This is a genomic window from Micavibrio aeruginosavorus ARL-13 (assembly GCF_000226315.1).
GTDB classification, from domain to species: domain Bacteria; phylum Pseudomonadota; class Alphaproteobacteria; order Micavibrionales; family Micavibrionaceae; genus Micavibrio; species Micavibrio aeruginosavorus_B.
Window position 1 is genome coordinate 914933 of sequence record NC_016026.1, and the last position, 922746, is coordinate 1837678.

875 protein-coding genes, 20 tRNA genes and 4 pseudogenes (2 of these 899 only partly in view) are annotated in these 922746 nt (G+C 54.2%); 439 read left to right on the plus strand and 460 right to left on the minus strand.

The genetic code is table 11. The features are described 5' to 3' along the window. The 9 genes from murJ to MICA_RS04325 all read left to right on the plus strand — a co-directional run. Positions 1–1057 carry the 3' portion of a murein biosynthesis integral membrane protein MurJ gene (gene murJ, locus MICA_RS04285; RefSeq protein ID WP_014102473.1) on the plus strand. The gene continues 539 nt to the left of window position 1, outside the view, so 1057 of the gene's 1596 nt are visible here — the last part of the coding sequence; the start codon falls outside the window, past its left edge; its stop codon occupies positions 1055–1057. Beyond that, the gene (gene trpS / locus MICA_RS04290) at positions 1054–2061 is read left to right on the plus strand and encodes a tryptophan--tRNA ligase (protein WP_321162960.1); all 1008 of its coding nucleotides are present in this window, start codon (positions 1054–1056) and stop codon (positions 2059–2061) included. Before murJ ends, trpS begins: the two co-directional genes overlap by 4 nt. Positions 2062–2146: 85 nt before the next feature. Then, the gene (locus MICA_RS04295; RefSeq protein WP_148260419.1) at positions 2147–2980 is read left to right on the plus strand and encodes a hypothetical protein; all 834 of its coding nucleotides are present in this window, start codon (positions 2147–2149) and stop codon (positions 2978–2980) included. Continuing rightward, entirely contained in the window at positions 2977–3342 is a 366-nt protein-coding gene (locus MICA_RS04300; RefSeq protein ID WP_014102476.1) for a hypothetical protein, read from the plus strand. Before MICA_RS04295 ends, MICA_RS04300 begins: the two co-directional genes overlap by 4 nt. 121 nt (positions 3343–3463) lie before the next feature. Further along, positions 3464–4120: a hypothetical protein gene (locus tag MICA_RS04305; protein WP_014102477.1), complete on the plus strand. Its 657-nt coding sequence runs from the start codon at positions 3464–3466 to the stop codon at positions 4118–4120. Between the two features lie 92 nt (positions 4121–4212). After that, on the plus strand, positions 4213–5124 hold the full coding sequence (locus tag MICA_RS04310; protein WP_014102478.1) for a sulfite exporter TauE/SafE family protein: 912 nt from the start codon (positions 4213–4215) through the stop codon (positions 5122–5124). A gap of 8 nt (positions 5125–5132) precedes the next feature. After that, on the plus strand, positions 5133–5876 hold the full coding sequence (locus MICA_RS04315; protein WP_236619965.1) for a TIGR02186 family protein: 744 nt from the start codon (positions 5133–5135) through the stop codon (positions 5874–5876). Positions 5877–5938: 62 nt separating this feature from the next. After that, positions 5939–6505: a universal stress protein gene (locus tag MICA_RS04320; protein WP_148260420.1), complete on the plus strand. Its 567-nt coding sequence runs from the start codon at positions 5939–5941 to the stop codon at positions 6503–6505. 23 nt (positions 6506–6528) lie between these two features. Further along, positions 6529–7098, plus strand: a complete 570-nt coding sequence (locus MICA_RS04325) for a NifU family protein (RefSeq protein WP_014102481.1) — start codon at positions 6529–6531, stop codon at positions 7096–7098. A 6-nt stretch (positions 7099–7104) separates the two neighbouring features. Here MICA_RS04325 and MICA_RS04330 read toward each other — a convergent pair whose 3' ends face one another. Then, complete coding sequence (locus MICA_RS04330; RefSeq protein ID WP_014102482.1) at positions 7105–8232, minus strand: polysaccharide deacetylase family protein; 1128 nt, start codon at positions 8230–8232, stop codon at positions 7105–7107. A 262-nt stretch (positions 8233–8494) separates the two neighbouring features. Between MICA_RS04330 and MICA_RS04335 the strand changes: the two genes are divergently transcribed. The 3 genes from MICA_RS04335 to MICA_RS04345 all read left to right on the plus strand — a co-directional run bounded on the left by MICA_RS04335 (position 8495) and on the right by MICA_RS04345 (position 10333). After that, entirely contained in the window at positions 8495–9097 is a 603-nt protein-coding gene (locus tag MICA_RS04335; RefSeq protein ID WP_014102483.1) for a malonic semialdehyde reductase, read from the plus strand. Continuing rightward, positions 9090–9806 carry a tRNA (adenosine(37)-N6)-threonylcarbamoyltransferase complex dimerization subunit type 1 TsaB gene (gene tsaB, locus MICA_RS11845; RefSeq protein ID WP_014102484.1) on the plus strand — a complete coding sequence of 239 codons (717 nt, stop codon included), beginning with the start codon at positions 9090–9092 and terminating at the stop codon, positions 9804–9806. The genes MICA_RS04335 and tsaB overlap by 8 nt, the downstream gene beginning before the upstream one ends. 116 nt (positions 9807–9922) lie before the next feature. Further along, positions 9923–10333, plus strand: coding sequence for a MucR family transcriptional regulator (locus MICA_RS04345; protein ID WP_014102485.1), 411 nt, complete (start codon positions 9923–9925; stop codon positions 10331–10333). 98 nt (positions 10334–10431) lie between these two features. Here the strand turns inward: MICA_RS04345 and proC are convergent, their stop codons facing one another. From proC to MICA_RS04360, 3 genes are read right to left on the minus strand one after another with little or no spacing between them, the layout of a single operon-like run. After that, positions 10432–11271, minus strand: a complete 840-nt coding sequence (gene proC / locus MICA_RS04350) for a pyrroline-5-carboxylate reductase (RefSeq protein WP_014102486.1) — start codon at positions 11269–11271, stop codon at positions 10432–10434. Positions 11272–11281: 10 nt separating this feature from the next. After that, positions 11282–11782 (minus strand): type III secretion system chaperone family protein, encoded by a 501-nt coding sequence (locus MICA_RS04355; protein ID WP_014102487.1) that lies wholly within the window; start codon positions 11780–11782, stop codon positions 11282–11284. An 11-nt stretch (positions 11783–11793) separates the two neighbouring features. Next, complete coding sequence (locus MICA_RS04360) at positions 11794–12102, minus strand: accessory factor UbiK family protein (protein WP_014102488.1); 309 nt, start codon at positions 12100–12102, stop codon at positions 11794–11796. Positions 12103–12336: 234 nt separating this feature from the next. On the opposite strand from MICA_RS04360, the gene rfaD reads away from it, so the two are divergent. The 9 genes from rfaD (at position 12337) to add (ending at position 20849) form a co-directional block, all read left to right on the plus strand. Beyond that, positions 12337–13326, plus strand: a complete 990-nt coding sequence (rfaD, locus tag MICA_RS04365) for an ADP-glyceromanno-heptose 6-epimerase (RefSeq protein ID WP_014102489.1) — start codon at positions 12337–12339, stop codon at positions 13324–13326. Positions 13327–13341: 15 nt separating this feature from the next. Then, a complete protein-coding gene (lgt, locus tag MICA_RS04370; RefSeq protein WP_014102490.1) occupies positions 13342–14145 on the plus strand; it encodes a prolipoprotein diacylglyceryl transferase in 804 nt (267 codons plus the stop codon). After that, on the plus strand, positions 14138–15241 hold the full coding sequence (locus tag MICA_RS04375) for a class I SAM-dependent methyltransferase (RefSeq protein ID WP_014102491.1): 1104 nt from the start codon (positions 14138–14140) through the stop codon (positions 15239–15241). Before lgt ends, MICA_RS04375 begins: the two co-directional genes overlap by 8 nt. Beyond that, entirely contained in the window at positions 15238–16041 is an 804-nt protein-coding gene (gene pgeF, locus MICA_RS04380; protein WP_014102492.1) for a peptidoglycan editing factor PgeF, read from the plus strand. The genes MICA_RS04375 and pgeF overlap by 4 nt, the downstream gene beginning before the upstream one ends. 85 nt (positions 16042–16126) lie before the next feature. Continuing rightward, positions 16127–17065 (plus strand): ribose-phosphate pyrophosphokinase, encoded by a 939-nt coding sequence (locus MICA_RS04385; protein WP_014102493.1) that lies wholly within the window; start codon positions 16127–16129, stop codon positions 17063–17065. Between the two features lie 155 nt (positions 17066–17220). Continuing rightward, on the plus strand, positions 17221–17859 hold the full coding sequence (locus tag MICA_RS04390; protein WP_014102494.1) for a 50S ribosomal protein L25/general stress protein Ctc: 639 nt from the start codon (positions 17221–17223) through the stop codon (positions 17857–17859). A 121-nt stretch (positions 17860–17980) separates the two neighbouring features. Continuing rightward, a complete protein-coding gene (pth, locus tag MICA_RS04395; RefSeq protein ID WP_014102495.1) occupies positions 17981–18571 on the plus strand; it encodes an aminoacyl-tRNA hydrolase in 591 nt (196 codons plus the stop codon). Positions 18572–18583: 12 nt separating this feature from the next. After that, positions 18584–19690, plus strand: a complete 1107-nt coding sequence (ychF, locus tag MICA_RS04400; protein WP_014102496.1) for a redox-regulated ATPase YchF — start codon at positions 18584–18586, stop codon at positions 19688–19690. Positions 19691–19799: 109 nt separating this feature from the next. Further along, on the plus strand, positions 19800–20849 hold the full coding sequence (gene add, locus MICA_RS04405) for an adenosine deaminase (RefSeq protein WP_014102497.1): 1050 nt from the start codon (positions 19800–19802) through the stop codon (positions 20847–20849). A 128-nt stretch (positions 20850–20977) separates the two neighbouring features. Here add and MICA_RS04410 read toward each other — a convergent pair whose 3' ends face one another. After that, positions 20978–21883 (minus strand): branched-chain amino acid aminotransferase, encoded by a 906-nt coding sequence (locus MICA_RS04410; protein ID WP_014102498.1) that lies wholly within the window; start codon positions 21881–21883, stop codon positions 20978–20980. 116 nt (positions 21884–21999) lie between these two features. Between MICA_RS04410 and MICA_RS04415 the strand changes: the two genes are divergently transcribed. Then, positions 22000–22716, plus strand: a complete 717-nt coding sequence (locus MICA_RS04415; RefSeq protein ID WP_014102499.1) for a response regulator — start codon at positions 22000–22002, stop codon at positions 22714–22716. Next, positions 22713–24038, plus strand: coding sequence for an ATP-binding protein (locus MICA_RS04420; protein WP_014102500.1), 1326 nt, complete (start codon positions 22713–22715; stop codon positions 24036–24038). The genes MICA_RS04415 and MICA_RS04420 overlap by 4 nt, the downstream gene beginning before the upstream one ends. Before the next feature lie 114 nt (positions 24039–24152). Here MICA_RS04420 and MICA_RS04425 read toward each other — a convergent pair whose 3' ends face one another. Together MICA_RS04425 and MICA_RS04430 are read right to left on the minus strand one after the other, a co-directional pair. Further along, positions 24153–24512: a tRNA-binding protein gene (locus MICA_RS04425; protein WP_014102501.1), complete on the minus strand. Its 360-nt coding sequence runs from the start codon at positions 24510–24512 to the stop codon at positions 24153–24155. A gap of 72 nt (positions 24513–24584) precedes the next feature. Then, on the minus strand, positions 24585–25046 hold the full coding sequence (locus MICA_RS04430; protein ID WP_014102502.1) for a phasin family protein: 462 nt from the start codon (positions 25044–25046) through the stop codon (positions 24585–24587). 239 nt (positions 25047–25285) lie between these two features. Here MICA_RS04430 and MICA_RS04435 point away from each other — a divergent pair, with 239 nt between their 5' ends. Beyond that, a complete protein-coding gene (locus MICA_RS04435) occupies positions 25286–27862 on the plus strand; it encodes a PAS domain-containing sensor histidine kinase (protein ID WP_014102503.1) in 2577 nt (858 codons plus the stop codon). Here the strand turns inward: MICA_RS04435 and MICA_RS04440 are convergent. Further along, positions 27848–28504 carry a regulatory protein RecX gene (locus MICA_RS04440; protein WP_014102504.1) on the minus strand — a complete coding sequence of 219 codons (657 nt, stop codon included), beginning with the start codon at positions 28502–28504 and terminating at the stop codon, positions 27848–27850. The genes MICA_RS04435 and MICA_RS04440 overlap by 15 nt on opposite strands. An 85-nt stretch (positions 28505–28589) precedes the next feature. Between MICA_RS04440 and hslO the strand changes: the two genes are divergently transcribed. Both hslO and MICA_RS04450 read left to right on the plus strand, forming a co-directional pair. Then, a complete protein-coding gene (hslO, locus tag MICA_RS04445) occupies positions 28590–29513 on the plus strand; it encodes an Hsp33 family molecular chaperone HslO (RefSeq protein ID WP_014102505.1) in 924 nt (307 codons plus the stop codon). Between the two features lie 13 nt (positions 29514–29526). Then, positions 29527–30231, plus strand: a complete 705-nt coding sequence (locus MICA_RS04450; RefSeq protein ID WP_014102506.1) for a hypothetical protein — start codon at positions 29527–29529, stop codon at positions 30229–30231. A gap of 44 nt (positions 30232–30275) precedes the next feature. On the opposite strand, the gene MICA_RS04455 is transcribed toward MICA_RS04450, so the two are convergent. Together MICA_RS04455 and MICA_RS04460 are read right to left on the minus strand one after the other, a co-directional pair. Beyond that, positions 30276–31730: a TrkH family potassium uptake protein gene (locus MICA_RS04455; RefSeq protein ID WP_014102507.1), complete on the minus strand. Its 1455-nt coding sequence runs from the start codon at positions 31728–31730 to the stop codon at positions 30276–30278. A 113-nt stretch (positions 31731–31843) separates the two neighbouring features. Beyond that, complete coding sequence (locus MICA_RS04460; RefSeq protein WP_014102508.1) at positions 31844–32752, minus strand: OmpA family protein; 909 nt, start codon at positions 32750–32752, stop codon at positions 31844–31846. A gap of 210 nt (positions 32753–32962) precedes the next feature. Between MICA_RS04460 and MICA_RS04465 the strand changes: the two genes are divergently transcribed. The 6 genes from MICA_RS04465 to MICA_RS04490 all read left to right on the plus strand — a co-directional run bounded on the left by MICA_RS04465 (position 32963) and on the right by MICA_RS04490 (position 41824). After that, positions 32963–33038 (plus strand) — tRNA-Gly (locus tag MICA_RS04465). A gap of 284 nt (positions 33039–33322) precedes the next feature. After that, positions 33323–33892: a DJ-1/PfpI family protein gene (locus MICA_RS04470; RefSeq protein WP_014102509.1), complete on the plus strand. Its 570-nt coding sequence runs from the start codon at positions 33323–33325 to the stop codon at positions 33890–33892. A gap of 85 nt (positions 33893–33977) precedes the next feature. Beyond that, positions 33978–35103, plus strand: a protein-coding gene (gene prfB, locus MICA_RS04475) for a peptide chain release factor 2 (RefSeq protein WP_187287644.1) whose coding sequence is annotated in 2 segments (ribosomal slippage) — positions 33978–34043 and positions 34045–35103 — 1125 coding nt in all. Because the reading frame shifts where the segments join, the coding sequence is not laid out codon by codon here. Positions 35104–35121: 18 nt separating this feature from the next. Next, complete coding sequence (locus MICA_RS04480) at positions 35122–36456, plus strand: toxin co-regulated pilus biosynthesis Q family protein (RefSeq protein WP_014102511.1); 1335 nt, start codon at positions 35122–35124, stop codon at positions 36454–36456. Positions 36457–36589: 133 nt separating this feature from the next. After that, positions 36590–39766, plus strand: a complete 3177-nt coding sequence (locus MICA_RS04485) for a coiled-coil domain-containing protein (protein ID WP_236619966.1) — start codon at positions 36590–36592, stop codon at positions 39764–39766. Between the two features lie 252 nt (positions 39767–40018). Then, positions 40019–41824, plus strand: a complete 1806-nt coding sequence (locus MICA_RS04490; RefSeq protein WP_014102513.1) for a GGDEF and EAL domain-containing protein — start codon at positions 40019–40021, stop codon at positions 41822–41824. Positions 41825–41878: 54 nt separating this feature from the next. On the opposite strand, the gene phaR is transcribed toward MICA_RS04490, so the two are convergent. Further along, complete coding sequence (gene phaR, locus MICA_RS04495) at positions 41879–42433, minus strand: polyhydroxyalkanoate synthesis repressor PhaR (protein ID WP_014102514.1); 555 nt, start codon at positions 42431–42433, stop codon at positions 41879–41881. Positions 42434–42547: 114 nt separating this feature from the next. Between phaR and MICA_RS04500 the strand changes: the two genes are divergently transcribed. The 5 genes from MICA_RS04500 to MICA_RS04520 all read left to right on the plus strand — a co-directional run bounded on the left by MICA_RS04500 (position 42548) and on the right by MICA_RS04520 (position 50027). Next, on the plus strand, positions 42548–43693 hold the full coding sequence (locus tag MICA_RS04500) for an alpha/beta fold hydrolase (RefSeq protein WP_236619967.1): 1146 nt from the start codon (positions 42548–42550) through the stop codon (positions 43691–43693). A 109-nt stretch (positions 43694–43802) separates the two neighbouring features. Further along, positions 43803–45014 carry an acetyl-CoA C-acetyltransferase gene (locus tag MICA_RS04505; protein WP_014102516.1) on the plus strand — a complete coding sequence of 404 codons (1212 nt, stop codon included), beginning with the start codon at positions 43803–43805 and terminating at the stop codon, positions 45012–45014. A gap of 15 nt (positions 45015–45029) precedes the next feature. After that, entirely contained in the window at positions 45030–45755 is a 726-nt protein-coding gene (gene phbB / locus MICA_RS04510) for an acetoacetyl-CoA reductase (RefSeq protein WP_014102517.1), read from the plus strand. 23 nt (positions 45756–45778) lie between these two features. Then, positions 45779–46321 carry a Crp/Fnr family transcriptional regulator gene (locus MICA_RS04515; RefSeq protein ID WP_014102518.1) on the plus strand — a complete coding sequence of 181 codons (543 nt, stop codon included), beginning with the start codon at positions 45779–45781 and terminating at the stop codon, positions 46319–46321. A 121-nt stretch (positions 46322–46442) separates the two neighbouring features. After that, positions 46443–50027 carry an AsmA family protein gene (locus MICA_RS04520; protein ID WP_014102519.1) on the plus strand — a complete coding sequence of 1195 codons (3585 nt, stop codon included), beginning with the start codon at positions 46443–46445 and terminating at the stop codon, positions 50025–50027. Between the two features lie 4 nt (positions 50028–50031). Here MICA_RS04520 and MICA_RS04525 read toward each other — a convergent pair whose 3' ends face one another. The 3 genes from MICA_RS04525 to MICA_RS04535 all read right to left on the minus strand — a co-directional run bounded on the left by MICA_RS04525 (position 50032) and on the right by MICA_RS04535 (position 51989). Next, positions 50032–50241 (minus strand): ribbon-helix-helix domain-containing protein, encoded by a 210-nt coding sequence (locus MICA_RS04525; protein WP_014102520.1) that lies wholly within the window; start codon positions 50239–50241, stop codon positions 50032–50034. A 1-nt stretch (position 50242) separates the two neighbouring features. Further along, positions 50243–51679: a class II fumarate hydratase gene (gene fumC / locus MICA_RS04530; RefSeq protein ID WP_148260423.1), complete on the minus strand. Its 1437-nt coding sequence runs from the start codon at positions 51677–51679 to the stop codon at positions 50243–50245. 109 nt (positions 51680–51788) lie between these two features. Then, the gene (locus MICA_RS04535; protein WP_014102522.1) at positions 51789–51989 is read right to left on the minus strand and encodes a YdcH family protein; all 201 of its coding nucleotides are present in this window, start codon (positions 51987–51989) and stop codon (positions 51789–51791) included. 181 nt (positions 51990–52170) lie between these two features. On the opposite strand from MICA_RS04535, the gene MICA_RS04540 reads away from it, so the two are divergent. The 6 genes from MICA_RS04540 to parC all read left to right on the plus strand — a co-directional run bounded on the left by MICA_RS04540 (position 52171) and on the right by parC (position 59771). Continuing rightward, positions 52171–53250, plus strand: a complete 1080-nt coding sequence (locus MICA_RS04540; protein ID WP_014102523.1) for an ATP-dependent 6-phosphofructokinase — start codon at positions 52171–52173, stop codon at positions 53248–53250. A 6-nt stretch (positions 53251–53256) separates the two neighbouring features. Then, positions 53257–53787, plus strand: a complete 531-nt coding sequence (locus MICA_RS04545) for a PH domain-containing protein (RefSeq protein WP_014102524.1) — start codon at positions 53257–53259, stop codon at positions 53785–53787. Positions 53788–53984: 197 nt separating this feature from the next. Continuing rightward, positions 53985–55754: a L,D-transpeptidase family protein gene (locus MICA_RS04550; protein WP_014102525.1), complete on the plus strand. Its 1770-nt coding sequence runs from the start codon at positions 53985–53987 to the stop codon at positions 55752–55754. 148 nt (positions 55755–55902) lie between these two features. Then, positions 55903–56490, plus strand: a complete 588-nt coding sequence (locus MICA_RS04555) for a YcbK family protein (protein ID WP_014102526.1) — start codon at positions 55903–55905, stop codon at positions 56488–56490. A gap of 62 nt (positions 56491–56552) precedes the next feature. Continuing rightward, positions 56553–57302 (plus strand): DNA repair protein RecO, encoded by a 750-nt coding sequence (gene recO / locus MICA_RS04560; RefSeq protein ID WP_014102527.1) that lies wholly within the window; start codon positions 56553–56555, stop codon positions 57300–57302. 201 nt (positions 57303–57503) lie between these two features. After that, on the plus strand, positions 57504–59771 hold the full coding sequence (gene parC / locus MICA_RS04565) for a DNA topoisomerase IV subunit A (protein WP_236619968.1): 2268 nt from the start codon (positions 57504–57506) through the stop codon (positions 59769–59771). Between the two features lie 148 nt (positions 59772–59919). On the opposite strand, the gene motB is transcribed toward parC, so the two are convergent. Genes motB through MICA_RS04580 form a run of 3 tightly spaced genes read right to left on the minus strand, consistent with a single transcriptional unit; the run spans position 59920 to position 63553 of the window. After that, positions 59920–60966 (minus strand): flagellar motor protein MotB, encoded by a 1047-nt coding sequence (gene motB / locus MICA_RS04570; RefSeq protein WP_014102529.1) that lies wholly within the window; start codon positions 60964–60966, stop codon positions 59920–59922. A 17-nt stretch (positions 60967–60983) separates the two neighbouring features. Next, positions 60984–61850, minus strand: a complete 867-nt coding sequence (gene motA, locus MICA_RS04575; RefSeq protein ID WP_014102530.1) for a flagellar motor stator protein MotA — start codon at positions 61848–61850, stop codon at positions 60984–60986. A gap of 56 nt (positions 61851–61906) precedes the next feature. Beyond that, the gene (locus tag MICA_RS04580) at positions 61907–63553 is read right to left on the minus strand and encodes an EAL domain-containing protein (RefSeq protein ID WP_014102531.1); all 1647 of its coding nucleotides are present in this window, start codon (positions 63551–63553) and stop codon (positions 61907–61909) included. A gap of 237 nt (positions 63554–63790) precedes the next feature. Here MICA_RS04580 and MICA_RS04585 point away from each other — a divergent pair, with 237 nt between their 5' ends. The 5 genes from MICA_RS04585 (at position 63791) to MICA_RS04605 (ending at position 68764) form a co-directional block, all read left to right on the plus strand. Next, the gene (locus MICA_RS04585) at positions 63791–64897 is read left to right on the plus strand and encodes an enoyl-CoA hydratase/isomerase family protein (RefSeq protein WP_014102532.1); all 1107 of its coding nucleotides are present in this window, start codon (positions 63791–63793) and stop codon (positions 64895–64897) included. 146 nt (positions 64898–65043) lie between these two features. Then, on the plus strand, positions 65044–65520 hold the full coding sequence (locus MICA_RS04590; RefSeq protein ID WP_014102533.1) for a MarR family winged helix-turn-helix transcriptional regulator: 477 nt from the start codon (positions 65044–65046) through the stop codon (positions 65518–65520). Positions 65521–65549: 29 nt separating this feature from the next. Next, entirely contained in the window at positions 65550–66080 is a 531-nt protein-coding gene (locus MICA_RS04595; RefSeq protein WP_041794335.1) for a hypothetical protein, read from the plus strand. Positions 66081–66092: 12 nt separating this feature from the next. Next, entirely contained in the window at positions 66093–68099 is a 2007-nt protein-coding gene (locus tag MICA_RS04600) for a hypothetical protein (RefSeq protein WP_014102535.1), read from the plus strand. Further along, positions 68099–68764, plus strand: a complete 666-nt coding sequence (locus tag MICA_RS04605; RefSeq protein ID WP_014102536.1) for a DNA methyltransferase — start codon at positions 68099–68101, stop codon at positions 68762–68764. Before MICA_RS04600 ends, MICA_RS04605 begins: the two co-directional genes overlap by 1 nt. A 6-nt stretch (positions 68765–68770) precedes the next feature. On the opposite strand, the gene MICA_RS04610 is transcribed toward MICA_RS04605, so the two are convergent. After that, complete coding sequence (locus tag MICA_RS04610) at positions 68771–69589, minus strand: enhanced serine sensitivity protein SseB C-terminal domain-containing protein (RefSeq protein WP_014102537.1); 819 nt, start codon at positions 69587–69589, stop codon at positions 68771–68773. Between the two features lie 12 nt (positions 69590–69601). Next, positions 69602–70807, minus strand: coding sequence for an acyl-CoA dehydrogenase (locus MICA_RS04615; protein WP_014102538.1), 1206 nt, complete (start codon positions 70805–70807; stop codon positions 69602–69604). A 69-nt stretch (positions 70808–70876) separates the two neighbouring features. Between MICA_RS04615 and MICA_RS04620 the strand changes: the two genes are divergently transcribed. From MICA_RS04620 to MICA_RS04640, 5 genes are all read left to right on the plus strand, one after another. Further along, positions 70877–71083, plus strand: coding sequence for a DUF6898 family protein (locus MICA_RS04620; protein ID WP_014102539.1), 207 nt, complete (start codon positions 70877–70879; stop codon positions 71081–71083). A gap of 69 nt (positions 71084–71152) precedes the next feature. Beyond that, positions 71153–71593 carry a ribose 5-phosphate isomerase B gene (gene rpiB, locus MICA_RS04625; protein WP_014102540.1) on the plus strand — a complete coding sequence of 147 codons (441 nt, stop codon included), beginning with the start codon at positions 71153–71155 and terminating at the stop codon, positions 71591–71593. A 107-nt stretch (positions 71594–71700) separates the two neighbouring features. Next, positions 71701–72993 carry a serine hydroxymethyltransferase gene (gene glyA / locus MICA_RS04630; RefSeq protein ID WP_049782095.1) on the plus strand — a complete coding sequence of 431 codons (1293 nt, stop codon included), beginning with the start codon at positions 71701–71703 and terminating at the stop codon, positions 72991–72993. Positions 72994–73013: 20 nt separating this feature from the next. Then, positions 73014–73493 (plus strand): transcriptional regulator NrdR, encoded by a 480-nt coding sequence (gene nrdR / locus MICA_RS04635; RefSeq protein WP_014102542.1) that lies wholly within the window; start codon positions 73014–73016, stop codon positions 73491–73493. Between the two features lie 44 nt (positions 73494–73537). After that, complete coding sequence (locus tag MICA_RS04640) at positions 73538–74011, plus strand: transcription antitermination protein NusB (protein ID WP_236619969.1); 474 nt, start codon at positions 73538–73540, stop codon at positions 74009–74011. Between the two features lie 118 nt (positions 74012–74129). Here MICA_RS04640 and MICA_RS04645 read toward each other — a convergent pair whose 3' ends face one another. Then, the gene (locus MICA_RS04645) at positions 74130–75182 is read right to left on the minus strand and encodes a dTDP-glucose 4,6-dehydratase (protein WP_014102544.1); all 1053 of its coding nucleotides are present in this window, start codon (positions 75180–75182) and stop codon (positions 74130–74132) included. Between the two features lie 333 nt (positions 75183–75515). Between MICA_RS04645 and MICA_RS04650 the strand changes: the two genes are divergently transcribed. The 3 genes from MICA_RS04650 to MICA_RS04660 all read left to right on the plus strand — a co-directional run bounded on the left by MICA_RS04650 (position 75516) and on the right by MICA_RS04660 (position 80025). Next, entirely contained in the window at positions 75516–76001 is a 486-nt protein-coding gene (locus MICA_RS04650; RefSeq protein ID WP_014102545.1) for a flagellar basal body-associated FliL family protein, read from the plus strand. 231 nt (positions 76002–76232) lie between these two features. Next, a complete protein-coding gene (locus MICA_RS04655) occupies positions 76233–78335 on the plus strand; it encodes a sodium-translocating pyrophosphatase (protein ID WP_014102546.1) in 2103 nt (700 codons plus the stop codon). 286 nt (positions 78336–78621) lie between these two features. After that, complete coding sequence (locus MICA_RS04660; RefSeq protein WP_014102547.1) at positions 78622–80025, plus strand: class I SAM-dependent RNA methyltransferase; 1404 nt, start codon at positions 78622–78624, stop codon at positions 80023–80025. Here the strand turns inward: MICA_RS04660 and MICA_RS04665 are convergent. Next, complete coding sequence (locus MICA_RS04665) at positions 80022–80495, minus strand: outer membrane protein assembly factor BamE (protein WP_014102548.1); 474 nt, start codon at positions 80493–80495, stop codon at positions 80022–80024. The two genes, MICA_RS04660 and MICA_RS04665, sit on opposite strands and share 4 nt — an antisense overlap. A 74-nt stretch (positions 80496–80569) precedes the next feature. On the opposite strand from MICA_RS04665, the gene MICA_RS04670 reads away from it, so the two are divergent. The 8 genes from MICA_RS04670 to MICA_RS04705 all read left to right on the plus strand — a co-directional run bounded on the left by MICA_RS04670 (position 80570) and on the right by MICA_RS04705 (position 85697). Continuing rightward, a complete protein-coding gene (locus MICA_RS04670; RefSeq protein ID WP_014102549.1) occupies positions 80570–81166 on the plus strand; it encodes a ubiquinol-cytochrome C chaperone family protein in 597 nt (198 codons plus the stop codon). 25 nt (positions 81167–81191) lie between these two features. After that, positions 81192–81821, plus strand: a complete 630-nt coding sequence (locus tag MICA_RS04675) for a YceD family protein (protein ID WP_014102550.1) — start codon at positions 81192–81194, stop codon at positions 81819–81821. A gap of 162 nt (positions 81822–81983) precedes the next feature. Further along, positions 81984–82163: a 50S ribosomal protein L32 gene (gene rpmF / locus MICA_RS04680; RefSeq protein ID WP_014102551.1), complete on the plus strand. Its 180-nt coding sequence runs from the start codon at positions 81984–81986 to the stop codon at positions 82161–82163. Positions 82164–82292: 129 nt separating this feature from the next. Continuing rightward, positions 82293–83351, plus strand: a complete 1059-nt coding sequence (plsX, locus tag MICA_RS04685) for a phosphate acyltransferase PlsX (protein ID WP_014102552.1) — start codon at positions 82293–82295, stop codon at positions 83349–83351. Positions 83352–83364: 13 nt separating this feature from the next. Beyond that, positions 83365–84342, plus strand: coding sequence for a beta-ketoacyl-ACP synthase III (locus tag MICA_RS04690; RefSeq protein WP_041793805.1), 978 nt, complete (start codon positions 83365–83367; stop codon positions 84340–84342). 225 nt (positions 84343–84567) lie between these two features. After that, positions 84568–84864 carry an integration host factor subunit alpha gene (locus tag MICA_RS04695; RefSeq protein ID WP_014102554.1) on the plus strand — a complete coding sequence of 99 codons (297 nt, stop codon included), beginning with the start codon at positions 84568–84570 and terminating at the stop codon, positions 84862–84864. Positions 84865–84919: 55 nt separating this feature from the next. Then, positions 84920–85537 carry a MerR family transcriptional regulator gene (locus MICA_RS04700; RefSeq protein ID WP_014102555.1) on the plus strand — a complete coding sequence of 206 codons (618 nt, stop codon included), beginning with the start codon at positions 84920–84922 and terminating at the stop codon, positions 85535–85537. Between the two features lie 83 nt (positions 85538–85620). Next, positions 85621–85697 (plus strand) — tRNA-Pro (locus MICA_RS04705). 40 nt (positions 85698–85737) lie between these two features. Here the strand turns inward: MICA_RS04705 and MICA_RS04710 are convergent. Beyond that, on the minus strand, positions 85738–86847 hold the full coding sequence (locus tag MICA_RS04710) for an NAD(P)/FAD-dependent oxidoreductase (protein WP_014102556.1): 1110 nt from the start codon (positions 86845–86847) through the stop codon (positions 85738–85740). Positions 86848–87053: 206 nt separating this feature from the next. Here MICA_RS04710 and MICA_RS04715 point away from each other — a divergent pair, with 206 nt between their 5' ends. The 22 genes from MICA_RS04715 (at position 87054) to MICA_RS04820 (ending at position 110504) form a co-directional block, all read left to right on the plus strand. Continuing rightward, entirely contained in the window at positions 87054–87695 is a 642-nt protein-coding gene (locus MICA_RS04715) for a helix-turn-helix domain-containing protein (protein WP_014102557.1), read from the plus strand. Next, positions 87692–88195, plus strand: a complete 504-nt coding sequence (nusG, locus tag MICA_RS04720; RefSeq protein ID WP_014102558.1) for a transcription termination/antitermination protein NusG — start codon at positions 87692–87694, stop codon at positions 88193–88195. Before MICA_RS04715 ends, nusG begins: the two co-directional genes overlap by 4 nt. 98 nt (positions 88196–88293) lie before the next feature. Then, entirely contained in the window at positions 88294–89268 is a 975-nt protein-coding gene (locus tag MICA_RS04725; RefSeq protein WP_014102559.1) for an NAD-dependent epimerase/dehydratase family protein, read from the plus strand. 5 nt (positions 89269–89273) lie between these two features. Next, entirely contained in the window at positions 89274–90425 is a 1152-nt protein-coding gene (locus tag MICA_RS04730) for a DegT/DnrJ/EryC1/StrS family aminotransferase (RefSeq protein ID WP_041793808.1), read from the plus strand. A 2-nt stretch (positions 90426–90427) separates the two neighbouring features. Further along, positions 90428–92314 carry an asparagine synthase (glutamine-hydrolyzing) gene (gene asnB, locus MICA_RS04735; protein ID WP_014102561.1) on the plus strand — a complete coding sequence of 629 codons (1887 nt, stop codon included), beginning with the start codon at positions 90428–90430 and terminating at the stop codon, positions 92312–92314. Between the two features lie 15 nt (positions 92315–92329). Continuing rightward, a complete protein-coding gene (locus MICA_RS04740; RefSeq protein WP_148260523.1) occupies positions 92330–93247 on the plus strand; it encodes a sulfotransferase family protein in 918 nt (305 codons plus the stop codon). Between the two features lie 3 nt (positions 93248–93250). After that, positions 93251–93778, plus strand: coding sequence for an adenylyl-sulfate kinase (locus MICA_RS04745; protein WP_014102563.1), 528 nt, complete (start codon positions 93251–93253; stop codon positions 93776–93778). Further along, entirely contained in the window at positions 93768–94553 is a 786-nt protein-coding gene (locus MICA_RS04750; RefSeq protein ID WP_014102564.1) for a class I SAM-dependent methyltransferase, read from the plus strand. The genes MICA_RS04745 and MICA_RS04750 overlap by 11 nt, the downstream gene beginning before the upstream one ends. A 2-nt stretch (positions 94554–94555) precedes the next feature. Continuing rightward, positions 94556–96889, plus strand: a complete 2334-nt coding sequence (locus MICA_RS04755) for a PEP/pyruvate-binding domain-containing protein (protein WP_014102565.1) — start codon at positions 94556–94558, stop codon at positions 96887–96889. Further along, positions 96889–97500 (plus strand): gamma-glutamyl-gamma-aminobutyrate hydrolase family protein, encoded by a 612-nt coding sequence (locus MICA_RS04760; protein WP_041793812.1) that lies wholly within the window; start codon positions 96889–96891, stop codon positions 97498–97500. The genes MICA_RS04755 and MICA_RS04760 overlap by 1 nt, the downstream gene beginning before the upstream one ends. Further along, on the plus strand, positions 97487–98263 hold the full coding sequence (gene cysQ / locus MICA_RS04765; protein WP_049782096.1) for a 3'(2'),5'-bisphosphate nucleotidase CysQ: 777 nt from the start codon (positions 97487–97489) through the stop codon (positions 98261–98263). Before MICA_RS04760 ends, cysQ begins: the two co-directional genes overlap by 14 nt. Continuing rightward, the gene (locus MICA_RS04770; protein WP_041793813.1) at positions 98260–98976 is read left to right on the plus strand and encodes a phosphocholine cytidylyltransferase family protein; all 717 of its coding nucleotides are present in this window, start codon (positions 98260–98262) and stop codon (positions 98974–98976) included. The genes cysQ and MICA_RS04770 overlap by 4 nt, the downstream gene beginning before the upstream one ends. Further along, the gene (locus MICA_RS04775) at positions 98973–99704 is read left to right on the plus strand and encodes a polysaccharide deacetylase WbmS family protein (RefSeq protein WP_014102569.1); all 732 of its coding nucleotides are present in this window, start codon (positions 98973–98975) and stop codon (positions 99702–99704) included. The genes MICA_RS04770 and MICA_RS04775 overlap by 4 nt, the downstream gene beginning before the upstream one ends. Before the next feature lie 3 nt (positions 99705–99707). Then, positions 99708–100496 carry a class I SAM-dependent methyltransferase gene (locus MICA_RS04780; RefSeq protein ID WP_081463064.1) on the plus strand — a complete coding sequence of 263 codons (789 nt, stop codon included), beginning with the start codon at positions 99708–99710 and terminating at the stop codon, positions 100494–100496. After that, positions 100478–101506 (plus strand): methionyl-tRNA formyltransferase, encoded by a 1029-nt coding sequence (locus MICA_RS11850; protein ID WP_049782097.1) that lies wholly within the window; start codon positions 100478–100480, stop codon positions 101504–101506. Before MICA_RS04780 ends, MICA_RS11850 begins: the two co-directional genes overlap by 19 nt. After that, positions 101499–102800 (plus strand): glycosyltransferase family protein, encoded by a 1302-nt coding sequence (locus tag MICA_RS04790; protein WP_014102572.1) that lies wholly within the window; start codon positions 101499–101501, stop codon positions 102798–102800. Before MICA_RS11850 ends, MICA_RS04790 begins: the two co-directional genes overlap by 8 nt. After that, a complete protein-coding gene (locus tag MICA_RS04795) occupies positions 102800–104239 on the plus strand; it encodes a flippase (RefSeq protein ID WP_014102573.1) in 1440 nt (479 codons plus the stop codon). Before MICA_RS04790 ends, MICA_RS04795 begins: the two co-directional genes overlap by 1 nt. Next, entirely contained in the window at positions 104223–105095 is an 873-nt protein-coding gene (locus tag MICA_RS04800) for an NAD-dependent epimerase/dehydratase family protein (protein WP_014102574.1), read from the plus strand. The genes MICA_RS04795 and MICA_RS04800 overlap by 17 nt, the downstream gene beginning before the upstream one ends. Next, positions 105095–106258 carry a glycosyltransferase family protein gene (locus MICA_RS04805; protein WP_014102575.1) on the plus strand — a complete coding sequence of 388 codons (1164 nt, stop codon included), beginning with the start codon at positions 105095–105097 and terminating at the stop codon, positions 106256–106258. The genes MICA_RS04800 and MICA_RS04805 overlap by 1 nt, the downstream gene beginning before the upstream one ends. Position 106259: 1 nt before the next feature. Continuing rightward, positions 106260–108263, plus strand: coding sequence for an asparagine synthase (glutamine-hydrolyzing) (gene asnB, locus MICA_RS04810; protein WP_014102576.1), 2004 nt, complete (start codon positions 106260–106262; stop codon positions 108261–108263). A 1-nt stretch (position 108264) separates the two neighbouring features. Next, the gene (wecB, locus tag MICA_RS04815; RefSeq protein WP_014102577.1) at positions 108265–109338 is read left to right on the plus strand and encodes a non-hydrolyzing UDP-N-acetylglucosamine 2-epimerase; all 1074 of its coding nucleotides are present in this window, start codon (positions 108265–108267) and stop codon (positions 109336–109338) included. A 2-nt stretch (positions 109339–109340) separates the two neighbouring features. Beyond that, the gene (locus MICA_RS04820; RefSeq protein ID WP_236619970.1) at positions 109341–110504 is read left to right on the plus strand and encodes a glycosyltransferase family protein; all 1164 of its coding nucleotides are present in this window, start codon (positions 109341–109343) and stop codon (positions 110502–110504) included. A gap of 57 nt (positions 110505–110561) precedes the next feature. Here MICA_RS04820 and MICA_RS04825 read toward each other — a convergent pair whose 3' ends face one another. After that, on the minus strand, positions 110562–111875 hold the full coding sequence (locus MICA_RS04825) for an O-acetylhomoserine aminocarboxypropyltransferase/cysteine synthase family protein (protein WP_014102579.1): 1314 nt from the start codon (positions 111873–111875) through the stop codon (positions 110562–110564). Positions 111876–112085: 210 nt separating this feature from the next. Here MICA_RS04825 and rplM point away from each other — a divergent pair, with 210 nt between their 5' ends. From rplM to MICA_RS04845, 4 genes are all read left to right on the plus strand, one after another. Continuing rightward, positions 112086–112547: a 50S ribosomal protein L13 gene (gene rplM, locus MICA_RS04830; RefSeq protein ID WP_014102580.1), complete on the plus strand. Its 462-nt coding sequence runs from the start codon at positions 112086–112088 to the stop codon at positions 112545–112547. 25 nt (positions 112548–112572) lie between these two features. Next, positions 112573–113061, plus strand: coding sequence for a 30S ribosomal protein S9 (rpsI, locus tag MICA_RS04835; RefSeq protein ID WP_014102581.1), 489 nt, complete (start codon positions 112573–112575; stop codon positions 113059–113061). 84 nt (positions 113062–113145) lie between these two features. After that, positions 113146–113673, plus strand: coding sequence for a gamma carbonic anhydrase family protein (locus tag MICA_RS04840; RefSeq protein WP_014102582.1), 528 nt, complete (start codon positions 113146–113148; stop codon positions 113671–113673). Then, positions 113670–114413 carry a hypothetical protein gene (locus MICA_RS04845; protein WP_014102583.1) on the plus strand — a complete coding sequence of 248 codons (744 nt, stop codon included), beginning with the start codon at positions 113670–113672 and terminating at the stop codon, positions 114411–114413. Before MICA_RS04840 ends, MICA_RS04845 begins: the two co-directional genes overlap by 4 nt. A 97-nt stretch (positions 114414–114510) precedes the next feature. Here MICA_RS04845 and MICA_RS04850 read toward each other — a convergent pair whose 3' ends face one another. Next, positions 114511–116361: a PHA/PHB synthase family protein gene (locus MICA_RS04850; protein ID WP_014102584.1), complete on the minus strand. Its 1851-nt coding sequence runs from the start codon at positions 116359–116361 to the stop codon at positions 114511–114513. A gap of 78 nt (positions 116362–116439) precedes the next feature. Beyond that, the gene (locus MICA_RS04855) at positions 116440–117699 is read right to left on the minus strand and encodes a GGDEF domain-containing protein (protein ID WP_014102585.1); all 1260 of its coding nucleotides are present in this window, start codon (positions 117697–117699) and stop codon (positions 116440–116442) included. A 282-nt stretch (positions 117700–117981) separates the two neighbouring features. Here MICA_RS04855 and MICA_RS04860 point away from each other — a divergent pair, with 282 nt between their 5' ends. Together MICA_RS04860 and MICA_RS04865 are read left to right on the plus strand one after the other, a co-directional pair. After that, positions 117982–118788 (plus strand): OmpA family protein, encoded by an 807-nt coding sequence (locus MICA_RS04860; RefSeq protein WP_148260425.1) that lies wholly within the window; start codon positions 117982–117984, stop codon positions 118786–118788. 22 nt (positions 118789–118810) lie between these two features. Beyond that, positions 118811–120109, plus strand: a complete 1299-nt coding sequence (locus tag MICA_RS04865) for a homoserine dehydrogenase (RefSeq protein WP_014102587.1) — start codon at positions 118811–118813, stop codon at positions 120107–120109. A gap of 57 nt (positions 120110–120166) precedes the next feature. Here MICA_RS04865 and MICA_RS04870 read toward each other — a convergent pair whose 3' ends face one another. Together MICA_RS04870 and MICA_RS04875 are read right to left on the minus strand one after the other, a co-directional pair. After that, entirely contained in the window at positions 120167–120568 is a 402-nt protein-coding gene (locus tag MICA_RS04870; RefSeq protein WP_014102588.1) for a hypothetical protein, read from the minus strand. 57 nt (positions 120569–120625) lie between these two features. Further along, on the minus strand, positions 120626–121033 hold the full coding sequence (locus MICA_RS04875) for a hypothetical protein (protein WP_014102589.1): 408 nt from the start codon (positions 121031–121033) through the stop codon (positions 120626–120628). A gap of 218 nt (positions 121034–121251) precedes the next feature. On the opposite strand from MICA_RS04875, the gene glpX reads away from it, so the two are divergent. Further along, complete coding sequence (gene glpX, locus MICA_RS04880; RefSeq protein WP_236619971.1) at positions 121252–122268, plus strand: class II fructose-bisphosphatase; 1017 nt, start codon at positions 121252–121254, stop codon at positions 122266–122268. Positions 122269–122372: 104 nt separating this feature from the next. Further along, positions 122373–124163: a single-stranded-DNA-specific exonuclease RecJ gene (gene recJ, locus MICA_RS04885; RefSeq protein ID WP_014102591.1), complete on the plus strand. Its 1791-nt coding sequence runs from the start codon at positions 122373–122375 to the stop codon at positions 124161–124163. Here the strand turns inward: recJ and MICA_RS04890 are convergent. Next, positions 124160–124705 (minus strand): hypothetical protein, encoded by a 546-nt coding sequence (locus tag MICA_RS04890; RefSeq protein ID WP_041793821.1) that lies wholly within the window; start codon positions 124703–124705, stop codon positions 124160–124162. The two genes, recJ and MICA_RS04890, sit on opposite strands and share 4 nt — an antisense overlap. Positions 124706–124810: 105 nt before the next feature. Then, positions 124811–124886: transfer RNA gene (locus tag MICA_RS04895), tRNA-Glu, on the minus strand. Positions 124887–125085: 199 nt separating this feature from the next. On the opposite strand from MICA_RS04895, the gene MICA_RS04900 reads away from it, so the two are divergent. Continuing rightward, complete coding sequence (locus MICA_RS04900) at positions 125086–126834, plus strand: cation:proton antiporter domain-containing protein (RefSeq protein ID WP_236619972.1); 1749 nt, start codon at positions 125086–125088, stop codon at positions 126832–126834. Between the two features lie 5 nt (positions 126835–126839). Here the strand turns inward: MICA_RS04900 and MICA_RS04905 are convergent, their stop codons facing one another. Next, positions 126840–127319: a carboxymuconolactone decarboxylase family protein gene (locus MICA_RS04905; protein ID WP_014102594.1), complete on the minus strand. Its 480-nt coding sequence runs from the start codon at positions 127317–127319 to the stop codon at positions 126840–126842. Between the two features lie 175 nt (positions 127320–127494). Between MICA_RS04905 and MICA_RS04910 the strand changes: the two genes are divergently transcribed. Then, the gene (locus tag MICA_RS04910; RefSeq protein ID WP_014102595.1) at positions 127495–127689 is read left to right on the plus strand and encodes a hypothetical protein; all 195 of its coding nucleotides are present in this window, start codon (positions 127495–127497) and stop codon (positions 127687–127689) included. Positions 127690–127773: 84 nt separating this feature from the next. Here MICA_RS04910 and MICA_RS04915 read toward each other — a convergent pair whose 3' ends face one another. The 10 genes from MICA_RS04915 to gatC all read right to left on the minus strand — a co-directional run bounded on the left by MICA_RS04915 (position 127774) and on the right by gatC (position 134911). Then, positions 127774–128070, minus strand: a complete 297-nt coding sequence (locus MICA_RS04915; protein ID WP_014102596.1) for a hypothetical protein — start codon at positions 128068–128070, stop codon at positions 127774–127776. Further along, positions 128067–129206 (minus strand): hypothetical protein, encoded by a 1140-nt coding sequence (locus tag MICA_RS04920; protein WP_148260426.1) that lies wholly within the window; start codon positions 129204–129206, stop codon positions 128067–128069. The genes MICA_RS04915 and MICA_RS04920 overlap by 4 nt, the downstream gene beginning before the upstream one ends. A gap of 197 nt (positions 129207–129403) precedes the next feature. Beyond that, entirely contained in the window at positions 129404–129976 is a 573-nt protein-coding gene (locus tag MICA_RS04925) for a hypothetical protein (protein ID WP_041793823.1), read from the minus strand. Positions 129977–130048: 72 nt separating this feature from the next. Further along, positions 130049–130140: transfer RNA gene (locus MICA_RS04930), tRNA-Ser, on the minus strand. A 205-nt stretch (positions 130141–130345) separates the two neighbouring features. Further along, a complete protein-coding gene (locus MICA_RS04935; protein ID WP_014102598.1) occupies positions 130346–130750 on the minus strand; it encodes a hypothetical protein in 405 nt (134 codons plus the stop codon). Between the two features lie 22 nt (positions 130751–130772). Then, positions 130773–130997 (minus strand): DUF4177 domain-containing protein, encoded by a 225-nt coding sequence (locus MICA_RS04940; protein ID WP_014102599.1) that lies wholly within the window; start codon positions 130995–130997, stop codon positions 130773–130775. Continuing rightward, on the minus strand, positions 130994–132448 hold the full coding sequence (gene gatB / locus MICA_RS04945) for an Asp-tRNA(Asn)/Glu-tRNA(Gln) amidotransferase subunit GatB (protein ID WP_014102600.1): 1455 nt from the start codon (positions 132446–132448) through the stop codon (positions 130994–130996). The genes MICA_RS04940 and gatB overlap by 4 nt, the downstream gene beginning before the upstream one ends. 34 nt (positions 132449–132482) lie before the next feature. Then, positions 132483–133121 carry a hypothetical protein gene (locus tag MICA_RS04950; protein ID WP_014102601.1) on the minus strand — a complete coding sequence of 213 codons (639 nt, stop codon included), beginning with the start codon at positions 133119–133121 and terminating at the stop codon, positions 132483–132485. Further along, positions 133121–134611, minus strand: a complete 1491-nt coding sequence (gene gatA / locus MICA_RS04955) for an Asp-tRNA(Asn)/Glu-tRNA(Gln) amidotransferase subunit GatA (protein ID WP_014102602.1) — start codon at positions 134609–134611, stop codon at positions 133121–133123. Before gatA ends, MICA_RS04950 begins: the two co-directional genes overlap by 1 nt. A 12-nt stretch (positions 134612–134623) precedes the next feature. After that, positions 134624–134911, minus strand: coding sequence for an Asp-tRNA(Asn)/Glu-tRNA(Gln) amidotransferase subunit GatC (gene gatC / locus MICA_RS04960; protein ID WP_014102603.1), 288 nt, complete (start codon positions 134909–134911; stop codon positions 134624–134626). A 65-nt stretch (positions 134912–134976) separates the two neighbouring features. On the opposite strand from gatC, the gene ruvX reads away from it, so the two are divergent. Next, a complete protein-coding gene (gene ruvX / locus MICA_RS04965; protein WP_014102604.1) occupies positions 134977–135465 on the plus strand; it encodes a Holliday junction resolvase RuvX in 489 nt (162 codons plus the stop codon). Here ruvX and MICA_RS04970 read toward each other — a convergent pair. From MICA_RS04970 to MICA_RS04980, 3 genes are all read right to left on the minus strand, one after another. Next, positions 135443–135742, minus strand: a complete 300-nt coding sequence (locus MICA_RS04970; RefSeq protein WP_014102605.1) for a hypothetical protein — start codon at positions 135740–135742, stop codon at positions 135443–135445. The genes ruvX and MICA_RS04970 overlap by 23 nt on opposite strands. Positions 135743–135978: 236 nt before the next feature. Continuing rightward, on the minus strand, positions 135979–136746 hold the full coding sequence (locus tag MICA_RS04975; RefSeq protein ID WP_014102606.1) for a M48 family metallopeptidase: 768 nt from the start codon (positions 136744–136746) through the stop codon (positions 135979–135981). A gap of 161 nt (positions 136747–136907) precedes the next feature. Next, positions 136908–138293, minus strand: a complete 1386-nt coding sequence (locus MICA_RS04980; protein ID WP_014102607.1) for a polyhydroxyalkanoate depolymerase — start codon at positions 138291–138293, stop codon at positions 136908–136910. A 172-nt stretch (positions 138294–138465) separates the two neighbouring features. On the opposite strand from MICA_RS04980, the gene MICA_RS04985 reads away from it, so the two are divergent. Together MICA_RS04985 and MICA_RS04990 are read left to right on the plus strand one after the other, a co-directional pair. Then, positions 138466–139434 (plus strand): PfkB family carbohydrate kinase, encoded by a 969-nt coding sequence (locus MICA_RS04985; protein WP_014102608.1) that lies wholly within the window; start codon positions 138466–138468, stop codon positions 139432–139434. Positions 139435–139575: 141 nt separating this feature from the next. Beyond that, positions 139576–140871, plus strand: a complete 1296-nt coding sequence (locus MICA_RS04990; protein WP_014102609.1) for an NAD(P)/FAD-dependent oxidoreductase — start codon at positions 139576–139578, stop codon at positions 140869–140871. A 57-nt stretch (positions 140872–140928) separates the two neighbouring features. Here MICA_RS04990 and MICA_RS04995 read toward each other — a convergent pair whose 3' ends face one another. Both MICA_RS04995 and MICA_RS05000 read right to left on the minus strand, forming a co-directional pair. Then, positions 140929–141459: a hypothetical protein gene (locus MICA_RS04995; protein ID WP_014102610.1), complete on the minus strand. Its 531-nt coding sequence runs from the start codon at positions 141457–141459 to the stop codon at positions 140929–140931. A gap of 60 nt (positions 141460–141519) precedes the next feature. After that, positions 141520–142074 (minus strand): hypothetical protein, encoded by a 555-nt coding sequence (locus tag MICA_RS05000; protein WP_041793825.1) that lies wholly within the window; start codon positions 142072–142074, stop codon positions 141520–141522. A gap of 223 nt (positions 142075–142297) precedes the next feature. On the opposite strand from MICA_RS05000, the gene MICA_RS05005 reads away from it, so the two are divergent. From MICA_RS05005 to tgt, 4 genes and pseudogenes are all read left to right on the plus strand, one after another. Further along, positions 142298–143329, plus strand: coding sequence for a cobalamin biosynthesis protein CobD/CbiB (locus MICA_RS05005; RefSeq protein WP_014102612.1), 1032 nt, complete (start codon positions 142298–142300; stop codon positions 143327–143329). 105 nt (positions 143330–143434) lie between these two features. Then, positions 143435–143698: pseudogene (gene rpmB, locus MICA_RS12445) on the plus strand (50S ribosomal protein L28); the annotation flags it as partial. A 269-nt stretch (positions 143699–143967) separates the two neighbouring features. Further along, the gene (locus tag MICA_RS05015; protein ID WP_014102614.1) at positions 143968–144420 is read left to right on the plus strand and encodes a hypothetical protein; all 453 of its coding nucleotides are present in this window, start codon (positions 143968–143970) and stop codon (positions 144418–144420) included. A gap of 21 nt (positions 144421–144441) precedes the next feature. Continuing rightward, positions 144442–145626: a tRNA guanosine(34) transglycosylase Tgt gene (gene tgt, locus MICA_RS05020; protein ID WP_014102615.1), complete on the plus strand. Its 1185-nt coding sequence runs from the start codon at positions 144442–144444 to the stop codon at positions 145624–145626. A 15-nt stretch (positions 145627–145641) separates the two neighbouring features. On the opposite strand, the gene MICA_RS05025 is transcribed toward tgt, so the two are convergent. Next, positions 145642–146562, minus strand: a complete 921-nt coding sequence (locus tag MICA_RS05025) for a hypothetical protein (RefSeq protein ID WP_014102616.1) — start codon at positions 146560–146562, stop codon at positions 145642–145644. Next, positions 146559–146981, minus strand: coding sequence for a hypothetical protein (locus MICA_RS05030; protein WP_014102617.1), 423 nt, complete (start codon positions 146979–146981; stop codon positions 146559–146561). Before MICA_RS05030 ends, MICA_RS05025 begins: the two co-directional genes overlap by 4 nt. A gap of 235 nt (positions 146982–147216) precedes the next feature. Between MICA_RS05030 and MICA_RS05035 the strand changes: the two genes are divergently transcribed. From MICA_RS05035 to ppa, 5 genes are all read left to right on the plus strand, one after another. Beyond that, positions 147217–148131, plus strand: a complete 915-nt coding sequence (locus MICA_RS05035) for a diguanylate cyclase domain-containing protein (protein WP_014102619.1) — start codon at positions 147217–147219, stop codon at positions 148129–148131. Next, positions 148131–149684 carry a PAS domain-containing sensor histidine kinase gene (locus MICA_RS05040; protein ID WP_014102620.1) on the plus strand — a complete coding sequence of 518 codons (1554 nt, stop codon included), beginning with the start codon at positions 148131–148133 and terminating at the stop codon, positions 149682–149684. Before MICA_RS05035 ends, MICA_RS05040 begins: the two co-directional genes overlap by 1 nt. Before the next feature lie 73 nt (positions 149685–149757). Next, positions 149758–150204: a Fur family transcriptional regulator gene (locus MICA_RS05045; protein ID WP_014102621.1), complete on the plus strand. Its 447-nt coding sequence runs from the start codon at positions 149758–149760 to the stop codon at positions 150202–150204. A 2-nt stretch (positions 150205–150206) separates the two neighbouring features. Further along, a complete protein-coding gene (locus MICA_RS05050; RefSeq protein WP_014102622.1) occupies positions 150207–150545 on the plus strand; it encodes a DUF1491 family protein in 339 nt (112 codons plus the stop codon). A 62-nt stretch (positions 150546–150607) separates the two neighbouring features. After that, positions 150608–151147 (plus strand): inorganic diphosphatase, encoded by a 540-nt coding sequence (gene ppa / locus MICA_RS05055; protein ID WP_014102623.1) that lies wholly within the window; start codon positions 150608–150610, stop codon positions 151145–151147. Positions 151148–151239: 92 nt separating this feature from the next. Here the strand turns inward: ppa and MICA_RS05060 are convergent, their stop codons facing one another. After that, the gene (locus MICA_RS05060) at positions 151240–151605 is read right to left on the minus strand and encodes a DUF1304 domain-containing protein (RefSeq protein WP_014102624.1); all 366 of its coding nucleotides are present in this window, start codon (positions 151603–151605) and stop codon (positions 151240–151242) included. Between the two features lie 291 nt (positions 151606–151896). Between MICA_RS05060 and MICA_RS05065 the strand changes: the two genes are divergently transcribed. Continuing rightward, complete coding sequence (locus MICA_RS05065; RefSeq protein WP_014102625.1) at positions 151897–153474, plus strand: peptide chain release factor 3; 1578 nt, start codon at positions 151897–151899, stop codon at positions 153472–153474. Positions 153475–153511: 37 nt separating this feature from the next. Here MICA_RS05065 and MICA_RS05070 read toward each other — a convergent pair whose 3' ends face one another. After that, positions 153512–154279 carry a hypothetical protein gene (locus MICA_RS05070; protein ID WP_014102626.1) on the minus strand — a complete coding sequence of 256 codons (768 nt, stop codon included), beginning with the start codon at positions 154277–154279 and terminating at the stop codon, positions 153512–153514. 157 nt (positions 154280–154436) lie between these two features. Between MICA_RS05070 and MICA_RS05075 the strand changes: the two genes are divergently transcribed. Then, positions 154437–155426, plus strand: a complete 990-nt coding sequence (locus tag MICA_RS05075) for an Ntn hydrolase family protein (protein ID WP_014102627.1) — start codon at positions 154437–154439, stop codon at positions 155424–155426. A 49-nt stretch (positions 155427–155475) separates the two neighbouring features. Here MICA_RS05075 and MICA_RS12240 read toward each other — a convergent pair whose 3' ends face one another. Then, positions 155476–155646 carry a hypothetical protein gene (locus MICA_RS12240; protein ID WP_014102628.1) on the minus strand — a complete coding sequence of 57 codons (171 nt, stop codon included), beginning with the start codon at positions 155644–155646 and terminating at the stop codon, positions 155476–155478. 275 nt (positions 155647–155921) lie between these two features. On the opposite strand from MICA_RS12240, the gene MICA_RS05080 reads away from it, so the two are divergent. The 9 genes from MICA_RS05080 to MICA_RS05120 all read left to right on the plus strand — a co-directional run bounded on the left by MICA_RS05080 (position 155922) and on the right by MICA_RS05120 (position 163014). Then, positions 155922–156374, plus strand: coding sequence for an SUF system Fe-S cluster assembly regulator (locus MICA_RS05080; protein ID WP_014102629.1), 453 nt, complete (start codon positions 155922–155924; stop codon positions 156372–156374). A gap of 6 nt (positions 156375–156380) precedes the next feature. Further along, on the plus strand, positions 156381–157838 hold the full coding sequence (gene sufB, locus MICA_RS05085) for a Fe-S cluster assembly protein SufB (RefSeq protein ID WP_014102630.1): 1458 nt from the start codon (positions 156381–156383) through the stop codon (positions 157836–157838). A 197-nt stretch (positions 157839–158035) separates the two neighbouring features. Continuing rightward, complete coding sequence (gene sufC, locus MICA_RS05090; RefSeq protein WP_014102632.1) at positions 158036–158785, plus strand: Fe-S cluster assembly ATPase SufC; 750 nt, start codon at positions 158036–158038, stop codon at positions 158783–158785. A 98-nt stretch (positions 158786–158883) separates the two neighbouring features. Then, on the plus strand, positions 158884–159177 hold the full coding sequence (locus tag MICA_RS05095) for a GIY-YIG nuclease family protein (protein ID WP_014102633.1): 294 nt from the start codon (positions 158884–158886) through the stop codon (positions 159175–159177). A 108-nt stretch (positions 159178–159285) separates the two neighbouring features. Further along, positions 159286–160530, plus strand: a complete 1245-nt coding sequence (gene sufD, locus MICA_RS05100) for a Fe-S cluster assembly protein SufD (protein ID WP_014102635.1) — start codon at positions 159286–159288, stop codon at positions 160528–160530. Further along, positions 160515–161768 carry an aminotransferase class V-fold PLP-dependent enzyme gene (locus MICA_RS05105; RefSeq protein ID WP_014102636.1) on the plus strand — a complete coding sequence of 418 codons (1254 nt, stop codon included), beginning with the start codon at positions 160515–160517 and terminating at the stop codon, positions 161766–161768. The genes sufD and MICA_RS05105 overlap by 16 nt, the downstream gene beginning before the upstream one ends. A gap of 81 nt (positions 161769–161849) precedes the next feature. Next, entirely contained in the window at positions 161850–162227 is a 378-nt protein-coding gene (locus MICA_RS05110; protein WP_014102637.1) for a hypothetical protein, read from the plus strand. A 29-nt stretch (positions 162228–162256) separates the two neighbouring features. Further along, a complete protein-coding gene (locus tag MICA_RS05115; RefSeq protein ID WP_049782171.1) occupies positions 162257–162649 on the plus strand; it encodes an iron-sulfur cluster assembly protein in 393 nt (130 codons plus the stop codon). Between the two features lie 8 nt (positions 162650–162657). Then, on the plus strand, positions 162658–163014 hold the full coding sequence (locus MICA_RS05120) for a HesB/IscA family protein (RefSeq protein ID WP_014102639.1): 357 nt from the start codon (positions 162658–162660) through the stop codon (positions 163012–163014). A gap of 80 nt (positions 163015–163094) precedes the next feature. On the opposite strand, the gene MICA_RS12245 is transcribed toward MICA_RS05120, so the two are convergent. The 4 genes from MICA_RS12245 to dusA form a co-directional block, all read right to left on the minus strand. Next, positions 163095–163262 carry a hypothetical protein gene (locus MICA_RS12245; protein ID WP_014102640.1) on the minus strand — a complete coding sequence of 56 codons (168 nt, stop codon included), beginning with the start codon at positions 163260–163262 and terminating at the stop codon, positions 163095–163097. 14 nt (positions 163263–163276) lie between these two features. Beyond that, positions 163277–163864, minus strand: a complete 588-nt coding sequence (locus tag MICA_RS05125) for a hypothetical protein (RefSeq protein ID WP_014102641.1) — start codon at positions 163862–163864, stop codon at positions 163277–163279. 27 nt (positions 163865–163891) lie between these two features. Next, on the minus strand, positions 163892–164506 hold the full coding sequence (locus MICA_RS05130) for a hypothetical protein (protein WP_014102642.1): 615 nt from the start codon (positions 164504–164506) through the stop codon (positions 163892–163894). Between the two features lie 187 nt (positions 164507–164693). Then, positions 164694–165698, minus strand: a complete 1005-nt coding sequence (dusA, locus tag MICA_RS05135) for a tRNA dihydrouridine(20/20a) synthase DusA (protein WP_014102643.1) — start codon at positions 165696–165698, stop codon at positions 164694–164696. 140 nt (positions 165699–165838) lie between these two features. Between dusA and MICA_RS05140 the strand changes: the two genes are divergently transcribed. The 3 genes from MICA_RS05140 to MICA_RS05150 all read left to right on the plus strand — a co-directional run bounded on the left by MICA_RS05140 (position 165839) and on the right by MICA_RS05150 (position 167985). Beyond that, positions 165839–166213 (plus strand): hypothetical protein, encoded by a 375-nt coding sequence (locus MICA_RS05140; RefSeq protein ID WP_041793827.1) that lies wholly within the window; start codon positions 165839–165841, stop codon positions 166211–166213. After that, complete coding sequence (locus tag MICA_RS05145; protein WP_236619973.1) at positions 166173–166862, plus strand: SH3 domain-containing protein; 690 nt, start codon at positions 166173–166175, stop codon at positions 166860–166862. Before MICA_RS05140 ends, MICA_RS05145 begins: the two co-directional genes overlap by 41 nt. 130 nt (positions 166863–166992) lie before the next feature. Further along, a complete protein-coding gene (locus tag MICA_RS05150; RefSeq protein ID WP_014102645.1) occupies positions 166993–167985 on the plus strand; it encodes a hypothetical protein in 993 nt (330 codons plus the stop codon). Positions 167986–167999: 14 nt separating this feature from the next. On the opposite strand, the gene MICA_RS05155 is transcribed toward MICA_RS05150, so the two are convergent. After that, positions 168000–168407, minus strand: coding sequence for a hypothetical protein (locus MICA_RS05155; RefSeq protein WP_014102646.1), 408 nt, complete (start codon positions 168405–168407; stop codon positions 168000–168002). Positions 168408–168555: 148 nt separating this feature from the next. On the opposite strand from MICA_RS05155, the gene fabA reads away from it, so the two are divergent. Genes fabA through MICA_RS05170 form a run of 3 tightly spaced genes read left to right on the plus strand, consistent with a single transcriptional unit; the run spans position 168556 to position 171188 of the window. Then, positions 168556–169077 (plus strand): 3-hydroxyacyl-[acyl-carrier-protein] dehydratase FabA, encoded by a 522-nt coding sequence (gene fabA, locus MICA_RS05160; protein ID WP_014102647.1) that lies wholly within the window; start codon positions 168556–168558, stop codon positions 169075–169077. Positions 169078–169082: 5 nt separating this feature from the next. Beyond that, positions 169083–170327 (plus strand): beta-ketoacyl-ACP synthase I, encoded by a 1245-nt coding sequence (gene fabB / locus MICA_RS05165; RefSeq protein WP_014102648.1) that lies wholly within the window; start codon positions 169083–169085, stop codon positions 170325–170327. A 15-nt stretch (positions 170328–170342) separates the two neighbouring features. Then, positions 170343–171188 (plus strand): enoyl-ACP reductase FabI, encoded by an 846-nt coding sequence (locus tag MICA_RS05170; RefSeq protein WP_041793829.1) that lies wholly within the window; start codon positions 170343–170345, stop codon positions 171186–171188. Between the two features lie 54 nt (positions 171189–171242). Here the strand turns inward: MICA_RS05170 and mscL are convergent, their stop codons facing one another. From mscL to MICA_RS05190, 4 genes are all read right to left on the minus strand, one after another. After that, a complete protein-coding gene (gene mscL, locus MICA_RS05175) occupies positions 171243–171644 on the minus strand; it encodes a large-conductance mechanosensitive channel protein MscL (RefSeq protein WP_014102650.1) in 402 nt (133 codons plus the stop codon). A gap of 63 nt (positions 171645–171707) precedes the next feature. Then, positions 171708–172457: a glycerophosphoryl diester phosphodiesterase gene (locus MICA_RS05180; protein ID WP_014102651.1), complete on the minus strand. Its 750-nt coding sequence runs from the start codon at positions 172455–172457 to the stop codon at positions 171708–171710. A gap of 90 nt (positions 172458–172547) precedes the next feature. Further along, positions 172548–174695, minus strand: coding sequence for a polyribonucleotide nucleotidyltransferase (pnp, locus tag MICA_RS05185; protein ID WP_014102652.1), 2148 nt, complete (start codon positions 174693–174695; stop codon positions 172548–172550). 287 nt (positions 174696–174982) lie between these two features. Continuing rightward, on the minus strand, positions 174983–176362 hold the full coding sequence (locus MICA_RS05190) for a hypothetical protein (RefSeq protein WP_014102654.1): 1380 nt from the start codon (positions 176360–176362) through the stop codon (positions 174983–174985). A gap of 126 nt (positions 176363–176488) precedes the next feature. Here MICA_RS05190 and MICA_RS05195 point away from each other — a divergent pair, with 126 nt between their 5' ends. Continuing rightward, positions 176489–177124 carry a 2,3-bisphosphoglycerate-dependent phosphoglycerate mutase gene (locus MICA_RS05195; protein WP_014102656.1) on the plus strand — a complete coding sequence of 212 codons (636 nt, stop codon included), beginning with the start codon at positions 176489–176491 and terminating at the stop codon, positions 177122–177124. A 92-nt stretch (positions 177125–177216) separates the two neighbouring features. On the opposite strand, the gene MICA_RS05200 is transcribed toward MICA_RS05195, so the two are convergent. The 19 genes from MICA_RS05200 to miaB form a co-directional block, all read right to left on the minus strand. Continuing rightward, positions 177217–178971 carry an acyl-CoA dehydrogenase family protein gene (locus MICA_RS05200; RefSeq protein WP_014102657.1) on the minus strand — a complete coding sequence of 585 codons (1755 nt, stop codon included), beginning with the start codon at positions 178969–178971 and terminating at the stop codon, positions 177217–177219. A gap of 103 nt (positions 178972–179074) precedes the next feature. Next, positions 179075–179842, minus strand: coding sequence for a GNAT family N-acetyltransferase (locus tag MICA_RS05205; RefSeq protein ID WP_014102658.1), 768 nt, complete (start codon positions 179840–179842; stop codon positions 179075–179077). Between the two features lie 299 nt (positions 179843–180141). Continuing rightward, entirely contained in the window at positions 180142–180420 is a 279-nt protein-coding gene (gene rpsO, locus MICA_RS05215; RefSeq protein WP_407635803.1) for a 30S ribosomal protein S15, read from the minus strand. 19 nt (positions 180421–180439) lie between these two features. Continuing rightward, the gene (gene truB, locus MICA_RS05220; RefSeq protein WP_014102661.1) at positions 180440–181381 is read right to left on the minus strand and encodes a tRNA pseudouridine(55) synthase TruB; all 942 of its coding nucleotides are present in this window, start codon (positions 181379–181381) and stop codon (positions 180440–180442) included. A gap of 5 nt (positions 181382–181386) precedes the next feature. Beyond that, positions 181387–181833, minus strand: coding sequence for a 30S ribosome-binding factor RbfA (rbfA, locus tag MICA_RS05225; protein ID WP_014102662.1), 447 nt, complete (start codon positions 181831–181833; stop codon positions 181387–181389). A 5-nt stretch (positions 181834–181838) separates the two neighbouring features. After that, a complete protein-coding gene (gene infB / locus MICA_RS05230; RefSeq protein ID WP_041793830.1) occupies positions 181839–184511 on the minus strand; it encodes a translation initiation factor IF-2 in 2673 nt (890 codons plus the stop codon). Continuing rightward, positions 184504–185208 carry a DUF448 domain-containing protein gene (locus tag MICA_RS05235; RefSeq protein ID WP_014102664.1) on the minus strand — a complete coding sequence of 235 codons (705 nt, stop codon included), beginning with the start codon at positions 185206–185208 and terminating at the stop codon, positions 184504–184506. The genes infB and MICA_RS05235 overlap by 8 nt, the downstream gene beginning before the upstream one ends. Positions 185209–185234: 26 nt before the next feature. Further along, the gene (nusA, locus tag MICA_RS05240) at positions 185235–186743 is read right to left on the minus strand and encodes a transcription termination factor NusA (protein WP_014102665.1); all 1509 of its coding nucleotides are present in this window, start codon (positions 186741–186743) and stop codon (positions 185235–185237) included. Positions 186744–186803: 60 nt separating this feature from the next. Continuing rightward, positions 186804–187316: a ribosome maturation factor RimP gene (locus MICA_RS05245; RefSeq protein ID WP_014102666.1), complete on the minus strand. Its 513-nt coding sequence runs from the start codon at positions 187314–187316 to the stop codon at positions 186804–186806. 127 nt (positions 187317–187443) lie between these two features. Then, entirely contained in the window at positions 187444–187803 is a 360-nt protein-coding gene (locus tag MICA_RS05250) for a hypothetical protein (protein WP_014102667.1), read from the minus strand. Positions 187804–187904: 101 nt separating this feature from the next. After that, positions 187905–188648 carry a tRNA (guanosine(46)-N7)-methyltransferase TrmB gene (trmB, locus tag MICA_RS05255; protein ID WP_014102668.1) on the minus strand — a complete coding sequence of 248 codons (744 nt, stop codon included), beginning with the start codon at positions 188646–188648 and terminating at the stop codon, positions 187905–187907. Continuing rightward, positions 188645–189862, minus strand: a complete 1218-nt coding sequence (gene metK / locus MICA_RS05260) for a methionine adenosyltransferase (RefSeq protein WP_014102669.1) — start codon at positions 189860–189862, stop codon at positions 188645–188647. Before metK ends, trmB begins: the two co-directional genes overlap by 4 nt. A gap of 152 nt (positions 189863–190014) precedes the next feature. Then, on the minus strand, positions 190015–190518 hold the full coding sequence (locus MICA_RS05265; RefSeq protein ID WP_014102670.1) for a helix-turn-helix domain-containing protein: 504 nt from the start codon (positions 190516–190518) through the stop codon (positions 190015–190017). A gap of 187 nt (positions 190519–190705) precedes the next feature. Next, a complete protein-coding gene (gene lnt / locus MICA_RS05270; protein WP_014102671.1) occupies positions 190706–192283 on the minus strand; it encodes an apolipoprotein N-acyltransferase in 1578 nt (525 codons plus the stop codon). A 63-nt stretch (positions 192284–192346) separates the two neighbouring features. Further along, positions 192347–193306 carry a hemolysin family protein gene (locus MICA_RS05275; protein ID WP_014102672.1) on the minus strand — a complete coding sequence of 320 codons (960 nt, stop codon included), beginning with the start codon at positions 193304–193306 and terminating at the stop codon, positions 192347–192349. Positions 193307–193374: 68 nt separating this feature from the next. Continuing rightward, entirely contained in the window at positions 193375–193893 is a 519-nt protein-coding gene (ybeY, locus tag MICA_RS05280) for an rRNA maturation RNase YbeY (RefSeq protein ID WP_014102673.1), read from the minus strand. Between the two features lie 9 nt (positions 193894–193902). After that, positions 193903–194883, minus strand: a complete 981-nt coding sequence (locus tag MICA_RS05285) for a PhoH family protein (protein ID WP_014102674.1) — start codon at positions 194881–194883, stop codon at positions 193903–193905. A 209-nt stretch (positions 194884–195092) separates the two neighbouring features. Beyond that, on the minus strand, positions 195093–196025 hold the full coding sequence (locus tag MICA_RS05290; RefSeq protein ID WP_014102675.1) for a PhoH family protein: 933 nt from the start codon (positions 196023–196025) through the stop codon (positions 195093–195095). A gap of 91 nt (positions 196026–196116) precedes the next feature. Next, positions 196117–197460: a tRNA (N6-isopentenyl adenosine(37)-C2)-methylthiotransferase MiaB gene (gene miaB / locus MICA_RS05295; RefSeq protein WP_041793836.1), complete on the minus strand. Its 1344-nt coding sequence runs from the start codon at positions 197458–197460 to the stop codon at positions 196117–196119. Positions 197461–197575: 115 nt separating this feature from the next. Here miaB and MICA_RS05300 point away from each other — a divergent pair, with 115 nt between their 5' ends. The 5 genes from MICA_RS05300 (at position 197576) to MICA_RS05320 (ending at position 206108) form a co-directional block, all read left to right on the plus strand. Next, positions 197576–198511: a peptidoglycan-binding domain-containing protein gene (locus MICA_RS05300; RefSeq protein WP_014102677.1), complete on the plus strand. Its 936-nt coding sequence runs from the start codon at positions 197576–197578 to the stop codon at positions 198509–198511. A 351-nt stretch (positions 198512–198862) separates the two neighbouring features. Next, on the plus strand, positions 198863–199357 hold the full coding sequence (locus MICA_RS05305) for a hypothetical protein (RefSeq protein ID WP_014102678.1): 495 nt from the start codon (positions 198863–198865) through the stop codon (positions 199355–199357). Positions 199358–199473: 116 nt separating this feature from the next. Then, positions 199474–200997, plus strand: a complete 1524-nt coding sequence (locus MICA_RS05310; RefSeq protein ID WP_014102679.1) for an alanine/glycine:cation symporter family protein — start codon at positions 199474–199476, stop codon at positions 200995–200997. A gap of 160 nt (positions 200998–201157) precedes the next feature. Beyond that, positions 201158–205039, plus strand: coding sequence for a hypothetical protein (locus tag MICA_RS05315; RefSeq protein WP_014102680.1), 3882 nt, complete (start codon positions 201158–201160; stop codon positions 205037–205039). 157 nt (positions 205040–205196) lie between these two features. Then, complete coding sequence (locus MICA_RS05320; RefSeq protein WP_014102681.1) at positions 205197–206108, plus strand: EamA family transporter; 912 nt, start codon at positions 205197–205199, stop codon at positions 206106–206108. Here MICA_RS05320 and MICA_RS05325 read toward each other — a convergent pair. Continuing rightward, on the minus strand, positions 206074–206838 hold the full coding sequence (locus MICA_RS05325) for a glucosamine-6-phosphate deaminase (RefSeq protein WP_014102682.1): 765 nt from the start codon (positions 206836–206838) through the stop codon (positions 206074–206076). The genes MICA_RS05320 and MICA_RS05325 overlap by 35 nt on opposite strands. 150 nt (positions 206839–206988) lie before the next feature. Here MICA_RS05325 and MICA_RS05330 point away from each other — a divergent pair, with 150 nt between their 5' ends. Next, complete coding sequence (locus MICA_RS05330) at positions 206989–207927, plus strand: TIGR01459 family HAD-type hydrolase (RefSeq protein ID WP_014102683.1); 939 nt, start codon at positions 206989–206991, stop codon at positions 207925–207927. A gap of 33 nt (positions 207928–207960) precedes the next feature. On the opposite strand, the gene MICA_RS05335 is transcribed toward MICA_RS05330, so the two are convergent. After that, positions 207961–208932 carry a patatin-like phospholipase family protein gene (locus tag MICA_RS05335; RefSeq protein WP_014102684.1) on the minus strand — a complete coding sequence of 324 codons (972 nt, stop codon included), beginning with the start codon at positions 208930–208932 and terminating at the stop codon, positions 207961–207963. A 154-nt stretch (positions 208933–209086) separates the two neighbouring features. Between MICA_RS05335 and MICA_RS05340 the strand changes: the two genes are divergently transcribed. From MICA_RS05340 to MICA_RS05385, 9 genes are all read left to right on the plus strand, one after another. After that, positions 209087–209359 (plus strand): hypothetical protein, encoded by a 273-nt coding sequence (locus MICA_RS05340; protein WP_014102685.1) that lies wholly within the window; start codon positions 209087–209089, stop codon positions 209357–209359. A gap of 11 nt (positions 209360–209370) precedes the next feature. Next, positions 209371–211143, plus strand: a complete 1773-nt coding sequence (locus MICA_RS05345; protein WP_014102686.1) for an ABC transporter ATP-binding protein — start codon at positions 209371–209373, stop codon at positions 211141–211143. Then, positions 211143–211985: an alpha/beta hydrolase gene (locus MICA_RS05350; RefSeq protein WP_014102687.1), complete on the plus strand. Its 843-nt coding sequence runs from the start codon at positions 211143–211145 to the stop codon at positions 211983–211985. The genes MICA_RS05345 and MICA_RS05350 overlap by 1 nt, the downstream gene beginning before the upstream one ends. A gap of 94 nt (positions 211986–212079) precedes the next feature. Continuing rightward, positions 212080–212547 (plus strand): CBS domain-containing protein, encoded by a 468-nt coding sequence (locus MICA_RS05355; protein WP_014102688.1) that lies wholly within the window; start codon positions 212080–212082, stop codon positions 212545–212547. A 5-nt stretch (positions 212548–212552) separates the two neighbouring features. Further along, a complete protein-coding gene (locus MICA_RS05360) occupies positions 212553–213896 on the plus strand; it encodes an ArsB/NhaD family transporter (RefSeq protein ID WP_014102689.1) in 1344 nt (447 codons plus the stop codon). 1 nt (position 213897) lies between these two features. Then, positions 213898–214389, plus strand: a complete 492-nt coding sequence (locus tag MICA_RS05365; RefSeq protein WP_014102690.1) for a DUF192 domain-containing protein — start codon at positions 213898–213900, stop codon at positions 214387–214389. A gap of 24 nt (positions 214390–214413) precedes the next feature. Next, positions 214414–214490, plus strand: a tRNA-Pro gene (locus tag MICA_RS05370). Between the two features lie 420 nt (positions 214491–214910). Next, a complete protein-coding gene (locus MICA_RS05380) occupies positions 214911–215219 on the plus strand; it encodes an ETC complex I subunit (RefSeq protein ID WP_014102692.1) in 309 nt (102 codons plus the stop codon). A gap of 13 nt (positions 215220–215232) precedes the next feature. Then, positions 215233–215309, plus strand: a tRNA-Arg gene (locus MICA_RS05385). Positions 215310–215860: 551 nt separating this feature from the next. Here the strand turns inward: MICA_RS05385 and MICA_RS05390 are convergent. The 10 genes from MICA_RS05390 to MICA_RS05440 all read right to left on the minus strand — a co-directional run bounded on the left by MICA_RS05390 (position 215861) and on the right by MICA_RS05440 (position 222881). Continuing rightward, positions 215861–216712, minus strand: a complete 852-nt coding sequence (locus MICA_RS05390; RefSeq protein ID WP_014102693.1) for a sulfurtransferase — start codon at positions 216710–216712, stop codon at positions 215861–215863. Further along, positions 216709–217881, minus strand: coding sequence for an adenylate/guanylate cyclase domain-containing protein (locus MICA_RS05395; protein ID WP_041793839.1), 1173 nt, complete (start codon positions 217879–217881; stop codon positions 216709–216711). The genes MICA_RS05390 and MICA_RS05395 overlap by 4 nt, the downstream gene beginning before the upstream one ends. Before the next feature lie 87 nt (positions 217882–217968). Next, positions 217969–219120 carry a chromate efflux transporter gene (chrA, locus tag MICA_RS05400; protein ID WP_014102695.1) on the minus strand — a complete coding sequence of 384 codons (1152 nt, stop codon included), beginning with the start codon at positions 219118–219120 and terminating at the stop codon, positions 217969–217971. Between the two features lie 5 nt (positions 219121–219125). Beyond that, positions 219126–219554, minus strand: coding sequence for a hypothetical protein (locus MICA_RS05405; protein ID WP_041793840.1), 429 nt, complete (start codon positions 219552–219554; stop codon positions 219126–219128). Further along, positions 219544–219969: a hypothetical protein gene (locus tag MICA_RS05410; RefSeq protein ID WP_041793843.1), complete on the minus strand. Its 426-nt coding sequence runs from the start codon at positions 219967–219969 to the stop codon at positions 219544–219546. The genes MICA_RS05405 and MICA_RS05410 overlap by 11 nt, the downstream gene beginning before the upstream one ends. 10 nt (positions 219970–219979) lie before the next feature. Continuing rightward, positions 219980–220177, minus strand: a complete 198-nt coding sequence (locus tag MICA_RS05415) for a hypothetical protein (protein WP_041793847.1) — start codon at positions 220175–220177, stop codon at positions 219980–219982. Between the two features lie 274 nt (positions 220178–220451). Then, the gene (locus tag MICA_RS05425; protein WP_014102700.1) at positions 220452–221864 is read right to left on the minus strand and encodes a radical SAM protein; all 1413 of its coding nucleotides are present in this window, start codon (positions 221862–221864) and stop codon (positions 220452–220454) included. Next, complete coding sequence (locus MICA_RS05430; RefSeq protein ID WP_041793853.1) at positions 221845–222561, minus strand: prolipoprotein diacylglyceryl transferase family protein; 717 nt, start codon at positions 222559–222561, stop codon at positions 221845–221847. Before MICA_RS05430 ends, MICA_RS05425 begins: the two co-directional genes overlap by 20 nt. Positions 222562–222652: 91 nt before the next feature. After that, positions 222653–222727, minus strand: a tRNA-Asn gene (locus tag MICA_RS05435). A gap of 80 nt (positions 222728–222807) precedes the next feature. Further along, a tRNA-Cys gene (locus MICA_RS05440) sits at positions 222808–222881 on the minus strand. 417 nt (positions 222882–223298) lie between these two features. Here MICA_RS05440 and MICA_RS05445 point away from each other — a divergent pair. The 4 genes from MICA_RS05445 to MICA_RS05460 all read left to right on the plus strand — a co-directional run bounded on the left by MICA_RS05445 (position 223299) and on the right by MICA_RS05460 (position 229113). Next, positions 223299–223958, plus strand: a complete 660-nt coding sequence (locus MICA_RS05445; protein ID WP_014102702.1) for a protein-L-isoaspartate O-methyltransferase family protein — start codon at positions 223299–223301, stop codon at positions 223956–223958. Positions 223959–224001: 43 nt separating this feature from the next. Next, positions 224002–225690 (plus strand): TolC family outer membrane protein, encoded by a 1689-nt coding sequence (locus MICA_RS05450; protein WP_014102703.1) that lies wholly within the window; start codon positions 224002–224004, stop codon positions 225688–225690. Positions 225691–225766: 76 nt separating this feature from the next. Next, complete coding sequence (locus MICA_RS05455; protein WP_014102704.1) at positions 225767–226399, plus strand: DUF2497 domain-containing protein; 633 nt, start codon at positions 225767–225769, stop codon at positions 226397–226399. A gap of 53 nt (positions 226400–226452) precedes the next feature. After that, positions 226453–229113 (plus strand): valine--tRNA ligase, encoded by a 2661-nt coding sequence (locus MICA_RS05460; protein WP_014102705.1) that lies wholly within the window; start codon positions 226453–226455, stop codon positions 229111–229113. A 284-nt stretch (positions 229114–229397) separates the two neighbouring features. Here the strand turns inward: MICA_RS05460 and rpmE are convergent, their stop codons facing one another. The 4 genes from rpmE to MICA_RS05480 all read right to left on the minus strand — a co-directional run bounded on the left by rpmE (position 229398) and on the right by MICA_RS05480 (position 231800). After that, positions 229398–229640, minus strand: a complete 243-nt coding sequence (rpmE, locus tag MICA_RS05465; RefSeq protein ID WP_014102706.1) for a 50S ribosomal protein L31 — start codon at positions 229638–229640, stop codon at positions 229398–229400. A 156-nt stretch (positions 229641–229796) separates the two neighbouring features. Continuing rightward, a complete protein-coding gene (gene fbaA, locus MICA_RS05470; RefSeq protein WP_014102707.1) occupies positions 229797–230894 on the minus strand; it encodes a class II fructose-bisphosphate aldolase in 1098 nt (365 codons plus the stop codon). A 108-nt stretch (positions 230895–231002) separates the two neighbouring features. Then, positions 231003–231236 carry a hypothetical protein gene (locus MICA_RS05475; RefSeq protein ID WP_014102708.1) on the minus strand — a complete coding sequence of 78 codons (234 nt, stop codon included), beginning with the start codon at positions 231234–231236 and terminating at the stop codon, positions 231003–231005. A gap of 9 nt (positions 231237–231245) precedes the next feature. Next, positions 231246–231800 carry a MarR family transcriptional regulator gene (locus MICA_RS05480; RefSeq protein ID WP_014102709.1) on the minus strand — a complete coding sequence of 185 codons (555 nt, stop codon included), beginning with the start codon at positions 231798–231800 and terminating at the stop codon, positions 231246–231248. 205 nt (positions 231801–232005) lie between these two features. On the opposite strand from MICA_RS05480, the gene MICA_RS05485 reads away from it, so the two are divergent. Further along, positions 232006–233523 carry a hypothetical protein gene (locus tag MICA_RS05485; RefSeq protein WP_014102710.1) on the plus strand — a complete coding sequence of 506 codons (1518 nt, stop codon included), beginning with the start codon at positions 232006–232008 and terminating at the stop codon, positions 233521–233523. Between the two features lie 48 nt (positions 233524–233571). Here the strand turns inward: MICA_RS05485 and gap are convergent, their stop codons facing one another. Beyond that, the gene (gap, locus tag MICA_RS05490) at positions 233572–234582 is read right to left on the minus strand and encodes a type I glyceraldehyde-3-phosphate dehydrogenase (protein WP_014102711.1); all 1011 of its coding nucleotides are present in this window, start codon (positions 234580–234582) and stop codon (positions 233572–233574) included. A gap of 622 nt (positions 234583–235204) precedes the next feature. Between gap and MICA_RS05495 the strand changes: the two genes are divergently transcribed. Together MICA_RS05495 and MICA_RS05500 are read left to right on the plus strand one after the other, a co-directional pair. Continuing rightward, positions 235205–235888 (plus strand): class I SAM-dependent methyltransferase, encoded by a 684-nt coding sequence (locus MICA_RS05495; protein ID WP_014102713.1) that lies wholly within the window; start codon positions 235205–235207, stop codon positions 235886–235888. Positions 235889–235893: 5 nt separating this feature from the next. Continuing rightward, complete coding sequence (locus tag MICA_RS05500; RefSeq protein ID WP_014102714.1) at positions 235894–236787, plus strand: alpha/beta fold hydrolase; 894 nt, start codon at positions 235894–235896, stop codon at positions 236785–236787. Here the strand turns inward: MICA_RS05500 and tkt are convergent. After that, positions 236738–238720, minus strand: coding sequence for a transketolase (gene tkt / locus MICA_RS05505; protein WP_041794375.1), 1983 nt, complete (start codon positions 238718–238720; stop codon positions 236738–236740). The genes MICA_RS05500 and tkt overlap by 50 nt on opposite strands. 343 nt (positions 238721–239063) lie before the next feature. Here tkt and MICA_RS05510 point away from each other — a divergent pair, with 343 nt between their 5' ends. The 4 genes from MICA_RS05510 to MICA_RS05525 all read left to right on the plus strand — a co-directional run bounded on the left by MICA_RS05510 (position 239064) and on the right by MICA_RS05525 (position 241545). Beyond that, complete coding sequence (locus tag MICA_RS05510) at positions 239064–239318, plus strand: hypothetical protein (RefSeq protein WP_236619974.1); 255 nt, start codon at positions 239064–239066, stop codon at positions 239316–239318. A 4-nt stretch (positions 239319–239322) separates the two neighbouring features. Continuing rightward, positions 239323–239676, plus strand: a complete 354-nt coding sequence (gene zapA, locus MICA_RS05515) for a cell division protein ZapA (RefSeq protein ID WP_014102718.1) — start codon at positions 239323–239325, stop codon at positions 239674–239676. Positions 239677–240009: 333 nt separating this feature from the next. Next, the gene (locus tag MICA_RS05520) at positions 240010–240588 is read left to right on the plus strand and encodes a 5-formyltetrahydrofolate cyclo-ligase (RefSeq protein WP_236619975.1); all 579 of its coding nucleotides are present in this window, start codon (positions 240010–240012) and stop codon (positions 240586–240588) included. A gap of 138 nt (positions 240589–240726) precedes the next feature. Further along, the gene (locus MICA_RS05525) at positions 240727–241545 is read left to right on the plus strand and encodes a TIGR00282 family metallophosphoesterase (protein WP_014102720.1); all 819 of its coding nucleotides are present in this window, start codon (positions 240727–240729) and stop codon (positions 241543–241545) included. A 4-nt stretch (positions 241546–241549) separates the two neighbouring features. On the opposite strand, the gene MICA_RS05530 is transcribed toward MICA_RS05525, so the two are convergent. Both MICA_RS05530 and MICA_RS05535 read right to left on the minus strand, forming a co-directional pair. Then, on the minus strand, positions 241550–242116 hold the full coding sequence (locus MICA_RS05530; protein ID WP_014102721.1) for a hypothetical protein: 567 nt from the start codon (positions 242114–242116) through the stop codon (positions 241550–241552). Positions 242117–242137: 21 nt separating this feature from the next. Continuing rightward, on the minus strand, positions 242138–242776 hold the full coding sequence (locus tag MICA_RS05535; protein WP_014102722.1) for a response regulator: 639 nt from the start codon (positions 242774–242776) through the stop codon (positions 242138–242140). A gap of 279 nt (positions 242777–243055) precedes the next feature. Between MICA_RS05535 and MICA_RS05540 the strand changes: the two genes are divergently transcribed. From MICA_RS05540 to tolB, 9 genes are read left to right on the plus strand one after another with little or no spacing between them, the layout of a single operon-like run. Continuing rightward, positions 243056–243808 (plus strand): YebC/PmpR family DNA-binding transcriptional regulator, encoded by a 753-nt coding sequence (locus MICA_RS05540; RefSeq protein WP_014102724.1) that lies wholly within the window; start codon positions 243056–243058, stop codon positions 243806–243808. Between the two features lie 16 nt (positions 243809–243824). Then, entirely contained in the window at positions 243825–244334 is a 510-nt protein-coding gene (ruvC, locus tag MICA_RS11855; protein WP_014102725.1) for a crossover junction endodeoxyribonuclease RuvC, read from the plus strand. Continuing rightward, positions 244331–244969: a Holliday junction branch migration protein RuvA gene (ruvA, locus tag MICA_RS11860; protein ID WP_014102726.1), complete on the plus strand. Its 639-nt coding sequence runs from the start codon at positions 244331–244333 to the stop codon at positions 244967–244969. The genes ruvC and ruvA overlap by 4 nt, the downstream gene beginning before the upstream one ends. Continuing rightward, entirely contained in the window at positions 244966–246006 is a 1041-nt protein-coding gene (gene ruvB, locus MICA_RS05545) for a Holliday junction branch migration DNA helicase RuvB (RefSeq protein ID WP_014102727.1), read from the plus strand. The genes ruvA and ruvB overlap by 4 nt, the downstream gene beginning before the upstream one ends. Before the next feature lie 3 nt (positions 246007–246009). Continuing rightward, the gene (ybgC, locus tag MICA_RS05550) at positions 246010–246414 is read left to right on the plus strand and encodes a tol-pal system-associated acyl-CoA thioesterase (protein WP_014102728.1); all 405 of its coding nucleotides are present in this window, start codon (positions 246010–246012) and stop codon (positions 246412–246414) included. Between the two features lie 6 nt (positions 246415–246420). After that, positions 246421–247230 carry a protein TolQ gene (tolQ, locus tag MICA_RS05555; protein WP_015467492.1) on the plus strand — a complete coding sequence of 270 codons (810 nt, stop codon included), beginning with the start codon at positions 246421–246423 and terminating at the stop codon, positions 247228–247230. 2 nt (positions 247231–247232) lie between these two features. Next, the gene (gene tolR / locus MICA_RS05560) at positions 247233–247676 is read left to right on the plus strand and encodes a protein TolR (RefSeq protein WP_014102730.1); all 444 of its coding nucleotides are present in this window, start codon (positions 247233–247235) and stop codon (positions 247674–247676) included. A gap of 59 nt (positions 247677–247735) precedes the next feature. Then, complete coding sequence (locus MICA_RS05565; RefSeq protein ID WP_014102731.1) at positions 247736–248713, plus strand: hypothetical protein; 978 nt, start codon at positions 247736–247738, stop codon at positions 248711–248713. A gap of 16 nt (positions 248714–248729) precedes the next feature. After that, positions 248730–250061, plus strand: coding sequence for a Tol-Pal system beta propeller repeat protein TolB (gene tolB, locus MICA_RS05570; RefSeq protein ID WP_014102732.1), 1332 nt, complete (start codon positions 248730–248732; stop codon positions 250059–250061). Between the two features lie 145 nt (positions 250062–250206). On the opposite strand, the gene MICA_RS05575 is transcribed toward tolB, so the two are convergent. The 17 genes from MICA_RS05575 to MICA_RS05655 form a co-directional block, all read right to left on the minus strand. Then, positions 250207–250695, minus strand: coding sequence for an RNA pyrophosphohydrolase (locus MICA_RS05575; protein ID WP_041794382.1), 489 nt, complete (start codon positions 250693–250695; stop codon positions 250207–250209). A 130-nt stretch (positions 250696–250825) separates the two neighbouring features. After that, entirely contained in the window at positions 250826–251995 is a 1170-nt protein-coding gene (locus tag MICA_RS05580) for a divergent polysaccharide deacetylase family protein (RefSeq protein ID WP_014102734.1), read from the minus strand. A gap of 14 nt (positions 251996–252009) precedes the next feature. Next, entirely contained in the window at positions 252010–253518 is a 1509-nt protein-coding gene (locus tag MICA_RS05585; protein WP_014102735.1) for a S41 family peptidase, read from the minus strand. 37 nt (positions 253519–253555) lie between these two features. Continuing rightward, positions 253556–254773 carry a murein hydrolase activator EnvC family protein gene (locus MICA_RS05590; protein ID WP_014102736.1) on the minus strand — a complete coding sequence of 406 codons (1218 nt, stop codon included), beginning with the start codon at positions 254771–254773 and terminating at the stop codon, positions 253556–253558. An 18-nt stretch (positions 254774–254791) separates the two neighbouring features. Beyond that, on the minus strand, positions 254792–255235 hold the full coding sequence (locus MICA_RS05595) for a 23S rRNA (pseudouridine(1915)-N(3))-methyltransferase RlmH (RefSeq protein WP_014102737.1): 444 nt from the start codon (positions 255233–255235) through the stop codon (positions 254792–254794). Between the two features lie 68 nt (positions 255236–255303). Continuing rightward, on the minus strand, positions 255304–255708 hold the full coding sequence (rsfS, locus tag MICA_RS05600; protein WP_081463065.1) for a ribosome silencing factor: 405 nt from the start codon (positions 255706–255708) through the stop codon (positions 255304–255306). A gap of 271 nt (positions 255709–255979) precedes the next feature. Beyond that, positions 255980–256597: a nicotinate-nucleotide adenylyltransferase gene (locus tag MICA_RS05605; RefSeq protein ID WP_014102739.1), complete on the minus strand. Its 618-nt coding sequence runs from the start codon at positions 256595–256597 to the stop codon at positions 255980–255982. Between the two features lie 122 nt (positions 256598–256719). Next, the gene (locus tag MICA_RS05610; RefSeq protein ID WP_014102740.1) at positions 256720–257211 is read right to left on the minus strand and encodes a F0F1 ATP synthase subunit B family protein; all 492 of its coding nucleotides are present in this window, start codon (positions 257209–257211) and stop codon (positions 256720–256722) included. A gap of 11 nt (positions 257212–257222) precedes the next feature. Continuing rightward, on the minus strand, positions 257223–257858 hold the full coding sequence (locus MICA_RS05615) for a F0F1 ATP synthase subunit B family protein (RefSeq protein WP_014102741.1): 636 nt from the start codon (positions 257856–257858) through the stop codon (positions 257223–257225). Between the two features lie 52 nt (positions 257859–257910). Continuing rightward, positions 257911–258135, minus strand: coding sequence for an ATP synthase subunit C family protein (locus MICA_RS05620; RefSeq protein ID WP_014102742.1), 225 nt, complete (start codon positions 258133–258135; stop codon positions 257911–257913). A gap of 72 nt (positions 258136–258207) precedes the next feature. Then, complete coding sequence (locus MICA_RS05625; RefSeq protein ID WP_014102743.1) at positions 258208–258957, minus strand: F0F1 ATP synthase subunit A; 750 nt, start codon at positions 258955–258957, stop codon at positions 258208–258210. A 44-nt stretch (positions 258958–259001) separates the two neighbouring features. After that, positions 259002–259379 carry an AtpZ/AtpI family protein gene (locus MICA_RS05630; RefSeq protein ID WP_014102744.1) on the minus strand — a complete coding sequence of 126 codons (378 nt, stop codon included), beginning with the start codon at positions 259377–259379 and terminating at the stop codon, positions 259002–259004. After that, positions 259376–262849: a chromosome segregation protein SMC gene (smc, locus tag MICA_RS05635; RefSeq protein WP_014102745.1), complete on the minus strand. Its 3474-nt coding sequence runs from the start codon at positions 262847–262849 to the stop codon at positions 259376–259378. The genes MICA_RS05630 and smc overlap by 4 nt, the downstream gene beginning before the upstream one ends. Before the next feature lie 48 nt (positions 262850–262897). Next, a complete protein-coding gene (locus MICA_RS05640; protein WP_014102746.1) occupies positions 262898–263635 on the minus strand; it encodes a thioredoxin domain-containing protein in 738 nt (245 codons plus the stop codon). 296 nt (positions 263636–263931) lie between these two features. Continuing rightward, the gene (locus tag MICA_RS05645) at positions 263932–266670 is read right to left on the minus strand and encodes a hypothetical protein (protein WP_014102748.1); all 2739 of its coding nucleotides are present in this window, start codon (positions 266668–266670) and stop codon (positions 263932–263934) included. Positions 266671–266733: 63 nt separating this feature from the next. Further along, positions 266734–267537 (minus strand): inositol monophosphatase family protein, encoded by an 804-nt coding sequence (locus tag MICA_RS05650; protein ID WP_014102749.1) that lies wholly within the window; start codon positions 267535–267537, stop codon positions 266734–266736. A gap of 100 nt (positions 267538–267637) precedes the next feature. Continuing rightward, positions 267638–268123: a DUF721 domain-containing protein gene (locus MICA_RS05655; RefSeq protein ID WP_081463066.1), complete on the minus strand. Its 486-nt coding sequence runs from the start codon at positions 268121–268123 to the stop codon at positions 267638–267640. On the opposite strand from MICA_RS05655, the gene mutY reads away from it, so the two are divergent. Together mutY and MICA_RS05665 are read left to right on the plus strand one after the other, a co-directional pair. Then, on the plus strand, positions 268122–269270 hold the full coding sequence (gene mutY / locus MICA_RS05660; RefSeq protein WP_014102751.1) for an A/G-specific adenine glycosylase: 1149 nt from the start codon (positions 268122–268124) through the stop codon (positions 269268–269270). The two genes, MICA_RS05655 and mutY, sit on opposite strands and share 2 nt — an antisense overlap. 50 nt (positions 269271–269320) lie before the next feature. Continuing rightward, on the plus strand, positions 269321–270295 hold the full coding sequence (locus MICA_RS05665) for a DUF4852 domain-containing protein (RefSeq protein ID WP_014102752.1): 975 nt from the start codon (positions 269321–269323) through the stop codon (positions 270293–270295). On the opposite strand, the gene MICA_RS05670 is transcribed toward MICA_RS05665, so the two are convergent. Both MICA_RS05670 and MICA_RS05675 read right to left on the minus strand, forming a co-directional pair. Continuing rightward, on the minus strand, positions 270296–271510 hold the full coding sequence (locus MICA_RS05670) for a site-specific DNA-methyltransferase (protein ID WP_148260429.1): 1215 nt from the start codon (positions 271508–271510) through the stop codon (positions 270296–270298). A 167-nt stretch (positions 271511–271677) separates the two neighbouring features. Beyond that, positions 271678–272295, minus strand: coding sequence for a ribonuclease HII (locus MICA_RS05675; RefSeq protein ID WP_041793858.1), 618 nt, complete (start codon positions 272293–272295; stop codon positions 271678–271680). Positions 272296–272409: 114 nt separating this feature from the next. Between MICA_RS05675 and MICA_RS05680 the strand changes: the two genes are divergently transcribed. Further along, positions 272410–273213, plus strand: coding sequence for a hypothetical protein (locus MICA_RS05680; RefSeq protein WP_014102755.1), 804 nt, complete (start codon positions 272410–272412; stop codon positions 273211–273213). A 116-nt stretch (positions 273214–273329) separates the two neighbouring features. Here the strand turns inward: MICA_RS05680 and pepN are convergent, their stop codons facing one another. The 4 genes from pepN to rplU all read right to left on the minus strand — a co-directional run bounded on the left by pepN (position 273330) and on the right by rplU (position 277948). Then, on the minus strand, positions 273330–276026 hold the full coding sequence (pepN, locus tag MICA_RS05685) for an aminopeptidase N (RefSeq protein WP_014102756.1): 2697 nt from the start codon (positions 276024–276026) through the stop codon (positions 273330–273332). 153 nt (positions 276027–276179) lie between these two features. Continuing rightward, positions 276180–277247 (minus strand): GTPase ObgE, encoded by a 1068-nt coding sequence (obgE, locus tag MICA_RS05690; protein WP_014102757.1) that lies wholly within the window; start codon positions 277245–277247, stop codon positions 276180–276182. 79 nt (positions 277248–277326) lie between these two features. After that, positions 277327–277611 carry a 50S ribosomal protein L27 gene (rpmA, locus tag MICA_RS05695; protein ID WP_014102758.1) on the minus strand — a complete coding sequence of 95 codons (285 nt, stop codon included), beginning with the start codon at positions 277609–277611 and terminating at the stop codon, positions 277327–277329. A 46-nt stretch (positions 277612–277657) separates the two neighbouring features. Continuing rightward, complete coding sequence (rplU, locus tag MICA_RS05700) at positions 277658–277948, minus strand: 50S ribosomal protein L21 (protein ID WP_014102759.1); 291 nt, start codon at positions 277946–277948, stop codon at positions 277658–277660. Between the two features lie 177 nt (positions 277949–278125). Between rplU and MICA_RS05705 the strand changes: the two genes are divergently transcribed. The 10 genes from MICA_RS05705 (at position 278126) to MICA_RS05750 (ending at position 294707) form a co-directional block, all read left to right on the plus strand. Next, positions 278126–279661 (plus strand): sensor histidine kinase, encoded by a 1536-nt coding sequence (locus MICA_RS05705; RefSeq protein WP_014102760.1) that lies wholly within the window; start codon positions 278126–278128, stop codon positions 279659–279661. A gap of 2 nt (positions 279662–279663) precedes the next feature. Continuing rightward, positions 279664–280077, plus strand: a complete 414-nt coding sequence (locus tag MICA_RS05710) for a response regulator (protein ID WP_014102761.1) — start codon at positions 279664–279666, stop codon at positions 280075–280077. Positions 280078–280219: 142 nt separating this feature from the next. Further along, positions 280220–281107 (plus strand): mechanosensitive ion channel family protein, encoded by an 888-nt coding sequence (locus tag MICA_RS05715; protein WP_014102763.1) that lies wholly within the window; start codon positions 280220–280222, stop codon positions 281105–281107. A gap of 208 nt (positions 281108–281315) precedes the next feature. After that, complete coding sequence (locus MICA_RS05720; protein WP_014102764.1) at positions 281316–284039, plus strand: hypothetical protein; 2724 nt, start codon at positions 281316–281318, stop codon at positions 284037–284039. 54 nt (positions 284040–284093) lie between these two features. Continuing rightward, on the plus strand, positions 284094–285782 hold the full coding sequence (locus MICA_RS05725; protein WP_014102765.1) for a peptidase domain-containing ABC transporter: 1689 nt from the start codon (positions 284094–284096) through the stop codon (positions 285780–285782). Then, complete coding sequence (locus MICA_RS05730) at positions 285779–288046, plus strand: peptidase domain-containing ABC transporter (RefSeq protein ID WP_014102766.1); 2268 nt, start codon at positions 285779–285781, stop codon at positions 288044–288046. Before MICA_RS05725 ends, MICA_RS05730 begins: the two co-directional genes overlap by 4 nt. Before the next feature lie 14 nt (positions 288047–288060). Further along, positions 288061–289407, plus strand: coding sequence for an HlyD family type I secretion periplasmic adaptor subunit (locus MICA_RS05735; RefSeq protein WP_014102767.1), 1347 nt, complete (start codon positions 288061–288063; stop codon positions 289405–289407). A 24-nt stretch (positions 289408–289431) separates the two neighbouring features. Next, positions 289432–290385, plus strand: a complete 954-nt coding sequence (locus tag MICA_RS05740; RefSeq protein ID WP_014102768.1) for a response regulator — start codon at positions 289432–289434, stop codon at positions 290383–290385. 149 nt (positions 290386–290534) lie between these two features. Further along, complete coding sequence (locus MICA_RS05745; protein ID WP_014102770.1) at positions 290535–291635, plus strand: efflux RND transporter periplasmic adaptor subunit; 1101 nt, start codon at positions 290535–290537, stop codon at positions 291633–291635. Positions 291636–291638: 3 nt separating this feature from the next. Beyond that, the gene (locus tag MICA_RS05750) at positions 291639–294707 is read left to right on the plus strand and encodes an efflux RND transporter permease subunit (RefSeq protein ID WP_014102771.1); all 3069 of its coding nucleotides are present in this window, start codon (positions 291639–291641) and stop codon (positions 294705–294707) included. Here the strand turns inward: MICA_RS05750 and MICA_RS05755 are convergent, their stop codons facing one another. From MICA_RS05755 to MICA_RS05800, 10 genes are all read right to left on the minus strand, one after another. Next, positions 294708–295757, minus strand: a complete 1050-nt coding sequence (locus tag MICA_RS05755) for an aldo/keto reductase (protein WP_014102772.1) — start codon at positions 295755–295757, stop codon at positions 294708–294710. A 4-nt stretch (positions 295758–295761) separates the two neighbouring features. Further along, positions 295762–297489: a SulP family inorganic anion transporter gene (locus MICA_RS05760; RefSeq protein WP_014102773.1), complete on the minus strand. Its 1728-nt coding sequence runs from the start codon at positions 297487–297489 to the stop codon at positions 295762–295764. Between the two features lie 60 nt (positions 297490–297549). Beyond that, positions 297550–298623 carry an NADH:flavin oxidoreductase/NADH oxidase gene (locus MICA_RS05765; RefSeq protein ID WP_014102774.1) on the minus strand — a complete coding sequence of 358 codons (1074 nt, stop codon included), beginning with the start codon at positions 298621–298623 and terminating at the stop codon, positions 297550–297552. Then, complete coding sequence (locus tag MICA_RS05770) at positions 298607–299053, minus strand: Fur family transcriptional regulator (protein WP_014102775.1); 447 nt, start codon at positions 299051–299053, stop codon at positions 298607–298609. Before MICA_RS05770 ends, MICA_RS05765 begins: the two co-directional genes overlap by 17 nt. A gap of 2 nt (positions 299054–299055) precedes the next feature. Beyond that, positions 299056–300366 carry a pyridoxal-phosphate dependent enzyme gene (locus tag MICA_RS05775; RefSeq protein ID WP_014102776.1) on the minus strand — a complete coding sequence of 437 codons (1311 nt, stop codon included), beginning with the start codon at positions 300364–300366 and terminating at the stop codon, positions 299056–299058. Between the two features lie 2 nt (positions 300367–300368). Then, on the minus strand, positions 300369–301892 hold the full coding sequence (locus tag MICA_RS05780) for a type III PLP-dependent enzyme domain-containing protein (RefSeq protein WP_014102777.1): 1524 nt from the start codon (positions 301890–301892) through the stop codon (positions 300369–300371). After that, positions 301893–302861 (minus strand): ATP-binding protein, encoded by a 969-nt coding sequence (locus tag MICA_RS05785; RefSeq protein ID WP_014102778.1) that lies wholly within the window; start codon positions 302859–302861, stop codon positions 301893–301895. It abuts the gene before it with no gap. A gap of 1 nt (position 302862) precedes the next feature. Then, positions 302863–304035: a cysteine desulfurase family protein gene (locus tag MICA_RS05790; RefSeq protein ID WP_014102779.1), complete on the minus strand. Its 1173-nt coding sequence runs from the start codon at positions 304033–304035 to the stop codon at positions 302863–302865. 103 nt (positions 304036–304138) lie between these two features. Further along, positions 304139–305176 carry a hypothetical protein gene (locus MICA_RS05795; RefSeq protein ID WP_014102780.1) on the minus strand — a complete coding sequence of 346 codons (1038 nt, stop codon included), beginning with the start codon at positions 305174–305176 and terminating at the stop codon, positions 304139–304141. A 48-nt stretch (positions 305177–305224) separates the two neighbouring features. Beyond that, entirely contained in the window at positions 305225–305614 is a 390-nt protein-coding gene (locus MICA_RS05800) for a DUF2946 family protein (protein WP_014102781.1), read from the minus strand. A gap of 176 nt (positions 305615–305790) precedes the next feature. Here MICA_RS05800 and MICA_RS05805 point away from each other — a divergent pair, with 176 nt between their 5' ends. From MICA_RS05805 to MICA_RS05820, 4 genes are read left to right on the plus strand one after another with little or no spacing between them, the layout of a single operon-like run. Then, entirely contained in the window at positions 305791–306930 is a 1140-nt protein-coding gene (locus tag MICA_RS05805) for an AI-2E family transporter (RefSeq protein WP_041793862.1), read from the plus strand. Beyond that, complete coding sequence (locus MICA_RS05810; protein WP_014102783.1) at positions 306927–308066, plus strand: M48 family metallopeptidase; 1140 nt, start codon at positions 306927–306929, stop codon at positions 308064–308066. The genes MICA_RS05805 and MICA_RS05810 overlap by 4 nt, the downstream gene beginning before the upstream one ends. Before the next feature lie 46 nt (positions 308067–308112). Next, positions 308113–308733, plus strand: coding sequence for a hypothetical protein (locus tag MICA_RS12120; protein WP_148260430.1), 621 nt, complete (start codon positions 308113–308115; stop codon positions 308731–308733). Continuing rightward, the gene (locus MICA_RS05820; protein WP_236619976.1) at positions 308682–309149 is read left to right on the plus strand and encodes a hypothetical protein; all 468 of its coding nucleotides are present in this window, start codon (positions 308682–308684) and stop codon (positions 309147–309149) included. The genes MICA_RS12120 and MICA_RS05820 overlap by 52 nt, the downstream gene beginning before the upstream one ends. A 47-nt stretch (positions 309150–309196) precedes the next feature. On the opposite strand, the gene MICA_RS05825 is transcribed toward MICA_RS05820, so the two are convergent. Then, a complete protein-coding gene (locus MICA_RS05825; RefSeq protein WP_236619977.1) occupies positions 309197–309643 on the minus strand; it encodes a CBS domain-containing protein in 447 nt (148 codons plus the stop codon). Positions 309644–309902: 259 nt separating this feature from the next. On the opposite strand from MICA_RS05825, the gene MICA_RS05830 reads away from it, so the two are divergent. Beyond that, a complete protein-coding gene (locus MICA_RS05830) occupies positions 309903–311723 on the plus strand; it encodes an N-acetylmuramoyl-L-alanine amidase (protein ID WP_014102787.1) in 1821 nt (606 codons plus the stop codon). Between the two features lie 17 nt (positions 311724–311740). Here the strand turns inward: MICA_RS05830 and MICA_RS05835 are convergent, their stop codons facing one another. Beyond that, a complete protein-coding gene (locus tag MICA_RS05835; RefSeq protein WP_014102788.1) occupies positions 311741–314659 on the minus strand; it encodes a phosphoenolpyruvate carboxylase in 2919 nt (972 codons plus the stop codon). Between the two features lie 95 nt (positions 314660–314754). Further along, a complete protein-coding gene (locus MICA_RS05840) occupies positions 314755–315375 on the minus strand; it encodes a hypothetical protein (RefSeq protein WP_014102789.1) in 621 nt (206 codons plus the stop codon). A 206-nt stretch (positions 315376–315581) separates the two neighbouring features. Between MICA_RS05840 and MICA_RS05845 the strand changes: the two genes are divergently transcribed. The 6 genes from MICA_RS05845 to MICA_RS05870 all read left to right on the plus strand — a co-directional run bounded on the left by MICA_RS05845 (position 315582) and on the right by MICA_RS05870 (position 324273). Further along, a complete protein-coding gene (locus MICA_RS05845) occupies positions 315582–316676 on the plus strand; it encodes a DUF262 domain-containing protein (protein WP_014102790.1) in 1095 nt (364 codons plus the stop codon). Between the two features lie 3 nt (positions 316677–316679). Then, a complete protein-coding gene (locus MICA_RS05850) occupies positions 316680–317372 on the plus strand; it encodes an MAE_28990/MAE_18760 family HEPN-like nuclease (RefSeq protein ID WP_041793870.1) in 693 nt (230 codons plus the stop codon). Positions 317373–317928: 556 nt separating this feature from the next. After that, the gene (locus MICA_RS05855) at positions 317929–319518 is read left to right on the plus strand and encodes a type I restriction-modification system subunit M (RefSeq protein ID WP_014102791.1); all 1590 of its coding nucleotides are present in this window, start codon (positions 317929–317931) and stop codon (positions 319516–319518) included. A gap of 3 nt (positions 319519–319521) precedes the next feature. Continuing rightward, on the plus strand, positions 319522–320811 hold the full coding sequence (locus MICA_RS05860; protein ID WP_014102792.1) for a restriction endonuclease subunit S: 1290 nt from the start codon (positions 319522–319524) through the stop codon (positions 320809–320811). Positions 320812–320821: 10 nt separating this feature from the next. Then, positions 320822–321445, plus strand: a complete 624-nt coding sequence (locus MICA_RS05865; protein WP_014102793.1) for an abortive infection family protein — start codon at positions 320822–320824, stop codon at positions 321443–321445. Next, a complete protein-coding gene (locus MICA_RS05870; RefSeq protein ID WP_014102794.1) occupies positions 321442–324273 on the plus strand; it encodes a type I restriction endonuclease subunit R in 2832 nt (943 codons plus the stop codon). The genes MICA_RS05865 and MICA_RS05870 overlap by 4 nt, the downstream gene beginning before the upstream one ends. Before the next feature lie 14 nt (positions 324274–324287). Here the strand turns inward: MICA_RS05870 and MICA_RS05875 are convergent, their stop codons facing one another. Both MICA_RS05875 and mobQ read right to left on the minus strand, forming a co-directional pair. After that, positions 324288–326306 carry an ATP-binding protein gene (locus tag MICA_RS05875; protein WP_014102795.1) on the minus strand — a complete coding sequence of 673 codons (2019 nt, stop codon included), beginning with the start codon at positions 326304–326306 and terminating at the stop codon, positions 324288–324290. A gap of 87 nt (positions 326307–326393) precedes the next feature. Next, entirely contained in the window at positions 326394–328478 is a 2085-nt protein-coding gene (mobQ, locus tag MICA_RS11865; RefSeq protein WP_014102796.1) for a MobQ family relaxase, read from the minus strand. A gap of 286 nt (positions 328479–328764) precedes the next feature. Here mobQ and MICA_RS05885 point away from each other — a divergent pair, with 286 nt between their 5' ends. The 8 genes from MICA_RS05885 (at position 328765) to MICA_RS05920 (ending at position 337430) form a co-directional block, all read left to right on the plus strand. After that, a complete protein-coding gene (locus MICA_RS05885) occupies positions 328765–329532 on the plus strand; it encodes a type IV toxin-antitoxin system AbiEi family antitoxin (RefSeq protein WP_014102797.1) in 768 nt (255 codons plus the stop codon). Continuing rightward, on the plus strand, positions 329529–330452 hold the full coding sequence (locus tag MICA_RS05890) for a nucleotidyl transferase AbiEii/AbiGii toxin family protein (protein ID WP_014102798.1): 924 nt from the start codon (positions 329529–329531) through the stop codon (positions 330450–330452). The genes MICA_RS05885 and MICA_RS05890 overlap by 4 nt, the downstream gene beginning before the upstream one ends. Positions 330453–330806: 354 nt before the next feature. After that, positions 330807–331160: a hypothetical protein gene (locus MICA_RS12125; RefSeq protein ID WP_148260431.1), complete on the plus strand. Its 354-nt coding sequence runs from the start codon at positions 330807–330809 to the stop codon at positions 331158–331160. Between the two features lie 54 nt (positions 331161–331214). Next, positions 331215–333077, plus strand: a complete 1863-nt coding sequence (locus tag MICA_RS05900) for a copper resistance system multicopper oxidase (protein WP_014102799.1) — start codon at positions 331215–331217, stop codon at positions 333075–333077. Beyond that, the gene (locus tag MICA_RS05905; protein ID WP_014102800.1) at positions 333067–333849 is read left to right on the plus strand and encodes a copper resistance protein B; all 783 of its coding nucleotides are present in this window, start codon (positions 333067–333069) and stop codon (positions 333847–333849) included. The genes MICA_RS05900 and MICA_RS05905 overlap by 11 nt, the downstream gene beginning before the upstream one ends. Positions 333850–333860: 11 nt before the next feature. Continuing rightward, positions 333861–334484 carry a DUF2231 domain-containing protein gene (locus tag MICA_RS05910; RefSeq protein WP_014102801.1) on the plus strand — a complete coding sequence of 208 codons (624 nt, stop codon included), beginning with the start codon at positions 333861–333863 and terminating at the stop codon, positions 334482–334484. Positions 334485–334508: 24 nt separating this feature from the next. Beyond that, positions 334509–334934: a copper-transporting P-type ATPase gene (locus MICA_RS05915; RefSeq protein WP_014102802.1), complete on the plus strand. Its 426-nt coding sequence runs from the start codon at positions 334509–334511 to the stop codon at positions 334932–334934. A 138-nt stretch (positions 334935–335072) separates the two neighbouring features. Then, a complete protein-coding gene (locus tag MICA_RS05920) occupies positions 335073–337430 on the plus strand; it encodes a heavy metal translocating P-type ATPase (protein ID WP_081463071.1) in 2358 nt (785 codons plus the stop codon). 50 nt (positions 337431–337480) lie between these two features. Here the strand turns inward: MICA_RS05920 and MICA_RS05925 are convergent. Together MICA_RS05925 and MICA_RS05930 are read right to left on the minus strand one after the other, a co-directional pair. Next, positions 337481–337570, minus strand: a tRNA-Ser gene (locus MICA_RS05925). 89 nt (positions 337571–337659) lie between these two features. Further along, on the minus strand, positions 337660–338985 hold the full coding sequence (locus MICA_RS05930) for a tyrosine-type recombinase/integrase (protein ID WP_014102805.1): 1326 nt from the start codon (positions 338983–338985) through the stop codon (positions 337660–337662). A gap of 276 nt (positions 338986–339261) precedes the next feature. On the opposite strand from MICA_RS05930, the gene MICA_RS05940 reads away from it, so the two are divergent. From MICA_RS05940 to MICA_RS05980, 9 genes are all read left to right on the plus strand, one after another. After that, positions 339262–340038 carry a YdcF family protein gene (locus MICA_RS05940; RefSeq protein ID WP_014102806.1) on the plus strand — a complete coding sequence of 259 codons (777 nt, stop codon included), beginning with the start codon at positions 339262–339264 and terminating at the stop codon, positions 340036–340038. 7 nt (positions 340039–340045) lie between these two features. Beyond that, positions 340046–341038 (plus strand): lytic murein transglycosylase, encoded by a 993-nt coding sequence (locus MICA_RS05945; protein ID WP_041793877.1) that lies wholly within the window; start codon positions 340046–340048, stop codon positions 341036–341038. Positions 341039–341067: 29 nt separating this feature from the next. Then, a complete protein-coding gene (locus MICA_RS05950) occupies positions 341068–342078 on the plus strand; it encodes a septal ring lytic transglycosylase RlpA family protein (RefSeq protein ID WP_014102808.1) in 1011 nt (336 codons plus the stop codon). Positions 342079–342204: 126 nt separating this feature from the next. Continuing rightward, a complete protein-coding gene (locus MICA_RS05955; protein ID WP_014102809.1) occupies positions 342205–343479 on the plus strand; it encodes a D-alanyl-D-alanine carboxypeptidase family protein in 1275 nt (424 codons plus the stop codon). Positions 343480–343485: 6 nt separating this feature from the next. Further along, the gene (tmk, locus tag MICA_RS05960) at positions 343486–344127 is read left to right on the plus strand and encodes a dTMP kinase (protein ID WP_014102810.1); all 642 of its coding nucleotides are present in this window, start codon (positions 343486–343488) and stop codon (positions 344125–344127) included. After that, entirely contained in the window at positions 344124–345317 is a 1194-nt protein-coding gene (locus MICA_RS05965) for a DNA polymerase III subunit delta' (protein ID WP_014102811.1), read from the plus strand. The genes tmk and MICA_RS05965 overlap by 4 nt, the downstream gene beginning before the upstream one ends. Then, positions 345314–346888, plus strand: coding sequence for a methionine--tRNA ligase (gene metG / locus MICA_RS05970; RefSeq protein WP_014102812.1), 1575 nt, complete (start codon positions 345314–345316; stop codon positions 346886–346888). The genes MICA_RS05965 and metG overlap by 4 nt, the downstream gene beginning before the upstream one ends. 1 nt (position 346889) lies before the next feature. Beyond that, positions 346890–347711, plus strand: a complete 822-nt coding sequence (locus MICA_RS05975; protein ID WP_014102813.1) for a TatD family hydrolase — start codon at positions 346890–346892, stop codon at positions 347709–347711. Then, a complete protein-coding gene (locus MICA_RS05980; RefSeq protein WP_014102814.1) occupies positions 347708–348508 on the plus strand; it encodes an MBL fold metallo-hydrolase in 801 nt (266 codons plus the stop codon). Before MICA_RS05975 ends, MICA_RS05980 begins: the two co-directional genes overlap by 4 nt. A 220-nt stretch (positions 348509–348728) precedes the next feature. Here MICA_RS05980 and MICA_RS12515 read toward each other — a convergent pair. Both MICA_RS12515 and MICA_RS05985 read right to left on the minus strand, forming a co-directional pair. Then, positions 348729–349100 (minus strand): annotated as a pseudogene (locus tag MICA_RS12515) (methyl-accepting chemotaxis protein); the annotation flags it as partial. 210 nt (positions 349101–349310) lie between these two features. Beyond that, a pseudogene (locus tag MICA_RS05985) lies at positions 349311–350861 on the minus strand (PAS domain S-box protein); the annotation flags it as partial. A 229-nt stretch (positions 350862–351090) separates the two neighbouring features. Here MICA_RS05985 and MICA_RS05995 point away from each other — a divergent pair. Further along, complete coding sequence (locus MICA_RS05995; protein WP_014102816.1) at positions 351091–352020, plus strand: EAL domain-containing protein; 930 nt, start codon at positions 351091–351093, stop codon at positions 352018–352020. Positions 352021–352112: 92 nt separating this feature from the next. After that, positions 352113–352916: a nucleoside triphosphate pyrophosphohydrolase gene (gene mazG, locus MICA_RS06000; protein ID WP_014102817.1), complete on the plus strand. Its 804-nt coding sequence runs from the start codon at positions 352113–352115 to the stop codon at positions 352914–352916. Here the strand turns inward: mazG and MICA_RS06005 are convergent. The 10 genes from MICA_RS06005 to MICA_RS06050 all read right to left on the minus strand — a co-directional run bounded on the left by MICA_RS06005 (position 352906) and on the right by MICA_RS06050 (position 364883). Next, positions 352906–354039 (minus strand): hypothetical protein, encoded by a 1134-nt coding sequence (locus MICA_RS06005; RefSeq protein WP_014102818.1) that lies wholly within the window; start codon positions 354037–354039, stop codon positions 352906–352908. The two genes, mazG and MICA_RS06005, sit on opposite strands and share 11 nt — an antisense overlap. Then, on the minus strand, positions 354036–355151 hold the full coding sequence (locus MICA_RS06010; protein WP_014102819.1) for a hypothetical protein: 1116 nt from the start codon (positions 355149–355151) through the stop codon (positions 354036–354038). Before MICA_RS06010 ends, MICA_RS06005 begins: the two co-directional genes overlap by 4 nt. A gap of 112 nt (positions 355152–355263) precedes the next feature. Next, complete coding sequence (locus MICA_RS06015) at positions 355264–356109, minus strand: inositol monophosphatase family protein (protein ID WP_014102820.1); 846 nt, start codon at positions 356107–356109, stop codon at positions 355264–355266. 116 nt (positions 356110–356225) lie between these two features. Next, positions 356226–357548, minus strand: a complete 1323-nt coding sequence (gene hflX, locus MICA_RS06020) for a GTPase HflX (RefSeq protein ID WP_014102822.1) — start codon at positions 357546–357548, stop codon at positions 356226–356228. Between the two features lie 10 nt (positions 357549–357558). Next, complete coding sequence (gene hfq / locus MICA_RS06025) at positions 357559–357807, minus strand: RNA chaperone Hfq (RefSeq protein WP_015467564.1); 249 nt, start codon at positions 357805–357807, stop codon at positions 357559–357561. A 129-nt stretch (positions 357808–357936) separates the two neighbouring features. After that, positions 357937–358620: an HAD family hydrolase gene (locus MICA_RS06030; protein WP_014102824.1), complete on the minus strand. Its 684-nt coding sequence runs from the start codon at positions 358618–358620 to the stop codon at positions 357937–357939. Further along, the gene (locus tag MICA_RS06035) at positions 358613–359512 is read right to left on the minus strand and encodes a D-amino-acid transaminase (protein WP_014102825.1); all 900 of its coding nucleotides are present in this window, start codon (positions 359510–359512) and stop codon (positions 358613–358615) included. The genes MICA_RS06030 and MICA_RS06035 overlap by 8 nt, the downstream gene beginning before the upstream one ends. 114 nt (positions 359513–359626) lie before the next feature. Then, a complete protein-coding gene (gene trkA / locus MICA_RS06040) occupies positions 359627–361003 on the minus strand; it encodes a Trk system potassium transporter TrkA (RefSeq protein WP_014102826.1) in 1377 nt (458 codons plus the stop codon). 30 nt (positions 361004–361033) lie between these two features. Further along, positions 361034–362503, minus strand: coding sequence for a nitrogen assimilation response regulator NtrX (gene ntrX, locus MICA_RS06045; protein ID WP_014102827.1), 1470 nt, complete (start codon positions 362501–362503; stop codon positions 361034–361036). Between the two features lie 37 nt (positions 362504–362540). Beyond that, a complete protein-coding gene (locus MICA_RS06050; protein WP_236619853.1) occupies positions 362541–364883 on the minus strand; it encodes a sensor histidine kinase NtrY-like in 2343 nt (780 codons plus the stop codon). Positions 364884–364981: 98 nt separating this feature from the next. Between MICA_RS06050 and MICA_RS06055 the strand changes: the two genes are divergently transcribed. The 4 genes from MICA_RS06055 to MICA_RS06070 are packed head-to-tail and all read left to right on the plus strand — an operon-like array spanning position 364982 to position 368107. Beyond that, a complete protein-coding gene (locus MICA_RS06055) occupies positions 364982–366202 on the plus strand; it encodes a bifunctional 2-C-methyl-D-erythritol 4-phosphate cytidylyltransferase/2-C-methyl-D-erythritol 2,4-cyclodiphosphate synthase (RefSeq protein WP_014102830.1) in 1221 nt (406 codons plus the stop codon). A 3-nt stretch (positions 366203–366205) separates the two neighbouring features. Further along, positions 366206–366694: a phosphatidylglycerophosphatase A family protein gene (locus MICA_RS06060; protein WP_014102831.1), complete on the plus strand. Its 489-nt coding sequence runs from the start codon at positions 366206–366208 to the stop codon at positions 366692–366694. Further along, complete coding sequence (locus MICA_RS06065; protein WP_014102832.1) at positions 366678–367160, plus strand: CinA family protein; 483 nt, start codon at positions 366678–366680, stop codon at positions 367158–367160. Before MICA_RS06060 ends, MICA_RS06065 begins: the two co-directional genes overlap by 17 nt. Continuing rightward, positions 367157–368107 (plus strand): glycosyltransferase family protein, encoded by a 951-nt coding sequence (locus MICA_RS06070; protein WP_236619854.1) that lies wholly within the window; start codon positions 367157–367159, stop codon positions 368105–368107. Before MICA_RS06065 ends, MICA_RS06070 begins: the two co-directional genes overlap by 4 nt. On the opposite strand, the gene MICA_RS06075 is transcribed toward MICA_RS06070, so the two are convergent. From MICA_RS06075 to MICA_RS06085, 3 genes are read right to left on the minus strand one after another with little or no spacing between them, the layout of a single operon-like run. Beyond that, on the minus strand, positions 368053–368544 hold the full coding sequence (locus MICA_RS06075) for a type II toxin-antitoxin system RatA family toxin (protein WP_041793883.1): 492 nt from the start codon (positions 368542–368544) through the stop codon (positions 368053–368055). The two genes, MICA_RS06070 and MICA_RS06075, sit on opposite strands and share 55 nt — an antisense overlap. Before the next feature lie 9 nt (positions 368545–368553). Further along, complete coding sequence (lipA, locus tag MICA_RS06080) at positions 368554–369534, minus strand: lipoyl synthase (protein WP_014102834.1); 981 nt, start codon at positions 369532–369534, stop codon at positions 368554–368556. Beyond that, entirely contained in the window at positions 369531–370061 is a 531-nt protein-coding gene (locus MICA_RS06085; protein ID WP_014102835.1) for a histidine phosphatase family protein, read from the minus strand. Before MICA_RS06085 ends, lipA begins: the two co-directional genes overlap by 4 nt. 153 nt (positions 370062–370214) lie before the next feature. Between MICA_RS06085 and MICA_RS06090 the strand changes: the two genes are divergently transcribed. Continuing rightward, positions 370215–370739: a hypothetical protein gene (locus tag MICA_RS06090; RefSeq protein ID WP_014102836.1), complete on the plus strand. Its 525-nt coding sequence runs from the start codon at positions 370215–370217 to the stop codon at positions 370737–370739. On the opposite strand, the gene MICA_RS06095 is transcribed toward MICA_RS06090, so the two are convergent. After that, positions 370718–371452: a cysteine hydrolase family protein gene (locus MICA_RS06095; RefSeq protein WP_014102837.1), complete on the minus strand. Its 735-nt coding sequence runs from the start codon at positions 371450–371452 to the stop codon at positions 370718–370720. The two genes, MICA_RS06090 and MICA_RS06095, sit on opposite strands and share 22 nt — an antisense overlap. 30 nt (positions 371453–371482) lie before the next feature. Next, positions 371483–372883, minus strand: coding sequence for a dihydrolipoyl dehydrogenase (gene lpdA, locus MICA_RS06100; protein WP_014102838.1), 1401 nt, complete (start codon positions 372881–372883; stop codon positions 371483–371485). A gap of 186 nt (positions 372884–373069) precedes the next feature. Here lpdA and MICA_RS06105 point away from each other — a divergent pair, with 186 nt between their 5' ends. Continuing rightward, positions 373070–374767, plus strand: a complete 1698-nt coding sequence (locus MICA_RS06105) for a methyl-accepting chemotaxis protein (RefSeq protein ID WP_014102839.1) — start codon at positions 373070–373072, stop codon at positions 374765–374767. Positions 374768–374818: 51 nt separating this feature from the next. Here the strand turns inward: MICA_RS06105 and MICA_RS06110 are convergent, their stop codons facing one another. The 11 genes and pseudogenes from MICA_RS06110 to MICA_RS06165 all read right to left on the minus strand — a co-directional run bounded on the left by MICA_RS06110 (position 374819) and on the right by MICA_RS06165 (position 383987). Continuing rightward, positions 374819–375292 (minus strand): hypothetical protein, encoded by a 474-nt coding sequence (locus MICA_RS06110; protein WP_014102840.1) that lies wholly within the window; start codon positions 375290–375292, stop codon positions 374819–374821. A gap of 135 nt (positions 375293–375427) precedes the next feature. Then, positions 375428–376063, minus strand: a complete 636-nt coding sequence (locus MICA_RS06115) for a deoxynucleoside kinase (RefSeq protein ID WP_014102841.1) — start codon at positions 376061–376063, stop codon at positions 375428–375430. Positions 376064–376092: 29 nt separating this feature from the next. Next, complete coding sequence (locus tag MICA_RS06120) at positions 376093–376773, minus strand: deoxynucleoside kinase (RefSeq protein WP_014102842.1); 681 nt, start codon at positions 376771–376773, stop codon at positions 376093–376095. Positions 376774–376993: 220 nt separating this feature from the next. After that, positions 376994–377494, minus strand: coding sequence for a hypothetical protein (locus MICA_RS06125; protein ID WP_014102843.1), 501 nt, complete (start codon positions 377492–377494; stop codon positions 376994–376996). Between the two features lie 78 nt (positions 377495–377572). Next, positions 377573–378736, minus strand: a complete 1164-nt coding sequence (locus tag MICA_RS06130; RefSeq protein WP_014102844.1) for a class I SAM-dependent methyltransferase — start codon at positions 378734–378736, stop codon at positions 377573–377575. Between the two features lies 1 nt (position 378737). After that, positions 378738–379160 (minus strand): acyl-CoA thioesterase, encoded by a 423-nt coding sequence (locus MICA_RS06135; protein WP_014102845.1) that lies wholly within the window; start codon positions 379158–379160, stop codon positions 378738–378740. Beyond that, positions 379157–379762, minus strand: coding sequence for a deoxynucleoside kinase (locus MICA_RS06140; RefSeq protein WP_014102846.1), 606 nt, complete (start codon positions 379760–379762; stop codon positions 379157–379159). Before MICA_RS06140 ends, MICA_RS06135 begins: the two co-directional genes overlap by 4 nt. Positions 379763–379766: 4 nt before the next feature. Further along, positions 379767–381061: pseudogene (locus MICA_RS06145) on the minus strand (pyruvate dehydrogenase complex dihydrolipoamide acetyltransferase). 17 nt (positions 381062–381078) lie between these two features. After that, positions 381079–382491, minus strand: a complete 1413-nt coding sequence (locus tag MICA_RS06155; RefSeq protein WP_014102849.1) for a pyruvate dehydrogenase complex E1 component subunit beta — start codon at positions 382489–382491, stop codon at positions 381079–381081. 27 nt (positions 382492–382518) lie between these two features. Then, the gene (gene pdhA, locus MICA_RS06160; protein ID WP_014102850.1) at positions 382519–383547 is read right to left on the minus strand and encodes a pyruvate dehydrogenase (acetyl-transferring) E1 component subunit alpha; all 1029 of its coding nucleotides are present in this window, start codon (positions 383545–383547) and stop codon (positions 382519–382521) included. Between the two features lie 125 nt (positions 383548–383672). Beyond that, a complete protein-coding gene (locus tag MICA_RS06165; RefSeq protein ID WP_014102851.1) occupies positions 383673–383987 on the minus strand; it encodes an FtsB family cell division protein in 315 nt (104 codons plus the stop codon). A 279-nt stretch (positions 383988–384266) separates the two neighbouring features. Here MICA_RS06165 and MICA_RS06170 point away from each other — a divergent pair, with 279 nt between their 5' ends. After that, positions 384267–384722, plus strand: a complete 456-nt coding sequence (locus MICA_RS06170; RefSeq protein ID WP_014102852.1) for a DMT family transporter — start codon at positions 384267–384269, stop codon at positions 384720–384722. A 107-nt stretch (positions 384723–384829) separates the two neighbouring features. On the opposite strand, the gene eno is transcribed toward MICA_RS06170, so the two are convergent. Next, entirely contained in the window at positions 384830–386143 is a 1314-nt protein-coding gene (gene eno, locus MICA_RS06175) for a phosphopyruvate hydratase (protein ID WP_014102853.1), read from the minus strand. Between the two features lie 10 nt (positions 386144–386153). Beyond that, on the minus strand, positions 386154–386999 hold the full coding sequence (gene kdsA, locus MICA_RS06180) for a 3-deoxy-8-phosphooctulonate synthase (protein WP_014102854.1): 846 nt from the start codon (positions 386997–386999) through the stop codon (positions 386154–386156). A 490-nt stretch (positions 387000–387489) separates the two neighbouring features. Between kdsA and MICA_RS06185 the strand changes: the two genes are divergently transcribed. From MICA_RS06185 to MICA_RS11870, 3 genes are all read left to right on the plus strand, one after another. Next, entirely contained in the window at positions 387490–388182 is a 693-nt protein-coding gene (locus MICA_RS06185) for an N-acetyltransferase (RefSeq protein WP_014102855.1), read from the plus strand. Between the two features lie 95 nt (positions 388183–388277). Then, the gene (locus MICA_RS06190; RefSeq protein WP_014102856.1) at positions 388278–389726 is read left to right on the plus strand and encodes an MBOAT family O-acyltransferase; all 1449 of its coding nucleotides are present in this window, start codon (positions 388278–388280) and stop codon (positions 389724–389726) included. Positions 389727–389744: 18 nt separating this feature from the next. Beyond that, the gene (locus tag MICA_RS11870; protein WP_014102857.1) at positions 389745–390923 is read left to right on the plus strand and encodes a hypothetical protein; all 1179 of its coding nucleotides are present in this window, start codon (positions 389745–389747) and stop codon (positions 390921–390923) included. A 22-nt stretch (positions 390924–390945) separates the two neighbouring features. Here MICA_RS11870 and MICA_RS06200 read toward each other — a convergent pair whose 3' ends face one another. The 3 genes from MICA_RS06200 to tpiA are packed head-to-tail and all read right to left on the minus strand — an operon-like array spanning position 390946 to position 393772. After that, positions 390946–392571 carry a CTP synthase gene (locus MICA_RS06200; protein ID WP_014102858.1) on the minus strand — a complete coding sequence of 542 codons (1626 nt, stop codon included), beginning with the start codon at positions 392569–392571 and terminating at the stop codon, positions 390946–390948. A gap of 4 nt (positions 392572–392575) precedes the next feature. Beyond that, the gene (secG, locus tag MICA_RS06205) at positions 392576–392950 is read right to left on the minus strand and encodes a preprotein translocase subunit SecG (RefSeq protein ID WP_014102859.1); all 375 of its coding nucleotides are present in this window, start codon (positions 392948–392950) and stop codon (positions 392576–392578) included. Positions 392951–393004: 54 nt separating this feature from the next. Beyond that, positions 393005–393772 (minus strand): triose-phosphate isomerase, encoded by a 768-nt coding sequence (tpiA, locus tag MICA_RS06210; protein ID WP_014102860.1) that lies wholly within the window; start codon positions 393770–393772, stop codon positions 393005–393007. Positions 393773–394209: 437 nt separating this feature from the next. On the opposite strand from tpiA, the gene MICA_RS06215 reads away from it, so the two are divergent. Next, complete coding sequence (locus MICA_RS06215) at positions 394210–396132, plus strand: peptidylprolyl isomerase (protein WP_014102862.1); 1923 nt, start codon at positions 394210–394212, stop codon at positions 396130–396132. 46 nt (positions 396133–396178) lie between these two features. Here MICA_RS06215 and MICA_RS06220 read toward each other — a convergent pair whose 3' ends face one another. Further along, positions 396179–397174 (minus strand): divergent polysaccharide deacetylase family protein, encoded by a 996-nt coding sequence (locus MICA_RS06220; protein WP_236619855.1) that lies wholly within the window; start codon positions 397172–397174, stop codon positions 396179–396181. A 263-nt stretch (positions 397175–397437) separates the two neighbouring features. Here MICA_RS06220 and lexA point away from each other — a divergent pair, with 263 nt between their 5' ends. After that, positions 397438–398142: a transcriptional repressor LexA gene (gene lexA, locus MICA_RS06225; RefSeq protein ID WP_014102865.1), complete on the plus strand. Its 705-nt coding sequence runs from the start codon at positions 397438–397440 to the stop codon at positions 398140–398142. A gap of 111 nt (positions 398143–398253) precedes the next feature. On the opposite strand, the gene MICA_RS06230 is transcribed toward lexA, so the two are convergent. Next, the gene (locus MICA_RS06230; RefSeq protein ID WP_236619856.1) at positions 398254–400389 is read right to left on the minus strand and encodes a ComEC/Rec2 family competence protein; all 2136 of its coding nucleotides are present in this window, start codon (positions 400387–400389) and stop codon (positions 398254–398256) included. Positions 400390–400461: 72 nt separating this feature from the next. Here MICA_RS06230 and gltX (MICA_RS06235) point away from each other — a divergent pair, with 72 nt between their 5' ends. The 3 genes from gltX (MICA_RS06235) (at position 400462) to MICA_RS06245 (ending at position 404627) form a co-directional block, all read left to right on the plus strand. Continuing rightward, positions 400462–401853: a glutamate--tRNA ligase gene (gene gltX / locus MICA_RS06235; protein ID WP_014102867.1), complete on the plus strand. Its 1392-nt coding sequence runs from the start codon at positions 400462–400464 to the stop codon at positions 401851–401853. Between the two features lie 59 nt (positions 401854–401912). Beyond that, a complete protein-coding gene (locus MICA_RS06240; protein ID WP_014102868.1) occupies positions 401913–403151 on the plus strand; it encodes a M48 family metalloprotease in 1239 nt (412 codons plus the stop codon). Positions 403152–403322: 171 nt separating this feature from the next. Then, the gene (locus MICA_RS06245) at positions 403323–404627 is read left to right on the plus strand and encodes a citrate synthase (protein WP_014102869.1); all 1305 of its coding nucleotides are present in this window, start codon (positions 403323–403325) and stop codon (positions 404625–404627) included. Positions 404628–404804: 177 nt separating this feature from the next. On the opposite strand, the gene lpxB is transcribed toward MICA_RS06245, so the two are convergent. From lpxB to MICA_RS06395, 30 genes are all read right to left on the minus strand, one after another. After that, the gene (lpxB, locus tag MICA_RS06250) at positions 404805–406061 is read right to left on the minus strand and encodes a lipid-A-disaccharide synthase (protein WP_014102870.1); all 1257 of its coding nucleotides are present in this window, start codon (positions 406059–406061) and stop codon (positions 404805–404807) included. After that, positions 406058–406900, minus strand: a complete 843-nt coding sequence (locus tag MICA_RS06255) for an LpxI family protein (RefSeq protein ID WP_014102871.1) — start codon at positions 406898–406900, stop codon at positions 406058–406060. The genes lpxB and MICA_RS06255 overlap by 4 nt, the downstream gene beginning before the upstream one ends. Before the next feature lie 2 nt (positions 406901–406902). Then, the gene (gene lpxA / locus MICA_RS06260; protein WP_014102872.1) at positions 406903–407709 is read right to left on the minus strand and encodes an acyl-ACP--UDP-N-acetylglucosamine O-acyltransferase; all 807 of its coding nucleotides are present in this window, start codon (positions 407707–407709) and stop codon (positions 406903–406905) included. Positions 407710–407836: 127 nt separating this feature from the next. Further along, positions 407837–408301 carry a 3-hydroxyacyl-ACP dehydratase FabZ gene (fabZ, locus tag MICA_RS06265; protein WP_014102873.1) on the minus strand — a complete coding sequence of 155 codons (465 nt, stop codon included), beginning with the start codon at positions 408299–408301 and terminating at the stop codon, positions 407837–407839. A gap of 12 nt (positions 408302–408313) precedes the next feature. Further along, the gene (gene lpxD / locus MICA_RS06270; protein ID WP_014102874.1) at positions 408314–409330 is read right to left on the minus strand and encodes a UDP-3-O-(3-hydroxymyristoyl)glucosamine N-acyltransferase; all 1017 of its coding nucleotides are present in this window, start codon (positions 409328–409330) and stop codon (positions 408314–408316) included. Between the two features lie 6 nt (positions 409331–409336). After that, complete coding sequence (locus MICA_RS06275; protein WP_014102875.1) at positions 409337–410002, minus strand: OmpH family outer membrane protein; 666 nt, start codon at positions 410000–410002, stop codon at positions 409337–409339. A 30-nt stretch (positions 410003–410032) separates the two neighbouring features. Continuing rightward, positions 410033–412354, minus strand: coding sequence for an outer membrane protein assembly factor BamA (bamA, locus tag MICA_RS06280; protein WP_014102876.1), 2322 nt, complete (start codon positions 412352–412354; stop codon positions 410033–410035). 23 nt (positions 412355–412377) lie between these two features. Beyond that, on the minus strand, positions 412378–413769 hold the full coding sequence (rseP, locus tag MICA_RS06285) for an RIP metalloprotease RseP (RefSeq protein ID WP_014102877.1): 1392 nt from the start codon (positions 413767–413769) through the stop codon (positions 412378–412380). 24 nt (positions 413770–413793) lie between these two features. Continuing rightward, positions 413794–414966 carry a 1-deoxy-D-xylulose-5-phosphate reductoisomerase gene (gene dxr / locus MICA_RS06290; protein ID WP_014102878.1) on the minus strand — a complete coding sequence of 391 codons (1173 nt, stop codon included), beginning with the start codon at positions 414964–414966 and terminating at the stop codon, positions 413794–413796. Next, positions 414963–415655 (minus strand): phosphatidate cytidylyltransferase, encoded by a 693-nt coding sequence (locus tag MICA_RS06295; RefSeq protein ID WP_014102879.1) that lies wholly within the window; start codon positions 415653–415655, stop codon positions 414963–414965. Before MICA_RS06295 ends, dxr begins: the two co-directional genes overlap by 4 nt. Before the next feature lie 147 nt (positions 415656–415802). Continuing rightward, positions 415803–416522 carry an isoprenyl transferase gene (locus MICA_RS06300; protein WP_014102880.1) on the minus strand — a complete coding sequence of 240 codons (720 nt, stop codon included), beginning with the start codon at positions 416520–416522 and terminating at the stop codon, positions 415803–415805. Between the two features lie 16 nt (positions 416523–416538). Beyond that, positions 416539–417087 carry a ribosome recycling factor gene (gene frr, locus MICA_RS06305; protein WP_014102881.1) on the minus strand — a complete coding sequence of 183 codons (549 nt, stop codon included), beginning with the start codon at positions 417085–417087 and terminating at the stop codon, positions 416539–416541. A gap of 28 nt (positions 417088–417115) precedes the next feature. After that, on the minus strand, positions 417116–417874 hold the full coding sequence (gene pyrH / locus MICA_RS06310; RefSeq protein ID WP_187287625.1) for a UMP kinase: 759 nt from the start codon (positions 417872–417874) through the stop codon (positions 417116–417118). A 214-nt stretch (positions 417875–418088) separates the two neighbouring features. After that, positions 418089–419012 carry a translation elongation factor Ts gene (tsf, locus tag MICA_RS06315; protein WP_014102883.1) on the minus strand — a complete coding sequence of 308 codons (924 nt, stop codon included), beginning with the start codon at positions 419010–419012 and terminating at the stop codon, positions 418089–418091. Between the two features lie 84 nt (positions 419013–419096). Next, positions 419097–419882 carry a 30S ribosomal protein S2 gene (gene rpsB, locus MICA_RS06320; RefSeq protein WP_014102884.1) on the minus strand — a complete coding sequence of 262 codons (786 nt, stop codon included), beginning with the start codon at positions 419880–419882 and terminating at the stop codon, positions 419097–419099. A 260-nt stretch (positions 419883–420142) separates the two neighbouring features. Then, entirely contained in the window at positions 420143–420814 is a 672-nt protein-coding gene (gene ung / locus MICA_RS06325; protein ID WP_014102885.1) for a uracil-DNA glycosylase, read from the minus strand. A gap of 3 nt (positions 420815–420817) precedes the next feature. Beyond that, positions 420818–424303 (minus strand): DNA polymerase III subunit alpha, encoded by a 3486-nt coding sequence (gene dnaE / locus MICA_RS06330; RefSeq protein ID WP_014102886.1) that lies wholly within the window; start codon positions 424301–424303, stop codon positions 420818–420820. A gap of 128 nt (positions 424304–424431) precedes the next feature. Beyond that, positions 424432–425112: an ABC transporter ATP-binding protein gene (locus MICA_RS06335; protein ID WP_014102887.1), complete on the minus strand. Its 681-nt coding sequence runs from the start codon at positions 425110–425112 to the stop codon at positions 424432–424434. Further along, complete coding sequence (locus MICA_RS06340; protein WP_014102888.1) at positions 425105–426346, minus strand: lipoprotein-releasing ABC transporter permease subunit; 1242 nt, start codon at positions 426344–426346, stop codon at positions 425105–425107. The genes MICA_RS06335 and MICA_RS06340 overlap by 8 nt, the downstream gene beginning before the upstream one ends. Before the next feature lie 27 nt (positions 426347–426373). Continuing rightward, the gene (locus tag MICA_RS06345) at positions 426374–426976 is read right to left on the minus strand and encodes a hypothetical protein (protein WP_014102889.1); all 603 of its coding nucleotides are present in this window, start codon (positions 426974–426976) and stop codon (positions 426374–426376) included. Between the two features lie 69 nt (positions 426977–427045). Beyond that, on the minus strand, positions 427046–428533 hold the full coding sequence (gene proS / locus MICA_RS06350; protein WP_014102890.1) for a proline--tRNA ligase: 1488 nt from the start codon (positions 428531–428533) through the stop codon (positions 427046–427048). Positions 428534–428591: 58 nt separating this feature from the next. Further along, positions 428592–429548: a hypothetical protein gene (locus MICA_RS12250; RefSeq protein ID WP_014102891.1), complete on the minus strand. Its 957-nt coding sequence runs from the start codon at positions 429546–429548 to the stop codon at positions 428592–428594. 15 nt (positions 429549–429563) lie between these two features. Further along, positions 429564–429815, minus strand: coding sequence for a DUF1467 family protein (locus MICA_RS06360; RefSeq protein WP_041793886.1), 252 nt, complete (start codon positions 429813–429815; stop codon positions 429564–429566). Between the two features lie 44 nt (positions 429816–429859). After that, positions 429860–431569 (minus strand): ribonuclease J, encoded by a 1710-nt coding sequence (locus MICA_RS06365; RefSeq protein ID WP_014102894.1) that lies wholly within the window; start codon positions 431567–431569, stop codon positions 429860–429862. A 40-nt stretch (positions 431570–431609) separates the two neighbouring features. Further along, complete coding sequence (locus MICA_RS06370) at positions 431610–432347, minus strand: biotin--[acetyl-CoA-carboxylase] ligase (RefSeq protein ID WP_014102895.1); 738 nt, start codon at positions 432345–432347, stop codon at positions 431610–431612. Positions 432348–432350: 3 nt separating this feature from the next. Beyond that, the gene (gene nuoN, locus MICA_RS06375) at positions 432351–433799 is read right to left on the minus strand and encodes an NADH-quinone oxidoreductase subunit NuoN (protein WP_187287655.1); all 1449 of its coding nucleotides are present in this window, start codon (positions 433797–433799) and stop codon (positions 432351–432353) included. Between the two features lie 98 nt (positions 433800–433897). Continuing rightward, positions 433898–435436 carry an NADH-quinone oxidoreductase subunit M gene (locus MICA_RS06380; RefSeq protein ID WP_014102897.1) on the minus strand — a complete coding sequence of 513 codons (1539 nt, stop codon included), beginning with the start codon at positions 435434–435436 and terminating at the stop codon, positions 433898–433900. Between the two features lie 26 nt (positions 435437–435462). Continuing rightward, complete coding sequence (nuoL, locus tag MICA_RS06385) at positions 435463–437460, minus strand: NADH-quinone oxidoreductase subunit L (RefSeq protein ID WP_014102898.1); 1998 nt, start codon at positions 437458–437460, stop codon at positions 435463–435465. Positions 437461–437466: 6 nt separating this feature from the next. Continuing rightward, a complete protein-coding gene (gene nuoK, locus MICA_RS06390) occupies positions 437467–437775 on the minus strand; it encodes an NADH-quinone oxidoreductase subunit NuoK (protein ID WP_041794413.1) in 309 nt (102 codons plus the stop codon). A gap of 21 nt (positions 437776–437796) precedes the next feature. Further along, a complete protein-coding gene (locus MICA_RS06395) occupies positions 437797–438402 on the minus strand; it encodes an NADH-quinone oxidoreductase subunit J (RefSeq protein WP_014102900.1) in 606 nt (201 codons plus the stop codon). Here MICA_RS06395 and MICA_RS12135 point away from each other — a divergent pair. Both MICA_RS12135 and MICA_RS06400 read left to right on the plus strand, forming a co-directional pair. Next, entirely contained in the window at positions 438401–438595 is a 195-nt protein-coding gene (locus tag MICA_RS12135) for a hypothetical protein (protein WP_148260434.1), read from the plus strand. The two genes, MICA_RS06395 and MICA_RS12135, sit on opposite strands and share 2 nt — an antisense overlap. A 22-nt stretch (positions 438596–438617) precedes the next feature. Further along, positions 438618–439130: an acyloxyacyl hydrolase gene (locus MICA_RS06400; RefSeq protein ID WP_014102902.1), complete on the plus strand. Its 513-nt coding sequence runs from the start codon at positions 438618–438620 to the stop codon at positions 439128–439130. Between the two features lie 59 nt (positions 439131–439189). On the opposite strand, the gene MICA_RS06405 is transcribed toward MICA_RS06400, so the two are convergent. The 29 genes from MICA_RS06405 to MICA_RS06550 all read right to left on the minus strand — a co-directional run bounded on the left by MICA_RS06405 (position 439190) and on the right by MICA_RS06550 (position 470045). Continuing rightward, a complete protein-coding gene (locus MICA_RS06405; protein WP_014102903.1) occupies positions 439190–439855 on the minus strand; it encodes an RluA family pseudouridine synthase in 666 nt (221 codons plus the stop codon). A 48-nt stretch (positions 439856–439903) separates the two neighbouring features. Further along, positions 439904–440647, minus strand: coding sequence for a hypothetical protein (locus MICA_RS11875; RefSeq protein ID WP_148260435.1), 744 nt, complete (start codon positions 440645–440647; stop codon positions 439904–439906). A 167-nt stretch (positions 440648–440814) separates the two neighbouring features. Beyond that, a complete protein-coding gene (nuoI, locus tag MICA_RS06420; RefSeq protein WP_014102905.1) occupies positions 440815–441300 on the minus strand; it encodes an NADH-quinone oxidoreductase subunit NuoI in 486 nt (161 codons plus the stop codon). A gap of 12 nt (positions 441301–441312) precedes the next feature. Next, positions 441313–442320, minus strand: a complete 1008-nt coding sequence (gene nuoH, locus MICA_RS06425; RefSeq protein WP_014102906.1) for an NADH-quinone oxidoreductase subunit NuoH — start codon at positions 442318–442320, stop codon at positions 441313–441315. A 17-nt stretch (positions 442321–442337) separates the two neighbouring features. After that, complete coding sequence (locus MICA_RS06430; protein ID WP_014102907.1) at positions 442338–442697, minus strand: hypothetical protein; 360 nt, start codon at positions 442695–442697, stop codon at positions 442338–442340. A gap of 10 nt (positions 442698–442707) precedes the next feature. After that, positions 442708–444765 carry an NADH-quinone oxidoreductase subunit NuoG gene (nuoG, locus tag MICA_RS06435; RefSeq protein ID WP_014102908.1) on the minus strand — a complete coding sequence of 686 codons (2058 nt, stop codon included), beginning with the start codon at positions 444763–444765 and terminating at the stop codon, positions 442708–442710. After that, complete coding sequence (locus MICA_RS06440; protein ID WP_014102909.1) at positions 444753–445496, minus strand: hypothetical protein; 744 nt, start codon at positions 445494–445496, stop codon at positions 444753–444755. Before MICA_RS06440 ends, nuoG begins: the two co-directional genes overlap by 13 nt. After that, positions 445493–446785, minus strand: coding sequence for an NADH-quinone oxidoreductase subunit NuoF (gene nuoF, locus MICA_RS06445; protein WP_014102910.1), 1293 nt, complete (start codon positions 446783–446785; stop codon positions 445493–445495). The genes MICA_RS06440 and nuoF overlap by 4 nt, the downstream gene beginning before the upstream one ends. Then, positions 446785–447438 (minus strand): NADH-quinone oxidoreductase subunit NuoE, encoded by a 654-nt coding sequence (nuoE, locus tag MICA_RS06450; protein ID WP_014102911.1) that lies wholly within the window; start codon positions 447436–447438, stop codon positions 446785–446787. The genes nuoF and nuoE overlap by 1 nt, the downstream gene beginning before the upstream one ends. 19 nt (positions 447439–447457) lie before the next feature. Then, a complete protein-coding gene (locus MICA_RS06455) occupies positions 447458–447892 on the minus strand; it encodes a hypothetical protein (protein ID WP_014102912.1) in 435 nt (144 codons plus the stop codon). Beyond that, positions 447892–449112, minus strand: coding sequence for an NADH-quinone oxidoreductase subunit D (locus MICA_RS06460; protein WP_014102913.1), 1221 nt, complete (start codon positions 449110–449112; stop codon positions 447892–447894). Before MICA_RS06460 ends, MICA_RS06455 begins: the two co-directional genes overlap by 1 nt. Then, positions 449112–449783, minus strand: a complete 672-nt coding sequence (locus MICA_RS06465; RefSeq protein ID WP_014102914.1) for an NADH-quinone oxidoreductase subunit C — start codon at positions 449781–449783, stop codon at positions 449112–449114. Before MICA_RS06465 ends, MICA_RS06460 begins: the two co-directional genes overlap by 1 nt. Before the next feature lie 21 nt (positions 449784–449804). Beyond that, positions 449805–450380: a NuoB/complex I 20 kDa subunit family protein gene (locus MICA_RS06470; RefSeq protein ID WP_148260437.1), complete on the minus strand. Its 576-nt coding sequence runs from the start codon at positions 450378–450380 to the stop codon at positions 449805–449807. Between the two features lie 6 nt (positions 450381–450386). Then, positions 450387–450758, minus strand: a complete 372-nt coding sequence (locus tag MICA_RS06475; protein WP_014102916.1) for an NADH-quinone oxidoreductase subunit A — start codon at positions 450756–450758, stop codon at positions 450387–450389. 214 nt (positions 450759–450972) lie between these two features. Further along, a complete protein-coding gene (locus MICA_RS06480) occupies positions 450973–454050 on the minus strand; it encodes an inverse autotransporter beta-barrel domain-containing protein (protein ID WP_014102917.1) in 3078 nt (1025 codons plus the stop codon). 170 nt (positions 454051–454220) lie between these two features. Next, a tRNA-Asp gene (locus tag MICA_RS06485) sits at positions 454221–454297 on the minus strand. A gap of 126 nt (positions 454298–454423) precedes the next feature. Beyond that, positions 454424–455797, minus strand: a complete 1374-nt coding sequence (locus tag MICA_RS06490; protein WP_236619858.1) for a hypothetical protein — start codon at positions 455795–455797, stop codon at positions 454424–454426. Positions 455798–456024: 227 nt separating this feature from the next. After that, entirely contained in the window at positions 456025–457398 is a 1374-nt protein-coding gene (locus tag MICA_RS06495) for a hypothetical protein (RefSeq protein WP_236619979.1), read from the minus strand. Between the two features lie 282 nt (positions 457399–457680). Beyond that, positions 457681–459138 carry a hypothetical protein gene (locus tag MICA_RS06500; RefSeq protein WP_236619859.1) on the minus strand — a complete coding sequence of 486 codons (1458 nt, stop codon included), beginning with the start codon at positions 459136–459138 and terminating at the stop codon, positions 457681–457683. 135 nt (positions 459139–459273) lie between these two features. After that, positions 459274–460395 (minus strand): alanine dehydrogenase, encoded by a 1122-nt coding sequence (gene ald, locus MICA_RS06505; RefSeq protein WP_014102921.1) that lies wholly within the window; start codon positions 460393–460395, stop codon positions 459274–459276. Between the two features lie 127 nt (positions 460396–460522). After that, positions 460523–462481 carry a hypothetical protein gene (locus MICA_RS06510; RefSeq protein ID WP_014102922.1) on the minus strand — a complete coding sequence of 653 codons (1959 nt, stop codon included), beginning with the start codon at positions 462479–462481 and terminating at the stop codon, positions 460523–460525. Positions 462482–462666: 185 nt separating this feature from the next. Beyond that, a tRNA-Val gene (locus MICA_RS06515) sits at positions 462667–462741 on the minus strand. Positions 462742–462888: 147 nt separating this feature from the next. Continuing rightward, entirely contained in the window at positions 462889–463164 is a 276-nt protein-coding gene (locus tag MICA_RS06520; protein ID WP_014102923.1) for an HU family DNA-binding protein, read from the minus strand. 184 nt (positions 463165–463348) lie between these two features. Next, positions 463349–465772, minus strand: coding sequence for an endopeptidase La (gene lon / locus MICA_RS06525; protein WP_014102924.1), 2424 nt, complete (start codon positions 465770–465772; stop codon positions 463349–463351). Positions 465773–466009: 237 nt separating this feature from the next. Then, a complete protein-coding gene (gene clpP / locus MICA_RS06530) occupies positions 466010–466660 on the minus strand; it encodes an ATP-dependent Clp endopeptidase proteolytic subunit ClpP (protein ID WP_014102925.1) in 651 nt (216 codons plus the stop codon). Positions 466661–466867: 207 nt separating this feature from the next. Then, entirely contained in the window at positions 466868–468232 is a 1365-nt protein-coding gene (gene tig, locus MICA_RS06535; RefSeq protein WP_014102926.1) for a trigger factor, read from the minus strand. Between the two features lie 44 nt (positions 468233–468276). Next, positions 468277–468361 (minus strand) — tRNA-Leu (locus tag MICA_RS06540). A 65-nt stretch (positions 468362–468426) separates the two neighbouring features. Then, positions 468427–469932: a bifunctional ADP-dependent NAD(P)H-hydrate dehydratase/NAD(P)H-hydrate epimerase gene (locus MICA_RS06545; RefSeq protein WP_014102927.1), complete on the minus strand. Its 1506-nt coding sequence runs from the start codon at positions 469930–469932 to the stop codon at positions 468427–468429. A gap of 37 nt (positions 469933–469969) precedes the next feature. After that, positions 469970–470045, minus strand: a tRNA-His gene (locus MICA_RS06550). A gap of 392 nt (positions 470046–470437) precedes the next feature. On the opposite strand from MICA_RS06550, the gene glnA reads away from it, so the two are divergent. Together glnA and MICA_RS06560 are read left to right on the plus strand one after the other, a co-directional pair. After that, positions 470438–471868, plus strand: coding sequence for a type I glutamate--ammonia ligase (gene glnA, locus MICA_RS06555; RefSeq protein ID WP_014102928.1), 1431 nt, complete (start codon positions 470438–470440; stop codon positions 471866–471868). Positions 471869–472078: 210 nt separating this feature from the next. Further along, positions 472079–472657, plus strand: a complete 579-nt coding sequence (locus MICA_RS06560) for a hypothetical protein (RefSeq protein WP_148260438.1) — start codon at positions 472079–472081, stop codon at positions 472655–472657. A gap of 35 nt (positions 472658–472692) precedes the next feature. Here MICA_RS06560 and MICA_RS06565 read toward each other — a convergent pair whose 3' ends face one another. Next, positions 472693–473826 (minus strand): hypothetical protein, encoded by a 1134-nt coding sequence (locus MICA_RS06565; RefSeq protein WP_014102930.1) that lies wholly within the window; start codon positions 473824–473826, stop codon positions 472693–472695. Beyond that, positions 473823–474206, minus strand: coding sequence for an acyl-CoA thioesterase (locus MICA_RS06570; RefSeq protein WP_014102931.1), 384 nt, complete (start codon positions 474204–474206; stop codon positions 473823–473825). Before MICA_RS06570 ends, MICA_RS06565 begins: the two co-directional genes overlap by 4 nt. Before the next feature lie 123 nt (positions 474207–474329). Here MICA_RS06570 and parE point away from each other — a divergent pair, with 123 nt between their 5' ends. The 3 genes from parE to MICA_RS06585 all read left to right on the plus strand — a co-directional run bounded on the left by parE (position 474330) and on the right by MICA_RS06585 (position 478820). After that, positions 474330–476369, plus strand: coding sequence for a DNA topoisomerase IV subunit B (parE, locus tag MICA_RS06575; RefSeq protein ID WP_014102933.1), 2040 nt, complete (start codon positions 474330–474332; stop codon positions 476367–476369). A gap of 177 nt (positions 476370–476546) precedes the next feature. Then, on the plus strand, positions 476547–477146 hold the full coding sequence (locus MICA_RS06580; protein WP_014102935.1) for a lipoprotein: 600 nt from the start codon (positions 476547–476549) through the stop codon (positions 477144–477146). Positions 477147–477278: 132 nt separating this feature from the next. Then, positions 477279–478820, plus strand: coding sequence for an intermembrane phospholipid transport protein YdbH family protein (locus MICA_RS06585; RefSeq protein WP_014102936.1), 1542 nt, complete (start codon positions 477279–477281; stop codon positions 478818–478820). A gap of 4 nt (positions 478821–478824) precedes the next feature. On the opposite strand, the gene MICA_RS06590 is transcribed toward MICA_RS06585, so the two are convergent. Together MICA_RS06590 and MICA_RS06595 are read right to left on the minus strand one after the other, a co-directional pair. Beyond that, positions 478825–481065, minus strand: a complete 2241-nt coding sequence (locus MICA_RS06590) for an LPS-assembly protein LptD (RefSeq protein WP_014102937.1) — start codon at positions 481063–481065, stop codon at positions 478825–478827. Positions 481066–481209: 144 nt separating this feature from the next. Then, positions 481210–482679, minus strand: a complete 1470-nt coding sequence (locus tag MICA_RS06595) for a DEAD/DEAH box helicase (RefSeq protein ID WP_014102938.1) — start codon at positions 482677–482679, stop codon at positions 481210–481212. 266 nt (positions 482680–482945) lie between these two features. On the opposite strand from MICA_RS06595, the gene MICA_RS06600 reads away from it, so the two are divergent. Together MICA_RS06600 and MICA_RS06605 are read left to right on the plus strand one after the other, a co-directional pair. Continuing rightward, positions 482946–483221: a hypothetical protein gene (locus tag MICA_RS06600; protein WP_014102939.1), complete on the plus strand. Its 276-nt coding sequence runs from the start codon at positions 482946–482948 to the stop codon at positions 483219–483221. A gap of 108 nt (positions 483222–483329) precedes the next feature. Beyond that, positions 483330–483569, plus strand: a complete 240-nt coding sequence (locus MICA_RS06605) for a hypothetical protein (protein ID WP_014102940.1) — start codon at positions 483330–483332, stop codon at positions 483567–483569. 12 nt (positions 483570–483581) lie between these two features. Here the strand turns inward: MICA_RS06605 and MICA_RS06610 are convergent, their stop codons facing one another. Beyond that, positions 483582–484544 carry a small ribosomal subunit Rsm22 family protein gene (locus tag MICA_RS06610; RefSeq protein ID WP_014102941.1) on the minus strand — a complete coding sequence of 321 codons (963 nt, stop codon included), beginning with the start codon at positions 484542–484544 and terminating at the stop codon, positions 483582–483584. A 188-nt stretch (positions 484545–484732) separates the two neighbouring features. Between MICA_RS06610 and MICA_RS06615 the strand changes: the two genes are divergently transcribed. Together MICA_RS06615 and tdh are read left to right on the plus strand one after the other, a co-directional pair. Continuing rightward, positions 484733–485938, plus strand: coding sequence for a glycine C-acetyltransferase (locus MICA_RS06615; RefSeq protein ID WP_014102942.1), 1206 nt, complete (start codon positions 484733–484735; stop codon positions 485936–485938). Between the two features lie 119 nt (positions 485939–486057). Continuing rightward, complete coding sequence (gene tdh, locus MICA_RS06620; RefSeq protein ID WP_014102943.1) at positions 486058–487086, plus strand: L-threonine 3-dehydrogenase; 1029 nt, start codon at positions 486058–486060, stop codon at positions 487084–487086. A gap of 41 nt (positions 487087–487127) precedes the next feature. Here tdh and MICA_RS06625 read toward each other — a convergent pair whose 3' ends face one another. Further along, positions 487128–487697 (minus strand): hypothetical protein, encoded by a 570-nt coding sequence (locus MICA_RS06625; protein WP_014102944.1) that lies wholly within the window; start codon positions 487695–487697, stop codon positions 487128–487130. A 184-nt stretch (positions 487698–487881) separates the two neighbouring features. On the opposite strand from MICA_RS06625, the gene hmgA reads away from it, so the two are divergent. Together hmgA and MICA_RS06635 are read left to right on the plus strand one after the other, a co-directional pair. Beyond that, positions 487882–489195, plus strand: coding sequence for a homogentisate 1,2-dioxygenase (gene hmgA, locus MICA_RS06630; protein WP_014102945.1), 1314 nt, complete (start codon positions 487882–487884; stop codon positions 489193–489195). Positions 489196–489206: 11 nt separating this feature from the next. Beyond that, positions 489207–491303 carry a hypothetical protein gene (locus MICA_RS06635; RefSeq protein ID WP_014102946.1) on the plus strand — a complete coding sequence of 699 codons (2097 nt, stop codon included), beginning with the start codon at positions 489207–489209 and terminating at the stop codon, positions 491301–491303. Positions 491304–491358: 55 nt separating this feature from the next. Here MICA_RS06635 and MICA_RS06640 read toward each other — a convergent pair whose 3' ends face one another. The 8 genes from MICA_RS06640 to MICA_RS06675 form a co-directional block, all read right to left on the minus strand. Continuing rightward, on the minus strand, positions 491359–492789 hold the full coding sequence (locus tag MICA_RS06640; RefSeq protein WP_014102947.1) for a sodium:solute symporter family protein: 1431 nt from the start codon (positions 492787–492789) through the stop codon (positions 491359–491361). A 78-nt stretch (positions 492790–492867) separates the two neighbouring features. Then, positions 492868–493863, minus strand: a complete 996-nt coding sequence (locus MICA_RS06645) for an extracellular catalytic domain type 1 short-chain-length polyhydroxyalkanoate depolymerase (RefSeq protein ID WP_014102948.1) — start codon at positions 493861–493863, stop codon at positions 492868–492870. 61 nt (positions 493864–493924) lie between these two features. After that, entirely contained in the window at positions 493925–495454 is a 1530-nt protein-coding gene (gene gcvPB / locus MICA_RS06650; RefSeq protein WP_014102949.1) for an aminomethyl-transferring glycine dehydrogenase subunit GcvPB, read from the minus strand. After that, positions 495451–496734, minus strand: coding sequence for an aminomethyl-transferring glycine dehydrogenase subunit GcvPA (gcvPA, locus tag MICA_RS06655; RefSeq protein ID WP_014102950.1), 1284 nt, complete (start codon positions 496732–496734; stop codon positions 495451–495453). Before gcvPA ends, gcvPB begins: the two co-directional genes overlap by 4 nt. Before the next feature lie 98 nt (positions 496735–496832). Then, positions 496833–497162: a GIY-YIG nuclease family protein gene (locus MICA_RS06660; RefSeq protein ID WP_014102951.1), complete on the minus strand. Its 330-nt coding sequence runs from the start codon at positions 497160–497162 to the stop codon at positions 496833–496835. A 41-nt stretch (positions 497163–497203) separates the two neighbouring features. Beyond that, positions 497204–497578 carry a glycine cleavage system protein GcvH gene (gene gcvH, locus MICA_RS06665; RefSeq protein ID WP_014102952.1) on the minus strand — a complete coding sequence of 125 codons (375 nt, stop codon included), beginning with the start codon at positions 497576–497578 and terminating at the stop codon, positions 497204–497206. Beyond that, complete coding sequence (gene gcvT / locus MICA_RS06670) at positions 497578–498672, minus strand: glycine cleavage system aminomethyltransferase GcvT (RefSeq protein ID WP_014102953.1); 1095 nt, start codon at positions 498670–498672, stop codon at positions 497578–497580. The genes gcvH and gcvT overlap by 1 nt, the downstream gene beginning before the upstream one ends. Positions 498673–498897: 225 nt before the next feature. Continuing rightward, positions 498898–499461, minus strand: a complete 564-nt coding sequence (locus MICA_RS06675) for an NADPH-dependent FMN reductase (protein WP_014102954.1) — start codon at positions 499459–499461, stop codon at positions 498898–498900. A gap of 295 nt (positions 499462–499756) precedes the next feature. Here MICA_RS06675 and MICA_RS06680 point away from each other — a divergent pair, with 295 nt between their 5' ends. The 3 genes from MICA_RS06680 to MICA_RS06690 all read left to right on the plus strand — a co-directional run bounded on the left by MICA_RS06680 (position 499757) and on the right by MICA_RS06690 (position 502985). After that, on the plus strand, positions 499757–499963 hold the full coding sequence (locus MICA_RS06680) for a cold-shock protein (RefSeq protein WP_014102955.1): 207 nt from the start codon (positions 499757–499759) through the stop codon (positions 499961–499963). Between the two features lie 137 nt (positions 499964–500100). Then, on the plus strand, positions 500101–502074 hold the full coding sequence (locus tag MICA_RS11880) for a DEAD/DEAH box helicase (protein ID WP_236619860.1): 1974 nt from the start codon (positions 500101–500103) through the stop codon (positions 502072–502074). A 95-nt stretch (positions 502075–502169) separates the two neighbouring features. Then, the gene (locus MICA_RS06690; protein ID WP_014102957.1) at positions 502170–502985 is read left to right on the plus strand and encodes a C40 family peptidase; all 816 of its coding nucleotides are present in this window, start codon (positions 502170–502172) and stop codon (positions 502983–502985) included. Here MICA_RS06690 and MICA_RS06695 read toward each other — a convergent pair. After that, complete coding sequence (locus MICA_RS06695; protein WP_014102958.1) at positions 502936–504363, minus strand: UDP-N-acetylmuramate--L-alanine ligase; 1428 nt, start codon at positions 504361–504363, stop codon at positions 502936–502938. The genes MICA_RS06690 and MICA_RS06695 overlap by 50 nt on opposite strands. A gap of 11 nt (positions 504364–504374) precedes the next feature. Further along, a complete protein-coding gene (locus MICA_RS06700; RefSeq protein ID WP_014102959.1) occupies positions 504375–505208 on the minus strand; it encodes a hypothetical protein in 834 nt (277 codons plus the stop codon). Positions 505209–505417: 209 nt separating this feature from the next. On the opposite strand from MICA_RS06700, the gene MICA_RS06705 reads away from it, so the two are divergent. Both MICA_RS06705 and MICA_RS06710 read left to right on the plus strand, forming a co-directional pair. Further along, the gene (locus tag MICA_RS06705; RefSeq protein WP_014102960.1) at positions 505418–505765 is read left to right on the plus strand and encodes a hypothetical protein; all 348 of its coding nucleotides are present in this window, start codon (positions 505418–505420) and stop codon (positions 505763–505765) included. Positions 505766–505798: 33 nt separating this feature from the next. Then, positions 505799–506110 carry a hypothetical protein gene (locus MICA_RS06710; protein WP_014102961.1) on the plus strand — a complete coding sequence of 104 codons (312 nt, stop codon included), beginning with the start codon at positions 505799–505801 and terminating at the stop codon, positions 506108–506110. Positions 506111–506164: 54 nt separating this feature from the next. On the opposite strand, the gene MICA_RS06715 is transcribed toward MICA_RS06710, so the two are convergent. From MICA_RS06715 to prfA, 7 genes are all read right to left on the minus strand, one after another. Next, positions 506165–506704 (minus strand): hypothetical protein, encoded by a 540-nt coding sequence (locus tag MICA_RS06715; RefSeq protein WP_148260440.1) that lies wholly within the window; start codon positions 506702–506704, stop codon positions 506165–506167. Between the two features lie 80 nt (positions 506705–506784). Next, complete coding sequence (locus MICA_RS06720; RefSeq protein ID WP_014102963.1) at positions 506785–507174, minus strand: hypothetical protein; 390 nt, start codon at positions 507172–507174, stop codon at positions 506785–506787. A gap of 75 nt (positions 507175–507249) precedes the next feature. Then, on the minus strand, positions 507250–509862 hold the full coding sequence (gene clpB, locus MICA_RS06725; protein ID WP_014102964.1) for an ATP-dependent chaperone ClpB: 2613 nt from the start codon (positions 509860–509862) through the stop codon (positions 507250–507252). A gap of 310 nt (positions 509863–510172) precedes the next feature. Continuing rightward, positions 510173–510640: a DUF4167 domain-containing protein gene (locus MICA_RS06730; protein ID WP_236619861.1), complete on the minus strand. Its 468-nt coding sequence runs from the start codon at positions 510638–510640 to the stop codon at positions 510173–510175. 208 nt (positions 510641–510848) lie between these two features. Beyond that, entirely contained in the window at positions 510849–511703 is an 855-nt protein-coding gene (gene prmC, locus MICA_RS06735) for a peptide chain release factor N(5)-glutamine methyltransferase (RefSeq protein WP_014102967.1), read from the minus strand. Continuing rightward, positions 511691–512260 carry a hypothetical protein gene (locus MICA_RS06740; protein WP_014102968.1) on the minus strand — a complete coding sequence of 190 codons (570 nt, stop codon included), beginning with the start codon at positions 512258–512260 and terminating at the stop codon, positions 511691–511693. Before MICA_RS06740 ends, prmC begins: the two co-directional genes overlap by 13 nt. A 59-nt stretch (positions 512261–512319) precedes the next feature. Further along, positions 512320–513381, minus strand: coding sequence for a peptide chain release factor 1 (gene prfA, locus MICA_RS06745; protein ID WP_014102969.1), 1062 nt, complete (start codon positions 513379–513381; stop codon positions 512320–512322). A gap of 135 nt (positions 513382–513516) precedes the next feature. Between prfA and MICA_RS06750 the strand changes: the two genes are divergently transcribed. Beyond that, positions 513517–514770, plus strand: a complete 1254-nt coding sequence (locus MICA_RS06750; protein ID WP_014102970.1) for a hypothetical protein — start codon at positions 513517–513519, stop codon at positions 514768–514770. On the opposite strand, the gene MICA_RS06755 is transcribed toward MICA_RS06750, so the two are convergent. Both MICA_RS06755 and ispG read right to left on the minus strand, forming a co-directional pair. Then, positions 514767–515189, minus strand: a complete 423-nt coding sequence (locus MICA_RS06755) for a hypothetical protein (RefSeq protein ID WP_014102971.1) — start codon at positions 515187–515189, stop codon at positions 514767–514769. The genes MICA_RS06750 and MICA_RS06755 overlap by 4 nt on opposite strands. A gap of 110 nt (positions 515190–515299) precedes the next feature. Further along, positions 515300–516442, minus strand: a complete 1143-nt coding sequence (ispG, locus tag MICA_RS06760) for a flavodoxin-dependent (E)-4-hydroxy-3-methylbut-2-enyl-diphosphate synthase (RefSeq protein ID WP_041793896.1) — start codon at positions 516440–516442, stop codon at positions 515300–515302. A 126-nt stretch (positions 516443–516568) separates the two neighbouring features. On the opposite strand from ispG, the gene MICA_RS12460 reads away from it, so the two are divergent. Continuing rightward, entirely contained in the window at positions 516569–517321 is a 753-nt protein-coding gene (locus tag MICA_RS12460; protein ID WP_014102973.1) for a J domain-containing protein, read from the plus strand. 6 nt (positions 517322–517327) lie between these two features. Here the strand turns inward: MICA_RS12460 and MICA_RS06770 are convergent, their stop codons facing one another. Continuing rightward, the gene (locus MICA_RS06770; RefSeq protein ID WP_049782114.1) at positions 517328–518497 is read right to left on the minus strand and encodes a helix-turn-helix domain-containing protein; all 1170 of its coding nucleotides are present in this window, start codon (positions 518495–518497) and stop codon (positions 517328–517330) included. A gap of 123 nt (positions 518498–518620) precedes the next feature. Further along, a complete protein-coding gene (locus tag MICA_RS06775) occupies positions 518621–519847 on the minus strand; it encodes an aspartate kinase (RefSeq protein WP_014102976.1) in 1227 nt (408 codons plus the stop codon). A gap of 94 nt (positions 519848–519941) precedes the next feature. On the opposite strand from MICA_RS06775, the gene ubiG reads away from it, so the two are divergent. After that, a complete protein-coding gene (gene ubiG / locus MICA_RS06780; protein WP_014102977.1) occupies positions 519942–520697 on the plus strand; it encodes a bifunctional 2-polyprenyl-6-hydroxyphenol methylase/3-demethylubiquinol 3-O-methyltransferase UbiG in 756 nt (251 codons plus the stop codon). Then, the gene (locus tag MICA_RS06785) at positions 520694–520894 is read left to right on the plus strand and encodes a twin transmembrane helix small protein (RefSeq protein WP_014102978.1); all 201 of its coding nucleotides are present in this window, start codon (positions 520694–520696) and stop codon (positions 520892–520894) included. The genes ubiG and MICA_RS06785 overlap by 4 nt, the downstream gene beginning before the upstream one ends. On the opposite strand, the gene MICA_RS06790 is transcribed toward MICA_RS06785, so the two are convergent. Further along, complete coding sequence (locus MICA_RS06790; protein WP_014102979.1) at positions 520891–521301, minus strand: hypothetical protein; 411 nt, start codon at positions 521299–521301, stop codon at positions 520891–520893. The two genes, MICA_RS06785 and MICA_RS06790, sit on opposite strands and share 4 nt — an antisense overlap. Before the next feature lie 10 nt (positions 521302–521311). Further along, the gene (locus MICA_RS06795; RefSeq protein WP_236619862.1) at positions 521312–522604 is read right to left on the minus strand and encodes a pentapeptide repeat-containing protein; all 1293 of its coding nucleotides are present in this window, start codon (positions 522602–522604) and stop codon (positions 521312–521314) included. Between the two features lie 207 nt (positions 522605–522811). Here MICA_RS06795 and MICA_RS06800 point away from each other — a divergent pair, with 207 nt between their 5' ends. Continuing rightward, complete coding sequence (locus MICA_RS06800; RefSeq protein ID WP_014102982.1) at positions 522812–523624, plus strand: hypothetical protein; 813 nt, start codon at positions 522812–522814, stop codon at positions 523622–523624. A gap of 1 nt (position 523625) precedes the next feature. Here MICA_RS06800 and MICA_RS06805 read toward each other — a convergent pair whose 3' ends face one another. Then, positions 523626–524270, minus strand: a complete 645-nt coding sequence (locus MICA_RS06805) for a TlpA family protein disulfide reductase (RefSeq protein ID WP_014102983.1) — start codon at positions 524268–524270, stop codon at positions 523626–523628. A gap of 31 nt (positions 524271–524301) precedes the next feature. Between MICA_RS06805 and MICA_RS06810 the strand changes: the two genes are divergently transcribed. The 3 genes from MICA_RS06810 to MICA_RS06820 are packed head-to-tail and all read left to right on the plus strand — an operon-like array spanning position 524302 to position 528298. Further along, positions 524302–524532 carry a hypothetical protein gene (locus MICA_RS06810; RefSeq protein WP_041793897.1) on the plus strand — a complete coding sequence of 77 codons (231 nt, stop codon included), beginning with the start codon at positions 524302–524304 and terminating at the stop codon, positions 524530–524532. Positions 524533–524561: 29 nt separating this feature from the next. Beyond that, the gene (lysA, locus tag MICA_RS06815) at positions 524562–525827 is read left to right on the plus strand and encodes a diaminopimelate decarboxylase (protein WP_236619863.1); all 1266 of its coding nucleotides are present in this window, start codon (positions 524562–524564) and stop codon (positions 525825–525827) included. After that, complete coding sequence (locus tag MICA_RS06820; protein WP_014102986.1) at positions 525824–528298, plus strand: DUF4175 domain-containing protein; 2475 nt, start codon at positions 525824–525826, stop codon at positions 528296–528298. The genes lysA and MICA_RS06820 overlap by 4 nt, the downstream gene beginning before the upstream one ends. 6 nt (positions 528299–528304) lie before the next feature. On the opposite strand, the gene MICA_RS06825 is transcribed toward MICA_RS06820, so the two are convergent. Continuing rightward, a complete protein-coding gene (locus MICA_RS06825; protein WP_014102987.1) occupies positions 528305–529066 on the minus strand; it encodes an MJ0042-type zinc finger domain-containing protein in 762 nt (253 codons plus the stop codon). Positions 529067–529176: 110 nt separating this feature from the next. Between MICA_RS06825 and MICA_RS06830 the strand changes: the two genes are divergently transcribed. Genes MICA_RS06830 through MICA_RS06855 form a run of 6 tightly spaced genes read left to right on the plus strand, consistent with a single transcriptional unit; the run spans position 529177 to position 533790 of the window. Next, complete coding sequence (locus tag MICA_RS06830) at positions 529177–529926, plus strand: hypothetical protein (RefSeq protein ID WP_014102988.1); 750 nt, start codon at positions 529177–529179, stop codon at positions 529924–529926. Between the two features lie 19 nt (positions 529927–529945). Continuing rightward, positions 529946–530659 carry a cell division ATP-binding protein FtsE gene (gene ftsE, locus MICA_RS06835; protein WP_014102989.1) on the plus strand — a complete coding sequence of 238 codons (714 nt, stop codon included), beginning with the start codon at positions 529946–529948 and terminating at the stop codon, positions 530657–530659. After that, positions 530659–531633, plus strand: coding sequence for a cell division protein FtsX (locus MICA_RS06840; RefSeq protein ID WP_014102990.1), 975 nt, complete (start codon positions 530659–530661; stop codon positions 531631–531633). Before ftsE ends, MICA_RS06840 begins: the two co-directional genes overlap by 1 nt. After that, the gene (locus MICA_RS06845) at positions 531630–532277 is read left to right on the plus strand and encodes a YdcF family protein (RefSeq protein ID WP_014102991.1); all 648 of its coding nucleotides are present in this window, start codon (positions 531630–531632) and stop codon (positions 532275–532277) included. The genes MICA_RS06840 and MICA_RS06845 overlap by 4 nt, the downstream gene beginning before the upstream one ends. Continuing rightward, on the plus strand, positions 532274–533035 hold the full coding sequence (locus MICA_RS06850; RefSeq protein ID WP_014102992.1) for a lysophospholipid acyltransferase family protein: 762 nt from the start codon (positions 532274–532276) through the stop codon (positions 533033–533035). The genes MICA_RS06845 and MICA_RS06850 overlap by 4 nt, the downstream gene beginning before the upstream one ends. A 23-nt stretch (positions 533036–533058) precedes the next feature. Next, a complete protein-coding gene (locus MICA_RS06855; protein WP_014102993.1) occupies positions 533059–533790 on the plus strand; it encodes a DUF2125 domain-containing protein in 732 nt (243 codons plus the stop codon). A 2-nt stretch (positions 533791–533792) separates the two neighbouring features. On the opposite strand, the gene MICA_RS06860 is transcribed toward MICA_RS06855, so the two are convergent. From MICA_RS06860 to MICA_RS06875, 4 genes are all read right to left on the minus strand, one after another. Further along, a complete protein-coding gene (locus MICA_RS06860; protein WP_014102994.1) occupies positions 533793–534653 on the minus strand; it encodes a chorismate mutase in 861 nt (286 codons plus the stop codon). 90 nt (positions 534654–534743) lie between these two features. Further along, positions 534744–535496 (minus strand): class I SAM-dependent methyltransferase, encoded by a 753-nt coding sequence (locus tag MICA_RS06865; protein ID WP_014102995.1) that lies wholly within the window; start codon positions 535494–535496, stop codon positions 534744–534746. Further along, complete coding sequence (locus tag MICA_RS06870; RefSeq protein WP_014102996.1) at positions 535493–535972, minus strand: (deoxy)nucleoside triphosphate pyrophosphohydrolase; 480 nt, start codon at positions 535970–535972, stop codon at positions 535493–535495. The genes MICA_RS06865 and MICA_RS06870 overlap by 4 nt, the downstream gene beginning before the upstream one ends. A 77-nt stretch (positions 535973–536049) precedes the next feature. Continuing rightward, positions 536050–537141 carry a peptidylprolyl isomerase gene (locus MICA_RS06875; protein ID WP_014102997.1) on the minus strand — a complete coding sequence of 364 codons (1092 nt, stop codon included), beginning with the start codon at positions 537139–537141 and terminating at the stop codon, positions 536050–536052. A 309-nt stretch (positions 537142–537450) separates the two neighbouring features. Between MICA_RS06875 and secA the strand changes: the two genes are divergently transcribed. Together secA and MICA_RS06885 are read left to right on the plus strand one after the other, a co-directional pair. Then, positions 537451–540186 (plus strand): preprotein translocase subunit SecA, encoded by a 2736-nt coding sequence (gene secA / locus MICA_RS06880; RefSeq protein ID WP_014102998.1) that lies wholly within the window; start codon positions 537451–537453, stop codon positions 540184–540186. Then, positions 540108–541004, plus strand: coding sequence for an FkbM family methyltransferase (locus MICA_RS06885; protein ID WP_236619864.1), 897 nt, complete (start codon positions 540108–540110; stop codon positions 541002–541004). Before secA ends, MICA_RS06885 begins: the two co-directional genes overlap by 79 nt. A gap of 4 nt (positions 541005–541008) precedes the next feature. On the opposite strand, the gene MICA_RS06890 is transcribed toward MICA_RS06885, so the two are convergent. The 3 genes from MICA_RS06890 to MICA_RS06900 are packed head-to-tail and all read right to left on the minus strand — an operon-like array spanning position 541009 to position 543998. Continuing rightward, positions 541009–542283 (minus strand): HlyC/CorC family transporter, encoded by a 1275-nt coding sequence (locus tag MICA_RS06890; protein WP_014103000.1) that lies wholly within the window; start codon positions 542281–542283, stop codon positions 541009–541011. Positions 542284–542292: 9 nt separating this feature from the next. Beyond that, entirely contained in the window at positions 542293–543393 is a 1101-nt protein-coding gene (gene aroB, locus MICA_RS06895) for a 3-dehydroquinate synthase (RefSeq protein ID WP_014103001.1), read from the minus strand. Continuing rightward, positions 543393–543998, minus strand: a complete 606-nt coding sequence (locus MICA_RS06900) for a shikimate kinase (RefSeq protein WP_321162933.1) — start codon at positions 543996–543998, stop codon at positions 543393–543395. Before MICA_RS06900 ends, aroB begins: the two co-directional genes overlap by 1 nt. Positions 543999–544107: 109 nt before the next feature. Between MICA_RS06900 and MICA_RS12405 the strand changes: the two genes are divergently transcribed. The 5 genes from MICA_RS12405 to MICA_RS06920 all read left to right on the plus strand — a co-directional run bounded on the left by MICA_RS12405 (position 544108) and on the right by MICA_RS06920 (position 548624). Continuing rightward, positions 544108–544239 (plus strand): hypothetical protein, encoded by a 132-nt coding sequence (locus tag MICA_RS12405; protein ID WP_014103003.1) that lies wholly within the window; start codon positions 544108–544110, stop codon positions 544237–544239. Positions 544240–544263: 24 nt separating this feature from the next. Further along, a complete protein-coding gene (locus MICA_RS06905) occupies positions 544264–546084 on the plus strand; it encodes a hypothetical protein (RefSeq protein WP_014103004.1) in 1821 nt (606 codons plus the stop codon). Between the two features lie 13 nt (positions 546085–546097). Next, a complete protein-coding gene (gene xerD / locus MICA_RS06910) occupies positions 546098–547090 on the plus strand; it encodes a site-specific tyrosine recombinase XerD (protein ID WP_081463072.1) in 993 nt (330 codons plus the stop codon). A gap of 137 nt (positions 547091–547227) precedes the next feature. Then, the gene (locus tag MICA_RS06915; protein ID WP_014103006.1) at positions 547228–548172 is read left to right on the plus strand and encodes an acetyl-CoA carboxylase carboxyltransferase subunit alpha; all 945 of its coding nucleotides are present in this window, start codon (positions 547228–547230) and stop codon (positions 548170–548172) included. Further along, positions 548172–548624, plus strand: a complete 453-nt coding sequence (locus tag MICA_RS06920; protein ID WP_148260441.1) for a hypothetical protein — start codon at positions 548172–548174, stop codon at positions 548622–548624. The genes MICA_RS06915 and MICA_RS06920 overlap by 1 nt, the downstream gene beginning before the upstream one ends. A gap of 59 nt (positions 548625–548683) precedes the next feature. Here MICA_RS06920 and MICA_RS06925 read toward each other — a convergent pair whose 3' ends face one another. The 3 genes from MICA_RS06925 to MICA_RS06935 form a co-directional block, all read right to left on the minus strand. Next, complete coding sequence (locus tag MICA_RS06925) at positions 548684–550207, minus strand: RCC1 domain-containing protein (protein ID WP_014103008.1); 1524 nt, start codon at positions 550205–550207, stop codon at positions 548684–548686. A gap of 238 nt (positions 550208–550445) precedes the next feature. Next, entirely contained in the window at positions 550446–550940 is a 495-nt protein-coding gene (locus tag MICA_RS06930; RefSeq protein WP_014103009.1) for a ribbon-helix-helix domain-containing protein, read from the minus strand. Between the two features lie 105 nt (positions 550941–551045). Further along, positions 551046–551342: a BolA family protein gene (locus MICA_RS06935; protein ID WP_041794439.1), complete on the minus strand. Its 297-nt coding sequence runs from the start codon at positions 551340–551342 to the stop codon at positions 551046–551048. A 147-nt stretch (positions 551343–551489) separates the two neighbouring features. Here MICA_RS06935 and MICA_RS06940 point away from each other — a divergent pair, with 147 nt between their 5' ends. From MICA_RS06940 to MICA_RS06990, 11 genes are all read left to right on the plus strand, one after another. Continuing rightward, the gene (locus tag MICA_RS06940; RefSeq protein WP_014103011.1) at positions 551490–552044 is read left to right on the plus strand and encodes a J domain-containing protein; all 555 of its coding nucleotides are present in this window, start codon (positions 551490–551492) and stop codon (positions 552042–552044) included. Between the two features lie 108 nt (positions 552045–552152). Then, positions 552153–553127, plus strand: coding sequence for an AAA family ATPase (locus MICA_RS06945; protein WP_014103012.1), 975 nt, complete (start codon positions 552153–552155; stop codon positions 553125–553127). Continuing rightward, entirely contained in the window at positions 553127–554989 is a 1863-nt protein-coding gene (cobT, locus tag MICA_RS06950) for a cobaltochelatase subunit CobT (protein WP_014103013.1), read from the plus strand. The genes MICA_RS06945 and cobT overlap by 1 nt, the downstream gene beginning before the upstream one ends. A gap of 60 nt (positions 554990–555049) precedes the next feature. Beyond that, positions 555050–556450 (plus strand): histidine--tRNA ligase, encoded by a 1401-nt coding sequence (gene hisS, locus MICA_RS06955; RefSeq protein ID WP_014103014.1) that lies wholly within the window; start codon positions 555050–555052, stop codon positions 556448–556450. 76 nt (positions 556451–556526) lie between these two features. Continuing rightward, on the plus strand, positions 556527–557132 hold the full coding sequence (locus tag MICA_RS06960) for a hypothetical protein (protein WP_148260442.1): 606 nt from the start codon (positions 556527–556529) through the stop codon (positions 557130–557132). A 78-nt stretch (positions 557133–557210) separates the two neighbouring features. Next, a complete protein-coding gene (deoC, locus tag MICA_RS06965; protein ID WP_041793899.1) occupies positions 557211–558221 on the plus strand; it encodes a deoxyribose-phosphate aldolase in 1011 nt (336 codons plus the stop codon). 105 nt (positions 558222–558326) lie between these two features. Beyond that, positions 558327–560771 carry an aldehyde dehydrogenase family protein gene (locus MICA_RS06970; RefSeq protein WP_041793900.1) on the plus strand — a complete coding sequence of 815 codons (2445 nt, stop codon included), beginning with the start codon at positions 558327–558329 and terminating at the stop codon, positions 560769–560771. A 267-nt stretch (positions 560772–561038) separates the two neighbouring features. Continuing rightward, positions 561039–561386 (plus strand): hypothetical protein, encoded by a 348-nt coding sequence (locus tag MICA_RS06975; protein ID WP_014103018.1) that lies wholly within the window; start codon positions 561039–561041, stop codon positions 561384–561386. A 10-nt stretch (positions 561387–561396) separates the two neighbouring features. After that, positions 561397–561846, plus strand: coding sequence for a hypothetical protein (locus tag MICA_RS06980; protein WP_236619867.1), 450 nt, complete (start codon positions 561397–561399; stop codon positions 561844–561846). 112 nt (positions 561847–561958) lie between these two features. Next, positions 561959–562237 carry a hypothetical protein gene (locus MICA_RS06985; RefSeq protein WP_014103020.1) on the plus strand — a complete coding sequence of 93 codons (279 nt, stop codon included), beginning with the start codon at positions 561959–561961 and terminating at the stop codon, positions 562235–562237. Then, positions 562234–562821, plus strand: coding sequence for an AAA family ATPase (locus tag MICA_RS06990; protein ID WP_148260443.1), 588 nt, complete (start codon positions 562234–562236; stop codon positions 562819–562821). The genes MICA_RS06985 and MICA_RS06990 overlap by 4 nt, the downstream gene beginning before the upstream one ends. Positions 562822–562823: 2 nt before the next feature. Here the strand turns inward: MICA_RS06990 and MICA_RS06995 are convergent, their stop codons facing one another. Continuing rightward, complete coding sequence (locus MICA_RS06995) at positions 562824–563237, minus strand: SufE family protein (RefSeq protein WP_014103022.1); 414 nt, start codon at positions 563235–563237, stop codon at positions 562824–562826. Positions 563238–563468: 231 nt separating this feature from the next. On the opposite strand from MICA_RS06995, the gene clpX reads away from it, so the two are divergent. The 9 genes from clpX (at position 563469) to MICA_RS07040 (ending at position 572939) form a co-directional block, all read left to right on the plus strand. Continuing rightward, complete coding sequence (gene clpX, locus MICA_RS07000) at positions 563469–564764, plus strand: ATP-dependent Clp protease ATP-binding subunit ClpX (RefSeq protein WP_014103023.1); 1296 nt, start codon at positions 563469–563471, stop codon at positions 564762–564764. A 199-nt stretch (positions 564765–564963) separates the two neighbouring features. Then, on the plus strand, positions 564964–565926 hold the full coding sequence (locus tag MICA_RS07005; protein ID WP_014103024.1) for a DHH family phosphoesterase: 963 nt from the start codon (positions 564964–564966) through the stop codon (positions 565924–565926). 6 nt (positions 565927–565932) lie between these two features. Then, on the plus strand, positions 565933–567363 hold the full coding sequence (locus MICA_RS07010; protein WP_014103025.1) for a cryptochrome/photolyase family protein: 1431 nt from the start codon (positions 565933–565935) through the stop codon (positions 567361–567363). Further along, positions 567363–568301, plus strand: coding sequence for a S66 peptidase family protein (locus tag MICA_RS07015; protein ID WP_014103026.1), 939 nt, complete (start codon positions 567363–567365; stop codon positions 568299–568301). Before MICA_RS07010 ends, MICA_RS07015 begins: the two co-directional genes overlap by 1 nt. A 128-nt stretch (positions 568302–568429) precedes the next feature. Next, complete coding sequence (locus MICA_RS07020; protein ID WP_014103027.1) at positions 568430–569380, plus strand: DMT family transporter; 951 nt, start codon at positions 568430–568432, stop codon at positions 569378–569380. Positions 569381–569445: 65 nt separating this feature from the next. Continuing rightward, positions 569446–569784 (plus strand): ferredoxin FdxA, encoded by a 339-nt coding sequence (gene fdxA, locus MICA_RS12035; protein ID WP_014103028.1) that lies wholly within the window; start codon positions 569446–569448, stop codon positions 569782–569784. 238 nt (positions 569785–570022) lie between these two features. After that, the gene (locus MICA_RS07030; RefSeq protein WP_014103029.1) at positions 570023–570601 is read left to right on the plus strand and encodes a CarD family transcriptional regulator; all 579 of its coding nucleotides are present in this window, start codon (positions 570023–570025) and stop codon (positions 570599–570601) included. Positions 570602–570985: 384 nt separating this feature from the next. Continuing rightward, on the plus strand, positions 570986–571867 hold the full coding sequence (locus tag MICA_RS07035) for a hypothetical protein (protein ID WP_041794447.1): 882 nt from the start codon (positions 570986–570988) through the stop codon (positions 571865–571867). 184 nt (positions 571868–572051) lie between these two features. Further along, a complete protein-coding gene (locus MICA_RS07040; protein ID WP_014103032.1) occupies positions 572052–572939 on the plus strand; it encodes an RNA polymerase factor sigma-32 in 888 nt (295 codons plus the stop codon). Between the two features lie 58 nt (positions 572940–572997). On the opposite strand, the gene MICA_RS07045 is transcribed toward MICA_RS07040, so the two are convergent. Then, the gene (locus tag MICA_RS07045; RefSeq protein WP_014103033.1) at positions 572998–573435 is read right to left on the minus strand and encodes a GNAT family N-acetyltransferase; all 438 of its coding nucleotides are present in this window, start codon (positions 573433–573435) and stop codon (positions 572998–573000) included. 1 nt (position 573436) lies between these two features. After that, positions 573437–574924 (minus strand): M48 family metalloprotease, encoded by a 1488-nt coding sequence (locus MICA_RS07050; RefSeq protein WP_014103034.1) that lies wholly within the window; start codon positions 574922–574924, stop codon positions 573437–573439. A 118-nt stretch (positions 574925–575042) separates the two neighbouring features. On the opposite strand from MICA_RS07050, the gene MICA_RS07055 reads away from it, so the two are divergent. The 3 genes from MICA_RS07055 to MICA_RS07065 are packed head-to-tail and all read left to right on the plus strand — an operon-like array spanning position 575043 to position 578162. Beyond that, positions 575043–575981: a thermonuclease family protein gene (locus MICA_RS07055; RefSeq protein ID WP_236619868.1), complete on the plus strand. Its 939-nt coding sequence runs from the start codon at positions 575043–575045 to the stop codon at positions 575979–575981. Beyond that, the gene (gene pip, locus MICA_RS07060) at positions 575911–576939 is read left to right on the plus strand and encodes a prolyl aminopeptidase (protein WP_236619869.1); all 1029 of its coding nucleotides are present in this window, start codon (positions 575911–575913) and stop codon (positions 576937–576939) included. Before MICA_RS07055 ends, pip begins: the two co-directional genes overlap by 71 nt. Positions 576940–576959: 20 nt before the next feature. Next, positions 576960–578162, plus strand: coding sequence for a phosphoglycerate kinase (locus MICA_RS07065; protein ID WP_014103037.1), 1203 nt, complete (start codon positions 576960–576962; stop codon positions 578160–578162). A 118-nt stretch (positions 578163–578280) separates the two neighbouring features. On the opposite strand, the gene MICA_RS07070 is transcribed toward MICA_RS07065, so the two are convergent. Then, positions 578281–579414 carry a DUF2336 domain-containing protein gene (locus MICA_RS07070; RefSeq protein WP_014103038.1) on the minus strand — a complete coding sequence of 378 codons (1134 nt, stop codon included), beginning with the start codon at positions 579412–579414 and terminating at the stop codon, positions 578281–578283. A 313-nt stretch (positions 579415–579727) separates the two neighbouring features. On the opposite strand from MICA_RS07070, the gene MICA_RS07075 reads away from it, so the two are divergent. The 3 genes from MICA_RS07075 (at position 579728) to MICA_RS07085 (ending at position 582388) form a co-directional block, all read left to right on the plus strand. Beyond that, positions 579728–580018 carry a hypothetical protein gene (locus MICA_RS07075; RefSeq protein ID WP_014103039.1) on the plus strand — a complete coding sequence of 97 codons (291 nt, stop codon included), beginning with the start codon at positions 579728–579730 and terminating at the stop codon, positions 580016–580018. Positions 580019–580134: 116 nt separating this feature from the next. Continuing rightward, positions 580135–581238, plus strand: coding sequence for a tryptophan 2,3-dioxygenase family protein (locus MICA_RS07080; protein ID WP_014103040.1), 1104 nt, complete (start codon positions 580135–580137; stop codon positions 581236–581238). Positions 581239–581242: 4 nt separating this feature from the next. After that, positions 581243–582388 (plus strand): aminotransferase class V-fold PLP-dependent enzyme, encoded by a 1146-nt coding sequence (locus tag MICA_RS07085; protein WP_014103041.1) that lies wholly within the window; start codon positions 581243–581245, stop codon positions 582386–582388. A 90-nt stretch (positions 582389–582478) separates the two neighbouring features. Here MICA_RS07085 and MICA_RS07090 read toward each other — a convergent pair whose 3' ends face one another. The 6 genes from MICA_RS07090 to mtaB all read right to left on the minus strand — a co-directional run bounded on the left by MICA_RS07090 (position 582479) and on the right by mtaB (position 588472). Beyond that, the gene (locus tag MICA_RS07090; protein WP_014103042.1) at positions 582479–583987 is read right to left on the minus strand and encodes an AMP nucleosidase; all 1509 of its coding nucleotides are present in this window, start codon (positions 583985–583987) and stop codon (positions 582479–582481) included. 130 nt (positions 583988–584117) lie between these two features. Continuing rightward, a complete protein-coding gene (ftsY, locus tag MICA_RS07095; RefSeq protein ID WP_321162934.1) occupies positions 584118–585203 on the minus strand; it encodes a signal recognition particle-docking protein FtsY in 1086 nt (361 codons plus the stop codon). A gap of 102 nt (positions 585204–585305) precedes the next feature. Continuing rightward, positions 585306–586037, minus strand: coding sequence for a hypothetical protein (locus MICA_RS07100; RefSeq protein WP_148260445.1), 732 nt, complete (start codon positions 586035–586037; stop codon positions 585306–585308). Between the two features lie 179 nt (positions 586038–586216). After that, positions 586217–586459 (minus strand): hypothetical protein, encoded by a 243-nt coding sequence (locus tag MICA_RS07105; protein ID WP_014103045.1) that lies wholly within the window; start codon positions 586457–586459, stop codon positions 586217–586219. An 83-nt stretch (positions 586460–586542) separates the two neighbouring features. After that, positions 586543–587190 (minus strand): histidine phosphatase family protein, encoded by a 648-nt coding sequence (locus MICA_RS07110; RefSeq protein ID WP_014103046.1) that lies wholly within the window; start codon positions 587188–587190, stop codon positions 586543–586545. Between the two features lie 25 nt (positions 587191–587215). Continuing rightward, on the minus strand, positions 587216–588472 hold the full coding sequence (gene mtaB / locus MICA_RS07115; RefSeq protein WP_014103047.1) for a tRNA (N(6)-L-threonylcarbamoyladenosine(37)-C(2))-methylthiotransferase MtaB: 1257 nt from the start codon (positions 588470–588472) through the stop codon (positions 587216–587218). 130 nt (positions 588473–588602) lie between these two features. Here mtaB and MICA_RS07120 point away from each other — a divergent pair, with 130 nt between their 5' ends. The 3 genes from MICA_RS07120 to MICA_RS07130 all read left to right on the plus strand — a co-directional run bounded on the left by MICA_RS07120 (position 588603) and on the right by MICA_RS07130 (position 590302). Next, positions 588603–588866, plus strand: a complete 264-nt coding sequence (locus MICA_RS07120) for a hypothetical protein (RefSeq protein ID WP_014103048.1) — start codon at positions 588603–588605, stop codon at positions 588864–588866. Positions 588867–589109: 243 nt separating this feature from the next. Further along, a complete protein-coding gene (locus tag MICA_RS07125; protein ID WP_236619870.1) occupies positions 589110–589703 on the plus strand; it encodes a hypothetical protein in 594 nt (197 codons plus the stop codon). A 5-nt stretch (positions 589704–589708) separates the two neighbouring features. Beyond that, entirely contained in the window at positions 589709–590302 is a 594-nt protein-coding gene (locus tag MICA_RS07130; RefSeq protein ID WP_014103051.1) for a hypothetical protein, read from the plus strand. Here the strand turns inward: MICA_RS07130 and dapF are convergent. The 4 genes from dapF to MICA_RS11885 all read right to left on the minus strand — a co-directional run bounded on the left by dapF (position 590299) and on the right by MICA_RS11885 (position 592646). Further along, positions 590299–591123, minus strand: coding sequence for a diaminopimelate epimerase (gene dapF / locus MICA_RS07135; RefSeq protein WP_014103052.1), 825 nt, complete (start codon positions 591121–591123; stop codon positions 590299–590301). The two genes, MICA_RS07130 and dapF, sit on opposite strands and share 4 nt — an antisense overlap. A gap of 84 nt (positions 591124–591207) precedes the next feature. After that, positions 591208–591435 (minus strand): hypothetical protein, encoded by a 228-nt coding sequence (locus MICA_RS07140; protein WP_014103053.1) that lies wholly within the window; start codon positions 591433–591435, stop codon positions 591208–591210. A gap of 46 nt (positions 591436–591481) precedes the next feature. Next, positions 591482–591829: a hypothetical protein gene (locus tag MICA_RS07145; RefSeq protein ID WP_014103054.1), complete on the minus strand. Its 348-nt coding sequence runs from the start codon at positions 591827–591829 to the stop codon at positions 591482–591484. Next, positions 591822–592646 carry a peptidoglycan-binding protein gene (locus MICA_RS11885; RefSeq protein WP_049782117.1) on the minus strand — a complete coding sequence of 275 codons (825 nt, stop codon included), beginning with the start codon at positions 592644–592646 and terminating at the stop codon, positions 591822–591824. The genes MICA_RS07145 and MICA_RS11885 overlap by 8 nt, the downstream gene beginning before the upstream one ends. Positions 592647–592915: 269 nt before the next feature. Between MICA_RS11885 and ffh the strand changes: the two genes are divergently transcribed. The 4 genes from ffh to trmD all read left to right on the plus strand — a co-directional run bounded on the left by ffh (position 592916) and on the right by trmD (position 596249). Further along, positions 592916–594409: a signal recognition particle protein gene (gene ffh / locus MICA_RS07155; RefSeq protein ID WP_014103057.1), complete on the plus strand. Its 1494-nt coding sequence runs from the start codon at positions 592916–592918 to the stop codon at positions 594407–594409. Between the two features lie 47 nt (positions 594410–594456). Next, positions 594457–594897 (plus strand): 30S ribosomal protein S16, encoded by a 441-nt coding sequence (gene rpsP / locus MICA_RS07160; protein WP_014103058.1) that lies wholly within the window; start codon positions 594457–594459, stop codon positions 594895–594897. A gap of 96 nt (positions 594898–594993) precedes the next feature. Then, positions 594994–595527: a ribosome maturation factor RimM gene (gene rimM / locus MICA_RS07165; RefSeq protein WP_236619871.1), complete on the plus strand. Its 534-nt coding sequence runs from the start codon at positions 594994–594996 to the stop codon at positions 595525–595527. Continuing rightward, positions 595524–596249, plus strand: a complete 726-nt coding sequence (gene trmD / locus MICA_RS07170) for a tRNA (guanosine(37)-N1)-methyltransferase TrmD (protein ID WP_014103060.1) — start codon at positions 595524–595526, stop codon at positions 596247–596249. The genes rimM and trmD overlap by 4 nt, the downstream gene beginning before the upstream one ends. Here trmD and MICA_RS07175 read toward each other — a convergent pair. Continuing rightward, positions 596246–596764: a hypothetical protein gene (locus MICA_RS07175; RefSeq protein ID WP_236619872.1), complete on the minus strand. Its 519-nt coding sequence runs from the start codon at positions 596762–596764 to the stop codon at positions 596246–596248. The two genes, trmD and MICA_RS07175, sit on opposite strands and share 4 nt — an antisense overlap. A 285-nt stretch (positions 596765–597049) precedes the next feature. Between MICA_RS07175 and rplS the strand changes: the two genes are divergently transcribed. Beyond that, positions 597050–597547 carry a 50S ribosomal protein L19 gene (gene rplS, locus MICA_RS07180; protein ID WP_014103063.1) on the plus strand — a complete coding sequence of 166 codons (498 nt, stop codon included), beginning with the start codon at positions 597050–597052 and terminating at the stop codon, positions 597545–597547. 116 nt (positions 597548–597663) lie between these two features. Here rplS and MICA_RS07185 read toward each other — a convergent pair whose 3' ends face one another. Together MICA_RS07185 and MICA_RS07190 are read right to left on the minus strand one after the other, a co-directional pair. Beyond that, complete coding sequence (locus MICA_RS07185; RefSeq protein WP_014103064.1) at positions 597664–597876, minus strand: hypothetical protein; 213 nt, start codon at positions 597874–597876, stop codon at positions 597664–597666. 50 nt (positions 597877–597926) lie between these two features. Then, complete coding sequence (locus MICA_RS07190) at positions 597927–598274, minus strand: hypothetical protein (RefSeq protein WP_014103065.1); 348 nt, start codon at positions 598272–598274, stop codon at positions 597927–597929. A 232-nt stretch (positions 598275–598506) separates the two neighbouring features. On the opposite strand from MICA_RS07190, the gene leuC reads away from it, so the two are divergent. The 5 genes from leuC to leuB all read left to right on the plus strand — a co-directional run bounded on the left by leuC (position 598507) and on the right by leuB (position 603085). After that, positions 598507–599922 (plus strand): 3-isopropylmalate dehydratase large subunit, encoded by a 1416-nt coding sequence (leuC, locus tag MICA_RS07195; RefSeq protein ID WP_014103066.1) that lies wholly within the window; start codon positions 598507–598509, stop codon positions 599920–599922. Between the two features lie 12 nt (positions 599923–599934). Continuing rightward, complete coding sequence (locus MICA_RS07200) at positions 599935–600462, plus strand: hypothetical protein (RefSeq protein ID WP_014103067.1); 528 nt, start codon at positions 599935–599937, stop codon at positions 600460–600462. 2 nt (positions 600463–600464) lie between these two features. Continuing rightward, the gene (locus MICA_RS07205) at positions 600465–601208 is read left to right on the plus strand and encodes an HD-GYP domain-containing protein (protein ID WP_014103068.1); all 744 of its coding nucleotides are present in this window, start codon (positions 600465–600467) and stop codon (positions 601206–601208) included. Positions 601209–601249: 41 nt separating this feature from the next. Continuing rightward, positions 601250–601852, plus strand: a complete 603-nt coding sequence (gene leuD / locus MICA_RS07210; protein ID WP_014103069.1) for a 3-isopropylmalate dehydratase small subunit — start codon at positions 601250–601252, stop codon at positions 601850–601852. Positions 601853–601963: 111 nt separating this feature from the next. Beyond that, complete coding sequence (gene leuB / locus MICA_RS07215; protein WP_014103070.1) at positions 601964–603085, plus strand: 3-isopropylmalate dehydrogenase; 1122 nt, start codon at positions 601964–601966, stop codon at positions 603083–603085. A gap of 526 nt (positions 603086–603611) precedes the next feature. Here leuB and MICA_RS11890 read toward each other — a convergent pair. The 21 genes from MICA_RS11890 to MICA_RS07320 all read right to left on the minus strand — a co-directional run bounded on the left by MICA_RS11890 (position 603612) and on the right by MICA_RS07320 (position 628873). Next, positions 603612–604355, minus strand: coding sequence for a prepilin-type N-terminal cleavage/methylation domain-containing protein (locus tag MICA_RS11890; RefSeq protein WP_014103071.1), 744 nt, complete (start codon positions 604353–604355; stop codon positions 603612–603614). Between the two features lie 512 nt (positions 604356–604867). Then, complete coding sequence (locus MICA_RS07225; RefSeq protein ID WP_014103072.1) at positions 604868–605938, minus strand: helix-turn-helix transcriptional regulator; 1071 nt, start codon at positions 605936–605938, stop codon at positions 604868–604870. 3 nt (positions 605939–605941) lie between these two features. Beyond that, positions 605942–606706 carry a hypothetical protein gene (locus MICA_RS07230; RefSeq protein WP_014103073.1) on the minus strand — a complete coding sequence of 255 codons (765 nt, stop codon included), beginning with the start codon at positions 606704–606706 and terminating at the stop codon, positions 605942–605944. A gap of 13 nt (positions 606707–606719) precedes the next feature. Continuing rightward, a complete protein-coding gene (locus MICA_RS07235) occupies positions 606720–607490 on the minus strand; it encodes a hypothetical protein (RefSeq protein WP_014103074.1) in 771 nt (256 codons plus the stop codon). Positions 607491–607597: 107 nt separating this feature from the next. Beyond that, positions 607598–609478, minus strand: a complete 1881-nt coding sequence (locus MICA_RS07240; RefSeq protein WP_014103075.1) for a type II and III secretion system family protein — start codon at positions 609476–609478, stop codon at positions 607598–607600. 178 nt (positions 609479–609656) lie between these two features. Next, positions 609657–610787, minus strand: coding sequence for a PilT/PilU family type 4a pilus ATPase (locus tag MICA_RS07245; protein ID WP_236619873.1), 1131 nt, complete (start codon positions 610785–610787; stop codon positions 609657–609659). Beyond that, positions 610784–611974: a type IV pilus twitching motility protein PilT gene (locus tag MICA_RS07250; RefSeq protein ID WP_014103077.1), complete on the minus strand. Its 1191-nt coding sequence runs from the start codon at positions 611972–611974 to the stop codon at positions 610784–610786. The genes MICA_RS07245 and MICA_RS07250 overlap by 4 nt, the downstream gene beginning before the upstream one ends. A 129-nt stretch (positions 611975–612103) precedes the next feature. Continuing rightward, entirely contained in the window at positions 612104–612928 is an 825-nt protein-coding gene (locus MICA_RS07255) for a prepilin peptidase (RefSeq protein WP_014103078.1), read from the minus strand. Between the two features lie 21 nt (positions 612929–612949). Further along, positions 612950–614539 carry a tetratricopeptide repeat protein gene (locus MICA_RS07260; RefSeq protein WP_014103079.1) on the minus strand — a complete coding sequence of 530 codons (1590 nt, stop codon included), beginning with the start codon at positions 614537–614539 and terminating at the stop codon, positions 612950–612952. 150 nt (positions 614540–614689) lie between these two features. Further along, a complete protein-coding gene (locus MICA_RS07265) occupies positions 614690–615448 on the minus strand; it encodes an ABC transporter ATP-binding protein (RefSeq protein WP_041793919.1) in 759 nt (252 codons plus the stop codon). A gap of 29 nt (positions 615449–615477) precedes the next feature. After that, a complete protein-coding gene (locus MICA_RS07270; protein ID WP_014103081.1) occupies positions 615478–616170 on the minus strand; it encodes a hypothetical protein in 693 nt (230 codons plus the stop codon). Next, on the minus strand, positions 616167–616811 hold the full coding sequence (locus MICA_RS07275) for a hypothetical protein (RefSeq protein ID WP_014103082.1): 645 nt from the start codon (positions 616809–616811) through the stop codon (positions 616167–616169). The genes MICA_RS07270 and MICA_RS07275 overlap by 4 nt, the downstream gene beginning before the upstream one ends. Then, complete coding sequence (locus tag MICA_RS07280) at positions 616808–618526, minus strand: hypothetical protein (protein WP_148260541.1); 1719 nt, start codon at positions 618524–618526, stop codon at positions 616808–616810. Before MICA_RS07280 ends, MICA_RS07275 begins: the two co-directional genes overlap by 4 nt. A 51-nt stretch (positions 618527–618577) precedes the next feature. Then, on the minus strand, positions 618578–619798 hold the full coding sequence (locus tag MICA_RS07285; protein WP_014103084.1) for a type II secretion system F family protein: 1221 nt from the start codon (positions 619796–619798) through the stop codon (positions 618578–618580). A 55-nt stretch (positions 619799–619853) separates the two neighbouring features. Further along, complete coding sequence (locus tag MICA_RS07290; protein ID WP_014103085.1) at positions 619854–621782, minus strand: GspE/PulE family protein; 1929 nt, start codon at positions 621780–621782, stop codon at positions 619854–619856. A gap of 214 nt (positions 621783–621996) precedes the next feature. Continuing rightward, on the minus strand, positions 621997–622623 hold the full coding sequence (locus MICA_RS07295) for an alpha/beta hydrolase (protein WP_014103086.1): 627 nt from the start codon (positions 622621–622623) through the stop codon (positions 621997–621999). Between the two features lie 6 nt (positions 622624–622629). Next, positions 622630–623562 carry a ring-cleaving dioxygenase gene (locus tag MICA_RS07300; protein ID WP_014103087.1) on the minus strand — a complete coding sequence of 311 codons (933 nt, stop codon included), beginning with the start codon at positions 623560–623562 and terminating at the stop codon, positions 622630–622632. Between the two features lie 19 nt (positions 623563–623581). Then, complete coding sequence (locus MICA_RS07305; RefSeq protein ID WP_014103088.1) at positions 623582–625213, minus strand: MFS transporter; 1632 nt, start codon at positions 625211–625213, stop codon at positions 623582–623584. Positions 625214–625314: 101 nt separating this feature from the next. Beyond that, on the minus strand, positions 625315–627324 hold the full coding sequence (locus MICA_RS07310) for an amidohydrolase (protein ID WP_081463094.1): 2010 nt from the start codon (positions 627322–627324) through the stop codon (positions 625315–625317). 129 nt (positions 627325–627453) lie between these two features. Then, positions 627454–628137 carry a hydrolase gene (locus MICA_RS07315; protein ID WP_014103090.1) on the minus strand — a complete coding sequence of 228 codons (684 nt, stop codon included), beginning with the start codon at positions 628135–628137 and terminating at the stop codon, positions 627454–627456. A gap of 37 nt (positions 628138–628174) precedes the next feature. Then, positions 628175–628873, minus strand: a complete 699-nt coding sequence (locus MICA_RS07320; protein WP_014103091.1) for a pirin family protein — start codon at positions 628871–628873, stop codon at positions 628175–628177. A gap of 106 nt (positions 628874–628979) precedes the next feature. Here MICA_RS07320 and MICA_RS07325 point away from each other — a divergent pair, with 106 nt between their 5' ends. Beyond that, positions 628980–629870 carry a LysR family transcriptional regulator gene (locus tag MICA_RS07325; protein WP_014103092.1) on the plus strand — a complete coding sequence of 297 codons (891 nt, stop codon included), beginning with the start codon at positions 628980–628982 and terminating at the stop codon, positions 629868–629870. A gap of 161 nt (positions 629871–630031) precedes the next feature. Here the strand turns inward: MICA_RS07325 and MICA_RS07330 are convergent. Then, positions 630032–630108, minus strand: a tRNA-Arg gene (locus MICA_RS07330). Positions 630109–630490: 382 nt separating this feature from the next. Here MICA_RS07330 and MICA_RS07335 point away from each other — a divergent pair. After that, a complete protein-coding gene (locus tag MICA_RS07335; protein ID WP_014103095.1) occupies positions 630491–631726 on the plus strand; it encodes a hypothetical protein in 1236 nt (411 codons plus the stop codon). A 151-nt stretch (positions 631727–631877) separates the two neighbouring features. On the opposite strand, the gene MICA_RS07340 is transcribed toward MICA_RS07335, so the two are convergent. Further along, positions 631878–631954: transfer RNA gene (locus MICA_RS07340), tRNA-Arg, on the minus strand. 184 nt (positions 631955–632138) lie between these two features. Between MICA_RS07340 and MICA_RS07345 the strand changes: the two genes are divergently transcribed. The 7 genes from MICA_RS07345 (at position 632139) to MICA_RS07375 (ending at position 638088) form a co-directional block, all read left to right on the plus strand. Next, entirely contained in the window at positions 632139–632918 is a 780-nt protein-coding gene (locus tag MICA_RS07345) for a PRC-barrel domain-containing protein (protein ID WP_014103096.1), read from the plus strand. A 203-nt stretch (positions 632919–633121) separates the two neighbouring features. Beyond that, a complete protein-coding gene (locus MICA_RS07350) occupies positions 633122–633871 on the plus strand; it encodes an electron transfer flavoprotein subunit beta/FixA family protein (RefSeq protein WP_014103097.1) in 750 nt (249 codons plus the stop codon). A gap of 62 nt (positions 633872–633933) precedes the next feature. Continuing rightward, positions 633934–634869, plus strand: a complete 936-nt coding sequence (locus tag MICA_RS07355) for an electron transfer flavoprotein subunit alpha/FixB family protein (RefSeq protein ID WP_014103098.1) — start codon at positions 633934–633936, stop codon at positions 634867–634869. Between the two features lie 159 nt (positions 634870–635028). Beyond that, the gene (locus tag MICA_RS07360) at positions 635029–635892 is read left to right on the plus strand and encodes a GNAT family N-acetyltransferase (RefSeq protein ID WP_041793921.1); all 864 of its coding nucleotides are present in this window, start codon (positions 635029–635031) and stop codon (positions 635890–635892) included. Positions 635893–635906: 14 nt separating this feature from the next. Continuing rightward, positions 635907–636737 carry a lysophospholipid acyltransferase family protein gene (locus MICA_RS07365; RefSeq protein ID WP_014103100.1) on the plus strand — a complete coding sequence of 277 codons (831 nt, stop codon included), beginning with the start codon at positions 635907–635909 and terminating at the stop codon, positions 636735–636737. A 48-nt stretch (positions 636738–636785) separates the two neighbouring features. Further along, positions 636786–637025, plus strand: a complete 240-nt coding sequence (locus MICA_RS07370; RefSeq protein ID WP_014103101.1) for a DUF3126 family protein — start codon at positions 636786–636788, stop codon at positions 637023–637025. A gap of 208 nt (positions 637026–637233) precedes the next feature. Further along, the gene (locus MICA_RS07375) at positions 637234–638088 is read left to right on the plus strand and encodes a hypothetical protein (RefSeq protein WP_014103102.1); all 855 of its coding nucleotides are present in this window, start codon (positions 637234–637236) and stop codon (positions 638086–638088) included. Between the two features lie 15 nt (positions 638089–638103). On the opposite strand, the gene MICA_RS07380 is transcribed toward MICA_RS07375, so the two are convergent. Beyond that, on the minus strand, positions 638104–638472 hold the full coding sequence (locus tag MICA_RS07380; protein WP_014103103.1) for a hypothetical protein: 369 nt from the start codon (positions 638470–638472) through the stop codon (positions 638104–638106). 165 nt (positions 638473–638637) lie between these two features. Between MICA_RS07380 and MICA_RS07385 the strand changes: the two genes are divergently transcribed. The 3 genes from MICA_RS07385 to MICA_RS07395 are packed head-to-tail and all read left to right on the plus strand — an operon-like array spanning position 638638 to position 641816. Further along, complete coding sequence (locus MICA_RS07385; protein ID WP_014103104.1) at positions 638638–639927, plus strand: 3-deoxy-D-manno-octulosonic acid transferase; 1290 nt, start codon at positions 638638–638640, stop codon at positions 639925–639927. Continuing rightward, positions 639928–640914 (plus strand): tetraacyldisaccharide 4'-kinase, encoded by a 987-nt coding sequence (gene lpxK, locus MICA_RS07390; RefSeq protein ID WP_014103105.1) that lies wholly within the window; start codon positions 639928–639930, stop codon positions 640912–640914. Continuing rightward, positions 640911–641816, plus strand: coding sequence for a lysophospholipid acyltransferase family protein (locus MICA_RS07395; protein WP_014103106.1), 906 nt, complete (start codon positions 640911–640913; stop codon positions 641814–641816). The genes lpxK and MICA_RS07395 overlap by 4 nt, the downstream gene beginning before the upstream one ends. Here the strand turns inward: MICA_RS07395 and MICA_RS07400 are convergent, their stop codons facing one another. Further along, positions 641817–642971: a hypothetical protein gene (locus MICA_RS07400; RefSeq protein ID WP_236619874.1), complete on the minus strand. Its 1155-nt coding sequence runs from the start codon at positions 642969–642971 to the stop codon at positions 641817–641819. 144 nt (positions 642972–643115) lie between these two features. Here MICA_RS07400 and MICA_RS07405 point away from each other — a divergent pair, with 144 nt between their 5' ends. After that, positions 643116–644507, plus strand: a complete 1392-nt coding sequence (locus MICA_RS07405) for a class II 3-deoxy-7-phosphoheptulonate synthase (RefSeq protein WP_014103108.1) — start codon at positions 643116–643118, stop codon at positions 644505–644507. Between the two features lie 12 nt (positions 644508–644519). Here the strand turns inward: MICA_RS07405 and pncB are convergent, their stop codons facing one another. Beyond that, positions 644520–646106 carry a nicotinate phosphoribosyltransferase gene (gene pncB, locus MICA_RS07410; RefSeq protein WP_014103109.1) on the minus strand — a complete coding sequence of 529 codons (1587 nt, stop codon included), beginning with the start codon at positions 646104–646106 and terminating at the stop codon, positions 644520–644522. Between the two features lie 73 nt (positions 646107–646179). On the opposite strand from pncB, the gene MICA_RS07415 reads away from it, so the two are divergent. From MICA_RS07415 to MICA_RS07435, 5 genes are all read left to right on the plus strand, one after another. Continuing rightward, positions 646180–647859, plus strand: a complete 1680-nt coding sequence (locus tag MICA_RS07415; protein ID WP_014103110.1) for an NAD+ synthase — start codon at positions 646180–646182, stop codon at positions 647857–647859. A 218-nt stretch (positions 647860–648077) separates the two neighbouring features. Beyond that, complete coding sequence (gene gltX / locus MICA_RS07420) at positions 648078–649427, plus strand: glutamate--tRNA ligase (RefSeq protein ID WP_014103111.1); 1350 nt, start codon at positions 648078–648080, stop codon at positions 649425–649427. 116 nt (positions 649428–649543) lie between these two features. Beyond that, entirely contained in the window at positions 649544–650317 is a 774-nt protein-coding gene (locus MICA_RS07425; protein ID WP_014103112.1) for an RNA methyltransferase, read from the plus strand. A gap of 68 nt (positions 650318–650385) precedes the next feature. Beyond that, the gene (locus MICA_RS07430; RefSeq protein WP_014103113.1) at positions 650386–650643 is read left to right on the plus strand and encodes a hypothetical protein; all 258 of its coding nucleotides are present in this window, start codon (positions 650386–650388) and stop codon (positions 650641–650643) included. A gap of 79 nt (positions 650644–650722) precedes the next feature. Then, on the plus strand, positions 650723–652027 hold the full coding sequence (locus tag MICA_RS07435; RefSeq protein ID WP_014103114.1) for a hypothetical protein: 1305 nt from the start codon (positions 650723–650725) through the stop codon (positions 652025–652027). Positions 652028–652033: 6 nt separating this feature from the next. Here MICA_RS07435 and MICA_RS07440 read toward each other — a convergent pair whose 3' ends face one another. The 8 genes from MICA_RS07440 to rpoD all read right to left on the minus strand — a co-directional run bounded on the left by MICA_RS07440 (position 652034) and on the right by rpoD (position 660893). Next, the gene (locus MICA_RS07440; RefSeq protein WP_014103115.1) at positions 652034–652402 is read right to left on the minus strand and encodes a hypothetical protein; all 369 of its coding nucleotides are present in this window, start codon (positions 652400–652402) and stop codon (positions 652034–652036) included. Between the two features lie 106 nt (positions 652403–652508). Next, complete coding sequence (gene rpsD / locus MICA_RS07445; RefSeq protein ID WP_014103116.1) at positions 652509–653126, minus strand: 30S ribosomal protein S4; 618 nt, start codon at positions 653124–653126, stop codon at positions 652509–652511. A 182-nt stretch (positions 653127–653308) separates the two neighbouring features. Then, a complete protein-coding gene (locus MICA_RS07450) occupies positions 653309–654073 on the minus strand; it encodes a sulfite exporter TauE/SafE family protein (RefSeq protein WP_014103117.1) in 765 nt (254 codons plus the stop codon). 106 nt (positions 654074–654179) lie between these two features. Then, positions 654180–655994, minus strand: coding sequence for an autotransporter family protein (locus MICA_RS07455; RefSeq protein WP_236619875.1), 1815 nt, complete (start codon positions 655992–655994; stop codon positions 654180–654182). Positions 655995–656204: 210 nt separating this feature from the next. Next, positions 656205–657593, minus strand: coding sequence for an RNB domain-containing ribonuclease (locus tag MICA_RS07460; RefSeq protein WP_014103119.1), 1389 nt, complete (start codon positions 657591–657593; stop codon positions 656205–656207). Positions 657594–657690: 97 nt separating this feature from the next. Next, a tRNA-Ile gene (locus tag MICA_RS07465) sits at positions 657691–657767 on the minus strand. An 18-nt stretch (positions 657768–657785) separates the two neighbouring features. Beyond that, positions 657786–658910, minus strand: a complete 1125-nt coding sequence (locus MICA_RS07470; protein WP_014103120.1) for a phosphatase PAP2 family protein — start codon at positions 658908–658910, stop codon at positions 657786–657788. 12 nt (positions 658911–658922) lie between these two features. Next, positions 658923–660893 carry an RNA polymerase sigma factor RpoD gene (gene rpoD, locus MICA_RS07475; protein ID WP_236619876.1) on the minus strand — a complete coding sequence of 657 codons (1971 nt, stop codon included), beginning with the start codon at positions 660891–660893 and terminating at the stop codon, positions 658923–658925. 13 nt (positions 660894–660906) lie between these two features. On the opposite strand from rpoD, the gene MICA_RS12320 reads away from it, so the two are divergent. Then, complete coding sequence (locus tag MICA_RS12320) at positions 660907–661506, plus strand: hypothetical protein (RefSeq protein WP_236619877.1); 600 nt, start codon at positions 660907–660909, stop codon at positions 661504–661506. Here the strand turns inward: MICA_RS12320 and dnaG are convergent. Then, entirely contained in the window at positions 661488–663464 is a 1977-nt protein-coding gene (dnaG, locus tag MICA_RS07480; protein WP_014103122.1) for a DNA primase, read from the minus strand. The genes MICA_RS12320 and dnaG overlap by 19 nt on opposite strands. Before the next feature lie 161 nt (positions 663465–663625). On the opposite strand from dnaG, the gene MICA_RS07485 reads away from it, so the two are divergent. After that, positions 663626–663994, plus strand: a complete 369-nt coding sequence (locus MICA_RS07485) for a hypothetical protein (RefSeq protein ID WP_014103123.1) — start codon at positions 663626–663628, stop codon at positions 663992–663994. Between the two features lie 102 nt (positions 663995–664096). Here the strand turns inward: MICA_RS07485 and MICA_RS07490 are convergent, their stop codons facing one another. Continuing rightward, entirely contained in the window at positions 664097–664594 is a 498-nt protein-coding gene (locus MICA_RS07490; protein ID WP_014103124.1) for a GatB/YqeY domain-containing protein, read from the minus strand. A 43-nt stretch (positions 664595–664637) separates the two neighbouring features. Between MICA_RS07490 and carA the strand changes: the two genes are divergently transcribed. The 4 genes from carA (at position 664638) to MICA_RS07510 (ending at position 672156) form a co-directional block, all read left to right on the plus strand. Further along, on the plus strand, positions 664638–665843 hold the full coding sequence (gene carA, locus MICA_RS07495; RefSeq protein WP_014103125.1) for a glutamine-hydrolyzing carbamoyl-phosphate synthase small subunit: 1206 nt from the start codon (positions 664638–664640) through the stop codon (positions 665841–665843). 69 nt (positions 665844–665912) lie between these two features. Further along, a complete protein-coding gene (locus MICA_RS07500; RefSeq protein WP_014103126.1) occupies positions 665913–666674 on the plus strand; it encodes a methyltransferase family protein in 762 nt (253 codons plus the stop codon). Between the two features lie 145 nt (positions 666675–666819). Next, positions 666820–670149 (plus strand): carbamoyl-phosphate synthase large subunit, encoded by a 3330-nt coding sequence (gene carB, locus MICA_RS07505; protein ID WP_014103127.1) that lies wholly within the window; start codon positions 666820–666822, stop codon positions 670147–670149. 153 nt (positions 670150–670302) lie between these two features. Further along, the gene (locus MICA_RS07510; RefSeq protein ID WP_014103129.1) at positions 670303–672156 is read left to right on the plus strand and encodes an ABC transporter ATP-binding protein; all 1854 of its coding nucleotides are present in this window, start codon (positions 670303–670305) and stop codon (positions 672154–672156) included. 9 nt (positions 672157–672165) lie between these two features. Here MICA_RS07510 and MICA_RS07515 read toward each other — a convergent pair whose 3' ends face one another. Beyond that, a complete protein-coding gene (locus MICA_RS07515) occupies positions 672166–672537 on the minus strand; it encodes a hypothetical protein (protein ID WP_014103130.1) in 372 nt (123 codons plus the stop codon). A gap of 273 nt (positions 672538–672810) precedes the next feature. Between MICA_RS07515 and greA the strand changes: the two genes are divergently transcribed. Further along, entirely contained in the window at positions 672811–673284 is a 474-nt protein-coding gene (gene greA / locus MICA_RS07520) for a transcription elongation factor GreA (RefSeq protein ID WP_014103132.1), read from the plus strand. Positions 673285–673361: 77 nt separating this feature from the next. Here the strand turns inward: greA and MICA_RS07525 are convergent, their stop codons facing one another. From MICA_RS07525 to MICA_RS07535, 3 genes are all read right to left on the minus strand, one after another. After that, positions 673362–673571: a hypothetical protein gene (locus MICA_RS07525; protein WP_014103133.1), complete on the minus strand. Its 210-nt coding sequence runs from the start codon at positions 673569–673571 to the stop codon at positions 673362–673364. Positions 673572–673582: 11 nt separating this feature from the next. Further along, entirely contained in the window at positions 673583–673819 is a 237-nt protein-coding gene (locus MICA_RS07530; protein ID WP_014103134.1) for a hypothetical protein, read from the minus strand. Positions 673820–673926: 107 nt separating this feature from the next. Next, on the minus strand, positions 673927–674400 hold the full coding sequence (locus MICA_RS07535; RefSeq protein WP_014103135.1) for an Lrp/AsnC family transcriptional regulator: 474 nt from the start codon (positions 674398–674400) through the stop codon (positions 673927–673929). 149 nt (positions 674401–674549) lie between these two features. Here MICA_RS07535 and MICA_RS07540 point away from each other — a divergent pair, with 149 nt between their 5' ends. The 5 genes from MICA_RS07540 (at position 674550) to MICA_RS07565 (ending at position 681139) form a co-directional block, all read left to right on the plus strand. Further along, the gene (locus MICA_RS07540) at positions 674550–675503 is read left to right on the plus strand and encodes a mitochondrial fission ELM1 family protein (RefSeq protein WP_014103136.1); all 954 of its coding nucleotides are present in this window, start codon (positions 674550–674552) and stop codon (positions 675501–675503) included. 78 nt (positions 675504–675581) lie between these two features. Beyond that, the gene (trxB, locus tag MICA_RS07545) at positions 675582–676571 is read left to right on the plus strand and encodes a thioredoxin-disulfide reductase (RefSeq protein ID WP_014103137.1); all 990 of its coding nucleotides are present in this window, start codon (positions 675582–675584) and stop codon (positions 676569–676571) included. 33 nt (positions 676572–676604) lie between these two features. Then, entirely contained in the window at positions 676605–677495 is an 891-nt protein-coding gene (locus MICA_RS07550; RefSeq protein WP_014103138.1) for a LysR family transcriptional regulator, read from the plus strand. Positions 677496–677956: 461 nt separating this feature from the next. Beyond that, entirely contained in the window at positions 677957–679228 is a 1272-nt protein-coding gene (locus MICA_RS07560; RefSeq protein WP_014103140.1) for a patatin-like phospholipase family protein, read from the plus strand. Between the two features lie 162 nt (positions 679229–679390). Then, positions 679391–681139 carry a patatin-like phospholipase family protein gene (locus tag MICA_RS07565; protein ID WP_014103141.1) on the plus strand — a complete coding sequence of 583 codons (1749 nt, stop codon included), beginning with the start codon at positions 679391–679393 and terminating at the stop codon, positions 681137–681139. 138 nt (positions 681140–681277) lie between these two features. On the opposite strand, the gene MICA_RS07570 is transcribed toward MICA_RS07565, so the two are convergent. From MICA_RS07570 to mfd, 6 genes are all read right to left on the minus strand, one after another. Beyond that, the gene (locus tag MICA_RS07570) at positions 681278–682495 is read right to left on the minus strand and encodes a pyridoxal phosphate-dependent aminotransferase (RefSeq protein ID WP_014103142.1); all 1218 of its coding nucleotides are present in this window, start codon (positions 682493–682495) and stop codon (positions 681278–681280) included. Positions 682496–682525: 30 nt separating this feature from the next. Beyond that, positions 682526–683476, minus strand: coding sequence for a prephenate dehydratase (locus MICA_RS07575; protein WP_236619878.1), 951 nt, complete (start codon positions 683474–683476; stop codon positions 682526–682528). A gap of 228 nt (positions 683477–683704) precedes the next feature. Continuing rightward, positions 683705–684781 (minus strand): aminoglycoside phosphotransferase family protein, encoded by a 1077-nt coding sequence (locus MICA_RS07580; protein WP_236619879.1) that lies wholly within the window; start codon positions 684779–684781, stop codon positions 683705–683707. A gap of 60 nt (positions 684782–684841) precedes the next feature. Then, positions 684842–685258, minus strand: a complete 417-nt coding sequence (locus MICA_RS07585; RefSeq protein WP_014103145.1) for a hypothetical protein — start codon at positions 685256–685258, stop codon at positions 684842–684844. Between the two features lie 87 nt (positions 685259–685345). Next, entirely contained in the window at positions 685346–686575 is a 1230-nt protein-coding gene (locus MICA_RS07590; RefSeq protein WP_148260448.1) for a Glu/Leu/Phe/Val dehydrogenase dimerization domain-containing protein, read from the minus strand. 214 nt (positions 686576–686789) lie between these two features. Further along, positions 686790–690329 (minus strand): transcription-repair coupling factor, encoded by a 3540-nt coding sequence (mfd, locus tag MICA_RS07595; protein ID WP_014103147.1) that lies wholly within the window; start codon positions 690327–690329, stop codon positions 686790–686792. Here mfd and MICA_RS12325 point away from each other — a divergent pair. Together MICA_RS12325 and MICA_RS07600 are read left to right on the plus strand one after the other, a co-directional pair. Continuing rightward, positions 690244–690528 (plus strand): hypothetical protein, encoded by a 285-nt coding sequence (locus MICA_RS12325; RefSeq protein WP_236619986.1) that lies wholly within the window; start codon positions 690244–690246, stop codon positions 690526–690528. The genes mfd and MICA_RS12325 overlap by 86 nt on opposite strands. A 19-nt stretch (positions 690529–690547) precedes the next feature. Continuing rightward, the gene (locus MICA_RS07600; RefSeq protein WP_014103148.1) at positions 690548–691339 is read left to right on the plus strand and encodes a hypothetical protein; all 792 of its coding nucleotides are present in this window, start codon (positions 690548–690550) and stop codon (positions 691337–691339) included. Between the two features lie 16 nt (positions 691340–691355). Here MICA_RS07600 and MICA_RS07605 read toward each other — a convergent pair whose 3' ends face one another. From MICA_RS07605 to MICA_RS07615, 3 genes are all read right to left on the minus strand, one after another. Beyond that, positions 691356–692273 (minus strand): nitrilase-related carbon-nitrogen hydrolase, encoded by a 918-nt coding sequence (locus tag MICA_RS07605; RefSeq protein ID WP_014103149.1) that lies wholly within the window; start codon positions 692271–692273, stop codon positions 691356–691358. A gap of 96 nt (positions 692274–692369) precedes the next feature. Next, a complete protein-coding gene (locus MICA_RS07610) occupies positions 692370–692786 on the minus strand; it encodes a hypothetical protein (RefSeq protein WP_014103150.1) in 417 nt (138 codons plus the stop codon). Positions 692787–692865: 79 nt separating this feature from the next. After that, entirely contained in the window at positions 692866–693144 is a 279-nt protein-coding gene (locus MICA_RS07615) for a succinate dehydrogenase assembly factor 2 (RefSeq protein ID WP_014103151.1), read from the minus strand. 44 nt (positions 693145–693188) lie between these two features. Between MICA_RS07615 and recG the strand changes: the two genes are divergently transcribed. Beyond that, positions 693189–695324, plus strand: coding sequence for an ATP-dependent DNA helicase RecG (gene recG, locus MICA_RS07620; protein ID WP_014103152.1), 2136 nt, complete (start codon positions 693189–693191; stop codon positions 695322–695324). Positions 695325–695404: 80 nt separating this feature from the next. Next, complete coding sequence (locus MICA_RS07625) at positions 695405–696259, plus strand: hypothetical protein (RefSeq protein ID WP_014103153.1); 855 nt, start codon at positions 695405–695407, stop codon at positions 696257–696259. Positions 696260–696334: 75 nt separating this feature from the next. Here the strand turns inward: MICA_RS07625 and MICA_RS07630 are convergent, their stop codons facing one another. The 4 genes from MICA_RS07630 to MICA_RS07645 are packed head-to-tail and all read right to left on the minus strand — an operon-like array spanning position 696335 to position 699671. After that, positions 696335–697381 (minus strand): hypothetical protein, encoded by a 1047-nt coding sequence (locus MICA_RS07630; RefSeq protein WP_014103154.1) that lies wholly within the window; start codon positions 697379–697381, stop codon positions 696335–696337. Continuing rightward, entirely contained in the window at positions 697360–697998 is a 639-nt protein-coding gene (gene cysE, locus MICA_RS07635) for a serine O-acetyltransferase (RefSeq protein ID WP_014103155.1), read from the minus strand. Before cysE ends, MICA_RS07630 begins: the two co-directional genes overlap by 22 nt. Further along, positions 697995–698948 (minus strand): cysteine synthase A, encoded by a 954-nt coding sequence (gene cysK / locus MICA_RS07640; protein WP_014103156.1) that lies wholly within the window; start codon positions 698946–698948, stop codon positions 697995–697997. The genes cysE and cysK overlap by 4 nt, the downstream gene beginning before the upstream one ends. A gap of 15 nt (positions 698949–698963) precedes the next feature. Next, on the minus strand, positions 698964–699671 hold the full coding sequence (locus MICA_RS07645; protein WP_014103157.1) for a DUF502 domain-containing protein: 708 nt from the start codon (positions 699669–699671) through the stop codon (positions 698964–698966). 394 nt (positions 699672–700065) lie between these two features. On the opposite strand from MICA_RS07645, the gene MICA_RS07650 reads away from it, so the two are divergent. After that, positions 700066–700704: a helix-turn-helix transcriptional regulator gene (locus MICA_RS07650; protein ID WP_014103158.1), complete on the plus strand. Its 639-nt coding sequence runs from the start codon at positions 700066–700068 to the stop codon at positions 700702–700704. Further along, entirely contained in the window at positions 700701–701717 is a 1017-nt protein-coding gene (locus MICA_RS07655) for an L-histidine N(alpha)-methyltransferase (RefSeq protein WP_014103159.1), read from the plus strand. The genes MICA_RS07650 and MICA_RS07655 overlap by 4 nt, the downstream gene beginning before the upstream one ends. Here MICA_RS07655 and MICA_RS11895 read toward each other — a convergent pair. Beyond that, positions 701714–702397 (minus strand): helix-turn-helix domain-containing protein, encoded by a 684-nt coding sequence (locus tag MICA_RS11895; RefSeq protein ID WP_014103160.1) that lies wholly within the window; start codon positions 702395–702397, stop codon positions 701714–701716. The genes MICA_RS07655 and MICA_RS11895 overlap by 4 nt on opposite strands. Before the next feature lie 651 nt (positions 702398–703048). Between MICA_RS11895 and MICA_RS07665 the strand changes: the two genes are divergently transcribed. Both MICA_RS07665 and MICA_RS07670 read left to right on the plus strand, forming a co-directional pair. After that, on the plus strand, positions 703049–703411 hold the full coding sequence (locus MICA_RS07665) for a DUF6176 family protein (RefSeq protein WP_148260450.1): 363 nt from the start codon (positions 703049–703051) through the stop codon (positions 703409–703411). Between the two features lie 146 nt (positions 703412–703557). Beyond that, positions 703558–703761: a hypothetical protein gene (locus MICA_RS07670; RefSeq protein WP_014103162.1), complete on the plus strand. Its 204-nt coding sequence runs from the start codon at positions 703558–703560 to the stop codon at positions 703759–703761. Between the two features lie 17 nt (positions 703762–703778). Here the strand turns inward: MICA_RS07670 and MICA_RS07675 are convergent. From MICA_RS07675 to ssb, 9 genes are all read right to left on the minus strand, one after another. Beyond that, positions 703779–703854: transfer RNA gene (locus MICA_RS07675), tRNA-Lys, on the minus strand. 196 nt (positions 703855–704050) lie between these two features. Next, positions 704051–704572, minus strand: coding sequence for a pantetheine-phosphate adenylyltransferase (gene coaD, locus MICA_RS07680; RefSeq protein ID WP_014103163.1), 522 nt, complete (start codon positions 704570–704572; stop codon positions 704051–704053). A gap of 5 nt (positions 704573–704577) precedes the next feature. After that, the gene (locus MICA_RS07685; RefSeq protein WP_014103164.1) at positions 704578–705030 is read right to left on the minus strand and encodes an NUDIX domain-containing protein; all 453 of its coding nucleotides are present in this window, start codon (positions 705028–705030) and stop codon (positions 704578–704580) included. After that, positions 705030–707771, minus strand: coding sequence for a DNA gyrase subunit A (gyrA, locus tag MICA_RS07690; protein WP_014103165.1), 2742 nt, complete (start codon positions 707769–707771; stop codon positions 705030–705032). Before gyrA ends, MICA_RS07685 begins: the two co-directional genes overlap by 1 nt. A gap of 166 nt (positions 707772–707937) precedes the next feature. Beyond that, entirely contained in the window at positions 707938–708390 is a 453-nt protein-coding gene (locus tag MICA_RS07695) for a DUF2059 domain-containing protein (RefSeq protein ID WP_014103166.1), read from the minus strand. Positions 708391–708469: 79 nt separating this feature from the next. Next, positions 708470–709438: an HIT family protein gene (locus MICA_RS07700; RefSeq protein ID WP_014103167.1), complete on the minus strand. Its 969-nt coding sequence runs from the start codon at positions 709436–709438 to the stop codon at positions 708470–708472. Between the two features lie 84 nt (positions 709439–709522). Next, positions 709523–710395 carry an NAD(P)-dependent oxidoreductase gene (locus tag MICA_RS07705; RefSeq protein ID WP_014103168.1) on the minus strand — a complete coding sequence of 291 codons (873 nt, stop codon included), beginning with the start codon at positions 710393–710395 and terminating at the stop codon, positions 709523–709525. Between the two features lie 17 nt (positions 710396–710412). Further along, positions 710413–711036, minus strand: a complete 624-nt coding sequence (locus tag MICA_RS07710; protein ID WP_014103169.1) for a class I SAM-dependent methyltransferase — start codon at positions 711034–711036, stop codon at positions 710413–710415. A 69-nt stretch (positions 711037–711105) separates the two neighbouring features. Continuing rightward, on the minus strand, positions 711106–711591 hold the full coding sequence (ssb, locus tag MICA_RS07715) for a single-stranded DNA-binding protein (RefSeq protein ID WP_014103170.1): 486 nt from the start codon (positions 711589–711591) through the stop codon (positions 711106–711108). 233 nt (positions 711592–711824) lie between these two features. On the opposite strand from ssb, the gene MICA_RS07720 reads away from it, so the two are divergent. The 5 genes from MICA_RS07720 to MICA_RS07740 all read left to right on the plus strand — a co-directional run bounded on the left by MICA_RS07720 (position 711825) and on the right by MICA_RS07740 (position 722304). After that, complete coding sequence (locus MICA_RS07720) at positions 711825–714341, plus strand: AAA family ATPase (RefSeq protein ID WP_014103171.1); 2517 nt, start codon at positions 711825–711827, stop codon at positions 714339–714341. Between the two features lie 206 nt (positions 714342–714547). Further along, positions 714548–717055 (plus strand): AAA family ATPase, encoded by a 2508-nt coding sequence (locus MICA_RS07725; RefSeq protein ID WP_014103172.1) that lies wholly within the window; start codon positions 714548–714550, stop codon positions 717053–717055. Positions 717056–717204: 149 nt separating this feature from the next. Beyond that, entirely contained in the window at positions 717205–720066 is a 2862-nt protein-coding gene (uvrA, locus tag MICA_RS07730) for an excinuclease ABC subunit UvrA (protein ID WP_014103173.1), read from the plus strand. A gap of 265 nt (positions 720067–720331) precedes the next feature. Continuing rightward, positions 720332–721321: a J domain-containing protein gene (locus tag MICA_RS07735; RefSeq protein ID WP_014103174.1), complete on the plus strand. Its 990-nt coding sequence runs from the start codon at positions 720332–720334 to the stop codon at positions 721319–721321. A gap of 11 nt (positions 721322–721332) precedes the next feature. Beyond that, positions 721333–722304 carry a hypothetical protein gene (locus MICA_RS07740; RefSeq protein WP_041793925.1) on the plus strand — a complete coding sequence of 324 codons (972 nt, stop codon included), beginning with the start codon at positions 721333–721335 and terminating at the stop codon, positions 722302–722304. A 50-nt stretch (positions 722305–722354) separates the two neighbouring features. Here the strand turns inward: MICA_RS07740 and MICA_RS07745 are convergent, their stop codons facing one another. After that, entirely contained in the window at positions 722355–722771 is a 417-nt protein-coding gene (locus MICA_RS07745; protein ID WP_014103176.1) for an Rrf2 family transcriptional regulator, read from the minus strand. A gap of 78 nt (positions 722772–722849) precedes the next feature. Here MICA_RS07745 and hmpA point away from each other — a divergent pair, with 78 nt between their 5' ends. After that, positions 722850–724085, plus strand: a complete 1236-nt coding sequence (hmpA, locus tag MICA_RS07750) for an NO-inducible flavohemoprotein (RefSeq protein WP_014103177.1) — start codon at positions 722850–722852, stop codon at positions 724083–724085. A gap of 56 nt (positions 724086–724141) precedes the next feature. On the opposite strand, the gene MICA_RS07755 is transcribed toward hmpA, so the two are convergent. The 7 genes from MICA_RS07755 to MICA_RS07795 form a co-directional block, all read right to left on the minus strand. Continuing rightward, a tRNA-Leu gene (locus tag MICA_RS07755) sits at positions 724142–724226 on the minus strand. Between the two features lie 76 nt (positions 724227–724302). Continuing rightward, positions 724303–726081, minus strand: a complete 1779-nt coding sequence (locus MICA_RS07760; protein ID WP_014103178.1) for a LamG domain-containing protein — start codon at positions 726079–726081, stop codon at positions 724303–724305. Between the two features lie 12 nt (positions 726082–726093). Beyond that, the gene (locus MICA_RS07765) at positions 726094–728076 is read right to left on the minus strand and encodes an Lcl domain-containing protein (protein ID WP_014103179.1); all 1983 of its coding nucleotides are present in this window, start codon (positions 728074–728076) and stop codon (positions 726094–726096) included. A gap of 60 nt (positions 728077–728136) precedes the next feature. After that, positions 728137–729270, minus strand: coding sequence for a LamG domain-containing protein (locus MICA_RS07770; RefSeq protein ID WP_014103180.1), 1134 nt, complete (start codon positions 729268–729270; stop codon positions 728137–728139). A 12-nt stretch (positions 729271–729282) separates the two neighbouring features. Continuing rightward, on the minus strand, positions 729283–736317 hold the full coding sequence (locus MICA_RS07775) for a tail fiber domain-containing protein (RefSeq protein WP_014103181.1): 7035 nt from the start codon (positions 736315–736317) through the stop codon (positions 729283–729285). A 109-nt stretch (positions 736318–736426) separates the two neighbouring features. Continuing rightward, a complete protein-coding gene (locus MICA_RS11900; RefSeq protein ID WP_148260451.1) occupies positions 736427–737815 on the minus strand; it encodes a hypothetical protein in 1389 nt (462 codons plus the stop codon). A gap of 455 nt (positions 737816–738270) precedes the next feature. After that, positions 738271–738900 carry a hypothetical protein gene (locus tag MICA_RS07795; RefSeq protein WP_014103183.1) on the minus strand — a complete coding sequence of 210 codons (630 nt, stop codon included), beginning with the start codon at positions 738898–738900 and terminating at the stop codon, positions 738271–738273. Positions 738901–739090: 190 nt separating this feature from the next. Here MICA_RS07795 and MICA_RS07800 point away from each other — a divergent pair, with 190 nt between their 5' ends. After that, entirely contained in the window at positions 739091–739624 is a 534-nt protein-coding gene (locus MICA_RS07800) for a disulfide bond formation protein B (RefSeq protein WP_014103184.1), read from the plus strand. A 319-nt stretch (positions 739625–739943) separates the two neighbouring features. Here MICA_RS07800 and MICA_RS07805 read toward each other — a convergent pair whose 3' ends face one another. From MICA_RS07805 to MICA_RS07815, 3 genes are all read right to left on the minus strand, one after another. Beyond that, a complete protein-coding gene (locus tag MICA_RS07805) occupies positions 739944–740300 on the minus strand; it encodes a hypothetical protein (protein ID WP_014103186.1) in 357 nt (118 codons plus the stop codon). A 37-nt stretch (positions 740301–740337) separates the two neighbouring features. Then, positions 740338–740907 carry an HNH endonuclease gene (locus MICA_RS07810; RefSeq protein ID WP_014103187.1) on the minus strand — a complete coding sequence of 190 codons (570 nt, stop codon included), beginning with the start codon at positions 740905–740907 and terminating at the stop codon, positions 740338–740340. A gap of 202 nt (positions 740908–741109) precedes the next feature. Next, the gene (locus MICA_RS07815; RefSeq protein WP_014103188.1) at positions 741110–741763 is read right to left on the minus strand and encodes an alpha/beta hydrolase; all 654 of its coding nucleotides are present in this window, start codon (positions 741761–741763) and stop codon (positions 741110–741112) included. Between the two features lie 152 nt (positions 741764–741915). Between MICA_RS07815 and gluQRS the strand changes: the two genes are divergently transcribed. Both gluQRS and MICA_RS07825 read left to right on the plus strand, forming a co-directional pair. Further along, the gene (gene gluQRS / locus MICA_RS07820) at positions 741916–742779 is read left to right on the plus strand and encodes a tRNA glutamyl-Q(34) synthetase GluQRS (protein ID WP_014103189.1); all 864 of its coding nucleotides are present in this window, start codon (positions 741916–741918) and stop codon (positions 742777–742779) included. A 122-nt stretch (positions 742780–742901) separates the two neighbouring features. Continuing rightward, positions 742902–743231, plus strand: coding sequence for a helix-turn-helix domain-containing protein (locus MICA_RS07825; protein ID WP_014103190.1), 330 nt, complete (start codon positions 742902–742904; stop codon positions 743229–743231). A gap of 3 nt (positions 743232–743234) precedes the next feature. On the opposite strand, the gene MICA_RS07830 is transcribed toward MICA_RS07825, so the two are convergent. Then, complete coding sequence (locus tag MICA_RS07830) at positions 743235–744071, minus strand: carbon-nitrogen hydrolase family protein (protein ID WP_014103191.1); 837 nt, start codon at positions 744069–744071, stop codon at positions 743235–743237. Further along, complete coding sequence (gene grxC / locus MICA_RS07835; RefSeq protein WP_014103192.1) at positions 744068–744325, minus strand: glutaredoxin 3; 258 nt, start codon at positions 744323–744325, stop codon at positions 744068–744070. The genes MICA_RS07830 and grxC overlap by 4 nt, the downstream gene beginning before the upstream one ends. 64 nt (positions 744326–744389) lie before the next feature. Between grxC and MICA_RS07840 the strand changes: the two genes are divergently transcribed. Together MICA_RS07840 and MICA_RS12410 are read left to right on the plus strand one after the other, a co-directional pair. Then, positions 744390–745646: an FAD-dependent monooxygenase gene (locus MICA_RS07840; RefSeq protein WP_014103193.1), complete on the plus strand. Its 1257-nt coding sequence runs from the start codon at positions 744390–744392 to the stop codon at positions 745644–745646. A 33-nt stretch (positions 745647–745679) separates the two neighbouring features. Further along, positions 745680–745808, plus strand: coding sequence for a hypothetical protein (locus tag MICA_RS12410; protein ID WP_014103194.1), 129 nt, complete (start codon positions 745680–745682; stop codon positions 745806–745808). 5 nt (positions 745809–745813) lie between these two features. Here MICA_RS12410 and MICA_RS07845 read toward each other — a convergent pair whose 3' ends face one another. Continuing rightward, a complete protein-coding gene (locus tag MICA_RS07845) occupies positions 745814–746572 on the minus strand; it encodes a ComF family protein (RefSeq protein ID WP_049782120.1) in 759 nt (252 codons plus the stop codon). 121 nt (positions 746573–746693) lie between these two features. Here MICA_RS07845 and MICA_RS07850 point away from each other — a divergent pair, with 121 nt between their 5' ends. Further along, entirely contained in the window at positions 746694–749303 is a 2610-nt protein-coding gene (locus MICA_RS07850) for a class I SAM-dependent methyltransferase (RefSeq protein WP_014103196.1), read from the plus strand. Between the two features lie 132 nt (positions 749304–749435). Then, complete coding sequence (locus MICA_RS07855; RefSeq protein WP_014103197.1) at positions 749436–750371, plus strand: methyltransferase domain-containing protein; 936 nt, start codon at positions 749436–749438, stop codon at positions 750369–750371. 23 nt (positions 750372–750394) lie between these two features. Here the strand turns inward: MICA_RS07855 and MICA_RS07860 are convergent, their stop codons facing one another. From MICA_RS07860 to MICA_RS07870, 3 genes are all read right to left on the minus strand, one after another. Beyond that, a complete protein-coding gene (locus MICA_RS07860; RefSeq protein ID WP_014103198.1) occupies positions 750395–750832 on the minus strand; it encodes a hypothetical protein in 438 nt (145 codons plus the stop codon). A gap of 116 nt (positions 750833–750948) precedes the next feature. Continuing rightward, on the minus strand, positions 750949–751995 hold the full coding sequence (locus MICA_RS07865) for a GMP reductase (protein ID WP_014103199.1): 1047 nt from the start codon (positions 751993–751995) through the stop codon (positions 750949–750951). A gap of 34 nt (positions 751996–752029) precedes the next feature. Further along, positions 752030–752215, minus strand: a complete 186-nt coding sequence (locus MICA_RS07870) for a DUF1192 domain-containing protein (protein ID WP_014103200.1) — start codon at positions 752213–752215, stop codon at positions 752030–752032. Between the two features lie 72 nt (positions 752216–752287). On the opposite strand from MICA_RS07870, the gene MICA_RS07875 reads away from it, so the two are divergent. After that, positions 752288–753262: an NAD(P)H-quinone oxidoreductase gene (locus MICA_RS07875; RefSeq protein ID WP_041793937.1), complete on the plus strand. Its 975-nt coding sequence runs from the start codon at positions 752288–752290 to the stop codon at positions 753260–753262. Between the two features lie 147 nt (positions 753263–753409). After that, entirely contained in the window at positions 753410–754093 is a 684-nt protein-coding gene (locus MICA_RS07880) for a DUF1013 domain-containing protein (protein WP_041794497.1), read from the plus strand. Between the two features lie 72 nt (positions 754094–754165). Here MICA_RS07880 and MICA_RS07885 read toward each other — a convergent pair whose 3' ends face one another. From MICA_RS07885 to petA, 8 genes are all read right to left on the minus strand, one after another. Continuing rightward, positions 754166–754360, minus strand: coding sequence for a YdcH family protein (locus MICA_RS07885; RefSeq protein WP_014103203.1), 195 nt, complete (start codon positions 754358–754360; stop codon positions 754166–754168). Between the two features lie 595 nt (positions 754361–754955). Then, positions 754956–756503 carry an L-piperidine-6-carboxylate dehydrogenase gene (gene amaB, locus MICA_RS07890; RefSeq protein WP_236619880.1) on the minus strand — a complete coding sequence of 516 codons (1548 nt, stop codon included), beginning with the start codon at positions 756501–756503 and terminating at the stop codon, positions 754956–754958. A 51-nt stretch (positions 756504–756554) separates the two neighbouring features. Then, on the minus strand, positions 756555–758309 hold the full coding sequence (locus tag MICA_RS07895; protein ID WP_014103206.1) for a Na/Pi cotransporter family protein: 1755 nt from the start codon (positions 758307–758309) through the stop codon (positions 756555–756557). A gap of 213 nt (positions 758310–758522) precedes the next feature. Then, a complete protein-coding gene (locus MICA_RS07900) occupies positions 758523–759074 on the minus strand; it encodes a DUF924 family protein (protein WP_014103207.1) in 552 nt (183 codons plus the stop codon). Between the two features lie 37 nt (positions 759075–759111). Beyond that, complete coding sequence (locus MICA_RS07905; protein WP_014103208.1) at positions 759112–759387, minus strand: hypothetical protein; 276 nt, start codon at positions 759385–759387, stop codon at positions 759112–759114. 149 nt (positions 759388–759536) lie between these two features. Then, positions 759537–760304 (minus strand): cytochrome c1, encoded by a 768-nt coding sequence (locus MICA_RS07910; RefSeq protein WP_014103209.1) that lies wholly within the window; start codon positions 760302–760304, stop codon positions 759537–759539. 18 nt (positions 760305–760322) lie between these two features. Then, a complete protein-coding gene (locus tag MICA_RS07915) occupies positions 760323–761594 on the minus strand; it encodes a cytochrome b (RefSeq protein WP_014103210.1) in 1272 nt (423 codons plus the stop codon). A 30-nt stretch (positions 761595–761624) separates the two neighbouring features. Beyond that, positions 761625–762182 (minus strand): ubiquinol-cytochrome c reductase iron-sulfur subunit, encoded by a 558-nt coding sequence (gene petA / locus MICA_RS07920; protein WP_014103211.1) that lies wholly within the window; start codon positions 762180–762182, stop codon positions 761625–761627. 154 nt (positions 762183–762336) lie between these two features. On the opposite strand from petA, the gene MICA_RS07925 reads away from it, so the two are divergent. The 3 genes from MICA_RS07925 (at position 762337) to MICA_RS07935 (ending at position 764648) form a co-directional block, all read left to right on the plus strand. Continuing rightward, positions 762337–762825, plus strand: a complete 489-nt coding sequence (locus MICA_RS07925; RefSeq protein ID WP_014103212.1) for a tRNA (cytidine(34)-2'-O)-methyltransferase — start codon at positions 762337–762339, stop codon at positions 762823–762825. A gap of 65 nt (positions 762826–762890) precedes the next feature. Next, a complete protein-coding gene (gene hemF, locus MICA_RS07930) occupies positions 762891–763820 on the plus strand; it encodes an oxygen-dependent coproporphyrinogen oxidase (protein WP_014103213.1) in 930 nt (309 codons plus the stop codon). Positions 763821–763925: 105 nt separating this feature from the next. After that, positions 763926–764648: an SIMPL domain-containing protein gene (locus MICA_RS07935; RefSeq protein ID WP_014103214.1), complete on the plus strand. Its 723-nt coding sequence runs from the start codon at positions 763926–763928 to the stop codon at positions 764646–764648. 22 nt (positions 764649–764670) lie between these two features. Here MICA_RS07935 and MICA_RS07940 read toward each other — a convergent pair whose 3' ends face one another. Together MICA_RS07940 and MICA_RS07945 are read right to left on the minus strand one after the other, a co-directional pair. Further along, on the minus strand, positions 764671–765903 hold the full coding sequence (locus MICA_RS07940) for a CCA tRNA nucleotidyltransferase (protein WP_014103215.1): 1233 nt from the start codon (positions 765901–765903) through the stop codon (positions 764671–764673). An 8-nt stretch (positions 765904–765911) separates the two neighbouring features. Next, a complete protein-coding gene (locus tag MICA_RS07945; RefSeq protein ID WP_014103216.1) occupies positions 765912–766394 on the minus strand; it encodes a DUF1285 domain-containing protein in 483 nt (160 codons plus the stop codon). Positions 766395–766534: 140 nt separating this feature from the next. On the opposite strand from MICA_RS07945, the gene MICA_RS07950 reads away from it, so the two are divergent. From MICA_RS07950 to MICA_RS07965, 4 genes are read left to right on the plus strand one after another with little or no spacing between them, the layout of a single operon-like run. Next, positions 766535–767530 (plus strand): AAA family ATPase, encoded by a 996-nt coding sequence (locus MICA_RS07950; RefSeq protein WP_014103218.1) that lies wholly within the window; start codon positions 766535–766537, stop codon positions 767528–767530. A gap of 5 nt (positions 767531–767535) precedes the next feature. Further along, on the plus strand, positions 767536–768507 hold the full coding sequence (locus tag MICA_RS07955) for a DUF58 domain-containing protein (RefSeq protein WP_014103219.1): 972 nt from the start codon (positions 767536–767538) through the stop codon (positions 768505–768507). Continuing rightward, positions 768504–771233, plus strand: a complete 2730-nt coding sequence (locus MICA_RS07960) for a DUF4159 domain-containing protein (RefSeq protein ID WP_014103220.1) — start codon at positions 768504–768506, stop codon at positions 771231–771233. Before MICA_RS07955 ends, MICA_RS07960 begins: the two co-directional genes overlap by 4 nt. A gap of 1 nt (position 771234) precedes the next feature. Beyond that, a complete protein-coding gene (locus tag MICA_RS07965) occupies positions 771235–773325 on the plus strand; it encodes a hypothetical protein (protein WP_014103221.1) in 2091 nt (696 codons plus the stop codon). Between the two features lie 3 nt (positions 773326–773328). On the opposite strand, the gene MICA_RS07970 is transcribed toward MICA_RS07965, so the two are convergent. Then, positions 773329–774009 carry a LuxR C-terminal-related transcriptional regulator gene (locus tag MICA_RS07970; protein ID WP_014103222.1) on the minus strand — a complete coding sequence of 227 codons (681 nt, stop codon included), beginning with the start codon at positions 774007–774009 and terminating at the stop codon, positions 773329–773331. Between the two features lie 140 nt (positions 774010–774149). After that, a complete protein-coding gene (locus MICA_RS07975; RefSeq protein WP_014103223.1) occupies positions 774150–776237 on the minus strand; it encodes a lytic transglycosylase domain-containing protein in 2088 nt (695 codons plus the stop codon). 75 nt (positions 776238–776312) lie between these two features. On the opposite strand from MICA_RS07975, the gene dapA reads away from it, so the two are divergent. Genes dapA through MICA_RS07990 form a run of 3 tightly spaced genes read left to right on the plus strand, consistent with a single transcriptional unit; the run spans position 776313 to position 778497 of the window. Further along, positions 776313–777233, plus strand: a complete 921-nt coding sequence (dapA, locus tag MICA_RS07980) for a 4-hydroxy-tetrahydrodipicolinate synthase (RefSeq protein ID WP_014103224.1) — start codon at positions 776313–776315, stop codon at positions 777231–777233. Next, positions 777226–777717 carry an SsrA-binding protein SmpB gene (smpB, locus tag MICA_RS07985; protein WP_014103225.1) on the plus strand — a complete coding sequence of 164 codons (492 nt, stop codon included), beginning with the start codon at positions 777226–777228 and terminating at the stop codon, positions 777715–777717. Before dapA ends, smpB begins: the two co-directional genes overlap by 8 nt. Before the next feature lie 57 nt (positions 777718–777774). Further along, positions 777775–778497, plus strand: coding sequence for a type VI secretion system-associated protein TagO (locus tag MICA_RS07990; protein ID WP_014103226.1), 723 nt, complete (start codon positions 777775–777777; stop codon positions 778495–778497). 146 nt (positions 778498–778643) lie between these two features. Here MICA_RS07990 and recA read toward each other — a convergent pair whose 3' ends face one another. Continuing rightward, positions 778644–779795 carry a recombinase RecA gene (recA, locus tag MICA_RS07995; RefSeq protein WP_014103227.1) on the minus strand — a complete coding sequence of 384 codons (1152 nt, stop codon included), beginning with the start codon at positions 779793–779795 and terminating at the stop codon, positions 778644–778646. A 188-nt stretch (positions 779796–779983) separates the two neighbouring features. Further along, entirely contained in the window at positions 779984–780448 is a 465-nt protein-coding gene (locus MICA_RS08000) for a hypothetical protein (RefSeq protein WP_014103229.1), read from the minus strand. Positions 780449–780663: 215 nt separating this feature from the next. Between MICA_RS08000 and MICA_RS08005 the strand changes: the two genes are divergently transcribed. After that, a complete protein-coding gene (locus MICA_RS08005) occupies positions 780664–781248 on the plus strand; it encodes a YcbK family protein (protein ID WP_236619881.1) in 585 nt (194 codons plus the stop codon). A gap of 8 nt (positions 781249–781256) precedes the next feature. Here MICA_RS08005 and MICA_RS08010 read toward each other — a convergent pair whose 3' ends face one another. The 7 genes from MICA_RS08010 to flgB all read right to left on the minus strand — a co-directional run bounded on the left by MICA_RS08010 (position 781257) and on the right by flgB (position 787328). Beyond that, positions 781257–783791 (minus strand): hybrid sensor histidine kinase/response regulator, encoded by a 2535-nt coding sequence (locus MICA_RS08010; RefSeq protein ID WP_014103231.1) that lies wholly within the window; start codon positions 783789–783791, stop codon positions 781257–781259. A gap of 51 nt (positions 783792–783842) precedes the next feature. Continuing rightward, on the minus strand, positions 783843–784913 hold the full coding sequence (gene flhB / locus MICA_RS08015) for a flagellar biosynthesis protein FlhB (RefSeq protein ID WP_014103232.1): 1071 nt from the start codon (positions 784911–784913) through the stop codon (positions 783843–783845). Positions 784914–784918: 5 nt separating this feature from the next. Then, the gene (fliR, locus tag MICA_RS08020; RefSeq protein ID WP_014103233.1) at positions 784919–785695 is read right to left on the minus strand and encodes a flagellar biosynthetic protein FliR; all 777 of its coding nucleotides are present in this window, start codon (positions 785693–785695) and stop codon (positions 784919–784921) included. 1 nt (position 785696) lies between these two features. Beyond that, complete coding sequence (gene fliQ / locus MICA_RS08025; RefSeq protein WP_014103234.1) at positions 785697–785963, minus strand: flagellar biosynthesis protein FliQ; 267 nt, start codon at positions 785961–785963, stop codon at positions 785697–785699. A 134-nt stretch (positions 785964–786097) separates the two neighbouring features. Further along, positions 786098–786385: a flagellar hook-basal body complex protein FliE gene (locus MICA_RS08030; RefSeq protein WP_014103236.1), complete on the minus strand. Its 288-nt coding sequence runs from the start codon at positions 786383–786385 to the stop codon at positions 786098–786100. A 74-nt stretch (positions 786386–786459) separates the two neighbouring features. Next, positions 786460–786879 carry a flagellar basal body rod protein FlgC gene (flgC, locus tag MICA_RS08035; RefSeq protein ID WP_014103237.1) on the minus strand — a complete coding sequence of 140 codons (420 nt, stop codon included), beginning with the start codon at positions 786877–786879 and terminating at the stop codon, positions 786460–786462. A 38-nt stretch (positions 786880–786917) separates the two neighbouring features. Beyond that, entirely contained in the window at positions 786918–787328 is a 411-nt protein-coding gene (flgB, locus tag MICA_RS08040) for a flagellar basal body rod protein FlgB (protein WP_041793940.1), read from the minus strand. Between the two features lie 65 nt (positions 787329–787393). Here flgB and MICA_RS08045 point away from each other — a divergent pair, with 65 nt between their 5' ends. The 4 genes from MICA_RS08045 to fliP all read left to right on the plus strand — a co-directional run bounded on the left by MICA_RS08045 (position 787394) and on the right by fliP (position 790181). Next, a complete protein-coding gene (locus MICA_RS08045; protein WP_014103239.1) occupies positions 787394–787783 on the plus strand; it encodes an EscU/YscU/HrcU family type III secretion system export apparatus switch protein in 390 nt (129 codons plus the stop codon). A 137-nt stretch (positions 787784–787920) separates the two neighbouring features. Further along, positions 787921–788925, plus strand: a complete 1005-nt coding sequence (locus MICA_RS08050; protein ID WP_014103240.1) for a D-alanyl-D-alanine carboxypeptidase family protein — start codon at positions 787921–787923, stop codon at positions 788923–788925. 94 nt (positions 788926–789019) lie between these two features. After that, positions 789020–789325, plus strand: coding sequence for a hypothetical protein (locus MICA_RS08055; RefSeq protein ID WP_014103241.1), 306 nt, complete (start codon positions 789020–789022; stop codon positions 789323–789325). After that, on the plus strand, positions 789303–790181 hold the full coding sequence (gene fliP / locus MICA_RS08060) for a flagellar type III secretion system pore protein FliP (protein WP_014103242.1): 879 nt from the start codon (positions 789303–789305) through the stop codon (positions 790179–790181). Before MICA_RS08055 ends, fliP begins: the two co-directional genes overlap by 23 nt. Here fliP and MICA_RS08065 read toward each other — a convergent pair. The 8 genes from MICA_RS08065 to MICA_RS08100 all read right to left on the minus strand — a co-directional run bounded on the left by MICA_RS08065 (position 790178) and on the right by MICA_RS08100 (position 798521). Further along, a complete protein-coding gene (locus tag MICA_RS08065; protein WP_041793941.1) occupies positions 790178–790663 on the minus strand; it encodes a VOC family protein in 486 nt (161 codons plus the stop codon). The two genes, fliP and MICA_RS08065, sit on opposite strands and share 4 nt — an antisense overlap. A gap of 75 nt (positions 790664–790738) precedes the next feature. Beyond that, positions 790739–793732, minus strand: a complete 2994-nt coding sequence (locus tag MICA_RS08070; protein WP_014103244.1) for a tetratricopeptide repeat protein — start codon at positions 793730–793732, stop codon at positions 790739–790741. Between the two features lie 38 nt (positions 793733–793770). After that, the gene (locus tag MICA_RS08075; RefSeq protein WP_236619883.1) at positions 793771–794604 is read right to left on the minus strand and encodes a flagellar motor protein MotB; all 834 of its coding nucleotides are present in this window, start codon (positions 794602–794604) and stop codon (positions 793771–793773) included. Continuing rightward, the gene (locus tag MICA_RS08080; RefSeq protein WP_014103246.1) at positions 794585–795358 is read right to left on the minus strand and encodes a flagellar motor protein MotB; all 774 of its coding nucleotides are present in this window, start codon (positions 795356–795358) and stop codon (positions 794585–794587) included. Before MICA_RS08080 ends, MICA_RS08075 begins: the two co-directional genes overlap by 20 nt. Before the next feature lie 12 nt (positions 795359–795370). Continuing rightward, the gene (locus tag MICA_RS08085; protein ID WP_014103247.1) at positions 795371–796120 is read right to left on the minus strand and encodes a MotE family protein; all 750 of its coding nucleotides are present in this window, start codon (positions 796118–796120) and stop codon (positions 795371–795373) included. Between the two features lie 36 nt (positions 796121–796156). Beyond that, positions 796157–796732, minus strand: a complete 576-nt coding sequence (locus tag MICA_RS08090) for a DUF6468 domain-containing protein (RefSeq protein WP_014103248.1) — start codon at positions 796730–796732, stop codon at positions 796157–796159. Between the two features lie 2 nt (positions 796733–796734). After that, a complete protein-coding gene (fliM, locus tag MICA_RS08095; RefSeq protein ID WP_014103249.1) occupies positions 796735–797844 on the minus strand; it encodes a flagellar motor switch protein FliM in 1110 nt (369 codons plus the stop codon). A gap of 89 nt (positions 797845–797933) precedes the next feature. Beyond that, complete coding sequence (locus MICA_RS08100; protein ID WP_014103250.1) at positions 797934–798521, minus strand: flagellar basal body-associated FliL family protein; 588 nt, start codon at positions 798519–798521, stop codon at positions 797934–797936. Between the two features lie 370 nt (positions 798522–798891). Here MICA_RS08100 and flgF point away from each other — a divergent pair, with 370 nt between their 5' ends. The 4 genes from flgF to flgH are packed head-to-tail and all read left to right on the plus strand — an operon-like array spanning position 798892 to position 802239. Continuing rightward, positions 798892–799614: a flagellar basal-body rod protein FlgF gene (gene flgF / locus MICA_RS08105; RefSeq protein ID WP_014103251.1), complete on the plus strand. Its 723-nt coding sequence runs from the start codon at positions 798892–798894 to the stop codon at positions 799612–799614. A gap of 39 nt (positions 799615–799653) precedes the next feature. Then, positions 799654–800439 carry a flagellar basal-body rod protein FlgG gene (gene flgG / locus MICA_RS08110; protein ID WP_014103252.1) on the plus strand — a complete coding sequence of 262 codons (786 nt, stop codon included), beginning with the start codon at positions 799654–799656 and terminating at the stop codon, positions 800437–800439. A gap of 19 nt (positions 800440–800458) precedes the next feature. Beyond that, positions 800459–801430, plus strand: a complete 972-nt coding sequence (gene flgA, locus MICA_RS08115; protein ID WP_014103253.1) for a flagellar basal body P-ring formation chaperone FlgA — start codon at positions 800459–800461, stop codon at positions 801428–801430. A 44-nt stretch (positions 801431–801474) separates the two neighbouring features. Then, a complete protein-coding gene (gene flgH, locus MICA_RS08120; protein ID WP_014103254.1) occupies positions 801475–802239 on the plus strand; it encodes a flagellar basal body L-ring protein FlgH in 765 nt (254 codons plus the stop codon). 214 nt (positions 802240–802453) lie between these two features. Here the strand turns inward: flgH and MICA_RS08125 are convergent, their stop codons facing one another. The 3 genes from MICA_RS08125 to MICA_RS08140 all read right to left on the minus strand — a co-directional run bounded on the left by MICA_RS08125 (position 802454) and on the right by MICA_RS08140 (position 804046). Then, positions 802454–802804, minus strand: coding sequence for a hypothetical protein (locus MICA_RS08125; RefSeq protein WP_236619884.1), 351 nt, complete (start codon positions 802802–802804; stop codon positions 802454–802456). Positions 802805–803011: 207 nt separating this feature from the next. Further along, positions 803012–803470: an RNA polymerase-binding protein DksA gene (gene dksA / locus MICA_RS08135; protein ID WP_014103257.1), complete on the minus strand. Its 459-nt coding sequence runs from the start codon at positions 803468–803470 to the stop codon at positions 803012–803014. 123 nt (positions 803471–803593) lie between these two features. Next, positions 803594–804046, minus strand: coding sequence for a flagellar assembly protein FliX (locus tag MICA_RS08140; protein WP_014103258.1), 453 nt, complete (start codon positions 804044–804046; stop codon positions 803594–803596). A 270-nt stretch (positions 804047–804316) separates the two neighbouring features. On the opposite strand from MICA_RS08140, the gene MICA_RS08145 reads away from it, so the two are divergent. The 7 genes from MICA_RS08145 to MICA_RS08175 all read left to right on the plus strand — a co-directional run bounded on the left by MICA_RS08145 (position 804317) and on the right by MICA_RS08175 (position 812741). Further along, positions 804317–805468, plus strand: a complete 1152-nt coding sequence (locus MICA_RS08145; RefSeq protein ID WP_041793944.1) for a flagellar basal body P-ring protein FlgI — start codon at positions 804317–804319, stop codon at positions 805466–805468. Positions 805469–805481: 13 nt separating this feature from the next. Next, positions 805482–805835: a rod-binding protein gene (locus MICA_RS08150; RefSeq protein ID WP_014103260.1), complete on the plus strand. Its 354-nt coding sequence runs from the start codon at positions 805482–805484 to the stop codon at positions 805833–805835. Further along, positions 805832–806308, plus strand: coding sequence for a flagellar protein FlgN (locus MICA_RS08155; RefSeq protein ID WP_014103261.1), 477 nt, complete (start codon positions 805832–805834; stop codon positions 806306–806308). The genes MICA_RS08150 and MICA_RS08155 overlap by 4 nt, the downstream gene beginning before the upstream one ends. A gap of 48 nt (positions 806309–806356) precedes the next feature. After that, positions 806357–808051, plus strand: a complete 1695-nt coding sequence (locus MICA_RS08160; RefSeq protein WP_014103262.1) for a flagellar hook-length control protein FliK — start codon at positions 806357–806359, stop codon at positions 808049–808051. A 13-nt stretch (positions 808052–808064) separates the two neighbouring features. Then, positions 808065–808823 carry a flagellar hook assembly protein FlgD gene (locus MICA_RS08165; protein ID WP_014103263.1) on the plus strand — a complete coding sequence of 253 codons (759 nt, stop codon included), beginning with the start codon at positions 808065–808067 and terminating at the stop codon, positions 808821–808823. A gap of 89 nt (positions 808824–808912) precedes the next feature. Then, positions 808913–810967, plus strand: a complete 2055-nt coding sequence (locus tag MICA_RS08170; RefSeq protein ID WP_014103264.1) for a flagellar hook-basal body complex protein — start codon at positions 808913–808915, stop codon at positions 810965–810967. A gap of 61 nt (positions 810968–811028) precedes the next feature. Beyond that, positions 811029–812741, plus strand: a complete 1713-nt coding sequence (locus tag MICA_RS08175) for a flagellin N-terminal helical domain-containing protein (protein ID WP_014103265.1) — start codon at positions 811029–811031, stop codon at positions 812739–812741. A 171-nt stretch (positions 812742–812912) separates the two neighbouring features. On the opposite strand, the gene MICA_RS08180 is transcribed toward MICA_RS08175, so the two are convergent. After that, positions 812913–813425 carry a GNAT family N-acetyltransferase gene (locus MICA_RS08180; RefSeq protein ID WP_014103266.1) on the minus strand — a complete coding sequence of 171 codons (513 nt, stop codon included), beginning with the start codon at positions 813423–813425 and terminating at the stop codon, positions 812913–812915. Positions 813426–813541: 116 nt separating this feature from the next. Here MICA_RS08180 and MICA_RS08185 point away from each other — a divergent pair, with 116 nt between their 5' ends. Continuing rightward, on the plus strand, positions 813542–815092 hold the full coding sequence (locus MICA_RS08185; RefSeq protein ID WP_014103267.1) for a glycine--tRNA ligase: 1551 nt from the start codon (positions 813542–813544) through the stop codon (positions 815090–815092). 187 nt (positions 815093–815279) lie between these two features. Further along, a complete protein-coding gene (locus MICA_RS08190) occupies positions 815280–815690 on the plus strand; it encodes a hypothetical protein (protein ID WP_014103268.1) in 411 nt (136 codons plus the stop codon). Positions 815691–815750: 60 nt separating this feature from the next. Here MICA_RS08190 and MICA_RS08195 read toward each other — a convergent pair whose 3' ends face one another. Genes MICA_RS08195 through MICA_RS08205 form a run of 3 tightly spaced genes read right to left on the minus strand, consistent with a single transcriptional unit; the run spans position 815751 to position 818036 of the window. Then, positions 815751–816260 (minus strand): hypothetical protein, encoded by a 510-nt coding sequence (locus tag MICA_RS08195; protein ID WP_014103269.1) that lies wholly within the window; start codon positions 816258–816260, stop codon positions 815751–815753. Positions 816261–816275: 15 nt separating this feature from the next. Next, entirely contained in the window at positions 816276–817244 is a 969-nt protein-coding gene (locus tag MICA_RS08200) for a S49 family peptidase (protein WP_014103270.1), read from the minus strand. A 30-nt stretch (positions 817245–817274) separates the two neighbouring features. Continuing rightward, positions 817275–818036, minus strand: coding sequence for a tRNA1(Val) (adenine(37)-N6)-methyltransferase (locus MICA_RS08205; protein ID WP_014103271.1), 762 nt, complete (start codon positions 818034–818036; stop codon positions 817275–817277). 178 nt (positions 818037–818214) lie between these two features. Between MICA_RS08205 and MICA_RS08210 the strand changes: the two genes are divergently transcribed. The 9 genes from MICA_RS08210 to MICA_RS08250 all read left to right on the plus strand — a co-directional run bounded on the left by MICA_RS08210 (position 818215) and on the right by MICA_RS08250 (position 823862). Beyond that, positions 818215–818781 carry a hypothetical protein gene (locus tag MICA_RS08210; RefSeq protein WP_014103272.1) on the plus strand — a complete coding sequence of 189 codons (567 nt, stop codon included), beginning with the start codon at positions 818215–818217 and terminating at the stop codon, positions 818779–818781. A gap of 22 nt (positions 818782–818803) precedes the next feature. Beyond that, complete coding sequence (locus tag MICA_RS08215) at positions 818804–819862, plus strand: polyprenyl synthetase family protein (RefSeq protein WP_014103273.1); 1059 nt, start codon at positions 818804–818806, stop codon at positions 819860–819862. A 207-nt stretch (positions 819863–820069) separates the two neighbouring features. Continuing rightward, entirely contained in the window at positions 820070–820345 is a 276-nt protein-coding gene (locus MICA_RS08220; protein WP_014103274.1) for a hypothetical protein, read from the plus strand. A 141-nt stretch (positions 820346–820486) separates the two neighbouring features. Further along, positions 820487–820563 (plus strand) — tRNA-Pro (locus tag MICA_RS08225). Between the two features lie 135 nt (positions 820564–820698). After that, complete coding sequence (locus MICA_RS08230; protein WP_014103275.1) at positions 820699–821049, plus strand: type II toxin-antitoxin system RelE/ParE family toxin; 351 nt, start codon at positions 820699–820701, stop codon at positions 821047–821049. Beyond that, positions 821046–821369 (plus strand): hypothetical protein, encoded by a 324-nt coding sequence (locus tag MICA_RS08235; RefSeq protein ID WP_049782123.1) that lies wholly within the window; start codon positions 821046–821048, stop codon positions 821367–821369. Before MICA_RS08230 ends, MICA_RS08235 begins: the two co-directional genes overlap by 4 nt. A 267-nt stretch (positions 821370–821636) precedes the next feature. Beyond that, the gene (locus MICA_RS08240; RefSeq protein ID WP_014103277.1) at positions 821637–822272 is read left to right on the plus strand and encodes an OmpA family protein; all 636 of its coding nucleotides are present in this window, start codon (positions 821637–821639) and stop codon (positions 822270–822272) included. A 129-nt stretch (positions 822273–822401) separates the two neighbouring features. Next, positions 822402–822701 (plus strand): metal-sensitive transcriptional regulator, encoded by a 300-nt coding sequence (locus tag MICA_RS08245; RefSeq protein WP_014103278.1) that lies wholly within the window; start codon positions 822402–822404, stop codon positions 822699–822701. A 3-nt stretch (positions 822702–822704) separates the two neighbouring features. Continuing rightward, on the plus strand, positions 822705–823862 hold the full coding sequence (locus MICA_RS08250; RefSeq protein WP_014103279.1) for a permease: 1158 nt from the start codon (positions 822705–822707) through the stop codon (positions 823860–823862). Between the two features lie 28 nt (positions 823863–823890). Here the strand turns inward: MICA_RS08250 and MICA_RS08255 are convergent, their stop codons facing one another. Genes MICA_RS08255 through MICA_RS08265 form a run of 3 tightly spaced genes read right to left on the minus strand, consistent with a single transcriptional unit; the run spans position 823891 to position 827701 of the window. Further along, entirely contained in the window at positions 823891–824430 is a 540-nt protein-coding gene (locus tag MICA_RS08255) for a hypothetical protein (RefSeq protein WP_014103280.1), read from the minus strand. Then, positions 824430–824834, minus strand: coding sequence for a Rap1a/Tai family immunity protein (locus MICA_RS08260; protein ID WP_014103281.1), 405 nt, complete (start codon positions 824832–824834; stop codon positions 824430–824432). Before MICA_RS08260 ends, MICA_RS08255 begins: the two co-directional genes overlap by 1 nt. Then, the gene (locus MICA_RS08265; protein ID WP_236619885.1) at positions 824834–827701 is read right to left on the minus strand and encodes a helicase-related protein; all 2868 of its coding nucleotides are present in this window, start codon (positions 827699–827701) and stop codon (positions 824834–824836) included. The genes MICA_RS08260 and MICA_RS08265 overlap by 1 nt, the downstream gene beginning before the upstream one ends. A gap of 126 nt (positions 827702–827827) precedes the next feature. Here MICA_RS08265 and MICA_RS08270 point away from each other — a divergent pair, with 126 nt between their 5' ends. Beyond that, on the plus strand, positions 827828–829393 hold the full coding sequence (locus MICA_RS08270; protein WP_014103283.1) for a hypothetical protein: 1566 nt from the start codon (positions 827828–827830) through the stop codon (positions 829391–829393). Here MICA_RS08270 and hemW read toward each other — a convergent pair whose 3' ends face one another. The 3 genes from hemW to rph are packed head-to-tail and all read right to left on the minus strand — an operon-like array spanning position 829394 to position 831884. Then, the gene (gene hemW, locus MICA_RS08275; RefSeq protein ID WP_014103284.1) at positions 829394–830563 is read right to left on the minus strand and encodes a radical SAM family heme chaperone HemW; all 1170 of its coding nucleotides are present in this window, start codon (positions 830561–830563) and stop codon (positions 829394–829396) included. It lies immediately after the preceding gene. Beyond that, positions 830560–831147, minus strand: coding sequence for an RdgB/HAM1 family non-canonical purine NTP pyrophosphatase (gene rdgB / locus MICA_RS08280; protein ID WP_014103285.1), 588 nt, complete (start codon positions 831145–831147; stop codon positions 830560–830562). The genes hemW and rdgB overlap by 4 nt, the downstream gene beginning before the upstream one ends. Before the next feature lie 5 nt (positions 831148–831152). Next, the gene (rph, locus tag MICA_RS08285) at positions 831153–831884 is read right to left on the minus strand and encodes a ribonuclease PH (protein ID WP_014103286.1); all 732 of its coding nucleotides are present in this window, start codon (positions 831882–831884) and stop codon (positions 831153–831155) included. A 204-nt stretch (positions 831885–832088) separates the two neighbouring features. On the opposite strand from rph, the gene hrcA reads away from it, so the two are divergent. The 7 genes from hrcA (at position 832089) to dnaJ (ending at position 839289) form a co-directional block, all read left to right on the plus strand. Further along, positions 832089–833129: a heat-inducible transcriptional repressor HrcA gene (hrcA, locus tag MICA_RS08290; RefSeq protein WP_041794507.1), complete on the plus strand. Its 1041-nt coding sequence runs from the start codon at positions 832089–832091 to the stop codon at positions 833127–833129. Positions 833130–833249: 120 nt separating this feature from the next. Continuing rightward, a complete protein-coding gene (locus MICA_RS08295) occupies positions 833250–834074 on the plus strand; it encodes a hypothetical protein (RefSeq protein ID WP_014103288.1) in 825 nt (274 codons plus the stop codon). 42 nt (positions 834075–834116) lie between these two features. Further along, a complete protein-coding gene (gene grpE, locus MICA_RS08300; RefSeq protein ID WP_014103289.1) occupies positions 834117–834749 on the plus strand; it encodes a nucleotide exchange factor GrpE in 633 nt (210 codons plus the stop codon). Between the two features lie 61 nt (positions 834750–834810). Further along, positions 834811–835323, plus strand: a complete 513-nt coding sequence (locus MICA_RS08305; RefSeq protein ID WP_014103290.1) for a hypothetical protein — start codon at positions 834811–834813, stop codon at positions 835321–835323. A gap of 26 nt (positions 835324–835349) precedes the next feature. Beyond that, positions 835350–835856, plus strand: coding sequence for a hypothetical protein (locus MICA_RS08310; RefSeq protein ID WP_014103291.1), 507 nt, complete (start codon positions 835350–835352; stop codon positions 835854–835856). Positions 835857–836070: 214 nt separating this feature from the next. After that, positions 836071–838017, plus strand: coding sequence for a molecular chaperone DnaK (dnaK, locus tag MICA_RS08315; RefSeq protein ID WP_014103292.1), 1947 nt, complete (start codon positions 836071–836073; stop codon positions 838015–838017). Positions 838018–838116: 99 nt separating this feature from the next. Next, positions 838117–839289 carry a molecular chaperone DnaJ gene (dnaJ, locus tag MICA_RS08320; protein ID WP_014103293.1) on the plus strand — a complete coding sequence of 391 codons (1173 nt, stop codon included), beginning with the start codon at positions 838117–838119 and terminating at the stop codon, positions 839287–839289. A gap of 31 nt (positions 839290–839320) precedes the next feature. Here dnaJ and MICA_RS08325 read toward each other — a convergent pair whose 3' ends face one another. Then, positions 839321–839728 (minus strand): hypothetical protein, encoded by a 408-nt coding sequence (locus MICA_RS08325; RefSeq protein ID WP_014103294.1) that lies wholly within the window; start codon positions 839726–839728, stop codon positions 839321–839323. 141 nt (positions 839729–839869) lie between these two features. Between MICA_RS08325 and dapB the strand changes: the two genes are divergently transcribed. Further along, a complete protein-coding gene (gene dapB, locus MICA_RS08330; RefSeq protein ID WP_041793947.1) occupies positions 839870–840577 on the plus strand; it encodes a 4-hydroxy-tetrahydrodipicolinate reductase in 708 nt (235 codons plus the stop codon). Here dapB and MICA_RS08335 read toward each other — a convergent pair. Then, the gene (locus MICA_RS08335; RefSeq protein ID WP_014103297.1) at positions 840551–841387 is read right to left on the minus strand and encodes a methylated-DNA--[protein]-cysteine S-methyltransferase; all 837 of its coding nucleotides are present in this window, start codon (positions 841385–841387) and stop codon (positions 840551–840553) included. The two genes, dapB and MICA_RS08335, sit on opposite strands and share 27 nt — an antisense overlap. A gap of 60 nt (positions 841388–841447) precedes the next feature. On the opposite strand from MICA_RS08335, the gene nth reads away from it, so the two are divergent. After that, a complete protein-coding gene (nth, locus tag MICA_RS08340) occupies positions 841448–842083 on the plus strand; it encodes an endonuclease III (RefSeq protein ID WP_014103298.1) in 636 nt (211 codons plus the stop codon). Between the two features lies 1 nt (position 842084). Here the strand turns inward: nth and MICA_RS08345 are convergent, their stop codons facing one another. The 3 genes from MICA_RS08345 to uvrC all read right to left on the minus strand — a co-directional run bounded on the left by MICA_RS08345 (position 842085) and on the right by uvrC (position 845605). Continuing rightward, entirely contained in the window at positions 842085–842669 is a 585-nt protein-coding gene (locus MICA_RS08345; protein WP_049782177.1) for a hypothetical protein, read from the minus strand. 61 nt (positions 842670–842730) lie between these two features. Continuing rightward, positions 842731–843414, minus strand: coding sequence for a bactofilin family protein (locus MICA_RS08350; protein WP_236619886.1), 684 nt, complete (start codon positions 843412–843414; stop codon positions 842731–842733). A gap of 292 nt (positions 843415–843706) precedes the next feature. Beyond that, positions 843707–845605 carry an excinuclease ABC subunit UvrC gene (gene uvrC / locus MICA_RS08355; protein ID WP_014103301.1) on the minus strand — a complete coding sequence of 633 codons (1899 nt, stop codon included), beginning with the start codon at positions 845603–845605 and terminating at the stop codon, positions 843707–843709. A 77-nt stretch (positions 845606–845682) separates the two neighbouring features. Here uvrC and MICA_RS12145 point away from each other — a divergent pair, with 77 nt between their 5' ends. Together MICA_RS12145 and MICA_RS08365 are read left to right on the plus strand one after the other, a co-directional pair. Then, entirely contained in the window at positions 845683–845970 is a 288-nt protein-coding gene (locus tag MICA_RS12145) for a hypothetical protein (RefSeq protein ID WP_014103302.1), read from the plus strand. Next, the gene (locus tag MICA_RS08365; protein ID WP_041793953.1) at positions 845963–846451 is read left to right on the plus strand and encodes an SEL1-like repeat protein; all 489 of its coding nucleotides are present in this window, start codon (positions 845963–845965) and stop codon (positions 846449–846451) included. Before MICA_RS12145 ends, MICA_RS08365 begins: the two co-directional genes overlap by 8 nt. An 8-nt stretch (positions 846452–846459) precedes the next feature. On the opposite strand, the gene MICA_RS08370 is transcribed toward MICA_RS08365, so the two are convergent. Continuing rightward, complete coding sequence (locus tag MICA_RS08370) at positions 846460–847293, minus strand: phage minor head protein (protein ID WP_014103304.1); 834 nt, start codon at positions 847291–847293, stop codon at positions 846460–846462. Between the two features lie 241 nt (positions 847294–847534). Between MICA_RS08370 and MICA_RS08375 the strand changes: the two genes are divergently transcribed. From MICA_RS08375 to MICA_RS08390, 4 genes are all read left to right on the plus strand, one after another. After that, entirely contained in the window at positions 847535–848269 is a 735-nt protein-coding gene (locus MICA_RS08375; protein WP_014103305.1) for a pentapeptide repeat-containing protein, read from the plus strand. 311 nt (positions 848270–848580) lie between these two features. Next, positions 848581–848928 (plus strand): MarR family winged helix-turn-helix transcriptional regulator, encoded by a 348-nt coding sequence (locus MICA_RS08380; protein ID WP_049782179.1) that lies wholly within the window; start codon positions 848581–848583, stop codon positions 848926–848928. Positions 848929–848964: 36 nt separating this feature from the next. Beyond that, positions 848965–849441, plus strand: coding sequence for a hypothetical protein (locus MICA_RS08385; protein WP_041793956.1), 477 nt, complete (start codon positions 848965–848967; stop codon positions 849439–849441). Between the two features lie 276 nt (positions 849442–849717). Further along, complete coding sequence (locus tag MICA_RS08390) at positions 849718–850197, plus strand: hypothetical protein (RefSeq protein WP_014103309.1); 480 nt, start codon at positions 849718–849720, stop codon at positions 850195–850197. A gap of 124 nt (positions 850198–850321) precedes the next feature. Here the strand turns inward: MICA_RS08390 and MICA_RS08395 are convergent, their stop codons facing one another. The 7 genes from MICA_RS08395 to MICA_RS08430 form a co-directional block, all read right to left on the minus strand. After that, positions 850322–850624, minus strand: coding sequence for a HigA family addiction module antitoxin (locus tag MICA_RS08395; protein ID WP_014103310.1), 303 nt, complete (start codon positions 850622–850624; stop codon positions 850322–850324). 798 nt (positions 850625–851422) lie between these two features. Continuing rightward, positions 851423–851629, minus strand: a complete 207-nt coding sequence (locus MICA_RS08405; protein WP_014103311.1) for a hypothetical protein — start codon at positions 851627–851629, stop codon at positions 851423–851425. 331 nt (positions 851630–851960) lie between these two features. Further along, a complete protein-coding gene (locus tag MICA_RS08410; protein ID WP_187287628.1) occupies positions 851961–857390 on the minus strand; it encodes a beta strand repeat-containing protein in 5430 nt (1809 codons plus the stop codon). A gap of 27 nt (positions 857391–857417) precedes the next feature. Next, the gene (locus tag MICA_RS08415) at positions 857418–857951 is read right to left on the minus strand and encodes a hypothetical protein (protein WP_041793963.1); all 534 of its coding nucleotides are present in this window, start codon (positions 857949–857951) and stop codon (positions 857418–857420) included. Positions 857952–858377: 426 nt separating this feature from the next. Next, entirely contained in the window at positions 858378–859589 is a 1212-nt protein-coding gene (locus MICA_RS08420; protein ID WP_014103314.1) for a tyrosine-type recombinase/integrase, read from the minus strand. Positions 859590–859683: 94 nt separating this feature from the next. After that, positions 859684–859770: transfer RNA gene (locus MICA_RS08425), tRNA-Leu, on the minus strand. A 96-nt stretch (positions 859771–859866) separates the two neighbouring features. After that, positions 859867–860661, minus strand: coding sequence for a competence/damage-inducible protein A (locus MICA_RS08430; RefSeq protein ID WP_014103315.1), 795 nt, complete (start codon positions 860659–860661; stop codon positions 859867–859869). A 145-nt stretch (positions 860662–860806) separates the two neighbouring features. Between MICA_RS08430 and map the strand changes: the two genes are divergently transcribed. The 6 genes from map to MICA_RS08460 all read left to right on the plus strand — a co-directional run bounded on the left by map (position 860807) and on the right by MICA_RS08460 (position 866826). Then, on the plus strand, positions 860807–861619 hold the full coding sequence (map, locus tag MICA_RS08435; RefSeq protein WP_014103316.1) for a type I methionyl aminopeptidase: 813 nt from the start codon (positions 860807–860809) through the stop codon (positions 861617–861619). Further along, positions 861612–862328 (plus strand): RadC family protein, encoded by a 717-nt coding sequence (radC, locus tag MICA_RS08440; protein ID WP_014103317.1) that lies wholly within the window; start codon positions 861612–861614, stop codon positions 862326–862328. The genes map and radC overlap by 8 nt, the downstream gene beginning before the upstream one ends. 123 nt (positions 862329–862451) lie before the next feature. After that, positions 862452–863756, plus strand: coding sequence for an adenylosuccinate lyase (gene purB / locus MICA_RS08445; protein WP_014103318.1), 1305 nt, complete (start codon positions 862452–862454; stop codon positions 863754–863756). A 131-nt stretch (positions 863757–863887) separates the two neighbouring features. Next, the gene (locus MICA_RS08450) at positions 863888–864226 is read left to right on the plus strand and encodes a hypothetical protein (protein WP_014103319.1); all 339 of its coding nucleotides are present in this window, start codon (positions 863888–863890) and stop codon (positions 864224–864226) included. Between the two features lie 191 nt (positions 864227–864417). Further along, the gene (locus tag MICA_RS08455; RefSeq protein ID WP_407635805.1) at positions 864418–864957 is read left to right on the plus strand and encodes a peptidylprolyl isomerase; all 540 of its coding nucleotides are present in this window, start codon (positions 864418–864420) and stop codon (positions 864955–864957) included. Between the two features lie 267 nt (positions 864958–865224). Beyond that, on the plus strand, positions 865225–866826 hold the full coding sequence (locus tag MICA_RS08460) for an alpha-glucosidase family protein (RefSeq protein WP_041793969.1): 1602 nt from the start codon (positions 865225–865227) through the stop codon (positions 866824–866826). Here MICA_RS08460 and MICA_RS08465 read toward each other — a convergent pair. From MICA_RS08465 to MICA_RS08490, 6 genes are all read right to left on the minus strand, one after another. Beyond that, positions 866781–867563 (minus strand): hypothetical protein, encoded by a 783-nt coding sequence (locus tag MICA_RS08465; protein WP_014103322.1) that lies wholly within the window; start codon positions 867561–867563, stop codon positions 866781–866783. The genes MICA_RS08460 and MICA_RS08465 overlap by 46 nt on opposite strands. Positions 867564–867694: 131 nt before the next feature. Further along, the gene (locus MICA_RS08470; protein ID WP_014103323.1) at positions 867695–868885 is read right to left on the minus strand and encodes a Glu/Leu/Phe/Val family dehydrogenase; all 1191 of its coding nucleotides are present in this window, start codon (positions 868883–868885) and stop codon (positions 867695–867697) included. A gap of 321 nt (positions 868886–869206) precedes the next feature. Continuing rightward, positions 869207–870049, minus strand: a complete 843-nt coding sequence (locus MICA_RS08475; RefSeq protein WP_014103324.1) for a nicotianamine synthase family protein — start codon at positions 870047–870049, stop codon at positions 869207–869209. Between the two features lie 124 nt (positions 870050–870173). After that, complete coding sequence (locus tag MICA_RS08480; protein WP_014103326.1) at positions 870174–870875, minus strand: hypothetical protein; 702 nt, start codon at positions 870873–870875, stop codon at positions 870174–870176. A 338-nt stretch (positions 870876–871213) separates the two neighbouring features. Beyond that, positions 871214–871573 (minus strand): hypothetical protein, encoded by a 360-nt coding sequence (locus tag MICA_RS08485; protein ID WP_014103327.1) that lies wholly within the window; start codon positions 871571–871573, stop codon positions 871214–871216. A 526-nt stretch (positions 871574–872099) separates the two neighbouring features. Then, complete coding sequence (locus MICA_RS08490) at positions 872100–872378, minus strand: hypothetical protein (protein ID WP_014103330.1); 279 nt, start codon at positions 872376–872378, stop codon at positions 872100–872102. Between the two features lie 209 nt (positions 872379–872587). Here MICA_RS08490 and MICA_RS08495 point away from each other — a divergent pair, with 209 nt between their 5' ends. Further along, positions 872588–873241 carry a hypothetical protein gene (locus tag MICA_RS08495; protein ID WP_014103331.1) on the plus strand — a complete coding sequence of 218 codons (654 nt, stop codon included), beginning with the start codon at positions 872588–872590 and terminating at the stop codon, positions 873239–873241. A gap of 2 nt (positions 873242–873243) precedes the next feature. Here the strand turns inward: MICA_RS08495 and MICA_RS08500 are convergent, their stop codons facing one another. Together MICA_RS08500 and MICA_RS08505 are read right to left on the minus strand one after the other, a co-directional pair. Beyond that, on the minus strand, positions 873244–873567 hold the full coding sequence (locus tag MICA_RS08500) for a hypothetical protein (RefSeq protein WP_014103332.1): 324 nt from the start codon (positions 873565–873567) through the stop codon (positions 873244–873246). 69 nt (positions 873568–873636) lie between these two features. Further along, a complete protein-coding gene (locus MICA_RS08505; protein ID WP_014103333.1) occupies positions 873637–873885 on the minus strand; it encodes a hypothetical protein in 249 nt (82 codons plus the stop codon). Between the two features lie 225 nt (positions 873886–874110). On the opposite strand from MICA_RS08505, the gene MICA_RS08510 reads away from it, so the two are divergent. After that, positions 874111–874668: a hypothetical protein gene (locus tag MICA_RS08510; protein WP_014103334.1), complete on the plus strand. Its 558-nt coding sequence runs from the start codon at positions 874111–874113 to the stop codon at positions 874666–874668. A gap of 262 nt (positions 874669–874930) precedes the next feature. Beyond that, positions 874931–875902 (plus strand): hypothetical protein, encoded by a 972-nt coding sequence (locus MICA_RS08515; RefSeq protein ID WP_014103335.1) that lies wholly within the window; start codon positions 874931–874933, stop codon positions 875900–875902. A gap of 224 nt (positions 875903–876126) precedes the next feature. Here the strand turns inward: MICA_RS08515 and MICA_RS08520 are convergent, their stop codons facing one another. Beyond that, a complete protein-coding gene (locus MICA_RS08520) occupies positions 876127–877266 on the minus strand; it encodes a 5'-nucleotidase (protein WP_014103336.1) in 1140 nt (379 codons plus the stop codon). Between the two features lie 237 nt (positions 877267–877503). Here MICA_RS08520 and MICA_RS08525 point away from each other — a divergent pair, with 237 nt between their 5' ends. Both MICA_RS08525 and MICA_RS08530 read left to right on the plus strand, forming a co-directional pair. Beyond that, entirely contained in the window at positions 877504–878436 is a 933-nt protein-coding gene (locus MICA_RS08525) for a hypothetical protein (RefSeq protein ID WP_014103337.1), read from the plus strand. 11 nt (positions 878437–878447) lie between these two features. Beyond that, on the plus strand, positions 878448–879452 hold the full coding sequence (locus MICA_RS08530) for a thymidylate synthase (protein WP_014103338.1): 1005 nt from the start codon (positions 878448–878450) through the stop codon (positions 879450–879452). On the opposite strand, the gene MICA_RS08535 is transcribed toward MICA_RS08530, so the two are convergent. Continuing rightward, entirely contained in the window at positions 879447–880238 is a 792-nt protein-coding gene (locus MICA_RS08535; RefSeq protein WP_014103339.1) for a hypothetical protein, read from the minus strand. The two genes, MICA_RS08530 and MICA_RS08535, sit on opposite strands and share 6 nt — an antisense overlap. Before the next feature lie 166 nt (positions 880239–880404). Between MICA_RS08535 and MICA_RS08540 the strand changes: the two genes are divergently transcribed. After that, positions 880405–881502 carry a hypothetical protein gene (locus MICA_RS08540; RefSeq protein ID WP_014103340.1) on the plus strand — a complete coding sequence of 366 codons (1098 nt, stop codon included), beginning with the start codon at positions 880405–880407 and terminating at the stop codon, positions 881500–881502. A 51-nt stretch (positions 881503–881553) separates the two neighbouring features. Here the strand turns inward: MICA_RS08540 and acnA are convergent, their stop codons facing one another. Next, positions 881554–884337, minus strand: a complete 2784-nt coding sequence (gene acnA, locus MICA_RS08545) for an aconitate hydratase AcnA (protein WP_014103341.1) — start codon at positions 884335–884337, stop codon at positions 881554–881556. Between the two features lie 270 nt (positions 884338–884607). Beyond that, positions 884608–884877: a hypothetical protein gene (locus tag MICA_RS08550; RefSeq protein ID WP_014103342.1), complete on the minus strand. Its 270-nt coding sequence runs from the start codon at positions 884875–884877 to the stop codon at positions 884608–884610. A 98-nt stretch (positions 884878–884975) separates the two neighbouring features. Between MICA_RS08550 and ccmA the strand changes: the two genes are divergently transcribed. The 9 genes from ccmA (at position 884976) to MICA_RS08595 (ending at position 891133) form a co-directional block, all read left to right on the plus strand. Further along, a complete protein-coding gene (gene ccmA, locus MICA_RS08555; RefSeq protein WP_014103343.1) occupies positions 884976–885611 on the plus strand; it encodes a heme ABC exporter ATP-binding protein CcmA in 636 nt (211 codons plus the stop codon). A gap of 3 nt (positions 885612–885614) precedes the next feature. Then, positions 885615–886280 carry a heme exporter protein CcmB gene (gene ccmB, locus MICA_RS08560; RefSeq protein WP_014103344.1) on the plus strand — a complete coding sequence of 222 codons (666 nt, stop codon included), beginning with the start codon at positions 885615–885617 and terminating at the stop codon, positions 886278–886280. A 4-nt stretch (positions 886281–886284) separates the two neighbouring features. After that, on the plus strand, positions 886285–887016 hold the full coding sequence (locus tag MICA_RS08565) for a heme ABC transporter permease (protein ID WP_014103345.1): 732 nt from the start codon (positions 886285–886287) through the stop codon (positions 887014–887016). A 91-nt stretch (positions 887017–887107) separates the two neighbouring features. Then, a complete protein-coding gene (gene ccmD, locus MICA_RS08570) occupies positions 887108–887257 on the plus strand; it encodes a heme exporter protein CcmD (RefSeq protein ID WP_014103346.1) in 150 nt (49 codons plus the stop codon). After that, positions 887247–887711, plus strand: a complete 465-nt coding sequence (gene ccmE, locus MICA_RS08575; RefSeq protein ID WP_014103347.1) for a cytochrome c maturation protein CcmE — start codon at positions 887247–887249, stop codon at positions 887709–887711. Before ccmD ends, ccmE begins: the two co-directional genes overlap by 11 nt. Beyond that, positions 887708–889621, plus strand: coding sequence for a heme lyase CcmF/NrfE family subunit (locus tag MICA_RS08580; RefSeq protein ID WP_014103348.1), 1914 nt, complete (start codon positions 887708–887710; stop codon positions 889619–889621). The genes ccmE and MICA_RS08580 overlap by 4 nt, the downstream gene beginning before the upstream one ends. A 2-nt stretch (positions 889622–889623) precedes the next feature. After that, positions 889624–890172: a DsbE family thiol:disulfide interchange protein gene (locus tag MICA_RS08585; protein WP_014103349.1), complete on the plus strand. Its 549-nt coding sequence runs from the start codon at positions 889624–889626 to the stop codon at positions 890170–890172. Further along, entirely contained in the window at positions 890169–890570 is a 402-nt protein-coding gene (locus MICA_RS08590) for a cytochrome c-type biogenesis protein (protein WP_014103350.1), read from the plus strand. The genes MICA_RS08585 and MICA_RS08590 overlap by 4 nt, the downstream gene beginning before the upstream one ends. Further along, positions 890567–891133 carry a tetratricopeptide repeat protein gene (locus tag MICA_RS08595; protein ID WP_014103351.1) on the plus strand — a complete coding sequence of 189 codons (567 nt, stop codon included), beginning with the start codon at positions 890567–890569 and terminating at the stop codon, positions 891131–891133. Before MICA_RS08590 ends, MICA_RS08595 begins: the two co-directional genes overlap by 4 nt. On the opposite strand, the gene MICA_RS08600 is transcribed toward MICA_RS08595, so the two are convergent. Continuing rightward, complete coding sequence (locus MICA_RS08600) at positions 891097–891816, minus strand: hypothetical protein (protein ID WP_014103352.1); 720 nt, start codon at positions 891814–891816, stop codon at positions 891097–891099. The two genes, MICA_RS08595 and MICA_RS08600, sit on opposite strands and share 37 nt — an antisense overlap. 48 nt (positions 891817–891864) lie before the next feature. Next, positions 891865–892530 (minus strand): hypothetical protein, encoded by a 666-nt coding sequence (locus MICA_RS08605; protein ID WP_236619887.1) that lies wholly within the window; start codon positions 892528–892530, stop codon positions 891865–891867. A 209-nt stretch (positions 892531–892739) separates the two neighbouring features. Here MICA_RS08605 and MICA_RS08610 point away from each other — a divergent pair, with 209 nt between their 5' ends. The 5 genes from MICA_RS08610 to MICA_RS08630 all read left to right on the plus strand — a co-directional run bounded on the left by MICA_RS08610 (position 892740) and on the right by MICA_RS08630 (position 897369). Then, the gene (locus tag MICA_RS08610; protein WP_014103354.1) at positions 892740–893048 is read left to right on the plus strand and encodes a YggT family protein; all 309 of its coding nucleotides are present in this window, start codon (positions 892740–892742) and stop codon (positions 893046–893048) included. Between the two features lie 10 nt (positions 893049–893058). Further along, positions 893059–893922: a bifunctional methylenetetrahydrofolate dehydrogenase/methenyltetrahydrofolate cyclohydrolase FolD gene (gene folD, locus MICA_RS08615; RefSeq protein WP_014103355.1), complete on the plus strand. Its 864-nt coding sequence runs from the start codon at positions 893059–893061 to the stop codon at positions 893920–893922. Positions 893923–893990: 68 nt separating this feature from the next. Continuing rightward, entirely contained in the window at positions 893991–895007 is a 1017-nt protein-coding gene (locus MICA_RS08620) for a hypothetical protein (protein WP_014103356.1), read from the plus strand. Between the two features lie 131 nt (positions 895008–895138). Then, positions 895139–896203, plus strand: coding sequence for a hypothetical protein (locus MICA_RS08625; protein WP_014103357.1), 1065 nt, complete (start codon positions 895139–895141; stop codon positions 896201–896203). A 104-nt stretch (positions 896204–896307) separates the two neighbouring features. Further along, positions 896308–897369: a hypothetical protein gene (locus MICA_RS08630; protein ID WP_014103358.1), complete on the plus strand. Its 1062-nt coding sequence runs from the start codon at positions 896308–896310 to the stop codon at positions 897367–897369. Between the two features lie 20 nt (positions 897370–897389). Here the strand turns inward: MICA_RS08630 and MICA_RS08635 are convergent, their stop codons facing one another. Further along, entirely contained in the window at positions 897390–898865 is a 1476-nt protein-coding gene (locus MICA_RS08635) for an NADP-dependent isocitrate dehydrogenase (RefSeq protein WP_014103359.1), read from the minus strand. Continuing rightward, positions 898859–900202 (minus strand): Na+/H+ antiporter NhaA, encoded by a 1344-nt coding sequence (gene nhaA / locus MICA_RS08640; RefSeq protein ID WP_014103360.1) that lies wholly within the window; start codon positions 900200–900202, stop codon positions 898859–898861. The genes MICA_RS08635 and nhaA overlap by 7 nt, the downstream gene beginning before the upstream one ends. A 128-nt stretch (positions 900203–900330) precedes the next feature. Between nhaA and deoA the strand changes: the two genes are divergently transcribed. The 3 genes from deoA (at position 900331) to MICA_RS08655 (ending at position 903052) form a co-directional block, all read left to right on the plus strand. After that, positions 900331–901659 (plus strand): thymidine phosphorylase, encoded by a 1329-nt coding sequence (gene deoA / locus MICA_RS08645; protein ID WP_014103361.1) that lies wholly within the window; start codon positions 900331–900333, stop codon positions 901657–901659. A 1-nt stretch (position 901660) separates the two neighbouring features. Next, positions 901661–902563, plus strand: a complete 903-nt coding sequence (locus MICA_RS08650) for a DMT family transporter (protein WP_014103362.1) — start codon at positions 901661–901663, stop codon at positions 902561–902563. Between the two features lie 261 nt (positions 902564–902824). Then, positions 902825–903052, plus strand: a complete 228-nt coding sequence (locus MICA_RS08655) for a hypothetical protein (protein WP_014103363.1) — start codon at positions 902825–902827, stop codon at positions 903050–903052. A 2-nt stretch (positions 903053–903054) separates the two neighbouring features. Here MICA_RS08655 and MICA_RS08660 read toward each other — a convergent pair whose 3' ends face one another. From MICA_RS08660 to MICA_RS08715, 12 genes are all read right to left on the minus strand, one after another. Continuing rightward, positions 903055–903630: a 3TM-type holin gene (locus tag MICA_RS08660; protein ID WP_014103364.1), complete on the minus strand. Its 576-nt coding sequence runs from the start codon at positions 903628–903630 to the stop codon at positions 903055–903057. 135 nt (positions 903631–903765) lie between these two features. Beyond that, on the minus strand, positions 903766–904251 hold the full coding sequence (locus MICA_RS08665) for a cell wall hydrolase (RefSeq protein ID WP_014103365.1): 486 nt from the start codon (positions 904249–904251) through the stop codon (positions 903766–903768). Between the two features lies 1 nt (position 904252). After that, complete coding sequence (locus tag MICA_RS08670; protein WP_014103366.1) at positions 904253–904576, minus strand: hypothetical protein; 324 nt, start codon at positions 904574–904576, stop codon at positions 904253–904255. Positions 904577–904581: 5 nt separating this feature from the next. Continuing rightward, positions 904582–906063 carry a phage terminase large subunit gene (gene terL / locus MICA_RS08675; RefSeq protein ID WP_014103367.1) on the minus strand — a complete coding sequence of 494 codons (1482 nt, stop codon included), beginning with the start codon at positions 906061–906063 and terminating at the stop codon, positions 904582–904584. After that, positions 906060–906386 carry a hypothetical protein gene (locus MICA_RS08680; RefSeq protein ID WP_014103368.1) on the minus strand — a complete coding sequence of 109 codons (327 nt, stop codon included), beginning with the start codon at positions 906384–906386 and terminating at the stop codon, positions 906060–906062. The genes terL and MICA_RS08680 overlap by 4 nt, the downstream gene beginning before the upstream one ends. Before the next feature lie 24 nt (positions 906387–906410). Next, on the minus strand, positions 906411–908438 hold the full coding sequence (locus tag MICA_RS08685) for a glycosyl hydrolase family 28-related protein (RefSeq protein WP_014103369.1): 2028 nt from the start codon (positions 908436–908438) through the stop codon (positions 906411–906413). 78 nt (positions 908439–908516) lie between these two features. Next, positions 908517–909023, minus strand: a complete 507-nt coding sequence (locus MICA_RS12465) for a septal ring lytic transglycosylase RlpA family protein (RefSeq protein ID WP_014103370.1) — start codon at positions 909021–909023, stop codon at positions 908517–908519. Positions 909024–909189: 166 nt separating this feature from the next. Then, positions 909190–909711, minus strand: a complete 522-nt coding sequence (locus MICA_RS08695) for a hypothetical protein (RefSeq protein ID WP_014103371.1) — start codon at positions 909709–909711, stop codon at positions 909190–909192. Continuing rightward, positions 909711–911612, minus strand: coding sequence for a hypothetical protein (locus MICA_RS08700; RefSeq protein WP_014103372.1), 1902 nt, complete (start codon positions 911610–911612; stop codon positions 909711–909713). Before MICA_RS08700 ends, MICA_RS08695 begins: the two co-directional genes overlap by 1 nt. Then, positions 911609–912181, minus strand: coding sequence for a hypothetical protein (locus MICA_RS08705; RefSeq protein WP_014103373.1), 573 nt, complete (start codon positions 912179–912181; stop codon positions 911609–911611). The genes MICA_RS08700 and MICA_RS08705 overlap by 4 nt, the downstream gene beginning before the upstream one ends. A 216-nt stretch (positions 912182–912397) precedes the next feature. Continuing rightward, positions 912398–912643, minus strand: coding sequence for a hypothetical protein (locus tag MICA_RS08710; protein WP_014103374.1), 246 nt, complete (start codon positions 912641–912643; stop codon positions 912398–912400). 36 nt (positions 912644–912679) lie between these two features. Next, positions 912680–913507, minus strand: coding sequence for a phage capsid protein (locus MICA_RS08715; RefSeq protein ID WP_014103375.1), 828 nt, complete (start codon positions 913505–913507; stop codon positions 912680–912682). 497 nt (positions 913508–914004) lie between these two features. Here MICA_RS08715 and MICA_RS08720 point away from each other — a divergent pair, with 497 nt between their 5' ends. Next, positions 914005–914388 (plus strand): PilZ domain-containing protein, encoded by a 384-nt coding sequence (locus MICA_RS08720; RefSeq protein WP_014103376.1) that lies wholly within the window; start codon positions 914005–914007, stop codon positions 914386–914388. A 100-nt stretch (positions 914389–914488) separates the two neighbouring features. Here the strand turns inward: MICA_RS08720 and MICA_RS08725 are convergent, their stop codons facing one another. From MICA_RS08725 to MICA_RS08750, 6 genes are read right to left on the minus strand one after another with little or no spacing between them, the layout of a single operon-like run. After that, complete coding sequence (locus MICA_RS08725) at positions 914489–915265, minus strand: capsid assembly protein (protein WP_014103377.1); 777 nt, start codon at positions 915263–915265, stop codon at positions 914489–914491. Positions 915266–915298: 33 nt separating this feature from the next. Next, complete coding sequence (locus tag MICA_RS08730; RefSeq protein WP_236619888.1) at positions 915299–915565, minus strand: Bbp19 family protein; 267 nt, start codon at positions 915563–915565, stop codon at positions 915299–915301. Continuing rightward, positions 915525–917129 carry a portal protein gene (locus tag MICA_RS08735; RefSeq protein ID WP_014103379.1) on the minus strand — a complete coding sequence of 535 codons (1605 nt, stop codon included), beginning with the start codon at positions 917127–917129 and terminating at the stop codon, positions 915525–915527. Before MICA_RS08735 ends, MICA_RS08730 begins: the two co-directional genes overlap by 41 nt. Then, positions 917129–917395, minus strand: a complete 267-nt coding sequence (locus MICA_RS08740; RefSeq protein WP_014103380.1) for a hypothetical protein — start codon at positions 917393–917395, stop codon at positions 917129–917131. The genes MICA_RS08735 and MICA_RS08740 overlap by 1 nt, the downstream gene beginning before the upstream one ends. Before the next feature lie 36 nt (positions 917396–917431). Further along, the gene (locus MICA_RS08745; protein ID WP_014103381.1) at positions 917432–917830 is read right to left on the minus strand and encodes a hypothetical protein; all 399 of its coding nucleotides are present in this window, start codon (positions 917828–917830) and stop codon (positions 917432–917434) included. Further along, complete coding sequence (locus MICA_RS08750) at positions 917827–918267, minus strand: hypothetical protein (RefSeq protein ID WP_049782126.1); 441 nt, start codon at positions 918265–918267, stop codon at positions 917827–917829. Before MICA_RS08750 ends, MICA_RS08745 begins: the two co-directional genes overlap by 4 nt. Positions 918268–918443: 176 nt before the next feature. On the opposite strand from MICA_RS08750, the gene MICA_RS08755 reads away from it, so the two are divergent. The 6 genes from MICA_RS08755 to MICA_RS08780 all read left to right on the plus strand — a co-directional run bounded on the left by MICA_RS08755 (position 918444) and on the right by MICA_RS08780 (position 922555). Next, positions 918444–919088 carry a helix-turn-helix domain-containing protein gene (locus MICA_RS08755; protein WP_014103383.1) on the plus strand — a complete coding sequence of 215 codons (645 nt, stop codon included), beginning with the start codon at positions 918444–918446 and terminating at the stop codon, positions 919086–919088. A gap of 100 nt (positions 919089–919188) precedes the next feature. Further along, a complete protein-coding gene (locus MICA_RS08760) occupies positions 919189–919710 on the plus strand; it encodes a PH domain-containing protein (RefSeq protein ID WP_014103384.1) in 522 nt (173 codons plus the stop codon). A gap of 4 nt (positions 919711–919714) precedes the next feature. Next, positions 919715–920692, plus strand: a complete 978-nt coding sequence (locus MICA_RS08765; protein WP_014103385.1) for an adenosine kinase — start codon at positions 919715–919717, stop codon at positions 920690–920692. A gap of 158 nt (positions 920693–920850) precedes the next feature. Further along, positions 920851–921096 (plus strand): hypothetical protein, encoded by a 246-nt coding sequence (locus MICA_RS08770; protein ID WP_014103386.1) that lies wholly within the window; start codon positions 920851–920853, stop codon positions 921094–921096. Between the two features lie 14 nt (positions 921097–921110). Then, positions 921111–921797, plus strand: a complete 687-nt coding sequence (locus MICA_RS08775) for an orotate phosphoribosyltransferase (RefSeq protein ID WP_014103387.1) — start codon at positions 921111–921113, stop codon at positions 921795–921797. Continuing rightward, a complete protein-coding gene (locus MICA_RS08780) occupies positions 921797–922555 on the plus strand; it encodes an NAD kinase (protein WP_014103388.1) in 759 nt (252 codons plus the stop codon). Before MICA_RS08775 ends, MICA_RS08780 begins: the two co-directional genes overlap by 1 nt. A 2-nt stretch (positions 922556–922557) precedes the next feature. Here the strand turns inward: MICA_RS08780 and MICA_RS08785 are convergent, their stop codons facing one another. Further along, positions 922558–922746: the final stretch of an HAD family hydrolase gene (locus tag MICA_RS08785; RefSeq protein ID WP_014103389.1), read on the minus strand. Its footprint extends 711 nt past the window's final position; 189 of the gene's 900 nt are visible here — the last part of the coding sequence; its start codon lies beyond the right edge, outside the window; its stop codon occupies positions 922558–922560.

Genomic DNA, 922746 nt, shown 5'->3' on the forward strand with positions numbered 1-922746 from the left:
GTTTTTCCAGACCGTGGGGCACGCGTTGTCGTGGGGTGTGTGCATATCGGGCATCGTTCAGCTTGTCTGGATGTGGTATTTCCTGCGCCGGAATAAGATCCGCCTGCATATTCAGCGCCCGCGTATGACGCCAGAATTGAAACAGCTTTTCCGTCTGATGGGGCCGGGCGTTCTGGGGGCGGGGATTGTCCATATCAACCTGTTCGCGGACATTATCATCGCGTCGTTCCTGGCTACGGGGGCGATTTCGGCCCTGTATTATGCGGACCGGCTGTTCCAGTTGCCGCTGGGGATTGTCGGGATCGCGGTGGGAACGGCGTTGTTGCCGATGCTGACCCGGGCGCTGACCGCGAATAATACGACCGAGGCGAAAGATTTATTCAACCGGTCACTGGAGTATTGCCTGTTTTTTACCCTGCCGGCGGCGGTGGCGTTGATGGTCATTACGGATGATATTATCCGTGTGCTGTTTGAACGCGGCGCATTCGGCCCGGAGGATACGGCCCGGACGGCTCCGGCGCTGGCGTGCCTGGCGATTGGGTTGCCGGCTTATGTCGTCGTTAAAATCCTGTCATCGGCGTACTGGTCACGCAAGGATACGAAAACGCCGGTAAAAATCGCCGCGTCGATGGCGATTGTCAATATTGCGGCGGCCCTGATCCTGACTCGTTTTCTGGATGTTGCCGGGATTGCATTGGCGACGGGGCTGGCCGGATGGGTGCAGTGTTATTTCCTGTGGCGGATGCAACGGGGGAACGAAGCAACGGAATTTGATGACCGCCTGAAACGGGCCGTGCCACGCATTGCGCTGGCCGCCGGGTTGATGGGGGTCGCGCTGGCGGGTATGGGCTATGGCCTGCATCCATGGCTGCATGATGGTACGATTCATCAAATCTGGGCGCTGGGGGTTCTGGTGTGCGGGGGTGGGATTGTGTATTTTGTGGCCGCGCACTTTACCGGCGTATTCCGCTTTTCCGACATGATGAAATATTTCCGTCGCCGTAACGGGAAAAGGAAGCACGTAGACGAAATGGCAATTGAGGACACTGACCAATGATGAACAAGCGTATCTTTTCCGGCATGCAGCCAACCAACCGTTTGCACCTGGGGAACTATCTTGGGGCGCTGCGCAATTGGGTGAAATTGCAGGATGATGGATACGAAAATATTTTCTGTGTCGTCGATCTGCACGCCATTACCATGCCGTACGAGGTGGATCGTCTGGCCCCGGCCACGCGCGAAATTGCCGCGGCCTATATCGCCGCCGGGATTGATCCGGATAAATGTATTATTTACCCGCAATCGGCTGTGGCTGCGCATTCACAATTGATGTGGTTGCTGTCCACCATGACGCAGATGGGCAAGCTGGAACGCATGACCCAGTTCAAGGATAAAGCGGGCAAGAATGCCGAGCGTGCGGGCCTGGGCCTGTTCGCCTATCCGGTTTTGATGGCCGCGGATATTCTGGCGTACAAGGCGACCCATGTTCCGGTGGGTGAAGACCAGAAACAGCATCTGGAATTGGCACGCGATGTGGCGGCGACATTCAACACACGGTACGGCGTTGAATTTTTCCCACAGCCCGAGCCGATGATATTGGGCGAGGCCACACGCGTTATGTCCTTGCGTGATGGGACGAAGAAGATGAGCAAGTCCGATGAATCCGATTATTCGCGCATCAACCTGACCGATGATGCCGATGCGATTGCGACGAAGGTGAAGAAGGCGAAGACCGACCCGGAACCGTTGCCGGAAACGGTCGATGGCCTGAAGGGGCGGGCGGAAGCCGACAATCTTGTCACCATCTATGCCGCGCTGGCCGATACGACCAAGGCGGCGGTGCTGGCCGAATTTGGCGGGAAACAATTCTCGGCTTTCAAGCCGGCTCTGTCCGATCTGGCCGTGGCAAAGCTGACCCCCATCACCAGCCGGATGAACGATTTGCTGGCCCACCCGGACGAAATCGACCGGATTTTGAAACGTGGGGCGGACAAGGCGAATACAATCGCAACCCCGATTTTAAAAGAAACGGCGGAAATCATGGGGTTCTGGCGGACATAGTAGGGAGCGGGCGCAAAAAGCTTGCTCTGTTTCCATAATTCATTATATAACCCTCGGGCTATTACTTTTCATGGGATGGACCATTATGAAACATTTGAAAACACTGGGTGGCTGCGCCGGTTTGGCCTTGGCTCTGGCATTTTCCTCGGCTCATGCAGAGCCGCTGGAAGCTTATCGAGATGTGCAGGCCGAGGACGTTAAACAGGCCATAACCAAATATAAAGATTGCATGCGCACCCCAGAACTCAAAGCGAAGATTGCGCAAGAGTATGGTGCGAACGACAAAGCTTATCTAGAAAACCTGGAGGGCGAATTTGATTGGGCCGAAGCCTACGCCGATCGGAAGACGGGTGTGTGGGTTGTCGTTGCGCGTCCAAATGATAGCAAAGGAGATGGGTTGTCGGTCAAGGTTAATGGCCCGTCTGAATTTCCAATGGAATCTCTCTCGTGCATTATTGCCAAGGGTACGGACTTCCCAATGGGGCTCTTCCGTAACCCGCAAATGAGCGAAATGTTCAATAGCTACTATGAAATTAAGAAACAATACGGCATCAAGACGCGCAAATATCAATGCGTCTCTCACGGTCAGGCAGAAACATTCGCGCAAAAAATCTACGCCGCTGCCGCCATCAATATTCCGGGCAAGGAAACACAAGATTTCAAAACCATGATGCTGTACGCCAACGAAACGGGCGCCGGTACTGATGGCCGCAAAGGCTGGATGGTTGTGGGCGAGCCGAAAAACCCGGCAGCGATGGGATATTCCGTACAGCCGGGTGATCGTTTGGTGTGCCTGGTTGAATATTTCAAGGACGGATATCCGGAAGATGTGACCGGGGCTTACTGGTACAAGGATTATTTTGACCAGAAGCCGGGTAGCATTCCAGCCCCCAGCCTGTCCAAGATTCAACCTCAATGATGATGCGGTGGATGACGGGATTGGCCTTGTCGGCGGCTTTTACTGCGCAGGCGGTAAGCGGGCCGGAGATTCAAATCGTCACCGGACAGAATGAGTGCATTCACGCCCCCGAAGCGATTGCGTTCCAGCGCGATGTGTTCAAGGAAACGCCGACGGGTAAAAAGGGGGAAAGCACCCTGTATCACGTCGAAATCTGGGCCAATGCGGCGAAGGGCAGCTGGACACTGCTGGGCACCCCGAAAAACGACGCCATGGTGGACCCGGCCATTAAACGTCCGGTTTTGTGCGCCTTGGATGCGGGGACCAGCGGATACCCAGATGACGTCTATATGAAATACCGGGATTACTTCCCCAAGCCTTAGGTTTTGGGAAAATGACATAATCGCAAACGGCTTGTTTCGGGCAACCTTAACAAGCCGTTTGCCTTTTTATGGTTATGATTGCACAATAGGGCATCAAAATTGGACCGACCGGGAATTTTCCATGAAACATTTACTTTCCGCCTGTATGGCTGTGGCTTTGATGATCGGCGCATCAGCGTCCGCGCGGGCCGATTATTTCGTATGGCAGGATGCGGAGACAGGCCTGTCCGTCACATTCCCCGATACATGGAAAGCGGTCAGCCCGAACCAGCCCGATGAAATTCTGACCCTGATGGCTCCGGCCCCGGGTGATTTTGCGGTGTGCCGCATTCGCACCAACGAAGATCGCCGTTTCGTTGTCTTCCCGCCGCGCATGGCCGGCGATGTGCAGAAAATTTCGTACAGTACAGGATTCTGGGACACGTATCTGGCCGATTACGATGACGTTGAACTCTATGGCGTTCTGGACAATACCGGCTTGGGCCGTGGGTTCGGCAGCTTTGCTGTCGCCGATTTCAAGTCTGATTTCGTGGGACCGTATATGGGCCGCCGCGCCATTGCATCCGCCGCATTGTATAATGATCGTGCCTATGTGATGGATTGTTCTACACGTGAGGGTGTGTTTGCCGAATGGCAACCGTTGTTCATGAGCGTGATGGGATCTGTTGATTTTAAAAAGACCCATGACGAAGTCATCACAGGCAATTACCGCAATTTCCTGAAAGACCCGCAAATGCAATTCAAATTGCCGGGGTCCGAAGCCACCAATCGTTACTAATTCCGGTTTTTCGGTTATCACGCGGGGGTGGTCGTGTTTAAATGGAACATGGCCGCCCCCGTTTAGCCTTTGTTCGTAAGCGTTAGCCCGTCATGCAAATTTACCTGCCGATCGCAGAAATGGCCGTCTCCGCAGAAATGATCCTTCTGCTGGGGGCGCTTGTCGGGTTTTTGTCCGGTATTTTTGGTGTTGGCGGCGGGTTTATGACGACGCCGTTTCTGATCTTCCTGGGTATTCCGCCAGCGATTGCGGTGGGGACACAATCAAACCAGTTGGCGGCGTCCAGTCTGTCTGGTGTTTTGGCTCATATGCGCAAGGGCAATGTCGATTTCCGCATGGGCGGGGTCATGCTGGGTGGGTCGCTGGCTGGCTCGGTGGTTGGCATTATGCTGTTCCGCCTGTTGCAATATGTGGGGCAGATTGATCTGGCCATCCCCGTTCTCTACGTCCTGTTGCTGGGCAGTATGGGCAGCATGATGCTGGTCGAAAGCCTGCTGGCCTTCGTTCGTAAAACGGCGCATGAAGATGGTGGCAAAGGATTGGCCCATCATCCGGTCTTTGAAAAATTACCCTATAAAATGCGCTTTCCCCATTCGCGTCTGTATGTCAGTGCGCTCCTGCCGGCCGCTATCGGTTTTGTTGGTGGGTTGTTGGTGTCCATCATGGGGGTCGGTGGCGGGTTTCTGCTGGTCCCGGCCATGATTTATATTCTGGGGATGCCGACATTGCTGGTCGCTGGAACATCGTTGTTCCAAATTTTGATCACCAGTATTTTCACAACCATTCTTCACGCCCTGACCAACCAGACGGTGGATGTTGTTTTGGCGTTTCTGTTGATTGCCGGGGGTGTGGTGGGCACACAGGTCGGTGTGCGTGTGGCGCGGCGGATCAAGGGCGCGTATTCGCGGATTGCGTTGGCGGTGTTGTTGTTGATCGTTTGCGTTGAGCTGGCCACCGAATTATTTGTACGCCCTGAAGATTTATATTCGACGGTGATCCGATGATGCGGGGGATGGTCTTAACATTGCTGGGTGTTGTGTGCGCGCTGGGGTTCTCCTGTCCGGCACAGGCGCAACCGCCATCGGCGCTGGCCATTGATTTGTCCCAGGATCATGTGGATATCACCATGGGGTTTGCCGGGGCGCGATTTGTTGTGTATGGCACCAAAAACCAACCCGGTGATATTGCCATCATCGTCCGTGGCCCGGATCAGCAAATGATGGTTCGGCGTAAAGATGATGTCGGCGGCATCTGGATGAACCGCGACAGTGTCGTGTTCGATAATGTTCCGGCTTATTACGACGTGGCGCTCAGCCGCCCGGCGCGTGAAATCGCATCTCAGGACTTGCTGGAAGATTACGATATTGGTCTGGACGCCATGCAGTTCCTTGTCCGCGACAATGTTGATGAAACAACCCAGCACAATTTCCGCGAAGCCTTGATCCGCAATCGCCAGGCGCACGGATACCTGCCGTTGGAACCCGCGCCCATTTTGTTTGTCACGAATGATTTTTTCCGGGCGGTGTTTGATGTGCCCCCGGATGTTCCACCTGGATCATACCGGGTTTTGGCCTATCTTATCCGTGACGGCCAGATTGTGGGGTCGCAGGCCCGGGAATTACGTGTTGCGCAACAAGGGTTTAGTGCCCGGATCTATTCCTTTGCCCATGATCATGCGCTGGCCTATGGTTTGGCGGCTGTCTTGCTGGCCGCTTTGGCCGGGTGGGGTGCCTGGGCTGTGATGCGCAGGGAATAAAGCCGGGAATAAAGTTTTGATACTGCGTTTGTGAATACAAACCCATAAAACGGACCATGGATATGGACATACAAAACGCCGAAACAAAAGATCTGTCCGCACGTGAGGAAGAAGTAATTGACGCGGAACTGTCCGTTGCGGAGCGTGTCGGGCGTCGCGGTGATGGTGGTGTTTATCTGGTTGTTGCCGATGAATCGGATGAATTTAATCTGGCATTGCGCTATGCCGCGCGTATGGCGCAGAGCAACCGGGGGCACGTCGGTATTTTGCACGTCATATCGCTGGATGATGTTCAACAATGGAGTGGTGTTGAAAACCGGATGAAACGCGAATTGCGCGAGCAATCTGAAAAATTCATCTGGTCTATGGCCAAGCGTGTCAATGAATTGAACGGTATGATCCCGGCGATTTATGTCCGCGAAGGCGACGCCAAACATGATGTGATGATCGACCTGATCAACGAAGATATGACGATTAAAATGCTGGTTCTGGGGGCCAGTGCGTCATCATCCGGGCCGGGGCCAACGGTGGCGTATTTTACTGGCAAGGGGCTTGCCAAAATGCGGGTGCCTGTGGTTGTTGTACCGGGGCATCTGGAATCCCAGAAAATTGATGCGATTACAAGTTAGATGTAAGAAAGCGAAGCGTACCCATGTTTATCCAAACCGAACGCACACCCAATCCGGATACTTTAAAATTCATACCGGGCGAAACGATTATGCCGTCGGGCACGGCGGATTTCGGGTCAGTGGGGGAGGCGGGTGCATCGCAACTGGCGCAACGTTTGTTCAAGATCGAAGGGGTTACGCGTGTTTTTCTGGGGCCGGATTTTATATCGGTGACCAAGGATGCGGGCGAGGAATGGGATTTCCTGAAAGCGCGCATTCTGGCCGCGATCATGGAACATTTATCCATCGGGATGCCGATTATCGATCCGGATTATGCAGTATCGAAAAAAGCATCTGGCGGCACCAGCGATCTGGATAACGCGATTATTGCGCAAATTGAAGAATTGTTGGAAACCCGCGTGCGTCCGGCGGTGCAATCCGACGGCGGTGATATCGTATTCGATCGATTTGAAGATGGTATCGTGTTCCTGCGCATGCGCGGGGCCTGTGCCGGATGCCCCAGTTCAACTGCAACACTGAAAGTTGGCATTGAGAATATGCTGCGCCATTATGTTCCAGAGGTTCTGGAAGTGCGTCAGGCCGACGATCTTTAGACAGCGTTACGGTTCAACCGCGCCACGCGTTGCACGCGGATCAATTTCGCTGGGTGGATAGCGATAGCCCTCACCATGGCCGATTTCACTGGCGTCCGATGCGCTCGGGCTGGGCAGGGCCACGCTCAGCAACATGCCAAACCATCGCCAGCGCTGGTCCTCACCTGCTGCGGGCTTGGGCCCCGGCGCGGTGCAGTTGATGCGGATACGCTCATCTGAAAACGCGTCATCCATACGCAATTCAATACGATTTTTATTGGTTCCCACGCGTTTCATCTCTGGCTTGTCTTCGCCGGAGATAAAGCACGAGATGTCATCGGCGCGGGCCATCATGATGGGGTCGATGGTAAAGCCAATCATGGGTTTATCTTTGGCCGCGACATATGGATCGGTCGGGGTCAATTCACTGACCGGGAAAGGCAGGGCGGTGGCCGCCATGCGGAAGCGATCAAGGTCGCCGTAACTTTCTGTCATTGGAAAGCGGGGCAGGCTGAACATATCCGACCCGGCATAGGCCACGCCCGATTGTTGACCGAACGCTGCCGTGAAGCCCGATGTCGCAACAATATCGCGATAGGCTTGTGTATATTCCCCGAACGGATAGGCGAAAAATTCTGGCTCTGCCTTAAACACCGCACGGTAACGGACGATGGCATTATTCACCTGCCGTCTGATTTCCGTTTCATCCGCATCGGTCAGGCGTGTGTAAATGGCCGGGTGCAGGCCAAAGCTGACCAGATTGTTGCGGCGCAGTTTCTTCACCTCGTCCCATGACAGGTGCAACGGTGATTTCGCGTCCAGGTGATCCGTCGACAGAAAAACGGTGAAAGGAATATCTTTCTTCAACAGGAGCGGCATGGCGTTTTCATACGCCGATTTGTGACCGCCATTAAATGTGATGGCGATCGTCCGGTCAGGCAGGCGCGTGCCCGTTTTTAACGCATCAACGATCGTATCCAGTTTGACGATATTATAGTCGCCATCCATCAATTCCTGGATATGGTCCGCGAATTGTTCCGCGCGGATGCTGGTGTCCGGGTATAGGTCTTCATCAACGCGCTGGTATGAGAATATAACGGCCGATGCAGGCTCAATCACCGGATTATGGGGAGCTTGTTTCGGTGTTGCGGCCATGGCTGGTCCCGTCAAAGAGCCCAGGAGCAAGGTGCTGAGAGCAAGAGTCTTCACGGCGGAGCGCAAAAGGGAGCGCACCCCACCGGAGAGTGTTGGGATTATGAAATATAAGGCCGTTTGATTCATGCAGTGACTATAGCGCGGCCTTGGCCGGAAACCAGAAAAATCGCCAAAAACTCTGCCCAAACTGTGGGATGGCCGTGCATTTTGGTCTAAACTGTGGCCGGTTTTACCCGCCCCGCAGAATATTATGGAGAAAATAATGACAATGACCGATTCCCGCATTCTGGATGACCGGGCGCTGGATATCCTGTTCCGCGAGGCGCGGTCTTATAACGGATGGAAAGATGAGCCGGTTTCCGACGTGTTGCTGCATGCTCTGTTTGATCTCCTGAAAATGGGGCCGACCAGCGCGAACTCTTCGCCTGCGCGCTTTGTGTTTGTGAAGACGCCGGAGGCGAAGGAGCGATTGAAACCCTGCCTCGATGCGGGCAATGTGAAAAAGACCATGACTGCTCCGGTGACGGTTTTGATCGCGCATGACCGAAAATTTTATGACCATCTGCCGCGCCTGTTCCCGCACACCGATGCACGAAGCTGGTTCGCCGGAAATGATGCAAAAATTGAAAGCACGGCCCGCCGGAACGGCACGTTACAGGGCGCATACCTTATGATGGCGGCGCGTGCATTAGGGCTTGATTGTGGGCCGATGTCCGGTTTTAACGCCGATAAGGTGAAAGCAGAATTTTTTGCCGATCAGGATGTTGAAGTGAACTTTATCTGTGCCCTTGGATATGGCGATCCGGCCAGTATTTTCGGGCGTTCCCCACGTTTTGATTTTGACGATGTGTGCAAGATTGTCTGATTTATCCAAGCCCTGCATTCTGGCGATTGATACATCCATGGCGGCGTGCAATGTCGCTGTGTTTGATACGATATCCATGGCGGGAACGTCCCGCGCCGAACCGATGGCGCGGGGGCAATCGGAAGATCTCGTTCCCATGATCAATGACGTTCTGTCGATGGCAGAACGATCCTACAATGATGTCGGCCTGATCGTCGTGACGGTGGGGCCGGGGGCATTCACCGGGGTGCGCATTGCCCTGTCCGCAGCGCGGGCCTTTGGTTTGACGCTCAATTGCCCGGTTGTCGGCGTGCTGAGTACGGACGCGTTGGCGCAAACCTTGATCGCGCGTGGCGATGTGCATGATGGCGAAACCATTATGGCTTTGATGGATACAAAACGCGGCGATTATTACGCCCAACTTTTTACCGCCGAGGGCGCGGCATTGACCGAGCCGCTGGTGATGAAGCGTGATGAATTGCCGGATTTGATCGCTGAACATTCCGTTGTGGTCGTTGGTGATTGCCAGCACATTGCGGCGACATTAAACGGTGCGCGCGTGGCTTCGGAGATCGTTTTCCCTGATATGGACCGCATGGCGCGGGTTGCGGCCATCCGTTGGGCCCGGGGTGGGGCCGAGGCCTTTTTGTCCCCGGAGCCCGTTTATTTACGCGGGGCCGAGGTCAGTCAGCCGAAGAAAAAAGGCAGGACAATTGCCGATAATCAGTAATTTTGTTAATAATTACTGCTAATATGGCTATGAATACTTTGTTTTTCAGCTTTTCGGTGTGGTTTTAACCACCTATACTTCATGTAACGATAGCTATTCTCGAGAGGGTTTCGTCCATGACCACCAATAAAGACCAGCATCAGGACCTCCTGAGCCTGACCACAGAAATCGTGGCGGCCCATTTGTCGAACAATCAGGTGGGCACCGATGAAATTCCGATGCTGATTCAAAAGGTGTACAAGACCCTGTCGAACGTCAACGGCGATGCCCCGGTGATGAGCGAACGCCCGCAACCGGCCGTGCCGATTAAACGGTCCGTCACACCGGAATATATCGTCTGTCTGGAAGATGGTAAAAAATTGAAAATGCTGAAACGGCATTTGAAAACGGCATACAATATGTCGCCGGAAGAATACCGCGAACGTTGGGGCCTGCCCGCCGATTACCCGATGGTGGCACCGAGCTACGCCCGTCAGCGCAGTAAACTGGCCAAGGATATTGGCCTGGGTACACGTGGACGGAAGTAAAAACATACTCTGCATTCCCGCGAAAGCGGGAATCCACCAGGTGCTTCTGACGTTCACCATGGATCCCCGCTTTCGCGGGGATGCTTTTTTTGGGCAGGTTATTTAGACAGCTCAATACTGCGCGCTGTTGCCGCAGCCAGAGCATCGTCGAATGCGGATTGCATTCTGTTATCCTTTAGCAAAACGTCCATTGCCGCGGCGGTTGTTCCGCCGGGGCTGGTGACATTTTTGCGTAAGGTTGCCGCCGGTGTGCGTGCATCGGCTTCGGCCAGGGCGGCGGAGCCAATCATTGTCTGGCGGGCCAGCCGCATGGCAAAATCCTTGTCCAGGCCGGCCTTCGTTCCGGCTTCGGCCAGAACTTCAATCAGGTAAAACAGATAGGCCGGGCCGCTACCGGATAAAGCCGTGACAGGGTCCAACAACTTTTCATCGTCAACCCATTCCACCTGACCAATCGCGCGTAGCAGGGCGCTGGCAATCTGTTTTTGCTCCGCGCTGACATTTTTATTGGTGACGGCAACGGTAATGCCTTCGCCGATGGCGGCGGGCGTGTTGGGCATGGACCGGACGATGGCGCGGTCGGTGCCGAAATAATTTTCAAATCCGCCAATCGTTTGTCCCGCCGCGATGGACAGCACAACGGCATTGGCGGGGATGATATCTTTCAAATCCGGGCAAACCTGCGCCATAATTTGCGGTTTAACGGCCAGAACGACGACATCAATTTCCGATGCGATTTCGCGTAAAGCGGCGGCGCTGTCGTAACCGCTGACGTTATCTTCATCCTGAAATTCATCCGGCAACCCGGCGGGTTCCAAAACAAAGACGTCGCCAACAATGCGGGCCGATAACCACCCGCGCAAAAGTGCAGATCCCATCTTGCCGCATCCAATCAGGGCGACAGACGGTTTCAGGTTGCGCAACGGGCTGGAGGACATGGAAATGGACTTATGCTTCCCCGGCGGTGTCTTGCGCCGCCAGTTTCAGCAGGGAATGGTCCATCGTACCCGTGTCTGACATCATCTGGAACAACGGGTAATAACGTTCACATTCGGCCACAGCAATTTCCATCAGATCGCCAACGAAATCGGCGCCGGATGTTTGCGTTTGCCCGCGGAACAGGCTGGTGTGGCGGAAGCACGGCGTACCATTGGCGGGCAGGTCAAAGTGACCCAACCAAACATCGGCGTTGACGTCCATCAACGCATTGGCCATCAAACCACGATGGTCCGCGGGGATGGACAGGTTGTATTGGCAAGAAAACTGCATCGCGCTGAATTGTTCCTGCCACACAAATACCATGCGGTACGTGCCATGGCGGGCGGCGACCGTGACGGTCAGCTCGTCATCATTCATGCGATTGAAGGACCAGTCCTGACCCGACAAAATGTCTTCTACGCTGTCCAGCGGATTGCTGATTTCGTCCAGAAAATCGATATGGTCGGTCATGGCTTCTGCCCTTACTTCTTTTTCTTTGTGGTTTTGGCCTTTGTTGCGGCCTTTTTGGCAGGTGCTTTCGCTGCCTTTTTGCCTTCGGCAACGCTCAGCGCGGCTTCCAGTTCATCCACGCGCTTGCGTAATTTATCAACGGCCCCAGCCAGACGATCAAAATCATCGCGGGGCACCAGATCCAGCTTTGCGGCCATATCTTCGATCCGGGCGCGGATGTCATCATGGATCTGCTGGTGCAGTCCGCTGAAAATATTGACGGCCCCGCCTGCAACGCGGGCGATATCGTCCAAAATCCGAGGATCGGGTTTCATGGTCATGCCTGGCACCTGTGTTTGAATGAGAAAAGGGATAACAGGCCGGGGCAGGGTGGCACAACGGATTCAGCCTGTTCATTCAGACATATCCACCTCGTTTTTGCCGCGTTTTCCGGAGTCTGCGAACAAAACCCGAAAAAGCCTTGTATATCCGGGGATTTAACCTTTTTTCGCGCGTGGCGCGGTGCTATTTCTGGTGGGGCAAAACAGCGCCATTTTCCGGAAAGGGTATTGGATATGATTATTGTCACGGGCGGGGCCGGGTTTATCGGGTCCAATCTTGTCGCTGCATTAGAAGATCGCGGAATCACCAATCTGGTCGTTTGCGACACGCTGGGCAGTGATGATAAATGGCGCAATATTTCCAAACGGGAATTGCGCGACGTCGTTCATCCCGATCAATTGATGAATTATCTGAATGCGCACGCTGGCGAGGTTCAGGCCATTTTTCACATGGGTGCCATTTCCGCAACAACGGAACGGGACGCCGATGCCATTACTCAAAACAATTTCACGGCCACGCGTCTGTTGTGGAAATGGTGTGCGGCGCATAATGTCCGGCTGATTTACGCGTCATCCGCCGCGACCTACGGTGATGGCGATGCCGGGTTCGTGGATAATGACGCGCCGGAGTTTCTGGCCAAACTGCGTCCGCTGAACCCCTATGGCTGGTCGAAGCATTTGTTTGACCGCCGCACCGCGCGGATTGTGCGCGATGGCAGCGAGCCGACCCCACCGCAATGGGCCGGGCTGAAATTCTTCAACGTCTATGGCCCGAATGAATATCACAAGGGCGAGCAGATGAGCGTTGTGTGCAAGCTGTATCCGCAGGTGATGGCGGGGGCGTCGGCGCGTTTGTTCAAATCCGCCAACCCGAATTACGGCGATGGTGGTCAAATTCGCGACTTTATCTATGTCGATGATTGTGTGTCGGTGATGATGTGGCTGTACGACAATCCGGGCATCAACGGCCTGTTCAACGTCGGTACGGGCAAGGCGCGCAGTTTCAAGGATCTGGCCGAAGCTGTCTTTGCCGCCGCCGATAAGAAACCGAAAATTCAGTATATTGATATGCCACAGGAATTGCAGGCGAAGTATCAATATTACACCCAGGCCGATATGACCAAATTGCGTGCTGCCGGGTACGATAAACCCTTCACAGATTTAGAAGAGGGCGTTCGTCGTTACGTGCAGGACTTCATGTCAAAATCTGACCAATATCGTTAAGGGTAACACTTCATCATGGCCATTCCATTTCCTGATATTGATCCGATTGCTTTTTCTGTCGGCCCGCTGGTGGTGCGGTGGTATGCGCTGGCCTATATCGCGGGGTTTGTGCTGGGGTGGCGTTATGCGCTGTATCTGTGTGGGTTGACCAAGGATGCACGGCCAAACGCGCTAGATATTGATGATTTCCTGCCGTGGGGCATTCTGGGTGTCATTTTGGGTGGGCGTATCGGGTACGTGCTGTTTTATCAGTTGCCGATGTATATGGCCGAACCGCTGGAGATTTTGAAGGTCTGGAACGGCGGCATGTCGTTCCACGGTGGGGCGTCGGGCGCAATTATTGCGATGCTGATTTATGCCATGGTGAAGAAAATCTCCTTCCTGCGTCTGGCGGATATTTTCTGCTGTGGTGTGCCTATCGGGTTGTTCTTTGGCCGCTTGGCCAATTTCGTCAATGGTGAGTTGTTTGGGCGCACGACGGATGTGGCGTGGGGTGTTGTATTTCCGCATGGGGGACCAGTGCCACGCCACCCCAGCCAGATTTACGAAGCCCTGCTGGAAGGCGCCTTGCTGTTTGTCGTTTTGTATCTGTTTGCACGCAACGATGCTATCCGTAACCGTCCGGGTATTATCGCCGGGACGTTCTTGATCGGTTATGGGCTGTCGCGCGTGATTGTTGAATTCTTCCGCGAACCGGATGTGCAAATTGGTTACATCATGAACATCTTCACGATGGGACAGGTGTTGTGCGTGCCGATGATCTTGGGTGGCGCGTATGTCGTCTGGTACTCTATGCGCCGGGGTTTGCGAAATGGCTGAAACCCTGACCGATATTCTGATCCGCCATATCCGTGATAACGGCCCGATCAGCGTATCGCATTTCATGGGTTTGGCCTTGGGGCATCCGCAATACGGTTATTACATGAACCGCGACCCGTTCGGGCGGTTGGGTGATTTTGTCACCGCGCCCGAAATTTCCCAATTGTTTGGTGAAATGATTGGCGTGTGGATGGCGGATTTGTGGTTGCGCATGGGGGCCCCATCGCCGTTTTTGTTGGTGGAATCCGGTCCGGGGCGGGGGACGTTGATGGCGGACCTGTTGCGCGCCACGCGCAAAGTGGATGGGTTCCACACCGCCATGCAAATTCATTTGATTGAAACCAGCCCGTCACTGCGCACATTGCAAGCCCACGCGTTGGCGGGGCATGCGCCGTATTGGCATGATTCCATTGATACTTTGCCGGATGATGCGCCAATTCTGTTTGTGGCGAATGAATTTCTGGATGCCTTGCCCATTATACAATTGATGCACGGGGACAAGGGCTGGGCCGAACGCGTCATTGGTTTGTCCGATGACGGGCAATTGATGTTTGGTTTGGCGCCCGCCGATCCATCATTGGTCGCCGCCATTCCTGACGTGCTGGACCCGCGCGATGGAAACGGCATTTATGAAGTATCCCCGGCGCGGTCCGGTTTCACCGCCTTGTTAAGTGAACGGATCGAACGTCAGGGCGGCGCGGCCTTGTTCATTGATTACGGCCATAGTCATCACGGTATGGGCGATACGTTACAGGCCATGCGCGGCCATAAATTTGTCAGCGTCTTTGACGATGTCGGAACCGCCGATATCACCAGCCATGTTGATTTCGAAGCGGTTGCCGAGGCCGCCATCCATCACGGGGCCAGCGTTTATGGCCCGGTCGAGCAATGGCAGTTTTTGGAAGATATGGGCATCCGCATGCGGGCATCGCATTTGATCAACAACGCGGCGGATGAAAAACAGGCCGATGATGTGCGTGCGGGGTTGGAACGGCTTGTGTCGCCCGATCAAATGGGCGCGTTGTTCAAGGTTCTGGCCATCGGCCATGATGCGGGCCCCACACCATCCGGATTTGGAGAGGACATTACACCATGACCACAATTGATGTGCCGTGTTACAGCGACGGGAATTTCATTTCCCCGATGATCACGAATGTCGCGCATGGATTTTTCGGCCGCCGCGGCGGGGTCAGCAATGGGCTGTATACGTCGCTGAATTGTGGTTTGGGGACACAGGATAATGCCGATGCGGTGGTCGAAAACCGTAAACGCGTGGCCGATGTTCTGGGTGCCGCCCCCGATCATTTGATCAGCATGAAACAAGTGCACAGCGCAACATGCGTTTACGTCGAAAAACCATGGACGGTTGATACACGCCCCGATGCGGATGGGTTTGTGACCGATGTGCCGGGATTGGCCTTGGGTGTTTTGACGGCGGATTGTGGCCCGGTTTTATTTTACGGTGAAAAATCCAGCGGGGCCCCCGTGATTGGCGCGGCGCATGCCGGATGGGGCGGGGCGTTGAAGGGCGTTTTGGAATCGACCGTGCGTGAAATGGCCCGGCAAGGGGCGGGGCTGGATGGCATTCATGCCAGCATTGGCCCGTGCATTGGCCCGGCGTCTTATGAAGTGAAAATGGATTTTATCGGGAATTTCCTGAATCAAGACCCGGAGAATGAACGCTTCTTCAAAGCTGGGCGGGGTGAGGACAGCTATTACTTCGATTTACCGGGGTATATTACGTGGCGTCTGGCCATGGCCGGGGTGCGGCACGTGTCCATCGGTGGGCAGGATACATACGCGGCGGACCATGATTGGTTCAGCTATCGCCGGTCCACCCACCGTAAAGAGACCGATTATGGAAGGCAGATTTCTGCGATTATGATCCGCAATTAACCCTTAATCGGTTGATTTTCGTGATGGATTTTTTATAGTCATCACCATTCCAACGCATTCAAAAACGGGCAGGGGCCACGCCGTCATGAAAATCATCGCAGGGAATTCCAACCTTCCGCTGGCGCAGGCCATTTCCGATTATCTCGAAATTCCGTTGGCCAAGGCGACGATCAAGCGCTTTTCTGACATGGAAGCCTTCGTGGAAATTCAGGAAAACGTCCGTGGCGAAGATGTGTTCGTGGTGCAATCCACATGTTACCCCGCCAACGACAATTTGATGGAATTGCTGATCACGATTGACGCACTGCGCCGTGGTTCGGCACGCCGTATTACCGCGGTTATTCCGTATTTTGGTTACGCACGCCAGGACCGTAAAACGGGTGGCCGGACCCCGATTTCGGCGAAGCTGGTTGCCAACCTGATCACCGCCGCCGGTGTGGACCGTGTTTTGACATTGGAATTGCACGCCGGTCAGATTCAGGGCTTCTTTGACATCCCGCTCGACAACCTGATCGTTGGTCCGGTGTTTGTGCCGGAAATTGAAAAACGCTTCGCGGGCAAGGAAAGCCAGCTGGTCATCGTATCCCCCGACGTGGGTGGCGTGGTCCGGGCGCGGGCACTGGCCAAACGCCTGGATGCCGATTTGGCGATTATTGACAAACGTCGTGAACAAGCCGGCGTGTCCGAGGTCATGAACGTGATCGGCCATGTCGAAGGGAAAATCTGCCTGATGGTGGATGATATTGTGGATTCGGGCGGAACATTGTGCAACGCGGCCCAAGCCCTGATGGATCAGGGGGCTACGGCGGTTCAGGCCTATGTCGTTCACGGGGTTCTGTCCGGCGCGGCCGTTGACCGGATTTCCAAGTCCAAAATCGAACGGATGGTCATTACGGACTCCATCCCGGCCACCGATGCGGTCAAAAATGCCAGCAATATCGAGCAGTTAACGGTTTCCCGCCTGATGGGTGAGGCGATCCGCCGGATCAGCAACGAAGAGTCGATTTCGGCCCTGTTTATCTAACGGCCTCAATTTCTTAACTTTTGGGCGGGTTTTAAGGGGTTTACCCCCTGTTTTCGCTTGCCTTTCCCCCCGGTTTTGTGGTTTTTAGGGCCGTTCGGGCCAAACCCCCCTGGAGGCGGCCCAAGTTGAAATGTCAGACATAAAGGAATGACACCATGTCGAAGAAATTTTCGCTGACGGCGGAAAAGCGTGATGGGGCAGGTAAGGGGATCGCCCGTGCACTGCGCCGTGAAAACAAAATCCCTGCGGTTGTATACGGCGATAGCAAAGAGCCCGTATCCATTACCCTGCCGCTGAAAGAAGTGACGCTGGAATACCGCAAGGGTTACATGTTCACGCACCTGTGCGAAATCGATGTCGCTGGTCAGAAACACCTGACCCTGGCGCGCGATGTTCAACTGCACCCGGTGACGGACAAAATTATTCACGTTGATTTCCTGCGCGTAACGCCGAAAACCCGTATTAAGGTTGACGTGCCGGTTCACTTCATCAACGACGAAGAATGCAAAGGCCTGAAAGCTGGCGGCGTTCTGAACGTTGTTCACCACGAAGTTGTTCTGGAATGCGCGGCAACGGACATTCCGGAATTCGTGGAAGTTGACCTGACCAACTACGATCTGGGCGACGTCATCCATATGGATGTTGTGAAGCTGCCGAAGGGCGCGACCTCCGTTCTGGAAGGCGATGAAACCATTGCAACGATCGCCGTTCCGCGCGCTGTTGTTGAAGTGGAAGACGCTCCGGTTGCGGCTGACGCCGTTCCGGCATCGACCGAGAAAAAGGCCGCTGAATAATCTTTTTCGGACCGGCGCCGTGGCTTCGCGCATTACCCGTTTTCTGGGTGTTTGTTCGCGGAGCATACGGCGCCGGTTTTCTATTCAATCACCGCGTAATGACGACGACCGGACGAATTCCATGTGGCTTTTGGTTGGCCTGGGCAATCCCGGCCAGAAATATGCCGATAACCGGCACAATATCGGGTTTATGGCGATTGATGCCATTGCCGACAAACATGGCTTTCCTGATTTCCGGACGAAATTTCAAGGGTTGCTGACCGAAGGCCGCATTGGCGGTGAAAAGGTCGCCTTGCTCAAACCGCAAACCTATATGAATGAATCGGGAATGGCTGTTGGTGCCGCAGCCAAGTTTTTTAAGGTGACGCCGAACCGTATCGTTGTATTCCATGATGAACTGGATCTGGCGGCGTCGAAATTGCGGATCAAGGTGGGGGGCGGTCACGCCGGGCACAATGGTCTGCGGTCGATTGATTCCCATCTGGGGCGCGCCGATTATATGCGTGTGCGGTTGGGTATTGGCCACCCGGGAGATAAAGATCGCGTTCACGGCCATGTGTTGGGCGATTTTTCCAAGGAAGAACAAAAATGGGTTGATGCGATGATGAAGTCCATCCCCGATCATGTGGGCCTGATCTTGTCGGGCAAAGATAACGATTTTATGAGCAAGGTCGCAAGCGACCTTCAACCGCCTAAAGAGCAAAGCGTGTAAAGGACGAAGAAAATGGGTTTTAATTGTGGGATTGTCGGTCTGCCGAACGTTGGAAAATCAACACTGTTTAATGCTTTGACGGCAACAGCTGCGGCGCAGGCCGCAAACTTCCCGTTCTGCACGATTGAACCGAACGTGGGTCGTGTGGCTGTGCCGGATGCGCGCCTCGATAAAATCGCCACCATCGGTAAATCGGCGCAGATCGTTCCGACGCAACTGGAGTTCGTGGATATTGCCGGATTGGTGAAGGGCGCGAGCAAAGGTGAAGGTCTGGGTAACCAATTCCTGGCCAACATTCGCGAAACCGATGCCATCGTGCATGTGTTGCGTTGTTTTGATGATGAAAATGTCATTCACGTTGAAGGGTCCGTGGACCCAATCCGCGATGCCGAAGTGATCGAAACGGAACTGATGCTGGCTGATCTGGAATCGGTTGAGCGGCAGATTGTCAGCACGACGAAAAAAGCCAAATCCGGCGACAAGGATATTAAAATTCAATTGGCTGTGATGGAGAAGGTTAAGGTTGCATTGGATGCGGGTCAGCCCGCCCGTGTCGTCGTGCCGAATTTGGCCGAAGATGAGAAGAAGCCGTTTGCCATGCTGCAACTGTTGACATCAAAGCCGATTTTGTATGTCTGCAACGTATCCGAAGCCGATGCCGCTACCGGCAATGAGTGGACCAAGAAAGTCGCCGATATGGCGAAGGCCCAAGGCGCACAACACGTTGTGATCAGCGCCGCCATCGAATCCGAAATCGCGCAGCTGGGTTCCGAGGAAGAGAAGGAAGAGTTTCTCTCGACCCTCAATCTGGAAGAAGCAGGCCTGAACAAAATTATCCGTGCGGGTTACACCTTGCTGGGTCTGCAAACCTATTTCACCGTGGGCCCGAAAGAAGCCCGCGCATGGACGGTTTTAAAAGGGGCCCGCGCGCCGCAGGCCGCCGGCGAAATCCACTCCGACATTGAACGCGGCTTTATCCGTGCCGAAGTCATTGCGTATGATGATTTTGTTGCCCTGAATGGCGAGCAAGGCGCAAAAGATGCCGGTAAAATGCGCGTCGAAGGTAAGGAATATGTCGTTCAAGACGGCGACATTATGCTGTTCCGCCATAGCGGTTGATTTTTTTTTTACGTCACCCCGGCGAAGGCCGGGGTCTTCAGCTCTTATTACAAGAGGATCCCGGCCTCCGCTGGGATTACGAACGAATTTTTTAAAAAGGAGAATGGTCATGCGTGATTTGAATGCTATTCCAAAAGCTGAATTGCACGTCCATATCGAAGGAACTGTGCGTCCCGACATTGCGCGGCAATTGGCGAAAAAGAACGGTGTGACTTTGCCGGATGATATTTTCACCCCGGATGGTCAGGGCTATCAATGGTCCGGATTTATTGATCTGGTCACCCGGGTGTATCAGGCGATGGCCCAGTGCGTTCGTACCCGTGACGATTTCAAAACCATTACCGAAGATTATCTGGATCGTTGCGCGAACGAAGGCGCCGTCTATGTCGAAATCATCGCTTGCTGCGGTCAGGTGCATTTGGCCGGCATTTCGTACAAGGATATGATCGACGGTATTGCTGACGGCATCGATTCCGCCCGTGCTAAACACGGAATCGAAGCGCGTATTAACATGACGTTCGAACGTCATCGCCCAGGTGTCGAGGCGCAAAATGACGCCGATATGATCCTGTCATACAAACACCCTTATATCGTTGGGTTGGATATTGCTGGTGGTGAAATGGCCGGGGATATTCCGCAATTTATGAATGATTATAACCGTGTGGTGCAAAATTTTGGCCGCCCGCTGGGTATTCGTTTGCATGCGGCGGAAAATGTGGGTCCACAAAACGGGTGGGATGCTCTGGCGTTGAACCCATCGCGTCTAGGCCATGGCGTGCGCATTGTTGAAGATGCCACGCTGGTGGATGAAATCGTGAAGCGCGGCATAGCACTGGAAGTCTGCCCGACCAGTAACATTCTGGCGGGCGTTTATCCGGATTTTTCTGCGCACCCGTTGAAAAAACTGCTGGATCGTGGGGTGCGTATTTCCCTGAACTCGGATGATCCGGGTCTGTTCGGCAATTCGATTGGTGAAGAATACCGTGTTGCGCATGATGAATTCGGTTTAACGCGTGACCAGTTGGTGCAAATCACCCGCGACGCGATCAACGATTCCTATGCCGATGCGGCCTTGAAAACCAAATTGCTGGCCCGTGTGGATGCCATGGTGGCCGCAAATTTTAATATGCGCCGTCCGGGGCCCGCACCATCCCCGTGATGGTTTCCTGATGGCGTATTTTCATCGTCTTGGCATCCCCGCGAAAGCGGGGATCCATATATGGGGCGGATAAAAATGGACCCCCGTTTTCACGGGGGTGCCACTGTAGTGATTAGGTTTTTTAAGATTTACGCAGCCTTGGCCTTTTGGCGGACCAGGTCGGAATAGGCCTCTTTCAACCGCGTCGTTACCGGACCGATCGTGTAGGTGATATCGGTATCAATTTTTGACACCGGGGCAATCTCCGCCGCTGTGCCGGTTAGGAAGACTTCTTCAAACGTTTTCATGTCTTCGGGCATGATCACAGTTTCTTCCACTGTATACCCCATGTCTCGGGCCAGTTTCATCACTGTCTGCCGCGTAATGCCGTTCAGGAAGCAATCCGCAATTGGCGTATAAATAACACCATCACGAATGGCGAACAGGTTTGCCCCCGATGATTCCGCCACGCGCCCACGGAAATCCAGCATCAGGGCATCATCATAGCCATTATTTTCGGCCTCATGCTTGGCCAGCGTACCGATCATGTAAACACCGCAGGCCTTGGCCTGCGTCGGCATGGTCTTGGGGTCCGGGCGGCGCCACGATGCGGTGCGCAGGGCGAGGCCAGCGGCATCGCCTGCCTTGGGGAAGAAATATTTCGGCCATTCCCAGCAGGCGATGGCCACATGCACCTTGGTGCCCTTGGCAGACACACCCATTTGCTCCGCGCCGCGATAGGCCAGCGGGCGTACATAGCCATTGGTGATGTTATTCGCCTTGATCACTTCATAAGACGCATCGTTCAATTCTTTGGCGCTGAACGGCACATCCATATCCAGACATTTGCCGGAGAAAATCAGGCGTTCGGAATGTTCGGTCAGTTTAAAAATCTGCCCGTCATACACACGTTCGCCCTCAAACACGCTGCCGCCGTAATGCAGGCCATGGGTCAGGACGTGGGTTTTGGCATCGCGCCACGGGATCATTTTCCCGTTCATCCAGATAAAGCCATCACGATCATCATAAGGCAGGGCGGAGGGGGAGGCGCACATCGTTGTAATTCCATGGTTTTTAAGGGTTTTACCGCGGGGCCACAGGGGTTTCACCAACCCGCGCAGTGTGTTAAAAAATTACCAGAAATAACAAAGGCCGCAAAGGGCGGTTTTATATGAGTGCGGATATGCAAATTGCGGACAAGCTGGCCACGCGCCCGCATATTCTGGTCGTCGATGACGATGACCGGATCCGTCAGCTTGTCACCCGGTTCCTGCATGAAAACGGTTTCGTGGTCGCTTCCGCCGAAAGCGCTGGCGCCGCCCGTGAATTGCTGGCGCATCTGGATTTTGATGCCATGGTTGTCGATATCATGATGCCGGGTGAAACGGGTTTGGAGCTGACCAAATCCATCCGCGCGCATAACGACATTCCGGTGTTGATGCTCACGGCCCTGGGTGAAGCCGATGACCGTATTGCGGGTCTTGAAACCGGGGCGGATGATTATCTGCCTAAACCGTTTGAACCCCGCGAACTGGTTTTACGCCTGAATGCCATTTTGCGCCGCCGTCCGAAACCCGTGGCCGATATGCGGGTGCGTTTGGGGCGGTGGGTGTATGACCCGGCGGTCAACATCCTGCAAAATGACAGCGATATTCAAGCCTTGACCACCGTTGAAACAACTTTGCTGAAAGCCTTAATCAGCCGCGCTGGCGAAGCCATCAGCCGCGAAGATCTGGCCCGCATGTGCAATCTGGATGACAGCGGTGAACGCACGATTGATGTGCAGGTCACACGCCTGCGCCGGAAGATTGAGCAGGACACACGTACGCCGCTGGTTCTGCAAACCGTGCGGGGTAAGGGTTATATGCTGCGGGTTGATCCGGTATGAAAATAAGATCGCTGTTCCGCAATATTCTGCCGCGTACATTGCTGGCCCGGTCGTTGATGATTTTGATCATCCCGGTGCTGCTGACCCAGATGATCACGGTCTATATCTTCTTTGACCGTCACTGGGGCAAAATGACGGATCGTCTGGCCTATGCCGTCGCCGGGGAAATGGCCATTGTTGCTGAACAGATTGAAAATGATCCTTCGCCAGAACGGATCAGCCGCATTTCTGGCCATATGGCCAAGCATCTGGATTTGTTGATCAGCTATCAACCTGGTGCGGTTTTGGATACCATTCCCGAAGATGTCGACCGCTCCATCGTTTCAGAGATTTTGGGCCGTGCATTGGATCAGCAGGTGCGCCGTCCGTACCGAATCAATGTCGATCTGTCCGAAAAATGGGTTGAAATTGCCATCGCGCTGGATGATGGGGTGTTGTTTGTGTCCTCCCCGCAACGGCGTTTGTTCTCATCATCGGGTTATATCTTTCTGCTCTGGATGATTTTTACATCCATTATTTTGTTGGCTGTTTCGATCCTGTTTATGCGGAACCAAATTCGCCCCATTCGCCGTCTGGCCGTGGCCGCGGAACGGATTGGCAAGGGGCGCGATATGCCCGCGACGTTGAAGGTTGAGGGCGCGCGCGAAGTGCGACAGGCGGCGCAGGCGTTTCTGGATATGAATGACCGCATTAAACGCCAGATTTCCCAACGCACGGCCATGCTGGCCGGGGTGTCGCATGATTTGCGTACGCCACTGACGCGCCTGAAACTGCAGGTCGCCATGCTGGGTAACCACCCGGACGCCGAGGGCATGATGCAGGACATTCAGGACATGGAAAAAATGCTGAATGGGTACCTCGATTTCGTGCGGGGCGAAGGCGGGGAGCAGGCGGTTGCCGGTGATCTGAACGATATCCTGAACCGTATCGTTTCTGGCGCCCGCCGGGCCGGTGGTGACGTTATTTTGGATTCCCAAGGCGATCTGGCCCTGACCTTGCGGCCAATGGCCATGGAGCGGGCGCTGTCCAACCTGATTACCAATGCGCGTAAATACGCATCCCACGTGTGGATGAGCGTGCGACGCGTTGATGATGACGTTGAAATCATTATCGATGATGATGGCCCGGGTATCCCGCCGGACCAGTATGAAGACGTTTTCCGCCCCTTCTATCGCGTGGATACATCACGCAACACGGCAACGGGCGGGGTGGGGCTTGGCCTGCCCATCGCGCAGGATGTCATCCACAGTCACGGTGGGCAGATTACACTGGACCAAAGCCCGCGCGGTGGCTTGCGCGTGATTATCCTGATTCCGGTTTAAATTTGTATTGAACACCACCAGTCAGCATTCCCGCGAAAGCGGGAATCCATACAATAGATCCCGTGCATTCCCGCTTTCGCGGGAATGCTGAAATGGAAAAGTGACGGGAACGATTTAATACAAACGACCGCCGTTTGGCACAGTTTTGTCCGGGCGGATCAGCGTAACGTTCCCGTTTTCATCCGGGAAGCCCAGAACCAGAATTTCTGACATAAACTTTCCAACCTGCTTCGGCGGAAAATTGACCACGGCGGCAACCTGCCGTCCGATCAATTCTTCGCGGGTGTAGTTTTGTGTCACTTGTGCCGATGTCTTACGCCGGCCAATCTCCGGTCCAAAATCGACGAACAGCTTATAGGCCGGGCGGCGTGCTTCGGGAAATTCCTGTACGTCCACGATGGTGCCGACGCGCACCTCAACCTTCATAAAATCACTGAATTCAATGGTTTCTTCGCGGGTGTCGTGGGTGGTCATCGTGCAGTCTCCAAATAAAAATAAGGGCGCCGTTATCGGGCGCCCTTATTAAATCATAGATCACTGAAAAAATCAGGCGGCTTTGCGCGCTGTTTTTTCGGCCTTTGCGGCCTTCGCCGGAACGGTGCCCAGTGTTTCCAGGCTGTCCGTGATGCGGGCGTTCAGGATTTCACCGGCTTCGGTGCCTGTCTTGCTGACAACATCGGAAATTTCACGCAGGCTGGTCACGGAACGCTCATACGCCGTTTTGATCAAATCGGCCTGACGGGCGACTTTTTCTTCCGGTGTACCTTCGCCCAGCAATTGCTGAGTCAACGCCGTGTTTTGCTGAACCAATTCGTTCATCAATGTGCTTTGGCATTGGGCAACATTTTGCAGGCCTTCAACAGTGACCTGTTGCAGTTCGGTAAAGGCTTCAACATTTTTACGGTAGAGTTCCAGAACCGCGCTCATATCAAACGCGTAGCGGTTCGGCATCAGATTTTGCAGATATTGTGTATCGAAGAAAGACGCGGTGTTTTTGGACTGTGTCATTTTGACCTCCACACTCTTGTGATTATGAAATTATAGGCTTCGGTAAGCCTCCATTCTTGGACCCGGGGCAGGGGGGAGTCAAGCGGATTTGTGCAGTGCACAGGTTCTGGAAATGCCCGTTTTATGCGTATTTCCGTGAATTTTACAATCGCCATAACGCGTTAGCGAAACCTTAACCGAAAACCCCCAAAGTGCATGGTGGGGACGACTCTATCTTTAACACTGCAAAGACCTGATTCATGCTGATTATCGGCGCCGATCAAAGAGAGAAAGCAGACGACGAAACGCAGACGCGCAGTCTGCGGGGTTCGACTGCGCAGGTGATGGTGCTGGTCAACGGTATGATTCTGGCACTTGTCGCGTATCTGGCATTGTCATTTTTTATTGGTGACATGTTGCAGGCCGAGCAAAAACGCACGGTGGCCGAAACGGAACGCACGATCAATGATAATTTGCATGCATTGGAAAGCGCGATCAAAGCGGCATCAACCATTTTGGTTTTGGAAAAAGATATTCCACCCGAATTCCTGCAAAAGACAATTTCGTATGCCACACCAAACATCGATCAATTCGATTATTTGATCTGGCTGCGCGACCATGGCAATGGTGCGTGGAGCATTACTCATTTTATGAAACCTTCATCACCTGCTGCACTGGAAAACGATGCATATAATGTCCAAACCCGCGAGGACCAGGCTGCTTTGGTGCGGTTTATCACAGAGAACAAGGTCCGTATTTACGAAGATGTTTTAATTCGCACAGATATTCCCGGCACAAATTACGTACAGGAAAGCACTGAGCCACTGATCAAAAACCGTCCTTTTGCCATGATCAAAAAAATCATGACGCCGGACGGGCCAGACAGCTTTTTGGTGGGATTCAGCCGCGTGTCTTCTGTAATTGACCGTGCCTGGCTCAATGAACGGACCGAGCTCAGTGGTATTGTTCTGCGTGAAGGGCCGGGCGGCGATCCAATTTTTTACATGAATCGCATGGGGCAGGGCCGGGCGTCGGAGGGTAAAAACCTGCGCGAAGATTACGCCTTTACGATTGGTAACGCCAAATGGACCATGCAGGTGGATGTGGGACAGACACGCCACACGGTTTTCCTGCAAAAAACACCTTTGCTGGTTTTGTTCTTTGGCACCATGTTCACGATTGTCGGCATGTTATATGTGCGCAATAACCAGCGCCAATCAGGGCGTCTGGCGGTCATGAACCGGACGCTGGCCCATAAAAACTTTGAGCTGAACAGCGAGATTTCAGAACGGGAACGCCTGAACAACAGTTTGCGCAAGGCCGAACGCGAAAATCGCGCCATCATTAACGCCGTTACAGACATTATTTTTGAAACCACGGCAGAGGGCGATATCCTGTTCCTGAATGATGCGTGGGGACGTGTGACCGGGCACGATATAGGCGTATCGGTGGGAAAAAATCTTTTCGATATGCTGCATCCGCAGGACCAGGCCGAACAACGTGATCAGTTCCAGCAGATGATTAAGGGACAACGCCCGGCTTATCGCAGTTTTGCCCGACTTCGCACGCGCGAAGGGACATTCCGTTCTGTTGAGCTGGCCATGTCAATGATGCGTCAGGATGAAAACCGCAATATTCGCGTTGTTGGCACAATGACGGATGTGGAAGAAAGACGCCGCGCGGAAAAGGCCCTGAGCGAGGCGGAAAAGAAATTCAGAACCATCGTTGAAAACGCCGCAGGCGGGATTTATCAGGTTGCGCCGGATGGAAAATATCTCAGCGCCAACCCCGCGATGGCGCGCATCCTTGGTTATGAGAGCGCGGATGATATTGTGGGTTCAATTCGTAACGCTAACAGCGAGATTTATGAATCCATCCGCGAGCGCAAGCAATTTTTGGCCCAGCTTGATGAAAAGGGCACGGTGAAAAATTTCGAAACCACCGTTCGGCGCAAGGGTGGTGATATAATATGGGTCAACGAAAACGCGCGTACCGTCCGTGATGATGAAGGTAATATCCTGTATTACGAAGGCAGTATTGAAGATATCACCCAACGAAAAGAAGCTGAAATAAAGCTGCAGGAAGCCAAAGTCCATTCTGATATGGCCAGCCGCGCAAAATCTGAATTTCTTGCGAATATGAGCCATGAACTGCGGACGCCGCTCAACGCGATTATCGGCTTCTCCGAGATCATCAAGAACGAGGTGTTTGGCAAGCTGGAACAGCGGCAATATTGGGATTACGCGAACGATATTTACGACAGCGGCAAGCAATTGCTGAAAATCATCAACGAAATTCTGGATGTATCCCGGATTGATGCGGGCGAACGCCAGTTGAATGAAAGTCTGGTCCGGCTGGATAAAATCGTTCAATCGGCACTGGATTTAATGGCGCCGAAAATTGAGAGCGGGCAATTGACCGTGACCAATATGCTGGATTCGACAATGCCTGACGTGATTGGCGAGGAACTGGCCCTGAAGCAGATTATCATGAACCTGTTATCCAACGCGGTAAAATTTACGCCCGAAGGCGGGCGGATTACATTGTCCTACGAGCTGGATGCCGATGGGCAATTGCGTCTGTCGATCACCGATACTGGCGTGGGTATGGACGACCATGAAGTTCAAAAAGCTTTGTCACCATTTGGCCAGGTGGATTCGTCCCTGCATCGTGCGACATCGGGGGCGGGCTTGGGCCTGACGCTGGTGGATGCCCTGACACGCCTGCATGAAGGCTCATTTGAATTGTTCTCGCAAAAAGGGCTGGGAACCACGGCGACGATTATCTTGCCAGCCCGTCGTGTCTCTGTACGGGATACGGCGTCAAACGCGTCGTAAATCCTGATCGTCCAGATCGCCTGGTGTCATGTCCATGACGCGTCTGGCAATGTCATAAGTAAACCCTGCGCGGCCCATGGCCGCGATCGCCTTGTCCCGATCAACATCCTTGTCTGGCGGGGCGTAGGGGCCGATGCGTTTGCGACGGGCCAGTTTCAGGGCGGCCTGCAAATCCCCTGTATCGTGATCCTGCGCCCCGTGTTCACTGTCATGGGTGGCCAGCAATGTGTCCACCGTTTCGCTATCCAGCCCCTTGACCTGCAAGCGGTTCATAATTGCTCGGCGGGACAGGCCGCGGCGGCGCAAAGAGTTCACGGCCCCTTCGGCGTACAGGCGGTCATTCAGCAGGCCCTGGCGGATGAAATCTTCAATCATGGCGTCCAGCCATTGTAGGCACTCATCGCGGTTCTGCTCCGTATGCGCGCGACAGGACCGGTCAATTTTTCGGGTCATGACGGCCCGGAAATGGCCGCTGCTGGTGGCGAAGCGTTGCAGATAGTACAGGCCAGAATTGCGCAGGTATTCAGGCGTGATCTTTTTCGGGGGGCGGGGGCCTTGTTTTGTCGGTGTTGGACGGCGCTGTCCCCGACGGGATTCCGGGGCAGAAGGCTTGATATTTTCCTGATCAGCGTTACTCTTCATCCGTGCCGCACCCTTGAATTATGGCTTATGATGGCAGAGGCCGGGGCGTGGACACAAGCTCTTAAAAACAGAAAGCGCCGATATTATGACTACCCGCGATATAGACATGGTGGAAACCTTCTTTCTGGAGGACAGCAATCTGCGTGGCCGCATTGTGCGGCTGGGGCGGGCTGTGAATGATATTCTGCACACCCATGCCTATCCGGCCCCTGTGGCGACCCTGACGGGGCAGGCCGCTGTGATGGCGTTGTTGCTGTCTTCAATGTTGAAGGACGACGGGATCTTTACGTTACAGGCCCAGGGCGATGGTCCGGTGGGAACGTTGGTTGCCGATATTACCGGGCATGGCAACGTGCGCGCCTGCGCCCGCTTTGATCAGGACCGTCTGGACCGCTGGGAGGCCGATGAGGTCCCGGAAACGGCCTATATGGGCCTGATTGGCCGCGGCCATATGGTGTTTACGATTGATCAGGGTGGAGAGAACACCGAACGCTATCAAGGCGTCGTGGAATTAAAGGGTGGAACATTGGTGGAATGTGTACAGCACTATTTCACGCAATCCGAACAAATTGCCACGGGCCTGCGTCTGGCTTTGCGCCGTGATGATGATGGCCATTGGCACGCGGGTGCAATTTTGTTGCAGAAGATGCCCGATTCCGCGAAACCCGATGTTGATCCCGATGCGTGGAACCGGGCCATGGTCCTGTTGCAAAGCTGCACGGATGATGAATTGCTGAATGCGGAATTGCCGGTGAATGATCTGCTCTATCGCCTGTTCCATCAGGAAGGTGTGCGGGCGCAGGAACCGCAACCCGTTCGTCATCAATGCCGCTGTTCTGCCGATCGCGTGGAAAACGTTCTGGTGGCCATGTCCAGCGAAGAGCGTTTGGATCTGGCCGAGGAAGACGGTAAAATCAGCGTCAAATGCGAATTCTGCAGCCGCGAATATAAATTCGATGCGGCTGAGTTGGAGCATAAATTAAATAATCCCAGTGGTGTCGTACAATAAGGACAAGATAATCATGAAGAACAAACGCCTTTCGTTTTTGGTCTGTGTGTCGGTTTTGGCCCTTGGTGGGGCAGGGCTGGTTGCGGGATGCACGACGGTTGGCCCGGCGCTGAAATCACCCGCCGCTCAATTTACCCAGGCTCAGGGCGTCAGCGCCACGCGCATTGAGGTGGTCAACGCCAGCAACGCCGCGGCCTATGGCAACGACGTATCCAGCACGTTCCCAACGCCGCTGGATGTTGCCTTGCGCAGCTATGTGGACAAGCGCCTGGTCGCGGCCGGGACGGAGGGGACATTTATCTTCTCAATCGAAGAAGCGCGCGTAACCCGTGAAGATGTCCAGTCGGATAACAAATATGCCCGCAAGCTGAACGTTGACAATCGCGACCGCTACAGTGCGCTGATCCGCCTGAAATTGATGCGCGAAAACCCGACGGCGCCGGGGGCGGCTCACACCGAGCTGCGTGTCCAGCGAACCTGGACCATTGCCGACAACCTGTCGATCGCCGAGCGTGAACGTGAACAGAATGCGTTTGTTGAGCAATTGCTGCGTGACGTTGATGCTGCTGTTGTGAATGGCATTAACAACACTTTGCAAATTGGTGCAAATGCGGCGAATGCGATTGGTGGCGGATCATCCTATAGCGGTGGTGGATATGAACCCGCTCCGGCTATGGGCGCGCAACCCGTGCCGCAAGTCGAAGCATCACCTTTTTAATCTCGAACAATAAAAAAAGCCCCGCGATGATTGCGGGGCTTTTTTTATTTTCTCCAGAAGCTGGGCATCACCAGAACCAACAGCGTAAAGAGTTCCAGACGGCCCAGTAACATCCCGCCAGAGATCAGCCATTTGGCCGGATCGGGCAGGGTGGAAAAATTACCCGCAGGGCCAATAACAGGCCCCAATCCAGGGCCGACGTTGGTTAATGCCGTGGCCGCGCCACTGATGCTGGTGATGAAATCCAACCCGCACATGGACAGGGCCAGAGCTAGCACAATAAACGCGCCCAGAAAGCCAAAGATAAAAACCATCACTGAATACGGCACGTCATCGGGCAATGTCCGCCCGTCATAGTGCAGGGCAATGATGGCATTGGGTTGTTGCAGTTTTTGAAAGTGCCGTCCCAAAATCAGTGCCATCACCTGATACCGCATGATTTTAACGCCGCCCGATGTCGATCCTGTGCATCCTCCAAAGAAGGTAAGGATGAAGAAGAAAACGACGAAGAATGGTCCCCATTGCATGTAATCCGCCGATGCGTAACCCGTGGTGGTTACAACAGATACAATGTTAAATGCGCTCTGCAGTAAGGCTTCGCCGAAGGGCAAGACCCCTTTCATGGAAAGCCACAATGTGGATATCAAAATCGATCCGCCCAGTAATCCCAAAAATGTACGAACCTGGGTGTTGCGGATCAGGGCGTTGAAATTACCGCCGAGGACCTTGATATAAAGGACGAAGGGAAGCCCGCCCAGAATCATGAAAATCATGGCGATCCAGAGAATGTGCGGGTGCTCGAGAAACGCACCAAACGAGCTGTCGTAATTCGCGAATCCACCTGTCGCGACGGAGCTCATGGCGTGGGTGATGGCGTCGAATCCGGACATTCCCGCCATCCAGTAACAGAGCGCACAAATGGCAATCAAGCCGAAGTAAATATACGCAATGGCTGTGGCGACTTTCTGCATGCGGGGCAAAACCTTGTCGGATTTGTCCGATGATTCTGTGCGGTAGAGCTGCATGCCGCCCACGCGCAGGAAGGGCAGAACCGCCATGGCGGCGACAATAAATCCAATGCCACCCAATGCATTCAGCATGCACCGCCACATCAAAATGCCCGGCGGCATGGTGTCGAGCCCGGTCAGAACGGTTGCACCCGTTGTTGTGATACCCGATACAGATTCAAAAAACGCGTCGGTAAAGCCAATATCCGTCTCACTGGCCAGCCAGAAAGGCAGAGCCCCAAACCCGGCCAGCGCGAACCAGCTGATCGCGGTCAGCAGGAATGTTTGTTTGATGGTTAATTGAAAGGGCTTGTCGCTGGCATTCGTCAAAACGGTAGTGCCGCCGAAGAAGGCGGTGATCGACATGCAGAGCAGGAAAACTTTCCAGTCTGGGTGATTGTGCACCATGTCGACAAACATCGGCACGCTCATGCTGATGGCCAGAATGCAGAGCAGGGCGCCGACAACGTAAAAAATGGGTCTCAGGTCCATGGGAGGGAACCAATCGCTTTGCGTTTATTTTCGTCTTTAAGAAAATGGCCGGGACGCTTGTTCAACATCCCGGCCACCGATTTTTTTATCCCTGAAGTTTCAGGGGCGATCGCTTACTGGAAGCTGATCTGGCCACGACGGTTGGCAGGCTCGCGCACACCATCAGCGGTTTTGACCAGCAGCTCACGCTCGCCACGGCCTTCAACGTTGATCTTCGCCGGGTCGATACCGCGTTTGATCAGAGCGTCACGCACGGCGTTACCGCGGCGCATGGCCAGTTTGTCGTTGTAAGCGTCGGAGCCAGAGCTGTCGGTGTGACCAACAACGCTGACCATGCTGACGCTGCGTTTGCTGATTTCGGCTGCAACGGCGTCCAGAACGCTGTTACCACCAGCATTTACAACGGACGAGTCGAAGTCGAAGAAGACCAGATACATGGAGTCAGCAGCCGCCATCGGATCGGATGCGCCCATATCCAGAGCGGATACCGGAGCCATCACGTCTTCAGCAGGCATCGGTGCCGGTGCCGGCAGCAGGGCTTCCAACTGGGCCATGGCTTCAGCGAATTGCGATTTGCATGCGCCGATATCATCTTCTTGCCAGTTTTCCTCCTGCTGTTCGATCCAGCAGTCAAAGCGGGCTTGTGCCACGGCGGACAATTGCGGAGCAATGTCACGTGCGCCACGATCAAACGCGTTGATCAGGCGACCACGGCCAGCGCTCAATTCTTCCATATGACGGGGCAGCAGGTTCCAATCGCTGATCGGTTCCGGCATCACGGCGTCACCGCCTGCTGCTGCCAGACCTTTGCGGGCGAAGTGGATTGCATCCGGGTAATCGAACATGTCGTTCATTTCACGATTGGCGAAATCACGATATTCGGCCGCCAGAGATTGCGTGAACGGGCTGCCAACCGGCTGCACCTCGTTCAGGGCTTCAACTTCACTGTGGCTCGAAACACCGGAACATGCCGCCAGGGACAAGGCCAGTCCTGCTAAAACAACGCCGCGCAGCTTAATCATGTGTTGCTCCTTGAAATAGATACGTTTTTTGTGCGCTTGAATAATAAATCTTACCGCTTGGCCTTTATAAACGAGTCCCGGGCTTTGTAAAGTCGCCGCAACTTAAATCACCCAAAATCCCCAATTGTTTTTTCGGGGGAGCTGTGCCATATCAAGGCCCTACAGGTGCCGGGGCCAGATATTTGGCGGTTTTCCGGCTGTTTTCGGGGTGCGGGCGTAGCTCAGTTGGTAGAGCGACAGCTTCCCAAGCTGTAGGTCGCGGGTTCGAGACCCGTCGCCCGCTCCAAAAACATTCGCCATCGCACAAATCTCCACAATTCAATTATCTGAAATAAAATGAAAAATTCCTTCTTCGCCAAGGGGATAGAGTTTATTTCTTGACTTTGAACCCGGGAAACATCATGGTGCGGCAATCTGTAAAACACAGGTGTGTACATCCCCTGAAACCCGGCCATTGCGAAAAACGCCACCAAACGCCATTCGAACCGTTTTTTCAAAGGGTTCATCGCACGGCTTTGGACGGTCAGGGGATCAGAAAACAGTATATGTAAAGAAGAGGACTGTGACTTCATGAGTAAAATGCTCTCCGGACAAAACGTAGCCATCCTGACCGCCAACGGTTTCAACCAACATGATTTGATCGAAGCACAGAAGGCCCTGTTGGCCGCTGGTGCCAAGGTCAAGATTATCAGCCCGGATCAAGGTTTGATCAGCGGCTGGGACGGACAGGGCTGGGGCCACAATTTTCCGGTGGATCAGGCACTGGCGACCGCACTGGGCGCCGATTACGATATGCTGGTCATTCCGGGCGGCAGCCGCGCGCTGGATAAACTGCAAACCACGGCGCATACCCGCCGTTTCATCAACAATTTCATGACGATGGCCAAACCGGTTGCCCTGTTCGGCGATGCGGCGTCTATTCTGGTCTTTGCTGAACAAGCCAATGGCCGCGTTGTTGCCGTGGCCGACAGCGCGAAAGATGTGCTGGTTGCCGCTGGTGCAACGGTTGTTGACGACGTGATGGCCATGGACGGCAACCTGATGTCGTCCCCGGTTGTTGACGGTGAACAACGTCAAAGCCTGATCGCACAAATGCTGGACTTTTTCGCTGGAAACGCCAAACTGGCGCAAGCAGCATAAGGGCTGGCTGAAGAATTTTCCCAACGCCCCTGCGGATCATTCCGGGGGGCGTTGGTGTTTGTAAAAGAATATAAGGATCATCGCCATGCGTGCAGATATTCAAGCGCTGGTCAACGACATCAATGAGTCGCTGACCTTGCTGAGGAGGCATCTTTGACTGGGATACAGCAATCGACCGTCTGGCCGAACTGACATCCCTGAGCGAAGATCCGGATCTTTGGTCCAACGCGGACAAAGCCCAAACCATCATGAAAGAACGCAACCGTCTGGATCAAAAGGTTCAGTCCGTGCGCGCTGTTGAAAACAGCATGAATGATTGCCTTGGCCTGATTGAAATGGGCGAGGAAGAGGGTGATCAATCCATCGTGGACGAAGCCGAAGCGGCTTTGAAAAAACTGCGCGATGATGCGCAGCGCATGCAGATCACCAGCCTGTTGTCCGGCGAAGCCGACGCCAATGATGCGTTTTTGGAAGTACACGCCGGATCCGGTGGCACCGAGGCGCAGGATTGGGGTGAGATCCTTCTGCGCATGTATACGCGGTGGGCGGAACAGCATGGTTATCGCGTCACCTTGCTTCAACGCAGTGATGGCGAAGAGGCGGGGATTAAGGCCGCTACAATCAAAATTGAAGGCGAAAACGCCTATGGCTGGCTGAAAGCTGAAACGGGCGTGCATCGCTTGGTGCGGATTTCGCCGTACGATTCCAACGCGCGCCGCCACACCAGCTTTTCATCCGTTGCTGTATCGCCAGTGATTGACGATACCATCGAAATTGAAGTGCTGGATAAGGATTTGAAGGTCGATACCTACCGTTCCAGCGGTGCGGGTGGGCAGCACGTGAACACGACCGACTCCGCCATTCGTATCACGCACATTCCATCCGGTATTATCGTGGCGTGCCAGGCCGAACGGTCCCAGCACAAAAACCGCGAAACGGCGATGAGCATGTTGCGTGCGCGTTTGTATGAAATGGAATTGAAAAAACGCGAAGATGCATCACAGGCATCTTATGGCGAAAAGACGGAAATCGGCTGGGGGCACCAGATCCGCTCCTACGTTCTGCAGCCCTATCAAATGGTCAAAGATCTGCGTACCGAAGTGGAAAACACCGATGCGTTCGGCGTTCTGGATGGCGATCTTGATCGCTTCCTGGAAGCGTCGCTGGCGCACGGGTTGGAAGATAAATCCGGTAACAAACAAACCGCATAATAAACGGGTGGCGAGGGCATGATGATCCGCAAAATTTTCCTGATGAGCAGTGTGTGTTTTTCATTGGGTATGGGGGCCGCGCATGCCGAAACCGGCGCTGTGCCCAGCAGTGCATGGCTGGTTGGTCCGGCATCCATGTCGGCGGCGGGTGCGGGCGGTGTTGCGGGCATTCCCTGTATCGTCACCAATCAATTCAATAACGGCTACAGCTTCCGCTTTTCCGGCGGCGGTAATCGTTTGCTGGCCGTGGCGATTGATATTGGCCAACCGACGCTGACCAAGGGGCAAGATTACGACGTTGAACTTGATGTCCCGGGTGAGTTTTTCCAACTTGTATCGGCGTCCGCGCACGATGACCGCACGTTGCTGCTCAGCCTGAAAAACATGCCCGATGTTTACGATGCGTTGAAAAAAGCGCGCAACGTTGCCATTCGTGTGCAGGATGGCCCATCCGCCGAATTTATTTTGGTGGGGTTGTCCGAGGGCTTTAAGCGCATGGAATCTTGCTATAGCGGTGGTGGCGATGCCGCACCGTCGGCCCCTGCGCAACGGGATACCAAAGCGCCTCTGCCGGCTGGCGTATTTGAAATCAAAAGCACCAGCGGTGATAAAATCGTGATGCCGGATGCACCGGTTCCAGCGGTGGATGCTCCGGCACCGGCTTTGCCGCCGGTTACGGCGGGGGCTGTCGTGCCGCCAGTGGCACCGATGGGTGATATGGGCGCGCTGACGCCCATGCCTGGTGAGCAAGGTGGCGGTGTATCCGGCGATGTTGTTTCGATTGAAAAATTGCTGGATCGTGCGGCGGATGATAATGCCCGTGCCTATGCCGAGGCGGCAGGCATTCTGGCCAAAGCCAAGCAAGGTGAAAATACGGGACGTGCTCTGGCCGCGAAGGGGATCGAGCCACCTCCGGCGGCTCCTGTGGTCGAGGAAAAGGTGAAGGAAGTATCCAGCGGCCACGCGCTGGCTGGAAGCTGGGCCGATCCAACAGTCAAGCGTGCCAATCCGTCCGATATCGTCCGCGGCGATGTGGCCGCACGCACGGCCAGTGGATCGGCGGCGAATGCCCAGCCGGGCCAACGCTGGGCCGCGGTGAAGGGACAGGATTTGCGGTCCACCATCGAATCCTGGGGCGCACAGCAAGGCTTGCAAGTGATCTGGATGGCGGATTCGCCCTATACCGTACAGCGTTCGGTCAGTTTCCAAGGCCCGTTGACGGGGGCGCTGTCGCGTTTGTTGGAGCAGTTTAACGACGAGACTGAGCGTCCTGTTGGGCGGATTTATAACGATCCGACTCTGAACGGTCAGGTTCTGGTGGTCGAATCCGACCGGGCCTGGAGAGGGCAATAATCTAATCGATTGAATTTAAAGGGCTTTCGTTCCGGGGATAGTCGCATATTCTGGCCCGAAAGCCCTTTTCACATGCGAATCCTGCCTGTATGCTTGCAAAACCTTTATTTCTGCGACGTTTTCGGGGAAAACCATGCGCTCTCGCTCTCTTTTGCTTTCAACAGTTTTGATCGGCCACATGGCCTTTGGTGCGGCGGCTTTTGCTGGCGACCGGGAATGGACTGTGACCCGCGTGGCGTCCAACAGTGCGGCGGGGGCGGATGCCCATTGCGCGCTGGTTCGCAATTTTGACAGCGGTGTAAAACTGACCATCGCGCGCAATGCGGCGGATGAAACAACCGTGGCTCTGGACTTTGGCAAGGACGATGCCGTGGTGAAGGGGATCGCCGTTGATGTGCGCATGAAAACCGCATTGGATCAGGATCGCAAATTTGAAATTGTTCCGACATCAGGCCGCGGCATCACCGTGAATATGGGCCGTGATGATGCGTTTATGAACGCGTTGGAAGCCAGCGGCCAAATGGCCATCGCCTTTGCGGATAAAAAATTGGTCTTTGCCGAATCCAGCATGAAATCTGGTATCGCGGACCTGTATGCCTGTGTTGGCGGCGGCGTTGAACCGGCATCGGGCGGGAATGACAGCGGATCGCTGGATGATGTTCCGGCCATGCCCAAAATGGCCGTAACTGCGGTTCAGGTCGAAGCCGATGCGGCGGACATTCTGTCTGCCCCTGAAAAACCGGTGATGCGCGATCTGACCGAAGTGCCCGTAAAACCATCCAGCGGTGATTCCCTGTTGCGCAAAATGCAGGTGGATGAAGCCGTGCGCGAAGCACCGGCCAAAGCGGTTGAAAAGGTGAAAGAAACCGCGAAGGCCGCAACGCCGAAACCCGCGCCTGCACCTGCACCGGCCCCTGCGTTAATGGCGTCATCGTCCGTCAATACCGATCTGGATAATCTGCGCGAGGAAAACACCCGCCTGCGGAATGCGCTGGAACGGGAACGCCGTGAATTCGAAAACCGCTTCCAGCAACAATCGTCGAGCAGCGCGACAGTGTCAGAGATGAGCGAGAAGCTGCGCCTGCTGGAAATGGAAAATAGTGATCTGAAATCCCGTATGTCCCAGTTGGGGCAACAGGCCAAGGCTGCTCCGGCTGTGTGCGAAACATCCAAGGATGATGCCGCGGCTTTGAGTGCGCTGAGCGTCGAAGTTGAAAATCTGCGTGCCGAAAACGCAAAAATTAAATCTGACATGACGGCTTTAAGCCAGGCCAAGACGGCGGGCGACATCGCCAGTGCCGAGCTGGAAAAACTGCGTACCGAAAACAACCAGATCAAGGCGGAGATGGCCACGTTGGCACAGGTGAAAACCACCGCCGATACGGCCAGCGCGGAATTGGCAAAGCTGCGTACAGAAAATACCCAGATCAAGGCTGAGATGGCCACGTTGGCGCAAGCCAAAACAGCGGGTGAGGCCGCCAATGCGGAGCTCACCCGCTTGAAAGCTGAGAATGCACAGATCAAAGCTGAAATGGCGACATTGTCGCAGGCGAAAACGGCGGGCGAGGCGGCGAATGCCGAACTGACTCGTCTGCGTACCGAGAATACGCAGATGAAGGCTGAACTGGCGTCCCTGCAAAATGCCAAAGTTGAAACCGGGAACGCCGTCGCCGAAGCCCAAAGCAAAGCCGGGGATCTGGCCACACGTTTGAAAACGGTGGAGGCCGAGCGTGATACGCTGAAGCAACAGGTCGTTGCGCTGGAGGCCAAAGTGGCCGAAACCGCGACCGCTGCGAAAACCGAAAATACCAGCCAGTTGCAAGCACTGGAAACCCGTTTGAAGGACATGACCGCAGAGCGTGATCGTCTGACGGCGGAACTGCAAACAGTAAAAACCGCGAAGACGCAGATGGACGAATCCACCGTGCCGGCACAGACCGAATTGGTGCAGGTGAAGGAGTTGCTGAAAAAAGCAACGGATGAAAACATGACCTTGCGTCAGCAGGTCGCTGCACTGGAGGCAAAATCAACTGCGCCCAGCGAAGAGTTGAAAACAAACATGGCGACCGTGACGCAACTGCGCGCGGCCGAGGCCGAATTGGCGGTTATTCGCGCGGAACGTGACCGCCTGTCCGAGCAATTGCGCGTGGCCAAGAGCGCAGGTGGCAAGGAAACTGTGATCGCATCCGCGAACTGGGATCTGGAACAGGCGACAACCCGTTTCAATGAAGCCGAACGCGAAACGCGTCGCTTGGGGGCCTTGCTGGACGAAGAGCGCGCGAAGTGCGGGCGTGAGAAGAAAGAGCTGGAATATATGCTCTTTGATCCGAAAATTGCCGAGAAAGAACAAACAGCCCGTCTGGTTCGCCTGGAAGAAGAGCTTGCCCTGACCAAGCAAAAGCTGGCCGGTGGCGGAGATGATGGCAAAGACCAGCGTATCGCCCAGCTGGAGCAACAGCTGGCGACGGAACGCGCCCGTGTTGATCAGGAAGTGCAAAGACGCGTTGCTGATCTGGAACGTTCCTATGCCCAACGTGGATCGATCCAGGCCGCAGACGGTGATGATCGTGGCCTGATTGATGCGCTGAAGGCTGAGGTGGCGAGCCTGAACACGCAACTGTCGAATTTGCACAGTGAAAAGTCGAGCATGGCCAGCCAGTTGGCACAGGCCAATTCGACATTAAACAACCGCACGGCGGAAACGGTCAGCAAGCCAGCGGTACAGGTTTCCTATGATCGCTTCGCTGCGATTGAAGATAAACCGCGTACCCAGCCCGTGGCGTACCAAGCCCCGGCCCCCGTACAAAAATCCGAAATCGCCCCGGCTCTGGCCGTGGTGCAGGGTGGATTGGTGTCCGGCAATCGGTTGGAACAGGTCTTGCGCGGGTCCGGCATTACGTTGAGCCAGAATGTGCAGCCGATCGCCGCCGCTACGAATGCGGGGCAGGTGGCTTATCGCTGGGAAGCGGGCGCGGGGGTGTTTGGCTCGGCGGAGCAGAAAATCCTGCGTTCGCCAGCCGATTTTGACACGAACGTTCAGGAATATTTGAAACGTACCGAAAGCCGCTGCAAAGGGCAGTTTGCCGCAGTTCCGGCGGCGGAAGGCACCGTTCAGGGCGGCAGCGTATCCACCTATGAAATTGCCTGTGTGGATGACAGCGGGGCGGGGGCTTCGGCATCCTTGCTCTTCGCTATTCAGGACAGCATGTTCACCGCTATCGCCCACGAAGCCGCACCGGAATCGATGGATATGGCCATGGATGTGCGGGACCGTCTGGTCAGCGGCCTGAAAACCCAATCCTTGAAATAGGGTTTTCTTTATAAAACAAAGTATTGATCGAGCAGGGCGTCCCCGTAAGCGGGCCGCCCTGCTGTGTTTTGGGTGTGAAAAAAGGGCGGTTTCCTTCAATTTTTGCGAAAATTTATTTCAAATTTTATTAAAATTCTAAAGCTCTTGGTAACCATTTGACGCCTAAGCTTAAATTATGGGGCGTACTGGGTTTGTACGGCATGGGTTATCTTGTCCTCCATCAGGGGACCGCAGGGAGCGGGGCGTAACATCTTGGCGGATTTCTGGCGCATTCATCTCCAGAAGACTTTAGCGGATCAGGGCCTGGCGGCCTATGTCTGGGATATCGACACTGACCATATTGAATGGCAGGGCGATATTCATGCGCTGTTGGGATTCGATGATCCGGCGCAACCGGTATCCAGCGCCGATTTCGCCCGTGTGATCAATCCTCAGGACATTCCCGCCCGTTTGGCGGCTTTCCATGATGCCCTGGCGTTGCAGGTCGACCCGACAACACCGCCGGCGATGAAGGCCAATTTCCGCATTCGCCGTGGCAATGGGTTACAGGTCGATGTGCATGAACACGCCACTGTTCAGCTGGACCCCGACACCGGGCATCGTATGTTGTGCGGCACGGTGCGCATTGCCGATCAAAAGCAATTTTCGAATGCTGTGAAACCAACGGCCAATCTGGTTAGCAGTTCCTTCTCCATGGTGTCTTATGATACCAGCATGACGCATTACGGGCGTTTGCTGATCTGTCAGAAAATTGTGGAGTGGACAGAGGCACAGAATTCATCACGCCTGAATAACGTTGGCTATTTACTGGTGATTGGTATTGACCGTCTGTCGATGCTGAACGAAGCCTTTGGCGCGCAATATACGGATGAGGTCATTGACCGTGTCGGCAAACGCCTGCGCGATCTGGTCGGTGGTTCGGCAACGGTAGCGCGGATTGATGGTGATGTTTTTGGCGTGTTTTTTGCCCATGCACCGCATGCGGAAATGGCGGCCGTGGCACACCATATGCTGCATAATTTCTACGAAATTCCAATCCAAACACAACGTGGCCCCGTGGGGATCAGCATTTCCATCGGTGGGGTGCATATCAATCGCCAGTGTAAAGATCCGGCTGATATGCTGACACGGGCGGAAATGGCGATGCAAACGGCCAAGGAACGTGGCCGCGGTCGCTTTGTGTCCTATGGCGAAGCCGCAACCGAGGCGCAGAACACGCGCATGTTGCTTTCATCCGGCGATGCGTTTTTGCGCGCGTTAAAAGACAACCGTGTGAAATTGGCCTTCCAGCCTGTGGTCAACAGCCGGTCCAGCAGCGTGTCGTTCCACGAATGCCTGATCCGTTTTGTGGATGAGGGTGGCAAGCTTCATTCTGCTGGAAACTTCATGCCTGCGATTGAACGCCTGGGCTTAAGCCGCCTGGTGGATCGTTATGCCATGCATCTGGCCATTCAGGAACTGGCCGCATTTTCGGATTTGGCGTTGTCGGTCAATGTTTCAAACCTGACGCTGACCGATCCGGATTGGCTGCGTGGCCTGGTGTCGGCCTTGCGCGAACGGCCAGATGTGGCAGGGCGCTTGATCGTCGAAATCACGGAATCCGTGGCCATGTACGATATTGAAAAAACCATGCGTATCGTTCGCACCTTGCGCGATATGGGATGCCGCGTGGCGCTGGATGATTTTGGTGCGGGTTATACCGCGTTTGCGCAATTGAAACGGCTGGATGTCGATATGGTGAAAATCGACAAATCCTTTATCCGCAAAATTGATGAAAGCGAAAACCGCCTGTTCGTCAAAACCCTGAACACGCTGGCGCAGGGCGTGAATGTACAAACCGTGGGGGAGGGCGCGGAGACGATGTCCGAGGCCAAAATGCTGGCCGGGGACGGTGTCGATCATATTCAGGGCTACGTCTTCGGTTTCCCGTCAGTGGAACGTGTCTGGCTGCCGCGCGAACATAATTTACGCAAAATTTTGCAACACCATGACGAACCCCGCCCGAATAATGACATGACGGCGGAGCAGATCATGGAATTGATGAAAAACCAGCCCTGAACAATCTAATAAAAAACCCGGCCATTGGCCGGGTTTTAAATCAAGCAGATGTCCTTATTTGGACAGGCGATCAATTTCTTTTTGCAATTCCGCAATCGTTTCTTTCAGGTCCTGCACCTTGTCGGCATCGCTGCCGGTGGACTTGCCGCCCGTCAACGGGTTTGGAAATGCGGATGCCCACGGGTTCATCTTCATCGCGTTTTCAAATACCGACATATTCTGGCGGCTCAGTTCTTCGAACGCGGAGACGGAGAACATCTCGCGGAACTTTTCCTGGTTTTTGGAGAAGCTGTCCAGCGCGTGCTCCAGATAGTTCGGCACGATGGACTGGATGCTGTCGCCGTAATAACCAATCAATTGTCGCAGGAAGGAAATCGGCAACAAATTCTGGCCGCCTTTGCCTTCTTGATCAACGATGATCTGGGTCAATACGGAACGGGTCAGGTCTTCGCCGGTTTTCGCGTCATAAACTACGAAATCGCGCTCTTCCTTTACCATTGTGCAAAGGTCGTCCAGCGTGACGTATGAACTGCGCCCCGTGTCGTACAAACGACGGTTTGCGTATTTCTTGATCACAGTGGGCTTGTCGGAACGGGTCTTGGTCGCCATAGTGTTTACCATCCTCTCCTGTTTGGTCATGCCATAAGGAAATTATGGTTATGACCCCGGAAAACTGATTGCTATTATGCACAAAATTCATAGCCCGAAAAGCTTTTTGCCCCAATGGTAACGACACCCATGAATGCAATGCAGCAAAATTCACCGGACGGTTTTGAACGCCGTCCGGCGGCGCTCAGTATTTATCTGGGCGCGGCGGCGCTGATGTTGGGGCCGGATGCGGATGATGCGGCGCGGCAAAAACATGGGAAGGCGATGGCGTCCATGCTGTCCGGAATACGGAAATATCAAGATCATGGCTATCGCCGCCCATTGCCCAACGTCGAATCGCGGTGGCAGGCGGGCACGGTGCGGCTGCTGTTTTATCCATCTTCAATACCGAACCCGCAACCGCTTCTGATCATTCCATCGATGATCAATGGATCGGAAATTCTCGACATTCTTCCCGACCGCTCCTTCACCCGCTGGATGGTGGCGCAGGGGTTTGATGTCTATCTGCTCGATTGGGGGCGGATGGTGGATGACCCCGCGCTTCACACGATGGATGGTGTGATTGATGACCGTGTGATGGGTGCGGTGAATTTCCTGCACGATACATATGGTCACGCGCCGCACGCAATCGGATATTGCATGGGCGGCACCTTGCTGGCGATTGCGGCGGCGTTATACCCGGATAAGTTCAATAAAATGGCGTTTCTATCGGCCCCATGGGATTTTCATGCGGGCAATCCGCGCATGGCGGCACAAGTGGTCGCGGGCGCGGCCAGCGCGTTGCAGATGATCGAATCCGGGCCAACTCTGCCCATGGATTGGGTGCAGAAAGTGTTCGCCGCCGTCAACCCGCAACAGGCACTGACAAAATTCGCATCGTTTTTGGAAATGGCCGCGGACACACCACAGGAACAAATGTTCATTGCGGTGGAAGATTGGTTGAATGGCGGGCATGATTTACCATCCGGCGTGGCGCGTGTGTGCATCATGGATTGGTACGGCCACAACCGCCCGGTCAATGGATCGTGGCGGGTGGGGGACCGCACGGTCGGGCTGGATCATCTGGATGCATCAAAGATGATGGTGGTGGCCGCCATGCGCGATTTGCTGGTGCCACCGGAATCGGCGCTTTCGTTATGCAAAGACCACCCGGACGCGGCCATTCTGCGCCCGGATTGCGGGCATATCAGCCTGATGGCTGGACGAAATGCTATGGAAACTGTCTGGGCACCGCTGGCGGCTTGGCTGAAAACCGGGTAAAGCCCACATAAAATCGGCCCATACCCTTGCATATTCCCGGTTAAACGCAATAATGACGGGCATCTTTCAAATGAACCCGGTTTTTGCATGTCTGCAAGGGGAGTAACCCATGACCACGAATGATCCCATCGTTATCGTCGCCGCCAAACGCACACCCATTGGTAATTTCAATGGTGGCCTCAGCACGTTGCCCGCGCATGATCTGGGCGCGGTGGCAATCCGCGCGGTTATGGATGAAGCCAAAGTCGGCGGTGCCGATATTGACGAAGTGATTATGGGGCAGGTTCTCACCGCCGCCGCCGGACAAAACCCGGCACGTCAGGCTGCAATGGCTGCGGGTATCCCGCATGACAAAACCGCACTGACCGTGAACCAGGTGTGTGGGTCTGGCCTGCGCACTGTGGCGCTTGGCATGCAATCCATTCTGAATGGTGATGCAACCGTCATCGTTGCAGGCGGGCAAGAGAATATGAGCCTGTCCCCGCACGCTATGCACATGCGCAACGGTACGAAGATGGGCAACGCCACGATGGTTGACACGATGATCGTCGATGGCCTGTGGGACGCATTCAACGGCTACCACATGGGCATGACCGCCGAAAACATTGCCGAGAAATGGCAAATTACACGTGCGGATCAGGATAATTTTGCCGCTGCATCCCAGCAAAAAACCGAAGCCGCGCAAAAGGCCGGTAAATTCACCGCCGAAATCACCCCGGTGAAAATCAAGGTGAAGAAGGATGAAGTGATCATTGATAAAGACGAATTCCCGCGCGCAGGCGTGACGGTTGAATCTCTGGCGGGCTTGCGCCCGGCCTTCAAACCGGACGGCACCGTGACGGCGGCCAGCGCATCCGGCATCAATGATGGTGCCGCCGCCGTTGTTCTGATGCGCGCCAGCGAAGCGAAGAAGCGTGGCCTTCCGGTTTATGCGACCATTCGGTCCTGGGCCACGGCGGGTGTTGATCCGGCGGTGATGGGCTCCGGTCCGATCCCGGCATCGCGCAAGGCGTTGGAAAAAGCGGGCTGGTCCGTATCCGACCTGGATCTGGTCGAAGCGAACGAAGCTTTCGCCGCACAATCTCTGTGCGTGTTGAAGGATCTGGCGTTGGACCCGGCGAAGGTCAACGTGAATGGTGGGGCCATTGCCATCGGTCACCCGATTGGTGCATCGGGCACACGCGTTCTGGTCACGCTGCTGCATGAAATGGCGCGCCGTGATGTGAAACGCGGTCTGGTGACATTGTGCATCGGCGGCGGCATGGGGATTGCCATGTGCGTTGAGCGCGATGCCTCCGAAAATCTGAAAAAAGTTGCTTAAGGGATTTTGTGAACAATGACGAATAAAGTAGCGATTGTTACAGGCGGTACACGCGGGATCGGACGTTCGATTTCCGAAGCGTTGGTCAAGGCCGGGTACAAGGTTGCCGCGTTCTATCACGGTAACGAAGAAGCCGCGAAGCAGTGTGAAACCGAACTGGGCTTAAAAGCCTACAAGGTTGACGTGACGGATTACGACGCCTGTGCCGCAGCCTGTGCGGCGGTGGAGGCTGATCTGGGTCCAGTGGCCGTTCTGGTCAACAATGCGGGGATCACGCGCGACGCTGTTTTGCACAAAATGACGGCCCAGCAATGGCATGAAGTGGTCAACACCAACATGACATCGCTGTTCAACACATGCCGCGCGATTGTCCCGGGTATGCGCGACCGTGGGTTTGGCCGTATCGTGAATATCAGCTCGATCAATGGACAGAAGGGCCAGTTCGGTCAAACCAACTATTCCGCCGCCAAGGCCGGAATGATTGGGTTTACCAAGGCGCTGGCGCTTGAAAACGCGGCGAAGGGCATTACTGTTAATGCCATCGCGCCGGGGTACATCGAAACCGATATGACCGCATCCATGCGTCAGGACGTGCTGGACTCCATCGTTCGGCAAATTCCTGCCGGGCGTATGGGCCGGTGTGATGAAATTGCGGGGCTGGTGGCCTATCTGGCATCGGATTTCGCCGGGTTCATCAACGGTGCCACCATTGCCGCCAATGGCGGTCAATACATGTCCTAATCGGGCAAAGGATTATTAAGCGTATGGCTATCATCAATCCCGAAAATCAGGTGCTGGAACGCCGCGCGGTCCCAAAGGGATCGTTCATTATCCGCGAAGGGGACAGCGGCAACTGCGCGTTCCTTGTGCAGTCGGGTAAGGTGCGCGTCTATGTCCAGCATGATGACAAGGATGTCGAGCTGGCCAAATTGGGCCCGGGCCAGATTTTTGGAGAGATGGCGCTGGTCTTCGATGAAAAACGCAGCGCAACGGTGCAGGCGATTGAGGATTCTGTTCTGGTTGTCATCACACGCCAGACTTTGGATGACAAACTGCGCAAAAGCGATCCGACCGTGCGGGCCATTGTGCCGATGTTGATGAAGCGGATTATTCAAACGAACAGCGCGCTGATCAACCGTCATGGCGATATTAAAATTCTGGTGGAAACGGTCCAGAATATTTATGAAACCATCATGGTGACCCTGCCGCGCGTGCAGCAGCAAAGCTTTCAAAACGCTGTGCAGCCGAAACTGAATCAATTTCTGGCTGCCGTACAATCGTTCCAGGAAAAATATTCCGACGATTAAAATGGTGGTTTTATGCGGGGTTTATGGGCGATGCCTTGAACTTGCCACCTTTGCATCCCATTCTTAAGAGTAGGGAAGCACCAACCGCCTTAAAAATACATAAAATACCGGAGAAGTTGACGTGAAAAAAATCGGTCTTGTTGCTGGTGGCATTGTTGTCGTTTTGTTGGGGGGCGCTGTTATTGCGCCCAGTTTTGTTGATTGGGAAAAATATAAACCCCTGATTCAATCCAAAGTCGAAGACGCAACGGGATATGAAGTCACGTTTGGTGGCAAGCTGGATCTGGCCGTTCTGCCGTTCCCGCATCTGGTCATTGAAAATTTGGGCGTATCCGTTCCGGCCACAGCGGGTCGTGACGCGGTGGAGCTTCTGACCCTGAAACAAGCCGAAGTCAGCGTGGCATTGCTGCCGCTTCTGTCCAAGCGCGTGGAAGTGAATACCGTCAATCTGGTTGAACCCGTTATCCGTCTGGAAGTGGCGAAGGATGGGACGCAGACATGGATGACCGAAAAACTCTCCGCCGGGAAAAAGGATGATTCGGGCGCGGACCAATCCGCCGATGCAGGCAAAGAGCAAGCCGTTACACTCGATAATTTGAAAATTGAAAAAGGCACATTTATTTATGCCGATCGCCGTACAGCCAAGGAAACGAAGCTGGACGGCATTGATGCGGTGATTAAGGCCGACAGCCTGTCTGGCCCGTTCGAGGTCAAGGGCGATTTCGATTGGAACAAACAAACCATCGAAATTGATGCCCAAACCGGACGGATGGAAAAGGGGGCTAACACGCTGGCCCTGCAAACAACAGTTGGGTTGCCTGCATCAAAAAGCAAAGTGAATTTCAGCGGTGTTGTCGCCCTTGGTGGTGCCCCGGAAGTGCAGGGTGAAACCAGCGTGGAAACGCCGGACCTCTCCGCCATGATCGCAAGCTTTACCGGTAAACCAAATCCGGTTTTGGCCAAGGCCGTGAATGTTCGCGGTATGCTGACCGCTTCGGCGGATAAGGCCGACATGAAAACGGCAACCTTTGCCTTTGGTGATATCAAGGCCAGTGGTTCCATCGCTGTGGCCAATCTTGGCGGCAAGAACAATGCGCCGATGGATGTGCAGGTTGTTTTGGCCAGCGATACGCCGGTCAATTTGGACCCCTTCATGAAATCCGCTGGTGGTTCGGGAACGAAATCGGCGGCGAAGGGCGATGCGGCGACCAAGAAACCTTTTATTCCTGACACGCTGGCCATGCCGATGGCGATTGATGCGCGGATTGATGCCACGCTCTCGAGCCTTTCGGCGAAGGGTGCGACGTTCAACAACGTCAAATTCGTGGTTGAGAAAAAGGCTGGCCAAATTCGCTTGGTTGAACAATCAGGTGAAATGCCCGGTGGTGGTTCACTGAAATCATCTGCAACGCTGGCCTACGCGTCATCGACGGCGGCGAAAAATGGCGGTGTTGTCTATTCCAATCCGACATTGAATTTTGAAACGTCGGCGACGGCGCAAAAACCTGTGACCATTTTGTCGGCGTTTGTGCCGGATGCGACCATCAAATCCATGGGTACGCTGCTGAAAGACAGCATGGCCGTGACCGCAAAAGGAACGGTGACGCCGACCAAAGCTGAAGTGAACAGCGGTTCCCTGGATTTAGGCAAAACCAAGGTTGATGTCGCGGGTTCTTACGCGTTGGATAAATCAGGCAAGGATGATGCCGCAATCACATTGCGTGGGTCTGGCATCAATATCGATAATTTCATCGCCCGCGATGTAAAGGCGGAAAATAACGCCGTTGCTCCGGCCCCGGCCACGGGTGCCGCCAAACCGATGGAAACGGTGATCCGTGAAACGGTGGCGAAGTTAAACCTGCCGGTGGATCTGAGCGTTGATGCCGTGCTGGATAACGTCACCATGCGTGGCGTGACATATAACGCCATTCGTGTGAATGGTGCGCTGAAGGATAATGCGCTGGATGTTAAATCCGCCGCCCTGGAAGACAGCGATGGCAACGCGATGAGCATGAAGGGCACGGTGCGTGACCTGAAAAACCTCACCGGGTTGGATATCGTTCTGGGTGGTAAGACCAGCGATACCGAAGCCATGCTGAAATCCTTCGGTGTCAAAACCGACAAGCTGCCGAAAAACTTTGGCCCGCTGGATTTGAGCGTGGCGCTGGCCGGTGAAAAACCAGAAAGCCTGAACTTTACGGCCAATGCCAAGGCGATGGATGGTGAATTACAGGCCTCCGGTAACGTGGTTAATGCATTGACCAAACCGGATGTCGATAAAATTGCCGCCCGTGTCATGCATCCGAATTTTGAAAAGCTGATTCAACGCTTCTCCCCAACCTATCGGGCTGGGGTGGGGATCAAGAAAGAGCTGGATGCCTACGCCAACGTCAATCTGGCCGATGGGGCCTATGATGTGACGGGCATTAAAATCAATCTGGGGTCTATGGCTCTGGCGGGTGACGTGCGCGCCGATATGAAAGCGGCGAAGCCGAGCATTACAGGTAAAATTCAGGCCGGCACCGTGCCGCTGGACCAATTGGTGGGCAAGGACCCGGCCTCCAGCGGCTCCAAATCCGCTGGTGGTGGTGCATCGAAATCCGGCGACCTGCGCTGGTCCCGCAATGCCATCAATACGGCATGGATGCAGGCCTATAATATGGACCTAGCCGTGACCGCAAAAACCATCACCTATGGCAACTGGGTTCTGGACAATGCCGATCTGGGCGTGACGTTGAAAGATGGCACACTGAATATCGCGAAAATGAATGCGGGTGTTCAGGGTGGTACGATGGCGCTGTCCGGTACGGTGAAATCCTCGGCACAGGAACGTCAACCGATTGCGATGGATGTGAAGGCTGACTTCTCCAATGTCGCGTTGGAACAACTGGCCAGCGGTTTCAGCGGGTCCAAGCCGATCAAGGCCAAGGGGAAAGCGTCGTTGAACATGGCGGTGAAGGCCTCTGGCCTGTCGCCTGCGGCGCTGATCTCTGACCTCAACGGGCAGGGTAAGTTAAGTGGTGAAAATGTCGTGATCGAAGGGTTCGATCTGGCGGCTTTGTCCCGCTCGCTGGTATCGACCACGAAAGTGTTCGACAATATTTCCGGTCTTGTCGGTGGTGCGTTGAAAGGGGGGCAGACATCGTTCGATACGATTGATGGCCCGTTCACTATTGCCGAAGGGATCGTGCGTTACGATAACTTTGTGATGAAGGGTCCGGCGGCAACGATCACCAACAAGGGGCAGGTGAACCTGCCGCTGTGGACGATTGATATGACCAGCACGATCGATCTGACCGAACCGGAAGATGCCCCGAATTTGCCGGTGCGTTTCCAAGGTCCGTTGGATAAACCGGGCAACACTTTCGCCAACAGTGCGCTGGAATCCTATGTCGGTGCCCGCATCAACCAGAAACTCCAGAAAGAGCTGGGTGAAAAATTGGGCGATAAATTGGGTGGCGATGATGCGTTGAGTGGTGTGATTGGCGGATTGCTGGGTGGTTCGGCACCGAAGGCGACGGCACCAACACAACAACCGGCCCCGGTGGCCGAACCGGAAGTGGCTCCGTCTGCGGGTGAAACAGAATCTGCGACGACGCAACCCGCAACCGAGCCGCAACCTGTGCAGCAGGAACAGAAACCCGCAATGACCCCGGAAGAAGAATTGATCCGTGGTGTTCTGGGTGGTGTGCTGGGAGGGCGTTAAACGCTTACTGCGCGTTACCCTGAATTGTTTTCAGGACAAAAACACGAAGGGCGCTGGAGAGGTTATGATCTCCGCGCCCTTCATCGATTTCTGTGACAAGGTCATTGATCGTTTGTGCGCGCGTTCTGGCGATGGATTGCAGGGCGGCCCAAAATTCATCTTCCAGCGTAATGCTGGTTTGGTGTCCTGCAATCTTCACCGAATGTTTGCGCATACTAGTCCCGCGGATGAACCATATCTTCCGGTTTGATCCACTGGCGGAACTGGTCTTCGGTCAACAGGCCCAGATCAATACCGGCCTGCATCAACGTTGTGCCTTCCTTGTGGGCCTTTTTCGCGATCTTGGCGGCATTGTCGTATCCGATATGCGGGTTCAACGCGGTGACCAGCATCAGGCTTTCATGCAACAGCTTGTTGATCCGGTCCGTGTTGGCTTCAATCCCGACAACGCAATTATCGGTAAAGCTATTGCACGCATCGGCCAGCAGGCGGATGGATTGCAAGACGTTGTAAATGATCACGGGTTTGAACACGTTCAGTTCGAAATGCCCGTTGCTGCCCGCAACCGTCACGGTGACATGGTTGCCCATGATCTGTGCGCACACCATGGTCATGGCTTCGGACTGGGTCGGGTTGACCTTGCCCGGCATAATCGACGAACCCGGCTCGTTTTCTGGCAGGGAAATCTCACCAATGCCGCAACGCGGGCCGGAACCCAGCAAGCGCACATCGTTCGCAATCTTCATCAACGATACGGCCAGAACGTTCAAAATGCCGGACAATTCAACCATGGCGTCGTGGGCGGCCAGGGCTTCGAATTTGTTTTCGGCGCTGACGAATTCCAGACCTGTAATGGTGGCCACGTGTTCGGCAAATTTATCGGCAAAACCAACCTTGCAGTTGATGCCCGTGCCAACGGCGGTGCCGCCCTGGGCCAGTTGCATCAAACGCGGGGCTGCGGTGTGAACGCGGGCAATGCCCAATTCGATTTGCTTGGCATAACCGGAAAATTCCTGACCCAGCGTCATCGGGGTCGCGTCCTGCAAATGGGTGCGGCCGATTTTGACGATGTTTTCAAATTCGCGGGCTTTGATATCCAGCGCGGAATGCAGTTTTTCCAAAGCGGGCAACAATTCATGGTGAACTTCTTCCACGGCGGCAATGTGCATGACGGTGGGGAAGGTATCGTTCGACGATTGGCCCATGTTGACATGGTCGTTCGGGTGAACGGGCTTCTTGCTGCCCATCACGCCGCCCAGAATTTCAATCGCGCGGTTCGAAATAACTTCGTTCGCGTTCATGTTGGTTTGGGTGCCGGACCCGGTTTGCCATACGACCAGCGGGAAGTTATCGGCCAGCGTGCCGTCAATCACTTCCTCGGCGGCTTGCACAATCGCGGTACCGATCTTGGCATCCAGAATGCCCAGTTCCATATTGGCCATGGCCGATGCTTTCTTCTGCACGCCCAGGGCGCGGACCAGCGGTTTTGGCATGGTTTCGGTGCCGATCTTGAAGTTCTGCAGGGATCGCTGCGTCTGTGCGCCCCAATAATGATCGGACGGAACTTCAATTTCACCGAACGAGTCGGTTTCAATGCGGGGGGCGGCGGTACTCATGGCTGGTTTGCTCATCGGGCTGGCTTTTGCGTTCATGGTTGTTTCAACGAAAGTTACAAGTGAAAGACGATGAACGGTTTAGCATTCCCATCACCCCCTCACAAGCGGAAGGGGCGGGAAAAAGTCATTTAATTTACGTAATTTATCAGGCGATGATATCGGGAAGGAGCTGGCTTTCGATCTTCTGGATCGTGTCCTTCAGCGTCAACTTGCGCTTCTTCAACCGTTGCAGTTGCAGAAAATCAACCGGTTGGCGTTCCATCAACCGTTCAATCACTTGATCCAGATCACGGTGTTCGTGTTTCAGCTCGATAAGCTTTTCACGTAATGTCTCTTCGTCTTCCATGGGAATGCAAGCAACTCAACAAGCTGTCGTTTAAACAAGGCTATAATATTACCAGATAATCCATTGGGATGTAAGAAGGAATTGAACTTCCGCGCGCACGGGCGTAATCTGCGCTGGATCAAGGGGCGAGGTTCCCGTATAACAATCTGAATATAAACGAGAAATTTGAGGCGAGGGTGTGATGGCGGCGAAACGCATCGGTATTCTGACCAGTGGCGGCGATTGCGCGGGGTTGAACGCGATTATTCGGGGCGCGGTTCACGCCGCCCATAAAAAGGGCTGGGAAACCGTTGGTATTCTGAACGGCACAGCGGGTTTGTTTAAAACGCCTCCGGCTGTGCGCACGCTGACCCCGCTGGAAATTGACGGGCAGATCATGCGCCAGGGGGGCACGATTCTGGGGACCACGAACAAGGGCAACCCGTTCGCGTTCCCGATGGCGGATGGGTCGTTGAAGGATCGTTCGGGCGAAATCGTCGACGGGTTCAAGGCTCTGGGGCTGGACGCCATTATCGGTATCGGCGGTGACGGCAGCTTCGCGATTTTAAGCAAGCTGGCGAAGCAGGGCGGCATCAACATGGTGGGCATCCCGAAAACCATTGATAACGATATCGGCATGACCGAATTTTCCGTCGGTTTTGATACGGCTGTTGCGGTTGCGACCGAGGCGCTGGATCGCCTGCAACCCACAGCGGCCAGCCATGACCGCGTGATGATTTTGGAAGTCATGGGCCGCGATGCGGGCCATATCGCTCTGGCCGCCGGTATTGCGGGCGGTGCGGATGTCATCCTGATCCCTGAAATTCCATATAGCATCGAAAGCGTGGCGAAGAAGATCAAGGCCGTGAAGGATTCCGGCCGTAACTTCGCTCTGGTCGTTGTCTCCGAAGCCGTAAAAACGACCGATGGCGGCAAAGTTCAAACCGAATACACAGACGGCGAAAAGCGCTATGGCGGTATTGGCCAGTACATCGGCGCGCAAATTGCCGAGGCCACAGGGTCCGAAACCCGCGTCACGGTGCTGGGTCACGTGCAACGCGGATGCCCGCCAAGCTATAATGACCGTTTGCTGGGCACCGCCTTTGCGGTCAAGGCCGTTGATTTGATCGAAGAGGGTAAATTCGGGCGTATGGTGGCCTGGCAGAATCGCCAGGTGATCGATGTGGCGATCGAAGATGCCATCGCCGCGTATCAGCAGGTGGATATTGACAGCACTTTGGTGCATACTTGTCGTGCACTGGGGATTTCTTTGGGGGACTGATCCAACATGCTGTATGTCCAGCAATCACTGAACAAGGATGAAGAGCTCGTTTATGTCGGGCATTTCCACTGGATGTATAACGTCCAGGCGGTGATGGCGATTGTCTGGGGCGTTGTTGGGTGCATTGCTGTGATTGTCGGCGGTGTCTATGTCTGGGATCATTATCTCGGCGGGTTGGAGGCGGATACCTATCTGGGCAAAATCCGTGAATTGCATCCAGCCATTCGTCTGGGTGCGTTTCTGGTGTTTGTTCTAAGCCTGCTGCGCTTTGCGCAGATGATGGTGGTCAAGGCGACAACCGAAATCGCGGTCACAACATCCCGTCTGATTTTCAAACGCGGTCTGGTCGCCCGGTATGTCGGTGAGATGAGCATCGACCGGATTGAGGGCGTGAACGTCCTGCAAACCATCCTTGGCCGTATCTTCAACTATGGCCGCGTCATGGTCCGCGGCATGGGCGTGGGCGAGGTGATCCTACCCCCCATCGCGGACCCGATTGCCTTCCGCAAGGCGATTGATCGGGCGAAAAGCATCTGATTCGCATTTTGCTGATCTAATTATTAACGATTCAACGGGCTCTTCCTGTGCCAAAAGGCGTACAGGGGCATGGTGTGCTGTTGTAATAGTCTGAAATATAATGTTTTTGCTTTCCAATCCTTATCCCATTGTATGGTAAAGCTCTGTTAACCAATTGGCGCGACAATATAAGGGTGTGCAAAGGAGACCCCCTTATTATGTCCGCGCGTTTTTCTCGCCGTATATTCAAATCACTGATGATTGCCGGAGCCAGTGTCGCTATCGGCATCGGTGCGGCACAATATGCGCAGGCGGAGAGTGTTGCCGGCCCGACCAATCCATCGTTGAAGATGGCGGCGCTGCCCTTTGCGAATATCGGCGAAAATCGCATCATCCGGACCGAGATCAGCACGAAATTATCGTCTGGGTCGGTTGATGGGCGGCCCTTCCGCAATCCCGATGCGATGCAGGCGGCCTACGCCAGCCGTAATGGCGAACCGCTATGGATCGGCCGGAGCGGGGTATCGGATCATGTTGCAGATTTTATTGCTGTGCTGGAAGAGTCGTGGACGCACGGTTTAAATCCGGAACAATATCATCTGACACAAATCAAAACGTTGGCGGGATCTGAAAGCCCGCAGGATAAAGCGCATCTGGATCTGTTAATCAGCGATGCCGTGATGCGCTATGGCCAGGATGTTACCGGCATGCGCGTTGCCCCTGACCGCATTCGCCAGAAGGCAGAATATTGGCGCCAGCCCATGGCTGCGGGGGATGTGTTGATGCAGGTGTCTGCGTCTGATGATCCGGCGGACACGTTGGAAGACCTCGCGCCACAAGGATCGTTGTATGATCGCTTGCGCGACGAACTGGTGACGCTCAGCCGTTCACCAGAACGTGCGGCCGAGGACGCCGGACCGGTGAATTTTGGTGGCGGCTTGCTGCGCCCGGGTGAGTATCACAAAAACGTTCCGGTTTTGCGTGCGCGCATGGGCCAGACGCATGATCCGGCATACGGACCGGAAAATTTGTATGATGATGAACTGGCTGCCGCCGTTATGAAGTTTCAGGCGCAGCATGGCCTGTCTGCCGATGGCGTTCTGGGGCCAAAAACGCTGGCCTTTATGAACCAATCTGTCCGCCAAAAGATGGAACAGATTATCGTCAACCTGGAACGCCTGCGCTGGTTGGAACAGGAAAAGCCGCATCGTTATATTCTGGTGAATATTCCGTCCGCGACCTTATGGGCGGTTGAGGGCAATTCCGTCGAGGCCCAGATGCCCGTTATCGTAGGACGCAAGGACCGGCCGACGAAAAGCTTTACCACCGAAATCACCGGCATTCGTTTCAATCCGAAATGGAACGTGCCAACCACCATTAAAACCAAAGACTATCTGCCCCGGCTGAAAGAGGATCCGTATTATCTGCAGGATAAAGGGATTGAGGTCTATCGCGTGATCGAAGGGCGCCGTGAAACGGTTGATCCGGCGTCGGTGGATTGGGCCAATATGACCCGGGCCGATCTGGCGCGTCTGAATATGCAACAGGGATCAGGCGACAACAATGCGTTGGGCCGTATCCGCGTGTTGATGCCGAACCAGTACGATATTTACCTGCATGACACCAATTCACCCGGCCTGTTCGCCAACAATGACCGGACGCTCAGTTCCGGCTGTGTCCGTATGGCCGATCCGGAGAAAGTGGCCCGTTTTATCCTCGGCCCGAATCCGGGATGGAGCGATGACCGGATGCATGGCCTGATTGCCCGTGGATCAACATCCGAAGTGAAGGCGGAGCAGACGCTTCCCGTCTACTTCCTGTACCAGACTGTTTGGCTGGATAACCGGGGTCAACTGGTCTACGGGCCGGACATCTATAATGAGGATCAGCGTCTTTTGGCCGTCCTAAAGGATATGAAAGCCTATGCGATTCCGGATAGGGATGGGGTGAAATTTGCCGCCATTTCCCAGAATCCTGTTGTTCGATAGAAAATAACCTTTGTTTTTCAGCGCACTAATCTGCGCCCTTGTTGCTGTGGACCCGAGGCCATAAAATTGGCCTCGGGTCTTTACATAGGGTCCCTCAGAGGCAATACTCCTGCCTCGCATCTCTGAAACAACAAAGGTTAAAAGAGAAATGCTTTTCGACAATGAAAATGGCGTGTCGCCATTGATCGGTCGGCGTGAAGTTCTGAAGTTCGGCATGATGGCTGCGGTCACCGGGGCTGGTGGATGTTTAATGTCCGCGCCCGCACTGGCTGCCCTGAAAATGCCCAAGGCTGACTCTTATCGCGTTACCATTCACAACGCCCATACGAACGAAAGCTTCAATGGGGTGTACCGGATCGGCAATCGTTATTTGCCCGATGCGTTTGAACGTCTGAACGTCGTTCTGCGCGATTTCCGCACCAATGAAGTGTTTCCGATCGATCCGCGCGCGATTGATATCCTGTTTGTCCTGCAACAGAAAATCGGTAAAAACCAGCCGCTGGAAATTCTGTCGGGCTATCGTTCGCCGAAAACCAACACCATGTTGCGCAAGGCCAGCGGCGGGGTTGCCAAAAACTCCCTACACATGGTTGGCCAGGCGATCGACATCCGGGCGCCGGGCTATTCCACACGCCGCCTGCGCGATATGGCCATCGGGCTGAAGGCGGGTGGGGTCGGCTATTATTCCCGCAGCGACTTCGTCCATGTGGACACGGGCAAGGTCCGAAGCTGGTAGTAAGTTTTAAAAAACGGCCAATAGGGCCGTTTTTTTATGGTTCCATCATATAAAGTAAAATCATGGAAAGCTGGCGTGATCATGGAATTGTTCTGGCCGTCCGCGCGCATGGCGAGGGCGGGGCGGTGGTTTCGGTTTTGACCGAAACCTATGGCCGCCACGCAGGGTATGTGCGCGGGGCGGGATCATCACGCCTGCGCGGCATTCTGGAGCCCGGCAATCTGGTTCAGGTGGAATGGCGGTCCCGTGTGGCGGACCAATTGGGCAGTTTTGCGATTGAACCCGAACGGGCCATTACTGGACCGTTATTAAGCGACCCGCTGAAACTGGCGGCGCTGACATCGGCGTGCGCGTTGTGTGATTTTGCCTTGCCGGAACGTGAAGCACATCCGGGCCTGTTTCACGGCTTGCTGGCTTTGCTGGATACCATGGGCAATGACGATATCTGGGGCGCGGCCTATGTGATGTGGGAAATCGCCTTTATGCGCGAACTGGGGTTCGGGCTGGATTTTTCGCGCTGTGTCGCGGGGGGCGATTCCAACCGTCTGGCCTATATCAGTCCCAAATCCGGTCGGGCGGTGAGTGTGGATGCCGCCGCGCCTTATAAGGAAAAACTTCTGCCCTTGCCGGGATTCCTGAAATCCCCCGGACTGGACGGGGCGGGTGAGGCCGGGATGGATGATGTTCTGACAGGCCTGAAAATGAATGCCTATTTTCTGGAACATTGGGTGTTTGTCCATCACAGCCGGGGACTGCCCGAACCGCGCCTGATTTTACAGGACCGTTTTGACCGGCTGGGCCGGGCGGCGTAATCGCAACATCTTAATATCCCCCTCTCCCATGGGGAGAGGGCTGGGGTGAGGGGGTAGGGCGGTTGTGTGTAAAGCGCGGACTGATCCATTAAAACCCCTCCCCCTAACCCCCTCCCTTTGGGAGGGGGGACTCTCGTGAAGACAGGGGAAAACTGTGCAAATCCGCTGGTTTTTTGCCTTTTGGGGCGGTAAATTCCCGCCATGGCACCACGTAAAAAAAGCACAAACGAAACCCCTCCGTCCCCCCCGACCGCAGTGATTGACCAATCGCTGGGCGATATTCTGTCGGAACGGTATCTCTCTTACGCTCTGTCGACGATTATGTCGCGGTCGCTGCCCGATGTGCGCGACGGGTTGAAGCCGGTTCACCGCCGCCTGTTGTTCGCGATGGACCAGTTGAAACTGACTCCGGACCAGGGTCCAAAAAAATCGGCGCGTGTGGTCGGTGATGTCATCGGTAAATTCCACCCGCACGGGGACCAGTCGGTATACGACGCACTGGTTCGTCTGGCGCAGGATTTCGCGGTTCGTTATCCGCTGGTGAATGGCCAGGGGAACTTCGGTAACATTGACGGCGATAACGCGGCCGCCATGCGTTACACCGAAGCCAAAATGACCGAAGTCGCGCGATTGATGTTGGAAGACATCGATCAGGACGCGGTTGATTTCCGCCCGACCTACGACGGATCGGGGGAAGAACCGCTGGTGATGCCGGGCGCGTTCCCGAACCTGCTGGCCAACGGGTCATCCGGTATTGCCGTGGGTATGGCGACAAACATTCCGCCGCATAACGTCGCCGAACTGTGTGACGCCATGAGCATGATGCTGGATGATGCCAACGTCACGGTGAAAGACCTTCTGAAACACGTGAAGGGCCCGGACTTCCCCACGGGCGGCATTCTGGTCGAGCCGAAAGAAAATATTCAGACCGCATATGAAACCGGTCGTGGTTCCTTCCGCCTGCGCGCGCGCTGGGAGAAGGAAGAGCTGAAAGGTGGCGGGTACCAGATCGTCGTCACCGAAATTCCGTATCAGGTTCAGAAATCAAAACTGGTTGAACGTCTGGCCGAATTGATCGTCACCAAAAAGGTTCCGATGCTGGACGACGTGCGGGATGAAAGCGCGGAAGATATCCGCCTTGTCCTCGTGCCGAAAACCAAACTGATCGAACCCGAATTGCTGATGGAAGCGTTGTTCCGCAATTCCGATCTGGAAACGCGGTTCTCGCTGAACATGAACGTTCTGGATAACGGCGTAACCCCGCGCGTGATGAACCTGAAAGAGGTTTTGTCCGCATGGCTGAAGCACCGTCAGGAAGTTCTGGTCCGTGTATCGGCGCACCGTCTGGAAAAGGTTCTGCATCGGATCGAGGTTTTGGACGGTTATATGATCGTCTATCTGAACATCGACGAGGTGATCAAGATCATCCGCGAAAGTGATGAGCCGAAGCCGAAATTGATGAAAAAATTCGGTCTGACCGAAAATCAGGCCGAGGCGATTTTGAACATGCGTTTGCGGTCTTTGCGCAAACTCGAAGAAATCGAAATCAAGAAAGAGCACACCAGCCTGTCGAAAGAACGCGACCAGCTGCAAGCCTTGATCAAATCAGAAGCCAAACAATGGGCCGCCATCCGTAAACAGGTGGAGGGGCTGAAAGAAGTGTTTGGCCCGAAAACCGCACTGGGCAAACGCCGCAGCGTGATCGGTAAAACACCGGCCCCGGCGGCGGTTGAGAATCTGGAAGAGGCGCTGGCCGCGATTGATAAAGAACCCGTCACCGTGATCCTGTCCGCCAAGGGCTGGATCCGCGCGATGAAGGGCCATGGCCACGATCCGAAGGAGTTTAAGTTCAAGGATGGTGACAAAGGCCGCTTTGAAGTTGAGTGTCAGACGACGGATAAAATTTCCTTGTTCGCGACCAATGGTCGGTTCTACACGATCGGGGCGGACAAACTGCCGTCGGGCCGCGGGTTCGGTGAACCTGTGCGCTTGATGATCGATCTGCCGAACGATGCCGATATTCTGGCTGCGATGATTTATAATCCGGACCAAAAATTCCTGATCGCCAGCGATGATGGCCGTGGCTTTATCGTCGCGACCAAGGACGTTTTGGCCCAGACCAAAAACGGCAAGCAGATCCTGAACGTCGATACGGGCAGCGAAGCCAAAATCTGTGTTGAAATCCTGCCGGGTCATGACCATCTGGCCGTTATCGGCACCAACCGCAAAATGCTGGTCTTCCCGCTGGATCAAATCCCGGAAATGTCCAAAGGGAAGGGCGTCGCCCTGCAAAAAATCAAGGACGGCACATTGGCCGATGCCAAACCGTTCAACATGAAGCAAGGCCTGACCTTCCGCTCGGGTTCCAGCGAGAAGAAAGTGGACGGGATCAAAGGCTGGCTGGGCGAACGGGCTCAGGTCGGGAAACTTCCTCCCAACGGCTTCCCACGCACACCGAAATTCGATTAACAAAAACCCCCGCGATGTGCGGGGGTTTTTATTCTCATCAACACAAGATGTCATTCCCGCGAAAGCGGGAATCCATACAGACGATGGATAGCCCCGATGGATTCCCGCTTTCGCGGGAATGACAAATCAGAAGACGGATAAGTAGCGCTTAGGGGAAATAAACCTCACCCGGTGTCCGTTTGAATGTGCCAACCGGTTTCTGGTTGATGTCCTTGGTCGGGTCGGTGGCGGGGGGCTTGTCCATTTTGACACCGCGTTTTTCCAACTCCTGCACCGCAACTTTATTCAGGTCTTCGCGTAACAGGATAATGCTGATACGGCGATTGCGGGCATCCTGCGGGTTGTCTTTGAACAAATGGTCGGTATCGGCCTTGCCCACAACATCGGACAGGCGCGGTTCTGGAATACCATCATCCATCAAAACGCGGCGGGTGGCGTTGGCGCGGTCGGCGGACAGTTCCCAGTTGGTATAGGTCGCGCCGTCACGGTATTTAAAGCTGTCCGTATGGCCGCGAACCGATACGTTATTCGGCATGGATTTCACGACTTCGGACACGGCGGTCATCAGTTTCTTGGTTTTGTCGAACATCTGGGCGCTGCCCTTCGGGAACATCGGGTCACCCTCCTGGTCGACGACCTGAATGCGAAGCCCTTCCGGTGTGATATCAACCATCAGGTTTTTGGCCAGTTCGGCCAATTCCGGATTTTCTGCGATTTTTTTCTCTAATTCTTCCTTGGCTTCTTCGAAGCGTTTTTCTTCTTCTTGCGCCAGTTCAGCTTTCAACTGTTCCAATTGCTGGTCCGTGGCGGTGTCTTCCGGTTTTTCTTCGCCGCTTTCGCCGCGTTCAAAACTGCGGGTTGTTGTGCCGCTGGTCTGGGGCAGGGAGATGTTCTGCATCGTCGATGTCATCGCCCCTTCGGTCGACATCGCGGTCCCGCCCATAATACCACCCGCGCCGCTCATGCTTTCGGATACTTTGGGGTGGGTAGGGTCGAAATAGTTGGAAATGGCGTTGCGTTGTTCTTCGGTCGTCACATTCAGAAGCCACAGCAGAAGGAAGAACGCCATCATCGCGGTCACGAAGTCGGCATAGGCCACTTTCCACGCGCCACCATGGTGGCCGCCGCCGCTTTTTTTGATCTTCTTGATAATAATTGGACGTTGATCGTCTTTCGATCCTTTGCCTTTGCTCATCGCAAACGATCCTTATCTTAACCCGGGGCTGGCAGTTCGTTCAGTTTTTCCTCCAGCTCCATAAAGCTGGGTTGAACGTGGTGGGGCAGGAATTTACGGGCGAATTCAACGGCCACCTGCGGTGCGGCCCCGTTCAGGAAGGCAATCACGGCAACCTTCATGCAGCGGTAATACAGAACTTTGGATTGGGCCTTGCTGCCCAGGGCGCTGGCGATCGGGCCAACAATACCATAGGCCACAAACACGCCCAGGAATGTACCGACCAGCGCGCCACCGATCATTTTACCCAAAACTTCCGGCGGTTCGCTAATCGCGCCCATTGTTTTAATAACGCCCAGAACGGCGGCCACAATGCCCAGCGCCGGAATACCATCGGCCATGGTCTGGATCGCGTGGGAGGGGTGCATTTCCTCGTGGCTGATGGTCTCGATTTCCTCGTCCATCAGGGCTTCGATCTGGTGCGGATCTTCGTTCCCCAGCGAAATAATGCGCAGATAGTCGCAGAAAAACGTCGTTGCGTGGTGGTTCGCGGCAAAGCCCGGAAATTGTTTGAACAATTCGCTGTCGTGCGGGTGTTCAATATGTTGTTCCAGTGCCAGCCAGCCCTTCGTCCGGGCCAGTTTGAACGTCATGAACAACATGCTCAGCAATTCCATGTAATCTTTTTTGCTGTGCGCTTCCGGCTTGATCAGGCAGTCGAATTCTTTCAGCGTGTGTTTGATCACGTCGGTGGAGTTCGCGATCATGAAGGCACCGATGGCGGCACCCAGAATAATCAGGGCTTCGTAGTGAAGAACGGCGAGAATGGCGCCAATGTGACCGCCGGCCCACATATAGCCGCCGAAAACTGTCGCAAAAACAAAAATAATACCGAAAATCTTCATAGTGAACGCGGAGCCGTTGCTTGTGGGTTAATAAAACTAAGCGGTTTGATTGTATCCTATGTCGTCTCGGCCTGCATCCAGTTTGTGTATTCCGGTTTCGGCATCGGTTTGGAGAAGAGGTAACCCTGACCGTACCCAATCCCCAGCGACCGGACCTTGTCGGCTTGGTCCTGTGTTTCGATCATTTCGGCGATGACCTTAATTTCCAGATCGCGGCACATCTGGCTCAGGTTTTTCACCATGATGGCATCGCGTTCGGAGTTGAGAATCTTTTTCGTATACTGCCCATCAATCTTCACATAATCCACGTGAATGCGGTGCAGGTATTGGAACGAGGCGGAACCGGCGCCAAAGTCATCAAGGCAGACCTTGAACCCGTCGTCCTGCAGAATTTTGACGAAATGGTTCACCATATCCAGATCCTGAATGGTCGTAGATTCCGTAATCTCGAACATCAAACGATCGGACAGGGTTTTGTTCATCATCAATTTGGCGTGCAGGGTTTTGAAAAACTGTTCGTTTTGAATCGATTGGCCGGACAAGTTCACCGCAAACTTCGTGCGGCGGCCGGATGATTTATAGAGCAGATAGTTAATGGCGCGCTCGCAGACGGCAATATCGAAATCTGCGGCCATCCCGATATCTTCGCCAAAGACAATCCATTCCTGGGTCGGGGTGTTGTCGCGGAAACGGGACAGCATTTCAAAGTGTACGGCATCACCCGTTTTCAAATCCACAATCGGCTGGAAGTGGAGGTCAAAAGCCAGCTGTTCTACCATGGTTTTGAACTGGCTGATCTTCTGGGCGTTCACGCTGACATACGCCTTGAAGCCGGAGTTCAGCGTTTCGATGGAGAGGGATGTTCCCTTCCGCTCGAATTCGTTGATGGTGTAAATCAGCGCCTTGGTTGTTTCGCGGTCGCTCAGGGTTGTCAGGTCGGCGGATACGGTTTTGCTCTCTACTGTAAAGCCTGTTCCGGTGGGGTCGTTTTCTTTAGCCAATCTCTCAATTTCGCCGCGCAACATATCGGCATTGATGGCTTTATCGTGAATGACGCTATAGCGACCATCGGCGATTTCTGCCGCCGCTTGGCCATCCACGGATTTGGAACTGAGCAGGGATGTCATGGCGTCGCGGAACTGGTTCCACTGTTCGTCGCCGATGCGGCCACGGACTTCGCCAATGTTGGCAATGTCCAGCAGGGTCATGTCCAAATCCTGACCGAGTGATTTTGCCAGATCGAGCGCTTCCTTCGCCGCGGCCAGGAAGCTTTCCTTGTCCAGCAGTTCGCGGTCCTCGTAAAACTTTACCTCTTCAGCGTGTTTCGACATCAGGACATTGGAGAAGCCGATGGACAGGTAAAATTTATCACTGTCCGGCATGCGAATGGCGCTGAGCAGGGCCTGGTGCCCGCCGCCAATGGTTTCTTCCAGTGTCACAAGAACCGGGCCGCAACGTTGTGCCATGCGGGCGCGTTCTTTCATGCTGGACAGGGTGGTGCGGTCATTTGGGGAAAACATATCGAGCCAGCGAAGGCCCAGCAGGCTTTTGTCATTGATGCCGACCAGCGAGCGGGCAGCGCCCAGGGCATAGGCGATCGTTCCGTCCTCTGCGACCTCAATCAAGAGGTCGGACGTCGCAAACGAAAACGCGAGGAAGCGGTCGCGTTGTTTTTTGATTTTATCGAGCTTGTCGTCTGCCATGCCGATTTTCGAGCCGTCACAGCTCCCCATAGAAATATACGCTGAATGCACCGGACGAATCTGTCCGGCGCGGGTCTTCGAAGCCCCCAGTCTGGCAGGCGAAATTTACTATTTAGTTAAGGGATTTAGGGCGCATTTTCCCTATTGATCATCCCTGTTGCTGGCTTGCAAATGGCCCCCATTCGTTACAGGATTTAGGCCGCAGGTAATCGTGTTCAAGATAGAGTAGGGCATGCCATGGCATCACAGATCATAACCGACCCGCATTTGCGCGTTGAAACCCACGGATCCGTTGGGTTTTTGACACTGGATCGTCCCCAAGCGTTGAATGCGCTGACCCTGGGGATGATCCGGGGTATCCACGCGGCGTTGGAGGCTTGGCGGGATGATGATGGTATTCGGGCCATTATTATCCGTGGCGCGGGGGATCGTGCCTTTTGCGCGGGAGGGGATGTGAAGGCTGTGTACGAGGCGGGTGTGAATGTGACGGATCCTGATGCCAAAACCGCCATCGCCCGTGTGTATTTTGCCGATGAATACCGCATGAACCGGGCCTTATTCCATTTCCCGAAGCCGATTGTCGCATTTATGAATGGCATTACGATGGGCGGTGGGTATGGTGTTGCCGGGCCGTGTCGTTTCCGTATCGCGTCCGAGAAAACGTTGTTTGCCATGCCGGAGGTGGGGATTGGATTTTTCCCTGATGTGGGGTCGGTCTATTTTCTGACGCGGGCCTCATCACCCGGTGTAGGGCTGTGGCTGGCCTTAACGGGTCAGGCTGTGCCTGCGTCCGACATGGTGTATGCCGGGTTGGCGGATGCGTTCGTCCCGTCGGCTGACCATGATGATCTGGTGACGTCCATAATTCATGCCGCGAATGCCAGTACCGATGCGCGCACGGCGGAGGTCGCCATTGCGGCCTTGTTGCCATCCGGAAGGGGCGGGGCTGGTGCCTCCGCGCTGGCGCGCCATGCAGAGGCTGTGGCGGAGGTTTTTAAACTAGAATCTCACCTTGAGAAAATTCTGCAAGACTCTGAAACTTCAGGGAATAGTTTTTTAAACGAAACGGCGCGTATTGTAAAAACGAGGGCGCCACTCAGCCTGAAAATCACCCATGAGTATATGCGCCGGATGCAGGGCGCGTCCTTCGATGCGGTCACGGCGATGGATTATCGTCTGGCCATCGCCTTTATGCGCGATCATGATTTTTACGAAGGCATTCGTGCTGCGCTGGTCGACAAGGATAAAGACCCGCATTGGAGTCCGGCAGCGCTGGGGCAGGTGAGTTCTGCTATGGTCGATGCGTATTTTTCAGATAACTATCCCGATCTGGATGCGGCTTAAGCCCGTATGCGGGAATGGCGTTTAAAGGAAAATTAACTTGTCACCCGCCATATTAAGGTTATGATTCAATTAGGATTCAGGGTTTAACGACCCGATCGTCCTTCCACGCTTTCGCGTATTCACGCTTTCAAGACGGAGCATCTATAGTGACCACACCGTATTATGACGCCATCCAGTTGATTGAACGGCTGCACCGTTATTTCCTCGACGTGCTGAAGGTCGAGCTGGACCGCCGCGGCGTGCAGGACATTAACAACGTCCAGTCGATGATCCTGTATAACATCGGTGATGATGATTTGACGGTTGGTGAATTGACCATCCGTGGTTATTACCTCGGGTCCAACGTGTCTTATAACGTGAAGAAGATGGTCGAAAACGGCTATCTGATTCAGGAACGTTCTGTTCACGACAAGCGCTCCATCCGCGTTCGCCTGTCGGACAAGGGCACGGCGCTGCGTGATGCAATCGCGCAAATGTTGAAACGCCACGAAGAAAAACTGGGCGGCACCGAACTGACCACCCAGCGTCTGAGCGACCTGAACCATACGCTCCATTTGATCGAACGGTTCTGGGCCGCGCAAACCGGATTCACCGGAGCATTGGCTGCCGAAGATTTCGATTGAGGGTTTTGGGGACCAGCCCGGTGAAAACGATGATCGACGACCATCCTGTATCACCGCTGGCTTCCACCACTTCCCGTGTTCACTTTCCGATTGATGGGCAATCGCCCTGGGTGAATGTCCTGCGCATGATGGTTTTTGGCTCCGCCGCGACCGGCTTGGTTGTGGCGGGGTTTTTACTTTCTGATCCCGGCTTCCAACATGCCGGAATTGTGTTGCCCATTCTGGCGGCATTGTTGATTGCGGAATTTATTATCGTGCGCGCGTTTGTGATCCCTCGCAATCGCAACTATGCCCGGTTTCGTATCACTGAGCGCCGGATTGAACTGTTCCCCCTAACGCCCTCCGGTTTGGGCATGGCCCGCGAGCCGAATGCTCTGTTTCCAACCGAATATGAGGGCGTGTCGGTTCTGCCAGAACGGGGAGGCGACGCCTCTGTTGTCACATTGGTACATAAAACCCCCGCCAAAAACCTCCCCGCCCGCAGCTTCACCAACGACAACGACGCCCGCAACTACGCCATCGCATTGGCCGATGCGCTGGGGTTGAAGGTGGTTTCATAGCGGGTAAGTACCATGGCGGGCAGGGATTATTATTCATTAAAGCTGAAGAAATTTCTGCCTGTCGCATTGGGGGGCGGTGTTGAGGGGTGTTGGTGGCTTTTATTTTCCCTCTTTTGTGTCGCTCCGTCTGCTTTTTTTAAAATATTTCCTTTCGATGCATGCGCGATTCCTGCGGATGTTTTGTCGCTTTATGATTGGGATAGAAGTGGCTGGATGGTTCCTGATTGCGTGGCCAGTCACTTTATTGGCATATCATTGATTATGATGGCGATTTTTACGGCGTTGTCTTTTATTTTGCTGCGCTTCTTTGGGTATATCGGTATCGCAGGGTTATTGGGAGGTGTCGGTCTTGTTGATGGCACTGACGGTGGTCGTGTAAAAATAAAAACGGCTTTGAAGTTCATTCTCTATCGCCCCGTTATGATTGGTTTGGGTGTCGTGGCGCTGTTTTTTTTAATCTCTGGTGGTGTGATAGATATATACATTTTCCTAAAAATTATGGTGCTGGCGTTGTTTGTCGGTGTGTGCCTTGGGATTTATGATACTTTTTCTACGAACGAAGCCACCTATATCGAGCGCGTAAGTGGGGCTCGTTTTGTTTTAAGATATAAGGGGCAGAAATATTGGAATGAAAAGGCCCGTAAAATGCGGCGTGGCTGGCGGCGCATTTTGAACGGTTCTGGTTTTTATTTTAATGCGCTTGCTTATGTTTTTTGGTTATTTGTTGTTGCTGTGATGGCGTTTAATCTCATGCGCGAGCCTCTGTTTTTAAATACATCGAAAACACAGGCGTTGTATGAGCGACCTGCGCCGCAGTGGGATGATAATATGGCTGTTGCAATGGCAGGTCTTGTCGCGCCAGCCGATGTGTCTGATAGCTATGAATATGGGCGTGAGCGATCCGAGTTTTACCTCAATACCATCAATAAAATGAAAAGTATGTTGCGTATAAAGTCGTATGTCGATGTACATGATGACGCACTGTTACGGCATTCTCTTGAACGTGAAGAGCGAGAGATTGCCTCCTTTGATGCGAGTGGCGAGGTTAATCTTTTTTGTGCATCCAACATGCATATTTCCAAGGATCCTGAGAAATGCCCTGCGGGATCGGCTGATATAAGTGAGGCTATAGAGCGTAACAAGATTTTATGGGACCGGTTTCAGAAAATACCCGATTACAAAGTGTTTGGGGTGTTGGATGGAAATTACCCATGGGGATTGCTGATTTCTCTTTCTGAGGTTGAGGCTGGACATATTTTATCTTTGCAACGTCAAGGGATGCGCGACAAGGCTGTAAAGGAGTGGCTGCGATTTGTGGTCGCTTATGACCGAATGGTTCGTGGCACAAATAACTCTATCGATAAACTGTCTAGTTTTATACTCTTTGGAATTCACATCAATGCGTTGGAGTCCATGTTATTTAATGATCCTGATATTGCGCGTGATTTCGGTGATGACCTTGTTGCTTCTTTGACGTTGCAGAACATAAATGAAATTGGAACAGGGGATCTTGTTGCGGGGGATTGGGCGAAGCAATCAATACTCGTTTATATGTTGTTTGGAAAATCGCCCGCGCAAAATGAACGAATGTTCCGTTGTATAGAGCAAAATTCTTACTTTTCTTCTATGCCAGCGGCGGAATTTTTTGCGGAAAATGATCGTAAAGTTTGTCCTGATCTTGGTCCTGAGCAGGGTTATGACATATTGTCGTGGGCATTCTCTCAGTCTGGGTTTTTTATGACGAATATATTTAATGTTTCATTGAGAGATAATCAGGGCGATGTTATTAAGTTTTCTCATAATTTAATCTCAAAATCTGATCTTGCTCGTGCGGCTATCTATCTACTGAAGAACGATGTTTCCGCAGATCAAGTTCCGAATGTTCTTGGAACGCTAAAATCGGAACGTCCGATTTTATGGGATCCGGAAAAACATTGGATTTATGTTGAAAATTCACACGAAACGGACCCTGAGCCGAAGTTAAAATTTAGCCTCAACCTAAAACGTAAAGTGCAATAATGCCGCGTTTATCTTTCCCTCTGCACCTCAATCTCCCTTATGCGCTAGAGCGTGATCCGCCGGCGTTTGAGGATAATGCGATTAAGTATCCGGAGGCGCTGGCTCGGCATTTTATCAAAGCCTATACCAAGCGTGGGGATCGGGTGTTTGATCCGTTTGCGGGGTTGGGGACGACATTGTTTGTGGCCGAGGAATTGGGGCGGGTGCCGTTTGGCATTGAATATGATGCGCACCGCCATGAATGGGTGGCGGGGCAGTTGGATCATTGGACCAATATGGTGTGCGGTGATGCGGGTGCGATGGAAAAGTTTGGTTTCCCGAAGATGGATTTTTGCATGGCATCGCCGCCCTTCATGCGGGTGACGGACAAATGGAACCCGCTTTATGCCGGAAACCCGAAACAGGCCGGGTATGACCGGTATTTAAAGCGTATGGGCGTGATTTATGCGCGGCTGGCCAATGTGATGAAGCGCGGGGCTGTGGTGGTGGTTCATGCGGACAATCTGCCGGGGGCGACATACACGCCGTTGGTGCGGGATTTAAGTTTTGTGATCGGAAAAACCATGCGGTTGGAATCCGAAACCATCGTGCAATGGACCGGCCGGGCGGTGCCGCAGGATTATGCGCATACCCACTGTCTGGTGTTTCGGAATGTGAAGCCCTAACGCGTTTTACGCGTGCCCGCCGTCATGCCCGTGCGGATCAAGGCCCCAACGCGCTTCGTAGAAGGGTTGGGTTTCTTGTAGAAGATAGGCGGAAACCCCTGTCGGATTATCAATCGTTTTCCGGTCAATAAACAGAATATCGACAACTTCGTCCGGGATGACGTCGGCGGCAATGCTGCCGGCTTCGGCGGAGATGCGTTCGAAATGGTGTTCGTCCGTCACAACACCGACCAGGATATGGGGTTGGGGCTCTGCACCGCCGGAATAGGCAATGGCGGCCAGCCATGCGCTGTGCACCGCATGTTCACCCGCGAAATAAGTGGTGAGGGAATGGACGAGGGCGCTTGGGTATTCGCTGGGTTGGCCAATCACAACTTGCGTGTCTTTTTCAACCACCATGCGTTCGCCCGTGGCACCCGGCGTGCCGCCGTCCAGCAGGGTTTCGATTTCTTCCGGTGAAAATTCCTTCGCATGGTCGGAATAGGGGTTCAGAACCAACGCCGTGCCTTGAGTCATTTCCAAAAATATTTTGGCGGGCAGGCGCAGATAGGGCACATCGTCCTGCGTCGCCTTCATCAATTCATGCAAAGATGTGAAGAACGGAATGACATTTTGGCCTTCGCGGTTGGACCAGCTTTGAATCTGGACGCTGCTGCCGCCTTTGAGAGTCAGGTCGTCGTCGCCATCTTCGTGGCCTGCGGCGGAGCCGATGACCAGAATTTCCGAGATCATCAAACGGCGGTAAAATTCCGGGCGGTGTGCCGCTTCGGCACTGGCCAGCGCCAGAATTTCGTTCAACGGGTCCTGTTCATCATCAAAGTGCATGCACGCAGTTCCTTAGCTAAACGCTTGTAATCCGGTTATAGCACGCCCCAGGATCAGGGCGTGAATATCGTGGGTGCCTTCATATGTATTCACGGCCTCCAGATTCATCACATGGCGGATGACGTGGTATTCATCGGCAATCCCGTTACCGCCCAGCATATCGCGGGCAACGCGGGCGATATCCAGTGCCTTGCCGCAGTTATTGCGTTTCAGCATCGAAATGGCCTCCGGCGCGGCGCGATAATCATCACGCAGGCGACCCAAGCGCCACGCGGCGATCAGGCCGAGTGTAATTTCCGTCTGCATGTCCGCCAGTTTTTTCTGGATCAATTGTTGTGCGGCCAGCGGTTTGCCGAAAATGACGCGGTCCATCGTATATTGGCGCGCCATGTGGAAACAGAATTCCGCCGCACCCATTGAACCCCACGCAATGCCATAGCGCGCGGAGTTGAGGCAGGAGAACGGACCCGTCAGGCCCTTGATGTTCAGGATCATGTCGTTCGTGACCGGAACCTCATCCATCGCGATGCCGCCGGTGATGGAGGCGCGCAGGGAGAATTTCCCTTCGATCTTCGGTGCGCTCAGACCCTTCATACCCTTTTCCAGCACAACGCCGACAATATCGCCGTCGTCATTCTTGGCCCAGACCACGAAGACATCGGCGATGGGGGAATTGGTGATCCATTGTTTGGATCCGGACAGAACATAGCCCGATCCGCTTTTCTTCAGGCGGGTTTTCATGCCGGAGGGATCGGACCCGCCATCCGGTTCGGTCAGGCCGAAGCAGCCGATCAATTCACCGGTGGCCAGTTTGGGCAGGTATTTCTGCTTCATCTCCTCCGACCCGAATGTGTGAATCGGGTACATGACGAGGGAGGATTGCACCGACATGGCGGAACGGTAACCGGAATCAACGCGTTCAACTTCGCGTGCGATCAAACCGTACGCCACCTGTGAAACACCGGCGCAACCATATCCGTCCAGCATGGCACCCAACAGGCCCAGCTCGCCCATCTCGCGCATAATGGCGGGGTCGAATTTTTCGTGGCGGTTGGCTTCCAACACGCGGGGCATCAATTTGTTCTGGCAGTAATCGTGCGCGGTATCCCGGATCATCCGTTCATCGTCGCTGAGCAATTCGTCCAGCAACAAAGGATCTTCCCATTGGAAGACGGGGCGGGCGGGTTTGGATGGTTTGGTTTGTGCTTGCGCAGACATTTTTTAGAACTTCCCAGTTTTTAAATTTTTTGACCTTGGGTACTATATGGATGAACGTGGATTCAGACAATGACCGACAACCCGCTTAAAAACCGCGAAGTAATTATCGAATTCCAGCAGATCGGCACGATTGTGCGGGTCTCGGCCATGGACGTCAAAACCCTGACCGAGGCCATTATTCAGGGCCCGGCCAACACGCCCAAGCCTATTTTGGAGCGTAACGCATTGAAAAAACTGGAATATACCCTGAAGAAAAAGGGAATTATTCCGGCCTAAGCCCCTTTCCCCAAGGCTGGGCCTACTATATATTGTGTCTCCCATAACCCAGACACAGGATATCGTGGTATGCCCGACCGTCAGACCCTGGCTATTGCCTGCGATCACGCGGGCTTTGCGTTGAAGGAAACCCTGAAATCCCATTTCGCAGACCGGATCGATTGGATCGACCTGGGCGCGAACAGCGTGGATTCGGTCAGCTATGCCGATTTCGGTAAAAAAATGGGACAGGCCATCACCGATGGGCAGGTCCAGCGCGGCATTATTATCTGCGGTTCCGGTATCGGCATTTCGATTGCGGCCAACCGTTTCCCGGCGGTGCGGGCGGCGTTGTGTACCGACGCGACGATGGCCCATCTGGCGCGCCAGCATAATGATGCGAATGTTCTGGCTCTGGGCGGCCGGATCATCGGGGTTCAGGTGGCGATTGATTGCGTGGAAGAATTTTTAAACACCGCATTCGAAGGCGGCCGCCATACGGCCCGCGTCGATGCGTTGGGACAGTGTTAAATCAAATCACCACCCGTCACCCCGGCGAAGGCCGGGGTCCATGGGATGGATCGTATGGATACCGGCCTTAGCCGGTATGACAAGAGGCAGGAAGTGAAGGTGTTAAAATGGGCGTAGCGGTAAAGAAAGAATTTGAGATGCAGGAAACGTTGAAAAATCAGGATCCGGAAATTTTCAATGCCATTCAGGGCGAATTGGCGCGGCAACGCGATTCCATTGAACTGATCGCCAGCGAAAACATCGTATCCCGCGCCGTATTGGAAGCGCAGGGTTCGGTCCTGACCAACAAATATGCCGAAGGCTATCCGCATAAACGCTATTACGGCGGCTGTGAATTTGTGGATGTGGCCGAGGAACTGGCCATTGATCGCGCCAAGCAATTGTTTGGCTGTGCCTATGCCAACGTCCAACCCCATTCCGGATCGCAGGCGAACCAGGCCGTGTATTTCGCATTGCTCAATCCGGGTGACCGCGTTTTGGGTATGCGTCTGGACCATGGTGGGCATTTGACGCACGGCATGAAACTGAACCAATCCGGCAAATGGTTTGACTTCGCGTCCTATGGCGTGTCGGGCGCCGACCACCGCATTGATTTTGACGAAGTGCGAAAACTGGCCCACGAACACAAACCGAAAATGATCGTGTGCGGCGCATCCGCATATTCACGCGCCATTGACTGGGCCAAATTCCGTGAAATCGCGGACGAGGTGGGGGCGTATCTGTTCGTTGATATGGCGCATTATGCCGGTCTGGTGGCTGCGGGTGTGTATCCAAGCCCGATCAAACACGCCCATGTTGTGACAACAACGACGCATAAAACCCTGCGCGGTCCGCGCGGTGGCATGATTTTGGCGGATGACGAAGAAATCGGCACGCTGATTAACAAGGCTGTGTTCCCCGGGATTCAGGGTGGCCCGTTGATGCATGTGGTCGCGGCGAAGGCGGTGGCCTTTGGCGAAGCCCTGCGTCCCGAATTTAAAACCTACGCCCAGCAGATTGTGAAGAACGCAATTGTGCTGGCCGATACGTTGAAAGCCAGGGGCTTTGACATTGTATCCGGCGGAACGGACAGCCACGTGATGCTGGTCGATCTGCGTCCGAAAAAACTGACCGGGAACGTGGCTGAGAAGGCGCTGGACCGTGCGGGCCTGACCTGTAACAAAAATGGCATTCCGTTTGATCCCGAAAAACCGATGGTGACATCGGGCATTCGTCTGGGCACCCCGGCGGGAACCACGCGCGGGTTCAAGGAAGCCGAGTTTAAACAAATCGCCGAATGGATTGCGCGCGTTCTGGATGGTCTGGCCGCCAATGGGGCGGATGGCAATGGTGATATTGAACGTGCCGTGCGCGCCGACGTCGAAGCCCTGTGCAAAAAATTCCCGGTTTATCCGGAGTAAAAACAGAAGGAGGGGTCATCATGCGATGCCCGTTTTGTGCCTGTGAAGAAACGCAAGTAAAAGACTCTCGCCCGACAGAGGATAATTCCGCCATCCGTCGTCGTCGTTTTTGCCCGTCCTGTGACGAACGTTTCACGACGTTTGAACGGGTCCAGTTGCGGGAAATGACCGTTTTGAAATCCGGGAACCGGAAACAGCCATTCGACCGGGATAAAGTGTTCAAGTCGATGCAGATTGCCCTGCGCAAGCGCCCGGTCGAGCTGGAGCAGATTGAAAAGGCCGCAAACCAGATCGTGCGCCAATTGGAAAGCGCGGGCGAAGCGGAAATTCCATCCGCAACGATTGGTGAATATGTGATGCGGGCACTGGTCCAGTTGGATCAGGTCGGCTATATCCGCTATGCGTCGGTATATAAGGATTTCTGCCAGCCGCAGGACTTTAACGCGTTTTTGGGCGAGTTAAAGGAACTGCCGACAACGAAAAAACGGTCCGGCGCATAAAAAGCTGGAATTTTGCATTTGCTAACGATATGGTCCGCCGCATCATGAGTACAGAAGCATCATCGAAAAAATCCGAAGGTTCCCCCAAAGCCCGTGCGTCCGCCGCACGATTGGCTGCGGTGCAGGCCGTTTATCAAATCATGACCAACGATCAATCCGCTCGCGCGGTGATTGATGAATTCCGCTTGCACCGCTTCGGGCAAACCGTGGATGGTCAGGATATGGTGGTGCCGGACGGCATGATGTTCACGACCATCGTCAATGGCGTGTATGACCGCCTGAACGAAATGGAATCCTATATCGCCAATGCCAGCGGCCGCCCGGTAACGGACAAGCCGAAGGAGCCGTTGCTGCATGCCATTATGTTGTGCGGGGCCTATGAAATGGCGGACAGCCCGGATGTCGATGGCCCGGTGATCATCAGCGATTATCTGGATGTGACCCACGCGTTTTACGAGCAGGGCGAAGCCCGTCTGGTGAACGGTGTTCTGGACAAGCTGTTTAAAGCGCTTCGTTAGGCCGTTTCTGTCAATTTTTTCGCTATCTCTTTTTGTCATTCCCGCGAAAGCGGGAATCCATGGAGTGTATCCACAGATTGTATGGATTCCCGCTTTCGCGGGAATGACAGTAAGGGCGCTATAAGGCGTGGTTAAGGTCCAGCCATTCGCGGCGGTCCAGCGACCAGTTGATCGTCTTCTTCAATGAATCCGCAAACATCAATGGCGGGGCCCAGCCGAGGTCCCGCATCTTTGATCCATCCAGCGCATAGCGCAAATCATGGCCCGGGCGGCTGGAGTGGAAATCAACCATTTCGTGCTTCAGTGCACCCGTTCCGGTTAAGGCCACGACATTGTCGGCAATCATGCGGGCGAGGGTCAGGTTGTCGACCTCTTGCTCACCGACAATATGATACGATTCGACATCGCGCGGGTTGGTTCCGGTCCATGGTTTTTTATTCAGCAGGAACATATGCGCATCGGCGACATTCCGTGCGTGGATATAATGCCGCTTGCCCGCGCGTGTTTTGTCGGGCGTGGCATGAATGGGCACGACGCTGCCATCCATCACTGACCGCACAACTTTCGGAATGAATTTTTCCGGGTGCTGGCGTTCGCCAAAAATATTCATCTGTCGTGTGATGATGCAGGGCAGGCCATAGGTGTTGGCAAATGACACCACCATCTGTTCGCCTGCACTTTTGCTGGCGGCGTAGGGGTTTTTCGGATTGTGCCGATCCAGCTCGCTGTGGCCGTGCATATCGCCATCCAGCGGTACCGGACCGAATACTTCGTCCGTTGAGAAGTATACAAACAATTCAAGATTGGGCAGTCCGCGCGCAAGGTTCAAAATATTGGTCGTGCCAATCACATTCGATTCAACGAAGCGCAACGGGTCAGAGATGGAATGATCGACGTGCGATTCTGCGCCAAGGTGCAGGATGTGCGTCACATCGCGCAATTCACGGATAAGGTTTTGCCCGGCCGGTTGGCGGAAATCATATCCCAGATAACGGAAACGCGGATGATTGAACGGATCAATCTGAATATCGCGCAGACGTTCCAGCGACCCGGCATAGGTCAGGGCATCAACACCGATGATCGTGTCATCGGTGGTTTTCAGGATATGTTCGACAAAATGGTGGCCGACAAACCCAGCCGCCCCGGTCAGGAGAATAATACGGTTGCTCATGGCCCGGACTTATATAGAAGGCGCGGTTTGGGCGGTAGGGAATTTGTCCAAAATCCGTCTTTCCTGAGAAAAATGTTAAATTTTTTAAGGCAGGAGGGAGGGGATGGGGTTGGCATTTTGCGACGAATTTTGAAAAATTACTGCTTTATCAGTATGTTCGTAGGGTTAGGGAGTCGCAGAATCCCGTAAAAATTAGATAAAATGTAATATGACTCTAACCTAATGTTAGCGAATTGGGGGTACTCTAAACCATGGGGTCGATGTGGCACACGGGGTTGTGTGCCGGGTTGATGCATTCGAGTTTTGGGGACTATCTACCGGGTTTGGGGAATAATGAAGCCTCTTCTGATTATCATTTTTGCGCTTATCTTGCTGGGCGGCGGCGGTGCTGGTGCCTACTTCTACTTTGCAAAGCCTGCGCAAGCCGCGGTCGATGCATCGGGGGAAATTGCGCATGCCCCGAAGGAGGCAAAGAAGAAAGGTCACGGCAAAGCTGTTGAGAGCAAGTTCGTTGAACTTGATCCGCTGATCCTGCCGGTGGTTACAAAGAATGGCGTATCGCAAGTGTTGAGCATGGTCATTGTTCTGGAAGTGCCGAACGAAGAGGCGATGAAAAATGCAGAACATTTGGCACCGCGTTTGAAAGACGCATTCATTCAGGACATGTATGGCGTGTTGAGCCACGAGGCTGTGATGAATAGTGGCGTGTTACAGGTTGGTCCGCTGAAAAATCGCCTGACTCGAGTCAGCCACAAAGTGCTGGGCGAAGAAGGTGTGAACGACGTTCTGATCCAGGTGATTCAGCAACGCAGCATGTAAGCGTTGACTGAGCACCCGCAGCATAGAATTATAGGAATATTCAAAGGCCCGGTTTCCGGGCCTTTTTTCATGTTGCACTGCGATTGCACACATCTATTTACGGCACTGCACTGGCGCCCCCCTTGCGCCTGTGTTGTGAATTGTGCAATTTTCTCGCGCTTTTAAGGAATTAAGAGCAGGTCACTTAATAAGTAAAAACACTAAAGAACCTGAACCATAAGGGGATCTGGAATGGTGAATATCTATCTCGCGATTGCGTGTTGCGGCGCGTTGGCACTGATTTACGGTGCTTATGCCACACGCAAAGTTATGGCGATGAGTGCCGGGAACGAACGGATGCAACAAATTGCATCCGCGATTCAGGAAGGTGCTGCTGCCTATTTGAACCGTCAATATACGACGATTGGTATCGTCGGTGTTGTTGTTGCGGCCTTGCTGACATTCTTGCTGGGCATGCATGTTGGTATCGGCTTTGTTATCGGTGCGGTCCTGTCGGGCGTTGCCGGTTACGTCGGTATGAACGTTTCCGTTCGTGCCAACGTGCGTACGGCACAGGCTGCGACCGTGGGTCTGAACGAGGCACTGGGCGTTTCGTTCCGCGCTGGCGCAATCACGGGTCTTCTGGTTGTGGGTCTGGGTCTGCTGGGTGTGACGTTGTACACCTGGTATCTGGATCATAACGGTACGGCTTTGCGTCCGATGCTGGAAGGTCTGGTTGGTCTGGGCTTTGGTGCGTCGCTGATCTCGATCTTCGCGCGTCTGGGCGGCGGTATCTTTACCAAGGGCGCGGACGTTGGTGCCGACCTGGTTGGTAAAGTTGAAGCCGGCATCCCCGAGGATGACCCGCGGAACCCGGCCGTTATCGCCGACAACGTTGGTGACAACGTGGGCGATTGCGCCGGTATGGCCGCTGACTTGTTCGAAACCTATGCCGTGACCGTTGTGGCCACCATGCTGATCGCTGCCAGCGTCTTCGCCGAAGATGTTGCCCGTCAGATGATGATGGTTCCGTTGATGATCGGTGGGTTGTGCATTGTTGCGTCGATCATTGGAACGTTCTTCGTTCGCTTGAAAAACGGCAGCACGAACATCATGGGTGCGCTGTATCGTGGTCTGGTTTGGACGGGTATTCTGTCGGTCATCATGATCGCAGTTCTGTTCTTCAAATCCGGTTTGGTACAGGACGTGGCGATGGCCAACGGCGAAACCATGACGGTGATGAACCTGTTCTGGTGCGTTCTGACTGGTCTGGGCGTTACGGGCTTGCTGGTGTGGATTACTGAATACTACACCTCCACCGCGTTCCGTCCGGTTCGTTCGGTTGCCAAGGCGTCGGAAACGGGCCATGGCACGAACGTGATCCAAGGTCTGGCCGTATCGATGGAAGCCACCGCTCTGCCGGTGATTGTCATCTGCCTGGGCATCTGGGTTGCGTTCCACTTTGCTGGCCTATTTGGTATTTCCATTGCTGCGACCACCATGCTGTCTCTGGCTGGTATGATCGTTGCGCTGGATGCCTATGGTCCGGTCACGGATAACGCTGGCGGTATCGCGGAAATGTCCAAATTACCGGACAACGTTCGCGTGACGACGGATGCGTTGGATGCCGTTGGTAACACGACGAAAGCCGTGACCAAGGGTTATGCCATCGGTTCCGCTGGTCTGGCTGCTCTGGTGCTGTTCGCTGCCTATACGGAAGAGATCAAGCACTACCTGCCGGATCTGGCTGGCATCACCTTCCCGCTGCAAGACCCGTATGTTGTGATTGGTCTGTTCATCGGTGGTTTGTTGCCGTACCTGTTCGGTGCCATGTCGATGACTGCTGTTGGCCGTGCGGCCGGTAGCGTTGTTGTCGAAGTGCGTCGTCAGTTCCGCGAAATCGCCGGTATCATGGAAGGCACAGGCAAGCCGGAATATGGCCGCGCCGTTGACCTGTTGACCAAAGCCGCGATCAAGGAAATGATGGTTCCGTCGTTGCTGCCGATTTTGGCTCCGGTTGTTCTGTTCGTTGTTGTGTACTTGATCAGCGGCGATCTGACCCCGGCGTTCCAATCGCTCGGTGCCATGCTGATGGGTACGATCGTGACCGGTCTGTTCGTTGCAATCTCGATGACCTCGGGTGGCGGCGCATGGGACAACGCGAAGAAGTTCATCGAAGAAGGCAACTACGGTGGTAAAGGTTCCGAGGCTCATAAAGCCGCTGTAACCGGCGACACCGTTGGCGATCCGTACAAGGATACAGCCGGCCCGGCGGTGAACCCGCTGATCAAAATCGCGAACATCGTGGCCATTCTGCTGGTCGCCATTGTTGCGAAATTTGTGACTGGCGTATAATAAGCCTCAGAAATCAACGAAAAAGCCCCCGGGAACGGGGGCTTTTTTATTGTCCTTCCTTCAGTTCCCTCTCCCCATGGGAGAGGGTTAGGGTGAGGGGGTACAATAGGTGTGAGTATGCGCGGTGCTTCATCCTGAAAAATGCGATCCCCTCACCCCGCTGCGGCTAAGGGCGTTGCCCTAAGCCTGCGCAACCCTCTCCCTTTGGGAGAGGGGGAGTAAAGGGGAAGGGGAAAGTTTCCGCTTTTGGGGTTTTTCCTGTATAACCCCGGCCATGAGCACGAATATGAGCACGAACACACAGACATACGACATCAAAATCGACTCCCTTGGCGCGCAGGGGGATGGCGTTGGCACGCTTCCCGATGGGCGACGGGCGTTTGTATCCGGGACACTGGCCGGGGAAACCGTGCGGGCACGGGTGCAGGACGAAAAGCCCGATGGCGTGTTTTGTGCTGTTGTCGAGGTTTTAGAGCCTGCGGCCAATCGTATGGCCGCGCCATGCCCGCATTATGACCGCTGTGGCGGGTGCGCGATCCAGCATATGGATGATGCCAGCTATTCCAATTTTAAAATGGATGCCGTCCGTCGGGCGTTGGACCAGCACGGGCTGGAACCGGAAACGATGGATGGCCCGTTTATCAGCGCACCGGGCACACGCCGTCGTGCGACCATGGCCATGTATCGGTCTGGTCAACGTGTGTTGATCGGGTTCAATGAACGGCGCAGCCGGTCGATTGTTGATCTGCAAACCTGCCTGGTTTTGAAACCGCGCCTTGTTGCGCTGGTGCCCGCGCTTCGCGCTTTGGGTCTGACCTTGCTGGAATCCGGTCATGGCATGGATATCACGATGATGAGCGGCGATGGCGATGCCGTTGATCTGGTCTTCCGCCCATGGAAAAAAACGCAGAATAAGCACGCGCAGAAAAACCGCCAGGCCCGGAATAGAAAAGAACCCAAGCTGAAACAAAAGCAGATTGATGGGCCGAGCCTCGCCATTCTGGAGGCGTTGTATGATTTCGCCAACGAACACGATATTGCCCGCATCCGCTGGCAGGACGGATTCGATAAGCCCGATGATCTGACACCCGTGGCGGATCGTGCGCCCTTTACCGTGACGTTGGGCGGCCACATGGTGCGCCCATCACCCGGTGCGTTTTTGCAGGCGACCGAAGATGGTCAGGCCGCATTGACCGAAGTGGTTTTGTCTGGTGTTGGTGACGCGCGGAACATTGTCGATCTGTATGCCGGGTGTGGCACATTCGCTTTGGCCTTGTTGCGCGATAAACGTCATGTAACGGCGGTAGAGGGCTGGCGTCCGGCCATTGATGCATTGTCACGCGCGGCATCCGAATTGGGCGGCGTTTTGGATACAGCGCATCGCGATTTGGTTGATGACCCGCTGAACGCCAAGGAACTAAAAGATTTTGATGCCGTTGTCATTGATCCACCACGCGTGGGGGCCAAGGATCAGATGCGTGAAATCGCCAACGCCAATGTGCGTACGGTGGTGAGTGTATCGTGCAATCCGGCGACCTTCGCGCGGGATGGTGCGATTTTAAAAGATGCCGGATTTAAACTGACGCATCTGCGCGTGGTGGACCAGTTTTTGTGGTCCACGCATGTTGAATTGGTGGGGGTGTTCGTGAATCAGAACTACGTCACGCCGCCGCGGCTGAACCGGGGTTAATTACCCGTTGCTTGCGATCCGGCGCTGTTAAACCGGCCCAAATTGCCCATCATCTGTTGCAGGGCGGTCATCTCGTTGCCGGATGTCTGGGTTTTTTCGCGAACATACGGGATGTTCTGGCGGTTCGGGTCAACGTTGTTGACGGTTTGTGCCACGCCCATGTCGTCAAATTCGACCACGACGATTTTTTCCTCAATCACTTCGGGATCAAGAATGCCGCGTTTTTCCGTTTTCTGACCCAGATAGTACCAGGTGTTCGGGTCAAATGTGCCTTCCGTGGTCGGGGACCCCAGCAGGCGCATTACGTCGCTGCGGGTGTGGACGCCGGGTTGTACTTCGGCCAGGCGGTAATCCTCGACAATGTTGCCGCGCACCGCCACGGTTGGCGTGCAGCCAGCGGCCAGAATCCCTGTAAAAACAAGGGCCAAGGCGGACAGGGCAAGGAAGCGGTTCGGTGTCGTTTTTTTCATGGTCTTCATCCCAACGGATGTTATATAAATATGTGAACAGACTTGATTTATAATGGTTAAAGGGATCGGATACAATGTTCTCATGGTTCAGAAAGCAACCCAGTCCACAACGCCAGACGGCGGAACGCCTCTATACCGGGGTGGTTGTGCGGTCGCGGAATCCCTTTTTCTATGAACGCTTTGGCGTGCCGGACACGGTCGATGGCCGGTTTGACATGATCCTTTTGCATAGTTTCTGCGTTATCAATGCCCTGAATAAACAGGGGCAGGGTGGCCGTGAACTGGCCCAGGCGCTGTACGATGTCATGTTCGTGGATATGGACCGTTCGGTCCGTGAAATGGGCGTGGGCGATTTGAGCGTGGGCAAACATGTCCGCCGGATGATGAAGGCCTTTAATGGCCGTATGCATGCCTATCAGGCGGGTATTGATAACGCCTCGCTGGATGATGCGCTGATGCGCAATCTCTATGGCACGGTGACGGGAACGGTTGATCCGACCAATCTGGCCATTATGGGCGATTATATCCGTAATCAGGTTGCCGCCCTGAACACCATGAACCCGGATCGTTTGATGCAGGGGGACATTGAATGGGCCCCTGTACCGGGTGCGGGCATTAAACAACGCGCACCGATTGTCGAGCCGCAAAAAACGGATCAGGCCGTCGCCTGATCATCCCAATACGGAGTTAGAGTAAATGAAAAAACGCAGTACGGCGCAAGCCGAACAGCCGGGCTGGTCTTTTGTCGTTGATACGGATGCGATTGGTTTGGGCCCCGTGCATTATTCGATTGAAGCCACGGAAAAGGATCGCGCCGCCTTGGCCGAACGTATGGATATTCCCGCGATTGGTGCGTTGAGCGCCGAGATCGATATTACACGCTCCAGCCATAACAAGGCCGTGGTGCATGTTCAGGGCACATTGAAGGCTGACGTGACGCAGGAATGCGTCGTATCCCACGCCCCAATCCATTCCCACATTCTGGAGGATTTTGAGGCCTGGTACGCCGACCGTGAGAAATATATCTCCCTCGATAAAGCCCGCCATGAACGCCAGGGGCGTAGCGTGGACGCCGAAATCCAGATGATGGAAGAGCGCGAAGACCCGGAGCCGATGGTGAATGGCAAAATCGATCTGGGCGATCTGGTAGGACAGTATCTGTCCCTCGGCCTGGACCCGTATCCCCAGCTGGAAGGGGCGGTGCCCGACAAAATCCCGGGTGTGACCGTGGTGCCGGAGGGGGCCGTGGTCGAATCGCCCCTGCGCCGCAACCCGTTCGAGGCTCTGAAAAAGCTGAAAGGGCGGGATACGGACGAGGGGAAATAGGAAAATCCCCGGAAGGGCGCGGTTATGTAAATAATTAAGGGCTATTCGAGCCTCAACCGTGATCTTCCGATTGTTTTTGCTTGCAGGTGCCGGGATTTTCCAGTATTCAACGGACCTCGAATAACCGAGATCTCAGAATTTACCCAAGTTGAGGGGTTTAAAATGGCAGTTCCTAAGAAAAAAACCAGCCCGTCCAAGCGCGGCATGCGTCGTTCTCACCACGCGCTGACCACCACCAACTGGGTGGAAGATGCGACGTCGGGTGAGCCGAAGCGCCGTCACCACATCGACCTGAAGTCCGGTACGTATAAGGGCAAACAGGTTATCGATCCGCGCGGTTAATTCCGTCTGGTTTCGGTGACGAAACAATCCTTTATATCAAAGGGATAAAGATAACGGGGGGCTTTTACTCCCCGTTTTTCGCGTCTATGATCTGCGCTGATTAGAGTTTCCAACAAAAGGATGGATGGCGTGTCCACCAGACAAACCATTGCTCTCGATGCCATGGGTGGGGATTTCGGTCCCGATGTTGTTATTCCGGCGGCCGAGCTGGCCCGCGCGGATTTGCCCGGCGTACACTTCGCCATCTTCGGTGATGAACGCCGCATCAATCCGGTTTTGAGCCGCTATCCCGAACTGTGCCGCGTGTGCACGGTGCACCACACCGAAAAAATGATCGCGAATGATGAAAAACCGTCCGCCGCTGTGCGATCCGGCAAGGATTCCAGCATGCGTCTGGCCATCGAAGCGGTGAAGAACGGTGATGCGGGCAGTGTTGTATCCGCGGGCAATACCGGCGCGCTGATGGCGATGTCGAAACTGATTTTAAAAAGCCTGCCGGGCATTACGCGCCCGGCGATTGCCAGCATCTTTCCGACCATGCGGGGTAAAACGCTGGTGTTGGATCTGGGCGCGAACATTGCCTGTGATGCGGAAATTCTGGTGCAGTTTGCGGTGCTGGGGTCCGTGTATGCCCGCGTGGTGATGGGTATTGAATCGCCGACCGTTGGTATTTTGAATGTCGGGTCCGAAGATATGAAGGGCCACGAACAGGTGCGCGGGGCCGCCGCCATTTTGTCGAATGTTCAATTCCCGGGCCGTTATTACGGTTTTGTCGAAGGGAACGATATCGCATACGGCACCGTTGATGTTGTTGTGACCGATGGTTTTACCGGTAACGTCGCGCTGAAAGTGGCCGAAGGCGTTGCGAAGATGTCCAGCGATTACACCAAGCGTGCGTTGACATCATCGCCATTGGCGAAATTGGGTGCGTTGCTGGCCATGCCGGCATTGAAGCGTTTGAAAAAATCCCTCGACCCGCGTTTTTATAATGGCGGCATGTTCCTGGGGTTGGATGGCGTATGCATCAAAAGTCATGGCGGCATGGATGAAATTGGTTTTGCCAATGCCATTCGCGTGGCGGCTGGTCTGGTCGAAAACGGATTTAACCGTCGCGTCGCCTATGAAATTGAACAGCTGATGAATCAGGAAGCGTTCATTTCGTCTGTCAGTGCGCAAGCCATCTCCTGATGAAAGTGATTCAATGACTGTTCGTTCCGTAATTCGCAGCTGTGGTGCCTATCTCCCGGAACGGGTGATGACCAACGCCGATCTGGAAAAAATCGTCGATACATCCGATGAATGGATTGTTCAACGCAGCGGTATCCGCGAACGCCATATTGCGGCCGATGGTGAAACTGCGGCCGATCTGGCCATCAAAGCCGCGCGTGAAGCGTTGATCAACGCAGAGCTCAGCGGTGCGGATATTGACGGCATTATCGTTGCCACATCCACGCCGGATACCACATTCCCCTCCGTCGCGGTCAAGGTGCAGGCGGCTTTGGGTTGTAAACATGGCCCGACATTCGATGTCCAGGCCGTATGTTCTGGCTTTCTCTATGCGCTCAGCGTGGCCGACAGTATGATGCGCACGGGCCATGCCCGCCGCATGCTGGTGATTGGGGCGGAAAAAATGTCCTCTATCCTGAACTGGGAAGACCGCACAACCTGCGTCCTGTTCGGGGACGGGGCCGGGGCCGTGGTGTTGGAAGCGCATGATGGCGGAACCGGCACGGCGGCGGATCGTGGTGTGTTGTCTACGCACCTGTATGCCGATGGCAACCATTGCGACATTTTGAAAACATCGGGCGGCGTATCCTCCACGGGGGATGCGGGCTTTATCGTTATGGAAGGGCGCGAAGTGTTCCGTCATGCCGTTGATAAAATGGCCGGGGCCGTCCGTGATGTGCTGGACAGCAACAAGGTCACGGCAGATCAAATCGATTGGCTGGTTCCACACCAGGCCAATATCCGCATTCTGGAAGGCGCGGCCAAGAAATTGGGTGTTGGCATGGACCAGGTCATTGTGACCGTGGATCGCCATGGCAACACCTCTGCCGCCTCCATCCCGCTGGCTTTGGCCGAGGGTATGGCGGATGGCCGAATCAAGCCGGGGCAGCTGGTCATGCTGGAAGCCCTCGGGGCGGGTCTGACCTGGGGGGCGGCCCTGATCCGGATGTAAGATATCCACAGGCTTCCATGCCGTTCCTGCTTTATCCCCCTTGGGCCTGTTTTAGGGGTGGATGGGGGCTGATTCTGGCGGGAATCGGGCCTTTTATGACCGTAACCCTGATTTAACAAAATCCTGTTACCCTTTGAATTGAATCAGTTTTTCGCCCCAAGCCCGGTTGACGGGGGTGGGGCAGGGCTGTATCGTTGTCTTACTCCAAAAGCAAAAGAGGTTGCGATGACCGGTCGTACTATTACGCGCGCAGATCTGGCGGAAGCCGTCTATGAACAAGTGGGTTTGTCCCGCAATGAATCGGCCGATCTGGTCGAGGCAGTGTTGGAAGAAATCTCCAAAAATCTCGTCGATGGCGCCAATGTGAAAATTTCTTCCTTCGGCAGCTTCTCCATTCGGGAGAAGGGCGAGCGGATTGGCCGTAACCCGAAAACGGGTGTTGAGGTTCCAATCTTGCCGCGCAAGGTTTTGGTCTTCCGCGCTTCGCACGTGCTGAAAGATCGGATTAACAAGGGGGCATGAAGCCTGCCTTGATTGGGATAACCAAGCGTATTCTTAAAACACAGGAATGATGGACATGACTGGAACCGCGCCGCAGAAAGCAGCCGATTTTAACGCCACAGCAACTGAGGCCACCACACCGGCCCCTGTTGCGCAAACGGCAAAGGCGACCCTTGGCGGTGATGCGAAAGCATCGGCCAGCAAGGCTGCGGGCGCATTCCGGACCATCAGCGAAGTAGCGGACGAGCTGGGCGTGCAACAACACGTCCTGCGCTTCTGGGAAACCAAGTTTACGCAAGTAAAACCGCTAAAACGCGGCGGTGGCCGTCGCTACTACCGCCCGGAAGATGTTGTGTTGCTGAAACACATTCACAATCTTCTCTATACCGAAGGCTACACGATCAAGGGCGTTCAGAAATTGCTGAAGGGCCAGGGTCGTGCCCAGATTGCGGCTGAATTGACCGGCGCAGCCGAGAAGGTCGCACCGGCGGCGAAGGTATCCGCTCCGGCGAACGAAGCCGTTCGCCCGGAAGCAAAAGTCGTTGCCCAATCCGTAGCAGCCCCCGTGGCCCAGCAAACTGTTGGCCGCCCAGTTCCGCCGATGACGGACAAACAGCGCGCCATTCTGGAAGCCATGCTGGGTGACCTGCGCGACCTGCGCGACCTGATCCGCCCAGAAGGAAAAGGCGAATAACCTGCCAAGGGCCCGCAAATCCCGTATTCGGGATTTGCCTTTCCGCCCCAATCGGGCTATAGAAATCACCTGTTTTTAAATGTCGGGGCGTGGCGCAGCCTGGTAGCGCACTTGCATGGGGTGCAAGGGGTCGCAAGTTCAAATCTTGTCGCCCCGACCATTTAAAAAACAAGTATTGAGGGAGCCGAGTAGCTCCTTTTTTATTGGCTCAGTAGCCTTACGACATCTTCGGCAATCGCCATGGATGATGTCAGGCCGGGGCTTTCGATTCCATACAGATTGACCAATCCGATTATGCCATGAACGTCCGGCCCTTGAATGACAAAGTCGCCATCGGGTTGGCCGGGGCCGACCAGTTTTGGGCGAATGCCAGAATAGGATGGGATCAGTTCCCGGTTCATCACACCGGGCCAATAACGGCGGACTGATTCACGGAAGCTGGGTTCGCGGGCCGGATCAACGGTGTAGTTGAAATTCTTGCCATCGTTTTCCAACCATTCAACATCTGGACCAAACTGGCTTTCGCCCGCAATATTCATGGTGAAATGCGCGCCCAGTCCACCGGGCACAGGCACGGGGTAAACCAGTCGTGAGAATGGTGCTGCACCGGAAACGGAAAAGTAATTTCCCTTGGCAACATAGCGTTGTGGAATCGTGCTTTCATCAAGTCCGTTCATCGTGCGTGCAACGGATTGTGCGGATAGACCTGCCGCATTAATGACCGTTTTGGCAAGGATGGGCTCTGCATCCTGCAGCTCAATAACGATGCCATTTGCTGTTATGTTGCCGCCAATAATACCGTTGTGTAAAGCAACAAACCCGCCGTTATTTTCAATGTCGGTCTGAAATTCCTGCATCAGAATGTGGATGTCTATAATCCCGGTCGATGGGGACAGTACGCCGCCAAGACAGGCCAGTTCCGGCTCCATCGCCAAAGCTTCATCGCGTGTGAGCGGGCTTAAATCATGAACGCCGTTGGCTTTGGCTCGCGCACAAATGTTTTCGATTTTGGCAAAGTCTTCAGGTACGCACGCGACAATCATCTTGCCGCAATTTTTATACGGCACGTGCCTGTCCTTGGCGTAGGCATAAAGAAGGTCTTTGCCCCGGACGCACAGGCGGGCCTTGTTCGACCCGGTGGGGTAGTAGATTCCAGCATGGATAACCCCTGAGTTTCTGGCGCTGGTGATCGACCCGACCATGGCCTCGGATTCGGCCACAACGACCTCCCGCCCGGCCAGGCTCAGGGCCCGGCCCACGGCCAGCCCAACCACGCCAGCACCGATAATCAGGGTGTCGATCTTTTCCATTCTCTTCCTGTCCTTTTGAGCTGACCTTAAGTGTCAGATAAAGCCTTGAAAATTCACCCACGTCAATATTTCCATAATTTGAACATGCGGAGTGGGGATGGTCTAAATTCACGATGTGAATATTGTTGAACCTGCCCCATATGGGGCGTAGGATGCCCACCGCTTTAACCCCCGGTTTTGTTCAATGAAAAGGCGATGGGGCAGCCATGTCCGAGCATATGAAATTGAAAGCCGAGTTGGACTTCCTGACCGCGATTGAGCGGGGAGAAGTTGTGACCCAGATGACGCTGAAACAACGTATTGGTGTTTCGGTGGGGTTGATCAATGCCTTGTTAAAGCGGGCAGTGAACAAGGGGTATGTAAAAGTTCGTCGGGCCCCTTACAAACGCTACGCGTATTACCTGACCCCACAAGGCTTTAGCGAAAAAAGCCGTTTGGTCGCTGCGTATCTTGAATCGTCGATTGATTTCCTGCGCCAGGCGCGCGCGCAATATACTGATGTTTTTGGTGGTGCTTTGAAGCAAGGTGGAAATCGCTTTGCTTTGGCGGGTGCGGGTGAATTGGCGGAAATCGCCATTCTGTCAACGCTGTGCCAAGATGTAAAAAGTCTTGTTGTTCTGGATCCTGCAACAGATCGCACTGAAATTTCTGGCGTACGGGTTGTTCGTGATCTGGTGGGGCAGGATATTGACGCAATCGTCGTGACCGATGCAACAAACCCGCAAGACATGTTTGAGAATTTGCGCCGGACCTATCCTGATGCCGTTATCTTGTGGCCTGCTTTGCTGCGTATTACGCCGGATCGGGATGAATTAATCCGGGCGTATGATGAGGGGCGTGCGGCATGACCAATTGGTTCGTCATTCAAACGCAACCCAATCAGGAATTTCGTGCAGAAACGCATCTGCGTCGTCAGGGCTATGATGTGTGGTTGCCGTGTATCAAAAAAATCCGCCGTCATGCGCGCCGGGTTGAGAATGTCCAACGCCCATTGTTTCCGGGTTATATGTTTGTACGCATGAATATCGACGAACAGCCGTGGCGGGCCATCAATGGTACATTCGGTGTGCGTAATATTTTGTGTCAGAACAATAAGCCACAAATTATTGAGCGCGGTTTTATCGATGCCTTGCGTGCGCGAACGGATGATGATGGGTGCACAATCCCTGTGGACGATGGGATGCGTGAAGGGGGCAATGTGCGTATTGCGCATGGCCCCTTTGAGGATTGCATTGGAACGATTTTGAAGATTGCGGACCGGGATCGCATCATGCTGATGCTGCAAATTCTGGGACGTGAAGTGCGCGCGATTGTTTCGCGGCACGAAGTGGTTTCGGCTGACGCGTAAATGCGCGAAGGCCGCTCTTAATGAATACAAGCCTTTGGGTGAATGCGATTCACCCAAACGGCGGTAGCGTGCAAAAATTTGATAAAAGGAGAAGGTTGATGGACATTAAAGATAAAAAAATTCTGGTGATTGGTGGAGCCGGTTTTATCGGATCTCACGTTGTTGCGGAATTGTTGAAAACCGATGTGGCTGAAGTTGTGATTTACGATAACTTCGCCCGCGGAAAATTAAGTAATATCGAAGAATATTTACAAGATCCGCGTTGCACATTGTATCCGAATGGCGGTGATATTCGTGATGTAGATGTTTTGGATCATGCGATGCAAGGCGTTCATGGCGTTGTTCATACGGCTGCCATGTGGCTGCTCCACTGCAAAGATTTTCCGCGTACGGCCTTTACGGTAAACATCGAGGGCACCTTCAACGTTTTGGAGGCGTGCGTGAAGAACAAGGTTGAACGTCTAGTCTATTCCTCTTCCGCGTCCGTATATGGTGATGCATTGCAAGTTCCGATGACAGAGGAGCATCCGTTCAATAACCGTAACTTCTACGGCGCGACAAAAATTTCTGGTGAGGCCATGTGTCATGCATTCCATGATCGTTATGGTCTTAGCTTCGTTGGTTTGCGTTATATGAACGTGTATGGCCCGCACCAGGATCAAACGGCGGCTTATACAGGCGTAATTCCAATTCTGTTAAACAAAATTGCCGCGAATGAGCAGCCGACAATCAATGGTGATGGAACGCAAGCCTATGACTTTGTGTCTGTTTATGACGTGGCGCGTTGCAATGTTCTGGCTTTGCAGTCCGATGCAACCGATCAGTTCTATAACGTGGGTACGGGTGTTCAAACTACGATTGGTGATCTGTGCAATCTGATTTTGGAAATGAAAGATTCGCCGTTGAAAATCCAATACAACCCGTACAGTGCTGATGATGCTCGTCGTATGGTGCAAAACCGTATTGGTTGCCCGAAAAAGGCGGCAAATGATCTTGGTTTTAACTACAACATTGAACTGCGTGAAGGTATTCAACGTCTGATCGATTGGCGCAAAGCCAACGGGGTGGATTAATTATCATGACTCAACAAAAACGGAACATTGCTATTTCTCTCCCCTTGACGGGAGAGGAAGAGTGGCAAGCTGCACGTGAGCCATTGATGAGTGGTTGGTTGACGCAAGGGCCAAAGGTTGCTGCCTTTGAAAAGGCTTTTGCTGAACGTCATCAGGTTAAACATGCTTTGGCGGTGACGTCCTGTACAACGGGGTTGCATCTGGCGTTGGCTGGCTTGGGGATTGGCCCGGGCGATGAGGTGATAGTTCCGGCCTTTACCTGGGTTGCAACGGCTAACGTTGTTTTGTATTGCAACGCGACACCCGTTTTTGTTGATGTTGATCCCAAAACATACAATTTGGACATTGCGCAGATCGCGTCGAAAGTAACCGAAAAAACCAAAGCTGTGATTGCAGTGCACCTCTTTGGCCGTTGTGTTGATATCGATGCATTGCGTGCCGCGTTGCCAGCGCGTGTAAAGATTGTTGAAGATGCGGCATGTGCTGCGGGTTCTGATTGGAAAGGGCGTCCGGCGGGAAGCCTGGGCGACGTTGGTGTGTTCTCCTTCCATCCGCGTAAATCCGTGACAACGGGTGAGGGGGGTATGGTTACGACCAATGATCCTGCGTTGGCTGAGGTCATGGATCAAATGCGAAACCACGGCGCTTCAATTTCAGAGGAGCAGCGTCATCGCGGACCCCGCCCATATTTGTTGCCGGACTTTAATTTACTCGGTTACAACTATCGTATGACTGATTTACAAGGTGCCGTTGGCCTTGTTCAGTTGTCTAAGCTGGATAAATTTATTGATGAGCGCGCGCGTTGGGCTGATTTCTATCACGATGCCTTGCGTGATATCCCGTGGTTGCGGACGCCAAATTCCGACAATTCATGCCGTCATGGCTGGCAAGCTTACGTTACTTACGTTGATGCAAAAACGGCTCCGCGCCCGCGCAATGATATCATGCAATATTTAATGGACGCCGGCATTGCTACAAGGCCTGGAACGCATGCTGTTCATATGCTGGGCTATTATCGCGATCGTTTCAATCTGAAGCCGGAGGACTTCCCTGGTGCGCAAGATTGTAACGACAACACGATGGCCATCCCGCTTCACAATCGAATGACGGAAGAAGATTACCATTACGTCGTTCAAGCATTGAAAGCGGTGGCGTAACCATGTGTGGTGTAGCGGGGCTTCTCTATCTCGATAAAACGCCGGTTTCCCCGGTGACCATTAAACGCATGACGGATATTATTTCGCATCGTGGTCCAGATGGAGAGGGACAGTGGGTGGAGGAAAATATTGGTCTCGGCCATCGCCGTTTGGCCATTATTGATCTTTCACCTGCCGGGCACCAACCAATGGTGTCTGTTGATCACCGCTATGTAATTTCGTTTAATGGCGAAATTTACAACTTTATGGAGTTGCGCGCCGAGCTTGAGGCTAAAGGCTATTGGTTTCGTTCGAAAACAGACACCGAAGTGCTTCTTTATGCCTATGCAGAGTGGGGTGTTAAGGCGCTGGAGCGCCTGAATGGTATGTTCGCCTTTGCATTGTGGGATCGCAAAGAGAAGACATTGCTTCTGGCGCGTGATCGTTTTGGTGTTAAGCCCATTTATTACGCGCGCCAGGGCAATATGCTGGCCTTTGGATCGGAACAGAAGGCCATTACAGCACATAAAGAATTTCAACGTCATTTGAATAAGCCCGCATTACTGGAATATTTTACATTCCAGAATATTTTCACCGATCAGACGTTGTTGCAGGACGTCAAAATTCTGCCCGCGGGTCACTACGCCATCGTTGATATGAAGAAAAAGAATCCCGAATTGCAATTGACGCAATACTGGGACTTTCACTTTAGTGAACCGGAAAACCCCGCTAGTGATGAAGAGTATCGAGAGGAATTGGATCGTCTCTTCCAGCAAGCCGTAAAACGTCAATTGATGACCGATGTTGAATTGGGCTGCTATCTCAGTGGTGGCATGGATTCCGGTTCAATCACAGCGATTGCTGCAAAGGAATACCCGTATATTAAAACATTTACCTGCGGGTTTGACTTAAATTCTGCATCTGGGATTGAGCTTGCGTATGATGAGCGAGCACGGGCTGAGTTTATGTCCTATAAATTTAAAACCGAACATTACGAAATGGTTTTAAAGGCTGGTGACATGGAGCGGTGTATGTCAAAACTGGCCTGGCATTTAGAAGAGCCGCGTGTTGGACAAAGCTATCCAAACTATTACGCAGCGCAACTGGCTTCAAAATTCGTAAAAGTCGTTCTAAGTGGTGCTGGCGGTGATGAGCTATTCGGTGGATATCCGTGGCGATATTATCGCGCTGTCGTTAATGACAATTTCATGGACTACACCGATAAATATTACATGTTTTGGCAACGTTTAATTCCTAACAGTCAGCTGAAGCAAGTTTTTGCGCCTGTCTGGAAGGATGTTGAGCATGTCTGGACGCGCGATATTTTTCGTGATGTTTTCAAAAATCATAAAAACGAATTGAAAACGCCGGAAGATTACATCAACCACTCTTTGTATTTCGAGGCGAAAACATTCCTCCACGGCCTCTTGGTTGTTGAGGATAAATTGTCGATGGCCCACTCTTTGGAGAGCAGGGTTCCATTTCTTGATAATGATCTTGTTGATTTTGCTATGCGTTGTCCAGTGCAGTTGAAGTTGAACAATCTTGCTGATGTTGTTCGGATTAACGAAAACGAAGCCGGTAATAAAACGGGCAAATACTTTGAAAAGACCAAAGATGGAAAGCAGATTGTTCGTGACGTAATGAAAAAATATATCCCTGACGACATTGCCAGCGCAGAAAAGCAAGGTTTTTCTGCACCTGACGCAAGTTGGTTTAAAGGAGAAAGTATTGATTTTGTTTGTAAGCGATTGTTGAACAATAAGGCGCCCATTTATGACATTCTCGATAAAGAGAGTATTCAGCAAATGTTGGATGAACATCTGACTGGGCGCCAAAATCGTCGCTTACTTGTTTGGTCGCTGTTGAACGTCGATGAGTGGCTTGAAAAGTCAGGTTTGCAAAGTTAAAAATTGGTGATTGAGATGAAAAAAGACCCGAACTTCATTATTGGTGGCACATCAGCAGGGGGAACCAGTTTTCTTGCTGCAGTATTAGTGCAGCATCCGGAAATATATTTGCCGAAGCAAATGCGTCCTGAACCTCACTTTTTTTATAAAAGTTGGGAGTATGAGAAGGGGTATGATTATTATATTGAGCGGTGGTTTTCCGATGTAAAAGAACATCACGTTGCAGTTGGTGAAAGATCTTCATCTTATATGTTTGGTGCAAAATCAGTTGCTGAGAAAGTGCATAAACTTTATCCGGATATGAAGTTTATTTTTACGCTTCGCAATCCGATTGAGCGAACTTGGGCCAATTATAGATACACGGTCTTGCAGGGATTAGAGGATTGCTCTTTTCAGGATGCTTTGGAACGAGAACAAGAAAGAGTCTCTGCTCAGCAGGGAATATGGGCAGAGATACAACCGCATAATTACACGGGGCGCGGCTTTTATGGCGCGCAGATCTCTGATTTTTATGAGTTCTTTCCGAAAGAGAATATTTTGCTTGTGAAGTCTGAAGCGCTTTCATCTGATACTCAGGGCGAACTTGGAAAAATATATAAATTCTTAAATTTAAAAAATTTGTCTTTCGTGCCTGAGCGCGCTCCTGATCATACGAGCGTCAATGTGCAGAATCCGTCCTTGCAAAAACAGCTACGAGAATATTTTTCGGATAGATTCGATAAAGTAATCGAAGCGTGCCGTAAAAATGAAGACATTGAAAGCTTTGCTAGCGATTCAAATGATGCTGACAATATTCGACGGCTTCAGGAAAATATGACTGGCAATAAAGCGGCGATGCCAAAGGAAAGTAGAGAATATTTGCAAAAATTATTTTCCGATGACATGGCTTTGCTTAAAAATCACGTTGATTTCGATATTTCGGACTGGGTGTGATTTATGGAGCAGGGGCGGGTTTTTTGGATTACTGGGTTATCTGGTTCCGGAAAAACAACATTGTGCTCTGCTTTGGTTGAGCACATTCGTAATGCTGGCGAAAGCATCATCATGTTCGATGGGGATGTTTTGCGTTACGTTTTTGGTATGACGGATGGATACAGCCGGGAGGAGCGGACTAAGGTTTCATTGCGCTATTCGCGTTTGGTTCATTCTATCGTTGCGCAAGGGGTTGACGTTGCTATCGCAACTATATCCATGTACGAGGACGTATATGCTTGGAACCGGGAGAATTTCGACCGGTATGTTGAAATTTATCTTGATGTCCCTATGGATGAATTGGTGCGGCGCGACCCTAAGGGAATATACCGCCGTGCTATCGCGGGTGATTTGAAGCATGTTGCTGGAATGGATCTTGTGGTTGATCGTCCCATCTCCCCACATATTCACTTAGAGTGGTCACCTAATAAAACTGTTCAAACTATGTTGTCTGAAATCGTAAATTATCTGGAGGTAAATAATGCTGAATAAAATGAAACATGGTGATTTTACTGGTCTTGCGCAGGATTATTCCGACTATAGACCGGATTATTCGCCGGCGGTTTTGCGTGCGATATTGTCTTCCGCTCAGGTTCCTGTGAATGAAATTGATTTTGTTGATGTTGGTGCCGGGACCGGAATTTGGACGCGCATGGTTTCGGCTGCTGGGGTTCGATCTTCTGTAGCTGTAGAGCCTAATGATGACATGCGCCACCAAGGTGAAAATCATACGGATAATGCAAATATAAAGTGGTTTAAAGGGGCTGGCGAAGAAACTGGCTTGCCGGATTCAAGTGCGGACATATTGTCCATGGCGTCATCGTTCCACTGGGTTGATTTTGATCGTGGTACGCAGGAATTTTGTCGGGTTTTGCGCCCTGGTGGTGTTTTTGTGGCTATTTGGAATCCGCGTTATATAGAATCTAATCCTTTGCTGGTGGAAATTGAGGCTCATCTTCAAACCTTGAAGGGTGAAACTATTACACGCGTTTCATCAGGGCGGTCTCCCTTCACTGAAGGGTTATTTGACAAGTTGCACGGGTGTGGCCGATTCTCTGATGTTTTGTATGTAGAGTCTCGTCATACAATACCGTTCTCAAAAGAGCGATATTTGGGTGCGTGGCGTTCCGTCAATGATTTGCGCGTGCAATTAGGGCCTGAAAAATTTCAGAACTTCTTGAGCTGGGTGGAAGACAAAATTTCAGACACTGATGTAATTGAAGCGGAATATTTGACCCGGGCATGGATTGCAAGAAAGCCGGTATAAAGATGAAACATTCTTACGCTACGCCGGTCTTGTCTACAAAATCAAAGACTCTAGAGTCGCTTTCTGGTCGCATTGCGACTGCAAGGATTTTGCCCTTGCACTACTTTACTGTGGAAGACTGGCGTAGTGGTAAGGCCGCTGTTTTGAAATCTATTCGTGGAATATTGGGCGATGTTCCTTATATTGTACGATCGAGTGCGGTGAATGAAGATTCCGCAACGCAGTCGATGGCCGGTCAGTTCGAATCTATATTGAATGTTTTCAATGATTCCGAACTTGATGAGGCTGTTGAAAAAGTTATTTCTTCATATGGTTCCGATGTGAATCTGCAAGATGAAATTCTTGTTCAGCCTATGCTCGATGATGTTAGATTCTCAGGCGTTGCGTTTTCGCATGACCCGTCGACTGGTGCGAAGTACAAGGTTATAAATTTTTCGATAGGTTCGGATACAGAAGCTGTTACCGCGGGTGCGAGTGAAACGGGATGTTACGTTGCCTCTGATCAGGCGGATAATATTGTTCCGTATTTGCGTCCTATTGTTTCAGTTCTTGATGAATTGAGCGGTATTTTTTCTGATCGGCCTTTGGATGTCGAATTTGCAGTTTGTGGGGATGATAGTACGGTTTATGTCCTGCAAGTTCGTCCTCTGATCATGAAGGTCGACTTATATAATTCATTAGAACATAAAGAGCTATTGGCGCGAATTGCGAAAAAGGTGCGTTCTGCTCAGCAGCCGCATCCTTATCTTCATGGTCACTCAACTGTTTTTGGCGTAATGCCTGATTGGAATCCGGCTGAGATCATTGGTATTCGCCCGCGTCCGCTGGCTCTAACTTTATATAAAAATCTTGTTACTGATTCTATATGGGCATATCAACGCCATAACTATGGCTATAGGAACTTGCGCAGTTTTCCTTTGTTAGTACATTTTGCTGGGCAGCCATATATTGATGTCCGCTTGTCCTTTAACTCGTTTATTCCTGCGGATATTGATGGATATCTTGCGGATCAGCTTGTTGATTATTACATCAATCGCCTTATCCAAGCGCCGACCCTTCACGACAAAGTTGAGTTTGAAATTGTTTTTTCATGCTATACGCTCGACCTTCCGGAAAGATTAAAAGTTTTGGATGCTGCGGGATTTAGCGACAAAGAACGCGGGATGATTGCTGAAAGTCTACGATCACTGACCAATAAGATTATAGACAAAGATGAGGGGCTGTGGCGTGTGGATGCCCAGAAAATAGAAGAGCTTGTTGTTCGCAGAGAAAAAATACTTTCTTCTAATCTTGATCATGTGTCTAAAATTTATTGGCTCTTGGAAGATTGTAAGCGATACGGCACGCTTCCATTTGCGGGACTGGCACGTGCAGGATTTGTTGCTGTTCAAATGCTTCGTTCTTTGGTGTCAGTTGGTGTCTTTAGCGAAGATGACTACAATTGCTTTATGAACGGGCTTAATACAGTTAGCAGCCAGTTTTCGAGAGATTTGTCCACGTTGGATAAAACCAGCTTTTTGTCCAGATATGGCCATTTGCGCCCTGGGACATATGACATCTTGTCTAAACGATATGATGAGTCGCCTGATGAGTATCTTGGTGGAACTGTCCACACTGGCCATGCAAATAGCAACAGAAAGACATTTTCTCTTACGCTAGATCAGATGAAAAGGGTGACTGATCTGTTAAAGGAACATGGCCTTTCCTGCGATGTTATGAGTCTATTTGATTTCATAAAGTCTGGCGTAGAGTTGCGGGAGTACTCAAAATTTATTTTTACGCGCAGTCTTTCGGATGCAATCTTGTTATTCCAAAGTTGGGGTAAGCAGTTTGGTTTCTCGGAAGATGATCTGTCTTATGCGGATATTGGCTGTGTCCAGGATTTGTATGCGAGTGCAGATGATCCAAGAGAGGTTCTTGCGCGGTCTATTCAGAAGGGTAGAGATGATTACGCCAAAACATGTCGCTTGTGGTTGCCGCCATTAATTACCAAACCTGACGATGTTTTCTCATTTTTCATGAGTGAGTCTGAACCCAATTTTATTACACAATCCAGTGTAATGGGCGCTGTTGTTGGTGCCGACGATATTAGCAAGCTTTCGGGGGCGATTGTTTTTATATCCAGTGCTGATCCCGGATATGATTGGCTCTTCTCTTATCCAATAGCGGGTCTAGTTACGGCGTACGGTGGTGTGAATAGCCACATGGCCATTCGTGCGAATGAGATGGGTATTCCGGCCGTTATCGGTGCAGGCGAAGTGCTATTTAAACGATGGGGTGCAGCGAATAAGATTCATATCGATTGTGCCGGTAAGAGCGTCAAGGTTATATCGTAATGAAGATTGTCGCTATCAGCCAAAGAGTTGATTTACATCCGGATCGCGATGAAAAAAGAGACGCGCTTGATTCGCGTTTGCCTGTTTGGGTCGCCGCAGCTGGTTTCCTGCCTGTCCCTGTTCCGAATGATCTTCTGGATATAGGAGATCACATTCTACAAAACTGGATAGACGACATTTCTCCCGAAGCAATAATATTAAGCGGGGGCAATGACATTGGCCAAGTGCCGCAACGTGATACAACGGAAAAGTGTCTCCTAAATTATGCCTTGTCTCGTCATCTTCCCGTTTTAGGAATTTGTCGGGGCATGCAGATGTTGAACACCTATGGTGGAGGTACGTTAAAGCCTGTTACAGGACATGTTGGGGCGCGCCATCATTTGGATGGTGATTTTAAAGGTAGAATTGTGAACAGTTTTCATACGTATTCGATTGATAATCTTTCGGATTCTTATCTTGTTCTGGCCCGGTCTGAAGATGGTGAAATTGAAGCTATCCGCCATCGTACCTTACCTTGGGATGGATGGATGTGGCATCCGGAGCGCGAGGTGGACTTTTTGTCTGCAATGGATATGAAACAATTTTCTTTTCTGGTGAATGATGGAAAGTGATTTAATGTCTGCTGCTCTTTCTGCAACAAAAGCGGGAGGAGAAAAAACCATGCAGTATTATAAATCTGGACTAGATGTCACGATAAAGAATGACGGATCGCCTGTTACACAAGCGGATCAAGAATCCCATAAGGTGATTTGTAAGATTCTTAATGAAACTGGTGTTCCTATTATTTCTGAAGAGGGAAAGGTGTGGGCGGATGTTCCGCCGCAATATTGGTTGGTAGACCCTCTTGATGGAACAAAAGATTTTATAGCGGCGAATGATGAGTTCACTATCAATATTGCACTTGTTAAAGAGGGGCATCCTGTTCTTGGTGTGATTTATGCCCCAGCTTTAGGTGAGATTTATTATGCATCAAAAAGTCAGTCTGCGTGGATGGAAATTGGAACAGAGAAGACGCAATTAACTGAGCGCTCTGCGCCAAAATCTTTAACCATGTTTTCTAGTCGTTTCCATGAGAGTGAAAAGTCAACTCTATTTGCTGAGCGTTACAACGTTAATTGTGTAGTACCAATGGGATCGGCTCTTAAATATGCGCGATTGGCTGCCGGTCAGGCCAACATATACCCTCGATTTGTTGGAACATCGGAATGGGATACCGCTGCAGGGCAGGCCATTTTAGAATGTTGTGGGGGTGGAATAATTGATCTTACTACGGGGCAACGTATGCTCTATGGCAAGAAAAATTGGCGAAATAATAATTTTATAGCATTTGGTGCTGAAAGTGATCCTGGTGATTTTATGGGAGAAATAGCATGAGAGGTATAATACTGGCTGCTGGACGTGGAAGCCGGATGAAAAATTTAACGGATGACGTCCCCAAGTGTCTTTTAAAAATTGAGGGGCGTCCTCTTATCGAGTGGCAAATTAATGCCATGCGCGAGGCTGGAATCGATGAGATCGGTATCGTGACAGGATACAAGCGTGAGGCGCTGTCCTCTTATGGGCTGGTTGAATTTCATAATGATAAGTGGCAGGAAACAAATATGGTTTCCTCTCTTTCTTGTGCTGATGAATGGCTAAAATCCTCTGCGTGCGTTGTAAGTTATTCCGACATTTTCTATGATTCTAGTGCCGTTTCTTCTCTGAAGGGCTCTCCGGCTGAGGTTGGAATAACGTTTGATCCAAATTGGCTTAATTTGTGGGCTAATCGCTTTGATGATCCCTTGTCTGATGCTGAAACTTTTAGAATTGATCGCGATAATACATTGTTGGAAATCGGTGGGCGAGCATCATCGGTTGACGAGATTCAGGGGCAGTATATGGGGCTTCTCCGCATAACGCCGAAGGGATGGGTGAAAATACAAGAGGTCCGATCAGGCTTGCCCGACCTCGAGCGAAACAAACTACAAATGACGCATCTCTTACAGAAATTGATAGCTGAGGACCGTTGCCAGATTTCGGCTATTCCGTATCTCGGTAAATGGGGTGAATTTGATAGTGCGGACGACATTGTGGCGTATGCGTCATGAGCGATAAATTTGCCACTATAAAATCCATCAATCTGAATAATCGTCAATCGTGGGAAGATCGGCTCTTCTTAACCTTTGATATAGATTGGGCATCGGATGACGTTTTAAATTATACAATTGATATTGTTGAACAACACGATGTTGCCGCTACATGGTTTGTAACGCACGATACACCAGTTTTGGAGCGCTTGCGCCAGAATAAAAAATTTGAGCTTGGGATCCATCCAAATTTTAATTTTTTGTTGAATGGTGATTTCAGGCTGGGTTCAAATTTTTCTGAAGTTATTGACCGTATGCTTGAGATCGTTCCTGAGGCTACATCTGTTCGTAGTCACTCAATGACGCAAAATTCAAATATTTTGGATGCGTTTTATAAAAGAGGCTTAACGCACGACTGTAATCATTTTGTTCCTGAACAAACTGATATGATTTTAATCCCTTGGTTGCTTTGGAATGATATTATAAAAGTGCCTTATTTTTGGGAAGATGATGTATTCTGTCTTTATTCTCAGAATACGCCGCTTCAAATTCTCTCCTTTAGGGAGGGAGTAAAGGTATTCAACTTTCATCCAATTCATGTTTTTCTGAACACTGAGAATCTTGATCGATATGAGGGATCAAGAGACCATCATCGTGATATTAATAAATTAAAATCGTATATTTTCGATGGGCATGGAACACAAAACAATCTTTTGGATTTATTCCATTTGGCTGAGCGTGGTGAATAAACCGTGGTAGATTTCCTCTCGACGAAATCAGGTTGTTCCATATACCCACTTATTGAAAGTGTGGCTGATCAGTTTCAGTCAGAAAATCAGCGCCAATTTTTTCGTCGCGTGTGGGCAAATGGAACAGAAAATTACAAAAGCCGTTTACATGCGTTGGGCTTCCAGGGGCTTAATAATGTTCTTGATGCAGGATCAGGGTTTGGTCAGTGGAGTTTTGCCTTGGCGGAGCTCAATGAAAACGTATGTGGCTTAGAGTTGGATCTGGATCGTGTGCGGGCTTGTTGCAATATTGCTGAGATAATCCAGTGCAAAAACATAAATTTTTTAACGGGCTCTGTTGAGAGTGGTCCGTTTGATGATGGTATGTTTGATGGGCTTTTTTCTTATAGCGTTATATATCTCACTGATTACAGGAAAACGCTTCTTGAGTTTTATAGGCTTCTCAAGCCAGGGGGGCTTTTGTACTTCAGCACGAATGGAATCGGATGGTACTTATATAATTTGATAGAAACCCATAACGATTCAAGTGATTACTCCAGTCGAAAAATGGCGGCAGATACTATAAAAAATAGCATCGATTATTACGCGACGGGTAGAGGCTCTATTGGAAGCTCTACGATCATGAACAGCAATATTGTGAGCGGTGAGCTTGAGGAAATCGGTTTTGATGTTTTGGAAATTGGTCCGGAGGGGTCGATTAATAATAAAATCCACAATGTGACACCGTTCTATCCTGCGACGAACTATGGATACGAGAACGTTTGGGAGGTTTTATGCAGGAAAAAAATATAAAGAAAATGAGAGTTGGCTTTGTTGGGCGAGGAACGTTGGGGCGAGATGTATTAAAGGGATTGATTGATAATGAAAATATTGAGATCCCTTTTGTAATCAATTGTCGTGTTACGCCTGAGGTTGGCGCAGGGCGCGATGTTTTCGAAAAAATGGCGCTCGACAACAATATTCCTTTTCATTTTTCTAATACGTTAAATGCGGATAAATGGATTTCCTACATTCGTGAGCAGAATGTAGATCTTGTCGTGGCGATGCTTTGGCTTGATACAATTGGCGAGGAGGTTATTTCTGGTGCACGATTGGGTTTTCTAAATCTTCACGGTGGAATGCTGCCTCGTTACAGGGGGAACGCGTGTTCAAATTGGGCGATTTTGAACAAAGAAGATCAGCAAGGACTTAGTGTGCATTTGATGGAAGCGGGGAAGCTGGATAGTGGTCCCGTAGTTCTTCAAGAAATTATCCCGATGACTGACCGTACAACAATTAAAGAGTTGATGGATCATATTGATAAAAGAGGCGCAGAGCTTGTTCTGCAGGCTGTCGGTATGATTGTTCGCGATGAATATACACTAACCTCACAGAATGAAGAGAAAGCACTAAGGTGCTATCCCAGGCTGCCGCGGGATGGGGAGATTAACTGGCATGATGCGGCCGAGAAAATTGAACGTTTGATACGTGCGGCAGGTGATCCATATCCGGGGGCGTATAGTTTTTATTCAGATGTGCGTGATGAGGGTAGGATAAAGAAGATGACGATATGCTCTGCTCATATCGAGGAGCATCCAACAGAATTTTGTGCGGTTCCTGGGCATGTTCTAAAAATTCAGGATGATTTAAAGCGAGCAGTCGTCTGTGGTGATATGAAGCTTTTGGTTCTAGATGAAATCCGTATTGATGGTATTAGCTCTGACCCCGTGTCTTCTTTTAGAACGGTTCGACAGCGAATGGGGCTTGATACTGAAATACTATTGAATGAGCTGTGGAAACTGAAGGAACGTTTAAATGCTTAAAAGAGTTGCTCGGCTTGTTTTCTTGGTGGGCTACAAAATTGCAGCGCCTTTCTTTCTGATTATAGCGTTTCCTTGGGCTCTTTATATTCGCTGGACGACCAAGGCAGATGTCAAAACGCCTCGTCTGGTCTGGGGGGCTACGCCAATCATTAATAATAGCTATTGGTCGCTTGCCATGCGTGCTGCGGGCTATGAATCTGAAACGTTTACTACTCAGTACTATGCTGCAATTAATGCGCGCGATAACTGGGATCGATTGTTAGATGAAGAATATCCTCATCTTCCGTATCCTTTTAGAATTTGTATAGCCTTTCTTGCGTCATTAAAGCGTTATGATGTATTTTTTATACCATTTCATGGATATTTTTTAGGAAATACACCTCTCTGGCGATTTGAATATTATCTTTTTAAACTGGCTAGAAAAAAAGTTGTTGTGCTTTCTTACGGTGCGGACTTCTTTGTGTATAGACGCATTCGCTCGATCCCTCTTATCCATGGTCTGCTTATGTCGTATCCGGGTGCGGCAAAGCGTCAGGGAATTATTGCTAAGCATGTCGATTATTGGGCCACACATGCGGATGCTGTCATACCGGGATGGCTTGGTACTGATGGTCTGGGGCGTTGGGATGCATTGACACCATCTGCACTATGCCTAGATTTAAATCAGTGGACGCCATCTGCTAGAAAAAGCCAGGCTGATGGAAACGGTGATACTGTCTATATTGCGCATGCTCCTAATCACAGAGGGTTTAAAGGTACAGAATTTATTGTTGATACTATCCAGAGATTAAAGAACGAAGGGCTTAAGGTTGAGCTTGTTTTGTTAGAGAAAAAACAAAACTACGAAGTTCGAGAGATTTTAAAGGAAAAAGTAGATATTTTGATCGAACAGGTTATTAACACGGGACATGGTTTAAATGGTCTTGAGGGGTTGGCGTCAGGTTTGCCAACAATATCAAACCTGGAAGATGAAGATTATACAGTTTATATGCGGCGGTGGTCTTTCTTCTCTGAGTGCCCTTTGGTTTCTGCGTGTCCGGAGAATTTAGCGGATGTTTTGCGTAAACTTATAATGCGTCCAGAGCTTAGACATCAGCTTGGAACAGCTGGATACCAGTATATCGAGAAATATCATGGGTACGATTCTGCTCAATACTTGTTTTCAAATATTATTGATTACGTCTATGGCCGGAAAGAAAGTCTTATAAACATGTACCACCCATTATTGGGTGAGTATAAAAAAGAGCAGCCCAAAATTATACATCCCTTGGTGAACAATAAAATTGTTGATTGATGCTGTTTCGTAACCTGGCAAAAGATACGGCAATCTATGGTGGGGCTGACCTTATTAGTAAGGTTATTGCGTTCTTTACCTTTCCACTTATTGCAGCGGCATTGTCACCGCGCTCCTTTGGCTCCTTGGAACTCATCGTTACGATTGTTGGGCTTTTGGGGCTATTCGTGAATTGCGGTCTTAATAATGCGATGCACCGATTTTATTGGGATAGTAATACAAGTTTGGAGCAACGGCCGGTCATCGTTTCGACGGCGCTTACATTGTTATTGTGTTTTTCTGCAGTATTTATGAGCATAATACTGTTTATTATGCCCATAACGGCACGGGTTTTGGGACATTTTCAGCTGCCCGTCACTTTTTATGGGATTGTTGCGGCTACATTCTTGCTGATTACAACGCAGTCTACGCAGTTTATCCAAGATATTATCAGGTTGCACTTCAAGCCGATTAATTTCCTTATATATACTCTGCTTGGGCGCGTTCTCGTCGCGCTATCTGCGGTCTTCGCGGTGCTTTATTTCCATGCGGGTGTTGACGGGATATTGATTGCCCAGGCCGCTGTCGGAATCATGGTCTTTCCCGTTGGTCTCTACCTTGTCCGCAAGGACATAACAGCGAATGTCAGTCTTGAATGGGCCAAAACGCTGGTACGTTTCGGCCACCCATTCATATATGCGGGGCTTGCATACTGGTTGTTTGGCTCTATGGATCGCTGGATGTTGGCGAGTATGTCCTCTGTTGAGGAGGTCGGGATATATTCCGTATCTTATCGTTTTGCAACAATTGTCTTGTTTGCGTCAGCGGCCTTTGGTCAGGCATGGAGTCCACAGGCAATCAAGATTAAGTCGGATCATCCGGAGATATATCGTTCAATATACTCCAACACACTTCTCTTTCTTCTTTATTTTATGTTGATTGTTGGAGGCGGGGTTGCCCTGTTTTCTGGTGAAATTATCTCTTTGTTGATGCCGGAAGAATATCTGCAAAGTGCTTTGCCCTTGGCTATTCTTTGCTTTGGTATAGTTTTGCAGGCAACTCAACAAATCACTGCAATTGGAATATCCTTGGAAAAGAAAACTGGCGTTCTCATGCAAATGGCTTGGCTGGCGGCCGGTGTAAACTTGATTGGAAATTGGCTGATGATTCCGCATTTGGGTGCTGTCGGTGCGGCATGGGCAACACTCATTGCATACGCTGTTCTAACAATTGGGTACTTTGTGCGATCTCAAAATCTGCATCCTATCCCTGTGAATTGGTTTAGACTGGGAGGGATATTATTCCTTGGTTGTTGTGTTCTGGTGGTGTCTCTGATTTTCCAAGTAAGCGAGATTAATATGTTGAACGTCGGAGAAAAATTATTTTTTGCGGCGATTTGTATTGTTCTTGGATGGTTGTTGTTACCCCTAAAAGAGATAAAAAATGTCGGTAAAGCCTAACGTTTTCATTACAGGTGCCAATGGTCTTGTTGGTCGTGTTCTTGTCGCAAGACTAAGTGAATATTGTAATGTGCATGCTGCAGTTCGTACAATACCTCAGATTCGTAAAGAGGGGGTTCAGTATCACCTTATTGATTTTGCCAAAGATTGGGACGACGGTGTTCTGCCTCCTGACTTGGATATTGTTTTTCATTTGGCCCAATCTGAAAATTTCAGGGATTTTCCTAATCAGGCAATCGATATTTTTAAGGTAAATATCGATTCAACTGCGCGGTTATTGGATTTTGCACAGAAAACGAATGTTAAGCGATTTGTGTATGCTTCATCAGGTGGGGTATATGGAGCAGGAAACCACGCGTTTCACGAAAACTCTCCGATAACGTCGCATGGAAAACTGGGCTACTATCTGGGGAGTAAGCTATGTAGTGAGGTTCTTGTCGAGAATTACTCTCCATATATGCTTGTAAATATTGCCAGGTTTTTCTTTGTTTATGGCGCAGAACAGAAACGCTCCATGCTTATTCCCCGTTTGGTCGATAGTGTAAAAGAGGGACGGCCGATACAATTACAGGGAAAAGATGGGATATTTATTAATCCTATTCATGTGTCTGATGCGGTTCGTGCTTTAGAAAAAATGACTGGGCTAAACGAAAGTGCAACTTTTAATATCGCTGGATCTGAGATTGTTTCTTTGCGAGAAATTGCAGATCTTGTCGGTGCTATGATCAATAAAACGCCTGTTTATCAAATGGTGGATGGTGAAAGTCAGAATATTATTGCAAATATAGAACTGATGAAATCTGATCTTTGTATCCCCTCTGTTTCTCTTTCTAATGGCCTGAAAGACATTATTTAATGCGCGAGCCAAAAAAGATAAAAATTTTACATTGCCCAACAATGGTCGGTGGGAATCCTCAGGGACTGTCTAAGGCAGAAAAATCTATGGGCCTGGATAGCAGCTCACTGGTGCTACAAAAGACATTTTATTCATACGCTGCCGACAGAGTGCTGTTTGATAATAACTGTAGTTTTATTGAACGTGAATTTTTGCGTTGGGTAGAGATTTTTTGTGTATTAAAAAAAAATGATGTCATTCACTATAATTTCGGTCAGTCATTAGCTCCGAATATCATTCCTAATATAAGAAGCGACCAAAAACCTTGGAAAGTTTGGCTTTATAATAATCTCTATGCACGTTGGGTTGAATTTTTAGATCTCAAACTGGCGCGGCTGTTGGGTAAAGTTGTAACGGTGACTTATCAGGGTGATGATGCGCGTCAGGGTGATTATTGCAAACAACATTATCCCGTTCATTTCTGTCATGACGTAGATGAAACGTACTACTCTTTGAAAACGGACATTGAAAAAAGGCGGCGTATTAAAATTTTTGATAGGTATGCCAATTTTATTTATGCGGTAAATCCCGATTTATTAAATGTTTTGCCAGAGCGCGCACGTTTCATCCCGTATGCCAGCGTGGACCCTCGGGACTGGTCTCCTGTTCCAATTCAGAGCACCAGCGAAGATTCGCTCTTGCATATTGTTCATGCCCCTAGTCATCGAGATGTAAAGGGAACCAAATATGTTTTGCAGGCATTTGATCGCCTGCAAAAAGAGGGGATAAAATTCCGCTACACTCTCGTTGAAGGTCTTTCCAACCAGGACGCGCGCAAGGTTTATGAAACAGCCGACTTGCTAATTGATCAACTTTTAGCCGGATATTATGGTGCTTTGGCTGTTGAGCTGATGGCTTTAGGAAAGCCTGTAATTTGCTATATGCGCGATTCTGACTTGCTGAATATGCCCGATGATATGCGACAAGAAATTCCGATTATTAAAGCAGATCCAGCAACGATTTATGATGTGTTAAAAGAAATTATAGCATCACGCCGATCAGAGCTTCAATCTATTGGTGTGCGGGGGAGACGTTATGTCGAAAAATGGCATGATCCTCAAAAAATTGCAGAGATTATGCGAGCAGATGTGATGACTGTTTTCTCCAAAAGGGGCGTGAAATAAGATGTGTGGTATTTCGGGCTTTATTGCTTCTAATACTTTGCCGATTGATAATCTGCGAGACGCAACAAATATTATCCGTCACCGCGGCCCCGATGATGAGGGCTTCGTGTTTTTTTCAGATAAATCAGATGTGCCTTTGGTTTTATCTGGCCCAGATACGCCAGTGCCTGTTGCTGAAAAAACGCCCGCGTGGTTCCCGCAAGAACAATACATTGAAAATAAAGCCGCTGCTCGCGTTGGCTTTGGTCACCGCCGTTTGTCCATTCTGGATCTTTCTCCACTAGGTCATCAGCCCATGAGTTATAGTAATGGGCGATATTGGATTACATACAATGGGGAAGTTTATAATTATTTGGAAATTCGGACTGAACTGCAAGCGCTAGGGCATGAATTTGTATCCCGGACGGATACGGAAGTCATTTTGGCCGCGTATGCACAATGGGGTAAAGAGTGTCTCAGTAAATTTAATGGGATGTGGTCATTTGCGATTTTTGATCGTGATGATAATAAAATTTTTCTTGCACGTGACCGCTTTGGTGTAAAGCCGCTTTATTACTGGTTGTCACCAAAAAACGATTTTTATTTTGGATCAGAAATTAAGCAATTTACGGCTCTGCCTGATTGGGATGCGGTTGTAAATAAACAACGCGCATATGATTTTCTTGTTTGGGGTATAACAGATCATACAGATGAGACATTGTTTCAGGGGGTGTTTCATATCCGTCCGGGGCATTATGCAGAAATAAAAGCTTCTGATGCTGTTCCTCATGTAAGTGGACGAATTAATACCGTTAAGTGGTATGAAATTTCCAAAACCAAATTTTCTGTGCCTATGGCGCAGGCGGCAGAAGAATTTCATAGCTTGTTAAAGCAATCTGTAGGGGTGCGTCTCCGTTCCGATGTCGCGGTTGGGTCGTGTCTGTCAGGTGGATTGGATTCATCATCAATTGTTTGTTTGATGCAAAATATACTGCAGGAAAACGGTGCGAATAATGCGCAAAAAACTTTTTCTGCTTTGTCCGATGTTGAAAAATTTAATGAGCAAAGGTGGATTGAGGCTGTGGTTAATCATGCGCAAACGGAAGCGCATTACACGCACCCCAAGATGGATGATTTGTTCGATATTTCACGTTCTATAACCTGGCATCAGGATGAGCCATTTGGGTCCACGAGTATTTTCGCACAATGGAATGTATTTAAATTGGCTGCGGAAGAAGATGTACGCGTCATGCTAGACGGGCAGGGGGCTGACGAGCAACTTTTTGGTTACCATGGTGCCATGGGCGTACGTTTTGGAGCATTGTTCCGCAGTATGCGTTGGGTGCAGTTATTGCGTGAGTTTGTGAAGGTTCATAATATACATGGATATTCATATAGAACGCTGATTGCGCAATTCGCCGCTTCTGTGTTGCCGCAACCAATGCAGTCTATATTAAGAAAAATGTTGGGAAAAACAACGTCTGTTCCTGATTGGATCGATTGGAATGTTTTGTCTGCGATGAGGGTGTCGCCGTTTAAGGGGGCAGAAAAGTCAGTTTACGATTATTGTTATGCTCAGATGACATCGACAAATTTGCAAATGTTGTTGCATTGGGAAGATCGCGATTCAATGGCGCATTCGATTGAATCACGTGTTCCTTTCCTGGACTATCGTGTTGTTGAGTTTTCGATGGGTATTCCAGATGATTACAAGACCTGTAATGGAGTAACGAAACGGATTCTTCGCGCCGGTATGAGTGGCACTATACCGAATGAAATCCGTGATCGTATGGATAAAATTGGATTTGCAACGCCAGAAGAAGTCTGGGTGCGTGAAGCTGCTCCTGATTTGTTCCGTCAAAAAATGAAAGAAGCGATAGAGAGCTCACAGGGAATTTTGAATTCAAACTGCATGAATATACTGGAAGATGTTATTGCGGGGCGCAAGCCATTCAGCTTTGTGATTTGGCGTATGATTAATTTTGGCGAATGGATGAAATTGTTTTCTGTTCGTGTGGCGAGGTAGAGTGAAAATTTGTACAATCGTGGGGGCGCGCCCCCAGTTTATCAAGGCGGCCGTTGTGTCGCGGGCCCTCGCAAATGTTCCTTCTTGCGTTGAAATTATCATTCATACAGGGCAGCATTATGATCCTAATATGTCTGATATTTTCTTTGATGAAATGGAGATTCCAAAGCCTGCCTATAATCTGGGCGTAGGAGGCGGTACGCATGGTCAAAATACGGGGCGGATGATTGAGGGAATCGAGGCGATTTTCCTGAAGGAACAGCCTGACTTCGTGCTTGTTTATGGCGATACGGACTCGACGTTGGCGGGCGCATTGGCGGCGGTGAAGCTGCATATTCCTGTTGCGCATGTCGAAGCTGGGCTGCGTTCATTTAATCGAAAAATGCCAGAAGAGATTAATCGTGTTTTAACAGACCATGCGTCTGATATCTTGTTTGTCCCTACAAAAACGGCCAAGAAGAATTTGCTGGATGAGGGTATATCGGGCGAACATGTGCAGATTGTAGGGGATGTTATGTTGGATGCTGCACGGTTTTATGGAAGAAAAGCTGAGGAGGAGAGTAATATTCTTAAGCGTCATTCTCTGCATAAAAGCGGCTATATTCTGGCAACAATTCATCGTGCGGAAAATACAAACGATGGGGATCGTATGCGATCTATCTTTAAAGGTTTTTCCGCGTGTAATGATGAAATAATTTTACCAATTCATCCGAGGACGCAAAAAATGATTTCCAATCTTGGTTTGGCTGTTCCAGGCAATGTTCGTGTTATTGATCCGGTGGGCTATTTGGATATGGTGGCTTTAGAAAAAAATGCGATGTTGATTGCAACCGACAGTGGAGGGGTTCAAAAAGAAGCTTATTTCCATGAAGTTCCTTGCATTACATTGCGTGATGAAACGGAATGGGTTGAGCTTGTTGATGCGGGGGCGAATATTTTAGTCGGTGCGGATTCAGAAAAAATAAGCGTCGCATTAAGTTCCAAACATTGTGGTGACGATGTGTTTTCTGGCGAATTGTACGGTGATGGCGATGCGGCAGGGAAGATTGTTTCATATTTATCTGCAGGGCTGTAGTCGTGAGTATTCGGAAAAAGATACTGGTCGCTTGTCTTGCTGATCCCAGTGGCAATCCCCGGCCTGGGCGGGTGATTTCTTTGTGCAAAAATATGGGGCACAACGTGGATGTGGCCAGCTTCGCACTGAGAAATAATATGGATATTGACGCGCATTATGCGTTTCATTTTCCATCACAGAAAATTGTGAGCCGAGTATGCTGGAAAATTATTCGCATGTGGTCGGCTCTGTTGCCATTTGAGGCCATATCTGAATTTTTGAATGATCGCCGGTGGGGATTTGCTGGCGTTAAAGACGCGCTTTTGCAGAATAAGTATGATGCAATTGTTGTGCATGATGCGTGGCTGTTGCCTTTTGTTTTTAAAATTAAAGGCAATGCGAAAGTTGTTTTTGATGCGCGTGAATATTATCCCGGTGAGATGGAGGGGAATCTCCTGTGGCGTATTATTGACCGACCGGAAAAGGTGCGTGTCTGTCGTAAATATATGCCTTTGTGTGATCGGATTATGACTGTTTCACCTGGGATTGTTAAGCGTTACAAAGATGATTTGGGCGTTACATCGAATCTTGTTCGTAGTACGCCGCAATTTTATGATGCGTCTCCGCGTGATGTTCAGAATAATATTGTTCGCATGGTTCACCATGGCGGGGCAAATCGTGATAGAAAGCTGGAAAACATGATCGATATGTTTTCCATGCTGGACGATCGGTTTACGTTGGATTTTTATTTAACGGGAAGCCCGTTATATAAGAAAGAGTTGCAAAAACGTGCGGCGGGACAAGACCGTATTCGTTTTCTGGATCCCGTTCCATTTAATCAAATTCTGCCCATGTTGCAGAATTATGATATTGGTCTCTATCTTCTTGAGCCGACTGGCTTCAATACTGAATACTCTCTGCCGAATAAGTTTTTTGAATTTATTCAAGCACGCCTTATGCTTGCGATTGGCCCATCACCTGATATGGCTTCGCTGTTGGGGGAGTATGATTGCGGAATTGTTGCGGATGATTTTAACCCCAAAACAATGGCGTGGGCGCTGAATGCTTTAACGCCGGAGGTCATTATGCAGAAGAAAATGGCATCTGACCGGGCCGCCCGAGATCTTTGTTTTGAAGAAGAAAGTAAGAAAATCGTTTCGATCCTCAACGAAATTGGGATTAACTAGCCGCTTCAAGGTAAGCAAAAACCCCCGCCAGATTGGCGGGGGTTTTGTTTTGGGAGATTACGCCCCGGCCAGCGCCTCGTTCAAATCTTCAATAATATCCTCAACGCTCTCAATGCCGATGGACAGGCGGACCACTTCGGGCCCAACCCCGGCGGATTTTTGTTGCTCTGGGCTCATTTGGGCGTGGGTGGTGGAGGCGGGGTGGATGATCAGGCTGCGGGTGTCGCCGATGTTGGCGAGGTGGCTGAACAGTTTGACGGATTGAACGGCTTTGCCGGCATCTACGCCATCTTTCACCGCGAAGGTGAAGACGGAACCGCCCCAGCCATTGCGCAGGTATTTTTTTGCGAGCGCATTGTATGGGCTGGAGGGAAGGGCGGAGTGGTTGACCTTGGCCACCTTGGCGTGGTTTGCCAAAAATTCGGCGACCTTGATGGCGTTGGTGCAATGGCGTTCCATGCGCATGGACAGCGTTTCGATGCCGTTCATGGTGATCCATGCGTTCATCGGTTGCTGGTTCATTCCTAAATCGCGCAGGCCCACGGCGTGGTTGTGAATGGCCACGGGCATGGTCGGGAATTGTTTGGCGAAGATAATCCCGTTATAGCCTTTGTCTGGTTGGGTGAGAGCCGGGAATTTATCGGCATGTTTCATCCAATCAAACTTCCCGCCATCAACCACGCAACCGCCCATGGCGTTGCCTTGGCCGTTCAGGAATTTGGTCGTGGAATGCACGACGATGGATGCGCCATATTCGAACGGGCGGCACAGATACGGTGTGGCGATAGTGTTGTCGACGATCAGGGGAATCCCCGCTTGATCGGCAATCTTGGCGATGGCTTCCAGATCGACGATAACGCCTTCCGGGTTGGATAATGTCTCAACGAAAATCGCGCGCGTGCGGTCGGTGATGGCCGCGCGGAAATTATCCGGGTTGGTCGGGTCAACGAAGTTGGTTTTCCATCCGAAGGAGCGGCTGAAGCTCAAACCCAACTGGTTGGCGGTGCCGCCATAGAGTTTTTTGGATGCAACAATTTCATCCCCCGCATTCATCAATGTGAACAGGATGAGCAGGTGGCCAGACAGGCCGGATGCGGTGCAGGTAGCACCCGTGCCGCCTTCCAACGCGGCGATTCGTTCTTCCAGTGCCGCAACAGTCGGGTTGGTCAGGCGGGAATAGGAATAGCCCATTTCGCGCAGTTGAAAGATATCGGCGGCCTGTTTCGCGTCTTTAAAGACGAAGGCGGCGGATTGGTGAATCGGCAGAGTCCGGGCGCCCGTGGTCGGATCCGGGGCAGCGCCGGCATGGACGGAGAGGGTCTCAAAGCCCTGTTGGGCGGCGGTTTGGTCTTTCATTGTGGTGCTTCCCATTGTTTTTCCCCTTATTTCAATCGTTTTTGCGAGGGTATTATAATACCCTTTTTATAAGGGGTTGTTTTTAAACGTATTTTTCCAAAACCTTGTCACTTTTTTGTGTTGACTTGGGTTCTGGAATGTTTCATAACCGCACAGCTTTAAAGGCAACACGGCCACTGGCGGGCATTGTCCCCCGCCATGGACTAGAAAACAAGGTTGAAAGTGATGAAGACATATTCTGCAAAACCCAGTGATATCCAGAAGAAATGGGTCATTGTTGACGCCGAGGGCGTTGTTCTGGGCCGTCTGGCCTGTGTTATTGCCGACCACCTGCGCGGCAAGCACAAAACCACCTACACCCCGCACATGGATGATGGCGACAACGTGATCGTTATCAACGCGGAAAAGGTGAAAATTACCGGTAAGAAAAAAGAACAAGACATTTTCTACTGGCACACCGGCTATCCGGGCGGGATCAAAGGCCGCACCAAGGGCGAAATCCTGGAAGGCAAATACCCGGGCCGCGTTATCGAGAAGGCTGTTGAGCGCATGATGCCGGAAGGCCCGCTGACCAACCATCTGATGACCAACCTGCGTATTTATGCCGGGACGGAACATCCGCATGCCGCACAAAATCCGGAAGTTCTGGATGTTGCCGCCATGAACCCGAAAAACAAACGCAAATAATCGTCACAGGTAAGGAATTTAGAAAATGGCTACGAAAACTGAAACCGTGAACGATCTGAAAGACCTGAAACAAGCCGTTGGCGTTGATGTTGCCGCACCGGTTGTGCGTGAACGCAAAGTTGACGCTCAGGGCCGTTCCTATGGCACGGGCCGTCGTAAAGACGCCGTTGCGCGCGTATGGGTAAAGCCGGGTAAAGGCACTGTGACCGTGAATGGTCGTGACCAGTCCGTTTACTTCGCTCGTCAAACCCAACGTCTGATCCTGAACCAACCGTTCCTGATCTGCAATCGCGTCGGCGAATTCGACGTGATCTGCACGGTCACCGGCGGTGGTCTGTCCGGTCAGGCTGGTGCTGTACGCCACGGTATCTCCCGTGCTCTGCAAAACTTCGACCCGGCTCTGCGCCCGGTTCTGAAGAAAGCCGGCATGCTGACCCGTGACAGCCGCGTTGTTGAACGTAAAAAGATCGGTCTGCACAAAGCCCGTCGTTCCAAACAGTGGGCAAAGCGTTAATCGCTTCGTTTTTACACAAAATTCAAAAACGCCCGGTTTTCGCCGGGCGTTTTTCTTATGGGGCTTTTGTGATAGGGTTTTTCTATGTTTACACGTGTGTTCAAAGGAAAATTACCACAAATTGACGCCTCGGCTTTTGTTGCCGAAACGGCGGCCATCATTGGCGATGTTGTGGTGGGAGCGGGCGCCAGCATTTGGTATGGCTGTACCCTGCGCGGTGATGTGAACAATATTGTTATCGGTGCCCGCACCAATATTCAGGATGGAACAATCATCCACGTATCATCAACGACGCAAGGTACCTATGTCGGTGATGATGTGACGGTGGGGCATGGGGCAATCTTGCATGCCTGTACCATTGGTGATCGTGCCTTTATCGGCATGCAGGCCTGTGTGATGGATGACGCCACGGTTGAGGCCGATGCTATGGTCGCCGCCGGTGCCTTGGTTACGCCTGGCAAGACCGTGCCGTCTGGGCAATTATGGGGTGGGCGCCCGGCGCGTTATATGCGCGATTTGACGGATGATGAAAAGAAATTCCTGCTGTTTTCTGCGGAACGTTACGCCAAATTGGCGCAGACCTACCGGGCGGAGCCGGGGGCGATGGAATGACGCAACGCATTCTCCCGTCCGGGATTATGGTTGTCAGCGATGATCTCTATGATCCGACGAGGCATGTGGATGGTGTGAATTACACCCATCTGACCGGAGGGATTTATCTGCCCGTACCGATGCATGAGCTGAATCTGGCGCAGTTGCAGGATGTAAACCGCTTGCGTGATCGGGGTTTCAAATCCGGTATTGAGCAAAAGAATGATGCCCTGAAAGGCATGGTGGCTGATGCGGTTTCAAATTTCACTGCGGGCCGTTCATTTGGCATTGTTGATGTGGGCAGTGGTTTAACGACCATGGCACCTTATTTCCCGGGTGCGTCCTGTTACGTGTCGATTGATATCGATCCGCATGTGGTGGATGCATTGCGTCAGCAGGGTGTAGAATCTCATCTGGCTAAAAATATTCGCGACGTGAATATGGGTGGACATGATGTGAATGTATTGATTGCGCTGTATATGCTGCAGTTCAATGTGCATGATGATTTTTTCGAAGGCTTGGCATCCATCATGCGTGAAGATGATGTGATGTTCGCCAATCTTTATCGCATTGATGATGCGCGCAAATGTTGGCTGCGTGACCAGGCGGTGGCTGCAGGCCTGATGATCGGGCCGGAGATCGCGGATACAAAGATATCGCCGGGGCGGCAGGTGTTTTGGACGATGGCGAAGGATCAAAGCGCAGCCGATCGGTTGGCGGCGATGTTTGGGGCAAAACTGTCTTCACTCCCTCTCCCATAGGGAGAGGGCTGGGGTGAGGGGTTTTTGTGGTGGGTTTATTTCCCCTCACCCTAATCCTAACCCTCTCCCTATGGGAGAGGGGATAAGACGGGATAAATTACTCCGCTCTGGCCTTCACGTAACTGCCGGGGGCGTTTTCAATGGGTTTGAGCGTGCCGCCGCCGGGCTTTCTGGCGGGCACTTTGGGGCCGGATTTGTCCTCAATCCATTTGATCCAATCATCCCACCATGATCCTTCGTAATGTTTGGCTTCGGCCAGCCATTTGTCGGGGGATGATTTCAAATCATTGTTCTTCCAATATCCGTATTTGCCCGATGTCGGCGGATTAACGACGCCCGCAACGTGGCCAGACATGGCCAAAGTGAATTGTACATCCCCGCCCAGAATACGCGCGCCCGAAAATGTCGCCATCCATGGGGCGATATGGTCTTCCTTGGTTGACAGGAAATAGGCAGGCGTATCGATTTTATGCGCATCAATTGGAACATCATCAATCTTGATCGCGCCGGGGCGGGTCAGTTTGTTTTCAATGTACATATTGCGCAGATAATAGCTGTGCATCGCCGCCGGCATATTGGTGGAATCGTCGTTCCAATACAGCAAGTCAAACGGGAACGGTTCACGACCCAACAGGTAGTTATTGACGACAAAGCTCCAGATCAAATCATTGGCGCGGAGCAGGCTGAACGTATCCTTTAAACGCTGGGCAGCCAGGAAGCCACGCTCAGACATTTCATTTTCCATGGCGTGGAGCTGTTCCTCGTCAATGAAAACCTTGATATCGCCCGCATCTTCAAAATCAATCAGCGTGGTCAGGAATGTGGCCGATGCAATGCGCGTTTCTTCGCCCTTGCCGCGCCCCTTCATCCACGCCAGTGCCGTGGTCAGCAATGTGCCACCCAGACAGTAGCCAATGACGTTGCAATCTTTCTCACCCGTCGCGGCTTCAACCGCGTCCAGTGCGCTTAAAACGCCATCCTTCATATAGTCAACGAAGGTTTTCATGGCCAGCCGCTTGTCCGGGTTGGCCCATGAGATGATGAAGACTGTCTGTCCCTTGTTCAGCAAATAACGAATAAATGAATTATCCGGGCGCAAGTCGAGAATATAAAATTTATTGATCCATGGCGGGATAATCAGAAGGGGGCGTTTGTAAACGTCCTTCGTGGTTGGTTCATACTGAATCAACTGGATCAGGTCGTTTTGATAAATCACCTTGCCCGGTGTCGTGGCAATGTTTTCGCCAATTTTAAAGGCGTCGTAATCCGTTGTGCTGATCTGCAATTTTCCACGACCGCGTTCCAGATCTTCCAGCAAGTTCTGGAATCCCTTGACCAGATTTTCGCCGTTGCTTTCAATCGTGGCCTGCAATACATCCGGGTTGGTCAGGATAAAATTACTGGGCGCCATCGCATCAACGATCTGGCGGGTGTAAAATTCAACCTTGCGACGCGTGTCTGGGTCCAGCCCCTCGGTTTTACGCACAACATCATGCATCCACCGGCTGGACATCAAATAAGATTGTTTGATGAAATCGAACAGGGCGCTGTCCTGCCACGCGGCGTTTTTGAAGCGGCGATCACCCTTGTCCGGGGCGAAGTGGGGGGCAACATCTTCGCCGGCCATGCGGCGGGCGCTGTCCTGCCATAACGTCATCCAGTTGCGCCAATATTCGGCCTGCATCTCGGTCAGCTTTTGTGGGTCGGAATAAAGGTGCTGCATAAAATCGACCCAGGCGCGCGTGGCATTCATCGGGTCCAATGCCATGCCACCGGGGTGGTGCATGGTGATCTCCTGTTGTTTCTGCATCCAGCTTTGCATCATTGGCTGGATATGGCTGTACGCTTCGGTCAGGCTCTTGCTCAAAGCCATGGGATCGAAAGGCAGGTCTTGGGTCTGCTTTGCTGCGGTGTTCGGTGTTTCGGTGGGCGTTTTCTTTTTGGTCATAAGAGGCCTCCGGGCGATGCGGGATTATCGTGCCCGAAAACGGCATAAATTTAAACCGGAAAAGGCGTCTGTATGACCTTAATTCAACCGTGGCGGGGTGACATCATCGTCGAATGAAATCTGGTTCAGGATGGTTTCATCAATAACCACCTGATTTCGGCCATTTTGCTTGGCGCGGTACAGCGCGTGGTCGGCCCGGACCAGCATGGTGTTAATGGATTCATTCGGGTCGTTGGGGTTCAGCGAAGCCACCCCGATGCTGACCGTCATTTTTGTAATAATTCCATCCCCGGAATCGATCACCTTCTCTTCAATCAAGCGGCGCAGGCGTTCGGCCACCTTATAGGCCCCGGTGGTATCCGTTTCGGGCAGTAAGACCGCAAATTCTTCACCACCCAAACGGCCAATCATCGGCGTGGCTTCATCTTCCATATCGGATTGCAACGTGTTGCGGGCGAGGCGGTTCAGGTTCATGTCGTCAACCCGCGTGACAATATCGGTCCCGCGCAGGAATTCCGCGCTGCTGGTAGCTAGTAATTTGATGGCGATATCGCCAACGTGGTGACCGAATGTGTCGTTGATTTTCTTGAAATTGTCGATGTCCAGCAACAGGATGGACAGCGGGCGTTTATACCGGATCGCCCGGATAACCTCGACCGATTCACGCATGAAATGGCGGCGGTTGCTGATCCCGGTCAGTTCGTCCGTCGTGGCCATGCGTTCAAGGTTGAGTTCAAGGGCATAGGCCTTCCGGCGTGTCAGAATAACAATGTAGGTGATGGCGGTGCCCAATGACGCATACATCATCACGAAATAGTTTGCGTTGACCATCTGCACGGGGGTGTAGCCCTTGAGCGTCATCATGCCGTTGATAATGACGAATGAAAAACTGCTCATCAACAGGGCGGAGCGGACGGAGGGCATCAGCGGCACCAGAAGGAATGGCACCAGCGCACCCGCCAGCCCGATAATAAACCCGTCCGGGATCAGAAGCAGGATATGCGACACGTTAAACACCATGGCGACCAGGGCGGCCACGGCCACAGATTCACAAATCTGCCCCGCGATGGGCAGGAACATCAGGAACAACAGGAACAGATAAAGCGGGATCAGGTACAGGCGGACGGGAATAAGGTGCGGCAATAATTCCGACCCGGCCAGAATGAAGTCCCAGTAAATGAACAGGGGGTAGAGCAGTGTCGCGACAATCAAACAGGTCCGCACGAACGGCACAAACCGTTCGCGTTGCGCGTCCAGATATTTCTCCTCGACTTCGTCAGAGAAGGAGACTGGCTTTGGGAAACTGAACAATTGCGTCCAACGCGGGAACGTCGACACGGCGGGCCAATCCTTTTCTATGCCCCTGAAAGATCAGGGTAATTTTTACACAAGATAGACGGGGATAAACCCCATGCTCATCCTAGGGGAAGAGGGTTACTTTATTGTTAAATAACGCAGAATTCTGCGGATTTAATGCTGGATTCCGGCTTTGGACAGGGAATCGGGCGGGAAAACTTGGGGCCGGGGCCCCGGAACCCCTTGAAAAGCCGGGATTCGCGGGCCACCATGGGGCCCGATTTTGACTCACGCTTGACCGCCTTTTCTGCGGAGGATATCCCCTTGAAACCGTTTAAACTTCTGACTTTGTCCTGTGTGTCCGTCCTGGCCTTATCTATGGCGGCGTGCGGCCAGTTTGCCCGTGACCTTGATACGGCGTTTAATGGTGGTTTCAACGATCCGGCCTATACAGTCAGCCAGCCTGACATCACCATGCCGACGCCCCCGGCGCGCGTGGATTACAACAGCTTGGCCGCTCAATATTCCAACAGCTCGGTTCAGCTATACACATTGGACGATGCGCCCGTTCCGGTGCGTCAGTCGGTGCAGATGCCGGGTGATATGCGTTATGCCGCAGGCGGTTTGCAAGCCAGCACCGATCCATCGGTGACGGTGTTCCCCTTTGCGGATGGCGGTTACGTTCCGGGTGTCCGCCCGACACAGGCCCAGCATCGTGGTGGCCCGTTGTTGCCAATGCCGACCGATATTGGCGGTATTCCGACCTATGCCGGAAGCCCGGCCCGTATTTACTTTGAACACGGCTCCGCCGCGCTCAGCGCCACAACGCGCCAGGTTCTGGGCAGTGTAGCCCAGCGTTACCTGGAACAAACGCCGGGTTATATGGTGGAGGTGGGCGGCCATGCCAGCACCCGCACGGATGTCGCCGATCCGGTGAAGAGCCGCATCATCAACTTTGATATGTCGATGAAACGCGCGATGGCGGTGACCAAGCAACTGATCCGTGATGGTGTTCCGGTGGATGTGGTCAAGGCCACGGCCTATGGCGACACGCATCCGGCCGTTGTTGAAAACAGCGCCGCGGACGAAGCCCGCAACCGTCGCGTCGAAATCATTACACGCCCGCGCTGATATCACCTGAAGGGAGATGCCCATGACTGCTGATACGTTCCGGATTGGTCTGGCTGGTCTGGGGACCGTCGGTGTGGGTGTCATTAAAATCCTGCAAACCCATGCGGATATGATCGCCGCCCGGGCCGGGCGCAAGATTGAAGTTCTGGCGATTAGTGCGCGGGATCAGGGGCGTGACCGTGGTGTGGATCTGTCCGCCTATGAATGGACCGAAAACCCCGAACGCATGGCGGGCGACCCGCGTCTGGATGCAGTGGTCGAGGTGATGGGCGGATCCGATGGCCCGGCGCTGTCCTTGGTTGAGACCGCATTAAAGGCCCGCAAGCCTGTTGTGACAGCGAACAAGGCCTTGATCGCCACGCACGGTGTGCGTCTGGCCGGGCTGTCGGATCAAACTGGAACCCCGTTGAAATTCGAAGCCGCCGTGGCCGGTGGCATTCCGGTGATTAAAGCCTTGCGCGAAAGTTTTGCCGGCAACCGCTTGAACGCGGTTTATGGCATTTTGAATGGCACATGCAATTACATCCTGACCGAAATGCGCCGTACGGGCCGCAATTTTCTGGATGTGTTGGAGGAAGCGCAGGCCAAGGGCTATGCCGAGGCTGATCCGACTTTTGATATTGATGGTATTGATGCCGCGCACAAGCTGTCCATCCTGACGGCGTTGGGGTTTGGCGTAAAACCCGATTTTCCGGCCATGAAAATTGCCGGCATTCGCCATGTCAGTGCGGGTGACATCGACCATGCGGCGGAATTGGGCTATCGCATCAAATTGCTGGGTGTGGCCCGGCGTTTGGATGATGGGAAAATCGTGCAATCGGTTGAACCGTGCTTGGTTCCCGAAGGTCACCCGCTGGCTGCCGTGGATGATGTGTTCAACGCCGTGTTTGTTGATGGCGATTTCATGGGCAAGGAAATGCTGGTTGGGCGTGGCGCGGGCGAGGGGCCAACGGCATCCGCGGTGGTTGCTGATTTGATCGATCTGGTGCGCGGTGATCGCGGCCCGTCATTCGGTGTGCCGGTGGATGATCTGGTCACGGCCACATGGGCGGGGCCGGCGGATATTATCAGTGGGTTTTACCTGCACCTGAACGTGTTGGATAAACCCGGCGTTCTGGCTGCCGTGTCGGCGATCCTGCGCGATTACAATGTTTCGGTCGAAGCCATGATCCAGCGCGGACGTAACCCGGACCAACCCGTGTCCATCGTCCTGACCACGCATGAGGCCCGTCAGGCCGACATTGATGGTGCCTGTGCCGAAATTGCCAAATTGCCACAGGTGACGGGGTCGCCCTGTGTCATGAAATTGATCGAGATATAAAAAAACAGGCCGCAAAATCTGCGGCCTGTTTTCTTTACGCAATAAACGCAGAAACGATTATCGTGCCAGTTTCGGCAGCAAACGGTAACGGGACGAGCCGTCGCTGTTGATCGCGGTCATACCGAAACGATTTTGATCAATGGTTTCGAACATAGCGGTCCAGTGACCGGTTGCGCGCAGGCCTTTCAGAACAGCCATGCTCTGACCTTCGTCGCTGAATGCGATGTAACCCGGCTTGTCTGCTGTCGGTGCTTTTTCTACATAGTGCAGTTTGGCTTCAACGCCAGCCAGCACGGCTTCAACCGGGCCCAAGGCTTTTGCTTTTGCAGCGGACAGGGCGTTGAACATGTCTTTGTTGGTGACCGGGATGGCAAAGCGCATACCGTCTTTTGCCAGTTTAGCGAAATCGTCGCTCATCGTGTTGAAGATGGAGGCGAATTTTTGGGCTTCTTGGTACATTCTTTTGGTCCTCTATTACCGTTGGTTTGAAGTCGGGCGTTCTTATAAACTCTGTTGTTACTGGCGTACAGCCAGAACGTTGTAGCAGGAGCCATTCCGATCCTGCATACGCAGGGACTGTACGACGCCTTTGTGATTAATCTCGCACAATGTCGTGCTGTGACCGCAATCGTGCATAGCGTTTTGGAAGACGTGGGCCAGATCGCGGTTGTTGAATGTCACAAAACCGGGCAGGTCGCCATGGCGGCTCGGGTTCTGGGTGGTAAACCGCATCGTTTCACCCTTGGCGCGCATCAATGTTGCAACGGCCTTGATTTGCGGATTGTCGCTTTTAACCAGGATATTTTCCGCCGCATCGAATTCATCATTGGTGGGCAGAATAACGGCGTAGTTTTTGCCATTCATGCTTTCACGGGCCAGCGTCCCGGAAATCATATTGAACAGGGACAAAACATGCTCCCGCATTTGAAACATACTCCGCATCGGGTCATACCTCGAATACAGTGAACTGATGGCGCTTTGTACATTTTGTTAATTGGTTATGTCAAGAAAATGTGGTGGCGGCCCCGGAATAGGGCCAGATGGGGTGGATAGGGCGGAAATCCGCCATTTTTGCGCTTTGATCCGGGGGCGTCCCGGCCCTAAACTGGGGCTATACTCCTAAAAAACAAGGGATCACAGGAATGAGCGCCACCGCCATGAAACCATCCACACCGCTTGCCAACGACGCTTTCGCCATGGACCGTAACCTGGCACTGGAGGCCATTCGTGTGACCGAGGCCGCCGCCCTGGCCGCCTCCCGCCTGGTCGGGCGCGGGGATGAGAAGGCCGCGGACGCCGCCGCCGTGGATGCCATGCGCGAAGCGTTGAACAGCCTGTCCATGCGCGGCACCGTGGTGATTGGTGAAGGCGAACGCGACGAAGCCCCGATGTTGTATATCGGTGAACAGGTGGGCGCAGGCGTTGGCCCTGAGATTGATATTGCCCTCGACCCGTTGGAGGGCACAACCATTACCGCCAAGGGCGGATCGAACGCGCTGGCCGTGATGGCGTTGGCGGACAAGGGTGGGTTTTTGAATGCGCCCGATACCTACATGGAAAAAATGGCCATTGGCCCCGGCCTGCCCACCAACATCCTTGATCTGGATGCCCCGCCGCAGGAAATCCTGCGCAAACTGGCCGAAGCCAAGGGCGCGCAGATTTCGGATTTGCAGGTCTGTATCCTCGATCGCGCCCGCCATGCCGATATGATCGCCGCCGTGCGGTCCACCGGCGCACGGATCAGCTTTATTCAGGATGGCGACGTCAGCGGTGTCATCGCCACCACTGATCCTGATACCGGCATTGATATTTATATGGGCACCGGCGGCGCACCGGAAGGTGTGTTGGCTGCCGCCGCCCTGCAATGCACGGGCGGACAAATGCTGGGCCGTCTGGTGTTCCGGAATGACGGTGAAATTTCCCGCGCGGAAAAATGTGGCATTCGCGATCTGAAAAAAATCTACACGCTGAACGAATTGGCGAAACCGCAAAACGTCATGTTCGCCGCAACGGGTGTGACCAATGGTGCGATGCTGAAAGGTGTCCGCCGGTTCGCGGGTGGGGCGGTCACGCATTCCATCATCATGCGCTCCAAATCCGGCACGATCCGCAAGATTGAATCGACGCACAATTTTAATCGTAAGGAAGATGCGTATTAACCCTTTTTTATCGTCATACCGGCGAAGGCCGGTATCCATAGGATAGATTGTATGGACCCCGGCCTGCGCCGGGGTGACGATAGATAGAGAAAGAACAAAAACAAATGGCCCAAACCATCCTCAACGTCGACCGGTCCATCATGCAATCGCGGTGGGTGTATTCCCCCGCCAATGGCGATGATGTTGCCCGCATGGTGCAGGGGCATGGCTTGCCCGAAATCGTTGCGCGCCTTCTGGCCGCGCGGTCGGTGGTGCCGGATGATGTTGAAAAATTCCTGACCCCCAAACTGTCCCGCGATTTCCCGGATCCGTTCCGGCTCAAGGGCATGGATGCGCTGGCCAACGATCTGGCCGATGCGGTTATCAACGGGCGCAAAATCGCCGTGTTCGGTGATTTCGACGTGGATGGTGCGACATCCACCGCCATTCTGGTGCGGTTTTTCCGCCATTGCGGGCTGGATACACCGCTTTACATCCCCGACCGGATGAAGGAAGGCTACGGCCCGAACATCAACGCGCTGAACACGCTCAAACAAAACGGGGCCGATCTGGTCATCATGGCCGATTGCGGCACCACCGCGTTCGATGTGGTGGAACAGGGGCGGAACCTCGGCCTCGACATCGTCATCCTCGACCACCACGAGGCGGAAGACAAACTGCCCGTCGCCAACCACATCATCAACCCCAAACGCCGTGATGATGACAGCGGTTACGACATGCTGGCCGCCTGCGGTGTGGCATTCATGACGTGCGTCGCGATGAACAAGGTTTTGCGTGAACGCGGATTCTTCGGCGCGCGTGGTGATGCGCCGTTAAAAGACTGGATCGACATTCTCGCCCTCGGCACCGTATGCGATATGGTGCCGTTGAATGGCCCGAACCGTTTGTTCGTGAAATACGGCCTTGAAAAAATGGCCACCACCAATAACCCCGGTCTGGCCGCGTTGTTACAGGTGGCGGGGGTGAAGAACGCGCCCGATGCTTATACCTGCGGCTTTATGCTCGGCCCCCGTATCAATGCGGGCGGGCGGATACACAAGGCCGATCTGGGCGCAAAATTGCTGTCCACCGATGATGCGGAAGAGGCCAAAAACATTGCGTGGACGTTGAATGATTGCAACGACAAACGCAAAGACATGCAATCCGAAATGATGGATCAGGCGTTGAAGATGGTTGCCGATCTGGGCCTTGACCAACATCCCGCCATTCTGGTCGGCGATGAAAGCTGGCATCCGGGTCTGAACGGTCTGGTCGCCGGGCGTTTGGTTGAAAAATACAAAAAACCCGCCGCCGTGATTGCTTACGCGCCGGGCCATGATGTTGCGTTGGAGGGGCGCGGTTCTGGCCGCTCCATCCCCGGCATCAACATCGCCGCGGCATTCATCGACGCACGCCATGAAAATCTAATTGTAAAGGGTGGCGGCCACGCCATGGCTGCGGGCTTCACCATTCTGCCCGACCAAATTCCCACCTTCCGCGATTTCTTCTACAAACACATCGCCGCCCAAGCCGCGGGCCGCGTGGTGGTGAATGAAACGCATGTGGACGGCGTCCTCAGCGTACGCGGTGCCAACCTGCCGCTGATGAAAACTCTGGCTCAGGTCGGCCCCTTCGGCCAAGCCAACCCCGAACCCGTATTCGTCCTTCCCGACGTCAAAATCTTCAGTGCCGATCTGGTCGGCACCGACCACGTGCGCACATTGATCGTCGATTCCGACGGCGGCGGCACCCGCATGAAAGCCATGGCCTTCCGCGCCGCTAATACCCCCGTGGGGCAAACCTTACTCTCCGGCGCCGGCCGCACCGTCCATCTCCTCGGTCGTTTAAAGATCAACGAGTGGCAGGGGAAGGAGAGCGTGGAGTTTCATATTGAGGATGTGGCAACAACTGTTTAGTTAAATAGTTTGTCTTTATCTTCTGCCTTTATAAACATTAAAACCAAATCGCCATCTTTTAGTTGATTATCTCTATGGCCTAGGTCTTTTCTAATTTCTCTTAAGATCTTATCAATGGTTAGAATTTGTTTTTTTATATCTCCGCTGTTTTCAAAACAGAGTCTTTCATAAGATTCGAGGGTTTTGATGATTTTTTGATCACCCCAGATCATTAATTCACGTTTGAACTTCATTAGGGCTTCTGTCATTTCTTCTTGCGACAGAGGTCCTCCGTTCCTTTGGGTGTTAAATAACTCAAATAAGAGGTTGATGAAAATTATATAGGCCCCTCTTTTTTCTATGAAATGCCGGGAGTTTATCTCAAGTGTCTTCGTTCCTCGTTGTGTCCAAAAACCTATTGCGAGCGCTCCTAGCGCGCCAATAATAGCGGCGGTAATTTCTGGGGGAGATGCCATCAAGCTTTTTATAAATACATATAAGCTTGAGGTGGTAATTAAGCTTGTTAAAATCCCTATAAAAAATAAAAGTATATTGTTTTTCATGTGGTCGCCCGCGGGATGGTTTCCTAAGTGTTTATTTAGTGAGTTTAATATTTCGGTTTTGGCCTCAATAAAAAAGCCCCCAAATCGGGGGCTTTTTTATTAAATTGGCGTCCCCTACGGGATTCGAACCCGTGTCGCCTCCGTGAAAGGGAGGTGTCCTAGGCCTCTAGACGAAGGGGACAGCCGAAGGATGGGGTTTTCTAATCAATGGCGCGGGGGAAATCAAGCACTTTCTGATATAAATTACATTTACATAACGAAAAAATTGTGGCCGCTTCCATTATCAAGGTTTGGGTTGGTGGGCGTGTGGGCAGGAACGGGGTATTTTTTCATGGGGGATTTTTGCGGCGTTCGGCATCTGCTACGCTTCGCGCATGGAAATGCATCTCCCCTTTCAAGCCGAATTGCTGGTCTTTCTGGCGATTACGGCCATCTTGGTTCCGGTGTTCAGCCGTTTGCGGTTGAACCCCGTTCTTGGTTTCTTGCTGGCCGGTGTGGTCATCGGGCCGTATGGGCTTGGGCGGCTGGCGGGGGATTATCCGTTCCTGTCCGCCATCGTGTTTGAAGATGTGAAGGGTGTGTCCATTCTGGCTGAGCTGGGGGTTATTTTCCTGCTCTTTACTATCGGGTTGGAATTGTCGCCGCAACGTCTGTGGGCCATGCGGCGGATGGTGTTCGGGTTGGGTACGGCGCAGATTGTCGCGACGGCGGCGGTGATTGGGGCGGTGGCCTATATGTGGGGCAACTCCGGGCCGGCATCGGCGGTGATTGGCACGGCGCTGGCGCTGTCATCCACGGCGATGATCATGAAAATTCTGTTTGATCGGCAACAATTCGCATCCCCCGTGGGTCAGACGAGTTTTTCCATCCTGTTGATGCAGGATCTGGCCGTGGTTCCGTTGATCTTCATGGTGGCCATGTTGCAGGACAAGGGGGCGGGCGCGGAACAAAACGTACTCCTCTCGCTTCTGCTGGCGTTGGCCAAGGCGGGCGGGGTTGTGGCTGTTCTGGTGGCGCTTGGGCATTTTGTGGTGCGCCCGGCTTTGCGCTATGTCACAGCGGGGGCGCAGGGCCCGGAATTTTTTATGGCGCAAATTCTGCTCATCGTTATTTGTGCGGCCTGGGCCACGGGCGAGGCGGGTCTGTCCATGGCGTTGGGGGCGTTTCTGGCGGGGCTGGTTCTGGCCGAAACCGAATTCCGCAACCAGATTGAGGTGGATATCGAACCGTTTAAGGGCATGTTCCTGGGGCTGTTCTTCCTGTCTGTCGGAATGGGGGTCGATTTGCTGGCGGTGATGGACAATCTGTTCTGGCTGGCGGCATCCGTCTTTGGCATTTTTGCGGTCAAGGCGGTCATTACAACGGGCCTGTGCCGGATTTGGGGCGTGTCTTTGCCCACATCCATTCAAACGGGCCTGGCCCTGGGGCAGGGGGGCGAATTCGCCTTCGTTTTGTTCGGTTTGGCTATGGCATCGGGGGTGGTGGACAAGAATGTCGGCCATTTCATGATGATGCTGGCCAGCCTGACCATGATCCTGACGCCGTTTTATTACCGTTTGGGCGAAATACTGGCCGCGCGGTTGGTAAAACGCAAAGCCAACGGTATGACCGAGGTGATGGAACAGTATGTGAAGGGTGTTGAAGGGCACGTGGTCATCGCCGGGTTTGGCCGCACAGGCCAGGCCGTGGCCGAAGTGATGGAACATAACCAGATCCCGTATGTCGGGCTGGATCATCAATCCGGTCATCTGGAGGCCCTGCGCAAAAAGGGCAAGCCTGTCTTTTACGGTGACGCTTCGCAAACTCATGTGCTCGACAAGGTCAAGGCCACATCGGCCCGCGCCATCATTCTGGCGATGGATGACAAAAAGGCATCGCGCACAGCCATTGAAAATATTCGCCGTCACTGCAAAAACGTGCCAATTTATGCCCGAGCCCGCGATGAAGCCCACGCGGATGATTTGCAAAAACTGGGCGTGAACGATGTTGTGCTGGAAACACGCGAGATCAGCCTGCAGCTGGCAGGACGAGTGTTGCAATGCTTTGAATACTCCGCCGCCGCCGCGGGCCGTGTGCTGGAGAGTGAGCGTGGAGAGGGCGAACAGAAAGGCGACAGCGTGGCCGCCTGATGTGTTCAGGCCAGGCCCGCTTTATCCAATCCGAGAACGGCATCCAGCCCACCCGCCGCCGGGCGGAATGCCACGCCCAACCGGTTCCACATATTGATGCAGCCGATGGCGAAGGTCAGATCGGATAAATCTTTCTCCGAAAAATGTTCCAGTATTTTGGCGTAATCCTCATCAGTAATGCCGTGGGGGCCGATTTTGGTCAGTTTCTCGGTCCATTCCAACGCGGCCTTTTCCTTGTCGGTGAACAGGTTCGATTCATGCCACAGCGGCAAATGGTGCAACCGCAATTCCCGTTCGCCATCCAACCGGGCTTCCTTGGTATGCATGTCCAGGCAGAACAGGCACCCATTCAACTGTGATGCGCGCGTTTTGATAAGGTGGAGCAGCCCATGATCCAGCGCGGATTCTGCTAGAATTTTTTCCATGGCATACAGGGTGTTATAAAGCTGGGGTGAGAGTTTCGGGTAATTGATGCGGTCGGCCATGGGTTTCTCCTGGTTTAAAAATCACCATTGATATGGTGGGGGCCGCGGCGTTATCCAGCAAGGGCATAAATTGATAAAATTTTATGAATTGAAAACCGAATGTTAAGATCTTCTGTGTAGCCTGGTTTCAACGAATAGAAAACCAGAGCGTGAGCGTAAGAAGGGGACTTGATAGATGGTTGATATTGTTGAATCTGGCGGCGTTGAAACGAACGTCAATCTGAAAGCCTCCTTTGAGCAGGCGCTGGATGCGAAAGAGCCGTTACAGCTGCAAAAGGGCATGGATGTTGCGCTATCCCCATCACAATTGATGAACGGCGCTAAAATTCCCGCCACTGTCGAAAACTGGAAGGCGAGAGGCTTTTCCTGATTTTTTCACGGAACACAGAGAACACAGAAAAAACCCGCCAGAGATGGCGGGTTTTTTACGGTTTTCGATGCTTCTTAGGTAAAACTATGCGCTTTTCACCGCCATCAGGAACGAATCCACGGTTTCCTTCAGTTTTAACGTTTCCTGCGCCATGTCCAACGACACGCGGGATACGGTGTTGGCGGCATCGCCCGTGCGGGATGCGGCATCACTCACGCCATTGATGTTTTTGTTGACCTCGTTGGTCGCGGTGGATACTTCCTGCACGTTGCGGGAAATCTGCTGGGTCGCGGCGCTTTGTTCTTCAACGGCGGCGGCAACAGTCGTGCTGATCTCATCAATATTGCGGATGGTCGAGCTGATTCCAACAATGGAGTTCACGGCGTCAGGCTTTGTGACACGGTCTGCATTTCCGATGTTGCGCCATTCAGGCTGGCCATCAGGGCTTCGATATCCGATTCAAAACCACGGGCCAGGTCGCTGATGCGTTTGGCGCGTTCTTCGCGTTGGGCGGCGCGCTGCTCGGCTTCCATCTGGCGGTTTTTGATCAGGTTTTCTTTGAAAATATTCATGGCCTCGGCCATCGGGCGCAAACTGCCCGTCGTGTCGAGGAACGGGATGGATTCATCCGTTTCCCCTTGTGACAGGGACGTCATGCGCGTGCCCAATGTCGACAATCCACCGGTAATCATCCGGCTCAGGAACAGGGCCGCCAGAACGACGATAATGGCAATCCCGAACATCAACCCCGTTGTCATGGCCGTAATGCGGGCGGCGCTGACGTCATAGGCTTTTAGGGCGTCATCTTTGCGCTGCGATGCCAGTTCATCAACTTTATCAATAAACGGTTCTGCTGCGGCATATTTATCGCTCAGCAATCCAATCGCCGTGTCCAATTCGCCATATTTTGTGGCCATATTGTAAAACGAATCCTGGTACGTTTTCATCAATCCGCTGATTTTTTGCTGGACGGCATAATCCAATCCGGACGTGCTCAGGGCCAGTTTAAATTCTTCGCCGCGCTTCTTAATGTCATCAATATATTTTGGATCTTTGCGGGCCAGAAAATCTTTTTCATGACGACGCATCATCAACATCAGAACTTTCAAACGGTCCTGGTTCTGGGCGTTGATAATTTCTTCAACGCCATGCACGGCGGCGCGCAAATCACCCAGAAGGCCGATTTTTTCGTTCAATCCCACTTCTGTCTGCAGGGCGACAACGGTGTCAAACTGTGCAGAATAATCGTCAAATCCGGCCTGAAACTTTTTGGCCTGCTCGGTGATTTCGGCATCGCTGGAGACAAGTTCGAGAAGTTTTTTTCCCTCGCTGGCGACCAAATCCTGAATTTCATTGTGGCGCGTGACGTATTTTTCATCCATGCGGAGAAGAAAATCTTTCTCTGCGCGACGGGCTGTTAAAAAAGCCGCTTCCAACGATGCGGCATGATCATTTATTTCAACAGCTGCAAAAGCCTTGTCCTGGATTTTTTCCAAGTTGCCTTTGCCCACACTCACGGTCAAGTCCACCGCGGCGAATCCGGCCTTGAACACTCATTTTGAATAAACTCCCCAATAAAATACCGGGCCGTGATCTGGCCTTAATCTCTGATCATTTTATGGAGGTTATGTTGCAGTTTTATGACAGCGGGCCGTCTATATCCCTAAGGATATAATTTGGAACTGCATTCTGAAGTGTTTGCAAATTTTTTATGCTACTGGAATGCGGCAACAATCCATACGATAGATTGGTAGACGCCTAATATCAGCAGACTGCAGATAATCGCATTTATCCAGTGAGGGAATATCTGCATGGGGGCCATGTTTACGTTTTTGCATCGTCCTTCAATGGCTCTTACATTCAAAAGCTCTGGCGTTTGTGCATGTGCCTGAATGAGCTCAATTGTAAAAAATTCATTTCGTTTGATAAACGGAATCTTTATAATGTAGCGTCCGTCTGATGTTGTATCAGTTTTAAATTCTATTATGGGCCATATCTCAAAATGCTCTGGTTTAAAATTGAAGTAAAACTCAACATCTCGCGCTTCGGCCCTGCCTGAGTTTCTAACCAGAATACTACTTGTGTGCATTAATATGCTTGTGCCGTTTTGTTGCGGTATTCGGAAAGTGAAGCCATGAGGAATGCCCCATATTACATTGGCCTTAGGTTGTATGTTGCGTCTAACGACTTCAAGTGCGCAGGTGATCAGCACTGCGATAATCTCTGGCTCTTTGAGAAGCTTTAAAATGTCATCAAATGTGAAAAATTGAGAAATAAATTCTAGCATATGCTCATATCTTCTGCGTTTTGGTTTTAAAATCGATAAAAAAGCCCTCGCAAGCGAGGGCTTTGAATTTACTGGCGGAGACGGAGGGATTCGAACCCTCGATACAGTTTAACCCGTATGACGATTTAGCAAACCGTTGCCTTCAGCCACTCGGCCACGTCTCCATATATTCTATTCACTTACCTACGGTGAAATGGCCTCGTGTGTTTCACGATTTGTGCGCAAAGCGCACGGGCGGCCATGTCATTTGTGTAGGGTAGTCCCCATAGTCTTAGTCGTAGTCTTTGTACTCGTAGTCAGCTCGGCCAATCAATTATCAGGAAATGGCGGGCGGATCAACCGTTTCCTGCGGGATCTAAGGTGTTTGAATCAATCAATATAATGATTGTCGCGCAATTTTTTGCCGGTGCCGAAATCCTCCGCCACCGCCAGAATGAAGCCGATCAGGCCCACACCCACGGCCAGCGTGATCAAAACCTTAATAAAAACAGGCCAATCCAGAATTTGGGCCCAGATTTGGGCGACGATCAAGCCGCCCGCGCCAAGCGCCAGCCCGCAGAGCAGGAGGAGCAGCCATTTACGGCGGCTGGCCGGAATATCGTAATCAACCGCAATCAGGAAGGAGGCCAGCGTGCCCAGCACAATAATCGTGCCCATGGTGCGCACGAAGGTGGCCCATTCCATAACATTGCCCCACATTTGGGCCAGCCCCAGCAAGGCGGCAACAACCCCCATACCAATCAGGGAAAAGAGCAGGATACGCGTGCGGATCATGGAGGCCTCTTTTTATAGCGGGTTAAATTTCACGTTCCATGATGGTCAGGAACGCTTCGCGTTTGAAGAACAGCAGCTCGCGGCGTGTTTCCCGTTCCATCGTAATCACCTTCCACCCCTCGGCGGCGTTTTTATTCAGGAAGTCGGTGTAACGCACCGGGTCCACGCGTGATCCACCCAAAAAGATGGAGCCGAGCAGAGGTTCGCGGTAAATGGCGACCTTGTATTCGTATTTATGCTTCGTCATGACAGCTTTTTCTTCAGCAGTTCGTTGGCCATGCCCGGGTTCACTTTGCCCTGGGATTTCTTCATCACCTGACCGACCAGGAAGCCGAAGACCTTTTCATTGCCGCCTTTATAATCGGCGACAATTTGCGGGTTTTCGTTCAACACTTCTTCCACGATTTTTTCAATCGCGCCGGTGTCGGTAACCTGTTTCAGGCCCTTGGTTTCGATGATGGTGTCTGCGTCTTTGCCTGATGCGTACATTTCGGCGAACACGTCCTTGGCGATTTTGCCGCTGATCGTGTTATCGGTGATGCGTTCAATCATCAAGCCCAGCATGGCGGCGGTGACGGGGCTTTCGCTGATCGTCTTGCCATCCTTGTTCAAAATGCCCAGCAGTTCGTTTAAGACCCAGTTGGCGGCCAGTTTCGCATCACGGCCCTTCGCTGCGGTTTCGTAATAATCCGCACGGGCGCGTTCCGCGATCAATACACTGGCGTCATACGCGGACAGACCATAGGAATCCATGAAGCGGTGTTTCTTCTGGTCCGGCAATTCCGGCAGGGTGGCCTTGATCTTCTCAACCCAGTCGGATTTCAGGTTGAGGGGCAACAGGTCTGGATCCGGGAAGTAACGGTAATCATGTGCTTCTTCTTTGGAACGCATGGACCGTGTTTCGCCCTTGGATGGGTCCCACAGGCGGGTTTCTTGTTTAATAGATCCGCCACCTTCGATGATTTCGATCTGGCGTCCGGCTTCATATTCAATCGCCATTTGAACGGCCTTCAGCGAGTTCACGTTCTTGATCTCGCAACGGGTGCCCAGTTCCTTCACGCCCAGACGACGCACCGATACGTTCACGTCGGCGCGCATGGAGCCTTCTTCCATGTTGCCATCGCATGTGCCGAGATAGCGCAGAACCATACGCAGTTTCGACAGATAGGCGGTGGCCTCATCCGCGCCGCGAATATCCGGTTCGGATACAATTTCCATCAGGGCGCAACCGGAACGGTTCAAATCGACGAAGGATTTTTGCGGGTGCTGGTCGTGCAGGGATTTGCCGGCATCCTGTTCCAAATGCAGGCGGGTAATGCCAATGGTTTTCACCGTGCCGTCCGGCAGGTCGATTTCAATTTCGCCCTTGCCCACGATTGGGTGCAGGAATTGTGAAATCTGATAGCCCTGCGGCAGGTCGGGGTAGAAATAGTTTTTGCGTTCAAACACGGATGTCATGTTGATCTGCGCGTTCAGGCCCAGACCCGTGCGCACGGCCTGTTCAACACAATATTCGTTCAGAACGGGCAGCATGCCCGGCATGGCGGCGTCCACCATGCTGACCTGGCTGTTCGGGGCGGCGCCGAATGTCGCGGATGAACCCGAAAACAATTTGGAATTGGCGGTCACCTGGGCGTGGACTTCCATGCCGATGACGATTTCCCAAACGCCTGTATCCGTTTTAATTGTCTGTGCCATTTTCGTTGCTCTCTACTTAGATCATCATTAATTGTTATTCGCTCGTGCCTTCACGCAGGCAAGAGAAAAGGTTGTTGCTGGCCTGCTGGCGGAATGACGGGCTGCTCATAATCGCGGGCAGGGGGTCGCGCAGGTCCGGATTGTGGGTCAGAATGTTCCGCATCATCGCTTCGCCGTTTGTTTCCAGATAGGCGGCGGAGCGTTTCGACATGCAACGGCACAGCTTCGGCATATCGCGCAAATCAAAATCCATGATTTTCTTGTCGCGCATGCATTCGTTGAACAACAAATCCTGCGCCGCCGTTTGCATGCATGGGCCGTAAACCTGGGCCTGCATTTTGTGCATTAATTCCCGGCCCAATTTGGTCGGCTTGCCGATAATATCCAGCTCTTCCATGCTGAACCGCGACATCATTTTAACCGATGTGCAAGAGCACAACTCGGCCTGGGCCTCGTCACTCATCCGTTGATCGTCGGCGGCCATGCATTGGGCATAGTAGTGATTGGCGCGCTCGGTCGTAATCGGTGTGCGTGTTTGCGGCGGCAAATCGTCCTGACCCTGCGTTTGTGTCTGGGTTTGGGCGCGGCTTTGCGCCTGTGCCGGTGTTGCCACCGCCACAAACGCCAGAACCGAAACCATCAAAATCAGGGGCAGGATCAGGACGCGGATCATTATGCGGCTTTCTTCACAACCATTTGCGGAACGGCGGTGAAGTTCGCGGCTTTCTCAATCACCTGCGATACGTTCAGAACGGTTTCCTCGTCCCACGGCTTGCCAATGATCTGCAGGCCCAGGGGCAGGCCATCACCGCTCAAACCCGCCGGAACGGACATGCCCGGCATGCCGGCCAGTGATGCCGGAACGGTGAACACGTCGTTCAGGTACATCTTGATCGGGTCGTCTTCGTTTTCGCCAATGGCGAACGCGGCGGACGGGGCCGTCGGGGTCAACAGAACGTCGCATTCCTTGTACGCGTTCAGGAAATCCTCCGAAATCAAACGGCGGATTTTCTGGGCCTTGGTGTAATACGCATCGTAATACCCGGCGGACAGAACATAGGTGCCGATCATGATGCGGCGGCGCACTTCCTCGCCAAAACCTTGCGCACGGGTGTTTTCATACACTTCGCGCAAATCTTTGCCTTCGGCGCGCATGCCGTAACGCACGCCATCATAACGGGCGAGGTTGGATGAGCATTCCGCCGGAGCGATAATGTAATAGGTCGCCAGCGAATATTTCGTGTGGGGCAGGGAGACATCAACGATCTCCGCGCCTGCATCTTTCAAATACGCTTTGCCTTCATCCCACAATTTTTGAATTTCGGCGGGCATACCCTCAACCGCATATTCGCGCGGAATGCCAACTTTCATGCCCTTGACGCTTTTGCCCAGAGCGGCAACGAAGTCCGGCACAGGTTTGTTGGCGGATGTTGCATCCTTCGGGTCGTGCCCGGCGACGGATTTCAACAGGATCGCGCAATCTTCGGTGTTGCGGGCAAACACGCCCGGCTGGTCCAGCGAAGACGCAAACGCCACAACGCCCCAGCGGGAGCAACGACCATAGGTTGGTTTAATCCCGGCAATGCCGCAGAAGCTGGCCGGCTGGCGGATGGAACCACCCGTATCCGTCCCCGTCGCGCCCATGCAGGACCGCGCGGCCACAGCAGCGGATGAACCACCGGACGAACCGCCCGGAACCAGATCAGCATTGTCGCCGTTATTGCGTTTCCACGGGCTGATGACGTTGCCGAACGCGCTGGTCGTGTTGGACGATCCCATCGCAAATTCGTCGAGGTTCAGTTTGCCCATGAACACCGCGCCGTCATTCAGCAATTTGGTCGTGACGGTGGATTCGTAATGCGGCACGAAATTGCCCAGAATTTTGCTGGCCGCCGTGGTGCGGATACCGTTGGTGCAGAACAGGTCTTTAATGCCCAGCGGGATACCGTCCAGCGCGCCGTTTTTACCTGCGGCATATCGTGCATCGGATTCCGCGGCCTGTTTCATGGCCACGTCCGGTGTTTCGGTGATATAGGCGTTCAGGTGGCGGGTGTTCTCCATCACCTTCACATGCGCGGCGGTTAATTCGGTCGCGGTGAATTCTTTGTTTTTCAAGCCGTCCAGAGCGGAGGCAATGGTCAGATCGGTCAGGGTGCTGCTCATAATCTTCAATCCTTACTCAACAACTTTGGGAACGACGAAGAAGCCTTCCATGGCTTCCGGCGCATTGGCCAGCACATCGGACTGGATATCTCCGTCCGTGACCTTGTCCGCGCGCAGTTCCATTTCCATGTTCACCACGCTGGCCAGCGGGGCGACATTGTCGGTATTAACTTCGCCCAACTGCTCAACCCATTTCAGCAAACCGCCCAATTGGGGGGCGAGCTTGTCGGCCTGTTCTTCGGTAATGGCCAGACGGGCGAGGGTGGCGACTTTTTTAACGGTGGCTTTGTCCATCGACATGCTTGTGAATCCTCTCAGAAATGCTTAGATTTTGTATACTTCCCAGCCACAGGACGCAAGCCCAGATGCCAGCAGAAACCCTCGAAAAAATCGCCGGAACCCGGCCCCGCAACGTCCGTCTGATGGGGCTGGATCTGGGGACAAAAACCATCGGGGTGGCCATTTCGGACTCGGCCCATTCCATCGCCACCCCGGTCCGGGTGGTGCAGCGGACCAAATTCACGCGTGATATCGTCGAATTGGGCAAGATTATCCGCGATTATGACATCGGTGGATATGTCTTGGGATATCCCCTGAACATGGACGGAACCATGGGCCCACGGTGCGATGCCGTGCAATCCTTCGCCGCCGAAATGCTCAACCACCCCGACATTTTCGGGCCCAAGCCATGGATCGCCCTGTGGGATGAACGCCTGTCCACCGCCGCCATGACCGATTTTCTGATCGATACTGTGGATATCTCAAGAACAAAGCGAAAACAGGTGATTGATAAGCTGGCGGCCCAATACATTCTGCAAGGGGCTTTGGACTTTATACAGGCTGCGGACCTTTAGTCGACAGGCACTCATACGCCTGCAAAACCAGCTTTACGTGGTCCTGTGCGTTCCAGACCTGTTGAATATGCGCGCCTTGGCTGTTGTGACGATCCCAAGCGTCGCGCAGGTCGCGTTCCGCGCGGTCATAAACCCGGCAAAAAGCCAGCAGCAAATCGGACGGGTTGGCCGCCGTTTTCTGGTCAATGTCCAGAACAGCGTGATGGTTCGGCGCGGCGGCTTTATCCGCTGCCGGGGTGTCTTTGGTTGCGTGTTGGGCCTGAATTTTGCGGCTCATCTTTGGCTCCGTATCGAATGAATTTCGCGGGGACGTAGCCGATTTCGGGACAAACGCGCAAGAATAATCGTATGGAGGTCCGAGCTTGTGCCTATTAGGTTATTAGGTGCGGGCTAAAACACCCCCTCAACTGTCATTCCCGCGAAAGCGGGAATCCAGTGGCATGGGCACAATTGATCCCGGTCTTCTGGATTCCCGCTTTCGCGGGAATGACAATAGTGTTGCGGGATAATGCTTTAAGCATCCTGCCCAAAACGCATTAGGCTATGCCCATTCTTCTGCATCCAGTCATAGCCGAAATCAAAATCATCGCTCAGTTTTTCGCATTGCGTCCAAAATCGCTGGCTGTGGTCCATGACTTTCAGGTGGGCGACTTCGTGGGCAATGACGTAGTCCATGGCCAGTGACGGAGCGAAGATTAGGCGCCAGGAAAAGGACATTTTGCCATCCTCGGAGCAACTGCCCCAGCGGCTGCGCGTGTCGCGGACGGTGATGGATTGGATTTTTTTGTTACGATCAATCTGCTTGGCTTTTTCATGTGCCATCTCGGTGATCGCGTCGCTGGCCAGTTGGCGCAGGAAGCGCTTGATGCGCGGGGCCACGTCTTCCTTGTTCGTTTTAACGATCAAGGTGCGCGGTTTCAATTCGATATCCGTCATTTTTAATTTGGGGTCATAATGAATGTGCAGCGTGACATTGTGGCCCATGATGGGCAGAACGGCACCATCCACAAACGGAACCGGTTCCGGCAAATCTTCCAACCGTTTTTCAACCCATAATTTATTCTGGCGTGCGAAATCCAGCGCGCGTTCCATGCTGGCGCGGTGCGGGACGATCAAATGCACAACGCGCGCGGCCGGGTCCAGCCGCAAGGCCATGCGGCGGGCGCGTTTGCTGACGGTCAGGCGCAGGCAGGGGTGAATGCTGTTCACGGCCTGTTGCGCTTTGGCAAGGGCGTCCTTGTCACGGTTTTTTCCGCCTTTGGTTGATGTTGTCCGGACCATCCTAGCCCGACCCTTTCGTCTGTTACAAAGAATAAATATATGGGATAAGCCCGGCGGGATTCCAGGTGCGGCACCCATTGAAAAACGGGGCCGTTTAAACCGGAGCCAGAGGGGTTACACCACACTCATCAGCCCCGGCCGGAAACCTTTTCGGGGCTAAACTATTCCGCGGCTTCCGCCGTTTTTTCGGATTTTTTCGCCTTCGCGCTGCGGGCGCGGACGGCGTCGATCCCGTGAACCCTGACGTCCCAATGCGTTGGGGCGATGTCCGGTATTTTTTTCAAATCATCGGACGGGATCGGATCGCGTTTTGAATCATGGGCGCGCATGAAATGCCGAATGCGCGGCATAATCAATGTGCGCCAGCGGCTGCCGTTGAAAATGCCGTAATGGCCGACATTTTCCTGGAAATGGTGGAATTGTTTTTCCGCGGGCAGGTTGGTGGCAATCACGTGTGCCGCCGTGGTCTGGCCGTGCGCGGAAATATCGTCCAATTCCCCCTCGATGGTCAGCAGGGCGGTCTTGCGAATGGCGGATGGATCAACGCGGTGGACGCGCCCACTCAGCGGGTCTTTCCATGTCATTTCGCCCTTGGGCAAGGCATGTTTCTGGAACACGGTTTCCACGGTTTGCAGATAGAAATCCGCATCCATATCCATCACGGCCAGATATTCGTCATAGAAATCACGGTGGCGTTCGGCGGATTCACCGTCACCCTGGACCAGATGGTTATAAAACTCGACGTGCGACCCGACATGGCGGTCCAAATTCATCGACATGAATCCGCTCAGTTGCAGGAAGCCGGGGTAAACGCGGCGATGCGCGCCGGGGTAGTAGAACGGCACCGGCGACACAACGGTTTTTTCAAACCAGCTTAACGGGCGTTCTTCGGCCAGTTCGGTGACAGCGGTTTTGGATACGCGCGTATCAATCGGCCCGCCCATCAATGTCATGCTGAGCGGTGTATTTGGGTCCTCATCCGCTTCCATCAAAGCGACGGCGGCAAAGACGGGCACGGCGGGTTGGCGTACGGCCACCACATGCACATCCGGGCCCAGCAGGGTCAGGAATTCGCGCACATAGGCGATATAGCTGTCCAGATCAAAGCGACCTTCGGCCAACGGCACCTGCCGCGCGTCTTTCCAGTCGGTGATGTACACATCATGGTGTGGCAACAACGCTTCGACCGTACCGCGGAGCAGGGTGGCGTAGTGGCCGGACATCGGCGCCACAATCAACACGCGCGGATCATCGCGGCGTTCCATGCGGCGGAAATGGATCAGGTTACAGAACGGGCGTTCGGACACGATGTGTTCCAACACATCAACCGTGCGGCCATCAATCTGTGTGGTCTTCAAACCGAATTCCGGTTTTGCAAATTTGCGCGTGGATCGTTCAAACAATTCCGCCCCGGCGGCAATGGTTCGGCCCAGTGGCGTGTAGGACAATGGATTGTTTGGGTTGGCCCATGCGTTACGGGTCATCTCTGCCGTCAGGCGGGCAGGGGTCATAAACGCATGATGAATATCGAACAGGTGATAAAGCACTCTTTACACTCACACAATTGGGGAACGCGGTTCACAAACACTATCACTATTATACGCCGCAAATGGTTAAATTGTGCAATACAACATAAAATTCGTATCAAATGGCCGAACATATTGACAAGGAACGCTTTTTTCTTTACATAACCGCCTCCTTTTCAGGGAAGGGGACCCTATGCTGTTTATTGGTGATTTGGTTGTTGATTGCACCGCCCGGGTAACTGAGGGCGACCTGGCCCGCTGGGGGCTGGTCAAAGGTCGCCGCAAAACGGTGGACCCGGCCTTTATCAACAACCTTCTGACCCAGATCGAAGACCGCACCTTCTGCGGCGGGGGCTCCACGGGCAATACGGCGTTTGCCTATGCCGGGCTAGGCGGACAGGGCACATACCTCACCGCCATGGCGTCGGATGATTATGCTGACCTGTCTTTGCGTGAATTAAAATCCGTCGGGTTGGACGTGTTAATCAACGGCGCTCCGGTTCCCGGATCATACAGCAATATCTGTCTGTGCCTCGTCACGCCGGATGGGGAACGCACCATGCTGATGGGGGTGGAAACATGCTTCTGCAGTATTCCATTCATCCTTGAAACGTTACAGACCCAGGATCATCCCGCTATTTTTATGACCGCCTATTCTACGGAAGGATTCGGCATTGATGGATTTCGCCAGATCGCGGAAACCGCTTTAAAAACAGGCAAAAACGTTTATCTGTCGCTGTCAAATCCTGTGCTGGCCGCCAATCACCGTGATGCGTGGATCGACCTGATGCGCGCGGGCGTGTCGGTGTTCAGCAATCAGGGGGAATTTTCTCCGCTGTTGGATGGGCAGCCTGCGCACACTTTGCAAAACGTTTTATCCGGCGATGCGTTTGCCGCGATGACGGACGGTGAACATGGCGCGCATATTGTGACCATCAATGACGTGATGCAAACGCCTGCTGTTCCCGTGACGGATGTGAAGAACACAACCGGGGCCGGGGATCATTACGCCGCCGGATTTCTGTTTGCGCTGTCTCAGGGTATGGATCTGGCCGAATGCGCCCGGTTTGCCGCGCAGCTGGCGGCCCGTAAAGTGGCCGCGCCCGCCAGCCGTCTGGAAAAAGATGTGCTGGCCAGATTTGTGGCGGCGGTTGCGGCCTGAATTTAATATATAAAACAATATCTTGCGTGATGCCTTCGCACCGTGCAGGTGCAGCAGGGCTTTTTCTTTAAACGGACCAAGCGCCGGATTAAACTCCCCTTCCGCTGAATGCGGGTACAATAATAAAGGGAGTTTCAAATCATGCTGATGCGCAAGCCAACCGATTATATCGATACCTATTACCGCGACACCATGCAGGGTGCCCGCGCGTATGATCCGCTGGTTGATAAAATTCAGGCGGATGTGTGCGTGATTGGTGGTGGTCTGGCGGGACTGAACACGGCGCTTGGTTTGGTTGAACGGGGCCGTGGTGCCGTGGTAATCGAAGCCGCACGCATCGGCTGGGGCGCGTCGGGCCGCAATGGTGGTTTCGTCGCCAAGGGCTATGCCCGCGATTTATCCAGCTTGAAAAAGAAAGTCGGGCTGGATCATGCCCGCGCCTTGGTCAATTTAACCAAGGATGCGCGCGCGATGATCAAACAACGCATCAATGATTTGAATATCCCCTGTGGCCCGCTGCGTCCCGGTGTTTTGACCGTGTCATGGAAAGACAATCCCGATGCGGTGCGGGCCATCGTCGATGACATGAATGATTCATACGATCTGGGCTTTGAATTCTGGGGCACGAACAAGGTGCGCGAACAATGCCACACCGATAAATATTTCGACGGCGTGTATTCCCCGGGTGACTTTCAATTCCATCCGCTAACCTATGTCCAGGGTTTGGCCAGCACGATCGTGTCCAAAGGTGGCCAGATTTACGAGGGATCCAAAGCAACAAAAATCACCCAGATGCCATCAGGCCGCTGGCGGATCGAGGTCGGCAGCGGTGGCGTGATTGAGGCCGAACACGTTGTTTTGTGCTGTTCCATCTATGTTGATGGATTGGATAAACGTCTGCGCAATGCGGCGTTTCCGGTGCGCACCTATGTGATGGTAACGGAACCCGTTGATCCGGCGGATTTGAAAGCCTCAATCGATACCGAACACGCCATCTACGATATGCGCTTCGCCAGTGATTATTACCGTGTGTTGCCCGATAATCGCATCATGTGGGGTGGCCGCGTCAGCGTGGGCCGTGATCCGGCGAAGATTGCCGAACTTCTGCACGGCGACATGCTGAAGGTTTATCCGCAATTGCGCGGCAAGGTGAAAACCGAATATGGCTGGTCCGGTGATCTGTGCTACGCCCCGCACAAAATGCCGCAAATCGGCCAACTGGCCCCGAATTACTGGTACGCCACCTGCTTCGGCGGCCACGGCCTGGCCCCAACCACAGTAGGCGGCGAAATGATCGCGGGCGCGATTGCGGACAAAGACGACCGCTACAAACTCTTCTCCCCCTTCGGCCTGAACTTCGCGGGCGGTCCGCTGGCTCCGTATATCGCGCAGAGCGTGTACTGGTGGTGGCGCGCGCGGGATTATATTGGGGGGTAATAAGTTCCGTTGGAGTGATTTAAAAGCTCTGTAGGCTTTCATGCCTACGGGGCTTTTTTATTGGTTTTTCCTGTACGGTTCTAAGTATTGTACCAGCTGTTCAATGTTTCTTTTTCCCTTGCCGTAGTCTGTTTTTGTTGTTGGGACTATGGGCGCGCTTTGAATGCTTATAATTGTTACGTCTGTGCCTGGTGCGGATAGGGAAATTATAATTTTCTCTCCAAAGCTCTCCCATGTCATCTTCGTGCGGGCGTATACAATACCTTCTTTTATATCTGATTTTGTTATACGCGCATTGATGGATTGAAGTGCGTTGACACAGTGTTCATGGGTCGCAGGTAAGGTCCCGTTGCAGACAATTTCTGCATTTTGTACGGGCAGGATTTTTTCATTTCCTCTTCTACTCTTGCTTTCTTTTAAGAGAAGAAAATCGTCCAAGACATGCGCAATCGTCAGTCCCGCTATTGCGGCGCCGATGAAGCCTGCCGCAATTCCGAATGCCGGGTGATAAAGAATGCTTAGATAGAAACCCAAAATCGGCCATGTGAAAAATGTCGTAATCGCAAATATTTTTATAAATCTGTTCATTGTGGCTGTTCGCGAAATTGCATTGGTGTCTAATGAATCTATTTTGTGTGTCTAATGAATCTATTTTGTGTGTTTAATGGCCTTTATTTTTTCAATAAGCATTAATGACGCAATGTACGTTGCTGTACAAAAAATAATTAAAGAGAATGTGTTTCCGATAAAGTGTGAAATTCCAGCGCCATCGCCGACAGCGTCGGTGACGATGACATATATGCTTCCTAAGAGGATGGCGCCCGTTACAAATAGCAGGGTGATAACGGTGCCAACAGAAAAAATTTCTGCGCATTCCTTTGCTGACTCTGCAAGAGTAAGCCTGTTAATCGTTCGCGGGTAATGCCTTACAATTAAAAAATTTTTTGTCATATGGGATAAAATGAATCCGATAACGATGACATTAAGCCAGGATGGATGTAGCAAGCTTACTAAAAGAAGAGCGAAAAATAGTGCGTTTATAAAGTGATCCCAAGGCGTGCCTTTTTGAAGAAGAAGGTGTCCTTGTTCATCAAGAACAATACCTTTCCCGATGATGCCAAAGGGGTGGAATATTTTTTCTCCGTTTTCTGTGTTCTTAAATTGTAGACGTTGTATTTTTTTGAGAAAAGTCTCTGTTGTCATTGCGGCGCTTTCGTGATGCGGTCTATTTTTCTTTACTGATGTTATCAAGGTGTTTCGTCTAAATAGCGGTTTGTTTCTCTTGAGATTAAAGGCAAAATCGGGCAATCCAAATTTGTTTGTTTTGTAGTGTTTTTGTTATCCATAATGTCAGAATGGTGTCGCGTGTTGTGTACGGCTGGTTTTGTCGCTTTCTTTGCGCGGACTTGGTGCTAAACTTCACCCCATGACCGATATTCTCGTTTACATCCATTCTTTGTTATTGGATCCCACCCGCATCCCTCTGGCGATGGGGGCGATTATGACGGTGGCCATTTTTGGGGTGGCCACGGGGCCTCTGCGGGGGAATGCCAATCCGTTATATTGGGCCGTTGTGAACGGGTTGTTCGGTGGGTTTGGGGCGCGGTTGGACCGGGTGCAACGCACGCCGGCGGACCTGATGATGCGCGGGTTTTTTGTCACTGTTTTGGGGCTGGGCTTCTTCTATCTGTGCGCGCGGCTGGCGGCCAGTGCGGCGTTTTTCTATCCGGCGGCGGGGCTGACGGAGGTGGTGCTGCTGTCGCTGTGCCTGAGCGCGGGCACGATCTGGTATGCGTTGCTGAAACTGTTTTTCGCGTTGAAGGATAAGAAGGTGGGCAAGGGCGCGTATTATACGATCGCGTCCTCCAGCCGGTGCGATTTGTCGGCCAGCGATGATTTTACGATTACCCGTGTGGGCATGGCGTTGGCCGCCCGCAATTTTGACAAGGGGCTGGTGGCGCCGGTTCTGTGGTATTTAATCGCCGGATTGCCGGGGGCGTTTATCTATACCGGGCTGGCCGCACTGGCGTGGCGGTTTGGCAAGGACGGGTTCACCAAGGGGTTCGGGCGTCTGCCGCTGGCGCTGGAACGGCTTATGGGCTTTGTTCCGACCCTGCTGGCCGGGTTTTTACTGGCGGTGGCCGGGTTGTTGACCCCGACCGGGGGCATGACCCGGGCCTTTATCGGGATTTTTGGGGCCGGGAAGGGCCGCGCACCCTATGACCAAGGGGGGCAGCCGGTGACGGCCATGGCCTGGTCCTTAGGGGTCAGTCTGGGCGGGCCGAATCAAGATTTGGATGGGTCGGCCCTGCAACGGGCCTGGGTCGGGCCAGAGGGGGCCACAGCCCGGCTGGAGGCCAGCCATTTGCGCCGGGCTATCTATCTGCATTTAATGGCGGTTTTACTGCTGTTGGCGGCCCTGGGCGGGGGGCTGTTCTGGGGCAGTATCGGGCTGTAAAACCCGGCCATTTAAAAGTCATAGGAAACGCTTGACTTCCCCCGGATTCATCGACTATTGTCCGCACCTGTTTTGGAAAACCAGTAAAACTACAGGATTTATGCCATGAGCCGCCGCTGCACCGTAACCGGAAAAGGCGTTATGACCGGGAACAACGTTTCCCACGCTAAAAACCGCACCCGCCGCCGTTTCCTGCCGAGCGTTAAGCGCACCGGCATGTTCAGCGATATTCTGGGTCGCTTTGTTGATGTGAAACTGTCCGTCAACGGTATCCGCACGATCGAACATAACGGTGGTCTGGATTCCTACCTGCTGGACACCGCGAAGACGAAGCTGGACCCGAAACTGCGCGCTTATCGCCGCACGTTGGACAAAAAAGTCGCTGACGGCGCCGTAAGCCCGGTGAAGTTCGAGAAGAAAGCCATGCCGAAGGGCAAAAAGGGCAACATCTCGGCGCGTCTGCTGAAGAAAAAAGCTGCGAAAGCGGCTGCCGCGAAATAATCATTCGGCCATCTGGTCCGATTGAATAAAAAGCCCCCGTCACGGGGGCTTTTGTTTTGCGGTTAAGTTTGCAAGCCAAGGCGGATGGCCCTATAAAACAAGCTGATTTTCAACAAGGGATATATGGATAAAAAAGCATGGCAAAAGCAATTATGTATAAATCTCTGGTCGCGGCGTTTGCCGTCGTAAATGCAATCACGTTTGCGGACAGCGCCATCATCGCGCACACCGTGCATAACAGCCCGCATGCGCCGGATGTCAGTTTGGATCAAGTGGGCGTCCAGGCGGGCATGACGCCGCTGATGAATATGTATCAATGGACGGCGAAAGATCTGGATGAACGCTCGCTGACGGCGCGTGCACCGCTCAGCTATATCGCCGCCGCATCAGGCGCGGTTTTGCCGCCGGTGCTGGACGGTGTTGTGGGTTTGACCGTATCGACGTTGGGTGCCCCGGGCACCGTGCTGGGGCATTGGACTGGTGTTGCCACGGGCAAAACCGTTGCATCGGTATCGCATGCAACGACCCAGGCCGAAAAGGCGGTGGCCGATCGGTTCAAAACCCAGATGAACCAGTTCCCTAATCTCTAATCTGAAAGAAACGCGTACCCTATGCTGACCTATCCGAATTTTGCCTTTGATGTTTTGCATCGTGACCAGAACGGTACGCGCGCGCGTATTGGCCGTCTGGTCACGCCGCATGGCACGATCGAAACGCCGAACTACATTTTCTGCGGGACCAAGGGCGCCATTAAAAACCTGTCCCCGATGCAGATGCGCGAGGCGGGTGCGGATATTATTCTGGGCAACACCTATCACCTGATGATCCAGCCAGGCGCGGATTTGATCGAACGGATGGGCGGTCTGCATGAATTTAACCGTTGGGACGGTCCGATGATGACCGATTCCGGCGGGTTCCAGATTTTTTCGATGGGTCACGGTGGCGTTGCCGATGAAATCAAGGGGCGCAGCAATAACAAAGGCCGCGGCAAATCCCTGCTGGAAATTTCGGAAGAGGGCGCACGTTTTAAATCCTATTGGGATGGCAGCATTCTGAACCTGACGCCGGAAGAGTCTATTTCTATTCAGCGTAAAGTCGGCGCGGACCTGATTTATCAATTCGATGAATGCACGGCGTATCACGTCGAACGGTCTTACACCGAAGAATCCATGCACCGCTCCCATCGTTGGGGTGACCGTTCCATCGCGGAATTCGAACGCGGCCATGACGGGCGTCAGGCGCTGTACGGCATTGTTCAGGGCGGTGTGTACAAGGATCTGCGCGACATCAGTTGTGAATGGACGGCGGAAAAACCGTTCTTCGGTACGGCGATCGGCGGATGCCTGGGGGGCTCGACGGAAGAGTTTTACGAGATCACCGGATGGTGCGTTGAAAAAATTCATCCAGATCGTCCGGTTCACCTGCTGGGTATCGGGGCCATCCGCGATATCTTTACCTGCGTTCGCTTGGGGATTGATACGTTTGACTGCGTGTCCCCGACCCGTATTGCCCGCCATGGCTGGGCTTTGACCAAAGGCGGTTCGGGCCGCATGAATCTGCGCAACGCGCAGTACCGTGAGGACAAGGAGCCTCTGGACGCCTCTCTTGGCATCCCGGCCAGCTCTCAATTCTCCCGCGCGTATATCCACCACCTGCTCAAGGCGGGCGAATTGCTGGCCAGCCAGCTGATTGCTCAGCATAACGTGGCGGTGATGACCCGTCTGATGCGCGAAATCCGTGCGGCCATTAAAAACGGCACGCTGGATTCGCTGGAGCGCGAATGGATTGAAGATTAAGGAATTTGGTGGCCCTTATACCGGGCCGCCAGCCTTTAATGTCGGGTGGGATTGAACCGCGGCGCGGGGCTGGGTGGCCAGCAGCGCATTCAAATCGTCCAGAATGTCGCGGGTCAAGTCCAGATGCTCGTTGCTGTATCCTGAATCCATCGTGCCCGTTCTTTTCACAGAGTGGGCTTTGCTTTTGAAATTCTCACCATTGGCCAGCCGGGCGAACTGCTCAATGTTGCTGCGGTCGCTGGCGTGTTTCTTTTCCAGCCCGTCTTGAACAACCGTGATGATGTGTTTCAGGTCGTTCAGGGGCAGGTGCCGTTGTGAATCCAGTGTGTAACCGCCCAACCGTTCCATCAACCCTTCGTCCAGGTGGGCAATGTCGCTGTTGCTCAAATCATCGTAAAGGCTCTGGATGCTGGAGAACAAGGATGGAGGCAAAATGGCGTATCCAAACGGGTTTTCCAGTTTTTGTGCCACGGTGGGGATGGTTGAAATAATGCGGTCGATCCGTTGCGTTACGGTTTTATAGGCTTCAAATTTTTCCTTGGCGGTGGCAAGCGGGGATTGGCCATTGCATTGCCATTCCATCATGTCGCGCACGTTGGTGCGGCGCATATTCTCGCTGACATCCGCCAATTCTGCAGCGGCGATATCGTATTCTTTGCGGTAATCGCTCTGTACGGATTCAACAACGGCCAGCATGCGGGCCAGGGATTGCGGTGTGCACGGGTTGTGCAAATCGCGCCAGAAACTGTCGGAAACCTTGCTCTTTTTGTCGAACGACATCGTGTTGCCGGGAACAAAGCGTTTGTGGCTCAGGGCGTCCCAATAAAACGCGGTCAAATCTTCTTTCAATGATGCCGGAATCACGACGCTATAGGCTTGCGGTGCTTTGCGTTCGCGGGCGGCCAGATCGAATACATTGCGCGGTGTCTCGGTCATCGTGGGTCTACTCCTGTTTCAGTTTTTTTATTGGGACGTACAAATGTGCGTACGTCCGCTTTTGGTTTATTCTGGATGATGCGGGTCAGGTCGTTCATAACGCCGTCGATCAAATCGATCACGCGTATATTTCCGCCCTTGCGGTAATAGGGACGGATATCCAGCATCATGGTGTGCAGGTCGCTCATCAACACGGGTGAGTGTAAATCATACAGATAGTCGGACAAGCGAATACGCTTCTCCAGCGTGAAACCGTGGGCCTCAAACGCGATATTATCCATCACATGGTCATGCTGAATATGCTCGTAAATCATCTTCAAGCCCTGACGCACCTCATCGGGCAGGGCCATGGCGGCGCGGGATGGCTTTTTCCCGGCGGCGGAGGCAATCTCAAAGACGTTAGACGGCTTGTTTTCCATGCCGGTATGAAACCATATTTAACGCCTACCGACAACAATATTTTTCATAATGTAAAAATCTGTCCCTGGGTCTTTGATAAGGGCCGGATTTCTGCGGTTTTTCGTGCTAGTGCAGGGGCAGGGGCATTTTCGGGCTTATTAACCAATCAGGCGTGAAATCCCGGTATAGTGGGGTATATGGGCGCGCTTTACCCCATTCTTTTTAAACGCACTTTTCCGGATTTGTCCTGTATCAATGACCGCATCGATTGACCCGACACAGACAGAAAACTCTGACTCACACATGCTGGCTCCGATTTTGGACCAGTATGCGGAATGGTTTGGCCGCGTTCTGCGCCACGCGTTTTACGTGCAGGCCGTCGGTCCGTTGAATGGCCCGCCGCCCGCCAGTTTTAACGAATGGGTGGCCCAGACCGATCCCGATATGGCCGATGCCATGAACCGTCTGCACACCGATATGGAGACGGCGGCCCAAGCCGTGTTGATGGGCGCCCCCACACCGGATATGGCGGCCTTTGACGCATTTGTGCAGTTGTACGAGGAATTCGTGCTGCGGATTCACCGTCTGGAGCGTGACAGTTTGTTGCAGGATAGTGGTGTTGATCTGCTGACCGGTCTGCGATCGCGCAAGATGATGATGCCCGATCTGGACCGTGAAATGGAACGCCGTGCGCGGCGGGGGCAGCCGTTCTGTCTGGCGCTGGTGCGTATTGACCATTTCGAATCCATGCAAAAATCATTGGACAAGGCCGCGCTGGATCATGTTTTGCAGCGTGTTTCCGCGATGATCAAAAAAACCATTCGGTCTTTCGATGATGCGTATCGACTGGACAATGGTGAATTTATGATGAGCCTCAAACAGGCGGACAGCGCCGGTGGGGCCGCGGGTATCAACCGTCTGCGCCGTTTCATGGAAGAAGAAGATTTGCGCGTACCGATGAAGGGCCGGAATGTCAGTGTGACTTTGTCCTGTTGCGTGGGTGAACCACAACCGGGTGATGATTTGAATGCGTTGATGGACCACATGCGGGATGATCTGGAACGGTTCGGGACGGAACGCAACACGGCCGTTGAATATGTTGATATCAGTCCGCTGGAACGCTTCGTCCACGCAATGGATGAACCCAAGGGTGATGGCGAGGGACGTTGATGAGCCATACCCCCGTCGATCATGCCGCGCTGTTTCAGGCGATGCCCGTGCCACGTTTCGTGGTCGATGTGGCGTCGGCGCCGCGCTATGTGATTGTCGATGCCAATGGCAAGGCGCTTGAATATTTCAACCGCCTGGAACGCGAGGTGGTCAATGTTGCGCTTCAGGACGTGATGGAGGCCGCACCATATCGCTATTTCGAACAATCCTTTGAAGTGGCGTTGAAACAGAAAAAAGCCGTGTCCATCCAAACTGTGCCCGATTTTCCGGGTGGTTTGCGTGTCCATGGGTTCTGGATCAACCCGATTTTAAACGAAAAACGCGAAGTGACCTTTCTGGACGTGATTGCCCAGCCCGTGGCCGTGACGCCGTCCAGCCTGCAACGTGAACGTGATGACGCTATTTCCTTGCTGACCTCGGTGTTTGACGTCAGCGAAGTGGGGATTATTGTTACTGACCAAAACCAGCGCATTGTTCGCGTGAATGACAGTTTCGTGCGTATTTACGGCTGGAACCGGAATGAACTTGTGGGGCATCCTTTCGTTGAGCTGGTGTCACCGGATGAACGGGAACAAGCCAAAAAATCGCACGATGAATTCACCAAAAGCGGTATCCGCAGCAGCGGTGAAATGAAAATGATGCGTAAGGATGGGGGCATTGCCAACGTCCTGTTCACAACCGCCGCACTGGAATTATCCAACGGTCGCCGATTTCAGGTGACAACCATCATGGACATTACCCTGCGCAAGCAGATGGAAATGACCCTGCGTGTGGCCAAGGAACAGGCCGATGCTGCCAACCATGCGAAATCCAGCTTCCTCGCGAATATGAGCCACGAGCTGCGCACGCCGCTGAACGCTATTATTGGCTTCTCGGAATTGATGCAGAATGAAACATTCGGCCCGCTGGGACAGCCGAAATACATTGAATATCTGGGCGATATTCATTTAAGCGCCCGCCATTTGCTGGAAATTATCAACGAAGTTCTGGACATGTCCAAGATCGAAGCCGGGCGCGTCGAACTGGACGAAGACATCTTCGATGTCGGTCAATTGATGCAGGCGGTGGCCCGCATGATGGATTCCCGTGCCTTCAGCGGCGGGATCAAGATTGTGCAGGATATTCAATCCGACCTGCCGCCACTCTTCGCCGATCCGCGCCTGATGCGGCAGGTGTTGATCAATCTGGCGGGGAACGCCGTGAAGTTTTCGAATACGGGCGGTACCATCCATATGCGCGCCAACATGCAACCCGATGGATGTATGCGCATCGTTGTGGCGGACGAAGGGGTTGGCATCCCCAAGGACCGCATTCACGAAGCCCTCGAACCCTTCGGGCAGGTGCATCAACCTGTCGAAACCAAGGGTCTGCAGGGCACGGGGTTGGGCCTGCCGCTGGCCAAGGCCATGGTGGAAATGCACGGTGGCACGCTGGGCCTTGTATCCGACCTAGGGCAGGGCACAATCGTCACCATCGACATGCCCGCCGTGCGCGTGGTGGGCAGCCCGGATTGGCAGAAATATCAGGCCAAAACCACGGAAAAAGCCCTCTAAACCTGTTGCGCCGCAGCGGTGAGGGGCCTAAACTGCTCCTCAACCACAGGATTTATGCAGGAGGGATTGAGGTATGAGCCATCACGAACATCATAAAGGCTCCCGCTCTCTGGAAGAGCGCTGCGCCGCCGCCGGGTTGAAAATGACCGGGCAACGCAAGGTTATTCTGAAAGTGCTGGACGACGCCGAAGATCATCCGTCGGTCGAGGTCGTCTATGACCGCGCCCGCGCCATCGACCCGTCGATCAGCATGGCCACCGTGTACCGCACGCTGAACCTGCTGGATGAATTGGAATTGGTGACGCGTCACGATTTCAACGAAAAATTCTCCCGCTACGAAGTCAACATGGATCATCACCACCATTTGATTGATGTCGAAAGCGGCGAGGTGATTGAGTTTCAGAACGACGAAATTGAGGCTATGAAGCGCGATATCGCCGAAAAACTGGGCTATGAACTGGTTGAATGCCGTTTGGAACTGTATGGCCGGAAAATCAAAAAAACCGGGTCCATGAATTAAGCATGGCCGACGACCGCCTTCCGACCTGGCTCTATCTCGAAGGCCATTTGAAAACGCTGGACCAACAGGCGGTCTATTACTACATCCACCAGCGTGGGGCCCCGGCTTCGGGGCTGATCCTCCTGAAAATCAATCCCTTGGACGGTACGGCCCTGCTCATGACCCAGCAACGGGATCTGGACGGGGTGATGGGCTGGATGCGCCTGATGAAGGGCGAAGCCGTGCCGGATGCCGAGGCGGACGCCTATATCCGCCGGGCCATGGACCGTGACCCTGACCTCTGGGTCATTGAAATTGAGGACAAAAATAAGAAAAATCCCTTTGAAGGAAAGGTCTTTTGAGGGTATTGTGCCGTTCGCCGCAACGCACAATAACTTGATTAAGATTAAGAGGTCCCGTTTCCATGTTCCTGTCCAAAATCTCCGTTGGTCCGAATGCCCCGGAAGAAATCCATGTCGTTATCGAAAACCCGCTGGGCGGTGTTCCGGTGAAATACGAACTGGATAAGGAAAGCGGCATGATGTTCGTGGACCGCTTCCTGCACACGGCCATGTACTATCCTGGCAACTACGGTTTTATCCCGCACACGCTGTCGGGCGATGGCGACCCGGTCGATGTGATGGTCATTGGCCGCACGCCGGTTATGCCGGGCGCGGTCATGGTATGTCGTCCGGTTGGCGTGATGCTGATGGAAGACAATAATGGCCAGGATGAAAAAATCATCGCCGTGCCGGTGCCGAAACTGCACCCGTATCACGACAACATTGAAGACTTAACAGACATTCGCCCGATCCTGCGCGAACAGATCGAACATTTCTTCGCGCATTATAAGGATCTGGAGCCCGGCAAATGGGTGAAAACCAACGGTTGGGGCGATGCCGAAATGGCGAAGAAAATGATCGTCGAAGGCATCGAGCGCGCGAAGAAAGACAAAGCCGCTTAAATATTTCTGTTACCGTCATACCGGCGAAGGCCGGTATCCATACAATCTATCCTATGGACCCCGGCCTTCGCCGGGGTGCCGGTTTTGTGGGGTTAGGCGAAAAACAGCAATGCCAGCGTCACAAGCGCAGGCAGTCCCTGAATAAAGAAGATCCGCCGGTTCACCGAATACCCGCCATACGCCCCGGCCACGGCCACACAGGTCAGGAAGAACAGGGCGATTTGATGCCCGGTTTCCGGTATGGGGTGCGCTACCGCCCAAATTAACCCAGCCGCCAGAAACGCGTTGTACAGGCCTTGGTTCGCGGCCAGCGTTGCGGTTTTGGCCGCAAAATCCGCATCCATCCGAAATGTTTTCCGCCCCAGAGGTTTGGTCCACAGGACCATCTCCAGCACGCAGAAATAAACGTGCAGGGCGGCGATGATCAGGATCAGGGCGGTTGTCAGAAGGCTCATCATGTGGGGATTCTAGCATGGGCCTTATCATCCGTCACCCTGACGCATGAAGATATTCCCTCTCCCATGGGGAGAGGGCTAGGGTGAGGGGGTATGGTGACTGTGAGGAAGCGCGGTGTTTGATCCTGATCCATTCAAACCCCTCACCCTGCTGCGGCTAAGGGCTTTCACCCTAAGCCTTCACAGCCCTCTCCCTTTGGGAGAGGGGGCGGTCCGGCTTTCGCCGGAATGACGGATGGAAAAAGGGGGCTGAAATCCTTGGCTTTTTCCCGTTCCAATGCTAAAAACCCCGCCATGACCAGCTTGAAACAAGAAATAGACAGACGCCGCACTTTCGCGATCATCGCGCACCCGGACGCCGGTAAAACGACGTTGACGGAAAAATTGCTGTTGTTCGGGGGCGCCATTCAGATGGCCGGCATGGTCAAGGCCAAGGGCGACCGCCGCCGCGCACGATCCGACTGGATGAAAGTGGAACAGGAACGCGGTATTTCCGTCGCGTCATCCGTGATGACGTTCGACTATGCCGGGCATACATTCAACCTGCTGGATACGCCGGGCCACGAAGATTTCTCCGAAGATACATACCGCACGCTGTCCGCAGTGGACTCCGCCATTATGGTTCTGGACGCCGCCAAGGGTATTGAATCGCAGACATTGAAATTGTTCGAAGTCTGCCGCATGCGCGACATTCCAATCATCACCTTCATCAACAAACTGGACCGCGATGGGCAGGACCCGTTCGATCTGCTGGACGAAGTTGAAAACCGCTTGGCGCTGGATGTTGTTCCGGCCAGTTGGCCAATCGGCATGGGCCGTGATTTCAAGGGCTGTTACGATCTGTTCAATGACACGCTGGTGCTGTTTGACCGCAGCAAGGGCGAGGAATTGCTGGCCAGTATTGAATGTTCCGGCCTTGATGACCCGAAACTGGATCAATTGCTGCCCGCCGACCAATTGGCGAAATTGCGTGAAGATGTTGAAATGATCCGCGGTGTGTACCCGGCATTCAACCACCAATCCTATCTGGAAGGGCACATGACGCCGGTGTTCTTCGGTTCCGCCGTCAACAATTTCGGTGTACGCGAATTGTTGCAGGGGATCGGGAAATACGCGCCCAGCCCGCGTCCGACGAAGACATTGCAACGGGAAATCACGCCGGATGAAAACAAGGTGACCGCCTTCGTTTTCAAAATTCAGGCCAACATGGACCCGAAACACCGCGACCGGATTGCCTTCGCGCGCATCTGCTCCGGCAAGTTTAAAAAGGGCATGAAACTTCTGCATGTCCGTCATGGCAAACAGCTGGTCATCCATAACCCGCTGATGTTCTTTGCCCAGGACCGCGAAACGGTGGAAGAAGCCTTCGCCGGCGACATTATCGGCATCCCGAACCATGGCAATATGCGCATTGGCGATGCCCTGACCGAAGGCGAAACGCTGACGTTTACCGGCATTCCCAGCTTCGCGCCGGAATTGCTACAACGGGCGCGGGCCGATGACCCGTTGAAGGCCAAGCATTTGTCCGCTGCGCTGGAACAACTGGCGGAAGAGGGCGTGGCCCGTATTTTCAAACCCTCCATCGACCCGAACTGGATCGTTGGTGTTGTGGGTTCGTTGCAGTTCGATGTTCTGATGGACCGTATCCGCAGCGAATACAACATTCCGGTGAAATTCGAACAGGTTGAAGTCTACGCCGCCCGCTGGGTCAGTTGTGATGATCCCGCCGAGATGAAAAAATTCGTCGATACGATGGGCAGCGCCGTGGCCAACGACCATGACGGCGACCCGGTCTTCTTGGCCCGTAACTCATGGCACCTGAACGATACGAAGGACAAGTTCCCGAAGATCCAATTCAGTGCGACGAAATAAAGATACAAAAACCCGCCGAAGCGGGGTTTTTTATTGATTACGCCGGGTTCAGGCCGAAGCGCAAAGCTTTATAAACCTTGGCAATCGTCGGGTGGTTGTTCATGAACTCAATCTTGCGGTCCTGATTGCCATACGCAAACCCGTAATATTCGTGTTTGATAATCTCGTTCAGGTTGTGGCGCGTGCCGTTGGGTTCGGCGTGCGGCAGGATGTGAATTTCGCGTTCAATGACGGATGCGCCGCTGATCAATCCGCAATCCATAAAAATCGAGAACCCTTGCGCGGAGGTCGCGGCGGACAATACGCCGCGAATCTGGCTTTGCAGGGCCCACATTTCCTGTTCGTCTTGTTCGCGCCAGCATCCGGTGAATCCGGCTTGTCCAGTGCTGGTAATAACCATGTGGTTTGGCACAACCGCATCTTTGGCCGCTTCGCGGTAGCACCGGGCATTCTGGCCAAAGGTGCAAATTAATTCGCGTTTTTTGTTTTCGGGCATAAAGCCTTTCAACGGGCCGTACATATCGGCCTTCACTGCGTCAACAAACGTCGTGCCGGGCAAACGTTTGTTCATGTCGACGACGTTTACGCGCACGGTGGGTTCGCTTTGTCCGGCGGCGGCTCCATCAACGGCGGAAATCAGAATGCGCGAGGAATCACCTTCGAAATACAGATCATCGCGGATGCGCATGGCGCGGGCCCACAAATCGGCTTCAGCCCGGGGTGAAACCTGATCCAGCCGCGTAATGTTCGGGTTCGCAAGGGTCACAAAAGAATGACCGTTGAAATGTTTTTTCAGTTTGCCCATGCCCGTTGTCCTGTTCTTGGTGATTTGAATTGCGGGGTGGTTATAGCGCGGGGAGGGCGTTCAGGTCAAAATTGACAATGCTGCATCGCAACATGCTTTACACCCTCCGGAGTCCCGTTATAGTCCGTCCCGTATTTGCACAGGGCCGGGGGATAACATGCTGCCAGAGATTCCAGTTGTACGTGATGCGGACACGCCGTTTGGTCTGTTTTACCGGGACCCGGAACGGACGCGGACATTGGTTGAAATGTGCCGGAAATTTTATGGCGGCACCATGCTGGATGCGGCTGGCTATGCTGCGCGTCGGTGGTGGGAACACAATCGTTATGAACCTTATGGGGATGAAGTGGCCAGCGTTGCCCGGCTGCTGGGCGATGATGCCGTTTATGCGTTGAACCTGTCCTATGAATGGGGGTGCACCACCGCTTTTAATAAAACCGCATCATCCAAAACGCAGGGTGTGACCATGTTTCGCGCGATGGATTGGGCGCTGGACGGTCTGGGGGACAAGCTGGTCCTGGCCCGCATGGTTGGTGGCGCAGGTTTGTATTGGGCGATGACGTACCCCGGCTATATCGGTGTGTTACAAGGCATGGCCCCCAAACGCTTTTCGCTGGCCATCAATCAGGCGCCGGCCCCTGATCGTGGGTTGGGGCGTGTTTTCAATCTGGCGGCGGATAAAATCGCAACGTACCGCAGTGGCAATATACCACCCTCATTTCTGCTGCGCCGTGTATTCGAGCAATGCACGACGTTCAACGATGCTGTGAACATGCTGTGCACAACGCCAATCTCCACGCCGGCTATTTTCTCAATTGTCGGTGTTCATGCCCGTGATCATTGCATTATTGAACGCAGCCGGACCCGTGCTGTTCCGCATTACAACACGATGTGTGTTGGCAATGAATGGCTGTTCCCCGGATGGAAGGGCGTTGCCAACCAAACGGACAGCAAAGCCCGTGTGGTACAAATGGTATCAGGGCTCGGGTCGTATAAAGGGCAGTTTGACTGGCTGAATGTGCCTGTTTTGTGTGATCGCACGCGTTTGGCGTTTGAGGCCAACGCCCGCACCGGGCAATTGGTGGTCCAGGGATTTGAGGGCGGCCAGGCCGTCACGCGGCCCCGGTATATCCATTGCATGTTGTAAAGAAAAAGGGGCCGGAAAAACCGGCCCCTTTTAAATTCATCATCCGCGTTTAGTGCCGGGCCGGAAAGCCGAAGCGGTTGCGCGGGGTGGAATCCGGTGTCGGGCTTTCCATCGCGGCGCGCGGCGGGGCGTACCCACGGGCGGCCAGTTCCAGAACTTGCAGTTCTTTCAGGCGTTGGCGGTCGGATTTGCTGAGATCGTTAAATTCGTTCGTTGGCATGGCTCTGGTTCCCTTGTGAAATCGTCGTTTTTTGTGAAACGGAATTCTTGTTGTTTATTCTCTATTAATGACGCTGAAATGGTTAAAACGGGATTAAGGCGGGGCCATTTCGCGTCAAAATTATGACGGCGGATCAAAATGTTATGCCGCGCCGCAAAATAATCCTATATAATTAGTACTATATAAGTCCTGTATTGAGGGAAAAACCTTGAAAAACGGGACAAAGACTGGCATTGAATGCGGACCTTATCAGTCCGATTTAGGGTTTTTGGGAAATGATCCGTCTGTCGCGTTTTACCGATTATGCCGTTTTGATGCTGGCCGAACTGGCCCGCGATGAATCCGCGCGCGCATCGGCGGCCGATCTGGCCACGCGCACCAATCTGGCCGAACCAACCGTGGCGAAGATTTTGAAAATTTTGAACCGCGCCGGGTTGGTCGTGTCCACACGCGGCGCAACGGGTGGATATATGATTGCGCGGCCTGCGCATGACATGACCGTGGCCGATATTATCTCGGCGGTGGAAGGGCCCGTGGCCATCACCGCTTGCGCCGACGGGCATGACGATGATTGTTCATTGTCCGGCGTGTGCGCCATGAATGGCCGTTGGGGCGAGGTGAACGCCGCCGTGCGTGGCGCGCTGGAATCCGTCACGTTGGCCGACATGATGAATAAGAAAATTGTTGCGCAGGCCGCAATGCCCGCCCGCGAACAGGTTATGGAGTAAGTAACAATGTCATCCATCACACAAGACACCATCGATACCGTCAAATCCCTGAGCCACCAGTACGAAGCCGGGTTCGTGACGGATATTGAATCGGAGAAGGCCCCGAAGGGCCTGAGCGAAGACACCGTGCGCTTTATCAGCGCGAAGAAGGGTGAACCCGCATGGTTGCTGGAATGGCGTTTAAAGGCCTTCCGCCATTGGCAAAAAATGCCGGAACCGAAATGGGCGAAGGTGGATTTCCCCGAATTTGATTATCAGGATGCGTATTATTATTCCGCACCGAAAACCGCCGATGACCGTCCGAAATCTTTGGATGAAGTCGATCCGAAATTGCTGGAAACCTATGCGAAGCTGGGCATTCCGCTGCGTGAGCAGGAAATGCTGGCCGGGGTTGCCGTGGATGCCGTGTTCGACTCCGTGTCCGTCGCCACCACGTTCCGCGGCAAGTTGAAGGAAGTGGGCGTTATTTTCTGCTCCATCTCCGAAGCGGTGAAGGAGTACCCGGAACTGGTGCAAAAATACATGGGATCGGTGGTGCCGATTTCCGACAACAAACACGCCTGCCTGAACTCCGCCGTGTTTACGGACGGATCGTTCGTCTACATTCCGCCCGGCGTGCGGTGTCCGATGGAACTGTCCACCTATTTCCGCATCAACGAAATGAACACGGGGCAATTTGAACGCACCCTGATTATTGCGGATAAAGGCGCGTATGTGAGCTATCTCGAGGGCTGCACCGCCCCGATGCGCGACACCAACCAATTGCACGCCGCCGTGGTCGAACTGATCGCGCACGAAGACGCCGAAATCAAATACTCCACGGTCCAAAACTGGTACCCGGGGGATGAAGAAGGCAAAGGCGGCATTTACAACTTCGTCACCAAACGCGGCCTGTGCGAAGGGGCCAATTCCAAAATTTCATGGACCCAAGTGGAAACAGGCTCCGCGATTACATGGAAATACCCATCCTGCGTTTTGAAGGGTGACAACAGCCAAGGCGAATTTTATTCGGTGGCCATCACCAACAATTACCAACAAGCCGACACCGGCACCAAAATGATCCATATTGGTCGCAACACAAAAAGCCGCATCATCGCCAAAACCATTTCGGCGGGGAAATCGGATTCCACCTATCGCGGCCTGGTCAAAGTGATGCCAAAAGCCGAAGGCGCCCGCAACTTTACCCAGTGCGACAGTCTGCTGATCGGCGATCAATGTGGCGCACACACCGTACCCTACGTCGAAAGCCGCAACCCGAAAGCGCATTTGGAACACGAAGCCACAACCAGCAAAATCTCCGAAGACCAGCTGTTCTATTGCCAACAACGGGGTTTGAGTGAGGAAGAAGCTGTAGCCCTGATTGTCAACGGTTTCTGCCGCGAAGTCCTGCAAAACCTGCCAATGGAATTTGCCGTTGAGGCGCAGAAGTTGGTGGCGATTTCGCTGGAGGGGAGTGTTGGGTGATGTGGGACTTTTCTTTTTTTGATTTGTTAAATCAATCGAGAGAATTACGTCGCTACCGCGTTCCGAATGAGAGAAAAATATCCCTGTTGGGGCGATTTGTCAGGTTTGTACTGTTCTGCCTGTGCCTGTTTATCGCCTATATCGTTATTAGAATGAGAATGTGGGCCTCTTGGGGCTAGTAAATAGAGAGAATGAAAATGCTGCAAATTAAAAACCTCCACGCCAATATCGATGGCAAAGAAATCCTGAAAGGTCTGTCGCTGGATATTCCGGCGGGGGAAGTTCATGCCATTATGGGGCCGAACGGGGCGGGGAAATCGACCCTGTCTTACATTCTGGCTGGGCGTGAGGAATATGAAGTCACCGAAGGTGAAATCATTTTCAATGGCGTCAACATGCTGGATCTGGCCCCGGAAGAACGCGCGGCCGCTGGCCTGTTTTTGGCGTTCCAATACCCGGTGGAAATTCCGGGTGTGCAAATGACCAATTTCATGAAAACCGCGCTGAACGCCATTCGTAAACAACGCGGAGAGGCGGAGTTGGATGCGCTGGATTTCCTGAAATTGTTGAAAGCCAAGCAAAAGGATCTGGGGATCAGCGATGACATGCTGAAACGCCCGGTCAATGTTGGTTTTTCGGGTGGTGAGAAAAAGCGCAACGAAGTGTTGCAAATGGCCATGCTGAACCCGTCCTTCGCCGTTTTGGACGAAACGGATTCGGGGTTGGATATTGATGCGTTGCGTATCGTCGCCGATGGCGTGAACCGCCTGCGCGCGCCGGAACGGTCGTTCCTGGTCATTACGCACTATCAACGCCTGTTGGATTATATCGTGCCGGACCATGTGCATGTTCTGGCAAATGGCAAAATCGTGAAATCCGGCGGCCCGGAACTGGCCAAGGAATTGGAAGCCAAGGGCTACGCCGATTTTATGGGAGAGGCGGCGTAGGTTCATATTCTTTCGCCCGTCATTGCCCGGTTTATCCGGGCAATCCATGGGTTGGTATGGATTACCCGAACAAGTCGGGTAATGACGAAGGAGGAGGAATGGAAAAGCGATTTTGGGTTTATATGCTGGCCAGTCAGAAACAGGGAACCCTGTATATTGGCGTAACATCGGACCTGATAAAGCGGATTTGGGAACACAAGAATAAGGTTGTTGAAGGGTTCACGGAAAAATACGACGTTCATAATCTGGTCTGGTTTGAAGATCATGCGACTGCTGATGCGGCGATCAGGAAAGAAAAGCGTCTGAAAAAATATGAACGGCAATGGAAAATAAACCTGATTGAAGAGAAAAACCCGGAATGGGTGTGCCTGTATGATGAAATTTGTAAATGATGCCCATAATCTAAATTTCCGTCATTGCCCGGTTTATCCGGGCAATCCATGGGCTGGTATGGATTACCCGAACAAGTCGGGTAATGACGGGTGGAGGGATTGAGTAACATGACCGCACAAACCGCAACCATCACCGTCCTTGAACCACGCACGCCGTACCAACCGGAAACGGCGAGCGGGGTGCTGGCGGCGTATGATGGGTTTTCCGATACGTTGTTGCATGAGCCGGACTGGCTGGCCGCGTGCCGTGATAAAGCGCGCGAAATTGTCGCCCGTCGCGGGTTGCCGACGGCGAAGCTGGAGGGTTGGAAATACACCAACATCCTGCCCGTCGTGAAAGCGATCAATCAAGCCGGCACGGTGAACATCACCCATAAAGAAGGCCACGGCATTACCGTGAACTCTCTGGCCGGAATGCTGGGCGAGGACTGGGTGCAAAAGGCCATTTCCGCACCGTTGTCGGATAAAGAATACAACGCCGAAAACACGCTGTGGTATTTGGGCAATCTGTTCCTGCGCGATGGGTTGGTCATTGATGTGCCCGCCAATACCGAAGCCAAAACGCCATTGGATTTAACCATGGTCGCCGATGGCGGCTTGGCGAATGCGCGGTTGATTATCCGTCTGGGCGCGAATGCCCGCCTGACCGTGATTGAACATCACACTGGCACAGGCGCGTATTGGAAGAATATCCAGACGCAGATCATTCTGGCCGATGGCGCGCATCTCACCCATGTGCGGTATCAGGAAGACAGCGAACAGGCCGTCCACACCCAATTGACGCACAGCGTTCTGGGCAAGGATTCCGGGTATGAGGGTATTGTGTTTTCCACGGGTTCCCGCCTGTTCCGCAATCAATTGCACGGCGTGATGAACGGGGCCGGGGCGGTCTGTTCGCTCAGCGCCGTGAACCTGCTGACCGGGCAACAACATGGCGATACGACCATTCTGGTTGATCACATGGCCCCGAACGGCAATTCAAACCAGAATATCCGCACCGTTCTGGACGGCACCGCCCATGGCGTGTTTCAGGGCAAAGTGCATGTGCATCAACCGGCGCAGAAAACCGACGGCTATCAATTGTCCAAATCCCTGATCCTGAATGAAGGGGCGGAGATGGATACGAAGCCGGAGCTGGAAATTTACGCCGATGATGTGAAATGCTCGCACGGCGCGACCACCGGGCAACTGGATGAAGGGCCGCTGTTTTACATGCGCGCCCGCGGTATTCCGGAGGCACAGGCCCGTGCCTTGCTGATCGAGGCGTTCGTGGACGAAGCGTTTGACCGGGTGGCCGATGAAACAATTCAATCCGTGTTGAAAGACAAGGTGAAAGCATGGCTGGCGTCGTAAAAATGCCATCGCAGAACGATTTTGCGCGGTACCGGGATGATTTCCCGGTGCTGGCCCGCCCCATGAATGGCCAGAAACTGGCCTACATGGATACGGCGTCCAGCGCGCAGAAACCGCGTGCGGTGATTGACGCTTTGCGCGAAGCCTTGGACCGCGATTACGCCAACATTCACCGCGGCTTATACGCGCTGTCGCAAACGACGACGCAGAAATTCGAAGCCACACGCCGCAAGGTTGCCGATTTTATCGGGGCATCATCCGAAAACGAAATCGTCTTCACCCGCAACACGACCGAAGCCATCAATCTGGTCGCGCAAAGCTGGGGCCGCACCAATTTGAAGGCGGGCGATGAAATCATCATTTCCGGCATGGAACACCACGCCAATATCGTGCCGTGGCAATTGCTACACGATCAAATTGGTATCGTGCTGAAAATCATTCCGGTGCTGCCGAATGGCACGCTGGATATGGATGCGTTTGACGGCTTGCTGTCCGACCGCACGCGGTTCGTGTCGATTGTGCATGTGTCGAACGCGCTTGGCACCATCAACCCGGTTGAAACCATCATCCGCAAAGCCAAGGCGTATAACGCCGATATTCTGGTTCTGGTCGATGGGTCGCAATCGGTTACGCATATGCCGGTGAATGTTTTGGGGTTGGGTTGTGACTTCTTCGCTTTTACGGGGCACAAATTATATGGCCCGACCGGGGTTGGGGTTCTGTATGGCCGCGCGGCCCTGCTGAACGCCATGCCGCCTTATCAAGGCGGCGGGGATATGATCGAAACGGTCAGTTTCGCCCAAACCACCTATAAACCCGCCCCGGCCCGGTTTGAGGCCGGAACCCCGGCCATTGCCGAGGTGATTGCTCTGGGGGCAGCCATTGATTACGTGGCCGCCATTGGCATGGACAATATTGCGGCGCACGAGGGTATGCTTCTGGCTAGCTTAGTGGAACAACTGGAAACTGTGCCGGGCCTGACCTTTTACGGCACCGGGCCGGACAAGGCGGGCATTGTCAGCTTTACCGCCGATTGGGGCCATCCATCTGATATCGCTATGATTTTGGACCAATGCGGGGTGGCCGTGCGCACCGGGCACCATTGCTGTATGCCCCTGATGCAGGGGTTCGGGGTTGAGGGGACGGTCCGGGCCTCGTTAGGGTTATATTCAAATGTAGATGACATAATCTCTCTGATGAATGGGGTGACGAAGGCACACAAACTTCTCGGAGCGTAGAGTATGGGGATCTTAAAATTTTCGGCGGCTGTCGGCGGGGCAGTCGGGACTTTCTTAGCTGTTTCAACGTTTTCCAGTCCGGTGAAAAGCACAGAAAGGTTCGTCAATAACTGCATATCGGGGTATGAAAAAGAAGGCGAAAGCAACCCGTTGCTGGACGGGGTGGATAAAGCCGGTTTCTGTGGGTGTCTGGCGGAAAAGAAAATTGATGATAATTTCACCTATGACACTATGAAACCGTGCATGGACGCCCATATGAAGGAACCAGTGGTCCGGTTTTGTGAGGACGATTTGTCCAAGCAGATGGAAGGTTACGTGAATTGCGAATGCATCTATGATCACACGGCCCAATGGGTGTTCAAAAGTGCGGCGGCGGCCAGCCACAAGGGGCCACAATTAAGTAAAGCGGACGAAACGCAAGCGTCCATCACCATGATACAAGAATGTGAATTCAGATGAGTTTGACGAAACCAGTAGCTGATGAAAGCATGTTGCGAAACGCCTTGGGCGATGAAGGATTTGACGAATTGGCCGAGCCGCCAAACGTCGAAGCAACACGCGCGCATCCGCTCTGGCCGCAAATCGTCAAAAACCTGCGCGCGGTCTATGACCCCGAAATTCCGGTGAATATTTATGAACTGGGCCTGATTTACAAGGTCGACATTCGCGACGGGCTGGACGGCAAGGCTGACGTCTTCGTGGAAATGTCGCTGACATCCCCCGGATGCCCGGTGGCTCAGGAAATGCCCGGCATGGTCCAGGGCGCAATCTTCCCGGTCGATGGTATCGGCAATGTCGATGTTGAAATTGTCTGGGATCCGACCTGGGACCCGTCTTTCATGGCGGAAACGGCGAAACTGCAACTGAATATGTTTACGTGATAACGACCATGCCGAATGATCCAATTATCTTGACCGACGGGGCCGTTGCGGCCATCAAGTCCAAAACCGCGTTGAAAGACGGCGCGATTGGCCTGCGCCTGACCATCAAATCCACGGGCTGTTCCGGGAACAGTTATAAAATGGAACATGTGATGGAAGAAACGGCCGCCGATGACCGGTTTGAAAAAGACGGGGCCGTCCTGTTCATCCCAAAAATCCATTCATGGATGTTGTTTGGTATGACCATCGGGTACGAGGAGGGTGACATGCAATCCGGCTTTACCTTCAACAACCCGAACGAAACGGGGCGCTGCGGCTGCGGCGAATCCTTCACCATCGACCCGGGCAAACGCGCGCCGGGGTAGGGCCCGTGGCTCCTTATTTCACGGCAACAAAAAAGCCCCCAACGGGGGCTTCTTGTTATTCGATCTGTACGGGCAACGTCTTAGTTGTTGTCCAGGTTCAGCGCCACGAAAGCCAGCGGCATGAAGCCGTCGCAAGAGGCGGAGATTTGCGGAACCAAACGTTTCGTCGCGGCGCGAACTTCGTCGCTTCTTTTAACAGCGGCTTGAACGTTCAGGAAAGCTTGCAGTGCGTTCAGATCGTTTTTCATGTTGTAGTCCCCTCTTATTTTTGTTTTTCGAGGTTATCGAAATACACATCTGTCAGGTGGTCGCCCGGTCCGTTGGATATGTATGCCTCGTATATATCACCGTGCCCGAAGGATTTGATGGAGTCAATAAATTCCGACCCATTGCCCACAGCTTCAAGCTCTTGGGCAATTTTACACATTGTGACGATTATGTCAAGCATTTTGGCGTGATACTGGGCCTCGAAGGCGACGGGGTCCATATCCGCAGTGGGGGTGCCGTGGCCGGTCATTTGCTGCTGCGCCTGACGCAGGGCGCCGCCCAATTCCAGCACGTGGGATGGGCTTATCGTATTGATATCGCTGGATATTCCAAGATAAACAGCGCGGTTCTCCGGGCTGAAGGCTTGCCCCGATTTATGGCGTAAGACTTTGATTTGAATGTTATTTTGGTATGCCCAGCGCACCAGTTTCAACCCGGCGGCGGACCGTTCCAGCGTGGTTTCGGCGGCGTGGCGTAATTTATCGGCCTGTGGGTGGGTGTAATCAATCGCGGCGTTCTGGGCTTGCCCGGTGCCAAACGCGCCCTGCAACTTGCCAAACGGGGAATCAGATGTCGAAGCCATGATCGTGTATCCCTCTCAATAAAATTCTTAGCGGGCCATGTCGCCAGCGCTGTACCCGGATGTGCTGATGGATGAAGACATCAGCATTTGGGTGTCCAGAACATTGACGCGGCCGCGTTTATCGACGGTGATGACGGCGCGCACCAGCGTGCCCAGATACACCATCGATGTTTTGATCGTAAAATCGCCTGCGATGTTGGCGTTGATTTCAGGTGGTTGGTGGTGCACGGCAATCGCGGCCACCTGATCGCCGGACAAGGCGTCCAGCGCGGGGTGATCCTGCATGCGATCAATCACGAAAATATCGCCATCTGGGCCTGACACATGTTCGAAGAAGAAGGTGAGGTAATCCATCACGTTCGATGGATCGAGGAACAGATGGCCCGCATCATTTGCCGCATAAATCGGCATCACCGACCCGTCGAGATAGAAATAGGTTTTCCCATCGCCCAGATAGTCAAACGAGAATGAGGGCAGGGATGCATAGTTGGTCAGACGGTAGAGCAACAGGTTGCGATAGAATGACAGCTTGTGGCATTTGGCTTCGCTGGTCGTCGGCGCAAACAGCCCAGAATCGCCAGCGGTCTTAACGCTGTCGATCATGGCGATGGTGCGGTCACGGTCCAGACGGTGCCATTGCATGTGAAAATATCCCTGATTGGGCGAAATGGATGCCCCTTAAAAATTCGCGATAACTATACCGTTAAATAAGGCTGGGCCATACCAAAAAAAGCTATTCTTTCTGTGTCATCCCGGCGAAAGCCGGGATCTTCTTCCATTATGGCTGGAAGACCCCGGCTTTCGCCGGGGTAACGGTCATATGGGGCTGCTACGCCGCAATCCATTCCGGCCCAACCGCCTGATCCACGGCGGCGAGGGCGGTTTCGATAATGGCGCCCGTCGTACCGGGTAAATGGGCCTCGGTGGACAGGATCCGGCGCCAGACCCGGCCGCCGCGTTGTCCCTGATACAGGCCCAGCATATGGCGGGTGATGGATTTCACCGGTGTGCCCGTGGCCCGGCGTTCTTCGATATACGGAATCATGGCCCGGGCGATGTCGGCCCGGCTGGCCGTTGTGGGGTGGCCATACAAAGCCTGTTCAATCTCGGTCAGAACCCACGGGTTTTGATAGGCTTCGCGGCCGATCATCACTCCGTCAAAGGTGTCCAGATGGGATTGGGTTTCGGCCAGGGTTTTGATCCCGCCATTCACAATCACCCGCATATCCGGGAAGGCTGTTTTAATCCCCGCGGCGATGTCATAGCGCAGGGGTGGGATTTCCCGGTTTTCTTTCGGGCTGAGGCCTTTCAGCCAGGCCTTGCGGGCGTGGATGATGACCTTGCGGCATCCAGCCTCATGGATGGATTTGACAAAGGCGTGCAGGAATTCCTCGTCCACGCACTCATCAACACCGATACGGCATTTGACTGTAATTTCAGTATCTTGTGCGGCGTTGATCATGTTGGATACGCAGTCGCCAACGCGACCCGGGTCCTTCATCAGGCAGGCCCCGAATGCGCCATTCTGCACCCGGTCACTGGGGCATCCGCAATTCAGGTTGATTTCGTCATATCCGTAATCTGCACCAATCGCGGCGCATTGGCCCAGATGGGCAGGGTCTGATCCGCCCAATTGCAGGGCGACGGGGTGTTCAGATGGGCTGAAGGCCAGATAACGGTCCCGGTCACCAAAGATAATGGCCCCGGTCGTGACCATTTCCGTGTACAGGCGCACATGCGGCGCAAAAGAGCGCAAAAACACCCGGCAATGCCGGTCAGTCCAATCCAGCATCGGGGCGACAGAGATTTCAGGCGTTTGTTTCACGTGATACATGAGCGGGAGAGGTACAGAAAACCGCCGTTTATGTCAACATTTGCATATTTACATAATTATTGACGGTTGGGCGTGTGTATGTTATCAAAGGGCCCAAGATTAGGGGTTCTTTGGTTCGTATTAGCAACGCGAGGTGTGTAATGGATTTAAATAAAAAATATAAGCTGGCTGTGGCGGCGCTGTGTGTAACGACTCCGTTGGCGGCTCTGAACGTTCCTGGGGTGCCTGAAGTTGTTCAGGGAGGGGTTGATGAGGTGGTGAGGCTTCATATAGATATGAAAACTACATCTTCCCAGCGTGCGGTGCTTTCTGCTGGTGGTGACCTTTCTCGGGCCTCTTTTTTGGGAGCTGCATCAGGTGAGGTTGCTGCTTTATCGACTTCGTATAAGCAGCTCTTTGACGTTGCAGATGTCTGTTATAAAAAATCAGTTGGGTATGATGCGGCGCTGAATTCTGGAGATCGGGCCAAAATTGATGGAGCTCGAAAAGACTTCTACGCAAAATGCCCGTTCTAGATCTTTAGAAGTAAAATTTAAAAAGCTTTTCATGTCAGCCCTAACAGGGCTGGCTGCCATTTGGCGTGTTGTCGTGGATCGAATCCTGTTGATCTGCATCCCTACATGTGTATTTTCCTTATCCATCATGATGATTTGTTTGCGTGTTCTCATTCTTGCTTTGGGGTTGGCCGTGTTTGCGGGCGGGGCCGGGGTGTCTTTTGCCAAGGATGAGGAGCCGCGCTTCAATTCAACGGGGTTGGCGTTGCCCCGTTTTGTTTCGCTGGCCGCGGAAGAGGCGCATGTGCGCGCTGGGCCGGCGACGCGTTATCCGATAAAGTGGATTTATAAGAAACGCGGACTTCCCGTTGAAATTATTCAGGAATTTGATGTTTGGCGTAAAATCCGTGATCGCGACGGTGACGAGGGGTGGTTGCACAAATCGCTGCTGTCCAGTCGCCGCAATGTTATTGTATTGGGTGAAGAAGCGGTCGCAATTCGTTCACAAGACAGTGAAAATTCCAGAACGATTGCGCGACTTCAGCCGGGCGTGATTGCAACGGCCAGCGAATGCAAAAAAGCATGGTGTAAAATCACCGCTGGCGGCTACGAAGGGTGGGCCGAAAGAAAATCACTTTGGGGTATTTACGCCACCGAAGAGTTCGACTAACCTTCCTTATGTGGGGTTATCCACACCCTATCCACAGACTGATCCACAAAGTTTTTCACAGGGTTGCGGCGGTTCATCCGATTCGTCGTACGCTCTGATTCCCTCTCGATTCTCTCGCTCTGAAGTACCCATGACCTTTGATTCTGCTTCCATTCTGACCGACAAGGCGGCTTTTACGGGCCAGTTTGTCCATGCGCTGGTGTCCAAATGCCGTGACCATAATGGCCGTGGCGTTGACGGCATGCGCCTGATTCAGATGATGGCCGGGGCGATTGTTGAATTTACCCTGTTGTTCGATGAATCCGACCGTGGGGTTGAGGCGATGTACGACCATCTGGCCACCATGCTGGGCTGTGAGCCGCAGGAAGGCCCCATTTCAGAGCTGGCCTTGCCGCCGGCCTATATTATCGACTTTCGGGCCGAGCAGGGGCGTGAACTGACCCGCCGCATGTTCGAGGACTGGCTGCATTGCGCGTATGAGTTCCAAGACGTCCTGCTGTTCGTATGCCAGCAGATGTTTATGGCGATGGAGGAAGACGGCCAGAGCCGCCGTGACCTGTTCCGCCTGTTGATCGAATGCACCAACCGCTGCCTGGGCTATGAAATCGCGGCCCAGGAACTGTGCGATATCGTGATTGAGCAAAAGATTGGCCTGGAGGGCTGGAGCCTGCCGGAGAGCATTTCCGGTCTGTCCGCCGTCGCCGGGCGTGCTTTGGCACTGTCCCTGAATGCGTACCAGCAAACCGCCTTCCGGGGCGCGGACCTGCCCGAACATCTGGACCGCCTGACCTGTGTAATGACGCAGGAGGCCGTGCGCTTAGGCCTGCCTGCGGGCAGTGACTGGCGGTTCGGGTTGGCGGCCAACGACCGTCCGCTGGATGCGCCGTATGAATTGATTGCTTCGCTGGAGCCGTTGGCCCGGGATTTCTTCCGTGTGATCCGGATGCACAATCTGATGGATCAAGCCGTGGCCAGCGCCAAGGCTACAGGCCGGATGCTGGCCGTGGCCGCAGGCGGAGATCGGCCAGAGGTGGAACCCGTCATTGCCAAGCCCTTGGCCATGGCCGCCATGACCGAAACCTATAAGACGGTTTGCACCCAGTACGCGATTATGTCGATGTAAATGAGTATGAACCCTTAGCGGTTCAGGCGCTTGCGCATTTCCATGCGTTGGCACATGGCGCTCATATCCTGACCGTTGGCCAGCTTTCCGCCATTCGCGCAAATTTCCTCAACACGGTTTTTCAAATGTTCCTGGCCTGCCTTGCGTTCGCTGGCCGTGGGGGCTTTGCCTTGCGCTGGGGCTTCGCCCGTGCCGTTTTTGTGGTCCTGAACCTGCAATTGGCGTTCACAGGCTTTTTCCGCACTGGCGATCAAACCGGGGGATGGGTTGGCAACACGGTTCAATGTCTGTTTCACGCAGCTTTCCATCCGGTCGCTCTGGGACGGGGCAGCTTCGGCCTCGGGGGCGTTCAGGCCGATGGTCGCGGTGCTGGCCAGCAGGAAGGCTGCGGTTGCGTTTTTCATTGAGGACATAAATTCCATGGCAATCTCCTGTGGCGATGATCTGGGGGCATTCTAGCCAGATTGTTGCGTTATGTCAAATTGTGGGTTGTGGCTGGATTCCGGCTAGACGGGGGGCCTGATCCATCGTAAAAAAGGGCCCATGACTCAAACAGCAGAAAAACAGCCAATGTCTAATGTACAAAAATCGAGCTACAGCTACGACGATCTGATCGCCTGTGGCAAGGGTGAACTCTTCGGTCCGGGCAATGCGAAACTGCCGGCCCCGCCGATGTTGATGTTTGACCGTATTACCGAAGTATCCGCCGATGGCGGGGCCCATGGTAAGGGGATCATCAAGGCCGAGCTGGATGTGAATCCGGATCTGTGGTTCTTCCAATGTCACTTCCTGGGTGATCCGGTGATGCCGGGCTGCCTCGGTCTGGATGCGATGTGGCAATTGCTGGGCTTCTATCTCGGTTGGACCGGTGCGCCGGGTTCGGGCCGGGCGCTGGGCCTGGGCGAATTGAAATTCACGGGTCAGGTTCTGCCGGAAGCCAAACTGGTTTCCTATGAAATCAACCTGAAGCGTGTGATCAACCGCAAGCTGGTTCTGGGGATTGGTGATGGTACCGTATCCGTGGACGGCAAGGTGATCTATGAAGCGACCGATTTGAAAGTCGGTTTGTTCGATAACCCCAAATCTTTGTAAAAAACATGAGCAAAACAATTACGCAACGCCGCGTGGTCGTGACCGGCCTGGGCGTCATTTCCTGCATCGGTAATTCCACGACGGAAGTTCTGGAATCTTTGAAGGCTGGTAAATCCGGTATTACGTTTTCGCAAGATTACGCCGACCGTGGTTTCCGCAGCCAGGTGTGGGGCAAGCCCGAAGTCAATTTTGAAGAATTGATCGACCGCAAGCTGCGCCGTTTTATGGGCGATGCGGCGGCGTATGTTCATCTGTCGATGGAGCAAGCGATCGCCGATTCCGGCCTGACCAAAGAGATGATCAGCAACCCGCGCACGGGCATTATCGTTGGCTCGGGCGGCGCGTCCAGCCGCAACCAGCTGGAAGCCGCCGATATCGCACGCAATTCCGCGCCCAAGCGCGTGGGCCCGTATATGGTTCCGCGCTGCATGGGGTCGACAACATCGGCAAATGCGGCCACGAACTTTGAAATTAAGGGCGTGAACTATTCCATTTCGTCGGCATGCTCGACCTCTGCGCATTGCATCGGCAACGCCGCTGAGATGATTCAATGGGGCAAGCAGGACATTATGTTCGCCGGCGGTGCCGAAGAACTGGACTGGACCATGTCCGTCCTGTTTGACGGTATGGGGGCGATGTCGTCCAAATATAACGACCGGGCCGCAACGGCGTCCCGCGCGTATGACAAAAACCGCGATGGTTTCGTGATTGCCGGTGGTGGCGCGATGCTGGTTCTGGAAGAACTGGAACATGCAAAAGCCCGTGGCGCAAAGATTTACTGCGAATTAACGGGCTATGGTGCCACATCTGACGGTGCCGACATGGTTGCGCCGAGCGGTGAGGGTGCATTGCGTTGCATGAAATTGGCGCTGGAAACGGTCGATGGTCCGATTACCTATATCAACAGCCACGGCACCAGCACGCCGGTTGGTGATATCACCGAATTGAACGCGATCCGCGAAGTTTTCGGTGCGCGTGGTGAGAAGGTTCCGGCGATCAGTTCGACCAAATCCATGACCGGCCATTCGCTGGGCGGGACCGGGGCGCAGGAAGCGTTGTATTCTATTTTGATGATGCAAAATAACTTCATCTGTCCGTCGATCAACATCGAAGACCTGGATGAAGGGGCAGCAGATGTTGATATCGTCCGCGAATGCCGTGAAAACGTACAGCATGAAACTGTTCTGTCCAACAGCTTCGGTTTTGGTGGTACGAACTGCACGCTGGCTTTCTCGCGTTTGAAAGACTAGGGGCAGGATAGCGTTATGACACTGGAAAAAGGTTCTAAATCCAACATTATGGCCGGCAAGCGCGGTTTGATCATGGGCGTAGCCAATGATCATTCCATCGCGTGGGGCATTGCCAAAACCCTGTATGAACACGGGGCCGATCTGGCTTTCACCTATCAGGGTGATTCCCTGAAAAAGCGGGTCGAGCCGCTGGCAAAATCCGCCGGGTCCGACATTTTGTTGAACTGCGACGTCACACGCGAAGAAGACATTGATTCTGTCTTTGCCGGTTTGGGCAAGGTTTGGGATGGTTTGGATTTCGTCGTTCACGCCGTTGCGTATTCGAACAAGGAAGAATTGAAGGGGCGTTATCTGGATACGACGCTCGAGAACTTTTTGAACACGATGCACATTTCCTGCTATTCCTTCACCTCGGTTATGCGCCGCGCCGCGCCGATGATGAAGAACGGCGGTTCGGCCATTACACTGTCCTATTACGGGGCGGAAAAAGTCATGCCGAATTACAACGTGATGGGTGTGGCCAAGGCCGCGCTGGAGGCATCCGTTCGCTATCTGGCCGCCGATTTGGGCCCGAAAGGCATCCGTGTTAACGCTGTATCGGCTGGCCCGATGCGCACGCTGGCTGGCTCCGCCATCGGTTCCGCGCGCACCACGTTCAAGTACAACAACATGACCGCGCCGTTGCGCCGGGGTGTTGAACTGGAAGAACTGGGCGGAACGGGTCTGTACCTGCTGTCTGATCTAGGCGGCGCGGTGACGGGTGAAGTCCACTACGTCGATTGCGGTTTCAATGCTCTGGGCATGCCCCAGAATTTGAACGAGGTTCTGGCCGTGATGGGCGGGAATGGAAAAGCCGAATGATTTTCGGATGATATAAGGATGATAAAAAGCCGCTGTTTCCAGCGGCTTTTTTATTTATTTGTTTTTTAACAAATCGCGAATTTCTTCCAGCAACACTTCTTGTTTCGGCGGCGGCGGGGCATCGGCTGCGCCTTGTTCTTGTTTGCGTTTCAAGGTGTTCATCACCTTGATGATCATAAACATGGCCCAGGCCACGATAATGAAATTCACAACGGATTGAATGAACAGGCCATAATTCAATGTGACGGCCTGTACACCTTCGGACGCTTTGATCATTTCCCATTTCAGGTCGCTGAAATCAACCTTGCCCAAAATGACACCGACGGGCGGCATGATGACATCCTTTACCAGCGAATTGGTAATAGCGCCGAATGCCGTCCCGATGACAATACCGACGGCCAGGTCGATGACATTGCCGCGCATGGCGAATTCACGGAATTCGTTAATGATTTTCATGGGTGATGCTCCTTTGAATGATCCTGTTCAATCTGTAGCTGTCGAATCGGAGGGGTTCAAGGTTTAGTGAACGTGGAACATCGCCTCGCGGATAACATCCGGCACATCGGTGAACACGGTATCAACGCCCCAGCCGCGCAATTTGCGGGCTTCTTGTGCGTCATTGACGGTGTAAACCATCACGGCCTTTTCCATGTCGATGATGTCTTCGACCATTTCGCGCGTGGCCAGTTGCTGGCTGATGTTCACGGATACAACGTCCAGATAATCGGCAATGTCGGCCCAGTTGGGTGGCAGGTCATCATGCCAGAGGAGAAGACCGCGATACCAATCCGGTGCCATTTCCTGCGCCGTTTCCAAACTGACCAGTTGGAAGCTGGAAATCAGCAGGCGGGAATGGTCGTCCCAGATGCGGGAGAGAACATCCAGCGCCACTTCCGCTGTTTCCTTCTCGCGCCCCGGTGTTGGTTTGATTTCGAGGTTCAGGCCGAGATTCTTTTGGATGATCACATCCAACGCATCTTCCAACGATGGGATTTTTGCCCCGGCAAAGCTTTCACCGAACCAGCTTCCGGCCTCCAGCTGTTGCAAATCTGCCCATGTGGTGTCGGCGATATTGCCAAAACCGTTTGTGGTGCGGTCCAGCGTATCATCGTGGAAAATCACCGGCACGTTGTCACGTGTCAGCATGACATCCAGTTCAACCCATTCCACCCCCATTTCAGCAGCGGTCAGGATGGATTCAATCGTGTTCTCCGGCGCGTATCCGCACGCGCCACGGTGACCAATGATTTTCGGGATTTTAAGGGCCATGATGTTTCCTGTGTTTCAGAAGGGATAAAGAAAATTGGATGACCGGAACAAACCAATCATCCAATTTTCAATTATTTAGCTGTTCAGCAATTAACCAGCTTCGCGTTCGCCGCGCGGTTTGCGCTCTTCGATTGCGATTTGTTCACCGGTTTGTTGGTCAACGCGTTTCATGGACAATTTGATCTTGCCGCGGTCGTCGAAACCGATCAGCAGAACCTTAACCATGTCGCCTTCTTTGACCACGTCGGTGGTGGCTGCAACGCGTTGAGAAGCCAGCTCGGAAATGTGAACCAGGCCGTCTTTGCCCGGCATGAAGTTGACGAAGGCACCGAAATCAGTGGTCTTCACAACTTTGCCGTCATAGATCGCGCCAACTTCCGGATCATCGGTGATGCCGCGGATAATGCGTACGGCTTCTTCGATGGCTTTCGCGTCGGACGCGGCCACTTTAATCGTGCCATCGTCTTCGATGTCGATTTTCGTGCCGGTTTTCTCAACGATTTCGCGGATGACTTTACCGCCCGTACCAATGACTTCGCGAATTTTTTCCTTCGGTACGGTCAGGGTTACGATTTGCGGTGCGTATTCGGACATTTCGGTCCGTGCGGACGTCAATGCCTTGGCCATTTCGCCCAGGATGTGCAGGCGGCCTTCGCGTGCTTGTTTCACGGCGATGGTCATGATTTCCTCGGTGATCGAGGTGATCTTGATGTCCATCTGCAGGGCAGTTACGCCTTTTTCCGTGCCAGCAACTTTGAAGTCCATGTCGCCCAGGTGATCTTCATCACCTAGAATGTCGGACAGAACGGCGAAGTCGTTGCCTTCCTTGATCAGGCCCATGGCAATACCCGCGATCGGGCGTGCCAGCGGAACACCCGCATCCATCATTGCCAGGGACGAACCGCAAACGGACGCCATGGAAGATGAGCCGTTGGATTCGGTAATTTCCGACACGTTACGAACGGTGTACGGGAATTCCTCAGCCTTCGGCAGCAGCGGGTTAATCGCACGCCATGCCAGTTTACCGTGACCGATTTCGCGGCGGCCCGGGCTGCTCATGCGGCCGGCTTCACCAACGGAATAGGGTGGGAAGTTGTAGTGCAGCATGAAGCGTTGTTTGTATTCGCCTTCCAGCGCGTCCATGATCTGCTCGTCCTGACCGGTGCCCAGCGTGGTGACAACCAATGCCTGGGTTTCGCCACGGGTGAACAAAGCGGAACCGTGTGCACGCGGCAGAACACCAACTTCGGCCACGATCGGACGAATGGTTTTCGTGTCACGGCCATCGATACGCATGCCTTCTTTCAGGATGCGGCCACGGACCACGTCGGCTTCCAGCGTTTTGAAGGCTGCAGCAACGGTTTCCTTGGACAGGTTTTTCTCTTCGGAAACAAATTCCTCAACGGCTTGTTTCTTCAGTTCACCAACCAGTTCGTAACGGGTTTGCTTGATCGGCTCCAGATAGGCCTTGGACAGCGGGGCTTCGAATTTCGCCTTCATGGCTTTGGTCATTTCGACCACTTCCGGGCGGGCTTGCGGTACGTCCCAAGGCTCTTTCGCGCACATTTCGGCCAGGCCGATGATGTTTTTAATGACCGTCTGGAAGCTGTTCCAGCCGAACATAACGGCACCCAGCATCACTTCTTCGGACAGTTCCTGGGCTTCGGATTCAACCATCAGAACGCCTTCGGCTGTACCGGCAACAACCAGATCCAGAACAGAGTTCGTGCGTTCGGACAAGGTCGGGTTCAGAACATATTGGCCGTTAACGTAGCCAACGCGCGCGGCGCCAATCGGGCCCATGAACGGGATACCGGAAATGGTCAGTGCGGCGGAAACGCCGATCATGGCCACGATATCCGGATCGTTTTCCATGTCGTGTGCAACCACGGTGGCGATAACCTGAACTTCATTCAGAAAACCTTCCGGGAACAGCGGGCGGACCGGACGGTCGATCAGGCGGCTGACCAGCACTTCCTTCTCGCTCGGGCGGCCTTCGCGTTTGAAGAAGCCACCCGGGATTTTACCGGCGGCGTATGCTTTTTCTTGGTAGTGAACGGACAGGGGGAAGAAATCCTGACCTTCGCGCAAGCTGCGCGCGCCAACAACGGTGCACAGAACGGTCGTGCCGCCCATTGTGGCCATAACGGCGCCGTCAGCCTGACGGGCGATTTTGCCAGTTTCGAGAACGACTTTTTTGCCGCCCAGTTCGAACTCTTTGCGATAGATATTAAACATTCAACATTCCTTTTGTTTAGACTTCGTGCGCCATACCAGCCCTTGCCAGTACGACGTGTTTGTAGAAAGACGCAATTTTTGCGCGGGGGAGGGGTTCGGTGGACAATAAAAAACAGGGGGGCCCGACGGAATGGATAACCTGTGCTTTACAGTCGACCGCACGCCACCTCCGGACCTTGCGCCAACTGAGCTTTTTAATGCCATGGGGGGCGCAGGAAGTCAAAGAAAAACAAGGATTTTTGGCCTAAAACCCCCGCCATTTAGGCCTTTTGGTGGGGATATGGCAATTATGGGCTGGGACTGGGGGCCTGAGCGGTATTTTTGCCCCGGATCAGCGAATCCAGCAGACCCTGGCCCAGCATCAGTCCGCCAATATACAATTTGCGTTCCAGATCCGGGCGGCGCTTTTCATCATTGTGCAGGGCGTGGCGCCAGACTTCCAGTTGGTTCATTACACCGTGCAAGGGCACCTGTCCGTGTTTTGCAGCTTCTGCAATGGACCGGGCAAAGGCGTTATGAATGGCCTGTTTTTCCGTTTTCGATGTCCTGTTCAAAATATCGTCAATTGATGGCGGAACATTATCCGGGCGCATAATAACGCGCTCACGGGTTTCAACCGTTACACGGGCTTTGGCCTGCTCGGTGCGGGCTTTGTATTCATTGATGAAAGTGGACGATCCTTTCCCGGTGCCCAGATAGCTGACCATGGCGTTCACGTCTGCGGGCTTTAGGGCATGTTTGTGCGTAATGTCCGCGGCGATCCGACCAATATCATTCAGGCTGTAGGATTTGAGTGTTTTTGATCCGACGGAGCGAATATGCGCCATCGCGGCGTCATGCCCCGGCGTCGTGTAATAAATCGCCGCTGTGTAAAATTCCGCATCGGATTCACGGCGATAAATCGACATCATTTCCGGTGCCTTCCAGCGTGAGCTGACGGCGCGAATATCTGCCGTTTGCTGCATAATGGCGTGGTCACCTTGTGCGGCCATGGTCAATGTGGCGGCGACATCGGCAAACATTTCGGACCGGTGAATGGCCAGCGCGCGCTCAAACGCTGCGTCTTTGTGGATTTTTTTCCGTTCAACGACAAATTCCTGATCCAGACAGTGCCACACTTCATGCCAGACACTGCGCTTCATCATCATATAAGGGCCGGGATTGATGGTTGGGGTCAGGCGGTATTTGCCCGCCTCGCCAATCCATTTTTCGACCAGGCTTTGTGATGACAGATCCGCATTTTCCGCGATCACAACGCATTTATTTTGCTCATCCAGATGAAAGGCCTGCGGGTTCAAGCTGCTGGGCCCGTAACTCGATCCCATACCCAGACGGATCGATGAAAATTTCTTATGCGGCAGGTCCGGGACGGTGCTTTGCATGTAATAAAACAGGCGGCGTTCATACGGGATTGGTTCGCTGCGCGTTTGGATTTTGACGTAGTCGTTGTTGATAATCAAAACCTCGGGCAGGCGGGGTTTGGTTTTTGCGTAGGTGTTGGCCTGGTCTTGAATATCATCCAGAATGGTGGTCAGGGTTGTTGTGCCGGTTGGCCGCGTATCGGCATCGGCCGTCGCGGGGGCAACCCCTGCCATGGCCATGAACACAATCGACACGCCGCCCAAGGTTCGGCGCAGGCTTTTGATCGCCTTGGATGATGGCTGCATTGAACGCTCCCTGTATTCTTTTTATAATTTGGATCAAAAGTGTTATATAAAAATGGTTGCCATGTCATGGTTTTATGACATCTCTTTGATTTTCCTGATTTTTCTTGCCTGATAAGGGGATAACATATGAACACGCTCGTCCTGCTGCGCCATGGTCAAAGCCAATGGAACCTGGAAAACCGCTTCACCGGTTTCCACGATATCGACCTGAGCGATCTGGGTCGTGAAGAAGCACGTCAGGCGGGTCTGCGCCTGAAGGCGGCGGGCATTCAGTTTGATCAGGTGTTTACCAGCACATTGCAACGCGCTGGCCATACGGCGGAAATTGCGCTGACCAATGCGGGGCAGGCGGATTTGCTGAACACCATGATCCGCCACGATGATTTGCGCGAGCGTGATTACGGCGATCTGACCGGATTGAACAAGGATGAAACCCGCGCGAAATTTGGCGATGAACAGGTGCATATTTGGCGCCGGTCCTATGACGTCAACCCGCCGGGTGGGGAGTCGTTGAAGGACGTGGTCGAAAACCGCGTGCGCCCGTATTACAACGCGAACATCAAACCGCTGGTCGATGGTGGCAAAAACGTATTGATTGCCGCCCACGGCAATTCACTGCGCGGTATCCTGATCGTTCTGGGCGCGGAAACGCCGGAGACCATCAACGCCGCCGAAATGGAAACGGGCGTTCCGTTGGTGTTTGAAATGGAAAACGGCAAAATCCTGAAGCGTTATGCGTTGAAAGAAGCGCCGGCGGCTTAACGGCCTCCTGGAATGTCATCCCGGCGAAAGCCGGGATCTTCCAGCCATAATGGACGAAGACCCCGGCTTTCGCCGGGGTGACGAAGTGTTATTTAAACCGGAGCAGGGCCGTTGGGCCCCGTTTTCTTGGCCGGGGTTGGGGCGGGCGAAACAACACCGCGGACCAGCCGGTTGAAATCATCGGCCAGCGTATCGACATTGTAACCCGCTGGCTTGATCTGGCCGAACGTCGTTTCGGCCAGTTTTTGCAGGGCCAGAGACTTCGTGTTGTCGTTATGATGTTTCAATTCCCATGCGGCTTCACGCGCCATCAGGGCGTAGGTCAGAATATCCGCCGCCGCATCCAGAATTTCATCCGCGACAAATTCTGCCGTTTGCGGGTTCTTGACCAGATCACCCATCATTCCGGCAATCTCGGCGCTTTTGCGTTTCAGCAAGGCGCGTTCGGTTTTCATTTCCGACGGCAAGGCTTTGGTGATGGCGTTCAGGTTTTTGATAAAGCTTTCAGCACCTTTTTCCGGGCCGAGGATCACACGGGTCAGTTCCAGGGCCTGAATTTGGCGTGGGCCTTCCCACACCTGTAAAACCAGCGCATCGCGCATCAACCGTTCGGTCGGCCAATCGGCGGTATAACCATTTCCGCCCACCATCTGCACGGCGATATTCGCGGATTTTACGGCCAGATCGGCGGTGCGGTATTTGGCGATGGCCGTAACCATACGCATCCAGCTGTACGCGGCGGCATCGTTATCTTGTGACATATCGAAACTGTGCGCCGCTTCGAAGGCGAGGGCGCAGGCCGCCATCCAATCCACACTCATCCCGATCATGTGTTTCTGGTTCATCGGGCGGTCGGACAGGGCTTTGCCAAAGGTTTCGCGGTTATCCATCCAGCAGCGCACTTCCAGCAACGCGCGGTGGGCAACACCGGCGGCTGACATGGCGTTGTGAACGCGGCTGTAACCAAGCGCTTCCATCATCACACGCAGCCCATGCGGCGGTGGGACCAGTTCGACGGCATACGCATCACCCAGCAACAATTCCGCTGTGGCCAGCGCACGCGTGCCCAGTTTCTCTTTCAATTTTGTAACGTGGTACGAATTCGGTTTGGTCCAGTCTTTGTCAACATGGCTGGGCACCAGATACAGGCCCAGACCTTTGGCGCCCGTCGTTCCTTCCGCGCGGGCGGTGGCAACGGCCAGGCCGGAGGAGGCGTTGGACGCAAACCATTTCTGGCCGTTCAGACGGTATGATCCATCAAAATGTTTGCGGGCGGTTGTTGTGGTGTTGGCCACGTCGCTACCGCTGTGTTTTTCCGTGGCCCATGTGCCCCCGGTTTTGGCTAGCCCGTCCATGCGCGTGGATTCATGCAGGAAGCGTTTTTTTACGTCATCGCTGCCGTATTTATTCACGACATACGCAACGGCCCCGGTCATGGTGACGGGGCAGTGGGTGGAGATATCCGTTTGCGACAGCAGATAGCCCATAACGAAGGACAGGCTGTGTGGTTCCGGGTTCTTATCCTGAAACGCCAACCCAATCACGCCACGGCGATAAATTTCAATCTGGGCATCTTCGTATGCCGGGTTGAACACAACGCGGCCCGTGCGTTCACCGGGTTTTCCGGCGGGAATAATGTCATGCACCAATTTTGGTGGGGCGTGGCGGTCGCTATATTCTGCTTGCACATCCAGTTCATTGCCAACCCAAGCGCCCAGATCGTTCAGGCGCCCTTGTTGGCGTTTGAGCATTTGCGGGTTTGTGCGCTCCAGAAAATATTTCACGTTCTGGTCCAGCGCATAAAAATTCAAACCCCGTGTCACCGGGGGCATTTTGTCGGATGCCATGACAACGACCTCTCTGCCTATCCATTATAGCCCCTTTTCGGGGTCTTATTGATCAAATATGACCGTCATTGTTCATGGACAGGCAGGGAAATGCAACCCGGTTTTAGACGGGCCGCAGGATCATTTCCTTGGTCGATTTTTTCCATCCGCTGATCACATAACCTTGATCCAGCATGGATTTTTGGGTTTCGATGTCGTGAATGGGGCAGGTTTTGCATCCCGGGGCAACCGCATTAAAGGCTTGGGTCAGCCGTTTTTTCTCAATATTCGGGATGGTTTCGTGGACGTTGTAGACAACGGTTCCATCGGATGGATCAACGCCAATGCTGGGGATTTCCATGCCGTGGTCCAAGAAAGTGGCCCAGCTGGCGATGTTGTTCACATCTACTTCGGCCAGGGCGTGGCCTTTGTCTGCTTTCACGCCGTAGTTCAGCCATGCCTTGACCATGCCGTGCATCAGGCCATTGTTCCGATAGCTGGGCAAGACGGTGACGCCCTGTATCAGGGTGATGCTGTCCGGTGCACCAACGGGGGCCATATCAACCATCCCGGTTTTGGGGTGTTCGATCGACGGGTTCAACACAATCGATTCACCAACCAGTTTGCCATTGTGCAAAACGCCCAAAACCGTGTTGCCGTGGTTCCGGTTGAAATGATCAACGAAGAACGAGGCTGGCTTGGGCAACATGAAGGCTTTTTCTTCCGCGCTCAGCATTTGAATGGCTTTATTATGCAGGGCGATGATGTCCGACAGGTGCGTTCTGTCCAGTTGGATGACGTTATACGCGCTGCCATCCCGCATCGTACCTTCGTGCAGGACTGCGCAATCATTGAACGGGGTTTTGACTTTTTTGAATGCTTGTACCGACATTGTTTTTTCCTCTGTGTGCGATCGAAAGATAAGTGCGCATCCGCCTGGCCCATCTGGATCAGGAAGCGGAGAGGAAAGGGATGTCAGGAAGTTTGATTAGGCCTGCACCGCACGATCCGCAACGCCCTGAGCCAACAGGGGGCGGTTTGTACGTCGTGCGCGTCGGATCGCGCTATGCGGTGCGGTTGCGTTTTGCATGGGGGGATTAAACATCAAAACGGGCAGGGTTGGGAAGAAAAAAATAAAACGGCCCGAAACCAAGTGGTTCGGACCGTTTAAATTCTGCAATTCCAAAGGAATTAGCGGCGGATACCCAGCTTTTCGATCAGCGTTTGGTAGCGGCCTTCGTCCTTTGCCTTGACGTAGTCCAGCAGTTTACGGCGCTTGGCTACCAGAGCCAGCAAGCCACGACGGCTGGACATGTCTTTCTTGTGGGACTGCATGTGCTCGGACAGATAGTTGATACGGTCTGTCATCACGGCAATTTGCACTTCCGGTGATCCTGTGTCGCCTTTTTTCGTTTGGTTTTTGGCGATGACGTCCTTTTTACGGGCGGCGGTGTTCATGTTATTCGACATCGTTTTCTCCGATCATTTTTTAAAGGTTCAGTACGCGAAGCGGCTGAATATCGATGCCGTCGATGTTCACAAGCGCAACAGGTGTGCCATTGAACAGCGCCAGCGCCGTCACGGGGTTGGATTTATCGGGAACCACGCCGGCCCGGTGGAGTCGATCCACATCAGGACGGGAGATGAACGATAAAACCTGTCCGTTCTTCAACCGTGCTGCTTCCCTTTCGTTCAGATCCAGAGCCGGGATGTCGTCTAGCACCGTCTGAACAGGAAGAAGCATGTCTTCAAGGGGCGGAATTTGGCTGGAATCCGCCGAGAAATCAAGAGAAATCGCATTGTTTACGGTAAAAGGCCCAACTTGATCCCGGCGCAGGGCGGAGATATAGCCCACAGACCCCAGTTCCAGCGCCAAATCCCGGCCCAGGGAGCGGATATAGGTCCCCTTGCCGCAGACACAGCGGAAATCGGCCTCATCGCCCCGGAGGGCCAATAATTCGAGGGAATCAATGCGGACGGCCCGGGGGGCCAGATCCACGTCCTCACCTGCACGGGCCAGGTCATAGGCCCGTTGCCCGTCAATTTTCAGGGCGGAGAAGCGGGGCGGCAGCTGGTCAATCGTGCCAATAAAACGGGGCAGGATGGCGCGGATGGCATCTTCGGTCGGGCGGATGTCCGATGTGGCGATCACCTCGCCCTCGGCATCGTCGGTGGAGCGTTGTTCGCCGAACCGGACCGTGAAGCTATAGGTTTTTGTGTGATCCATGCAAAAGGCGATGGTTTTGGTGGCTTCGCCCAGGGCGATCGGCAAAATGCCGCTGGCCAACGGGTCGAGCGTTCCGCCATGGCCAATCTTCTGGGCATTCAACAGCCAGCGCAATTTCCCCACAACTTGCGTTGAGGTCACGCCCAACGGTTTATCAACCGCAATCCAGCCGTGAATGGGAATGCCTTTTTTACGTCGGGCCATTGGCGTTATTGGTCGGTGTCGGATTCTTGATCCGCTTCATCGCCATCTTCACTGGGGGCTTGGTACCCGTAACGGTCCGTTTCCGGCAATGATCCGATCAGCGTTTCAATCCGCAGGGCCTGATCAAAAGTTTTGTCCATGATGAACCGAACCTTGGGCGTGAATTTCAAATCCAGCTTGCGGCCAATATCACGTTGGAAAATGGCGGCGGAATCGTTCAATGCGGGCAACATTTCATCCATGTTGCCGCCACCCAGGGCCAGAACATAGGCCGTTGCGTGTTTCAAATCGGGGCTGACGCGCACCTCGGTCACGGTCACGATTGCGGACGCGTCGAACAGCAGGGGGTCGTCAAAACGCCCCTGCCGCAACGTTTCCGAAATCACGTGGCGGAGTTGTTCGCCAACACGCAACATGCGTTGCGATGGTTCCGATGCTTTGTGCTTCCGCATGCCGATTAACCCACCGTCCGGGCTTCGGATACGATATCGAAGCATTCGATAACGTCACCGTCTTTGATGTCGTCATAGTTTTCGAACGCCATACCGCATTCCATACCTTCTTTGACTTCTTTGACTTCGTCTTTGAAGCGTTTGAGGGTTTTGAGCGTGCCTTCGTGAATAACCACATCGTCGCGGAGCAGGCGGACCTTGGATCCGCGTTTGACCACGCCGTTGGTAATCATACAGCCAGCAACCTTGCCCACCTTGGTGATGTTGAACACTTGGCGGATCGAAGCCTGGCCCAGATATTCTTCGCGCAGGTTCGGGGCCAACATGCCAGACAGGATCGCTTTCGCATCATCGATGATGTTGTAAATGATGCTGTAGTAACGGATGTTCACACCGTCGCGTTCGGCCAATGTGCGGGCCTGAGCGTTGGCGCGGACGTTAAAGCCGATAATCATGGCGTTGGATGCCTTCGCCAGAATGATATCGGATTCGGTGATCCCGCCCACACCGGAGTGCAGAACGCGGACCATAACATCCGGGTTGTCTTCGGAAATTTTCTGCAGTGAACCGGCAATCGCTTCGACAGAACCATGCACGTCGGCTTTGATAACGACGGGCAGGGTGGTTTTTTCGCCTTCCTTCGCGGCGGCAATCATCTGTTCCAGCGAATTGGTGCGGCGGGCGATGGATGCTGCGGCCTGTTCACGTTTCTTGCGCGCACGATAGGCGGCAATTTCACGGGCGCGGGCGTCATCTTCGACCACGTTGATTTTATCACCAGCTTCCGGCGCGCCTTGCAGACCCAGAACCTCAACCGGCTGGCCCGGCAGGGCTTGTTTGACCGAGTTCCCACGATCATCCAACAGGGCACGAACGCGACCCGATTCCGCACCGGCAACGAAAATGTCACCAACGCGCAACGTGCCGTTTTCGACCAGAACCGTGGCCACGTTCCCGCGCCCTTGTTCCAGCTTCGCTTCGACCACTGTACCATTGGCACGACGGTTCGGGTTGGCGCGCAGGTTCAGCATTTCAGCCTGCAACAGGATGGTTTCTTCCAGTTTGTCCAGGTTGATTTTCTTCTTCGCGGACAATTCAACGGCCATGGTGTCGCCGCCCATTTCTTCCAGAACGATTTCGTGCTGGAGCAAGTCCTGGCGCACTTTGTTCGGGTTTGCATCGGGCAGGTCGATTTTGTTGATGGCCACGATAATCGGCACACCGGCGGCTTTGGCGTGGTTAATCGCCTCAATCGTTTGCGGCATGATGGAATCGTTTGCGGCAACAACCAGCACGACAATGTCGGTCACGTTGGCACCACGGGCCCGCATTTCGGTAAAGGCGGCGTGGCCCGGTGTATCCAGGAACGTGATTTTGTGACCCGACGGCATCGTAACCTGGTACGCACCGATGTGCTGGGTAATACCACCGGCTTCGCCCGCGACCACATCGGTGGCGCGCAAGGCGTCGAGCAGGGAGGTTTTACCATGGTCAACGTGACCCATGATGGTGACAACCGGCGGACGCGGCAACAGATCGCCTTCGGTGTCCGTATCGCCTTCAATCCCGATTTCAACGTCGCCTTCGGTGACGCGTTTGATGGTGTGGCCGAATTCGGTCACGATCAATTCGGCGGTGTCGGCATCAATCGTTTGGGTAATGGTGGCCATGACGCCCAGTTTCATCAGGGCTTTCACGACGTCAGAGCTGCGCTCCGTCATACGGTTGGCCAGTTCCTGGACCGTAATAAATTCCGGCAAAACCACTTCGCGCAGGACTTTTTGCTGCGGCTCGGCGGTCATGGAGCGGTGGGCTTTGGCGCGGGCGCGGCGCGTGGCGGCCAGGGACCGTCCACGCTGTTCCATCACGTCTTCGCTCAGCGCTTTCTGAACGGTCAGACGGCCCGGGTTCCAGTTGCGGTCCTGGTCGCCACGGCGTGACGGCGGGGCCTTCACGCTCGCCTTCTTCATGCGTTCGCGATAGCTTTCTTCTTCCTGTTCATCTTCGCTGAAGCTCGGACGGCCAGCAGCACCCGGACGGGCGGATTCACGCATGATATCTTGCGCGGCTGCATTGCTCGGGCCACGGGTGTGCTCCGTGGTGGAGGCGTGGCGGCGCTCATCGGCGCGTTTTTTCTGTTGCTCTTCCTCTTCAATACGCTGCAGTTCCTCCAGTTCGCGCTGGCGGGCCTGCTCGGCGGTTTCCGGCTGGGTCACAATCGCGGGCGCGGTCGGGGACCGGTATTCAACCGTTGTGCCGATGATGCTACGGTCGTCTTCATCTTCGCTGGCGTCGGCGCGGCGTTTGGATTCTTCTTCCGCGGCCTGTAGGGCGCGGATACGGGCTTCGCGCTCTTCGCTGGTCAATTGACGCAGGGCGGCCATCGTGCCGGCTGTATGGTCCTCGGCCTCAACATGGGCTTCGGTCGTCGGGCGGCTCATCGGCGCGGTGGTGGATCCGCTGCGCTTGCGGCGGACTTCCACGGCAACGGATTTCCCGCCGCGTGTTGGTTGGGCCGCGCGCGGGGCGGCTGCGCCACTGGCGGCGCCGCCCTTCAGGCTTAATGTTCCTTTGGAGCCAAGGCTGAGGGTGGATTTCTTTTCCGTGCCCTTGTCTGCGCCTGTGCCTTTTTCTTTACTATCCGTCATTCCTGTGCCTGTGCTTTCATCGTCAGTCATTATTAAATTTATTCAGTCGATCAACCGCGTTTAAGAACGGCTGACAAAGGGGGCCTCTCCGGATCACGGCATGCCACACATTCTGGGCGCCGCTGTGGGTGGAAAGATCTGCGCTGGAAAACTGGTCGATCACGGGCAGGGACCGGGCCAAATTGGCCAGTTTCCGGCGGGTGACCGCGCTTTCTTCGGCGGCGGTTACATATACACCACCTTTACGCGATCGCAAAATTTGCTCGCATTTATCGGCCCCGGTGATCAGGTCGCCCGCTTTACGCGCCATGGACAGCATGTCCAGCGCCTTGCGGGTCAGGACTTTGGTGATGATTTCATCAATATTTTCAGGGATTTTGATACTGTCGTGGGCGGCGGTGAAGGAACCACGGCTGATGGCCTGCGCCAGTATGCTGTGCCCCAGCGTGATCCAGAACCCGGTGCCGGGTAGTTTGGCGTCCAAATCCACATACAGCATGGAATCGGGGCCGATCACCAGACGGATCATCTGGTCCCGGGGCAGGGTTTCACCCGTCACCAGACAGGTTTCTGTTTTGATTTTTTTGACGGGGGCCGCGGGCGGCTCGTCAGCAGCAGGTGCGGAGGATTCTTGACCTTCGGACGTGACAATGCCCGACGACAGCAGATTATCATCTGCCATCGGCGGGATCATGTCATTGGTGCGATTGTCCTTTGTAAAGGTCAATACTGTTCCTCTCTACCAGCATGGACTTAACCATTGCTGGCGGCCTTTTCTTCGGTTTCTTCCGTGAACCAGTGTTCACGGGCTTTCATGATCAGGGCATTGGCGTCACGAATGTTGATGACGTCCTCACCCAGAATTTCCACCAGCTCGTCACCGGCCAGATCGGCCAGATCGTCAAGGTTTTTCACGCCTTGTTCGGCCAGTTTCAGGATGTGTTCGGCCTTCAGACCTTCGAAGGTCATCAGATCGTCCTGAATACCCAGTTCGCGGCGTTTGGTTTCCAGTTCAACGCGCAGTTTTTCCAACCATGCGTTGGCACGGGCTTGCAATTCGCCGGCAACGTCTTCGTCGAAGCCTTCGATTGTGGCCAGTTCCGGAATCGGCGTTTCGCTGATTTCTTCGATGTTGATGAAGCCTTCGGCGACCAGCAGGTGCGCGATGACATCGTCAACGTCCAGAGCTTCCATGAACAGGCTGGAGCGTTTTTTGAATTCTTCGGCACGGCGTGCGGATTCTTCGGCCTCGGTCAGGATGTCGATATCCCAGCCGGTCAGCTGTGACGCCAGGCGCACGTTCTGGCCACGGCGACCAATCGCCAGGGACAGTTGCTCTTCCGGTACCACAACGTCCAGACGGTGTTTTTCTTCGTCCAGAACAACCTTTGCCACTTCGGCCGGGGCCAGAGCGTTCACAACGAATGTTGCGAAATCTTCGGACCAGGGCACGATGTCGATTTTTTCGCCTTGCAGTTCGCCAACAACGGCCTGAACACGGCTACCGCGCATACCAACGCACGCACCGACCGGGTCGATGCCGTTATCACGGGACCATACGGCGATTTTCGCGCGGGAACCCGGGTCACGGGCAACGGCTTTAATCTCGATCACGCCGTCATAAATTTCCGGCACTTCCTGTGTGAACAGTTTGGCCATGAATTCCGGACGTGCACGGGATACGAAAATCTGCGGGCCACGAACTTCTTGGCGTACATCGTAGATGTAGGCCCGAACGCGGTCGCCAACTTTCAGGTTTTCGCGCGGCAGGGATTCATCCCGGCGCAGCAAAGCCTCGGCACGGCCCAGGTCGATCGTGGTGTTGCCGTATTCGGACCGTTTCACGATACCGTTGATCATTTCGCCAACGCGGTCTTTGAACTCGGTAAACTGACGCTCACGCTCGGCATCACGGACTTTTTGGACGATGACCTGTTTCGCGGTCTGGGCGGCAATGCGGCCGAAATCCAGCGGCGGCAGGCTGTCGATCAGGAATTCACCAACCTGTGCGTCCGGCTTGATGCGTTGCGCTTCTTTCAGGGTCAGTTGCTTTGCTTCGTCTTCGATGGTCTCAACCACTTCGCGATAGCGTTTCAGCTCGATCTGGCCGGATTTGCGGTCGATGATCGCGCGGATATCGTGGTCGTAACCGTATTTGGAACGGCCAGCCTTTTGAATGGCTTCTTCCATCGCGACCAGAACGATATCACGGTCGATGTTTTTCTCGCGGGCAACGGCATCTGCAACTTGCAACAGTTCCATAGTTTTCCTCTTTTTGGCTTTGCCTGTTTAAACCAATTAACCTGTTTAGTGTGTATTCAATTAAACTGCTTTTTTGATGCGTTTCTGCATCGCTTCGATTAACTCGTCGTTCATGACCAATTTTGCTTTCGCGATACCGCTTAAGGGCAGGGCAATGCGGCCTTGATCTTCGGTTTCGAGGATGACTGCGCCATTCTCGATCCCTTGTGTTACGCCACGGAAACGTTTCTGTCCGTCAATCGGCATGTCCATTTCAATCTTGGTGTCCAGTCCGGCGAAATCGATAAAATCTTTTTCGCGGGTCAGTAAACGGTCAATGCCCGGTGAACTGACTTCCAGACGGTAGGCAGCGCTGATCGGATCTTCAACTTCCAGCAGCGCGTTGAGGGCGCGGCTGATGGCAGAGCAATCATCAACGCCGATCGTGCGGGTGGCCGGATCTTCGACCATGATCTGCAGGATTTGCATTCCGTCTTCGCTCAGCATGCGCACAGCGACCAGCTCGAAGCCTTTTTCGGCGATGACCGGTTCGATCAGTGCGGTAATTCGTTGTTCTTGCGGCGTTTGGCGCATCGTTTGTCCTTGTTGATTCCGGGCAACAAAAAAGGCGGGCTTTTTTGGGCCCACCCCTCTACTAACCTGGGATTTTGCAAGGGTTATAGGTCTGATTCCCCTGTTTGGCAAGATATTTTTGTGGGTTTTAGCGCCGTGAGGGCTTTGCCCCCCACCGCACCAGCTTGAGGTCAACGTGCAAGGCCCCGTGGGTCAGCATGTCGATGACCAGCAATCCTTGGGCGGCGGTGTCGAAAACAATCGAGATATTGTTGTCGTCCGCAGGCAGGGCGCGGGCCTTTAAAACGGCCAATTCGTCTTGTTCCAGAAGGTGATAGGGCAGACAGGCCAGCCCGATATTATGGGCCGGAACGGGTTTTCGCCCCTGACGGCGCAGACGGCTTGGGAACTGGGCTTGGGCTTGCGGCTGCCCGGTTTTCAGGAAAAACCCGTATTCCGGGTAATCAAAAACCTGTTCAGGCCGTGAATCAAAAGGTGGCGATGCCATGACGTTTGCTCGGTTACGCAGTGTACTTTACGTAATTCTAATATAACCAAGCTCAAGAACGCAAGAAAAATGCCTTTATATACAAAGGGATATGGTTGGATTTATGCCCGCTTGTACAGCAGATAGGTTTGCACCCGTCCGGCGGCGCGGCCCTTTTCTTCGTACCGTGTGGGGATCCAGCCTTCGGGCATGGTGTGCAGGTCCGCCGGATGGCCGGTCCAGGTAAAGGCCGGGTGGGCTTCGGCTTGATCACGCATCCATTCCGCCAGATCATCGACATCGGTGGCCATGATCAGCATGCCGCCAGGTTTTAAAACACGGGCAAAGCGGTTTAGATTTTCGGGGCTGATGATGCGGCGTTTGTAATGGCGTTTTTTCGGCCATGGGTCCGGGTTCAGGACGTAGATGCCATCCAGTGTTTGATCAGCCAGTGCATTGACAACCAAAATGGCATCATCCATCCACACGCGGACGTTGGCGGTGTCGTCGTCCTGAATATCTTTCAGGAAGGCGGACATGCCGTTGATAAAGGGCTCTGCGCCGATGAAGGCGGTGTCCGGGTGTTGGCGGTGCAGGGCGGCGACATGTTCGCCATTGCCAAAGCCAATTTCAAACCACATGCCGCCGGTAAAGGCGCGACCAAACAAATCCACATCGCGCAGGGATGCCGGTTTCAGGGCGTCGGGTTGAATCTGCAATTGCGGCAACAGGCTGTCCAGAACGCTGGCGCGTTCGGGTTTTAACGGGCGACCCTGACGGCGGCCATAAAGCCGGCGTTTATCACGGTCAACATCCGTATGCGGAATGGTCAGGTTTGTGTCGTTACGCTGTTTGTCTGTGCTCATGCGCCCAGTTTTTGGCGCAAAGCATCGACGAGGTCAATCTTTTCCCAACTAAAACCACCATCGGCGTCTGGTTCACGGCCAAAATGGCCATAAGCGGCAGTGCGGGCATAGATCGGACGGTTCAGGTGCAAATGTTCCCGGATGCCGCGCGGGCTCAGGTTCATCAATTCCTGCAGGGCGGCGGAAATGCGGGCTTCGTCCGCCAATCCGGTGCCATGGGTATCAACGTAAACGGACAGCGGTTTGGATACGCCGATCGCGTAGGACAGCTGGATCGTGCATTTATCGGCCAGACCTGCCGCCACCACGTTTTTGGCCAGATAGCGCGCAGCGTATGCGGCGGAACGGTCAACCTTCGTGGGGTCCTTCCCGGAGAATGCGCCGCCGCCATGCGGGGCCGATCCACCGTAAGTATCAACGATAATCTTGCGACCGGTCAGACCGGAATCACCAACCGGGCCACCAATCACGAAACGGCCCGTCGGGTTGACGTAGAATTCGCTTTCCGGGCACATCCAGCCTTCGGGCAGGACGTTCATCACATGCGGGCGCACCATTTCGCGGACATCAGCCTGTGACAGTTTTTCACTGTGCTGGGTCGATACGACAATCGATGTGGCGCGCACCGGCTTGCCATCGCGATATTCCAGCGTGACTTGTGATTTTGCATCCGGGCCCAGTTCGGCCAGCGTACCGGAATGGCGCGCTTCAGCCAGAGATTTCAGGATATTGTGGGAATAATGCAGGGCGGCTGGCATCAAGACCGGTGTTTCGGTGCAGGCATAACCGAACATAATGCCCTGGTCGCCCGCGCCTTCGTCCTTGTTTCCGGCAGCATCAACGCCAACGGCAATATCGGCGGATTGGCTGTGTACGCGCACATCGACGTTGACTGTGCGCCAGTCGAAGCCTTGTTGCTCATACCCAATATCGCGGATTTTGCGTTTGGCAATATCACGCAGGACGTCATGCGTAATATCCGACGGCCCGCGTGTTTCACCAACAATGATGACGCTGTCCGTGGTGACAACAGTTTCGATCGCCGTGCGTGCGTATGGATCGGATGTCAAATAGCGATCAACGATGGCATCGGAAATCTGGTCACAGATTTTGTCCGGGTGGCCTTCGGATACGGATTCACTGGTGAACAGGAAGTCCTTCAGCCGTGTATTGCCCTGTGGGTGAGTGTTTTCGTTTTGGGCGGGTTTCAGCATGGCTTGCTTTCTGAGTGAAAATGGGAACTTTAAAATGTGGGCAATAGGATACTCGCCATTGCAACAATTACAAGGTGATTGCCGTAGTTGTATGAAAAAAGCCGGGGGACTTCCCCCGGCTTTTTTAAAGAAATACTCAGAATTTCAGAGGATTACACCTCTTGATAAAACTCAACCATATTACGCAGTGCTTTCATGATGTTACGGCGGGCGTTTTCATCATCCAGCGTGTAGTACAGGCGAACCAGTTCCAGCGTTTCTTTGCGGCTGAGGATATCGCGATCATCCTCGAACCCCAGCTGCTCGCTCTCAGCCAATCCGGAGGCCAATGTTTTGGCGCGGCCTTTATCGCTGAAGCCTTCGAAGAAGTAGCTGACTGGAACGTCGAGTACGTGACAGGCCTGCCACAAGCGGCTAGCGCTGATCCGGTTGGTTCCGCGTTCGTATTTTTGCACCTGCTGGAAGGTCAGTCCCAGAGCATCGGCCAGTTTTTCCTGGCTGAACCCCAGAATGCCGCGGCGTTGGCGCAAGCGGGCACCAACATGGACATCGACGGGATCAGGGTTATCTGATCCGCCACCACGTCCACGACGAGGCGTAGGAAGTTTTTTAACCACCTTCTCCGCGCTTTTCTTTTCAGTTGTTATCTTTGCCATATGTTTTACCTGCTTTATTTCCGTCCCGAAAACATAATGCGATGATTTCGTGGATTAAGGAGCATTCTATAATATGAAATACCCCACAAGGATTTGCACAAAAGCACGCGGGATGCAAAGGCGCAACTAACCGGAAGTATTGGAAAGTCTTATTCTCTACCCCTTGGCGTACTTGCTCAAATAACGCTTATAAACGGCACCTTATTGCGCAGCACAATATTATTAAAATCAATAAAAAGATCACAGGGAGATATCTCCAGGCGACATAAAAAGGCGTCTCTGGTGATTTAGTGGGGAGAATCACATCAACACTGCCCGGTTTATCATATGGGATTTGGGTCAGGATACGACCATAGGGGTCAATGATCGCCGATATACCATTGTTGGCTGAACGCACGATCGGCAATCCTTCCTCGATCGCGCGGAACATTGTTTGTGCCAGATGTTGGTACGGGCCGGGGCTGTTGCCATACCACCCATCATTGGTGACGTTCACGATCCATGCGGGGCGATGATTTGCATCTGTAACTGCGCCCGGGAAAATGATTTCGTAACAGACCAGTGGGCTGAATGGTGGCACAGCAGATTCAAAGCCAGGCAGAGTAAGTGTCTGTGGTCCCGGGCCCGGCGTGAAGCCGGAGAATTGCACGAGCGGTGTGATGGACAGAATGGATTGCAACGGCATGTATTCACCAAACGGCACCAGATGCGCCTTATCAAACCGCGCCAACACCTGTAAATCCGGATCAAATGCGACCAGTGAATTGCCGTAGGATGGGGTTTCGTTCCCTTCGCGGATCAATATGCCGGTCAGCAAGAGGGGATTGCTTCCCATCAATTTCATCGATGATGCAATCGCCAGCCGTACATCGGGAATGGACATGAGCCGCGTGCTGATCGCCGTTTCCGGCCAGACGGCAACCACGGTGCGATCGGTCACAGGCGGATTGAGGGTGAGCCCATCAATCAGTTTTTGCAGATTGAGTGTTGTCTTCTCCGGATCCCATTTGTCCGCTTGCGGGATATTGGGTTGGATCAGGCGAATGATGGGCGCGTTCTCGGCAAACTGTGTCGGGTTTGTATGCAGGCGCATCGCGCCCCAGCCATACAAAGCCGCCATGGTGATGATGATAGAGAGTGATGCTGCTATCACGATGCGGCGCTCTGGTTTTGCAACCATCAAAAATCCGGGCAGGGCCGCCCAGGCCAATGTGATCAGGCTTAATCCGTACGGTCCCACCAGTGCCGCGATTTGTGCCATGGGCAATGTCCCTGCCCAGGCGTAGCCGTACAGGTTCCATGGAAACCCTGTCAGAATATGTCCGCGCGCATATTCGCCCGCAATCATCACGGCGCAGAAAAACGCAAACCCATCCCATTTTTTCAAGTTGGCGAAGCGCCAGATGATCCATGCCGACACGGCGGTAAACAACGCCAGTGCCATGGGCAGGCCAACAAGCGCCAGTGGCCAGACCCAGATAAAAGGATTTCCGGGGACCAGCAGGGCGTTGCTGATCCAGAACAAACCAAACAGGAAAAATCCAAAACCGAACGCCCAGCCGATGAAGGCCGCATCGCGCCATGTGCGGGCCCCGACCAACGTGATGAAAAACAGCGACAGGCAAGGGAAGAGGAGTGGCCACCATGATGTTGGTGCCATGGTCAATGCCATCAGCGACCCGGCCAGCCACGCCAATCCCGCCCGGGCAAAGACGGGCAGGGTGATCATGCGGTCAGCAATGGCGTGCAGGCGCGATAAAGTCATGCCCGGACAATAAAAGGGAAAAAACGATTGATCCAGAGGGGATCGCACACATCCGACGAATTATCAGTCGGATGTTGCCGCCGATTTGATATTTTTAACGCGCAGGCGTTTGACCCGGCGGGCATCGGCGTCCAAGATTTCAAAGACAATCCCGGATTCTTCGTGGGTCAGAATTTCGCCCCGGCTGGGCACGCGCCCCGCGATGGCAAAAACCAGACCGCCCAGCGTGTCGATGCTTTCGCGTTCTTCTTCAGTCATAAATTCACCGAAGCGTTCTTCGAATTCTTCAACATCATACCGCCCATCGGCAACGATGGACCCGTCGTGATTGACGGTCAGTGTCGGGTCGGTCCCCATTGTATTGTGTTCGTCTTCGACATCGCCAACAATGGCTTCGATAATGTCGCCAATGGTGACCAGTCCATCAATACCGCCAAATTCATCGACGACCAGCGCCATATGACGGCGTGTTTGTTTCATTTCCAGCAACAGGTCCAGAACATGCATGGACGGTGAAACAATCGGAACATCGCGAACCAGATTTTCCAGCACCAGCGGTTCTTTGCGCAAGGTGGTGCTCAGGATGTCTTTGATGTGCACGGTGCCGATAACATCGTCCAGAGATTCGCGAAATACCGGAAAGCGGCTGAATTGTTTTTCCGAGAGCAGGGAGAAAAGTTCAGATTCTGCTATGCCAATGTCGATGGCCACAATATCGACGCGGGGGATCATGACATCAACGGCGCGCATATCGCGCAAATCCAGCACGTTGGAGATCAGAGTGCGTTCGTGATTGGCAACGGACAAGCTGGCATCGTCTTGGGTGTTCGCAACGTACTCGGCCAGATCGTCGCGCAGATGCGCAGGGGCCTTGGTGGACCCCAGAAGGGATCGTATGTGCGTCAGGATTGATTTTTTCGGATCGCCAGACGGTTCATGACGGGAAGGGTGCGATCCGTATCCGGATGATCCTGTCCCGCCGGGTCTACTTCCGGATGGGTCGTTGTCGTCGTTTTGGGTCATTTCAAACATGGCCTTAATATATTATGCCACACTGCAACATGCTAGTCCCTATGCGTGCGGCGGTATGCTTAATCCCCACCGGGCAGAAGATAGGGGTTTTTTATCCCTAACTCATTGAGAATATTGATTTCCAGGGCTTCCATTTCGTCGGCGTCCTCATCCTCGATATGGTCATAACCCAGCAGGTGCAGGGTGCCGTGGACGATCAAATGGGTGAAATGGTCAGCAAAACTCTTGGCCTCATCTTCGGCTTCACGGATCAGGGTTTCCCGGGCGATGACCAGATCGCCCAGCGTGCAGGGAAGACCCGGCGTGGGGTATTCCCACCCGTCTTCCGTATCCTGCATGGCAAAGGACAGGATGTTCGTGGGCTTGTCCTTGCCGCGGTAATCGCGGTTCAGGATGCGAACGGATTCATCATCACTCAGCGTAATACTGATTTCGATGGATGGAACGCTGCCCTTGATTTCGGCAGCCACGGGGCAGGTGGAAAAAACGGCGTGAACGGTCCGTTCAATCACGGATTCATAATCGGGTAGATCCGTGTTCCAGCCGGGATTTTCCGATGTAATTTGCAGATCGATCATGATGGTCGTTTAACGCGCGCCGCCCCGTCCGTCATGACGGTCATAGGCCGTGACGATTTTAGCGACCAGGTCACTGCGCACCACGTCCTTGGACCCGAAACGGATCAACCCGACCTCGGGCAGATCATGCAGAATATCCATCGCTTGGAGCAGGCCCGATGTTTCCCCGCTGGGCAGGTCAATCTGTGTCGGGTCGCCCGTAATCACCATGCGTGAACCTTCACCCAAGCGGGTCAGGAACATTTTCATCTGCATCGCGGTGGTGTTCTGCGCCTCGTCCAGAATGACGAAGGCACGGTTCAGTGTGCGTCCGCGCATAAAGGCCAGCGGCGCAATCTCAATATCCTTGGACAGGATGCGTTTTTCTGCCTTTTCCGCGCCCATTGTGTCGTACAGCGCGTCATAAAGCGGGCGCAGATAGGGATCAATCTTTTCCTTCAAATCACCGGGCAGGAAGCCCAGACGCTCCCCAGCCTCTACCGCCGGGCGGGACAGGATAATGCGTTCCACTTTTTCCTGTTCAAACAACGACACGGCCTGTGCCACAGCCAGATAGGTTTTCCCCGTACCGGCGGGACCGATGCCGAACACGGCTTCGTGTTTTTGCATGGCTTCGATATAGGCCGCCTGAACCGGGCCGCGCGGGGCAATGGTCTTTTTGCGCGTGACAATCTGGCCCTTGGTTTCGATCAGCTCTTTCAAATTGGTTGGCGTGCTGGATGTCATGGGTTTTCCATCTTTGTGGTGATCGGTTTTGCGGCGTTGGTGATGGTGTTGCGGGGCGGAACGTTGTTCCTCCGCATGCTCGTCGGAAAAGCGCAAGGCGGCACTGACCGTGTGAATATCCACGTCTTCGCCGCGTTTCAACTTGCCCCACATTAAATTCAGGATTTCGCGGCCCAGCGCGATTTTTTCAATGTCGCCGATCAAGGTGATTTCATTGCCGCGGCTGATGATCTCCAGCCCCAGGGCCTGTTCCAGAAACGACAAATTCTCATTCTGCCCGCCGAAGAGGGCTGGCAGCAGGCGGTTATCATTGAAAACCAGATGGTCGTGTTCGATTTGCGTGGTTATAAGCGCTCTCCGTTACTCTGTCCCCAATTATAGCACAAGTAATTGTAAGGATAAGATTAATTAGGGCGGCGCAGCAAAAAACCCCGACTTTTGGCCGGGGTTTTTGTATGAAATATGCTGTGTTCTTACGGTTTCGGGGCCGGAGTGGCTTCGCGGATCACTTGGCCGGCTGTGTTGGCCTGTTCTTTATGACCTTCCAGTTCCGGGATCGGCAGATCGTCACCACGTTCCATCATTTTCAGGATCAGTGGGTGGCGTTTGCAATCGGTTTTCGGAACTTGGACCTGACCAATTTCACGGTCATAGGCCGGGTTGGAGAAGCGCTCCATATAAGCGGTGAAGGCCGTGCGTTTCTGATCCGTCCGGTCGTTCTGCGCATCATCACCCATGTAGATGAAGGTGGAGCCTTTACCAATACGGGTAAAGGATGTGCGCAATTGACGGGCGGATGCGTTCTGGCATTCGTCCAGCAGGTAGTACGAATATTTGTATGTACGGCCGCGGTTAAATGCGTGCGGCGCAATTTCCAGCACACCTGCCTGCATCAAACGTTCACGCAACGGCTTGCCGATCAGTTCGTCAATGGTTTCAACCATTGGGCGCACGTGCGGCATCATTTTTTCATTCAGGTCGCCGGGCAGAAAACCAATTTCTTCGTCGGCTGTCACCGCCGGGGTGGCCAGGCAGATCCGGTCAATTTTACCTTGGGCCAAAGCTTCCAGCGCCATATAGGTGCTGAACAATGTTTTTCCTGTACCGGCCTTGCCGTTGACGAAAACCATGTCCTTGTTGCGGGCTTCGTGCATGATTTTCTTTTGGGCCGGGGTCGGCGTGATATCTTCGCGCCCCAGTTTGAAGGAACCACCATCAAAAGTCGGCAGAGCGCGCTCAACAGCGGCTTGGGCCTCGGCAATGGTCATGGTGCGGTTGGCGTTGTCGTTGGATGCACCGCCAGCTTCGTTGAATTGATCTTGTGCGGCGTTTTTCCCTTTACCGCGACCATTCCCTTTGCCGGTGCTGTTCGCGTTGCGTGCGCCTTGTGTAGGTCCCTGTACCATTTTTTTTCTCGCTTTCCTGCGGGTTTCCAGCCCGGTGTGATCCGGGTATGGGTACCGTTTTTATGTGAAGAAGGTCAATAAATGCAAGAAATTACTGGGCCAGTTCCCCGGTAATCGATGTTGCGGTTGCGTCATTGACCCGAACTTGGGCGATTTGGCCGAAATATTGGGCCGGGGCCATGACGTGCATGGGCTGGTTCCATGGGGTTCGGCCATAAAGCTGGCCGTCCTTGCGGCCACGCCCGTCGAACAGCACGGGAACGGTCTGGCCGATCATGGCGGTGTTAAATTCGCGTTGCTGCTCCATCAACAAGGCCTGCAGGCGTTGCAGCCGTTCATCCATAATGGCGTCGTGGACCAACCCCTGCATATTCGCCGCCGGGGTGCCCGGGCGGGCGGAGTATTTAAAGCTGTAGGCCGACATGTAACGCACATCGCGGACCAATTGCATCGTGGCTTCGAAATCGGCCTCTGTCTCGCCGGGGAAGCCGACGATGAAGTCGGATGAGAACGCAATGTCCGGTCGGGCCGCGCGCAGCTTGGCAATAATTTCGCGGTAATGATCCGCCGTGTGCTTGCGGTTCATGCTTTTCAAAATCGCATCCGACCCGCTTTGTACCGGTAGGTGCATGAACGGCATCAGGGCGGGCACGTCGCGGTGTGCATCGATCAAATCCTGATCCACGTCGCGCGGGTGGGATGTCATGTAGCGAATACGTTCCACGCCATCAATGTCACCCAGCGCTTGAATCAAACGGCCCAGTGACCATGTTGATCCATCGGCGGCTTCGCCGTGATAGGCGTTGACGTTCTGGCCCAGCAACGTGATGTCCTTGACCCCGCGATCACGCAGCGTTTTGGCTTCATCCAGAATTTTCTCTGCCGGGCGGGAATATTCCGCACCGCGTGTATAGGGCACGACGCAGAAGGTGCAGAATTTGTCGCACCCTTCCTGAATGGATACAAAAGCCGACGGGCCGTCCTGCGTCACATGGTCGACGGGCAGGGAGTCGAATTTGGATTCAACCGGGAAGTCGGTGTTGACCACGCGTTCGCCCAGCGCCCGTACAACCATTTCCGGCAATTCGTGATAGGTCTGCGGTCCAAAAACCAGATCGACATAGGGCGCGCGATCCATGATCAATTCGCCTTCGGCCTGGGCCACGCATCCGGCGACGGCGACCAGTGTTTTCTTGCCGGATTTGGCGCGCTCGTCCTTGTGGTCGCGCATACGACCCAGATCGGAGAAGACCTTGTCGGTCGCTTTTTCACGGATATGACAGGTGTTCAAAATGACCATATCGGCGTCATCCGGCGTATCCACCGCGCGGTAGCCCAGCGGGTGCAGGATGTCGGCCATCCGGTGGCTGTCATAGACATTCATCTGACAGCCCCAGGTTTTGATAAACAGTTTTTTTGTCGCGTTTTCGGTCATGGCGGGGTTTTAACCATGAAAGCGGCGGGGAGGCAAGGTTCTCCCCTATTCTTTATTTACGTAATGTTAAGGACTGGGCCGTAGACTGTGGGGGAGTTTACATCTGGGGGCGGCATTGGGAAGTTTATCCAGCTATGCAAAAGACTGTTTCAAAGGGGGGGCTGTTCAGGCCGTCTTTGAAAACCCCGGCTCGGTCCGTCAGGGGCCCGTCGTCAATGATGCGGCGTCCGTCAAGACCGTCCAGACCATGCTGAACGACACGGTTGGCGCTGTGCGGGCCGATGGCATGTGGGGCACGGGGACCAGCACCGCTTTTTACCAGAAAATGACCAGCATTCAGGAACAAAACGGCTTGCCCGCCACCGGTCAATATGACGTGGCGACGGCTCAGGCCATGCGCGACAGCGGCATGGTGAAAGAAGCCGACGCACTAGACAAGATGCAGCAAAACGGTGTTTTGCAACGGGTTTATAATCCCAAACTGGCGCAGATGGTGGGGAACTGCACCATGCCGGTCGTCGCGGAGCCGGATGTGGCGGCAAAGGCCCAGCAAAACAATACGCCGGAACATGCGTCAGGGACCACGATGGACGCGCTGAAAGGCGCGGTCAGGAATATTCAGGGTGCCATGGGCATGACCCAGACGGGCGATCTGGACATTGAAACACAACGGTCGATCGAGGGACGTATCCGCAACGCCCAGCAACAGGCCGGATTGCCGCAAACCGGGCAATATAATGAACAAACCGCCATCGCCATGCGGGCGTCGCCGGAGCATAGTGCGCTGGCCACAGCGTTTGACGACGCCAAGGTGGCCTTGGCTGGGGGCGTGTCGAACCCGGCGGCCACGGACGCGTTGCCGGGCAAATCGGAACATACGGTGGTCAAAGGTGGAATTGAGACTGCACCGCTGAAACCATCGTTCTTTGAAGCTGTCACCAACTTCGGATCACAGGCGCTGGATGTCCTGCGCGGCACGCCGACACAGTCCGTAGAAAATGCGGGTCCGGCGCAGGAGCAGCGTCAATCCATGCCGATGATGATGCCGTAAGGCGTGCGGGACGTGGTGTGCGTTTTTCCTTTGGCCCTGAAAATCAAACGGCCGCCAGATTTCTCTGGCAGCCGGGGAGTTAAGAACTGTCCTAAATACGGCGCAGCGTATTCACGCAAGCGCTATCACATTTCGCCTCCTCCCCGACCATAGGTTGAGCGGTAACATCAAAAATCGGCCTGATGTTTGGTTGGCTGTCTTGTGACAAGCGTAGGGGGGTGACGCGGGGGCACAAGAGTTCTGGACTATATTCCTAATTCCGGGGTTGCTTCCACAATCCCCCTTGCCCATATCCATGGAATACCGTTAAAGACTCAGGTGAACGGTAACGGTTTAATGGATGGTGGGCGCATGCGCGTTTTTGGTTTTGGTGTGATGGTGTTTGCGGCCTTGATGCTGGCCATGCCGGTGGCACAGGCGGCGGGTAAAAATTGCTATACGCAGGCGGAAGCCGAAGCAGAACAAGCCATTCGTATTCATAGCGAATTGATGGTGATTGGCCTGAATTGCCAGCATATGACCCCGGCGGGGCAGAAAAACCTGTATCAGGCATACCGCGAGTTCACCGACAAAAATGTGGGTCTGTTCGCATCGTATGAATCAACATTGTTGAATTATTTCAAGCGCACCGGTGCCCGTGATGCCGAGGCTGAAATTAACTCCCTGCGCACGGCATTCGCGAACAAGATTTCGCTGGATGCGGCAAAGATGCGCCCGGACCTGTTCTGCAACCACTATATGCCGCGTATTCAAAAGGCATCGGTGATGGGGCGCAGTGATATTCAGAAATGGGCGGCCACCTTCTTCCCGTCCCACCCGGTATCCCACCCGATTTGCGGGCAATAAGTTTCTTTACCCTGTGAATTAAATGCCCGGGTGGCTTGTTCCCGGCCCTTTCACGCGCCTATCCTGTACGGATTAGGTCAAGTGATTCAGTTTGATAAACAGGGAATTATAAGAAAATGACGGCACACGCCCCCTCCGGGATCGACAAAATGATCGACTCCGCTTTCGTCGGACTGGCCGATTTCTTTGATAAAACACTCTTTTATGGGCTGAAATTCGACCTTCCCGGCGCTGCGGGCGAAATGGTGACGAAGGAAGCGCCGCTGATCCTGATCTGGCTGGTCATGGCGGGCGTCATTTTTACCCTGTATTTCCGTTTTGTGAATTTGCGCCTGTTCAAGCACAGCTTTGACGTTGTGTCCGGCAAGTTCGAGGAACCGGGCGCGCCGGGCCAAACCACCAATTTTCAGGCGTTGATGGCGTCGTTGGCCGGAACGGTCGGGCTCGGCAACATTGCCGGGGTGGCCGTGGCCGTGTCCGTCGGTGGGCCGGGTGCTGTGTTCTGGATGGTGGTGATGGGCTTCATCGGCATGTCCACGAAATTTATCGAGGTTGCAGCCGGGGTGAAATATCGCCGTGTCTTCATCAATGAAGAGGGCAAAACCGACATCTCCGGCGGGCCGATGTATTACCTGCAGGATATTTTCAGCGCGCGCGGCCTGCCCGCCGTGGGGAAATTTCTGGCGATTGTGTTTGCCATCTTCTGCATCGGCGGATCGCTGGGCGGGGGCAACATGTTCCAGGCCAACCAGACCTTCATCCAATTCGTGAACGCCACGGGCGGGCCGGAAGCCAGCGTGCTGGCGGGGCAAGGCTGGCTGTTCGGGCTGGGGCTGGCCATTTTGACCGGGATCGTGATTATCGGCGGCATTCGGTCCATCGCCAACGTATCGGCCCGCCTGGTGCCGATGATGGCGCTGCTGTACGTGATCGCGGGATTGTTTGTGATCCTTATGAATTATCAGCATATTCCGGCGGCCTTATGGTCGATTATCCATGATGCCTTTACCCCCGCGGCGGGGCTGGGGGCTGTGGTTGGCGGGTTGCTGATCGGGGTGCAACGAGCGTCGTTTTCGAACGAAGCGGGGCTGGGTTCTGCGTCCATTATCCAAAGCACGGCGCGCACCAACGAGCCCATTCGCCAAGGTCTGGCGGGCATGATGGGGCCGTTTTTGGATACGATTGTGATTTGTTCCGTCACCGCCTTAGTCATCACCATTTCCGGTGTGTATGAAGGCGGGCAGGGCATGCAGGGCATTACCCTGACGGCCAAGGCGTTCTCAACGGCCATTCCGTTTGCGGATCATTTCTTGGCCTTGTGCGTCTTCCTGTTCGCGTTTTCGACCATGATCGGGTGGGGGTATCTGGGGGTAAAGGCGTCGACCTTTATCTTTGGCGAACACATCCTTGTTGAAAATGCGTTCAAGTTGATTTTCTGCGGGTTCATTATTATCGGTTGCGCTTCGGACCTCAGCAACGTGATCCGGTTTACGGACTCGCTGATCCTGTCCATGGCCATTCCGAACATCATCGGCCTGTACATCATGGCACCGGAGATTAAGAAAGACTTGCAAGCCTATCTGGCTGCAGGAAAACATCGCCGCGTGAAGGGTGAGGGTGTGGTGCAGGCAGCGGAATAGCCACTGTTTCCATATCTAATCCAAAATGCCGTGCATAAGTCGGGGGATGAAGGGGTAAAACCCTTGAAGATCCGCCCGCTTCTGTGGCCCTATTACAGCATTCCAAAAATTGATTGCCAGCACTGCGTTCACACGCAGGGGAATGCCAAAGGGGTTTCGCATGACTTTTTCGTCCAACGCACCGGAAGATCAAACCAAAACCAAAGCCACCGATGATGGTGATGCTGTTTTGAAAACACCGTCACTGGACGGTCTGCGCGCCCGTCGCCCCGGCGAATACAACATTCAATCCGGGTTGAAACGCCTGCGCATCACTGCGGCCCCGGATATCGACAATACCCCGGATGAGGACGACACCGAAGCTGTGGCAAGCCCCGGCCTGTCCGCGCCGTCTGTGTCGGTATCAACCCCGTCATCGCTGTCCACGTCGAGCCTGTCCGTACGGGCAAGCCGGAATAACGATGCAGAAGCCCCCGCTGCTGAAGAAGTGGACGAGGAACCCGTTTTGATGCTGTCCCCGGTGAATGCACAATCTTTTGGCAATGATAACCCGTTCAAAACCCCGATGGCTGTACGTGTTGCACAGGTTGCGGGCGTTTTCTTCAGCGTGTTCTGGGTCGTTCTGACGGTGGTCTACGCCGTGGCGCAGGGCATTTCGCTCAGCCCGGATGTTCTGGGCCTGTATCTGGCGGGTGCGTTGGCGCCGGTCGTTCTGCTCTGGACGTTGATCAGCATGGTTTCGCGCGGCAATGAAATCCGCCGTTATTCCGAAGTTTTGCGCGGTGAATTGCAATCCATCATCTATCCGACGGAAGAGCGTGCGCGCAAAGTATCGCACGACATCGAAATCCTGACGAAACAGGCGACCGAACTGGCTGGCGCGTCGCGTGCCGTTGTGAAATCCATCAACCGCGCCCGTCACGGTTTGCGTACCGAAGTGCGTGATTTTGTTGGTATTTCCAAGAAAACCGAATTCCACATTGATCGTCTGGCCGAAACGCTGCACGAACGGGCTGAAAAACTGCTGGTCCTGACGGATGAAATTGAACAGCGCACCGATGGTATCAATACCAAGACGAAAGAGGGCGCGACCGCTTGGGATGAAGCCACGGTGAAAATCCTGGATCGTGCATCGGAAATTGAAAATGCCATGGGTCGTGGCGCAGACAAGATTCTGGCCGCCGCCGATCAAGCCAAGGATAAAACCAAGGACATCGAAACGCACCTGAACGGCAGCTATGACGGGCTGAACAAAGCCGTGGACCAAGTGGCCGAACGTTTGAAGGCGCTGTCCGAACAATTCGATGGCCACACCAAGGGGCTGGCCACCGCCGCCGATCATGTGTCGGTTGAAACACGCCGTCTGGCCGGAACAATTGAAAGCCAAATCCAGTCGCTGGAGGAAACCACCAGCCGCACGCTGGAATCCATGGCGAAATCCAGCCAGTCGATCGAAGATCACCGCAAAGAACTGGACCGGGGCGCGGAATCCGTCGCCGCACAGGCCGAGAAGATTGCATCGACCCTGTCCGGTGGTATCGACCGTCTCGATCAGGCGGCGGATGATCTGGTGTCCCGCACCAACACGTTGGAAACCCGTTTGGAAACCCAGGCCGAAAAACTGCACGAAACCGTGCGCGGCATTTCCAACGGTGCCGACGCGATTGAGGAAGCCGGTGTATCGGCGGCCAACAAATTGTCCGAAGCCATGGGCACGGCATTGTCGGGGGCTGAATCCATCAGCGCCGCCGTTCGCCGTTCCATTGAATCACTGGAAAAATCGACCCAGTCGGCCAAGGAACAGGCGGAATCTCTGATTGAATCCGCTGAATCCAGCATCGCCAAACTGAACGAAGCGGGTGCAGGCAATGTTGACCATGTCCGCGATATCGTCAGCATGCTGGAGAAGAGCCGCGCCCAGATTGCCGAGGCCAGTGCGCTGGCCGACGAACAGGTGCGCAAGCTTTCCGCCGCGGTTGAGGAACAAGCCGAAACCATCACCGTATCGGCCGCCAGCATGGTGGACCGCATTGAATCCGTCCGCACGTCCCTGTCTGAACCGTTGAAGGACATGACGCATGCCGTGGCCGAAGCCGATGCGAAGCATGAAGAAATTGAAAACACATTGCGCCGCCGTGTGTCGGATTTGAACGAGGCCAGCGACAAGGCGAAGGACAGCGCGGAACATATCCGCACCATCCTGCGCGGTCAGGCCCAGGAAATTTCCACGCTGGCCGGTCAGATTGCTGGCAATGCCCGCACCATCAACGACCAGATGGCCCAGCAAAGCGACCAACTGGGCGACAAAGTCCGCAAGGCGCTGGACGATGTGGACTCGGTCCGCAAGGCACTGGAAACGCAAGCTTCCCGCCTGCACAGCCTGTCCGAAACGGCTGTATCCGACATTTCCGAACTGGAAGGCCAAGTGGCCGCCCGTTGCAAGGAGGTGGAGGAATCCACATCCGCCGCATTCGGAACGCTGGAATTGATGGACGCCAGCATGGGTGACCATGTCCGCACGTTGAAAGACCGCGCGGAAATTGCCTCGGCCGCTGTGGTCAGCGTCCGCGAAGCGTTGGAAAAAACCGCAACCGGGTTTGAGCCGCTGTACACCAAAACAGTGGAGCAGGTTGGCGATATGCAGAAACGGTTCGAAGTTCTGCGCCAGACCTATGACGACAGCGCGACCAGCAACCTCGACAAGCTGAAACAAATTGGCATCGTGTTTGATGACCGTTTGCAATCCTTGCGCGGTGGTGCGGATCAGGCGGCGAAAATCCTGAAAATCTCCAGCGAAGATTTGCAGGAACGCGTGATGGATATTGAATCCGCCGCCCGTTCGGCCAGCGACAAGATGCGCGACATTCAAATGTCGCTGGGCGATCAATCGTCCGACATCCACCTGATCACCGATCAGGCGTTGCTGAAGATTGAAAGCATCCAGAAAGCCATTAACGAACAATTCCACGAATTGTCCGAAGCGGTGGGTCAGGCCCTGACCCGGATCGACACCGTGGGCGATGCGTTGGGCAAATCGGCGGAAACCGTCGATCTGGCCGCGGAACGCGCCGTGGCCCGTTATACGGAAGTGGGCGAAATGGCCCGCGCCGAAACGGAAGAACTGAACCAGGCATCGGCCAAATCGGTCAAACTGACTGAAGTGCTGGTGTCGCAGGTTCAGGCCGAAGCCGAAAAACTGCTGACATCGTCCCGCGATACGCTGGTCGAGCTGAAGAAGACCAGCGATGGCTTCGCTCAGCGTAGCCGCGAAGTGGCTGAACAGATGAAGGCGTCGCTGCAGACATCGCAATCCTATGGTGCCGAATTGCGCCAGCAGGTTTCGATTGTGGCCGAAGCCTCCGCCGAAGCCGGGGACAAGGTCAGCCGCGTCGTGTCCGACCTGAACAGCCGTTTGGACGATATCCGCACCGCCACCACCGAAACGATGGTGAAGGTCGAAAAAGTTCGCGATGGTCTGTCGGTCGAATCCGATCGTTTGATCTCGGTTTCATCCTCGGCGATCAAGGCTGCGGACGAAGCGGCGGATACGTTCAGCCGTCAATCCAACGCCCTGTTCAAAGCGGTACAGGATGCGGCGGACCATGCCGAGAAGATCCGCACAATGGATGCCCGCATCCAGCGCGAAGCCTTCCTGTCGGCGGCGAAATTCATCGTGGAATCCCTGCATTCCCTGTCGGTGGATTTCACCCGCATGCTGGACGGCGAAGTGCCGGAAAAAACATGGAAAGCCTTCCAGAAGGGCGATGTCGGGGCCTTTACCCGCCGTCTGTCCCAGCTGGGCGACGAATTGCCGATGGACAAGCTGCGCGAGAAATTTGCAAGCGACAGCGAATTCCGCACCTATGTCCAACGCTTCCTGCGCCAGTTCGAAGACATGTTCGAACAGGCCAGCGCGAACGACCACGGCGACCTGCTGTCCTCGACCTTCGCATCCAGCGATCTGGGCCGTTTGTATGTCGTCCTGTGCGGTGCGGCTGGCCGTGACGCAAAACTGACCCGCGAAGATCGTCGGGTTGCGTAAAGACGCAGGCATACAATAAAAAAACACCGTCACCCCGGAAATCCCGTCAGGGATTATCCGGGGTTTCTGCCATAATGGCGACCATTACGGCACAAATCCCGGATAAAGGCGTGCGCCTTTTCCGGGATGACGAATAAAAAAATTTGGGATGATGTTTATGAGTTGGGTTCTCTTCGCCTTTTTGCCGCCCTTCCTCTGGACGATGAACAATGTCATCGACCAGATGCTGGCCCGGGATTTGTTCCACCGGTCGGCGTTTTCTTTTCTGATTATTTCCGGGGCCTTGACCCTGCCAACCGCCATTGTCATGGCGGTGGCCTACCCGCAGGTTTTTGACATTCCTTGGGAAACCGTCATGTTGCTGTTTGTGGGCGGCTTGTTTGGTTTTGCGGGGGCGTGGCCCTATGTCATGGCGATTCAGAATGATGATGCCGCCAGTGCGGTGCCCATCCTGCAAACCGTGCCGGTTTTCGTTTATTTGATGGGGTTTTTCCTGCTGGGGGAAACGCTGAATGCGGTCAAGCTGGCCGGGGGTGGGCTGGTTGTTGCCGGGGCCATGGTGTTTGCGTGGAACCCCGATACACGCAAATTGCACGCGCGGACATTGATTCTGATGCTGATCAGTGCGCTGATCTGGGCGGCGTATGGTGTATGGATCCGGTACTGGACCCAGGATTTGCACTGGATGGTGGTGATGTTCTGGATCTACGTCGCGTGGGTGATCTTTGGTGCCGTTGGGTTGGCGTCGGTGCGCGAAATTCGCAATGATGCGCGGCTGATCCTGAAATCCGGAAAGTTTTTGTCGGTCCTTTTACCCTTGTTAATGCTCCAGCAGGTGATGCTGTGTCTGGCGGATCTGGCCACAGCCAAGGCGATGTCGATTGCGCCAACGGCGGTGCAGGTGTCGTTGTTCAACGGGTTACAACCGGTCATCATCATGATTTTGTGCGGTATTTTTTATCGCTTCCGCCCGGATGTGTTCGAACCCATCCGCATGGGGTCGCGTTTGTATTACCGCTTGGTATGCGTAGCGGTTATGTTTGTGGGGATGGTTCTGCTGCTGACATAGCGGCCTGATCCGCGACAATGGTGACATTGTACATCTGGCGCAACGCCGTGGCGGGCAGGGCGGTTGAAATGGGATCGTGCAACATACGGTGCAGGATTTCGGCCTTGTGTGGGCCCTGGACCAACAAAATAGTTTCCCTTGCCCGCATAATGTGGCCCAGCCCCAGCGTGTAGGCTGTGGGCGGGACGTGGTCCATTCCACCCCAATAAGCGGCATTGGCGGCCAAACTGTCCGCGGATAGATGGATCAATCTGGTGCGGGCATCAAACGCGCTACCCGGTTCGTTGAACCCGATATGGCCATTGGTGCCCAATCCCAAAACTGCAATATCAATGCCGTTTGAATCCAATTGTGCATCCATGCGCGCGCATTCGGCGGAGGGATCGGGGGCCGCGCTGTTGAAAATGGTGCGGTGTGTTGGTGGGATGGACAGCGGCGTTAAAATATCGCGGGCCAGCCAGTTGGAAAATAAACGCCGATCATCCGGGGCCAGCCCCGCATAATCATCCAGCGCAACATAATGGAACCGGTCCCACAGATCGCGACGGTGCGCGTGGTGCGCGATCAATTCACGATACAGGCCCAGCGGTGTGGACCCGGTCGGCAAAACCACCCGGATCGGGCCGTTTTTGGCCGCAGCCCGGTTCAGCGCACCCATGAAAATATCCGCCGCCAGCGTATGAAAGGCAGCATTGTTGGGGGCAATTTTGAGGGTCGGGGCGGTGTCCATTCCACATTTATGGCATTTAACGCATTGATTTTCAATAAGATTTTCGAATTTGCGTATTGTTCCGCCGCTGTATGCCGTGATAATCTTTTGGTAGGATTTATCGCCTATCCTTGATCCTAAGTTATTGACGCATAAGGGGCATCACACGTTATGGGCAAGACCAAATTCTGCCAGGGCATTTCGGATATTTCAGACAGCTATATGGCGTTCATCATCGACCAGTGGGGCGTGCTGCATAATGGCGAGCGCGCTTATGATGGCGTGATCGATTGTTTGAAGGAACTTAAAGGCCGCAAGAAACAGATTATCATTCTGTCGAACTCCGGCCGTCGCGCCAGCGAGAATGCCGACAAGCTGAAAGAGATGGGCATTGGCCCCAGTCTGTATGACCATATCGTCACGTCCGGCGAACTGACATGGCAGGGACTGCACGATCAGAACGAAGGCGTATTTGAAAATATCGGCACGAAATGTTTTTTGATCAGTCGCAACGATGATCGATCCATCATTGATGGCTTGCCCGAAATTGAATTGGTGCATGATATTGACGAAGCTGACTTCCTGTTGATCAGCGGGTCCGATGCGCCGGAAAAAAATATGGTTGACCATTATGAGCCGATTTTGAAAAAGGCCATTCGTCGTCGTTTAAAAGCCATTTGCGCCAATCCGGACAGTCGTATTCTGATTGGTGCCAATTCGGCCCTCGGCCCCGGCATGATTGCTCGCCGGTATGAAGATTTCGGCGGTGTCGTGCATTATATTGGCAAACCGTTTAAGCCAATTTTCCAGCATTGTGTGAAACTGTTGCAGGAAAAGCAGATTTACCCCGGTGAAACCGTGATGATCGGTGACACGATGGCGCATGACATTGTGGGTGCGGCGGCCATGAATATTGATACATGCCTGGTTCGCGCTGGCTTGCATCTGGGTGCGTTTAAACAGGCCCATACGCCATCCGAGGTGGACAAGGTTCTGAATGTTCTGGTCCTGCAATACCACAACGTGCGCCCGACTTATCTGGTCAACACGATGGTCTGGGGCCGGGCTTTGCCGGACCGGAAGCACAAGAAGCGCAAGGTTACGGCTTAAGTTTTTTATCCCCGCTACGGCGGGGATAATTTTTTAAGATTGTTTTGGTGGGATTAAAATATTCACCGCCGCATGAATTTCATCCAGCGCCCGTTCGGCGGCCAATTCGCCTTCATGGATCATCTCACGCGCGCGTTCGAATTCCAGCATGCCAATATGCCCGATGCGCGGGCGGATATGCACGTCTGGCGGGTCGCCCGCCAGACGGGATCGCGTTAAACGGTCCTGAATAATCGTCAACGCCGACACCATCACGCCGAACAGGCTGGGCGCGTTGGGTTCGCGGTTGAAAATGCGGCGCCCCAGACCGCCTGTGAAGGGTTTTTGATCGTCTGGGTCAACATGCTCGGGGTTAAACACATCAAACCCTAAAACGCTCTGGTACGATGTTCCGGGACGGCGGGATTTGCCGATCATATCGGCGTTCAAATCCACGGCGATGGTCATGTGCGCGCCGTATGAATGCAGCGGCGATACAGGAACCGGGTTTAACAACGCGCCATCGACCAACAGCCGATTGTTCAAATCAACCGGCGGAAATACGCCGGGCAGGGCGAACGATGCCCGCATGGAATCCACCAGCGATCCACGACGCAACCAAACTTCGTGTCCGGTGACCAGATCGGAGGCAATGCACACCAGCGGGACGGGCAAATCCTCGATCATCATCTTGCCGAAATGATCGTCCAGAACGGCATTCAAACGGTGTCCACCGATAATTCCGGCGCTGCGGACCCGGAAATCCAGATAACGGAAAATTTTGCGGCGGTTCAGGGACAGGGCCCAGTCTTCCAGCGCGTCCAGTTTTCCGGCCAGATAGGCCCCACCGACCAACGCGCCGATCGAGGTGCCCGCCACCAGACCGGGGCGAATGCCGTGGCGGGACAGGGTCTTTAAAACGCCAATATGCGCAAATCCCCGCGCCATCCCGCCGCCCAGAGCCAGCCCGATCAACGGGACAGGGGGCGCAGGTTGTTTTGGCGTTGAATCAGAGGGTTCCGCCACGGTTTCGATCCTTTCGGGGCTGGTTTCGAACGCGGATTTATTGTATCACAAGGACGTTAAACGGGGGATAAGCCACAGTTTTTCTTGATCGTTCTGTCATCGGGGGGTAAGTCTAACCCCTGTTTACGGAATATCCTAAAAAGAGGTTTTTACAATGCGACAATCCCGTTTCAGTACCATTTTCGCCCTGTTGGCGTTGTCCGGCCCGCAATCGATGGTGTTCATTGATATCATGTCGGCCTTTAATCGTGCCCAGCAATTGACTCAGGGGCCGGTCCAGTCATGGCGTTCGGATAAAAACGGTTTTACGGCTCTGCCTGATCGGGATGCGCGGACGCGGTCCAATGCCGGGAAAATGCACACGTTTGCGCCACCCAGCCATCCAGCCCGCAAGAAGGGCTATACCCAGCCCCGTAAATTTCACTAAGGACTGATATTTTGACCACCACGCCCCAGCCGCCTTCGCCGAAACGGGATTCAACCTATGTGATGGTGCGCCGCCTGGTGCGCGATTACGTGCGGCCCTATTTCGGTACGCTGGGGTGGGCGATCTTGTTCATGTTGATCGGTGCGGGGACGACGGCGGCGTTTGCCGGGTTGATCGAACCTGTGATGGACCATGTGATGGTGGCTCAGAACAAGGGCATGATCCTGCCGCTTGCTGTGGGGATTTTGCTGTGCTTCTTCGTCAGCGGTATGGCCACATATGGCCACAGCGTTTTGATGAACAAGGTGGGTCAAAATATCCTGACTGATATTCAGCGCGACCTGTTTGCCCGTTTTATGGGTATGGATCTGGCCTTTTTCCACGCTAACCCCAGCGGCCAGTTGCTGTCGCGGATCATCAACGATGTCAGCGTGATGCGCGCGGCGGTGGCCGATGCCCTGACCGGGATTGGGAAAAGCTTTCTGACGCTGATTTTTCTGATTGGTGTGATGTTTTATCAGGATTGGAAACTGTCATTGATAGCCTTCACCGTGTTTCCACTGGCGGCGGGGATGGTGGCGTATGTGGGGCGCCGTCTGCGCAAAGTTTCTGGGAATATTCAGAATGAAACGGCCGGTCTGTCCGATATGCTGTCGCAAATCTTCCTCGGCGTACGGCAGGTGAAGGCCTATGGCATGGAAGGATATGAATCCGAACGCGCCGGCAACGCCATTAAACGCGTGCGCAATCTGGTCATGAAATCGGTGCGGATCGGCAACCTGACCGTTCCGGTGAATGAAACGCTGATCGGTTTGGCTGTATTCGGTATCGTTGTTTATGGCGGCTACAAAATTGTTGATGGCCAAACGACAGTGGGATCGTTGATGTCGTTTATTGCCGCCTTTGCACTGGCCTATGAGCCGATCAAGAAGCTGGCAAAGTTGAACAATTCTCTGCAGATGGGACTTGGCGCGACGGAACGTGTGTTCCAGATGATCGATATGAAACCCGCCATCCGCAACATGCCGAACGCGGTAGAGTTGAACACACGCATGCCGGAAATTCGCCTGGAAAACGTTGTGTTTCAATATGAGGGCGGCGATGGCCCGGCCTTGCAGGGTGTGACCCTGATTATCCCACCGGGCAAGGTGACGGCATTGGTTGGCCCGTCCGGCGGTGGTAAATCCACCATCATGAATTTGATCCCGCGTTTCTATGACGTAAACGAAGGCGGGGTCAGTGTGGATGGATATGATGTCCGCGAACTGACCATGGAATCCCTGCGCCGTCATATCGCGCTGGTGTCACAAGATATTACGATTTTTGACGATACGGCGATGGCGAACATTGCCTATGGCCTGCAAGGGGCCACGTTGGATGAAGTCAAAGCCGCAGCCCGCGCCGCCGAAGCCGACACGTTTATCAGCGCCTTGCCCGAAGGGTATAACACCCGCCTTGGTGAGAATGGCGTGAAATTATCCGGGGGACAGCGCCAACGGATCGCCATTGCCCGCGCCATTTTACGTGACGCGCCGATTTTGCTGTTGGATGAGGCGACATCCGCACTGGACAATGAATCCGAACAGGCAATTCAACGCACGTTAAATAAACTGCAAACCGGGCGCACAACGCTTGTGATTGCACACCGCCTGTCGACCGTGCAGAACGCGGACCAGATTATTGTTCTGAAAGATGGAAAAATCGCGGAACAGGGCAAGCATGATGATCTTCTGGCACAGGGCTTGATCTATGCCCGCATGTATCAGGCGGGATTGAAGGAATAATGATCGCCATTCTCAAACGCTATACAAAACGAGATTTAAAGCGCATGGCGTTTGCTATTATATGTGGGTATATCGGACTTTTGGTGTTCCTTTATGCCGCGCAGCGCAGCTTTATTTACGTCCCTGATCGCCATATGGAATCCCCCGAATATTACGGTGTTCGGGGGTACGAGGTTGTGCAAGTCACAACCGAAGACGGTTTGACTCTGTCGGGCTGGTATCATGCGCCATCATCGCCGGTTGCGCCCATCATTGTGTATTTCCATGGTAATGGTGGGTCGTTGATCCAGCGGACCGAGCGCGCGAATTTATACGCGCAAGCCGGGTACGGCGTTTTGTTTGGCGAATATCGCGGCTATGGCGGTAACCCCGGACAGCCAAGTCAGGATGGGTTATTTGCCGATGCGCGGGCCTATATCGACTGGTTGCGGGCGCGGGGCGTGACTGATGATAAGGTCATTCTATACGGTGAATCGTTGGGAACGGGTGTGGCGACCTATGTCGCGGCGGAATATGCGCCAGGCATACGCGGATTGGTCTTGGAATCGCCTTATACATCCCTTGGTGATATCGGACGGATGCGGTTTTTCTTTGTGCCCGTCGATCTGATGCTGAAAGACAAATTTGATACGAAATCACGGATTGGCACTGTGAAGGTTCCTGTTCTGATCATCCATGGACGGCATGATATGATTGTGCCCTTCAAATATGGTGAGCGTGTTTATCAGGCCGCAAACGCACCAAAATTATTCCGTGAATTTTCTGATGCCGGTCACAATGATTTGTACCCCAAAGGGGCGTGGCCCGTTGTGCGTGAGTTTATGGACGCGTTGGCGCAATAACTCTCTATTGTCATAATTTAAAATCGTGCGCTTTGGCTTGCTTCATACAGAGGCGAGCGCGTACCATACGCATTGAACTTCAAGGGGGATTTCAATGCCGTGTATGAAAGCCATGTTGACCGATATTATCAGCGTCCGCCCGGACCAGACCGTGGCCGATGCGATCCACGCGTTTGAAGACCAGCATGTGCGGTCTGTTCCCGTCGTTGATGCGAATGGCACATTTCACGGTATGCTGAGCATTCATGATTTGATGAAATTCCTGATCCCGCCGTCCTATTTCCTCGCCCACGTGCCGTGGCACTTGGATTTCATTATGGGGGCAACGGAAGACAAGGCCCGCATTCTGGCCGATTTGCAGAAAAAAACTGTGCGGGAACTGATGAACGAGGAAATTGTGACGGCCAAGCCCGACACACCCATTTCCGAGGCTATTCGCCTGTTGTTTCAGAATGGCAGCCCACTGCCGATTGTTGACCAGAGCAAGAAACTCGTTGGCCTGGTGTCGGAACAATCTGTTTTGCGGCATTTGAAAGACACTTTGCACGATAAAGGGGAATAAGCCCGATGGTTGTCGATCACGCCGCCGCGCCGCAAGTGTTATTCGGAATGGACCCGATGATGGTGTCCACCGCGATCCTGATTTTTGCGTATGCCTTTATTATTTCCGAAAAAATCAACCGCACCATTATTGCGCTGCTGGGCGGGGCGTTGATGATTTTTATGGGCGTGCTGAACCAGGATATGGCGATCAAGGGGGTGGATTTTAATACGATCGCCCTGTTGACCGGAATGATGGTGATTGTGTCGATCACGGAAAAAACCGGCGTTTTTCAATATGTGGCGATTTTGTCGGCCAAGCTGGTGAAGGCCAATCCGCGTGCGTTACTGATTGTTATGGGCCTTATTACGGCGATGTTTTCGGCGTTGCTGGATAACGTGACCACGGTTTTGTTGACCGTTCCCATTACCTTGTTGCTGACCGACCAATTGAAAATCAATCCGTACCCGTTTTTATTCGTGCAGATTTTTGCATCAAATATCGGCGGCACCGCCACGCTGATCGGGGATCCGCCCAATATTATGATCGGATCTCAGGTGGGTCTGAGCTTCATGGATTTCGTCAACAATGTTGGGCTTCCGGCATTGCTGTGCCTGATCTTTATCATGGTGTTCTTTGATTTCTTCTGGGGGCGGAAAATGGTGGCTGCTGAATCTGCGCGCGCGGCCATCATGCGTTACGTCCCGACGGAAGCGATTGAGGATAAAGGCCTGCTGATCAAATCGCTGATCGTTCTGGCGCTGGTTCTGGCCGGTTTCATTCTGGGGCATGATCATGGATTGATGCCGGGTACGGTGGCATTGGCCGGGGCGGCTTTGTTGATGCTGTTGCAATGCGTTGGCTTGAGTGCGGAGAAACAGTCGCACAAGGTGCATGAATCGTTTCAAAGCGTGGAATGGGGCACCATTTTCTTCTTCATTGGCCTGTTCGTTCTGGTTTATGGGGTTGAAGTCGCCGGAGTTTTAAATCTGATGGCGACAAAGCTTCTTGATATCACCAACAACGACCTGTTTATGGCCAGCATGGTGGTGCTGTGGTCATCGGCTGTGTTGTCGGCGATTGTTGATAACATTCCATTTGTTGCCACGATGATCCCGTTGATCAAATCAACCACGGCGGCCTTTGGCGGGCCCGATGCGGTTATGCCGTTGTGGTGGAGCCTGTCACTGGGGGCTTGTCTGGGCGGGAATGGATCACTGATTGGGGCCAGTGCCAACGTGATGGTGGCGGGGTTTGCCGAACGCGCCGGGCACCGTATTTCATTCCTGAAATTCATGGCGTTGGCCTTTCCGCTGATGCTGGTGACGATTGCGATTTCAACGGTCTATGTGTGGTGGGCGTTTTTCTAGAATGATGAAGCTTGCTTTGATGGTCTTGGTGGCGTTGGCTATGCCTGTGGGTGCGGCGCGGGCCCAACAGGACGTTCCGGTCAATTATTCCTCTCCACTGGTCATTGCCACGGCAGAGGGGGCGCGCCATGAATTTATGGTCGAGGTGGTCCAGACGGGCCCCGCCCGGACCCAAGGTCTGATGTTTCGAAATTCTATGCCGCCCGAGGCCGGGATGCTGTTCCTGTTTCCGGAGAGTGCGGAGCGGTATTTTTGGATGAAAAACACGCTCATCCCGCTCGATATCGTGTTTATTCAGGGGAATGGCACGATTCACCATATTCACGAAGGGGCCAAGCCACTGGACTTAACCCCCATACCCTCCAATGGCCCAGTGCCTGTGGTGCTGGAATTGAATGCCGGAACAGCCAGGGCCCTGGGAATTAAGCCCGGGGATCGGGTTCTGCACCCGGATGTGGCCAATTCGCTTGCCCCGGGCGCCGGAAACCAGTAAAACAGCCCAGTCCGATGGGAATCACGGGGCGTAGCGCAGTCCGGTAGCGCGCCTGCTTTGGGAGCAGGATGCCGGGGGTTCAAATCCCTCCGCCCCGACCATCCGCTTTCGCTTACGCTACAGCGCGATTGGTTCGCGAAGCGAAGCGGGCGGGATGTAGCGTTAGAGAAACGGATGCCGCGCCGTAGCCCCACAGGGGCGCAGGCGGGCTGTATCATCAAAATGAAATATGTCTATATCCTTAGAAGCCTTGTGGACCCGGAGCGGTTTTACGTGGGTGCAACAACGGATCTTAAGCGGCGTCTTGCGGACGCATAACGCCGGTGAATCAATCCATACAAATAAATACAAGCCTTGGGAAATAAAGACATATTTGGCTTTTGATGATCCATTAAAGGCTGATATGTTTGAAACCTTCCTGAAGACGTCAAACGGGCGGCAATTCGCGAAAAAACGTCTGTGATTGACAATTCGTGGGGAGCGTGGCGAAATCGCGCCAAAGCAAGCAGAGAGCGGGAATCATGAAAGTCACCATTTTCAAGCCAAGTCGTAATGTCATGCAATCCGGGCTGGGGAAGACCAAGCTGTGGGTGCTGGAATATAATCCGGCGACGCCGCGTGGGCCGGAGCCGTTGATGGGCTGGACAGCGTCTGGTGATACGTTGAATCAGGTTCGCCTGACCTTTGCCAGCATGGACGAAGCGATTGCCTATGCCCAGAAAAAGGGCTGGGAATACACGGTTCTGCCTGAACATACCCGCCGCGTTGTTCCGCGCAATTATGTCGATAATTTCGCCTATGTTCCGCCGGAAAAGAGCGCTAAGGCGTAATTTCACCCCAAAAGCGCCCGTAGCTCAACTGGATAGAGCATCCGCCTTCTAAGCGGACGGTTGCAGGTTCGATTCCTGCCGGGCGCGCCATTTCTTCCAGAAATTGCGGCCCTTTTTTATGATGGTTCGGACTTTGCCCGAACGGGCGCGCCATTTTCTTCGAAAATCAGGTCTTTTAGACGGTGCACGCAGGTGCGCCGTTTTGTGTGTTTGGGGCTGTATTTGCGGATTGGGCAAAAAAAGGTCCGGAGACCTTTTGCAAGGACCTCCGGACAAACGGCGGTAATAGAGGGTGTGTAACTATTTTGTAGCCCAATACCGGAACCGGTGCAACACAAAAAACGCCAAAAGACAGTTTTTTTCTGCCATATTCGAAACTATCTGCAGTAAAAACAAATAAACGAGTAATAGTGATTAAAAAATATAGTACTCAAATACATTTTTCTTATTCATCAAGTTAATGAAACTATGGTTTTGAATATATAGATTGGTTTTTTTCTTTGTTTAAATTACTTGTATTTAAGTAAATACAATAGAAAACGGTTCGGATGTGGGTTTGGGGCTGCCCGGATACTTGCCGCGCGGGGAAGAGGCTAAGCTAAACTTGTGAATAGGAAGTTAAAGCGTGGTGTGGCCGAAAATTAGCCCACGGAAATGGCGGAGTTCAGGGATTTTTGCCCCCATTCACACCACGATCCATCATAGACAGCGACATCATCCCGGCCCATTTCATGCAGCGCGAGGGCCAGAACGCAGGCGGTGACACCGCTGCCACAGCTGGTGATGATTCGTTTTCCGGCACCGGCGCGAATCATTTCGGCCATCGCGGGATGGTGGGGGATCAGGCGGGCCGTACCGGGATCAATCATGTCCATGAAGAACACATTGCGGCTGTTCGGAATATGGCCCGACGTTAAATGCGGGCGCGGTTCGGCGACGGATCCGGCAAAACGGTCCGGGCTGCGCGCATCGAGGATTAAATACTCATCGGGGCGGGTGTGGGCATCATCAACGGCCGCATGGTCGCATACCAGATGCGGGCGATAGGTGGCGCGGAACGGCGTTGTGGCGGCGGTTGGTGTGGGCGCCGGGCTAACATTCATGGGCAAGCCCATCGCCACCCACAACGGCAATCCACCGTTCAAGACGCGGACATTATCATGCCCATATAAACGGAACATCCACCATACGCGCGCGGCGGCCATGGCGATGCCGCTTTGGTCGTAGACGACAATCTGGCTGTCATTGCGAATGCCCATGGCGGTGACGGCGGCGGCAAAAGCATCTGCACGCGGGACCATATGGGGCAGCGGGTTATCATGGTCTGCCACGTCATCAATATCAAAGAAAACGGCATTGCCGATGCGGGCCTGCGCATAAACGGGGTTCATCACGCCGTATGTCGCATCGACCAGCACCAGATTGTCTGGGGCCTCAGCCAGCAAACGGGCCAGATCCTGTGGTTCAATCAAGGCGGAAGAGGGCGTGGTCATGCGGCGGCCGCGGTGGCGTTACGGTTTTGACCGTTGATTGTGTAGACGGTAATGCCTTCGGTTTTGCCGCGCACGGATTGGTGGCCCATGGCTTCCAACTGGGCTTGCCAGTTCTGGCTCAGATCGCGGAGCAGGGCGTCGGACAGCAAAATTTTCGTGCCCAGTTCCTTGTTCATCTGTTCCAGACGGGCGGCGGTGTTGACCACGTCGCCATAGACGCCGAGGAACAATTTTTCTTCGCCAATCTGCTGCAACACGACCGGGCCGGAATGGATGCCGATGCGGAAATCGGGCACGGTTTTATAAAGCTTGCGGTATTCATGGCGGCTGGAATCCAGCTGCGTGCGCAGGGCGATAACCGATGCCAGGGCGCGGTCTGCATGTTTGCGCGGCCACAGAACGACCAGGCCGTCACCTGTGTAATTGACGATATCACCACCATGAATGCGGAAGATGGCCGTGGCGTCAAAAATAAAACGCGCGATTAAGTCCATAGCGTCTTTGGGCGGCAGACGTTCGGCGTTGGCGGATGACCCGACCATGTCAAGGAACAGCACAATGCGTTCGCGTTCCACCGGATGGTGATAGGTGCCGGACAGAAACTGCACGAAATGGTTCGGGCCGACCATGCCAATAATTTTCAGCAGGCCGATGGAAATGGTCGGTACCGTCACCGCGACGGCCAGGAAGTACATGTAAAATTCCGTCGGCAACCGTTCGACCAACGTCATCAGGCCATAAATAAAGACGGTTAAACCAAAGCTGGCCGACAAAGCGGCGCCGAGCATGATGATATACAGGCCGAGCCGTTGTGTCGGTGATGCACGGCGCAGGGACAGGCCGTGAATGGATTGTGTAATCTCAATATAAATCAACCAGCACAGGCCATACAGCGCCCAGAACGTCAAATGAACCGTGTCATCCACGGGCAGGGGAACACCGCTGAATTTCAGAATGCCAAAGGCGGCCATGGCGGTAATCACAAAAACGCTCAGGCGCGTGGCGAAGAAGAACAAAGCCGTTGCGCCGATCAGCGCGCATTCACCCCAGTAAATCAGCGCCAGGGACCCGACATGCAGCTTGTCCATATAAAACGCGCCCAGCGGTGCCAGGTTGAGCAGGATCAGAAGCGGGATCAGGAATTTCGGGCTGAATAGAAATTTAGGCATGGGCGTGCTTTGCAACTCTGTTTTTCATTCTGTAACTGCCCCGCACACCGTTTTTATAATTATGGGGCTATTGATCCCTGCAATCTATCATAGCGAAAGCGCAAACCCAAGGCATCCCGATGCAATAAGTGTCACGGGAATGATCCATTTCCAGCGAATCAGGCTGATGGACGCCAGTGCCGCCAATGCCAGTACAACCGGGATGGGGGCGGTCAGCGTTTGTTGGGCAATGGTGGCGGTTGTGACGGCGAACAGGCCGATGACGGCGGCGGCAATCGCATGTAATCCGCCATGCCAATGCGGGTTTTCGATGATTTTTTCCAGATGATTATGGCCCAGCAAGGTAAAGCCAAACGCCGGGAGGAATATGCCGAGGGTCATCAGAATGGCCCCGCCAACCCCATCGACCAGATAGCCCAAATAGGTGCCAAAAATCACCATCGGCGCGGGGATGATGCTGGACAGGGCGATACCGTCCACGAAATGCTGCATCGTGATGTTGGGGTACAGGCCCACCATGCTGTTTTCCAGGAACGGAATGACGGTATAGGCACCGCCGAAGGACAGCAGGCCCGCCTTCAACCCTTCAATAAACAATCCGCCATGGCGCAGGACGGACAGGGGAACGGTGGGTGAGGCCAGTGTGGTTGATGCGATAAACCCCGCAATAATAATCGCGCTGGCGATCAGCATGACGGGGCGGGGCCAGGCATGATCCATGTAATGCATGGTCAGCGCCGCCGCAAACACAACGAGAAAATGCACACCGGCAAAGGTCATCGCGCACGAGGCCAGTGCGATAAACCACAATATCGGCGTATCCAGCGTATGCCGCCCCATGCGGTACAGCGCTCGCACGATCAACGCGACCACAGCCGGTGCAACGCCCACAAAAATGGGCAACAACACATCCGCGCCCAAACGCACATACAATGCGGACAGGATCAAAATGAATACAAAGCCGGGCAACATAAACCCCAGCCCGGCCAACAGCCCGCCCAATCGCCCCATGCGCACCATACCCATATAGACGCATAATTCATGCGCCTCTGGACCGGGCAGGGCCTGATACACGGCCAGCGCACGGCGGAATTTATCGGGTGATATCCATTGTTCCCGCTCCACCAACGCATGGCGGATCATATCAATCTGCGCCACAGGTCCACCCCATGCGTTCAGGCCGAATTTGAGGAAAGTTTTGAAGATTTGAATTGGTGTTTCTGTGTCGTTCTTATTCATCTATTTCAATTTTTAATGCGATAGCCTGCCCCAATAAAGAACATAGCAATCCCAAATATGAAAGGAAGAAATCCGACCATGATGGCAATAAAACCAACGCCGGGAAGAAACAGAAGCGTGCAACCGCCACTGAGCAGCGTAATGATTGCAGCAAATGTCATAAGAATGCCTGCGTAGAATGATCTAATGTCGTTCTCTGCATTGGGCGGTGTGTTAGCCCCATGTTTTTTGGCAAACATGAGGCGCCCATTGAGTGCGATACAAAGCCCGATAAGCATGGGTATTCCTCCCGCAAAAAGAGGAAGAAGCATGTTCTGGATATGTCTTGTGTAGAAAGGCTGCCCGATTGTGTCGATTGCGCAAATACCGCTCGCTAGGGCGATGATTATGCCAATTGTGATAAGGGCGAGAGCGAAGAAGTTTTTAAGCGTCATCGTTCTTGTAATCCTGTTTACGAATAAAATTACCAATCAGAAATATGATGATCCCCAAGGCAAAACATGGCGGAGCTATAAGCATGATTTTTTGCTCCGTAAAAGATCCTCCTGCGCCAAGGATGGTGAAAAACCTTGCTATCGCAATGGTCAGTAAGGAGATTGTGATCCCACAGCCCATAATAATCTTGGCGTGTGTGCGCCTTCTCGGCGTTTGGCCAATTAAACGTCCTCCGGACGCAAGGGAAATGCCAACGAAAAATGGGAGAGCGCCTGCCATCGGTGCCATGATCGCGAGGATAGCCGCAAATTCTGAAAGCAAAAATGTATAAAATAAGGTACATCCCCCGCTGATGAGAATCATCAGCCAGCCAATGGATGTTAGTGCAAAGCTAGAGAATGTTCTTGGCGTCATTTTCTGTGCGTTATTTCTTTTGAGAAGGTCGTAACAATGACTTGGCGATGAAAAACATTGAAAGGCCAAACACGAATGGAATAATTCCAAAGGCGATTGCAAGCTCCCCAAATTCTCGGAATGCTAACAATGTGCATCCGCCGCTGAGCAAGGCCATGAGACCGCCAATAGTCATCAGTATATAGTTCAAGATGTTTCGGCCACTCATGGCAAATCCTCGCCACTGTCTTGATCGACATCATAGTATGTTGCGTAGGGTGGGGCGTGGTATTCTGGGGTGCGGTAAATCCATTTCCCGAGCCAATATATGCCGATCCCGATGATAAAGGGTATGCCGCCAACGGCGAAGGGGATCAGTATTACATCCGATAGGCCGCTGTTGTAGAGATACAGAAACAAGAAAAATACAGTGCAGCCACCAGACAGAAAGGCGGTAACCCATCCTAGAAACATCAAAGTATAAGCGAGAAAGTTTCTGACGCTCACAATATGCCCCGTATCCGTTTTCTCATGTCGTGAACAAGCCCATTGCGATAAAAAAGATTGTACGTGTCAAATGGGATGATCTGTTTTTCCGGGGTTACGAAATGGATACAGGATCGTTTTACATTTCCAACGCAGAAATTATAACGGTCAAGAAACTGGACGATCGTAATGCGGAAAATATTTTCGTATCCCAGATTTTTCAGGGCCGGGACTTCGGGCAAGCAGCATAGCAACGATTCCATGCGTTCCGCCGTATTCAAATCGCCGCTGGAGAGTGAGAACAAGTCGATGACTTTCTGTTTCAAATCCAGATTTTTTTCAAATGATACGGCATTTGGAACTTCGGCGATCAGCTCTTCCTGCGGGATAAGGGATGTGACGGGTGTAATTTTTCGGCCATCCCGTAACCCATAGGCGATGGATATCGATTCAGGATTGCAGGGCAGTGGGATGATATCCTCTGGCGCAAAAATATCGGACTGTTCGTAAATGGCGCGACGGATATCGGTTAGCAAGAAGCGATCTTCGTTTTTGTTGAATTTTTCATTGCGGCCTGCATCTTGTACGGGCTGGAAGGTAATTCCACGAACGCATTTGTAATTGAGGGCGTGGTCAATGATTGCGCCGATCTCATGGTCATTCACGCCCTTTTTAACCGTGACGACAAGTGTGGTAGAAATATTAAATTTCTCCAGATTGTCCAAAGCCATCCGGCGAATGGTGCGAAGGTCAATTCCGCGCAGGTTTTCGAGTGCGGATTTTTCCAATGAATCGAATTGGAGATAGATTTCAAATCCTGGAGAGAGTTTGGACAATTCCTGGACAAAGTCCCGGTCCCGCGCAAGGCGTACGCCATTAGTGTTAATCATTAGATGGCGAATGGGTTTTGTTTTAGCCAATTTAAGGATGTCGAGGATTTGGGGGTGGATGGTTGGTTCGCCGCCGCTGATTTGCAAAACGTCTGGTTCGCCTTCGCTTTCAACCAATGCATCCATTATCGATTCAATTTGTTCCAGCGACAGATTCTTTTTTCTGGCTGGCGATGATTCGGCAAAGCATACGGGGCATTCCAGGTTGCATTCTTCGTTCACTTCAATAAGCGCGAGGCAACTATGTTGTTCGTGATCGGCGCATAATCCACAGTCCAGCGGGCATCCGTATTCCGTTCGGGTTTGATATTTGTGGGGGCGGTCGCCGGGTTTGATAAAATCTTTGCACCATTTAAAATAAGCAGAATCGCTAGAGATTTTTGTTTTCTGAACCCCGTGCGTTTTGCATCGCTTTTGATAGAAAACATCATTGTCCTCTATCAGAATTTTTGCCGGAACTAGATCCATACATTCCTCGCACAAGGATGTGGTTTGGCCATAGAAAATATAGGGGGCCTGTTTACGCTGTTCTGTAGACACGGGTTTCTCTCCTCACCATAAAAACGCTGTACGTTACAATCGCGATACAAAGATATTGGAATGTATTGAGTGGCCCAATGATTGGTTCATAGGGTTTAAAAAATTCCCATGCAAAACGCTGGGTGGCGTAGAACCCAACGCAGAAATAGAACCCTTTTTTGATGATCAGATTGGGGCTGTATTTCAATGCAAGCAGTACGAATGCGACAAAGGCAACCATGCTGAGGCTTTCATAAATTTGCACTGGATGCCTGAGTATTCGGTCGCCGTAATCCCATCCCCAGGAAGAGCCGGTGGGGATGCCGTGTGTGTTGTCTTCCAACCCGGAAAAAAAGCAGCCAAGGCGTCCTATGATTACGCTAATGCAAAAGGGAATGATGTAGATATAGCCGGTTGATCCTTTGGTTCCATATAGCAGTTTATAGAGTTCAACCATAAGGATGGCGCCTGCAAGCGCTCCCAATATACTACGTCCGAACCCCGGAACCCCTGAGATGTGGAGGTTAAGGGTGCCAAAAAAATAGGCACCTGTGATGCTTCCCAAGCTTAGGCAGACAAAGTACAGGCCGTTAATGCTTGCGGCTGTTTGTTGCAGATCGTGTCGAAATCTCCACCTATAAGTGAGCCAGCCACTGCAGAGCGCAAGGAGGAGGGCTAGAAAATCAAATGCTGTATGAATAATAAGGGCATGTACCATGGCTTAAGCATAAACCCATGCTTAAGATTGTGCAAAAAAATAACCGCAACTTTGCGGTTTGTTTTTATGATCTATCTGCTCTTGAAAGAAATGGCTCCCTGAGCAGGATTCGAACCTGCGACCAATCGATTAACAGTCGATTGCTCTACCGCTGAGCTATCAGGGAATGCTCATATGCGAACGGGATGAGGGATAGAATATTATTCCCCGGATTTCCAGTCCTTTTTTTACTTTAACAACAATCTTTGGAGGCACGAGCCGGAATCGAACCGGCGTACAAGGATTTGCAGTCCTCTGCCTAGCCACTCGGCCACCGCGCCCCACCAAAGAATGCGTCAGGGGTAGGGATATGCCTGAAGTTCTGCGGGGCGTCAATGGCTGGTTAAGGGGAAAATGGATTTTTCCGTTCCTTAGTGTTCGCTGGGGCTTGACGGAATCGGTGGGCGGCGTAATTTAAGCACGGATAAACCATCCGGTTTAGATTTCTGCCTGCGTTGACTTATGTTAATTACTGTGTGTTCACGGGTGTATTCAAAGCCATGTCGCAAATTGACACGGACGGTCGGGCAAGGCAGTGAAGGAGATACGAAATACAAGCCAAAGTGGTTGCTGACGTTATGTTTAACCTGTGGAAAACTGCTGGTCAGCGAGTCGGTGATAGAGTAAAAAGGAAGAGGCCCGTTCGGGACCGCTTCCTGTTCCGTATCTTCTAACGTTTAAGTCTCTTGGTGTTGTCGATGAATTTTTCTCAGGCGCGCAGCGCGATGGTTGAATCCCAGATCCACACAATGGGGGTGGTCACGCCCGCCATTTTGGAGGCGTTTCGGACCGTTCCGCGCGAATCTTTCGTGCCGCCTCATCTGGCGGGTATCGCATATATTGATGAAGATATTCCTCTGGGCGATGGCCGCGTGTTGATCGAACCGGCTGTTCTGGCGCGCATGATTGAGGCCGCACAGGTCAATGCCAATGATGTTGTTTTGAATGTTGGTGACAGCACGGGATATTCGTCCGCAGTGTTGTCGTTGTTGGCCTCCACCGTGGTGACGATGGAATCCCACCCGGGTCAATTGGATGCGGCGCGCCATGCATGGGCGGCGTGTGATTACTGTAACATTGCGCCGATTACATGCGACGCGATGGAGGGGTGCCCGGAACATGCGCCGTATTCATTGATTGTGATGAATGGTGCCGTTGCCGAAATTCCCGAAATTTTCGTTGCACAATTGTCCGTGAACGGGCGGTTGGCTGCTGTTCTGAAACCCGATGCCAATGCCCCCGGCCATGCCGTGATTGTACAGCGCGTCGGCAATGAAAAATATTCGACCACGAAAGTGTTCGACGCGAGTATGCCGTATCTGCCGGGGTTTGAACCGCGGCGCGATTTTGTTTTCTAAACGATAACCAATTTTGGACCAACCCAACGAAGGACCTGCGCAAATGATCCGTAACCGAAACAAATTTTTGACTGGTGTAATGGCGTTGATGGTTGCAACGCCCCTGGCCGCAGCCAGTGCGCAGGATTACACCCCGAAACCGGGTGTTGGAATGGCGCCGATTATGGATGGCCCGGGCGAGCGTTCATCTGCTGGAAGCAAACCCCAGCCGGTGATCCAGAAAGCAACCAGCGCAAATGATGCCTATATGGGTGGTGCGGCCGCGCCGGGTACGGTGTCCAAAGATTCATCAAGCGACATGCCGAAGGCTTCGAACGGAGAAGATCTGAGCCGGGTTGCCGCAGCGCAGGCGGAAAAAGCCGAAGACATGGATATCAACATCCACACCATTCAAACGGCGGACGGCAAGGCTCCGGAACAAACATTGGGTGCTGTTCTGCGGTGGGCGTATGACAACAACCCGACCATTCGTGCCGCGCGTCAGGAACTGTACGCAACACAGGAAAACTTGCCACAGGCCCAAGCCGGTTGGAAGCCAACCGCCAGCGCCAATGCCAACGTGACCAAAACGTGGCTGGATGGCACGGGTGATCCGGATGGTTCAACGGAAAAAGGAATTGGTGCAGAAGTTCAGCAGCCGCTGTATCGCGGTGGCCGTACCGTGGCCTCAACCGACAGCGCCGAAAATTTGATTCTGGCGCAACGCGCGTTCCTGAAAGCCACGGAACAGGATGTGATGATCTCCGTCATCACTGCATATATGAACGTGTTGCGCGATCAGGCTTTGTATGACTTGTCCGTCAATAACCGCGAAGTGATCGCCCGCCAGTTGGAAGCGTCCCGCGCGCGTTTCGATGTGGGTGATGTAACCCGGACAGACGTATCACAATCCGAAGCCCGTTTGGCTCAGGCCGAAGCCGGCGTCACCAACGCGATTGGTCAATTGCGGTCCAGCCTGGCTGTGTATGAACAGGTTGTTGGTATGCCTGCAGGCCGCCTGGTTTATCCGAAGGTAAAAGTCAGTATCCCGGCATCACGTGATGCGGCCGTGTCCCAGGCGGAGACCGATAACCCGTCCGTTGTTGCGGCGGAATTCCTGCGCAATGCGGCGGAGCATGATATTGACCGCGTTTTTGGCGAATTGCTGCCGGAAGTGGGGCTGTTCGCACAGTGGAACCAGGCTTGGGACCCATCACCGGGTCTGTATGATGATTCTTCGGACACGGCGATCGGTGTGCGTGCGACCATTCCGCTGTACGAAGCGGGTGCCACGCGCTCCCGCGTGCGTCAGGCTAAGCACACGGAAAGCCAGCGTCTGCTTCAGATCAGCGAGGCGCGCCGCCTGGCCCGCCAGCAAGCAGTCAGCTCCTGGGAAGATCTGGCTGCGGCTCGTGCCGAAATCACCTCGCGTGAGGCCCAGGTTGTGGCCACCCGCGTTGCGCGTGATGGCGTGAAGCAGGAAGCCGAACTGGGGACGCGGACCATTCTGGATGCGTTGGATGCGGACCAGGAATATCTGGATGCGCAAACCGCCCTGGTCACAGCCCAGCGTGACGAGGTCGTAGCGCAGTATTTCCTGGCCTCGACGGTTGGCACATTGACCCCGGATTCGCTCGGTTTTCCAGAACTCAGCCATATGGAGGGGTATGACGCCCATCTGGATGACATAACAAGCCGTGTTTTCTCTATGGATACAGAAAATACGGTGGATCACGGCGATAACGGCCTTTGACAAGGGTGGAGCAATGTAAGAAACTGATTTCACAGAGATAAATTTTTGTGAAACATCTTACGGAATATTGCGCCGAATGAACGCGACCGCCCCAGATCAGGAACCCTCAATCGAGGAAATTTTGGCCTCCATTCGTCAGATCATTTCTGACGATGATGAGGATGGTACACCTGCGCAAGCTGCAGAACCTGAACCTGTGAAGGAAGAGCCAAAGCCCGCGCCTGCACCGACTCCGGAACCTGTGAAACAGGCAGAGCCGAAGAAGGACGATGTTCTCGAGCTGAAAGATCCGATTCCGGAAGAAGAGCCGGAAGAACCGGCGCCTGCACCAATCATTGACATGGAAGACGCCGTGGAGGAGGAGCCTGTTGTTGCGGCTCCGCCACCACCGCCACCAGCACCGAAACCCGCCCCTGCGCCCGCACCAAAGCCGGCTCCCGTGGCGATGTCCAAAGTCGACATCGACGAAGAATCCGTTTTGGGTGAAGTTGCGGCCTCGGCCACGTTTGCGGGGTTTGCGCGTCTGGCCAACAACATCGCTGTTGACCGCCGTCGCCAAACCGGTGAGGGCGTAACAATCGAGGATATTGTACGCGATATGCTTCAACCGCTGTTGCGTCAGTGGTTGGATGACAATCTGCCGACAATGATCGAGCGCATGGTCCAAAAAGAGCTGGAAAAGCTTGCCCAGCGCGCTTTAGACGACTAAAACAAACATCGGAAATTACTGGTTTTTTGTACAACTCTGCACGGGGATGATCCATGCTGGAAAAAACATTTCAGCCTGAAAAGGTTGAAGCGCAACATTACGAATTGTGGGAACAATCCGGCGTGTTCAAATGCAACCCGGAAAGCAACACAGCGCCCTTTACAATCATGATGCCGCCGCCCAACGTCACGGGCAGCCTGCACCTCGGCCATGCGTTGAATGGCACGTTACAGGACATCCTGACCCGCTATTACCGGATGAAGGGGCGCGACGCCCTGTGGCAACCGGGCACCGACCATGCCGGTATTGCGACACAGATGATTGTTGAACGCAATCTGGCCGCCGAAGGTTTAAACCGTCGCGAAATGGGCCGCGAAAAATTCCTCGAAAAAGTTTGGGAATGGAAAGAATATTCCGGCAGCACAATCACACGACAGTTCCGCCGCCTTGGCACGTCGCCAGATTGGGCACGTGAACGGTTCACCATGGACGAAGGCCTGAACCGCGCCGTACGCCGCGTGTTCGTTCAGCTGTTCAAGGAAGGGCTGATCTACAAAGACAACCGTCTGGTGAACTGGGACCCGAAATTACAGACCGCCGTTTCCGATCTGGAAGTGGAGATGAAGGAGACCAAGGGCCATATGTGGCACATCCGTTACCCGATCGAAGGGGAAACGGAACGTTTCATCACCATCGCAACAACGCGCCCGGAAACCATGCTGGGCGATACGGCGATTATCGTGAATCCGAATGATGATCGGTACAAGGACTTGGTCGGTAAATTCGCCATCCTGCCGATCGTTGGCCGCCCGATTAAAATTATTGCCGATGAATATGTGGATCCGGAATTCGGGACCGGTGCGATGAAGGTGACCCCGGCGCACGATTTCAATGACTTTGAAATCGGCAAGCGTCACGGGCTAGAGTTTATCAATATCTTCGATCGCACTGCGCATTTGAACGAAAACGCGCCGGAAGAATATCAGGGTATGGAACGCTTCGAAGCCCGCAAGAAATTACTGGAAGAGCTGGAAGCACAAGACCTGCTGGTCAAAATCGAAGATGTTACTCATGCCATTCCGTATGACGAGAAAAGCAAAAGCGTCATTCTGGAACCGTTCATGACCGAACAATGGTACTGCGATGCCAAAACGCTGGCCCAGCCAGCGATTGAGGCTGTGCGCTCGGGCAAAACGGTCATTATTCCGAAATCCGCCGAAAGCACCTATTTCCACTGGATGGAAAACATCCAGCCATGGTGTATTTCCCGCCAATTGTGGTGGGGACACCAGATCCCCGCATGGTACGGCCCGGAAGGGTCCGTATTTGTGGCCGAGACGGAAGAGGAGGCCTATGCCGAAGCCAAAGCGAAGTTTGGTGACGGTGTTACCCTGACCCGTGATGAAGATGTTCTGGATACATGGTTCTCCTCCGCTTTGTGGCCGTTCTCGACACTGGGCTGGCCGGATAAGACGCCGGAACTGAACAAATATTATCCGGGTGACGTGCTGACCACGGCGGCCGATATTATCTTCTTCTGGGTGGCCCGGATGATGATGATGGGCATTCACTTCATGGGGGATGTGCCGTTCAAAACCGTTTACCTGCATGGTTTGATTCTGGACGGGAAGGGACAGAAAATGTCCAAAACCCGTGGCAACGTCATTGACCCGTTGGATACCATTGAAAAATACGGTGCGGACGCGCTGCGCTTTACGTTGGCCGCGTTGGCCACGCAGGGGCGGAATATCAAACTGTCCGAAGATCGTGTGGAAACATACCGTAACTTTGCCACCAAATTGTGGAACGCGGCGCGGTATTGCCAGATGAACCATTGCGCGGCCGGGCGGAATTATAACCCCGCCACCGTCACGGCGACGCCGAACAAATGGATTATCAGCGCGCTGAAGGAAACGACCGAAGCGGTGGATGCGGCGATTGAAGCGTATAAATTCAACGATGCCGCCAATGCCCTGTACCAATTCGTCTGGGGCACGTTCTGCGACTGGTATCTGGAGTTTACCAAGCCGATCCTGTCGGGTGATGACAAGGTCCAGGCCGAAGAAACCCGCGAAACGACCGGCTGGGTGCTGGACCAGATTTTGCTGATCCTGAACCCGATCATGCCGTTCATTACCGAGGAGCTGTACACGGCGCTGGCCGAACGCCCGTTGAACACGGCGTTGATTTCGTCCCAATGGCCGGAATACCCGGCATCGTTCACGCATGCGGATGCGACGACGGAAATGAACTGGCTGATCAAGTTCATCACCGAAATCCGCAGTGTGCGGGCCGATATGAACGTTCCAGCAGGGGCGAAAATTCGCCTGCTGGTCAAGGATGCGAATGCGGGCACACAGGCCAGCCTGAAATCCTACGACGACGTTCTGAAGCGCATGGCGCGTCTGGAAACTGTCGATCTGTTCAGCGGCCAGTCCGTTCCGGCGGGATCAATCCAGACGGTGGTGAATGAAGCCACGTTGATCATGCCGATTGCCGACATTATCGATCTGGACAAGGAACGCGCCCGTCTGCGCAAAGAGATCGAGAAGCTGTCATCCGACATTGAAAAGATCGAGCAGAAGCTGTCCGATAAGAAATTCGTCGATAATGCTCCGGCGGAGATTATTGAAGAACAGCACAAGCGCAAAGAAACAGCCGAAACCACCCGGACGAAACTGTCCGCGGCGCTGAAGCAGTTGGAAGCGGCGTAAGACGGCGTTACAACACGACGCCCACGACGATCACGACGGGGTTTTGCGCCCATAATCGTCGTGCCGTCGTGGGCGTCGTGTTTTTTATTTGTACAAGCCACACCATTCGTCATCACCCGGTTTATCCGGGTGATCCATACCAGCCGATGGATTGCCCGGATAAACCGGGCAATGATGGAATGTGTGTATTCGCCTTTGCCATCCCGGCGCAGGCCGGGGTAGAGGACAAAAAAACAAAAAAGCCGCCCAATGGGCGGCTTTTGTATGTCGTATCGCGACAGCGATTATTTCTTGTCGCCAGCTTCTGCGCTGAGGCCGAAACCTGCGTAACGCTTGGAGAATTTGTCCAGCGCGCCGCGTTCGGTAATTTTCTGTGCGCCGCCGCTCCAAGCCGGGTGGCTGTAGCAGTCAACGTCCAGACGCATCACGTCACCCGGTTTGCCCCAGGTGGTGCGCATCGAATATTCTTCGCCCTTGGTCGTCACGACTGTGATTTCGTGGTAGTCCGGGTGTATGTCGGCCTTCATGGCGTATCTCCTATAAATCAGGCGCACTTTTTATCGTTAATACCCCAGCAATTCAAGTACTTTTTCGGAAAAAAGCACCTAAAACGGTTCGCCGGGGTCATGGTTACGGGGTTTTTATAAAAAACCGTTTCTTTTCAATACTCTATCCTTGTAGGCCTAGGCGCATTTTGCCGTTGAATCACACGTCCCACAGGCCAATGACTTCCCTGCGGAGCGCAAATCGGCGAAGGCTTCGTCCAGGCGGGCGATGATTCCCAGTTCGCCCTCGCGCAGCCATTTGCGGGGGTCGTACAGTTTTTTGTACGGGGTGCCGTCATCCGGGTCGATCTGGTACTTGAACGCCTTGGCGTTGGCCTCGACGAATTTGCCCACGGATTCAGAGAACGCGAACTGGGTGTCCGTGTCGATGTTCATTTTGAAAATGCCGTAGCCCAGAGATTCGGTGATTTTGTCCTTTTCCGACCCAGATCCGCCATGGAAGACCAGATCCAGTGGGTTGGCCGCCGTGTTGTGGGTTTTCTGGACCAGTTCCTGAGAATTTTTCAGGATTTCGGGGCGCAGTTTCACGTTGCCCGGTTTGTAAACGCCATGCACGTTGCCGAACGAAGCGGCAATGCTGAAATGACCGAGCGGCAGCAGGGTGTCATAGGCGCGCAGAACATCTTCCGGCTGGGTGTAGAGTTTGTCGTTATCGACATCGTCGGACCCGACGCCGTCTTCTTCGCCACCGGTGACGCCCAGTTCGATTTCAATGCTCATATCAATCTTCGCCATGCGTTTCAGCAGGCGGGCACATTCCGACAGGTTGAAATCCAGATCTTCCTCGGACAAATCCACCATGTGGGAGGAGAAGAGCGGCTTGCCCGTTTCTTTGTAGAACGCTTCGCCATGTTCGATCATTGCCTCAACCCACGGGATCAATTTCTTGTTGGCGTGGTCGGTGTGCAGGACGACGCACACGCCGTAATGTTCGGCCATCATGTGGACGTGGCGGGCGGCGGATACGGCGCCCAGAACCTTCGCCTTGAAACTGTCGGCGCATCCCTTGCCCGCGTAAAATTCAGCGCCGCCGTTGGACAGTTGGATGATCACATCGGCTTTGTTTTTTGCCGCGGCTTCCATCACGGCGTTGATGGAATTGGTGCCAACCACGTTGACGGCGGGCAGGGCGTATTGACCATCTTTGCAGGCCTTGACCAAAGCCAGATAGTCCGCGCCCGTAACAACGCCGGGTTTCAATTTCGTGGTGTCCATGATGTGATCCTTTTTCAAATGCAATGATGGGAAAACTATAGAACCCGCGCGGCCAAACAAAAAGCCCCAACTTGCGCGGGGCTTTTGAAAAATTTGGTCTTACTGGAATTACGGAGCCGGAGCCGGACCGCCGCCTTCGCCACCCGACGGAGCCGCGCCACCATCAGAAGAACCGCCACCGCCAAAGCTGAAGCCGCCGAAGGAGAAGCCAAAACCGCCACCGGATGATCCGTCCGCGCCAAAGTCCAGAGTCAGCGCCGCCACGTTGGGATCAACCACCGGGGACGGGAGGGCGTCGAATGCGGCCTCAAACTGTGCTGTAAACTCAAGTCCTGTTGTCATCGTTCCAAATCAATCATTTCCGGTCTTCTGCAGGATTCCCGCGGCAATAAGGTTGTTTAATGCCCGGTTGTCCGTGGTCAGCGGCCCGTTATACAAAACATCAAAAACATCTTGGCGTTTCACCGTTTTCAGACTGCCCACCGTGGCGACAATCTTGGCGTCCCGCAGAGTGGGGCGGTGCTGACCGAACAGATTGATATAGTGAATCAGGAAGTTTTTCAAGCTTTTATGCGATTTTTCGAAGTAATCCAGCGATAAATCCAAGTTTTTCTTGGAATAACCTGCAATATGCAGGCGGATTTCCCGCCCATCGCGGCCCGATTGCTGGCGCATAATGCAGCCATAGTCATATAACCATTCAATATCGCGGTTCAGGGCGGATTTATGCGCCCCCAACCGTTCCATGATTTCGGCCTGGGTCGTGCCCGGAAATTCATCAATATCGGCCAAAATGACCGCCCGCCGCAGGGTGCAAGCCGGTTCACCCCCCAGTGCATCCACCAGATGGTCAATAATATGGCCGATCCGCTCGGCCTTTTCCTTTGGGTCCATGGATTGCGTCATGCGCGCCTTTTCACCGTAAATCCCGGTTATTGAACACCATTTTGGGGGTAAATGTCTAAGAATGTGTTTCTGGGGATGGGGCGTTTTTATAATGGCTTGATATTAAAAGGAAAAGTTTGTTTTTGTGTGGGGGTGGTTTTGTTTGACATATTCCATAATTCAGGGCTATCTTTTGGCGGCTCGGGTATAATTAGGGAAAATAGATATGGCGGACGATTCATACGGTCATGGTACGGCGCATAAGCCGGGTTTCCTCAAGCGACTATTTTCCTTTGGCTGGGATCAGCGGTTGCGCGCGAATTCCACACCCAAGGAATTGCCGCTGCCGTTGCCAGCGCCACCGTCGAAAATTGTCGAGCCATGGACATTGACCGAACAGGAATCTTTATTTTTCGCGCAGTCCAAAAAATCCTTCCGCACCCGTGCGTTTAAAAATCACGCTTTGCCGGGGCAGCCGCACGAATATCTGGAGGCTGATTATGTGCCTGATCTGCAAAAATGGCGCATCGCGAAAATGGCCGTTTCTGAAGCCCGTGTTTTGCCCGCTTTGTCCGCCGATGCGGATGCAAACGGAAAAGTCCCCGTGAAATCATCCGTGATTTTGGAAGATGATGTGTGTGTGATGCGGGCGCTGCATAAAATGGCCCTGTTCGAATTTGGCACGGATGCACAGAGCGCGCATTCCCTGCGCGAAGACGTGGTCGAGGATTTAAGCGGATCACACTTCATTGATTTTGCCCATGGCGAGCACATTATTTTCGAAATCAATGGCCACCCCAGTCTGACCAGCGAGGGTAAACCCGTTCGCAACGGCACCTATCCAGAGAGCGAATTGCAATTCGCGGCCAAGGTTTACGCAGACATCATAGCGGAGAAGCAAGCTGCCGTTCGTTTGATTGATTTGGCGCGATTGGAAATTCATGCCAAGCCGCAATCTGATGATCCGATGAAAGATTTTGAATATTTTGCATCTATTCAGGCGGCTGCGGATTATGTTGCGAAAAAAATCGGCGATAATAAGACCTATTATTTTGGACAAGTTCTGAAAGATTGTAGAAATGTTCGTGGTCGTGTTGCGAGGCGCATGGAAACCGCGTCCTTTCCGCTTCCATGGGAGAAGCGGAATTCGATCGATTTGGCAGCGGGTATTGCGTGTGTAAAATCCGCTATCCCTGCTGTGCAGAAGCTGGCTAGTTTGGCTGATGTTTATGCGGAAGAAGCCGAGATAAACGATGTTCTGCGGAAGAGTGCTTTAAGTTTTATGGTTTATAACGCGGCGTTTTTGTATAGCGGGTATCAATCTGATCTGGGCGATTTTTCATGTTTTGGTGCGGTGGAATTTGCGCAATCTTTGGCGCGTGAGGCCGATACGCTAATGGATAATTATTCCTTTGATGATGAAAGGAAAAAAACTGTTCGGGCCTTTATCATGCAACCGCGCGAGCCAGAAGTCATCGCCAATGGAATGATGAAATTACGCGATGCTTTGAATAACCTGCACGATGTGTCTCGCAGGCAATCGCTTGCCGTGCAAGAAGGGCAAAAGCCGAAAATGGAGTTGCCGGATTATCGCGATTTAACAACGCAATTTAATACGATTGCGTCGAATGATAATGCGCAGGCGTTGGTGCAGATTAAGGCACTGGATTATACCGATGAGGAAATTGATCGGGATGTAAAAGCCTTTCACAAACGAATGCGGGCGGGTAAGCATTTAGGATAAAAAACGGCGCCATCGGGCGCCGTTTTTGTTTGTTTATGTGGTCCTGTATTACAGGCTGGCCATCTTTACGGCGGTGTCCAACATGCGGTTGGAGAAGCCCCATTCGTTGTCGTACCACGCCATGACGCGCACCATGGTGCCGTCGATGACTTTGGTTTCGTTGATGGCAAACATGGATGAATGCGGGTCGTGGTTGAAATCGCCGCTGACCAGTTCGTCGGTGTAGTAGCCGAGGATGCCCTTCAACTGATTGCTGTTGGCGGCGGCTTTGATCAGTTCGCTGATTTCTTCCACCGTCGTGGCGCGTTTGGCCACGAATTTGAAATCAACCAGTGACACGTTCGGGGTTGGCACGCGGATGGCAACGCCGTCCAGCTTGCCTTTCAGATCCGGCAGAACCTTGCCCACGGCCTTGGCGGCCCCGGTGGAGGTCGGGATCATGTTCAGCGCGGCGGCGCGGGCGCGGTGCAAATCCTTGTGGTTGGTGTCCACAATGCGCTGGTCGCCGGTGTAGGAATGAATGGTGGTCATGAACCCATGTTCAATCCCAATCGCGTTGTGCAACACGGATGCCACAGGGGCGAGGCAGTTGGTGGTGCAGGATGCGTTGGACACGATTTTGTGATCAGCGGTCAGCTTGTCGGAGTTCACACCATAAACAACCGTGATGTCTTCATCGGTGGCCGGGGCGGAAATAAGCACCTTTTTCGCGCCAGCGGTCAAATGTTTGGCCGCATCATCACGTTTGGTGAAAATGCCGGAGCATTCAAATGCAACATCAACGCCTACATCTTTCCAGGGTAGGGCAGCTGGGTCTTTCACCTGAACGCATTTAATTTTGTGACCATTGACGATCAGAACGTCATTGCCTTGGGTTTCCACGTCGAACGGGAAACGGCCATGAACCGAGTCATATTTCAACAAATGCGCATTGGTGTGCAGATCGGCCAGATCGTTGATGGCGACAATCTCCAGATCCTTACGGCCAGATTCATAAAGGGCGCGTAAAACCAGGCGGCCGATACGGCCAAAGCCACTGATGGCGACGGATGCTGTCATGGGAAATCCTCTGTTGAAAGATGTCGTTTATGTTCCGGGCCATATTATCGTTTCAACGGCAGGATACAAGACGGGGGCCATGAATATATAAGAATGAATATAATCACATCCGTTTCCCGTCATCCCGGAAACGCCATCGGCGTTATCCGGGATTGTGGCCGTGATGGGTGGGCCTGTGACAGCGGTGCCATTACGGCAGAAATCCCGGATAATCCTTGTCAGGATTTCCGGGATGACGAAAGGGGGAAAGCGCTACGGGCCAAAGGATGTCATCCTCTGGCCCGGTAATGCGCTATCAAATGCGCGAATATCAATGATCTGTTCGTCCGTGCGGCGGCGGCTGGGCCCTGGCCTCTGTCTCGGTTTGGCACTCCCGGCGCGCTTGCGCTTCTTTGGTGACTTGGGCGCTGATTGCAGCACTCATGGCTTCGCCAACACGGTGCATGCCCTCAATGAAATCCCTCATGTTTTCAGTGCCTTTCCATATCCTCTATATTTTCATTTTGCGATAAAATTATGAAAACTTTATTAGCAACAGGAAATATAAGTTCAGCGCAGGAGAATGCTTGACCGGCCCATCTGTAAATGAGAATTATTTGCATCATTTAAGCAGGAGCGTTTGATGACCCAATCCCAGAAACTGGACACATGGACCACATCCCAGGAAGAAGAAGACCGCATGGTGCCGGGCCATATGCACCATTGGCAAACCATGATTGGCCATGTGCGCGAGCGGGATTTGCGCCATAAAACCATTCTGGATTTCGGGTGTAACCAGGGCGGTTTTATCCAGATGCTGTTCAACACCATGCCTTTTGCCCGGGCCGTGGGTGTAGACATCGCCGAAGGATCATTGGCCAAGGCCCGTGCGCGCAACCAATTTGCCCCGGCCGATTTTTTCCACACCAGCCAATTGCCCGGCATGGCCAATACATTCGACATGGCGTTCAGCCACGAGGTTATTTATTTGTTGCCCGATTTACATGCCCATGCCAAAGACATGGCACAGGTTTTAAAGCCGGGCGGGGTTTATTACGCCGCCACGGGGTGCCATACGGATAACCCCCGTTGGGCCGATTGGCACAAGGCGATCAGCGATTATTCGAACATTGATGTGCCGCATTACGCGTTGGATGATTACGCGGGCGCATTTGCCGCGAACGGGTTCGCGGTTGAGGCCAAACAGTTCCGCAGCGATGGGTTCATCGGGGTGGAACCGGATGACAAGGTGTATTACCCGACGCTGATCGACAAACTGAACTATTACAGCCAGACAAAAATTTTGTTCCGCTTTGTAAAGGTCTAACACCAATGAAAAACGCATTCCCGCGTACAGGCATGATTGATGCCGCCGATGGGTCAGGGCACCGGATTTATTTTGAATCCTATGGTCCCGTTGACGCGCCGGCGTTTGTCATGGTGCATGGCAATTCCGGAAATGTGTTTGAACCATCGAAATTGTCGATGTGGGATTTGGATACCCAACGTGTGATTATCATTCATGCGCGCGGTGTTGGTTTGTCCACGCCGATGGGCAAGGTTGAAAAGAACCTGTACCCCAATCTGGCCGATGACATTGAAACCGTTCGTGCTCATTTGGGTGTGGATCAGGTCAGTTTGTTTGGGTGGTCCGCCGGGGCGGCTGTGTGTTGTTTGTATGCGCAAAAATACCAGCAACATGTGAATGATGTGGTGTTTTACGGCGCATTTTTGGGCGGTAAGAAGGAGCTGGAGGCGTATTACCAACGCAGCCAGCAACAATACCCCGATGGATGGAAAAAATTCTGCACGACCTATGGCCCGAACAGTGCGTATTTCGCGGTTCTGTCCGCCAATGCGTTTTTGTTGTGGGGAGCGCCGCAGGAAAAGCGTGATGCGGCCCTGAATTACGAACGTGTATTCGGGACGTATAATGCCAGTGGGGCGGAACTGGACCGTCTGGTCGCCAACCGCACGGTTTTTGCGAACATGATTGAACAGGATTTTGGCCTGTCATCCAAGACACAAATCGTTGTTCCGCCAAACGCGAAATTCATTCGTGGGGCCAATGATTATATTGGTACGCCTACAGCCGGCGAAACCATCATAAACAATGCGGGCCATGATGTGCATGACCCGCATGTTCAAATGTTCTTAAAGAGCGTTATGGCCGGTGTTATCGCGCCAGTTTCGCCTGCACCTTCTCCACAACCGCCTCAGCCGTAATGCCGAAATGCTTGTAGAGCACTTCCGCCGGGGCTGACTCGCCAAAGGTGGACATGCCGACGAAAATGCCATGCGGGCCGATCAAACGGTCCCACGGCATGCGGATGGCGGCTTCGACGGCGACCTTGATCGTGTCGTTGCAGACGAAGGACATGAAATAGTCTTTGTCCTGTTCCATGAATAAATCCAGACATGGGACGGATACAACGCGGGTCGGTGTTCCGGCGGCGTCCAGCTTTGCCTTGGCATCCATTGCAATTTCAACTTCGGACCCGGAAGCGAAAATCGTGACCTTGGCATCTTTCGCATCGGCCAGAATATACGCGCCGCGGGCGGAGAGGTTTTCATCCGTGTGCGTGGTGCGCAGGACTTTCAGATTCTGACGCGTCAGGGCCATGATGGACGGAGCGGTTTTTTTGTTGATCGCCAGTTCCCAGCATTCCGCCGTTTCCACGCCGTCACACGGACGGAACGTGTAGGTGTTCGGAATGGCGCGCAACGCAGCCAGATGTTCCACCGCTTGGTGCGTCGGGCCATCTTCGCCAAGGCCGATGGAATCGTGCGTCATCACATGGATGACACGCTGTTTCATCAACGCACCCAAACGAATGGATGGGCGGCAATAATCGGCGAAGGACAGGAACGTTCCGGCATACGGAATAATCCCGCCATGCAGAGCCATGCCGTTCATCATCGCGGCCATGCCGTGTTCGCGCACGCCGTAATGAATATATTGGCCGTTATAATCGCCGGGGGTGATGTTGGTGGGGCCTTTGATCTGGGTCATAACCGAACCCGTCAAATCCGCCGATCCGCCGATCAGTTCAGCGACAGCCGGAACCAGCTTCTCCAGCACTTTGCCGGATGTTTTACGGGTGGCGTCGGCTTTGGCATCGCTGGCGAATTGTTTTTTCAGTTCATTCACCAGCGGGGCAATGTCTTTGGCAACATCGCCCGCCATGGTTTTCAGGAATGCGCCCTTGTTCGCGGATGATTCAAGGCGTTCATTCCATGCGGCATAGTTGCTGGCGCCGCGGCGGCCAGCATCGCGCCATGCGGCCAGAACATCGTCCGGAATTTCAAACGGCGCGTGCGGCCAGTTGAGGTTTTTACGCGCGCCCGCAATTTCATCCGTGCCCAGCGGGGAGCCGTGGGATGATGATTTGTTTTCTTTCGTCGGTGCACCGAAACCGATTTTGGTTTTGCAACGGATGATGCTTGGCTTGTCGGTTGTTTTGGCGTGGGCAATGGCGTGTTCAATCGCGGCCATGTCGTGGCCATCAACCGTTTGCACATCCCAGTGATAGGATTCAAAGCGCTTGGTCACATCATCGGAATAAGACAGCGATGTCGGGCCATCAATGGAAATGCCGTTATCATCATACAGCACAACCAATTTCGACAATTTCAGGTGCCCGGCCAGTGCGCAGGCTTCGTGGCTGATGCCTTCCATCAAATCGCCGTCGGATGCGATGACATAGGTCCAGTGATTGATCAGATCATCACCAAAACGGGCATTCAGAATGCGTTCGGCCAGTGCAAAGCCCGGCGCGGTGGAAATACCCTGACCCAGCGGGCCGGTGGTGATTTCGATACCGGCGCTTGGCATCACTTCTGGGTGGCCCGCGGTGATGGCGTGCAGTTGGCGGAAATTCTTGATCTGGTCCAGCGTCATCTTCTCATACCCGAGGAGGTAGAGCAGGGCGTATTGCAGCATCGACCCGTGTCCGGCGGACAGGATGAAACGGTCGCGGTCGGCCCATTCCGGATGCTTGGCGTCAAAATTCATGAATTTGGTGAACAGCACCGTGGCCACGTCGGCCATACCCATCGGCATGCCGGGGTGGCCGGAATTGGCTTTCTCCACGGCGTCCATGGCCAGAGCGCGGATGGCATTGGACATGGTTTTCAAATCGGGGGATGCGTTTGTCATGATTTTGGCACTCGCTTGTTGCATGGGCGCTTGGGTCATTGGGGGCCTCGTGTGGTGAAGTGTGTCCATACAATGCCGGGGCAGGGGTGCGTGGTCAATATCCCCGCCGTCTCTCTATTTTTAGCATCCCCGCGAAAGCGGGGATCCATGGGTTTTTGGGGGCGGATTCGTGGATCCCCGCTTTCGCGGGGATGCTATTGAGGTGGTGGGTGGCGTACAGGCCTGTGGATGCAATTGTGGACAACGTCCGCCTGGTCTTGACCCAGCGGCTGGAAGGCTGATAATGGCCCGGTTTTCGGGTGTTGTATTACCGTTTTTTGAGACGATTTAGAGGGGCTTTCACGTGTCCACAGCGATCCTTAATGCTTTGAGTGGCCTTGATGAGGTCATTGACCGGCTGGAGCAAAATATGGCTCGCCGCGAAAAAGAAACCAAAAGCGTTGCATCCAAAAAGTCCGGCCAGCCGGATTTGTTCAGCGTTCCGCACCCCAGCCAGCCGCGTACGGGTGGCACGGTTGTAACGCTGGATTCTGCCGTTTTGGCACGCAAACTGGACGTGGCCATCAGCCGCGTCGAAGAATTGCTGAAAGAGGGTTAAGAACATGGCCGAGGTGAGCCTAGCCATTCATGGCAAGACGTATGGCATTGCCTGTGATGACGGGCAGGAAAGCCGCGTGCGCGAGCTGGGCAAGTATATTGATGCCCGTATGCGCGAAATTGCCTCCGCCGGTGCGGCCACGAACGAGCCGCATTTGCTGGTTTTGACAGCCCTGGTTCTGGCCGATGAAGTGTATGATCTGCGCGGTGCGTTGCAGGCCCAAATGGCCGCCCAGCATCAGCAGGAAATGGCCCACGCCGCCCAGATGGATTCCGAAGAAGAACGCCAAGTCGTTGATGCGATTAACCATTTGGCCGCCCGCATTGAATCCGTTGCGGCGCGTTTGCAGAAGATTTAATCAATCTAATCAATCCAAAATACAAGATCCCGGAAGGCGTGTCCGCGTGCATCCGGGATTTTTGCTATTTGATGGATCGGTTTATGAAGAAAATTATGGTTTTTACGGGATTTAACCTATAATCATACTCAGGCAAAAGGACCGCTGGGGCTCTCGAACACACCTTAATCCCTCGGGCCGATAGTCTTTTCGCGCGGGTGCTGCCTCTGTCCGGACCGTGGTCTGGTTATGTGGTGCCCAACCTGGTGAGTTGGGCCAGTAGCGGATAAGATGCATGTGTACGGTTCGCCTGGCACCTTTTGCTCCTTCTTTTCATGTTCTGACGCCTGATCCATGACCGATAATCCTAAGGACATTATGCGCCGCGAAGCGAAGCGCCACCGCGACCGGATTGATCTGGTCGACGGGGATGGCGATGCGGCGGCCGATTTGTTCATGGAAACAATGGCGCCGCGCGCGGACCAGATTGTGGCCCTGTACTGGCCCAAGGGGCGCGAATTCGATACATTGCCATTGATGGAACGACTTTTGACGGCGGGTGTCACCTGCGCTTTGCCCGTGGTGGTAAAGGATGAATGGTTGTTGCGCTTCGTTGCCTGGAATGATGGTGATGCCTTGGTCGATGGTCCGTATGGGTTAAAACAGCCATCCGTGGATGAAAATACAGCTTTTGTAGAACCGGATATTTTCGTTGTGCCGTTGCTGGCGTTTGATCGGCGCGGGAACCGCTTGGGATATGGCGGCGGATATTATGATGAAACGCTGCGCCATTATCGCGCGATAAAGGATGTAACGGCCGTTGGATATGGATATGCGGAGCAAGCGGTTTTATTCAATCTGCCTGCCGAAGACCACGATCAGAAATTGGATGTTATGATTACGCCGCGCGGTGTGCAGCGTTTTACAATTTGAATGTTTCTTCAACAATTCCCCCTGCCTGAGGGAGGGGGTTAGGGGGAGGGGATCGTATGGGCCATTCAGTGGCACCGTTTTATCCCCCACCCAACCTCCCCCTTTAGGGGAGGGAGCAAACAAGGGAAAGAGAACACAATGCGTATTTTGTTTATCGGTGATGTGTACGGGCGCACGGGACGTGATGCACTGGCCAAACACTTGCCGACCTTGCGGGAAAAACTGAAACCCGATGTTGTGATTGTGAACGGTGAAAACGCCGCGCATGGCATTGGTATTACCGAATCCATCTGCAAGGAATTTTACGGCAACGGTGTTGATGTTATCACCACGGGCAACCATGTGTGGGACCAACGCGAAATTATTTCGTACATTGAACGCGATCCGAAATTGCTGCGCCCGTTGAACTTCCCCAAGGGGACACCGGGCAAAGGGGCGTATAAACACACATTGTCCGATGGCCGTTCCATTTTGGTTGTGAACGCCATGGCCCGTATTTTCATGGACCCTTTGGATTGCCCGTTTGTGGCCATGAATGAATTGATCAATTCTTACCGCATGGGGCCGGGTGGCGTGAACGCCATCTTCCTTGATTTTCACGGCGAGGCAACGAGCGAAAAAATGGCCATGGGGCATCATCTGGACGGGCGTGTGTCGGTTGTTGTTGGCACGCACACGCACGTTCCGACGGCGGATGTACAGATTTTCAACGGCGGCACCGCATACCAATCCGACGCCGGTATGACCGGCGATTACGATAGTGTCATCGGCGTGCGCAAAGATATTCCGATTGGCCGTTTCGTGCGCAAAATGTACACGGAAAAATTCGCCCCGACAGATGGCGAAGCCACAGTGTGCGGATTATTCGTTGAAACAGATGACCGCAACGGCTGGGCCAAAAATGCCGGTGCCGTGCGCATCGGGCCGCGGTTGAAGGAAGAAATTCCGACGTTTTAAGCGATTACATCCGATTAATGTAATCCAAATCCACCCCATACCGTTCCGGGTGTTTGTCGAAATAACGGGCGCAAGCGTCGTTGAGGGCATCGATCAATTCGACGCCTTGTTTTCCGCCATGGCCTGTGATGCCGCCCAGAATAATGGCGCGGATGGTGGCGTGGAAGGCGGTCACGATTTCCATGGCGTCGGGATCGGGGTTTTCGATGACCTCCAGAAACTGCACCAGACGGTCGGAAATGCTGGTGATCAAGGCATAATGAAACATACCGCCATTGGCTTTCAGTTGCATCACGGGGTAGATCACGCCTGCAATTAATTCTTCCGGGTCGTCGCTGGGTTTGCGGGCTTTAACGCGGTCGATGCCCTTCATCAGGGACGCCAGATAAATTTCCGCCAGCGGCGCAAAATCAACCGCGTTGTTTTCCAGCAGGTTTTGCGCCTTGTCCAGAATGTCATCGCCAATTCCGCCTGTGCCGACTTTTTCTTTCAGCAGGTTGGGCGGGCGGATAAATTCCGCCTTACGGCGTTGTGGTTGGGAAAAATGCGGGGTGTTGGCGTTGTCGTCCATGGTGGCCTTCCGCTCTAACGCTTAAATAAAATCAATATCTTCGGGACGTAAATCAAAACGGTCGCCTTTGCCCATGCCGGTGCGTTCGCGAATGCGGCGCAGGTTTTCATGTGCATCGTTGACCTGTTGCTGACGCATGGATTGCATCAGAACGGCGCTCGGGCTGTCGGTATCGCGGCGGAACGGGCCGGAATGAACGCCACCGGGGACGGCGCGGTTGCGGCGGCGATCAGGACCAAAGAAATTGCCGGAACGGACGAATTGCCGCGGGCGTTCAATCACCTGGGCCAGACGTTTGTACAGATCGCGGGCGTTAAAGGGTTTGACCAAAAATTCGGTAACGCCGGCATCGCGGGCCTGGAGTACGCGGCGGCGTTCGCTGAACCCCGTCATCAAAATCACGGGCACATACGGGTTCGGGCTTTTCGGATCGTTGCGGATTTTGCGGGTGAAGGCGATGCCGTCCACCGGCTTCATCATCCAGTCGGCAATGACCATGTCCGGGTTATATTTGCAGAATTGTTCAAAGCCGGATTCGCCGTTTGGCGCGCTGATCACCGTGCCGACGCCAAAGGTGGTCAGCAGGGCCTTGGTAATTTCCAGCATCGGCTGGTTGTCTTCAACAACCAGAATGGTGATGCGGTTAAGCTGATACGTCATGATCTGACCGCTTGTCGTATGATTTTTGCGTGAATGTAAAAAGATACCCGGCCCACTTCTCCCTTTATCTTAAAGGGGTTAGCTTGCCAGAGATTTAACGATTACGGAAAACAGGAACGCAGCACACAGAAAATCGTACCACATTTGTGTGGGTTGGCAAACGTGCTATTCTGAAAGGGCCTTGCGAAAGGCGCGGGAATCCGGCATTTTTGGCCGTTTCCGGTGATCCGGATTCTCTTTTTGTTCACGGTCTGAAACCCCCAATATCAAGATACGCACATGGCAGGTCATTCCCAGTTTAAAAACATCATGCACCGCAAGGGTCGTCAGGACGCCAAGCGGGCCAAGGTCTTCACAAAAATCGGACGCGAAATCATCGTTGCCGTGAAGGGTGGTGGTTCAGATCCCGGTGCAAACCCGCGTTTGCGTGCCGCCATGTTGTGGGCACGTGAAGAAAATATGCCCAACGACCGTATTAAACGCGCGATTGACAGCGCGATGGGCGTGGGTGCCGACGATAACTACGAAGAAATTCGGTACGAAGGCTACGGCCCGGGTGGCGTAGCCATTGTGGTTGAAGCGCTGACCAACAACCGTAACCGCACGGCGGGGGATGTGCGCGCCACGTTCTCCAAATACGGCGGCAATTTAGGCGAAACCAATTCGGTCAGTTTCATGTTCGACCATGTCGGCCAGATTTTGTACCCGGCCAAAACGGCCAGCGCCGACGCAATGTTCGAAGCCGCCGTTGAATGCGGAGCCGACAATTGCGAAAGCACGGAAGACGGCCACGAAATCACATGCCAGCCGGATGATTTTGCGGCCGTTCGTGATGCGTTGGAAGAAAAACTGGGCGCGCCGGAGAAATCCGCGCTGGTTTGGAAACCCAACGTAATGGCGGAAGTGAGCGAAGAACAGGCAAAGACACTGCTGAAACTTCTCGACGTTCTGGAAGATAATGATGACGTGCAAAACGTCACCACAAACTTCGAAGTATCCGACGAAATCATGGAGCGTCTGCTCGCATCTTAACTCGAAGGAGTACCGCATGCGCATTTTGGGCATTGATCCGGGTTTGCAACGCACCGGGTGGGGCGTGATCGAAGCCGAGGGCAATCGCCTGCAATATATCGCGTGCGGTACCATTGCGACCAACCCGACATTGTCCACCGCCGAACGGTTGGCGGAAATTGATGCGGGTTTGGTTGACGCGATCAAAACATGGGAACCGGATACGGCCGCGATTGAGGAAACATTCGTCAATCGCAACCCGGCATCGGCGTTGAAACTGGGCGTGGCCCGTGGGGCCGCCATGGTGGTTCCGGCGCGGATGGGGTTATCGGTTGGGGAATATCCGGCCAATCTGGTGAAAAAATCTGTTGTTGGTACAGGCCATGCGACCAAGGACCAAATCGGTATGATGATCCGCACCTTGTTGCCCTCTGCCGGGAAAATGGGCACGGATGCGGCGGATGCATTGGCGATTGCCATTTGCCATGCCCACCATTATTCCAGCCGCCAAAAAATGGGCGGCATCATGAACGGAGGCGTACGATGATCGCAAAACTCAGCGGTATTCTGGATTCTGTTGCGCTCGATTGTTTGATTATCGATTGTGGCGGCGTGGGGTATCAGGTGTTCGCCAGTGGCCGCACGTTGTCCCGCGTGGGTCAGCCGGGTGATCCGGTCAGCGTGCTGATCGACACGCATGTGCGCGAAGACCATATCCATCTGTTCGGTTTTTATGATGCGGCGGAACAGGCATGGTTCCGTCTGTTGACCAGTGTGCAGGGCGTGGGCGCGAAAGTGGCGTTGGCGATCCTGAGCGTATGTCCGCCGGACAAGCTGGGCTACACCATCGCCGCACAAGACGTTAGCGCGTTGCGTCAGGCTGATGGCGTTGGCCCGAAACTGGCCACACGCATTGCAACGGAATTGAAAGATAAAGCAGGCAAGGTTGATCTGACCCCCATGCGCGGCGCGGTCAAGGCTCCTTCGATGAAGACGGATAAACCCGCCGCCGATCAATCCGGTGTTGATGGCGATGCCGTGTCGGCATTGGTCAATCTCGGCTATGGCCGGGCTGAGGCCTTTGCGGCCATTGCGCAATTACGCGCGGCGGGAACCGCAAATGATAATAGCAGCCTGCAAGATCTCATCCGTCTGGCGTTGAAGGAGTTGTCACAATCATGAAACAGGCAACCGAACGCAATCCGGAACTGGAAACCATCAAAACGGATACCGATGTTGAGGATGCCGCCATCCGTCCCGCACGGTTGGAAGATTTTGTTGGCCAGGACAAGTTAAAAGATAATCTGCGCGTCTTTATCGAAGCGGCGAAGGGCCGAGGCGATGCGCTGGACCATGTTCTGTTCTTCGGCCCGCCGGGTTTGGGTAAAACCACGCTGGCGCAAATCGTTGCGCGAGAACTGGGCGTGGGGTTTCGCGCGACATCCGGCCCGGTGATTGCGCGCGCGGGTGATCTGGCCGCGATCCTAACCAATCTGGAGCCGCATGATGTGTTGTTCATTGATGAAATTCATCGTTTGAACACCCATGTCGAAGAAGTTTTGTACCCGGCGATGGAAGATCGCAAACTTGATCTGGTGATCGGTGAAGGTCCTGCGGCCCGTTCGGTGCAGATTGATTTGCCACCCTTTACCTTGATCGGTGCAACAACGCGCAGCGGGATGATTTCAAACCCGTTGCGGGATCGTTTCGGCATTCCATTGCGCCTGGAGTTTTATGAGGCGAAGGATCTGTGCCGCATCGTTGCGCGGACCGCGGGTATTTTGAATATGAATTTGGCCGATGATGGCGCGATGGAAATTGCGCGCCGTTCACGCGGTACGCCGCGCATTGCCGGCCGTCTGACCCGCCGTGTGCGCGATTTCGCGCATGTATCAGGGGCAGGGCGTATTGATGCGAAAGCGGCAGATGCCGCGCTTCAACGCCTTGATGTTGATGCACAGGGGTTGGACGGTATGGACCGCCGTTACTTAACCTGCATCGCCGATAATTACGGCGGTGGTCCGGTGGGGGTTGATACGCTGGCGGCGGCGTTGTCCGACCAACGTGACGTGATCGAAGATGTGATCGAACCGTATTTGATGCAGCAAGGGTTTGTCCAACGCACACCGCGTGGCCGGATGCTGGCGGAGAAGGGGTATGCCTATCTCGGCCTGACACCGAAGAAGCCGTTGCAGGTTGATTTGTTGGACGAGGCCTAAATCATGGCCGCACATGAAATCACCGCCCGTGTGTATTACGAAGACACCGACGCCGGGGGCGTGGTGTTTTACGGGAATTACATGAAATTCGCCGAGCGGGGGCGGACGGAACTGCTCCGCGCCATTGGGTTTGAAAACAGCACGCTGGCCCGCGAAGCCGGGGTTTTGTTCGTCGTGCGCCGAATCACGGCGGAATATATGAAACCGGCGCGTCTGGATGACCTTTTGACTATAAAAACCGCCCTAAAAAAGGTGAATAACGCCAGTTTTGAGATGTTTCAGTCGATTTTTTGCCAGAATCAGATGATATTCTCCATGGACGTAACGCTGGTGACCATCAATATGGATGGCAAGCCGGTCCGCCTGCCCGATAACCTTCGGGATAAACTATCCAATTTTTCTGTTTAAGGATGAATGACGATGACACAAGCTGTCGAACGCGCTGTTGATGCAACCGCACTGGCCGGAACCACGGTCCATGACTTCACCATGTGGGGCATGTTCATGCAGGCCGACCTGGTTGTGAAGGCGGTGATGCTGGCGTTGATCTTCGCGTCGGTCTGGAGCTGGGCCATCATCCTTGAAAAACGCCATACGGTGAAGAACCTGAACCGCCGCGCCGATCGGTTTGAGGATGCGTTCTGGTCGGGTGAGCCGCTGGATAAACTCTATCAACGCGTGAAAAAGGGTAAACAAGACCCCGTTATCCGCACCTTCGCCGCCGGTATGGAGGAATGGCAAAACGGTGTCGCCATGGGTATGCCGGGCAAGGAAAGCGTGGCGGCCAGCCTGCGCCAACGTGTTGAGCGCGCCATGTCGGTGGCCATTAACCGTGAAATGAACCGTCTGGAACGCGGGATGACGTTCCTGGCCAACGTGGGGTCCACGGCACCATTCGTCGGTCTGTTCGGGACTGTCTGGGGGATCATGCACAGCTTTACCGCCATCGCCTCCAGCCAGAATACGTCGCTGGCCGTTGTGGCCCCGGGTATTGCCGAGGCGTTGTTTGCAACGGCTTTGGGCCTTGTTGCGGCTATCCCTGCGGTTATTGCCTATAACAAGTTTACGAACGATCTTAATCGTTATGCGGACCGTCTGGATGCGTTTATGTCCGAATTTTCGGCCATTCTGTCCCGCCATTTGGATAGTTACGAGAACAGCCGCGGTGGGGTCGGCTCTCACGGAAAAAAGTCTGACTCTGACACGGAAGTGAAGGTGGCTTAACCATGGGCGCATCATTATCATCAGGTGGCGGCAGCCGTTCCGGGCGTCGTGGGCGGTCCTACCGCAAAATGTCGGATATCAACGTGACACCGTTCGTCGACGTTATGTTGGTTTTGTTGATCGTATTCATGGTTACGGCCCCGTTGTTGACCTCCGGGGTTCCGGTGGATTTGCCAAAATCCGAGGCGAAACAGATCGCGGACGAAGATAATAAACCGCTGGAAATTTCCGTTATGAAAGACGGCAAAATTTTCATCGGCGAAACCGAAGTTGAACGTGACCGTTTGATCCCGTTGCTGTCATCCATGACCAACAATGACCCGGACCGCCGCATTTTCATCCGCGGGGACCAGGGGTTGCCCTATGGTGACGTGATGGACGTGATTGGGTCCGTGAACAAAGCGGGTTTCCGCAAGGTCGCGTTGATTTCCAACCCGTCTAAATAAGAAACCGTTTCACAATCTTGCCTTAAAACCGCCGTTTCTGGCGGGTAGTTGTAACACCGATGAACGCAACCGCGCCAAACGATATGCTGACATCCGGGCCGCCGCCCAAATATGCGATGCATGTGCCGGATGAAAACCAAATGCCCGCCGGAATGAAATCCGCGCTGATCGGGTCTTTGGTCGTTCATCTGGTCGTTGTGGTTATCGGCACGATGGGGCTGCCGTTTTTTAAAAAGGACTACACCGATTTGTCGCCGCCCATTGCCATTGAAATGGTTGAGGTGGCCGACATCACCACGCGGACAAAACCCGTTGAGGATTCCAAGCCTGTCGAGAAGAAAGAGCCCGCAAAAGAGCAGTTAAAGCCGCAACCGGATCGCACAAAACCGACCCCGCCGCCGCCCGCAGCCAACGATGATGCGCCCGATCGCCCGAAAGAGCCCAAGGCCCCGACGCCCGTGGAAGATTTGGCCGAGCCGGTGAAGAAGAAAGAAGAAAAGCCGAAGGAACAGCCCAAGCCAAAGGCTGAACCGAAAAAGGAACAGGTCAAGCCAAAGCCGAAGCCGGTCGAAACCAAAGCCGACGCCAAACCGGTTGAGCAGGATGACGCGTTCAAATCCTTGCTGATTGACCTGGCAGAGAAAAAGCCGGAATCCACCGATAATACAGGGGACAAAGCGGCGGCGAATACCAGCCCGACACCAGATGCGCCAATTTCCGAGCGCCTGACCATGAGCGAGATGGATGCCGTGGTGCAACAACTGGGCCAGTGCTGGAAGCTGATGGCCGGGGCGCGGTATGCCGAGAATTTGATTGTCGAAGTGCGGATGTTCATGAATCCGGACAAGACCTTGCGGGAGGCTCGTATTGTCGACCAGCTTCGTTATAATACCGACTCGTTCTACCGCGCCGCGGCGGACAGCGCATTGCGTGCCGTTCACAGCCCGGAATGCAACCCGTTGCGCCTGCCGGATGGCAAGTACAATCAGTGGAAAGATTTGAGTATCACCTTCGACCCCAGTGAAATGTTGATGTAAGGGAAAACGGATAAAAATGACCCGTAAGTTTTATGCAGTTTTTGCTTTGGCCTTGGTTCTGGTGTGTACGGTTCTGTCGACCGCTGCCCATGCACAGACTAGGTTGACGGTTAAAGATGGTAAGATTCGCAAAATTCCAATCGCGATCACCAATTTCAATCCGCAATTGCCACAACATCAGCAAATCGCAACCGAGATGCCGGATATTATCCGTAGCAACCTCGGTTCTTCTGGCCTGTTCGAGCCGGTGAGTCAGCAGTCATTCATCCAGACGCCGCAATCCATTGCGACGGACGGGGTGCGTTTCCCGGAATGGCGGGCCATTAATGCCGAGGTTCTGGTGACGGGCTCGGTCAGCACGTCGGCTGATGGCAAGACTCGCGTTGAATTCCGTCTGTGGGATGTTGTGGGGCAAACGCAAATGGCGGGTATGGCCTATACCACCACGCCGCAAAACTGGCGCCGTATTGCCCACATTATTTCGGATGAAATTTACAAACGTCTGACGGGTGAAGATGCGTATTTTGATACCCGTATCGTTTACGTGGCGGAATCCGGCCCGGCCAACAAACGTGTGAAGCGTCTGGCGATCATGGATCAGGATGGTTACAACAACCATTATCTGACCGATGGCAGCTATATGGTTCTGACTCCGCGGTTCTCCCCGAACACGCAGACCGTGGCGTATCTGGCTTATTACAACAAAAAGCCGCGCGTCTATATCTACAACATTGACACGGGCCGTCAGGAAGTTCTGGGTGATTTCCCGGGCATGACGTTCTCTCCGCGCTTCTCGCCGGATGGGTCCAAGGTCATTATGTCGTTGGCTGAAAACGGGAACACCGAGATCTATACGATGGATCTGAAATCCCGCCGTACGCAACGTCTGACTAACAATGCCGCGATTGACACAGCTCCCAGCTTCTCGCCGGATGGCCAGCAGGTTGCGTTTGAATCCGACCGTGGCGGTACACAGCAATTATATGTGATGAGCGCGAACGGTGGTGAGGCAAAGCGTATTTCCTTCGGTGAAGGCCGTTATGCCAGCCCGGTTTGGTCCCCGCGTGGTGACTTGATCGCGTTCACAAAGCTGTACAAAGGTCAGTTTTATATCGGCGTGATGCGTCCGGATGGTCAAGGTGAACGTATCATCACCACCGCCTACCACGTTGAAGGACCGAGCTGGTCCCCGAATGGCCGCGTTCTGACCTTCTTCAAGGAAAGCCCGATGAGCGGTGGTGGTAAAACGGCCCGTCTCTATACCATCGACATTACCGGTTACAACGAACGTGTGTTGAAAACGCCGAGCGATGCATCCGATCCGGCATGGTCGCCGTTGAACCCGTAAGGGATTTGATCAGATAAATAAAAAGGCCGGATTGTCTCCGGCCTTTTTTATTTTCAATTATCATTCGCTCGGAGTCGGGAATCGATAGTGATGATCCGCTCTTCTGTATGGATCCCCGTTTTCACGGGGATGACATGGCATAGGGTTAGGTGTTCGCAATATCCGCAAACGCCGCAATCACTTCGCGGTACGTGTCCCGTTTGAACGGAACAATCAGGTCGAGGATTTCATCGAAGGACACCCATTTCCACGCCTTGAATTCCGGGTCGGCCCCGTTGTGCCCGGTGTGGATGACGATGTCGGATTCCGTGCCGGTGAACCGGGCGGCCACCCATATCTGTTCTTGGCCGCCATATTGGCCGTTCCACAACTTGCCCAATAAATGCGGGGGCAGGGTGTAACGCAATGGGCGTTCCATGATGCGGAGAATGTCGGCCTTGTCCGTGCCGATTTCTTCGACCATTTCGCGGTAAAATGCGACCTTGATGTCCTCGCCCGCATCAATGCCGCCTTGGGGCATTTGCCATGCGCCGGGTGTGTCGATGCGTTCGCCGACAAAGACTTTGCCTTCGTCGTTAAACAGGGCGATGCCAACACAGGGGCGGAATGGGAGGTTTGAGAAATCTTGGGCCATGCTTGTACGCTTTCTTTTTATTTTTTCTTTAATGTCATTCCCGCGAAGGCGGGAATCCATGGTGGTTATCCATTCCTCTGTATGGATTCCCGCTTTCGCGGGAATGACGTTTGAGGGGGTGTTGCGGAATTTATTTTGCCATCCGCGTCGCTGCGGAAAGGGGGGCCAGTACCAATCCTTTTTTCTGCAGGGTCGGGGCCCACTCGGCCAGTGCCTTCAAGGTCAGAGGATTGGCGTTTACAAAACCAATCGCCGTCCCGTTATTGGCGGCGGTACGTTCCAGTGATGTCAGGGCCGCGGCAATCGCCTCCGGCGTCAATGTATGGTCGATCCAGAGGTTGGTGGAGGCATAGGGGGCATCCATACCCACAGCCATGGTACGCGGCACATCGGTCGGTTGAATATCGCCATCAACGAAACCCAAACCGCGATGGTAAATATCGTTGATCATCGGGCGCATATCGTTCAGCGATTTGATAAAGGCCGGTTCACGTCCCGTGACTACGCCGACATAGCCGGTGCCGCGCGACAATGCCCAATAGAGCTTGTTGAAATTCTGCTTCTCAATCGCATTGATCAGCAAGGTTTGCGGGCCCGGGTCGCTTAAAGGGTAATCTGCACTTTCAACGGGCAGTTTCAGCCAGACTTCATGCCCCGCTTCACGTGCGCGCTTCATCCATTGGTCCGGCGCGGTGGCGTAGGGGGTGATGGCGACGGAAATTTCGGGTGGAAGGTCTTTGAGAACAGAGGTGCCCAGCGTTTCCGAGATGCCAACATCATTCACCAGAATGGAAATAATCGGCGCACCCGATGCGCCGACAGGGCGAAATGGACGGCGATAGGCATCGAAGGGGCGTAAACGGTCGCCTTCACGGACGATCGGCAATTGGCCATCGGGTGTGACTTGAAACAACCCTGTGATCGGGGCCTTGGCCATGCCGTTTTCCATGTATTCAACGGCGGTTCCGGCAACGGGTGGTTCTATAGCTGCCGCAGTGGCTTCTGCGGGCTGTGGTTCCGGCGTTACAACGGGGGTTTCCGCTGCTGCTGCGTGATCGTCTGGCGCTTCGGTCGCGGGTGTTGTTGCATCCGGAAGCGTTGCGGGTTTTTCCGCGCGTACAATCACCGTCGTTTGTTGCGGCAGGGTGGCGTTCAGCTTGGCCAGTTCGGCACGATCCTTCCACCATGCCCATCCAGCAACCAATGCGTAGATAAGAATGACCACAGCCATTCCCCGCACGAAGGCGCGGGGAAAACCCGATTTCCCGGTGGGTCCAGTGGCTGTGGTTGAAAACGCCATGGTTGTGTTACGCCTTACTCTTTCTTCGCATCCGGTTTTGGTGTTTCGGTGACCGGGTTAGCGGCGGGGGTTGCCCCTTCCAACCGTTGTTCATACAGCATGATGCCCTTCACCAGATCCAGCGCGCGGGCCAGCTGGTAATCCTCCAGCCCTTCGCTGGTGGCATCCTTGGCATTCGGGTCGTCCTTTTTCTTCTGGGCGTCGGCTTCGGCTTTCAGGTCAGCGGACAAAGACGATTCCGCCTCATCCTTTTTCAACCCGTTATCCAGCGCACCGCGCAGGTCAGCCTCGCCAAAGGAAGAGCCTTTTACAGTTTCCAGTTTGGCCTGTTCAATCGCAATGTCGGGTTCAATCCCGGTGGCCTGAATGGAACGGCCAGACGGCGTGTAATACCGTGCCGTCGTCAAGCGCATGGCGCCATGACCCGGCAGCGGGATAACGGTTTGCACCGAACCCTTACCGAAGGATTTGGTTCCAACGACCAGCGCACGGCGGTGATCCTGCAACGCGCCGGATACAATTTCCGATGCGGATGCGGACCCACCGTTGATCAGGATGACAATCGGCTTGCCATTGGCAATGTCACCCGGCGTGGCGTTGTCGCGTTTGGTGTTGGATTCATCGCGACCACGGGTGGATACGATTTCGCCCTTGTCCAGGAACAGGTCAGACACCGAAATCGCCTGATCCAGCAAACCACCCGGGTTGTTGCGCAGGTCGAGGACGTAGCCCTTCAACTTGTCACCCGTTTTGGCTTTGATTTCTTCAACAGCGGTGCGCACACCGGTCTCGGTGTTCTGGTTGAAAGTGGTGATACGGATATAGCCCAGAGACTCATCGTAAACTTTCCAGCGAACGGATTGAATTTTGATCACGTCACGCACAATGGTCAGTTTAATCGGTTCAGCTGCGCCTTCGCGGCGGATGGTCAATTCGATCGGCGCACCAACCTTGCCGCGCATTTTGTCGACAGATTCATTCAGGCTGAGGCCCACAATGTTTTCGCCGTCCAGATGGGTGATGTAATCCCCAGCCAGAACGCCAGCACGGAAGGCGGGCGTATCATCAATCGGGGAGACAACCTTAACAACGCCGTTATCGGTGGTGACTTCAATGCCCAGCCCACCAAATTCGCCGCGGGTTTGAACCTGCATGTCGCCGAAATCTTTTTCATCCAGATAATCGGAATGCGGGTCGAGGTTAGTCAACATGCCGTTAATGGCAAATTCAATCAGTTCTTCGTCCGTTTTCGGTTCAACATATTGCGCGCGCACGCGTTCAAACACATCACCGAACAGGTTCAGTTGTTTGTATGTGTCACTGCTGTCCGGGACGGCGGTCTGCTTCGGTGCGCCCGTGCCGGCTGTGCGGTCATCGCCGCTTGCGGGTTTTTCCTCTGTTGCTGCGGGTGCCGTTTGTGCAGGGGCGTCGGTGGACGGGGCCGTGTCCTGCGCATATGCGGGACCAGACAAAGCGAACAGCGCAAAAGCCGCAACAGACAAGGCAGACAGACGGGAGATCATTGAAGCAAGGTCCTTTTCAATGTGTTTTACTTGAGTCTTAGCTGAGGCCCGGAATTTTTCGGGACGGATCAACAGGTTTGCCATCATGGCGTAATTCGTAATAGAGCGTGCCGGCATCGCCAGATGTGCCCATGGCGCCCACAGGCTCTCCGGCATTTAAACGGCGTCCAACCACTGTATCAATTCTGGACATTCCTGCAACCAGACTGTGGTAACCCTTCTGGTGTTCGATGATGACCATATTACCGTAATTTTTGAATTGTCCGGTGAAGCGGACAATCCCGCCCATGGGGGCTGAAACAACGGCACCGGGGCGGGTTTTCAATTTCAAACCTTCGCTTTTGGCACCGATATTATCGTTTTGTCCGAAATGGACCAGAATGGTGCCGCTGGCGGGCATACGCCCGTCGCCGGCCTTTGGTAAAGCACCATCATCCTTTGGGGTGTTTTTACGGAAAGGCTTTGCCGCGCTGGCTTTGGCTTGTGCCGTTCGTTGTGCGGCGGCAAGCTTCTCGGCCTGCTGGATCTTGCTCATCAAATCCTGCAGGCTTTTGGCTTCGGCGGCCATGCGTGTGACGGCTTCGGCCTGATCTTTGTAATCGCTCTGGCTCTGGCGATACAGGGTTTCGCGTTTACCAAGCAGGGTTTTCAATTTGGTCTGTTTGCCCTTCAAATCGGCGGAGGCATCCTGTGCGGCTTTGCGGTCTTTTTCCAATGACGTGCGCAAATCTTCGAGGCGGTTCAGATCGGCGGTGACCGTTTCAACGCGTGTGTTGATGGCGGGCAGGATGCCTTGCAATAACATCGCGCTCTGTGCGGTTTCCAGCGGCGCGCCGGGGCGCATGATCAAGGTTTCGGTGGGCACGCGGCGAATACGTTGCAGGGCCAGGATCAATTCCGAAATCGACCCATAATCTTTTTCCAGCCGGAATGTCAGCGCATCTTTTTCTGTCTGCAATTTTTTGATCCGCGTTTCGATTGCGGTCATGGCGCTTTCGGCGGCCTGAACTTCGGCGGTCAGCTTACTCATCTCATTGCGGGTGGATTGCAAATCCTCTTCGGCGGATTGCGCTTTTTCTTTCATCGCATCCGCGCGGGCTTCTTCCTGCTTTAAACGGGCGTTGAGTTGGTCGAGCGCTTCGGCTTTGCGTCCCGGCATGGGTGCGGTTTCACCGCGTGCGGGCAGGGGGGCCGCAGCAGACAAAAATAAAAGGACCATAACGGTCCCGGTGATGTGCGTCATAGAGCGGATCATCAGGGTACTTTTTCCGGGTCAGGATTCCCGGTGATAGGGGTGCCCGGCGATAATCTGCTGGGCCCGATAAATTTGTTCGATCAGCATAACGCGGACCAGCATGTGGGGCCAAGTCTGAACACCGAAAGAAAGCAGGAAATCCGCAGATTTTCGCAGTTCATCCGACAACCCGTCCGCGCCGCCGATGATGAAGCGGATTTTGGTTGTTCCCTCCGCCGACAGACCTTCCAGCTTGCGCGAGAAATCCAGACTGCGCAGGGCTTTGCCGCGCTCGTCCAGCATGATGGTGTATCCATCCTTGCCAATCTTTTCGGAAATTTTACGGTGTTCGTCGGCGGTGGATTTGCCGTCCAGCTCGATCAGGTTGATCTTCCAGCTACACCGTTTTGCGTAATCACCCCACAGGGCCGCAAACGGATCTTGCTTCATTCGCCCGACGGCGATGATATCGATATGGAACATATGCGCGCACACACGCCCGACAGGCGGGCTGCTTATTTTTATGGATATAACCGGCGGCTGGGTTCAGATCAGCGCGCGGTGACCAGCGGGCTTGTTACGCCGCTGATTTGTGGTGTCGGTGTGGACCGCCACATTTTTTCGATGTTGTAGAAGCTGCGAACTTCCGGGCGGAATACGTGGACGATGACATCCAGCGCATCAACAACGACCCAGTCGCCTTGCTTTTCGCCTTCCATGCGCACGTCATTGTGGCCAACACCCTTCAGACGTTCACGCAGCTTTTCGCACGCCGCGGCAACGTGGCGCGAGGAAGTCCCGGATGCGACGATCATATAATCGGCGATCGCGGTCTGGTTACGCAGGTCGATAACTTCGATGTCCTGGATTTTGTCGCTATCCAGGGATTGAACAATCAGATCCCGCAGGGATTCCGGACTTTCTAGTCCATTTTCATAGTGCGTTAAAATGTACAGCCTCCTATGGGTTTATGTGAACAGCACCATAATAAAAAACGCCCGGGCGCGCAATCGGCTCCGCGCGTTCGGGCGTTGTTTTGTACCATGGCACATATGTACAGCAGGGCGTTTGATGACCTTCGCAAGCGTCAGCAACCCTCCTGTTCATATAGAGATGCAAAATGTGCTTTTCTCATACCCCCATTATAAAACGGATTGGGCAGGGGGTGCAAACCAAAGGTAAGATTTTGCATGATGCAATGCATTAAGTTATTGAAATAACATACTGTTATTCTGTGCTATTTCGTATTTTTGTAGAGGATAGATCGACCATCCGCGTGTGTAATAAATAGAACCGGTTCCGGGGCTCCAGTGGGGCGGCGGTGGCAGAATCGGGCACGGTCCGGTTCCGTACCGGCAAACGGCGCAACGGGGCCCGTTTGACCAGATCCAGCGCCGGGGGCCGGGCCACATGGGCGGTGGCGACCAATTCCGGAATATCCCGCCAATGCCGCCAAGTATGGATGGTCTGCACAATATCAAACCCGGTCAGCAGGACAAAATCGGTCCGTTTAAACCGGGTTTTCAGCATATCCAGCGTATCAATCGTCCGGGTCAGGCCCAGTTCACCCTCCAACCCGCACACCAGCATTTTGGGGTGCTGGGCGGTCAGGGCGCGGCAAGCGGCTATGCGTTCGGCGTAATTCATCGTGTCGCCATTAAATTTGTGGGGGTTTTGCGGTGTCACCATCCACCAGACATAATCCAGTTTCAGGGCCGCCAGCGCCACGCGCGCATTATGCACATGGCCGGCATGGGGAGGATTAAACGATCCGCCCAATAATCCAATCCGCATCCCCGCCCAGCGGGGACCGTCCAGCAAATGCGGTTCACTGATAAAGGACATTTGCCGTCTGATTCCTGTCGTGGCCAATGATGTAGAAATTTACCGTGCGCGGGGGCCGAATACCAATGAAAAACGGCGCGGAATAAAACCCGCGCCGTTTAAAAAACTTGGTATCCCTGACCTTAGTTCATATTGGACGGCAGGGTTTTGATGGCCTGGTCAATCAGGCGGGCGTTGCCCGCATCATCCAGGCGGTTGGCAATGATTTCAGCCGTGGCTTTGACGGCCAGTTCGGACGCATAGGCGCGAATTTCGGCCTTGGCACTGTCTTCCATCCGTTTTAGACGGTCGGCCAGTTGCTTTTCCTTGCGGTCAATCATTTCGTTCAATTCGGCTTCGGCCGTTTTGCGGATTTCCGTCGCATGGTTGCGTGCGTTTGCAATGATGGTTTCGGCTTCGTTCTGGGCGTCGCGTTGCTTGCGCTGATACTGGGCCAGCAATTCCTGTGCTTCGACGCGCAGGTTTTCGGCGGTTTCAATATCCGTGCGGATTTGCGCAATCCGGCCGTCCAGCTTGCCAAGGATTGCCGTTTTCGCGGCCTTGAATACCAGCACCACAAACAGGGTGAAGGAAATCAGAACCCAGAAATTGGTATCGTGTAACAATTGTTCCATTACGGTGCCCCTTACGCGGCTTTTGCCAGTTTGTTGACGACCGTTTTGGCCTGATCAATGTTGGTTTCGATCCCGACCAGTTTTTGGGCGGCGGCGGCGGCAACTTCGGCGGCGATGGTGTTCATCTCGTTCATCGCGTCCTGCTTCCCGGTGTTCAGGCGGGCATCCAGGGCGGCAATTTCACGATCTGCTTTCTCAGCAGCGGCGGCCAGTGCGGTTTCAAAGTTGGCTTTGATACCGGCTTCGGTTTCCATGCTGATCCGGGCGGCTTCGGCGCGCGCGTGGTTCAGGCTGGCCTCATAGGCGGCTTGAACGGCTTCGGCTTCGTCCGTCAGGCGTTGGGCCGTGTTACGGTCACCCGCAACATGTTCATTCCGGTTTTCAATCACGCTGGAAATCTTGGGCAGAACCCGGCGGGCGAAGACCAGATACAAAACGGCGAAGGTCAACAGCATCCAGAAAACCTGGCTGCTGAAGGATGAGGGATCGAACTGCGGCAGGCCGCCACTGCCACCGCCATGGTCTGCACCATGTGCGGCATCGGTTGCGGCAAAAACGGTCTGGATGCCAAACATCATCGCGCATGCCAAGGCAGTTGCGGCGGTGCCCATCATCCAGATCATTTTTTCAAGCAAGGTACGTTGCATGCCAGTTCGATCCCTTATCAGAGTCCTTTAAACGCAGATCAATTATTCGGTATTAGCCGAACAGGATGATCAGCGAGATCAGCAGTGCGAAAATCGCCAGAGCTTCGGTCAGAGCGAAGGTCAGGAAGAATTTCTTGTCCAGCAGTTCGGAAGCGCCCGGGTTACGGCCTACAGCTTCGTTGTAGGAGGAGAAGATCATGCCCAAGCCCAGACCAACACCGATAATCGGCATCAGAGCGAGTGCAGCGGCGATCAATTTTGCGGCTTCGAGTTCCATAGTCAGGTCTTCCTTCTTCTTGGTTTCAGTTGGTTACTTGTGGTTCCATTTACCCGTTGGGTCCGCCCCATCTTAGTGGTGCAGATCAACGGTATCCTTCAGATAAATACAGCTCAGCACCGCGAACACATAAGCGTGGATCAACGCCACCAGCAGTTCGAATGCGGTCAGAACGGTATTAAATGCCATCGGCAGCAAGCCCGGCAGAATGCCCTTGGCACCCAGTGCGGCAAACATCGCCACGCTGAATCCGGCAAACACTTTCAACATCAAGTGACCAGCCATCATGTTTGCGAACAAACGAACGGACAATGTCACCGGACGGATCAGGAACGAAATCAATTCAATCGGAATGATCAGCGGGAACAGCCACAGCGGAACACCCGGCGGCACGAACAGGGAGAAGAAATGCATGCCATGACGGAATACGCCAATCAGCAGCACAGTCAGAAACACCAGAATGGCCAGAGCGCCCGTGACGATCAGGTGGCTGGTGTACGTGAACGAATACGGGATCAGGCCCAGCAGGTTGCCCATCAACACAACGATGAACAGGGTGAAGATCAGCGGGAAATATTGACGGCCAGCGGAACCGATATTTTCGCGCACCATGTTGGCGACGAATTCATAGACCATTTCGGCCATAGCCTGTGCCCGGCTGGGGACCAGTGCTTTGCGCTTCATGCTCATCGTCAGGAACAGAGTCGAGACGACCGCGCCAATCACCATCCACAGGGACGCGTTGGTAAAGGACAGATCAACCCCGCCGATTTCAATCGGAATAATCGGGGTTACTACAAACTGGTGAAGCGGATCGGCCACGGTTTAAACTCTCCGGTCCCATAAGGGGCTAATAGTTAGGCGATTCAGTCTTTTTCCGCCGGTTTTCTAACCGTTTTTTCGTCCTGATGCAACCTTGCAAATCCAACGGCGGACCCGGCGTTCTGGGTTATACGATAAACTTCCCAAAAACCGGTGAAAATGCCAGCCAAAAGGAAGATAATCAGGAAAATGGGCTGGGTTTCCAGCCATTTATCCAAACCCCATCCAATCAGCCCCCCGGCCGCCATGCAGGTGACCAGTTCGGCCCCGGCGCGGACACCGTTGCTCATATTATCGGCATCCTTGCGGATTCCGGCCTGGCGGGCTGATTCCGCGTCCTCCTTGGCCTTCATGTCGGCCAAGGTGTCGGACAGGGCTTTCAGCCGTTCATGGTCGGGTTCGGTGTGATTGTCGTTGCTCACGCCGCTTCATCCAGGAAGTCGAGCTGTTTGTTCAGGTCGACCGAGACCAGTTGTGATACACCGCGTTCGGCCATGGTCACACCGTACAAACGGTCCATCCGCGCCATGGTCAGGCGGTGGTGGGTGATCAGGATGAAACGGGTTTCACCCTTGGCCGCGAATTCGGTCAACACGTCACAGAAACGATCAACGTTGGCATCGTCCAGCGGGGCGTCCACCTCGTCCAGTACGCAGATCGGGGACGGGTTGGTCATAAAGATCGCGAAGATCAACGCCGTGGCCGTCAGTGTTTGCTCACCACCCGACAACAGGGTCAGGGATTGCAGAACCTTGCCCGGCGGTTGGGCGAAGATTTCCAAACCAGCTTGCAGCGGATCATCGGCTTCGACCAAGGACAAGTGCGCACTGCCACCGCCAAACAGGCGGGTGAACATTTGCTGGAAGTACGTATTCACCTGATTAAATGCGGTGTTCAGGCGTTCGCGGGCTTCCTTGTTCAGGGTGCTGATGGCGGAACGCAGTTCGTCGATGGCCTGGGCCAGGTCGTCGCGTTCCTTCAGCATGTTGCCCAGTTCAGCTTCCAGTTCCTCAGCCTCAACATCGGCGCGCAGGTTGACTGGACCAATCATGTCTCGGTCGCGGACGGCTTTTTCACGTTCGTGACGCAGCTGTTCCAGAACCGGCGGGCTGTCCGGATTGATTTCGGCATGGGCGGAGAGTTCTTCCGGTGACATGTCGAATTGGTCGCGGATCTGCTGAATGATCGTTTCGATCTGTTGCTGACGTGCGGCGACGGTGGCCTGTGCGTGGGCCCGGCGTTCTTTCGCTTCGGTCAGATCGTTTTCAGCGGATTTCAGCGCTTTATTTGTATCGTTCAAATCGGATTCTGCGGCGGCCAGCTGGTCGCTGATGATGCTCTTTTCCGATTCAATTTCGGCGATACGGGACAGCAGGCGTTCCTTGATATCGCGGATTTCGCCCGGGCGCTGTTGCAGGGATTCAATTTTCTGCGTCAGCGTTTGTTCACGTTCGCTCAGTTCCGCCAGACGCTCGGTCGCGCGGGCGCAACGGTTTTGCAGGGATGTGCGTTCATATTCGATCGCTTGCAAACGGGAGGCACGGCGGGCGTGTTCTTGACGGACCTGTTCCAGTTCACGAATAGCGTCGTGCATGGATTCGCGGGCGGTCGCCAGTTCGGCACGCAGGGTTTCAATTTCTTCCTGCTGCGCGGCCATGGCCACTTCGTCGAATGTGTCCAGTTCACGGGCATTTTCGGCGACGCGTTGTTCCAGGGCTTCGGAATCAATCCGGGCCTGGGACAAAGCTTCTTCCAGTTTTGCCAGTTCGGCCTGTAACGCGGATTGGGATTCAATCGCGCGGTTCAATTCCGAACGCTTAATGCGAATATCCTGATCCGTGGACTGCAATGTGTTTTGCGTTTCGCGGCGTTCGGTTTGCAGCGTTTCGACTTTCGCCTGAACCTCTTCAAACGCGATTTTCGCGGCGGCCAGTTCGGCTTCCAGTGCGGGAACCATCACGACCAGTTCGGCCAGACGGTTCTTCTGTTTCAGCTGGATCGCGTGACGATCGGCGGCGGTGGCCTTCATATACAGGCCGTCCCAACGCCAGTAAGCGCCGTCACGGGATACCAAAGCCTGACCCGGCTTCAGTTGTTGGCTGATGGTATGGCCTTCGTCTTCGCTTTCAACAACGCCAATCTGGGACAGGGCCAGTTTGACAGCGGCCGGGGCCTTAATATGCGGCTCCAGCGCGGACATACCAGCGGGCAGGGACGGCAGATCGGCAACGTTGCGGATCTTCCAGACCACCGGAGCACTTTCGTCCAGCGAGGCCATCAGCGCATCGCCCAAGGCTTTGGACAAAGCGGTTTCGAAACCTTCATCGGCGCTGATATCTTCCAGAACCGGCTTGAAGTTGCCTTCGGCATACGCCTCAACAATTTCGGTCAGCGTTGCGATTTCCGCGTCCAGTTTACCTTTTTCGCGTTGCTTCTGTTGGAAGGTTTCGCGGGTGGTATCCAGTTTGGAACGGGATTCCGTCAGGTTGCTTTCCAGCGATTGCATCGCCGCGCGCAACGTTTCAGCCGTTTTCTCCAGGATTTCCAGCGCTTCACGCAACGGTGTGGCTTGGTCGCCAGCGCGGAGCGTTTCCTGTTTCTCGGCCAGTTGCGATTCCACGCGGGTCAGGCGGTCACGCAGTTGTTCCAGACGGTTGCGGTCTGCATTGATCTGGTTTTCCAGGCTTTGGCGGCGGGCGCGAACGTCGGCGAATTGCTCGGTCAACGTTTGCAGTTTTTCTTCCAGACGGCTGACTTCTGCATCGCGCGCATCTTTCTGCGCCTCTTTTTCCTGCAGCTTGGCCCCTTCATTTTCATGATCGGCTTTCAGCGTGGCTTCTTCGGCATCCAGACGTTCGATGATCGTGGTGTTTTCGGTCAACGTCGTGGTTTCGTGCGCATGGTCCAGCTGGGCTTGATCCAGTTGGGCCTTGGATTCACGGATTTCGTTGGACAGGCGTTGTTCTTCGTCTTCCAAACGTTGCAGGGCCAGCTTCTGCGTTTGCAGGGAGGCCGCAAATTCGGCGTCTTTCATGCGCAGGTCAGGCAGGTCTTGTGACTGGCTGTTTTGCGTTTCGGTCAGGCCGGTGACAACCAACAGACGTTCGGCTACAAGGCTTTCCGCTTCGCCATAGACGCGTTCAATTTCACGCAATTGGGAGTAAGCGTTGCGATAATCCAGTGTGGCAATCATCACTTCCAACTGGCGGATCTGGGTGGCCAGTGTGCGATATTTGCTGGCCTGACGCGCTTGTTTTTTCAGGCTGTTCAGGCGCGTATCCATGCCGCCCAAAACGTCTTCAACACGCTTCAGGTTGTTGTCGGTGGCGCGCAGGCGCAGTTCAGCCTCGTGACGGCGGGCGTACAGGCCCGTAATTCCGGCGGCTTCTTCCAGCAGAACGCGGCGTTCGGCCGGTTTTGCCGTGATCATCTGAGTCATCTTGCCCTGAGAAATCAGGAACGGGGATGACGCACCGGACATCATGTCCGCATACAGCAATTGCACATCGCGGGCGCGCACAGGCTTGCCGTTGATTTTATAGCTGGACCCGTGGTCGCGCTCGATACGGCGCACCACTTCGATTTCGTCGCATTCCGCATATTGCGGCGGAGCGGAACGGTCGGTGTTGTCCAGAATAACGGTAACTTCGGCAAAGGAACGGCGTGGGCGGGATGCGGTGCCGTTGAAAATAACGTCTTCCATGCTGCCGGACCCGCCGCGCATGCGTTTGGACGATGTTTCACCCATGGACCAGCGAATGGCTTCGACCAGGTTGGATTTACCGCAACCGTTCGGACCAACAACACCGGTCAGACCTTGAACGATATCAACGTCGGTTTTCTCAACGAAGGATTTAAAGCCGTTCATGCGGACGCGTTTAAAATGAACCATGGGCCTGTTCTTTCCGTTTTTACAAAAACTGTTTTGTTACGCTGCTGATTATTTATTCAGCTCTTCAATCTTTTGGGCAAAGCTGTCGATGGCTTGTGCCCCCGTCATGCTGGCCGCACCATCATTGAAAATGAAGCTGGGGGTCGAGCTGACCTGATATTTTTCAGCTTTGGCCTGCATCGTATTGGCAATGTGTTCTTTCAACTTGTCATTGGCCAGGCAGGCGTCAAAGGACCCGTCGCTCATTCCTGCCAGCTTGGCATTCTGGCGCAGGATTTTGGCCGGTTCCTGGCTGAATGCCCATTGTTCCTGGGTTTTGAACAGCAGGCCAATGAAGGTGAAATAACGTTCGCCGGGCATACAGCGGGCGATCATCGAAGCCTGAAGCGCCGGGGCGTTCAGCGGGAAATCGGTGAAGGTGAAGTGGACGATTCCCGTATCAATGAATTTTTCCTTCAATGCGCCGAACGTATCGTTGTGGAAATGGGCGCAATGGTTACAGGTCAGCGAGGCAAATTCCTCGATCTTCACCGGGGCATCCGGGTTGCCCAGTGTGCGCGGCGCGAAGGGGTCGCTGCTGACGTCATATGTTTTGGAGTCCGTTTTGTCTTCCGTTGCGGCGGCGGCCGGGGCCATTTCAGTCAGGTCGGCCACCACGTCGCTTTCAGCAGTGATGGATGTATCCACATTGCTCATCTTGTTTTTGAACAAGGCAAAGGATCCACCAGCCAGAACGACGGCAGCCAGGATCAGAACCACGAACAGAGTTTTGTTATTGACGGTCATTGTGTGCGCCCCATAACGCGTGGCAGGCCCGGATTAAGGGTTTGCCATAAAAGTTGCCATCGATGTGTAAACAGGAATGCCGCTAAAATCAAGGTTTATGACCAATTTGTCAATGAATCCGCGCCTTTTGGATGTGTTTATCCACAATTGAAGGGGGGCGCGGGGTGGAAAGTTTTTCTTCGGTGTCATTCCCGCGAAAGCGGGAATCCTTACGCTTTAGCGGCCAGTCACCATGGATTCCCGCTTTCGCGGGAATGACAGTGTCCTTTTATACATTATTGTTTATTTTTAATAGGTTAGTTCTGTTCCGCGCCAACCACGACCATATCCACACGGTCGGTTTCCGGGCTGTCCGGGTTTACACCCAGGGCGCGCACATCCATGCGGGATGGATCAATGCCATTCTCCATCATCCAGGCCCGAACATTCAGGGCACGGGACAGGGCGGTGCGGCGGGAGCCGGACTGGCTGTTATCAACCGGGCTGGCGAAGGCCACGATCTGAACCCGCAGGTCGGAATTATCCTTCATCCGGGTCAACAGGTCGCCCATGGTTTCGGCCAGCACATCATCGGAAACCGTACCCACACCCTTGTCGTAGGACAGGCTGATGGGGGAGGTACGGCTGGCGATAGCCGCCGGGGTATCTTCGGCAATAACGGCGGTTTCGGCGCTATCACCCTTGGCGGCAGGTTCAAGAGTGTTCAGATCAGCCGCGGTGGCAACCTGATCTTCGACAACCGGTTTACGACCCGGGCGCGGAGCGTCCGGGCGTTCAGCCAGAACCATCGCGGTCTCTGCATCGTCCGTTGTTACGTCCGTCCGTTTTTGCTCGGGCTCTTCCGTTATTGGTTCCGGCGCAACCGGTGCAATGGCAACCGGCGGGCGCGGCGGTACAGCCAGCGTGCGTGGTTTTTGTACGAGGGGCTCCGTTTTGGCAATCGGGGCTTCGGACGCAACGATGGGGTGCTCGGCTTGTGATTCAACGGCCGCCATGTCGTTTTGGGCCATTTCCATTTCTGCCTTGTCCATGGCCTCGCGCTCTGCAAGGGCTTCTTTCTCACGATCCTTCGGGCGGAAGATAAAGCCACGTTGCACCACGGGCATCTGGTCATAGGCCGTACCATACGGACGGGCGGAATTGTTTTTCATCATTGATCCGGTACCTGCGGCCGTTTCAATGTTGTTCAAGGCGACGGCAATATCTTCTGCCGACATATCGACAACCTGACGCGCCAGCGGATCACTGCCCAGATCGGCCACACTCAGGGTCGGAGCCGGAATGGCACCACCGGAGTAAGATGCGGTGGCTTGATAGGCAGGGGCCGTGCGCTCAAATTCATCTTCATCGGCTGTGCGTGTGGCAACACGATAAACTTCGCCGGCCTGATAGGTCCGACGGGCACGTTCGACAAATTCAATCGACGCGTTCTGGATGGCCGGACGGCGTCCCGGAACGGGGGCGTCAATTGCAATTTTTTCAGTCACAGGGGTATCGACTTCACCTGCAGCCGGGGCAATGGCAGCAACCATATCAGCGGCGGCATCATCATTTGCCACGGCGGGCTCATCGTTTGCTTGTGCTGTGACAGCCGGTTTTTCTGCCGGAATGGGTGCGTTTTTCGCGATCTTCTGTACTTTGATCGTGCGGGTTTTAATTGGTTCCGATTTTTCCGCGACGGTGCTTTCCGGTTGGTCTTCTGTATCCGGTGCCTTGCTCAGGATAATCGGCGCAGGTTTTGCCTCTTCCGGCTCAACCGTTGTTTCGGCGATAATTTTCGGTGCTTCTTCCGTCTCTTTCACTGTTGCGGCGGCCACCGTTGCAACGGGGGATGCCGGAACCGGCGGAACGGACGGGTCCGTCGATTGAACCTTGGACAGTGTAATTGTATCCGACGGAATGCGTCCCGTTTGCATCAATACGCGGTCAATACCCGGTGCATCGGTTTTACCCTTCATGCTGATCGGGAATGATGCGGCTGTGCCAGCATCCGGCGCGCGTGGTGCATTAACGGGCATGTTTTCGATTTGCGCGATAACCTTTTCAGCTTCCGGCGGTAATGGTGGCGGTTCAGCTTTCACAATTTCCGGAGCTGTTTTCGGCTCCATTTTTTGTGGTTTTGGCGCGATAATAGCCGTGTATCCGTCGGGGTTGGTGCTGACCGTTCCTTGTTTAGGCGCGCTGGCCGCGACGACGACATCCCGGACTTCAACCTTTGCCTTTTCGGTTACAACTGGTTTTTGTGCCAGTTTCTGCGGCGAGGGTGCGGAAATCGGGTGTGATGGAACCGTTTTGACAGCCGGCTCGGATGGCGCAATCGCCGCCATTTCGGTTTTTGGGGCCGCCTTTGGCAATTCAATTTTTTCGGCCGGGGCCTGTGTCGGCATTTTTACTGGTGCCGCCGCGATAACAGGCGGGTTTTGTTGTGCAGTGGCCACAGCCTCAGGCGCCGTTAACAGACCGGAAACAGCACTGTTTTTCCCCGGATGTGTCTGCGATGAAATTTCAATTGTTGCAGGCGTGTCTAAAACGGGTGTTGCTGGTTGCGGTTTGGCTTGTGTTTTTTGAACGGCACCATTTTGTCTGGCGACGGGGTGCGGCTGTTCGGTACTGGTGTTATTCAACACGCCCAGATCAATTTCCACACCATCGGTCCGTGGCAGGGGGATGTTGGGCATGGCGGTTGTTGGCGGAACCGCAGCAACAGCACGAACCTGGCGTTCTTTCACAGGGGCTTGTGCGATCGGTTGTGTCGTTCCGGACAGAACCGCACCAACATTGCTGGGCACGGCAATAGCCGGCCCGGTCATTGAAGGGCCAGTCATGGATGGCCCCGTCATTGACGGTGTGGCTGCGGGTTTGGCTTTTGCCGTTGTTGGGGATGAACCGGATTGCATTTGCTCGAAAGCCTGCATCGTCAATTCATCGGCGGACAGAGCATTATCAGCCGCCATGGCGTGCGAACCATACCCGACCGTGCCGAGGGCGATGGCTGTCCCCGTCATCAGTGTCAGTATGGTGCGCGATAATTTCATGGCGGTAATCCCTGTAAAAAAATTATTCTTTTATGCAGTCTTTAAGGCGTGGAATGCGGCGCGTTATTCGTTCGCCGCATTCGCCAGTATTTTGCGCAGTGTTTCAAACAGCGAGTCATTGGTGGCCAGAACATCGCCATCATAAATGGCGTTGCCCTTGCCAGAATTTTTGATCGTGCCAACGAAACCGCCGGCTTCCTTGACGATCAATGCACCGGCGGCGACATCCCACGGCTTCAGATCCGCTTCCCAGTATCCTTCGAAGCGTCCGGCGGCAACATAGGCCAGATCCAGGGCCGCCGCGCCATTCCGGCGGAAACCAGCCGTTTGCGACAAAATGGCGTTCAATTGGCGCAGATAGGCCGGGCGGTCACCACGGGTCAGGGCCGGGGCCCCGCCAGCAATAACCGACAATGTCAGATCACGGCGGCCAGAGACGCGCAGGCGTTTGTTGCGCATGAAGGCTCCGCCGCCTTTTTCCGCGCGGAACATTTCGTCTTTCACCGGGTCATAAATAATCCCGGCGACGATTTCGCCACGGGTTTCCAAACCGATTGAAATGGCCCAGTGCGGCAAACCGTGCAGGAAGTTGTTGGTGCCATCCAGCGGGTCGATGATGAAACGGTTTTCACCATCGCGGCCTTTGACCTCGCCACCTTCTTCCATCAGGAAGGAGAAATCCGGGCGTGCTTTGGACAGTTCTTCGTAAATAATGGATTCAGCACGACGGTCGGCGGCGGACACGAAATCGGCCGGGCCTTTCATCGATACTTGCAATTGTTCGACTTCGCCAAAATCGCGAAGCAGGGAACGGGCCGCTTTTTCTGCAGCCCGGAGCATGACATTGACGTTTGGCGATAGGGCCATGGTTTTACTCTCTTTGTATCTGTCTGGTAATGAGAACGAAGTTTGTCCCTGTTACGTTTTTTGTCTGCTCTCGTATTTCGATAAGGCGGATTCTTATACCCTAGGTTTGGCGGTCTTGTAAAATCGAAGTTCCAAGCCGGGCCAGCCGTTCTTTTATGTCAGGATCTTCTACTTTTTCAAGGAGTTGATTGAGTTCCAGGCTCTGGGTCGCCGACAAAGGTTTGCGGGGGCGCAGGGCAGCGGCGCGCTTCTTCCGATCCTGCTCGCTCACCACCAAGGGGACGAAGCGGATGGCGGCCACCAGCTGCTCACCAAAAATCTGATTAATTCTCTCTAGAATCAAGTCCTTACGGTAATGGAGCAGGGTGGCGTCGGCTGACCCGGCGGCGATATCCAGCGACACCTCGGCGTGCTTCTGGTTGGGCACTTTCCGGAATCGCAATTCAGCGGGATGGCAACGATCGGCCACATCCGCGCCGACAATGTCGGCCCAGTGCGTGACAAGGCGGCCCAGCATGATATATTTCCGGCTGAAAATTTTGCCGGTCACCTTGGGGATCGCTTCTGAAAGCTGACGGAGACTCATGCCAACGACTATGCCGATCCCGCGCCCTTCGCACAAGAAAAAGGAAGGGGCGCAAACCGACCTTTTCCGGGCGCAAATGCTGGCCTGGTACGATACCCATGCGCGGGTTCTGCCGTGGCGGGTAAGTCCTTCTGCAGGGCCCTGTTTTACGGCAAATCCGTATCATGTCTGGCTGTCCGAAGTGATGTTGCAACAGACGACGGTTCAGGCGGTTATCCCCTATTTCGGAAAATTTGTGGATAAGTGGCCGAGCGTTCATGATCTAGCCATGGCTTCGTCAGAGGAGGTCATGACCGCATGGGCCGGGCTTGGGTACTATGCGCGGGCCAGAAATTTGCATAAATGCGCCCAGGTTGTTTCACGTGAAAACAAAGGGAAATTTCCTAATACATTGGAAGAATTGAAAAAACTTCCGGGTGTTGGGGATTATACGGCGGCGGCGATTGCCGCGATTGCCTTTGACCTGCCTGCGACAGTCATTGATGGAAACGTGGACCGGGTGATCAGCCGGTACTTCGCCGTGACCGATCCATTGCCCGGGTCAAAACCGGAAATTCGCGCCTTGGCCGCTGGCTTGGCGGAGGGGCGGACGGATCGTCCCGGTGATTTTGCCCAATCCATGATGGATTTGGGGGCGACGGTTTGTATCCCAAAAAATCCGCGCTGTGATTTGTGTCCGGTGCGGGATGGCTGTGCGGGCCGGGCGCAGGGCATTGCGGCGGAGTTACCCGCCAAAGCGCCCAAGAAGGCCCGGCCACAACGCTGGGGCCTGATTTACTGGATTACCAACCCGGCGGGCGATGCGGTGTTGCTGGAGCGGCGTCCGGATACCGGAATGCTGGGCGGCATGGTTGGTTTGCCCACCACAGAATGGGCGGATCGTCCGGTCATCAAGGGGCGGAAAAAGCCGGATATCATGGATTACGTCACCGACCGATATCCGGGGCTGGAGCGGGTACGGGATAACCCTGGGGCCATTCGCCATACCTTCACCCACTTCGATCTGGACCTGATCGGGGTGGTGGGCAAGGCCAAAAAGGGCTTCGTGGCGGAACCGGGCCAATTCTGGCATCCGCTGGCCGAATTGTCAGAAATCGGATTTCCAACTGTGTTTAAAAAATTCGTAAATCTTTGTATTCTAAAATAATTCTGGCATCCTTGGCGGGGTGTGCAGGTTTTTAGAGGGGATTTAATAGAATGTTTTTTCAAAACTCTAATGTGAGTGTGCGAACCCGTCTGTGCGTGATTCCGGCGTTGGCGGTGCTGGCCCTGTTTGGTTTCTGTCCCGCAGTTGCGATGGCGCAAGATGCGATGCCTGCAGAAACGACACCAGCTGTGGACCCATTGATCGGTGACGATGGTAAGTTAAAGCCTGTTGTTGACGAATATGTGCCCATGACGATTGAAAATCTGTCCAAAATGTATTGGGCGGTGGCATTGCCAAATATTGATAGTGATGATGATATTGATAATTACCTGCTTATCAATGAATGCGAGATGTACACCAAGTTTTACCACAATGATTTTGAATGGCAGGAAATTCGCCGCGTTACGCGCGATTATATCCAGAAAAACATAACCCAGTTTCCTCAGACATTTGAAGTTATAATGCCCATATATCTGGATCGTTATGATATTGGGGCGGAAAAATTTTTAATTGAGCCAGAGTCGCAATTTATCGGCGTTTCGCGTTTAGATACGCGATATAACAATGTTAGCGATGATATTTGCGGCGTTAAGTCTACGATTGAGAATTACCCAAGAAACCTTGTTTTGAATTTCAATCTGCCTTTCAGTCTTAGGGATATTCCTGTCAAGCCTGAGGTGGCTGAATTCTATATGCAAGAATCCCTGCGTCAATTTGAGGGGTTGCCGAATAAGCTTAAGCTTATGAACTATGAGCGCGTGGCTTTTGTACGTTTAAAGGTAACGATGCTGCAGTTTAAGGAGTTCACGAGGGTCGGAAACGGTCCTCTAAAAGGTGTGTTTTTTGCCCGTATTGATGGGTACGATATCTTTGCAGATCAAAATAAACGTCTTTTGATGTATTCAGAAAGCTTCTCAAACGGCAAGGGTAAGCGCCGCAGGGCAAAACAAAACGAAAACCCTGTTGATGCTTTGGTCTTGCCGTCTGAAGATAAGGGGTTACTTAAGCCAACGGTCGTTGAATAATCACTGCAACGTTCGTGCCTCGGTCCCCGTTGTATCGGGCCGTTTGGCCAGTTCTGTGCGTAATTTCTGCCGCAAATTGTCGATCGGTTGGTAGTTTTTACCATCACGGTAATGCCAGTATGTCCAGCCGTTACAGGATGGCGCGCCTTGGGCCGCCGCGCCCATGCGGTGGATGGATCCGCGTTGCTGGCCGCCATCGGCGGTGTCGGTAATCAGGTTACCGTCCGCGCCCACCTTGGCCGTATGTTCGTGTTTCGGGTCGGTCAGGACCGCGCCCGGCTTCAGTAATCCACGCTCGATCAACCAGCCAAACGGAATGCGTTGTTCTTCGCGTTTGGACACGGTTTGCAGCAAATCATTGTCAATTTCAGCCTTGGTTTCGGCAATACGCTTGGTCGCGGCCTTGATATAGGAATCTTCGCGGTCGATACCGATCCAGTTCCGTTTCATCTTTTTGGCCACGGCGCCGGTTGTGCCAGTGCCAAAGAACGGGTCCAAAACCGTATCGCCCGGCAGGGTGGAAGCCATCAGGACACGGTAGAGCAGGGCTTCCGGTTTCTGGGTCGGATGGGCCTTTTCGCCATTATCATCTTTCAGACGTTCACCGCCCGTGCACAGCGGCAGGAACCAGTCGCTGCGCATTTGCACATCTTCGTTCAGGGCCTTCATGGCGTCGTAGTTAAAGCGGTATTTGGATTTTTCGGATTTGGCGGCCCAGATCAGGGTTTCGTGGGCGTTGGTAAAGCGGCGACCCCGGAAATTGGGCATCGGGTTGGCCTTGCGCCAGACAATGTCGTTCAGCACCCAGAACCCCAGATCCTGCAGTATGGTGCCCAGGCGGAAGATGTTGTGATAACTACCAATGACCCAGATTGAACCGTCATCGGTCAGCAAATCACGCGCAGCCGAGAGCCATTCTCTTGTGAAATCATCATAGGTTTTCAGGCTAGAGAATTGATCCCAATGATCATCACAGGCATCGACCTTGGAATTATCAGGGCGGTGCAATTCGCCACCCAATTGCAGGTTATACGGGGGGTCGGCAAAGATCATATCGACCGATCCCTTGGGCAAAGACCGCATAATTTCCGCGCAATCGCCTTTCTGAATGGTGTTCAGGGGCAATTTACCGTTCGATTCCAAAGGCTTTTTTGTTGTTTTTGCTTTGGTGGTCGAGGTTTTGCTGGAGGTCGTTGTTGTTTTCTTTGTCGCCATGATGTCCTGCCAAGGGGGAGCTGATTTATCCACAGAATCATGAATCATTGGCGATTCACCGTCAAGCATAAAATTCGATTCAATGTGTAGAGTCAGTGTGTTATGGCAGAGTCTTGAGGTGAAAACAAAGGAAGAACAGACTCGGATTTCCGTGGTTTTTGAGTCTGTTAGCGGGCCGCGCCCACAACCTTTTTAATCGGCGCAAAACTTTGCCGATGATGGGGGGTGATGCCGTGTTCGGTGATGGCGGCCATGTGAATGGCCGTGCCGTACCCCGCATTTTTGCTCCAGCCATAGGCCGGATATTGGGTGCACAAATTCTCCATGATCCGATCCCGCGTGACCTTGGCCAGAATGCTGGCGGCGGCGATGGAGCGGCTTTTTGAATCGCCCTTTACAACGGTTTGGATGGTGCAGGGCAGTTTGGGTTTTTGGTTCCCATCCACCAAAGCCAGCCAACCCGGCTGGCCACCGGCCATATCAAACGCCTTGGTCATGGCGTGCAGGCTGGCGCGCAGGATGTTCATCTGGTCAATTTCATCCACGCTGGCCTCGGCAATGCCGCAGATGCAGTGGGTCTGGATCAGATCGAACAGAGCATCGCGCTTCTTGGCGGTCAGCTTTTTGCTGTCATTGACCCCGGCCCAGAAATCCAGATCGCGCGCGGCGGGCGGAACATAGACACAGGCCGCTACAACCGGGCCAGCCAGCGGGCCGCGCCCGGCTTCGTCCAGCCCGCATACGGGGCCGTTGAAACCGTCTTCCAGATCAAATGAACAGGACATGGTTCCGGTTTTACGGCGGATTTCCGGGGCTGAACAGGGGTGGGCCCGGATTTTTCTTGCCCCCTGTGGATAGGGCTGGCATGGTCGATTTTCTTTTTTCATAAGGTTGAATTAATGACCCTGAGCGCCCGTCCATTTGCCATTCCCGATGCCTTGTTGCGCGACATTGCCGCGGCCAAGGGCGAGGGCATGACTGCGATTCTGCATGACCATGCCGGGCGACTGGGGGATTACGATGCGGTGAAGGGATGGTACAAACGCCTGTCCCGCGAATTTAACTGGGTCGGTGCAACACTGATGTTCAATGTTGTGAAGGATTACCACGACCGGGAAATGAACGGTGATTTGCGGTACCGCCAAACCATCACCATGAAGGATGGCGTGCCCGCAGCCTATAGCCGTTTTCTGCATCTGTCTCGTGACACGCAAACCCGCCGGATGGATTGCACGAAGGTGGAAGAAACCATCATCGCCGATCCGGCCGATCTGCGCGATTTATCGTTGTTCCGATTTATGTATGACGATATCACCGCCGCCTCCGCCGCCATGGGGCGAGCGCGGGTGATAACCGAATTGGGGGTTGGGCTGGCGCAACGTAAATTCCGGGTAATGGCCAAACAGGCCGCACAAGGGGATGCGCGGGCGCAATCGTTGCTCAATCGTGATTGGATTGCTGTGACGTTGAAATTCGTTGAACGGATGGGTTTTACACCCACCGATGTGATCGTGCCGGATACAGATTCACCGGATGCCACCCCGCAAATTCGTATTTCGCGTGAAACTGGCGTAGGCGCACCGCTTCCTCTGCCACCGTATATCGCGGATAAGCGCATTTGTGTGCCGTATGATGGCGGGCGCGGATTGGATGTGTTGCGGGATTATTTGCAGGGCCAGCAGATGAAGGTGTTCAACCCCTAATCTTTCGTCATCCCCGCGCAGGCGGGCATCCAGAGCCACATGCAATGAATTATCCCAGTCCCCCGGATCCCCGCCTGCACGGGGATGACAATTGGGAGAATGGGCGCGATGATAAATTACTTCAACGTCTTGCTGACAATTTCAAACACATCCGGGGACAGGTTTTCTTGGGCCAGAATACGTTCCAATGCCGCTTTCATTTTCGCCTGACGGTCTGGCGTATAACGACGCCATTCGCGCAACGGTCCCAATAAACGCGCGGCAATTTGCGGGTTTTTGGTGTTCAGGGCGATGATGGCATTGGTCAAAATGTCATATCCGCGCCCGTCTTTGGCGTGGAAACACACCGGGTTGTTCATGGCAAAGGCCGCGAACAAAGACCGCACGCGGTTCGGGTTGAGCAGGCTGAAGGCCGGGTGGTCCTTCAGTGTCGCAATCCGGTCCAGTGTAGACGGGATCGGGGCGGAGGCTTGCAGGCTGAACCATTTATCGATGACCAGTGGGTATTGTTCAAACCGTTTGAAGAAATCGGCAAACACGGCATCACGATCCGCGCCATCCGTTTCCGCCAGAACGGACAGAGCCGCGACGCGATCGGTCATGTTGTTGGCGGATTCATATTGCTGGCGGGCCAGTGAAACCGGCGGGTTCGGGCCGTTCATCAGCAGGCGCAGGCACACGTTTTTCAATGCACGGCGTCCGGCGGATTCCGCATCATTGCTGTAGGTCGTGGGCGTGTTGCAGGAATCGTAAATCGCCTGAATCTGGTCGCGATAGCGTGCGGCCAGATCGTGCAGGACGCGGCGACGAACCGTAAAGATCGTATCCGGATCAACGATTTTGCGTTGTTGCGCGATAATCGCCAGATCGGGTAGGGACAAAGCGCGCGCCATTAACGCGCGATCGGCATTGCTCGCGTTGGCTTGATCCAACATCAACCCGTAAGAGTCGATGAACGCCGGGTCGGTGACGGCCGCTCCACCGGATTCGACCGTATCAATCATCCGTCCCATCATGCGCAGGGCCAGAATTTGGCCGGATTCCCAACGGTTGAACCCGTCGGAATCATGCACCATCAGGAAACGGTAATCATCATCACTCAAATTCGTGTGCAATTTCACCGGGGCCGAAAAACCGCGCAGGATCGACGGTACAGGTTTCACCGCAACGTTTTTGAACGTGAAGGTTTGTTTGGAATCTTTCAATTCCAAAAGATAACTCACTCCCTTTTCGTCATTCCGGCGAAGGCCGGAATCCATGGTTTGGTTCGTATGGATACCGGCCTTCGCCGGTATGACGGATGGGGGTGGGGTGACATCCAAATCATGCCCATTTGGCCCGACCAAACCGACCATGACCGGGATGTGCATTGGTTTTTTATCCGGCTGGCCCGGTGTGGGCGGCACAGTTTGCGACAGGGTCAGGTGATAGGTTTTGGCCGCGGCGTCGTAATGGCCTTCGGCGGTCACTTCCGGTGTTCCGGCTTGGGAATACCACAATTTGAACTGGGACAGATCGACACCGGATGAATCCTGCATACATTGCAGGAAATCATCACAGGTTACGGCCATGCCGTCATACCGATCGAAATACAGGTCGGTGGCTTTGCGGTATTTATCATCGCCCAGTAAGGTGTGCTGCATGCGAATGACTTCTGCGCCCTTTTCGTAAACGGTCAGGGTATAGAAATTGTTAATTTCAATGTAATTGTCCGGGCGGATCGGGTGGGCCATCGGGCCGGCATCTTCCGGGAACTGCATATTGCGCAGGCGGACAACGTCATCAATGCGTTTGACGCCGCGCGAATTCATGTCGGCGGTAAACTCCTGATCCCGGAAGACGGTCAGGCCTTCTTTCAACGATAATTGGAACCAGTCGCGGCAGGTGACGCGGTTGCCGGTCCAGTTGTGGAAATATTCGTGGGCGATTACGCCTTCGACCCGTTCGAAATCCATATCGGTCGCGGTTTCGGGGCGAGCAAGGACGAGGGCGGTGTTGAAAATGTTCAGCGATGTGTTTTCCATCGCGCCCATGTTGAAATCGCTGACCGCGACGATGTTGAAACGGTCGAGTTGATATTCACGGCCATAGGTCTTTTCATCCCATTCCATGGATCGCTTCAGGGATTCCATGGCCCAATCGCATTGGTTTTCATCACCCGCGCGGACATAGATGCGCAAATCGACAATGCGGCCCGACATAGTAGTGAAGGAATCCCGGATATGCACGAGATCGCCCGCAACCAAAGCAAACAGGTAACAGGGCTTCGGGAACGGGTCGTGCCAGATGGCGTAATGGCGGCCATCGCCGCAATCACCGTCCTCAATCAAATTGCCGTTAGACAGCAGAACGGGGCAGGTTTTCTTATCACCCTCAACCCGGGTGGTGAAAATGGTCATCACATCCGGGCGGTCGGGGAAATAGGTGATGGTGCGGAAACCTTCGGCCTCGCACTGGGTGCAATAATTCCCGCCGGACATATACAGCCCTTCCAGCGCGGTATTTTCCTCCGGACAGATTTCGGTTTCAATCACGGTGGTGAATTCATTACCGGGATGCGGAATGGTCAGGGTTTTATCGTCCACCGTGTAATTCGTTGTGGCGGCGCCATTGATGGCGACGGACACCAATTTCAAACGTTCACCATTCAAAACCAGCGGTTCGGCGCCATCGTGATTCTTGGTGAATCGTGTTGTGGCCGTGACCAGCGTTTTGCCCGCAAAAATCCGGATATCCAGATGCACGTCCGCAACCTTGTATTTCGGCGGCTGGTAATCTTTCAGGAGGATGGTTTTTGGGGTGTCGGTGCGCATGATTGGAGAGCCTTTGGGAAGGGAAGGTGGAATAAATCTGTCATCACTATAATACGTTCGTCACCCCGGCGAAAGCCGGGGGCTTCATCCATAATGGCTGGAAGATCCCGGCTTTCGCCGGGATGACGTCTTTAAGGGGAAGTGTGTGGAGGGTTACTGCCCGTCGGCGTTGGGGCCGGCGTAGACTTCCGGTTTATACCCGGTTTCGCGTTCTTCTTCTTCCTTGCGGTAGGCGCGGATGGCAGCGCTGAGGGCGAAGAGAACGTCGCGGACACCTTCGCCGGAAACGGCAGAAATCTGGTAAATTTTTTGATCACCGACAACGGCCTGCAATTGTTTGGCTTGGTCCGCCGACATTTCGGGGCCCATGGCTTCGCATTTGTTCAGGGCGATAATCTCGGCCTTGTCCGCCAGCCCGCCGCCATAGGCTTCCAGTTCTGCGCGAATAGTCTTGTATGCGCCAACCACGTCATCCTGTGTTACGTCGATGATGTGTAACAAAACGGCCGTGCGTTCAACGTGGCCGAGGAAGCGGGTACCGAGGCCGTGACCTTCGTGCGCGCCTTCGATCAAACCGGGAATATCGGCCAGAACGAATTCGGTGTTATCGGCGGACCGCACAACGCCCAGATTCGGGTGCAGGGTCGTGAACGGATAATCGGCAATTTTTGGCTTTGCCGCGGTGGTCGCGGCCAAGAACGTGGATTTACCAGCATTCGGCAGCCCAACAAGGCCAGCATCGGCAATCAGTTTCAGGCGCAGCCAGACGGCGCGTTCCTCGCCGGGCCAGCCGGGGGTGAATTTACGCGGGGCCTGGTTGGTAGAGCTCTTGAAGTGGGCGTTACCAAAACCGCCATCGCCACCGCGCATAAATACAACGCGTTCGCCAGCAACGGTGAAATCGGCCAGAACGGTTTCTTTGTCTTCGTCCAGAACTTGGGTTCCGACAGGCACGCGAACAACAACGTCCTTGCCACCGGCACCGGTGCGGTCACGGCCCTGGCCATGGTGGCCGCGTTCGGCTTTAAAGTGCTGGGTGTAACGGAAATCGATCAGCGTGTTCAGGTCTTTTACGCATTCGAAAATGATGTCGCCGCCCTTGCCGCCGTCACCGCCGTTGGGGCCGCCCATTTCGACGAATTTCTCACGGTGGAAGCTGACGCATCCGGGTCCGCCGGCGCCGCTTTGCAGATAGATTTTTGCTTCGTCGAGAAATTTCATCGTTTTTACTTTTCGTTTTTCAAAGAAAAGGGGGAAAGGTTTACGACCTTCCCCCCTTCAAAAACTTTAGGGCTGCGCCTTATTCAGCGGCGGCAGCGGCAGAAGCGTCGTTTGCCGGGACGATGTTCACCATGCGACGGCCGGTACGGCCGTGGCTGAACAGAACTTCACCATCAACCAGCGCGAACAGCGTGTGGTCTTTGCCCATGCCGACGTTTTTGCCGGGGAAGTATTCGGTTCCGCGCTGACGAACAATGATGTTGCCAGCCAGAACTTCTTCGCCGCCGTAGCGTTTTACGCCCAAACGACGACCAGCGGAGTCACGACCGTTCCGGGAACTACCGCCTGCTTTCTTGTGTGCCATTTTATAATCCTCTTAAAGCGCGTTTTTCTTTGCGTGCGAAGCCGAATTAAGCGGCTTTCACGTCTGTGATCTGGATCAGAGTCAGCTCTTGGCGGTGACCTTTGCGACGACGATAGTTCTGGCGGCGCTTCTTTTTGAAAATGACAACCTTGTCGCCACGGATCTGCTCGATCACTTTAGCGATTACGGTGGCTTTCTTTCCGCCATCGGCGAACAGAACATCGTCCTTTTCAAAGGTCACGGTTTCGCCGGCCTTCGCATCGATTTTCTCGATCTCGATCTTGTTATCTTTGGCAACGCGGTACTGTTTACCGCCGGTGCGGATCACTGCAAACATGGTATTAATCCTTGGTTTTCTATCCGGATTTAGAGGTGCGAAATATACATGCCGGTGTGGTTCTGTCAAGTAAATGTATCGCACTTTCTTATCTTTTATCGGTGCGGGACGGTTTATAGCACAAGCCTCTCTTTTTATTAAGTATTTTTATGCATGATAGGGAACGTGAGGAGCCCGATGCCAACCATAGTTCATGAGCAAAATCAAAGTCTTATCCTGATTTACGGGGATACGCCGGACCATCAGATTGGCCGGATTTTGTGGTCGCAACTGAGCGGGCAGGATGTAAAAATAGAATTTCCGCAAACAATTCAAGAGCTTGACGAGCATGCGCCACAGGCGGTTTTGATCGTCGTTATCATTGGTCCGGGCGGGGAAAATGCCGATCTGGCCCGCCGATTCACCACTCGCCCAGACATTCCGGCGGAAATCATGGGAATCGACCCCCAATCCGACATTCCGGCCCGTCTGCGTCACCTGGCGTCTGGATTTGATACCATCTTTAATCTGGAAATGCTGACCTGCGCCGATTTTCGTAACATATTGATTGTAAAGCTGGAAAAAGGGCGCGTGCGCCAGAAAAACGCATTCCAGCGGGATGAATACCGGCGGTTCCGCGCTTCGCTGGCGGCCAGCCCGGATGCCTTTATTGTTTTTGATAATGAAAAACGCCTGTTCTTTGTCAGTGAACATTACAAACGATTCTATGGTCCCTATGCCAACCGTCTGGTGCGGGGCCTGCCGGTAGCGGATGCGTTCAATCTGGCGTTTGAATTTCATGGCCTGACGCCGGACCACCCCATTTACGCATTATCAGCCGCGTTCTGGTTGAATCTGGAGGGGCAGATTGAATTCCCCTTACCGGATGGGCGGATTTGGCGGTGCACGGCCACCCCGCTGCCGGACGATCAGGGCACAATCATCACCACAACCGATGTGACGGATTATCGTGCCCAGCAAAAAGAGCTGCGTGAAAAGACAGAAGAGCTATCCCATGCGCTGGAGAAAGAACAAGAAGCCAGCGCCCTGCAAAAACAATTTATCGGTATGGTCAGTCATGAATTTCGTACACCACTGACGATCATTGATGGTCATGCGCAGATTTTGCAACGTCGCGCGGATCAGCTTGATGCTGACACCATTCGCAGCCGCACAAAAACGATCCGCAGTGCAGTATCACGTCTGGTGAACATGATGGAAAGCGTGTTGTCGTCAAGTTTGCTGACAACGGGCACGCTGGAACCGCATCCCGAGGATTTCGATTTATCCGACTTGCTGCATGAATTGTGCGATGAACAGGCGGCGCTGGCCAGTGCGCATAAAATTTCGTGTGATACCGAGGGGCTGCCCGCAACGGTGCGTCAGGATCGTAAGATGATGACATTGGTTTGCACCAATATTCTGGCCAATGCGGTGAAGTTTTCGAAAAATGATCCGGTCATTGCCATGACCGCCCGTATGGCCGGAAGCGATATTGAAATCAGCATTCAAGATAACGGCGTTGGGATTCCAGAGGTTGAGATTGAAAAAATCTTTGATCGCTATTTCCGGGCCACCACTGCATCGGGTATTCCGGGTACGGGGATTGGACTTTCACTGGTGCGTGATCTGGTCAAGTTAATGGGAGGGCGCATTCATGTTGAAAGCGCCCTAGGGCAAGGTACAATGATGAAAATTATTGCCCCTGATTTAAACGGTGGGAGTGCGGTATAATTATGCCATCTGGTTCCTTTTCATCTTTTTCATCCCGGTCCCGCGGCACAATTCTGGTTGTCGAGGATGAGCGTGATCTGGTCGCCCTGTTGCAGGATGAGTTATCAATGCAGGGATACAAGGTCGTTGCCGCTGAAAACGGGAGCGAGGGGCTGGAGTTGTTGCAGGTGCATGAACCTGACCTGATCATCTGCGACCGGATGATGCCGGCTATGAGCGGGACCGAGTTATTGGCCCGGATCCGCGGTGTGTTTCCACAATATCGTGATGTGCCTTTTATTTTCCTGACCGCCCTGAATGACCCGCGGGATCGGGACGAGGTTGTGGACCTGAAACCCTATGCCTATCTGGGTAAACCCGTTGATTTTGACCAGCTGCAAAAGACTGTTGAAGGGGCTTTGGCCACCCGGCTGTAAGGCTGGGGTAGGGTTGGCATGCACTTATAGAGAGGGGTGCCATGCGTTTTTGGATGGTGCATCGCCATATTGATTGCACAATTTCATGGTTTTCTGTTGTCCAACAATAAGAAAACCATTTCGACGGTAAACAGAGCACATCATGGAAACAATACCGGGCTGGGCCTATGAGCTTGTAACCTCCGCAATATTCATTGCGGGCGTTTTTGTTGCGCGGACATTGCTGATCCGGGTGATCCGCCGTCAGTCCGAGATTTTGAGCAAGGAACAGCGCCGCTGGATCAACCGCATCCGCAACGGGGCGTGGGTTTTGGTTCTGATCGGGTTAATGATGATCTGGTCCACCCAGATCCACACCTTTGCCCTGTCCATCACTGCCTTTGCCGTGGCTTTGGTTGTTGCGACCAAGGAAATGATTTTGTGCCTGATGGGGTCGCTGTTCCGGGTCAGTACGCAACCTTATAAAGTGGGTGACTGGGTTATCATTGATAATGTCCGTGGCGAAGTCATGGATATTGATGCCTTCACGACCAAGGTGCAGGAAATTGAAGCGGGCCAGACAGGATACCAGTTTACGGGCAAAGTGATTGCCATTCCGAACGGGAAATTGTTCACCGCAACAGTTGAAAATGCCAATTTTTCGAAAAACTACATGTTTCAGGATTTGTCCGTGACGGTTCCGGCCAATACGGACGACCCAGCAATTTTATTGCCGTTGTTCCGTGAGGTGATTGAGAAACACACCGCACCAGGGCGTGAAGACGCGCAGAAATATATTCGTCGTGTAGAACGCAAAAGTGGTGTTGATTTACCCGATGCCGATCCGCAGATCAGCCTGAAGACCAGTGATCTGGGACATGTTGCATATAAAGCCAAAATTTTCACGCAAACAAAAACGGCCAGCGATGTTGCCGCGCTGATAACTGCCGATTTTCTATCGCTGGTGTATCAACGCAAGCAAATTGCGGAAGACGTGAAAACTGCAGAGCAAAACGCGAATGTGGCGAAAGCCGGCGAAAAGACGGCATAAATGCAGGCACAATGTGGCCTTATAAAAACTATCCAGCATTTTAAGGATTTCACGGATGCAAGATCGGAATGATTCATCGCATCCTGCACACGCCTTGGCATAGTTGTATGTCTAAACCATAGAAAACCCCAAGTTTGTAAGCTGGCACAACGGTTGCAAGCCTCACCCTGAGATCATTCGTTTTGAGTTTGAAACCAGGGGCGTAAAAATGGCAAGCGATACCACAATTACAACTGCCAACAATCCCGAACCGGCATTAGGCGCGGATAACAGTTTTTTTGAATTTCAATCCGATATACCCACGTCTGCGCTGAAGGCGGATTTGTATGCGGCTGATGATATTGATGGTGTAACCGAAGGCCTGTCCGGTTCCGGGAACCTCAATTACATGATTGCGCAAACGCAGCAGACCAATGATGCGGCGATGACGAGTGATCCATTCAGCAATAAATCCATTACAGATTTGTTCGAGGATGTACCCGGTTTGGCCGGAAACCAGGCTGGTGCGGGCGGTGATGGTGCCGCCGGTGGTGCGATTCCAGGGTTTGGCGGCGATGATGCGGATTCTGCGCTGGCGTTTCTGGTTAATCCGCAAGGTGGCAATGACCCGTTGCTGAATGGCGGCGGCGGTGGTGGTGAAGGCAACTATGCATCCAATGTTGGTGCGTTGGGTGCATCTTTTTACGACACCAATGGCGGTGGTGAAACATTCAATAACACCCAGACTGCCGAAAATGGTCGCGATGGCAGTGATGGTGACGACGGCGATGATGGTGACGATGGCGACGACGGTGATGATGGGGATGATGGTGACGATGGCGATCCACCAGATAATCCGCCACCTCCGGGTCCGGATGGTGATGTTGACCTGACCACGGATGTGGATTCGGATATCATTGATGTCGATCTGGATGCCAATCTTGATCCGCTGGAATATGTTCTGGGTGACATTGATATCGATATTGATGCCATTTTAGGCGATGTTCTGGATTTTGATGACGGTATTCTGCCGGATCCCTCTGTTATCATCGATTCTGTAATTGGTGGAATTGAGTTGATCCCGGTTGAGCTGGGCCCTGTATTGGACCCGGTCGAAGACCTTCTGGGTGGCATTATCGACGATGTGAACCCGATCCTGGACACATTACTGGGCGATATGTTGCCCGTGAATGTGATTGATCTGCTCGACGGCTTGTTGGGCAGCACAGAAGGCGATCGTGACCTGTTTGTTGATCTGGGGCTTGATGCCCTTGGGCTTGGGTTGGAAGGGCTGGATGTCCTGAGCAACCTTGCTATCGACGTGCCTCTGGATGTTGTCGAAGGACTGGTCGGCGATATCGACATTGGCTTGGATATTGATGGTGTGATTGATGGTCTTTTGACTGGATCGGCACTGGATATTCCCGATCTGACCCTGGGCCTGATCACGGCGGGTGATATTCTGCCTGATCTGGATACCACATTATTGTCCACCAATGCGCTGACGGAACCGCTGGCACCATTGCTGGATCCGATTTTGGATGCAACGGCTCCGCTGTCCGATGGTGTCAATGCAATCACCACAGGCTTGCTGGAGGCTTTGAGTGAGTCCGTCGGCAATCCGTTGCAGAATGTGACGGGCGGTTTGCTGGATAACGAATTGACCAGCGGCGCACTGGAAACGGTTGGTGGCCTGACAGAAACGCTGAATGAAACGCTGGGTGACGGTTTGCTGAACCCGATCGGTGATGGTCTGGGCGATGTTACAGGCGGTTTGAGCGATGCCGTTACCGATGCCCTTGGCGATACGCCGCTGGACGGGTTGCTGGGCGACCTGACTGGTGGTGAGGATGGTGTTGGCGGCGTCATCGGTGATCTGGCCGAGGGCACCTTGCTGGAAGGCACGGGCCTGGACGAGCTGACGGACGATCTGCTGGGTGATGATAGTCCGGTTGGTGACATTCTTGAAAATACATTGGGCGGCGACCTTTTGGGTGGTGATGAAGGTGTCACGGGCCATGTTGGCGATGCTCTGGGTGATTTGTTGGCAGGCGGCGACAGTGGCGGATTGGACAATATTGTTGATGGCGTCATTGGCGATGACGGCTTGATCGGCGGTATTGGTGGTGACTTGCTTGATGATAGTCCGTTGGGTGATTTGCTGGGCGGTGATCTAGGCGATGGCCTGGGTGGTGATTTGCTTGGTGATCTGCTGGATGGCGGTCTTGTTGACGATGTCATCGGTGGCGATCTGGGTGATGGTCTGGGCGGTGATTTGCTCGGTGATCTTTTGGACGGCGGTCTTGGTGGTGATGATCCGTTGGGCGGGGTCATTGGCGATGACGGGCTTCTGGGTGGCATCACGGGTGATGAGGGATTGTTGGGCGGATTGCTGAACAATCCTGACCCGGAGTCCGGTGATGCCGACACCGATTTGGGTATCAATACAGGCCTGAATCTTGGTGGCATGGAAGATATTGCAGTCGATGCCGTTCTTGACCCGGTTGAAAACATCATTGGTGATGTCGATATCGGCGTTGATATCGAAGGTGTGGTTGATGATTTGACCAGTGGGAATATCGGCGGGATTACCGACGACCTGCTGGGTACAATTGAAAACGCAATCGATCTTGAGATCGACCTGTTCAATCCCGAGCCGGACCAGGATAGTGGCGTCGATGCCGATATTGCTGGCCTGGCAGGTGATTTGCTCGGTGGCGATTTGCTGGGTGGTCTTGGCGGTGATGGTGGCGGCCTCTGGCCGGAAGCCAGTATCGGCGACGGTCTGCTGGATGGTGCCTTAGGTGGTGGTTTGCTGGATGGTGCCCTTGGCGGCGACCTGTTGCCGGAACCCGAGGGTATTGTGGCCGATGGTCTTGGAATGCTGGGCGGCGTTCTGGGCGGCGGCGAGGAATCGTCCGGTGGCGGATTGCTCGGCGGCCTCTTCGGCTAAGAAGACGTGTGTAACTGAAGTATCTCCAAATTCATCAATCGGCGGAGGTTTCGCATGCGCGATTCACTCGATATTCAGGCTGGCCTGTTTCCTGGACGTTATGCGTTCAGCACGTTGGTCCTGCCAACATTGTGCATCAATATTCTCTCGCTGGCTTTGCCGTTCCTGACGCTGCAGGTCTATGACCGAATTTTGCCGAACCCGGATGGTGGTACCTTGCCGGTTTTGATTGCCGGTATTCTGGTAGCCATCATGCTGGAAACCGTCCTGCGCATGGGGCGGGCCTATGTTATGGGGTGGAGTTCCGCATCCTTTGAACACCGCACATCTGTTGCCGCTATTCGCCAGATGATGAATGCCGAATTATCCGCCGTAAACCAGATGGGCACAGGGGAGGCGTTAAACCGTCTGGCCGCCGTTGGGAAAATTAAAGATTTTCAGAATGGCAGCATTCTGGTGACGTTCATTGATGCTTTGTTCATCCCGGTTTATCTGGCCGCGATTGTTTATATTGCCGGCGGGTTGGTTTTGATCCCGGTGACCATTCTGACCTTATTCATCGTATCGTCCGTTTTCCATGGCGTGCGTTTGAAAACCGCCTTGCATGACCGCGAGGAAGATGACGATGCCCGTTACAACTTTCTGATTGAAACATTACAGGGCATTCACACGTTGAAATCTTTCGCGCTGGAAAAAGTGTTTCAACGCCGTTATGAAAAAATTCAGTATAATACGACACTGGCAAACTATGCCGTGACCGAAGAAACGGCGAAATCATTTAACAGTGCCAACGTTTTTGCCAGCCTGATCGTGGCTGCGGTCATTGCCGGTGGGGCATGGATGGTTGTGACGGGCCGGATGTCGTCCGGCGGTATGATTGCCGCCATTTTGCTGTCTGGTCGTTTGATGTTGCCGGCGCAGAAAGTTTTAAGTCTGTGGATCCGGTATCAGGATTTCCAGGTTGCGCGCGATAAAATCAATACATTGCTGCACATGCCGCAAGTGGCGCGGGATCAGGGTGCGGAAACACCGATGTCGCAGGGTATTGTTGAGCTGCGGTCTGTTGGATTCCGTTATACAGACGCATCGCCGTGGTTGTTCCGCGATGTTGATTTGGCTTTGCATCCGGGGCAGGCGATCCGCATTTCCGGCGCGCATGGTGCGGGTAAAACGGCCCTGCTGAAACTGATCGTTGGGCTTTATCGTCCGCAAGAAGGTGAAGTGCTGGTCGATGGTGTGCATCCGTCTGTGTTCCCCGATGGTCATTTGTTGAGCCATATTGGATACATTCCGACCAAAGGAACGTTATTCCGTGGCCGTATTCGTGACAATCTGACCCGCTTTGGCATGGTGCCGGAATCCGATGTGCGCGCGGTAACCGCTATGCTGGGGATTGACCGTGATGTTGCGGCCTTGCCCAAAGGATTTGATACATGGGTTGAGGGTACAGAGAACGACGTTTTGCCGCCGGGACTGCGTCAACGTATTGCCATTGCGCGGGCGTTGGCCGGACACCCGAAAGTGATCCTGTTCGATGATGCGGACCGCAACCTGGACCGCGACGGATATCGCGCCGTCCATGCCATGCTTGGTCGCCTGAAACATAAGGCATCCATCATTATGGTCAGTGATGACCGCAACATGACGTCTCTGTGTGATCGGCACTATCGTCTGGATATCAATGGGCTGATCCCGCAAATGGATGAACGCACATCCCTTTATGATTTGGAGTTACGCGCATGACCTCGGCTTCGAAAATCACAGGTATGATGGCTGCGCCCCAGCGGTCAAAAACCCGATACAGCGATATTAACGACGGGCAAATCAAGTCCACGTCCGAAATTGCCGCGCTGGATGGTCTGATGCAGCGTTTGCAGGAAACGACATGGTCCGGGCAAAATCGCGGTGTGCATCAAGGCGCGTGGGAGCGGTCATTGTGCATGACGTTATTGGCGATTGACCCGGACATTAAATTCCACCGTATTGCAGAATCACTGTCTGCACCGGAACGTCAAATGGACCGTGTTGATTTTATGAACACGATGGCCAATCTGGGGTTCCGCGCCAGTACGTTTGAAACATCGATCAATAATGTTGATGATCGCGTAAAACCATGCCTGTTTATTCCAGATGGTGAAACGGAAACACCGTTCGTTGTGTTGCAGGGCAGCCGTATTTATGACGGCGAACAACACCGGATGAAAGATACAAACGGCAAACGCGGCGGGATGAGCGGCAAGGCCATTAAATTTACGCCGTATGATGAATCGTTTGAATATACGTCAAAATTCATGCGGAAGGGGACAGGGCATAGCTGGTTCCGTGCCCTGCTGACGCGATTTTCAGGGACAATCTGGCAAATTATGGCGACCGGGATTGTGCTGAACCTGATTGCGCTGTCGACACCGTTGTTCATTATGATGGTGTATGACCGCGTTGTATCCGCCCATGCGTTGGAAACATTGCCCATGTTGACCGCCGGGGTGATGATTGCGATTGCTGCGGAATGGATGTTGCGGACTATTCGGTCCCATGGTCTGTCCTGGCTGGGCGGACGGTTGGATAATATTGTCAGCAACCGGATTTTTGAACATTTAATGAATTTGTCGCCGTCTTACATCGAACGGGCCCCGATCCCGTCACAGGTGGCGCGTATTAAGACATTTGAATCCGTGCGTGATTTCTTCTCCGGCTCTGCTTTCCTGTCGGTTCTGGAAATGCCGTTTATGCTCATTGCCTTGCTGGCCATTGCATTTATTGCCGGTCCGTTGGCGCTGGTGCCTGTGTTTATGATGGCTTTGTACGCTGTGCTGGCTTACGTCACGTGGCAGCGTGTGAAAGTAGTCATTCGTCTGGCCGCAAAAGCCAGCTCGGCCCGGCAGCAATTTGCCTTGGATACGTTTGACAAGCTGGAGGATATTCGTGCCAACGGTTTGCAAAATATCTGGATGGAAAAATTTCGTGATTTGTCTGGCCGTGAGGCCATGGCGCAGTTCAGGTTGGCATGGGCCGGAAATATCGGCGAAACGCTGGGCCATGCCATTACCATCTTGTCTGCTGTTGCGGTTGTGTATTTTGGCACACATCTGATCTGGGACGGTGTGATGACCACCGGTGCGCTGGTCGCCAGTATGATCCTGGTCTGGCGCGTTCTGACCCCGTTCTACAGCCTGTGCACAATGGTTCCGCGTCTGGAACAACTGCGAAACAGCGTGCGTCAGATTAATACGCTGGTTGATATTGATACGGAAGATCAAACCAATCGCAATTCTGCTCGTCCGGGTCATATGCGTGGCCGTGTGACCTTCATCAATGCCGGATTGAAGTATGAGCAGGATCAGAACCCGGTTTTTGCGGGTCTGACCTTTGATGTGAAGCCGGGCGAAATCTGTGCCATTACCGGTGAAAATGGTGCGGGTAAGACTTCTGTTCTGAAATTGATCAAGAAAATGTACATCCCGCAGGCGGGGAGCATTCGGATCGACGGATTTGATATTCGTCAGCTGGATTACGGTGATTTGCGCCGCAACATTGCTTATGTTCCGCAAACACCGGAATTCTTCTATGGCTCGATTGCGGACAATATTCGCTTTGCCAACCCGTTGGCGACGGATAAGGAAATTAATATGGCTCTGGAACAGGCGGGTATCCTGGGTGAGGTGCAGAATTTGCACAGTGGCCTGAATACCAAGATTGGCCAGGGGCCGGATGCAATCAGCCTGCCATCTGCCATGGCTATTCGTCTGGGCTTGGTGCGCGCTTATCTGCACGAGGCTCCAATTCTATTGATTGATGAATTGCCCAACTCTCTTCTGAATGATGAAGCTGGCCAGTTCCTGCACGAAACCATTATTCGCGCGCATGGCCACCAGACCGTTTTCATGGTGACCTATCGCCGTGACTATCTTGAAATGGCGGACACAATTGTTCTCCTGCGCCGTGGCTTGCAACCACAGGCCGGAGCCGGTCCGATCATGATGGAACGTTTGAAAAAAATGCAATGGTAACCGAGGAGGGAACCATGATGGATAAATCAGTGATAAAAAAATCAGCTATTCAACAACCGCAACTACGATTTTTGGCACAATCCGCCCGGTTGGAGGAAGAGATCAACCCCCGTTTGATCCGCCTGACGTCCGGAGCAATTGCGCTGTGCATTGGTGTGTTCATTGTTTGGGCCAGTTTGACCAACGTGAATGAAATTGCCCGCACGCCCGGTGAAATCATTCCCGCCGGTATGCAAAAAGTTGTTCAGCATTTGGAAGGCGGCATCGTCAAAGATATCAATGTCAAGGACGGCGATGTCGTAAAAGCCGGACAAATATTGCTGGTTTTAGAAGAAACCGGTGTTCAGGAAGATTTGAACCGGGCCTTAACCCACGGCAGCTATCTGTCCGCGCAGAAAGAGTTATTGCAGGCCTTTGTCGATGGACGCGATCCCGATTTTTCAAAACTGGGCGATGTTTCACCGGAGATGATTACGGAGCAGCAGAATGTTTTCAAAAGCACAGCTGAATCCCGTTTGAAAGAACGTAAAATCCTGCAGGATCAAGTTGCCCAGAAAGAGCAGAGCATAAAATCCCTGCAAGCCCGTCAGGCCGCGATTGGCCAGAATTTAAAACTGGCCCAGGATATGTACGATCGCCGGCAGGGATTGTACCGTAACGGTTATATCTCTCACATTAGTTTCCTGCAAACGGAGCAAGAGCTGAACACGCTGAAAGGCGAGCGCAGCCAGGTGAATAGCCAGATTGAAGAGGCCAAAGCCACGCTGCAGGAATATCAGGGGCGTCTGCAATCTTTGGAGGCGCGTAATCGTGACGAAGCTTATCAGCGTTTGAATGCGTTGGAAAACGAAATTAAGCAAAACAGCGAGATTGTCGACCGCTTGCAAAATCGCCGCAACCGTCTGGAGGTGACAGCGCCGGTTGATGGTCTGGTCAAGGGGTTAAGCGTCAATACGATTGGCGCCGTTGTCGGCCCCGGCCAGGCTTTGATGGAAATTGTACCGGTGAATGATGATTTGCTGGTCGAAATTCGTATCCCGCCACAATATGCCGGTCACCTGACTCTGGGGCAGGAGGTACAGGTGAAAGTCAGTTCTTATGACTTTTCCCGATATGGTGCCGTGCCGGGTAAATTGACGTACCTGTCCCCGACAACTTTTGTCGGCGAGCGGGGTGAACGTTTTTATCGTGGCCACGTTGCGCTGGACCGTAATTTCGTCGGCGGAAAAGGGCAGGAGAGCAATAAAATCATCCCGGGTATGACCGTGATGGCGGATATTGTGACAGGCCGGAAAACCGTGATGCAATATCTGATGAAACCGATCCATACATCATTAATGACCGCTTTTTCCGAGCGTTAATCGTAGAAAACAGGAGACGCAACCATGGTAATGACCGTACAGGATCTTGAAGACGCCGCCAGTGCACCCAGTGCCACGCGATCTGTCCTGATCGTTGATGATGACCGTATCTCATTAAAATTCCTGGATCATCAGGTGCAGGCTATGGGATATCGTACCGTTCTGGCCGGTGATGGGCATGAGGCGTTGACCATTCTGCAACATTCGCCCGATGCAATTGGGGCGATTTTGCTGGACCGGATCATGCCGCATATTGATGGCATGACGGTGATGCAAAAAATTAAAAATAGCCCGCGCCTGCGCGATATTCCCGTTATTATGCAGACCAGCGCGAAAAGCCCGGAAGAGATCGAAGAAGGTATTGATTCCGGCGTGTTTCATTACCTGACAAAGCCAATCAATATTGATATGTTGCGGGTGACGTTGCGGTCCGCGATGCGAACCTTTGAAACGCATAGCACGCACAGGCAAGCCCGTACAAACTCAACTGCCGGATTTGGCATGTTGCAAAGTGCGCAGTTTAATGTACGCACACCGGACGAAGCGAAAGTTCTTGCTGTTTTCTTGTCTGAATGCTTCCCAGAGCCTGATCGTGTGTTACAGGGTATTGAGGCGCTTTTATTCAATGCCATTGAGCACGGAAATCTGGAGATTGGCGGGCCGGCTAAAGCAGAATTGAGCCAGAGTGGTGCGCTGCGTCGGGAAATTGAACAGCGCCTAAGCGATCCACGATTTGCCAGTAAGGCCGTTGAAGTCACACTGACCCGCAAAGACGGCGGAGTTTATGTGGTTGTGAGTGATCAGGGTGAAGGATTTAACTGGCGTGACCATTTGAAAATCGACCCGGTTCATGCTGGCAATCGCTTTGGTCGCGGGATTGCCATGGCGGGGTCGGTGTGTTTTGACAAATTAATGTACAACGACAAAGGCAACAAAGCTGTGGCCTATGTCGCGGACGGTTCTGCGTTAAACTGGTGATTTAATTGCGATAAAACCGCGTTTTCTGATTAAACACTGCTTGATTTTTGTATTCCGGGTTATAAATGACTGGCGGAGTGCCTGTGTATGGCGCCCCGCCAGTCGCATTTTTATGTTTCGCGTTTAACATTTTTAGAGCCGGATGTCTGATGTCTGCAAAAAAGACCGTTTTTGCTGTTGTTTCTGTTTTGCTGGTGGCAGCCGGGGCATCGGCGTATTTTGTGAATGGATTTATCACTCAGCCGAAAGACGCTCAAACGGTCAGCGGTGGAAATGGTGGCAGCAACATGCAGGCGGTCGCCGTTGAGGCCGAGGCCCCAACCATCGGATCAATCAATCGAACCATCGAAGCCGTTGGGACATTGATCTCGGACGAATCCGTGGTGCTAAGCCCCGAGCTGGCGGGGCGTGTCAGCGAAATTTCTTTTAACGAGGGCGAAGCCGTCACAATTGGTCAGTCATTGATCAAGCTGGATGCCACCGTCAATGCGGCGGAGCTTGCCGAGGCGGAAGCCGCGCTGGCGTTAAGCGTTGCCAACCATAGCCGGGCCGAGCGCCTGTTCAAAAGTGGAAGCGGCACAGAACGTGCGCGTGATGAAGCCCTGTCGGCGATGAATGCGGATAAAGCGCGCGTGGATTTGGCAAAAGCGCGGCTTAATAAAATGGATATTAAGGCCCCCTTCAATGGGGTTGCGGGCCTGCGTAATGTCAGTGTTGGTGATTATGTCACGCCGGGGCAATCCTTGACCAATATTGAGAAAATCGATGTATTGAAAGTCGATTTTCGCATTCCTGAAGTCTATCTTGGCTCTCTGCGTCAGGGGCAAAAAATCAATGTTCGTGTTGACGCGTTTGCGGGGCGGGTTTTTGATGGTGAAGTGTTCGCTGTCAATCCGCGGATTGATGAATCCGGGCGCAGTATTATCCTGCGCGCGCGGCTGGATAATGATGAGTTGATCTTACGACCCGGTTTATTTGCGCGGGTTAATTTGATTGTTGAAAATCGTGACAATGCGTTGATGATACCGGAACAGGCCCTGTGGCCGCAGGGTAATCAGCAAGCCGTTTACACGATTGTTGATAATAAACCTGTTCTGGTCACCGTTCAAACCGGATTGCGCCGGAACGGCATGGTAGAAATTACCGAAGGACTAAGCGCCGATGATATTGTCGTGACCGCAGGGCAAATGAAAATACGCCCCAATTCATCGGTGACGATTATTCCCACAAACGCCGCAGCAGGGGAATAAGTCATGAACCTGCCTGCGCTGTGTATCAATCGTCCGGTCTTTGCCACGGTGATGAGCCTGATGCTCGTGCTGATTGGCCTGATTTCCTATGATCGTTTAACAGTGCGGGAATACCCGAATATTGACGAGCCGATTGTCACCGTATCCACCACCTATGGCGGTGCATCGGCGGAGATTATCGAAAGCCAGATTACTCAACCCTTGGAAGATTCTTTGTCCGGGATTGAGGGGATTCAATATATCACCTCGGTCAGCCGCGAGGAGCGCAGCCAGATCACCGTGACATTCCAGGTCGATCGCGATGTCGACGTGGCCGCCAATGATGTGCGTGACCGTGTCAGCCGGGCACGAAATGATTTGCCCGATGATGTTGATGAACCCGTCATTGCCAAAGTTGAGGCCGATGCCCAGCCGATTATTTATCTGGCTTTTTCCAGCGACCGCATGAGCTCACTCGACGTTTCTGATTACGTTGATCGCAACGTAAAGGATCGTTTGCAAATTATTCCCGGCGTGGCCGAGGCCAATATTCTGGGTGAACGCCGGTATTCGATGCGGCTGTGGTTGGACCGAGCGCGCTTGGCGGCCTATAACATCACGGTGCAGGATGTTGAAAATGCCCTGCGCCAACAAAATATCGAAATCCCCGCCGGGCGCATTGAAAGTGTCGAGCGCGAATATACGGTTTTAAGTGAAACCGACCTGCGCACCGTACAGCAATTCGAAGACATGATCCTGCGACAGGATAATGGGTATCTTGTTCGCTTGCGCGATGTGGCGCGGGTTGAGTTGGGACCGGAAGATGAACGCCGCATCACCCGGTTTAACGGGCAAAGCGCTGTAGCGATTGGAATTGTCAAGCAATCGGTCGCCAACCCGTTAGAGGTGTCACAGGCCCTGCGTGCCTTGTTGCCTGAATTGGAAACACAATTGCCCGAAGGCATGCGTGTCGCCATCGCCTATGATTCATCCATCTTCATTGAGGAATCGATTAAGGCCGTTTACCACACCATTGGCGAAGCCGTGGTTCTGGTCGCTCTGGTCGTGTTTTTCTTCCTGCGCACCGGGCGGGCGACGATTATTCCGCTGGTGACCATCCCCGTATCACTGATCGGGGCCATGGCGATGATGTATGTTTTCGGATTTTCCATTAACACGCTGACCTTGCTGGCCATGGTTCTGGCTATTGGTCTGGTGGTGGATGATGCAATTGTCATGCTGGAAAATATTTATCGCCATATCGAAATGGGTAAAAAACCCATCGAGGCGGCCATGCAGGGCAGCAAGGAAATCGTCTTTGCCATTGTGGCCATGACCATTACATTGGCCACGGTTTATGCCCCGATTGGCTTTATGGAAGGGCGCACCGGGCGTTTATTTACTGAATTTGCGCTGACGCTGGCTGGCGCTGTGCTTGTTTCGGGGTTTGTGGCCCTAACCCTGACACCAATGATGTGTTCACGCATGTTGAAACACGAAGAAAATCATAGTTGGTTTTATCGCTTTTCTGAAAATCTGTTGAATGGTTTGACCGAAGCTTATAAAAAGTCGCTCGAGGCTGTTTTGCATGTGCGGCCTTTGGTGATTGTTGTTGGTTTGACTGTGGCCGGGTTGGCAGGATGGTTGTTCACCCAAATTCCATCGGAATTATCTCCGACCGAAGACCGCGGAAATATCGTGGCCATCGCATCCGCACCGGAAGGCGCATCAATTGAATATACAGACCGTTATGTTCGCCAGATGGAAGAGCTGGCCAATACATTACCGGAAGTGAACCGCGTTTTCGCCGTTGTTGGTTTTCCGCAAGTATCGAACGGCCGTATGTTTATTCGTATGGAGGATTGGGCGGATCGTGACCGATCGCAACAGGAAATGGCCGCCGAATTGGCCCCGAAAATGCGGCAAATCCCCGGTGTAGTGGCGTTTCCAACCAACCCGCCATCATTGGGCCAGCGCGCCGGAACAAAACCGGTGCAGGTTGTTGTGATGTCAACGGACACATATCCGCAAATCAACGCATTGGCGGAGCAGATTATCGACCGTGTTGCCGATCATCCGTCCATGTCGGGGATTGAAACCGACCTGAAACTGAACAAACCGCAATTGCGTGTGGATGTTGATCGCGATAAATCTGCAGATATGGGGATTGATGCCGCAACATTGGGGCGCACCATGGAAACCATGCTGGGCGGGCGTCAGGTCACGCGTTTTAAGCGCGAAGGCAAGCAATATGACGTGATTTTGCAAGTCGCCGATGTCGATCGTAAAAATCCGCAGGATATTACGAATATTTATGTTCGTGGGCAGGGTGGTGACATGGTGCCATTATCCAACCTGATTACTGTTCAGGAATCCGTCGCCCCGCGCGAATTGAACCACTTCAACAAATTAAGGGCGGTGACGATTACCGCCAACGTGAATGATGGATACACGCTGGGCGAAGCATTGGCCGTTATTGAGCGGGCTGCCAATGAAGTGCTGCCCGCCAGTGCGCAACTGGACTACAACGGCATTTCCCGGGAATTCAAGGAAAGCAGTTCCAGCCTGTATGTCACTTTTGTTTTGGCGCTGTTCTTTATTTACCTTGTTCTGGCGGCACAGTTTGAAAGTTTCCGTGATCCGTTCATCATCATGCTGACTGTTCCGTTGTCTATGACGGGAGCGTTGCTGGCGTTGTATTTCACCAATGGCACATTGAATGTGTACAGCCAGATTGGTTTGGTGACCTTGATCGGGTTGATTACCAAGCACGGTATTTTGATCGTGGAATTTGCCAATCAGGCGCAGGAAGCTGGAAAACACCGTGCCGAAGCCGTGGTTGATGCCGCTATTCAGCGTTTGCGCCCGATTTTGATGACAACGGGGGCCATGGTTCTGGGGGCACTGCCATTAGCATTGGCCAGCGGGGCTGGGGCCGAAAGCCGCCAATCCATTGGCTGGGTTATCGTGGGTGGGTTGCTGGTGGGGACGTTGTTCACGCTCTACGTCATTCCCACTGTCTATACCTATCTGTCCAGCCGCAAATGGATTCATGCGACCGGTGACAATCCAACCCCCGTCGCGGCGGAATAATCAGTACGGAATGGGATAATTGCGGTAGACGCGGTCAATATCGGCCAGCGTGTCGTTGGATAATTCCAGATCAAACGCATTCATATTGGATTTCAATTGATCCATTGATGTAGCGCCGATAATCGTAGATGTAACAAACGGCTGCATATCGCAGAATTTTAACGCCATCTGGCATGGGTCCAGCCCATGTTTTTTCGCCACGGCGTGATATTCGGCCACCGCCTTGTGCGCATTGTTGCTGTCGCGGTGAAGCGGACGTGTATCCAGCGACCAACGTGATCCGGCTGGCCGCGCCCCATTGGCGTATTTCCCGGATATAAATCCCCCGGCCAGCGGTGACCACGGCAGATATGCAATATTGTCACGTATGCAGGTTTCGGCCATCCACGGTTCATCAACACGGTTGAGCAGGGAGTACTCATTCTGCATCGACACCATGGGGGTCAGGCCATTTTGCGTGGCAATCCGGTTATAGGCCATTACGCCCCACGGCGTTTCGTTGGACAGTCCGGCATGACGAATTTTTCCGGCGCGGACCAGTTCGGTCAATGTTTGCAGAACATCGAGGAAATTATCTTCGATTTCCGCAGTTGTTTGTGTCGTAAAATCGACCGCACCACCCCAATGGTTGCGGAAATGCGGGTAGGGACGATTGGGCCAGTGCAGTTGGTAAAGGTCGATATAATCGGTTTGTAAACGGTTTAAGCTGCCCTCAACCGCTTGCAATATATTGGCACGGTCAATTTTGGATTTGCCATCCCGTACCCATGCTATCCCGGATCCGGCAATCTTTGTTGCCAGGATGATTTTGTCCCGATTTTTCCGTGATGCAAACCATGTGCCGATGATCTGTTCGGTTTTGCCATAGGTATCCGGTGTTGGCGGCACGGCATACATTTCCGCCGTGTCGAAAAAATTGACGCCGTTTGTGGTGGCGTAATCCATCTGTTCGTGGCCTTCGGCTTCGGTATTCTGCCGGCCCCATGTCATGGTGCCAAGGCAGATACGGGATACAGACAAGCCGGTGTTGCCCAGGGTTGAATAACGCATGATTTTACTCTTTCGCTTCTGTGGCCATCAAGTCCGCGGCGCGCTTGACGCCCTCGGCAAAATTATGGGTCAGGATCAGGTCCGGATAATGTTGGAACAGCTTCATGCTGACCATTATTTTCATTGGCTCTGGTTGCACCCCGGTCAAAATCACGCGGATATTGGCGCGGTGGCATCGGCGGATAAATTCCTCTAGAGCGGTTTCACCGCTGGAATCAATCATCGGTACTTGCCCCATGCGCAGGATGAAGATTTTCGGTTTCACCACCATCTGGTCTAAAACGTCCAGAAGACGGGATGAAACACCAAAGAATAGTGGCCCGCGCAATTGATAGGCCTCAACACCCTCTGGCAAGTGGGACCGCATGTCGTAATGCTGATCTTCGTGCCGAACGATGTCGGCCACATCGGATTCGACCAACGTAATGTGTGTTTGCATTTCAAAGGCATGGGTCATGCGTACCATGAATAATATGGCCGCCATGATAACGCCGACCTCAATGGCCACCGTTAAATCCACCGCGACGGTCAGGGCGAAGGTGATGAGCAAAACAGCCTTGTCCCCCCACGGGGATTTGAGCAGGTGGATGAATTTTTCATGCTCGCTCATATTCCACGCCACGATCACCAGGACAGAAGCCAGTACGGCCAGCGGGATATAGGATGCAAGCGGTGCAAGAAACAAAATAAATCCAAGCACGAAAACAGCATGCAACATGCCGGATACCGGTGATTTTGCCCCGGATCGAATGTTGGTGGCCGTGCGGGCGATGGCTCCGGTTGCGGGCATGCCGCCGAACAGGGCGCTGGCACAATTGGCCACACCTTGCCCCACCAGTTCACAGTTTGATTTATGGCGCCGCCCGGTCATCCCATCGGCCACCACAGCCGACAGCAGGGATTCAACCCCCGCCAAAAATGCGATGGTCAGGGCCGATGGGATCAATTCGGCTACACGCGTTGCCGTAATGCCCTCGGGCCATGACGGTGCGGGGATGGTGTTGGGAATGCCGCCAAAGACGGACCCAATGGTGGGCACGTCCATCTTTGTGACATAAACCAGGACAGATGCAAAAACGACCGCTACCAAAAACCCCGGAATTTTGGGCGCAAAGCGGCGTAGGCCGATAATGATACCCAGGCCCAAGGCGGCGATTAAAACACTGCCCTGCATGACCGTATCGCGCGCGTGCCAGAAAGCACCAACCTTCTCAAAAAACTCACCCGGAACGTGGTCCATTTGCAGGCCGAAAAGATCTTTGATCTGGCTGGTGAAGATAATCACCGCGATACCGGCGGTAAAACCTGTAATAACTGGCTGGGGGATATATTTGATCCATGTGCCCAACCGTGCCAACCCGGCAACAACCAATATGGCCCCGGCCATCAGCGTGGCGATGACCAACCCTTCATACCCAAATTTTTCAATGACGTTATAAATGACAACAACGAACGCCCCGGTCGGACCACCAATTTGAAATCGGCTGCCACCCAAAGCGGAAATCAGGAAGCCAGCGACGATCAGCGTAATCAGCCCCTTGTCCGGTGTGGTACCCGACGCAATTCCCAACGCCATGGCGAGCGGCAGGGCCACAATTGCCACCGTTAAACCCGCAATAACGTCATCACGAAAATCAGATGCCCGGTATCCCTGTTGCAGGACGACAAACAATTTCGGGATATAAAGATGCCACCATTTCGGGGCCAGAGATGCTGCGGGTGCTGAAGACATGGTAAGGGACTCCTTCAATGCGCCAGCATAGGCCTGCCAAACCCGTTTTTAAAGGGGATATTACGCCCGTGCGTATTGTACAGGCAGACTAACCGCATCAGCATGGCCCAGCGTTATGGCCGCATTGACAGGCCAATAGGGGTTGCGCAGCAATTCACGGCCCAGAAGGACCAGATCGGCTTTTCCCTCGCGAATAATCGCATCGGCCTGTTCCGGCGTTGTGATCAAACCGACGGCGGCGGACATGATACCCCCCTGATTTCGCACGGCATCGGCCAGCGGTACCTGATACCCCGGTCCAACCGGATAATGTTGTGCATCACCAGAACGTAAACCACCGCTGGAGCAATCAACAAGATCAACACCAGCGGATTTTAATTTGCGGGCAAGGGCGACGGAATCCTCGACGGTCCAACCGCCGTCAACCCAATCGGTTGCCGAAATGCGGACGGTCAGGGGCAAATGGTCGGGCCATACGGTTTGAACGGCGGCCACAACCTCCATCAACGCGCGGCAACGATTGCCAAACGATCCGCCATATTGATCATCGCGTGTATTGGTGAGGGGGGAAAGGAAGGAATGCAGCAAATACCCATGCGCCGCATGAATTTCCAGCCATTCGTATCCGGCCGTCACCGCACGCGCGGCGGAATCGCGGAAGGCGTGCACAATTGCGGTGATTTCCGCGTGGTTCAGGGCATGGGGAACTTTATTCTGATGGCCACCAAAAGCTTCGTTGGTGGGGCCAACAACATCCCAGCCGCCGTCGTTATTTCCAAGATGATGACCACCTTCCCATGGCACGGCGGAGCTGGCCTTGCGCCCGGCATGGCCAATTTGAATACCGGGAATGGCGCCATGATGTTTTATCATCGCATTGATGCGCGCCAGTGGTTCAATTTGGCTGTCTTTCCACAACCCGGCGCAGGCAGGGGTAATGCGGCCTTCCGCTGTGACGCCTGTGGCCTCGGCAATAACCAATCCTACTCCACCAATCGCGCGCGTGGTCAGGTGCGCCAGATGCCAGTCATTGGCATGACCATCCACCGATGAATACTGGCACATGGGTGACATGCCAATGCGGTTGCGAAGGGTGATCGATTTAATCGTCAGCGGGTCAAACAGATGGGGCATTATGATCATCACATTTCATGCACACGCCACGGATTTCCATGGAGGTGGCGAGGGGTTTAAAACCAACCCCCTTAAAATGTGAGTCTTTCAGGATCTTTTCAAGGGCTGGAATTTGCATTTCTTGCACATCACCGCATGATTGGCATATGGCAAATTGCGCGCTGTGCTCATGTCCATGCCCGTCACAGCATAAAACATACGCGTTCAGGCTCTCAATTCGATGGATCAGATGAACGGATTCCAGAAATTCCAACGCCCGGTACACGGTTGGCGGTTTTGTTCCATCCGGCATCAAACGCAGAACGTCATAGGCCCCGACCGGTTTATCGGCCTTGGCAATGACGCCGAAAACATCGCGACGCGGGTCGGTTAAACGCGCGCCAAGTTCGGCACAGATATTTTCAAGTTTGTTCGATACGCTGCACGTCATAATTATGCGGCCCGCTTTTGCTGTTCATTGCGCCAGGCCAGCATACCGCCGCCCAGGCCGAAGGCCTGATACCCGCGCGATTGCAGGTAAGCGGCATAACGCGCCGTTTTTTCACCGACGGGGCAAGCCAGCAAGATCGGGCGGTCTTTTGCAAACGGATCCGCCGCATCAATCATCGGCTCCAGCAATTCCCATGGAATGTTGATCGAACCGGGAATGGACATCATTTTGAAGGCCAGGTTCCCGCGCACGTCAATAATCAACGGATTGTGTTCCGCAATCCACGTATTGGCTTGGGCGGCGGGAACAGCGAATTGGTCGTTGGATACGGTGTATTCAAAGGCCTGCAGGCTGCCCGGTTTTTGTTTTTGGTTAAACAGATGCGGGCGGCGTTGGCGGACATAATCCGTATACCATTCACCACGATCACAAACGATAAACACGGCGGATTTACGTTCCGTCAAACTGTCGTCAATGGTGCGCAAATATTTCAGCGCACCCAGATAACTTGCGCCACTGGTCGGGCCGCACATAATGGCGCATTTTTTGACCAGATCCATCATGGCATCAACGGCTTCGCCGGAATCAACGTAAACGAAATCGGCGTAATGTTCTTTGGTGAACAATCCGGATTCCCACATTTGATCCATCGAACGAATACCCGGAATGAAATCATTCTTGCTGGCACAAATACCGATGGTTTTCAGGCCAGTGCTGCCCTCATCACGAATACGACGCGCGGCACCCAATGTGGAACCCGATGTTCCCAATCCACCAAAGAAATAATCAACACGGCCCAGATCATCGGCAATTTCCTTACCCGTTGTCTGGTAATGAATATCCGGGTTTTTCGGGTTGGTGAATTGTGACGGGAAATAGGCTTTCTCCGGGTCGTCCTTCACCGCCTTTTCGATCAGGAATTGCGGGTCGTTCGGGTCATTCGGGTCGAAACATTCGCTGCCGCCCAAAACTTCCTCAATCTCCGCGCCCAGCATGCGGATGATATCCTTCACGCCGTCTACTTTGGCCAGATAGGTGATCAGTTTCGTTTCTACGCCATAGGTGCTGGCGATCAGTTGCAAGGCCTTGGCCGTGTTGCCGGACGAATTTTCGTAGATCGTCTGACCCTTGGCCTGAATATCCGCGATATCATCACGGATCATGCCCCATGCCACGCGGTCTTTCACCGAACCGAACGGGTTCATCATTTCCATTTTGGCATACAGATCGATATTCTTCAGGCCGTGCACCTCCGCCGGGATTTTCAGCAGGGGGGTGTTGCCGATCATGTCGGTAATGCGGTCATAAATCATGATTAATACGCTCCAATTTTCAGGGCGAGGGGATTGTAAAGATCGTCACGGAACCAGCGGAAACCGGATTCCGTTTCAACAACAGCAATTTTTTCGGCGATGCGTTGTTGCAACACATGGGTTTCGGCGAAATCCATCTGGTACGCGGCGGTGTTTATAAACGCCACAACATCGCCCGTTTCCGGGATAAAGTCGGGGAATGTTTTGTGATACTGGATCATGTCATGGGTCAGGCAGAGGTTGCCCACATACATAACCCCATCATCCGCCGGTTTGCGGTTTTGGTTACGGTATAAAACAACCGGGTCCGTCATTAATTTCAACTGGGTTGCGTTCAAATTGGTGCGGTTCATATCCAGAACCACCAATTGCTCACCCATCATGGATTGCTTATTCAAATTCACACGGGACAAGGTGATGCCACATTGATCCAACAACGCCCGGCCCGGTTCAACATACAAATCCATCAAACTGTCGGACAGAATGCGGGACAAGGATTGCCCGTCAAACAATGGCAATGGCGCATCAATGACGGAGGCCAGATCGGCCGGGCCGTCATCCTTGTGGTAATGTTCCATAAAGTTTGGCGCGCCTTTTAAAACGCCACCTTCATTCCGGAACCCAAGGCCTGAATCGTTCCATGTCAGGCTATCGCGTTGGCCAAGGACGGAGGCCTTTAATTCCTCAACATACGCGTTCCATTCATCCTGAGATGCGGCATAGCGAATGCGATACCCACCACCAATATCAATCCCGCGCGGGGACAGGCCACGGTTCATGCATTCAAAGGTGAGTTGCAGAATGGTTTCAATGGCCGGCGGGCGGCGAATGTAATCGCCCGCGTTGAAGTGGAAGCTGAACCCATGGAAATCCAGAACATCTTTATGCGCGACCAGATAATCGATGATCGCCGGGGCGTGTTCGACATTGTTGGCGAATGCGCTGTCCTGCGCCGTGAATTTTACGCGGTCGGGTTTAAACCCATCCAGACGGACAAGAATGCGGGCCTTTTTCCCCGACGGCAGAAGGGATTGCGTGGCAATAATCTGCGCCATTTCCGTCATATTATCGACGTTAATCAACACGTCTTGTTGCAAGCACAAGGACAAATAATCGGCGTTTTTCGGCCCCGTCGCCTCAATCCGTGATGGATGGAATCCGGACGCCAGTGCGTTTTTCAATTCACCTTCGGATGAAACGTCCAAGCCAACATTGGTCATGGCCGCGCGTTTTTTCAGTGCGGCGGATTTGTTAGGTTTGGATGTGTAAAAAATCCGTCCCTGCAATTGCCGATCATCATATATTTTCTGGAACGAGGCAATCGTATCCGCAATGTGATCCGGGAACATAATGTTCAACGGCGATCCAATCCCATCGACCAGAGAGAAAACGAGGGCTTGATCGGCCAAAAACCGTTCGATCATCGGGTGAATGGCGGCGCGAACGCGGGGGCGCGAACGGTCAATCGTGGTCCCCAACATTTGATCGGCCAGACAGAGATCGTCTTTGCGTACGGCGTTTGTCATTTATGCCACCTTGGTAATTTTGAAATCCGGGTCGATTTGGCTCATCACATCGCCGTATCCTTGCTGAACCCATTTCTTCTCGTTCAGTTTTGTATGCAGGGCATACAGCATGGCCATGCGGTCTTGCGCGGATAAAGCAGGTTTTGATGCGGCCAGCATGATCTTTTCCATCGCGGTTGCCATGTCGCCGGTTACGAAATCGGTTGAGATCGCATCGCCACGCTGGCGCAGTTTTTTCAGGGCCGATGTATGGGGAAGTGCGGCAATCGGGGTCATGCCGGTGGCCTTCACAATAAATTCGATATCGGATTCATCTTCGATCTTGTTGGCGACCAGATGGATCAGGCCGTCAATGCCGGATTCGCGGGCCAGTTCCATATAGAGGCGGCACACTTCCGCCGATTCCGGTGTGGGTTCGGCGATCAGGACAATGGCATCGAACTGCAAATGCATGGAATAGGCAAAAGCATCAGTGCCCGCCACCATGTCACAGACAACCCAGTCATTGTCATTCTCCAGCGCAATGTGGGACAGCAGATTTTCGGCCACGAACAAATGGCTGTGGTAACAGGTTTGGCCAATGCCGTCCTTGTCATACGTCCCCACGCTCATCAAATTCAGGCTGGGTGCGTCGTTGATACGCACGGAATAGGGGGCCAGCGCCGCATCATCAACGGAGCGGACCAGATTTGATCCCTCACCAGGCGGTGTGGTGGGCAGGAATTTGGAAATATCGGCCACGCGGGCATTTGTGCCCTTGATATAATTGCGGATAACATCGGCCACATCGGGGTTGGCCATCAATTTATCCATGGCAACCTCAACCCCCAGAAGGCCGGAAAGGTTCATATTCACATCCGCATCAATGGCCAGAACCGGACGGTTTTGAACCGCGTTCATATACCGGGTGAACAACGCGGATGTCGTGCTTTTCCCCGAACCACCCTTACCAGCGAATGCGATTTTCATGTTATGCGGCTCCTTGCATTTTTTGAATGGTTTGCATGGCGTTGATGATCATGTCGGCGGCGCGGACAATCTCCATCTCCGTCGTAAAACGCCCGAATGACAGGCGTATGGATTCACGCGCCGGTTGATCTGCACCGGTCATGGCGCGGATAACATGCGAAATATGACCTGTGCGTGTGGCATTGCAGGCGGATGACGGGCTGAACGCCAGATCGGGCAGGGCGGCAAGAAGGTCTTCGTTCGTAATACCGGGGACACGGATGTTCAGGATATTCGCCGCACGCCATGCCGCATCGGAATGACCATTGATGACCAAATCCGGCAAAGTCCCCTTTAATTTTTTCAGGAACAAGGTGCGCAAAGCTTCCATCTTTGCCAAATCATCGGCCAGTTCGATGTGAACCAGTTCTGCCGCCTGTCCAAATCCGGCGCACAATTCTGTGGCTACGGTTCCGGCGCGCATGCCGCCTTCGTACATGCTACCGAACAGCAGTGGTTTAATGTGGGCACGGATATGGGGGGCGATGTACAAGGCCCCCATGCCCTTGGGGCCATAAATTTTATGGGATGATAATGTGACCAGATCCGGATGGCCGCATTGATCCAACGTAAAATTCATCTTACCAACGGCTTGGGCAGCATCGGAATGGAAGATGATCCCCGCCGGCAAAACCGCACGAATTTCGGCCAGGGGTTGGATAGTTCCCACTTCGTTGTTCAACCCTTGCACAGACACAAAACCGGTTTGCGGCGTGATTGCGGCGGCGACCATATCGCCCTCAACCATGCCACAGGGTTTGGGTTGAACGTAGCTTACGGTGAAACCGCGCTTTTCAATTTCCGCCATCGGGCCCAAAACGGATTTATGCTCGACCGCTGTGGTCACGATATGGGTTTTGCCGATGGAGCGCAGGTAATCCAACACGCCAAATAATGCCATGTTGTTGGACTCGGTCGCGCCCGATGTGAACACAATGCTGTCCTTTGGGGCGGCGATACAATCGGCCACCTGTTCACGGGCCAGATCAATATGGGCGGCGGCTTTCATACCGAATGAATGGACGCGTGCCCCGGCATTGCCGAAATCGTTGCGCATGCAATCATCCATCACGGCATGAACGCGGGGGTCCAGCGGTGTGGATGCGCCGTAATCCATGTAAATGGGGTCGGTCATTCTTTTGAAATCCGTTAAATGGGCCCAAGACCCGGAACTGTTACAGAATAACACTGTTATAAAGTAACAATACCGGGCGTCAAGGGCAGAATTGAAGAGAAATCTAGGGGCGCAGTGTCGTGCACATCGTTGATTTATCAGTCAATTTTTTCCATTCATCCGCAGGCAGGCCTGGATTTTGCATCGGGTGCTGTTGATGATGGTTGTCTTGGTGGTGGTGGTCATGCTCATTGCCGCCATGGTTATCATGCCCACCCGTCAACGATATGCCCGCAGCGATACCAAAGGCCAAAGCTGCAGAGCAGCCCAGTTTCCATGCAGAACTTTTTACGCCGCGCCATTTATCAATCCCATAGGTCACAGCGGTGGCAATCACCGGAGCGGTGAACATCATCAGGCCCGCCATGGTGCCAGCGGATACAGCCGTACCGGATGCAGCGGCAATCGCCGGAATGGCGATGCAACCAACATGGGATACCGCGGCACCGCCAGCGCCACCACCCACGCATAGGGCGCAGCTTCGGAACGCATTGCGCAAACCGCCAGGGATTTTATCGTACACACCAACCAAAACCGGGTGTGCGGATTGATGGGCTTCGGCAAAAATTTGCATCGTCGTTGTTTCGAAACGACGGGCCAGCGCCTTCATTGTTTCCGGATTGTTGTGCATGAATGTTTCAGCGGCGGTGCGAATGGCTTCAAATTCCGGCTTGTGGGCCTGAGCCTTTAAATGCAAAGGCACGGCGGCATAGCCGGGTGCGGTGTAACCAGTGAACAGCTCAACAGTGGCTTCATCCAGAAAGGCGGTATCCTTCACCGGATCTTTGGGTAAATTCAGGCCCTTGATGCTGATGTCATGTTTATAGGATGCAATATCCATGGCCCGGCGCAAGGATTCCATATCCTGATCCGCGGTTTCGCGGTGCCAGTTCATATTGCTCTTGGCGACGGCGATGCGGGCCTTGTCTGTGGCCAATTCATATTTGCTGTATCCATCACATCCGAACATGGACGGCATGGCTTGTTCAATACGGAATGTTGACACGGCCACCAGCGCGACGGCATAGCGGGCAGGGTTAAAAATGCCATTAACGGGGTTTGTGGCAATCTCACGGGCCACGGTTTTGTGGAATTTGCACATAATATTTCACTCTTTCGTTTGTGATGTTGATTTGATGTTTTTTTTCAATCAAACGAAAGACGGTGGGGCGCGTGACGACGCGCGGGCAACGGCATGGCGGTCACGAATATGATCGGACCAGACATCAACGAAGTTAGAATAAGGTGTCGTGATACCCGCCCATGTTACAGGGTGCGGTATATCGCCGGACAGAACGGGGGCAAATGGGCAATGTTCACCGGATTGTTGGTGGTCTGTACCATTTACGGGCTGTCCCTGCGCATCCACCGTGATGGTTTGCGTGCCGAATCCGGAGCAGATGACCATGGTGAATGTGCCATCATCGCGATCACCGGGCATGTATCCGACAGGGATCATCGCGCGCAAAAAAACGGCCAGAACCACCAGGGTGACGGCCAGCATTTTGATCCAGTTTTTGGCAGGAGACGCAAATGTCATGGCGCGAAGAATATCGGATTGACCTGCGGGATGCAAAAAAGAAAATATTATTATAATTCAGTGCCTTAGATTTATTCATTACCACTCTGAAAAGGCATGGCCGCAATATATACATTGCGCCTCTGGCGTGACAGAATATGGCCCTTCGTCAACAAAGCCGCATACGGAACGATGCCATGCCGGATGAAACCGCCCCGATCACCCAGACACCCATGTCCAAATGGAGGGATCATTCCCTGTTCCTGCCTGCTTCTATGGCGCGCTGGCTTTTGGTGTTCTTGTTTATTGCCGGGGTGTACTTTTTTCATGGCTTTATTGTTCCGGCACTAACGGCATTGGTCATCTCTGTGGCAACGTGGCCGCTTTATAAAAAACTGCTGAAGGCGCTCAATTATCATAAATCATTATCGGCAACGATTGCGCTGTTGGTCGCGATTGTGTTTTTGGTCGTGCCCCTCGGAATCCTGACATCATACGCCATCAAGGAAATAACCATCTGGCTCGCCTGGGCGGTTGAAGCCAATGCAAAGGGGGCGGCGGTTCCCGTGTGGATAGCGTCCCTCCCTGTTGCGGGGGATTGGCTGGCGCAACAATGGGACTTGTATATCGGTCACCCCGGCATGATTGGCACATTCGTACAACAAATCAGCGGATCGAATGTCGGGTCGATCTATAGCGGTGTGCTCACCGCCAGTGGAAGCTTGCTGCATATTTTGCTGACACTGATTTTCATTCTGATCACATTGTTTTTTATCTATCGTGACGGATTGTCGTTCGTTGATCAGCTCGACCGGATTGGCGAATATGTATTCCCCGGACGTTGGACGCGCATTTCACGCATCGTGCCGATGGCCATCAACTCAACTGTTGTCGGAATGGGAATTATCGCGATTGGCGAAGGGATCGTTCTGGGCACTGCCTACTGGATTGCGGGCGTTCCTTCACCGGTAATGCTGGGGGTCTTAACGGGCATTATGGCGATGGTTCCTGGCGGGGCTCCGTTATGTTTCACACTGGTTTCAACATATCTGGTCGCCAGTGGTGCTCCGCTTGAGGGCATGTTGCTATTCGCCTGGGGCGCATCGGAACTGTTTTTCGTTGATAAATTCTTGCGTCCGCATCTGGTCGGCGGCCCGATCCGCCTGCCGTTTCTGCCTACATTCTTTGGCCTGATTGGCGGGGTGAAAACGATGGGGTTTGTTGGTCTGTTTATCGGCCCTGCACTGATGGCCTTGATTATTTCCATCTGGCGCGAAGCGATCGACGAATTAAGTGGGAAAAATGACGTGCGCGAAGGATCGCCTACACACTCATGAATCGTTACGGTCTGATCCTTTCTATTCTTTTCGCGCTTATCCTGTCAGCCTGTATGTCACCGGATGCCGAAGCCCCGCGCGGAAGCGAAGCGGAGCTGGAAAAAGAACGACGGGCGCAAGTTGAGATGGTGTTTAACACCCGCCTGGAAGAAGAGCGGAAAGTTTTAAGTATTGGATACAATATTTACAAGGCAAACGTCGATATTTGTCCGGTTTATGGCTATGCGATCGGCATATATGTCTGGAATAAATATTACTTCGATCGGGAAAACCGCTCGATTGCCAAGCGCCTGTTTCATATCGGTGAAACTTTGCAAATCAAACACATCATGCCTGGAAGCCCCGCCGATATTGCAGGATTGCAGGTGGGCGACCGCTTGGTCAGTTTGAATGGCAAGGATATTAACAAGGGGCTGTATGCCTACCGTGATTTTTATCGTGATCTGAATAAACTTTTCAAGGATCAAACTGTTAATCTGGTGGTGCAACGCGGGACACACAACATTCCTGTAACGTTATCACGGGACAAGATATGTGGATTTGGATTGGTTTATGACGAAACAGATATGGAGATCAATGCCTATGCGACCGGGCACCGCGTTGTAATCAAAAGAGGGTATTACAAATTTGCGGAGAACGACGAGGAGTTAGCCAGCGTTATCGGCCATGAACTGGCGCACAATGCGATGCTTCATATTGATAAGGGGCGGTGGAATTCTGCACTCCCGATTATTGCGGGGATTGCGATTGATATCGGCAATATCCTTAATGGAACAGACATCAATTCCGATGATGTCTATAAGTTGAAAGATTATACAGACCTGATTTATTCCCCGTCATTTGAACGTGAAGCCGATTATGTCGGTATGTATATGATGGCACGCGCCGGGTATGATACCGCCAATGTTGCGCATGTGTGGCGGCGCATGGCCGTGGAAAAAAACGGCGCTGGCATTGATGTGGACATAATGAATTCGCATCCATCGCGGCCAGATCGTTTTATTTCCATGGAAAAGACGCATAAAGAAATCATGCATAAAAAGCGGCGCGGTTTACCTGTTTTACCGAAAATGGAGCAGGGCAAAACATTGCCCCTTGTCGATCCGCCCGCAATCCGTAAGGGGGGCATGCACTGACCAGAGTGCGCCTGTATGGATCACCTATTCAGGGTTGTTTTTCCGATTGACGACCCATTCCGTTGCTGTAGCCTGCTTGCGGCTCTTTCAGTACGGGAATTTCGCCATGCATCGTGTCATTGTTTTTGCTTTGTGTTCCGTCTCATGTCTGTGCCTGACCACCGGGGCTTTTGCGCAATCCGCCAATACCGGTGGAAATCGGTATTCTGGAACGGAATGGGAAGGGCATTTTGTAACAAAGCCACCTGCGGAAACAAAACAAAGCATTGGGTATGATTTCACGCTGAAATCCACATTGGCGATTGACACAGGATTGTTTGTTCATGGTGATGCGTGGTTTGGTGAAGCCACCGCAAATATTGGACAAAAAAGCGATGTCTGGCACGAAGGTGATGTTAAGGCTGGTTTTGAAATTGAAACCGGTTTTTATGGTGATACACATATCAAGGCCGCACTTAATGCCATCTATGCATGGCAAGTCGGCGATACGGATGCGGCCGGTTCAACGGTTCCCGATGAAGATCAAAGCAAATTATTACCCGAAGACGCCTATATCCGCATTGATTCAGGAACAAATTTCCCGGAGCTGGGCGAGGGTGCCAGGTCTTGCTCACCATGTCACCAACAGCGGGTGAACAATTCAGCAAGATTGCCTCGATCGCTGTGATTATGACCCTGTTGCCCTATATTTACTCCGCCATTTCAATCAAGGTGTTAGGGTATAAGAAAATGTCGGCGAAGCAATACAGCTTCTACGTCACCATGGGGGTCATCGCGGCGCTCTATAGCCTGTGGGCATTGGTCGGATCGGATGGCGACCAGGTCCGCTGGTCCTTGATCTTCGTGATTTGTACCATCATCTTCTACTCCGCTTCGGTCACTCGCCAGCGCGAGATTGAAGAAACAGGCGTGCACCCGGGTGGAGCATCGCCGGTTTGGGTCCGTTATTTCGCCCTGACCGCAACCATCGTGGCTCTGGTCACATTCTTCTGGGTATCGATGTACGGGAACCAGGAGCATCATCGGAAAATGCAGCGGGCACCCTTGCCGGGCATTATGACGGATGCCGCAAAAACAGAATAAAAAAAGGGCCGGATATTCGTTCCGCCTTTTTTTATTTCTGAAGTACATCACATCGGCCGCGCACCAGCACGGGCGCGGGTGGCGTGTTGCACCACTTTTGACACTTCCAACGGGTTGGCGTCATTGCGCAGAATATGGCCAAAGGTCAATATTCCCGTCACTGCACCCTTACCATTGGTGACGATTAGCCGGCTGACATTGTTTTCACGCATCAGGTCGGCCGCTTCTTCAAGGCTGTCATTTTCATCACAGGTATAAAGAACGCGAGTCATGTAATTTGCGACTTTTTCCCTGGATGTATCCTTGCCATTCGCAACGGCACGAATGACGATGTCGCGGTCTGTGATAATCCCGGTGATATTATCTTTTGTACCAACGGGCAATATTCCGCAATCTATCGCGATCATTTTTATTGATGCATCTTTCAGGCTGGTGTCCGGTGATATGATAACCGGATCGGCCGTCATTATTTCTTTGACTGTTGTGGATCTCATGACTGATCTCCTTCCATTCGAGAATGATGGGATGTCAGATTGAATCTGGCGTAGGTATATGAAGAAACGCTAATAAAAAAGCGCCTAAATGACAGGTAGGTGCAATGCACACCGCTTCAAGAGATAGATAAAAAGCCGCATATTTATTGATGTTTTTCAATATATTCGACCAGTTTTAAGGGGATGTTAGCCTTTTGGCGATACGGTGGGCATTGAAAAAAACAGAGTCTCACCAAGAGAACGACAAGGAATGGCGCCTATGGCGGGGGTGAATAAACAACAGGCAGAGCAGGCCATTGCGGCCACACTGGCCCAGAAGCAACCAATGACATGGCAGCAGGTTTATGACCTGCAAACCAATTTGCGTGCGCTGGATTACGCGCCGGGCCGTTCCGATGGAGATTTTGGTTCCCTGACCAGCAAAGCCGTCATGCGGTTTTACAACGATCACCCCGATCTTGCTGCCTCCGCCGGATCGCAAGTCCGCAGTTATCTTTCACAAAACGGTCATGCAACAGAATTAAAGGCCTTGGCAGATCAAAACCCGCCCCAGACCCGCAATGACGCGCTTTCAAAAACTTTTGAACAATCCGCACAACCTACGAACACCAACAGGCTGGATAGCCTGATCTCAAATCCCGATCCACTGAACAAAGCGCAGATAAAATCCATTCAGGGCGATTTGAACGCGCAGGGCATTCCAGTCGGGATCGATGATGGTATTCTGGGCCCCAAAACGGCCAGCGGTATTGTTCAGCATCTGGCAAAAAATCCGGCTCTGGCCGATACGATGAGCACAGACCTGATGCGCGATTTAATGCGCAACGGACAAAGCGAAGCGTTGGTCGCGATTACAAAAAATTCTCCAGCCATTCAGGCCCGCATAGGCGAGATGGTAAAAGCCAATCCCGATCTGGCAACGACCACAGACCATGTGATGGTTAGCGACCTGCAAACATTATTGATCGCAGGTGGCCATGGGGCCGGCGGCATTGATGGTGTGGTCGGCAGCCAGACAATCGGTGCCGTTGACAAATACATGGCGGCCAGCGGTGAAAAAATTGACCTGGTGCGCTCTGAACCAAAGGCAGCCGGTCCGATCAGAGGCGCGGCGGATTGGCTGGCCCCTGTGTCACGTCCCGTTTTGGGGGATAATGGGTTTGGTGTGGCCAATGCCACTATTGAACGCGCATGGGCAAACGTATCGCGTACCCAGGTACCCCATGGTGCAGAATTTACGCCGGTTGGTTTGCAAAATCCCGGTCGTCCGCTGGTCGTCATTGATCTGGGACATGGCGAGGATGTAAGACGGAATAACAAGCTGGATGATGGTGCCATCTCTGCGCACGTACAAGGTCCCCATATGCGCAGCGGCTTAAGCGAAACCGAAGTTGTTGATTCACTGGCAAAGCCCCTGGCCGCACGATTGCGGGAACAGGGATATGACGTGGCCTTTACCCGCAACCCCGGGGAACAATTCCGCTTGGAGGGAGATAAGGGCCAAACCCTGCACAAACGCCCTGAATTTGCCCACACACTGGCGCGTGAGATGGGGGCATCTGATGTCTTGTTTGTCAGCCTGCACGCCAACAGTGCCAGCAACCCATCCGCCAATGGATCTGATGTCTACATCAATGGGGGAAACCGTGTTGCAACGTCACCTGATTCCCAAGCTCTGGCCGGAAAAATTGCTGGGTCTTACCATTTAACCCCGAACCAAAACACAGGCATTCATGCTGCTGATCTCGGGGTTTTGCGCCATTTTGAGAAGGGTGCACCCGCTATGGGACATCATGCCGCGGTTCTTCTGGAGGTGGGATTCCTTAGCAACCCGAATGATGCGAAAAATCTGGCCGCGATGACGCAAAATCCAGATCATCACGCCCGCCAGATTGCCGATGGTATTGCTGCATTTGGTGCAGAGGCAGGGTTAAAACCCCAGCCGCTAATGGCCAACCAATCTCCGAACAGCGCCGCATTCAATATGGCTCACAATAACACGCTCGGCACAGTGGATCAGGGCACCACACCAACGCCAGAGCGTGCGCCGCAATGGGCCATGCAGGGAATTGGGCTGTAAATCTGTATTATAATTTTTCAGCTAAGGGCAGGCGGCAACGATAACAACCCTGCCACATCGCTTTCCAGATAACTTTCCGGCTTCATAAAGCGGGTTTTGACGCCACCGCGCAGGTCGTAAACAGGTTCCAACCGTGTGCGCGTGGCCAAAATACCAATGGGCGCATTCACCACATCGGCGGCGGCATATAAATTCTGTGTGATGCGGAATTGGGTTTCGTCCAGTGGAATATCGGGGGCTCTGTCCATCTGCACAGTGCGATAACATTCAATAACACGCGAAAATTCAGCGGCCCGATTGCGGATGGACATCTCATGAAATAATTCCGGCCACAGAATACGCAAACCATCGCCGTGATTGAAATTTTTCTTCGCTTTTTGCCCGGACACCATTTCATAGCTTAATCGTTCAACATTCAGGAAATATTGTTCCAGAAACGCCAATGTGATCGCAGGTGTATTGTTGTGATCCGGATCGTGATGCAGGAATTGCGCGGCCAGTTTTTCAACAATCGTGCGGGGCGGACGTTCATCACCGACCAATAACGGCCATGCAATATCAAAATCCGCCATGATTGATGCGTTGAGTGTGGCCCGCGCCCCGTCGCGGTGAATTTTGTGCGCACGGTAAAGATGGTGCAAACCATCACCATATTTTTCCGGGTTGCGGCTGGCGCGACCATGATCGCGCACGCTTATCATCGCCTCGACCAAACCCAGAACGGAAAAAATGGGCAAGCACGCATGGGCTGTTAACCGTTCGCCGGAAATGGCGCGCCCCTGTAACGCCCTGGGATCAACGCCAATCGCTTCGCGCGGGGTAATGCCGGGGCCAACCATTTTCTCACCGCGCTTGGCGGGGCGGGAACTGGCATTGCCCGCTTTCATGGCCAGCCACGGCGCACGGACCAGCAATTCATCAATCGCCACATTTTTTTGCGTCAAGGTATCAAATGCACGCCCGGCCGTTTGCGCGTACAGCCACGCATCATATTGCCCATGGTGACGATTCAGGCCGGGGCGGGATACGGGGTCGGGCATTTCACCGTAAATACCCGCCTTGCTGTATAAATTCTGTGCGGCCAACGCCTCCATCGTGCCAACGGCAACCGGGCCGGGGCAGAACAGGACGTTTTGCTGGTGCCCCTGAACGGTCAGGGTGGAGGGACCAATATCCGTCGCCCGCGCATCCGCTGCCGCCCGCCCGTGCACGGCGGGAATTTCGGTGACACGGCCACCACCACGTTGCAGGGCATGGCCACCACCATTCATAATGCTGGGCAGGACATGGCGCAGGTCACGATATTTCCGCCGCATTTTTTCCGCCACGCGGTAAATGTCGATCGCGGCTTCGTATTGAGCGTATTCGGCTTCGCCCCGGCCATCCTGCCGCGTGGTGTCGCTCTTGGCGATCATCACCAATAACCGCCCGCGCGCCGCCACATGGGCGCGGAACGTTTCGTTATCCAGCAATGTTTCCAGAGTATTGCCCAGATTCATCAAATCATGCACGGATTCCGATAACATGGTCAGGTCAATCCGCGCCCCGTCATCCGCCACAACATTCCCGGTGATTTTCAGCAGGAGCAACGCCGCCAGCGCATGGGCCGGGTGCGTCGTTTCCGCGATGATCAGTTTTTCGCACATATCCGGGTTTTGCCCGATCACGCGCAACCGCCCGACAATCATCGCGGATTCATCATCGGGCAGATCGGTGGCGGACGCCATGCGCGACAAAACTGCGTCATCACGCAACCATGCCGCCAGTTTTAATTGGATATGGTCCAGACCAATCGCATCCATATCCTGTTTGTTTTCCAGCCCACATAAAACGGCCAATTTTTTCACCGCGGCCAGAATATCAACGGCATTGTGGCGAATATCAATTGTGCCAAATCCAAATCCGAAACAATGTAACAGATAACGAAAATCCTGAATCTGTTTCTGCGCCGCTTCATCCGGGCAATCGGCGATGATGGATTGGATTTTCTGGCAAACGGAATCAATCTGAGTCTGCGGCCCGGCCTGTGCCAATATCTTTTGCAATGTATGCAGGGCCAGCATCGTCGGTTGATGATCCGTGTGAATGGATTGCAAGGTCAGTTGATAACGATCGGCAATGGCCTGACGGTGCAGGGCAATCCCATCGGCCAAGACTTGCGCGGTCAGGGCGGGGTTGCCGTCGGCATCACCCAATGTCCATGAACATGGTACAATCAATGCGCGGGTGATATTCACGCCCTGATCGGCATAGCCATGATCCGCAATCGCCTTGATAAACAAATCCCGGTGGGCCAGCGCGACATCGTAAATGGAATTGAGGGTGTTGATACTCTCCCGCGCTTCATCCAGCGGCGTTTTCCGATCCCCCACAATGGGTGTTTGATAAAGGTGGAGCAGGGCATCGTGCAAATCATCCGGCGTGGCGGAGGGGTCTACAATCACACGGGCCACATCGGTTTGGGCGATGGTGTAATCCACCGTTGTCGGATTGGTGGGGTGGCCGGTGATGCTGAACCACGCAACCGCATTATCATCCAAAAATTGCTGGACCTGTTCCGGGGCGACGCCTTCCTCTCGAAACCGTCGCATGACGAAATCAATCGATCCGGCGGTGGTGGTTTTGATTTTGTTATGCGCCTGTACCACCGTGGTGGTTGCCAATGTCCGCGCCAGTCGGGCGAGGTGATTGATCTTCGCATCATGTTCGGCCAGTTTTAATTGCTGGTCCGCGCTCAGCCCTTGCCACAACGCAACGTATTCTTTCATGCGTGTGGTTTTATTCTCACCCTGCTGAATGTCCTTGCGCCGTGCGATCAACGCAAAACTATCGGGGTCCTGCGTTGCCACAATCCCCATATATCGCCGCGTCAGCAAACGCTCCATCCGCCGCGTGTATGATTTGTCCTGAATGGGGGTATCTATCTGATTATTCATGGCTTCTCCAGAGTATCAGAATAAAGTTACGCCGAAATAAAAAACGGACCACTCTGTTCAGCGGTCCGCCCTTCATGCCCAGAAATCTGCCGTTTTCATGCCTGTTGCGGAACGGCAACCCGGCTTCGCAAGACCTGCCGCCGCCATACGACATAGGCCGCAAATCCCCAATCCCCCGCCATCAGGAAGAACGGATAGGCCATGGTGTGCACCGTAAATTCCGGCACGGCCAGCAGGGCAAAGAAATACCGCAACCCCGCCCAGAAATACGACACCGGCGGCTCACCCCACGGGTCATTCCACGATTTGCGAATGGTGGGGTAATAACTGAGGATATCAATCGCCATCAACGCAATGATGGCAAAGAACGGATTTTGCGTGCCCATCCACACGGGGATAACGGCCAACGCACCCACAAAAGCCAACCAATCCGACCGCGTAATATTTTTCTCCCCCACGAACAGGGACAAAAACGCAATCAACAGGCAGGTGACGGACACAAACACCAAAGCCCAAACCGACGCCCCGCCATCCAGCGTAAATTGCGCATACGCCCCAATCCCCACCATAATCCCCCAGTTCAGCCAACTGAAAACGTGCGGGCGCGTTTCCTTCTTATAGATGGAATGGAAATACGTCGCATACCGGATCAGCAAGACCAGAATGGCCAGACTGACGAACAGGATTTCGCGGGAGAAGGGGATGTCGGTGAACATGATGTTTGAGTTGTATCAGGCGCCTTGGCTGAGAACAAGAAAACAGCATTTTTAAAGATGTTAAACGAAATTACTATTAGAGACTGCGACTTATGGCTAAAATCTGCTATTTACTTACCCAGGGCTGTTCCTAACCTCTATAGGATTAACAGAACAGGGTTTTTATGCTTTAAATGCAAGCTCAATACATGACGGGGAAAAGCAACATGAAAACTGATGTAGAAACCGATATAGACGATGTTGAAGAGCTAATTAACGTTCCTGTAAAGGAACGGCGCCTCATTACTCAACCATATGACAATAGCGTTTCATCATTGATCGAGGCGGTGAGCAGTAAAAGGCTATATCTGAAGCCTCTTCATGATCGACCACATTTTCAGCGGAATTACGTATGGGACAAAAAATTTGCGTCTAGGCTTATAGAGTCTATAATTTTAAACGTCCCAATTCCTCCAGTCTACCTATCTGAAAACGAAGAAAACGAGCTTGACGTTATTGATGGTCAGCAGAGAATCTATTCTATCTATATGTACGTGAAGAATCAGTTTCAATTAAAGGGTCTGGAAGTTTACTGGAACTATAACGGCCTTCGCTTTCATGAATTACCGGCCATACATCAAAGAAGTATTTTAAATTACAGTATACGAAGTGTGGTCATCACTAATCAGTCCCACCCTGAAATCAAATTTGACGTTTTTGAACGTCTCAATACAAATACGCGACCACTTAACTCTCAGGAGTTGCGTAACTGTATGTATAGAGGGAATTTAAACGATCTTCTTCATGAATTGGTTCTACATAAACCATGGTTAGATATTCAAGATACCAAAGAGCCGCAAGGGCGCATGCAAGATGCCGAAATGATTTTAAGGTTCTTTGCATTTCATATTGGTGGCGTAAAGAACTATAAGACGCCTCTGAAAATATGGCTTAATCACACCCTAAAAGATGGGAAGCATTATGATCCCAAGAAAATAGCTAAGTTAAAAAACGCGTGGGAAGAGTCGATTGATAAGATATTGTTAGTGTTTAAACCAGAAGAAGCTTTCAGAAGGCCTGATGAAAAAACAGGGAAGTATAGCAGAACACTTAATAAATCTATTATGGATTTACAGCTCTATTATTTCTCAAAAAAAAGCGTCGATTTTCTTAAACAAAACAAAAAAGAGATAAGAAGAGCGTTTCAAGCCATTCTTGAAGATGACGCGTTCAAAGATTTATTAACAAAATCTGTAGACCATAAGTCTCGAACAGAGGCACGATTCAAAAAATGGGATGAATTTTTTGGGCATTTGGGTTAAAAAATGCCGAAATATACTTCCGCATATTCTGATTTTATAAAGAGACTAGATGAAATCTCTAGCATTCAAAAAATGGCCAAGGCCATAGAAAAGCCCTTTTATAGCCCACCAGAGATAAACATTTATTGTCGAGCAGGCATAGTGCTTTTGAATAGTCACATTGAGGGCTATTTCAAAGATATTATTACGCTTGTCATAGATAATATTCATGAAAAGAAGGCCAAGAAAGACAATCTCGGAAAGGGGTTTCTTTACTATATGTCCCTGGATCTATTGCAGGGGTATACAGACACTAATGATCCCAACAAAAAATATGAGATACTTTCTAGTCTTTTCCAAAGAGACGGCTCTATTTGGAATAAAGATCCGACATTCCAAACTCGCTTAGAGGCCGAGCGATATACTAATAAGATACAATCCATACAATGCGATAAATTATATAAGTGGGTAAATCATCTGGGCTGCACGTCTTTTAAATCGCAGATGAAAGCAAGGCTAACCAGCAGCTATTTCCCATGTGAAAACATGATAAATCGTATATCTGATTTGAGAAATGACATCGCACATGGCGGCATTACAAATCCTATAACCACCTCAGATCTTAAGCCTATGGTAGATTTATCAAAAAAGTTTTGCTGCGCTTCAGACACGGTGATTGCTAATTGGGCAAAAAACGTAGGCTGTCCAATTAGGTAACTTTATTTAAATCTTGGACTTAGCAAGTCTCTGTGAATGATGGCGAAAGTAGCGGGATTACTTCGCACTTGTCAAAGCTGCAATTTTCTAAATTCGCTACCGCTCATTAAGCAAATTGTCGAACCATGGGTTCGTTCACCGCACGCCACGCAGCCATTAAAAAAGCCCCCACTGGCGGGGGCGTTTTTTAATGGCGGAGAGGGTGGGATTCGAACCCACGGAGGGCGTGAACCCTCGCTGGTTTTCAAGACCGACATGGGTTCGCTATCCGATTGTTTTAGTTGAACAAAATTATTCATTTTCCAAAAGTGTGTAAGGATTTGTGAAAGTGTGTAAGACCTGTGTAACTCAAATCTTTGCAAAAACCATCACATCCTAGACGCAGCTTTGAGGCTTTCAAGTATAGAGATTTTACCTTGCTTTGAAAGGGGGCAAAGCTGCCCTGCTTGCAAGTCCAAATTTGGAGATAATTTGGATGCGGCATTGCCATATAAGTAAAATTATATATCATCGTAGTTCCTAGGCGCTCCGCCAATTTTTCATAGAATAGATCACAATGACCGAAGAACAAAAACAGAAGCTGGAAGCCCAGCTTTGGAAGATTGCCAACGAATTGCGTGGCAAGATGGGCGCGGATGAATTCCGTGACTATATCCTTGGGTTTATCTTCTACAAATACCTCTCCGAGAAGCAGCACCTCTTTGCAAATAAATTACTCGAAACTGAAAAAGTGAAAGAGTACAGCCTTGTAAAAAACAAGGCTGACCTCAAGGCCATTCAGGAAGAATCGCTGGAAAATCTTGGTTACTTCTTGCGACCTGACGAATTGTTCAGCGCCATTACCGAAAAAGGCAATATCAAGATTGATGAAGAAGATGAGGATGCAGAAGACAACTTCATCATTCCAGATTTGCAAGCTATCCTGAGTTCCATTGAAACAAGTACGATGGGCAATGAGAGTGAAGATGATTTCAACAAGCTCTTTGAAGATATTGATCTCGCCAGCACAAAGCTAGGGCGCAGCCCGAAAGCACGAAATATACTAATTGCAAAAGTTCTTAAGCATCTTGATGAAGTCGATTTCCGCCTTGATGAAATTGAGTCTGATGTTCTGGGTGATGCCTATGAATATCTGATCGCACAATTTGCATCCGGTGCGGGCAAGAAGGCGGGAGAATTTTATACCCCCTCACAAGTTTCAAAAATTCTGGCGAAAATTGTTACGCTGGGTAAAAAGAAAATTAAAAACGCCTATGACCCCGCTTGCGGGTCAGGTTCATTGCTCTTGCGGATAGGGAGAGAAGTTAAGGTTGGAGAGTTTTATGGACAGGAATTAAATCGTACAACCTATAACTTGTGCCGCATGAACATGATCTTGCATGACGTGCATTTCAGCCGCTTTGATATTAAGCAGGAAGACACGCTGGAAGAACCGCAGCACTTAGGCAAAGAATTCGAGGCGATTGTCGCAAATCCCCCATTTTCCGCACAGTGGAAGGGTAAGGATAACCCACTGAATGAAACTGATGACAGATTTAGTCAATATGGTGCGCTTGCCCCTTCGTCAAAGGCTGATTTTGCCTTTGTGCAGCACATTATTCATCAACTGGCTGATAATGGCACAGGCGCAGTTGTGTTGCCGCATGGTGTTTTGTTCCGTGGCGGCGCGGAGGGAACAATCCGCGAATATATCATCAAAGAACAAAACTATCTGGATGCAGTGATTGGCCTGCCGCCCAATATCTTTTACGGCACGTCCATTCCAGCTTGTATTCTGGTTCTCAAAAAGTGCCGCAAGCATGATGATAATGTTTTGTTCATTGATGCGAGCGCGGATTTTGAAAAGGACGGCAATAAAAACAAATTGACCAATGATCATGTAACCAAAATCGTTGATGCGTATGAAAAACGCGAGAGCGTAGATAAATACGCTTATGCTGCGCCGTTATCCGAAATTGCGGAGAATGAGTATAACCTCAATATCCCACGCTACGTTGATACGTATGAGTCTGAAGGGCAAGTTGATTTAGGCACTGTGGCGAGGGAACTTGCGAATCTTGAGGATGCAATGGCCAAAACCGATAAAACCATTGCCAGTTTTTGTAAAGAGCTTGGTATTGAAGCCCCTTTTGGTGTGAAGTTGTAAGTGATGCCTAAGCAAGAAAAGAATATTCCTGCGTTAAGATTTCCTGAATTTAAAGGGGAGTGGGTGAAGCATACTTTTGAATCGTTATATAGATGTGTTCCAACCAATTCTTTTTCAAGAAATGATTTACAAGAAGAGCCTAGTGAAATCTCTAACATTCATTATGGAGATATACATACGGCCTATAATTCTAAGTTTAGATTCTCATCTGAACGAGTGCCTTTCGTAATTAACGATAAATTGGATAAATTACGCAATTACACCAGAGTAAAAAAAGGTGATCTAATATTTGCAGATGCATCTGAAGATGTTGATGATATCGGTAAAATGATAGAAGTGGTTGAGCTTGGAAATGCTCAGCTCGTCAGTGGATTGCATACTATTCATGCCACGCCTAAAAAAGCAAATTCTATGGCGTCTGGATTTTCTGCGGATTTATTTAAAACGACTAAGGTTAGGCAGCAAATTATAAAAGAATCGCAAGGGGCAAAGATTCTTGGATTGTCAGCAAAAAGACTGGCGAAAACATCCTTAATTATTCCTGGCTACAAAGAGCAGCAAAAGATAGCTGCATTCTTGAGTGCGATTGACGACAAGATTGCACAGATTCAGAAAAAGAAAGGTCTGTTAGAGGGATATAAAAAAGGCTGTATGCAAAAACTTTTTTCTCAAGAAATCCGTTTTTCTGATGACAAAGGTGACGCCTTTCCTAATTGGGAAGTAAAGAAATTGAAAAATTTAACATCGGTTATAACAAAAGGAACTACGCCAACTAGCGTGGGATATAATTTTACAGATAAGGGAGTGAATTTTATCAAAGCGGAAAGCCTAGATAGCACATATAAAATAATTGAAGACAAAATTGCATACATCTCTCTGGAATGCCATGAATCCTTAAAAAGATCTCAGATTTTTGAAGGAGACTTATTGTTTTCGATTGCAGGGACGCTGGGGCGTTCAGCGATAGCTAAGAAACAATATTTGCCTGCTAATATAAACCAGGCAATATCTGTTATACGCTTAAAAGATATAACAACTGCTGAATACATAAATCACTTCTTAAATTCCTTTCTTATTCGTAAAAAAATTAAACAAATTCTTTCAGTAGGGGCGCAACCCAATTTAAGTCTAGACCAAGTCGGTGATTTTAAAATTCAATATCCGTGCCTAGACGAACAGAGGAAAATTGCTGATTTTCTTACTGCGATTGATGAAAAAATCGCTTTGGTTTCCGAAGAACTTGAAAAAGCCAAGGCCTTCAAAAAAGGCTTACTACAACAGATGTTTGTGTAGGGCGGAATGAATGGAAAAGCTCAAGCGCGAAATCCATCGTACCAAGCGGCATAATCTTGATTATTATCAAAGCCACCTTGACCTCATAGAAAATTATATTGAAGAGAAGCCCGATATTTCTATCGAAAGCTGTAAGGCTGTGATTGAGGGTATTTCAAAACTTGCCTTGCACATTCTGTTACAAGAGCCGTTAGAAACCCATAAAGATGAAAAGCTACAGCCGATTTTTAAGCGGGCTTTAGTTGAATTGCAAAAGGGACGTGGGTTTTCAGATGCCGATCTTTGCAATCGTTTAGGCAATGTTGTTCAGTATATCGGCCAGCTTCGTAATGATCATGGCGACATAAGCCACGGGCGTGCCTCTTTGAAAGAGCAAGTTAATGACGCCGATTTTGCTGAACTAATCACTGGCATAACTGAGAATCTTGGGACTTACATGCTCAAGCGTTTGGATTATTTGGCTGAACCCATCACCGAATATGATGACAACACCGATTTTAACACTTATCTTGATGAGCTAAATCCTATGCCGGACAATGTTTTGTATAGCAAAGCTCTGTTTGAGCAGTGGCCTATCACCTATGATGAGCAGCTAGGTGATTATAAATTACAGTTTGAAGCAGATGAAGAATGAGCACACAAACCGAACAACAATTAGAAAATGCGCTTGTTGCCCAGCTTGAAACACTGGGTTGGGAAAAGGTTGCGATTGCCAATGAAGAAGAGCTTCTGGTCAATCTCAAGCGGCAACTGGAAAAACATAATAAGGTTTTGTTTTCTGATTACGAGTTCAAACAAATTTTGAACAAGATGGCGCGTGGCAATATTTTTGAAAAAGCCAAAATCCTGCGCGATAAGGTCGATTATACCAAAGATGATGGAACAACGGGTTATATCGAGCTGATTAATCAAGTTCAATGGTGCAAGAACGAGTATCAGGTTACGCACCAAATCACGATGGTAGGGAAATACACCAATCGTTATGACGTGACGTTACTGGTCAATGGCTTGCCGCTTTGCCAGATCGAGCTGAAACGGCGCGGTCTTGAAATGAAAGAGGCATTTAATCAGACAAACCGTTATCACAAGCACAGTTTTGCTGCCGGATATGGGTTGTTTGGTTATATCCAGCTTTTTGTTATTAGTAATGGCGTAAATACCAAATATTATGCGAATAATCCCGTCAATAAACGGGATTTCAAACAAACCTATTTTTGGGCTGATAAGGCGAACAACAGGATAACGCAACTTAGTGAGTTTGCGGCGATATTTCTTGAGAAATGCCAGCTTTCAAAGCTAATTGCCAAATACGTTGTGCTGAATGAAAGTCGTCAAATGTTGATGGCTTTGCGTCCGTATCAATATTATGCGGTGGAGGCCATTGTAGCACAGGTTCTAACCACTAATAAAAATGGTTATATCTGGCATACAACAGGATCAGGTAAGACCTTAACCTCGTTTAAAGCGGCACAAATACTAACCCAGAATCCAAAAGTACATAAAGTTGTCTTTGTCGTTGACCGTAAAGACCTCGATTATCAGACGATTGCAGAGTTCAATAGTTTTCAGGAAGGCAGTGTGGATGCAACGAACAACACGGGAAGGCTGGTTGAGCAATTCGGAGATAGTACGCCTCTCATTGTTACTACTCTGCAAAAGCTAAATACAGCGATTAGCAAAGAGCGCCATCTAAAAACGATGGAAAGCCTTAAAGATAAGAAGATGGTTTTTATCTTTGACGAGTGTCACCGCAGCCAGTTCGGTGATACGCATAAGCGCATTACTGAGTACTTTGATAATGTGCAGATGTTCGGCTTCACAGGAACACCTATCTTTGCTGATAACGCGGCCAAGAATGCGCTTGGTAAGCGCACGACTAAAGACCTATTTGGGCAGCAACTTCATAGCTATGTAATTACCGATGCTATTCGGGACGAGAATGTTCTGAAATTTTGTGTTGAATATATCCGTACCTTTAAGCGCAAGGACGATATTGTCGATATTGAAGTTGAAGCGATTGATACCGCAGAGGTGATGGAAGCGCCTGAGCGGCTGGAAAAAATTACTGATTATATTATTGCCAATCACGATCGGAAAACACATAGCCAAGAATTCACGGCGATGTTCTGCGTTTCTAACGTAAAGAGCCTTGTTGCTTATTACGAACTGTTCCGCGCCAAGAAAGAAGCAGGTGAACATAATCTTAAAGTGGCCACGATCTTTTCTTATCAGGCAAACGAAGAAGATGCTGACGCGGATGGCATGGGAACGGGAGATGATATGCCTGACGAGGGCGCTCCTGAAAATAAGCATAGCCGTGAAAAACTTGATGAGTATATTGCTGATTATAATAAAATGTTCAGCACGAATTACTCCACAAAAGACAGCAAGCTTTTTTATGCCTACTACAAGGATATTGGTAAGCGGGTAAAGAACAAGGAAGTGGATGTTCTGCTTGTCGTGAATATGTTCCTGACAGGTTTTGACAGCCCGCCATTAAACACTATTTACGTTGATAAAAATTTGAAATATCACGGTCTTCTGCAAGCCTATTCGCGCACAAACAGAACGATGGGGCAAAAGAAATCTCAAGGTAATATTGTCTGCTTCCGCAACTTAAAATCTGCCACAGATAAGACTATCGAACTCTTCGCAAACAAGGAGGCACAGGAAGATATTATTCTTGCACCGTATGAGGACTATGTGAAGAAGTTTGAGCAGGCTGTAGCAAACCTTCTAGCGATCACGCCTGATGTTGCAAGTGTTGATAATCTTCTGACTGAAGAGGATGAGGCCAAGTTTATTCAAGCCTTCCGTGAAGTAATCCGGATTAAAAACGTCCTTGATTGCTTCACGCAATTCACTTTTGATGATTTGCCTATGGACGAGCAACTCTTTGCTGATTTCCGAAGCAAATATCTTGATCTGTATGACAAGGTGAGAAGTGAAAAGGAAAAAGAAAGAATATCGATTCTTGATGATATCGATTTTGAGATTGAGCTGATTAGCCGCGACAAAATCAATGTGAGTTATATTATTAGTCTTCTTCGTAACATGAAGGGTAAAAAGCCGGAAGAGCAGGCAAGAGCACGAAAAAGTATTATGGACATCCTCGATACAGAGGCGCAGCTCAGAAGCAAAAAAGAACTTATTGAAAGGTTTATATCGCAACATTTTGCTGATATGCCAGCAACCGCAGATGTTGGCGATGAATTCGAATCTTATTGGGATCAGGAAAAGCAGAAAGCGCTCGTAGTCCTCAGTGATGAGGAGGGGCTAGACCCTGAAGGTCTTGAGAAAGTTCTCGGTAATTATCTATTCACTGAGAAGCCGCCCATGCGGGATGAGGTTATCGAGATAATGAATTCTCGACCATCACTAAGGGAGCGCGCCACTGTTGCTGAGCGCGTGATCGGGAAGATACGCGATTTTGTCGAAACATTTATTGATGGCGTAGATTGATAAAATTTGTTTTTCTAGTTGATGCCTAGCTTTTCAAAGAACGCTTCATTACGAAGTCGCGCATCTTTTACAATCTGGTCATACTCCAGAATCTCTACGTAGGCATTCAGAGATTTGTTGTAGCCATAGTAACCTCGTTCACCGGGAAGCTCTCTATTCATATCGAGATTCTCTAAGACCTCTAAAAGCTTTGGCGTGACATCGCATACGATATAGCAAAAGAAAGGCGTGCTTTCTTTAATTTGCGTGATTAGCCTGCCATTTTTATCATTGATAGTTTTTTCTCGTAATTCACGGATATAGCCATATACCTGCTTAAGAGGATTTTCTTCATCCGAATAATCCTCTCTTGCCGGGCGCTTAAACTCAACAATGATGTGCGGTTGATCTGTACCTTTTCTGTGGAATAGGTTGCTCCCTTTAAACAGGACAATATCCGGCCTGTCTTTGCTCTCTGACTCCTTTGCAAATTTCACGATATTTAAGTCGGAGGCCCAATAATCATAAAAGGCCAGCCTATCATCAAGGAGCCATAGGTTATGTTGATTATTGCTAACTTCCCCTGAGTTCGTTCGTAAGGGGCATATTATTCTATGGATAGCGTCCTCTTTGTATTTCTTTTGCTTATCCGTGTCCTCGTAACCGAGGCGCTTTTCGAGAAGGTCTATGATTGTTTTGCGCTTAACGACATACTCCGCAAGTGATGCCTGCTCTTGTTCGGAGATTTTTTCTACCAGTTGAGCGTATATCTCTTCCAGATTTTCTATGCTGTCAGGGTCATCAGTCGAGGTAAAAATCTCTTCTACCTGCCTTACTGTTTCCTTGCTTTCTCGGAAATCATAAACTGACATTGCTTTATAAATCTCTTCCTCTTTCTTAGCATTCAGGGGAAGGGAGCGCGCAAATTCCTTTTTGTCTTTCACAAGATATTTGTATCTAGGAAAGCGATTAAGAACGGTTTCTACTGTGTAGCTTTTTGCCTCAATGATTTCGTCAATTTGCTCTTGAAGATAAAGTTTCGAGCAATCCACAGCCTTCCTAAGAATTTCTTCAAATTTGTCTTTTTCAATATCGAAGTTGTTTCGCTCTTGCGTAACATTCTCATCCAGTAAATCACTGGACAGAATGCCAACATAGGCAACTTGTTGGTCTTCATATTCAAAATAAGTATTAAGACCTGTTTGATTGTTTATAATATGCGGATAGACAATTCGACCATGTGCTGAAACATATATTTTATGCTCAGCTTTTTCTACAATCGACTTGTGCAACAAAAGATGTTGGATTTCAAAGCTCCCAATATCTTCTATTTCAAACTTATCAATCTTGGGATTATGCGTGTTTTCAGAAATAATGTCCCTTACTTCATGTTTTGAATTTATATCTTCTACGGAAATGTCAGGGCATTCATCTCCTATAAGGAATGGAAGAAAATGAGCAATTATTTTATGTGTGATCAGTTCTGTCTTTTTGATGCAAGTTGTGTTGTATCTGCCTTTTAAGTTTTGAAGGAAGACAGTTGTCCTTGAGCTGCTCTCTTGCGAACGCTCTTCATAGTTATAGTTTTGGAATGGATTGTCATTATCTAATATGAAATTGAATGATCTTCTATGTATTTCGTTTCCTGCTTTAAAAAAGCTATCAACATGAACCTTTTCAAATACCTTAAGCCATGTAAGGCGCCCAACGCCTTTGCCGCCTTTTTGGATTTTATGAGAGGAGTCGTATGTTAAAAATGATTCAAAGTTTTCCTCATTTAAACCTGCACCATTATCTTCCACACTAAAGGACGTCGGGTTTCCTTCCTCATCTCGCACAATTTGAATTTTGATTTTGCCTTTTTCAATCCAGCCAGCACCAAATCGTTCCTGTATGGAGTGTATGGAGTTACTGATTGCTTCAAAAAGCGGAATGATTGTATTGTCATAACTTGGAGACAGCGCCAAGTTTCTAATTCTCCCGCCTAAGTTTTCCTTTAACTGAAAACGCGGGCCATCAGCCGCTTTACTAGCAGGCTTGCCTTGAAAATCCATAGCTATCACCTTTCGATGCCTACTCTAATAGCAAATTTATTGCTTTAGTATCTATAGTAGCCATCCTTTGTGATCCGAAGCTGTGGATTATTTTGTTTCTGGTTTCTTCTCATCAGGCTTACGACCAGGTGAGGTTTGACGGGATTTTTTAGCGCCTGATTTCATATTAAAGGCATCGCTCATTCTGGGCTTTGTTTGTTCATTCTCAGCCTTAGCAGCTTCGCTAAAAGCACTTTGCTTCTTGGTCTGGGGTTTTTCTGTCGTACTGTCTGCACGTTCGTAGGGTTCCGCGCGATATTCCGGCGGAACCTTGGCTCTTTTCGCTTCCGCTTCGGCTCTGACTTTTTCCCTAACTTGGCTGTAGGTTGCCGCCTTATGCGGGACTTCCTGTGCCTTTGAAAAACTGCTCTGGGTTTCGGTATTGCTTGGCCGTTGTTGCGGTGCGGCCTTCCTCTGTGCTTCCAGTGCCGCTTCTATACTGCGCTGGAATGAGCGCATTTTATCACTGGCAGGGATAAACCAATTTTTACGGTCGGCGGTGTCTGGTTTTGCTGCCATTGCCTCTGGTTTTGTAATCGACGCTGTCTTCGTTTGGAGAATTTGATTGATTGCTGTTGAATTGCGCAGTGTTTTTCTATCGCCTTTAAGCGCAGAGGGCGCTCTGTACTGTTCAGGAATTTGGCTTCTTATCATTTCGGCTTTCAGGTGGAGTTTAAGATTAACCTCCCTGTCTGTAATTTGCCGCGCTGGTGGCGGGGATTGTTCTTTAAAACTTGCGGCAACAGAAGGAGAGGGTTTCTTTAATTCTTTTTCTATGGAATCGACAAAGCTTTTGTAGCGGTAAAAATCTTCCTTCTTGGCCTCTACGATAGCCATGTTCTGCTTCATTTCCCTGATTTGGTGATGCAGCCCTTCACGGTATGTCCTGCCATAGCGGATGTTCTGGCGTTCTTTCCGCGCCTGTTTTTCTTCGGCGGTAATATTTATGGCGGCGCGGGCTGCCTTGCGGTTTACAAGCAGGTCTGCGGCCAGCTTCACCACGCTAGCAATAGATTGCCTGATAGCGGCTTTAAGGCTTGTCTTGGTTTCAAGCGCCTGTAGTTTCTCCACACGCCTATCAAGCCGTTCCATGAGCCTGTCTAGCTGGTCGATCTGTTCTAACAGGGGCTTGTCGCCAAAGGCCGCCCGTTTTTCATTCAGGGCTTTGATTTCATCGTTAAAGATGCTGCGGGTCTGTTTCTTATCGAGGGCAGGGTAGTCAATCTTGCGGCCTGTACTGTCTTCACGGGCTTTGCTTTGCAGGGGCGCGGCTTGGCCACGGGATGATGAACCGGAAGAAGAGTCTTTTTCACCTTTGCCTTCTTCTTCGCCGGATTCATCATCGGATTCTTCGTCCTTATCGGCTTTCCTGAATTCCTTGGCCAGCAGGCTTTCATAGGCGGCGGCGTTCGTGGAAGCCTTGCCTTCATGGGTTTGCGGTATGCGGTCGACTCCCTGCGCCTCCAAAGTGCGCCTGTCGATCTTGGCATCTGGAAAGCCTGCGCGTTTCAGCGCGTCATTCGCCAGTGTTTCCCAAACCGCACGAATGATCTCGACTTCTTGCGGCCCGGTGGCCTTGTCGTCAAGAATTCGGGTTTTAGCACCTAAGCCTTCGCCTGTGATTTCGCGGGTAGTGAAGAGCAGGTGGGCGTGGTGGTTGCGGGGATCGTGGCCGTCACCCGCAACAGGGCCGTGGATGGCTACGTCCACGGCCACGCGGTAGCGTTCCATCAGATAAAGCCCCATATCGCGGGCCAGTTCCGCACGGGCTTTATCGTTTAACTCATGCGGCAGCGCAAGAATGGCCTCCCGCGCTACGCGGGCGTTCTTGCGATTTTCGGCTGCCTCTGCCGCATTCCACAAAAAGGCACGGGTAAAGAATTTTTCAGGGACGTCAGGCGGCGCAAGAATAAAGGCGGCTTTAACGCCTTTACGTTTTTCGTAGCGGTGCATGGTTCCGGTGCGTTCGTCTTTCAGGTATGAACCTGAACGATACGCAGCGGCGGCCACGGCAGAGTGGCCATCGGCCCGTGAAAAAGTTCGCAATGAACAATGATAAATCGCCAAAGGCTTCAGCCTTTCCCCTGCCCACGGATTTATGGGGGAGGGCGCGAGCGATTTATCATTGTTCATTGCTCTAAAGGCATTCCTCCCAAAAGCCCCAAGGCCAAGGAATGCCGATCACCCGTGCCGCCCTGAAAGCACTGCAAACGGAGTTTGCGTAAGTGCGCTCTTAAGCCCTTATTGTTTAGGATAGCAGGGGGACATTAAGGTTTTGTTACGGAAATGCTTGAATTGCTCCACCCTTAATTCTTGCGGACTATAAAGTGATTCTTGAGAATGGCAAAGGTGAGGTGGATGGCCAGCTACAGAAAGAAAATCCTAGCCGTTACATTAAAAATAATGTATTTTAGGTAGTATGAATACCAATAACAGAGAAAAATTAAAGAATCTGTTGGACTCGCACTTGCCGGGAACCGTTTATGTCGCTTCATGGCTGGAGGGGCGCGGCATATCCCGCGACCTCCAGAAACACTACCGCAAAAGCGGCTGGTTGGAAACGGCTGGCACAGGGGCTTTCAAACGCCCCGGCGAACAAGTGTCATGGCAGGGGGGCTTATACGCCCTGCAAGCGCAAAGCGGGCTGGACGTTCATGCAGGGGCGTTGACTGCGCTGGCTCTGCAAGGCTACGCCCATTATCTGCGCCTTGGCGCGGAAACCGTCTTTTTGTTTTCGCCGCCAAAAACCAATTTGCCCGCATGGTTCAAAAATCGCGATTGGGGGCAGAAAATCCATCATTGCAAAACCTCTGCCTTGCCTCCCGCGCTTGCGCTGGCGGATTATCAGGCCGGGGCGTTTTCAATACAAATATCCACGCCGGAACGCGCCTTTCTGGAGTGTCTGCATTTATCGCCCGATACGATCGATCTGGTAGAATGTTACCAAGTGATGGAAGGCTTAACGACCTTGCGGCCCAAGCTGCTGCAACCGCTTTTGGAACAATGCAGCTCGATCAAGGTCAAACGGCTGTTTCTCTACATGGCCGAAAAAGCCGGGCATGACTGGTTCCAGCGGCTCGATACCTCTAAATTCAATTTGGGGGCGGGGGCCAGAACCGTCACCAAGGGTGGGGTTTACGTTTCCAGCTATGGCCTGACTGTACCAGAGGAGTTAGTCAAATTATGATCTCGGAAACCTACCGCGCCCAAGTTGATTTGCTGTTACAGGTCTTGCCCCATGTGGCGAAAGAAGGGTCTTTTGCCCTCAAGGGCGGCACGGCGATAAACCTGTTTGTCCGCGATATGCCCCGCCTGTCGGTTGATATTGATTTATCGTGGCTGCCGTTTGATGATCGCGCGACCGCACTTGCTGGCATTACGGATGCCCTGCGGCGCGTCAAGGCGCGGGTGGAAACCGCTATCCCCATGTCTAAGGTTGCCTTGGTTCCGCAAAGTGACGGACAGGAAGCCAAGCTAACCTGTCAGACCCAAGCCGCGCAAATCAAAGTGGAGGTGAATACCACTATCCGGGGCAATCTCTTGCCGCCGCGCATGATGGATATTGCCGATACGGTGGAGTCCGAATTTGGGCGGTTTATGACGGTTAATGTCGTGTCCCATGCAGAGTTGTTCGGTGGGAAGATATGCGCCGCTCTCGACCGCCAGCACCCCCGCGATTTGTTTGACGTTTACCACATGCTGAACAATGAAGGGCTGACGGATGATATTCGCATGGGATTTATGGCTGCGCTTTTGAGTCATTCCCGCCCCATCCATGAAATGATACGGCCTAATTTCCAAGATCAGGAAAGAGCGTTTGAAGCGCAATTTGCAGGTATGGCTTTTACGCCGTTCAGCTATAGAGATTTTGAAGATACGCGGGAGCGTCTGGTGCAGGAAATTCACAAGAGCTGGTCAGGTAATGATCGCGCTTTCTTGCTTAGCTTCAAACAAGGGAAGCCGGACTGGTCATTATTTTCCTTAGAAAATCTATCTCGTATGCCTGCCGTGCAATGGAAGCTGCTGAACATTCAAAAGCTAATAAAGCAAAATCCTGATAAATACGCCGAACAGTTTAAAGCCCTTGAAGATCGTCTTGGTGCGTAAGAAAAAGATGGATGGCCTGAAAGATAGAGTTTTTTCTGAAAGTTGAATTTGACGATATAATACCAGACTTCCCCAGAACCATCAGTTCATGGGCATATGATTACGCGGTAGGAAACGATCAAGTTTATCGGCACACCGGAATATCTGGCGCAGCCGGATTTTGATCGAATTTTGGAGAAGGTGTACAAAGTTCGTGATCGTATCTGCGTTTTGAATATTTTCTTTTGATTTTATTGAGAAAACTCTCATTTTTTATAGGCAATTGAAATCTTTAACAAATGTGCTATATAACAAAACCATGAGGAAATTTCTTCTCAGCTTCCTAATGCTTATCATGCTCACGCCTTCGCTGGCGTGTGCAATGCCAGTCTGCGCCGAACCCGCGCAAGCGGCAAAGCCGATGGCAATGTCGGATATGCCTTGCCCAAGCATGGATCACCAAGGCAAGACGAAGGAAAAAAATCCAGTTCCGACATGTTAATGAAGGACTGTTTGGGCCTTGAATTGCTGGTGGTCGATAATGGGCCTGTAATTCATAAACCTGATGCTTCTAAGGATGTAGCAGTTATTCTGGCCTTGAATATCGGACCTGTTACCGCTTGGACATTAGACAATGTTCGCACTATTCGTGGCCCGCCGCCTGATTGGCCTAGCCATTTTCAAACTCAACCCTCCATTATTCTGACGACCCAACGTCTGCGGATTTAATCCCCGGCGCATTTTTTGTTTTTTGCGCTCAGCTTCCAGCTATGGGGATTCCCGATGAAATTTTACGCCTATACTCTATTTTTGTGCCTGTTCTTTAGCTTTGCCAGCCCGGCCAAGGCGGAGGAATACAATCTTGTCATTGCCCATGAACCCGTGAATATCACCGGTAAGACCGTTGAAAAAATCACCATTAACGGCACCATTCCCGGCCCGACCTTGCGGTTTACCGAAGGCGAGGATGCCATCATTCATGTCACAAACAAGATGGATGAGGATACGTCCGTCCATTGGCACGGCCTGATTTTGCCCGGTGAAATGGACGGTGTTCCCGGCTTCAATGGTTTTCCGGGTATCAAGCCGGGCGAAACCTTCACCTATCGCTTCCCTGTTAATCAAACCGGCACCTATTGGTATCACGCGCATAGTTCCGAACAGGAACAGGACGGACATTACGGCTCTCTCGTGCTTGTCCCGAAAGGCAAAGACCCGATCCGCGCCGACCGCGATTATGTTGTCCTTTTATCAGATTTCCATGATGAAGACGGAAAAGATATTTTCAGCAATTTGAAAATGTCGTCTGAGTATTACCAATATGCTCGCCGCACGATTGGAGATTTCTTTGCGGACGCGGAAGAAAAAGGATTTGGCAAAGCATGGGCCAACGCCAAAATGTGGGGCGAAATGCGGATGCTGCCGACCGACCTTTCTGATGTTTCCGGCTATACATTTCTCGTGAACGGCAGAACGCCTGAACAAAACTGGACGGCCCTGTTCAAACCCGGCGAACGGGTGCGCCTGCGTTTCATCAACGCTTCGGCCATGAGCATTTATGATGTGCGAATTCCCGGTCTGAAAATGAGTGTGGTTGAGGCGGACGGCCAAGGCGTAGAGCCGGTTACGGTTGATGAATTCCGCTTTGGCGTTGCGGAAACCTATGACGTTATTGTGACGCCCAAGGAAGACAAAGCCTTCACGATTGCAGCGGAATCTATCGACCGCACTGGCTTTGCACTTGGCACCCTTGCACCGCGCGAAGGCATGAAAGGCCCGGCACCGCAGACGCGCCCGCGTGCTTTGCTGACTATGGCGGATATGGGTATGGGCCACGATATGGCGGGCATGGAAGGCATGGACCATTCCAAAATGAACCATGATATGCCGATGGGCGATATGGCAGGGATGGATCATGGTAACATGGGACATGACATGGTCGGAATGTCTATGGAGGATATGCAAAGCGGCTGGGCGCAAGCGGGAACCCCGCCGGGCGACAAGGCTTTAAGCTATGCCGATCTTCGCTATGTCGGCATTCAGGCAGACACGCGCCAGCCGGAACGTGAAATTCTTGTCCGTCTTGGCGGCAACATGGAGCGTTTCATATGGACAATTAATGACAAGAAATTTGAAGATTCCGGGCCGATCAATCTGAAATACGGCGAGCGCGTTCGCCTGAAATTCGTCAATGATACGATGATGGCGCACCCTATGCACTTGCACGGAATGTTTGTTCAACTTGAAAACGGCCAGCCCGCCGAAAAATTACCGAACAAGCACACGGTCATTGTCGCACCGGGGCAAACCTATTCGGTATTGCTGACCGCCGATCAACCCGGCGAATGGGCGTTCCATTGCCATCTCCTGTTTCATATGTCCGCAGGTATGATGAACAAGGTGGTTGTAGCAAAGCTTGACCCTAATGCCGTGCCGCCGCCGAAAGCATCCACCACGAAGGCTGCGCCGCAAAAAGAAAAGCCGGAACAGGCTGATCCGCATGAAGGGCATTCCATGCCGATGAACCATCAAGGCATGGACATGAAAGGCATGGACGACATGCCGAGTATGGATCATTCCACGCCTCAAAAAAATGATACTTCGTCAAATCAAAATTCTTCTCACGGAGGCCACGATGCACACTAAACCTATTCTTGCGGCGTTATTGCTGCTTTCGACCACGCCCGCTTTCGCGCAAGACCCCCATGCCGGGCATGTTATGACCGCGCCAGTTCCGGCGGAGGATTCGTCTTCGGATTCCAAGGAAGCCATGACCGGTGGAGGTCACGGTCACAATCAGCTGTTTCATGCCTTTCGTTTGGAAACCGATTATGGCGCGGGTACGGAAGGCCCGGTCGCCAGTTGGGGTTTCGACGGATGGATTGGAGGCGATTACAACAAGCTTGCTTTGAAAATCGAGGGCGAACATGGTGAAGGGAAACTAGAGCAGGCTGAATTTTGGGCGTTGTATAGCCGCAACGTCGCCCCGTTTTGGGATTTGCAGGCGGGTATAAGGCATGACACGCAGCCGCAATCAACAACGTATTTCGTTTTCGGTACGGAAGGTCTTGCCCCGTATTTCTTTGAAACCGAGGCTCATTTGTTTTTAAGCGAGGATGGCGATTTAAGCGCGCGCATAAGCCAAGAAAACGACTTCCTGATTACGCAACGCTTGATTTTGCAGCCCTATGCGGAAATTGAATTATCCGCACAGGATATACCGGAAAAATCTATCGGCGCAGGATTGACACACGGTGAAATCGGTTTGCAGACGCGCTATGAAATCACCCGCAAATTCGCGCCTTATGTCGATTTCCGTTATGAGCGCAAATTCGGGGAAACCTCATCCATTGCCAAAGATGAGGGCGAAGATAATGACGATTTTATTGCCGCCGTTGGCTTGCGGCTCATGTTTTAGGATATAACGCCATGACAATTGAAATCATACCAAACTGGCACCCGATACTGGTGCATTTCACAATCGCCCTTTTAAGCGTTTCTGTTGTTCTTTTTCTGGCGGAATCGTTCGTCAGAAAATGGAAGCTGCATATTCAGCTTGTCACCGTTGCGCGCTGGAATCTCTGGCTAGGTTCTCTGGCCGCTATCGCCACCGTTATTGCCGGGTTTGACGCTTTCAATTCCGTTGCCCACGGCAGCGAGGCGCAGCACTTGGCAATGCTCGATCACCGCAACTGGGCTTTAAGCACCGCTGCCCTGTTTATTGTTTTAGCTATCTGGTCGTTATCGTCCTCCCTTCGTGGCAAAGCAGATTTCAGGAGATCCAAAAATCTTGTTTTCGTTTCTCTTATGGCGGTGGCCGGATTGATGCTGACAGCCACCGGCTATAAAGGCGCGGAGCTTGTTTATCGTCACGGCCTTGGCGTTATTCCCATGCAAGTCGGAATGACAGCCGGACACAATCATAGTGATGGCGGTGCAGAACAAGGCGAAGGCGAAGGCCACGACATGAAAATGGATATGAGCATGGAAGGCGGGGAGCATGATGAAGGCTCCGAAAGTAGCCATGAAGATACCGGCGATCACCAACATTAACTTAAACCCTAAAGGAGAAAACCTATGAAAACTTTTGTACTGGCTTTGATACTGACTTTGTTTGCACTCCCGGCCTTTGCCGCCGATCACCAACACGGCGATAGCTGGCTCAAACCTGTAGAGGCAAAATATGTTTGCATGATGAACAACAAAGCTTTCGACAAGCCGCAAATGGCCGTCGAGGTGGAGGGCAAAACTTATTACGGCTGCTGTCCGATGTGCAAAGATATTTTACAAAAAGACGCCTCCAAACGATCCGCAAAAGACCCTGTTAGCGGCAATGCCGTTGACAAATCCAGCGCGATAATCGGCACTGACGCGCATGGTATGGTCTATTACTTCGAGAATGAAGAAAACTTTCACAAATACGCCAGCGGCCCCATGCCTGAAATGAATCCCGAGCATATGGATGGTATGGATATGAAGGGCATGAAAGGGCATAACCAATAAGACGTATATCAAAGCGGTGATTGCCGCTATCGTTGTTGCCGGGACGGGATTTCCTGCCCCGGCACAAGCCCGGCCCTTACCTGACCGGGTGCAGGAAATTGAACAAATAAAAGCTATGCTGGAAAAAAGGAAACAATAATGAAAAGCCACACTCACGCAGACACGAAAGAAAAAACCCATTCCTGCTGCGCGAGTCATGCGGGCAATGAAAACAAAAACAATATGGCGACAGACCCGGTTTGTGGCATGAATGTTGACCCAGAAACAGCGAAATATAAAAACACCTATAAAGAGCAGAAATACTATTTCTGTGCGGAAAACTGCCTGAAGAAATTCAAGGCCGACCCGGAAAAATATCTTGCGCCAAAACTGGAAGAACCCGCCGTGCAGGGCGCAATTTATATATGTCCGATGCACCCGCAAATCCGGCAGCAAGGACCGGGTACTTGCCCGATATGCGGCATGGCATTGGAGCCAGAAGTGATAACCGGTGACGAAGGCCCGAATGAAGAATTGTGCGATATGACGCGGCGATTCTGGATCGGGCTTGTTTTAACGCTGCCCGTTTTTGCGCTAGAAATGGGCGCGCATCTTTTCAATTTGCATCTTGTCGGCCAGCCGCTTTCTAACTGGCTGCAAATGCTGCTGGCGACTCCGGTTGTGCTATGGGCCGGGTGGCCGTTCTTCACACGCGGATGGGCGTCCCTTAAAACCCGCAATCTCAATATGTTTACCCTGATTGCGATAGGCACAGGCGCGGCATGGCTTTACAGCATGGTGGCAACCCTCGCACCCGGCATTTTTCCGCCCGCCTTCCGGCAAGCCGGTGGCGCGGTGGCGATTTATTTCGAGGCGGCGGCAGTGATTACGGTGCTGGTTCTGTTAGGGCAAGTGCTTGAATTGCGGGCACGGGAAAAGACAGGCGGTGCCATTCGTGCGCTTCTTGATCTCGCGCCTAAAACGGCGCGACGGGTCGGCGAACACGGCGACGAGGATATTTCCTTGGAGCATGTGGCGCAGGGCGATTTATTGCGCGTTCGCCCCGGCGAAAAAGTGCCGCTTGATGGCACGGTGATGGAAGGCCGCAGCGCAGTGGACGAGTCGATGGTCACAGGCGAATCCATGCCGGTGATGAAAGAGGCCGCCGCAAAAGTGATCGGCGGCACCATGAATCAGACTGGCACTTTCATCATGCGGGCCGATAAAATCGGCAAGGACACCATGCTGTCGCGAATTGTGAATATGGTGGCCGAAGCGCAGCGCAGCCGCGCGCCTATTCAGCGCATGGCCGATATGGTAGCGGGCTGGTTCGTACCAGTTGTCATTCTGGTTGCCATTATAAGTTTCGGCATATGGGCATTTTTCGGCCCGGCTCCGGCCTTTGCTTATGCGCTGGTCGCAGCAGTGTCCGTTTTAATTATCGCTTGTCCGTGCGCCCTTGGTCTTGCCACGCCGATGTCGATTATGGTCGGTGTCGGGCGCGGCGCGCAGGCCGGGGTTCTGATTAAGAATGCCGAGTCTTTAGAACGTATGGAAAAGATTGATACGCTTGTTATTGACAAGACTGGCACTCTGACCGAAGGCAAGCCAAAAGTCACGGCGATTGTCGCGGAGGCTGGTTTTGATGAAACCGGGCTTTTAGCCTTTGCCGCCACGTTGGAAACGGGCAGTGAGCATCCTTTAGCTCATGCCATCGTTGAAGCGGCAAAAGAAAAAGGCTTAACCTTGCCGCAAATCAGCGATTTTGATTCTCCCACCGGAAAGGGTGTTGTCGGCCAGATTGAAGGTCAGCTGGTTGCACTCGGTAACGTCAAGCTGATGGATGATTTAAAAATCGATGTGGCGGGTCTGTCAAGCCGTGCGGATGAATTGCGCAGCAACGGCGCGACGGTCATTTTCATGGCCGTGGGCGGCAAGGCGGCGGGGCTTCTGGCGATTGCCGACCCGATCAAGGCAACAACGCATGAAGCGATACAGGCTTTGCAAAAATCCGGCCTGCGCGTTGTTATGCTGACCGGCGATAACAAAGTCACGGCACAGGCCGTAGCGCGCCAGCTTGGCATTGCGGAAGTCGAGGCAGAAGTTTTGCCGGAAGATAAAAGCCGGATTGTCAAAAAATTGCAGGCAGAAGGCCGGGTGGTGGCAATGGCGGGTGACGGAACAAACGATGCCCCTGCACTGGCTGCTGCCGATGTGGGTATAGCGATGGGAACGGGGACGGATGTAGCAATGGAAAGTGCGGGTGTAACCCTGCTCAAAGGCGATTTAAACGGCATTGTGAAAGCTCGCCGCCTGTCCGTCGCTGTTATGCGGAATATCCGGCAAAACCTGTTTTTTGCCTTCATATACAACATGGCGGGCGTTCCTATTGCTGCGGGAATCCTCTATCCCACGTTCGGAATCCTGTTAAGCCCAGTCATGGCAGCAGCGGCAATGGCTTTAAGTTCGGTGTCCGTTGTGGCGAATGCCCTGCGGTTAAAGGCGCAGCGTTTGTGAGAAGGGGGGCAGGGACGGTAAAACCGGAGGCTTTGGTTCCATCGAAGTAATGGCGGAGGGGGTGGGATTCGAACCCACGGAGGGCGTGAACCCTCGATAGTTTTCAAGACTATTGCCTTAAACCACTCGGCCACCCCTCCGTTCGGGAATATCTATTTTGAATCTGCGTCAAAATGCTGAGTAGTTATAGCCATTTCTTATAATCAGGAAAGTTTATCTTTTCAAGCCGTTATAGCTGGTTATCTTCATTTTTCTGAGCCTTTCGGGGCTTCCTTTTCGGCTTCCTGACGTTGATGGCCGAGGCATCCAGCGTGTTTTTCAGGTGGGCGGCGTAGAATTGCTCGATCATTTCCACGGATGTCCGGCAATTTTTGGCGATCTGGTATATATCAGCGCCTTCCATCAGCCGGAGGCAGATATAGGTATGGCGCAGGCTATAGGACGTTCTGACATTCCCATCCCGGTCATATTTCAGGTTCAGTTCATCCAGAATCTTGTTCATGGTGTCACGGGGTGTTTTGCCAAAGATTTTATCTGTCGGCTTGCCGCCGTGCCGTTTCTGCATCCGCTGAAAGGGCAGGATAGCCCCTGACATAGATTTACAGTAACCAACGCCGCGTTTGCCGCGTACTTCGATTTCAAGAAGGCGTTCGCCTGAATCTTGGTCTGTCACGATCGTGACATCCCTATACTCAAGCCGTCCGGCTTCGTCCGGCCTTAAACCTGTATTCGCCATGAACAGGACGTAGTCGTGTAAATCCTCCCATACCGTCCTGTAACGCTCACGCGAAGGGTTCTTCGCTCGCTCGCGTGTGGCTTCATACAGCATTTTGTATTCTTCGGGGGAGAACCAAGCCCTGTGTTTGACTTTGCCAGAGGTTTTATAGGGTGCGGATATATCCGGCACGGCATCAATCCAACCATAGCGATGCGCGGTTTTTAAAACCAAGCGCATGGTTACGGTTTCATGGTGCAGGGTGCTGCGGGAGGGTATGCGTCCCTTATACCCGTTTGTGTTCCTTGCCACCCTGTATTCCTGCATCAATCCGGCGTTAATTTGCTTTACGGGCATTTCCCCAAAGAAGGGGATCAGGTGAACATTGATACGCATTGCATGGCCTTGCGCCCATGCTTCGTTGCGTTCGCCTTGGGTAATGATGTTGTATTCGGCAATGAATTTCTCCGCCGCCTCCGCAAAGGTCGGGCCGCTGGCCGCCTGTTTCTTTTGGCGCGGGGTATAGGGGCGAGGGGCTTGAGAAGCATAAGGTGAATGGGTCACATTATTATAATGCGCGGGTTCTTCCATTCTGTGCTGAGGGGCTGCTTTATACAGCAAGTTTTGGGTGAGGCCGCTTTCCTGAAAGCGCCTGGAATCGACATAGACGGTCATGTACCACTCCCGAGCATAATCCATCGCCATGGCGAGGCTTTCATGCTTGGTGGATTTGCGGTGGTTGCGTCCGCTCATGTAGGTGGAGCATTGCCAATAGCGGCTGCCGCCACGTCTATAGACATGGACTTTGCCGTCCATCAAAGAATGGGTTTCTTCGACCATCAAGCGCCCCCTTTCTGTGTCAGAAAGTGTGTAACACTTGTGTAAGTATAAACCGGAAAGGTTAAGATTGTTAAGTAATTGATTTTAAATAGAAAATGGAGGTAAAAATAGGGTCGATTGGTTTTCAAGACCAGAGCCTTAAACCACTCGACCACCTCTCCGTGACCATCATTCGACTGTGGTTTGATTGCAGGCATATTTAAGGTTTTGGATAAGCCCTGTCCAGCCCCCAATCGCGCTTGGTCAACAGGGAAGGGGGGTGGTAGCCTTTGATCCATGACATTCTGGCTTTCAAAAATACTGTGGGCGGTGATCAGCCCGGTGAATATGGCCGCCATCTTGCTGGCGCTTGGGGTCGGGCTGGGGCCGTTTTTCCGGCGAGTTGGGTATGGGCTCTGCGCCTGTGCGCTGGCCATTATTGTGGTTTTCGGGGTTTTGCCGACGGGCACCAATCTGGTCGCGTGGCTGGAGCGTCAGGTGCCGGCACCGGCCAGCCTGCCCGATGATATTACGGGCATTTTGGTGTTGGGCGGTATGTTTGAAACGCGCCTGTATAATGAAGTGTCCGGGCCGCAATTGAATGAGAATGTGGATCGCGCGCTCAAGGCTATGGAAATTGGCCTGAAATATCCAAACGCCAAAATCGTCTTCAGCGGCGGAACCGGGTTTTTGACTGACAATGCCCGGACCGAGGATATGGATATTGCCGATTTTCTGGCGCGGCAGGGGTACCCGCTGGACAATGTGGTTTTTGAAAATCGCTCACGCAATACTTATGAAAATATTTTGGACAGCAAAGAGCTGATCCAACCGGGCGTTGGGGAGCGATGGATCTTGATCACATCGGCCTTTCACATGCCGCGCGCCATGGCGGTGATTGATGAACTGGGCTGGGGCACGGTCATTATTCCGGTGCCGGTTGATTACCGCACCAACGGGCAATATCGCGTCGCACCACGGCGGCTGGATGTTCTGGGCGAACTTTATCGCTCCACGATTGCTATAAAAGAAATCATAGGATTAAATGCGTATAGATTCTTGGGGAGAGCATAAACCAATCATGCGCAAAATTTTATCGTATTTCGCTTTGTCTTTGTCACTGTCCGGCATGTTCGCGGGCAGCGCGTTGGCGCAGGGGGGGAGTTTTCCCGACTGGCTGCGCAATTTTAAAAGCGAGGCCGCGCGCGAAGGCGTGTCACAACAAACGATTGATGCGGCCCTGAATGGCATCAGCCCGATCCAGCGTGTCATCGATCTGGACCGTAAACAGCCGGAAAGCAAAATCGGTTTTGCCAAATACAAATCCAACGTTATTACGCAGGGCCGCATTGACGAGGGCCGCAGCCTGTTGCGCCAGCATTGGAACGATTTGAAACGCATCGAAAGCCAATATGGCGTCCCGCCGCAATATGTGGTCGCGCTGTGGGGCATGGAAACCAGCTACGGTAAAAATACTGGCGGGTTTGATGTTGTTGATGCGCTGGCCACATTGGCATGGGAAGGGCGCCGGGCCGAGTTTTTCAAGAAAGAATTGCTGGACGCGCTGAAAATCATTGATCAGGGCCACACCAGTGCCGACAACATGCGCGGGTCATGGGCTGGCGCGATGGGCCAGTGCCAGTTTATGCCGTCCAGCTTCCGCAACTTCGCGGTCGATTATAATGGTGACGGGCGCAAGGATATTTGGGGCACGCGCGCGGATGTGTTCGCATCTGCTGCCAACTACCTGTCGAAAAGCGGGTGGAAACATGATGAACGCTGGGGCCGTAAAGTCTCCGCGCCCGCCGGACTGCCAAAGGGTTTGGAAACACGCAAAACCATTTCCGAATGGGCAAAATTGGGCGTGAAACAGGTTGATGGTTCACCGTTGCCGAAATCCGATACCATGATGGCCTCGCTGGTTGTACCAGAAGGTGGAAATGGTGAAGCCTATCTGGCGTACGACAATTACCGCGTGATAATGAAATGGAACCGTTCGATTTATTTCGCAACGTCCGTGGGCCTTCTGGCTGATCTGATCGCCAAGGGCGCGCCGACGCCTCTCAATCAATAATCATCGAAAGTCAAAAGAGTCCGAGGTTCATGAAAAAGTTTTTCCTGCTTGCCGTTGCATCATTGCTCCTGTCCGCCTGTACCGAAATGGAATACGCGTCGCACCTGACGAAGCAGGCGATGGGGCCGGATGGACAATACGCATCAAACAGCGGCGGCAGCATCGGCCAAACCAAACTGCCCGATGGAAAAACGCATGAAGGTCTGTATAAGGTCGGCAAGCCTTATAAGATCGAAGGGCAATGGTATTACCCCAAAGAAACCTACAGCCATGTGGAAACCGGTATTGCGTCCTGGTACGGCCCCGGTTTTGACGGCAAACGGACGGCCAGTGGCGAAATTTTCAACAGTGATGAATTAACCGCCGCCCACCGCACCTTGCAAATGCCTTCACTGGTTCGTGTCACCAACCTTGATAACGGCAAATCCGTTATCGTGCGTGTGAATGACCGTGGCCCGTATAAACGCGGTCGTGTCATCGACCTGTCCAAACGGGCTGCTGACTTGCTGGGCTTCCGCAATTTGGGAACAGCCAAGGTGAAAATTGAATTGTTGCCCGAGGAAAGCCTGGTGGCCGCCAACATGGCGAAGCAGGGGCAAAGCACCAAGGGGATCGAAATGGCCGCGAATAACGGCAAACTTTCGGCCCCGACGGCACAGCGCGGCAGCGTTCAGACAGCGTCCCTCAACAACGACACATCCATCGTTGGCCGTCCGGCCAGTGTTGAAAGCGAAGTTTTACCGCCGGGCCACACCGATGCCACGGGCCGTTATCTGCCTGACCCGATCGTGACCCAAATGCCGGTGACCCGCACCGGAATTTATGTTCAGGCCGGGGCTTTCACTGTGCGTGAAAATGCCGAAAACCTGAAAAACACCCTCGGGTCGCTGGGCTCTGTTTCTGTCCATACGGCGCAGGTGAAGGGCCAGCAATTCTACCGCGTTCGGATTGGCCCTGTGGCTGATGTGACGGCGGCGGACAAAATGCTGAACACCGTGGTTGGCATGGGGCATAACAATGCCCTGATCGTGGTGGACTAAGCGTCCGCCATAATCACAAAAAATCCTTGTAAATCCGGGGTAAACCCGTTGATTTTCGGGCTGTTTCGGGGTCTTATGGGGCCTTGAAACACTCCTCACCCTTCTTCGACCTTTGGGAAGATCACGATGACCAAGATTAAGTCCTTGATTCTGACAGTTTTTATCGCTGTTTTCGCCCTGCCGATGGCCGCCATGGCCCAGCCGGATGACAAGCTGGACAGCGCGTCATCTTTTGATATGCAAAAACTGATGAACCGGGCTATTTCCGGAAATCTGAACGACCAAACCACAGCGAAACAAGCCATTATCATGGATTATGATACGGGCATGGTCCTGATGGAAAAGGATGCGGACGTGCGTATGCCGACCGCGTCGATGAGCAAGACGATGACCCTTCATATGGTGTTCAAGGCGCTGAAAGAGGGCAAGATCGCCCTCGACACCATGCTGCCGGTCAGTGAGAAAGCCTGGAAAATGCAGGGCTCAAAAATGTGGGTCGAGCTGGGTAAAGCCGTATCGGTTGAAGATCTGATCCGCGGTGTGGCCATTCAATCCGGTAACGACGCCACCATCGTTCTGGCCGAAGGTCTGGCCGGGACCGAGGAAGCGTTCGCGACCATGATGAACGAAGAAGCCAAGCGCATGGGCATGATGAACAGCAATTTCACCAACGCCAGCGGCTGGCCCGACCCGAACCATTATTCAACGGCGCGCGATCTGGCCATTCTGGCGGTTGATACCATTCGCAACTATCCAGAATACTATCCGTACTACGCCGAACTGGAATACACCTATCACAACATTCGTCAGGCCAACCGTAACCCGATCCTGACCCAAAATCTGGGTGCTGACGGGATCAAAACGGGGCACACGGAAGAAGCTGGTTATGGCCTGATGGCATCCGCCGTGCGTGATGGCCGCCGCATTGTTCTGGTCATCAACGGTTTGGACAGCATGGCCGCCCGCGCGCAAGAATCGGCCCGCCTGGTCGCTTGGGCACAAAGCACCTTTGAAAACGTATCTTTGTTCAAGGCTGGCGATGTTGTTGAGGAAGCGGAAGTGGTCATGGGCCAAGCGGCGACCGTTCCGCTGGTTGTGGAAGAGAACATTAAAATCACCCTGAAAAAAGCCATGCGCAATGACCTGAAGGTTAGCGTTCTGTACAAGGGCCCGTTGCAGGCTCCGGTGAAAAAGGGTGATGTCGTTGGTGCGCTGAAAATCGAAGCACCGGGCCTGCACCCGTTTGAGGTGCCGTTGGTTGCTGGTGCGGATGTGGCCGAGCTGGGATTGTTTGCCAAGACGATTGAGAAGGCAAAGGTCATGATCGGGCAGAAGAAAGTATCCGTTCCGGCGCAGCCGGATCCGGTCGTGAAAAGCGCCGCTGAACCGGTTGCACAATAACGATCAATGACACGTGGATTGTTCATTACGCTGGAAGGTGGCGAAGGATCGGGAAAATCGACCCAGATCCGCCTTCTGGCTGAACATCTGACATCGCTCGGCCACGACGTTATCACCACACGTGAACCCGGTGGCACACCGGAAGCGGAAAAAATCCGCCATCTTCTGGTTCACCGTGATGGTGGGAATTGGACGCCGATTGCGGAAACCTTCCTGTTGTTCGCCGCGCGGTCCATGCACACGGAAACATTGATTAAGCCTGCGCTGGCCGCCGGTAAAATCGTGATCTCCGATCGCTTTGCGGATTCCACGCGCGCGTACCAGGCCTATGCCGGTGGCTTGCCGCTGGATACGGTCGAACAGATCAACACGCTGGCGCTTGGAAATTTCAAGCCGGATTTGACTCTTATTCTCGACATGCCCGCCGCTGACGGTCTTGCGCGCGCGGGCAAACGTTTGTCGGATGATAATTCCGGCGAAGACCGTTTCGAGAAGAAGGGCATCACCTTCCACGAAAAATTGCGCGACGGGTATCTGGCGATTGCCAAGGCGGAACCGAACCGCTGCATCATCATCAACGCGGCGCAGGACATTCAATCCGTCGCCGCCGCCATTGCATCCTGTGTGACGCAGAAGGTGGCCGCATGATGTTTGATGATTTCGACGATCTGGATGATTTGCAGGACGATGATGGCGCCTCCGCATCGGATGGAGCCGAGGGTATTGAACTGCCCGAACCGCGCCTGAACATGGAATGTTTCGGCCATGATGATATTGAGCGCCAGTTGCTGGAATTATTCAACGCGGGCCGGATGCCGCACGGTTTGGTCTTTGCCGGACCGAAGGGGATTGGTAAGGCCACCTTCGCCTATCGCCTCGCACGCTTCCTGCTGAAACATGGCAAGGCCGATGCGGTTGACGCGGGCCCGTCTTTGTTCGGTGACCCGTTGCCCGCAACACCTGTTGTACATGAAACCATGACTGTGGATGCGGAAGATCAAACCGTTCGGTTGATTGCCTCCGGCGGTCACCCGGATTTGCTCACCATCGAACGCGCGATTGATGAAAAAACCGGCGCGCGCAAAGAAGGCGTCAGCGTTGATGACGCACGCAAGGTGACACCGTTCCTGCGCATGACGGCCTCCATGGGGGGCTGGCGCGTGGTTATTCTGGACGATGCGGATACAATGAACCGCAACAGCCAGAACGCCATCCTGAAAATTCTGGAAGAGCCGCCATCAAACACCGTTCTGATTTTGATTGCACACCGTCCGGGTGCCTTGATCCCGACCATCCGGTCGCGGACGCGCTTTATTGAATTTAATACGCTGGATGACGCTCTGATGGCGCGTCTGCTGACCCGCGTGAAACCGGATATTCGCAGTGATGAATGCGACGTTCTGTGCGCCATTGCCCAAGGCTCTATCGGTCAGGCTCTCAACCTGATGGATGAGGAGGGGTTGAAGGCGATGGACCGTCTGGTCGCTGTCCTGCAAAACTGGCCCAATCTAGATTGGAAAGACATTCATCATGTCGCCGATTATTTCGGGCAAAAAGGACAGGAAAACGCGCAGCAGAGTTTTCAGGATATCCTGCTGTGGATCGTCTCCACGATGGTCAAAGCCCGCGCGCGCGGCGTAAAGGGCGAGGGCGGCTTGCCCCGCGCATTATCCGCGCCCGTCTTTGGCCAGATTTTACGCCATTACAATGTTGAACAATGGGTCGGTATTTACGACGCACTGCTCAATCATTTCGCAACTGTTAAATACGGGACGCTGGACCGCCGCTATGCGGCGTTTGGCGCCTTCTCAATCCTCTCCGGAGCTGAACAAAAATGAGCAAGAATTTTTACATCACCACCGCCATCGCCTACGCTAACGGCGCGCCGCATTTGGGCCATGCCTATGAAGCGATTTTGACCGACGTTATGGCGCGGTTTAAACGACTGGATGGGTACAACACGTTCTTCATGACCGGCATGGACGAACACGGGGAAAAGGTTGCAACAACGGCCGAGAAAAACGGTATGTCCCCACGCGCCTTCACCGATACGATCGCCGAAAAATTCACGGCCTTGGATGATCGGATGAATGTATCCTATGACCGATTTATCCGCACGACAGAAGAAGCCCATTACAAAGCGTCCCAAACATTGTGGGAAGAAATTGCCAAGAATGGCGATATCTACGTCGATGCCTATGCCGGATGGTATTCCGTGCGGGACGAGGCCTATTTTGGCGAAGATGAATTGACCACGGATGGTTCCGGCAAGAAATTCGCGCCTTCTGGTGCAGAAGTTGTGTGGAAAGAAGAGCCAAGCTACTTCTTCCGCCTGTCCGCCTATACGCAGAAATTGCTGGATCTGTATGAACAACACCCCGATTTCATCGAACCGGCCAGCCGCCGCAATGAAATTCTGGCGTTTGTGAAACAGGAAGGGGGACTGAAAGACCTCTCCATCTCCCGCACCACATTCGATTGGGGCGTGCCGGTTCCGAATGATCCGAAACACGTCATGTATGTGTGGTTGGACGCGCTGACCAATTACATCACGGGTATTGGTTATCCCGACACGAACAGCGAAAATTACAAAAACTTCTGGCCCGCCGACGTGCATGTGATCGGCAAGGACATCACGCGATTCCACGCCATTTACTGGCCCGCGTTTTTGATGGCCGCCAAACTGCCGTTGCCGAAGAAAATTTTCGCGCATGGGTTCATCAATATTGATGGCCAGAAAATGTCCAAATCACTGGGCAACGTCGTATCGCCGGGTGAATTGCTGGATATGTATGGCGTTGATCAAACCCGCTATTTCCTGATGCGCGAAATTCCGCACGGGCAAGACGGGAATTTCAGCCATGAACAGGCCGTCCTGCGCATCAACAGCGATCTGGCCAACTCCCTTGGCAACCTCGCGCAACGCACGCTGTCCCAGATTGCCAAGAACTGTGGTGGTGCCGTTCCTGCGCCCGGCCCATTGACGGATGAAGACCGCGCCTTACTTGAATCGGCACAGGCGAAGATGATTGAATCCGTCCGCGACGAATTTGAAAAATTCCACATCCACCGCGCGATCGAGGACATCATGCGTGTGGCCTATGACGCCAACGCCTATATCGACAAACAGGCCCCATGGGCGTTGAAGAAAACGGACGTTCCGCGCATGGAAACGGTTTTGTATGTGTTGGCCGAGGTCATTCGGTGCCTGGCCATCATCATGCAACCGATTACGCCGGAATCCGCCGCAAAAATGCTGGATCAATTGTCCGTTCCGGCCGACGCACGCGGATTTGATACATTGAACGCCGCCCATGCGATCAAGGCGGGTACGGTATTGCCGACACCGACGGGTGTATTCCCGCGCATGGCCACCGAAACGGAAACTGCAAAACAAGCGAACGCGTAACATGTATATCGACTCCCACTGCCATTTGAATCACAACCGCCTGCTGAATATCGGCGGGCCGGATCAGGTGATTGCAAATGCCAATGCGGCGGGTGTCGATGGCATGCTCAGCATTTGCTGCCGCATTTCCGATGAATTTCCGCAAATTCTGGATCTGGTTTCCGACCGGAAAAACATCTGGTGCACCATCGCCACGCACCCGCACGAAGCCAGCGATCCGGCGGAAAAGGCCGTGACGCAATCCGATCTGGTCGCCATGGCAAAATCGCACCCGAAAATCATCGGTATTGGCGAAAGCGGCCTCGATTACTTCTACGAACACGCCACGCGTGAAGATCAGCAGGACTCATTCCGCAAACATTTGCGCGCCTGCATCGAAACCAACCTTCCTGTGGTTGTTCACGCCCGTGATGCGGATGACGACATTATTCGTATCATTCGGGAAGAGGGGGCGGGGACCAATTTAACCGGTGTCATGCACTGCTTTTCGTCCAGCCGCAAAATGGGTGAAGAGGCGCTGGAATGCGGCTTTTACATCTCATTCTCCGGTATTGTGACATTCAATAAATCCCAAGAACTGCGTGATTTTGCGCGTGATGTTCCGCTGGACCGTATTTTGATTGAAACCGACGCACCATATCTGGCCCCGGAACCGTTCCGCGGAAAAATTAACGAACCCGCATTGGTCGTTCACACAGCACGCGCAGTCGCCGATACGCACAAAATCTCTGCCAAGGATCTGGCCGCCAAATCGCGTGAGAATTTCTTCAGGTTGTTTCCACGCGCACTGGATACATTCATCGCCGACGGTGAAGCTGCATGAGCAGAAAAGTTAAATTAACCATTCTGGGCTGCGGCAATTCGGCGGGTGTGCCGGAAATCGGCAATTACTGGGGCGCATGCGACCCCAATGAACCACGCAACCGCCGCACACGCGCCAGCATCGCATTACAGGACGAAAAAACCACATTCATCGTCGATACCGGCCCGGATTTTCGCGACCAGCTTAACCGCGAAAACATCACGCATGTGGACGGTATTTTTTACACCCATGCGCACAGCGATCATATCGGTGGCATTGATGAATTGCGTGTGTTCAGCAAACGCACAAAATCCATGATTCCGCTGTATGGTGATCAAAAAACCATCGACGAAATCCGCTATCGTTTTGAATACATGTTCAACGACATTGATGATGGCCTGTATCCGGCCGTGTGCAGCACGCACGCATTCCACGACCACGAATACGGCCAGATTAAGCATTTCGGAACCATACCGGCCATTCCGTTTGTGCAGGACCACGGATACCGTGAGTCACTGGGCATCCGCGTTGGCGATCTGGCTTATTCCACGGATATGGTGAATTTGAACGACGCCGCGCTGGAAACGCTTAAAGGCGTTCGGGTCTGGATTGCCGATGCCGCTGGTTACAAAATGCCGAAAAACTATGTCCATGCCACGTTGGAACAGATTTTTAAACTGAACGAAACCATCCGCGCCGAACAAGTCTATATCACGCACATGGCGGCCTTCATGGATTACAAAACATTGTGCGACGAATTGCCATCCGGTTACGCGCCAGCCTATGATGGCCTGACATTGGAAACCACGGTTGATTGATGGTCGTTTAGACGCGGCTTATAAAGAGTAAGAAACGCTTTATAAAACAGATATAAGCACCCTTTTCCCACCCTGTATATTATTTTCCATAATATACATTATCACATCATTATCAGGCGTATTTCTCAAGTCCCCAGCCAGTTCTCATGCATACAAAACGTCCCGCGATTTGTGCTCGCGGGACGTTTGTGCATTTTAAATCCGCGTTCCGTGGATCATTTTACTTCTTCGTCTTCTTGATACTCTCACTGATCATCGCAACAGCATTCGATGTTGTTTGCGAATTTGTTGAGATGTCTTTGACAATGATACTTTGCTCTTCAATCGCACTGGCCACACCCGCAACGTAACCATTCACTGAATCTGCGGATTCAATAATGGCCTGTACGGCATTCGCAACCTGGCCTGATATTTGCTGAACTTTTGAAATTTCCTGGGCAATGTCATCTGTGGCCGATGCCGTTTGCGTAGCCAGATTTTTGACCTCACTGGCCACCACGGAAAACCCTTTCCCGGCTTCTCCTGCGCGTGCGGCCTCGATTGTCGCATTCAGGGCAAGCAAATTTACCTGCTCGGCAATGTCCTTGATCAGGTTTACGATATCTTCCATATCCCGCATGGTTGAAACCAGATTTCCACTGGCTTCGCCGGACGCTTTCACTTTATGCACGATATCTTCCGTAGCCTGTTTAGACCGCGCCATGTTTGTAGATATTTCATTGATTGAATGCGATAATTCCTCTGTCGCACGGGCCACGCTGCCAACATTCACGCCTGTTTGGTCAGTCAAATTGATCATGTCCGTCACGTCGGCGGCATATTTCACGACCTTGAACGGCTTTCCGTTCAGGTCGAACACAGGGTTATAAGATGCCTGAATCCAAACCTCGTCACCGTTCCTTGTTATCCGTTTAAAGACGCGGGCGTCATAATTCCCGGCGCGCAAATTGTTCCAGAAATCTTTGTATTCCGCACTTTCAACCTGTGCTTTATCAACAAAAATTGCGTGATGTTTGCCGCGGATTTCATTCATGCTGTATCCCATAAAATTCAGGAAGATATCGTTAGCATGAATAATCGTTCCATCCATGTTGAAATGAATTACGGCCTGGGATTTATTGATCGCTTCGATCTGGCCTTGGTAATCCGCATTTGCCAGTTTTGCATCTGTAACATCAACGGCAAATTTTACGACTTTGAACGGCTTCCCATGTTCATCTAAAATCGGGTTGTATGTGGCGTTGATCCAAAATTCACGCCCACCTTTCCCAATGCGCTTATATTCGCCAGATTGGTATTCGCCACGTCGTAATGCGTTCCAGAATTCTTTATATTCATGGCTCGCCGCGTATCCTTGTGTGGCAAAAATCGAATGGTGTTTACCCACAATATCCTTTAAGTCGTCGTAGCCAGCGGCCCGCAGAAAATGGTCATTTGCCGCCAGAATTGTTCCATCCATATCAAATTCAATAACCGCCTGCGATTTACGAATAGCCTGCATCTGGCCTCGGAATTCTGCATCGATATGTTTTTGTTTTTCAGCTTGTTCGGCCAATGCCTGTTCGCGCAACAGCCCATCACGCAGAACATTGACGGAGCGTGCCATATCCCCGACTTCGTTACCATAATCAAGATAAGGGACATTGTCTGAAAGCTTCCCTTGCGCCAACAATCTGAGATAACCACACAGGCCGCGCAACGGCCCTCTTAGCGAATTTTGAACAAAGAAGAATGAAAACACCAATGTAAACACAACACCAATGACAGCAGAATTGATCAGCAAGGCTTTCACTTTGCCCCGTACAGATTCAATATGTTCATATGTCTGGATAATATCTGCTTCGTTCTTTGCGGCGAAATCGACTAGTGATTTGTTAAAAGCCTGGCGGTTGCTGCGGTTTTCATCATTGTCGCCATAAACCCGCGCTGCGGGCGCGCCCTCTTCCATCCCCAGGCGCACAATTTCTGTTCTGAATTTGACAAAATCGTCGGCCGATTTTTTCAGTGCGCTGAAAGACCCTTTATCTTCCGGCTTAATAATTTTTTCCCATTCGGATACCGTATCCTGAATAAGGGCCAGATTTTTTGTCAGAGGCTTGGCAAATTTTTCAACTTCGGCAACATCCCGGGCCATGTAAACGCCGCGCGAATCCATTACAACGGCATAAACCAATCCGTTTATCTTTTCGCTATATTGCGCTCTGGCTGATGCGTTCTGAATGCTGGATGTCGCATGTTGATACTGGCTTAACCCGTAATATCCCAAGCCGGCCAGCCCAAGCGCAAGCGCTGACAGGAAGAAAACCAAGCCGAGAATTTTGTGCACGACGGATACATTTTTGAACATGATCATGATGATGACAATCCACACATAGAGTTACGCCATTGTGACAGGATAGAATTCGAACCTTATGCAATCCTTACGATCGATATCTTTTTTATAAAACAAAGCGTTAGGCCGAAAAAAGAGCACACCTTCGACTGGAAAGAAAATTGCCAAAACCCCAATAAGACCATAAAATACAAGCGTTTCTTTACGATTATCGCCTATAGTCAACGAACGATATTTCAGACATGGAAACATGAACAAAAACCGCACCGCCTTGTTTCAGGATTTAATCGCCGCGACCCGCATGGGTCTCGACATGAAGCATGCCGCCGGGGTGGTGTCTGATGATGATGCCCGGATTGCGGGCACGCTCCTTTCCGCTCTGGCGGCTGGCCGGTATCATTTTATTGCCGAAACATGGCACAACAATCATGATGAACATGCTGACCTGGTCACCTATCCGGCAGAGCTTTTGCTGCGCGCTTATACAGCAGAGGGAACGGCGATCAAACCGCTGGAGCCCATCACCATCCTGTCTCAATCCGGGTTGCAATCAAATTTTGATCAGGCCTTGATACTGGCAGGGCTTGATCAGGCGTTAGCCCAGGGATTGAATCCCGTATCCATCAACACATCCGCGCGCAATGTTTCAAACGCCAGTTTTTGGTATGACGTGTGCGATATGCTGTGTGATGATTTCACGCCCGGGGAAATCCACGGCCAATTAACATTGGAGGTCACGGAAGACGATCTGGCCGACAGCCCCTGCCGCGATATTCTTCTGGCCATGAAACGGCAATTCGGATGCACTTTTGCGATCGATGACTTTTACCACGACTATGTTGAGAGCAACGGCCACCACGGCATCGGCAGTCGCGACTGGCTCCGGCTTGATAACCTGCGTGATATTGTCGACTATGTTAAAATTGACGGCGTGACCGTCGAGGCCGCATTGGACCAGCGCAACCCGTTTAATCTCGGGGATCTGGTGGACCGGATCAAACACATTGTTCCGAATGTTAAAATCGTCCTGGAGCGCGTCAAGAATGCGGACCAGGCCCACGCGTTCAACACCGTCAGTGATGCCGTCCAAGGTCTGTACCTGACCCATGACCGCGATGCCTTCCGGCGGGAATTATTCATCGCTGCGCGTAATTTCCCACCGCGTCCGGAAAATCTGTAATTCAATTTTCATATCATAATTGCCAGTTTTATTTCAGCGGCGCTTCTGACATAGTGCCTTCGTGAAACCACCCTACACGAAGGACCGGAACCATGACCGCCCTCCCCCCGCACGACTCCTGCCCGTCGATGAAAGACCTGATCGCCGTCATGGCCAAATTGCGCGACCCCAATGGCGGTTGCCCGTGGGATCTGGTGCAGAATTTTCAAACCATCGCGCCCTACACGATCGAGGAAGCGTATGAAGTGGTCGAGGCGATCAACACCAACGATATGAAATCGCTTCAGGAAGAATTGGGCGATTTGCTGATGCAGGTTGTCTATCACACACAAATGGCGTCCGAGGCCGGGCATTTCACGTTCGAGGACGTTGCCGCCGGTATCACCGCCAAGATGATCCACCGCCACCCGCACGTGTTTGGTGAAGCCAAAGCCGCCGATGCCAAAGACGTTGAAAAGCGCATCTGGGAAGACCAAAAGGACAAGGAAAAAGGCCCGCGCGAAAGCATTCTGGATGATGTTCCACACGCCCTGCCCGCCCTGATGCGCGGTCAGAAACTGGCCAAACGCGCCGCACGTGTCGGGTTTGAATGGCCCGAAGCGGTTCACGTTCTGGACAAGCTGGAAGAAGAAATCGCCGAACTGCGTGAAGCCATGGCCAGCAAAGGCCGGGACGAGATTCAGGATGAGCTGGGCGACATGATGTTCTGCCTGATGAATTTCGGGCGCATGCTGGACCTTGATGCCGAGGAAACATTGCGCAAAACGAATGCAAAATTTGAGCGTCGTTTCAGAGGGATAGAGCGCGATCTTAAAGCAATGAATAAGGAATTTTCTGACACGAATTTGGAAGAAATGGAAGCGCTGTGGCAGGCGCAAAAGCGCATCACGGGGTAAGTTTATTCCGGGTAGTGTGATATGCTTTTTCTACATCAATACAATGACGTATCGCAATTTCTTCATATTCGTCTTTATGGACGGCAATATCAAAAAACTGCAATAAATGACCCGATTCACGGTGCAGTTTTTCGGTGATAAAGGCCTGCTCGGCCCCATCCTGATAGTTATATTTATCGCGATCTTCACCGTCATAATCGGGGTCACAGAAGATGTCTGGGGCCAGCCCCTCGATTAAAACGCCACGCGTCAAATCAGCGCGGCCGGCATTTGGAATAATCCCAACACCGCCCGCCATGTCACTTGATGCCAGAAACACAGGCAATACGGCCGCACCATTTTTTTGATAGAGCGCGCTTAAGGATTCCGCATAACCAAATCCATCACTGCGACACCCCAGCAAATGGTGGGCGCCGATATTCTGCACCATCACATTCACGTGATGACCCTGCATAAAGGCCAGACCACGCTTGGCCATCACCCAGTTGCGCACGGCCATGCCGCTGGAGCTGATCGCGTCGGCAACATATTCATCATCGCGCGTGTAGATCAGGGCCCCTGCCTGCACCAGCGGATCGGTCATATCCAGCATGGCGTGGTTCAGGGAGAAATCGCGTGCAGCATCGTTAAAAATCGTAGGAATATCATTGTGATACAGGAAGGCGTTGAAGTTTTTCTCCGCCACTGGCGCCCATTCCGGATGCATGCACACAATCGATGCGGCCAATGACGCGGTTCCGCGCGGGTCAAAGGGGATCAGACTGTCGTAATATCCCTCACCCCGACTGACATCCAGCCCCATGGCTTCCGTCATCATGTGGGCCAGCGTATTGCTGGGGCGCTCCATCGCCTGGGCGAAAACGGTGCCTTGATCATGAAAGGTCGCGGCGACCAGATGTTGTAATTCCAGGTGGGCGGATATGTTATGCGTCTCACCAATCAGGATGACCAACGGCACATCATCCGCTAAATCCGCCCGCATTTTTGCGGCCGCACCAACGATAATATTGGCCGCCGGACGCAGATCATACGGATTGGCTGAGCAATTGATGTAATGCCCCGCAATGCCATCGCGGGCCGATCTGATAATTGTTTCGGAAAATGGATCATCGAACGGGCTCATGCGGTCAAACTCGCTTTATGGCGTGCGCAATCCGCATAATATTGCTCCAAAATGCGGGCATATGATGCCTGAATAACCTCAATATTCTTTCTCATGGTCTTTGCTGCATCAAAGCACCGGATCAATCCGCCAGATTGCCGATGCAGTTTTTCGGTGATGAAGCTTTGCTCTGCACATTCATCCACCTGCTCGCTAAACAGATCGCCCGCCAACCCCTCGATAACGATCCCTTGCGCCAGATAATGTCGACGCGTGGCTGGGATTGAATCCACGTCATCATTGTAGCCAACCCCTGCAATGAAGACCGGCAAGACGGCCGCGCCGGCGGCCATATAGGTTTCAGTCAGAGATGGCGCATGGATATCGAAATTGCTGTATCTCCGCCCCAGAACATGCGACAGGCCGGTATTTTGCAGGATTATGTCGACGCCTTGCCGGGCCGCAAAATCAATGCCGCGACGGGCCATAACGTGGTTGCGAATGCCAATACCGCCGACGCCGAAAATGCAGATGTCGTTTTTCTTTGTCACATGGCACAGTTGAGCGACCGCAACGTTGATTGAATTATACATATCAATGTATAAGCCCCCCTGCCGCTCATAATCGCGGGCCGCATCGTTGAAGATGCTGGGGATTTTATTTTCGTAGCAAAAGGCCATCAGATTACGCTGCGCAACGGGTGCGGCATCTGTGGTGGCGCATCCGGTTATGTAGGACAGCAAACTGGCCGCACCCCCAGTGTCCAGATCCAGAATGGCATCGCTGTCCAAGGGCCCAAGATTTGGAATATTCGTGGTCATCGCACTGGTGAGGGTGTTGCTGCTCAACTCATACCCAACACAAAAGCGCTGCCCCTGTTCCAGCAGTTTCGCGGCAACCATATGCTGCAATTCGACATGGGCGGAACATGTGTGATTTTCCCCCATCAGGATGACCAACGGCGTGCCCGGGGGCAATTCTGCGCGTCTGCGACCTGCGGCTTGAATAATCAGATCTGCGGCGGGGCGGAGGTCATACGGGTTGGCGGAGCAATCAATATAACGCCCAGCCATACCCTCTTCCCCCAGGAAGAGCGGCGCATTGGATGATGGTTTGACTTTGATTGTGGCCATTACAAATCCCGCCAAATGCTTACGCAGTAAGGCAGGACTATACCCTTTTAATTGTCATAATGCAATATTTTGAGGGGCGGGATTTTCGTAGATTGAAATAACGAAATTCCGTTTATTTTCCGTACTTTAAAATAATATCCTCAAGTATTGGTTTAATAAAAATCGCATCAATCTGATGCAAAAGCGCGTCATGGCTCGCCACCAGCAGCCCGCCGAAATCATCGGACGGGTGGTAAACGGATGAATCCCACTTGGCGATCACCCCGCCAGCCTCAGTTACAGCCAGCACACCCGCCAGATGATCCCACGGTTTGATCCGGCTATAGACACCGAAATCGGCCTTGCCGGTGGCGAGGTTGATGTACTCATGCGCGGCACAGCTGAGGGAATAAAATTGCTTTACCTTGTCGCGCTGTTCTTCCAGATGGGCGCGCATTTCTTTTGGAAAATATTTCTTCCCAATATGACCCGTGGCGTTGATGGCGTCATTTCGGTTGGTCAGGTTCAGGCGACGGCCTTCAAAATATGCGCCCGCGCCCTTTTCCATCGTCATGGTGCGCTCGCCCAGAATGTCATAAATCCATCCCGCCCGAATTTCACCGTCCATCACACAGGCCAGCATGACCGCAAATTCACGTTTGCCGTGGACGAAGTTATAGGTGCCATCGACCGGATCGACGACCCAGACCATTTTGCCCGCTTCTTTCAACGGGCCCAATGTGGCCTTGCCGGATGAAATGCTTTCCTCGCCAATCACGATCGACCCGGGATACAGGTCGGGCAGAATGCGGACCAAGGCCTCTTCGGCCTCGGTATCGGCAATGGTGACGAGGTCATTGGGCCCGGATTTTGTATCAATCTGACCGCTGGTCAGGGCGTTGTAGCGCGGCAGGATATAGGTCGCGGCAACATCGACGAGGACGTCGGAGATTTTGTCGATATCAATGGATTGTGTCATGGGTTACGCCCCCTCCCGCTTGTTTTTATTCGTCATACCGGCGAAGGCCGGTATCCATACAGATCCCCCATGGATTCCGGCCTTCGCCGGAATGACGATAGAGGGGAAAAGCGGCATCAGGCCGCGTGTTTCCCAAACCGTTCCGCAAACCGCCCCTGATCCGCCGGGTCGATTTCGACGCGCATGGCGATCATGGCATCTTCGCCGTCGATCCGTTCGATAATATTGCAACGGGCATAAAGCCAGGCCAACGCCTCACCCTCTGCCGGGTGCAAGTGGTAGGTCACGATATTGCGCCCATGGGCCAGCATGCGTGAAATCATCTGCATCAGATCATCAATCCCCTCACCCGTCAGGGCGGAGATGGCGGCCGTATTTTCAACATGCTCACGCGCTTCGCGCAGAATGCCGGGGCGGTTTTCCTCCGCAATGGCATCCATTTTATTCAGTACCTCAACCACACGGCGATCGGAGGCGTATTCGATGCCCAGATCATGCAGGATGGAAACCACGTCATTTTTTTGTGCCGCGCGGTCATGGCGGGACATATCACGCACGTGGATAATCACATCGGCATATTGCACCTGTTCCAACGTGGCGCGGAACGAGGCAACAAGGTGAGTGGGCAAATCGGCGATAAATCCAACCGTGTCGGCCAGAATAATTTCATTACCGTCTTCCAGTTTCACCCGGCGCATGGTCGGATCCAGCGTGGCGAAGGGTAAATCCTCGGCAAACACATTTGCCCCGGTCAGGCGGTTGAACAACGTCGACTTCCCGGCGTTGGTATACCCAACCAGCGACACGACCGGGAACGGGACTTTTTCCCGCCCTTTACGTTGCAGGTCGCGGGTACGGCTAATCTGTTCCAGATCGCGTTTCAATTGCGTGATCCGGTCCGTTACCAAGCGACGGTCAATTTCCAACTGGGTTTCACCCGGGCCCCCGGTTTTACCCATGCCGCCACGCTGGCGTTCAAGGTGGGACCAGGATTTAACCAGACGTGATTTCTGGTATTCCAGCGCGGCCAGCTGGACCTGAATTTTACCTTCGCGCGTTTGCGCGCGGGCGCCAAAAATTTCAAGGATCAGTCCGGTGCGGTCGATGACCTTCACCTTCCATTCCTGTTCCAGATTGCGTTGTTGCACCGGGCTGAGGGCGTGGTTCACGAATACGACATCGGGTTTCATTACCTCGACCTGGGCCGCGATCATCTCGCGTGTGCCCTTGCCGAACAAGGCACCGGCATCAATCTTACGCACCGGAACAACGCGGGATTCGCAGACATCCATGAAAATCGCATGGATCAGTCCGACGGCTTCTTCCAGCGCGTCTTCCGGGTCGCGGTCGTGGCGTGCAAAAGACCCCGGCAATGTCGGGTGCAGAACGATCGCCGTTCCTGGCCCTTCATCATCCGGGGTCTGTTGTGAATCACTCATGTTTTAAAACTTAAACGTCCTGATCTTCGCCGGCTTCATACAGGCTCAGCGGGCCGCCCGGCATAATCGTGGAAATTGCGTGTTTGTAGACCAGCTGGATATGCGCATCACGACGCAGCAACAGGCTGAAATTGTCGAACCAGGTTACAACACCCTGCAACTTGACGCCATTGACCAGAAAAACGGTCACGGTCATCTTTTCTTTGCGGATTTTGTTAAGGAAGACATCCTGCACGTTCTGATTCTTTTCACCCATCATTTTTTCCTTTTTTATTTTTCATATTTAGTTAACGGCCAGATGGCTGGAATTACTTAGCGAATGCACAATGACCAGACAAGGGGGAGACCCGAAAAAACCTAAAATTAACGTAAAATTACAACAACGAACTCACAGATTTTGCTTGAGCAGGCTTAACAATCCCTGGTTATCGCCAACGATATGGGTCGGCGGGTTATTTTGGGCCGCAGAATCATGCCGTCCGTCAAACCGCAAAAACACCGATGCGCAGCCCGCATCCCGGCTGCAGAGCAGGTCCGATTCCGTATCCCCAATATACCATATATTTGGCCCGGCCTTTAATCCGGCCTGATTGAGCGCAAGAATCAACGGGTCCGGCGCTGGTTTATCGCGCCCGGCCTCGCCCGCACCGACGACGGATGCGAAATATTTGCTCCAGCCCAGATGTTCGATTTCCTTCATCAAAACGGCGTGGCGTTTGTTGCTGACCACGCCCATCGGCACCCCGGCGGCAGCCAGATGCGCCAGAACTTCGCCCGCGCCATTCATCGGGGCGATGTGCGCCAGATGCAGCTTCTCAACATTCTCGTACCAGATTTTGAAGGCCTCGTCCGAGCGACTGCCATACAGACGCGGAAATAATTCGCGGGCGGAATATTTCAGATTGTCAAAAAACTGATCATCACTGAATGGCGGCTGGCCAAAATGGTTCTGCAGACGCGCATACATTTCGCGTAACAGCGGAATCGTATCCACCAACGTGCCATCCCAATCAAAGAACACGCCGGCCGGACGTGATGCGGGGGTAAAATTCTGTGTCAATGTGTCACCCATTTTTATCGTTCAACCCCGAAACCCATTTCAATTGCGCCCCGCGCAAGCCATCGGCATAGGCGCGGTATTCTTCATACAAACGCCGCGCCACCGGCCCGGGTACACCCGTTCCAATGACGTGATCATCCAATTTAACGATCGGCACGATCAGAGCCGCGGCCCCGGTGCTGAAGGCTTCATCGGCCTTGTATGCTTCATCCGGTGTAAAAGCCCGTTCTTCAACGGTCATTTGTAAATCATTGGCAATTTTCATCAACGCCGTGCGCGTCACACCGCGCAGGATGGAATGGCTGGGTGGGCGGGTGATAATCCGGCTGCCCTTCACGATCCACGCGTTGGATGCCGCGCCCTCGGTGATCAACCCATCATCATCGACCAGCCAGGCTTCCGCCCCGCCGCGCGCGTAAGCGCTTTGGCGCGCCAGAACTTGCGGCAACAGGGCAACACTTTTCACGTCACGGCGTTTCCAGCGGATATCCGGGACGGTAAAAGCGGTGACGCCCTTTTCACATTTGTTTGTTTTTTCAAAATTGAACGGGCGCGTAATGACCACGATTGATGGCGCAACATGGGCCGCCGGAAAAATAAAATCGCGTTTTGCCTGCCCGCGTGTCACTTGAATATACACGGTTGCGGATTTCAGGTGATTGCGGCGAAGCAGTTCGCGCATCACCATTTGCAATGTCCGGCGCGGCATGGGCATATCAATGTCCAGTTCGGCCAATGACCGTTCCAAACGGTCCAAATGTCCCTGTTCATCCGCCAAGTGGCCGTGGATGCAGGCAATCACCTCATACACACCATCGGCGAACTGGAATCCACGGTCCTCCACATGCACGTTGGCGTGTGCATGGGAAACATACGAACCATTAACATAGGAAACGCGTGGCATAATACTTCATCAATCCTTCAATTGTCATTCCCGCGAAAGCGGGAATCCAGAGCCCTCAGGCTCATTCTATCCCAGTCTTCTGGATCCCCGCCTTCGCGGGGATGACAGGTTTGTTTAAAACAGGTCCACATGGACCAGGAACAGTTTTTCAACCTTACGCGCCTGCGCCTGCGTGGCCAGCACGATCACGTGGTCCCCGGATCGGATTTTTAAATCCGGTTGCGGCATCAACACGTCATCGCCTCGCACAATCGCGCCAATCAACACATCACGCGGCAGTTTAATGCGTCCGATTTCCGTGTTCACAATACTGGACGTGTCGGACACTTCGGCTTCAATCACCTCGGCAAACCCATCACGCAGGCTGTGCAGCGCCTTGATCCGGCCACGGCGCACGTGCTGCATGATCGATGCAACGGTAATCGCACGGGGCGTTACCATCGCATCAATATCCAGGAATTTGATCAGCGGGGTATAGCTGACCTTGTTCACCAGCGAAATTACCCGCTCGCATCCCGCCTGTTTGGCCAGCAGGGCCGCCAGAATGTTGGTTTCATCATCATCCGTGACAGCCACCATGGTTTCGGTGTTGGCCATGTCGGCGTCTTCCAGCGTTTTGGGCTCCAGCCCATCGCCGTGCATAATCGAAATACCACGCAATTGTTCGGACAAGGTCATTGCGCGGGCCAGATTGTGTTCAATGACCCGAATACGCGTTTGCGGGCTTTGTTCCTGTAAAATACGAGTCAGGTACATGCCAATATTGCCGCCACCCAACACCGTCACATGGCGTGCTTCTTTTTCCTGGTGGCCAAAGGCCGCCATGGCCCGTTGCAAATGATCGGTGTCGGTGAAGAAATAAACCTCATCCCCCGCATACATTTGTTCGTTTTCGTTCGGAATGATGGCTTGCTGGCCACGGATAATCGCCGCGACTTTCAACGACAGGCTGGGAAACAGGCTGGTCAATTGCTTGAGCGGGGTATTGATGACCGGGCAATTATCCCCGCACATTACACCCACCAAATGCACCCGCCCCTCGGCCAGACGCATCACGTTGGTGGTGCCCGGCACGCGCAGCCGTTCACAAATGGCGTGTGCAACCTCCATCTCCGGCGAGATAATGACATCAATCGGCATATGTGCGCGGGTGAACAGGTTCGACCATTCCGGCTTCATATAGGCACGGTCGCGGACGCGGGCGATTTTTTTCGGTACGTTGAACAAGGAATGCGCGACCTGGCACGCCACCATATTGACCTCGTCCGACTGGGTCACGGCGATCATCAAATCAACATCCGCGGCCCCGGCGGCGGATAAAACATCAGGATTGGATGCGTGGCCAACAATACCGTTGGCGTCCAGCGTCTCATTCACCTTCGCCACCAGATCGGGCAGGATATCAATGACGGTCACATCATTGTCTTCGCGCGACAAATATGCCGCAATATTGTATCCGACCTGACCGGCCCCACAGATGATGACACGCATGATGATTTAATTCCAAAGGCAGGGATTTGTTTAGGCTGTTTTCTTCTGGCTGGAGGCTGGCGTTGACGCTTCGTCCCCATCGGACAATCCGTCTGCACCATCGCCGTCATTGTGCTTCTCTGACGTTGAAATGCCAAGCAATTTCAGTTTCCGGTGCAGGGCCGAACGCTCCATCCCGATAAACTGCGCGGTTTTGGAGATGTTGCCATGGAACCGCTCAACTTGGGCCTCCAGATAGTCTTTTTCAAATTGTTCGCGAGCATCGCGCAACGGCATCAAAACCAGTTCACGGCTGAGCGCCGCACGATCGCCATCACCGCCCATATCGGCCCCAGTGATTTCTGGCGGCAGGTGATCCGGCCGCACGGCTTCATCGGCCCCAGCCCCGGACATGATCATCACCCATTCCATAACATTACGAAGCTGCCGGATATTGCCGGGCCAGTGATAGGCCTGCAACGTCATCACGGCGGCCTCGGACAGGGTCCGGCGCGGCAGGGAATTGGCATCCGCATATTGATCCATAAAGGCGGCGGCCAAATCGGGAATGTCGGCCACGCGGTCACGCAAGGGTGGCATTTGTACGGGGACGACGTTCAGGCGGTAATACAAATCCTGACGGAAATGCCCCTCCTCCATCGCGCGGTTCAGATCGCGGTTGGTCGAGGCCAGAATACGTACATCCACCTGCACCGGATCTTTCCCACCGACGCGGGTGACTTTTTGGTCCTGCAAAGCGCGGACAATCTTGCCTTGGGTTTCCAACGGCATATCCGCCACTTCGTCCAGCAGCAACGTCCCGCCATTGGCCTGTTCCAGCACGCCGACCTTGCCCGGTTCACCGTGGATACCGTCAATCGATCCAAACAATTCGATTTCCAACCGTTCCGGCAACAAGGTCGCGCAGTTCAGGGCCATAAACGGCCCGGTGTTGCGTTCCGATAAACGGTGGATCAGGCGCGCGGCCAGTTCCTTGCCCGTGCCCGGTTCGCCGGTAATTAAAACGCGACTGTTGGTCGGGCCGACGCGTTCCAGAACATGGCGCAACTGGCTGACCACGCTGGACGCCCCGGTCAGATCCGCCGGGGTGGATGTTTTCCGGCGCAGCGCTTCGTTCTCTTTTTTCAGCTCGGCATTTTCCAGCGCCCGGTCGATCATCAGCAACAGGCGGTCGGACTTGAACGGCTTTTCAATAAAATCATATGCGCCCAGTTTGATGGCGTTGACGGCGGTTTCGATGGTGCCGTGGCCGCTGATCATAATAACGGGCAGATGCGGGTGATCGGCCTTCAGCTTGGTCAGGATGTTCATCCCGTCATGTTCGCTGTTCTGCAGCCAGATATCCAAAACGACCAGCGACGGCACGCGCGCGGCAACGGCGTCGTACGCCTGTTGCGCGTTTCCGGCCTGACGGGTCGAAAATCCCTCGTCCTCCAGAATGCCTTGGATCAGCATCCGGATGTCGGCTTCGTCATCAATGATTAAAATATCCGCAGACATTGCGATTCCATTACCTAATAAAGCGGCAGTCTATCAATCATCCGGACGCGGCATCAAGCGGGACAATCTGTTCGTCCCCCGCCAGTATATCATCGGCGGCCAGATCGAATACCAGTGTCATCGTCGCCCCACCCAGATCATTCCATCCCGGTGTGGCACGGATCAAGTCCGTCGTCCCAATAATAAGGCGACCACCATGGTCCTCCATAATCTTCTTCACGATGGCCAACCCAAGCCCTGTGCCTTTTTCGCGATGGGTAACATACGGGTCGGTCAGGCGGGCCGTGTCTTCGCCTTTGGGCAATCCGGCGCCGTTATCACTGACCATCACCATCACCGTGCCATCGGCGCGGTTTTGGTGCAGGCACAGTTCAACATGACCCGGCGCGTCCACTTCAACACCTTGTGTAATCCCATTTTTCTGTCGTGTTTCAATGGCATCAATGGCGTTTTGAAGAATATTGGTGAAGACTTGGCGCACCTGCTGCGCGTCGGCCTCAACCCAAACCGGATTGGCCGAAATTGTGCGCGGATCAAAACCGGAATGGGTGAATTTTATATCCGGGTACGCCTGCTGTTGCAGGATCATCGTATCACGCAACAGGGTCAGCAGGTTCTCCCGTTTCATCACCGGCTCGGGCATCCGGGCAAAGGCGGAAAACTCATTCACCATACGCCCAATATCACCCACATGGTGGATAATCGTGTCGGTGCATTGGGCAAAGATATCAGGATCTTCGGTAATCTGTTTCAAATATCGCTTCTTCAACCGTTCCGCCGAAAGCTGGATCGGGGTCAGCGGGTTTTTGATCTCATGCGCGATACGGCGGGCCACGTCCGCCCATGCGGCTTTGCGCTGTGCGGATTGCAGGGCGGTCATGTCATCAAAGGTCAAAACCGCACCACGGTCTTCATCGCCGATCAAGTCGATGGCAATGCGGACCAGGAACGTACGGCGGTTACCATCGACGTCGATAAAGGGAATCTCGCCTTGCGTAATCTTGCCCGGCTTCTGGTGCGCCTGGTCCAGCAAGGGCTGAATTTCTGGGACGATGTCCCCAATGCTACGGCTCACCAGCCGTTCATCCTTGTCCCCGAACAAATCGGCTGCCGATGAATTGGCCAACGTAATCTTGCCCACCCGGTCCACGCCGATAATCCCGGCTGATACCCCGGCCAGAACCGTTTCCGTGAAGCGGCGGCGCTGGTCCAATTTGCGGTTGGCCATAATCAATTCATCACGCTGATCCTGAATCTGGCTGGTCATGCGGTTGAACGCCCGGGCCAGAACTTCGAATTCATCCAGATTGTCGGATTCGATCAGGCGGACCGTCAAATCGCCCGCGCGCACCCGGTCGGCGGCGTTGACCAGCGACCCGATCGGCGTCACCAATTGCCGTGCCAGCACCAGACCAAACCACATGGCCGCCAGCAACAACAGCAAACCAACGACGACAAACATCATCATCATCTTGATTTGCAGGTCGCCCCGCTGGGCTTCCAATTGGTCATATTCCTTTACCGCGCGTAATGTGGCATCCAGACGGGATCGCACCAACGGGTCAACCATGCGGCCGACAAACAGATACGTGTCGATAAAACTGTTAAGCTGGACCAGCGCCCGCACGCGGTCGTCATCCCGCGTACCCATCACGGCAACCTCGCCCTGACGTGCCTGATCCATGACATATTGTGGAATATTTTCAAATTGCAGGGAGAAATTCATCCCCGATGACGCGATCACGCGGCCCGACCCGTCGAAAATCAAAACTTCGGACAGGTTCCGCAGGAAAGATTGCGTTTGCACCAATTGGTCAAACCCCGCCGGGTTGTGGGCGGCCATATCCGCCGCACGATCAAGGTCGCTGGCCATGGCCAGAATATCGGCCCGAACAACCTGCTGGTGTTCTTCCATGTACGCTTCGGCGAAGGCTTGCGACTGGGTGACCGCATTTTGCACCTTCTCACTGAACCATCCTTGCACCCCGTAATAGAAGAAAACGGCGGAAAATACGGCCATGATAATGGCGGGAATCGCGGCCAAAAGACTGAAGATCATCACCAGACGGCCATGCAGACGCGCACCCGGCACGCCGCGACGGCGACCGCTCCACAATCCTGCAATCCGTCGCCCGATCAACGTGGCCAGAACCAGCAGAATGACCAGATCAAGGTTAAGCAGCCAAAAAATGGTCCGGGGATCATTGCCAAAGGGCGGCGTTTCGGTCAGCGCGGCATAGGTGGCCACACCCGACGCCACCGCCGCGATGCTCAGCACCAAAGCTGCCAGCGTTCCAACACGGGAATAGCGCCGCTCGAGAATGTTCAAGCGTCGCCAGAAACGGTTTGTTACGCTGTTCGCCAACAAGGATGATTTCACGCGTTCAATTATCCGCTATAAAGGCCAGAGTCTGACGCACTCAGTAAATCGCCTGAAATATCCCCCTATTTGACGGGAAAGGCAAGCCCGGAAACGCTATGGAAAGCATGAATAAACCGCAGAAAAACGCCGATTTTAGCCCCCTGCCTTTCACCCTGATTGTGGTGGCGGCGGGAACAGGAACCCGTATTGGCGGCGAGATTCCGAAACAATATCAACGCATTAATGGCAAAACCCTTCTGCGCCATACACTGGATCGGGCGTTGAAATTGCCGGGTTTGCGCGATATTCGGGTGGTTATTCATGCCGATCATTCTGACCCGTATCATGATGCGGTTCATGGCCTGAATCTGCACCCGCCAGTGATCGGTGGAAACAGCCGAAAGGAAAGTGTTTATAACGGGATAAAATCCATTACCGAAGTAGGCCCGAAAGAGGTCATTTTGATCCACGACGCCGCCCGCCCGTTCTTGGATACCGAAAGTGTATTGGCTCTTGTGCATAAGGCCCACGAAACCGGCGCGGCAACGCTGGCCGTGCCCGTGGCGGATACAGTGGCGCGCGATAAAAACGAATCTCTCGATCACATCATCGACCGCACGGGGTTGTGGGCGATTCAAACGCCGCAGGCTTTTCACTACGACCTGATCAAACACGCACACGACCAATTCCAAACGAACGAGAATTTCACCGATGATACCGGGTTGGTCGCAGCCATGGGTGAAACGGTTCACATCGTGCCCGGCACACGGCAGAATTTTAAAATCACAACGACGGATGATATGACAATGGCAAAACCCCTCCTGTCTCAACCCATGGAAACACGCACGGGGTTCGGGTTTGATGTGCACGCTTTGACCGCGCCGAATGCTGGATCGGGTGTTATTCATCTGGGCGGCGTGGCCATTCCGCATAACCGGTCCCTGATCGGCCATTCGGATGCGGATGTTGGTTTACACGCATTGACCGATGCCATTTTATCCACCATCGCCGCCGGGGATATCGGCACCCATTTCCCCCCGTCCGACCCGCAATGGAAAGGTGCAGACAGCACCATTTTCTTGAAAAAATCAGTTGATCTAATCTATCAGCAAAACGGTGTAATTACTTTGCTTGATTTAACTTTCCTGTGCGAAGAGCCCAAGATCGGACCGCATCGTGAAGCGATGCAGGATTGCATTCACCGTGTCACCGGCGTGGCCAAAAACCGCATCAGCATCAAGGCCACCACAACCGAAAAACTGGGCTTCACAGGCCGTGGTGAAGGGATTGCGGCCCAGGCGATTGCCACCGTACAATTCCCGGCAGAGGATGATTGATTCATGGCCGATTTAACGCCCGCAAAACTGAACTACCGTGACCCCGCCACATGGGTGGCCACATGGGGTGGTTCGGGCTTCCTGAAACCCGCGCCCGGCACATGGGGGACACTGGGCGGCCTGCCCTTTGGGATCCTGTTTCTGGTGCTGGGTGGCCCAGTGGTTCTGGCGCTGGCGGCCATTGCCCTGTTTCCGCTTGGCCTGTGGGCCACGCGCCGGGTTGAGGGCATGACGGGGGACCACGATTCCGGGTTTATCGTGGTGGATGAAGTCGTGGGCATCTGGATCACCCTGCTCTTCGCCGCCATAACGCCGGTTTCGGTTGTGCTGGCCTTTGTCCTGTTCAGGGCCTTTGATGCGTTAAAACCATGGCCCGTGTCGCATTTCGATAAAAACGTCCCCGGTGCCATGGGCGTGATGTTGGATGACGTGGCCGCAGGCTTGATGGCTGGACTTTGCTTGTTGGGATTACGCTATGTTGGAATTGCTTGAAGCCGTCTCCGCACGTCTGGTGCAAAAGAAACTCATGCTGGTGTCAGCCGAATCCTGCACCGGCGGCATGATCGGGGCCGTAATGACGGATCGCCCAGGATCTTCAGCGTTTTACGCGGGTGGGTTCATCACCTACAGCAACGACCTCAAGACCCGGTTGCTGGATGTGCCTGAACCCATGCTGGCCCAATATGGGGCCGTCAGCGCCGCTGTGGCCCAAGCCATGGCGCAAGGGGCTTTGGATAAAACGAACGCCGATATTGCTATCTCTGTCACCGGGATCGCCGGCCCCGATGGCGGCAGTGTGGATAAACCCGTCGGACTGGTCTATATCGGGTATGGCCTGAAAGGTCGACCTATTAACGTTTCAAAATACAATTTTGAGGGTGACCGTGGCGCCATCCGACGTCAGACTGTTGCGGCGGCTTTAGACCATATCCTCAAAACGATCGAGGTTTTAGAATGAGTACACCTGAACGCGTAACGTTTGTAACCGGCGGGGATAAACGATACTTCCCCATGATTCTGGAATTAATTCACTCCATCCGCCGTTTCCCGCAAAGCGCAGGTATTGATATTTGTGTCATTGATGCGGGCTTGACCCCGGAACAGGTTCGCCATCTTGAAGACGGATTGGTACAGAAAGTGGTCAGCCCGGATTGGCCGGGACCTTTGGCCGCACGTCAGGGGAAGCTTAAAGGGCAGGATCATTTAAAGGCCTGCGTCGCTCGCCCCTTCATCCCCCAGCACTTCCCCGGTTATGACATTTACATCTGGTTGGATGGCGATGTCTGGGTTCAGGACTGGTCAGCAGTTGAGGTTTTGATTACGGGCGCCCGCCGCGATGCCATCACCATCTGCCCGGAGGTTGACCGTGCCTATGGCAAGGTAACCAAGATCAGCTGGATCGGCCCGATGCCATGGCGGCCACGCAGCTTCCTCTACAGCAACGGGAAAAAAGCATTTTCCGGAAAAGTCGCGCGATCCTTGTACCCATGGCCCGGTGTTAATGCGGGCGTGTTTTCCATGCGCGCCACGGTTCCCTATTGGGCCCGGTGGCAAGAATTGATTGTGAAAGCCTTGCGTAAAGGAAAAATTTTTACAGCGGAACAATTAACGCTGGGCATGATGATTTATCTGGAGGGAGCCAAGGTCGAATTCCTGCCCTCTGTCTATAACTGGATCTGCGCGTTCAACCCGATGTGGGATGAAAAGACGCAGTCTTTTGTTGAACCCTATCTGCCCCACAACACAATCGGGATTGTGCATTTATGCGCGATGGATGACATGCGCCGGGACCGTTCGGCCACGGTGGATACAAAAACGACGGATGGGCGCATTGTGCCCATGTCATATCGTTACCCGTTTTTTGATGGCATTGCGGAATCCACCGATGTGGCCCGCGCGGCGTAAAGGGATCTGGCACGTTCTTCGAACGCACCGACCATCCGTTTGACCGCTTCGTGGAAAAACACGGTGATCAGCTTTTGCAGCATCGGATTTTTGAATTCAAAATCGACGAAGAAATCGATGGTGCAGGATCCGTCCGCATTGCGTTCAAACCGCCATTGATTGTTCAGATGCCGCATCGGCCCCTTCATATATTCCACATGGATCATGTCGGGGCGGGTCATGGTCACGCGGGATGAAAAAGCCTCGCGCACCATTTTGTAACCGATAATCAAATCGGCATAAATCACATCGGCTCCATCCACGCCTTTTTCCCGTTTGGTAATCCGGCTGGCAATACACCAGGGCAGGAATTGCGGGTACAAATCGACCTTGGCGACCAGATCAAACATCTGTTCCGGCGTGTAGGGCAAGGTTCTGCGTTCTGCGTGGGTGGGCATCGATAAAAATTACTCAGCCGCCTGAACAGTGGCCTGCTTCGCGGCCAATTTCTCTTCACGGGCTGCTTTCAGGCGGGCGAAATCTTCACCCGCATGGTGCGATGACCGGGTCAGCGGCGAAGCCGATACCATCAGGAATCCCTTGGCTCGCGCCATCCGCTCCAGCCCTTCGAATTCTTCCGGTGTCCAGAATTTTTCGACCGGGGCATGTTTCGGTGTGGGTTGCAGATATTGGCCGATGGTAATGAAATCAATGTCGGCGGCGCGCATGTCATCCATGACCTGGGCCACCTCTTCCTTCGTTTCACCCAAACCAACCATCAGGCCGGATTTGGTGAAAATGGACGGGTCCACATCCTTCACCCGTTGCAACAGGCGCAAAGACCGGAAATATCGCGCACCCGGACGAATGGTCGGGTACAAGCGCGGCACGGTTTCAAGATTGTGGTTAAACACATCCGGCTTTGCCCCAATCACCGCATCAATAGACTGAATATTGCCACGGAAATCACCGGGCAGAATTTCAACCGTGGTATCCGGCGATTTGAAACGGATTGCGCCGATGGTTTTAACAAAATGGTCCGCGCCGCAATCATCCAGATCATCACGATCAACGGATGTAATCACAACGTGTTTCAGCGCCATTTGTTCAACGGCCACACCCACGCGCAGCGGTTCGTATTTATCCAGCTCTTCCGGCTTGCCCGTGGCCACGTTACAGAACGCACAGGCCCGGGTGCAGACCTCACCCATAATCATGAAGGTTGCGTGTTTTTTGTTCCAGCATTCGCCGATGTTCGGGCATCCGGCCTCCTCGCACACGGTGGTCAATTTTTGACCACGGACAATGTCCAACGTGTCTTTATAAACGGTGCCTTGCGGCGCGCGGACGCGCAGCCAATCGGGTTTCTTACCCATTGGGCGGTCGGCGTTCTTTTGCTTTTCCGGGTGGCGTTTTGCGCGATCCAGCAGATCAGGATTATAGGTCACAGCACCACCTCGTTCAGTTTCAAACGGCAGATTTCTTCGGACTGGCAATTATCGATCAGCAGCTTTTTGTGCTTGGCCAACGCCGCATAAACATACCACAAACCACCATGGGCCACGACCAGAACACGGCCAGCATGTTGGCCTGCGGCATATTTCAGGTTGTCGATGGTTCGCTTTTCAAACGCGGCCATGGTTTCGCCACCGGGCGGGTTCAGCCGGTCAGTGAAATAATCACCCACCTCATCCCATTTTGTGCCGGACCATTCGCCCAAATGCCATTCACGCAATCCCTCAACCACTTCGACCGGTTTGGAATGCCCCTTCAGGATCAATTCTGCCGTTTGTTGTGCCCGGGTCATCGGGCTGACGAACACGGTGTCAACCTGTTCAATAAATTCGCGATTGGTTTCATTAAAGGCACGCGCCTGTGCCATGCCCGTTTCATTGAGCGGAACATCCCATTCACCGCCAGCATTCAGACGGTTCAAATTGGCATCGGTTTGGCCATGGCGGATGAAAAACAGCATGTCGTATCCTGTACGCTAAAATCAGCCAAGACCATAGGATTCTGGGTGGCTTTTGTCAAAGAATCCAAGGGGTTTTGGGGATAGCTTCCATCACATGAAAAGTTATGATAAATAAACCAAAATTCAAAAAAGAGTGATTTTACAGGGACTTCAATGATCGCGCTGATGCCCGTTTTACAATCGATTGAAAAAAACCTGTCCCGCGACCTGTTGTCACGGGCCTGGGCGAAAATGGTAGCACCGGATGCACCGCCCGTAAGCGGCCACTGCGCCGTGGCGGCCGAAGCCTTGTACCATCTTCTGGGCGGTGCGCAGGCCGGGCTGATGCCATGTGTTTGCAAATATCATTGGACGGACGATGGCGCTGTGGTTCCGGGCCGCGGACAGGATGCAAAGTCGGATGAAACCCATTGGTGGATCCGCCTGCCCCGTAAAGGCGTTCGTGGCGCTGGCCGCGTGGTCGACCCGACCGCCGCCCAATACAATCAACCCTTCCCATACGATAAAGGAACGGGGCGGCATTTCATGGCCCCGCATGGTGGTCCCTCTAAACGCGCAGCCATTTTAATCGCGCGGGTACGCGCCGATTTGGGCGATGAAACCATCACCATGATGCGTAACGCCATGATCATGGCGTATAAACGTAGCCAGGCGGCTTACGGTTTTAACGCGTCCTGAAGACTGATGATTTTCAGCTGTTTATTCTGAACATAGGGCTGGAACACAGGCAGGCTGATCACATCACCAATTGTTCCCTTGGGCGCACGGCCCGGGACCGGTGTTCCAATCCCGGCGACCAGATCGGCCACAACACGCACATTGGCCCCGCGTTGCAGATAGCCCATCATGGCATCATGAACACAGAAATCAGACGCCACGCCGATCATGGTGACCTCGACATTCTCTGCTGTTCCCAACTTGACCACGCGGCGCATAAACTCATCGCGCAACTCGCCCGTCTGAATCACCTGACGATCACGGGTAACGTGATACAGGTTGTCATAGGCCTGTTCCTCCGCATCCGTGTCAAAGAACATCTGACCGCGGTCAGAAATTGGGTTTTGTTGCCACATATCGAACGTGTTTTTTGCCATGTAATAAACCGGCATCCGCTTTGCCAGCTCGGCATCATTCACAACCAGTTCCCATCCCTGTGTGCCATAGGGACAGTGAATGTCCGGAAAATCAGCTTTTTCCGGGCTGTTTTGATATTCACACGGAAAATGCGTGTCATATTTGATCAACGCCAGATCATAAATACCGCGCGGAATGGACCGAAAAAAATCGTTGGTCCGGTCAATCAACGGCTCGGCATTCGGAACATAAAGGCCACCATTCGACTTCATAAAATCGAACTGCATATCAACAACATCCAAAATACGCGTCGTCATGGTGAAACCCCTTTCACATTTTTCTTATTATTAGATATGGATAACCTTTCCATACGCGGCAAGAACACTCTCATGAATGGCTTCCGACAAAGTCGGGTGCGGGAAGATGGTGTGCATGAAATCCAGCTCCGTGGCTTCCATCGTTTTACCAACGACGAAGGCATGGATCAGTTCGGTGACTTCCGGCCCAACCATGTGTGCGCCCAGCAATTCGCCGGTTTTGGCATCAAACACGGTTTTGACCAGACCATCCGCATCACCCAGTGCAATGGCTTTACCGTTACCGATGAAGGGGAATTTGCCCACTTTCACGGTGTAACCCGCCTCTTTCGCCTTGGCTTCGGTCAAACCAACCGATGCCACATGCGGGTGGCAATAGGTGCAGCCCGGAATGTTTTCACGTTTGATCGGGTGAACATCCTTTTCACCGGCGATTTTTTCAACGCAAACAACGCCCTCGTGTGACGCCTTGTGCGCCAGCCACGGCGCACCGGCCACGTCGCCAATGGCATAAACACCCGGTTCCGCCGTGCGCAGATATTCATCGGTGACGATCTGGCCGCGTTCGGTTTTCACTTTTGTGTTTTCCAAACCAATATTCTCAATGTTGGCGACGATGCCAACGGCCATGATCACGCGGTCAACGGTGATTTTCTCAACCTTGCCACCCACTTCGATATGGGCAGTAACGTTGTCTTTGCCCTTCTCCAATTTCGTGACCTTGACTCCGGTCATGATTTTCATGCCCTGCTTTTCAAAGGATTTGCGGGCGATGGCGGAAATTTCTTCGTCTTCCACCGGCATCACGCGGTCCATCACCTCCGCCACCGTGACATCGGCCCCCAGCGTGCGGAAGAAGCTGGCAAATTCGATCCCGATAGCACCAGAACCAACGACCAGCAGGGATTTCGGCATGACATCCGGTACCAAGGCTTCGCGGTATGTCCAAACCAGTTTTCCATCGGGTTCCAGCCCCGGCAGAACGCGCGCCCGCGCACCCGTGGCCAGAATGATGTGTTTGGCGGACAGGGTATCAATAACCTTGCTGTCCTTCTCAACGGTCACTTTGCCCTTGCCGGCCAATTTGCCCCAGCCTTCGAACACAGTGATTTTATTTTTCTTCATCAGATGGCCAATGCCACCCGAGAGTTGTTTGGAAACCGCACGGGAGCGATCAACAATTTTTTTCAGATCGAACGACACGCCCGTCGCGGACAGGCCAAAATCATTGGCATGATTCATCAAATGATACACTTCAGCAGATCGCAACAATGCCTTGGTCGGGATACATCCCCAGTTCAGGCAGATACCACCCAGGTGATTGGCTTCAACCACCGCTGTTTTCATCCCCAATTGAGCCGCGCGAATGGCCGCAACATATCCGCCCGGCCCACTCCCAATTACAACAACATCAAACGCGTGATCAGCCATTTTATTACCCTTGGAATTTCAAAATGATGCACCACGAAATACCATGTTTTTCAGCGGGTTGTCCATGTTCGAAAATTTGTAACAAAACTGTAACCAAAAAGCTGGTGTAACCGCCTTGAAATACTGGGAAAATAATAAAATATCCTTCCGATTGGCAGATTTTATGAATTTTAACCGGGGTACACTATGCGTTTTTTAAGCAACCTGAAAATCAAAACCAAGATTTTGATGATCATCGTTCTGGCCGTGCTTGGCAATCTGGCGATTGTTTACGCCAACGCCAATACAACGCGAACCATGTTGCAAAATGAACGCACATTAAAAACCCGCCACCTCACCGAAACAGCATATACCCTCATTGAAAAATCTTATGCTGATTTCAAAGCCGGGGTCATAACAGAAGATCAGGCGAAATCAGCCGCGCTGGAAACACTGAAAGCCCTGCGTTATGAAACCAGTGATTATTTCTGGGTTAATACGCCGGAACCGCGTGTTGTGATGCACCCGATGATTCCCAAAATTGTGGGACAGGATCTGGCGACCGAAAACCCAAAACTGCACACGCTGTTTTCTGAAATGTCCGTTGCGGCAAAATCCACCGATAAAGGTGGTGCTTATAACTACTTGTGGCAGAAACCGGGTTTTGACCAGGACCAGCTTTTCCCCAAAGTATCGTATGTGAAATATTTCGCACCATGGAACTGGGTCGTTGGCACCGGGATCTATGTGGACGATGTTCAGGCCGCATTCCGCCAAAATTTGATCGAAGGTTTAATCAACGCGGGCATCGTGGTCGCGGTGATTATCCTGCTGTCCATGCTGATTTCCGCGGACTTGTCCAAACCGATGAAAAAACTGAGCAGCGATCTGAAAGAGCTGGCCTCCGGTAACATCAATGTTGAAAGCGAATATGGTGGCCGTAAAGACGAAGTTGGCGATATCGCCCGCGCCTTTAACGTGTTCAAACAAAACACCATCGAAAAATACCGTCTAGAGGCCGAACAGAAAGAAAATGAACGCCGTCAGGCCGAGGAGAAAAAAGCCCTGATGCTGAAAATGGCGGATTCATTTGATGAACGTGTCGGCAAAATCGTTGAATCTGTCGGCCATGCCGCATCGGATCTGCAAATGATGGCGGGCAGCCTGTCCAGCGCCATTGAAGAAACGACACAACAAAGCCAGCACGTCGCGGATTCGTCCAACCGCGCGTCTTCCAACGTTGCTACGGTTGCCGCCGCGACAGAGGAATTAAGTGTATCGATCCAGGAAATTTCATCAAACATCCTGACCACATCCAGCGCGGCCCGCACATGCGCATCCTATGCCGAGCAATCACAGGCCAAGCTGGATTCCCTGCAAGCTGCCATCAGTGAAATTGACGCCGTTGTGCAGACTATTAATGCTGTGGCCGAACAAACCAACTTGCTCGCCCTGAACGCGACAATTGAGGCCTCACGCGCAGGCGATGCGGGCAAGGGTTTCTCGGTCGTTGCCAGTGAAGTAAAAACGCTGGCCAACCAGACCCGCAACATGACCAACGAAATTTCCAGCCGGGTCGAACATGTGAAGAACAGCGCGATGGAAACCGTTGAAACGGTGAAGGCAATTATCAACGGTGTCAACGAAGTGGACGGCCAAACCGCCCATATCGCCGCCGCCGTTGAGGAGCAAACCACCGCGACCCAGGAAATCAGCCGCAATATTCAGATCGCATCCGAAAGCACGAACACGGTGTCAACCAGCATCGAAGAGGTCAAGGTCGCCACAGAGCACAGCGCCCAATCGACAAGCCAGCTCAAAGAATCCTCAGACATGCTGGCCATGCAGGCGGATATGCTGAAAAAATCCGTGAACGAATTTTTGGACCAGATCCGAAATGGTTAAACAAAAAGCCGCCCCACCAACGGGCGGCTTTTTTATAACATTACACAGTGATTAAATCTTTGGGCCGTTGATTTTCTGTGCCTTGATAAAATGAACGGCACTGACCGTTGCTTCCTGTAGCTTTTCCGCCTCTTTGGTCAAATCGCCACGCAAATCCAGCGTTAGTTTCACGTGGTCATCACAGACCAGATTGGCGACCGCACGGCCATTATAAGCCTCCATCACGTGGAGTACCGTTTTGACCGCGTCATTCATTTCGGCCACTTTGCCGCGCGCATCCAGCGTAATCCGATAAAACGGATCGCCATCGGCCAGCTTGTGATTAAGCCCTGCCGCTTTTTCTTCATCAGAAATAATCAGTGCAGCCTTGGTAATGCCCAGCTTGATGGAACGGGCGGTTTTTTCATCAAGTCCGCTTTCCAGCGCATCGTGAAAACGCGATGCCAGCGTGATCGCACCAAAGCGATCATCCGCGGTCATGTTGATGGTGTCTAAACCTTCGAATTCGGAACGAACCAATCCCATTTTCTAATTCCCCGCCTGTTTTTATCTGTATGTATGTTTGTTTCATTATTGATAACTGAAGCATAAGAAAAATGCAAAAAGAACCCGACCAAAAGGTCAGGTTCTTTGAATTTACGTTCTATTACAGTGTGATAACTACGCCGCCGCACGCAAACCGCGCAATTCGGCCATGCTGGCCAACGGGTTGTCGCCGGTGCGCAGATTTTCGCCCAGAACCGCCACAAAATCAGCATCGTTCAGCAGGTCAAACTTCTCCGTATCAATCGTGCGGATACGCGCACCGCGTTCGGCGGCACGCACGGCATGGTTGGCCAAGTGCCCTTCCAGATCACGGATGAAATCCAGCGTCACGCCCTTTTCATGGTCGCGGTTGCGGGCACGAATGCGGGCCATCTGTGTTTCCGGGGAACAGGTCAGGTACAGGTACAAATCCGCCTGCCCTTCTTTCTCCTCCAGAAAATCGATGGTTTCCAGCGCCAGACGTTGCGCTTCGTCTTTCAGGAACAGGCTGGCATAAGCGCGATCGGTCACAACCGAGAAATCGAACACCGTGACACGGTCGGCCTGCGTGCTTTGACGGATGGTGAAAAAGTTGCCGAGATAGAACGACAATTGCGAATAAAACCCGTACGACGCCGGATCGGCATACGCCAAATTCAAATACGGATTGTTGGCCAGATTTTCATTCACACAATGAATACCAAGGCGGGTAAACGCATTGCACAGCGTTGTTTTGCCCACACCCATGCCGCCAATAATTTCTACACGCATTGTTTTACTCTCCCCGTTAAACATTCTGTTTATTCAGCCGCGATTGCATCTTCGTACAGAGGCAAATCGACGTCCATTGGGCGCTTCTGCCCGAGAACTTTTTCAACACTCATATCAAACATACCCGCAATGTGGCGCGCCAGCGTTTCGGCATAGGCCGTATTGCCGGGGAAATAAACAGCTTCGGTATCAATATCCATCACGGCATCACCATCGGCGCGCGCGCGTTCGACCAGATCAGTCATTTCGCGTTGCAGGGATGTCACGTAATCCAGCGTCACACCCTTTTCATGGTCGCGATTGCGGCCACGGATGCGTTTCATCTGCGCCTCTGGTGAACATTGCAGGTTGATATACAGATCCGGGCGACCCAGACGGCCATCCAGATAATCGAAGCACTGATCAATCACGCCAAGCGCTTCCGGGTCTTCGTCACGGAACAGCATGTTGGTATAGGCCCGGACGTTCAAAACGCCCTGGTCCAGAACGTTCACACATCCCGGCTTTTCGAATTTCTTGATTTCGTGGAATTTCGATAAAACGAACCACATTTGCGACGGGAACCGGAAATTTACCGGGTCGACAAAGCAATCCGCCAGAAACGGATTGGTCGAAAGATTTTCATAAATGCAGTTAAACCCGACTTTTTCGAGCGCCTGGCATAGCGTTGACTTGCCTACACCCAATCCGCCGACAAGCTCGATCCGCATATGGTTACTCTCCCCGCAACTTTTTTGATTACGGGACTAACGGTACCAAGCATAGAGGACCAGGGGCACCCGGAAATGGGTTAATGTCCACAGATAACCGCACGGGAAAATTGGGTTTTCGGTCGTTGGGCGTGTGGGTAATTTTGATATCAGCGGCAAATGCAAAGGGAACCCCGCACGGTATCACCGTCAGGTCACACCCCGCAAAACATGCAACCCATTACATGGGGATCAAGTGGTCGTAACGCGGGCGTGTCGATTCAATCTTTCGGGATAGAATTTTACCCATATCTTCGATCTGGCTGGCTACCGTACTTGCGTCCTTGAAACGCAGTTCTTCACGCAGGCCATCGGGCATATAGCGCATGAAGTGAATTTTCATGACTTCTTTTTCGACCGGGATTTTTTGCGTTTCCAGGATGCTCAATTGCGCTCGCGTTTGATCCGCTGTGCCTTTGAAATAATCGCACAGGCGCGTACCCATGGATTTGCAGGCGCGAACCTTCTCAATATGGCCGTTCAATATCTCAACATTTCCGATCAAAACATCCAACACCATGCGGGCGGCATGGTCGGTTATGGCGCTTGCATAAATCGGGTATTGTTCGCGCAAAATATCAGCAAAGATTTTTTCCGCCTGACGCTTTTCATTTTCAGCCCGTTCGATAAAGAACGAGTCTGTGCTATCCGTTGAAAATGTTGGAAAATCAAATCGTTCCATGGCCCGATCCTCTAAAAGCCAGCCGTGCGATGCGCATGCTGACGTTTTACAGTAAAGCCCCATATTATGTCAATAAGATCAAACTATTGTTTCTAAATAATGGGTCGAAACGCCAAATTGTTGTTTAAACGCGTCAATATCCGCCGCAATTTTGGCCTGCCCGGTCTTTCCGGCCTTTTTCTTCTGCGCCACGATCATCACGTTTTTGGCTGTGTGTTCGGCGGAAATAAATTCAAAAATCTTCACGTCATACCCGTGATATTCCAGGATCATCCCACGCAACGTGTCGGTGACCATTTCGGCCTGACGTTCCATGAAAATACCGTGGCGGGTCAGAAGGCCTAGCGTGGCATCCGCACCGTTCTTTTCCATCTCACGCCGGATTTGTTTGTGGCAGCACGGGGCAACGATAATAAATTCGGACCCCGCCTTAATCCCCTTGGCAATGGCATCATCGGTCGCCGTGTCGCATGCGTGCAGAGCGATCAACATATTCACGCCATCGGCGTTGAAATTATCAATCGCACCTTGGGCAAATGACAAACCATCAAACGATGAATTTTTGGCAATCTGGTTGCACAGCATGACCAGATCGGGGCGATATTCAACGCCCATCACCTTCACATCAATATTGCGGATATTCTTCAGGTAATCGTACAACGCGAAGGTCAGATACCCCTTGCCCGCACCCATATCGACAATGTTTTTGAAATGGTCCGGCGATGCGTTTTTGGTCAGACCATCAATAATTTCAATGTATTTATTGATCTGGCGGAATTTGTCCTGCGCCTTGTCAAACACGCGGCCATTGGGATCGGTAATTTTCAGATCGCGCAAATAATGGCTGCCATCCGATGGGACCAGACGGTTTTTATTGCGGTCATGGTCGGCGGATGGAACTTCGGTATGGCTGGCCGGTTTTTCCTTTACCGTGTTTTTGTCCAGCACCAGGTCATATTGCGTTGTAAACAACGTCCCGGCCTTAAAATCCGACAACACGGCCTTCTGAATCATGCCGACGGCCACCGGGATGTCGTAATTTTTTACAATATCGCGGGTTTTGTAGTGGTAGGTGAAGCTGAGTTTTTCCTCACGCTTCACGATGATTTTACGAACGTCGATTTTCTTCAAGTCTTTTTCCGAACCTACATAATGGCTCAGAGACAATTTGACGAAGGTCCCCTGCCCCAAGGCAGATTTCAGAGACGCGACAAAATCAGACTGTCCGGTGTTTGATACCATGTTACGTGGCCTCGCTCACGCCAATGGCATACAACCATTCCGGCGTTGGCAGAACCAGTTTGCGGGCCTTCAGGTCGAACAAGGCCACGGTGAACACGGCCTCGGCACAGGATTCGTTGTTTTCGTTTAAAATCACCTGTTTCAACATGGCGATTTTGCCCGCGCATGACGTGGCTTGCGTTTCAATCACCACATTTTGATGCAGGCGCAATTCCTTCATAAACTTGATATTGCATTCAAGGATGGTCGGCCCCAATGCGCTTTCGCGGATTTTGGCCATGCCATACCCGCGTTGATTGATAAAATCCCACCGTGCTTCTTCCAACACTTCCAAATAGGTCGCGTTGTTCATGTGACCGAACGTATCCAAATGGCGTTCAATCACTTTCAACGGATAGGTAAATTTGACGAAGGATTCACTCATTGCGGGCAATATTTCTTAATTTTATTGATGAACTTCTGGTCAATTTTGGGGCCGCCGTGGGTCATATCAAACTCCAGTACAGGGATTGTTCCCTTTGACTTCACACGATCCAGGTAGTGGCAGATTTTCCCATTCAAGGAATCCAGAAATTCAACCGTGTGGCTCTGTTCAAAAAAACGGCCCCGCTTTTCAATACGGCGGATCAATTCGGTACTGTCGCAATGCAAATGAACGATCAATGCCGGGTCACCATAAGTGGCATACATGTTATCAATCGCATCATGGGTTTTACGCATTTTTTCGGGGGCGGATTCGGCCATATAAAAATCGGCGTAGGCCTTGTCCACCGCCAGGCAGAAATCAATCATCTGCAACGGCGTGGCACCCGCGGATTCGGATCGTGCAACTTCATTAAATCGTTGTTTCAGAATCCATTCCTGAAGCAACGGTTCATATGTTTTGGGATCAACCTGCACTTTGGCCCAATAGGGATTGTCCTGAACATTCTCGCGGCCAATGGTAAATCCATTGCGCGCAAAAATATCGCATAAGGTGGATTTACCCGCGGCCAGAATGCCCGACATTTCAATCCGCCGCCCCATGGGGTTAGACCAGCATGGAAACAGGATTTTCGATGTAGCGTTTGAACACCTGCAGATATTCGGCGCCAACCGCCCCATCAACCGCGCGGTGATCCACCGACAAGGTTACGGACATGACGGTGCCCACTTCCAATTTGCCGTTCACGACAACCGGTTGTTGGATACCGGCCCCAACGGCCAGAATGCAGGCCTGCGGCGGGTTGATAATGGCGGCAAAGTCCTTAATGCCGTACATGCCGAGGTTGGAGATAGAGAAGGTCCCACCCTGAAATTCAATCGGCTTCAACTTGCCATCACGGGCGCGGCCCGCCAGATCTTTCACTTCCTCGGAAATCTCACGCAGACCTTTGGTCTCCGCCGCTTTCACGATCGGTGTGATCAGGCCGTTCGGCGTGGCCACAGCAACGGAGATATCCGAGCTGTGATATTGCAAGATCGCATCATCGGTCCAGGACACGTTCGCCGCCGGATAGGCTTTGAGCGCCATGGCCGATGCCTTGATCACGAAATCGTTGACCGACAATTTGAATGCGCCTTTGGCTTCGGCGTTCAAACGTTCACGTGCGGCCAACAAATCATCAATACGGCAATCAACGGTCAGATAGAAATGCGGAACCGTTTGTTTGGATTCCAACAAACGGGATGCAACCACCTTGCGGATATTGTTGTTCGGCAGTTCCGTGTATTCCATGCCCAGCAAATCGGCCAATTGCTTGGCGTTCGGGCCAGACGATGCCAGGCGCGGTGCGCCAGCAGAGGCAGCGGGTTTTGCGCCACCTTTGAAATTCAGCACGTCGTCCTTCACGATACGGCCATGCGGGCCCGTGCCGGATACGACGGACAGATCAATGCCCTTCTCACCCGCCAAACGGCGTGCGAGGGGAGAAGCGAATATGCGGGAGCCTTTGTTCAACAAAGATCCCTCACCCTGCCCCCTCCCGGAGGGAGAGGGTTCTGTTTTTGCGGGCGCAGCGGACACCGGGGCCATATCGTCCCCTCTCCCTGCGGGAGAGGGTTGGGGTGAGGGGGCGCAGATTTAAGATCCGCAGCGCTTTCGCCATCTTCCAGCAACATGGCAATCGGCGTATTCACGGCCACGCCTTCGGTGCCATCAGCCACCAGAATTTTACCCAGCGTCCCTTCGTCCACGGCTTCAACTTCCATCGTTGCCTTGTCCGTTTCGATCTCGGCGATCACATCACCGGCCTTGATCTTGTCGCCTTCCTTCTTGGTCCATTTGGCCAATTTCCCTTCAGTCATGGTCGGGGACAAGGCAGGCATTGTGATTTGAATGGGCATCTTTGTGTTCTCTCTACTTAGCGGTAGCAGACCTGTTTCGCCACATGGACAATCTCATCCACCTGCGGCAGGGCCAGGGCTTCGAGGTTTGCGGCGTATGGCAGCGGAACGTCCGCGGCGCAAACACGGCGCACCGGTGCATCCAGATAATCAAACGCATGTTCGTTGACCAAAGCGGCAATTTCCGAACCGATACCAGCGAACGGCCAGCTTTCTTCAACACTGACAATGCGGTTGGTTTTCTTCACCGATTCAATAATCGTCCAACGGTCCAGCGGGCGGATGGTGCGCAGGTTGATGACCTCGGCGCTGATGCCTTGCTCGGCCAGTTTCTCGGCGGCCTGCAGGGCTTTGCCCACCATGATGGAATAGGCAACCAGCGTGACATCAGTGCCCTCGCGTTCAATTTTCGCGCGCCCCATCGGGATCACGAAATCCTCATCCGTCGGCACGTCAAAGCTCTGGCCGTACATGATTTCGTTTTCCAGGATCACAACCGGGTTCGGATCGCGGATGGCGGCCTTCATCAGGCCTTTCGCATCGGCGGCGGACCACGGCGCAACAACTTTCAGACCCGGGATATGGCCATACCAGCTGGCGTAATCCTGGCTGTGCTGGGCACCAACGCGTGCGGCGGCGCCGTTGGGTCCGCGGAACACAATCGGGCAACCCAATTGACCACCGGCCATATACAATGTTTTGGCGGCGGAGTTGATGATGTGGTCAATCGCCTGCATGGCGAAGTTCATGGTCATAAATTCGACAATCGGCTTCAGACCGCTGAATGCGGCACCGGTTGCGATACCGGCAAAGCCGTATTCGGTGATCGGCGTATCAATGACGCGTTTTGCACCAAATTCATCCAGCAGACCTTGGGATACTTTGTACGCGCCGTTATATTCGGCAACTTCTTCACCCATCAGGAATACGGTGTCATCGCGGCGCATTTCTTCGGCCATGGCGTTACGCAAGGCTTCGCGCACGGTCATGGTTTGCGTTTCGGTGAAGGCGGCCTCGTCAAACATCGGCGGCTCGATAATCACGCCCTGTGCATACAGGATGTCGCGGTTATCAACATGCGCGCCAGCGGGCTGGGATGCGGACCCACCCGATACCACAGGCGCAGCAGCCGGAGCGGCCGCGGCCTTCGGCGCCGGGCCGGACGATACGGCACCAACGGATGTTTCGCCATCTTCCAGCAAAACGGCAATCGGCGTATTGACCGCGACACCTTCGGTGCCTTCGGCAATCAACAATTTGCCCAATTTACCTTCATCCACGGCTTCGACTTCCATGGTGGCTTTATCGGTTTCAATCTCGGCGATCACATCACCGGGCTTGACCATATCGCCTTCTTTTTTCGTCCACTTGGCCAGTTTCCCTTCGGTCATCGTCGGGGACAGCGCGGGCATCAAAACTTCAATCGACATTTTCTTCTCTTCACTCTCAATCGGTGATTAGTCTTTGACTTCAACCAGAACATCGGTCCACAGCTCGGCAACATCCGGCTCCGGTGACTCTTGCGCGAATTGTGCGGCTTCGTTCACGATGTCTTTGATTTCTTTTTCAATCGGCTTCAGATCGTCTTCGGTGACGCCTTCGACTTCCAGAAGCTTGCGGATACGTTCAATCGGATCGCTTTCCGTTTTGAATTTCTCTACCTCTTCCTTCGAACGGTATTTGCCCGGGTCGGACATAGAGTGACCGCGATAACGATACGTCATCATTTCCAGCAAATATGGGCCATTGCCGGAACGAATGTGGTCCAACGCCTGACGCGCGGCGGCCTGAACGGCCAGAACATCCATACCATCAACCTGTTCGCCCGGGATGCCATAGGCCTCACCACGGCGATACAAATCACCGGCGGCATGGCGGGAAATGCTGGTCCCCATGCCGTATTTGTTGTTTTCAATGATGTACAGAACCGGCAATTTCCACAGGGCGGCCATGTTCATGGCTTCATAAAACTGCCCTTGGTTGGATGAACCATCGCCCATATAGGCCACAGCCACGCCGTTATCACCCTTGTATTTGTGCGCGAAGGCCAAACCAGTGCCCAGCGAAGAGCTGGCACCAACGATACCGTGCCCACCAAAGAAGTTCGCTTCTTTGCTGAACATGTGCATCGAACCGCCCTTGCCGCGGGAATACCCACCGCGACGGCCCGTCAATTCCGCCATGACCCCTTTCGGGTCCATGTTACAGGCCAGCATGTGGCCGTGATCGCGGTATGCGGTGATAACCGTATCCTGCGGCTCCTGCATCGACTGGATACCGGTAACGACCGCTTCTTGTCCAATATACAGGTGGCAGAAACCACCGATCAGTCCCATGCCATAGAGCTGGCCGGATTTTTCTTCAAAACGGCGGATCAGCAACATATCGCGGAAGAGCTTTTTCATCTCTTCGACGGTCGGCTTTGCCTGGCTGTTCGATACGGATTTCAACTTTGAATCTTTGCTTGTCTTGGCGGATGTGGCCACGAAAAGCCTCCTGCAGAAAACGTTGGAAATGTGCGATTTTTCGCCCCGCACAACTACACCATTTCCCGGCAGGTTTCCACCCAAAACAAGATTGGGAAACCCGAAATGGTGCAATGCAGTAATTTTTATTGACTTAGAACAACAGCTTGCTCATCCGCATAGCCAAAGCCCAGAACGGCGCGGGCGCGTTCTTCCAGCAAATCCGGGTCCAATGAACCGGGGCGCAGGCGGGTCACACGGGCTTCCAGCTCCACACGCTGAACGGTTGTTTTTTCAACCTTCATAGTCGTTTTGGTGATGGATTGCTCAAGGGTCATCAGACGAATGATGGACCGTTCCCCCTGCACCAGATGGTACGAGAAATACAGCGTCAGGCAGATCCCGATGATACCCAGGACATTGCGCTGTTTCGTTTTACGCTGTGAAAGGGAAGCTCTCATACTCACTATGGAATCACAAAGACCGTTCGACGGCAAGAGGAAAGTGTAACAGAGTCAATTGGTTAAGGCAGGAAGGTCCAGTGAACGGCGAGGTGCTAAGTGATTCAAAAGACTCACTATTTTTAGCATAACTCCGTATGAAGTCCCGCATGAAAAGCATAATTTTTTATACAGTGCGCCTGAATATGGGCATCGCAGCACAGTGGACAGCTTGTCCGCATCATCACACCCCCTATTATGATTGGAACACTGACCATATCCCTCCCGGAGTTTCTGATTATGCCATCCGCCCTCCTCCTCCCTTTGACCATGTCCATTCTGGCCGGGTCCATGATTGTGTTACAGGCCCCCATCAATGCCCGCCTGGGCGATCACATGGGCGGACCACTGGTGGCCGCGTTCTTCTCATTCTTCACGGGGTCGATTTTGCTCGGCTGTGTTCTGCTCGCATTGCGCAAACCGATCCTGCTAGAGAATATCAGTCTGACATCGCCATGGATGTGGATTGGCGGAACGCTGGGGTCCATGTTCGTATTCACAACCATTTTCGTCGTGCCGAAACTGGGCGCGGCGGGCATGATTGCCCTGATCATCTGCGGCCAGATTTTGTTTTCACTCGCAGTTGATCACTACGGCTTCCTGCTGCCCGAAGCCACGCCAATATCACCCGTTCGCATAGCTGGCGCGGTTTTGCTGATCATCAGTGTGGCCATGATCATGGCCCCGAAATTCTAAAAAAACTTTGCCCCAAAAATGCGTTACCCCGGCGAAAGCCGGGGTCTTCATCCTTTATGGCGAGAAGATCCCGGCTTTCGCCGGGATGACGTCTTGATGATGCCGTATTAAGCGGCCTTCGTTTTCTTGCCCGTCACGCTCGGCTCCGCGCGCAGAACGGAACGGCCAGCGAATACGGCCTGTGGGCCCAGCATATCTTCGATACGCAGCAGCTGGTTGTATTTCGCCGTGCGGTCGGAACGAGACAGGGAACCCGTCTTGATCTGGCCGGCATTGGTGGCCACGGCGATATCGGCAATCGTGGAATCTTCGGTTTCTCCTGAACGGTGGGACAGGATCACACCATACCCGGCCTTCTGCGCCATCTGAACCGTTTGCAGTGTTTCAGACAGCGTACCGATCTGGTTCACTTTCACCAGAATGGCATTGGCGCAACCCTCTTCAATACCCTGACGCAGGCGCTCCGGATTGGTCACGAACAAATCATCACCAACCAGCTGAACCTTGTCACCCAACGCATCGGTCAGCATTTTCCAACCGGCCCAGTCATCTTCGCTCATGCCATCTTCGATGGACACGATCGGGTAACGGGCGCACAGATCTTCGTAGAATTTGACCATGCCAGCGGAATCGAGCGTTTTACCCTCGCCTTCCATCACGTATTTCCCGCCCTTGTAAAATTCGGTCGATGCGCAATCCAGCGCCAGAACGACATCTTCACCCGGCACGTAACCAGCGGCCTCAATCGCTTTCATGATGTAGTCCAGTGCTTCCGTGGCCGATTTAACAGCAGGGGCGAACCCACCCTCATCACCCACGTTGGTGTTCAGGCCAGCCTTGGACAATTCCTTCTTCAGCGCATGGAAAATTTCCGCACCACAGCGCAGCGCTTCGGAGAAATCAGGGGCGCCAACCGGCATGATCATGAATTCCTGAATATCCACCGGGTTGTCGGCATGTGCGCCGCCATTGATAATGTTCATCATCGGCACCGGCAATTCATGGGCATGAACGCCACCCAGATAACGGTACAGCGGCACATCCAGCTCATCCGCCATGGCTTTGGATACGGCCAGCGATACACCCAGAATGGCGTTTGCGCCCAAGCGGCCTTTGTTCTCCGTTCCATCCAGTTCCATCATGGTCTGATCGATATGCAATTGCTCTTCAGCATCCATACCAGATAAAGCTTCGAAAATTTCCGTGTTCACGTTTTCAACGGCATTCAAAACGCTTTTCCCGTTGTAAAACCCTTTTTCACCATCGCGCAGTTCAACGGCTTCATGCGCGCCCGTGGACGCACCGGACGGCACCGCCGCACGGCCCGTGGCCCCACTTTCCAGCGTTACATCAACTTCAACCGTCGGATTGCCGCGGCTGTCCAGAATTTGGCGGGCATAAATGTCGATAATTGCGGTCATGTCTATCTCCTTATTGGATATTCACCAGTTTCATGGATTTCACCAGATCGTCGATGGCCTTCGCTTGGCTCAAAAACTCTTCCAGCTTGTTAAACGGCAGGGCCGACGGGCCATCGCATTTGGCCTTGTCCGGGTCTTCGTACGCTTCGATAAAGATACCGGCCAAACCAATGGCCAGAACGGCGCGCGTTAAATCCGGAACCAACGCACGGCGGCCGCCCGATGCTTCACTGCCCGGCAGACGCATTTGGGATGCGTGGACGGTGTCGCAAATGATTGGTGTGTTGCCTGTCGCTTGCTTCATCACGCCAAATGCCATCGGATCGACAACCAAATTGTCGTAGCCAAAGCAATGGCCGCGTTCGCACAGGATCACCTTGTCGTTGCCGCATTCGGCAAATTTATCGACGATGTTTTTCATCTGATACGGGGACAGGAATTGCGGTTTCTTCACGTTAATGACCGCGCCCGTCTTCGCCATGGCTTCGACCAGATCGGTTTGCCGCGCCAGAAACGCCGGCAACTGGATCACATCAACAACATCGGCCACGGGCTGGCATTGGTCGATTTCATGCACGTCGGTGATGATGGCCACGCCAAATTCTTCCTTCACCTTGCGGAAGATGCGCAAACCTTCATCCAAACCCGCCCCGCGATAGCTATGGATGCTGGACCGGTTGGCCTTGTCAAAACTGGCCTTGAATACGTACGGAATGCCCAGCTTGTCGGTGATGTTTTTATAAACTTCGACCGCTTTCAGGGTGATGGCTTCGTTTTCCAGGACGTTCAGGCCGCCAAACAGGACAAAGGGCTTGTCGTTGGCAACTTCAATCGAACCGATTTTAACTGTTTTCATGGGGGGCTCATATCTCAAGGGGGCTACGCGTGCCCCGTATATATAGGGCAAACGGCCAAAAACGGCCAACGAAAACATGAAGATCGGACCCGTTTGGGCACCCCGAATCCCCTCACCGCCGCCAAAGGACCCGTTCGCGGGTCAGCGAAGGTCATTTTGGGGCAAAATCCCCCCGCCAGACCCGCGGAAAGGCAGGGTTTTTAAAAAAAAATTTCATATAAAATTATGGAATACGAAGTCAAAAATTGAACAAAAACAAACCCAAAATTTTGAGCACGGCAAACCTGTGGCAAGCCCTTGAGCCCAAAGGCAAAAAAAATGATTTTCAGGGGCGATTTTTTATTGCATATAGGCGCCCGTTGTATGTATACAACAATTTCCGTAACAACTCATTGGGAGGACCCATGCATTGACAACGCTCGAGCTGACACGTGTTACTCAGGACAACCCTGTACTTCTCGCCCTTTTTGAACGGGCATACCGCCAAATTTTGGCACCCGCTTTCCCCGATACCAACCAAGCCGAAACGCTGGATAAATTCTTAGCGGGCATGAATGGTGAAATTAAGAACTTCGATGTCGTGGTCAATTTAATTGGCCAAAACTTACGCGATATCGACAGGGCTGAATTAGCCGGGATCAGTGTGGCCTATTACTATCCTGAACATAACGTCGGCAATCTTGCGTACAATGCAATTGACCCGAATATCCGCCAAGGCGGCCTGGGCAAAGCCATGGTCCAATGCCGTATTGAATCCCTGAAAGAAAAAGCAGCAGAACGCGGCAAATCCCTGCGCGCTGTTTTTCTGGAAGTGAACAACCCGGAACGCGCCCCCAAAGAACTGGACACTATGGATGCGAATAAACGTGTCGCCATTTTTGAAAAATGGGGCGCACGCAAAATTGGCATCGATTACGTCCAGCCGCCCGTCTACGAAGACGGCACGTTCTGCGATTACATGGATTTGTACAGCTATCCGGTCGATGGCCGCTACGCCAACCGCAAGGATGTCAGCGCTTTCCTGATGGCATCCTACTGCCTGAGCTATGGCACAACAGGCGACCGCCAAATGGCTTTGCGTACCATGTACAACCAACTATCCGAATGGAAACCGGAACGCCCCCTGCCCCCCGGCACCCCAGCCGGATACCAGGTCGGCAGCCATGCTTTGCAGCTTGTGTAAGCGTTAAGAGTAAAATAAATTCGACATTATAAAGCCGGAAGATCCTTTATCTTCCGGCTTTATTTTCAAAGTGGCTCTTTATCAAGGCGCAGAGAATGCTTTTTAACTCATACGTTTTTATTCTATTTTTTCTGCCCATCACCTTCTTCGTTTATTTCATCCTGACGAAGCAGCGCCTGTTCACAGCCGCAAAAGCCTTTTTGGCAGGTTCTAGCCTTTTTTTCTACAGCTGGTGGAGTGTTGCCTATCTGCCACTCATCCTGATTTCCATGATCGTCAATTTTTCAATTGGCTCCATCTTAACCGCCGATGATAGTGGCAAGAAAAGGCATGGCATTAAAAGCAGGAAAGCCATGCTGATCGCCGGACTTGCGTTTAACCTCGGGCTTATTGGTTACTTCAAATACGCCGATTTTTTTGTGACCAATGTCAACGCGATCGCAGGAACGGATATTCCCGCACTCCACGTAATTCTCCCCCTTGCCATCAGCTTTTATACGTTCCAACAGATCGCCTATCTGGTCGATAGCTATGACAGACAAACGAAAGAATACGATTTTCTCAGCTACGTTATTTTTGTGACATTTTTCCCGCAGCTGATTGCCGGGCCCATTATTCACCACAAGGAAATAATGCCGCAATTTGCCAGCCGCTGGAACATGGTCAAACGCTATAGAAACATCGCCGTTGGCTTATTCATCTTCAGCGTTGGCCTATTTAAAAAAGTCATTATTGCGGATAGCTTCGCCCAATGGGCAACAGCGGGGTTCGATGGGGCTCAGACTTTAACTTTCTTCGAAGGGTGGGCGACCAGCCTCAGTTACACATTCCAGATCTATTTCGACTTCAGCGGCTATACCGATATGGCGATTGGGGCGGCTCTTCTGTTTAACATTCGTCTGCCGCAAAACTTTAATTCTCCGTACAAAGCAACCAGCATTCAAGATTTCTGGAAACGCTGGCACATGACGCTCAGCAAATTTCTCCGTGATTATCTATATATCCCACTGGGCGGAAACAGATACGGCCTCCCCCGAACATGTGTGAACCTCTTTGCCACATTCATTCTTGGCGGCTTGTGGCACGGTGCCAGCTGGATGTTCATTATTTGGGGCGCTTTGCATGGAATGGCGCTCATCGTACATCGGCTGTGGCAGGTGACAAAACTGCGGATACCCACGTTTATCGCGTGGTTTTTAACGTTTAACTTTATCAATGTGACATGGGTATTCTTCCGCGCAACCAACATGGAATCCGCGCAGAAGGTGTTATCTGCCATGCTTGATATTAAAACCATATCCATAAGCGAAAATATGTTTGCCGCCATCAATGGAAAGATGGATGAAATATTGATCGCGACGGTATTGGCATTTGCAATCACCCTCTTCGCGAAAAACAACGCACAAATAGAATCCTTCCTACGCCACAATGCCGCGACGCTGAAAGCTCGGTGTTGTTATGTCGCCGCGGGCTTAATGCTGGCTATATCGCTGTTCATGATTGGACAGATTGGGAAGTCAGAATTCCTGTATTTTAATTTCTAATCGCGGATTTATAAAACAATGATCAAGCGCAGAATTGCAAAGCGTAATATCCGCCTGTTCTTTATCGCCCCAGCCATAGCGGCGATATTGATACTGATTATGGGTATTTTCGACCCCACCGGGGTTCTTCATGCCCACGGATTCCGCGCAGGAATTATGAAAGATATGCGCCAACAGGCCGCCGGCGTGATGAACATCAACCCCAATCTGGATTCAATTATCCTTGGAACCAGCGTTCTTGAAAACACATCATCGCGCGAAGCGGAACGTGTTCTGGGCGGGGCATACGCAAATATATCCATGTCAGGAAGCAGTTTTTATGAACGTCACTTCGCCTTAGATAGACTGCTTAAAACGCAAAAAATAAAGACAGTCATATATTCTTTGGACGACAACTATCTCTCGCAAACGAGGGAACACTCATCATATCCGGTTGCGCAATATGATTACCTCTACAACTGGAACACACTTGATAACATTAAGATCTATCAAGATTTTCCAATATTCAAATGCCTGATAAAGAAAGAAAAAAAGCGCAAAAAATGCATGTCTGATGACATCATGTTTGACCGCCCCAATATGTGGATGAACGACCCGAATGAAAATATTCGCTTTGGCGGGCTTGATCACTGGTTCGCCGCAAACAACAACCAACAGGTTATCGACGCCCTGTCTTCCATTTCATCCAGCGCCCAAGACATTGCGGACGGAAAACAGAAACAGGATGACGCGGAAGAGATATCGAAAAACATAAAAGCGACAGAAAAATATATTGATGATTACGTTCTGTCTTATGTGCGCAATTACCCAAGAACGGAATTCCATTTGGTTTTCCCGCCGTATTCTCGGATTAAATTTGCGCAGTGGCATCAGGGAAACCCTAAATATAGCCAAACACACGAAGCCGCAATCCGCTATCTGGCACAAGCCCAGAAGTCATTAAGCAATCTTTATGTCTACGGATACGAAGATATGAAATTTATTGATGATATCGCCAATTACAAGGATACCGGTCACTACCACGAACGTATCAACACCATGATGTTGCAATCCATTCACGATAAGAAAAGTGTGATTACACCGGATAATGCCGAAACTTACATTGCAACAGCCCGTCGCAATGCGCTCAGCTTCGACCTGATTGGATTGGGACGTAAGATTGATGCCTATCTCAAAACACAAAAAAAGACGGATTAATACATCCGCCTTCTTCTGAATTTCAAACCAATCGGCTTTGTTTTATCGCGGCATCCACAAACGCTACAAACAACGGATGCGGATCAAAGGGTTTGGATTTGAGTTCGGGGTGGAATTGGACACCGACAAACCATGGGTGGTCCGCATATTCCACGATTTCCGGCAAACGACCATCCGGGGACAGGCCGGAGAAAATCAGACCTTGTTGTTCCAGACGATCCTTGTACGCCATGTTTACTTCGTACCGGTGGCGGTGGCGTTCGGAGATTTCTGTTGTGCCGTAGGCATCGGCAACCTTGCTGCCCTTTTTCAGGATGGCTGGATAGGCCCCCAGACGCATCGTGCCGCCCATATCGTTGGACGCGCTGCGCTGTTCGGTCTGGTTGCCCTTGACCCATTCGGTCATCAGGCCAACCACGGATTCTTCGCACGGGCCAAATTCGGTCGAGCTGGCTTTTTCAAGACCCAGCAAATTGCGTGTGGCTTCGATGACGGCCAATTGCATGCCGAAGCAAATGCCGAAATACGGCACGGAACGCTCGCGCGCAAAACGGGCCGCGTTGATCTTGCCCTGTGCGCCCCGTTCCCCAAAGCCGCCAGGAACCAGAATGCCGTTGATATTGTGCAAATGGTCGGCGGGGTTTTCGGCTTCGAAAATCGTTGATTCAATGAACTTCAAATTCACGCGCGCATTGTTGGCGATACCGCCATGGATCAAGGCTTCGTTCAGCGATTTATAGCTGTCGTTCAGGCCGGTATATTTGCCCACAACGGCAATGTTTACTTCGCCTTCTGGGTCTTTAATCCGGTGGACGATGTTCTTCCAAACGGACAGATCCGGTTCCTTGTTATCCAGACCGAAGAACGCCAGAACCTGTGTATCCAGCCCCTCGGCATGATAGGTCAGCGGCACTTCATAAATGGTTTTCACATCCAGTGCCGGAATGACCCGTTCAAACGGAATGTTACAGAACAGGGAGATTTTGCGGCGGTCATCGTCTTCGATATGGCGATCAGCGCGGCAGAGCAGGATATGCGGGCGAATACCTGCGCTCATCAGCTCTTTCACCGAATGTTGCGTCGGTTTGGTTTTCAGCTCACCCGCCGCCGGGATATAGGGCAACAGGGTCACATGGGTATACAGCGCACGGGCATCGCCCAGCTCGTTGCCCAATTGGCGGATGGCCTCCAGAAAGGGCAGGCTTTCAATATCGCCCACCGTACCGCCGATTTCGCACAGGATGAAATCAGCCGTACCATCCTTCTCCATCACGAAGGATTTAATTTCATTCGTGATGTGGGGAATAACCTGAATGGTTGCGCCCAGATATTCGCCCTTGCGTTCCTTTTGCAGGACGTTGGTGTAAATCTGGCCGGTGGTGATATTGTCGTTCTTCTGCGCCGGACGGCCCGTGAAACGTTCATAGTGCCCCAGATCAAGATCCGTTTCCGCGCCGTCATCGGTCACGAACACTTCGCCGTGCTGGAAGGGGCTCATCGTGCCCGGATCAACGTTCAGGTAAGGATCAAGCTTGATCAGACGAACCGAATACCCGCGCGATTGTAACAATGCGCCCAAAGCGGCGGATCCGAGGCCCTTCCCAAGGGAAGAAACCACGCCGCCGGTAATAAAGATAAATCGTGACATTTTTCTATTGAGCGACCGGAACAGAAGGTTCAGCTGGGGGAGTGTCTTTGTCGGCTTTCTTTTCCGCCTCATCATCGGCGCCCGCTTCGGCGGGTGCCGATGCCGCAGCCGGTTCATCCAGACGGTCAAGAATGCTGCCTTTACTGGTCGATGCGTTCGCCAGAATGCCCAGCACCAGGCTGGTGACGAAGAAGCAACCAGCACAAATCGCCGTTGCGCGGCTCAGCGCGTTGGCTGTCGCACCCGGGCTGGCCAGGCCGCCAATACCACCACCGCCGCCACCAATGCCCAGACCGCCCCCTTCGGAACGCTGGATCAACACCAGACCAATAATGGCCAGGGCAAGGATAAGGTGAATGACAAGAACGACCTGAATCATGGGCTTTCCCGTTAAGAGAATGAATCTGTTACTTCTACCCCGGCGTTTTACGCTTTATTGCACCGCTTTGGCAATAGCCAGATATTGGTCCGCCTTTAAACTGGCCCCGCCGATCAGGGCCCCGTCCACATCCGGAATAGCCAGCAATTCCCCGGCATTCTCCGGTTTTACCGACCCGCCATACAAAATCCGCACCCCGGCCCCGTCCGCCATTTTCCCCACCAAAATCCCGCGGATAAAAGCGTGCATGGCTGCAACATCCGCCGGGGTCGCCGTTTTGCCCGTGCCAATGGCCCAGACCGGTTCATAGGCAATCACCGTATTCGATGCCGTTGCCCCAGCCGGGATCGATCCATCAAGCTGTTGTTTTACAATTGTTTTTTCTTGACCCGCCACGCGCTGCGCCTCGGTTTCCCCGACGCAGATAATGGTCATCAACCCCGCCTGATGCGCCTGAACCGCCTTGGCGGCCACGGTTTGGTCCCCCTCCGCATGGTGCTGGCGGCGCTCGGAATGGCCCAGAATTACGGCGGAACAGCCCACATCTTTGAGCATCGGCGCGGCAATATCCCCGGTGAATGCACCCGTCTCATGGGGCGAACAATCCTGCCCGCCAACGCGCAAAGCGCCGCGATTATGGTCAATCACGGCCCGGACGGCCGGAATATGGATAAAGGTAGGGCAAACCAGAAAATCGCAGCGATCCAGCAAGCTGGCATCTTTTTCCACGCCATCAATTACGGCCTCGGCCAATTGACGAACGCTGACCAGCGTTCCGTGCATCTTCCAATTTCCAGCAATCAGCTTTTTCTTCGTCGTCATGGCATCGCCCCATCAAAAAATAAGACCGACAGAATACATACAACACGGCATTAAAAAAAGCCGCCCGAAGGCGGCTTTTCTGAATTGATCAATTCAAAATGTTTTAAATGGCCGGTTTCGGCGCGTTCACTGGTGTGCGAACAGCAGCTTCCGGAGCCTTGGCAACCGGTGCTTCGTTCTTTGTTGCAGTTGTAAATTCAGTAGCAGCTTCTTTTTTCATATTACACTCCTCTAGTTGTTAGGGTTTTTAGCTACAGGACGTATCGTAATAACACTTGGGAAAAACACAATCGGAAACAAACTTTATCCGCACTTATGCACAGATCAAAAAACTGCGGACATAAAGGCCGAAACACGCCAAGCGGTTGCACAAAGACCGCATCGTTTCTATAGTTCCCGCCAGATTCTTTAAAACTCACGAAGGGTTATACACCATCATGATGCGGTCCATGCGCGAAGGCGTTCATTCCAAGATCATCAAAATTGTTCTGTTCGGCTTGCTCACCATGGCTGTGTTCGGATTGGTCTTGATGGATGTTGGCGGTTTTTTCCGTGGCGGTATGGGCAACACCAACGTCGCCACCGTCGCCGGGTCATCCATTTCCAGCACGGAATTCCAGCGTCATGTCCAACGCGTTTTATCCAATCAGGGAATTACACCCACGGACGCCTATAACTTTGGGTATATCGATCAGATTTTGGACAATGAAATCGCCCGCACGGTGATTTCAAACGCAACAGTCGATCAGGGCGTTCTGGTGGGTGACGATGCTGTCGCCAAACAAATCAACACCATGATTGCTCCGTTGTTGCAAAGCAATCCGGAAGCGTCGAAGAAAGATATCCTGCAACGCGTTTTGATGAACCAAGGCATTTCCGAAACCGAATTCGTCAACGCCATTCGCCATGAAATTGCCAACAGCACCCTGCAATCCGCCATTCAGGCGGGTGGTGCACTGGTGACACGTGACGAATTGGTGGCGCTGTACCAATTGCGCAACGAAAGCCGCAGCATCAACGCCATCATCCTGAAAAATTCCGATATGACAGATATCAAACCGGCGGATGAAGCGGTTCTGACCGTGTTTTACGATGCCGCCCGCGCCCGCTATGCCAAGCCGGAAACACGCAGCATGACCATCGCTGTCCTCAGCGAAAAGCAAGTACGCGATACGATGGATATTTCCGATGAAGAATTGCGGATCGAATATGACCGCAACATTGCCCAGTACCGCACGGCGGAAAAACGCGTCCTGCAACAGGCCGTTCTGATCGATCAGGCGGATGCCGAGGCCGTGAAAGCCAAAATGGATGCAGGCGCAACACTGAAAGACGCCGTCAAATCCCACACGGGTAAAACCGACGCCTATCTGGGCGAAAGTGAATTTGAACGGGCCGGATTGATCGAAAACATTGCCAATGGCGCATTTGGCGCAAAAGTTGGTGATGTCGTCGGCCCGCTCGAAACTCCGCTTGGCTGGCACATTTTGGTCCTGACCAAAATCAATGCGCCCGATACAACGCCGTTTGAAAAGGTTAAAGCCGATCTGAAAAAAGAATTGTTACAGATCCGCCTGTCCGACGAAATCCTGGCCACCGCCAACCAGATTGATGACCGACTGGCCGCCGGCGAATCACTGGACGACATTGTGAAATCAATGAATCTGGACGTGACCAAAATTGGTGCCGTTCATAACGATGGATCAACGCCGGACAAAAAAGACGGCATGACTGCGTTTGATAAAGATCGCGGTGCCATCCTCGAAACCGCATTCAGCGTCGAAGCTGGCGAAACCGCCCCGGTCATGGAAATCTCCGGCGGGCGTTTCGCGGCGGTGCGTGTTGATAACGTAACCCCCCTCTCCTACACCCCGTATGAAGAGGTGAAGGACGAAATCGCCAAAGGGTGGATGGACGACCAACGTGCCACCGCCAACCGCGACCGCGCACAGAAATTACAACAAGCTGTCGCCGGTGGTGAAAAAACGCTTGAGCAAGCGGCCAAGGATCTGGGGTTAAGCGTACAGACATTCAGCAACATCAAAGCTGGCGCAGAACCGAAAGCCCCGATGAGCACCGCCACGCTGGCCGCTTTATTCGACGGCGTGCAGGGCGAAACCATGATGGCCCCGGTTGATGGTGGCTTTATGGTTGGAACCATCACCGCAATCAATATCCCGGTGGCTGATAAAATCAGCGACCAGGATTTGCGCCCAATTTCGGATTCCATCACCCGTACCGCCGGAAATGAATTCATGGCTGTATATGTGCAACATCTGGAAGATAAATACGGCGTCAAAATCAACCGCCGCATGCTGGATCTGATGTTCGGGCCGGAAAGCGGAACAGTGGCGCAGTAAGCCAACCCAATAAAAAACCCCGGAATAATCCGGGGTTTTTTATCGCCTATTTCACCACCTGTGACGCGTGCACCAACTCAATCCCCTTATCCTTGAGCGTCGGCAACCACGCCCGCAAACCTTCAATCGTCACGTCCTTTGGGTGGCCAATCGCGATGGCCAGGCCGTCTTTCAACGCTTTACGCTCAACCTGCGCCAAAGATTTGGAAACGAACTCTGCCGTATTTTCATGGTCCAGGAAAACATCACGGCCCGCGTGCGGCACGCCGGCTTCGCGCGCCATATCACCCGCGACTGAATTTTGAATCGTTCGGCTGTCGATGAAATACAGATTGCGGGATTTTAATGCGCTCATCACGCGGGCCATGGCCGCCTTATCCTGCGTCAGCTTGCTGCCCATGTGGTTATTGATACCAACATAACCTTCAAACGCGCTCAGGCCGTCCTGCAGAACCTGATCAAAAACAGCAATATCCTGACCCACACACAAAACCTCTGGCCCCGGATCTTTGGTCTGGCTCATCGGTTCCATCGGCACATGCACCATCAATTCATGTCCGGCGTCCTTCGCTTTGGCCGTTTGCGCCTTGATGTTGCTGGCATACGGTAGATAAGCCAGCGTCAGCCCCGCAGGCAAATCCACCACGGCGGCGGATCGTTTGACGTCCACGCCCATATCATCAATGATGATCACGACGCGCGGGTTGGTGGCGGTTCTGTGGACGGGTGCGGCCAGTAATTCATCCACCACATCGCCGACCGTTTCGGGTTCGTGCAAGATAATTTCTTCATCAACAATCGCCGGATCAACTGTCGGTTCAGCCGTTTGTAACGGTTCGGTTGACAACGGAAATGACGGCGCAAAATCCGGTGTGGGAATAACGTCGCGCTCAACCGCAACAATCGCCTCGGTCACATCGTGCGATGGAACGGGCGCGTAATCGCGTTTGACCACCAGTTGATCCAGCACGATCACCAGGGCAACGACAGCAAGAATGATGGAGGCCGCGCGCAGCGGCGTCAGGACTTTGAAGATTTTCATGGCGCGCACCATACCGCATTCGCCCCCTGTGGAAAAGTCACTGGACGAAACGGGAAAAAAACGGCAATATCCGCCGCCTCACCCCGGGGAAATCCCACCAAATCAGAACATTCGCAGTCATTTCTTGACACAAACCATGAACTAAACTAGAACAAAAAGGGTATGCAGAATCACGCATTCCGCATATCAAATCCGCCCAAAATGACGGATTTGCATCCAAAAGCCCCAAAAAGCGGGCAAAAACAAAGGGAATACAACGCCAAATGCTGACCAGAAAACAACGTGACCTTCTTGTTCTCATTCACGAACGGATGCAGACGGGCGAAGTGGCCCCCTCGTTTGATGAGATGAAGGATGCGCTGGGCCTGAAATCCAAATCGGGCGTCCACCGTTTGATCAGCGCGTTGGTTGAGCGTGGGTATCTGGAACGCCTGCCCCACCGCGCCCGCGCATTGGAAGTCAAAAAATTACCGGAAGGGTATAAACCCGATGGCGCGGATTCATCCGCCGCCGCGGCCCAGACCCGCGCCATTGCCAGCGTGTACGAAGATGCCCGCATGGCCGCCCCGCCCCCGGCGAACAATTTCGCACAAATCCCCCTGCACGGTAAAATCGCCGCGGGTACACCGATCGAAGCCATTCGTGACGAAGAAACATTGATCGATGTGCCGCCGCAAATGCTAGGGTCCGGCGAACATTACGCCCTGCGCGTTGATGGGGATTCGATGATCAAGGCCGGGATCAACGACCACGATATCGTGATCATCCGCAACACCACCACCGCCGAAAACGGTACAATTGTTGTTGCACTGATTGATGACAGCGAAGTGACCCTGAAACGCTTCCGCAAATCCGGGAACAAGATCATTCTGGAACCGGAAAACGACGATTACGAGCCTCGCGTTCTGGAGCCGGAGCGCGTGAAGATTCAGGGGCGGTTGGTCAGTTTGTACCGCACGTATCACTAACTAATAAGAAAAACGCCCCTTTCCTCCTATCGTCACCCCGGCGAAGGCCGGGGTCCATGGGATAGACTGTATGGATTCCGGCCTTCGCCGGAATGACGATTGTGATAAATCCTACCGCCCGTTATTCATTGCCCACGGGCGATCACCGCGCAAATCGCGCACACTGCGGATAACGGGTTCTTCCCCATCCCGCACCCAGATCGCCACCGACCCATTGCGCCAGACATCGAACCGATCAATCACCGCCCCGGCGGCGCACTCTTTCTCCACCGGCATCCGGGCAACAACAACATCCGCCCACGCACAATCGGTGGCCAGTGCGGCAGGCTGGTTGACGAAGGCGACTTTCGCCCCGTCCATCTCCATCCGGCACGCATCGGCGTCACACGACACCATGCCATTTTCACCCTGATATAATCCTTCATTCGGGATTTTCTCGGTTGACCCTTCCGGCAACCCGGATTCCTGGGTCCAGACCTCGGCGGTGAATCGATCCGCCACGCGCGATGAAATCATCATCCGGTCGGAATCCATCCGCGCCGCCCATAATTTCCCGGTGGACGAGATCAATATATCCGGCGGCGTGGCCACAACCACCATCACCATACCCACCGCCAAAGGCAATAAACCCAACCACCGCGACCGCCCGGCCCAGAGCAGCATAAACAGCATTCCAAACGTCATAATGCCAAGCGCCGCGCCCGACCATACCGGCCAATGCACCACCGCATGCGGCCACCCGGCCACAATGCGCGCAATATCCAGCATGACATCCACGCCCCACGCCATACCCGCCAACGGCCAATCCGCCAACCCCAATGGCGCAAGGAAATAAACCAAAATGGCCAATGGCATGATGATAAAACTGGCCAGCGGCACCACGATAAAGTTAGCCGCAACGCCGTATGTTGCCACTTGTTGGAAATGATAGAGCGAGAATGGGGCCGTGACGATGGTGGCCAGAATGGTCGTCAAACACACACCCGCCAGATAAATCATGGCCCGCTGCAACCACCCGGCTTTTGTATACGCCTCCACCCACCAATCGCGCGTAACATCGTAAAACCAGATCAACCCGATCACAGCGGCAAACGACATCTGAAAACTCGCGCCGAGCAAGATGTCCGGGTAAAACAGCAACAACGCCCCCGCGCTGACCGCCGCCAGTCGCATGGAAAACGGGCTGCGGTTCAGGCCGATGGCCATCAGGAACAATCCCGTCATAATCAAGGCGCGGAATGTCGGCACGCTCATCCCCACAATCAGCGCATAGGCAAAGGCCGCAATAAACGCGATCACGGCGGCGTAGGATTTAATCGGGTGATACAGCGCAAAACGTGGGAACAGCGCCATCAGCAAGCGGCTGAGGAAAAACGCCGCGCCCGCCGCCATGCCGATATTCATACCGGAAATGGCGATGATGTGGGCCAATCCGGCAATCCGAACATCATCCCACAAATCCTCGCTCATCGCCGCGCGTTCACCAGTCAGCAGGGCGATGACAACGCCGGTTTCGCGTTCGCCCACATGCTCTTTCGCGGCCTGCGCCAGCATCAGACGGTAATTTTCCAACCCCTGATAAAACCCTCCTTTTTGTTCCGATAAAATCTCTGGCGCTTTATACGCAAACCCCATTGCGCCCAGTTCGCGGAAATAGGCATAGCGTTGAAAATCAAAACTGCCCGGCGCCACGGGGGCCGATGGCGGATTCAACCCGCCCAGAACGCGAATGCGTTGACCGGGGCGCAGGCCTTCATCCTTGCTGATCGTCATGCGAATGCGGCGCGGGGTTTTCTCCGACGCAATCTCCTCGATCGACAGATCATCCAAAACGGCGCGGCTGCCCCGCCCGCTTTCCAGCAATTCCAGCGACCGGATCGTGCCTGTCACATTGGCAAAGCGCATTTGTTTTTCCAGCACGGGCCCGCGCACCATTTCCGTGCGGACCTTGCCCGCCGCAAATCCAGCCCCGAACGCCAGCGCAAGGCCGAACAGCAACAGCAAAGCCACCGATCCGCCCGCCCGCGCCCGCCGCCATTGCCACAAAACGGCCAGCGCCGGAGCCAGAAGAACGGCCAGCGCCCCCACCCATGACGGTTCAAATTTGAGCGAGAAATAGGCGCAAATCCCCGCCCCCAGAAGAACGGGCAGCCATAAAACGTAATGCGGGCGCTGCGCGGCGATCACCGCCGCCATGCCCCGCCACGTTGCCGTGCTAATCCCTTGCTCCGAAACGCTGAAATCCACCTGCGAAACCTGTTTTCTGGCTTGTTTTCTTATGCTACCAAAGGCTTACAGAATTTAAAGGATAATACAACCATGACCATCATTACCCGTATCCCCCCGTCCCCCACCGGCCTGATGCATATCGGCACGGCCCGCACGGCCCTGTATAACTGGCTGTTCGCGCGCCGCCATAACGGCAAAATGCTGTTCCGGATCGAGGATACGGACCGCGAACGCTACGCCCCCGAATATGTGGATTCCATCAAGGACGGCCTGACCTGGTTGGGGCTGGATTGGGATGGCGACGTCGTTTCCCAATTCGACCGCCGCGACCGCCATGCCGAAGTAGCCCTTGAAATGGTCAAGGCGGGCAAAGCCTATTACTGTTATTGCACGCCGGAAGAATTGGAAACCATGCGGGAAAAGGCCAAAGCAGAAGGCCGCGTGACATTTTATGACCGCCGCTGGCGCGATGCCGACCCGGCCACCGCCCCGAAAGACATCAAACCCGTCGTCCGCATCAAGGCCCCATTGGATGGCAACAGCGTCGTCCATGACAAGGTGCAGGGCGATGTGACCGTGGCCAACGAACAATTGGATGATTTCATCATCCTGCGCAGCGACGGCACGCCAACCTATATGCTGGCCGTCGTCGTCGATGACCATGACATGGGCGTCACCCACGTCATTCGCGGTGACGACCATTTGAACAACACGTTCCGCCAGAACATCATTTACACCGCTATGGGCTGGGACGTTCCGGTTTACGCGCACCTGCCGCTGATTTTGGGGCCGGATGGCGCGAAATTATCCAAACGCCACGGTGCCACGGGCGTGAAGGAATACGAAAAAATGGGCTATCTGCCCGAAGCCATGCGCAACTATCTCCTGCGTTTGGGTTGGAGCCACGGCGATGATGAAATCATTTCCACCGAACAGGCGATTGAGTGGTTTGATCTGGACCATATCGGCCAATCCGCCGCACGGTTTGATTTTGCCAAGCTGGAAAACGTGAACGCGCATTACATCAAACTGGCCGACAATCCGCGTCTGGTGGATCTGGTGACACCATTCCTGATCGAACGTGGTTACACCGTGGATGACACGGGCCGCGCCCGCCTGCTGGCCGGCATGGACGAACTGAAAAACCGCGCAAAAACGATCGTGCAGATTGCCGATGAAGGGGCCTTCTACGTCAAAACCGTGCCATTTGATTTTGATGAGAAGGCGAAAGCCAACCTGGACAAAGCCATCCTGCAAACATTGAAGGATACGTTGTCGGGCATCACCGAATTCAACGCGACGAATATCGAAGACGCCTGCAAAACAGTGGCCAATGATTTGCGGGAGGGTAAACTGGGCAAAGTCGCTATGCCGCTCCGCGCCGCCCTGACCGGGACGACAGTGTCCCCGTCGGTCTTCCATGCCGCCGAACTCCTTGGAAAATCAGAGGTTTTACAGCGCCTTGATCATTCTTTGACATAACAATTGAACTATGCAAAAGTCCGCCATTCACATGAAAAACAGGGAATGGCGGATTTTTTATGGCCCCACGTTTTTATCAGTTGCGCCATTACGGCGCACTCGCATTTTCCTACACCATGACGGCAGCCATTGCCGCCGCAACGTATACAATCGGTATGCCGGCTATTCTGGGCGTTGCAGCGACTTTTGCAACGTGGAAAACAATCAAAGAAATTCGTGCAAACAAACACGTCTTTGAAAACAATCTGAAAAAACACGAAGACAACTATTCATATTCACCCAAGCTACAACAAATCGTTCAGGATCTTTATAAAGCATCTGGTCTCAGCGCCGATAAATATCCAATCCACGATTTTGACATCGATGAATCAATGCCACAAAAGCAAGGGGCCAAATACGAAGAAATCCGCAAACACATACGCAGCAAATACACAGCCATGCCGAACGCCGCCGCAATCAATTTGGGCAAACCGGTAATTATGATTTCAAAATCATTGCTAGAAATTCTCAACGACCGCGAAGAAAAGGCGGTTCTAGCCCACGAATTTGCCCACATCGTTGCAAAGCATTCAATTATCGACCTGCCCCAGCAAGTCATTCATCGCACATCACGCGGTGCAAACAGCATTCTTTATATTTTCAGCACTGCTGCAACAGAGGCTATAAACTTTGCGATTGGATGGTTAACAACAATCGTCGCGCCAATTATCGCCGCGAAGCTATCCGGATTGGGCCAGCTCATTAAGAAAATGAACCGCGGCAATACAGACGAAAATGATCGCATGACCGATGCCGATGCAAAGCGCCTAACCAGAATTACTTTGGGATGTTTTGCCTTTGGCGTTGCGACCAATGTCGCGTTCTTCAGCGCGATCAACCCAATGATTGCCGGAATTTTTCTGGCCACATGGGGTCTTGGAAAAACCGCGCGCATAACCAGCGCAACGCTATCACGCAGTCAGGAATATCAAGCCGACCGCGGTGCTGTCTTACTTGGCGCTGATCCTCTTGCACTGGTCACAGCCTTGCGCAAGCTCAATGAAATTAAAAACATTAAACTTGCGGAACTGGATGGCAACGCCACCAAAAAGCCCAGCACATTGTCCCGCGCATGGGCAAACCTGCACGCCAGCCATCCAACCGTTGAACGCCGCATTGGCCGCTTGAGTGCAATTGCCCGTCAATCCGGCTACAGCGAACAACAAATCACCCATGCAACCACATGTACGCTGGATCTGACCGCCCTGAACCAAGTTCCACACCGCGCGGCGCAGGCTTATATAAACCATATGACCTAAGCCACGATAATTTTCATAACGTAAAATCATTTGGTTTATAGCAGTAACCTTTTTTAAACGCGCTGCCTTTATCTTTGTGCAGCGCAGGCCTATGATTGCGCAATCGATTTGGCGTCCGCCGAATCTTTCACACGTACACATTTTCGCTTTTCCATTCCGTGGGGTAACACCATGTCCGCAGATACAGCACAAAAAACATTCACCCTGACCAATGATCAGACGGGTGCATCAACGAAACTGCCCGTTCTGGACGGTGTTATGGGCCCGCCGGTGATCGACATTCGCAAGCTGTATGATGAAACCAGCCATTTCACATTCGATCCCAGCTTTATGGCGACGGGCAGTTGTAAATCCCGCATTACCTTTATTGACGGCGACAAGGGCATCCTGCTCCATCGTGGTTACACCATTCAGGATCTGGCGGAAAAAAGCACCTTTATGGAAGTGTGCTACGCCCTGCTCTACGGCGATCTGCCGAATGCCAAGCAGCTGAAGGAATTTGAGCACAACATCACCTATCACACGATGGTGCATGAACAACTGCACTTCTTCTTCCGTGGATTCCGTCGCGATGCACACCCGATGGCTGTCATGTGCGGCGTGGTTGGGGCATTGTCTGCATTCTATCATGACTCGCTCGACATTCACGATCCGAAACAACGCGAAATTTCCGCACATCGCTTGATTGCGAAATTGCCGACACTGGCCGCCATGTCTTACAAATATTCAATCGGTCAGCCGTTTATGTATCCGCGCAACGATTTATCGTTTGCTGAAAACTTCCTGTATATGTGCTTCGCCGTTCCGGCGGAACCGTACACGGTAAACCCGGTTCTGGCCCGTGCCATGGACCGCATTTTCACCCTGCACGCCGACCATGAACAAAACGCATCAACATCCACCGTGCGTTTGGCCGGTTCATCGCAGGCCAACCCGTTCGCCTGTATCGCCGCCGGCATTGCCTGCCTGTGGGGTCCGGCGCATGGCGGTGCGAACCAGGCCGTTCTGGAGATGCTGGAAGAAATCGGACACAAGGACAACATCCCTGAATTTCTGGCCAAGGTGAAAGACAAGGGCGATAACACCCGCCTGATGGGCTTTGGTCACCGCGTTTACAAAAACTACGATCCGCGCGCCGAAGTTCTGAAAAAATCCTGTGACGAAGTACTGGCCGAACTGGGCATCAATGACCCGCTGTTGGAACTGGCGCAGGAATTGGAACGCATTGCGTTGTCTGATCCGTATTTCATTGAACGCAAACTGTTCCCGAACGTCGATTTTTATTCCGGCATTATCCTGAAAGCCATGGGCTTCCCGACATCCATGTTCACGGTGTTGTTCGCCGTGGCCCGGACCGTGGGTTGGATTTCCCAATGGAAAGAAATGATGGAAGAGCCGAGCCTGAAAATCGGCCGCCCGCGCCAGCTTTATACCGGCCCGGCGCAACGCGAATATGTCCCGGTGGACAAACGATAGGAATAAAAAAGGGCGGTTCAAACCGCCCTTTTCTTTTTCTGACCACCCGCCCCGCACCGTGACGTTGAACGGGCCGTCCCATCTAACATCTTGTCATTCCCGTGAAAACGGGAATCCATTGTGACGATCCGTTTATTGTATGGATCCCCGTTTTCACGGGGATGACAGGGAAAGAGATTACGCCCCCGAGGCCGCCATGCGCGCCGTGACACCCGCCGGGCGGCTGAGCGTTTCCACACGGGTTTGGGCCATGTTCAAGACGAACTGCGCCGCCTCCACCGAGGGTGTCTCATCGCCACGGCCACGCAACAATTTACGCATGGTGGCGAACGACGCGCGTTGTTCTTCGCTCTCAAACCCTTCATCCAGAATACCACTCACGGCCTTGGCAATAATCTCTGGCTTGGCCGCGTCCTGAATAAATTCAGGGACAGCACGCTTGTTCAACAGAATATTCGCCAGATGCGCAAAGCGCACACGGATCAACATTTTTACCAACCACCACGTCAGCGGATTCATGGTGTAGGTAATTACATGCGGAATGTTCGCAACACCCAGTTCCAGCCCCACCGTGCCGGATACAGCCACAGCAGCATCGAGCGCTTTCAGACTGTCGCTTTTCGTGTTGATGCCGTCGGTGAAATACACGTTATCGACGTCCTTCAACAAGGTTCGCAATTCGGGTTCCAGATGCGGCAGGGTCGGCACCATAAATGACAAATCGCGGCGGTTCTTCCGCAGGGCCAATGCCACTTCGCGGATCAATCCGCCCATGCGTTTAACCTCGCCCATACGGCTGCCGAAGAACAGGCCCAAAACCTTACCATCTTCCGGCACACCCAACGCCGCGCGAGCTTTGGCGCGATCACCAGACGTGGTCAGCGCCAGTTTCGTTTCCATCACCGGATGACCGACGAATGCGGCGTTCAAACCATGGCGCGTGAAATAATTGGGTTCAAACGGGAACAGGCACATCAGCCCATCATACAGGGCCGCAACCTTCTGCGCCCGGCCCGGTCGCCACGCCCACACAGTCGGCGCGACATAGTGAATGAAGACCGGTTTTTTCACGCCGCGTTCGCGCAGTTTTTTTACGACGCGGAAACAAAAATCCGGCGCATCGATCGTAACGACCACATCCGGTTCACGCTTGGCAATATCATCGACCGTTTCGTTGATGCGGCGGATCAAATGCCGCAAACGTGGCAGAATTTCCGCCACACCCATTAGGGACAGATCAGACATCGGGAACAGGGATTTCAGCCCCTCGCCCTCCATCTGCGTTCCACCGATGCCGTGGAAATGCAGATGCGGCGCATCGTCATCCGCCGCGCAGATTTCGCGCATCGTGTGCATCATACGCGCGCCCAGCGTATCGCCCGATGTTTCACCGGCGATCAGATAGATCGAAAGATCTTTATTGCCTGTTGTCATAGAATATCGGGATCCACCCCAATCACGAACATTTTATACTGATCCGCCAGATCCGCGACCTTCTGCGGGTCGAGGAGCAGGCTGCGGTTCGCTTCAACAGCAATACCCGCATACCCGGCCAGTGCCGCGTGGTGGATCGTATCCGGCCCAATGGTTGGCAGGTCGAGCGATTCATCCTGTTGCGGCTTGGACATTTTTACCAAAATCGGCCCGCGCCCTTCGCGTTTCAGCAGACCGCAACGGCGGATCAATTCATCCGTGCCTTCGATCCCCTCAACACCCAGAACCAGATCCTGTTGCATCACCACGCTCTGGCCAATATCCAGGCGGCCCAGCGTGTGAGCGACCTTAATCCCGTGGCGAATGGCGTTCATATCCTCCGGCGTTGGTTCGCGGGAACCAATACGGCCCGCCTTGGGCATGATATCTTCGATAAAATGCTGGACGGCATGAATTCTGAATCCATCACGTTCCAATTCACGGCGCAGGGCCTTCAACAACCCATCATCACCAATCGCCCGCAGACCAAGGCGCAGGAAGAATTTCAGCGTGCGGAAATCCGGACGCAGTTCTTTCAACGATGGACGACGGATGGAGCCGATCAGGACCAGATCGCGCACCTTGTGCGCCTTCAGCGTATTGATGATCTGCCCGGCCGCACCCAAACGGGTCAGCATGTAACGGCGATCTTTCAGAATCGCCAGATCGGTTTGGCGTTCAAAGCCAACAACAAAGGTATCGATACCCTTTGTATCGCATACACCCAGCAACCGTTCCGGCAACAATCCGCCACCGGCAATAATGCCCAGTAATTTTACGTCTTCGATTTTGTCGGTCATCGTTACACACTCCGTTTTGCAGGCTGGCACAGCGGAAAGCGTGTTTTGGCCCGCGCAAATTCGACCATTTCCATGACCAGATTGTCGCTGGAATAATCGCTGGCCACCATTTCGATGCGTTGATCCATCGTGCCTTCTTCGCCGAACATCTGGTTAAAGGCGCGTTGCATGGCTTTCACCTGATCCTTGGTAAAACCACGGCGTTCCAGACCAATCAGGTTCAGACCCGCCAGCGATGCGCGTTCACCCTTCACACGGCCAAACGGGATTACGTCATTTTCAACACCGGACATGCCGCCAATCACGGCATGCGCGCCAATACGCACAAATTGGTGCACGGCGGACAAACCACCAATCAACGCAAAATCACCAACAACCACGTGGCCGGCCAATGTTGCGTTATTCGCCATGATCACGTTGTTACCAACGATACAATCATGCGCGACGTGGGACGCCATCATAAACAGGCCGTTATCACCCACGCGCGTTTCCATGCCACCGCCTTCGGTGCCCGGGTTCATCGTCACGTGTTCGCGGATTTTGTTGTTCTTGCCGATGATCAGACGGGATTTTTCACCGCCGAATTTCAAATCCTGTGGTGCGGAACCGATGGACGCGAACGGGAAAATTTCCGTTCCTTCGCCAATCGTCGTATGGCCATCCACCACCACATGCGAATGCAAAACAACGTTGTCGCCCAACGTGACATGTTCACCCACAATGGAATACGGGCCGATCTTTACGCCCTGCCCCAGTGTGGCGCCGGGGGCGATGATAGCAGTAGGATGAATCAATGCGGCGGAAGACATGACAGATGACACTTTCGACAATAAGGGAATACAGGTGCAAGCACACCTATAGAGTATAGAAAAATGGCGGAATTCCGCCAAATCACGCTTTGTTGCGGGGTGTTACAGACAAACGGTTCGGCGGACCTTAATTGTCCATGATCATGGCGCTGAATTCGGCCTCGGCACACAACGTGTCGCCGACCATGGCCTCGCCCTTGAATTTCCAGACGGGGCCACGCTGCTTGGTTTTCTGAACATGGATATGCAAGGAATCCCCCGGCACGACGGGCTTGCGGAAACGGGCCTCATCAATGGTCATGAAATAGACCAGTTTTCCTTCCGCCTCTTTCCCCAGCGTTTGCACGACCATAATGGCCGCCGTCTGGGCCATGGCCTCAACAATCAAAACGCCCGGCATGACCGGAAAACGGGGGAAGTGCCCTTGGAAATGCGGTTCGTTGAATGTCACGTTTTTCAGACCAACGGCGCGTTCATTCGGCACGAATTCCAAAATCCGATCCACCAAAAGGATAGGATAGCGATGCGGGATCATTTCCATGATCCGTGTGATGTCGATGTTCACTGCCGCAGAGGCGTTTTGTTCGCTCATGGTCGTCTCTTCTTATTTCTGTTTTTTGATCAGGCGATTCAACATCGCAATTTGACGCATATATTGCTTGATTGGCAAGGCCGGAGAACCCATTTGTTCTTCGCCCGCCGGAACATCCCGCATCAGACCGGATTGCGCCGCAATACGTGCACCGCGCCCAATACGCAAATGCCCGGCCACACCCACCTGCCCGGCCAGAACGACATAGTCTTCCAGCACAGTGGACCCGGACACGCCGACCTGAGATACAATCACGCAGCCACGGCCAATTTTTACGTTATGTCCAATTTGAACCAGATTGTCGATCCATGTGCCCGCACCAATCACCGTATCCGGTCCAGCCCCACGATCGATACAGGTGTTCGCGCCAATCTCCACGCGGTCCTCAATGACCACGCGGCCCAGCTGGGGCACCTTTACATGACCCGCCGGATCAATGGCAAACCCAAACCCATCCTGGCCAATGCGTACACCGGGATAAAGCCGCACGGCATTCCCAATCACACAATGTGTCACCGTCGCGCCCGCGCCAATACGGCATTTTTGCCCCACGGTCACGTTGCGCCCAATCACGGCATTGGATTCAATCCATGATCCATCGCCAATCGTTGCCCCTGCCTGCACCACGGCACCATCATCAATCACACACCCGGCCCCAATCGTAGCGGATGGATCAACATGGGCGTGCGGTGATATCCGCGCCGCCGGATAGGCCTCCGGATAAAATTTCTGCGCGCACAGGGCATAGGCCTTGTAAGGATTTTTGCTGACCAGCAGGGCCATGCCCGCCGGTGCGAATTCCACCATCTGCGGAGCCACAAAACAGGCCCCGGCTTTGCTGGCGCGGAACGCATCGCGATATTTTATATTGTCGAGAAAGCTGATCTGATCCGCACCCGCCTGATCCAGGGCGCCAACATCATGGACCATATGCGCGGAATTACCGCTTTGCAATTCCGCGCCGCATGACGCCGCAATATCGGCAAGACTGAACGGACCCAGCCGGGTGAAAAACGATTGATCAGCCACGAAAACTTACTCGGCCAACGGTGTGTTGGATTTTTCAGCACCGGACAACGCAGTATCAACCGCCTTTTCCGCCGCACTGATATCCAGTTTCACATCCGGGAAGTCCTTGTTCAGCTTGTCCATCACCGGACCGGTAATGTCCATTTCCTTTTCGGCCAGAACCACGTTCTGACGAGTCAGGACAATGTCATAGCCATTGGCTTGGGCCTGTTCGGCCACAATTTCGGTCATGCGGGACCGCAGCTTGTTATACGCATCGGCAGAAGCCTTTTCCAACGACACGCGGCGACGTTGCGCCAGACGACGCGCATCCATCAGTTTTTCTTCAAACGCACGGCGTTTTTCAGCGAATTTTTCCGGGGTCAGCTTATCACGCTCAGCGACCAGCTTCTTCTCCTCATCTCCCAGATCGCGCTCCATCTTGGAAAATTCCTTCTGGAAAGCGTCGCGTTGGTTCGCCAGTTGATCCTGAATCGATTTTCCGGCTTTGGAACTGTTCAAAACGGCTTGTGCATCAATCACCGCGATCACGTGACCAGACCCTGCGGCGGATTCCGCTTTGGTCACGTCATTGGTCGCATGGCTCAGTAACGACGGCCCAACGATCAGGGCCAACCCCGCTAACACAACAACACCAGCGCCCGCCAAAACAGCCATTTTATTTACTTGCATCGTCAAACCCTTTTGCTTGTCAGATGTATGTTAGAACCGCGTGCCGAAGCTGAAGCGGAAGTTTTCTTCCTTGTCGAAATCTTCCTTCATGAACGGAGCGGAGAAATCAACCCGAACCGGGCCAATCGGTGAACGCCATGACACACCAACACCGGCACCAGCGCGCAGGGAATTGATATCTTCAACGTCGGAACCGACATCGTCAATTTCCCACAGCGAACCGAAATCGGTAAACGCGTGGCCCTTGATTCCCATTTCATCGGGCAACCCGACCGGGAACGACAATTCCACCGACCCGCGATAGAACATGTTGCCCCCCAGCGAGTCATCGGTACCAATATCACGCGGACCGACACCAGCCGGTTCAAACCCGCGCAACGTACCACCGCCAAGGAAGAAGCGTTCGTTAATAGCAACGTTTTCATCGCCATAACCATGAATGGCCCCAACCTCACCCAAAACGTTCAGGACAACGCGATCGGTGTCGAACAGCGGATAGAAATGCGATGCGCCCAATTTGGCCGAGATATATTGCGAATCCCCGCCCAGACCGGACATTTCAGTGTCAAGCCAGCCATAGGTGCCGTCAGACGGGAACAACGTGCTGTTCCGTGAGTCATAGGTCAGCATCTGGCCAATGGCAGAGGTTGAACGTTCGCCGGCCTGTTCCTTAATGTAACGGGAGGCATCATCCTGTACTTCGGTGATTTCGTTTTGCTCGATACGATAGCGCAACGATTGACGCCATTTTTCCGACAACGGGTAACCGAATTCAACACCACCACCGGTCCGCTTCTGGTCATAGGAGCTTTCGTCCTGCAGGTCGCGGGTAATGTGGAAGGCATTGACGCCAGCCGAAAAATCGCGGTCCAGGAAATATGGTTCGGTAAAGGCGAAATCAAATTCCGTCCGTTCACCGGCAATCGTGGCACCGAGCAACAAATCCTGCCCTTTACCCAGGAAGTTCCGTTCGCGAATCTTGAAGTCAGCCAACGGACCATCAGCGGTCGAGAAACCCGCACCGATGGAAAGTTCGCCCGTGGATTTTTCGGCAACTTCGATATCGACGACCGATTTATCCGGTGCAGTGCCCGGCTGCGGTGTGACAATCACGTTTTCGAAATATCCAAGATCGCGGATTTTCTGTTCCGATTTGGCCACCTTTTCACGGTTGAACGGGTCGCCCTCGACCAGATCCATCTCGCGACGGATGACTTTGTCCAAGGTACGGACGTTACCGCGAATATCAATACGCTCAACGAATACTTTTGGCGTTTCGCGGATATTGAAGGTCAGGTCAACGGTACGTTTTTCGCGGTTACGTTCAACACCTGGCTTTACATCGACGAAGGCAAACTGCCGGTTGCCCAACTCGCGGGTGAAGGCATCGACCGTGCGTTCAACTTCATCCGCATTGTACCAGTCGCCCGGCTTAAAGGTCAGGAATGGAACCAGTTCGGCCTCGTTGAAGTCGCGCAAATTGGCATCAATCGTGACATTGCCAACGCGGTAACGCGGCCCTTCTTCAACAGTGAATGTCAGATAGAACGCATCCTTGTCCTTGGACAATTCGGCGTTCGACGCCAGAATGCGGAAATCGGCATAACCTTGCGACAGATAGAACCGGCGCAACAATTCCTGGTCATAGGACAGGCGGTCCGGGTCATAACGGTCATCAGAGCCGAGGAAACGGTACCAGCGATCTTCCTTCGTGCTGATCTCACTGCGCAACGTGTCGTCGTCATACACTTCGTTGCCGACAAAACGAATACCCTTCACCTTTGTCACCGGGCCTTCGTCAATTTCGAACACCAGGTTGACGCGGTTTTGGTCCAACTCAATCACTTTCGGATCAATCTGGGCCGAGAAACGGCCGGAGCGCGTATAAACCTGATACAGGCGGTTCAGGTCGGATTGCACTTTCGTCCGGGTAAACACCTGACGCGGGCGCAGGCTGATTTCAGCCAGCAAATCTTCGTCTTTCAGCTTGTCGTTGCCTTCGAACGCAATCTCGCTGATGACGGGGTTTTCAACCACGGTGACTTCCAGCGTGCTGCCCTTCTGGCGCAGGGTCACGTCGGCGAACAGACCGGTGCCAAACAGGCTTTTCAGCGCGCCATCGAGCAGGTCCTGCGTCATCGGGTCGCCGACCTTGGCGTCCAGATATGTCAGAACGGTCACGGGCTCGATACGCTGGGTGCCCAGCACTTCGATGTCTTTGATTTTCGTGCCGGTTGCCTGTTCAGACGCATACCCTTGTGCGGATACGGCTGTCGGCACGGCCAGAATTGAAAAAGCGCAAAGCCCCGCTATGGCCAGAAGGCCAAGCCCTGTAACACGGATCATGTTCATTTACGTCCTGTAGAATCCGCCGGTCAGAGGACCAGCTGTACGATATCGTTCAGGTTAGCAAATAGCATGATTCCGACAAGTATGGCTAGTCCGAATCGGAAGGCATATTCCTGAAATTGCTCAGAAATCGGGCCGCCTTTCACCGCCTCAACGGCATAGAAAGCCAAGTGTCCGCCATCCAGCATCGGGATTGGGAACAGGTTGATCAAACCAAGGTTTATGGAAAGTAATGCCGTGAAGCTGATCAGGGCCAAAATCCCGACCTGTGCCATATCCCCGGCCAGCGCCCCGATACGGATAATCCCGCCCAGTTCGGTTGCACTGCGCGTTCCGGTGAACATCTGCCCGATGGCTTCCAGCGTGCTGGTGGTGACGGACCATGTTTCGGCCACAGCGGCCCCAACGGCACCGATCGGGTTATGGCGGATGGTTTTCTGCGGCGCGCCTTGGGCGACGACCAGAACGTTATACCCCTCCGATTCCGGGTTTTTCAGATCCTGGTTCTGTTCCAGCAACGGCTGGACCACCATACCCTCTTCCTTCGCACCACGATCCAGCATGATCGTGAAGGTTTTGCCCATATTGGCCAACAAAGCCGTACGGATCGCCTCCGGTGTTTCGGTGCGCTGGCCGTTAACGGCCACAATATTATCAATCGCCAGACCATCGCCCGGGCTGATCACGCCCAGCATGCCGCGCGTGCTTTTAAACCCGTGGCGGTCTTCGGTTTCCATTCGCTCCGGCGTTGCGGTCAGGGTAATCACCTCGCCCGCACGGTTAACGGTGAACTCCATCGGCGTGTCCAGCTTCACCATCACGGAACGGCGCAATTCATCAAAACGATCGATCGGCTGACCATCAATGGTCAAAATCACGTCATGCGGTTTGAACCCGGCTTTATCAGCCGCGGAGCCCGCGATCACAGCGGAGGATTCTGCCGGGGTAACATCCTGACCATGGAACATGAACAGGCCCGCCAACAAAACAATGGCGAACAGATAGTTAATCGCCGGCCCGGCAAACACGATGGCCGCACGCTTGCCGACGGATTTGGCGAAGAAAGCCTCTTTGCGTTCGGCTTCGGTCATGGCGCGCGGCGCTTCACCACCCTCGCCTTTGACCTTGTCCGAATGGCCGGCGCTGGCCGGATCGGAATCGCCGAACATCTTCACATAGCCCCCCAGCGGGATCAGCGAAAACTTCCACCGCGTGCCGTGTTTATCGTTAAAACCCCAGATTTCGCGGCCAAAACCGATGGAGAAAACCTCCACCCGCACACCGCACAGGCGCGCAATGTAGTAATGGCCAAATTCATGGATGAACACCAGGATGCTCAAAACCAGCAGGAACGACCCGCCATAAAGCCAGATATTACCGGCAACCAGCTGAAACATTTCGGCCATGGACGTGGTCATTGCAACTCCGTAGGATCTTGGTCGTTAAGCGCTTTTCAGCGCGTGATGAGAATTCATATAGGCGGTTGTATCGTCGCGCACAGCGCCGTCAAAGTCCAGCACATCAGAAAGATTGGACATATCCACCTTTTCGACGCGCTCGACCGCATATCTCACTGCGTCCATAATACCATAAAACCCGATCTGACCGCCCAGAAATGCCGCAACGGCCACTTCGTTCGCCGCGTTGAACGCTATGCAATGGGCTGGGCCAGCGCGCAAACAATCATACGCCATTGGGATAGAGGGGAAGCGCACCGGGTCGATCTGTTCGAAATCCAACCGAGACAATGTTTTTAAATCCAGCCGCTGGCCGCTGGTTCTGATCCGGTCTGGCCAGCCTAAAGTATAGGCAATCGGCGTGCGCATATCCGGCGCGCCCAGTTGGGCCAAAACCGATCCATCGGCATATTCGACCATGGAATGAATGACCGATTGCGGGTGGACCAGCACGTCAATCTGTTCCGGCGGCATGGCGAACAGATAATGCGCCTCAATGATCTCCAGCGCTTTGTTCATCATGCTGGCACTGTCGACGGAAATCTTGGCTCCCATGATCCAGTTCGGGTGCGCGACGGCCTGCGCCGGGGTGGCGGCGCGCATTTGATCCATCGTCCAGGTGCGGAACGGCCCACCCGAGGCGGTCAGGATAATGCGGTCGATACCGGCACGGTTTTCATTTTCAAAAACCTGAAACACGGCGTTGTGTTCACTGTCCACAGGCAGAAGTGTTGCACCGCTTGCCCGCGCAGCAGCCATCACCAGGGGTCCCGCAGCGACCAAGGGTTCCTTGTTTGCAATCGCCACACATTGCCCTTGAGCAATCGCGGCCAGAATGGGTTCCAGCCCCGCCATGCCGACAATCGCCGCCATGGTCCAATCGGTCGGCATACTAGCCGCTTCGATCACAGCCGCACGTCCGGCCGCACAGTCAATACCCGTTCCGGCCAGGCGGTTTTTCAATGCGGTGTAATGGGTTTCATCGCCGATAACGGCACGCTTGGCTTTCAGTTGAATGGCTTGATCGGCCAGACGATCCACATTCGTCTGCGCCGTCAACGCCTGTATGTCATACGCTTCAGGATTGTTTAGGATCAAATCAACCGTTGATGTCCCAACCGACCCGGTCGATCCCAGAATAGTTACGCGTTTACTCATCGCAGCCACATCATGTAAGCCAGCAGGAAGACTGGCGAAACCAGTAACAATGAATCAATCCGGTCCAGCAAACCGCCATGGCCGGGAATCAAATTCCCCGTATCCTTCACACCGACGCGGCGTTTGAATGCGGAGATCAACAAATCACCCGCCTGCCCTACGGCCCCAAACCAGCACCCGGTTAAAAACACGACAAAGGAATGGATGGGGATTAAACCGCCACTGACAACCGGCGTCCATTGCATCAGGCTGGGGCGTGCGGCGAACAAGAGGGTCAGAACAACGCCGCTCGACACCATCGCGCCGATAAATCCGGCCCATGTTTTATTCGGGCTGACCCGCGGTGCCAGTTTCGGCCCGCCAATCGCGCGGCCCGCAAAATACGCGCCGATATCGCTGGCCCAGACACAGAGCAACAAAGTCGCAACCAGAAACAACCCTTCCAGAAATTGTGTCCGCAACCAGATGAAGGACGTATAGGCCACCACCATATACAACGCGCCAACCAAAACATCGCGCATCGGGTGGTCACCTGCATCCGACATACGCCACCATTCCCAAACGGAAATCATCGCCGCAACCAGCATGAAAATGAAGAAAGGCATATGTCCCAGATAAATCAGGAACAGGGTCAACGGGCCCAAAATCACGCCCGATAAAATGCGGGATTGCAGAGATGTCAGTTTCATATCCGGTTCAACCTGATCTGCGCCAATATAAATGCGCGGTGCCCTGTTTTATTCACCCCACATTCGTCATACCGGCAAAGGCCGGTATCCATGGGATGGATCGTATGGATACCGGCCTTCGCCGGTATGACGGCTTCTTTATTTCTTTTACTTCGCCTCAGACTTCACACCACCAAAACGGCGGTCGCGCGCTTTGAAATCCACAATGGCGGCTTCCAAGTCGGCTTTCGAAAAATCGGGCCACAACGTGTCACAGTAAAACAATTCAGAATACGCACACTGCCACAGCAGGAAATTGCTGATCCGGCGTTCGCCGCTGGTACGGATCAGAATATCCGGATCGGGTGCCCCCGCAGTTGACAGGAACTGGGGCAGATATTCCTCTGCCGCCTCATAAGTCGGCTCAATACCCTGCTCAGCCATTGCACGGGCCATATTGGTCGCCGCACACAAAATATCCTGCCGCCCGCCATAATTCAGGGCGATCATCACGGTGATGGCGGTGTTATTGGCGGTCAGGTTCTCGGCCTGCTCGATCATCTTGACGATGTCAGGTTCCAGTTCTTCGCGGCGGCCGATGACTTTCAACCGGATATTATTCCGGTGCAGTTCCGCCGTTTCCGCACGCAAATACATGCGCAGAAGGCGCATCAATTCGCGCACTTCATCAACCGGGCGGCTCCAGTTTTCCGTCGAAAACCCGAACAGGGTCAGGTATTCAACGCCCAGTTCAACCGCCGCTTCGACAACGCGCTTCACGGATTCAACGCCGCGCTGGTGCCCCGCCGTCCGCGGAAGCCCACGTTGCGTAGCCCAACGGCCATTGCCGTCCATAATGATCGCGATGTGGCGCGGTGATTGACTCATGTGCGAAATACCAGGATCAAACGGTCATAATGTCTTTTTCTTTATCGACCAACATTTTGTCGATCTGTGCAATGTAACCATCGGTCAGCTTTTGCACTTCATCGGACAAACGCTTTTGATCGTCTTCGGACACTTCGCCCTTCATCGCCTTGATGCCATCCATACCGTCGCGGCGAATGTTGCGCACGGCAACACGGGCACCTTCAGCATATTTACCGGCCACTTTGGTCAGTTCTTTGCGGCGCTCTTCGTTCAATTGCGGAACCGGCACGCGGATGACGTTACCTTCGGCCTGCGGGTTCAGACCCAGACCGGATTCACGAATGGCCTTTTCAACGTTTTTGGAAATGGTTGCGTCCCATACCGTAACCGTCAGCATACGGGGTTCCGGCACGCTGACCGAACCGCATTGACTGATCGGCATGTGCGAGCCGTATGCTTCAACCTGAACGGTTTCCAGCATGCTGGTCGCGGCACGTCCGGTGCGCAGGCCCGTAAATTCGGTTTTCAACTGTTCCATCGCGCCATCCATGCGGCGTTTCAGATCATTTTTATCGTAAGCCATTGTGATTTCTCCTTGGTCTTCTTCGTACTTATTGATCGGTCACGATCGTAAACTTGCCTTCGCCACGGACAACCTTGGCAAAATTGCCCGCTTCCAACACCGAGAACACCACGATTGGAATGTGGTTTTCACGGGCCAGCGAAATCGCCGTTGCGTCCATGACCTTCAAATCCTTGGTCAGCACGTCCATATAGGACAACGTATCGTAATGGGTGGCCGACGGGTCCTTATGCGGGTCGGCGGAATAAACGCCATCAACCTTGGTGCCCTTGAACAATGCATCACAGCCCATTTCCGTGGCGCGCAAGGCCGCCGGCGTATCGGTTGTAAAAAACGGGTTGCCCGAACCGGCGGCAAAGATCACAACGCGGCCTTTTTCCATGTGGCGCAGGGCGCGACGGCGGATAAAGGGTTCGCACACAGCCTGCATCGGAATTGCCGATTGCACGCGGGTCGGCACGCCAACTTTTTCAAACGCGGATTGCAGAGCCAGCGCATTCATCACCGTGCCCAACATGCCGATATAATCCCCAGTGACACGCTCCAGGCCATTTTCGGCCCCGGACACACCACGGAAAATGTTCCCGGCCCCAACGACGACGCACACCTGAACCCCCAACTCAATCGCCTGCTTCACATCTGCGGCGATCCGATCGATGGTGGCCGGGTCGATGCCGTATTCACGATCGCCCATCAACACTTCGCCCGACATTTTCAGCAACACGCGCTTGAAGCGGACAGACGGGTCAACGGTCGGAACGGAAGAATCACAGGATTGCGCAGACATAGGGGCGGCCTTCATCTTTGATCTCTTTGTTTATTCGGGGCTTTTCGGCATTTTCAAATCGGCCTTACTCTAATCAGCCTGTGGGGCGGAAACAAGGCAATTTTCCGGGGATTTCGGGGTTTTACAGGTCGGGGGTGCCTTTTTCCCAGCCATAACACACCATGAAAAAACCCCGCCAGTTGGCGGGGTTTTCGCAATTCTTTGAAAAAACGGATTAACCGTTTACCACTTTCGCCACTTCCGCAGCGAAGTCGGTTTCTTCTTTCTCGATGCCTTCACCCAGTTGGAAGCGTGCGAAACCAGCCAGTTTCACCGGAGCGCCAACATCCTTGGATGCGTTTTCGATAACTTTTGAGATTTTGGTTTCGCCGTCCATGATAAAGATCTGCTCAATCAAGCAAACTTCTTCATAGTACTTGCGAACACGGCCTTCCAACATTTTTTCGATAATGTCGGCAGCTTTGCCTTGTTCTTTGGCGGTTTCGCGGATCACGTTCTTTTCGCGCTCCAGAACGTCCGGGTCAACGGACGAGCTGTCCAGATAGGCCGGGTTAGCCGCAGCAACGTGCATAGCGATTTGCTTGCCCAGAGCTTCCAGCTTGGCTTTATCGCCCGTGGATTCCAGCGCAACCAGAACACCAATTTTGCCCAGACCGTCGCCGATTGCATTGTGAACATAGGTCGCCACAATACCGTCGTTTACAGCCAGTTTGGCCGAACGGCGCAGGCTCATGTTCTCACCAATCGTGGCGATCAGGGTGGTCAGCGTGTCCTTTACGGATTTACCGCCTTCGATCACAACCTCAGCCACTTCTTCAACTTTGCCAGCGCCTTTCAGGGCCGCTTTGGCAACGTTGCGAACCAGAGCCTGGAACTGATCGTTACGGGCAACGAAGTCGGTTTCAGCGTTCACTTCAACGATCGCTGCGCTGGTGCCTTCGGCAACAACAGCAACCAGACCTTCAGCCGTTGTACGACCGGATTTCTTCGCGGCCTTGGACAGACCTTTCGTGCGCAGCCAGTCCATAGCGGCTTCGATATCGCCGTTGTTTTCGACCAGGGCTTGTTTGGCATCCATCATGCCAGCGCCGGATTTTTCGCGGAGTTCTTTCACCATAGAGGCGGTAATATCAGCCATTTTTCAGTCCTTTATTCGTGAATCTTCAGATTAAGCTTAAAGAACAATCGGGGCTGTTACGCCCCGATTGTCTGATCGGTTGAATTAGGCGGTTGCCTGTTTCTTTTCAGCAACCGGAGCTGCCGGCAGCGTTTCCGTGATATCCGCACGGGCGCCGATATCGGCACCGGAGGATTTCAGTTCGGCTTGCAGACCGTCCAGAACCGAAGCCGCAACCAGGTCGCAGTACAGTTCAATGGCGCGCAGCGCGTCGTCGTTACCCGGAATCGGGAAATCAACGCCAGCCGGATCGCTGTTGGAGTCCAGAATTGCGAATACCGGAATACCCAGCATGTTCGCTTCTTTAATCGCGATATCTTCCATGTTGGTGTCGATCACGAACAAAGCGTCCGGAACACCGCCCATTTCTTTGATACCGCCGATGGATTTTTCGAGCTTTTCACGCTCGCGTGCCATCATCAGCAGTTCTTTTTTCGTGTATTTGCTGGCCATGTCGCTGGACATGATGCTGTCCAGTTCGCGCAGACGGTTGATGGAACCGGAAACGGTTTTCCAGTTGGTCATCATACCACCCAACCAACGGTGGTTTACATAGTACTGGCCGCATTTTTTCGCAGCTTCAGCCACTTTGTCCTGCGCCTGGCGTTTCGTGCCAACGAACAGAACGCGACCACCTTTGGACACGATATCGCGGATACCTTTCAGGCCAGCGTCCAGCATCGGAACCGTTTGTTGCAGGTCCATGATGTGGATGCCGTTGCGCACACCGAAGATAAACGGGCGCATTTTCGGGTTCCAGCGACGGGTGTGGTGACCAAAGTGAACGCCAGCTTCGAGCAATTGGCGCATAGTGAATGTCGGCATAGCCATTGTATTTACGTCCTTTTTTCCGGTTTAACCTCTGCGGAGCGTGATTTTTGAACCATTCAAAAACACCGGAGGGAGCGCCAAAATGACGAATCCCAATCCCCGCATGTGGATTTAAGTGCGTGTGATATACCCGTATCAGCCGCAGTTTTCAAGCAGTTTCGCCGGAAAAGAAGGCACCAGAGTACGCCGTCGCAGACTTATTTTATCGCAGGTGCAGCATGAAATGGGAGGAATTCGGCCAATCAATTGATTTTATTTAATTAAATCCACTGAACAGCGGCCCGGCCCTGCTCCGCCAGATAATCATTGGCGGCCCGGAAATGCCCGCAGCCGATGAACCCGCGATGGGCAGAGAGTGGTGAGGGGTGCGGCGCGGTCAGGACCAGATGGCGGGACTGGTCGATGAAGGCCCCCTTCTTCTGGGCATACGACCCCCACAGCATAAAGGCCACATGGTCGCGTCCGTCATTCACGGCGCGGATGACGGCATCCGTGAAATCTTCCCAACCCTTGTTCTGGTGCGATCCGGCTTTGTCCGCCTGAACGGTCAGGGTGGCGTTCAATAACAAAACCCCCTGCTCCGCCCACCGGGTCAGATTGCCGTGGCTGGGCGGTGTAACGCCAAAATCACGCTCCAGTTCCTTGTACATATTGCGCAGGCTGGGTGGAATTTTAACGCCATCGGGAACGGAGAATGACAAGCCATGCGCCTGCCCCTCACCGTGATACGGGTCTTGGCCCAAAATCACCACGCGGACATCATCGAATTTCGTATGGTTCAGCGCATTGAAAATATGGTCTTCGCGCGGATAGATCACATTGCCGTTGGCGTGTTCAGATTTCAAAAAAGTCTGCAAATTCGTCATGTAAGGGCGATCAAATTCAGGGCCGATGCGGGAGAGCCAGCTTGGGTCGATCATCGATGTCTGCATGGTTTACAGCTCCTGAACCTCACCCACGCCGTGGGTTTTTTGCAGGGCTTGCCGGGCCTGGGCCGAGAATGACCATGATCCAGGCAAAGTGATTTCGGCGTATTCGACATCGTTTAACGGCACATGGACAAACACGCGCGCCGGACCACGGCCTTCAACATCCAGAAGATCTTTCAATTTCTGCACAGGGGCCGCATCGGTCATAACAATACGCACCTCACGGATTTTTCCGGCCAGCGCGTCATCCAACGGGCGCAAATCGTGCACGGTCAGGCGGACCTGATCATCCTGCATTTCGGCGGCGGCTTTTAACAACAAGGCTTCGCCCGGTTCCAGAAAATCCTTCGACCGCGCCAATGTTTCGGAGAAGATCACAACTTCATACACGCCGGAGGAGTCAGAGAGTTGCAGGAACGCGAATTTGTTTCCTGATTTCTGTGACACTTTGATCTGTTTCTTCAACAGCACCCCGGCCATATCAACCGATACGGCATGGCGCGTGGCCAATTGTTCTTCCACGTTGGCCATGGTCACGATTTTCATGCGTTCCAGCTGCGCCGCCTTGGTATCCAGCGGGTGCGCGGACAGATAGAAACCAACCGCATCAAATTCATGTTTCAATTTTTCCAGCGGATCCCACGGATCGACCTTGGGAAATTCCGGCAGCCCCAATCCCGATCCACCGCCAGCCGGACCGCCGCCAAACAGGCTGGCCTGCCCCGCGGCCTTTTCCTGCGCCAGTGACTGGGCGTAGCGCATAATAATTTCGGCCCCGCCATACACGCTGGCCCGGTCGGGATGCAATTTATCAAACGCGCCGGCGCTGGCCATCTGTTCAATCTGGCGTTTGTTCATACCGGCCGCGTCCATACGCGTTGCGAAATCGGCCAGCGTTTTATATTTACCGTTGGTATCACGTTCGACGACGATGCGTTCCATCGCCTGCGCGCCCACGCCCTTCAGTGCGGCCAGCGCGTAACGCACCGCATCGCCCTCGACCGAGAACATGGTTTTTGATTCATTCACATCCGGCGGCAAAAGCGACAGGCCCATCTTGTCGATTTCCTGTTTGAAAATCGCCAGTTTGTCGGTGTTGCCAGCATCCAGCGTCATGGACGCCGCCATAAATTCAGTCGGGTAATTGGCCTTCAGCCACCCGGTCCAATACGCAATCAGGGCATAGGCTGCGGCGTGGGATTTGTTGAAACCATATCCGGCGAATTTATCGATCTGGTCGAAAATATATCCGGCCTGTTCGGGATCGACGTTGTTGTGTTCTTTGGCGCCATCGACGAATTTCTGCCGTTGCGCGTCCATCTCGGCCTTAATCTTTTTACCCATGGCGCGACGAAGCAAGTCAGCGCCGCCGAGTGAGTAACCGGACAAGGCCTGCGCCGCCTGCATCACCTGTTCCTGATAGATCATGATGCCGTATGTTTCTTCCAGATACGGCTTCAGCAACGGATGCATGTAGTCGGGGTCTTCCTTGCCTTCCTTAATGGAAATATAGCGCGGAATGTTATCCATCGGGCCGGGACGATACAGGGACACGAGGGCGATAATATCTTCCAACCGGTTCGGCTTCATCCCCGTCAGGGTGGAGCGCATGCCGGAACTTTCAAGCTGGAACACACCAACCGTCTTGCCCTCGGCCAGCATTTTGTATGTTTTTTGGTCATCCAAAGGTACTTGCAGGATATTGATATCCTCGCCCTTGGATTCCTTGATCAACTCCACCGCTTTCTGAATAACCGTCATGGTTTTCAGGCCGAGGAAGTCGAATTTCACCAATCCCGCCTGTTCAACATATTTCATGTTGAACTGCGTCACCGGCATGTCCGTGCCCGGTTCGCGGTAGAGCGGCACCAATTCATGCAATGGGCGATCGCCAATCACCACACCGGCGGCGTGGGTTGAGGCATGGCGGTATAACCCTTCCAATTGCAAGGCAATGTCGACCAGTTTTGAGGTCGTTTCGTCCTTGTACAATTCGTTTTTCAGGTCCGGATCTTGCTCCAGCGCTTCTTCAAGCGTGATCGGGTTGGCCGGGTTGTTCGGGATCATTTTCGCGATCCGGTCCACCTGGCCATACGACATTTGCAAGACACGCCCCACGTCACGCACAACGGCGCGGGCTTTCAACTGACCGAACGTAATAATCTGGGCCACGTGGTCGTAACCGTAACGGTTTTGCACATACCGGATCACTTCGTCCCGTCGATCCTGACAAAAGTCCACGTCGAAGTCCGGCATAGATACACGTTCGGGGTTCAAGAAACGTTCGAACAGCAAACCGAAATGCAGCGGATCAAGGTCGGTAATTTTCAACGACCATGCGACAACGGAACCCGCACCCGATCCCCGTCCCGGCCCCACCGGAATGTTATTATCCTTCGCCCATTTGATAAAATCAGAAACGATCAGGAAGTAACCGGGGAACCCCATTTGCACGATCACGTTCAGTTCAAACGCCAATCGGTCGTGATAGGGTTTGGCCACTTCGGCGCGGGTCGCCTCGTCCATCGTTTCGGTGAAGACAAAATTCTGCAAACGCCAGTTCAGGCCCTCTTCCGCCTGCACCTTCAATTCATCGACTTCGGTCCGTCCACCTTCGGTGGCAAAGGGCGGCAAAATGGGATTGATCGGTTTCAGCAGGAAGGAACAGCGTTGCGCAATCCGCACCGTGTTTTCAATCGCTTCGGGAAGGTCGGAGAACAAGGCCTCCATTTCCGCCGCACTTTTAAAATAATGTTCACGCGTTTCGCGGCGGCGGTCGGCTTCGGTAATATAACGCCCACCGGCAATGCACAGCAGTGCATCATGCGCTTCGTACATATCCTCGGTCGCGAAATAGCAATCGTTGGTGGCCACCAACGGAATGTTGTGTTTATAGGCCAGGTCGATCAACGCCTCTTCAATCTGATCTTCTTCGCGCAGATCGTGGCGTTGCAGTTCGATATAAAACCGCCCGTCAAAAAGCTTGGTCAAACGCTTTAAGGATTCTTCGGCAGGCTTGGGTTGATTGTGCAGAAGATACTGCCCAATTGGCCCCTTAACTCCACCACTCAGGCAAATCAAACCATCAGAATGGCCGTCCAGATTTTCCCACGTAATGTGCGGATCATCGGTGGCGCTTTCGGCGGCCATGAAAGACTGGCTGACCAGCCAGCTGATGTTCTTGTACCCTTGCGTATTCTGTACCAACAGAACCAGATGATGCCCCTCAACACCCAGACGCATCTGGCACCCGATGATGGGTTGCACACCGCCCTTGGCGGCCTCCAGCGCGAATTCCATTGCACCGAACAGGTTCCCCGTATCGGTAATGGCCGCCGCCGGCATGGATTTTTTCTGGCAGAGTTTGACGAGGTCCTTAACCTTGATCGCCCCTTCCGCCAATGAATAGGCGGAATGGGTGTGCAAATGGACAAAATTTGCGTGCGGTTTGGACATGGCCGCCATTAAACCGAATTTATGGCGGATTTCCAAGGGTGAAAACCCATCTCCCGGCTGTCATCCCCGCCTTGTGCGGGGATCCGGGGCCATAAATACATGATTATCCCGGTCAATTCCGGATCCCCGCACAAGGCGGGGATGACAAGCATGAGAATACAGCCTTAACGGACCGTAATTTTCCCGTCTTTCAGTTCCAACACCCGGTCCATGCGTTTGGCCAGATCCATGTTGTGCGTGGCGATCAACGCCCCAATCCCCGCCGAACGGGTCAATTGGATCAGCATTTCAAACACATGGTCCGCCGTATGCGGGTCGAGGTTGCCCGTAGGTTCATCGGCCAGCAGGATGCGCGGTTTGTTCGCAATTGCGCGGGCAATGGCCACGCGTTGCTGTTCCCCACCGGACAGGCGCGCCGGACGGTGATCCAACCGGTGGGCCAGACCAAGGGCGCCCAGCAATTTATCCGCCCGTGCCATGGCATCGGCCCGCGATTTGCCGGCAATCATCTGCGGGATCATCACGTTTTCCTGCGCGCTGAATTCCGGTTGCAGATTGTGAAACTGATACACGAAGCCGATAGAATCGCGGCGCAGCGATGTACGTGCGGAATCGTTCAGGTTGCTGGCGTCTTTATCACCAACCATAATCGTGCCGCCCGTCGGTTTATCGAGCAGGCCAATCATCTGCAGCAAGGTCGATTTACCCGCACCCGATGGCCCCACCAACGCGGCAATTTCGCCAGCGCGCAGTTGCAGGTCGAGGTCCTTCAGGATCGTCAGGCTTTGATCCGCCTGATGAAATGTTTTTTCGAGGCCCTTAACGTCCAGCAGAATGTTACTCATAACGCAGAGCCTCCACCGGATCGAGGCGCGCGGCGCGCCATGCCGGATACAATGTCGCCAAAATGGACAGGGTAAAGGCCATGGCGATCACGGCAATCACTTCGTTCCAATCAATCACGGCGGGCAATTTCGACAGGAAATAGATTTCTTCGCTGAACAATTCCGTGCCGGTCAAACCTTGCAAGAATTGACGGATGGATTCGATGTTCAGGGCAAAGGCAATACCCAACGCCGTGCCAACGAACGTCCCCACGACCCCAATGCTGGCCCCGGTCAGGATAAATATTTTCATCATACTGCGTCGTGTGGCCCCCATGGTCCGCATGATGGCAATATCGCGCCCCTTGTCCTTGACCAGCATGATCATGGATGAAATGACGTTAAACGCCGCGACCAGAATAATCATAGTCAGGATCAGGAACATAACGTTCCGTTCCACCTGCAACGCGTTCAGGAACGAACTGTTGTTATCACGCCAATCATAAACCCCGGCAACGCCGTCAGTGATCAGGGAAATATCCCGTTTAACCGTATTCAGATGTTGCGGGTTCTTGGTGACGATTTCCAGTGAGGATACGGCCTTGCCCATCTGGTAAAACGCCTGTGCAGCATCCAGCGGCACGAAAATGAAATTCGAGTCATATTCATACATACCGACATCGAAAATCATCGCCACGGTAAAGGTCCGGCTGCTGGGCATCCCACCAAATGGCGTCACTTTGGCCTTCGGCGAAACCAGCGTAAACGTGCTGCCGATTTTCAAATTCAATTTTTCGGACATCAGGCGGCCGATGGCGGCGCTGTAGCCCACGAAATCCGCGGGCTCACCTTCGATGAAGTGATCAGACAAAACCGGCTTTTTCATCAGGTCATCGCGGGTCATACCACGGACCATCACGCCGGTGGAATACCCGTTAATGGTCATCAGGGCCTGGCTTTCGATGATGCCGGAAACGGATGTTACACCCGGCACATCGCCGATCTGTAACTTCATAATGCTGTAATCTTCCAGCGGTGCGCTGAGTGAATAGACGTTGATATGCCCATTCAGGCCCAGAATGCGGGTTACCAATTCCTGCCGGAATCCGTTCATCACCGACATCACGATAATCAACGTTGCCACGCCCAGCATGATACCGGCAAACGAAAATCCGGCGATAACGGATACGAATCCTTCGGCCTTGCGCGCGCGCAAATATCGTCCGGCCACCATGCGTTCAAAGGGAGAGAACATCGACTTCTTTACAACACCCGTACGAGGTTAAAAATCATTACGGGGCATATGCCCCCGCCAGTCCAGATCCGTCACAATATTTGCATGACGGTTTTGCATTAACGTCACACGACCCGCATGCCCCTGATCCAGACGGGGATGATTGGTATCACCCCAGAATGCGGACCATGCCTTGGCCTGTTCAATCTTCTTCGGCAACATGCGGTGCCCCATCAACGGGTCATGACGCGCGGCCTTCAGCGCATCGTCCATGGCCATAATGTTAAACAGCTTCGCCAGTTGCCGTGGCTCCGCCGCGGCATGCGACCGCGCACCTTCACGCGGCACAATGCCATGCTGTCCCATCTCAACCTGCAATGTCTGCCATTCAGTGAGAAAGGCCTGCATATACGGGCTGAAATCCGCTTTGATGGCGTCGGGCACGGCACCCATGTAAAGCCAGGCCATGCCCGCCTTAATTTCGGCGTACCCATCACCACCATCGAAGAATTCAGACAATGCGTTCATCACATCATCCAAACGCTCCAACGGTTTAGGATTGGTGTAAACATGCTGCTCAACAATTTTTGCAAATGCGGCAGCATCCTGGTTCCAATCCATGTCCAGAAGCCATTTTTTATTCTGTCCCATTCCCGTTCCCTGTTTTTATTTTTTGTTTTAAAGCCAGGGCGCTTTGAATTTTTAGAGATCAAAGCATCCCTAGTATGATTTACCGATCAGGACGGTTTTCCCTTCATCAGCAAATGGCAGGCATCGCGTTGTCAGCGACAAATCTTTTTTCAGCTCGGCCAGACCAGCCTCATTGATAATCGAGGACGGCGCACGCACGAACCCAAGCCCGCCACCTTCGTAGAACGAGCGGATATCACCCAATGTTTTGACATCGGTGATGTTATCATTGGTGAATTTACGGGCGCGGGCCAACATATCGGCCTGCATCGTATCCAGAACGGATTGCAGTGTGCCGAAAAATTCTTCGACCTTGACCGTTTTCTTGGAATCCTTGCCCAGATCGCGGCGAATGAAGGTCAATGTGCCCTCCTCCGCTTCGCGTTGGCCAATTTCAACACGCACCGGAACGCCGCGTTTAATGCTGCCCCACATTTTATCGGGGGTACGGGCATCGGAATTGTCGAAGTGAACGCGGAAACCGGCACGGCGCAGACCGTCGGAAATTTCCTTGCAACGCTCAATCACCATGGCGGCCCCGGCATCGTCACGAACGATCGGGATAATGGTGACTTGGTGCGGTGCAATTTTCGGCGGCATGATCATGCCATCATCATCGCCATGCGTCATGATCAACCCGCCGATGGAGCGCGTCGAAAGCCCCCATGACGTGGTGTAGGCATGGTGTTGCTGACCATCACGGCCCTGGAATTGAATATTGCATGACTTGGCAAAATTCTGCCCCAGATCATGGGACGTACAGGCCTGCAACGCTTTGCCATCCTGCATCATTGCTTCGATGGTGAAAGTGCGCACGGCGCCGGGGAAACGTTCATCGGCAGTTTTTTCGCCCATGATGCCCGGCATCGCCAATACGTTTTCATACAGTTCGTTATAAACCCGCAGCATTTTCATCGCATCTTCATGCGCGTCTTCTGCGGTTTCAAAGGCATTGTGCCCTTCCTGCCACAGGAATTCGGACGTGCGCAGGAACAGGCGCGTGCGCATTTCCCACCGCATGACGTTGCACCATTGGTTCAACAGCAACGGCAAATCGCGGTACGATTGCACCCAACGCGACATCGCATCACCGATAATGGTTTCCGATGTCGGACGGATAACGAACGGTTCTTCCAATTCCGCGGACGGGGCCGGAATCAGTTTTCCATCCGGACCCGCCTCCAAACGGTGGTGCGTTACAACTGCACATTCCTTGGCGAACCCATCGACATGCTCAGCTTCACGACTGATGAAACTCAGCGGGATCAGCAACGGAAAATACGCGTTCTGCACCCCTTCGGCCTTGATCATGTCATCCAGTGCCCGCTGGATGTTTTCCCACAGCGCAAAGCCATAGGGTTTAATGATCATGGAACCGCGCACAGGCGAATTTTCCGCCATATCGGCGGCCTTGATGATCGCCTGATACCACTGCGGAAAATCTTCGCCTCGTGTGGGCGTAATTGCAGTTTTAACCTTCTGGCCCGAAGCAGATTGCTTCGCCTGAGCACCGGACATGGGCGTCCTTCCTTCTACTAATCAAATGTCAATTGTTCGCCCTCAACGGGCGGGTTGATTACAACCCGCCTGCGCTCGGCAATTTATCATCTTCCGGGCCACGCGGAGCCGGTGCCGGAGCGGGCGCGGGCGCCGGCGCTGGTGCAGGAACTGGCATCGCGGCAGGTGGCGGAGCCATCTCCGCCTCAGGTGCCAGGATGGTGATGTTCCCCTGATCTGCCGGCGGGGCCGACAGGGTTTCCGGGGCCTGCATTGCCGGTGCCAAAGGGGCATCCGGTGCCGGAATTGTTTCAGCCGGAACAGGCAGACTGCCTTCCGGCAACGGAGATGCCGGGGGTGCCGATGGAGCCTGAGCAGGATCCATCATCATTTCACCGCTCATCTCATCGCTCGGTACAGGAGCGGTTTCTGGTGCTGTTTCTGGGGCGGCTTCAGGCGCTGTCGCTTCCGGTGCCGGGGTTTCCTCAACAACGGCCGGAGCCTGCTCTTCAACAGCCGGTGCCATGTCCTGCACGATCGGTGCGGGTTCTTCGGTTACAGGCTCGGCCGCAACAGGTTCAGATTCAACAACCGGAGCGGCAACCTTTTTGACTTTTTTCTTCGGCGGGGCCTGCTCAACAACCGGCTTTTCGCGGCACAGCGTGTTGGTCTGGGTCGTAATGTCCATACCGTTATACATCACGCGGCCATCGCGATAAATTTCAACCAGCCCGGCATCGGCCTTCAACTCGGTCCCGGCGGGCAGCATTTTTGACAAACGCTGTTCCAGATTGATCGACATCGGAACGCGGATCACCTCACCCATACCCGGCATTTGCGGGGACAGATCAGCCGGAGCAACAGATTTGCCATGTGCATCGACACCCGGCTTGTAATTGGCCGAACCATCGCCAACAAAACCGGCGCGCGTACCGCAAACAATGCTGTCATACGCGTTTGCGTTCGTAGCAAAAAATCCGATTGAACCCGCAACAATTGCGGCGGAAATCATCAATTTAAAAGTCATCGTTTTCATGGTGCCGGGCTCCCCTTACTGCATCTGGCTGGCGATATATCGATAATCTATTATCCCACTGTCAATCAACACATAAACGCAAACCCAGAGGAACGCGGCTATGACCGTTGTGACAACGCATTTAATTCCCATATTGGCGGCGATCGGGGCGCTGGAGGCCATGCCCGGCTCCGGCCTGCGCGGCGGCTGGACCTTCCATGGCAAAACCACGAATAAAGTCACCCACCAAATCAGAAGATACACAACGATTCCGGTAAACCAGGTCATTGCAACCTCAATTCCATAATTTTGAAATGTTTAATCCGGATGGATCAAACACGAACAACATGCACAGACGTTTTCGGCTTTAACCCTAGAATATCGCTGATAAAACGGCGTGCAACGATCCGAACTTCTTCGGCGATGCTATCATCCGTCCTTTTTGCATCAATGTCCAGATCGACGAATAAATCCTCGATTTCATCGACCAGATCATGCTCCAGCTTCTTTTCCTCCGGGCTGTCGTGGTCAATCAGACCCATGGTCGACACCCGCGGATCGGAAATCAGGTCACCCCGGTCGTCCACAACCAAAGTCACATGGACCGTGCCGGTAAATTGCAGCTTGCGGCGAGTGGCAATCGCCTGGTGATCCGCCGGGATCAGACGGGACGGCTCAACCGCCAGCGTGCCCGTACGAACATGATCGACCACCTCGGCCCCCTTCGGGTCCAGACGGATGACGGACCCGTTATTGGGTACGATGGAACTGGACACCTGCGCCCCCAGAGCCAGCCGCGACTGCGCCGCCAGTTGCACACGTTCGCCGTGAACCGGAATAACGATCTTCGGGCGCACCCAACTGAACATCTCCAGAATATCATCGCGGTACGGGTGACCGGATACGTGGATCAGGTGGTTTGTATCCAGCGGTGTCACGATATGCACGCCCGTCGCGCTCAGATTGTTTTTCACGACGTTGATTTCTTCTTCGTTCCCCGGAATCGGGCGCGCGGAGAAAATCACCGTGTCGCCGCGATTGAAACGAATAAACGGGTGTTCGGCCCGCGCAATCCGCGCCAGCATCGCCCGCGCCTCGCCCTGCGATCCCGTCACGATCATCACCAGATTTTCGTCCGGAACGGAATCAATCTCGTCCTCTTCCAAAAATGGGCGCACATCGTTCAAGTATCCGCATTCACGCGCCGCACCAGTCATGCGGTGCAAGGACCGCCCCAGCAAGGCAACGGACCGGCCATTGGCCTCGGCTGCCTTGCAAATGGAATGAACGCGGCCAATGTTGGACGCAAAAATCGTAATGGCAATTCGCCCTTTCACTTCGCCGAACAAGGCGGTCAGGCCACGCTGGACCTCCATCTCCGACAACGTGTTGCCCGGAACTTCGGCGTTCGTAGAATCGCCGATATAAGCCAGAACCCCTTCATCGCCCAAACGTTTGAACGCTGCGGCATCGGTGTTGTCACCAATGACCGGTTCGGGGTCGAGGTTCCAGTCACCACTGTGCACGATATGGCCATGCGGCGATTTGATCGCAACGGCCACAGCCTGCGGGATTGAGTGCGCCACATGGATAAATTCCATTTCAAACGGCGCAAGGTTCAACATCTGCCCCGGCGACACCACATGGATTTTGGCATTGCTGCTGCCCGGCAGGTCGTTGAATTTCTGGCGCAACACGCTGGCGGTAAAGGCCGTGCAATAAATCGGGCACCGCAGGCGCGACCACAGATGCGCAACCGCACCCACGTGATCTTCGTGCGCATGGGTCACAACCAAACCGACCAGATCATCGGCACGATCCGCGATAAATTCCGGATCCGGCAAAAGCAGATCAATGCCCGGGAAACGGTGCCCGGCAAAACCGATACCACAATCGATGGCCAGCCATTTGCCCTGATACCCATAGACGTTCAGGTTCACGCCAAATTGCTCACTGCCACCCAGCGGGATGAAGTGAACGAAATCGGGATCGATGGAGAAATCTTCGACGCTGCGCGTCTTTTTATTGTTCTTTTTTGTCATGGGGCGATTGTGCAGGTATTTGGCGGATTATCAATGTTTTTTAAGCGTTGTTTGGAAAATAGACCTCACCCGCATGAACGATTTGCACCGATCCATCCGGGGTTTGGAGCAACAGGGCCCCGTTATCATCAATACCAAGGAATGTCCCCGACACATCCCCGCCATGCAGGCGTGCCGTAATCGGTGTGTTTAACCCATGCGCCCGTGCCATCCACGCATCACGCACCCATGAAAAACCATCGTTTTTCCAGCGTGTATAAAGGCGGCCCAAATGGTGCAAAACCCGGTCCCGCACGGTGATGACATCCAATTCATGCCCGGCCAGTTGCGCCAGACCGATCCGGTCCGTCGGGGCGGCATTGATATTGATACCCGTACCGATAATCAGCGCATCCACCAACCCCGTCGGGCCCAGATCGCTTTCCAGCAAAATGCCCGCACATTTCACCCCATCGACTAGAATATCATTCGGCCATTTCAGGGTCAGTCCATCGCCCTGCTGCCCGGTCAGTTCATGCGCCGCATCGGCCACGGCCAGCGCAACGACAAAGGCCATTTGCCCGGCCAGCGCAGGCGCGCAAGCCGGTTTCAGCAAAATCGACATATACAGATTGCCAACGGGCGACACCCATTGATTGCCACGGCGTCCACGGCCCGCGGTTTGAACCTCCGCCTGCACCACCAGCCCTTCAGATGCGCCGGACAATAATTCCGTCCGGACGACATCCTGAGTCGATGGAAGACTGTCATACACACGACAGTCCCAGCGAATGCTCATGGCTTAGAGCGCCTGCCCGAACAGGGCGCTGGCCGCCGCGCGGGTGGTTTCCACCAACGCATCCGGCATCAGAACAAAGCCAACGACCAGCACGACGCAAGCGGTCAGAACCAGACGTTTGGTCGTACCGATTTCACCATCGAACGGATCGGCAGCCTCATCGAAGAACATGACCTTGATCAGGCGCAGATAGTAGAACGCAGCCACAACCGACGCCACAACGCCCAGCACCGCCAGAACATAGAAGCCCGACGCCACAGCGGCCTTGAACACAAGGAATTTGCCAAAGAATCCGGCCAACGGCGGAATGCCGCTCATCGAGAACAGCAGCAAGGCCATGGCATAAGCCAGTGCCGGTTTATACCGGGACAGACCCGCCAGATCATTGATGGTTTCAACCGCAACGTCATCACGGCGCATCACCAGAACGATCGCAAACACACCAAGCGTCATCACCATGTAGATAGCGAGGTAGAACAGAACGGCGGCCACGCCCTCTTCCGTCCCGGCCAGAAGGCCGAGCAGCACATAGCCCATATTGCCGATCGAGCTGTAGGCCAGCAGGCGTTTGATATTGTTCTGCGCCAAACCAGCCACAGCCCCAACCACCATACTGGCGGCGGCCAGAATCCAGATGATTTGCTGCCAATCCGGCATCATGGCCCCAAAAGGACCAAACAACAGGCGGGTCAGCAAGGCCATAGCCGCAATTTTCGGCACGATGGCGAACAAGGCGGTGACGGGGGTCGGTGCGCCTTCGTACACGTCCGGGGTCCACATGTGGAACGGAACGGCGGAAACCTTGAACGCCAACCCGACCAGAACAAACACCATGCCCACGATAGCGCCGGCAGTTATGCCCGCTTCGCTGGCATTGGCTTCGGTCAGGGTTGCGGCAATCGTGTCAAAGCTGAGCGACCCGGTATAGCCATAAATCAGCGAAATACCGAACAACAACATACCCGACGCCAGTGCACCAAGGACGAAATATTTCAATCCGGCTTCGGCCGCACGCGCATGATCGCGGCGGAACGCGGCCAGTACATACAGGCTGAGCGATTGCAATTCGAGCGCAACATACAGCGAGAGCATGTTATTCGCCGAAACCATCAGCAACATGCCCAAACCAGCAAACAACACCAGCACGGGGTATTCAAACCGCGCCATGCGTTCCTGATACAGATACCGCACAGAAATGGCGAGCGCACCGGACAAACCGGCCAGAATCATGAATTTTGTAAAGATCGCAAAGCGGTCGGACACAAACATGCCATCAAACGCCAGCGAACGGTCCCAGTCCAGTCCCGTCAGGAACAAAGCCGTGACAATAAAGGCCCCAATGGCACCCCAGCACACGGTCCGCGTGCCGTCATTGCCACGCATGACACCGAAGATCAGCAGCATCATGCCCGCCACGGCCAGGAACATTTCCGGAATGGCCGCACCAAACATGGACGACGTTACCAGATGCGTTTCCGCAATGGCCACGACATCGACTGCCTTTTCGACAACCTGCTCCACGGCCTGTTCAACGGCGATCACTTCATTACTCATTGATTTTCTCCCGCAACAACGCTGCCGGTATTTGTGGTGGCCACATCGGTCGTGCTCAGATCGGCTTCATACCGGCTGATCAAATTATCGACGGAGGGCTGAACCTTGTTCAAAACCATATTCGGGAACACACCCAGCCAGATGGTCAGGATCGCCAGTGGAACCAGACAGACGATTTCGCGCCAGTTCATGTCCAGCATTTCCGCCGCATCCTCGTTCACCTGCGGACCAAAAATCACGCGGCGATACAGGATCAGCATATAAGGGGCACCCAAAATCAGACCCGTGGTCGCCAGCACGGCCACCAGCGTGTCCACACGATACGCCCCCAGCAGAGCCAGGAATTCACCCACGAACCCGGACGTTCCCGGCAGGCCGACGGAACCGAGCATAAAGATCATAAACACAACGGCGTATTTCGGCATGTTTTTAACCACGCCGCCATAACGGGAAATTTCCCGTGTGTGCAACCGGTCATAAACAACACCAACGCAGAGGAACAGCGCGGCGGATACGATCCCGTGGCTGATCATCTGGAAGATACCGCCCTGAATCCCCTGCGCCGTCATGGTGAACAGACCCAAGGTCACATACCCCATGTGCGCAACGGATGAATAGGCAATCAGCTTCTTCATATCATCCTGAACCAACGCGACCAGCGATGTGTAGATGATGGCGATAATCGACAGGCCGAACACCATCGGGGCGAAGAATTCGGTCGCTTCCGGCAGCATCGGGATGGAAAATCGCAGGAAGCCGTAACCACCCATTTTCAGCAGAACACCGGCCAGAATGACCGAGCCCGCTGTCGGGGCTTCAACGTGGGCATCCGGCAACCATGTATGGACCGGCCACATCGGCATCTTGACCGCGAAGCTGGCGAAGAAGGCCAGCCACAGCCAGAATTGAACATCACGCGGGAAACCATGTTCCATCAGGGTCGGAATATCGGTCGTGCCCGCCTGGAAATACATGTACAGCAACGCCACCAGCATCAAAACCGAGCCGAGCAGCGTGTAGAGGAAGAATTTATACGCGGAATAGACCCGGCGCTTGCCACCCCAGATCCCGATAATCAGGAACATCGGGATCAGCACACCTTCGAAGAAGGCATAGAACAGCACAGCATCCAAAGCGCAGAACGTCCCGATCATAAAGGTTTCGAGCACGAGGAAGGCCACCATATATTCCTTCACCCGCGACGTAATTGACGTCCAGCTGGCCAGAATACAGATCGGGGTCAGGAAGGCGGACAACACGACAAAGAACATGGACAAACCGTCAACGCCCATGTGATAGCCAATATTCAGCCCCGGGAACCATGTCGATTTTTCAACAAACTGGTACGACGCCGTCGACCCGTCGAAATTGTTCATCATGTACAGGGACAGCGCAAAGGTGAACAGGCTGGTATACAGCGCCGCAAACCGCGCATTGCGCGCAACGACCAGCGCATCCCCCCGGATCGTCAGGATAAACAACGCCCCAACCAAAGGCAGGAAAGTCAAAAGCGAAAGGATCGGAAAATCAATCATCTTAGATTACACCTTTATCCGGGTCTTTACTGTCCCATTGTCGCGCGGAAGACGAACCACGACACCAGGCCGATCAGTCCGATCATCATCACGAATGCATATTGGAAGACGTATCCAGTCTGGAACCGGCTCAACACACCGGCAAACCGGGCATACATACTGGCCACACCATCCGGGCCATAACCGTCAATGACCGCCTTGTCCCCTTTTTGCCAGAAGAATCGGCCCAACCGGAATGCATTGCGCGTGAAGACGCGGTCATAAAGTTCATCAAACCACCATTTGTTGTAGAACAACGCATGGATCGGTTTGAAAACCTTGACCATGACCGACGGCATGTTCGGCGCGAACATATAGAAAATGTAGGCCAGAATAATCCCGGCGCTGGCCACAAAGATCGGCAGAACCTTGACCCACGTCGGAACATGGTGCGCGGCCTCGACCGTGTCATTTTCCGGCAGGACGAAGATCGAGCCGCCCCAGAAATGCATCTTGTCCCACACATTAACCAGCCCGGTCATGTTCAGAATATCGCCTGCGTGACCCGCCGCATTCGGTGAACCAACGAACCCGCCATAGAGTACGGACCCCGCCAAAATCGCACCCGCGGCCAGAACGGTCAGCGGCAACAACATGATCAACGGTGATTCATGAACATGTGCCATGACCTTTTCATCCGCGCGCGGTTTGCCGTGGAAGGTCATCAGGATCAAACGCCAGCTGTAGAATGCGGTCAGCAAGGCAGCCACAATCCCGAACCAATATGCCATTGTTCCGAACCATGTGTGGTCGGCAAAGGCCGTTTCCAAAATCATGTCCTTGGAATAATACCCGGCGAAGAACGGCATGCCCGCCAACGCCAGCGACCCCACCCACATCAGGATATAGGTCGAGGGAATCAGGTGCCAGATGCCACCCATTTTGCGCATGTCTTGTTCATCGGACATGGCGTGAATGACGGAACCCGCGCCCAAGAACAGCAAGGCCTTGAAGAACGCGTGGGTCGTCAAATGGAACATGGCCGCAGGATAGGCCGATACGCCCAGGGCAAAGAACATGTAACCCAGCTGGCTCATCGTCGAATAGGCGATGACGCGTTTAATATCGAACTGCGTCAAACCAATCGTCGCCGCGACCAGAGCCGTAACCGCACCAAAGATGCAAACAACCATCAACGCGGTCGGCGCATATTCGAATACAGGCGAGAATCGGGACACCAGGAACACACCCGCCGTCACCATCGTCGCCGCGTGAATCAGCGCGGATACAGGCGTCGGGCCCTCCATCGCGTCCGGCAGCCAGGTGTGCAACCCCAACTGCGCCGATTTACCAACCGCACCCATAAAGAGCAGCAGGCAAGCCAGCGTCAGGGCATGGACCTCATAGCCCAGGAACATGAACATCGTGTCCTTGTGCTGGGCGGCCTGGTCAAAAATGCCTTGGAATTGCACGGTGCCAAAAACCATGAAGATGGTAAAAATGCCCAAAGCCAGACCAAAGTCACCAACACGGTTGACCACAAACGCCTTCACGGCGGCGGCATTGGCGGAATGTTTATGGTTCCAGAACCCGATCAACAGGTACGACGCCAGACCAACCCCTTCCCAACCGAAGAACAGTTGGACCAGGTTATCAGCACTGACCAGCATCAGCATCGCAAAGGTAAACAGCGACAGATACGACATAAACCGCGCTTTGCACGGGTCGTGGCTCATATATCCGACGGAATAAACGTGGACACAGGCCGAAACGATGTTGATGACGCACATCATCACCACGGACAATTGGTCAAAACGCAACGCCCAATCAACCGTAAAATCACCCACGGTGATCCAGTTTTCAAGGCTGACCACATGGGGTTGTGATTGAATGATCACGCTGTAGAACAAGGAACATGACGCAACCGCCGCCATGATCAAACCGGTGCAGGTTACAAACTGCGCTCCCTTGTCACCGATCTGTTTTCCAAACAGAAAGGCAATCACGAACCCCAGAAGCGGCGCAAAAACGGCAATCAGTTCCATTTGCTTTTAGCCCTTAAGCGTAGAGATGTCCTCAACCGCGATGGTGCCACGGTTGCGGAAGAACACGACCAGAATGGCCAGACCAATCGCGGCCTCGGCCGCGGCAACGGTCAGGATAAACATGGCGAAAACCTGTCCCGCCAAATCGCCCATCATGGATGAAAACGCGACGAAGTTGACGTTCACCGCCAACAACATCAATTCAATCGACATCAGGATAACGATCACGTTTTTACGGTTCAGAAAAATCCCGAACACGCCAAGCGTGAACAAAATACCCGCCAGTGTCAGATAATGGACCAAACCAACATTCAATAATGTTTCCATCATCATGGCTTAAACCCCCGTACCCGGCGTTACTTTTACAATTTCCATGGCGTCATCAACGCTACGCGCATTCTGGGCCGCAATTTTCTGCTTGCGAACACCCGGGCGCACACGGTGCGTCAGAACAATGGCCCCGATCATAGCGACCAGCAGAACCAGGCCCGACATCTGGAACACCATGACATAGTTGGTATAGAGAATTTGGCCCAGAGCCTCGGAGTTCGTGATTTCGCCCGCTTTATCAAACGGGTTGGCAAGGTTGGCCTGCGGTGCCGCGCCCCACGCCGTGTACATCATCACCAGCTCGGCCAGCAGAACGACACCCAGCAATAGTCCCAGCGGAACATACTGCATCGCGCCCTTGCGCAGATCGGCGAAGCTGATGTCCAGCATCATCACAACGAACAGGAACAAAACCGCGACCGCCCCGACATAAACGATCACCAAAATCATGGCGATAAATTCGGCCCCTAGCAGGATGAACAATCCCGCCGCGTTAAAGAACGCGAGGATCAGGAACAGAACGGAGTGCACGGGGTTGCGGGCCGTAATAACCATGATGGCGCTTAGGACCAGAACAGCGGCGAAAAGATAGAAGGCGATGGCTTGAATCATGATGTATCAAACAGCACTTTTTTGTTTTGCACCAAGCAGATGGACCCGTTTGGCGGCGTTGCCCCTTTCTAGTATGACCAGCGCCGCACCGCAAGGTCCGTATCTGTGCAAATCCACGAATATTTCTATTGATTTTTCCCCGCCGCCGGAGAAGAATGCGAACAGACTTGCGTATGCTATTTCTTCTTTTTAATCAAATCACTAGGACGAAACCCGTGAAAAACATCGTTTTGCCGCTGATGGCGCTCTGCGTATTCCTGACAACCGCCTTTGCTGGCACATCCGCTCACGCCGATGATTATGACAAAATTAGCCTGTCCGTCGGTTATTTTGACGTTTTTGATGATGAAGACGCACTTGATATGCGCGCCGAATACCGCTGGGATTCGCCGCTGATCTGGCAAATTAAACCCTTCGCCGCTCTTGAGTACACCACGGACGGCAGCGGCTGGATTGGCGCTGGCGTTTATTATGACTATCACTTCGGTAACGGTTTCGTGATTACCCCCAGCTTCGCCCCCGGCCTGTATAACGATGGTGGCGGCAAGGACCTGGGCCACGTGATCGAATTCCGCAGCCAGATCGAAGTTGGCTATGAATTTGAAAACGCTTCCCGCGTCAGTGTTGGCCTGTCCCACCTGTCAAACGCCAGCCTGGATGATCACAACCCAGGTACGGAAGTGCTGAGCCTGTATTACCACATGCCGGTTGGCATGCTGTTCCCGTAAGCGGGCCGAGCACACGAATCAAAAAGGCGGCCCGATGTGCCGCCTTTTTTCTTGGCCCGCTAGAAGGGGCATTCTGCAATAAAGGTACATTCCTGCCCAGTGGATGGATGCACAAATCGCAATTGTTCCGCGTGTAATTGCAAGCGGTCCGCCGCTGCCAACGCATCACCATCAGCATAAAAAACATCGCCCAATATAGGGTGGCCAATTGCCAGCATATGAACACGCAATTGATGTGTACGCCCTGTGCGCGGGAATAGTCGCACGCGCGTTGCGTTATCTTCACGCGCAATAACTTCCCAATCGGTTTGCGCCGAACGGCCATTTTCATGGTCGACGCGGTGGCGCGGCTTGCGATCAACATCGATACCCAATGGCAAATCAATATGTCCGCTCTCGCCATCCATCTGCCTCCACACGCGCGCGACATAAATTTTCTGCGCCGTGCGGTTTTCAAACTGGGCCGCAACGAAGGCATGGGCCCGTTTATTCAAGCCCATCACAACAACGCCGGACGTATCGCGATCAAGGCGATGAATGATCGATGCCTTTGGAAATAATTTGCGAACCCGCACATCCAGACAATCCCACAAACGCGGATCTTTTCCGGGTACGTGCAACAGCCCACTCGGCTTTTCAACGACCAAGAGGTCATCATCCTGATAGATGATAACCACGGGGTCGTTTGGTGGGGTATAAACCGGATCGGCCAGATGATCTTCCATGGCCACAGCCTAGGACATTTTATACGGCCCTGGCAACGATCTGCGTAATCAGGCGAATTCGCCGTTATTAACGGCCTCCTCAACCTTTTCACGAATCTTTTCTTCGATCTTGGCGCGTTCTTCCGGCGACATCGCCGCCAATTCCTCTTCCGTTACGCCAGCACTTTTCAGGATCATGGCGCGCACTTTTTCCTCATAAGACATGGATGCGAACTCAAGGAACTCATCCACAACACTATGTGTTTCTTCCTCTGGCTCCTCTGGCGCGCCTTCATTCTGCTGGGTTGCAATAATCTGGGTTTTCACCAATGTTTCGGCGGACCCATCACGAGCCTCGACACTTTCCCGCGCGGCATCGGCGGCCATTGCCGCATAATCCACCTCAAATTCCACGGGCGGAACTTTCGCCCATTGCGCCGGGGTCAGCGCATCTTTGCTCATCACCACGGTCCCGCCCAAGGCTTTGGCAATCTCTTCCGCGCGCTGCTGCGCCAATGCGGGCCCCGACCCTTGCGGATCGGATACGCTATCCAGTTTTGAAATCTTCCCATACGCAGCATTGGATGTTTCCATCACACCGCTGTTATACAACTTAGCCACGGTTTTTCCGTCTACGACCACTTCGGCATAGAGTTTCTGCGACGGATGATCTTCCAGATTTTTGGGCTTGGTGTATTCAAGTTCCTTAATCTTTTCGATCTTCGCCATGAAATCGGGATCGGCCTTTTTCGTCAGCGATTTTGTTAGATCAAAATTGAACATCGTGAGCGAACCCACTTTGATTCCATCCATACCCGCCATAATCACACCTCGGTAAAAGTTGCACGCGTCGGCGGGGTATCTGCAATTTTCATGCCATTTCAAAGTGGTCGGAACACATTGATTTTCAATGACGGCAGAATCAAAACACCCCGGAAGAATCTTCCGGGGTGTTTATATTTGCCGGGCTTTATTGCCCCTTAACGGTATGGCGCATCCGCCGCCAGGTTCGCCGCGATCTGGGCTTCCCAACGGTCACCGTTGGCCAGCAGGCGGTCCTTGTTGTAATACAACTCTTCGCGTGTTTCGGTGGCGAATTCGAAATTCGGCCCCTCAACAATCGCATCAACCGGGCACGCCTCGGCGCACAGGCCGCAGTAAATGCATTTGGTCATATCGATATCGTAACGCGTTGTGCGGCGGGAACCGTCATCACGCGGTTCGGCTTCAATCGTAATCGCCAGTGCCGGGCAGATGGCTTCGCACAGTTTGCAGGCGATGCAACGCTCTTCCCCGTTCGGGTAACGGCGCAAGGCATGTTCGCCGCGGAAGCGCGGGGAAATCGGGCCCTTTTCATACGGGTAGTTGATCGTGACCCGGGGCTTGAACATGTATTTGAACGTCAGCGCCATGCCCTTGACGATTTCAGACAGCAGGAAACTGCGTGCGATATAATCGAGTGTCATACTCATTACCCCTTACGGCAAAGCATCGAAAGCCAACAGCGTACCCGCCACCACAACAACCCAGATCAGGCTGAACGGCAGGAAGATTTTCCAGCCCAAGCGCATCAATTGGTCGTAACGGTAACGCGGGAATGTACCGCGGGCCCAGATAAAGAAGAACAAAACGGCGCAAACCTTCACAATGAACCAGATCACGCCCGGAACAACGGCCAGTTCCGTAATACCAAACGGCGGCAACCAACCACCCAGGAACAGAACCGTGGTAATGGCCGACATCAGAATCATGTTGGCATATTCACCCAGGAAGAACAGCGCGAACGCCATGGACGAATATTCAACCATGAACCCGCCGGACAATTCCGATTCACCTTCCGGCAAATCGAACGGTGCGCGGTTGGTTTCGGCCAGAATGGAGACCAGAAACACAATGAACATCGGGAACAACAACGCCTGCATCCAGACCGGGCGCGGGGCCATCACAATGTCGGTCAGGTTCAGGGAACCCACGCACAGCAACACGGTGACGATCACCAGACCCATGGATACTTCGTACGACACCATCTGCGATGCCGAACGCATCGCGCCCAGAAATGCGTATTTCGAGTTCGAGGCCCAACCGGCCATGATCACGCCGTAAACGCCCATCGACGAAATGGCGAACAGATACAGGATACCAACGTTAATATCGGCAATCACCCATTTCAAATTCACCGGAATAACCGCCCATGCGACCAGCGCCAGTGTGAACAGCAACATCGGTGCCAACAGGAACACCGGGCCGTTGGCTTGTGACGGGATAATGGTTTCCTTCGACAGCAATTTGACGCCGTCGGCAATCGGTTGCAGCAACCCGAACGGCCCCACGGTCATCGGACCCTGACGACGCTGGATCGCGCCCAGAACCTTGCGCTCGGCATAGGTCAAATACGCCACGGCCAGAACAACCGCCACGATCATCAACAGGATCTGACCCACCATAATCGCGCCGGGCAGTCCGTATGTCGTCCAAAGTGCAAGCATATCCATTTGTTTTACCCTTATTTTGGATAGGTACGGGCGTGCATACGCGCGCCGTAGTGAGGTTGTTTGGCCTTGATCACCCGATCATCGAACGGGCGTTTGGCTGCAAAAGCCGGATCGCCGTGATAATTGAATATGTCCGTCGACGTATCCAGTTTCGGCAGAATTAACGGTTCAATCTCTGGCATACGACCAAGGATGTGAGCGTTCGACACAATGATAGCTTCAAGATCGCGCTCTTGTTCCTTTTCATCGGCCCTACCATCCAGAACCACCACGCCGATATTATGGTCGACCAACGCGCGGGCCATGGCCATGGCGGCCACATGGGCCCCCAGTACCAAAACAATCCGTCTGTTGTTTGTGGTTCCGGTCATTGGTTACGCCTTACTCCGCCGCAATCTGCTGTTCGGCCGCAAAACCATTGCGGGCGAATGTTGTCGCGCATTTCGCCATGGTCAGCGAAGCCTTCGTCACCACGTTGGTGATATAGAAGTTTTTCACCGCCGGAACAAACGCACCGGAATTGACCAGACCAGATGCCCCAAAGCTGCGCCATGGGGATGCGACCAGCGTATCCACCTGCCCCAGATGCGGCCATTCATGGACAATGCGTGAACGCAAGCCCGCCAGATCATCATATGGCAACGGATGGTCCATCCATGCGGACAAGGCACGAATGACTTTCCAATCTTCACGCGCTTCACCCACCGGCCAGACCGCCGCACGGCCCATCTGCACACGGCCTTCGGTATTCACATACAGGCCGTCCTTTTCAGTATATGCCGCACCCGGCAGAATAATGTCGGCACGCGCGGCACCGGCATCACCATGGTGGCCTTGGTACACAACGAACGCCGATTGCGGAATGGAATCCACCACCGCCGCATCATCACAACCCAACAGGTAAACCAGTTCCATACCGGATACATCCAGCAGATTCTTGCCCGCCACGAAACCGATATCCAGCGCACCAACGCGTGATGCCGCAACGTGCAGAACGTTGAACCCGTTCCAATCATCACGCACCATGTTGAAGGTTTCGGCAACTTCGCGGCACAAGGCATGAACGGCCAGACCATCGGCCCGGCGGAATGCCCCCATGCCCACGATAATCATCGGGTTTTTGGCGTTTTTCAGAACATCCGCGAACGCGCCCTTGCCCGCCGCAATATCCTTCAGCGTATCAGCCCCGGCCCCCAGATAGGTGGTCGGATAAGACAGATCATGGTTTTCACCAATCACGCCAACCTTCACCTTGGTCTTGCGCCATGCTTTACGAATACGCGCATTGATCATGGCGGCTTCGGCACGCGGGTTGGTTCCAACCAGCAGGATCGCATCGGCCTGTTCAATACCGGTAATGCCGGTGTTGAACACGTAACCGGCCCGCACCGTTGGGTCAAACGCAGCACCATCGGTGCGGCATTCCAGATTACGGCTGCCAATCACGCCCATCAGGTCTTTCAACGCGACCATGGATTCCAGATCACACAGATCGCCAGCCAACGCGGCCACGGCACTCGGGTTCGTGGAGCGCATACGATGAGCGAGGATAGCAAACGCCTCATCCCATTCCGCCGCGCGCAGGCGGCCCGTGTTTTCATCACGCACGAACGGACGATCCAGACGCTGACGCTTCAACCCGTCATAGGCAAAACGTGTGCGGTCATCAATCCATTCTTCGTTCACATCTTCGTGCAGGCGCGGCAGAACACGCATCACTTCCGTACCACGGCTGTCCACGCGAATGTTCGCACCAACCGCATCCATCACGTCGATGGTTTCGGTTTTTTTCAATTCCCACGGACGGGCCTGGAACGCATACGGTTTCGACGTCAGCGCACCAACCGGGCACACATCAATCATGTTGCCGGACAATTCGGTGGACACCGCCGCCTGAACAAACGTGGTGATTTCAACATCTTCACCACGGTTCAGCAGGCCCAGCTCCGGCACGCCGCCAATTTCTTCGCCAAAACGAACGCACCGCGTGCATTGAATGCAGCGGGTCATCACGGTTTTGATCAGCGGGCCGAAATCCTTGTCCTTTACCGCGCGTTTGCTTTCGTAATAACGCGAACGGTCATACCCATAACCAACGGCCTGATCCTGCAGATCACATTCGCCACCCTGGTCGCAAATCGGGCAATCCAGCGGGTGGTTGATCAGCAGCATTTCCATCACGCCCTTGCGTGCCTTTTTCACCATGTCGGTTTCGGTGAAAACCTCCATGTTGTCGGCACAGGCCAGTGCGCACGATGCCTGCGGCTTCGGCGGTCCACCCTTCACCTCGACCAGACACATACGGCAGTTGGCCGGAACGGTCAGACGGTCGTGATAGCAGAAACGCGGAATTTCAATTCCCAGCATTTCAGCAGCCTGAAGGATCGACGTGCCCTTTTCGACTTCGACTTCAATGTCATTGATCTTTAATTTTGGCATGGTTTTGCTTCCTGCTTACTCATCCGCTGTGTCCAGTTGCGGGCTTCAACGATTACCGGTCGGTTTTCCCACGACATTTGCAACCAATCCTGGGTCGGAACATGCAATGTCTGGCGGAAAATCTCGCTCCAACCGATTTTTTCAACTTTTTCCGGCCCGAAATCCAGCGCGCCCTGCCACTCGATTTCACCGTCACGAACATTTTTGTAAACGGTCAGCTCGTCGCCCTCTTCAAGGCAGTTCAAACCGTCATAACTGGCTTTACCGTACTCATGCACGGACCAGATCACACCCTCTGTCCCGGTTTCACAGAATGGCTCCAACGCGCCAAACAAAACCGTTCCATCCTTACGCTCCAAACGCGCCGGCAGACGGGCATAGAACATATTTTGCCATGCTTCCGGTTTCATGCCTTTTTGCAGACCATGGTGGTGCTGGCTGCGGTCATAATCGACCGTGCCTTCCCACTGCACATCGCCATCGGTGACGGTTTTAAAAACCTTCACCAGATCACCAGTTTCAAATTTGATTTTATCCGCCTTCGGCTTGTTAAAAAGCGTCACGCCCCAGTCATACGCCGACCGCACGGTCCGCACGCCCAAATGCTTGATCTCCGCATTCAGCTTGTCGGCCTTGGCTTGATCTTCCGCAGTTGCATACGGCAATTCGACCCGCATCGTGGTCAACATGCCGGCTTTTTTTACACGACGTAAGGGCGCGACGTTGCTCATGCCGCCCTCGCCGCAATTTTGCGGTATTCCATGATGCGTTTTTCCATTTCCGGGCGGAAATGGCGGATCAGGCCTTGGATCGGCCAGGCCGCCGCATCACCCAACGCGCAAATCGTGTGTCCTTCGACTTGTTTGGTCACATCCCACAACATGTCGATTTCCTCAACCGTTGCGTTGCCCTTGACCATGCGGGTCATCACGCGCCACATCCACCCCGTACCTTCACGGCACGGCGTACATTGGCCACAGGATTCGTGTTTGTAAAATTCGGACAAACGGGCAATCGCGTAAACGATATCCGTCGATTTATCCATGACGATCACACCCGCCGTGCCCAGGCCGGAACCAGCAGCACGCAAGGAATCAAAATCCATCACAACCGTGTCGCACACGTCGCGCGGCAGCAGCGGCGTGGATGAACCACCCGGAATAACCGCCAGCAGATTGTCCCAACCACCGCGAACGCCGCCGCAATGCTTGTCGATCAGTTCTTTCAGCGTGATGCCCATGGCTTCTTCGACGTTGCATGGGTTGTTGACGTGACCGGAGACACAGAACAATTTCGTGCCCGTATTTTTCTCATCCCGGCCAATGCCCGCAAACCATGAACCACCACGGCGCAGAATGGTCGGCGCAACGGCAATCGTTTCCACGTTGTTCACCGTCGTCGGGCAGGAATACAAACCCGCCATTGCCGGGAACGGCGGTTTGTTCCGCGGTTCGCCCTTTTTGCCTTCAAGGCTGTTCAACAGCGCGGTTTCCTCACCGCAGATATAGGCGCCAGCCCCACGGTGCAGAACAACATCAAAGTCCCACCCCGAACCAGCCGCGTTTTTACCCAGCAGACCAGCGGCATAAGCCTCTTTAATCGCCTTAACAACGGCGGAGCCTTCGTTATAAAACTCACCGCGAATGTAGATATAGGCCGCGTGCGCATTCATTGCGAAACCGGCAATCAACGCGCCTTCGATCAATTTATGCGGTTCGTTGCGCAGTATGTCGCGGTCTTTGCACGTACCCGGCTCGGATTCGTCGGCGTTGATGACCAGATAGCTCGGACGGCCATCCGGATTTTCTTTCGGCATGAACGACCATTTCATACCCGTCGGGAAACCGGCACCACCGCGACCACGCAGACCGGATTTTTTCATCTCGTCGATGATCCAGTCGCGGCCCTCCGCGATAATGTCCTTGGTGTTATCCCAATCGCCACGGGCTTTCGCGTATTCCAGAGAATACGGTTCCCAGCCATAGATGTTCGTGAAAATACGGTCTTTATCGTCCAACATCACACAACTCCAACTTTTTTCGCCAGATCTTCCAACGATGTCGGCCCAGCGGCGGACATGGAGCATTTACGGCCCGTTTGCGATCCAACCGGAACATCTTTCCCGTCTTTCAGCGCGCTCAGAATATCCTTCATGCGCAACGGGCTCAGATCTTCGTAAAAATCATCATTGATCTGGATCATCGGTGCATTCACGCACGCGCCCAGGCATTCAACCTCGACCACCGTGAACATGCCGTCCTTGGTGTTTTCGCCGGTTTTGATGCCCAGATGATCTTCGCAGGCCTTTTTAATATCGCCTGCACCGCACAGCCAGCACGGCGTGGTCGTGCAAACCTGCACCAGATATTTCCCAACCGGGGCCAGATTGTACATGGAGTAGAATGTTGCAACTTCGTACACCTTGATCTTCGGCAGATCCAGAATACGGGCAATTTCGTCCATCGCCGCGCGTGGAATCCAGCCACCGAACGGCGGTGTTGCCTTCGCGCCATCTTCGGCCATTTGGCGTTGCGCCAGATCCAGCAACGGCATGGTGGCGCTGCGCTGGCGACCTTCCGGATAACGGGAGATAATTTCCTCTACCTGCGCGGTGTCGCGGAAGGTGAAATTCTCCGGCTGATAATCTGCATTCAGGTCGACGTGCTTTTTCACGGCGATACTCCGTTCGTTTCTACTTCTTTAAATCGTCAATTTTTTCCGGCTTGCCCGTGGGCGCGGCAATCTGGTTGCGGCGCAAAGCTTCGGATAATTGTTCTTTGCTGCACCCGGCCACGCGCTTGCCCATCAGAATGTCGTCACCTTCGGTGCCAAACACACTCAAACGTTTTGACGGGGTCAGGACAAACGCCCCCGTTTCGCTCAACTCAACAACCGTGCCCTCTTCGTCCGTATAACGCCCCGGGGTCAACGCCATCACCATTTCATCGGCAATGCGGCCATTGGGCTGCCGCCCGTCCTTGCCAAAATTGCGCCCTTCCTTGTCTTCACAGAAGGCTTCAATGGCGTCCCATCCCATTTCGGCGCGGGCCGGGGTTGTCACGAAACACGTAACACCCAAACCAATCACGGCCGATACCGCCAGAATGATTGCATGAATAAAGGGCATTATCGGTCAATCTCCCCGAACACGATGTCCATGGAACCAATATTGGCCACAACGTCGGCCAGCATATGGCCACGGCTCATGAAATCCAGACCTTGCAAGTGCAGGAATCCCGGCGCACGAATGCGGCAACGATACGGACGGTTTCCACCATCGGATACCAGATACACGCCAAATTCCCCTTTCGGCGCCTCGACCGCGGCGTATGTTTCGCCCGCCGGAACGTGATAGCCCTCAGTGTATAGTTTGAAATGGTGGATCAATGCTTCCATTGAGGATTTCATTTCCCCACGCGGCGGCGGCGCGATCTTACGATCATCAACCTTCACCGGGCCACCCGGCATTTGCTGGATCGCCTGCTTCATAATTTTCAGCGATTGGCGCATTTCTTCCATGCGGACCAGATAACGGGCATAGCAATCGCCCGTCTTACCAACCGGAATGTCGAAATCCATATCGGCGTAAACTTCGTACGGCTGGGATTTACGCAAATCCCACGCAACGCCGGAACCACGCAACATCGGGCCGGTAAAGCCCCAGTTCAGCGCCTCCTCCTTCGTCACGACACCGATATCCACAGTCCGCTGTTTGAAAATGCGGTTTCCGGTCATCAGATCGTCGAGGTCATCAATGACCGCCGGAACGGATTTTTCAACCCAATCCATCATGTCATCCAGCAGACCCGCCGGAAGATCCTGTGACACACCACCCGGGCGGAAATAGTTCGCGTGCAGGCGTGCGCCACACACGCGTTCATAAAATTCCATCCCCTTCTCACGCTCTTCAAATCCCCACAGGGCCGGCGTGATCGCACCAACGTCCAGCGCAAAGGTGGTGATGTTCAGAAGGTGGTTCAGGATACGACCCAGTTCACAGTACAGAACGCGGATATACTGCGCCCGTTTCGGAACCGTAATGCCCAGCAATTTTTCCGTGGCCAGAGCGAACGCATGTTCCTGGTTCATCGGGGCCACGTAATCCAGGCGGTCGAAATACGGCACCGCCTGCATATAGGTTTTATATTCAATCAGTTTTTCCGTACCACGGTGCAACAGACCAATGTGCGGATCGGCGCGTTCAACAACTTCGCCTTCCATTTCCAACACCAGACGCAGCACACCGTGCGCGGCCGGGTGTTGCGGGCCGAAGTTCATCGTGTACGGACGAATTTGTGTTTCTTCGCCAATATCCAGTGCGGCGCTATCATTCTTCACGGAGCCCATTACGCGTCTCCTCCTACGGATTTCTTCTTCGGATCACGGTAACCAAAATTGGGTTTCACCGCTTTTTCATCACCGGGCAATTGTACGTCAACCATACCTTCCCACGGGCTGGTATAATCGAACCGGCGGAAATCCTGAGTCAATTTGACGGGTTCATAAACAACGCGCTTCAACTCCTCGTCATAACGCAGTTCAACATAGCCAGTCAGCGGGAAATCTTTACGCTGCGGGTGACCTTCGAAACCATAGTCGGTCAGGATACGGCGCAGATCCGGGTTACCCGTGAAATACACGCCATACATGTCCCACACTTCGCGTTCCAACCAACCCGCACCACTGAACACGCTGACAACGGACGGCACCGGCGTATCTTCCGCCGCGGTCAGTTTCACGCGTACGCGCTGGTTCTGGGTAATGGACAGCAGATTGTAAACAACCTCAAAACGCTCCGGACGGTCCGGGAAATCGACGCCGCAAATGTCGATGATTGTCGTGAACTGGCACTCCATATCATCGCGCAGGAATTGCAGAACCGGAATAATATGGTCACGCTTGACCGTGAACACGGGCGTACCACGTTCAACGGTGTGTTCAATCACCGCGCGGTCCAAGCTTTCGTGAATATGTTCGGCCAGATCCATGATGGATTCGAGGGCGCCTTCATCGGACATGATCTTCTCGCTCCTCTTCGCTTATCGAACGATCCGCGTGTCTTCACGCTGGATTTTCTTTTGCAATTGCAACAAGCCGTAAACCAGCGCTTCCGCGGTCGGCGGGCATCCGGGCACGTAAATATCAACCGGAACAATCCGGTCGCATCCGCGCACGACGGAGTATGAATAATGGTAATAACCGCCACCATTCGCGCACGACCCCATCGAAACAACCCAGCGGGGTTCCGGCATCTGGTCATACACACGGCGCAGCGCCGGGGCCATTTTGTTGGTCAGTGTTCCGGCCACAATCATCACGTCGGATTGACGCGGGCTGGGGCGCGGGATCATGCCGAAACGGTCGAGGTCATAACGGCTCATATACGCGTGGATCATCTCCACCGCACAGCACGCCAGACCGAACGTCATCGGCCACAGCGAACCGGTGCGCGCCCAATCGAACAGGTTATCGGCCTGCGTCAGCAGAAAGCCCTTTTCATTCAGATGCTTTGAAATCGCGGCGGGCACAACGTCCTGCTGCGCGGCGGGCGGCATAGCCAATCCTGTTTCCAGCGGCGCAGGCGGTGCGGTAAAGACGTGACGATCATGTGACATTGCTGATTACTCCCAATCCAACGCGCCTTTTTTCCATTCATATATGAACCCAACCGTCAGAATTCCAAGGAACGTGACCATGGACCAGAACCCGAAGACGCCAATGTCGCCCAGCGTAACCGCCCAGGGGAACAGGAACGCAACTTCCAGATCGAAGATGATGAACAAGATGGCGACCAGATAGAACCGCACATCAAATTTGTGCCGTGCATCGTCGAACGCATCGAAACCGCATTCATAAGCGGACAGCTTGTTCACATCGGGATTGCGTTTCCCGGCCAGCAATGACGCCACGATCATGGCGACCGACATGCCGCCCGCAATGACGATAAAAACAAGGATCGGAAGATAGTTCAGAAGGAGGTCTGAAGGGGCCATGGTTCCCGCCTGATTCCAGAGGGTTAGAATACTTATGCGCCATTCATAAACCACAGAATCCCGCCCCACAAGCCCTAGATCGAGAGTTTCCAGATGGGTTTTTTGACAATTCGCACAGACAGAATGAGAATTATTCTCACTCTCAAGAATGGGCGCAACAAGCTCCCTCTGTTATTTTTCATAAACAACAGAGGGAGCTTGTTAACTCAGATGCTTATGGCGCCGTACTCAGCCGCGGTGACGCATCAATGGTCGCTCCATTGGCACCGCCAAACTCGTTGGCCCCGTCGCTGTCGGATGCTTCATCAAATGTGGATGGGTCGGCATCCTGACCCCACCAGTTGTTTTCCGCCTTCAGCACCGAGGCTGCAATATCCGGATTATAGTAAACGTTAATTCCCGCATTGTCATAAACCTGGTTGCCGCCGGTGCTGGCAAACGCACCGCCCCCCATATCGATGACCAGGTTGTTGGTGCCAGCCGTGCTGTCGAATTCCTGAATTTCGATGCCGCGCTGCGCGGAACCGGTCAGGATGTTGTCAAACATGCTGATATAGACAAAGGGTGCCGCCCCCGCCGCCGTGCGCACATACATATTCGACAGATCATTGTCGCGGATTGTATTGCCCGACATGGTATAGGCCGTACCCGCCGTGCCCATCCGCCCGCTGGCATCGCGCGCAGTGATGAAGACGCCGTATTCGGTATTGTCCTCAATCACGTTGTCCGTCATGGAACCCGTAACGTCGGAATCCCCCTGAATATTAAATTCAACACCATCACCGCCAGCCTCGCTGATCCGGTTGGATGTCAAAACAATATTCGCGGTCGATGTGTTACGCGTATCGAAATACAAATTCTGGGCTGTTGACGTTGTCACATCATTGTCATCAACGGTCAGATCCAGTGTGCCGGTATTGGCCGTGCGCACATCCATACCGTTGCTGTCGTTCCCGGTAATGGTGTTGCCCTCAACCGTGGCCGTCAGGCTGTTCGCCGTGCCACTGGCTTCCAGATAAATACCGTCTGTCGTGTTGTCATAGATCTGGTTATTGCGGATAATTGTGTGGATTTCACTGCTATTCCCAACACCTGCGGCGGCACCAATACCGATGCCGTTGTTGTAGGAAATATTATTCTCCAGGATAACGGGATTGGCGACCGATCCGACCGTAACAGAATCTTCCAACGTCGCTACATACAAGCCACGCCCGGCGTTGTCGTATGTTGTATTCCCATCAAAGTGGGCATAGCTTTGCGACGAACCGGAACGGGCATCAATCTGGATACCGTTTTCAGAATGGCCGCTGGCCGTATTTCGATAAATATTTACATCCATAAACCCATCCACAGCGCCGTTATTCTGCGCCCGGATTTCGGCACCATCATCCTGGTTATCCTGCATGGTGTTATCCGACACTTCGGCATAGACCGTGCCACCAAACGCCCACAGCCCGAAACCGTCTTCCGAGTTATCGGACATCGTATTGTTATGGATCATCAACCGATTGGCCAGGCTGCCCGCCGTCATGTTCTGGTCCATTCGGATCACCAGACCTGATGTATCAATATCCGGTTCAATAACATTGTCGGTTAGGGCGTTGCTGAAATTATTGTTTTCAATACTTCCGTTCAACACCACGTTTGTGGCACCGCCTGTGGCATTGCCGATCCGGAACCCGTCGCCGACGTTATTGTTGACGTCATTGTCATGAACATCGATATCTACAGTCGCATTACCGGCAAGATCCATGTGAATGCCGCGATAATTATTGCCCGTGATTTCATTGCCACTGACGTTAAAATCAATATCAGACGTGCCTGAGGTATAGATACGAATGGTATCATTCCCCGCCGCTGTCCCGTTACCGGTCAGCACGTTATCGGTCAATGTATAGGCCCCGGTCACATTATCCGCATCGATAAACACGCCATGCGCGCCGGAGTTTTGGATGGTCGAGTCTCGTAAAGTGAAATTCGCAACACTATCGACCAGAACGCCAGCACCCGTGGTCCCGTCCACCGTCACGCCCGATACCGCAACGTCACTCGCCGTCACAGTAATGCCAACCCCGGCCCCGTTGGTCAGTGTCGGCGCAGCACTTCCCGCAATTAAAACAGTGTTGTTAAAACGGCCCGCACCCGATGCGCTGAATCGGTTGCTGTCATAAACAAAATCTGTTCCTGCACCAACAACCTGAACCCCGGTGTTGCTGATAACCAGCCCCGAATCCATGCCGTTTGATCCCACACCCGTATAGATGTAAACGACATCATGGTCCTGTAACGCGGCCTGTACATCGGCCAGATTATTGAACGGATTTTCCATTGACCCGTCACCACCGCCTGCGGCCTGGTTATCAATATAAATAATCCGTTGGGCTGTACCCGTTGTCGCATTCAAAACCGCAACAGCCTGCGGCGCACCGGACGTTTCGGCCTTGCTGGCCGTCACGACATCAACATCACGCACAGGCGACGCCGTCATACGCGCTTTCAACCCGGTCAGATCCTTGCCCGACCCTCCAAATGGTAATGTAAATCGCGCCCCGACCCAGCCATCCCGACCCCGTTCATCGTCATACTGCCCTTCGGCGGTCAGCGCTATGTTGTCGGTAATTTCGTATCGCGCCCGGGCCCGCACACCAACCATAGTTGGAGAATCATCGCCGCTAAAGCTATAGCCAGCCAAATACATCCATAAATCTGTTTTCGGGATCTTGGCACCGGCCTCAACATCACCGCCATAAAGCGGTTGTTCACGAATGACCATGGATTGAGAATCAACGAACAGACCCGTGCCGGACAAATACGGATCGCTGAGCGTCGCAGCCGTATCGACCAAAACATCATCGCTCAACGGCGCATAGCCATTGGCGCGCACTTCCCATTCTTCGGCCAGCCATTCCGCCCCAGCGGTTAATTGCGAATGCATTTCTTCGCTGAACCCGGATCGTTTCCGGTCAAAATACACGTACCCGCCCAAAACTCCGTTTTCCTTCAGAAAACGAGTCCCCAGACCCAGGTTGATTTCACGGTTGCTCTGGTCATCAGCCTTCAGGCGAATATCAGAAAAAAGCAGCGTATCCGGTGAACACGCCACAGGCAGGAAGATCGCGGTTTCCCCAATCTTGCGATCCCCGTATTTCCCCTCGACATCAATGTGCCCGGGATAATAACGACATGGCGCAGAGGTAAAGGCCGGAATACCGTGCGTGCTTTGCGCCGCCGCGATATCCGCCCCACTCAACACAAGACATGCAACAGAAGACAGCAAAAACGCTTTTTTCATGAGAAACCCCTTTTCGAGAAGGTCATCGAAAGTCGCAGAGAAATAAATATGAAAATCAAATTTGAAGACGACCGTAGGACACGGACAGGAAAATGATGCACCACAACATATCGCGACGCAATAATAAAAAAACCGGCTCAAAAAGAGCCGGTTCTTTATTTTACCCTGAATGGCGCGAGCGACGGGACTTGAACCCGCGACCTCCTGCGTGACAGGCAGGCGTTCTAACCAACTGAACTACGCCCGCAATTCAGCGTGGGCGTATAGTTATCGGAACGGCCACAGGATTTCAATACCTTTTTCAGATTTCTTGCGCAAACCAGCCGTTTTTTTCAAACCGCCAATTTGAGAATATAAATTCGTTTTAAATCAATTAGTTAACATCAACACCGACCAGCCCCTCGCGCCACATGCGAAAGAAACTGCCGCTGTGGAAGTCTAAACTGGCCTCTGGTTCCGGGACGCAGGCGTGAATCGCGTCCCCCGCAATGAATCGGACATCGGCGGCGGCGGCAGCCAACGCCACTTTCGGATCATCCGCCCCCAACAGAAAGGTCCGGCTGATAAGATGACGGCGCGTACGTTTTACAAAATTCTGAATGTCGCTTTCCATCAATCGATAGGCCCGCCCGCCATTGCTGGCCATCGGGCTATTCACCATAACACCCAGAACATCGAAACCTGCCATACGCAAGGCTTCGTAATCCGCATCACCAACGCTGGTCAATGAAACCCGGCCACACAAGACACGCCCGAATGTCTTCAGCGGTGAAATCATCCGATGCAATGTCATCCATGGCGTATGCGCCGGAACATCCATCACCATAAACAGCATATAGGCCTTCATCCGCTCATCGATCTTCTGGCACAAAGCGCGATAACGTTGTTGGCCATCCATGCTGGACAAGGTGTAATGATGCACCGGACAGATAATCCCAAAATCCGGGATCATATCGGGATTCGCCTGGAACCACGCGATAACAGTCCGCAAAACCAGCATATCCATCGCAATAACCATGGCCCCGTGCGCATTGGCATAGAAGGCTTCATGCGCGCGAATAGCCTGCCCCCCAGCATCCGGGTAATCTGCCACGGCCATCTGTGCCACTTTACGGCCCTTGTAATGATCCCACACCGGCATATAACGCACCGCCGTAAACGGCAGCGCATGCACATCGTCCATCGCACCGGTTTCTTTTTTATGCGGCGCCGTCATCTCATGATGCAAACGAGCCGCTCGATCATGCCCGGCATGTAAAACAGATGAAAAGTTGGGTGACCGCGAAGCCGTCAGCTGAATCTGGCCATTGACGCGCCCCTTTTCAAACAACATCACAATTGATTGGACCAGGGGCATATTGTAATCCAGATCCGTCATCTGGATCAGCGACACATCCTTTTTAATCGTGATTTGCTCGACACCATCCAAGGCCTGCAAACCGCGCTTCATTTCCTCGGCGATCAGGGTGATTTTAAGATCACTTTCAACAATCGTGCTTTCAGTAAAAAGAATGATGAAGGCATCATCACGAAATTCAACGCACATATCATCATCGCCGATGTACTTCGCAATGACGCCCTTGCAAACATCTGTAATCTTGCTGTGCAGTTGATCCCATCGTGAACCGCTGTTGGTGCGAATTGTACGCAACCCCAGAACTTCCATACGCCCCGCGGCAACAACTCCATTTTTGTTGAAAAAATTCGACAGCGCATTTCCAAGAACAGCATTATTTTTAAACGACATGAAATTCTGTTCTTGTTGCATATTCCCCTGACCAACCATTACCCATTCTCCCGAATTTTTTATTTTAATACCCGTTGTATTTCGATTGTGCCCCCCTAGACTGAAGAATGAATTGCGGGGCAAGACCACTTAGGGTTATATCGGGAATATTTTGTGACACTGAAAACACATTGCAAAATGCACGATTTTTAAACAAACCCAGCAAAGACAAGATTTATTATAAACCCCTAATGCACGCCACCGGATCGCGCCGGGTCGCTACGCCATAACCTGAAGAATTCGTTCATCGAAAAATCCTGTTCGGATTCAGGTTTCGGGACACAGGGATGAATAGCATCACCCGCCATAAACCGAATATCCGCCATCGCGGCTGCTACCGCCGTATCGGCATCATCCGCACCCACAATGAATGTCCGGTTGATAAGATGTTTACGCGCACGATGAACAAAACTTTCCAAATCGGGGCGCAACGACTTGTGCATGCGGCCCGCCCCCGTTTCACCGACAAAGACACCTAGAACATCAAACCCGGCCATGCGTAACGCCTCTATATCGCCGTCTGTGATATCCATCGACACCTGGCCACACAGGTATCGACTGTATGTCTTTAACGGTGACACCAGATGATTCATGCTCAGCCACGGCATATGAACGGGAACATCCATCACCAGGAACAGCATAAACTGTTTCATGCGATCATCGATTTGTTGGCACAGGGATCGGTACCGCTCTTTGCCTTCCATGCTTGATAATGTTCTGAAATTCACGGGACAGATCAATCCAAACTCAGGCAAGGCATTTGGATTATTCCGCAACCAGTTGATGATCGCCTGCAGGATAAACATATCCATCTCGACAATTTCATGGTCACTGCGGCCAATATAAAAATTCCGGTGCGATTGCATCGCGTTTGGTCCCGCACCCGGGTAATCGGCCACCGCCACCAGCGACACACGCCGACCGCGATACTGGTCCCATGCCGGCATAAAGCGCACACCGCCAAACGGCATAATCACGGGGTCTGGTTTCGGCGGCGGCTTTAACTTTCCAAAACGGCGCGGATGGTAACGGTGATGGACGAATTCAACTTCTGTTCTCGGGATGGGAGTAAAATCAGGCGTTTTATGCCCCTGCTCCGCCATCTCCATCGTCGCGCGCATCCGCCCCTTGTCAAAGGCCAGCGGAACGGATTGGATAAACGGCAAATTCCGGTCCACTTCATGGGCCGAAATATGTGACATTTCTTTTTCCATTGTGATGGAATCCAGCCCCAGCTCATCAAACAAACGACGGCGAATTTCTTCAGCCATCAATGCGGCCTTCATATCGCTTTCCACCAGCGTGCTACTCATAAACAACAGGATGTAACTGTCATCTTCATATCGGATATAGATATCGCCGCGCTCCAGATATTTACTGATGGTTCCTTCACAGATGACAAAAACCTGATCCTGCATTCCGTTCCATCGCCGCCCCATCTGCGCCTTGACCGCGCGCAATCCCAAAATCTGCAAACGGCCCGACGCGACCAGATCCCGTTTTTCAAACAGCTTTGTGCACAGAACTTCTAATTCTGCGTGCTGTCTTTCCGTCAATCGCATTGGTTTTTTTGAATATGACCGCGCAGAAAACGCACGGTCATCTGAATGCGTCCAGAACGCCAATTTCGATACATACCCACGGATACGTCCAGCCAAACCGCGCACACGCATAGGCCCCTCCGCAATAAATCGCAAAAATATGGATTAAGTATGTCCCCTTACAATCATTGTCGCACCGAAAGCGGCAGAAAAGCGACAAAAAACGTCATCTTACAGCTTGATGAAAAATGCAAAATGCGAAACACCCTCTTCTTCGCATCTGCACACGGGAGAGAAATCCACTCAATGCGATTGCGCATGATCTTTCATATGATTGTTCCATATTTGAAAAAAGGTTCCGGTCTTAAAATGCAATTTATCATCTGGGCTTTGAACGCAATGATGAACTGCATTCCCTGCGATATAGCGCACCCCTGCCTTAATAGCCTCCGCGACAGTTTCTGGCGCATCGGCATCGAGAACGAAAGTATGATTGATAAGGTGTCTTTTTGAACGGCTCACCAAGGATCGAATATTCAGGAGATCCGTTTCCGTGTTACCGCGTCCCGCCATCCCCGCGACAATCCCGATATTATCAAACCCGGAAATCCGTAAAGCCGACAAATCCGCCCCCAGTCCGGACAGCGGAATATTCCCACACAAAACACGCCCATACACTTTCAACGGAGAGACAATCTGACTCAGGCCAGAGCTCGGCATATGAACGGGAACATCCATGACCATGAACAATACATAGTTCCGCATATCGGCATTAATCCTCTGACACAGAACGCGATATTTCTCCGCATTCTCAATTCCGGAAACCGTACTGAAATGGACGGGGCAGATAATCCCAAAATGATGCGGCCCGCCTGCGTGGTTTTCAAACCATTGAATAACGCTCAAAAGAATATCCCGATCAAGCGCAGCGACGTCAGAAGCCGATCGTCCCATGTAATAATTCTGGTGCGCCGCCACCACCTGCGCACCATCATCCCGATCCAGAACGCACATAAACGCAATCAACCGCCCCTTGAACGCGTCCCAGACCGGCATGTAACGCACCGCATGAACCGGAACTTCTTTTTTTATTATTGGCAAATCCGGAGCCTCATTCGGAAACGCGACCGCCACGTCGACCCGATTCACAAAATCCAGATCAATTTCATTTTTGTTTGATATTGGTGGGATAGGAACGGAAGCTCTTCTTTTTCTTGTCATTCGGCTTTCAAACGAATTCGATATCGTTTTTCCAAAAAACGACCCCTTACGAATATCGTCACAGGAAAGCATTGATACATCCTTGTGCACATCAACATCTTCGATGCCGTAATCGTCAAACAAAAACCCCCTGATCTGCGATGCAATCATCGTCATTTTTGCTTCGCTTTCATCTCCGGATATATTCTCAAAAAGAATGATAAAATCTTTTTCCTGATAACGGAAAAAGACGTCTCCGGGATCAACATTCTTCCTGATGACATACTCGCACGTTTCGTAAATAACATCGCGCAACCCGGGCCAACGCCGTCCCATGCGCGCCTTGACCGCATCCAACCCCAAAACCTGAATACGCCCGGACGCGACCAGTTCCTTTTTCATGAACAGCGTCCTGCACAGCGCCTCTAATTGATCCTGTCTGCGTTGCCCGGCGATTGGGTCACGCTTTTTGATGACTCGGAACTCAGGCTGTTCCTTGCGAAAGACAAGGTTCACAACATAATCGCGGACATGGTGTATAAGGTTGTGGGTCTGCATCATTCACCTGTTTACCAACAGGATCCGACCTTCCCTCACCGCTATTGATCTTTTTATTTTTGTGCAAAAAGTAAAGGGGGACAGTATGAAACCACCCCCCTTTCGCAAATTCAGATGCGCTGACTATCCCAAAGTATTTCAGGCCGCAAGGGCCTTGGGCTCGGGATTAAATGGCAGATTCAGCGATTCAGCCACGCTACGATAGGTAATTTCACCGCGGCAGACATTCAGCCCGTTTCGCAAATTAGGATCTTCCAGCACAGCGCGTTTCCATCCCTTATCAGCCAACGCCAGCGCATAAGGCAGAACAGCGTGGTTCAACGCCAGAGCGGACGACAACGGCACAGCCCCCGGCATATTCGCCACGCAGTAATGCACGACATCATCCACGACATAGGTCGGATCTTTGTGCGTTGTGGCATGGCTGGTTTCGAAACACCCACCCTGGTCGATGGCGATATCGACAATCACCGAGCCCGGAATCATGGTTTTTAACATCGGCTTGGTCACCAGTTTCGGTGCCGCCGCCCCGGGGATCAGCACCGCGCCAATCACCAGATCACACACCTGCACATATTGTTCAACAGAATCCATGCTGGAATAAATCACATTGGCCTGACCACGGAAATAATCGTCCAGTGTACGCAGACGATCATGGTCACGTTCCAGAATGGTCACATTCGCGCCCATGCCCACGGCCACGCGCGCCGCGTTAAACCCGGCGACGCCGCCACCAATCACCAGCACATTACCCGGACGAACGCCCGGCACGCCGGAAATCAGACGGCCAACACCGCCCATATGTTTCATCATATTGTTGGCGCCGACCAAAACGGACAGGCGGCCTGCAATTTCCGACATCGGGGCCAGCAACGGCAACCCGCGACCATCACGCCCCGTCACCGTTTCATAGGCAATGGCTACACATCCGGACTCCATCAACCCTTTGGCCTGTTCCGGGTCCGGGGCCAGATGCAGATAGGTGAACAGCAATTGATCTTCGCGCAACATCTTGCATTCAACGGGTTGCGGCTCTTTCACCTTTACGATCATATCGGCTTCGGCAAAAATTTCTTTGGCGGTGCCTTTAATCGTCGCGCCCGCCTTTTTGTAATCATCGTCGCTGAAATTAATGCCAGCCCCGGCTCCGGTTTCAACGATCACCTGATGACCGCGCGCAATAAATTCCTTCACCGATGACGGCACCAGACCGACACGATGTTCCTGAGCCTTGATTTCCTTTGGCACGCCGATTTTCATGTAACACTCCATGATGTGAAAACGCGGCCTATTCTTGCCTGAAACCCGGCCCGCATTCAACACGCAGCGCAGCATGACACCAGCGCGCCTATATCCGGAAAATAAAAATTCGGTTATGTCCAATAAATCAGGGGGCGGATTGCCCGGTACCAAGAATTGCGACAACACCACGATCCACTGTTTTGGAGATGCGGTGTATGCGCGCCAGCTCCTCATCCTTGGTCGCGGGTGACAGCATATAAGGAATAACAGGCGTGGTCCGCATAACGTCCCACATTTTCATCTGCCGCCATGATGGCTCACGCCCTTCACGCCCCAGAATGTTGATCCCGGCATGACGGTAATTGCGCACGGCGCGATAGGCCAATGTGGGCCCAGTCTGTTCATCCAGAACACCGCGCACCACCTGTCGCCGCAGTCCATCGAAATGAATAACCCCCAAACGGTGCATATTCGCTTCAAAATCCGGATCATTCGGATGGCGGTGCAGGTAACTTTGCAGGGACCGGAACATTGCCCCAACAACAGTATTCCGCGTGTATTTCATTTTATTCAGCACGCCGATGCGCATGCCCTCGGGCATATCGGGCCGGGGCCAGATCGGGGCGGCAGCGTTTTGAAACCGATCCGCAGGGTCCGCTCCCTTTTCCGTCTGGCATAAGGCCGGATCGCGCAAGCGGGATTCCTCGTCAAACCGCACATGCGCCAAGGCACGGGCATAGGCCTTGATGCTTTCCTGAACCCCCACGGGCTGCGTTTCAAATTGTCGCATTCCGCCAATCGCACTGGCCCCCCAGAGAACGCGGTTTTGGGCATCCGCCGGTTTTTCGCATTCATACTGCAAACATGCCGATAACGCTGTGTTTAAATCTGACAGAACATCATCCGTCATAAAACCGGGACGATCCAGAAACTCCAGATACATCGCCCCCAAATGGTCCAGATTCACCTGCTCCGGATAACGGGTTTTCGGATTACGCCAACGATCGCGCATATATTGAACCAGATCAGATCCATCCGGACGGGTCAGCGTTTCCATCCGCGTCAGCGCCCGCCCCATCAATGGATCATCGACCGGCAACACACGAACCAGCGAAAACAGGGCAACCGTGCCAAAGTAATCCATATAATGATGCCGCATCTCGGGTGAAACGCCATCATTGTCTAACGCGCGGTCAATCCGTTCCATAGCGTCACAATATTTTTCAACCTGAATATCAAGATCGCGGTCATCGCTATTTGTGCGCATTTCGCGATATGTATCCGCATGGCTGGCCAGCGCCCATCCTTCGTAACTGTTCGGGGCATCGCTGCCTTCCTTGTCTGCCATGCTGAACGACAGATAGGATTTCAGGAACTCACCCAGAACCGGGCCATAAGCGGGTTTGCGAAACGCATGTGAAATATCATCCGTCAGGACTGGGCTGGTTAAGCCGTGCAGCACATCATGGTTACCAATGGTGGCCAACGCCGCCAACGATTCCAAAAGATCAGACGGGTTATAAGGCGAAATCCGGTCCATCACCGTTTTGTCCAGAACCATCACCGGGAACGCGATGGATGCCTGTTCCGCATGACGTAAACATTGAATAAAGCCGAGATGATATTGACGTCCTGCGATATCGGATGGGCGGCTGAATGATGTTAAGGCTTTGTCCTGTGTAACCCGTTCCCACACGTCGCTTGGCACAATGGCAACTTCTGATAAGACAATATTACCGGTGTCCGCCGCCATCTTGTTAAACAACCCGCTCAACCGTTCCGGTGCGAAATGGGTCTGTGGTGACGCATCATCCGCAATCATGCGGTGATACGCCACAACGCCATGTTTGGCATTAAACGGATTCGGCTCCGTTGCGGTCACAAGACCATCATTCATCAACCGCGCACCCAATGCGGTCATATAGGGGGCCAGACGATCGGATTCATAAGCGGCCACCCCGGCCTCAGAATCGGCGTACAAGCGGCTGATATAGGTTTGCAGGATATGCGCCCCCTCTGCCCCGGACTGCGCCGTCACGGGCGGGCGATAGGATAACCCGGCCTTACCGGATTGGTTCTCGATTGTTGTCTTACGCTGCGCCAAAGCGCCTCTCTTCCCCGTTATTTTATCAGGCTTTACGCAGGGGCTTGGCCCCAGCCTGTACTGTACGGCGGAGATGTTAATATTCCCTTTTAAACAGGATGGCAAATTTGGGGCAGAACCACGCCCCTAACAGGCTGAAAATAAACATTAAAAAACCCCGCCAAAGCGGGGGTTTTTAGAGAAAATGGTGCGCGCTGAGAGGATTGAACTCCCGACCCACTCGGTGTAAACGAGTTGCTCTACCGCTGAGCTAAGCGCGCGCCGTCGTCAGGGGCGTAGATTTACGCAAAAACGAAGGCACTTTCAAGCCCTATTTTCTCGTTTTTCTTCATTTTCATCACCGGAAATAAGAAACCCCCGCAGGATCGCTCCCACGGGGGTTTAAAACCTGAAATCAGGCCGAAGGATTAGCCGTTTACAGCGTCTTTCAGCTCTTTACCGGCTTTGAATTTCGGCTGTTTGGAGGCCGGAATTGCAATGGCTTCACCCGTGCGCGGGTTGCGGCCCGTGGTGGCAGCGCGTGCGGATACCGTGAAGGTGCCGAAACCAACCAGACGGACATCGTCACCGCCTTGCAGGGTTTCTTTGATGCCTTCGAACGTGGCTTCTACAGCTTCTTGCGCTTGTGCTTTGGCCAGGCCGGTCACTTTTGCAACGTGGTTGATCAGATCTTGTTTGTTCACGGGTTTTCCCCCTCTGTGATCGTGTTAAAGACAAAATGCCAGAAACCACATCATTCGCATTCGGCCAGAAATACACACAGCCAGAAAAAGAATGTGGGGCCCGAACCCGCGCCGTCCTTGGTCAAAACCCAAGGGAATCTGCGCCTTTCGGACCCCACATTTTTACGCCCATTTTAGGGGGGCATCAATGGCGAATCACGCCTTCCCCCTTATTTTCTGCGGTTTTTGCCGTAACCGGGTCGATTTCACCCTCTTCTTTCCCTAATATCGGCTCCGGGAGCCGGATCAGGGCGTGGGCCAGCACGTCCTCGATGGCATTGACCGGGATAATCTCCAGCATCTTCTTCACATTCGCCGGAATATCCGCCAGGTCTTTTTCATTTTCCTGCGGAATCAGAACCTTCTTAATCCCGCCACGCGATGCCGCCAGCAATTTTTCTTTCAGGCCGCCAATGCCGGTCACATAACCGCGCAGGTTGATCTCGCCCGTCATGGCCACGTCCTTGCGCACTTCGATGCCGGTCAGCGCCGAAATGATTGCCGTGGTCATCGCCGCACCGGCGGACGGACCGTCTTTCGGTGTTGCGCCTTCCGGCACGTGAACGTGGATGCTGGTTTCATTCAGCTTCTTATAATCGATGCCGAATTTCGCCGCGCGTGATTTGATCAGCATTTCCGCCACAGTGATGGATTCACGCATCACTTCTTTCAAGTTACCCGTGGTGGAGACTTTGCCGTCTTTACCCGGCATGGTCACAGCCTCGATCGACAGCAGATCGCCGCCAAATTCGGTGTAGGCCAAACCGTTCACGATACCAACGCGGTCCTGCTCATCAATTTCGCCGAAGCGATATTTGCGAACACCCGCATATTTTTCGAGGTTTTTCGGTGTTACCGACACGCCGCCATCTTTGCCGCGCATCAGAATTTCCTTGATCGCCTTACGGCACAGATTGGCCATTTCGCGTTCCAGATTCCGCACACCCGCTTCACGCGTGTAATAACGGATCAAATCGCGGATCGCCGCATCCGACACCTTGAACTCAGATGGCTTCAGCCCAGCCGCCTTGATTTGCTTTTTCAGCAAATGGCGTTTGACGATTTCCAGCTTCTCATCCTCGGTGTAACCGGCCACACGGATAATCTCCATACGGTCCAGCAACGGTTGCGGCATGTTCAGGCTGTTCGCCGTGCAAATGAACATGACATCGGACAGATCATAATCCAGTTCCAGATAGTGATCGTTGAACGTCGTGTTTTGTTCCGGGTCCAGAACCTCCAGCAATGCGCTGGACGGGTCGCCGCGCCAATCCTGGCCCAGCTTGTCCACCTCATCGAGCAGGAACAGCGGGTTGGATGATTTGGCCTTCTTCATCCCCTGAATGACTTTACCGGGCATCGCGCCGATATAGGTGCGGCGGTGACCACGAATTTCGCTTTCATCGCGCACGCCACCCAACGACATCCGCACGAAATTGCGGTTCGTCGCACGGGCAATGGATTGACCCAGCGATGTTTTACCAACACCCGGCGGACCAACCAGGCACAGGATCGGGCCCTTCACCTTGTTCGCACGTTGCTGGACGGCCAGATATTCAAGGATACGCTCCTTGACCTTCTCCAGACCATAATGCTCTTTGTCCAGAATGTGCTGGGCTTCTTTGATGTCTTTCTTCACGCGAGTGCGTTTGTTCCATGGCACCGACAGGATCCAGTCGAGATAGTTACGCACGACCGTGGCTTCCGCCGACATCGGGCTCATCGAACGCAGCTTTTTCAACTCGCCCTTCGCCTTGTCGCGGGCATCCTTCGACATTTTGGATTCATCGATTTTGCGTTCCAGCTCGGTCAGCTCGTCAACGCCTTCGCCATTGTCGCCCAGCTCTTTCTGAATGGCCTTCATTTGCTCGTTCAGATAATACTCACGCTGGGTTTTCTCCATCTGGCGTTTCACGCGGTTACGGATGCGTTTTTCAACCTGCAGAACGCCGATTTCGCCCTCCATGTAACCAAAGATTTTTTCTAGACGATCGATGGTCAGTGGAATTTCCAGCAATTCCTGCTTCTCTTCAATCTTCAGCGCCAGATGTGCAGCAATCGTATCGGCCAGTTTCGAGATGTTCTCGATCTGGTTCACGGACACAATCACTTCCGGCGGAATTTTTTTGTTCAGCTTCACATACTGTTCAAACTGGTTCACGACGGCACGGGCCAGCGCTTCGCTTTCCTCGTCTTCCTTCACATCATCGATCACGTCCGTGACGGATGCTTCCAGATAATCCAGATGCGCGGCGTAGGTGTTGATCTTCACACGGCGGCTGCCCTCGACCAGAACCTTCACCGTTCCGTCGGGCAGTTTCAGCAATTGCAAAATGGTACCAATGGTCCCGACCATATACAGATCATCCGGACCCGGATCATCCACAGACGGGGATTTTTGCGTGGCCAGCAAAATCTGCTTGTCCTCACGCATCACGTTCTCCAGAGCCTTCACCGACTTCTCACGTCCCACAAACAGCGGGACAATCATGTGCGGAAACACAACAATGTCACGCAAAGGCAGGACAGGAAGAACAGCGTCTTTGGATGAAGACTGGAAACCGATCATATTCACTCGCTTGTGCTGTATGTTACGTAAAATGTGAGATCGCCAGAAAAGGCATTGACCCACTATAGTACCACAATTCTTAACAGGAGATTGCCGGATTTATTGAGTTTTTGAATAATCCAAAAGGTCCGGCCCCGCCTGTTTCAATCAAATGTTAATGCACGCCCTAAAAATCAAGCCCGCCGGACCGGACGATCCATAGCGGGCTTGAACAAAAGGATATTTTAGGAAAACGCCCTATTCTTTCGGCTTTTCCGTTTCCAATGCTTTCGGGCGGGTTTCGACGACGTGGTCGATCAGACCGAAGGCTTTGGCTTCGTCGGCGGACATGAAATTATCGCGCTCCATCGACACTTCGATTTCGTTCAGCTTGCGGCCCGTGTGCTTCACATAGATCTGGTTCAGACGTTCACGCAGGCGCAGAATTTCGCGGGCGTGAATTTCAATGTCCGTCGCCTGACCACGTGCACCACCCGACGGCTGGTGAATCATGATGCGGGAGTTCGGCAGAGAGAAACGCTTGCCTGCTTCACCGGCAGTCAGCAGCAAAGAGCCCATGGACGCGGCCTGACCAATACAAACCGTTGCCACCGGGCATTTGATGTATTGCATCGTGTCGTACATCGCCAGACCGGAGGTCACAACACCGCCCGGGGAGTTAATGTAGAACGAGATTTCTTTTTTCGGGTTTTCCGATTCCAGAAACAGCAACTGCGCGCAGATCAGGGCGGAACCATGATCTTCCACTTCGCCGGTCAGGAAAATAATGCGCTCTTTCAACAGGCGCGAATAAATGTCAAACGAACGCTCCCCACGGGCGGTCTGCTCGATAACCATCGGCACCAGCGTGTTTGTGAAAAGGTCTACTGGATCGCGTTCTCTAATCATTGTCTGGACTCTCGGCGTGAATAAGGTGGATGCAGGACATGGCGAGATTCGCCATAAGCCAACCGTATCGCCTGAATCCTGATTGTTCAAGGGGGTTTGGATGATCGGATGAACAGATGGTTGGATGATCCGAAAGAAAATGCATCAAAAAGACGACCGGAACCCCGTTTCCGAGATTCCGGTCATCCGATCATCTTATAATCCAGATTAAGCCTTCTTCTTCGCTTTTTCGGCTTTTTTGCCCGTGTACGGGGTGTCGTCTTCTTTGGTCAACTCTTCAACCGTAACGACTTTCTCACTCACGTCAGCCAATTCGAACAGGAAATCGACAACTTTGTCCTCGAATACCGGTGCGCGCAAAGCTTCCAGAGCCTGGCGGTTTTTGCGGTAATATTCGAACACTTCGCCTTCCTGACCCGGGAAGCGCTGGGCTTCCATAATCACGGCGCGCTGCATTTCCTGATCGGTGATCTGGATGTTGTTCTCACGACCAATTTCGGACAGAACCAGACCCAGACGAACACGACGGGCGGCGATTGCGCGCAATTCGTCTTCTTCCTCGGTGGTCAGTTCCAATTTGCCGTCTTTCAGGTCGCCCTGACGCTCGATACGAACCTGGCTCAGGATGTTGTTGTATTCCAGATCCAGCATACCCTGCGGCAGTTCGAAATCATGGGCCTCATCCAGCGCGTCCAGCAGAGCGCGTTTCAGCTTCATACGGCTGACATCGTCATACTGGCTTTGGATTTGCTTTTCGACCAGGTCGCGCAACGCTTGTTCGCTGTCCAGACCCAGTTTCTTGGCGAAATCGTCGTCCACTTTCGCGTCTTTGGCCACTTGGATTTCGTGGATTTCAACGTCGAAAATCGCATCCTGACCCGACAATTCGGCCGCGTGGTACGCTTCCGGGAAGGTCACTTTCACTTCAACCTTGTCACCAACGGACTTGCCAACCAATTGGTCTTCAAAGCCCGGAATGAACTGGCCACTGCCCAGCTCCAGCTTCGCACCGTGTGCGTGCATGCCCGGGTGCGGTTTGTTGTCCTTCGCGGTGCGGCCGTGGAAGTCCATCACGATGACGTCGCCTTTTTTCGTCGGGCGGGATTCGGTGATGGTTTCGTATTCGGCGTTGGATTTCGCGATACGCTCCAGCGTTTCGTCAATTTCCTTTTTGTCGGCTTTCACAACCGGCTTCACCAGTTTGATGGCTTTCACGTCCGTAACCTTAAATTCCGGCAGCAATTCAACAGCCATCGTGTAGGTCAGGTCTTTGCCTTCGTCAAAAGACGTCACTTCAAATTTCGGTTGAAGAGCTGGGCGCAGGTTCTTCTCAGTGATCAGTTTTTGCGCACCGTCATTGACGACTTTCTCAATCACTTCGGCCATCACCGAGCGACCATATTTCTGTTTCAGCAGTTTCAGCGGCACTTTGCCCTTGCGGAAACCCGGCAGGCTGATCGTTTCACCAACTTCCTGCAGGCGCACATCAACCTGTGCATCGATATCCTGGGCCGTAACCGTCACTTCATACTGGCAGCTCAGGCCTTCTTTTTTCAGTTCTTTAACCTGCATCTTAAGTTCTCTTTGCAAGATGTTGATATTAAAACAAAATTCATTGGTGCGGATGAAGGGACTCGAACCCCCACGGGTCACCCCGCTGGAACCTAAATCCAGTGCGTCTACCAATTCCGCCACATCCGCATCCCAGAGCCGCACTGGCGCGGCCTGAAATTGAACCCTTCACAAACCAGAAAAGCGCGGCAAATTCAAGCCCAATCCCTCAATATTCCCGGGATTCCTTCGGCCAAATCAGCCGCAACCAGCCCCGGACCCAAGCGCCATGCGGTTTCGCCGTGCATCCAGGCCGCCATACAGGCGGCTGTGAACGGGGCAACGCCCTGCGCCACCAGCCCGGCAATCATCCCCGCCAGCACATCCCCGGCCCCCGCCGTGGCAAGCCAGGACGGGCCGTGGGTGCTGACCACACAGGTTCCATCCGGGGCCGCAATGACTGTATCTGCCCCTTTGAGCAGGATCACCGCCCCGCTCCGCTTGGCGGCCTCTTTCACGCGGTCGATCTTGGACCCCGGCAAATCACCAAACAAACGGGCAAATTCCCCTTCGTGCGGGGTCAGGATGCAATGATCATGCGCCACGTGAAACAATTCATCGGCATGGCCCGCGAAGGCACTGATCGCATCGGCATCCAGCACAACACTGCGCCCCGCCAATCCGCAGGCCCCCAGCACGATGGCGCGCAGATCATCCGCGCAGTCCAATCCCGCCCCCGGCCCTATTAACAAGACATTGCGCCGCGCATCCCCGGCCAGCTCCAGAAACGCGGCGGGCGTATCCGCCACCGCACTCATAATATGGGCGGGCCCGGTTTGATAAATGCGCTGCACCTCCGCTGGGGCCGCAATGGTGCAAACCCCGGCCCCAATCCGCATGGAGGCCGCCCCAGCCAAACGCGCCGCGCCCGTCAGACGCCCCCCACCCAGAACCAGCACATGGCCCCGGTCATATTTATGCTGCCCCCGCTGCGTTGCAGGCACGGAATCCACCCACAAAGACGGCGTATTCTCTGCCGCCACGCATCCGGTTTTTTCAATCGCTTCATCAGGAATGCCAATATCCGCAACACTGACCAGACCACATTGATCCATTCCGGGCATCAACACATGGGCCGGCTTTTTGCGGAAGAATGTCACTGTGCCCAGACACTTAGGGGCAGACTCATCCACCGCGCCCGTATCACCATTCACACCGCTTGGCACATCCACGGCAATCACGGGCAAATCCAGCGCACGGATTTTAGCGAAGGCGTCCTTCACCGGAAAATCCAAGGCACGCGACAGCCCGGCCCCAAACACCGCATCAATCACGCCGGTTCGATCCGGATCGAAATCACCATGCTCCAGATTGTTCAAAAGTTCGGAAAAGTTGCGCACCGGGCCCGTCCATCCGGTTACGGCCCTGGCCGCATCCCCCGTCATTTGCGCAGGTGGGGCCAGCGCATAAAGCCGCACATCCATGCCCTCGGCCCGCAGGTTCATGGCCGCGACATAGCCGTCTCCACCATTGTTGCCGGGCCCGCACAGCACCAGAAAGGTTCGCCGCCCCAGAAGGCGTTTTGCCTCCTCCGCCACGGCCAGACCCGCCGCCTGCATCAAGGCAAATCCATCCTGCCCCGCCAACGGCAACGCCAAATGATCGGCCTGCGCCATTTGCGACACGCTCAGAATGTGCTGATGATCGGGAAATTCAGCCATGAAAATGAAACCCAGTGAATTGATTCGAAAGGGAAAATGGGGCGACTGACGGGGCTCGAACCCGCGACAACCCGGACCACAACCGAGTGCTCTACCAGCTGAGCTACAGTCGCCACATAAAAAGGCCGAAGGCCCCTGTAGATGCAGGATTTGCGAAATATAGTCAAGAGTTTCTCTTACATATTTCCACCGCGTCGCGGACAACATTCCCCACCTCCGGCATCCCCGCAAAAGCGGGGATCCATACGATAGGTACACATTGCCATGGATTCCCGCTTTCGCGGGAATGCCAGAGAAAGGGCGGCGGTAATAACAAGGGGGGAACAAAATGCACCACAAAAACCTGAAAAATATTTGTGCTTTGCGATAGACAGGGGCACACTGTCGTGATACTTAAAAGAGATAGCATAAAATTGCATGACAGCATTGCTTTTAAAGCATATCTAAAATGCAATGATTACAATAGCTTAGTTTAACACCCCTTTCGGAAGCATTAGAGGAACCCATGTCCGACGCAGAGCTGAACATCAAAAGCGTGGCCGATTTACTGAAGGCCATTACCGATCGCAACATTGAATATGTCGATTTTATTTTCACCGATCTGCGCGGAAAACAACAACACACGACCCAGCATGTCGATACGGTCGACAAGGACCTGCTGACCGATGGTGTGTTCTTTGACGGCTCTTCCATCGCTGGCTGGAAGGCCATCAACGAATCCGACATGGTTCTGATGCCGGATGTGACCCGCGTCACCATCGACCCGTTCACCGCCCAACCGACGCTGAAAATCTTCTGCGACGTGTATGACCCGGTAACGAAAAAACCGTATGTCCGCGACCCGCGCTCCATTGCCAAGGCCGCTGAGGCCTACCTGCAAACCACGGGCCTGGCCGATGTGGCCTATTTCGGACCGGAAGCTGAATTTTTCGTCTTCGACGATGTGAAATTCGCCGTACGCGGCAACAAAGTCGCCTATGAACTGGACGGCATTGAAGAGCCGAGCAACACCGACCGCACTTATGCCGATGGCAACATGGGCCACCGCCCGCGTGTGAAGGGCGGCTATTTCCCGGATGCTCCGGTGGATAGCGGCGTTGATCTGCGCGCGGAAATGCTCTCTGTCATGCGCACCATGGGCGTTCCGGTTGAAAAGCACCACCACGAAGTGGCCGCCAGCCAGCACGAACTGGGTATCAAATTCTCTACACTGGTCGATTGCGCCGACAACATGCAGATTTACAAGCATGTCGTTTTCAACGTCGCCCACGCCTATGGCAAGACCGCAACCTTTATGCCGAAGCCGGTTTACGGCGATAACGGTTCAGGCATGCACGTGCACCAATCGTTGTCCAAGGGCGGCAAGCCTTTGTTCGCGGGTGATGGCTATGCTGGCCTGTCTGAAATGTGCCTGTTCTATATCGGCGGCATTATCAAACACGCGCGCGCGCTGAACGCCTTCACCAACCCGACGACCAACAGCTATAAGCGTCTGGTCCCGGGCTATGAGGCGCCGGTTCTGCTCGCCTACTCCGCTCGCAACCGGTCCGCGTCCTGCCGGATTCCGCACTCCGTTTCGCCGAAGGGCAAACGCGTGGAAGTCCGCTTCCCGGACCCGCTGGCCAACCCGTATCTGGCCTACTCCGCCATGCTGATGGCTGGTCTGGACGGAATCAAAAACAAAATCCATCCGGGCGAAGCGATGGATAAAAACCTCTACGACCTGCCGGACGAAGAACTGCGCCGCGTCCCGACCGTGTGCGGCTCCCTGCGCGAAGCCCTCGAGTCCCTGAAACAGGACCACAGCTTCCTGCTGGAAGGCGACGTCTTCACCCGCGACATGATCGCCGGTTACATCGAACTTAAAATGGAAGAAGTCATGGCGTATGAGACCATGCCGCACCCGATTGAGTTCCAGATGTATTATTCGTCGTAGGATTTGCGATAGAGATAAAAAGAAAAGCCGGGGTGAAAGCCCCGGCTTTTCTTTTGCTCAAGCACCATGCTTCGCATATAAAATTGCACTATTAATTTGCAAAACTTTACATTGTAAACACATTTAGCACGAGTTAGTATTTTTGCGCCGGGCGTTTTGGTTTGTAAGAAAATCCACTGTGTCAAAACCACCTATAAGCATGAGAGCAATATGAAATCACAGCGTACCGGGTCATATACTAAGCCGCTTTGCTCCAAACACTCACGCAAGATAATTTTTCTTTCTTTAATTTTATGCGTGCAATTTATGCAGACCTCTTGCCTAGACAGCATGACAAAGCAAGATCGCGAATTTTCTACAAAAATCAAAGATCACATAAAAATGAAAGATGAAGTGATCAGAGTTTCTGAAATCCATCCCGGAAATTGGGAAAGGGTTTGTTTCACAGCAGCCGGCGCTGAGGGTGACGCTATAAGATCTGTATCGGAATTTAAAAACATAGAAGCTAATAATTTGATCGTAATCAACAGAGAACGATCAGACACACGTCACGGCGATATGTTCGAATGGGGAATTTATTTCTACTATCCTCCCAATAAAATTGAATATTTTAGAATCGATAATAGCGATATGTACCCAAATCAATTGGGCGCAACAGCGGATGATTACGCGTGTGCTTCCTATGAAAACGCCTACTTCAAGGCGATGCAAGATGAACGCGTGAATAAGTCTGGAAATGTTTATCTGAACATACAATTAACCAACATTAGACGAGAAAAACGTCAGTGAACTTTGCTCAATAATTGGCACAGGCCCTTACTATCCTACGGCCGCATCGACTGAATCACGCGCCCAAACGCTTCCGTATTCCCTGCCCACGTGTAGAAATCCACGTTCCGGGATGGGGTCAGCATGGTGACGATGTAGTAGTAGCGGTCTTCGATCAACACGGCGATCCAGTATTCGTGATCCTGGATTGATTTTTCCTTGTTGGTCATTTCGTAGACTTCGACGCGGTTATAGGACACCTGCGGCTGGAATTTGTAATCGGCGGGCTGTTCGATCATCGCGCCGATGACCATGCCGCGTTCTTCCAGCTCTTTCTGCAGCGCCTTCACCTCTTCGGCCAGCGTCGTATCCAGTTCGGTGGAGATGATATTGATATCAATTTCACCGTTCAGCGTCTTTTCATCGCGCGTGTTGATGACGCTGGCTTCCATCACGTCGATGGATTGGATGCTGGGCGCACGCAAACGCCACGATGTCGGATAATCAAAGCGCAGCAGGTCGAGGAACGCGAATGTTTGAATACTGCTGAGGCGAGAATCTTCCGGTGCGATGAAACTGAAGGAATCAATAATCGCATCCTGCATCCCTTCTTGCCCCTTCCACAGGGCTTCGGGGATATACACCATGCTCAAAATCATACGAGGGCCGTTGATTTCGGCGGTGGCGCGGACAACGAAGGGCGTGTCCTTTTCCATCTGAATATACAACGCCTCAACCCGGCGGTCGGACAGTTCCTTCATGCCCTGCAACGTATAACCACGTGAGAGGATATAATGCAGGAACCAGTTGCGGGCTGTAATTTCGTGGTCCAGTTCCAGCGCCATAATCACAAAACGGCTGCGCACATCGCCGGTGACCGGGCCGTAATAGCGCGCAACTTCACCCAACAGGCGCTTGCTCAAATCCTGAGAGCGCAGATTGTCATCGGCGGATTTTTTCCAATCCTTGGGCAGGCGGATTTTATAGGCGAGAAATTTGTCACCCAGCGGGGTGTCTTCATACAGCGTTGTGGCCGCTTCAAATTTGGCCGGGTCCATGGGGTAATCCGGCAATTCGCTGATTTTTTTGACGTCAAACGCCTGCGCCCAGGCCTTGGGCACGGCCAGCGTCACAACGCCAACCATCATCAACAAACACAGCACAGAAGATACGCGGAGCGGGTTTATCATGATTTTCTGATCTCCACAGGCTGACGGTCGTCACCGATGGCGACGAAGGTATACAGCCCCTCCGTCACCTTGACGTAATTGCGTGTATCACGGCGGCGGCACCAGCTGTCAATTTTCACGGTCACCGACGTGCGGCCCACGCGGGCGATCTCGGTATAGAAACTGATTTCGTCGCCGATAAAGACGGGCTTATGGAATTTCATCGCCTCAATCCCCACGGTCACGACGCGGCCCCCGACATAGTCATAGGCCCGGGCCGCCCCAGCCAAGTCCATATGGGACAGGATCCAGCCGCCGAAAATATCGCCATTGGCGTTGGAATCGGCGGGCATGGGAAAGGTCCGCAAACTGGGCACCTTCCCCGCGATTTCCGCGGGCATATCGAGAGATTCCTGTGCTGAACCGGGCTTATTCATGGGTTTTCGCTTGCAACAAGGGTTTGGGCGGTTAAGTATCCTATTCCACCGTACCGAAACAAAATACAGACCGAATGCGTTCATTTTATGGCTGATCTCTTTGCTAACCAAATGAAAAAACCGTCAAATTCCGCAAAAGACACATCTTATGGCGCCTCGGATATCGAGGTGCTGGAAGGTCTTGAGCCTGTCCGCCGCCGCCCCGGTATGTATATCGGCGGCACGGATGAGCGCGCGTTGCACCATTTGGTGGTCGAGATTCTGGATAACTCGATGGACGAGGCCGTGGCCGGCCACGCCGACAAGATCTATCTGACCCTGAAGGCCGACGGATCGGTGGAAATCAGCGATAATGGCCGGGGGATCCCGGTGGATGAACACCCGAAATACCCCGGAAAGTCTGCGCTGGAGGTCATTATGACCACCCTGCACTCCGGCGGGAAATTCAGCGGCAAGAACTATGAAACCTCCGGCGGCCTGCACGGCGTGGGGTCATCGGTCGTCAACGCCCTGTCCGAATGGATGGTGATTGACGTCGCCCGCGACAAGACCCTGTATCGCCAGAGCTTTGCCCGCGGCCTTCCGACCTCGAAGCTGCAGAAAATCGGCCCGGCCAGCCACCGCGGGACCAAAGTGTCCTTCCTGCCTGACCATGAAATTTTTGGCAAAAGCGCCAAACTGCACCCGTCCATGCTGTACCAGATCGCGCGATCCAAGGCGTATCTGTATCGCGGCGTTGAAATTCTCTGGGAATGCGACCCGGCCTGCCTGCCCGAAGGGGCCAAAACCCCGGCCAAGGCGACGTTCCACTTCCCCAATGGTTTGCTGGACTTCCTGACCGCATCCCTGCATGGCCGCCCGACGGTGACGCCGATGGCGTTCGCGGGTCAGGCAAAATTGCCCGATGATGCGGGCCGCGTGGAATTTGCTGTGGCCTGGCCGGATGATGGCGAAGGGTTCAGCCATACATATTGTAACACCGTCCCGACCCCGCTGGGCGGCACGCATGAAAGCGGCCTGCGCACCGCTTTGGCCCGTGGCCTGCGGTCCTATGGCGATATGGTTGGCAATAAAAAAGCCGGCATTATCACCGCCGATGATGTGATGGGTGGGGCCGCGATCCTGCTCTCCGTCTTTATCCGCGATCCGCAATTCCAAGGCCAGACCAAAGAAAAATTGGTCACCGCCGAAGCCACCCGCTGGGTCGATTCCGCGATCAAGGACCATTTCGACCACTGGCTGTCGGGCGATCCGGCCTCGGCCAAATTGTTGCTGGATACACTGATTGAACGTGCCGAGGAACGCCAGCGCCGCAAAGACGACAAGGACATGGCCCGCAAATCCGCCACGCGGAAATTGCGCCTGCCCGGTAAATTGTCGGATTGCAGCCGCACCAACGCGATCGATACCGAATTGTTCCTGGTCGAGGGTGACTCCGCCGGTGGATCCGCGAAACAGGCCCGCCGCCGCGATACACAGGCCGTTTTGCCGTTGCGTGGTAAAATCCTGAACGTCGTCAGCGCAACCAAAGACAAAATGCGCGCGAATCAGGAAATTCAAGACTTGATCCTCGCCATGGGCACAGGCATCGGCAAGGACTGCAAAATCGACAATCTGCGCTATGAACGCATCATCATCATGACGGATGCTGATGTCGATGGCGCGCACATTGCGTCATTGCTGGTTACCTTCTTCTATACGCAAATGCGCCCGTTGATTGAAAAGGGCCATTTGTATCTGGCCCAGCCGCCGCTATACCGCCTTAGCGCCGGAACGCTCAGCGCCTATGCCCGCGATGACGCGCACAAGGACGAATTGCTGGCGACCCAGTTCAAAAACCGCAAGGTGGATATCAGCCGCTTTAAAGGTCTGGGTGAAATGCCCGCCGCGCAGTTGAAGGAAACCACGATGGACCCGGACAAGCGCACGCTGATCCGCGTCACCATCCCGGACGCCCGTGCGGCGCTGGGCCTGACCGCCGAAACGATGGATGATGACACCGGCCCGACCATTGCCGCATCCGCCGACATCGACGATCTGGTTGAACGGCTGATGGGCCGGAATGCCGAGGCACGGTTTAACTTTATTCAGGACAACGCTGAATTTGTGCGGGATTTGGATATTTAAGGAAAAATTCCCATAAATATCAAGCAGATAGCCAAAACCTCATGGATTTTGGTCGTTTGTATACGCCCCGGCAATTTGTTATGTAAAATTTTATTGACAAAAACCCGCAGATCCCGTAATTTCACTGTTATTCCGCGCATAAACCAATGAAGCGCGATCAAAAAAGAGGGTGTTAAAATGAAAAAACAACTGTCCAAATATTTCGCTGGTGCCTTGCTGTCCACTGCCGCTGTGCTGAGCACGGGCTGCGCAACATCAAACCCGTATGGCGGTCTGCCGCAATATGGCAGCACGCAAGCTCCGGAACGCATGCAAAATACACAAGTTGCCCCGAACGGCGTTCGCATGGATCCATATGGTGCCCCGGTCCGCGTTCACTATAACGCCTGCGGTGCCTTGAATCAGGCTATTCGTAACACACAACCGTCCAACGGCACGCAACGCGCAATTACATCCAGCGTTGGTATGGCCGCCGGTGCAATCCGCAGTGGTCGCAGCAACCGCATCGGTGACATCGCAGCAGGGGCCGCCGTTGGTATTGTTGGTTCCATCGTGGGCGACCGCGCTAATCAGGCCATCAATCAACCGCGCATCAACCAGCTGGAAGCCGATTGCAACCAGCAACGCGCTTATGAAGACTGGAACCGCGTAAACCGCCAATACCAACAAATTCAGATGCAGCAAATGCGCCGTAACAATGGTGGTTATAACAACAACTACTACCAGAACGCGCAACCGTACCCGGCCCCGCAGCCGACCTATCGCTACGGCCAGTAAGCTTAACCGCATCACCAAGTTAAAAAGCGCCGGAGACACCCTCCCGGCGCTTTTTTCACTGGACCTTGCATTTTTCCATGGGCGCTTTTTTCATGATGGACAAAACGCCCATTCCGCTTATCCTGAAACCCGATGAAAAAGACCGTTATAAGCATTGCCGCCCTCCTGTTGATCGTCTGCGCCGGATTGGCGTTTGGCGGATCCGGGCTGCTGGCAAAATGGCGTGTGCATCAGGCGTTGGGCATGCTTGGCTTCACCCATGCCCACGGCGGTCAGGCCGAGTGGGCGGATGGTGGAATCATTCTGCGTGATATCAAGATTGATAAAGACGGGTTCAGCACCATCGAACAAATGCGCATCAACGGGCCTCTGGCCATGCTGATGCCATTTCTGGGCGGCATGCCATCCATTACCATTGACCGCGCAACATTGACGATTGATGCCGCAGCGTTGTTATTGCCGTTTCGCGGCGACATGAAATTCCCGCAACAATCCCTGCCTGCGCTTTTTAAAAAGAACAGCATTCAAAATATCGCACTAAACGCCGTGCAGATTGATATGAACAGCCCGGCGGGCGCTATCCGTGTGGAGGCCAAAGGACAAGCCACCACCCTGCCCGATGGCGGCGTGCGGTTGCAGGGCGTTGTTTGGGGTTCGCAATATCAACTCACCACGACAATCTCTGCCAATGGCGAAGTGGCAGCGGATGGGACACTCTCTGCCGATTTTGAAATTCAGGACGGCAAGGCCAACATGAAAACCATCATGGCCAGCCGCATGGGCGGCTGGGCCATCCTGAATGCCGCACCGAACCAACCCGTTACGATCAGCGCCCAATTGGCCGCCGGGCAATTCGTCTATCACGGCATTGCCATGAACGGCATGACGGCCACGCTCAACGGCCCGGCCCCAGCCATGAAAGCCACGATGCAGGCCGCGCTGGCCGGCGGAGCAAAGGGCACGAATATAACCGCGGACTGGGCCGGAACCATTGGCAAGACCGAAAGCGCCACCATCCGCGCACAGGTGGACAACGCCGCCGATCTGTTCGCCGCCTTGGGCGCGGGTGTCTTAAAACAAAACGGCCACGCCATTGCCGTACCGAGTGATGACGTGCGTGAAAAACAATCGCGGCCAGGCATGATCGTTACAGCAACAGCCCGCACAACGGCCCCGCAAAAAACCTATGACCTGTCCATCACCGGATTGGATAACGCGGAATGGATGCGTGGGGAATGGCGGCATATGCCAAGCATGATTGAACTGGACATCCACAATCTGGACATGGATGAATTTACGTCGGTTGCCGGGTGGAAGAATACGCGGCTGTCAGGCACGCTGACGGGCCTGGCCGGAATTATTTTCACACCGAATGAAGGATTGAATATTCAGGACGCCCTGTTCCGCACGGCATCATCCGGTACGCTGAAATTCGGCGGCGATGAATTCCCTGACCACATTACGATTGAGGATGCGGGAACCAAGGAAACCCGCACGTTGATGAAAAATTTCGATTATGGATTGATTGAAATTTATATTGATGGCCCAGGCGCTGGCCCAATGGATACCGATATTACAATTGGCGGCCGCACAGCAGGAAACCAGTCAAAACCTGATATCATCCAATTGCACAGCAAAGCCGGATTGATGGGATTGGTTGGATTAACCCCTTAAAAGGTCAATCATCATCGTCATCGCTAGAGCTGGACAGGTTCACGCCCGACGTTGAAAATTCACCAATCTGCTTCAGGCCGATCCGGAACATAATCTCCGTCCCGCTTTCACCCGATGAATCACGCGTCAGGTTACGCTCCAGCGTGCTGGAGAGAGTGAAACACTGGCCCAGATAATCCAGGCCAAAAATTGCTTCACGCATTCCTTTTTCTTCATCGTTACTCATGTCGTACAGAATACCTGTACGCGCCTGCCATTCTTCGCTGAAACGATAGGCCAGCGCCCCACGGATCTGTTCACGGTCCTCGCTCAGCTCTGCACCTTCAATCGCCTTGGTGTATAAATACTGGCTTCCCAGCGTAATCGCCCCCAGATAGGCAATGGCGTCCACTTCGTGACGGCGCGATGACATGTCATCCTGATCCAGCTGGAAGCGGTAATTGACATCCATCATATCCTTGTAGCTGGCAATAACCTGCCCCACCAGGTCGGATGTATCTTCGGATAAACCGGACCCTTCCGGGAACGGCGTGGTATTATCGTCCAAACGATAGCTTTGACCAAGGAACACTTCACCCTTGCTGCCATCATAGCCATACACGCCCGTCCGCACGCCGTATGTCGCATGTGACCCATCTTCAATCCGGTCATAACCGGGGAAACGGTCGCTGGAAAACAGGTTACTGGCGTCCAGCTGAACGTCCTGACTGTCTTCGTTCGGGATGTTACTGCTTTCTGAACTGATGTTCGGCGATACGGTCAATGCGGCTTCCGGCGCGATCACCAATTGCGAACGCTCGAAATCCTTCGCCACAGGATAGGTTGTCACGATATGCGCACTGGCAAACCCGCGTGTCTCTTTGCCTTCGTTGCTGCGACCCGGTTCCGTGTCGGCAATATCGCGATCTGATGTATAATACCCATCGCCCCGCAATTTCAGGTCAACCGTGGTCAACAATCCCGTATCGCTAGTCAGGCGGCGTTGCCAGCCCAGTTCCGCAACAATCCGGTCCATGTCCTGTCCGCTACCCTCACGGTGCAGGTTCAGGACAGAGAGATCGGCACTCCATCGCCCGCCCAGCATCTGGCCCGGTTCACCCAGCATGGACACCTGCATTTCCGGCAGGACATTGGGCTGGTCACGCTGTTCTTCGCGGATACGAATATCCTGGAACGACAGCAAACGCCCAACGGCGTAATTTCGCCCCGAAAAACGTTCAACGTAAATCTGGTTTTCCAGCACGTCATCATCGCTGAAATCATACTGGCGCATATACTGGTCATCCGATGCGATTTCCAGCCCAATCCCCGCGCGCCATTTTTCATTGATGTTCCACAAGCCATCGGCAATCAGGTGGCCGCGCGCTTCTTCATCTTGCTCAACATCCTCACCACCGACATCTTCGGTCCGGCTGGAATAGGTCGCGCCGCCACTCATTTCCAGATAGGCATTGTTGAAACGATGGCGATATTCGCCAAACACCAGCGGCAATTGATCGGTCATCGCCGTCACGCCAATCGTCGCATCGCGGTGCGGATCAATGGCGTAGTAATAGCTGTTGCTGATTTGCAGGCCCAAATCACTGCTGTATCCAAAACTGGGCGTCAGCAATCCGCTTTTCTGCTTCACCGTACCGTCGGCATGGGACACATACGGGGTCCAGAATACAGGCACGCCGAAGACATCAAACGTCGCATTGTGATAGATGATGCGCTGTTCTTCCTTGTTATGAATGACCTCACCCGCGCGGATCTGCCAGACAGGCTCCGCATCAGGATTGGTTTCACACGGTTCGCATGGAGTATAGGCGGCTTTGCTCAACGTGGTGACATTTCCGCCTGCGCGCACACCACGCTCCGCCCACAGACGCGATCCGTCCTCCAATGTCGAATAGACATGATCGACATAGCCTTCCGTCATCTGCCGGGATAATTCCAGTTCCTCGGCGCGGTGTACATCGCCGTTGGCTTCGGTCAGCACGACATTGCCCACGGCCTTGGCCTTATCCGTCGTCAAATTATAAATAACTTTATCGGCCTTCAGCGTGCGGCCACCCTGCACCATTTCAACGTTGCCCGTTGCGGTGACGGTTTGGGTTTGATCGTCATGGACCAGATTGTCGGCGACAAAATCCACCGGGCCTTTTTCAGGCTCCAGCGTTTGCGCAACGACAGGCGTCCCCGCCAGACAGATCAGGCAGGAACATAACAACGCGGCTTTACGCAAACGGAAAAGGCTGGACATGCCATCCCCAAAGACAATTTAGAAAACGAAAAAGAGGCCCGGCGAATGCCAGACCCAACCCCGCCCCCATGATCATGGATGCGCCGAGGCAAGTCAAGCCAACGGATTGAAAAAACGGCAGATTTTATAGGATTTTATGGTCGATTACTTCCGCAGAAACGCCGGCAGATCATCCCCGAAGCTGGCCGGCCCGTCATCATCATGGTCCCGGCGCGGGCGTTTATTGTGTTGGGGGTTTTGCTGCTGCGGGCGTGGCTGTTCGCTGCGCTGGTCACGGGCTTGCGGCGGGCGTTGCTCACGCGGCGGTTGGCGTGGCTGATCATCCCGGCGGGGGGCAGCATCCTCACGGCGCGGCCCACGGGCCTGTTGCTGGCCACGGTCATTGCGTCCGCCAGCCTTGTGGTCACGGCCGCCACGATCACGACCACCGCGACCACCTTCGCGGCCACTCTCTCTACGACCTTCGCTGGCTTCACCCGGCTGCGGCGCATCAAAACCCTCAACCGTTTCAACCGGGATCGGTTTTTGAATGCGCTGTTCAATCGCGGCGACATATTTCGTGTCATCCGGCGTGGCCATGGTCCAGGCGCGCCCGGTCATGCCGGCGCGGCCCGTCCGGCCAATACGGTGCACGTAATCATCGGCATGCATCGGCACATCGAAATTGAACACGTGCGATACGGCATCAACATCCAAACCACGCGCGGCCACGTCACTGCAGACCAGCAAGCTGACCAGACCTTCTTTGAAGTCCAGCAACGTTTTTGTACGGGCGGATTGCACCATGTCACCATGCAACGGCGCGGCGGCATAATTGTGGTTCTGCAGGAATTTTGCCAGACCCGCGATATCTTTTTTCCGGTTGCAGAAAATGAACGCGTTTTTCACGTCTTCCTGCTGGATCAAAGCATCCAGCAATTCCATCTTCTGACGTTCCTTCACCCACACCAGCGCCTGACGCACATTGGCGTTGGTTGACGCCGGGGCCGCAACCGCAATGGTTTTCGGGTTGCTGAGGAATTTGTCGGCCAGACGTTTAATTTCCGGCGGCATTGTTGCAGAAAACAGCAATGTCTGACGCATCGGCGGGATCTTGGACACGATCTTCTCGATATCGGGAATGAACCCCATATCCAGCATACGGTCGGCCTCGTCGATCACCAGAACCTTGATGTCGTTCAGCAGGATATTCCCGCGTTCGAACAGATCCAGCAAACGACCCGGCGTTGCGATCAGAACATCCACACCGCGATCCAGCAATTTAATCTGGTCGCCCATGGATTCACCACCGACCAGCAAAGCCTTGGTCAGCGCGTTGTACTTGCCATAGGTGTCAAAGTTTTCGGCAACCTGTGCCGCCAATTCGCGTGTCGGAACCAACACCAGCGAACGCGGCATCCGCGCCTTGGCCCGGCCACCGGACAGAATTTCAATCATCGGTAATGTGAAGCTGGCCGTCTTGCCCGTACCCGTTTGCGCCAGACCAACAATGTCGCGCATCATCAAAACCACGGGGATGGCTTGTTCTTGAATGGGGGTCGGTGTGGTGTAGCCGCATTCTTCAACGGCTTTCAGAACTTCAGGGCTCAGGCCCAAATCTTCAAAGGTGGTCATGCAATCGTTTCAATCTGATGGTTCATCTGGCGGGCCCGGATGGCCGGCCAATACGTGTAAAGGTCCTTGAATTTGTGGGCTTTTCATAGCGTATGACCCGCCGTAAAGCAAGCTTTACAGGGATAAAGCCGTGATCGGACGGGTTTTTGGCTCCTATTCTTAATAATATGAAAAATATATTGACGTCCGCTTAAAAACGGCGCAAATTCGCCCACGAAATCAGCCCGAATGGGCACACCCCCAAAGGATAATAGAGGAATCGTACAATGAGCGCACAACACACCTACACCGTAACCCTAGCCGATCAAAACCTGGTCTCCCCGCACGCCCACATCGAAGAAATGGAAAACGCAATTTCCGACATGGCGTTTGTATTCAACTTCACAGCCGATATCGTCAAGAACCCGGTTGGCAAAGATGGTAAACTGAGCCTGAAACTGGTTGCAAACGAAGAATTCGCCGAATTGGTTGAAAACACCGCTGGCGTAGAATCCATCAAAAAACACGCGCACACCCCGTGCTGCGGCGGTTGCAAACCGTAAGCTGTTTTTGATAGATAACGATTGAAAGAAGCCGGGCCATCCATACGCGCCCGGCTTTTTTAACCAACGATAAAAAAGTAAAAACTGCGGTATAGAGAAAGCACAACGATGTCCGACAAATACATTGTCACACTGCACAGCCACGATTCCAAACATCAGGATAAAATGCGCGATGCCCTGCTCGACATGGGCCGTGAATTTAATCAGGCCGTTTTGGTTCTGAAACGTGCCCCGTCGCATGAAGGGCAACAACTGACCCTGATCTGCAAAGAAAACTTCGTGGAACAGGTTGAAAACACGGATGGCGTTAAATCCATTGTAAAAACCGGGCCATCGTACCAGATGTAGATATTTCTCGTTTTACAACGAGAAATCGACAGCATCGCCCCAATCAAGGTGCTTGATCTCTTTGTACCGCGGATCGCTTTTGGCGATCTGCGCCGTACCGAAATCGCCTTGATCATCACACATTTCCACCTGCATCACCTTGGCCCCGGCCACATGGCCCAGCACGCGCCCTTGCGGCAACGCCACCGGCATTCGGGAAAACGCGATGTAGGAGAATTTTTCATCTTCATACCCAAGCGCCCCGCCCTTCAATGACCGATGCAGCTTGCTGCGCTCCACCCGTTGGGAAAAATGGCACCACCGTTTTCCCGCATCATGTAACGGGCACGTCCCCATTTGCGGGCACGGTGCGGCTATATATGCGCCTTTTTCCAGCAAATGGTCACGCACACCTTGCACCACGGCGCTGCCCTCTGGCGTACCGGGTTCGATAATCACCAATGTGCCGGAACACGCGGCCCAGAGCTTATCAATCACCGCCGCCCGCGCCCGTGCATTCAGTTCATTCAAAACATAGCCCGCCGTGACCAGATCGAAGTCTTTCCCCGGCATTTCAACCCCGACCAGATCGCCATTGATCCAATTGCCATTGGGTACCAAACTGGCCCCGATGCCGCGCAAATGCGCATTGGGTTCAATCAATGTCACCTGACGCAAGCTGTCGAAATGATCCAGCGCGGCCAGCGCCACCGTTCCCGGCCCGGCCCCAACATCCAGCATCGTGCGGGGCGTAAAATCATCCGGCAAGCGACCCAGCACGTGTTCCGCCGCACCATAAGTGGCGGGCAGACGCGTACCGACATAGGCCAAGGCCTCGGCCCCATCGCGGATTTGCAGGTTGGCGCCCTCCTTGGCGAAGCTGCCTTCACGGCGATAGCGCGTTGAAACGGCCTCGGCGGCATCCCGCACGGCGTTCAACCCCGTTCCGGCCATCAAATTATCAATTTTTTCGCGCAAATCTGCGGGGATGGGCATAGGTTAAGGTCCTTTCGCAACCGCATCATACAGACCCGCACCCGGTCCTTCAATTCCGGCCTTCGCGGTGCTATTGTGGCCCCGCATTTATAGGCCGCCACCCCGGCGAAAGCCGGGATCTTCCAGCCATAACGGACGAAGACCCCGGCGTACGCCGGGGTGACGCCAAGAGATAAAGGATTATACCGATGAAAACCGCCCTGCTCGCTCATCTGGACCGCGAAATTGCCGCCGTCCGCGCCGCTGGACTGTATAAAAGCGAACGCATCATCACCTCGCCGCAAAGCGCGGACATCACGGTGGCCAGCGGCGACCATGTTCTGAATTTCTGCGCCAACAACTATCTGGGGCTGGCGAACGATCAGGATCTGATCGACACGGCAAAGGATACGCTGGATTCCCACGGCTTCGGTATGGCCTCCGTCCGTTTTATCTGCGGGACACAGGACATTCACAAAACGCTGGAACGCAGCATCAGCGAATTTCTGGGCACCGAAGACACCATCCTCTACTCCTCCTGCTTCGATGCCAATGGCGGGTTGTTTGAAACCCTGCTGGGTGAGGAAGACGCGATTATCAGCGACGAATTGAACCACGCCAGCATCATCGACGGCATCCGCCTGTGCAAGGCGAAACGCTGGCGTTACAAAAACAACGACATGGCCGATCTGGAAAAAGCATTGATCGAGGCCAAAGATTGCCGCCACCGTTTGATCGCCACCGACGGCGTATTCTCGATGGACGGCTTCCTCGCCAACCTGCCCGCCATCTGTGATCTGGCCGAAAAATACGACGCCATGGTCATGGTGGATGACAGCCACGCGGTCGGATTCACCGGACCAAACGGCAAAGGCACCCCGGAATATTGGGGCGTGCAGGACCGGGTGGATATTATCACCGGCACGCTGGGCAAGGCCCTGGGCGGCGCATCGGGTGGTTACACCTCCGGCCCGAAACAGGTGATTGAATGGCTGCGCCAGCGCTCCCGCCCGTATCTGTTCTCCAACACGCTGGCCCCGGTGATTACCGCGACGGCTGTGGCCACACTGGATAAACTCTCCGGCAAAGGCGGTGCCGATCTGCGGCAGCGCCTGAAGGACAACAGCCAGTATTTCCGCGCCGAAATGACCAAACTGGGCTTTGAACTCGCCCCCGGCGACCACCCGATTATTCCGGTGATGATTTATGACGCGGCTTTGGCCACACAATTCGCCGACGCCATGCTGAAACGCGGCGTATACGTTGTCGGTTTCTCCTATCCCGTCGTGCCGCAAGGCAAAGCCCGCATCCGCACCCAAATGTCCGCCGCGCATACCCGTGCGCAATTGGACAAGGCCATTGCGGCGTTTGCCGAGGTTGGTAAAGAACTGGGCATTTTGAAGAAAGCCGCATAAACGGAAATAAAATACACAACCGTCATACCGGCGAAGGCCGGTATCCATGCAATAGACCGTATGGACTCCGGCCTGCGCCGGAGTGACGAGAAAGAAAGTAACGATAGAGGACACTGACCATGAAATCCCTGATGAAAGCAAAATCGGAACCCGGCATTTGGATGGCGGACAGCCTGAAGCCGGATATTGGCCCTAATGATGTTCTGATCCGTATTAAAAAATCCGCCATCTGCGGCACGGATTTGCACATTTACAAATGGGACCAGTGGGCGCAGAAAACCATTCCCGTGCCGATGGTCGTGGGCCATGAATATGTTGGCGTGATTGAAAAGGTCGGGTCCGAGGTCAAGCACCTGAAACAGGGCCAACGCGTGTCCGGCGAAGGACATATCGTCTGCGGTCATTGCCGCAATTGCCGCGCGGGCAAACGTCATTTGTGCCCGAACACATTGGGCGTTGGCGTCAATCGCCCGGGCAGCTTTGCCGAATTTCTGTCCATTCCGGCTGACAACGTCTTCCCCATTCCGGATGACATTGACGATGAATTGGCCGCCATTTTCGACCCGTTCGGCAATGCCGTTCACACCGCCTTGTCCTTCGATCTGGTCGGTGAAGATGTGTTGATCACCGGGGCCGGGCCGATTGGGTGCATGGCTGTGCCCATTTGCAAACATGCCGGCGCGCGCCATGTGGTGATTACTGATGTGAACCCGTACCGCCTGCAACTCGCCGAAAAAATGGGGGCCACGCGTGCGGTCAACGTGGCCAACGAAAAATTATCCGATGTCATGGCCAATCTGGGCATGAAGGAAGGCTTTGACGTTGGTCTAGAAATGTCCGGCGTGGAAAGCGCGTTCCAGCAGATGATCGGCAACATGATGAATGGCGGCAAAATCGCCCTGCTGGGGATTCCGCCCGGCGGAAAAATGGATATCGACTGGAATCAGGTGATTTTCAAGGGCCTGATTATCAAGGGGATCTACGGCCGGGAAATGTATGAAACATGGTACAAAATGGTGTCCATGCTGCAATCCGGGCTGAACATCCGTGATGTCATCACCCATCGCTTACCCATCGACCAATATATCGACGGGTTCGAAGCCATGAAATCTGGCCAGTGCGGGAAAGTCATCCTGAACTGGGATTGATAAATAAAACCCCCGGAAATCCGGGGGTTTTTGTTTTTATATCACGCGTGAAAACATCCATCCCCACATGATGGAGGCCGCGGTGAAGCACCACGTTCCGCCAATGCGCGCACGACATCGTTCATCCCCGCCTGCGTTGCCATTTCATGCAACGTCGGGCCATACGTTTTCATGACACTGAACGCCGTACAGATATCAAATTCAATACGCGCCGAAATATTGGTCCGCGTATTATTCACCAAAGCCAACGCAATTTGATCGGCACCATTTTGAATAGCATAGGCCACAATCGGCGTTCGCGCCGTGGTGCTGGTCCCACCGCTATAGGGCGCATGCGGAATTTGAACATCGGACAGGGAATAATTCACGTTATGCCCCAGCATTCTGCCCATCGCCACATTGAATACGGCCAGATCGTTTTGGCGAATAATGGCCCGTACAAAATCATCTTTCTGAAACTCGTCCAGCTCGATCGTATCCAGAATTTTGGACAATCCCTGAGCATCGGCGTTTTCAATGGCCGTGCGCATCGCGCCCATCATGGTGCGGTGGGCTTTCGCGTCCTTATAGGACTGAACCAGATTGTTAAACACCTCGCGAAGAATATTCATGAAAACATCTCCTCTGCCTGTTTATGACCTCGAGGGCCTGAAATTATGGCTCAACATTCCATAAAGCACACAACAAGCCCCGTCAAACAAGATGAATATGTTAAACATATCAATGCATTAGAGCCATATCTGTTTTTGCTGTATCCTGTCTCCCGCACAAAACGTCCAACAGGAAGGCCCACAAATGACCGCACACGATCCGCAATACATGTCCGGCTTTGGCAATGAGTTCGCAACGGAATCCCTGCCCGGCGCGTTGCCTGAGGGCCAGAACTCACCCCAGAAACCGGCCTATGGCCTGTATGCCGAACAATTGACGGGTTCCCCCTTTACCGCCCCGCGCGCAACGAACAAGCGCAGCTGGCTGTACCGCATCCTGCCCTCCGTCTGTCACAAACCGTATGAGGCGTATAAGCATCCGACCTTGTTCAGCACCCCGTTCAATGGCACCGACACACCATCCAGCCAATTGCGATGGGACCCGCACCCGATCCCCGCCAAGGGCGTCGATTGGGTCGACAGCCTGTTCACCATTGCGGGGAATGGCGATGCGGATTCATGGTCTGGTCTGGCCGTTCACTTGTATGCGTGTAACGCGGCCATGCATAACCGCTTCTTCTACAACGCTGATGGCGAAATGTTGATTGTGCCGCAGCAGGGCACACTGCGCCTGAAAACCGAAATGGGCATCATTGATTGCGCCCCCGGCGAGATTGCGGTTATTCCGCGCGGCATTAAATTCGCTGTTGATCTGCCTACGGGGGCTGCGCGCGGTTATGTGTGCGAAAACTATGGCCAGCCCTTCCAATTGCCCGACCTCGGCCCGATTGGCGCCAACGGTCTGGCCAACCCGCGTGATTTCCTGACCCCCGTTGCGTGGTATGAGGATAAAGAGGGTGATTACGAAGTCATCGCAAAATTCTGCGGTAAAACATGGCGCGCCGATTACACCCATTCAGTGTTGAACGTCGTGGCATGGCACGGCAATTACGCGCCGTATAAATACGATTTGAAAAACTTCAACACCATCAATTCGGTGTCGTTCGACCACCCGGACCCATCCATCTTCACCGTCCTGACATCACCGTCCCATCCGGCGGGTACGGCGAATGTTGATTTCGTGATTTTCCCACCGCGCTGGATGGTGGCCGAAAACACATTCCGCCCGCCATACTTCCATCGCAATTTGATGAGCGAATTTATGGGCCTGATCTTCGGCGTCTATGACGGCAAGGAATCCGAAGAAGGCGGTGAATTCGCCCCCGGCGGCTGTTCCCTGCACAATTGCATGTGCGGCCACGGCCCCGATGCTGACGTGGTTGAGAAGGCCAGCAACGCAAACCTTCAACCCGTCAAACTGGATGGCACATTGGCCTTCATGTTTGAAAGCAAATACACCATGCGCCCAACCGAACAGGCGTTAAAAGCCAAAACCTTGCAAAAAGAATATTACAAAGCCTGGGCCACTATTCCGAAACTCTTCACCGGTTCCAAATAAGGATGATTGTCATGACAAAATTGCGCTTCGCCCTTCTGGCTTCGGCCCTGTTTATGGCCACGCCGGTTTTTGCCGATGAATTGCCGTTGAAACGCGCGGTCATTTCGACCAGCGGTGTCGCATTGTACGAACATGCGGGTACGATTGAAGGCAATGCCGACATCGCCTTGCCCGTGCGGTTGGATCAGGTCGATGACGCGCTGAAAAGCCTGGTTGTCTTTGATACGCTGGGCACCATTGGCGGCGTAAACCTGCCGGGTCGCCAGCCTTTGGACGAAGCGTTCCGCGATTTACCATTCACACAGGCCGATTTGCAATCCCCCGTCACGCTGCTGAACGCACTGAAAGGTGCACAGGTTAGCCTTGATGGCGGCATTACGGGCCGATTGATCGGCGTGACCAGCGAAACCGAAAAAACCGATGCCGGAACCATCACCCGCCACCGCGTCACAGTGATGAGCGATACGGGCATGAAATCCGCCGTCATGGAAAATCTGAACGCCGTGCAATTCACGGAAAAAGCGGTACAGGACCAAATCACCCGCGCGTTGGAAGCCGTCTACACCAACCGTGTGAAAGACCAACGCACATTGAACGTCACGCTGAACGGCGAAGGAAAACGCGATGTGGCCCTGGCCTATCTGCAAGCCGCGCCGTTGTGGAAAAGCACCTATCGCCTCGTCCTGCCGAATGAAGGGGCCGAGGATAAAACCGCACTGATCCAGGGCTGGGCCGTGCTGGAAAATACCACTGGACAGGATTGGAATGACGTGGCCGTCACCATCACGTCCGGATCGCCCGTGACCTATACGCAGGCCTTGTATGAAAGCTATTACCTGCCGCGCACCAATCTGCCCGTCAAGGTTATAGACCGTGTTATGCCGCGCGTTGATGGCGGTACAATTGGCACCGCCGAACAGATTGAACAAAAATCCCGCGAGCGTGTCCTGCGCAAAGCCGAAGGGTATGGCGGCGGCGCAGAAATGCAAATGCTGGCCGCCGCTGCGCCTGCGCCCGCCATGGCGGAAATGGCGATGGATTCCGCCGCCAATTACGGGGCCACTGAATCTTATATGCCGTCCGTCGCGCCGCCCGATATGGCCGCGGCCCAAACCGCACTGGCGGCCGAAACGGCGACACAAATGCTGTTTACCTTCCCCACGCCGGTCACATTGCCTGCGGGCGACAGCCTGATGGTACCGTTTATCAGCGAGAAGATGGATGCTCAACGCCTCTACGTCTATCAACCCGAAACCAATTCCGCGCATCCCTTGGCGGCGGTGAAGGTCAAGAATGACGGCGATACGGGCCTGCCCCCCGGCATCCTGACCTTGTTCGATGGTGGTGCGCCCAATCTGGTCCATGTTGGGGATGCGGAAATGCCGCTGATCCCGGCGGGTGAAGATCGATTTATTTCTTTCGCACTGGATACAAAAACCAATATCGAGCAGAAAACCGAAGATGACCGCCAACTGGGCCTGATCACCATTGCCAATGGCACGTTCACCCAGAAAGTGTCATGGCGCAACACAACGACCTATACGGCCAAGGCCCCGGCGAATGAAGATCGCGAAATCGTGATCGAACACCCACGCCGCGATGGCTGGGAATTGATCATGCCGAAGGGGTATGAAGGTGAACCGGATGTTACATCCACTCATTACCGCCTGACCCTGAATGTGAAAAAGGGTGAAAGCCAGTCAATGTCCATCACATTGCGCCGTGATGATGCGGAAACGATGGCCCTGACCTATATGAACGAAGCCGATCTGGATGCCCGTATGGCCGCGATGGGCAAGGATTTGCCCGATGATCTGCGCAAAGCCATGGATCAGGTCAAAGTTCTGCGCGCCGCCGTAGCCGAACAGGAAACAGCCCTGCGCCAGATCGAAAACACGCGCAGCCAGATTTACGCGGATCAGGAACGCCTGCGCCAAAATCTTGAAACCGTGGCCCCAAACAACAAGCTTGGAAAACGCTATTTGAAACAGCTGGAAGAACAGGAAAACGCCCTGGACAAGCTAGCCAGCAGCGAGGCCGCCATCGAGGTCAAACTCAACGATGCACGTAAAGCGCTGAACGATTATATCGCGACATTAAAATTCTAAATGCACCCAATAAAAAACCCCGGCACGTCGCCGGGGTTTTTCTTTTTGTCTTTTATTAAACCGCTTCTGCGGGGCGGGCGGATTGTTTGGTGACCAAACTGCCGACAATCATACCAAAGCACGACGCCACAAACCCGGCCAGTTGCGGCGGGCAAATCCCCTCACCCTCCGGCGAGATAAACTCCATGATAATCCATGTGCCAATCCCCAGAATGATGGCGGCCATAGCCCCCGGCGTGTTGGCGCGTTTCCAGTAAATACCCGCAAACAACGGCACAATCGCCCCGGCCAATGTCACCTTGTACGCATTTTCAACCATCTCGAAAATGGACAATTCGCTGTTGAGCGCGATGACCAAAACGATCCCCGCAAATCCCACAACGCTGCCCCGGATCAGGGTCAGGAAATGACGGTCATCCATGTTTTTCAGGAACCCGCGCGCAATGTTTTCCGCAAACGTAACCGACGGGGCCAGCAACGTGCCCGATGCCGTCGACATAATCGCCGACAACACCGCACCAAAGAACATCACCTGCACCCAGATCGGCGTGTGTTCCAGAATCAAAGACGGCAGAATAATCTGGCTGTCTTGTTCCAGTTGCAGGGCCACAATCTCCGGCTGGATCACAAACGCGGAATAGGCCAGATAGATCGGAATAAACGCGAACAGCAGGTACAGCACACCCCCGGTCACCGTACCGCCAATCGCGGCCTTCTCGCTTTTCGCCGACATCACGCGCTGGAACACGTCCTGTTGCGGGATGGAGCCAAAGCCCATTGTCATCCACGCCGCAAGAAACGCCAGAATGCCCGGCAACGTCATTTCGGGCCAGAAATTGTCAAATTTCCCGGCATCAACCGCCGCCGTGACCACCACATCAACCCCACCGGCCATGTTGCTGATGAAGAAGGAAATGATAAACAAGCCCACGACAATCATAATCATCTGCATAAAATCGGTCATGGCCACCGACCACATACCACCGAAAATCGTGTAGATCAGAACGATACCCAGCCCCAGCACCATGCCCCATTCCTGGGTAATGCCACCATGGGTCAGCAGGTTAAACACCAGACCCAACGCCATAATCTGTGCCGCAACCCAGCCCAGATAGCTGATGCAGATACAGATGGACACCAGCAATTCCACAGAACGGCCATAGGTGCGTTTATAAAAATCACCGATGGTCAGAAGCTTCATGCGGTATAACGGGCCAGCGAAAATCAGACCAACCAAAATCAGGCACAGCGCCGCCCCAAACGGGTCGGACACAACGCCGCCAATCCCTTCTTCAATAAAGGTCGCGGGAATGCCCAGAACCGTTTCCGATCCGAACCAGGTCGCAAACACGGTGGCGATGGTGATGTAGACAGGCAAAGACCGTCCGGCCAGAACATAGTCACTGGATGAATGCACCCGGCGGGCCGCATATAAACCAATGGCGATAGACACCAGCATGTAAAAGAACACAAATCCGATCAGCACCCGCGTATCTCCCTGTCAGGCTTTGTTGTGCACGATTCTAAAAATCATAACGGAATTGGAAAATCTGTATAGATGGAATTATGGACGTTCCCACCGTTTAAAAAACGTCCACATCATGTCGTTTAACGGAATATCGTCATTATAGGGCCCCGTGGCCTGCGTCCATTTCCGGCACAACGCCCCATTAGGACGGCTTTCGCACAGTTTCAGCCCCGTGGTCCCACCGGGCCAGTTATGCCCGCCCCCGGCCACACTGCATAAGGTCACCTCGCCCTCATACACCGTGCACCCGGCCCAGCGTTCACAGGTTATGTTCCGGCGCTTGTCGGTAATTTCGGTTTTACGGGTACAGCCGTAATCCCGTGCCCGCCGCCATAGGGATTCACGCACGCCCAGACATCCCCAGCTTTCGCCGCTATCATCCCCGCCACCAAGGAAATCGGAAAAACACCCGCCGCATGTCCCGCCGCCATACAACGCGCATTTATCCGCCGTACCATGAATATGCATGACCGGCATGGGCCGCGCATCGGGGCACGCATGGAACACGTTTTGTCCCGCATTGGCCGCAACCGCCGCCACACGTTCGGACAAGGCACAAGCCAGCCGATAAACCATCATCGCCCCATTGGAATGCCCGGTCAGGTAAATGCGTTTGGGGTCGGCGCGGAATGTATCGCGCAATTCATCCATGATGGCGGATGAATAGGCCACATCATCCACCTTCTGCTCCATCGCCGGGCCGCAACAGGTACCCGCGTTCCAGGTACGAAAGCGGTTTTTCCCCTCCGGCGCCGTGCCCTCCGGATACACGGCGATAAAGCCGTATTTATCCGCCGTGTCGTTCAGGCGAGTCATATCCGCCATGCCCTCCGGCGTGCCGCCACCGCCGTGATAGGCCATCACGACCGGATACGGCCCAGCCTTGGGTTTAAACCCAGCGGGCAGATGGATGAGGTAGTCACGCTCCACACCATTCACCGTGACCGATTGCTTGATCAACCCGTCCGCGGCCTGCGCGCTGAACGGCAGAACAACCAAAACACAGAAAATACCAAGCAAGACACGGATCATTTTCGACTTCTCCATGAATGAAAATAATTATCCCGGGAACATCCCGGGATAATTGAAAACTTTATTCTTTGGTCCAACGCAATTTCGGGAACCGGGCCGCTTTAACCTCGTCCAATCGACGACGTGGCGTGCTACGCGGATATTCGTGCAGCTCATCGCCCTGCCCGGTTTCAACCATGTCGGCAATATGGCGCATAACGCCAATAAAACGATCCAGGCTGTCCTTGCTTTCCGTTTCGGTCGGTTCGATCAGCATCGCGCCCTGAACCACCAACGGGAAATACACCGTCATCGGGTGGAACCCGTATTCGACCAAGGCTTTGGCAATATCCAATGTGGATACGCCCTTTTCCTTCTGTACTTTTTCGGTCAGCAGGCATTCATGCATACACGGCCCGTCAAACGGCACGTTATAAACGTCCTTCAACTGGCTGAGGATATAGTTCGCGTTCAATACGGCATCCTCCGACACCTGACGCAAACCATCGCCGCCGTGCGACATCATATAGGCCAATGCACGGATATGCATACCGAACTGACCATGGAACCCCTTCAAACGGCCCAATGTGGTCGGGCGCATGTCTTCGGTTTCCAGCACGTATGTTTCGCCCTGTTTCACCACCGTGGGAACCGGCATATACGGGGCCAATTCATTGGTCACGCAAATCGGTCCCGAACCCGGGCCGCCGCCGCCATGCGGGGTGGAAAATGTTTTGTGCAAATTGATGTGCATGACATCCACGCCAAAATCCGCCGGGCGCACACGACCGACAAGCGCGTTAAAGTTTGCACCATCGCAATAGAAATACGCCCCGGCCTTGTGCAGCAAATCGGCAATTTCAACGATTTCACGTTCAAACAACCCGCATGTGTTCGGATTTGTCACCATCATGCCGGCCACATCGTGACCATCGCCCAGGGCTTCCTTAAACGCCTCAACGCTCATCCGGCCAGTTTCCTTGGTCGGGATCACGCGGATCGTGTATCCGCACATGGCCGCCGTTGCCGGGTTGGTGCCATGCGCGGAATCCGGGATCAACATAACGGTTTTATGGGCGTTGCCCTTTTGCTCATGCGCGCGGCGGATCGTCATCACCCCCGCCAATTCACCATGCGCCCCGGCCGCCGGGGACAGGCATACGCCCGGCAACCCGGTCAAGGTCGCCAACCAATGTTGCAAATCATGCATCACACGCAACGCGCCCTGAATGGTTTGTTGCGGTTGCAGCGGGTGAACATGTGCAAAACCGGGCAAACGCGCCATACGTTCGTTCAGGCGCGGGTTATGCTTCATCGTGCAAGACCCCAGGGGGAAAAACCCGCTGTCGATTGAATAGTTCAGCGTGGACAGGCGCACGAAGTGACGCACCACTTGCGGTTCGGACACTTGCGGCAGGCCAATATCACCGCGTTCGGTTTGACCCGTGCGGTTTTTGAAATTTTTCACTTGCGGAAAATCAACACCGGAATGATCGCTCCGCTCTTTTTCCCAGAGCAGGCTTTCTTCGTAATGCAATCCGCGCGATCCGCCGTTCAATTCTTTTGCCATCATGGTACTTACCTGACTTTCAATTTTCCGTTCGGCGCTCATTTCAACACCTCGGTCAAAGCGTTGCAGAACGCGTCAATATCCGATGCTTCCGTCATTTCCGTTGCGGCAACCAGCAAGCGGTTCCCGTCCAGCGCGAACCCGGCAATAATGCCCTTGGCCGCCAATTGATCGACGACGCTTGCCGATGGTTTGGACAATTCAACAACGAATTCGTTGAAGAACGTATCATTCACCACTTTCACGCCCGGCACTTTCGCCAGCGCATCGGCCAGCATTCCGGCACGTTCATGGTTGATGCGGGCCAGTTGCTTGAACCCACCCTCACCCAACAATCCCATATGAACCGTGAACGCCAGCGCGCACAGTCCTTGGTTCGTGCAGATGTTCGATGTCGCCTTTTCCCGGCGGATATGTTGTTCCCGCGTGTTCAGGGTCAAAACGAAGGCGCGTTTTCCATCCGCATCCACCGTTTCCCCGACCAAACGGCCCGGCATTTGCCGGACATATTCGGTGCGGCAGGCAAAGAATCCCAAATGCGGCCCGCCAAACCCCATCGCCAGACCAATCGATTGCGCTTCACCGCAAACAATATCCGCCATGCTCGGCGCAGGCAGCAGACCCAGCGAGACGATTTCATTGATCACAACAACCAGCTTCGCGCCCAAAGCGTCGCACAACGCGCGCCATTCGGCATATTGCACCGGTTGACCCAGAAAATCCGGGCACTGCACGATGATACAAGCCACATCGGCTTCATCATCCTTGATGGTTTTGAATGTTTTTTGTTCACACCCACGCACCCCGGATTTCAACACATCCCAATAATGTGGATGCAGGTCGTTGCCCACGATCACGCGGCCCCGTCCGGTCAGGCGCATCGCCATCAACGCGGCTTCGGTACAGGATGTTGCGCCATCATACATGGACGCGTTGGCGATATCCTGCCCGGTCAGCTGCGCGATAAAGGTCTGGAATTCGAAAATCGCGGTCAGGGTGCCCTGCGCAATTTCCGGCTGATACGGTGTATAGGCGGTCAGGAATTCCGACCGCTGGATAATGTAATCCACGCTGGCCGGGACATGGTGGTAATAACACCCGGCCCCCAGAAAGAACGGCCCCGCGCCCGCCGCATGGTTCTGGTTCGCATAAGCGGACAACGCACGCTCCACCGCCAACTCACCCATATGCGGGGGCAAATCGATCGTCCCCTTCATCCGCGCCTTCGCTGGAACGTCAACGAACAGATCGTCCACACTGGCGACGCCAATGGCGTCCAGTATGGCTTTACGGGCATTTTGTGTCTGGGGAAGATAGCGCATCTCTTTCTCACTCCTCTCATTCGTCACCCCGGCGAAGGCCGGGGTCCACACGATCCATCCTATGGATACCGGCCTTCGCCGGTATGACGGCTATGTTTTTACTTACAAATATCCTCGTACAAATCTCTCCATTCAGGATTCATATCTTTGATACGATTCAATTTCCACTCACGTTTCCATTCTTTCATCTGCTTCTCGCGCGTAATCGCGCTTTCGGCATTTTGATGTTCTTCAAACCAGACAAGATTCTGAACATCGTATTTTTCTGTAAACCCTTCAGCAACTTTACTCTTGTGTTCCCATATGCGCTTTTTCAAATCGGACGTCACGCCAATATACAACGTCCCATATTCCTTACTGGCCAGCATATAAACCCAAAATTTCTTCTCCATCATCCCCCCGTCACCCCGGCGCGGGCCGGGGTCCATACGGCTTATCCTATGGATACCGGCCTTCGCCGGTATGACGATTAAAGGGTCTTTACAAACGCGTCATAAGCCGCCTGATCCATCAGGCCAGCCATTTCATCGGCATTGGTCATCTTGATTTTGGCGATCCAGCCTTCTTCCAAAGACTTTTTGATCAATTCCGGATCGGTCGACAGATCATCATTCACCGCAACCACTTCACCCGTCACCGGCGTGTACACTTCGGCGGCGGTTTTGACGGATTCAACAACGGCGAAATGCTCGCCCTTCTTCACGCTTTTGCCAATCGACGGCAATTCAACGTAAACCAGATCGCCGAGCGCGTTTTGCGCGTAATCGGTAATGCCCAGCACCGCCGTGTCATTGCCTTCGATTTTCAGCCATTCATGGTCTTTGGTAAATTTCAGAGTGCTCATTACGCTGCTTCCTTCTTTTTCATGGATTTGGTTTTTGCGGACACGAACGGCAGAGCGCAAATCTCTGCCGCAATATTGCGGCCACGGACATTGACGAAAATTTTATGGCCGGTTTCGGCATATTCGGCCTGGATATATCCCATGCCGATGGAGGCCTGCGTGCTGGGGGAATACCCGCCGCTGCTCAATGTCCCAATGATTTCATCGACCTCATTGCGAATTTCGGCGCCTTCGCGGGCGACGCCCTTATCGGTCAGGCGAATGCCTACGCGCACATGTTCCGTGCCGTTGGCCAGATGGGCACGAATGACCTCGGCCCCGATATAGTCGGTATGATCCTTGGCGATGATCCAGTTCAGGCCCGCTTCTACGGCGCTGATATCTTCTTCCAACTCATGCCCATACAGCGGATAGCCCATTTCAAGACGCAGGGAATCCCGCGCGGCCAGCCCAACGGGTTTCACCGCGTCGTGCGCCATAAACGCATTCCACACCTTTTCGGCATTGCGTTCCGGGATGCTGATTTCAAAGCCATCTTCGCCGGTATAGCCCAAACGGCTGATCAACAAATCGTTATGTTCCGCCATCCACATATACGGCATCAACGATGCATCAAAGCCCAGCACATCGCGCATAACGCGCTCAGATTCCGGCCCCTGCAACGCGATCAAGGCACGGTCCGTGATAATGTCCATCTGGGCATTGGATGGCAGGTGCGATTGCAGCCACGGGAAATCCTTGTCCTTGCATCCGGCATTGACGACGGCGAAGAATTTTTCCGGCCCCATGCGCGTGACGATCAAATCATCCACCGTGCCGCCGCGTTCGTTGGTCAGAACGGAATATTTCGCGCGACCACCCGGAATATTGGCGAATGATGACGGCGTGACATGTTCCCAAAATGCGGTTGCGCCCGCACCGGTCACAAACATCTGCCCCATATGCGACACATCGAACAGGCCCGCATGGCTGCGCGTCCATTCATGTTCCTTGATCACCCCTTCACCGTAGTAAAGCGGCATATCATATCCGGCGAATTCGCCCATTTTCGCACCCAGGGCAATGTGGGCGGCGTGCAGCGGTGTGGTTTTCATTTTTCCTTCATTTCCTCCCCTTCATCGTCACCCCGGTGCAGACCGTGGTCTTCATCCCTTATGGCTGGAAGATCCCGGCTTTCGCCGGGATGACGTGCAAGACAAGGAAATCTAAAGGACACACCCGCCCCACGCCACCCCATGCGTGGCGCAAAACCCAATAGATCACAGGCATTTTTATGATGCCCCGCGACATGGATATGTTTTGGAAAATGGGCGAAAGCGTTACGCTGCCTTCGCCTTGGCGGCACCGCCGACATGGTTCAGGAAACGGTCCACGAACCCGGTCAGGAATTTGGCCGTGTCCGGGCTGCTGACGTTCCCGTCACTGTCGATCAGACCGTCTTTAAAGGTCAGATACAGCTCCGGCTGGGCCATCATGGCCATGTCCAGAAAACCGGCGGTGACGGACCGCAAATGCGCTTGTGCCACCGCTGTGCCGATTGCGCCCGGTGACGTGCCACAAATGGCCCCCGGCTTGCCCGCGAACGAGTTTTTGCCATAAGGGCGCGACGCCCAGTCAATTGCATTTTTCAGAACACCCGGGATGGAGCGGTTATATTCCGGCGTCACAAACAACACGCCATCCGCCCCCTCAATCTCGTTTTTCAGGCGGGTGACCGCGGCCGGCACATTGCCCTCCAGATCCTGGTTAAACAGCGGCAAATCATCAATCCGCACGTGAACCGCGCTAAAACGGCCGCCGCCCAGCTTTTCCAGGGCCTTGGCCAGTTTCAGGTTGGACGAATCTTTACGAATGCTGCCGACGATAATTGCGATTTTGGTCATGGAGGGCCCCCAAAGGATGAAAGAAAAGAATATTGGGGTTTGAATCTAAACCTTTTTTCTTCGATTTCCAGCCTGTAAATAAATGCATGCCCCGCAACAATTTACTTGTTTTCTGTAAATATTTGTGGTTAATAGCGGGCATTGAGTTCTGTAATAACTCTTCGTCCTGTCAGCCTTGTGACCAAAATCATCAAGCGTGAACCAAAGAGTTTTACCAGCCACCTACCGGAAACGGACGGCTGGATACGAAACTCTTTATTTTAAAAACGACTTCTTGATAAAGGAAACTACGACTATGGCTACAGGTACCGTTAAATGGTTCAACACCACCAAAGGCTTCGGCTTCATTCAACCTGACCAAGGTGGCGCGGACGTTTTCGTTCACATCTCCGCTGTTCAACAGGCTGGCTGGTCCACCCTGAACGAAGGTCAAAAAGTAAGCTATGAGCTGGTGACAAGCCGCGGTAAAACCGCAGCCGCTGACCTGCGCGACGCAGCCTAATCTAGGCTAATCGACGACGTCCCTCTCTTTTTGTGTAGGGACCAACACGGTTAAATCTTCGACTGAAGAATAACAAGGACCTTCTCCGGCACATGTCGTGCCGGAGGTGTTGGTCCCGACATACACGACAAAAAGAGATGATGATGCAGAATTTCCATGAAATGGGTCTGCCAGACGCGCTCGTGCGCGCGCTGGACTATATGAAGTTTGAAACGCCGACGCCGATTCAGGCCCAGGCTATCCCCCTTGCCCTTGCTGGCAACGACATTCTGGGTTCCGCCCAGACAGGCACAGGTAAAACCGGTGCTTTCGCAATCCCAATCATTGCCAAACTGATCGAATTCCCGGATTCGGCCGCATTGATCATGACACCGACCCGCGAGCTGGCGGTTCAGGTTGCTGACATCGTGCGCAAAATGCTGGGCTCCCAACCGTCGATGACGCTGGCTGTTCTGATCGGTGGCGAACCGATGGACAAACAATTGCGCCAACTGCGCACCCATCCGCGCATTATTATCGGCACGCCGGGCCGTATCAACGACCACATGCTGCGTGGTACGGTTAAATTCGACAACGCCAACTTCCTGGTGCTGGACGAAACCGACCGTATGCTGGACATGGGTTTTGGTATCCAGATCGAAAAGATCATCCGGACCATGCCGAAAGAACGCCAGACGATGATGTTCTCGGCCACCATTCCGCCGTACATCAGCAAGCTGTCGGCCCAATACCTGAAAAACCCGCAGCGTGTATCGATTGGTGAAGAATCCACCGCCGCTCCGAAAATCAAACAGGAATTGGTCCACACCAACCACTCCGAAAAATACAACGCGCTGGTTGGCCAGCTGGATCAACGCGAAGGGTCCGTGATCATTTTCGTGAAAACGAAACACGGTGCCGACCGTTTGGCCCGCAAGCTGACCCAGGACGATTTCCGTTCCGAAGCATTGCACGGTGACTTGCGCCAGAACAAGCGCGACCGCGTAATACGCAGCTTCCGCGACAAGAAATACCGCATTCTGGTTGCCACCGACGTGGCCGCCCGTGGCCTGGATATTCCGCACATTGAACACGTCGTGAACTACGACCTGCCCCAATGCGCTGAAGATTACATCCACCGTATCGGCCGTACCGGTCGCGCCGGAGCCGAAGGCAATGCCGTGTGCCTGCTGACATCGGAAGATGGCGGTAAATGGAAAGCTATTCACAAGCTGATGAACCCGCCCGCCAATGGCGACAAACACGAATCCCGCGATGAAAATGGCGGTCGCCCGTCATTCGGTCGCAAATCCGGTGGCTTTAAACAAGGCGGATTCAAGCGTGATGGTTTCAAACGTGATGGATACAGAAAAGAAGAAGGTGGTCGTGATGGCTACAAAAAAGAAGGCTTCAAACCGCGTCGTGATTTTGACGACCGCCCACGGCAGGACCGCCCTCGGAGCGAACGGCCGTTCGGCGACCGCCCATTCAACAACGACCGTCCCCGTGATGACCGCCCGCGTCAAGATCGCCCGCGTGAAGATCGTCCGCGCCGCGATTATAACGACCGCCCGTCTTTCCGCGATGATCGCGGCGGCGATCGGCCGTTCCAAAAGCGTGACGACGACCGTGGGAACCGTTTCAATCGTGACGAGCGCCCCAACACATGGAAAAAAGACCGCCCGTACAGTAACGACCGGTCCTTCGATGAACAGCGCCCCCGCCGTGATTTTGCGGACCGCCCGCAAAACAACGAACGCGGAACCCGCCCGTTCAATGACCGTCCCCGCGACGATCGTCCCCGCGAAGACCGTCCACGTCGTGAATTCTCCGACCGACCGCGTCAAGATGGCGCGCCGCGTCGGAACGACGATTCCTTCGGCAACCGCAAACCAAAACTCAATGCCGACCGGGACGGAAACCGACCGGAACGCGGCAACCGCGACGCGGACGGCAATCGCCGGGATTTTGCCAAGCGTGATGGTGACCGCCCGTTCGGTCGCCGCCCGGGCGGCAATGGCGGAAACGGCAGCGGGAAGCCTTCGGGCCGACCGATGGGCGGCCAACGCCCGGCTGAGGGTGGAAAAGTGCGCACCGCCTCCAGCAGCGGAAAACGCTACTACTCTGCATAATTCCTGAAGATTTCAGGACATTAAGGTTTGACGGGGTGCCCCATCTTTGCAAAGGTGGGGCACCTTTGATTTTGATACATAAAGCCCGATTGCCCATGACCAATACCTACATCGTCAACACACAGGCCACATGGATCCGCACCCGCCCCGCCCACGAACCGATGATCGGGCGGCGGGACTCGCAGTTGTTGTTCGGCGAAACGGTACGCGGCGATAACAATTTGTATCAACATTGGATCGCAGCCACCTCCGCGCAGGACGGATACGAAGGCTGGATGTCCACCAACGACGTTCGCACAAAATCTTTCCTGTCGGAACCGACGCATATCATCGCGACACGGATGGCGAATTTATACCCCTCGCCCACGTTCAAAATTCGCCCCAGCCTGACCCTGACCTTCATGGCGCAGGTCAAACCGAAATCGACCGAATTGATTATCGACGGTTTTGTCGGTGTGCGGTTTAATGATGGCCTGTTGTGGGTGCCGCAAAATCACATCATGGCCAAGGCGGATGCACTGGCCAATCCGGCCGATATTGTCGACACGGCCAAAATGTTTTTGGGCGATCCCTATTTATATGGCGGACGCGGTCATGGCGGGATTGATTGTTCGGGGCTGGTGCAAATTGCCCTGCAACGCAATGGCATTGCCTGTCCCCGCGATGCGGATATGCAGGAAAACGTTGTGGGCGAAGCCGTGCCGATTTCCTTAAAAAATCTGCGTCGCGGCGATATTGTCTATTTCCCCGGCCATGTTGGCATCATGGTCAACCGCACACACATGATCAACGCCACCGCCCGCTTTATGCAGGTGGTCATCGAACCGGTCCGTGATGTGAAAAAAGCGTGTAACGATACGATTACGGCTGTACGCCGTTTGCCGCCTTTGGTGCCGGGCGTAACGCTTTAAGCAACCCGCAGCCAAAATCGGTCAGCGTATCATCGCGCGCACCCATAATGACCAGACGGTCCCCCGGTTTCGCCAGCGACAGCATCAGCGCCCCGGCATCGTCCCGGTTGTTGCAAAACCGTGCATCAACACCGCGCCCGACCATATCGCCAATTAAGTCAGCGGATGAAATATTCCGGTTCACCGTGCCACCGGCATAAAAAATCTCCGGCATAATCACAACATCGCCATCCCGCGTTCCGGCGGCAAAGGCGCTGACGATCCCGTCGCGCATCATCTTCATCGGGCCAAACCCGTGCGGCTGGAACATCACAATCACGCGCCCCGGATGATCGGCCAGTGTGGCCAGCGACGCCGCAATCTTATCCGGATTGTGACCGAAATCATCAATTACGGTCACGCCGTTTTCGGTGCCCAGCACCTCCATCCGGCGGCGAATACCGGAAAATTTCGACAAGGCCGCAACCGCATTGGCAAAATCCAGCCCCAACGCCCGCGCGACCCCCAGGGCCGCCAGCGCGTTCGACACGTTGTGCCGGCCCGGAACCTTCATATTGCAATGATACGCGGCCCCATCGGAATGCACATCAAACGCCACGCCCCCTGCGGTTGGCGTCACATTGCGCGCCACGATCATCGCGGCATCATTATCAATACCCACCGTCACCGTATTTGGATTCACCCCGGCCATCGCGGCGGCATGGGTGTCGTCCAGATTGACCACAGCCCCATCCCGCGCACGGGTCAGGAAATCATGGAACAACGGTTCTAATTCCGCGATAGGCTTATGATCCAGTGTGATGTTATTCAAAACGGCTACAGCGGGTTGATACAGGGCAATAGACCCGTCGCTTTCATCCATTTCGGCGGCGAACAAATCGCCCGAACCGGCGACGGCGTTGCCCATCAGGCTGTTCGGATGCCCGACAAAATCCGGCATAATCCCGCCATTGAAAATGGTCGGCCCCTGGCCCATTTCATGCAGCATAAAACCGGTCATGCCCGTGGTCGTCGTCTTGCCACTGGTCCCGGCCAATCCAATACCGCGCGCGGCATTGAACAATTCGGCCAGCACCTCGGCCCGTTTTTTAATCACAACGCCCTGCGCCTTGGCCGCCTGAACATCCGGGATGGTATCTTCCACCGCACTGGACACGACCAGAACATCCACATCGGATGTCACGCCAGACCCATCCTGCGGGCACAACGTAATGCCTGCATCGGTCAGGGTTTTGGCCTTATCGGGACTTTTCCCCTGGTCAAACCCGCGATCCGATCCGGATACACGATGCCCGTGGCCACGCACAAGGTCGGCCAGCGGTGCCATGCCGCTGCCGCCGATCCCAACAAAGAAATAATGAAGCGGTTTATGGGTCACGATGGTTTAAATCAAAACGATCCAGGGTTGGCTTGTCGCGTCAAACTGTCCGCCGATGGTGTTGACGGTGCGGATGATGGCGCGCGGGCCGGCGTGCTGGCAACACCGCCGGATGTGGTCGCGTCACTGGTGCTTGACCCACCAACAAATTCCGCAGGCGGCGTTCCGTATTCCGGTGATGCCGTCATGACTTGCGCATGGTCCGGCACACGGGCGGCCATGGACCCTTCCGGTGCAACAACCTTGCCGCCGACGCTCTTCATACCACTCTCATCAGACGTCGTAAATTCACCCAGGCTTTCTTCCCCACCTTCACGACGCTCCAAGGTCGGGATCGGCGTTGTGTAATCGCTGATCAACACGGCCCGGCCCGGACGAAACTCCTCCAACCCGATCAGGCCGGGGTTCTGGCTCAGGACACGTTGATATTCAGGCAAAGGCATCGGCTGGGCCGGAACGCCGCTGAAATCAACCGTAATGACATTTGGGAAAGCATGGGCCGCCCCGGATGCCACATCCCATGCCACGCCGGGGACAAATCCGTTGCTGAAGTTGGCCGCGATCATATCACTAACCTCGGGCTCAATCGTCGCAACACGTTCACGGTTGCCGGTCGCTATGCAACGCAAATTGATCGGCTTGCGCGTCTTTTGAATGCGGACCGTGTTTGGGGCGTAGATTTTATAATTATAGTCGTCGTTTTTGAAATGGCACAACGCCGTGTCGGCACCGACAACCCGGAACTCCACCTCCTGCGACGAATCCTCAATCGCCGTGGCACACCCGGCCAGCAGAGCGACAGAAACAGCGGCAATGGATACAGCGTTAAGCAAGCGACGGGTCATACCGGCATCATCCTGAAAAAAACATGGTCAAAACGGCGAAAACGCGGGGGAATCCCCGCAACAAGGACATAACCCCAACAGGTTAATGGAATTCCCCAGCCATGACAATCTCTTACGGCATCCCGGCCCCGGGCCTTTTTCCTTGACCCCACGGTTTCCGTAACTTACGATCTTGTTATAAATATAAAAAAAATAACAGGGATGCCATCATGAACACCTCGACACAGGAAACCGAAATCCTCCGCCTGTGCTGTCGCTTTACCGAAGCGGCCTGCGATAAGATTGACGCCATGGGCGTTCGGGTTCCCGACAAAGATTGGGTTGAATTTCAACGCGCCGTAGCCCCGTTCATTGCCCAGCGCAAAATTCCGGTTGAACATCTGATGGGGGCCATCGATTCCCTCGTCCCACTATGCCGCAGGATTTTTGGTCCCAAGGAACTGGCCACCATGGTTCCCGATGGGCTGAAAACCCAAGACGCCATCAATATTCTCACCGCGCACAAGGCCCATAACCTGGCCCGCCTGTGTGGTGTAAAACCCGCGTTCCCGTTTTAATCCACCCCCAGCGCCCTGACAGGAAACTCCCGTATGAAACAGAAAAAATCATCGACCGTATCCGCCAAACAAGCCATCGCCGCCCTGACCGCCGTGGGCTACGGCACCCGCCCGCTGGATGAAAACCATCGCATCCGCCCGACGGAACGCGCCAATTACCAAAAAAACCCGGGGATTGATCTGTCTGGAAGCGGCAAATCCATCAACCTGTACTTCAACGGCAGCGCCGATGAGGGCCGCGCCCCCAAGGTCTTCGTCCCGGCCAAGGGCATGTTGTCCATCGGTCAGGCCGAAACACTGGAAAAACAGGCCAAGATCAAATTTGACGATTTCAAACAGCACTAAACGAAAAACGGAGCCTGTAAGGCTCCGTTTTTTATTCTGGCTCCATAAAACGCCTTACCGCGGCTGGCGACGCGCCGGGGTCACGGCACGGGCGGCATCCAGACGGTCGCGATAGGACTTAACCAAAACATCCCCCATCAGGACCGGGCCGTCTTCATGCACAACTCCATCAACGAACGCCCCCATCAAACTTCCATCCAAAGCCCGGCGCAAACGCACCAGATCGCCCACACGGCGGTGCTGTAACACCAGCTGAACCACAGGGCCGATAACCTGCCCCGGCACAGCCAGTTGCAGAGACTCATGCCCTTGGATCATTCGGCATACATCGATAAACCGCCCCAAGCTTCTTTGCGCATCTTCGGACAATGTTGCCTTGGACAGGCTGGGCACAATATCGCGGACCAGACGTTCAGACAGCGTTTTGACCATCTGCGGGGTTACAACGCTTTTGATCCGCCCATATTCATGGGCCAGACTCATCAGCCGCATAAACTCATCCGTATCATTGTTGGTCATGGCCGATGCCGCATACATGCGGTTAATTCCGGACAGGCAGTTGAATTGGTGAATAGCATTGAACAGACGGTTCATGGCGGTTTCCTTACCCAGATAAAAAGATGGCGGACCATAAGCCCGCCATTGATGATATGTCAAATATAAAAGAGGGTGTTTTATCGCTGTGGCGCCGTTTTTTGCAGGCTGGCCGCAACAACGCTCCCCACGCGCTCTATCCCTGCGGACGCAGAGGACAACGCCGCCTCCAGATCGGACGTGCCGCTGACCACCTGACGCAGGGATGCAAATTGCTGGAACGCCTTGCCCACATCCGGCGCGGATCGATCCCCGAACATGGCGTTCAGGGCGTTACACCCAATCTTCGTCGAAACCGACCGCACCATCTGCGGGTTCAGAACAACATCCACCCAGCCACAACGCCGGGCCGTTTGGGCAATGTTCAGGAACCCGTCCACATCGTTATCCGCCGCCGCCGACAACGCCCGCAAACGGTTGATGCCCGACAGGCAGTTGAAATGATCAATCGCGTTGGAAACATACCCCATAAGACATCACCCCATTCGTTTGAAAGAATGGGGTGAGCTTAAGACCTATATCCTAAATATGTCAAACTTTAAGGCTTACGCCGCCACCTTGGCCGGACCGGTCTTGGTGACTTTGAAATCCAGCTGATCGCCCTTGCCAACGGTCACCGCCACGGTGGACCCGTCGCGGATATCGCCCTGCAGGATCATCCCGGCCAGCGGGTTCTGCATGGTGTTCTGGATCACCCGTTTCAGCGGGCGCGCGCCATAGGCCGGATCGTACCCCTTATCGGCCAGCCACTGGATCGCCTTGGCATCCATCTCCAGCGTGATGCGTTTATCGGCCAGAAGCTTACGCAGATACCCCAGCTGGATTTCCACGATCCCGGCCATCTGATCCCGGCCCAAACGGCGGAACAGCAGGATTTCGTCCAGACGGTTCAGGAATTCCGGGCGGAACGCCTTGCGAACGGCTTCCATCACCGGCCCGCGGACTTTCTCGACATCCTCGCCCTCTTTCTGGTTCACCAGATGGTCGGCGCCCAGGTTCGAGGTCATGATCAAAACGGTATTGGAGAAATCCACTGTCCGGCCCTGCCCATCGGTCAAACGGCCATCATCCAGAACCTGCAGCAGGACGTTGAAAACATCCGGGTGGGCTTTCTCAACTTCGTCAAATAAAACAACCTGATACGGGCGTCTTCTAACCGCCTCGGTCAGGGCTCCGCCCTCCTCATACCCGACATAGCCGGGGGGTGCGCCAATCATGCGGGCGACCGAGTGTTTTTCCATGTATTCGGACATGTCCAACCGGATCAGAGCCGTATCATCATCAAACAGGAATTCAGCCAACGCCTTGGTCAGCTCCGTTTTCCCAACCCCTGTGGGGCCGAGGAACAGGAACGAACCGATGGGACGGCGTGGGTCCTGAAGACCCGCCCGTGCGCGGCGCACGGCGTTCGATACAGCGTGAACGGCGGCCTCTTGCCCAACCACACGCTCCATCAATTTTTCATCCATTTTCAGAAGCTTATCACGCTCACCTTCAAGCATTTTATCAACGGGAATCCCGGTCCATTTGCTGACCACGGCGGCGATATCATCATCCTCAACCTGCTCCTTGATCATGGCCCCGGTGGCCCCGTTGGCTTGGGACGCCTTTTCCAGCAAACGTTCCAGTTCCGGGATACGGCCATAGAGCAACTCGGACGCTTTCTCCAGATTGCCCTCGCGCTGGGCACGTTCCAATTCGGTTCGGGCCTTATCCAGCTCCTCAGTCAAACGCTGGGCCGCGCCCAATTTGTCTTTCTCAGCCTTCCACGCCCCGGTCAAATCGGCAGACTTCTTCTCCAGCTCGGTCAGCTCAGATTCCAGCTTTTCCAGCCGATCCAAAGACGCAGAATCTTTTTCTTTTTGAAGGGCTTGGCGCTCGATCTTCAACTGAATTATCCGGCGATCCAATTCATCCACCGCTTCAGGCTTGGAATCCACCTGCATCCGCAGACGGCTGGACGCCTCATCCACCAGGTCGATCGCCTTGTCCGGCAAGAACCGATCCGTGATGTAACGATGCGACAATGTGGCCGCCGCAACGATCGCGGAATCCGTGATACGAACCCCATGGTGCATTTCGTATTTTTCCTTTAATCCCCGTAGGATAGAGATCGTATCTTCAACCGTTGGCTCTGACACGAAAACGGGTTGGAAGCGTCGCGCCAGCGCCGCATCTTTCTCGATATGCTTGCGGTATTCATCCAGCGTGGTGGCCCCAACCATGTGCAGTTCACCCCGGGCCAGCGCGGGCTTCAGCATATTGCCCGCATCCATCGACCCCTCGGCCTTACCAGCCCCAACAACCGTGTGAAGCTCATCCAAGAACAGGATGATTTCCCCAGCGTGGGATTTAATCTCGTCCATCACGGACTTCAGCCGCTCCTCAAATTCTCCGCGGAATTTGGCCCCGGCCAGCAAGGCCCCCAAATCCAGCGCCATCAGTCGCTTGTCCTTCAGACTTTCCGGGACATCACCATTGACGATCCGCAGGGCCAGGCCCTCGATAATGGCCGTCTTACCCACGCCCGGCTCCCCGATCAGGACCGGGTTGTTCTTGGTCCGGCGGGACAGAACCTGGATCGTGCGGCGGATCTCCTCATCCCGGCCGATAACCGGGTCTAATTTGCCCTCACGGGCCACTTCAGTCAGATCGCGGGCATAACGGCGCAAGGCGTCGAAACCGCCCTCAGCGCTCGCCGTATCGGCCGTACGGCCCTTGCGCATGTCGTTGATCGCTTGATTAAGCTTTGCGGAATTGACACCCGAGGCCTCAATCAACCCCGCGACATCCGCAGATCGCGCCAGCAGGAAGGCCTGCAAAATGCGCTCCGCCGTGATGAACTTGTCACCGGATTTTTCGGCCAAATTCAAACTGTTATCGAGTATTTTTGCCAGATCAGTTGAAATGCGCAAACCACCCGCGCCACCACCCGTTACCGACGGGATTTTGGCCAGCGCACCCTCAACATCGCGCATCAAGCGGTTCACATCACCGCCCGCCGCACCGATCAGGCGTTGGACCATACCGTCCTCATCCTGCAACATCACCTTCAACAGATGCTCCGGCTCCAGCGACTGATGATCCGACCGCATGGCCAGCGTCTGGGCCTTCTGCAGGAAAGAGCGCGTTTTTTCGGTAAATTTTTCAAAATCCATGGGCGTAAAACCGATCCGAACAGGTTGATTTTAATGAAGAATACGCAGAGGGGAGCCCCTGTGGGGGCCATACAGTTTAGATGGTGAAAACAGCTCCAAAAATCAAGAGGTCTCCATAGGCCATTATACCCCAATCGGCCCAACAACCCCACATCCGTCATTCCGGCGAAGGCCGGAATCCAGTGGATAGACCGCATGGATTCCGGCCTTCGCCGGAATGACGGGCAAAAGAAACGAAAAACGGACCGCATTGCGATCCGTTTTTTCATTTTATTAACAACACGATAAACAGTATTGTTAAAGTGAAATATTAAGCATCAGCCAGTTCTGAACCAACATCGACACGAGCCCCAACAATGCTGCTCGGCAAGCCCAGATCGGCCTCTTGGGCTTTCGCCTGGTGGCGCGGCTGGATGGTCGGCTGCGGCTGGGCGGACAGATCAACGGCGTCCATGCTTTGTGCTTCGTTCACAACCGGGGCGTAATCGTTCCAGCTGCTGATGATGCGTTGATAATGTTCGGCGTGTTGCAGATAGCTTTCGGCCAGAACCCGGTCACCCATCGCGTTGGCATCCTTGGCCAGCGTCTGGTACTTCTCCACGATCTGGTGCGCGGTGCCGCGAATGCGCACTTCCGGCCCATTGCTGTCAAAAACCTGCATCCGGTTCGGGGCGCGGCCATGGCCACCGCCATTACCACGGTTATTATGACCGCGATGACCGCCACCATTGCCATTGTTGTTATTGCGGGAGCGTCTGCCAGCGTTGCCGTGTCTCATAAAGTACCTGCGTCCTTCTTAACCCGTTGATTCGGTTATACGTACATCGTATCTGATTCACATACACCTGACCAGACCGGAGCGTTGCGAAACACCCCGTTTTGAAAAACGATGTTTCGATTCCGTCAAACTGACCCGTGTTCTTGTGAACTGTTGTAAGTGTACAGGGGGGCTTGAATCCGCCACAAGGCGGGCGCACAAGCTTTTTTTATTTATCCCCATACGAGATTTCCACAACCCGCGGAATTCCGCCCAAATCGGCCCATACCCGGCCCCGAGTCGCGCCAATATTTTCAACGAGTCGCGTGATGTCCTTTAACTGATTTATGCCAATTTCCCACAGCATCACGCCGCCGGGTTTTAAGCGCGATTTTCCTTGTTCAAGGATCATCCGATAGGCATCCAACCCATCATTTCCCCCATCCAAGGCCAGAATCGGGTCGAATCTGCGGACATTTTCATCCAATGATTCGATATCCTTAGAGGGAATATAGGGCGGATTCGACACAATCAGGTCAAAACGATCATCAATTCCATCGGCCCAGCGCGTGTGCACCACCTGAATCCGGTCCGCCACCCCATTATTCGCAGCATTCAACCGGGCCGTATCCACCGCCCCGATGGCCAAATCGGTCGCAATCCCGGCCGCGCCCGGCCATTCGGCCAGCAATGTGATGATAATACACCCGGTTCCCGTACCGATATCCAGAATCCGCTTTGGCGGCTCCTGCCCCTTGAAACATTCCAGCGCGGCCTCAATCAATGTTTCGGTATCGGCGCGCGGGTCCAGCGTATCCGGCGACAGGACAAAATCCCGCCCCCAAAATTCACGACTGCCCAGAATCCGGGATGGCGGTTCCCCCGCCAGACGACGGGCGACCATAGCCTCCAACCGATCCAGATCAGCCTGTGGATAAGTCTGTGCAGAACCTGTGATCAAATCCGCATCCGACACCCCCAGCGCCGCCTTGACCAGAATACGCGCCTCCAACCCCGGGTTTTCAACCCCGGCGGCCCGGAAACGGGTCTGGATATCTTTGTAGAGAGGAACTAGCGTTTGCATTCACATTCGCATTTACAACGATGTGGCGGCGGTGGCGGTGCCTTGGGCGGCGTCCGGGGCCGGCCCGTCGCCCGGATAAGCTTACCTCTGGCATCATTTTCGGCGTCTTCGCGCGAAATGGGACGCCAGTCAAAAACCCGCCCCGCACCATAAGTCGCCGCCGCGAGTAGAAACAACCAGACAGCAGGCTCCTTCTCACGCTCTGGCAAGGAATACAGCCCCACAGAAGCCACCGCTGCGAAAACCACACTGGCAACCACAGTTTTCAAACGGCGCTTCTTGCTCCTGACCGCGCGGCCAAAACGGTCGCTCAGGTCGTGTTCAGAATACCCTGCCGCCTCAAGAAGCGCGGGCTCACACCCCAGCGCGCTGGCTGTATCCTTGAGCAAGGCTTTGCGGTGCAGTTGTTCCGGCGTATCCGGCTTAATATGGACGATGATGCAATCTTCAGCCGGGGGGGCGATTTCGACCTGAATGGTTGGCAAAACCCCCGGGTTCCCGCCCGTTTTGCGGGCTGGTTCGTCCAGTTTGGTGGGCTTGTTTTGCTTATCCGTCATGACAATCCCCTGCTTCTATAGAATGGTGTTTTATAGAAAATAAAGGGGCACGCTGTCAATTATTCCAGCTCCGCCAGTTTCTCCGCGTTTTCCTCGGAGATCAGGGCGTCGATGAATTTGTCGAGGTCTTTGCCGCTTAAGACATCGTCCAGCGCATACAACGTCATATTGATGCGGTGGTCGGTGACCCGACCTTGGGGGAAGTTATAGGTGCGGATACGTTCGGACCGGTCGCCCGACCCCACCTGGGATTTCCGGTTGGCACTGCGTTCTTCGGCCTGTTTCCGCCATTGCGCTTCGTACAATTTGGACCGCAGCATTTTCATCGCCGTGTCGCGGTTCTTATGCTGGGACTTACCCTCCTGACATGCGGCCACGGTTCCGGTGGGAATATGGGTAATGCGGACCGCGCTTTCGGTCTTGTTGACGTGCTGGCCGCCCGCGCCCTGCGCCCGGTAGACGTCGATGCGCAGGTCTTTTTCATCAATGTGAATGTCGACATCTTCGGCCTCGGGCATCACGGCCACGGTGGCGGCGGATGTATGGATACGCCCCCCGGCTTCCGTCACCGGAATACGCTGGACCCGGTGGCCCCCGGATTCATATTTCAGGCGGGAAAACACATCGGACCCCTGCACCTCGACGATAATTTCCTTGTACCCGCCCAGGTCATTCTCGCTCATCTCGGCCACTTCAAAACGCCAGCCCCGTGTGGCGGCATAGCCCCGGTACATGGCAAACAGGTCGGCGGCGAACAAAGCGGCTTCGTCCCCCCCGGTCCCGGCCCGGATTTCCAGAATGGCGTTGCGGGAGTCGGCTTCGTCCTTCGGGATCAGGGCCAGTTTGACCTGTTCCTCCAAACCCGGCAGGCGGTCCTTCAGGGCGTAAAGTTCTTCCTGGGCCATTTCGGCCATGTCCTTGTCGGACAGCATGGCTTCCAGATCGGCTTTTTCCTTCAGGGCGGCGTCATAGGCATCAATCGCCTCGACCACCGGGCCGAGCTCGGCATATTCGCGTGACAGCTTGACGTATGCTTCGCCGCTCAAATTGCCTTCCCCCATCAGGGCGGCCAGTTCGCTGTGCCGGGCCTTGATCGGGCCCATTTTGTCCTTCAGTGCCATGGAATGCCTTATATATCCTTGTCTTCGGTGGCTCTTTTACCACCAAAGCCGGATTTTGCAAAAGCCCTTGCGTCTGGTTTGGGCCCCAGCTAAGACTTTCCCATATTCAAAAAACATTGAGCCGGGGGCTTGGGCATGTCATTTTCTTCCATCGAAGGTGTTCACTATATCCTGGATCGCTACACCATCCTGAACGCGATGATGGCGGATGGTGATTTCAAGGAGCGCATCACCCCGGATAGCCCCGCGCAGGACATTGCCAAGGTCGTGAAACTGGCCCGGGCCCTGTACCACCCCGACCGTCAGGCCCGCAGCGGCAAAGCCATGCAGGAAAAAGCCGAACGCGCGACCCACTTGGTCGAAGAATGCGCCCGGTTCCTGTGCGTTGCGGATATCAAACCGCTTTATGATGCCAAGCTGGCCCAGTTCCAGGTGGAAAAACCCGACCTGGTCAGCACGGATGGCACACCGATCATTGATCTGTCCGCCCCGGTGCTGGATATGGACGGCCTGCTCTCGGACGAAATCCGCGACACATCCGCGTTTGAAGACTACGTCAAAACCATGTCCGGTTATGACGAAGGCAAAACGGTCCAGATGAAAAGCCTGTATGACAGCATGCCGGATAACGCCCAAATCAAAATCGTGTATCGCGATATGCTGGGCCAAAAGCTGGCATACCTTGACCTGCTGGAAGATGCGGCGTGGACGAAGCTGGGCTACATCAACCGGAAAAACAAAACTGACGGGCACGTTACCAGCAGCGATCTGTACGCCGCGAAGGTGGAAGAAGCCCTGCAAAACGCGGCCGCGCGGGACATTGAACCGGGCATTGACATGCGCGGTGACGCCGCACGCATCGGTCTGGCCACCCTGCCCTTGTTGCTGACCTTTAACCCGGCATCCGGCACGGCCCTGATGGACCCGGCACAGATGCAGACGATGATGCAGGATTTAAAAGACCGCGCTCGCAAGAATTTTGAAATTCGCGCCGATTACGTGCGTGATGTTGCCCGCCAGAAACAGGCCGTGATGGAAGAGCTGGTCACCCTCAGCACCGTATACCCCATCAACACGCACAAGAAGACAAACCCGCTTTATGATTTCTACCTCGTCAGCGCGCAGGATACGAAAAACGTGATGTTCCGTCTGGAATTAAACGCCAAGACGGGGAAATCCACCGTGGCCGAAGCCTATGGTGAAACATTCACGCTGGATGATTTGAAAGCCAGCAAGCCAAGCCGCAACAGTTTTGTTGTCGAACACAACGCGGATATTTCGGACATTCTGATTGAAACAACCGCCGCGGCCGAGCGCGTGTATCAGGCGGTTAAAGACACGTTCAACAAACCGCGCAAACCCCGCGCACCGAAAGCGCCCCAGCCTTAGAATGTCAGTTTTTTTACGCCCAGCATTTCCGCACGTTCGCATCGACGGCGGTGCAGGTTGGATTGGCAATCGAAATGATAGGTTTTTTGCAAGACATCGATCCAGCCATTGATTGCCATGCGGGCCGCACGGGCATTCATATTGGATAATGCCGAAAAGTCCATCGCGCCTGTGTGCGTGACCGCGTATTGACCCTGATCATCCAAAGTCACGTGCAATTTATTGTATGCGCGATCTTGTAAATCGCGATCAGTGAATTGAATTTCAAAATCGCGCAGTGAATTATATTCAACGCGGAACGTATGGCGGGCCCCCACGACACCATCCAGCAACGTCACAAATTCAAGCAGACGTTTATCAATGGATGGTTTCGGATGCCCATCGGCATCAAACGCGGATTTCGCGGACACATCACTCATGGCTCAGACTCTCTACAGCCTTCATTCATTCTTATTATTATGGGAATGAATATAGCTGTTTTCCGGACCGGCCCGCAAGGATTTTGCGTGTTTTGGCGGTTTTACGAACCTTACGCCGCCTTATCCTTTGATTTGGCGTCGATTTCGGCGGCTTTTTCCTCAACCATCTTCACCAGATGGTCGACGATGCTCTCATCCCCTTCGCGCAGGCGGTGGGCGGTCTGGCCGCCAATGTAAATCTGGTGCGTGCCTTTACCGCCACCGGTTAAGCCGATATCGGTCATCAGCGCTTCACCCGGGCCGTTGACCACGCATCCGATCACGGAAATGGTCATCGGCGTGGTGATGTGGGCCAGACGGTCTTCCAATGTGGAGACGGTTTTGATCACATCAAATTGCTGGCGCGCGCAGGACGGGCACGCAATGACGTTGACGCCACGGTGGCGCAGGCCGAGGGCCTTGAGCATTTCAAACCCGACCTTCACCTCCTCCACCGGATCGGCGGACAGGGACACGCGGATCGTATCGCCAATCCCGGCCCACAGCAGCGAGCCAATGCCGATGGATGATTTCACCGTACCCGTGCGCAAACCGCCGGCTTCGGTAATACCCAGATGGATCGGGCAATCGGTTTGTTCGGCCAGCATTTGATACGCGGCCACGGCCATGAAGACGTCGGACGCCTTGCAAGAAATTTTGAAATTGTGGAAGTCCAGATCCTGCAAAATCTTGATATGACGCAGGCCCGATTCAACCATCGCATCCGGGCACGGTTCGCCGTATTTTTCCAGCAGATCGCGTTCCAGCGACCCAGCATTCACGCCAATGCGGATCGAGCAATTGTAATCACGTGCGGCCTTGATCACTTCCTTCACGCGCTCTTCCGACCCGATATTGCCCGGATTGATCCGCAGGCACGCCGCGCCGTTCTGGGCCGCCTCAACCCCGCGTTTATAGTGAAAATGAATATCGGCCACGATCGGCACGTTCACTTGCTTCACAATATCTTTCAGCGCGGCGGAGGATTCAGCATCCGGGCAGGACACGCGGACAATATCAACGCCCGCGGCTTCGCACGCCTTGATCTGCGCCACGGTTGCCGCCACATCGTGCGTCAACGTGTTGGTCATCGTCTGCACCGTAATCGGCGCGTCCCCACCCACGGGAACGTTGCCCACCATGATCTGGCGGGATTTACGGCGCGGAATATGCCGCCATGGGCGGACATGGGTATGATCGTCGTGCGTGCTCATAGCCATTCAATGCCCCGTTTCCGGGATTTTTTCAACGGTTTTACCTGTTTTCCTTGAAACCATCCTTTTGTTTATGTTATGTAAATAAATTGCATGGTTTACTGCGTATAAAGTGAGGAGCCCCCAATGACTGCATACCAACCCGATTATTATGCCGCTCTGGGTGTTTCACGCCATGCGTCACAGGACGAAATCAAGCTGGGCTATCGCCGCGCGGCCTTTAAAACGCACCCGGACCGTGACGGCGGAAGCGAAACACGCTTCAAATTGGTTGGTGAGGCCTATGACACATTATCCGATCGCGCCAAACGCACCGCCTATGACCAGAACAACCCGCTGGCCGGTTTGAAAACCGCGCAGCAGAACGCAGCGCCCCCGTCCGCGCAGCCAACACCAGAACCGCAAAACGACAATCTGGTCGATCGCGTGAATGCGATTGTTGATCACTGGAATGATTATCTGGATACGCTGGAAAATCTGGGGTCCTTGCGCAAAACCGCCAATCTGCATTTTCAAAAGACGCATGCCGATTTGTTTATGCAGGGTGCCGTGTGGGACAATGACCTGATCCGCCCGCAATTCAACGCCCATGCCGACGCCGCCCGCACAACATTACGGACGCAGGCCAATGAAACACTGGATGTGGCAGTGAATAAATTTTCGTCCGAGGATCGTGGACTGGGACCCTATATCCTGGATGTGAAGCGCGTCGTGAAAACGCACACCGAAACCGGGAACATGATTAACACAGCGGGCGTGCGCGCTGCCTTTGCCGCGATTGAGGAAAAACTGGCCAAGCGTCAGGATGTAATTCAAAACACGCTGGACGTGATCGGTGGAAAGACCACCGACCTGCGTTATAAACCGCAAACGTTATAAGATTATTTATTCACGAAGACCGAGAGCGCGGATGGCTTCTTCATCCTCGCGCGAAGTGCTGCGAGACGGTGCCGTGCGCGCCGGAGCGGTGGCACGTTCCTCGACAGCCGGACGGTTTTTCAACGATTCCTCATCCAGCGTAATGCCGCGCAAAATATCGCCCGGACGCCCAAGGGCCGGAATGACCTCGCCATTGATGCTCAGCTCCAACCCGCCGGCATTCCCGGTGTCCAGACGCAGACCGTAATTTTCTTCCGGCACAACGATGGTTTCCCCCGGCTTCAGAATGCGGGACACCAGCGCTTTGCCCTTCTTGTCACGGATTTCAACCCATGACCGATCCTTCACACTGATGACAATTTGACGGCCCGGCGGTGCGGGCGGAACAGCCAAGGATTCCGTCGGTGTCGTTGCCGCAGCCACGCCCGTTGCCGGATCAACCGGCTGACCAGGAACCGCCGACGCCGTTGCCGCAGGGTCAGTAACCGCAGCCACAGCCTCGGCCGCAGTTGCCGCAGCCGTCGCAGCATCAACCGCAACAGTTGCCGCGGTGCCATCACCCGGAACCGCCGTGGCAGCGGTAGAATCCTGCGGTGTTGCAACAGCCAAAGCCCCCGGCACCGTCGCCCCAGGCAACGAGGCCGCCGTGCTGGCCGCAACGGTTTCTTGGACCGGCGGCGGAATATCGGTTGTCGCCGTGTCGGCGCGCATTTCGACGGGAACATTCGGAATGGCGGCGATTGTCGCTTCCTTCGTTCCGGCATTCATGATGACCCAGCCACCACCAATCACGGTCATGACCAGCAAAGACGCAATCACCAGCATCGTGCCCGGCACTTTGCTGTCAGACGCCGGTGCAGGGAAATGCAATTCCGGCATTTCTTCTTTTTGTCCGACCGATTGCATCTTGAACAGCTGAACCATCTTGTCGCCGTCCAGCCCGAGATATTCGGAATAGGTGCGCACATAACCGATCGCGTACACGCGGCCCGGCAGTTGCGACACGTCACCACTTTCCAGTGCTTCCAATTGCGATGCGCGAATGCGCAAATAACCCGCGACCTCGTCCAGCGACTGTTCAAAATGAACGCGCGTGCGACGCAGGATCTCACCCACAGGAAGATCCGTGTAAAATTCCCAGCCTTGCTCGCCCTCGCGGCGTTGCTGCTCAGTCATGCGAGTGTATTAACCTTTGCTTCAGGATTGGCTTTAAAGCTCTATAATCATTACACGATATGACGGGCGGCGGAAAGGGGCTAATCCGCACGATATACGCCCGACACCATAATTTTATGTCAATCAATCCAGCCCATACGCCGTATGCAGGGCGCGGATGGCCAATTCGGTGTAATCCTCGGCGATCAGAACGCTGATTTTGATTTCCGAGGTGGAGATGGCCTGGATATTAATGCCCTTCTCCGCCAGCGCCGCGAACATGGTCTGCGCCACACCGGCGTGGCTCTTCATACCAATACCGACGACGGACACCTTGGCCACGCGGGCGTCGGTGTGGATTTTCAAATCTTTCAACGACGCAACATTTTTCAACGTTTCCAACGCGCGGTCCAGATCGGCGCGCGTCACGGTGAACGTCATGTCGGTCAATTTGCCATCATGCGATACGTTTTGAACGATCATATCGACATTGATGTTAGCGTTGCTCAACGGACCAAAGACAGAAGCCGCAATGCCCGGAATATCCGGCACGTTGATGAGGGTGATTTTCGCTTCATCGCGGCTGTAGGTAATGCCGTTGACGATATGCTGTTCCACGATGTCTTCCTCTCTGGTGACAAGGGTTCCGGGCAGGTCACTGCCGATCGACGGTTCAAAGGTGGACAACACCTGAACCGGAACATTCTGTTTCATCGCCATTTCGACGGAGCGTGTTTGCAACACCTTCGCCCCCAATGACGCCATTTCAACCATTTCTTCGTACGACACGCGCGCCAGTTTGCGGGCGTTGGGCACAATGCGCGGGTCGGTCGTGTAAACGCCGTTCACGTCGGTGTAAATATCGCAACGATCGGCCTTTAACGCGGCGGCCAGCGCAACGGCGGTCGTGTCCGACCCGCCACGGCCCAGCGTGGAAATGCGATTCATGGGCGTCACACCCTGAAACCCCGCCAACACGGCGACTTCGCCCGCGCTCAGGCGTTTATCAAATTCGACGGTGCGGATTTCTTCGATACGGGCCTTGCCGTGCATGTCGTTGGTGACCAGCGGCACCTGCCACCCCTGCCACGACCGCGCCATGACGCCACGTTTTTGCAGGGCCAGCGCCATCAACCCGGCGGTAATGTTCTCACCGCTGGACACCACCGCGTCATATTCCCGTGCATCGTGCAGTGGGCTGATGCCGCGGCAAAAATCGACCAGCTGGTTCGTGACCCCCGCCATGGCGGATACAACCACCGCGACCTGATGCCCACGTGCAACCTCGGCCACCACTTTTTCAGCGGCGTTTTCGATCTCCGGAATACCGGCGACGGAGGTTCCTCCGAATTTCAGGACAAGGCGGGCCATAAACACACAAAAACGGGGTAAGAATTGACTTTAACTGCATTTACCCATACTTAGAAAACAGTCAGAAATCAAAGGGAAAACAGGTTTTTCACCCGTGACAGCGCACAAATCCAGAACAACAGACCCGGACGAAATCCGCCATTTTGCCAAGGACTCCGCCCATTGGTGGGATGAAACCGGGCCATTTGCGCCGTTGCACCGTTTAAACCCGGTCCGGATGGGCTTTATCCGCGATGTTCTGGCCCCGGATGCGGGCGGGTCATTGCGCCCCCTCGCCGGCCTGAAAATTCTGGATATTGGTTGCGGTGGCGGACTGGTGTCCGAACCACTGGCCCGGATGGGCGCGGATGTTACGGGGCTGGATGCCGACGATGTGGCGATTGGCGTCGCCCAAACCCATGCCGAAGCGGGCGGGCTGGATATCCGTTATTTGAATGACAATGCCGAGGATCTGGCCGGGCGCGAACCCGGCGCGTTTGATTGCGTGGTCGCCCTCGAAATCGTCGAGCATGTCGCCGACATTGATTTGTTTATCGCCGCCATTGCCCGACTGTGCCGTCCCGGTGGCACGGTGATCATGTCCACGCTGAACCGCACACCGAAATCCTTCGCTCTTGGCATCGTCGCGGCGGAATATATTTTGCGGTGGGTCCCAACCGGAACGCATGATTGGAAAAAATTCGTAAAGCCCGCCGAACTGGCCGCCGCCATGCGTCGCCATGGCCTGATCCCGGCGCGCAGCAGCGGGTTGATTTTCAACCCGCTGACCAATTCATTCAGCCTGTCCAAACGTGATCTGGACGTCAATTACCTGATGGTCGCCCACAAACCGGAGACGAAAAAGAAATGAACGCGATTGCCGTTGCCCTGATGCTGGTTGCCTTGGTTGCCGTTGCGGCATCGTTATTTATCGGCGTGTTCTACATGACCCGCGGCCGCGAAGCCGATCATGCCAAAAGCAACAAGATGATGCAGATCCGGGTTTATTTGCAGGGGTTCGCGATTGCAATGTTCGTTCTGGCCATGTTGACCGGGATGAAGAATTAAGGCCGGAACGGTCTACCAACGAACAACAATCGTTCTGCCCCATCAAACACTTCCATCGCGTGGAACGATCCATCATCGGCCCGGAATGTGGCCAACGCACCGCGCGATGATGACAAAGCGGCATCACCGCTGCTGTCCAGCATCACCAAGCCGCTCAACGATGGCTCAAAAACCGCATGGGGCGGAACAGACTCCGCCGCCACGTAATAATGCGGACCAAACCCCGGAACATTGACAATCCACCAGCGTGCGAACGGGCCAGCCTCCTGCGATGTCAGCGTATAGCTGGTCCAGCCACGATCAACGCCATCGAACCCCTTCATCATATAACTGTCGATACCGACAACGCTTGATGGCGGGCAGAAATCGTATGTTACGATGTCATTGATGGTGTAATGCGCGTCCATCTGAAGGGGGTTAACCCATCAACTTCTTCAACGAATCCGGCAGATTGCCGTCGAAAATCGCGCCTTCGATCCGCACGCCTTCGACAATGGCGTTATCCAGCTTGGCACCCGTAAAATCGGCACCGGCCAGATCACAGCCCGTCAAATCGGCATAGGACAAATCGGCACCCTGGAAGGACGATCCGGCAAAACGCGCGCCCGCGCAGTTGGCGTAACGCATGTTGGACCCGTCCAGAATGCACGGGCTGGATTTTTTTGAGCCGTCCGGGTTATCGAATACCAGCGCACGGAAATCGGAATTGCGCAAATCGGCATGGCCCAGTTTCACATTCCGCAAGGACGATCCACGGAAGTCACCACCGCGCAGGAAACAACTGCGGAAATCACAATCATCCAGCATAGCGCTTTGCAATTGAATATCGGTCAGATCCATACCGCAGAAGCGCGCGCGAATGGCCTTCACCGCCGTCAAACGTTCACCCGCCAGTGACAGCAGGATACGCAAATCGTAGCCGGACAGATCCAACTGCCGCCCCTGACGCCCCACGGTGGCAACCCAGTTACGGTGTTCCTTGATCAGTTTGGCCAACGGTTCATCCAGTGCGGAAATGGGCTTGCCCACGTTTTCATCCGTCACCGCGCCGGTTAAATCGGCACCACTGTTGGAAATTTCTTTAATCTCCACCCCAGTCAGGATGGTGGATTTCAGGTTCGCGCCCATCAATTGCGCGCCCTTAATTTCAGCTTCGGTCAGGTCTGCGCCTTCAAACCGCGCGCCACGCAAATCGGCCCCGGTCAAATCAACCTTCGCCATGATCGCGTCAGAGAAATCAGCATTCGACGCCAGCGTGCCGGATAATTTCGCCCCAGCCAGGTTGGCGCCGCGGAAGTTCACGTTCTGCCCCTGCCCGAAACTGCCATCCACCGACATACCGCCCGCACGCAAGTCAGCGTTATCGAGGTTGGCACCGGCAAGGTTCGCGCTCTCAATCCGCGCGCCACGCAAATCCGCGCGCACGAACGTCGTCTTGTTCAAATTCGCATTGGTCAGGTCGCAGGCATAGAGCGAGGCCTCGCGGAAATTCGCCCCGGCCAGATCCATGCTGCTCATGATGCTGCCGCTGAAATCCGCCTGACGCAGATCGCGTTCACGCAAAGACAGGCCGGACAAATCCATCCGTTTCAAAACCGCACGTCGCCCGCCCAGCCGCCCGGCCATAAAACGGCCATGCAACTCAACCGCTTCATCCAGTTGGGTCTGCGTCATCTTTTGGAAGGCGGAGGCTGCTGTATCTGCTGTCATCAAAGAACGCTTGGTTAAATACGGTGGTGTGAATCGGGTCGATGCCGGGAATCCCCGTCTATCTTGTATAGATCATATTCCTTTATTTTTCATTGCCGATCAGCCTTTTGCCAAAGGTTTTTATTTGCCAGAACAAGGACTTCACGTTTTCCCCACTCAAAACCCTTAATTTCTTGCTCTTGCATATTCATTATGTTAAATAAGCGCATGCTGAAAAATATGCTCAAACAAAGTTTCAATCGGGCCAGTCGCGACAGCGGAAAAGCCTGTCTGATCAACTATGTCTGGATCAATAAATCCCCCGACAGCCAGTTTCGCCATGTTGAGTGCACGGTATCATTCAAGCATATTGATTGCGCCCATGACGTCGCCCGGGATCACCCGGATGCCCGGATCAAAATCTGGGTGGATTACAAATTTCTGGATAAACGCTCGGTCGCCTGCCTGCATGAACATCATAAACGTTTCGCGCCACCCAATGTCGAATTGTGCGACCTGAACATCATTCCCCAATACGGGCGCGACCCCGATTTGTTCGGTCCGAATGCGAACAAAAACATTTGGGCCCGCGTTGATGTGGCGCGCCTGATCGTTCTGAAACACGTGTTGAAGAAAGAGCCGGAAACCTACGCCATCTATGCTGATTTTGATGTGCAAGACCCAAAATTAAACAAAGCAAAAGCATTGATGGACAAAAACGGTCTGGCCCTGGCCACAACTGGCGCGCATATCAATCTGGCGCACATGTTGGTGAATTTTCTGCCGGGAATTTTGGAGAATGGATATTTCGCCTTCAAAAAAGATCCCAACGGGCGAAGATTTTTGCACACGCTGCTCAGCCGAACATTTACGTGCGCCACACGGGATTCATCTGGCTATACCCCCTTTGTCACACTGGCCAGCCAGTGGGCGGCAAAGCATAACACGACCCCAAAGCAAATGGCCGTAAACCGGGTTCTGTTTTCCATGGGCCATAATATTCCGCACCAGCAGAAATATTTCGACTGGAAATGGAATTAATCTAATCCCCTGCCGGGATCAGCCCATCTATCAATTCCAGCGCCCCCGGTGACGCCCAATCCGCAGGGCCCGTCAGCTTGTACAGCATCCGCCCATCCACCCCGATGATAAAGGTCGTTGGCAAGGCCAGGCCGATATAATGCCCCCACCCGGTTTGATCATCGGGGTTCAGGACATAATGTGGACCATCTTTCAGAAATCCGGATTTTTCCAGAAGCTGTCGGATTTTATCCGCCTTCGGGTCCACATCGGTGGACAGGGTGATCAGGGTAAAACGATCGCCCGAACCATCCCCCTGCCGCAATTCCTGTAACGCCCGCAGGGTTGGCAGTTCGGTCACGCATGGCGCGCACCATGTCGCCCAGAAATTGACCAGCAAAACCTTCCCCTTGAAATCCGCCGGGAAAGACGCAGATTTTCCATCAAACACCCCTAAAAGATCCGCCGGCGCGGGTCCGCGCGGGGCTTCGGTGTCATAGGTATGCACAGCCGCAAATTGGGCGAGGAAATCCGCCTTTGTTTGCGGTGCGGCTGTTGCCTTTGTGGCCGCGTTAGCGCTTAATAGTGGGCACAGAGTCACCAGTGCCAAAACCAACAAAAACAACCCGTTAAGGGATGTTGACCGGCACAGATTATAATATGTCATAACCCTATTCAGCCTTGTGGGATGTTTGAAGATGAACCGACTGTCTGCTTTTACCCTGTGTCTTCTGGCTCTGTCCATGCCTCTGGTGGCATGCGGTGTAAAACCCGGCCATGTGGATGCCCCGGCCACAGCCCAAAGCCCCGATACATTCCCGCAAACCTACCCGGCCACGGCAACCGACCCGGAGCCGACATACCGCAAACGCGCCCCGGCCCCAAAACCGGCCAACGCGGATCAAGCCGGTAGTGGATTGCAATTCTGATGTTCACCACCGGACCTGATGGCAGGTTGATGGCCGATCATGTCGCCGTGACCGATCTGGTCCGGGACCATGGATCACCGCTGTACGTGTATAGCGCATCACGCATGCGCGATAATGTGAACGCGTTGAAAGACGCGTGCGAATCCGCCCTGCCCGCTGATCGCCAGCCTTTGATCGCCTTTGCAACCAAGGCCAATTCCAATCTGGCCGTGTTGAATTTATTCGCGCAAATGGGATTGGGGGCCGATGTGGTCAGTGGCGGCGAATTGCACCGCGCCATCCGCGCGGGCATTGATCCGGGCAAGATCGTGTTTTCCGGTGTTGGCAAAAATGACGATGAAATTGCCGCCGCACTGGACCACGGCATTTTGCAAATCAATGTGGAGTCCGAACCGGAACTAAACCGCATTGCCGACATTGCCCGACGCAAAAACAAACGCGCACGCGTGGCCTTCCGCCTGAACCCCGATGTGGATGCGGGCACGCATGAAAAAATCACCACTGGGCGCGATGATAATAAATTCGGCCTGCCCGCCGCACGCGTGGCCGCATTATACCAACAATCCCAATCCGATATGTTCCTGGACCCCGTGGGGATCAGCCTGCATATCGGGTCGCAACTCACATCGCTGGACCCTTATGCCGAAGCGTTCCAGAAATTGTCCGATTTCGTTTATGAATTGCGCAACAACGGCATGGATGTCCGCCGCACCGATCTGGGTGGTGGTTTGGGCATTGTGTATGAGGACGAAGACGCACCGTGTCTGAATTCATACGCCGCACTGATCCGCGATCTGGTTCTGCCGCTGAATACCGAAATCATTCTGGAACCGGGGCGTTTGCTGGTCGGCAAGGCCGGTCTTCTGGCCAGCCGCGTTTTGTACGTAAAGGAAACGGATACGCACCGTTATCTGGTTCTGGATGCCGGGATGAATGATTTGATGCGCCCGGCTTTGTATGACGCGTTCCACGCCATTCGTCCGGCTGGCCCGCAGCGCGAAGGGGACTATATGACTTACGATGTGGTCGGCCCCGTTTGTGAAACCAGCGACACCTTCGCCCGCGCCCGGTCCCTGCCCCCGTTGCACCATAACGACGTGGTGGCGATCATGGATACGGGGGCGTATGGCGCATCGATGGGATCGACCTATAACACACGCCCGCGCGCGGCGGAAATTCTGGTCGATGGATCGAATGTCGCCGTGATCCGCGCCCGCGAAACACTGGATTCCATGTTGGCCGCCGAACACATTCCGACATGGCCAGCCAGTAAACCGGATAAAACAGGGACATGACCCACACACCGCGCCATGATGACCCGCAGGACAAACACCGCCGCCCGATAAAATTATCGGCGCGTCTGGGTTTTCTGCGCGCCATTGCGGCGTGGGTGATCGCGGCGGAACGCGGCACGGCGTCCATCTGGCGCATCGTTGTCTGGGCCATGGCGTTTGCCGGTTTGTGGATGTTACAAATTCCGCAAATGTTCGGCATGGCGGGTTCCATCATCGCGCTGATCATTTTCGTGGTGGGGCTTGTCTACATTCCGTGGCGGTATAGTCCGCGCTTCCAAATGCCGCGCCCGGTCGATATTGACCGCCGACTGGAAATTGACAGCGGCCTGTCCCACCGTCCGTTAAGCCAATCGCATGACCGTCTGGCCAACCCGCAGAAGGATGATACGCGCCGCCTGTGGGATGTTGCGCGCGACCAGCAGCAAAAATTACTGGCCCGCCTGCGCACACCCCGCCCGCGCCCGGTTCTGGCCCCGGCCGATCCGATGGCGTTGCGCATTCTGGCCGCGTTGGTGGTGATTTGCGGGCTGGCCATTGCGGGCCCGTCATGGACGGCGCGCGTGCACGATGGATTGGTGCCGTTTTCATGGCCCAAAGCCGTTGAAAAGGCTGACGCCATCACCGTGTGGATTACGCCTCCGGTTTACACGGGCGTGCCGGAAATGGTGTTCAGCGAAAAGACGCAGTTTGATCCCGCAAAACCGATTGCCATACCCATGGGCAGTGACATCAAAGTGCGCGTTCGCAGCCATTGGGGCGATATGGCCGCACCGGTTCTGGCCGCCGATGGGCAAAGCTTTGCCATGGACAATCTGGGTGATGGGAATTACGGACTGGTCCGCCCCTTGCCACAGGCCAGCCATTTCCGCATCCGCCAGCTGGTGTTCAACCGCATGGAATGGATGGCCACGATTATTCCCGACACACCGCCGACGATTGCCGTTGCGGGCGAACCGGATATTGGCCCGCATGCCGACGTCAAAATTCCCGTCAAAGTGCGCGACGATTATGGTGTTGAAACACTGGACATGACGGTCACATTGGCGGCAGATGCGGAATCTATACCGCTGGGGGCTGATTATACCGCGACACAAACCATCATGTCGCCACCAGGACAGGATTACGAAACCGCACCCTCCTTTGATCTGGCCTGGCACCCGTGGGCGGGATTGCCGGTGCAGATCAGTATGACCGCCACCGACCATCGCGGGCAAACGGCCAGCCTGAACGACCCTGTCACAATGACATTGCCGGAACGTGCATTCCGCCATCCGCTGGCGCGGCAATTGGTGACAATGCGCAAGCGCCTGATCCGCACGCCGGATGAAGCGGCGTCGAACGTGGCCTATGACCTTGAAACCATCGTTATGTCACCATCAACCTATCAAGGCGATCCGGTTATTTTTCTGGCTTTGCGCTCTGCCGCGGTCCGGTTGCTCACCTATCCGGGCAACAGGGATGAAATGGCCGCTGTTGTTGCCTTGCTCTGGGATGTGGCCCTGCGTGTCGAAGATGGCAACATGACCATGGCGTATCGCAGTTTGAAGGATGCGCAGCAAGCCCTGCAAAACGCCCTGCGCGATCCCACCACAACGCCGGAGCAACTGGCACAACTGGTCGAAGAATTGCGTCAGGCCATGGCTGAGTATATGCAAGAAATGATGCGCGAAATGCAAAAGAACATGGCCGAAAGCGGCAGTGAGCAATTGATGACCGCCGAAGCGCTGGAACAGGCGATGAACACCATGGATTTGTCGGCCTATATCGACCAGATGATGGCGCGGGCCATGTCCGGCGACCGTAACGCCGCCCAGCAGATGTTGAATGACTTGCAAAAAATGATGGAATCCATGGACCCATCCGCCGACATGCAATTGCCGGAGGATGTGAAGAAGATGATGGAGTCCCTTGGCGGTTTGCAGGAAATTATCGAACAGCAGGAAAAATTGCTCGCCGAGACCAAGGACGCCAAAACCACTGAATCCGAAACAGTAGAAGAAAAAGAACGGCAGGAAACCATTCGCCAAGACATGGGCGAGCTAATGATGAAAATGGATGAAGCGTTGGGCCAGATCCCCGAGAAAATCGGTGAGGCCGAACAATTCATGCGCAAATCCGGCGAAGAGCTGGCCGCCAATAATCCCGGCGGGTCCATCCCGCATCAGGAAGATGCGCTGGACCGCCTGCGAAACCAGCAAAAGCAAATGTCGGAAAAACTGCAGCAACGATTGCAGCAAATGACCATGCTGTCTTTTGGCGGCGGTGGCATGCGCACCGATCCGCTGGGCCGCCCGATTGAGGACGGCGAAGGCGGGCAAAATCCGTGGAGCAAATCAAAGGTCGAAGTGCCGGATGAAGCCGAACGCCGCCGCATCTATGACATCATGCAGGAACTGCGCAAAAAATCCGGCGAGCTGACGCGGCCGGATTATGAGCTGGATTATTTCCATCGCCTGATGCGGCAGTTTTAAGGGCGCTTATTTCCCGGCCAGTGTGAACTGCACGTTCACTTCCTTGGCTTCCATCGGAATGTCCGGATAGGTCGTATCAAACGCCAGCGTTTCTTCCGGCCCAATAACCTCGGACGGCGGTTCAATCACCCAGTCACGCAACGTTTCCTCGCCCGACACGCGCAAAGACACGCGAATGGGGGCCAGGCTTTGTTGCTGGGCGCGCAGATTGATGATCTGACCCGTCACACTCAAAACCTCAACACCCTGATCGTTATATTGGGTTTTGGCCTCAACCTGGTCAAAAATGACGCCCGCCATTGGCGGCAGAACGGTCACACCGGCCATTTCATACACGACTTTGGACGGTGGGAATTGTTCCATCACCGCGTCACGGAATGTATAAATGCCGCCCATGATAAAAAGGAACACGGCCGCTGCGGCCACGTATCCGCCCAGCCGGCCGCGCAATTCATAAACATCGTTCCCAATATGGGCTGGAACGGACGATCCCTCCGGGATGGGGCGCACACCTTCGGGGATCGGCTCGCCCACCGAGCCATCATCCACAGCGGATGCAGTTGCAATATCCTCCATCGCACCCGCAAAGGTGTCGATGGCATTGCCATCATCCACACCGGCATCATCCCCCCCGACCAATTCCGTTTCGGGGAAGTTTTCATGCCATGTATGGCCACAATTACCACACCGCACCTTCCGGCCGTTAGGGGCCAGAGAGTGGACAGGAACCAGATAGCGGGCGTGGCACTCTTCGCACGTCAAAATCATGGGAAGCAGTCCAAAAAGGAGGGATATTTCACTTCACAAACTCGATTCAGTATATAGAGTCTGCATGTGTTCCGTAAAGCTCCGTTTCACACCACAAAGGGATTTTCCAGATGATCGCCCGCTTTGCCACCCTGCTCGCCGCCCTTATCCTGCTATCCAGCGCGGGCGCCCAGGCACAGGATGCGGCCTGCGCCGGGTCGGATACGGCGTGCATTCTGAGCGTATTGGATAAAACCGCCGACACCATCACGGACAAAAAATGGCGGGATCAGACATTACGCGAAGTCGCCAAGCTTTACGCCGCCAAGGGCAACACGGATCAAGCCATCGCCATGATTGGCAAGATTGAAAACCCCGATACACGCGCACTGACCATTCGCGGGATTGGTATGGCCGTAGCGCGTCTGAACTGGACCGCGGATAAATACGGCCCGGTCTTCACCAGCCTGCAGACCGAAGCAGCCAAGATTGACCATGCGGCATCACACGCGATTGCACTCACATACATTGCCATGTCCCAAGCCTATGCCGGGGATGATGCGGGCGCGACCGCGACCGCCAAATCCATGACCAATGCCGCCTTGCGTAACAAAGCCTTTGCAGAAAATGCGGAAATTCAGGCCGCGCGCGGTGATGTGGACACGGCCCTGGCCAGCCTAGCCGCCGTGGAAGATGCTCAATACCGTGACAAACAAGCGCAAATCGTCGCCAAAATTCTGACCGATTCCGGGGCCTATGATAAAGCCATTCGGATCGCCAACAGCATTGCGACCCCGTATGCGCAGGCGCAGGCGATGTTGTATATCGCCGCCAAGCAAATCACGCCCCATGAATCTGATCTGGGGCAAAAAGACGAGTAAAGAAGGACGTGCGTAAACTATGATCCGTTTTGAACATGTCGGGTTGCGATATGGCATAGGGCCGGAGGTGCTGAGCGATATTACGTTCGCGCTGGAGCCCGGCTCATTCCACTTTCTAAGCGGCCCCAGCGGTTCGGGTAAAACCTCGCTGATGAACCTGCTTTATCTTGGCCGCCGCCCGACGCGCGGCCTGATCAACATGTTCGGCCAGAATATCGGCAGCCTGTCGCGCCAGCAGACCAGCCCCCTGCGCCAACGCATCGGCGTGGTGTTTCAGGATTTCCGCTTGCTGAACCACATGTCGGCGTTTGATAACGTCGCTCTACCCCTGCGCATCATGGGACAGCCGGAAAAAGAAATTCGCAATAATGTTGAGGAATTGCTGCATTGGGTTGGCCTTGGCGACCAATTGCGCACCTTGCCCAACACCATGTCGGGCGGGCAACAACAACGTGTGGCCATTGCCCGGGCCGTGATTACCCGCCCGCGCCTGTTGCTGGCCGACGAACCGACCGGGAACCTGGATGATGAAATCGGCTACCGCCTGATGAATTTGTTTGAACAACTCAACCGCATGGGCACCACCATCGTCATCGCCACCCACAACCAGCAAATGATGGACCAGTTCGGTCATAACCGTATGATCCTTGATCGTGGATCACTGCGCATTGAACCGGGCACGCGCGCACCGCAACACTGGCCCTCTGCCGATGCCATGGGGAGTGCCGTATAATGACAACCACCCCCGCAAAACCAAAAAAGAAATCCTTCAATCTACGCCGGGAACGCATGCTGGGCCGTGCGACCGAAAAACGGCGCTATGACTTGCCGTTGAACAAGGGGGCCGGGTCTGGCTTCCTGATGGTCCTGATCGCGCTGATGACCTTTCTGGCCATGATGGCCGTGGCGGCGTCCTTTACCCTGTCGGCGATGACGCATCGCTGGTCATCCGGGCTGGAAAACCGTGTCACGGTTGAAATTCCGGCCACAGATATGGATGGAAATTTGCGCGATGCCGATACCATCAACGACATTGCGACCAAAGCGCTCAGCATCCTGCATGCCCACCCGGCGGTGATTGACAGCCAGCGTATGGCCGATGCGGAAATTCGCAAGCTGGTTGAGCCGTGGCTGGGCACCAATCTGTTGAATGACACCATTCCCCTGCCCGCCCTGATCACCGTGGCCCTGCGCCCGGATACGGATGCGCCAACAATGGGACAATTGACCATCAGCTTGCGCAGTGCCGCGTCGAATATCCGTGTCGACACGCATGAAGAATGGCTGACGGACCTGCTGCGCTTCACAGGCGCGATGCAGCTGGGAGCCCTGATGATATCACTGGTTATTGGCGTAACGACTGTGACTGCTGTGGCCGGGGCCGTACGCGCCCGCATGGCGGTACACCGTGCCGATGTCGAATTGCTTCACATCATGGGTGCCAGCGATGGATACATCACCAAACAATTCCAGCGCCATGCCTTGATCCTGGCCCTGAAGGGTGGATTAGCCGGGGCTCTGGCGGGTGCGCTGGCCATGATGATCACCGGATGGGTATCCGGCGAAATGGGCGCGGCTATCCTGCCCGATTTCACATTAAGCGGCGGGCAGATTGCGCTGCTGTGCCTGACCCCGCTCTTGGCCGCCGCCATTGCCACGACCACGGCACGCTTCACGGTTCTGCGGGTATTATCGACATTCCCATGACCCACTATGTTCCCAGCCCCGTTCCTGTGCGCCTGATGAAACTGGCCGGATATAGTCTGGCGGCGGCGTTCTGGCTGTGGATCAGCGGTTATATTCTTTTCCTCGCATCCGTCTCGTTGACCCGACCGCATGACCCGGACCGCGCGACGGACGCCATTATCGTCCTGACCGGGGGACAAAACCGCATTCATACCGGCCTTGAATTGCTGGAACAGGGCAAGGCGGAATATCTGTTCATCTCCGGCGTTAATCCGGATGTCTCAATCATGCAGATCGTCCAGCAATGGAAACCAGACATCAGCCCCATTCCCTGTTGCATCATTCTGGGCCATGCCGCCGCCAATACCGAAGAAAACGCGCATGAGAGCAGCCAATGGGTGCGCGGTATGAATATTCATAGCGTCCGTCTGGTAACATCCACCTATCACCTGCCGCGTGCGTGGATTGAATTTAACCATGCTTTGCCACGCCATGAAATTCTGGCCCACCCGATCAAATCCCCCGTTCTAGAAGATGGCAGCCGCGATTTCCTGAAACTGGGGTTCAGTGAGTATAATAAAACCCTGATGACATGGGTGCGGCAGAATATTTTTGACATTGACCTCTGGCGCGCACAGAAGAACAAAAAAGAACAACAGCAATGAAAACGATCGAAATCTTTCTGCGCTCTACGATCTTCAACATTTTTTTCTTTGGCGTGACCGCCATCATGGCGATCAGCCTGCTGCCCACCGCCTTGCTGCCGCGCCGGGTATTTATGGGGGTGGTCTGGTCATGGGTGCGTGTCGTTCATATCTTGGAACGCTTTATCCTGAATCTGGACTACGAAGTGCGCGGCCTGGAACATTTTCCACGGGACCGCACCGTTATCATCGCCGCAAAACACCAATCGGCTTATGAAACATTCAAACTGCACATCCTGTTCAATGATCCGGCCATTGTTTTAAAGCGCGAATTGCTGCGTATTCCGGTCTGGGGGCTTTACCTGTCTAAAATCGATCCGATTGCGATTAACCGTTCCGAGCGCGGCGATGCCCTGCGATCGCTGATTGCCGCACTGGACCACGTCAAAGACCAGCATCGCCCGATCATCATTTTTCCCCAAGGCACACGCGTGAAATATAACGCCACGCCAGCCGATAAACCATACAAGGCCGGCGTGGCCCGCATGGCGTTACAGGGGAATATTCCAATCGTTCCATTGGCGATGAATACGGGCCTATTCTGGCCCAAACTGAGCTGGATGAAGCGCCCAGGCCGAGTGATTTTTGAATTCCTACCCCCGATCGCACCGGAAGGATCCGCATCCGATATCATGCATAAATTGCAACATGATATTGAGGAACGATCCAACGCCCTGATGGACGAAGCGCGGGAAAAATCTCCTTGGTTGCCACGATGAATAAAGGCGTAACACAGTGGGCCATGCGCATAACCTATGCCCTGTCGGGCATAATCGTGTTGGGGTTCGCCGTTTACTGGCTCGCGTTCTACATGATGGCCGGAAAAATTGTCGCCCGCGCCGTAACCGATCTCACATTACGCGGGTATGACATCGCCGCCCAGGTGCAACCCGGCGGATTTCCCGTTATTCCAACACTGACGGGCTTTATCAAGCTGACCACACCAGATGGCACGATCAGCGTCAGCATTCCGAACCTGCGGCTGCGTGGGTTTTTCATTCCGTATACACGCCTGCGGATTGACGCCGAACCGGGCATATATTTAACCGGGCCGGGCACAGACGCCATGTGGCCGACATGGCGACAAATGGAAAAGGTCCACCTGTCCTTCGACATTCCACCAACGGTTTATGCGGGCATGAAGGCCGTACCCATTCATAATTTTGACATCACGGTCGATCAATCGCGATTCATCGGCAACGGCCTGTTGCAGCTGGACTCCATGGCGCAACCCGCCGGCATGATGAATATGCGTATTGTCGGAATTGATCACGTCATTGAGCAGGTTCGCAAAGACGGTACCATTGATAAACAAAAGGCAATGATGCTTAGCGCCCTGCTGCGTGGGTTTGAACAGCCAGATCCGGAAACAGGGGCCATGGCTGTCACCATTCCCCTTACTCTTCGCGACCGGTGGCTTTATGTCGGGCCTATCATGTTGTGGCAAATCCCGCCTATCGCGCTTGGCCTGTAAGATCAGGATTCCAGTGCCGGGATAACAGGATATCCACCCAGACAGATACAGGTACCGTCGGGATTATCGAGCGTGGCCAAAATCTGGCCTGTCATGTCACCATTGGCAATATAGCGGTCAACCTCGACAAAATGCTGGGTGCGCTCCAAACCCGGATGACCTTTGCGAGACAGCAGGCTGAGCGGGGTCATGCCCATCGTTTTCAGGCGATCCACAATCCGCGCCCGGCTGATACTGTCATCCAGATCGAGGAACAGGAAGGAATGGTCATGGCCGCTGTCGTTAAATTTCAGGCAGCCCACCACCAAGGCCTTGAAACCCGGGCGAGTGCGGCTGTCCACCCCGCTGCCATACGGCAGGCTGGCCACGATATGGGCGATTTTTTCAGGGGATTCACCGCGCATATACGCCCACCACGGCTTCGGATCCTGATCATCCGGCCACGGCAGAACGGCGAATGTAACTTCGCCCTCCTTCACCATCGACAGGGCGTTCATTGGGTTGGCCATTTTTTGCATCGGCACAACACTGCCGAAATAATTCTTGGCCATGTCCCAGGCTTCGGTCATCTGATCATCCGAGGCGCAAACAATCACCTTCACATCGGTTTGCAACAACGATACGGCCCCGACCAGTTCACGCCAGATCCGCACAACGGCATTGCGCGGTAACGCCCCATGATGGCGATCCATCAAACGACGGATCATGACGGCTTCACGATCGGGCTGGATCACTTGAACTTTGTTTCGTCGTTTCTCCTCCCCGATTTTTTGCACCAGATCGGCCCGCTTCATCAGCAGGTCGTGCAAATTATTATCGAGGTCATCGATTTCACGCCGCAAATTATCAACGCTATCGACCATGGGACACTCCGGAAGAAAGAAAAAATGGAAGGGATTAACCATAGCAAGGCCAATGCCGCACCGCAAGGCAAACCGGTTGATCGGTTCGGCTTATCCCTGTTCCCGCCGTCCGCCGCTCAACGCATTGGGCACCAGAATTCGCCGCCCACGAATTTTAACCTTGGATGTTTGCGCGACAGGTGTGCCCGCATAAAGCTGTTTGCTGAATTCCGCGATATGCAGACCGCACAATCCCGGCATGATCCGCGCCCCGATCCGCTCCATAAACCAGAAGGTTCGCAGCATCAGGAACGTGCGTACCGGCGGCAGGAATAACGCCCGCTCGGTTCGTTCATGCACGAAAGAGTGATCACGGAACAATTGCACGATTTGCGACGCGGAAAACGGTTGTCCCTGACCAAACGGGGACCAATCCGCCCGCGCCCAGAACCCCAAACGATTGGGCACGACAACGATAATCCGCCCACTGCTTTTCAACACGCGCCACAATTCCTGTAAATTCGGGGACAGGATTTCGGCATGTTCCACGCTGTGCACCAGCAAAATGCGGTCCACAGATTCGGTTTCCAGCGGCAATTCGGATTCTTCGGCCAGACACACCAGATTTTTCTCATGACGTGGCCAGACGCGCGCCCCCAGACGTGCGGGCATCACAGCAATGACACGTTCCGCATCCTTCATATACGGGCGCAAATAGGGTGTGGCATACCCACAGCCCAGAACGCGCAAACCCTTTACATCCGGCCACATGGGAATCAGGTGATCGAGCAAAATCCGTCGCACCAGCCGGCCAGATCGACTGTCGTAAAAAGCCTTCAGATCATAAATCGATCCCGTGCTCATCCACGCCCCAGATAGGTTTCAAGTTGCGGGATCAATGGCAGGTCGGCTTCCGGCATCGGCATGGCATACATTTCATGCGGGAATGCCCATTTCAATCCGGCATGCTCATGCATTTGCGGCTCACCGCGCCAGACACGGCACGCATAAAGCGGCATGATCAAATGAAAATCATCATAGCCATGCGATGCCATGCCAATCGGCGTGTAACAGCACGGGCGCGTTTCAACACCCAATTCTTCTTCTATCTCGCGCATCAGGGCAAATTCGGGGGTTTCACCCTGCTCCATCTTGCCGCCCGGAAATTCCCACAGCCCTGCCATGGCTTTTCCCTCGGGCCGTTGCGCCATCAGCACGCGCCCATCCGCATCAATCAACGCCGCCGCAACAACGAACACCGTGCGTTTAGGCGCACAGGTCGGGCGCGGCAGATCCAGCGCCTCTTCACACGAAATCGATTTCTTTACAAAGCGGACCATAATTTCTCTTTCAGACAAACCCCCTCACCAATCTTTGGCGAGGGGGTTGCGTATTGTTTAAACCGTTACACCAAAAATTACGGTGTTGCCGGAGCCGGGGTTTCAGCCGGAGCCTCAACCGGAGCAGCCTCAGCAGGCGCTGCTTCAGCCGGGGCGGCTTCTGTCGGTGCAGGGGCGGCCTCTGCCTTCGGCGCATCGGCGACAATCGGTTTGCCGTTGATATCGAAGCGTTCAATTTTCGCTTCTTTCTGCCATTCCTGAACCATACGGCCCAGCTCTTCCTGGCGCAACTTGGCTTCGACTTGCGGCTTCACGTCTTCAAAGGCCGGAGCCGGACGGTTACGCTTGTCTTCCAGCTTGATCACATGCCAGCCGAATTGGGTTTTCACCGGAGTTTTGGTGTATTCGCCAACTTTCAGACCAAAGGCCGCGTTGGAAAATTCCGGGATCATGTCACCCTTGGTGAAATACCCCAGATCGCCGCCGTTTTCAGCCGTCGGACCCGTGGAGTTTTCACGGGACAGGGTCTCAAAATCAGCCCCGCCATCCAGCTTGGTGATCAGCTCTTTCGCCTTGTCTTCGCTTTCTACCAGAATGTGGCGTGCTTTCGCTTCTTCCACGTTGCCCATCTGTTTGACCAGAGAGTCATATTCGGCTTTCAGCTTCGCTTCGCTGATGCCTTTATCCAACTGGCGTTGAACGTAGATGTTACGAACAATCTGGCCCTTGGCCATTTCCATCATTTTCACAACTTCGGGATCTTGCTCCAGCGAAGCGCCAGCGGCCTTCTGGTCAACGATCTTGTTGTTGATGACTTGTTCCTGCGCCATCGGGAACAATTGATCCAACGGCATGGCGCGCATGTTTTCCGGCAGAGCGGCAATAAAGCCCAGAACATCGCTACGGGTGACGTCTTCGCCAGCAACTTTGGCAACAACCGGGTTGCCTTGGATGATTTCACCCGCTGGGGTCTGGATCGTTTCGCCTTCAGCCGGTGTCGCCGCGGCGGTATCGGCCGGGGTTTCAGCGGCGGTCGCCGCTGGCTTATCGGATTCGTTCACACCCTTACCGGACAGGAATACAAACCCGCCCGCACCAATCGCCAGAACGGCCACAGCCGCCAGTGCAATCACGGTTTTAGATTGGCCTTGTTTGTTTTCAGCAGTCATAAAAGACTCTCCTTAATAGCATTTTTCGTATTACGTGAACCACGTACCCGGTCAGACTGACCATGAAAAAGGGCGTAAATATGGTGTGGTGATTCTGGACTCTATAGGGGGTTCAACACAGAATAAAGCCGCCATGTCCGGGTTGTCCCCATCCTATGGGCTACAAGAGGGGCGAAGTTATCCACCGCCCTTCTTGCCTTTCCGTTGACGTGGGCTGGGCGGAGTTCTATATCTTCACTCGTAAAAATGGCGAAAATCCCGTGTTATTGAGGGGTTTCCTCTTATTTTCCATACATCACAAAGGATACGATGTTGCTCGCCCTCGCCCAGAAAATTTTTGGTTCCAGTAATGACCGTATGGTCCGCTCCGTCGCCCGCCACGTTGAGCCGATCAACGCGCTGGAAGCCAAGTACCAAGCCATGTCCGATTCCGAATTGCGGAATCAAACCGCGTTGTTCCGCGACAAATTGGCCAGCGGTGAAAAGCTGGACAATCTTTTGCATGACGCGTTCGCCGTTGTGCGCGAAGCCGCAAAACGCACACTGGGTCAACGCCATTTCGATGTGCAGTTGATGGGTGGTGCCGTTTTGCATTCCGGTAAAATTGCCGAAATGCGTACGGGTGAAGGTAAAACATTGGTGGCCACACTGGCCGCGTATCTGAACGCTCTGCCCGGCAAAGGCGTGCACGTTGTAACGGTCAACGATTATCTGGCCAAACGTGACGCGGAATGGATGGGCCAGGTTTACCGCTTCCTCGGCCTGACCGTTGGCTGCATCGTGCATGATATGAAGGATCAGGAGCGCAAAGCCGCCTACGCCGCCGATATTACCTACGGCACGAACAATGAATTCGGCTTCGACTACCTGCGCGACAACATGAAATACCGCCTGGACGCGATGGTCCAGCGCCCATTCCATTTCGCCATCGTCGACGAAGTGGACTCCATTCTGGTGGACGAAGCACGGACACCGTTGATCATCTCCGGCCCGGCCGAAGATTCATCGGAGATGTACACGGCCATCAATAAAATCATTCCGAAGCTGATCGCCGAAGATTTCGATCTGGATGAAAAACAGCGCAGCGTCGCCCTGACCGATCAAGGGACCGAGCATGTGGAAGATTTGCTGCGCCAAGCTGGCCTGTTGCAGGATGGTGGCACGATGTATGATGCCGGCAACGTCACGCTGGTCCACCACGTGAACCAGGCCCTGCGCGCGCACAAGCTGTTTGCCCGCGACCGCGATTACATCGTGAAGGATGACAAGGTCATCATCATCGACGAATTCACGGGCCGTATGATGGAAGGCCGCCGTTTCTCCGAAGGTCTGCACCAGGCGTTGGAAGCGCGTGAAGGCGTGAAGATCCAGAACGAAAACCAGACGCTGGCTTCTATCACCTTCCAGAACTATTTCCGCATGTACCCGAAACTGGCGGGCATGACCGGTACGGCCATGACCGAAGCGGCGGAATTTGAAGAGATTTACAAACTGGGTGTCGTGGATATTCCCACCAACAACCCGGTCGCCCGTATCGATCACAACGACAAAATCTATAAATCCCTGCGGGAAAAAGAAGATGCCGTTGTAAAACTGGTTCAGGAATGCCGCGATCGCAACCAACCGGTTCTGGTCGGCACCGTGTCGATTGAAAAATCGGAACAATTGTCCGAGAAACTGAAAAAGGCTGGCATCCCGCACAACGTGCTGAACGCCCGCCACCACGAACAGGAAGCCTATATCATCTCCCAAGCCGGTCGCCCCGGCGCGGTGACGATTGCCACCAACATGGCCGGTCGTGGGACCGACATTCAGTTGGGCGGTAACCTGCAAATGCGCATCGCCGCCGAAATCGACGATACGTTGCCGGATGATCAGAAACAGGCCCGTATCACCACCCTGACCGCCGAGATTGAGCGCGACCGCGAAATTGTACGCAGCGCGGGCGGTTTGTATGTGATTGGGACGGAACGCCACGAATCCCGCCGGATTGATAACCAGCTGCGTGGCCGTTCGGGCCGCCAGGGTGATCCGGGTGCCACCATGTTCTTCCTATCGCTGGAAGATGATTTGATGCGCATTTTCGGGTCCGAAAAAATGGAAATGCTGCTGGGGAACAAACAGATTGGCCTACGCGAAGGCGAAGCCCTGGTTCACCCGTGGATTTCCAAAGCGCTGGAACGCGCCCAGGCCCGCGTGGAACAGCAGAACTTTGAAATTCGTAAAAACCTGCTGAAATTCGACAACGTCATGAATGACCAGCGGAAAGTGATTTACGAACAACGCCGCGAAATCATGGATGCCGATGATGTCGAAGACATCGTTGCCGGTATGCGCCATGAAGTGATCGAAGATATGGTCATGCGCCTGATCCCGGCACAATCCTATGCCGAACAATGGGACACGGCGACGCTGAAAGCCGAAGTCCTGCGCGTTCTTTCCCTCGACCTGCCGATTGCGGATTGGGCGAAGGAAGAAGGCATTGCCGACAATGAAATCATCGACCGCCTGATCGATGCATCGGACAAGAAAATGGCCGCCAAGGCCGTGAATGCCGGACCGAAAGTCTGGCGTCAGATGGAAAAAGCCTTCCTGCTCCAATTGCTGGACCAAAACTGGAAAGAACACCTGCTGAACCTCGACCATTTGCGTCAGGGCATCAATCTGCGCGCCTTCGGCCAGCGTGACCCGCTGAACGAATACAAAACTGAAGCGTTCACAATGTTTGAAATGATGCTGGTCCAATTGCGTGAAAACGTGACCACGACGCTCAGCCTGCTTGAAATCCGCTCACCGGAAGATTTGCAGCAACTGGCCCGTGGCCCACAGGAACCGGACCCGTCCAAACTGCACGAAACGCGGGTTGACCCGGCCTCAGCCGAAACATCCGTACCGGATGACAGCATACAGCCGGCCACCCAGCAGCCGATCCGCAATGCCACATTCAATGCGCAGGACCCTTCGACATGGGGGCAAACGCAACGCAACGCGCCCTGCCCGTGCGGGTCTGGCAAAAAATTCAAACATTGCCACGGACAGGTTTGAAATTGAACGCACAGCTACAGGCCCCACGCGCCCTTGATCCCGCCTATCGCATGGTGATTGCGGTGGCCCGTCGTACGCCCTTATCCCGTGGTGGGTTTCGCCGCGCGATCTTGAATTTCATCAAGGCCCGCGTCGATCACCCGATTATCACGGATTTTCGCGGTGTGCCCTTTATCCTGAATCTGGATAACACGACCGAGGCAAAGGCCCTGTTTGGGTATTACAATATCGACGAACTCAACTTCCTGAACGCCGGATTGCCGGATACGGGGGCCGTTTTTGTTGATATGGGGGCCAACTCTGGCTTCTTTACCCAGAATTTTCTGGCCCGGACCAAGGGCACAGGCCACGCACTGGCCATCGAACCCAACCCGAAAATGTGCGCCCGCATCCGCGCCAATTACGAAATTTTACAAGCCCAGAGCAAGACAGGCGTCTCCAAACTCAGCCTTGAACAGTGCGCCGTCGGTGATGTCAGCGCGGTGATGGAACTGGATTTATCAACCGGCTATGGCGGTGCCCATGCCACGGATGAAAAATCCGCGCATTCCATCACGGTTCAGGTTGAACCGTTTGAAACATTGCTCCGCCGCAATGGCATTGAAAAAATCGACGTGATGAAGGTGGATGTTGAAGGGTTTGAAGACCGCGCCCTGATCCCGTTCTTCAAAAACGCGCCACAAAGCCTGTTCCCGAAACACATCATTATTGAACACACATCCCAGGACCAATGGGTTGGTGATTTGTTTGGCGTCATGAAAGATGCGGGTTATCGTACCGTTAAGACAACACGCGGGAATATGTTTTTGTCACGCTAGCATCCTACGCCGCTTCACCCTTTTTCTTCGGTGGCGTCACGCGGACCAGCGTGATCTGGTTCCGATGGCGACGAACGATATCGAAGCGGAATCCATAAAAATTAAACACCTGGCCAATATCCGGGATTTTCTGGGCTTCGTGCAGGACAAGCCCCGCCAACGTTGAATAATCCTCGTCCGGCAGATTCCAGTCAAATTCCCGGTTCAAGTCGCGGATCGTGACCGTTCCATCAATCAACAGCGTGCCATTGGGCTGTTTGCGTACGCCGGCCACGCTGATGTCATGTTCATCATCAATGTCACCAACGATCTCTTCCAGAATATCTTCCAGCGTAATAATGCCCATGAGCGAGCCATATTCATCGACAACCAAGGCAAAATGTTCCCGACGTTTGCGGAATTCCTGCAACTGGTCAAACAGGGTTGTGCTGTTCGGAATAAACCACGGATCGGCGGCCAGACGTTCAACATCAATGCGATCAATGCTCCCGCCTTCGCTTTGCATTTCACGCAACAGCGCCTTGGCATGGATCACACCGACAATATTGTCCGCACTGCCGCGCCAGACGGGAATGCGGGTATAGGGGCTTTCCAGCACCTGTTGAACAATGGCGGCGGCTGGCTGATCCAGATCAATCATCATGACATTACGGCGGTGGATCATAATTTCCTCCACCTCCACATCGGCCAGGTCCAGAATGGAACGCAGCATTGCGCGCTGTTCCTGCACTTCCTTGTCTTCACCGCTGTGCATTTCAATGGCACCGCGCAGTTCTTCGATATTGTTCCCGACATTCACCTGAGTAATGTCCTGCCCAAACAGGCGCAACAACCCCCGCACAATCCACGCCACCGTTTCGGTCACCGGCGCCAGGATTTTAATCAGCACGTTAATGATAGGCGCAATCGTCATTGCCATGCCATCGGCATGATAGAAAGCGTAGGTTTTTGGCAACACTTCCGAGCAGATCAGAACGATCAGCGTCATGGCAATCGTGGCATAAAAAACACCCGCATCGCCAAACAGAAAAATCAAAACACTGGTCGCCAGTGCCGAAGCCATAATATTGACCAGGTTATTCCCCAGCAACAAAGCCCCGATCATGCGGTCTTTTTTATCGCGCACCTTATTCACCATGATGGCGCGTTTATTGCCTTCCTTCGCCAACGCCGCCATACGGGCCTTGGATGCCGCCGTCAAAGCGGTTTCAGAGCCGGAAAAAAACGCAGACAGGCACAACAGAATAAAAATCGCAAAACAGGACAAACCCAAAGACATTATTTTTCCTTACAAAGACTGATTTAAAACAGACAGAACATCATGATCATCCACACCACCCTGGACAAAAGCCTGCCCGATACCCCGCGTCAATATAAACTGGATTCCCTGATCATTGGCCTTTTTATCGCCACGCATCCGGTCCAACAAACCTTTTTCATCCAGAGACAGCGGTAAATCCATATCGCGCAAGGTCACTGGCAACTCGACAATTTGCAAATGCGCGCGCGTGCGCGTCACTGTATCGTGCGAACAAAGTGACAAACGCGCCGATAATTCCGTAGCCAGCATCATGCCCACGGCCACCGCTTCACCATGTAAAACACGACCATCATAGCCACAGGCGGATTCAATGGCATGCGCGAATGTGTGACCAAAATTCAACAACGCGCGGCGACCGCCCGCACGTTCATGCTCATCCTCGGCGACAATCTCGGCCTTGTGTTTACAGGATGTTTCGACGGCATGGGTAATGGCCTCGGGATCACGGGTCAGCACCCGGACCCCATTATGTTCCAGCCACGCAAAAAATTCCGCATCACCCAGAAGGCCGTATTTGACAATCTCGGCATATCCGGCACGCAATTCGCGGGCGGGCAGTGTGTCCAGAACATTGGTGTCACAAAACACGGCAACAGGCTGATGAAACGCCCCGACCAGATTTTTGCCCGCACCCATATTGATACCGGTTTTGCCACCAACCGAGCTGTCCACCTGCGCCAGCAGGGTCGTTGGCACCTGAACAAAAGAAATGCCCCGCATAATGGTGGCTGCACAAAACCCGCCCAGATCACCCACGACACCGCCGCCAACCGCAATCAACACCGATCCACGATTCACGCCGTTATCCAGCAACCAATCCTGCACCCGTTCAAACCATGCAATGGATTTTGTGGCTTCACCCGGTGGCAAGGTCATCGTAATGCCACCACAGGCCCCGGCAACCTGCAGGGCATAGGCCTCGGCATTTTCGTCCGTCAAAACAAAAAAACGTTTTGACTCTGCAATCGATGGCGGTAATGCATCCATGATCGTATTCAAAACACCCTGCCCGACATGGATGTCATAGGCACGATCCCCCAACGGCACATGAACCACACGGTTATTCATTACATATCCCCCAACAGATCCTGCAGCCCGCGCAGGGCCTGCATCATAATGGCATCGTCATCACCGGACCCGGTATCCACCTGTATCATCGCCCGGGCATAAACAGGGTCGCGGATCACGGATAAGTCACGCAAAACCTGTTCCGGGTCCTTACCAGCCAGCAACGGGCGCGGACGGCCATTGCGTGTTCGTTCGGCCAGAATGGCCAGATCCGCCCGCACCCAGATGGAGATGGATTGCGCCCAGATCAGATCCGCCGTTTCAGGGCGCATAACCGCCCCGCCCCCGGTGGAAATCACCTGTTCCCCGTTATCCAGCAGACGGCGGATCACCCGGGCTTCGCCGTCGCGGAACGCCGGTTCACCCAATGTTGCAAATATTTCCGGAATGCGCATACCGGCAGCCCGTTCAACCTCGTCATCGGAATCAACGAAGGGCAGGCCCAAAACTTGCCCCAAGCGACGGCCCAGGCGAGATTTGCCGGCCCCCATGGGCCCCACCAGTACGATGGGGCGGTTAATCCGCCCCCGTACCAATCCGATCAGGGCCTCGGGGCCCATCCTGTCCTGTGGGATAGTATTCATCCCATTCTTATGCCACGGCATGAATAAAATGAAAATATGGCCCCCACCCTGTTGAATTCAGGCCCCCCTTTGCTACATTGCCCGTATTATGTCGATTCGGGAATAATCCCGCCCAATAAGGAGTTTGACCATGCTGAAATGGATTTCACTGGCCGTTTTACTGATGATCATCGGCGGTTTCGGGTTTGTTGCGTTTACGGACGTCAACGTGCCGCAGACCGAAGTCAGCAAGACCGTTCCAAACGACCGTTTTTACAACTGATCCAGTATTGGGGCCTCGCGTATCATGATCATCTCGCGGACATTCAAAATTTTCATGCTGGGCGTTGCGGCCATGACCGTCATGGCAACACCCGTTTTCGCGAATGACCGCATGGCCGGAACACAGGGCGGCGCAAACCGCCCTGCTCCGGTGAAAACGGAAAAACCGGACACCGAAGCCCCAAAGAAACAAGATCAGGCCCAAACGGTCAAGTTCACGCCACCACCCACATCGTTGCCCAAATTCAGCTACAAGGTGCTGGAAAGCTACGGCACGCTCAGCGACCCGCTGGGCACCACGCTGGGCGTTGATATGTGGGCGGGATCATCACGATCCACCATCGTAAAAGAAATTCCCAACCTGCCCACCGGTCACACCGTGGCAACGATGCAGGACATGACGCTGCGCCTGCTTTTGACCCAGGCCGACAGCACTTTTATTCGCGCCGATGTCGCCCCGGAAAAGGGCAACGACCTGATGACACTGCGCCTGCAAAAGCTGCTGGATATTGGCGCTTATAAATCCGCGATGGATTTGTATACGCAAATTGCGGGTGAGCCTTATCACGAAAAACTGGCCCGCGCCGGCATTACCGCCATGCTGTATAACGGCGAAACCGGATTGGCCTGCCTTGAATTTCGCGCTGTGCAAAAACGCATGATGGACAACCCCGCCGACATGTCCGCCGATGACATGGCGTGGTGGACCGCCATGGCCCCGATCTGTGGCGCCATCCAGGCCCGCATGATCAACCCAAAGGCCGACGACTTCAAAATTGACGAAACCGCATTGGGCGAAAGCAAAATTCTGACTCAACTGCTATCACGGAAAGATTTCAAACTCGGTATCGGCGATGTCGAAGATTTTGCCGCGCTGAATGGTTTGGAACGATCCGTTTTGGCGGGCTTGCGCCGTTATGATTACAGCCGCCTGAAACTGCGCGATGTCGCGACCGTGGATGGGGCCGTGCTGATGATCATGGTCGAAGATCCGACCATGCCCGCCCGCCTGCGCGCACCGTTAATGGCCGAGGCTCTGCGCCGTGGCCTGGTCCACACCGACCGACTGGCGGCCTTATATGACGACGCCGCAATTGATGCGGGCCCGCTGGGCAGCGTGGCGCAATCATGGCGCTCCATTAAAGGGGCACCGAAAGCCACCATCGACGCCACATTGCCCGGATTGATGAATTTTGACGCCCGCACGCCTGCCGCCGCCTACTATCCTTTTGCCGAATCCTTAAGCAAAGCCAGCCCGGAGGGCTTCTCTGGCCGGGCTTTGGACAACGGCCTGCGGGTCATGATGCTGGCCGGGGTGGCCCCGCCGGAACGCTGGGTCAAGGCCTGGAATGCCCGCGAATCAGTGTCCGAATCACGCCCTTCCGAATCATATGAATTGGGGGCCGCCATGGCCGTTTTGGGAAATAATTCACGCCTTTTGGATATTTTTAATAGTGACGCCGCCAAGGCCCGTTTCGCCACCCCGGAAAGCCAAAAAGACAAGGAAATCCTTGCTGTTTTTAGTGGACTTGGGCTGGAAAATGCATTACATAATGCCGACAAGTCCGGCGCTTATGAAAAATTGTTTGACTTGACAGCCCCTAACGATTATGTAATGCCGTTAGGTGGCTTGTTAGAACAGCTCGGCAGAGCCGCCGAAGATCAGCGGCTTGGTGAGACGGTACTGCTAGCCTCTGTGATCCTGAACGATATGGCCCGGGCCCCGGACAAGGTCCACCCCGGCGTTATCCGCGAGGTTCTCAGAAGTTTAGTAACAGTGGGGTTCAAAAAAGAAGCACATGATCTGGCTCTTGCAGTCATTCTGGGCTTAGACGAATTAAAATAGGAGATATATTAAAATGGCTCGTCCTGGTCGTCCGGCAATGCCGAAACCGAAACTTCACCCGCTCGTGGATTCGTTCCTCGATATGCTCACGACTGAGCGCGGGGCTGCAATGAACACACGCCAGGCCTACTGGCGCGATCTGGCTGATTTCAGCCTGTATCTGCGCGACAAAGCCAGCAAAGAGATCGTCGATGCCAGCAACGACGAAATCAAATCCTATTTGAAAGACCTCGGTGACAAGATGCACGTGAAGGGCCAGAACACGGCTCAGATCGCAACCCGTACGGTTGCCCGCCGTCTGTCCGCCCTGCGCCAGTTCTACCGCTATCTGGTATCGGAAAACATCCGCAAGGATGACCCGACGTCAGCGATCGAAAGCCCGAAACAAGGCCGCACCCTGCCGAAGACTCTGTCTGAGTCCGAAGTCAGCAACCTGATCAAAGCTGCTGCCATTGGCGGCGGTGCTGACAGCCTGCGTCTGGTTTGCCTGCTGGAAATGCTGTATGCCACCGGCCTGCGCGTTTCTGAACTGGTTGGCCTGCCGCTGTCCTCGATCAACGATGATCGTCAGTTCCTGATGGTTGAAGGCAAAGGTGGCCGTGAGCGCATGGTCCCGCTGTCTGAACCGGCTCAAAAATCTCTGGAAAAATATCTGGATGTCCGTCAGCAATTCGTTGCGTCCGACGACAAAGGCACCCAGGGCCAGTGGCTGTTCCCGTCCCGTACGTCGGAAAGCGGTCACCTGACCCGTCAGCGCTTCGCGCAACTGCTGAAAGACTTGGCTGATACAGCCGGTATTGATGCAGACCGCGTCAGCCCGCACATCCTGCGCCACGCTTTCGCAACGCACCTGTTGAACAACGGTGCCGACCTGCGCGCGGTACAGAAAATGCTGGGCCACGCCGACATCGCAACAACCCAGATCTACACGCACATCGTGGGCGAAAAGGCCAAGAAAACGGTCGAAGAAAAGCACCCGCTGGGCCAAAAGGTTGTTGGCGCCTAATTTGATCCGGGCCGGAGTTTTATACTCTCCTTTGGTATCAATAGGTTAAGCAAGAATATGGAACAGGCTGACAATTGAATTTGTCAGCCTGTTCTGCTATCACAATGGACCTTCTAACCTGTATGTAAGGAAGACCTATGAGCAGACTTGATTTCGAGAAGCCGGTTCTGGAACTGGAGGCAAAAATTGCGGAGCTGCGCAACACCAGCAGCAGCACATCCGTCAATGTCGCCGAAGAAATCAAACGCATGCAGGACAAGTCCGCGCGTTTGCTGCAACAAACCTATGGCAAGCTGACCCCCGTGCAAAAGGTGCAGGTCGCCCGTCATCAGGACCGCCCGCACTTCCTTGATTACGTTGACTCCATGATCGACGATTTCACACCGCTGGCCGGTGATCGCCGCTTTGCCGAAGACCAAGCCTTGATCGGTGGCCTGGGCCGTTTCCGTGGCCGCTCCGTCGTGATCATGGGCCAGGAAAAGGGCAACACGACCGAAGCCCGCATCCGTCACAATTTCGGCATGGCCCGCCCCGAAGGCTACCGCAAGGCGCAGCGCCTGATGGAAATGGCCGACCAATTCCAATTGCCGATCATCACGCTGGTTGATACCGCCGGTGCGTATCCGGGCGTGGGCGCAGAAGAACGCGGCCAGGCCGAAGCGATTGCAAAATCCATTGAAACCTGCCTGCGCGTACGCACGCCGATCATATCGGTTGTGATTGGCGAAGGTGGATCGGGTGGTGCGATTGCCATTGCGACCGCGGACAAGGTCTACATGCTGGAACATTCCATCTATTCCGTTATTTCACCGGAAGGATGCGCGTCCATTCTGTGGCGCAGTGCCGAACACGCACAGGACGCCGCAACCGCCCTGAAACTGACGGCGGAAGACATGCTGGGCCTGAAACTGATCGATGGCATTATCGGCGAACCTGTTGGCGGCGCACACCGTCACAAGGATGAGACGATTGAAAGCGTCGCCAGCCAGATCGACAAAGCCCTGAACACCATGACCCCATGGGATGGTGACAAGCTGATCAAATCCCGCCGCGCCAAATATCTGGCGATGGGCCGGGCATAATGACCTTGGGCACAATGACACCGGACGATATCAAAAAGACCGTTCAGGACACGTTCGAACAATACGGAACGATGGGACTGGATGCGTTTAAAAATCGCTTCCCGGCCAAAGCCGTGCCGGGTATCAGCCATCTGTGCGTTGAGTTCACGGATGAGGAGACCTACGCCGCTTGCGCCGCGCAGGCGCAGGAATGGGGTACGATCTCCGTTCGCCCGTATCAGGGTCGCGACATTACGTGGTGCCGCCTGAACCAGCCCTTCACCCATGGTGATCTAACCCTGTATTGGCTGGAATTGTTGCAACCATCGAACGACCCAGCGAAAGCAAACGGCGTCACCGCCCTCGTCTACGCCGCCGATACGATGGAACGTATTGAAAAGATTCAAGGCCCCCATCAAAGCGGTATCAAATTCCGCTACCAAAAATTCAGTGCCGATACACTGGCCCGATAAAAGAAGATAAACAAAAACCGGATCAAACGATCCGGTTTTTTAATGCCCGCACGGCACACTTAAAAGGCCGGGGCTACATGGTGCCACCCGGTGCCATTGCAATATTGCACCTTGTTGTGCGTGGTGTTGAAGATGATATCCCCTTCGACCCCCGCCGGATTTGCACACCCGGCCCCGGTCGACCCCAATGTCGGCCCCACCGCATGCCACACGGCCCCATCGCAATATTGCAGAACATGATGGGTCGCATTGTAAATAATATCCCCGGCCACACCGTCCGGCGCTGTACACGGGCCGGAACCGCCAGAGCCATGTGAAACAACGCCATACGATCCCCATGTGGCACCGCCGAGTGTCGGAGAATTTCGTTGTGTTGCATCCCCCAACCCCAAGGAATAGGTATAGTTCCATCCCCAGCAATATCTGGCATTCCCCCGCATACCGCAGGAGTTAGAACCGCCTGTTTCAACATAAGCCCAATCCGTATCTGTTCCCACTTGTGCGGGCGTCGTCTGGGTCCCCGATGTCGTACCAAGGCCCGTGCCGCCATAACTGTTCACGCCCCAGCAATACATTGCTCCGCTTCGAATACCGCACGTATGATCGCCGCCGACGATAACAGTTTGCCAGTCAGTCGCTGTTCCCACTTGAGCCGGCGTTGTCTGATTCCCGGACGTTGTGCCCAATCCGGTTGCACCAGACCCATTCCATCCCCAGCAATAAAGCGCGCCATTACGAATGGCACAGGTCTGCGCCGATCCCGCAGACAGATAGGACCAATCCGTCGCCGTGCCAACCTGCGCCGGGGTTGTCTGGCTCCCTGTTAATGTGCCAAGCCCCGTCGCACCATCCGTATTATTCCCCCAGCAATACAGGGCTCCGGCCCTTAACCCGCAAACATGGTAAGCCCCGGACGATACGAAATCCCAATTTGTGGCCGATCCAACCTGGGTCGGTGTTGTTGTGTTCCCGGATGTTGTGCCCAGCCCGGTTCCCCCATATCCATTCCACCCCCAGCAATACAGGGCCCCTCCTCGTATCCCGCAAGCTTGCCCTAAACTCACATCCAGCACAGACCAATTTGTGGCCGTCCCAACCTGGGTCGGTGTTGTTGTGTTCCCGGATGTTGTGCCCAGCCCGGTAATGCCATTTCCATTGCTGCCCCAGCAATAGGCCGCACCACCGCGTACGCCACACGCGACACCGCTGACAACGCTCGACCCGATGCTGACCGAGCTCCAATCCGTATCTGTACCAATTTGTGTTGGTGTTGTTGTGTTCCCGGATGTTGTGCCTAACCCGGTCACTCCGGTAACGTTGGATCCCCAGCAAAACAACGTTCCATCATTTTTCACCGCACAACTGCTGATACCCCCAACGCCAAAGGTCTGGATATTGTTTGAAGATTGGTTTTCTTTCCAAAAATTTCGCCAAGTCGCCCCATCACAATAGGATGGACGTTTCGCCGTTTCGTTCCAGATGAGATCACCCGCCACACCCGCAGGGCTGGCGCAGGCCGCGTAGGCCGGGGCCGAAGGAGCAAAGAAGAGTAAAAACAGAAAACACAGAATAAATAAACGCACGCAGAACCCCGGTTTTTCGCGACCGTTTTTGAATCAATAGAGGGACCGAAGCCAAAGGGTGGTCCCTGTTCAACCAATATCTGACTGAATTAGGTTAAAAAACTGCCCAATCAAGTCGCCCGCCCCGCAGCCTTATAGACCAAAGTATAGAAAAGCCGGGGGCGGTGATGACGCCCCCGGCTTGGTCTGTGTGTGGAAAAGGAGTTTTGTTTTTATAAATGCCTGCTTAAAAAACGACTTACAGGCCCTGCATGGAATGGAAAGATGGCGTTTGAGCCGGCTTGATGGACGACATGTGCGACGCGCCGCCATTCACACCGTTGCGACCACGTTTGCGCATATGCAACGCGTCCGGCGTGGCCTGAGCCCGGGTCATCATTGTATTGAAATCGCCATGACCAGCGCGCACATGCCCCTGCTCCGTCGTTGCCGCACGGTAATACAGCATCAGGAACACACGGATCGCCGCCGTCAGCGATGTATTCGGGTTCTTGCGCAGCTGGATCAATGAACACACATCATGGATACGGCAACGCTCGCGCTTCGCGATATCACGCAAAGCCCCCCACATTTCCGGTTCCAGACGCACGGATGTGCGACGGCCCAGAACGGTGATGTTGCGGCTGACCAGCGTGCTGCGCCCCGCTTCACGGGCGTCATCCAGCCCGTCCATAGCATCCATCAGTTTTGAATCAGAAAAAGAAACCGCCCCTGCGGCAATATGGTTGGTCATAAAATGTCCCCCTGGATCGATAGATCACACTTTTTAAAATGCACTTCACAACCCGCACTAACGTACGGACGAAACCAATTTTAAGGGGTAAAAATTAAAATGCAACTATGAATTGTTTTTGCAATTTGCCACACCAACTTCTGCGGGTGTATTCAGCTTCATGCTAAGCGCATGAATTTGCTGAGATATTTCAGATTGCAAAATGCCATGAACGCGCCTTTGACGCTCCACACGTGACACACCCTCGAATGCGGCAGACACAACTCGGATGCGAAAATGGCTCTCCCCCGACCCATCATGCCCGGCGTGGCCGGCGTGCTGGGCGGATTCGTTGATGACCTCTAAAACCTCGGGGTTCAGGGCGGATCGCAGCTTTTCTTCAATAATTTCAGTCATTCCCATGGATTTTCGCCCCTTTTGATATGTCAAAATCTTGTAAAAAGCCGCGGCCCGCAACATAATAATGGAATGCCGCGTATACATTTGAAACCCAATTCACCGGAATTCGCTGATTCGGACGCTCCAAAGCCCCGGAGCAAAAGTTGCGACATGCCGGGATGTGAGCGCCATGGCGAGCACAAAGCCCCCAAAAACCGTGGTTTGAATGATTATTACCATTTCTGCTTCGACCATGTGCAGGAATATAACAAGGCGTGGGATTTCTTCTCTGGCATGACCCAGTCGGATATCGAGGCCCATATCATGCAAGCCATGCTGTGGGACCGCCCGACGAAACGCTATGACCCCGCCGCGGCCGCCGCGATGGAGGACGAACTTCTCAAAAAAGCGCACGAAGCGCGGTTCTTCCACAAACGCCCGCACGACCATGAAAACCAGCAAAAGGCCCGCCAGGAACATTTCCGGTCCATGGACGATATCCGCCCCGCCCCGGAGATCGAGGCTATGGCGATTATGGGATTGGAACCGCCGGTCGATTTGGCCGGGATCAAGGCCAAGTACAAAGAGCTGGTTAAGAAATACCACCCGGACGTCAACCGCGACGACCCAAAGGCCGAGGAGCTTCTCAAAAGCATCAACATGGCCTATACAATTTTAAAGGCGGCCTTTGAAAGCTATGAAAAAATGATGACGGGCCGCGCGTAATTAAAACCTTCAGTTCTCTCCCACCTCCCTCCAAAGCGCACACACCATGACAACCAAAAAACAAAAAATGGCACCTCCGCATCTGCATCCGCAGGCGGCGCGTATGAGATGGAGAGCCTGACGGCCAACCACCCGCATTACACCACCATCCCCGATGCGTGGTTCGATGTGCGCGAAACATTCGGGCTGGATATTGACTGGCAAGTGCCGGGTTTTTCCGTTGAACACCCGAACGTACCCGCGCGTGATGAAACGTACCAATTCGACCATGACACCACACTGGCCATCCTGGCCGGGTTTGCACATAACCGCCGCGTGATGATTCAGGGGTACCACGGCACAGGGAAATCCACCCATATTGAACAGGTCGCCGCGCGCCTGAACTGGCCGTGTGTCCGCATCAATCTGGATTCCCACGTCAGCCGCCTCGATCTGCTGGGCAAGGACATGATCGTCCTGAAAGACGGGCAACAGGTCACCGAATTTAAACAAGGCATCCTGCCATGGGCATTACAAAACCCGGTGGCCCTGGTGTTCGACGAATATGACGCGGGCCGTCCGGATGTGATGTTCGTGATCCAGCGCGTGCTGGAAGCCGAGGGCAAGCTGACCCTGCTCGACCAGAACACCGTCATTCGCCCGCATCCGGGTTTCCGCCTGTTCGCCACGGCCAACACGATTGGCTTGGGCGATACCACGGGCCTGTATCACGGCACACAACAAATCAACCAGGGCCAGATGGACCGCTGGAACGTCGTCGTCACACTGAACTATCTGCCGCATGAAGACGAGGTTAAAATCGTCCTCGCCAAAATGCCCGGACTCGACAGTGACGAAGTGGGCTCGATGGTGCGCCTGGCCGACATGACACGGCAAGGATTCATCAACGGCGATCTGTCCACCCTGATGTCCCCGCGTACGGTTTTAAGCTGGGCGGAAAACAATAAAATCTTCAAGAACCGCGAACTGGCCTTCCGCCTGTCCTTCCTGAACAAATGCGATGAAACGGAACGCGGGACGGTGGCGGAATATTACCAACGCTGCTTCGGCGTCGATATCATGCCTCCGGCTACGCGGATGTAATGACCCTCGACAAAGACAAACAACGCGAACTGGATAAATTTAAAAACGCCACCGCGTCGACCTTGCGGGCGATGGCGAAGGTTGCGGATATTGAGGTTGCCTTTACACCCGTTGAAGGCAGCGCGAAATCCCTGAGCCTGCCAAAGGCGGGCACCATGCGCTTGCCCTTGCCGGATGCGGCCATGTCGGTACCATCGGTTGGCGTGACACGCGGGCAAGCGGATTCCCGCGCTTTGCATCTTCGTCACCATGACTCCGCCATTCACCGCCGCAATGCGCCGCTGGATTTATCGGCGCAGGCCGCGTTTGATGCGCTGGAACAGGCGCGATTGGAATCCATCGGCATTCGTACCATGGCGGGTGTGGCGAAAAACCTGTCCGCGTCATTAGAAGACACCTGCCGCCGCATGGGATATGCCAATGCGCAGGCCCGTGAAAACACCAATCAGGCCGATGCCCTGCATATTCTGGCCCGTGCAGCCATGACCGGGGAAACATTGCCGCCCACCGCCGAACATGTCGCAAGCCTGTGGCGTGAATGGGTGCAGGAACGGCTGGGGCCGGATGGCCTGAACACACTGGCCGCCGCGATGGATGATCAGAAGACCTTCGCGCGCGAAGTCAAACATCTGCTCGACCAACTCGACATGGATGCAGGCGATACACCGCCGGATGATGACGACGATACGGACAGCGACGATAACGAAGCCAATATGCCCCTGTCCGGCGAAGAAGATGGCGATGGCGACGACGATAATTCCGACACCGACGCCGAAGGATCGGACGCGCAGGAAGCGGGCGATGATTCAAGCGCCAAGGACGACGCACAAGCCGCCTTCGATGACCTGGACACCGAAAATACACAGAGTGAAACCGAGGGCGAAAGCCCCGGTCAAACCCGCACCAACCGGGATCAGGGATATCAACCGGGCCCGGAAAACCCGTATCATATCTATACCACCGCTTTCGATGAAATCGTCCGCGCCACAGAACTGGCGGATGATGAAGAATTGGACCGCCTGCGCGATATGCTGGACCGGCAATTGGCGCATTTACAGGGCGTAGTGACAAAGTTGGCCAACCGCCTGCAACGCAAATTGATGGCCCGCCAACAACGGTCATGGCTGTTCGATCAAGAAGAAGGCCAACTGGATGCCGCCCGTCTGGCCCGCATTGTTGCCAACCCCACCGTGCCCTTGTCATTCAAGCAGGAAAAGGAAACCGATTTCCGCGACACCGTCGTCACGTTGTTGATCGATAATTCCGGATCGATGCGGGGTCGCCCGATTGCGATTGCCGCCATCTGCACCGACATTCTGGCCCGCACGCTGGAACGCTGCGGCGTGAAGACGGAAATTCTGGGCTTCACCACCCGCGCGTGGAAGGGTGGAAAATCCCGCGATGCATGGGTGCAAAATGGCCGCCCGCCACACCCCGGCCGCCTGAACGATTTGCGCCATATCATCTACAAGGCCGCCGATGAACCATGGCGCCGCACGCGCAAAAATCTGGGCTTGATGCTGAAAGAAGGATTGCTGAAAGAAAACATTGATGGCGAGGCCATCGTCTGGGCACATAATCGTCTGGCCAAACGACCGGAGCAACGCAAAATCCTGATGGTCATTTCCGATGGCGCGCCGGTGGATGACTCCACCCTGTCCGTCAACCCATCCAACATTCTGGAGCAGGATTTGCGCAGTGTCATTTTCTGGATCGAAAACGCATCCCCGGTCAAACTGACCGCCATCGGGATCGGGCACGATGTTACCCGATATTACAAAACCGCCATGACCATCGCCGACGCCGACGAACTGGCCGCCGCCCTGATCCAGCGGCTGGACCAGCTTTTTGACGAGAAATAAGCCCCATCACCCCCGCTCGGCCCCTAGAATTTCCGCCCCAAATCGTCTAAAACTAAGGCCATGAGCACCGATACAAAAAAACAGATTTATAAGCCCCGCCCCGTCACCGGATTCCCCGAATGGCTTCCCGAAGTCCGTTTGGTGGAACAGCAATGGTTCGACCATATCCGCCGGGTGTTTGAATCCTACGGCTTCTGCTCCATCGAAACGCCGAGCGTCGAGGAGCTGGACGTCCTGCGCGCCAAGGGCGAGGTGGACAAGGAAATTTACGTTATCGAACGCCTGCACAAGGACGAAAATGACAAATCCGATGCGCGTCTGGCCCTGCACTTTGACCAGACGGTCCCACTGGCGCGGTACGTCGCGCAGAATTTCAACGAACTGGTTTTCCCATTCAAACGGTACCAGATGCAACGCGTCTGGCGCGGTGAACGGCCACAGGCCGGACGCTTCCGCGAATTTTACCAGTGCGATATCGACGTCATCGGCATCGACACCCTGCCCCTGCATTTCGACGCCGAAATGCCCGCCATTATGTGGGAGGTCATGAACGGCCTGCCGGGGATGGAGAATGAGAAGATTCAGATGCGAATTAGTAACCGCAAGATTCTAATTGGCTATCTTGAATCCATAGGAATCAACGATAAAAGCCTGATCACAATCGTCACAAACGCCATTGATAAAATTGAAAAAAATGGCCTAGAGGCGTTTTATACAAACATGCACCAAGTTTTTGAAGAAACAGCTTTTGATACGCAAGAAATTCTTATTCATCTAAGAGACTTTGGCACACTTGCTGCAAGACCATATAATAACGCAGACGAATTGCGTGACGCGCTTGAACGTAGTCGACATATAAACACATCCCATCCAACCATAAAAACCGGAATCGAAGAGCTTTGCGCAGTGTTGGATTCCCTAGCTGACCTTCCTGATGGAGCCGTCGTTGCTGATCTTGCTATGGTACGCGGCCTCGATTATTACACCGGCACCGTTTACGAAACCGTATTCGTCGATGATCCGGGGTATGGCTCCATCTGCTCCGGCGGGCGGTATGATGATCTTGCCGGGTCGTACATCAACAAAAACCTGCCGGGTGTTGGTATTTCGGTTGGGTTCTCCCGCCTGTTCGCCCGCATGGTGGATCAGAAGAAAATCGACGTGAGCCGTAAATCTCCGGCGCATATCCTGTTGGTCATGACGGCGGAAGAACGTCGTGGTGAGATTGCGAAGACGGCGCAAATCTTACGCGCGCGCGGGTTCAACGTCGAAATGTACCACGCGGCGAAGAAAATTCCGGACCAGTTGAAATACGCCAGCCGCAAAGGCATTCCCTTCGTCTGGTTCGCAGAAGAAGACGGAACCCACCAGGTGAAAAACATGTCATCCGGTGAACAAACCAAAACCGACCCGCAAAGCTGGGTCCTGCCGGAAGGATATGCGCGTCATGAAGCGGCTTAACCAGCAAAATACGTCATCCCGGCGAAAGCCGGGATCTTCATGGGCTTGCTTGAAAAAGATTCCGGCTTTCGCCGGAATGACGATGCTGTTGGGATTGGCCACAGCACCCGCCATCGCCGCCGATTACACATTCGCGCCCAACGGCTGCGAATTCGCCATGACTTTCCCCGAACAACCGACCAGCGCCGAGCGTTGCGATCCCGCCGCGCCAACGCAATGCACGCATTCATCCGTGTTTGTGAAAGTGTACGGCATGGATTCATCCATGCGCGTGACCGCCACATGCAGCCCGGCCGAAGACAACATGTTGAAACGTTACAGCGGCGACGTCATGCGCTTCACGCTGGAAAGCATGGCCAAGGGCAACGCCAAGACATACGAAACCGGATTCAACGATCTGGGCACGGCGAAACAGGCCATCCTGCTGGGCAGCACGCCGAACGACCATGATGGCGAAGATGTGTACATGGCCCAACTGTGGATCGGCGAAAAATCCGTCCTGACCATCGAAGGCGTCTTAACCGGCGTCCAAACCCCGGACAGCGACAGCACATTCACGGGAATTATGAAAAGCATAAGGACCGCCCCCACCAAAGCAACCGCAACAAAAGCGGATGAAGAGACTGAAAACAAAGACAAAAAAGAAGACAAGGCAGAGCCGGAAGAACCCACCAAGGAATAACCCGGCCCTTTGCCCCCTTTTGCCGCTGTGCTACGCTCTCCTCGCTTTCAAAAACAATGAAACAGGAGAGGACGCACAATGAGCGCGGACCCCGTACAATTAAAGCCCGTTACCGCATCCAAGGGCAAAGCCATTCCCAACACGCACCCCCGCAATGAAGGGATGAAACTCGATCTGTCCGTGATCGAGGACATCCGCATGAATTTGAGCGCGATTGAACAGCGCACAGCCACATTGTCCGGCCGCCGCAGTGTGAAGAAAGATTGGCAAGCCGCGTGGCTTTTAAAATCCATCACCTGCATGGACCTGACCACCCTGTCGGGCGATGACACGCCGGATCGTGTGAAGCGCCTGTGTGCGAAAGCCGCTAACCCGATCCGCGCCGATTTGTTGGACGCAATGGGTTTTACCAAACCACTGCACACCGGTGCCGTATGCGTGTATCACGCCATGGTGCCAACGGCCGTGAAAGCGTTAGAAGGTACAGACATTCCCGTGGCCGCCGTTTCCACCGGGTTCCCCCACGGCCTGTCGCCGATGTCGACAAAGTTGCAGGAAATTCGCGAAAGCGTCGCCGCCGGGGCCAAGGAAATCGATATCGTCATCACGCGCCAATACGTCCTGACCCAGAATTGGGACGCGCTGTATGACGAAATGAAACAATATCGCGATGCGTGCGGCGATGCGCGGATTAAGGCCATTTTGGCCGTTGGCGAACTGGCCACCATGCGTAACATTGCCAAGGCCTCGATGGTTTGCATGATGGCGGGTGCCGATTTCATCAAAACATCGACGGGCAAGGAAGCCACCAACGCCAACTTGAACAACACATTGGCCATGATCCGCATGATCCGCCAATACCAGACCATGACCGGGTTCAAAGTCGGTTACAAACCGGCGGGCGGCATTTCCAAAGCCAAAGATGCGTTGATGTATCAAGCATTGATGAAGGATGAGCTGGGCCGTGAATGGCTGGAGCCGGATCTGTTCCGCTTCGGCGTGTCCAGCCTGCTGGGTGATATTGAACGCCAGATCGAACATTTCGTCACCGGGCATTACAGCGCATCAAACCGCCACCCGATTGGTTAAACCCATCTATTTCACGTCATCCCGGCGAAGGCTGGGATCTTCCAGCCATAAGGGACGAAGACCCCGGCTTTCGCCGGGGTGACACAAGAGAAAAGGAAACAAACAATGACCAAAGTTGCAGAGATTTTTGAAACCATGGAATACGGCCCGGCCCCGGAAGACGACAAACCCGCCCGCGCGTGGATTGATCAGCGTGGCGGAAAATTCGTGTCGTTCATCAACGGTAAATTTGTAACGCCGGGCGATAAACCGACATGGTTCCCGGCGGAAAACCCGGCCACCGGCGAAAAACTGGGACAGGTTTACCAATCAACGCAGAAAGATGTGGATGCTGCCGTGAAAGCCGCCCGCGCCGCGCAAGAAAACTGGGCCGCCCTGCCCGGTTTTGAACGCGCGAAATATCTGTATGCCATTACACGCCTGATGCAGAAACATGCGCGCTTGTTCGCCGTGTTGGAAACGCTTGATAACGGCAAACCGATCCGCGAAAGCCGCGATATCGACGTTCCCGCCGCAACAGCCCATTTCCATCACCATGCCGGATGGGCACAAATTATGGATGATGAATTTGACGGGTACGAACCGTACGGCGTCGCCGGACAGATTATTCCGTGGAACTTCCCCCTGCTGATGCTGGCGTGGAAAGTGGCCCCGGCATTGGCCACCGGAAACACGGTCGTTCTGAAACCCGCCGAACAAACCAACCTGACCGCGCAATTGTTTGCGGAAATCTGTGTTGAGGCTGGATTGCCCAAGGGCGTGTTCAACCTTGTCACGGGTGATGGCAAAGTGGGCGCGATGATTGTGGCCCATGATGGCATCGACAAACTGGCCTTCACCGGGTCCACCGACATTGGCCGTTTGATCCGTAAAGAGTCCGCCGGATCGGGCAAAGCCCTGACGTTGGAACTGGGCGGAAAATCCCCCTATATCGTGTTTGACGATGCGGATATTGACTCGGCTGTCGAGGGTCTGGTCGATGCGATCTGGTTTAACCAGGGCGAAGTTTGCTGCGCGGGGTCCCGCCTGTTGGTGCAGGAAAGCATTTACGACAGCTTCGTTGAAAAACTGAAACGCCGGATGCAAAATCTGCGCGTTGGCAACCCGATGGATAAATGCGTCGATCTGGGGGCCGTGGTTGATAAAACCCAACTGGACCGCATCACCAAACTGGTGGACAAGGCCGTGAAAGATGGGGCCGAGATCTATCAGATCAAGGATGCCTGCCCGACCAAAGGCTGCTTCTATCCGCCGACCATCCTGACCAACGTTGAACCGAGCGACGAGATTGCACAAATCGAAGTGTTCGGCCCGGTTCTGTCCGTCATCTCCTTCCGCAACCAACAAGACGCGGTGGCGATTGCCAACAACACCCGCTTCGGTCTGGCCGCAACGGTGTGGACGGAAAACATCAATATGGCGCTGGAAATGGCCCCGGCGATCAAGGCCGGCGTGGTCTGGATCAATTCGTCCAACCGTTTCTATGCCGGATGTGGCTTTGGTGGATACCGTGAATCCGGCTATGGCCGCGAAGGTGGGAAAGAAGGTCTGTATGCCTATCTGAAACCGTCTTACCTCTCCACTCTCTCTGAAGCATCCCCGCGAAAGCGGGGATCCACGGCGGCCAAGAAGATGGATTCCCGCGTGCGCGGGAATGCTGATGCCGGGGATGTTGCCTTGATTGACCGCACCGCCAAAAACTATATCGGCGGGAAACAAAAACGCCCCGATGGCAATTATTCGATGAAAATCGTTTCGCCGTCCGGCGTGATGGTTGGCGAAGTTGGTGAAGGCAACCGCAAAGACATCCGTGACGCGGTGGAAGCCGCCAGCGGTGCCGCCGCCGGATGGGCCAAGGCCACGCCGTTTAACCGCGGGCAGATCCTGTACTACATCGCCGAGAATTTGAGCGCGCGCGCCGATGAATTCGCCGCCCGCATCAAAACGATGACCGATTGCACCCCGGCCGCAGCGAAGAAAGAAGTCGAACTGGCCATTCAACGCCTGTTCTACTACGCCGGATGGACGGACAAGCATGACGGTGCGGTTCATACACCGCCGCTGCGTGGTGTCACGCTGGCCATGAATGAACCGATTGGCGTGATGGGACTTGTCTGCCCGGATGATCAGCCGTTCCTGTCCTTCATCTCGCTGGTGGCTCCGGCCATTGCCATGGGCAATGCGTGCGTTGTTGTGCCCTCAAGCCTCTATCCGCTGGCCGCGACTGATTTTTATCAGGTGCTGGAAACATCGGATGTGCCGGGTGGCGTCATCAACATTGTCACGGGCGACCGCGCAACATTGACCAAAACAATCGCCGAACATGATGGTGTGGATGCGCTCTGGTATTTCGGTGCCGATGATGGGTCCGCATTTGTCGAGGCCGCGTCGGTGACCAACTTGAAACAAACATGGTGCGATTACGGCCTGGCCCGCGACTGGACCAAAGCGGCACAGGCCCAGGGCCGCGAATACTTACGCCGCGCCACACAGGTGAAAAACATCTGGGTTCCGTACGGCGAAAGCAGCGGCGGCGGTGGCGGGTATTAAACGAAGCGCGCGCCCAACAGCCCCCTCTCCCACGGGGAGAGGGTTGGGGTGAGGGGGTACGATGGCGCAGGCCATATCAAATCGCCGTTACCACCCCATTCTTAACCCCTCCCCCTAGCCCCCTCCCTCTGGGAGGGGGAATTTAATGAACACAATCACCGCGTTTTCTCACCAACCCACCATTTCCCATATCCTAAACCCAAAATTAACCCTTTTCAGGTGTAATGGGGGCACGGAATACAAGGGGCTTCGGGGGAACGCACAATAATGGCAACAGATTTCGACTTTATCACAGGCGATGCCCACCCACGGCCTGCGGCCATGCCCTACCCGTCTCTGGTTGAAAGCATGAACGTCAATCTGGTCGTCAACGACACCGGAAAAATCTTCATCCTGCACGATAAAAAATTCCCATGCGTCATGAACTGGGTCGAATATGACACCGACAGCGGCCAACTGGCGCTGGTCGCCCATGACGGCACCATGATTGACTTCGGCATGATCATTCAGGCCCCCATCCGCAAACGCATGATGAATGCGACGGATATCAGTACCTTGCTGGTCGGGGATAACCGGATTGATGATTTTTATATTATGCCGCTGATTATTCGATAACGCAGGTGATATGATGACAACCATTTCCCCCACAACTGTACAGCAAGCGCCGGGCGCCGCGACAACGGTTGGATCCATCGTTCATGGTGATCCGAACAGCCTGTTCCAACAGGCAGGAATGGACACACCGTCCGTTGACACCGGCCCGAATGCGGGCGGCGGGTTACAGAATATGATGGCCGTTCTTGGTGACGCAATTCCGCAGCTGGGCAATATGCTGAACCAGATTTTTGAAAGCCTGATGGGCGCGTTCAAACAATCCGGATCGTTTCTTGATCAGGGAAACAACAACACCCTGACCCAAAAGGTGATGGCAATGGAAGGCGTGTCCGCCAAGCTGGGATTCGTGAACCCGCAAAATGGCGAAATCACCGTGGCCCAACCACAGAACCAGGGGCCACAGAACCAGGCTCCGCAATTGACCAGCCCTGCCCCGCAACAGCCGGGCCCGGGAATGTAATCCGCGAGATTTAAACCGCCCAACACCGCCATATTCACGCCGCTTTTTTGTTTGACAGTGGAGCCTGCCGGGGATTATCCCTGCGCCCGAAACACCCGTAGCAAAAGAGCCGATGATGAGCCGTTACACCCTGACCCCGAACGATCCGGCAACGACCCGCGAACAGATGGAACATGCTGTCGCCACCCATGGCCACATGCGCGTGATTGAAGCCAGCGAAGCGAACATCGTGGTGGATGCCGATGGTGATACGGTTCACGCGTTTGAAAAACGGTTTCCGGACTGGTCCGTAAAACGCGGTGTTGAGGTTTATGCCGAAATTTCACCACCGCGCATGCCCCCCAGCGTTTTAAAACGCCTGCGCGACCGATTGAGCCGCAAGCCGGAATGACCCACGCAATCCCTACGCCCATGATGGACATGTTGCGCAACCGATTTATCGGTAACCGCGTCGCGTCCGATACGCCGACCGTGTATTGCATGGCGGGTATCCCGGGTTCGGGGAAAAGTACCTATGTTGACACCGCGATCGCCTGCGGCGATTTCCCGGCGGATGCCTTCATCCTGAATCCCGATCGTGTGATGGAGGCCCTGCCCGCCTATCACGACGATGTCGCCGCCTTGGGGGCGGCCGCCGCGTTTGAAAAATGGGAAATGCCGTGCCGCACGCTGGCTTATGATTTTCTCGATCAGGCCGCGACGCTGCGTTTGGATATTATCAAGGACATGGGCTGCGCCCGGCAGGAAAATTACGACATGCTGGCCCGGTTGAAATCAATGGGCTATCGTCTGCACATGGTGCATCTGGATTGCCCAATTGATCTGGCATTGGCCCGCATCCAAACCCGCGCCCGCCATACCCCCGTAGCCATGGTGCATGACCGTGCGCAATCTTTGGCCGCCCTGCTGCCCCGTTACCGGGACTTGGCGGACCACTTTACAGTAATTGCCATATTACAAAAACAAGCCGCCTAGACTTAAGCATCACCCAGCCGGGCCAATGCCATAATCTTCTCCACCATGGCGAAAAAGCCATTGCGGCGGTTGGGCGACAAATGCTGGTCCAGCTCCAGATCGCTGAAAATCTGTTGAATATCCACAGATTCCACCCCGGCCCGATCCTTGCCCTCATAGGCGAGCATCAGGATATAAATCAGGCCCCGGATGATCTGGGCGTCGCTGTCGGCCTCGAAATGAAACCGCCCATCCCGCCACCCGGCGATCATCCAGACCTTGGACGTACACCCCTTTACAAAGTGCTCATCGACCTTCAGCGCCGGATCCATCACTGGAACACGGCGTCCCAAATCAATGATATAGCGGTATTTATCCTCCCAGTCGTCAAACAGGGAAAAACTGCCAATCAGGTCATCCAGCGTGGTTTCGGACATGAAAACTTCACTATTCTTTAAGGGCTTGGGTTCATTGATTATAATATAAGCCTAAGGATGGCAACTGGGCAGCCCCGCCCTAGAGCGCATTCGAGCCTTGGCAAGACCTTGTCCAGCTTGAAAAAATGCACAAACTCTATTGGAAAGGGGCTTGCGCCACTTCCAGCCAGTTGGCTAAATTGTAAGAAGACTGATTCTCACCCTCTCTATTTAAGAACGGACCTCCCGACAATGAGTAAAGCCGGATCAACAGACACCAAGAACACCCTGTACTGCTCCTTCTGCGGAAAGAGCCAGCACGAGGTCCGCAAGCTGATTGCTGGCCCGAACGTGTTCATTTGCAATGAATGTGTCGAGCTGTGCACCGATATCATTCGAGAGGAAGACAAGACATCCATCGTCCGTTCCGGCGAAGGCGTCCCGACCCCGAGCGAGATCAAGGCTGTTCTGGACGATTACGTGATCGGCCAGGAACGCGCGAAACGCATTTTGGCGGTTGCCGTTCATAACCACTATAAGCGGATTGAATCCAACACGGCCTCCGATGTTGAAATTGCAAAATCCAACATCCTGCTGGTCGGCCCGACTGGTTGCGGTAAGACCCTGCTGGCGCAATCCATGGCCCGCATTCTGGACGTGCCGTTCACCATGGCTGACGCCACCACATTGACCGAAGCCGGTTATGTTGGCGAAGACGTTGAGAACATCGTTCTGAAATTGCTGCAGGCGTGCGACTACAACGTTGAACGCGCCCAACGCGGCATCGTGTATATCGACGAGATCGACAAAATTTCCCGCAAGGGCGACAACCCGTCCATCACCCGCGACGTTTCGGGCGAAGGTGTTCAGCAGGCTCTGCTGAAACTGATGGAAGGCACCGTGGCCTCTGTTCCGCCGCAAGGTGGCCGTAAACACCCGCAACAGGAATTCCTGCAGGTGGATACGACCAACATCCTGTTCATCTGCGGTGGCGCATTTGCCGGGATTGAAAAAATCATCGCCTCCCGTGGCAAGGGCACAGGCATCGGTTTCGGTGCAGATGTGCGCGACCCGGAAGATGTGAAAAATCCGCAAATCCTGCGCGACCTGCAACCGGAAGACCTGATGAAATTCGGCTTGATTCCGGAATTCATTGGCCGTCTGCCCGTGATTGCCACGCTGGATGATTTGGACGAAGCTGCTTTGATCCAGATTTTGACCGAACCGAAGAACGCGCTGGTGAAACAGTATGCCCGCCTGTTCGATATGGAAGGGGTCAATCTGCGCTTCACCGACGGTGCCCTGAAAGCCATCGCCCAACAGGCGATTGAGCGTAAAACTGGTGCCCGTGGCCTGCGGTCCATTCTGGAATCCATGCTGCTGGATACCATGTTCGAAATGCCGGACAAGGAAGATCTGGAAGAAGTGGTGATCGAAGAGAAAACCGTTACCGATAAAAAGGCACCAACCCTGGTCATGGCCGACAAGAAAAAGAAGAAAGCCAAGGACAAGGACGACGCCAAGGAATCCGAAGCCGCCGAAGCGTAAGCACAGGCATATTCAACAAAATACAAAAGACGGGGCCGCTGCCCCGTCTTTTTTTATGTCCGCGCACTTTAAGCACCCCGGCATATGTCAAACTCCTGATTAACTTGATCTTATTCTTTGCTGATTTATAGTTTTGGGTGGCATTTACGCACTGCAACGGTGCTGCCGCTTTGCGTTCCAATTCGGGGGTCATCACACCATGCAACATCAGGCCAAAATTCAGTTCGATCCAAACCGCACCTATCGTCTGATCACCCGGTCCGACATGGACGGTCTGGTCTGCGCCATTTTGCTGAAGGAACTGAACCTGATTGACGACATCATGTTCGTCCACCCAAAGGACATGCAGGACGGGAAGATCGAGGTCACCGACCGCGATATTTCAACCAACCTGCCGTATGTCCCCGGTATTTACATGGCATTCGACCACCATTCCAGCGAGGCCGAACGCCTGGATGGCATCAGCCCGGACAATCACATCATTGACATCAACGCCCCCTCCGCCGCGCGCGTGGTTTATAATTATTTCGGTGGCCCCGCCACCTTCCCCCGCATTGGCCACGACATGATGGCCGCCGTGGACAAGGCTGACTCCGCCGGGTTCACCCGCGACGATATTTTAAACCCGCAGGGCTGGGAATTGCTCAGCTTCCTGATGGATGCGCGCACGGGCCTTGGCCGTTTCCGCGATTTCGGCATTTCCAACTATCAATTGATGATGGAATTGATCGATTATTGCCGTGACCATACGATTGAACAAATTCTGGAACTGCCGCACGTCAAGGAACGGGTTGATCTGTACGAAGCCCATAAATTAAAAGCGCGTGAGCAGCTGGAAAAGTGCTCCACCATCAATAAAAACCTGATCGTTCTGGATTTGCGCAATGAACCGCAAATCTGGGCCACAAACCGATTCATGCTGTACGCCCTGTTCCCTCAATGCAATATTTCCATCCATGTGATGTGGGGCAAGAATGACCAGAACACCGTGTTCGCCACGGGCAAATCCATCTTGAACCGCACCAGCAAAACGCACGTTGGTAATTTGATGCTGCATTATGGTGGCGGTGGCCACGATGCCGCCGGAACGTGTCAGGTGGACAATCCACGCGCCAATCAGGTTCTGGCCGAACTCATCGAAACAATCACCAAAGACGGTTAAGGGTCCATGCTCGACTTTCCTGTCATCCTCTGGTTTCGGCAGGATCTGCGCCTGCAGGATAATCCTGCTTATCACGCCGCGCTGGAATCCGGTTCGCCCATCCTGCCTGTCTTCATTCTGGATGATGACAATGCCGGGCTGTGGAAACGCGGCGCTGCCAGCCGCTGGTGGCTATACCACTCACTGTCCTCCCTGAATAAAAGCCTGAACGGTACGCTGGCAATTTTTCGTGGGGACGCAACAAAAATTATTCCCGAATTGGTCGAGGCCGCCTGCGCCCACGCCGTGTTCTGGAACCGCTGTTACGAACCGTGGCGCATTGCACGGGATTCAAAAATCAAAACCGCGCTGGAACAATCCAGTATTGCCGTCAAAAGCAGCAATGCCAGCCTGCTTTATGAACCCTGGACGGTCAGCAAGGATGACGGCACACCGTACAAGGTCTTCACCCCCTTCTTCCGCAAGGGATGCCTTGGCCGTGGGGAACCACCTGTTCCACTGGGACTGCCGCATCATGTGCCTACTTTTTTCCCGCGCCTGAAACAATCGCTGCATATTGATGATCTGGACCTGCTGCCCTCGATCAAATGGGACAAGGGGTTTCATGATATCTGGACCCCCGGTGAACATGGCGCGCGCGAACGGCTGGGACAGTTTCTGGACCATGGGCTGAAGGGGTATAAAGAAGGCCGCAACCACCCGGACCGCGAAAATGTATCCCGCCTGTCGCCGCATTTGCATTTTGGCGAAATTTCGCCGCGTACCGCATGGCACGCTGTGCGCCACGCTATGGAGGCCGACCCCACCATTGAAACGGATGGTGATTGCTTCCTCTCCGAACTGGGCTGGCGCGAATTTTCTTACTCCCTGCTCTACACCCATCCGGATTTACCCACCCAACCGTTGCAACATAAATTCGCGGGCTTCCCGTGGGATAAAAATGACAAAGCCCTGCGCGCCTGGCAAATGGGCAAAACGGGATATCCAATTGTGGATGCCGGCATGCGCCAGCTGTGGCAAACCGGGTGGATGCACAACCGCGTCCGCATGATTGTCGCGTCCTTCCTGATCAAGGATTTGATGTTGCCATGGACGGCGGGGGAAGAATGGTTCTGGGATACGCTGGTCGACGCCGATCTGGCCAATAATGCTGCCAGCTGGCAATGGGTGGCCGGATGCGGGGCCGATGCCGCGCCCTATTTCCGCATCTTCAACCCCGTGACGCAGGGCACAAAATTTGATCCGGATGGCAACTATATCCGCACGTTCGTGCCGGAATTGGCCGCCCTACCCGCCAAATATATCCATGAACCATGGACGGCCCCGGCCAATGTGCTAAAACAAGCTGGTGTGGAGATGGGTAAAACCTATCCCATGCCGATTGTCGATCACAAAGCCGCCCGCGACCACGCGCTGGCCGTGTTTAAAGGATTATAATGATGGCCACCAAGAAACCGATTTTACCGCCCGCGCTCAACCCCGGCGATACAATCGGCATCATGGCCCCGTCATCCCGCCGCGAAAAAACCGAAGTCACCGAATTTGAATCCATTCTGACCGCACGCGGGTTTAACGTCTATGTTCACCCACAAACATTGGCGCGCCATCATCAAACCGCCGGAACCACCGCGCAACGCGTCGATGCGTTGCATGATTTGTTCCGTGACAAAGCGATCAACGCCATCTTCACTGCGGGCGGCGGCAACCGCGCCACGACGATGTTGAACCATCTGGACATGGATTTGATCCGCAAAAACCCGAAAATTTTGATTGGGTACAGCGATGTGACATCCCTTCTCGGCGCCATCAACAAGGACACCGGACTGATCACATTCCATGGCCCCGTGGCCTCGCGCCTGCGCCGTCCCATGCCAAAGGCGCAGTTGGATCAATGTTTCAATATGCTGGCCGGACAATCCGCCCCCATCCCGATGAACCGCGCCGCCGTGTTAAAGGGCGGGTCCGTGACCGGGCGGTTGGTCGGCGGGAACCTCAGCGTGATGACCTGCCTGATCGGCACCCCATGGCAACCGGATTTCAAGGGCGCGATCCTGTTTTTGGAAGATTGCTTTGAAGAAACATCGCGCATCGACCGCATGCTGGTCCATCTGGACAACGCGGGCGCGTTTGATGATATTGCCGGGCTGGTCATGGGTAAGTTTTCGGATTTGCAGGACACCGGCAAAACAAAATTCGGCTATTCGTTGAAAGAGATCATCACCGAACGGTTGGATGGCCGCAAAATCCCCGCCATCATGAACGCGCCGTTCGGTCATGCAAAAGACCTCTACACCATTCCCTTCGGCGCAACGGCCACACTGAATGCGCGTGAAGGCAAAACCGCGTTGTCGTTCCCAAACCCTGTTGTGAAATAACGCCCCCTCTGGGGAGAGGACTGGCGAGAGGGCCTGCCAGCCAACGCCCCCTTGCCGCCCTGTGCAAGTTCTGTCACGCTCCTATATCACTAAGACCTGCGTAACCCCTTGCCCCGCCCCGGTGCGCCATGACCGAAACACCCGTGAACCACCCGATCCGCGTCGCCCTGTTCATTTCTGGCAGCGTCCTGTTTTTCGCCATCATGAACATGTTTGTCAAACTGGCGGCGGAGACCGGGTTGCCGGTGCCGCAAATCCTGTTTTTCCGCAGTGTTATTGGATTGCTGCCCATCCTGTTCCTGATGGCCCAGCGCCGGAACATGGATTTGTTTAAAACAACACGCCACAGCGGCCACTTTGTTCGCAGCTTTGTCGGCTTCTTCTCGATGTGCTGTTTTTTCTGGTCGTTTGCCCTGCTCCCGCTGGCCAACGCCACGGCCATTCACTTTGCCTCTCCGCTGATCTTAACGGCCTTGGCCGTTTTACTGTTGGATGAAAAGGTCGGGCCGCATCGCTGGGCCGCGGTCATCATCGGCCTGTGCGCCGTGTTGTTTATGTTGCAACCCGCCGGGAACGGCGATCCAATCGGATCACTGGTCGCCATGTGCGCGGCCATCCTTGGGGCCTTTGCCATGATCGCCGTGCGGAAACTGGGCGATACGGAACACGCTTTGACCATCGCGTTTTACTTCACGCTCTATTGCGTGTTTTTAAGCGGCGTGTGGACCCTGTTCGTCTGGCAGACGCCATCCCTGCTCGGATTGGTTTACATGATCGCCACGGGGCTTCTGGGCGGGCTGGGCCAGGTCTGGCTGACCTACGCCTATGCCAAGGCCCCGGCGGCCTTTGTCAGTGTCTTTTCCTATCTGTCGATTGTCTTCGTGACCGCGCTGGACATCGCCGTCTGGGGCCATATTCCGCCATGGCAGGTCGGTGTAGGCAGTGTGATTGTGATGGGCTGCGGAATGTATATCGTCTACCGCGAAACCCGCAAACGCGCCCCGCTGGCCTCGGAAACCATGCCCTGCACCGAGGGCGAAGCCGCCCCGACAGAAGCCGATCGGATCAATCCGGTTTAAGGGGTCTTTATTTCCCGTTCCGCCCGTGGCATAAAACCCCCGCGTAACATTAGGGAATTGCCGCCATGACCTTTGTTGTCACCGATGTCTGCATCATGTGCAAACACACTGATTGCGTCGAAGTCTGCCCCGTAGATTGCTTCTACGAGGGGGAAAACACATTGGTCATCCATCCCGACGAATGCATTGATTGCGGCGTGTGCGAGCCGGAATGCCCTATTGACGCAATCAAGCCGGATTCCGACCCGGAAGCCGATAAGTGGCTGGAAATGAACAGAAAATACTCTGAACTCTGGCCCGTCCTGACCCGGAAGAAGGACGCCATGCCCGACGCCGAAAAATATAAGGACGTAAAAAATAAATATCAGGACTGGTTTAGCCCGAATCCGGGCGAAGGCGACTAACCGCGCATTCAAAACCCCTGTGTTTCTGCGGAATATGCCCCTGCATACGCCGTTATTTTTCATATAAACATAAACCTTGAAATTTTACCTTTTTTTCATTATATTGTCCGACATGCTCAACGGCGGGCGCGTGCGGGACGCTAGTTCATCCCCTGTCTCAGCTTCCTTCCATAAGGATCTGAAACGCCTCGCTTTCGCCGTTTCGCAGCCCGCCGGACACCCGGCCAGAATTTGAGTAATGGACCCCTATCAGACGGAGAAGGTGCAGACCATGGCGAATGATAATGTTGACTTCCGCAAAGGCGACTATGTTGTATACCCGGCCCACGGTGTTGGTCAGGTCGAAGGGATTGAAACCCAGACGATCGGCGGGATGGAAGTCAAACTGTATGCCGTGACGTTCGAAAAAGACCGCATGCGCCTGAAGATCCCAGTGTTCAAGGCGAAAACCGCTGGCCTGCGCAAGCTGAGCTCCAGCGACCGTTTGAAAGACGCAATGAAGACCCTGCAGGGTCGCGCACGCGTGCGCCGCACCATGTGGAGCCGCCGCGCTCAGGAATACGAAACCAAAATCAATTCCGGCGATCCGGTTGCGATTGCCGAAGTTCTGCGCGACCTGAAACGCAGCAACGACGAAACCGAACAATCCTACAGCGAACGCCAAATCTATCAGAGCGCGCTGGAGCGTCTGGCCCGCGAAGTTGCCGCCGTTCAGAAAATCACGGAAGTGAAAGCCGCTGAACAGCTGGAAGACATGCTGGGCAAAAAGAAAGATAAAGCCGTGAAAGAAGACGACGTGGAAAAAGAAGCCGCGTAATTCACCGCACAGATTTTATCCCCCCAAGGATAACCAAGGGAGCGCGAACGCAGGTTCGCGCTTCTTTGTTTTTATAGGCTCGCACCCGATATTCAGCATCCCCGTGAAAACGGGGATCCACAAATTTCAGGCCCCATGGATTCCCGCTTTCGCGGGAATGCTATTGATCAAATTTGTTTTCCGTTCAGATCCATACACAAAACTCTTCACCCACAACATCATCACAGCGCCACACAACAACACGCTGATTCTGTGGAGCTTTTCGTGCTATGACATAAAAATACTCTTGTGTGCCACAGGCCCCCTCCTATACTAGGAATTGATTCTGCACCTGTGGAATCAGCGTTTTGCCCATCACCCTTTTATTATTGGTTCGCTTCCATCGTGTCCGTCTGCGACCTTGTCAAAGATCAACGCTTCGCCGCCCTGGGAAACCCCCGGCGCATTTGGGCCATTTCCGCCATTCACGCCGAAGCAGACCGATTGGTGGCGTTGCACGATTCCATCTATCCGCAACTGGAAGCGGGCGACCGCATTGTCTACCTGGGCAACTATTTCGGTCATGGGACCGAAGCCACCCGGACGATTGATGAAATCCTCACCTTCCGTCGCAACGTTCTGGCCATGCCGGGATGGATGCCATCCGACATCGCGTATTTGCGCGGCGGCCAGGAAGAAATGTGGGAAAAGCTGGTCCAACTGCAATTCGCGCCCAACCCGCGTGAAGTTCTGGAATGGATGCTGGATCACGGCCTGTCGGCCACGCTGGAATCCTATGGCATGAACCCAACGCACGGGCTGGTCTCCACCCGTGAAGGCGCCATGTCCATCACGCGTTGGACCGCCGGGGTTCGCGCCGCCATCCGCCGCCACCGCGGCCATGACATGTTTATCACCCATCTGCGCCGCGCGGCCTTTACCCCGCCACAGGTGATGGAACTGGCGGCCACAGGCACCGGCGGAGCCTATGCCCGCGCGATGGACGACTCGGCGGCCCCGATGCTGTTCGTCCATGCCGGATTGAACCCCAACCGCCCGCTTCAGGATCAGGGCGACGCCCTGTGGTGGGGAGGCCGGTCCTTTGACGCAATTCATACGCCTTATGATCCCTTTGAAAAAGTAATCCGGGGGTTTGACCCGAACCAGGGTGGGCTCCATATCAATGGTGTAACGGCCACTCTGGATGGCGGGTGCGGCTTTGGCGGGCCTTTGGTCTGCGCCGGGTTTGACCGTTATGGCGAGGTTTTTTCTCTAATCGAATCATAAGGTTAGAGAAAACGGCCAATTTACCCAATTCTGCCCATTTCTCCGCCACATTCCTGCCCATATTTTAGAAGATACTAAACTATGCGGTTCGGTTCCCATATTCTTTGTAAGAATCCCGCAAGTTTGACCCTATACCCTTGAAGAGTAGACAGACGACAAGCCTGTTACCAGAAAGGACGCCCCCATGGCCCATATAGATGATCAAGGCACGCAGAAAGCCAATCTAAGCTATATCCGGACCTCAATGAACGAGCCGTTGCTGGAACGCGACCATGAGCTCGACCTCGCCCGCCGCTGGCGCGAGGACGGGGATGAGCACGCACTGCACGAACTGGTCCGCTCTTATACCCGCCTGGTGATTGCGATGGCGTCGCGCTTCCGCAATTACGGCCTGCCCCTGGGCGATTTGATCCAGGAAGGCAATATCGGGCTGATGCAAGCCGCCAACCGTTTTGAACATGACCGTGGCGTGCGGTTTTCGACCTATGCCACATGGTGGATCCGGTCCGCCATGCAGGATTACGTCCTGCGCAACTGGTCGATTGTTCGCACGGGCACGACGGCTGCGCAAAAATCCCTGTTCTTTAACCTGCGCCGTTTGCGCTCCAAGATTGAAGCCGCCTCTGAACGCGAAGGCCTGACCAGTGAAGGTCGCGCCCAGATCGCCAAAGAGCTGAAAGTCAATCTGAAGGACGTAGAAGATATGGAAGGCCGCCTGTCCGCATCCGACCACTCCCTGAATGCCCGTATCGGCATGGATGGCGAAGATGAGTGGCAGAGCCTGCTGTCCGATGAACGCCCGAACCCCGAAGAAATCGTGATCGGGATGAAGGACGCGCAGACACGGTCCCAGTGGCTGAACGAAGCTCTGTCCGAACTGAGCGACCGCGAACGCACCATCATCACCGAGCGTCATCTGGGCCACGAAACCGTGACGCTGGAAGATCTGGGCAAAGAGCTGGGCGTCAGCAAGGAGCGCGTGCGTCAATTGGAACAACGCGCCATGACCAAGCTGCGCCAGTCCATGACCCGTCACATTGACGACGCGGACGATATCCTGCTCGAAGGCTAAGACAGTTTATACAGTTGACTACCGAAAATCCCGGCATTCCCCCAATGCCGGGATTTTCTTATATGGTTTTGAACATAACAATATGGGGAATGTTTTGTTCATCAAAAGGGTCACCATCAATGACATAGCCCAGGGATTCGTAAAATCCCCGCGCGGTTTCACGTGCGTGCATGGTGATGGTTTGGACATTGTTTTTGCGCGCATAGTTTTCAGCGGCAAGAACAAGAACACGGCCAATCCCCTGTTTTTGCGCCCTTTCAGCCACAGCCATACGCTTTAACTGAACTGTTGTTCGATTGATCGGGTGCAACAGCAAAGTTCCAACGACCTCCCCGCCCGCCAACGCAGCAAAATGCACATCCGCAATCTCAGCCGCTAACTCTTCTTGCGTGAAATCCAACCCTAACGGAGCGCGCAGAATGGCACGCCGCAAATCCGTTACGGAGTCGTAAAGCGGCGTACCATACGCGACAATCTCGACAGATATCTCGGCCATCCTATTCGACGACGATCTTATACGCCTGCCCGGCCACAACCTTCGCTTCGCCATCCAAACCGTTCAGGGTCAGGAAGCGTTCAACGGTGTAATTATCGGTTTTGGCCATTTTTGCCGACAAGCTGGCAATTGTGTCGCCGGATTTGGCCGTCACGGTTTTAATGCGCAGTGGTTTGATGGATGATTTTTCGGCCTTGGTCATGGACCGCAAGCTGTAGCTCAACTGCTTCAGCCCATCCACCGTGGCAGCATTGGCCTGTGGCGGCCAGGCCATTTGAAAACGATAGACACGGTTGGGCGACCACTGCACGGCCAGCAACTGCACGGTCATCACCTGATTACCAATCCGGCCAGAGAACTGCCCCGTGGCGGCTGGTTTACCGCCAATACTGAGATTTTCAACATTGGCCAGTTGCTCGCCCCGCATCCATGACGTGGTCAGGAAGGTCAACGGATCAACACCCGCCGCATTCGCCGCAACATCAAACACCGCAATTGCACCCGTGGACGGGTTGCGGGCAATCACGGAATCCGGATTGTTGATGATGGTGTATCCATCCGGTGCCGTAAATGTCATGTCCAATTCCGGATGCCAGAATGTCTGACCACGCACAAACCCCTGCGCCGCACTGTCACCATAGATGATGTTGTTAATGGAATTCATATAGGCGTCGCGATTGGTCAGCCCTTCATTCGGCGGATATTGCGCGGCGATGTTCCGCGCATTGGCTACACGTTCCGCCGTTTGCGGGTGGGTGGAGAAATAGCTGAAGCTCTCCCCATTCCCGCCCTTGCCGTGCAGGCGTGCATCCAGCGCGGAATCCATCTGCAGGCTGGTCAGGAAACGTGCCATTGCACCCGTGTCGTATCCAGCACGGTTGAGGTAGCGAATACCCAGATCATCGGCCTGGCTTTCCTGCCCGCGGGAATAGGACGACAGATAAAGCTGGCTGCCCACATTCGCGGCATCGGCGGCACTCTGGCTATCCAGTGCGGCGGCCAGAACAGCAGCGCCCAGCGATGTTACAACGCCATGCGAATACCGTTCCGCCGTATGGCGGCCCGTGATGTGCCCAACTTCGTGCGCCAGAACGGCGGCCAGTTCAGCCTCGGAGTTCGCCAGCGCAAGAATGCCACGCGTCACATATACATACCCGCCCGGCAACGCGAACGCGTTGACCACCGGTGTATCAAGGACGAAGAATTTATATTGAACGTCCGGGCGTTCGGTGTTGGCGGCCACTTTCTGCCCGACCCGGTTAACATAGGCACTGAGCGCGGAATCGGATACCGTGCCGCCATATTGCTTCATCACCTTTTCATGTTCCTGCGCCCCGACGGACGCTTCCTGTTGCGGGGACATCAGGGCCGTAAACTGGCTTTCGCCCGTGGCCGGGTTGGTGGAACAACCGGACATCATGGCCCCCAGCCCGATCATCAGGGCCACAGCACAGACAGACATAAAAACGGGCTTGAATTGAATCCGCATTGGGGCCACTCTCCTCATCATGAAAAACGCCGTTATTTTAGCCCTTTTGATCACGTTTGCCACCCCGTTTACGGGGGCACCCGCATGGGCCCAGACATCTGGGAAAATGGGCGCAAATATGGGCAAAAATATGGATCCAAATGTGGCGTCTTCCGCCCTGCCCCCACAATCATTCAGCCCGCTGGTCGAAACCGGGGCGGGTACGGTAGCTCTCGCCGTGGATGGCCTGCGCCTGACCCTGAATGATGGACAGATTGTGGAATTATCCGGCATTGAAATTCCCGGGATGAACGAAATGGGCGCCGCCGATCCCAGCAATTTCCCATTACAGGCCAAACAGGCGCTGGACCAGCTTTTCGTAAAAGACAAAGATATCATCCTGTATCAAACACGGGACAAGGACACAGGCCGTGTCAACCGCATGGGTCACACGCTGGCCCATGTCGTGCAGAAACCGGGCAATGTTTGGATTCAATCCTATCTGGTGCGGCAAGGGCTGGCCCGCGTGGCCCCGACCCTGCGCAACCCGGAACTGGCCGACCAGCTTTATAAAATTGAACAGCAAGCCCGCGATGAAAAACGCGGGATCTGGGCCGATGGATCGGCTTATGCCGTGGTGAAAACGACAGAAGCAATCAACCCGTCCCCCCGCTTTATCGTGGCCGAGGGCACCGTGGTGAAGGCCGCCATTGTCAGCAACCGCGTCTATCTGAATTTTGGCGATGACTGGAAAAAGGATTTTTCCGTCGGGGTGGAGCCGGATGTCCGCCGGGCGCTGGCCCGGGCCGGGATCGACCCGCTCCAGCTTCAGGGCAAAACCCTGCGCATACGCGGGTGGGTTCGGGACTATAACGGCCCGTTTATCGACCTGGAAACCCCCGCCCAGATTGAATTTCCGGACGGTTCAAAACCATTGCCTGCCCCCGGCGGGGCCTTTACAGTAGAGGCACCGAAAAACCCCGAAACGGATACGGACCAACGCCCCAATGCCGGGATGGACGAAGATAGTCAAAACGACCAGCAAGCCCCCGCGCGTTCCGGCCCCGTCCGCGAATGAGCGGCAGCCGCCGCTGTTCGACCTCTATCCGCCGATCGCGCCGTACTCCAGTGGTTTTCTGGCGGTTGATGACACCCACAACCTGTATTGGGAACAAAGCGGCAATCCCGATGGTGTGCCCATCGTTCTTTTGCATGGCGGCCCCGGTGCTGGCGCAACGCCAACGCATCGCCGGTTTTTCGATCCCGCGCATTATCGCATTATTATTTTCGACCAACGTGGCGCGGGGCGATCAACGCCGCTGGGCTGCACCGACAATAACAACCTGCCCCATCTTGTCGACGACATTGAAAAACTGCGCACGCGGTTAAACATTGAACGTTGGCATATTTTTGGTGGTTCATGGGGTAGCACGCTGGCCATGGCCTATGCCGCAGCCCATCCGAAACGCTGCATCAGCCTTGTCCTGCGCGGTATCTTCCTGATGGAAGCGGATGAGGTGGAATGGTTCCTGTACGGCATGCGCATGATTTTCCCGGAAGCGTGGGAACGGTTCGTATCCATCATTCCGGAGCATGAACGCGGCGATTTGCTGAACGCCTATCACAAACGCCTGAATGGCGATGACAAGGTCGCGCAGATGGAAGCGGCCTTGCGGTGGGCGTTGTATGAGGGAGCCTGCGCCTCCCTGCTCCCGCACCATGAAACATTGACCAGCGATGATCAACGCAACCACGCGCTCGCGCTCGCGTTGCTGGAATGCCATTACTTCAAACATAACGTCATTCCACCGGACCAAAGCCTGATGAAATCCATTCCGGTTTTGCGCAACATTCCGACGACCATCGTGCATGGGCGGTATGATGTGATTTGCCCAATCCGCAAGGCGTACGATTTACACTTGCTCTGGCCCGAAGCCGATTATGTCGTTGTGCCCGATGGCGGACATTCCGCCATGGACCCCGCCATCCGATCCCGTTTGATCGAGGCGGTCGAACATGCAAAAACACTGCGTTAACCGTGATAGAGGAAAACAAAATGACATTTAAAACCATTCGTAACATTGATGTTAAAAACAAACGCGTGTTATTGCGCGCCGATTTGAACGTTCCGGCCAAGGACGGCGTGGTCACCGACACAACCCGTATTGACCGCCTGAAACCCACAATTGACGCGCTGACCGCTGCGGGCGCAAAAGTCATCATTCTGTCCCACTTTGGCCGACCAAAGGGTGTGACGCCTGAATTTTCCCTGCGTTTCATTGTTCCGGCGCTGGAAAAATCGTGGGGCCATGATGTCGATTTTGCCGATGATTGCATTGGCGCAGATGTTGAAAAGATTATTGGCGATTTGCAGGCTGGTGAAATCCTGTTGTTGGAAAACGTACGATTCCATGCGGGTGAGGAAAAGAACGATCCGGCCTTCACCGCTGCTTTGGCGAAACTGGGCGATATCTATGTGAATGATGCGTTTTCCGCCGCGCACCGCGCCCATTCATCGACCGAAGGGTTGGCGCATCACCTGCCCACCGCCGCCGGATTGTTGATGGAAGCGGAACTGAACGCCCTGAACGCCGCGCTGGAAAGCCCGGAACGCCCTGTGGCCGCGATTGTCGGCGGTGCGAAAATTTCGACGAAGCTGGAATTGCTGGGCAATCTGGTGGAGAAAGCCGATCTGCTGATCCTCGGTGGTGGCATGGCCAACACGTTCCTGCACGCCATGGGCGTGGACATGAAAAAATCGCTGTGCGAACACGACATGGCGGAACAAGCCCGTGAGATTATCGAGAAAGCGGTTGATCGCCGTTGCGATTTGATCCTGCCCGTTGATGGCGTCTGGGCCACGGCCTTTGCCGCCAATGCCGAACACGGCGCATGTGACATGGAATCCATCCCCGATGGCACCATGGTTCTGGATGTGGGTCCGGCCAGCGTGGAAATGCTGAAAAAACGCCTGCTGGATGTAAAAACGATTGTCTGGAACGGCCCGCTGGGTGCGTTTGAAATTGAACCGTTTGACGCGGGCACCGTTGCATTGGCAAAATTCGTCGCCGATCACACGGATCTGGGCACCTTTGTTTCCGTGGCCGGTGGCGGCGATACCGTCGCCGCACTGGAACATGCGGGGGTGATCGATAACTTCACCTATATCTCCACCGCGGGCGGCGCCTTCCTGGAATGGATGGAGGGCAAAACCTTGCCCGGCGTTGCGGCGTTGAGCGTGAACAAGAAAGCGGCGTAAGACGTTTCACTGTTCCCTCTCCCATAGGGAGAGGGTTAGGGTGAGGGGTTTATAGGAACGCAGAAAAAACCCCGGACATCCATCCGGGGTTTTTTATTTCCGTTTCAAGAGAAATCGTTTAGCGGCTCATGCCCATCATGCCCTGCGCCGATGTGACCGTCACCTTGTCATAGGCGCGAATGGCGGAGAGCAATTCGCTTTGATCAATAATGCGGTCTGCACTGCGCACACGCTGGGTCAGCATATAGAACCGCGTCATATCGGTTTTCTGCACACCCAACGCCTTGCACGCAACGGCCAGACGATGGCCGCCTGATTCCGAGATCATATCGTGAATGGTGCGCACATCCATGCCCGAATATTCGGCGAACATGGCGATAAAGGATGCGTATTGACCGCGTTGTAACGTGTCCATCATCGTGTTCACGCTCAAACGGCCTTTTTCCTTGTACGCCTTGGCCGCCGCAATCATGCTGGCCCCCGGCATAAAGGCGGGCATATCCACCGGACGTGTAGCAGAGGCGATTGCCTCGCCAAATTCCAGCATCACATCATCGACCGCATCCGCAGCGGGACCAGCAAAGGCCCCGAAATAATCGCGGATGTAATGTTTTAGTTCGGCCCCGACCACGCTGTACAAACGGCGCGCGATGTCTTCAGGCAATTCCTGGCGCATCAGAAGCGGTTTGGCCAGATCTTCGTGATCCGGAACCATTTCGCCAATCACGCTCATCGCATGAACCGGTAATTGAATGGCGTTGTTACGAACCAACACACCCGCCGTCGGAAAATCGCGTGTATCCGCCAGCACGTTGATCAATTGCTCGCTCATCCCCCGGCGACCGGCAATCGCCTGCCAGTAGGCGGACGTTTTTGCTTTAATGATGTACAGCAAATCCATATCGCTCAGGACGTTGCTTTTTTTCAGCACCGGCGCGGCGACGGAAATGTCATCATTTGCCAAATGCAACGCAACGCGCAATGGGACAGTGTCGATGACCGACAGACGTTCGGACAACGCTTCGCGCAAATCTTTCTCCGCCTGACGCATCAGGCTGATCAATACATCGGAAATCAGTTCTTTTTCCCGCGGGGCCAGTTCGGCCTCCAGCAGTTCGGCGACCGCGCTGGTCAGCTCGGCCCGCGCCAGCGGCGTATCATCCGTGGCCAGCTCATAAAGCTTATGGCTGTCATACAGGCGCACCAGAAGCGGTGCCACTTTTGGCGATTTTTCGAATAAACGCGAATCCATGAGTTCCCTCAACCCGATCATCACAAACACCTGTCAAAACGGCCTCTTCCTGTATGGAAGACGCCTGTTTCACCGCCAAATAACCAAGCATTTGTTTTGATTAACATTTTTGACTTGGCTGCCTGTTCCAACCTCTACCGGGCCGGATTCGGGCAACACACCCCACAGCACCCAATCTGCGCGCAAAAGGTTTAGATTAAGTTAAATTGCGAATCCGCCCTGCCCCAAAGGATGTGGGCTAAAAAGGACATGCTTTCTTAAGCAATTCGGCTTAAGATAAGAGAGGTTTTATTTTCAATATTGGGGACGCCTTATGGCCATTAACCCGCTGGGCAATTATGCCAGCCAACAAATCAACAACCCGTTCACCGCCCGCAGCGATGAACAGGCCCGGATCAATGACCGGGATCAGGACCGCCAGCGCGAAGCCACCGAAACCCGCCGTTCGGGGACGGAAGCCGCAGAAACACAACGGTCCGAGGCCCGGAATAACGGGTCGAGCCAGAATCGGGATAACGAGGTGCGCCAAGCCGCAGACACACGGGATGAAAGCACCTCACCCCGACGCCAGGAACGCGGGAGTGTCCTGGACATCTCCGTCTAAGTGTCTTTCAAGTCTTAACTTGGGCTTTTACGCGGCGTCCTTTTCTGGACGCCGTTTTGTTTTGTGCAACGCCACAGCCCTAGACACACCCAGACGGGCGCGGCACACTGCCCCGTATGACACAGGACAAGACAAAAAACTGGGACCAGTACGGGGAATACCTCGCCCTCGATACGCTGCTCGACATTCAAAAACCGTGGAGCGCCGATAAGGCCACGGGCGCGTTCGCGCATGATGAAATGTTGTTCATCATCTTCCACCAGACCTATGAGCTCTGGTTCAAGCAAATCCTGTTTGAATTGGATGATGTACAAATGCGGCTGGGCCGCCCGGTGGTGGATGATTGCGATATGCAGCCGATCGTCAAACACCTGCACCGCGTTGTTGAAATCCTGCGCCTGCTGGTGCGGCAACTCGATATTCTTGAAACCATGACGCCGCAGGACTTCACGGATTTCCGCGACCATCTGAAAACCGCATCGGGGTTCCAGAGTTTGCAATTCCGCCTGATTGAAACGCGCCTTGGCCTGCGTCGTGAGGATCGGTTGCTGTTCAACCATTGCCAATATGATGCGGGATATTGCCCGGCATCGCAAACCGCCATCAATACGGCGGAACATGAAACCACTCTGTTCGACCAGATCGACAAATGGCTGGCCCGCACACCGTTTGTGGACCGGGATGATTATAAATTCTGGGATTCATACCGCGCTGCCGTGCACACCATGCTGGACGGGCGCGAAGCCATGGCCCGCCATGCGGTGGATGGTGATATTCTGGACCGCGAACTGGCCGCCATTGCCCGCAACCGCACGAAATTCGACAGCATCTTTAACAAGGATGCGGATACGTCATCCTCCCCATCTTCTTCGTGGCGCCTGTCGTGGCGCGCGTTACAGGCCGCATTGTTCATCACCGTTTATAAAACCGAACCCGCGTTGCAAGGCCCCGCCAGCCTGCTGGGCCACATCATGGATATTGATGCCGCCATGTCGCAATGGCGGTACCGCCATGCTTTGATGGTTCAGCGCATGGTCGGCATGAATGTCGGCACTGGCGGGTCCGCCGGATATGGATACCTCATGCAGACATTGGAAAAGCACCGGATTTTCACCGATCTTTTCGCCCTCTCCACCTACCTGATCCCCAGCCACGCGCGCCCGCCGTTGCCCCAAACGATCAGCAACCAGATGGGATACCGCTATGGCACCACGGGATAATGGTATGATGTCCGATTTTCGCAAATTGTTTGGCACCGCGTTGGCCATGAATGCCAACAAGCTGCATTTCGCGGCCCACAGCCACCATCTCTGGCCCGATTGCACGCGCACGGCGCAAACGCGCTATTGGGGTTTATCGGCATCCATGGCCGATAATAAATGGGATGTGATTTTCAACACGGTTATTCCAACGGCGCAGGGCCATGTGGCCCGCATCCTGAACTTGCCCGTCCCAAACACGATTGCCTTTGCGCCCAACACGCATGAATTTATCAATCGGTTGATCTCCGCCCTGCCCGATCACCCACACATCATCACAACGGACAGCGAATTTCACAGCCTGACCCGGCAATTGAAACGACTGGAAGAAGATGGATCCATCACGGTCATGCGCGTTCCATCCGAACCGTTCCACTCCTTCACCGATCGCATGATCGACGCGGTGAAATCAACGCCCGCCGCCATGGTGTTTTTCAGCCATGTTTTTTTCAATTCGGCGTATGCCGTGCCCGACCTGAAAAAAATCGTGGACGTCGTACCGAACAAAGACACGCTGGTGGTAATTGATGGATATCACGGCTTTATGGCCCTGCCCACCGACCTGTCCAAAATTTCGGGCCGCGCGTTCTATCTGGCAGGCGGGTACAAATACGCCATGGCCGGCGAAGGATGCTGTTTCATGCATTGCCCGCCGGGCTATGCCATGCGTCCGCGCAATACCGGATGGTTTGCGGATATGGGATCGCTGGAAGCGCGCCAGGGTGATGATGTGCCCTACTCTACCGACGGGTTCCGGTTCTGGGGCGCGACGTTTGATCCGTCGGGCCTGTACCGCCTGAACGCCGTAATGGAAATGCTGAATGACCTGAATATCGGCGTCGCCGATATTCATGCCCATGTGATGGCATTACAGGATCAATTTTTAGAAGGCTTGAAAAAACGCCCCGGCACATTGGTTTCGCCGGTTGATACACCGATCCGTGGTCATTTCCTGACCTTTGAAACGGACCGTGCTGCCGATCTGGCGCAAAAACTGCAAGACCTCGGCGTTGTCACCGATCATCGCGGCACGCGTCTGCGGTTTGGATTTGGGTTGTATCATGTGGCAGAAGATGTTGAAGCACTGACGCAAATACTATCGGGATTATAACACCACCCATAAAAGCATCCCCGCGAAAGCGGGGATCCACGGACGAGCCTGTATGGATTCCCGCTTTCGCGGGAATGCTAAAAATTGTGTTTACTGGAACGCCACTTCGTTGAACGAGCGCAGTTTCCGGCTGTGCAAACGCTCCGGCCCGTATTCACGCAACATCGCCATGGCCAGAAGGCCAATTTGCAAATGTTGGTCCACGCGGTCACGGTAGAATTTGTCGGCCATGCCCGGCAGTTTTAATTGCCCGTGCAACGGACGGTCCGATACGCACAGCAACGTGCCGTACGGTACGCGGAAGCGGAAGCCGTTGGCGGCAATGGTGCCGGATTCCATGTCCAGCGCAATCGCGCGGCTCTGGCTCAGGCGTAAATTCTGGCGCAGCGTCGGGCGCAATTCCCAGTTCCGGTCATCGACCGTCGCCACAGTGCCCGTGCGCATGATTTTCTTCAGATCATAGCCCTGCAACCCCGTGACATGTTCCACGGCGCGTTCCAGCGAAATCTGAATTTCCGACAGGGCCGGAATTGGGATGGAGGGGTGCAGGTCGCGATACAGAACATTGTCCTCGCGCAAGTAACCGTGCGCCAGAACATAATCGCCTAGCGATTGTGAGTTGCGCAGGCCCGCACAATGCCCCAGCATCAACCATGCATGCGGACGCAAAACGGCCACATGGTCGGTGATGGTTTTGGCGTTGGACGGACCAACACCAATGTTGATCATGGTAATGCCCGAACCGTCTTTGCGTTTCAGGTGATAGGCCGGCATTTGCGGCATGCGCGTGAGCGGCAGGCCCGGATCATCACTCTCGCCCGGATCGGCCATATTTTTGTTGGTTGTGATGCGGTTGCCCGGTTCAACAAAAGACGAATATTCCAGCCGTTCGGCGCGCAATTCCGGATTATCGGTCGGCGCCATGATGTCACGGCAAATACGCACGAACTGATCAATGTAGAATTGATAGTTGGTGTAAATCACATAGTTTTGGAAGTGACGCGCATTCGTGCCGGTGTAGTGGCGCAGACGCATAATGCTAAGGTCAATGCGCGGCGCGTTGAACAACGCCAACGGCGCGTCATGCCCCGGTTTTGTTTCGTGGGTGCCGTTGGCAACCTCATCATCCATCAAATCCAGATTGGGTTGATCGAACAGATTGGACATCGCATTGATCTGTTCCGCCGACAGATCGCGTTCCAGGTGGAAATCTTCGCCCAGGGCAAAGTGAATCGGAATGGGCGTATCACTGACACCGATTTCAATCGGCTCATGATGGTTCAGGAACAACAGGCGTAATTGTTCCATCAGATAATGATCGAAAATATCCGGACGCGTGATGGTGGTAGAGTAACTGCCCGGACGTGGCACGAAACCATAGGACAGGCGCGTATCCGCCCGCGTCGCCGTTTCCGTCGTCACCCGGATATACGGGTAACAGGCCGAAATGCGGTGCTTCGGCATATGGCCATCCGCAAAGGCGAAGAAACTTTCCCGCAACCATGTGACGTTGGCGTCATAAATCTCACAAATCGCGGCAAACGCGCTTTGTGCATCATTGAATTTGCGGGGCTTAAAAGAACGAGGACCTTTTGACATGCTTCATTCTTACTCATTTTTATTGTTTTTTCAAGGGACTAGCATTCTTCCGTCCGTCATCCCTGCGAAAGCCGGGGTCTTCATCCATTATGGCTGGAAGATCCCGGCTTTAGCCGGGATGACGGCAAAACTAAATCCCAACCCCAACCAGTGACCGCGCATAGGCATCCGGGTGGAAGGGTTGCAAATCCTCCGCCTGCTCGCCCACACCAACGGCGATGATGGGCAGGCCGAACCGGTCCGCCAGACCCACAACAACGCCGCCCTTGGCCGACCCATCCAGCTTCGTCACGACCAGCGCGCTGACATCCACCATGTCACGGAATGTTTCCACCTGCGCATGTGCGTTCTGACCCGTCGTCGCATCCAGAACCAAAATAACGGCATGCGGCAAATTTTCGTCATGCTTGCGCAGCACGCGAATAATCTTCTGCAATTCATCCATCAGGTTTTTCTTGTTGTGCAAACGCCCTGCGGTATCGATGAACAGAACATCTGCGCCTTCCGCCTTTGCCGCTGCATACGCCTCATACGCCACAGCCGCAGAATCCGCGCCAATATCGCGCGCGACAATCCCGCCGCCTGCACGCTCGGCCCAGATTTTCAATTGCTCGGTCGCCGCCGCGCGGAACGTATCCCCCGCGGCCAGCATCACGCGTTTACCTTCGCGTTTATGCAGGTTATAGGCCATTTTGCCGATGGTCGTGGTTTTACCAACGCCGTTCACACCGCAGACCAGAACCGTAAACGGTCCCGTATCACGACGGGTAAAATCAATCGGTTTATTGACGGGATCCAGAATGCGCGCAATCACATCGGCCAAAGCCGCACGGATTTCATCGCCGTCCATATCCTTGCCAAAGCGGCCTTCGGCAAATTCGGTCACAATGCGCGATGCAGTTTTGGGGCCCAGATCGGCGGTGATCAACACTTCTTCCAACTGGTCGATCATATCCTGGTCCAGCTTGCGCTTGGTCACCAGATCGCTCAACCCTTGTGTAATCTTGCTGGTGGATTTACCCAAGCCACCAACCAAACGGCTCATCCAATTACCGGACGACTGTTCTTCAGCAACGACGGGTTCGGCCACCGGTTCTGGCTGCGCCTGAATCTGCGGTTGCAATTCAGCCGCCGCAGGAGAGGCTGTAACCTCGGCCTGCGATGGGGCCGCATCGTTTGTCGGGATTTCGTCTTTCTTCTTCCGCCAGAAAATCATGGTTTTTCCCGTTGTTTTTGATGCCAACGGTTTACCGCATCCATTGCCAGACAGCAAGAATAGGACGTTTTTATTTTTCGTAATAACCTAGCGCCCGTAATATTATTTTTTCAACTGCGCCACTTTATCCTGTATGCGGCAGTCCCTGAGCGCTTTGCCAGAACGTTCGTATTCTGCCGGTGTATCGACCAAATGATTGCGGCGATCCATTTCCTCGCTGGCCAGCTCGGTGAAATACACCTGAATAAAATCGTCTATACCCGTCTTCATTGTTTCAAAATGTGGGCGGATTTTATCGTGCGGCAGATAGGCATTCCCTTCCATTTCGCGAATGATGGCGGGTAAGTCCTTACGCATTTTCTCTACAGCCGCTTTGACAACATCCACATTTGTTGTGTGATGTTTCAATTCGTGCATCTGGATTTCATTAAACGCACATGTTCCGATCTGGTAATCGGACGGAATATAGATCAGCGTGCGATAGAAAATGTTGACTTCGATCTGCCTGAAATACGGACATTGATAGCCACCATACGGGCCATAAGACCTGCTGAACAGCGATGCGCGGCTGGTCATGGCCAAACCACCATGCGCCTGCCCTTTGGTTACAAATTGTGATGGTTTGTAAACCGCTGTCAAACCATTCCGGGCCAGCCATTCCGCCGTTGATTTTCCACCATCACGATTCAACCACGCAATCGAACGGGACAGATCATAAATTGGCTCTTCTTCCAAAGTCAGATTGATTTTAATGGCGGTCTGCCCCGGTTTATTGGCATGGCATCCTTTACGGTCGGAAAATACCTCCTGCGCCAATGCGGGCGGCCCGGTCATGATGACCGCGCACGCACATGTACACGCCAAAACCGACAAGCCCCGAAAAATCAAAACGTGCCCCCATCAATCCACACAATCGAAAGTATTGCCCGACAGGGATGAACGAACCGTTAAAGCCTCTGTTTCAAAGAAAAACCGGGGCCCTCTCGGGCCCCGGTTTAAACACCACCGCGCCATTACGGCTCCGGCGTATATCCCATTTTAATGCACAACTCATCAACGACCTGGCTGCGCACTTCGCCCTCTTTGTCCTCGACTTCGCTGGCACGGATTTCACCACTCTGAACCATCTGGCGCAAACGCTGATCCGTGATCCGGATCGCATCATAAGACGACCACTCCGCGAAAGCGCACCCGGCGTGACTACCATAATCGGTGTTATTTGCCAGAGCCGACGCGCTGACAACATTGCCAGCCACCACATATCACTCCAAATAAACAAAGGTCGCGCTTCATACACCAGCGCGACCTCGTTATGCAAACCTAAAATCTATGTTTGAGCCTATCGGGGGCTGAACGGCGCACGGCGCAGAACGGCATCCCCTTGTTCGACAAGAACTTGTTGCACTTGGAACAGGCGCTTGTCCCCAATTTGGCACGGGCCAAACCGATACAGGCTGCAATTGCCGATTTCTTTCATGCCATTGAATGTCTTTGTGATCTGCGCCAGGGCATAGAACAACCCGCCATGGGCCACCACCAACGGCGGAGATTGCACAGCCAGGGCACTGGCCTCATCCTGCATTTGCCCCAAAGCCATCAGAACGCGGCGCATATAAGCCTGTTGCGTTTCGCCGTCCTGCGGCTCGTCCCCACGTTCAAACTGTTCGCGCAGGACGTAATATTTCTGTTTGTTCCACGACCCCAGCCCCTGCTCGCGCAGATCATAGATCATATGAACATCGGCCCCGATTTCCGAGGCAACAATGCTGGCGGTTTTAAATGCGCGCTGCAGCGGGCTTGAGAAAATAACGGTCGGCTTGTTATCCATCGTTAAAATGGTTTGCGCCAACTCATACGCCTGCTCGCACCCCTTGTCGGTCAGCGGCACGTCCCATTCGCAACCGGCGACGCGGTTAAAACGGTTGGCTTTGCTTTCGCCATGGCGGGCCATGTAAAACGGCGCGGAAAACGCACGATCCAGTTTCATTGATTCACTTCCTCTACTTTATATCTTAAGCAACGCGGCCAATTAAATGTTGCCCGTCAACGCCTTCGATTTTTACGGTGACCAGTGTCCCTGCATCAAATGAACCCTCCGCCAGTTTGACCTCGGCGAATTGTTCGGTGCGGCCCATATTATCTTTTTCCATCAGGACAGTGCGCACCATGCCCACCTGATGTTGTAAAAATTTCTGCATCTGGCGCTCGCCCGCTTCGCGCAATTGCGCGGCACGGTCTTTACGCACTTGCTTTTCCACCTGCGGCATACGGGCCGCCGGAGTTCCCGGACGTTCCGAATACGGGAACACGTGCAGGAACGTCAAATCGCATTCATCAACAATGCGCAGCGTGTTCGCGAACATCTCATCCGTTTCCGTCGGGAAACCGGCGATAATATCCGCACCAAACACCATATCGGGGCGCAGATCGCGCGCGCGTTTGCACATATCAATGGCGTCCTGACGCAAATGGCGGCGTTTCATGCGTTTCAAAACCATGTCGTCGCCCGCCTGCAAACTGACATGCAGATGCGGCATTAAACGCGGTTCTTCGGCAATCAGCCGCCATAAATCATCGTCAATTTCCACCGGGTCCAGCGACGACAGGCGCAAACGCGGCAAATCCGGCACCAAGGCCAGAACGCGGCGGATCATTTGCCCCAGCGTGGGTGAGCCCGGAAGGTCGGGACCATAGGATGTTACATCCACCCCGGTCAAAACGATTTCGCGAAACCCTGCTTTGACCAAATGGCGGGTCTGTTCAACGATTTCGCCAATGGGCACGGACCGGGAATTGCCGCGGCCATAAGGAATAATGCAGAACGTGCAGCGGTGGTCACAGCCATTTTGAACCTGCAGAAACGCGCGTGTCTGTCCCTCGAACCCATCGACCAGATGGCTGGCGGTTTCGCGCACGGCCATGATGTCGTTGACCACAACCTTCTCCGCCGGCGGCGCGCCCCATGTTTCGGCTTTCAGTTTCAGGTCATTACCAATGACCTGATCCACCTCGGGCATGCCGCCAAAGCTGGTCGGATCAATCTGCGCGGCGCAGCCGGTGACAATAATACGGGCATTCGGGTTATCACGGCGAGCGCGGCGAATGGCCTGACGCGCTTGGCGCTCGGCTTCCTTGGTTACAGCGCACGTATTAAAGATAATTGCATCTTCAATCCCGGCGTTTTTGGCATGGGTGCGCATCACCTCGCTCTCGTAAGTATTGAGGCGACAGCCAAAAGTGACGATTTCCGGGTCTTTTTTACCGTGCATGATTACTTTGCATTTTATGAAGTTGCCCCCTTTTGACCATAGATGGCCCCCGAATTTCAATAAAATTCCATATCTTCCTCACATTTGGGGGAGATAATGGAATCATGGGCAAATCCCAAGGGAGATCGCGATGATTTTTGACAACCCGTATATCAAGGACGCGCATCTGGCTTTTGTGGTCGATCATTATGGCCGCACGGTGCCTGTTCTGGTGATTGAAACGACCGTGGACATCCCCGAAACCATGGACGAGATCAAAGATCATCCGACCTTGGAACTTATTGAAATGCTGGCAGAACTGCAAAGCTTTGCCACCTATGACGACCGGGCCGAATTTCGGCAGGTCCGCGTGATCAGCCCCCATATGATCCACCCGGACGCCGGTCATGCGTAGACCTCTCCTTTCCTAGGTTTCTGCGTACCCGAATACCCGAACCCCCCGTTTCCGGGCCAGCCACCCCACCCGATCCGATCCCCGTTGGCTGGCCCGGGCTTTTTTTCAAAAAACCCGGATAAGCCAGCCAACAGATTGATGACTCTGGGGCTGGCCCGGGCTTTTTTTTTCAAAAAACCGCCCTATTATTTGACATATTATAAGGCCCCTGCTAACCTTCCCCCATTAAAAGATTAACGGGGAGTGGCCTTGGGCACCTTTCAAGACGTTCATGCGTTTCTGGACCACCTTCTGGTCCGCCCGGTTTTTGTGACCGAGGCGGCACCAATCCGCACGACTCCCCGCCGCGTGAACCTCGCCTTCAACGGTGCCGCATGGAACACGCATAATTTTCTGCAAGATCAAACCAATTGCTACGCCTATGCCCTGAATTGCCCCGAGGCCGGATGGGCCATCCCCGGGCAACTGGCCAGCCACAAACGCAACGTTCCCGCAAACATGCGCGTATCCGCCCGCACCATTCATAACCGGTTGATGAAAGACGGGTTGATCGTAATCAATGAACAACAGGCCCTGTCCGGAAAATTCCACGCCATTGCCGTCGTCATTGCGCCAAACCTTGATTGCCATTTCTATCGCCGCGATATGGATGGCACATGGTCCGATAAAGGCGGGCGCGACGCGGCCGCACGCAACCCAACAATCACCGTACCGTCCCGCGACGCATTGGGCCAAAAATATTTGAAATTTGGTGGCTATTACGCCGTGCCGCCGCACGGCATTCAATACCGCCCACGTTTGCGTATTCCTGAACCCTTGCTACAGTTTTTCGGGTAACGACCATGCCCTATGATGGATATAACGACCGCGAACTGAACGACATGATCCGCCCGATTCATCATCTGGATGCGGATTTAACGAATGTGTGCTTCCCCACACCCAATCGCGCCTTTAACGGCGCGGCATGGTCGGCCTATCCAAAATTGCAACACAATACGAATTGTTATTGTTACGCGTTGGGCATGCCCGAGATGGGCAACGCCCAACCGGGCAGCCTGATTTATGCCGAGCCTAGCTACAGCGACATCGGCGAAGGATTCACCATTTTTAACGAAGAAGACGTCCGCGACCGCGTGACATCCGACGGATTGATTATGATTTCAGAGGACGAAGCCCTGTCCGGCGACGTTCACGCCATCGCCATGACCGTGGCCACCGATGATGATTTTCACTTCTTCCTGCGCGATGCGGATGGCACATGGTCCGACAAAATGGGCTGCAAAGCCGTGCAAAAAAACCCGCACATCACCATTCCATCCAAACACGCCTTGACCGACCGTTACAAAAAATTCGCCGGCTATTACACGATCCCCGCGCAGGGCATTGATTATACGCCGCGCCTGTCGATCCCGGCCCCGATTTTACGCTTGTTTTAGGCGGCCATTTCACCCGCAAACACATCCGTCGCGGCCCCGGTCATCAGGATATGGCCATCATCTTCACGGATGTGGAAGAACAGCGATCCGCCATCCAGAACGACCTCAACATCGCGTCCGATCAGGCCACGGCGCAGAGCCGCCGCCGCAGTGGCACACGCGCCAGACCCGCACGCCTGCGTCACGCCCGTGCCGCGTTCCCATACACGCATGCGAATTTTTGTGGGGGAAATCACCTGCGCAAATTCAACGTTGGTCCGTTGCGGGAACATCGCATGACGCTCAACCGACGGCCCCAGATGTTCAATGCTCAGTTCTTCAACATTGTTCACAAAGAACACACAGTGCGGATTGCCCATGTTAATCGCCACCGGATCGGACAGCGTATCGCCATCCCCAATCCCCAGATGCAGCGTGTCGCGCTCTTCCGACAACGGAATTTCATTCCACGCTGTGCGCGGTGCGCCCATATCCACAGTGACCAATCCACCATCCGCCTTGTTCGCAGGCAGGATACCGGACACGGTTTCAATGACGCAGGCCGCCTTCCCGCTTTCTTCCATCAACACCTTGGCCACGCACCGCGTGCCATTGCCACACGCCCCAGCCTCGGACCCGTCCGGGTTATAGATGCGCATGAAGATATCGGTGCCCGGGGTTTTCGGCGGTTCCATCACCATCACCTGATCGCACCCAACACCCCGGCGACGATCGGCCAACGCCCGCGCCAGATCCGGCCCAACATTCATCTTGCCATCCCGGACATCCAGAACGACAAAATCATTACCCAGACCGTGCATTTTGCGGAATTTTAAAGCCATGGCGGAACCCTGTGATTATTCAAAAGACTTCAAAGGTCATAGCACAAAGGGACGGGGGAAAGGAAGGTGCTGGTCCACTTGCTGTTACGCACCAAATATATTTTCAGCCGCACGCCGAATAATCGGCAAGCGCTTCACCATGTCATCATCCGACAGACCAAAACTATCCTTCCAGATCAGTGACATTATGGCGACCACGACATCTGCACTCACTTCGCCTTCGACAGAATAAATCGCCACTTTTATTGCCTCTGCCTCAGACTGATATTCATCGGAAGGAGCGCCCTGCGCAATCAGCCCTTCGATATCCATTTGCCGCAATATCTCACATATACTCCGATCCACCACTCACATTCCCCTATTCAAGCTGAAGCAAGAAAGTTTTTGCGCTATCTGGCGTCAACGCCCCTTCAAGGGCCGGGTTTGCCAATGCGTGAACAATGGAAGGGATAATGTCATCCTCGGCATGAAATTGAATATCTTCACGCAACTCAACAAAATCAGCCCACTGGTAAACGTCATCCGCCACCAGGATTCCTTTTAAATATCGGTCCAAAATATTCCTTATTAAAGCGCGCTCCAAAAAAACAGGATCACCAGAAAAATCCCACTCCATGTCATTTAATCGCCGCACCGATTCTAAAAAGCTTGGGTCCAACATCAACACATTATGCAGATATGACATTCTTTGCTCATCATTATTCATGAAATTTCCCCTTGCCTAATTTGTCTTTAATATGGAGTATCTTGTTACCATTCACGTATGTTGTTTTTGTGTACTGGATTGTTTTTCCGCTTGGATCGACAACCTTCTCATAAACAGCCTTAGACCCCGGCACCCTGCCTTGGGAAACTGCAGTAAACTTTACATTCCCACCAGGAAGCTTTGTGATTTTTACGGACCCCTTTGAGTTAGAAGGTATCTTTCCAATAAATCGGGCCAAATTTTTACCTTGTGGAGCATTAACACGGATTTCCCTTTTCAAGGTTTGCCTGAGAAAATGGAGCGTGGTAGCGCTCAGCTGCACCCCTCCCTTGACAAATACTCCACCCAACAACAGATCAAAAGGCCCTAGGGTCGGCAATATCGCATCAGGATACTCTTCATTCCAAGATCCCTCTTCCACATCATCCGCCCAACACCGACAACCAAAATCTTGCCCCGGATCCGGGTCATCACTCCATTTCCTTTTAGTCCCATTTAAGGCGGCATGGCCATCCCGCACCCGATCATCGCCAGCCGTCCGCCAGATATATGCGCCGTCCGGGGCGTTTTCGATGGCCGCATTCAGGGCCGTGAGCGTTTCATCGTCCGGTTTGGCCGCCCCCGTGGCGGGCAGGCCATGGTCGGATTGGAAGGATCGCAGAGCGTCAAACACCGCCCGGTCCGCCGTGCCGGTGATGCCAGTGGCGTCATAGGGGTGGTAATAGCCGAGGCGGTTGAGCGCCTTCTTCATCTGGCGCACGTCAAATTCATCCGCTTTGCCGTTGCTGGCAAAGGGCTTTAACAGACTGATTTTCATGGGATTTTTCCTGAATTTTGGACATAAAAAAACCCCGCTGCGCCGGAATTTGGACGCAAGGGGGCTAAAAACAGGATAATATTCCTATATTTAAGCACGATTGTCAAGTCCCAAACCAATCCCCAAAATCCTTGACATCCCCACCCCAACCCCTTAGTTTCCGGTCAAATTCTTCCGGTCACTGTAAGTTTTGCAGTGCCTACGGGTACACCGCAGTTGGCGAAATTACGCTCACTGCGGCCAAATTGTTTTGGGATTAAAGGCTACTGATGTTTGAATCGCTTGGTGACAGGCTCGGGAAAGTGTTCGGCAAGCTGCGCGGTAAGGGCAGCTTGAACGAAACCGACGTATCCGACGCGTTGCGCGAAATTCGCGTGGCGTTGCTGGAGGCTGATGTCGCCCTGCCCGTTGTCAAACAATTCGTTGAGACTGTGCGCGAACGCGCCGTTGGCCAAGAGGTCATTCGTTCCGTCACCCCGGCCCAGCAGGTTGTAAAGATCGTTCACGATGCGCTGGTCGATATGCTGGGCAGCGATACGACCGATCTGAATTTCGCCACGCCGCCGTGCGCTTACCTGATGGTCGGTTTGCAGGGTTCGGGTAAAACCACAACCTCCGCCAAAATTGGTAAATTCCTGACCGACAAGCAGCGCAAGAAAGTGCTGATGGCATCGCTGGACGTGTATCGTCCAGCCGCGCAGGAACAATTGGCGCAACTGGGTCGCCAGACGGGCGTGGCCACCCTGCCCGTTATTGAAGGACAAAAGCCGGTCGATATCGCCCTGCGCGCCATGGATACCGCGCGCAAAGAAGGATACGACGTTGTTATTCTGGATACCGCCGGTCGCCTGAGCATTGACGAAGCGATGATGGCCGAAGCCAAAGCCGTGCGCGACACCATCAACCCGACGGAAACGTTGTTGGTTGTTGATGCCATGACCGGCCAGGACGCGGTGAACACCGCATCCGCATTCGACGCACAAGTCGCCGTTACGGGCATTGTTTTGACCCGCGTTGACGGTGATGCCCGTGGCGGCGCCGCCCTGTCGATGAAGGCCGTAACCGGCAAGCCGATCAAATTGATTGGTGTCGGCGAAAAATGGGACGCATTGGAACAATTCCACCCGGACCGGATCGCGGGCCGCATTCTGGGCATGGGCGATGTTGTTTCGCTGGTGGAAAAAGCCGTCGAAACGATCGACCAGGAAGACGCCATGAAAATGGCGCAGAAATTCCAGAAGGGCGATTTCGATTTCAACGATTTGCTGTCGCAAATGCGCCAGATGCAGAAGATGGGCGGCGTTTCCAGCCTCGTCAAAATGCTGCCGGGTCTGGGCCAGATGGCCAGCCAGTTGGAAAACGCCAATATTGATGATGGCGCGTTGAAGAAACAGGAAGCCATCATCCTGTCCATGACACCGGCGGAACGGTCCCGCCCGGAATTGCTGAACGCGTCGCGCAAGCGCCGCATCGCAACCGGGTCCGGCACCACGGTGCAGGACATCAACAAGCTGCATAAACAGCTGCAACAAATGCAAACCGTCATGAAGCGCATGAAGAAAATGGGCATGGGCAAAATGATGGGCATGATGAAGGGCATGATGGGCGAAAAAGACGCCGCCCTGATGACCGAGAATATGAAGAATTTGGATCCATCCATGCTGAACAAGTTTGGTGGATCCATGCCCGGCTTTGGTAACCCGGCCGACATACTGGGTTCCAACCCTTTTTTGAAGGGGCCTTTTCCTAAAGGAAAAAAATAAACTGAAACCGACTACAAACTGAAGTAACGCCAAAAAGGAGAAAGACTATGGCACTGAAAATTCGTATGGCCCGTGGTGGTCGCCGTCACCTGCCGTCCTACAAAATCGTTGTGGCCGACAGCCGCGCCGCACGCGATGGTAAATTCATCGAGAAACTGGGCACCTACAACCCGCTGCTGCCGTCCGACCACGCACAGCGTCTGGTTCTGAACACCGACCGTATCAAGCATTGGTTGGGTCAAGGCGCACAGCCGAGCGACCGCGTTGCACTGTTCCTGGGTAAAGCTGGCCTGATCGACATGCCGAAATGGAACGAATCTCCGAAGAAATCCGCTCCGAAAGCGAAAGCTCAAGAACGCGTTCGTGAAAAAGAAGCCAAAGCCGCTGAAAAAGCCGAAGCTGAAGCCGCTGCTAAAGCTGAAGCCGCTGCTGCTGCCGCCGCTCCGAAAGAAGAAGCTGCTGCTGAAGAAGCCCCGGCTGCTGAGTAATCTTCGCGACTTTCTCCTTCTTCCCTCGCTTCAAAATCCCCTCTCCCACTGGGAGAGGGTTGAAGCGAGGGGATGAAGGGACGCGATATATCGAACATGACAGACAAACGTATCTGCATCGGTGAAATTACAACCGCCCACGGCATTCGCGGCCAGGTCCGCGTTCGTTGCTTTGGCGACAATCCCGACAGTCTGCACAAATACGGCCCGCTTTATACATCCGAAACCGGGACCGAAACCGTTACCATCACACTGCAATCCCCGAACAAAGGCGCATGGGTCGCCCGCGTAAAAACCAAAAACGGCGTGGTCGATGACCGCAACGTTGCGGAAACAATGCGTGGAACCATGCTCTGGATTGACCGATCCGCCCTGCCCGATATTGAATCGGACGATGAATTTTACCATACCGATTTGATCGGCATGGATGTTGCCGACGAAAACGGCAACGCCATCGGCACCGTTGCAGATGTGCAAAATTTTGGCGCCAGCGACCTGTTGGAAATCAAACCGACCGAAGGCGGCCCGACATTCTACGTCCCCTTCGCCGATGATTTTATTCAAGATGTGGACATGGACGCCCGCCGCATCGTCGTTGAAATGGTCGAAGGACTGCGTGGCGACAAATGAATACAACACCCCAAGCCGCACCATGGCACGTCAATTTAATGACCCTGTTCCCGGAAATGTTCCCGGGGCCGTTGGGGCAATCATTGAGCGGACGGGCGCTGGAGAAAAAAATCTGGTCTTGGAACGCGAGCAATATTCGCGATTTTGCTACGGATAACCACAAAACCGTTGATGACACGCCCTTTGGCGGTGGTGCCGGCATGGTCATGCGCGCGGATATTTTGGAACGCGCCTTCCTGTCCATTCCCAATCCCGGAAAACGCATTTACATGAGCCCGCGGGGCCGCGTTTTAAACCAACGCATGGCCGAAGATTTTATCACCGCGCCATCCCTGACCATCCTGTGCGGACGGTATGAGGGTGTGGATCAACGTTTCCTCGACGCCTATGATTTTGAAGAAGTCAGCATTGGCGATTACGTTTTATCCGGCGGTGAACCGGCGGCGATGATTTTGATGGATGCTTGCGTTCGTCTGTTGCCCGGCGTGATGGGCAATGTGGATACGGCGGGCGAAGAAAGCTTCGCCGAATCCACGGGCGGATTGCTGGAATACCCGCATTACACCCGCCCTGCCACATGGACCACCGCCGATGGCCGCGCCCTGGACGTGCCCGACATCCTGACCAGCGGCAACCACGGCAAGGTTGCCCAATGGCGCCGGGATCAGGCCCTCGCCCTCACCCGCGCACGCCGCCCGGATCTTCTTAAAACCAACGATTAAGGCTTCGGCTTCAGCCGATTGGCCAACGCCCGCATATCCGATGCCGCCGCACGGTGTGATGCCGCCGCATCCTTTAACGGATCATACGCTTTCATCCACATCGCTGTCTTGGCATGGCATTCCGCTCCAAACGATGCATAGCCGTGCAAGCGTTCACGCGTCATGGATTCCACCGCAACCCCTGCGGACGTTTGATCCGCGGTATTGTCCCTGGCCCAACCAGAGGCTTCGAAGACCAAAAATGCCTTGAACAGCGCCTGCTTCTTACAGTCAGCATCCAACCGGCGTTTATATTCGAGCGCTTGCAGGTTTTTCGGGTTTACGGTGCTCTTCGCCCCGTCCATCACGGTCTTCAGTGTCGATTGCCCGGATTGCAGGGCATTGAAACATTGGAGCAGATCCGCCCGCCCATCGGCCTTCTGGCAAGGGTCCTCGCCCGCTGCGGCGGGTTGTGCGGCAAAGACGGAGCCAGCCATCGCAAAAGCCAGCCCTAGAGCGATCAAGCTCTTTTTCATATTATTTCCCATAACTTAACCCCATTGTTTTCGTTTTTTATATGTTCAGCCCAAACCCTAGCCCGCCACCCCCGCCTTTTCAAGGAACCGCCCCGTTCTGCCCGGAACTATCTGCGCGGCGGCGCAAAAAAGTGCCTGAAAAGCCACGGTTTCCCTTGCAACGGCCCCATAAAATCTGTAAAAACCCGCCTTGAGTAAACCCATGAAAACGACAAGTGGGCCGCCGCCGGATGAATATCCGGTGATATCGGGCCCCGATAAGGGTCAATTGAAAGGAAAGAAACGATGAACATCCTGCAGAAATTTGAAGCCAAACACTTGGCTCAGCTGAAAGCAAACAGCAAAGCAATCCCGGCATTCTCTCCGGGCGACACCGTAAAAGTAAACATGAAGATCAGCGAAGGCACCGGCAAGGACGCCCGCGAGCGTATTCAGGCTTACGAAGGTGTTTGCATCGCCCGTAAAGGCACAGACAAAGACGCCAACGCCAGCTTCACCGTTCGCAAGATCAGCTATGGCGAAGGTGTAGAGCGCGTGTTCCCGCTGTTCAGCCCGCGTATCGACAGCATCGAACTGGTCCGTCGTGGTTCCGTTCGTCGCGCGAAACTGTACTATCTGCGTGACCGTCAGGGTAAATCGGCACGTATTGCCGAGCGCACCACCGGCCACAGCCTGGTTGAGGACGAAGCAACATTGGCCGCCGCAACGGAAGCCAAAGCCGCGAAGAAGTCCAACAAGAAAACCAAAGCGGAAAAAGACGCTCGCAAAGCCGCAAAGAAATAATCTTTGGCTTTATGCACGAATACAAAAAGGCGCGAAGGTCATCCTTCGCGCCTTTTTCGTCTCTTTCTCTTTGGCGTCACCCCGACGAAATCCGGGGTGACGTCTCATGAAAAACTCTACGCCGCTGGCCGTGCTATCATAATCCCGATCGCTGCACCACCACCGCCCGCAACGGGCTGGTTCAAATGCGGAACTGATCGTGCTCCGGCTGATGATGTCGGCGTCATTGTGTTCACAACATCCTGAACCGGGCGCAGGACATCCATGTCCCCTTCCACCGTCAGTGGCCCCTGATTTAAAAATGTTGCCGTTCTTGATCCATCGGACATTCACACCCCTCCATTACGCGACGCAGTTAAAAACTTTTCTTGTCTTACTCTTACGCCCGCCCAATCTTCATGGGTGTCGAGCTTTCTAAAATCGAACCATCGGGCCGCAGCGCCGACAACAATACATGATCGTTCTTCGCAAACGATGTCGCCATCGCGCGCGATAGATTCCCAAGGTAATGCGCACGTTCATGCAGGATCGCGTAAACAGCACTGCTGTCTTCATCGATCACGATTGTGTCGGCGCGAACATAAGTGGGATCAGAAAATGTGATGCAGACATCCCCGGCATTGTTGCGAATAAAAGCCGCGCGGGTGTCGGGGTCCATAGCGCACAGCGTATCCGGCATCGCAATTGTAACATCCTCCCGCGGGAAACAGCGTTTGGGGTGTGACATAGCGTATCCTTCTCTTTTGTTTATGCAGGCCGGCCCTTGTCTTGGCATTGTTGCACCGCACAAGTTCCGACATACCATTATAGAAATCATATAGTTACGGAAAAATTAAAGCCCCGCTCTTAAAATAAAGACGGATTTTATACGCAGGCTTGCAGGATTCCCTCGATCTGCCCTACTCTAATCAAGGATTTCCGCCAGTTTATGGCCTTTAGGATAGCAGGAAAAAACCATCATGACCAACGCCGCCCCCAAGACCTTGTATCAAAAAATCTGGGATCACCATGTGGTTGATCGCAGTGATGATGGCACATGTGTTTTGTATATCGACCGCCATTTGGTGCATGAAGTCACATCACCGCAAGCATTCGAAGGGTTGCGCATGTCGGGTCGCACAGTGCGCCGCCCCGAAGCCACATTGGCCACCGCTGATCACAACGTGCCCACCGCGCATCGCGATCAAGGCATCGCCGATCCGGAAAGCCGATTACAGGTGAACACGCTGGAACAAAACTGCAAAGATTTTGGCATTCGGTATTTCGGGTTGAATGATCACCGCCAAGGCATCGTGCATATTGTCGGCCCGGAACAGGGTTTAACCCAACCGGGCATGACCATTGTGTGCGGCGATTCCCACACATCAACACACGGCGCGTTTGGCGCGCTGGCCTTCGGCATTGGCACCTCCGAAGTCGAACACGTTCTGGCGACCCAGACATTGATTACAAAACCCGCAAAGACAATGCGGATTACAGTGGATGGCACCCTGCCCGCTGGTGTCACGGCGAAGGACATGATTTTGGCCATCATCGGCAAGATCGGCACCGCGGGTGGCACGGGCCACGTCATTGAATATGCAGGTGACGCCGTGCGCGCGCTGAACATGGCGGGGCGCATGACCATGTGTAACATGTCGATTGAGGCAGGCGCCCGCGCCGGGTTGATCGCACCGGATGAAACCACCTTCGCCTTTATCAAGGGCCGTCCGATGGCGCCCAAGGGCGATGATTGGGACAAGGCCGTCGCATGGTGGAAAACCCTGCCCTCTGACCCCGGTGCACAATACGACACCGAAGTGGTCTTGCGCGCCGAAGATATCACCCCCACGGTGACATGGGGGACCAGCCCGGAAGATGTCGTATCCATCACCGGGAACGTGCCGGACCCGGCGAAAGAAAACGATCCGCATAAACGCGCCGCCATGGAACGTGCGCTGGATTACATGGGTCTGAAACCCGGAATGCGGATGCAGGATGTGACGGTCGATAAAATCTTCATCGGATCCTGCACCAACGCCCGGATCGAAGATTTGCGCGCCGTGGCCGATGTGGTGCGCGGCAAACATGTCGCCGACAAAGTATACGCAATGATTGTTCCCGGTTCCGGATTGGTCAAGGAACAAGCCGAAGAAGAAGGATTGGATAAAATCTTCATCGAGGCGGGTTTTGACTGGCGCGAACCCGGTTGTTCCATGTGCCTCGGCATGAACGAAGACCGTTTGAGCCCGGGCGAACGGTGCGCCTCCACATCCAACCGCAACTTCGAAGGTCGCCAGGGTCGCGGTGGACGCACCCATTTAATGAGCCCGGCCATGGCCGCGGCCGCCGCCATCACCGGGCATTTAACCGACATTCGCGAATTTCAGAAATAAGGAGTACCCACCATGAGCAACCCGTATTACGCCGTTTACGAATTACAGGGTCGATCACTGGCTGCCGCCAAAGCGCTGGATGCCGAAGTGCAAAAAGATCTGGCCAAACACACGGAGGCCCCGAACACACCAAACTTGCGCGCTGCTTTTCTGGACCGCATGAACAACGACCATCCCGATCTGGTCGCGCAAACGGGCATTGAACACCGCGCCATTTGCGTGCGGGTGGAACATGATGGCACGCAATCGGCCTATACCGAAACACCGGTCATTCACAAAACGCCCAATGCCGAGCCGCGTTTCATCATGTACGCCCCGATTGATTACAAGGGCCACCATTTCGAACCGGAAGATGCGATCCTGCTGGATGATCAGATGCAGAGCATTTACGCCAGCGGCCTGTTCGCCGGCGGATGGAGCAATGGCAACCCCGTGTTCCCCGAATCCCGCAGGATTACGCCCGTACCGGATGATTTCGATGTTCAAACCCATCGTAAAAACCCCGGCATTAAACCCAGAACACCCAAGCTGGAGCCATAAGCATGAATGACACCGCGCAAGCCTGGCTGGATTTTGATATCCGCAATGACCCTGCGTTTGAAAATGTCATCAAACCCTTCATCGAAAACCAGTTGAAGGAGCTGGAGCTGTATGACCGCAAGCGGCTGGACCGCAACCCGGACATTCAATACATCTTCCACAAACATGCCTATGATGTATCCAACGACGTGCGCAAGACCGCGGCCCATCTGGGCCAGCCGGATCATGTACAGGAAGCCTTGTACTGGGCCATGCTGGCCCATGATATCGGCAAGCGCATGGTGCCCGTTGATGCATGGGACAAGCCCGGTAAACCCACACCCGAGGAAAAAGCCCTGACCCGTCAGCACCCGGATCTGGGGCTGGCGTTGCTGGACGAACATCTGGGCGATCTGGACCACCCGTTTGTGGACTTGATGCGCGATGTCATCAAATACCACCACGCCCATATGGATGGCAGCGGCACACCCACAGGCGTGACAGGCGATATGCTGTCCAAACCCGTACGCCTGTGCGCGATTGTTGAGGCCTTCGACGGATACACCAAACCCCGCCCGGACCGCCCCACCCCGCGCAGCGCGGCCGAAGCGTTGGACAAAATGCACAACGACCCCGATAAAGGCGCTCGCATGTACGACATGGAATTGCTGACCGCATTCACGTCCGTAAAACTGGACACGCCGTCGGGAAACGCACCAACCCCGCATAAACCATCCACACGGGCGGTGAATGTGGGGAGCGTTTAAGGCCTTCAATTTTACACAATACACAGAAAGAATAAAAAGCCATGCAACCCTTTAAAACCCTGACCGCGATTGCCGCCCCGTTGCCGTTGATGAACGTCGACACGGATATGATTATTCCGAAGCAGTTCCTGCGCACCATTTTGCGCACCGGATTGGGCAAAAGCCTGTTTAACGACATGCGCTATAACGAAGACGGATCACCAAAACCCGATTTCGTGTTGAACAAGGCTCCGTATGACAAGGCCGAAATTCTGGTCGCTGGTGACAATTTTGGGTGTGGTTCATCGCGTGAGCATGCGCCGTGGGCGTTGCTGGATTTTGGCATTCGCTGTGTCATTGCGCCGTCCTACGCCGATATCTTTTACAACAACTGTTTTAAAAACGGCATTCTGCCCGTGACGCTGCCCTCCGAAACGGTGGACGCGCTGATGGAACGGATGACCGCGCATCCCGGTGAAACCATTACGGTGGATTTGGAAAATTGTGTGGTGACCAGCGGCAACATCCGCGCCACTTTTACGCTGGATGATTTCCGTCGCCATTGCCTGCTGAACGGCTTGGATGACATTGGCCTGACCATGGAAAAAGCCAAATCCATCGACAGCTTTGAACAAAAACGCAATGCCACGCATCCGTGGCTGTAACCATCACTCTCCATCGTCATTCCCGCGAAAGCGGGAATCCATACAAACAGTCATGCATCACTATGGATTCCCGCTTTCGCGGGAATGACAAATAGAAAAAGGAAGCACCAAATGACCAAAAATTCTGTCGTAATTCTGCCCGGTGATGGCATTGGCCCGGAAGTGATGGGCGAAGTGGCCAAGATCATCCACTTCCTGAACCAGAACGGTGAAACCGACATTGCCATTATCGATGATTGCATCGGTGGTGCGGCGATTGACAAACATAGCGTCCCGCTGGCTGACTCTACATTGGCGCAATGCCGCAAGGCCGATTGTGTCCTGCTCGGCGCCGTCGGTGGCCCGAAATGGGACAAGGTGGATTACAACATCCGCCCGGAAGCAGGCCTGTTGAAACTGCGCAAAGAATTAGAACTGTTCGCCAACCTTCGCCCGGCGATTGTCTTCGATGCTCTGGTTGGGGCGTCCACCCTGAAGGAAGAGATTGTGCGCGGTCTGGATATCCTGATCGTGCGCGAACTGACCGGCGGCGTGTATTTCGGTGAACCGCGCGGCATTACCGATCTGGGCAATGGCCAACGTCGCGGCGTGAACACACAAGTTTACACCACCTCCGAAATTCACCGTGTGGGCCGCGTCGCCTTTGAACTGGCCCGCAAGCGTGGGAAGAAAGTCACGTCGTGCGAAAAGGCCAACGTCATGGAATCCGGAAAATTGTGGCGCGAGGATATCACCGCCCTGCACGCCGCCGACTATGCGGATGTGACGCTGGACCACATGTATGCCGATAATTGCGCCATGCAATTGCTGCGCAACCCGCGCCAGTTTGACGTGATCGTCACCGACAATTTGTTTGGCGATATTTTGTCCGATGAGGCCGCGATGCTGACCGGATCACTGGGCATGTTGCCCTCCGCCTCGCTCGGCGCACGTGATGCGCATGGCAAACAACCGGCGTTGTACGAACCCGTCCACGGCTCTGCCCCGGATATTGCGGGTCAGGGCAAAGCCAATCCGCTGGCGGCGATTTTGTCGTTTGCCATGGCCCTGCGCTATTCCTTCGACCGCGGCGATTTGGCCGATGCGCTGGAAGCCGCCGTACAATCCGTCCTGAACGCCGGCACACGCACGGCGGATATTGCAGAGAAAACCAGCAAGACCGTCACCACGGCGCAAATGGGCGATGCCGTCATTACCGCGTTTGAGGGCGCACTGAAACGCAAAGCGGCATAAACCTTTCTTCCACATCTCTCCATTTTAAAAAACTTACCCTCCCCCCTTCCAAGGGGGGAGGTCAGGTGGGGGGATGGCGCGACAGCGCTCCCTCCGGCCCGGCCCCATCCAGATACGCCCCCCTCACCCAGCTCCGGCTAAGGCGTCCCGCCTAAGCCCGCACATCCCTCTCCCCCCAAAAGGGGCGAGGGATGGTTTTCTTACTGGGTCCCTTGCATCAACCCCGCCCCCTTCTTTTTGTCATTCCCGCGAAAGCGGGAATCCATGGCGATGTTCGACTGTCCGTATAGATTCCCGCTTTCGCGGGAATGACATAGAGGAAAAAGAACCGCTCAAAAAAGTACGGCCGGGTTTGACCCGGCCGCCTCTCTCTTCTCATTCACCTAGAAGATAGTCCCACAATACCCCATTTCGCCGCCCCGCGTCAAAAAGTGCAAAAGCCGCAGATTCCCAAGATTTTTGGACATACCCCAACAAAAAAGCCCCCGGAAACCGGGGGCTTTTCGTTTATTGGGATTAGGCGATATTAGCCTTGGAAACGAATGTGCAATCCGCAGATTTTAGCCGGAGATTGTTCGTCGTACACGCCACCCGTTGCGTTAACGCAACCCGTGCCATAACCACGAACACCACCAGCGGCACCGTTACCATCATCAATTTTGCTATCCAGACGGAACGCTTGGTTCGGACTGATAACACCGTTAGCCGCCGCCGGAGCCGCGTTCGGTTGCAAGGTCAGAGTGAGGTAATGACCACCCAGCGCGGATGTAGCATTGGCCACAAAATCAGCTGCAGTAGCGCCTGTCGTATAACCAGGGAAGAAACCACCTGCAATTTTAGCCGCCGGATACAAGCCACCCCAAGCAGTATTACCACCAGCAGGGTTAACGCCAGAGAATACGTCAGCAGCAGCAAGATGCACGAAGAACCGTTGCGCTTCTGTTCCCGGAGCTGCGCTCGGAACGCTGTTCAAGCGACCATTACCATCACCCGGAGAAGTGCAAGCGCCTACAGTCGTGCAGTTCGGCAAACGCGTGCCCGGTGTCAACATATCCCCCGGCATTGCGTTGTACATGTCACGGAATGTGGTAGTAGCCGCATCAATTGACTTTACTTGCGCCACTGTTGCGGCGATTTGGGCGTTGTTAACCAACTCCTGGCCTTTCAGAACCCCACCGATCAGCAGACCGATGATGATCATGACCACGGCCAGTTCGACGAGCGTAAAGCCCGCCTGGGACCGGTTGGTCGTATGAATAGATTTAGTCATAGAGAAATCTCCTTACCTTGACGTCATTGAAGAGAGGTTTTGTTAAGAACTGCAGTTTCGAAAAACCGCCCCGCCGCCGGAAACGGCGCGCGAAAACGATTCGTGAAAATTATACACGCTCCGCACACACAGAGAACCCCTAACCGTTTCAGAATGCGGCGTTTTTGGTAAATGGAGTGTTAAAAATGACAGGGTGATCCACCCATTTTGACGGATTGAGAAGGCGGTTTGTCAGAATGAATCGCCACCATACTCCTCCCCCCTTTCAAGGGGGGGATGTTGGGTGGGGGGATGGACGCGGCATCGCGCCATCGCGGCACCATCCAGACAAGCCCCCTCACCCAGCTTCGGCTAAGGCGTGCCGCCAAGCCTCCGCATCCCTCTCCCCCTAAAGTGGGCGAGGAATAAGGTCTCTCATGGCGTCATCCCGGCGAAAGCCGGGATCTTCCAGACACAATGGATGAAGCCCCCGGCTCTCGCCGGGGTGACGACTTCGATTTAAGACTTAGGACTTAGGATTTTTCGCGAAACTGCCCCGGCGAAACGCCTTCGATTTCCTTAAACACCCGGTTAAAGGACGCGATGGAGTTAAACCCCACCTCCTCGGCCACGGTTTTAACCGGGGCTTTGGTATCGCGCAGGAGGATTTTGGCGTCAGCCACCCGCCGTTCATTCAAAATCTGGGGCAAAGTTTTGCCGAAATGCACATTCACCACGCGGGAAATCACGGTTTCCGACACACCCAATTCCCGCGCCAGATGGGCGCGGCCATAGGTGGGTTCATGGTAAACCTTGTCCATCGTTAACAACTGGTCAATCTTTTGCGCCAGATCGCGGTCTGCGCCGGATAAATCGCCCGCGCCCTTGGCCTCCCCCCGCGCGACCAGTTTCAGGGCCTGCGGATAAATGCGGAACAGACTGGTCCCCGCCAGATAGACAAACCCCAGCCCCCAGATGGTGCGGATCACCACCGCGTCGTCCATCCCCAACACCGGGGTCAGGCCGAGAAGCATCGTGGCCAGGAAAAACAGGTTGGTAAACACCAGCATCAACACCAGCCAGTATCGATCCGCCCCACCCGGTTGGGTTTGCATTTGTTGCAACATGGCGCGTTGCGCCCACATGACCGCCATACTGATCGCCCCCGCCAGCAGCCCGGTCACAGTCAGCCAGTCGGCATAGGTCGCGCATTCATCCAACGGTTTGCATTCGGAATCCAACGACACCGCAAACACGGAAATGCCCAACGCCACAGGAACCAGCAACAAAACGAAAAAATTAAACCAGCGCGGCAATTCCGACATGCGCGCAATCTGAATCATCAGCAGGACGGACAATGGCGGCCCCATGTACCACAACGCCCATTGAATGGTGGTGAAATGCGGAATGGATTCACCAATAAAGCGTGTCGCAAACCCCGATAAGAACGCACAGGCCAGAACGAAGAAATACGCAAACGGAATGGCCGCCCGCGCCCAACTTCCCGACCGAAACGCCATATAGACCAGAACGTAAACACATTGCACCAGTCCAATCAAAGACAGGATTTCGGGAATGGTGAATTTCAGCGACTCCATATCCATGCCCTAGCCCCCCGGGATGGACGTGCAAACGGGATGCGTCGCGGCCTGTGCCGGTGTCAGAATTTTGTCGCAGATCCAATCGCGGATCAGGCGGATTTCCGCCGGGTCCATTTTTTCAGCATCATTTTGCAACATCCCCATCAGAATGTCATAAGCGGCTTCCTTCTCCCCCCGCGCGACGAGGATGAAGGCCGGCATTTGCCGTGTCCATGCTGGCATATCCGGCGTCGACAAATTGGCCAGCTTGGTCGCCAGATCAAAGGACCGCACCAGGTCATTCTGGGTATAGCGCGACAGGAACACGGCCTGCGCCAGCCAACGCCATTTTTGCGGCTCTGGCCGCTGGCCAATCACTTCCAGATAATCAATAACGGGCGTTAAATCATCGTGTTTCGTCGTAGCGCCGTAATAATAGGCCGCCAGTGCGGGGATGTAGTTGGATTTGGAGTCCAGCGTGTCCTCCAGAAAAAACCAATCCTTCAACGCCGTATAATCATATTGCGCCAGATTGGTAATGCGCCCGCCAATATCCCCCAGATTTTGCAGCATCAAACCGTACACACGGTACCCCATTTGCGCATCGCCCAGCATGGCGATGATCGCGCCGCGTTCGCTGGGCACAGGGGGCACGTTTCCCCATGTCGTACGGGCGTGGCGGGCCTGTGTCCAGAATGCGATATTGCACACAAGCATCAGGATCAGCAGAGCGGGCAAACCCCACCGTGCAAAATCAAAACCCCGTTTATCGTGCGCGATCATTGTGGCCATTGATGAACCTCACTCAGAATTGGCGGCGCCGCAAATCAACCAGGCCCGCAACCAGAACCAATCCGGTAAAGACCAATCCCTGAAGCGCGACAAAGCCGTAACCGATGGATGAGTTTTCCGTGCCATAAACCAGCCATGTGGTTTGCGCCATCAAATCCAGACGCGGGATCACAACGGAAATGGCGTTCATCAAAATCCCGAGGATGGACAGGTCATCCCCCAAAAACGCCTTGTTCGCAATGCCCAGCAATTGGCCAATAATCCGGGCCAGAACATAAAACCCGAACACGGCCAGCGTCCCCGCCGCCGCCCCCGGCAATACCATGGAGAAAAACAACGCCACATTAACGACGATGATCAGTTCAACAGCCAGTGAGAAAACCCAGAGCGCGTGCCCCGCGCCGATCGCAGCCGGCACCATGGCCATCAACGTACCGCCAACCACGGCGGCAACGGCCACGGCCAGAACAGAAAATGCCACCGCATGGGACACCAAAAACCCGGTCCGTGAAATCGGGCGTGACAACAGGTAATCGACATCCTTGCTGTCAAACGAGCGGCGCATGTGGAAAACAACAAACAGAACCAGCCCGGCCACCGCCGCAAAGCGCAACCCACCCGCGGAAAATACCAGCGCGAAAACCTGATCCTCAATCAACGCGGCGGACCCAAGGAACAGCGACAGGCTGGCCCCCACCGCAACGACCAGCAACAACGCCAGAACGATGCGGTCGCGAACCGCCGCGGTCAAAACATACTGGATCAAAGGCCAGGACAAGAGCATAGAGGCAATCCTTTTTGCGAAAGACATACTGCACTGCCAAATATACAAAGGCCGGTGTGGATTCGTCCAGCACCGGCCCCGTATTTATTGGTTTATTCAACCACTGATTAGATATTATCCGGGCGACGGTCACCGGAGAATTGACGGTACAGATCGCGATCAATCGGGGAAATGCCACTGCCATCAATAATCGTGGCCTTCAGGAAGATCACGAGCTCCGTTTTCTGGATGTTATCCACCTGGTTGCGGAACGCACTGCCGAACAGCGGAATTTCGGACAGAACCGGAACCCCCTGTTGCGTACTTTGTGTGCGGTCTTCCATCAAACCGCCCATGATCAACGGTTGGCCCGAATGGGCGCGAACAACGGAATCCATTTCCTGAATGTTCACAACCGGGATCAGGGACTGAATGTTTGTGGCCAGGTTGTTGTTGGCCACGGTAAAGGCCACCGCCGGGTCCGCCACCTGATCAACAATACGCGTCACAGTCGGACGCACAGCCATCGAAATGGTTTTTGTTTCGGTATCAATCGACGGAATAACGTTGATCAGAACACCTTCCGGAACGCTCTTGATCTCGCTGTCGATGGTGGTCTGGGTGTTGTTGTCCTGGGTCGTTACGTCGATATCCAGTTCGAAATACACGCGGTTATCCGCGACGTTCAAAACCGCCGATTGGTTGTTCAAAACGGTCAGGCGCGGGCTGGACAATGCACGCACGGTACCAAAACGGGAAATCGCCTGGATAACCGCTTCGACGTCATTCCCGGCATAGCCCATGACGAAGTTTGACACCGGGTTGGTGGCTTCCGAGAAATCCGGACGGATCAGGCCACCCGCCGCCGTGACATCAAAGCCCAGCGACCATTCACCAATCATCCCTTCCAGCAGGTTCCAGTTAATCCCCGTTGCGAATTCATCCGTCAGAGACACTTCCAGAATTTTGGCTTCGATCAAAACCTGGGACGTAACCGACGAACGCAGTTCAGTCAGGTAATCACGAATTTGCGCATGCTGGCGGTCGTTCGCGTAGATGGAAACGATACCGGCCTGTTTGTTGATGGCGAAGCTGGGTTCCGCACCGCCGCCCTCGCCCGCGGACATGCCGCTGTTTGGATCGGTCTGCGTCGTCGGCAGGGATGTCACGTTCAACACGGCCTGCGGGGCCTGAACCTGTACAACCGGGTTACCATTGGCATCGGTCGTCGTTGCCGGAGCAACCGGAGCCGGGTTGGATGCCGCCGCGGTAATGGTCGGGTCCGACGCGGTCATCAGGCTGGCGGCCGTCGTGGTCACGCCCAGAATTTGTTGCAGGTTGGTGCTGAGTTCACCCCAGAAATCGGCTTCGCTGGATGAGCTGGCTGCGAATTTCGAACCCGTGCTGGCCGTACCGCCGGACACAACGGAAATGTCGTTGCTGATCCCGCTTTCGCTTTTGCGGATATAGCTGAGGTAATCAATTTTGTATGTTTTGTGATACGGCTTGTCCAATTCAACGCGCAGGACATCATCATCAAAGCTGTAGCGCAGACCGGCAATCTCGGAAATACGCTGGATCACGGAATCCAGCGGACGCTCACGCGCCGTGAAAATAACCGAGCCGGTGATGTTCGGGTCGAGTTCCAGATCGTAACCAGCCTGCTCCGCCAATTGATAGAGCGCATCGCGCAGCGGTACCGTCTGGTTGACCGAAATGGAGACCAGCGGCATCGGCTTCAAATTTTTCGACGGGGCGGCCACGTACGGCATCAAATCCGGAATATTATTTTGCGCCATTTTGGCGGCCTTGGCCTCTTCGCTTTCCTCGTTAATACGCGGAGCGAGCGCGTCGCGGTAATCCTGAAACTCCATATTGGTGCTGCGATCAGCCTTCAAATAATTGCGCGTCAGGTCGCAACCGCCCAGCATCAAGGCCGTGGCAGATGTGCCGACGATCATCATGGACAGGCGACCGAAAGAACGAAGGGTGCGTGAATTGACAGGCATGGAAATGTCACCAACAAGGTCGAAAAGATGGGTTACAGGAGGAGCGAGCCACCACAAGAACGCAAGGGGCCGCGATTCGAATTACCCTTCAAGGATATGCGTTTTGCCACACCTTGGCCAGCGGATAATTGCGGGAATCACGGAACTTTTGAAGGGTATTATAGAAACCAAAAAACAATCAATCAGACAACTTAATCGACGATGTATCAATAGATTTAAAGGCATCGCCGCCACTCTTGCCCATCTTCACCTGCTGGATACGGATCTTCATATCCCCAGGCAGATCCGCCTGGGTGATGGCCGTTTCCTCGGCAATCAATCCGTCCGCGAACAGGCGAAGCAAGGATTGGTCAAACGTGCACATACCGATGGGATTGTTCTGCTCCATCACGTCTTTGATTTTCGTAATCTCGCCCTTATGAATCAGGTCGCGAATCAGGCCCTGGTTCAACATGACCTCAATCGCCACAACCATGCCCCCGCCAATGGCCGGAACCAGACGCTGGGAGATAATCCCGCGCAAGTTCATCGACAGGTTCAAACGGATTTGTGCATGGTAATCTTCGGGGAACAAATTCACAATCCGTTCAATGGATTGATAGGTGTTGTTCGTGTGCAATGTTGCCAAACACAAATGCCCCGTTTCGGCGGCCGTCAACGCCTGCTCCATCACTTCACGGTCACGCACCTCACCCACCAGAATGACGTCCGGCCGCTGGCGCAGGGCGTTTTTCAGCGCGACAGAGAACGATTCCGTATCAACGCCAATTTCGCGTTGGGTAATGACGGATTTTTTGTGTTCATGGAAATATTCGATCGGATCCTCGATCGTAATAATATGCCCCTGCTCGCGACTGTTGCGATAATCAATCATCGAGGCCAACGTGGTCGATTTCCCCGATCCGGTCATCCCGGTCACGAGGATCAGGCCGCGCCGCTCCATCGCCAAATGCGCTAAGTTTTCAGGTAAACGAAGCTCGCTAAAGCTCGGGATTTTCGAGATAATTCGACGAATAACTAATGCGGGAAACTGACGCTGGCGCAGGGCATTGACGCGGTAACGCCCAAACTTCCCAACGTCCAGGGATGTATTTAATTCCATATGCGCCTCGAAATCGCGGCGCTGGCGGCTGGTGAAAATCGACCCGATAATCTCATTCAGCTCATCCACCGTGATGGGCGTATCACGCAGATTGAGCAGTGTTTGCTCAATCCGCAACGCCGGCGGAAACCCCACCGTCAGGTAGAGGTCGCTCGCCCCCTTGTCGTTCATCGACTGGAAGTACTGAAGGATTAAAGGCGCGGTCAAAATGTGTAGCCCTCGCCTGAATCATCCTCGCCAGATTTGCGCGGCTGCGCACCCAGGGCGCGACCAACGGCCGCCTGTTTCCGGGTCAGGGTTTCGGACATCTTGCCACCACCCAGCGAGGCCGCAACGCTGTCTTCGTCGCGCGCGCCCTCATCTTCCGTGGTTTTCAGCAAGGCGCGGCGCGCCTCGTCCTTATCAATCACACCCTGTTCCAACAAGGCATTGACGGAGTCTTCCAGCGTGGTCATCCCGTAACGCGACCCGGTCTGGATCATGGAATAAAGCTGGGCAATCTGGTTTTCACGGATCAGGTTTCGCACGGCGTTGGTCCCCACCAGGATCTCAAACGCCCCAACCCGGCCCGACCCATCCGCACGCTTCAACAGCGACTGGGCCACAACGCCCTGCAACGAACTGGCCAGCATGGCCCGAACCATTTCCTTGTCCCCCGACGGGAACACGTCAATGATACGGTCGATGGTTTTGGCCGCCGTGTTCGAGTGCAGGGTTCCAAACACCAAGTGCCCGGTTTCCGCCGCGGTCAACGCCAGCGAAATCGTTTCATAGTCCCGCATCTCCCCCACCAGGATGACATCCGGGTCTTCACGCAACGAGCTGCGCAGGGCTTTAGAGAAGGACTTGGTGTCCGTGCCGATTTCACGGTGGTTCACCACCGATTTTTTCGACGCGTGGAAAAATTCAACCGGGTCTTCGACCGTAATAATGTGGCTGGCGTGATTTTCGTTAATGTAATTGATGATCGAAGCCAGCGTGGTCGATTTACCCGAACCCGTCGGACCGGTCACCAGAACCAGCCCCTTCTCCAGCTCGGCAAAGCGGCGGATAATCGGTGGCAATTCCAGCTCTTCCATCGTCGGGATCAGGGACGGAATGGAACGGAAAACGGCGGCTGTGCCGTTTCGTGTGGTAAAGGCGTTCACACGGAAACGGGCCTTTTCACCGTAGGCGATGGCAAAATCCAGCTCCAGCTCCCGCTCGAAATCGGCGCGCTGGTCTTCATTCATCACGGAATAAAGCATGGTGCGAATATCATCGCTTTGCAACGGATCGGCCTTGATCCGCTTCATTTCCCCGTTCACCCGAATGACCGGTGGGTTGGTCGGACTCAAGTGCAAGTCAGACGCATTATTCTGAATCGTAAAGCGCAAAAGCTGAAGAATATCCAAGGCGGCTCTCCCCTGATGATGGCCCGGACATGGACCCAATGCTCACTTTAATGTGAAAAGTGCAAACGGAAGGTTAATCAGATGCAGAATTTGTCACGAATTCAAGGATGTATGAAGCCCGGGGCCCCGTCAATACGACAACCGGACAAAAGACAGTCCCTGCTCCTGCCCCAAATCAAGCCCCAGACCCACGCGGGTCAGCGCGAGACACAGCGCAAATGACACGATGAGCGCCGGGCCAAACGGGAAAACCGCCCCACGCCCCGCCATTTTCCAGATCAATGCCAACCCCACACCCATCACACCAGCCCACATCAGGAACGGGGGCGCCATAACAGCTGGAAGCCAGACACCTGCGACAGCAAAAAATTTAACATCACCAAAGCCCAAGGCTTCTTTTTTAAGAATTTTCTTCATCAAAAAACCGAGCCCAAAGGCACAGACGCCCCAGAGCACTCCGGACACAATCGCAGTTCCCGCGAAAACGATCCCACCCAAAACAAATTGATAAACAACACCAAGAAAAGCCACTAACGCATTGAGCTGATCGGGTAAAATGAAATGGCGCAGATCAATCACAAACAGAGCCACCAAAAATGGAACGGTCAGCATAACAATTCCACCCAGCGTGCTGTAACCCCACAGCGCATAAACACCCAGGCACAAAATCACGCTCACAAGCTCGATGGCCGGATAAATCCAGCCAATCGGGGCATGGCAATGACGGCACCGCCCGCGCAGAAACACCCACGAAAAAACCGGAATCAAATCCCACAGGGTCAATGGTGTCTGGCAATGCGGACAGGCCGAACGGGCCGCCCCCTTCTCCGCAACAATCCACGACACGCCGCGCGGAATGCGCCAAATCAAAGCGGCGGCAAAACTGCCACAGCACAGCCCAAACATCAGAACGAAAAGAATTTCAAGCGCGGTCCGCGCATCCACGCCAGCCATCAAAAACGACCAGCGATTGGATTAGTTCGCGCGCAAGGTCGACAGACGGTCATACACCTGATCCCGCGGGATGGAGCGCCCGGCACCATAAACCGCATCGGTTTCCAACGCCTGTTCATAATACTTCATGGCATTGGACGCATCCCCCGCCCGGTCAAACAGAATGGCCAGGTTATACAGGTGCGTTGCATTGCGCGGCTCCATGCTGGCGGCCATGTTCAGGGACCGCACAGCATCCTGCGTCTGCCCCAGGGCCGCATAGGTCATCCCAATCTGGGCCAGAAGGCCAGAGTTTCCAGGATGACGTTCTTTCAAATCCAGCAGGCGGCGCAACGCCACGGACGGATATTCATCGCGCAGAATGCCCATCATGTTGATCACAGCATCAGCATTTTTCGGATCTGCCTTCAAAACTTCTTCATAGCTTTGAATGGCCAGTTCGCGATAACCGACATTCTGTTGCGCGACGGCGCGCCCCATCAGAATGCGAATATCGCTCTTATTCTTTTTGTACAGCGTGTCATACATCTCCAGCGCGGATTCATAGCGCCCAAGGTCCAGCGCGCGCCCAGCGGCGACAACCATCGCCTCCTGCTCCCCGGATCCGTAATCCTTCTGCACGATCACCATGGTCGATGCCGGCTCCATGGTCGGGTCAACCTTGCGCGGGCCCACCGTATTGGACAACGGCCCCGTCGGCACACCCGGTGCAGAATCATAATACACATCATTTTCAACCGCCGGGGCCGGAGCCACAACACGGTTTTCGGTTACACCCGTGGCCGCTTCACGCCCGGATATGGTTGCAGATGGCGGCGGAGCCGCCGTGCCGGACATCGGATCCGGCGCGCCTTCCAAACCCGTTAGATCAGGCATCGGCGGCGTCGGTTCATCGGTACCGAGAATGATCGGTTCCGGTATTGGCTCAGATGTTGGCTCTGGCGCCGATTGGGCTACAGGTTCCGGCGTCAACGGCGCATCCGTCACAGGGGCTGCAACAGTTTCATCAAGAATAATCGGAGCCGCCTCAGGCGCAGACGCCGGAGGCTCCGCAGATACAAATCCATCAACCGGGGCCGGAGACGGTGCCGGCGCAGGTGCCGGAGCTGGCGCAGGCAATACACCCGGTGCCGGGGCCAATTCATCGACGGGCATCGGCACATCATCCGGACCATTCGGCACACCTGCGGCACCCAGGCCACCACTGGCCGGCTCAATCGCATTCAACGCACCCAAGATCGTCGTCATGGCGGGATCTGTCGCACCATCAATCGATGCAGCGCCATTATCCACGCGCGACAACACGGTGACATCGGGCATCGTTACATCCGGAACGACCGGATCAACATCCGCGGCATCCAGCGCAGAAAGCTCGGTGACGATTTTGCCGCCGACCTGCTCCATCTGCTGTGCGCCCGCGTTGGCCAGATAACCCAACCCCGCGCCCGCCAATGCCACAACAGCCACGGTTGACATCAAAATCTTGCGGCCCGCATTCGACGCGCGGACGGGCTTTTGCAATTCGAGAACATCATCATCGTCCATCATATCCAGAACCATGTCGTCCAGATCGGAGTCGTAATTGTCGGACAGGATGTCATTCTTAGCCATTGTAAGCGCCCCAGACAGGATCAGAAAAATATGAAGACGCGCGAGGAAGGAGAACCCGAAAGCCCCGCGCGACATGATGTGTTCGTATTAGATTCTAACAGAAAACCGCATGCAAGTGAATCCTTGCCGCACAACGCTTTTATTCCCATATCAGGCCGCGACGGAAGGCGTCTCGATCACCTTCAAAAATGCCCGTTCCAGATTATCCACCCCGGCACGGTCGCGCAAACCCGCGGGCGGGCCGATATAAACCAGCATACCATCATGCAAAACCGCAACGCGGTCACAGATTTCATCCATATCCGCAAGAATATGGGAACTTAAAAAGATAGCCCGCCCCTGCGCCTTTGTTTCCAATAACGCATCCTTCACCGCCGCACGGGCCCGTGGATCGAGACCACTCATCGGCTCATCGAGAATCGATAACTCCGCACCGGTCATCAAGGTTGCCATCAGCCCCAGCTTCTGTCGCATGCCCTTGGAATAGGTTTGCACGCGATGCCCCAGAACATCGGGGTTCAGCCCCAGATGATCCGCCAGCGTCCGCGCTTCATCCAGATTAAAAACTTTGCCGTATAACCGCATGGAAAATTTAATGAATTCAGTGCCACGCAAAAACCATGGCGGTTCGAATTTTTCTGGCAGATAGGCCAGGCTTTTCTTCGCCTCACCCACCACACGATCATGGCCGTTGATCAGAATATCGCCCGTGCGATGATCGCGCAGGCCCAGAATACCCTTGATCAGCGTCGTCTTGCCCGCGCCGTTCAGACCGATCAACCCAAACGTTTCTCCCTGCGCCACATCGAGGGTGATGGCATGCACAACATCGCGCGCACCATAGGCCATGGTGACGCCAGACAGACGCAATGCGGGGACAGAATGTGATGAGTCAGATGGAATCGTCATGCCCAGAAATATAGGGCATGACGACGCATTTAGAAAGGTGCCACATCCATGCCCGCTCCGGCGGCTTCTGTTTCAGCCCCCGTGCCCGGCAGGAAGATTCGCGCATCCAGGTTAAACCGCTCATGCGGGCGCAGACGGATCGGGAACACCAGATTGGTCGAAGCATCAAACCATTTCAGGTCGATATATTGACGCGCCACCCGAATATCCAAAATCTGTTTCGGAATGGCGTCCTTGGTGATACGCACACCGTTCAGCCAGACCGTCCAGTTATCCTTGTTGCTGTACAAAATCCCACCCAGGCTCACTTCGCGCGGACCGGTAGGACGCGACACAACGGTACCATCGGACGACAATTCCGTGCTTGTCGGCGGACGCGTGATAAACAACTGCTTTGCTTCCTGTAACAGCGCATGTTGCCACGCGGTGAAAAACAGGCTGGGCATGGATTCCGGCGACATCGCGGCATCACGCAACATATTCTTGGTCGACGCCATACCAACCAGACGCGCATGCGCCTCGGCCCGGTCTTCTGCCGAAATCTGGTTGGGCATAGGTTGCCCCATCTGCCCACGCGGCACTTGCTGCCCCGTCTGCGGGTTCACACCATCAGGATACTGCCCCGTTTGCGCCATTGCCGGGCCGGACAGCGCAGCAACCACGGCCAATACAGAAACACCCAGCAATGTCCGGCGATGCAACGCCTGTACGAAGGTCATCATTGTGCACCCCCCGCATCATCGCCGCCGGCTTTGGGCACCATTGTGCGCCATGTAAAGCCCACTTTGCTATCGATCAACGTAACGGGAGAGCCGGAGCCAATCTGGCGCAGCACAGCCTCGCTCAAATCACCCTTGCGCGTCAGCTCGATCATGTCGACACCAACATGGCCGGGAAACGCATTTTCAATCCAGTACACAAAATTATAAACGTCGATATCGTCCATCGCCTCAATCGCGATTTCGATCGGGCTGACCATCAATTGCTGGCCCGCTTCCGTCGCCTTCTCCGTGTCTTCCTGCTGCGCGGCACCGATTGTGTAACGCGCGCTCAGAACACTGGATTGGGTTTGAATGGCCTCGATCGTGCGGCGGGCGTTATAGCGGTCCTGCTCGCCAAAGAAATCGGATTTTTGAAGAACAGCAAACAATTCTTTCTGCTCTTCAATCTGTTGCAATTGCGTGCGCATTTTTTCGGTTTCATCACGACGCTGCGAAATTTCCGCACGCACCGTGCGCAACTCCTGATCCGTTTTATCCTTCTGCGGTAAAACATACAGGTACGTCGCCGCCCCCAGAAGCGCGTTGACCAAGGCCAAACCAGCAATCACCGTTACGCGGCGGGCGCCAAGAACTTCAATCATTGTTCTGCTCCCTCATAAGTCATATCGGGAGCCGTCTGGCCTTCCGTATTGGTATCCACCGGTGAATCTGTTGGCGCATCAGCCGGCGTGTCAGCTGGCGCATCCTCCACAGGAACGTCAGGCTCGTGGAATTGCACCGGGCCGGTAATGACCAGTTCAGCAACATGATCTTCCAGCGGGGCCTGCACCCCACCCTGCGCACCCGGAACGCCCGTTCCACCTTCAACTTCTTCATACACCAGATCGCCGACCGGGCGCGGAATGGCCACATCGTACCCCGGCAAAGCCGTGCGCAGACGCGCCTGCAAATCATCCACCTCACGTTTCGCCACCAGTGGGTCCACCGTGCCGGGGAAGCTGAGCTGCAGCGACGCTTTTAATGTCGGAGCCTTTTGGTCTTCGGTCATTTCGGCCACGACATACGGGTCATCCGGCAATTTGGGAACAACACGTTCGATCTTCATCGTATCCAGACGCAATTCGGACCCGAGCGCCTCACCCACCTTGCGCAGGATGGGCAATGGCCGCAGGCTTTCCGCTTCCAGCGTCTTGTAGGTTTCCAGCGATGACTGGATCAATTTAATATCAACGCCAAGCGCATTCATGCGCGCCACTTCGATTTCGTATTCCTGATTGACGTTGATGCGCAAGCGTTGTTGCGACACCAGGTCATCCTTTGCCGTGAACCAGGCCTGAGCATTACCGGCCAGCTGCCAGCCCAGATAGGCCGCACCGCAGAACAACAACAACCCGGCAAAGGTCGCCGCCTGACGCGGACCATAGATTTTATTGATGTCTGTCGCCACCATCGGCAGGATCAGACGCGATTTGCGGCCAATCCACGACGCATGCAACGGATCAGCGTGATATTGATTTTCCTGAATACCGATACTGAAGCCCAGCTCGCGCGCGGCCTCGCCCACCGTGTAATTATGGATGTTACACGGCACATCGATGCGCTGGCGCAACATTTCACCCGCTTGCGGCGTGGTGATCACAAAAACTTCTGTACCGTCACCGGCGGAATAACCAAAACGCGACAGGTAGCTGATCGTCGCTTTGAATTCCTGCGCCACTTCGGACACCCATGCGCCCGGATCAGTGGACAGGTCCGTCACCGGTGTCATACGTGTCATGGCCAACTGGCCATCACGGGTAATCACCTGACGCAAACCGCCACTTTGATGCTGGCCAATCAAAACGGCCCAGCGGGATTTTGTTTTTTCGCGCTTCGCCGCTTTCTCCGCCAGCGTCCGGACCATGTCGGACGATTCAACAGGAAGCAGTGTAAAGCCCGCGATCGACGACATCGATGTCTTGACCGCGCCAATAGTTTTTTGCACCGGTTCCGACATGGGAACGGCCGCGAACAGATACAACCCACCGCCCGCCTTTGCCGCCGTAGCCCCGGTTTTACGCGGGCCCACATCTTTCAGCGCCAACGCACCGCGGATCGGATAATTCGGGAAAGCAACGGCCAGTTTACGCGCAACCACGTTGGCCTTGTCCATCGGGCCAACTTTCGGAATACGCTGGCCGCCCTTGAACAGCTGGTCCGTCATGTCGTTGACGATCATCACCGACTTACCACCGCATTCACGGCGAATCAGGCCAGACACTGTCTGTTCAAAATCACGCGTCGCCCATGGCACGGTATCAACCAGCCGGACCTTGCCCCCGACATCATAGACATACAGGGCATCGTCGCTGATCATCAGGACACAGCGCGAAGGCGTTAAAAATGGTATCGATGAACCCGGCATGGTTTAGAAATCAATATTCTCGAAGCTGGCGTAAATGGGACCGAAGACGGCAACGGCAATCCACATGATCATAACACCAAGGAACATGGTCAGGAAGGGTTCAATCATTGCGATAAGACCCTGAACCGCCTCGTCCACGTCGTTGGTGTAAAATTCCGCAACCTGGTCCAGAACCACGGTCAGGTTACCGGATTCCTCGCCCACTTTCAGCATACGGACAACCATGCTGGGGAATTCGCCCGAGGCGTTAAACGCTTCGGACAATGGTGAACCGGCGGCAACCTGCTCCTCCACCCCTTCCAGAGCCTCAACCAACGCGAGGTTTTTCACGGTATTCCGCGCGGCGCGCAGGGCGGACAATACGTCAATACCGCTGGCAAACATGGCCCCAAAGGTCTGAGCAAAACGCGCAATGTTGATTTTCCGGATCAGCGGACCAGCGACAGGCATTTCCAGAAACAGGCGGTCCATCCTGTAGGCGAAATCTTCGGATGACTTCACCAGCGCCTTATAAACGACGAACAGGATCGGCGGTGTAGCCAGAACGCCCCACCAATATTTCACGAAGAAGTCCGATGTTGCCATCAGGGACGTGGTGTACCACGGCAATTCTTGATCTAGATTGCGGATAAATCCAACGATCTGCGGCACGACGAAGCTCATCATCACCACGATGGTCGCGATCACGACCACGACCAGAATGGTCGGATAGCGCGTGGCCTTACGCACCTTGGCCTGCATTTGATCAACCCATTTCAGATATTTGATCAAATGGCGGTATGCGGCGGTCAGATCCCCGGTTTCTTCACCGGCGGCAATCAGCGAGATATACAAAGAGCCGAAGGTTTTAGGGTGGTGCCCCATGGCTTCGGACAGCGCCGAACCATCAGACACATCGCGGTGAACTTCGGACAAAACGTCGCGCAGGCGATCATGTTCAGTGGTATCACGAATATCGGCCAGCGCGTCGAGCAAGGCCACGCCCGCGCCCTGCATCTGCTCCATATGCATGAAAAGCTGGATCAAATCGCGCGTGCTGATCTTCGGCGCGCGCAAATCGGACAACATGCCCTTTTTCTTGGTCAAGGACTGGCACTGGATCAGTTCCAGCCCGGCACTTTGCAGCTGGTTGTACAAATCCACTTCGTTCGCAGCGGAAATGACGCCCCGGACGGGACGGCCTTTGTTATTGATGGCCCTGTATTTATAGCGATCTGCAGCCATGACACCCGAACTCTGGCAAGGTTTGGAACGACTTTATTAGGAACGGGCCGGATGCTTATTTATAGACATCAACGGCCGTAGCGAGGGATTCGAGGGTGGTAATCCCCTCAAGAACCTTCAGAATGCCATCGTCCTTCATGTTTTTAAAGCCTTTTTCGTAGGCCTTGCGTTTCAGCTCAGCCTTACTGCCGTTTTGGGCGATCACTTCGTCCAGTTCGTCATCGAACAGCAAAATCTCCGCTATGGAAATTCGACCCTTATAGCCCTGCCCCGCGCACATCTGGCATCCACCTTGGTGTGCCTTGTAAATGGTCGGCGGGTTCGCGGGATCGACATTCAAAATCGCGCACTCATCAGGCCCTGGCTGGTACGCCTCGCGGCAATGCGGGCACACTTTACGGACCAGACGCTGGGCAAACACGGCCACGATCGCCCCGGCGATCATCCCCGGCTTCAGCCCCAGATCCAGCAAACGCGGAATGGCCCCGAACGAATCGTTGGTGTGCAGGGTCGAATAAACCTGGTGACCCGTCATGGAGGCCTGCAACGCCTTTTCCGCCGTAATCCCATCCCGGATTTCCCCCAGGAAGATGATGTCCGGATCCTGACGCAGCAATGCGCGAATACCGTCGGCGAATTCCAACACGCCTTCACGGATCGGTGTCTGACGGATCATGGGCAGGGAATATTCCACCGGGTCTTCCAGCGTTTGAATATTCACCTCGACCGTATTGATTTCGTTCAGCATCGAATACAGCGACGTGGTTTTACCCGACCCGGTCGGACCCGTCACAATAATGATCCCCTCCGGACGTGCCTGAGCCCGTCGGATTTTTTCAAGGTTGTGCGGGCTGAAGCCCAGCTGTTCCAGCGGAATAATGTTGCTGCTCTGGTCCAGAACACGCAGAACGATGTTTTCGCCGTGTACAGTCGGCAACGACGACACACGGAAATCGGCCAGCTTGCCGCCAATATTCAAACCGAAGCGTCCGTCCTGCGGGCTCAGCTTATCGGCGATGTTCATGTGCGACATAATTTTCAGTCGCTGGGAAATCCCGTTCCAGTGTTGTTTGTGCAGAATTTGCGCCGTGAACAACACGCCGTCCAAACGATAACGCAGACGCACGAAGTTTTCTTCCGGTTCAAAGTGCAAGTCGGACGCACCGATTTTCACGGCGTCGTAAACCAGCGCATTCACCAGACGCACAATCGGGTGGGAATAGGCTTCGTCCTCCGACAGGGTTGAAAGATCGGTCGGCTCACCCTCTTCCAATTCTTTCAGAATGGCCGCAATCGAACTTGCATAGCCATAGGCCGCGTCAATCGCCTCCATAATAATTTTCGGCGTTGTGACCAACGGTTTAATCGTGATGTTCTTCGGCAGGAAACGACGCAACGTATCCATGGCCATCACGTCATACGGATCACACATGGCCACAGCGGCTTCTTTGTCATCAATAGAGATCGGCAGGAGCTGGTGTTTCTTCGCCGTCGCCTTATCAATCATCGCCAGCGCATCGCCGGAGAAAATTGTGTTTTTCGGATCAAACACATCAAAGCCGGAACTTTCCGCAAGAAAGCCGGACAGCAAATCTTCATCAATAAAACCAAGGTCGACCAGGACAGATCCCAGCATCTTGCCGGTAACCTTTTTCTCCTGCAGGGCCACGTTCAATTGATCTTCGGTAATAATGCCCATGGCGACCAAACGGTCACCCATACGGCCACGATTCAAATCTTCGGATACACCGCCGGTATTTTGCACGGCCAGATCACGTGTACCAGAAGGCGCGCTCGCGCCGGCCGTACTGCCCGCGTTCGGTGCCGGTTGTTGCGCACTTGGTTGCGGCGCGATATCACGCGTCACGACCTCAACGGTTTCGGCCTCGATATAATCGTCATCCAGCGCCAGAGCGAACGCCCCGTCGTCAAGTTCCAAATCAGCCCCCGGCTTGCGTGGCGCTTTTTTGTTCGCATCGTCCATTATTTCTGGTCCTGTATCTTTGGAAAAACGCATCGTCGATAACCCGGAAAAACTTATTGCAGTGAATGCCAGAAACGGCCCCCGAATGGCGCGAACCCTGAAATCCGCCCCCTTACAGAATGCCGTGGAAACGTTAAAGAAAACCCTAATATATTATGACAAAACAAGGGCTTCGGGAGCGTGCGCCGCACAACTGCCTGAAATATATAGAATTTTATCTAAATGCGGCGGGAAACCAGTTCTGCATATCCGCCAGGTCAGACTGCCCCAGCCCGTGCGCCATCGGTTTGGCCCGGAAATCCAGATCCGCCCCCGCATCGGCCAGCATACCCGCCAGCTTTTTGGAATTATCCAGCGGAATGATCAGGTCCATCATGCCCGTCAGCATCAGGATTTTCTTGCCCGATAAATTGGGCAATTCATCCGGTTCAAACGGCACCATGGCGCGCAACAACATCGCCCCATCCAACACCTCGGGCCGTTTTAAAAACAAACTGGCCGCAATATTTGCACCATTGGAATACCCAAGCGCGACCAGCGGACGTTTCCCAATCTCATATTCATCCCGCGCGGCGGTGATAAAATCAGCCAGCTCATCGGTGCGGAATTTTAAATCGTCCAGATCAAACACACCTTCGGCCAGACGGCGGAAAAACCGGGGCATTCCATTTTCCAGCACGCGTCCGCGCACTGATAAAATGGCATGATCCGGCGCAACCGCCTGCCCCAATGGCACCAGATCATTTTCATCCCCACCCGTGCCGTGCAGCAGCAACAGCACAGGTTTTTCCACATCACCCGGCAGGAAGATATGTTTGAAATCGGACTCAGGAAAATTCATGGCGATTTACTCCAGCGGCGGCAAGACCGCAACAATAGCTTCACGATGTTGTTCATATTGGGCGGGCAATTTTAAATCCTGCCCCAACGTATCAACGGGTTCGTCCACGGCAAAGCCCGGATTATCGGTTGCCAGTTCAAACAGCACCCCGTTCGGCTCACGGAAATACACCGAGTGGAAATAGTTACGGTCAATCACCGGCGTCAGGTTCAAACCTTGCCGTGCCAGTGCGGCGCGCACGTGCCCCTCTTCCTTATCACCGCCAATGCGCCACGCGACGTGGTGAATGGTGCCCGCGCCCGGTGCACCCGACCAGATTTCCGGCAAGCAACGCAGATCCACCGTTTGCCCCAATCCCTTTTTACCCGTGGTAAAGCGGAAGCGGCTTTCTTCATTCCCAACGGCGTGGAAGCCCAGATGTTCGTTCAACAGCGCCGCCGTCTTCTCATAGCCCTGTACCCACAAGGTCACAGAGTGAAAACCACGAATAGCCACATCCGCCGAAATTTCATCGGTGGTCCAGACATTCTCGCTCGGCAGATCATCAACGCCGACAAATTCCAGCATCAACCCATCGGGGTCGGAGATGCGCAGCACTTTATCCCCGAACCGGTCTTCGGGGCCCTGATATTGAATCCCTTTTTGGTGGAAACGATCCAGCCAGAATGAAAACGCCGTTTTCGGAATGGCAAAGGTTACCTCGACCGCCTGCCCCAACCCCGGACGCCCCTGCGGCGTGCCCGGATACGGGAAGAAGGTCAGGATGGTGCCCGGTGATCCCACCTTGTCACCAAAATAGAAGTGATAGGTGCTGGGGTCGTCAAAATTCACCGTCTTCTTGATAAAGCGCAAGCCCAACAATTTCGTATAGAAATCGTAATTCGTCTTCGGGTCGCTGGCGATGGCGGTAATGTGATGAATACCGGATGCGTGGGTCATAATGTATCTCCTTACACTTTTAATCTTTGTGATTTTTTGGTATTTTTTTCAGGCTCCCACCCGATAATCCCGGCATGACGGCATGCATGGTTTTTACTTTTCCGCCCTTATGTAGCTCATGGATTTTATGCTGCAGGACGCGATCGGATTCCGTCACACGGTCATGGTGACGCAAATGGTCGGCCCAGGATTCCGCCGTAAACATTTCAATAAAACGGCCATGGTCCTCAACATCCTCGAAAAATCCCCATTGAATGGCCCCATCGCGGCGGCGAATATCACCCAGTTCCGTCATCAGATGATAGAATTTTTCACGGTCCGCATCATCAATCCGATATTCCAGTGTTACCAGAACCGGGCCACGGTCATGATCCACCGGCGCAACCAACATGGGTTCGGGCCAATGGTGGGATGGCGTGTAATCCTCGCCCTCGCCCCGGTTTAGATGGAAACGCCAGGTCAGCGGAATACCCACAACGATCATCGCCGCAGCCACCGCCAATGTTTCCGACAAACCGACCAGCCCAGCCACATGCCCCCAAACGATGGACCCAAGGGTCATGGCCCCGAAAAACACCATCTGGAACACGGCCAATCCACGCGCCCGCACCCAATCGGGCAAAGACAATTGTGCCGACACGTTCAACGACGACACCGCCAAAATCCAACCAATACCGCCAATAAATGCGCCGGCAATACCCGCGATTTCCGTCCCGCCATAGGCCATGACCACCATACCAAGCGCAGTCAGCCCGCTGGCCAGCGCCAGAATACGATTCGGGCCAATTTTGGTTTTCAACGGCGCGAGCATAAACGTGCCCGCAATCGCCCCCGCACCCAACGCGGTCAGCAAGATGCCGTACAGCCCCGGCCCGCCCTGCAAAACATCCTTGGCCAGCAAGGGCAGCAGCGCCCAATAGGCCGACGCAAAAACGAAGAACGCAAAAGCCCGCACCAAGGTGTGACGTAACGGCAAGGACCGTATGGAGAAACGAACACCCGCCTGCATCGCACCGACCAACCGTTCACGCGGAACATTCGGCGTCGTTTGCGGGGTGGTCGTTTTCCACCACAACAATGCGGCCACGATGACAAGGAAAGAAACAGCATCCAGCACCACAGTGGCCACAGCCCCCATGGCGACCAGAATAAAGCCACCCAACGCCGGACCAATAGCCCGTGCGATATTCACACTGACCCCATTCAGGGCAATGGCTGGAGCCAATTCATTTTTTGGCACCAGACGCGGTACAATCGCCTGCCATGCCGGCATGGCAAAGGCCGACATCGCCCCGGTCAGGAACGTAAAGAACAACAAGGTCCACGCCCCAACCGCTCCGACCCACAGCAAGCCGGCAAAGATAAACAACGCCACAGCCGACAAAATTTGCGTGATGATCAGCAATCTGCGCCGATCAAACAAATCCCCGAATGCGCCCGCCGGAATGGCGAACAGGAAAATCGGCAAGGCCGTCGCCGCCTGCACCAATGACACCATCAACGGCGATGGCGCCAGATCGGTCATCAACCACCCGGATGTCACGTTGAACATCCACGTGCCGATGTTGGAGATCAGCGTCGCCCCCCACAACACCGCAAAGACGCGGTGATGGAACGGCGAAAAGGCCGATATTTTTGTTTCTTTTGTCATCACACAATACTCTGGTTATATCATCGTCATACCGGCGAAGGCCGGTATCCATGGGATAGATCGTATGGACCCCGGCCTTCGCCGGGGTGACGATAGAGTTTTTAATACGCAAAGCACCCGCACCCAATGGCCCATGGGTTTTCAAAGCTGGGTTTATTCCCCGATCCATCCAACCCCAACCAACGGGACAGGATGCCATCGTGCCCGCTGGCATGATGATGGTGGGAATGGCCACAGCCATGAACGGCACAGGCACTGGCGACCTTGACCGCCCCCTCCAGCGCACCGGATTGATACCCGCCAAAATGACGCACCGGCGACCAATCGGGGCTGACCGGCGGCAATGGCGCATCGAAGGATTTAAATTCATCGGCGGCATACACAATTTTTCCGCCAACGACGGTCATAATGGACACGGTGTCCTTGATGGCTTCATCCGGCACCGTCATAAAATCGTGCGACAACACGGCCAGATCGGCATACATGCCCGGCACCAAGGCCCCCTTCACCGTTTCTTCGTTCGATTTATAGGCACTGCCCAACGTCCACAGACGCAAGGCTTCCTCACGGTCCAGACGGTTTTCATCACCATACAGCGACAACCCACCCACCGTTTTCCCGGTGATCAGCCAATACAAAGACACGAACGGATTAAAGCTGGCCACGCGCGTCGCATCGGTGCCGCCGCCCACGGGCACACCCATATCCAGCATTTTGCGGATCGGCGGGCTGTGTTTTGCGGCTTCGGCACCATAACGATCGACGAAATATTCGCCCTGGAACGCCATGCGGTGCTGCACGGCCACACCGCCATTCAATTTCTTGATCCGCTCCAGACTTTTGTCACTGACCGTTTCCGCATGGTCAAAGAACCAGCGCACACCGTTAAACGGCGTATCGGCATTGACCTGTTCAAACACATCCAACGCACGGGAAATTGTTTCGTCATACGTTGCATGCAACCGGAACGGCCAGCGTTGTTCGATCAGGTGGCGCACAACGGCCCCCAGCTCTTTCTCCATATTCGCCGCCATATCCGGGCGGGGTTGCAGGAAATCTTCGAAATCCGCCGCCGAAAAGACCAGCATTTCCCCCGCCCCGTTATGGCGCAGGAAACCATCGCCGCTGTACGGTTTCACCATACCGGACCAGCGTTGGAAATCGGCCAACTCTACACCCTTGTTCTGGGTGAACAGGTTATAGGCAATCCGAACGGTCATGTGGCCGTCATTGTGCAATTTGTTGATGACGTTGTAATCATCGGGGTAATTTTGGAACCCGCCACCCGCATCAATCACGGATGTAATGCCCAGACGATTCAGCTCGCGCATAAAATGGCGGGTCGAATTGATCTGGTCGCTCAACGGCAATGTCGGCCCCTTCGCCAGCGTGGAATATAAAATCATCGCATTGGGTTCGGCGATCAGCATACCCGTCGGGTTGCCGTTTGCATCACGCTGAATTTTTCCGCCCGGCGGATCTTGGGAATCCTTCGTCAAACCAACGGCCCGCAACGCCGCCCCGTTCAGCAATGCGCTGTCATATAAATGCAGGATAAAGACCGGCGTATCCGGCGACACCGCATTGATTTCCGCCAATGTTGGCATGCGGCGTTCCCTGAACTGGAACTCACTCCACCCGCCAACCACGCGCACCCATTGCGGCGCCGGCGTACGGTCGGCCTGAATTTTCAGCATCGCCAGCGCATCGGACAGGCTGGCCACCCCATCCCACCGCAGCTCCATATTGTAATTCAAACCGCCACGGATCAAATGGGTGTGGGAATCGTTCAGGCCCGGAATAACCCGTTTGCCCTGCAAATCAATCATCCGCGCAAGCGGCCCGGCCAGCGCGCGCATCTCCTTGTCCGACCCGGTCGCCGCCACCATGCCACCCGCCAATGCGATCGCGGTCACATCCGGATTGTCTTTATCCAACGTGGTGATTTTGCCGTTGAAAAATACTGTATCGATCTGCGCGTTGGTCATTGCGCCTGCTCCCTTTGGTAACAACCCTATTGCTCCGCCCAGTACCGCCCCGGCACCCAGCATGGCCGTGTTCTGCATAAAATTCCGGCGGGTCAGTTTGTGGATTAAAAAATCGGACTTCATTTCTTCCCCCATCCCATCCGTCACCCCGGCGAAGGCCGGGGTCCATAGGATAGATTGTATGGATACCGGCCTGCGCCGGTATGACGTGGTAGTATGGAGGGACCGTATGTGTCAGCCCCTCCTATCTAGCTATGCAGCTTTGTTACCTGACTTTTTCACATTGTGCGGGAATTTGGCGCGTTGGCCGTAATCATGCACCATGCTGGCGGCATAATCGATGCCCATACCATAGGCCCCGAAATGTTCGCGAACGATGTCGGTCGTGCCTTGATAGGTTTCTTTACGGCTCCAATCGCGTTGCATTTCCAGCAACAGCTGAACGGTGGAGATGGATTCAGCCCCATGCTGTTCCCCACGGCGAATGGCTGCATCGTGAGCGTCTTTCGATGTGCCGCCCGATGCATCCACGTTCATAATCACTTCAAACCCTTCGTCCAAGGCGCAAATGGTTGGAAAGATCAAGCAGGCTTCGGTCCACAGGGCCGCCATCACCAATTTCTTGCGGCCCGTCTTTTTCACGGCATCGACAAAGGCTTTGTCTTCCCAGCTGTTCATGCTGGTGCGTTCGATCGGCTCCTGTTGCAGAACATCCATCAATTCCGGCCAGATATAGCCAGAGAAGCTTTCCGTTTCCACGGCGGTCAGGATGGTCGGAATGTTGAACAGCTTCGCCGTTTTCGCCATGGCGATCGTGTTGTTTTTCAGCAATTGACGATCAATCGATGTCACGCCAAACGCCATTTGCGGCTGGTGGTCGATGAATACGAAAACGCTGTTATCCGGGGTCAGAAGTTTATTGGTTGCGGCAGTCATTTTTGGTCTCCTTGTTTGATGTTTGAAAATTAAAAATTTAAGGCAAATCGAGGATCAGAATTTCGGCATCGCTGGTCGCCTGAACGAAAATTTTGTCTTCGTCCATAATCGCCAGCCCATCGCCGGATTCCAGATTTACGCTATTCACATTCGCGGTGCCGCGTGCCATCTGCAGCCAGTAACGGCGACCAGATGACGTCGGAACGTCGGAAAAAGAACCTTTTTTAAATTTGCCGGCCATCATGCGGGCGTCTTGATTAACGCGCAGTGAATTATCCGCACCGTCCGGCGAAATAACAACACGGAATTTATTTTCCATGTCAGCGGGATCAAATGTCTGCTGCTGGTATGACGGTGTGGCATTTTCTACATTCGGCATGATCCAGATTTGAAGGAAGTGAACGCCCCTGTCTTTGCTGTTGTTAAATTCACTGTGACGCACACCGGTTCCGGCGCTCATCAATTGAATATCGCCGGGGCGGATCACGGACCCGTTGCCCATGCTGTCCTTGTGCGCCAGTTCGCCATCCAGAACGTAGGAGATGATCTCCATGTTCGCATGCGGATGTGTGCCGAACCCAGCGGCCGGGGTCACGCGATCTTCGTTCATCACGCGCAACGGACCAAAGCCCATGTGATCGGCGTCATAATAATGACCAAAGGAGAAGCTGTGTTTGCTGCTCAGCCATCCGGTCTGGGTCGGGCCGCGTTCGCCCGAAGCTCTCTTCCTCAACATGATTTTATCCTTTCGCTCTCAACGATTTGATAATTTCAGGTTAGATTATCCGCAAAAATATGATAATAATGATTATTGGAACATAATTAGTCGAAAAAATAGAACAATGGACAAACTCGCCAACATGCAGGCTTTCGCCATGGTCGGCCAAACGGGCAGCTTCGCCGAAGCCGCCCGCCGCCTGAACCTGGCCCATTCAGTGGTCAGCAAACGGATCAAGGATCTGGAAGATTATCTGGGCGCACAGCTTCTGATGCGGACCACGCGCAAGGTGTCGCTGACCGATGCGGGCTATGCCTATCTCGATCACGTGCGAAAATTTCTGGATGAAATGGATGAGATCGAGGGAGCGTTGCGCCACAAGGCGCAAAAACCGGTCGGCACAATCAAACTCACCGCACCGCTCAGCTTCGGCCTGCAATATCTCGGCCCCGCGATTGCGTCATACCTCGCGCAATATCCGGATGTAACGGTGAAAACCTATCTATCCGACCGCCGTGTTGATTTGGTGGAGGAAGGATACGACCTCGCCATCCGCGTTGGCGCCTTAAGCGATTCCAGTTTGATTGCAAAAAAACTCGGCGCCTGCCGCCGCGTCGTCTGCGCCACGCCCGCTTATTTCAAACAACACGGCACGCCACAAACGCCGGACGATCTGCGCAATCATAATTGCCTCAGCTATATCAACCTCGCTGAAGGAAAATCATGGCCGTTTATGGTCGACGGGCATAAGACGTGGCAGCCCGTGACAGGCAACTTCCTCTCCGATAACGGCGACCTGCTCTATCAAGCGGCCCTCGCCAATGGCGGCATCACCCTGCTCCCGACCTTCATCGTCGGCGATGCGTTAAATGACGGGCGGCTGGTTCCGGTTTTGGAAAGCTACGAAGAAACCGATTTCGACATCCACGCCGTGTATCAACACACGCGGCACCTGTCGGCGAAGATCAGGACACTGATCGATCATTTCGGAAAAGTGTTCGGCGCCGGGTTTTGACCAGCGCAACAAACTTACAAATTATAGGGAAAATGGCGCGCCCGTTCGAACAACGTTCGAACTGTCATAAAAAAGGCCGCAATTTCTGGAAGAAATGGCGCGCCCGTTCGAACAAAGTTCGAACCACCCTTTTATAAGAGGGCGACCATTTCCAAGGGAAATGGCGCGCCCGTAGGGATTCGAACCCCAAACCTCCTGATCCGTAGTCAGGTGCTCTATCCAATTGAGCTACGGGCGCATTCCGTTCCCGGGGGCGGTAAAATCCGCCGGGGAAAGCGGAGCAGACCATAAGAGAAGCCGGGGACGATTGCAAGGGGTTTATGACAGGTTTCTGAAATTCATTATTTTTTGTACAAAACCAAAGGGTTGCCGCACATCCCCCGCCCGCTTACAAACCAAAGCAGGCCGCAATTTTTCGCACTTGCGGTTCACCATAACCGCGGAAACCCTCTTTCTCGCCACACCCCCGCCGCACCAAGGGGTCGTTCAACATAACTAATGTGTATGACCCTGATCTTTTGGGGTGAACGCGCCTTGACAGTCCAACGCTTTTCGTGTGTTTTTAAGGGGGTTTACAGGGACGAATCTGTCCCATTTCATGCCATAGCTGGATTGGTATTATGACACGCAATGTTTCCACCCGTCGGGGTGCTTCTTTTTCACGCTTTGCCTGCAACGCAGCCGTTTTTGCCCTCGCAGGTTTGAGCGCCGCCCTGATCAACGGTGCCCCCGCCGATGCCCGCACGGGCGGTACGATGCCCCCGGCGCTGGTGGTCACCAACGAACCATTGCCGAACGAACTGCAAAGCAAAATTTACCAGCAACCGCGCCGCGCGCCCGTCATCGACACCCAGCAAGTGATGGGCTCGCAATATTGGGACGAAGGGTCTGAAACCATCGTCAGCCGCAAGATTGATGACCTGCGTAAGGAATTGTTCGGCCTGCAGGGTAACGTCTCCGGCCTGTCCGATCGTTTGAACCAACTCAGCCTGGCTGGCCAAAACCATTCCGCAGAATATTACGCCAACGTCGCAACGATCAGCACGCAACTGCAATCCGGCACCACACCGGGCAACCCGCGTTTGATCAAACGTTTGTCCGTTGCACGCAACTCGCTGGAACAACTGGCGGGCAACGTTGCCTCGCTGAACGACCTGGCTGTTGAAATTTCCAACGCGGCCAGCATGGCGGGCTTCCTGCTGGAATCCGCGCGCACCACCTACTCCCTGTCGGGCGCGGTGGAAGAAGATCACGTGCGCCTGTCCCAACTGGAAGATTCGATCAGCAACACCGTTGTTGCCATCGACCGCATGTTGAACACCGTGAATGACGACATTACCCGCACGGTTGCGTATCTGAGCACCGAGCGCAATAACCTGCGCACGCTGTCGCTGGGCATCACCACGGGTGATTTGTTCGGCAAGAGCTTGGGCACCCGCCCGTTCTCTGGCGCGCCGCAAACATCCATGAACGGCGCACCGCAAGCCGCCCCGATGGGTGATGACATGGCTGGCGGTTACGTTCAACCGGTATCCCAACCCGCGCCGCTGGCCTCGGCCCGCCCGCTGGTTAAAATCCGCTTTGACAAGGCCAACGTGAATTACGAACAACCGGTTTACATGGCCGTGAACGAAGCGTTGCAACGTTACCCGAACGCACGCTTTGAACTGGTCGCCGTTCAACCGACCGGTGGCAACAGCGCCGAAGCAACAATCGAAAGCACCCGCGCCCGCCGCAATGCTGAGAAAGTTCTGCGCAGCCTGACCGAAATGGGCGTGTCGCTGGACCGCATTGATCTGTCGAACCTGCAAAGCAACGAAGCAACGACCAGCGAAGTGCATCTGTACGTCCGTTAATCGAATCGACATAAAAAATTACATCACCCCGGAAATCCCATCAGGGATTATCCGGGGTTTTTGCCATTGAATGATCCATCACGGCACAAATCCCGGACAAAGGCTGTCGGCCTTTTCCGGGATGACGGTCTTTTTTATTATCATGAAAAAATGGCGTCCCCGGCGTGATTTGAACACGCGGCCTACGGTTTAGGAAACCGTTGCTCTATCCGGCTGAGCTACGGGGACGCGCGGGATACCATACCCTAGCGAAGGTAAACCGCAGGCGCAATGCCCCGTTCCATACAATTTTATCGATCCCAATACGCTGAATTCCCTACGCTTTTCATCCTTATAAAAAAAGGGCGCGACACCGCCTGCGAACGCGCTAAGTCATTATCGTAGTGCGCCATAAACGCAGGAGGGTGTAGCCATGAGATCCCTGCTTTTTTCGATCGCCTTTGCGGTCGTCACGTTGATTGTTTTAACACTGGCCTTTCCCGCAAAACCGAAAGCACAGGAGGCGCCGTCACCGGCAACGTCTCTGTTTTCCAGCACGACGGAAACATCCGTCATGCGCATCAACGCGCACAGGGGCCGCGCTGAAGAAGCCCGTTACAACAACGCCCAGTCGATCCAGAACTTGCTGGGCCAGGATGTGCTTGATGGTCGCGGGCAGGCCGTTGCGCTGGTCCATGACGTCATTATCGTCAATGGCGATGATCGGAATGATAACGAAGCGGAATTCCTGATCCTGTCCGACGGCACGCAATTTGGTATGCCCGGGCGCATGGTCGCGCTGGACTATGACGACGCCGTCAAGAGCGAGCCGCGCCGCGAATCCCTGAAACGGATTGACACCAGTGACAGCGACGACGTTGTTGCATTTGATTACAGCTTCGGACCAGGCATGAACGATACCCGCCTCCTGCGCCTGAATGAAATCAGCGTCCGCAACACCATCGGCACACCAATCTATGGTACCCAGATGGACCAGGTTGGCATGGTGGCGGATGTGACCCTGAAAAACGGACGGGCTGATTTGATTGTGTTCGTCCCCACCCCAGTCATGGGCATGGGTATTGACCCTGTGGCCCTGTTCTATGACCAGACATTGATTATCAGCGCGGCGGACGGGCACAATGCCTTCCAACTGAGCCCCGAACAGAACGAAGCACTGAACAGTTACCGCGACGCCCTGCGCACGTTTTAATCCACGAATAACGGAGCCGCCCCCCGATACACGACTACCTGGCGGTTCCGCTCGCCCCTGTGGCCCCCACCCCCACAGGGGCACATTTATGGGGGTAATCCCCCTTTGGCCTTGAAACATAAGGCTAAAGCGTTAAAATCCACTCCACAATTTGATTCTGACCAATCGCGAAAGGCCGCGCCTTAAAGCGCCGTGTAAGCACCATGAAAATTCTTGTTCCTGTTAAACGTGTGATCGACGCCTATGTCACCATCCGGGTGAAGGCCGATGGTACGGGCGTTGAAACCGCCAACGTTAAAATGTCGATGAACCCGTTCTGTGAAATCGCGGTGGAAGAAGCCGTGCGCATGAAGGAAGCCGGCAAAGCGACCGAGATCGTTGTCGTGTCCGCCGGCCCGGCGAACGTGCAGGAAACCATGCGTACCGCGATGGCCATGGGTGCCGACCGCGGCATTCACATTCAAACGGACGAAGATATTCAACCGCTGGCCATGGCCAAGTTGCTGAAAGCCGTTGTTGAGAAGGAACAGCCGGGCCTGGTCCTGATGGGGAAACAGGCGATTGACGGCGACAACAACCAGACGGGTCAAATGCTGGCCGGTTTGCTGAACTGGGCGCAAGGCACATTCGCATCCAAGGTCGAATTGAACGGCGATCACGCCATTGTGACGCGTGAGATTGATGGCGGACTTGAAACGCTGAAACTGAAAATGCCCTGCGTGGTCACCACCGATTTGCGCCTGAATGAACCGCGCTACGCCGCTTTGCCGAACATTATGAAGGCCAAGAAAAAGCCGCTGGACACAACCACCCCGGCCGATCTGGGCGTAACGATTGAACACAAACTCAAAACGCTGAAAGTGTCCGAGCCGCCGAAACGCGCCGCCGGGATCAAGGTCGCCGATGTAGCCGAACTGGTCAGCAAACTGAAAAACGAAGCAAAGGTGCTGTAAGCGCGTCAGCGCGCACAGCATTCCCGTGAAAACGGGAATCCAATCCACAAAGGGAATAAAAAATGACCATTCTTGTTGTTGCCGAACACGATAACCAAACGCTGAACCATGCTACGCTCTGCACGATTGCCGCAGCCCAGAAACTGGGCAGTGACATCCACGTGCTGGTCGCAGGATCGGGCAGCGCATCCGTGGCCGACGCCGTATCCAAGGCCGCTGGCGTCACCAAGGTTTTGCATGCCGATGATGCGGCCTATGCCCGCGAACTGGCCGAAAACATGGGTAACCTGATTGCAAAAATTGGCGGTGCGTACAGCCACATTCTGGCCCCCGCATCGTTCTTTGGTAAAAACATTCTGCCGCGGGCGGCGGCGTTGCTGGATGTTCAGCAAATTTCCGACATCGTCGCGATTGAATCCGCCGACACGTTTGTGCGCCCGGTTTATGCCGGTAATGCACTGGCCACCGTTCAAGTCACGGGGTCCCCGATTGTTGTAACGGTGCGCCCGACCGCATTCGATGCCGTTGCCGAAACCGGTGGTGCGGGCGCGGTTGAGGCTCTGGCCTCGGCTGGTGATTCCGGCCTGTCCTCTTTCGTTGGTCAGGAAGTGACAAAATCCGAACGCCCCGACCTGCAAACAGCAAAGGTTGTTGTGTCCGGTGGTCGCGGTTTGGGCAGTGGTGAAAACTACGAAAAAATCATCACCCCGCTGGCTGACAAGCTGGGCGCGGCCCTGGGCGCATCACGCGCCGCCGTTGACGCCGGATATGTGCCAAACGATTATCAGGTTGGCCAAACCGGCAAGGTCGTCGCACCGCAACTGTATATCGCCGTCGGCATCTCCGGCGCGATCCAGCATCTGGCGGGCATGAAAGATTCCAAAGTCATCGTCGCCATCAACAAAGATGCCGATGCGCCGATCTTCCAGATTGCCGATTACGGCCTGGTCGCCGACCTGTTTGAAGCGGTGCCAGAACTGGAAAAAGCTCTGGGATAAACAGATCACGGGGCCGAAAGGCCCCGTTTTTCTGAGCCACAGCTGATCATTCTGATCAAAAACCGCCTGATTAAACCATTATGACAACCGATTGCGCTTGACCCCGCCCCCGGTTTGGATATGGTACACCCACCTTGCAATAAAACAGCGTTTTGGACGATGTCGAACCCTCTTTTAAGTGCTATCGCCGGATCCGATAAAGTATCTGTGCGTTTGGCAAAAACCCCGGCAGAAATCGAAGCAGCGCAACGTTTGCGCTACAGCATTTTCTATGATGAGTTCGGGGCGAAACCGGATGACACCGTCGCGGCCACGAAACTGGATGCCGACAAATATGACCCGGTAGCGGACCATATTATCGTTGTCGACACATCCGGTGACGCGGAGAAAATTGTTGGAACCTATCGCCTGATCCGCAAGGAACCGGCCGATTCCGTTGGCGGATTTTACACCAGCAACGAATATGACATCAGCGCCCTGCAATCCTGTGGCATGAGCATTCTGGAACTGGGGCGATCCTGCGTCCTGCCAGACTACCGCACGCGCCCCGTGTTGCAATTGTTGTGGCAAGGGATTGCCAATTACGTGATGGTGGATCACCAGATTGAATTGCTGTTCGGGTGCGCCAGCTTCCACGGCACGGACCCGGATAAAATTTCGGAACAATTATCTTATCTGTATCACTACCACCTCGCCCCGCCGGGGCTGCGCCCCACGGCGCTGCCGGATCGGTTTGTGAAAATGGACCTGCATCCGAAAGAAAGCCTGAACCCGAAGAAAATTTTCAACGAACTGCCGCCCTTGATCAAAGGGTATCTGCGCGTTGGTTCGATGGTGGGTGATGGCGCGGTGATTGACGAACAATTCAACACCATTGATGTGTGTATCGTCTTGCAAACGCATCTGGTCACCAGCCGTTACAAAAAACACTACGAACGCAAAACGGGCCAGAATATGCCCATCCCCGAGGAACTGGCCGGACAAACGGACGCCGACGCCGAAGCGTTGTTCCGCCGGGATTGAAAGATAAAAACACAATGACCCGCAGCCTGATCGCCGTTATCAAAGCCCTGATGTTCATTCTGTGGTCATTGCTGGTTGCGCCGTTGCAGTTTGTGTTCCTGCTGTTCAATCGTGGGCCTGCGGCCTATATCCTGCCGCATATCTGGCAGCGTGGCGTGTGCCGGATTCTGGGCCTGCGCGTCGTTGTCGAAGGCACGCCGGATACCGCGCGCCAGGTGATGTTCGTGTCGAACCACCTCTCCTATCTCGACATCCCCGTGATTGCCAGCGTATTGAAAGCCTCTTTCATCGCAAAGAAAGATGTCAGCTCGTGGCCGGTGTTTGGATTCCTGTCCACCCTGCAGCAAACCGCGTTCATCAGCCGTGACCGCAAGGATGCAAAGGTGGAAAAAAACAACCTGTCATCCATGATTGCCGCAGGCAAAAGCCTGATCCTGTTTCCGGAAGGAACATCGACCGATGGGTGCGATGTCGTAAAATTTAAATCCAGTCTGTTTTCACTGGCCGCCGATCCGACCACAGGGGCGTTTCTGCCGGTCCAGCCGATCAGCCTGGTGATGGACCGGGTCGATGGCCGCGTCCCCGCCGACGGCCCCAATGACGTGCGAGACGTCTATGCCTGGCATGGTGATATGACCATGGGCCCGCATTTATGGAATTTTGTCAAATCCCGTGGGGCGACCATCCGCCTGATTTTCCACCCGGTTCTGGACCCACAAGTTTACAATGATCGTAAATTACTGGCCGAAGCCGCCTGGAATCAGGTCCGCGGCGGCGTCGCAGGCCCCAGCCTGTCTGCCCCGGCCACGGCCTCCACCCTTGCCGCCGCAGCCATTGGCGGCTAGGGTACAAACCAGAACACTCTTGTAGAAGAAGCAAAAGGACGTAAAACCATGTCACAAGCCCAAGCCAAGCTGAAAATGACCGGCGAGGAATCCTCGAAAATCCAGAAGTTTCTGGAAAAAACGCTGAAAACCCCGGGCTTGGCTCTGCGCGCCCGCCCCCAAGCCGCCGACTCGGTCGAAGTGCTGGTGAATGGGGAGTATGTTGGCCTGATCCACAAGGATCTGGATGAGGGCGAAACGTCCTATATCTTCACCATGACCATTCTGGACATTGATCTGGACGAATAAACCCCGGTTTATTGCGGATTTTCAACGCCCCTGCGCCCCCTTTTGGGATCAGCAGGGGCGTTTTCCTTTGCGGGTCCAGTAAATTTGCAAAAGCCCTATCCCTTCAGGTACAATTCTATAATCCCTTTTCGTGGTTTGCGTCATGACAAAACCCGGGGGATTCTGTACACTTACGGGGCGTGTGACAATAAGAGGGGACGAAGAGCCTATGATCCTGTTTTCCGGGAATAAACAATCCAAATCGGGGCCTGTATCCGCCCGTTCCGTCATTCGCATGGCCCTGACGGTATGCGGCGCGGCCTTTATCGCCGCGACGATATCCTCCGCCGCGCAGGCACAGCCTGCCAGCTGTGACCCCGCTTATTGGGAATCAATGAAACAGCGCGGCATGCTGGAAGCCCAACGTGAAGTCCAGCAGAACCAGAATTTGATTTTCAAAGCCGACAGTGTTCTGGAACTCACCTGCTTTGACCGCCAGCTTCAAGCCTTGGCCCAGCAGGCGATCAGCCTGTTCAGTGAAACCACACGCTGGGGCGTTATTTTATCACCGACCTCCATGGACGCCGCACTGAACAACCTGGTGGCCACGGGGTTGATGAACTACATCGCCAACAACAGCTTCGCCCACACTTATGGTGGTGGGCGCTTCCCCGGCGATTACACAATGCAATCTTCCTTTGGCGGCAGCACCGTATATAACTGCAACACCATGGCACTCGTGTGGGAAGCAGCCAAATGCTATAACTTCGCCGAAGAAAGCAAAGATGGCTTCTTTACACTGGCTGACTTCGTTGAACCGCGCGTTGGTGTTGGCCACCAGGGCTTCACCTGCTCCGGCGATGGCCGCTTGGGCAACATGCGCAGCGTTGCCTCCAACTCCGGCGATCAGTACCAAACAGAAACTTACAACTCCTATGCCGGATTGTTCGCGTCTGACTCCTGCTCTGCGCCGATCCCAACCGGGGTGCGTGTGTCACGCGTGAATATGAATCCGTATAACGAACATATCTGTATTAACCCGGGTTGCTTCTACAACCTGTCGACATGTACGAACACACCGTAAAACGGAATTACAAAATCAGTTGAAGAATTCAGACATCAGCGTCCGGACCTTGGTCTGGACGCTTTTGTTTTGGGGCTGGAGCTCGAGAAACAAACGGATCGTTTGCAGATTGCGACGACGGTCAATCGCCTCATATCCCGGCTTGGCGGGTTCTGGTTTGATATCGGCCGCTGGGTTCCATGCCTTCACACCCGGTGGCAGAGATGGGCGGTCATCGGAGACGGGCTCCATCAAATCCAACAAAGTTCGATCCCCGATCAACGCCCGCACCCGCGCCAGCAAAGCCGGGTCCAGCTGATCCCGCGTCTGGCGCAATTGCGTCAGAGCATCGTCCAGAACCTGTTTTCGGCGAAGGGCGGCGGGGTCCATATGGGAATCGGTCACGGCGGAAATCCTTTCCGTTTAGGCGGCTAATCCATTGATTTTCAGCCGATTATGGCCGATTTTTACTGGTCAAAGGGATGTGTACCCCTTATATCTTCATACCATTACGATACGCCTATTTGCCTAACACAAGGTTAGCGAACAATTTCCGGGACTTAAGGGACCATGGAACGGATTTACAGGACATTGATGCGGGCCGGGACCCCGGCCTTGCGGCTGTTGCTGGCCACCCGCGTCAAGCGCGGCAAGGAAGACCCCGCCCGTTTGAATGAACGGATGGGCGTGGCCGGCCATGCCCGCCCGGATGGTCCGCTGGTCTGGTTCCATGCCGCCAGCGTCGGCGAAGCGCAATCAACCCTGATCCTGATTACCGCCCTGCTCGACGCGCACCCGGATTTGAACATTCTCGTGACCACGGGCACCGTGACGTCGGCGGAGCTGATGAAAAACCGCCTGCCCCCGCGCGCCATCCATCAATTTTACCCGCTGGACCACCCCATCTGGGTGGAACGGTTTGTCGATCATTGGCAACCCGATCTGGTCCTCTGGATGGAATCTGAACTCTGGCCCAACATGCTGGGCACAATCCGTGCGCGGAATATTCCCGCCGTGCTGGTCAATGCGCGCCTGTCGCCGCGATCGATGCGCCGCTGGAAACGAATGCGCAGCGTGATAACGCCGATGCTGTCCACGTTCACCACCATTTTGACGCAAACGGATGAGCATGCGGCCAATTACCGCGCATTGGGCGCAACCCATGTTATCACCACGGACAATTTGAAATTTGCATCTTTGCCGCTTCCGTATAACGCCACCGATTTGCACGCGTTAAAGGATGCGATTGGCGCACGCCCGGTCTGGCTGTACGCCAGCACACATGACGGTGAGGAAGGGCTGGCCTGCACCCTGCACCGGAAACTTTTTATCGACTTCCCCGAATTGCTGACCATTATTGTGCCACGCCACCCGGAACGGCGTGCGGTGATTGCCACAACAGTGCAGGCCGAACATTTGCGGGTTTGTATGCGCGGGCCGAACAAAGCGTTGCCCAGCATGGATGACGATATTTATGTCGCCGACACATTGGGCGAGCTGGGATTGTTCTATCGTCTTGCCCCCATATCCTGCATCGGCCGGTCATTCAGCCGCGATGGCGGCGGCGGTCACAACCCGGTAGAGGCCGCACAGCTTGGCTCCGCCGTCCTGTATGGTCCGATGGTCCAAAACCAACAAGCCTTATATGATGAAATGCGCGATTATGGCGCGGCGATTGCCTTAGCCGACCCGGATATGTTCGCCGAAACGCTGCGCGATTTAATGCGCAATCAAGGCCGCTTGATTGAACAGCAAAACCGTGGCCAGAATTTTGCCCGCGAAAAGAACGCCGTTCTGGACCGCGTGATGGCCGCAATTACACCGCTGGTGCCTACCCCAAAAAAATCGGATGCGGCATAAATGGTCACGAAAACCCCTGCATTCTGGTACAAGGACACCGCCGATTGGCGCGCACAGGCCTTGGCCGCGCCATCGGCGCTGTATGCGTTGGGCCACGCCATTCACATGGCGTCCGCTCGGCCCAAAACACTGCCTATTCCCGTTATTTGCATCGGCAACATCACCGCTGGTGGCGCGGGGAAAACCCCGGTTGCCCGCGCGATGATGCGTCTTATCCAGGAACGTGAACTGGCGCGCAACCCGGCGTTTCTCACCCGCGGCTATGGCGGAACGGAACCCGGCCCCATCGTGGTGGACCCCGCCACGGATCACGCCGGCACTGTGGGGGATGAATCTCTGCTCCTATCCCGGGATGGAACCACCATTTTATCCCGCAACCGTTATGACGGCGCGCAATTGGCCGTAACAAACGGGTACGATATGATTGTAATGGATGATGGGCTGCATAACACATCCTTGCACCGAGACCTCAACATTCTGGTGATTGATGGTGTTCACGGTGTGGGTAATGGATTGATGATCCCCGCCGGCCCCTTGCGCGCGCCGTTGCATGACGGGCTGAACCGCGCGGATATTATTATCATTATCGGCAATGACCGTACCCATATCGCCGCGCGCATCCCATCCGGAAAACCCATCATTCACGCCCGTCTGGTCGCCGATGCCACACCACAACACGGTGTGCATTATCACGGGTTCTGCGGGTTGGGCCTGCCTGAGAAGTTCAAGGGCACGTTGCATGAATCCGGCTACGCCTTAACGGGATTTACAGCCTTCCCGGACCACCATCCGTATACATCCGATGATCTGGATACGCTGGCCCACATCGCCGAGACGGCCCGTCTGATCACAACAGAAAAAGATGCGGTTCGCCTGCCCGCCGATTTTATCGCGCGCCACACCGTTGACATCCTGCCCGTATCCATCCGCATGAATGACGATGACGCCGCCCGTTTGGCCACCGCGATTGGAGCCATTCGAAAATGAAACATGTTCGATATTTGATTCAGTTTATTGCATTGTTGCCCATTATGGGGGTGTTTGCTGTTTTGCCTGTACGCATGGCCTCTAATCTTGGCGGATGGCTGGGGCGTATGGTTGGACCGAAACTGGGCGCGAATAAAAAGGCCCTGCGCCATCTTCAAATGGCCCTGCCCGATCGGACAGACGACGCATATGCGGCAATCATCACCGGCATGTGGGACAATCTGGGCCGCACGTTCGCCGAATATCCACACATCAAAACACTGGCCCGCCAAACCGAAATTATTGGTGCGGACCATTTGTTGGCCCCGTTGGACGATGAAAAACCCGCCATCATGTTTTCCGCCCATCTGGGCAACTGGGAATTACAACCGCCTAGCATGCTGACCCAGCATGGCCAGCGCGTGGACACCATCGTCCGCGCACCCAACAACCCGTATGTTGGATGGCTGTTAAAACGTTTTCGTGAAATGGGTGGCCGTATTGCGACCCTGCCGAAATCGAAACAGGGCACACGCCAGTTGGTGCAAACATTGAAAGATGGCCGCCCCATTGGCATTTTGATCGACCAGAAATATAATGAAGGCATCGCCATGCCGTTCTTCGGCCACCCCGCCATGACCAGCCCGGCCTTCGTTCAACTGGCGCAGAAGTTTAAATGCCCGCTGATCCCGTCGCGGTTGGAGCGCATTAACGGCACATCGTTCCGTTTAACCCTGTACCCCGCCCTGCCCGTATTCGATGACGCCGGAAACCCCCGCAAGGTCGAAGACGTTATAACGGACGCCCATGCCATGATCGAACGCTGGATCACCGAACGTCCGGAACAATGGATATGGCTGCACCGCCGCTGGATCGATGAGACCCGCGATGTCACCCATACGGGCACAAACACCGTCAACTAATCAGAAAGTTTCAACGCCGTTGGCGATATCTTCGGCGGCTTGCTCCATGATGGTCCGCATCGCAGGCCCGAATACGGCGTTGCCCGCCGGGGTCATCATATTCCCGTTCAGCTGTTGCGTCATAAACGCCAGCAACATTTTAGGACCAGCGGTCATCACACCGCGCTCTTCCATGATGGACATGGTTTCAACTCGGCTTTGCTCATAGCTAAGGCCTGCGGAAGACCCAACATCCGCTTCGTGCAACAGCATGGCCATCATGGACAAGGCCGGGTTTTCATCAAACCGGCGCAATTTGCCAATCATCATCATGCCGATATCATCTTCGGTCACATTGCCGACGAAAAAATGATCGTAAATTTTCCGCATCCGTACACACGGGCTGTTTTCCCCGGCGAAAAACGTAATGTCGGTACAAAAAACAATGGTTTCAATTTCGGCCAGTAAATCGCGATCCAGATCCAGCGCATGGAAATATGGGCGGGCGATGTCGACCGCACGTTGTTCCATATAGCCCGGTGTGTAAATGCCATCGCGCATGTTATCGCCGCCTTCGTGGCCCAGATCGTGGATCGCCGCGGCGATCAGCATCTGGATAATTTGCGCTTCGCTCAACTTGATCGCTTTTTCATCCTGCAACGCCTGATGCGTAACCATCAAGCGGATCACATGGAACATCACTTTGCGGTAATGTTCATTGCCGTGGTACAGAAGATTGTTCGGATATTCGGCCAACAACGCGGCGGTCAAAACCGATGCCACATCCGGGTGATCGTGCGGAATGTTGAAATGGTCAATGGCGTGCGCGGCCATGGCCACCATGGATGGCCCGCCCCCTTCATCCGCCCAACGATTGAACACGGATGTCGCCCGTGCGCCATACGCAACCAGATCGTCCCCGAACAACAATTCGGACACATCCGTAATGCGGGCATCATCATCGGCGTAATTATCAATGATTGTATCAAGAACAGCGGCCAGATCATCCGCCGCAAAACCCTTTTCATCGCCCTGTACATCCACAAGACGCGGACGCAAAGCCTTCAGGGCCGTGGTGGCCCAGTAATTTTGGCGCGGTCGTAAAGCCAGTTCGTGCAACAAAAAATCGACTTTCTTCTTAAAAAGCGGCCGTGCACTGAACAATGAACACGCCACACCCAAAAAAACCTGCTTTTTCAGGGTAATATTAAAGGGTTAAAAAATAAAGGCTTTGCTTGTGATAAGATGGTTTTTCCGGCTATGCTGTTGTGCAAAATAACGAAAAATCTATGTAAATACGGATAGTTAGAGGCAAAAACCATGACCAAAACACATTGGACCCCGTCCAGCTGGCGCGACAAACCCGCCCGCCAATTGCCCGCTTATCCGGACGCCCTGGCCCTGAAACGGGTAGAGGAAGCCTTGGAGGCCCTGCCCCCGCTGGTCTTCGCGGGGGAGGCCCGCAACCTGACCGCCCAGCTGGCCGATGTCGCCGCGGGCCGCGCCTTCCTGTTGCAGGGGGGCGATTGCGCCGAAAGCTTCGCCGAATTCAGCGCCGGTAAAATCCGCGATTCATTCCGCGTGATTTTGCAGATGGCGATTGTCATGACCTTCGCCGCCGGATTGCCGATTGTGAAGGTGGGCCGCATGGCCGGGCAATTCGCCAAACCACGCAGTGATGATAACGAAACCATCGACGGCATCACCCTGCCCAGCTATCGCGGCGACAACGTGAACGGATTTGATTTCACCGCCGCCGCCCGCACCCCGGACCCGGACCGCATGATCCGCGCGTATCATCAGGCGGCGTCCACGCTGAACCTGTTGCGCGCCTTTGCCCAAGGCGGGTATGCCGATTTAAACCGCGTGCATAAATGGAATTTGGATTTCGTCAAGGACAGCAGTTTAAGCGAACGCTATGACGATTTGGCCACACGCATTGACCAAGCCCTGACCTTCATGGGGGCCTGTGGTATTACGGGTGATAAAGTTCCGGCCATTCGCGAAACAAACTTCTACACCTCGCACGAAGCATTGTTGTTGCCGTATGAAGAAGCCTTAACCCGCGTCGACAGCACGACGGGTGATTGGTATGCCTGCTCGGCCCATTTCCTGTGGGTTGGCGCACGCACGAACCAGACCGAAGGGGCGCAAATTGAATATGTGCGCGGCATCGCCAACCCGATCGGGTTGAAATGCCCGCCGGATCTGGACCCCGATACGCTGATCCGTTTGATCGACACGTTGAACCCCAACAACGAACCGGGCCGCCTGACCCTGATCGCGCGTATGGGGCATGGCAAGGTCGAAGAAAAATTGACCCCGCTGGTCCGCGCGGTAAAACGCGAGGGCCGCAGCGTTGTCTGGTCCTGTGACCCTATGCACGGCAACACATTCAAATCATCATCCGGTTACAAAACACGGAAATTTGAAAATGTTCTGGGCGAAGTGCGTGAATTTTTCGGCGTTCACGCGGCGGAAGGCACCCACCCCGGCGGCATCCACCTGGAACTGACCGGCCAGAACGTTACGGAATGCACGGGCGGCGCACAGGATATTACGGAGGAAAATCTATCCGACCGTTACCACACCCATTGCGACCCGCGTTTGAATGCAAACCAAGCCTTGGAAATGGCCTTTATGCTGGCGGAGGAATTGAAATCCCTGCGCCTGTCCCCGGCCACGGGAAACATCGCCCACGCGGCAGAGTAAATACGAAATGAATTACGCCGCCGTGGCCGAATCCCGCAAACGCAGGATCATGTCGCGGCGGTTTTTATACAGCCCTTCCTCAATCCCCACGACATAGACGTGGGGATTTTTCAATCGGCGGTGGGCGGGGTCCAGCATTTTCAAACCCGCCATCGCCCGCGCCCGTGCCATATGCACATCTTCCAACGGGATCACCATATCCCCGGCCCGGAAAACGGACACCAATGGGCGATACACATGCGCCCCGGGGCCGAACCGTTTGCGGCGCGTATCATCATCACGACGAATGGACGTCAACGGATGTGTCAAAACGCCATCACGCACCGGATCCGTTATAAAAACGGGTAAAATTGTATCGCCGTTATAACGCACCGGTTGGTCCCCGTCATAAACGACATAACGGATCACATCCAATTCACCGGGGATGGATGTTTTGATGGATTGTTCCGACAATTTGATGACATCACGCATGAAATTCGCATCCAGATGCGGCATTTTGCCCGCCTGCACCTGTTGGCGCATGGCATCGATTTCGGATTGGGATAAATCCGCCCCGAACACCGCACCCAATTTGTACACGCCCCCCAACGCCGGTTGCGCCTTGGACGTGGCCAGATTTGTGCCAACGCCCCACATATCAATACGCCCGCCTTCCTGACGAATGGCCAGAATGGTTTCTTCGTCCAGATCGTTGGACGCCACAATTTTCGCATCGGTAAACCCGGCGGCATCCAACAACGCGCGCGCCCGTTTTGACAGATACGCCAAATCACCGGAATCCAGACGAATACCCTTCATCGTCATGCCAGCGGATTGGCACGCGGCAATCGCGCGCTTAACGCCCTGCACCGTGTCATAGGTATCCACCAAAAACACGCCGTTATGCGGCATGGCCCGGGCGTAATCGGCGAAGGATTCAACCTCGTCCTCATACACCATCACCCATGCGTGGGCGAATGTTCCGGTGGATGGAATGCCATAGGCCAAATCGGCCTGCATGTTCGATGTGCCCGCAACGCCGCCAATCCATGCGGCGCGGGATGGTTCCAACCCGCCAATACATTGGGCGCGGCGCAAACCAAATTCCAAAATCGGCGCGCCACCGGCGACATCCGTTAAGCGCGCGGCCAATGTGGCGAACAAGGATTGCGAATTGATGACGTTCAGCAACGCGGCCTCGACCATCAAACATTGCCACAACGGCCCATGCACACGCATGATGGGTTCATCGGGGAAGGCCAATTCCCCCTCTGGCATGGCATCGATGCTCAGTTCCAGCTTTGCATCCTTCACCATGGCGATAAAATCGTCGGTGAACAAACGATGGTCCACACCCGTGGTCGGGTCGGTGACCATTTTACGTTTCATCCATTCGATTTCGTCCGGTCCGAACCGCCAGTTTTGCAACCATTCAAAAACAATATTCTGCCCCGCCGTGACCAGATAGGCCCCGCCAAACGGGTTTTTCCGAATAAACGCGTGGAACGTCGTATTCACATTGTGTTTGCCGTTGGTAAAGAAGGCCTGTGCCATGGTCAGGGCATATTGGTCCCCCCACAAAACGCTTTGCCGGGCCAAAGGATCTTTGAAATCGGGCATAATGCAATATCCTTACTTAAAACCGTGCCGCAAACGCGCTATGATCGGGCGGCACAGATTGAGGGATTATAGAATGACTGCACCCGCATTGGAACCGTTGCATATTACGCTGGCCCAAACGAACCCGACCGTGGGCGCCGTGACCAAAAATGCGGAAAAAATCCTGCAATATTATAACGATACCCCGGACACCACCGACCTGATCGTTTTTACGGAACTGGTTCTGGCCGGATATTCGCCGGAGGATCTGGTGTTAAAACCGGCCTTCCTTGCGTCCTGCGCCGCCGCAATTGAACAGATTGCCGCCGCCACGGCAGGCCGGCGCACACATATCCTGCTCGGCGCACCAATTTCCAGCGGACAGCCCAAACCGTATAACGCCGCCCTGTTGATCGGTGATGGGAAAATTGTTGAAACGCGATTGAAACATCATCTGCCCAATTACGGCGTGTTTGATGATGAACGCATTTTTACATCCGGTCCCCTGCCCGATCCCATCGCGTTCCGTGGTTATACGCTGGGCGTGATGGTGTGCGAAGATATGTGGTTCCCAGACGTATCCGCCAACCTAAAACAAAACGGCGCCCAAATTTTAATTGCCATTAACGGCAGCCCGTTTGACATGGGCAAACATGAAAAACGCCGCCTCGAGGCGAAAAAGCGCACCGCTGAAACCGGCTTGCCCTTAATCTACACCAATCAGGTTGGCGGACAGGATGCGATTTTGTATGACGGTGCATCCTTCATTATGAATGAAACCGGCGATGTGGTTGCGCAGATGGATACATTTGCCGAAGACCGCGCCGACAGCATCTGGACCATCACAGAAACGGGCAAGGCCCTGTGCCAATGCGACCACACCCGCCATGTTCCCGATGGGCATGAACGCATGTATGGCGCGTTGATGTTGGGCTTGCGTGACTATGTCACCAAAAACGGTTTCCCCGGCGTGGTTCTGGGGCTGTCCGGCGGGATCGACAGCGCCTTAACCGCCGCCATCGCCACCGACGCGCTTGGCCCATCCGCCGTGCATACGGTGATGCTACCCGGCCCATACACCGCGCAGGAAAGTCTGGACGATGCGACGGAAAGCGCGCGTTTACTGGGCATCGCGCACCAATCCATCAACATTATTCCGATGGTTCAGGCGTTTGAAAAGGAACTGGCCTCGAATTTCAACGTCGACACACCATCCATCACATTTGAAAATTTACAATCGCGCAGCCGGGGCGTGGCGTTGATGGCCCTGTCCAATGCGACCAACCGCATGGTTTTGACGACCGGAAACAAATCGGAAATGGCCACAGGATATGCGACCTTGTACGGCGATATGTGTGGCGGATTTAACGCACTGAAGGATGTTTACAAAACCGATGTGTTCGCCCTGTCGCGCTGGCGCAACGCGCATCACCCGGCTGGCAGTTTCGGCCCCCATGGCCCCGTGATGCCGGAACGCACAATCACACGCCCGCCCACCGCCGAATTGCGCGCCAACCAGACGGATCAGGATTCCCTGCCCCCCTATGACGTGTTGGACGCCATCCTGTTCGCCTTGATCGAAGGGGACCAATCCATCGCCGAAATTGTGGCCGCCGGACATGATGTGGACACGGTAACACGGGTGCAAAAATTGCTGGACCGGGCGGAATATAAACGCCGCCAATCCGCCCCGGGCACGAAAATTTCGCGCAAGGCCTTTGGCCCCGACCGCCGTTACCCCATCACCAACGGCTATACGGTTGAAAAACAATAGGTTTTTACACCTAAAGCACCCTTGCGCCGCAGGGGGTAAAACCTCTATATTGCAAGGCCTTACACCGTCCGTCATCCCCGCCTTGTGCGGGGATCCGGCACAATAAACGCGCGGCGCAATGCGCCGCACATAACGACTGGATCCCCGTTCGGCGGCGCGGCTTACGCCGCTTCTGGCCGGGGATGACAGCACTGAGATGATTTTGAAAGGTTTAAACCGTGTCCGTTCGCGTTCGTTTCGCCCCGTCCCCCACCGGTTATCTGCACGTTGGTAACGTGCGCGCCGCCATCGTTACATGGCTGTTCGCGCGCAAAAATGGTGGCAGCTTCCTGCTCCGTATTGACGACACCGACGTGGAACGCAGCAAGCCGGAATACGAAGCCGATATCGAAGCCGCCATGAACTGGCTGGGCCTGAACTGGGACGATCACGCCCGCCAACGCGACCGTGGCGACCGTTACAATGCGGTGATTGAGCAATTGAAATCCAATGGCCGTCTCTACGCCTGCTATGAAACGGCGGATGAACTGGCGCTGAAACGCAAGACTTTGCTGTCCCGCGGCCTGCCCCCGATTTACGATCGCGCGGCGCTGAACCTCACCGACGAGCAAAAAGCCAAATTCGAAGCCGAAGGCCGCAAACCGCACTGGCGCTTTAAAATGAACCCGACATCGATTGAATGGGATGATCTGGTCCGTGGCGCGGTGAAGTTTGATGGCGCACTGGTCTCCGATCCGGTGCTGATCCGTGAAGACGGCACGCCGCTGTACCACCTCTGCTCCGTCATCGACGATATTGATTACAAAATCACCCACGTCGTCCGCGGCGAAGACCACGTATCCAACACCGCCATGCACGTGCAGATGTTCGAAGCCATAGGTGCCCCGGTGCCGCAATTTGCGCACCTGCCGATGATTTCTGATTCCGAGGGTGGAAAATTGTCCAAACGTCTGGGCAGTTTGAGCGTGCGCGACCTGCGCGAAAATGAAAAACTGGAACCGATGGCGATCATCAGCCTGATGTCCCGCTTGGGCAGCGCCGATCCGATTGAGCCGTTCACATCAATCCAGCCGCTGATCGATCAATTCGACATGTCCAAATTCTCCAAAGGCGCGCCGAAATTCGATATGGAAGAACTCCTGCGCCTGAACGCGAAGATCGTCCACGAACTGTCTTTTGCATCGGTGAAGGACCGTCTGGCCGCAATGGGATTAAAAGATCTGGACGAAAATTTCTGGAACGCTGTCCGCCCCAACCTCGACCGCATGAGCGATGTGCAGGATTGGTGGAATGTGGCCAACGGCCCGGTTGAACCAATCATCAATGATTCCGATTTCGCCGCACAGGCCGCCGAGCTTCTGCCAGCCGCACCGTGGGATGGCACCACATGGAAAGCCTGGACCGAAGCGGTGAAGGCCGCCACGGGCCGCAAGGGCAAGGATTTGTTCATGCCCCTGCGTCAGGCCCTGACGGGCATGGATCACGGCCCCGAACTGGCCGTGCTGCTGCCGTTGATTGGCCCGGACAAAGCGCGCCAGCGCCTGACCGCCAAACGCGCTGCGGCGTAACATTTGACCAACCATACTCATGCGTCATACCGGCGAAGGCCGGTATCCATAGGATAGACCGTATGGACCCCGGCCTTCGCCGGGGTGACGAATGAGAGGGAAAGGCGTATTCCAAAATGACCGGAACAGATCGCACACAAATCGAACCCCCACAGGACCACGGGCCTGTGGTTATTCTCGTCGGCGCACAGATGGGCGAAAATATCGGTGCCGCCGCACGCGCGATGATGAATTGCGGCATTACGCGTATGCGTCTGGTGGCCCCGCGTGATGGATGGCCCAATCCCGCCGCCGAAGCCATGTCATCCGGTGCGCTGGAATTGATGCCCCCGGTCGAAGTGTTCGCCACAACGGCGGAGGCCTTGGCCGACATCAACCATGTTTATGCCACCACCGCCCGCCCCCGCGATATGGTCAAACACGTTTTGACCGCACGCGGGGCAGCGGAAGACATGCACACACGGATCAAGTCTGGTGAAAAAACGGCCATCCTGTTCGGCGCGGAACGCAGTGGACTGGCCAATGACGATGTGGCGCTGGCTCAATCGATCATCACCATTCCGCTGAACCCCGGTTTTTCGTCCCTCAATCTGGGGCAAGCCGTACTGCTGGTCTGCCATGAATTTATGAGCGCGGGCGACGCCACGCCACCGAAACAATTGCCCACCGGTGATTCCGCCCCGGCCACGCACGATGCTCTGGTCAATTTGTATGAACGGCTGGAAGATGCGTTGGATGATGCCGGGTTTTTCCGTTCGCCGGAAATGAAACCCTCCATCGTTCGCAACCTGCGCAACATGCTGGGCCGCGCCGAAATGACGGAACAGGAAGTCCGCACCTTCCATGGGATGATTTCCGTCCTGGCCGGGCGCCGGACCGGGCACGACTGACCCCCGACCATTAAACCTTTTATTAACCATGTTATGGCAAGTTTCCTCTAACGGAGGAATGCCTTAGTATGCTGGACCTGCTTATAAATTCTCTGACAACCTATTACGGGCTCGATTGGGTGTCCGTTGTTTTCGGCATTTCCGCAACCTATGCCCTGGGCAAGCAAAACCGCACTGGTTTCGTCTTCTCCGCCATTTCCTGTATCAGCGGTATCGCCGTGGCCAGCATTTCGGCCCAATATGGCTATGTCTGCTATAATTTCATCCTGATGGCCATGGCCCTGCGCGCTTACGCCAATTGGGGCCGGGTTCGCGCCACGGCATAGACGGCAAAAACTGGACAAGCCCCCTCTTTCCCCGTAGATTCGTCCCATAAAATAAAAAGACTATAAAACAGGGACATAAATGATGCCGCTTAAAGGCACAGCCGCGCGATGGGGCAAAGCCGTCGTTTTATCCTTCGCCCTTGTGGCCGGATGCCAGACATCATCAACGATGGTCGGCAATGACAACCAACCGCCACAACCACCCCGCTTTGACACCAGCACCGAACTCACCCATCTCTTCACCCGGCACAGCGCAACACCGGTGATCGTTTTGGACAGCGTTATGATTGAACGCGCCATGGATCATGCGCCCGAGGGAGCCGTCGGCGTCACCGCCGAAACAATTCTGCCCTCGCTGATCAAAACCCTGTCGGGGATTGAGGCCAGCGCGGACACCGTCGAAATGCTGGGACAGGCTTATTACAACCACGCCCCCGTCGCCATTCCCAACCACGACAATATTGGTGGCGATATAACGAAAAAACCCAATGATTTATGGATTGTTTTTGGCGACCTGCCCGGCGCGCCTGTCTATGGCACGCTGTTTATGTTCAGCAAAATCCACCCGGATAATTTCAAAAAAATCGCCCCCGATATTGATGTGGATGCGTTGCATATTCCGCCCCATCTGGCCGAACGTTTTATCAAACTGCACGAAGGATTCCACGCGATTGACAGGCGCTATACCATTGCCATGCACAATCTTCCGGAATTGCACGAAGAATCGTTTGCGGATTACGCCCGTCATAACGATATACGGATGCAGATTGAAGTCATTCACCAGAAAGCCGAAACCTTTGCCGATGTCGCCGCCGCATTGAAAATGGCGCAGGAAGGCCACGGCCAATATCTTGTCCCGTATGCCGCATCACGCGGCATGGCCCAATATTTCCGCCATCTGCACAGTCTGCAGCGCGGCCAGGGTTACGCCGATATGATCATGACGGACGAAACCGGCGTTATCGCGGATAAAGTATCGGGATGGCCGGACAATCTGACCTTCGTGCCCCAGCCCTTTACATCGCACAATACGGTGAAGGGATTGCTGATGGTCAATGATTTTGTGGCCCGCACCCCAGCCCGCACAATCCGCGCCATGACGATGGATGATATTCTGGCCAAGGCCTATGCCATCACCGAGTCCGCAACACCATCACCGGACACGCTACGGGCCCAGGCTTTTTACATGTGGAATGACGTTCGCAAAAATCTGGGGGAAACGACAGACCCGCTTCTGGTCGAAGATTTCTGCCCTGCCCCCTGCGCGTCCGCCATCACCCCGGCCCAGCGGGCCAGCGCCAAAAATGCGTATGATGATTATATCAACACGCTGAACCGCGCTGTGGCCCCATATCGCAAACCATCGCCGGGGCCGCAATCGTAGAAACGATCAGAGTTTCGGGTCGCGAGGCTTGAATGGCACAACGACCGATGCCCGGGCCCGCTCGACCTCTGCCGCCAGAGCCGGGCCATTGGCGATATGCACATCAATCTCAGCAATGATGTCCTGTACGGTTTGAATATTGGGATTGGATAAAACCGTGTCACCCTCGGCCTTTGCCATGTCTAGCAAGGCGACAAGATCATGCCGCTGGCATGCGCCACAGATCGTTGCGTCCGGCGTACCGACAATCGCCTCGACATAGGACGCGCCATAAGAACTGGAAATTTCATGGTACACAAATGTCGGGCGCGGTTGAAACCGGCCGGACCGGAACAAGGATTCCAATTCTGCTTTTGGCAGGAATGAATAATTCATGGCGCTATCCTTTTTGGTTATAGGAGCAACCTACGCAACTTCACCGCGATTGCGCAACAAAAAAGGCCGCCCGGTTGGGGCGGCCTTCTTCGAATTTCTGGTCCGATTAACGGCTGTAATATTCGATAACCAGGTTCGGTTCCATCTGTACTGCGTACGGAACGTCTTCCAGTTTCGGAGCGCGCAGGAATACGGCTTTCTTCGCCTTTTCATCCACTTGGATGTATTCCGGCAGGTTGCGCTCTTGGGATTCCATAGCGGACACAACCAGACCCATGTCTTTGGATTTTTGACGTACTTCGATGACGTCGCCGTCTTTTACTTGGTAAGACGGGATGTTCACGCGTTTGCCGTTCACGGTTACGTGACCATGGTTTACGAACTGACGAGCAGCGAACACGGTCGGTACGAATTTCGCGCGGTAAACAACCGCATCCAGACGACGCTCCAACAGGCCGATCAGGTTCTGGCCGGTATCACCACGCAGGCGGGATGCTTCCAGATAGTAGCGGCGGAATTGGCGCTCGCCAATGTTGCCGTAGTGCAGACGCAATTTCTGTTTCGCCAGCAACTGTTGACCATAGTCAGACAGTTTGCCGCGGCGTGCACCATGTTGGCCCGGAGCGGTTTGACGCTTGTTGAACGGGGACTTTGCACGGCCCCACAGGTTCAGGCTCAAGCGGCGGTCAATTTTGTATTTTGCACTTGGACGTTTCAACGCCATTGTCGTTTCCTTTCGAACATTATTGTCCCGATATCCATTGGTATTGGCCGAACCATTCGGCCAACGCACCCAAGTCATGGTGCTTTTCGGGAGTGCCCCGGTTTTAGACGGTTTTATGGGATCAAGTCAATGTTTCCGCGCCCTTTTTGGCAGAAAATCGCCCTTTTCCACCCTTTTAATTTTCATAATGAAAAGAATGTCAGCCGAACGCCCTGCCCCAGGCAGTATAAACAGACGATCGTGACCAGAATCCGGGTGAATTTTTTAAAATGGTGGTCGCTCATCCGGTGCAGAATCACACCCGCCACCGACGTGCCCGCAATGGCCGCCACCATAAAACCGGGGATAGCCCACCCCGGAATCGAATCCGGCCACACGGCCTGCCCGCTGACCAACGGCACCAACGACCCGAAATAGGTCAACCGGGTTAAATGCATCGCGCTTTGCGTAAACGCCTTGGTGCCGACGATTTCTTTGCGCGTCAACGGCGCGTTGTTATAGAGCAGATCCAGCAACGGCCCCACCACCCCCGCCGTCATTTGCACAAAGGTCAAAATGGTTGCCGTGAAAAACGTATGCACCTTGTTGGTGATATACAGCGTCACATAACGCTCGCCCGCCATGGCCAGCAACGGCAACGCCCCCATGGCCAGAAACACCACGCCCTTGTCCGGCACGAACCGGACCATCAGCATAATGCCAAACCCCGCCACCATGCCCGCGAAATACGGTGGCAACACCCGCCACACAATATGCCGCCGCCACAAAAAACTGCGCCACGCATTGGACACCAGTTGAATGCACGCATGCACACTCATCGCCGCGGCAACGGGCATAAAGCCCAGCAAAATCGTCATCAAAATCAACCCACCCGCCATACCAAACATGCCGGACAGGATCGCGGTGAGGAAGGTTGAGATGGTGATGATCAGGATGATGGGCGACATCCCCAGAGATTAACAGGGCATGCCCGGTATAACCAAGCCCGAATAGAAAACCGGAGGTAAATTTATATTTACCCCCGGTTTTGATCCGTCATGATGTTCTATGGCTTTAGAACTTAACGCCAAACCCGACAAAGCCGACATACCGATCTTCATAACGATCACGAGACAAATCAGCCCCGGCTTTCAGCGAGCGCGAATTATCCAGATCGTAACGCATCTCCGCCCCCAGACCAACATCAAACGTCGTCAAATCCCGCCCGTTGATGGTGGTGGCGCTTCCTGCACCGACAAAGCGTGTTGTATTGGAGGCCTCTTCAAGCTCCCACTGCTGGCCGACATAGGGACGCAGTTTAACAGCGAACGCCCGGCCATCTTCAAACTTCATTTCGCGTTGTACAGCCATGCCAATTTTTGCCGATGCGGTCGAAAACGTATCCGCCGAAACCGTCATGTTCATGGCCCCGCCACCCTTTTCCGTGTAGCCATCCGTACGCACCGCAGTGTAAGACACAGACGCAAACGGTTCGAATTCATAATCATCATGAGCGTATAAACGGCTGAGCGCCGCCGTCATGCTGCCGCTCCACCCGTCATAGTCACTGCGCGGTGATTGCGTCACGCCACCGACATCAACGTGGCGTTTAGATTCGTAATCGCCATAACCAACCATGGCCATGCCGCTCAACTTTGTAGCGCCGAAAAGCTTCTGTCCATATACGCCGATATTATAGTTATATCCTTCGGTATCGCCTGCATGGTTATCGACATCGACGTCCGTACGGAACATGCTGCCCAGAACGCCAATCATATGCGTTTGATCAAGCGCGAATTCTGCGCCCGTGACGAAACCACGGCTGAACGTGTCATACCCCATGGTGGATGTCGTGGCATCGCCATTGGCACCCGCCACGACAGCTTCGGTCCAGACCGCTTTCTGGCCCGGCTCATACCGGTCATAGGCACTAGCAGACAACGATAAAGACGGTGCCTGCCCCACTTCCGTCATTGCCTTCGCATTGCTATCCGCAAAAATCCAGCCAGACATATCGGCCTGACCATCGCGGAAATTCAGCGACGAAACAGAACCCACATTCCCTAGAACCGTGCCCACCTTTTCAACCAGAACATTGGTGGTTTGCCCGCTGGCGGACATCATGGTTTGGCCCGTTACGCTGGTATTCACGGGAAACACCTTTTTCATCACCTGTGCAATTTCTTCCGGCGATGTCAGGGTGTTCAAATATGTGCCGATAGTTGCGCGATCGCCGCCATTATTATCAAATCCGTCGAAATAACTGGCCAGTCCTTCCGCAGGCGTGCCCGTTGACGTCTGCACATACCCACCGCTGAAAAAACCGATTGGAACGATGGCGTAGCGAATAACCCCACCGCCATACAAGACATCGCCGCTGCCCGTGCCGTAAAATGTAATAACGCTGAATGTCGCGGAATCATCAATCGCACCAACAAAAGTACGATCACCCTGCCCGGCGGCAGAACCCTTGTTATCAGCGCGTTGTGTCGCGGTACCCACCAAAATCGGCGTTCCGCCATCAAAGCTGATATACAATTCGGACGGATAGCAGCACGTGCCCCAATCCCCCAAATCAATACCAAATCCGTTGATTGGATTGTCGAACGTAAATGTCAGGCCGGATGTAACCTGTCCATTCGCGCTCATTTGAATGGATTGCCCGCCCGGCACGCCCGCAATCGCATTCGTACCCAGATATGTATTATCGATAGAGCGGTTCAGGCCATTGGTTGCCGTAATTGTATAGGCACCACGATCCCATGTATTTCCGCCAACCAGCCCGCTGAGGGGATCGAGCGTCAACGTGCCGCTGGCACTGTTCACCAGATCATCGAATTCATCACGGCCATCGGGAATGGTATCGAAGAAGGGAATAGGCTGAGCCATCGCGGACGCCGCTCCCATCATAACGCCCGCACAGGCGCCGGATAAAAGAATGGCACGGGACACAGAACGCGAGATACGCTTCACAGAAATCATACAAAACACGGGGAACACTCCGACGCAGGACTGGGGCTTAACAAGCGAAAGAATTGTCCCACGCCGTCCCGGCTTTGTAAAGCGGGTACCGTTTTGTTTTAACAAGGAAATGTTGTATTAGGGGGCTGGAGAATTGACCGGAGCCGCCCCGGGAGTCTGCGGCTTCATCTGCCGCATCATCCGCTTCGCCGCCATGTTCAGGGCGGTGGTGGCATCGTAATGCGCGGCCCAGGTTACCGTTTGATTGCATTTCAGTGCCACCATCACGATATCAACGCCGTTGACCAGTAACAAACGTTCGGCCATCTGGGGCATTTTCATCCGGCGGTCGCTGCACTCTTTACGCAAGGCACCAATATCCGTTGCCGGGTTGCGTTCATCCGCAAAATGGGGGGATGTTGTGTCCTGTTCCGCGCGATGGTTCGCCCATGTGACATGCCAACCGGGCTGCGTTGTATGGTCCTGGTTCGTGGCGGCTTGGTTAAAGTTTGTGGTGAGGCGCGAAACTTCCTTCGCGTCGTTCAGCTGCACAGTTTTTCCATCCAAATGACGCGTCATAATTTTCAGACCAAGGAAGTCACGATATTTTTGCATCGGTGATGAAATTTTGGCGTAAGGTGGTGATGTCCGAATGATGGTTTCGATCACATCCAACGCGATGCGATTGCATTCGAGATCGAAATTGAAATCCTTGGACACATGCAGAACCTTGAAAAATCCCTGCGCCGATTTGAATGGGGCGGGCAAATTGTTATCAACGAAATATTCCGCCGCCGCCAGATTGGTCATGCGCATGATTTCATGGACCAGATCGGTGCCCTCATATCCCGGGCGGGGTGGGAATTCGGGCGCGGATGCGGGCTGAATATTATCGTTTACGGCCAGATTGTTGCAGATCTGCACCATATCATTTGTACGTTTTTCGTGCAGACGATGACCCAGATCGGTCCAGCGTTTTACATCCGCATCGCCCTTGGCCAATTCGCGCACAATATCATTGTCATTGCACTGTTTCAGGTTTTCAAAAACCGTGCGTTCAATAGAACAGGATTGCAAATTCAAATCCGCGTCCAGAACGAACGTAAACGTAACCGCCGGGCGTTTCTCCCCCTGTTGCAAGCTGATGCAGCTTTGCAGGAATTTGTAATTGAACAGCGGTTTGTCCACCCCAAAGGCCTTTTCAATCGACCGCGCAAAAATTTCCATCGGGTGTTGATTGGGGACCAGTGCGGGAACATCGGCGATACTGGATTGAATCATCCATCCACCATCATCCTTTGGTGTCATGAAAATTCCATCATCCAACAACCGTGCCCGCGGGTCATCGATGGTAATGCCCTGCACATGCACGCGGCCGGCCCCGTGCGTCAGCCCTTGCAAACGGCCCGCCGCGTTAAAATCGATCAGAATGTCATTGGCTGTTACGGGATTATTGAACCGCGCCTGGCGCTCTTGCTGCTGGCGCGTGCGTTTTTGGTTGGCATTCTTGTTTTTGTTACGCTTCATAATCCCTGCCCCGTATTTTGCCAGATTGAGCCCCGGCTTTTTATAGATCCCAGAACCCTATGATAAAAATATGGAAATTGCAAGATTTTGAGGGAAATGGTGGGCCAGGCCGGACTTGAACCAGCGACCAAACCGTTATGAGCGGTCCGCTCTAACCAACTGAGCTACTGGCCCTTTTCATCTATTGTCGTATCAGGGTTGTACCGCCCTATCAAGGGGGGCGACAGGTTGGATTTCCGGCTTTTGCCCGGGTTTTTCGCCCATTTTCCGGCGCAAAGCCCACCCGGCTGCGGCCCACAGGACCGTAATAATGGCGATGCTGGCATACCCATCAATGGCGTAGTGCCAGCCCAGAACGACCGACCCCACCATGATGGCGGCGAAAAACGCCCCCATAAAAGCCATGACCCACCACCGCCGCACGGCAAAGGCGTACAGCACCAACAGCCACGCCACGGCGACATGCATGCTGGGCATTGCGGAAATGGCGTTCATGTCCAATTTGGTTTCATCACCCCACAAATCCTTCAACGTCACGGCAATATCCAGCGCGCGCAGCGGCGTTTGGTCGTGAATGGATTGCAAGGCGGCCAGATGCGCGGTGTACCCGTTCAGCGGCAGGTCGGGGTAAAAATCCTTCAGATAAATCGGCCCGACAGAGGCCAGCGCAATCGCCAACCCCGTGCCAATCACCATCCACGACACGCAATACACCCAGAGATATTGCAGTCGCCGCACACGGTTGCGGTCACAGAACACAACCCATGACGTGGTGCCAAACATCACCGGGAACCACAGAATATAAATCTTATCAATCGCGCGAATGATCCATGGGTGTTCATACAGACCACCCAGCCAATCCATCGCCGAGCGTCCACCGTGAAGCATCTCTTCCAGATGGATCATCACCGGGTCCCAGTGATAATTATCCAGTAACGGCAACAGCCCCTTGCCAATGAAGAACTGGCTAAGGCCGATAATCGCCACTGTCCCTAAAATGGTATCGGCCAGAACCGGCCATGTCGTGTAGGGGTGGATGATCTGGTCAAAAACACTGTTGATCCGCTGGCTGAGGCCCTTACCACCGTCGCGCAAGGCCGTAACAACCGCCCGACCATAGGCCAGCGCCAGCAACACACCCCAGAATGCAAAGGCAATCAGCAGGGCCATCAGGGCATAGCCCACGCCCTGCAACAATTCACGGGCCGGAACACCAAACCCCAGAACCGCAACACCGGATACAACCAGATAATAAGCAAACACGACCACGATCAGAGATCCGTGGTCGTGCCATGATTGTTTCCAGGTGCCGGACATTGACGCCTGTACTTATGTATCCAGGAAGCTGCGCAGTTTGCGCGAGCGGCTTGGGTGTTTCAGTTTGCGCAAGGCCTTCGCCTCGATCTGACGAATACGCTCACGCGTTACGTTGAACTGCTGCCCGACTTCTTCCAGCGTGTGGTCGGTGTTCATGCCGATACCAAAACGCATCCGCAGAACGCGTTCTTCACGCGGGGTCAGGGTCGCCAGAACGCGCGTGGTTGTTTCACGCAGGTTCGAGTGAATGGCCGCATCAACGGGCAGAAGCGCGTTCTTGTCCTCGATGAAATCACCCAGTGTCGAATCTTCTTCATCACCGATCGGGGTTTCGAGGGAGACTGGCTCCTTCGCGATTTTCAGAACTTTACGCACCTTGTCCAACGGCATGTGCAGACGTTCGGCCAGCTCTTCCGGCGTCGGCTCGCGACCAATTTCGTGCATCATCTGGCGGCTGGTGCGGACCAGCTTGTTGATCGTTTCGATCATGTGCACAGGGATACGGATTGTACGGGCCTGATCCGCGATGGAACGCGTGATCGCCTGACGAATCCACCATGTGGCATAGGTCGAGAATTTGTAACCACGGCGATATTCGAATTTATCAACCGCCTTCATCAAACCGATGTTCCCTTCCTGAATCAAATCCAGGAATTGCAGGCCACGGTTGGTGTATTTCTTGGCGATGGAGATAACCAGACGCAGGTTGGCCTCGACCATCTCTTTCTTCGCGCGGGCAGCTTCGCGTTCGCCCTTCTGCACCGTACCAACGATACGGCGGAATTCACCCAGCGGCACGCCCGCATCGTCGGTCACCGTCACGATTTGCGTGCGGATTTCACCGACTTCGGCAACATGCTTCTCGGCAAACTTGGCCCAGCCCTTGCCCGTCAGCTTGGCAACCTTGGCCAGCCAGTTCGGGTCCAGTTCAGAACCATAGTAATTTTGCAGGAAGTCTTCGCGCTTCACGCCGCAATCAACGGCCAGACGCATCAAGCGCCCTTCCAGGCTGACGACTTCGCGGTTCATTTTATACAAACGGCCAACCAGCTGTTCGATACGGGCGTTGTTCAAACGCACTTCGTTCATCAGCTCGACCATCTGCGCTTTCAGATCGTCATATTTCTTGTTCGTTGCGGCCGGGGGCTGCTTGGCGTTTTGCAGATGTTCAAAACGCTCCTGCTGCACCTTCTGCATTTTCTTGTAGGTTTTCTGAATCTTCGAGAAGCTTTCAGACACCTGCGGCAGCAATTCCTGTTCCATCGCGGACAGGGACACAGCGTTTTCTTCCTCGCCGCCTTCTGCGCCCTCGGCGCTTTCGCCTTCGGGTTCGTCCAGATCATCGGCCGGCGGTGCGCCGTCGCTGGAATCGCCATAGGTGGCATCCAGGTCGATCACTTCGCGCAGGAGGATATCGCCCTTCTGCAGCGCTTCGTACCAGGCAATCATGGATTCAATGGCCAGCGGGCTTTCGCAAATGCCGCCGATCATCATTTCACGGCCAGCTTCGATCCGCTTGGCAATCGCGATCTCACCTTCACGGGACAGCAGCTCAACCGAGCCCATCTCGCGCAGGTACATACGCACCGGGTCATCGGTCCGACCGGAATCGTCCGAGCTGATGTTCCCGCTGCTTTCGTATTCTTCGCCCTTTTCGGCTTCTTCAACGTCGTCTTCGCTGTCGACCAGTTGGATGCCCACGTCGGACATGGTCGCCATCGCGTCTTCGATCTGCTCCGAAGAAAATTCCTCGGCCGGAATCGCGCTGTTGATTTCGTCATAGGTCAGGAACCCGCGTTCCTTGCCCTTCGTCACCAATTTCTTGACGATGGATTCCAAAGAGCCGCGCGGCTTGGCCGGAGCGTCATCGGTTGCGGCTTCTTGCTGTTGTCCTTTTGCGGCCTTGTCCGCAGCGGGGGCTTTCTTGCCCTTCGCGGCCTTGGCATCTTCTTCAACCGCAGGAGGTGTTTGTTTTACGCTCATCTTCGTGGAACCGATGGAACCTTTTGCATTCTTGTTCTTGTTATCTTCGACCTTCGGCTGGGGGGCCGGTTTTTTGGCGACTGGCGGCGTCTTCGGCGTGGCCGCCTTCACCACCGGCTTGGCTACGGGTTTTGCCTTGGCGGCGGTTTTGGCCGGTGCCTTTACCGCCTGTTTTACCGCCTGCTTCACAGGGGCCTTGGCTTTCGAAGGTGTCGGCTTTGCCGCCTTGACGGGTTTGGCCGCAGGCTTCACCGCCCTCTTGGCCGGCGCGGGTTTCGCAGCCTTTGCTGATTTAGGGGCCGATTTAGGAGCCGCCTTCGGCGCAGGCTTCTTCGCCGCGACCTGTTTCACTGTTTTGGTTTTGGCGGCGGATTTGGACGCGGCCTGTGTCTTTGATTTCGACGGAGCTTTTGCCGGCACGCGGGTTACCTTTTCTGTCTTCTTTGCGACCTTGGCCACGCGCGCAACCTTCTTGGTTGCTGCGGCGGAACCCTTCGCTGTTTTACCTGTTTTCTTGACTGCCATTCCCAACCCGTATCACCCGAATCCGAACATGGAATTTAACCGTATTTCCCACGAAAAATCAAAGCGCTTTCACCCTTGCCCGTCCTGATCCTGACGCGCCTGATGCAAAGCGAGAATGCGCTGTTCATTTTCCGTACTGAAGTCCCCGGCCAAAGTCTGGCCTGCAACACGCAGTTCCTGGCGTTCGGCCTGGTCATAAAGCGACCTGATCGTTTCCGCCCACCCCTCACGCACATCTTGTAGTTCGGCGGAGGGACGAGCGAATCCAGCGTGCACATACATAGTGTCTGACGCCAGATTTTGCAATTCTTTATCAAAGCCATATGCACTCAAATGGTCATAAAATGGCGTTTTTTCAAGGTTTGGGGCCTCAGACAGGGTCCGGATCATCATTTGGCGCAAAGAATCGAGCCGAGAATCGGATATGGACAACGCGCCGAACTGCTCCTCCACCTCCTCAAACAGCCACGGATGATTTAACAGAATCAGGAGAAGGATCGAATGCGCCCTGCGCTCCTTCTCCACCACCGGGCTGCGCAAGGGCGGCAGCTCAATCTTCCGGCCCTTGGCCTTTGGTCCCGTATCGCGCCCGAACCCGCGCCCCATTCCCGGCCCCATTCCAAATCCGCGCGATGCATTTTGTTTGGCCCGGTCCAGTTCCCAGAACAGATTGCTGCTCTTCTTCAACAGCAGCTTGCGGTACTGGTCCTGCACCGCCTTGTCCACGATGCGCGCCGTTTCATCCAGCCATGTGCGCTCCAGCCCAGCGCGCTCCTCCGGCGTATTAAAGCTGCGTCCTTCGGTCTGGCTCATCCAGATAAAATCGGCGAGCGGCATCGCCGTGTCGATAATGGTTTGGAACGCCACCGCGCCCTTGGTCTGAATCAAACTATCCGGGTCCTCCCCTTCGGGCAGGAAGGCGATGCGCGCCGAATGATCGGGGCGCAGATGCGGCAGAATGCGTTCACATGCCCGCGCCGCCGCGCGACGTCCGGCGTTATCGCCATCGAAGCACAACACCGGAACCTTCATGTCGCCGGGGATCATCTTCCACAGCACGGCGATCTGGTCTTCGGTCAGGGCGGTGCCCAGCGGCGCCACCGCGCCCGTGAACCCAGCGCGCCAGCATGCAATCACATCCAGATACCCTTCGACAACGATCAGCGGCTTGCCATCAATCGCCGCTTGCCGCGCATGCGGCTCACCGAACAGCATGCGTCCCTTGTGGAACAAGGGCGAGTCCGAGGAGTTGATATATTTCGGCGGTTTCGATTGCGACGGATCGATGGGGCGCAAATGTTCCGGCAAGACCCGTCCACCAAACGCCACCACGCGCCCACGCCGATCCGGCACGGGGAAAATCACACGGTCGCGGAAGAACGCATACAGGTCATTGTTGCGCGTCGATTTGCGCGCAACACCGGAATCCAGAATTTGTTTCTCACTGAACCCCTGCTCGCGCAGGAATTTGGGCAGCGCGCCCCCATCCGCCGGGGCAAACCCGACCGAAAACGCCGACAGCACGTCATCCGGCAAACCACGTTCACGCACATAGTGGAGCGCGTCACGATGGGCGGGGCTGTGCAACTGATCCTGAAACCATTTGGTGGTGGCCGCCATCAGGGCATGAAGGTCTTTTTCCTGCTTGGCGTGTTCGACATCTTCGCGCGTCTGGCGCGGCACTTCCAACCCGGCCTGCGGGGCCAGGGCCTCAATCGCCTCGATAAAGGACAAATTGTCATGCCGCATGACAAAGCCCACCGCATCACCATGCGCGCCGCACCCAAAGCAATGGAAGAATTGCTTGTCATCATTCACATAGAAAGACGGTGATTTTTCCCCGTGGAACGGACAGCACGCTTTATATTCATGCCCAGCGCGGACAAGCTTCACCCGCCGTCCGATAATTTCGGACAGGGACAAACGGTCACGCAACTCTTGCATAAAACGCGGGGAAATCGACATATCCGGGTTTTTAGCAGACCGCCCCCCCATAAACCAGACCCAAACCGGCCCGAAGCCGCCCAATTCCCACATGACCCCCATACGGACGCATGAACCTTACAAGCCGGTAAGGTTTTGTTAACCTTTTTCCCAGAATGCTGGCCTATTCTGGGACAATAAATAGATAAAACCCGCGGCTTTGGTAACGTTTCGGAAAAGATTTTACGTTAACCTTTAGGCTGGGGTTCGGTTGGGAGAGATTGATGACAGAGAAATTATACGCACGGTTTGCGATCGCAAAGCCAACGGGCAAGGTGTCGCTGACACGCGAGTTCGTGGAAGTATCCGGCACGAATATCAAAGACATGGCCCTGCCCGACAATGTCGTGCGGGTTGATTTTTTTGCGGACATCACCGCCCAACAACCGGCGAAGCGTGTCTTCCTCGGCGTGGATCAGGTGTATAGCAAATCCGACATCGACCATCATTACGGCGAATTCTTCACCCACCAGATCGAAGAAGCGGGCGGTAGCCATGCGGTCCTTCTGGCCGGACTGGGTAAACTGGTCCCGGCACAGATCGGCGATGAATTTGTTCATACAGATGGATTGCACCAGATGGCCATCGCCTAAGGCGCGATTCATCACAGCGATACAAAAAGAGCGAGGCCTACGCCCCGCTCTTTTTTATTTCCAGCACCCCCGACGCCATACGCGGGAATGACAATCTAAAAATCAACCAGCCAGACGTTGCTTCACCATACCGCTGACCTTGCCCATATCCATTTGGCCGGCATAGCGGTCTTTGATCGTCGCCATGACCTTGCCCATCTCGCGGATGTCGGTCACGTTCATTTCGGCCAGCACCTGATCGATGGCGGCCTTCACTTCGGCCTCGTCCATCTGCTTCGGCAGGAAGCGGCGGATAATGGCAATCTCGGCCAGTTCACGATCGGCCAGATCCTGACGGTTAGCATCGGTATAGGTCTTGGCCGACTCTTCGCGTTGCTTGATCATCGATTGCAACATGGACAGGATTTCGCTTTCGCTGATCCCCTCGCTGTTGCCCAGGCCACGGGCGTTGATATCCCGGTCTTTCAGGGCCGCAATAATCAGACGAATCGTCGACAGCGCGATTTCGTCCTTCGCCTTCATGGCTTCTTTCATTGCGGTGTTGAATTCTGCACGTTTTTCCACGTTTTTATCCTTTAATTCGATCATGTCTTCCGGCATGCTGACCCTGTATCTGGACTCACCCCCAACAGGAGAACACGCCATGCTCGACGTTTCTAACGCCAAACAGCCGCATAATGCAACCGGTGTCCTTGTTTTGGCTGACGGAACAGTGTTTTGGGGGCGCGGATTTGGCGCGGCCCGGGCCTGTGTCGGGGAAATCTGCTTTAATACGGGAATGAGCGGGTATCAGGAAATCCTGACGGATCCCTCCTACGCCGGGCAGGTCATCACCTTCACCTTCCCGCATATTGGCAATGTCGGCGCCAATGATCTAGATATGGAAAGCTCAAAACCCGCCGCCCGCGGCATGATCGTGCGCGAAGATGTGACCGAGCCATCCAACTGGCGCGCGATTGAACCGCTGGACCAATGGATGAAATCTTATGACATTCCTGGCATCAGTGGCTTGGACACCCGCGCTTTGACCCGGCATATCCGGGACCACGGCGCCCCGAACGGCGTGATCGCCGTAAGCCCCAGCGGCGACTTCAACATCACTGCCCTGAAGAAGATGGCCGCCGAATGGCCCGGCCTGAACGGCATGGATCTGGCCAAAGATGTGACGTGCGAAAAAGAATATGTCTGGACCCAAACCAACTGGGACGCGGACAAGAACGAATACGGCAAGGCCGAAGCCCCGGAACACCATGTCGTCGCCATCGATTTTGGCATTAAACGCAATATCTTGCGCAACCTTGCTGCAGCAGGATGTAAGGTCACCGTCGTCCCCGCCCAGACCAGCGCAGAAGACATTCTGAAGCACAAACCGGACGGCATTTTCCTGTCCAACGGCCCGGGCGACCCGGCCGCGACCGGAACCTATGCCGTTGCGACCATCAGCAAACTGATCAAATCCGGCACGCCGATCTTTGGCATCTGCCTTGGCCACCAGCTTCTCGCCCTTGCCCTTGGCGGCAAGACGAAGAAGATGGAATTGGGCCACCGCGGCGCCAACCATCCGGTGAAAGATTTGACCACCGGAAAAGTTGAAATCACCAGCCAAAACCATGGCTTCCGCATTTTGCCTGATACTTTGCCGCAAGATGCGGAGGTGACCCATGTCAGCCTGTTTGACGGATCAAACGAAGGATTAAGACTGAAGGGTAAGCCTGTGTTTTCAGTGCAATATCACCCCGAAGCATCCCCCGGCCCGCGCGACAGCCATTATCTGTTCCAGCGCTTCGTCGATATGATGAAAAAAGCCGAAAAAACGGAAAAAACAGAACCAGAGGAAAAGGCGGCTTAAAAGCCGCCTTTTTCTTGCCCACATCCGGGATCAAATTGTAAAAACCAATATCCCACGGAGTGTAAAAACATGAAACTGCACGAATTGATGATCCGCCACGGCCATTCGATGTTCCGCTGGCGCAGCTATATTCCCCTGCTCTTTATTGGCCCGCTGCTACTGGCCTTCCGCGAAAGCGCCCATATCGAAGCCATGGTCGGCGATGCCGCCGAAGATGTCTGGGTCCTGTTCTGTTTTATCCTGTCGCTGTCCGGCCTCGCCCTGCGCGCCTTTACGGTTGGATTTGTTCCGGCCGGCACATCCGGGCGCAACGCCAAACAACAGCGCGCCGAAGTTTTGAACACAACAGGCATGTACTCAATTGTTAGAAATCCGCTCTATCTAGCGAACTTTATTATCATTTTGGGCGTCTTGCTTTCCATCAAAGTCTGGTGGCTGGTGGCGCTCGCCTCGCTGGTGTTCTTTGTTTACATGGAACGCATCATCCTGACCGAAGAAAGCTTCCTGCTGGGTAAATTCGGCAAGACCTATAGCGACTGGTGCGAAAAGACCCCGGTGATCCTGCCGAACTTCAAACTGTGGAAACCATCGACGATGACATTTTCGATGAAGACGGTCCTGCGCCGTGAATACCCGGGTCTGCTAGGCATCGGCACCGCCTTCTTCGTCACCGAGATGATTCAGGATCTGGTGTATGAAGGTGAAGCGTTTCGTGAATGGATTGCCGAAGATTATATCTGGCCCATCACCTACGGCATCATTATCGCAACTTGCCTGAGCTTGCGGCACTTGAAGAAAAATACGGATCTTCTGAAAGTTGAGGGGCGGTAACGCCCCTTTCCTTTATCCATATCCACGCATCAACAAAAACGTGGAAAACAGGCTTGCCCTTTTGCATACGCAATAATACACAATAGGTCTCGGGCCGTGAATCACCTACACTGATTCAGTCATTTCCAAGGGACCGAGATCCATCATGCCAAAACGTCACGACATTCAATCCATCTGCATCATCGGCGCTGGACCGATTGTTATTGGGCAAGCCTGTGAGTTTGATTACTCCGGCACCCAGGCCTGCAAGGCCCTGCGCGAGGAAGGATACAAGGTCATCCTGATCAACTCGAACCCGGCCACGATCATGACCGACCCGAACATGGCGGATGTGACCTATATCGAGCCAATCACGCCCGAGATTGTTGCGAAAATTCTGGAAAAGGAACGCCCGCACGCCTTGCTGCCCACCATGGGCGGACAAACGGCGCTGAACACGGCTTTGGCCCTGCACGCCAATGGCACGCTGGACGCTTTGGGGGTTGAGCTGATTGGCGCGCGCGCCGATGTGATTGCCCGGGCCGAAGACCGCGACCTGTTCCGCCAGTGTATGGACCAGCTGGGCCTTGAAAGCCCGAAGAGCATCACCGTCACCAACCTGTTCGAAGCCATCGACGCCCTGCCCCATATCGGCCTGCCCTGCATCATCCGCCCGTCCTTCACACTGGGCGGTACGGGCGGCGGCATTGCCTATAACCGTGAGGAATTCGAAACCATCGTCCGCGAAGGTCTGGATGCCTCCCCGGTGCGCCAGGTTCTGGTCGAGGAATCCGTTCTGGGCTGGAAAGAATATGAGATGGAGGTCGTGCGCGACCGCAACGACAACTGCATCATCGTCTGCTCCATCGAAAACATTGACCCGATGGGCGTGCATACCGGGGATTCCATCACCGTTGCCCCGGCGCTGACCCTGACCGACAAGGAATATCAGCGGATGCGCGACGCATCCATCGCCGTCCTGCGCGGTATTGGTGTGGAAACCGGCGGATCGAACGTGCAGTTCGCGGTTAATCCCGAAGATGGCCGTATGGTCGTTATTGAGATGAACCCCCGCGTATCACGGTCTTCCGCCCTCGCCTCCAAAGCGACCGGTTTCCCGATTGCCAAGATCGCGGCAAAACTGGCGGTTGGCTATACGCTGGATGAATTGCAAAACGACATTACGGGCGGCCTGACCCCGGCCAGTTTTGAACCGACCATTGATTACGTCGTTACAAAAATTCCGCGTTTCGCGTTCGAAAAATTCCGCGGCACTACCAACATCCTGACCACATCCATGAAATCGGTCGGCGAAGTCATGGCGTTTGGCCGTTCATTCGAGGAATCGATCCAGAAAGCCCTGCGCTCGCTGGAAAAGGGCCTGACCGGATTTGACGAAGTGGTGATTGGTGAAGGTGACGGGCAACACCCGCACCCGGACCATGTCCGCGCCGCCATCGCCCGCCCGACGCCACAGCGTATCCTGTATATTGCGCAGGCTATGCGCCATGGCATGAGCGTGGATGAAATCCACGACATCACAAAATTCGATAAATGGTTCCTGAACCGCATTGCCGGGATTATCGCCACGGAAAACAAACTGCGTGTTGGCGGCCTGCCCCGTGATGCCGCCGGGTGGATTGCCGTGAAGAAAATGGGCTTCTCTGACGCCCGTCTGGCCAAATTGATGAACGTCACCCCGGACATGGTTCGCACCGCCCGTCATAAGGCCGGAGCAACCCCCGTTTTCAAACGTGTTGACAGTTGTGCCGGCGAATTGCCGACCAGCACGGCGTATATGTATAGCTGCTACGAAAACGTTGGCGCGGAAAACGAATGCAACCCGACGGATCGTGAAAAAATCATCATTCTGGGCGGCGGCCCGAACCGGATTGGCCAGGGGATTGAATTTGATTATTGCTGTGTTCATGCCGCGTATGCTTTGAAAGAAGCGGGTTATGAAACCATCATGATCAACTGCAACCCGGAAACCGTATCAACCGATTACGATACGTCCGACCGTTTGTATTTCGAACCGCTGACCAACGAAGATGTGGTTGAAATCATCCGTGCGGAACAGCGCAAAGGCAAGGTTAAGGGCGTGATTGTCCAGCTGGGCGGTCAAACCCCGCTGAAACTGGCGCAGGCGTTACAGGCGGCGGACATCCCAATTCTGGGCACCAGCCCCGATGCCATCGATCTGGCCGAAGACCGCCAGCGGTTCCAGAAATTGCTGCATCAAATGAAACTGCGCCAGCCGCCAAACGGTTTGGCCCGGTCCGAAGAACAGGCCATTAAAATGGCCGAGGAACTCGGCTTCCCGCTGGTCATTCGCCCCTCTTATGTTCTGGGCGGCCAAGGCATGGAGATCGTCCACAGCATGGACGAGCTGAAACGTTACATCAAAACTGCGGTTCAGGTTTCGGGTGATACCCCGGTCCTGCTCGACCGCTACCTGCGCAGTGCGATTGAAATTGACGTCGACGCCCTGTGCGATGGCACGGAAGTGGCCGTGGTTGGCATCATGGAGCATATTGAGGAAGCGGGTATTCACTCCGGTGACTCGGCTTGCGTTCTGCCGCCGCACTCCCTGCCCTATAAAACCGTAAAGGAAATTGAGAAGCAGACGATCCGTCTGGCCAAGGCCCTGAAAGTCAAAGGATTGATGAACGTCCAGTTCGCCGTGAAGAAAAACCGCGACACAGGCGAACACGATATCTTTATTCTGGAGGTCAACCCGCGTGCCAGCCGCACCGTTCCGTTCGTGGCCAAGGCCACGGGCGTTCCGGTTGCCAAAATCGCCGCGCGTTTGATGGCGGGTGAAATGCTGGACGTTTTCACCACGCAATTGCGCGGCATGGATCAGGAACATACGGCGGTGAAGGCCCCCGTGTTCCCGTTCTCCCGCTTCCCCGGCGTGGACCCGATCCTCGGCCCCGAAATGAAATCCACAGGTGAAGTCATGGGTATTGACCGTGACGTGGCCGTGGCGTTTGCCAAATCCCAAATCGCCGCCGGCACCCATCTGCCGCTGGAGGGCACCGTGTTCCTGTCCGTGAAGGATTCGGACAAGGAAGCCTTGGTTCCGATCGCCCAGGATTTGGTCGATATGGGCTTCAACCTTGTCGCCACCGGGGGCACATGTGTGTTCCTGAAGGCCCAGGGCCTGCCGGTCACGCGGATCAACAAGGTGATGGAAGGCCAGCCGCATATCGTGGATGCGATCATCAACGGACAAATCCAGTTTATGATCAACACCACAAAGGGCCCGCAAGCCGTGACCGATGCGACATCCATCCGTCGCCAGGCCCTGACCTATCGCATTCCGTATTACACGCTGCTGTCCGCGGCGCGGGCGGGAACGATGGCCATCCGAGCCCTGCGCGCCAAACCTTTGGAGGTCGCATCAATCCAAAGCTATTTCGGCGTGGACGGCGAAGGCATCTTCAGCCCAGCCGATCTGGACTTCCCGCAGGATATGCAGGCGGCGGAGTAACGCGCCCCTAAACACACAGGCTGTTATCCCGGCGAAAACTGCCGAAAGCCCCCTTGTCATTCCCGCGAAAGCGGGAATCCATTGGGCGGATCGTATGGATTCCCGCTTTCGCGGGAATGACGAACAAATAATGGAAAGAACAGGCTCGTGCGTATGTCACTCTTAAAACCCCACATCCCTGCCGCCCCCTACGGTGAACTGCCGACAAGCTTTGGCGGGTTTCTGCTTTATGTCTGGCGGAAGAATCCGGTCCTGTGGGGTACATTCATGCTGCAGGATATCGTGCATTTTACGCGCTATCCGATTGCGTTCATCCTGCTTGGTAAAATCATCGACATTCTGAAGGATGCCAACCCGGCCGATGGCCTGCCCGCGGCGGCGTGGTCCATTTTGGGACTGATGATGCTGGTTCTGGCCGTGGGTGAATTTGCCCATATCTGGACCGCGCATACGATCCTGCACTGGAAACCAAAACTGCGCACCGTGATCCGAGGGGATTTCCTGTCCTACACCATGGGGCACAGCCATGCGTATTTTCAGGATAATTTTGCCGGAGCGCTGGCCCGCAAAGTATCCGAAGTGGCGGAAAGCGCCCTGCGCCTGCACGATATTATCCGTTTCCAGATCTGGTTCGCCACGATCCATATGGGCATCACCCTGATCTTTATGTTTACGGTCAGTCCGCTTTATGGCTGCGCCCTGCTCTTCTTCATTCTGGCCGTCACCGTTCCGCTGTTTGCGCGTATTCCAAAAATTCGCCAGCGATCGTTGCGCTATTCCGAACAACGCGCCCATGTCACGGGCATGGTTGTTGATATGCTGACCAATATTCCGGCGGTCAAATCCTTTGCCACCTTGCCGCACGAAATTGATGTTCATACGGCAGAATCGCACATTGAACGCACCCGCCATAGCAAACTCATGCGCAACATGATCCAGATTGAAGACCTGCGCCGCCTTTGCCTTGTGACACTGGGTGGCGGCATGACGGCGCTGGCGTGCCTTGGCTGGGCGCATGGGTGGATTACGGTTGGACAGGCGTCCAGCGTGGCCACCATGTCGATGATGCTGACCGGAACCACATGGATTTTGGGCGGCGGGATTATGCAGTTTGTCGATGAAGCCGGCTACATCACCGACGCCCTGCGCATCACCGCACGCCCGCACGAAATTTCAGACACTCCCGGTGCCAAGCCGTTACAGGTTGATCGCGGAACGATCGAATATCGCGGCGTGAATTTTGCTTTCGCCAATTTCCCAATTTTCCGGGAACTGAACCTGAAAATTACTGCGGGTGAAAAAATTGCGCTGGTCGGCCCATCCGGTGCGGGGAAAAGCACGTTTGTGTCTGTCTTGCTGCGCCTGTACGACCTGCATGGGGGTGAAATCACCATTGATGGCCAGAACATCGCCCACGTCACGCAAGATTCATTGCGGCAGGCCGTAGCGATTATTCCGCAGGACACCGCCCTGTTCCACCGCAGCCTGATGGAAAATATCCGCTATGGCCGATTGGACGCCACGGATGACGAAGTGATTGCAGCGGCGAAGAAAGCCTATGCCGATGATTTCATCAATACTTTGCCCGAAGGGTACAACACGCTGGTCGGTGAACGCGGCATTCGCCTGTCCGGCGGGCAACGCCAGCGCATTGCCATCGCCCGCGCCATCCTGAAAAACGCCCCGATCCTGATTTTGGATGAAGCCACATCGGCGCTGGATAGTGAATCTGAACGCCTGATCCAACAGGCATTGGATGATTTAATGAAGGGAAAAACGGTGATTGCCATCGCCCATCGCCTGTCCACCATTGCGCGGATGGACCGTATTATTGTGCTGGATCGCGGCGTGATTGCGGAACAAGGCAACCACGAAACCTTACTGAAAAATCACGGGCTGTATGCGCGGCTATGGTCCATGCAATCGGGTGGTTTCCTGCACGCAGACGACATTGGCGGAGGATCATCCCCCGCCAATGCCGAACCTGTGAAATCAATTGATGGATAGGTGAAGCGCTTACGGCTCCAACGGTTCAATCGGGCGAATGCCGTTTTTACCGACTTTCAGAACGTTATTGATCTTGCAGATATCAATGCCAAAACGCACGTTATGTTCGCCGATATACATGCTGACATTCGTGTCTTTGCATGTCATTTCATCAATGTTGCGGCCAAAACGCTTGCCGTAGCCTTTTACAGCGGCTTGCTTCTCGTCTTCGGTCATTGTGATACCGGCACGGGCCGCATCACGCGCGATATAATCGCCCATTTGTTTGATCAGCGGATCATTCTGGTGCGGAGTGTCTTCAGCGGCGGCGCATGTTGCCACCGCGCCAAGGAAAAGAGCGCCCAGAATGCGGGATGATGTGCGTGTGAAAGATGTCGTCATTGCGGTGTCCTGCCTGTTCATTTTTATCGTTATTATGAAACATCGTTTATGGCACGCTCGCCCCCGGGGCACAAGGAATTATAAACCATTGAAAATCAATCGATTACCCGCCTGATTTTATCCCTATTGACCTTTGCTCCGCCCTTGGCCTAATGTGGAATTAACAGTTCTGGACCAAATCCCAATCCCGTCGCTCGCGGCGGGGTTTGTTTTTTTGGAAAAATTCCAGAGCAATCGAAAAGCAACAAGAAGAACAGACGAAGGAATATTGTCATGGATAAAGTCCCAATGACCAAACAAGGGTTTGACGCGCTGGAAAAGGAGCTGCGCACCCTCAAAAGCGTTGAACGCCCGGCGGTGATCGTTGCCATCGCCGAAGCGCGCGCTCACGGCGATTTGTCTGAAAACGCCGAATACACCGCCGCACGCGAACGCCAGAGCTTTATCGAAGGCCGGATCAAGGAACTGGAATCTGTCATCTCTGCGGCCCAGATTATTGATCCGTCCAGCCTGGCTGGCAGCACGATCAAATTCGGCGCGACGGTTTTCCTGGCGGATGAAGACAGCGGCGACGAAGTGACGTACCAGATCGTTGGTCCGTATGAATCCAACGCCGACAAGGGCATGATTTCGACCACCGCCCCGATTGCCCGCGCATTGATTGGTAAAGGCATCGGCGACAGCGTTGAAGTTGTTACCCCGGCGGGCAAGCGCTCGTACGAAGTGCTGGACGTGCAATACCGTTAAGCGCAATAGACAACAAAGAAAAAGACCGCCCCGATCATCGGCTGGCGGTCTTTTTTATTCTTTCTGCGTCGGCGGGACTAAAGCTTCAGCTTTAACGCCTCAATCTCTTTTTCCGTGCGTTCAATAATCAAACGCGCCGCCTTTTCATCGATCTTAATCATCGCACCGCCATGGGCTCCGGTGGCAATGCTGAAACCGCCTTTTGCGGCGTTCAGTTCCGCTTCTAAACCGATCAATTCCATTTTGGTATGAAAACGGCTGATCGTATTAAAGATTTTTGCCAACATCGCCCGCTCTCTTATCCCAGCTTGGCTCTCAGCTCTTTAATCCGCTGTTCGGATTGTTTGATAATCGACTGCGCCGTTTGCGGATCGATATCGCGCAAGCCGCTGACCACAGACCATGGGCCGCGGGATTCCATCGGCACCAGCATCTTACCCGCTTTAGCGGCTTCGATACGGCTTTCCTGGTCCTTGATTTCCAGACGGACAAAAAAGTTCGCAACAGGTTGAAAGATGGATTTCAGAGACAGCATGGCAATTCCTCCGCTGGTATCCGGAATAAAACAAATTATTTATGTAAAGAATAAGCAGGCCCCTGTCAAAGGCAACAGGGATTATTCATAAAAATCAAAGCGTTACGCTAAACTTCGATTGGCACACCCGGCATGTCTTTGGTCGAACGGATCGCCAGAGAGGATTTGACCGACGTCACATTCGGCGCGGCGGTCAATTGCTCGGTCAGGAAATGCTGATAATCATCCCAATCCTTGGCCACGATTTTCAGCAGGAAGTCCGTCTCCCCCGCCAGCATGTGTGATTCACGCACCATCGGCCAGGTTTCAACCAATTCCATGAATTTTTTCAGATCATTCTCGGCCTGGCTGACCAATTTCACCTGCGCAAACACCGTAACGCCATATCCCATAGCGGTTGAATCAACGCGCATGAAATAACCACGGATGTAGCCAGATTCTTCCAACGCCCGCACGCGACGCAGACAGGGCGGTGCGGAAATGCCCGCCTTCTGCGCCAGTTCTACGTTGGTGATGCGTCCGTTTTCCTGCAGGTGGTGAAGGATTTTCTTATCGATTTTATCGAGCTTGACGCGTCGCATGGGGATATGTATTTCGCAAAATTGTTATATGAACGAAGGACGCTCTGATATAAAGTTGCGCGTGGCCCTATGCAAGCCCTTTCTGAAGGTGTTTTTCGCATCGGTATAACCCCACAAAACAGCAAGATAATCTTTGGAAAATCCCCATTATGACACGCTGCTGGATCGTCACCGAAGGACTGACCGGAACGGAAAACCAATGTTTGGGCGTTGCAGAAGCGCTCGGCGTTATTCCGGAAATAAAGCGCATTAACTTGAAGCAGCCTTGGCGCACCCTATCCCCATGGCTGGGGTTTGAGCATGCGGGCATATTCACCGGCGATCCCATCGCCGCGCCATGGCCCGACCTCGCACTGTGTTCCGGACGCAAAGCGATTGCCGCCGCCCGATACATTCGCAAGGCCAGTGGTGGCAAAACACTGGTCGTGCAAATTCAGGATCCGCGCGTGTCGCCGGACCAATTCGATCTGGTTGCCGTGCCCACGCACGACCCCACACGCGGGCGCAATGTCATTGTCACAACAGGCGCGCCAAACCGTATCAATAAAAAAATGCTGGAGGATGCGCGTGGTGATTTTGCATCCCTGCTCTCCCCGCTGCCCACACCACGCGTGGCTGTCATGATTGGCGGAACCAGCAAGGCGTACAGCATGAATGATGATGTCGCACACACATTGGCGACACAGTTGAGCGGCTTGCGCGATCAAGGATGCGGGTTGATGATCACCGCATCACGCCGCACGGGTGCGACACAACAAGCCATTATCCGTGACGCGTTGAAAGATGACCCAAATGTTTTCTTTTGGGACGGTACCGGGCCCAACCCATATCTGGGGTTCCTCGCCTGGGCGGATGCCGTTCTGGTCACCGCCGATAGCGTATCGATGTTGTCCGAAGCCGCCACCACCGGAAAGCCCGTTTACATTATCCCCATGGCGGGCGGCGCCCCCCGGATTGATGCTTTGCACCAGGCCCTGATCACCCACGGCGCGGCCCGGATGTTCGAGGGAAAACTGGCCCAATGGACATATCGCCCCCTGAATGATGCGGGAATCGTCGCTTTGGCCATATGGAATGCTCTGAAAAACCCGAAAAAGGGATGATTTTGCCCTTTACCCCTCCTCCTCCGCCAATTAAGACTATGTTATTCAAGTCATTTAGTAGAGTAAGGACGGATCGTCATGAGCACTGGCGCGGACACAGCGACGCACACGAAAGTATTGATTATTGGATCTGGCCCGGCCGGATACACGGCGGCCATCTATGCCGCGCGCGCCAATTTGAATCCGATCCAGATTCTGGGTCTGGAACCGGGTGGCCAGTTAACCATCACCACCGACGTTGAAAACTTCCCCGGCTTCGCCGATGTGATCCAGGGCCCGTGGCTGATGGACCAGATGAAGGCCCAGGCCGAACATGTCGGCACCAAGATGGTTTACGATTTTATCAAGGAGGTGGATTTCAACGTCCGCCCCTATCGCGCCGTGGCCGATTCCGGCACCGTGTACACCGCCGACACCGTGATTATCTGCACGGGTGCAAAAGCCCGCTGGCTCGGCCTGGAAGGTGAACAGACATTCCGTGGTCTGGGCGTATCCGCCTGCGCCACATGCGATGGGTTCTTCTTCCGCGGGAAGAAGGTTGCCGTGGTTGGCGGCGGGTCCGCCGCTGTGGAAGAAGCCATCTTCCTCACCAATTTCTGTGAGAAGGTCACGTTGATCCACCGCCGTGATACATTGCGCGCGGAAAAGATTGCGCAGGACCGCCTGTTTAAAAACCCGAAGGTCGAAGTGATCTGGGACAGCGTTGTTGAAGATATTCTGGGCGACAACAGCGCCGGCGGCGCAGGCGTCACCGGATTGTCGTTGAAAAACGTCAAGACGGGTGATGTGTCGAAACTGGATGTTGATGGCATGTTCGTCGCTATCGGCCACGTTCCCGCGACGGAGATTTTCAAGGGCAAGGTCAATCTGGACAGCGAAGGCTACATCGTCACCGCGCCGGATTCCACCGCCACCAATATTCCGGGCGTTTTCGCCGCTGGCGATGTAAAGGACAAAACATTCCGTCAGGCTGTGACCGCCGCCGGTATGGGATGTATGGCTGCGCTGGAAGCGGATCGCTATCTGGCCGCATTGGAATCCGACCACCGCGCACAAGCAGCCGAATAACGAAACACAAAACAAGAACAGGACACCACGGCAATGGATTGGGACAAGCTTCGCATTTTTCACGCCGTTGCCGAGGCCGGAAGCTTTACCCATGCGGGTGAAACACTCAACCTCAGCCAATCCGCAGTATCACGGCAGATCAGTTCATTGGAAGAAAGCTTGGGCGTCACCCTGTTCCACCGCCATGCGCGGGGATTGTTGCTGACCGAACAAGGTGAGTTGCTGCACAAAACGGCGCGCGATATTTTCGGCCAGCTTTCAATGATCGAAGGGCAGTTGCTGGATTCCAAACAATTGCCGGAGGGGCCGTTGCGCATCACTGTCGCCGAATTTATCGGCTCGACATGGCTGGCCCCCAATCTGGGGCGTTTCCGTGAACAATATCCGGATATTCAACTGACCATCCTGTTGGATGATCGTATTTTGAATCTGGGCATGCGTGAGGCCGATGCCGCCATTCGTTTGTACAAACCGGAACAGCCGGATTTGATCCAACGTCAATTAACGACGTTGAATTTCCGCATCTGTGCGTCATCGTCTTATCTGAAAAAACACGGCACTCCGAAGGACATCAAGGATCTGCAATCCCACACGCTGATCGGGTTCCCGGAAAACGTGCCCGCGCCGTACGCCGATCCGAACTGGCTGTTCCGTATCGCGGGCGTGGATCCGGAAGATTACAACAAGATCATTATGATGAACTCGCTCTACGCCATCCAGCGCGCGGTGGAGAGCGATGCCGGCATTGCCTCCCTGCCCGATTACATGATCCGGCAGAATCCCGACCTGCAGATCATCCTGCCCGAGGCCGAGCGGGCCGGCGTGGACATGTATTTCGTCTACCCCGAAGAGCGCCGCCATTCCCGCCGTATTGCGATTCTGCGGGATTTTCTGGTCGAAAACATTCAAAAGACCGGAAAATAAGTCGATTTATGGCACTGCAAACGCCCTTTACAACGCCCGGTTACGGGCGTTTTTCTTATGAAAATCAATGCATTATGCACTTGTCATGCAAAATACGCATATCAGATCATGCGAAAAATGCTGTAGACGCGAAGGAGCGAGTGGGTATATAAAGCGGCCATCGACGTTTCGACGTTGATGGGATCTTCCCAGATCCTACGTCTCCCAGACGTGAAACCTCCCTGTTCAACTCGCCGGGCCCAAGTGGTCCGGTTTTTTTTTGCGCGAATCGCGCCACATCCCCTTTGAAGCATCCCCGCGAAAGCGGGGATCCATGAACGCGCGGCCAGATACAATGGATCCCCGCTTTCGCGGGGATGCCTCAATTGCAAAAAGCACCACATATTTTTTGCGCGAATTGGATTGGGCCGCGATATACTGAACATCCGATTCACTCATAGCGTTTTTACAGAATCACACCCGTGTCCGAATCCAACAGAACCCAGATTGCCCTTTTCAACTATGGCGGCGGATTACGCGGCCTGATCCCCGCCTATATCATGGCGCGGATTGAGGATGTCACCGGACTGCGCATGACCGACATGGTCGATATTTTCGCAGGCCCATCAACCGGATCGATTTTGAACGCGGCGCTGAACCTGCGCCACCCGGAACACCCGGAACAACCCAAATACCGCGCCCGTCACATGGTGCGTTTTTACGAACGCGAAGGCGCCCGCATTTTCCCTGCGGATTCATTCCGCGAGATGCGCGGCCTGATCCACGATTTCAACAACCGCACGATGAAATTGAACCAGCTGAACTGGCTGTTCAAACATGGGCATTACGACCCATCCAATTTGGGCCATGCGTTGCAGGCCTTGTTTGGTACGGCGCAATTGTCGGATTCGCTCCGCAGTCTGATCATCCCCTGCTACAACATTGACGGCGACGGGATCGAAGCGGTGACAGAACGCGGTGAAACCGGCAATTCCCCCGTTCACACCAAAAACAACTTCATCAACGAAGGTGGTCATGCGCTGTGGCTGAAAAGCATGCGCACGGGCACGCCCGCGGAACACCGCGCTAACACACCACACGTATCGCTCTATGACGCCGTGATGGCCAGCTGCGCCGCCCCCACCTATTTCCCGTGCCACCATTTCCCGGCCACATTGCCCGGGGATTCCGAACGCAAATATTATTCGGCGATTGACGGATGTATTTTTGACAACCCGTGCATCAGCTATCTGGGCGCGATACGACAGCACATCCAGCCGAGCCAGAATTTGAAAATGATTGTTCTGGGCACCGGCTACACCAACAAATCCATTAAACGTGATGAATGGAACCGATTTGGCGCGTTGGGTGTTGTGGACCCGGTCAATGATCTGCCGCTGATCAACATCTTCTTTAACGCATCCGAATCCGCGTTGATGGATTCCTTCGCGGCGGAGATGGGCGACAATCTATACATCTTCAACAAATCCCTGCACGCCGGACGCCATGGCGATTTCCCCAGCATTCAGATTGACGACGCCAGCCCGGAAAACATGAACCGCCTGCGCCTGTTCTTCGAGGCGATCATGGAGGAAAATGCCCGCACGTTTGATGAGGTCTGCCATATCCTGGTCAGCAACCGCGACCGCCGGTCCGACGAAGATCGCAGCAAACGCAAGGAAGGCATTTTGCGGTATTTCGTGTCCATGTTCGATGGCCGGGATTCCAGCACGGACCGTTCGCTGGACGATTAAAAAACGCTGGATTTAGCACCCTAACCCACTGAAACGCCGCGAATCTGGGGATATTTTCGCGTCGCACAACACCGCAAACCTGACATCCCGGAAAATATGGTCTAAGTTTGCCCTGCGATATGCAAAACAAGTCACCCGCGTAAACAAAAAGTGACGCTATATATGAGCAACAGGGACAACACCGATCATCAGGAACCGCAGGATTACGTTCTCTACGTACCCGGCGGCGTGCTTTGGGGCATCTACCCCCTGGTCGTTCTCAAGTTTCTTGAGGACCTGACGCAGCTTCCCGTTAGCAAGCAATTCAACAATTTCGCCGGATCATCCACCGGGGCCGTGGCCTTGGGCGGATTGAATATCCCGAAATCCAAAGGATCAACCGAACCGCGTTATTCCGCTGCCGATGCGCTGGAGTTTTACAAGGTCGTTGGCCGCCGCACCTTTCCACCACGGTCCGCTTATTATGAACGCCAGTTGATTATGGATCTGGTCAAGCTGGGGCATGAATTCACCCGTGAAATCGTATGGATGGCGTTTGAAAAAACGGATGCCCTGCTCTCTGCCGGGGTCAACGGTGCCGGACGGTTGATGAACCGCCTGAAGCGATCAACCACGCCGTATGAACCGTTTATCCTGAAACCCATGCGGTTCCTGCACAACACGTTGATCCGCCCGGTGGACAATGCCGTGGAACGGGGAATCAACCATTTGCTGGCCAAATCCCGCTATGACATCAACGTCCTGCGCGAGGCGCTGGACACGGCCTATCGTTTTGAAGATACGAATGAACCCGTCAAGCTGAACGAAACGATTGTCAGCCACCATGTCACATCCATGAACGTGACGCGCAACGAACCGGCCATTTTCTTCCACTTCAAGGACGAAACCGGGACAACGCGCCATGTATCACACCCTGACATGGATATTGTTGACCTGACCTGCGCCAGCAGTGCGGCCCAGACAATTTTCCAGCTTTATAAAGCCAGCAACGAAAACCATTATTGCGATATCGCCCACTTTGATACGCCGCAAACCCCGATCAACAGTTATCAGGGGCGCATGCAAAAGAACAAGAACATCAAACTGATCATGATTGGCACCGCTAAACGCGATGCCGAAATTGACGTCCAACGCTTGAACGGCATGCTGTTCCTGCAACAATTGATTGGGCGGCTGGGTGCACACCTGCTGGGTCTGCCGCAACGTTTTATCTTGCAACGCGACCTGATGAATTTGCGCCAGAATTTAGGGGCGGACAATGTTGTGGTCATTGATAAATCGATGAGCAAGGACACACTGCGCGGACAGGTTTTAAGCAACCCGCGCCTGATCAACGCGGCGGCGCATTTCGGTGTTGACCTGCGCGCCCGTTCGCAAATCAGCCACCAGGATCGCACACCGTCCCCGGACCTGTTCGATTCCCGTGATGACAACATCGAGAAGATGGAATCCTTTGGCTGGGATATGGTGTGGGAGAATATCGACACGCTGGTCCCCCTGGCCAAGGAACTGGTCGAGAATGCGGCCCTGCGCGGTCATATTACGAACGACCGCGCGAGCGAAATCATTCGCGGAATTGACAAGATTTATCCGATGAACGAATCCGCCATGGCCCATGACCATGATAACGACAACACGCCGGCCCCCGAGCCCAGTAAACCCAGCAAATGGCTGCAGTTTGATGAGCGCGCACCGACCACGTTGCGCCAATCCATCACGGGATTGTTTAACCGGATTGTCCAGCGCGACAAATACACACCGCCCCCGCCGCCTGCGGCCCCCTACATCCGTGATCGCGACTCCTTTGCGCCGCACCAGGATGCAGGATCCTGCAATGTCTGCGCCAGCGGGAATATCGATCCGAAAAAACAGCGCCCGCCCTGTACCCACAAGGGACCAGAGCCGAAATAAGAAGACATCCATTCTAAAAAAACGTCACCCCGGAAAGAGCATCAGCTCTTATCCGGGGTTTTTGCCGTGAATTTTACAACACGGCCTAAATCCCGCATAAACGCTCAGAAGCGTTTTCCGGGATGACGATCATAGAGTTTATGCCACCGCGCGCTTTTTCAATGCCGCACAGGCCCGCTGGATGCGGGTGCAGGCCTCAGTCAAATCCTTGTTCGACGTGGCATAGGAAATGCGGAAATACGGCGACAAGCCAAACGCCGCGCCCTGCACAGCCGCGACACCCTCGGTTTCCAGCAGATAGGTCACGAAATCGCTGTCGGACTGGATCACTTTACCATCCGGCGTTTCCGCACCGATGCACCCAGCACAGGATGCGTAAACATAGAACGCCCCCTCCGGTGTCGGGCATGTGATGCCCTCGGCCTGGTTCAGCATATTCACGACCAGATCGCGGCGTTCTTTATACACACGACGCCATTCGTTCAGGAACGTTTGATCGCCGTTCAGGGCCGCCACGGCAGCAGCCTGAGAGATCGAGGACGGGTTGGACGTGGAATGGCTCTGAATGCCACCCATCGCCTTGATCAGCTCTTTCGGGCCCGCGGCATAGCCAATACGCCAGCCGGTCATGGCATAAGCCTTGGACACACCATTGACGGTCAGCGTGCGGTCTTTCAGACGCGGCTCAACCTGCACCGGGGTTGCGAATTCAAAACCGTCATAAACCAGATGTTCGTAAATATCATCGGTCATCAACCAGACATGCGGATGTTTCATCAACACGTCGGTCAGGGCTTTCAATTCGGCCTTCGTGTACGCCGCGCCCGTCGGGTTGGACGGAGAGTTCAGGATCAACCATTTGGTTTTCGGCGTAATGGCTTTTTCGAGATCAGCGGCCTGCAGTTTGAAGCCGTGTTGTTCGCCACATTCAACGAACACCGGGGTACCTTCGGCCAGAATGGTCATGTCCGGATAGGATACCCAGTACGGTGCCGGAATAATCACTTCATCACCCGGGTTCAGCGATGCCATCAGGGCATTGTACAAAACCTGTTTTCCGCCCGTACCCACGGTGACTTGATCCGGCGTATATTCAATGCCGTTTTCACGTTTGAATTTTTCGCAGATCGCTTTTTTCAGCGCCGGCGTGCCATCAACGGCGGTGTATTTCGTTTGCCCGGCCTTCATCGCGGCGGTGGCGGCGTCCTTGATCCATTCCGGTGTGTCAAAATCCGGCTCGCCCGCGCCCAGACCGATCACATCACGGCCCGCGGCTTTCAGCTCGGCGGCTTTGGTCGTCACGGCAATCGTCGGTGACGGTTTAATTTTCGACAGGCGGCTCGCCAGAATGGACATGGTTCAGATCTCCTTCAGAGGTTAAAACTGTTAAGCGGCAACGGGCAGGAACGGATTGCCATGCCCACGTAAATCACTGGCGGGATAGCACCCCATAATCCGCATCGCGGCGGTGTGGCCCGCAAATTCATCCAGAACCGGTTTCATCGCCGGGTCCGCCATGTTCGCGCCCACATCGACATAGAATGTCGGATTGGGCCGCGCCGGGCCAGCCATGTATGTTTCCAATTTGGTCATGTCGATATTGTGGCGTTCAAACACGTTCAGCACGCGGAACAATGCCCCCGGCTTGTGCGCCGTTTCAAACAGGATCGAACTGATCGCCGGGCCAGAAAGCGCCCCCGCCGCCAACGGTTCGCGTGCCAGCACGAGGAAGCGCGTGGTGTTCATATCCACGTCCTCAATATTCTTTTGCAGGATCGTCATATTATACAGATCCGCCGCATCTTCGGATGCAATCGCCGCAATATCGGGCGACATGAAATTGGCGATGGCGCGTGCGGCCCCTGCTGTGTCGTAATATTCCTTCGCCGACGCGCGCGGCAGATTGTCGGCCATGAATTTGCGGCATTGGGACAAGGCCTGCGGGTGGCTGCGCACCTCGCGAATGGATGAGAGGGCCACGGCCACCTCCTCCGCGCTCAAATCGCTTTCTTTCCACGCAACAATGTCTTTTGTCGTCATGTTTTCCGGCGGTGCGCCGCGGAAGGCTTTGCGCGGGATCATCAGGCAATGGTGGATCGGCACCATATGTTCACCAACGATGAACAATCCAGATTCTGGCAGAAGATTATAAACCTCCATCACCCGGCCGGATGTGGAGTTTTCAACCGGGATCATCGCGAAATCAACATCGCCGTTTTCAACGGCGCTTAACGCGTCCTGAAATCCGCGATAGCCTTGGTAATATCCGTCGGGGAAATATTCGGAACAGGCGCGATAAGAGAATGATCCCTTAATGCCCTGATAACTGACCCGCATTGGCTTATTTTCCGTATCGCCCAAGACATTCCATCCGGTAAAAGTGACCGGGAATTTTTACTATGGGAAGTATGGCGATGCAACAGGCATAGCCCCTCCTCTGGTCGTCATCCCCCACTCCTCGCACACAGCATTCCCGCGAAAGCGGGAATCTATGCGATCCATCCATTGGATTCCCGCTTTCGCGGGAATGCCGAAAACGGAAAATGGCGCCAAAAACAGTGCTATTTAAAACGCATCCGGACGGATCAGTTTCGCCGTATCCTTGGAAATGGCCGGAATGACGGTGAAATCCAACCCCGCGCCCTTCGCCCAATCGGCCAAGGGGGTCAGAATGGGGTCGTTCAGACCATCACGAATATACCCCGCCACGCGCGGTAAGTGGGCCAGATAGCGATCCTTGCCATCGCGCACAGCCAGACGGATAAACTGCCCCAAAACACGGCAATGGAATTGGGTAGCCAGCACGCGATACCACGCACGGAACGCATCGCGTTCATCATCCGCCATGTCGGCACAATACCGGTCCAGCATGGCGTTACGCAGATCAACAGGCACATCCACACGCGCATCTTCCAGCAGGTTCGCCAGATCATACGGAACCGGGCCGGTCATCGCCCCTTGGAAATCCAGAATACCGCAACGGCTTAAATCACTCGCACCCGGCAACCACATCAGATTTTCGAAATGGTAATCGATATGCAGGAACCCACGCGGCACCGGCGGCAGGGATTTTTCAATCTTGTCCCATGCGGCCAGATAATCATCGACGATCCCATCAATATTTTTCTGCCCCAATGCGGCGGGCATATACCAATCCACCAGACGGCGGCGACCCGTATGCACATGGCTGGCGTAATAATCGGGCAACGTGATGTCTCCCGCCTTTGCCCGTTGGCGCAGGGCGATCAGGGCATCGGTGGCCAACGCATAGAGGTCATCGCGTGTGGCCACGCTTGTTTCCATGGCGCGTTTGAATGACACATCACCGAAATCTTCGATCAGCACGTACCCCTCTGCCGCGTCCGTGTCATAGACCGTCGGCGCGCGCAGGCCGATGGAGCGCAGATACGTACTGATGCGCAGGAAATCGCTGATGGAATGCCCCGGCGTGGCCATTGGGTGGCCATCGGGCATGGCTTCCATCAAAACACGGGTTTCCCCATCCGGTTTTTTCAGGCGGACATAGCGGCGAAACGCGGAATCTTCACCCACGGGGTGAATGGTTGCATCCCCCCACCCGGCACGCGACAAAAAGGCCGCGCGCAACGCATGGCGGGCATTAAACCATTCGATGGGAGTCATGGATGGAGACGCAGATTGTTTGGGTTTTGATTTTGGTTTGGGCATCGAAAATTCTTACATTTACTTTTTATCGGCCGGCGGTGTACGCCCGGCCAGTTTTTTCAATGCATCAATATGCGATTGTGAGGCTTTTTTGCGCCGACCGGACAATGCGGGCGATCCGCTTTCATGACCAAAAATCGCCGTACCCGCCCCAGACAAGGCTTTCAGGATTTCCTTGCCGAACGTATCGGGCGCCATGTCCAAAGTGCGCGGCGTGGCGGGAATTTCTTCGTCAATAATCGCGCCTTCCGGGTGCTCAACAACACGGTTCACGGCATGAGCCACGATTCCGGTTAAGTGCGGCTGGGCCAACGCCATTAAAAGTCGCGGGTCTTCATAGCTCCACGCGATCACTTGCTGACGGGCCTTGGTTGCATTTCCGCGTGACAGGCGCAGGGCCTCCCGAATGCGGCTTTCGGCATATTCACGGCTCATGGTCTGGCCCTCCGGTGGCCTGTCTTTGATCCTTCCTCCAGTTTGACACAGTTTGCGCCCGCGTCAAAACCGGGAAGGATCGCAACATTAACCGACTGTTTTTAAATCAAAAATTCGCGAAAGCGCCAGATACATACCCGCCTGAACCGGGGCCACATTGTGCAAACAGGCCAGATCGACCACGCGCCCGACATTTTCGGTAATTTTTGCAATCGTCATGGATTTGGCTGCCGCCACCTTGTCCCCCGCTTCATGGGTCAGCTCGACAAAGGCCGCAATGATCCCGCCCGGGTTGGCGATAAAATCCGGGATCAGCATGATGCCCCGATCATGCAACGCCAGACGCGCACTCTCCGTCACCGGACCATTCGCCCCCTCCACCACCAGACGGGCGCGGATACGGCCGACATTTTCATCCGTAATCACATTCTGCACCGCGCAGGGGAACACGACATCAACATCGTGATACAACACATCCGCCGCATCGACGGATATTAACGTCCCCTCCATCGGCAGCAACGCCGTGGCCTTGTCAAAATCCATCCGGATCAACGCATCGCGCAGATCATGCGACAATGGTTTTTCAAACACCCATGTCCCGCCATATTTCGGGTCCGCCATGGATGCCAGTTGCGCGCCATGTTCGCTGAAATACCGCAGAACCGCAGCCCCCATCGCCCCCATGCCCTGCACGGCAAAACGTGTGGCGGCGATATCGTTTTTATTCAGGTCCAGAAAGGCTTTAGCCGCCGTCGCAACACCCAGCCCGGCAATGCCTTCACGGTCATAATCGGTGCCGCCCATATGCACAGGCTTGCCCGTAAAGCTGCGCGTGGATTGCAATTCGTCACACGCCCACAGCGCGTGTTCGGGTTTACCGCCAATATCAAATCCGAACCCACCAAACACGCCGCCATTTTCATGCAGGAACGGTTTGCACAGCGATACGAAACGGCGATATTGCGTTTCAAAACCATCCATTGATGAATTGGCACACAGCCCCGACTTCGCCCCACCCAGCGGCAACCCGGCGGCCGCGTTTTTCAGCGCCATGGTCCGCGCCAACATCCGTACTTCGTCCAATGTCAGGTTCGGCGTAATGCGCGTACCGCCCTTGCCGGAGAATTGCAGCGGCCCGCCCGCGCTGATCTGCGTGTTCCACACCACAACGTGCCCTTCGACCCCCAATGCGGGGTCGCGCACGGTGACTTCGAATTCCGGTTTCATGGCGGCGAAGCGCTGTTTCAAATTTTCCAGTTGTGTCAGAAAATCCGAACCCGTTGCTGGGACCCGATCAAACGCGGCGGTGTTGGTCATGTGAAAACCCTGATCCGTTAATGGTGGAAACAGGCGGATTTTCGCACGCGAGCCATAGACCAGCAAGGCGGTCACAGGGCGGTGCAACAAACACAGAGTGAGCGGGAAAAACACACAAACCGTCATACCGGCGAAGGCCGGTATCCATACAATCCATCCACTGGATACCGGCCTTCGCCGGTATGACGAAAATGGAGTATTTGCAGCGTTGCGCTTATCCCTGCGCCAGCCCCGCCAATTCGCGGATCAAGCCCTGAACCCCCTGCACCCGATGGGCGGGACGGTCCCAGGACCGGACAGCGGCCAGTTTCTGGTCCGGACGCAGTTTGATTGACCCGGCTTTGGATTGCAGCCATTGCATAATGGCCACCGGATTGGGCGGAGCATCTTTATAGAAGCCGATGACGGCCCCCTTTGGCCCGGCATCGACCCGGTCCACATGCGCGGCGCGGCAGAGTTGCTTGATCTCGACAATCTGCAACAGGTTTTCAACTTCATCCGGTACAGGACCGAAACGGTCGATCAATTCCGCGGCAAAACCCTCGATGTCCGATTTGGTTTCCAATTCGGACAGACGACGATACAGGCTCATCCGCACATTCAGATCCTCGACATAGTTTTCGGGGATCAGGACGGACGTGCCGATATTGATTTGCGGTGACCAGCGTTCTTCGTGTGGCGCGGCACCCAGTTCGGAACCCGCACGCGCTTCGGCCACAGCCTCTTCCAGCATTTGCTGGTACAACTCCACACCCACTTCGCGGATATGGCCGGATTGTTCTTCGCCCAGCAAGTTCCCTGCCCCGCGAATGTCCATATCGTGGCTGGCCAATTGGAAGCCCGCGCCCAGCGTGTCGAGCGTTTCCATCACCTCCAACCGCTTTTGTGCGGTGGGGGATAATTTTTGATCCGGGGCGTAGGTCAGATAGGCGTAAGAGCGCAATTTCGACCGCCCGACGCGCCCACGAATTTGATAAAGCTGGGACAGGCCAAATAGATCGGATCGGTGAATCACAATCGTGTTCGCGGTTGGAATATCAATCCCGTTTTCAATGATATTGGTGGCCAGTAAAACGTTATATTGCCCATCATAGAAGGCCGTCATGCGGTCCTCCAGTTCCTGCGTGCTCATCTGGCCATGCGCGGCGATGACTTTCACCTCGGGCACCAGTTCCTTCAGCATCCGTTCGACTTCGTCCAGATCCTTGATCCGCGGGCAGACATAGAAGCTTTGCCCACCGCGATAATGTTCACGCAACAAGGCCTCGCGGATCACAACCGGGTCAAATGGCAAAACGAATGTCCGCACGGCCAGACGATCCACCGGCGGGGTCGCCATCAACGACAAATCCCGCACCCCGGTCAGCGACATTTGCAATGTCCGCGGGATCGGCGTGGCCGTCAGGGTCAGAACGTGGACGTTGTTCTTGATCTCTTTCAAATATTCTTTCTGCTTCACGCCGAACCGTTGTTCTTCGTCCACGATCAACAGGCCGAGATTTTTGAATTTCACACTCTTGGAAAACAGCGCATGTGTACCAATAACGATATTCACATCTCCATCGCGCAGGCCGTCCTTGGCCTTTGCCGCATCACGCGGGCTTGCAAAACGGGACAATTGTTCGATACGCAGCCCCAGCCCCGCAAAGCGCTTTGAAAAATTCTGGTAATGCTGACGGGCCAGCAACGTGGTTGGCACGACCAACGCCACCTGTGCACCGGACATGGCGGCGATAAAGGCGGCGCGCAGGGCGACCTCCGTCTTGCCAAACCCGACATCGCCGCAGACCAGACGATCCATCGGGTGGTCGGTGTTCAAATCCTCCATCACATCCATGATGGCGCGCAATTGGTCGTCGGTTTCCTGATACGGGAAACGGGACACGAATTCGTCGTAGATGCCATCGCTGACGTGTAATTTTTCACTTCGCTGCATCATGCGGGCGGCGGCGATTTTCAACAGCCCCTCCGCCATACGCATCAAATCTTTCTTCACGCGGGCTTTGCGCGCCTGCCACCCGGCCCCACCGAGCTTGTCCAGCTGGGTCGTGCCTTCGTCACTGCCGAAACGGGACAGGACCTCAATATTCACAACAGGCACGAACAATTTATCGCCGCCGTCATAAACAACCTTCAGGCAATCATGCACAGTCCCGGCGGCGGAAATGGTTTCCAGCCCCTCAAACCGGCCAATCCCATGATCGACGTGAACAACCAGATCACCGGGCGTCAGCGAAGACACTTCGGTCAGGAAATTATCGGCCTTGCGCTTCTTCTGCTTCCGCCGCGCCATGCGATCGCCAAGGATGTCCTGTTCCGTCAAAATCGCCAGATCGGGCGATACAAACCCGTTTTCCAACGTCAAAATCGCCATCCCCGTCTGGCCGGGGTTCAGCGATTTCACATCATCCCAATGGTCGCAATCTTTGAAATTGGCGAATCCCGCATTGGTCATCAAACTGCGCAGGCGTTCGCGTGATCCGGGGCTGTAGGCCGCAATAACGATCTTGCGCCCCTTCTCCAAACGCAGATGCGCAACATGATTGGCCAATTCGCCAAACACATCGGCGTCCGGACGCGCACGAATGTCACCGAAATCGCGCCCTTTGCGCCCGCCTGCATCCTCCATCCCCGCTTCTTCGGCCGCACCAAAGGGGGAGAGTTGCATTTCATCCGCCGCCAATCGACGCCATTCATCGGTGCCGATATACAAATCATTCACCGGAACGGGGTGATAGATGGTTCCGGACAAGGATACATCACTACCCTCTTTCCGCGCTTTCTTCTTGTCCTTGGCAGAATCTTCCAGGGTGCGGCGGGCGGCGTAGAAATCCTCCACCTGCGCCAGACGTTCGGCGCGGGATTGTTCGGCCAGATGATCCACAGTCACGGACGCACCCGGCGCATAATCGAACAACGTATCCAGCCGATCAAAAAACAACGGCAACCAATGATCCATGCCGTTATAACGGCGCGCGGACGATACGGCCTCATACAGCGGATCATCATTGCGCACCACACCGAATAAATCACGGTACCGCGCGCGGAACCGGGCGATAGAATCTTCGTTCAGGAAAAATTCGGTCGCGGGGCGCAGGGCGAAATGCGACAATTTCTTATCCGTGCGCTGGCTGGCGGGGTCGAAGGTGCGAATGCCCTCCAACGTATCACCAAACAGGTCGAGGCGAATTGGATCGTCATACCCCGGCGGGAACAAATCAATAATACCGCCGCGCTGCGCGAACTCCCCCGCTTCACGCACTGTATCAGTGCGGACATAGCCGTTTTGGCCCAGGAAGTTCATCAGTGCATCGACATTCACCCGTTCCCCCACGCGCGCAATGAAGCTGGCCCCTTCCAATGCCGCGCGCGGTGTCACGCGTTGCGTCACCGCATTCACAGTGGTCAGGACAAGGCGCGGAAAGCGTTCTTTCTGCTGGTCCCAATGGATCAGGGTTGCGAGAGCCGCCACACGGTGCGCGACAATATCGTTGTTGGGTGATACGCGGTCATAGGGCAAACAATCCCACGCCGGGAATTGCACCACCTGCACATCGGGCGCAAAGAACGCCAGCAGGTCGGCCAGTTCCGCCACACGCGCATCATCCATCGCGACGTGAATCAGCACCCGGTCATCGGGCATCAACGCCCGCGCCCGGTCGGCCAGAATGCGCGCATCCATCCCCTCGGGCGCCCCGAACAGGGTCCGCAGGGTCGATACAGATTTAGAAGATGGTTCAGAAGCGCCGGACATAGGCGGTTTTGTACCCCCCCAATCCATTCAGATCAAAGGTTTTTTCAGCTCTCAAACCGCCCCCAAACCAGACTTTTTGCATCGCAACAAATACACCAATAAATTCAGCGCACTATGTCAAAAAAGATGGCGACAAAAATCGGATTGGGATAAATACTGTGCCGCAGCAGACAGAAAAACAACCAATTCAACTGCGTAAAAAACAGGACATGAGTCGTATGGGACTGCAATTTGCCAACGTGACGAAGGATCGCAAGGATCTGTTTAACGCCCTTGCCCAAGCCTACAGCGAAATCTATATCCCGGCTTTTCCCGATGTGAACGAGCGCGAAAGCCTGGAACAAATCCACGGGCTGATGAACGGGGCCGTTCCCGGCGTTCAGGCCATCGTGAACATTGCCGGAAACAACCTGACCTCCAATGGCCCGGACCGCGTGGTCAAGGGCATTGCCGTGGCGTACCACTTTCACCCGGAACACGTCGGATTGCTGGCCTATAACGCCGTGTGCCCCAAGGCCAAAGGCGAAGGCATTGGAAAAATTCTGGTTCACAGCCGGATTGAATCATTGAAACAACTGTCGGCCAATCAAAACGCATCCTTGCGTGGTGTGTTTGTTGAATGCCACGACCCCGCCGTGATTGATGCCAAAAACGATGTCATGGACCCCAGCGCCCGCATCCGCCTGTTCACATCATGGGGGGCGCGCGAAGTGCCGTTTAACTATGTTCAACCACCGTTGGACGCGCATCTGGATTATTGCGACACGATGAATTTGTACAATTATCCGGTGGATGGCCAATATGCCACACCACAGGCCGCGCTTGATTTCGTGAAGGCCCAATTCAACAAAGCCCTGCCCAACTTCGACCATACCCAGATTGCGCATTACCGGAACATGATGCAGGAACTGGCAGAATGGAGCGCCAAGGCCGCCAACGACAACACACCGCAAAAGGAAACCGCCCCCCTGTTAGACAAGGCGGCGGTTCAAGCTTTGAAATTCGTTTAATTGGAAGCGGCTTACATTAAGCCGCTTCTTTAATTTCCACGCCATCGGCGTTCCACGGGCCCGGCCAGACTTCCGGTTCGCCATGACGGATCGCGCGGATTTTGCCCAGCGGCACATCGCGGGAAATCAGCATATCACCCGGCAGTTCCTTGCCCGGCGACACCGCAATTTCGGCCCAGATGCCGTTATAACCAAACGCTTCTTCGCACGGCAGGTACAAGGATGCACCGCTGTGATAGGTGTCGCGTTTCTTCCCGGCCAATGTCGGAGCCCCCACGCAACCAACAACGGCCAGCGCGGTCAGCATTTCAACGGCCCGCGCCTTGGCGCAGCCAAACACGCGGTGATAACCGGACGGTTTCGACGTTTGCGACGGCACGAAGATCAGATCGATATCCAGCATGGACATTTTGCACGACAGGATCGGCATTTCGATGTCGAGGCAGATCAGGATGGACAGACGGAACCCGCGCCATTCGATGATCTTCACATCCTTGCCCACTTCCAGTTCCCACGATGCCGGGTCCTTTTCAAACGGGGTCATGACCAGCTTGTCATGGAACGCCGCTTCGCGGTCCGGGAACAGGAACCAGCACCGGTTGGTGAAACCATTGCCGCTGTCATGCGGCCACGGCATGCTGCCCGCGACCAGCGCAACACCGGTTTTCTTGACCAGCTCTTGCAGGATCGGTTGAACGATCTGCGCCTGACCCGCCATCCATTCGACTTCCCCCGTCGGAGGCAGATCGGCCGGAGCGTAATGCAGCATCCCTTCCGAGCAATATTCCGGGATCAGCAGCACATCGGCTTTTTCCGCCTTCGCGCGCTCCAACTGGCTTTCCACCAAAGCGCACCAATCATGGGCGTCTTTTACAGGTGTGCCATAGTTGGCAACCCAGTGGGCAATCGTCATGGTTTCTTTGTTGGCCGTCATGTCATTACACCAGTCTGCTACAGGTCAAAGGGGGTTATATTGCGGCGCCAATAAACCATTGCCGCCGCCAAGTTTCAACAAATTCCGACGTTGGGATCAGTCAAAAAGGGGCTTCCAGCCACCGTGCCCATCCTTGCGAACACCGTAAAGGCGACGGCATGGGCTGAGCGTATAACCGTTGGGGTTTTTCAGGATGTTTTCCGCGCGGCGGGCCTGAACAAAAATGTGGTAGAGCGTATCAATCGCGTCCTTGCCCGACACCATCGCGTTTTCCGCCAGCAGCCCGCGTTCCCGGCGCGGATATTTCAGGCCGGAATTTTCCATGCCCGTCCGTTGGACCAAGCCATGCGCCACGGCCCGGTTCAAAACATCGGACAATTCAACCGCCCGGATCGGCTGTCCCGCAACGGCGTTAAAATGCATCCGCGCCGAATCCGCGCGCAAGGTGGTGATATCCGCCACGCGATGGGCCTCAGCCAGAGCCTTATCTTTTAAAATTTCCAATGATTTCATTGCGTTACACCCCTTACCTTGCCATTACCGCACGGCACAAAAGCAGCATAAACGGGAGTTGTGCGTTATGTCAATATAATCAGCGATCAAACGGCTGGTGATCCAGCAGTTTTCGCAGAACCGGGGTGACAACATTGGCCGGGGGCGTGGCTTGTCCCGTGACCCAGTTATACAAGTCAACATCGTTCAATTGCAGGACATTGGCATAATCAGCCAGTTCCTCGGCCGAAAAGTCGGGCACATAATCCCGAGCAAAACGGCCCAGAATAATGTCCATTTCCTTGGTTCCGCGATGATCGGATTGATACATCAACCGGCGGCGCAGATCGTCAACATGTTCGGGGGCTTGCGTGTTCATAATGGCGACTTTACCCGCCCCCCATATTTTGGTCAAATCCCCCCATGACCAGTCAGCCCGAACATGCCGAAACCGCCTCGCCGCCCAAATCCATCGGGCGGCCCTTTGCGTTGGACCCGCTGTTCCGGCCCCTGACCGCCCTGTCCGGGATTGGCCCGCGCAATGGCAAGTTGTTGGAGAAACTGGTTGGTGGGCCGAAGATCCTCGACCTGCTCTGGCACAAGCCCATCGATTTTATTGATCGGCGGTACGCACCCACATTGGCCGAGGCCCTGCCCGGCAAAACCGCCACGCTGACCCTGCGCGTTGAAAAGCACATACCGAACACACGGCGCAACCTGCCCTATCGCGTGCGATGCAAAGATGACACCGGGTCGATTGATCTGGTGTTCTTTAACGCGCACAAGGATTACATTGAAAAAAATATGCCGCTGGGTGCAACCATTATCGCCAGCGGCAAGGTCGAGGCGTATCAGGGCCAATTGCAGATGGTCCACCCCGACGCCTTGGGCGCATTGGAAGACAAAGATTCAATCGCCACCATCGAACCCATCTATGCCCTGACCGCTGGTGTAACGAACAAGGCCGTGCGCAAGGCGATCAATTCCGCTCTGCCCGCCGTTCCATGCTTGCCGGAATGGCAGGATGCTGCCTATTTCGCGCGTCAACATTGGCCGGTGTGGGATGATGCGCTGCGGACATTGCACAACCCGCCCGGCGAAAATGGATTGTCACCCCTGCACCCGGCACGGGCGCGGTTGGCCTATGATGAATTGCTGGCCAACCAATTGGCGTTGTCATTGGTGCGGTATCGCCAACGCAAAGTGAATGGCCGCATTTACAACACCAACGGCCCCCACCGCGCCCGCGTTTTGGCCGCTGTTCCGTTTGAATTAACCGGGGCGCAGAAACAATCCTTGGTCGAAATCGATGCCGATATGGGCAGCGATGAACGCATGTTGCGCCTGCTCCAAGGTGATGTGGGCAGTGGCAAGACCGTTGTTGCCGCCCTCTCCATGATGAATGCGATTGATACGGGCGCACAGGCGGCCTTGATGGCCCCCACCGAAATCCTCGCCCGCCAGCACGCGCAAAGCTTGAAACCATGGCTGGATGCGGCGGGCGTTCGCTTTGTTATCCTGACTGGGCGTGACAAGGGCAAAGCCCGCGATCTGCTCCTGCAACAAATCGCCAGTGGCGCGGCGCAAGTGGTGATTGGCACCCATGCGTTATTCCAGGATGATGTGATTTTCTCTGATCTTGGCCTCGCCGTCATTGACGAACAACATCGCTTTGGCGTGCATCAGCGTTTGCAACTGGCGTCCAAGGGAAAAGGTGTTGATACGTTGGTGATGACGGCCACGCCGATCCCGCGCACGCTGACCCTCACCGCCTATGGCGATATGGATGTCAGCCGATTGAACGAAAAGCCGCCGGGACGAAAACCCGTGGATACGCGGTTGATGTCGCAAGACAAGCTGGATGAAATGATTGACGGCATCGCCCGCCAGATTGCCGCCGGAGCCCGTGTTTATTGGGTTTGTCCGCTGGTCGAAGAATCAGAAGTGATGGATCTGGCCGCCGCCGAAGAACGGTTTGATATTCTGCAGGCCCGCTTTGGCGACCGTGTCGGCCTTGTCCACGGGCGATTGAAGCCACAGGAAAAAGACGAGGTAATGGAAAAATTCGCGCGCGGCGACCTGTCCATCCTTGTCGCCACGACGGTGATTGAAGTGGGCGTGAACGTCCCCGAAGCCACCATTATGATTATCGAACACGCCGAGCGGTTTGGCTTGGCGCAATTGCACCAATTGCGTGGGCGTGTGGGCCGTGGCGGTGACAAATCATTTTGCTTCCTGCTCTATTCCGGTCCCCTCTCCGACAATGGCAAAGCACGCTTGGCCACCATGCGGGATACGGAAGATGGCTTCCTGATCGCGGAGAAAGATCTGGAACTGCGCGGCAGTGGCGACATTCTCGGCACCAAGCAAAGCGGCTTGCCCACCTTCCGTCTGGCCGACCTGTCGGCCCATGCGGAATTGCTGGCCACCGCCCGGGATGATGCCCGATTGATTATCGACAAGGACCCCGACCTGAAAGGCCCGCGCGGCAACGCCCTGCGCCACCTGCTTTATCTGTTTGAAAGAGATCAGGCAATTCAATACCTTAGATCCGGTTAAGCGCAGAATTTGCGCCCCAATTCCGAATTGATTAATATGCGCCACCGCATATTTAACGGCTTTTTATATAGAGGCAGGCCATGACAAATCTGGTTCCCCAAAACGGTCAAAACCCGGACGACAATCACGACGACGACAAAGGCTCCAACGAAGTTGGCTTTGTCCGCCGCAATGATGAAGAAGAAACCGAAGAAGAACGCACCGCCCGTCGCCTGCGCGAAGAAGCGGCGGAAAACGCGTTGATCCGTTTGAGCCAAATTCACCAAGAAGAAGGCACAGAAACATTCGGCTCCGCCCGCCGCGACGACGACGTGATCGACGGCGAATTTATCGAAGCCGATTTCGGCCCCGCCGAACCGCAAAGCGCCGCCGTCGAGGAAGACGCCATTGACGCCGAAGCCGTACGCCCGGATGCGGAACGCGACACATTGCGCGATATGTTCAACCGCATGGCCCACCTGCAAAGCGTTCTGTGCAAAGTGTTCGAACAAGAAACAATCAACCCGTATTACGTCGAAGAACTCGCCAAAACGGTTACCGTTACGGTTGAACTGGAAAAATCGTTCGAAGCCCAAGGCGCGGACGATGTCATTTCCGTGTCCCGCGACCATATTTTCGCGCAAAACAACGATGTTTCATTCGCAACAGCCTATGAAATGACGCTGATCGCCATGACCGACCCGTCTTTGTGCGCAGAAGGCGTAGATGTGCGCGGCAACGCCGATGACCGCCTGATCCTCAGCATCATGGCCCAGGAATGCGGATTAAAAGTCAACAATGCGCCAGAAGCCGACACGGCCACCATCGCCGCCGTAAAATCTGAAATCCAGAACTGGCTCGCCCAGAAAAACGGCGTCGGCCCCATTCACGCCACCCGTGCAGAGGAAGAACCGGAACAAAAACCGGCCTACCAACGCACGTTTGCACCAGCATAATCCAGCAAGACAGAAATATAAAAAAGGGGACGGCGGTTTAATCGCCGTCCCTTTTTATTCCGTTCAATATGCATATTACCAACAACGACTGCTATCGGCTAACACTTGAAACACACCGGCCTTATCCATACCCGGCTTGATCGCGGGACAATAAAGCAATTGAAGCAAATATTTTTGATAGCCCGTGGCATAGCCCACACCATCAGGGCTTTGTTCTGTAGACAATTCCGGCAAACCCAAAGCACCCATAAGGCACTTCGGAACCAATCGATCAACATCACTTTCCGTCGCCGACATATCGATTTTGCACACAGCAAGATCGATATTGTTATTGTGATCCGGCAGAATATAAGCCTCCATCAATGGCTCAGCATCGTCAATCAGAACACCACCCCAAAACCCACGCTCTTGTAATTCAACTTGATATCCATCACTCCCGGGATTAATGGGCGAGCGTGCATTGAGCCTATTTGTTGGGATAATTCTGATTCTTGCATAATCTTCCGTCGCGTCATCCGCATCCCCCATGGGCATGAACGTCAAGGCAGGCACCCTGCCCCCAGATAATTGAGGAACGGCTTTCCGGGCAGATTTTTCAATGGAGGCATACAATTTGTCGGCCCCCTGTTGATTATAAGGACTAATACTGGAAACACTTTGCCCCTGCGAATAAGCAGGCCACCCAAATGCAACAGATATTTTTGATTGCGACCATTTGTTTACAACGCCGGATTTAGGCCACCCATTCGGACGATGAATATGATCCGCCATCCATGGGCGGGATTTTTTCTCCGTTTCATAGTTGCCGTTTCCGTCCTTCATATACGAACCGACCATCGCCCCAAAGCGCGATGACCCAATTCTATCTACAACATCGTCATTCCAGAAACGGTCCGAAAAAGCAGAAACCAACAGGGACGCAATTAGATCACCGCGCGTGTAAGTTTGACCATCCAGCATAATTTCTGCGCTTGCGCGGTCTTTGCCAGAGTCAAAAAATGCCTGTGATGCCTGAACGGAACAAAATAGAATCGAAAAACAGACAATTGAGAATAAAAAATATGCCTTATAAGAAAACCGCACAAAACCCCCTTTAGAAATTAAATCCCCGAACCCTTCCATTTTTCCGCCATCACGCGGACTGACACACGATTGTCGTCGGTGTCACCATCGCCGATGGGAAGGCCGTAATAGACTTCGGTGTCTTTATCTTTCTGGCCCGTGATGCGTGCGGGGATGCCGACGACCGTGGCGCCCGGCGGAACATCGCGCGTGACAACCGAATTGGCGCCGATTGCGGCGTTGTCGCCAACGCTGATCGGGCCCAGGACTTGCGCCCCTGCCCCAATCATCACGTTATTGCCGATATCGGGGTGGCGTTTGCCACATTGCGGGCCGTGGCCCGTGCCGCCCAACGTAACGCCGTGGTAAATAACGCAATCATCACCCACCGTTGCGGTGGCACCGATCACAATACCCGTACCGTGGTCGATGAAGACATTTTTGCCGATTTTGGCCGCCGGGTGGATTTCAATGCCCGTTATCCACCGCCCGACATACATCCAAAACCGCGCCAGGGCACGCAGTTTATGCGCCCATAAAAAATGCGCCAACGGATGAAAGATCGTCAGGATATGAAAGCCGGGATAGCAGAATACAACCTCGGCCCATGTCGGGCACGCGGCATCGCGATCCCGGATGGACCGGATAAAATCCTGTAATCCCGTCATCACCTTCATTCTAAGCCCTCAAACAACACCGTCGACAAATAACGTTCGGCGAAAGACGGAATGATAACGACGATCATTTTTTCGGCATTGGCCGGATCCCTAGCCACTTGAATGGCCGCCCACAGGGCCGCGCCAGAAGAAATGCCCACAGGCAACCCTTCAATTTTTGCCACATCACGCGCCATTTTAACGGCATCGTCATTTTCAACCTTGATGATCTTATCAATTAAATCGGTTTGCAGGATGGACGGCACGAACCCGGCCCCAATCCCTTGAATTTTATGCAGGCCCGGTTCCCCACCGGATAAAACCGGGCTGGCCGCCGGTTCAACGGCGACGGTCTTGAAACCGGGATTGCGTTCCTTCAACACACGCGACACACCGGTCAGCGTCCCCCCCGTTCCCACACCGGAAATCAGGATATCGGCCATGCCATCCGTGTCATTCCAGATTTCTTCCGCCGTTGTGCGTTCATGAATGGCGGGGTTTGCGGGGTTGTCGAATTGCCCGGGAATAAAACTGTCGGGATATTCGGCTTTCAATTCGTCCGCCTTGGCAATCGCGCCCTTCATCCCCTTATCCGCCGGGGTCAGGACCAGTTCCGCGCCCAGTAATTTCAGCATTTTCCGGCGTTCCACAGACATGCTTTCGGGCATGGTCAAAATCAACCGATATCCGCGCGCGGCGGCCACAAACGCCAGCGCAATTCCGGTATTACCCGATGTGGGTTCTATCAAAACGGTTTTACCCGGGGTAATATCCCCCGCCGCTTCGGCTGCATCAATCATGGCAAAGCCGATCCGGTCCTTGACCGATCCCAGCGGATTAAAAAATTCCAGCTTGGCCACGATGTCGGCGGTCACACCATATTTTTCTGACAGTCGTTTCAAACGCACCATCGGCGTTGCGCCGATCGTATCGATAACCGAGTCATAAATTTTTCCACGAAATTCGGTCATATGCCGTCTCCTCGATTATTTTTTCTTGCCGTTTCCATTTTTGGGCTGCGGCGGGTTTAATGTGGGATCCGATGGCGTAATGATGCCACCAGACACAATCATTTTGATGGCGTCTTCAACATTCATCTCTAAGAAAATTAAATCTTTACGCGGAATAAACAACAGGAAGCCGGATGTCGGGTTTGGCGTGGTGGGCAAAAATACATTCACCACCTCGTCATCGGTCAAACGCTGCACCTCCCCCTTTGTCGTGCCCGTAACGAAACCCATGGCCCAGATACCGGGGCGCGGATATTGAAACATGACCGCCTCGCGAAAGGCTTGCGATTGCGCGCCCATCACCGTTTCAAAAACCTGTTTCGTCGCACCGTATAATGTTCGGATAACAGGCATACGATCAACAATATATTCAGAGATATTGATGACCACACGGCCCATGAAATTGCGCGCAAACCACCCAATGGTGATAAAAAACGCAACCGCAATAATCAGCCCCAGCCCCGGCACGGCGGTTTCGGGATAATAATGTGCAGGAATAATCGCCGACACTTTGCTGTCGATAAATTTCAGGAACACCCAGGTCAAATACAGCGTAATTGAAATCGGTGCCGTAACCAGAATACCCGCGAGGAAATAACCGCGAATTTTTGCAAACACGCTCAAATGAAACGGTTCACGCTCCTGCGGTTGATCGGGGGGTGTTTGCGGTTGTTCAGTGGTCATGCGCCACGACTCCTGGGACATAAGGGGGATTACGCGAAAAAGATCATGGAAAAGATACCATGTCCGCGCCCGATGACCAGTGCACATGCGCAAAACACACAAAAAGCGACCCCCCGAAGGTGTGTGGGCCTTCGAGGGGTCTTTTTTATCGTGGGGCTTGGGGGAAGCTATCCACGGCGTTTGGTGTGTGAAGCCTTTATTGGTGTGTGTGTATGGGGAGATACCAATAAACGCTATAATTCCAAACGTAAGACGATATAAACCATAGTTTTCCATAGCGCGTCAACATTATTTTTGATAAAAAATAAGTTCCCACGCTATAAAAAATAATGTATAACAGACCGACTAGCCAGAAACCGCAGGAAACTGCCCTTTTATGAGGTTTTGAAGCACCGTGGCCATTACCGCAGACCAAATCCGCGCCGCCCGGGCCTTAAAAAACTGGAGCCAGGCCGACCTCGCCGAGCGGGTCGACATGGCCACGCCGTCCATTGGCAACATCGAATCCGGCAAACACAACCCCACCCCCCAAACACAGGCCGCCATTATCGAGGCGTTTGAAGATGCGGGGATTGAATTTATTGATGGGGGTGTGCGCGTTAAAAAACACACCGTTGAAATCCTGACTGGGAAAGAAGGCTTTCTCGAATTTTATGACGATGTGTATGCGGAGATAAAAAAATCAAAAGAAAAGACGGTCTGCGTCAGTAATGTCGATGAGCGTAAGTTCGTTGAATGGCAAGGTGACCAGTTGGGCGAGCACTCTGAGCGTATGTTGAAACTCGGTGTTCGCTATCAAATCCTGATTGAACATGGCGATACGTTCTTCCCAGCATCCAATTATGCCGATTATCGCTGGATGCCTAAAAATACGTTTTATACGGTCCCCTTTTACATTTACGGCGACAAGCTGGGCATGATGGTCTTTGGCGACGAGCCGCGCATCTATGTTTTGAACGAGCCGGAAATCGCAGCATCCTATCGCAAGCAATTTGAAGAAATCTGGAAAAAATCGGAGGTTCCGCAGAAATGAGGAGCCTGAGCGATGCAGACATTCTCCACGCCTTGCGTAAAAAGGAAGAAAATCGCTTCCTGAATGACAGCATCGACCTTTTTTCAGGTTGCCGTACCGGGCATATGAACCCCTACGCCTTCAACGAACCCAAAACAAACGACGACCCCGTGCGCGGTGGCGAACATTGGGGCCGTTTTGTAAACACATCACGTGATTATTATCTAATCAGCGAGGAAGCACAGCTGATCCAGAATTTTTCCGCCGAAATTGGTGCCATATTGCCCCCCAACGCCCTGTGCGTTGACCTAGGCCCCGGCGAAGAAAAGGCCGTTCTTACAAAAACATTCCCCATTTTGACCGGCATGTTCAACCCATCGGGATATGTGGCCGTTGATGTGAACAACAAGTTCATCCATAACGCCTCCACCTTGGTGCAAGATAAACTACAAATTGAATCCAGCGGCATTCTGGCCGACTTTTTTGAAGAAACGCTGAGCATTGCCGCACGCACACCAAAAGTTATGGTTTTGTTCGGCGGCCTCCTCTGCAATCTGGGTCGCGGTAAAACACCGTCCTTGATTGAATTATCAAACAGCCTGAAAAAACTGCGCAAACATGCGCAAACGGGTGATTATCTGGTTATTACACAGGATATTAACCACAACCAAACAACATTGAACGCGGCCTATAATCACCCCGATCTGGCGCGGTATATCATGACACTGACGCACCGTATTCAACGGGATTTGCCAACGCGGGATTTTAATCCCGATCACTTTGAATTCTATTCCGAATGGGATTCCGCCGAACACGTTCAAATTTTGGGCGCGCGCGCAAAAGCACTCTCAACCTTCCAAATTGCCGACCATGCCTTCGCAATCCGCAAAGGAACGAAAATCCCGCTGGTCAATTGTTACAAATTCCCGGCAGAATTTTTCCTGCGCGCTTGTCACTCCGCCGGATTTAAAGCCGTTAAAACATTCCATGGCACATCCGACCGGATTATCCTGCACGTTCTTCAGGCAGTTTAATATTTTTCACGCGCCGTTGATTTTTCGGGCTTTGGCAACGTTTGCCACAAAACCTCAAAAACTCCTCTTTGAGCATTTGCCGCGTTTTCATCATTGATAATAATTACAGCCCCAGGCTCAGGTTTCTCAAAACTACTATCCAGCGTCATTGCGAATTTTGTTCCGTAAACCATGCTAATGCTGTTCACAAACAGGTTTTTGGGAATAAGGCGGTATTCATCAAAATCACCCATTAAATATGTATCATCTTCATTCACAATGTTGCGTATTTGTATTCCCGCCGAACGGATTTTTCGAATTTGTTCAACAACCGCTGGAGGAGAAATTTCATCAATAGGCACAAAAACGTACCAAATACGCTCCACCTCCGGGAGGTCTTTCAGCGTCAAATAGACATCCTCAAGAACACTTAAATACAAATTTTGCCCCGGGAAATCTTCCTGCGAGAACGTTGTAATACGTTCATCAAAAGAGCGTTTTTCGACACCGTTCTTTGTAAACACAATACCCGCCAACAAAAACGCCTCATAAATTTTGTCGAGCATCTGGGCAGAAGGTTTCTGCTTCCCGAGTTCAATATTTGCAATTGAGGGCACCGCAACGTTGGCACGGTTGGCCAGTTCCGTCTGGCTCCACCCCTTCAAGGCACGGGCGGCACGAATTTGATCAGGCGTAATCATGGGGTTTATCTCTTTGGAAACTCACGAATATTAAAAATAATATAGCATGCAATAATTTTTATATCAAATTTTCTTGCGTCAACACAAAAAAATATATAAAAAATATTTTATTCTATATTTATTAAACAATAACGGAGAAAGTGATGAATATCCAAAACGCCGAAACAAAAATTCAACGACTTGACCTGGATCGTGTACGCGCCTATTTGGCAGAAAAAAGAAATGGCACCCCTCATATGCAAAACAGGTCGAGCAAGACTACCGCGATTTCCTGAAGCTCTACGCCGCCGCACCAGACGGAGAGTTTGTCTCCACCCGTGACGTCGATGATTTCTGGCACGCCCACATCCTACACGTCAGCAAGTATATCAATGACTGCGTTGATGTTTTTGGTTTCGTCCTTGATCATTTGCCTGTTGTTGAAGAGGGAAAAGACTTAACCCCCTATCATGATCGTCACCAAAAAACGCAAGAATCGTTTGCTAAAATCTTTGGCCGATCCATGGGGAATGGGAACGACAAAACGGCCATATGTTTTAGCGATGCTCCGCAGAAAAATGCCATCTGCTTCGGTCGTGCACCATATGTGGGCGCTATCTGCTTTGGCAGAGCCCCCACACTAAAAATTTAACAATAAGAAAGCATAAAAATATGAGATCCGCACCGCTGCAAATCCGCTGCATTCGCATTCGGCTTAAGCAAGGAAGCATGCGCGCCATAAAAGAATGGGAAACATTCCTAAAAACCCATAAAAATGACGTGATGCACACATTAAAAGCCGAAGGCGTTTTACTGGAATCCGTCTTTTTGGAAAAAAGCGGTGCGGATAATTATTTAATCTACATTATGGCCTGCCCCGACTTTGAGCACGCACGAGAAACTGCAAAAGAAAGCAAAAATATCGTCGACGAGTTTCACAAAAAATTTAAGCAGGATTGGTGGGAAGATAGTGAAGAGCTTGAGCCCTTGATTTTCTTTTACAACGACCAAAGCTCACAAGGCACAAAAATATAAAATTCACCCTTAATTCCCCACAAACACACAATACGCTGGCGTGGCAGGATTTTTCTGTCACGCCATTTTTTGATTTTTTATTGTGTTGACGGTGAAGTGCGGCGCGCCACGTTAGTTGCAGAGTTGAAGCAGCATGGAGAACGCCCATGATTCATCTTGGCCCCGATGCACCGGGCATCATTTTATTTTCATCGGCCCTCAGCGCCGTCATCGCATTTGGTACCGTGATGGCGTTGTGCATGACACTGGTTCTGGAGCCGATTGCCCCGATGCGTGGGGAGGATGGGCGGCCGGATCCAAGCATAATGGTCCCGCAGGATCTGCCGGAAACAACGCTGAAGCTATATTGATGTTTGGGAAGAGAGGGTGGTGACTGCTCAGGGATTCGAACCCTGGGCCTACTGATTAAAAGTCAGTTGCTCTACCGGCTGAGCTAAGCAGTCTTACCCGTTGCAAACGCCCCGTGGTGGCTGGGTGCGTATATTAGGCCGATGCAAAATATGAATACAGGAGCCCTTCGTCAAGGTTTCTTTTCAAAACAATCCCAAAGAACTGCATTTTTTTTGAAAATATTGGAATCTTTGGGGTTTTTTGGCCCCGCGACCCCGTCCACCCCTGTGCGGAACCATGGCCAAAGGGTTATTTCAGGCCAAATTTGGCTTTCATCCGGGCCTCAACATTCGGTGTAACCACGCCCGACACATCCCCGCCCAGCGAGCAGATTTCCTTCACAAAGGATGAGGACACGAATTGCCACTTGTCCGAGGCCATCAAAAACACGGTTTCAATGTCCGGGTTCAGCTTGGCGTTCATGCCCGTCATCTGAAATTCGAATTCAAAGTCGGATACGGCCCGCAAGCCCCGGATAATGCACGACGCCCCGGCATCGCGGGCGAAGTCGATCAAGAGGTTGTCGAATGGACGCACATCAATGTCGCAATATTTATCGTGCATGTTGGCAATGTCGGTTTTGACCAGATCAATGCGTTCATCAATGCTGAACAACGGTCCCTTGCGCACGTTGGATGCCACGCCAATGATCAAACGGTCAACAATCTTGCTGGCGCGTTGAATAATGTGCAAATGACCTTTGGTCATCGGGTCGAATGTGCCGGGGTAAACGCCGACGCGGTGTTTGGCGGCCTCTAGGCTGGGGTTCATGATCCCTACTCCTTAATATCCATTCCCATGTAGCGGACCGGTACCGGCCCGTTGTTCCATTCCCCGTTCCGCAAGAAATCGGGGAACACGATTGGTAATTCCATCAGCTCGGCATGGGTGAAAAAACGAACTTCCTCAACGCTGCCACCATGGTCAACCCATGAATCCTGTATCTCACCCGCAGCGATCGCGCAAATAAAATGCGCCTGGAGCGTGTGGTGCGCGGCCGCGGGGTCGTAATATTCGGATACGGCGTATAAATCACCGACGGTGATGGTTAAACCCGTTTCCTCATACACCTCGCGTCGGACGCAGGATTTAATATCCTCGCCCAAATCGGCCCGCCCACCCGGCAGAGTCCAGAACGAGCCATCCCCATCCCCCCGCACCAAAAGCAGACGGCCCCGATCAACGATCAGGGCCCGTCCGGCAACTTGTGGCGCGGTGTGTTTGGCCATTATTCCTCAACCGGCGCGTCGGTATCATTGGCAGGCGTTACAACGTCACCGTCAATGGCGGCATCGTCACCTTCCTCGCGGATCAGCCAGGCGACGGAAACAACTTTCTCGCCATCCGCAACCTTGAACAGGGTCACGCCCTGTGCGCTGCGGCCTGTGAAACGAACGTCGTGCACCGGCATGCGGATCAATTGGCCCGCATCAGACACCAGCATCACTTCGTGTTCGTCCGTCACCGGGAAGGTGGCGATCATTTCGCCGCCATTCTTCGCCGTTAACGCCATGTTGGTCACACCTTGACCACCACGGCCCGACAAACGGTATTCATAGGCCGATGTGCGTTTGCCAAAACCCTTGGCCGTTACGGTCAGCAGGAATTGTTCTTTTTCCTGCAATTCCTTGAAGCGGGATTCGGACAATTGGATATCGCCGCCTTCAAATTCCACGCCCTCTTCGTCCGCGCCACGCAATTTGTTGGCCATCTTCAGATAGGCCGTGCGTTCATCGGCGGTGGCCTCGACATGGGTCAGGATGGACATGGAGATGACTTCGTCGTCATCCTTGGCCAGCTTCACGCCGCGTACACCGGTCGATGTCCGGCCAGAAAAGACGCGAACATCATCAACCGGGAAGCGGATGGCTTTACCCAAACGGGTGGCCAGCAGGATATCGTCATCTTCGCGGGCGATTTTGACGGAGATCAGCTTCTCACCCTCTTCCTCCAGCTTCATGGCGATCAGGCCATTGGAGCGGATGGAGCGGAAATCGGACAATTTGTTCCGTCGGACGTTACCCTTGCTGGTCGCAAAGATAATATCCATCGTATCCCAGATTTCTTCATCTTCCGGCAAACGCATGATGACGGAGATATTTTCCCCCTCCTCCAGCGGCAGCATGTTGATAAGCGCCTTGCCCCGTGCTTGCGGCGTGCCCAGCGGCAATTGCCAGACCTTCAGCTTGTGCACGATCCCGCGGCTGGTGAAGCAGAGCAGCGGCGTGTGGGTCGAGGCCACGAACAGGTCGGTGACGAAATCTTCGTCCTTCAGACCCGTTCCGCTGCGGCCCTTGCCGCCACGGCGTTGCGCGCGGTAGGTATCCAACGGAACGCGTTTGGCGTAGCCGCTGTTGGTGATGGTCACCACCATCTCCTCACGCTGAATCAAATCTTCGATATCTTCTTCGAATTCCGCATTCACAATTTCCGTGCGGCGCGGCGTACCGAATTTCGTTTTGACCTCGATCAATTCGTTGGTCAAGACCTGCAGCAGTTTTTCGCGGCTGCCCAGAATGGCCAGATATTCAGCAATCGCATCGGTGATTTCTTTCAGTTCATCACCAATCTTGTCACGTTCCAGACCGGTCAAACGGTGCAGGCGCAGGTCCAGAATGGCTTTGGCCTGAATTTCGGACATTTGATACGTGCCCGCATCATCCACCAGATATTCCGGATCGTCGATCAAGGCGATCAGCGGCGCGACATCGCCCGCCGGCCAGCGTTTGGCCAACAATTCTTCCTTTGCCACGCCCGGGTTCGGCGCATTACGGATCACGGCGATGATTTCATCGATATTCGCAACCGCCACAGCCAGACCAGCCAAAACGTGGGCGCGGTCACGGGCTTTGCCCAGTTCGTAAATCGTGCGGCGGGTAATGACCTCTTCGCGGAATTTCACGAAGGCGGAAATAAAATCGCGCAGCAGCAAGGTTTGCGGGCGGCCATGGTTCAAGGCCACCATGTTGCACGGGAACGACGTTTGCAGTTGAGTGTGTTTATACAGCTGGTTCAACACCACATCGGCGATGGCGTTTTTCTTCAGCTCGATCACAATACGAACACCGTCGCGGTCGGATTCATCACGAATTTCCGCCATATCCTCGACGATTTTTTCGCGGCCCACTTCGCCCAGGCGTTCGAGCAAGCGGCCCTTGTTCACCTGATACGGCACTTCGTGCACGATGATGGCTTCGCGTTTGTCGCGCATATCCTCGATCGAGCATTTCGCCCGCATCATGATCGAGCCGTTACCGGTCATGTAGGCGGATTTAATGCCCATACGGCCCAGAATTTGCGCACCTGTCGGAAAATCCGGCCCGTGGATGTAGGCCATCAAATCTTCGGTCGTCACATCCGGGTTTGCAACATAGGCACAACACGCATCAATCACTTCGCCAAGGTTATGCGGCGGAATGTTCGTGGCCATACCCACAGCAATACCGCCGGCCCCGTTCACCAGCAGGTTCGGAACGCGCGCGGGCAGCACCGTCGGCTCCATCGTGGATTCGTCGTAGTTGGGGCGGAATTCAACCGTGTCCTTGTCGATATCGTCCAGCAACGCTTCGGCAGCCTTGGCCAGACGCGCTTCGGTATAACGCATCGCCGCAGCCGGGTCGCCGTCCATGGAACCAAAGTTACCCTGACCATCGATCAGCGGCAGGCGCAGAGAAAACTCCTGCGCCATACGAACCATGGCTTCGTAAATTGCGGAGTCGCCGTGCGGGTGGTATTTACCCATGACGTCACCGACGATACGCGCCGATTTCTTGTAGGATTTATCGGACGTGTACCCGCCCTCTTTCATCGCGAAGAAGATACGGCGGTGAACCGGCTTCAAACCGTCGCGCACATCGGGCAGCGCACGGGACACGATCACGCTCATCGCGTAATCGAGGTAGGATTTCTTCATCTCATCTTCGAGGGAAATGGTCGGGAGAATCGGATCCTGGGTCGCGGTATCGGTCATTGTTCTACGGCCTTTATCAAAAACGGCGGAAACGCTTGGTTTTCTTGTGAAATTTCAAGGCCATTAAGTAGCATTTTTACCCCCTTCAAACAACGCCAAAATGGCAAAAAACGGGGCTTTTCCAGCCCCGTTAAAATGCAGATAAAACATTGAAATTAAACGAATTTTATTCCGATGCCGGGGCCGCCGGGGCCGGGGTGTTGCCAAATCGCTCATCCGCCAGCGCCTGATCCAGCATCCGGATGATTTCCGGTTGCAGTTTTTCCTGATAAATCGGCAGTTTTTTGGCCACGGCCTTGGCCTCAGGCGAGCCGAAATAATCGACCATGGCTTGTAATTCCGCCGTGGTGAACAATGCCACCATCGTATCAACGGACATTTTTTCCAGCGCCTCATAATCGAACGCCTTGTCCACCATGGCGATAAAACGCTCCTGATCCGCCGGGGGCAGATTACGAGCCACCTGGTTAACCGCTTCGCTCACCTGCTCGCGCGCCGGGCGGATTTTATGCATTTCCAGCGCCAGTTCACGGCGTTTGGTCACATCCATATCATCCTGCGCAAAGGCCGGGACAGACATGGCAAAAACGACAAAAGCGGACAGAAAAAAGCGCAACATGGGGGTTCCCTTATCTGGCGGTGAAGTCCCCTATCATAGCGGCTTCGCCCGAAATGTCACCCCTGCCGCAAGCAACGTCTTAGACGGGTTTTAAATCCATAACATTGGAGCGGGCCGGACTGTCCCAGAAATCAAAGGGGAATGTGACGATGTCTTTTAACACGACATCCTTGCCCACATTTTTGGCATCGTAATAATCGGTGCTGTTCGGCCATGCGGCTTGCGGGATAAGACGCACAATCCCGCCACGCGGGCTGTCCATGTCCCCGGCATAACGGGGGAGCACGTGCAGATAGGCCCGGTCCATCATCTGCCCGCCGGCGCGCCCGACATCCCACCCGATATTGTACCCATCGGGCGGCGTTGTGCCCGCCTGTTGCATGGCCATGATTTCCAAAGCCAACTCCAATTGCGCCAGAAACTCGCCTTCGGAACAATCCAGCAGGGATTTACGGTGCGCGTGCGGCAGCACCACGCTGTGTCCCCGGGCCACCGCCGCATCACGGGGCAGATTGACGGCATAGGCCAAATCATTACGCGCCACCAATGGCATCATCGTGGTGACATTTTTTTCCAACGCACGTTGCGTTGATTTTGTCGCGTGATTGTAAAAATCGGGAATGGTGTGAAACGGCATGCGCACCAATCCACCCAAGGGATTGATTTTATGCATGCGGTTCACGGTATTGTAACGCGGCATGATATGCATGTGCGCATGCGCAATGGATTGCCCACCATGAAACCCGATATTCCAGCCCACATTGTATCCATCGGGTTTGAAATGCGCATTGAACGCGGCGGTCAGCGTTTTGAACATGCGGAAATGTTCCACCAATTCATCGCGTGCCAGATCGGTAAAACGATACGTGCCAAAATCCCGCGGCAGAACCAGCGTATGGCCAACGGTGGACGGAAACCCGTTGGACACGGCAAAGGTCAATTCCCCCTGCCCCAGCCAGTCGGACCGATCCGTAAACGGGCTGGGCCGCATGCCCTCGGGCATCCGGTCACGCGCGGCGTTATAAAATGTCGGCTTGATGGGGTTCATGCCTGTTCCAACCTTTTATTTTCCGGAACATAGAGGCATCCCCGCCCAAAAGGCAATAAAAATCCCCCGATTGGGGGAATTTCATCAGGAAATCAGCCGTTTTATCAACGCACTGGCGTCACAGCGCCCAAAGCCCTGATCGGACAGTTCCTTATAAAATTCACGCAGCTGCGCCGTGATGGGCAGGTTTGCGCCGTTGTTTTTCGCCTCGTCCAGCGCAATGCCCAAATCCTTGTAAATCCAATCCACGGCAAAACCGAAATCGAATTGGTCGCGCACCATGGTCTTGCCACGGTTTTCCATCTGCCAGCTTTGGGCGGACCCGGCGCTGATCACGGCCAAAACTTCGTCCATATCGAGGCCGCTTTTCATGCCGAACGACAACCCTTCGGCCAGTCCTTGCAACACGCCCGCAATGCACATCTGATTGACCATCTTGGTCAATTGTCCCGCGCCGCTGTTCCCCATATGGCGCATTTCGCGGGCGTACACCGTTTTAAAAATCGGCGCGACCTTATCATACGCGGCGCGATCACCGCCGCACATGATCGTCAGAACACCATTCACCGCACCCGCCTGCCCGCCCGATACGGGGCAATCGAGGAAGGTCACGCCTTTGTCGGCAAAGAACGCCACCATTTCACGCGACACATCGGCGGACACCGTTGTGTGATCAACAATAATGGCCCCGGCCTTCACCGTATCGGCCACGCCATTTTCACCGGTCAAAACCTGACGCAGATCATCATCATTGCCCACGCACAGGCAAATCAAATCCGCATCGCGTGCGGCGTCTGCCGGGGTCAGGGCTTTGCGCCCCTGATATTCGCCCAGCCATTGATCGGCCTTGGCCACACTGCGGTTATAGACGGTGACGTCCGCGCCACTCTTTTTCGCCAGATGCCCGGCCATGGGATACCCCATGACACCAAGACCAAGGAACGAGATTTTTTGCATGATGATACTCTTTTCTTTTAACGGCGCAGGGTCATGTAATCCCACCACACGCCCTGACGCCCCTGGCGGTCGGCATCATCGCCCAGAATGGTGGCCTTGAACCCGACATCAGCGGCCAGACGTTTCACTTCGCCCGCCCCCACCTTGTACATCGGACGATCATCCGGCGATGGGCCATGGCGCAGGGACATATAAATCAACGCCCCCGGTGCGGCCATATCCCACATGGCGCGCATGGTGGTTTTGCGTGCCTCGGGGGACAAGTGCATCCACACCGCGCTCATCACCATCACGTTAAATTCACGGTCCAGTGCCATGACATCGCGCATATGTGGCAGGGTATCGACCATGTATTGCACAGCCGGGTGGGATTTGCGGTCTTCGGCCACGCGGATCATGTCGGCGGCGGCATCAAAGGCCACAACATTAAACCCCTTTTCCGCCAGCCATACGGCATCGCGGCCCGTGCCGCACCCGATATCCAACGCGTTCATACGGGTGGTGCCATCGCATTCCGGCAACAACGGCTCCAACCCCGGCAACACGGCGGGCGAGCTCATCGCATTGTATAAATCAGCCAGTTTTTCGGCCTGCTGGTTATACGCGATAATGCTGATATCGTTTTTGCTTCTGCCTGTCATGTGCGCGTCCCCTTCAAATAAAAGGCCCCGGCTTTATAAAACCGGGGCCTTAACGCATTCAAACTTTATTTAGAACGGAATTTCATCGTCCATATCGTCGATACGGGCGCCGCCGCCAGACGCCGCACGCGCAGGCGCCGGTGAACCGTAATCAGCACCGCCACCCATGTCATTCGCGCCACCAAAGCCCGAACCACCGCCGCTGCGGGAATCCAGCATGGTCAGTTCGCCACGATACGGGCGCAAGACCACTTCGGTCGTGTATTTTTCTTGGCCGTCTTTGTCGGTGTATTTGCGGGTTTCCAATTGGCCTTCGATGTACACTTTCGCGCCTTTTTTCAAATAACGCTCAGCAACAGTGGCCAGATTGTCGTTAAAGATTACGACGCGGTGCCATTGGGTGCGTTCCTGACGCTCGCCGGAATTCTTGTCTTTCCAGCTTTCGGATGTGGCGATGGACAGGTTCACAACCTTGCCGCCCGACTGCATCATCCGCACGTCCGGATCGTTGCCCAGATTGCCCACCAGAATAACCTTGTTCACGCTGCCAGCCATGGCCTGCTCTCTCTCATGTTCTATATTTGTTTCGGGAAAACCGGGGTCACTATTACCCATCAGGCGCCGGATGAAAAGCCCGTTTTGCGCCATTTTGGCGGTTATGCACCAGGACGGGCCGACGCGGCCACTTTTTCCTTGCCCCACTTGCCAAGCTTACGTAAATTACCCTCCTTGTAAAAAGAGTACGTAAAAAGCCCGGAAAACGTGGGCATCTACCAGGGAGCACAGATATGGTACTGACTCAGCACAGTGAAAACCACCTGAAAACCTTCGCGAGCATCAGTGCCATCGCTGAACAAGTTGGGGCCCTTCCCACGCATTTTCCCGACCTGAACGACGGTTTAAAAACATTGCCGCAGGATGTCGTCCGCGGCCGCTCATTCCATGAAATCGTCATTGATGATTTTCTGGAGCTTTACGCCTGCATCGCCAAAGACCTTTCGGCGGACAAGGCTTACCCCGAATTTTACGGCGAAATCATGCGCCACAGGAACGGCGAAGCCATCGCCCTGGAAACCGCGCAGGAATTTCTGGCCGCCCATATCGAACAGGTGAGAAAAGACGCAAACCCGTCCTATAACATGGAATGCGTCGGTCTTCTGGAACTGTCGCCGAAGGGCCAAGAAGCCATTCCGACCGTAACGAGCCTTTTCAAAACCATGGCCCGCCTGTTCGGCCAGCTGCATCTCAGCGACGAAGCGATTCAAACCAACAGCCTGGCCGAAGGCCTGGCCGCTGCGATGGAACAAATTTATCCGGAGACAACAGAAACACCGACACAGAGCGCGGAAGCGCAGGCTGTTTCAGCCGACGATTTCGGGCCCGAGGAAGACGCCCACGATGTCTTGTCCATCTATGGCATCAACATCGCCGAAAGCATTGCAAAGCCGCCGCAGGCCCCCGAATTTGACGGCGCGATTGAAACCCTGTCGCGCGTCCTGTTACGCCCGCATGGCGCACAGGCCTTGCTGCACGGAAAAGATTACAGCAACGCGCGCATTATGGTTGATATCCTGGCCCACAAGATGGCCGCGGGTGAAGGCCCGGGCTATTTAAAAGACGCCTCTATCTACCGTATCAGCCTGACTGAGATGCTGTTGAAATCCGCTGATTCCGGCCCCGCCGGGCAGAGCGCCAAGTCGATGCTGGGCGATGTTTTAGACACCACCAGCGCCCACAATCTGGACAACCCGGATGAACCGATCATCCTGCATTTCGACGATTATGGCTGCACCCAAAAACCGCTCAGCTATGACGCGATGATGATGGATTCCACGGGGATGTTGCGAACCATCATAAAACATTACGCCGACAATGATCCCAGTCTGATGATGGTGTTCAACGCCACGGATGCGGAATTGCATGACCTGAATGAGGATACAGCAAAATTCGAACGCATTGCGACACCGGAACTGTCCACGGATTCCGTGTTGCTTCACATGCTGAGAACCGTTGTAAATCTGGAATCACAAAAATCCATTGAGATCAGCGACTCCGTTCTGGAAGATATCATCCAAAAATCCGATGCCCATATGCCAAAAACAGCATCGCGCATGATCCGTGCCACCGATGTCCTGTTGTCCGCCGTTGCGGATGCAGAATTGAAAGGCCACGACACGCTGACATACGAATCTGTCTGCGTCGCCGTTGCCGCGCGGTCGAAAAAACCGCTGGAAACCATCAATGGCGATGGTGCCAGCCGCTACACCAATCTGGCCGAAAAATTGTCTGGCAAAGTATTCGGACAGGATGAAGCCATCAAGATCGTTGCCGACACGCTGGAACTGGTTGGGCATGGATTGCATGATCCTAAACGCCCGTTTGGGGTATTTTATATGACCGGCCCGACCGGCGTAGGGAAAACCGAATTAGCCAAAGTTCTGGCCGATACGCTCGGCACCGACCTGATCACCGTTAACATGGCGGATTTCAGCGGTGAACACACCATCAGCCGCCTGCTCGGCTCCCCCCCGGGCTATGTCGGATATGGTGATAAAACCGCATTGGAAGACGTGGCACAAAAACCATATGCCGTGATTTTGATCGATGAGGCCGAAAAAGCCCACCGCACCGTTGACAACGCCTTCATGAAGATCATGGACGAAGGGGAACTGACCCTGCTCAACGGCAAGCATATCGACTTCCACAACACGGTTTTAATGTTCACCAGCAACCTGGGGGCCCGTGACGCCGAAGAGGCTGGGAAAAAGAACGGTATCGGGTTCAGCGCCAGCAATGGGCAGACTGAACGCGATCTGGCCAGCAAGGAAGCCCGTACCAAAGCCATTCAAGAAACACTGAAACCGGAATTCCGCCAGCGCGCGACATTGATCGACATGAACAGCCTGACTCCAGATTCTGTGCGATCCATTGCCTTTAAAAAGATCAATGACGTGTCCGATCGCCTGCGCCAGAACAAGGCCTATGCGAATATGGACATCGACCTGACCCAGCAGGCCATGGATGAATTGATGAAAATTGGTTATGACCGCGCCAGCGGCGCACGCCACATGGAACGGGCCATCCGTGACAATGTGAAGGTACCGTTGGTCCACTGGCTGAACAAAAACGCCGATCAGGTCGCTGGCAAAGCTTGCACCTTGGTTATTGAAAGCGTGTTGAAAGACAGCTTCCGCGCCAGCGTCACACAAAATGCAAGGGCCGTGGCCGTGAACGACAACAGCGAGGGCAGACCCCAACGCCGCCCGGCCACACATGCGCAGCCAAGCCCCCCGAAACCGCAATAATCACAAAGGCCCGCCCCAAACAGGCGGGCTTTTTGCTGGCACCATCCGGGAAAAGCGGCAGAAACCATAGACTTTTTGGCATCTTCCCCAGCCCCGTACTTTTTTATAAAGATATTTCTTGCCCCACACCAAAGCTTTATGTAAATTAAAGCCCAGAGAAAAGACAAAAACCGCGTAATTTATAAGCGTTATCAGGGAGATAAAGAATGGCCGAGACCGCCCGCGAAACAACCCTTCTGAGCATCTTCAACACGATTGAAGCCGTCATGGCCCAGATGCAAACGCTGGATAAACACCCAGGGGTTCTGACGTTCCTGGAAAGCGCTCCGACGGACCTGGTTCAAGGCCGCACTCTTAAAGAAATTGTTGCAGATGATTTGATGGAGCTTCACGCCCTCGTCTTCAAAGATGTGTCTGCCGATGGGCGAAATGCCGATTTTTATTTCCAACTGATGCAACATCGCCATCAAGCCATGGTGTCCCGCCCCGATGCGGATATGACGTTGCGTTACAACGCCGACAAAAAGGCGGAGACAAAACAAAGCGCCTATATCCCCATGGCCCTGCGCCTGACGAAAGACGTTCCGTCAATGGTACAGGTTTACACCTATCTGCAAGACAGCTTTGAACAACTCAGCGGCGGATTTGGGCAGATTTTGTTCAGCAACGACGCCATGGTGTCCTATCAGGCAGCAAACGACGTTGTCGTATCCCTGCAACAAAGCGATGATAGCGGGACAAAGAAAAACCTGGCATTCATCCACACGGATGACAGCAAGATCTCGAAAAAATTGCGCTCTCTGTTGAATGAATATGCGTCCGATTTCACAATCGAAGCCAAAGATCTGGACGACAATCATGGCCGCGACGAAGACGTCAAACGCCTGTCCCGCGTATTGTTGCAACAAAAAGGTGCCAGCGCTCTGCTCCATGGCGGCGAAGGCATCGGAAAAAGCACTGTGGTCAAAGCCCTGGCCAGAAACATGGCCGAAGGCAAAGGCCCGGGCCAGATGAAGAATGGCAGCATTTTCAAATTGAATCTGGCCGACATGCTGTTTAACGGCCCGTCATCGGTTATCGACAAAAAACCGCAGGTGAAAGACGTCCTGCTTGATATTTTGAACAATGTGGCCGATCACAACGCCAAAAATCCGAAAGAACCTGTGATCCTGTATATCGAGGACTTTGGAAATTCGACATCGGCATTGAAAGAAAATATGACCGCCCTGCGTGCGCTGATCGCCCACGAATTGTCTCAAAATAAGGACCTGCATTTGATTGCCAGCGCGACAGACCAGGAAATATTCCTGATCAAAAAACAATCGCCGGATGTTGCAGCCGTATTTGAAACACTGAAGCTTCAAGAACTGCCCGCCGATATTGCGATGATACAATTGCAACGTCATGCGGAAAAGATTTCCAACTATCACTCGGTTGAAATTACACAGGACGCTTTGGACCATATCGCGGCAAAAACAGACCGTTATATGCCCAACCAATTCCGCCCCGGAAAAGGCATTGGCATTTTGCTGTCCGCCGTTGCGGAAAGCGAGCTGAACAACGAATCCACGCTGAGCATTGCGACGATTGATAACATCATCGCCGAAAAAACCGGCTTGCCACTGGCTTTGATCGGCGGATCGGCATCGGATCGCATCGAAAATCTGGGCGACACCCTGTCCCAGCGGATTTTCGGCCAGGACGAAGCCGTAACAAAAATTTCAAAAACCATTGGGTTGGTGAACCGCAATTTGCACGACCCGAAAAAACCGCTGGGCGTCTTCTACCTGATGGGCAGCAGCGGTGTCGGCAAAAGCGAACTGGCAAAATCCTTGTCTGAATCGCTGTTTGTTGATGAAAAGGCACTGATCACCGTCAACCTGGCCGACTTCGCCGAAAAACACACGGTCAGCCGGATTGTCGGTTCCCCGCCGGGTTACATTGGTTACGGTGAAGAAACCGCGCTGGAAGCCGTGGATAAAAAACCTTTCTCTGTCGTTCTGTTCGACGAAGCAGAAAAGGCCCACCCGGAAGTCGACAACGCCCTGATGAAAATCATGGACGAAGGTGAACTGACCCTGCTGAACGGCAAGAAACTCAACTTCCGTAACTGCGTGCTGATCTTCACCAGCAATTTGGGTGCAACCGCCGCCCAAAATGCCGCCGATGAAATCAAGGAAAAGGCGAGCATCGGCTTCACCGCACCATCGAGAGAAGAGCGCGAAAGCGATGCCAGCAAAGCCGCGGCGAAAGAGCGTTTGCAAGCCGCGAAAGACCGCCTGAAACCGGAATTCCGCAACCGGGCGACCTTTATCGACATGAACGATCTGACACCGGATGTCGTCCGCACCATCGCGCTGAAGAAAATCGACGGTGTATCGGCCAGCCTGCGTCAAAACAAACTCTATGCCGGATTGAGCGTCAAACTGTCCGATGCGGCCATGGATGAATTGATGAGCGTTGGCTTTGATGCCAAGAACGGTGCCCGCCCGATGGATCGCGCCATCCGCGATTACGTGAAGGTGCCGCTGGCTGACTGGCTGAAACAAAACGAAGCCGATCTGGCCGGGGAAACCAAAACCCTGACGATCGACAGCGTGAAGGACAGCTTCACCGTAACGGCCACCGCGACCGCCGCAAACCAAAACAAAGCGGGAGCCACCCAATCGGCATCCACCCGCAAGCCCGGCGGCCCGACGGCGCAACCGGCCTAATAGACAGCAGTTTTAACACCACCTTGCCCCCGGCGTGACCCGCCGGGGGCTTTTTATGCGCTTTGCGCCAAAAAGCCCCTAGCCAAGCCGCCCCCGAATCCCATATACATGGAAAGCCAGAGTAGAACTTTTCAGGAACATTTGACGCTATGTTAAAGACCATCAGCATCCGCGGCGCGCGGGAACATAATCTGAAAGACGTCGATGTCGATATGCCGCGCGATTCCCTGATCGTGATGACGGGGCTGTCCGGATCCGGCAAATCCTCCCTCGCCTTTGACACGATTTATGCCGAAGGGCAGCGCCGGTATGTGGAAAGCCTGTCGGCCTATGCCCGCCAGTTCCTGGAATTGATGCAGAAGCCGGACGTGGATTCGATCGAGGGCCTGTCCCCCGCGATTTCCATCGAACAAAAAACCACCAGCCGCAACCCCCGATCCACCGTCGGTACGGTGACGGAAATTTACGATTATATGCGCCTGCTCTGGGCGCGCGTCGGCGTGCCCTATTCCCCCGCGACCGGATTGCCGATTGAAAGCCAGACGGTCAGCCACATGGTCGACCGCATCATGGATATGGGCGAAGGCACAAAGCTGTATCTGCTGGCCCCCATCGTGCGTGGGCGCAAGGGTGAATATAAAAAGGAATTGGCCGAACTGCGCGCCAAGGGGTTCCAACGTGTGAAGATTGACGGCACGTTGTATGAAATTGATGAAACGCCCACGCTCGATAAAAAAATAAAACACGACATCGAAATCGTCGTCGACCGTATCATTGTGCGCGCCGATCTGGGCAACCGTTTGGCGGACTCGGTTGAAACCGCATTAAAAATGGCCGAGGGGCTGTTGATTGTTGAAAACGCGGAAAGCGGCGAACAAACGCTGTTTTCAGAAAAATTCGCCTGCCCTGTATCCGGATTCACCATTCCCGAAATCGAACCGCGTTTGTTTTCATTCAACAACCCGCATGGCGCCTGCCCGACATGCGATGGCCTGGGCGTGAAATTGTTGTTTGATGAATCACTGGTCGTGCCCGACCCGTCCAAAAGCATGGAAGACGGGGCGATTGATCCGTGGTCGAAGAATTTCAGCAAATATTACCTGCAAACCCTCGCCGCCGTGGCCAAACATTACAAGGCCACTGTGGATCAGCCGTTCAAATCCATCCCGAAGAAAGTGCGCGACATCATCCTGTATGGCAGCGATGAGGAAGTCATCACCTTCACCTACGATGACGGTGTGCGCAGTTACAAAACGAAAAAACCGTTCGAAGGCGTCATTCCAAATCTGCAACGCCGCCTGTTGGAAACCGACAGCGCGGGCGTGCGCGAGGAATTGTCGAAATACCAATCCTCCGCCCCGTGCGAATCCTGTGAGGGCTATCGCCTGAAACCCGAAGCGTTGGCCGTGAAGATCAACAAAATCCACATCAGCCAGGCCGCCGAAATGGGCATTGGCGAGGCCCTGGACTGGTTCGGGGCGCTGGATAAGAAACTGACAAAGCAGCAACGCGCCATTGCCGAACGGATTTTGAAAGAAATCAATGAACGGCTGCAATTCCTGATGAATGTGGGGTTGGATTATCTCAACCTCTCCCGCTCCTCCGGCACATTGTCGGGCGGGGAAAGCCAGCGTATCCGTCTGGCCAGCCAGATTGGATCAGGCCTGACCGGTGTTCTGTACGTTCTGGACGAACCATCCATTGGCCTGCACCAGCGCGATAACAACCGTCTGCTGGAAACGCTGAAACGCCTGCGCGATCTGGGCAATACGGTCTTGGTTGTCGAACATGACGAAGACGCCATCCGCATGGCCGATTACCTGATCGACATGGGTCCCGGTGCCGGCATTCACGGTGGCCAGATTGTAGCCCAAGGCACCCCCGCCGAAGTGATGAAAAACAAGGACAGCATCACGGCCGATTACCTGACCGGGCGAAAATCTATTCCCGTTCCCAAAACACGCCGCCCCGGCAAGCCGAAACAGTTTATTGAACTGAACGGATGCACCGGGAACAATTTGCAAAATATCGACGGGAAAATCCCGTTGGGCACCATGACGTGCATCACGGGCGTGTCCGGATCCGGCAAATCGACCTTTACCATCGACACGTTGTTCCAGGCCGCCAGCCAGAAATTGATGGGCACGCGCGAAGTGCCCCTGCCGTACAAGGAAATCAAGGGCCTGCACAATGTCGACAAAGTCATCGACATTGACCAATCGCCGATTGGCCGCACGCCACGGTCCAACCCCGCCACCTACACCGGGGCCTTTACCCCCATTCGCGAATGGTTCGCCGGCTTGCCCGAGGCGAAAGCCCGCGGGTACGAGCCGGGCCGTTTCTCCTTCAACGTTAAGGGCGGACGGTGCGAAGCGTGTCAGGGCGACGGCGTCATCAAGATTGAAATGCACTTCCTGCCCGATGTTTACGTCACATGCGATACGTGCGACGGCAAACGCTATAACCGCGAAACGCTGGAAGTGAAATTCAAGGGCCAATCGATTGCCGATGTTCTGGACATGACGATTGAAGAAGCGGCAGAGTTTTTCAAAGCCGTACCATCCATCCGTGAAAAAATGGAAACATTGGTCGATGTTGGCCTCGGTTATATCAAGGTCGGGCAACAAGCCACCACCCTGTCCGGGGGTGAAGCCCAGCGTGTGAAACTGGCCAAGGAACTGGCCCGCCGTTCCACCGGGCGCACGCTCTATATCCTTGATGAACCAACCACCGGCCTGCACTTCGAAGATGTCCGCAAATTGATGGAAGTCCTGCACAAGCTGGTGGATCAGGGCAACAGCGTCGTGGTCATCGAACACAATCTGGAAGTCATCAAAACCGCCGACCACATCATCGACATCGGCCCCGAGGGGGGTGACAAAGGTGGACGGATTGTGGCCCAAGGCACACCGGAACAGGTCGCGGCGACCAAGGGCAGCTATACCGGGCATTATTTGGCCCCGTTGCTGACCCCGGCGAAAGCGGCAGCCAAGGGCAAAAAAACGGCGTAAGCCCTTTTCAGCCATACACTCCTCATCCCCGCCTTGTGCGGGGATCCGGGGGCCATAAGGCGCCAATCATCCCGGTCCTTTCCGGATCCCCGCACAAGGCGGGGATGACGGAACATCAAAACCTAACACATTGAAATAAAACAATAAAAATCCACAAATTTCACACTTGCGCCCCATTATCAAGTTATGGTAAATATAAGGGCGCCTGAATTCAAAAAAACCAATAAAAATCAGGCTTCAAATAGGTAAAAAACGGTGGTGTGCAATGTTGAACGGTAAAACATATTACGAAATTCTTGGCGTTGATGCGAAAGCAGAAGATGCGGTGATCAAGGCCGCCTATCGCGCCATCACCAGCAAATATCACCCCGACAAAAATCCGGGCGATAAAATCGCCGAGGAAAAAACCAAGGAAGCCAACATCGCCTATGCCGCGTTGAGGGATGATCGCGCCGGTTATGACCGTCTGCTGGCTGCCACATACGCAACAAACAAGCCCAGCGTCAACCAACCCCCATCCACCGAAGTGCGCGAGTCATACAGCCCGCCGCAAAAATACACCGAACCCAAAACACCACAGGCCCAGGCCACAGCTCCGCAGAACGAAAAGCCGGGCTTTGACCGTGCAGAAGAAAAACCCGGCTTTGAACGCGCTCAACGCAACGCCGCGCAACGCCAAGCCAACCTGAATAAGAAATCCGGTCTGGGAAAATATTTCGTTGCTGCCGCTCTGGGCGGGGCCGCTTTGTGGGCCTATAACGAATTTTTCAAAAACGACATCGACGTCAAACCCGTACCGACGCCGGTGCCAAACACCATTCAACAGGCCCCCCAGGCAACCGCCCCGCAACAGCCAACAGGCAACGGTTACGTTATCCAGCCGGGTGAATTGTCACCGCAGTGGAAAGCCATCGTTTGCGTGCCCCGCATTCCGCAAGACCGCATGGGTGATAACGCCTATCGCGTCAGTGAAGTTCTGCCGCAGCAGGAAAAAATTGATGCCATTATCGAAGGCATGAAACGTGACCCGAACAGTGAACTGGTCAAAATGGCCCAACGCAACAACACCCACATTCGCGTAACTTACACCCCTGCGGGTTACAAGGCCGAGCCGATCATTCACAACATTACGAACACATTCTCGCTGAATTGTGACAAGGGCTTTTTCCGCTATCCAAGCGCCAAGGAACCGCAATACAGTCTTGAAAAATTTATGACAGCCCCGATCAGCAAGCTGAAACCCATTCGTTATTAAGAGTGACCGCCATGACCGAACACAACGAAGCCGAACAAGCCAAAATCGAACACAAACCCGCCGCCGCGCAGCGTTTCAAAGCCAAGGCGAGCGAAATCCTGAAAAAAACACCTGGCGTTCTGAACCGATCAGGCCGTTTCTTTGGGCGCGGCTTGTTGAAAACCGGAAAACGACTGGGGGTGGCAACATTGTTCGGGGCCGCCCTGACCAAAAAAATGGGTTGGAAGGGTGCTGGCTATCTTCTCGGTATTCCGGCGGCCATTGCCGCAGCGGTTGTGATTGGTGGTATCGCCATTCCCGTTATTGCCGCCGTAGGGGGTATCTGGGGCCTGAAGAAACTAAACAATCATATCCCCCTGCAAAAAACGCTCGGCTGGGTCGCGATTGGTCCGATTATTGTCGCCGCGGGCCAGGCCCTGTTCCAGGAACGCATCAATCCGGTGGAAAGTCCTAAAGACGCCTTCGACTACACGCTCAGCCAGTCGGGCCAAAATTACAAAACACTGGGCAACTGGATCATGACCGGCGGCATGTGGGCCGTTGATAAGGTCAACGGTACAATTGACCTGAGCAAAATTCCTGCGGAAAAAGTGAAGGAAACAGCCGCCTCTTATGGGCTGACGGATACATTCACAAAACAAACAACCGTGACACTGAGCATCCCCGACAATCACATGGCGATTGAATGCCATGAAAAATTGACATCGGATTTCAAGAAAGCCAATGGGGAAAAACTTCAATCCCTGAAAGATTATAACACCAAGCGCATCAATGAGTGGAAAGCAGATCCCAATGGGCTGATCGCGGAATTCGCGAAAAAAGGCGACGTCATGATCATCTATCCGAAGTTCAATGACCAATCCCAGCATTTGGTTGCCCCGCGCTCTTATGCCCCCAGCTCTTATGCAGCGTGCCCGCAGGGTTATGAACGCGACCTGCACCCGTTGAAAACCTGGATTCAGAACAAGCACACGTCCCGTTAATCCGCACGGGCACGACAGAATAAAAAACCTCCCGTCTGGGAGGTTTTTTATTATCCAAAAAGAGCTTTGTTTTTCACGGTGTCGGCAAGAGTGTGCTCATTCAATGCCGCGACAAACGCTCGGTTTGCATCGTGCAGATAATGTTTCAACTGACACGCCCCGATGATTTTGCATGTATTGGTTTTGCGATCGAAACATTCCACCAAATTCATATTAGGCTCCAGCGCCAGCACAATATCCCCCAAGCGCAATTCCGCCGTTCCCTCGGCCAGGCGGATCCCACCGCCCCGCCCTTTCGCCGATACGATGTATCCGGCTTGCGATAAATGGTGAACCACCTTCACCAGATGATTCCGGGATATGCCGTAATGGTTGGCAATGTCCTTCACACTGCACATTTCCCCCGTGCGCGCCGCCAGAAACATCAATGTTCTCAAGCCATAATCTGTGAAAACGGTCAGCTGCATACAATCCTCATATCGTGCTTGACCTTTGTAGCATATTTTATAATATATATCCAAAATACATATTATAAGGATACCATCATGCTCGACCAAAAAACCATCGATATTGTTAAATCCACGGCCCCCGTACTGGACCAACATGGCGAAACGCTGACCCGGCATTTTTACCAGCGCATGTTCACACACAATCCGGAAGTGGCTCCCTTCTTCAACCCCGCTCACCAAAAATCCGGCAGCCAGCAACGTGCCCTCGCCGCCGCCATTTGCGCTTACGCCGCGAATATCGACAATCTTGAGGTTTTAGGGAATGCCGTTGAACTGATTGCACAGAAACACGCATCCCTGCACATCAAGCCGGAACATTATCCGATTGTTGGGGAAAACCTGCTCGCGTCCATCCGCGAAGTTCTAGGCGACGCCGCCACCGACGACATTATCAATGCCTGGGCCAATGCCTATGGTTTTCTGGCGAATATCCTGATCAACCGTGAGGCCCAGATTTACAAGGATAATGCCACCATGCCCGGTGGATGGGATGGTTTCAAAACATTCCACGTCATGCGCAAGGAACGTGAAAGCAGCATCATTACATCACTGTACCTGACGCCGCAGGATGGATTGGCACTGCCCGCATTCAAGGCCGGGCAATATATCACCATCCGCATGCCGACCCCGAACGGGTCCACAACCATGCGGAATTACAGCCTGTCCGACAAACCGGGGAATGATTATTTCCGCATCAGCGTAAAACGCGAAACACCGCCGGAAGCCAACACCCCCGCGGGCTATGTATCCAACATGTTGCATGACAGCGTGAATGTTGGCGACACGGTTGAACTGTCTGCTCCGTGCGGTGAATTCTTCTTCGATCCATCAGAACACCATGCCCGCCCATTGGTTCTGTTGGCCGCAGGCATAGGCATCACCCCGTTGATGAGCATCCTTTTAACCGCCTTGGATACGCATAAAGACCGCGACATCTTCCTGATCCACGGGTGCCTGGATACCGATGTTCAGCCATTCAAATCCACATTGGACAAGTTGGCACAAACCCATTCCAATCTGCACATCCATTACCGCTACAGTGACATGAAACCCGCAGACATTCAAAACGCCGCGCATTCCAGCACCGGATTTGTGGACGCAGCATTGATTGAATCGATCATCCCGGGACGCGATGCGGATTATTATTTCTGTGGTCCGAAAATATTCATGGTGAATATTTATCACCAGCTGCTGGACTGGGGCATTCCAGCATCACAGGTCCATTTCGAATTCTTTGGCCCGCGTCAGGAGCTGGATAAGAAAGCCGCCTGATCCACCCCAAACCGTAAAAGCAAAAAACCTCCCGCAAGGGAGGTTTTTTTGTGGAATGGTGCCCCAGGTCGGACTCGAACCAACACACCTTTCGGTACCGCATTTTGAGTGCGGCGCGTCTACCAATTCCACCACTGGGGCACTGGCGGGGACTATAGGCAAAAATTATCCGCGGATCAATAGGATAAATTCAATAAAAATCAGGGGGTTGGCGTTTTTATTTGCCAATCCCGACCCAATCGGTGCCGTTGCAATACTGCATCACGCTGTGCGTGGTGTTGTAAACCATCGTGCCTCGGTCCCCCGCCGGATTGGAGCATCCGGCTCCACCGGGTGCCACTGTTGGCCCCATGGAAATCCAGTCCGACCCATTACAATATTGCATGACGCCGCTGGTGGAATTGAAAGCAATTGCGCCCTCGGCCCGGAACGGGTTTGTGCAAACCCCACCTTCCGGATTGTCGTACAAAGCCGCCACTTCATCCGCGGCCAAAACGCGGCCATACATGCGGACGTCATCCAACAAACCGTTAAACGTTCGCGCCGTTCCGTTGTCGTTGCCGATGTTAATGTTGGCCGTTTCCGCAACCACCGCCCCTGTCGGCGTTGTGGATTCAGTCACCCCAACAGGGGAGCCATTCACGTAGAGAGCGGGATCATTCCCAAGCGCGCCGTAATCATAAGTGACCACAACATGCGTCCAGGTGTTCAGCGGGATGACGGCCGAACTAGACCCCCAAACACCATTGCTGCCATTCCATCGCGATGCCTCAAACACCAGATGGCCCGGATTCAGCACATAAAAAATAAATGATTCCTGCGCCCCGGTCCGTTTATCAATAATCCGTCCACGATTACCCTCGCCCCAGCCACGCGGGTAAATCCATGCGGAGACGCTCAGCGTGTTGATGTCGTTAAATACCGGGTGGGTGTAGACAATCACGGTATCGTTCACGCCATCAAAATCCAGCGCACCATTGACGCGCCCGCCCGTGGGTTGCCATGTCGGGCCACCGCCCAATGTCCCGATATTCGCGTTCGGGGAACTGTCTGTCGCGATTAACCCGCTGGATTCATCAAATTTCCACCGTCCCAGCAGGCTGGCATGGGCCGTCGCCGTTCCGGACTGCAACACCTCTTCCACCTCGGCCGGGGACAAAGCGCGGTTGTAAATGCGCGTATCATCCATCGCCCCCAGCAAAGTTCCCGCACCGGCCAGCTGGCTGCGCCCCAGCCAGAGCGCGGCGTTATTCTGTACCGGCGTAAACGGCCCGGCCCCATACCCGGCGGTCACACCGTTAACGTACATAATTAATTCCTTGCCCACATTATCCCATGTGCATGCCAGGTGATACCAGACCCCCAGCGATGGTCCCACGGTCTGTTCAATCTGCCGCCACGTCGTGCCATCATGAAAGCCACAGGCCAGAACATAGTTCGACCCGTTATAATAAAGGTAAAAACGGTAATTCGCCTGCCCTGCCGTCCCCTTTTCAAAGAAGTAATTGGCAGCCACGGGCCCATCAAATCGGACCCATGTCGTCAGGGTGAATGATTCCAGATCCAGTGTAGAATGATCGGGAATGGCCAGATAATCATTATTCCCATCAAACAACAAAGCACCACCGCGAATCCCGGAGATCCAGGCTGATGTCGTGTTCATGTTGGTCAGGGTGGCATTATGCAGGCCCAGCATATCGGCGGCAATCGCACTGCCCGTGCCATCATCCATCCGCCACCGCGCCACCAGTCCATCCGTTGGACCGTTATTGCCACCGGGGGCGATGGTGGCCCCCATGGAAATCCAGTTTGTATCGTCGCAATATTGCATCGTGCCATAGGTGGTGTTGTAAACGATCTGCCCTTCTTCCCCGACAGGGTTGGCGCAGGCGGCAAGCGCCGATCGCGGCATAAAGACAACAGACAGCAGCAACAGGACCGCCGCGACGAACGCCCATTTTTGATTAGCCTGTTTCTCTGCGATAATCCTTTTCACCAAATCGTGCCCCTATTCCGGCCCCATTGAAACCCACGTATCGCCTTCGCAGAATTGCATGACGCCGTGCGTAGCATTATAGGTCATATCCCCTGCGGACCCCGTCGGGTTACTGCACCCGCCGCCGCCATTACCATTCGGCCCCATGGGAACCCAGTTCGTTCCATTGCAATATTGCATGACATGATGGGTCGTATTGTAAATAATATCACCCTGATCCGCCGCCGGGCTTGTGCAGGACCCCGCCGAAGGATTAACTTTGCGCACACAACGCGCTGTGTTGATTTCATCTTTCACCGGGTCGCCGGTCACACCATCGGGCATGTTTTGACGCCAGGCGGTAAACTGCCCGCTCTCAGTCGATGACCACAAGCGACGTTGCGCCCCGGCGGCACCGGCGTTCAATTCAAACCCGCCAATCGCCACACGATTGGTGTGCAAAACGGCCAGCTCATCCAACGCGGGCAGGTACCAGTCACTCCGCCCTGATGCCGACAAATTACCGCAATACTGCGCGGCCTGGTGCGGCTGCGTGCCACCTGTGATGCTGTCTGCGTCTGTGATCAACAACGACGCCGTGTTTGCAGAACCGCTGGTGGTGCTGCTGGCACCGCCGACCGTGTCACCGCTGGCGTTCGCATTGTTGAATGCAAATGTGGATCGCGTTCCGGTACAGCTTGCCCCGTTCCACGTCATTCCCGCATCACAATGCGTCGTATACATTGGGAAGTTACCGTCCGGTGACAGGCCTGCATAGACCGTCCCGTCAGAACATTCCTGCCCAATTGTTGTACACCCATCCGGCGCGCCGCCTGATCCACCACCGGTGCTCAAAACAACCAGGGAACCAGCCAGCGTGGCGGTCACATAAATATAATTCCCGTTTACAATCACATCATGCGCGCCATTCAAATACGTTGCGTTTTGTACCGTATAGGCAATTGATGGATCGCCCTTATCGGTTACATCGACAATTGCCAGTGAATCGTTGTCATAGGACGTCGCAAAAACATAATCGTCGACAAAAAATACATCCCGAGAATTGTTAAACCACGTTGTATCCTCCAACGTACCGACAACCCACGAGTTGGTGGGGTTTGAAATGTAAATGACGCCCAAGCGGTCTCTTTCGCTCGCTACCGCATATGCGTACTGACCCGACACATCAATGGACAGAAGTCCATAATAGTACGTTGGATCTGGACCCAGAACGTGGGTCACCGTCGGAGAGGCTGGCGTTGTCAGATCAACAATACCAAACGCACCGGCGTACGTTACAACGTAACCATAATTGCCGGAGATTTTAATCGCCGTTGTTTCGTCCAAATTCGCATTAAAAGCCGTGCCGGCGATTGTTGGGGGCGTTGTTGCCACATTCACAGCGGTCACACCCGTGTTCGCGGTCCGCAATGTGGTATAGGCATAAGACCCCAGAACATCCACACCTGTGGCACCATCCAGCGTGGTGGCGTTCGTTTGCGATGTCGCCACGACCGGATTGTCGGGATCAACGACATTGACCTTGTATAAAGTATCGTTGGGGTTGCCCGTCACGTATACAAAATCATTGTTCGGCGCCACAACGCGTGTCGCCCCGGTTACGGCAACACTGCCGCGTATGACGGGGTTTGCGGGGGAACTGATATCAAAGATGGTCAGTGTGTCTGCCGTTTCATCAATGATGTACAGGAAATTACCATACCGTGCCATGCTTGTCGGCGCAGCGACGCCGGAAACAGCATTCAGGATCGTCGGTTGGCCAATCGTCGTCGACGTCGATTCCGATCCCACGCCAATTGCAACCCAGTCCGTATTGTTGCAATATTGCATGACCTTGTAATTATCATTGAACAGCATATCACCAGCGTTCCCCGCCGGGCTGACACACGCGGCCCACGCCGGACTGGACATGACCACCGCACCGGCCAGCCCCAAAGCCGCCGAGAGTAAAAAGGATGAAAGTTGCCCTGCCCTGCGCTGTTTAAACGCGGTCACCTTTCTAAAATTCCCTGCTGCCCCATGTAGTGTTAACACGTGCAAACACCTTTCGACTTTCTACTGCCCAATGGCAATCCAGCCCGTGCCGTTACAATATTGCATCACATTAGAACTGGAATTATACACAATATCACCCGAATTTCCTGCCGGATTTAAACAAGTCCCCGCCGGATTACATTGACGCGTAGAAACACCCAAAGCATAAAGCTGCCCGATCTCAACAGCGCTGAGAGCGCGGCCATAAAACCTGAGATCATCTAACGACCCATCAAAAGATGGTGACGCGGCGGATTCTTTACCCAAACGCAGGCTAACCGCATCAGCACCGTAGGAGTTTGCATTGACTGTCGCAGTTCCTGCGCTGGCACCATCTATATAAAAAGTAACATTTGTGCCAGAGCGGGTAACTGCAACATGGTGCCAATCTGTATCTGTAATTGTCTGTGCAGACACGACTGCCGACGGGGTTGTCTTATCTGAATACAAACTCAATTTATTATTATCTGAAACACCGCAACTTCCTTGAGAGGCATTACAAATTTCAAACGTCAACGGATAAGCACCCGACGAGCTTGTCTTGGCCAACAGAGGATCATATTTATCATTGGTCTGATCACGTTTGACCCACATAGCAATCGTAATATCAACTAAATTGTCGAAATTCGGATGATGGCTGATAATTGCATAATCATCCACCCCATCAGGCTGTAACGCCGTACCAATTTTTCCAGAAACAGAATTCGTAGCCCCGGAAAATCCATTCAACATCGTCGCATTGTGGCCATTACCAGAACTATCCGCCGCCACGGTCCCGCTGGTTTCATCGTATTTCCAGTGACCAATCATATTTGTAGAGGCTGGTTCAGAGGCCCCCTTTGGCCCAATGGCCCGCCACACGTTTCCGGCACATCCCTGAAAAACACAAGAATCTTGGTTGTAAATAAGAGCACCCTCATCACCTGTGGGGTTTGCGCATCCGCCAGATCCGGACCCCGCCCCCTGGTTCATCTTCTTCCAGTCTGATCCATCGCAATATTGGAAGAATTTTTGTGAAGAACTGTAAACAATCTCCCCCGCGTTTCCGGCCGGTGTAGCACACGCGGCATACGCGGCAGAATGCGCAAGAACCATCATCGTGGCAAAGCATGTGAAAGCATACGAAACATGGGGAAGAAGGCGTAGAACTGTCATCACTATCGCCCCTTAGCTTATTTTTCGACGGCGTCTGGATACCAGATGTATTATTCCTCCCATACCCCCCATCAAAATCATTCCCGCAATCAGGCCAACGCCCATCTGGGCCTTGCCAATCCCATAACCGGTATGCGCCTTCATCCCGTTCATGTCGGCGCGCAGATCATCGATGGAGGACAGCATGGCGACCTGTTCCGTTTTCAGCGAAGCCAGCTCCGCCTTCAGATTATCATTCTCGGCCTTCAGCGTTTTGGTCGCCTCGATCAGCGGCGCGACAAATCCGGTGTAGTTCACCGATTTCGTACCCATTTCATCACTGGCCGTGCGGACCAGTTCAGGGAATACTTTTTCAACTTCCTGCGCCATCACACCCAGTTCCAGTTGGCCAGAAACATCATCGCGCATACGGAAGCTATAAGTATCGATTTGATCCAAGCGCGCCAGAACGTCCTGTGCATCCAGTTGCTGGATATCGGTTTTCAAACGAATATCGGACGTATCGGTCAGCACCCCGGTGTAGGTGATGTCGCCCTGGGCATGCAAGGCAACACCCGTGCTGAGGTTCGTGAAGTAACCACCATAACCGGTCGCGCTGCTGGATGATCCATACACACCATATGTGGCCCCCGATGCACCGGATGCCGTTCCGCGAACACCCGTGGCCGCAGCCGTCGTGCTGGTCGTGCTGCCCCAGACAGCAACACCGGCACCCGTGTTTGCAACACCGCCAATGCCAGTACCACCCGATGCCGTGTTGTTACCGTACATGCCGAAACCAGATGCGCTGGCCGCAGTACCCCAAACGCCGGCTGTAGAGCCGCTCGTTGCCGAGTTTGCCCCCAGAACACCGGCACCGGCCGTGCTGGAACTGGTGCCATGAACGCCATAAACCGCACCAGATGTACCTGTTGAGTTCCCTCTAACGCCTGTGGCCCCAGCCGTTGTGCTGCTTGTGATACCCAAGACGCCAATACCCGCGCCAGCGTTTGCGACACCACCAACGCCAATACCCGCCGAAGCCGCGTTAGTCCCATACACACCAAAACCTGACGCGCTAGCCGCAGAGCCATATACACCTGATGTAGTTCCGCTGACTGCCGTGTTATCACCAAAAACACCAACACCCGACGTGCTGCTGGTCGTGCCGCGAACACCAACTCCACCGGCGCCATTTGCAACACCAGTTACACCATAGCCTGATGCCGCCGTACTCGTACCATAAACGCCGGAACCTGCCGCACTGTTAACACCATAAACACCGTAACCCGCCGCGCTGGCCGCTTCACCATAAACGCCGGATGCTGTACCGCTGGTGCCCCATGAACGGCCATAAATAGCCTTGGCCGCACCGGTGGTGTTGATCGAAGAATAAATATTCGTTCCCGTGGCCGTCCCGTTTGTCGAAGACACTGACAGCATTGTACCCGATGTCATCGACGTCGATGCCATGGCCAACGCGGTCTCGGTGGTCAGCGTGTTCCAGTTCCACGTTTGTGCAAAGTTCAGGTTGTTAATCGTATTGGTCGCCGTCGCCGCGGTCAGGCCACTGATCGCGCCACCGCCACCACCGCCACATGCCGCGTTTTCCCAGTTCGTTCCGTCATAGACCAGACATTCACCGTTCGCCGGGCTGGCCAACGCAACGTCACCCAGATTGGCGATGGTCATTTCATTCGGCGCGTTCCCGGCCTGACCCGTGATGTTGATGCGATCGGATACGTTAATCTTGCCGGTCACGCCCAGCGTGGTGGTCGCGTTATTCCATGTAAAGCCGGCAACACCATGCAATTCACCATTCGAATTAAACTGAACATGCGTGTTGGCTCCACCCGGCGTGGCACCAGCAGATCCCGGAACCCATTCAGAACCGTCATAGACCAGCGCATCACCATTGGCCACGCCCGTTGTATCAACATCGGACAAGCCGTTCAGGCCCATATAGGTCGGCAGGTTCCCGGCCACGCCGCCCATAGCAATTTTTTCACCGACGCTGACCACGCCACTGATGCTCAGGATCGTGTTGCCCTGATCCCATGTGAAATCGGCCGTGCCACCCAAGGCACCATTGGAATTAAACTGAACATAGGTATCAGCCCCACCCGGAGTCGCACCACCACCGCCGCCCGCCGCGGAAACCCAGTTTGTTCCATCATAGGTCAGCACATCACCATTCGTCGGCGACGCAACGGATACGTTATCAAGATCACCCAGAACCATGCCCGTCGGAGCCGGGGCGCCAGAAACAGAATTGATCAGAGTGTTTGTAAATTCCAACCCAGTTGCCCCGGCATTGACCTTTACAAACATGCCTGCCGCACCGGTATAATCCGCTGGCGTATCACTCAAAGATACGAATGAGCCACCGCCGCCGCAAGCCGCAGCCGTCCATTGCGCGCCGTCATAGGCCAGACATTCGCCGTTGGCCACGCCGGATACATCAACATCGGACAAATCGGCCAGGGCAATATATGTCGGTGCGTTACCCGCCGTTCCACCCAGAACCAGACGGTCGCTGATGCTGACTACGCCGTTCACATCCAGTGTTGTGGTGCCTTCATTCCATGTGAAGTTCGAAGACCCGTCCAGCGTACCATTCGAATTGAATTGAACGTTGGTATCAACACCGCCCGGCGTTACGCTGCCGCCGATCGCTTCCCAATCATTGGCCGCCACGGCGCACATTTCAAATGTGTCGGTGTTGGACATGTAACGGATGGAACCCTCGCGATCCGCATCGCAAGCCTCTCCGCTGTAGGCGATCTTGATTGTTCCCTCAACTTCAAACGCGGTATCGGCGGACAGGTTGGAGGCCGGAACACGCGGATCAATCACCATTTTACCGCCGAACAAGCCCATGGTGTTGCTATCGGCCAATTCAACGGCCTCTTGCGCATTCATAAAGATACCCAGTGATTCATTCCCAGTCACTTTCGGGAAGACCGTAAGGAAGTTATTCGCATTGTCCGCAGTCACAAGACCGATGGCCATTGTCCCTTCACCCACCAATGGGTTTTGGCTTCCCTGCTCAGGGTCAGAGCCAACAAACAATCCATCACCGGCAACGGCCGCAAGTCCCATGGCAATGCCGTATCGGCCGGTGGCAATGGTTCCTTCGCCCATTGTGGTCGAGGCTTCGCCCGTGGCCATTGAAAACGTGCCCATGGCGGTACTGGCATAACCAACCGCCTTCGTTTGATGCCCCAGGGCCGTGCTATTCTCACCGCCTGCAAAAGATGCACTACCGCTAGCAAGACTGCGATTACCCACAGCCCGAGACGTGCTCCCCAATGCCGTTGCCGCGAAGCCGCTCGCTTCGGTATCGGCCCCGAAAGCCATGGATGAACCACCACTGGCAATTGAATTTTCACCAACGGCGAAGGCCTGGTCACCCGTTGCCTGGGTAAAGTTACCCATGGCCACAGAACGTTGGCCGCTGGCCGTTGTATCCTGCCCCATGGCCACGCTCGCCCAGCCACGGTTCGCGGAATCCCAGAACACATCGTCACCAACAAATCCGGCCCGGAATGCGGCATTATCCTTGTCGAAGAACATCCGGGCGTTGTCATCCGTTGTGCCGGAATCATCATCCATTTCAGATGACCCGATGATCAGGCTGCCCGCAGACGTGTAAACAAAATTTGCATCGGCGGCGAAGCTGTTACCACTGTTAAACTGGATCTGACGATCTGCACCGGCGGCGTTCGGCGCGCTGGATGTACAAGTGCTATTGATCCAGTTTGTGCCGTTATAAACCAAGCATTCGCCGTTCGCCGAACCGGCCAGAACAACGTCGCCCAGATCATCCAGATTTTCGACAAAGTTGCTGACCGGCGGATCGCCCGCGACCTGTTCAATATTGCCACCGATTTCTTCCCATCCACTGGCCGTGGCAGCGCAAACTTCGAAGGTGTCGGTGTTGCTCATATAACGGATGGAGCCTTCGCGCGATGCGTCACAGGCTTCGTTGCTGTAGGAAATTTTGATTGTGCCTTCGACTTCGAAGGTTGTATCCGCCGTCAGGTTCGTCGCCGGAACACGCGGGTCGATCACCATTTTGCCGCCAAGCAAACTCATCTGGTTATTGGCAGAAATGTCCAGGTAATCCTGGTTACCCATGAAAATGCCGAAAGATGAATCCCCCGTTACCTTTGGCCAATCATTAGCAGCCAAGCCAAGGCCAAGCGCCATGGAATAATTCCCTGCGGCTCCAGCGGTTCCGTTCCCCGCCATGGCTCGCGTACCCAAAGCAACACTGTTGGTGCCGGTCGCCAATGTCTGCTGCCCAATCGCAATAGCGTTCGTTCCGCTTGCGTAGGCCCGATCTATGGCCGCAAAACTTCCGTTCCCGATCGCGTCCGTGTCCTCGCCAATCGCGACACTATCTTCACCGCTCGCCTCTGCTTGATTCCCAAGCGCAAAGGATGTTTCACCACTAGCAATTGCCGATGCACCCATAGCAAAAGAGCTCACCCCTGTTGCTTGTGTGAACGATCCCAGGGCCACGCTCATATCTCCGGACGCCAGCGTGCCCACGCCGGTTGCGACGCTGCCATTTCCAACATACGCATCATCCCAAGTCATAAGTATGGGGGCACCAACGCGGAAAGCAGATTTCGCCTTGTTAAAGAACATTCGTGAATCATCATCCGCACCAGCGGCATCATCCATCTGGCTGGAACCCACAATGAAGTCCCCAGCTGATGTGTAAACAAAATGCGCGTCCGCCGCCAAGTTTCCATTGGAGTTAAACTGAACCTGACGATCCGAACCGGCGGCACCGATCGAACCAGAGCCGACCGTACCAACAACCCAGTTTGTGCCATCAAATATAATGGCATTGCCATCCACAGCACCCGTTGTATCCACATCGGTCAGATCACCCAGACGCATCAATTGCGGAGCGCTGCCGACCTGTCCCGCGATGTTGACGCGGTCAGTGATATTTACGCGGCCCGTAACGTTCAACGCGCTGGAGCCTTCCGTCCAGGTAAAGCCCGGTGAGCCGGCCAGTTTCCCGCCGCTGTTAAACTGCACTTCCGTATCGGCCCCACCGGCACCGGATACGTCGGCGATGTCGATACAATTCAAGCCATCTTCATCGCAATATTCCGTCGCGCCGACCGCGCCGTTGACATCAAGGCGCAGGCCCGCATCCGCCGCCAGATCACCCAGAACGATGTTTCCATCCGACTGCAGAATCATGGCATTCAAGTCCATCGATGCGCCATCGGATACACCAAACTGAATCGATCCGGCCGTCCCTGTGCGCGGGAACTGAATCATCGATACCAGATCAGAATTATTCCACGCCCCGATCGCGCCAACGGCGGATCCATCGGTCACATTACCCTGCAGGTTAATGCCAACAGCACCCGAAGCCATCCCTGTGGAGACAGAGAGTTCACGCGCGGCGCTCATCAAATTCGGCGTTGTCGTACCCACACCGACATTACCATCGGGCAGAACGACCAGACCGACAGACACGCAGTCCTGCACGTCGCCTTCACCGTCGAAATCGCCCGCGACATAACCGGCCGGGCAAACGGCCGTATCATATAATGTATCGCCCGTTTGCAGACGCCCCGTCGGCGATGCAACGCCCAGACCCATGCGGGCCGTGGTGCGATCCCACGTGAAATTCGCATCCGCGCCCAAGGTACCGCCGCTGTTGTAAACAACTTGCGTATCCGCACCCGGTGCACCACCAACGCTACCGCTGTTGGAAATGGGCGACCATATGCCGCCGGAGTTTTTCATCTCGATGACGCCGTTATTGTCACGGATACCGTAACCGCCCGCCCCTTTGGTCGTGGAGCCAATCGTGCCCCAGTTGATGTAGGAATTTGCGGCCAGGCCGAAATCATCTTCAGTATAAATACCCCAGCCATTGGCCGTGTTCATGAAATAACCGGCATACGCATCGGCGCTGTTGGCTTGCGCATAGATACCGTAGTTTGTTCCCGTCGCCCCCGCCGCGTTCACATAGGCGCCATAACCGCCGGACGTGCTTTGACTGGTGAAACGACCACCCATCGACATGCCACCGCCATTGGCCGTACCATAAATGCCCACACCAGCAACGGCGCTACTGACGAAATCACCTGCCGTGCCGGCTGTGGACAGAGAATAAACACCTGCACCAACCGTATTGGCGTGCGTCACTTCCAAACCGTAACTTGTACTTCCCGTCGCTTCCGCCAAAATCGCGGAAGACCCAGACGAACCATTTGCACGTGCATGGATCGCACTTCCGTCGGACGAGGTGTTGTTGGCAACAACGCTCAGCACATTACCCGACGTCACAGACGTGGACCCCAGGCGCAGACCATTGCCGGTGGTCAGGGTGTCCCAGTTCCAGGTTTGTGTATAGTTGGCATTATCGATGGTATTTATCGCCGACGCTTCTTGCAGAGAGCTAATGCGCGGTGAACCAATACCACCGCCGCCGCCACCGGACGCGCCGATCGCGTACCAATTCCCATCGGACGAACAATATTCCAGCGCATCACCCGCGCTGGTGTATTTAATAGAACCCGACGTTCCCGCACCGCATCCATTCGCCGTATCACCGATACGGATTGCGCCGGAAACTTCCAGCTCCATGTTCGGGTTTGTTGTACCAATGCCAACTTCGCCCGAGGACAAGATCGTCAACGCTGGCGCACCGCCAACATTCAACGACAATCCTGCACCTTGATCATACAGACCAGTATCAGCATCGATGCGGAACGATTCACCCAGAACGTAGCCAGAAAATTCACCGTTCCCAACAACATCCAAGGCCTGCCCCGGTGACGGTTCACCGATACCGACATTACCAGATGAATCGACGACGAGGCGTTGCAAGCCGTTGGTAGAAATGGCCAGATCACCAACCCCAGAGCCAAAAATACCCGTATCCGCATCACCATCGAAAGAATAAGCAGGAGCCCCAGCATTCCCCTCATCAGCGTAGAAACTTTCGCTCGCACGAATATCGCCGGCGACATCAAGCTCCTCAGACGGCGACATACCAATACCGACAAGGCCGGCACTATCGATCACTAAGCGAGTTGTATTCGATGTCCCGAGAAGGAGATCCGACCCACTGGTGCTGTAAAAAACGTTAGGAGCGACCTCATAGCGATCCGCATTCACAGTACCGCCTTCGACATCAAGCTTGTATCCAGCACCTGGTGCCCCCCCCTATACCAAGGCGACCGCCAGAAATATCACCAAAAATGAAATTGCTGATGCGCAATTCATTGCTCGTGCCCGCAGCGAGAGCATCAGAATTGCCTATGATGATGTTGTTCGAACCCGTCGTAACGCCACCCCCAGCACCCGAGCCTATCATTACGTTGTTGTTACCAGTTGTAATATTGTAACCGGCCGAGTTACCCAACAACGTATTGTGATCGCCCGACACAATAGCTTCGCCCGAGCCCAAGCCCAACGCTACGTTACTGATTGCCTGCGCAGGGTCTACGTTCAAGTTGGCGTCTTCAGAACCAAGAAACAAGTTACGGCTAGCGCCATGACTATATCCATCAGTCAGCCCGTCGATATTGCCACCCACGCCACCAGAGCCACCGATATCAACCCATTTGTCGCCATCCGGGTCCAGAATGACGTCGGCCGACGGGTCGCAAATCTGCAACAGCTGGCCGCCACCCGATGTGTCGATGCGCAACACGCCCGTGTTGGCAACGTTACACACACCGGATGTTGCCTGCGTCGGCAGTTTCATCAAACCACCCGCGCTCAGGTCAAGGAAGCCACTGTCAAATTTCGCACCACCCTGGAAGCTGGTTTCGCTCAGGAAGCTTGCGGCTTTGCTCAATTCGATTTCTTTGTCGATAGTGGCAACGTCGGGGTTGCCCTGCTTCAGCGTCCACAGACCATCGGACAAGCCACGCGCATCGTCATAAGTGAAGGTGTGAACAATATCATCACCCGCCTGCGTCACATGGTCGTTATTCGCAGTATAAGTTTCGCAAGCCGTTTGGAATGCGCGGTCGGGACCCGCGGAAATAATGGCCAGCACGACAGAGCTGTTGGCGGCTGCATCCACAGTCGGCCCATCAATCAGACCGGCGGCGCAAGATCCCGTACCAATATCTTTCATGTCCCAAACGCAATATCCGTACTCCGTCCCCCATGGGTCGGTTTTGGTTGCGCCGATAACACCGGGGATCAAACCACCGTTGGTGGGAATGGGCTCGCTGCCCGATGGGCCACGCGGCACCAACGGCTCAATATAACCATCACCATCGCAATCGCCACCCGCCGCCTGTTGCGCGGCCTCCATAATCGCCAGCTTCGCCGCCAGCTGCATTTGCGTGTCGGCTTTGGCTTTCTGGTTTACGGTGACAACGGTGGAAAGAGGACCGCGCATCAAGGCGGTGGATGCAGCGCCAACAACACCAATGAGCGCGACCGCCCCGAACAGGGCGGCGAAAATATTACCGCGCTCGCTTCTGCGCTGTGACGTCAAACGGAAGTCCCCCGCTAGGTCCCTAGTATTACGCTCAATATTATTCTCGGGCCGGTGTTCGGTCATATGCAGCTCCCCGATATTCTGGGGGCGCAGTCACATACAATCGTTTTCATACCCCAGGCCCATAATCCTTTAACCGACTGACTTAAAAATTCTTTTTTGTTTTTATGGTGCCGGGGCAAATTGCAAATACACTGGCTTAGGTTAGATTCTCCCAGAAAATCATTACCAAAACCATAATTCTGCGCCCGGTTCCCTGCGATCCAACGATTTGAAAAAAATACGTTTTCGCGCCCGTCTGCCCAAGTCAGGGGCAGATGGGAATTGCATCGCATTCTGAGTGATATGGCGCGGGGTAACCCCATGGAAATACAACACTTAGGATAGGGTGAAGAACGCAGAAACTATAGATAACAAACCGGGGACGAACGCCCCCGGTGAAAACGGGTACACACACCCGTCTATCTTACGGATTTTAAAGCGCGAATCAAGCCAACGCCCGCACCAGAGGGTGAATTTCAGCCCCGCCCGGCCACAGGGCCCTGATTACGAAAAACCTCCGGCGCCACGGCCTGCACCTGCAGGGCAATGCCACCCGCCCGGTCGGTCAGCAAATGATGCTCACGCAAAGCGCTGGCAAATTGCTGGCCCAGCCGCTTGTCGGCAAACATATTGGCCGGGCTGACCACCAGCGCCGCATCTCCCCCACTCACGATTTTACGGAGCGGTTCGACAAAATCCGGGTGGTTGGCCGCAAAAGATTGCACATTCTGGGCCGTCGCATTGAAAATCGAGGGCATAAACGGACGCCCATTTGCATTCTTCATAAAGCCAGGATGATAATCTTTCTGAAATCCGTGCGCGGCATAATCCGACAACACCTTCATCACCGACGCATCGCGGGGCAAACCTGTATCCTGCAGGGCTTTATCCAACGCCTGCAACCGATCCGCCGGAAGCGTTTCACCACTGCGGTCACGCCAGCTTTTGGCCAGTTTATTGAGATCGTCAAAAGCCTGTGGATGATGGCGACGCAACGTATCCAGTTGGTCACGCATGGCGGTGTAGCCCTGCTCGGTCAGAAACCCACCATCTACATCCACATTCAACGCCACAAGGCGGGATCCGCCACGTTTGTAATCGGTCATAACAATCTCTTCCTTGCGGGTTCTGATTTTCGAGTCAGAGCCCCTGACTATCTGTATCAGAGCATAGCGCCCGATATGTAAATATTAGGTAAATCAAATACAAGATAAATGCCCACAAACCTGCCTTTTTCGCGCTAGAATGCTACATGATTGCCAACAACCACACCCATCCCAGCACGTTATAAATGCCATGCAATTGAAAAACCTGATCAATTCCGTCCTGACCCGCCCCACTTTGGCCGCCGCGATCGTTACGGCGGTTCCGGCCGTGCTGCTGGCGGCGGCGTTTGTTTTTCAATACGGGTTCGGCCTGGCCCCATGCGTGTTGTGCGTTTATCAACGCTGGCCGTATGCCGCGATCATCCTAATTGGATTGGCCGCCTTCGTTTTGGCCCGCCGCGGCCACGCCAAACCGGCCGCCGCGCTGATTTTTATCACCGCCCTGATCTTTATCGGCGAAACACTGCTCGCCGCCTACCATGTTGGTGTTGAATATCACTGGTGGGCCTCCGCATTCGAAGGATGCTCCACCGGATTTGATGTCACGGGCGGCGGATCCATTCTGGATAAAATAGAAAGCACCGCGGCTGTACGCTGCGATGCTGTGGCATGGTCGTTGTTTGGAATTTCAATGGCGGGCTATAACGCCATCATCGCCTTTGCCATGGGGATTTATGCGACCGCCGCATCCATCATGGTCACGCGCAAAGCCAACGGGTTTTAAGCGAACAGGCCAACCAGACCCGTAATGCCCAGACCAACCGCGCCGTAAAAAATATAAAAGCCCACGCTTTCTTTCAGGCTGCGGGATTTGGACAGATCAAACAGGTCTCTAAACATTTTGCGAAGGCCTTCTTCTAAAAAATTTGCTCGGGTTGAAGCATTTATACTTAAATGTTGCACCTGCGAAGTCAAGCGAAATCTTAGAAAATGCCTTATTTTATTGACGTTTTTGCCCCTCCCCTATCCCTCGGCATAAGAAAACCGGGCCCCGCGGGTGCCCGGTTCGTTATTCATTCAAGTCACGTAACGTGACGCGCGTTCTATTTGCGTGCGTCGAACGTGCTGAGCAATGCAACGGGGATCAGCCCCAGAAGCACGCCTGTGGTCCAGGCCAGGTAAACACCTGCGACCGCCAGGATGATTGAGAACACATCGCTGCTCAATCCCTTGCTCATAACGATACCGCTGGCCAGCAACAGCACGAAGGCTGAGCCGATCATCGTGTAAACAGATCCACCTTCAAAGAAACTTCCGGCTGCGCCATCAATGACGCCCATCATTCCCAAGACGTGGACCAACGTTGTTGAAATACCCACCAAGATCACCGTCTGCACGACGAAGAACATGATGGCATCCATCACCGTTTTTTGATTTATGCTAAAGACCTTCCCAAACATGACAACCTCCCTTCAAGGTTCTCTTACGCTTATGGGCTTACTGGTCTACAAGCTCTGTATCCCAGTAGAGAAAGTCGCCCCAGCTTCTATGCAAGAAGTTTGGAGGAAACCTTCGCCCGTTTTCCTGGAGCTCGAATATCGACGGCTGTACGGGATCGGTCATCGGAAACATGCCACACTCGCGCGGGGTCATGCTGCCTTTGGCCAGGTTACATCCCTGACAGGCCGTGACGATATTGTCCCAGGTTGTACGTCCGCCCCGTGACCGCGGGATCACATGATCGAACGTCAACTCTTGCGTCCTGAAGGTATCGCCACAATACTGGCATTCAAACCCGTCCCTCAGGAACACGTTAAATCGTGTAAAGGCCGGTGCCCGTTCCATGGGCACGTATTCCTTCAGCGCCAGAACACTGGGCAGTCGCATCTGATGTGATGGCGAACTGATCACGCGTTCATATTCCGACACAACGACGACAGATTCGCGGAAGATCGCTTTTATCGCGTCCTGCCACGACCAGAGTGAGAGAGGGAAATAACTCAACGGTCTGAAATCCGCATTCAGGATCAGAGCCGGACATTGTTCAAGGGGAGTTATAGCACTCATGCAAACACACTCCTTCGCTGTGACGAAAGGGAGACCCTACGGGCGGGAGTGAGGAGAACAAAAAAGGTCTCGCGCTTTGCCTACACAATATATTGTAGGGCAAAATCACATTTTGCACAATTCTTTCACAATCAAAGATTGATGCGTTGCGTCAATATGGTAAGGCGCGTTCTTCATCCGCAGGATGCGAGAATGCCTGTATTTAATGACCCAAATGCGATTGCAGAAATTCAGCCCCTGCCTCAATCGCCGTATCATCAATGCCATGCGCCAGATAGGGGATCATCTTCCCTGTCACTGGAAACCCTTTGTTTTCAAGTGTCTGTAGCGCCATTTGATAAAACCCAACGGGCACAACCGGGTCCATTCCCCCATGCACCAGATGAATGGGCAATTTGCAAATTGCATCACCATTCAATCCATCAGCGCCCGCTAATAAACCGGAATAAGCCAGCACACCGGCAAGCTTTTTCGCACGGCGCGGCGCAACATAAAGCGCCATCATCGTGCCCTGGGAAAAGCCCAACAGCGCGATGTTTTCATCTTTCAGCCCATAGTGGTCGCGTTGTTGCGTGATGAAATCATCGACGATTTTTGCGCTTTCTTTTACGCCGCGCTCCATCGCCTCTTGCGTGAATTCACGGATAGAAAACCATTGCCGCCCCATCGGCGCCATGTCGAATGGTTGCGCACCATCGGGGGATACAAAAACCGTGTGCGGTAATTTTTCCGCCAGCACAGGCGCCAGCCCCAACAAATCTTGCCCGTCCGCACCAACACCATGCAACAGGATCACCATGGATGTCGGCGCACCTCCTGCGGCGGGACCGAATGTGTAGGATTTTAATGCGGACATGGATACACCTGCTGGTTTGTTATTACGCCTCGCAATTTAACACGGAGCCCCAATTTTTACACCCGTCATTCCGGCGAAAGCCGGAATCTTCAACCCTTATGGCGAAAAGATCCCTGCTTGCGCCGGGATGACGTCTCCATGATAATGCCCCCATGACATTTTCCCGCTTCGCCCCATCCCCCACCGGATATTTGCATATCGGCCACGCCTGGTCCGCGCTGTTCAGCGCCGCCCACGGCACGATGATTTTGCGGATCGAAGATATCGACACCACGCGATGCAAACCGGAATTTGAAACCGGGATTTTTGATGACCTCGATTGGCTCGGCCTGACCTGGCCGAAACCGGTGCGGCGGCAATCAGATCACTTCGCGGATTACCGCGCAGCACTGGCGCGGCTGGATGATATGGGTTTGCTCTACCCCTGCTTCTGCACACGCAGGGACATCCAAGATGAAATCGCCCGTGCGGACTCCGCCCCGCATGGGCCAGAGGGGCATCTCTACCCCGGCACATGCCGCAACCTCTCCGCCGATGACCGCGCCCGGAAAATGGACGCGGGAGCTCCCTACGCCCTGCGCCTGAACATGGATGCCGCCCTGGCCACCCTCACCGCCCCCCTCACATGGCATGACCGTTATCGCGGCCAACAAACGGCCACACCGGACATTCTGGGCGACGTCGTTCTGGCCCGCAAAGACACGCCCGCCAGCTATCATTTGTGCGTAACGCTGGACGACCATATCCAGAACGTGGATATCGTGACACGCGGCGAAGACCTTTTCTACGCCTCACACCTGCACCGTTTATTGCAATATCTGCTGAATTTAAACATCCCCGAATGGGCCCATCACCCGCTGCTGCTGGACCCGGATGGCAAGCGCTTCGCCAAACGCAATAACGCCGTCACCCTGCGCCATATGCGCGAGACTCAAGGCAAAGACCGAACCGATATCATTACGCTTGTACGGGACTCTCTACCAACTGACGGGCCGTGGCGCTGGCATCTACCATAAAAGACGATTGACCAATGGATTCAATTCATTGTAGCCTATTGTGACATTGCCGCTTCAGGCAAGCCCACCCCGCCATTTTTCTTCACCTGCCACCTCAACATCCCACCTTAAGAGGTTATTTCATGGATCTTCTTCATATTGACGGCAAACCCTATGTGCTGGTTCCGATGCAGGAATACCGCAAGCTCACCAACCGGGTGGATGAAGATGCCGCCGCGGATGCCGCGTTGCCAGATGATGTTTTAAACGCCATCGCCGCCCGCACCGATCACCCGGTTAAAATCCTGCGTCGTTTTCGCAAGATGACCCAGGTTGATCTGGCCAAAATGGCGGATATGTCCCGCGCTTATTTGACCGAGATTGAAACCGGCCGCAAGCAGGGATCGATCCGCGCCATGCGCCAATTGGCGGATGCGCTGAAGGTCAATCCCGGCCTGTTGCTGGCCCAATAAGAATTATACGGAAACCAAGTTAAAATTCCGATCATGGCGAAGCGCGGGGATTGCACTCCGCGCTTTTTCGCTGTCCGCTAGGGTCAGCTTGGCCGTGATTAAGCCCGGCGCATCGCCACCTTCGGCCAACACCTTGCCCCACGGATCAACGATCAGGGAATGGCCATAGGTCATCCGCCCACCTTCATGCGTACCGCATTGCGCGGCCGCCAAAACGAACGATCCCGTTTCAATTGCCCGGGCGCGCAGCAAAGATTCCCAATGCGCCACCCCGGTCGGCACGGTAAAGGCCGCCGGAACGGTCAAAATCCGTGCCCCACCCTGTGCCAACGTGCGGAACAAGGGCGCAAAGCGCAAATCATAACAAATGCCCATGCCGATTTTGCCAAACGGCGTATCCACCAACACGGCCTTGTCCCCCGGAACGATATGCGCGCTTTCGCGGTGCGTTTCCCCGGTGGGCAAATCAACATCGAACAAATGGATTTTGTCGTAGCACGCGGCAATGTCGCCATTGGCGGCGAAAATGTAACCGCGGTTGGCCATCTTATCATCGGCCACCTTGACGGCGATGGACCCCACATGGATCCAGATACCCAAATCCCGCGCGAGGTCGGAAAAATATGGTAAAGCTGGATGCTCACTCTCCGCCTTGGCCGATTTCAATTTCTCGGTCGCCGGGAACCGCATATGGCATGTATTTTCCGGTGTCTGGACAAACTGCGCCCCATCCAAAGCCGCCACGCGGATCATATCGCCGGCGGTTTTCAAATTGGTATCAATGTCCGGACCGCTGGTCATTTGGACCAGCGCCACGTTTAAGGTTTCGGGCGTACTCATGCGGACAAGAGCTGGTCCAGCTCCCCTTTCGAATCCAGCGCATGCAGATCATCACATCCGCCAATATGCGCATCGTTGATGAAAATTTGCGGAATGGTGCGGCGGCCATTAGCCCGACCCAGCATTTCCTCGCGCTTGGCATCATCCTCATCCACCTTGTATTCGGTGAAGGGGACGCCCTTGCGGGTCAGCAGGGCCTTGGCCCGGTCGCAATACGGGCAATACGCCCCGGAGTAAATCTCGACTTTTGCCATGGTTCGGTTTCCTCTATGTTAGGACCCTAGATATAGCACGCTTAAACGGGTTTGACAGACCAACATGACAACAAAACGACAAGCCCCAATAAAATCAAAGACCTTTGATGTTGTTATCAGCGGCGCCGGGGTTCCGGGGCTGGCGCTGGCCGCCCTTTTGGGCCGGGCCGGGCTGACCGTGGCCGTCATCGACCCCGCCCCCATCCCCGCGCCGGATGATGTAACGGATAACGCCCGCACAGCCGCCCTGATGCACGCCTCCGTCAATGTCCTGCGTGCAACCGGGGCTTGGGATGAAGTCGCCCGCTATGGCGCGGCGCTGGAAACATTGCGGATTGTCGAAGACAGCACCGGAAAGAAAGACCGGGCCGTCACCGTTGACTTCCATGCCTCCGACATCGACCTGCCGTGGTTTGGCATCAATATGCCGAATGACCGTTTGCGTGCGGCCTTGGGTGTTGCGTGCCACGCCGTTCCAAACATTACCTTCTTCATCCCCGCCCGCGTTGCCGATTATGGCGCGGATGATACGGGGGTCAGCATTGCGCTGGATGATAAAACACAACTCCGCGCACGCCTGTTGATCGGAGCGGATGGGCGCAATTCGAATATCCGCACCATCGCGGGCATTGAATGTGACGAATTTGACCCGGGGCAAAGCGCCATCACCTGTTTGGTGCAACACACACGCCCACACGGTCATGTATCCACCGAACATCACCGCCCCGGCGGTCCCTTTACCACCGTGCCCCTTCCCGGCGCGCATCATTCCAGCATTGTCTGGGTTGAATATGCGAATGATGCCGATGCGTTCATGCGGATGCGAAAAAATGAATTCCAACAGGCGTTGCAGGACCGCGCCGGTTCCGCGCTCGGCACCGTGACGCTGGACAGTGACCCGACCTGCTGGCCCCTCAAAATCATGCGCGCGCAAAAATTGACCGCGCCGCGCATGGCCCTGATGGCAGAGGCCGCCCACGTTCTGCACCCGATGGGCGCCCAAGGCCTGAACCTCAGCCTGCGCGATTGCGCCGTTCTGGCCGAAGTGATTGTCGATGCCGCGCGCGTCGGGGTCGACATCGGATCGCGCAGCGTTCTGGACACGTACGAATCCCGCCGCCGCCCGGACATCATGACCCGCGTGGCCGCCACCACGGGTCTGAACAAAATGGTCAGCAATGATTTTTCAATCCTGCGATATTTACGCCGCGCCGGGTTGAAAACGGTCGACAGTATTACGCCGCTGAAAAAATTTGCGATGAACGAAGGCGTGATGCCGGGGTATGACGATAGTCGACTGGCGCGTGGAGAAAATTTGTAAAAATTAACCACGAATGGACACGAATAAACACAAATGAAATTCGTCATTCCGGCGAAAGCCGGAATCCATACAATCTATCCGCTGGATACCGGCCTTCGCCGGTATGACGATTACTCAAAAAACTATCTATTCGTGTTTATTCGTGTCCATTCGTGGTTTTAAAAACCTTACTCTCGGCTCACCCGCGCCACGGCCACAACGTCCACCCGCGCAGCACCAGCGTTCAATAACGTTTGCGCACATTCGCGCACCGTAGCCCCGGTCGTAAACACATCATCAATCAGAACAACATTTTTCCCGCGCACCGCACTCGCATGACGGGGATTGACCGTAAACGCGCCCTTCACATTCGCGCGGCGTTCGGCGGCGCGTTTATGCCCCTGCGATTCCGTTGCGCGGTGACGGATCAGCCCATCGGCCAGACACGGCAAGCCCGATGCCTTCGCCACACCGTGCGCCAGCAAGGCCGCCTGATTATACCGTCGCCGCATCAACCGCCAGCGATGCAATGGCACAGGCACCAGCACATCGGCATCCGTCCACAATTCCGCCCCCGCCCGCATCATCCATGGCACCAGAACGGGAACCGCGTGCAGATGGTCGGCATGTTTGAATTTCAGAATGACACCCCGGCTGGCATCGTCATACACCACCGCCGCCCGGGCCGTGGTAAAAGGTGGTGGGTCGTCCAGACAGGCCGCGCATTGCAGGTCATCCACCCCCTCGGACGTGAACGGAAACGGCATGCCACAGGTTCGGCAAAAAGGCGGCGCGATGAAAGATAAACCCGCCCAGGCCCCCGGGTCCAATTGCCCCGGCGCGCTCACAATCGCCCCACTTATGATGCAGCGCGGTGGAAAAATTGCATCCACAACCCGCCCCACCCCGTGGAGAAGAGCATTAACACACTGTTTTAAAACAGACATTTGCTCCACACCCTGCTCCCGATATATGTTGCGAAAAACCGGGCCCTTCCGGTATTATACGGAAACCCTAAACCGCCGGATTTCTGGGCAAAAATGTAACTTCTAACCGTCGAAATTACAAATGGCAGGCGTGAAGAAACGCACATTGCGGGACGGACACAAGAAAGCCCTCGGGCTGGACCAAGACGACTCCGTCCGCGCCACGCGCCAACAGCCCAAACCCAAAATCCCCGATTCCAATCCGTTGCAGGATCGTTACCAGCGTCTGGCCCACCTGCCCGATGCCACGGTCCGCCGCGCCTGGTTTACCTTGGCTCACTTGATGGTCCAGCCGGGCTCGACGATCCTCGATCTGGGCTGTGGTGGCGGCAAGTTGACCTATGCCATGGCCGTGCTGGCGCCGGATATGAAATTTATCGGCATGGATACCGATACACGTGGCATTCAATCCGCGATCAAAACATGGGATGCACCCAATCTGGAATTCCAGAATGGACCGATTGATAATCCCGCCGCCGCTGGTATCGGCCCGGTCGACGCGATTATCAATTGCTTCACCCTGCACGAAATTTATTCGCGCAACGCATTCCATGACCGCCCGGTTGTGCAGGCGCTGGAAAATCAATTTGCCTTGTTAAAGCCCGAAGGCCTTATGCTGATCCGCGATTACGCGAAACCGGACCCGGATGGTTACGTCCTGATGGAAATGCCGGATGTACGCAGCACGGGCGAAGAATTGCATGAATTGTCCGAAGCCGATTTGCTGGTCTGGTTCTCTGAACATGCCAGCCCGAACGGCGACCCCGGTTGCGCCGGATTCTTCATCGAAGAGTTGCCGCCGCGCTTCCCGCGCACGCGCCTGTTCCGCCTGCCGCACAAATGGGCGTATGAATTCATTATGCGCAAGGATGATTTGAGCAGCTGGGAAAGCAACCTGCCCAAGGAATTTACATTCTTCACCCAACGCGAATATCGCAAGGCCCTGCGCTCGCTCGGCGCGCGCGTGTATTACTCCGCGCCGCATTGGAACGATGAATATGTGAAGAACCGCTTCGAAGGTCACTTCCGCCTGTATGGCGAAGATGGCAAACCGCTCGGGCCGCCGCCGACCAGCTTTATCGCCGTCGCGCAAAAAGTTGGCGAACGCCGGTCCCTGCGCCTGCAGGAACGCCGCCCGTCATCGAAAACCGGATCGTCCCTGCGCGTGCAGGCGATGCGGAATGACAATGATGGCCGCTTGGTTGATATCGTTACACGCGATATCAACATCACCGAAATTCTGCCCTATCGCGTCACGGAAAATGGCGAGCTGAACATCTTCGTTCATCACGGCGTTCCGCGCGGCATCGTAAATGCCGTTCCGCGGATGGGTCAGGATTTAGACGGTAAAAAATGGTCCGGCCACATGACCGAGGCGATCGCCGTTGAAACCGAAACCGTCACCCATATCGGACCGGACGATGTGAAGGGCGCGGCCTTGTTCGCACGCGATATGCTGGGCCTGAAACCCATGCCGAACCGCGTGATGGAAAAGGGTCCGGCCGTCTACCCCGCCCCCGATTACATTGATGAACGCATCGACACGCTGTATCTGGAAGTTGAAAGCTCCAGTGCGACATTGGAACCAAAGGTCATCAATGCGGATATTGCGGGATTCTTAAGCCGCGGCAAAATTGTTGAAATCAGCGCGCAGAGCATTCTGAACGGCATCGCCGTTGGCATGATTCCGAACGCACGAATGGAAATTCAAATCCTGGCCCTGTACCAGCGGTTGGGGATGAAGGCCGAAAGCTGGTCCGAATGCCCGTTGATTTTGGAAGAAGCCGATGTGCCCATCACCGATGTGCATGATCTGATGGCCAAGATGACCGAAACCGATGGCCGCTACCGCGCCACACGCGGCAGCGCCGGTCAATTGCGCCCGGTTCAATCGATTTTTGTGGATGAAGGCCAGATCAATGGCGGCGTGGCCGGCCTTGCCGCCCGCGACATGGACTTCATTATTGCCGACGATCAGACGGAAAACATCGCCATTGTGATGCCGCTGCTGCGCAGCCATTCGGGCGAGGTTCTGGCCGGATACACCACCGAATTCCTGCCCGTGCCACAGCGGTACAAGGGCAACGGCCTGACCGTCACGGTCCCCAGCATCCCCCTGCCCCGCGACATTCGCAGCATGGATGATGCCCGCCACTACATCGCCGATTATATGAAGGTCAAACCAGAACACGTCGCACGCATGGGCGAAAGCTTCTTCCTGCACATGGGTCTGACGCCGCGCCGCGTGTACCCGTTCGTCATGTCCGGTCCGTTCGGCCAGACCAAGGGGCAAATTCACGGCACGACCAATTATTCGCCGCTGAAAGATTTGTGGAAGCTGATGTATTGGGACAATTCCAAAAGCTTCGCCAAGATCATGTCCCAATCCTATAAATCGCTGTGCCACGACAGTGACATGAGCCCTGTTTTCTCATTCTCGAAGAAAATGGCCGAATCCTATGGCAAGAGCCCGATGTCCGCCCACGCCACCGATATGCGTGGATTGGGTGGCGGATCATCAACATCCGGCGACAACAATGGCGGCAGCGACAGCGCCGCTGGCAGTGGCGACACACCATCCGGGGCCTTGTTACAGGATCAACCGCAACAAAACGACACCACCCAGCAAAAACGGATAGAACGTCGCGAAAAAGCCCGCGACCAGAACGAAAAGAAACCGATCATAAAATAGACCCACGTCCTCGAAACCGGATCATCATAAAATGAAATACGTCATACCGGCGAAGGCCGGTATCCATGGGATGGATCGTATGGACCCCGGCCCCAGTCATAATTGGCGCCGGGGTGACGTGTGGGGCTTGTCATGACGGCTCCATCATCAAAGCCCATCAACGACATGGCCGTCTTTGACCGTGACCGCGTCCGCGCCAACCGCGACCGCGCGGCATCGTTTATGATGGACGGGCATAACTTCCTGCACAATCACGCCATGGCCGTTTTGGCCGACCGGATTATGGATGTGAAACGCACATTCGACACCGTGATCCAGATTGGTGCCGGACCATCGATTGATGCGTTGGATACCCCCATTCAGTCGGGCCGCATGGCATCGCCCTTTATCGCCGATTTATCGACCGGGCTCCTGAACAACCATTCCGGCCCGCGCGTGCAAATGGACGAGGAATTTTTGCCCTTCGCCCCCGAAACATTGGACCTAATCCTTGCGCCATTGGGATTGCACGCCGTCAATGACCTGCCCGGTGCCTTGCTGCAAATCCGCAAAAGCCTGAAACCCGATGGGTTGTTTTTGGGCGCGATGCTGGGTGGTGAAACACTATATGAATTACGCGCCTGCCTGCAGGATGCGGAAATGACCGTGCGCGGCGGGATCAGTCCGCGCATCGCCCCCTTTGCCGACAAACCGCAAATGGGCGGATTACTTCAACGCGCGGGCTTTGCCCTGCCCGTTGTGGATTCCGAAATCATCACCGTCACCTATTCCGATATGTTCGCCTTGATGCGCGACATTCGCAAAATGGGTGAAGGCAACGCCATCGCCCGCCGTGATACACGCAACCCCGGCCGCACCATGATGATGGAAGCCGCAAAATTGTATGCCGAGCGTTTTGCCGATCCAGATGGCCGCATCCGCGCCAGCTTTGAAATCATCTACCTGATCGGCTGGTCCCCGCATGACAGCCAGCAAAAGCCCCTGCGCCCCGGCAGTGCGAAAATCCGCCTGGCCGATGCGCTGTCGACAAAAGAAATCGGGGCTGGCGAACCAACCCCGACATCGTAATTTCGTTTATTGGCAATCGACGATTATTCGTCGCCACCTTCACGCGGCGGCATCGGCGCTGCGCCGCCACCACCTTGTTGTTGTGAACGGCGGCCCAATTGACGGCGCGGTGCACCCTGACCACCCGGCTGGCCGTTTCCGCCACCCTGATTTTGGTGCGGACGGTTTCCGCCGCCTTGATGCCCTTCGGCCATGTTTCCGGCGTTGTCATCATCTTCCGGTCCGTTGTCACGGCGACGGGATGAACGATGCGGCGGGATCGGCAACGGGCGCGATGCCATTTGATCACGTTCGCTGGTCGCGATTTCAATTTCCAGACGTGCGGCAACTTTGCGCAGTTCATGGATCGCTTCCTGCAGTTTCTCGCGCGCGTCCAGATCCTTTTTGTTTCCGGCCCAGGTTTCATAAACCTTGATGCAAGTATCCGCGGTGTCGCGCAAACGTTTGTCGATTTCGTCCATACCCTGAACTCCTGATTGTCGGGGAAAATAAAGCCCGGGCCACGTGGCCGGGGGCTTGGAAAGATTAGGCAAGGATACCCCTGCGGTCCGAAAACCGCAAGGGTTTCCAAAATCACTCAGCTTTGGCCGAAAATATTGTTAATTTGCTGGCCCACACGCACGAATGTCGTGCGTTTTGACAATTCCTTCAGCTTGGTCGCACCGACATAGGTACAGGCCGAGCGAATCCCGCCCAGAATATCCTGCAACGACTCGGTCACATCCCCGCGATACGGAACACGCACGGTTTTACCTTCGCTCGCGCGATATTTGGCAACGCCACCGACGTGCTTTTTCATCGCTGTGTCACTGCTCATGCCATAGAAGGTTACGAATTTGTGGCCGTCTTCATCCACCACATCACCTTCGCATTGATCGTGCCCGGCCAGCATACCGCCCAACATCACGAAATCGGAGCCCGCACCAAATGCTTTGGCCAAATCACCCGGCACCGTGCAACCACCATCACCGCACACCAGACCGCCCAAACCGTGCGCCGCATCGGCGCATTCGATAATGGCGGACAACTGCGGATACCCAACACCGGTCATTTTACGCGTCGTGCAAACACTGCCCGGGCCAATGCCAACCTTCACCACATCCGCACCGGACAGGATCAGTTCCTCGGTCATTTCACCCGTTACAACGTTGCCCGCCATAATGGTCGTGGTCGGCAATTTGTCGCGCATGCGCTTAATGAAATCAACGAACGGTTGGGAATAGCCGTTGGCAACGTCAATGCACAAACGGTCCAGCTTCGCGCCCGCAGGGGTTTTCAGGAATTCTTCCAGTTTTTCCTGGTCCTTTTCGCTCACGCCGATGCTGTACCATGCGTTTGCGGATTCAGCCGTGCCAAAAAATTCAACCAGCTGGTCCAACGCATAATGTTTATGCAGCGCCACGGTCAGGCCATCACCCTGGACGTGGAATGCGCGGGCCATCGCCATCGTGCCAACGCCATCCATGTTTGCGGCAATCACCGGAATGCCATGGAATGATTTTTTGCTCCATTTGAAATCATAGTCGCGGCGAATATCAACATCGCGGCGGCTGGCCAACGTGGACCGTTTCGGACGGATCAAAACGTCTTTGAAATCCAGCTTCAGATCTTCTTCGATACGCATGGTCTTTTACCCTCTATTGTTACGCGCGGATTGTTCAGTTTTTAAAGAAGGACGACGCGACATCGCGCACAGCAACCTTGCGCTTGATTTCGCTTTCGGCCCGTTCAATTTCGGATTTAAGATCGGAGATATAAGTGTGCAGCTCCTCGATCGAGAGGGGCTCCAGGTTCTTCTTCTGGCCGCCGGGTTTTTTCCGGGGCTCGAGATCATCATCAAACATGGTTCAAAACCGGCTGTTTCACCGTTAATATGGGCGTTCCGGTGGCACACCATAAGGCAAACAGGGACGCAAATGCAACAAAACATGAAAGCCGTTGAAATTCAGGGGTTTGGCGCCCCCGATGTTCTGAAAATCGCATCCCGCCCGGTGCCAAACCCGGTTTCGGGGGAGGTTTTGGTCCGTGTCATGGCCGCCGGGGTCAATCGCCCGGACCTGCTTCAACGCATGGGAAAATACCCGCCCCCACCCGGGGTCAGCGATATTCCGGGGCTGGAAATTGCGGGCGAGATTGTTGAAAGCCACCACCCCGATTGGGGCGTGGGCGACCGGGTTTGCGCCCTGCTCGCCGGGGGTGGTTACGCCGAATATGCGGTTGTGCCGGGCGGGCAATGCCTGCCCGTTCCACATGGATTGAATATGGTTCAGGCCGCCGCCCTGCCCGAAACCGCCTTTACCGTGTGGAACAACGTATTCGTGCGCGGGCATTTAAAGGCGGACGAAACAGTGTTGATCCATGGCGGATCATCCGGGATTGGCACCACCGCCATTCAAATGGCCAAAGCATTGGGCGCACGCGTTGTCATCACCGCTGGCAATGATGATAAATGCGCCGCCTGCATCAAACTGGGCGCGGATATTGCCATCAATTACAAGACACAGGATTTCGTTGCCGAAATTGCAAAAATCGGTGGCGTTGATGTCATCCTCGATATGGTCGGGGGCGATTATGTGCCGCGCAATCTGGATTGCCTGAAACTGGATGGTCGCCATGTCAGTATTGCCAGCCTGAACGGCGCGAAGGCCGAAATCGACATCCGCACCATCATGCAAAAGCGTATCATCATGACCGGGTCCACATTGCGTCCGCGCAGCGTGGAGGAAAAATCATCCCTCGCCCACGGATTGCGCACCAATATCTGGCCATTGATCGAAGCCGGGAAAATAACCCCCTTGATCCACGCCACATTCCCCCTGGCCGATGCGGCGAAGGCCCACGCCCTGCTGGAATCCGGGAATATGGCCGGGAAAATCGTGCTGGAAACCTAAAAAATAAATTATGTAAAAATATAAAAGCTGGCGATTCCCCCTGCCCTGCCTTATAGTCCCTGCTATTCCCGACAGTTTGAATTGATGTCGAGAGTGGGCCTCTGAAACACGGGGTCGCGCTACAGGACCCCTTTATTGGAGATTGAAATGGCTGAAAAACACGTTGTATCCGGCTTGCTGATGCCGAAGGCGACCGCCGTATGGATGATTGAAAACACTCTGCTGACCTTCGGCCAGATTGCCGATTTCACCGGTCTGCACGAAATTGAAATTCAGGCTCTGGCCGACGAAGAAGTGGGCCGCGGCATTGTTGGCCGTAACCCGGTCGAAAACCATGAGCTGACCCAGGACGAACTGGACAAAGCCACGGCGGATTCCAACTACCGCATGAAAATGGCCCGCACCGACCTGCCGACCGTGAAACTGCGCGCCAAGGGCCCGCGCTACACCCCGGTATCCAAACGCGCCGACAAACCGGATGCGATTGCTTATATCCTGAAACACCACCCGGAAATCAGCGATGCGCAAATCTGCAAACTGGTTGGTACGACGAAGCCGACGATTGATGCCGTGCGCACCCGGTCCCACCCGAACAGCGCGAACCTGCGCCCGCGTCACCCGGTTGATCTGGGCCTGTGCACCTATGCCGAACTGGAAGGCGCTTTGAAAAAGGGATTGAAAGCCGCCGGTAAAGACACCAGCGAGATCGAAGCCCAGAAACAGAAAATGTACGAAAGCCAGGAAAAAGACGAAAGCGCGGACAATTCATCCGGTTTCGATTTCTCCAACTTCGTCAACAAGACGGGCACGGATAACAATTCCGGCGAATAATCTTATCGCCCACTCGACATAAAAAAGCCCGCCAGAACCGGCGGGCTTTTTCTTTCATTCGGATGAGCGCCGTCAGGACGCTTGCCTCAGCTCCTCCATCTCATCCTTCAATCTCAGTTTCTCGGTTTTTAACCGTCTCGCCTCGCTATCAGTGAAGGCCGGGTGCTTATACGCCTCGTCCAGCCTGCGACAAATCTGCGCGTGGCGCGTTTGCAGGGCTTCCAGACGGCTTTTCATTGCACCGGACAATTCACGTTCTTGCGACATTCGTCAAACTCCCTCTTTCAACATCGATGACATCTTTTCACACACCAAACGATCATGGGTTTTTCAGACCCGGACCGGATTGTGCAAACGGACCATCCCCCGGCCCGACGCCCCTGCCTATCGCTTTTCAACGGATAAAGAAAACCCCCGGGCCAATCGCCATGCCGCGACATCACCCGGGGGAATTCGTCTTTAACCGTTTTCAAGAATAACCAGAGCCATAAGAGTCAGTATCTCACCATCGCATTAAAAAACGTTTAAACGCGCGGCTTTTCACTAGCCCCATTGAAATCGCAGAGAAAAAAAACAACCAGCCCCCATGTCTGGGGTACTGGTTGAGCAGGTGTTTGTGTGTGAGGAGGAACAAGATATTCCCAATTCCTATTCTATACAGAAGCCCGTTAACGCCCGTTAAACTTTAGATAAAATTTGAAATATCTCTGCCCTCCCTCCGATTGTCATTCCCGCGCAGGCGGGAATCCATGGTGCCTATACACACTCCGTATGGATTCCCGCCTGCGCGGGAATGACGACAGAAAAAAGGGCCCGCATAACCGGGCCCTTTTTTATTTTTGTTTCTTGATCGCGGATAATCTTACAGATCAAACACAACGCCCTGCGCCAACGGCAATGCGCTGGAATAGTTCACCGTTTGCGTTTGTCGGCGCATATAGGTTTTCCACGCATCGGAACCGCTTTCGCGGCCACCGCCCGTTTCTTTTTCACCGCCGAACGCACCGCCAATTTCCGCGCCGCTCGGCCCGATATTGACGTTGGCAATCCCGCAATCACTGCCCGCAGCGGACAGGAAGCTTTCCGCTTCGCGCACATCCATCGTGAAGATGCAGGACGAAAGACCTTGCGGCACGCCGTTTTGCAACGCGACCGCATCCTTCATGTCCTTATACGTCATGACATACAGGATCGGTGCAAAGGTTTCTTGCTTCACCACATCACTCTGCCCCGGCATGGAGACCAAAGCCGGACGAACGTAATAGCCACCACCCATGATGCCATCGCTGACACGATCGCCGCCGACCAGTACCTTGCCACCCTGCGCGCCTGCATTTTTCAATGCGGATTGCATGGCGGTGAATGATGCTTCGTCGATCAGCGGCCCAACCAGCGTTCCGGTTTCCAGCGGGTTGCCCACGCGCAGAGAGCCATAGGCCTTGGTCAAGGATTCCAGCAAACGATCACGCACGCTTTCATGCACGATCAAACGACGCAGGGACGTGCAACGCTGCCCCGCTGTGCCCACAGCCCCGAACAGAATGGCGCGAACCGCCATATCCAGATCGGCGCTCGGCGCCACGATCATTGCGTTGTTTCCGCCCAGCTCTAGCAAGGAACGGCCCAGGCGTTTCGCCACCACTTCTGCCACGGCGCGGCCCATCGGCACACTGCCCGTTGCACTGACCAGCGGAACATCGTGGTGTTCGACCAAAGCCCGGCCCACGTCACGGCCACCGACCAAGACCTGATTCAAACCATCGGGAATGGTATGGCCCGCCGCACGGAAGGCCTTCACCGCGCGGTCAAACACGGCCTGACACGCAATCGCCGTCAACGGTGTTTTTTCAGACGGCTTCCAGATCACCGGATCGCCGCAAACAAACGCCAGCGCGGCATTCCATGCCCACACAGCCACAGGGAAGTTAAACGCCGTAATCACGCCGACAGTGCCCAGCGGGTGCCAGGTTTCACGCATATGGTGGCCCGGACGTTCAGATTGGATGGTCAGACCGTAAAGCTGGCGTGACAGACCGACGGCGAAATCGCAAATATCGATCATCTCCTGCACTTCGCCCAGCCCTTCGGACAGGATCTTGCCGCATTCCAGCGTGACCAGGCGGCCCAGATCGTCCTTCACGGTGCGCAATTCCATACCCAGCAGGCGCACAAATTCGCCACGCACCGGGGCCGGAACCGTTTTCCATTGTTCAAAGGCAGCTTGCGAAACCTTGATCGCCTTTTCGACATCGGATGTTTTGTGCTGGGGCACCATGCCGATCACGGCCCCATCCACCGGCGAGCAAACTTTCAGATCGCCGCCGTTAAAAGCCTTGTCCGCAACGCCCAGCGCGGACAAAATCCGCGCCACTTCGGCTTTGCTGTCATTGATTTGTGTAACATTTCGCATGGCATCCCCCATGATGATCTCCCCTGTTTTTAGTTATTATAGAACGAAAGCTTAAATGCCCCACTCGACGGCACGGTTCGGATTGTCCAGATCGCCTTCGGATGCGCTGGATTGATCACGATCGACCAGAGCCTGCGCCTTGGCTATCTTATCCTTTTCCGGGCGCAAACGGCTGGTCCGCAGCTGACCTTTTTGTTCCAGCAACGGATAGGCGACGGTGCACATATAGCTGTTCACACGGCGGTAGTCGCGGATGATGTCCAAGTGCATGCTGGACGTTGCGATCGTTTCAGGAACAGCATCGCGCAAACGTTCAATATGCGCCGTCATGGCCTCTTGCTCAGCCTTACGCAGGACTTCCTTTCCTTCAACCATTTTGCGGGCCAGGCGAATGTCGCCGGATACGAATACAGTCTGCGCCAGACGAATACTTTCCAGCACCAGATTGTGGATGTGTTCAATCTCCTCCAACCCCTCTTGCGAGAAACTCTTCTGTGCGCGGATTTTTTTCAGCGCCATCGGCATGATGTTCTTATCAATCACATCGCCCGCATGTTCCAGGTTGGTGGAAAAGGTCAGCGTCTGCACATAACGGGAGGCCTCGTCCGGGTCCATCGCGCTCTGGCTCAACCGCGCCATATAGGCTTTGATCGATTTGTAAATATCATCGACCACGTTGTCCTGCTCCTTGATCCGGTTGACCAGGGCTTCGTTGTTGCCTTTCAGGCTGCGGAACGTGTCTTCCATCATTTTTTCAAGGATGTCAGCCATACGCAACGTTTCACGGGCGGCAGAGGCCAATGCAATCGTTGGCGTATCCATGGATTTTGTATCCAGATACCGCGGACGACCCGGGTCATCCTCCGCCGGACGGTCCGGCATCAATTTGTACGCGGCTTTGGCCACCCATCCGGTAAACGGGATAAAGGCAATCGCCAATACAACGTTAAAAGCCATGTGGAAATTCACCACCGCACGGGACGGATCGTCGCCCAGTAATGCGGCGTTTTTCATGACCAGCCCCATCAACGGCATAAAGGCCACAACACCGATCAGACGCATCAGCAAATTGCCCACCGGAACACGCGCGGCCTCTGGTCCCTCGCGCATGGTGGCCACCAGCGGCGCAATGGTTCCGCCCAGGTTCACACCCAGCACCATCATCAAGGCCAGTTCGAACGGCAAAACGCCCCCGGCCACAAACGACACCAGCAACAGCACAATCGCCAGTGACGAATGCGCCATCCATGTCAGCAAGGCCGCAACGACGACCGACAAAATCGGATCTTTTTCCAGCGCCACAAGAACAACGCGCAGGGTTTCGGAATGCTGCATGGGACCCGATGCAACCTTGATCGCGCCCAGCGCAAACAGCATCATGCCCAGACCCAGCAGCAATTTGCCGATATGCTGGCCTTTGCCCGTATCTTCAAAGATGGTGTAGATAATATAGCCCGTCAGCATCAACAGCGGCGCAAACCATGACAGATCAAAAGACAGCAGCTGGGCCACAACGGTCGTGCCCACATCCGCGCCCAGCATCACAGCCAGACCAGCGGCCACAGTAATCAGCCCCCGGCTGGCGAAAGACGCAATAATCATCGCCGTCGCGGTCGAGCTTTGCAGCAGCGCGGTCACACCGATCCCGGACAGGAAGCTGAGAAAACGATTGCCCGTGCTGGCCGAAACCACCTTGCGCAAATTCGCCCCAAAGGCCCGGGTGATGCCCGTGCGCACCATGCGCAGCCCCCACAGCAAGAGGCACACACCGCCAATAATATTAATAAGTACCAACGTCGGGGTCATAGTCCGCCTTAAGTCACGCAAGAGGGGTCAAAATATGCAAAATTGCACAGAATGGACGATCATCCATCGCAAGAACGGCGATTTTATGGCCTTAGGATTGCTTTTTATAAGCGCCGCTCCGAACCGGAGATATTAGGGCGGAATAGCGCCCTGCGCAAGGAATGGACAAGATGCAGCACAGCAATCCAAGGGGTGCAGATGTTATGCAAAAAGCTAGAACCCCGCCCCCGGCTGGGACAGGTAGATCAGCTCGTCCGCCGTACTCTCCCGCCCCAAAACCGCATTGCGGTGAGGAAAACGCCCGAAACGTTCGATCACATCACGGTGGCGCAGCGCATACTCGTACCCCAGCGGGTCATCATCCCGCATCGTTGCAAACAATTCCACGGCCCGGTTCTGGTCCTCCATGGATTCGCTATGTTCAAACGGCAGGTAGAGAAAGCGTCGCTTAATCACGGGCAGAATCTGGTCAAACCCCCGCATGATGCCCAGGCGGGCCGTCTTCAAGGCTTTCGCATCCGTGGCAAAAGCCTCGGCACTGTCGCGGAACATGTTACGCGGAAATTGATCCAGAACCAGACACAGCGCCAGGCACCCATCCGCATCACTGGCCCAATGGTCGCACACGCCATCGCGTGCCATCGTGTAGGCCAGACGAAAGCGGTCGCGAATGGATTGGTCGAAATCGGGATTTTTCTGGAACCATTGCACGGGTTCCGTTTCAGAAAACCAGAAATGCAGAATATCCTGTTTGCTGTCGCGCATAAAAACCCCAAAAGGGCCGGAACATCATACTCCGGCATTATTTCTTGGGGGCTGACTCGCTCGCGGAAAGACTGGCAATCACCTTCTTTTCCATCCGCGCCGCCACCCATGACAGAACGATGGCAGGCAGGAACGGGATAATCAACATCAAAACCACGCTGGGCTGGGTCATGGTTGAAAAGAAGCTGCCTTCAAAATTGCTCAGATACAGGCTCACGAAGATGAATACCCCCGTCAACGCAAAAATTAACGCGAACAACCTGTAAAGGCGGGCTTTGGCGAGGGTGACTTTTGCTTGCATTGGCTGGTTCATTGGGCTCCAGAGACATTTCGTATTTTACTAATATACCAGACAAATATTAACATTTCATGCCACTTTTAACATTTGGATCAGCTACCTGAAGGAAAAAGGGCGGAAGCCTGCGCCCCCGCCCTTTTAAAATTCTGTTCAAAATAACGATCTTAGTGAACCGAAGACCAGATTTTACGCTTCACGGCATACGCCACACCGGTAAAGACCAGCAGGAACAGGAACGCTTTCAAACCTGTTTGCTTACGCACTTCCATCTTCGGCTCGGCCGCCCACTCCAGGAAATGGGCAACGTCCTTGGCATATTGATCCACGGTCTGGTTGGTGCCGTCCTCATACGCCACCTGACCATCGATCAGCGGGGCCGGCATGGCAATGATGTGGCCCGGCATGTACGTGTTCCAATGCTGGCCCGGCAGCAACGTCGTCCCTTCCGGGGCCTCTGCATATCCGGTCAGAATGGCGTGAATATAATCCGGACCACCTTTACGCGCCTTGGCGATCAAGGACAGGTCAGCAGGCAGCGCACCGTTATTCACCGATTTTGCCGCGTTCTCGTTCGGGTACGGGTTTTTGAAACGATCGCTCGGGCGGCCCGCGCGTTCGAACATTTCACCCTCTTCGTTCGGACCATCGGTAATCATGTAAGATGCGGCAATCGCCTTGATCTCACCTTCGCTGTATCCCAGCGCGGCCAGATCACGATAGGACAGGCGGTTCATCCCGTGGCATGCCGAGCATACTTCGCGATAGACCTGAAAACCGCGCTGCAGGGATGCCCGGTCATAGGTACCGAAAATCCCATTCGACGACCAGTCCACTTTCGGCGGCTCAACCGCCTCGCTCGCCGCCAGAGCCGGGGCCGACACACCCATAACCAAAGCCGCAAAGCCGGCCAGAATAAATGTTTTACGCATCATAATTCTCTCTCCAGCCTTTTAGTGGGACTGCTTCGCCAGGACGGCTTCGTTAATGCTGTTCGGCAGATCTTCCGCCACTTCCTTGCGTGACAACCACGGCAGGATGACCAAGAAGAACACGAAGTAGTACGTCGTGCAGATCTGTCCCAGAATGACCCAGATTCCTTCCGGCAATTGCGCGCCGACGTAACCCAGAACCAGGAACGACACCACCAGCAGCATCAGGAACTTGCGATACAGCGGACGGAAACGCGCGCTGCGGACCGGATGGGAATCCAGCCACGGCAGTACGAACAGAACCGCAATCGCACCGAACATTGCAATCACACCACCCAGCTTCGCCTCGATAAAGACAATGTCGGTGAACGGGATGCCAATATCAAACGTGATCGCACGCAGAATTGCGTAGAACGGCAGGAAGTACCATTCCGGAACAATGTGCGCCGGTGTTTGCATCGGGTTGAACGGAATGTAGTGATCCGGGTGCGCCAGCAGGTTCGGTGCAAAGAATGTCACACCGACATAGCACAGCAGGAACACGCCCAGGCCAAACGTATCTTTCGATGTGTAATACGGATGGAACGGCAGGGTATCCTGCGGCCCTTTCACATCAATACCCAGCGGGTTGTTCGAACCCGTAACATGCAAAGCCCAAACGTGAATACCGACAACGGCAAAAATCACGAACGGCAACAGGTAATGCAGGGCAAAGAAACGGTTCAGGGTCGGGTTATCAACCGTGAAACCACCCAGCAACAAGGTGTGGATGGAATCACCAACCAGCGGAATGGCAGTGAACAGGCCGGAAATAACCGTCGCGCCCCAACCACCCATCTGTGACCACGGCAGGGTGTAACCCATGAACGCCGTCGCCATCATCAACAGGAAGATTATAACGCCGAGAATCCACAGCAGCTCGCGCGGCTTCTTGTACGACCCGTAATACATGCCACGGAAAATGTGAATGTACACGGCGATGAAGAAGAAGGATGCACCGTTCATGTGCAGGTAACGCAACATCCAGCCCCAGTTCACGTCACGCATGATGCGCTCAACGCTGCTGAATGCGTGGTCCTGGTGCGGGGTGTATTGCATGGCCAGGAAAATCCCGGTCAGGATCATGGTGACCAGCATCACCATGGCAATCGCACCAAAGTTCCAGAAATAGTTGAAGTTCTTCGGTGTCGGGAAAACGCCGTATTCCTTATTCATGATCGTGAAGATCGGAAGACGGGAATCAACCCACTCAATAACCGGATTTTCAAACGGGGCGCGGTGTCCGCTGGCCATGATGTTTACTCCATGCTCTCTTTTAAATTATTAACCGATGCGAATGAGGGTGTCGGACAGGAACGTATATTCCGGGACAACCATGTTCTTAGGCGCGGGGCCCTTGCGAATACGACCGGACTGGTCATAGTGCGAACCATGGCACGGGCAGAACCATCCGCCGAACTCGCCATGCGGGTCGGTTTTCTTCTGGCCCAGCGGCACGCAACCCAGGTGCGTACAGATCCCGACAATCACCAGCCATTCCGGCTTTGTCGCACGATCTTCGTCCGTTTGCGGATCGCGCAAGGACGACACATCCACCGCGCGCGCGGCTTCAATTTCTTCTGCCGTACGGTGACGAATGAACACCGGCGTACCACGCCACGTCACGGTGATGGATTGCCCCACTTCAACCGGGGACAAATCCACTTCCGTGCTGGCCATCGCCAGCGTGTCCGCTGCCGGGTTCATCGAGTCGATAAACGGCCAGGAGAAGATCCCCGCCCCCACCGCGCCGAATGCTCCGGCGGTCAGGAACAGGAAGTCGCGGCGTGTGCCGCCTTTTGAATCTTTATCTGAAGGATGCGTCGCGCTGTGTGTACTCATGGCCTACGGGTCCGAAAATTGATGGGTCTAGACGTCTTTTTTTGAATAGTTTCAATCGTGAAACCATCCAGCGATTTACCTTTTATAGCGGCCGGATGCAAGCCCCCTTCCATCCCCTCTGGACGGTTATGCAACATACTCTTATATAGGGAACATGATCCGCATCGCCCTGTACCAACCCGATATTCCGCAAAATACTGGCGCCATGATGCGCCTGGCCGCCTGTATGGGGGTTGGGCTGGACGTCATCGAACCCACCGCTTTCCCTTGGGATGAGCGGAAAATCCGCCGTGGCGCGCTGGATTATATTGATCATATCGACCTGACCCGGCACGGGGACTGGACCGCCTTTTTAAAACATTATGAAAATCAAAACCGTCGCATTGTCCTGATGACCACCAAGGGCGCCATTCCCTACACCGCCCACGAATTTCGCGCCGATGACATCTTATTGGCCGGGTCGGAAAGCTCCGGCGTGCCCGACCACGTCCATGACCGCGCCGATTCCCGAATCATCATCCCGATGCGCCCGGGCCTGCGCTCGCTCAACGTGGTCAACGCCACGTCGATGATTTTGGGCGAGGCGTTGCGGCAGACAAACAACGTCTTCATTGAAGAACGCCCCACCGTACAGAGTGAATGACAATAAGTTGCAATACCATAATGCATCTTGAAATCACACTGCTGCGGGCGTAGGTTTTGCGCATGATGAAAACAGCTTCCGCCACGACAGAAAACCATTCCCAAATCGAACAACGCAAGGCCGCCGCCGCCGCGTGGTTTGAAAGCTTGCGTGATCAAATTTGCGCCGCGTTTGAATCGATTGAAGATGATTGCGCCTTCCCCGATGCCAACCGCGCACCCGGCCGGTTTGAACGCAAACCATGGGACCGCATGAACGATGACGGTACACCCGGCGGGCGTGGCGAAATGTCCATCATGCGTGGCCGCGTATTTGAAAAAGTTGGTGTGAATATTTCCACCGTGCACGGTCACTTCTCGGAACAATTCCGTGCGCAGATTCCCGGTGCCGCAAACAATGACGGCGCGTTCTGGGCCAGCGGCATTTCATTGGTTGCCCATATGCAGAACCCGCATGTGCCCGCCGTCCACATGAACACCCGCATGATCGTCACATCGAAAAGCTGGTTCGGCGGTGGCGCGGATTTGACGCCGATGTTTTTTGAAAACCATGCGTCCGATGGCGCGGATTTTCATGCCGCGTTCAAAACGTGCTGCGATAAACACGATCCCGCCTACTATCCGAAATTCAAGGAATGGTGCGACGAATATTTCTTCCTGCCTCACCGCAACGAACCGCGCGGATTGGGCGGCATCTTCTATGACTACCTCAACAGCGGCACAGTAGATGGCAACATCATTCGCGATTCATGGGAGGAAGACTTTTCCTTTACCCGTGATGTGGGCCAGACCTTCCTGTCCATCTATCCGCAAATTGTCCGCCGTCATATGAACACGCCATGGACCCCCGCCGACCGCGAACACCAACGCATGCGTCGGGGCCGTTACGTGGAATTCAATTTGCTGTATGATCGCGGCACGCAATTCGGGCTGAAGACCAATGGCAATACCGAAGCCATTTTGATGTCCCTGCCCCCCGATGTAACCTGGCCTTGAGTAAATCGTCATCCCGGCGAAGGCCGGGATCTTCCAGCCAGAAGGGAAAAAGACCCCGGCCTTCGCCGGGGTGACGCCAAAACAGAAAGAGAAGAGGACCACACCATGCGCACCGCCATTATGACATTACTCTCCGCCAGCGTCTTTGCCGTATCCGTCGGCTTCGCTGGCCATGCCGTGCAGCAGGGGTTGAAACAATTCCGTCAGGCGGATCGTTACGTCACGGTGAAGGGACTGTCCGAACGGAATGTCGTGGCCGATGTGGCCGTCTGGCCCCTGCCCATTCTGGCAACGGGCGATGATCTGGCTGCGGTACAAGCCAACATTGACGATGCGACGACCAAGGCCCGTACATTCCTGATCACACAGGGTTTTGATGAATCGGAAATCAAAATCCAGAAAACCGAAGTGACCGATTTGCTGGCGCAGGCCTATCGCTCTGGCGATACGGGACAGGCCCGTTACATCATTCGCCAGTCGCTGGCCGTTGAAACGCCGAAAATCGCCGCCGTTCTGGCTGCGCAAGGCAAAATCGGCGAATTGTTCAAACAAGGCGTTGTCGTTGAATCGTCACAGGCGAAATATGTCTATAAAGGCCTGAACAGCATCAAGCCGGAAATGATCGCCGAAGCCACCCAAAACGCCCGTCAGGGGGCCGAACAATTCGCCAAGGATTCCCAAGCGACATTGGGCGGGATCAAAACGGCATCGCAAGGCCAGTTCCAGATCATGCCCGCCGATTCCGAATTCCAGTATGAAGAAGGTCAAAGCCCGAACAAAAAAATCCGCGTCGTAACCACGGTGCAGTACGATTTGTTCCAGAAGTAAGCCTTAGGGAAACTCCCGGCGATTAGAGCTTCGCCGCCTCATCCTTCACCCGGGCGCGGCAGGCGGATTCGTTCGGGCGGAAATCTTCTGCAATCCACCATTCTTCGATGGTTTTCAGAATGCGGCCCACATCCGGCCCGCGTTCAACACCCGCCTTCATCACATCGTCACCCGTGATCGGCAAAGTTGGCGCACGCCAATTTTTCAGAACGTCAACATCCGACGCTGCGGGTTCCGTCCCCGCCATGGCGTGGTGGACCAGATGGGCCTGTAACGCCGCGCGGTTGCCGAAGCGATAGATGACCTCGTGCGCCTTCATGTTCGCCGCAGCCGCCAAAACCTTTAGAATCAGAATCAAATCACCGCGCAAAGCATTTGAAAACACAATATATTTATCGAATTGGTCAACCCAGTTTGGCTGAGCATTTGCGGCCACAGCCATGCGCGCCGCCAGATCGGGGGCCGCATACATATTTTGTAATTTTGCCAAGGCATTAAGGCGCAAAGCCTGATATTCCGGATGCACGAAATCCCGCATCACGCCGTTTTCAAACATCAAGCCCAGAATGCCCGCCGGATGATCGACCATCAGGATGCGAACCATCTCCTGTGTGATGCGTTCGCGGGACAAGGTGCCGATTTTATCCGTCCCCCCACGACACGCGGCCAACGCCGCCGCATCGGGCGAAGTCCCCGCCCCATAAAGCGCATAAAACCTGAAGAAACGAAGGATTCGCAAATGATCTTCCGCTACACGCTGGCTCGCATCACCCACAAATACGATCCGGTGCGTTTCGAGGTCAGAGAGCCCTTTTCCCGTCGGGTCGTAGATATTCCCGTCCGCATCGGCCAGCAATGTGTTGATGGTAAAATCACGCCGCGCGGCGTCTTCGCGCCAATCATCGGTGAAGGCCACCACCGCCCGCCGACCATCCGTTTCAACATCCCGGCGCAACGTGGTGATTTCAAAAGGCTTTCCGTCCACCACAGCCGTCACGGTGCCATGATCAATCCCCGTCGGGATCACGCGCACGCCTTGCGCCTCTAACCGGCGAGTCACGGCCTCCGGTTTATGCACAGTGGCCAGATCCATATCCCCCGGGGGCAAGCCAAGCAACGTATTACGGACACACCCGCCGACGAACAACACTTGCGGGTCCACCGCGCCCGTATCGGTCAGCGCATGGAAAACAACCTGCACGGCCCGGTCTTTCATCCAGGCGGTCGGCGGAATGGTGCGTTCAGGATTAAGCATAAGATTCTCTAGATTGTTCCCAAAACATGATCGACCCCGCCGCTGCGGATGATCAAATGACCATCCCGCTCCACCGCCAGATCAACGAAGGCATAATACACGGCCCGGTCCAGCCGCGCCATCAGGCCGTCACGCACCATAATATAGGGCACGATCGCCCCGGCCAACGGTTCGGGACGCAGTTCAAGCGGATGATCCGCCCCCATCACCACCACATCCCCCATATTAGTCGTCAGCGTTATGACATCGCCCTGTATGTCATAACCAACAATGAGGAACGGCACATCCTCAACCTCAACCGGATATTTTTCAAACGGGGTCCGCAGCCAATATCGCCCCTTGTCATCCAGTTTCAGCGCCCGGTCGGAAAACAGCCGGGCCAGTGCCGCGCGGCGGATTTCCGCCCCATCATGGAACCACCGCCCGTCATAGGCGATACGGAACAAAGGCCGCCCGTCATTATCGTAAAATGCTGATTTTTCTGTGCTCATTCCGGGATTTAGCGCGTGGCCGCCTTTTTTTTGCCCCGCCGGGGGATTACAATGGAATCAATCCTTTGAAACAGAATTATAGCCTTAAGCCGCCCCGGATCAAAACCCGGGCCTTTTGACCCAAGCCATGGAGCCATGCCGTGAGTGAGATCGCAACCGCCCGCCCGAACATCGACAAAGATCTGGACGATGCCGCCCGCCGTTTGAAGGACGCGAAACGCGAAATCGGGTCCGTGATTTACGGGCAGGAAAACGTCATCGATAAAATCCTGATCACGATTTTGTCCGGTGGTCACGTGCTGCTGATCGGTGTGCCGGGTCTGGCCAAAACATTGATGGTCGATACGGTCGCCCGCGTGATGGGTTTGGATTCCGCCCGTATTCAATGTACGCCCGATTTGATGCCGTCGGACATTCTGGGGTCCGAGGTGTTGGAGGAAGACGAGGACGGAAAACGCCATTTCCGCTTTATCGAAGGTCCGGTCTTTACCCAGTTCCTGATGGCCGACGAAATCAACCGCGCGTCCCCGCGCACGCAATCGGCGTTGTTGCAGGCGATGCAGGAAAAATCGGTCACCGTTGCCGGTAAACCCCATAAACTGCCCCACCCGTTCCACGTTCTGGCGACCCAGAACCCGATTGAACAGGAAGGCACCTACCCCCTGCCGGAAGCACAGTTGGACCGCTTCCTGATGCAGATCGATGTGGATTACCCCGGCCTGGCCGCCGAACGGGAAATGTTGCTGGCCACCACATCGAACCGCCGCGCCGAAGCCAAAGCCGTGTTCGAACCCGCCGATCTGGAAGATTTGCAAAAACTGGTGCGTGATATGCCCGTGGGCGAAAGCGTGGTTGAGGCCATTCTGACCCTCGTCCGCCGTGGCCGCCCCGGCGATGGCGCGCCGGATCTGGTGAATGAATATGTCGCATGGGCACCGGGTCCGCGCGCGGCACAATCATTGATGCTCGCTTGCCGCGCGCGCGCGTTGCTGGATGGGCGCAGCGCGCCGTCGGTTGATGATGTCATCGATCTGGCCGGACCGATTTTGAAACACCGCATGGCCCTGAATTATCAAGCCCGCGCCAACGGTGTTACATTGTGGACCATCATCGATAAAATGACCGAAGGCCTGTAACACCCATGGCCAACCCCGCCAGCCCCTCCACGCCCGATAAAAAGCGCGCGACATCCGCCACCGTGCGTGGGCGTGATCTGCTGACCTTGCTACAAAAATTGCGGCAACGGGGGGAAGACGCCTCCGAAGCCCTGCCCGCGTTGATCGCCGCCGCCGAACGCGCGACGGCCAGCCTGATCGGTGGTGAACACCGCCAGCGCCGCGCCGGGTCCGGTGAAAATTTCTGGCAGTTCCGCGAATACCAATCCAACGACCGCCCGCAAGACATTGACTGGCGCCAGACGGCCAAGGGCGAACGCGTGTTCGTCCGGCAAAAGGAATGGCAAACGGCGCAGACCGTTTTATTCTGGGTCCAGAATGATGCCGGGATGCATTTCCGGTCATCCATCAACCTGCCCAGCAAATTTGAATCCGCTGTGACGCTCTGCCTCGGCCTTGGCATGATGCTGACCAAGTCCGGGGAGCAAATTGGCCCGCTGGACGGGTCGATCCGCGTGGGGCGCGGGGAACAGGGCGTGCAATCGCTCGGCCTGGCCCTGCTCGCGGAAAAACGCCGTGCCGCCGAACATGCCTTGCCCCACCCGGACACGGTCACGCCCAACGCATCCATTGTTCTGTGCGGTGATTTTCTGGGTGATCCCGATGAACTGGACCGCAATTTAACGGCCATCGCCGGGCAACAACGCCACGGCGTTTTGGTGCAGGTACTGGACAATGCCGAACGCACATTGCCATGGACGGGCCGCGTGATTTTCACCGGCATGGGCGATGACGCGCTCGAAACCATCGAAAATGTCGACAGCATTCGCGAAGAATACCGCACGCGGCTGGACAATCATCTGGATGCGGTGCGCCGCGTGGCCCGCCGCCACGGCTTTGAATGGGTGTTGCACGACACATCCCTGCCCGCATCGACCACATTGGCACAAATCTGGGGCGCATTATCCCCCCACGGTGATACGGAGCGTATGGTATGAGCGCATGGCTGTCCGCACTCTCCGGCCTGACCTTTATCAACCCGTGGATTTTGGCGGGGCTGGCGGCGTTGCCCGTTTTGTGGTTCCTGTTGCGCGTTATTCCGCCGTCCCCGAAAATTGTCCGCCTGCCCACCGTGCGGTTTATGGCGGGGCTGAACCCCAGCGACCGCGTATCGGCCCACACGCCGTGGTGGATTTTGTTATTGCGCTTAATGATCGCCGCCTTGGTTTTGCTGGCGCTGGCGCGGCCCGTTCTGAACCCGGCGGAAAGTTTGAACCAATCCGGCATTATCCGCATTGTCATGGATAATGGCTGGGCCGCCGCCCAGACATGGACCGCGCAACAGGCCTCGGCCGAACAAATTCTGGACCGCGCGGCGCGCGACCGCCTGCCCGTGATTGTCATGACCACCGCGCCCGACCCGGGCAAGGTCCGCATTGGCATGTTGGGCCCCATGCCCGCCGGGGAGGCCCGCAATATGGTGCGCGGCCTGCACACCCGTCCATGGCCCGCCGATTATGCGGCCGTGGCCACCGCCGTGCGTGATGGCACAAAAACCAAGGACGCCATTCACACATATTGGATTGGGCACGGGTTGAATGATGGCACGCCCGCCAATGCCACCGCCCTGGCCCGCACATTGCAGGGCAATGGCAGCCTGACCTATCTGGAACCCGAGGCCGCCGCGCGCCCCGCCTTGCTCGTCTCGCATTTAAAACCGGGGCAGGATTTATCCGTATCCATTTCCACCGCCGCCGGAACCCCGGCGGGATTGCCCATGGCCGTTGATGCCTTGGGCGGTGATGGCCGGGTGTTGGAACGGGTCGATGTTTTAAGCGGCGATACGACCAGCACGGATGTGACCATTAAAATCCCGGAATCTTTACGGTCCCAAGTCGCCCGGATTCATCTGTCTGGCCGCCATGGTGCGGGTGGTTTGATTTTGCTGGATGATCAATTTGAACGCCGTATGGTCGGACTGGCCACAACGAAAGATGAAGGCACACGCGCGCCGTTGACCGATGCACCCTATTACCTGACCCGCGCTATCGAACCCTATGTCGAATTAAAAACCGGATCGATTGATGAACTGATCCAGGCCAACCCATCGGCCATTATCCTGCCCGATGTTGGCGCGATCCCGCCGGAAACATTGAATACGCTGGAAAACTGGGTAAAGGCTGGCGGGTTGTTGTTGCGCTTTGCCGGGCCGAATATGACGCAAGGTGAATCCTTCCTCACCCCCGCGCCGTTGATGCGTGGTGGGCGCGCGATGGATGGCGGGCTGACATGGGACAAGCCGCAAACATTGGCTCCGTTTGGTGATGAAAGCCCGTTCTACGGCCTCGATCTGCCCGCCGATATTGAAGTGCGCCGCCAGATTTTGTCCGCACCAGGGACAAGCGACGCCGTACGCGTCTGGGCCGCGTTGACGGATGGCACACCGCTGGTGACGGCGGCGTCACTGGATAACGGATTGCTGGTGATGGTGCACACAACGGCGTCACCGGAATGGTCCAATCTGGCCTTGTCCGGTTTGTATGTGCAAATGCTGCGCCGGGTGATTGCGCTGGCCGGAACGCCGATTACCAACACCCATGCCGACGGCACGCTGGAGCCGTTGCAAATTCTGGACGGTGATGGCCGTTTGCAAGCCCCGGACAGCACGGCGGAGCCGATTGACGCCCGCGCTTTTGATAAACAAATGCCCGATGCGCGCCACCCGCCGGGATATTACGGCCACGCCGGGGCAAAACGCGCATTGAATGTTGGCGAACGGGTTGGCCGCGTCGCGGCCATGCCGTCATTCCCCAACGGTGTCGTGCGTGGAACATTCACCGGCGGTACGGAAACCGACCTGATGCCCGCCTTGTTGGCCACGGCGCTGCTGCTGTTCCTGGCGGACTGGATCATCATGATGATTTTACAATCGCCGTTGATGATCGGCCTCAGCCGTATGGCGCGCAGTGGTGGCACGGCCATGATCATTCTGGGATTATCCTTCACCGCCACGCCTGCCCGTGCGCAAACAGCGATGGACTTCGCCAATGGCACATGGTTGGCCCATGTGCGCAGCGGCGACCCCACCCTCGACGCAGTCGCACGCAAGGGGCTGGAGAATATGGATTTCGTTTTGACCAACCGCACATCGGTGGAACCCGCAGGCGTGGTGATGGTTGACCCGGAGAAGGACGATTTGGCCTTCTTCCCCTTGCTATACTGGCCCATTGCCCCCTCCGCCCCGCCCGTATCGGACAAGGCGTTGAAGGCCATTCAATATTATCTGGATCACGGCGGAATCATCCTGTTCGACACGCGGGATCAGGGGGCCACCGTCGCCCTGCCCACGGGCGTTCCGGGCCGGAACCAGATTATCCTGCGCAATATGGTCGCGGGATTGAACGTGCCGCCGTTATCCATTGCGCCAGAGGATCATGTTCTGAAACGCTCCTTCTACCTGCTCGAATCCTTCCCCGGACGATACGACAGCAAGAATTTATGGGTTGAAGAACAAACCGCCATCGGCCGCGATGGCGTGTCATCCGTCATCGTCGGCGGAAATGACTGGGCCGCCATGTGGGCCGAGGGCGATCCCGAACGACCGACCATGTCCCAGGAAATGTCATACCGCTTCGGCGTCAATTTGATGATGTATGCGTTGACCGGCAACTATAAAGCCGATCAGGTTCACCTGCCCCATATTCTCGAACGGTTGGGGCAATGATATGAACCAGAGCGCATTGACCCTGCATTTCGCCCCCCTCCTGCCCGAACCCATCGTCTGGACTTTGGCCGGGTTGGTGGCGTTGTGCGTATTGGCCTCCATCTTCGTCTTCCGTCGTGGGCTAATCTGGCGCGGGCTGTGCGCCGGGGCGTTTGTTCTGGCCCTGCTCAACCCCGCCATGCTGGAAGAACAACGCGAAGCCGTACCCGATACGGTCGTGATCGTGGCCGATAAATCCGCCAGCCAGAATTTCAACAACCGCGCCGAGGTTACCAATGACGCGCTGGCCGGGCTGGACCAGTTTTTCAAGAATTACAGCGACATTGACGTACGGATCGTATCCGCCGGAAATGAACGCGACCGCGACACACGCCTGTTCTCCACGATTGATCAGGCATTGTCCGATATTCCGGTTCAGCGCCGTGCCGGGGTGATTATCCTGAGCGACGGGCAAATTCACGATGCCCCGCGTGACAACTCGCGCATCAAGGCCTTTGGCCCTGTCCACACACTCCTGACCGGATCGCGTGGCGAACGGGATCGGCAATTACAGATTATCGAAGCCCCGTCCTATGGCATCGTCGGCCAGACCGTGACCGTGAAGTTCCGCGTCACCGACAGCGGCGCCACGCCGTCCGACAATGAATATGCCACCCTGCTGATCCGCGCGAATGATGAAAAACCGGATATGCAGATGGTACCGGTCAATACGGATCAAACCGTGACGTTTAACGTCGCCCATGCGGGGCAGAATATTCTGGATCTAGAAGTGTCCCCCCTGCCCAGTGAAATCACGGCGGCCAATAACCGTATTCCGTTGATCGTCAATGGCGTGCGGGATCGGTTGCGCGTGTTGCTGGTGTCCGGGTATCCCTATGCCGGGGAACGGACATGGCGGGATTTTCTGACCTCCGACCCCGGTGTCGATCTGGTCCACTTCACTATTCTGCGTGAACCGCAGAAGCTGGACATGACGCCGCAACATGAAATGTCGCTGATTGCATTCCCGTTCCGGGAATTGTTTGAACTAAAACTCTATAATTTCGACCTGATCATTTTTGACCAGTACACGATGAACAAGGTCCTGCCGAATTTCTATTTCGCCAATATTGCGCGGTACGTGCAGGAAGGTGGCGCAGTGCTGGAGGCCAGCGGCCCATCCTTCGCCGGAGAGAACTCGCTCTATCAAAGCGTTCTGAACACGATCCTGCCCGGTGAACCGACGGGGCGTGTGATTGAGAAGGAATTTACCCCCGGCCTGACCGATCTGGGTCTGCGCCATCCTGTTACCCAGCATTTGCTGGACAATAAGGATGCAAAGGAAACGCCGTGGGGCCCGTGGATGCGCCAGACGGAGCTGAAACCCAAAAGCGGCGATGTCCTGATGAACGGGGCCAATAATTCGCCCCTGCTGATCCTCGACCGCGTCGGTAAAGGACGCGTGGCGCATCTGGCCAGTGAACAGATCTGGCTGTGGTCGCGTGGCTTTATGGGCGGCGGACCCCATGCGGATCTGCTGCGCCGTTTGGCCCACTGGCTGATGAAGGAACCGGATCTGGAAGAAAACGCATTGGTGATTACCGCCGATGGCGGCGACGTCGTCATTCAGCGTCGCAATCTGCACAACGCCCTGAACACCGTCACGTTGCGCCACCCGGATGGCAAAGCCGAAGACGTGACATTGAAACAGGGTGAAGATGGATGGTTGTCCGCCCGTGTCACGGCCAGCCAACCGGGCGTTTACAGCGCCGAAGATGAAACGCAAAAACGCTTCGCCGTGATTGGTGAATTAAACCCGCCGGAAATGCGCGCCGTGGTCACCACGGATGACATCATGCGCCCCGTCGCCGAAACATCCGGCGGCACGGTGCAGTGGTTAAGCAGTGATGCCGGGAACATGCCCGATATCCGCTTCGTCGGGCCGGGCCGCAGTGCCGGGGGCAATGGGTGGATTGGTTTGCGCGACAACAACGCCTTCACCATCACGGGCGCACGGGACGTGCCGTTCCTGCCCGGTTGGGCCTATGCGCTTGGCCTGCTCGCACTGGCCATCGCATCATGGTGGATGGAAGGACGCAGATCCAAGAAGTAAAAATCAATGGATATGGTTGTGCTCGGCAGCAGCCGCCTGCTGCGCCAGAATTACGGCCTGGGTCCGATTGGTTGCGCCCAGCTTGCGGCAAATACCGCGCACGTGCAACTTCACCGTCACGACCTGTAGATCCAGCGCACGGGCAATATCCTTGTTCGTGGCCCCCTGCATCAGATACCCCAGAACTTCGCGCTCGCGCGGGGTCAGATTTTTATCTTCCGGAATGGCCGGAGCATCGGGTCTGGATTGTTCAGAAGATACGCCATGGTCATGCGACGCCATGATCATATTCGTATTGTGATCAACCGGAACGAATATTTCACCGCCGACGATTTTGCGGATCGCCTGCATCACGGCTGTGCCCGGTAATGTTTTTGGCAAATACCCGCGCGCGCCGATGGACAGCGCTTCCTCTATATCCGCCTGTTCGGCCAGACCGGACACAATGGCGACCGGAATTCTCGGGCGCAGGGCAATGGTTTTTTCCAATCCCTTTAAGCCCGACATGCCCGGCATTTTCAAATCGAGCAGGATCAGGTCGACATCATTGTTTGTTTGTAAATGCTCCATGACCCCATGCAAATCGTGCGCGGGCAGAACCTCCACCGAGGGGTCGGCCTGCAATATATAATGGGTCAAGGCATCGCGAAAAAGCGTATGGTCATCAGCAAAAATAATCTTCATTCAATCATTTCCCAACAAGGGCACAATGTACTCTGTGCGGTCTATACCCAGGGATATGGGTCACTATGCATCCATTATCCCATACGAAAGATATAGAATGCGTTTATATTTCCTCAAGACCATGAAAAAAACTTGCTGGTTTAGCGTGTTACGCGTCCGCTTTCCGCCCCGTTCAACGGCTGTAAGTAGCTGATATGAATAGGCGCATTCGATGTTTTTTGCACTTTGGCAAATTTGTGGCGGTACACAAAAACACCCTCCATCACCCGTTGTATATAATTGCGCGTTTCGGCCACCGGAATGATTTCGATCCAGTCCAGCATGTCAATTTCGCCTTTGCGTGGGTCGCCAAATTCCACCAGCCACTGGCTCACGCGGCCCGGACCGGCGTTATACGCGGCAATCGCCAACGGGTAGTGCCCATCATACCGGCGCAACATCTGGTCGATATAAAGCGCCCCCAGCTTGACGTTATGATCCGGGCGCGCCGTCAGCCAATCGGTCTGGTGCGACATGCCAGCCTTCTTCGCCGTTTCCTTGGCTGTGGCGGGCATCAATTGCATCAAACCACGAGCTCCGGCGGGGCTTTGCGCTTTGGTATCAAACGCGCTTTCCTGTTTGATAATCCCGTGCACCAGCGCCCATTCCGTATCCACGTTCTTCATCCGCGACAACATCGTCGGGAAGGCGAAATCAGCCAGAACATATCCCTTCTTCTGCGCTTCCTTGGCCACGGCCAGCGCCGTATCCGGCTGGCTGAATTCCGTTGCCAGATCGGCGGCCAGATGAAAATCATCATGCGTTTTCGCCTGGACCGCAAAAGCCCGCAGGAACGATGATGAATAATCATTCAAGCCCGCCCGTTTAAACAAACGCGCCGCCTGCACCATGTCGTGTTTTTCAAACGCCGTGCGCGCCTGCATCGTTAAATCCGGCATGGCGGTGACCAGCGTGTCATCCCGCCCCAACTTGCCCAGAGCCATCTGGCCATAGAAGGTGGTGGAATATACCGCGCCCGCTTCGTACCATTTGCGGGCAATGTCCTTGTGCCCTAAAGCCTCACTGGCCATCCCCGCCCAGAATGCGGCGCGGCCGCGCGTGATCGGCATGGCGGAATTGTGATAGAGCCGTTCAAAATGTTCAAACGCCTCCCACGGGCGCTTCACGAAGCGCAAGGCCAGCCAACCCGCAACAAATTCCGCATCGGCAAAGGACGCGCCCTGTTTGGTGCCATGTTTGGCCGCCAGCAGATAGGCGCTCTCATACTGTTTCCGCTCGATCAAGCGGCGCACCATGATGTGCCGTTCCCGCCACCACGCATCCGGGTCCGGTTGCGTGTATGCGGCCGGCGCACTATGCAGGATTTCAATCGCCTTGAAATCCATATCTTTCTTGCGGCGCCAGCGCAGGCGCTCCAGCATCAGTCCCGGATCATTTTGCAAATTGGCAGGCACACGGGCCACGACACCGTCCACACCCGGTGACATCGCGGCCAGCGCGATGCGCGCCTCAGCCAATTGCGGATAACCACGCCCCAGAATATTGGCAATCCCACGGGCCGCCGACTGGTAATCCCGCGACAGCAACATATTCAAACGTTTGATATGCGCCTCACGCGTGATGGTTTTTCCCCATGTCCGTAAAAATTTGTCCTGCGATTCCGGTCCGAACGCCGTTTCCGCCCACCACGTGTTCAGGATTGCGGGAATGTCCTTGTTGGCTCCGGCCGCGCGCAAAGCGGACAGATACAACATCATTCCATCCGCCGTTTGCGGTTTGTAGGTGTTGAACCATTCGACAACATCCTGAATCGGCGTATCGGATGATGCGGATTTTTCAGCGCTCAGACGCAAGGCCCCCTGACGCGGCCAATTCGGAATTTGCCCGACAAAGGTTGAAATGCGGCGGAAGTTATGCGGGGCCGCCTTCTGCGTGTAATACATCCAGTAATAAATGCGGGCTGCCAGCGGATCACGCGTTTGCGCGATCAGGCTTTCGGCATAGGACCAGCTCCCCTGCGCCGCCGCCTGCAACGCCTTGACGGTCAGGGCGGCATCATTGGCCGACATCCCCACGACGGGGGCCGATTTGGCCGCAAAGGCCATAGACGGGCCCCACTTGATCCCCTGCGCCGCACCATACGGCCCGGATTGCGGCACAAAAGTCGCCAAAATCAGGGCCAAAACCCCCGCATACGCAGCTTTCTTGAACACACGGCCCGTTGGCATTAGAGTAAGGGCGTTTTTAGACAACAGGCCACTCAACGCTTGGCCAAACGGCGCGCGCGCCAAAAGGATATGACCATGCCCAACATTCGTTTCCGCGGCGCGATGACCGCGCTGATCACCCCCTTCGTCAACAATGCGGTTGACTGGAAGGCGTATGATGATCTGGTTGAATGGCAGGTTGAGCAGGGCATTCATGGTGTTGTCGCCTGTGGTACCACGGGTGAATCGCCGACTTTGACGAAAGATGAACATAAATCCATTGTCGAACGCACCGTTGCCGTGGTCAAGGGGCGCGTGCCGGTCATTGCCGGAACGGGCAGTTACTCCACAGATTTAAGCATCGAAACTACCCTGTTTGCCCAGAATGCCGGGGCCGATGCCGCCCTGGTCGTCACACCTTATTATAACAAACCGACCCAGGACGGGCTGTTCGCCCATTTCAAGGCGATCCATGACGCCACCAATATCCCGATTCTGATTTACAACATCCCGGGCCGCAGCGTTGTGGACATGACCAACGACACCATGGTCCGCCTGGCCGAACTGCCGCGTATTGCCGGGGTCAAAGATGCCACCGGGCAACTGGACCGCCCGACATTGATCAAGGCCCGGGTGAAGGATGATTTCTGCCTGATCTCTGGCGATGACGGCTCGGCCCCCGGCTATCTGGCCCAGGGCGGGCACGGCGTGATTTCGGTGATTTCCAACCTCGCCCCGCGCGACAGCGCCGCAATGCAGGACGCATGGGTTGCGGGTGATTTGAAAACATTCGCCGCCTTGCGCGATAAGCTGGCCCCGCTCTGCCGTGCCACCATGATTGAGACATCCCCGGCCCCGGTGAAATACGGCGCGGCCCGCATGGGGCTGTGCCGGGATGAGGTGCGCCTGCCCCTGGTTCCCGCAACCACCAATGCCCGCGCCGTGATGGACGAGGCGATGGAAAAGGCCGGCTTGATTTCCGCCGGAAGTGGCACCATAGTGCGGGCCCATGGCTAAGAAAGACAAGAAAACAGGCTTAATTTCTGTCAACCAGACGGTTACCGATAACCGCCGGGCGCGATTTGACTACCATCTGGAAGAAAAATTCGATGCCGGAATTGAATTGACCGGAACCGAAGTCAAATCCCTGCGCCATGGGCAATGCAGCCTGAACGAAGCCTTTGCCGGCGATCATGACGGTGAAATCTGGTTGTATAATTGCTATATCGCCGAATATCAGCAAGCGGGCACCCATTTACAACACGCCCCGCGCCGTCCCCGTCGTCTTCTGCTGAAAAAGAAGGAAATCCACCGTTTGATGGGGGCCGTCACCCGTGATGGCTATACCATTGTGCCCGTGAAGCTGTATTTCAACGCAAAAGGTCTGGCCAAGGTTGAAATCGCACTGGCCAAGGGCAAGAAACAATACGACAAACGCGAGACCAGCAAAGAACGTGACTGGGGTCGCCAGAAACAGCGCCTGCTCAAGTCCCGGGAATAGCCCCCACCCCCAATTTTTGTTACACTATACGTTCGAAATTTAGAACGGAGGATTGGTGTGGCATTTTTTCGGACTCTGACATTGGTACTGTGCGTTGGTTGCGCGTTTGGTTTTTCAATCCCCTCTTATGCGACCAATACGACGGCCCCGACATCACCGGCAGAGGCCGCACCCGCAAAACCGGAAACGCCGATTGATGTTGCCAATGAAATGGCACGGCGATTGCGCGCATGTAAGGACATTCAGCTGTCGATGACACGGCTGCGCTGTTACGACGATACGCTGGCCGATTATAATTTACAGAGCCTGACATTGGCCGATCTGGGCCAGGATATTGGCAAGTGGGATATCATCAACGAAAAATCCAGCATTTCCGGGCGGCATAACATCATGCTCAGCCTGAAAGCCAACGCCCCGATCATGACACCCAGAGAGGGGAATGTGTGGCCCACGCTGGTCATGCGGTGCCGCGATGGCCAGACGGAATCCTATCTGGTGTTTCACGTCAACCTGGCCGATAAAAGCAAAAACACCCGCCCCCGCACCGCCGTTACCACACGATTTGATGGCGGAAAACCGACAACGGTGATGTGGGATTTATCGCAGGACAATCTGGGTGCCTTTGCCCCCGATGCCAGCGCATTGATTGAATCCGCTTTGGCAAGCGAGCGTTTGTACACTCAGGTCACCCCGCCAACAAAAAGCATGATCGAATCCACCTTCGACCTGCGCGGGCTGGACAAAGCGATCGTGCCCCTGAAAAACGCGTGCGCGCAGTAAAAATGTCTCAAACCTAAATAGCGTTCCCGCGAAAGCGGGAATGCTCGTGTAAAGAAAACGTGGCCTCTCCGAATAAAAAAGCCCGCCGGGGGAGATCGGCGGGCTTCTTTTCCTTGGTGCTGAAACCAAACTTTTATTGCAGGTGATTAGCTTGCCTTGCGGCCACGCTTCGGTGCTGCATCATCATCGGACGCATCAACGGTGTCATTCACCGCATCCATTGTGGCGTCCGAGGCTTCTTCAGCGCTGTCCGGGCCCACCAGCATGGCATCGGCAACAACACCGGCCTTGGTGCGGATTTCATTTTCCAACTTCGCGGCCACTTCCGGGTTATCACGCATGAATTGCTTGGCGTTTTCACGGCCCTGCCCGATGCGTTGCCCGTCATAGGAGAACCAAGCGCCGGATTTTTCAACCAGGTTGCCTTGAACACCCAGATCGATCAATTCACCCATTTTCGAAATGCCTTCGCCGAACATGATATCGAATTCGACCTGACGGAACGGTGGGGCCATTTTGTTTTTCACGACCTTCACGCGCGTCTGGTTCCCGACCGGGTTTTCCTTGTCCTTGATCGTACCGATGCGGCGGATGTCCAGACGGACGGACGCGTAGAATTTCAGCGCGTTCCCACCCGTTGTGGTTTCCGGTGAACCGAACATCACACCGATTTTCATACGGATCTGGTTGATGAAGATCACGATGGTGCGGGACCGGGAGATTGAGCCCGTGATTTTACGCAAAGCCTGCGACATCAGGCGGGCCTGCAAACCAACGTGGGAATCGCCCATCTCGCCTTCCAATTCCGCACGCGGAACCAACGCAGCCACCGAGTCAATCACCAGAACATCCAGCGCACCGGAGCGCACCAGCGTATCGGCAATTTCCAGCGCCTGTTCGCCCGTATCCGGCTGGGAGATCAGCAGGTCATCAATATTCACGCCCAATTTCTTCGCATAGGACGGGTCCAGCGCGTGTTCCGCGTCAACGATGGCGCATGTGCCGCCCGCCTTTTGCGCCTCGGCAATAACCTGCAGCGCCAGTGTGGTTTTACCCGACGATTCCGGACCGAACACTTCGATAATCCGGCCACGCGGCAGACCGCCAATACCCAGCGCGATATCCAGCCCCAGCGAACCGGTCGAAACGGCTTCAACCTGCATCGGGTTGGAATCACCCGTCAGTTTCATGATCGAGCCCTTGCCAAAAGCACGTTCGATTTGAGCCAGAGCGGCATCCAGTGCCTTTGTCTTTTCGGCGTTGCTGCGTTGTTCCATAGCGGTTTCTGCCTTGTTCATAGAAGTGACGGTCATTTGATATCCCCTGATTTTGCATGGTCGGACCGGGTTTGCAACGCAAGTCCCGGTCGTTTTCGATTCTGTCCTCTGATTGCAACTGTACCGCATTTGTTCTCTTTGTAAAGCGCAAAAGAGAACAAAATAAAAACATTTGAGGATAAGGTGGATTTGTACTCTAATTCAAAGGATTAGACAGCACGAAGCGCCGCAAGCGCGAAGCGGGTTGATTGCCACATATCGGCCGCGCCCCGGCACGTCACGCGCCACCCCAGCGCCAGCGCACGCACAGAATCGGCCTGCGACCGATCCGCAGAGGGGCGGATAAAATCCGTATAATTTTCCACCAGAACGGGCGGGCGAACCGCGGCTGCAAAGCTGCTGCGTAATGCTTTTGACCCCGGCAGGGCCGGAATGGCCGCATAAAGTCCAGTCAGCGCAACCAGCACCGTGCTGCCCCCCGGAACGGGAAGCGGTGTTGTCAGACAAATCAGATAGGTCATGAAGAAAGGGTAGAGCCACGGGCGTTTTTTCGTGCCGTCGCGCACCATGCCCGACAGGCTTTCGGCCAGCGCCGCGCTGCGCAGGCTGTTCCGTCCCCAGAACGACAGCCGGTTAAACCGGGCCGTCAGGCTTTCATCATACGCAGATCCCATTCATTGCCCCTGCCCCTCCTGCCTTATGTTTTTTACGCCTTATTCTGTGTGTTTTCTGGCGTTTTGTTCCCACCAGTCTACACAAAAAAACAACGCGTTAGAAGGAGGCTGGCTGTGGGACAAAAAACTTGCACAATTTTCCATATCTTTATACGATCCCCCCGTAAAAAGATGCCAGAAAGCAGGAGGCGCCCATGAACGGGACACGGCCAAAAATGCAAAGAAACGCCACGGGAATCGCCAGCGCCCTGACATTGGGTTGCGCCCTTGCGTTTAACACGGCCAGCGCCGCAGCGGCGGAACAATCCCTGCACCTGCACAACCTTCACACCAAGGAAACAATCAACGTTGTTTACAAACGGGACGGGAAATACGTTCCCGCTGGATTGAAACAGATCAATCACCTCCTGCGCGATCATCGCCGGAACGAAGAAACACAGATCAACCCCAAAACGCTCGACCGCCTCTACGACATTGGTCAGACGGTCAAACGCAATTACCCCAGCATTGCGATCAAATTTGAAATTATTTCCGGCTACCGCGCCCTGCAAACCAATAACGCATTGATCGCCGCTGGCGGATCACAGGGGAAAGATTCCCAGCACACGCATGGCAACGCCATTGATTTCCGCATCCCCGGCGTACGCACCGAAACATCACGCGATGTGGCGTGGTGCACAGGGTCCGGCGGTGTTGGATATTATAAACAAGACGGTTTCGTTCATATCGACACAGCCCGAAAACGCTTCTGGCCCGCCAACTGGAACCCGGCGCACGTGAATTGCGCAAAGTTTAAGTAAGGGCGCCCCTACTCCTCCAGCGCTTCCTTCACCTTCGCGGCCAGCTGTTTCAACGTGAACGGCTTGGGCAGGAACCAGATATTTTCACCCATATGTTCTTTCAACTTCTCCTCCGTATAACCGGAGACGAAGATGATTTTCAGGTTTGGGTTTTCCTGGCGCAGGCGACGGGCCAGGGTTGGGCCATCCATATTCGGCATGATCACATCGGTCACGACCAGATCAACCGGCATGGTGCCGCCATGTTTTTCCTTCAAGGATTCAATGACAGCCAAAGCCGCCTCGCCGCTTTCGGCATCCAGAACCTCGTACCCCTTGTTGGTCAAAGCGCGGGTGGAGAAGGTCCGCACGGCATCTTCATCCTCGACCAGCAGGATGCGTGCGGTCCCGGTCAGGTCGCGTGTCGTATCTTCTTCAACATCCTTGTGGTCGTCATGTTCGATTTCGGTATCGGACAGGCGCGGCAGATAGATGGTAAAGGTCGTGCCCTCGCCCACCACGCTGTCGATGCCCAGATATCCGCCCGTTTGCCGCACGATCCCGTAAACGGTGGCCAGCCCCAGACCGGTGCCCTGCCCCACTTCCTTCGTCGTGAAGAACGGTTCCAGAATGCGGGCCATGTTTTCCGGCGGAATACCGCACCCGGTATCGGTGACCGCAATGGCCACCCAATCGCCCGCCGGCATTTCATCGGTGCCACAGGTCATCGGTTTATCATTGCGGAACGCGCGTGTTTCAACGGTCAATTGTCCGCCGCCATCCATGGCATCGCGCGCATTCACGGCCAGGTTAATCAGCACCTGTTCCATCTGGCCCACATCGACCCGCACCAGACCAAGATCCGAACCATGCACAACATCCAGATCAATGTTCGCACCAATCAAACGGCGCAGCAGGTGTGAAATTTCCGTGAGAATATCGGTGATGTCCTGCACCTTCGGGCGCAAGGTCTGCTGCCGTGAAAACGCCAGCAACTGGCGCACGAGGTTCGCGGCGCGGTTGGCGTTTTGTTTGATCTGCATAATGTCCGAAAACGACGGATCGCCCGGCTTGTGCCGCAGCAGCAACAGATCGCAGAACCCGATCATCGCGGTCAGCAGGTTATTAAAGTCGTGCGCCACGCCGCCGGCCAGTTGCCCGATGGCCTGCATCTTCTGCGACTGGACGAACTGGGCTTCCAGCGCTTTCTGGCGGCTCAAATCAATGAAGTGCAAAACCACGCCATCGCTGCCCCGGAACCGGCGCGCGAACATTTGCGTGGTGACATTGCCCTCAAGCCCGAGGAGTGTGACCTCCATCGGCGCGGGCATGGCGGCCACGCCCTTTTGCGGAGCATGGACGATTTTATCCAGCGCATCCATCACGGCGGCGCGGTCGTCTTCGTGGATCAATCCTTCGAAATGGCGGCCTTCGAATGTTTCAACCTGACCATCCAGCATGGAGGCCAGCGCATGGTTGACGTCACCCAGAACGCCGTCGGCATTCAGCATGGCAATGCCCAACGGCGCCTCTTCGAAGAACCGCTGGAAGCGGTCTTCGGACGCTTTCAAGGCCTGCTTCATCGCACGTTCGGCGGTCAGATCGTGCACAACGCCCCGCGTCCGCACCGCGCCATCGGCTTCGTTCACAACGGCTTGAGAAATGGATGCGGTGAAGGTCTTGCCCGCCGGGCCCTTCATCAGCAATTCAACAACCTGCTTCGCCCCGCCGCCCTCGACGACATCATACGGGTGTGCATCACTGGGCGGCTGGTCCAGATAGGTGTGCAGATGCCCGTGCGCCAGCAAATTTTCAATATCTTCACCCAACCAGCGCGCCAGCGTCGCGTTCACGAACACGAATTTCCCGGTTTCATCGACCGAAAAGAACCCCACCGGGGCATTGTCGGTAAAGTCGATCAGCTTTTCACGCTCTTCACGCACGGCGCGGTCGTTCGCGCGCTGTTCGCTGATATCATCAATGCGCCAGTGGATATACCCCGCCCACCCGGCAATCGGCTGGGCCGTGACGATAAACCAGTAATCGGAATCACCACGCACGCTGTGCAGTTCGATGGAATCCGTCAGCCCGCGATGCGCCTGATCCGCCAGAAGGCGGAAATGCATGGCGGCTTCGTCGTCATCGGTGAAAAATTGCGCCAGCGTTTGTAAATTGGGCGCACCAATGCCGTCACATAATTCGGAAAAACGCTGGTTGAAATAAATGCTGTTATCCGCACCATCGGTGATCAGGCGCGCCCCACGGCTGCCCTCAAGCACCTCACGCAGAAGCGCACGTTCCTTTTCCTGTTTGGCGTGCAGTTTAAACCCGCGCTGCATCAAAAACGCCACACCCGTGGCCAGCAGGAACGCCGCCCCGGCCACCGCGACACTTTCCCGCGGCACATCCATAAACATGGCCACACCCGTACACACCGCGGCATAGGCCACAATCGCACCCGACGCCATCAACAAACGGCGGCGGCTGCTCGGCGCAGGGACTTCGCCCACGCCTTGGGCGGAACGGTGATGACGGGCAATAAATTCAGAATGATCGGTGCGCATAGTCCAAAGAATATGCCATATCGAACAAGGCATTAACAGGGGGAAATAGGCTTATTTCAGCTTGCCCTTTTGACGGAAGACGAAGGAGATAATTTCGGCCACGGCCTTGTAATGCTCCGCCGGAATCACTTCATCCACCTCGACCGTGTCATACAAACTGCGGGCCAATGGCGGGTTTTCGTGGATGGTGATTTTGTGTTCCTTGGCCAGTTCCCGGATACGCAGGGCCACCTGATCCATACCTTTGGCCACACACAACGGCGCTTCCATTTTTTCCGGGTCATATTGCAGGGCCACGGCAAAGTGGGTCGGGTTGGTGATAACCACATCGGCCTTGGGCACGTTGGCCATCATGCGCTGACGCGCTTTTTCCGCACGCAACTGGCGCAGCTTCGCCTTGACCATCGGGTCCCCTTCGGTCTGGCGGTATTCGTCTTTCAATTCCTGTTTCGACATGCGCAGTTTTTTCATGTGGTCCTGGCGCTGGTACACCACATCAATCACGGTCAAAACGACCAGCGCCATCAGCACGCCCATCATCAGACGGATAATCAGATCCTCGGTTTCGTGCATAATGTCGTACATTTCCAGTCCGACGGTATGCTCAACACTGCCGTAATACGGCATCAGCAAGACCGTACCCACCGCGCCGACAATGCCGAATTTCAAAAGCCCTTTAAAAAACTCCATCAGCGACCGTTTCGAAAACAGCCGCTGAAATCCTTTTTTGATGGAAATTTTACTGATATCCGGTTTGATCACTTCCGGGGCAAGCAACGGCCCCACCTGAATAAACCCACCGATAAAGGCGATAAACATAAACGCCACCAGGGGAATGCCAATCGCCCCCATCACCATCCAGAATGAATCACCCAGCAGCGACGAAATCATCCCCGGCCCGGTCGAGGCCTGCCCGGCCATTTCGATATAGGACCGCAAATTGATGGTCAGCTTTTCCATCAACGGCCCGGCAAAGGCCATGATCATAATGGTCCCGGCCAATAACATGACAAAATTATTGACCTCGCGGCTCATCGGGACTTGGCCGCGACGCCTGGCATCCTCCAATTTTTTCTGGGAAGGGTCTTCTGTTTTAGAGGAATCGTCTTCTTCATCTGACATCGGGTTTATCCTCCCGATGACATGAGGAAGAACACCATGCCTTCCTCAAACTGGTGCAGCCAGAACAACATCCCCGCCGACAAGATCAGCGCGAGCGTCATCAGCGAAATCAAAATCTGCACCGGAATGGCGATCATAAAAACCTGGATTTGCGGCATCAGGCGCGACAACACGCCCATGCCGATATAAATCATCAACCCCACAACAATGAACGGGGCCGACACCTGCACGCCGATGCGGAAACTGGCGGAAATGGCCTGACCAATCATATCCGCCATACCACCAACATCGGGCAACGATCCCACCGGAAACATATTGTATGAATCCGCGACCCCCATCAGCAGCAGATGGTGCAGGTTCGTACTGAAAATCAGCACCATCCCCATGACGGACAGAAACGCGCCCAGAATTGACCCCTGCGTCGAAAACGCCGGGTTGAACAATTGCGCGTTGCCCAGACCGGATTGCATTGACATGATCATGCCCGCCGTATCCAGCGCCGCCATCAGGATACGCGACACCGTGCCGATAAACATGCCGATGATAAATTCCATGACAATCAGGCTCAGCAACATGGTCGTACCCGGTATCGGGTCCGGCATATGCGGGGCCACGACCGGCGCCATCACCAGCGCCAAGGCCAGCGCCAAATGCAGGCGCACATTCTGCGGTGTAAAGGAATCGCCCAATCCCGGCATAATCATCAACGCCGTCCCCACCCGTACAAAGGTCAGGATAAAGGCAAACACGCCAGTGGTGATGAAATGCTGAAGCGTTTCCATCTTACTGAATCGCGATCATGCGATCCGCCAGAGTTTCCATGAAGGCAATCAACGCCGTCGCCATGCCCGGCAGGAAGATAAACAGCGCAATAAAGATCGCCAGAATTTTGGGAACGAACACCAGTGTAATTTCCTGAATCTGGGTCAGCGCCTGAACCAGCGCAATCGACACCCCCACAACCAACCCGACCATAAGCGTCGGGGTGCTGAGCTCGATGGTCAGCATGATGGCTTCACGGGCAACTTCGATGATTTCTTCTTCGTTCATAATTCAATTATACGGGATCAGCCATGCCACGCGATACCCGTTTTGGGGGTGAATACGATTATCCTCTGGAAATTGAAGTATTTTATCGGAAAATGAAAAGGCCACCCAAGGTGGCCCATCCATTCATTATCCGATTAAATCGGCATCCGCATAATTTCCTGATATGCGTTGATCATCCGGTCGCGGACGGCGACGACGGATTGCAGGGTCAGTTCGGCGGCGGTGACCGCTTCGACCACGTCGGCTAGGCCGGCTTTGCCGATAATCGCCTGGGCCTGCACCGTTTCGGCGTTTTTCATGGTGGCGATGGATTCGGTCGCAGCCTTTTCAATCAGGGAACCGAACGACACCGCACCATCTTCGGCGGCCACACCGGCGCCGGATGCGGTTTTGGCCATATTGGCGTAGGCGTTGGCGGCCATTGCGGGACTTGCGACTGAATTTACCATGGCTTTAAACCTTAATTGTTACACCCTGTTATTATACCATAAAACCGTTATTGGCGCAGAAGATTTATTGTCTGCATCATCATGGTCCGGGATTGTTCGATCATCCCCAGATTGGCCTCGTATGACCGCTGGGCTTCGCGCATATCCATCATTTCCACGATCGAGTCGATGTTCGGCATTTTCACATAGCCTTTATCGTCAGCAGCCGGGTGGTCCGGTTGGTATTTCAGGACGAACGGGGTTTTCTTGTCCGTGCCGATTTTGGACACTTCCACCATTTCGGCCCCGGTTGCGCGGTCCAGTTCATTTTTGAACGTGACCGTCTGGCGGCGATACGGGTCGGCCCCCGGCGTTGTGCCCGTGGAATCCGCGTTGGCCATGTTTTCGGCCACCACGCGCACGCGCGTGCTTTGGGCGCGCATGCCTGCGGCGGAAACCGATAACGCTGTGAACATATCATCTGCCATTTTAAACCCCTTTTATTCCTTGTCCTGTGCTTACTTGCTTATCGACCGACGCCCAATGCGGTGCGGATCATGCTGACGTTCTTCTGGTACATGCTGGTCATCAAATTGTAATCGATCTGGTTTTTGTTGGCGTTGACCATCTGCTCTTCCAACACAACCGCATCGCCTGTCGGCGCCACGTCATAAACCTTTTTCATTTCCGGGCTGCGGGCCGTTTCGACCTCGTTCGGGGCCGGCATATGGCGCGGATCGGTGGTCACCGGGCGGACCACGTTTTCCTTGGTCACGTTTTTCAATACGGTGCCGAAATCGACCTTTTCCAGATCATGCGGGCGGTAGCCCGGCGTATCGGCGTTGGCCACGTTCTGGGCCAAAACGTTCTGGCGCTGGTCCAGATAGTTCATTTTTGCGCCGATTGCTTTGAACAATCCTATATTTTGTGTTGTCATGGCGTTTGGGCCTTTTTGTTCGTTAAACCGTACCAACCGCTAAAAGCTTTGCAGGATCTGTGCCAATGGCCGATTATACCGAAAATGGCGGGAAAAAGCCCGGGGGCGATCCACTTAAGCCACTGAATTTAAAAGAAAAAACAAATAAACGCGCGGCCGCCGTGGCGATTTCCGCCACCGGCGAACCCGGGGATATGCCGACCATTTCTGCCGCCGGACGGGGCAAAATTGCCGAGCAAATATTACAGCTCGCCTTCGCCAACGGCGTCCGCGTGCGTGAAGACAGCGCCCTGGCCGAAATGCTGGTGGCGCTGGAAGTCGACAGCCCCATCCCCACCGAGGCCATTATGGCCGTGGCGGAGGTGCTGTGTTATGTCTATCGCGCCAACGGGGAACCAAACCCCTTTGACGCCATTCTGCAAGACGATATGCAGGAACCGGGCCAAGACGATTAAAAGCCCACCTTTTCCATCCTTTGCACCGCAATACAGATTTTCTGTAAAGTCAAAAAATCCCCCTTGTCCATAATCCCGATTTTCTGCTTATGTGTCCCCAATCAATAAAAATACCAACGCACGACAGGGACATGGCTATGGGTGACCTTACGAAATCACGCCGCAATTTTCTAAAAACCACCGCAATCGGTCTGGGCGCTTTATTCCTGAGCAGCCTGACCCCGCATTTTGCCGAAGCCGCACGATCGAACGACATTCGTCCCGTCGCCCGCGCGCAAAGCAACATCGTCATTGACGTGAACACCGGCCGCATGTTGAGCGGCCACAATGTTGATGGCCTGCGCTATGCCGCATCGCTCACCAAAATGATGACGGCCCTGCTGGTCTTCGACGCGTTGCGTGCTGGCGATGTGACATTGCAGGAACCCGTCACTTTTTCCACCCGTTCACAAAACGTCGAACATTGGCGTTTGAATGTTGGCGCTGGCAATACGCTGTCCGTCAATGACTGCCTGATTGCGCTGCTGACCCGTTCCAGCAACGATGTTGCCGTAGCATTGGCGGAACATATCAGCGGCAGCGAAGCGAATTTTGTTGAAGCCATGAACCGCAAGGCCCGCCGTTTGGGCATGACAAACACGCGGTTTTATGATGCGTCTGGATTGAACAACCAGTATCAGCGCACAACCGCCCGTGATATGGCCACGCTGGGCCGGCATATTGTGCTGACCTATCCAACACGGCTGGACTTTTTTGCCCATGCGGAATTTTCGTATCACACGGATCGCACGCTGGGTCGCCGCCCGTATAATGTGAACCGTCTGGTCCGCGATACAACCATGCCGCAATCGCAGGCGCGTCTCCAACTGGATCGCATTGGTCTGACCCCGATGGGAATGAAAACCGGATTTATCCGTAATTCATGGCACAACCTGGTCGCGTTGGCCGGCGATGCCAATGGCAACAAAGTTCTGGCCGTTGGATTTGGCGGGCAATCACAACCCGCTTTGGCCAACACACTGGCCGGATTGATGGTTCAGGGATACAACGCCCTGCGCCAGGAACATGGCATCCCGCTCAACCGCCCCCTGCCCGCCCGGGCCCCGGCGCAGTATCGCGATCCGCGGTTGAATCTGTTCTAAAACCACATCATCCGCTTAAAATCTGTGCATCCCCGGGCATCCGGGGGTGCGCGGAATTGACTCACGCCCCCCATACGGCCATGCTGGACCCGCTATGGAATTGTTATCTTTGACAGATTTTGCCCGTTTTGCCGCCGCCCTGATCTTCGTTCTGGCGTTGATGGGGGGATTGAGCCTGATTATGCGCCGGATCAATGCCGGGCGCCTGCCCGTCACCGGGACCAACCGGCAAATGCGTGTGGTTGAAGTTTTGCCGCTGGATGCGCGCCGCCGCGCCATCTTGCTCCAGCGTGGACGCGGCAGCGATGCGCGCCAGCATCTGGTCATTCTCGGCCCCAACGGGGAAACAATCGTTGAAACAGGAATAGTGGTAAGCGATGACACAGCCAAAAACGGATAATGCCCCCCGCCGCATTGTGAAGAACAAAGTCGCCCTGTGGGGATTGGCGTTGTCCGCCATATCCATGGTCATCCTGATGATCCTGATCAACACGCCCGCCTTTGCACAAAGCGTGACACTGGACATGGGTGCCGGCGCACAGGACGGCACGGTCAGTGGCCGCGTTGTTCAGTTGGTTGCGTTACTGACCATTCTGTCGCTGGCGCCATCTATCCTGATCATGATGACGTCGTTCACGCGGATTATTGTGGTGCTGTCCTTCCTGCGGACCGCCATCGGGATTCAGCAGACGCCGCCAAACACGGTGATGATTTCACTGGCCATCTTCCTGACCTTCTTCATCATGGCTCCGACGTTCCAGACCGCGTATCAGGCGGGCGTCGTCCCGTTGATCGAAGAACAGATTGACGAAGTCGAAGCCTTCAAACGCACCGTTGAACCGTTCCGCGAATTCATGGTCAAGCATGTGCGGGAAACCGACCTGGCCCTGTTCGCGCAAATGAACCAGTCCGAACCCTTCCCCAGCCCGGAAGCCGTACCGCTGCAGGTATTGATTCCGGCCTTTATGATTTCGGAATTGCGCCGGGCTTTTGAAATCGGGTTTATGCTGTTCCTGCCCTTCGTGATTATCGACATGGTCACGGCGTCCATCCTGATGTCCATGGGTATGATGATGCTGCCGCCTGTGATGATCTCACTGCCGTTCAAAATCGTATTCTTTGTTCTGGTGGATGGCTGGCACCTGCTGGCCGGAACATTGGTGCAAAGTTTCGATGTCGGCGCCGTTCCGATCAATATGCCCGCCCCGGCGTTGATCCCTGATGTTCCGGCAGAAGCGATCGGAACCGTACCTTAAGCTTTCAGCAGATCATCAAGGTCAAGCGCCTCACTTTTCATCGCCAGTTCACCTTCGGGCGTGAACGGCCAGTGATCGCGCGGTTTATCCCAATATAACTCAACCCCGTTTTGATCCGGGTCCCGCAGATATAGGGCCTCGCTGACACCGTGATCGGCGGCACCATCCAGCGGAATGCCCGCAGCCATGACACGCCGCAACGCGTCAGCCAGCAAACTCCGCGTCGGATACAGGATCGCCGTATGATACAGCCCCGTCGTACCCGGTGCAGGCGGCGCCCCATTCAGGCTTTCCCATGTGTTCAGTGCAATATGATGGTGGTAATCACCCGACGCCAGAAAGACCGCCCCGCGCCCATAACGCTGGGTGATCCTGAACCCTAAAACGCCGTGGTAGAAGGCCAGCGCCCGGTCGATATTGGCCACTTTTAAATGGACATGCCCGATCCGCACGCCATCGGCCACTGGAGAAAAATCATTCATGAAAGCCATCCGGACACAACGTTACAGCCATCATGGTATGTAGATGGCGTTACCTTGCAATCAACCCCGTTAATGTCAGTTAGAAGGCTGGTCCGATGCGCGGTAGGTGTCCAGAAAATCCTTGAACAAATCAACTTCGGACACCAGGGCCGCGATACTTTCGCGGTCCGAAGCCAATGTGGACGTGCGGGACCGCGTCACAACATCAAACAATTTTGACCGCGATGTTTTCATCATCTGATCGCCGAAGCGTTCACGCATATTGGCCAAAGCCACACGGTCGCCCGCCAGATTAAGCGCCACAGCACGGTTCAGGATAATATCGGCCTGTGCCTGCGTCAGCGGACGTTCCGCCACAATCGCCTGATCCACAATCAAATCCTGCAATGCAATCGCCGCATCCTGCCAGCGCCCGGAATTCCACGCAATATCAGCGCGCAGGCGATTGATGTCGGGGGACGGCGGATAGGTATTCAAAATCGCCAGAGATTCGTCCACGCGCTTGAGTTCAGACAAAGCCCGCGCCCGCAACATGGCCGCTTCGCGCAATTTTTGGTTCACGCTATCGTCCTTGGGCAATCCGGCATAGGTCGTCGTGGCCTTGTCCAGAACACGCAAGACCGGATTCGGATTATCGCTGAGCAGGTAAATGGCGGCCAAACGCAATGACGTATCCGCCGCTTCGCGACCTTGCAGGCGATAATCGACCTGATACTGCAACAAGGTCGCGGCACGGCCCAGCAGGTCGGCGTCGACCAGACGTTCGGCCAGACGGCGGATCAAACGGTTGCCATCATCCCCATCGGGCGTCAGTTCGCGAAATTCCTCGTAGACTGTAATCGCATCAACCGGACTCATCTTGTCCAGCGCGTCGCTGAGGAACAGATTTTTGAATGAATCCGTCATCATATACGCGATGTCGTTGGAAATGTCGGTCCCCGGGCTCATCGCCACGGCATCGCGCAGGATGCTGAACCCCTTCATATAACGGGCCTGATCCAGATAGAGTTTTCCCAGACGGGAATTGATCTGGGCCTCCAGCTCGTCACCGCGCCACATATAGCGCAAGCCTTCCAGGCGATCGACCGCCTCCTCCAGCTTGATCGTCCCCTGATCCAGTTGCAACATGGTCAGCGCCAACCCGGCCTTGGCCCGGTACAGATCATCTTTTCCCGTCAGCAACGGTTTCCAGTATTCTTCGGCTTTTGTATATTCCTTGTTCTGGCGGTGCGCCTCGCCGCGCAGATAATCCATCGTGGCGACCGTCCATGGCTGCAGATGTTTCTGTTCTTTCTGCAACATGCCCAGCATGGATTCCGCCGCCTTCACCTCACCCGACCGCAGGGCGATTTCGGCCAGACGCAACAGCATCCGCTCCTGTAACCGACGCGGATATTCGGACACAATCGTCATATCGGCCGGCAATAATTTCTTCGCCTGTTGCCAGTCTTCCAAACCGGCGGCGGCATAAGCGCGCCAGTAATCCAGTTCTGGGTAATCTTTTAACGCCGGAGTGTTCAGGTCACGGAAACCATCTTCGAACATGCTGGCCATGCTAAGCGCGACACCGCGCAGGGCCAAAAATTCAGGGCTTTCTTTGATATCCGGCATTTCGTTTTCAGCAAAACGCAACAGACCAACGGCCTCCTGCCCACGGTCATTGGCCATGTTCATTTTCGCCATCATCAACAAATCCTGCACCCGGCCAGATTTGTCTTTCTCCGCCATACCGGCCAGCAGGATGTGCTGGTTATCATGCAGGGCGTTCAGCCCCCCCATCATCCAGCGGTTGAAATCGAACATACGCGGCGTTTTTGTGGGGTCCGTTGCCGCCGGATTTTCGGTTTCACCGGTCGTTTTCTGTTCGATAATCCGCTGCGTTACATCGCGCATCCGCGACAGCGCCAATCCACCCGGGCGCGTTACCGCGATGCCGCCAGCGCGCTTTTCAAACTTCACATCATCGGCCTTGGGCACAATCGCCAGACCGATAGAGGAATTCAATTGTTCGAAATCGACGAAATTCCGTTCCGTGCCCGCAAACTGATCCGCGGCATCGACCGTGGCGACCAAAATCGTGTCGCCAACATCGGGGTCAACAATGCTAATATTTTTCGTGACCAACGGCATCGACCATACCATCGCCCCACCACGAATATCATCGCCCGTTTTAAATTCGCGCGTTGGCGATGTCGGCTCGACCGCTTTATCCTTCGGCGATACAATCACGCGCCAGATCAAGCCGCCGCCCTCACCCTCAATCGTCGCCGCCCCTGGCATACGTGTGCGATAAGCCACGGCACCTTCGGATGTTGCTACTTTTTCAAACGGTGTAAAATCTTCTTTCTTCGGCCCATTGATCTGGGGCAACACCGACAGAGATGGGCGGTCAATCACCAGCCATAAATATCCGTTACGTTCAAACGCGGCCAAGCCCATTTCCTCGGTCGAGGACACGGTAATGACGTGCGGGTCCGCGATGCGGGCCGCCTCCTGCTCCAGAACGCTTGGCCCCTGCTCCACCGGAGCGACGGGTGCAGCCACAGCAACAGGGGCAGGTTCAGTCACAGGTGATGGCGGAACAACGTCCGCCGCCGGTTTTTCAGCTGCCGGCTTTGCCGCTGGCGTTGGGGCCTTTGCGGCCTGTACGGGTTTCTCTTCCGCTGGTTTGGGCGGCACCGGAGCCTCGGCGGCCTTCGCCCCGCTGGCGGAATTGTAAACATCAACCACCACGCGATCACCGATCAGAAAGTGGCGATATTTGCTGTCCGCCGGAATGCGAATGCGGATTTTTAAATTTTCATCATCGGCGGATAGTTTTTCAACCGATGACACGTTGGGCAATTTTTCAACCGCCGTTAAATCCGGTACCGCATTTTTGCGGAAGGTCAGGTCAAGAACACCCGGTTCCGTTTGTTTCAAATCATATGGAGCGGACGTTCCCCAATCGAACACCACGCGCGCATAATCGTCATGTGTTCCGGTGCGAATGGACACACGGTCCTGGGCCCATGCCATGGGCATGAGCGCCGTCAAACAAACGCCGGTGAGCAGAAACAGACGCACCATTCAATAATCCGGATTATTCCCCAAAGGACACAGTAAATTTATGGAAAGGCAGAGTCGGGATACACGCGCTCCGCCCGCCAATCGTAGTTCATTATAACAATATCCACGCGTCTGGACAGGTCCAGTCTGCGGTCTTCGGGCAAAGACGTGCCAATATCGTCATACCGGCCCCGCCCTGCGCCCTGAATGGTTACGGGATAGGTGTAACCGACATTGTCCAATATCGCCGCAACGGCCGCCGCCCGCGCCATCGACACATCCCAATTTGTCGTAAAACCGAAATTCTTCGCCACATCCACAGCACTCGGGTCAGCATGCCCGACCAGCGTGATTTTATTTTTAATCCGCGCCAGAGTGGCCGCAAGGCTGTACAACGCCTTTCCGCCCTCGTCCTTCACGCTGGCCTGTCCCGGTTCGAACAACAAATCTTCCGACAGGGATATGATCAACGAATCATAACGCGGGATCAGAACAACGCGGCCGGCCAAATCGGCATGACGGTCAATCACCGATTGGATCAAGGCCTGCAGGTAGCGGATATCCAGCGCCTGATCAAAATTGATTTTGGCGATATTGATTGTTTCTTCCGGCCCGGCGTTCATTTGCGCGCCATAAAAACGGTTGAATTCCTGTTGCAGGGCGGATGTAATTTCAGAGAATGATTTTTTCTCCGGTTCCGACATGGCGAACAGCAAGACGAAGAAAGTCAACATCAACGCCATCACATCCGTGAAGGTCGTCAACCACAAAAACGGATTACCATCGGCCGCCGCATCACCCATACGGCGATTATTCCGCCGCGGCATTTTTTTGGGCGCACCCGCAACATCAAAGGCATGCTTGGCCGTGCGTTTAGGGGGCGTTGCCATCATCGCCTCCACGGTCTACGGGGGCTGGTTCATTATTCCCGGGAACGATGATTTTCGATGCATCCATTTTTTCGTAGCGCAGGAAAAATAAATCAACCATCGCCGCATCACCCTGTTGCACCGATGCCGTAATTTGCTTGGCGGGCAAGCCTGCTTTCTCAATCGTTTCCGCCATGGCATCGACGGCACGGATTGTCTCTTGCAAAGCCTGTGGCGCCAGCCGCTGCATCCGCGCCGGATTTTCGACAACGTTATAAGTAATTTCCATGCGGAAGGGTTGGCCCCGGTCTTCGGACCGCAACATCACAACCAAGGTCGGCAGGAAATAATTCTGAAAGGCGGACTCCTTGTTCGTTCCCGCCGGGGCCACGCGCTGGCCAATCGCGGTCACGGCCCGCTCGAACGCATCACGCGGAACGCGCACGTGCATCATGCCGCGTTCCTTGTTCATCACCACTTCATAAGACGGAATTTGCGCCTGGAACAGGCCACTCACGCGGTCCAGCGTATCGCCGTCATAAATGGACGTTTCAATGGATTTCGTGACCGACGGGCGCATATCACCGCGCTGGATAATTTTGGACGCAAACGTGAATTCCAGGCTTTCCATCACGTTGCGGGCCTTTAATTCCTCAAACGTGGAAATGGAATTCAGAACGATAAAAAACGCCAGCAACATAATGAACAGCGACAGCCCCAGAAGCTGGGATGCCAGCCCCTGCCCCTGTGGTTCAATATTCTTGCGTCTGCGTTTCATGGATTCTGCCGATCAGTTTTGCGGCAACATGGGCATTTTTTTCTGTTCCGCCATCAAAATGGTCACCGTGCGGGCGCGTTCGGCATCCATTTCGGCCAGAATGGGGGCGGATTTCCGTTCCGACATACGCGTCATCACCGCGATCAAAACATCCAGATCCAGCGTATTGAAAATGCGCGCGGCGTCCTTTGCCTTCATGCCTTCGTAAATTTTAACCAGGCTGGCAATCCGGGCCTCTTCTTCTTCAGACCGCTTTTGCATCAACCCTTCAATCTCGGTCCGCACCGTATTCAGCTCACGCAGTTTTTGATCCAGCTCTCGCTCCGCGGCGCTCAGCAACGCTTCGCGCACGGCCATTTCCTTTTCCTTGGCGTCCAGCTGGTCACGGCGTTTGGCCAGATCCTGATAAATTTCGGCTTTTACCGATGAATAATCGATATCGGTATCCCCCGCATCTTTCCATTCAACGGATTCAGCATCATCAAATTCGGGTTTCGGCTTGATCTCCTCACCCGGCGCATCCAGATCCAGACGGCCCGGAATTTCATCTTCGGCCACAGCCGCCTCACCCTCTTTTGCGGCAGCTTCGGTTGGGGATATGGCCGGGGGTGCGGCATGTTCGTCCGCGTCCACCTCTTCCTGCGCCATGGCGGAGCCCATATGACCCAGACCATAGGCAAAATCACCCACGCGCACGGCAAACGCCATGCTGGCCACAAGGACCAGCATAGGCATCATCCGGATTTTACTGCGCAGGTTCATAAAGACTTACCCCAAAGAAATCAGATGGCCCACCGATTAACGGCGGCCCTTATTGATGGCGGCGAACAATTCGCGTTCGGCTTTGCTGTGGAACAGATCGGCGTCATCGTCGCCGCTGGACAGATCGTCCTCAACCCCGTCGACGCCCGCATCGTCATCTTCAAATTCACGATCGCGGATATTAAACCCGGCGATGGCCGGTTCTTTCCGCTTCACACTGGCGGCCACAGCGCCCAAACCCGGCGATGCCGCACCACTTGTATCAATCCGTGCCGCCGTATCCCGGCCACGATCCGCCAGACGTTCCAGACGTGCGGCCAGATTGTCCCCGGCTTCGGTCATGATGTTCAGTTCATCGGCTTGAATGCGCGCCTTGTTCATGCGCTCCTGCAATTCCGCACCGGCCTCGCGCGAGGCGGATTTCATGCCGGCAATGGCGGCTTCGGCCCGGTCGATATTGCGCGATAAATCCTGAACCAATTTGTCCAGTTCTTTACGGCTGCTGCGAAACGCCGCCATGTTCGACGACAGGCGCACGGAAAAGAAGATCGTCACCGCCAGAAACAGCAGGACAATTCCGTCCAAAATCATACCAATCAATGCGCCGTCCATGATTATTGATCATCCTTTTCCGGCGGGATGTAGCGTTCAACGCGCACGGCAATATTGCCCTGCTTCTGGCCCACAGGCCCGCGGAACATCGGGAAATGGCCGCAGCGCAATTCCAGATCATCATCCACACTTGTATTAAAGACCACGCGCGTGCCAACTTTCCAGTTCAGCAGATCGTGCAGCGATACAGTCTTTTCGGCCAGAACCGCCTGCAACTGCACTTCGGTTTTGTACAGTTCCTGGGTCAAGTGGTTTTCCCAGATGGAGTCACGACCGAATTTTTCACCCATGAACATCTGCAACAGCAGTTCACGGATTGGTTCCAGCGTTGCATACGGGATCAGAATTTCAATACGCCCGCCGCGATCACCCATATCCACACGCAGACGGGCCAGAACGCACGCGTTCCCCGATTGCGTAATCGTGGCAAAACGCGGGTTGGTTTCCATGCGGTCCAGCTGGAAGCTGACCGGGGCCAACGGGTCAAACGCCGTGGACAAATCGCTGAGCGTCACGCCCACCATGCGTTCAACCAGCTTTGTTTCAATCGTGGTATAGGGGCGCCCTTCGACACGAATGGCGGGCGTGCCCTTACGTCCGCCCAACAACACATCCACCACCGAGTAAATCAGTGCGGAGTCTGTGACCAGCAAGCCGTTGTTATCCCACTCCTCCGCCTTGAACACCGACAACATGGCGGGCAGCGGGATAGAGTTCATATAATCGCCGAAACGCACCGTGGACACCTGGTCCAGCGAGACTTCAACGTTATCGGATGTCAGATTGCGCAAGGATGTCGACATCAAACGCACCAGACGGTCGAACACAATGTCCAACATCGGCAGGCGTTCATAGTTCACCATGGCGGAATTGATCAGGGCCATCACGCCCGACATTTCCTCGCCACCCGAAATTTCGTCATCAAAGCCCAGCAGAGAGTCGATCTCATCCTGGTTCAGAATACGGGTGCCGCCGTCTTCCTCTTCGTCAAAACCGCCATCAAATGACGGCGTGGCGTCGGCCTTCGCCGCGCCAGAATCGGTACCGTCGCCCCATTCTTCCATCATGGCGCGTTCGGCATCGGTCATTTGTTCCAGTTCGGTATCGCTCATAATCTTTAAAATCTTGGCGCTGGCCGTTACTCTTTACTGTGTTACGCAGGTGGCTTTGCAAACTTCATGCCACAAAATCCTCTATCCCTTTATTGTATCAGGATTTCCTGAAACAGGACATCTTTGACCTCAACCGGATAGGCCGCCGCGTTCACGCGAGACAGCAATTCCATTTGCAGACGGTAAATGCCCGCAGATCCGCGTAAATCCTTGACGCGCAGCTCGCGCAAATAGGTCTGGAACTGGTCCACCACGCGCGGCATCACGGCTTGCACCGCAGCCATATCGGCCTGGTTTGCCACTTCCAACTGAACCTTCAAACGCAGATAGCGTGGCTGTTCATCCGGGCCGGACAGGTTGACCAACATGTTTGGAATTTCAAGGAAAACCGGGCCACCCACAACGCCGCCATGGCCGTCGCTTTTGCCATGGGCATCCGCTTTTTTGCCGTGACCATCATCAGCGGCCGCATGTTCTTCGGTGGCCTCACCCTTCTTCAAAATTTTGTCGAGTGCGCCGGTGAAATACAACCCACCACCCGCGCCGAGCAAAAGAAACAGCGGCACAACGGCGAACAATACAATTTTCTTCGCGTTAAACTTCTTGCCACCACCTTCGGCGGCAACGTCTTCGCCTGCGCCGTTTTCGGTGTCGGTGTCATCTGTCTGGTCGGCCATGGAACTCATCCTGTTTGGGTCGGGGCTGAGAGCCTTTCAGATAAAAAGGCCAGCCCCATGAAATATATAGCGAATCTATTATCAGGCTATCATACCTTGGCGCGCAAGGCCCCCCTTTCATAAATCCGTTACCGAAATTCGTGCCCGTCGCATGGAAAAAATTGCCCCATGCCGGCGCATTTTTGCCCAATCCGGCAAATAGCCGCCCGCCAAGCCCCCAGCCAGGCGCATGAAAAGCAAGTCAATACATTGATAAATAACAATATTTAAAACTGGCACGCCGGGTGCATACCCTTTGGGGGGAAGGCTCAGGCTCGCAAGCCAGAAGTTTTTCGGAAAATAATCGGGTCAACAAGGGACCAGACAGACAATGGAAAATTCGATCTACACCGGATTGTCACGTCAGATGGCGCTTCAAAGCGACATGAACACGATTGCGAACAACCTCGCCAACGTGAACACACCGGGTTATCGCGGCCAGTACATGCTCTTTACAGAATATGTGGAAAAACCGAAGGGGATCGAAGACCCCCTCTCCATGGTCATGGATTACGGCCAGTTTATCAGCAACAAGCCCGGCCCGATGCAACATACGGGCAACCCGCTGGATGTGGCCATGCAGGGCCCTGGTTTCATCGGCATCACGCGTGGCGGAGAAACATTCTACACCCGCGCCGGAAATTTCATGCTGGGCGAAGATGGGGCCTTGGTCACGCCGACGGGCGATCGCGTCGCCAGCGCCGGCGGTTCAGCCATCATCATCCCACAGGATGCCAAGTCGGTCAGTATTGCCGAGGACGGCATGGTTTCGACGGAAAATGGTGCCGTCGGCCAGATCATGATGACCGAATTTGAGAATATCGATTCACTGGATGCCATCGGCGACAATTTATACAAAGCCAATGCACCGGGTAACCCCGCCACCGATACCCGCATGATCAGCGGCATGGTTGAGGGTTCCAACGTTAATCCGATCATGGAAATGACCCGCATGATTGATACGCAGCGCGCGTATCAGTCCGCGGCACGAATGTTGCAGAGTGAACATGACCGCCAGCGCACGATGATCCAGCGCTTGAGTCAGACACAGTAATTTAACGGGATACACGGGTAAAGGGAGCACACCATTATGATGCGTTCATTAGATATCGGCGCCACAGGGATGCAGGCACAACAGATGAATGTTGATGTCATCTCCCAGAACATCGCGAACATGACCACAACGGGTTATAAACGCCGCCGTGCCGATTTTAAGGATCTGATGTATCAAAACATCACCCGCCCCGGCACAACATCGTCCGATGCTGGCACGATTGTTCCCGCCGGTTTGCAGATGGGTCTGGGCGTGCGCGCTGCTGGTGTGTACCGCATTCACGAACAAGGCACATTGAAAGTCACGGAAAACCCGCTGGACCTGGCAATCAACGGCGATGGTTTCTTCCAGATTGAATTACCGAGTGGTGAAACCGCCTACACCCGCGACGGCGTGTTTCAGGTCAACCAGGACGGTGAACTGGTCACCGGCATGGGTTACCTGCTGCAGCCAGGCATCGTCATCCCCCAAGACACGACAGACATTGAAATTAACGAAAGCGGCCAAGTTTTCGTGAAAATACAAAACCAAACCAACATGCAGGAAGTCGGCCAGATTGAACTGAGCAGCTTCGTCAACCCGGCTGGTCTGGATGCGATTGGCGACAACCTGCTGCTGGAAACCGAAGCATCGGGAGCGCCCGTGAACGGCAACCCGAACGAAGACAATTTCGGCAGCATTCGCCAGGGCATTCTTGAAAGCTCCAACGTCAACGTGGTTGAAGAAATCACCAACCTGATCAGCGCCCAGCGTGCGTATGAAATGAACTCCAAGGTCATTTCCGCAAGCGATGAGATGCTGAGCACCGTGGTTCAATTGCGCTAATTGATAAGGGAATAAAACAATGAAACAGACCATTCTGACATCATTGGATATGGCAGCCCGCATTTCGGTGCTGGCTCTGGCCCTTGTTCTGGCGGCCTTTATCGCCGTGGCCGGGGCCCGCACAGCCCACGCCGCATCGTTGAAACAGGACGTGGTTCTGGATCAAGGCGCGCTGACCGTCGGCCATCTGTTCGACAATGCCGGTCGCAATGCTGCTTATATCCTCGGACCTGGCCCAAATGCCGGCGAAACGCTGACCCTGAATGCGTCATCCCTGCTCCGCATCGCCATGGCGCTGGATCTGGACTGGCGTCCGGCCAGCCCGACCGACAAAATTACGGTCACCCGTGCCGCCACGATCATTCCGACCAGCGATATCGAATCCGCACTGGAAGAAAAATTGAGCGAACATGGTCTGACCGGAAATTTCTCGGCCTATATCAACGGCACGAACCACGACATCATTCTGCCCGTGGATCAGGCGGCAACGGTTGAAATCGATGAAATGCGTTATGACCCGCGCACATCCACCTTTACGGCCACCGTGTACGCGCCGTCCCGTGACAAATCAACGGTGAAACTGCCGGTATCCGGCCAGGTGCGCCAGATGATTTCCGTTCCGGTCCTGAAATCTGCCCTGCGCAATGGTGATTTGATCGGCATGAATGATCTGGATTTCATTGAAATGTATGTGAAAGACATTGGTTCCGACGTTATCACTGACGCCCAGAAACTGATCAACATGACCCCGCGCCGTGTCGCCATCGCTGGCCAACCCGTCCGCGCCATGGATATTCAACGCCCGGAATTGGTCAGCCGTGGCAAGAACGTCACCATTATCTTCAAAACGGGTCCGATGATGCTGACCGCGACAGGCCGCGCCCTGCAAAACGGTGCAAATGGCGATTTGGTCCGCGTGACCAATCTGGCCAGCAACATTCAGGTTGATGCGGTTGTCACCGGATCACATGAAGTCACCGTTACAGAATAAAAAACAATAAAAGCATACGACAAGGGAAAGTAAGGAGAAGTACAATGATTGCAACAACACAGAAAAACCGCGCCAGCCGTTTTGCTCTGGTCCTGTTGATGGGCGTATCGTTGAGCGCATGCGGCGCAGGTGAGCGCCTGTCCAATGTCGGCCAGGCCCCTGGCATGAGCCCGATCGTCAACCCGCAAACACAGCCGGATTATAAACCGATCAGCATGCCGATGCCTGCGCCGGAAGTGGCGATGCAACAGCCAAACTCTCTGTGGCAATCCAACCGCAAGAGCTTCTTTAAGGACCAGCGCGCCAGCAATATCGGCGACATCCTGACCGTTGTCATCGATATCAATGATGAAGCCGATTTGGAAAACAAAACGGACCGGACCCGCAGCTCCAGCGAAAATGCCGGACTGAACAATTTGTTGGGATACGAAGCCTCGCTGGGCCAAATCCTGCCGGATGCCATCGACAACGCCAACCTGGTCGGTGCTGATGCCGATTCCAGCCATGCTGGCAGCGGTAAAATCGAGCGTGAAGAAGAAATCACGATGAAGGTCGCCGCCATCATCACCCAAATCTTGCCCAACGGAAACATGGTGATCCAGGGCAATCAGGAAGTCCGCGTGAACTTTGAAAAACGCATTCTGAACGTCGCCGGCGTGATCCGCCCGGAAGACATTGCGATCGACAACTCGATCTCATACGAAAAAATTGCCGAAGCCCGTATCATTTACGGTGGTGAAGGACAAATTACCGATGTCCAGCAACCGCGTTACGGACAGCAGGTTTACGATATTCTGTTCCCCTTCTAACCCCAGACCCGACCGTCGGCCTTTCTCGTACCCCCGAAAAGGCCATGGAAGGAGAACAGATAAGGCGCGTCCCCTTGCCACCCAACCCCTTCCCCCCTTCCGCTCTGGGGGTAAGGGGGCCGCCGCCCCCCTTCCGCTGTAGGACCCCAACAGCGACCCAACCCTTGTTACCTCAACCGGCTCTTCCCCAAGAGCCGGTTTTTCTTTTTCAAACTTAGCTGACAATTGCACCCTTGAGATTCATCCAGAGTAATCCGTCGCAATACATGAATGTATTGCTGCGATAATCAATGGCACCCACTTTTGAACACAGCGCCAACGTCGGCAACCCGATCAACGTGATCCAGACCGTGCCATTGCACAACCGGTATGTATTTAAGATACCGTCAAATTCCATGGTTCCTTCGGATGAGGACGGACACCCCCCCAACCCCAGCCCGAGGCCAAAACCGTACCAGTTCACGCCGTCGTAAAATTCCATGTTTTTGATCGTGCTGTTATAGCGCATCGACCCCGCCGGTTGCGCATGAGCCGAATTGGCAAAACAAACGATGCAAATTGTCATGATGTTTGCGAAAAACCACCGTACCCGCATAGTCATTTCCCCCGAAATCCGCCGTTTTCTAAAGCCCACAACGGAAGACGTGGCAACGGATATGCCAGCACACATGTGCATTGGCGAGGCGATCTATTCGCAAAATGAAAACAGAAAAACCAAACAAAAAACCCGGGCCTTTCGGACCGGGTTTTTAAAAGACGATAAAACGTCCACCTATTCGTCGCGGTGCGTGCGTTCCATGCGCTCATGACGTTCCTGAGCTTCAAGGCTCAGCGTTGCATTCGGGCGGGCTTCCAGACGGGCAACAGAAATCGGCTCACCCGTTTCTTCGCAATACCCATAGGAGCCATCCTCGATCCGCAACAATGCTTCATTGATTTTTGAAATCAATTTGCGTTCGCGGTCGCGGGTGCGCAGTTCCAGCGCATGATCGGTTTCCGCTGACGCGCGGTCCGCCATGTCCGGCTTTTGCAATTCTGTGCTTTGCAACGTGTTGTGAATGGTCTCGGACGATTCACGCAACAATTCTTCGCGCCATGCAATCAACTTGCGGCGGAAATATTCCAGCATCAGGGGATTCATAAAATCGCCCTTGTCCTTTTTCGGATCATAATCCGGCGGCAGGATGGTGGAGGTGCTATCGGTATTCTTTGCTTTTGTTTTTGTGGCCATGGCCCCATTCCTATGCTCTGAGGGGGTGTACATTAAACAGATTCAAATATATGGATTTCCGCCCCTCTCAGGCAAGCGGTAAAAATCCTTTGAATTCAATGATAAACAGATCTTTGCCGCTTTTCACGCTCCGGGATGGGGATCGGACCCGCCCAGCGCCATGCGCATCTTGGCGATTTCGATCTGCGCGCGCAGGTCAATTTCATCCAGAATCGCGGTCAAACCGGGGTCCTGGATACGCTCCCGGTGTTGCGCCACAACATCGGCAATGTTCAAAACATCCCCAACCGTCAACGTTCCGGTCAACAATCCCAGGCGAATAGCCTCCAACTGATCCAGAACATTATCCGCTCGGCCCACCATACGGCGGCGTGCGGCACGGGCGGCGGGATCTTCGACCTCCTGCGCGGCCAGCAGGGCATCCACCTGGGCAATCGCCCGGGCCGTTGCCGGGGCGGCGGTTTCCGCTGTCCCCCCCGTCATAAAATCACCAAAAGACGCCCCCGTCGCACCGGCCTTGTCTTTCGACCGGGTGGAGCTGGTTTGGGATGTTTTATTCGGGCCTTCAATCTTCATGGCAATACCAGTGACTTAAGGGAATAGTGAGGAAACGCGCGGGGGAAACACCCCCATTCCTTTCAGGATACCATTTTTATACGCAGCGCGGCACAGGCAATTTTTGCCGCTCTGCACGATCCAAAGGCAGGCTTTGCCCCAAACGCGCCCTTTCGCGCCCTCGCGCCATCATTAACACATTGTTTTTAAATAATAATTTTTAAGACACCCTCTGGCACGCCCCCTGCATCTATAGACCCGGAATAATAGCGTTCTCGGCTTATGGGAAGAATGATGCAAACAACGACATATAATATGCGAGCTTTGGTGCGCGGCCTGACCCTGGTGGGCCTGACCGTCATTTTGGGGGCCGTCATGGCCACCCCCGCTTTCACTAAAACCACCCGGATCAAGGACATCATCAATATTGAAGGCGTCCGTGACAACCAGCTGGTTGGATACGGTCTGGTCGTTGGCTTGAACGGCACGGGCGATTCGCTGAACAACGCCCCGTTCACCCGCCAATCCCTGACCGCCATGCTGGAACGTCTGGGCGTCAATGTTAAAGACGAAAAGCTGAACACCGGCAACATCGCCGCCGTTATGGTCACCGCGACCCTGCCCCCCTTTACCAACCAAGGTGGCCGCATTGATGTGACCGTGTCCGCCATGGGCGATGCCGACAGCCTGCAGGGCGGGACCTTGCTGGTCACGCCGTTGCTGGGCGCTGACAGCGAAGTCTATGCCGTGGCCCAAGGCCCGGTGAACATTGCAGGCTTTGCCGCCACCGGTGCCGCCGAAACCGTCACACAAAACACGCCGACCGCCGGTCGCATTCCGGGTGGCGCGATTGTTGAACGCGAACTGGATTTCCAACTGGCCGATTACACGCAAGTGCGTCTGGCCCTGCGTAACCCGGATTTCACGACCGCCCGTCGTATCGCCAGCGCCATTAACGGCTTCACCGCCACCAATGTGGCCACCGCCGAAAATGCTGCCAGCGTCGTCCTGAAAAAACCGTCCGGTTACAAAGGCTCGATCGTTGATCTGATCACTGATGTTGAACAACTGCCCGTACAGCCGGACCAGATCGCCCGCGTCGTGATTGACGAACGCAGCGGCGTGATTGTGATGGGGTCAGAAGTACGCATCAACACCGTTGCGATTGCCCAAGGCAACCTGACCATCAAAATCACGGAAACGCCGCAGGTATCTCAACCGAACCCGTTCGCGGAGCAAGGTGAAACCGTGGTCGTCCCGCGTACCGATGTTGAAGTCAATAATGGCGCGGATGTTCGCCTGGGCGTTCTGGACAGCGGCGTAACGTTGCAGGACCTGGTGACCGGCCTGAACCGCCTGGGCGTATCCCCCCGCGACATGATCACCATTCTACAGGCGATCAAAGCGGCCGGTGCCCTGCAAGCCGAAATCGACACACTGTAAGGAGGGATAAGCCATGAACAGTTTGATGACATCCCTGACCACCACCGACGCCCAGATCGCCATGGTTCGCAGCCAGGCCGAACAGGCCAAGCAAATGGCCGAAGCCATGAAAGCCAAGGGCATTAATATCGAGAAAATCGACGCCGCCGCGCGTGATTTCGAAGCCGTGTTCATCGCATCCATGATGAAACCGATGTTCGAGGGAATCGAGCCCGATCCCCTCTTCGGCGGTGGCAATGGTGAAGCGATTTTTAACGATTTGATGATCGATGAGTACGGCAAGAACATGGCCGCCAATGGTGGCCTGGGGATTGCCGATATGGTTCGCGCGGAAATGATCCGCCAGCAAGAAGGAGCTGTACAATGAGCACACAATCGAAAAATTTTGAACCCGCAATCACCCTGCCCGCCGACCCGGCCCGCGCCATGCAGGAAATGATGGAAACCATCGACAGCCTGCGCGCTGTTTACGTCGAGGAAAATGAAGCCCTGAACGCCGCGCGCACGCGCGATTTCATGGCCTTGCAACCACGCAAACTGGAAACCACTCGCGCCTATCACGACGGCATCAGCCAGATGATCGCACGCAAGAATGATTTCCTGAACGTTCATCCGGATTTGAAAAGCCTGTTCCGTCAGAAACAGGAAGCCTTCACCGTCGTGGCCGAAGAAAACATGGAAGCACTGGACCGTATGCGCCGCAGCGTGAACCGCCTGAATGAACGCATCATGGCGGCAGCCCGCAAATCGATGGAACGTGACGGCGTGAATTACGGTGCCCACGGCAAGATGAAGGGTTACCAGAGCACCGCCCCAATGACCCTGAACGAATCTGCGTAATCGTCACCGCACACACCATACGGGCAGAAGGCCAGAAAAGGACAGATCATGACGACAGAGATCAGTATGCAGATAACCCCACAAGCCAGACAATCCGCCCTGACGGGTGCGGGACTGACTGGCTCTGGCTTGGCTGGCAACGGCATGGGCGGCGCGCTGTCTTTTATCGACCTGATTTTTACGCAGATTAGCCCGGACGGTGGCATGGCCTTAACGCAGGAAAGCCAGAAGCAAAACGCACAAAACATCCAAGACGGCATGATTGATGCCCAAACCGTTTTGCTCGACACGTCCGCCACCACCATCATCAACACACGTCCGACGCAAATCAACGCCGATACAACACTGAATACGGATCAGGGCGATGACGTCATCGGGATGCTGGTAAACGACGCCCCGTTGAGCGAGGAAGCCGCAGCCTTTCTGGAAACACTGGCTCAGGCTCTGCGCCAGAATAATCCTGACGCGCCACCATCCAATGATATCCCACGGATTACAGAGCTGACCCCGGAGTCGCGAAAAACCCTGCTCTCCCGTCTGGAAACGCTGATTCAAGGACTGCCGCTGGATGATCAGACCATCACACTGCCGAAAACATCCAGTGATACGCTCAGCATCGATGCCCAGACAATTGCCGATGCGCAGCAGGCGCTGATCGCCACCGGATTGACACCGGAAGATATTACAAAAATTGTACAGGACATCCATGATGGCCGCGATCTGACCAATGAAACGGAAGGCGCAGCCCTGCTGTCCGTCATTATCAACATCCTGCCGCCGCAATCCGGATCCTCCGCGCGCAAGGCGCAGGATATTGTGATTATGCCGCGCTCCGGCAATCCGGTGACCAACACGACAACGCCGCCCAAATCCACAGGCACCAATACCAACGCTGGCGAACCGACCGTACAATCTTCGCTCAATGATCTTCTGGTCAATCCGGAGGAAACAACCTTCGTTGAAGATGATGGCCTGGTCGCAGGTGGAAAAACCAAAGGATTTGACGAAATTCTGCGCCTGATGGAAGCCGCGCAGAGCAACGGCAATACGAAAATGGCCGCAGGGCTTGAAAAAGCCCTGGCCGCCGTACAATCCGGCACATCCCCCTCCGCCGCACTCAGCGCCCAGGGCATGGATTTCATGAACGGCCTGGGCAGCCTGATCAATGACGGCTCTCTGGACGGTGTATTTCCGGATGGCGCGGAATGGGCCCGCAACCTGAATGGCCTCAGCGGCCTGAGCATTACGGGAACGGCAAGTTTGACCTCTCTGGTCACCAGCTCGGCAAATCCTGCCGCCCCGCACCCGGCAACACAGGCCGTCGCCATCGCGATTACGAAAACCGCCCAAGCCAACAGCGACAGCACCCTGTCCATGCGTCTGGACCCGCCAGACCTTGGAAAGCTTGAGGTTCACGTGCGTTTTTCGAAGGACAAGTCGATGAAAGCGCACATGGTTATCGAAAAACCGGAAACTTTTTTGATGCTGCAACGCGATTCCAGCGTTCTGGAACGATCCTTGCAAGAGGCAGGTATAGACACCGGGAATGGTGGGTTGAGTTTCGAACTGGCCGACCAATCCCATGACTGGAGCCGAGACGGAAATGGCCGCGGATACGAAGGCGGCGCAGGACGGAACGGCAAAGGCGCGGACGATGGCGAACAAGAGATCGTTATTGAAAGCACGATGAATTGGTACACCGACGCCGCGACCGGCATGCAGCGTTACGACATTCTGGCTTAATGGAGAGCCGCAGATGACAAGTGATGTAACATTAACAGGAGCGGCACAGGGCGTTGCGAAAACGCAAACCCAGTCCATTAAACTGGCGGAAGATTTTTCCCAGTTCCTGACCCTGTTGACCACACAGCTGCAGAACCAAGACCCGATGAACCCGATGGACTCCACCGAGTTCACGAACCAGTTGGTTCAGTTCAGCCAGGTTGAACAGGCCATCAACACCAACCAAAAACTGGATGACCTGCTCTCCTTGCAACTGGGCAGCATTTCCAGCGTTGCATTGGGTTATGTCGGCATGGATGTGACCTACACCAGCGCCGAAATGAACTGGGACGGCGCAAAACCGGTCGATATTTACTACAACCTGGAATCCGGTGCGAAAGTCGCAAAAGCCAACATCTACAACGAAAATGGTGATTTGGTCCGCAGCATGGAAATACCGAAAGCCGCTGGCCCGCAACAAGCCACATGGGACGGTAAAGACGATGACGGCAACGCGGTTCCGGAAGGAACATACAGCCTGAAAATTGATGCCGTTGGCACCGATGATAAACCAATCACCGAAATCGCCACCGCCGTATCCGGCAACGTGCGCGGTATCGAATCTCAAAACGGCGTCATCTTCCTGTTGATCGGTCAGCGCGCCGTCGCCCTGAACACCGTGATCCAGGCAAAAACCGCCACCACGCCAGAAGTAACCCCGCCGACGACAACGCCGGATGATGGAACGGATACTGGCGACACGGAAGCACCGGATGGGGAGGACACCGCATGATCCACCCCATGGCTTAACAAAACAGAATACGAATAAACAAAAACAAACAGACAGAACAGCAACAGTTAGAGAGTAAAAGGAGACAGAATATGAGCTTGTTTGGATCCCTTTTCACCGGCGTATCTGGTCTTGGTGCACAATCGCAATCCACGGCCATGATCGCCAACAACATCGCCAACGTCAGCACGGTCGGCTTCAAACGCTCCGAAGCCGCGTTCTACAGCTTGGTTACATCCGAAGGCCGTTCTTCCCGTTATTCACCGGGTACGGTTGCGGTAAACCGCGTACAACGCGTGAACCAACAGGGCCCAATTCAACAAACCGGCTCCACCACGGACGCCGCCATCTCCGGTAACGGGATGTTCACTGTAAAACGCGATACCACGGCTGGTCAGGAATTCCTGTACACCCGTTCCGGGTCGTTCAGTGAAGACGCACAGGGGTTGCTGCGCAACACCGCCGGTTTCGTTATGTATGCATGGCCACTGGATGCCAACGGCAACCTGCCTGCCAACCAGGGGGATTTGACGTCTCTGGTTCCGGCTGACGTTGCGTTCCTTGGCGGACTGACCCGTCCGACCACGTCCGGTGAAATTTCCCTGACGCTGAACGCGAACGAGATCGATGCCAAACTGGGCAACATCTCCACCACCCCGGCGGACTTCACCCGCGGCCTGACCGTGTATGACAGCCTCGGTTCCGCACAGGTTCTGACGTTCGAATACACCAAAACCTACGGCCCGCAAGGGACGTCGGCTGGCACGGTGTCTGACCTGTCCGCGACGGACAATCTGGTCACGGACCTCGGCATGACCGTCGGCAACAGCTTCTCGGTTGCAACGGATGCGGGCGGCCCGGCCACGTTTACCGTGACGTCCACATCGACGGTGAATGACATCCTGAACTTCGTCAACGGCATTCCGGGGGCTGAAGCCTTCCTGGGCAACGACGGAGAACTGGTGTTCCAACGCACTGAATTTGAAGGTGGTGCGGCCCAAACACTGACCGTTACCAACGTATCCGGTACGCCGTTAACGGCTCTGGGTATGACAGCCGGAACCTATGCCTCCAACGACCTGACCACGGCGACAGCCATCGCCACGGGCACGGTTGGCGGTCTGGTCGATGGCACACCGGGTCCGGCCACCACGCTGGCCTCTCTGGGGCTTGTGACGGGTAACACCTTAACCATCGACCTGGACGGCGCAGGCGCACCGGTAACGTTTACAGTGGATACTGGCGACGCCAACTTTGATGACGTTCAGGACATTCTGGACTTTATTGACGGTGTAACCGGCGTACCGGGATCGGCGATTATCAACGGCTCCGGCCAATTGGAAATCACCCACTCCAACGCATCCCCGAACGACGCCATTATTGGCTTCGGTGGTGTAAACGTCGCTGGCGCACTGGGTTTGAGCACAACGCAAACCTACTTCGCTGCTGGTTTCGGTAACGGATCTCCGGCGGACTCACCGCCGTACAGTTCCGGTGGCTATCCGGCCATGCAAAGCCTGCCAGGTGATGCGAATTACAACAGCCGCGGCTGGTGGAACGTTCGCGTTGTTCATCCGAACGGCACGACCCTGTCCAACGGCCTGATGAACTTCAATGGCGACGGTTCGATGAACGCGCTGCCGGACTCCAACGGCAACATCGACCTGAACCTGACCCAGATCGACTGGGGCAACGGCTCAACCCTGCAGAACATCGACATTGATGTTGAACGCTTCAACAGCTTTGCCGGCCAGTACAACGTGATCTTCTCCGACCAGAACGGGGCCGAACTGGGCCTGCGGACTGGGGTGGAGCTGACACGGGATGGCTACGTCGTCGCCCGCTTCTCGAACGGTGCGTCGGCACGCCTGTACAAGGTTCCGCTGGTGACGTTCTCCAACATCAACGGCCTGACCGAAGTATCCGGTACGGCCTACGCGGAAAGCGAATTGTCAGGTGAGGAAAACTTGCGTGAAGCCGGAACCGGCGGCGCAGGCTTCCTGGAACCCTCGACAATCGAATCCTCGAACGTTGACCTGGCCGATGAATTCGCGAAGCTGATTGTCAGCCAGCGGGCCTTCTCAGCCAACAGCAAAATCATCACCACGGTGGACCAGATGACCGAAGAGCTTCTGAGACTCCGATAATCCGCCGTAACCAGACATAACCGTTTCAAGAGATAAAAGTACGTAAGAAAGGACTAAAATCATGACCAACGATGTCGTATTGACCGCAGCCTTGCGCACAAACCTGCTGTCGCTGCAGAACACGCAAAGCCTGATCGATATTACCCAGAACCGTTTGGCCACGGGGAAGAAGATCAACTCCGCTCTGGATGGCCCGCAAGCGTTCTTCGCCTCTCAGGCGCTGAACAACCGCGCCAGCGATCTGGGCCGCCTGCTGGACTCCATTGGCCAGTCTATCCAGGTGATTAAAGCCGCCGACAACGGCGTCACCGCTTTGACCACCATGGTGGAACAAGCCGACGCCCTGGTCACCAGCGCCCGCGAAGAAGTGGCGAATGCACAAGCAGAAGCGAAAGTGACCGGAACAAAAGACTTGCGCAATATTGACGATCTGCGCGCCATTGTCGGTTGGCCAGCAGATGCCCTAACCCGTGTATCCTTCACACTCACCACAAAAGAAGGCATTGCACGACCAACTGGCGAATTCGCAACACCGTTAGTAACTGGCGCAACAACGAACATTGATGTGGCAGCAGGAACGTCCACACAAGAGTTTGTGGCACGACTGAACAGCATTGTTGACGCTGACGGCAATCACGTCATCAAGGCCGAGATTGATGCCAAAGGACAGCTGTCCGTTAAAACAACAAACGGCGACAGCTTAAACCTTAACTTCACAACAACAACAAACGACGATGTGACAAATCTTGGACTGGCAAATGCACTTGGCTTTGGCGATCAAGTCAGAATCATCGATAACGGCCCCGGTGACACAAACGTCAGCGTAACAGCCATTGCCGATACAGCTCTGCGATCTGTTGCATTGCATACCGGAACCACACCCCCGGTTATCGCTCAACGCAGTGCGCTGTTGAACGATCTGCGAAATGCATCCGGAACACCACTGTTTGACGTTGACACCACAGATACGTACGACATTGCCATTAACGGAGGTGCCGCACAGTCTATCAACCTGAACGGATTGAGCCTGCAAGGCTTCATTGACGCCATTAATAACAACGGCTCTTTGAATACAAAAATCAAAGCTGAATTCGATGAGGAAACTGGCCAGCTCTCAATTCGTCCAATCGACGGCTCTGTAAAGAGCATTACATTGGGCGCAACTGGTGATGCTGGTGACGGTGTCGAAGCTAACTTTGGCTTTGGAACGACCGATATTGACATCGGCGCAGCCGGAAGCATCGCAGAGCACATTACGTTCGGTGACTCCGTTGCAACATTGGCCAAGCTGGAAGCCGACTACAACAAACTGCGTGAACAGATCGATGCGCTGGTTACAAACGGCGACACGGGCTACCGTGGCACGAACTTGCTGTTCGGGGATGATCTGCTGACCGTCTTCAACGAAGACCGCACCAGTACTATCACAACCGAAGGTGTGACCTTTACCGCCGATGGCCTGGGTCTGGACGTTGCCGACTTCTCCCGTATCGACACGGTCGAAGCCAGCATTGAAAACGTTCGCGAAGCGCTGGAAACCGTGCGGAACTTTGGTTCCACACTGGCCAACGATTTGTCGGTTATCCAAGCCCGTCAAACATTCACCAGCTCGATGGTTACAACGTTGAAAGAGGGTTCCGCCCTGCTGGTCAACGCGGACCAAAACGAAGAAGGTGCGAAATTGCTGGCACTGCAAACACGTCAACAGCTGGGCGTTACCGCCCTGTCGCTGGCGTCGCAGTCCCAACAGGCTATCCTGCGTCTGTTCGGTTAATCGCCGACGATACAGGGATAGGACTCTGGCCTTACGGCGGAGGATGGACTCTAGCCCCCCACCTCCGCGGGCAGAACGCCCCAGTTCAGAACGGATAGTCGTAAGGACCCAGATCATAAGGGTACACCGGGAAACCGGTGTACCCTTAATCTTTATCTCTCTATAATTTTCTTAAAGGTCTTTCACCATCATCAAATTCAAATCATCATCGACGCACACAAACGCACCCTCGGCCACGCGGTCCATGTCATAGACCAGACCAAACCCATCCGGCACATACCCGCGCCGGACATACAGGCGTTGGGCTGATCCGAACCCGGCATGAAGGCCGACGGCCAGTCCGATCATGTCGCAGTTTTCTGATCGCGCATGGTCTTCGCATGATTGCACCAGTTGTTCGCCCACGCCGTCCCGGCGATGGTCGGGCAGGACGTAGAGATCCTGAATTTCATAAATTCCGGCACTGCGGAAAGGTTGATAGCGCGATTGACGGTTCAGCATGACATACCCGACGATGGTGCCGCCCATTTCGGCCACGAACATCACCCGGCGTTCGGCGGCAATTTCGCCCATACATTGTGCGAAATACCGATCATCCCGCACGCGGTCCATGCGCGGGCGCAGGGCGTTTAAAGCGGCCCCATCGGCATCAACAGCCATACGGATTGTGATTGTTTCGGCCATCACCTTGTTTTCCTTATCTTTTCACCCGTTGTGCGGAGCGCAAACCCGCTTTACAGGGTTTTCCCGAAACGGTAATGTGTCGGTTCCCAATTTATTGCAAAAACCGCAGGAAAACCATGTCTGTTGCTCAAGAAAAAACAACCGCAGAAATCGCCAATTCCGTAAAGGATATGAAGGAAATCGTCGCCCTGTGCAAACGCCGTGGCTTCGTCTTCCCCGCATCCGACATTTATGGCGGCCTGAACGGTTTTTGGGATTACGGCCCGTTGGGCGTTGAGCTGAAAAACAATTTGCGCGATTTGTGGTGGAAATGGATGGTCACCTGCCCGCCCGTTGGCCCGGATGGTCAACCGGTGGACATCGTCGGCATCGATTCCTCCATCATCCAGAACCCGAAAACATGGGAAGCATCCGGCCACGTTGGTGGTTTTTCCGACCCGATGGTGGATTGCCGCGAAACCAAATTGCGGTATCGCGCCGACCATTTGATCGCATACATGCCGAAAAACGGCGAAGGCAATGGTTATGCCTTCATGGAAAATGAAGAAGAAGATGTGATCGCCAAGCGCATCAAAAACCTGTCCGGCGGCAAGAGCATTGGCAATTTCGAAGCCACGCCGCTGGTCGACCTGCCGGTTACGGCCTACGCCACTATCGTTGGTCCGGACACGAAAACACCGGGTACATTGACCGAACCGAAACAATTCAACCTGATGTTCCACACCTTCGTCGGCGCCACGGGCGGCGATGATAACAAGGCGTATCTGCGCCCGGAAACGGCACAGGGCATCTTCCTGAACTTTAAAAACGTGCTGGATTCCAGCCGCGTGCGCGTGCCGTTTGGTATTGCGCAAGTGGGCAAGGCCTTCCGCAACGAGGTCAACCCGCGCAACTTCATCTTCCGTTCCCGTGAATTTGAACAGATGGAAATGGAGTGGTTCTGCCACCCGAGCGAAGCCAAAATGTGGCGCGATTTCTGGTTCGCGGAACGTCAAAAATTCTGGACCGCGATTGGCTTGGTCAGCGAAAACGTCCGCATGCGCGACCATGATAAAGATGAATTGTCCCACTATGCGAAGGAAGGTCTGGGCACCGCCGATATTGAATATCGCTTCCCCTTCACCGCGCCGGGCTTTGGCGAGTTGGAGGGCATTGCCCACCGTTGCAATTTCGATTTGACGCAGCACCAGAAACATTCCGGCGTCAAAATGGAATACACGGACCCGATGGACCCGAAAAACAAATTCATTCCGGACGTTATTGAGCCGGCCGCCGGCTTGACCCGTGGCGTTCTGGCCCTGCTGTGCGAAGCCTATACCCCGGACCCGAACCGTCCGTCCGGCGTGTACCTGAACCTGCACCCGGCACTGGCCCCGAAGAAGGCCGCCATCCTGCCGTTGACGGCGAAGGATCAACACCCGGTCATCGCCACGAAACTGTACATGGATATCCGCAACGAATTTGCGGTTGATCTGGACATCAAACAAAACATCGGCAAACGCTACGCCCGTCAGGACGAAATCGGCACGCCGTATTGCTTCACCATTGATGACCAAACGGTTGCCGATCAGACCGTAACGGTGCGTGAACGCAACACAATGTCGCAGGAACGGATTGGCTTGGACCATGTGGCCGAGTATCTGCGGAAAAATATCCGCAGCGTTTAAGCGCCCCCTACACACCCATTTTGGCATCCCCGCGAAAGCGGGGATGCTTTTTGGAAAAAACCCGCTCCTATCCCTTGGAACAGGCGGGTTTCTGCCAATTATTAACCATAACTTCACCCCTTCGCCCCCATAATAGGGCCAGTTCTATACACCAGAACCCGGAATCAGGGGTTTGAAGGGGGCCGTTATGGCAGAGAGTTTTGAAGAGTATCAGGCCAAAATCGAAAAGGCCGAAGCCTGCGAAGCCACCGAAAACGAAAGCCGCGCCCTGGCCATGGGTGAGGTCGACGAAAACGGTTACAGCGCAATCGATAAAAAGATCAACGACCAATACGACACCGACAAATACCAGACCGTGCGCACCGAAGTGGCGAATTGCTATGTCGGCATTGAACGTACACCAGGATTTCTGGACGAAATGGTCGGGTTTGCAAAAGATTCATTCGACAAGGCAGCCAACGCCGTGAAGTCGATCGAGGTTACACCGCAACTGGTCAAAGATGTCGATAGCGCTCTGGATCGCGCCAACACATCGGACAGCGAACAAAACCGTCGCTGGGATCGTCAGATTGCGGAATCCACTGGGCCGAGTATGTAAGATTTCGGAATCGGAGATAAGATTAGAGGGCGATACATATTGTTATCGCCCTCTTTCTATTTAAACCACCGGGGACAAACCGCAGGGTGTGTGCTCCAACCGATATCGGCTGCGCCCCGTCACAGGTTTCGTTTGCCCGTCATACAAAATGGGCAAAGATGGATAATGTGCCACATGTAAATCTGGCAAGGCGGGAACAGCGGCGGTGGCCCCTTCGCGTTCAAACTGGGTCAGGGCCAGAATACGGCCCGCGCCCGCCGCGCGGCCAAACATCAGATGCACCATCACGCTGCCATGCCCGGCACGTTTTTGCCCCTGACGGGTGCTGACCTGTTGCAGCTTTAAAATATTCTGGGTCGCATGGTCATGGAACGTCGCCGCCGCAACGATCACACCGTCATCATTGATGCGCAGAGCATAGGACGCCGTTTGATCCATCTGTAACAGCGGCATCGGATCAACCGCCCCGCGTTTGGATGCTGGGCGTAAAATAAATTCATTATCCGGATGTTTCGCAACCGCCGCCCTTAACCCATTCGCATCCGTAAAGATATTGGTGAAAAAGGTCATGGCAGCATCCAGCCCTTATAATCCGTAGCGGGACCAGAGGGCGCGATCTTCGACCGCAGCTATTGCGCCATCGACCAAAGCGGTTTCATCAAATGCAATCCCACCACTGCGCGCCGCCAGAAACGCGGGAACGAATGGCGGCTTTGCGGTGGTTTCAATCAATCGCACATCGGGGCCAAATTTTTCGCGCATCACGCCGCGCACATCGCCGATCCCGTCGATCAGGCCCAGATCGATGGCAGGCCGACCGATCCAGAAGCGGCCTTCGAACAATTCCGGCCCCGACCCGCGGATGGCATCGCCCCGGCGGGAGCGAACCCAGTCGATAAACTGTTCATGGATGCCCGCCTGAAGGTCTTTCAGACGCTCAACATCCTCTGGCTTTTCTGGGGAAAACGGATCGAGCATGGATTTATCCCGTCCCGCCGTGTAAAGGCGACGGGTAATCCCGAATTTGGAAATAAACCGATCCATACCAAAGCCGGCGGAAATCACGCCGATGGACCCGACAATCGAACAATCCTGCGCGTAAATTTTATCCCCGGCACAGGCGAGCCAGTACCCGCCCGATGCAGCCACATCCTCGACAAACGCGAAAACGGGAATGTCCTTTTCATCGGCCAGCTGACGCACCAGCCCGGCGATCAGCGAGGCCTGCGCCGGTGCCCCGCCGGGGGAATTGATGACCAAAGCCACGGCACGAACACCGCGCACGGCGAACGCCTTCTCCACCGCCTTGGACACCCGGGCATAGGACAGGGTGTTTTTCCGCATCCCGCCCATATCGGTCAGAACGCCGGACAAGCGTACAACGGCCACACGTGGCCCCTTATCGAAAATCCTGGCCAGAAGCGGCCCGATGACGGGCAAGCCTTCGGCCTTCTTCACATTGATCATTGGGGGATCGTCGCGGCCATTGTCGCGTTCAAAATCCCCATGGTCATCCCGGTCAAAATCATCATGTGCGTTCATGTTTCGATTCATACCAGATTCGCCCTCCCCCCTAAACAGGCATCAGAATAACCGTTCACCGTTTCGTAACACGGCGTCCGCTTTTTCCGTATACTCACCATTGGCTTCGTGCAGGACCAACCCGGCATGCAGGGTTGCCGGGGTCTTCCGATCCTTGACCGCCCGGATGACGACCCGCTTGGCCGCCTGCCCCATGCGTGGCCAGAGGGGGAAAATTTCCACCGCGCCGAACCGCCGGTTGCCCGTCCGCCCACACATGGCCTGAATGATTTCATCGGTCCGGTCGGCGCGGTGGATGATGGTCATCGACCCGCCGGATTTCAAATTCCGGAACGCGCAATCCACCCACACGCCGATATCCAGATCAAAATCCGCATGGCCCAGCGCCGTGGCGCGGCCCGTATCGGGCGATGGAGTCCACGTTCCCGCCTCCATAAAAGGTGGGTTGAAGATCACATGGTCAAATCGTTGTTTTGGATCAGAAACTTCGAATTCAGCAATATTGCCATGAATAAATTCGCACCGATCCGTATTGTTATTCAGGGCCGCATTTTTTCGTGCCAATTCAACATATTCATCCTGAATCTCAATCCCGCAGCCAAACACACCGGCCAAGCGTTTGAGAACACAGAAAATCGCTCCACCAACCCCGCATCCAAGGTCCAGCACCCGGTCGCCCGCCTTCGCCGGACACGCAGCGGCCAGCATCACGGAATCCAAAGACGTGCGGAACCCACCCTCACCCGGTTGCAACAGACGGACGGATTGGTTGAGGACATAAATCTCTTCAGGTGCGGCTTTCATGCCTTCACTATAAAACGAGCCCTTCCCCCTTGGAAAGGGGGGAGGGTTGGGTGGGGGGATAGAGCGCCCTCACCCAGCTCCGGCTAAGGCGTACCGCCTAAGCCGCCGCATCCCTCTCCCCCTTGACAGGGGGCGAGGGGTTTGTTTTTTGAGGAGCATAAAGGGACACCTGAAAACCATGCACACACTGAAAACTCTCTTCACCGGAAAATCCCTCCGCGCCTGGTTGATCATGGCGGCGGTTATTTTCGTACCCTTTATTCTGTGCTTCGCCTTTCAGGCCCCGCAAGTCGCCAAGGCCGCCACCACCGAAGCCGGAGCGGTGAAGGCCTTCATGCTGGACGGCACCAAGATGGCCCTGCTGACCAGTCTGGGCATTCTGGCCCTGCTCTGTTGCGGCCCGGCGGGTTATTTACATAGAAAAGACAGAACCACACTGGACAACCATGTCGGCACCACCACCCTCTGGACCGCGATCCTCAGCACCCTCCTCGGCATCGCCGCAGCCGCTTACGATATGACGACCGGGAACGGTGCCTGGCTGATGGGATTTTTGGCGACGACAGCGGTGACCTTTATCACCGTGATTATCCCGGCACTGATGGCCATGATCGGTTATTGGTTTCTGGCGGTCCGCACCAAGGATGGCCAGGCCGCTGCCCCGGCCTTTTCCATCCTTCTGGTTTTATGGAACATTGAGTGTTTCCTGATCGCCACCGGGCAAGCCGTACAGGCCGGTACCTGATAAATAATCAGGCTGGCCCAGCTTGATTAAACGCACCCCATCCATTAACACTTTGGGCATGATGATGACACCGCAAGCCGCCGCCAAGCCAAGCACCGAAACGATCCATCCGCTGGATCGGTTGTCGTCGTTGCTGGGGGATGATCTGGCCAAGGTCAATGATCTGATCATCGCGCGCATGGATTCACATGTGGCCCTGATCCCGCAATTGGCGGCATGGTTGATCGCCGCGGGCGGCAAGCGCATTCGCCCCCTGCTCACACTCGGCTGCACGCGCCTTTACGGTTACACCGGCGACCGTCCGTTTGGATTGTCGGCCGCCGTTGAATTTATCCATACCGCCACCCTGCTGCACGATGATGTCGTGGATGAAAGCATCGAACGCCGGGGCAAGCCATCGGCCAACATGGTGTTTGGCAATCAGGCCAGCGTTCTGGTCGGTGATTTCCTGTTCTGCCGTTCATTCCAGTTGATGGTGGATGACGGATCGATTGATGTGTTGCGCATCCTGTCCGACGCATCGGCCACCATTGCGGAGGGCGAGGTTCTGCAACTCTCCGCCGCGAATGATTTGTCCACGGGCATGGAAAAATATACGGCGATTATCGAAGCCAAAACCGCCGCTCTGTTCGCCGCCGCGTGCGAAGTCGGCCCGATTATTGCGGGCGCTGATGCAACGGCGCAAAAAGCCATGCGCGATTTCGGGTATTACCTCGGCATGGCGTTCCAGATCGCGGATGATGTTCTGGATTACAGCGCCAACCGCGAAAAATTGGGCAAGACTGTCGGCGATGATTTCCGCGAAGGAAAATTGACCGCGCCCGTGCTCATGGCACTGGAACGCGCCGATGAAACCGAACGCGAATTTTGGGCCCGCACCATGGAACGCCGCGAACAGACGGACGCCGATCTGGCCACCGCGCAAGCCTTGCTGGTCAAGCATGATGCCTTAAATCGTGGCCTGGCACTGGCCCGTGAATACGAAGCCAAGGCGCGCACCGCCCTGCACACCGCCCCGAAAAACGCCGTCCGCGATGCGCTGGATGACGTTTTGTCATTTGCCGTTGGGCGCGATCACTGATTGCCGGGTTGCGCCCGGCCCACCCCGGCCCTCTTTTGCACCGCCCCGGCCACACAACACGCACTCTATGCCAAAGGCTAGGATTGGCGGATTTCCTCATTTTTTTGATATTTTTCTAGCCCAAACCCCGCAAAGCCCCTAAAAACGCTTGCGGTGAACAAAAATATGGATTATGTTAAACAAAATTTCTGATAGAGGGTGCGTATTATGAGCGTAAACAAAAAACTGATCGGTGCCACATCCGCCTTTGCCTTGGCCTGTGGTCTGGTGGCCTGTGGAGACAGCGAAATCTCCGCGGATAAAGCCTTCTGCCAGATTGATGAAGGTGCCAAATACCCGGTGCAGATTATCAGCGCATTTGATGGCGCCCTGGTCCGCGAAGGCACGGAAAAAGCCTTCCCGGTCGACCGCGAAGCCGGCACCTGCTCTGTTCCGCAGGACAATAAAAGCGGGTCTTATTTCATCTACCAGCTGAAACACTAAGCCCACAGGGTGTAACACCCCGACCAAAACCGACAAAGCCCCCGGATCAGGGGGGTTTTTCATGGTCTTTTTCGCCTGTTTTTCAATAAGCCAATTGACAGCCCGGCCCGATTTACGCTACCTCTCTGGCCTTGCTTGGATCGGGGCGTAGCTCAGCTTGGTAGAGCGCTACGTTCGGGACGTAGAGGCCGGAGGTTCGAATCCTCTCGCCCCGACCATTTAAATAAAAGCCCCCGTTTGGGGGCTTTTTTATTCCCCCACTCTGCCGCGTATCTGCGTATTCAAAAAAAGGAATTGTTGCCTCATTGAAAAAAAATTAGTAAGTTTTAACTTACTATTAGGAAAATAAGCAGATGATTAAACTGTTAGTCTATAGAACAGAACACGGCGTTGAACCCTACAAAGAGTTTCTGCAACGTATCAAAGACCCCAAAGCCAAATCAGCCGTCGTCATGGCTCAATTAAACATGGAGCGCGGCCTACCTGGCGACGTCAAATCACTTGGTGGGGGTTTAAAAGAAAAACGCATTCAGGCTGGAGCCGGTTATCGCATTTACTTCTATAACGATGGACAGGACATCATCATATTGCTTGGAGGAAGCAGCAAAAAAGATCAGCAAAGGGAAATTGAAAACGCAAAGTCTTACCTCAAAGACTATAAACGGCAAAAAAATGCCTTGAGTAAAAAGGAAGACATATCATGAGATACGCAAATGAAGTGATCGTAGAAGAGTTACGTAATGACAGGGAGTTTTTAAAAGCTCATCTGGCGAACGCGATTCTTTGCTTGTTCAACCGTCAATTACCGCTTGCCTGCATCATGCTGCGCGACATTGTAAATGCAACGATCGGGTTTCCAGGATTGGCTGAAAAATTCGGCCGCACTGACAAGGGTAAGGGACTGATGCAAATGCTGACAGAAAAGTCCAACCCGACGTCCGAAAATCTTTTTAGAATTATTGCGGAGATCATGGAGCACGAAGGCTTATCATTCTCAGGTGCCGATATTAAGGACGCCGCATAATCAAAGAACAAGCCCCGTTATAACGGGGCTTGTTTTCTATGCCCACGGCCGCATTCAAACGCATTTAAATTAAATTCAAACATCGAGCACATACACGCCATATACCGCAGAAATCTGCGCTATGTTCATTAGCTAATTTGAAAAACGCAACAACCGCGCAATAAACCTATCCCCCAAAATATTATCCTTAAGGTTTCCCTGTAGACTGAATGTACTACCCTTAATGGTCGATATCAGGTGTACACCGAAGATCGAAAGGATAAAAAAATGTTTAGACCATCTTATATTTTGCCCGGTGTGGCGGCGGTGATGCTGTTGGCATCGACGGCGGCGCATGCGGCCGGATATGAATGGAAACGCGTTGATTACCAATACCTGCAAAGCGTTTCCGAAAAAGAGCGCGGCATGTTGCGTATTTATAAAGATTACGAAGAACGCGAGCCGTGCCAAAATTACCGCGAGCTTCCGCCCGAGGTAAAATACGTGGATTGTAAATTGTATCACCGCGTAGCAATCCCAGATCCACCACCCCCACCCGCTCCGCCACCGGCTCCCGAGCCTCCGAAAGTTGTGTCCAGCTATGAAATCTTCTTCCCACTGGACAGCACGGCTCTGGATCTGCAGGCCAATGCCATGGTTGATAAAGCCGCTGCCGACATTGCGCTGTATCAACCCAGCACCGTGATTGTGGCCGGGTATACCGACACGTCCGGCGCGGCGGATTATAATGACCAGTTGTCTGCCAACCGGGCCATGGCGGTGTCTGCCGCGTTGAGCCAGCGTGGCATCCCGAACACGGCGATGGACCTGGAGGCTCACGGTCAGAATGACCTGAAAGTGCCGACAGCGGACGATGTTCACGAGCCGCAAAACCGCCGCACGGTCATTCATTTCATGAAATAGGCGACGGCAACACATCGGCCTGCAAAGCCCCCGGTTTATAGCCGGGGGCTTTTTTGGCCTTATACCCTGCAGGGGTACTTGACGAAGATACCCCCACAGGGTATATAATGGGGTATATGGAGACAGAACATGACTGAAACTGCGCACCCGCACGAACACGCCGCCCACACGGACCAGATTCCGCGCCTGAACCGCATTGCCGGACAGGTTGAAGGGGTGAAGAAGATGATTACCGAGGAGCGTTATTGCCCCGACATCATCACCCAATTGCGCGCCATTCGCGCCGCGATCAAAACCATCGAGGCCAATATTCTGGAACGCCATCTGCATTCCTGCGTTGCCGGCACAATTGCCAGCGGCGACAAAGACGAAGCCGCCACAATGATCGAAGAGATCAAAGATCTGTTTAAGCGTTTTGAACTGGATTAAATCATGAAGAATTGCTGTTCCGGAAAAGATGTCTTCGCCCCTACGCCGGCCCCCGCCACTGCGGGTCATGTTCATGGGCACGGGCATGATCATGGCGGCACGACGGATATGTCTGGCTGTTGCGCGATGCCGTCGGAAAAACAACGCCCGGATTACCTGCTCTGGGGATCTGGTTCTATTATTATTGCCGGCGTGTCTGCACACCTGATTTGCAACAGCCTGGATATTACCGCACCGCTGGTTCATCATTTTGGCCATGCCGTTCTCGATCTGGTCAGCATGATGTGGTGGGGCGTTATTCTCGGACTTGTCGTCGTTGGTTTAATGAGCCGCGTACCGCGTGAATATTTCACGGCGATGCTGGGGCGCGGCGATAGTGTTGGCGGCATTTTCCGTGCGGCCGCCGCCGGATTGCTGCTCGACCTCTGCTCCCACGGGATTTTGATGGTCGGCGCGAAATTGTATGAACGCGGTGCCAGTTTGGGTCAGGTGATGACGTTCCTGATCGCCAGCCCGTGGAACTCTTTCTCTCTCACCCTGATCCTGATCGCCATGGTCGGTTTCAAATGGACGCTGGTGTTTATTCTGGCCTCCGCCGTCATTGCGATTGTTACGGGCTTTATGTATCTGGCCCTGACCCGGGCGGGCATATTGCCGGAAAACCCGAACAAAACGAATTTACCGGATGGGTTTAACATGATGGCCGATGCCAAAGCGCGTTTGAAACATTTCAAATTCACCCGCAGCTTTGCCGCTGATGTTCTGCGCCATGGCTGGATGGACGGGAAAATGGTTTTGCGTTGGCTGGCCTTCGGTATCGTTTTGGCCGCGTTGATCCGCACCTTTGTACCGATGGATACGTTTGCCACATGGTTTGGGCCGACGATTGCTGGCTTGTTCCTGACCTTGCTCGCCACGACGTTGATTGAGGTCTGTTCCGAAGGGTCCACCCCGATTGGGGCCGACCTAGTCACCCGCGCCGCCGCGCCGGGGAATGGCTTTGCCTTCCTGATGGCCGGGGTATCGACAGATTATACCGAGATGATGGTCCTGCGCGATATGACGAAATCGTGGAAGATTGCGCTGTCCTTGCCGCTGCTGACCGTGCCGCAAATTCTGGTGCTGGGATGGATTATGAACCAGTTCGGGGCGGGCGGTTAACATCACTCCATAGGGCATTGGCAAGGGTTTAAACAATCACCAAGCCATAAATCAGCAATACGCTGGCGATAATCGTCAGTGGCCATGCCACACTGCCCGGTAAACCGCCACGGACGAAGAACCAGTATTGCACGAAGAACATCGGGATGGATGCGACCATAAACATGCGCAGGCGCAAGCCCGTGACCATGTTCCATTCGGGGAACAGTACCAAACTGATGATCAAAGTCAGGCACAACAGGCCCGCCATGCCCTTGTACCAGATATCGGCATAATCGGAAAACCGCACCGACACGCGAATGAAAATCCAGAACAAAGCCGGGATGGATACAAACACCGCCATCCACAACGCCGTGTTATAGGCGAAGGAATCTTCGAACAGATAGTGCAGGAACCCGCCCCACCCATCGATCCGCCACGCGATGCCGATGATGGAGGCAATGTAGGTCAGGCTGACCACCGGAAGATAACGGCGGACAATAATGTCGTAAAAATCGCGCGGCACAAACCGCGCGTTTTCATCAGGTTGTATATCAAATGATTGTTTTTGCGGGCGACGCGAGAACATTATTTTTTCTTCTTCCCGCCACAGGGGAACGATTCATACAATGCCATCACAACCGCCGGGGCCGCGACAAAGGTATCGTGCTGCGGGTTTTTGTTGAGATAGGCCAGAACCACGGCATGCAAACGGTTCATCGATGTATTGACGGGCAGGCAGAACCGCACCTCGGGTGCCATTTTCATGGACAGCATCAGATTGTGGTAATCGACCACGCCGGAAATATAGGCCTGACACGCCGCATGGCCGCCGCGCACCGCCTCCTTGCCTTCACCATCCACGCCGCAAACATAGCGCAGATAGGCACCGGAAAAACGCGCCCCTTCGGACCGGGCATCGGATGCACCGACGCCCAGAACCGCAACCATCATGGCCGCCCATAAAAGGGTTTTGATGGTTGGAACGGCCATTATTTGCCGTCGCCGGATTTCAGTTGCTGCAAAATGGCAAACGGTGAATCCGCTTTGGTTTTGGCTTCAGCGGAAATCACATATTCTTTACGTTCACGCGGTTCCGGCTTGCCGCCTTTGCCTTTGTTGAATGGCTTGCGATCGCCATGCTTTTTATCGCCGAATTTCTTTTCACCGCCCGGTTTACGGTCACCGTGCGGGCGCTTTTCATGATGTTCACGGTTATGTTCGCGGCGGGGCGGACGGGACTCATTCGCCTTGCCGCGTTTCAGACGGAACGTGGCCAGAACCGGCTTCGCGGCTGCTTCGACTTTGCCCTCTTCTGCTTTGGCTTCCGTTGCATCATCAGCCTTCACTTCGGCAATCAAGGATTCTGCGGTTACTTCAGCCGCCGGAGCGTCCGGTACAGCCGGGGTTTCAGCGGATGCTTCAACCGCAACCGGTTTGTCTTCCACTTTCTTGTGGCCCATTGATTCCAGAACCTTGTACAGGTCAGGAATGGAGCAGCCCAGCCATTCGGCCATTTCGTGTTTGGCCTGAAACTCACCCTTTACGGCGTTGTCGTAAATCGCGCTGATCAAACGATCCAGCATATCGACGCGGATCACGCGACCGCCATAGACCGGGTAGCCGATGGACCGGAAATACACTGGGTCAATCGCGGCTTCGTCAATGATCTTGGAGACCATGCCATCATTCGGCACATCGGCGGGCAAGGATTTATCATGCCACAGCGACCAGAGCAGCGCACGCAGGCGGACCGCCGCCGGTTTGTTCAGCGCGGGCAGGAACACCAGAACGGGGCCCAGACGGATTTTGCGCGCACGCAAGGCCGCGCGATCTTCCGGGGTCAGCGTACCAATCAATTCTTCGACCTGCGCACGCGGGACGATGCCCAGCCCTTCATAAACCTGCCACGCAATGCCGCGCACGGCCGGGGTGATTTTGTCATCTTCGGCTTCCAGCGCTTTCAGCGGTTCCAGCACAGTGGCGATATGGTGGGTGTGCAGCCATTCACGAATATGGTCTGTTACCGCGGCCTTGTCCTGCCCCTGCAGCAAATCGCTGTCGATCACATCGACATCCGGCTTCATCAGGGATGCGCCCTTGCGCACGCGCGCGACTGCTTCACCCGGCAACGGATTGGTTGCGTCCTTTTGCCAGAAAATTTGACCATCATCGGTCAGGCGAAACTGCTTCGGTACGGAATTCAGCATAATCTTTAATCTTCTCTCTATTTCCGGTTTCAGGGCGCTGCGCGCCGCTGTCATCACTGCCTTGCGGTCTGATCCGCCGGCGGCTTCGTCTGGAATAAAACGGAAGGCCTGTAAATGTCCAACCTCGTGCCCTTCGACCACGACGGAGCCATCGCCCCGCACACCGGCCAGAAGAGGACCACCCGATTCCAGCGACCGCATCAACACCGCCGAACGGCGATCAACAAAACGCTGGGTCAGACAATCATGCAGGGCATCGGACAGGCGATCTTCGATCGCCAGTGTTCGTGCCTGCCACGGGGCAGCTTTCTGCAGCCATTCCGATTTATGCGTAATATACGTCCAGGTGCGAATATGTGCAATGCGGGCCATCAGGGAATCGACCTCGCCATCCACACGATCCAGCCGGGAAATGTGGGTTTCCACCCAGTCCTCGGGCAAGGTTCCTCGGCCTTTCAGGTGTAAAAACACCTGTTCAACAAAGGCTTGGTGGGATTCGGACAGGGTTTTGCGGAAATCCGGGATCTGGCACACCTCCCAGAGCAGCTGGATCATCTCCGACCCCTGAACGGCCTGTAAAATGCCCTCCCGCTGGGCCAGATGGGCCAAAGCGGCATAATCATCCGCCGGGCGGCCCCGTTGCAGCAGGCTGGACCCCGACCCCACCTCCAGCGACCGGAGCAGATTCGGAATGGTCGAAAAATCCAGATCGGCGTTCCGCCAGTAGATGAAGGGCAACGGATCAAAGATATGATGCTCGATCGCCTCGACCATATCCGGGTCGAGGCCCGGCACCGGACCCGTGACCCCGAAAGTACCATCGCGGACATGGCGTCCGGCGCGACCCGCAATTTGCGCGATCTCCGCCTTATCCAGCGACCGGATATGCGCGCCATCAAATTTCCGCGTGGCGGCCAATGCAACATGGTGAATATCCATGTTCAAACCCATGCCGATGGCATCGGTGGCGACCAGAAAATCGACCTCGCCGGATTGATACATGTCTACCTGTTTATTCCGCGTGCGCGGGGACAATGCACCCAGCACCACCGCCGTACCGCCCCGGTGCCGCCGGATCAAATCGGCATTGGCGTACACATCATCGACCGAAAACGCCACCACCGCCGTGCGTTTGGGCAGACGGGTCAGTTTTTTGTACCCGCGATAGGTCAATTGCGACAGGCGTGCACGGCTTTCAAATTCGATATTGGGGATCAAAGCCTGCATCAACGGGCGGATGGTTTCCGCGCCCATGAACATGGTTTCAACAATGCCGCGCGACCGCAACAGGCGGTCGGTAAAAATAAACCCGCGTTCCGGATCACCGCACAGTTGAATTTCATCCACGGCCAGAAAATCGAATTTCTGGTCCACCGGCATGGATTCAACGGTGCAGACGTAATAGCGCGCGTGGGGCGGAACAATTTTTTCTTCACCGGTGACCAGCGCCACGGCATGCACGCCCTTGCGTTCCACAATACGGTCATAATTTTCGCGGGCGAGCAGACGCAACGGAAACCCGATCACACCGCTATGGTGCGTCAGCATCCGTTCAATCGCCGTGTAGGTTTTGCCCGTGTTTGTCGGCCCCAGAACGGCCAAAACCCGCCCGGGTGTGCGTACGGCGGTATTTGTTCGCGTCCCTGTCATAATCTCTATTGATATACGATATTTTTCGGGATTATCAGCCGAAAAAGCCCCTTCGCGGGCTATATGCACGGTTTCCTTTCTGCTAGTCTTGCCCCGGTTTTTCCCAATCCATCGGAGTCCGCACCCATGATGACCGCGCGTTTGTTTTCCCTGTCCCTGTTGAGCGTTTTGATGATTTCAACGGCCCCGGCATCCGCCGCCGTGGACCCCGCCGGGGCAGATGCGGTGAAAAAACTGGTGGCCGACTATCTGGACACCCAGAAAAATACGGTCAACGCCGATGGCGACATGACCATGGTGACCAAGGGGGACATTATTGTTAAAGCCGCAGGCGATTATTACGCCACCACCCTGCCGCATATCAGCATTCAGTATGACGATGGCAGCGTCTTTGAAATTGGCACCATCACCGCCAATATCTCGCCGGGCGATGCGCCGAATTTGTGGAAAATGACCTGGGCCCTGCCCCAGCCGATGACGATGATCGGTGCCAACAAAAAACCCGAGGCTCGCGTCACCTTCGACGACCAGGCCCTCAGTGGTGTCTGGCATTCCGACATCAATACCTTCGTGCAATTAAATGCTCGCTACAAAAATATTGTTGCGACCGTTTACGATGAAAAGAATGCCCCCGATGTCACCGTCACCCTGCCGGAGGCGCGTTTCGGGATCAATCTGAAGCAAGGGGCCAACGGCAACTGGTCCGGCCCCAGCCATTACACTGCCAGCAACATCACCGTGGAAAGCCCGCAGGAGCCGGGCTTTGTAAAAATCGGCAAGATCGACGCGATTGGCGAAATTACCGATTTTTCCCCCGCGATGGCCAAGGATTTTGAAGACAAAATCAGCGCCATGAGCGAGAGCATGGCTACCGGTGCCGTGCCCAGTGCGGGTCATGTCCAGGGCATGTATGATCTGGTCCTGAGCTATGTTGGCAATATCTGCGATTCCATGCTTACAAAATTTTCCATGCATGACTTCCAGGTCAACGCCCCTGCCAAAGGGGAAGAGCCGGCCCAAAAATTCAGCCTTCAAACCATCAGCGCCGCCTTTGGCATGAAGGGGTTCCGCAGCAACGATGTCAGCCTGAACATGTCGCTGGATTACGACGGCTTCATGGCTGAGCCAAAGCTGGATCAGTCCGAAACCATCCCAACGGAAAGCCGGATCGATATCACCATTCAAAAAGTCCCGTATAACGAACTGGTCGAGCTCGGCCGTTCAACGTTGAAGAGCAGCATGGAGAGTGGTGCCGGGGCGGAACTGGCCGGCTTGCAAGCCATGATGTTAATTCCGCAACTTCTAACCAATGCGGGAACATCAGTAAATATTAAGGACACAAGCTTTGGCAATGACCTGTACGGTTTAAAAATGAACGGCGATGTCATCGCCAACATGCAGAGCGTTCTGAGCGCCACAGGCAAGGCCCGGATTGAAGTGGCCGGGATTGACAAATTGATCGCGGAGGTGAAAAAGCAATCCGAAACCGCCACCGACCCTGCTGTAAAGCAACAGATGGGCGAAGTTCTGGCCGGATTGACCATGTTGCAAATGGTGGGACAGCAACAACCGGGCACCGATGAAAAGGGGCGCGCCGTGCGCACCTATGACATCGAACTGACCAAAGAAGGTCAGATGCTGATGAATGGCACGGATATGACCACCCTGCCCGGTTTGATGAAACAGCCTTAATCAGGCCAGAAGGTACCCCAACAACGCATTCAACCGCTGCCGCCCGCTGGGCGTGGCGATGATGTGGGTATCGGTTTTGACCAGATACCCCTCACCGACCATGGCCGCGATTTTGACCGGGTCGATGGCGGATGAAAAATCCATACCGCTTTCACGTTCAATGCGCGCGATGGGCACACCTTCATCCAGACGCAAGCCCATCATCACGCATTCATTCAAGCGCGATTCCGCCAGCACAGGTTCAAAATCATGTGACCCATGCCCGGTATCACGCACCCGGTCCAGCCAGATTTCCGGCGCGCGGTGCGCCCGTGTGGCCGTTTTCACGCCATCCAATGTCAAACGCCCATGCGCCCCCGGTCCCACACCAACATAATCGCCATAGCGCCAATAGGTCAGGTTATGGAACGATTCCTGCCCCGGCACGGCGTGGTTGGAGACTTCGTAAGCGGGCAATCCGGCATCCGCCATCATGCTTTGCGTTAATTCATAGAGGTCAGCGGCAGTGTCTTCATCCGGGATTTGAAATTCGCCACGTTGGTGCCGCGTGAAAAATGGTGTGCCGGGTTCGATGGTCAGTTGATAGAGCGAGAGGTGCCCGCCATTCATGGCCAACGCTTCACCCAATTCCGTGCGCCATGCATCCACGGTCATACCGGGGCGCGCATAAATCAGATCGAACGTATAACGATCAAACACCTTGGCCGCGATATCCAATGCGCCCTTTGCGTTTTCAACGGAATGGAACCGCCCGAGGAATTTTAAATCGTCATCGCGCAAGGATTGCACGCCAACCGATACACGGTTGACGCCAGCGGAGCGAAACCCGCGAAATTTTTCAATTTCGATGGACGTCGGATTGGCCTCCAGCGTGATTTCCAAATCGTTGGCGACGTGCCAGTTTTTCACCACCGCATCAATCGCCGCCTGCACCGTTTCCGGTTCCATCAGCGATGGCGTACCGCCACCGAAGAAAATAGACGTCACGCGCCGCCCCCGCGTCAGACCCGCATAATGCTCAATTTCCCGGACCAGCGCGTTGCGCCAATCGGCATGGTCGATGCGCTCACGGACATGGGAATTGAAATCGCAATACGGACATTTGGACGCGCAGAACGGCCAATGAATATAAACGCCAAACAAATCCGATGAATCCGGGACGATCATCATAACGCATCAACCAGCGCGGCAAAGGCGATGGCGCGGTGGCTATAGTTCTTTTTCTCCGCCGGCGTCATTTCACCGAAGGTACGGGTCTCGCCATCGGGTGCAAACATCGGATCATACCCAAATCCGCCAACACCGCGTGCGGGCCAGACCAGCGTGCCATTGACGCGCCCTTCAAACACATATTCCGACCCATCTGGATACACCAGCGCCAGAACGCAGATGAAATACGCCGAACGATCATCACCCGCGCCCAGTTTGTCATGCACGGTTTGCATCGCCATGGCAAAATCTTTGCCCGGTCCGGCCCAGCGTGCGGAATACACGCCGGGGTCGCCATTCAAGGCATTCACGCACAGACCGCTATCATCCGCCAAACATGGCAGGTTGGTGACTTTGGCCGCCGCATGTGCCTTTAACAAGGCATTACCGACAAACGTGGTTTCGGTTTCGTCCGGTTCGGGCAAATTCAATTCGCCCGCCGACACAACATGAATGCCCATCGGGGCCAACATCGCCCCGATTTCGGCAACCTTGCCCGCATTATGCGTGGCCAGAACCAGTTTTTCGATTTTTGGCAAAGCCATGGCGTTTACGCCGCCTTCAACGCTTGCTTCGTCGCCAATTGCAGGGCTTTCAGATCATTGCATCCCTGCTTCGCCAACGACAGCAACGCCATAAATTGGTCTTCGGTAAACGGATCTTTTTCCGCCGTGCCTTGAATTTCAACGATACCGCCATTACCGGTGATAACGAAATTCGCATCCGTATCGGCGGACGAATCTTCGATATAATCCAGATCCAGAACCGGCACACCGTTATAAAGACCGCATGAAATGGCCGCGACAGAATCCGTGATGGGCGATTGTTTCAACGCGCCAATGCGGATCAAATGTTCGCAGGCCATCCACAACGCGACATAACCACCCGTGATGGACGCCGTGCGTGTCCCGCCATCGGCCTGGATCACGTCGCAATCAATCCGCACCTGACGTTCGCCCAACGCCTTCATATCCACAACGGCGCGCAAAGCGCGGCCGATTAAACGCTGAATTTCCTGTGTCCGGCCCGATTGCTTGCCCTTGGCTGCTTCGCGGTCCATACGGCTGGATGTCGACCGCGGCAGCATGCCGTATTCGGCCGTGACCCACCCGGCCCCGGAATTTTTCATCCAGCCGGGAACCTTTTCCTCAACCGTCGCAGTGCACAGAACATGCGTATCACCAAATTTGACCATGCATGACCCTTCGGCATGTTTGGATACGTTCGGGATGATTTCAACAACGCGCAATGCATCGGGGGTCCGGCCGGAAGGTCTGGTCATTCTTTTGGTCCTTTTATAGTGAAACGGAGGGCACTTTAACCATATTCGGTCCATTTTGTCACCCAATCTCCCCTCCCTCCGTCACCCCGGCGCAGGCCGGGGTCCATACGACCTATCCGATGGATACCGGCCTTCGCCGGTATGACGAAAAATGGTAACTTTCGCGGGGATGACAATACCGGAGGGACACATTATTATCCCCCCATGATCCCGGAACTGAACCAACGATCGCGCGATATCTTCCGCTATATAGTGGATTCCTACCTGGCCGGGGGCGACCCGGTGGGGTCGAAGACCATTGCCCAATATATGGATATGAATCTGGGCCTTAGCATCTCCCCCGCCACCATCCGCAACGTCATGGCGGACCTGGAGGAAGCGGGCCTGCTTTACGCCCCCCACACCTCCGCCGGGCGGATGCCAACGCAACAGGGTTTGCGTTTCTACGTCGACGGGTTGATGCAGGTCGGGCATCTGAGCGCGGATGAGCGCCAATATATCGAAACATCCTGCATCCCGTCAGGCCGCTCAGTAAACCAGATATTGGAACAAGCCAGCACAATGATCTCCGGCCTGTCGGGCAGTGCAGGGATTGTCATCGCCCCCAAAACCGACAAACCCATCCGTCAGATTCAATTCGTGCGGTTGAAGGATACACAGGCCTTGGTCGTTCTGGTGATGCAGGACGGGCTGGTCGAAAACCGCGTCATGGATATTGACCGCGACATTACATCATCGGCGCTGGTTATGGCCGCCAACTACCTGAACGATCGCCTAGCGGGGCGCACATTGAGCGATGCACGTTTGTTGATTGAACGCGAAATCGCCGAAAACCGGGCGCAGTTGGATACAATCACCACACGATTGGTCCGCGATGGTATTGCTCTGCCAACAGATAAAAATAACGGTGTCATCATCGTGCGCGGGCAATCCAAATTGCTGGACGATGTGCGCGCAGTCGAAGATTTGGAGAATGCCCGCATCCTCCTCTCCGCTTTAGAGGAACAGGAAACGATGATGCGACTTCTGTCCGCCACACATGGCGCGCAAGGCATTCAAATCTACATCGGCACCGAAAACCAGATGTTCAGCCATTCTGGGTGGTCGATGGTCATTTCGCCCTATCGGTCCGAAGACCGCATTATCGGCGCCATTGGCGTGATTGGTCCCACCCGACTGAATTATGGCCGGGTCATCCCGATTGTGGATTATACGTCCCGCGTGGTCGAGCGGTTGCTGGGGTAACAATCCACAACACATTGAAAACACAGGCCGCCTTAAGGCTGGACACCGATTCGCCCCTGCGATAGCTTCGTGTGGTTTACAACACCGATTCGCCCACGATTTACAACGAGCGGAACAACCATGTTTTTCAACCGTTTTCATCGCGTATTTCTGACCGCCGCTATGCTGATTGGCATGGCGGGCAGCGCCGTGGCCGAAACCGGCAATGTAGTGGACGAAAACGTAAAAACCATCACCCCGCGCACGGTCAGCATCAGCCTGCTGCGCCCCGATGATGGTACGGGCGAAGCCGTCCTGCGCCTGATGGCCCCAGACGCGATCAGCGGCTGCCCGGTCATCGGCCCGTTGAAAACCGAAATGAATGTGAATTCGATTTATCTGGATATCACGGTTGATGGATACACCATTGATCAGAATAATCTGGAGACACATCGCGGCGCCTGCGCCACGGCGCGCCAATATGCGTATGCCGATATTCCGCTGGACCGCGCGCTGCTGCATGGAAACAACGTGGCCGAAATCCGTTTCACCGTGAACAATGACATGGATTATTACACGGTCAATTTGAACGAAGAACGTTTGGAATTGCTGCCCCGCCGCCAAATGCGCGTGAAGCCGGCAGGCGGCGCGGATTCTGCGACCGGGGGCTTAACTTTCTGGTACTATCCGAAAGGCACGATGATTTTATCCATCCCTGCGGCCCCCGCTGGATCGGATATCACCAGTCCTCTGGATCAGTTCGCGGCCCAACACGGGCTAAAACGGCTGGATCGTGCGATGCCGGGCTTTGGCACCATCGCTGGAAAAGCCGGCCAAGCCTACTATATCGATGAGACCGGAGCGTTGGGCACGGTTGTCGGAAAAGATCCGGTGTCCATCGGAACAACTATCATTGATGGCCGCACCGTCGATATCTATGGCCGTCAGCCCGGCATGAATGAATAAGAAAAACAAACAACAACAACGATACGTAAGCAGTACAGACCAATGACCGATCAAAACAACAACACCCCGAACGATCCCGCCAACATCGACCCGCTGGCCCCGACCGCAACAGGTGAAGACACTGGCGCAACGAGTGGTGACGCCGCCCCTGTGGACGAACGCGCCGCGCTGGAAGATGAAATCGCCCGGCTGAAGGATCATGTCCTGCGCGCTTTGGCCGATGCGGAAAACACCCGCAAACGCGCCGCAAAAGAACGCGAAGATGCGACCAAATACGCCGTCACCGGGTTCGCCCGCGATTTATTGTCCGTGGCCGACAATTTGCGCCGTGCGCTGGAATCCATTCCGGAAGAAGCCAAGAACGGCAATGACGAATTGTTTAAAAACCTGCTGGTCGGTGTCGAAGCCACCGAACGCGAAATGCTGCGCGCCTTTGAAAAGAACGGCATTAAAAAGATTGAACCGATCAACGTTCCATTCGACCCGCACCAGCATGAAGTGATGTTCGAAGCCCCGATGCCCGGCAAACCGGCGGGTACGATTATCCAGCTGGTCGAAGCAGGATATGTGTTGAATGACCGCCTGCTCCGCCCCGCCCGTGTGGGCGTTTCCCGTGCCGTTGATGGCGGCGATGGCCCGGATTCCGGCCCGGGACATATTGATAAAACTGCGTAATTTTTAAATACTTGCACTCAGGGTCGATTTTACGTAAATTCTGACCCCTAAGGGATATATTATGGTATCAAAATCCGGTAAAAAGGGTGGGCCCCGGTCCACCCGCAGCGCGACGCGCCCGGCCAGCGAGCAAGAAAAAATCTTTAAAATGCTCGATGAACTGGCCGACAACGACCCCGATCTGGTTGATCGGGCAACGGATGCCGCGCGCGACCCGGACACGGGCCGCACCTATCTGCGCGATGTGACCGATAATATCCTGAAGGAATCCAACCCGGCTTTAAGCGCGACACTCAGCGCCGCATCCGCCTTTATCGACGCCACCCGCGTTCCGGTGAACGAGCCACAGGACCTGCCCCACTTTCATATCATTCTGGCCCATACGGCCGACGACCAACGCGCCGCCAGCCGTATTTTCAATTCGGCGTCCAGCCGCCTGAACGCCATGATCCGGCTGGCCAGCACACGCGAAAGCACAGATATCGGCCCGGTTTTACAGGCCCTGATCCCGATGGCCGAATACGCCATTAACAAGGCCATACAAAATTACAAAGCCACGCCCCAACTGAATTAACACGCTGAATTAAACGGAGAATGGACATGTCGACGCACAGCGCTTCAACCAACGACCTTTTTGACAGCCTGCCGAGCGCATCCATCTTGAAAAAACTGGACGAAAAATGTCCGGGGGCGAAACTGGCCGTTCTGGACCGTGCCGAAAAAATTCAAAAAGAACGCCACGCCGCCGAAATGAATGCGCCGAAGCCGCCATTGAAAAAACGCATCACGGATGTTTTCAAATCCATCGCCCGCAGTTTCTCCGAAGGCATGACCATGTACCCCGGCCCGCATTACGGCCCGGAATATTCCGGACGCGCCACAAAGGACCGGATGGAAGCGTATGAAAGCCTGCGCACCCGGAATGTGATCCAGGCCATTCGCGGCGACATCGCCAACGTCGGCGACGACCTGCGCGCGGCCATTCGGGCCGAAATGGTGGCCCGCAAGGTCACCGTTAAGGATCTGGGCCTGACCCGGGCGGAAATCGTCGATTTGCACCTGGTGACAGCCAAAACAGCCCCGAAAACCGGCCCATCCCCACAATAACGGCTCCATCCACAGCGATCTTCACAAAAGGCGGGAAAACCCCGCCTTTTTTACACAAAAAATCAAGGGATTCCGGGGGCATCAGGTCTGGTCAGCCCCCCTCTTTGTGCTATATTCCCTCTCTGTAAAGCCTGACATTCAGGTCTTAAGGGAATGAGGGCGGCGCTGCCTGGCGGGCTGCCCTTTGCATTTGCCAACTTAAAGTGAGGAAAGAATGAGCAAAATTATCGGTATCGACTTGGGCACCACCAACTCCTGCGTGGCCATTATGGATGGCAAGGACCCCCGGGTTCTGGAGAACGCAGAAGGCACCCGCACCACCCCGTCCATGATCGCATTCACCAAAGACGGTGAGCGTTTGGTGGGTCAGCCGGCGAAACGCCAGGCGGTCACAAACCCGGAAAAAACACTGTACGCGGTCAAGCGCCTGATCGGCCGCCGTTTCGACGATCCGCAAGTCCAGAAAATGGCCAAAACCGCCCCGTTCAAAATTGTGAAGGGCGATAACGGCGACGCATGGGTCGAAATTGATGGCGAAACATTCGCCCCGGCCCAAATTTCGGCCATGGTTCTGCAGAAGATGAAAGAAACGGCGGAAAGCTATCTGGGTCACGAAGTGACGCAAGCGGTGATCACCGTTCCGGCCTACTTCAACGACTCGCAACGCCAAGCCACCAAAGACGCTGGTAAAATCGCTGGTCTGGACGTGTTGCGTATCATCAACGAACCGACAGCGGCTGCACTGGCCTATGGTCTGGACAAGAAAAATTCCGGCATCATTGCCGTGTATGACCTTGGCGGCGGTACGTTCGATATTTCCATCCTGGAAATCGGCGACGGCGTCTTCGAAGTAAAATCCACCAACGGGGATACGTTCCTGGGCGGTGAAGATTTCGATGATCGCATCATCCATTACCTGGCCGATGAATTCAAAAAAGAACAAGGCATCGACCTGCGCAGTGACAAGCTGGCCCTGCAACGTTTGAAAGAAGCGGCAGAGAAAGCAAAGATCGAATTGTCGTCCACCACGCAGACGGAAGTGAACTTGCCGTTCATTACCGCTGATGCGTCGGGCCCGAAACACTTGAACGTGAAAATGACCCGCGCCAAGCTGGAAAGCCTGGTCGAAGATCTGGTCAAACGCACGATCGACCCGCTGAAAGCCGCATTGAAAGATGCTGGCCTGAAAGCATCTGACATCGACGACGTTGTTTTGGTCGGCGGGATGACCCGTATGCCGAAAATCATCGAAACGGTGAAGGACTTCTTTGGCAAAGAACCGCACAAGGGCGTGAACCCGGATGAAGTCGTGGCCGATGGCGCCGCGATTCAGGGTGGCGTCCTGCAAGGTGATGTGAAGGATGTTCTGCTGCTCGACGTCACCCCGCTGTCGCTGGGGATTGAAACGCTGGGCGGTGTGTTCACCCGTTTGATCGACCGGAACACCACCATCCCGACGAAAAAATCTCAGGTCTTCTCCACTGCGGAAGACAACCAAAGCGCCGTGACCATCCGCGTGTTCCAGGGGGAACGCGAAATGGCCGCGGATAACAAATTCCTGGGTCAATTCGATCTGGTTGGTATTCCGTCCGCACCGCGCGGCATCCCGCAAATCGAAGTCACGTTTGACATCGACGCGAACGGTATCGTGCACGTGACGGCCAAAGACAAAGCCACAGGCAAGGAACAGAATATCCGTATCCAGGCCAGCGGCGGGTTGTCCGATGCGGACATCGACCAAATGGTGAAAGACGCCGAAGCCAACGCGGAATCCGACAAAAAACGCCGTGGCGTTGTCGAAGCCCGCAACCAGGCCGAGGCCGCCATCCACCAGACGGAAAAAACCATGTCCGAACTGGGCGGGGATATTCCGGCGGATGAAAAATCCAATGTTGAATCCGCCCTGGCCGACCTCAAGGCCGTGCTGGACACCGAAGACCAAGCTTTGCTGGAAGAAAAAACGCAAAGCCTGATTCAGGCCAGCATGAAGCTGGGCGAACTGGCGTACCGTCGTGCACAGGAACAATCAGCGGGCACGCCGGACAATGACGGCGCAGACACATCCGCGAAAGCCGATGCACCGAAATCGTCCGATGACGACATTGTCGACGCCGATTTCCTGGAGCTGGACGACGAAGACGACAAGAAAGCCAGCAAGTAACACACAATAAGACACAGCGCAGAGGATAAACGGATCACAATCCCTCCTCTGCGCTGTTCTTTTCTGAACGTCCGAAAAACCTTGTGGTTAGAAAAATAAATGGCCGACAAAGATTTTTATAAAACACTCGGGATCGAACGTGGCGCCAGCGACGATGACATCAAAAAAGCATTCCGCAAGCTGGCCATGCAATATCACCCCGACCGGAATAAAGATGATCCGACCGCGGAAGCGAAATTCAAGGAAATCAACGAAGCCTATGACGTTTTAAAAGACCCGCAGAAGAAAGCGGCCTATGACCGCTTTGGCTCCAGCGCGTTTGAACAAGGCGGCGGTTTCCGCCCTGGTGCTGGTGCAGGCGGTTTTGACGCCAGCGGATTTGGTGGCGCATTCTCCGACATTTTCGAAGATATGTTCGGCGACTTCATGGGCAATGGCGGTGGCGGCGGACGTGGCCGCGCCGGTGGCCCGCAACGCGGATCCGACGTGCAATACACCATGGAAATTTCCATGGAAGAGGCCTTCGCCGGCAAGGAAGCCACCATCAAGGTGCCGCTGGCCGAAACATGCGATAAATGCAGTGGGTCTGGCGCGAAAACCGGCACGGGCACCGAAAACTGCCCAACCTGTTCCGGCCAAGGCCGCGTGCGGATGCAACAGGGGTTCTTTACCATCGAACGCACCTGCCCCACCTGTAACGGCGAAGGTGCGATCATTCGTGACCCGTGCGAAAAGTGCAGCGGGTCGGGCCGTATGCGCAAGGAAAAAACCCTGCGCATCAAAATTCCGCCCGGCGTTGAAAATGGCCGCCGCATCCGTTTGGGTGGCGAGGGCGAAGCCGGTTTCCGCGGCGGTGTTGCGGGCGATTTGTACGTGCTGCTGGCCATCAAGCCGCACCGTTTCTTCAAACGCGAAGGGGCCGATTTGTTTGGCCGCGTGCCAATTCCGATGACCACCGCCGCGTTGGGCGGTGATGTCGAAGTGCCGACAATCGAAGGCAGCCGTACCAAAGTCAAAATCCCCGCCGGGACCCAGTCAGGACAGCAATTGCGCCTGAAGGGTAAAGGCATGTCGATTTTGAAATCATCGGCTCGCGGAGACATGTATATCGATGTGTTCGTAGAAACGCCTGTGAACCTGTCGCGCAAGCAAATGGATTTGCTGAAAGAACTGGATAAATCCATTGGCGGTGCCGAGGCCAGCAAACACAGCCCCGAATCCTCTGGCTTCTTTGGCAAAATGAAAGATATTTGGAGCGATCTGACAGAATAAATTAAAGGGGCCTGCGGCCCCTTTTTCTTATCTACGGTTTCGGTTTTTTGGCGAAGGTTGAACTGTCCAGCCAGACAACATTCCCCGTTGGCCGATCCGCCGGATCGGGGGAGCGTTCCCCCGCCGAGATATTTTCAAATTTCACAACGGCCATCACCATACGATGGCCCAGATCCAACGGCTCAACCGCATGGTTCAAATATCCCTGAACGGAATCGCCTCGCATCGGAATTTCATGTTTGGCCATGGCGGCAAATGGAATGCCGCATGAAACAATGATGCCGCCATTATGCGCATCGAAAACGATCAGCCCCTTGTCCGCATGGATCTCAATATCCTCGACAATGCCCATGAAGCGTTGTCCCACACGCAGGCCTTCGGCGGTTTGGCGGAAGGATTCTTTAAGTTCACGGATAAAGCGCGATTCTTCGTAGCCCATGTGCAACACCCTGTTTTTTATGACTTTGTTCCCTTATGAAACAGGATTTTCGCCATGCCCGTCAAACAAAATCCCCTGTTGCGCCGGAAAATCATTCTATTACAATAAGTTGAACTTTTACCGCACAGGGGCAAAATCACCATGATCAAGGTCGGAATTGCAGGATATCGGGGCCGGATGGGTCAGATGCTTGTCCATGAATTGCAATCCGGTCAATGGCCGGGACTGGCCTTTGGTTCGGGCAGTGAATCGTCCGACAATCCGAACAGCCTGTTCGCGGAAAACGATCTGGTGATTGATTTCACCACGCCCATCGCCACGCGCGCGCATGTGGACATTGCGGTGACGCATAAGAAACCAATCATCATCGGCACGACCGGGCTGAATGATAACGATATGACGGTTTTGAAAACGGCGGCCACCACCTGCCCCGTTTTGTATTCCGCGAATATGAGTGTGGGCGTCAACCTGCTCGCCGCTTTGGTGGAACAGGCCTCCGCGCGATTGGGTGATACGTTTGATATCGAAATCATGGAAACGCACCATCGCAACAAGATGGATTCACCATCCGGTACCGCGTTGATGCTGGGCCGTGCCACGGGCCGCCCCAACGCGCCAATGGACCGCAGCGGCAAACGCAACACCGGAACAGTGGGTTACGCCGTACAACGTGGCGGTGATGTTGCGGGGGAGCATAATGTCAGCTTCTTCGGCCCCGGCGAACGCATCGAACTGGGCCACCGCGCCCATGACCGCAGCCTGTTCGCCAAGGGCGCATTGCGCGCCGCCTTGTGGATGAAGGGCCGCCCGGCGGGACTTTACTCAATGCGTGACGTCTTGGGCCTCTAGCCCCAAAATCAGTTTCTTGCGCGGCGTGCCCCAGCCGTAATTTTCAACGATGCCGGATGATTGAATCACCCGGTGGCACGGGATCAATAATGATACGGGGTTCGCCCCCACTGCGGAACCAACCGCGCGCGACGCCTTTGGCTTCCCAATCGCATCGGCCACGGCCTTGTAACTGACGCTCGCGCCACAGGGGATTTTCAGCAAGGCTTGCCAGACTTGAAGCTGAAAATTCGTGCCGTATAAATGCAGCGTCAAATGCGTGTCCGCCCCACGCCAGATTTCCAAAATTTTACGGGCGGTGTCGGTCGTGCCATTCTGATCCTCGACCAGATCGGCAAATTCCCAATCACGGCGCAAACGCGCCATGGGGATGGCGGGATCTTCGTCCACCACAAAGCCCAGCCAGCACAACCCGCGATCCGTTTGCGCGATCAGCATATCGCCCATCGGCGTCGGGTGATAACCGTAACGAATGGTCAGGCCCGCCCCCTTGCGCTTCACCTCGCCCGGTGTGGCCGCGACAATATTGATCATCGCATCATGCAAGCGGGCATTCCCACTCATCCCGCTTTCATATGCGGCGTCTAGGGTCGAATAATTTTGCAATAACAAATCACGCGCGTTGTGTGCGGACATATATTGCACCATTTTATGCGGGCTGACCCCGGTCATGCGGGTGAAGAGCTTTTGGAAATGGGTTGCCTCATACCCGGCCCGTGCGGCCAGAGTTTCAAGGTCCGGCTGATCGCGCCAGTGGGCCGCGATGTAATCGATAGCGTTGGAAATAATGGCGTATTGATCATTGTTCATGCCATGAAACTAACGGGAAATCCCCTCGCCTCCAATCCGTTTTTTGGTATAGTGAGCATCATGAAAAAGGCTGATATCCAACGTTTTTTTGAAATCCTGCGCACCGAAAACCCGGAGCCGAAGGGGGAATTGAATTATACCAATCCCTATACCCTGCTGGTCGCGGTTGCCCTGTCGGCGCAGGCGACGGATATTGGCGTGAACAAGGCCACCGAAAAACTGTTTAAAATCGTCAAGACGCCCCAAGACATGTTGAAACTGGGCGAAGATGGATTGAAAGACCACATCAAAACCATCGGCCTGTACAACACCAAGGCCAAAAATGTAATGGCTGCCGCCGAAATGCTGGTGCGCGATTATGGCGGCAAAGTTCCCGAAGACCGCGATGAATTGGTCAAACTGCCGGGCGTGGGTCGTAAGACGGCGAACGTTGTTCTCAATATCGCCTTTGGCCACGAAACTATTGCTGTTGATACACACTTGTTCCGCGTTTCCAACCGCACGGGCCTGGCCCCCGGCGCCACACCCGAAGCGGTTGAAGCCAAATTGGAAAAAGTCATACCACCGGAATTCCGCCGTCATGCACATCACTGGCTGATCCTGCATGGGCGTTATATTTGTAAAGCGCGTAAGCCATCATGCCCGGTGTGCCCCGTGCGCGATGTGTGTGGATTCAAGGATAAAACGGAGTATTAAATCAGATAGGGCGTGATTTCAGAATGTCGGCCACACAGTCATTGGCACGAACATCACGGCGTTCACCCGCAGCCCCATCATACAAGGCGGTTTGGCGCGGGTTGAATTCATAATGCGATACCGATGCGGCATCCATATCAACAACAACATGCAAGACGCATTCATTGCCGCGGAACTGCAAAACCTGCACCGAACCCTCTTCGCGTTCTAGATCGGCGTATGAAAACGCGCCAATGACCTGCGCCGCATTCATGGTCGACAACAGAGCAGGATCTTTACGCAACTGGGCCTGAACCCCGCGCGCATCACGTTTGGACACAACGGTCATTTCGGACGGTGACGCGATGGCCGCCTGAGCCGCCTGGCCCGGTGTGAAGTCCGGCATAATCGTATTCCCGAACACCACCAACGCCACAACCAGCAACGTTTCCGGCAGCACCATAAACCGGCGCCAACGACGCAACGTCAAACGACGGTTCCAGCGCAAGGTCACACGGAAACGGGAATTGAAACAGAACGGGGCGAATGCCCGGCCTATAATGCCGTTCAAACGCCCCGTTCCGAATGTTTCAAAATTGGTAATCATGGTGATCGATGCCCCTTCATTCCATTTTTCATGTTTATGAACGGGCACCGGCCCTCAAAATTTACGCCGAAGCTGCGGTTTTGTCAGCGAACGGCAGTTCTGCGCCGCTGTCACGTTGACCGCCTTGTTTACCGCTGGTGCGGGCTTGGCCCGGCTTGCCTTCGCGCTTTTCGCCTTTGGCGGACAGCGGGGTGACTTTACCGTCCAGCGTTGCACCGGCTTCAACAGCCAGTTCTTTGTAGGCGATTGCGCCGGTGATGGAACCGGAAGCGCGGATCGTCAAACGACCATTGACGGTCAGGTCGCCTTCGAAGCGGCCAGCAATGGTGGCTTCTTCGATTTCAACAGCGCCGTAGAATACGCCGCTCTCAGCGATTTCCAGTACGCGTGCGCCTTTCAGAGCCGCTTCGATCGTGCCTTCAACGATCAGAACGTCGCAAGCTTCGATTTCACCGGAGATGGTGATGCCTTCGCCGATAACCAGACGACGACCATCAGCAACCACGCCAGCTTTTGCGCCCGGGGCAGCAGCAGCATACGGGTTTGAGGACGCGGCCGGTTGACCGTACGGGGAAGAACCATAGGAGGACTGACCACCCGGGAAACCACCGCCCGGAACGCGCGGCGGCTGCATGGCCGGACGTTGCATACCAGCGGCTTGACCACCCGGAATGTCGATCGGGCGCGCCTGGCCAGCGGCCTGGTTGGAGGATGCGCCTTGGTTGTTTTCTGTTTCGTTGCTCATGGTCTGTGCCTGGTCCTTTTGGTTCTGGTGGAAATTCATTTTCGGTTACCCTCTTAAAGTTTCCGACGGTTAAATTCTGTCTTGCCCATTTAAAAACGCGGAAAAGACAATACGGCTTTCACGCAGGAAAGCGCGCTGTTTGTTTTTTCATCTGTTTTATTTCGAGAACAGAATGACACTAGCACCCGGTCAATAGGGCGACAAGCCGGAATCAGGGGGTTTCCCCCCGCTTTATTTCGCGTGCGTTTTCAGTGCGTTATCGGGCGTTTTATGGGGAATCAGGGAGTTATTTTCAAGAATCCGTCTCATGGAAATACGCATATATGCGCTCTGCCACCGCATGGCTGATTCCTTCGACTTTTTCCAAATCGGCGATTCCCGCGCGCACCACATCCTGTGCCGATCCGAAATGAAGCAGCAACGCCTTCTTTCGTTTCGCGCCAATCCCCGGCACATCATCCAGTGGTGATGCACCAATATGTTTTGCCCGCCGTGTACGGTGCGCACCGATGGCAAAGCGATGCGCCTCATCCCGCAAGCGTTGTAAGTAATGTAGGGTGGCATTGTTCACAGGCAACTGGAACATTTCACGGCCCGGCATAAAGAATTTTTCGCGGCCCGCATTGCGGTCCGGCCCCTTCGCAATCGATACGACATTCAATTCTTCGGAAATGCCCATATCGGCCAATGTTTCCATCACCGCATTCAATTGCCCCAATCCACCGTCGATCAACAGAAGATCCGGCCAGTCTTCCGACCCCGGGCCATTGCCCTCTTCCTGTGCTTTGCGGAAACGACGGCTCATCACTTCCTGCATCATGCCGTAATCATCCGACGCGCTGGCATCGCGAATGTTGAATTTGCGGTAAGCGGATTTCATGAACCCTTCCGGTCCCGCCACAACCATCGCGCCGACCATGTCGGTGCCGCTGATATGGCTGTTATCATAAATTTCGATGCGATTGGGGCGTTCATCCAAACCAAACAATTCCGCCACGCCATCCAACAATTGCGCATCACCCGCGCGTTCCAACAAATGCCGATCCAACGCATCGCGCGCATTGTTGGTTACAAAATCAATCAAGCGCCGACGCTCCCCCCGTTGCGGGCACGCAATGGATGTTTTGCGCTCCACATTCGGACGGGAATTGAGCGCATCTTCAATCACGCTTGCATCTTGGATGTCATGGCTGATCAAAATATGCGGCGGGATGGGTTTGCTTTCATAAAACTGCGCAATAAAAGCCGCCAAAATGGTTTCTGGTTCCTCATCCCGTTCATGCCGCGGGAAATAGGCCCGGTTGCCAAAATTCTGCCCACCGCGGAAGAAGAACACTTGCACGCAACTGCGCCCCTCACGCATGGCCAGCGCGATGGCATCAACATCACCGATACCGTCGAAATTGATATCCTGCCGTGTCTGCAAACTGGTCAGTGCGCGCAGGCGGTCGCGGAATTTTGCCGCTTCCTCATAATCCATGCGATCACTGGCGGCCTGCATCGCGGCGGCCATTTGCTCCTGTATCTCCCGGCTTTTGCCGGTCAGATAGGCGCGCGCCTGTTCCACCTGCTTCGCGTAATCCTCGCGCGACACCATGTTGACACACGGCGCGGTGCAGCGTTTGATATGAAATTGTAGGCAGGGTCGCGTGCGTTGCGCGAACACGGAATCCGAACAATTGCGCAACATAAAGGCACGTTGTAACACGGCGATGGTACGATTGACCGCCCCAGCCGAGGCAAAGGGGCCGAAATAATGCCCTTTGCGTGACCGGCTGCCGCGATGTTTGATGACCTGCGGAAATTCGTGATCGTCCGTAATCAAAATATACGGAAACGATTTATCATCACGCAGCAGAACATTGTAGCGTGGCTTCAGTTTTTTAATCAGGTTGGATTCCAGCAACAGGGCCTCGGCCTCTGTATGCGTGCGCACCACCATCATTTCGGATGTTTCGGCGACCATGCGTTGAATGCGGTGTGACAGACGGGCCACTTGCGTATAATTCGCCACCCGTTTTTTCAGCGATTTGGCCTTGCCGACATACAGCACATCGCCCTTGGCATTCAGCATCCGGTAAACACCCGGCGCATCCGGCAACGTCTTCACAAACGCCCGAACAACCTCTACCCCGCGCGCAAGGGCGGCGGGCACGGCCTGATCATCGGGAAAATCGTCGTGGTTATCCATGGGGATAGAGATAAGCCATTGCCGCCAAAGAAACAATGGCCGTTGCATTGCCCCGTCCTTGCCCTATAATTCGGCTTATGCCTTTCAAAAAAATTGCTATTTTTTCCATTTTAATTCTGACCGTAGCGGCGTTGCTTGTTTTACGCCCTGCCCCGGCCGCACGATCGGACGAAATTTCTACGCTGCCCGCTCCATACTGCCCCGTTTTTGTAACGTGGATGGACACGGAGGCGTTAAAAGCCCGCATGGAGAATTTTTATGCGCCGCTTTTTACACCCGTTGGATTGACCGCATGTTACACCAAGGCGCTGGTTGATCGTGGCCTTGTGTCCCACAACGCCCTCGACAAAAATTTTGATGTTTAATCTGGGACCACGCCCGGATTTTGGTGCCTTCTTTTATCAATATTTGATCGATGCGGGCTACCCGCACACCAATATCCATTGGCAACTGGCCCGCCTTTACGATGAAGGCAAGGGCGTAGCACAAGATAAAGGCAAGGCCATGCGCCTCTATCGCGAAGGCCTGGCTTTCCTGACCCCACAGGTCAAAGACCAGACGGAATGCATTCGAGATCAAGAAAAGAGAACCCGAAAACACATGAACCGTGAATTTGCATTGCCGTTTGAGAAGGAGCAGATTCAATGGTTCAATGACATGTGCAAAATGAGCAATGAGGATCTGATCGCCCTAGGAAAACATTATATGGACAAATCAAATCCGGATCATTCTATGATTTTGGCGCATGAAATTTTTGGATATCTTTTTATTAACCGCGACAGAGGTGAAGCTTGGCAACTCTACAGCGACACAATGCCGCACAAACAAACGAAAAAACACCCATAACATCAGGGTCAAACGGATATCACACCAGATTCATTTTTCTTACTCATACAATCATCCAGGCGCTTTTCTGCTTCAGTATAATCATCCAATGATTTCTCAAGCAGAACATCCAATATTGCTCTCTGATCCAGCTTCTCCTGAATTTTTTCACGGATACGCTTTAATCGCTCGCCCAAAAATTCAATCTCCCCCTGCAGCTGGTTTTCAATTTGAATACCGAAATTGAACCGAATGGCTTCATGCATATTATCCAGCCATTTTGCTGGCCAGTTGATGATATGTATCGCCAGCACACCTCCAAATAATTGCGTCAAACGACGGATAATTTCATCTTTTTCCTGTTTTATTTTTTGGGCATCTTCCGCCAACCCAATAATCAGATCTTTGATTTCCTGAACTTTCTTTTCCGCCAAATCCGCAGCATCCCTCTCTTCACGGCAATCCAGTGGGCCTTGTGGTTTACCTGTCGCGCTGACTGGCTCGGCCCAGCACCGGCAATTGAAATCCTCGCCCGGATCAGGACTGTCATTCCATTGGCGTTGTTGTCCAGCCAATGCTGCATGTTGGCCACGCACGCGCCCATCCCCCACAGTGCGCCAGATATATTGGCTATCGGGCGCGTTGGTGATCGCGTTGTTGAGGGCCGCTATAGTTTCATCACCCGGACGCACCATCCCGCTGGGCGATAGGCCATGATCCGTCTGGAACTGCTTTAAAGCCGTAAACACGGCATCATCGGGCACATAATATCCCAATCGGTTCAGCGCCTTTTTAATCTGGCGCACATCGTAATCATCGACCTGTGTGTTGCGGGCAAAGGGTTTGGACAAGGCGATCGGCATAAAATGGCCCTCCTGCGGGTTGATACGGCATAAAAAATGCCGCCCGGACTAGGGAATCCGGGCGGCGATGGCACAATAATAGGAATATTATCCTTTAATATCAATCCCAAAATATGCCCCAATACATTAACAACCCACAGTTGATTATTTTACTTGCATTCTTGCAACTGTTTTTGTAACGCTGTGCCCCTCGCCCGGCTATGGGGGCCGGATCACGTCATGCGGGAGACAAAAACAAAAAATGGGGAAGCACAACATTATGGGGACGATTATTTTACGCACGGCATCGGGGCACGTGATTTACAAAAGCAACCGCACACACCACCGCGCCGCGGTTGAGGACGCGGTGATGGATGGCGTATCATTGCATCACGCGGATTTGTCCGGTCTTGATCTAAGCCATGGTGATTTTGATGGTGGTAATTTCCGCCACGTCAATTTTGATGGCAGCAACATGACCGGCACCAATCTGTCCGAATGCCGCATGACGGGGGCCTCGTTTAAAAACGTTGCGCTGCATGGGGCCTGTATGGCCCAGTCCCATTTGATTGATTGTGATTTTAGTGGCGTTTTGTTTGGCGGAACCGATATTTTTGGCACGGTCATCCGGGGCTGTAGGTTTGATACACAATCGGCATTGGAATTGCATTTTCACGATTGCGATATTTTTGAAAAAAATATGTTCGTCGACGTGAGCGGCCTTCCTTGCCCCATCAATCGCCCACCCGTCACCATTCTGGGCGGGCCATCGATCATGGCCATTACCACCACGCATGTCATCATGGGCAACAAGGCCATGACCATTGCGGAATGGATGCGCGCCAACACCATGATTGAAAAATCGCCCAGCCACGGGCTCGCGCTGGCGCATTTACGCCTGATGCGCGGGGCGGATACGCAACCCCCGGCGACTGACGTCGCCCCCCCAGGGATTGGGGCCGCGCCGTCAATGATGGGGACCAATAATTTTCCTTGACGGCAACCCTTATGAAAATCTATGAATGAGCTTGTGTGTGCATACCATTGCAACCCGATTGCGCAATGGGACCGGTGTGTGGCCGGTTAAAAGGGAGAGAATTTCAATGATTTACCTGCGTTTCGGGCGGTTGTACGCCCTCAGCCTGGATCTGGACCGTCGGTTCGGATTCATGCCTTTGTTCGCAAAAAATACTTGCAACAACGAAACCATTATCGATATACCTTTTGGTCAGGTCGTTTTAACACCGCGCCGGGTTTTATCGCGACCATGGATGCCACCACCCATCGAAAATGGACCCGGATCACATCATGGTCAAACAGCAGACATTGGAAACACTGACACGCTGCCGCGCCTTGCTTCAGGTGTGGCAACGGATTGATGGCGAATTTCCACTGCAATACATGCTGTGCCTGATCGAAATTGCGGCGGACGAAGGCCTCTCCCTCTCCGACCTGGCCACGCGCACGCAGATGCCATTATCGACCGTATCGCGGATCGTCGGCGCGCTCTCCGACCACCGCAAAAAAGGAAAATCCTACGGCCTGATCCGTGTGGATATTTCGGCGACGGAACGGCGGCGGAAGGAATTGTCACTGACACCACGGGGGCGGGCGTTGGTTGGGGAATTAGGGGAGGTTTGCCCCGTATCCGGGTAAAGACCACACTCCTTGATATTTTTAAATGGGGCATATATGTCGATTATAAAAGGTAGAATAAAACTTCTTTTCATTTGCACATTTGTGTTGATTGCCTTCACCGCAGGAAAGCGTGCGTATGCCGACACCTACAAAATCGGCATGCGGCCGCTTGATGGTGATAAATCGATAATTGTCTTTGAATGCACTGACGATGGGACGATCTGCAACTCCACTGCCTTTCTCAACGACGGAACATCGCCAGAAAAAAGCACCATCATCAACATCGACACAACGCTTTCAAAGCATGAGGCTGAATTTGTATTTCGCATGGGGGACGAACTCTTATTCTCCCAGCAAAATAAGCCAAGCTACACAACTCTCATATACCCCGACAGTGCGGCGTTAAAGACCGAGACAATTGACCTTTACATCCCCCATCCCGAAACAAAAAACACCGCTGCAGAGAAATCTGTTTTCCGCAAACCACGACGTCATGTAGCGACACTGAATGTCTTGATTGAAAAGAAGTAGCTACCTAATTAGGTGCGGGTAATGACGTGACCGCCTAAAAAGGAAATCACATTGAGTTGGTGGCCCCGGCCGGAATCGAACCGGCACGCCCTTACGAGCGAGCGATTTTAAGTTTATTATGTATAATTTTAGCCCATTGATAAAAAACAATGTTTTCTAAGATTTTATGCTTATGTGTAAGAAACTGTGTAAATTACCGCATTTTTTGCTCGCCATACTGAACAACCATTCTAAAATCAGCCCAGACAAAACAATCTATAATCTGGACCGTTGGCAATGACCGAGATTGATGCACAAAGTGCCGCCGCATTGTTGCGATGGGAAGCTTATGCAGGGTGGGATTTGAGCGAGAAGCCAGCCGCCGTCCTGCATCAGGCCCATCTTGACCGCAGTGATTTCGGAAGCACTTTTGTCTTTTTGGGGAATGGAAATTTTGTGAAATGGTCAGCCATTCGCGCCTTACGTTTTCTGATCAATATTTGCGGCCTAACATATGCGGAAGCAAGAAGCGCGGTGGATCATTACGCCAAGAATAAACTTATGCTCGATGCCGTCCCGGCCACACAGGAAGCCGAGACCGCCAAAGAAATTATGACCGGGTGCGCCGACATAATTGAGGCTGTGGACACGGTAAATCACATGCTATCGGTTCTTAATCCAGACGATACTATGGTCGTGCAGTATTGGAAGAATGTTCTGGATATTATCCAGTCGTATCAGAGTAAACCAATGAATACAGGCATTGAAAACTGGTAATAGCTAAGCCGCCGTCACTTGGTGAATTGGCGTTCGTCTATACTGTTAAAAGCGCCAACCGGAGCGGCTTCAATGATGGCATTTTCAAGCTGTTGCACGGCCATCTTTTTCTACTGTTTTTTACTTACGCAGAAACGGCATAAGGGCGGATGGTCTTCTTGTACAAAGCCAAACGATCCCGCTTTGCCGTGCGAAGATCATAGTCTTTTTGCAGATTAAACCAAAACCCCTCACTCTGACCAAAGAACAAGCCCAAGCGCAAGGACATATCGGCGCTAATATCGCGCTCTCCTGCTAAAATTTTAGACACAGCACCACGATCAACGCCGATGGCTTTTGCTAAAGTTGCTGGCCGTATGCCCATGCCATCAAGGAAGTCCTCTTTTAGCATTACACCAGGATGGGTCAATTCGATCATTTTGGCCATTGGAATCCTCCTAATGATAGTCCACTAATTGCACGTCATAGGCCCCATCTTCCCACCGGAAAATGATTCGCCATTGAGTGTTTACCCAAAGGGCTTGAGCACGAATCTTTCTAGGGGGCGGCACAAATGTTTTTTGCCCCCCCTTGGTTCTTCTTTTTGGTTCTGTCGCCGTGGTTCGGTTTTGAATGTCAAAACCTCTGGCGACGGGGCCATTTCGGCCCGGCCTTCCATGATTCAATGTGGGTCTTATACCCACGCCAGCGGAATTGTTGTCTGACAATTCTATTAGCTGGCTATCGTTCGATTTTCGTATAATTGCCGCTTTTTAGTTAAGAAGATCATAAGGAACACCGGGCCATGATCGGTACCTATCCAAGGCGGGGCAAATATGGCCTGCTGGATGCGTTTCGGGGCATGGCGCGCGGCACAACGCAGACCAAAAGAACGCGCGTAACGGACCCTGTGCGGGCGCAATCAGCCACAAGGGCACAGATCGGCTTCAGGAAGTGTCGGCGGCCCCAGCATCGGGAGAAGAAAGCCCCCCGTTTGCGCCATGTCAGGGCGGGATGAAGTTCCTAAAAGGTGCTGGCTCGCATGGCTTTACCGCCGTGCTTCGGGCTTCGCAGAAGCCCCTCTGGCGGTGCGGGCCGTTGGCCCGATTTGATTCACTGATGGGGCATGCCCCCATCCCGACAGAATTGTTGTTAAACAATTCTATTAGCTGGCTATCATGCGGGTTTCGTAGAATTTAAGGGATTCCGGATGGTGACCGACTTCGTCCACGCTATCTATGGCGCGCTAATGCAAACCCCGCCTAAGGCAATCACAGACCTGTTTCCAGTAGGATGATGCCTCGGCATTCCCCACGCCCTCAAACAGGGATGCGCAATCTTGTGCGATTGCGAAGGCTTCGTTTTGGTATTGTTCCAGGAGATAGCCTGCTTCCTCTTCCGGGGTTCGGTTCATGGAAAGCAGGCACTCAAACTGGCGCAGATCGGACTTCATTTCTAACCCCTCAGGCAAAAGAAAAACCACCATGCCTGAAGGCATGGTGGCCGGGTGTTAGTAGACCGTACTGAAACAGCCGCGACGACCTTTAGGCCGAAGCCATTGGACATACGCCGCCGCCACCCGGCCCGATATGAACCGAGGGCGGTAATTTACGTTTTTCCATACGTTCAGTAAGGACCTACTACAGTCCGGCCCAGCCGCTTTCAGGCAAGGCAGGGACATTGTAGCGGATTTATCCGTGGCGTGGGAGGGAATAGTTAACATGCGTTAATAAAAACGGCCCCCTCGTTTGCAAACGAGGGGGCCGTTTTTTTATTAGACTCGATTATGCCGCCAACAATGTTCCATTGGTATAAAGAGCGGCTTCGTCCGTCAGGCCCGTTACACCCTGAATAGTCGCTATCTGCTGCAGGCCATAAGTGCTGCCCGCACCATCACGGTCAACGAACAAGGCAGAGTTACCGCCACTTTCCGTGATCTGGACAAAGTCTGTAATGGCCTCGGTCAGAGGATCAAAATCACCCAACAAATCAGACAGGTCTAGTGCATCACCTTGGCCAACATTGAAGTCGGTAATGGTGTCTACTCCTGTTTCCCCATTCAGGAAAACAAACGTATCGGCACCATTGCGGCCTGTAAGGGTGTCGCTACCATCGCCACCATACAGGAAGTCATTGCCATTGGAGCCATACAGGGTATCGGTTCCGGCTTCGCCGTAGAGATAATTGGTATCTGTTTCATTGTAGTACGTGCCGCTTGATCCGCCACCGTAAATGAGGTCATTACCATCGCCGCCATAAAGCGTATCCGATCCAAGATAGCCAGAAATGGTATCGTTCCCACCGCCACCGTAGATCGTGTCAATGCCCCCTGAGTAAGTCAGAGTACCGTTCAGAGTTTCATTCGCTGACGTCCCCGTAAGGGTATAGTTGAGGGTTCTGAGGTCAATTTCCGTGTCGTCGTGCAGCTTTATAAGCTCAAGACCAGCATCTGACGAAGATACACTGAACTGTCCAGACAAGAGGATACTTCCGTCCGTTCCGCCATTAATCAGGATTTTCAGATCCGTATTGCCCACACGGATATAGGATATTTCGCTGGCTTCGATTGAAGAATCAAAGTTTAGAATATCAATATCTGTCTTTCCGGATTCGGTAATGATGTCGTCACCTTCACCTTGAGCATAGTAATATTGATCAGCGCCCAAACGACCATTTAAGTTATCGTTATCAGCGCCACCATATATGTGATCAACGCCGTTCGACCCCCAGATTGTATCGGTTCCGGATTCGCCATAGAGATAATTGGTATCGGTTTCATTGAAATACGTACCACTTGATCCGCCACCGTAAATAAGGTCATTGCCATCGCCACCGTACAGCGTGTCCGATCCGAGGTAACCGGAAATGGTATCGTTCCCACCCCCGCCATAGATCGTGTCAATGCCCCCTGAGTAAGTCAACGTACCATTCAGAGTTTCATTCGCTGACGTCCCTGTGAGGGTGTAGTTAAGGGTTCTGAGGTCAATTTCCGTGTCGTTATCCAATTTGATAAATTCAACACCGGCATCAGATCCTGACATGCTGAATTGTCCGGATAACAATATGCTTCCGTCAGATCCACCATTAATCAGGATTTTCAGATCCGTATTGCCCACACGGATATAGGATATTTCGCTGGCTTCGATTGAAGAATCAAAGTTTAGAATATCAATATCTGTCTTTCCGGATTCGGTAATGATGTCGTCACCTTCACCTTGAGCATAGTAATATTGATCAGCGCCCAAACGACCATTTAAGTTATCGTTATCAGCGCCACCATATATGTGATCAACGCCGTTCGATCCCCAGATTGTATCGGTTCCGGATTCGCCGTAGAGGTAGTTGCTATCGGTTTCATTGAAGTACGTGCCGCTTGATCCGCCACCGTAAATAAGGTCATTGCCATCACCACCGTACAGCGTGTCCGATCCAAGATAACCAGAAATGGTATCGTTCCCACCGCCGCCGTAGATCGTGTCATTTTTCAGACTATTGACCTCCGTACCGTACAATGTCTCCGCTGCCGCTGTCGCAGTCAAAACAAAGTCCATATTTCGCAGATCAATTTGGGTGCCGTTGCTGAGTTGAATAAACTCAACGGCTTTTGCGCTAAGGCCTGTTGTAAATTGATCAACAAGTGTAATTGATCCACCACTACCGCCGTTAATTAAGACTTTAAGGTTGTAGTTTCCATCGCGCACATAAGTTAGATCGTTTGCATCGATGCTTTCATCCAGGTGAATAACGTCAATATTGGTGGCACCGGAAACAGCACCTTGATCTTCAATGATGTCGTTGCCTTGTGCCCGAACATAATAATAATGATCATTCCCAAGGCGTCCCAGTAAGGTATCGTCACCAGAACCGCCGTAGATATGATCCACACCATAGGCACCATAAATGGTGTCGTTTCCAGCGTCTCCATACAGATAGTTGGTTGTGGTTTTTCCGTAGTATGTGCTTGATGTGGTTCCGGCATGAATAACATCATTTCCATCGCCACCATGTAGCTGATCGGATCCAAGATAGCCATATACGATATCATTTCCACCTTCGGCGTAGATAATATCGTCAGGGCTTCCTGAGCCAGAATTATTACCGTGTATTGTTTCGGCTGCGTCAGTCGCAACGAGGCCAAAACTCATCGTTGTCAAATCCCAAATGGTCGTATCATGGAACTTGATGTATTCGACTGCCCCTACACCTGATGATGTCTTGAACTGATCAACAAGCGTAATGCTGCCATCCTGCCCGCCGTTAATCAGGATTTTCAGGTTGTATGAGCCTTCGCGAATAATTGTGACATCATCGGTATCAATTCCATCTCCCAAATTCAGCGTATCTGTAACACCGAATCCAGACGCATCTACCTCTATAATGGAATCATTTCCATCACCTAGATTGAAATAATACTCATCATTTCCACGATTTCCGCGCAGGATATCGTTTCCAGTTCCTCCACGAATATGGTCGACTCCATATGAGCCATAGATAGTATCATTTCCAGCATCGCCATGAAGAATATTACTATCTGTCTCACCGTAGTGCGTCACCGATGGCCCACCACCATAGATCGTGTCATTTCCATCACCGCCGTAAAGAGTATCAGCGCCGATATACCCATAAATAAAGTCATTGCCTCCGCCGCCATAGATCGTATCTGCATTCTGTCCGGCGACAGTCACACCATGCAAAGTTTCTGCCGCATTCGTGCCAACTAAGGTAAAGTTCAAGGATGTGAGGTCAAAAGTACTGGTGTCTGAAAACACGAGGGTTTCGACGGAGCCGGTTGACGATGATACATCGAACTGATTTTCAATGACAATTTCACCTTGCCCGCCAGCAGCATCAATGAAGATACTTAAGTCATTGTTGCTCAAGCGTGTGAAGGTCAGATCTGTAATGGCAATGCCTGCGCCAAAAACAATCTTATCGTTCAGCTCCGCATTGCCAGTTTCACGAATAGTGTCATAACCATCACCTAAGTTGTAGTTATAGGTGTCGTCACCGTTGCCGCCAAAGATCAGATCCCCACCCTGATGTCCTGTCAGCTGGTCATTTCCGTTACCTCCATAAATAACGTCATCTCCATATCCGCCACCGATAACATCATTGCCATCATCACCTTCAATATGGTCATCGCCTACATCGCCATTGATGGTGTCGTTTCCGGCATTCCCATACAGACGATCATTCTTGATAGTTCCGCTGATTGTATTGTCCGCGTTATCACCGTAAGTGGTAATCCCGACCATATTTTCATCAAACACGCTTGCATGCACGCTTGTGTAGCTTAATGCAGAGTCGGATGCATAAATCGCAGCATCCAGAGCATTTATATCAGCCGTCGTCATATTTGATTCACCCTTCGCATTTACAACAATACGAAGAACGTTTTCCCAGAAAAGCATTTTGTCTGGTGTTACAAGCGCGATATCTACTAAATCATCTAGAAAATCAGCGCTGAGATCGCCCAATGTTTCGAAATTACCTATAGTGTAATCGTAAATAGGAGCATCTTCAAAAACTTGCCCGACATCTCCTTGTAAAACAAGTTGGGATAATATTTTATCTAAAATCCCATTAAATGTTTCCGTCAATCCTTTACCAGCTTGTGGGCGCGGATTGCTTAAATATCCTAATTGCAGGAAGTCATCACCAGTGAGTTTCTCCAAGAACGCAAGATCTCGCGCGTCAACATTGGGTCCGCGACTAGTGGGATTGACGCTATCTACGCCAGCCCAGCGATACATTATTTCTCTAACATCACCCTCAAGATTGTGTGATGACAATAAAGTAGCCGTGTCCTGTGATGAAAAATCTGCGACCATTTCCAAGAGCCCGTCAGCGCCGCTGTCAATTGACATTGCTATATGCAGGGCGGCAACCCCTCCGTATCCTTTTAGAGTAGGAAGGAAGAAGACCACTTCATTTAATGAGAAATCTTGATTGTATACTGTGTTTGTTTCATTTACAGAGAAATATACATCGGCTACGTCACGAGTATTGGCGTTAATTGTAAAAGAAGACTCTTGCCCAATGATATTCCCATTCAGAATATAGTTAACATCAGAGTAACCTAGATTAATTGATGTTATAAGCAAACTGTCAAGGGTGTGTAGCTCATCTGATTGACTGTATCCTTCCATACTTACATCAATCCAGATTCTCAGCTGGCTCCAGATTTCATCTAAGGACGTAATCTCCCCATCCAGATTAGAGTCATATGCAGATAAGGCAAGAAAGCCGTTTTCATGCCCAGTTTGATTACCAAACAATTCCGATGAGTTGTTAATAATTCCGTCGCCATTCAGATCGAAAGCAAGCAGACCATCTCCGCCAGTAACCCAGCCGGACGCCTCCGCAAAGCCATCTAAATCATGATCCCAGTAAACCGCATTAGCACTTGCCAAGCTGGTTAGCTCTATTCCATCTCCATCAATATCGAAAACAAGAGGGCTTGGCTTCTCTTCGTTTTCACCTATGCCTTCTTTCGCCTCATTTGGAATTTCGTCATCATCAGAGGCATCGCCATCTCCAGCACCCGGATTAATGTTGTTTAAATCGTCTGAGTTTGCATTTGGAACATTGGGTTTTCGCCCAGGAATTGGAGGTGGAGGACTATCCTTATCAGTCGGGTCGGACGATGGGGCTGGTTGTGTCGCGGTCCATCCTTTGGGAATGAACTCAGGAACCCCGGGAATATCGTGATCATAGTTCCTGTCGGCAGCTGAATTTTGCCAACTACCGGAAGGCCCACTCCAGTCAGGCTGCGTGCCGTTTGTTATGCGTGGATCTACGCCATCCCCATCCATTCCAGAGTCAACAATTAATTTCCCGCTGTTTAATGCATCGACGACCAAGTCATCCATTACATCATCAAGTTGTTTGTCAGTATAGCCATTGCTTTTAGTGTACCCATTATCCTTCATCCACTTTGCAATATCTCTGCCAACTTTATTGTTATATTGATCTTTATACAAATCTGCGGGCGAGCTATCTCCGAGCAACTCTTTTCCGTTCCCCAGGACTTCGGCGACACTACTGCTGTTACTTTTCCTCGTAACATCGGCGCTCTTTTGAGTGTGCACGATCGCATTTCTTTTTTCTATGTCATCTGTTGTCATTGAATCATAGCCTTGACCGGCAGCAAGCGCTGTCCCATCCTTTGCCGCCGCCTCAATTATCCATGTTTTGAGAGAATCAATGCTCATGTAAATCTCCATAAAGCTCTGTTTTTATTAGATGTGATTTTTTGTTGTTAAAGTTATGCCGGTTGTTTTTTGCCCGTTTTGGCTTTCAATTTCTGTCAGCATAAAAATAGCGTCTGATCGAGATTTGCAAATTGGCCACTCTTCATTCGAAGCGTGATTGGCTCCATGTCCGCGGATATGATCATTAGGTATACTCAAATACTCAACGGATTTATTTGGATCAAAAAAGATAACAAGCCAACTAGCATCTGTGGCATATGCTGTGGGAAATTTTTCTATACCAAGAACCATATCACCAAATTTTCTTTGCATTATCTCGGGCCCAACAGAGCCACTTAATGAGTCAGATGCTTTCACACACACATAAAGCCACGGGGAAGGATTCAGATCTGAAACTAAAACCCAATCACCGGAATTATGGAGCTGGGATTGAATACTATGAATGAAGTCCTTTTCTTTAGTACTCACATGAGATGAGAAAAACATCAGGCAGATAAGAACTGCGGATACGAGGCACAGCAAAAGTGCATATTTAATAAATGGCTTCATTCTTATTTGCATTCACATGCTCCTTATACGGACACCCAGAGATTTCTATTATTGGCTTAACGCTTATATGCAAATAATATGGCTTTTTATCTTCAAAGATATGGACAAAGACCACCCGCTTTTAGACATCGCCAACCCTTACTTGCTATTGTAGGTAGTGTAGCAAATGAAACACATCAATCAAGCGGATAGTACATAGAGGTGCAATTGAAGGATGGACTAATGCCAGAAGAGACAGGGCTATGCTTAATAAGCATACTCGGTCGCCGCAATATCCATATTATCCAACCTCTATCAGAGTTGCCCAACAAAGATAAACAGCCGTATTGCATCGCTGTGCCAAATAAGAAGCCATAACTCCCACATCCCACCCCTCCCTTTGGTGAAGCGGCATCTAGGGCAAGCCCATCGCCTTTGCAGAGGGTCTACACCCTCTGTTTAGATTGATTGGCCATCCTCATCGAGGATGGATTGGAAATCTTTTTCTGCTTGTTTGCCTGTTTTGGAACGGCGCACGTTGATGGCCGAAGCATCCAGCATATTTTTGATGTGCGAAGCGTAGTATTTTTCGATCATCTCGACACTGGTGCGGCAGTTTTTTGCGATTTGATAGATGTCAGCCCCCTCCATCAATCGCATACAGATATAAGTATGGCGCAAACTGTACGCTGTGCGACGATTGCCCTCACGGTCGAATTTCAGGCTGAGTTCGTCAAGGATAGTATTGAATAATTGCCTGTGTGTTTTTGGGAATAAAACATCTGTCTTTTGCGGATTGTTTCGCTTGACCAGACGTTCAAACGGCTTTACGGCACCCGGCATGCTTTTGCAGTAACCAACGCCACGTTTACCACGCACACTGATTTCTAAAATTGTCTCGCCCGTTGCAACATCATCGACAATAACAACATCGCGGTATTCAAGGCGCATGGCCTCATCTGGCCGTAGCCCCGTATTCGCCATAAACAACACATAGTCATGCAGTTGTTCGGATTCCCACTTGTAACGTTTTCGTAAGGGCGATTTGGCACGCGCACGCGTGGCTTCGTATAATGTTTTGTATTCTTCGGGGGAGAACCATGCACGGTGAGAGATTTTTCCAGAGCTTCTATACGGTTCAGAAAAATCCGGTAAGTGGTCAAGCCAGTTATGACGGAGAGCAACCTTTAACGTCTGGCGCAGGGTTACGATTTCTTGGTGAATGGTGTTGCGGGCTGGGGGCCTTCCCCAGCGCTCGGTTGATTTTTCCAAACGATGGATTCTGTATTCCTGCAATTGTCCGGCGGTAATTTCGGACAGACCCATTTCACCAAAGAAAGGAATGAGGTGGGCTTTCAATCTCCGGCTATGGCCCTTCACGTATTCCTTGTTGCGGTGACCTTCGGTGATGATTTCGTATTCGCGCAGGAATTGGTCTGCGGCGTGCTTGAAAGTCTTTTCATCCTTAATCTCGCCTCGACGGTGTTTGCCGAAGAGTTCAAGATACCAGTCCTCTGCAAAGTCTTTGGCTTTGGCGAGGCTGGTTTCTTTTGTGCTGATACGCCTATTCTTTCCACCGAGATATGTCGAACACTGCCAAACATCACTGTTTTCGCGTTTGTAGACGTGGAGTTTGCCACCCATCAGGGTGTGTTTTGCCGATTCCGCCATCAAGAGCCTCCACCCGTGAAAGTGTGTAAGTCTTGTGTAAGTGTATCGCAGAATTTTTACGCGGAAAAGTTTTTGACTAACTTATTGATTTAATTGGTGGCCCCGGCCGGAATCGAACCGGCACGCCCTTACGAGCGAGCGATTTTAAGTCGCTTGCGTCTACCAGTTCCGCCACGGGGCCAGCCGGGTGATATGGGCGGTAGAAAGCCGGGGGCAGATTAGCGGGAAATAAGGGCGGTGGAAAGACGTAAAAGGGGCGGAATCCCCGGTTTTTACGTTACACCACGTCCAAATTCCGCCCATGCGACCCAACGCTGAGCGCGCGGGGTTCGTCGCCGTGGGCGCGGATCATGGCGATGATGTCTTGCGTGACCGTGTCCAAGCTGTCGCTGTTCGTGGCGCGCATGACGAGGGACAGGCCCAGAACGCCGCCGCGATAATGCGGATAGGACCCGATATCAACATCCGGATATTTGTTTTGCAGGGTGGTCAGCTCCTCCGCCACTTTGCTTTCGGGCAAGGAACAGGTGACGGTGTTGGACAGAAGCGGTTTGCCCGCCTGAATCTGGTTCAGGACATGGTCCATCATGGCCTGCATGATGCGGGGCACGCCGGCCATCACATGCACGTTTTTAATGATAAAGCCCGGCGCGCCGGAGACCGGGTTCGGGATCAGGGTTGAGCCCTTTGGCACCATGCTCATCTTCGCGCGCGGCGGGGTGAGGTTTTCGAGGCCGTAATATTCCTCCAGCACCGCGAACGCTTCTTCGTCGCGCTCCAACGGCAGGTCGAATGCCTTGGCCACGCTTTCGGCGGTAATGTCGTCATGCGTCGGGCCAATGCCGCCGGTGGTGAACACGTAATCGTAATCGGCGCTGAGCTGTTGCACCGTATTGATGATCTTGGCCTCGATGTCCGGGATCACCCGCACCTCGGCCAGCAGGATGCCGCGTTCGGTCAGCCGCTCGGCAATCCAGGGGGTATTGGCGTCCGTTGTCCGCCCGGACAGGATTTCATTGCCGATAATCACCAGCGCGGCCTTAAACAAATCGGGGTTTTCGTATTGCGGCATGGTTCAAAACTCGTAAAAAAGGCCGGAAAACGGCGGATTTCCCTTTGAAAGATTGTACTTGAGAGCCAATTATAGCATATTGGCCCCGGTTGCGGGCCAAAACACAACCCGCACGCGTAAACCGACAATAATTTATGAGCACATAATGGGCAAGAGCGCCGCACAATATTCCCCCGACGGGATCGAACTGCATGGACCGGAGGCCTTTGAAGGCATGCGCAAGGCCGGAAAACTGGCCGCCGACGTGCTGGACATGATCACCCCCCACTGCGTCCCCGGCGTCACGACCGAGGAACTGGACCGGCTGTGCCATGAATACATCATCGCCCACGGCGCCATCCCCGCACCGCTGAATTACAAGGGCTTCCCCAAATCCATCTGCACATCCATCAACCATGTCGTTTGCCATGGTATTCCGGGGCCAAAGAAATTGGTGGAAGGCGATATCGTCAATATCGACACCACGGTCATTCTGGACGGTTGGTATGGCGATACCAGCCGTATGTACATGATCGGCAAAAAATTGTCGGTGAAGGCCAGGCGTCTGGTCGATGTGACATACGATGCCATGATGGCCGGGATTGAAGCCGTAAAACCCGGCGCCACGCTGGGCGATATTGGTTACGCCATCCAAACCGTTGCCGAAAATGCGCGCTTTTCCGTGGTGCAGGATTTCTGTGGTCACGGTTTGGGCCGCGTGTTCCACACCGCGCCGTCCGTCTTGCATTATGGCCGCCCGAAAACCGGTGCCATTTTGGAACCGGGCATGATTTTCACCATCGAACCGATGATCAATGCGGGCGGATGGGAAACATTGGTGATGAATGATGGGTGGACCGCCATTACCAAGGACCGGTCATTGTCGGCCCAATTCGAACATTCATTGGCCGTCACCGAAACCGGGTTTGAAATTTTCACCCTGTCATCCAAGGGATACACAAAGCCCCCCTATGTCTGAGCCCGCGACCAAAGACAGTTCAGACAAAGAAGCGCCCCATTACCACGGGCATCGCGACCGTTTACGCGAACGGTTTGTGAATGGCGGGCCGGATTCACTGGCCGATTATGAATTGATGGAATTGCTGTTGTTCATGGCCATTCCCCGCCGCGATGTTAAACCGCTGGCCAAGGATCTGATCAAACAATTCGGCAGCCTGTCCGGCGTATTGAACGCCCCCATCAACGAATTGCAGGCCGTTGAAGGATTATCAGAAACATCCGCCATCATGGTCAAATCCATCGCCGCCGCCGGACACCGCATGTTGAAACAGGACATGATGAACAAGCCGGTTTTGAATTCATGGTCACGGTTGATGGATTATTTGGCGGCCAGCATGGCGCATGAACGGAAAGAGCATTTCCGCATTCTGTTCCTGAACCGCAAGAACGAATTGATCGCGGATGAAATTCAACAAAGCGGCACGGTGGATCACACCCCCGCCTACCCCCGCGAAATTATGAAGCGCGCATTGGAGGTCGGGGCCACGGCCATCATTCTGGTCCACAACCACCCCAGCGGCGATTCCCGCCCATCCGCCGCCGACATTGAAATGACCGACACCATCGTGGCCGCCGGAAAACCGTTTAACATCGTTATTCACGACCACATCATCGTGGCCAAAGGCGGCCACACCAGCTTTAAGAATTTGGGGTTGTTGGAAACATAACGAACACATCTCTCGTGTCATTCCCGCGAAAGCGGGAATCCATACGATGGACCGGATAATCACTATGGATTCCCGCTTTCGCGGGAATGACAAAAAAGCAGTTGAATAAGAAGGACGAATAAAATGATCCCCCGTTACACTCGCCCCGCCATGGCCGCCATCTGGGACCAGGAAAACCGGTTCCGGATTATGATGGAGATTGAAATTCTGGCCGCCGAAAAAATGGCCGATCTGGGCACCATTCCGGCGGACGTTCCATCCGCCTTGCGTGAACGGGCGAAATTCGATGTCGCGCGGATTGCCGAAATTGAAAAAGAAACCAAGCACGACGTTATCGCCTTCCTGACCAACATTGCCGAGCATGTGGGCGATGAGGCGCGTTTTATGCACCAGGGCATGACATCATCCGACGTACTGGACACGGCCTTGTCGGTGCAGATGACGCAATCGGCTGACCTGCTGATCGCCGGGCTGGACGCTGTTCTGGCCGCGTTGAAAAAACGCAGCATCGAACACAAAGACACATTATGTGTCGGGCGCAGCCACGGCATTCACGCCGAACCGACCACATTCGGCATCCGCCTGGCCGGGCATTACACCGCCTTCGCCCGTGCAAAGGACCGATTGGTCGCCGCGCGCGCCGATGTCGCCACCTGTGCCATTTCCGGTGCGGTTGGCACATTCGCCACCGTGGACCCGGCGGTGGAGGAATACGTTGCGGACCGGCTGGGCCTGCGCCCCGAACCGGTTTCCACCCAAATTATTCCGCGTGACCGTCATGCGATGTTTTTGGCCACGCTGGGCGTGATTGCATCATCCATCGAAAATATCGCCACGGAAATTCGCCATTTGCAGCGCACCGAAGTGCGCGAGGTTGAGGAGTATTTTTCAACCGGGCAAAAAGGTTCCTCCGCCATGCCGCATAAACGCAACCCGGTACTGTCCGAAAACCTGACCGGGCTGGCCCGCGTCGTGCGCGCGGCCGTTGTGCCCGCGATGGAAAATGTCACGCTGTGGCATGAGCGCGATATTTCGCATTCATCGGTGGAACGCATCGTTTTGCCCGATGCGTGCATGGCGTTGGATTTCGCGTTGCACCGCTTGGCGGGCTTGGTCGATAATTTGTTGATCTATCCAAACCGGATGATGGACAATTTGAATCGTTTGGGCGGGCTCGTCTTCTCCCAACGTGTGTTGTTGGCCATGACGCAAAAAGGTATCAGCCGCGAAGATTCATACCGTGACGTTCAGGCCTGCGCCATGAAGGTCTGGGAAAGCAACGGTACGCTGAGCTTGCGCACCGCGCTGGAGGACACCCCGGATGTGGCCCTGCACTTCACCACCGAAGAGCTGGACGCCCTGTTCGATTTTGCGCCCTATATCGCGCGGCGGGATGCCATCTTTGCCCGGGTCTTCCCCAAGGGTTAACTCCCAAAAGACTTAACATTATGAAAAACAAAGCCTTTTCAGCGTCTTGTTGAGAATGTTTTGCATTTAAATTATGATCAGACCCAGATTCGGACTAAACCGAACATATTATTCAGGGATGGGTTTCAATCATGTGGGTTTGCCTTTGCAATTCATTTAACGACAAGGCCGTCAAAGACGCCATTCAGACCTTTGCCCCCGATCGCATGATCGAGCGCAAGGATATCCGGGCGTTGTATAAACTCTGCTCTGGCGGGGTGGACCCCAATTGCGGCAAATGCTTACGCACCGTATTCGTTGAAATGGTCGATGCCCATAACGAGGCCATTGCCCAAAAAACCAATCCCCAAAAGGGCAATAACGGCGTTCAAATCGCCACCCCTGCCAACGATATGACGCCCCCAGCCGGGGCCGGCGGATGTGGCAATTGCCAATGCGATAAGGGCGGCCCCCGCTGCATCCCCGGTTAGTACCTAAGAAAAGCCTAATAAATACGGCCTTTTATTTTCCTGTGGTTTATTTCTCTCCTGTGTAATCCGGCCTTGATCCGGCATACGCGCCTGTGGCATTTCTGACCCCCTTGCACATTTCATCCTTTGTATGGAGAGGACTGAAGACAATGTTGAAACGTTTCACCCAGCTGATCGGGAGTATCGCGATTATGACCGTAGCATCCACCGCCGGCGCCATGGCGCAGGACGCAGAAAACACGCTGTATCTCGACCTGAAAGATGGCCGCGTGACCATTAAAATGTTCCCCACCGATGCGCCGAAACATGTTGAGCGCATCAAGAAACTGACCCGTGAAGGTTTTTATGACGGTATCGTCTTCCACCGCGTGATCGACGGTTTCATGGCCCAAACGGGCGACCCGACCGGCACTGGTACGGGTGGTTCGGATGAACCGGACCTGCCAGCAGAATTCAACAGCCGCAGCTTCAACCGTGGTGCAATCGGCATGGCCCGCACCAACGACCCGAACAGCGCAAACTCACAGTTCTTCATCTGCTTCGATGACTGCACCTTCCTGAACGGTCAGTACACCGTATGGGGCCAGGTCACGAGCGGCATGGAATTCGTGGACAAGATTAAACGCGGCGAACCGCCGTCAAACCCGGACAAAATTGTAAAGATGCAGGTTGCGGCGGATGTGGACGCCTCTGCCGAAAAACCTGCTGCCTCTGGTGCTGCGGCTGAATAAGCCACAGACGACCAGGCTGCCGAACAATGTCTCGCCGGCAGTGAACACTGATAAGTGTTAAGGCTCTCCTGCGTAACAGACCCCGCCCTTTCCCGGCGGGGTCTTTCTTTTGTCCCTTTGGCCCCACCCTTTCCCGGCGGGGTCTTTTTTTGATACACTCATGCCGCCCCACCATTCGTCACCCCGGCGAAGGCCGGGGTCCATACGCTCTATCCTATGGATACCGGCCTTCGCCGGTATGACGGGTTTTTAAATTCAGGGTCTTTCATGTCCAATAACAACTGGTGGCGCGGCGCGGTGATTTATCAAATCTATCCGCGCAGTTTTAAAGACAGCAACAATGACGGCATCGGCGATTTGCCGGGCATCATTGAAAAATTGGATTACGTCGCATCGCTGGGCGTTGACGCCATCTGGCTGTCCCCCTTCTTTAAATCCCCGATGAAGGATTACGGATACGATGTATCCGATTATTGCGATGTCGATCCGATGTTTGGCACGCTGGATGATTTCGACCATTTGATCAAACGCGCCCACGAACTGGGTATCAAAATCATCCTTGATCTGGTGGCCAGCCACACATCCGACCAACACACATGGTTTTTGGAAAGCCGTGAAGACCGCACCAATGACAAAGCCGATTGGTATGTCTGGGCCGACCCGAAACCGGATGGATCGCCCCCCAACAACTGGCAGGCGTTTTTCGGCGGCCCGTCATGGTCATACAATGTGCGGCGCGGGCAATATTACATGCACAATTTCCTGGAATCCCAACCGGATTTGAACATGCACAATCCGGCAGTGCAGGACGCCATTCTGGCGCAGTTCAAATTCTGGCTGGACCGCGGCGTGGACGGGTTCCGTCTGGATGTTGCCAATTGCTATATGCATGATCCGCTGCTGCGCGATAATCCGCCCGTTGATGATCCGAAACCACAGTTCTTCAACGTCGATTTCCCGACACCGTTTACGATGCAGGATCATATTTATGATTTTTCGCGTCCCGAAAACATTGTGTTCGTCAAACGTATCCGCGCGTTGCTCGACCAATACGACAACCGGATGAGCGTGGCCGAAATTGCGTTTAACAAAGACGGCCTGGGTGCCGGGGCCGATTACACGCGCGGCAATGACCGTTTCCACACGGCGTATAATTTCTCACTGATCAGCGGACAGAAGGCCAGCGCGTCCTATATCCGCGATGCACTGGAAGCCTATGCGGCCAGTGATGGCGGGTGGCCATCTTGGGCGTTTTCAAACCATGATGTGGTGCGTGTTGCCACACGCTGGGGCGGTGCCGAAAATACCGATAACCCAGCCTTTATCAAAATGCTGATCGCCCTGCTCACCTCCCTGCGTGGCACGGTGTTTTTGTATCAGGGCGAAGAATTGGGTTTACCCGAGGCCACGGTCCCCTTTGAAAAACTGAAAGATCCGTGGGGCGTTTATTTGTACCCGAAATGGCAGGGGCGCGATGGATGCCGCACCCCGATTCCATGGACAAATGATGCAATGGCCGGGTTTACCGGGGCTGCGGATACTTGGCTGCCCATTGCCGATGGGCAAAAACCATTGAATGTCGCGGCACAGGAAAAAGACCCGGCCTCACCGTTGCATTTCACACGCACCTTCCTGCGCTGGCGGAAAAATCATGCGGCGTTGGTCAGCGGCACCATCACATTCCACGACACACATCGTGATGACGTTCTGGCCTTTACACGGACGCATGATGGTCAGGCGATCCTTTGCGTATTCAACATGGGAGAAGAGCCCGTTGATTTAACCATCAACAGCCAGCCGGTCACATTACAGGGCTTTGAAGCTCAGTTTTCCGTCGATGGATCGGTTGCGTTTTCATCCAACCCCTGAGGCGCATAGTAACGCTGTGCTTCCTGCGGCGCGGGTTGCGGTTGTTGCGGCGCTTCTTGCTGAACAACGGCCTGGGCCGGCTGCGTCTCTTCCGGTAACGCGGGCATATTCGCGCGCTCTTCCGCCGTCAGCGCCATGGATTTCACCATCGGGATAAAACCACGAATAATTTTTTCCATCTTGTCGACATTGCTCAGCGGATCAGTCGTTTCAACGCGCAGGACGCATTCCTGACGATCAAAAATGTACAACGCCGCCATCACCTTCATGCGGAAAATTTTCTTCAGGATGTCACAGCGCAGCGGCGTTAAAAAACGCTGCATCAGATCGACATTATCACTGCGCACGCGCCAACCCGCGTCCCATTCGGTAATGCCTTCCGGCACCGTCACATCATCCAGACGCAACGCGCCGACCATCTCCGCCATGGATGCGGTACAAATCGCACCGGACATTGGCATCGCGCTGGACATCACCAGTTCAATCGCCGTCACAAACCGCTCACCGCGCGCGTCGTTCGCGGCCCGGCGTTCGGTGAACATATTCAAACGCAACCCGTCAATCGTACCTGTCACTTCCGGCGAGGCCAGCAAACGCCCCCCGTTGCTATATTGCAGTCCCAGCTTCGTGGCAAAGCTCCGCCACGCCCGTTTTTGGCTCATCAAAATTCGTGTTGACCAGAAAAATGCGCCCAACACAAAAGCGGACAACAAAAGCCAGAGCATAAACCAGATCATTCGGGGGCAACCTTCATTCGGCTTGGGAACATTATGGCCAGTTTACCGCGTCCCCCCTTCTGGGCCAAGCCCCCAATGAAAAAGCCCCGGTTTCCCGGGGCTTTTTCGGCAATTCGTAAAATCGGGCAGGATCAGGCCGCGACAGCGACCATGTCAACCTTGCCGGATTTGCCGACCGAAAAGCGCTCGCGCGCGATTTCATCGGCCACTTGCGCCGTGGTTTTACCCTCGGTTTCAGCCCGGGCAAAGATTTCCAGCAGGGTTTTATAGATGTTGCCAACCCGCATCATGGTTTTGTCATGCGTCGGGAAGGTGGCCGCGTTCGGCACATCGCTCCAGACATGTTGCATGCCCACGGCAATCACGCCGCCCGCATTCGCCACGTAATCCGGTGCATACAGAATGCCCTTGCCGGTCAGCAGTTTGGAATCGCGGTCAATCACGGCCAATTGATTGTTGGCACAACCGGCAACGATTTTCACGCCCGCGGACACCAGCAGATCGATGCTGTCCGGGGTAATATCACCACCCAGCGCGCACGGAGCATAGATGTCGGCTTTGTGTGCCATGATGTCCACGCCCTTGTCCAGAACGGCAAAGCCGTCTTCCTTGGCTTGGGCAATACGGCCATCGTCGATTTCGGATACGGTCACAACCGCACCGGCCTCGGCCAGATATTTGCACAGCGTGCGGGCCACGTTGCCATAGCCCTTCACCGACACGGTCAAACCGGTCAGATCATCGCGGCCCATTTTGTGTTTCACGGCGGCGCGAATGCTTTGGAACGTGCCATAGGCCGTGTACGGGGACGGATCGGCATGCGGGTAATCGGCCGGGTTCAACCCGTCCGGCATGGCATGGCCGCCAGCGACTTCAATCGGCAGACCCGCAACGTGACGGGTTACACCGCGTGCGATCAACATGTGATCAACGCTCATGCCCACATCTTCGGCGGTGACGTATTGGCCGTAAATGGCGTTCACGGCCTTGGCAATCGCCTGCATCATTTCTGCGGTCGGGTGACGTGTACCGGGTGTGCCGATGATCACGCTTTTACCACCGCCCAGCGGCAGATCGGCAACAGCGTTTTTATAGGTCATGCCGCGCGACAGGCGCAGCACATCGGTGATCGCCTCGTCATCATTGCGGTAGCGGGACCAGTAACGGCAACCGCCCAGCGCCTGGCCGCGCGATGTGTTGTGAACGGCAATGAATGCCTTGAACCCGATATCGGTATCCTCGGCCATGATCACGGTTTCGTGACCGTCAAACGCCGGGTGATCTTTCAGAGTGTCGGTCATCGTATTGATGGTCAGAGTCATCAATATCTCCTTTTAGATGTGAGAAATCCTTACTAAGCGCCCAGATCAACATAACCCCGCATATCCGTCACGATTATTCTGTTTTGCGGCGCGATAGCCTACGGCACGATGAAAGAGCGCGGGCCTTACGAAAAAGCACGTTTTTTAGACGTTTTACGCGCCCGTCGCGCAAGGATATGTTTCAAAATGATCGCGCGGAGAAATTATATTACCCCGCAATGCGGTATATGCAGCGCAACAACCGGCATCCCTCTGCATCCCTTTGGGACCGGATTTACAGGGCTAAAATAACGCGGTTTCAGAGTGCGATTCGCACGCGGATCAAACGGGGCGCGGTTGGAAAAACAGTGTCGTGTTGATGATGGTATCGGTGATGCGGCTTTTCCCGGCGTAATCATATCCGGCCCGGTCCAACGCATGTTCATCGGCTTGTTCATACAGCAGGGTGCGCACACCCTCTGCCGAACGCACGGCCAGACCAACGCCCGGTGCCGTATCACGCACGCGGGCCAGAACGTTATCCTTCGCGCTGACCAGCGCCGCAACCATCACCAGACCGGCACCGCTATAATCAAAATCTTCGCCGGACGATTGCACGACGTCAATTGAATCTTGCATCCCCAGCGCCGCAATCATCTTGCGTGAAAGCGCCACGGCATCCGCATCGGAATCGATGCAGATCATTTTCAAACCGGTTTGTTTATGCATGTCGATAGCGCTGAACGGCAACGGGCCCGCACCGACGAAGACAATCGGACGATCATCCGGCAGAACATTGGCCGTACGCGCGGCGTCAATTTCTTCGGCGACCAATTCAACGTAATTGTCGCGATAGATAAAGTGATCCAGATCAGCGTCGGTCAAAACATCCTGCGCGGCGAAATCCAGCGCGAAGAATTTTTCCATCTCGTATTCCGCCTGCGCCAGTTTGGGCAGGATCGCGTCACGTTTACTGACCACTTCGGGCATCGCCAGCAGATCGCACGTATCATGGCAATGACAATCCAGAACCGCTGCAACAAACGCCGACAGGCAGGAATTGATTTTTGGATTGCGGGGGGACAGGTCCTGTTCTGCCAACAACACATCATGCGCCGCACGGAAATGCGACAGCAACAGGTCATGATGCGAAACCGGAAGAGAAAGCGCCGTATTCTGTGCCATGGTTGGCCCGTACCTTCAAAGAAACACCCACCGCCTTCCCACACTCAGGAAATGCGAATGATTTTCATTTACAGGATCGGGCCCGTAAATGCAAACAGATAAAATGAGGTTTTAGATCAGGCGCCTAGCCGCAGCCACATCCGCCGCCACAGCAGCCACCTTGAGACGATTCGCCGTCTTCAGACGCCGCCTTGGCCCCGCCGCCACAGCACCCGCCCACAGACGGGGATGAATCATAATCATCGGAGAGTTCAACCGGGTCCGCTTCCTGTCCCACGCTTTCCAGCAGGGATTGCACACCGCTGACCAGCTTGTCCGGCAGACCAGCGCCCGGGTTTTCAGCATAGGCCGCCAGCAGACGTTCCAGCGATTCAACAAACGCCACGCCGTCTTCGCCCTTGCCGCCCTTCTCCATATAACCCAGCCACGCAATGCCGTATTCAACAACGCGGGACAGGACATCCAGATTGCCCATGACATCGTGGTCACGCGCCAATTCGGCGGCGGCCTTCATCGCGGCCAGTTCATGCGTCGGCAAATTCACCTTGCCCGCAATGAAGCGCGCCAGAATAACATCAACCATGACGCAGAAGGCCAATTGGCGACGGGTCAGACCAACCACACCATCGTCAAACCCGGCAGCGGCCAGAACATCGTTCATCACGGCCTTGCACACGGCGGAGGTCATCACATAGCGGTCCCAATCCGGGGCGGCCTGTGGCTCCGGCGCGATTTCAATCGCAAAATTCTGGGCCAGGCGGTCCAGATAGCTGCCCAGTGTGCTGGACGATTGATCATTGGCTATGGCGGCGGCGTTGGCGGTCATGGTGAAGCTCCTTATCAAGGCCCTGTTTATAGCACCGGGAAGAGCCCAAAAACCACAAAAATCCCCGTCCTTTCCCTTAACTCCCTCCCCCTTTCCTACGGGGGAGGGTCGAGGTGGGGGAGTGACCGGTCCGGGGCGGAAAAGTAAGGTTAAACAACACGACGGGCACGACGAACACGACGATATTTCGCACCAGATTCGTCGTGTTAAAAAATCGAAATCCCCTCACCCCAACCCTCTCCCAAAGGGAGAGGGAGTAAAAAGAAACAGAGGGCGACCCGTTTGGATCGCCCTCGTTCTGGTTCCAGATTATCCGTGCCTATCCCCGGATCGCGGTTTTAGTGTAACCGCATCCCCGTCCGGAAATCGCCTTCCAGCAGCATGGCTTCAGCCTTGGAAGCCACCAGCACACCGGGAGAGTCCTTTGGCGCATGGATATGGTTATCCGGCGTATCGGTCTGCTCCGTTGTTGCGGGGCGCAACGGTTGACCGTCATTCCGCTCCAGCGTGTCCACACGCTGGTCCAACTGATAAATCTGATCGCTGAAAAAGCCCGTCTGCTTGCGGATCGTTTCGAACCCGTGACGCAAACGTTCATAGCCGATGCCCAGCACCACGCTGGACCCGACCGTCATAACGGCGGCAAACACGGCAAAAGCCAATGCGACCACCAAAAAGGTTTCGACAGTGATTGTCATGACACCCACCTTCCCCTTTCATCCTGGAGGAGTATTTGGCGACAGGTTTACAACGTGAATAAAAGGCAGTTCGCAAAACCCGAATTGAAAGCAACTCAACTCAACCTGTCTGGATTTTTGCGATCCGCAAACCCCGTGGATCAACGACCCTACAAAATTATGTTAAATCACTCTCGCTTAAAGCGACGTAACTTTTCAATCACACACGCGACAAATCAGAATCAAAACCATTTCAAAAATGGATCAATTTTGATGCAATTTTTTGAGATGCAAAAAATATGCGTTTTTATTGGGGTTTTCATACATCACCACCCTGTCATTCCCGTGAAAACGGGAATCCAGAAGACCGGGAAAATCTCTATCCAGCCCCTCTGTATCCCGGGTCAAACCCGGAATGACAAAAAATAAATCGCAATCCGCACACGCAAATTAAAAAAATCCCCGCCAAAAATCCGGCGGGGATTTGCAAAGTTGAAGAGGGTTGGCCCGCCGAAGGGAGACGGGCCATAGATACACAACGGAAAAACTATTTGCCCATCTTGGTGGTGAACACCTTGTCCGCTTCCTGCGGCGCGGGCTGAACAACGGGTTCTGGCTCCGGCATCGGCGGCGCAACAGGGGCCGTCACCGGACCCTTGGCTGGCATCATCGCGGCGCGCACATACATCACACCCTTGCCCGCCGTGCGTTCCATCGTATACGGCACCATGTTGGTCATTTCAACAGCTTCATACCCATCACACGCAGCCAGAAACAACATCGGCGCAGCGGCAGAAACCAGAATCAGAGTCTTAAAAGACGGCATGGGCAAACCCCCAAAGGTGAAAAATTCATCAGGCGGAAAAATCGAAGATCGTGCGAACGCACAAGCACAGTGTACACGCTGTGAATCTGAATGCAAAGGGGGGAGAGTTCTCGTTTTCTCATGCCCCATCCCGTTGTCAGGGCTTATCCTTATTGCCCTTGGTTGTCACGCCTGCTATGGTGGGCCCATTAATTTATATGGATAATACAATGTCATTCCGCACCGCGATTTTCTGCGCGGGCCTGCTGGCCTGCTTTGCCACCTCTTCTGCCGCACGCGCGGCGGATGCGTCCAATTGCGACATCGCCTATCAAAACGTGGCTCAGGATTATTGGGTGATCGTGCATGACATGATTCAATTCAAATCCATGTTCGATCATTACGACCGCATTTGCACCGAACACGCGCCAGACAAAATCGCCGCCCTGCAACCCACCGCCGATCAATTGCGCACACAGGTCAAACGCGACATCGACGATGCGCGTGCGGTGATGGCCTATCTGTTCGATCATAAATTCGCGGACATGGTTCCGGCATCGTGCAAAGACGATAAAAAATCACGTGACGGCACCAAGAAAAGCTTCCTGAAAAACATGGATGACAAAGCATCCATTACACAAAAACGTTTGGACAAAGGCTACGTCGCCAAAGGCAAGGCCGACCCCGCCCTCACCCTTTGCACCAATCTGGCACCGATGAAGGTGAAGGTTGAAAAACACCTGGGCCCCACACTGGACCACCCGCTGCTGGAAATGGCTACCCTGCACAGCAGCCTGATCCGCCACGCACCAAAACAACGCAAGAAAGCATTCGCGTTATATCGTGCGGCGTTGGAAGACGTGCGATCAAAAAAAGCGGAATAAGCTCAGACCAAAACCCGCAAGACAACATTCGCACTGTCCAGCTCCACCGCCTTCTGCGCGGATTTGGGGAGCGGGATACGGTGGCCGCGGCAGAACAGCATCAACGCCGCCGCCAGAAAGTCGCGGGAAAACTCAACATCAATCGCGGTTTGTTTGCGGTCATCGCGGATTTGCACCAGAACCTTGGCCGGATCGACTGGATGCACGATCACCTTGCCCACCGTGCCCGCCGGTGGTGGCTTCAATTCTTTCTGCACGCACAGGGAATAGAGGGCCTTATAGACCTCTTCATGCTCAAAAATAATCCGGCGGTCTTCGCGTGGCATATAAAATCTCAAATACAAATTTCAAATACCATTGTACGCGATTAACCGCGCCGATCAATGCCACCCGCTTTAATGATGACCGGCATCGTCCTTGGCCGGTTCCACACCATGCGTTTCAGCGGGTGCGCCATGGGCCACAGGGGCATCGTGTCCGCCCTTGGCCGATTGGATGAACATATAATGGCCCGCATAGGTCAGTCCCCAGAATAACGCCAGCACGAAAATCACGCCGGGCAGAACCTTTTTCGGGTCGGCGGGCGCATGATGATGTGAATTTTTTTCGTGAGCGTGGTCGTCGTGATGGGCGGTGTGGGCCATAAAATCCTCCAGAAACGGCAATCAACGGGATCGTAAATCACGCCCAGCCTATTGAAAAGCCTCGATTTTTCGCCTTATGCAAAATTTGCCTAAAATTTTAGATAAATACCACTAACACACTGATTTAAAACATAAAATTTGATCCATTGTTAAATGCCCTTTTACCCTTCCCCGCTATGGTGGGGGTAACGAAAAACGAAACAAACCTTTTGGGGCAAATAAGAAATGAAACACGGCTTTAACATGATCGCTTCGGGCAAACGGCAGCATATTGAGGGTGTACTGACGGGCCTGCGTCGTGAATTTAACAAGCTGGCACCGAACCCGGATCAACCGGGCGCAAAAGGTCCCCAACTGGTTCGCGAAACAGGCCGCGGGATGGACAGCAACGACTCCATCATGGGCACCCTGATTGCCGAAAGCTTTCTGGGTGGCGTGTATGGCGAAGCCGTGATGGACGCCCTGGGCGCACCGGATTGGGCCGCGCATCTGGATTACGGCAAGATGGTGGATATGTACGATACCTATAACCGGGACCGTGCATCCAGCCCGCAAAGCAACAGCGCAAGCGACCTGACCATGGTGGTGCAGCGCGCCCCTATGACCATGGATGAATTTATTGGCAAAGCCATGCGCAAAGCCTGGGCCGAAGATATGCCCGCCCGCATGAAGCTGGAAAGCAGCTTTGCCCATTTCAGCGCCATGCTGGACCGTCTGGAAGCCGCACAGTTCGACATGCCCGCACACAAAATGAAGGATTATGGCTTCCATAAAGCCGCATAAATATCCCCCTCTTGTCATCCCCGCGAAGGCGGGGATCCAGGGGACCAGGAAGAGATTACACCCTAATGGCTCTGGATTCCCGCTTTCGCGGGAATGACAACAGAGGGGCAGTGAAGGACAAACGGGGGAAGTACGGAAAATAAGAATAATAAGATGGTGTGGAATTGGGCGGATTGGCGACAATCCGCCCGCTTTTTTACCAATTTTCCACACCCGCCCTGTATGTTAGGATGCCGGCAACGCTTACTTTTTGGCCCTACCGATGAAAAATTTCAATACGACCCTATTACGCGAAAAATTTGTGATCCGGGATGCCTTTGCCAACAAGGGCAAGGATCTGACCGGGGAGAAAGCGCCCGTCATCGCCATGTCCAACCGCATGGTGATTCCGCTGATCAATCGCGATGGATCGGTGCATGAAAAATTTGTCATCCGCGCCCAGAACATGCACACCTGCGCCCGCATGGCGGCCAAGATCGTGCAGGAATTCCAAGACACCGGCCCCATCCTGAACCGTCAGGTTCCGTTTGATTGGGAATTTGCGTGGTTGTCGATCACCAAGGGGTATGAAAAGCAATTCAACCCCAACCGCTGGATCGCCGTGTATAACAAGGGCCGCGTCGTGTACGAAGCGGGCGACGCCGAACGCCACCCCTTCCTCGACATCATCGAACAATGCGATGCGCGCAACCAGGACAGTTACGAGAAAGCCGTATCCGTCGCCGAAGATGCGTTTAAACAAGCCGGCCGATTGGTCACCATTGAACATGATTCCAACATTGCACTGGTCATCACCGTTGAAAATGACGGTGAAATCCGCAATGGCGTGATTGTGCGCGGCCCCAACCGCACAACGACTTTCAATTTCATCGCCCGCGCCAAACGCGGCACGCCCGCCAAAGTGTCACAATGCCTGAGCGCCGCCGCCGCGTTTTTGGAAGGCATCCAGTTGGCATTCCAGGCCGGGTTCCTGCGTCAGAAAGAATTGTATGAATTGATCAGCCCGGCATCGGAAGAAGCCGCGAAAGCGCGCGAAGCCGGACAAAAACTGGGCCGCCTGAACGGTGCGATCCAACAGTTCGAACAACTGGCCGAAGTGTCCTATCGCCCCGAGCGCCCGGATTTCAGCGAGATGATGGACGCCGCCAAGGAATTCGCCAAAACCGCACTGGCCGATGAAATTCAACGCCGCGTGGAATCAGGTGACATTGATAAGAACGAGTGGGTGACCTGACGTTTCTCACCATCCCCCGCCCCTCTCCCACGGGGAGAGGGTTGTGCAGGCTTTGGCGCACAGCGCCTTAACCGGAACCGGGTGAGGGGGTACGATGCACAACGAAAAATTCGCAACCCTCTGCCCACCCACGCAGCCCCTCACCCACGCGGCTATGGCTTTTCTTCCAGAAAAGCCAAGCCTTGTTGCCCTCTCCCTTTAGGAGAGGGATTTATAAGGCCTGCTTAAGACGGCTTGGCCGAAGGATTGGCCGATGGTTTGATCGGCTTTTGCTCGACCACCGCCGCTGGGCTTGCCGCAATATCCTGCGCGTTGACCTGCGCTTCCGCCACTTTCGGGTGGACGTTGGTGTTCGCGGCCAGTTCCTTGCGTTTCAGATATTCATACATCGGGCCATTGGTTTTATACGGCACACGACCCGTCGGGCAGAAATGCGCACCGGGGCCCAAATGGGCTTGTTGATCGTCAAAGAAAACATGCGGACGGTACGCGGCCAACCAATCAGATTTGGCGGCGCCGGATACATACGCACAATCACCGTTGAAATCGATGCCGTGATCCAACGCCGTGGCAATGGCCCGTGCACGCGCTTCCGTTCCGCGCGCGGTCAAGAGGCTGAGCGAGAACGGAGCCTCCCCTTTCGGGAATTGTGCGTTCAGCTGTGTCAGCTTGGTCAGCAAGGCGGTAAACGGGCCCTGCTCTACCGGGCTGCCCATATCGCGTTTTTCACCATCGACGTAAATTTGCAGCCCTTCTTCCGGCGTTTTTCCGGTATCCAGCGCTTCGCGATAACGCACTTCGGCGCTGTCGCCAAAGGCCACGGCATCGCCGTCAACGACGATATGGATCGGGTGCAAATCGTGGTCGAAATCATATGTGCCTTGCGGCGGAAAATTCATCACGGCGGCGGCAATGCCCAGATCAATCGCGGCTTGTGCATCGGAATCACTGCGTGTCAGGAACAGATCGGTTTTGAACGCACGGTGCGCTTTCTCCGATACCGGGCCACCCGATGTGCTGGTGCTATAGGTCAGGGCCGCAGCCAATGCGCTGGCGTTCAGATTTTTTTCGAGAACCAGACCGGTATCAATCGTGTCCTTGGCCGACATACCCAGCTCGACCAGCGGTTTACCCGCTTTTTGATTCAAACGATTGAGTGCCAGAGCCATATCGAACAACGGCCCCTTGTCAAAACGGCGGCAGCCCAGTTCAGGATCGCGGTCTGCCTCATACGCGCCGGTGCAGAGCATGTAGTCGCGGTACCCATCAACGCCCTTTTCTTTGAAAACCTGATCGGCTTCCTCCAGATCCAGCAGCACGCGGGAGCTGAAAAGAATGCGGATATGACCCATCGGACGCGGCATGGCGAACCCCTTAAATCCTGTAAACCCTGTTTTTCTTGTTATAGGCCCGTACCCTAGAATAATTGCGATAAGGCACACAAGGATTTCTTAAAACCACCCCCGGATTCCCGGGTTATCCACGGTTTTTGCGCGCTTGCATATTAACATAACCAAATAAACTTGCCCCACCGTCCGGCATTTGCTATGCCGCTTGGTCATATTTCAATAATGAATCAGGGATACAGGGACTTTTGAGCCATGCGCAATTTCGACATCGAACAGGCCCAAGCCATCTACACCAATGCGCTCAAATACCCGCAAGGCGATGCGCATTACGACAGCGTGAACAGAATTCGCGAACATTTATCCGATGCCGGATATGACCTGAACGATGATGCGACCTATGCCCTGCTCGACAAAGGCCTGACCAAGGCGAAGTTTGAAGAACAAGCCTTCATCGCCACGACCCACATGATCACAAAAGCGTTTATGAGCACACAAACGGTCGATACCCGCAATTATGGCGGATGGCTGGTTCCCGGTCGCCGCTATTACGGGATAGAAAACTTGTTGCGCCTGTTGAACGAACACGCCGCTACAATCGAAAATCATTCCGACACTATTGGAACAGATCGTTACCACAACGCCCTGCTCGATTTTGTTATGACGGAATACAGAAATGGCGGATTGCAAGAATATCAGGCCACATTGAAAGTCGATTATGCGGTTCGCACGTTTCACGACCTGCAGGAATTGACCAAAGAGGTATTGAACGCAAAGGACCGGGGCACGCTGGACCATTATTTGCGTCAGGCGACAGACAGTGCAAAAACACTCGATAATTTGATGGCTGATTTTAACAAGGCGCAGAAAACGGAAGTCTTGGAACGTACGGATCAAACCGAAAAGACACTGAAAAATTCTCGCAAGTCGCTGGCCCTCACCTTCGCCCGCTATGCGGTTACGCATGACATCGTCCCGAAATGGGAGCCGGTTTTCCTGGGATATCAACGTGCGCTGGAAGAACTCGATGATGCCGGCGTCAATCTGAACGCCAAATCGACCTTTAAGGCCATCGGCATGAATGCTCAAACGTTCTGGGACAATTACCGCAAGCAGGTTGAATGGATGAATGAATCTGGCCGCAACTACGGCCAGCGAAAAATCTACAGCCCAACGCCAAAGCCGTAAGCGGGCACAACATGGCCGTATATTCGATCCACGACATCATCCGTGAAAACCCCAAGTGCACCCCATGGAAACGGGCCTTCGCGCTGGTGGCGCGCGGGCATTTCGTGATTGATCCGGATTTCCCCGATTTTTATATCGAAGACAAAGCCATTGACGACGCAGCCAACCGCCGCGCTTATCAAACCCATGGTGACCGGGTGTTCAGCCATCGCTACATGAATTTGGTCAGTGAGATCGTGCATAACGGCATGGACCAGATCAATGCCCGCACCGAAAGCGTGGTTCGCACCCTGATCCACCGCAACATCAATGCGGAAATCAAATTCGGCATTCCCCTGCCCGGTATGCGCCGCGTGAACCCGGCTATTGCCGCCGCCGAACTGGCATGGGTGTTGATGGGGACCGAGGATATTTCGTGGTTACAAAAACACACGAAAATCTGGGACAAATTCGCCGTGGATGGCAAGGTTGACGGCGCGTATGGCCAACGCTGGCGCAATGAATTTGGCCGCGACCAATTGGCCGGGGCCATTGATGTCCTGCGCCGCGAACCCTCCAGCCGCCAGATCATGGTGTCCGCATGGCATCCGGGGAAAGATGGGCTGAACGCGCACAGCAAGGCGCTCGTCCCCTGCCCGGTTGATTTTACGATGCAGGTTTTAAACGACCGCCTGAATATCGCCGTCCATATGCGCAGTTCGGACGTGGCCGTCGGCCTGCCCTATGACACGATGTTTTATGCGTTGTTGCTGGATGCGCTGGCGTGCGAGACAAAATTGAAACATGGCAAGCTGACCATGAATTTGGACCATGCGCATATTTATGAAACGCATATGAATGATATGAAGACGCTGCCGCATATCACCGCATCAACCATGGAATTGCCCGGTTATTCGATTTCGAAAATCATGCAAAATCCGGATGCGTATGTGCGCCGGGTTAAGACCTTGGCCGCACGCGCGTACCAGCCGGATTCATCGTTGAAATTATCCGCTGTCGCCGCCCCTAAATTATAGGGCCAGCTTGCGCACATTCCGCGCCAGATCGGAATGGGGGGACAGATGGTCGCGCATGGCGCGGAGATAATCCGGATCCGCCGCAAACCCCAGCCATTTCAATGGCAGATCATTCGCCGCATCGTTGTACTGGTACCGCAAGTCGGGTTTTGTTTCGATATCGTATGTAATATCGTCACGAATGGGCGGGCCAACATAATCACCAACATTGTACGATGGCGTCGGCAAAACAACACGCAGCCCCGTATCATCATTGGCAACGGCCAGATTGCTGGTGCCAATTTCGCAAGCCCCGCCATAGGTCACAACCAATTTTGTGCCCGCCTGTTTCAAACGATCCTGCCATCCTTCATAGGAATGGTGCGGGCTTAAAGCCGGGCCAAAGAATTGATGGAAGTTTTCCGCCCCTTCGGCACGTTCATGCAATTGCGGGGAATATGTTGTTGTCATGCGATACATGTGACGCGCGGGAATAAACGCGACAAACACCATATCCGCCTGTTTATCCTCGGCCAGAAAATCGCGGCCATCACGGAAATTGATGCGATCCAATTCAAAATCCGGATCAATCATAAACCCACTGCGCAGCAGATATTCCATGATCCGAGTCAGGCGGTCGCTGTCCACACCCGTGCCGCCCACGTCCAATTCATAGGCACCGACAACAGCGATGGTTTTCAAACGGGGAAGATCGGGATTACGGGCGCACATTTGCGCACACATCCGACGGGCCTGCGCCTCGTCGGTCAATGCAACCTTGTTAAATTCATCGCGCCATTGGGTCATGGATGGGGAGACTACACGATTCTGGAAAATTATACAAGAAAACACAAAGCCAGCATAAAGCCATTTTTTTAAGCTTTATCATATAGATAGATAAAATCAATTTATTGACATAATAACTAAGCGTGTGCTATTGTCCCCTCTCGAAAATGCAACAGGACGGTATCACATGCGGATTTCCAAGTTTGCCAAATTCATCCCGCCATTCCTGCTGGGGTCTGCTTTATTGTCCGTCGCCACCCATCTTGTACCCGGCATCGTCAGCACGCCCGTAGATGATTACATCAAAGACAATGACATGCCTGCGGCGTATCTGGATCTGTTTCACGTCAAAAACACGCGCATCTATCATCGCTACAACCCGCTTTATCCTTTCCATCTTGGCGGGCTTGGGACACGCATCGTCATAGAAGAAGCAAAAGAGCTTGATCGCCCGGCGGACAAAGCGGTCGCCTATGGCCTTTCGGTTCCGGCGGGATATTATTTGGCATTTGACAGGATGTTCTCCACATTCATTCCGCCATATCATTCAATTGACGCGTTTAGTATCAAAAACACAGGATCGCTAAACGAAAGAGCGCACTTCGTCCGCCCGCCCGGCGCGATTGACATGGACGATACGATCGAAGCTTTTACAAAATTTGATGATGTGTCCTATCAATCCAAAACCGATCCCAAAACACTGGCGCAATTATTCAAGGAATATATCTTTTTGCATGAATTGCGCCACGGCGATCAGGACCGCAAAGCCCACGATTTATCAAACGAAGGCGATGCCGATGTTTATGCCCTGAAGGCCTTGGCCTACGCCCACCCTGATAAAAAAGAGGCCATCAAAGAAATAAACGACCTCACCTATAATTTGCGCGTCATCAATGGCGCAAAAGGTGGCTTTGTCCATGCCACATCCGACATTATTGCGCATGGGGAAACATCCTACCTCAGCGCTGCTGTCGAACAACGTTCAATGTCGAATTTGCATTATATCTTGAACGACTTTGTTGAACACAACAAAAAGGAATTGTCTTCCATCGACACTAAAATTGAAAAGCGATATCACGTCGCCAAGGCAATCGCCGGTATGCCGGACATTCCGGCCCTGCCGCATTTAAAACGGCTGGCGAATGAATTTACACAATCGGTTGAATTTTTTAACGCGCGCAATGCAAAACCGCTTTTGCAAGAACCCGAAAAATATAAAACGCTGGATTTGGAGGCGATGGAGAAAACATATATCCCCGCCCCCAATCTCATCCCAACATCGTAACAATAAAAAAGGCGGGGTATAATCCCCGCCTTTTTCTATTTCCCAAATGGCTTACGCCACTTTTTCCTTCGCGCTTTTCGCGGCCAGGTCGCGCAGGACGTAGTGCATGATGCCACCATTTTCGTAGTAGCCAATCTCGTCCTGCGTATCGATGCGGCACAGCGCCTGGATTTCTTCTTTCGAACCATCCTTGCGCGTGATCGTGACCGTCACATCCATGCGCGGCTTGATGCCCTTTTCCAGACCCAGAATATCAAACGTTTCCGTGCCATCCAGTTTCAGAGATTGGCGTGTCTGACCGTTTTTGAACATCAGCGGCAGAACGCCCATGCCCACCAGGTTGGAGCGGTGAATACGTTCAAAGCTTTCGGCAAGAACGCATTTCACGCCCAGCAGGAACGTGCCCTTCGCGGCCCAGTCACGGGATGACCCCGTGCCATATTCCTTGCCCGCCACAACAATCAACGGCGTGCCGTCCTTGATGTATTTCATGCAGGCATCATAGATCGGCATTTCTTCGCCGGTCGGCAGGTATTTGGTGTAACCGCCTTCTTTACCGCCCAGCATTTCGTTTTTAATGCGGATGTTAGCGAACGTGCCGCGCATCATCACTTCATGGTGGCCACGGCGCGCGCCGTAAGAGTTGAAGTCACGCACATCAACACCATGCTCGATCAGATATTTCCCAGCCGGGGAATCTTTCTTGATCGAACCAGCGGGTGAAATGTGGTCGGTCGTGATGGAATCACCGAACAACGCCATGCAGGCCGCACCCTTGATATCCTTAATCCCCGGCGGGGTTTTGGACATGCCGGTGAAATATGGCGGGTTGGCAACATAGGTGGATTTTGCATCCCAATCGTATGTTTCGCCCTCTCCACCCTTCACGGCCTGCCATTCCTTCGGCCCCAGGAACACGTCCTTGTACCGGCTGGAGAACATGGCAGAGGTCAGGTTGCGGTTCACCGCATCGGCGATTTCTTCGTTGGTCGGCCAGATATCTTTCAGGAAGACCGGCTTGCCATCCTTGTCATTGCCCAGCGCTTCCGTCGCCAGATTGATTTTCATGTTCCCGGCCAGCGCATAGGCCACAACCAGCGGCGGAGACGCCAGATAGTTGGCCTTCACATGCGGGTTGATACGGCCTTCGAAGTTCCGGTTGCCGGACAGAACGCCCGCCACGGTCAAATCGCCCGTTTCAACCGCCTTTGCAATCGCATCCGGCAGCGGGCCGGAGTTGCCGATGCATGTCGTGCAACCATACCCAACAAGGTTGAAGCCCATCGCATCCAGATGCGTGGTCAGGCCCGCTTTATCCAGATAATCGGTCACCACCTGCGATCCCGGGGCGAGAGAGGTTTTCACCCACGGCTTCACCTTCATGCCACGTTCATGGGCTTTCTTTGCCACCAGACCAGCGGCCAGCATAACCGACGGGTTCGATGTGTTGGTGCAGGACGTAATCGCCGCAATCACCACATCACCGTGTTTCAGGCTGTAATCCGTGCCCTCAACCGGAACGGCATGGGTCGTGTCGTGTTTTGCTGCCGCATCGGACGATTCAGGCATTTCCGATACCATACGCGCATCGCCATTATCATGCGGCAACACACCCAACGAGTCGGCCAGATAGGTTTTGAACGACGCCGCAGCCTGCGACAGTACAACGCGGTCCTGCGGGCGTTTCGGGCCAGCGATGGACGGTTCAATCGCGCCCAGATCTAATTCCAGCGTATCGGTGAACACCGGCTCCGGCGACGATTCATCGCGCCACATGCCTTGGGCCTTCGCATATTCTTCGACCAGTTTCGCACGGTGCGGATCGCGGCCCGTGAAGGTCAAATACCGAATGGTTTCACGGTCAATCGGGAAGAAGCCGCATGTCGCGCCATATTCCGGTGCCATGTTGCCAATCGTCGCGCGGTCGGCCAGCGACATGTTGTCCAGACCCGGGCCATAAAATTCAACGAACTTGTTCACCACGCCTTTTTTACGCAACATCTCGGTCACGGTCAGAACCAGATCGGTTGCCGTCGTGCCCTCTTTCATCTTGCCGGTGATTTTGAAACCGATGACTTGCGGGATCAACATGGATACCGGTTGACCCAGCATCGCGGCTTCGGCTTCGATACCGCCAACACCCCAACCCAGAACGGCCAGACCGTTCACCATTGTGGTGTGCGAATCCGTGCCCACCAGCGTATCCGGATACGCTACATTGCTGCCGCGCTCCTCATCCTTTTCCACCCAAACGGTTTGGGCCAGATATTCCAAATTCACCTGGTGGCAAATGCCGGTGCCCGGCGGTACAACGCGGAAATTGCGGAAGGCTTGTTGGCCCCAGCGCAAGAAGGCATAACGTTCGCCGTTGCGTTCAAATTCGCGGTCCACGTTGGTTTGGAACGCGGCCCCATTACCGAACGCATCCACCATCACCGAGTGGTCGATAACCAGATCAACAGCGGTCAGCGGGTTAATCTTCTGTGCGTTGCCGCCCAGTGCTTTCATCGCTTCGCGCATCGCGGCCAGATCGACCACGGCGGGAACGCCGGTAAAATCCTGCATCAACACGCGGGCCGGACGATAGGCGACTTCGTGTTCAGTCTTGCCCTTGTTCTCCAGCCATGCGTGACAGGCCTTCACATCATCAACCGTCACCGACACGCCATCTTCAAAACGCAGCAGGTTTTCCAGCAGCACTTTCATCGAGAACGGCAGACGCGACACATCACCGATCTGCTTCGCGGCATCTGGCAAACTGAAATAATCATATGATTTGCCATCGACGGTCAGGCTTTTACGGGTTTTCAGGCTATCGTGTCCGGTGCGTGTCATGGATGAAATCCTTGGTCGTAGAGTGAGGTGGTTGAAAATTCGACAGGTGAATTGTGCAGATAACTTAGCATGCTGGCGCAAAAATCAAAGTGTTCCACCCACATGCGGATGCAGTTGAGAACGTTTTGCAAACTTTGCGCGCAAGGGAGTGTAGGACGGGATGTTTAATGGAGCGTTAAGTCGCCCCGATTTACGAAAACACCCTATATCATCCCGAACGCATAGGGGATGACACAATTGCCCCACCCGCCTGGGCCACCACCAAAACTGTTAAAAATCAAAACCCTGTTCCAAACCGCTTAACAAAACCCTAACAAAAAACCGCAGAAATCCGCCAATTTTTGCCTTATTCTTTGGTCTACGCCCCTTAATTTGGCCATATTTGGCCGTCAAGCTTGAAGGGTGAGAGTGAAGTTTTCCAGCTTCCTCCTTCGCAAATGGTTCCAGCTTCTTAAAAAATCCGTCGCCTTCCCCGGGCGGCGGATTTTTCTTTTCCCGCACAGCGATAGCCGTCACCCCGGCGCAGGCCGGGGTCTTCATCCCTTATGGCCGGAAGATCCCGGCTTTCGCCGGGATGACGAGGGAAAACAGGGTGCGCCCCCTTGTCCCCGGGGCACCCCCACGCTACAACCTCCCCCATGATGATATCCGCTGAAAATCTGGCGTTGCACCGGGGGTTAACTCCGGTCCTGCACGGCCTGTCCTTTGCCGTTCCGGCGGGGCAGTTGGCCGCGCTGACGGGTGCGAATGGCAGCGGAAAAACCACCCTGCTCCAGACCATTGCCGGACTGATCACGCCGGATGCGGGCCGGATCCTGTTCGATGGGATTGAACTGGACCCCGAAGACCGCGCCCCGCTGATCCATTGGATCGCACCGGATAACCCGTTCAAGCTCGCGTTGACCGTTGCCGAAAACCTGACCTTCTGGGCCGCCATGATGGGCGTGCGCGCCGATGGCGACATGATCGCCACCGCCCTGCACCGGATGGAAGTTGCGCATCTGGCCAACCGCATCGTCGGCACGCTGTCCACCGGGCAACGCCGTCGTACGGCCTTGTGCCGTTTGTTTCTGGCGCCACGTCCGATCTGGTTGCTGGATGAACCGGCGCTAGCGTTGGACGATCATGCGGCGGACGAATTGATCGCCCTCACGCACGCGCATTGTGGCGATGGCGGATGCGCGATTGTCGCCACGCACCGCCCGCCGCGATGGGGAACCAGCACGATCATCCCGCTCTCCCCCGATTATCATTTGATGTCGGAGGTCGCGTAAATCATGTTGCCCCTGACCGCCACAATCAAACGTGATTTAACGCTGGCCCGCCGCAACCCGGCGCGGATGATTGCGGTGCCGACCTTCTTCATCCTGCTGGTGACGATTTTTCCGCTGGCCCTCGGCCCCGATCCCGATTTATTGACCCGCATTGCGCCCGGCGTGTTGATGGCGGCCGCCCTCATGGCCACGCTGATCCATCTCGATCGCCTGTTCCGCGATGATGCCGAGGATGGCACGCTCGATGCTGTGATTCTTTCCCCCGCACCGCTCTCGCTCTACACCGCCGGTCGGATTGTGGCACATTGGATCGTCACGGGCTTGCCGCTGCTGTTCCTCTGTCCCCTTATGGCGATGATTTTGAATGCGCCGTTGCCGTTCGTTGACTCTGTTCTCGGCGTCCTCCTGCCCGCGACATTACTGCTGACCTTCATCGGGGCGGCGGTTCAGGGGTTAAGTCTGGGCTCTGGCCTTGGCGGTGTGTTGTTGGCCGTGCTAGCTTTGCCGCTTTATATCCCTGTGCTGATTTTTTCCGGCGCGGCGTTGCATTTGCTGGCTACCGAAATGGATGCCACCATGCCGATGGCGATTTTATGGGCGTGCGTGGCGTTGGCCGCGCCGTTGACACCGCTGGTCACGGCGGCCACTTTGCGTATGGCGAGAGGATAAGAGTATGAAACTGGCCAACCCCACACGATTTAACCGCATCAGCCGCATCGTCACACCCTTGATGGCCCTGCTGTGCGTTGCCTTGCTGATCCCGGGTCTGTACACCGCGTTGTATTCATCCCCACCGGATTATCAGCAACATGATTCCGTACGGATCATGTATGTGCACGTCCCCGCCGCATGGGTGGCGTTGATGGCGTATGCCAGTTTGGGCGTTGCGGGGATTGTCATGCTGGTGTGGAAACATATGCTGGCCGGATTGTGGATTCGCGCCGTCGCTCCCATCGGCATGGCGTTCACCGCCATCTGTCTGGTGTCGGGCAGTTTGTGGGGCATGCCCACATGGGGCACATGGTGGGTGTGGGATGCGCGGCTGACCTCCGTCCTCGTCCTGTTTTTCCTGTATGTCGGGATTTTCGCGCTCGATCTGGCCTATGACGACCGGGACAAGGGTTTGCACGCCTCCGCATGGCTGGCGGCGATTGGCCTGATCAACCTGCCGATCATTAAATTTTCGGTCGAATGGTGGAACACGCTGCACCAACCGGCCAGCATCACCAGCATCACGCGCATGGCTAACCCCGCAATTGACCCCAGCATGATGACGCCGTTGTTCCTGATGGCGGGTGCGTTTACGGCGATGTTTATCGTCCTGGCGCTGGCGCGCCTGAACATTGTCATCGCGCACCGGAAGATACGGATGAAAGCCCTGCGGATGCAGGCAGAATCGATATAAACAACACCCGTCATACCGGCGCAGGCCGGTATCCATAGTATAGATCGGATGGACCCCGACCTTCGCCGGGGGGACGACAGGAGAAAGAAAGATGGATTTCGAAACCTTTATCGCCATGAATGGTTACGGCCTCTATGTCTGGGGATCGTATGGTTTTGCCGCAATTGTCCTGAGCGTTCTGGTTATCGCCACCTATGTCCGCGCCCACGAAATCAAGAAAGATGACGAGAATGACGCGTAAACACCGCCGTTTGGTGGCTCTGGTTCTTATTCTGCTGGGTGTGGCGGTCGCAACCGCATTGCTGCTGTTCGCCCTGCGCCAAAATGTCACCTATTTCATGAGCCCCACCGATCTGGTCTCCACCAGTGCGCGGCCCCTGGCCGGTGGCCGTCCGATCCGCGTCGGCGGCATGGTTGTGTATGGCACCGTGAAACGTGAAGGCACCATCACCCGCTTCACCATCACCGATAATGAAAATAATGTCGTGATTGAATATGACGGAATCGTCCCCGATCTGTTCCGTGAAGGCCAAGGCATTATCGCCACCGGAACGATCAATAACGACCATGTCTTTATCGCCACGCAATTGCTGGCCAAGCACGATGAAAATTATATGCCGCCGGAAGTGGCCAAGGCCATGAAACCGCATTTCGATGCCATTGAAGCCAAAAAACAAGAGGCCCCACAACAATGATTGCGGAACTCGGCCATTTTGCGTTGATCCTCGCTTTGTTCTGCGCCGCCCTGCAAATGGCCGCGGGGTGGAAAGCGCGTAAAGACGGAATGGAGGCCTGGCTGGTCGTGGCCCGCCGCGCCGCTGTGTTCCAGTGCGCGACCATCACCGCCGCCTTTGCCGCACTCATCTATTCTTTCGTGGTGTCGGATTTTTCTCTCACTCTGGTCGTGAATAACAGCCACACGCTGAAACCCCTGCTCTATAAAATCGCGGGCACATGGGGCAACCATGAAGGGTCGATGGTCCTGTGGGTGCTGATCCTTGCTTTGTTCGGCGCGTTATCCCTGCGCCAAGCCATGCCGGACGCCATGCGCGCCATGCTGTTGACCGTACAGGGAATGCAGGGGGTGGGCATTCTGGCCTTTATCCTGTTTACATCCAATCCGTTTACGCGCCTGAACCCCGCGCCCGCCGACGGGATGGATTTGAACCCGTTGCTGCAGGACCCCGGCCTCGCCTTCCACCCGCCGCTGCTTTATCTGGGCTATGTCGGGTTTTCGATTGTGTTTTCCTTTGCGTGTGCGGGCCTTCTGACCAACGCGATCAACCGCGACTGGGCCGCCCTCGTCCGCCCGTGGGTTCTGGCCGCATGGTCGGGGTTGAGCGCGGGCATCGCGCTTGGGTCATGGTGGGCGTATTACGAACTGGGCTGGGGCGGGTTCTGGTTCTGGGACCCGGTGGAAAATGCATCGCTGATGCCGTGGCTGTGCGGCACGGCATTGCTGCATTCCATCATCATCACGCGCCATCGCGGGGCGTTGCCGCGCTGGAGCGTTTTGCTGGCCCTGCTCGCCTACACCTTCTCCCTGCTCGGCACGTTCCTGGTGCGCTCCGGCGTTTTAACATCGGTCCATGCCTTTGCCACCGATCCATCGCGCGGATTGTTTATCCTCGGCCTGTTGGCCGTGTTTGCGGGTGGCGGGTTCCTGCTCTACGGCCTGCGCGCCCCGGATTTGAAAAGCGATGCCGGGTTCAAACCGGTCAGCCGCGAAAGCGCATTGGTCCTCAACAACCTGATTTTAACGGCAATGGCGGCCACCATTCTGGTCGGTACGTTATACCCGCTGATCCTGTCCTCGCTGAATGCCGGGCAAATTTCTGTGGGCCCCCCGTTTTTTAATGCCACCATCCTGCCTTTGGCCGTGCCCTTGATCCTGCTGATGGGGGTTGGACCCTTTCTGGCGTGGAAGAAAGCCGACTTAACCGCTGTGCGCGGGCAATTGACCACGGCGGCCTTGATCACCGGAGCCATCGTTGGTTTAATCTTCGCGATTCAAACGGAAACATCTTTTATCGTCTTGGGTGGCTTTGCGCTTGGCCTGTGGGCCATCATCACCACGCTGGCCGACACATGGGCGCACCGGGCAAAACTCACCCTCTCGGGCTGGGGCATGCGGCTGGCTCATATCGGACTGGGCGTGGCCGTCATTGGTATTGTGGGTACCACGCTGTGGAAAATTGAAACGGCGCAGATTTTAAAACCGGGCGAACACCTGACCGCCGGACGCTGGACCATCACGCTGGAGTCCGTGGATGCCGGGTTTGGCCCGAATTATTCCACCATCATGGCGCATGTCACGGCACGCACGGGCGATACCGCCATCAAGCTGTCGCCCGAACGACGCTATTACCCGGTCGGCGGCATGGCCACGACCGAGGCCGCCATCCACACATCCCTGCGCGATGATATTTACGTCGTACTGGGGCAACAGGACACGATGGACCAAACCGGTCCGGGGAATGGGTGGATCATCCGCGCCACCACCCACCCGTTGGTTGCCCTGATCTGGGGCGGTTTTGCCCTGATCGCTATGGGCGGAGTTTTCGCATTGTTCGGACAGCATCGAAAAGACAAAGGAGGATCATAACCATGGTAACAAACACGCAACGCCTATACTTCCTCCTGCCGCTCGTTTTGCTCGGCTTCCTGATTGCGCTGGCTGTTGTGCCGTTGTTAAAGGGCACTGATCCTTCCGTGTTGAACAGTCCCCTGATCGGCCAACAGGCCCCCGCCTACACTGCCGACGGGTTTGACCCCGCGATTGTCGATACGGTTTTCCGCGGCCCCGGCCCGGTGCGCGTGGTGAATTTTTTCGCCAGCTGGTGCCCGCCCTGCGAAGCCGAACATCCTATGCTGAAAACCATGGCGACAATGGACAACGTCATGATTATCGGCATCAATGTTCGCGATTTACCGGAAAAGCGCGATGCGTTCCTCACACGGCTGGGGAACCCGTTTGACACCATTCTGAACGACCCCGATGGCGGCCTGTCCATCGCTTGGGGCACCAGCGGAACACCCGAAACCTTCATCATTGATATGGACGGCATCATCCGCCACCGCATCACCGGGCCGATCCAACAAGCGGACATTGATGGCCTGGTCCTACCCTTGATCAAACAGGAAAACGCCCCATGATCCGCGTTTTTCTCTTTCTTATTTTGCTGTCTGCGCCCGCATGGGCGATGCAGGACCCGCGCGAGGCTCTCGCCGACCCGACACAGGAACGTCGGGCGCAAGCGTTGTTCCATGATTTGCGGTGTGTCGTATGCCAGAATCAGACGATTGCGGAATCCGACGCCGCCATTGCCCGCGATATGCGCAAATTGGTCCGCGACCGCATTGAATCCGGCGCAACCGACAGCGATATTATCAACGAACTGCACCGTAATTATGGCGATTTTGTTTTGATGACACCGCCGTTGGATCCGCGCACATGGATATTGTGGGGCATGCCGGTTCTGATTCTTGTTATCGGCGGCTTTGTTGCCGCGCGGTCGTTACGCCGCGCATCCACTATGGACGATCCATCATGATTTTGTTTGTTATCACCGCCATCGTCACCGCCATCATCATGGTTGCCCTGTCCGACCCACTGATGAAATCGGCCACCACATGGCAATCCGGTATTAAATTGCTGATCACGGGCGCAATTTGCGTTCTGGCGCTATATTTGTTTTTGGGATCACCCGACACGCCATCCCGGGCCGCCGCGTTTGAAACGCCGGATAATCCGCGCGCGCAAATCCGCCTGAAACAACAGGAAGAACTGGTTTTATTGCAGGCTTTGTCGGGGGAGCCGGATAATACGGGCCTGTTGCTGCGCCTGGGTACGATCCAGATTGAATCGGGACGGCCGCAGGATGCCATTCCCCATCTGACCCGCGCCAACGCGCTGCGCCCGGACAATGCGGACATTCAACTCGCACTGGCGGCGGCCTATTTCAGCAATGGCCTGAAAATAGCGGAAGAAAAAAAGGCCGGCGCGATGGACGCAGCGCGCAAGGAGATGGAAGCTGCCCTAAAATTCGCGCCCAAAGGCCACCCCATTCGCACCGATATTCAGCGCGCCATTTCCGCCACGGCATCCGGGCACTGACGCATCAATTCGGCGTAGGTTTGCGGGGAATCCAGCGCATTTTGCCGCGCCATGCGATCGGCATACATATCGCGTAAAATCTGTTCCGTCTGGTTGATGACCGCTTGTTGCATGCGGCTGCGCATCACCGTGACTTCGTTATCGGCGATTGGTGGGGATTGACGGTTGCCGTCCACTTCGAACACGAAATCAAACGCCCGGCCAATCTGCGCGGCATAGGCTTCAATCGCGGTGCGATCAATCGCAACGTGTTCCATTTCGTGGTCCCGAACGGCATTATAAACACACCCGCCCCGCGCGAAATCACGCGCAATGAAAATTGTCGGCTCCAGCGTCAGGATAATATTCACCTCCGAAAAATGCAGGCAACTTAATCCACCGGTTTCCGCTGGCTGCCAATCCATTTCAATGCTGTATTCAATTCCGATTGTCCCGCGCATAACACCGCCTGTTTTCGCGTGCGACATGTTGGTGGCCGATTTGGCTGTGTCTGTATCCAGCTCAAACGTTTCAAGCACATTCATCGGCAGGGAATCGTCAATCTTGGTCGCCGCAGTCACCGCATAGACACTGACATTCGGAACAGGCGGAACGGGGCATCCGGGAACACTGCCCGTCGCCAACCACAACCCCGAGGCCATTAACCCGGCCTGTATTGATTCCAGCAACATTTCTGGACCCATTCTAAAATACGCCTTTTGAATATATCAGTAACTTATAATATAGATAAGTTACCGCTCCAGCCTGACCGGCCCCTTACAAATGGCGCTGATCCGGTCGTATTCGGCGCGTGAATCGACCTCGGCCTGTAAATTATATTGATCCTGTTCCAACGCGGCTTTGCGATCCCGCATCGCCTGTTTGACCTGTTCCAGCGTAGTGGTTTTGTAATCTTCAACCGCGGCGATGGAAACCGGACCGATCACGCCGGTTTGATCCACCGCCCGCTTCACCAGCGTCCCCACAGCCTGCACATACGCATTCATGATCCGGCGATCAACTTCGATATGCTTTAATTCATGTTCAATCACCGCATCACGGCACGGGGGTTTTGAAAATTCCTGGGCAACGTAAACGACGGGGGACAATGTGACGGTCACGCTCACACTTTTATATTGCATGCAGGCCTGCCCCAGATCGGGGCTTTCAAAAATTTGCCATTCGATGGATAGCGATGTCACAACTTCGTCATGGCGCATGCCACCCGTCGCGGTATCGGCCATGCCGGCATAGGGATTGTAATTATTTTCACGGCGCATCGCGGCGGTTAAATCCGCCGATTTTTTCGAAAAATCATATTGGATGGGGTTGCTGACCGGATTGATATTGATAACCGGCGGGACACCCGGCGGGCACACCATTTTGCCATTGCGTATTTTCAAGGGATACGATTCCACCGGCCCCTTGGCCGCCCACAGGTCAGCCGGCCACACTATGCCGAAACCGCACACACCAAAACCGCACACAAGGGCGGCAAAAAACAGCACCTTTATCCGCATAACCCCCTAATTTTATCAGAAAATTCGCCCGTTCGCCCTTTTATCTTTGGCCCTGTCATACTATGATGGGCGCACCTGAAACTGGCTGAATACGGGGATTTTTGACCATGATGCATGCCATTGGACAATTGCTGATCACGTTACTGAATATTTACCTTTTTATTATCATCGCTGGCGTCGTTATCAGCTGGCTGATCGCGTTTGATGTGATCAACACCCGTAACCCGCAGGCCGGCAATCTGGTTCGCCTGATCGAACGCATTACGCAACCGGTTTATGCCCCGCTGCGCAAATTCATTCCGCCGATTGGTGGGATTGATATTACGCCAATCATCATCATCTTCGGCATCTATCTGCTGCAAAGCGTAATCGCCAGCATATTCTTCAGCGCACCGGCCATTACGATTACAGGCTAAGTCATCAACAATGACGAACAGGGCCGCCACCATCATCGACGGAAAAATGATTGCCGCTACCATACGGCAATCGATCGCTGGTGATGTGGCGGCTTTGCGCACCCGCGGGGTTCTGCCCGGTCTGGCGGTTATTTTAATCGGCGACGATCCGGCGTCTGATATCTACGTCCGCAATAAAATTCGTGCCTGTGAATCCGTTGGTATCCACAGCGCGGAATATCGCCTGCCCGCCACAGTGACCCAGAGTGCGGTGGACGCATTCATCGATACGCTGAATGCCGATCAATCAATCCACGGAATCTTATTACAATTACCGAACCCCGCGCACATTGATACACGCGCGCTGATCAATCGTATAAACCCGGCCAAGGATGTTGACGGGTTGCACCCGTTGAATATCGGCAAGCTGGTATCCGGCGCGCCGGATGCGATGATTCCCTGTACGCCACAGGGGGCCCTGAAACTGATTCAATCCGTGCGCACGGATTTAACCGGATTGCACGCCATTGTTCTGGGCCGTTCCATTTTGTTCGGCAAACCGATGGCGCAATTATTATTGGCCCAGAATTGCACGGTCACCACCGCCCATTCCAAAAGCCGCGATCTGCCCGCCCTGTGCGCACAGGCCGACATTCTGGTCGCCGCCGTGGGACACGCCGGCATGGTCAAGGCCGATTGGGTGAAACACGGCGCTATCGTGATCGATGTCGGCATCAACCGCCGCCCGGATGGCACCATCACCGGGGATGTTGATTACAAATCCGTCGTCCCGCGCGCCTCCGCCATCACCCCGGTGCCGGGCGGTGTCGGGCCAATGACCATTGCCTGCCTGCTGGCCAACACGGTTGCGGCGGCGCAACAAATCACCGCCTAACCCGCTCAAACGCTGGGTTGGCACAATTTCCTTGTCATTTATTGGCCGATTTGGCCATACTCCCCGCCATGCAGGGACAAGATAAAAACAATAATAATGAAGACGAAGCCTTACTGCCCGTTCCCATCAAAAAAGATGGCGACCGGGAAGGCATGATCGCGCTCAGGAATGGCGTGCTGATTCAAAAGCACGCGGAATTTCTCGACGATGCGGATCACAGCCTTGATTCCGCCGATCTGGAAGCAAAAGCCGCCAGCCTGTATTACCTGCAACTTTATATCCACGCCGCTGAACGGCAATCTTTGCGTGACCAAAACCTGCCTGTCCCGGACGTTATCGGGTACGCAATTGATGAAAAGAAATTCACGCGCGAAATTGCCCTGATGCGCCGGATTATCAAGACGCTGGATTATTCCGATGCGTATTTGAACGAATTGGACCAATCCGTCGACACCATTCACGCCGCCTTACAGCGCAGCGAATTCGTTCGCGAGACCCAGGCCGCATGGCCGCATTTGGGCCCGGTATACCGCAAAACCGCCCTGAACCACATTCAGAAAATCCACGCGCAAACGCAAAACATCGCCGGGGTTCAGGCACCCCCGACACTGACGATGCAGTTCAACCAAAGCGCCTGCACGCCGCCCGCCGCACCGGGGGCCCATGCCACCATCGTTCTGGCCTATCAAAGCGACAATCTGGACGAAGCCGCAGGCGTCAGCGCCTTGGGACAGGCCTGCATTCAAAAAAGTGGCGTGGCACCACCGTTGCGCCCGCAAATTTTTTACAACACGCACGCGGATACAAATTTTCTGGCGCGGGATTTTGCCAGCGCCGCATCCACCGTGCATCACGAACAACATCACGTTATGCAATCGGCCCTGATGCTGGCGTATGCCCAGGGACGCATTCCCAAATGCCATCCCATCGCGCACGATGTTGAAATCATGTGGGCACTCCACAAAGAACGCGCCTACATCACCCATGCGATCCAAAGCATTTACCGCATCCAGCACAAGGAACAGGACACGCATTACATCCAGAACCGGATGCAGGAACGCCTGTCCTTACGCTTGCGCGCATAAACCATAATCCCGAAAAGACCTGTCACGCTTGATCAAACGCGAATCCTCGCGTACAATTTTTTTGTGCATAACTTCAATCGCACATCATAAAAATAATAATCACGATTCTCGAACAGGGATCACGAAGCCACATGATGAATCAAAACGCCGCCTCGCTATCCAATCAGGGTAGCGATAACACCCGGTTTTTGTCTTCAACCTTTCACAGCCACATGCCCACGTTGCGGGCCCGGTTCGACCGCTATAACCGGATTTTGAAATCCGGCAGCGCCGATGAAAAACTGGGTCTGATACAGGAATTGCGCGACTACATCTTTGCCGAGGAAGAAAAAATCCTCTTCCCCAACGGCGACGCACCGGAAGGGATCATGTGGCAAACCCCGGTCGACGAATCCCGCTACGGCGTCGAGATTCATCTGATGCTGAAACTCTGCGCCGATTTTGAATATTCGGGTGAATACCGCCTGAAAATGCGTGAAATCGCCAATAATATCGCCGTGGCCATGGCCGCCGATAAAGACATGCAATTCGCCCAGCATAATTGGAGCGGCATGGATCTGGCGCAGAAAAAAACCGTTTTGCGCAAAGCCCAGAAAATTCACGCCCAGGTTCAGCAATTGGATGGCATTCAAACCAGCCAGAACATCAGCGTGGTTTTCAACAACGAGGCCCGTGCCCTGCCCGACGGGCAACACAATCCGCAATTTGGATATGCCTCGCACAGTGACAGCCTGCACAGCATTTTTAACAGCAAGGCTCTGGGCTGGATGTTCGGCACACCGGACAGCATCATCAATTATAACATTCACCCCGATAACAGCTTTATGCGCGGCGGCTTCGCTACGGCGCTCAGCGCGATGCACCATGAACAGCAGCACGCTTTTCAATCCGCTCTGGCGCTGGCTTATTTCGAAAAGCGCATCGATCCGGCCAGCCCGTATTACAAGGATGCCGAATTGCTCTATCGCCTGCGAATGCATGATTGCTACGTCCCGCCATCGATTTACAGCGTCTATCGCAAACAGGCCCTGGAACGCGACACGTTTGACTTCCAACATTTGATGGAAACGCATTTGCGCCGCCCCTTCCCCGGCTCCGGCTGGGCCAAGGACCCCGCCCAGGCCCGCGCCCATGGCTATACGCTGGACGGTTTTTTTGGCCGGATCCGCAAATGGTTTCGCGGCCCCGAAGCCTGATAAATCATAATATTTCAATGGACTAGAGGGCGGTCACGGAATGTTTGACCGCCCTCTTTTTATTGCCATAATATGCACCCTGTACTTTAGCGCAGGGCCCCCTTATGCACGCGAATGATAACGGCCACTCTGATCCTCTGACCCAGCTGGTCACCCTGCTGGCACGGCATATGCGCCACATGTCGACCGCCGACGCACTGCTTCTGGAAGATCAGATCAATATTATTCGCCACGGCGATGATCTCAGCCGCATCACGCTGGCAAAAAACCTGACATACAAAATCCTGCGCGCCGAACAGGCCCGCTTATCCGCCCGCGGCATCCCTCTGACGTCCAACACTTATGTTCGCGAAGAATATTATCCGCTGGACATTACATTGATCCACGCCGCAATGGACCATTTTCGTTTATCGGATGCTTATAAAACCAAGATGGCCGAGGTCGCGAATGATGTCACTGACGCCATGAAACGCAGCAAGACATTGCAATATGCCCAACGCAACTGGCATACGATGAAGGATGATCAAAAAATCCGTGCCCTGAAAATCGTACAGCATTTGCACGAAAAACATCAAAAACTTGGGGATCTGCGTTGTGAAATGCTGACCGGATTGTCCTTCGCAAATATTGCGATGACGCGCAAAAATGGTGATATGAACCCGAAATTCTTTCTGGCGTTCCAGCACAATGCCTTCAGCAATGTGTTCAATAACACATCTGGCTCGGTCATCGCCACGGCCATGGACCGCATGGGATCCCATATTTATTACAATACCCACAACGATAATTATTTTTTCCGGCGCAGTTTTGCCGCGGCCGCCGGCGCGATGCACCATGAACAGCAGCATGTGTTTCAGGGCGCTCTGGCCATGGCGGTTCACGACGGGCGGATCGAACAATCAAATCCGTATTATCGGGACGCGCGGCTCTTCTATCTGTTGACCCGGGAAAAATGCTATATGCCCGGAAATATTCCATCGCTGTATCGTACACAGGCGATTGAAACCGATGCTTTCGCGTTCCAAACGGCCATGACCCGGCGCCTGTACCGCCGCTTTCACGATGGGGCCTGGGCCGACGACCCGGCCCAGCGCGCAGCGTATGAAAACAGCGGTTGCGCCCTGTTCAAAAAATTAAAGGCGCGGATTTTTGGCCCGCGCCCCTAATTCATCTGTTTTATAAAATATTACTCACCCTGCGCGGCGGTAAAGCCCGGTTTCCCATCAAAATTATACAGGTTTTCAACCTTGATAAAATCAATGTTGGCGGCATCGAATTTCGACAGCAGTGCCATAATGGCATCATGCTTGATGCCGCTGGTGCTCATAAACCGCAAACGCCAATGGTCGGAACAGAATGTTTCCGGCTGACCGTCGGGCCAGACTTTGGTCCCGCGGTTGGCGATGGATTCCATGGCCAGGCCATTATCATTCACGCCCAAGGCCAAAATACGATCGGCCAGACCGTTCGGGTCACATTGGTCAATGTTCACGAACACATCCACGCCGACCAGTTTTTTGTCCTGCGTCACGCGCGGTTTCAACGGCGGCAGAACCATGCCCCCGGCGGCCCCAATCACCGGCGCACCGTAATCAACGGCGCGTAATTTGTCAGGTGTTGCACCGATACGCTCAATGACAGCCTTGGAGAACCCGTCGGTCCCGACCTTCTCCACCGATTTACCCAAACGGTAAATATCGCCGGTGTGAATGCCATCTTCGATGGTTTTCAACCAGGCGTTATGAACCCGCGTGGCAATATCCTTCTGGCCAATATGAACCAGCATCATCACCGCGCCCAGCAGCAACCCAGACGGGTTGGCAATGCCCTTGCCCGCGATATCCGGTGCGGACCCGTGAATGGCTTCGAACATCGCGCATTCCGTGCCGACGTTGGATGATCCACCCAGACCGACCGAACCCGTGACCTCGGCGGCAATGTCGGAAATAATATCGCCGTACAGGTTTTCGGTCACGATCACGTCGAACATATGCGGTTGAACCGCCACCTTGGCGGACCCGATATCAATGATCATGTGGTTTTGTTCAATATCCGGATATTCCGCGCCAATTTCATCGAAGGTGCGGTGGAACAAACCATCCGCCATCTTCATGATATTGTCCTTGGACATACAGGTGACCTTCTTCCGGCCATTCGCACGCGCATATTCGAAGGCGTAGCGAATAATCCGTTCGGACCCCGGACGGCTGATGATCTTGACCGATTCAACCACGTCCTGTGTATGGCGATATTCAATGCCGCCATACAAATCTTCTTCGTTTTCGCGCACGATGACCAGATCCATCGTCGGATGGTTGGTTTCAACATACGGCGCATAGGACACGCACGGGCGCACGTTGGCGAACAACCCCAGCGATTTCCGTACCGTGACGTTCAGGCTTTTAAACCCACCGCCCTGTGGCGTTGTGATCGGGGATTTCAGGAACACCTTGGTCCGGCGCAGGGAATCCCATGCGGAATCTTCAATCCCGCTTTTGATGCCGCTTTTATACACCGCTTCGCCAATCGCGATTTCCTCAATCGCCAGCGCCGCGCCCGCCGCATCCAGAATTTTCAACGTCGCATCCATGATTTCCGGGCCGATACCATCGCCCCGTGCCACAGTGATGGGAACCAGATTTGTTTTACTTGTACTTACCATTTGGATTGGCCCTTTCGTTTGCCAAAGAGAAAATCAACCTGTTGCGTCATACGTTGATGCAGGGACGCGTCCGCCGTCTTACCACGCCAATCGGGTCGCATGTTGGTCGGGCCATAACGCAGGATGCAATACCCCAACGCCGCCGCCGCGATCGACCCCATCAAAACGCCAAGACGGACCACCGCCTGCATATGCACATCGTGATAGGCCAGACCGCCGATAAACAACGACATGGTGAAACCAATCCCGCAAATAACGGACACACCATAAAGCTGGGTCCAGTTGGCGTTATGCGGTTTGGGGGACAGCCCGGTTTTGATGGCCAGGAAAATCATGCCGAAAATGCCGATCTGCTTGCCCAGCAACAGGCCCAGCGCAATCCCCAGCGTGACCGGATCAACAAGGGCATCGACCCCCATGCCGGCAAATGGCACGCCCGCATTGGCAAAGCCAAACAGCGGCAGGACCAGAAATGCGACCCACGGGTGCAAATTATGTTCCAGCATCTTGGCCGGGGATTTTCCGGGATGTTTCTTGCCATGCAGGGGAATAAACATGGCCGCAATAACACCGGCCAACGTCGCATGGATGCCCGATTGCAAAACCGCAATCCACAAAACGAAGGTGAGAAGGATATAAGGTGCGATACGCAGCACATTGCGACGGTTCAAGACAAACAATCCAGCCAAAGCCACAGCCGCAAAATAAAGCGGTTCAGGATTGAAACCATGCGAGTAGAAAATAGCGATAATGATGATCGCCCCCAGATCGTCAATCACCGCCACAGCCGTCAGGAGGATTTTCAGCGAGATCGGAATGCGATTTCCCACCAGGGTCAGAATGCACAGCGCAAAGGCAATATCCGTCGCGGACGGAATGGCCCATCCGGCCAGATTTTCGGGCGAATCCTTGTTCAAAAACCAGAAAACCGCCGCCGGAACAGCCATACCGCCGATCGCCGCCAGCGCCGGCAGCAAGGCCCGATCACGGCTGGACAACTCACCCTCCAGAAATTCGCGCTTAATCTCCAATCCGATCAGGAAGAAGAAAATCGCCATCAACCCATCGTTGATCCACAACAACACGGATTTCTGCAACGCGAGGTCAAACCCCTCGGCCGCCGAAAACCCGATAGTGAATTTCACATTATTTAATATGTGATCATACAGACCACTCAGCGGAGAGTTCGCGATGATCAACGCCAGTATAGACGCACAAATCAATACAATACCGCCCGCCGCTTCCAGCCGGAAAAAATCCCGCATCATCACGACGATGGATTTGCCATTTTCAGTATCGGGGTCGTGGGGTCCGTGATTGGAATGGTGTGATGCCATTGGCCTGCCTTAAACTCCGGGATAAGATTATGGATATTGATGACAAGACGGTGAAAAACCGCTAAATCTTGGGACGACAGGATACCGTATTTTTCAACGATTGTGCAGAGCCAACAGGACATCATCGCATGCTGACCCAGGAAATCATTATTGCCCGTCGTCAGGCCCAACCGCTGGGCGAGGCCGAAATTGGTCAATTTGTCCGTGGTATTGTCGATGGATCGGTGGGCGAAGGGCAAATTGCGGCCTTCTGCATGGCCACCTGCCTGAACCCGATGGATGTGACTGAACGTGTGGCCCTGACCCGCGCCATGGCCACATCGGGCATTACGCTGGACTGGTCCGACCAATCATTGGATGGCCCGGTACTGGATAAACACTCCACGGGCGGCGTTGGCGACAAAGTCTCGCTGATGCTGGCTCCCATCGTCGCGGCCTGTGGCGGGTTTGTGCCAATGCTGTCGGGCCGTGGACTGGGCCATACGGGCGGCACGCTGGACAAGATGGATTCCATACCCGGCTATGTCAGCCAGCCGCCGCTGGATAAAATCCGCAAAGTGGTCAAGGAACAAGGCTGCGCCATCATTGGCGCAACCAAGGACCTGGCCCCCGCCGACCGCACCATGTACGCCGTACGCGATGTGACCGGCACGGTGGAAAGCCTCGATTTGATTACCGCATCCATCCTGTCGAAAAAAATGGCGGCGGGCCTGGATGGACTGGTGATGGATGTGAAATTCGGGTCCGGCGCATTTATGCAGGATTATGGTGATGCCCGCGCATTGGCGGAATCCATCGTCGGCGTGGCCAATGGTGGCGGCCTGCCCTGCACCGCGTTAATGACCGATATGGATCAGGTTCTGGGCCGCACCGCCGGCAACGCGATTGAAGTGCGCGAGGCGATTGAATTCCTGCGCAATGAAAATATTGATCAACGTTTGTACGATGTCACCATCGAACTGTCTGCGGAACTTCTGCTGTTGGGTAAACTGGCGGATACGATCGAAGACGCCCGCGCGAAATGTGTTGAAAATTTAAAGAATGGCCGCGCCGCGCATTTCTTTGAACGTATGGTCGCCGCCCTGGGCGGGCCGTCCGATATTATCGACCGGTTCGACAAACACATGAAACTGGCCCCAATTGAACATGCTGTCTATCCCGATCAGGGCGGCGTGGTGCAATCCATCAATGTCCGCCAGATTGGCTATGCCGTCATTGAACTGGATGGTGGCCGCCGTCTGGTCACCGACAAAATCGACCACGGCACCGGCATGGCCGCCATGGCCGCGATTGGTGAACGCGTGGGCCGCGACGCCGCCCCGCTCTGCGTCATCGTCGGTCGGGACGAAGTCAAGATCAAACGCGCCGAAGAGATTATCAAACGCGCCTACACCATCGCGCCCCCGGGTGAAGCCCTTTCATCCGATCCGATTATTCGCGAACGGATTACACGCTGATATGAACACCACACATCACCATTTCCGCACCAACCTGTCCGCAATTGGTGCGGGAATTCTGGGCTGGGCGTTCTTTTCACTGGTTGATACCACGGCCAAATGGCTGTCACAGGATTATGCGGCGGCGCAAATCGTGTTTGTATCCTCCGCCATCGGCGCGGTGATCTGCGGCCTTTGGATTGTGGCAAAACAGGGCTGGCGCGGTTTTGCACCCGCTGAATGGAAGCTCTATACCGCGCGCGGCGTTTTAATGGCCATCAATGCGTACTGCATTATTCTGGCGTTGCAACATATTGCGCTGGCGGATTTTTACGGGGTTGTATTTCTCTCTCCGTTAATCGTCACGCTTTTGGCCATGCTGATTTTAAAGGAAAGGGTTGGCATCCACCGCATCGCGGCGATTATTGCCGGATTTATCGGCGTTATCGTTCTGGCCGGGCCGCAATTTGCGGATAACAATATCGGGTTGATTATGGCGTTCATCGCCACCTGCCTGACCAGCATGGGCGCCATTATCGTGCGCAAGATCGGCCCCGGGGCCCGCGCCATTCACCATGCGTTCTTTCCGTTTATCGCCGGCACCATTATTTACGCGCCCATGGTGATCTGGGGCGAACCGATGCGGATGCCGGCCACAGCGCTGGACATCACCTTGTTCCTTGCGCTGGCGCCGCTGTCATTCCTGGGGTTTTTGTTTTACGCGTCCGCGTTTTCCCGCGTGTCCGAAACCGCAATTGTGGCCCCGTTCCATTATACGCAAATGATTTGGGGTGTTCTTTTGGGCTATATCCTGTTCGACCAACTGCCAACCACCCCAACCATCGCCGGATCGGTGATCATCGCATGCGCAGGGTTATATGTGATATGGCGCGAACATATCCATTATAAACAACAGCTTACGTGAAACTTACAAGCATTTTGCAAAGCCGAATGCGCCATTTTTTGCATTTTGCATCCAAAATGCTACCACTCCCCTATCCTCTGGGTCAGGCCGTTAATATGCTCATCACAAACGCATATCAGCATATTTGAATGTAAGAAGTTTCTTAATTCAAACACATAGCCTTCCAAAACCTATATCCGAAGGATAGGGGCCCCTCGTCTAGCACGATCTTTGCAGTAGGTTCATCAAAAGCCCCCTTACGTCTGATCTGGAGTATTGAAGATGAGTAAAGAAAACAACAATACACCGCAGAATGCGGACCTCTTCGCCGGCCTGCGCGTCCTGCGCGATATTGGATTGCGCCTGACCCCTGAACAACCGACAACTTATATGTGCGATGCTGGCATGGCTGTCAGCGATCTGGACCCCGATACCGTCCGTCGCGTCTATTACGCCATGCTGCAAGCCGCCGCCCGCGCACCTTTGTGCGGGGAAGCCAGCCTGCATTAATATTATTCATTGACCTTGTAATTCTGTCGCGTCTGTACAGAAGGTGCAGGCGCGACAGAATTTTTAATACTCGGCTTAACGCCCTGTGATGGCGTTATTCTCTTTTCCTCGCTGCGTTTGTAAACATATATCCCCAGAACCGATAATCCCACCATCCAGATGGTGCCCAGCGACTCCATGGATTGCAGGACAATATCCGCCTGTGCCGTTTCAAACACGATGACATAGGCCAGCGCCAACATTTGCGCCGCCCAGGTCAGCGCCATCAAATATCCAAATGTGGGCCTCATGCGCCGCACATACGGATCGCTGGATGCCACTTCGGCGCGCAGGGATTCATTCACCTGCTGATACGCGGCCACGTTTTCCTGGGCCGCAACCTCGGCCATTTTCTCGGCATGGCGGTTGGCTTCGGCCATCTGCTCGGGTGTGATCTGGCCCATGCTGAGTGCATCGCTCACCTGACCCAGTGATTTTGACGCCACCTGCGCCGCCGGATGTTTGATCGTGCCCAACGCCTCGGACACGATGCTGGCCAGAACGGGCAGGCCCATTTGTAAAAGAACGGGTGAAACCATGGTTCAATCCTCCTGAAAAAACCTTATGCTCCCTCCCCCAAAGGGGGAGGGCTGGGGTGGGGGGATCGAAACACGCCAATCATGGGCACCATCCCATCCCCTCCCCCTACCCCCTCCCTCTGGGAGGGGGAACTCTTAATTCACACGGTAAAAAATATGACGGCCAATGACCGTCAGTGGTTTTTCGCCCCGTGTCCATGGCGGCGTGATGCCCGCCGCATGGTAATGGGTGGCCCCAAACGTTGGATCATCCAGAACCCCCGCCACCGCCCGTCGCGCAATACGCACGGCCGTGGCGAAATGGATGTCGGCTTCACTTACCCCCATCAATTTGGCCCGGTTGGGGTCATTGTCGTTCCAGCAACTGAATTGATACGGTTTTTGACACACGCCAATAATGCTGTTGCCCCACCAGAATTTTCCGCCATGCGCGTCTGCCACTTTCACACGGTTGACAATCACGGCAGCCACGGCCTGCATCCCTGCACTGCCTTCGCCGCGTGCTTCGCCCCACACTGTGCGCGCCAGAATGTCCACCGCCGCATCCTCATCAATGCTGCCCAGAATGGTTTTTGTTGTTTTTGGCGTTTTACTGTCCTGTGGCTTTAAAAAACGGACCATGTTATCGCTCCTTCCGCGCGTTCAGCGCTTCTGTTTTCAACGCGGTGGCATCCAGTTTCGATTCAATTCGCAACAAATGCCCCACCAAACGGGATTCCAGCTCCCGCATCTCCGTCACCGAAGCGTAGGTTTTGGCGACTTCCAGCTTGAACGCCGCCAGCCCTTCGCGCATCTGGCTGTGGCGTGTATCAATCAAATCCCGCAAATGCCGTTCGGCGTTTTCCGATTCATTGCGGATATGCCAGATCAGCCAGAACATCCCGCCCAGAACGGGAATTTGAATGGCCGTGACCCACCAATTCATATCGAATGCAAAATTATCCATGTCCTTTACACCTCAAATTCTGTGCGGGCTTCGTGTGTTGTTCCGCCCCTACGCCATGTTGGACCACCCGATACGGGAACCAGCCGTTGCAACCGCACGGGTTGCAGTGACAACGCCCCCGCCACGGCATCCAGACCGTCATCCGCGCCATTATCGCGTGTCGGCGTCCAATCCTGCATTTCGGTCAGGAACGGCGTTTTCCACACATCGCCATGCACGCGCAACAACCGCGCCGCCATGACGGTTTCAAACGATTCCAGAATACGGATATTCTTGGGCCGGGAACTGGAATGCTCCACCACCGCGCATGGCACACGGCCCTTGGCCAATTCTCGTCGCAAAATGGCGGGCAGGAAACGACCAATGCCGTTAATTTCAATCGTCACCGCCGGAACATGAAACCGTTTCACGGCATCCACTACGGCGCGGGATTGTGCGGTGGCTTCATCTTCCGTTGCACCGTCGCAATTCATATACAGGACATGGTGCAGGTATAAATTTCCATCCGTATCCGTAAACACGATGGCCAGAACGGATCGGTCCCCGCCACTGCGCCCGAACGCTGGGTCCCAATAGGCCGCACACGACACCATGCGGGCCGCACCGATATGCAATTGGCGCAATTCCGGTGAAAAAACCGCATCATCCCCATACCGAACCAACCGCGCCGGGTCCAACCGCCCCTCGGCGATATTGACAGGTTCCAGCATCATCTGACTGCGGAATCGGTTTTCGCCCGTGCTGGCACGCATGCGGGCAATATCCTGCACGCTGTAGCGTTCCGGCCACGCGCTGTTCCCATCACGGTCCAGAACGGGGATTTTTAAACGGCGAAAACCATCCAGAAATGGACGTACTTCGCCAATTTCGCTCCGTGCCTTATCCGCGTAAATCGTGAACCAGCTATGCGGCGTGCCGACATACAACATCGTGCCGCCGGGTGTCAGGATAAAATCCATCTCTGCCAGACGGTCGCGTAAATCACGCCGCTTGTCCGCCGTATCACACGTATTCGGCACCTCGACATCGTCACAAATAATCACATCGGCCCGGCTGCCAGTGGCGTTCGCGGTAATCCCCGCGGCCACCATGGATGGGTCCCGCAATTCCATCGCGCGGTTGACCGTGAACCGGTCCGCACCCCATTGGTCCGCATTTTTTGGTTTCAAATTTTGCGTCAACGGGTGGCGTTCAATAATCCGGCGCACATTGCGCACCATGCGCCGTGCCAGCGACGTTTCCGCCGCCACGACCAGAATGCGCAAATCCGGATTGGTATACAGCAACCACGCCGCAAACAACCCCACCAAAGTGCTTTTGCCGCACGACCGAAAAGCCATTAATAACAATCGATTATCGCCCGCGCGCCACGCCGATTCCAGCCATGTGGCCATAAACAAATGCACCGATGGCGTGGCCAGCCCCTGACGCTGGTTCCACAAAACGACGAACAGACGAAAGGCCATGGGGTTGGTTTTCTGGATCATTCTTCGTCCTCCCGTTCGCCTTCATCCTCGCCAAATTTTTCGTGATAATCGGCCAATTCGCTTTCCGCGTTTTTGACCATGGCGGCCAGATCATCATGGCCATCTTCCGCACTGGGTAAATCCGCCCATCGCGCCAGTTTGATCAGCAGATCGATATGCGCAATCGCGACCTTGCACGCATTGTGGTATTCCTTGAACGCCTTGATATCCGTCGGAACATTTTCCCCGGAAAACGCGTGATAGGAATTGAGCGCCCGCGCCAGCGCATCGGGTAAAAAAAGGGCGACGCGCCCGCGCGCATCGCCCGTCATGTCATTTGTCATTCTTGTTACGCCTTCCCTAAAGCCTTAGGTGAATTTTGACACGATATACCATTGCGACCCGTTCGATGTGACCGTGATCGCGTCATATTGTCCGGATAAAGGTTGCGTGTATTGGTCCGGCCCTGATCCGCCCTGTTCGCTCACCATCACGGCATTGGCGGAACTATCGACTTTTTTAATGGTTACGCTTCGCCCCACGGCCTTGGCCGCATTGGCGGGTGGCAAACGGGCCGTCAGCACCCCGCCATAGCTGGACAACAGATACACATCCACCGCCATATCAATGTCATACGTCCCCGACCCATCATAATACCGGGTGTTTCCCGCCATGCGGTTTGATGAAATGATCGACCAGGCCGCGCCGTTGGAAATCATTTCCGCATAATCATACCGCCCGCCCAATTGCAGTGTCGTCCCGTCGGGTCCATTGCCATCATCTTCACCAATGGTAACGATGTTGGATGTGTCATCCAGTTTTTTGACCACCATCACCACCCCCGGCGCATCACCGGCATTCGGCAAATCCACGCGAATGGCCCCGCTCGTGGCATTGACCAGATGGACGGAGTGCGACAAATCCAGCTGCGTCGTACCCGGCGTATCAATAAATTCCGTATCATGGCGCAGCAATGTGGCCTTCAAATCCGTCACACTGGTTTTACGCAGGCGGTTTTTATCCGGCCACCCGGCATTGACCGCGTCGTAATTCCCGCCGGACAGATCATAAATCGCCGCCCCGTCGCTCTGCGCCGATAAATTGATGATGGCCGTTTCTTCCGATCCCGCATCAATCTGCACGTTTGGCACACCATTATTCGATTCCGTGAACAGATTGACTAGCAATGTTTTGTTGCTGCCCGCCCCCATGCGTACACACGCCGCCGCCGTGCCTTTCACATTGGCTTCGCAATCAACGAAACTGTTGTTAAATGACCCATGTTCTACATAAATCCCGGCCCCGGTCATATCCGCGCCCAGCGAATAGACGCGGCAGGATTGGAACCGGTTGGCATTCGGCGTATCCCCCCCGCCCGACAAGGTCAGATGAATACCATGCGTGCCCGGCTGCGCCACCAGAACGCGGGTGAAATTGTTCCAGTAACACGGCTTGTTGGTATCGCTGCCCCCATCCAGTTGCAAACCGATAGTGGACAGCCAGATGGTGACATCGGCCACCGCGTTTTGCACACACGGCCCATCCACCCCGATCAGGCGCAGCCCCACACTGCCACCCTCAATCCGCAGATGTTGAATATTCGTGTACCCGGCCGGACATTCCACGGCGACGAAACTATTATTGATCGCTTGAATCACCGATTTCTGCCCCGCCCCGATCAAGCTTTTACGGTTTTTCACCTGCACGGTGTTGCTGATCAAATAGGTACCGGATGGCACAAACACATAATCATGTGCAGCCAGTGCGTTTTGAAAAGCCAGCGTGTCATCCGCCAGCCCATCCCCCACCGCCCCGAAATCCTTCACCGATACCAGATCACCAAGCTTATCCGCACTGCTGCGCGTTTCTGCGCCCGTGCCGGTGGCGGTAAAATCCGGTGCGGCCATGGATCCTTCCAACGACACGGCAATCGGGTCACCATCTTCGTTAAAACCCAAGGCCCGATTGGCCCGTTGCGCGCGGGAAGGCAAGATGATGTCGCCCGGCGTTTCGTGGTCGCCATAGCGCAACATCTGCCCCTGCATCCGGTCCACCTGCTGCAGACCCGCCATCAGCATATCCAATTCCGTGTTGATGGCGCGGGCGGAAAAATCGCCCCCTTCAATAAAATCGGTCAGACGTTCCAGCGGCAAACGGCGTTCTAGCGTCACGATCACGCCGCTGGCCGGGGCCGTATCAAAGACCACGGTGCCACCATCCGTATTTCCCGCTCCGTTGACAGTAAAGCCATAGGCCTGTGCCGCCCCATTCAGCGATACCACCATGTCTTCGGATGCGAACAGGGGGAAATTATAGGTGAATGTATCCTGCACCCCGTCGGCGATGCTGCGGACAATCGGTTCAATGGCTGGAATTTTAATATGGTCGGAGGGCATATGTCGTCCTTTCTCAAATTTTTGGCACAAAAAAACCCGCCACAAAGGGCGGGTTTTTAAAATCGTGTTTTAAACGGTTCAGGCGTTCGTCGCTGGCTTCTGCCCCGGAACAACCGGACCTTTATTTTCGCACATCACGGTAATGGCAACATCGCCAAGACCTTGATGATCCATATCCAGCGCCTTTGCGGCAGCCAGGGACAGATCGATAACGCGTTTGCCAATATACGGGCCACGGTCATTGATGCGAACGATAACGGTTTCACCATTATCCTTGTTGGTCACTTTCACCATTGTATCCATCGGCAAGGTGCGATGGGCGGCGGTCAACTCGTTCATGTTGTAAATTTCGCCACTGGACGTCTTACGGCCATGGAACCCAGGACCATACCAGGATGCTACACCATTCTGTGCAGTACCAACCTGAATTTCAGGACGGCAGAAGCCAGCAGTGTTTTCGGATTTCTGGGCCAGAACATCACCGGCGGCCAGCATACCCAGCATCAGAAAACAAATCGGCAAAACGATTGCAAAACGTTTATGTGTGCAGATTGTTTTCACAGTTTCTAACAGTCGATAAATCATTACTCCGTGCTCGCTGTTGTTAACGATGGCGGTGTTATAGATGATTTATCTCAAATGCCGCAAGTTAACCCGTCAAAAGCATGGTATTCCAAAGCGTTAGCGCATGTTGAAAAGTGTTAATTTCTGCGGGTTTTCGTATATTAAACCCCTATCCCCATCCAAAGGGTTACAACAGCATCGTGTCCAGTTTTTGCCGTTCCTGCAGCTGTGTGCGCTGTAAAACGTTGATGCGGTTGCGATCGGCAATATCCAGATCAATCGCCTGATTACGCAGACCATCAAGCCTCTCACGCATCTGCCGTTCCTGATCGCTCTCTTCAAACATGCCGAGGAGAACCGCTTCACCCGATCCATCCACCGCGGACAATCCCGATGAACCGTATTGTACTTTCTGTCGTGCCATCGCGCGCTTCAATGCGGCGCGCCGTGCCGTTTCTGCGCTTTGTGCATCGGCGGTTATTTTTGCGCGCTCCAGCCCGGCCTGCTCTTCGGCTTTTTGCAGGCCGGCATTCTGGGCCTCAATCAACTGACGCATGGCCAATTCCTGTTCCCGGCGCAGCGCGTCCTTCTGATCGGAATCGCCCAGCAATGTTTTGGCCGCGTTATAGCCAGAGTAAATCGAGCTGATGCTGCCGGCCATGTTGCCGAACTGGCCCAGAACCTTAACGGCGGAGGAAAGCGTTCCCATTAATCATTCACCTTCATTTCAGTTGTTACAGACAAAAGCGTAAACGGCAAAGCCGCTGATTGTTCAATCCGCCACAGCGGATTGGCCCCGGTTGTGTTCCACCCGATGGCCCGAACCGATACATCCCGGCTGACCAGCGGCGGCGGCCCATCCGGCGGATCAATATCCCCGATATGACGCAGCGGAATATCGCGCAGGCCCCGCCCCACATCCAGCCGCAGAGCCGATGTGTCCTGCAGGCGAAAAATGGCCTCGATCAAACGCACCGCCCGCCCCGCCCCAGCCTCCGCCACGGCGGATGGGGGCAAGGGTTCAACAATATGTGTATAGGGCAAACCGATGACGACGGAACTGGCCGGTTCATCCAGCGTGATTTCCCCGTCAATCACCGTGCGCGGATCATGCAAAATGCCGTCGGCTACGATGGACACTTCGCGTCCATCCAGATGATCCAGCCCCGCCCATGTATCGGTCGGTGTTTCTGATTCACCATTCAACGCGGCATCCAGAAACAATTCATCGTCAAATTCCTCGATATGAATGGCCTCGCCCCGGTTGACCAGCGCGTAAACATTCTCCCCCACAACGGCCACGGACAGGATATGCCCGTCCGTTTCCAGCAAGGTCCACGCCGCCACGGCTTCGGCCCGATATACGGTCAGGGTCGCAATCCTCCCATCCGCCCGCACCATAAACAACAAACGGCGGTTGGCATCAAAATCCTGATCAATCGGATCGTTAATTAAATGCCGAGACAGCAAGGCCAGATCGGTTGCCTGATAGGCCTGTTCGATATCGGTATAGATAAATTCCCGCACCTCTTTCTTGTTCCGGGCAATGAACAACGTCGCGCCATCCACACTGACCGGCGGCACATGACGGTTGGTCAAGGACCCGATGCGGGTCTGGCGTTTCAACTGCACATTGGTCGGCGTCAAGGGATCACCCGTGACCATCCATTCCGCACCGGATGTAAAAACCTGCAAATGCCGGCCGGAAAACAGGCCACGAATGGCGTTCACTTGGTCCGACAGGATGGCAAATTCAATCGCCTCGTCATCCAGACCCGTGCCCGTGTCAAAGTTGAACAAATCGCCAGATTTTGAAAACCACAACCGATTGGGCAAATCACGGCTGCCCCCCAGGACCAGACGATCCTGGTGGAACGCCACATTGGCCGGATACCCACGCACGGCGCTGAAGGCCTGCTCCATCCAATCAATGGTCGCGTTGGTGTTGGGCAATGTTTCAATAACACTGACCGTCACCACAGTGGGGGAGTTAAAGGTGGTAATATTCACCTCTTTCCCCGCCACGCGCAGGCGAGTGTTTTCGTGGTCTTCGGTAAACACGCTGGCCGATGCGGTCAGGGTGATGGTCCCGGTCGTGGCCGATGGGGTCAATGTGACCGTAACATCGGCATATTTATAATAAGGTTGGAATTTCACCCCGTCATCGTCAACGAAGAACGCCCAATCATTCAGGCTGAAAACCCCGCCCGCTCCGCGCACCAATTTCATGGGCGTCAGATCCGGGTGAACGATCAGCAGCGTATCCGCACTCTGCGTCCAGGCGACATTGGCAATCTGGTCCTCGTCCCACGGCGCGGACAGGCTTTGTAAAAACCCGCCATCGGCATAAATATCCAATTGCCCGTCGGTCAGACACAACAGATAGGTTTGTTCCGTGTTAAACTCAAACGCGATCAAACGCCCCGTCCCCGCCGCGACATCAATATGGCGCAACCCCGCCCGGCGGGTTACACCGCCGGTAGGTTGAATGAATACGTTGGTCAAAGACAGCGCCCCGTTATCATAGGCGCGCAAATCCCCACGCCCCAGAAGGCTGCGCGAAACTTCACCGGCGGTGAAAGTGGTTTTTACGTTGCGAATACGGCTCATGAATTCCTCACATCGATCAGGCTGAAATCTTCAATGCGGTTGGGGGAGTCCTGCTGCGCGTCGATCTGGCGCGCGCGCTGGAATTCCCCGTCGGCCAGACGGAACATCGCCTCGGCCCGGGATGTGTTTTCGGTGACGGGGATGCAGAATTCCGCACTCAACCGCGCGATCAGCGCCGCGTCGAAATAGGGCGGAAATTCTTCTTCCTCCGGCCGGAAAATATAGGTCAGCAGGACCGAATCCGAATTGGCCTGCAACCGCCCGCGGGCGATGCGGTAATTCAAACCGCGTCCGCGCCCCGCCGTTCCGGCGGATAACGCCCGTAAATAATCGGACGGTAAATGAAACGCATGGGCATAATCCGCCGCAGGCGCAGTCACATCGGGGTTCAGGACCACCTGCCCCGTGGCAAAACTCCAGCCATAGGCGGAAAGCAACGCATCGCGAACCGGCCCGAACAAGGCCCCGGCAATATCGGCCTCGGCCGTGCCATCCAGAAACGATGTAATCGGTGCCGCGCCCAGGCGGATCAGCGCCCGGCTGCACAGGGCAATATCGGAAAGAGCCATTTGAAAGCCTGCCTTCAATCATAGAATGTGGAATGTAAAAGAATGGGGCCCTGCCCCGCCGGATTGAATGAAAAACAAACAATCCGGCGGGGTGGCCCGATACCGACGACAATGGACGTCGCCCGTCATACGCATGAACCGACCAGAGGAACCAAAATGGTCGATTACCACGCGGATCCGCGCAAGCCCGCCATCACGGCAACCGGCTACACAGCCTTAGCTGTACAGCGCGATCGTCACGGCGCCGCCGCTGTTCCCGGTGACGATATAAAATTTCGTCGCAGGGGTGCCGTCGGTATCAAGATTGGCGATGATCAGATCATTCACGCGCATCATGTCGGATGCCGTGTTGAAATAACCAGCGCCGGTAACCACACCAGATGCATCCACGGTGGTGTAGTGCCACAACGTGAAATTATTGGCATAGGCCAGAACGCTTAAATCACTTGCTTTGAAAGCCATTGTTTTTGTCCTTCTTCTTTATGGTTGCACAGACGATTACGGGGTTTCGTCACATTCGATGACAACAACGCCGTTACCGTCGATCAGGGATGCACCCTGGCTCATCATGTTGTTGACGAAGTGCGCCGCACGGTCGCCGTGCCACGTAATATCCGTCTGAACATCCGAACCCGACGCATGACCGATGGCCGTTTTGTGGAACCAGAAGCAGGACCGCACACCCGTGCCATCAATCGGCAAACCGGAATGCGGAATAAACAACGTCCCCAGGAAGCGTTTTGCCTGAATCCCACGGAACGGCAATTCATCCGGGCCGACATAATCGGCGCTGGTGAATTCGTCGGTGGCCAGCAATTCGCTCCATTGTTTGTAACCAACAATCGCATAACGCTCGCCATCATCCGGCACATCGGCCTCGCCCAGTTGTTCGAAAGCCTCCAGAATTTTGGCAATCGACATGCCGGCGCCTGCGTCCGCCACCACGTTGGTGCTGGCCGTGGCCAGGGCATTGATGATCAGCTCGTCCGTTTTACGGCCCAGAGCATAAGCACCGGCATTGGCGATAACCTGACGTTCGTCGATGTTGGTTTTCAGTTCGTCCAGACGGTCAACCCAGTCGCCGGCGTAATAATCCTGCAACGTGGTTTCCACCGTGGAATGGGACAGGTTCATCACCGGAACCATACCGTGGGTGGATTTGGTCGACGCCACGCCCTTGCCGACTTTTTGGAAGACGGTGCTGGAACCTTGGACGTTGGAGATGGTGCGCACGGTGTTCCGCAGTTTGGAGCCCATACGCTGGTAGGATTCATGCACTTCGCGTTCGAATTGCTTGATAAAGGCCTGGTCAATGGATGTGGCCATGACATTTCCTCGTTCTGTATGTTGTTGATGAAAAACACGTTGTGAAACCGGGGGCGGTTGTCGTTCGTCACGGCCACAAAAGAAAACCCGGTGGGAACACCCAAAAAAACCATGGCGACGGGCGGCACGCATACCGCACCGTTGTCCGTCACCACGAAGTTTCAAAGGGAGATCAAAGCCGTCATGTCCCGCAGCCGGACCCTTTTCCAAGGGCATTCCCAGACAGCGGACGCAATGAGGGCGTCGACAGGAGTTAATTTAGGATTAAATTCCTAAGTTGTCAATCTCTATTTTTAAAACTGGCAATTTATTTTTTGAAAATTATATAAGGGTGTGAAAGACTGGAATTGGGCATAAAAAAACAAACAATCCTTCCCGCCCGTCTTTTTCTTGCATGCGGCAATAGAGGTCTGATATTAACCGCGTTACGGAAATAAATTCCGTACAAAAGGGTCGCGCTCCCGTGTGTTTTTGCGCGCCCGATGGAGAGTTAGAGCATGCTGAATATCCTTCTCGCTGGCCTGCGCGCCAATGGCAGCAATGATGCCGCCGAAACACGCCGCCGCTACCCCCGCCGTCACGCCGACCGTTGTGTCGCCAGCGTGAACGGGAAAATTTTCCCCGTTGAAAACTGGAGCTTCGGCGGATTGCAGATCATGGCCGATGAACGCCTGTTCGGGATTGATCAGACCGTCGACATGGTTTTGAAATTCAAACTGCGCAACACGATCATTGATATCGACGTGCACGGCACCGTCATTCGCAAAACCGCCGACCATGTCGGGATTGAGTTCGAACCGCTGAGCCAGACCATCCGCCGCGCGTTCCAACAAGTAATCGACGACCACGTCGCCGCCGAATTCGCCAATTCGCAAATCTGATCGGCCTTTAAAATAATCAAATCCCCTCCACCATACGGCGGAGGGGATTTTTTTATGGGCCCAATCATCCCCCATGCAAAGAGAACGGCCCATATTCCGTTTATTCGGTCCCACCATAGATGCGCTGGAACCCTTGGGTGACCTGCGCAATCGTGGATGGATCACGGTCGCGCCAGTATTTCGGGTCACGCATCATGGACCGCAGGGCGTTTTCATCCGGGGCCAGACCAGATGCATCCTTGCCGCCCACATGATCCAGCGCGGATTCGCCGCCCTGCATCATGCGATACAGTGCCATGACGCCCTCGAAACTGGACGACAGATTGTTCAGCACATCCGGCGGCAGGTTTTTTCGGCCATAGGACAAGAGCTGGCGTGAAATTTCGGCCCAGCGTTCCGGCCCACCAAAGGCAGAGATCAAACGGTCAACCTCGCGGTCGGCCTTGAACTCCTCGGCAATCTCCAGGATCATCGGCACCATTTTCTCGGCGGCCAGATCGTAAACCATCTGCACCTGATCCGGCGTAAAGCCGCGTTCATGCATACGCTTGTTCAAATCCGCATCCGCCGTGAACAGGCCGTGGTCGCACCGCACATTATACGCATCCGGTGTATCCGGCACGCCCAGCGCACGGTGGATACGGCTGCGATCTTCGCCCTCGCCCGGCAGGGCGATCATGGTGGAGAGTTTTTTCTCCAACGCCAGATAGGATTGCACCAACGCTTCAACCCGCACAGCGCGTTTTTCGACGTCCCAGAATTTATCGGGCAGGCCCGCCGGACGCGCAGGATCGGTGACAGAAGCGTTCATCGCACCTGCATTCTCCGCATCCATTTTGGATTCGTCTTCGGGGGTCAGTAAATTATCAACACTCATTGTCTTTCTCCTTCTTTCATTAAAAGTTTTCAATTAACGACTTGAACGGCCACGATCGACCATGCGCATGACCGAGGCGACCAATGCCCGCTGCCCCTCGGCATAGCGCAGATGCGTGTCGCTGATATCCGGACCATGGGCGCGAGCGAATGTCATCACCTGCAGATGGGCCAGAACTTTTTTCCCGTCATCGCTGGAAAAACAGCGCGCGAACAGGCGGTCGATATCCTGTTGCGTCATTGCCGGGGCCTCATCACCTCTAGAAAACAGATGCGGCGGCACGGGCAGATGCTTCGTCATTGGCAAGAAGTTCATCGTTCAAAATCTCCATATCAAGGGTGGGTTGGGCTTGCGACGCCGGTTGAACGTCGTTCAGGATCAGGTCGGACGGCACGCCCAGCGCATCGCCCAGGAATCGCGCGGCCTGTGGCAGATTGACAGCGGCCAGAGCCTCCGGCCCCATGGCCTGCACAGCCTGCAACCAACTCAGCGTGTTCTGCACGTTACGTTGCCCCTGCGCCCGGGCGAGCGGCGAGCGGTAATCCAGCGTGACCAGACGGCCATCGATGGCGATATCCGGCACTTCACCCCGGCGACGCAGGATGGCGAAGGCCCGCATGATCAGCGGCGTCATCAATTCCGTCTGTAACCGGCCATAGGTCGCCCCCAGCAGCAGCGCCATTTCACCGGAGCGTTCCAGAACTTCCGTCGCGGTCATACGGCGATCGGAAATCTGCCCCAAGCGATCGGTCAACAAAGCGTGACGGATGCGCGCGCGCAGATCGTCCAGAACCAGTTGCGAAATATCGAACCGCCCCGGCATTTCCAGCGGCTTCAGCCCTTGCGACCCCACCGCTTTCGGAATAATCACACCGGGTTTTAGTTCGATGTTGGCGGGGTTGAGAACGCCGTCATCATCCGCCTGCCAGATCCCGGTCACGGCGATGGTGGCATTTTTCAAGATCAGCTCGACAACCTTGTTCGCGGTCTTAATATCGGGCAGTGATTTCATCACCGGTGACCGGCCATAGATTTCCCCCGGCGATTTCAACCAGCGGAAAGCAATCATCGGCGTATCCGCCATGCGCGATTGTTTCAACACTGTGGCATTGCTGCCCGCAGATTGTAGCGTGGCCTGTAATGCATATCCGCCGCGCCCGTCAGGCAGGATGGATTCCAGAACCGGGAACCGGGCCTGGGCATCGCGTTCACCACTGCGGATCACATCGGCGGGCAAGTCCGCCAGCGGATAGCGTTCACGCAATTGCGCCAATGTCATGTTCACTTCGCGGTACAGGCCGTTCAGATAACCATCGGCCCCCTCCTCCAGCACCAATTGGTGCAAGGGCACCGCCGTAAAACGGAACGCGGAGAACGATCCCGGTGGGGATTCTTCCACGAACAGGCACGCGGTTCCGCCAACGATCAAATCGAGGAAGCATTGATGAATTTCAACGATGAAGTTGGAGCGGTCCAGATGCGCCTGAATCGTCCGTGCCGCTTTCTCCAGCGCCGGAGCCAGACGTTCGGCATCGGATGCGCTGAGATCCGGGCCGGGTTTCAGACCGAACCATTGCGTCCATGGCGGGGTCAGATTGCCCAGCAGGCTGGCCGCCAATTGTTCGACACAATCCAGCGCCGTGGCATCATAAAGACGATCCATGCGCGTATCGCCGGGGCGAATGCCACCGCCAAAACCCTGACGCTGCGGCAAGGCGTAATCATACGCATCCTGCCACAGCGATTCCCATTGGGATCGGCGTGATTTCGCCGCGTTAAAACGCTGCATCAAAGCATCACGCGCCGTTGCATCCATCGCCGTATCCGGTTTCGCGGCATCCAGAACAAAATTCGCCACCATCATTATTCTCCCAACAAGGTTTTGCGTTGCGGGGTGTCCCCTTGGGACAACAAACCGCGGAAACCCGTGGCAATCGTGCTGAGCCGTCCGCGCCCGCGCTCCAGCAGGCTGGCCGCGCGTTGAGCGGACCGTGTTTCATCATCGGTCGGCGTGGTCGTTCCGGTATCCGTCCCCGCCGATGGGGATGGTGTGGTGGTGGTCGGGGTCGGTGTATAGACCGGGACATATTGGACAGACGGCGTCTTCGGACGCGAAGCAAAGCTTCCCATCGTGTTCTCCTTCGATAACAATGTTGGTTTAAAAAATCAGGCGGTCGCGATATGGCGATACAATTGCCACGGCGTCATAATCCACCGGTCATGCAGGCCGAGAATGCGTTTCACCGCTTCGACGCACGTGAACGGCATCGGTGGCGCACAGCGACGCGGGGCCTGGCGCACAGTGGTCGGCACCACGCGTTGCCCCCGCCCCGCCAACCACGCCGGCAAATCGAAATCCGCCGGAACATGATGCACGGTGATTTCGGTTTTGTTGGCCAGCGGATCGCACGACAGCCAGTGCCGCCCGTCATTCAACAAAACGAAGCAATGGCGGAACCCAGGGCGCAGGAAGCGCAACCACGGCAAATCCGTTTCCCCGGTGAACACCACCCATGCGTTTTGACGGTTGGACGACGAATTGGAAAATTTGGACATCATGCTCATTCTGCGGCCTCCTGTAATACATGCATGGGAACGACAACGGACCCACCCCAAAACCGCACCATGTCGGCGCGCGGGCTTAAAATTCCCTTGTCAATAAACGGTTGTTCCATCACCGCCATGGCTTCGGTCCACAGACGGTGGGCGCGCTGTTCCTGCGCGCGGCGCGGATCGGGCGGCAGCATACGCAGCCCGTAATGGCGCAGGACCAGCATGTGATCCATGCTTAAGGAACGGTTGCGGTGCAGACGGTCCAGAACGCGCAGCACATCGATCGGTTCGCACGGGCGGGCCACCAGGCCAGCGCCCTGCAGGGATTTGGCGCCGTCGATGCGCGCCTGCTGTGCCTGCATGAACCAGAACCAGAGCGCGTCCATCGAATCGAAGGGCTGCGCCGCTGCGATTGTGACGGGGTTCGGGATATATCGGTCTCTCGCCATGCCTTTACTCCACACAAAGGTTCGTATAATGTTCTCAAACAATGCACGGCCCCATACCGCTTTGTTCTCATTTTGTTCTTTATGACGGAGAAACTTTGCCCTGTCAAGCCCAAAATAGGAAAACGTTCCTTTCTTTTTTGGTTTACGGGCGAAAAATATGATGGGATTATTCTCCTATGTTTACCCACGATCAAATCTGGACCGCTATCGACCGCCTGGCCAAAGACCGGGGCTATTCCGCATCGGGATTGGCTCGTCAGGCCGGGCTCGACCCGACATCCTTTAACCGCAGCAAGCGCGTCAGCCCCAGCGGCAAGCCGCGCTGGCCATCGACTGAATCCATCGCCAAAATCCTGTCCGTCACGGCCTGCGCCGTCGGGGATTTCCTGTCGATGGGGGGGATCGAAGCCACAGGCAAGGCCGCCGCCAGCGTACCGTTGCTGGATCTGGCCACGCTGGCCGGCGGACGCAACCCCACCGGGACGCGCGAAAAAGGCAATAAAGACAAGGACAAAATCGCGCCAGCCCGGATCGCCGCATCCGCCGCGCACTATGGCCCGGCCTGTTTTGCGACCCATATTGATGACAAACGGTTTGAACCGTTGTTCCGCAAAGGGGCGGACCTGCTGATTGATGCCGATTGTGAAATGACCGCCGGGGACCGCGTTTTGCTGTTCTCCCGCCGCGATGGGCTGGTGTGTGGCGTGGTCAAGACCGTTCAGAAAAACGGCTGGGACTTAACCTTGCCCGGCAACGAGCAGAAAACGATAACCGCCGCCGACACAGCATGGATTGGCCGCATCGTACTGGCCACCCAATAAGCGTAAGCCCCTACTCTCTATATAAGAGTACACGCGGGCTTGCCCGCCAGAATAAAACCCTTTAAACCATGCGAAACCCGAGAGTGGAGAGAGCATCGCCATGACCGAAGTCAGGAAAAACACACGCCCGGTGAACCAGGAAAGCCGCAGCGATCTGTACGTCCGCACCCTGTTGCGCGATGGTGAGACCCTGACCCTGATGGGCCAGATCCATTACGGCATTTACTGGAAGGCCGCCGCCTTGGGGGGCTTGAGCCTTATCCTGCTGCTGACCGTGTTTAATCTGGGCGTTTTCATGCTGATCATTACGGCGTTGACATTGATCTATGCCGCGCTGACCAAGCATTATTTGTTGCTGGCCCTGACCAACAAAAACGTCATCATCCGCTTCGGCATCATCAACCTGGACACCGTGCAGGTGCAGATGAACCGCATCGAAAGCGTCCAACTGGCCCGCACCATCATGGGCCGCTTGCTGGGTTATGCCAGCGTTGTTGTGACCGGTACGGGTAACCGCGTGATGATGATCCCCTTTATCGCCAACGCGGACCAATTCCGCGCGGCATTGGAACACCAATTGAATGCGCGCGATGACGCGCAAATGAAAAATCAGGACGCGTAAACCTATGTCGCATACCCCCGCTGCTCTTTGTATTGGCGTTTGCAATGTTGATGTCATCGCGCATGTTGATGATTCATTTCTGGAACGCCACAGTCTGGACAAGGGCACGACCACGGTGTTGAGCAGCGACGCCCTCCTCAACCTGATGGGCTATCTGAACCGTCCGTTCTATCTGCCCGGCGGATGCGCGGCGAATACGGCCTGTGGTTTAGGTCTGGAAGATGTCGACACCACCTTCTGCGGCATGATTGGCACCGATTTTTACGGCGATATTTTCCGCAACGGTTTTAAATCGTACAACGTTGCCTATCACCCGGTGACGGATGTGAAAAAACACACATCGTTGTGCATTACATTGATCACACCGGATAAAGAACGCAGCTTCGTTCTGGCCACCGATATGGCCAGCTGGTTCCTGCCTGAAAACACGCTGCCGGATCGCGACACCACGCGCCCGCTGATCGTCTATATCGAAACCAATATGTTCCGCATGACCGCCGGAACGGATAAGCCGTCAATGGTTCATGCCGTTCTGGATAAATATGCGGCGGATGATGCACGCATCATCCTCAATCTGGTCGACACCGAAGTCACCGGCCACCATCGCGACCTGATCACCGCGCTGATGGGGGACCGTCTGGCCTTTATCGTTGGCAACCATGAAGAGATGAAGGTCCTGTTCAACGCCGACACGATCGAGGCGATGGAGAGCGCCGCGCTGGCCTCTGGCCAATCCTGCGTCATCACCATGGGTGATCGCGGCGTCACCCTGATCCATAAGGACGCAATTTCGCGCATCCCGTCCGTCGTCCACCTGAAACCCGCCGACATCGTCGATACGGTCGGCGCGGGCGACCAGTTTTCCGCCGGGTTTATCGCTGGTCTGGTCGAAGGCATGGATCTGGAAGCCTGCTGTGCCCAAGGCATGCAGCACGCCACCGAAATCCTGCGCCAGCCGGGCGCCCGACCGCTTGCGGCCTAAATCAACGACACCGCTTGCGGCGTAGTCGGCACCACCACACACCACAGAAGCATTCCCGCGAAAGCGGGAATCCATGGATCCCCGTTTACACGGGGATGCCAGAAAGAGAAAAGCACGAATAGATTGACCTTTGTGAAAAGGAATATTATCCTATTTCTATGTTTTCGCCCGAAACCAACGCCCGCTATGATGGGCCGATGCCGCACCCTTTACGCACCCGCGCAGCCCCGCCCGCGCTCTATGGCCCGCCACCCGCCTTGGCCGCGGATTTATTCGACCACTTTACCCGGCTGCGGCAATTGCGCCGGACAAACCCATCCGATCAACCGTTGAAAACCCTGTATGCACGGATCGCCGCCTTGCACGCGCGGCTGGTTCGGTTAAAGTCATGGGACGTTTTTTAAACACAGGCCAAGACATGAGCACAGACCGTAAAGAGATCGCAAAGATTGCCGCGCAAATCTTGCTGGATACCAAAAGCGTTTTGTTCAACGTCGAACATCCTTTCATCTTCACATCCGGTCGCGCCAGCCCGGTGTACACCGATTGCCGCCGCTTGATCGCCTTCCCGGCGGAGCGCACGCAATTGATGGATTTTGGCGCCGATATTATCCGCAGCCAATGCCCAAACGTTGACTATATCGCCGGCGGTGAAACGGCGGGCATTCCCTACGCCGCGTTTATTGCCGAACGGTTGAACAAACCGATGCTGTATGTCCGTAAAAAGCCCAAGGGCTTTGGCCGCATGGCCCAGATCGAGGGCTGCATGGACCAAGAAGGCGCAGAAGCCATTCTGGTCGAAGACATGCAAAGCGATGGCGCCAGCAAAAAGGTCTTTATTGACGCGCTGCGCGCCGCCGGGGCACAGATCAATCATTCCTTCGTCATTTTCCATTACGGCATCTTCCCGTCCAGCGAAGCCAACATGAAAGCCATGGGCGTGACGCTGCACGCGCTGACCACGTTCTGGGATGTTTTGGCCGTGGCGCGGGAACGTAATTATTTTGACACCGCCACGCTGGATGAAGTTGAAAAATTCCTGCACGCGCCGGAAGATTGGTCCAACGCCCATGGCGGCCAAGTGAAAGAAGGAATTTCCCATTGATGCGGATTCATTTTACAGCCAACGACACCGATGAAGCACAGGATGCGATCCGCACCTTAACCGCGGCCCATGGCCAAACCGGTGTGGCGGATGCGGATGTCATCGTCGTTCTGGGCGGTGATGGCACGTTGTTGGAAACCGTGCATAAAACGCTGAAGCACAACAAGCCGGTTTATGGCATGAACCGTGGGTCGGTTGGTTTTCTGCTCAACCCCTATCGCCCCGACAATCTGCTGGACCGGTTGCAGGGCGCACGCGCCATTACGCTGTACCCATTGAAAATGATCGCAAAGGACAAAAACGGCCGCACGGTCGAGGCGCTGGCGTTTAACGAAGTCTCCTTGCTCCGTCAAAGCCGTCAGGCCGCGAAAATCGGCATTGCGCTGGATGGCGTTGAACGATTGCCGGAACTGATCTGTGACGGCGTCCTGGTGTCCACACCCGCCGGATCAACCGCGTATAATTTTTCCGCCCACGGGCCGATTATTCCAATGTCGGCCAATGTACTGGCCTTAACACCAATCAGCGCGTTCCGCCCACGCCGCTGGCGCGGGGCCCTGCTGCCCAGCCACACCAAAGTCCGCTTTGAAATTCTGGAAGCCGAAAAACGCCCGGTCAGCGCCACCGCCGATTACACAGAAATGCGCGACGTGGTGCAGGTGGACATTGTTCAGGACAACACCACCCCGTTCACAATCCTGTACGATTCCGACCATATGCTGGATGAACGGATTTTGCGGGAACAATTCGAACCCTAAGCTTATGGCCTCGGTTGCGCCTTTGCCGCGCGGGCCGTGTGCAGCAGGAACAATCCCGTTTCCGATGGATGGTTCAGGATAATATCCGCCCCACCTTGCGTTGCGGTGCGTTTGATATCCGGGGCGCGACCATTGCGCACCTGAATCACCACACCTTGCGGGAATTTTTGCGCATCACTGACCAGCAACGC

Excerpts from the sequence above, each read along its gene's own strand:
- MICA_RS04725 (WP_014102559.1), top strand. The coding sequence starts at position 88,294 with ATGGACATTAAAGATAAAAAAATTCTGGTGATTGGTGGAGCCGGTTTT.
- MICA_RS08050 (WP_014103240.1), top strand. The coding sequence starts at position 787,921 with ATGGGTGACCTTACGAAATCACGCCGCAATTTTCTAAAAACCACCGCA.
- MICA_RS08665 (WP_014103365.1), bottom strand. The coding sequence starts at position 904,251 with ATGGTCCGTTTTTTAAAGCCACAGGACAGTAAAACGCCAAAAACAACA.
- MICA_RS07325 (WP_014103092.1), top strand. The coding sequence starts at position 628,980 with ATGGACAAACTCGCCAACATGCAGGCTTTCGCCATGGTCGGCCAAACG.
- MICA_RS08510 (WP_014103334.1), top strand. The coding sequence starts at position 874,111 with ATGAAACACGGCTTTAACATGATCGCTTCGGGCAAACGGCAGCATATT.
- MICA_RS06750 (WP_014102970.1), top strand. The coding sequence starts at position 513,517 with ATGTCATTTTCTTCCATCGAAGGTGTTCACTATATCCTGGATCGCTAC.
- MICA_RS08515 (WP_014103335.1), top strand. The coding sequence starts at position 874,931 with ATGAAAAATTTCAATACGACCCTATTACGCGAAAAATTTGTGATCCGG.
- MICA_RS06940 (WP_014103011.1), top strand. The coding sequence starts at position 551,490 with ATGCCGGGATGTGAGCGCCATGGCGAGCACAAAGCCCCCAAAAACCGT.
- MICA_RS08730 (WP_236619888.1), bottom strand. The coding sequence starts at position 915,565 with ATGACGAAGCATCTGCCCGTGCCGCCGCATCTGTTTTCTAGAGGTGAT.
- gcvH (WP_014102952.1), bottom strand. The coding sequence starts at position 497,578 with ATGAGCACTCTGAAATTTACCAAAGACCATGAATGGCTGAAAATCGAA.
- MICA_RS06070 (WP_236619854.1), top strand. The coding sequence starts at position 367,157 with ATGAGTACACCTGAACGCGTAACGTTTGTAACCGGCGGGGATAAACGA.
- MICA_RS05820 (WP_236619976.1), top strand. The coding sequence starts at position 308,682 with ATGTCACCAACAGCGGGTGAACAATTCAGCAAGATTGCCTCGATCGCT.
- MICA_RS07970 (WP_014103222.1), bottom strand. The coding sequence starts at position 774,009 with ATGAAGATTATTTTTGCTGATGACCATACGCTTTTTCGCGATGCCTTG.
- ccmE (WP_014103347.1), top strand. The coding sequence starts at position 887,247 with ATGACGCGTAAACACCGCCGTTTGGTGGCTCTGGTTCTTATTCTGCTG.
- MICA_RS05290 (WP_014102675.1), bottom strand. The coding sequence starts at position 196,025 with ATGGTACAGGGACCTACACAAGGCGCACGCAACGCGAACAGCACCGGC.
- MICA_RS06845 (WP_014102991.1), top strand. The coding sequence starts at position 531,630 with ATGACCCACTATGTTCCCAGCCCCGTTCCTGTGCGCCTGATGAAACTG.
- MICA_RS04990 (WP_014102609.1), top strand. The coding sequence starts at position 139,576 with ATGCTGATGCGCAAGCCAACCGATTATATCGATACCTATTACCGCGAC.
- MICA_RS05030 (WP_014102617.1), bottom strand. The coding sequence starts at position 146,981 with ATGGAAAACAAGCCGTCTAACGTCTTTGAGATTGCCTCCGCCGCCGGG.
- MICA_RS06995 (WP_014103022.1), bottom strand. The coding sequence starts at position 563,237 with ATGTCCGAAACCACGCTGGATGACCTGATTGGCAGTTTTTCCCTGTTT.
- MICA_RS05065 (WP_014102625.1), top strand. The coding sequence starts at position 151,897 with ATGACCAGCTTGAAACAAGAAATAGACAGACGCCGCACTTTCGCGATC.
- MICA_RS05680 (WP_014102755.1), top strand. The coding sequence starts at position 272,410 with ATGACCCTGAGCGCCCGTCCATTTGCCATTCCCGATGCCTTGTTGCGC.
- MICA_RS05890 (WP_014102798.1), top strand. The coding sequence starts at position 329,529 with ATGATCTCGGAAACCTACCGCGCCCAAGTTGATTTGCTGTTACAGGTC.
- MICA_RS07540 (WP_014103136.1), top strand. The coding sequence starts at position 674,550 with ATGACACGCTGCTGGATCGTCACCGAAGGACTGACCGGAACGGAAAAC.
- MICA_RS07845 (WP_049782120.1), bottom strand. The coding sequence starts at position 746,572 with ATGTCTGTTTTAAAACAGTGTGTTAATGCTCTTCTCCACGGGGTGGGG.
- MICA_RS06200 (WP_014102858.1), bottom strand. The coding sequence starts at position 392,571 with ATGTCACGATTTATCTTTATTACCGGCGGCGTGGTTTCTTCCCTTGGG.
- MICA_RS08305 (WP_014103290.1), top strand. The coding sequence starts at position 834,811 with ATGGTATCAAAATCCGGTAAAAAGGGTGGGCCCCGGTCCACCCGCAGC.
- hmgA (WP_014102945.1), top strand. The coding sequence starts at position 487,882 with ATGACCGCACACGATCCGCAATACATGTCCGGCTTTGGCAATGAGTTC.
- MICA_RS07485 (WP_014103123.1), top strand. The coding sequence starts at position 663,626 with ATGACAGAGAAATTATACGCACGGTTTGCGATCGCAAAGCCAACGGGC.
- MICA_RS08000 (WP_014103229.1), bottom strand. The coding sequence starts at position 780,448 with ATGGGATCTGCGTATGATGAAAGCCTGACGGCCCGGTTTAACCGGCTG.
- clpP (WP_014102925.1), bottom strand. The coding sequence starts at position 466,660 with ATGATTAGAGAACGCGATCCAGTAGACCTTTTCACAAACACGCTGGTG.
- MICA_RS04355 (WP_014102487.1), bottom strand. The coding sequence starts at position 11,782 with ATGACCGACCATATCGATTTTCTGGACGAAATCAGCAATCCGCTGGAC.
- rfaD (WP_014102489.1), top strand. The coding sequence starts at position 12,337 with ATGATTATTGTCACGGGCGGGGCCGGGTTTATCGGGTCCAATCTTGTC.
- nhaA (WP_014103360.1), bottom strand. The coding sequence starts at position 900,202 with ATGGCATCACACCATTCCAATCACGGACCCCACGACCCCGATACTGAA.
- MICA_RS08725 (WP_014103377.1), bottom strand. The coding sequence starts at position 915,265 with ATGAGTGTTGATAATTTACTGACCCCCGAAGACGAATCCAAAATGGAT.
- MICA_RS04335 (WP_014102483.1), top strand. The coding sequence starts at position 8,495 with ATGACAATGACCGATTCCCGCATTCTGGATGACCGGGCGCTGGATATC.
- fbaA (WP_014102707.1), bottom strand. The coding sequence starts at position 230,894 with ATGGACACCACGAAATTGAAACCCGGCGTTGTTACGGGCGCGGACTAT.
- MICA_RS08630 (WP_014103358.1), top strand. The coding sequence starts at position 896,308 with ATGCACGCGAATGATAACGGCCACTCTGATCCTCTGACCCAGCTGGTC.
- MICA_RS07700 (WP_014103167.1), bottom strand. The coding sequence starts at position 709,438 with ATGAACCCCATCAAGCCGACATTTTATAACGCCGCGCGTGACCGGATG.
- MICA_RS06500 (WP_236619859.1), bottom strand. The coding sequence starts at position 459,138 with ATGATGCAGACCCACAACCTTATACACCATGTCCGCGATTATGTTGTG.
- MICA_RS07830 (WP_014103191.1), bottom strand. The coding sequence starts at position 744,071 with ATGAGTACGCCCGAAACCTTAAACGTGGCGCTGGTCCAAATGACCAGC.
- motB (WP_014102529.1), bottom strand. The coding sequence starts at position 60,966 with ATGAGCAAAGGCAAAGGATCGAAAGACGATCAACGTCCAATTATTATC.
- MICA_RS05390 (WP_014102693.1), bottom strand. The coding sequence starts at position 216,712 with ATGACCACGCCCTCTTCCGCCTTGATTGAACCACAGGATCTGGCCCGT.
- MICA_RS06825 (WP_014102987.1), bottom strand. The coding sequence starts at position 529,066 with ATGATTTTGACGTGCGAAGAGTGCCACGCCCGCTATCTGGTTCCTGTC.
- MICA_RS08710 (WP_014103374.1), bottom strand. The coding sequence starts at position 912,643 with ATGGCTTTCAAAGCAAGTGATTTAAGCGTTCTGGCCTATGCCAATAAT.
- MICA_RS06480 (WP_014102917.1), bottom strand. The coding sequence starts at position 454,050 with ATGAAAAAAGCGTTTTTGCTGTCTTCTGTTGCATGTCTTGTGTTGAGT.
- MICA_RS07090 (WP_014103042.1), bottom strand. The coding sequence starts at position 583,987 with ATGTCAAAAGGTCCTCGTTCTTTTAAGCCCCGCAAATTCAATGATGCA.
- MICA_RS05330 (WP_014102683.1), top strand. The coding sequence starts at position 206,989 with ATGGGCAAGACCAAATTCTGCCAGGGCATTTCGGATATTTCAGACAGC.
- MICA_RS05575 (WP_041794382.1), bottom strand. The coding sequence starts at position 250,695 with ATGGCCCAAGATTTCTCAAACCTCCCATTCCGCCCCTGTGTTGGCATC.
- MICA_RS07070 (WP_014103038.1), bottom strand. The coding sequence starts at position 579,414 with ATGGATTCGCGTTTATTCGAAAAATCGCCAAAAGTGGCACCGCTTCTG.
- MICA_RS08200 (WP_014103270.1), bottom strand. The coding sequence starts at position 817,244 with ATGAATCGAAACATGAACGCACATGATGATTTTGACCGGGATGACCAT.
- proC (WP_014102486.1), bottom strand. The coding sequence starts at position 11,271 with ATGTCCTCCAGCCCGTTGCGCAACCTGAAACCGTCTGTCGCCCTGATT.
- ruvB (WP_014102727.1), top strand. The coding sequence starts at position 244,966 with ATGAAACAGGCAACCGAACGCAATCCGGAACTGGAAACCATCAAAACG.
- MICA_RS04730 (WP_041793808.1), top strand. The coding sequence starts at position 89,274 with ATGACTCAACAAAAACGGAACATTGCTATTTCTCTCCCCTTGACGGGA.
- MICA_RS08735 (WP_014103379.1), bottom strand. The coding sequence starts at position 917,129 with ATGATGGTGGCGAATTTTGTTCTGGATGCCGCGAAACCGGATACGGCG.
- asnB (WP_014102576.1), top strand. The coding sequence starts at position 106,260 with ATGTGTGGTATTTCGGGCTTTATTGCTTCTAATACTTTGCCGATTGAT.
- trmD (WP_014103060.1), top strand. The coding sequence starts at position 595,524 with ATGAATACAACACCCCAAGCCGCACCATGGCACGTCAATTTAATGACC.
- MICA_RS08250 (WP_014103279.1), top strand. The coding sequence starts at position 822,705 with ATGAAGAATTGCTGTTCCGGAAAAGATGTCTTCGCCCCTACGCCGGCC.
- ccmA (WP_014103343.1), top strand. The coding sequence starts at position 884,976 with ATGATGATATCCGCTGAAAATCTGGCGTTGCACCGGGGGTTAACTCCG.
- MICA_RS08750 (WP_049782126.1), bottom strand. The coding sequence starts at position 918,267 with ATGGCGAGAGACCGATATATCCCGAACCCCGTCACAATCGCAGCGGCG.
- MICA_RS06240 (WP_014102868.1), top strand. The coding sequence starts at position 401,913 with ATGGCCCCACGTTTTTATCAGTTGCGCCATTACGGCGCACTCGCATTT.
- MICA_RS04865 (WP_014102587.1), top strand. The coding sequence starts at position 118,811 with ATGACTGCTGATACGTTCCGGATTGGTCTGGCTGGTCTGGGGACCGTC.
- MICA_RS08755 (WP_014103383.1), top strand. The coding sequence starts at position 918,444 with ATGTTTACCCACGATCAAATCTGGACCGCTATCGACCGCCTGGCCAAA.
- MICA_RS07535 (WP_014103135.1), bottom strand. The coding sequence starts at position 674,400 with ATGCGACGCGTCAAGCTCGATAAAATCGATAAGAAAATCCTTCACCAC.
- MICA_RS05725 (WP_014102765.1), top strand. The coding sequence starts at position 284,094 with ATGCGCGATTCACTCGATATTCAGGCTGGCCTGTTTCCTGGACGTTAT.
- folD (WP_014103355.1), top strand. The coding sequence starts at position 893,059 with ATGACGAACAGGGCCGCCACCATCATCGACGGAAAAATGATTGCCGCT.
- MICA_RS07770 (WP_014103180.1), bottom strand. The coding sequence starts at position 729,270 with ATGACAGTTCTACGCCTTCTTCCCCATGTTTCGTATGCTTTCACATGC.
- MICA_RS08180 (WP_014103266.1), bottom strand. The coding sequence starts at position 813,425 with ATGGCCGAAACAATCACAATCCGTATGGCTGTTGATGCCGATGGGGCC.
- MICA_RS05525 (WP_014102720.1), top strand. The coding sequence starts at position 240,727 with ATGCGTATTTTGTTTATCGGTGATGTGTACGGGCGCACGGGACGTGAT.
- MICA_RS05430 (WP_041793853.1), bottom strand. The coding sequence starts at position 222,561 with ATGGTACATGCCCTTATTATTCATACAGCATTTGATTTTCTAGCCCTC.
- glpX (WP_236619971.1), top strand. The coding sequence starts at position 121,252 with ATGAGCGCCACCGCCATGAAACCATCCACACCGCTTGCCAACGACGCT.
- MICA_RS07015 (WP_014103026.1), top strand. The coding sequence starts at position 567,363 with ATGATGGCCACCAAGAAACCGATTTTACCGCCCGCGCTCAACCCCGGC.
- MICA_RS07840 (WP_014103193.1), top strand. The coding sequence starts at position 744,390 with ATGACAACAAAACGACAAGCCCCAATAAAATCAAAGACCTTTGATGTT.
- MICA_RS05540 (WP_014102724.1), top strand. The coding sequence starts at position 243,056 with ATGGCAGGTCATTCCCAGTTTAAAAACATCATGCACCGCAAGGGTCGT.
- MICA_RS07265 (WP_041793919.1), bottom strand. The coding sequence starts at position 615,448 with ATGACGATTCCATCTGACTCATCACATTCTGTCCCCGCATTGCGTCTG.
- MICA_RS04595 (WP_041794335.1), top strand. The coding sequence starts at position 65,550 with ATGATCGACGACCATCCTGTATCACCGCTGGCTTCCACCACTTCCCGT.
- MICA_RS08695 (WP_014103371.1), bottom strand. The coding sequence starts at position 909,711 with ATGGGAACGCTTTCCTCCGCCGTTAAGGTTCTGGGCCAGTTCGGCAAC.
- MICA_RS08460 (WP_041793969.1), top strand. The coding sequence starts at position 865,225 with ATGTCCAATAACAACTGGTGGCGCGGCGCGGTGATTTATCAAATCTAT.
- MICA_RS04320 (WP_148260420.1), top strand. The coding sequence starts at position 5,939 with ATGGACATACAAAACGCCGAAACAAAAGATCTGTCCGCACGTGAGGAA.
- fdxA (WP_014103028.1), top strand. The coding sequence starts at position 569,446 with ATGACCTTTGTTGTCACCGATGTCTGCATCATGTGCAAACACACTGAT.
- MICA_RS04790 (WP_014102572.1), top strand. The coding sequence starts at position 101,499 with ATGCTTAAAAGAGTTGCTCGGCTTGTTTTCTTGGTGGGCTACAAAATT.
- gyrA (WP_014103165.1), bottom strand. The coding sequence starts at position 707,771 with ATGACCGATACCGCGACCCAGGATCCGATTCTCCCGACCATTTCCCTC.
- MICA_RS08480 (WP_014103326.1), bottom strand. The coding sequence starts at position 870,875 with ATGACCGCCAACGCCGCCGCCATAGCCAATGATCAATCGTCCAGCACA.
- MICA_RS05975 (WP_014102813.1), top strand. The coding sequence starts at position 346,890 with ATGTATATCGACTCCCACTGCCATTTGAATCACAACCGCCTGCTGAAT.
- nuoG (WP_014102908.1), bottom strand. The coding sequence starts at position 444,765 with ATGCCAAAATTAAAGATCAATGACATTGAAGTCGAAGTCGAAAAGGGC.
- rplS (WP_014103063.1), top strand. The coding sequence starts at position 597,050 with ATGAACATCCTGCAGAAATTTGAAGCCAAACACTTGGCTCAGCTGAAA.
- MICA_RS08685 (WP_014103369.1), bottom strand. The coding sequence starts at position 908,438 with ATGCCCTCCGACCATATTAAAATTCCAGCCATTGAACCGATTGTCCGC.
- dapF (WP_014103052.1), bottom strand. The coding sequence starts at position 591,123 with ATGGCTTTAAAATTCCGCAAAATGCACGGTCTGGGTAATGATTTTGTC.
- MICA_RS05780 (WP_014102777.1), bottom strand. The coding sequence starts at position 301,892 with ATGACAAACGCCGTACGCAAAGACGATCTCTGTCTGGCCGATCAAATG.
- dapB (WP_041793947.1), top strand. The coding sequence starts at position 839,870 with ATGATCAAGGTCGGAATTGCAGGATATCGGGGCCGGATGGGTCAGATG.
- MICA_RS07395 (WP_014103106.1), top strand. The coding sequence starts at position 640,911 with ATGAAACATGTTCGATATTTGATTCAGTTTATTGCATTGTTGCCCATT.
- MICA_RS08370 (WP_014103304.1), bottom strand. The coding sequence starts at position 847,293 with ATGCCGATCGCCTTGTCCAAACCCTTTGCCCGCAACACACAGGTCGAT.
- MICA_RS04760 (WP_041793812.1), top strand. The coding sequence starts at position 96,889 with ATGAAGATTGTCGCTATCAGCCAAAGAGTTGATTTACATCCGGATCGC.
- parC (WP_236619968.1), top strand. The coding sequence starts at position 57,504 with ATGGCACCACGTAAAAAAAGCACAAACGAAACCCCTCCGTCCCCCCCG.
- MICA_RS06170 (WP_014102852.1), top strand. The coding sequence starts at position 384,267 with ATGCCATCCGCCCTCCTCCTCCCTTTGACCATGTCCATTCTGGCCGGG.
- MICA_RS06090 (WP_014102836.1), top strand. The coding sequence starts at position 370,215 with ATGATCGCGCTGATGCCCGTTTTACAATCGATTGAAAAAAACCTGTCC.
- MICA_RS08265 (WP_236619885.1), bottom strand. The coding sequence starts at position 827,701 with ATGACAGGGACGCGAACAAATACCGCCGTACGCACACCCGGGCGGGTT.
- MICA_RS06740 (WP_014102968.1), bottom strand. The coding sequence starts at position 512,260 with ATGACGGATAAGCAAAACAAGCCCACCAAACTGGACGAACCAGCCCGC.
- MICA_RS05315 (WP_014102680.1), top strand. The coding sequence starts at position 201,158 with ATGACTTTTTCGTCCAACGCACCGGAAGATCAAACCAAAACCAAAGCC.
- MICA_RS08085 (WP_014103247.1), bottom strand. The coding sequence starts at position 796,120 with ATGAACCTGCGCAGTAAAATCCGGATGATGCCTATGCTGGTCCTTGTG.
- MICA_RS05790 (WP_014102779.1), bottom strand. The coding sequence starts at position 304,035 with ATGACCGACCCCATTTACATGGATTACGGCGCATCCACACCGCTGGAC.
- pip (WP_236619869.1), top strand. The coding sequence starts at position 575,911 with ATGCCGGGATGGACGAAGATAGTCAAAACGACCAGCAAGCCCCCGCGC.
- MICA_RS06920 (WP_148260441.1), top strand. The coding sequence starts at position 548,172 with ATGACCTTGGGCACAATGACACCGGACGATATCAAAAAGACCGTTCAG.
- MICA_RS04905 (WP_014102594.1), bottom strand. The coding sequence starts at position 127,319 with ATGGCCGACCGCATCAATTACCCGAAACTCTCACCCCAGCTTTATAAC.
- MICA_RS04850 (WP_014102584.1), bottom strand. The coding sequence starts at position 116,361 with ATGACCAAAAAGAAAACGCCCACCGAAACACCGAACACCGCAGCAAAG.
- MICA_RS05145 (WP_236619973.1), top strand. The coding sequence starts at position 166,173 with ATGGAGCTCGAAAAGACTTCTACGCAAAATGCCCGTTCTAGATCTTTA.
- MICA_RS06875 (WP_014102997.1), bottom strand. The coding sequence starts at position 537,141 with ATGACTGCTGAAAACAAACAAGGCCAATCTAAAACCGTGATTGCACTG.
- map (WP_014103316.1), top strand. The coding sequence starts at position 860,807 with ATGGGCAAGAGCGCCGCACAATATTCCCCCGACGGGATCGAACTGCAT.
- MICA_RS07175 (WP_236619872.1), bottom strand. The coding sequence starts at position 596,764 with ATGAAAAAGAGCTTGATCGCTCTAGGGCTGGCTTTTGCGATGGCTGGC.
- MICA_RS05125 (WP_014102641.1), bottom strand. The coding sequence starts at position 163,864 with ATGGCTTCGACATCTGATTCCCCGTTTGGCAAGTTGCAGGGCGCGTTT.
- MICA_RS08705 (WP_014103373.1), bottom strand. The coding sequence starts at position 912,181 with ATGGCTCTTTCCGATATTGCCCTGTGCAGCCGGGCGCTGATCCGCCTG.
- MICA_RS08055 (WP_014103241.1), top strand. The coding sequence starts at position 789,020 with ATGGAATTGTTATCTTTGACAGATTTTGCCCGTTTTGCCGCCGCCCTG.
- MICA_RS08410 (WP_187287628.1), bottom strand. The coding sequence starts at position 857,390 with ATGAGCATTGATTCTCTCAAAACATGGATAATTGAGGCGGCGGCAAAG.
- MICA_RS08535 (WP_014103339.1), bottom strand. The coding sequence starts at position 880,238 with ATGACCCAATGGCGCGATGAATTTAACAAGGTTGCATTGACCGACGAG.
- pepN (WP_014102756.1), bottom strand. The coding sequence starts at position 276,026 with ATGCGCACCGACACCCCAAAAACCATCCTCCTGAAAGATTACCAGCCG.
- MICA_RS04795 (WP_014102573.1), top strand. The coding sequence starts at position 102,800 with ATGCTGTTTCGTAACCTGGCAAAAGATACGGCAATCTATGGTGGGGCT.
- MICA_RS07825 (WP_014103190.1), top strand. The coding sequence starts at position 742,902 with ATGGATCTTCTTCATATTGACGGCAAACCCTATGTGCTGGTTCCGATG.
- MICA_RS05275 (WP_014102672.1), bottom strand. The coding sequence starts at position 193,306 with ATGACCCAAAACGACGACAACGACCCATCCGGAAGTAGACCCGGCGGG.
- MICA_RS04440 (WP_014102504.1), bottom strand. The coding sequence starts at position 28,504 with ATGAAGAGTAACGCTGATCAGGAAAATATCAAGCCTTCTGCCCCGGAA.
- MICA_RS05720 (WP_014102764.1), top strand. The coding sequence starts at position 281,316 with ATGGCAAGCGATACCACAATTACAACTGCCAACAATCCCGAACCGGCA.
- MICA_RS06460 (WP_014102913.1), bottom strand. The coding sequence starts at position 449,112 with ATGGGCTCCGTGAAGAATGATAGCGCCGCACTGGATATTGGCGAAGAA.
- MICA_RS04695 (WP_014102554.1), top strand. The coding sequence starts at position 84,568 with ATGACCGGTCGTACTATTACGCGCGCAGATCTGGCGGAAGCCGTCTAT.
- smpB (WP_014103225.1), top strand. The coding sequence starts at position 777,226 with ATGGCTAAGAAAGACAAGAAAACAGGCTTAATTTCTGTCAACCAGACG.
- MICA_RS07975 (WP_014103223.1), bottom strand. The coding sequence starts at position 776,237 with ATGCCAACGGGCCGTGTGTTCAAGAAAGCTGCGTATGCGGGGGTTTTG.
- MICA_RS07450 (WP_014103117.1), bottom strand. The coding sequence starts at position 654,073 with ATGTCGCCCATCATCCTGATCATCACCATCTCAACCTTCCTCACCGCG.
- MICA_RS05980 (WP_014102814.1), top strand. The coding sequence starts at position 347,708 with ATGAGCAGAAAAGTTAAATTAACCATTCTGGGCTGCGGCAATTCGGCG.
- MICA_RS07910 (WP_014103209.1), bottom strand. The coding sequence starts at position 760,304 with ATGATGCGTAAAACATTTATTCTGGCCGGCTTTGCGGCTTTGGTTATG.
- MICA_RS05445 (WP_014102702.1), top strand. The coding sequence starts at position 223,299 with ATGAATTTTTCTCAGGCGCGCAGCGCGATGGTTGAATCCCAGATCCAC.
- MICA_RS06095 (WP_014102837.1), bottom strand. The coding sequence starts at position 371,452 with ATGACGACGCGTATTTTGGATGTTGTTGATATGCAGTTCGATTTTATG.
- MICA_RS08100 (WP_014103250.1), bottom strand. The coding sequence starts at position 798,521 with ATGGCCGACCAGACAGATGACACCGACACCGAAAACGGCGCAGGCGAA.
- MICA_RS06945 (WP_014103012.1), top strand. The coding sequence starts at position 552,153 with ATGGAGAGCCTGACGGCCAACCACCCGCATTACACCACCATCCCCGAT.
- MICA_RS06905 (WP_014103004.1), top strand. The coding sequence starts at position 544,264 with ATGATCATCTCGCGGACATTCAAAATTTTCATGCTGGGCGTTGCGGCC.
- MICA_RS04410 (WP_014102498.1), bottom strand. The coding sequence starts at position 21,883 with ATGTGCGCCTCCCCCTCCGCCCTGCCTTATGATGATCGTGATGGCTTT.
- MICA_RS07670 (WP_014103162.1), top strand. The coding sequence starts at position 703,558 with ATGATTCATCTTGGCCCCGATGCACCGGGCATCATTTTATTTTCATCG.
- MICA_RS07805 (WP_014103186.1), bottom strand. The coding sequence starts at position 740,300 with ATGTTTGGGAAGGTCTTTAGCATAAATCAAAAAACGGTGATGGATGCC.
- nth (WP_014103298.1), top strand. The coding sequence starts at position 841,448 with ATGAAAAAGGCTGATATCCAACGTTTTTTTGAAATCCTGCGCACCGAA.
- MICA_RS05355 (WP_014102688.1), top strand. The coding sequence starts at position 212,080 with ATGCCGTGTATGAAAGCCATGTTGACCGATATTATCAGCGTCCGCCCG.
- MICA_RS05250 (WP_014102667.1), bottom strand. The coding sequence starts at position 187,803 with ATGGCATCGCCACCTTTTGATTCACGGCCTGAACAGGTTTTTGATTAC.
- radC (WP_014103317.1), top strand. The coding sequence starts at position 861,612 with ATGTCTGAGCCCGCGACCAAAGACAGTTCAGACAAAGAAGCGCCCCAT.
- dxr (WP_014102878.1), bottom strand. The coding sequence starts at position 414,966 with ATGAGTAAACGCGTAACTATTCTGGGATCGACCGGGTCGGTTGGGACA.
- dapA (WP_014103224.1), top strand. The coding sequence starts at position 776,313 with ATGCCCAACATTCGTTTCCGCGGCGCGATGACCGCGCTGATCACCCCC.
- MICA_RS04620 (WP_014102539.1), top strand. The coding sequence starts at position 70,877 with ATGACCGACAACCCGCTTAAAAACCGCGAAGTAATTATCGAATTCCAG.
- MICA_RS08175 (WP_014103265.1), top strand. The coding sequence starts at position 811,029 with ATGACCAACGATGTCGTATTGACCGCAGCCTTGCGCACAAACCTGCTG.
- MICA_RS12145 (WP_014103302.1), top strand. The coding sequence starts at position 845,683 with ATGCCTTTCAAAAAAATTGCTATTTTTTCCATTTTAATTCTGACCGTA.
- MICA_RS07005 (WP_014103024.1), top strand. The coding sequence starts at position 564,964 with ATGCAACATCAGGCCAAAATTCAGTTCGATCCAAACCGCACCTATCGT.
- petA (WP_014103211.1), bottom strand. The coding sequence starts at position 762,182 with ATGAGTACACACAGCGCGACGCATCCTTCAGATAAAGATTCAAAAGGC.
- MICA_RS06930 (WP_014103009.1), bottom strand. The coding sequence starts at position 550,940 with ATGACCAACCATATTGCCGCAGGGGCGGTTTCTTTTTCTGATTCAAAA.
- MICA_RS06805 (WP_014102983.1), bottom strand. The coding sequence starts at position 524,270 with ATGACATATTATAATCTGTGCCGGTCAACATCCCTTAACGGGTTGTTT.
- MICA_RS07615 (WP_014103151.1), bottom strand. The coding sequence starts at position 693,144 with ATGAACACGCAAGCCCCCGAACATGTTGACGATCTGCGCCGCCGGTTG.
- rbfA (WP_014102662.1), bottom strand. The coding sequence starts at position 181,833 with ATGCGGAAGCACAAAGCATCGGAACCATCGCAACGCATGTTGCGTGTT.
- motA (WP_014102530.1), bottom strand. The coding sequence starts at position 61,850 with ATGAAGATTTTCGGTATTATTTTTGTTTTTGCGACAGTTTTCGGCGGC.
- dksA (WP_014103257.1), bottom strand. The coding sequence starts at position 803,470 with ATGGCCACAAAAACAAAAGCAAAGAATACCGATAGCACCTCCACCATC.
- MICA_RS06860 (WP_014102994.1), bottom strand. The coding sequence starts at position 534,653 with ATGGTCGATAGCGTTGATAATTTGCGGCGTGAAATCGATGACCTCGAT.
- metK (WP_014102669.1), bottom strand. The coding sequence starts at position 189,862 with ATGCTGAAACCCGCCCAAAACGAAAACACTCACCCACAGGGCAATACA.
- MICA_RS07260 (WP_014103079.1), bottom strand. The coding sequence starts at position 614,539 with ATGGCTAAGAATGACATCCTGTCCGACAATTACGACTCCGATCTGGAC.
- MICA_RS08190 (WP_014103268.1), top strand. The coding sequence starts at position 815,280 with ATGGCAGAGAGTTTTGAAGAGTATCAGGCCAAAATCGAAAAGGCCGAA.
- hflX (WP_014102822.1), bottom strand. The coding sequence starts at position 357,548 with ATGAGTGATTCACAACAGACCCCGGATGATGAAGGGCCAGGAACGGCG.
- lpxA (WP_014102872.1), bottom strand. The coding sequence starts at position 407,709 with ATGTCTTCCGCCGCATTGATTCATCCTACTGCTATCATCGCCCCCGGC.
- phbB (WP_014102517.1), top strand. The coding sequence starts at position 45,030 with ATGACGAATAAAGTAGCGATTGTTACAGGCGGTACACGCGGGATCGGA.
- MICA_RS04925 (WP_041793823.1), bottom strand. The coding sequence starts at position 129,976 with ATGCTAGAATTTATTTCTCAATTTTTCACATTTGATGACATTTTAAAG.
- MICA_RS11880 (WP_236619860.1), top strand. The coding sequence starts at position 500,101 with ATGATGATGCAGAATTTCCATGAAATGGGTCTGCCAGACGCGCTCGTG.
- MICA_RS07455 (WP_236619875.1), bottom strand. The coding sequence starts at position 655,994 with ATGGCTCAGCCTATTCCCTTCTTCGATACCATTCCCGATGGCCGTGAT.
- MICA_RS07590 (WP_148260448.1), bottom strand. The coding sequence starts at position 686,575 with ATGACCAACACCGCCGCGTTTGATCGGGTCCCAGCAACGGGTTCGGAT.
- MICA_RS08155 (WP_014103261.1), top strand. The coding sequence starts at position 805,832 with ATGAGCACACAATCGAAAAATTTTGAACCCGCAATCACCCTGCCCGCC.
- MICA_RS06370 (WP_014102895.1), bottom strand. The coding sequence starts at position 432,347 with ATGAGCATTCGCTGGGACTGTCGTGTGTATGACAGTCTTCCATCGACT.
- flgC (WP_014103237.1), bottom strand. The coding sequence starts at position 786,879 with ATGGCAGATGATATGTTCACAGCGTTATCGGTTTCCGCCGCAGGCATG.
- MICA_RS05325 (WP_014102682.1), bottom strand. The coding sequence starts at position 206,838 with ATGGACACCGCCCCGACCCTCAAAATTGCCCCCAACAATGCTGCCTTT.
- MICA_RS07240 (WP_014103075.1), bottom strand. The coding sequence starts at position 609,478 with ATGCCTGTCAATTCACGCACCCTTCGTTCTTTCGGTCGCCTGTCCATG.
- MICA_RS06005 (WP_014102818.1), bottom strand. The coding sequence starts at position 354,039 with ATGAGCCCGTTCGATGATCCATTTTCCGAAACAATTATCAGATCGGCC.
- MICA_RS06900 (WP_321162933.1), bottom strand. The coding sequence starts at position 543,998 with ATGCCGTGGCATAAGAATGGGATGAATACTATCCCACAGGACAGGATG.
- leuC (WP_014103066.1), top strand. The coding sequence starts at position 598,507 with ATGACCAACGCCGCCCCCAAGACCTTGTATCAAAAAATCTGGGATCAC.
- MICA_RS08470 (WP_014103323.1), bottom strand. The coding sequence starts at position 868,885 with ATGACTCTGACCATCAATACGATGACCGACACTCTGAAAGATCACCCG.
- MICA_RS06675 (WP_014102954.1), bottom strand. The coding sequence starts at position 499,461 with ATGACCAAAATCGCAATTATCGTCGGCAGCATTCGTAAAGATTCGTCC.
- MICA_RS05940 (WP_014102806.1), top strand. The coding sequence starts at position 339,262 with ATGACATTCTGGCTTTCAAAAATACTGTGGGCGGTGATCAGCCCGGTG.
- MICA_RS08625 (WP_014103357.1), top strand. The coding sequence starts at position 895,139 with ATGATGAATCAAAACGCCGCCTCGCTATCCAATCAGGGTAGCGATAAC.
- MICA_RS07945 (WP_014103216.1), bottom strand. The coding sequence starts at position 766,394 with ATGAGCACAGAAAAATCAGCATTTTACGATAATGACGGGCGGCCTTTG.
- fabB (WP_014102648.1), top strand. The coding sequence starts at position 169,083 with ATGAGCAAAACAATTACGCAACGCCGCGTGGTCGTGACCGGCCTGGGC.
- MICA_RS04805 (WP_014102575.1), top strand. The coding sequence starts at position 105,095 with ATGCGCGAGCCAAAAAAGATAAAAATTTTACATTGCCCAACAATGGTC.
- MICA_RS04500 (WP_236619967.1), top strand. The coding sequence starts at position 42,548 with ATGGTAACGACACCCATGAATGCAATGCAGCAAAATTCACCGGACGGT.
- miaB (WP_041793836.1), bottom strand. The coding sequence starts at position 197,460 with ATGACCGAAAACGCGACAAAAAAACTGTTTATCAAAACCTGGGGCTGT.
- MICA_RS06255 (WP_014102871.1), bottom strand. The coding sequence starts at position 406,900 with ATGACCGACAAAATCGAAGACGTAAAATTACTGGGCATTATTGCCGGT.
- MICA_RS07905 (WP_014103208.1), bottom strand. The coding sequence starts at position 759,387 with ATGAACCAGCCAATGCAAGCAAAAGTCACCCTCGCCAAAGCCCGCCTT.
- sufD (WP_014102635.1), top strand. The coding sequence starts at position 159,286 with ATGACCGCACAAACCGCAACCATCACCGTCCTTGAACCACGCACGCCG.
- MICA_RS05590 (WP_014102736.1), bottom strand. The coding sequence starts at position 254,773 with ATGATCCGCTCTATGACGCACATCACCGGGACCGTTATGGTCCTTTTA.
- MICA_RS05265 (WP_014102670.1), bottom strand. The coding sequence starts at position 190,518 with ATGGCAAAGATAACAACTGAAAAGAAAAGCGCGGAGAAGGTGGTTAAA.
- MICA_RS05620 (WP_014102742.1), bottom strand. The coding sequence starts at position 258,135 with ATGGAACTCGAAGCCGCAAAATTGATCGCCGCTGCACTCGCTCTGATG.
- MICA_RS08170 (WP_014103264.1), top strand. The coding sequence starts at position 808,913 with ATGAGCTTGTTTGGATCCCTTTTCACCGGCGTATCTGGTCTTGGTGCA.
- MICA_RS05830 (WP_014102787.1), top strand. The coding sequence starts at position 309,903 with ATGGCGGGGGTGAATAAACAACAGGCAGAGCAGGCCATTGCGGCCACA.
- MICA_RS04950 (WP_014102601.1), bottom strand. The coding sequence starts at position 133,121 with ATGATCCGCGTCCTGATCCTGCCCCTGATTTTGATGGTTTCGGTTCTG.
- pgeF (WP_014102492.1), top strand. The coding sequence starts at position 15,238 with ATGACCACAATTGATGTGCCGTGTTACAGCGACGGGAATTTCATTTCC.
- MICA_RS08270 (WP_014103283.1), top strand. The coding sequence starts at position 827,828 with ATGATGACCGCGCGTTTGTTTTCCCTGTCCCTGTTGAGCGTTTTGATG.
- MICA_RS08065 (WP_041793941.1), bottom strand. The coding sequence starts at position 790,663 with ATGAATGATTTTTCTCCAGTGGCCGATGGCGTGCGGATCGGGCATGTC.
- pyrH (WP_187287625.1), bottom strand. The coding sequence starts at position 417,874 with ATGTCTGCGCAATCCTGTGATTCTTCCGTTCCGACCGTTGACCCGTCT.
- MICA_RS05360 (WP_014102689.1), top strand. The coding sequence starts at position 212,553 with ATGGTTGTCGATCACGCCGCCGCGCCGCAAGTGTTATTCGGAATGGAC.
- MICA_RS07430 (WP_014103113.1), top strand. The coding sequence starts at position 650,386 with ATGCTGGACCTGCTTATAAATTCTCTGACAACCTATTACGGGCTCGAT.
- MICA_RS07030 (WP_014103029.1), top strand. The coding sequence starts at position 570,023 with ATGGACCCCTATCAGACGGAGAAGGTGCAGACCATGGCGAATGATAAT.
- MICA_RS06960 (WP_148260442.1), top strand. The coding sequence starts at position 556,527 with ATGACGATGCTGTTGGGATTGGCCACAGCACCCGCCATCGCCGCCGAT.
- MICA_RS05155 (WP_014102646.1), bottom strand. The coding sequence starts at position 168,407 with ATGGAATTTATGTCCTCAATGAAAAACGCAACCGCAGCCTTCCTGCTG.
- MICA_RS08385 (WP_041793956.1), top strand. The coding sequence starts at position 848,965 with ATGTCGATTATAAAAGGTAGAATAAAACTTCTTTTCATTTGCACATTT.
- hfq (WP_015467564.1), bottom strand. The coding sequence starts at position 357,807 with ATGATGGGTGAAAAGAATCAGAACGTGCAGGATGTCTTCCTTAACAAA.
- MICA_RS04535 (WP_014102522.1), bottom strand. The coding sequence starts at position 51,989 with ATGGAAGACGAAGAGACATTACGTGAAAAGCTTATCGAGCTGAAACAC.
- MICA_RS06125 (WP_014102843.1), bottom strand. The coding sequence starts at position 377,494 with ATGGAACGATTTGATTTTCCAACATTTTCAACGGATAGCACAGACTCG.
- MICA_RS05860 (WP_014102792.1), top strand. The coding sequence starts at position 319,522 with ATGCCTAAGCAAGAAAAGAATATTCCTGCGTTAAGATTTCCTGAATTT.
- MICA_RS12240 (WP_014102628.1), bottom strand. The coding sequence starts at position 155,646 with ATGCCAACGAACGAATTTAACGATCTCAGCAAATCCGACCGCCAACGC.
- kdsA (WP_014102854.1), bottom strand. The coding sequence starts at position 386,999 with ATGAAAACAGTTAAAATCGGTTCGATTGAAGTTGCCAACGACAAGCCC.
- MICA_RS04585 (WP_014102532.1), top strand. The coding sequence starts at position 63,791 with ATGGCATCACAGATCATAACCGACCCGCATTTGCGCGTTGAAACCCAC.
- MICA_RS05740 (WP_014102768.1), top strand. The coding sequence starts at position 289,432 with ATGGTAATGACCGTACAGGATCTTGAAGACGCCGCCAGTGCACCCAGT.
- ruvC (WP_014102725.1), top strand. The coding sequence starts at position 243,825 with ATGCGCATTTTGGGCATTGATCCGGGTTTGCAACGCACCGGGTGGGGC.
- MICA_RS05870 (WP_014102794.1), top strand. The coding sequence starts at position 321,442 with ATGAGCACACAAACCGAACAACAATTAGAAAATGCGCTTGTTGCCCAG.
- asnB (WP_014102561.1), top strand. The coding sequence starts at position 90,428 with ATGTGTGGTGTAGCGGGGCTTCTCTATCTCGATAAAACGCCGGTTTCC.
- MICA_RS07900 (WP_014103207.1), bottom strand. The coding sequence starts at position 759,074 with ATGCGCGACAGCAAACAGGATATTCTGCATTTCTGGTTTTCTGAAACG.
- nuoL (WP_014102898.1), bottom strand. The coding sequence starts at position 437,460 with ATGGAACTGATTGCCGTTTTTGCGCCGCTTCTGGGGTTCGTGATTGCC.
- MICA_RS07500 (WP_014103126.1), top strand. The coding sequence starts at position 665,913 with ATGAAACTGCACGAATTGATGATCCGCCACGGCCATTCGATGTTCCGC.
- MICA_RS07625 (WP_014103153.1), top strand. The coding sequence starts at position 695,405 with ATGACAAATCTGGTTCCCCAAAACGGTCAAAACCCGGACGACAATCAC.
- fliQ (WP_014103234.1), bottom strand. The coding sequence starts at position 785,963 with ATGAACGAAGAAGAAATCATCGAAGTTGCCCGTGAAGCCATCATGCTG.
- glnA (WP_014102928.1), top strand. The coding sequence starts at position 470,438 with ATGTCCGACGCAGAGCTGAACATCAAAAGCGTGGCCGATTTACTGAAG.
- MICA_RS07370 (WP_014103101.1), top strand. The coding sequence starts at position 636,786 with ATGTCACAAGCCCAAGCCAAGCTGAAAATGACCGGCGAGGAATCCTCG.
- MICA_RS06935 (WP_041794439.1), bottom strand. The coding sequence starts at position 551,342 with ATGGGAATGACTGAAATTATTGAAGAAAAGCTGCGATCCGCCCTGAAC.
- ffh (WP_014103057.1), top strand. The coding sequence starts at position 592,916 with ATGTTTGAATCGCTTGGTGACAGGCTCGGGAAAGTGTTCGGCAAGCTG.
- MICA_RS08160 (WP_014103262.1), top strand. The coding sequence starts at position 806,357 with ATGACGACAGAGATCAGTATGCAGATAACCCCACAAGCCAGACAATCC.
- MICA_RS06970 (WP_041793900.1), top strand. The coding sequence starts at position 558,327 with ATGACCAAAGTTGCAGAGATTTTTGAAACCATGGAATACGGCCCGGCC.
- MICA_RS07530 (WP_014103134.1), bottom strand. The coding sequence starts at position 673,819 with ATGCTGTCTCTGAAATCCATCTTTCAACCTGTTGCGAACTTTTTTGTC.
- MICA_RS04800 (WP_014102574.1), top strand. The coding sequence starts at position 104,223 with ATGTCGGTAAAGCCTAACGTTTTCATTACAGGTGCCAATGGTCTTGTT.
- MICA_RS07705 (WP_014103168.1), bottom strand. The coding sequence starts at position 710,395 with ATGCAAAAAATCTCGTTCCTTGGTCTTGGTGTCATGGGGTATCCCATG.
- MICA_RS06140 (WP_014102846.1), bottom strand. The coding sequence starts at position 379,762 with ATGGGGCGGCGGATTGAAATGTCGGGCATTCTGGCCGCGGGTAAATCC.
- prfA (WP_014102969.1), bottom strand. The coding sequence starts at position 513,381 with ATGGCACTGAAGGACAAAATGGGCCCGATCAAGGCCCGGCACAGCGAA.
- hisS (WP_014103014.1), top strand. The coding sequence starts at position 555,050 with ATGAGCACCGATACAAAAAAACAGATTTATAAGCCCCGCCCCGTCACC.
- MICA_RS05825 (WP_236619977.1), bottom strand. The coding sequence starts at position 309,643 with ATGAGATCCACAACAGTCAAAGAAATAATGACGGCCGATCCGGTTATC.
- MICA_RS05415 (WP_041793847.1), bottom strand. The coding sequence starts at position 220,177 with ATGAGTGGCCGAAACATCTTGAACTATATACTGATGACTATTGGCGGT.
- MICA_RS06545 (WP_014102927.1), bottom strand. The coding sequence starts at position 469,932 with ATGGCTGAATTTCCCGATCATCAGCACATTCTGAGCGTGTCGCAAATG.
- MICA_RS04485 (WP_236619966.1), top strand. The coding sequence starts at position 36,590 with ATGCGCTCTCGCTCTCTTTTGCTTTCAACAGTTTTGATCGGCCACATG.
- lpxB (WP_014102870.1), bottom strand. The coding sequence starts at position 406,061 with ATGACAACAGGCAATAAAGATCTTTCGATCTATCTGATCGCCGGTGAA.
- coaD (WP_014103163.1), bottom strand. The coding sequence starts at position 704,572 with ATGAACCCCAGCCTAGAGGCCGCCAAACACCGCGTCGGCGTTTACCCC.
- MICA_RS06465 (WP_014102914.1), bottom strand. The coding sequence starts at position 449,783 with ATGTCCGATGAAGGCGCCCTCGAATCCATCATGGATCTGGCCGAACAT.
- MICA_RS08380 (WP_049782179.1), top strand. The coding sequence starts at position 848,581 with ATGGTCAAACAGCAGACATTGGAAACACTGACACGCTGCCGCGCCTTG.
- flgB (WP_041793940.1), bottom strand. The coding sequence starts at position 787,328 with ATGACAACACAAAATATAGGATTGTTCAAAGCAATCGGCGCAAAAATG.
- tpiA (WP_014102860.1), bottom strand. The coding sequence starts at position 393,772 with ATGACGACGAAGAAAAAGCTGATTGCTGGAAATTGGAAGATGCACGGA.
- flgG (WP_014103252.1), top strand. The coding sequence starts at position 799,654 with ATGCGTTCATTAGATATCGGCGCCACAGGGATGCAGGCACAACAGATG.
- MICA_RS04480 (WP_014102511.1), top strand. The coding sequence starts at position 35,122 with ATGATGATCCGCAAAATTTTCCTGATGAGCAGTGTGTGTTTTTCATTG.
- MICA_RS08080 (WP_014103246.1), bottom strand. The coding sequence starts at position 795,358 with ATGAAACGCAGACGCAAGAATATTGAACCACAGGGGCAGGGGCTGGCA.
- MICA_RS06645 (WP_014102948.1), bottom strand. The coding sequence starts at position 493,863 with ATGATCCGTGTCTTGCTTGGTATTTTCTGTGTTTTGGTTGTTCTGCCG.
- MICA_RS07275 (WP_014103082.1), bottom strand. The coding sequence starts at position 616,811 with ATGATTGAAGTTCTTGGCGCCCGCCGCGTAACGGTGATTGCTGGTTTG.
- dnaG (WP_014103122.1), bottom strand. The coding sequence starts at position 663,464 with ATGGGGGTCATGTGGGAATTGGGCGGCTTCGGGCCGGTTTGGGTCTGG.
- MICA_RS05190 (WP_014102654.1), bottom strand. The coding sequence starts at position 176,362 with ATGCAGCCATCATCCAAGGCGATCAAAAGCCTGCGCCGAACCTTGGGC.
- MICA_RS05035 (WP_014102619.1), top strand. The coding sequence starts at position 147,217 with ATGACCGCATCGATTGACCCGACACAGACAGAAAACTCTGACTCACAC.
- MICA_RS07865 (WP_014103199.1), bottom strand. The coding sequence starts at position 751,995 with ATGCGTATCGAAGAAGATCTGAAGCTGGATTTCAAAGACGTTTTGATC.
- MICA_RS04670 (WP_014102549.1), top strand. The coding sequence starts at position 80,570 with ATGTTCTCATGGTTCAGAAAGCAACCCAGTCCACAACGCCAGACGGCG.
- metG (WP_014102812.1), top strand. The coding sequence starts at position 345,314 with ATGAGCAAGAATTTTTACATCACCACCGCCATCGCCTACGCTAACGGC.
- MICA_RS05495 (WP_014102713.1), top strand. The coding sequence starts at position 235,205 with ATGACCCAATCCCAGAAACTGGACACATGGACCACATCCCAGGAAGAA.
- tdh (WP_014102943.1), top strand. The coding sequence starts at position 486,058 with ATGAAATCCCTGATGAAAGCAAAATCGGAACCCGGCATTTGGATGGCG.
- MICA_RS05060 (WP_014102624.1), bottom strand. The coding sequence starts at position 151,605 with ATGATGAGCCTTCTGACAACCGCCCTGATCCTGATCATCGCCGCCCTG.
- recG (WP_014103152.1), top strand. The coding sequence starts at position 693,189 with ATGACCAGTCAGCCCGAACATGCCGAAACCGCCTCGCCGCCCAAATCC.
- MICA_RS08485 (WP_014103327.1), bottom strand. The coding sequence starts at position 871,573 with ATGACAATCACTGTCGAAACCTTTTTGGTGGTCGCATTGGCTTTTGCC.
- MICA_RS08620 (WP_014103356.1), top strand. The coding sequence starts at position 893,991 with ATGCAGGGACAAGATAAAAACAATAATAATGAAGACGAAGCCTTACTG.
- MICA_RS06700 (WP_014102959.1), bottom strand. The coding sequence starts at position 505,208 with ATGACCCGTCGCTTGCTTAACGCTGTATCCATTGCCGCTGTTTCTGTC.
- dnaK (WP_014103292.1), top strand. The coding sequence starts at position 836,071 with ATGAGCAAAATTATCGGTATCGACTTGGGCACCACCAACTCCTGCGTG.
- MICA_RS07050 (WP_014103034.1), bottom strand. The coding sequence starts at position 574,924 with ATGCGGATTCAATTCAAGCCCGTTTTTATGTCTGTCTGTGCTGTGGCC.
- MICA_RS06810 (WP_041793897.1), top strand. The coding sequence starts at position 524,302 with ATGAACCGACTGTCTGCTTTTACCCTGTGTCTTCTGGCTCTGTCCATG.
- MICA_RS05095 (WP_014102633.1), top strand. The coding sequence starts at position 158,884 with ATGGAAAAGCGATTTTGGGTTTATATGCTGGCCAGTCAGAAACAGGGA.
- MICA_RS06130 (WP_014102844.1), bottom strand. The coding sequence starts at position 378,736 with ATGGTATCAAACACCGGACAGTCTGATTTTGTCGCGTCTCTGAAATCT.
- MICA_RS05785 (WP_014102778.1), bottom strand. The coding sequence starts at position 302,861 with ATGAAAATCGCATTCGCTGGTAAGGGTGGTTCGGGGAAAAGCACGACA.
- MICA_RS06340 (WP_014102888.1), bottom strand. The coding sequence starts at position 426,346 with ATGTTCTCTCCCTTTGAACGCATGGTGGCCGGACGATATTTGCGCGCG.
- MICA_RS07490 (WP_014103124.1), bottom strand. The coding sequence starts at position 664,594 with ATGCCGGAAGACATGATCGAATTAAAGGATAAAAACGTGGAAAAACGT.
- amaB (WP_236619880.1), bottom strand. The coding sequence starts at position 756,503 with ATGCGAAATGTTACACAAATCAATGACAGCAAAGCCGAAGTGGCGCGG.
- MICA_RS07460 (WP_014103119.1), bottom strand. The coding sequence starts at position 657,593 with ATGAAGCGTAACAAAAACAAGAATGCCAACCAAAAACGCACGCGCCAG.
- MICA_RS07120 (WP_014103048.1), top strand. The coding sequence starts at position 588,603 with ATGATTTTTGACAACCCGTATATCAAGGACGCGCATCTGGCTTTTGTG.
- MICA_RS04460 (WP_014102508.1), bottom strand. The coding sequence starts at position 32,752 with ATGATTAAGCTGCGCGGCGTTGTTTTAGCAGGACTGGCCTTGTCCCTG.
- MICA_RS07895 (WP_014103206.1), bottom strand. The coding sequence starts at position 758,309 with ATGACCCCGACGTTGGTACTTATTAATATTATTGGCGGTGTGTGCCTC.
- MICA_RS06885 (WP_236619864.1), top strand. The coding sequence starts at position 540,108 with ATGGGGGCAAACGCAACGCAACGCGCCCTGCCCGTGCGGGTCTGGCAA.
- MICA_RS07110 (WP_014103046.1), bottom strand. The coding sequence starts at position 587,190 with ATGAAACTGGATCGTGCGTTTTCCGCGCCGTTTTACATGGCCCGCCAT.
- MICA_RS07355 (WP_014103098.1), top strand. The coding sequence starts at position 633,934 with ATGACCATTCTTGTTGTTGCCGAACACGATAACCAAACGCTGAACCAT.
- MICA_RS07800 (WP_014103184.1), top strand. The coding sequence starts at position 739,091 with ATGCAATTGAAAAACCTGATCAATTCCGTCCTGACCCGCCCCACTTTG.
- MICA_RS04455 (WP_014102507.1), bottom strand. The coding sequence starts at position 31,730 with ATGGACCTGAGACCCATTTTTTACGTTGTCGGCGCCCTGCTCTGCATT.
- MICA_RS07130 (WP_014103051.1), top strand. The coding sequence starts at position 589,709 with ATGCCCTATGATGGATATAACGACCGCGAACTGAACGACATGATCCGC.
- MICA_RS05140 (WP_041793827.1), top strand. The coding sequence starts at position 165,839 with ATGGATTTAAATAAAAAATATAAGCTGGCTGTGGCGGCGCTGTGTGTA.
- MICA_RS04700 (WP_014102555.1), top strand. The coding sequence starts at position 84,920 with ATGACTGGAACCGCGCCGCAGAAAGCAGCCGATTTTAACGCCACAGCA.
- MICA_RS05845 (WP_014102790.1), top strand. The coding sequence starts at position 315,582 with ATGAAAACTGATGTAGAAACCGATATAGACGATGTTGAAGAGCTAATT.
- hslO (WP_014102505.1), top strand. The coding sequence starts at position 28,590 with ATGACTACCCGCGATATAGACATGGTGGAAACCTTCTTTCTGGAGGAC.
- MICA_RS07040 (WP_014103032.1), top strand. The coding sequence starts at position 572,052 with ATGGCCCATATAGATGATCAAGGCACGCAGAAAGCCAATCTAAGCTAT.
- MICA_RS08235 (WP_049782123.1), top strand. The coding sequence starts at position 821,046 with ATGAGATACGCAAATGAAGTGATCGTAGAAGAGTTACGTAATGACAGG.
- lpdA (WP_014102838.1), bottom strand. The coding sequence starts at position 372,883 with ATGGCTGATCACGCGTTTGATGTTGTTGTAATTGGGAGTGGGCCGGGC.
- MICA_RS08195 (WP_014103269.1), bottom strand. The coding sequence starts at position 816,260 with ATGACCTTTTTCACCAATATCTTTACGGATGCGAATGGGTTAAGGGCG.
- tig (WP_014102926.1), bottom strand. The coding sequence starts at position 468,232 with ATGCAGGTTAAAGAACTGAAAAAAGAAGGCCTGAGCTGCCAGTATGAA.
- MICA_RS05340 (WP_014102685.1), top strand. The coding sequence starts at position 209,087 with ATGCGACAATCCCGTTTCAGTACCATTTTCGCCCTGTTGGCGTTGTCC.
- MICA_RS07695 (WP_014103166.1), bottom strand. The coding sequence starts at position 708,390 with ATGTTGCGCTTTTTTCTGTCCGCTTTTGTCGTTTTTGCCATGTCTGTC.
- MICA_RS07870 (WP_014103200.1), bottom strand. The coding sequence starts at position 752,215 with ATGTTTGATGATGATCTCGAGCCCCGGAAAAAACCCGGCGGCCAGAAG.
- MICA_RS05195 (WP_014102656.1), top strand. The coding sequence starts at position 176,489 with ATGAACACGCTCGTCCTGCTGCGCCATGGTCAAAGCCAATGGAACCTG.
- MICA_RS05115 (WP_049782171.1), top strand. The coding sequence starts at position 162,257 with ATGTTGCGAAACGCCTTGGGCGATGAAGGATTTGACGAATTGGCCGAG.
- MICA_RS06220 (WP_236619855.1), bottom strand. The coding sequence starts at position 397,174 with ATGAAAATCTTCAAAGTCCTGACGCCGCTGCGCGCGGCCTCCATCATT.
- MICA_RS05520 (WP_236619975.1), top strand. The coding sequence starts at position 240,010 with ATGACCGATAATCCTAAGGACATTATGCGCCGCGAAGCGAAGCGCCAC.
- acnA (WP_014103341.1), bottom strand. The coding sequence starts at position 884,337 with ATGACACGCACCGGACACGATAGCCTGAAAACCCGTAAAAGCCTGACC.
- carB (WP_014103127.1), top strand. The coding sequence starts at position 666,820 with ATGCCAAAACGTCACGACATTCAATCCATCTGCATCATCGGCGCTGGA.
- MICA_RS07140 (WP_014103053.1), bottom strand. The coding sequence starts at position 591,435 with ATGGATATCGAAGGGCTGATTGCGCAGGGCGCTCCTTCCGATGAATAT.
- MICA_RS06490 (WP_236619858.1), bottom strand. The coding sequence starts at position 455,797 with ATGTCGTTTAAAAATAATGCTGTTCTTGGAAATGCGCTGTCGAATTTT.
- MICA_RS05180 (WP_014102651.1), bottom strand. The coding sequence starts at position 172,457 with ATGGCCCTTAAAATCCCGAAAATCATTGGTCACCGTGGCGCGTGCGGA.
- ispG (WP_041793896.1), bottom strand. The coding sequence starts at position 516,442 with ATGAGCACGCACGACGATCATACCCATGTCCGCCCATGGCGGCATATT.
- MICA_RS04745 (WP_014102563.1), top strand. The coding sequence starts at position 93,251 with ATGGAGCAGGGGCGGGTTTTTTGGATTACTGGGTTATCTGGTTCCGGA.
- MICA_RS08255 (WP_014103280.1), bottom strand. The coding sequence starts at position 824,430 with ATGTTCTCGCGTCGCCCGCAAAAACAATCATTTGATATACAACCTGAT.
- MICA_RS11900 (WP_148260451.1), bottom strand. The coding sequence starts at position 737,815 with ATGACCGAACACCGGCCCGAGAATAATATTGAGCGTAATACTAGGGAC.
- MICA_RS04550 (WP_014102525.1), top strand. The coding sequence starts at position 53,985 with ATGTCCGCGCGTTTTTCTCGCCGTATATTCAAATCACTGATGATTGCC.
- MICA_RS04555 (WP_014102526.1), top strand. The coding sequence starts at position 55,903 with ATGCTTTTCGACAATGAAAATGGCGTGTCGCCATTGATCGGTCGGCGT.
- MICA_RS08070 (WP_014103244.1), bottom strand. The coding sequence starts at position 793,732 with ATGGTGCGTCTGTTTCTGCTCACCGGCGTTTGTTTGACGGCGCTCATG.
- cysQ (WP_049782096.1), top strand. The coding sequence starts at position 97,487 with ATGATGGAAAGTGATTTAATGTCTGCTGCTCTTTCTGCAACAAAAGCG.
- MICA_RS04845 (WP_014102583.1), top strand. The coding sequence starts at position 113,670 with ATGACGCAACGCATTCTCCCGTCCGGGATTATGGTTGTCAGCGATGAT.
- MICA_RS07725 (WP_014103172.1), top strand. The coding sequence starts at position 714,548 with ATGGCCGAGACCGCCCGCGAAACAACCCTTCTGAGCATCTTCAACACG.
- MICA_RS05535 (WP_014102722.1), bottom strand. The coding sequence starts at position 242,776 with ATGACGTATCAGCTTAACCGCATCACCATTCTGGTTGTTGAAGACAAC.
- MICA_RS08220 (WP_014103274.1), top strand. The coding sequence starts at position 820,070 with ATGAGCGTAAACAAAAAACTGATCGGTGCCACATCCGCCTTTGCCTTG.
- MICA_RS08780 (WP_014103388.1), top strand. The coding sequence starts at position 921,797 with ATGCGGATTCATTTTACAGCCAACGACACCGATGAAGCACAGGATGCG.
- MICA_RS08455 (WP_407635805.1), top strand. The coding sequence starts at position 864,418 with ATGACCGTAGCATCCACCGCCGGCGCCATGGCGCAGGACGCAGAAAAC.
- nuoI (WP_014102905.1), bottom strand. The coding sequence starts at position 441,300 with ATGACACTCGATTATATCGCACGCAGTTTCCTGCTGTCTGAAATCGTC.
- MICA_RS06470 (WP_148260437.1), bottom strand. The coding sequence starts at position 450,380 with ATGTCACATGATCGTCACGTCTTTACCGCACCGCCTGCGCCGCTGGAA.
- MICA_RS06610 (WP_014102941.1), bottom strand. The coding sequence starts at position 484,544 with ATGCCCATCCCCGCAGATTTGCGCGAAAAAATTGATAATTTGATGGCC.
- MICA_RS08335 (WP_014103297.1), bottom strand. The coding sequence starts at position 841,387 with ATGAACAATGATCAATACGCCATTATTTCCAACGCTATCGATTACATC.
- MICA_RS04330 (WP_014102482.1), bottom strand. The coding sequence starts at position 8,232 with ATGGCCGCAACACCGAAACAAGCTCCCCATAATCCGGTGATTGAGCCT.
- MICA_RS08090 (WP_014103248.1), bottom strand. The coding sequence starts at position 796,732 with ATGGACGGCGCATTGATTGGTATGATTTTGGACGGAATTGTCCTGCTG.
- MICA_RS04470 (WP_014102509.1), top strand. The coding sequence starts at position 33,323 with ATGAGTAAAATGCTCTCCGGACAAAACGTAGCCATCCTGACCGCCAAC.
- MICA_RS05875 (WP_014102795.1), bottom strand. The coding sequence starts at position 326,306 with ATGGATTTTCAAGGCAAGCCTGCTAGTAAAGCGGCTGATGGCCCGCGT.
- MICA_RS05075 (WP_014102627.1), top strand. The coding sequence starts at position 154,437 with ATGCTGCCAGAGATTCCAGTTGTACGTGATGCGGACACGCCGTTTGGT.
- gap (WP_014102711.1), bottom strand. The coding sequence starts at position 234,582 with ATGACAGCATCCGTCGCCATCAGTGGCTTTGGCCGTATCGGCCGCCTG.
- MICA_RS12465 (WP_014103370.1), bottom strand. The coding sequence starts at position 909,023 with ATGATTTATCGACTGTTAGAAACTGTGAAAACAATCTGCACACATAAA.
- fliP (WP_014103242.1), top strand. The coding sequence starts at position 789,303 with ATGACACAGCCAAAAACGGATAATGCCCCCCGCCGCATTGTGAAGAAC.
- MICA_RS07145 (WP_014103054.1), bottom strand. The coding sequence starts at position 591,829 with ATGAATAATGATGAGCAAAGAATGTCATATCTGCATAATGTGTTGATG.
- hemW (WP_014103284.1), bottom strand. The coding sequence starts at position 830,563 with ATGATGATCGTCCCGGATTCATCGGATTTGTTTGGCGTTTATATTCAT.
- MICA_RS07020 (WP_014103027.1), top strand. The coding sequence starts at position 568,430 with ATGACCGAAACACCCGTGAACCACCCGATCCGCGTCGCCCTGTTCATT.
- MICA_RS05105 (WP_014102636.1), top strand. The coding sequence starts at position 160,515 with ATGGCTGGCGTCGTAAAAATGCCATCGCAGAACGATTTTGCGCGGTAC.
- bamA (WP_014102876.1), bottom strand. The coding sequence starts at position 412,354 with ATGAACATGATCCGTGTTACAGGGCTTGGCCTTCTGGCCATAGCGGGG.
- MICA_RS05120 (WP_014102639.1), top strand. The coding sequence starts at position 162,658 with ATGCCGAATGATCCAATTATCTTGACCGACGGGGCCGTTGCGGCCATC.
- MICA_RS06010 (WP_014102819.1), bottom strand. The coding sequence starts at position 355,151 with ATGGCCACAATCAAAGTCAAACCATCATCCAATGCGCCGCTCTTCCTG.
- MICA_RS05580 (WP_014102734.1), bottom strand. The coding sequence starts at position 251,995 with ATGGCGTTTTCAACCACAGCCACTGGACCCACCGGGAAATCGGGTTTT.
- MICA_RS05930 (WP_014102805.1), bottom strand. The coding sequence starts at position 338,985 with ATGGTCGAAGAAACCCATTCTTTGATGGACGGCAAAGTCCATGTCTAT.
- MICA_RS06800 (WP_014102982.1), top strand. The coding sequence starts at position 522,812 with ATGCTGAAAAATATGCTCAAACAAAGTTTCAATCGGGCCAGTCGCGAC.
- mscL (WP_014102650.1), bottom strand. The coding sequence starts at position 171,644 with ATGAAAATCATTAACGAATTCCGTGAATTCGCCATGCGCGGCAATGTC.
- MICA_RS07360 (WP_041793921.1), top strand. The coding sequence starts at position 635,029 with ATGTCGAACCCTCTTTTAAGTGCTATCGCCGGATCCGATAAAGTATCT.
- MICA_RS07075 (WP_014103039.1), top strand. The coding sequence starts at position 579,728 with ATGGCCATTAACCCGCTGGGCAATTATGCCAGCCAACAAATCAACAAC.
- MICA_RS05455 (WP_014102704.1), top strand. The coding sequence starts at position 225,767 with ATGAACGCGACCGCCCCAGATCAGGAACCCTCAATCGAGGAAATTTTG.
- MICA_RS06680 (WP_014102955.1), top strand. The coding sequence starts at position 499,757 with ATGGCTACAGGTACCGTTAAATGGTTCAACACCACCAAAGGCTTCGGC.
- MICA_RS07425 (WP_014103112.1), top strand. The coding sequence starts at position 649,544 with ATGACCGGAACAGATCGCACACAAATCGAACCCCCACAGGACCACGGG.
- MICA_RS07940 (WP_014103215.1), bottom strand. The coding sequence starts at position 765,903 with ATGCTTAATCCTGAACGCACCATTCCGCCGACCGCCTGGATGAAAGAC.
- MICA_RS04615 (WP_014102538.1), bottom strand. The coding sequence starts at position 70,807 with ATGTCTGCGCAAGCACAAACCAAACCATCCAAACCCGCCCGCCCCGTC.
- MICA_RS05915 (WP_014102802.1), top strand. The coding sequence starts at position 334,509 with ATGAAAACTTTTGTACTGGCTTTGATACTGACTTTGTTTGCACTCCCG.
- MICA_RS06360 (WP_041793886.1), bottom strand. The coding sequence starts at position 429,815 with ATGACCTGGTTTACCGGAATCGTTGTGTATCTTCTGATTTGGTGGGTG.
- MICA_RS05745 (WP_014102770.1), top strand. The coding sequence starts at position 290,535 with ATGTCTGCAAAAAAGACCGTTTTTGCTGTTGTTTCTGTTTTGCTGGTG.
- MICA_RS06570 (WP_014102931.1), bottom strand. The coding sequence starts at position 474,206 with ATGCCCGCGGAAATCGCGGGGAAGGTGCCCAGTTTGCGGACCTTTCCC.
- rdgB (WP_014103285.1), bottom strand. The coding sequence starts at position 831,147 with ATGGCTTTGCCAAAAATCGAAAAACTGGTTCTGGCCACGCATAATGCG.
- MICA_RS08375 (WP_014103305.1), top strand. The coding sequence starts at position 847,535 with ATGGGGAAGCACAACATTATGGGGACGATTATTTTACGCACGGCATCG.
- MICA_RS05855 (WP_014102791.1), top strand. The coding sequence starts at position 317,929 with ATGACCGAAGAACAAAAACAGAAGCTGGAAGCCCAGCTTTGGAAGATT.
- MICA_RS06115 (WP_014102841.1), bottom strand. The coding sequence starts at position 376,063 with ATGCGTGTAGAAATTATTGGCGGCATGGGTGTGGGCAAAACAACGCTG.
- MICA_RS07655 (WP_014103159.1), top strand. The coding sequence starts at position 700,701 with ATGAGGAGCCTGAGCGATGCAGACATTCTCCACGCCTTGCGTAAAAAG.
- gatC (WP_014102603.1), bottom strand. The coding sequence starts at position 134,911 with ATGTCGATGGACAAAGCCACCGTTAAAAAAGTCGCCACCCTCGCCCGT.
- chrA (WP_014102695.1), bottom strand. The coding sequence starts at position 219,120 with ATGAATAAGAACGACACAGAAACACCAATTCAAATCTTCAAAACTTTC.
- MICA_RS05775 (WP_014102776.1), bottom strand. The coding sequence starts at position 300,366 with ATGATTTATGACCGCATTACCGACATGATCGGCAACACCCCCCTGCTG.
- MICA_RS07740 (WP_041793925.1), top strand. The coding sequence starts at position 721,333 with ATGACCGAACACAACGAAGCCGAACAAGCCAAAATCGAACACAAACCC.
- nuoH (WP_014102906.1), bottom strand. The coding sequence starts at position 442,320 with ATGCTTGCACTTTGGACGACATACGGACTGCCCGGCGCGATTATGGTG.
- MICA_RS04660 (WP_014102547.1), top strand. The coding sequence starts at position 78,622 with ATGAGCACGAACACACAGACATACGACATCAAAATCGACTCCCTTGGC.
- lpxK (WP_014103105.1), top strand. The coding sequence starts at position 639,928 with ATGGTCACGAAAACCCCTGCATTCTGGTACAAGGACACCGCCGATTGG.
- tgt (WP_014102615.1), top strand. The coding sequence starts at position 144,442 with ATGCTGACCTATCCGAATTTTGCCTTTGATGTTTTGCATCGTGACCAG.
- MICA_RS04430 (WP_014102502.1), bottom strand. The coding sequence starts at position 25,046 with ATGACACAGTCCAAAAACACCGCGTCTTTCTTCGATACACAATATCTG.
- dusA (WP_014102643.1), bottom strand. The coding sequence starts at position 165,698 with ATGTATCACGTGAAACAAACGCCTGAAATCTCTGTCGCCCCGATGCTG.
- MICA_RS07550 (WP_014103138.1), top strand. The coding sequence starts at position 676,605 with ATGGATTGGGACAAGCTTCGCATTTTTCACGCCGTTGCCGAGGCCGGA.
- MICA_RS06105 (WP_014102839.1), top strand. The coding sequence starts at position 373,070 with ATGCGTTTTTTAAGCAACCTGAAAATCAAAACCAAGATTTTGATGATC.
- MICA_RS08145 (WP_041793944.1), top strand. The coding sequence starts at position 804,317 with ATGATGCAAACAACGACATATAATATGCGAGCTTTGGTGCGCGGCCTG.
- MICA_RS04940 (WP_014102599.1), bottom strand. The coding sequence starts at position 130,997 with ATGACGAAGCATAAATACGAATACAAGGTCGCCATTTACCGCGAACCT.
- MICA_RS07055 (WP_236619868.1), top strand. The coding sequence starts at position 575,043 with ATGGGCAAAAATATGGATCCAAATGTGGCGTCTTCCGCCCTGCCCCCA.
- MICA_RS05755 (WP_014102772.1), bottom strand. The coding sequence starts at position 295,757 with ATGCGTTATTCAACCCTGGGCAACACCGGCTTGTCTGTATCCCGTATC.
- MICA_RS04310 (WP_014102478.1), top strand. The coding sequence starts at position 4,213 with ATGCAAATTTACCTGCCGATCGCAGAAATGGCCGTCTCCGCAGAAATG.
- MICA_RS06865 (WP_014102995.1), bottom strand. The coding sequence starts at position 535,496 with ATGAGCACGGGATCGATTTATGATCTGAAGGCTTTTTACGACAGTCGA.
- xerD (WP_081463072.1), top strand. The coding sequence starts at position 546,098 with ATGGCTCGTCCTGGTCGTCCGGCAATGCCGAAACCGAAACTTCACCCG.
- ung (WP_014102885.1), bottom strand. The coding sequence starts at position 420,814 with ATGCAGACATCGATGATCGACCCAAGCTGGCTCTCCCGCATCGGCCCT.
- MICA_RS08005 (WP_236619881.1), top strand. The coding sequence starts at position 780,664 with ATGCAAAGAAACGCCACGGGAATCGCCAGCGCCCTGACATTGGGTTGC.
- MICA_RS07045 (WP_014103033.1), bottom strand. The coding sequence starts at position 573,435 with ATGGCCGAGATATCTGTCGAGATTGTCGCGTATGGTACGCCGCTTTAC.
- MICA_RS04900 (WP_236619972.1), top strand. The coding sequence starts at position 125,086 with ATGCATCTCCCCTTTCAAGCCGAATTGCTGGTCTTTCTGGCGATTACG.
- MICA_RS07310 (WP_081463094.1), bottom strand. The coding sequence starts at position 627,324 with ATGAAGTCCGATTTTTTAATCCACAAACTGACCCGCCGGAATTTTATG.
- ald (WP_014102921.1), bottom strand. The coding sequence starts at position 460,395 with ATGAAAATCGGCGTGCCAAAGGAAATCAAGGCTCAGGAACATCGTGTC.
- MICA_RS07200 (WP_014103067.1), top strand. The coding sequence starts at position 599,935 with ATGAGCAACCCGTATTACGCCGTTTACGAATTACAGGGTCGATCACTG.
- MICA_RS05040 (WP_014102620.1), top strand. The coding sequence starts at position 148,131 with ATGAGCCATACCCCCGTCGATCATGCCGCGCTGTTTCAGGCGATGCCC.
- MICA_RS11875 (WP_148260435.1), bottom strand. The coding sequence starts at position 440,647 with ATGGATGGAATCAAAGTGGGTTCGCTCACGATGTTCAATTTTGATCTA.
- MICA_RS07850 (WP_014103196.1), top strand. The coding sequence starts at position 746,694 with ATGGCAGGCGTGAAGAAACGCACATTGCGGGACGGACACAAGAAAGCC.
- MICA_RS07795 (WP_014103183.1), bottom strand. The coding sequence starts at position 738,900 with ATGACCGATTACAAACGTGGCGGATCCCGCCTTGTGGCGTTGAATGTG.
- MICA_RS05310 (WP_014102679.1), top strand. The coding sequence starts at position 199,474 with ATGACGGCACACGCCCCCTCCGGGATCGACAAAATGATCGACTCCGCT.
- MICA_RS05885 (WP_014102797.1), top strand. The coding sequence starts at position 328,765 with ATGAATACCAATAACAGAGAAAAATTAAAGAATCTGTTGGACTCGCAC.
- MICA_RS05650 (WP_014102749.1), bottom strand. The coding sequence starts at position 267,537 with ATGGCCCTATCGCCAAACGTCAATGTCATGCTCCGGGCTGCAGAAAAA.
- MICA_RS06405 (WP_014102903.1), bottom strand. The coding sequence starts at position 439,855 with ATGGAAGATCATCTGGCCGATCCGGTTTATACCCCACCAAACGACCCC.
- sufB (WP_014102630.1), top strand. The coding sequence starts at position 156,381 with ATGTCATCCATCACACAAGACACCATCGATACCGTCAAATCCCTGAGC.
- MICA_RS08525 (WP_014103337.1), top strand. The coding sequence starts at position 877,504 with ATGCGCAATTTCGACATCGAACAGGCCCAAGCCATCTACACCAATGCG.
- MICA_RS12245 (WP_014102640.1), bottom strand. The coding sequence starts at position 163,262 with ATGAAAAACGATCTGAACGCACTGCAAGCTTTCCTGAACGTTCAAGCC.
- MICA_RS05950 (WP_014102808.1), top strand. The coding sequence starts at position 341,068 with ATGAAAAAGTTTTTCCTGCTTGCCGTTGCATCATTGCTCCTGTCCGCC.
- MICA_RS08580 (WP_014103348.1), top strand. The coding sequence starts at position 887,708 with ATGATTGCGGAACTCGGCCATTTTGCGTTGATCCTCGCTTTGTTCTGC.
- MICA_RS07915 (WP_014103210.1), bottom strand. The coding sequence starts at position 761,594 with ATGGCCAGCGGACACCGCGCCCCGTTTGAAAATCCGGTTATTGAGTGG.
- MICA_RS05350 (WP_014102687.1), top strand. The coding sequence starts at position 211,143 with ATGATCGCCATTCTCAAACGCTATACAAAACGAGATTTAAAGCGCATG.
- MICA_RS05750 (WP_014102771.1), top strand. The coding sequence starts at position 291,639 with ATGAACCTGCCTGCGCTGTGTATCAATCGTCCGGTCTTTGCCACGGTG.
- uvrA (WP_014103173.1), top strand. The coding sequence starts at position 717,205 with ATGTTAAAGACCATCAGCATCCGCGGCGCGCGGGAACATAATCTGAAA.
- MICA_RS06030 (WP_014102824.1), bottom strand. The coding sequence starts at position 358,620 with ATGGGTGACACATTGACACAGAATTTTACCCCCGCATCACGTCCGGCC.
- MICA_RS06975 (WP_014103018.1), top strand. The coding sequence starts at position 561,039 with ATGGCAACAGATTTCGACTTTATCACAGGCGATGCCCACCCACGGCCT.
- glyA (WP_049782095.1), top strand. The coding sequence starts at position 71,701 with ATGGGCGTAGCGGTAAAGAAAGAATTTGAGATGCAGGAAACGTTGAAA.
- MICA_RS05705 (WP_014102760.1), top strand. The coding sequence starts at position 278,126 with ATGCCAACCATAGTTCATGAGCAAAATCAAAGTCTTATCCTGATTTAC.
- MICA_RS07925 (WP_014103212.1), top strand. The coding sequence starts at position 762,337 with ATGATCCGCATCGCCCTGTACCAACCCGATATTCCGCAAAATACTGGC.
- MICA_RS08680 (WP_014103368.1), bottom strand. The coding sequence starts at position 906,386 with ATGACAAATGACATGACGGGCGATGCGCGCGGGCGCGTCGCCCTTTTT.
- MICA_RS05130 (WP_014102642.1), bottom strand. The coding sequence starts at position 164,506 with ATGCAATGGCACCGTCTGGACCGTGACCGCACCATCGCCATGATCGAC.
- MICA_RS07295 (WP_014103086.1), bottom strand. The coding sequence starts at position 622,623 with ATGAATTTTCCTGAGTCCGATTTCAAACATATCTTCCTGCCGGGTGAT.
- MICA_RS07665 (WP_148260450.1), top strand. The coding sequence starts at position 703,049 with ATGAGATCCGCACCGCTGCAAATCCGCTGCATTCGCATTCGGCTTAAG.
- ppa (WP_014102623.1), top strand. The coding sequence starts at position 150,608 with ATGTTCCTGTCCAAAATCTCCGTTGGTCCGAATGCCCCGGAAGAAATC.
- MICA_RS05025 (WP_014102616.1), bottom strand. The coding sequence starts at position 146,562 with ATGACCGAGACACCGCGCAATGTATTCGATCTGGCCGCCCGCGAACGC.
- mazG (WP_014102817.1), top strand. The coding sequence starts at position 352,113 with ATGACCGCCCTCCCCCCGCACGACTCCTGCCCGTCGATGAAAGACCTG.
- MICA_RS07955 (WP_014103219.1), top strand. The coding sequence starts at position 767,536 with ATGGCCAACCCCGCCAGCCCCTCCACGCCCGATAAAAAGCGCGCGACA.
- MICA_RS04540 (WP_014102523.1), top strand. The coding sequence starts at position 52,171 with ATGGCGGCGAAACGCATCGGTATTCTGACCAGTGGCGGCGATTGCGCG.
- MICA_RS07385 (WP_014103104.1), top strand. The coding sequence starts at position 638,638 with ATGGAACGGATTTACAGGACATTGATGCGGGCCGGGACCCCGGCCTTG.
- gluQRS (WP_014103189.1), top strand. The coding sequence starts at position 741,916 with ATGACATTTTCCCGCTTCGCCCCATCCCCCACCGGATATTTGCATATC.
- MICA_RS06890 (WP_014103000.1), bottom strand. The coding sequence starts at position 542,283 with ATGTCTTTGGGTTTGTCCTGTTTTGCGATTTTTATTCTGTTGTGCCTG.
- recJ (WP_014102591.1), top strand. The coding sequence starts at position 122,373 with ATGGCCCAAACCATCCTCAACGTCGACCGGTCCATCATGCAATCGCGG.
- MICA_RS07100 (WP_148260445.1), bottom strand. The coding sequence starts at position 586,037 with ATGACCGGGCCGCCCGCATTGGCGCAGGAGGTATTTTCCGACCGTAAA.
- MICA_RS08770 (WP_014103386.1), top strand. The coding sequence starts at position 920,851 with ATGTTTTCGCCCGAAACCAACGCCCGCTATGATGGGCCGATGCCGCAC.
- MICA_RS11885 (WP_049782117.1), bottom strand. The coding sequence starts at position 592,646 with ATGAAAATCAGTCTGTTAAAGCCCTTTGCCAGCAACGGCAAAGCGGAT.
- ruvA (WP_014102726.1), top strand. The coding sequence starts at position 244,331 with ATGATCGCAAAACTCAGCGGTATTCTGGATTCTGTTGCGCTCGATTGT.
- MICA_RS06840 (WP_014102990.1), top strand. The coding sequence starts at position 530,659 with ATGACAACCACCCCCGCAAAACCAAAAAAGAAATCCTTCAATCTACGC.
- MICA_RS07320 (WP_014103091.1), bottom strand. The coding sequence starts at position 628,873 with ATGTTGAGGAAGAGAGCTTCGGGCGAACGCGGCCCGACCCAGACCGGA.
- lgt (WP_014102490.1), top strand. The coding sequence starts at position 13,342 with ATGGCCATTCCATTTCCTGATATTGATCCGATTGCTTTTTCTGTCGGC.
- MICA_RS05475 (WP_014102708.1), bottom strand. The coding sequence starts at position 231,236 with ATGACAACAGGACTTGAGTTTACAGCACAGTTTGAGGCCGCATTCGAC.
- MICA_RS04970 (WP_014102605.1), bottom strand. The coding sequence starts at position 135,742 with ATGAGCCGCAAAATTCAGGCCCAACACGCAACCAAAGACACCCCGGCA.
- ftsE (WP_014102989.1), top strand. The coding sequence starts at position 529,946 with ATGATCCGTTTTGAACATGTCGGGTTGCGATATGGCATAGGGCCGGAG.
- MICA_RS07735 (WP_014103174.1), top strand. The coding sequence starts at position 720,332 with ATGTTGAACGGTAAAACATATTACGAAATTCTTGGCGTTGATGCGAAA.
- MICA_RS05840 (WP_014102789.1), bottom strand. The coding sequence starts at position 315,375 with ATGTTCACCGACATCCCCTTCTCCCGCGAAATCCTGTTCGTCAGTCTG.
- MICA_RS06120 (WP_014102842.1), bottom strand. The coding sequence starts at position 376,773 with ATGCGGATCGAGCTTGTCGGCGGATTGGGTGTAGGCAAGTCAACGCTA.
- MICA_RS05920 (WP_081463071.1), top strand. The coding sequence starts at position 335,073 with ATGAAAAGCCACACTCACGCAGACACGAAAGAAAAAACCCATTCCTGC.
- MICA_RS05865 (WP_014102793.1), top strand. The coding sequence starts at position 320,822 with ATGGAAAAGCTCAAGCGCGAAATCCATCGTACCAAGCGGCATAATCTT.
- recA (WP_014103227.1), bottom strand. The coding sequence starts at position 779,795 with ATGAACAAGGCAGAAACCGCTATGGAACAACGCAGCAACGCCGAAAAG.
- MICA_RS06110 (WP_014102840.1), bottom strand. The coding sequence starts at position 375,292 with ATGGGATTGGTTCGTTCCGAATTCGAAGGTTTAGACACCATCAACATG.
- MICA_RS06785 (WP_014102978.1), top strand. The coding sequence starts at position 520,694 with ATGAACGCGATTGCCGTTGCCCTGATGCTGGTTGCCTTGGTTGCCGTT.
- MICA_RS08260 (WP_014103281.1), bottom strand. The coding sequence starts at position 824,834 with ATGGCCGTTCCAACCATCAAAACCCTTTTATGGGCGGCCATGATGGTT.
- MICA_RS05045 (WP_014102621.1), top strand. The coding sequence starts at position 149,758 with ATGAGCCATCACGAACATCATAAAGGCTCCCGCTCTCTGGAAGAGCGC.
- MICA_RS05605 (WP_014102739.1), bottom strand. The coding sequence starts at position 256,597 with ATGTCCTTTATCAGTGAACCGCATTTGCTGGACGGTCCCCGCTGGGCG.
- MICA_RS07515 (WP_014103130.1), bottom strand. The coding sequence starts at position 672,537 with ATGACGACATCTTTCACACGCACATCATCCCGCATTCTGGGCGCTCTT.
- MICA_RS05765 (WP_014102774.1), bottom strand. The coding sequence starts at position 298,623 with ATGCCCCATCTGTTTGACCCGCTGACGATTAAATCGATCACCCTTCGC.
- MICA_RS04325 (WP_014102481.1), top strand. The coding sequence starts at position 6,529 with ATGTTTATCCAAACCGAACGCACACCCAATCCGGATACTTTAAAATTC.
- grpE (WP_014103289.1), top strand. The coding sequence starts at position 834,117 with ATGACCGATCAAAACAACAACACCCCGAACGATCCCGCCAACATCGAC.
- truB (WP_014102661.1), bottom strand. The coding sequence starts at position 181,381 with ATGGCCCGACGTAAAAAAGGCATTCCCATTCACGGCTGGATTGCGGTT.
- MICA_RS06985 (WP_014103020.1), top strand. The coding sequence starts at position 561,959 with ATGATGAGCCGTTACACCCTGACCCCGAACGATCCGGCAACGACCCGC.
- ssb (WP_014103170.1), bottom strand. The coding sequence starts at position 711,591 with ATGGCTGGCAGCGTGAACAAGGTTATTCTGGTGGGCAATCTGGGCAAC.
- MICA_RS06440 (WP_014102909.1), bottom strand. The coding sequence starts at position 445,496 with ATGAGCAACGTCGCGCCCTTACGTCGTGTAAAAAAAGCCGGCATGTTG.
- MICA_RS04450 (WP_014102506.1), top strand. The coding sequence starts at position 29,527 with ATGAAGAACAAACGCCTTTCGTTTTTGGTCTGTGTGTCGGTTTTGGCC.
- MICA_RS06775 (WP_014102976.1), bottom strand. The coding sequence starts at position 519,847 with ATGGCCCGCCTTGTCCTGAAATTCGGAGGAACCTCCGTCGCCGGTATT.
- rpsB (WP_014102884.1), bottom strand. The coding sequence starts at position 419,882 with ATGGCTATGCCGACATTCACTATGCGCCAATTGCTCGAAGCTGGCGTT.
- MICA_RS04910 (WP_014102595.1), top strand. The coding sequence starts at position 127,495 with ATGGTTGATATTGTTGAATCTGGCGGCGTTGAAACGAACGTCAATCTG.
- mobQ (WP_014102796.1), bottom strand. The coding sequence starts at position 328,478 with ATGAACAATGATAAATCGCTCGCGCCCTCCCCCATAAATCCGTGGGCA.
- proS (WP_014102890.1), bottom strand. The coding sequence starts at position 428,533 with ATGTCCGGTGCTCAGGCGAAGCAATCTGCTTCGGGCCAGAAGGTTAAA.
- MICA_RS06155 (WP_014102849.1), bottom strand. The coding sequence starts at position 382,491 with ATGTCGATTGAAGTTTTGATGCCCGCGCTGTCCCCGACGATGACCGAA.
- gcvPB (WP_014102949.1), bottom strand. The coding sequence starts at position 495,454 with ATGAGCGCCGAACGGAAAATTGAAAGTCAGGTAAGTACCATGATGGCA.
- MICA_RS05655 (WP_081463066.1), bottom strand. The coding sequence starts at position 268,123 with ATGAGTCTCCGTCAGCTTTCAGAAGCGATCCCCAAGGTGACCGGCAAA.
- MICA_RS05200 (WP_014102657.1), bottom strand. The coding sequence starts at position 178,971 with ATGGCATCCGACAAAATGCCCCCGGTGACACGGGGTTTGAATTTTTAT.
- MICA_RS07885 (WP_014103203.1), bottom strand. The coding sequence starts at position 754,360 with ATGTCGCAAGAACGTGAATTGTCCGGTGCAATGAAAAGCCGTCTGGAA.
- MICA_RS08240 (WP_014103277.1), top strand. The coding sequence starts at position 821,637 with ATGTTTAGACCATCTTATATTTTGCCCGGTGTGGCGGCGGTGATGCTG.
- MICA_RS08395 (WP_014103310.1), bottom strand. The coding sequence starts at position 850,624 with ATGGCCAAAATGATCGAATTGACCCATCCTGGTGTAATGCTAAAAGAG.
- MICA_RS06755 (WP_014102971.1), bottom strand. The coding sequence starts at position 515,189 with ATGAGTGATGTGTCCGCGAAATCCGCGTTTGATGCCGATGGGCATCCG.
- grxC (WP_014103192.1), bottom strand. The coding sequence starts at position 744,325 with ATGGCAAAAGTCGAGATTTACTCCGGGGCGTATTGCCCGTATTGCGAC.
- MICA_RS05670 (WP_148260429.1), bottom strand. The coding sequence starts at position 271,510 with ATGGCGACAAAGAAAACAACAACGACCTCCAGCAAAACCTCGACCACC.
- MICA_RS05965 (WP_014102811.1), top strand. The coding sequence starts at position 344,124 with ATGATGTTTGATGATTTCGACGATCTGGATGATTTGCAGGACGATGAT.
- MICA_RS06705 (WP_014102960.1), top strand. The coding sequence starts at position 505,418 with ATGAACACCTCGACACAGGAAACCGAAATCCTCCGCCTGTGCTGTCGC.
- gatB (WP_014102600.1), bottom strand. The coding sequence starts at position 132,448 with ATGGCACAGACAATTAAAACGGATACAGGCGTTTGGGAAATCGTCATC.
- MICA_RS12135 (WP_148260434.1), top strand. The coding sequence starts at position 438,401 with ATGATGTATCAAACAGCACTTTTTTGTTTTGCACCAAGCAGATGGACC.
- MICA_RS05610 (WP_014102740.1), bottom strand. The coding sequence starts at position 257,211 with ATGGAACAATTGTTACACGATACCAATTTCTGGGTTCTGATTTCCTTC.
- MICA_RS05770 (WP_014102775.1), bottom strand. The coding sequence starts at position 299,053 with ATGACGTGCAGCGTATCGAACAAACTTGAAAATATCTGTGCCGAACTT.
- MICA_RS05795 (WP_014102780.1), bottom strand. The coding sequence starts at position 305,176 with ATGTGCAAATTCCACAAAACCGTGGCCCGTGAGATTGCCACAAACCCC.
- nusA (WP_014102665.1), bottom strand. The coding sequence starts at position 186,743 with ATGGAACTGTTGCAAGTTGCAGATGCCGTTGCCCGCGAGAAAAACATC.
- leuB (WP_014103070.1), top strand. The coding sequence starts at position 601,964 with ATGACCAAAAATTCTGTCGTAATTCTGCCCGGTGATGGCATTGGCCCG.
- ybeY (WP_014102673.1), bottom strand. The coding sequence starts at position 193,893 with ATGATCGATCTGCAAATTACATCGGAAAATCCCGGCTGGAACACGGAT.
- leuD (WP_014103069.1), top strand. The coding sequence starts at position 601,250 with ATGCAACCCTTTAAAACCCTGACCGCGATTGCCGCCCCGTTGCCGTTG.
- MICA_RS07435 (WP_014103114.1), top strand. The coding sequence starts at position 650,723 with ATGATGCCGCTTAAAGGCACAGCCGCGCGATGGGGCAAAGCCGTCGTT.
- MICA_RS05905 (WP_014102800.1), top strand. The coding sequence starts at position 333,067 with ATGCACACTAAACCTATTCTTGCGGCGTTATTGCTGCTTTCGACCACG.
- ccmB (WP_014103344.1), top strand. The coding sequence starts at position 885,615 with ATGTTGCCCCTGACCGCCACAATCAAACGTGATTTAACGCTGGCCCGC.
- cysE (WP_014103155.1), bottom strand. The coding sequence starts at position 697,998 with ATGAAGGTGATGACGGGATTACAGGATTTTATCCGGTCCATCCGGGAT.
- MICA_RS08720 (WP_014103376.1), top strand. The coding sequence starts at position 914,005 with ATGCTGAATATCCTTCTCGCTGGCCTGCGCGCCAATGGCAGCAATGAT.
- MICA_RS04740 (WP_148260523.1), top strand. The coding sequence starts at position 92,330 with ATGAAAAAAGACCCGAACTTCATTATTGGTGGCACATCAGCAGGGGGA.
- MICA_RS12405 (WP_014103003.1), top strand. The coding sequence starts at position 544,108 with ATGCTGAAATGGATTTCACTGGCCGTTTTACTGATGATCATCGGCGGT.
- MICA_RS07600 (WP_014103148.1), top strand. The coding sequence starts at position 690,548 with ATGGGACTGCAATTTGCCAACGTGACGAAGGATCGCAAGGATCTGTTT.
- rpsO (WP_407635803.1), bottom strand. The coding sequence starts at position 180,420 with ATGTCGAATAACATGAACACCGCCGCCCGTAAAAAGGACGTCATCGCC.
- MICA_RS07375 (WP_014103102.1), top strand. The coding sequence starts at position 637,234 with ATGATCCTGTTTTCCGGGAATAAACAATCCAAATCGGGGCCTGTATCC.
- MICA_RS04775 (WP_014102569.1), top strand. The coding sequence starts at position 98,973 with ATGAGCGATAAATTTGCCACTATAAAATCCATCAATCTGAATAATCGT.
- rplM (WP_014102580.1), top strand. The coding sequence starts at position 112,086 with ATGAAGACATATTCTGCAAAACCCAGTGATATCCAGAAGAAATGGGTC.
- MICA_RS06770 (WP_049782114.1), bottom strand. The coding sequence starts at position 518,497 with ATGACTGAGCAGCAACGCCGCGAGGGCGAGCAAGGCTGGGAATTTTAC.
- MICA_RS06585 (WP_014102936.1), top strand. The coding sequence starts at position 477,279 with ATGAAAAAGACCGTTATAAGCATTGCCGCCCTCCTGTTGATCGTCTGC.
- MICA_RS04420 (WP_014102500.1), top strand. The coding sequence starts at position 22,713 with ATGAAAATAAGATCGCTGTTCCGCAATATTCTGCCGCGTACATTGCTG.
- MICA_RS05640 (WP_014102746.1), bottom strand. The coding sequence starts at position 263,635 with ATGACCGTCAATAACAAAACTCTGTTCGTGGTTCTGATCCTGGCTGCC.
- MICA_RS04655 (WP_014102546.1), top strand. The coding sequence starts at position 76,233 with ATGGTGAATATCTATCTCGCGATTGCGTGTTGCGGCGCGTTGGCACTG.
- MICA_RS08430 (WP_014103315.1), bottom strand. The coding sequence starts at position 860,661 with ATGCCGCAATACGAAAACCCCGATTTGTTTAAGGCCGCGCTGGTGATT.
- MICA_RS07960 (WP_014103220.1), top strand. The coding sequence starts at position 768,504 with ATGAGCGCATGGCTGTCCGCACTCTCCGGCCTGACCTTTATCAACCCG.
- MICA_RS04390 (WP_014102494.1), top strand. The coding sequence starts at position 17,221 with ATGTCGAAGAAATTTTCGCTGACGGCGGAAAAGCGTGATGGGGCAGGT.
- MICA_RS04650 (WP_014102545.1), top strand. The coding sequence starts at position 75,516 with ATGAAGCCTCTTCTGATTATCATTTTTGCGCTTATCTTGCTGGGCGGC.
- MICA_RS08655 (WP_014103363.1), top strand. The coding sequence starts at position 902,825 with ATGAGTAAAGAAAACAACAATACACCGCAGAATGCGGACCTCTTCGCC.
- MICA_RS08230 (WP_014103275.1), top strand. The coding sequence starts at position 820,699 with ATGATTAAACTGTTAGTCTATAGAACAGAACACGGCGTTGAACCCTAC.
- smc (WP_014102745.1), bottom strand. The coding sequence starts at position 262,849 with ATGGTTCATTTTAAACGCGTCCGCATGAACGGCTTTAAATCCTTCGTT.
- MICA_RS04545 (WP_014102524.1), top strand. The coding sequence starts at position 53,257 with ATGCTGTATGTCCAGCAATCACTGAACAAGGATGAAGAGCTCGTTTAT.
- hmpA (WP_014103177.1), top strand. The coding sequence starts at position 722,850 with ATGCTCGACCAAAAAACCATCGATATTGTTAAATCCACGGCCCCCGTA.
- fliM (WP_014103249.1), bottom strand. The coding sequence starts at position 797,844 with ATGAGCGATACCGAACTGGAACAAATGACCGATGCCGAACGCGCCATG.
- frr (WP_014102881.1), bottom strand. The coding sequence starts at position 417,087 with ATGGCTTACGATAAAAATGATCTGAAACGCCGCATGGATGGCGCGATG.
- MICA_RS07510 (WP_014103129.1), top strand. The coding sequence starts at position 670,303 with ATGTCACTCTTAAAACCCCACATCCCTGCCGCCCCCTACGGTGAACTG.
- MICA_RS05675 (WP_041793858.1), bottom strand. The coding sequence starts at position 272,295 with ATGTCCTGTTCATTTGATCTGGAAGACGGTTTCAACGGCCCCGTATGC.
- MICA_RS05245 (WP_014102666.1), bottom strand. The coding sequence starts at position 187,316 with ATGCGCCAAACGCCGCAAGAACAACGAATTACCGCACTGATCGAACCG.
- MICA_RS06065 (WP_014102832.1), top strand. The coding sequence starts at position 366,678 with ATGTTGGAATTGCTTGAAGCCGTCTCCGCACGTCTGGTGCAAAAGAAA.
- MICA_RS06795 (WP_236619862.1), bottom strand. The coding sequence starts at position 522,604 with ATGACAGCAGATACAGCAGCCTCCGCCTTCCAAAAGATGACGCAGACC.
- MICA_RS08600 (WP_014103352.1), bottom strand. The coding sequence starts at position 891,816 with ATGGGTCCAGAAATGTTGCTGGAATCAATACAGGCCGGGTTAATGGCC.
- MICA_RS05800 (WP_014102781.1), bottom strand. The coding sequence starts at position 305,614 with ATGACATTTGCGTCTCCTGCCAAAAACTGGATCAAAATGCTGGCCGTC.
- MICA_RS08610 (WP_014103354.1), top strand. The coding sequence starts at position 892,740 with ATGATGCATGCCATTGGACAATTGCTGATCACGTTACTGAATATTTAC.
- MICA_RS08495 (WP_014103331.1), top strand. The coding sequence starts at position 872,588 with ATGTCATTCCGCACCGCGATTTTCTGCGCGGGCCTGCTGGCCTGCTTT.
- MICA_RS08345 (WP_049782177.1), bottom strand. The coding sequence starts at position 842,669 with ATGATTACCAATTTTGAAACATTCGGAACGGGGCGTTTGAACGGCATT.
- MICA_RS07235 (WP_014103074.1), bottom strand. The coding sequence starts at position 607,490 with ATGCTCTTGTCCTGGCCTTTGATCCAGTATGTTTTGACCGCGGCGGTT.
- MICA_RS07405 (WP_014103108.1), top strand. The coding sequence starts at position 643,116 with ATGACCAAAACACATTGGACCCCGTCCAGCTGGCGCGACAAACCCGCC.
- MICA_RS08540 (WP_014103340.1), top strand. The coding sequence starts at position 880,405 with ATGCGGATTTCCAAGTTTGCCAAATTCATCCCGCCATTCCTGCTGGGG.
- MICA_RS08550 (WP_014103342.1), bottom strand. The coding sequence starts at position 884,877 with ATGAAGACCCCGGCCTGCGCCGGGGTGACGGCTATCGCTGTGCGGGAA.
- MICA_RS05050 (WP_014102622.1), top strand. The coding sequence starts at position 150,207 with ATGGCCGACGACCGCCTTCCGACCTGGCTCTATCTCGAAGGCCATTTG.
- MICA_RS07270 (WP_014103081.1), bottom strand. The coding sequence starts at position 616,170 with ATGATGACCTTCGTACAGGCGTTGCATCGCCGGACATTGCTGGGTGTT.
- MICA_RS05405 (WP_041793840.1), bottom strand. The coding sequence starts at position 219,554 with ATGACGCTTAAAAACTTCTTCGCTCTCGCCCTTATCACAATTGGCATA.
- MICA_RS06615 (WP_014102942.1), top strand. The coding sequence starts at position 484,733 with ATGAAAACCGCCCTGCTCGCTCATCTGGACCGCGAAATTGCCGCCGTC.
- MICA_RS08210 (WP_014103272.1), top strand. The coding sequence starts at position 818,215 with ATGCACACACTGAAAACTCTCTTCACCGGAAAATCCCTCCGCGCCTGG.
- MICA_RS07085 (WP_014103041.1), top strand. The coding sequence starts at position 581,243 with ATGATGTCCGATTTTCGCAAATTGTTTGGCACCGCGTTGGCCATGAAT.
- lysA (WP_236619863.1), top strand. The coding sequence starts at position 524,562 with ATGGCCGATCATGTCGCCGTGACCGATCTGGTCCGGGACCATGGATCA.
- rpsP (WP_014103058.1), top strand. The coding sequence starts at position 594,457 with ATGGCACTGAAAATTCGTATGGCCCGTGGTGGTCGCCGTCACCTGCCG.
- MICA_RS08660 (WP_014103364.1), bottom strand. The coding sequence starts at position 903,630 with ATGGTTTCACCCGTTCTTTTACAAATGGGCCTGCCCGTTCTGGCCAGC.
- parE (WP_014102933.1), top strand. The coding sequence starts at position 474,330 with ATGGCTGATCTCTTTGCTAACCAAATGAAAAAACCGTCAAATTCCGCA.
- secG (WP_014102859.1), bottom strand. The coding sequence starts at position 392,950 with ATGATTCAGGTCGTTCTTGTCATTCACCTTATCCTTGCCCTGGCCATT.
- MICA_RS07810 (WP_014103187.1), bottom strand. The coding sequence starts at position 740,907 with ATGAGTGCTATAACTCCCCTTGAACAATGTCCGGCTCTGATCCTGAAT.
- MICA_RS06590 (WP_014102937.1), bottom strand. The coding sequence starts at position 481,065 with ATGTCCAGCCTTTTCCGTTTGCGTAAAGCCGCGTTGTTATGTTCCTGC.
- MICA_RS07300 (WP_014103087.1), bottom strand. The coding sequence starts at position 623,562 with ATGACCCACGCATCCGGTATTCATCACATTACCGCCATCGCCAGCGAC.
- MICA_RS08775 (WP_014103387.1), top strand. The coding sequence starts at position 921,111 with ATGAGCACAGACCGTAAAGAGATCGCAAAGATTGCCGCGCAAATCTTG.
- MICA_RS05410 (WP_041793843.1), bottom strand. The coding sequence starts at position 219,969 with ATGACGCCAAGAACATTCTCTAGCTTTGCACTAACATCCATTGGCTGG.
- MICA_RS07710 (WP_014103169.1), bottom strand. The coding sequence starts at position 711,036 with ATGACAGGCAGAAGCAAAAACGATATCAGCATTATCGCGTATAACCAG.
- MICA_RS07255 (WP_014103078.1), bottom strand. The coding sequence starts at position 612,928 with ATGGCTGGCGTGGATGCGCGGACCGCGCTTGAAATTCTTTTCGTTCTG.
- gltX (WP_014102867.1), top strand. The coding sequence starts at position 400,462 with ATGACCATCATTACCCGTATCCCCCCGTCCCCCACCGGCCTGATGCAT.
- tolQ (WP_015467492.1), top strand. The coding sequence starts at position 246,421 with ATGACGATGACACAAGCTGTCGAACGCGCTGTTGATGCAACCGCACTG.
- MICA_RS07745 (WP_014103176.1), bottom strand. The coding sequence starts at position 722,771 with ATGCAGCTGACCGTTTTCACAGATTATGGCTTGAGAACATTGATGTTT.
- MICA_RS06190 (WP_014102856.1), top strand. The coding sequence starts at position 388,278 with ATGCTTTTTAACTCATACGTTTTTATTCTATTTTTTCTGCCCATCACC.
- flgH (WP_014103254.1), top strand. The coding sequence starts at position 801,475 with ATGATTGCAACAACACAGAAAAACCGCGCCAGCCGTTTTGCTCTGGTC.
- MICA_RS08475 (WP_014103324.1), bottom strand. The coding sequence starts at position 870,049 with ATGGCACAGAATACGGCGCTTTCTCTTCCGGTTTCGCATCATGACCTG.
- MICA_RS04315 (WP_236619965.1), top strand. The coding sequence starts at position 5,133 with ATGGTCTTAACATTGCTGGGTGTTGTGTGCGCGCTGGGGTTCTCCTGT.
- MICA_RS08635 (WP_014103359.1), bottom strand. The coding sequence starts at position 898,865 with ATGGTAAGTACAAGTAAAACAAATCTGGTTCCCATCACTGTGGCACGG.
- MICA_RS06730 (WP_236619861.1), bottom strand. The coding sequence starts at position 510,640 with ATGAGACACGGCAACGCTGGCAGACGCTCCCGCAATAACAACAATGGC.
- pnp (WP_014102652.1), bottom strand. The coding sequence starts at position 174,695 with ATGTTTAATATCTATCGCAAAGAGTTCGAACTGGGCGGCAAAAAAGTC.
- gatA (WP_014102602.1), bottom strand. The coding sequence starts at position 134,611 with ATGAGCAGCACCCTGACCGATCTGACCATTGCCTCCGCTCTGGACGGC.
- hrcA (WP_041794507.1), top strand. The coding sequence starts at position 832,089 with ATGATCCCGGAACTGAACCAACGATCGCGCGATATCTTCCGCTATATA.
- MICA_RS04305 (WP_014102477.1), top strand. The coding sequence starts at position 3,464 with ATGAAACATTTACTTTCCGCCTGTATGGCTGTGGCTTTGATGATCGGC.
- MICA_RS08565 (WP_014103345.1), top strand. The coding sequence starts at position 886,285 with ATGAAACTGGCCAACCCCACACGATTTAACCGCATCAGCCGCATCGTC.
- MICA_RS07570 (WP_014103142.1), bottom strand. The coding sequence starts at position 682,495 with ATGTCCATTCTGGCGAGCCGCCTGTCGAAAATTAAACCGTCACCGACG.
- MICA_RS08505 (WP_014103333.1), bottom strand. The coding sequence starts at position 873,885 with ATGGCCCACACCGCCCATCACGACGACCACGCTCACGAAAAAAATTCA.
- MICA_RS05000 (WP_041793825.1), bottom strand. The coding sequence starts at position 142,074 with ATGACAACAGAGACTTTTCTCAAAAAAATACAACGTCTACAATTTAAG.
- mutY (WP_014102751.1), top strand. The coding sequence starts at position 268,122 with ATGCCAACGACTATGCCGATCCCGCGCCCTTCGCACAAGAAAAAGGAA.
- MICA_RS05150 (WP_014102645.1), top strand. The coding sequence starts at position 166,993 with ATGACCTTTGATTCTGCTTCCATTCTGACCGACAAGGCGGCTTTTACG.
- MICA_RS05485 (WP_014102710.1), top strand. The coding sequence starts at position 232,006 with ATGGCGGACGATTCATACGGTCATGGTACGGCGCATAAGCCGGGTTTC.
- MICA_RS06295 (WP_014102879.1), bottom strand. The coding sequence starts at position 415,655 with ATGAAACTGACATCTCTGCAATCCCGCATTTTATCGGGCGTGATTTTG.
- dnaJ (WP_014103293.1), top strand. The coding sequence starts at position 838,117 with ATGGCCGACAAAGATTTTTATAAAACACTCGGGATCGAACGTGGCGCC.
- MICA_RS07645 (WP_014103157.1), bottom strand. The coding sequence starts at position 699,671 with ATGACCACTGAACAACCGCAAACACCCCCCGATCAACCGCAGGAGCGT.
- MICA_RS07335 (WP_014103095.1), top strand. The coding sequence starts at position 630,491 with ATGACACGCAATGTTTCCACCCGTCGGGGTGCTTCTTTTTCACGCTTT.
- MICA_RS04750 (WP_014102564.1), top strand. The coding sequence starts at position 93,768 with ATGCTGAATAAAATGAAACATGGTGATTTTACTGGTCTTGCGCAGGAT.
- MICA_RS12320 (WP_236619877.1), top strand. The coding sequence starts at position 660,907 with ATGGAACCTTTTGCATTCTTGTTCTTGTTATCTTCGACCTTCGGCTGG.
- MICA_RS08700 (WP_014103372.1), bottom strand. The coding sequence starts at position 911,612 with ATGAGCCGTATTCGCAACGTAAAAACCACTTTCACCGCCGGTGAAGTT.
- flgF (WP_014103251.1), top strand. The coding sequence starts at position 798,892 with ATGGAAAATTCGATCTACACCGGATTGTCACGTCAGATGGCGCTTCAA.
- clpB (WP_014102964.1), bottom strand. The coding sequence starts at position 509,862 with ATGGATTTTGAAAAATTTACCGAAAAAACGCGCTCTTTCCTGCAGAAG.
- MICA_RS12325 (WP_236619986.1), top strand. The coding sequence starts at position 690,244 with ATGCGCGCATCCATCCCCTCGGGCGCCCCGAACAGGGTCCGCAGGGTC.
- MICA_RS06980 (WP_236619867.1), top strand. The coding sequence starts at position 561,397 with ATGATGACAACCATTTCCCCCACAACTGTACAGCAAGCGCCGGGCGCC.
- phaR (WP_014102514.1), bottom strand. The coding sequence starts at position 42,433 with ATGGCGACCAAGACCCGTTCCGACAAGCCCACTGTGATCAAGAAATAC.
- MICA_RS07315 (WP_014103090.1), bottom strand. The coding sequence starts at position 628,137 with ATGACTGCCGCAACCAATAAACTTCTGACCCCGGATAACAGCGTTTTC.
- MICA_RS06215 (WP_014102862.1), top strand. The coding sequence starts at position 394,210 with ATGATGCGGTCCATGCGCGAAGGCGTTCATTCCAAGATCATCAAAATT.
- MICA_RS04300 (WP_014102476.1), top strand. The coding sequence starts at position 2,977 with ATGATGATGCGGTGGATGACGGGATTGGCCTTGTCGGCGGCTTTTACT.
- MICA_RS05665 (WP_014102752.1), top strand. The coding sequence starts at position 269,321 with ATGTTTTTTCAAAACTCTAATGTGAGTGTGCGAACCCGTCTGTGCGTG.
- MICA_RS04415 (WP_014102499.1), top strand. The coding sequence starts at position 22,000 with ATGAGTGCGGATATGCAAATTGCGGACAAGCTGGCCACGCGCCCGCAT.
- MICA_RS05365 (WP_014102690.1), top strand. The coding sequence starts at position 213,898 with ATGATGAAGCTTGCTTTGATGGTCTTGGTGGCGTTGGCTATGCCTGTG.
- MICA_RS05170 (WP_041793829.1), top strand. The coding sequence starts at position 170,343 with ATGACACTGGAAAAAGGTTCTAAATCCAACATTATGGCCGGCAAGCGC.
- MICA_RS07605 (WP_014103149.1), bottom strand. The coding sequence starts at position 692,273 with ATGACGGCCAACAAAGAAACCATGACGATTGCCCACTGGGTTGCCAAC.
- MICA_RS07875 (WP_041793937.1), top strand. The coding sequence starts at position 752,288 with ATGCAACAAAACATGAAAGCCGTTGAAATTCAGGGGTTTGGCGCCCCC.
- MICA_RS06475 (WP_014102916.1), bottom strand. The coding sequence starts at position 450,758 with ATGGCCCCTTCAGACCTCCTTCTGAACTATCTTCCGATCCTTGTTTTT.
- MICA_RS07685 (WP_014103164.1), bottom strand. The coding sequence starts at position 705,030 with ATGGCCAAACACACCGCGCCACAAGTTGCCGGACGGGCCCTGATCGTT.
- gcvT (WP_014102953.1), bottom strand. The coding sequence starts at position 498,672 with ATGAAAACCACACCGCTGCACGCCGCCCACATTGCCCTGGGTGCGAAA.
- nuoN (WP_187287655.1), bottom strand. The coding sequence starts at position 433,799 with ATGTTTGGTGCGGCCATTCCGGAAATGTTCCTGGCCGTGGCGGGCATG.
- MICA_RS05480 (WP_014102709.1), bottom strand. The coding sequence starts at position 231,800 with ATGACGCAATCCATGGACCCAAAGGAAAAGGCCGAGCGGATCGGCCAT.
- MICA_RS05585 (WP_014102735.1), bottom strand. The coding sequence starts at position 253,518 with ATGATCTCCCGTCTGTCTGCCTTGTCTGTTGCGGCTTTTGCGCTGTTC.
- MICA_RS08760 (WP_014103384.1), top strand. The coding sequence starts at position 919,189 with ATGACCGAAGTCAGGAAAAACACACGCCCGGTGAACCAGGAAAGCCGC.
- MICA_RS05395 (WP_041793839.1), bottom strand. The coding sequence starts at position 217,881 with ATGCCTAAATTTCTATTCAGCCCGAAATTCCTGATCCCGCTTCTGATC.
- MICA_RS04675 (WP_014102550.1), top strand. The coding sequence starts at position 81,192 with ATGAAAAAACGCAGTACGGCGCAAGCCGAACAGCCGGGCTGGTCTTTT.
- fabA (WP_014102647.1), top strand. The coding sequence starts at position 168,556 with ATGTCTAATGTACAAAAATCGAGCTACAGCTACGACGATCTGATCGCC.
- flgA (WP_014103253.1), top strand. The coding sequence starts at position 800,459 with ATGAAACAGACCATTCTGACATCATTGGATATGGCAGCCCGCATTTCG.
- MICA_RS06565 (WP_014102930.1), bottom strand. The coding sequence starts at position 473,826 with ATGATAAACCCGCTCCGCGTATCTTCTGTGCTGTGTTTGTTGATGATG.
- MICA_RS08670 (WP_014103366.1), bottom strand. The coding sequence starts at position 904,576 with ATGGATAATTTTGCATTCGATATGAATTGGTGGGTCACGGCCATTCAA.
- ruvX (WP_014102604.1), top strand. The coding sequence starts at position 134,977 with ATGCCAGCAGAAACCCTCGAAAAAATCGCCGGAACCCGGCCCCGCAAC.
- MICA_RS07565 (WP_014103141.1), top strand. The coding sequence starts at position 679,391 with ATGAGCAACAGGGACAACACCGATCATCAGGAACCGCAGGATTACGTT.
- MICA_RS06135 (WP_014102845.1), bottom strand. The coding sequence starts at position 379,160 with ATGAGTGAATCCTTCGTCAAATTTACCTATCCGTTGAAAGTGATTGAA.
- MICA_RS07345 (WP_014103096.1), top strand. The coding sequence starts at position 632,139 with ATGAGATCCCTGCTTTTTTCGATCGCCTTTGCGGTCGTCACGTTGATT.
- MICA_RS08295 (WP_014103288.1), top strand. The coding sequence starts at position 833,250 with ATGTTTTTCAACCGTTTTCATCGCGTATTTCTGACCGCCGCTATGCTG.
- trkA (WP_014102826.1), bottom strand. The coding sequence starts at position 361,003 with ATGCGTGTCATCATCTGTGGGGCCGGTCAGGTCGGATACAATATTGCG.
- MICA_RS05735 (WP_014102767.1), top strand. The coding sequence starts at position 288,061 with ATGATGGATAAATCAGTGATAAAAAAATCAGCTATTCAACAACCGCAA.
- purB (WP_014103318.1), top strand. The coding sequence starts at position 862,452 with ATGATCCCCCGTTACACTCGCCCCGCCATGGCCGCCATCTGGGACCAG.
- MICA_RS06990 (WP_148260443.1), top strand. The coding sequence starts at position 562,234 with ATGACCCACGCAATCCCTACGCCCATGATGGACATGTTGCGCAACCGA.
- MICA_RS04515 (WP_014102518.1), top strand. The coding sequence starts at position 45,779 with ATGGCTATCATCAATCCCGAAAATCAGGTGCTGGAACGCCGCGCGGTC.
- MICA_RS04580 (WP_014102531.1), bottom strand. The coding sequence starts at position 63,553 with ATGGCAGACGACAAGCTCGATAAAATCAAAAAACAACGCGACCGCTTC.
- MICA_RS04890 (WP_041793821.1), bottom strand. The coding sequence starts at position 124,705 with ATGAAAAACAATATACTTTTATTTTTTATAGGGATTTTAACAAGCTTA.
- MICA_RS05835 (WP_014102788.1), bottom strand. The coding sequence starts at position 314,659 with ATGAATAATCAGATAGATACCCCCATTCAGGACAAATCATACACGCGG.
- MICA_RS05910 (WP_014102801.1), top strand. The coding sequence starts at position 333,861 with ATGACAATTGAAATCATACCAAACTGGCACCCGATACTGGTGCATTTC.
- MICA_RS05450 (WP_014102703.1), top strand. The coding sequence starts at position 224,002 with ATGATCCGTAACCGAAACAAATTTTTGACTGGTGTAATGGCGTTGATG.
- tsf (WP_014102883.1), bottom strand. The coding sequence starts at position 419,012 with ATGGCTGATATTACCGCCTCTATGGTGAAAGAACTCCGCGAAAAATCC.
- MICA_RS06060 (WP_014102831.1), top strand. The coding sequence starts at position 366,206 with ATGGCCGATTTAACGCCCGCAAAACTGAACTACCGTGACCCCGCCACA.
- MICA_RS08415 (WP_041793963.1), bottom strand. The coding sequence starts at position 857,951 with ATGCAAATAAGAATGAAGCCATTTATTAAATATGCACTTTTGCTGTGC.
- MICA_RS08745 (WP_014103381.1), bottom strand. The coding sequence starts at position 917,830 with ATGAGCATGATGTCCAAATTTTCCAATTCGTCGTCCAACCGTCAAAAC.
- MICA_RS12250 (WP_014102891.1), bottom strand. The coding sequence starts at position 429,548 with ATGAAAACGATGACTTTTAAATTGATGATTTCCGCCGCAATTGTTGCG.
- MICA_RS08585 (WP_014103349.1), top strand. The coding sequence starts at position 889,624 with ATGGTAACAAACACGCAACGCCTATACTTCCTCCTGCCGCTCGTTTTG.
- nrdR (WP_014102542.1), top strand. The coding sequence starts at position 73,014 with ATGCGATGCCCGTTTTGTGCCTGTGAAGAAACGCAAGTAAAAGACTCT.
- MICA_RS05080 (WP_014102629.1), top strand. The coding sequence starts at position 155,922 with ATGATCCGTCTGTCGCGTTTTACCGATTATGCCGTTTTGATGCTGGCC.
- rpiB (WP_014102540.1), top strand. The coding sequence starts at position 71,153 with ATGCCCGACCGTCAGACCCTGGCTATTGCCTGCGATCACGCGGGCTTT.
- MICA_RS08185 (WP_014103267.1), top strand. The coding sequence starts at position 813,542 with ATGTCTGTTGCTCAAGAAAAAACAACCGCAGAAATCGCCAATTCCGTA.
- MICA_RS07290 (WP_014103085.1), bottom strand. The coding sequence starts at position 621,782 with ATGGACGATGCGAACAAAAAAGCGCCACGCAAGCCGGGGGCTGATTTG.
- MICA_RS07585 (WP_014103145.1), bottom strand. The coding sequence starts at position 685,258 with ATGAGCCGTGAATATGCCGAAAGCCGCATTCGGGAGGCCCTGCGCCTG.
- MICA_RS07855 (WP_014103197.1), top strand. The coding sequence starts at position 749,436 with ATGACGGCTCCATCATCAAAGCCCATCAACGACATGGCCGTCTTTGAC.
- MICA_RS06055 (WP_014102830.1), top strand. The coding sequence starts at position 364,982 with ATGGAAAGCATGAATAAACCGCAGAAAAACGCCGATTTTAGCCCCCTG.
- MICA_RS06165 (WP_014102851.1), bottom strand. The coding sequence starts at position 383,987 with ATGAGAGCTTCCCTTTCACAGCGTAAAACGAAACAGCGCAATGTCCTG.
- MICA_RS06300 (WP_014102880.1), bottom strand. The coding sequence starts at position 416,522 with ATGAGTCAATCACCGCGCCACATCGCGATCATTATGGACGGCAATGGC.
- MICA_RS04770 (WP_041793813.1), top strand. The coding sequence starts at position 98,260 with ATGAGAGGTATAATACTGGCTGCTGGACGTGGAAGCCGGATGAAAAAT.
- MICA_RS08165 (WP_014103263.1), top strand. The coding sequence starts at position 808,065 with ATGACAAGTGATGTAACATTAACAGGAGCGGCACAGGGCGTTGCGAAA.
- MICA_RS05070 (WP_014102626.1), bottom strand. The coding sequence starts at position 154,279 with ATGGGCAAACTGAAAAAACATTTCAACGGTCATTCTTTTGTGACCCTT.
- MICA_RS04840 (WP_014102582.1), top strand. The coding sequence starts at position 113,146 with ATGTTTACACGTGTGTTCAAAGGAAAATTACCACAAATTGACGCCTCG.
- MICA_RS07525 (WP_014103133.1), bottom strand. The coding sequence starts at position 673,571 with ATGTTGGCAAAAATCTTTAATACGATCAGCCGTTTTCATACCAAAATG.
- MICA_RS06915 (WP_014103006.1), top strand. The coding sequence starts at position 547,228 with ATGAGCAGACTTGATTTCGAGAAGCCGGTTCTGGAACTGGAGGCAAAA.
- recO (WP_014102527.1), top strand. The coding sequence starts at position 56,553 with ATGGAAAGCTGGCGTGATCATGGAATTGTTCTGGCCGTCCGCGCGCAT.
- MICA_RS08715 (WP_014103375.1), bottom strand. The coding sequence starts at position 913,507 with ATGGCCACATCCATTGACCAGGCCTTTATCAAGCAATTCGAACGCGAA.
- MICA_RS07575 (WP_236619878.1), bottom strand. The coding sequence starts at position 683,476 with ATGCGGGTCAGTTATCAGGGCATTAAGGGATCATTCTCTTATCGCGCC.
- MICA_RS05760 (WP_014102773.1), bottom strand. The coding sequence starts at position 297,489 with ATGTCTTCAGCACCCGCAGCATCTCTGGCCCCGAAATGGTGGCATCTT.
- MICA_RS06790 (WP_014102979.1), bottom strand. The coding sequence starts at position 521,301 with ATGGACGCGCATTACACCATCAATGACATCGTAACATACGATTTCTGC.
- MICA_RS08405 (WP_014103311.1), bottom strand. The coding sequence starts at position 851,629 with ATGAAGTCCGATCTGCGCCAGTTTGAGTGCCTGCTTTCCATGAACCGA.
- gcvPA (WP_014102950.1), bottom strand. The coding sequence starts at position 496,734 with ATGCGCTATCTTCCCCAGACACAAAATGCCCGTAAAGCCATACTGGAC.
- MICA_RS05850 (WP_041793870.1), top strand. The coding sequence starts at position 316,680 with ATGCCGAAATATACTTCCGCATATTCTGATTTTATAAAGAGACTAGAT.
- MICA_RS08205 (WP_014103271.1), bottom strand. The coding sequence starts at position 818,036 with ATGAAAGCCGCACCTGAAGAGATTTATGTCCTCAACCAATCCGTCCGT.
- MICA_RS04640 (WP_236619969.1), top strand. The coding sequence starts at position 73,538 with ATGAGTACAGAAGCATCATCGAAAAAATCCGAAGGTTCCCCCAAAGCC.
- MICA_RS08765 (WP_014103385.1), top strand. The coding sequence starts at position 919,715 with ATGTCGCATACCCCCGCTGCTCTTTGTATTGGCGTTTGCAATGTTGAT.
- rpsD (WP_014103116.1), bottom strand. The coding sequence starts at position 653,126 with ATGGCGTTGAAACGTCCAAGTGCAAAATACAAAATTGACCGCCGCTTG.
- nuoF (WP_014102910.1), bottom strand. The coding sequence starts at position 446,785 with ATGTTGGACGATAAAGACCGTATTTTCACGAACATCTATGGCTGGGAA.
- tkt (WP_041794375.1), bottom strand. The coding sequence starts at position 238,720 with ATGACAAACGCATCCCCCGATTTGAAAACCATGTCCAATGCCATCCGC.
- MICA_RS08450 (WP_014103319.1), top strand. The coding sequence starts at position 863,888 with ATGTGGGTTTGCCTTTGCAATTCATTTAACGACAAGGCCGTCAAAGAC.
- MICA_RS04825 (WP_014102579.1), bottom strand. The coding sequence starts at position 111,875 with ATGGGAAGCACCACAATGAAAGACCAAACCGCCGCCCAACAGGGCTTT.
- prmC (WP_014102967.1), bottom strand. The coding sequence starts at position 511,703 with ATGCAAACGCTAGTTCCTCTCTACAAAGATATCCAGACCCGTTTCCGG.
- MICA_RS08010 (WP_014103231.1), bottom strand. The coding sequence starts at position 783,791 with ATGCGCACCGATCATTCTGAATTTATTGCCCGTCATCACCGTTCCGCC.
- MICA_RS06830 (WP_014102988.1), top strand. The coding sequence starts at position 529,177 with ATGATCGCCCGCTTTGCCACCCTGCTCGCCGCCCTTATCCTGCTATCC.
- MICA_RS12410 (WP_014103194.1), top strand. The coding sequence starts at position 745,680 with ATGAAATTCGTCATTCCGGCGAAAGCCGGAATCCATACAATCTATCCG.
- infB (WP_041793830.1), bottom strand. The coding sequence starts at position 184,511 with ATGACTGACGATGAAAGCACAGGCACAGGAATGACGGATAGTAAAGAA.
- MICA_RS08075 (WP_236619883.1), bottom strand. The coding sequence starts at position 794,604 with ATGATGGCAACGCCCCCTAAACGCACGGCCAAGCATGCCTTTGATGTT.
- MICA_RS05380 (WP_014102692.1), top strand. The coding sequence starts at position 214,911 with ATGAAAGTCACCATTTTCAAGCCAAGTCGTAATGTCATGCAATCCGGG.
- MICA_RS04360 (WP_014102488.1), bottom strand. The coding sequence starts at position 12,102 with ATGACCATGAAACCCGATCCTCGGATTTTGGACGATATCGCCCGCGTT.
- MICA_RS06395 (WP_014102900.1), bottom strand. The coding sequence starts at position 438,402 with ATGATTCAAGCCATCGCCTTCTATCTTTTCGCCGCTGTTCTGGTCCTA.
- ntrX (WP_014102827.1), bottom strand. The coding sequence starts at position 362,503 with ATGTCTGCGGATATTTTAATCATTGATGACGAAGCCGACATCCGGATG.
- MICA_RS06635 (WP_014102946.1), top strand. The coding sequence starts at position 489,207 with ATGACAAAATTGCGCTTCGCCCTTCTGGCTTCGGCCCTGTTTATGGCC.
- MICA_RS06455 (WP_014102912.1), bottom strand. The coding sequence starts at position 447,892 with ATGCCCTTTATTCATGCAATCATTCTGGCGGTATCGGCCGTGATTGGT.
- MICA_RS06625 (WP_014102944.1), bottom strand. The coding sequence starts at position 487,697 with ATGAATATTCTTCGCGAGGTGTTTAACAATCTGGTTCAGTCCTATAAG.
- MICA_RS08325 (WP_014103294.1), bottom strand. The coding sequence starts at position 839,728 with ATGGGCTACGAAGAATCGCGCTTTATCCGTGAACTTAAAGAATCCTTC.
- MICA_RS05500 (WP_014102714.1), top strand. The coding sequence starts at position 235,894 with ATGAAAAACGCATTCCCGCGTACAGGCATGATTGATGCCGCCGATGGG.
- rpmA (WP_014102758.1), bottom strand. The coding sequence starts at position 277,611 with ATGGCACACAAGAAAGCAGGCGGTAGTTCCCGGAACGGTCGTGACTCC.
- MICA_RS06035 (WP_014102825.1), bottom strand. The coding sequence starts at position 359,512 with ATGCCACGCGTTTCCTATGTTAATGGTTCGTATGTTTCCCATGCACAC.
- MICA_RS05615 (WP_014102741.1), bottom strand. The coding sequence starts at position 257,858 with ATGCAACGTACCTTGCTTGAAAAAATGATCTGGATGATGGGCACCGCC.
- lnt (WP_014102671.1), bottom strand. The coding sequence starts at position 192,283 with ATGACTTTATCGCGCCTGCACGCCATTGCTGACCGCATGATCACCCTG.
- MICA_RS06560 (WP_148260438.1), top strand. The coding sequence starts at position 472,079 with ATGAAATCACAGCGTACCGGGTCATATACTAAGCCGCTTTGCTCCAAA.
- nusG (WP_014102558.1), top strand. The coding sequence starts at position 87,692 with ATGACCAATTGGTTCGTCATTCAAACGCAACCCAATCAGGAATTTCGT.
- deoC (WP_041793899.1), top strand. The coding sequence starts at position 557,211 with ATGAGCGCGGACCCCGTACAATTAAAGCCCGTTACCGCATCCAAGGGC.
- MICA_RS08650 (WP_014103362.1), top strand. The coding sequence starts at position 901,661 with ATGAACACCACACATCACCATTTCCGCACCAACCTGTCCGCAATTGGT.
- MICA_RS05900 (WP_014102799.1), top strand. The coding sequence starts at position 331,215 with ATGAAATTTTACGCCTATACTCTATTTTTGTGCCTGTTCTTTAGCTTT.
- MICA_RS06710 (WP_014102961.1), top strand. The coding sequence starts at position 505,799 with ATGAAACAGAAAAAATCATCGACCGTATCCGCCAAACAAGCCATCGCC.
- MICA_RS07010 (WP_014103025.1), top strand. The coding sequence starts at position 565,933 with ATGCTCGACTTTCCTGTCATCCTCTGGTTTCGGCAGGATCTGCGCCTG.
- MICA_RS06245 (WP_014102869.1), top strand. The coding sequence starts at position 403,323 with ATGTCCGCAGATACAGCACAAAAAACATTCACCCTGACCAATGATCAG.
- clpX (WP_014103023.1), top strand. The coding sequence starts at position 563,469 with ATGAGTAAAGCCGGATCAACAGACACCAAGAACACCCTGTACTGCTCC.
- rpoD (WP_236619876.1), bottom strand. The coding sequence starts at position 660,893 with ATGAGCGTAAAACAAACACCTCCTGCGGTTGAAGAAGATGCCAAGGCC.
- MICA_RS07415 (WP_014103110.1), top strand. The coding sequence starts at position 646,180 with ATGACTGCACCCGCATTGGAACCGTTGCATATTACGCTGGCCCAAACG.
- MICA_RS08465 (WP_014103322.1), bottom strand. The coding sequence starts at position 867,563 with ATGATCTGGTTTATGCTCTGGCTTTTGTTGTCCGCTTTTGTGTTGGGC.
- MICA_RS08500 (WP_014103332.1), bottom strand. The coding sequence starts at position 873,567 with ATGCCACGCGAAGACCGCCGGATTATTTTTGAGCATGAAGAGGTCTAT.
- mfd (WP_014103147.1), bottom strand. The coding sequence starts at position 690,329 with ATGTCCGGCGCTTCTGAACCATCTTCTAAATCTGTATCGACCCTGCGG.
- cysK (WP_014103156.1), bottom strand. The coding sequence starts at position 698,948 with ATGACCGAATTTCGTGGAAAAATTTATGACTCGGTTATCGATACGATC.
- MICA_RS07610 (WP_014103150.1), bottom strand. The coding sequence starts at position 692,786 with ATGAAATCATTGGAAATTTTAAAAGATAAGGCTCTGGCTGAGGCCCAT.
- MICA_RS08590 (WP_014103350.1), top strand. The coding sequence starts at position 890,169 with ATGATCCGCGTTTTTCTCTTTCTTATTTTGCTGTCTGCGCCCGCATGG.
- secA (WP_014102998.1), top strand. The coding sequence starts at position 537,451 with ATGTTGCTCGCCCTCGCCCAGAAAATTTTTGGTTCCAGTAATGACCGT.
- MICA_RS04345 (WP_014102485.1), top strand. The coding sequence starts at position 9,923 with ATGACCACCAATAAAGACCAGCATCAGGACCTCCTGAGCCTGACCACA.
- MICA_RS08310 (WP_014103291.1), top strand. The coding sequence starts at position 835,350 with ATGTCGACGCACAGCGCTTCAACCAACGACCTTTTTGACAGCCTGCCG.
- rpmE (WP_014102706.1), bottom strand. The coding sequence starts at position 229,640 with ATGAAGGCCGACATACACCCGGACTACCACGAAATCACAGTCGTGACG.
- carA (WP_014103125.1), top strand. The coding sequence starts at position 664,638 with ATGCTCGACGTTTCTAACGCCAAACAGCCGCATAATGCAACCGGTGTC.
- hemF (WP_014103213.1), top strand. The coding sequence starts at position 762,891 with ATGAAAACAGCTTCCGCCACGACAGAAAACCATTCCCAAATCGAACAA.
- trmB (WP_014102668.1), bottom strand. The coding sequence starts at position 188,648 with ATGAGCACAGACAAACAGCGTAACGACACAAACCTGACCATTCCGCAT.
- add (WP_014102497.1), top strand. The coding sequence starts at position 19,800 with ATGCGTGATTTGAATGCTATTCCAAAAGCTGAATTGCACGTCCATATC.
- MICA_RS11890 (WP_014103071.1), bottom strand. The coding sequence starts at position 604,355 with ATGACTAAATCTATTCATACGACCAACCGGTCCCAGGCGGGCTTTACG.
- MICA_RS07365 (WP_014103100.1), top strand. The coding sequence starts at position 635,907 with ATGACCCGCAGCCTGATCGCCGTTATCAAAGCCCTGATGTTCATTCTG.
- MICA_RS08520 (WP_014103336.1), bottom strand. The coding sequence starts at position 877,266 with ATGCCGCGTCCGATGGGTCATATCCGCATTCTTTTCAGCTCCCGCGTG.
- MICA_RS04715 (WP_014102557.1), top strand. The coding sequence starts at position 87,054 with ATGTCCGAGCATATGAAATTGAAAGCCGAGTTGGACTTCCTGACCGCG.
- MICA_RS06605 (WP_014102940.1), top strand. The coding sequence starts at position 483,330 with ATGTCCGACAAATACATTGTCACACTGCACAGCCACGATTCCAAACAT.
- MICA_RS04975 (WP_014102606.1), bottom strand. The coding sequence starts at position 136,746 with ATGGTCCGGACAACATCAACCAAAGGCGGAAAAAACCGTGACAAGGAC.
- obgE (WP_014102757.1), bottom strand. The coding sequence starts at position 277,247 with ATGAAATTTCTCGACGAAGCAAAAATCTATCTGCAAAGCGGCGCCGGC.
- MICA_RS05320 (WP_014102681.1), top strand. The coding sequence starts at position 205,197 with ATGAGTTGGGTTCTCTTCGCCTTTTTGCCGCCCTTCCTCTGGACGATG.
- zapA (WP_014102718.1), top strand. The coding sequence starts at position 239,323 with ATGGCCGAGGTGAGCCTAGCCATTCATGGCAAGACGTATGGCATTGCC.
- MICA_RS07630 (WP_014103154.1), bottom strand. The coding sequence starts at position 697,381 with ATGGAAGGGTTCGGGGATTTAATTTCTAAAGGGGGTTTTGTGCGGTTT.
- ccmD (WP_014103346.1), top strand. The coding sequence starts at position 887,108 with ATGGATTTCGAAACCTTTATCGCCATGAATGGTTACGGCCTCTATGTC.
- tmk (WP_014102810.1), top strand. The coding sequence starts at position 343,486 with ATGACACGTGGATTGTTCATTACGCTGGAAGGTGGCGAAGGATCGGGA.
- pth (WP_014102495.1), top strand. The coding sequence starts at position 17,981 with ATGTGGCTTTTGGTTGGCCTGGGCAATCCCGGCCAGAAATATGCCGAT.
- MICA_RS08140 (WP_014103258.1), bottom strand. The coding sequence starts at position 804,046 with ATGAAGATTGAAGGCCCGAATAAAACATCCCAAACCAGCTCCACCCGG.
- MICA_RS06495 (WP_236619979.1), bottom strand. The coding sequence starts at position 457,398 with ATGCGATTGACGGAAAGACAGCACGCAGAATTAGAAGTTCTGTGCACA.
- MICA_RS08350 (WP_236619886.1), bottom strand. The coding sequence starts at position 843,414 with ATGAGCAACGAAACAGAAAACAACCAAGGCGCATCCTCCAACCAGGCC.
- MICA_RS07285 (WP_014103084.1), bottom strand. The coding sequence starts at position 619,798 with ATGGCTGCAGATCGCTATAAATACAGGGCCATCAATAACAAAGGCCGT.
- MICA_RS06595 (WP_014102938.1), bottom strand. The coding sequence starts at position 482,679 with ATGACCACCTTTGAAGATTTGGGCCTGAGCCCTGAAGTTCTGAAAGCC.
- MICA_RS06335 (WP_014102887.1), bottom strand. The coding sequence starts at position 425,112 with ATGAGTAACATTCTGCTGGACGTTAAGGGCCTCGAAAAAACATTTCAT.
- MICA_RS05530 (WP_014102721.1), bottom strand. The coding sequence starts at position 242,116 with ATGGACGACAACGCCAACACCCCGCATTTTTCCCAACCACAACGCCGT.
- MICA_RS06600 (WP_014102939.1), top strand. The coding sequence starts at position 482,946 with ATGAGCGCACAACACACCTACACCGTAACCCTAGCCGATCAAAACCTG.
- MICA_RS07230 (WP_014103073.1), bottom strand. The coding sequence starts at position 606,706 with ATGGCCACAATGATCGCGCACGATAAACGGGGTTTTGATTTTGCACGG.
- MICA_RS04295 (WP_148260419.1), top strand. The coding sequence starts at position 2,147 with ATGAAACATTTGAAAACACTGGGTGGCTGCGCCGGTTTGGCCTTGGCT.
- MICA_RS04875 (WP_014102589.1), bottom strand. The coding sequence starts at position 121,033 with ATGCGGGAGCATGTTTTGTCCCTGTTCAATATGATTTCCGGGACGCTG.
- MICA_RS07880 (WP_041794497.1), top strand. The coding sequence starts at position 753,410 with ATGGCTGAAAAACACGTTGTATCCGGCTTGCTGATGCCGAAGGCGACC.
- lexA (WP_014102865.1), top strand. The coding sequence starts at position 397,438 with ATGCTGACCAGAAAACAACGTGACCTTCTTGTTCTCATTCACGAACGG.
- MICA_RS04385 (WP_014102493.1), top strand. The coding sequence starts at position 16,127 with ATGAAAATCATCGCAGGGAATTCCAACCTTCCGCTGGCGCAGGCCATT.
- MICA_RS08245 (WP_014103278.1), top strand. The coding sequence starts at position 822,402 with ATGACTGAAACTGCGCACCCGCACGAACACGCCGCCCACACGGACCAG.
- MICA_RS06380 (WP_014102897.1), bottom strand. The coding sequence starts at position 435,436 with ATGATTGATTTTCCGATCCTTTCGCTTTTGACTTTCCTGCCTTTGGTT.
- MICA_RS06275 (WP_014102875.1), bottom strand. The coding sequence starts at position 410,002 with ATGCAAGTAAATAAAATGGCTGTTTTGGCGGGCGCTGGTGTTGTTGTG.
- MICA_RS04610 (WP_014102537.1), bottom strand. The coding sequence starts at position 69,589 with ATGCACTTTGATGATGAACAGGACCCGTTGAACGAAATTCTGGCGCTG.
- MICA_RS07860 (WP_014103198.1), bottom strand. The coding sequence starts at position 750,832 with ATGGACGAAATCGACAAACGTTTGCGCGACACCGCGGATACTTGCATC.
- MICA_RS04665 (WP_014102548.1), bottom strand. The coding sequence starts at position 80,495 with ATGAAAAAAACGACACCGAACCGCTTCCTTGCCCTGTCCGCCTTGGCC.
- MICA_RS04935 (WP_014102598.1), bottom strand. The coding sequence starts at position 130,750 with ATGATCCGCACGCGTATCCTGCTCTTTTCCCTGATTGGTATGGGGGTT.
- MICA_RS07440 (WP_014103115.1), bottom strand. The coding sequence starts at position 652,402 with ATGAATTATTCATTCCTGCCAAAAGCAGAATTGGAATCCTTGTTCCGG.
- MICA_RS08595 (WP_014103351.1), top strand. The coding sequence starts at position 890,567 with ATGATTTTGTTTGTTATCACCGCCATCGTCACCGCCATCATCATGGTT.
- MICA_RS04995 (WP_014102610.1), bottom strand. The coding sequence starts at position 141,459 with ATGAACAGATTTATAAAAATATTTGCGATTACGACATTTTTCACATGG.
- MICA_RS07065 (WP_014103037.1), top strand. The coding sequence starts at position 576,960 with ATGACATTTAAAACCATTCGTAACATTGATGTTAAAAACAAACGCGTG.
- MICA_RS07225 (WP_014103072.1), bottom strand. The coding sequence starts at position 605,938 with ATGGATATGGAGTCGCTGAAATTCACCATTCCCGAAATCCTGTCTTTG.
- MICA_RS04435 (WP_014102503.1), top strand. The coding sequence starts at position 25,286 with ATGCTGATTATCGGCGCCGATCAAAGAGAGAAAGCAGACGACGAAACG.
- rplU (WP_014102759.1), bottom strand. The coding sequence starts at position 277,948 with ATGTTTGCAGTGATCCGCACCGGCGGTAAACAGTACCGCGTTGCCAAA.
- MICA_RS08125 (WP_236619884.1), bottom strand. The coding sequence starts at position 802,804 with ATGACAATTTGCATCGTTTGTTTTGCCAATTCGGCTCATGCGCAACCG.
- MICA_RS05595 (WP_014102737.1), bottom strand. The coding sequence starts at position 255,235 with ATGTTCCATATCGATATCATCGCCGTCGGGCGAATGAAGCAAGATCCG.
- flhB (WP_014103232.1), bottom strand. The coding sequence starts at position 784,913 with ATGTCAGATGAAGAAGACGATTCCTCTAAAACAGAAGACCCTTCCCAG.
- lon (WP_014102924.1), bottom strand. The coding sequence starts at position 465,772 with ATGATCGGTTTCCAGTCTTCATCCAAAGACGCTGTTCTTCCTGTCCTG.
- MICA_RS06085 (WP_014102835.1), bottom strand. The coding sequence starts at position 370,061 with ATGCTGTTTTTCATCCGCCATGGCCAAACCGATGCCAATTTGAACCGT.
- MICA_RS06075 (WP_041793883.1), bottom strand. The coding sequence starts at position 368,544 with ATGCCCACCCACGCAGAACGCAGAACCTTGCCCTACACGCCGGAACAG.
- MICA_RS06660 (WP_014102951.1), bottom strand. The coding sequence starts at position 497,162 with ATGGACCCCGGCCCGCGCCGGGGTGACGGGGGGATGATGGAGAAGAAA.
- MICA_RS07965 (WP_014103221.1), top strand. The coding sequence starts at position 771,235 with ATGAACCAGAGCGCATTGACCCTGCATTTCGCCCCCCTCCTGCCCGAA.
- MICA_RS05805 (WP_041793862.1), top strand. The coding sequence starts at position 305,791 with ATGCCGGATGAAACCGCCCCGATCACCCAGACACCCATGTCCAAATGG.
- greA (WP_014103132.1), top strand. The coding sequence starts at position 672,811 with ATGGATAAAGTCCCAATGACCAAACAAGGGTTTGACGCGCTGGAAAAG.
- MICA_RS07580 (WP_236619879.1), bottom strand. The coding sequence starts at position 684,781 with ATGACTCCCATCGAATGGTTTAATGCCCGCCATGCGTTGCGCGCGGCC.
- MICA_RS06690 (WP_014102957.1), top strand. The coding sequence starts at position 502,170 with ATGACCAATACCTACATCGTCAACACACAGGCCACATGGATCCGCACC.
- MICA_RS05015 (WP_014102614.1), top strand. The coding sequence starts at position 143,968 with ATGGCAAAAGCAATTATGTATAAATCTCTGGTCGCGGCGTTTGCCGTC.
- MICA_RS05565 (WP_014102731.1), top strand. The coding sequence starts at position 247,736 with ATGAACGCAACCGCGCCAAACGATATGCTGACATCCGGGCCGCCGCCC.
- MICA_RS06345 (WP_014102889.1), bottom strand. The coding sequence starts at position 426,976 with ATGGGACAGAATAAAAAATGGCTTCTGGACATGGATTGGAACCAGGAT.
- MICA_RS07350 (WP_014103097.1), top strand. The coding sequence starts at position 633,122 with ATGAAAATTCTTGTTCCTGTTAAACGTGTGATCGACGCCTATGTCACC.
- MICA_RS06430 (WP_014102907.1), bottom strand. The coding sequence starts at position 442,697 with ATGACCGGAACCACAAACAACAGACGGATTGTTTTGGTACTGGGGGCC.
- MICA_RS04525 (WP_014102520.1), bottom strand. The coding sequence starts at position 50,241 with ATGCGCAAACATTCGGTGAAGATTGCAGGACACCAAACCAGCATTACG.
- MICA_RS07935 (WP_014103214.1), top strand. The coding sequence starts at position 763,926 with ATGCGCACCGCCATTATGACATTACTCTCCGCCAGCGTCTTTGCCGTA.
- MICA_RS12460 (WP_014102973.1), top strand. The coding sequence starts at position 516,569 with ATGACTGCATACCAACCCGATTATTATGCCGCTCTGGGTGTTTCACGC.
- MICA_RS04425 (WP_014102501.1), bottom strand. The coding sequence starts at position 24,512 with ATGACCACCCACGACACCCGCGAAGAAACCATTGAATTCAGTGATTTT.
- ftsY (WP_321162934.1), bottom strand. The coding sequence starts at position 585,203 with ATGATTTTCTGGCGGAAGAAGAAAGACGAAATCCCGACAAACGATGCG.
- uvrC (WP_014103301.1), bottom strand. The coding sequence starts at position 845,605 with ATGGATAACCACGACGATTTTCCCGATGATCAGGCCGTGCCCGCCGCC.
- MICA_RS06365 (WP_014102894.1), bottom strand. The coding sequence starts at position 431,569 with ATGACAAAAAAGAACAATAAAAAGACGCGCAGCGTCGAAGATTTCTCC.
- MICA_RS05205 (WP_014102658.1), bottom strand. The coding sequence starts at position 179,842 with ATGTCGGTACAAGCATTCAAAAAAGTCAAAACCCCGTTCAATGATTGC.
- MICA_RS07205 (WP_014103068.1), top strand. The coding sequence starts at position 600,465 with ATGAATGACACCGCGCAAGCCTGGCTGGATTTTGATATCCGCAATGAC.
- MICA_RS04985 (WP_014102608.1), top strand. The coding sequence starts at position 138,466 with ATGCTGTTTATTGGTGATTTGGTTGTTGATTGCACCGCCCGGGTAACT.
- MICA_RS06720 (WP_014102963.1), bottom strand. The coding sequence starts at position 507,174 with ATGGGGTATGTTTCCAACGCGATTGATCATTTCAACTGCCTGTCGGGC.
- fumC (WP_148260423.1), bottom strand. The coding sequence starts at position 51,679 with ATGAACGCAAAAGCCAGCCCGATGAGCAAACCAGCCATGAGTACCGCC.
- trxB (WP_014103137.1), top strand. The coding sequence starts at position 675,582 with ATGAGCACTGGCGCGGACACAGCGACGCACACGAAAGTATTGATTATT.
- MICA_RS07280 (WP_148260541.1), bottom strand. The coding sequence starts at position 618,526 with ATGATCAGCGACGATGCCCTGTATGTCTATGATGTCGGGGGCAAGGTC.
- MICA_RS06715 (WP_148260440.1), bottom strand. The coding sequence starts at position 506,704 with ATGAACCGTCTGTTCAATGCTATTCACCAATTCAACTGCCTGTCCGGA.
- eno (WP_014102853.1), bottom strand. The coding sequence starts at position 386,143 with ATGACCGCAATTATCGACATTTATGCCCGCCAAATTCTGGACAGCCGC.
- MICA_RS08530 (WP_014103338.1), top strand. The coding sequence starts at position 878,448 with ATGGCCGTATATTCGATCCACGACATCATCCGTGAAAACCCCAAGTGC.
- MICA_RS08030 (WP_014103236.1), bottom strand. The coding sequence starts at position 786,385 with ATGGCCGCCAACGCCTACGCCAATATGGCCAAAACCGCATCCGGCGCC.
- rimM (WP_236619871.1), top strand. The coding sequence starts at position 594,994 with ATGACAGACAAACGTATCTGCATCGGTGAAATTACAACCGCCCACGGC.
- MICA_RS04690 (WP_041793805.1), top strand. The coding sequence starts at position 83,365 with ATGACTGTTCGTTCCGTAATTCGCAGCTGTGGTGCCTATCTCCCGGAA.
- sufC (WP_014102632.1), top strand. The coding sequence starts at position 158,036 with ATGCTGCAAATTAAAAACCTCCACGCCAATATCGATGGCAAAGAAATC.
- MICA_RS08390 (WP_014103309.1), top strand. The coding sequence starts at position 849,718 with ATGACCGAGATTGATGCACAAAGTGCCGCCGCATTGTTGCGATGGGAA.
- tolB (WP_014102732.1), top strand. The coding sequence starts at position 248,730 with ATGACCCGTAAGTTTTATGCAGTTTTTGCTTTGGCCTTGGTTCTGGTG.
- MICA_RS04870 (WP_014102588.1), bottom strand. The coding sequence starts at position 120,568 with ATGTACCAAGAAGCCCAAAAATTCGCCTCCATCTTCAACACGATGAGC.
- rseP (WP_014102877.1), bottom strand. The coding sequence starts at position 413,769 with ATGACCACGTCCATGGCCGAAATGTTTCAGCTGGTTGCCGGTAATATC.
- rpmF (WP_014102551.1), top strand. The coding sequence starts at position 81,984 with ATGGCAGTTCCTAAGAAAAAAACCAGCCCGTCCAAGCGCGGCATGCGT.
- MICA_RS06870 (WP_014102996.1), bottom strand. The coding sequence starts at position 535,972 with ATGGTCCGCTTTGTAAAGAAATCGATTTCGTGTGAAGAGGCGCTGGAT.
- MICA_RS08740 (WP_014103380.1), bottom strand. The coding sequence starts at position 917,395 with ATGGGAAGCTTTGCTTCGCGTCCGAAGACGCCGTCTGTCCAATATGTC.
- MICA_RS08490 (WP_014103330.1), bottom strand. The coding sequence starts at position 872,378 with ATGCCGTCTTTTAAGACTCTGATTCTGGTTTCTGCCGCTGCGCCGATG.
- terL (WP_014103367.1), bottom strand. The coding sequence starts at position 906,063 with ATGATCCAGAAAACCAACCCCATGGCCTTTCGTCTGTTCGTCGTTTTG.
- MICA_RS04645 (WP_014102544.1), bottom strand. The coding sequence starts at position 75,182 with ATGAGCAACCGTATTATTCTCCTGACCGGGGCGGCTGGGTTTGTCGGC.
- MICA_RS05955 (WP_014102809.1), top strand. The coding sequence starts at position 342,205 with ATGACCAAGATTAAGTCCTTGATTCTGACAGTTTTTATCGCTGTTTTC.
- MICA_RS05995 (WP_014102816.1), top strand. The coding sequence starts at position 351,091 with ATGAACAAAAACCGCACCGCCTTGTTTCAGGATTTAATCGCCGCGACC.
- MICA_RS06820 (WP_014102986.1), top strand. The coding sequence starts at position 525,824 with ATGACCCACACACCGCGCCATGATGACCCGCAGGACAAACACCGCCGC.
- MICA_RS07185 (WP_014103064.1), bottom strand. The coding sequence starts at position 597,876 with ATGTCCGATGGATCAAGAACGGCAACATTTTTAAATCAGGGGCCACTG.
- rph (WP_014103286.1), bottom strand. The coding sequence starts at position 831,884 with ATGACCAGACCTTCCGGCCGGACCCCCGATGCATTGCGCGTTGTTGAA.
- MICA_RS05460 (WP_014102705.1), top strand. The coding sequence starts at position 226,453 with ATGCTGGAAAAAACATTTCAGCCTGAAAAGGTTGAAGCGCAACATTAC.
- MICA_RS04605 (WP_014102536.1), top strand. The coding sequence starts at position 68,099 with ATGCCGCGTTTATCTTTCCCTCTGCACCTCAATCTCCCTTATGCGCTA.
- MICA_RS07305 (WP_014103088.1), bottom strand. The coding sequence starts at position 625,213 with ATGACAAAAGAAACAAAAATATCGGCCTTTTCGCCGTTCCATCACCGC.
- mtaB (WP_014103047.1), bottom strand. The coding sequence starts at position 588,472 with ATGCACGGTAAAAAAGACCCGGAAATCGTCACTTTTGGCTGTCGCCTC.
- MICA_RS04505 (WP_014102516.1), top strand. The coding sequence starts at position 43,803 with ATGACCACGAATGATCCCATCGTTATCGTCGCCGCCAAACGCACACCC.
- MICA_RS05945 (WP_041793877.1), top strand. The coding sequence starts at position 340,046 with ATGCGCAAAATTTTATCGTATTTCGCTTTGTCTTTGTCACTGTCCGGC.
- fabZ (WP_014102873.1), bottom strand. The coding sequence starts at position 408,301 with ATGAGCGAACAAAACGCCTCTGCGGCAGTGAACATCGACATCACACGG.
- MICA_RS06855 (WP_014102993.1), top strand. The coding sequence starts at position 533,059 with ATGCGCATAACCTATGCCCTGTCGGGCATAATCGTGTTGGGGTTCGCC.
- MICA_RS11870 (WP_014102857.1), top strand. The coding sequence starts at position 389,745 with ATGATCAAGCGCAGAATTGCAAAGCGTAATATCCGCCTGTTCTTTATC.
- MICA_RS07080 (WP_014103040.1), top strand. The coding sequence starts at position 580,135 with ATGACACAGGACAAGACAAAAAACTGGGACCAGTACGGGGAATACCTC.
- MICA_RS05305 (WP_014102678.1), top strand. The coding sequence starts at position 198,863 with ATGCGCGTTTTTGGTTTTGGTGTGATGGTGTTTGCGGCCTTGATGCTG.
- MICA_RS05645 (WP_014102748.1), bottom strand. The coding sequence starts at position 266,670 with ATGAAATTATCGCGCACCATACTGACACTGATGACGGGGACAGCCATC.
- MICA_RS04600 (WP_014102535.1), top strand. The coding sequence starts at position 66,093 with ATGGCGGGCAGGGATTATTATTCATTAAAGCTGAAGAAATTTCTGCCT.
- MICA_RS07815 (WP_014103188.1), bottom strand. The coding sequence starts at position 741,763 with ATGTCCGCATTAAAATCCTACACATTCGGTCCCGCCGCAGGAGGTGCG.
- rpsI (WP_014102581.1), top strand. The coding sequence starts at position 112,573 with ATGGCTACGAAAACTGAAACCGTGAACGATCTGAAAGACCTGAAACAA.
- MICA_RS08150 (WP_014103260.1), top strand. The coding sequence starts at position 805,482 with ATGAACAGTTTGATGACATCCCTGACCACCACCGACGCCCAGATCGCC.
- MICA_RS11895 (WP_014103160.1), bottom strand. The coding sequence starts at position 702,397 with ATGATTACGCCTGATCAAATTCGTGCCGCCCGTGCCTTGAAGGGGTGG.
- tolR (WP_014102730.1), top strand. The coding sequence starts at position 247,233 with ATGGGCGCATCATTATCATCAGGTGGCGGCAGCCGTTCCGGGCGTCGT.
- MICA_RS08045 (WP_014103239.1), top strand. The coding sequence starts at position 787,394 with ATGGCCGATTATACCGAAAATGGCGGGAAAAAGCCCGGGGGCGATCCA.
- fliR (WP_014103233.1), bottom strand. The coding sequence starts at position 785,695 with ATGGAAACGCTTCAGCATTTCATCACCACTGGCGTGTTTGCCTTTATC.
- cobT (WP_014103013.1), top strand. The coding sequence starts at position 553,127 with ATGACCCTCGACAAAGACAAACAACGCGAACTGGATAAATTTAAAAAC.
- deoA (WP_014103361.1), top strand. The coding sequence starts at position 900,331 with ATGCTGACCCAGGAAATCATTATTGCCCGTCGTCAGGCCCAACCGCTG.
- MICA_RS11850 (WP_049782097.1), top strand. The coding sequence starts at position 100,478 with ATGCAGGAAAAAAATATAAAGAAAATGAGAGTTGGCTTTGTTGGGCGA.
- MICA_RS04375 (WP_014102491.1), top strand. The coding sequence starts at position 14,138 with ATGGCTGAAACCCTGACCGATATTCTGATCCGCCATATCCGTGATAAC.
- MICA_RS05715 (WP_014102763.1), top strand. The coding sequence starts at position 280,220 with ATGGAAACAATACCGGGCTGGGCCTATGAGCTTGTAACCTCCGCAATA.
- MICA_RS05005 (WP_014102612.1), top strand. The coding sequence starts at position 142,298 with ATGACCGATATTCTCGTTTACATCCATTCTTTGTTATTGGATCCCACC.
- MICA_RS07190 (WP_014103065.1), bottom strand. The coding sequence starts at position 598,274 with ATGTCACACCCCAAACGCTGTTTCCCGCGGGAGGATGTTACAATTGCG.
- MICA_RS04710 (WP_014102556.1), bottom strand. The coding sequence starts at position 86,847 with ATGGAAAAGATCGACACCCTGATTATCGGTGCTGGCGTGGTTGGGCTG.
- MICA_RS05810 (WP_014102783.1), top strand. The coding sequence starts at position 306,927 with ATGAATCGTTACGGTCTGATCCTTTCTATTCTTTTCGCGCTTATCCTG.
- MICA_RS06850 (WP_014102992.1), top strand. The coding sequence starts at position 532,274 with ATGAAAACGATCGAAATCTTTCTGCGCTCTACGATCTTCAACATTTTT.
- MICA_RS06580 (WP_014102935.1), top strand. The coding sequence starts at position 476,547 with ATGAAAAAACAACTGTCCAAATATTTCGCTGGTGCCTTGCTGTCCACT.
- ychF (WP_014102496.1), top strand. The coding sequence starts at position 18,584 with ATGGGTTTTAATTGTGGGATTGTCGGTCTGCCGAACGTTGGAAAATCA.
- trpS (WP_321162960.1), top strand. The coding sequence starts at position 1,054 with ATGATGAACAAGCGTATCTTTTCCGGCATGCAGCCAACCAACCGTTTG.
- MICA_RS05730 (WP_014102766.1), top strand. The coding sequence starts at position 285,779 with ATGACCTCGGCTTCGAAAATCACAGGTATGATGGCTGCGCCCCAGCGG.
- aroB (WP_014103001.1), bottom strand. The coding sequence starts at position 543,393 with ATGAATAACCGTGTGGTTCATGTGCCGTTGGGGGATCGTGCCTATGAC.
- MICA_RS04755 (WP_014102565.1), top strand. The coding sequence starts at position 94,556 with ATGAAACATTCTTACGCTACGCCGGTCTTGTCTACAAAATCAAAGACT.
- MICA_RS07470 (WP_014103120.1), bottom strand. The coding sequence starts at position 658,910 with ATGTCCGGCACCTGGAAACAATCATGGCACGACCACGGATCTCTGATC.
- pncB (WP_014103109.1), bottom strand. The coding sequence starts at position 646,106 with ATGCCCGATTTCAAAGATCCTTTGGCCCGGCAAAGCGTTTTGTGGGGG.
- ybgC (WP_014102728.1), top strand. The coding sequence starts at position 246,010 with ATGGCCGCACATGAAATCACCGCCCGTGTGTATTACGAAGACACCGAC.
- MICA_RS08420 (WP_014103314.1), bottom strand. The coding sequence starts at position 859,589 with ATGGCGGAATCGGCAAAACACACCCTGATGGGTGGCAAACTCCACGTC.
- MICA_RS05710 (WP_014102761.1), top strand. The coding sequence starts at position 279,664 with ATGCCATCTGGTTCCTTTTCATCTTTTTCATCCCGGTCCCGCGGCACA.
- MICA_RS07720 (WP_014103171.1), top strand. The coding sequence starts at position 711,825 with ATGGTACTGACTCAGCACAGTGAAAACCACCTGAAAACCTTCGCGAGC.
- MICA_RS08365 (WP_041793953.1), top strand. The coding sequence starts at position 845,963 with ATGTTTAATCTGGGACCACGCCCGGATTTTGGTGCCTTCTTTTATCAA.
- MICA_RS06015 (WP_014102820.1), bottom strand. The coding sequence starts at position 356,109 with ATGACACAATCCATTGATATCGACAAAATCTCCGACGTCCTCGTCGAT.